The sequence below is a fragment of the Pseudomonas sp. BJP69 genome, assembly GCF_007633355.1.
GTDB classification, from domain to species: domain Bacteria; phylum Pseudomonadota; class Gammaproteobacteria; order Pseudomonadales; family Pseudomonadaceae; genus Aquipseudomonas; species Aquipseudomonas juntendi.
In genome coordinates this window covers 512,610-1,435,355 of record NZ_CP041933.1, presented here as the reverse complement: position 1 = coordinate 1,435,355, position 922,746 = coordinate 512,610, and the positions used below count along the sequence as shown (strand labels likewise).

Genomic DNA, 922,746 nt, shown 5'->3' with positions numbered 1-922,746 from the left:
GCTGTGAAAGCGCCCAGCACATGAGCGGTTAGTAGAGGGTTGTACAGGGCCCCGTAACCTTCCAGCCGGCTGGCACCCGCTGGCCGTTGGTAAAGCAGGAAATAGCCGAGGTACAGGGCCGCCGCTATCCCTACCAGAGTTGCAGCGATGCGCACGCACTGCTGGAGATGGGCCGGGGCATGCAGGCTGATCATGCCTGCCGATAGCAGCACCATGGCGATGTACAACGGCCTTTTCAGCAAGCTCCCTGCGGAGTTGGCCGAGTCGGACCATGCAATGCTCAGCATGGTGTACGCACAAAACACCAGGAATGCGATGAATAAAGGATTGCCGGCCAGCTTTTTCAGCATTGCCGGCTGCAATAGCAGCGCCACCAAGGTTGGCACTGCCAGCAGGATATAGAACAGCTTGTGGTAGAGAGAACGTTCCCCCACCCAGAACATGCCCGTGAGCATGACCAGCCAACCCAAAGGGAGAACATAGCTGTTGACCTTCCTTCCCCAGCGCTGGGCCGGGGATTCGACTAATACATCGGCTGACATTGACGTTCTCGACAAGAGTGGGGAACTCACGGGCTGCTTACTCGATGTGACCGTAACACAGGCATGTGAACAGAGCGCCTAACGCGCAAGGCTTTGGCCCAACGATGGCTCGGCACTCAGTTGCGAATTTCGGCAACAACGGCTGACAGCGCCTGGCCAGGGTTTGCCGCTTGGCTGATGGGCCGGCCGATCACCAGGTAATCCGAGCCGGCATCCAGCGCTTGGCGCGGGGTGAGGATGCGGCGCTGGTCATCCTGCGCGCTACCCGCCGGGCGAATACCCGGGGTCACCAACTGCAGCGCGGGGTGCGCCGCCTTCAAGGCCGGGGCCTCCAGCGCCGAGCAAACCAGCCCGTCCATGCCCGCTTTCTGCGCCAATGCCGCCAGTCGCAATACCTGCTCTTGCGGGTCTACATCCAGGCCGATGTCGGCCAGGTCTTCACGCTCCATGCTGGTCAGCACGGTCACGCCAATCAGCAACGGCTGCGGGCCGCTGCGCTTGGCCAGCTCTTCGCGGCAGGCCGCCATCATGCGCAGGCCACCGGAGCAATGCACGTTGACCATCCACACTCCCATTTCGGCCGCTGCCTTTACCGCCATGGCCGTGGTGTTGGGGATATCGTGGAACTTGAGGTCGAGGAACACTTCGAAGCCCTTGGCGCACAGGGTTTCGACAATACCCGAAGCGCTGCTGGTGAACAGCTCTTTGCCCACCTTTACCCGGCACAGCGCAGGGTCAAGCTGGTCAGCCAGCTTCAGGGCGGCATCACGGGTCGGGAAATCCAGGGCGACGATCAGGGGCGTCTGGCAGGCGGACATGGCAGGGTCTCTTGGCAAGTCGAAAACGGCGCGCATTGTAAACGAAGTGGCGCGGGCTTTGGGGCCCGCAGGTCACGGAATTGGCCCGGCACGGGCCGGCACCTATAATTGAACCAACGGAACGGGTAATTGCTCAAACTTTACACACGCGTTGCCCATGGCCCGATCAAAGGAGAACGACAATGCCCTGGTATGCCTGGCTGATCCTCATCATAGCCCTTGGCTCCATCGTCGGCGGGTTGATGATGTTGCGCGACACGGCCAAGAAACTGCCGCTTACCGATGAGCAACTGCGCAAGGTGCATGAGCGCAACGCCGAGGCAGATGCCAAGGATGCGCGGGATCGCTGAAATGCCCCGCCGTTGCCCGGGGCGCGAGGATTGTTTTTACGGCCACTTCTAAACGGGGCTGGGGGGTAGTGCCTGTTAGTTAAGCGTTACTGGGGCTGCTTTGCAGCCCTTCGCGGGCGTGCCCGCGAAGGGTCGCAAAGCGGCCCCAAATTACTTAACTGACTGGCACGCCCCCTGCCCCTCCTGCAGTTACTCCACCATCACCTTATCCCGGTTGCGCTCCAGCAGGGCATTGCCTATCCCCTTGATCTCCAGCAACTCATCCACCGAAGCAAACGGCCCGTTCGCTTCGCGGTAGGCCACAATAGCCTCGGCCTTGGCCTTGCCAATGCCATTCAGCTCCTTCTGCAGTGTGAGGGCATCGGCCTTGTTCAGGTCCAGCCGTTGCGGCTGCTGCACCTGCTGCTGGCTGACTATCGGCACCGGTTCGGCAACCGCTGCCGTATTGGCCGGGGCGGCACTGAGGGAAAAGGACAGGCTGGCGAACAGCGGCAGCAGCAGGTACGACAGAACGTTGTTACGCATGGTGAACACTCCTTGGGTTGGTCTTTTACAGCAGCCGGTTTCCTTCGGCTGTGCCAACAACCCTAGCGACTAACCCGGAAGCAAAACACCCACGCCCAGCAGCGAATGGTTACCAGATCCGTCAACAAGCCTATCAACCTCGCCGACCCTCAAACCGAGTTCACAGCCCCCCCTTAGGCGTCGTCCTCACTGAGGCATGGCCCTGCCGACCAACGTGTGGGCAAATGCCCAAATCTCCGCAAGCGCCTGCCCACCCTTAGCCGGCTGTTTTCCCACAAGGCACGCCGCAAAATGCCCCAAGAACCGGAAGCCTGACCTTGCCACTGTTGTCGGTGGAGGTGGAATGGGACGCCGCGTTACAAGACATCGACCTTGTCCTGGCCTTGGATCCCGATGGGACCAGTCAATCTGTCGAAATCAGTTATGTCAGACTTTCCTGAAACGCTTCCCCGCCTCTTCAGCTTTGGACAACAAGCGAACTATCCTACGCTCCGGTCAGAAGCAGCTGAATAGCCGGGGAAATGCCCCAGGGATAACTTCACCGGGTCGCCGATTTGGTGACCGGGTGTGAGAACCCGACGCGAGTTATCTGGCTTGACTGTAATGGCAGTCGTACGCGGGCAGACTACGGTCTGGCCGGGCTTTGTAGCTCCCTCGGTTTCTCACCCCGTGTACGACTGCCACCCTGATCCGTGAGAAAGATCCGCGTGGCGGTTCCACTTTTCAGGAGCTACAGCCATGAAAAACCACGACCAAGCCCCCATCCTAACCGCAGGCAGCGAAACCTTCCTCGAAGCCGGCAACCCCACCCTGGACCTGCTGCGCGTGCAGCCCGGCGTTCCGGTAGACGATGCGTATGAGCATGTCTCCGTGCTGCTAGGCTACTGCAAGCACCTGGTACGCGAAGGCGACATGGAAGATGACCACAAGATGCTGGGCGCAGCGGATTACCTACTGGCCCTGGCCAAGGCCCTGATGAACGACATCGAAATTGCCAAGAACAAACGCCACTAAAAGCACTGGCACCAGGCAATCCAAAACCAGTGATCGGGTCGAGGTAACGGGACAAGCCCGTCCCCCGTCCACACCACCGGAGGTGCGGTTTTCCGCACCCGGCGGTTGGACAGCAGGCAAATGCGGCGATACCCCGACCGAAATTGAATGCATACCAGCCGGCCAAAAGCTCCCCTATCCGCTCATGCTCAAAGAGCGGCTGAAAGATTGTAGAATCCCCCCGTCCGCAGTTAGCAAGGGCATGCTGACTACAATTCACTTGCCATGTCCCAATGGCTGCCCTTTGGGCCTATCGAGTAAAAAATGATCAAGATCAACTCCACCATCGAATGCTCCAACTCGGCTCCTTTTGTGCTGTTCGGCGGCATCAATGTTCTCGAGTCTGAAGACCTGGCGCTGACCGCCTGTGCCGAATACGTGCGCGTCACACAGAAGCTGGGCATCCCGTATGTGTTCAAAGCCAGCTTTGATAAAGCGAACCGCTCATCGATCCACTCCTACCGTGGCCCCGGCATGGAAGAAGGCCTGCGGATCTTCGAAAAGGTGAAGGCCGAGTTCGGCGTACCGATCATCACCGACGTTCATGAAATCTACCAGGCGGCCCCGGTCGCGGAAGTGGTCGATGTACTGCAGCTGCCGGCTTTCCTCGCCCGCCAGACAGACCTGGTGGTCGCCCTCGCCAAAACCGGCAAGCCAGTGAATATCAAAAAGCCGCAATTCCTTAGCCCGTCGCAAATGCAGAACATCGTGCACAAGTTCAAGGAAGCGGGTAATGACCAGCTGATCTTGTGTGACAGGGGAACTTGCATGGGCTACGACAACCTGGTCGTGGACATGCTTGGCTTCGGCGTCATGAAACGCACCTGCGAAGACCTGCCGATCATCTTTGACGTCACCCATGCCCTGCAAAACCGTGACCCATCCGGAGCGGCTTCCGGGGGCAGGCGTGAGCAGGTGGTAGAGCTGGCGCGTGCGGGAATGGGCGTGGGCCTGGCCGGCCTGTTCCTGGAAGCCCACCCTAACCCTGATCAAGCCAAGTGTGACGGCCCCAGCGCCCTGCCACTGGACAAGCTGGAACCCTTCCTCGCGCAAATCAAGGCGCTTGATGACCTGGTCAAGTCGTTCCCGCCGTTGACCATTGCTTAAGCTGCGATGATGAACTGGGCCGCTTCTGCGTCAGAAGCGGCCGTGTATCAAGACCCAGGGTTGCCGTCGAAAGTGTCAACAACGACAATCGCGCCGCCGGGGTCCACCACCATCAAGGCACGGATCTTGTTTTCCAGCATGTAGGCTTCAGCGACCGACACGCGGTAATCTGCCGCGATGGTATAAGGGTTCAACTTCATGGTTTCGATAACGGTGGAGTGAATGACCTGGTTACCCTTCAGCAAAGCACGGCGCAGATCGCCATCCGTCACAATGCCGACAAGCTGATTACCATCGACCTCAATGGCCAAGCCCAGCCGGCTTTGCGTCATCATCATCAAGCAGCCTTGAAAACTGCTCGCCGGTGACACGACTGGGGCGGGAGTGAATGCATGACGTCAGACACGCGAGTCAGCAATTTGCGACGCAGACTTCCCCCCCGGGTGATAGCGTGCAAAGTCCATCGGCTGGGACTGGTTCGCGGTAATCAAAGCCACAGCCAAGGCATCCCCTATGGCCATGGCTGCCAAAGTGGAAATGGTAGGTGCCAGATTGTTTGGGCACACCTCCCAGTCTATCGAAATATCAAGCCAGATATCGGAGTGTTTGGCCAGGGTGGAATGGCCATTCCCGGTCATTGCAATGAACTTATTACCAAATGACTTCAAGCTGGGGATCAGCTCGATCAGCTCTTCGGTCTCGCCGCTGTAACTGATCAGAATCAGCACACCTACGGGTTTAAGCATGCCCAGGTCGCCATGAAAAGCCTCTGCCGGGTGGGAACTCGGCGTGCCCGTGGAGGCGAACGTGGCCAACCATCTTTTTACCAATGAGGCCGGACTTGCCCATTCCGCATACCACTGTTCGCCCTGCACAGCCAAGAACCAAGTCGATCGCACGCTGGAACTGCCTGTCCAGACGCCCCCTAGCTTGGCGATCGCCTAGGTCTGGGCAAGAAGGGCTTCTTTTGCGATAGTTAGATGATTCATTTCGTTTACGTTTCAACAACCAGACAGAATTGTTGAATTTTTAGGTTTCACCTTGGGTCGAGCAATATTTAACCGCAGCAGCATCAGGTTCGCAGGCCGCAGCCACTCGCAGACTGAAAAACTACTTGCAGATAACGATCATACTACGACTGGTATACCCAGCCGGATTGATTCCGAATATATAATCCCCATCCTCCTCCTCAGAATCACCCGAACGGGCTATCACCTTATAACCACGAGAACTGCAAACGCTAACCGCCTTGGCATAGCATTTGTCCCAAGAAGAAGACAGCCCAGAACAATTTATGTGTAGCCCTTGCTTTCCCCTCCAGACTTCGGTTGTGGCAGTAGCTGCACAACCCGCAAGGGATACAACGATGAAAACCAGTATAATTTTATTCATACCGCCCCTCAAGCTAACCTACTGCTCGAGCGTACGCCTATTGGAGATAAGCAAGATCATTCGAGTACATCCAACTCATCCCTAAAAATCAGCATTCGCTATCGGTTTTGGTATTTCATGATAGCAGGAAACACGCCCTGAGCCACTCAGAGGTTTCCGAAGAAAGATAGTTGGCTTTCACACAATGGATTTTTCATAAAATAGCTAAAATCAGCTTTTCTGCCGCTGCTGATATATCCAGTCAACAATTTCTCCCGACGGAGAGTAGCCGCTTACCAATTCTCGCAACATTTGGCGAACGCGAGCAAAGTCGTCCACGCTCACGGCATTAAGCAATACGCCGAGCCGCTCGCGTAAAATTTCCCAACTCACGTAGTCTTCATTCGCCACCATGATCATTGGATGGAGTGTGGGGGAAACGTCATCACCGATCAACAGCTCTTCAAACAGCTTCTCACCGGGGCGTAGACCTGTGAACTCAATAGCGATATCGCCGCCAGGGTTATTTGCAGTGCGCACAGTAAGACCCGAGAGATGAATCATTTTTTCTGCCAATTCTACAATTTTCACAGGTTCCCCCATGTCGAGAACAAATACGTCTCCACCTTGACCCATCGCCCCTGCCTGAACGACCAACTGAGCGGCTTCGGGGATGGTCATAAAATAGCGAGTAATCTTCGGGTGGGTAACTGTAATCGGGCCACCTGCCTTGATCTGCCTGTGGAACAATGGGATAACCGAGCCGGAGGAGCCCAGCACATTGCCAAAGCGCACCATGGTGAAGCGGGTATTGTTTACCCGAGCGATCTTGCTGCAGTCACCGTACAGGACGGGTGCTGCTTCGCAGCTTAGCGCTTGTAGAATCAACTCGGAAAGACGCTTGGTGCCGCCCATCACGTTCGTGGGACGCACCGCTTTGTCAGTCGAGATAAGTACGAAGTTGGCGACACCTGATTGCAACGCAGCCTGAGCCGTGCACAGCGTGCCGAATACATTATTCAATATGCCTTCGGCCATGTTGTGCTCAACCATGGGCACATGCTTGTAGGCTGCCGCATGATAGACGGTAGCTACTCGCCAAGTGGACATGACATCGGCCAGGTGCTGCTGATTACGTACCGACCCCAGAATTGGCAGCAGGCGCACCGACAGCGACTCACGGGCAACACGCTGCTCCAGCTCACTGAGAATGGCATACAGATTATACTCGCTGTGGTCGAACAGCAGCAGTGTAGTGGGCCCAAGCCCAATGATCTGACGGCAAAGCTCAGAGCCTATGGAGCCACCCGCCCCGGTGACGAGTACCGCTTGCCTGTGAATACAGCGCTCGAGCAACCCTTCCTTGGCTGGGACCGGATCACGCCCAAGCAAATCGGCAATGTCCACGTCTTGAATGTCATCCACTTTGACCCGCCCACTTGCCAAATCGGCGAAGGCAGGCACGCTGCGCACATGCAAGGGATATGGTTCTAGCAAGGCGAGTATTTCCTTACGCCGTGCTCGCGATACTGAAGGCAGGGCAAGAAGGATTTCCTGCGCTCCGGTTTCCTTGATCATCTGCTGCAGATGCTTGGGCTTGTACACATGCAAGCCGGAAATAACCCGGTTGGCGAGATCACTGTCGTCATCAAGAAACGCCACAGGGCGCATTGTCCGCCCCATACGCAACGCTGCAAGTAGCTGGTTTCCAGCTGTCCCTGCGCCATAGATAGCGACCTTGACCAAGCCATCATCGCGGTTGGCGAACGGTATCTGATGTGCACCGGTAAACCAGTCACCCAGAAAATACTGGCGCATGATTAGGCGTAAACCACCTATTATGACCATGCTCAACCACCAGTAATTGAAGATGATTGAGCGTGGGACAATTACCTGATGGTTGCTGTACCAGTACACAGCAACTGCAAGAATTAGAGATGACAGAGTAACTGCCTTGATGATGGTCACCAATGCGTCATTGCCGAAGTAACGCATCACTGCCCGATACATCCCAAAACGGATGAACAGCGGAATGGCTACGACCGGTGCAATCATGAACAACCAGGCATGTTTGATCACCGGGTTGTACATTTCATCTATACCTAGGCGTACGATAAAGGACAACCACAACGCCAACCAGATCAGCACGACGTCGGCGCATACCTGGACAAGACGCTTTTTCCGCCTGGATAGGCTAACCAGGAATTCGCGCACCCTGCTGTTCTTCGCGTCGCTCATTCGGCCCTCCTCAGCGCAACAGGTGCTCGTTTAGCCAACCGGATCATGGCGCCCAACCACGTTTTGAGCACAACAATACGATGCCTTGCATGCCTGGGCATCCTATTCTTTTTCCCCTGCGTGATAGGTAATTGCCAGCAATATCAGAGGCACATAGGCAATCAAGGTTCCCATTGCGCCATCAAGATTCAACAGCAACACAGCCAGCGCCACGGGTAGCAGCCAAACCACATTGATAGCCGCCACGGCGAGGCTCACCGGCCGATGCTGACCATGACGGCGAGCCGCGTACTGATAAGCATGACTGCGATGCGCCTGGTACACCTTTTCACCGCGTAGCAAGCGCCGCCCCAGCGTGAACGTGGCATCCACCACGAAGACGCCTGAAAGGATCAGCCACCCCCAGAATAGTAGCGGATTTATCCAGCCGGCCTGCAGCGCCAAAAGCCCTAGCATAAGCCCCAGGAAACCGCTCCCGGCGTCTCCCATGAAGATTCGAGCAGGAGGAAAGTTCCAGTACAGAAATCCTCCTACTGCCGCAGCCAGCAGAAGCGGCAAAATCACTTCCTCTGCATGGCCACTGGCCGCGTACAACACACTGCCGCCCACGCACACGGAAATAGCTTCTATGCTTGCAAGGCCATCGATCCCATCCATGAAATTGTATAGATTGAGCAACCACACCAGATACAAAACGCCAATGCCGCCCAGCAGCCACCCTGAACTCAACGTCTGCCCTAAGATTACCAGCGGCGGCATGCCGCCAAGCCAGTAAAGGCCCCAGAATGCTGAAACGAAATGGCATAGCAAACGCCAGCGGGCAGCAATGTGCCCATGGTCGTCCATGAATCCGACAAATGCCACCAATGCACCGCCACCCAGCAACCCTAGTATCGGCCCGGTGGGAATAACATCAGACCAGCCAAGCGCCGCCAGAGCGGCTAGGAAGGTGAAGACAAAGGATAAACCGCCCCCACGGGGAGTCGGCATTGAGTGAGAGCTGCGGGCATTAGGTACATCGAGCAGGCTGCGTGCCAATGCATAGCGACGCAAGACCGCAGTTAGCAGCAGCGACGCAAGGCCAGCCAACAAAAGGAAGTACCAAATCATGATTGTCGGTTTTCCAAAAATGAACGTGCGGTCACCTGAAGACCTTGCTCCAGCGAGAAGGGTGGCTCCCAGCCGAGCAGTTCACGATTCTTGGTGATATCTACTCGCAATGAACCTAATAAGCGCTGCGTTAAGTCAGCCCGTCCGAGTATGCCCGCTGCAAGCTTTATCAAAGGTACTGGCACCGGCAGCAGCCGCGCTGGCCGGGAGAGAGCAACGCCCAAGCCCCGTAACAACTGTGGTAATGACACATCCTCGCCATCACTCGCAATGAATACCTCGTTTGCTGCACGCGGATGGTCGAGACAGACCATGATCAAATCAATGAGGTTACTCAACGCTACCAGGCTACGTCGGTTATCGACGGCGCCGAAGGGTAGTGGCACCCCCGACTGCACCCAACGCAACATGCTGTAGAAATTAGCTTTCACCCCCGGCCCATAGACCAGTACCGGGCGTATTACCACGACTTCCATATCACAGCCAGACGCCATTTTGAACAACCCCTGCTCAGCTTCATGCTTGGAGATACCATAAGCATCCTGGGGTGCCGGCGCATCGTTCGCGAACAAAGGCCGACCTGAATCGCTCGCCTCACCGTTGACTTTGATGGAACTGATATAAATGAAGCGCCGTACACCAGCAGCAGCAGCTTGCTGGGCAAGGTTCAAAGTACCTTCAACATTCACTTGGCGAAACGCAGCCAGGCTATCAGTTGCAGCTTCTTTCATTACATGTACCCGGCCAGCGGCGTGTACCAGTACATCAACACCAGCCAAAGCATCTGCCCAGTCAGTGGACCCGTTCAAATCACTGACGATGACAGCCTGCGTACCAGACGGCACTAGCTGGCCTGCCCCACGCAATGCCGCTCTCAGCCTCTCGCCCCGATCGGCCAGTGTACGGCATAAAGCGCTCCCTACGAAGCCACTGGCACCAGTGACAAGAACTGTGCGTCTATCCATCTAAGCTGTCTCGCGAACCTGTTCCTAGCAACCTCTCATCGGAGTCGCTGCCGCTGAGGGGAAACAAGGAAGTATACCTGTACCACGCGGGACGCTCGACGCAAATCTTGTAGGATAAAAGCCAAGTGCCAGCAGTGATCAGGTGTTCCCGATCGGCCTCTGCGTGCAAATGGCTAACACTTTTCAAATAAACAGCCTAAGACAAACGCTTTGAGTTTTATCGACAGCGTCAACGACGCACGTCCATGCTCGCCACATCGCCGCCTGGTAAGCTCGTTTCTGGAACAGGGCTAAGCCAAACATTGACGTGATCCACACTATCTTGATTCAACTCCCCTGCCCAACGGTTAAGCAGGAATAAATTGGTGATGAAGTCATACTGCGACTTGAGCAAATCGCGGCGGGCCTTAAACTCATTTTGCACCGATGTCAATACATCCACCGCATTCACCACACCAAAAGTAAACGCCTTTTGGGCCGCCACGCTGGACTTTTGAGCCGACGATAGGGCATTGCGATTGGCGCGAATTTTCTCGGCGCTAGATTGGGCGGTCAGGTAGGCAGTGGTGGTTTCTTTCACCACTTGCCTGCGAATGCCCTGTGCTTGAACCTCGGCCGCCAACTGCTCGTCATACAACCCCCGCACCCTTGCCGAAGTAGCCCCGCCACTGTAAATCGGAATTTTCAACCCCAGCGTTGCAACATAGCTATCGCTTCGCGGTGCCTGCGTGTTGTCGTAACCCTGGTCACTCTGCTGAGCGCTTAGGCTCAAGGCAAGCTGCGGGTAATGCTCGCCTTTCCCTTCTCGCACAGCAGCATTAGCTGCCTCGGCATTGCTCTGCGAGGCTTTCAGCATCGGGTTGGTTTCTACCGCCTGGGTGATCCAGCTTTGCAGCGGCCGGGTTGGCGCCTGCAAAGTCACGTCATTGCGTACGCGACTTAGCGGTTCGGTAATAGGCCTACCGACAATCTCGGCCAACGCTTCACGGCTCACCTGCACCTGGTTGCGAGCATCTAACTCTTGTGCGGCCAGCGCATCCACCCTTGCCTGCATGTCGAGCTTATCGGTGATTTTGGCCATTTGCCGCTCGAACATCATGCTTACGCGGTCGAGGTTTTTTTGCGTAGCGCGGCGCTCGGCCTGCACCAGCGCAAGCTCATCGTCGGCAGCCAAGGCCACGAAATAACGTTTGGCCAGATCAACAGTGGCCTCGGCAAGAGTATCTTCTGCCTGCTGGCCTTTCTGCGCATTGACGCTCTTGGACTTCTGATATCGCTCCCAAGCCGGCTTGTTGTACAGGTACTGGGTAAGGCTGAGAGAGTAAGTTTCGTTGTTGTAAATGTCGCGAGTGGTTTCGTTCTTACGCAGCACCCGGCTGCTGTTTGCATTAGCCGACACTTGAGGCAACAGGTTGCCAAGGGCTTCACGCTGCTGTTCGGCGGCCGAGCGAGCACGGGCGTAGGCCGACAGCACCCGCGGATCTTCCAGCCGGGCTTCTCGATACAGCCCCGCAAGATCAAGCGCGTAGGTGGACGCCGTAACAGCTTTTGATCGCTCAGTGTTTACGGCACCGTTCTCGACCGCCATTGCCTGCAATGCGGTCATGCAAATAATTACACCTGGTAGCAAGCGCAGCACAATCATTCCTCAATCAGCGACTGAGCGAACATGTTGCTCGCAGGTTTCAGCAGATATTCAAGCATGGTGCGCTCGCCTGCGTTGATCAATACCTCAGCGGGCATACCTGGCTGCAGCTTACGATTGCCCAGCTTCTTCATGCCGTCCTCAGATACTTTGACCCGCACCAAGTAGTATGGGTCGCCAGAGTGCTCGTCGGTCAGGCGGTCGGCCGAGATCCGCACCAGATTGCCTTCGATCACAGGGGTAGTAGCAGCGCTGAATGCGCTGAAGCGGATATCAGCAACCTTGCCTAATTTGAGACGGTCGATGTCCTTCGGCTCCACCCGGGCTTCGACAACCAGCTCGGAGTCTTCAGGGACAATATCCAGTAACGGTGTACCCGCGCTGACGACCCCACCAATGGTGTGCACCTTCATGTCCAGGACCATGCCGCTTTCTGGTGCGCGGATAACAACGCGGGACAAGCGGTCGCGCAAGGCCGCTTCTTTCTCTTGCAAATCAAAGACCTTGGCCTGCACATCCGACAATTCATTAGCGACATCTGAATCGAACTTTTTCTTCAGTTGCACGATCTGCAGCTCGGTTTCGCCAATTTGCAGCTTGGTTTTACTGATGGTCGACTCATGGTCGGCGACCTCGGTCTTGAGCATGTCCAGCCGGCGCTCTTGCTCCAGTAACCGCTGGTTGTCCACGAAGCCCTCGGCCAGCAGCTCTCGCAGTTGCTTGATTTCACCGCTGTACGACTTCTCCAGCCCGCGCTTGGTGCGGATCATGTCGTTAAGGCCGACGATCTGCTGCTTCATCTGCTCGATGCGTTCGCGGTTGACCGAGATTTCACCCTGCAAGGAATTGTGGCGAGCAGTGAAAACCTGCTGTTCGCCGCTCAGCGCTTCGGTAGCGCGGGCAGAATCGGTGCCATCCATCTGCACATTCGGGATCGTATCCAAACCATCCCGCTCAGCGCGCAGCCGCGCTTCTTTATAACGAGCCACGATGAGCTGGTTGCGGGTGGACTCATATTCGGCGCTCAACTGGCTTTCATCCAGCACGATCAGCGGGTCACCCTTCTTTACAAGGTCACCATCACGGGCGTGCAGCTCTTTGACGATGCCGCCCTCAAGGTGCTGAACGGTCTTGCGATAATTTTGCACGGTCACCACACCAGACCCGTGCACAGCATTGCTCAACGGCGCAAACGCCGCCCAAGTGCCGAAAATGCCAAAGGTTACGAACACGATGGTAAGGCCAAGGCGGCGGATGCCCCGGTCCGACGTGGGCATGTCATCGAAATTGTGGTCGAACGTGCTGATTGCTTTACTGCTCATCTGGAATTCCTTTTACACGCCAGTGCTGGTCGGTACGACCGGCGCTGCGGCAGCGGGCGCAGGGGAAGCCGGGGGGGGTGCCGCAGGCGCAGCAGCTGAGGGTTGCGGCTGCGCAGCCTGAGCCACACGCTGCTGGCCTTTGGCTTGTTGTGCGGCCAGCTCTGCGATGACACGGTCACGTTCGCCATACAGCGAAATGGTGCCGCCAGCCATTACCAATATACGGTCCAGGCGGGTAAGGATGTTGGGCCGGTGCGACACGATGAAGACCGTGGCTCCGGTTTCCTTCAGTTTTTGCAAGGCAACGCCCAAGGCGCGCTCGCCCACATCGTCCAGGTTGGAGTTGGGTTCGTCGAGCACGATCAGCCGTGGGTTGCCGTAGATGGCACGTGCCAGGCCAATGCGCTGACGCTGCCCGCCAGAAAGGTTGATACCCTCGCTGCCGATAATCGTGTCATAGCCGTCGGGCAGCATCAGAACCATCTCATGCACGCCTGCCATTTGCGCGGCGTGCACTACTTTTTCAGGGTCGATCTTGTCGAACCGGGCAATATTTTCGCTGATAGAGCCTTCAAACAACTCGATGTCTTGCGGCAAGTAGCCAACGTACTGACCGAGCGCTTGCTTATCCCAGCTGGAGATGTCAGCACCGTCCAGGCGCACCACACCATGTTGAGGCGGCCAGATACCCATCAGCGCTCGTACCAGCGTGGACTTTCCTGCCGCGCTTGGGCCGACGATACCGACGATGGAGCCGGCGGGCACAACAAAGCTGATGTTGCGGATGACGGGCGCCTTGGCCCCTGGCGGTGCGACCACAAGGTTTTCTACTTGAATCTGCCCCTCAGGCGCCGGCAGCGGCATGCGCTCTGGCTCGTTGCTCAGGTCGTCCATGACTTTGCTCAAGCGGTCGTACTGCACCTTGGCGGCAACGAAGCCTTTCCAACTGCTGATCATCTGATCGATCGGTGCCAACGCCCGCCCGAGCAGCAACGAACCTGCCATCAGCAGGCCTGGGTTGATTTCGTGAGTAATGACCAGATACGCACCAATGGCCAGCATGATCGACTGCGACCAGGTGCGGAAGGTTTTCGAAATAGATGTGACAATTCCACCCTTATCGCTGGCCTCCGACTGCAGCATCATGATACGACGCTGACGCTTGGCCCACCTGTTCATCAGCGTTTCGAGCATGCCCATAGACTCGATCACTTCAGCGTTGCGCAGCGTTTTGGTGGTGACCATGTTGGAGGCAACGTTCTCTTTGTTGGCGCTGGCTAACACATTGGCCGTCAATCGATGGTTAACCACCGCCAGTACGCCGAGTACGAGGCCGCACGCCAAGGTCATGAAGCCGAACCAAGGGTGAAACAGGAACATCACGACGGTATAAATGGGGAACCAAGGTGCGTCGAAAAACGCGAACAAACCAGAGCCCGTGAAAAACTGGCGAAGTGCCGTTAAATCGTTCAGCGACTGGGCCGTGGCATCCGACCCACCACTGTTAAGCGCACGTTTAAAGCTTGCTCGATAAACGTCGCGACTAAGCAGGACATCCAGTCGATTGCTGATGCGGACCATGATTCGCGAACGCACCCATTCGAGCGAACCCATGGTCACGACTAGCACTGTCAGGATCAACGTCAACATCAACAGCGTGGATGTACTGCTGGATGGGACCACGCGGCCCGAAATCTGGATCATGTAGAAGGTCGGTACCAGCATCAACGCGTTAACGAAGAAACTGAAAAAACCTACCGCCAGGAAGCTGCTTTTGCAGGCCTTGAGAGCGGCTTGCAGATTGTTGTCAGAAAGAGAACTCATGGCATCCATACTGAGAATGGCAAAAAACGGCTGGCAGTGTACCACCCACCAGTACTGAACAGGCCACCCCTTCCGGCCACACTGCCCATTGTCGACAAGTGACTGCAGGCGAGATGAAACATTCAATGATGCGCGTCAATTAAAGCTAAAGCGACGGCATAGCAGCGCAATCGCTGCACACCCCTGAGTGCCCGGTTGACATCTCGGTTGGGTGACATGCGACAGACGGCTATTTCTGCCTCTACAGGGCGACACAGCTGACCGCCGAGCGTGAAAAAACTGACGGCAATTTTTAAGTACTTTTTAAGTCTTTGATTCCTATGGTTTTTTTCGCCAAAAACCAAATCCGACACGTCTGCAAGGTTATCTACTTCGGCCGCCCGGGGACCTGGAGGCTTTCAGCAAGGTTCATTTTTTCGGTGAAATTTTTTTTACCTTTTTCGGTTGACATCTTTCTCTCCGCGCTGCATCTTCCCGGCTCGCAGGGAGCCTTAATTGGCCGTTTTGTGCACGCACGGGTTTGAGCAAGTTAGCTACCAGTGTTTTTGTGAAAAAGGAGCTTAACAACGCCATGTCTATGCCTTCACAACCCCTTGACGGCCTGAAAATTAGCTCCAGGGTTACGTTGCTGGAACCTGGCATGTACATCTTCCGGTTCGCATCTCAACCCCCAGCAGACAAACCTGTCTGCATTGCCTTGCAGCAAGCACCCTTGGGCAAAGGCTCGATCGACTTCTTCCCCGCCGAAGGCATCAGCAGGAATATGCTGACCAAGCTCGGAGACACCATTGTTGCGCGTGTTAAGGCGGCTGTAACCACCGTCCTGATCACCGAATACCACATGTTCGACGACGTAATCGAGCCCGTTGACCTAAGAATAGACCGTATCGATACTTCGCCGGCCATCATGCGCACTTTCGCCGTAGTGGCTACCGCCGAGCCTACCCCGGTACTACCCAGCACCTCTATCCCACCTTTCGAGCTCACTGCCCACCTGCAACGCAGTGGTGAAATCGTTTCGAGCCAAGGCTGGGTTGGCGCACCAGGCAACGATGATTTCATCGAAAGCTTTGCTATCAATTGGCCTGACAAGCCCGCCGGCGTGGATCTGCTGTACACCTGCATGGTGGCCGGGTCCGGCCCGAGCCGCAACGTATCCACCGGCACCTTCGTCGGGTTACGTGGCGAAGGTCTGCCCCTGATCAGCGTGGGATTCAGCCTAGTCGGCCCGCAGCGCAAACTTTACGAATTGACAGGCCATATCGTGTTCGGCGATGCCGAACCTCAACGCCTCTCGACCAATCAGATGATGCATGGCCCCACCGGCAACGAGCCACTGGTGGCGCTGCATATCGCCATTACTCCCGCTACGAAGATGAACGCTGTCCGCTCTAAGTCTCCGTGGGACAACTCTGCCCATCAGCAGAAAAACAGCACTGCAAGCCAACCGGCTTGAATAGCAGGAATTCAACATGCAATACGATAACCCCGTTTCGTCCGATCAGTTCTCCAACTACCTGGACAATACCGCTCTGTCGGACAGCACTGTAGCCGCTATCAGCACTTTGCTGGGCCTGGATGCTGAAGGCGCTCAAGTGAATGTTGCCAGCTTCGACGGCGTGAACCTGCAGCTGCCATCCAGCGGCAACGTTGACGTGGTTACCGGCGTGATCGCTGGTACTCCGTCTGACCTGGTTACTGTAGATCTGTCCGAAGCTGAAGCCGCTGGCGCGAGCGCATTCATTCTGGAAGGCAACGCCAGCCTGAATGTAACCCTTCAAGGCCAAGCTGGTGCAGCACCTCAAGCCTTCGCCGCCTTGGCAGCCGACATTGCCGCTACCGCCTCGACCGATGATATCGGCCTGGTAGTAGCCACTGGCGGTGGTAACGACGTCATCACCGTAACCGGTGACGCCAACTCGTTCATCGATGCAGGCGCAGGTAACGACGTCATCACCACCGGCAACGGCAACAACACCGTCATCGCTGGCGCAGGCAACAACGTTGTCAAAACTGGCGCAGGCAATGACACCGTCGTTCTGAGCGGCACTGCTCACACTGACGTGGTAGACACCGGTGCTGGCTACGATGTCGTCCAGCTGGACGGCTCGCGCGATGACTACAACTTCGCCACTGGCAACAACTTCAATGTCAACCTGACCAGCGCTGCAGCTGGCGTAGGCCAGACCGCTTCGATCAGCAACGCTGAGTTCCTGACCTTCGTTGACGGTGACACAGTGGAAACCGTTGCACTGGCTCACAGCGCTGACGAAGCCACTGCTCTGCGTCTGTACCAGGGTATTCTGGACCGCGACGCTGACCTGCAAGGTGCCAAAGACTTTGTTGGCGCAGTGAATGCTGGCGTTTCGCTGACCGACATTGCCAACATCTTCCTGAACTCGAACGAGTTCGCTGGCGCCGTCAACGCTACCGACATCAACGAACTGTACCAAGCTCTGCTGGGTCGTGACGCTGATGCCGATGGCGCTGCTGCCTGGGCTGCTCAGCTGGCTAACGGCTCGCAGTCTCTGTCCGACATCGCCGCCGCCATCGCTACCTCCCAGGAAGCGATCGCTGGTGACCAGTCGAACGGCGACTTCGTCCGCGAGCTGTACGAAAACGTGCTGGGCCGCCCAGCAGAAGAAGAAGGCCTGAACGCTTGGGTAGGCCAGCTGTTCAACGGCGCAAGCCGTGCTGACGTGGCTGCTGCCATTGTTGGTTCCGCTGAAGCCAACACCAAGTCGGACAGCGACTTCATCGAAGGCCTGTACCAGTCCGCTCTGGGCCGTGCTTCGGATGCAGACGGTAAAGCTGATTGGCTGGCTCTGCTGGCTAACGGCGGCACCCACGCTGATGTGGCACTGGGCATCGTTGGTTCCGACGAAGCTGCTGCTCACATCGACAACGTCGTTGTGCTGCACGGCCAAGTCTAACTAGCCCTGCTGTAACGAAGCGTGTGCCTGGCCGCGAGGCTGGGCATACGCCAAAAGGGGGCGACTTTCGAGTCGCCCCTCTTTTTTATTATTTGTAGCCAAGCCAAGCTTATGTCCAGACACCTCGACCATGGGCGAGAAACGCTCATGGACATTTTCCACCGCCATCGCCTGGCCAACGAACAGGAAGCGGCGGCGGCCGCACTCGAGTGCGCCCTGCAGACCGCCGAGTATCGGCCGGAGGCACTGGTGTGGAAAGGCATTGCGGCATTGCCGCAAAAGCCAGAGCTGGCCTTTCTTTATTTTACCAACGCCACTCAGGCACTGCCCGAACGCGCAGACATCCACGCGCTGGTCGGGCGCAGCTTGCTGGCGCAGCAACACTACAAACTGGCCACCCGCTACCTGACAACAGCGTGGCAAACCCAACCCAACGACCTTGGCTTGCGGCTGACCCTATGGCAGGCGCGTAGCCAATCCGAACCTCCCGCCGAGCTGCGGCGCATGATTATGGCTCACCTGCCCTACATCAACACCGGCCAGGAACTGGCCTTGGTGCTGAAGCTGCTGGCGAGCCAAACGGATGCTCCTCGCTTGCTGGGCGTTGCGCGTTTTCTGCCGGAGCAGCGGGTAATTCAAGGCTGGGCAATCGACCTGGGCAACCTCCAGGAACCCGCAGCGCTCAGGATCGAAGCAAACGGCCTCAAGGTCGACACGATTGCCAGCGCGCCGAACCCTTTGCTTAGCGCCGCCGGCCTTCCCAACAGCCATGGTGGTCTGCGAATCAGCGTACCGACCCCCACCGCAGCGGTGCACCTGCGCTTTGCCGACGGCACACCGCTGCTGGATAGCCCAGTTTTTGCCATGCCCGCCTTCGCGCCCCCTCCGGTCGCGCCCTGCGCTGGCAAACAACAGCCGGTGGATGTGCTGATTCCAGTTTACAACGGACTGGAAGAGACACTGGAATGCATCACCAGCGCCTTGGATGCGCGCAAACTGAATCGCACCCCCCACCGCCTGGTGGTGATCGAAGATGCGACCCCGCTTCCTGCACTTGCCAAAGCACTAAAGGTACTGGCAGGCAGGGGCAAAATCACCCTGGTCAACAACACGGTCAACCTGGGTTTCATCCGCAGTATGAACCGCGCCATGGCGCTTAGCCCGAACAAAGACGTGGTGTGGCTGAACGCTGATACCCGGGTACATGGGGACTGGCTGGACCGATTGCGCCAAGTGGCTTACAGCGATGCAGAAATAGCGTCGGTCACACCGTTTACCAACAACGGCGAACTGATGAGTTTCCCGCAAAGCCGAGTCAGCCACAGCATGCCAAACGCGCGACAGCAGGCCGAACTCGACGACCTCGCGCGACATTGCCACACTCCGCCTATTGAAATCGAAACCGGGTGCGGCTTTTGCCTATACATCAAGCGCACCGCACTTGATGAAGTGGGCTACCTCGACGAAGTGCACCTGGCCCGGGGCTACGGCGAAGAAACTGACTGGTGCCTGCGCGCCCGCAACCTCGGCTGGCGCCACATGGGCGCACCCAACGTGTTCGTCGCGCACCAAGGTGGTATTTCATTCGGTGCCGAGAAGAACCTGCGGGTGGCCTACAATAATGCCATCTTGCGTCAGCGTTACCCTGACGCTTCTGCCCGCTTCAACCGGTTTTGCCTGCGCGACCCGATCAAATCCGCCCGCCAGGCCCTGCAACATGCACGCCTGCGCAAGCTGGCCAGCCTGCCAGCCGCCGCCCGCGAAGCCTTTTGGCCTGCGAATGTTGAGCGCGTGCTGCACCTGCACGATGGCTCGTACGACAATGCAGCGTTCAGCCTTGCCTGGCAGCACGATGGCCACCACGCTCGAGTGAGCCTGCATGCTCCACTGCAACCGTTGGCACTGCACCTAGACTTTCACCTGCCCGGCGATTTCGATCTGCTGGTTGAGGCGCTGCGCAACTTGCCGCTTGAAGCGCTTGCATATGAGCAGTTGGCTCACTGCCCTGCCCTGCTGCGCGACCTCCCCCACCTGCTGGGGACACCCTATCGCATTAACGGTTCTGACAACTGCCTGCTGAAGCCGGATGCCGACTGGCAGCGCTTCGCGCGCGAAGCCATCAGCGTAAAAATGCCCTGGCAAGCATTACACGACCCATGCAAAAGCAGCCTACCAGCCGCCAACTGGTTACCGCCGACGCCGACTCAGTGCCAGCCACCGGCAAGCGGAACACCCCGCACCCTTCTGATCGGCGATTCCCTGACCAACCCCGCCCTTGCCCAGCGCTGGCTGGCGCTGGCCAGGCGGGCGGTCCGTGAAAAACTACCACTGATACTGCTGGCTAAAGACGACACGCCCTGGCTGAAGACACTGCAAGTGACAGGCGCCGTTCTCCGGCTGCCGGAAGTTCAAGACTTCAGCCTTGCCGACCGGGCCCAAGCTGCGGGTTGCGATGGGGTGCTGAGCCTGGATGAAAGCCCAGGTGCAGGTTGGACAGCGCCGATGCTGGCCAACCACATCGGCGTTGCCTTGTTCGCCAGCCCGAGCCCGGTCGCCGACGAGGCCAGAGCAAGCACACCCGCGTTCCCCCCCTTCACACCGAGCCAAGCCTGATGACCCAAGAATTGCTGCAAAAGCCCCAGGCGGGCCAACCCCGCGTCACACTTCAAGCCTTCAGTGGCGCCATCCTGGGGCTACAGGGTGACGTGCTGCAGGGTTGGGCGATGGATAACACGCAGCCTGAACTGCGGCCGGTCGTGGAAATCTTAATCGACGGTGCTGGCGTCGCCCTGGCGCGCGCTGACCAGTTCGAACCGCAAGCGCCTCACGGCGACCAATTCCACGGCTTCACCGTGCAACTGCGAGAAAGCTGGCTGGCCGACGCCAGCGTGATCACTGCACGCATCGCCAACCAGGCCTGGGTGCTGGACGGCACAATCGCACTGCCCGCCACCGCCACATCACAAACGCCAGCCTTCGCTTCGCAGGTTTGGCACACAGGCGGCCTGCGCGTTGCGGGCTGGTCATGGGATCCACATTCACCAAACCGCCACGTGCAAGTTTCGGTGCGCCGAGACGGCCAGGTTCTAGCCCAGGTCATCTGCAATACTCATCACCAGGCGCTAGCCTATCGGGCGACAAGCGATCACGGCTTCAGCCTCGACCTACCCTGGGAACTGGCCGACGGGCAGGTGCATGTGCTGGAAGTGGTGAACGACCTTGGCCAACCCTTGGCAGGCAGCCCTATTCGAGTGTGCTGCCGACCCGAAGGTGCCGCTGGACTGCTACGCCAGCTAAGCCCGGGCCATGATGCAGCAACCCTGGCACTGCTGACCGAAGTGACAAAAGAGCAAGATCTGCTCCTGGGCAAAAGCGCAGGCTGGCAGCACTACCCTCAATGGTTTGAAGCATTCCAGCGCCTGGAGAACCTGCCTCGCCCGGCGATGCGCGGCAAAATCGGCCTATTGCTGATTGGCGAAGGCGATGCGGCGAAAGAACAAATAAGCCTTGCAAGCTTCGGGGCCGATCGCGAGCGTATCCACCACCTTGTCACCGCCTCCGGCCAGGTGGTTGTACCGGCGCTTCAGCAACTGCTGGCAGCAGGCTGTGACCGAATTCTGCCGTTAGCTGCTGGTGACCGCCTGGCCCCGCTTGCACTGCCACACCTCAGCGCCCTGCTTGATGACGGCTGTGCATGGGCTTTCGCCGATTGTGATCGCGACGGCCCACAGGGCGAGCGCACCCTGCCTTGGCTCAAGCCCGTTTGGGATATCGATTTGTTTGTAGGCGCCGATATTTTCTCGCCCGGTGCCATCTTTGGCTCAGTGATCGTTGAGCACGCCCTGGGGTTGCTGACACAACGGGCCCAACAGCCTGCAGCAAACTGGCACGATCTTATGGCAGCGATAGCGTTGGCCACGCAAAACAGTGACGCTAATGTGGTGCATTTGCCCCGCGTGCTTTACCACCGGGCCCACGATTTGCCGGCGAGCCCGGAAATGGCAGCACCCTCGCCGGAGCGCCTGCACGCCGTGGCGTGGATGTGCCAGACCATCGCTGCGGGCGCCGTGGTTGGTAACGTGCAGCAATACCCAGCACTGCTCAGAGCGCAATGGCCGCTGCCAAACCAGTTGCCCCGGGTTAGCCTTGTTGTACCGACGCGCGATCAATACGAGTTGCTGCACACATGCATCGAAGGGCTGTTGACTGGCACAGATTATCCAAACGTAGAAATCATTGTTGTCGACAACCAATCCACCGACCAACAAACGCTCGACTACCTTAGCGAACTGAAAGCGCGCGGCGTGACCGTGCTGCATCATCCGTTCCCGTTCAATTACTCGGCAATTAACAACCGTGCCACCAGCGTGGCCACCGGCGACGTAATAGGGCTAATCAACAATGATATTGAAATCATTGACAGTGGCTGGCTGAAAGAAATGGTCGCCCAATTGATGCGCCCGAATATAGGCGCGGTAGGCGCTAAACTGTTGTGGCCAAACAAAATGGTCCAACATGGCGGAGTGGTAATAGGCGTGAACGGACTGGCTGCGCATAGCGGCAATGTGCTTTCATCACAAGACCCGGGCTATTTGGGTAACAATCAGATAACCCGCCGCCAGAGTGCTGTCACTGCAGCCTGCCTTCTACTGCGCAAACATGTGTATGACGCTGTTGGCGGTCTGAATGAAAGCACATTCCCCGTGGCGTTCAACGATGTTGACCTATGCTTGAAAATTCGCCAACAAGGCTTGCATGTGGTGTGGACAGCTTTTGCCCAGCTCATTCACGCTGAGTCAGCCAGCCGCGGCAAAGACGTAGCGCCAGAAAAGCGCGCCCGCGCACTACGCGAGCAGCAGAAATTTATTGAGCGGTGGACGCTCGACCACTACAATGACCCGTTTTACAACCCAGCGCTGGCCCTGGATTATGTAACTGGGCCGTACGGTGGACTAGCAATGCCAGTTACCAGCGTTGCTACACGGACGAACAACGACCCAGCCAATGGGTCACGGGAAGAAAGGGATCGCTAGATGTACGGCACGGATGGTATTGCCCCCAAAACTTTACCTCCCATCACTATGCTGGGCACTTCAAAGCCAGCATTGCGTTATGCCGTGCCTCATACGTTGTTATTCCAAACAATTCCAAGCTTAGCGCAGCCGAACAGTCCTGCAATACAAAATTGCTTCTGTTTTTTTGCCCGCATGCCTGTGCGTCATCCGCAATGGTTCGCCGGTCAACCTGGACCCACAAAGCCAAGACCTTACGCCAGCCAGCCAAGGCCGTATTGCCATAGCCTGGCGCGCCCAGTAAACCTCCATTCGCACCCTATTGCAGACCAAACGCCATGAACACCCTCTCTGCACCGGCAGCATCAGTTACTGAAGTCAACGGCCATTTCGACTACACCTTGACGACCGCGCGTTCGGCTGGGCGTTTGCGCCTGCTCAGCCACAAAAGAGGCTGACCATTGAAATTCTTGCCAATGGTGAAGTGGTTGCCCACGGCCTCGCGCAACAGTTTCGTGAGGACTTGCAAACGGCCGGCATTGGCGATGGTTGCTATCTGTTCGACTTGCAACTGTCTCACGAACTGTTCGACGGCCAGGTACATCACCTAACTGCGCGCATTGCCGATACAGGCAGCGCCCTTGGCGGTGGCCCGCACACCATAGGCCCAGAACACCGCGAGCCCAGCTACCCGCAGATACCCCGGGCAATGGGCCTTGGCATGCTTGCTGAATTGCTGAGCCAAACCACTTACAACCGCTTCGCCGGCAATCTGCGCAACTTTACTCAGGCCTATCGGCTTGCCTCGCGCCTTCAAGAAACCGGCGAATTTGCCGAGGCACGTACCGCCTGGGCGACGATTAACGGCGCGCTGGGTGCAAACCCGCTGGGCTACTGCAAGCTCGGCGAATGCCTCATGCAACTGGGCCTTGCCGATGAAGCGCTAGAGGCCTTCCGAGTAGCGGTCGGTTGCGACCTGCGCCTGCACTGGGCACACCTGGGTGTCGCCAACAGCCATTTTGCCCTTGGCCAGTTTGAGCAGGCCGAGGACGCGATGCAGGTGGCGATTGCCCTGCAACCGCAGGATACAGCCCTTGCCAAGCGCTTGAAGTACATGCAAGACCACGGTTTGCCACAGCGCGTAGACAAGCTGCTTGGCCAACAGCAACGCGAAGCAGCAATTGCCCTGCTTAAAGCTTTTTTGCTCAAGCGCCCGGACAGTAGGCAAGCCTGCGAGTTGCTGGGCGACTTGCTGTGCGAACCCAGTGACAACACCCTGCCGGGCATGACGCAACTGCATGAGTTGCGCAAGGCACAGCGCATTCTTGAAGTGTTGCTGGACGACGTCGAAAGCCGCCTTGACGAGAGCAGTGACTAAATGAACAAGCTGCTGCGCCACATTCAGGAACACAGCGCTGACGGTTTGGGCAGCTGCCTGATCGTAGGTGCTGGCACAGGCAGCCAATTGGGTGACTGGCGCCAGCTAGGCTGCCAGCAGTTGCTGCTGGCAGAGGCGCATCCCCGTTTGGCTGAAGAATTGGGCCGGCGCCTGCGCCATGATCAGGGCGAACACCTGCTGACCCTCGCCGTTACTGCCGATGAACACCCGGTGGCAACCCTGCTAGCACTGAACAACCTGGCCTATAGCAGCCTCAACGAACCGGTCGACCTGTTCAACCACTACCCAAACCTGCGCCGCGACGGAGTATTGCAAGTGCCGGCCCGCAGCATTGAGGCAGTCGTGGCCGACCATGCCCTGAACGGCCCGCAAGCACACACTCTGTTGCTGGCCGCACCTGGGCAAGCCCTTCAATTGCTGCAGGCTACCCCGCAGGCTTCGCTGCATGCCTTTACCTGGGTGATCACTGAATGCAGCAGCGAGCCGCTGTATGAAGGCGATGCCAGTGACAGCCAAGTAACCGCCTGGATGGAAGGTATAGGCTTTGAGCTGGTTAGCGATGATCCGGACGCCATCTTCCCGCAAAGCCAGCTGCTGTTCGAACGCAACACTAGGCGCATGCCCCAGCAATGCATCAGCAGCGAAGTGGCGCAACTGCACACGCAAGCTGCTGTAGCCGCACCTAGCAGCCAGCAGCAGATACAGGCGCTGCAAGCACAACTGCAACAACGCGATACTCAGGTGTACGAATTGACCGGGCTGGCCTGCGAGCAAAAACAACAGCTCGATCGGTTGCTGATTGACAAGACCCAGTTACTTTCGACAAACGAGGCCATCCAGGCAGAAAACGCTCAGCTGAGCCAGGCGCTACATGTCCAGGCCGACCTCGCTAGCAATGGACAAGCGCAGAACAAGGCACTTGCCACCGAGCGCGACCAACTAGTTAGTGCGTATGAAGCACTCCGGCAAAAGCATGCAGCCTTGGCTACCGCTCACGACGAGCAGGCTCAACAGCTAGCCACCGCGCGTGGCGAGCTCGACGCATTGAGCAAACACAACGCTGAGTTGGTCAGCCAAAGCGAAGCACAGCAGCGTCGTGAAGCCGAGCTGGCAGGTACTTGCGATGCTCAAACTCAACTGGCGAACGAGAGCCAGGCCCGCTTGGGCGAGCTTGCAGCCGAGCGCGATGCACTCACACAGGACAATAGCCGTCTGAGTGAAGCCTGCGAAGCGCAAACTCGGTTAGCCAATGACTATCAAGAGCAATTGAAGAAAGCGAACGAACAACGCGAGCAACAGGGTAAAGCACTGGCCGAGCAAAAAGACACCGCTGATGCCAACATAGAGTATGTGCAGGCGCTGGAGCGCGAAGCAGCCGACTACCAACATCGGCAGCGCTTGCTGGAAGAGGAGTTGGTCAAGAGCGAAGCCCAGCTTGAACTGATCAAAGACCTGCTGCTACGCGAGCCGGGGCTTTGAGCGTGGGCATGTCGATATTTAAGGCCATTGCCAATTGGCTGGGCATGTGTAAAGCGCCGCCAGCTGCAGAGCCACAGGCCGCGGACCCGGTTGTACTGAAAGATACCGACCACCGGCCCATCGCGCAGGTCGTCCCCTATGATGAAAATCTGCTTGAGCGCAGCCGCACGCAATGGCAGGTCGGTGACTGGAAAAGCCTCGCACAACTGAAGCCTGACACCCTGCAGCATCACCCTGATCGCGCCAAACTGGCGATGCTGGCCGCCGGTGGCCACCAGCAATTGGGCAACATGACATCGGCCCGCCAATTCACCCGCTTGGCTCAGGACTGGGGCTGCAGCAAAAAAATGATCAGCCAGGTACTGATTGCCGGCGTGCACAACACTCTGGGCCGCGCTACTGCTATCGCTGGCCGCTCGCAACAAGCCTTAGGGCACTTCCAGAACGCCGTAAACATTGCCACGCCCGGTGCCGATGCGCGCATGCTGGTGCAAGCACGCATGCGCGAGGAACTGACACGGTTTGAGATACCCGCTCTAGAAGACCAGCAAAAGCAATCCACCGCCACCGTCCCCGCGACCTACGAGAAAAACGCCGTCCAGAATTTGTCCGAAGAAGTGCAGAGGCAGCACGCGACCTTGAGCGAACAGATCAAGCAGCAGAATGCCGAAATGATCAAAGTTCGCCAGTCTCTGGAGCGTACAGTAAGATCCGAGATGCTTAACGCTGCTCAGCAATTGGAAGCATTTATGGGCGTTCAGAACTTTTTGAACCACGGTGAATACCTACCCGGCATGCACGGCTGGCCGATCAGCCCAGACTTTGCGCTGTATCTAGTCGAATTGATCAACGCTAATGATTATGATCTAGTCATCGAGTTTGGTTCAGGCACTTCCACGGTAATCGTTGCTAAAATCTTGAAAAAACTGGCACCCCAGAGGCAGGTAAAACGTGCCACGTTACAAGTAGCGTTTGAACACCTAGAACAGTATCACGCACAAACGCTCGATGATTTGACTCAGGCACACATGAATGAAGAAGTTGACCTCGTTCTAGCACCGCTTGTTCCGTATGAAGCTGCTGATGGAACTATTTATTCGTACTACGACTGCAAGTCAAAGCTGACGGAGCTTGCGACTAAGATTAAAAGCTACAGGCATAAAATTAAAATACTGGTAATTGTGGATGGGCCTCCTGGCTCCACTGGCACCCATGCGCGCTATCCTGCAGTTCCTGTTGTTTTACAGCACTTCAACGGCGCAATGTTTGATATAGTGCTTGACGACTATAAGCGCTCTGATGAAAAAGAAGTAGCTCAAATGTGGCTTGAGGAAATAAAAGAAATCCACCAAAACGCTGAGCTAATTATAAAAAAAATGGACAAAGACGCATGCCTAATTTCCACAAGCTTTGCAGAACAAAATCAACCAACATCAATCTAAGCTGAGAACTCTCTGGGCATACACAGAGTTATACATATGAAAATTCTGAGCAACGCAATAAAAGAATTCAAAACTAAAAACTACTCAAAAGCTGTCGAATTATTCCGAGAAGCAGGTATTTTGTACGGTGAAAATGTTGTATCCGCGCATATTGCCATGTGTCTTAAGAATATTCCAAAAAATAAATCTTCACATACGCACTCAAAAAACTTAGATCTTGCTACCCAGTTAATGCTCTCAAACACAGGAGAAATTGAACTCACTAGGCCGCAGCGAGAAAAAATGCTTGCACAATGGAAGCATCTAACCTCACGCCGTTCACAAGATGCAAAGGTGAAGACAGTCAACCCCATTCCACCCGACTGGCCTACTGACTTAACTTTGGCTCCGCTCCCAGATAGTACAAACGACTTTCTATGGAATAGAATTAGAAAAAAAAATTCAAATATCGGAAGAGATCACCAAGCGGGACTCAGTATCATTGTACCAACATTTAATCGCAGTAAAATTCTCGACATAACATTAGCCTGCCTTACAAACCAAGAATCAGTTTATCCATTTGAAGTAATCGTCGCCGACGATGGAAGCGCGGAACAAATAGTTGACGTTGTTAGAAAATATGAAAATCTTCTCGACGTAAAATATGTTCGTCAAAAAGATTATGGCTATCAGTTATGTGCGGTACGCAATCTAGGTCTACGAACAGCTAAATTCAAATTCGTCGCCATCCTCGATTGCGATATGGCACCAAACCCCAAATGGGTTGAATCCTACGTCACATTACTTCTAGAGGATGATGACGTCGCCTTGATAGGCCCGCGGAAGTACATAGATACCGAAAAGTTGCTGGCTGAAGATTTTGCAAAACACAGAGATTTAATAACCAAATTGCCTGAAGTTCTAACACATAATAGCGTAGCAGGAAAAACTCAGAACTCTGTTTCTGTAGATTGGCGACTAGAACACTTTGAGACAACCGATAATCTACGCCTTTGTGATACACCATTCCGTTTTTTCAGTGGCGGGAATGTGGCTTTTTCAAGTAAATGGTTAGAAAAAGCCGGTTGGTTTGATGAAGACTTTAACCACTGGGGAGGCGAGGATAACGAATTTGGATATCGACTCTACCGCGAGGGATGCTTCTTTAGGGCAGTAGACGGCGGACTGGCTTATCACCAAGAGCCTCCGGGGAAAGAAAATGAAACCGATCGTGCTGAGGGTAAAAAAATCACGATTGAAATTGTGAAAGAAAAGGTTCCATACTTTTACCGGAAACCTCTGCAACTCCAAAATTCTAGACTATTCAACAAGCCTCTTGTATCTATTTACATCCCCGCGTACAACTGCTCTGAGCATATTGTTAAATGCGTTGATAGCGCATTGAACCAAACCATTACCGACTTGGAAGTTTGCGTATGTGATGACGGTTCAACCGACAACACACGCGAAGTACTAGAGTATCACTATGGTCAGAATCCACGAGTGAGGGTTATTTCCAAGCCTAACGGAGGGATTGGTTCGGCCTCCAATAGCGCCGTTCGTTTAACACGTGGCTTCTATATAGGCCAATTAGATTCAGATGACTACTTAGAGCCAGATGCAGTCGAGCTCTGCCTACATGAGTTTTTCTTGAATCGGTCACTTGCGTGCGTCTATACAACCAATAGAAATGTTAATCCTGACGGTTCGCTTATTGCTGATGGCTACAATTGGCCAGAATTTTCTCGTGAAAAACTAACCACGGCCATGATCGCGCACCACTTCCGAATGTTTACAGCTCGCGCTTGGAATCTTACCGACGGCTTTGATGAAAAAATCACCAACGCCGTGGACTACGATATGTACCTAAAACTCAGTGAAGTAGGTCCTTTCAAGCATATCAACAAAATCGCCTACAACAGGGTACTCCACGGCGAGAATACGTCAATCAAAAAATTAGGCGCACAAAAAACCAATCACTTTGCAGTTGTAAATAAATCATTACAACGCCAATCTATTAAAAAATTTCAATATACGCCCCTCAACTCGACTGATGATTCTTGCAGGCGTTATAAGATTACAAACGGCTAACGGTCAGGAAGGCTTAATAATGTTGATTACCATCAAAAAAATGATCGGAAAAATCGTATTTTCATATGAAGGTGAAGCAGTCAGCTTCACCCACGAAATACGTCATCCAGACGACCTTCCAGCAACTGACGATTCATTATTCAGGATCGCAATTTTATCAAGACCTGCAAATGACACTAATTACTCTATAAGTGGAGTAACACCATACCTAGAGAGCGTAGAATTTTTCGAGAACGCCTATAACTGTACTATTACGACGCCCACTTTCGCCACACCAAACTATGAGCCTTTGAAATCCCTAACGGACGATGTTTATTTGTGCTTCTCCGGTGGATTCGATTCCGTAGCAGCGAAAGCTATATTACCTGAATCAACGCACCTGATCTCTAATGAGTTTGGTGGAGCTTTCGAGCGAGAGGCACTGTTCTTCAAAAACTTCCAAACCCAAGTCCTACAGTGGGATTTACGGAGAGTAAGACCTGAAGGGAAAATGAAATTCAATGAGTCTATTGACTGGCGATTTATGCTGGCGCCTGGGCTACTTTTCAAACAGGAAAACAAACCGATCACCTTGGCAACCGGCACCATTTTAGAGGCCAGTCCCTTTTGGTATTCAGGCACGCCAAAACCCGAATTCCAGAGCTATTCAAATTTTGGGTTCGGGAGAGATGTTTCAATTATCAATCCAGTTTCGTGCATTAGCGAATATTCAACAACATTGATCGCAGCCAAGGTATTGAGCCCCGTTTTTTTGAACAAAAGCCTGGATTCACTAGCCCCCCTAAAATCTTTGAAACGTTACCGTAAAGAGGTTTTGATAGCATTAACCAAAGGCGAGGCTGTACCAAACCCTCACGCAGACATGCCGAAACATGTATTCGGTCGCGGCTTTAGCGATGACACCATCGCACTTTATCTAGTTTGGAAACTTGGAAAAGATTGGGTAAAATTGAATTATTGCTCAAACATTCCACAACACTCCGAATATTTGGATATGTCATTTTTTGAGAAAATCCACACAAATAACTTGAACTGCTTCAGCTCGAAAGACAAACAAGATATTCTCGACAAACTCCAAAGATTCGAACTTCCACTCTACGACGATGACGACTACTTGAATATCACGAAGTCGATCGCGTTACGACAAGCGTTTCTTTCAACGCCTAAGTGATCGATAATTTATGTAAAAACTTCCGCACGCACACACCAAAGATGAACTAACAGTGAGGCTAAATATCAAAAACCAAAAGGCAGTGTAAATATGCTCAGCACGGCCCAGCAGCGCGTGCTGAGCGAAAAATTAGCCTGCATCACTCGACAAATAGTTCCATACCTTTATTGATTTAATCCTCATACGCTGGGGCAAGCGATCTAGATTTATCGGCCCCACCCATCGCGAACCTCCACCCAAATTTATTTTAAGTTGCATAGGCTGCTTTAAGGGCGCACGATCTTCAGCGCCCCCAAGATTCGCTGAAGCAACTAAAATCAGATTATCGTCATAGTATATTTTTATGTCCTCTGGAGTCCACTCAGCTGTATATTTATGATATCCACCACCCAAGTTCGAATGAGCACTATTTCGTTGCAATTCCTTAATACTTTTCCCTGCGTGAATTGTTGCATACCGTACGCCTGGGCTCTTATCACCCTTGGCTTCCATAATATCAATTTCTCCGTATTGATTTTTGTTTTCCCCCTGCAACCAAATCGCTGGTTGAAGACCAGGACTATCAGGGACATCCGCAATAACCTCAAATTTTCCGTAAGTAAAATAGTCAGCGCTGGCGATACTCACAGAGCTAACGTCCCTGTATTTGATTTTTTTTTGAAACTCATACTTTTCCTGCCTATAATTTGGATTGAGTACTCTCTCACGCCTTGCCTCTAGAATCAGCTCTCCATTTTGGTAGATGAGATTTTTGTCTCCATCGTTGTAGTAAACTTTAGTATTATTAGTAACCCCTGTAGTTCGTGACCAATGGGACTGATCTAGCCGCTGCCCCGTTGAAAAATCAACGTTTATCGAAGGGTAACTAGAAAACCCACCCGCCGCCGCCGACATAGACACCAAACACATTGATAACGACGCTGTCTTTATAGTCATCCCCAAATCCCTAAGCTATTTAGCCATTTCAAATTTAACGTCTAACCTACTTGATAACTCTATCCTCTCAGACATTCAGCTTATACCGAAATTCCAGACAGTCAGCGCAAAACAATGTTAACAATATCCAATGCACCGCATCTAGTGAAAGCTCGAGACACGAATCCCAGCTTTGGCACCAATCATAGCTCGACTTGGAGCCAAGCGAGTACCCTTTAAGCATCGCAATCCATTAAAACGTGAAAAATTTACGGAGCGAAGGTACCAAAAAGTGAGGTTTTGCGGCATCATATATGGCTTCTTCTCCACATACTGCTTAATGCTAGCTCACACGTTAGGGTTTTCAAGACATGAAAATTGCTGTATCTGGTACTGGGTACGTAGGGATGTCAAATTCAGTGCTTCTCGCGCAGCACCATGAGGTGGTAGCTCTTGATATTATCCCGGAAAAAGTCAAAGCCATTAATAATAGAGAGTCTTTCCTCTCTGATCCCGAGCTTGAATATTACTTAAAACACGAGCCTCTCAATTTAAAGGCGACACTTGACAAGCATGAGGCATATAAAGATGCGCAATTCATAATTATCGCAACACCAACGGACTATGACCCCGAGACAAGCTATTTCGACACACTATCAGTCGAGACCGTAATTAAAGATGTCTTAAAAATAAATCCCGAAGCGACGATGATAATCAAGTCGACGGTTCCGGTAGGCTTTACCAAGAGAATGCGTACCGAGCTTTGTTGCAATAACATTATTTTCTCACCAGAGTTTCTCCGAGAAGGTCGAGCGCTTTATGACAATCTTAATCCCTCACGCATCGTTGTAGGGTGCCGATCTCAACAAGCTCAGAAATTTGCTGAGATATTGCTGCAGGGCGCTCATAAAAAAGACGTTCCAGTGTTTTTAACAAACTCAACCGAGGCGGAGGCGATAAAGCTTTTTTCCAATACCTATTTAGCCATGAGAGTTGCATACTTCAATGAACTTGACAGCTACGCAGAAACACACGACCTCAATACACGCCAAATTATTGAGGGGGTTGGGGCTGACCCTCGTATTGGCAATCACTACAACAACCCTTCTTTTGGATACGGTGGATACTGCCTACCAAAGGATACAAAGCAACTTTTGGCCAACTATAGCGATGTTCCTCAAACACTAATCCAGGCCATTGTCGACTCTAACAGGACGCGTAAGGACTTTATTTCTGACTCCATTCTGAAGCGCCAACCGCAGCGAGTCGGAATTTACCGCCTCACTATGAAAGCCGGCTCTGACAACTTCAGAACATCTTCAATACAAGGCGTTATGAAACGGATAAAATCTAAAGGAGTAGAGGTTGTTATATATGAACCCGCCCTTGAAGAGGACAGTTTCTTCAATTCAAAAAACATTAAAAATCTTGAAGAGTTTAAGCAGACCTGCGACATCGTGATATCGAATCGACTAACAGAAGAAATTAGTGACATAAGCCACAAGGTCTATACTCGAGATCTTTTTGGCAAGGATTAAAAATACCAACAAAACCGAAAATACTTGTAGCATCGAGACAGCGCGTCAAACTTATGAAATCCTCAAGACTTCATAGTGCGACACCGACACAGTTCTACTTTTACCACCTGAGCTTACCGCTCGCAACTCAAAAATTGAGTATAGCGGTAGACTTAATGAGCGCATTTAATAGCAACTTAAGTGCGCATTGGAACGCAAGTAATCCTTCGCCCACTACGAGCCAATAAATCAGAAAAACTAGCGAAATCAATAGGAAATACCAAAACTTAACAGCTACTTTATCGAACTTATTCGTAAAGTAAAATTGTGAATTTAAAATTTTCGAGAAAGTGAAAGCCATGCCCAAAAACTTATCTTCCAGCTCCCCTATCCTTGTAACTGGAGGAGCCGGCTTTATTGGTTCGCATTTAGTCGACGCCTTACTTGCAGATGGCTACGCAGTTCGAGTGATTGATAACTTTACAACAGGTAAGCGTAGTAACCTTCCCTTGGGCAATCCTGGCTTGCAATTAATCGAGGGCAACGTAGCTGATGCCTCAATAGTAACCGAGGCGGTTTCTGGATGCCAAGCCGTTGTCCATCTAGCGGCGGTAGCTTCAGTACAGGCTTCGGTCGACGACCCTATTCGTACGCATCAGTCAAATTTCATCGGCACATTGAATATTTGTGAGGCAATGCGCCTAGCAAAGGTTAAGCGTGTACTGTTCGCTTCTAGTGCGGCAATTTATGGCAACAACGGTGAAGGCACGGCAATTTCGGAAGACACACCTAAATCACCATTAACGCCCTACGCATCGGACAAGCTGGCGAGCGAGCATTATCTTAACTTTTACCATCATCAACACGGATTACTGCCGGTAATTTACCGCTTCTTCAATATATACGGCCCCCGCCAAGACCCCTCTTCTCCATACTCGGGGGTAATAAGCATATTCGCTGACAGAGCCCGAAAAAACTTACCCATCTCTGTATTTGGTGATGGCGAACAAACAAGGGATTTTGTTTTTGTTCGTGATCTGATCAACTTACTACAGCAGGGACTACTACTACCAAGCATATCGGTTGAAACCGTCAATGTGGGACTGAGCCAAGCAACATCACTTAATCAAATTCTGAATGCTTTCTCACAAAATATTGGCAGGCTTCCCAAGGTCACTTATCACGCCGCCCGAAATGGTGACATCAGGCACTCCATGGCCGATAATCAGAGGCTTTTCAACTTATTCGATATGCCTGAACCGACAACCATAAATTCCGGCATAGCGCAGCTAATTGAGCAAGATCAATAAGACTTTCTAAGAGGTTCGGATATCGTTGGAGGTAAAGATACTCGAGGGGCGGTTTTTCAGCAAAAGATCATCGAGCTTCCGCCATCTCACGCTGACTTGCCCCTACTGTACCTCTAGCAGGCAAAATACACGATCGAATGCAGCTCTGGCCCTATTTATGGCTGCTGAGACTGGCCTAGCTAGAGATAAATTTAATTCAACATTGATATGAGATGCGAGAGCTAATCATTCCCCCTTAATGCTTGAGTACTTTGATAAGTACTGAGAACATGTGCTGAATCGCTCATCAATCCCATGAGCCTATTCTTCGCACGATGTGCAACGGCGTTCTTATCAATACTTAATGGGTTTGATGAGAGATGTACATCAGCGAGCGCTCAGAGGACGACTTTTTAACGCTCCTTAGGTGATAATCAGCTCCGAGGCTGAACGATGTATGCATTTCTCATCAGCTTATCGATGAAATCAACGATATAATCACTCGAATTTTCACCCGCGACCTGTGCAGCAAGGACTGAGCGCGGCCATGACATGGCTACAGTTTTCTATGGAGATCTCGATGCAAACCCTACTCTCCGGCCTGAGTGAACAGGCCAGCCGCGCGTACGTAGGCGCTTCTTTAGACGACAAATTTTCGTTTCAGTGGAGACCGGCTGCGCAGTTGGTCGCTGACCCCGAGCTCGCGAACGGAACGTCTGCCCGCCTCGCCGTGTGGCTCTATCGCGCGCCTTGGAACTGGCTGGCTGATGGCACTATTGCCGATGTCACTGCGGCACTGCTGCAGTGGCAAACAGAGCAGCGTGCCGTGCTACAACTGCGTCGCACTCTGCGCCAGCGACTCATTCTTGTAAACATCGACCGGGTGCCGGCTCAGACGCTGTTCGAACGCCTGGGGCTCGCATACAACGACGAACCCCAACACTTGTTCGCCGACCCACTGGCGGCAACCCTGGCCGGTGTTTTCGAGCAAATGGCACCGGAATGCTGGACCCTGTACGAAGCCTTGGAGGCTGCGTCCTGGCTGCCAAATGGTGAGCCGGAGTTCCGCGCCAACCGCGCACTGCCTACCCACGCGGGCTTGGTCGAGTTGCTGGAACTGGTGCATGCCGGCCGTCAGCTTCCGAACGCTCAGTTGCAGCTTCACGAGCGTGACAGGGCTATCAGCGTTCTGCGCCGCGAAGCAGAGCAGGTACGTTCGGCCCAGCACAGCCGCCAGGACGACCGCGAGTTCGTAAATGCCCAGCTGCAACGTGCCCAGCAGGCACTGACCGAACAGCAGGCCGAAGGTCAGCTGCTGAAGGACCAGCTAGCGGAACTGAAGCTACAGCTGACCTCGACCCTGGCGGACAAGCAACAAGGTCCCCAGGCTTCAGAGTTTTCCCAAACGGGTAGTAACGCGCTGCTCGAAGAAAACCAGTTGCTGCTCGCGCAGTTGCAGCAGTTGCAGGAAGAGCTGGAAAAGCGTCACTTCGAAAGCCAGGCCAGCAACGAAAAGTTCGCCAAGCTGAACAATGAGCTAGACCAACTCCGGGCGGCGCAGCAGCAGGCTGGCCTGGAAACGGCGAACGCCCAAGCACTGAGCGAAGAAAACGAGCTGCTGCTGTCGCAACTGCACCTGGTTCAGGAAGAGCTGGAAAACTACTACCTGGCCAATCGCGAAATGCTCGCGGCCATGGACCAGTCCAACCATACGCTGCACCGTGCCCGTAAAGTAATCAGCCGAGTGGCTGCCCATGTCTGAGGTGAAAACGGTATTACCGTATAACAGTGTGGTCGATGCTCAGTGGTACTTGGCAACCTATCCCGATGTAGCAGCCAGCGCAGCAGACCCGCAACAACATTACGATCTGCATGGCGCCGCAGAGGGCCGCCTGCCCCGCTACCTGCAGGCCTATCGCCTCGACACTGCACTTTGGGGCGGCTTCAGCGCCCTGGCATTGCCCGAGCTTGCTGCCCTGCATGCGCAGACCGATGACCGCGAGGAGTACGCCTACGCTTCCTGGACATTGGCCCGCTGGCATGCCAGTGCCGGGCAGTGGTCGAGTGCGCTGCCGTACATCGATGCCCTTGCCGAACCTCTACCGCCCTACATCGGCGGGCTTGGCCCCACGTTGCTGCGGACCGAAGTGCTACTGCGCAGTGGCCAGCAGGCGCAGGCTCAGGCGTGCATCAGGCAGGCCATCGCCGCCCAGGGCCAGCAGCCAGACCTTTGCCTGGCGGCAGCAAACGTGGCGCTGACCAGCGATGATCCACGGCATGACTCGGCCACTTCGCGGCGGTTGCTCTGGCTCAACCGTGCACTGGCGGCTGTCGAATTGGCGCCGGTCGCTCTGCGCAACCCGAATGCTGCGCTCAGTCTGGATAACCTGCACGCCAGTTGCACCGCGCAGATTGCACCCGAGGCTCAGCCCAAAATCAGTGTAATCATGCCGGCGTACAACGCACAGGCGTTCATCGAAACAGCTTTGCGTAGTCTGCTGGAGCAAAGCTGGAGCAACCTGGAAATCCTGGTGGTCGATGACTGCAGCACAGACGCCACTGTCGAGCGCGTATCTGCGCTTGCTCAAGAGGATGCCCGCATCATCCTGCTGCAGCAGCCGGTCAACCGCGGTGCTTATGCTGCCCGCAATACAGCACTAAGCCACGCAACCGGCACATTCCTGGTCAACCACGACAGTGACGACTGGTCGCATCCTCAGCGGCTGGAGCTGATGGCTACACCACTGCTGGAAAACCCCAACCTAGTCGGCACTCTGGCTGAATGGGTCAGGGCCGATACCCAACTGCACTTCCAGTGCTGGCGTATCGAGAACAGCCTGATTGAACCAAGTGTTTCGACCATCATGATGCGCTGCGACGCAGTGCGCGTCCTTGGCGGCTGGGATGAAGTGCGTGTCGCTGCTGACCACGAACTACGCCAACGTTTGCAGCGCTGCCATGGCGCCGATGCACTGCTGTACGTGCTGCCGGGCGTACCGCTGGTTATTGCCCGCCATCTGCCACAGTCGCTGACCATGGCATCCAGCACGCACTTGCGCTCGACGTTCTATGGTCTGCGCCAGCTATACAGCGCACTTGCCGAGGCTTGGCACGGCATGGCGGACGACGCAGCCGGGCTGTGCTTGCCTTCCGCCAGCGGCGCCCGAGCGTTCCCGGCACCGGCACCCATGCTGCGTAACGCCCAGGCCAAGGCCAGCTACGATTGGCTGGTGGTCAGCGACCTCAGCGAAGCGGCGCGTAGCGCCAAGCCTCTGCGGCTGGTGCTGGCGCGTTTGCAGGAACAAGGCGAGCATATTGGCCTGCTGCATTGGCCAGACTATCAACGGCCAAGCCCGATCGACCCGGCCCTGCTGCGCCAGGCCGTCGAGAGTAAAGTCGAGATGGTCCTTGCAGAGCAGCAATTGGCTGCCAGCCGAGTACTGGTGGTGGGCCGCCACCTGCTGGCTTATCCATTGGATCAAGTACCGGCCATCGAAGGGCTGCAAGGCTGCCAGGTTATCGATTCGGTCCGGGAAGCCAAGTCGCTGGAAATCGGCGCCCCCCCCGTTGCAGCTCCGCTGGCCAGCGCACCCGCTGCCGAAGTGGTTTCGGTGGCTGTTGCACCGCCAGTACCGCAGGTTGCCATCGCTGAGCGGCCGGCAGAGAAGCCCGCCTTACCGAAGCCTGCCGAACCTGTAATACCAGCCTTGTTCGACGAGGCCTGGTACCTGGAACGCAACCCAGACTTGCAAGGAGCCAGCCTGGACGCCTGGCAGCACTACCTTGCCCACGGCCATGCCGAAGGCCGAGAACCCGGCCCCGACTTCAATACGGCGTGGTACTTGGAACAATGTGTCGAAGCCCGCGAAAGCGGCATGCCGGCACTGCTGCACTATCATCAGTCGGGGCGTCATACCGGCTACGATGTTGGGAACCCCACATTCGCTGGCGACCTGCAACAACGCCCAGGCAGGCCCACCGTGCTGCTTTGCGCCCATGCCGCCAACGTGCAGCTGTTTGGCGCGGAGCGCAATTTGCTGGATACGCTGGATGCTTGCGCTGTGCTACACCTGAACGTGCTGGTCAGTGTGCCGAGCGTTGCCAACCCCGCTTATATCGACGCGTTGCGCGCGCGGGCCATGCAGGTGGTTTGCATTCCAACCCAACTGTGGCGTGCTGACATTGCGCCCTGCCGAGTGGCCGTTGAGCGTTTCTGTGCCTTGATTCGCAATCATTCGGTGGACTTGGTACACAGCAATACCCTGATGCTGCGCGAACCGCTGATCGCCGCACGCCTTGCCCAAGTACCAGCCGTGCTCCATGCGCATGAGTCCCCCGCGCATGACGCCGACCTGTGTGCAGCTATCGGCTTGCCTGCGGATCAGATCGTTGCCGAGGCAGTGGGCCGGGCCGACCAGGTATTGGCCAACTCCGCCTTCACGGCGCAACACATCGCAAAACCGGGCGCGACGCATGTGGTTGGCAACATCATCGACCTCAAAGCGTTCGACCTGCCGAATACGCTAGACAACAAGCGCATCACCGCGGCACTCATCAGCAGCAATTTGCCCAAGAAAGGCATTGCTGACTTGTTGCAGCTAGCTTGTGACACGTCTAGCGACACGCCCAATTTGCAACTGTTGTTGATTGGCCCGCACACCCCCGGTGTTGCTGCTTTGCGCACCTTGGAAGCCCGCGGCAAACTGCCAGGCAATTTGAGTATTCTGCCATACGCCGCAAGCCCGCAGGCTGCCATTGCCCAAGCCAACATCGTACTAAACCTGTCCCACTGCCAGGAAACCTTCGGCCGCACAGTGCTGGAAGGAATGGCGGCGGGCCGGCCGGTGCTTGCCTATCGCTGGGGGGCTTTGCCAGAACTGATTGATGAAGGCGTAACGGGTTACACCTTTGAGCATGGCGACACCAAAGGCATGGCCAAAAGGTTGCGGCAGTTCTGCCTCAATCCGAAGAAGATCCGTACGCTGGGTGCTGCAGGCCGTAAACGTGCCAAAAAGTACAACTTGAAGCTGCTCAGCCAGCAGTTGCAGAGTGCTTATGAGTCGGCACTGGGGGCGTCACTGCGGGAGGCCGGCGAATGAGCTGAAAGCAACGGTAGGCGCCCCTGAGTCAAAGGGGCGCCTGCCGCCTTGTTCGTTTCTATCGCCCCATCGTGATACAGCGTCTTTTCCTGGGGGCTGGCGTACCCCTGAACGGTCATTGAAAAAGTTCAGCCTTGATTTTATCCACGAAGTAGATAGAGCCATGCTTGCTGAGGTGACCAAAGTCGACCACTGGCAGATCTACTAAGTCGCTACCAAGACGACTCAAACACCCCTTCCCGTTACAAAGTATGTCCAAGGCCGAGATGTAGGACGCCCCGACAGAAGGAACGTGTTCCTTGAAGAACCCATCCCATTCTGCAGTTTGGGGGTTCAGCCCGTACGTCATGTATCGCGGCGGAACTTGGTTATGCTCTGCCCAATAGTTGAGAACCACTGAACTTAAATCGCCATTCCAATGCGGCACCGGACCAATTACAACGATTTTACTCGTAGGCGAAACAGCTTTTATCCTGTTCACCGTTTCTTGCAGCATCGCCAACGCCTGGTGCTGTTCATGGGGCGCATTACTGCCAAATACCAACCAGGTCATCACCACAACGTCGGGCTTATATTGTGCCACCGCTTCAAGCCGGTCGCTGTTGGCTTGTGCAACTGACTTGCCTTCATCAGTCTTGCCGGAGCTGGCGAAGAATGGCGGCCCGTTGCCATCGGTCATTTGTGAGATACCGTATTCGTTATACCCGATGTCGCGAGCACTCAGTACCCCTTGGTAAAGGGCCGCCGCATAAGAGTCGCCCCAGATGAACAACATTTTACGGCGGGGTTCGATGCAGTGGGTGTGACTAAGTTCTTTAGACACCGAGTGGCAAATACCGTAACGAATATTCTGCTTGAAATCGTAGTATTCGTAGACGTTGGTGATGGCCGATAACGCCTGAATTTCCCCCTGTACCCGATAGGAGGCGCCGTTGCTTTTCACAACTGTAAACCCCGCAGCCAGTACTAGGCAAAACGCAGCGATGGCGGTTGGGTTGCGAAATTTGCCAAGGCTGGCACTTAACGTGCCGGGCGCTGCGGCGCGCTGGCCAACAAAGTTTTCGACGGTAAGGTAAGACACCAGGCCCAGTGCAAAAGATAACAGCACACCGCCAATAATCGCCTGCGGCTGCTCAATAAAGCCGCTTTTGAAGAGGTAAACGCAAATGGGCCAGTGCCACAAGTAGGTTGAATAGGACGTTTTACCCATCCAAGCCACCAGCCAATGCCTGGCCAGGCGCGATCCGGTATAACCGGCGGCGATCACCAGGCAAGTACCGAGTACGGGCAACAACGCCCACTGCCCAGGCCACGCGATGGTGCTGTCAAGGGCGATGAACGAAGCTACGATCATTAGCAACCCGGCTAGCGCGATCGGGGCTTTTTTGCTCTCGCAAAGGTTGACCGGGTAAAGGTAGACGACGCCACCAATCAACATCTCCCACGCCCGTGATGGCAGCATGTAGTAGGCGAAACTCTCCAGATGATAAGAAGCCCAAGTAGCGAAGGCGAACGACAACAGCATTAGACCCACTATCACTGCCCGGCCAGCGCTGGCCCCCAGCGCCCTGTGCACGCCCACGATGATCAGCGGGTAGGCCAGATAGAACTGCCATTCGGCCGACAGTGACCAGGTGTGCAACAGCCATTTTAAATGTGAAGCTGAATCGAAATAGCCAGACTCGCTATACAACATCAAGTTGGAGGTAAACGAAAGCGCGCCAGCCACATGCTGCCCAAGTTGCTTATATTCGACAGGGAGCAGGTTGAAGTAGCCCCACACCAGCATAGCGGCGCAGAGAGCGACCAAGGCGGGAACCAGGCGTTTGGAACGGCTGGTGTAAAAACCCAAGAACGTGAAGGTACCGGCCTGAACTTTGGGAAAAATCGCACCGGTCATCAAGTAGCCCGAGATGACGAAAAACACGTCAACGCCGGCAAATCCTGCGGGGAGCATGGCAGGTTTGAAATGGAACAGCACCACCGCAACGACTGCTAACGCCCGCAGTCCATTCACATCGTCCCTGAATCGCATACGCACCTTTTAGAGAAAGTCTTGGCTGAGCCTTATTGGAATCAGTGCGACTGTAACAGATGACTAGTGGCCAATGGGTATCAGTTTACGAGCGCAGTCGAGGTGGGGTATCAGGTGCCTGAGCGCGCACTCGATCTCAAGGGCACTGCAGAGCACACGCCAAACACCTGTCTCATACGCACCTACAAGGCTTATCGAGCACCCCCACCGCCTGTTCGTTCTGAGATCCGTAACCTTTTTCAGTATTCCCCAGAGTGTGCCAAGTACTCCCCACCTAACACCAACGGGCGGTGCGGCACGCCCCGTCGGTCAGCGTGTCGGATAATGCACCACGCTTCGCAGGCATGTTCGCCCGCGTTACGCGGTATGCTGTAGGGGAAGCGTCTCCACAGGAACCCGCACCCGCTATGACGGAACAGCCATCGCAGGCAGCCAAATCGGCCGCCGCAGTCCACCCCGCACATGAAGACCCGCTCATCCCCACTGGCGCTTCTGCGCAAAGTCCAGATGCCGCGCCAGCCACGTTGTTGCCCTTGTCAGCAAAAGCATTGCCCAGCGCCGATGGCGCCTGGGAATGGGAAGATTACCCTCAAGTTCGCGCACGTATTGCTCAAGCCAAGGCCGAGCAACGCGCGGCGAACCCTGTAGCGCCGATACCCGTGCTGGATTTCGACCCAGCCGCCTTGGCCAATCATGCCGCGCAGTTGCGATTCCAGCCCCCCGGAGCGCTGCCGCTGGTATCAATCCTCATTCCGGTGTTCAACAACGCCAAACTCACGCTCGAATGCCTGGCGTCTATACAGCAACACCTCCCGGTAGGCTTGGATGTCGAGATCATCGTCGCCGACGACGCCTCTACCGACCAAACTCAGGCACTGCTGGCCAAGGTGCCTAACATTCGCTACCTGCGCAACGCCCACAACCTGGGCTTTCTGCGCAATTGTAACCAGGCCATGAGCCAGGTCACCGGTGCGTTCACCGTGTACCTCAACAACGACGTGCAGGTAACCGCTGGTTGGCTGGAGGCATTGCTGGCCACCTTCGCAGATTTCGACAAGGTTGGCGCCGTAGGGCCCAAGTTCGTCTACCCCAGCGGCCACCTGCAAGAAGCCGGCGCAGCGTTAGCGCCAGACGGCTTGTCCACCATGGTAGGTTTTGCCGATAACCCCAATGAGCCGCGCTTCAACTATACGCGGCGGGTGGATTACGTATCCGGCGCCTGCCTGCTCGCCCCTACCGCGTTGCTCAGGCGCATCGGCGGCTTCTCGGAAGCTTTTCTACCCTGCTATTGCGAAGACAGCGACCTGTGCCTGAGCATTCGTGCCGAAGGCTACGAGGTCTATTACAACCCGCATGCCACCATCATTCATCACCTGTCGAAAACCACCGCAGCTGCCGGTAACGATTTCAAGATGGCTAGTATCGCCAATAATGTCAGCGTGCTGAGCAGAAAGTGGGGCTCCACCATTGAGCAACAGTTCGACCCGCGGCTTATTTGCTTTTACTTGCCGCAATTCCACCCAGTGCCGGAAAATGACGTGTGGTGGGGCAAAGGCTTTACCGAGTGGACCAACGTCAGCAAGGCACAACCCAATTTCGTCGGTCATTACCAGCCACGTATTCCAGCCGACCTTGGCTACTACGACCTGCGCCTGCTTGAAGTCATGCAAGCTCAGGCAGACCTGGCTCAGCGCTATGGTATTCATGGTTTTTGCTTCTACTACTATTGGTTCGGCGGCAAGCGCTTGTTAGAGCGTCCGGTCGAACAGCTGTTGCAAAGCGACAGGCCAGACATTCCCTTCTGCTTATGCTGGGCAAACGAAAACTGGACACGCCGCTGGGACGGCCTGGAACAAGAGGTCTTGATTGCTCAAGCACACAGCGACGATGACGATTTAGCCGTCATCAACGACCTGATACGTTTCTTCAAGGATGGCCGCTACATCAAAGTCGGCGATCGGCCGCTACTGCTTATCTACCGGCCAACGCTGTTTCCCGATTTTGCCAAAACGGCAGCTCGCTGGCGGGAAGCCTGCCGCAAACGGGGGGTGGGCGAAATCTACATCGCGATGGTGGAGTCGTTCGGTCTGGCCACAGCGAGCTTCCATCCCTCCCAGTTCGGCTGTGATGCGGCGGTCGAATTTCCCCCTGGCGGGCTTGTCCAGCCCAAGCCACCCAGCGGAGAGATGCTCAACCCTGACTTCACAGGCCACTCGGCGGACTATAGGGAGCTCGCGGTAAGCTTCGCCTCACGCCCCGGCCCTGCCTATACACGCTTCAAGGGCGTCATGCCCGGCTGGGATAACACAGCACGGCGCCAGCATGCGGGCGGTTGTTTCGAGCATTCCTCGCCAGGCGCCTTCCAGGCCTGGCTGGAAGAGTCGATTACCGATACGCGCCAGCAATACTTCGGTGACGAACGCCTGGTGTTTATCAACGCGTGGAACGAATGGGCCGAAGGCGCGTACCTGGAGCCCGACCGGCGCTTTGGGCACACCTACCTAGAAGCCGTAAGCAACGCGCTAGACGCTTCGCGTCTGTTGAAGAAAAACTGACTGGCTGGACCCTGATGACCCACATCATAAAAAACAGCAATGACGTATGCTTGGCCGGCCATCCGTTCGCGCCCATCGGTATGGGCGAACATGTACGTGCCACCTTCCGTTCGTTGAGAGCGGTCTACGCACCGCCCGTTATTCACGATATCTACAAGATCGTCGCCGCCACTGAAGCCGACAGCAGCGAGTTTGGCCAAGCCCTCACCGACCAGCCCGCCGCGATCAACATTTTCCACATCAACGGCAACGAAGTGGAACATGCTTTGGAGCACATCAATCAAACGCGCCCCTGGTCGGGCTACAACATCATCTATCCGTTGTGGGAGTTGCCGCGCTACCCCGATGAATGGGCGGTACAACTCGATCGCTTCGACGAAATCTGGGCCGCCTCGCGATTCGTCATGGATGGTATTCAGGCTGCATGCAAAAAGCCGGTGGTGCATATGCCACTGGCCACGGAGGTGCACCTCGACAACTTCTTCGGCCGCCGCTACTTCGGCCTGCCAGAAGCTGATTATGTCTTCCTGTTCTTTTATGACCTGCGCTCGTTCTCGACGCGCAAAAACCCTCAAGGTGTCTTCGAGGCGTTCAAGCAAATGCTGGCCAAGCGGCCGTACGCCAACACGCACCTGGTGATCAAGGTAAACGGGGTTGATATGAACCCGCAGGCCTTTGCCGACTTGCAAGCCGAAGTGAAGTCATTACACGGCCGGGTTACCTTGATCGAACGGACCATGAGCAGTACAGAAGTAAAAAACCTGCTGCGCTGCAGTGACTGCTTCGTTTCGCTGCATCGCTCGGAAGGTTACGGCTTCGGTATTGCCGAGGCCATGGCGCTGGGCAAGCCGGTTATTGCCACAGCCTATTCTGGCAACATGGACTTCATGACCGCACACACCAGTTTGCCAGTCGATTACCGCTTGGTTGCAGTGAACGAAGGCGAATATCCCCATCACGAAGCACAGCATTGGGCTGAGCCAGACGGCGAGCAGGCAGTGGCGTACATGATACAGCTGGTGGATGACCCCGCCATGGGCCGCGCGCTGGGGCGACAAGCGCGCCTGCACATGCAAAGCTTCTTCAGCTACCGCTACACCGGGTTGCGCTACCGGGCCCGCCTGGCAGAGATACGTCAACAGTTGCCCAGGGCCTGAGGTCGACAGCCAGCCTATCGCCAGCGCATGCCTTGGATGCAGCCCACCGCCGGCAAGCCAGCCCCCACAGGGACCGCGCAAATCTTGAGGTTTACACTGCTCCTGTGGGAGCCCGACTTGCCGGCGGAGGGCCGCAACGCGGCCCCCCAGGACTTAATACTCAACCCACCGGTTGTGTGCAGTATTACCCGCGGGCCTGGTCACGCCAGTAGTCGAGAACATCACGCACGGTTTGCATCAGCGGCGTGGTGGGCACCCAGCCCACGGCTGCTTTGATCCGCCCATTGTCCCCTGCTGCCACGGGAATGTCTGAGGGACGCAACCGGTCAGGGTCGGTCTGGACGGTTATAGGCACCTTGGCTTCAGCCAGCAGCGCCTGTAATACAGTGCGGATCTGCCGACTTGCGCCTGAGGCAATATTATAAGTGCGGTGCTGAAGCTGGCCGCTGTCTGCGTCAAGCAGCATGGCGTAGGCTTCGCACACATCGAGCACATTTAAGAAGTCACGGCTTGCATCAAGGTTGCCCACCTTGAGCACGGGCGCCTGTAAACCAGCCTCTATCCAAGCGATCTGCCTGGCGAACGAAGCTGTTACAAAGTCTGCGCTCTGCCCTGGGCCAATATGGTTGAACGGCCGCACTACGACTCCGGGCATACCTTGGCGCAAGTACTGCATAACGGCATGCTCAGCTGCCAGTTTGCTGGCAGCGTAGGGATTCATCGGGGCACAGGCGGCCTCTTCATCCAGCACTTGGCTACTTTTGAAGCTTTCGCCATATACCTCAGAAGAGCTGACAAACAAGGTGAAACATTCAGGCGTGTGAACCCTCAATGCTTCCATCAAATTCAGGGTACCGATGACGTTGGTGTGCCAGGTCAGCAGTGGTTCATTGAAGCTGACAGCGACGTTGGAGACCGCCGCTAAATGTACCACGTGCGTGGGCCTGGCCCGCTGGATCACCGTTTCGACCTGAGCCCGATCGCGAATATCCATCACCTGATATCCACATTCGCACTCCACTGGCACGGGGGTTGATGCCACCGCGCAGATGACTTCATGGTGGGCTTGCAGCAACCGGCGCTGCAGCACTTTGCCCACAAAGCCGTTGGCCCCGGTCAACAGAATTCTGGCCATCTAGAAACTCCAAATCGCTGGCACCGCCAGGCACAAGCTTGATGAGCAGGTGGATTCAGGGGGCAGAGCCGTCAGAAGCTCACGCCGCTTGCGTTACGACGTAGATCGGCCTCTACCATCATGCGGCAAAGGTCTTCCAGGGTGGTATGGGGCTCCCAGCCCAGTACGGTCTTGGCCTTTTCAGGGTTCCCAAGCAGCAGGTCGACTTCGGTAGGGCGGTAGAACTTTGGGTTCACGGCCACAATGGTACGACCTGTAGCAGCGTCGATCCCCTTTTCGTTTTCGTCCTTGCCCTGCCAGACAACATCGATATCCACTGCCTTGCAGGCCAAACTTACAAAGTCGCGTACCGACTCCGTACGATTGGTGGCCAACACGAAGGTGTCGGGCTCGTCAGCCTGCAGCATGCGCCACATGCCTTCGACGTATTCCTTGGCGTAGCCCCAGTCACGCTTGGCGTCGAGGTTGCCCAGTTCCACCCGGTCGAGCTTGCCTAGCTTGATCCTGGCAACGCTGTCGGTGATTTTGCGGGTCACGAACTCACGGCCACGCAATGGCGACTCGTGGTTGAACAGGATGCCGCTCGCACCAAAAATGTCATACGACTCGCGGTAATTGATGGTCATCCAATGGGCATAGAGCTTGGCAACACCATAGGGGCTGCGCGGATAGAAGGGCGTACTTTCAATCTGGGGCGTTTGCTGCACCTTACCGAACATCTCAGAGGTCGAAGCCTGGTAGAAACGCGCCTTGGGATTGACGATGCGAATGGCTTCCAGCAGGTTGACCGCACCCAGGCCAGTGATTTCAGCCGTGGTCACCGGCTGGTCGAACGACACGCCGACGAAGCTCTGCGCAGCAAGGTTGTAGACCTCTGTTGCCTGGGTGGTCTGCAGCAAGCGGATACTCGCCGACAGATCGGTCAGGTCGTACTCCACCAGGTGCAGATTGGGGTGCTGCTCGACGCCCAGCTCGGCGAGACGCCAGAAATTGACTGAACTGGTACGACGATAGGTCCCGTAGACGGTATAGCCTTTAGCAAGCAGCAGCTCGGCCAGGTACGCACCATCCTGGCCTGTGATGCCGGTGACGATCGCGATCATGAATCCTCCAGAAAATCTCCATCAAGGCCGTTTTGTAAAGGCACTCAAGGGGTTAATAGGCCTGCGTCGGAGCATGATACTGGCTCAGCCTCGTCAACACGAGGCTGGTGAGTGTACCCGAGATAGAACCTCGGGCATTGATACAGTCAGGCACTTCCCATATAGCCGCTCGGCGGCTAGCAGAACTTTCTTACAACTAGATCAGAACATTCCAAATTTTAGCTGTCTATGCTCTCGCTATATTCATGCGCGGCCGACCAGTTCCACCACTGGTGGCGCAGGGCAAGGCCACTAGCCCAGGCAAATTACCGTACCACACGGGCGATCAGGTATACTTTTTGACTCGCGCCTATATCATGGCTAAGTCGTACGGGCATGGACTTATGCAGAGTTCATCGGCTCTGTCAGAACCTCAAGGTAGAAATCTCTCGTGAAGATCTTAGTAACAGGTGGTGCCGGCTTCATTGGCTCGGCAGTCGTGCGACACATCATCTCCAGCACCGCAGACTCGGTAGTCAATGTCGATAAACTGACCTATGCAGGCAACCTCGAGTCGCTGCAGTCGGTTGACCACAGCAAGCGCTACGCATTCGAGCGTGTCGACATCTGTGACCGGGCCGAACTCGACCGCGTATTCCGCGAGCATCAACCGGATGCTGTGATGCACTTGGCAGCAGAATCACACGTCGACCGCTCCATCAGCGGCCCTTCCGAATTCATTCAAACCAACATTATCGGTACCTACAACCTGCTGGAAGCGGCGCGTGGCTACTGGGCGGCGCTGGACGACACTCGCAAGTCCGCGTTCCGCTTTCACCACATTTCCACCGATGAAGTGTATGGCGACCTCGAAGGCCCGGATGATCTGTTCACCGAGACCACGCCGTACCAGCCAAGCTCGCCCTACTCAGCCAGCAAGGCCAGCTCTGACCATTTGGTGCGTGCCTGGGCACGTACGTACGGCCTACCAACTCTGGTCACCAATTGCTCGAACAACTATGGCCCGTTCCACTTCCCGGAGAAATTGATCCCGCTGGTTATCCTCAATGCCCTGGAAGGCAAACCGCTGCCAATCTACGGCAAAGGTGACCAGATTCGCGATTGGTTGTACGTTGAAGACCACGCTCGTGCTTTGTATAAGGTTGTTACCGAGGGTAAGGTCGGCGAAACGTACAACATCGGTGGCCACAACGAAAAACAGAACATCGAAGTGGTCCGCACCGTCTGTGCGCTGCTGGATGAGCTGCGCCCAGACTCAGCCTTCCGCCCGCATGTCGACCTACTGACGTATGTCAAAGACCGCCCTGGCCATGACCTGCGCTACGCAATCGATGCCAGCAAAATCCAACGCGAACTCGGTTGGGTGCCGGAAGAAACCTTCGAATCGGGTATCCGCAAGACTGTGCAATGGTACCTAGACAACCCGGAGTGGGTGGCGCACGTTAAAAGCGGCAGCTACCAGCAGTGGATCGACTCCAACTACACAACGCGCACGGGTCAGGCATGAAGATTCTGCTGCTGGGCAAAAACGGTCAGGTCGGCTGGGAGCTGCAAAGGTCGCTGAGCGTCCTAGGCGAAGTGGTGGCTCTTGATCGCCATCCGGCACAAACCGCCTACGGTGAGCTGGCCGGTGACTTGTCGAATCTTGCCGGGCTGCGCCAGGCCATTATCAAGGTTGCACCGCAGGTCATCGTCAACGCTGCCGCTTATACCGCTGTCGACAAGGCTGAGACTGAGCGCGAGCTGGCCCACAGGGTAAACACACTGGCCAGTCAGGTGATGGCCGAAGAGGCGAAGCGTCTTGATGCCTGGCTGGTGCACTACTCCACCGACTACGTTTTCGACGGCAGCGGCACTGCGCCATGGCAAGAAACCGATCCGGTCGCACCGGTAAACTACTACGGCGCTACCAAACTCGAAGGCGAGCAACTGATCACGGCGTCGGGCTGCAAGCACCTGATCTTCCGCACCAGCTGGGTATACGCCGCGCGTGGCAACAACTTTGCCAAGACCATGTTGCGCCTGGGCAAAGACCGGCAAACGCTAAATGTGATAGCCGACCAGGTGGGTGTACCGACTGGTGCTGACTTGTTGGCCGACGTTGCCGTGGCAGCGCTGCAGCAAGCCATGCATAAGCCAGAATTGGGGGGTATCTACCATCTGGCGCCAGCCGGCGAAACAACCTGGCATGCCTACGCCAGCTATGTGATCGAATTTGCCCGCAAGCACGGTGAAGTCTTGGCCGTGGAGGCGGTCAGCCCGATTACGACAGCCCAATACCCTACACCTGCGAGCCGGCCATTGAACTCGCGCCTGGCCACTGTAAAACTTCGCGATGCATTTTCACTGCACCTGCCAGATTGGCAATTGGGTGTAACACGTATGCTTATGGAAGCTCTGAACAAATGAACACAACCAATCGTAAAGGGATCATTCTGGCTGGTGGTTCCGGGACGCGCCTGCATCCATTGACCTTGGGCGTCTCCAAGCAGATGCTGCCCATCTACGACAAGCCAATGATCTTCTACCCACTGTCAGTGCTGATGCTGGCGGGCATGCGGGAAATTCTGATCATTTCCACTCCAGAAGACCTGCCAGCATTCCGCAAGTTGCTGGGCGACGGCAGTCAGTACGGCGTACAACTGAGCTATGCAGAGCAACCAAGCCCGGACGGCTTGGCACAAGCGTTCATTATTGGCGAAACGTTCATTGGCAATGATCCTTGCTGCTTGATCTTGGGCGACAATATTTTTTACGGCCAGCACTTCTCCGATAACCTGCGCGCGGCGGCTGAGCAAACCGAAGGTGCTACGGTGTTCGGTTACCATGTTGCCGACCCAGAGCGCTTCGGTGTGGTTGAGTTCGATGCCAACGGCCGAGCACTCAGCATCGAAGAGAAGCCTGCCAACCCCAAGTCCAGCTACGCCGTCACCGGTCTGTACTTCTACGACAACAACGTCGTCAAGATCGCAAAGGGCATCAAGCCTTCTGAGCGCGGCGAGCTGGAAATCACCGATGTGAACAGTGCTTATCTCAACCAAAAAAACCTCAGTGTCGAAATCCTTGGCCGTGGTTTCGCATGGTTGGACACCGGCACCCACCAGTCGCTGATGGAAGCCAGCCACTTCATTCAAACCATCGAAGAACGCCAAGGCTGGAAAGTGGCATGCCTGGAAGAAATTGCCTACAGCAATGGCTGGATCAGCAAAGAGCAGGTGGCCGAGCAGGCGGAGAAGCTCAAGAAGACCGGTTACGGCAAATACCTATTAGCCCTTCTGGAGCCAGGTCGCCACTGAGTATGGCCACAGGGATCAACACCGTTGGCACGCAGCCAAAAATTGCGGTTCTACTGGCCGCCTATAACGGTCGCGAGTGGATAGAGGCGCAACTGGCCTCTATCCTGGCCCAGGTTGCGGTCAACATCGATATTTTTATCAGCGTTGACCCTTCAAGCGACGGCACTGAAACCTGGTGCGCCGAATTTGCCCAAACCCATGCCAATATCGTGCTTTTGCCCCCCTCAGGCCGTTTTGGTGGCGCCGCACGCAACTTCTTTCGCCTTATCAAAGACGTAGACTATTCAGCCTATGACTTTGTGGCATTTGCCGATCAGGACGATGTGTGGTACGCGGAAAAGCTCGAACAGGCCATTGCCACACTGCACAGTAGCAAGGCTGATGGGTATTCGAGCAACGTCGTAGCGTTTTGGGCGGATGGCCGACGGTTGCAAGTGAAAAAAGCTCAACCTCAAGTGCGCTGGGACTACTTGTTCGAAGCTGCTGGCCCCGGCTGCACCTATGTGCTCCGACGCAAGCTGGCATTGGCGTTCAAAGCACAGCTGCTAAGTTGCTGGGACGACGCGCAGCATATCGACCTGCACGACTGGTTTTGCTACGCCTTCGCACGCAGCCGTGGCTATGGCTGGGTTATCGACTCGCGCCCAGGGCTTGACTATCGCCAGCACGCGCGTAACCAAGTCGGGGTCAATAATGGGGTAGCGTCAGCCATTGCGCGCTGGCGGAAAATCACCAGCGGCTGGTGGTTTGGGCAGGTGCTGCTGACTGCTCGGCTTTTACAGATAGACAGCCCATTCTTCGACCTGCGGGGAACAAGAGGCAAGGTTAAATCGTGGACCAAACTGGCGTTCAGCGCTGCCAGTTGCCGCCGGCGAACGCGAGACCGAGTAGTATTTTTTGCGATCTGCCTGTTAATGGGCGCCCTCGGGCGGCAGCCCGATCAGTACAGGTGATACGGGCGTCCGCTGCTGCGACGCCCAACCGCAAGCCAAGGTGAAGGACTGCCTGCAGCCCTTCACCTTGGCTTTCTACACTACGCCACGTCCGCAGTAATGGTCATCCAACATCACTTCGCCCAGCAACTTCAGCTCATCGGTGGAGTGTTTCGAGAAAAACTCATCTGCAATCGCACGGCTGGCTTCAAGCGATGGAGCAAAGCTGGCTAGCAACTGGGTACGCACCCCCACCGCGTCCCTCGCAAACTGCAGCACGCCGTTGCGTAGGTCGTTCCTGAATGCATCACCATCACGCTCCTGAACCGATAGCTCACGATAGTGAGCCTTCACGTTCACACCATCCGCAGAGGTGTACTTCACCACCTGCCCATCACTAGAGCTCAACAGTTTCTCAAGTTCAAAGCTACGCAGGTACATGATTGGTGCCGCCAGGCTGTGTTCCACGTTGTGCATCAGGCAACCACGCACAATCACGTCGTGCTGTTCGGCCACGGGGATCGACCGCTCGTCGGTGGCGAGGTAGTAGCCATTGAGTTGATGCCCGGTAAGCTTGCACAGGTAGTTCTGGATAGTGGCGCCATAGCCTACGTCCACCACCGCATTTCGCTGGTCACCCATCAGCTCCATCGCCCTCAAATATACGGCCAGTGCCTCACGCTCTTCATCAGCCTGCTTGAAAATGGTCTCGGCCAGTTTGATCAACACCGGCTCCAACACGGCAAGGTTACCGTTACGCACTTCAACCTGAGTATCCCTGCCAACATTCAACTCGGTTTGCAGCTCGCGCCAAGTCGAATCGCTGAGAGTCAAGCCGAATCGCTCCAGCAAATAGTTACTCGCAGTATTGAGGTAGTAGTCGCCTTTGCCGAGGGCCAGTACATCATCCAGGCTGGCTAACAGCGGCACGCTGCAGGTGCGGCGCGAAACTACCAAGTATTTAGAAGGTGGGGCATCACTCACATCCTTGGCCCACACGTCGTAAACGGCCTTCATGAGCTGACCTTCACGGGCCAGGAAGTACAGCTGTTCAACGCCATCGCGCCGTGCATTGTCGATCAGCCAATGCGCCATACCGGTTAGCATCGGCCCGACCAGGCTGTAGCCAATATTGTACGGAGTAGCGTGGAACAACGAACCCGGGTTCAGGTTGGGGTAAACCACCGCCGAGAAGTTCTTCTTGAACAGCAGACCCAGCGTCAACTCAGCGTTCAGATCGTGAGCGAACTCATACTTTTCGACGATACTACGCAGGCGCGGCGTTCCCCTGGCCAGCTCAGTAGGGCGCAGGATGTGCAAGCCGACACAGCCTTTGTCGCAGGGTATCTGCAAGTCTGACCGCTCATTGTCTCCTACCATGATGAATTCGGACGGTTGCACCCCGTAATCTTGCAAAACATGGTCATACAGTTGCCCGGTATCCTTACGCAACCCTACTTCGTTGGACAGGTAGAATGCTGTCCAACCATGCACGCCATTGGCATTCAGAGCCGCAATAATCAGTGACTTGGGCAGGAACATGTCGGAGATTAGGGCAACCGGCTTACCCGTAGCTTTCGCCGCCTCGAACAATTCAAGACCGCCGCTGCGCACGGACAACGTTTGATACTCGGTGTGCTCTTCAAGCTCGCGAATAGTTTGTACTTCCTGATCGGCAAGCTTGGTCAGCTGTTGGAATGCCCGATAGATGTCATCTAGATCTACATCCTTGCCCTTTTGCTTACGCGCCTCTCCTTCTGCCAACACCCTGTAATCGCTGAACAGTGTGGATAGGTGCGCAGGTAAATTGGCCGCGACGATGCGCTTGGTGGTCTCGGCGTCAATCAGAGGACGAATCAGCAAGGTATCGAAAATGTCAAAACCGATGCACTTGATCGCAGGGTTAGAGAACTGCCCAACCATCCACTCGTGCGGACGACCAACTGACTGGTCCAGGCGCCAGGACGACCAAGTAGGATTTTGGGTGTCCTGCAGAATGCCAGGTTGCAAGCCTTGTTTGCGGGCACTAAGCGCGAGCAACCGCTCAAGGCAGTGAGCAAATGTGCCGTCTGTTTGACCCGCCTCTTCATTGAAATCGTTGATGGTGATGCCGGCGCTGAATAGCGGACGCAGTGCATCGCCTCGTGCCCAGAACATCGACCCAGCGGGAAAATCGAAGTACCCCTGCGGCACCGGTGCGATCCCCAGACGCGCACACCAGGCCGTCCCCATGCCTTTGTTGGCCAGCCAGGTATTGGCTTGGGACGGCACCGACTTGAAATTCTGCGGGTAGACGATACCTTTGCCACCCGTCATCAGGGTGAAGATCCTGCGAATAGTGGCGGTGCTTCCCAATAGGTTACCGGCCAAGTACTGGCGCCAGCCCTCGGTTGCGCCGGCGTTGTACAACGACTTCTTGCTATGCAGGTGGGCAATATAGTCATAGCCTCGAAGCGCTTCACCAAAGGTGACGAACATAGGGGCGATGTCCCGGCCCCGGTTGTCCACTACTTGAAAAACCTGCGCTTTACAGTTGGGTAACTGCTCGAATGCCGCGCGGCAGGCCCGCTCACCCTCAGCATCCTTGACCGACACATAAAGGTCGTAGGCAAAGGGCATGTGTTTCAGGTAGCCGGCGAACTCAGGGGCTAAGTCGTCGTAGTACATGTGCAGGTGAATGGCGATGGTGCCTTCCACATGATCTGCCTGCAGCACGCCATCGAGGGTGATCAGCGTGTTATCCACCGCTTCGATAAGCGGCTGACTACCGTTTTTCCACATCTCGTAATGCGGGCTGCCACGGAACACGAATGCCAGATTGCGATAGCCCCAATCCAGTACGGTGTTACGGTACTTCGGCGGAATGGCCCAATACAGGGGTTTGACCTGCTCCAGCACGCGAGCACGCAGGCCGCCGGCAACCAACGGCCGCTGCCCGCGTACTGCCCGCGAAAGCAGGCGCATTGGCGCGGTCACCTTCCAACTGCTGGAACCATGAATGCCCTGCACAATGCTGGCAAATTCATCGGCAGACCGGCTGGCTTGTTCGTTGCGCAACGCCAACTGCAGCTTGAGACTTTCGATTTCTTCCCATGCTTGGGATGTTTCCATGCGCGCATTTGCCACCTCATCGCGAAGCGTAGCCAGCAGTTGTTGGTCGACTTTAGCCGACGCCATCGACGCCTCCAAGACACGCTGAGCTTCAGCTGCGGCGCTGTGGGCTTCTGCCAGTTCTGCTTCCAGCTTAGCTTTTACTTCATTGGGCGCAGCCAACTGAGCGTGCAACTGCTGGTGTGTCTGCTGCGCGTCCGCAAGCAGCGCTTGCAAATGTTGGCGGCTCCCTTGCAGCGCTGCATTTTCTTCGCGCAGCTGATTAAGCAACTCTGCATCGGCCGAACGTGCCTGGACGTTGAGCAATTCTGTAGCACCAGACAGTCGGACGTTGGTTAGCTCGGCCTGCCCACTGAACATCAGGTTGTGGGTCTGAGGCACCATAGCAGCGGTCTTGGCGAAAACGCCGACAAAATCGTGGCGGTTGCCTCCCAACCCGCTCGCCTCCCTTGGTCCGATGAACGACTCCAGCAGAGCCGGCGAATAGCCGCTGCGTTGCGCCCAGGTTACCAATGTGTGGCCTGCATCGGGGTTAAACCGCCAGCTATCATCTGGCTGGCGCTGCAGATCGCCGTCGTTCGGCGCACAGACACATAATAGCCCCGAAGGCTTGAGGATGCGCAGAAGCTCATTGAACACAAGCCAGAACATATCCGAGTGCCCGAAAAGCGAGTGGCATACCACTGCATCTAGGCTCTCGTTTTCGAAGGGCAAACTGTAGAGGTCTTCCAAGACGATATCGACCCAGTCACCAGCGGCAAGGTCGACTCCGAAGACGTCGTAACTTTGTGAGCAAAGATCCTTGGCCGAGCCACGCAGATGACGCGCTCCCATGACAACGACCTTGGCGTCGACAGGCAGATTGTTGCTGTAGGTCTCAAAAAAGAGCCGAGCATAGTTATGTGCAGGGAGATGCATTTATAGACCTGTATCGGTGTCAATACTTAACTGAATGTCCAACATCGGAATGCCAATCAATCCTGATGCTGATGGGTCCTGGCTGGAATGGAAGATGACAGCGTCGTGAATCCAATGATGGGAGGTATGATCGTGCTGCGTCCCGTCGGCGACGGCCACTTGTATCGAGTAGTCACCACCAGCAAGCCACGGCATGGGGAACGTAAACTCGGCTCGGATTTCCTGACCTGGAGCAGCAACCGGCGGTAGCCGGTCCGAAATGCTGAGCGTGTTACTGCCAAAGAGGAACTGGCCAAGTCTGTCTTTAATATAGAAACCCAGCACAGGGCTACGCAACTCAGTGTAGGCAATGGCGCGAATTGACAAAGTCACAACTTCACCACCCTTCAGCGCTCTTATATCGCTACCGTCTTCGGCCGTGACATTCACGTATTTGATCTCCGCCCCCAGCGGATCGGTCTGGGCCGACGCCTGGAGATTCGGCTGAAACAAGCTTAAAGGCCCGGCTGATTCATACGGCTGCCCGCCAGCCCACAGTTCACGAAGCTTCTTAGCCGTGGGTGAGGCGAGAGTTTGATCCTGCAGCAGCTTGTCTTGAGTCGCGCCCAGAATAAAGTTCAAGTAATGCTCTGATGTTTCCTTGGCTTCGCCAAGCTCTTTGGTTTCGCCTTCCGCCAACCACAAAGCCTTATCGCAAAGAGCCGTTACCGAAGTACTGTCGTGGCTCACGAACAGTAAGGTCTTCTCTTGCTTGAATTTGCGCAGAAAACGCATGCATTTCTGGGTAAAGATCGCATCGCCAACCGCCAGCGCCTCGTCAATGATTAGGATGTCAGCATCCACATGAGCAATGGTGGCAAATGCCAGACGTACGAACATACCGCTGGAATAGGTCTTGACCGGCTGATCGATAAAATCTCTAATTTCAGAGAAGTTCACGATGTCGTCAAAACGCTCGTTCGTCTGCTCTTTGGTTAAGCCATAGAAAGCGGCACTGAGGTAGACGTTTTCTCGACCTGTAAACTCCGGATTGAAGCCCGCCCCCAGCTCCAGCAATGCTGCCACCCGGCCGAAAGTTTGCACTTGGCCATGGGTTGGGCTCAACGTACCGCAAATCAGTTGCAGCAAGGTCGATTTGCCCGAGCCGTTGCGGCCGATAATGCCCAGCGTCTCACCCTTATTCAGGGTAAAGGAGACATTTTTCAGCGCCCAGAACTCTCGGCTGTAGGCTTTTTGCTGCATGCCAAGCGCCCGCCGCACGCGCGGCATAATCGACTGTTTGAGCCGATCCTGGGGCTTGCCATAGATGTTGAAACACTTCGATACACCGTTAACGACGATCGCTGCGTCAGTGTTACCAGGCACGTTAGAGGACATCAGCGAATCCCTTTCTCGTTCGTTGGAACCAGGCATAGCCGACCCATACGGTAATCAGTGACATCAGCGAATAACGGGCCAGCCCCATCCAGTCCGGCAGGTGGCCCCAGATCAAAACTTCGCGGACCTGTTCAATGATAAACGTCAGCGGATTGGCTTCCATGAGCGGGCGCATTTCGACCGGCAGCGAACTAACCGGGAAAAATACCGGCGACATGAACAGCATGATCATGGTGATGATGCCGATGGTTTGGCCCACATCACGCAAGTAAACGCCCAGCGAAGCCAATACCCAGGCCAGCCCCTGCACGAACATGATGTACGGCAGTACAATCAAAGGGACCAGCAACATGGTTGCATGGAACTGGCCGTTGACGAAGACGATGGCGCACACCAGTACCAGCAAGCTGATGGCACTGTGGAAAAGTGCGGTGCACATCGAAATGACCGGCAGGATTTCAAGCGGAAATACAACTTTCTTGACGTAATTCACGTTAGCTAGGATCAGCGTGGGGGCTCTATTGAGTACTTCCGCGAACAACCCATGCACGATCATACCGGCGAACAACAGGACGGCGAAGTCGCCCTTGCTTTCATCTGCTGAAGTGGTCCAGCGCGCCTTGAACACCACGGAAAACACAAAAGTGTAAACTGCTAGCATAAATAACGGGGTCAAGAACGACCACAAAAGCCCCATAACAGAGCCTTTGTAACGCCCTACCACCTCTCTGCCTGCCATTTGCAGGATCAACCTGCGATACTGCCAGAGATTGCTGACCAGCGCCCGCGGGGATATGGGCGCCTCTGAATGCGGGTTCATTCTTTTACCTCAGTGCATTGATCGGACCGTCGGCGCATCGGGCGCCCACGCAAACCAAGCCTGCTCCCGCTTGCACGAGATGCCTGGGCTTGAAAATGAGACGAGCGTCAGGCGAAGGCGTCGGCATCCGCAAAAGCACTGGCCTTCTGGTCTTTGGCTGAAAGCGAGGGCTCACCATCGAACGGCCATTCAATGCCTACAGTCGGGTCGTTCCACGCCAAGCTTCGATCAAACTGCGGCGCGTAGAAGTCGGTAGTCTTATAGAGGAATTCGGCAGTTTCGGAGAGCACCACAAAGCCATGGGCAAAACCTTCTGGCACCCACAGTTGATGCTTGTTTTCAGCGCTCAGATGAACACCCACCCACTTGCCGAAGGTTGGGGAGCTTTTACGCATGTCGACGGCGACGTCGAAGACTTCGCCTTTGACAACGCGCACCAGTTTGCCCTGGGGTTGCTGGATCTGGTAGTGCATCCCTCTGAGCACCCCTTTCACCGAACGAGAGTGGTTGTCCTGAACGAAGGTCACCGAGCGCCCCACCACTTCATCAAACACCCGCTGGTTGAAGCTCTCGAGGAAGAAGCCCCGATTATCGCCAAATACCTGCGGTTCAAAAAGGATGACTTCCGGGATGGCTTGTTTTGTTGCTTTCATTTGATAAATATCTCCGAAAAACTGATTGCGGCGGAACATGCCTTCCGGTTGCCAGCTCGGGCTGGCTTTCTGGGGCGGATGCAGCGTCCTGCCAGCAGTGATCTGCTCAGATCCGAGCGAGAAACGCAGCGATCATAAGGGTGATGTTACCTACAAAAGTCTGGCGGTAAACACCCGACCGGCGTATAGCACACAGACCGGCGCCTAAACCCAGGCGACGCCCCTTCTCAAAATCGGCCAAAATAGAGCGATTCTCCTGAGTCAGCAGGGGGCTCATGGTTTCGAGTATTTGCAGATTGGCATCATTCCATCTCACGAACCGGCCTGAGAGCATCCTGCGCAACCTGTTCAGCCGGTCCTTCACGGTGTTATTGGCACCAATCAAATTGTCGCCATGCTGGCGGTATTCAAGGCTTGCTTGCGCGTCGTACAGCACGACACCACCGCAACCGGTAACCAATAAATATGCCAACCAATCATGCGCCACTATCGTCGCGCTGTCCGGCAACTGCACTAAAAGTTCGCGGGCTCGCTGGTTGATCATCATTGTGTTGGCACCAGCCAGACTCTGCACCAGAGCATTTTTGAAAGATGGCGGCTTAGTAAAGAGCGGTGAAAAACCTGCCGCGTTGCGCGCGCTGTCCACCAGTTGAGTGCGGGAGCAATACAACGCAGGCTTATCAGCCGTGACTGTGACCAAGTGCGACAGACTTCGTTCCAGCTTGTCAAAATACCATATGTCGTCCTGATCGCTGAAAGCGTAGTAATCCGCCTGCACCTGAGGGCGCTGGAGCAGCGAAATGAAGTTCTTGGCGAAGCCTTGGCACGGCCCGTCGAAGACCGTCAACCGATCAACGCCCCAGCGCTGTTGGTACTCGGCCAGCACATGTCGGGTGTCGTCACTGGAGGCATCGTCTGACACATACAATTTCCAGTTACTCATCGTCTGCGCCGCGAACGAATCGAGTTGTTCCCTCAGAAACGAAGCGCCATTGTAGGTGCACATGAGTATTGCGACTTCAGCAGCCTCTTTTGGCGTGCCTGGAGAGGATTGATAGCTCATAGCCATTCCTTGATCCCTCCTACTTTCTCGATCAAACTGAATTTCATCAGGTTATACACGTGCCTACACACCACATTTCCTACGTGCCATGGCTCTGCTCAGCGGTGCTGAGTGAGCACTACGCGTGGCCGAAGAGCCACAGAGCTCAGCCGTCGCAGCGGCCGTAGTTGTCTTCAAAGCGAACAATATCGTCTTCGCCCAGGTATTCGCCGCTTTGGACCTCGATGAGCACAAGGTCGATAACCCCCGGGTTGCGCAATCGGTGCTTGTTGCCCGCACGAATGAACGTGGACTCGTTAGTATTAAGCAAAAGCTCCTGCTCGTTATTGACGACCACTGCCATGCCACTCACCACTATCCAGTGCTCACTGCGATGGTGATGCATCTGCAGCGAAAGCGAGGCTTTGGGTTTGACAATGATGCGCTTGATCTTGAAACGCTCACCGTCTTCAAGTGTGGTGTAGGTGCCCCAAGGTCGATGGACGGTCCGGTGCAGCAAGTGCGCCGAATGGCCATCGGTTTTCAACTGCTTGACGATGTGCTTGACATCCTGGGCATGATTTTTATGAGCAATGAGTAATGCATCGAGTGTATCGACCACCAGCAGATCCTCAACACCGACAAGGGCTGCGAGGCGATTTTCGGTCGAGACGAAATTGTTATGCGCGCCGTACGCCAATACCTCACCTTCGAAGCGATTACCTTGGTCATCGGGTGGTGTGAGCTCACTGACCGCGTTCCATGAACCGATATCACTCCACCCAAGGTCACAGGGAACAGTGGCCACTTTGGTCGAACGCTCCATCAATGCATAGTCGATGGAAATATCAGGCACGTTGCCGAAATGCTCGGGATCCAACGTCATGCATCTGTACCCAGTGGCAGTAGCGCACCGGGAGCTCTGAAACGTTTGCTCGACAGCGTTCAGTACATCTGGAGCATGTTGCCGGAGCTCTTCAATCACGGTGCCGACCTGAAAACAGAAAATACCGGCATTCCAAAAGTAGTTACCAGCTGCGATGTAGCGCTGTGCAGCCTCTAAATCAGGCTTTTCAACGAACCGCTTGACCTTTAGGCCATCGCCAAGGGCGCCTCCTTCATCTGCTTCGATGTATCCAAACCCAGATTCGGCGTAGCGAGGTTTGATACCAAAAGTGACCAACCAGCCCTCCGACGCAAGCTGAGTAGCTGTTGCTACCGCCTCGAAAAATGCTGCTTCCTTCCTGACCAAGTGATCAGCGGCCAACACCAGCATCATTGCCTGGGGGCCATGCACCTGCTGTAACTGCATAGCGGCTGCAGCGACCGCTGCCGCAGTATTGCGGCCAAAAGGCTCAAGAATGAAGCCAAGTGGCAGTCCGGCTTTGTTAACAGCAAGGTATTCGTCTTCAGTTTTGAACAGCAGCTCACGATTGGTGACCGTCAAAATTTCAACCACAGCATCCAGCTGCGCAGCCCGAAGAAATGTTTTTTGAATCAAATTCTGCCCGTCGGGCAACGCCATGAATGGCTTGGGATGAGCCTCGCGGGAAACTGGCCATAAACGGCTGCCGACGCCACCGGACAGGATTACGGGAATCAATTGCATAGTCAAATCCTTGAGCGGTTACTGGAGTGACAACCTACAGCATCGTCGAAACGTCTGCTCTGGTCGCCCCCAACGACAACCGTGAGTACTGCTAAGCCCATCTATTCCTGCGCCATCCTTCTGATAGAAAACAAGAAGAAGCTCACAGAGTATCAGAGATTGCTCTTTTGATCTGTCTGAAACCCGGCGCAACCTAGGTGCTACGCCCTTTCGGATGCAGTTCTTCATGACGTTGCAAGCGGTGATGTCAGCCATTATGAGGCGACTATGACCTCAGAACCTTGAGGCAGTTGCACCTGACTGAGATGAATCGCTTGCCTTAATGCCAATTTCGCGCCCTGAGCGCCATGCACCAACACAATCCGTCTTGGTACGGTTGACATCCCTTTCACAAAGCTGAGTAAGCCCAGCTGGTCCGCATGCCCTGAATAGCCTGCTAACGTAATTACCTTTGCATGAAGCTCATACTCCCCCCCATCAAGCTCAACCTGCAAATCCCCCTGCGCACCCGCACTCGCCTGGATCACCGCACCCGGCGTCCCCTTTACCTGATACCCCACAAACATCACCTCATGCCGCTGATCCCCCAGCATGGCCTTGAGGTAATTGACAATCCGCCCGCCCGAACACATGCCATTGCCTGCAATGACGATGGCCGGTCGACCGGTGCTGCTGAGGTAATTGACTACCTGCTGGTGCTTGGCATGGGTGTCCACTGTGATCAACTGGTTGAAGCCAAGCGGATCACGCCCTTGCGCGAGCCGCGCCCTCGCCTCTTCGTTCCAGAACTCATGCAGGTCGCGGTAGGCACCGGTAATACGCTGGGCCAAGGGTGAGTCGAGGATGATGGGCAACTGCGACCAGTTGACGGGATCTTCGTCACCCGGTTCGCCGCGGGCTCCGGTCAATGCCTTGCGGTGCAGAATATCCTCTATTTCGTACAGCAGCTCTTGCGTACGCCCCAGGCTGAAGGCCGGAATCAGAATGGTGCCTTTGTCGGCCAAGGCGCGATCGATTGCCGCCTCCAGCTGCTGCTGCCGACCGCCCTTGACCGGGTGCAGGCGGTCACCGTAGGTACTCTCCAGCACCAGCACATCTGCCCGCTCTGGGGGCCGAAGCGGGCGCAGCAATGGGTTGGCACCATTGCCCAGGTCGCCTGAAAACACGTAACGGGTGTTGATACTTCCATGCAACAGGTCGCACTCGACATATGCCGACCCAAGCAGGTGCCCTGCACGCTGCAAGCGGATGCGACACTGCAAACCCGGCTCCATCACCACTTCATGCCACTGCTCGAAGGGCAAAGGCACAATCAGGCTTGTGACCCGTTCAAGGTACCGCGCCACCTGAGCAGACTCGCGGTTGATGCCCACCCTGTAGGCGTCCTCCAGTACCAGCGGCAATAGCCGCGCCGATGGCTCGCTGCAGATTATGGGGCCGCGGTAACCTGCAGCCAGCAGCGCAGGTATGCGCCCGACATGGTCCAGGTGTACGTGGGTGACGATTAGCGCGCGAATGCCCTGAATATCGAAGCTGAGCGGCGCGAATTCTGCACCAGGCGGCGCATCGGTGCCCTGTTCCAACCCACAGTCGACCAGCAAACTGCTACACGAGGCCAAGTGCAACTGGTGGCAGGACCCAGTCACACCCCGGGTCCCACCGTGATGGAAAAGGCAGGGAAACTCCATGCTACGCACACTCAACTTGGCCATAAATGAAGTGGGCTATTACTTCATGGCGGCCAGCCTGTGCATAGGCGGACTATTCCCAGGAAAGCGTAGGAAATTTCCTTAGTTACCGCTCAATGCCGCTTGCCGGGCAGAGGCCTTGATCTTGCGCTTGCTGCGTTGAACGCCGTACGCGCCCAGTAGCGGGCCTATAGCCAGGCCGATGACAAGCGCTGCCAGCACCAAGACAGCCACGGGCATTTCCGGCGCAGCCCAGCCGAACAGCACCAGCGCAACGGCCTGCTGGTTCTCCAGCACGAAGAACAACACCACCGCCGCCAACAGCAGCACGAAAATAGCCGCCAGGGCGCGCTTCAGGTTACGCATCAGATTGCTCCTTGAGTGCTCAGGCTTCGGCCTCGTCTTCTTCGTTGACCCGGTCGCGCAACTCTTTGCCGGGCTTGAAGTGCGGTACGAACTTGCCTTCGAGGCTAACGGACTGGCCTGTCTTGGGGTTACGCCCTACGCGTGGGGCGCGATAGTGCAGTGAGAAGCTGCCAAAACCGCGGATCTCGATGCGGTCGCCGGTAGCCAGGCATTGTGACATCTGTTCAAGCATGGTCTTGATGGCCAACTCCACGTCCTTGGACGAGAGCAGCCCTTGATGGGTGACAATACGTTCGATCAGCTCCGACTTCGTCATATTTTTCCCTTCGTTATCAAGCAGCTAGATCATTGCTTAAGCAGGTTGTAGCACGCTGGGAAGGATTTGAACAGGGTGCATCTTGACTTAATAAAAAATTTCAAGATTGAAGTTTTACCGGAATGGTCTAGGGAGGCCGCGCCGCCCGCGCGGCGCATCGCGAGCTGCGCTCGCTCCTACGTTTTTTTCGGGCCAATTATGCCTGGGGGATTTGCGCGCGAACCCTTTGGCGCATGCCTCAATATCGCGTCGTATGAACCAGGCGGTCGCGCGCGCCTCTCACAGGCCTCACTGGCCCGAAACAAACGTAGGAGCGAGCGCAGCTCGCGATGCGCCGCGCGGGCGGCGCTCGATTTGCGCACCACCACATCCCCCAAGCCAAGCACCCCGGGGCTACCCCGATATCTCATGCCATGCGCCGTGCCGGTGAAGGTACGGCGATGGAGCAGCATTGCCCGCGAGGCCGCGCCGCCCGCGCGGCGCATCGCGAGCTGCGCTCGCTCCTACGTTTGTTTCGGGCCAATTATGCCTGGGGGATTTGCGCGCGAACCCTTTGGCGCATGCCTCAATATCGCGTCGTATGAACCAGGCGGTCGCGCGCGCCTCTCACAGGCCTCACTGGCCCGAAACAAACGTAGGAGCGAGCGCAGCTCGCGATGCGCCGCGCGGGCGGCGCTCGATTTGCGCACCACCACAAACCCCACGCCAAGCACCCCGGGGCTCCCCCGATACCTCATGCCATGCGCCGTGCCGGTGAAGGTACGCCGATGGAGCAGCATTGCCCGCGAGGCCGCGCCGCCCGCGCGGCGCATCGCGAGCTGCGCTCGCTCCTACGTTTGTTTCGGGCCAATTATGCCTGGGGGATTTGCGCGCGAACCCTTTGGCGCATGCCTCAATATCGCGTCGTATGAACCAGGCGGTCGCGCGCGCCTCTCACAGGCCTCACTGGCCCGAAACAAACGTAGGAGCGAGCGCAGCTCGCGATGCGCCGCGCGGGCGGCGCTCGATTTGCGCACCACCACAAACCCCACGCCAAGCACCCCGGGGCTACCCCGGTATCTCATGCCATGCGCCGTGCCGGTGAAGGTACGGCGATGGAGCAGCATTGCCCGCGAGGCCGCGCCGCCCGCGCGGCGCATCGCGAGCTGCGCTCGCTCCTACGTTTGTTTCGGGCCAATTATGCCTGGGGGATTTGCGCGCGAACCCTTTGGCGCATGCCTCAATATCGCGTCGTATGAACCAGGCGGTCGCGCGCGCCTCTCACAGGCCTCACTGGCCCGAAACAAACGTAGGAGCGAGCGCAGCTCGCGATGCGCCGCGCGGGCGGCGCTCGATTTGCGCACCACCACATCACCCAAGCCAAGCACCCCGGGGCTCCCCCGATACCTCATGCCATGCGCCGTGCCGGTGAAGGTACGGCGATGGAGCGGCGTTGCCCGCGAGGCCGCGCCGCCCGCGCGGCGCATCGCGAGCTGCGCTCGCTCCTACGTTTTTTTCGGGCCAGTTATGCCTGGGCCAGGTGCGCGCGAACGCTTTGGCCCTTGTTTACATACTGCAAATCACTGGCGGGTCGATCCCTGCACAGGCTGACTATGCTGACCGAGCAATTACCTGCTCAAGGATGAACGCAATGCCGAACCCTCATGGCTATAGGCTTCGCCGCGCACGATGCTCGGTGCCAGGCAGGCTTTATATGCTGACTACGGTCACTCATCGACGTAAGCCTTTGTTTCACGACCTCCGCTTCGCACGGTTGGTCATCCAAAACCTTCGTTACGCGGAAGAACAACACCACTGCCGATCGCTGACCTGGGTCGTAATGCCAGACCATGTGCATTGGCTGATTGAGCTGAAAGAAGTGACGCTTGGAACATTGATGCAGCGCTTCAAATGCCAGTCCAGCAATGCGCTTCAAAAGGCCGGGGCAAAGGGGAAGCCGGTGTGGCAGGCAGGTTATTACGACCGAGCCTTGCGCCGGGACGAGGATGTTTTCAAGGTCGCGAGATACATCGTTGCCAATCCGGTAAGGGCCGGACTGGTGACATCGGTTGGCGCATATCCTCATTGGGATGCAGCATGGCTTTAAGGCATCACGATGGAGACGTATCGCACGCCGCCCGCGCCTCGCGACAGTTATGCCTGTGCGGATTGTGCACGAACGCTCCAGGGCATCGCGGGGCATACTAAGAACACAAAAAAAAGGGCGACCCGAGGGTCGCCCTTTTTACCGATCAAACAGAACTCAGTTCTGCTTGGCCATTGCTTCGCGCAGCAACGCAGCCATGGTGGTGTCGGCAGCAGCTTCCGGAGCGTTTTTCAGGCTCTGGATAGCTTCACGCTCTTCAGCGTCGTCTTTCGACTTGATCGACAGGCTGATCACGCGGGACTTGCGGTCAACGCTGATGATCTTGGCTTCGATCTCTTCGCCTTCCTTCAGAACGTTGCGCGCGTCTTCAACGCGGTCACGGCTGATTTCGGAAGCTTTCAGAGTGGCTTCGATGTCGTCGGCCAGGGTGACGATGGCGCCTTTGGCGTCAACTTCTTTCACGATGCCCTTGACGATAGCGCCCTTGTCGTTGACAGCAACGAAGTTGGAGAACGGATCGTCTTCCAGCTGCTTGATGCCCAGGGAGATGCGCTCGCGCTCTGGGTCAACCGACAGGATGACGGTTTCCAGCTCGTCGCCCTTCTTGAAACGACGTACGGCTTCTTCGCCGGTTTCGTTCCAGGAGATGTCGGACAGGTGAACCAGGCCGTCGATGCCGCCGTCCAGACCGATGAAGATACCGAAGTCGGTGATCGACTTGATGGTACCGGTGATCTTGTCACCCTTGTTGAACTGGCCGGAGAAGTCTTCCCATGGGTTGGACTTGCACTGCTTGATGCCCAGGGAGATACGACGACGCTCTTCGTCGATGTCCAGAACCATGACTTCCACTTCGTCGCCAACCTGAACGACTTTCGACGGGTGGATGTTCTTGTTGGTCCAGTCCATTTCGGAAACGTGTACCAGACCTTCAACGCCTTCTTCCAGCTCAGCGAAGCAGCCGTAGTCGGTCAGGTTGGTTACGCGAGCCTGTACGCGAGTACCTTCTGGGTAACGGGCAGTGATAGCTACCCACGGATCTTCACCCATTTGCTTCAGACCCAGCGAAACGCGGTTGCGCTCACGGTCGAACTTCAGAACGCGTACGTCGACTTCGTCGCCAACGTTAACGATTTCCGATGGGTGCTTGATGCGCTTCCAAGCCATGTCGGTGATGTGCAGCAGGCCGTCGATACCGCCCAGGTCCACGAATGCGCCGTAGTCGGTGAGGTTCTTGACGATACCTTTGACTTGCTGGCCTTCCTGCAGGGTTTCCAGCAGGGCTTCGCGCTCGGCGGAGTTCTCGGCTTCCAGCACGCTGCGACGGGAAACGACAACGTTGTTGCGCTTCTGGTCCAGCTTGATGACCTTGAATTCCAGCTCTTTGCCTTCCAGGTGGGTGGTGTCGCGCACTGGGCGGACATCAACCAGGGAGCCCGGCAGGAACGCACGGATGCCGTTAACGTCGACAGTGAAGCCGCCCTTAACCTTACCGTTGATAACGCCCTTGACCACTTCTTCGGCGGCGAAAGCTGCTTCCAGAACAATCCAGCACTCGGCGCGCTTGGCTTTTTCACGGGACAGTTTGGTTTCGCCAAAGCCGTCTTCGACCGCGTCCAGCGCAACGTGGACTTCGTCACCGACCTTGATGGTCAGTTCGCCAGCTTCGTTGTAGAACTGCTCGAGCGGGATGACACCCTCGGACTTCAGGCCAGCGTGTACGGTAACCCAGTCGCCGTCGATGTCGACAACGATACCGGTGATGATGGCACCCGGCTGAAGATTGAGGGTTTTCAGGCTTTCTTCAAAGAGTTCTGCAAAGCTTTCGCTCATTTTAATTCCTGTAGATTCGGGCGAAACAAACGCCCCTCGCCACATTCCAGACAATGTGGGTCTGTTTTAAGTAAAGGAACGCCGGCAAGACGTTGACTGGTGAACCTGCCTGCTTTCCTGGTGATCAGAGAAGGTCGCGCTGGGCGATCTCGCTCCTGATACGTTGCAACACCTGCTCGATGGACAACTCGGTGGAATCCAGCTGAATGGCGTCTGCCGCTGGTTTCAGCGGGGCCACTGCACGCTGAGTGTCGCGTTCATCACGCGCCCTAATCTCATCCAGCAGACTCGACAGACTAACATCTTCACCCTTGCCCTTCAACTGCAGGTAGCGGCGGCGCGCCCGTTCCTCGGCACTGGCGGTCAGAAACACCTTCAGCGGCGCGTCGGGGAATACCACCGTGCCCATGTCGCGGCCGTCGGCAATCAGCCCGGGCATTTCCCGGAAGGCGCGCTGGCGCTGCAGCAGCGCCTCACGCACGGCAGGCAGCGACGCCACCATCGAGGCACCGGCACCGACGGTTTCGGTGCGGATGACCTGGCTGACGTCCTCACCTTCGAGAATGGTCTGCTGCAGCTTACCGGGCTCGGCGGCGATGAACTGCACATCCAGATGGGCGGCCAGCTTGGTCAGCAGCTCTTCGTTGGTCAGGTCGACACCGTGGTTGCTGGCATTGAACGCCAGCAGCCGGTACAGCGCGCCCGAGTCCAGCAGGCGCCAGCCCAGTTCGCGCGCCAGTAAGCCGGCCACCGTACCTTTGCCAGAGCCACTCGGCCCGTCGATGGTGATGATGGGGGCCAGCGTGTTCACGACTTGCCCTCTTCGGCCACGCGGATGCCCACTTCGGCGCACAGCGCCAGGAAGTTGGGGAACGACGTGGCAACGTTGGCGCAGTCATGAATGCGGATCGGCGCACTGGCGCGCAGCGAGGCCACGCTGAAGGCCATGGCAATGCGGTGGTCACCGTGGCCATGCACTTCGCCGCCGCCCAGCTGGCCGCCGTCGATGATGATGCCGTCCGGGGTCGGCTCGCACTTGATGCCCAGGGTCAGCAGGCCGTCGGCCATCACCTGGATACGGTCGGACTCCTTCACCCGCAGCTCTTCGGCACCGCGCAGCACGGTACGGCCTTCGGCGCAGGCAGCGGCAACGAACAGCACGGGGAACTCGTCGATAGCCAGCGGCACCAGCTCTTCAGGGATATCGATACCCTTCAGCTTGGCCCCACGCACACGCAGGTCGGCCACCGGCTCGCCGCCGACTTCACGCTGGTTCTCCAGGGTGATGTCGCCACCCATCAGGCGCAGGATGTCGATGACACCGGTACGGGTCGGGTTGATGCCGACGTGCTCCAGCACCAGCTCGGAGCCTTCGGCGATGGACGCCGCCACCAGAAAGAAGGCTGCCGAGGAGATGTCGGCCGGCACTTCGATGCGGGTAGCGGTCAGCTTGCCCCCAGACTGCAACGAGGCCACCGGGCCATTGCTTTCTACCGCGTAGCCGAAACCGCGCAGCATGCGCTCGGTGTGGTCGCGGGTCGGTGCCGGCTCGGTGACGGTGGTTTTGCCTTCGGCGTACAGGCCGGCCAGCAGCAGGCAGGATTTGACCTGCGCGCTGGCCATCGGCAGCGTGTAGGTCAGCCCCTTGAGCCGGTGGCCGCCGCGAATGGTCAGCGGCGGGCGGCCTTCCGGGCCGGTCTCGACCACGGCACCCATTTCGCGCAGCGGGTTGGCCACACGGTTCATCGGGCGCTTGGACAACGAGGCATCACCGGTCATGGTCACGTCGAACGGCTGGCCGGCCAGCAAGCCGGACAGCAAACGCATCGAGGTCCCCGAGTTGCCTACGTACAGCGGGCCGGGCGGCGGCTTCAGGCCGTGCAGGCCAACACCATGAATGGTCACGCGGCCGTGGTTGGGGCCTTCGATGACCACACCCATGTCACGGAATGCCTGCAGGGTCGCCAGGGCGTCTTCACCTTCGAGGAAGCCTTCGACCTCGGTGGTGCCCTCGGCCAGCGAGCCAAGCATGATCGAGCGGTGAGAAATCGACTTGTCGCCCGGTACACGAATCCGCCCGTTCAGGCGGCCACCCGGTTGGGCCAGGAAAATCAGATCGTTGGCGTTCATAGCGTCCACATAGGCCCGACGGGCCAGGATTTTACTGAAATGCTCGCGGGCAACGCGTGCGCGGGTGAATACACCCAGCAACTGGTGCCCGTCCCCTTCAGCGATAGCGTCGCGCAAGGCGTCGAGATCACTGCGATATGTATCAAGTGTGCGCAGGACAGCATCGCGGTTGGCGAGGAAGATGTCATGCCACATGGTCGGGTCGCTGCCGGCGATCCTGGTGAAATCGCGGAACCCCCCGGCAGCGTACCGGAAGATCTCGAGGTTTTCATTGCGTTTGGCCAGTGAATCGACCAGGCCAAAGGCCAACAGGTGCGGCAAGTGGCTGGTGGCGGCCAGCACTTCGTCGTGGCGCTCGACCGTCATGTGCTCGACATCGGCCTCCAGCGCGCGCCACAGGCGGTCGACCAGGGCCAGTGCGGCCGGGTCGGTTTCGGCCAGCGGCGTGAGAATGACCTTGTGCCGGCGGAACAGGGTGGCGTTGGAGGCCTCTACCCCGCTCTGCTCGGAACCGGCAATGGGGTGGCCAGGCACGAAGCGCGGCAGGCGCTGGCCGCTCTCGTTCACAAAAACGGAACGCGCCTCACGAACAACATTGCCCTTGGCGCTGCCGACGTCGGTGATGATGGCGTTGCCCAGGTCTAGCCGGGCCAGGCGCGCCAGAACTTTCTCCATGGCCAGGATGGGCACGGCCAGCTGGATGACATCGGCGCCCACGCAGGCGGTGGCGAGGTCTTCTTCGCAGCGGTCGACCACGCCCAAGGCTACGGCCTGCTTGCGCGAGGGGGCATCCAGGTCGACTCCGACCACTTCGCGGCACAGGCCGCTTTCACGCAGGCCCTTGGCGAACGAACCACCGATCAGGCCGAGGCCAACTACGACCAGGCGGTTGATGATGGGCGCGGGTTTGGTTTTTGCTGCATTTACCACTGGTGTGAACCCTGTTCAGAAATCGGGACAGCCTGTAAGAACGCTGGGGCTGCGTTGCAGCCCATCGCAGGCAAGCCAGCTCCCACACCCATCGCAGGCACGCCAGCTCCCACAGGGGCAGTGGAAACCTGGGGGCTTGCGCTGTACCGGTGGGAGCTGGCTTGCCTGCGATGGGGCGCAAAGCGCCCCCAGCGGCCCTGAATCAAAGCACTGCCTTCGGATACGAGCCCAGCACCTTCAGCGCCACAGCCTCCTGGCTGATCTGTTCGAGCACCGCCTTGATCAGTGGGTCGCGGTGGTGACCAACGAAGTCGATGAAGAACACGTAGGTCCACTTGCCGCTGCGCGACGGGCGGGTTTCGATGCGGGTCAGGTCGATGCCGTTCTGGTGGAACGGCACCAGCAGCTCATGCAGCGCGCCCGGCTTGTTGCTCATCGAAACAATGATCGAGGTCTTGTCGTCGCCGGTAGGCGGCACTTCCTGCTGGCCGATCATCAAAAAGCGCGTGGAGTTGTCCGGGCGGTCTTCGATCTTCTCGGCCAGGCGGGTCAAGCCATACAGGTTGGCAGCCATGTCACCGGCGATCGCCGCCGAGTTCCACTCGCCCTTCACGCGCTTGGCGGCCTCGGCATTGCTCGATACCGCCACCCGCTCCACATTCGGGTAGTGCGCGTCCAGCCACTTGCGGCACTGGGCCAGGGACTGGGCATGGGAATAGATGCGGGTGATGCTGTTGGTCTTGGTGCTCTCGCCCACCAGCAGGTGGTGGTGGATACGCAGCTCGACTTCGCCGCAAATCACCATGTCGTGTTCGAGGAAGCTGTCCAGGGTGTGGCTGACCGCGCCTTCGGTGGAGTTTTCCACCGGCACCACGCCAAAATTGACCGCACCGGCCGCGACTTCACGGAACACCTCGTCGATGGCCGCCATCGGGCGGCTGATCACCGCGTGGCCGAAGTGCTTCATGGCCGCCGCCTGGGTGAAGGTGCCTTCAGGGCCCAGATAGGCGATTTTCAGCGGCTCTTCCAGGGCCAGGCACGACGACATGATTTCGCGGAACAGCCGCGCCATTTCTTCGTTGCCCAGCGGCCCTTTATTACGCTCCATCACCCGTTTGAGCACTGCTGCTTCGCGCTCGGGGCGGTAGAACACCGGCTTCTCGCCTTCTTTGAGCGAAGCGGTCTTGACCCGCGCAACCTCTTCGGCACACCGGGCGCGCTCGCTGATCAGCTCGAGGATTTTCTCGTCGAGGCTGTCGATGCGAACGCGCAGGGCTTTGAGTTCCTGTTCCGACATCAGCCGTGCTCCTTCTCGAATTCAGCCATGTAGGCCACCAGCGCTTCCACGGCGTCCAAGCCCAGGGCGTTGTAGATAGAGGCGCGCATCCCGCCCACCGAGCGGTGGCCCTTGAGGTTGAGCAGGCCGCGGGCATCGGCACCGGCGAGGAAGGCCTTGTCCAGGCGTTCATCGGCCAGGCGGAACGGCACGTTCATCCACGAGCGGGCATTGACGCTGATCGGGTTGGTGTAGAACTCGCTGCTGTCGATGAAGCCGTACAGGCGGTCTTTCTTGGCCCGGTTGCGCTGCTCCATGGCCTCGACACCGCCCTGCTCCTTGAGCCACTCGAACACCAGGCCCGAGAGGTACCAGGAGTAAGTGGCCGGGGTGTTGTACATCGAGCCGTTGTCGGCCGACACCTTGTAGTCGAGCATGGTCGGGCAGCTGCTGCGGGCGTGGCCCAGCAGGTCTTCACGCACGATCACCACCACCAGGCCGCTGGGGCCGATGTTTTTCTGCGCGCCGGCGTAAATCAGGCCGAACTGCGACACGTCGATCGGGCGCGAGAGGATGTCGGAGGACATGTCGACCACCAGCGGAACGTCACCGGTCTGCGGCACCCAGTCGAACTGCAGGCCACCGATGGTTTCGTTGGACGCATAGTGCACGTAGGCAGCGTTGCTGGTCAGTTTCCAGTCGTTCTGGCCCGGAATGGCCAGGTAATCGTAGGCCTTGGCGCTGGCGGCGACGTTGACGTTGCCGAAGCGGCGCGCTTCCTCGATGGCCTTTTTCGACCAGATGCCGGTCTCGATGTAGTCGGCAGTGCCGTTTTCCGGCAGCAGGTTCAGCGGGATCTCAGCGAACTGCTGGCTGGCACCGCCCTGCAGGAACAGTACCTTGTAGTTGGAGGGGATAGACAGCAGGTCACGCAGGTCCTGCTCGGCCTTTTCGGCGATGGCCACGTAATCGTCGCTGCGATGGCTCATTTCCATCACCGACAAGCCCTTGCCATGCCAGTCCAGCATTTCAGCCTGGGCGCGCTGCAGAACAGCGGTAGGAAGCGCGGCAGGGCCTGCGCAGAAGTTAAAGGCTCGGTTGCTCACATCCACTCTCGCTCTGCCAAATGGTACAAATTCATTTCTTGCAGGCCGCACGCGCCTCTTTGTGGGAGCGGCCTTGTGTCGCGATAGGGCCGCGAAGCGGCCCCAGCTTTTTGCAGCGCCGCTGAAATCCTGGGGCTGCTTTGCAGCCCTTTCGCGACACAAGGCCGCTCCTACAAAAAGCTTGCTCGCACCCGGCCAGGCATTGCCTGCAGTTATCAGTCAAACGGGGCGACCTTGGTCGCCCCGTTCGGGTTTTACACCTGCTTACTCCTGCGGGGCCTCTTCGGCGCCTGCAGCTTCGTCATTGTCTGGCACTTCGGCCTCGACACCCTCCTCGTCCGCCTCGACCATATCGTCGAGTTCGTCCTCGGACGGTTCCTGGATCCGCTCCAGGCCAACCAGTGTTTCGTCGGCAGCCAGCTTGATCAAGGTCACACCCTGCGTGTTGCGGCTCAGGCTGGACACTTCGCCAACCCGGGTGCGCACCAGCGTGCCCTGGTCGGAGATCAGCATGATCTCCTCGCCTTCATGCACCTGGATGGCGCCGATCAACAAGCCATTGCGCCCCTTGGTACCCATGGCGATCACGCCCTGGCCGCCACGGCCGCGGCGCGGGAACTTGGACAGCGGGGTACGCTTGCCAAAGCCACGCTCGGAAGCGGTCAGGATCTGCGCGCCAGACTCCGGAATCAGCATGGAAATGATCTGCTGCCCCTTGCCCAGCTTCATGCCCCGCACGCCACGGGCGTTACGGCCCATTTCACGCACCACGCTCTCGGCAAAGCGAATGACCTTGCCAGCGTCGGAGAACATCATCACTTCCTTGGCGCCGTCGGTGATGGCCGCTGCAATCAGGGTATCGCCTTCTTTGAGCTTCAAGGCAATCAGGCCATTGGAGCGCGGGCGGGCGAACTGCACCAGCGGGGTCTTCTTGACGGTACCCGAAGCGGTGGCCATGAAGATGTACGCGCCGGTCGGCTCTGCCACCCACTCAGGGGTGTCGCCGTCTTCTTCGTCAACTTCCTCGGCCTCGACCAGCTCACCTTCGAGCACGGTGTCGTCGGCGTCTTCCAGCTCTTCGTCAAGGTCGGCGTTCTGCTGCAGCGCCTCGAGGTCCACCTGCAGCATGGCGGTGATGCGCTCACCCTCTTCCAGCGGCAGCAGGTTCACCAGCGGGCGACCACGGGCGGCACGCGATGCTTCCGGAATTTCGTAGGTCTTTTTCCAGTACACCTTGCCCTTGCTGGAGAACAGCAGCAGCGTGGCGTGGCTGTTGGCGACCAGCAGGTGCTCGATGTAGTCCTCGTCCTTCACGCCGGTCGCCGACTTGCCTTTGCCGCCACGGCGCTGGGCCTGGTAAGCGGACAACGGCTGGGTCTTGGCGTAACCACCGTGGGAAATGGTGACCACGCGCTCTTCTTCCGGGATCATGTCGCCGTAGTTGAGGTCGTGGCTGGCATTGAGGATTTCGGTGCGGCGGGCATCGCCGTACTCGGCGCGGATGGCCTCCAGCTCTTCGCGGATCACTTCCATCAGGCGCTCGGCGCTATTGAGGATGCGGATCAGCTCGCCGATCTGCTCGAGAATTTCCTGGTACTCGGCCAGCAGCTTCTCGTGCTCCAGGCCGGTCAGGCGGTGCAGGCGCAGGTCGAGAATGGCCTGGGCCTGTTCCGGCGACAGGAAGTATTTGCCATCGTGCAGGCCATACTGCTCGGGCAGGTCTTCAGGGCGGCAGGCCTCGGCACCGGCGCGCTCGACCATCACCTGCACGGCACTGGACTCCCACGGCGTGGAAATCAGGGCTTCCTTGGCCTCGGAAGGCGTAGGCGAAGCCTTGATCAAGGCAATGACCGGGTCGATGTTGGACAGCGCAACCGCCTGGCCTTCAAGGATGTGGCCGCGTTCGCGGGCCTTGCGCAGCTCGAAGACAGTACGGCGGGTCACCACTTCACGGCGGTGACGGACGAACGCTTCGAGCAGGTCCTTGAGGTTGAGCAGCCGCGGGCGGCCGTCCACCAGGGCCACCACGTTGATGCCGAATACGCTCTGCAGCTGGGTTTGCTGGTAGAGGTTGTTGAGCACCACCTCCGGCACTTCGCCGCGGCGCAGCTCGATGACGATGCGCATGCCGTCCTTGTCGGACTCGTCGCGCAGCTCGGTGATGCCTTCGATCTTTTTCTCTTTGACCAGCTCGGCGATCTTCTCGATCAGCCGCGCCTTGTTCAGCTGGTACGGCAGCTCGGTGATCACGATTTGCTGGCGGCCACCGACCTTGTCGATGTCTTCGACCTCGGAGCGGGCACGCATGTAGATGCGGCCGCGGCCGGTGCGGTAGGCCTCGATGATGCCTTGGCGACCGTTGATGATGCCGGCTGTCGGGAAGTCCGGGCCGGGGATGAACTGCATCAGTTCATCGACGGTGACTTCCGGGTTGTCGATCAGCGCCAGGCAACCGTCGATGACTTCACCAAGGTTGTGCGGCGGAATGTTGGTCGCCATACCCACGGCGATACCGCTGGAACCGTTGACCAGCAGGTTGGGGATACGCGTGGGCATGACCGCCGGGATCTGCTCGGTGCCGTCGTAGTTGGGCACCCAGTCGACGGTTTCCTTGTGCAGGTCGGACAGCAGCTCGTGGGCCAGCTTGGTCATGCGCACTTCGGTGTATCGCATGGCCGCGGCATTGTCGCCGTCCACCGAACCGAAGTTGCCCTGGCCATCGACCAGCAGGTAGCGCAGCGAGAAGGGCTGGGCCATACGCACGATGGTGTCGTAGACCGCAATGTCGCCGTGCGGGTGGTACTTACCGATCACGTCACCGACCACACGGGCGGATTTCTTGTACGGCTTGTTCCAGTCGTTGCCCAGTTCGCTCATCGCATAGAGAACGCGACGATGCACGGGCTTCAAGCCGTCACGTGCATCGGGCAGCGCTCGCCCGACAATCACGCTCATCGCGTAGTCGAGGTAGGACTGTCTCAGTTCGTCTTCGATATTGACCGGGAGGATTTCTTTGGCCAGTTCGCCCATGAGAAGCCTGATTCCTTTTTCTGGTGAAACTTCGCAGCTCCATCAAGGGCCGAACGAAGCTCGCCGCCGCAGCGCATAAGGGTGCGACGACTTACGACAAATCAATGAGTTGTGCCATGGATCTGCGCAATGAAGGCCGCCGTGATGGGCGGTCTTGGAAACTGCCGGATGTTACCACAAAGGCGGGTGCGGTGGGGAGATGTGGCGGGCAGCCAGAAGCAGGTTCGAATCTTGATTTGCTGGTGCCTGTGCCGGCCTCTTTGCGGGCTTACCCGCGAAAAGGCCGGCACATTTGTCAATGCAGGCGCTTGCGGCACATCAACTGCGCCAGCTTGGCGGTATCCGGACGTTCGACAATGCCGCGCTCGGTCACGATCACGTCGATCAGGTCTGCCGGGGTCACGTCGAACACCGGGTTGAACACCTCGACCTCCGGGGCCACCCGGGTGCCGGCGTAATCCAGCAGTTCATCGGCCTCACGCACTTCCAGGGGGATATCCTCGCCGGTCGCCAGGTTCAGGTCGATGCTGGTGCTGGGCGCCACCACCATGAAGCGCACGCCATGGTGCATGGCGCTGACGGCCACCTGGTAGGTGCCGATCTTGCCGGCCATGTCGCCATTGGCGGCAATGCAGTCCGCCCCCACCACCACCCAGGTGATGCCCTTGGTCTTCATCAGGTGGGCCAGCGCCGAATCGGCGCACAGGGTGGTCGGGATGCCTTCGTTGGTCAGCTCCCACGCAGTCAGGCGCGAGCCCTGCAGCCAGGGGCGCGTCTCGCCGGCATACACCCGCTCGACCATGCCTTCGAGGTAACCGGCACGGATCACCCCCAGCGCGGTGCCGAAACCCCCACTGGCCAGCGCACCGGCATTGCCATAGGTGAGCAGGGTCTGGGCGTTGCCCTGGTGGCGGCGGATCAGCTCGGTGCCGTGCTGGGCCATGGTCAGGTTGGCTTCACGGTCGCTTTCGTGAATGGCCAGCGCTTCGGCCTCGCACGCGGCCAGCACGTCTTCGTCCGGGCGCAGGCGTTGCAGGCGCTCGCGCATGCGGTTCAGTGCCCAGAACAGGTTGGCAGCCGTGGGGCGCGCCTCGGCCAGGGTGAGAAAGTCCTCTTCCAGGTCCAGCTCCCAGTCACCACCTTCGGCCAGCCGCTCTTCCAGGGCCAGCACCAGGCCGTAGGCCGCCGCGATACCGATCGCCGAAGCACCGCGCACCGCCATGTCGCGGATCGCGGCTGCCACCTGCGCGACATTGTCGCAGGCCAGCCAGCACTCCCGGGACGGCAGCAGACGCTGGTCGAGCAGGTGCAGGACGCCGCCCTGCCAGCGGATCGCGGTCACCTTCTCCGCCGCCAATAGTCGCTCGCGCATTGCCTCTCCCTGTCGTTCGGATATCAAAAGCCGGCGATTATAGCGAGCCTGGGGGCCGAGCGCTCGGGTATACTCCGGCCTTTTCGAGCGCAAGCCGCAAGCTACGAGCGGCAGGAAAAAGCGAATGCGTACAAGGTCTGCTTTTTCTTGCTGCCTGGGGCTTGCAGCTTGCAGCTTAATAGCCAAGCTTTTGAGGACTGCCCAATGAGCAACGTCGACCGCGCCGAAATCGCCAAGTTCGAAGCGCTGGCCCACCGCTGGTGGGACCGTGAAAGCGAGTTCAAGCCGCTGCATGAAATCAACCCGCTGCGCGTCAACTGGATCGACGAACGCGCCAGCCTGGCCGGCAAGAAGGTGCTGGACGTAGGTTGCGGCGGCGGCATCCTCAGCGAAGCCATGGCCCTGCGCGGCGCCAGCGTTACCGGTATCGACATGGGCGAGGCGCCGCTGGCCGTGGCCCAGCTGCACCAGCTGGAGTCTGGCGTGCAGGTGGAGTACCGGCAGATCACCGCCGAAGCGCTGGCCGAAGAAATGCCTGAGCAATTCGATGTGGTCACCTGCCTGGAAATGCTCGAGCACGTACCCGACCCGTCGTCGGTGATCCGTGCCTGCTACCGCATGGTCAAGCCAGGCGGCCAGGTGTTCTTCTCCACCATCAACCGCAACCCCAAGGCCTACCTGCTGGCCATCGTTGGCGCCGAGTACATCCTGAAGATGCTGCCGCGCGGCACCCATGACTTCAAGAAGTTCATCCGCCCCTCCGAACTGGGCGCGTGGAGCCGTGATGCCGGCCTGCAGGTCAAGGACATCATCGGCCTGACCTACAACCCGCTGACCAAGCACTACAAGCTGAGCAGCGACGTCGACGTCAACTACATGATCCAGACCCTGCGCGAGGAATGAGCATGCGTTTGCGAGCGGTACTCTTCGACATGGACGGCACCTTGCTCGACACGGCGCCGGACTTCATCGCCATCTGCCAGGCCATGCTCGCCGAACGCGGCCTGCCGCCGGTCGATGACACGCTGATCCGCGGGGTGATTTCCGGCGGTGCGCGGGCCATGGTCGCCGCCACCTTCGCCATGGACCCTGCAGCCGAAGGCTTCGAGGCCCTGCGCCTGGAGTTCCTCGAGCGCTACCAGCGCGACTGCGCGGTGCACAGCAAGCTGTTCGACGGCATGGCCGAACTGCTGGCCGACATCGAGAAAGGCAAGCTGCTGTGGGGCGTGGTCACCAACAAACCGGTGCGCTTCGCCGAGCCGATCATGCAGCAACTAGGCCTGGCCGAGCGTTCGGCGCTGCTGATCTGCCCGGACCATGTAAAAAACAGCAAGCCGGACCCAGAGCCGCTGATCCTGGCCTGCAACACCTTGAACCTGGACCCGGCCAGTGTGCTGTTCGTCGGCGACGACTTGCGCGACATCGAGTCGGGCCGTGACGCCGGCACCCGTACCGCCGCGGTGCGCTACGGCTATATTCACCCAGAAGACAACCCCAACCACTGGGGCGCCGACGTGGTGGTGGACCACCCGCTGGACCTGCGCAAGGTGATCGACAGCGCGTTGTGCGGCTGCTGAAGCTGCAAGTTGCAAGCCACAAGCTGCAGCAGCCCACATCGCCCAGCTTTTTCTTGTAGCTTGAAGCTTGAAGCTTGCAGCTAAAAGCCCCGAATCAAGGACTTACTATGTTCGACTACACCGCCCGCCCCGACCTGCTCAAAGGCCGGGTCATCCTGGTTACCGGTGCCGGCCGCGGCATCGGCGCTGCTGCTGCCAAGGCCTACGCCGCGCTGGGCGCCACCGTGCTGTTGCTGGGCAAGACCGAAGCCAACCTGAACGAGGTCTACGACCAGATCCTGGCCGCCGGGCATCCGCAGCCGGTGGTCGTTCCGTTCAACCTGGAAACCGCGCAGGCACATGAGTACGACGACCTGGCGGTCATGATCGAAGAGCAGTTCGGCCGCCTTGACGGCCTGCTCAACAACGCCTCGATCATCGGCCCGCGCACGCCGCTGGAACAGCTGTCAGGCGACCATTTCATGCGCGTGATGCACATCAACGTCAATGCCACCTTCATGCTCACCAGTACCCTGCTGCCGCTGCTGAAGCTGTCGGAAGACGCCTCGGTGGTGTTCACTAGCAGCAGCGTGGGGCGCAAGGGCCGTGCCTACTGGGGCGCCTACGGCGTGTCCAAGTTCGCCACCGAGGGCCTGATGCAGACCCTGGCCGACGAACTGGAAGGCGTGGCGCCGGTGCGGGCCAACAGCATCAACCCCGGGGCCACGCGCACAGCGATGCGGGCGCAGGCTTACCCTGGCGAGAACCCGCAGAACAACCCGCTGCCTGAAGAAATCATGCCCGTGTACCTGTACCTGATGGGGCCGGACAGCAAGGCCGTGAATGGGCAGGCGCTGAACGCCCAGTAACGGCCGAGATTGCCGGGGCCGCAGCGCGGCCCATCGCGGCCTTGCTTCGCAGCGGGGCGGGCCTACCCGGCGGCCAACGCCGGGCGCATACGCCCCTGCTGGCGCCCCTCAAGCTGCATGCACCGCTCCAGGAACAGGAACATGCAGTCGTAGCTCTTGCAGATCGCCCTGCGCAACTCGGTGCGCAAGCCCAGGCTGGGGTTCTCGCCGGCCAGGGTACAGATGATTTCCAGCGCTTCCCACGGGTGCGCATCGTCATACTGGGCGTGCATCTTCAGCCATTTCATCGCCCGCTTGCGCCCTTCCTCCGGGAAGCCCATGGCATAGGTGTCGGTCGAACACACCACTGCCGACCATTCGCCCGTCGCGCCTTCGATGGCATAGTTGGTCGCGGCCATGGCAATGGCCAGGTTCTCGGTGGCACACACCCGCCAGCACCAGTCGTTCAGGCCGTTGAGCTCCGGCGGCACGTCCTGGGCCTGCAGGTCGTGCAGGTGCACACCATGCGCCTGGCACCAGTTCACCCAGTAATCGGCATGGTTGAGCTCGACCCGGATATTGCGCATCAGCCAGCGCCGTGCCATGTCCTCACCCTGGTGCCGACCGTAGCGGGTCTTGGTCAGGTTGTGGGCCATGTACAGCGAGAACTGCTCCACCACCGGCCAGCCGCCAATCAGGTACTGGCGAATGGTCGATTGCTTCAGCTGGCCATCGCGCAGGCGTGCATTGAACTCATGCTCCACGACCCGGCGCTTGCTCTCGCGGCAATCTTCAATCAGTTGCTGAGCCCATTGGGGGTAACTGGCCGGGTCCATCAACGGCCCGATACGAACGAATGCGTCAATCACTTTCAGCTCCTTGGTCCTTGTGATTTCCAGCTAACGAAAGGTGCCAGGTGCACGCTGCAACAGAGGCCGGGCGGCGATCCGTTGGCGCTGCAGACTGTCACAGGTGAACACCTGGGGGCGTTCGATCAGGTAGCCCTGGGCGTAATCCACGCCAATTTCCTGCAGGGCCTGCTCGATCAGGGGCGTTTCGACAAACTCGGCGATGGTGCGCTTGCCCATCACATGGCCGATATGGTTGATGACTTCGACCATGGCCCGGTTGACCGGATCGTCGAGCATGTCCTTGACGAAACTACCGTCGATCTTGAGGTAATCCACGGGCAAATGCTTGAGGTAGGCGAACGAGGACATGCCGGCGCAGAAATCATCGAGCGAGAAGCGGCAACCCAGGCCCTTAAGCTCGTTGATGAAGCGGATGGCGCTGCCCAGGTTGGCGATGGCGCTGGTTTCGGTGATTTCGAAGCAGATCATCCGCGGCGGAATGGCGTACTCGACGAATAGCCGCTGCAGGTATTCCAGGAACTTGTCATCGCCGATGCTCGACCCCGACAGGTTGATCGCGCAGGTCGACAACGGCCCTTCCCGCCCCTCGTCCAGGCACTGGCGGATGACCATGAATACATTGCGTACCACCCAGCGGTCCAGCGCCGTCATCAGGCCATAGCGCTCGGCCGCCGGAATGAAGCTGCTGGGCAGGATGGTGCGGCCGCTTTCGTCGTGCAGGCGCAGCAGAATTTCGATGTGGCCCGGCCCCTCGAAGGTTTTCAGCGGGGCGATTTCCTGCGCGTACAGGCAAAACCGGTTCTCTTCCAGGGCAACATGCAAACGCTGGATCCAGGCCATTTCGCCAAAGCGCATGGACAGCTCGCTATCGTCGGCGTGGTACACCTGCACGCGGTTGCGGCCTTTTTCCTTGGCCATGTAGCAGGCCATGTCCGCGGCACGTAACGAGGCCTCAAGGGTGCTGGGGGCCTGGGCCATGTGCACCAGGCCTATGCTGACCGTGGTCACGAACGGGCGGCCTTTCCACACGAAGTGCAGGCTTTGCACCAGCTGGCGCAGTTGCTCGGCGATGCGCTCGGCCTGGTCGCTGGGGCAGTTTTCCAGCAGCACGCCAAATTCGTCGCCCCCCAGCCGCGCCAAGGTGTCGCCCTCACGCAGGCCAGACTGCAGCACGGCACAGATGTGCCGCAGCAGTTCGTCGCCAGCGGCGTGGCCGCAGGTGTCATTGACCAGCTTGAACTGGTCCAGGTCCAGGAACATCAGTGAATGCCGCCCGGCCTGGCGGGCCAGGCCATTGAGCGCCTGCTCCAGGCGGTATTCGAACTCGCGGCGGTTGGCCAGCCCGGTCAGGGCATCATGGGTAGCCTGCCAGGACAGGTTGGCAATGTACTGGCGCTCCTGGGTCATGTCGTGCAGCACCAGCACAATGCCGGCAACCTGGCCATCATTGACGATCGGCGAGCCTACCAGGTTGATCGATACCGTGCTGCCGTCCAGGCGCTGGATCAGCCGCGCATGCTCGGCGCCGCCGTTGAGGCTGCCGTTTAGCACCTGTTCGACCAGGCTGGTGCCGTTTTCTTCGGCGTGCTCGTCGACCAGGCTGAACAATGCCGAAAGCGGTAACCCTTGGGCCTGGGCGGCCTGCCAGTGGGTCAGCTGTTCGGCGGCCGGGTTCATGTAGCCGATGCAGCCCTGCACATCGGTGGTTATCACCGCGTCGCCGATAGCCTGCAGGGTAATCTGCGCCCGCTCTTTTTCTTCCTGCAGGGCACTGGCGAAAGCCTGGCGCTGGGCCAGCAGTTTGCTGGAGCGGCGCCAGGCAATGCTGATCAGGAACATGGCCGTCAGCAGGTTGGTGAACAGCAGCACCCGCAGCAGCATGCGCGACCCTTCGCCCAGCGCATCGCTGAAGGCCTTGGCCGCCGGCGTTACCCCTTCGTTGATGCTGACGATGCGCGCTTTCCAGGCCTCGACCGTAGCGGCGTCCACCGGGCCCGCAGCGAAACGCTGGTGCATCTCGCCTGCCAGCACATCCAGCTTGTCCAGGTAATCGTCACCGACGTTCCAGTAGTCGATGGCGGTCTGCATGTAGCTGATGTTGCGGAAGTTGCGGTAGAACCAGATGATCCGTTGCACGTCGTCGGCATGGTTGCCGCCCTGGAGTACCGCCTGGCGCGCTGCTTCCAGGTCGGGGTGCGGCTGGTCGAGCAACTCACGCACCTTCTGGTCGCCCTGGGGCACGGTTATGGCCTGGCGATAGCGCTGGTAGGTACTCTCGTCGCGGGTCTCGGCGTACAGGTTGAGGTAATAGATGGCATCTTTCTGCGCCTTGGACCACAAACTCTCGCCCGCAACGTAGGCGCGCACGGACGACAGCGTATACAGGCTGAGACTACCCAGCGCCACCTGGAAGACCACGACGGCGATGAAGGGCCAGGTGATGCCCAGCAACTTTGGCGCTTCGAGTGTGCGATGTCCCTTCATGGAGTCCCTGTCACAGAGCAGATAAGGCGCAAATCGACCCAGACAAGCACAGCGTAGGCCATTTGCCATCGCTGTGAAGGGGATTTTTATGACAAGGCAGCGGGGGCTTTGCGCAGCCTGGGTCGGCCCAGGATTCAGCTCTGTTGCAGATGCCCGTACAGCTTGGCATACAACCCGCCTTCGGCAATCAGCTGCTGGTGGTCGCCATCTTCCGCCACATGCCCACCATCGAACACCAGTACCCGGTCGGCCTGTTTCACGGCCGACAGGCGGTGGGCGATGATCAGCGTGGTGCGGCCACTGAGGAAGCGCGCCAAGGCCTGGTGCAGGTTGTATTCGGTGGCCGCGTCCAGCGCCGACGTGGCCTCGTCGAGGATCACCACCTTGGGCTCGGCCAGCACCATGCGGGCGATGGCCAGGCGCTGGCGCTGGCCGCCGGACAGGCGCACACCCGACCGCCCCACCACGCTGTCCAGGCCCTGCGGCAAGGCGGCGATGGTGGCGTCCAGCTGGGCGATGCGCAGCGCCTGCCAACAGGCCTCGTCACTGCAGTCACGGCCCATGGTGAGGTTGGCACGCACGGTGTCATTGAACAGCGATGGGTGCTGCAACACCACCGCCACGTTTTCGCGCAGGGTTTCCAGGCCGATTTCCTGCAAGCTGGCCCCGCCAAAGCGGATAGTCCCGGCCTGGGCGCTGTACAAGCCCAGCAGCAGTTGCACCAGGGTGCTCTTGCCGCCGCCGCTGGCACCGACAATGGCCACCTTCTCACCCGGCGCGATCGACAGGTCGAGGTGGTCGAGCACGGGCTCATCGGCATAGGCAAAACGCAGGTCACGCACCTCGATACCGACCGTGTCACGGCCGGCGAACGGGTCGCTGGCCGCCGGGTACTGCGGCTCGTCGGCCCGCGCCAGCAGCTCGTTGAGGCGGTTGAGGGCGCCGCCGGCGGCATAGTAGGCGTATTGCAGGTTGAGCAACTGCTCGACCGGGCCGATCATGAACCACAGGTAGCTGAACACCGCCAGCATCTGCCCGATCGACAGGTCGGAAAACAGCACGGTCAGCATGGCCGCCGCGCGGAAAATGTCGATACCGAACTGGAACAGCAAACCACTGGCGCGGCCACTGGCGTCGCTTTTCCATTGCGAGTCGACGGCATAGTCGCGCACTTCACGGGAACGCAGGCCCAACCGGCCGAGGAAATAGCCCTGGCGGTTGCCGGCACGTATTTCCTGTATGGCATCGAGGGTTTCCGCCAGGGCCTGGGTGAACCGCGCGGTGCTGTCGTTCTCGAGCTTTTTGAGGTGCTTGACGCGTTTGCCCAACTGCACTGTGAAGTAGATCACCAGCGGGTTGAACAGCAGGATCAGCAACGCCAGTTGCCAGTGCATCCAGATCAGGATGGCGGCCGTGCCGGTCAAGGTGAGCATGGCCACCAGGAAGCGGCTGAGGGTTTCGCCCACGAACTTGTCGAGGGTGTCCAGGTCGGTGACCAGGTGCGTGGTGACCGTACCACTGCCCAGGCTTTCGTATTCCTGCAGCGAAATACGCTTGAGCCGCTCGATCAGGCGGATGCGCAGGCGGTAGACGATGTCCTTGGCCAGGCCGGCGAACAATTTGGCCTGCACCACGTTGAAGGCCAACGCGGCCAGGCGCAGGCACAGGGTAAGGCACAGCATCAGGCCGATGTAGCCGGCAGCCACCTGCCAGCCCGACGGCAGCAGGTGGTTCATCCACTTCAGTGCCGCATCACCATGGCCGAGCAGCACTTCGTCTACCAGCAACGGCAGCAACAGCGGAATGGGCACGCTGCAGCAGGCCGCGAGCACGGCGATCAGGTTGGCCGACCAGAGCTGCTTGCGGTGGTGCAGGGCCAGCCGGCGGATTTCCGCCCAGCTCAGCCGATCGGCCGCCGTGCAGGGCTTGCCCGGTACCGGGTCGGGGGACCCAGGCAGGTCAAGCACAGGTGGCCTGCTGCAGCCAGCGGCCGAGCAATGGTTGCAGGCGCTCCAACGGCTGGTAGCCGTTGGTCAACAGCGCCACTTGGCCGTTGCGCTCGGCGAGCAGGGTCGGAAAACCGGCGATGCCCAGGTCCTGGGCCCAGACGAAATCGGCCGCGGTGGCGGCGCGGGTATCGGCCTGGGCGAAGGTGGTGGCGAATACGGCACGGTCGAAACCGGCCTGTTCAGCCAGGTCGACCAGCTGTGGTGCGGTGGTCACATCCATGCCCTGCTCGTAGAACGCGCGCTGGATCAGCGCCAGCAGCGGCCAGACGCGCTCGGCACCCAGTTCGCGGGCGCTGACCAGGGCACGGCAGGCCGGCTCGGTGTCGTAGACGAAACCGTCCGGCATGGCCCCTTCGAAGCGGAACGCCTGGCCCGTGGCATCGGCCACCGCCTGCCAGTGTTCGAGGATGTACTTGCGGGTGGCGCTGTCCAGCGCACTGCCGCCGGTGCGCAGCCCGCCCACCACCAGGTGGGTGGGCACACCCGCCTCATGCGCCTGGGCGATCAGGGCCGCGGCCACTGGCGCGAAACCCCAGCACCAGGAGCACATCGGGTCCATCACATAGATCAGGCGGGCAGACATGCATCAGGCCTCGGCTTTGTAGTTGTAACCGATCGGGTGCGGCAGGTTGCGCGCCTTGGCCAGCTCGATCTGCTTCTGCCGGTCGATGGCGCTGCGGCGGGTCTTTTCGCTCAGGGTGTCCCAGCAATGCGGGCAGCTGACACCTGGCGAATAGTGCTCGGACGCGCGCTCCTGGGCATTGATCGGGTGGCGGCAGGCGTGGCACTGGTCGTACTCGCCCTCGCTCAGGTCATGGCGCACCGTGACGCGGTTGTCGAAGACGAAGCAGTCACCATCCCACAGGCTTTGGTCCTGAGGCACTTCCTCGAAGTACTTCAGGATGCCGCCCTTGAGATGATAGACCTCCTCGAAGCCTTCACCGAGCATATAGCTGGAGGCTTTTTCGCAGCGGATGCCGCCGGTGCAGAACATGGCCACCTTCTTGTGCTTGCTGGGGTCGAAGTTGGCCTTGATGTACTCGGGGAACTCGCGGAAGGTTTCGGTCTTGGGGTCGATGGCGCCCTTGAAGGTGCCGATGGCCACTTCGTAGTCGTTGCGGGTGTCGATCAGCAGCACTTCCGGGTCGCTGATCAGGGCGTTCCAGTCCTTGGGCTCGACGTAGGTGCCCACGGCCTGGTTGGGGTCCACGCCGGGCACGCCGAGGGTGACGATCTCTTTCTTGAGCTTGACCTTGGTGCGGTAGAACGGCTGTTCGTCGCAGTACGACTCTTTATGGTCGACATCGACCAGGCGTGGGTCGTTGCGCAGCCAGGCCAGCAGGCCGTCGATGCCTTCGCGGGTGGCCGACACGGTGCCGTTGATGCCCTCATGGGCCAGCAGCAGGGTGCCCTTGACCTGGTTGTCGAGCATGGCTTTGAGCAGTGGCTCGCGCAACTCGACGTAGTCTTGCAGGGTAACGAACTTGTACAGCGCCGCGACGACGATGGCTTGGGACATGAAGCAGGTTCTCCAGGTGGTTGCCCTCGTAAGGGGCGGACCGGGTTTGACGGTGTGGCAAAAAAACAGGGGGCGCTTTGCGCCCCTTTCGCGAAACAAGGCCGCTCCTACAGGGACCGCACCCGCCATCAGGCTGTGCAGTCGCTGTAACAGCGGCCTCGTGTCGCGAAAGGGCCGCAAAGCGGCCCCCGGATCTTGCAGGATTCTACCAGAACAACAGCAAGGTTTCAGTGCCCGCCGCCGGCGCATACCGGCGAGGCCGGTGCAGCGCCGACCTTGGCCCACTCTTCGCCGGTGTAGGTATGAATGGCCAGGGCGTGGATCTGGCCCATCAGCTCACCCATGGTGGCGTACACCTTCTGGTGGCGCTTGACGCTGTTCAACCCGGCAAACTGCTCGCTGACGATCACTGCCTTGTAGTGGGTCTCCTGACCACGACTGTGCATGTGGCTTTCATCGAGCACTTGCAGGTGTTGCGGCGCCAGGCTGGCCAGCTGCTGTTCGATACGCTGTTGCATGGTCATTGCGGCTTACTCACTTCTTCGCTGGGGCGGCGGCCTTGCCAGCGTTCGGGTCCAGCTCTTTGGTCATGTCTTCGAGCAGCTTGTTCACCACCGGTACGGCCGGCTCGAGGCTCTGCTGGGTCAGCTGCGCCGACTGCTGGGTGACCTTGGGCATTTCGCGCAGCACTTTCTTGCCCAGCGGCGACTCGTAGAACTTGACCAGGTCCTTGAGTTCCTGCTCGGTGAAGGTCTGGGTGTACAGGTCTACCATCTTCGGCTTCAGCTTGTTCCAGCCGATGGCGTTGTCCAGCGCGGCGTTGGCCTTGGCCTGGTAGCTTTCCAGCACCGGCTGCTTGCTGGCCGGGGCTTTGGTCTGGGCGAAGCGCTGGGCGAACATCTGCTGGACCTGCATGTACACCGGGGTGCCCAACTTGTCGGCGTTGGCCAGGGTCAGGAATTTCTCGGCAGCAGCGTTGTGGCTGGCGGTGGCAGCGAGTACCTGGCCGCTGGCGCAAACCAGGGCAACGGCGGCACAAAGGACACGGAGACGGGTCATTGCATTTCCTTCAGAGAGAGGGAGGCGGGTACCTCAGAGTAGAGCATTCTGCGCCGTGGTAGCGCGGTGCTCAAGTGGCACGACGAGCGACTGAACCGCTCGGTCGAATCAAGGCCTAAACTGCGAATTCGAACTACACAGGAGTGAGTACAGAATGAGCCGTATCGAGACAGACAGCCTGGGCCCGGTCGAAGTTCCTGAGCACGCCTACTGGGGTGCGCAGACCCAGCGTTCGCTGATCAACTTCGCCATCGGCAAGGAACGCATGCCGCTCGCGGTGGTGCACGCCCTGGCGCTGATCAAGAAGGCCGCGGCACGGGTCAACGACCGCAATGGCGACTTGCCGGCCGACATCGCCCGGCTGATCGAACAGGCCGCCGACGAGGTGCTGGCGGGCAAGCACGACGATCAGTTCCCGCTGGTCGTCTGGCAGACAGGCAGCGGCACACAGAGCAACATGAACGTCAACGAGGTGATTGCCGGGCGGGCCAACGAACTGGCAGGCCAGGGCCGGGGCGGCAAAACGCCCGTGCACCCCAACGACCATGTCAACCGCTCGCAAAGCTCCAACGACTGCTTCCCGACCGCCATGCACATTGCCGCGGCGCAGGCCGTGCAGGAAAAACTGCTGCCCGCCATCGGCGAACTCTCGGCCGGGCTGGCCGAACTGGCGGCGCGGCACAACAAACTGGTCAAGACCGGCCGCACGCACATGATGGATGCCACGCCGATCACCTTCGGCCAGGAGGTATCGGCCTTTGTTGCCCAGCTGGACTACGCCCAACGTGCCATTCGTGCCACCCTGCCGGCCGTGTGCGAACTGGCCCAGGGCGGTACTGCCGTGGGCACCGGGCTGAATGCCCCGCACGGTTTTGCCGAAGCCATTGCCGCCGAACTGGCAGCAGAGTCCGGGCTGCCGTTCGTCACCGCGCCGAACAAGTTCGCCGCCCTGGCCGGCCATGAACCGCTGACCAGCCTGGCCGGCGCGCTGAAAACCCTGGCAGTGGCCCTGATGAAGATCGCCAACGACCTGCGCCTGCTGGGCTCCGGCCCGCGTGCCGGGTTGGCCGAGGTACGCCTGCCGGCCAACGAGCCGGGCAGCTCGATCATGCCGGGCAAGGTCAACCCTACCCAGTGCGAGGCGCTGTCGATGCTGGCGTGCCAGGTATTGGGCAACGATGCGGCGATCGGCTTTGCCGCCAGCCAGGGGCATTTGCAGTTGAACGTGTTCAAGCCGGTGATCATCCACAACCTGTTACAGTCGGTCGAGTTGCTGGCCGATGGCTGCCGCAACTTCCAGCAGCACTGCGTGGCGGGTATCGAGCCCGACGCCCAGCAGATGGCCGCACACCTGGAACGCGGGTTGATGCTGGTGACCGCGTTGAACCCGCACATCGGTTATGACAAAGCCGCGGAGATCGCCAAGAAGGCCTACAGCGAAGGCAAGACCCTCAGGGAGGCCGCGCTGGAGTTGAAGTACCTGACCAATGAGCAGTTCGACCAGTGGGTAAGGCCGGAGAACATGCTGGCACCGGGTGGTAAAGGCTAAATTATTGATTGCCTGTACTGGCCCTATCGCTGGCAAGCCAGCCCACAGGGATCGCCTTAGGGCTGACAGGTGTTTGCCACAAGGTATGGCAGCGCCTGTTAGAGCGAGCGCCGCCCGCGCGGCGCAATCGCGAGCTGCGCTCGCTCCTACGTTTGTTTCGGGCCAATTATTCCTGTGGGATTTGCGCGCGAACGCCTTGGCGCATGCCTCAAAATCGCGTCGTACGAACAAGGCGGCCGCGCGCGCCTGTCACAGGCGTTACTGGCCCGAAACAAACGTAGGAGCGAGCGCAGCTCGCGATTGCGCCGCGCGGGCGGCGCTCGATCTCACAGGCGCTGAAGATGCTCCGGCTACCCTTGCCAGGAACCATAGAATCTCCCACAGGGTGGTACCTCGGGCCTGAGCTTTGCGCGGTCCTGTGGGAGCTGGCTTGCCAGCGATGGGGCCAGTACAGGCGATCAAGGAACATGGGCCAACCGCGCCCTGCGGGCACGCCAGCCGGCCACCAGCGATGGCCCCAACGCCACCAGGGCCGAGCCGAACACCACCGTCACCGCCCCCACATAGCCCAGCGCATTGATATCTTCAGCGTGCACATAGTCAGGCCATACCAGCGCCGCCAGCGCCACTGCAACAAAAGTCACCAGCGGGGTCAGTGCCAGCGTGGCACTCACCCGTGATGCCTCCCAGTGCGCCAGCGCTTCGGCAAACGCGCCGTAGGCCACCAGGGTATTCAGGCAGCACGCCAGCAACAGCCAGCCCTGCACCGGGGTCAGTTGCAACGCCTGCAGCGGGTGCACCCAGGGCGTGAGCAGCGCGGCGCAACTGAGGTAGATCACCATCATGACCTGCTGCGAATGCCACACCGTCAGCAACTGCTTCTGGCTCAGGGCATAGAACACCCAGATGCTGGTGGCCAGCAATATGGTCAGCACACCCGTGGTGTAGGCCCCCAGCGAGGTCAGCAGTTCGTCCAGGCGCTGGTTGAAGAACAGGCCAAACCCCGCCAGCAGCACCAGCAGCCCTACACCCTGCCCCAGGCTGAAACGCTCACGGAATACGAACACACTGGCCACCAGCAGCAACACCGGGCCAATCTGCACCACCAACTGTGCAGTACCCGGGCTTAGCAGGTTGAGCCCGATCAGGTACAGCACGTAGTTGCCCATCAAGCCGAAGACGGCAACGGCCACCAGGCCCTTGCCCTTTGCTGGCAGTTTACGAATGGAGGGCAATCGCCGCTGGGCCGCCAGCCAGGCAAACAGCAGGCCGCCCGAGACCAGCAAGCGGTACCAGGTGACGGTGATCGGATCGACCACTTGCAGTACCTGCTTGAGCTTGATCGGCAGAATGCCCCAGAGCAGCGCCGTCAAGAGTGCCAGGAACAGGCCATAGCCCCAGCGGCCGGAAGTGGTATGCATAAAGTCCTCGATCAAGCCCGTGGTGGCGATTGCTTGATTCTACGGGCTTGCTGAGTAGGTGCGGGGGAACGTGCCGAGAAAAGAATTCATCAGGTCATTCTTTTGCAGCATGGCTTGAGGCCAAACCCGGCGACCTACTTCTTTTGCTTGGCAAACGCCGCCTCAAGCGCCTCGTTGATGGTGCGCAGCACCTTCACCCGGGCCCAGCGCTTGTCGTTGGCCTCTACCAGCGTCCATGGCGCAATCTCGCTGCTGGTACGGTCGACCATGTCCCCCACGGCCTGGGCGTAGTCATCCCATTTGTCCCGGTTGCGCCAGTCATCCTCGGTGATCTTGTAGCGCTTGAAGGGGATCTGCTCGCGCTCTTCGAAGCGCTCCAGCTGGGTCTGCTGGTCGATGGCCAGCCAGAACTTGACCAACACCACCCCGGCGTTCACCAACTGTTCCTCGAAATCATTGATCTCGCTGTAGGCGCGCATCCAGTCAGCCGGCGTGCAGAACCCCTCTACCCGCTCCACCAGCACCCGGCCATACCAGGAGCGGTCAAAAATGGTGAACTTGCCCCGCGCCGGAATGTGCCGCCAGAAGCGCCACAGGTAAGGCTGCGCGCGCTCTTCTTCGGTGGGCGCGGCAATCGGCACGATACGGTACTGGCGCGGGTCCAGCGCAGCGGCCACCCGGCGGATGGCCCCGCCTTTGCCGGCAGCATCGTTGCCTTCGAACACCGCCACCAAGGCATGGCGGCGCATGCGCTTGTCCCGCAGCAGCCCGGCGAGGCGGGCCTGCTCGGTTACCAGTTGTTCCTGGTAATCGGCCTTGTCCAGGCGCACGCTCAAGTCCAGCGCCCCCAGCAGGCTGCGGTCATCGATGCTACGCCCCAATGGGGCCACGTTCCCCTGGTGCTTGCCCTTGGGGTTGTTGGCCAGCGCGGCCTGCAAGCTTTCCAGCAGGATGCGCCCGACCGCCAGGCTACGGTAATTGGGGTCGACCCCCTCGACGATGTGCCACGGTGCATAATCGCGGCTGGTGCGGCGCAGCACGCGCTCGCCAAAGCGTACGAAGCGGTCGTAGGTTTTCGACTGCTGCCAGTCCAGCGGGCTGATTTTCCAGCTGTGCAACGGGTCGTCCTTCAGCGATTTCAGGCGCGCCTTCATCTGCTTCTTGGACAGGTGGAACCAGAACTTGATGATCAGCGCACCTTCGTCGCAGAGCATTTGCTCCAGGCGTTCGGCCCCGGTGATGGCCTGGTCGAGCACGGCATCCTTGAGCACCCCGTGCACCCGACCCTGCAGCATCTGGCTGTACCAGTTGCCAAAAAACACGCCCATCCGCCCCTTCGGCGGCAAGGCCCGCCAATAGCGCCATGCCGGCGGCCGGGCCAGCTCTTCGTCGGTTTGCTGGTCGAAGGTCAGCACATCGATCATGCGCGGGTCCATCCACTCGTTCAGCAGCTTTACCGTCTCACCCTTGCCAGCGCCTTCAACGCCGTTGATCAGCACGATCACTGGGAAGCGCGCCTGCTGCTTGAGTTCGTACTGGGCTTCGAGCAGGGCCTCGCGCAACGCGGGCACCTCGGCGTCGTAAGCCTCCTTGTCGATGCTGTGGCCGATTTCGGCGGATTCGAACATGCATGGGCTCCTTCAATGGATAACCAAGACTAGCGGAATTCGAAGCTGCAAGCTGCAAGCTGCAAGTCGCAAGTCGCAAGTCGCAAGTCGCAAGCTGCAAGAAAACGTAAGCCATGCCACCATCTGCTTTTTCTAGCCACTTGCGACTTGCAACTTGCGACTTGCCACTCATCTCCAGCGAACCAGCCATGCCTGAACCCACCCTTCTCCAGCACGCCCAGATCGACTGGGACGACCAGGGCCGCCCCCATTCGCGGCAGTACGACGACGTCTATTTCGCGGTCAACGAAGGCATCGAAGAAACCAAGCATGTGTTCCTCGGCCAAACCCGCCTGGCCGAGCGCTTCGCCAACCTGCCCGCACACAGCAGCCTGGTGATCGGCGAGACCGGCTTTGGCACCGGCATGAACTTCTTCTGCGCATGGCAATTGTTCGACCAGCACGCGCCCAGTGGTGCACGCCTGCATTTCGTCAGTGTCGAAAAGTACCCCCTGGGCGCTGCCGACATGGCCCGCGCCGTACGCCTGTGGCCGGAGCTCGCCGCCTACACCGAGCCGCTGCTGGCCCAGTATGTGGCGGTGCACCCCGGCTTTCAGCAGTTCACCTTCGCCGGGGGCCGGGTCACCCTGACCCTGCTGATCGGCGATGTGCTGGAGCAGCTACCGCAGCTCGATGCACAGGTGGACGTGTGGTTCCTCGACGGCTTCGCCCCGGCCAAGAACCCCGACATGTGGACCCCGCAGCTGTTCGCCCAGTTGGCGCGGCTGTCCCACTCAGGGACAGTGCTGGGCACCTTCACCACCACCGGCTGGGTGCGCCGCAGCCTGGTCGAAGCCGGCTTCGCCATGAAGAAGGTGCCGGGCATCGGCAAGAAGTGGGAAGTGATGAGCGGCGCCTACGTCGGCGCCCTGCCCACCCCTGGCGCCCCCTGGTATGCACGCCCGCCCGCCACGCCGGGTCCGCGCCAGGCGCTGGTGATCGGCGCCGGGCTCGCCGGCAGCGCCAGCGCGGCCAGCCTGGCCCGGCGTGGCTGGCAGGTGACCGTGCTGGAACGCCATGCCGCCGCCGCGCAGGAAGCCTCGGGCAACCCGCAGGGGGTGCTGTACCTCAAGCTGTCCGCCCATGGCACGGCGTTGTCGCAGCTGATCCTGTCCGGCTTCGGCTACACCCGGCGCCAGCTCGAACGCCTGCAACGGGGCCAGGACTGGGATGCCTGCGGCGTGCTGCAACTGGCGTTCGACGCCAAGGAAGCCGAGCGCCAGGGCAAACTGGCTGGCGCGTTCGAACACGGCCTGCTGCACGCGCTGCAACGTACCGAGGCCGAAGCCGTCGCCGGGGTCGCCCTGCCGGCTGGCGGGCTGTTCTACCCCGAAGGCGGCTGGGTCCACCCGCCTGCCCTGTGCCAGCAGCAGTTGCAGCACCCTGGTATCCGGCTGGTGACCCACCAGGAAGTCATCGAGCTGCGCAAAGTGGCTGACCAGTGGCAAGCCTGGGCCGGCGAGCGCCTGCTGGCCAGCGCGCCGGTGGTGATTCTGGCCGCAGCCGCCGAGGTCCGCCGCTTCGACGCCTGTGCCGGGTTGCCGCTCAAGCGCATCCGCGGCCAGATCACCCGCTTGCCGGCCACCGTCGGCAGCCGGGCACTGCGCACCGTGGTGTGCGCCGAGGGCTACGTGGCACCGCCGCGTGGTGATGAACATACCCTGGGCGCGAGCTTTGATTTCAACAGTGACAACCTGGCGCCGACGGTGGCCGAACACCAGGGCAACCTGGCGTTGCTGGACGAGATATCGACCGACCTGGCGCAACGCCTGGGCGTGGCAACGCTGAACCCTGAGCACCTGCAAGGGCGGGCCGCATTCCGCTGCACCAGCCCGGATTACCTACCGATTGTCGGGCCGCTGGCCGATGCACAGGCGTTTGCCGACACCTACGTGGTACTGGCGCGTGATGCGCGGCAGGTGCCGCAAGCCCCTTGCCCCTGGCTGGACGGGCTGTATGTAAACAGCGGGCATGGCTCGCGCGGGTTGATCACCGCGCCGTTGAGTGGGGAACTGCTGGCGGCGTGGGTGTGCGGGGAGCCGCTGCCGGTGCCTCAAGGGGTGGCGCAGGCTTGCCATCCTAACCGCTTCGCCCTGCGCAGGCTGATACGGGGCAAGTGATGGAGCCGGGGCTGCGGTGCAGCCCGATCGCCACACAGGGCCGTTCCTGCAAGGCAAAACCGGTGTCGCGATTGGGCGGAAAAGCGTCGCAGGCCGCAGCCGCATATAACAGATTGTTCTAAAACTCTCATAAAGCACATGGGTCAGTTCCTTAAGGTGCCCTAATCCGGGGCATCACCTCCCCAACGGAAAAACCGGTAAGGACTTATGTGCGGATTAGCAGGAGAGTTACGTTTCACCCCCATCGGCCAAGCGCCACGCCCAGCCGACCTGGCGGCGGTAGAGCGCATTACCCATCACCTGGCGCCACGCGGCCCGGATGCCTGGGGCTTCCATAGCCAGGGCCCCATAGCCTTCGGCCACCGCCGCCTGAAAATCATGGACCTGTCCGACGGCTCGGCGCAGCCCATGGTCGACAACACCCTGGGCCTGTCCCTGGCGTTCAACGGTGCCATCTACAATTTCCCCGAGTTGCGCCAGGAGCTGCAGGCCCTGGGCTACCAGTTCTGGTCGGACGGCGACACCGAAGTGCTGCTCAAGGGCTACCACGCCTGGGGTGCGGCGCTACTGCCGAAACTCAACGGCATGTTCGCCCTGGCCATCTGGGAACGCGATAACCAACGCCTGTTCCTGGCCCGCGACCGCCTGGGCGTCAAGCCGCTGTACCTGTCACGCAACGGCGAGCGGCTGCGTTTTGCCTCGACCCTGCCAGCGCTGCTCAAGGGCGGCGACATCGACCCGATGCTCGACCCGGTGGCGCTCAACCACTACCTCAACTTCCATGCCGTAGTGCCGGCACCGCGCACCTTGCTGGCGAACGTGCAAAAGCTGGAACCCGGCACCTGGATGCGTATCGACCGCCACGGCGAAATCGAGCGCCAGACCTGGTGGCAACTGCAATACGGGCCCAACGCCGATGAGCGTGAGCTGGACCTGGAAGGCTGGACCACCCGCGTACTGGACGCGACCCGCGAAGCCGTGGCCATCCGCCAGCGTGCCGCCGTGGACGTGGGCGTGCTGCTGTCCGGCGGTGTCGACTCCAGCCTGCTGGTCGGCCTGCTGCGCGAAGTCGGTGTGGACGACCTGTCGACCTTCTCCATCGGCTTTGAAGATGCCGGCGGCGAGCGCGGCGACGAATTCCAGTACTCTGACCTGATCGCCCGGCACTACGGCACGCGCCACCACCAGTTGCGCATTGCCGAGCACGAAATCATCGACCAGCTGCCTGCCGCCTTCCGCGCCATGAGCGAGCCGATGGTCAGCCACGACTGCATCGCCTTCTACCTGCTGTCGCGGGAAGTGGCCAAGCATTGCAAGGGCGTGCAAAGCGGCCAGGGCGCCGACGAACTGTTCGCCGGCTACCACTGGTACCCGCAGGTGGACGGCGCCGACGATGCCTACGCGGCATACCGCAACGCCTTCTTCGACCGCAGCCACGACGAGTACCGCGATACTGTGCAGGCGCCATGGTTGCTGGATACCGATGCCGCTGGCGATTTCGTGCGCGAGCATTTCGCCCGCCCCGGCGCGCCGCAGGCGGTGGACAAGGCCTTGCGCCTGGACAGCACCGTGATGCTGGTCGACGACCCCGTCAAACGGGTCGACAACATGACCATGGCCTGGGGCCTGGAGGCACGCACCCCGTTCCTCGACTACCGCCTGGTAGAGCTGTCGGCACGCATTCCGGCGCGCTTCAAGCTGCCAGACGGCGGTAAGCAGGTGCTCAAGCAAGCCGCACGGCGGGTGATCCCGCATGAAGTGATCGACCGCAAGAAGGGCTACTTCCCGGTACCGGGCCTGAAGCACCTGGAAGGCGCCACGCTGGGTTGGGTACGCGAACTGCTGACCGACCCCAGCCAGGACCGTGGGCTGTTCAACCCAGCCATGCTCGACCGACTGCTTAGCAACCCGCACGGCCAATTGACGCCACTGCGCGGTTCCAAGCTGTGGCAACTGGCAGCATTGAACCTGTGGCTGAGCGAACAAGGACTCTGACCGATGAAACCCCACGAAATCGCCTACGGTCAGCGCCTGCTGCGTGGCCAGGCGCCGTCCTACGAGCGCCTGCAGGCGCGCCTGGCCGGCGACGGCAGCCAGCCCCACCAACAGCCGCGTGCCGTGCACTGCGGCTGGGGCCGGCTGCTGATTGGCCACACCTATGCCGAGCCGGCCGACCTGGCCGACGACCTGTTGGGCGAGTGCCCAGGCGAACGCGATATCGCGCTGTATGTGGCAGCACCGCAGCAGGTGCTGGCGCAGGCGCCGCAACAGTTGTTCCTCGACCCATCCGACACCCTGCGCCTGTGGTTCACCGATTACCGCCCAGCCCAGCGGGTATTTCGCGGCTTTCGCGTGCGGCGGGCGCAGAACCCGGCTGACTGGCAGGCCATCAACACCTTGTATCAGGTGCGCGGCATGCTGCCGGTCGATGCCGACTTGCTTACCCCTCGGCACCTGGGCGGCCCGGTCTACTGGCTGGCTGAAGACGAAGACAGCGGCGCGGTGATCGGCAGCGTCATGGGCCTGAACCATGCCAAGGCTTTCGATGACCCCGAGAACGGCAGCAGCCTGTGGTGCCTGGCAGTCGACCCGCACTGCACCCGCCCCGGCGTGGGTGAAGTGCTGGTGCGCCACCTCATCGAGCACTTCATGAGCCGTGGCCTGGCCTACCTCGACCTTTCGGTGCTGCACGACAACCGCCAGGCCAAGCGCCTGTACCAGAAGCTTGGCTTTCGCAACCTGCCCACCTTCGCCGTCAAGCGCAAGAACGGCATCAACGAGCAACTGTTCCTCGGCCCCGGCCCACAGGCCGACCTCAACCCCTATGCACGCATCATCGTCGACGAGGCATTGCGCCGCGGCATCGAGGTACAGGTGGATGACGCCGCCGGCGGGCTGTTCACCCTGAGCCTGGGCGGCCGGCGCATCCGCTGCCGAGAGTCGCTCAGCGACCTGACCAGCGCCGTGACCATGACCCTGTGCCAGGACAAGCGCCTGACCCAGCATGCCCTGCGCACTGCCGGGCTGCAGGTGCCGGCGCAACAATTGGCCGGTAATGCCGACGATAACCTGGCCTTTCTCGACGAGCATGGCGCGGTGGTGGTCAAGCCCGTTGACGGCGAACAAGGCCAGGGCGTAGCGGTAAACCTGACCTGCATCGACGACGTGACCCAGGCGGTCGGCCATGCCCGCCAGTTCGATAGCCGGGTGTTGCTGGAAAGCTTCCATGCTGGCCTCGACCTGCGCATCGTGGTGATCGGCTATGAAGTGGTGGCGGCCGCCGTTCGCCACCCGGCCCAGGTGCTGGGTGACGGCAAGCACAGTGTGCGCCAGTTGATCGAGGCCCAAAGCCGTCGTCGCCAGGCCGCTACGGCGGGTGAAAGCCGTATCCCGCTGGATGAAGAAACCGAACGTACCCTGCGCGCTGCTGGCGTGGGTTACGACGACGTACTGCCCCCCGGCCAGCGCCTGGCCGTGCGGCGCACCGCCAACCTGCACACCGGCGGCACCCTGGAAGACGTTACCGCCCGCCTGCACCCGGTGCTGGCCGACGCCGCCGTGCGCGCTGCCCGGGCGCTGGAAATACCGGTGGTCGGGCTGGACTTCATGGTGCGTGATGCCGAACAGCCCGAGTACGTGATCATCGAAGCCAACGAGCGCGCCGGCTTGGCAAACCACGAACCGCAGCCAACGGCCGAGCGTTTCATCGACCTGCTGTTCCCGCATAGCCGGCCTTTGGCGTAAACCAGTGCCGGGCTCTTCGCGGGTTCACTCGCGAAAAGGCCGGCACAGGAGCAAGGAGTATTCAACCATGTCCGAGCGACATCCCGAACCCGATCTCGAATACCTCAAGCGCGTGCTGCTGGAGATGCTGGCCATCCCCAGCCCGACCGGGTTTACCGACACCATCGTGCGCTACGTGGCCGAACGCCTGGACGAACTGGGCATCCCCTTCGAGCTGACCCGTCGCGGCACCATTCGCGCGACCTTGAAGGGCCGGCAAACCTCGCCCGACCGCGCCGTATCCGCGCACCTCGATACCATCGGCGCCAGCGTGCGCCAACTGCAGGACAACGGCCGGCTGGCCCTGGCGCCGGTTGGCTGCTGGTCCAGCCGCTTCGCCGAGGGCAGCAGGGTCAGCGTGTTCACCGACACCGGCGTGTTCCGCGGCAGCGTACTGCCGCTGATGGCCAGTGGGCACGCCTTCAACACCGCCATCGACCAGATGCCGGTCAGCTGGGAACACGTGGAAGTCCGCCTGGACGCCTATTGCGCCACCCGCGCCGATTGCGAGGCGCTGGGGGTGAGCATTGGTGACTTCGTGGCCTTCGACCCACTGCCCGAGTTCACAGACAGCGGCCACATCAGCGCCCGTCACCTGGATGACAAGGCCGGTGTCGCGGCGCTGCTCACCGCGCTCAAGGCAGTGGTGGAGAGCGGCCAGCAACCGCTGATCGACTGCCACCCGCTGTTCACCATTACCGAGGAAACCGGCTCGGGCGCAGCGGGTGCCCTGCCTTGGGACGTCAGCGAGTTCGTCGGTATCGACATTGCGCCGGTGGCGCCCGGGCAAGCCTCCAGCGAGCACGCCGTGAGCGTGGCCATGCAGGACTCGTCGGGGCCCTATGATTACCACCTGTCGCGGCACTTGCTGAAACTGGCCGGCGACCGCGACCTGCCGGTACGCCGCGATCTGTTCCGCTACTACTTCAGTGATGCCCATTCGGCGGTAACGGCCGGACACGACATTCGCACCGCGCTGGTGGCGTTCGGCTGCGATGCCACCCACGGCTATGAGCGGACGCACATCGACAGCCTGGCGGCCCTGAGCCAGTTGTTGTCGGCGTACCTGCTCAGCCCGCCGGTGTTTGCCAGCGATTCACAGCCGGCCAATGCCTCGCTGGAGCGCTTCAGCCACCAGCTGGAACACGATGCGCAGATGGAGAGCGACACGCGCGTGCCGGCAGTCGATAGCCTGGTCGGTAACAAGGGCTGAGGCCCTGGGGCCGCTTTGCGGCCCATCGTCGGCAAGCCAACTCCCACGGGGATCGCATCAGGGCAGACAGGTGTTTGCCACAAGGTATGCAGCGCCTGTTAGAGCGAGCGCCGCCCGCGCGGCGCATCGCGAGCTGCGCTCGCTCCTACGTTTGTTTCGGGCCAATTATTCCTGTGGGATTCGCGCGCGAACGCCTTGGCGCATGCCTCGATATCGCGCCGTACAAACAAGGCGGCCGCGCGCGCCTGTCACAGGCGTTACTGGCCCGAAATAAACGTAGGAGCGAGCGCAGCTCGCGATTGCGCCGCGCGGGCGGCGCTCGATCTCACAGGCGCTGAAGATGCTCCGGCTACCCTTGCCAGGAACCATAGAATCTCCCACAGCTCAAAAATTGCACGGTCGCTGTAGGAGCGGCCTTGTGTCGCGATGGGCCGCAACGCGGCCCCAAAAGCCCCAATGTTTCGCGTAGCATGCCCCCACCGTAACCCGAGACACCGCCCCATGCTGATCCCTTACGAGCACCTGCAAGCCGAAACACTGACCCGCCTGATCGAAGACTTCGTCACCCGCGACGGTACCGACAATGGTGACGATACCCCGCTGGAAACACGGGTACTGCGGGTACGCCAGGCATTGGCCAAGGGCCAGGCCTTCATTCTGTTCGACCCCGAAAGCCAGCAGTGCCAGTTGCTGGCCAAGCATGACGTGCCGCGGGAACTGCTCGACTAGCCGGCCTCGGCTTTCTTGGCTTCCTTGATGCGCTTGTACACCTCGGACCGGTGCACCGGCACTTCCCGTGGGGCATCCACGCCAAAGCGCACCACCCCGTCACGGGTTTCGACCACCACGAGGCGGATGTTCTCACCGATCATGATGACCTCGCCCACTTCGCGCCCTATCACCAGCATGTTCCGGTCCTCCTGCACAAGGTAAAACCGGAGACTGCATCGTCAGGATCAGGCTACTCAATAGCTCCGCAGCGATTCAGAAGCGCCCTACATCTACTGGTAATTCGCCCTACAGATATTTCATCGCGAAACAGCTTTGGCACGCATTTTCACGGCCATTTCGGCCATTTCCTGGTAGAGCCGCTCGGGGGCTTGCCGCTTCAATTCCCAAGCCTGCCGCCCGGCCTCATGCGGCATAATCAGGAACTCGCCAGCAGCGACCTGCCGGTGGATGTAGTCGGCAATGTCCGCCGCATTGATCGGCGACCCTTCCAGCAACTTGCCGACCTGCGCCTTCATGGCCGGGTTCGGGCCGCGGAACGAGTCCAGCAGATTGGTCTGGAAGAACGACGGGCACACCACATGCACCGCCACCTCCACCTGGCGCAATTCCACCAGCAGGCTCTCCGACAGCGCCAGCACGCCGGCCTTGGCGACGTTGTAGTTGCTCATGCCCGGCCCCTGCATCAGGGCGGCCATCGACGCGACGTTGATGATGCGCCCCTTGCTGCGCTCCAGCAGGGGCAGGAAGGCCTTGCAGCCCTTGACCACGCCCATCAGGTTGACGGCAATCTGCCAATCCCAGTCTTCCAGCGACAGCTCGGCAAAGAACCCGCCCGAGGCAACCCCGGCGTTGTTGACCACCACATCGATGCCACCGAACTGCTCGGTACAGGCCTGGGCCAGGGCTGTGAGCTGGCTGTAGTCGCGCACGTCGCAGCGCTGGACGAAACCCTCACCGCCGGCCGCACGGGCCAGGTCCAGCGTTTCGCGCAGGCCGCCTTCGTTGACATCGGCCAGCGCCAGGCGCCACCCCTCACGTGCCCAACGCAGGGCAATTTCGCGCCCGAGGCCTGAGCCGGCTCCGGTAATCATGATGCGGTTGTGCATGGTGGCTGGCCCTGTCTCGTTGAGGAATGAAACGAGTCTAAACAAGGGCCTGGCCAAGGGCAGGGTTCATCAGGGTAGTGAATGTGGGGGCATGAACCGGCACAAAATGGAATCTTTCACATTGCCCACCAGTCCGAACTTACAAGAGGCCGGCAACCCGAGGCCCTTGACCCCTAACCACGCAAGGACACGTACATGACCACGATCCTCATCATCATCCTGATTCTTCTGTTGATTGGTGGCTTACCGGTCTTCCCACACTCGCGCAGCTGGGGCTACGGCCCGTCCGGCATCGTCGGCGTGGTACTGGTGGTCCTGCTGGTGTTGTTACTGCTGGGCAGGATCTAGACGCGCCACGCTAGGCAAAAAAAAACCGCGCTTCGGCGCGGTTTTTTTATGGGCGGGCGGGCTCAGTGCGACACAGCGCCTGAAGCCCCCAGGCCAGTCTGCGAACGGACGAACTGCGGGAAGAACAGCGCGCGTTCGTTTTCTGCGGCCTTGGACTTGTCGGTGACCGAGAAGAACCAGATGCTGACGAAGGCAATGGCCATCGAGAACAGCGCCGGGTACTCGTACGGGTAGATCGGCTTTTCATGGCCCAGGATCTGCACCCAGATGGTCGGGCCAAGGATCATCAGCGTCACTGCGCTGACCAGGCCCAGCCAGCCGCCGATCATGGCGCCACGGGTGGTCAGCTTTTTCCAGTACATCGAAAGCAGCAGGACCGGGAAATTGCAGCTGGCGGCGATGGAGAACGCCAGGCCGACCATGAAGGCGATGTTCTGCTTCTCGAACAGGATGCCCAGGCCGATCGCCAGTACGCCGAGGGCGACGGTGGTGATCTTCGACACGCGGATCTCGTCCTTGTCGTTGGCCTTGCCCTTGCGCCACACGCTGGCGTACAGGTCGTGGGACACTGCCGAGGCACCCGCCAGGGTCAGGCCGGCGACCACCGCCAGGATGGTGGCGAACGCCACTGCCGAGATGAAGCCGAGGAATACGCTGCCACCCACGGCATTGGCCAGGTGCACCGCCGCCATGTTGTTGCCGCCCAGCAGCGCGCCGGCGGCGTCCTTGAAGTCAGGGTTGGTGCTGACCAGCAGGATGGCGCCAAAGCCGATGATGAAGGTGAGGATGTAGAAGTAGCCGATGAAGCCGGTGGCGTACAGCACGCTCTTGCGGGCTTCCTTGGCGTCACTGACGGTGAAGAAGCGCATCAGGATGTGCGGCAGGCCTGCCGTACCGAACATCAGCGCCAGGCCCAGCGAGAACGCCGAGATCGGGTCTTTGACCAGGCCGCCCGGGCTCATGATGGCCTCGCCCTTGGCGTGCACCTTGATCGCTTCGGAGAACAGCGTATTGAAGTCGAAGCCCACGTGTTTCATCACCATCAGCGCCATGAAGCTGGCACCGGACAGCAACAGCACGGCCTTGATGATCTGTACCCAAGTGGTAGCGAGCATGCCGCCGAACAGCACGTACAGGCACATCAGGATACCCACCAGGATCACCGCCACATGGTAGTCCAGGCCGAACAGCAGCTCGATCAGCTTGCCGGCACCGACCATCTGCGCGATCAGGTAGAACGCCACTACCACCAGCGAGCCGGAAGCCGACAGGGTGCGGATTTCCTTTTGCCCGAGGCGGTACGACGCCACGTCGGCGAAGGTGTACTTGCCCAGGTTGCGCAGGCGTTCGGCAATCAGGAAGAGAATGATCGGCCAGCCGACCAAGAAGCCGATCGAGTAGATCAGGCCATCGTAGCCAGAGGTGAACACCAGTGCGGAAATGCCCAGGAACGAGGCTGCCGACATGTAGTCGCCGGCAATCGCCAGGCCATTCTGGAAACCGGTGATCTTGCCGCCGGCGGCGTAGTAGTCCGACGCCGACTTGTTGCGCTTGGAGGCCCAGTAGGTAATGCCCAGGGTGAAGGCGACGAACGCCACGAACATGGCGATGGCAGAGACGTTCAGCGGTTGCTTCTGCACCTCGCCGGTCAGGGCATCGGCGGCCCACACGGCGGGTGCGAAGGCTCCGCAGGCCAGTATGGCCAGGGCTTTGGCGTGGCGAATCATTGTTGCGCCTCCTTCAGGATGGCCTTGTTCAGCTCATCGAACTCGCCGTTGGCGCGGCGCACGTAGATGGCGGTAAGGACGAATGCCGAGACGATCAGGCCGACGCCGATGGGGATACCCCAGGTGATCGACGACTCAGGGCTGAGCTTGGCGCCCAGTATGTGAGGACCGTAGGCAATGAGAAGGATAAAAGCGCAGTACAAGCCGAGCATGATCGCCGAGAGGATCCAGGCGAACCGTTCGCGTTTGCTGACCAGCTCCTTGAAGCGAGGGCTGTTTTGTATCGAGAGGTAAATGCTGTCGTTCATTGTTTTTGTCCTAGCAGCACAAGTAGGGAAACACCCACACCCTTACTTTATGCTGCCGATGGACGCCAACCAGACGACCTTAGTCTTAGATGCAACGGTGTTTTACCGTTTGCGTAACAAAGTGCCGGCCCATTCGCGAGAAAACCCGCTGCCCTGCGGCAGCGGGTTTACCCGCGAAGCAACAAAACTGGCCCTTTCAGGTTGTTACTTGCCAGTCCATTCCTTCACGCGGTCCGGGTGCTTGGCCACCCAGTCCTTGGCCGCCGCTTCAGGCTTGGCGCCTTCCTGGATGGCCAGCATCACTTCGCCAATCTCGTCTTTGGACTGCCAGCTGAATTTCTTCAGGAACTCGGCCACTTCCGGTGCCTTGGTCGCCAGTTCTTTGCTGCCAATGCTGTTTACGGTTTCCGACGCGCCATAAACGCCTTTCGGGTCTTCGAGGAACTTCAGCTTCCACTTGGCGAACATCCAGTGCGGCACCCAGCCGGTCACTGCAATCGACTGCTGCTTGGCGTAGGCACGGCCCAGTTCGGCGGTCATCGCGGCGCCCGAGCTGGCCTGCAGCTTGTAGCCGGTCAGGTCGTAGTCCTTGATGGCCTGTTCGGTCTTGATCATCACGCCCGAGCCTGCATCGATGCCGACGATCTTCTGCTTGAAGCTGTTGTCGGTCTTGAGGTCGGCGATGCTGGTGGCCTTGACGTACTCAGGCACGATCAAGCCGATCTTGGCATCTTTGAAGTTGGCGCCGTAGTCGACCACGTTATCCTTGTTCTTGGCCCAGTACTCGCCATGGGTCACCGGCAACCAGGCCGACAACATGGCATCGAGCTTGCCGGTCGCCACACCCTGCCACATGATCCCGGTGGCAACGGCCTGCAACTTCACATCGTAGCCGAGCTTCTGCTTGATTACTTCGGCCGCCACGTTGGTGGTTGCCACGCTGTCGGCCCAGCCGTCCACGTAGCCAATGCTCACTTCCTTGGCCATTGCCTGTGCTGCGCTCAATCCCAGTACCAGGGCGGTGCCCACCCCCAGGAAACGTCGCATTTTTTTCAAAGTCGCCATCAAAGCATCCCCTCGTCAGGTCTTGGAGATTCCATCATCTGCCTGCAACCCCGGGCGACCTGATCCAGCTGCGACCTGTACCTGCCCCATATGCGACAGCACTGTGCCATTAGCGCCATATGCCCACCACGACCTGCGCGATCCTTGCATGCCAAAGCTTTGGCGCCGGGCTACTATCTATCCCTTTGTGCCTGACGATGGACCGCCTGATGCCCCGTTCTGCCCGCGCGCTGCTGCCGTTGTACCTGTTTGCCTGCCTGTTCGCCCTGCTGGGGCTGGGAGCGCTCTGGTACGGGCTTGGCAAGCCGCTGCAACTGCCCGATGCCGCGAGCCCTGCACACAAGCTGCAATGTGCCTCGTACACACCGTTCGACAAGGACCAGTCGCCCTACGACCAACCGTTTCGGCTGCGCCCGCAGCGCATGGATGCCGACCTGGCCTTGTTGGCCGAACGCTTTCAGTGCATTCGCACCTATTCCATGACCGGTCTTAAAGCAATACCGGCGCTGGCGCGCAAGCACGGCCTGAAGGTGATGCTGGGGGCCTGGGTCAATGCGCACGCCGCCGACACCGAGCGGGAAATCAACCTGCTGATCGCCGCCGCCAATGCCAACCCCGACGTGGTCAGCGCAGTGATCGTCGGCAACGAAACCCTGCTGCGCAAGGAGGTGACCGGTGCACACCTGGCCACGCTGATCGCCCGGGTGAAAAGCCAGGTGCACGTGCCGGTGACCTACGCCGATGTCTGGGAATTCTGGTTGCAGCACCCGCAGGTGGCACCGGCGGTGGACTTCCTCACCATTCACCTGTTGCCCTACTGGGAGGACGACCCCCAGGGCATCGACCAGGCCTTGGCCCATGTCGCCGATGTACGCCGGGTGTTCGGTACGCGCTTTGCGCCCAAGGACGTCCTGATTGGTGAAACCGGCTGGCCCAGCGAAGGCCGCCAGCGCGAGACGGCAGTGCCCAGCCGGGTCAATGAAGCGCGCTTCATTCGTGGTTTTGTGAGCATGGCAGAGGCCAATGGCTGGCACTACAACCTGATCGAGGCCTTCGACCAGCCGTGGAAGCGTGCGAACGAAGGTGCGGTGGGCGGGTACTGGGGGTTGTACGATGCCGACCGGCAGGACAAGGGTGTGCTGGAAGGGCCGGTGAGCAACCTGCACTACTGGCCGCAGTGGTTGCTGGGCAGCGCCGCGCTGATGCTGGTCATGCTGGTGCTGGCCGGGCGCCCCGCCACCCTGCGGGCCGCGTTGCTGTTACCGCTGCTGGCTGCGCTGGGGGCGGGTTGCCTGGGCCTGTGGGGCGAGCTGGTGCGCACCCATGCGCGCTTCGCCGGGGAATGGGTGTGGGCGCTGGCGCTGGTCGCACTGAACCTGTTGGTGCTGGCCCATGCCGTGTTGGCCCAGGCGCAGCGCGCCGGTTGGCGCGAGCGGCTGTTCGCCGGGTTACAGGCGCGCGCCGGCTGGCTGTTGCTGGCAGCAGGCTTCGCTGCGGCGGTGAGCATGCTGGCGCTGGTGTTCGACCCGCGCTACCGCAGCTTCCCCACTGCAGCGCTGGCGTTGCCGGCGCTGGTGTACGCGCTGTGGCCGGTGCGCGCGCCGCGGGCGGAGGTGGCATTGCTGGCGTTTATCGTGGGCGCCGGGGTGGCGCCACAGCTGTTTGTCGAAGGGCTGCAGAACCGCCAGGCCTGGGGGTGGGCGGTGGTGAGCGTGGTAATGACAGTGGCGCTGTGGCGCAGCTTGCGGCTGCGCGCGTTGTGATGGCGGCCGCGGCGCACCTTTAATGCGGCGGTTGGCCTGGTCAGGCCCGCTGCTGCGAGCGGACCAACCGCAAGCCCGCCAGCACCAGCGCAAACACCGCAATGCTGGCGGTATACAGCACCAGCGCCGGCACCGCGAACACCAGGGCCAGGAAGGCCAGCCACCAGCCTGCACGGCCGGCGACCACCTGCGCCAACAGGGCCAGGCCCAACCCGCCCCAGGCCAGCACCTGGTGGTGAATGCCCAGCCCCAGCAACGACCGGACCTCGCACTGCCAGTACGCCGCCGGTAACGTGCACAGGCCGACCCACTGGCCGTCTTCCATCAGCCCGTAACGCACCGCGTAACTGGCTGCGAGCCACAGCCCGATGAACAGCATGACCATGGCTGCCGGCAAGGCACGAGACATCCTGTTTTCCCTACAGTCACTATCGAAGAAAACGATGATCACCCATCGCCCTTGATAAGGCAAAATTGTCGGCCTGCAGCTATGTTGCAGATTACAAGAACACCAAAGGCCACTACGCCAGGCAACTTTGTTCAGCCCGCAGTGGTCCTAGCCTGCATACGCTTGACCTTGCGTTCTTTTGGGGGATTACATGCTTCGTACTTTGCGCCTCGCTGCCTTGCTCGGTGGCCTGCTCATGGCTGTGGCCGCTTCAGCGCGCGATATCGACGCCGCCAGCTATGGCTACCCCTTGACCAACCCGTTCGAGGCCACCATCGCCACTACGCCGCCGGAGCAGCGCCCGACCCTGCCCAGCGATGAAGACATCGACCAGTCCGACTACAGCCTGAACCTGCGCCCGGAGCGCGAGTTCATCCTGCCCGACAACTTCTGGGCGGTAAAAAAGCTCAAGTACCGCCTGGCCCGCCAGGACCACGCGGCGCCGCTGATCTTCATCATCGCCGGCACCGGGGCCGCCTACAACAGCACCATCAACGAATACCTGAAGAAGCTGTTCTATCAGGCCGGTTTCCACGTGGTGCAGTTGTCTTCGCCTACCAGCTACGACTTCATAAGCGCCGCCTCGCGCTTTGCCACCCCCGGCATCACCCAGGAAGACGCCGAAGACCTGTACCGGGTCATGCAGGCCGTGCGGGCCCAGCACCCGCGCCTGCCGGTCAGCGAGTTCTACCTCACCGGCTACAGCCTGGGGGCCCTCGACGCGGCGTTCGTCAGCCACCTGGACGAAACCCGCCGCAGCTTCAACTTCAAGCGCGTGTTGCTGCTCAACCCACCGGTCAACCTGTACACCTCGATCAACAACCTCGACAAGCTGGTGCAAACCCAGGTGAAGGGCATCGACCGCAGCACCACCTTCTACGAGTTGATGCTGCAAAAGCTCACCCGCTACTTCCAGGACAAGGGTTACATCGACCTCAACGATGCCCTGTTGTACGACTTCCAGCAGTCGAAACAACATTTGTCCAACGAACAGATGGCCATGTTGATCGGCACCTCGTTCCGCTTCTCGGCGGCCGACATTGCCTTTACCTCCGACCTGATCAACCGTCGCGGCCTGATCATTCCGCCGAAGTACCCGATCACCGAAGGCAGCAGCCTCACGCCGTTCTTCAAACGTGCCCTGCAGTGTGACTTCGACTGCTACATGACCGAGCAGGTAATCCCCATGTGGCGTGCACGCACCGACGGCAACAGCATCCTGCAACTGATCAACCAGGTCAGCCTGTACGCGCTGGCAGACTACCTGCACAGCAGCGACAAGATCGCGGTGATGCACAACGCCGACGACGTCATCCTCGGCCCGGGCGACATCGGCTTCCTGCGCAAGGTCTTTGGTGACCGGCTGACCCTCTACCCCCATGGCGGCCATTGCGGCAACCTCAACTACCGCGTCAACAGCGACGCCATGCTGGAGTTCTTCCGTGGTTAACAAACTCCTCTTCGCCACTGCCCTGCTAGCCGCCGGCCACACCCTGGCCGCCGAAACCGCACCGCGGGCCAGCGTGGTCGAGGCCGACCCGCAGGTGGTTGGCACAGCGCCACTGGTGCCCGAGTCCGACGGTTTTCTCGACCCGCTGCGAGAGCTGAAATTCAACCCCGGCCTGGACCAGCGCGAGTTCGAGCGCTCCACGTTGGAGGCGCTGAACGTGTACGACCCGCTGGAGTCGGTCAACCGGCGCATCTACCACTTCAACTACCGCCTCGACCAGTGGGTGCTGCTGCCGTTGGTGAACGGCTACCAGTACGTTACGCCAAGCTTCGTCCGCACCGGGGTCAGCAACTTCTTCAATAACCTGGGCGATGTGCCGAACCTGTTCAACAGCGTGCTGCAGCTCAAGGCCAAACGTTCGGCCGAGATCACCGCGCGGCTGATGTTCAATACCATCATTGGCGTAGGCGGGCTGTGGGACCCGGCCACCAGCATGGGCCTGCCACGGCAGAGCGAAGACTTTGGCCAGACGCTGGGCTTCTACGGGGTACCCGAAGGGCCGTACCTGATGCTGCCGCTGCTGGGCCCGTCGAACCTGCGCGATACCACCGGCCTGGCAGTGGACTACGCCGGCGAGCAGAGCATCAACTACCTCAACGTGGCCGACGCCAGCAAGGACCACCCCGAGATCTTCGCCTTGCGCGTGGTGGACAAGCGCTACAACACCAAATTCCGCTATGGCCAGCTCAACTCGCCATTCGAGTATGAAAAAGTGCGCTACGTGTATACCCAGTCGCGCAAGCTGCAGATAGCCGACTAACCTGGCCCGGCCCTTTGGCGCGGTGCAATGCCGCGAAAGGGCCGGCGCAGGCGTTATTCGATACCCAGGAACTGGCGCAGCTCGCGCTTTTTGGCCAAGGCGTCGCGGCGCCCCAACTCGATCAGCTCACTGCAATAACCGGCTTCGAACAGCAGATAGCTCAACACCCCCGCCCCACTGGTACGGGTTGCCCCCGGCCCGCGCAGGAACAGGCGCAGCGCCGCCGGCAGGTCGCGGCGGTGACGCGCGGCAATCTCGTCCAGCGGCTGGCTGGGCGCAACCACCAGCACATCGATCGGTGCCAGGCCCAGGCGGCGTGCGTCCAGGTGCGCTGGCAACAGCCGGCCCAGGTGGTTGAGCCGCTGCAGCAGTTCGATGTCATCTTCCAGGCTGTCAATGAAGGTACTGTTGAGCAGGTGCCCACCGATCTGCGCCAGGCTCGGCTGCCGCCCGCTGAACACCCGCTGGGTTGGCAAGGGTGGCGCAGGCCGCTGCGGGTTGCCGCTGACGCCGACCACCAGCACCCGGCTGGCGCCCAGGTGCAGGGCCGGGCTTATCGGAGCGGACTGTCGCACCGCACCGTCACCGTAATACTCGTCACCCAACTGCACCGGCGCGAACAGCAGCGGAATCGCCGCACTGGCCAGCAGGTGGTCGATGCCCAGCGGCGTGGGCACGCCGATGCGGCGGTGGCGCAACCAGGCCTCGATCGAGCCTCGGCCCTGGTAGAAGGTCACCGCCTGGCCGGACTCGTAACCGAAGGCGGTTACCGCTACCGCGCGCAGTTGCTCGGCGGCCAAGGCCTGGCCAATGCCATCCAGGTTCAGCTGCGCCTCCAGCAAGGTGCGCAGCGGCCGGCTGTCGAGCAACGCCACGGGCGCCTGGCCGCCCAGCCCAAGCAGGTTGTGGCCGACAAACCGGCTGGCCTGGCGCACCACCCCAGGCCAGTCACTGCGGATCACCAGGTGGCTGGAAATGTTCTGCCAGAAGTGCGTCAGCCGTTGCACAGCGCTGTTGAACTGGCCGGCACCGCTGGCCAGGGTCACGGCGTTGATGGCCCCTGCCGAAGTGCCGACGATCACCGGGAACGGGTTGGCTGCGCTGGCCGGCAACAGCTCGGCGATGCCGGCCAGTACGCCGACCTGATAGGCGGCGCGGGCGCCACCGCCAGACAGGATAAGGCCGGTTACCGCAGGTGGGGCCATGGCGTGCTTCCCGACGCCACAGGGTTCAACGCTTTTTCTTGTCATACAGCCGCTCAGCCCCTTCGGGCCGCGACTTGAACCGGCGGTGCGCCCACAGGTACTGCTCGGGGCATTCGCGCAGCACGCTTTCGACCCACTGGTTGATGCGCAGGCAATCGGCCTCTTCGCTTTCCCCGGGGAAGTCCGCCAGCGGTGGGTGGATCACCAGCCGGTAGCCGCTGCCATCGTCCAGGCGTTTCTGGGTGAACGGAATGACCTGCGCCTTGCCCAGCCGGGCAAACTTGGTGGTGGCCGTGACCGTTGCGGCGGGTATGCCGAACAGCGGCACGAACAGGCTCTGCTTGGTGCCGTAGTCCTGGTCCGGCGCGTACCAGATCGCCCGGCCCGAACGCAGCAGCTTGAGCATGCCACGCACATCCTCACGTTCCACCGCCAGCGAATCGAGGTTGTGGCGCTCGCGGCCGCTGCGCTGGATGAAATCGAACAGCGCGTTACCATGCTCGCGGTACATGCCGTCGATGGTGTGCTGCTGGCCCAGCAGCGCCGCGCCGATTTCCAGGGTGGTGAAGTGCACCGCCATCAGGATGGCCCCCTGCCCCGCCTGCTGCGCGGCTTGCAGGTGCTCCAGGCCCTCGACATGGGCCAGGCGTGCCAGCCGCGCCTTGGGCCACCACCAGCTCATGGCCATTTCGAAGAAGGCGATGCCGGTGGACGCGAAGTTGGCCTTCAGCAACCGCTGCCGTTCGTCGACTGACAGCTCCGGAAAGCACAGCTCCAGGTTGCGCGCAGCAATGCGCCGGCGCTCGCCGGCAAAGTGGTACATCACCGCGCCCAGCGCGGCACCGATTTTCAACAGCACCCGGTACGGCAACTGGACTACCAGCCACAGCAGGCCCAGGCCCAGCCACAGGCCCCAGAACTTTGGGTGAAGGTAATAGCGACGAAAACGCGGGCGTTCCATTGAAGCATCCGGAAAGACAAAGGCTGCGCATTCTACAACGGATCAGCGCATGTTGCGGGCAACCGGTGTTCTCGTTATAAGTCAGGGCACTTTTTCCGCAACAAGCCGTCTATGCAGACCATGAGCCCAAACCACACACCCGACACCGCTTCCGTGTTCCAGCTCAAGGGCAGCATGCTTGCCATCACCGTACTGGAACTGGCGCGCAATGACCTTGAAGCCCTGGACCGCCAGCTGGCGGCCAAAGTCGCCCAGGCGCCGAACTTCTTCAGTAACACGCCGCTGGTGCTGGCGCTGGACAAGCTGCCTGCCGATGAAGGGGCAATCGACCTGCCCGGCTTGATGCGGATCTGCCGCCACCATGGCCTGCGTACGCTGGCCATTCGTGCCAGCCGCATCGAGGACATCGCCGCCGCCATCGCCATCGACCTGCCCGTGCTGCCGCCGTCCGGCGCCCGTGAGCGGCCGCTGGAGCCCGAACCCGAAGCGGTGAAAAAACCCGAACCCGCCCCGGTACCGCCCCCAGCCCCGGAGCCGGAGGTACGCCCGACCCGTATCATCACTTCGCCGGTACGCGGCGGCCAGCAGATCTACGCCCAAGGTGGCGATCTGATAGTCACGGCTTCGGTCAGCCCAGGTGCGGAACTTCTGGCCGATGGCAACATCCATGTGTACGGCGCCATGCGCGGCCGCGCCCTGGCCGGCATCAAAGGCAATACCAAGGCACGTATCTTCTGCCAGCAGATGACCGCCGAAATGGTCTCCATCGCTGGCCAGTACAAGGTCTGCGAAGACCTGCGCCGCGACCCGCTGTGGGGCACCGGCGTGCAAGTCAGCCTGTCTGGTGACGTGTTGAACATCACCCGTCTTTAACGGATACTTGCCAGCATTTTTAGTGCAACTTTTTTTACAGTTGCCTTTTATTTGAGCTATTAAAGCTATTTCAGTTTTTTGCAGGGACAAGTGTCCCGACTATTTTAGGGGTGAAACACCTTGGCCAAGATTCTCGTGGTTACTTCCGGCAAGGGGGGTGTGGGCAAGACCACCACCAGCGCCGCCATTGGTACCGGCCTCGCACTGCGCGGCCACAAGACCGTCATCGTCGACTTCGACGTGGGCCTGCGTAACCTCGACCTGATCATGGGCTGCGAACGCCGCGTGGTGTACGACTTCGTCAACGTGGTCAACGGCGAAGCCAACCTGCAGCAGGCCCTGATCAAGGACAAGCGCCTCGAGAACCTGTACGTGCTGGCCGCCAGCCAGACCCGTGACAAGGACGCGCTGACCCAGGAAGGCGTGGAAAAGGTACTGATGGACCTGAAAAAGGACTTCGAGTACGTGATCTGCGACTCGCCGGCCGGTATCGAGAAAGGCGCGCACCTGGCGATGTATTTCGCCGATGAAGCGATTGTCGTGACCAACCCTGAAGTGTCGTCGGTACGTGACTCGGACCGCATGCTGGGTATCCTGTCGAGCAAATCGCGCCGTTCCGAGAACGGCGAAGAGCCGATCAAGGAGCACCTGCTGATCACCCGCTACCATCCCGAGCGCGTGGTGAAGGGCGAAATGCTCAGCGTGGCCGACGTCGAAGAAATCCTGTCGATCAAACTCAAAGGCGTCATCCCGGAGTCTCAGGCTGTGCTCAAGGCTTCCAACCAGGGTATCCCGGTCATCCTCGATGACCAGAGCGACGCTGGCCAGGCCTACAGCGATGCAGTCGACCGCCTGTTGGGCAAAGAGAAGCCAATGCGCTTCATCGATGTACAGAAGAAAGGATTCTTCGAGCGCATTTTCGGGAGCAAATAAACCATGAACCTTTTTGACTTCTTTCGTGGCAGACAGAAACAGACCAGCGCGTCGGTGGCGAAAGAGCGTCTACAGATCATCGTGGCGCACGAGCGCGGCCAGCGCAGCGAGCCGGACTACCTGCCGGAGCTGCAGAAAGAACTGCTGGAAGTGATCCGCAAGTATGTGAACATCGGCAATGACGACGTGCATATCGAGCTGGAGAACCAGGGCAGCTGCTCCATTCTGGAGCTGAACATTACCTTGCCGGATCGTTGATTCGGCAAAAAAGCCGGGGCTGCGTTGCAGCCCTTTCGCGACACAAGGCCGCTCCCACAAGGGTTATGCACTCCCCTGTGGGAGCGGCCTTGTGTCGCGAAAGGGCCGCAAAGCGGCCCCGCTGTTTTCCCCTGATATAACCGAGACCGAGCAATGCCGCTGTCGAACATCCAGATCCTGCACGAAGACGCCGCCATCCTGGTGATCAACAAGCCGACGCTGCTGCTGTCGGTGCCTGGCCGCGCCGACGACAACAAGGACTGCCTGATTACCCGCCTGCAGCAAAACGGCTACCCCGACGCCCTGATCGTGCACCGCCTGGACTGGGAAACGTCGGGCATCATCCTGCTGGCCCGCGATGCCGACAGCCACCGCGAGCTGTCGCGCCAGTTCCACGACCGTGAAACCGAAAAAGCCTACACCGCGTTGTGCTGGGGGCAGCCGGCGCTGGACAGCGGCAGCATCGACCTGCCGCTGCGCTACGACCCGCCGACCAAGCCCCGCCACGTGGTGGACCATGAGCAAGGCAAGCATGCCCTCACCTTCTGGCGCATCGTCGAGCGCTGTGGCGACCACTGCCGGGTGGAGCTGACCCCGATCACCGGGCGTTCACACCAGTTGCGCGTGCACATGCTGTCGATCGGGCACCCGTTGCTGGGCGATCGCCTGTATGCCAACCCGCAGGCATTGGCGGCGCATGAGCGGTTGTGCCTGCACGCCTCGATGCTGAGCTTCACCCACCCGGTTTCCGGGCAACGGCTGAAGTTCGAGTGCCCTGCACCTTTTTGAGCTGCAAGCTGCAAGAAAAAGCAAAGACAGATCGCGTGGAAGCTTGCTCCGCGGACTGCCTTTGCTTGAAGCTTGTAGCTTACGACTTGTAGCTTATGGCTTGTAGCTTATGGCTTGAAGCTTATAGCTTGAAGCTCGAATTGGAGTGAGTTATGCGCGATGCACTGAATTCTGGCCTTATCGACTTTCTCAAGGCTTCCCCCACGCCCTTCCATGCCACCGCCAGCCTGGCCCAACGCCTGGAGGCAGCCGGTTACCAGCGCCTGGACGAGCGTGATAGCTGGGCCACGGTGCCGGGCGGGCGCTACTACGTTACCCGCAACGATTCATCGATCATCGCCATCAAGTTGGGCAAGCAAGCCCCGCTACACCACGGTATCCGCATGGTCGGCGCGCATACCGACAGCCCTTGCCTGCGGGTCAAGCCGCAGCCCGAGCTGCAGCGCCAGGGCTTTTTGCAACTGGGCGTAGAAGTGTATGGCGGCGCCCTGCTGGCGCCGTGGTTCGACCGCGACCTGTCGCTGGCCGGGCGGGTCACCTACCGCCGTGATGGCAAGGTCGAAAGCCAACTGATCGACTTCAAACTGCCCATTGCCATCATCCCCAACCTGGCCATCCACCTGAACCGCACCGCCAATGAGGGCTGGGCGATCAACCCGCAGAACGAACTGCCGCCGATCCTGGCCCAGGTGGCCGGTGACGAACGCATCGACTTCCGCGCCCTGCTCACCGAGCAACTGGCCCGTGAACACGAGCTGATCGCCGACGTGGTGCTGGACTACGAACTGAGCTTCTACGACACCCAGCAGGCCGCCCTGGTCGGCCTGAACGGCGACTTCATCGCCGCGGCCCGCCTGGATAACCTGCTGTCGTGCTACGCCGGCCTGCAGGCACTGCTGGCCGCCGACAGCGACGAAACCTGCGTGCTGGTGTGCACCGACCATGAAGAGGTCGGTAGCTGCTCGGCCTGCGGCGCCGATGGCCCGATGCTGGAGCAGACCCTGCAACGCCTGCTGCCCGACGGCGACACCTACGTGCGCACCATCCAGCGTTCGCTGATGGTATCGGCCGACAACGCCCACGGCGTGCACCCCAACTATGCCGACAAGCACGACGGCAACCATGGGCCCAAACTCAACGCCGGGCCGGTGATCAAGGTGAACAACAACCAGCGTTACGCCACCAACAGCGAAACCGCTGGGTTCTTCCGCCACCTGTGCATGGCCGAAGAAGTGCCCGTGCAGAGCTTCGTGGTACGCAGCGACATGGGCTGTGGCTCGACCATCGGGCCGATCACGGCCAGCCACCTGGGTGTGCGCACCGTGGATATCGGTTTGCCGACCTTTGCCATGCACTCGATTCGCGAGCTGTGTGGTAGCCATGACCTGGCGCACCTGGTGAAGGTGCTGACAGCGTTCTACCGGTGCCGCGAGCTGCCTTGAGGTAGGCAGGTCTGGCCCTATCGCCGGCAAGCCAGCTCCCACAGGGATCGCTTTAGGGCTGACAGGTGTTTGCCACAAGGTATGGCAGCGCCTGTTAGATCGAGCGCCGCCCGCGCGGCGCAATCGCGAGCTGCGCTCGCTCCTACGTTTGTTTCGGGCCAATTATTCCTGTGGGATTTGCGCGCGAACGCCTTGGTGCATGCCTCAATATCGCGCCGTACAAACAAGGCGGCCGCGCGCGCCTGTCACAGGCGTTACTGGCCCGAAACAAACGTAGGAGCGAGCGCAGCTCGCGATTGCGCCGCGCGGGCGGCGCTCGATCTCACAGGCGCTGAAGATGCTCCGGCTACCCTTGCCAGGAACCATAGAATCTCCCACAGGTACTGCACAACCTTCAGGGCTGGCGCTTTCCCTGTGGGAGCCGGCTTGCTGGCGATAGGGCCTGGCCTGCTCAAGGTCAATCCCGCTTCGCTTGCCACCCGCTATGCTTGTTACATGGCCCCACTGCAAAAGGATTGCTGTCCATGTCCCCGTTTTTGTCCCTGTTCGTGCCGGTTTTTCTGTTCCTGCTGTTGCTGACCGTTGGCTTCAGCATGCGCGAACGCAGTATCGGTGTGCTGATGATGTGGATCGGCACCTTGGGCATCTTTGGCCTAACCTGCTGGAAGATCCTCGAGAAACTGCCGACATAAACCTCTACACTCGGGCAATCGTTTGACCTGAGGTAGATTTGCCAGTGCCTGCCCTTCTGCGTTTCCTGTCCCTACTGTTCTTGCTGTTCATCACCCCGGTGCAGGCAGCGGGCCTGCCCGGCCTGCTGGGCAGCAGCGCGCCCGCGCAGCCGGAGGCCACCGAGCCACTGGGCAAGTCGCTGGACGAGGTGATCAAGAACCTCGAAAACGACCAGCAACGGGCCAAGCTGCTGGCCGACCTGAAAAAACTGCGCGATGCCACCCGGCAAACTCAGCCCAGTGTCGAGCAAGGTGTGCTCGGCCTGATCGGCGGTGCGCTGAGTGACTTCGAAAAACAGTTCAGCGGCGATGCCAGCCCTTTCCACCGCTGGGCGGCGGAAATCGAACAGGCCCAGGTCGAGCTGACCGAACTGATGGTGCCGGTGCACCAGTGGCCGGCCATCCTGTTCGGCTTTGCCGCGGTGATTGCCGTGTGGAGCCTGCTGGCCTACTTCTTCAACTGGGTCGGCCACCGCATACGCCTGCGGTTTGGCCTGAGTGAAGAACTGCCGCAACACCCACGCACCTGGGACCTGGTGCGCTTTGCCTTGCGCAAGCTGGGCCCCTGGCTGGTGGCGCTGGTGTTCACCGTGTACCTGAGCTTCGTGCTGCCGCCGTCACTGGGCAAATCGCTGGCCATGGTGCTGGCCTACGCGCTGGTGGTGGGCACCTGCTTCTCGGCGGTGTGCGTCATCGCCTTTTCGCTGCTCGACGGCCCGCACCGCCACCGCGCCCTGCATATCCTGCGGCACCAGGCGTTCCGGCCACTGTGGCTGATCGGCAGCTTCGCCGCCTTTGGCGAGGCCATGAGCGACCCGCGCCTGCTGGTGGCGTTGGGTACCCACCTGGCGCATGCGCTGGCAACCCTGGCCAATGTGATTGCCGCCCTGTGTACCGGGCTGTTCATCCTGCGCTTCCGCCGGCCCATTGCCCACCTGATCCGCAACCAGCCGCTGTCCCGGCGCCTGACCCGGCGCACGCTCAGCGACACCATCGAGATCCTGGGCAGCTTCTGGTTCATTCCCGCACTGATCCTGGTGGCGATTTCACTGTTCGCCACCTTCGTTTCTGCCGGTGACACCAGCACCGCGCTGCGCCAGTCGCTGATGTGCACGGTGCTGGTGGTGGTGTGCATGGTGCTCAATGGCCTGGTGCGGCGGCATGCAGCCAACCCCAAGCGGGCGGCCAAGCGCCAGGCGGTGTATGCCGAGCGCCTGCGCAACTTTGGCTACCTGCTGGTGCACATCCTCATCTGGCTGCTGTTCATCGAGCTGGGCCTGCGCGTGTGGGGCCTGTCGATGATCACCTTCGCCGAGGGCGACGGTCACGACATCAGCGTGCGCCTGCTGGGGCTGGCCGGCACGCTGATCGTCGCCTGGCTGGTGTGGATCCTGGCCGACACCGCCGTACACCATGCCTTGGTACGTTCGCGCCGAGGGCTGGCCAATGCCCGCGCGCAAACCATGATGCCGTTGATCCGCAACGTGATGTTCGTGGTCATCTTCATCATTGCCGTGATCGTGGCCCTGGCCAACATGGGCATGAACGTCACCCCGCTGCTGGCCGGTGCCGGCGTGATCGGCCTGGCCATCGGCTTTGGCGCGCAGTCGCTGGTGGCCGACCTGATCACCGGGCTGTTCATCATCATCGAAGACTCGCTGGCCATCGACGACTACGTGGATGTCGGCGGCCACCTGGGCACCGTCGAGGGGCTGACCATCCGCACCGTGCGCCTGCGCGATATCGACGGCATCGTGCACACCATTCCGTTCAGCGAAATCAAGAGCATCAAGAACTACTCGCGGGAGTTCGGCTACGCGATCTTCCGGGTGGCGATCCCGCACAGCATGAACATCGACCAGGCCATCACGCTGATTCGCGAAGTCGGGCAAAAACTGCGCAACGACCCACTGATGCGCCGCAATATCTGGTCGCCGCTGGAGCTGCAGGGGGTGGAAAGCTTCGAGTCGGGTTCGGCGGTGTTGCGGGCACGGTTCAAGACCGCGCCGATCAAGCAATGGGAAGTATCGCGGGCGTTCAACCTGGCGCTGAAGCGGCAGCTGGACGAGGCCGGGCTGGATCTGGCGACGCCACGGTTGTCGGTACAGGTGGTGACCGCTGGGGGTGGCGGGATGGCGGAAACCGGTTCCTCCAGTTAGCGCCTCTTCGCGGGCTTGCCCGCTCCCACAGGGTAATCACAGTGTTCAAGGCCTGTGCAGTACCTGTAGGAGCGGGCAAGCCCGCGAAGCAGCCAACACCCTAGCCCGCCTGGGCACGAATACGAATGGCATCATGCCGCCAATACTCCAGGTCACAGTCGATCAGGTGCCCATACTGGTCACTGTTGACCCGGGTAATGTGCAGCCCCGGGCTCCCCGCCGATACCTTCAACGCCCCCGCCGCTTCAACTGGCAATGCCGTTGGCAGGATCTCGAAACACACCTGCCCATACTCGATCCCATACACCCGCCCATAGATCTCGGTCAGCGACTGCGCCAGGTCGTGCTCGAGGATGTCCGGAAAATACCGGGGGGCGAGGTAGTGCTCGGCATACAACACTGCCCGCCCATCAATGCGCCGCAATCGGCAGATGCGCACCACACTGGACAACGCCGGCATCTGCAGGCGCGCGCAGATGGCTGCCGGGGCTGGCTGCAGCCGCGCCGACAGCAGCTCGGTGCTGGCCACGCGCCCTTGGGCGCGCACCATGGCATGGAAGTGGCTGCGTTCGATCAGGTCGTAGGTCAGGCGCTGCGGCGCCACAAACCAGCCGCGCCGCTCTTCGCGGTAGATCAGGCCCTGGGCTTCCAGCTGCACCAGCGCTTCACGCAGGGTAATGCGCGTGGTACCGAACAGCTCGCTCAGCCGGCGCTCGGCCGGCAACTTGCCGCCCGGCTCCAGCAAGCCGTGCTCGATCTGCTCCTGCAGGGCATGGCAGATGGCTGTTACCGCACGCGGGGGCGTCGACTGCATCAAAAGGTTACCTATCTGGACTAGTCCAGCCCCATAAAGGGGCCTGTGAAGATTAGTGCAGCCTAGGCAGGGCTGATGAATATCCTGTGACAAGCGCCTGCCGCGACCCTTGCCAGAAACGCGCCAAGGCCGCCCGACCGGTTGAATTCCGTGGTCTACGCTTTAGTCGCAGGGCCGTTGCCGGTGTACCCCTACATCAAATTGTCACGCAAGCGGCCTACCTTGGCTCAAGGTTTGCTGACCTAGACCAACGGTCACCAGACAACCCCTTCACTCCTAACAACGATCGCTACAGGCACCCATACCAAGGAGCTTCGGATGAAAAAGTTGTTCATGGCGTCACTGCTCGGTTCGGCCATTACCCTGTGCACCTCGGCGCTGGCCGCCGGCCCTGACCTCAAGGCGCTGGAAGACGCCGCCCGCAAGGAAGGCACCATCAACAGCGTGGGCATGCCCGATGCCTGGGCCAACTGGAAAGGCACCTGGGAAGACCTGGCCAGCAAATATGGCCTCAAGCACAGCGACACCGACATGAGCTCGGCGCAGGAGCTGGCCAAGTTCGAGGCCGAGAAAGACAACGCCAGCGCCGATATCGGTGACGTGGGCGCCGCCTTCGGCCCGATTGCAGTGGCCAAGGGTGTCAGCCAACCGTACAAGCCCAGCACCTGGGACCAGGTGCCGGCATGGGCCAAGGATGAAGATGGCCACTGGGCACTGGCCTATACCGGCACCATCGCCTTCATCATCAACAAAGACCTGGTCAAGGAAGGCGAACGCCCGAAAACCTGGCACGACCTGGAGAAAGGCAAGTACAAGGTCGCTATCGGTGACGTCGGCACCGCTGCCCAGGCGGCCAACGGCGTGTTGGCCGCGGCCATCGCCTACAAAGGCAGTGAAAGCAACATTGAACCCGGCCTGCAACTGTTCACCAAGCTGGCCCAGCAGAAGCGCCTGTCCCTGGCGAACCCGACCATCCAGACCCTTGAAAAGGGTGAAGTTGAAGTGGGCGTGGTATGGGACTTCAACGGCCTGAGCTACCGCGAGCAGATCGACCCCAAGCGTTTTGAAGTGCTGATCCCGGCCGACGGCTCGGTGATTTCCGGCTATACCACCGTCATCAACAAATACGCCAAGCACCCCAACGCTGCCAAGCTGACCCGTGAATACATCTTCAGCGACGCCGGGCAGATCAACCTGGCCAAGGGGCATGCACGGCCGATCCGGGCCGAGCACATGAAGCTGCCGGAAGACGTGCAGGCCAAACTGCTGCCCAACGAGCAGTACAGTGCGGCGCAGCCGATCAAGAATGCCGAAGCCTGGGAAACGACCTCGAAGAAGCTGCCGCAATTGTGGCAGGAGCAGGTGATCATCGAGATGGAATGAAGAAGCTTCAAGTAGCAAGCTGCAAGCTACAAGTGGAAGCCGGTGAGCGCCATGCCGGCTTCTTCTTGCAGCTTGCGGCTTGCAGCTTGCAACTTTCAGCTTTCAGCTAGAACCGCCTGCAGCTCATTGGGAGCCACCATGCAACACAACGTCATCCTGGTCCTGCTCGACGGCCTCAACTACCAGGTCGCCCACCATGCCATGGGCCACCTGCACGCCTATGTCGAGGCCGACCGCGCCGCGCTGTACCGCGTGGAATGCGAATTGCCATCGCTGTCACGGCCGTTGTACGAGTGCATCCTCACCGGCGTAGCGCCCATCGACAGCGGTATCGTGCACAACGGCGTCAACCGCCTGTCCAACCAACGCAGCGTGTTCCACTACGCGCGCGAGGCCAACCTGGGCACGGCGGCAGCGGCCTACCACTGGATGAGCGAGCTGTATAACCGCTCGCCTTTCGACCCGCAGCGCGACCGCCATACCCACGCCCCGAAGCTGCCGATCCAGCACGGGCTGTTCTATTGGGACGACCGTTACCCCGACTCACACCTGCTGGCCGACGGCGAGTACCTGCGCCGGCGGCACGCCCCGAACTTTCTGCTGTTGCACCCCATGAGCATCGATGATGTCGGCCACCACCATGGCCTGGACAGCAGCCAGTACCGCAATGCCGCGCGCAGCGTGGACATCCTGCTGGCCGACTACCTGCCAGGCTGGCTCGAAGAGGGCTACCAGGTACTGGTCACTGCCGACCACGGCATGAACAACGACCGCTCGCACAATGGCTTGCTCACCGAGGAACGCGAAGTGCCGCTGTTCGTCTTTGGCGAAGCCTTCAGCCTTGACCCGGCCGCCAAGCCACAGCAGACCGAGCTATGCGGCACCATCTGCGAGCTGCTGGGCGTGGCGCACGACAAAACGGTATGCAGGGAGTTGCTCAAGTGAACCGCAGCCGCTACCTGGCCTTGCTGTGCCTACTGCCGTTCGCGGTGTTCTTCGTCATCTTCCAGATCGCCCCGCTGGCCTGGGTGGCGATCAACAGCTTGCAATCGGAGGCTGGCTGGGGCCTGGCCAACTTCAGCAAGGTGTTCACCTCGAAGTTCTACCTGCAGGCGTTGCAACGCAGCCTGGAGATCAGCTTCTGGTCGAGCCTGTTCGGTATCGTCATCGCTACCCTCGGTGCCTATTCGCTGCGCCAGGTAGACTCGAGGCTGCGCGACTTCGTCAGCGCTTTCGCCAACATGACCAGCAACTTCGCCGGGGTGCCGCTGGCCTTTGCCTTCATCATCCTGCTCGGTTTCAACGGCGCCCTGACCCTGCTGCTGAAGCAGATCGGCCTGCTGGAAGACTTCAGCATCTATTCCAGAAACGGCCTGATCCTGGTGTACACCTACTTCCAGATCCCGCTGGGCGTGCTGCTGCTGTTCCCGGCATTCGACGCGCTGCGCGAAGACTGGCGTGAATCGGCGGCACTGCTGGGCGCCAGCCACTGGCAGTTCTGGCGGCACATCGGCCTGCCGGTGCTGACCCCGGCCCTGCTGGGCACCTTCGTCATCCTGCTGGCCAATGCCCTTGGCGCGTACGCCACCGTGTACGCGCTGACCACTGGCAACTTCAACGTACTGCCGATCCGCATCGCTGGCCTGGTGGCCGGGGATATCAGCCTCGACCCCAACCTGGCCAGCGCGCTGGCAATGGTTCTGGTAGGGCTGATGACGCTGGTCACGGTGGTGCACCAATGGCTACTGAAACGGAGCTACCATGCGCGCTGAAACCCGTGCCGGCGGCTGGTACCACCGCGCCGTGGTGTACCTGCTGTTCCTGATTCTGCTGTTGCCCCTGGCCGGCACCCTGCTCTACTCGCTGGCTACCAGTTGGTCGGCCAGCCTGCTGCCCAGCGGCCTGACGTTCAAGTGGTACATCGCGCTGTGGAGCGAACCCCGCTTCCTGGCGGCGTTCGGCCAGTCGCTGCTGGTCTGCGTGGGGGCGCTGCTGCTGTCGGTGGTACTGATCCTGCCCTTGTTGTTCGTGGTCCACTACCACTTCCCCAGGCTCGACGGGCTGATGAACATCCTGATCCTGCTGCCCTTCGCGGTACCGCCGGTGGTGTCGTCGGTAGGGCTGCTGCAGCTGTACGGCAGCGGGCCGATGGCCATGGTCGGCACGCCGTGGATCCTGATCGGCTGCTACTTCACCATCGCCCTGCCGTTCATGTACCGGGCGATCACCAACAACCTGCAGGCCATTCACCTGCACGACCTGATGGACGCAGCCCAGCTGCTGGGCGCCAGCACCTGGCAAGCCGCACTGCTGGTGGTGCTGCCAAACCTGCGCAAGGGCCTGATGGTGGCGCTGCTGCTGTCGTTCTCGTTCCTGTTCGGGGAGTTCGTGTTCGCCAACCTGCTGGTCGGCACCCGCTACGAAACCCTGCAGGTGTACCTGAACAACATGCGCAACAGCAGCGGCCACTTCAACAGCGCGCTGGTGATTTCCTACTTCGCCTTCGTGCTGGTACTGACCTGGGTTGCCAACCGCCTGAACAAGGACAAGACCTGACATGAGCTTCGTCAGCGTACAGCAATTACACAAGCGCTATGCCGGCAACCCGGTTTTCGAGAACATCGACTGCCACATCGAGCGCGGCGAATTCGTCACCCTGCTCGGCCCCTCCGGGTGCGGCAAGTCCACGCTGCTGCGTTGCATCGCCGGGCTCACCCCGGTGGACCGCGGGCAGATCCTGCTGGACGGCCACGACATCGTGCCGCTGAGCCCGCAGCAACGCGGCATCGGCATGGTGTTCCAGAGCTACGCGCTGTTCCCCAACATGACTGTGGAGCAGAACGTTGCCTTTGGCCTGCGCATGCAGAAGGTCAAGGCCGAGGAAAGCCAGCGGCGCGTGCGCGAGGCACTGGACCTGGTCGAGCTGGGCACCTTTGCCGGGCGCTACCCGCACCAGTTGTCGGGCGGCCAGTGCCAGCGCGTGGCCTTGGCCCGCTCGCTGGTCACCCGGCCACGCCTGCTGCTGCTCGACGAGCCGCTGTCGGCACTGGATGCACGTATCCGCAAGCACCTGCGCGAGCAAATTCGCGCGATCCAGCGCGAACTGGGGCTGACGACCATCTTCGTCACCCACGACCAGGAAGAGGCGCTGACCATGTCTGACCGTATCTTCCTGATGAACCAGGGGCGCATTGTGCAAAGCGGCGATGCCGAAACCCTTTACACTGCGCCGGTGGACCTGTTTGCCGCAGGCTTTATCGGCAACTACAACCTGCTTGACGCCGACAGCGCCAGCCGCCTGCTGCAACGCCCGATAGCCTGCCGCCTGGCGATCCGCCCGGAATCCATCACCTTGGGCCTGGCGGGTGAGCGCGACGCCGAGGTACGCAGCCATAGCCTGCTGGGCAACGTGATCCGCTACCGCGTTCAAGTGCGTGGCGTGGAACTGGTGGTCGACGTACTCAACCGCTCACCGGCCGACCTGCATGCAGACGGGCAACGGGTGAGCCTGTCGATCGACCCCACGGCGCTACGCGAAGTGGCCTAAGGAGATGCAACACGATGGCATTGGCAATTTTCGATCTGGACGAAACCCTGATCCACGGCGACTGTGCGTCGCTGTGGAGTGAACAGATGGCCCGGTTGGGCTGGGTCGATGGCAAGGAATTCCTGCGCCGCGACCATGAGCTGATGGAAGCGTACGGCAAAGGCCACCTGCAGATGGAGGACTACATGGCCTTCAGCCTGGAGCCGATAGCCGGGCGCACCCTGGAGGAAGTCGAGCATTTGGTGGAGCCGTGGGTTGAAGAGGTGATCGAACCGATCATCTACGGCGACGCCTGCCGCTGCATTGCCGAGCACCGCAAGCGCGGCGATCGCATTCTGATCATTTCCGCTTCGGGCACGCACCTGGTGGGGCCGATTGCGGCGCGCCTGGGCGTGGACGAATACCTGGCGATCGAGCTGGAGGCGGTGAACGGGGTGTATACCGGCAACACCCATGGGGTACTGACCTACCGCGAGGGCAAGATTACCCGGCTGCTGGAATGGCTGGACCAGGAGCAGGAGAACCTGGAGGGGGCGAGCTTCTATTCCGATTCGAGGAATGACCTGCCGTTGTTGTTGAAGGTGGATCACCCGTATGCGGTGAACCCGGATGGGGTGTTGCGCGAGCACGCCGAGAAGAATGGCTGGCCTGTCTTGAGTTGGACTTGAGGGCCATAGGGGCGCTTTGCGCCCCGTTCGCGACACAAGGCCGCGCCTATAGGCAAATGCAAGCTCCTGTAGGAGCGGCCTTGTGTCGCGATGGGCTGCTCAGCAGCCCCGGCAACCTCAAGCCAGGCTCGGGTCGATCACCATCACCAACTTGCCCGACACCTGGTTGGTCTCCAGCTCGGCATACGCCGCCTGGGCGAACTCCACAGGGTAGGTATCGACCAGTTGCGGCGACAGGCGCCCTTCGCTGAACAGCGGCCACACCTGCTGCTGCAACTCGCGCAGCAGCTCGGCCTTGAAGCTGTCATCACGGTTGCGCAGGGTAGAACCGGTGATCCCCAGGCGCTTGCCCAGTACCTGAGCCAGGTCCAGCTCGAACGTGCGGCCGCCCATCAGGCCGATGATCACCCAGCGCCCGTCACGGGCCAGCAGTTTGAGGTTGAGTTCACCATAGCTGGCCCCCACCGGGTCAAGAATCACGTCGAACGGGCCCAGCCCTTCCAGCGCGTCGAGGTTCTGGTTACGCACCACGCCACCTGCTGCGCCCAAGGCCTGGCAATAGGCCAGGCGGTCCGCCGAGCCGACGCTGACCCAGACCGGGCTGCCAAACGCCTTGCACAGCTGAATGGCTGCCGAGCCGACGCCGCTGGCACCGGCGTGCACCAGGACCTTCTCGCCCGCCTTCAGCGCACCAAGCTGGAAGATGTTCAGCCAGGCAGTGGCGTACACCTCCGGCAGTGCAGCGGCTTCATGCAGGCCAAGGCCTTCGGGCACCGGCAGTACGTGGCGGGCGTCGACCACCACTTCCTCGGCCATGGCACCGCTGGCCAGCAGCGCGCAGACCCGATCACCCACGCGCCAGGCTGCGCCAGCGCCCACTTCTTCGACCACCCCGGAGCACTCCAGCCCCATATACGGGCTGGCACCTGGCGGCGGTGGGTACAAACCTTTCATCTGCAGCAAATCGGCGCGGTTCAACCCCGCCGCAGCCACGCGGATGCGCACTTGGCCCGCGTCACAGGTCGGGCGTTCGGCCTCGACCCAGGTCACATGTCCGTCAACGCCTTGCAATGCCTTCACAGTGCCTCCATAGTTGAATCATATGACCGAGCCTGGGATCGTTGTGCCCAGGCTTTTTGCAGTATGCGCCCGGCTCTTCTGGAACCGGCGAACGGAAAAGACGGCCTACTATGCGTGATCAATTGCCCCCACGTCGAATCAGCATGAAGCATTTCCTCCCAAGCACCGCCCTGGCCATGATGATCGGCCTGGGCAGCCTCGCGCTCGGCGGCAATGCAGCGGCCGCCAATAAATGGGACAGCCTGCAACCCGACCGCGACGAGATCGTCGCCAGCCTCAATGTGGTGGAGTTGCTCAAGCGCCACCATTACAGCAAGCCGCCACTGGATGACGCCCGTTCGGTCATCATCTATGACAGCTACATCAAGCTGCTGGACCCGGCGCGCAGCTACTTCACCGCGGCCGATATCGCCGAATTCGACAAGTGGAAAACGCAATTCGACGATTTCCTCAAAAGCGGCAACCTCGACCCGGGCTTCACCATCTACAAGCGCTACCTCGACCGCGTCAAGCAACGCCTGGACTTCGCCCTGGCCGAGCTGAACAAGGGCGTGGACAAAATGGACTTCACCACCAAGGAAACCTTGCTGATCGACCGCAAGGACGCGCCATGGCTGAAGGACCAGGCCGCGCTTGACGACCTGTGGCGCAAACGCGTGAAAGACGAAGTGCTGCGCCAGAAGATCGCCGGCAAAGAGCCCAAGCAGATCCAGGAAACCCTGACCAAGCGCTACAAGAACCAGCTCGCGCGCCTGGACCAGACCCGTGCCGAAGATATCTTCCAGGCCTACATCAACACCTTCGCCCAGTCCTACGACCCGCACACCAACTACCTGTCGCCAGACAACGCGGAAAACTTCGACATCAATATGAGCCTGTCGCTGGAAGGTATCGGCGCAGTGCTGCAAAGCGACAACGACCAGGTCAAGATCGTGCGCCTGGTGCCGGCCGGCCCGGCAGCCAAGACCAAGCAGGTGGCACCGGCAGACAAGATCATCGGTGTCGCCCAGGGCAACAAGGAAATGGTCGACGTGGTCGGCTGGCGCCTGGATGAAGTGGTCAAGCTGATCCGCGGCCCGAAAGGCTCGGTGGTGCGCCTGGAAGTCATCCCGGCCAGCAACGCACCGAGCGACCAGACCAGCAAGATCGTGTCGATCACCCGCGAAGCGGTGAAGCTGGAAGAGCAGGCGGCGAAGAAGTCGGTGCTCAAGCTCAAGCAGGACGGGCGTGACTACAAGCTGGGCATCATCGAGATCCCGGCCTTCTACCTGGACTTCAAGGCCTACCGCGCCGGCGACCCGGAGTACAAGAGCACCACGCGTGACGTGAAGAAACTGCTCACCGAGCTGCAGAAAGAAAAAGTCGACGGCGTGGTCATCGACCTGCGCAACAACGGCGGCGGCTCGTTGCAGGAAGCCACCGAACTGACCAGCCTGTTCATCGAGAAAGGCCCGACGGTGCTGGTGCGCAACAGCGATGGCCGGGTCGACGTGCTGGAAGACGAAAACCCCGGTGCCTTCTACAAAGGGCCGCTGGCGCTGCTGGTCAACCGCCTCTCGGCATCGGCCTCGGAGATTTTCGCCGGTGCCATGCAGGACTACCACCGCGCGTTGATCATTGGCGGCCAGACCTTCGGCAAAGGTACCGTGCAGACCATCCAGCCGCTCAACCATGGCGAGCTGAAGCTGACACTGGCGAAGTTCTACCGGGTATCCGGGCAGAGCACCCAGCATCAGGGCGTACTGCCGGACATCGACTACCCATCGATCATCGACACCAAGGAAATCGGCGAAAGCGCCCTGCCCGAGGCCATGCCGTGGGACACCATCCGCCCGGTGGTCAAGCCCGCTGCCGACCCGTTCAAACCGTTCCTGGCGCAGCTCAAGGCCCAGCATGAGGCACGTAGCGACAAGGATGCCGAGTTCACCTACATCCGCGACCGCCTGGCCCTGACCCAGAAGCTGATGAACGAGAAAACCGTCAGCCTCAACGAGCAGGACCGACGTGCCCGCCACGACGAGATCGAGGCGAAACAACTGGCGCTGGAAAACACCCGCCGCAAGGCCAAGGGTGAAGAGCCACTCAAAGAGCTGAAGAAAGAGGACGAAGACGCGCTGCCGGCCGAGGATGAAAACACCAAGCCGGAAGACGACGCCTACCTGGCGGAAACCGGTCGCATCCTGATCGACTACCTCAGCGCCAGCAGCAAAGTGGCCAAGAAGTAAGGCCGCTGGCTGTCGCGACATAACAAGGGCCGGGCATGCAAATGCCCGGCCCTTTCATTTCGTGCCTGCCTGGATAAAACCCGGTGCAGCTGGCGATCAGGCGCTTTCGGGGTAGCTGTATTCGAACACCCGCACCACTTCGGAAGCATGCCACGACGCGGCCTCCATACCGTCGATCGGGCCGGAAAAGCGCCCCAGGCGCTCTACGCATTCGAAAAAGCCGGTACGCGGCAAGCGGCTGGCGCCCTGGCTGATGACCAACGAACTGCGCAGCGGTTGCTCGGCACGCGCGTCCAGCACCGCCAGGTATTCCAGCGCAGCGGTGAGTGTCTGCATGGCCGGGCTGGGCAATTGCAAGCGCTCGATCAGCGCTCTGTAAGTCAGCAAGTGACGTTGACGGCGGGCCAGGTCAAGCTCGCCCAGCAGGTTGTCCCAATGCTGACGGCTGATCCTGACCTGGCTCATGATGGCTCGCTCCAGCCTGCGACCCCCAGGTGCCAGGCCAGGGCACGGCGGATGGCGGCATCCGGGTGGCGTTCGCCTGATTCGATCATGGCCAGGTAGGCCGGGCTGACCCCAACATTGCGCGCCAGTTGCTCAGGCGCGATGCCCTTGGCCTGGCGGATCTGTGCAACTTCACTGAACGCCGGCAGCGCTGCAACGGCTGCGGCTGGAGCCGGCTCGCAGGCACCGGCCTCGGCAGGTGCCTGCCCTGCAGCCTGCAGCAGCGCCTGGTACTGCTCCCAGGGAACCACGGCGTACTCGGGCTGACCGTCGCGGCTGATGACCTGAATACCCATTACAAACCCCTTCAACAAGGATTACAGCATGCAATCCATACGGCCTATCTGGGGGAGCCGGCATAGGCGTTGCAATACAGCGCGGCAACCCTGCCCTCTCATCCAACCGGATGACAGCCAATAGCGAACGGCAATCGGGCTGCTCCCCTTCTGTTATATCTCATTGTAAGAGATTTCCAGCAGGCGTGCTTGAGAGCGGACATCGTCAGACGAGGTCGGCCCCCAATGAATGTCACCGCCAGTTTGCAATCGCTGAAGCACCCACAGAATCAGAGAACAAGTATCAAGATGGATCGTTGACTTCCCTGATCGGAGCGCCGATACATTGATTGAAGACGAGCTCCAAAGCCTGGTCATTGCCTTGAAAAGACTCGATATTCGCCGCTACCCACTGCTCCTGGCCAACCCGTCCCCAGGTAATCTCGAAACCAGCGTTCACGACTAGCCATTCAAACAGAACACGCTGAGCCCGACCATTACCTTCACGGAAGGGATGAGCGACATTCAAGGTTCCATACGATTGAGCAACGGAAACCACGAGCGAATCACGAGAGTAGCCTTCAAACCAGCCCGCCCGCGCCATTCTGGAAAACTCTTTCGCTACCTCTGGCTCGATACGGTCCGGTACACAGAAGTGGCTATGGCCCTTGCTGATCTTTACGGATCGAGTTTCTCCAGCCCAACTGTAGATACTGGAAAACAGACAGCGGTGAATTCGTTTTAATGTACCTAGATCGTATGGAGGCTCTTCGAACTCCAGCTGCGATGCCGCTACCTGGGTGAGGTAACGCTCAGCTTCCGTCAGATCCTCTGCATTGCGCAGATTGAGAAGGTTCTTCAGGACGTCCGTGTCAGGGTAGCAATCAGGGTCTTGATAGACCCCATACTTGTCGACACTCAAGCCTTGAGTTGCCGCACGGCTTCGCGTGCAGCAGCACGGGCAGGCAACTTCGCTTTGCTGTCGTCTGGCGGCACGATAAAGCCTTCAAGGCGCAGGCTGTTTGCGAAATTCGCAGTGCGATGCTTGGCGAACCACGCTTTTTTGGCGTGCAGGCTTAGCTTGTCCATGGACGAGTCTCTAATGTCTGTAGGTGTCATTGTAGCCGACAGACTCCTAGCCAGGCCAGCTACCCAAAAGTTCGGTTTTACCGGGTATTGCGCTCCAGGCGCAGTGCTTCCGGTGTCGCGGGCAGCCGCTCGACCACGCGTAGCCGCTCGGGTGCCTGGCTGTCGCGCCAGGCTCTGAAGCGGGCCAGTTCGTCGGCCACGGTTTTCAGTACCCAGCCCAGCACTGCGATGTCGTCGAGGAACCCGACGCCCAGCAACCAGTCGGGGATAGCGTCGATGGGGCTGACGAAATACAGCAGGCCAGCGACGATGGTCACCAGCGCCTTGGGGCTGATGGCGCGGTATTCGCCGCGCCACCAGGCCAGGCACAGCGACTGCAGCAATTTCACGTCGTCACGCAACTGGCCAAGGCGTGGGCCTTTGCGCGCCACGGCGAACAGCAAGGCCGGCAACCGGCCGCGGCTGAGCAGGCGCTCGGCCAAAGGCAGGAAACGGGCGAAATTCCAGGGTGCGCTCATGGAACCTCCGAGAGGGAAAAGGTTATCCACATTTATTGTGGATAACCTTGTGAACAGGCCACAGTTTCTGACCCTGGGTGCCTGCCAGGCAAGGGCCCCGGTCAGATCGGGCGTTTTTTACACAGTCGTTACAGGCTGTTGCTACCAGCGCCGCGAGCGACTTGCGTCAGAAGCGTCCTACTTCTTCACGCTGCATTTCCTCGGACAGTATCAGCAGTGGCAGGTTCGTCCAAGCAGCTAAAACGAAAACGCCCCGTAAAGACGGGGCGTTTTCGGCAAACAGCCAGTATTACTTGGCAGGGGCTTCGGCAGGCGCTTCAGCGGGGGCTTCAGCGTCCGGCTCAGCGCCTTGCAGCTGGGCCGGGTCCTTGATGGCGATCAGTTCAAGATCGAACACCAGTACCGAGTTGGCCGGGATCAGCGGGCTTGGGCTTTGTGCACCGTAGGCCAGTTCAGCCGGGATGAACAGCTTGTACTTCTCGCCAACGTGCATCAGCTGCAGGCCTTCGACCCAACCCGGGATGACGCCGCTCACCGGCAGGTCGATGGGGCTGCCGCGCTCGACGGAGCTGTCGAAGACCTTGCCATCGATCAGCTTGCCTTCGTAGTGTACAGTCACCACGTCGGTCGGCTTGGGCTGCGGGCCGTCGGCTTTCTTGATCACTTCGTACTGCAGGCCCGAAGCGGTGGTGACGACACCCGGCTTCTTGGCGTTTTCCTCAAGGAACTTCTTGCCAGCAGAGGCGGCTTCTTCACTGGCCTTGGCCAGGCGCTCTTCGGCACGTTTCTGCAGCGAGGTGAAGGCCTCTACCAGCTCTTCGTCCTTGATACGCTGTTCTTTCTTGCCAACGGCGTCTTCGATACCGAGGGCGACTGCTTTGGAATCAAGGTCTTCCATGCCTTCCTGAGCCAGGCTCTTGCCCATGTTCAGGCCGATTCCGTAGGAGGCTTTCTGCGCCGGGGTCTTCAGCTCGGGGCTGCTGGCCTGTTGATCACAGCCAGCCAGTACCAGGCCAACCAGGGCAACCGCAGCCGCCAAACGATGCTGTTTCATGTCATTTCCTTGTTCATGCGCCATAAGGGCAATCAGGGTAGAAGCCGCGAGCTTATCAGGCGTCCCCAACCCATGGCTACCGGCATAAGAGCCAACAAACAGGGAATAGTTCCACAGCCTCGCGCACGGCAGAAAAGCCTTGCGGCTGCCGGTTCCACCTCAAGGCGCTGAGCGCCCTGCTGACAGCGCCGGCTCAGGGGTAAACGCCCTCGCGGTACTGCCCGGCCACTTCGCGCAGCACCTCACACACCCACTGTCCCGGCAGGCTTTGCGGCAGGGCCGCATTGCGACAGATGCCCACCGAGCCACCGGGTTCACGCACACCCAGGTCAAGCTCGACCAACTCGCCACGGCGCAGGTCAAGCAGTACGGCATCGCGCGGCGCCACCCACACGCCGTCACTGCTCAGCAGGTAGCGCCGGCTCAACGCCAGGGACAGCGTTTCCAGGCGCTGCGCCGGCATCTGGATGCCGCATTGCACGAACAGGCTGTCGGCATGCTGGCGGATGGTGGTACCCGCAGGCGGCAAGACCAAGGGGTAACGCCCTACCTGGCCGCGCTCGACGGGGGTGCGGGCCAGCAGTGGGTGACCCGGGCGTACCACCAGGCTCATCGACTCGCTGTACAGGTGCTCGAACGACAAACCCTGGATTTGCGGGCTGTCGGTCATGCGCCCGACCACCAGCTCCAGTTCCCCCAGGTGCAGTTGGCCAAGCAGCTGTGCGCTGACCCCGGTCACCACCCGGATCACCAGCGCTTCATGACGCTGATGCAGGCGGCAAAGCACTTCGGGCATGAGCAGGCCCTCGACCGTGGACAACACGCCGATGCGGACCTGCGACGGCGCCCGGGCCTCGCCGCGCAGGCTGCTAACGCCATCGCGCAGGGCTTGCACGCTGGGCCCGGCATAGCGCATGAAGCGCGTACCGGCTGGCGTCAGCTCGACCCCTTGGCGGCTGCGTGCGAACAGTCGGGTTTCCAGCAGGTCTTCGAGCTCCTTGAGGGTCTTGGAGATCGCCGGCTGACTGATGGCGAGCATGTTGGCAGCCCTGGCCAGGCTGCCCTGCCGGGCAATCTCCAGAAAGCACAGCAGGTGGCGGTACTTGATGCGGGTGTCGAGGTTCATGCCGGCAAGCTTACCGCATCGCCACCTGTAGCGTATCCGGGTCGCGCTGCCTGTTCGGGCCTCTTCGCGGGCTCGCCCGCTCCCACAGATTCATCGCAGGGCTTGAGGGCTGCGCTGTACCTGTAGGAGCGGGCAAGCCCGCGAAAGGGCCGGCACTGGCAATACACGAGAATCAGGCCACAGCCAGTTCCACCGCGTCACCCTTCAACCGCACCGGCCACACCCGCAAGCGCTGCCCGCTGTCCTCCAGGCATTCCCCAGTGTGCAGGCTGAAATGCTGCTTGTACAAAGGCGCCGCCACCACCAGCTCACCCTGCACGCTCCCCACCAAGCCGCGGCCGATGATGTTGGCCCCGGAGCGTGGGTCGCGGTTGTCCACCGCGTACAGCGCTTGGGCTTGGCCAGGCAGATAGAACAGCGCCACCTGGGCACCGTCGAGCCACACCACCACACCGGAGTCGGCCACCAGGTCTTGCGCCCGGCACACGGCCTGCCAGTTCTCGCGTTTGTTCACAGCAGCATTGGACAGCATCATCAGACAGCCTCCTCGACAGTGGGGATCAGGTGCAGCGGCGCGGCAGGCCGGCGTTGTTCGCGTTCACGCACGAAGTGCACGTCCGGGTCGGCGCGCTGGTCGTTGACAAAGGTCCGGAAGCGCTTGAGCTTCTCAGGGTCGTTCAGGGCGTTGGCCCATTCGCACTGATACTGGTCGACCACATGCTGCATCTGCGCTTCCAGTTCGCTGGCCAGGCCCAGGCTGTCGTCGATGACCACCTGTTTCAGGTAGTCCAGCCCGCCCTCGAGGTTTTCACGCCACACCGAAGTGCGCTGCAGCTTGTCGGCGGTGCGGATATAGAACATCAGCACGCGGTCGATCAGGCGTACCAGGGTTTCGTCGTCCAGGTCGGTGGCAAACAGTTCGGCATGCCGCGGGCGCATGCCGCCGTTACCGCACACGTACAGGTTCCAGCCCTTGTCGGTGGCGATCACACCAATGTCCTTGCTCTGGGCCTCGGCACATTCGCGGGTGCAGCCAGACACGGCGAATTTGAGCTTGTGCGGGCTGCGCAGGCCCTTGTAGCGGTCTTCCAGGCGCAGGGCCATGGCCACGCTGTCCTGCACGCCGTAGCGGCACCAGGTACTGCCCACGCACGACTTCACCGTGCGGGTCGATTTGCCGTAGGCATGGCCTGTTTCGAAACCGGCCTCGATCAACTCCCCCCAGATGAGCGGCAATTCGTGCAGCTGGACGCCGAACAGGTCGATGCGCTGGCCGCCGGTGATCTTGGTGTACAGGTCGTACTTCTTGGCCACCTGGCCAATCACGATGAGTTTGTCCGGGGTGATTTCACCCCCCGGAATACGCGGCACCACTGAGTAGGTGCCGTTTTTCTGCATATTGGCCATGAAGGTGTCGTTGGTATCCTGCAGCGGCACCAGCGCCGGGTCCATGATCGGCTGGTTCCAGCAGGAGGCAAGGATGTTGCCCACCGCCGGCTTGCAGATGTCACAGCCGGTGTGGCCCTTGCCGTGACGGGCGAGCAGTTCGCTGAAGGTGCGGATGCCCTCCACCCGCACCATGGCGTAGAGTTCTTGCCGGGTGTAGGCGAAGTGCTCGCACAGGCTTTTGTCCACCGCTACACCGCGGGCCGTCAGTTCATGCTCGAAGACTTGCTTGAGCAAGGCCGCGCAGCCGCCACAGCCGGTTGCCGCCTTGGTGCAGCCCTTGACCGCAGCCAGGTCGCTGCAGCCGCTGTCGACGGCGGCACAGACTGCACCCTTGCTGACGTTATGGCAGGAGCAGATGGTGGCGCTGTCGGGCAAGGCGTCGGCCCCCAGCGCTGGTGCTGCGCCGCCTTGCGGCAGGATCAGCGCGGCAGGGTCGGCCGGCAGGGCAATACCATTCTGGGCATACTGCAGCAAGGTGTCGTAATAGCTGTTGTCGCCAACCAGTACCGCACCCAGCACATGCTTGCCGCTGGCATCCACCACCAGCCGCCGGTAGGCGCTGTTGGCTTCGTCGATGAAGCGGTAGCTGCGTGCACCGGGCGTAGCACCGTGGGCATCACCGATCGAACCGACGTCCACCCCCAGCAGCTTGAGCTTGGTCGACATGTCGGCACCGCTGAACGGCACCGGTGCCTCGCCGCAGAGCAATGCCGCCAGGTTGCGCGCCATGCTGTAGCCGGGCGCGACCAGGCCGAACACGCTGCCGTTCCACGATGCACATTCACCGATGGCGAAGATGCGCGGGTCACTGCTGCGGCAGTGCTCGTCGATCACTACCCCGCCGCGTGGGGCGATGTCCAGGCCGCAGGCACGGCCAAGGGCATCTTGTGGGCGAATGCCAGCGGAGAACACGATCAGGTCGGTTTCCAGGTATTGGCCACCGTCGAAGTTCATGCGGTAACGGTAGGCGTCGCCCTGGCTGATCGACTGGGTGGCACGCGACAGGTGCACCCCCACGCCCAGCGCTTCGATCTGTGCCTTGAGCGCTGCGCCGCCCTCGCCATCCAGCTGCACCGGCATCAGCCGTGGCGCGAACTCCACCACGTGGGCTTCCAGGCCGAGCGACTTGAGGGCGTTGGCTGCTTCCAGCCCCAGCAGGCCACCCCCCACCACCACACCACGGCGGGCGCTGGCGGCGGCAGCGCGAATGCCATCGAGGTCGTCGAGGGTACGGTAGACCAGGCGGGCATCACCGCTGGAGCCCTCGATCGGCGGCACAAAGGGGTAGGAACCGGTCGCCAGGACCAGTTGGTCGTAGCCGTAGCGGCCTTGAGCGGTAACCACCTCGCCCCGCTCGCGATCGATCTGCAGGACCGCTTCGCCAAGGTGCAGGTACACGCCGCTGGCGGCGTAGAAGTCGTGCTCGCACAGGGCCAGGGTTTCGGCACAGCTACCGCCAAAGTACTCGGACAGGTGCACTCGGTCGTAGGCGCGCTGGCGCTCCTCGCCGAACACCCGTACCTCGAACTGCTGCAGGGCGCCGCGGCTGACCAGTTGTTCGACACAGTGGTGGCCGACCATGCCGTTGCCGACGATGACCAGTCGCTCTCGTTGCCCGCTGCTCGCTGTTGCCTTCATAAGCCGATCCTCGATCAAAAAAAAAGCGCCTGGAGCCGAAGCTCCAGGCGCCTTTGCCTGTATTCATCACGGTAGGGGGCCCGGTTGATCGCCGTTGATCAGTGGGCTTTGTTGTTACATGGGCTAAGCAGGGAGTGTGCCAAGCCCGTTGCCGGGGGTGGACACGTTACGCGCAAACCCGCGCCTGCACGGGCCTGCACAGCGTTCCAGGCCTTTGCAGCAGCGGGCTCGCTCGCCCGCCACCCGGCACCGGCTGCGCACATTCACAGTGCACTGCAGCCCATCGCGGTGCACATCAGTACACGTCACGCCGGTAGCGCCGGGCCTGGTTCAGGCCGTCGACGTAGGCATCAGCCGCCGCCGCATCCATGCCGCCATGCTCGGCGACAATCGCCCGCAAGGCCGCGTCCACATCCCTGGCCATGCGCTGGGCATCACCGCAGACATAGAAGTACGCCCCGGCCTGCAACCATTGCCACAGCTGCGCACCGTGCTCGAGCATGCGCGTCTGCACGTAGATCTTTTGCGCTTGGTCACGCGAGAACGCCGTGTCCAGCCGCAGGTGCCCCGTGGCTTGCCAGGCCTGCAATTGCGCCTGGTAATAAAAGTCGCTCGCAGCGTGCTGCTCGCCGAAGAACAGCCAGTTCGGCCCGCTGGCGCCGCGCGCTTCGCGCTCTTCAAGGAACGCCCGAAACGGCGCAATGCCAGTGCCAGGGCCGACCATGATCAACGGCACACCATCGTCCTCAGGCAGGCGGAAGTGCTTCGACACCTGCGGGAAGATCCCCACCTTCAACGCCTGTGCCCGGTCGGCCAGGAAGCTGGAGCACACACCGTTGCGATCACCGTAGCGCACCGTGGAAACGGTCAGGTGCACCTGTTGCGGGTGCGCCAGTGGGCTGGAACTGATCGAGTACAGCCGTGGCTGCAACGGCTTGAGCAACGCGAGCCAACTGGCCAGTGGCAGTTGCTGCGGGAAGGCGCGCAACACATCGACCAGTTGCCGGCCCCACAACCACGCTTGCAGTTCGGCCTTGCACTCAGGCTGCAGCAGGCGCTGCAGGTCGGGGGCATTAGCGGCGAACACCTGCAGTTGCTGTGGGGTGACCTTGGCGATTTCCAGGTGTGCCTGCAGGGCTTCGGCCAGCGGCATGGCGGGCTGGCCCTTCAATTCCACCAGCGCCTGGCCGTCGAGTTGCATCAGCGCCAGCAGTTCTGCGACCAGCGCCGGACAATTGCGTGGCCAGACCCCCAGGGCGTCGCCGGCGGCGTAGGTGAAACCGCTGCCACTGAGGTCGAAGACCAACTGGCGGGTTTCCTTGCTGGCACCGGGGCCGTTGAGCAGGCGGTTTTCCAGCAGGGTAGCCGCCCAGGGCTGCTGCTTGGTGTAAGCCGCCACGGGTGCCGCTGCGCCGGCCGGCTGTGCCGCGGCGGTGCTGCCCAGGCTTGGCAGCAGCGCCTCCAGCCAGCCGGCAAACGCTTCGTCGAAGTCGGGCTCGCACTCCACCCGTTGCAGCAGGCGCCGGCCGCCCAGCTCGGCCAGCCGCTGGTCCAGCTTGCGGCCAAAACCACAGAACTGCTCATAACTGGAGTCGCCCAAGGCCAGCACGGCATACGGCAGCTCAGCACAGTGGCCGCCCTCCTCACCCTGCAACGCCTGCCAGAAGTTCGCGGCACTGTCGGGGGCCTCGCCATCACCGAACGTGCTGGTAATGAACACCACGCTGGCAGCACCGCGCAGTTGGCTGGGGCGGGTCGCCTGCATGCAACTGAGCTGCACCTGCAGGCCTGCGCCGCGCAGGCGTTCGGCGCAGCGCTCGGCCAGCACTTCGCAGTTGCCGGTCTGCGAAGCCCATACCACCTGGTGCAGCGGCTGGGCTGGCGCCGCGGCCGGTGCCTGGGCCGGGGTCGCGAACAGCCCGGCCAGCAAGCCGTCAACGAACATACGCCGGCTGGCCGGCAGCGGCGCACTGGCCGGCAGGCTGGGCATAGCGTCGGCGCGCGCCTGGGCCAGCCCCAGCAGAAAACCTTGCAGATAGTGGCGCTCGTCTTCGGCCAGCACCGGGGCCGGCAAGGTGTCCAGGCCTAACAGGCGGGACAAGGTGGCGGTCGGCATGCTGGCAGGCTCGGCAACGGAGGTGTGCAGTTCAAGGGCATCGATACGCTCGCCGGCAACCCGCTGCAGGGCCACGGCGCAGTGCTTGAATGCGGGCTGCAACGACAGTGGGTCGAGCGCATCGCAGGTGACGGCATTGATGGCCAGCTGCTCACCGAACAGGTCGTTCCAGTGAAACGGCGCAAAGCAGTTGCCTGGCATGACCCGGTCGCTGATACGCGCCGGGAGCACGGCCTGGCCACGCCGCGAGCGAACGGCCACCTGGTCTTTCTCGGCAATGCCCAAACGGGCGGCATCTTCCGGGTGGATTTCAACGAACGGGCCGGGCTCTAGCTTGTTCAGCGCCGGTACCTTGCCGGTCTTGGTCAGGGTATGCCAGTGGTGCTGCACGCGGCCGGTGTTGAGCACCAGGGGGTAGGCGTCATCCGGCAACTCAGCGGCGGGCAACCAGGGCCGGGCGAAGAAGCGTGCCTTGCCACTGGCCGTGGGGAAGGCGATAGCCGGCCGCTGCCCTTGGTCATCGAGCAGCAGCGCCTGGCTGCTGCCATCGTTCAGGTAACGCAGCGGGCTGCGGTGCTGCTCGCGCCCCGGGGCGCTGGGCCACTGCCGGGGTTGCTGACGCAGGTCGGCATAGCTGATGCCACGCAGGTCATAGCCGGTGGCCGGGTTGTGAAAGCGGCGAATTTCCTCATACACCGCCTCGGCGTTCGGGTAATCGAAGGCCTCGCCATAGCCCATCGCGCAGGCCACGCGGGCGATGATCTGCCAGTCCGGCAGGCTTTGCCCGGGGGGCTCGACAGCGCGGGGCATCAGGGTCAGGTTGCGTTCGCTGTTGATCATCACGCCCTCGCCTTCGGCCCACAGCGCGGCAGGCAGCAGGATATCGGCGTAACGGTTGGTTTCGGTGTCGAGGAAAGCGTCCTGGGCGATCACCAGGTCGGCCTGGCGCAAGCCGTCGAGCACCTGCTGGCGGTTGGCGACACTGGCAACCGGGTTGCTGCAGATGATCCAGCAGGCTTTCACCTCGCCGGCCTTGAGTTGCTCGAACAGGGCCACCGTTCCCTCGCCGGCTTCGCTGCGCAGGCTACCGGGTGGCAGTTGCCACTGCTGTTCGACGAAGACACGGTCGGCCGCCACCAGCGCCGAGCGCTGGCCGGGCAAGCCGGGCCCCATGTAGCCCATTTCGCGGCCGCCCATGGCATTGGGCTGGCCGGTCAACGAGAACGGCCCGCTGCCAGGGCGGCAAATGGCACCGGTGGCCAGGTGCAGGTTGCAGATGGCATTGCTGTGCCAGGTGCCATGAATGCTCTGGTTCAGCCCCATGGTCCAGCAGCTCATCCAGTTGCCGGCGCTGCCGATCCATTGCGCGGCCTTGACGATGTCGGCCTCGGCCAGCCCGGTGATGGCGGCCACTTGTTCGGGGCTGTAGTCATCGAGCAAGGCGGGCATGTCGTCCCAGCCTTCGGTATGGCGGGCGATGAAGTCCGGTTGGGTGTGGCCATTGCGATGCAGCAGGTGCAGCAGGCCATTGAGCAAGGCCATGTCGCTGCCGGGGCGCAGCTGCAGGAACAGGTCGGCCTTGTCGGCCGTGGCGCTGCGCCGAGGATCTACGACGATCAGTTTGGCCCCTGCCTTGACCCGGTCGAGCAGACGCAGGAACAGGATCGGGTGGCAGTCAGCCATGTTCGAACCGATCACCAGAAACACATCGGCGTGCTCGAAATCCTCGTAGCTGCCAGGCGGGCCGTCGGCGCCTAGCGACAGCTTGTAGCCGCTGCCGGCACTGGCCATGCACAAGCGTGAATTGGACTCGATGTGGCGGGTGCGAATGAAACCCTTGGCCAGCTTGTTGGCCAGGTACTGGGCCTCCAGCGACATCTGCCCGGACACGTAGAGCGCTACGGCGTCTGGCCCATGCTGGTCGATGATGCCACGCAGGCGCTTAGCACTCTCGGCAATTGCCTGGTCCATGTTGGCGCGCACTGGCGGCTGGTTGCGTTGCTGGCGCAGGTAGGCGTCTTCCATGCGCCCGGCCGCCGTCAGCGGCAAGTGGGCGGTGAGGCCCTTGGTGCACAGCCGGCCGTAGTTGCTGGGGTGCTGCTTGTCGCCGCTGATCTTGCCGACCTTGCCATCGGCAACGCTCATGACGATGCCGCAACCAACCCCGCAATACGGGCATACGCTGCGCACTTCGTTATTGACCATGGGCGGGCTCCTGTGGAAACGCAAAAAGGCGCCGGCTGCCCCGGCCTGCAGCAGCAAGCGGGGGCAACACGGCGCCTTTGTCGTGAGAATGTGCGGGCTGTCGACGTTGATGGCCCGGGATGGGAGGTAGCCAGCAATTAGTGGGCCAGCTGGAGCAGACGCTTCTACCACGCCCGCGCTCTGGCGTACCGTGCGCACCCTGCGCACCATGCGGTGGCAACTTCACACCCGCTGGCGCTATGCTGGGGCAAATTCCAGCATGAGCAACCGCCCTTTCCCCATGCCCCAGGTGATCCTCAAGACCCCCGCCCAACTCGAGCTGATGCGCCGGGCCGGCCAGTTGCTGGCCCAGGTATTCGCTGACCTCGACAACTTCATCCGCCCCGGCGTGACCACCCTGCAAATCAACGACCGCGCCGAAGCCTACATTGTCGAAACGCTCAAGGCCCGGCCTGCGAGCAAGGGCCAGTACGGGTTCCCCTACTCGCTCAATACGTCGGTGGACCATGTGGTGTGCCATGGCATGCCCAAAGCCGACGAGGTGCTTGAGGAAGGCTCGATCGTCAACGTCGACATTACCCTGGAACAGGGCGGCTACATCGCCGACGCCTCGAAGATGTACTGCATTGGCACCATCAGTGACGAGGCCCGCCGCCTGGTCGACACCACCTATGCAGCGCTGTGGAAAGGCATCGAGCAGGTGCGCCCAGGGGCCACGCTGGGTGACATCGGCCACGCCGTGCAGGCCCATGCCGAGGCCGCGGGCTACAGCGTGGTGCGCGAATACTGTGGGCATGGTATCGGCCAGCAGATGCATGAAGCACCGGAGGTGTTGCATGTGGGCCAGCGCGGCATGGGCATGAAGCTCAAGCCAGGCATGGTGTTCACCATCGAACCGATGATCAACCAGGGTGGGCGCGGCACGCGCGAACTGAAAGATGGCTGGACGGTGGTTACCCGCGACCACAGCTTGTCGGCGCAGTGGGAGCACACGGTGGCGGTGACGGACGACGGTTTCGAAGTGCTGACGTTGCGTGAAGAAGAACGCCGGGGCTGAAACTGAAGCGCTCTGCGGGCTCTTGAAGCATACAGGCACAAAAAAAGCGACCCTAGGGTCGCTTTCTTTGTAACTTCCGGGTGTTCAGTGGGCCCTGGAAGTTGAATATGGCGCAGCGGACGGGACTCGAACCCGCGACCCCCGGCGTGACAGGCCGGTATTCTAACCGACTGAACTACCGCTGCGCTATACATCGAGTGGTGGGTGATGACGGGATCGAACCGCCGACCCTCTGCTTGTAAGGCAGATGCTCTCCCGGCTGAGCTAATCACCCATGTCTCTCGGTGTGGCGCGCATTCTACGGGCGACTTTTCGCTCTGGCAAGCCCTTATCGAAGTTTTTGCGCATTTAAATCAGGCACAGAATTTCAGGCAAAAAAAAAGCGACCCTAAGGTCGCTTTCTTTTTAACTTCCGGGTGTTCAGTGGGCCCTGGAAGTTGAATATGGCGCAGCGGACGGGACTCGAACCCGCGACCCCCGGCGTGACAGGCCGGTATTCTAACCGACTGAACTACCGCTGCGCTATACATCGAGTGGTGGGTGATGACGGGATCGAACCGCCGACCCTCTGCTTGTAAGGCAGATGCTCTCCCGGCTGAGCTAATCACCCATGTCTCTCGGTGTGGCGCGCATTCTACGTACGCCCCTGCACCCTGGCAAGCACTTTTTAAACTTTCTTCAAAAAAAACCTCAGGCCTTTCAAAGACCTAGCGTTGCCAGGCGTTTTCTTGCGCCATTAACCACTGCTGGCCCTCTGACAGGGTTGGCCTGGGAGCACTGCTCGGAGAATAATGCCCGCCTTATGCATTAATGAGAGATTGCCCCGCATGTGGTTCAAGAACCTGCTGACCTACCGCCTGACCCAGGAAGTACCGTTCGAGCCTGAAGCGCTGGAGGCCGCCCTGGCCAGCAAGCCGGCCCGCGCCTGTGCCAGCCAGGAGCTGTCCACCTATGGTTTCATCGCACCGTTCGGCAAAGGCGAAGACGCGCCCTTGGTGCATGTCAGCGGCGAGTACCTGCTGATTGCCGCACGCAAGGAAGAACGCATCCTGCCAAGCAGCGTGGTCAATGACGCCGTGAAGGAAAAGGTCGAAGAGATCGAGACCGAGCAGATGCGCAAGGTCTACAAGAAGGAACGCGACCAGATCAAGGATGAGATCATCCAGGCCTTCCTGCCGCGCGCGTTCATCCGCCGCTCGATGATTTTCGCTGCCATTGCCCCGCGTCAGGGTGTGATCCTGGTCAACTCGGCCAGCGCCAAGCGTGCCGAAGACCTGCTGTCGACCCTGCGTGAAGTGATGGGCTCGCTGCCAGTGCGCCCAGCCACGGTAAAAATCGCACCGGTTGCCACCATGACCGACTGGGTCAAGTCGCAACAGGCTGCTGAAGGCTTCTACGTGCTGGACGAGTGCGAACTGCGCGACACCGCCGAAGACGGTGGCATCGTGCGCTGCAAACGCCAGGACCTGACCGGCGAAGAAATCCAGCTGCACCTGAGCACCGGCAAGGTGGTTACCCAACTGGCCCTGGCCTGGCAGGACAAGCTGTCGTTCATCCTCGACGACAAGATGGTCATCAAGCGCCTGAAGTTCGAAGAGCTGCTGCAGGAGCAGGCCGAACAGGACGGTGGCGATGAGGCGGCCCAGCAGTTCGACGCCAGCTTCCAGCTGATGATGATGACCTTTGCCGAATTCTTGCCGGTGCTGTTCGAGGCCCTGGGTGGCGAGGAGATTCCGCAGGGGGTCTGATGCAGTTCGAAATGCCGGTGCTGGCTTGGGAGAAATCCCTGGACAGTGCTGGCCTCTTCGCGGGCTTGCCCGCTCCCACAGGTACAACACAGGGCCTGAATACTGTGATGTACCTGTGGGAGCGGGCAAGCCCGCGAAGAGGCCAGTGAAATGCCTGAAGCCATAAATAGAAAAGGAATTGACCCATGCGTGCCCTCGCCGCCCTCAGCCGCTTTGTCGGCAACACCTTCGCCCTGTGGGTGCTGGTGTTCGCCCTGCTGGCTTTCCTGCAACCGCAATGGTTCATCGCCTTGAAGGTAGCCATCGTGCCGCTGCTGGGGCTGGTGATGTTCGGCATGGGCCTCACCCTCAAGCTCGACGACTTCGCCGCCCTCGCCCGCCAGCCCTGGCGGGTGATGCTGGGGGTGGTTGCGCACTTCGTGATCATGCCGGGCATGGCCTGGCTGCTGTGCCAGCTGTTCCAGCTGCCGCCGGAAATTGCCGTGGGGGTGATCCTGGTTGGCTGTTGCCCCAGTGGCACGGCCTCCAACGTGATGGTCTGGCTGTCTCGGGGCGACCTGGCCCTGGCCGTGGCAATTGCTGCCGTCACGACCCTGCTGGCGCCACTGCTGACCCCTGCCCTGATCTGGTTCCTGGCCTCGGCGTGGCTGCCGGTGTCCTTCATGGACATGTTCTGGTCGATCCTGCAACTGGTGATGCTGCCGATCGTGCTGGGCGTTATCGCCCAGCGTTTGCTCGGTGCCCGCGTGCAGGCGGCTGTGCAAGTGCTACCGCTGGTGTCGGTGGTGAGCATCGTGATGATCGTGTGCGCAGTGGTGGCGGCCAGCCAGGCAAAAATTGCCGAATCGGGACTGCTGATCATGGCAGTGGTAGTGCTGCACAACAGCTTTGGCTACTTGCTGGGGTACCTGACCGGCAGGCTGTGCAAACTGCCACTGGCCCAGCGCAAGTCACTGGCGCTGGAGGTGGGCATGCAGAACTCGGGGCTGGGGGCGGCATTGGCAGCGGCGCATTTTTCGCCCCTGGCAGCGGTGCCCAGTGCATTGTTCAGCGTTTGGCACAATATTTCCGGGGCTCTGCTGTCGACCTGGTTCCGGCGCATGGGTGAGCCCGGGGAGCAGGCTGAAGGGGTGGAACAGGCCAGGCATCGAGGGTGACGCCAGGCTTGCCCTGAAACCTGCAGGTGTGCACTATAGTGCTCACTGTGAGGACGACCTCACGACGCACCGCGTGATCATTACGGGGACGGCCCCATCATTCACCACGATGGAGAAGCACCATGTCCTGGATCATCCTGTTCTTCGCCGGCCTGTTCGAGGTCGGCTGGGCCGTAGGCCTCAAATACACCGACGGCTTCAGCAAGCCACTGCCCACCGTACTCACCGTCGCCGCCATGGCTATCAGCCTCGGCCTTCTGGGCCTGGCCATGAAGGAGTTGCCGCTGGGCACTGCCTACGCCATCTGGACCGGGGTGGGTGCCGTGGGCACGGTAATCGCCGGCATTATTCTTTTCGGCGAATCCATGGCCCTGGTACGCCTGGTTAGCGTGGCGCTGATCATCACCGGCCTGGTCGGCCTGAAGGTCAGCGCCAGCTGATCCCCTCCCCTAGCGCAGGTTGCCGCGCAAGCGGCTGACCTGCTCACGCAGGGCCTCTGGCTGCGCCGCCTCCACCGGGATGGCGGCACCGGCCACGATGGTCACCCGCGACCACAACCGCTTGAAGAAGCCTTTGCGTGGGTCGCGGCTGAAGAAACTGCCCCACAAGCCCTGCAAGGCCAGCGGAATCACCGGCACCGGGGTTTCTTCAAGGATGCGCTTGACGCCCCCCTTGAACACATCGATTTCACCATCACCGGTCAGTTTGCCCTCCGGGAAGATGCACACCAGTTCGCCGTCGGCCAGATACGCGGCAATGCGCGCGAAGGCCTGCTCGTACGTGGCCTGGTCTTCATTGCGCCCGGCAATCGGGATGGCCCCTGCGGTACGGAAGACAAAGTTGAGCACCGGCAGGTTGTAGATCTTGTAGTACATGACAAAGCGGATCGGCCGGCGGATCGCCCCACCCAACAGCAGCGCGTCGACGAACGAGACATGGTTGCACACCAGCAACGCCGCACCCTGGTCGGGAATGCGCTGCAGGTCACGGTGCTGCACGCGGTACATCGAATGGCTGAGCAGCCAGATCAAGAAGCGCATGGTGAACTCGGGCACGATCCTGAAAATGTAGGCGTTGACCGCGATATTGAGCAGCGACACCACCAGGAACAGCTGGGGGATGCTCAGCTTGGCCAGGCCCAGCAGGAGGATGGTGAGCAGTGCCGACACCACCATGAACAGGGCATTGAGGATGTTGTTGGCCGCGATTACCCGGGCGCGCTGGTCTTCGCCGGTGCGGGCCTGAATCAAGGCATACAGCGGCACGATATAGAAGCCGCCGAACACCCCCAGCCCCATGATCGACAGCAGGATCCACCAGGCCTGGCTCATGCCCAGCAGCGCCAGCCAGTCATGCGGCGCAGCGGCCGCTGGCACATCGCCAGAGTGCCACCACCACAGCAGCCCGAACAAGGTCAGGCCGAACGAGCCGAATGGCACCAGGCCGATTTCCACCTTGCGCCCGCTGAGTCGTTCGCACAGCAGCGAGCCCAGCGCGATGCCCACCGAGAACAGCGTCAGCACCAGCGTTACCACGGTGCCGTCACCGTGCAGCCAGTCCTTGGCGTAGGCCGGAATCTGCGTAAGGTAGATGGCACCGACAAACCAGAACCACGAGTTGCCGACGATCGAGCGGGACACTGCCGGCGGCTGGCCCAGGCCCATGCGCAGGATCACCCAGGATTGCTTGAAGATATTCCAGTCCAGCGGCATGTTCGGCGAGGCCGCGGCTGCCCGCGGGATCCAGCGGCTGGCCAGGTAGCCCAGCACCGCAGTGCCGACCACCCCCCCGGCCACCACGGTGGCGTAGCTGTCGGCCGACATCATCACCCCGGCGCCGATGGTGCCTGCCAGGATGGCAAGGAAGGTGCCGGTTTCGACCAGCCCGTTGCCACCGACCAGCTCTTCTTCACGCAGGGCCTGGGGCAGGATGGAATACTTCACCGGGCCGAACAGCGCCGAATGCGTGCCCATGCCGAACAGCGCCACCAGCATCAGCGCCAGGTGGTTGGTGATGAAGCCCAGGGCGCCGACCGCCATGATCGCGATCTCGGCCAGCTTGATGGCGCGGATCAGCGCGTCCTTGGCAAACTTTTCGCCAAACTGCCCACCCAACGCCGAAAACAGGAAAAACGGCAGAATGAACAGCAAGGCACACAGGTTGACCCAGATCGACCGGTCACCCTCGCCCAGGCTGAGCTTGAACAGGATCGCCAGGATCAGCGACTGCTTGAACAGGTTGTCGTTGAAGGCACCCAGCGACTGAGTGATGAAAAACGGCAGGAAGCGCCGCTTGCCGAGCAAGGTGAATTGCGAGGAATGACTCATCGTCCTTGGTCCTGATGGCTTTTCAATTGGAGGCGCGCCGGGCGCACCAAGCCACAAATCTGCATGGGAAAGGCAGCGGCTGGCAAGCGCAGGGGCAGAACCCGCCACGCTCAGCGGGTCGATCGCGCCCGGCAGGCGCTCATTCGAAACCGAACAAAGCCCGCGCGGTATCCACCAGCAGGGCCTGGCGCAGCTGGGCCGAGCAACCCAAGGCCTCGAACTGCTGCACTGCAGTGGCAAAGCTGATCGTCGACTCATGCTGGGTATGCGGCCAATCACTGCCCCACATCAAGCGCTCGGCGCCGTAGTGCGCTTCCAGCGCGCACAGTGCCGAGCGCGCGAAGGCCAGATTCTCGTCCGGCGCCCCCGCCAACCGGTAGATCCCCGACACCTTCACCCAAACCTTGCCCTGCCCGCCCAGGGTCAACAGTTCGGCGAACCCGGGCTGGCCCAGCCCACGGCGGGCATCGGGGCGGCCGAAATGGTCGATGACGATGTTCAGGCCATAGGGTTGTAGCGCGCGGACCAGTGCCGGTATGTCCGCCACCTGCCGGTGCAGTTCCAGGTGCCAGCCTTGTTCGCCAACGCGTTCGAGCAGCGGTCGCCAGCGGCCACTGGCCAGGTCCGGCAGGGTCTGGCCCATCAGGTTCAGGCGCACACCACGCACGCCTGACCGGGCCATGTCGGCAAGGGTGTGTGGCTCGACATCGGGCGCCAGCATCACCACCCCGCGCAGTTGCTGCGGCACCGCCTGCAGGGCGCTGAGCAGGTAGCGGTTGTCGGTGCCGAGGAAACTCGGCTGCACCAGCACGCCATGGCTGAAACCATGGGCCAGCAGCTGGCCCAGGTAGTCGCCCAGCGGCGCATCGTAATCAGGGGCATAGCGCCGCTCACTGGCCAGCGCCAGCCCACGGCTGAAAACGTGGGCGTGGCTGTCGATCGCGCTCAGGTGTAAAGGAGGTACGTCGGGCATGGCTCTCATACAGAAAAGTCAGGTTATTTGGCAACTGCCCCGGCGGTGTGCGGCGCCGTGGCATTTTCGAGGGTGCGCCCGCGGGTCTCCGGCAAGCACAAGGCGGCGATCACCGCCACGCCATAGGCGATGCCAGCGTCGATACCAATGGCGCTGCCCAAGGACATCGACTCGCTCATGTGGCCGACCAGGAACGGGAACACTGCCGACAGTACGCGGCCGAAGTTGTAGCAGAAGCCCACCCCGGCACCGCGCACCTCGGCCGGGTACAGTTCATTGAAAAACGCCCCCAGACTGGCCGGGATACCGGCGGCGAAAAAGCCCAGCGGGAAGCCGAGGAACAGCATCTGCGTGTTGGTCAGCGGGAAGAACACATAGGCTTGTACGGTCAGCACGCAGCACAGGGCGAACAGCAGAACATTCTTGCGCCGGCCGATGCGGTCGATCAGCAGGCCGCTGACCACGCAACCGCACCAGAAGGCCAGGATGATCACCGCCAGGTAAGCACCGGAGTTCAGCACCGACAGGTTGCGCTCGGTTTTGAGGAAGGTCGGCAGCCAGGTCATCACCGCGTGGTACCCACCATGGGCGCCCAGGCCAAGCAGGCCGCCCAGCAAGGTCACGCGCAACAGCTGCGGGCGGAAGATGCCGGCCATGGAGTGCAGGAAGCTGGCAGGGATGGCATTGGCGTTGTGCAGGCGCTGGAAGCTGTCCGGCTCGGGCACGTTGCGGCGTACCCAAAGGATCAGCAACGACGGCAACAGGCCGACGAAGAACATCACCCGCCAGGCAAATTCCTGCGGCACCAGCGAGTAGATCAGCATGAACAATGCCACCGCCAGGCCCCAGCCCACGGCCCAGGCGCTCTGTACCGTGCCCATGACCTTGCCGCGGTATTTCGGGTTGATGGTCTCGGCCATCAGCACGGCGCCGGCAGCCCACTCGCCGCCGATACCGAAGCCTTGCATGGCCTTGACCAACAGCAAGGGGTAAAAACCGGTGACGAACGCCGAGAGGAAGGTGAAGCATGAGAACCAGAGGATCATCCACTGCAGGGTCCGCACGCGGCCGTAGCGGTCGGACAAGGTGCCACCCAGCCAGCCGCCGATGGCCGAAGTCACCAGGGTCAGGCCACTGATCAGGCCGGCATCGCCTTTGCTCAGGGAGAACGCGGCGATCAGCGCCGGGATGGCCAGGCCGAACATCTGCACTTCCAGCGCATCGAGCGACCAGCCGCCGAAACAGGCCCAGAATGTCTTGCGTTCCCGCGAGGTGATCTGGCGATACCAACTGAACATGATTGTTATCCTTCTAGTGTGTGCCTGTGACCGCCAGGCAAGCGAAGCCACCGCGCCGCGTGTGCACGGCGCAGAGGGAAACGGGGTGCAGCCGCCGGCTTAGCGAATGTCGATGCGGTAGCGGAAGTGCTGCGCATGGCCGCGTGAGCGGCGCCATTCCAGCGGCTTGCCGGCGTAGTCCCGGGCCAGGCGCTCGATCACCACCACCGGGCTGCCGGCCGGCAGTTGCAGCAAACGGCCATGCGCCGCGTCAACCGCTTCGGCGGTGAGGGTTTCTTCGGCGTAGGCGACCACCTGGCCGCACAGTGCTTCGTAGAGGGGGTACAGCAGCGGCCCCTCGCTGTTCAGGTCGACCTCCAGCAACGGCTGGAACGTCTGGCGCGGCAACCAGATTTCTTCGGCCAGTACCGGCTGGGCGCCGAGCAGACGCGTACGGACAATTCGGATCACCTCGCTGTGAACCGCCAGGCCCAGTGCTTCGGCGACCGCCGAAGGCGCGGTCATCGGCTCGATGGCAAGAATGCGGCTTTCAGGCACCGCGCGCTGGCCATTGGCGGCTTCGAAGCGGAAGAACCGGAACAGCGAAGACTGGAATTGCGGGCGGCGCACGAAGGTACCGCGCCCCTGCTGACGCTCCAGCACGCCTTCAGCCACCAGTACGTCCACGGCTTTGCGCACGGTGCCGACTGACATGTCGAACTCGGTGGCCAAGGCAGCCTCAGTCGGGATCGCTTCGCCTGGGCGCCAGCGGTTGTTGGCAATCTGCTCAAGCAGGTGGTCGCGCAGTTGTTGGTAACGAGGCAGTCGAGCATCACCGGACAGTGGGCGCATGGGTCTCGCTCTCTTGTTGTTATATAAACATATATATGAATTCTGGAGGCAGTATTCCCCGCGTATGCCGGGCTGTCAATCCTCCGCCTGTCGCGGTTCTGAGGCGTGAGCTGCCTTGCTGGCGACAGGGCCGGTACCGGTCAGCGAAGCCGGGCCCTGCGACCACGCGCCACTGCGACCATCGTCGGCGCTGACGAAGCGCCACCAGCGTGCCAGACTGGTAGATCGGGACCGCGTTATCTTATTGCTTCGGAGTTTTCATGTCGTTGTCCAGCGGGCTGATCGCCGTGGTCGCCCTGGCCTATATGGCCATCATGTTCGCCATCGCCTTCTATGGCGACCGCCGCAGCACGCCGTTGCCGCCCAAGCTGCGTGCCTGGGTGTACAGCCTGTCGCTGGCCGTGTACTGCACCAGCTGGACCTTCTTCGGCGCCGTTGGCCAGGCCGCCGAACAACTGTGGGCGTTCTTGCCGATCTACCTGGGCCCGGTACTGCTGCTGATTTTTGCGCCTTGGGTGTTGCAGAAGATGGTGCTGATCAGCAAGCAGCAGAACATCACCTCGATCGCCGACTTCATCGCCGCACGCTATGGCAAGTCGCAGACCCTGGCGGTGGTGGTGGCGCTGATCTGCCTGGTTGGCGTGCTGCCCTACATCGCCCTGCAGCTCAAGGGCATCGTGCTGGGCGTGAACTTGCTGATCGGCGCCAGTGCCGACGCCACCGGCACACGCGTCCAGGACACCGCGCTGGTGGTGTCGCTGGTATTGGCGCTGTTCGCCATCGTGTTCGGCACGCGCAGCCTGGACGTGACCGAACACCACCGTGGCATGGTCCTGGCCATTGCCTTCGAATCGCTGATCAAGCTGCTGGCCTTCCTGGCTGTGGGCATCTTCGTGGTGTTCAACTTGTATGACGGCTTCGGCGACCTGTTCAGCCAGGCACGCCAGTCGATTCAGTTGCAGGATTACTGGCAGGAGACCATCAATTGGCCCTCCATGGTGGTGCAGACCGCCGTGGCGATGATGGCGATCATCTGCCTGCCGCGGCAGTTCCACGTTACCGTGGTGGAGAACATCGAACCACAAGACCTGCGCCTGGCCCGCTGGGTGTTCCCCCTGTACCTGGGGCTGGCTGCCCTGTTCGTGGTGCCGATTGCCCTGGCCGGGCAAATGCTGCTGCCAGGGGCCGTGATTTCCGACTCGTTCGTGATCAGCCTGCCGCTGGCCGAGGCCCACCCGAGCCTGGCGCTGCTGGCGTTCATCGGCGGCGCCTCGGCAGCCACCGGCATGGTCATCGTCGAGGCCGTGGCACTGTCGACCATGGTCTCCAACGACATGCTGCTGCCCTGGCTGCTACGCCGCAACAATGCCGAACGGCCGTTCGAAGCCTTCCGTCACTGGATGCTCTCGGTGCGCCGGGTGACCATCGTGGTGATCCTGCTGCTGGCCTATGTCAGCTATCGCCTGCTGGGCTCGACCGCCAGCCTGGCAACCATCGGCCAGATCGCGTTTGCCGCCGTGACCCAATTGACCCCGGCCATGCTCGGCGCGCTGTACTGGAAGCAGGCCAACCGCCGCGGTGTGTTTGCCGGCCTGGCTGCCGGTATCTTCCTGTGGTTCTACACCTTGGTGTTGCCGATTGCCGCGCACAGTGTGGGCTGGCCCCTGCAGGTGTTCCCAGGGCTGGCTTGGCTGCACGGCAACCCGCTGAACCTGCCAATCAGCCCCCTGACCCAAGGCGTGGTGTTGTCGCTGGCGGGCAACTTCACCCTGTTCGCCTGGGTGTCGCTGCTGTCGCGCACGCGGGTGTCCGAACATTGGCAGGCTGGCCGCTTCATTGGCCAGCAGACCAGCGCCCGGCCCAGCAGCAAGCCGCTGCTGGCGGTACAGATCGACGACCTGCTGACCCTGGCATCGCGCTTTGTTGGCGAAGAGCGCGCCCGGCAGAGCTTCATCCGCTTTGCCTACCGCCAGGGCAAGGGCTTCAACCCCAACCAGAACGCGGACGGCGACTGGATCGAACACACCGAACGGCTGCTGGCCGGCGTGCTGGGCACCTCGTCGACCCGCGCGGTGGTCAAGGCGGCCATCGAAGGCCGCGACATGCAGCTGGAAGACGTGGTACGCATCGCCGATGAAGCCAGCGAAGTCCTGCAGTTCAACCGCGCCCTGCTGCAGGGAGCAATCGAAAACATCAACCAAGGCATCAGTGTGGTCGACCAGAACCTGCACCTGGTGGCCTGGAACCGCCGTTACCTTGAGCTGTTCAACTACCCGGAGGGGCTGATCAGTGTCGGCCGGCCGATTGCCGACATCATCCGTTACAACGCCGAGCGCGGGTTGTGCGGCCCCGGCGAAGCACAGGTGCACGTGGCGCGCCGCCTGCACTGGATGCGCCAGGGCCGTGCGCACTCGTCCGAACGGCTGTTCCCCAATGGCCGGGTGATCGAGTTGATCGGCAACCCGATGCCCGGGGGCGGGTTCGTCATGAGTTTCACCGACATCACGCCGTTCCGCGAGGCCGAACAGGCACTGCGCGATGCCAACGAAGGCCTGGAGCAACGGGTGGCCGAGCGCACCCATGAACTGTCGCAACTGAACCAGGCCTTATCCGAAGCCAAGAGCCAGGCCGAAGCGGTCAGCAAGTCCAAGACCCGCTTCCTGGCTGCAGTCAGCCATGACCTGATGCAACCGTTGAATGCTGCACGGCTGTTTTCCGCCGCCTTGTCGCAGCAGGCCGAAGGCATGAATGAAGAAGCCCGGCAGTTGGTGCAGCACATGGACAGCTCGCTGCGCTCGGCAGAGGAGCTGATCAGCGACCTGCTGGACATCTCGCGCCTGGAAAACGGCAAGATCACGCCAGACGCCAAGCCCTTCGCCCTTACCGAACTGTTCGACACCCTCGGCGCCGAGTTCAAGCTGCTGGCTGCCGAGAAGGGCCTGGAATTCCGCCTGCGCGGCAGCCGCCTGCGGGTGGACAGTGACATGAAGCTGCTGCGCCGGGTGCTGCAGAACTTTCTTACCAACGCCCTGCGCTATGGCAAAAGCCCGATTCTGCTGGGGGCACGGCGCCAGGGCGGTCGGCTGTGGCTGGAAGTCTGGGACCGCGGCCCAGGCATCGCCGACGACAAGCTGCAGGTGATCTTCCAGGAGTTCAAGCGCCTGGACAGCCATCAGACCCGTGCCGAAAAGGGCCTGGGCCTGGGCCTGGCGATCGCCGACGGCCTGTGCCGGGTGCTCGGCCACCCACTGGAAGTGCGTTCATGGCCAGGCAAAGGTACGGTGTTTCGGGTCAGTGTGCCCATCGCCCGCCAGGCCGCGCCGGCACAGCCCGCCCCGCTGGAACAGGCGAGCCAGCCGCTGGCAGGCTTGCAGGTACTGTGCGTAGACAATGAAGACAGCATTCTGATCGGCATGAACAGCCTGCTCAGCCGTTGGGGTTGCCAGGTGTCTACTGCGCGTAACCAGGCCGAATGCGCCGCCTTGCTGGACCACGGCCTGCGCCCGCACCTGGCGCTGGTGGACTACCACCTGGACGACGGCGAGACCGGCACCGGGCTGATGGGCTGGCTACGTGCGCGGTTGGGTGAACCCGTACCGGGTGTGGTGATCAGTGCCGACGGCAGCAAGGAAACCATTGCCCTGGTGCATGCGTCCGGCCTCGACTACCTGGCCAAGCCGGTCAAGCCTGCGGCCCTGCGCGCCATGCTCAATCGCCATCTGAGCCTGGTTCAGTAAGCGCTTGATCGGCCACCGCCGCGTCGGCCAGCGCCCGTTCCAGCAGGTCGGGCGGCAGGCTTTTGCTGGCGCGGGCGCCGAGCAACTTCAATTGCTCGCTGCGGCTTACCAGGTTACCGCGCCCCTCGCACAACTTGTTGCGCGCCGCAGCATAGGCTTTGTCCACCTGTTGGAGGCGACTGCCCAGCTCGTCCAGGTCCTGGATGAACAGGACGAACTTGTCGTATAGCCAGCCGGCCCGCTCGGCGATCTCCCGGGCGTTCTGGCCTTGGCGTTCCTGCTTCCAGAGGCTGTCGATCACCCGCAACGTCGCCAGCAAGGTCGTGGGGCTGACGATCACGATCTGCCGGTCGAAGGCTTCCTGGAACAGGTTAGGCTCCGCCTGCAGGGCCGCCGAGAAGGCCGCCTCGATGGGCACGAACAGCAACACGAAGTCGAGGCTGTGCAGGCCTTCGAGGCGGTTGTAATCCTTGCTCGACAAGCCTTTGACATGGCTGCGCAGCGATTGTACATGCTGCTTGAGCGCGGCCTCGTCATTGCTGGAAACGAACTGCTGGTAGGCCGTGAGGCTGACCTTGGCGTCCACCACCACCTGCTTGTCGCCCGGCAGCATGATCAGCACATCGGGCTGGAAGCGCTCGCCATCAGCGCTCTTCAGGCTGACCTGGGTCTGGTACTCGCGGCCCTTCTCCAGGCCGGCATGCTCCAGTACCCGCTCGAGAATCAACTCGCCCCAGTTGCCCTGGGTTTTCTGCCCCTTCAGTGCCTGGGTCAGGTTGGTAGCTTCGTCGGACAGGCGCAGGTTGAGCTGTTGCAGGCGCTCCAGCTCCTTGCCCAGCGAGAAGCGCTCCCGGGCTTCCTGCTGGTAGCTCTCCTCGACCCGTTTTTCGAACGACTGGATGCGTTCCTTGAGGGGGTCGAGCAAGTGGCCAAGGTGCTGCTGGCTGGTCTGGGCAAAGCGCTGCTCACGCTCGTCGAAGATCTTGGTGGCCATTTCGGCGAACTGGGCACGCAGGGTGTCACGGGCTTCTTGCAGGTCTTCCAGGCGTTGCTGGTGGCTTTCCTGCTGTTCGCGCAGTTCAGCCTCCAGGCGTGCGCTCTGCGCCTCCAGGCGGCGCAGTTCGGCTTCGCGGTTGGCGCGTTCGAGGTGCCAGGCATGGGCGGCGTCGCGGGCGTTGTCGCGGTCGATCTGCAGCAACTCCAGCTCACGGCCCTGGGCGGCCAGCTGGCTCTGCTTGAGGGTATTGGCTTCGCTGAGGTCGCTGATTTCGTCGCGGCTGGCATCCAGCTGCGCTTGCAGCCCGGCCTGGGCCAACTGGGCGGCGTTGAGGCGCTCCTCCAGCAATGCCTGCTCGCCCTGCCGTGCCCCCTGACGGCGCTGGAGCTGCATGATCCACCCCAGGCAGGGCAAAGCCCCTGCCACCACGCCGAGCAGAATGCTGGCCAGATCCACTGTCATGCTTACCCCGAACGCGCTGTGCAAATTGGCTGCAGCTTATCAGCCTTCAACCCGCAAACCACTGCCCCAGCAGCCGCTGCGCTTCCTGCGAACCTTGCCCCGCCGCAAGCTCCAGCCAGTAACGCGCCTGCGCCGGCGCGTTGTGCTGGCACAACCGCGCGTATTCCAGCTGCGCCCGCCGGTCCCCGGCCCGCGCTGCCTGGCGCAGTAACTCATGGCCAATACGCCGGTCACGGGCATTGCCGCAATCCCGGCACAGCATTTGCCCAAGCCGGCTTTGCGCCACCACCACACCCTGGCGGGCCGGCTGCTTCAGCAGGCGGCCCACCAGATGCTTGACCTGGGGCTTGTCACCGAGGCGCGGGCTATCGAGCAGCCACAAGGCCACTTTCAAGCTGAACCGCTTGGCGTCAGGGGGTGATGTAGGGGCGGCGGAGTTGGCGAGGTGTTTACTGCGGAACTTCATGGCAACACGTCAGGCAATGCGAAAGGCGCGCCACTGTACGCTTTTTTTTTCGCCATGGCCTGTCGAATCCGGAACAATGAAAAAAATTTTAAATGATCTTTTCTTGACGTTCGCCGGCGAATGGTTGGGCTAGTCGCCCAGGCTTCGCGATTGTCGGACAGCTCGGCGCGTAGCTGATACGCCCGTGCTAGAGCAAGTGCCGGGGACAATCCACAGTTCCTGTGGATAACTCGGTGGACAACCCTATGACACACCCCGCAAACCCCCGTAAACTGTGGGCTTCAGTCAAACTGACGATTTTTTCACCAGCTGAAAATAGTGTTTTTTTTCATTGACTTAACCACGCAGTCAAGGCATTGGCGAAGTCGGCAGGGGTTGTTGCGGTGCTGTTACAAGCCCTGCACCGAATGTGAACAAATGCACCGTGAGCCCTCTTTTGAATGCACGCAATGGGCACATCCGTGGCGATACGGGCCATTTGCACCCTCTTCCCAGCCTGGCAAATTCAGGCCATACTGCTCGGCTACCCAATACTGACACGGTGCTTGCCAAGCGCACTCATTCAATGTACAGTCCGCCTCGTTAGTACCAAGCTGAAAGTCAATTCTGGCCCAATGTCCTTGCAGTCGCCCACCTCCCAAGTGCGGCCCTGCTGAAACCAGGACCGGCCCATTCGATGATTCACTCGCCAGCCACAGGCTGGTCAGGCACGAATCACCCGACAGATTGATCAGGATCCCATCCCGATGGCCGCGAACCTTGGCCTCGGCGTGCTGCCTGCCTTCTGAAGTACCTACCAGTCAGCCCAAGCGCCCACATTTGATTGCGCCCCCTCTGGCTGCCCTGTTCCAGTCAGGTTCGCTCGTCCCTTAATAATGGCGTCACTGGAACGTTTCTATCATGCACGGATCATACTCCCCGTGTTTAAAGCAGGAACATCCAACAATATGCAAACCCATCATCAGATTCAGGCTGCCATTGGCACCCTTTCCCAGGCCTTCTCGCCGTTGAAGTGCCTTATCGTTGCCCCACGCAAAGGCAGCTTCAGCTTTACCCTGGTAGACGAACACGGCGTCGCCTGCCACACCGAGCGCCTGTACCCTGAACAGTACAGCCGCAATGAACCCTTGCAGGCAGTCATTGCAAGGACTCGCCAGTCGCTCACCGCGTGAGCGGCGAATGCTGCAGTATTCATACGCTGAATCATGCCATCGTCTACCTGCCTGAACGTTCACGGCGTAATTGCCTTAGGGCATATACCCCGCAACGTCAGGCAGCAATCGATTTAAAAACAGCTCTTTACACCACGATTATCACACTACACTTCAACTCGAGCGGTACTTGCCGCTTCCGGCGGGCCTGACTCCTTCACCAGCTGCCAAGCTCCAGCGCCCGTCCGGCCCTTTACTGTTCGAGGGCATCATGGGTATTGCGGCGAATGAATTGTGTCAGTATGTGATACGGCCCACCCTGGTTTACCTGAACCGTCACTGCGCCAGCGCTGAAGCCTTGTTACTGGGCATTGCCGCCAGCCAGTCGGCACTTGGGGCTGCCTTGCACGACCGACGCGGGCACGGCCTCTACCGCATAGGCGAACACCGCCACCAAGCGCTGTGGGACAACTACCTGGCCCGTGATCCCGACCTGGCCAGCCTGGTGCGGGGCCTGGCGAGCCAGCATGCCTTCCTGGGCGGCCCGCACCTCGAGCTTACGGTCAACCTGCGATACTCCACGGCCATTGCCTGGATGCTCGTCGAAGAGCACGCCATGCCCTTGCCCGCCGCTGACGATTTACTGGCACTGGCGCGCATATGGCGTCAGATTTTCTACCCCCAAGGCCGCTTGCGCGACTTCACTCATGCTTGGCACACCTGCGTGGATCAAAGATTGCCCCAGGCATCTTGAGAAGCGCCCTACATCAAAGCCGGAAAAAAGGGAATTTTGGTCGGATTGTCCTACAAAACCGCTCTAACTCCTGCGATTCAGGCTATAGCGCGGCGCGTCATTTGTTGGTAGCTTTTCGCCCCGGAGATCCCAAGGAGTTTTCTAATAATGAAAAAAGTAATGCTCAAAACCTCCCTCGGCGTAGCCGTTGCTCTTGCATCCAGCCAACTGCTCGCCAGCGGCTTTGCATTGAACGAACAGAGCATCAGCAGCATGGGGACAGGTTTCGCGGGACGTTCTTCTTCTGCCGAAGATGCCAGCACCGTGTTTGGCAACCCGGCCGGCATGTCCCGCCTCAAACGTGAACAGTTCACCGTGGGCGGCGCAGCCGTCATCGCCAAAACCGACATTTCCGGGCCAGGCAGCAACCTCGGGGGGGAAACCGATGGTGACATGGTGCCGGTCGTTGGCGTGCCCATGGGCTACTACGTCAAACCTATCGACGACCACTGGAGCGTCGGCTTCGGTGTCTATGTGCCGTTCGGCCTGGTAACCGACTACGGCAGCGATGATGCTGCGCGCTACTGGGGCAAAAAGAGCCACGTTGAGGTCGTCACCTTCCAGCCTACCGTCAGCTACGCCTTCAACGACAAGGTCTCGATCGGTTTTGGTCCAACCATCAACCGCATCAAGGGTGAACTGGGCTCCAGCCTGATCAACCCGTTAACCCCGGGCCGCAACGATGGTGAAGTGAAAATCAAGGGTGACGATACTGCCGTTGGTTACAACATCGGCCTTATGGTGCAGGCCACCGACCGCACCCGCGTCGGCCTGACCTACCACTCGATGGTCGACTACAAGCTGGAAGGCAAGACCCGCGTCAGCACCCCGCTGATCGGGCCGTTCAACGGCAACAAGTTCGATGCCAGCCTGAAGATCAAGACGCCGGAATCGGTCGACCTTTCGGTTACCCACGAACTCGATGACCAGTGGACCCTGTACGCGGGCAGCACCTGGACGCGCTGGAGCCGCCTGGAAAACATCACCGTGCAGAACGATGTGCCTGCGCCACTGGCAGGTTCGGCATTCCAGACCATCACCGAAGAGCAGAACTGGCACGACACCTGGGCACACGCCATTGGTGCATCGTACAAGGTCAACAAGGAGTGGGTACTGCGTACCGGCTTTACCGTTGACCAGTCGCCAACCAACAACCACGACCGTTCGCCGCGCATCCCGACAGGTGATCGCAAGGTGTTCAGCCTGGGCGCAGGCTGGAGCCCGAATGACGACATGACCATTGACGTGGCCTATTCCTACCTCTGGGAAGAAGACACCAAGGCCAACCAGGTCAGCGCAACCAAGGGCAGCTACCAGGCCAAGTACGAGAACAGCGCGCACGGTGTCGGTGCGTCGCTTACCTATCGTTTCTGACGGTACGCGCTACCTGAAAAAACCGCCCTCGCGGTTGATGCCTGTCAGTTAAGCGTTACTGGGGCTGCTTTGCAGCCCTTCGCGGGCACGCCCGCTCCCACAGGTTTGGCGCTGAACTCAAGAAAAGCGCGATCCCCTGTGGGAGCGGGCGTGCCCGCGAAGGGTCGCAAAGCGGCCCCAAATTACTTAACTGACTGGCATTACCCTCGTGGCGGTTTTTTCACGTCTGGACTTGCCAGGTGTCAGCCAGGTGTTCACGCAGGTACGCCATGAACACGCGCACCGCAGGCGTCATGGCAAAGCGGTCTGCCAACCAACAACCACGACCGTTCGCCGCGCATCCAGGTGATCGCAAGGTGTTCAGCCTGGGCGCAGGCTGGAGCCCGAATGATGACATGACCATTGACGTGGCGTATTCCTACCTTTGGGAAGAAGACACCAAGGTCAACCAGGTCAGCGCAACCAAGGGCAGCTACCAGGCCAAGTACGAGAACAGCGCGCACGGTGTCGGTGCGTCGCTTACCTATCGTTTCTGACGGTACGCGCTGCCTGAAAAAAACCGCCCTCGCGGTTAATGCCTGTCAGTTAAGCGTTAGTGGGGCTGCTTTGCAGCCCTTCGCGGGCACGCCCGCTCCCACACGTTTGGCGCTGAACTCAAGAAAGCGCGATTCCCTGTGGAAGCGGGCGTGCCCGCGAAGGGTCGCAAAGCGGCCCCAAATTACTTAACTGACTGGCATTACCCTCGTGGCGGTTTTTTCACGTCTGGACCTGCCAGGTGTCAGCCAGGTGTTCACGCAGGTACGCCGTGAACACGCGCACAGCAGGCGTCATGGCAAAGCGGTCTGCCAGGCACAGGTAGATGTCCATCGGCTCGGTCTGGGCGTATGCCTGGCCGTTGTCGCTGTATTCGAACAACGGCACCAGCGCACCTGAAGCCAGATGTGGCCGCACGATGAATTCGGCCAGGCGGGTAATACCACCATCATGCACGGCCATGTGGGTCAGCGCATCGATGTCGTCACTGATGAGCACGTTGCCGAACACCGGCTCGAAGCGCAGCCCGTCGCGCATGAACCCCCAACGTAGCAGGCGGCCGTCCACCGGGTAGCGGAACACCAGGCACCGGTGATCCCGCAGGGCCTCAGGCGTGCTCGGTAGGCCGGCGCTTCGCAAGTAGCCGGGTGAGGCGCAGCAAATGAACGGGATACGGGCGATGTGCCGGGCCAGCAGCTGCTCTTCCAGCTGCGGGGTGATGCGCAGGCTCACATCGACATCTTCACGGGCATGGTTGACGCGGCGATCGGTCGTTACCAATTCTATCGAAAGCATTGGGTAGCGGGCGCTGAAAGCGGGTATCAGGGGAGCCACTACATGGCGACCGAACGCCGAGGTCGAAGCAATGCACAGTCGGCCTTGGGGTTCACTGTCTGGGGTGGTGATGGCCTGCTCGGCTTCGGCAAGATCACGTTCGATATGACTGACACGTTGGTAGTACTGGTTGCCTGCGGGTGTCAGGGACATGCTACGGGTTGTGCGGGTAAGCAGGCGCACCTGCAGGTGGCTTTCCAGGCGGGCGAGGTTCTGGCTGACCGCTGCCGGGGTGAGGCCGAGGTTACGGGCGCCAGCGGCAATGCTGCCGGCTTCGACGACCTTGATGAAGCAACGGATGGCGTTGAGCAGGTCCATGTAGTGGCCCTTGATTCGTAAGCATCTCTTTATAAAGAACTCAGTATTGCTGGTCTACTGCTGCCATTGCGAGGGTTGCTAGCCTGCGGCTTCACTTAACTTCAAGGAGTACGCATGAACGATCTGTCCCCCACACGCAGCCGCCGCAAATTGCACCCCGCCGCCACGCCCTATGTTTTCGCGTTCTACATGTCTTCGATCATGGCGTTATTGATGAGCTTTGTTATTACAGCAGCGAACGCTGGCGTTACCCCGGACTACCTGAGCAATGTATTGAAGGCCTATCAGTTGGCGATGCCGGTGGCGTTTGTCTGTGTATTGATGGTGAGGCCGGTGGTTGTACGGCTGGTGGCGATCACGGTGCATGCCAAGTGAGGTCGCCTACCGCTGGCACAGGTGGCGCTGGCCCACCTCTTCAAACCCCGCACAGCTTTTGATCTGGCTTTTGATCTGGCTGTTGATCTGGCTGTTGATCTTGATCTTGATCTTCGCGACTTCAGGAGGCCGAGCGGAGGGCATGCGGAGGGAGGTGACGGGCATGGATGCCCGTCAAGCGCTGAGGCCCCAGGGATGGGGCCTGCAGCGCGTACTCCCGGGAGCATGCCCGTAGCGAGGGAACCCCGGAGCGCAGCGCAGGGGCCGGATGACGGGAGCGCAGCGTTTTTTGGTTACTTTTTGTCGCGTCTGACAAAAAGTGACTCGCCGTAAGGGCGAAAAGGTGACTACGCGTCGCTATCGCAGCTGGAGTTATCACGCCACCAAAAACCAGCGCCCAGGATTTCAAGCTCTGCAACAATGTGGGCGTTGAAACCGCATAGGTATTCGTTCGCGTAGGCGGCCCCGAGTCACCTTTCCGCCCTTACGGCGGGTTACTTTGGTCTTGGCCAAAGTAACCAAAGCCGCCCGCTCCCGTCATCCGGCCCCTACGCTTCGCTCCGGGGTCCCCTCGCTACGGGCATGCTCCCGGGAGTACGCGCTGCAGGCCCCGTTCCTGGGGCCTCAGCGCTTGACGGGCATCCATGCCCGTCACCTCCCTCCGCATGCCCTTCGCTCGGCCTCCTGAAGTCGCAATCTGCGTCGCCTGTGCTACCGCGCGCTTAGAAGCAAAAGCAAAAAGCAGAAGCAACAGCAGCGCTTTAGTGGGTTTCGCACCACGCAACCAGACCCCGCACAGCCTTTGATCTGGCTGTTGATGTTGATCTTGATCTTGATCTTGATCTTGATCTTGATCTTGATCTTGATCTTGATCTTGATCTTGATCTTCGCGACTTCAGGAGGCCGAGCGGAGGGCATGCGGAGGGAGGTGACGGGCATGGATGCCCGTCAAGCGCTGAGGCCCCAGGGACGGGGCCTGCAGCGCGTACTCCCGGGAGCATGCCCGTAGCGAGGGAACCCCGGAGCGCAGCGCAGGGGCCGGATGACGGGAGCGCAGCGTTTTTTGGTTACTTTTTGTCGCGTCTGACAAAAAGTGACTCGCCGTAAGGGCGAAAAGGTGACTATGCGTCGCTATCGCAGCTGGAGTTTTCGCGCCACCAAAAACCAGCGCCCAGGATTTCAAGCTCTGCAACAATGTGGGCGTTGAAACCGCATAGGTATTCGTTCGCGTAGGCGGCGCCGAGTCACCTTTCCGCCCTTACGGCGGGTTACTTTGGTCTTGGCCAAAGTAACCAAAGCCGCCCGCTCCCGTCATCCGGCCCCTCCGCTTCGCTCCGGGGTCCCCTCGCTACGGGCATGCTCCCGGGAGTACGCGCTGCAGGCCCCGTCCCTGGGGCCTCAGCGCTTGACGGGCATCCATGCCCGTCACCTCCCTCCGCATGCCCTTCGCTCGGCCTCCTGAAGTCGCAATCTGCGTCGCCTGTGCTACCGCGCGCTTAGAAGCAAAAGCAAAAAGCAGAAGCAACAGCAGCGCTTTAGTGGGTTTCGCACCACGCAACCAGACCCCGCACAGCCTTTGATCTGGCTGTTGATCTTGATCTTGATCTTGATCTTGATCTTGATCTTGATCTTGATCTTGATCTTCGCGACTTCAGGAGGCCGAGCGGAGGGCATGCGGAGGGAGGTGACGGGCATGGATGCCCGTCAAGCGCTGAGGCCCCAGGGATGGGGCCTGCAGCGCGTACTCCCGGGAGCATGCCCGTAGCGAGGGAACCCCGGAGCGCAGCGCAGGGGCCGGATGACGGGAGCGCAGCGTTTTTTGGTTACTTTTTGTCGCGTCTGACAAAAAGTGACTCGCCGTAAGGGCGAAAAGGTGACTATGCGTCGCTATCGCAGCTGAAGTTTTCGCGCCACCAAAACCAGTGCCAAAAAGCTTTCAAGCTTTCAAGCTACGCAATAACCCCCCATCACTGCGAAGCAATAGCCTTCTCGATAGCCGCCCGGAACGCCGGATCATCCGGCTTGGTCAGGCTGGAAAAATTACCAATCACCTTGCCCTTGCGATCAACCACATATTTGTAGAAATTCCACTTCGGCGCACTGCTCTGGTTGGCCAATTCAACGAACAACGGAATCGCATCCTTGCCCCGAACCGGCTGGGCCTTGGTCATGGTGAACGTCACACCGTAGTTGGCATAGCACACCTTGGCCGTCTTATCGCTATCGGCGTCTTCCTGCTTGAAGTCATTGGACGGCACACCCAACATCTCCAGGCCCTGTTCGTGATACGCCTTGTACGTTGCTTCAAGCCCCTCGAACTGCGGCGCAAAACCACAGTAACTGGCGGTGTTCACCACCACCAGAGGCTTACCGGCAAACCGCTCGCACAGCTCGATCTGCCCCTTGCCCCGCAATTCCGGCAAGCTGCCCTGCAACAACGCAGGGCAATCGGCCGCCCAGCTCGACGCACTGGCCAGCAAGCCCAGCACCGTCACCGTCAACCCCTGTATACGCATGTCTGTTGCTCCCGCAATCTGGACTGCCCCCAAGAAGTTGGACACCAATCCAATTTCTTGGGGTGTCCATATGAGCAAGTACTCAGACCAATTCAAGCTTACAGCCGTTCATGCCTACCTGGAGGGTGGTGAAGGTTTCCGAAAAGTAGCCCAGCGACTTGCAGTGGACTTCAGCCTGCTGCGGCGCTGGGTCTCCAGCTTCCAGAAACATGGCCAGTTCAGTCTGCGTAAACCAGGCCAGCGGTACAGTGCGACCTACAAGCGCTCAGTCCTTGAGTACATGCACAAGCATCAGCTTTCCTTGCGCCAGACCGCCGCCCATTTTGGTCTTGGTCAGTCTTCGCAGATAGGCATTTGGGCGCGGCAGTACTACAGTGGAAGTCCGGCTTCGCCTGCTCCCAAGAGAAGAAAACCTGCTGCCATGTCGAAAAAGCCTTACCCCATCAAACCCACAACCTCTGATGACACCGATAAAAGCCGCGACCAGTTGCTGGCTGAGCTTGAATGGCTGCGCATGGAGAACGCTTACCTAAAAAAGCTGGAAGAGTTGAAGAAGCAGGAGCGAAGGCAGCCCAAAAAACCCTGATCGTGTCTGCGCTCAAGGACAGGTTTCCTTTGGCCGCTGTTCTGGAGTTGGCGGATCTGCCGCGCAGTACGTTCTATTACCAGCTTCAAGCGCAGGCCAAACCTGATAAGCATGCTGCTCTGAAGCAGATGATTCAGCGTGTCTATCACGAGGAAAAAGGGCTTTACGGTTACCGGCGCGTTGCGATCGTGATCCGCAATGGCGGGACCTTGGTTAACAAAAAAGTGGTGGAGCGTTTGATGATCGAGCTTGATCTTCGCTCACTCGTGCGGCCGAAAAAATATCGGTCGTACAAGGGAGTCGTCGGCACCATCGCGCCCAACCTGCTGGAGCGAAACTTTATCGCCCAGCGCCCGAATCAGAAGTGGGTGACCGATGTGACCGAGTTCAAAGTGGCTCAGGAAAAAGTCTACCTCTCCCCCGTGATGGACTTGTACAACGCCGAAATTGTGGCCTACGAAGTGGCCAGCAGGCCATGCCTTGGGCTGGTTACCAACATGCTGGGCAAGGCCTTCAAGCGCCTGGGAAACAAGCCGAAACTGGTACTCCACTCGGATCAAGGCTGGCACTACCAACACTCGCAGTACCGCCACAAGCTGGCCGAGCAAGGGGTGAAGCAGAGCATGTCACGCAAAGGAAACTGCTTGGATAATGCGGCTATGGAGAGCTTTTTTGGTACGCTTAAGTCCGAATTTTTCTACCCGCAGCGCTTCAAGAGCGTTGAAGAACTGAAATCCGGTCTGGATGAGTACATCCACTACTACAACCATGACCGCATCAAGCTAAAGCTCAATGGCATGAGCCCTGTGAAATACAGGGCTCATGCTGCAGGGGCTGCTAGCTGAAACTGTCCAACTTATTGGGGGCAGTCCAATCCAAGCCTTGAGCTTGCAGGGTAGCGCCTAACAGACGCTCATGCCCAACTGCATCAACGCCAAGCCCCCGCGGTGCCAGCCCCACCACACCAGCGCCAGCAGCAATAACCCGGCAACAGCCAGCAGCCCGCGAACCCAATGGCGGCTCACGCTGCCTGCGCCTGCAAACGGGCGACCGGGCGTTCGCGCACCGGCCAGTTCAGGGCGGCAGCCAACACGCTGAGCAGGATGGAGATCTGCCACACCAGGTCATAGCTGCCCGTGCGGTCGTACACCACCCCACCCAGCCAGCCCCCCAGGAACGCACCCAGCTGGTGGAACAGGAACACGATACCGCCCAGCATGGAAAGGTTGCGCACCCCGAACACCGTCGCCACGGTGCCATTGGTCAGCGGCACGGTAGACAACCACAGCAGCCCCATGGCGATACCGAACAGGTAGGCACTGAACTGAGTCACCGGCGCCCACAGGAACAGCACGATCACCACCGCCCGCAGCAGGTAAAGCCCGGTCAGCAAGCGCGGTTTGGACATGCGCCCACCCAGCCAGCCAGCCGTGAAGGTGCCGACAATATTGAACAGCCCAACCAGCGCCAGCACCGTGGTACCGGTACTCGCGGGCAGATGCTGGTCAACCAGGTAGGCCGGCAGGTGCACGCCGATGAACACCACCTGGAAACCGCAGACGAAGAAGCCCAACGCCAGGAGCCAGAACCCAGGGTGCGAACACGCCTCACGCAACGCCTGGCCCAGCGTCTGCTCGGCACCATGGCTGGGCAATGGGCGGTCGCGCAGCAGGCCCACAAAAGGCACGATGAATGCCACCAGCAGCCCCAATACCAACAGGGCCGCCGACCAACCCAGCCACTGGATGAGGCCCAGGGTGCCCGGCAACATGGCGAACTGGCCGAACGAGCCTGCGGCGCTGGCGATGCCCATGGCCATGCTGCGTTTTTCGGCCGGCACAGCCCGCCCGACCACACCGAGGATCACCGAAAACGAAGTGCCGGAGAGGCCGATACCAATCAGCAAGCCCGCACTCAGCGACAACGACCAGGCCGAGTCGGCCGTACCCATCAGGATCAACCCCACGGCATAAAGAATACCGCCGATGATCACCACCCGTGCCGCGCCCAGGCGGTCGGCCAACGCGCCGGCAAAGGGTTGCGCCAGCCCCCAGATCAGGTTCTGCAAGGCAATGGCGAAGGCAAACACCTCACGGCCCCAGCCAAAATCGGCGCTCATGGGCGCCAGGAACAGGCCGAAACCGTGCCGTACACCCAATGACAACGCCAGAATCAACGCTGCCCCCACCAATACCCACCCGCTGGTTCGCCACACCGAAGTCATTATCGTTATCTCCAGCACATCGCAAGGTTTACGGGTATATACCCGCTTATGGTCGTATCATTTCAGGCCAGCTGGTTCAGCAGGCGCACCAGTTGATCACGCTGCCCGCCCCCCAGGCGTTCCACCAAATCGGCTTGCGCCCGCTCCCAGGCAGGGTGGGCAGCTTGCAGCAACTGCTTGCCGGCTGCAGTCAGCAACACCTCACGGTTACGCTGGTCATCGCCCTCGGCCAGGGCTACCAAGCCCTCTGCCTGCAGCACACGCAGGTTGCGGCCCAACGTACTGCGCTCCAGCCCCATGGCCTCGGCCAGGGTTGTGATGCTGGGTCGCTCAAGGCGCTGCAGGTGCCGTAACAGCGAAAACTGGGCGACATTGACCCCGAAGCCGGCAAGGGCTTCGTCGTAATGCCGGGTCACCCCACGGGCAGCACGGCGCAAATGGATACAAAGGCATTCACTGGTCAGCATGAATACGTGTATATACCCGCGTGTTGCCTGTTGCAAGAAGTTTCATGGCGCCGGGCGAGGCGACGCTTGAGTGACACGATGCTCAGAGCCCCAGCGCCATGCCAAGCACCACCGCCAGCTCAAGCAATTCCAGCAGCGCCCCGGCCGTATCGCCCGTTGAGCCACCCAGGCGTCGGCACATGAGCTGCCGCAGCCAGGCAAATACCGCCAGCGCCAGCACCACGCTCCACCCGCCCAGCCACAGGCAAAACAGCGCACAACCCAGCAGTACCCAGCCCGCGGCGCGCCGTGGCAGATGCTCCGCCAATGCCTGCCCCAGGCCACCTGGGCGCACGTATGGGGTGCACAGAAACAAACCCAGCATCGCCGCCCGCCCCAGCAGCGGCGCCAGCAGCAGGTGGGCAGTGACGCCCTGCTCGACCAGCACCCAAAGGGCACAGAACTTCAGCAACAGCACCAGTACCAGGGTTACCACGGCCATTGGCCCGCTGCGTGGGTCTTTCATGATCCGCAACGTGCGCTCGCGGTCGCCAAAGCCGCCCAGCCAGGCGTCCGCACTGTCGGCCAGCCCATCCAGGTGCAAGGCCCCGCTGAGCAGCACCCACAGTGCCAACAGCAACGCCGCCTGCAGCGGCGCCGGCGTGCCTTGCAGCAGGTGGCTTGCCAGCCACAACAGCAACCCGAACAGCAGCCCGACCAGCGGGTAATAGAGCAGCGAACGGCCCACCTCACGGGCGGCGGGCATGCCCGGCAGGCTCACCGGCAAGCTGCTGAGAAACTGCAAGGCGATCCAGAACGGCAACGGCAGCATCTCAACCTTCCTCGACCAATAGCCCGCCCTCACTCACCAACAAGCGGACCAAGGCACCATGCCCGACCTCGACCTGCAACAGTTGGTGCCTGGGCAAGCCGCGAGCACGCGCCAGCAGCAGGCGCATCACCCCACCATGGGTGACCAGCAGCACACGCTTGCCGGCGTGCTGCTGGTGCAACCCCTCGACCGCCGCCAGCACCCGTGCCGCAAAGGCGTGCACCGGCTCGCCGTTAGGCGGCGTGAAGGCGTAGGGGTCTGCCCAGAACTGCCCCAGCGCATCGGCCTGGTCTTGCATGATCTGTGCGGCGCTGCGGCCTTCCCAGTCACCAAAGTGCAGTTCTTGCAGGGCAGGCACCCGGCACACCGGCAAATTCAGGTGCGCACCCAGCTCATCGGCAAACCGCGCACAGCGCTGCAGCGGCGAGCTGACCAACACCTGCCACGGGCCGGCACCGGCCACGGCACTGCGCATCTGGGCCCAGCCTTGGTCGGTCAGCGCGTCATCCAGGCTGCCACGCAGCCCGCCCTGCTCGGTTTCGCCGTGGCGCAGCAGGTCGAGGATCATGCCGGGCGGTCCGCCACAGCGGCTTCGGCAAAGGTCGCCATTTGCCCATGCAGCGCACACGCCAGGCGTAACAGCGGTACCGCCAATGCGGCGCCACTGCCCTCGCCCAGGCGCAGGCCCAGGGCCAGCAACGGCTCGGTCTGCAGCGCCGCGAGCAGGGCCTTGTGCCCAGGCTCGGCACCTTCGTGAGCGAACAGCAGCCAGGCCCGGCACTGCGGGTTCAGGCGCACCGCCACCAGCGCAGCAACGCTGCAGATGAAGCCATCGACCAGTACTGCGATACCCGACTGCGCGCAGCCGATATAGGCGCCGACCAGGGCAGCGATCTCGAACCCGCCAACGCACCCCAATGCCTGCAACGGCGCGTCAGCCCGCAGGCCATGCAGGCGCAACGCCTGTTCGATGACCTGCGCCTTGTGCCGGACACCCGCGTTGTCCAGGCCGGTGCCAGGCCCGCTCAGCTGTGCCGCCGGGCAGCCCAGCAAGGCGCTGGCCACGGCAGCCGCGGCAGTCGTGTTGCCGATGCCCATCTCACCACCGATGAACAACTGCGCACGCTGTTCGGCCGCGCGCAAGGCGCTGTCGCGGCCCGCCTGCAGGGCTGCCAGCAGCTGGTCTTCGGTCATCGCCGGCTGCCGGGCAAAGTTCGCGGTACCGGCCCCCAGGCGCAAATGGCGCACGCCGGGCAGTTCCAGCTGTAGGTCGATGGTGCCGAGATCGACCACCTCCAGGCTGGCGTGCAGTTGCCGCGCCAGCACACTGATTGCCGCGCCACCGCCGACGAAATTGCACAGCATCTGCCCGGTTACCGCCTGCGGATAGGCCGAGATGCCTTCCTCGACCACACCGTGGTCACCAGCAAAAATGGTGATGGCCAGCTGGTCCAGCACGGGGCGTTCCTGCCCCTGCAAACCGGCCAGCTGAATGGCCAGGCCTTCCAGCTGGCCAAGCGAGCCGGCAGGTTTGGTCAGTTGCTGCTGACGCGCGCGGGCCTGGTCCATGGCGGCGTTGTCGAGGGGTTGGCAGGGGGTTTGCCACCAGGGTTGGGTCATCGGGGGAAGCCTGTTCAGGGTTGGACAATGGGTAGTGAGGGTTGCACGGTGCATGGCTGGGTCATGGCGCGGCGCCCTTGAGCACCAATGGCAACCCGGCAACCGTCAACACCACGCGTTGACAGCGCTCGGCCACCGCCTGATGCATCCAGCCGGCCAGGTCGACATAACGCCGGGTCAGCTCGCCCATGGGCACCACCCCCAAGCCGGTTTCGTTACTGACCAGGATAACGGTGCCAGGCAGTTGCTCCAGGCAATCGAGCAGCGCATCACGCTCCTGGGCCAGGCGCTGGTCATCCTCCAGCATCAGCAGGTTGGTCAGCCACAGGGTCAGGCAATCCACCAGCAGGCAACGCCCCTCGGCGGCTTCTGCGCGCAATACCGCCGCCAACGCCAGGGGCTCTTCGATCAAACCCCAGGCGGCAGGGCGTCGTTGCCGGTGCAGCGCTACCCGCTCGTTCATTTCACCGTCCAGCGGCTGGCTGGTGGCAATGTAGGTCACGGGCAGGCCGCTGGCAGTGGCCCATTGCTCGGCCAGGCGGCTTTTGCCCGAACGGGCACCGCCGAGGATCAGGCTGCGCATGTCAGGCCACCCCGCACAGTTGGCGCAACAAAGTGGTGTTCAGGTGCGCGTCCACCAGGTCGGCCAGGCGCTCGATGTCACGCTCACGCAGGGCTTCGTAATCAATGACCTGCACATCGTCCAGGCCCGCCCAGCGCAGCAGGGCGGCACATGAATGGCTGCCTTCGAACAGGCCATGCAGGTACGTGGCCAGCACCTGCCCGTCGTCGCTGATGGCGCCGTCGCTGCGGCCATCGGCCAACTGCACGGCAGGCTGCGCCAGGGCCGGGCCGCGGGTGACGCCCGCATGGATCTCATAACCGCTCACCGCTGCAGCCTCGAGGTTCAGCGTGCCGGTGACATTACGCAACTGCTTATGGGCTTCGAGCACGGTGGCGTAGTCGAACAGGCCCAACCCGCGGCTTGAACCGGCAGCCCCTTCAAGCCCCAGCGGGTCATGCACTTCATGGCCGAGCATCTGCAGGCCGCCACAAATTCCGATCAGTTTGCCGCCATAGCGCAGGTGGCGTTCGATCGCCTTGTCCCAACCGCGCTCGCGCAGCTGTGCCAGATCGCCGCGGACGCTTTTCGAGCCAGGCAGGATGATCAGGTCGGCAGCCGGAATCGCCTGGCCAGGGCCGATAAATTGCAGGTCTACCTGCGGATGCAGGCGCAAAGGGTCGAAGTCGGTGTGGTTGCTGATACGCGGCAGCACCGGCACGATCACCTTGAGCACGCGGTCCTGCTTGCGGCCCTGGCGCATGTCGATGCCATCTTCGGCTTCAAGGTGCAGGTCGGTGACGTAGGGCAACACGCCCAGCACCGGCTTGCCGGTGCGTGCCTCCAGCCAGTCCAACCCTGGTTGCAGCAGCGCGATGTCGCCACGGAAGCGGTTGATCACAAAGCCCTGCACCCGCGCCTGCTCACTGGGCGACAGCAGTTCCAGCGTGCCCACCAGGTGGGCGAACACGCCACCACGGTTGATGTCCGCCACCAGGATCACCGGGCAGTCGACCGCTTCGGCAAAGCCCATGTTGGCGATGTCGCCCGCGCGCAGGTTGATTTCTGCCGGCGACCCCGCGCCCTCGACCATGACCACCGGCCAGGCAGCGCTCAGGCGCTGGTGCGAGGCCAGCACTGCCTGCATGGCGACAGCTTTGTAGTCGTGGTAGGCCACCGCGTTCATGCTGGTGACGGCACGCCCATGGATGATCACCTGGGCGCCGGTATCACTGTTGGGCTTGAGCAATACCGGGTTCATGTCGGTGTGCGGCGCCAGCCGGCACGCCTGGGCCTGCACCGCCTGGGCGCGGCCAATTTCACCGCCATCGGCGGTTACGGCACTGTTCAGCGCCATGTTCTGCGGTTTGAACGGCACCACACCCACACCCTGGCGCAACAGCCAGCGGCACAATGCAGTTACCAGCGTGCTTTTGCCGGCGTCGGAGGTGGTGCCTTGCACCATGAGGGTGGTCATACCATTTCCTTTTGGTAGGCCGCCAGGGCCTGGGCCAGGCGTTGCTCATCTGCCAGGCTGGCGGGCAGCCCCAGGCGTACAGCGGCAGGCTGCTCGAACAGCCGCACCAGAATGCCGCGACGGGCGAGAAAGTCGTGCAGGTGGGCTGCGCCTGGGCTGCGTACATACTGGAACAGGTCACAGCCGCCGGTGGGCGTCAGGCCTGCGCTGTGCAGCATTGCCGCCAGTCGCTTGCTGGCGGCGGCACAGCGTTCGGTTTGGGCGCGCTGCGCGGCCTGGTCAGCCAGGCTGACTTGGGCCAACACCCGGGTCGGGCCGTTGACGGTCCACGGGCCAAGCAACTCGGCCAGGCGCAACAGCAGGCTGTGCTCGGCCGCCACGAAACCGAGGCGCACGCCGGCCAGGCCGAAGAACTTACCGAACGAGCGCAATACGATCAGACCAGGGCGTGCGCTGCAATCCACCACGCTGTCTGCGGGGGTATTGTCCATGAAGGCTTCATCCACCAGCAGCCAGGCACCGCGCGCAGCCAGCCGGGCGTGCCAGGCCAGCAGTTGCTCACGGGGCACGCGGCGCCCTGTGGGGTTGTTGGGGTTGACCAGCACCAGCACGTCGAGGCCGTCGAGTGCGGCCTCGACCTGTGTTTCGTCCAGCTCGAGCAACTGGTGCCCCGCCCTTTGCCAGGCATGGGGGTGCTCGGCATAGCATGGGCCCAGCACCCCGACCCGTCCGCTGGCACGCAGCAGCGGTAAGGCCTGGATCGCGGCCTGCGAGCCAGCGACTGGCAATACCTGGCTGGCGCCGTAATAGCGGCGCGCGGCCGCTTCCAGGCCGTCCTCGGTTTCCGGCAAGCGGGCCCAGGCTTCAACGGGAATGGGCGGAATGGGAAACGCCCACGGCGCAATGCCGCTGGACAGGTCCAGCCAGTGCTCACGGGCAATCCCGTATTGGTGCACTGCACGCAGCAGGCGACCGCCGTGTTCAAGCATCCAGGTAGGCCCCCAGGCAAATCACCAGCAACCACAGCCATACGCCGCGCTGCACCAGGTTCCAGCCACGCTCGATGGCGTCGGCATCGGCCGCCGGCCCCTCGCCCAGGCGTGGCCGCTCGTGCAGCTCGCCGTGGTACACCGCCGGGCCGCCGAGTTCGACACCTAGCGCACCTGCACCGGCCGCCATGACCGGGCCGGCGTTGGGGCTGTCCCACAAGGGGCCCTGCTTGCGCCAGCAGGCCACGGCCACACGGGTTTTGCCGAGCAGCGCATAAGTCAGCGCCACCAGCCTGGCGGGAATATAGTTGAGCACGTCGTCGATGCGCGCTGCGCACCAGCCAAAGCGCTCGAAACGCGCATTGCGGTAACCCCACATGGCATCGAGGGTATTGCTCAGGCGGTACAACACCACGCCCGGCGCACCGGCCACCACGAACCAGAACAGCGCAGCGAATACAGCGTCGCTGCCATTTTCCAGCACCGACTCGGTGGCTGCCCGCGCTACCGCAGGCGCGTCCAGCTCGCGGGTTTCACGGCTGACCAGAAAACCTACCCGGCGCCGCGCTTCGTCCAGGTCGCCCTGGCGCAACGCCTGAGCCACTGGCAGCACATGTTCGCCCAGGCTGCGCAGCCCCACAGCGCAGTACAACGCCAGCACATCGACCAGCCAGCCAATGCAGGGCAGCCAGGACAGCACCAGCGCCACCAGGGTCAGCGGCACCACCGCCAGAAACCAGGCGCTGACACCGTGGCTGCGCCAACCGCGGCCACCGGCATTCAGGCGCCGCTCCAGGTGATTGGCCATGTTGCCGAAAGCCACCAGTGGGTGGCGGCGCTGCGGCTCGCCCAGCAACGCATCCAGGGCCACGCCAGCCACGGTCAGCATAGCCACGCTCATTGGCACTCTCCCCATTGGTTTTCGAACAGCATTTCACTCAAGGGCCGCTGCTGAGCCCAGTTTTCCTGGACCAGCATGGGCGCCGGGTAGAACGCCGTAACCGGCCCCAGGCACAGCACTGCCACCGGTTTGGCCCCCGCCGGCATACCCAGCAGGTCCGCCAGGGCCTGCGGGTCGAACAGCGACACCCAGCCCATGCCCAGGCCTTCGCCACGTGCTGCCAGCCACAGGTTCTGAATGGCACAGGCCAGCGACGCCAGGTCCATTTCAGGGAGGGTACGGCGACCGAAGATGTGCGGCTCGCGGTTGTCCATCAAGGCCGCCACCAGCACCTCGGCACAGTCGTTGATGCCTTCCACCTTCAGTTTCATGAAATCGTCGGAGCGCTCGCCCAGGGCCTGGGCAGTACGCAGCCGCTCCGCCTCGACCAAGGCCTGGATCTGCCCGCGCAGTTCACGCCGGGTGATACGAATGAAACGCCAGGGCTGCATGAGCCCGACGCTCGGCGCCTGGTGAGCAGCGGCCAGCAGGCGAGCCAGCACAGCCGGCGCCACTTCCCCACCCGCGAAATGACGCATATCGCGGCGCTCGCCAATGGCTCGGTAGATGGCAGCGCGTTCGGCGGCGCTGAAGGCGTGTTCGCTCATGGCCGTAACAGTGCCGCCGCCGCAGGCGGGTTGGACGGGAAATAGAAATGCACATAGGAGGCGGTCAGCCGCCCGATCCGGTACACCGCTTCATTGCCGCGGCCGCCGTTGGGGCTCAGGCCGCGGGCAATCGGGTCCAGCCCGGTCGTGGTCAGGGAATGGTGGTAGGTGTGCCCGCGCAAGGTGCCTTCCGGCAACTCCACTGCCTGCAAGGCCAGGGCCGCCAAGCGCTTCTGCATGGTCGCCTCACCCGGCAGCAGGCCGAGCAGTTCGGCGCGCTCACCGGCCACGTCGGTCAACGCCTCGAGCAGGTACAGCATGCCGCCACATTCGGCCAGCAGCGGCTTGCCCTGGGCATGGTGGGCGCGGATCGCTGCGCACATCGGCGCGTTCGCCGCCAGCCCGTGATGGTGCAATTCGGGGTAGCCACCTGGCAGGTACAGGCTGTCTACCGCCGGCAGTTCGCGGTCGTGCAGCGGCGAGAAGAAGGCCAGTTGGGCACCCAGGCTGCGCAGCAGGTCGAGGTTGGCACCGTAGGTGAAGGCAAAAGCCTCGTCGCGTGCCACGCCGATACGCACACCGGCCAGCGAGGCTGCGCAGGCGTGTACTGCCGGCTCGGCAAAGCGCACCAGTGGCGGCAGCGCCGCATCGCAACTGGCCGCCAACGCTTCGGCGGCGGCGTCCAGGCGGGCATCGAGATCGTTCAGTTCGCTGGCCTGGACCAGACCCAGGTGCCGGCTGGGCAATTCGATGCCACGCTCGCGGGACAACCCGCCATACCAGCGCAAGCCTTCGGTCAGGCTGCCTTCCAGCAGCTGTGCGTGGCGCAGGCTGCCGACCCGGTTGGCCAGCACCCCGGCAAACGGCAGGTCGGCCTGGTAGCGCGCCAGGCCCAGGGCCAGCGCGCCGAAGGTCTGGGCCATGGCCGTGCCGTCGATCACGGCCAGCACCGGCACTCCGAAATGGCGTGCCAGGTCGGCACTGGAGGGGGTGCCATCGAACAACCCCATCACCCCTTCGATCAGGATCAGGTCGGCCTCCCCTGCCGCTTCCCACAACAGCCGGCGGCTTTCCTCCGCGCCGATCATCCACAGGTCCAGCTGGTACACCGGCGCGCCACTGGCCCGTTCCAGAATCATGGGGTCAAGAAAGTCCGGCCCGCACTTGAACACCCGCACCTTGCGCCCGCGGTTACGGTGCAGGCGGGCCAGTGCGGCGGTGACGGTGGTCTTGCCCTGGCCGGAGGCGGGAGCCGCGATCAGCACGGCTGGGCAGTGGCGCGCCTGGCTCACAGCTCTACGCCTTTCTGTGCGCGGATGCCGGCCTGGAAGGCATGCTTGAGCATGCCCATCTCGGTCACGGTGTCGGCCAGCTCGACCATTTCAGGCTTGGCCCCGCGGCCAGTGACGATCACATGCTGCATCGGCGGCCGGGCCTGGATGTCGGACAGGACCTGGTCAAGGTCGAGGTAGCCGTGCTTGAGGGCGATGTTCAGCTCGTCCAGCACCACGAACTGCACGCTGGGGTCCTGCAGCAGCTGACGGGACACCGCCCAGGCGGCTTCGGCGGCGACGATGTCGCGCTGGCGGTCCTGGGTTTCCCAGGTGAAGCCTTCGCCCATCACGTGGTAGCGCACCTGCTCGGGGAAGCGGCGGAAGAACAGCTCTTCACCGGTGCTGTTGCGGCCTTTGATGAACTGCACCACACCACACTGCATGCCATGGCCCAGGGCCCGCGCAAGCATGCCGAAGGCCGAGCTGCTCTTGCCTTTGCCATTGCCAGTCAGCACCAGCAGCAGGCCGCATTCGTTGGGGGAGTTGGCGATACGTTCGTCGATGACTGCCTTCTTGCGCTGCATGCGCGCCAAGTGGCGTTCGTCGCGTTCGGTGGGTTCGCTCATCAGGGTTCTCCGCTGGCTGTCACCACGGCAACGCGCGGCAATAAAGAGTAGGCAGGCAGACGGAGAACGCGCAGGGGCCATGGCAAGGGGCCACGGTGCACCGCGCATCACCCTCCGTGATGCCGTTGGCAGATATCAGGCCGGTCTCCGGGCTTGTGAGGGGGCCTTGGCCCTGGCCTGCGCGCCTTCCCGGGTAAACACCCAGTGGCCCTGCGCGGCCGCGACTCACCTACCGTTGCGGGGGCAGCGCCGGACTCGCGCCATGCTGGCGCCCACCGGCTTCCCAGTTTCACCCTGCCCAGTCGGGCTGGCAGGGCACCTGAAACACGCGCGAAGGTTAGAGGGTTGTACCGGGAGCGTCAATCGGAGTGGGCAGGGAGTGCGTACTTGCAAAGCGGCGACGCTGGCCAATTCTCCAGGCTGTGCCACACTGATAGCACATAGCCATCACGCTCGACTGTACGCCACCACAATGACAAAAGGAGAGTGCAGCATGCGAGGCCATCTCATCAACAACCCGAACCTGGAATTCCTTGGCCCGGTGCTGGAACGCTGGGTCGACTGCATTGACCGCTGCAACCAGTTTTACGGCGATGGCGAGGCACCTTACTGGCACGGCGCGGCTGCCAATGCCGGGGTGCTGGCAGCCGCGGCGTGGGAGGCTGAGCTGGCGGCATTACAGCAGTTTGCCGGCAAGAAGCAGCGCGATGAAGGCGACCATGAGGGGCGCTGCGATCTGTCGATCAGCAGTGCTGACCAAGTGCTGTACCTGAGCGTGGGTCAGCGGTGGCCAAGGCTGGCGAAGCTGGACATGGCAGCTGCATTGCAGGAAACCGCCGTGCGCGCCCGGCAGGTGGCCTACCCCAGCCAGTTGAAGGCGGGGGCTTTGTTCATCAGCCCATGGAAAGCTGGCCAGCACGCCAGCCCTGAAGAGTTGCAGGACATGGTCGACGACTTGCAGAAACACAGCGCGTGCGCGGTGGCCTGGTACTTCCCGTATGCGTACCGCAAGTTGCATAACGAGCTGGGGCAGTACTTTCCGGGGGTGGCGTTGTTGCTGAAGCAGGCTTGAAACAACGTGGGCGTTGAAACCGCATAGGTATTCGTTCGCGTAGGCGGCGCCGAGTCACCTTTCCGCCCTTACGGCGGGTTACTTTGGTCTTGGCCAAAGTAACCAAAGCCGCCCGCTCCCGTCATCCGGCCCCTACGCTGCGCTCCGGGGTTCCCTCGCTACGGGCATGCTCCTGAAGTCGCAATCTGCAGCGCCTGAACTACCGCGCGCTAAGAAGCAAAAGCAAAAAGCAGAAGCAACAACTGCGCTTTCGTGGGTTTCGCACCACGCAACCAAACCCCGCCCAGCTTTTGATCTGGCTGTTGATCTTGATCTTGATCTTGATCTTGATCTTCGCGACTTCAGGAGGCCGAGCGGAGGGCATGCGGAGGGAGGTGACGGGCATGGATGCCCGTCAAGCGCTGAGGCCCCAGGGACGGGGCCTGCAGCGCGTACTCCCGGGAGCATGCCCGTAGCGAGGGAACCCCGGAGCGCAGCGCAGGGGCCGGATGACGGGAGCGCAGCGTTTTTTGGTTACTTTTTGTCGCGTTTGACAAAAAGTGACTCGCCGTAAGGGCGAAAAGGTGACTTTGTGTCGCTATCGCAGCTGGAGTTATCGCGCTCTCAAAACCAGCGCTCAAGATTCCAAGCTCTGCAAAGGTGTGGGCGTTTACACCGCATAGGTATTCGTTCGCGGCGGCGGCGCCGAGTCACTTTTCCGCCCTTACGGCGGGTTACTTTGGTCTTGGCCAAAGTAACCAAAGCCGCCCGCTCCCGTCATCCGGCCCCTACGCTTCGCTCCGGGGTCCCCTCGCTACGGGCATGCTCCCGGGAGTACGCGCTGCAGGCCCCGTCCCTGGGGCCTCAGCGCTTGACGGGCATCCATGCCCGTCACCTCCCTCCGCATGCCCTTCGCTCGGCCTCCTGAAGTCGCAATCTGCGTCGCCTGTGCTACCGCGCGCTTAGAAGCAAAAGCAAAAAGCAGAAGCAACAGCAGCGCTTTAGTGGGTTTCGCATCACGCAACCAAACCCCGCACAGCTTTTGATCTGGCTGTTGATCTTGATCTTGATCTTGATCTTCGCGACTTCAGGAGGCCGAGCGGAGGGCATGCGGAGGGAGGTGACGGGCATGGATGCCCGTCAAGCGCTGAGGCCCCAAGGATGGGGCCTGCAGCGCGTACTCCCGGGAGCATGACCGTAGCGAGGGAACCCCGGAGCGCAGCGCAGGGGCCGGATGACGGGAGCGCAGCGTTTTTTGGTTACTTTTTGTCGCGTCTGACAAAAAGTGACTCGCCGTAAGGGCGAAAAGGTGACTATGCGTCTCTACCGCAGCTGGAGTTTTCACGCTACCAAAACCAGCGCTCAAGATCTCAAGCCTGCAAAAATGTGGGCGTTTACACCGCATAGGTATTCGTCCGCGTAGCAGAGGCCGCGATAAACCATCGGGAACCCTGCAAGCCCGGCCGACCTCTCACCCTCATGAGCCCGCAGCGGAGAACGCCGCCCATGAAACACCTCATGCCATGGCTGCTGGCCACCAGCCTGACCGCCTGCGGCGACACCGCCCTGCTGAGTGTAAACGACGGCACCGGCCCTTCGCCCCAGCTACCCGCCCCCGTACGCACGCCCCTGCCCACCGTGAACATCGCCCCAGCAGTAGGCTGGCGGGAACATGCAAAACCCACGGCAGCCCCCGGCCTTCAGGTGAACGCATTCGCCAGCGGCCTCGACCACCCCCGCTGGCTGTACCTGCTGCCAAACGGCGACGTTCTCGTGGCCGAGACCAATGCCCCACCCAAGCCGGATGACGCCAAGGGCCTGCGCGGCTGGGCCATGAAAAAGGTCATGGCGCGTGCAGGGGCTGGCGTACCCAGCGCCAACCGCATCACCTTACTGCGCGATGCCGATCACGATGGTTCGGCAGAAACCCAGGTGCCGTTCATCGAGGGGCTGAACTCACCGTTCGGCATGGCCTTGATAGGCGATGACCTCTACGTCGCCGACACCGACAAGCTGCTGCGTTTTCATTACCAAAGCGGCGCAACCCACATCACCGACAAAGGCCAGGTGGTAACCGCGCTACCCGGCGGCCCGCTGAACCACCACTGGACCAAGAACGTGATCGCCAGCCCTGATGGCAAACACCTTTACGTGACAGTCGGTTCAAACAGCAATGTCGCCGAGAACGGAATGGACAAGGAACAAGGGCGGGCAGCGATCTGGGAAGTGAACCCGGCCAACGGCCAGCACCGGTTGTTCGCCACCGGACTGCGCAACCCCAACGGCCTGGCCTGGGAGCCGAACACCGGCAGCCTGTGGACTGCCGTCAATGAACGCGACGAAATCGGCAGCGACCTGGTGCCCGATTACATCACCTCCGTGAAGGACGGCGGCTTTTATGGCTGGCCCTACAGTTACTACGGCCAGCATGTGGACAGCCGTGTGCAACCGCCCGCGCCGCAAAAGGTAGCCCAGGCGCTGGTCCCCGATTATGCCGTGGGGCCGCACACCGCCTCGCTGGGGCTGGCGTTCGCCGAACCGGGTGCGCTGCCTGCGCCATTCCAGCGCGGCGCGTTCGTCGGGCAACATGGCTCTTGGAACCGCAAGCCTCACAGTGGCTACAAGGTCATTTTCGTGCCGTTCGACCGCGCAGGCAAACCTGCAGGCAGCCCGGTGGACCTGCTGAGCGGCTTCCTGGATGAACAGGGCCAGGCCAAGGGGCGCCCGGTCGGTGTCATCAACGATGGACGCGGAGCGGTGCTGGTGGCAGACGATGTGGGCAACGTGGTCTGGCGGGTGAGCAAGGCAGCCGCCACTGCGCCGTAGCCCCGATCCCCTGCTATCAGGGGTTCTGCGCCAGGTGCCCTTGTGGAATCACCCGCTTGGCCTGCAGGTAGGCTTTGGCCCAGTAGCTGTTGGACAGGTAGTCCAAGCGCACGGTGCCACCCGTGGAAGGGGCATGCACAAAGCGCCCATCACCTACGTAGATACCTGCATGGCTGACTTGCGAGCCGCCACTGGTAGCGAAGAACACCAGGTCACCGGACTGCAACGCGTTGAGGTTTACGGTGGGCGCCCGCATGACGATCATCTCCCGCGTCGAGCGCGGCAGGCTGATGCCGGCGGCATCCCGGTAAACGTACTTGATCAGGCCGCTGCAATCGAAGCCGGAATCCGGCGTATTGCCACCCCAGCGGTAGGGCGTGCCCACCAGACCAATGGCGCGAATCAACACGTCATCGGCAACCGGCGAAGGGCTGGCCTGGCTATAGGAGGTGACCTGGGGCTTTATCACAGGGGCCGGCGCTGGGGCACGGCTGGAACAGGCAGCCAGCAAGGTTGCCAAGGAGAGGAATGCGAAGCGCGCCATCGTTGCCATGGCCATAACTTCCTGTCTGAGACCGCTGCGCCGCAGCTGAAAAGAGTTGAGAAATTAGATTAGACGCTTTCTGTAAATGCGCACGGCGGCGAGCTTTTTTTTCAAAAGCACCGCCGCCGTGGCAGGGTACAGCATTTTGCCATCAGTTGCGCGCGATGTTGGTCGGCGCCATGGCCAAGGCGCGCTTGGCTTCAATGAAGGTCTTGCTCCAGTAGCGGTCACCGAGGCTGTCGATGCGCACGCCACCGCTGCGGCGGCTGCTGGAGTGGATGAACTGGTTGTCACCCAGGTAGATGCCGGCATGGCTGACGCGACCGCGGCCATTGGTGCTGAAGAACAGCAGGTCACCTGGCTTGAGTTTGTTGCGCGCCACTTTCGGGGCATCGACGTTGATCATTTCACGCGTGGAGCGCGGCAGGGTCATGCCCGCCTCTTCGCGGAACAGGTAGCCGATGAAGCCACTGCAGTCGAAGCCGGACTTTTCCGAGGTACCGCCGAAGCGATAACGAGTGCCGATCAACGACATGCCGCGTTCCAGGATGCTGTCGGCCAGAACCGGCAGCTGGTAAGGCTTGCTGCTGGAGAACGACGCCAGGTCATCTTCGGTAGCCAGCTCTTCCGGTTCGCCGAATACCGACGAAGGCGAGGCTTGGGTTTTAACTGCCGCCTGAGCGGCGACAGGGGTGTGATCCTGGGGCTGGGAAACCGGGCCTTGGGCCGCGCAGCCAAAAAGCAGGGTCACGAGTGCGAGTGGCACGAGGGGTGCAAAGCGCTTCAGCATGGGCACGACCGTGTCTGTAATCCTTTAGAAGGGGGAAACTATGCCCTCTATCATGGCCATTTGCAAATTTTATCGAAAAAGATGTGACTTTTTCGTTTTGCTGCTCTGGCCCAAGGATTTCAGGGGGTTACCAGCCGAGGGTTTCCTTGAGGAAAGGGATGGTGAGCTTGCGTTGGGCCTGCAGCGATGCCTGGTCGAGGCGCTCGAGCAAGTCGAACAGCGCACTCATGCTGCGGGCACCGCGGGTAAGGATGAAATGCCCGACTTCGTCGGTGAGGTGCAGGCCGCGGCGCGAGGCACGCAGTTGTAGCGCACGCAGCTTGTCTTCATCGGACAGGCCACGCATCTGGAACACCAGGGCCAGGGTCAGCCGCGACTTCAGGTCAGGCAATTTCACCGGCAGTTCGCGCGGTGATGCCGAAGCGGCCAGCAACAGGCGTCGGCCGCTGTCACGCAGGCGGTTGAACAGGTGGAACATGGCCTCTTCCCAGTCTGGCTTGCCGGCGATCACATGCAGATCGTCTATGCAGACCAGTTCATACTGCGCCAGGTAGTCGAGCAGCCCTACGCCACGCTCGAGCAGTTGCGCCAGTGGCAGGTAGACCGCGGGCTCACCGCGCTGCTGGAAACGGTGCGTGGCGGCCTGCAGCAGGTGGCTGCGGCCAACACCCTGCTTGCCCCACAGGTAGATAAGGCTTTCGGTCCAGCCGGCGTCGGCTTCGCACAACCGCTCGACGTAGCCCAATGCCGCAGCATTGGCGCCCGGATAGTAGTTGATGAAGGTGGCGTCATCGCGCAGGCGCACACCCAGGGGCAACTGGATCGGTGGTTTCATGCTCGCGGGCAGTCGATGAGACCGCAGGGGGCCTTAGGTGAACAATCTGCAAAGTCTATACCCGCAACGCGGGGCGCACAATCGCGGCAATCGATAGCGCAAGCAAAATCAACAGGTTGCGCTGCAACCCCCGACACTGCGCCGCGACAGGAGCGCCCCTCATGAAGCCGCGACGCGGTGGCCGGGGTTACAGCTCTGGGTCGACCTCCCCGGCATACATGTCCGACTCTTTATAAAGATCATGCACATGCCGCAGGAGCACCATGATCACCGCCGCCACCGGCAACGCCAGCAATACCCCGGTAAAACCGAACAGCTCGCCCCCCGCGAGGATGGCGAAGATCACCGCCACCGGGTGCAAGCCGATGCGGTCACCCACCAGCAACGGAGTCAGCACCATGCCTTCCAGTGCCTGCCCGATGACGAACACCGCGACAATGCCCAGCATCGGGTACAGGTCGCCGCCAAACTGGAACAGCCCGGCCACCAGCGCCGCGCCGATGCCGATGATGAAACCCATGTACGGCACGATGGCCGCCAGGCCGGCGAGCATGCCGATCAGCAGGCCCAGTTCCAGGCCCACCAGCATCAGCCCCACCGAATAGATGATGCCCAACGCCACCATCACCAGCAGCTGCCCGCGAACGAAGGCCCCCAGTACTTCATGGCACTCGCCAGCCAGGCCGACTATCTGGGGTTCCTGTTGGCGGGGCAACAGGCTGCGCAGTTTGGCCATCATCAGGTCCCAGTCCCGCAGCAGGTAGAAGCCCACGACCGGAATCATCACCATGTTGGCCAGCCAGGCGATCAGCGCCAGGCTCGAAGCGGTCGCCTGTGACAACACCACCCCGACAATGTCGGTGGTCTGGCCCATGTGCTCGCTGATAGCCGACTTGATCTTGTCGAACTTCCAGAAACCATCGGCCAGGCCAAGCCGCTGCTGCACCCACGGCAAGGCCACGTGCTGCAACCAGTCAAGCATCTGCGGCGCCAGCTCGTACAAGCGCACCAGCTGCTTGGCCAGCATCGGCACCAGCACCAGCAACAACGCCATGAACAGCAAGGTGAACAGCGCGAACACCATCACCACACCCCATGTCCGCGACAGCCCGCGGCGCTCCAGCCAATCAACCAGCGGGTCGGCCAGGTAGGCCAGCAGAATACCGATCAGAAAGGGCGTGAGAATGTTGTGCAAGCTATAGAGCAGCACGACAACCAGCAGTATGGCGCCCAGCCAGATCCAGCGACGCAGGTCAGTCAATGTCAGTACTCCTTACCAACGGAAACGCAGGCCGTCGAACGGCGGGGGTGTAGGTTGAGGCTCGGTAGCCGGGGCCTGGCCACCCGTAGGCACCGGCGTGGCCGGTACTGCGGCGGTTTGTTCCACCGGCAGCTCCTGCAACTTGGCCAGGCCCAGCTGGGCACGCAATTGTTCACGGTTGCCGGTCACGCCGTAGGTCAGGGTGGTGCCGTCAGCCAACTGCAAGCGTGGGCCATAGGGTTCCAGCACCCGAGCCAACTCGGCGTAGCGCTGCAGGTTCATCCCCTGCACCTGCACCTGCAACTGGCTGCTGGCCCCCGGCCGGGTGACATAACGCGGTGCAAGGCGGTTGCCCACCGCCAGCATCACGGCATCAGCCAGTGCGGCCTGGTCGGCGCCCTCGGCGGTGCCCTGCTCGCGCTGGTCACCCAGCCACAGCTGCCATTTACCTTGCCACTTGCCATCGGCTTCCTGGGCATGCACCGCCAGCATGGCGTCGGCGCCGTAACGCTCGGCGGCCTCGCGCAGCGGCGCCGGGTCGCTGCCTTCGAGTTGCTTGGCATTGGCTACCAATTGCTCCTGCAGGTCGGCCAGCGGCAGGCGCAGCGGCAAACCGCGGTGCTGGGCGGCACGCCGCAGTGGCTGGGCACTGGGCTGGCCATCACCGACCAGGCTGCTGCCTTCGACACTGTCATTGAGCCACCAGCTGAGGATCGACGGCCGGTTGCTCCCCCACAAGGCCAGGCCGGCCTTGCGCAGTGCGCGCTCGGTACTGCCCGGGTCGAACTCGACCACAACCGATTCCGGCGGGCCCGCCTCGGTGCCGACCTGGTTGATGATTTGCTGCGGGTCTTTGCGCAGGCCCGCCAACCCTGGGCTTTGCACCGCCTTGGGGTCACCGGTCAGGCGCAGGATGAGGGTTTCGAGGGCCTTGCCGGTAGCGGCTGTACGCGCTTCGGCGCCCTGCCCCGCAAGCGGTTCGTGCACCTGGTAAAGGTCGGAGACGTTTTCAGCCATGGCGGCGGCCGACACAAGGGCCAGGCAACCGGCTGCCAGAATAGAGATCAAGCGCATCGAGGATTCCGTCCAGTCGTGCTTCAAGCCGTGAGCTTCACGCTACAAGCTTAATGCAGCGCCAACGCGGCGCTGCATTTTCTTACGGCCTGAGGCTCGCTGGTTGCAGCTTATACATATGCAACCCCATCAACCACCCCGGGCCATTTTTCAGCAATTTACCGGCCTGCCCGTCGGCCTGAGGATGGCCGCTGCCCGGCAACCCTGATAAAATCGCGCGCCTTCACAGACCACTGACGTTTCAGGCAGCCGTCGCTCACCCGCCGGCCTTGGCCGCCATGGTCGTTTTTAAGAATCCCTCCCTCCTAAAGGCCTGGATCAATGAGCAAGCAACCCTCCCTGAGCTACAAGGACGCCGGTGTAGACATCGACGCCGGCGAAGCACTGGTCGAACGCATCAAGGGCGTGGCAAAACGCACCGCACGCCCTGAAGTCATGGGTGGCCTGGGCGGCTTCGGCGCCCTTTGCGAGATCCCGGCCGGCTACAAGCAGCCGGTGCTGGTCTCCGGCACCGACGGCGTCGGCACCAAGCTGCGCCTGGCGCTGAACCTGAACAAGCATGACAGCATCGGCCAGGACCTGGTCGCCATGTGCGTCAACGACCTGGTGGTGTGCGGCGCCGAGCCGCTGTTCTTCCTCGACTACTACGCCACCGGCAAGCTCAATGTCGACGTGGCTGCCACCGTGGTCACCGGCATCGGTGCCGGTTGCGAACTGGCCGGCTGCTCGTTGGTCGGTGGTGAAACCGCCGAAATGCCTGGCATGTACGAAGGCGAAGACTACGACCTGGCCGGTTTCTGCGTGGGCGTGGTGGAAAAGGCCGACATCATCGACGGTTCCAAGGTTGCCACCGGCGATGCACTGATCGCCCTGCCGTCCTCCGGCCCGCACTCCAACGGCTACTCGCTGATCCGCAAGATCCTCGAAGTGTCGGCCACCGACATCGAGAACACCCAGCTGGGCGGCACCCCGCTGACCGACCTGCTGATGGCCCCGACCCGCATCTACGTCAAGCCGCTGCTGCAGCTGATCAAGAACACTGGCGCAGTCAAAGCCATGGCCCACATCACCGGTGGCGGCCTGCTCGACAACATCCCGCGCGTACTGCCGAAAAACGCCCAGGCCGTGGTAGACGTGGCCAGCTGGCAGCGCCCGGCGGTGTTCGACTTCCTGCAGGAAAAAGGCAACGTCGACGAGCACGAAATGCACCGCGTGCTGAACTGTGGCGTTGGCATGGTCATCTGCGTGGCCCAAGACCAGGTCGAAGCGGCCCTGAACGAACTGCGCGCCGCCGGTGAACAGCCATGGGTCATCGGCCACATCGCCGAAGCCGCCGAAGGCGCCGCCCAGGTCGAGCTGCAGAACCTCAAGGCACACTGATGCCGAGCAAGACCTGCAATGTAGTGGTACTGCTGTCGGGTTCCGGCAGCAACCTGCAAGCCATGATCGACAGTTGCCAAGGCCAGGACAGCCCGGTGCGCATTCGTGCGGTGGTCTCCAACCGCGCCGATGCCTTCGGCCTGCAACGCGCCGCAGCCGCCGGCATTGAAAGCGCCGTGCTTGACCACACCCGGTTCGACGGCCGTGAAGCCTTCGATGCAGCGCTGATGGCGCGCATCGACGGCTTTGCCCCGGACTTGGTAGTGCTGGCCGGGTTCATGCGCATCCTCAGTGGCGACTTCGTGCGCCACTATCAGGGCCGCCTGCTCAACATCCACCCGTCGTTGCTGCCTAAGTACAAAGGCCTGCATACCCACCGCCGGGCGCTGGAGGCAGGCGACGCCGAGCATGGCTGCAGCGTACACTTCGTGACTGAGGAACTCGATGGCGGCCCACTGGTCGTACAGGCAGTAGTGCCGGTGGCGCCAGACGACACCGTCGAAAGCCTGGCCCAGCGGGTTCACCAGCAGGAACACCTGATCTACCCGCTGGCAGTGCGCTGGTTTGCCGAAGGCCGGTTGCGCCTTGCTGAACAGGGTGCATTACTGGACGGCCAGCCGCTGGCGGCCAGCGGTCACTTGATTCGATCCTAGGAGAACTTATGCGTCGCGCCCTGCTCTTGGCTCTCGCCGTGCTCGCCCTGCCGCTCCAGGCAGCTGATCTGAAGCCCTTCTCGGCCAGCTACACCGCCGACTGGAAGCAGCTGCCCATGAGCGGCACCGCCGAGCGCAGCCTGGTCAAAAATGCCAACGGTACCTGGGACCTTAACTTCAAGGCTTCCATGATGATCGCCAGCCTGACCGAGCAAAGCACCCTGCGCCTGCAAAACGACACCCTGCTGCCACAGAAGTACCACTTTGAGCGTGGTGGCCTGGGCAAGGCCAAGAAGGTCGACCTGAACTTCGACTGGAACACCAAGAAGATCACCGGTAGCGACCGGGGCGACGCCATTACCCTGCCGCTCAACCGCGGGGTACTGGACAAGTCTTCCTACCAGCTGGCCTTGCAGCATGACGTGGCGGCAGGCAAGAAGAGCATGACTTACCAGGTAGTCGATGGCGACGAGATCGACAATTACGACTTCCGCGTGCTGGGCACTGAAAAAGTCACCACCAAGACCGGCCAGGTCGATGCGGTGAAGGTCGAGCGCGTGCGCGACCCAAGCCAGAGCAAGCGCATCACCGAGCTGTGGTTTGCCAAGAACTGGGACTACCTGCTGGTGCAACTGCGCCAGGTCGAGACCGATGGCAAGGAGTATGTGATCGTGCTGCAGGATGGTACGGTCGATGGCAAGCCGGTGAAGGGTAACTGAGCCAGCGTGGCCAGTGACATCCGATAGCCCCGCCTAGTGCGGGGCTTTTTTCTGCCCGGGTTTCTGGGTGGCCCGTACTGGCCCTATCGCCGGCAAGCCAGCTCCCACAGGGATCGCCTTAGGGCTGACAGGTGTTTGCCACAAGGTATGCAGCGCCTGTTAGAGCGAGCGCCGCCCGCGCGGCGCATCGCGAGCTGCGCTCGCTCCTACGTTTGTTTCGGGCCAATTATTCCTGTGGGATTCGCGCGCGAACGCCTTGGTGCATGCCTCAATATCGCGCCGTACAAACAAGGCGGCCGCGCGCGCCTGTCACAGGCGTTACTGGCCCGAAACAAACGTAGGAGCGAGCGCAGCTCGCGATTGCGCCGCGCGGGCGGCGCTCGATCTCACAGGCGCTGAAGATGCTCCGGCTACCCTTGCCAGGAACCATAGAATCTCCCACAGGTTCTATGCAAGGCTCAGGCTCCAGGAGGTCCCTGTGGGAGCTGGCTTGCCGGCGATAGGGCCAGCCCAGGCACTACACCTTTGAGCCTTCATGAAACTTGTTTCATGCCCGTTTTATTTACTTAGGCTGCTAACAAACTCTATAAAGAAGGTGTGCGACAGAGTGTCGCAGCCCTCTCAAGAAGTGGAGTTTAACGATGACAGTCCAAGTAACCGAACGCGACGAATCGAAAATGTCCCACGAAGGCGTGGCCGCTGGCGTACGCATCTGGGATGTGCACCAGCAAGGCCAACTGGTCGGCATGTTCCACAATGAACACGAGGCCCACCAGTATCGAGCAGAGCTCGAAAACCTGGAAAACCAGCGCACCACGCAATGACCAGACTCGTCATGAAAAACCCCGCCGAAGCGGGGTTTTTCGTATTTACCACATCAGATCGTCAGGGATCTTGTAGGCCGCGTACGGGTCATCTTCGTCCGCTTCCTCGACATGGGTGTTCAGCAACAGGATACGGCTGGGGTCGCGCTCCTGGATCTTCACCGCTGCTTCGCGCGGGATCACCTCGTAACCACCGGCATGGGCCACCACTGCCAGCGCACCGTTGCTCAGCTTGGTACGCATCAGCGCGTTGACGGCGATACGCTTGACCTTCTTGTCGTCAACGAAGTTGTAATAGTCCTCTGTGCTCAGCTTGGGCAGGCGCGTGGCTTCGATCAGTTGCTTGATCTGTGCGGCACGGGCCTTCTGCTCCGCCTTTTCCTGCTGCTGGCGGTTCAGCTCCTGGTCGCGCTTGACCTTTTCGGCCATGGCTTCCTTGGCCAGACGCTGCTGGCTGTCGTCGACGTCGACCTGGCCTTTGTGCTCCATGCGCTTCTGTTTCTTTTCAGCTTTGTTGGTCTGCGAGACCTGTTTCTGGTTGACCAGACCGGCTTTGAGCAATTGGTCGCGAAGGGAAAGGCTCATGAATGTTCACTCACTTATGCAACAGCTCAGCCGCAGCTGGGCAGGTTCTTTTCCTGACGCTTGGCTTCGCCCCACAGGGCGTCCAGCTCGTCAAGGTTACACGCTTCAATAGGGCGACCGCTGTCGCGCAATGCCTGTTCGATAAAGCGGAAACGCCGCTCGAACTTGCGATTGGCGCGGCGCAGGGCATTTTCCGGGTCTTGCTTGAGGTGGCGCGCCAGGTTCACGGCCGCGAACAGCAGGTCACCGACCTCATCTTCGAGCGCATCGGCATCGCCATCGGCCATGGCCTGTAGCACTTCGTCCAGTTCTTCACGGACCTTGTCCAGCACCGGCAGCGCTGCAGGCCAGTCGAAGCCGACCGTGGCCGCACGCTTTTGCAGTTTGGCCGCCCGCGACAGCGCCGGCAAGGTCGTGGGTACGTCGTCGAGCAGGGACAACTGCTCAGGCAGGCTTTTTTCCGCCCGTTCCTGGGCCTTGATTTCTTCCCAGCGCGACTTGACCTGGGCCTCGCTCAAGCGGGGGGTGTCCAGCGGCGCATACAGCTCACCCGTGGGGAACACATGCGGGTGGCGCCGAATGAGCTTGCGGGTGATGCTGTCGACCACGCCATCGAACTCGAAACGCCCCTCCTCCCTGGCCAGCTGGCTGTAGTAGACCACCTGGAACAGCAAGTCGCCCAGCTCACCCTGCAGGTGCTCGAAGTCACCGCGCTCGATGGTGTCGGCGACTTCGTAGGCCTCTTCGAGGGTATGCGGGACGATGCTCGCGTAGTTCTGCTGCAGGTCCCATGGGCAACCGTATTGCGGGTCGCGCAGGCGGGCCATGAGGTGCAGCAGGTCTTCGAGGGTGTAGGTCATTCAGGCAGGTCCTTCGGTGGTGGCTTCTTCGCAGGCTTGCCCGCTGCCACAGGGTGGATGCAGGTTTCGAAAACTGCACCGTACCTGTGGGAGCGGGCAAGCCCGCGAAGCAGGCGCCGCGGTCTCAAGGAGTACGGTTACGCCGCGTCTCGATGATGTTCGGCAACTGCGAGATGCGCCCCAACAACCGCCCCAGCGCGTCCAGGCCTGGAATTTCGATGGTCAGCGACATCAGCGCGGTGTTGTCTTCCTTGTTCGAGCGGGTGTTCACCGCCAGCACGTTGATCTTCTCGTTCAGTAGCACCTGCGACACATCGCGCAGCAACCCCGGGCGGTCGTAGGCACGGATGACGATGTCGACCGGGTAGGTCTGCACCGGTATCGGCCCCCAGCTCACCTGGATCATGCGCTCCGGTTCCTTGCCTGCCAGTTGCAGCACCGAGGCGCAATCCTGGCGGTGAATGCTCACGCCACGGCCTTGCGTGATGTAACCGACGATGGCATCGCCCGGCAGTGGCTGGCAGCAGCCGGCCATCTGCGTCAGCAGGTTGCCAACCCCCTGGATCTGGATGTCGCCACGCTTGCCGGATCGCGGCCCGGCAGGCTTGCGCGGCACCAGTTCGATCTGCTCGATGCGCTCGGGCTCCAGCAACTGCTGGGCAGCGTTGACCAGGTGCGCCAGGCGCAGGTCGCCAGCACCGAGCGAAGCGAACATGTCTTCGGCGGTCTTGACGTTGGTTTTCTCCGCCAGGCGCTCGAAGTCCACCTGCGGCAGGCCCAGGCGGCTGAGCTCCCGTTCGAGCAAGGTCTTGCCGGCGGCCACGTTCTGGTCGCGCGCCTGCAGCTTGAACCAGTGCACGATCTTGGCCCGGGCCCGCGACGTGGTGACATAGCCCAGGTTGGAGTTCAACCAGTCACGGCTCGGGTTGCCGTGCTTGCTGGTGATGATCTCGACCTGCTCGCCCGTCTGCAGGCTGTAGTTCAGCGGCACGATCCGGCCGTTGATCTTGGCGCCGCGGCAGTTGTGGCCGATTTCGGTGTGCACGCGGTAGGCGAAGTCCAGCGGTGTCGCACCCTTGGGCAGGTCGATGGCATGCCCGTCCGGGGTGAACACATAAACCCGGTCCGGCTCGATGTCGACCCGCAGTTGCTCGGCCAGGCCACCGATGTCGCCCAGCTCTTCGTGCCATTCCAGCACCTGGCGCAGCCAGGAGATCTTTTCTTCGTAGTGGTTGGAGCTTGGCTTGACGTCGGTACCTTTGTAGCGCCAGTGGGCGCACACGCCAAGCTCGGCTTCCTCGTGCATGCCGTGGGTACGGATCTGCACTTCCAGCACCTTGCCCTCAGGCCCGATTACCGCCGTGTGCAACGAGCGATAGCCGTTCTCCTTGGGGTTGGCGATGTAGTCGTCGAACTCTTTGGGGATGTGCCGCCACAAGGTGTGGACGATGCCCAGTGCGGTATAGCAGTCGCGAATTTCCGGCACCAGCACACGCACTGCGCGCACATCGTAGATCTGGCTGAATTCCAGGCCTTTGCGCTTCATCTTGCGCCAGATCGAATAGATGTGTTTTGCCCGGCCGCTGATGTCGGCTTTCACCCCGGTGGCCAGCAGTTCGTTCTGCAACTGGTTCATCACGTCGCTGATGAACCGCTCGCGGTCCAGCCGGCGCTCGTGCAGCAACTTGGCGATCTGTTTGTACTGCTCGGGCTCCAGGTAGCGGAAGGACAAGTCCTCCAGCTCCCACTTGATATGGCCGATACCCAGGCGGTGCGCCAACGGCGCATAGATGTCGAACACCTCACGCGCGACGCGCAGGCGTTTCTCATCGTCGGCCGCCTTGACCGCACGGATGGCGCAGGTCCGCTCGGCCAGCTTGATCAGCGCCACGCGTACGTCGTCGACCATGGCCACAAGCATCTTGCGCAGGTTTTCGACCTGCGCCTGCGAGCCCAGTACCAGCGACTGCCGCGGGCTGAGGCTGGCGCTGATGGCGGCCATGCGCAGCACGCCGTCGATCAGCTTCGAGACCACCGGCCCAAAGCGCTGGCTGACCTCGGCCAGCGTGACCTTCCCCTCGCGCACCGAACGGTAGATGACCGCGGCCACCAGCGAATCCTGGTCGAGCTTGAGGTCGGCGAGGATTTCGGCAATTTCCAGCCCTGCCTGAAAGCTGGACGTGCCGTCCGCCCAGGAATGCTTGGCGGGGTTGCCCTTTTTTTCGACCTCGTGAGCAAACTCGCAGGCTTCTTTCAGCGCTGCGCGATCCAGTGCCGAATCGACACTTACCACATGATCCAGCCATGCATCGAGATTGATACTGCCGTCCGTGTTGACCGGCTGGTGCACTCTCACCTGTACCATCTTGTTTTACCTTTCCATACAGCGCTGCACTCACGGCGGCGCTGGCGATCACCGTACAGCCACCCTTCCGTGGCGGCCGCACCAAGGGGCCAGTCAGCTAGCCCGCTTCGAATAACGCCATGGCCTCGACATGCGCCGTTTGAGGAAACATGTCGAGAATCCCGGCCCGTGTTAACCGGTACCCCTGGCCGGCCAGCACCTGGGCGTCTCGCGCCAGTGTGGCCGGGTTGCACGATACATAGACCAGCCTGCTGGCCTTGAGGCGGGCGATGCCTTGCACCACCTCGTAAGCACCGTCGCGCGGTGGGTCCAAGAGTACCGCAGAAAAGCCCTCGGCGGCCCATCCGGTGCCGGCCAATGGCTGCGATAAATCGGCCTGAAAAAACCGTGCGTTATGCACATTGTTGTTTCTGGCGTTGGCCGCGGCCCGATCGACCATGGCTTGCACACCTTCCACTGCCACCACTTCACGCGCCTGGCGTGCCAGCGGCAGGGCGAAGTTGCCCAGGCCGCAGAACAGGTCGAGCACCCGCTCATCGGCCTGCGGCGCAAGCCAGGCCAGCGCCTGCTCGATCATCGCCGTATTGACCTGGGCGTTGACCTGCACGAAGTCGCCAGGGCGCCAGGCCAGCTCAAGCTGCCACGGCGCCAGGGCAAAGCCCAATGGCGCCGCAGGTCCGACGGGCGCCGGTTCACCTTCGCCTTGCAGCCATAACTGCGCGTTGGCCTGCTCGCAGAACGCTTGCAACCGGGCCAGGTCCTGCGCCGGCAATGGCGCCACATGGCGCACCAGCAGCGCTTCGGCAGAGCCGCTGAACAGCTCCACATGGCCCAGGGCCTGCGGTTTTTCCAGCGAACGCAGCACGGTCGGCAGGTGGCGCAGAATCGACTGCAAGGGCTGTACCAGCACCGGGCAATCGTCGATGGCGATGATGTCCTGGCTGGCTTCGGCACGGAAGCCGACGTGCAGCTCACGCGCCTTGACGTCCCAGCGCACTGCCACGCGAGCACGGCGCCGGTAGCCGAACGCCGGCCCGCTAAGCGGCGGCGCGCAGGCGTCGGGCTGCACACCTGCCACCCGTTGCAGTTGTTCGGCCAAGGTCCGCTGCTTCAGCGCCAGTTGCGCCTCGTGCGGCAGGTGCTGCAGGGTGCAGCCACCACAGCGGCTGTAGTGCCGACAGGGCGCTTCACGGCGCTCGGGGCTGGCCTGCAGCACACGCTCCAGGCGGGCCTCGACCACCTTGCCGCGTGCATTGAGCACCCGCGCTTCCACGGCCTCACCGGCCAGGGCGCCACTGACGAACCAGGTACGCCCTTCATGGAAGGCAATGCCACGGCCGTCGCCGGCCAGGCGCTCGATGTCCAGGCGCTGCTTCTTGCCCACGGGGACCTGGGGGCTGCGGCTACCGCCGGCCGGCTGGAAGCGCAGGCCGCTGTTGGTTTTTTTCTTGGTCATTTAGCTGGGATCGAACAGGCCGGTGGACAGGTAACGGTCACCGCGGTCGCAAATGATCGCCACCATTACTGCATGCTCCACTTCACGGGACAGGCGCAGCATGGCGGCAACCGCACCACCGGAAGACACGCCGCAGAAAATGCCCTCTTCGCGGGCAAGGCGGCGGGTGGTGTCTTCGGCTTCCTGCTGCGACATGTCGACCACACGGTCTACGCGCGTGGCGTCGAAGATCTTCGGCAGGTACTCCTGCGGCCAACGGCGGATACCCGGGATGGCCGAACCTTCCATCGGTTGCAGGCCGATGATCTGCACCGCCGGGTTTTGCTCCTTGAGGTACTGCGAGCAGCCCATGATGGTGCCGGTGGTCCCCATGGAGCTGACGAAATGGGTGACGCTGCCCTGTGTCTGCTGCCAGATTTCCGGGCCGGTGCTGTTGTAGTGGGCAACCGGATTGTCACCGTTGGCGAACTGGTCCAGCACCAGGCCGCGGCCTTCACGCTGCAGCTTCTCGGCCAGGTCGCGGGCACCTTCCATGCCCTCTTCCTTGGTCACCAGAATCAGCTCGGCGCCGTAGGCGGTCATGGCCGCCTTGCGCTCAGCGGTGGAGTTGTCCGGCATGATCAGGATCATCTTGTAGCCCTTGATCGCCGCTGCCATCGCCAAGGCGATGCCGGTATTGCCGGAGGTGGCTTCGATCAGGGTGTCACCGGGCTTGATCTGGCCACGCAACTCGGCGCGGGTGATCATCGACAGGGCCGGGCGGTCCTTCACCGAGCCGGCGGGATTGTTACCTTCGAGCTTGAGCAGGAGGGTATTGCTGGTTTGGCCAGCAATGCGCTGCAGGCGAACCAGTGGCGTATTGCCGACGCAATCGGCGATGGTTGGGTACTGCAAGGTCATGGTGTATTTCACAATCCGGACGGCAGGGGCGCCTATCATACCGGCAAACCCTTCCCGGCCATATCACGCAATCTGTAGTGGATATAGCTACAGGCTATATGACGGGGGCTGCTGCACCGGCAACCTCATGCACAGGCGTAACCCGCGCTTGCCGTTCTGCGCCCACAGCGTGCCACCCTGGCGCTGGATGGCGCTGCGGGCAATGCTCAGCCCCAGGCCAAAGCCACCCATGCCGGGCCGCGAACCGTCCAGGCGCAAGAACGGCGCGAAAATCCGCTCCAGCTCATCGTCGCCCACGCCACCGCCCTCGTCTTCCAGCCACAGGCACCAGTAGCCACCTTCGCGCTGCCCACCCAAGCGCACGACACCGTCGGCCGGCGAATACCGAATGGCATTGCGCAGCAGGTTCTCCAGCGCCTGGGCCAAGTGGTTGAGGTTACCCTGCACCCAGCAACCGTCTGGTACTTCGCAACGTAACCGCGTGGGCGCCCAGCCACTTTCATAGCAGGCATTCTCGGCCAGCAGGTCCCACAAGGCCTGAACCTCGATCGGCTCCAGGTTCATCGGCGCACGCTCGGCGTCCTGCCAGGCCAGTTGCAGGGTTGCCTCGACCAGTTGCTGCATGCCGTCCAGTTCCCGGCCGAGGCGCTCGCGCAGGCGTTGCAGATCGGTTTCCCCGTCGCAAGCCACGCGCAAACGGCTCAGGGGGGTGTGCATTTCATGGGACAAGTCGCGCAGCAGCTGTTGTTGCAGGGTGACAGTGCCCTGTAGCCGCTCGGCCATCTGGTCGAAGGCGCGGGCCAGTTCCCCCAGCTCGTCGTGCCGGGCGGTGAGGCGCGAATCAAGGCGAGCCGAAAGCTGGTCGGCACGCCAGGCCCGGGCCTGCTCGCGCAGTTGGTTCAACGGCACGATCAGCATGCGGTACAGGCCCACGCACAGCAGCAAGGTGAACAGGCCCGGGATGATGCCGTTGGTGATGATGCGCCACAGCACGCGGTGCTGGTCCGGGTTGAAGCGCTTGGGCAGTTCGATCACCAGCATGCCCTGCTCGGGCGCACCGGGGAACGGGATGCGTAGCCACGGCTGCTCGACGCTGCGCCGGCTCATCGGCCAGTCGACCCCACGCAGGCGGGTCAGCCGCTGCATGATCTGCGGGTTGAGGGCCGCGCTGTCGAGCGGTTTCAGGTTGATATCGAGCACACCCACCCAGCCATGTTCACGCTGGTGCATCGCCGCCACCCACTGGTCCAGCCCGGCCCGACCACCGCTGCGCCAGGCCTGCTCGGCCTCGCTGGCATAGCCGCGCAAGGTCTGGCGCGCCGGCTCCGACAAGAAGGCGTTCTGCAGCTCCATGCGCTGGCCCCAGGTGTAGCTGAGGCCGATCATCAGCAGGCAGAAGCCGACCAGCAGGATGGCCAGTTTCCAGAACAGCGAATGGCGGTCGAGCATGCTATTGCGCCTCACCCACGCCGAACACGTAGCCCTTGCCCCATACGGTGCGGATCTGCAACCCCTGATAACCGATGCCCTTGAGCTTGCGGCGGATCTGGCTGACATGCATGTCCAGGCTGCGGTCGTGCCTCGAATAGCCACGTTGCAACACCTGCTGGTACAGGAACGCCTTGCTCAGCACTTCCTCCTGGTTGCGGTAAAGGGTGTCGAGCAGGCGAAACTCGCTGGGGGTCAGCCCGGCCAGACGGCCATCAAGGCGCACATCGCACAGGCCCTCGTCGAAGTGCAGCGCGCCCGCCTCTGCCGGCGGCTGCGGCGCCTGGTAGCGGCGTTCGAGCGCTACACGGCGCAGGATCGCTTCAATGCGCACTTGCAGCTCAGCCATGCTGAAGGGTTTGGGCAGGTAGTCGTCGGCCCCGCGCTGAAAGCCGCTGATGCGGTCTGCCTCGGCGCCCAGCGCCGACATCAGAATCACCGGCGTGGTACTGCGCTGGCGTAACTGGGCCAGCGCATCCAGACCATTCAACCCAGGCAGCAGAATATCCATGAGCACCACGTCGAAGACCTGGCGGCCTGCCGTTTCCAGGCCCTCCAGGCCACTGCGGCACCAGGTGACGTGGAAGCCACCGCGCTGCAGCTCTTCATGCAGGTAGGCGCCCAGCACCGGGTCATCCTCAATGGCGAGGACACTGGAGTTGTGAATAGCTACAGGACTCATTGGCAACTGCCATGCATTCTCAATTACGCGATTATTGTGTATGTGCGCCCTGCCAGGCAACCGCGATACGACCCGTGCTGCAGGATCGGCGCAAAACACCGACTAAACAGATGCAATGGCGTGCTAGGCAGAGTAACGTCGCGTCTTGGCCGTCACCCACTGACGGTGGCCAGGCACATCACAGGAGGCGAGTGTGCTCGATCGTTTGGGAATCCGCAGCCGGGTCCTGCTGCTGGCACTGTTACCGGCAGGCCTGATGGCGCTGGTGCTGGGCAGTTATTTCACCTGGCTGCAACAAAACGACCTGCGCACCCAGTTACTGCAGCGCGGCAAGATGATCGCCGAACAGCTGGCGCCGCTGGCCGCCCCGGCCATGGCCCGGTTGGCGCCTGCGCAGCTGGAGCGCATCGCCGCGCAAACCCTGGAGCAGAGCGACGTGCGCTCGGTTGCCTTCCTGGCGCCGGACCGCACGCGCCTGGCCCATGCCGGGCCGAGCATGCTCAACCAGCCACCCAGCGGCGGCACCGGCACCCAGTTGCTGCAGCGCAGCGGCAATGACGCCACCCGCTACCTGATGCCCGTGTTCGGCCACCACCGGGACCTGGCCACCGAGGCCGTGCCTGCCGAAGCCGAGCGGCTGCTGGGCTGGGTCGAGATCGAGCTGTCCCACGATGGCACCCTGCTGCGCGGCTACCGCAACCTGTTCACCAGCCTGCTGCTGATCCTCGCCTGCCTGGTGCTCAGCGGCCTGCTGGCATTGCGCATGAGCCGCTCGATCAACGACCCCATCGAACGTATCAAGCACGCGGTCAACCAGCTCAAGGACGGCCACCTCGAAGAGCGCCTGCCGACCATGGGCAGCCATGAGCTGGACGAACTGGCGCGCGGCATCAACCGCATGGCCGAAACCCTGCACAACGCCCATGAAGAACTGCAGCACAGCATCGACCAGGCCACCGAGGACGTGCGCCAGAACCTGGAAACCATCGAAATCCAGAACATCGAGCTGGACATGGCGCGCAAGGAGGCACTGGAGGCCAGCCGCATCAAGTCGGAGTTCCTGGCCAACATGAGCCATGAGATCCGCACCCCGCTCAACGGCATTCTCGGCTTTACCCACCTGCTGCAGAAAAGCGAGATGACCCCGCGCCAGCTGGACTACCTGAGCACCATCGAAAAGTCTGCCGACAACCTGCTGGGCATCATCAACGAAATTCTCGATTTCTCCAAGATCGAGGCCGGCAAGCTGGTGCTGGACAGCATCCCGTTCAACCTGCGCGACCTGATCCAGGACACCCTGACCATTCTGGCCCCGGCCGCCCATGCCAAGCAGCTGGAACTGCTCAGCCTGGTCTACCGCGACACGCCCACGTCGCTGGTCGGTGACCCGCTGCGGCTCAAGCAAATCCTCACCAACCTGGTCAGCAACGCCATCAAGTTCACCCGCGAGGGCACCATTGTCGTGCGCGCCATGCTCGACGATGAGCATGAGGATCATGCCCAACTGCGCATCAGCGTGCAGGATACCGGCATCGGCCTGTCACCGCAGGACGTGCGTACACTGTTCCAGGCTTTCAGCCAGGCCGATAACTCGCTGGCCCGGCAGCCAGGTGGTACCGGCCTGGGCCTGGTGATTTCCAAGCGCCTGATCGAGCAGATGGGTGGCGAAATCGGCGTCGACAGCACCCCGGGCGAGGGCTCGCAGTTCTGGATCAGCCTGAACCTGCCCAAGGCGCACGACGATATCGAGGAACTACCGCTGCAAGCGCTGCTGGGTCGCCGTGCCGCCATCGTCGATAACCATGAACTGGCCCGGCAGGCCCTGGAGCACCAACTGCAAGACTGTGGCCTGAGTGTCAGCCTGTTCGCCACCTACGACCAGTTGCTGCAAGCCGTGCAGGCCGCCAGCCAGGCCGGGCAGCCATTCGAGCTGGCGGTGCTGGGCGCCAACCTGGGCAACCTGTCGCCAGAACAACTGGGCCGCTACCATCAACAGCTCGAACGCTACCATTGCCAGTGCGTGGTGCTGTGCCCGACCACCGAGCAGGCGCTGTACCACCCCTTCCTGCCCAACGGCCATGGCCAGTTGCTGTCCAAGCCTACCTGCACGCGCAAATTGCGCCGGCTGCTGCTGGAGCTGGTCCAGCCCCGCCGCCTGCAGGGCGAGGTGAACAGCCGCAACGGCCCGCGGCGGCCGAAAATACTGTGTGTCGACGACAACCCTGCGAATTTGCTGCTGGTGCAGACGCTGCTCGAGGACCTGGGTGCCGAAGTACTGGCGGTCGACAATGGCTATGCGGCACTGCAGGCCGTGCAGCAGGAACCCTTCGACCTGGTACTGATGGATGTGCAGATGCCCGGCATGGACGGCCGCGCCTGTACCGAACAGATTCGCCGCTGGGAAAACACCCAAAGTGGCAACCCATTGCCGATCGTCGCCCTCACCGCCCATGCCATGGCCAACGAGAAACGCGCATTGCTGCACGGCGGCATGGATGACTACCTGACCAAGCCGATCAGTGAACGGCAACTGGCACAGGTGGTGATGAAATGGACCGGTCTCAGCCTGGGCACGCCGCAGCAGGCGCCGGCTGAACCCACCGGCAACGGCGATGAACTCAAGGTGCTCGACCCGCAAGAAGGTTTACGCCTGGCAGCCGGAAAAGCGGACCTTGCCGCCGATATGCTGAACATGCTGCTGGCCTCGCTGGAGGCCGACCGCGAAGCCATCCGCGCCGCGCGCCTGGCCAATGACCATGAGGGCCTGATCGAACAGGTACACCGCCTGAACGGGGCTTCACGCTATTGCGGCGTGCCGCAGTTGCGCGCGGCGTGCCAGCGCAGTGAAACCTTGCTCAAGCAGGAAAGCCCGCAGGCCCAGCAGGCACTGGATGAACTGGATGCGGCGATCAGCCGCCTGGCAGCCCAGGCGCGGTCGAGCGCTTGAGCTCACTGCCAACAGCTACCCCGGACACGCCCGACAGAGGAACCCTGACCATGCGCGCGCTATTGTTCAGCAGCCAGCATTACGACCAGGAAAGCTTCACCCGAGCCGCCAGCGGTAACCCCCTGGACCTGCATTTCCAGCCTGCCCGCCTGAGCCTCGACACCGCAGCGCTGGCCGACGGCTACGAGGTTGTCTGCGCCTTCATCAATGACGAACTGGACGCCCCGGTACTGCAGCGCCTGGCCGACGGCGGTACGCGCCTGATCGCCCTGCGTTCGGCCGGCTACAACCACGTCGACCTGGCCGCTGCGCAACGCCTGGGCCTGGCCGTCGTGCGCGTACCCGCCTACTCACCGCACGCGGTGGCGGAGCACGCCGTGGCGCTGATCCTGGCGCTCAACCGGCGCCTGCACCGGGCCTACAACCGCACCCGTGAAGGGGACTTTACCCTGCATGGCCTGACCGGCTTCGACCTGCATGGCAAAACGGTCGGGGTCGTGGGTACCGGCCAGATCGGCGCAGCCTTCGCCCGCATCATGGCCGGTTTCGGCTGCCAGTTGCTGGCCTACGACCCCTACCCCAACCCGGAACTGCTGGCCCTCGGCGCGCGCTACCTGCCACTGCCCGAACTGCTACGCGAAGCGCGCATCATCAGCCTGCACTGCCCGTTGACCGAACACACCCGGCACCTGATCAACGCCCGGAGCCTGGCCGAAGTCCAGCATGGCGCCATGCTGATCAACACCGGCCGCGGCGCACTGGTCGACACCCCGGCACTGATCGACGCGCTGAAAAGCGGCCAGCTCGGCTACCTGGGGCTGGATGTCTATGAAGAGGAAGCCCAACTGTTCTTCGAGGACCGCTCCGACCTGCCGCTGCAAGACGATGTGCTGGCACGCCTGCTGACCTTTCCCAATGTCATCATCACCGCACATCAGGCGTTCCTGACCCGCGAGGCGCTGGCTGCGATCGCCACTACCACGCTGGACAACATCAACTGCTGGGCGGCAGGCAATCCACAGAATCTGGTCATGGGTTAATGCTAGGATACGCGGCATTTCTGGAGGACCCATGGTCGAGCACGATTTCCGCTATACCCTTTTCAACCCGCAACACACCCTGATCGAGTGCCGCGCCCTGGTGCCAGGCCGCTATCAGGTCACTGGCAACGGCGGTTCGATGCACAAAGGCGATACCCTGCTGGTGACCCTCAAAGGCAGCAAGGACCTGGCCATGCGCCTGACCGTGGAGAGCGTGCGCCACCTGATCAACCCGCGCGGCCAGTGGGTTGCCGTGGCCAGTGGCCCGGTGTTCAACGCGCTGGAAATCCTCAACTGGAAGGTTGAGTGCGACAACTGTGACGCCGCCCTGGACTTCGAGTTCGCCGTAGACGCCAAGCTGGGCAAGCAAGCCCGCCAGCCTGCTGCCAGCGCACGTATCGCCGAGCTGGGCTGGGCCAGCCGTGGCGACAAGCATGTGTGCCCGCGTTGCCAGGAGAGCGCCGAGTGAAGAATCTGCTGACCGGCGCGCTGATTGCCACCGGCCTGCTCGGCTGCGCTGCGCAACCTTCGAAGTTGCAGCAGGAGCGCAGCTATGTGCTGGAGTGGATTGGTGAGCGCCCGTTGATCGACTACAGCCACCTGACCCTGACCTTGGCCAGTGATGGCCGTGCCTATGGCAATGCCGGGTGCAACCACTGGTTTGCGCCCTACACGCTGGACGGCGAGCACCTGAGCTTCGGCAAGGTCGGCAAGACCCGCAAGCTGTGTGCGCCGGCGCTGATGGAGCAGGAAAAACGCTTCCTGCAGGCGCTGGAAACGGTGCAGCGCTGGGATGTGTCGCCCATCGAGCAACTGCGCTTCTGGCCGGCCGAGGGCAAGCCGCTGCGCTTCTGGCCTGAAGAAGGCTGAGCGCAGCTGCAAGCTTCAAGCTTCAAGCTTCAAGCTTCAAGCTTCAAGCTTCAAGAAAAAGCAGATCCTAGCACCGGCCTGCTTTTCTTGTAGCTTGTAGCTTGTAGCTTGTAGCTTGTAGCTTGTAGCTTGTAGCTTGTAGCTTGTCACCCCTGCTTCAGGGCCTTGATCCTGGCCTGCAGCCCTTCGAGGGTCTGTTCGCCCAGCAACTGCTCACGCACCTTGCCCTTGTCATCGATGATGTAGGTTACCGGCAACGCCTCGCTGCGCGGCAGGTCATAGCGCTCGGCCGGGTCCTGGGCCAGTACGGTGAACCCGATGCCCAGGGTTTCGGCGGCCTGCTTCAGGTCCTGGCCCTGCAAACCATCGAAATTCACCCCCACCACCTTGATACCCTCGGCCGCCCACTGCTTGGCCGCGGTATTGAGTTCCGGGATTTCAGTGCGGCACGGGCCGCACCATTCCGCCCAGTAATTGAGCACCAGCCAGTGCCCGTCGATCTGTTCGGCCTTAACCGTATTGCCGTGCTGGTCTACGCCATAATCGGCACCGCAACCACCGAGCATCAGGCTCGCGGTGATGGCCAGTACTGCTGCCAGACGCCTTGCCATGGGTCAATCCTTCTCGAGTTTTAAAGCAAACTGGTCAGTCGCTGCGGTTAGAATAGCCGCCACAACCAGCTGGATGCGACCCCACATGACTGACCTCACGCTCTATCATAACCCGCGCTGCTCAAAATCCCGCGGCGCGCTGGAACTGCTCGAAGCCCGTGGCCTAACCCCGGTCATCGTGCGCTACCTCGAGACCCCGCCAGACGCCGCCACGCTCAAGACCTTGCTCGGCAAGCTGGGCCTGGCCCCACGGCAGCTGCTGCGCACGGGTGAGGATGAATACAAGGCATTGAACCTGGCCGACCCTGCACTGACCGACGCACAGCTGATCGAGGCCATGGTCCAGCACCCCAAGCTGATCGAGCGGCCGATCCTGGATGCCGGTGACAAGGCGGTGATCGGTCGCCCACCAGAGAAAGTGCTGGAGATCCTGCCGTGAGCCAACCCTACATCCTGGTGCTTTACTACAGCCGCCATGGTGCCACCAGCGAAATGGCCAGGCACATCGCCCGCGGCATCGAGCTGGCCGGCATGGAAGCGCGCCTGCGCACGGTGCCGGCGATTTCCACCGAATGCGAAGCCGTGGCCCCGGACATTCCGGCCAGCGGCGCGCTGTACGCCACCCTCGACGACCTGCGCCACTGCGCCGGCCTGGTGCTGGGTAGCCCGACCCGCTTCGGCAACATGGCGGCGCCGCTCAAGTACTTCCTCGATGGCACCAGCAGTTTGTGGCTGGGCGGTGAACTGGTAGGCAAGCCCGCCGGTGTGTTCACGTCTACCGCCAGCCTGCACGGTGGCCAGGAAACCACGCTGCTGTCGATGATGCTGCCGCTGATGCACCACGGCATGCTGGTAATGGGCCTGCCCTACAGCGAATCGGCACTGCTGGAAACCCGCGGTGGTGGCACCCCTTATGGCGCCAGCCACCATGCCGGGGCAGACGGCAAGCGTGAACTCGACCCGCACGAGATCGCCCTGTGCCGCGCCCTTGGCCAACGCCTGGCGAGCACCGCCAAGGCCCTGGAGGCCGCGCGTGGCTAGGAAGCCCAAGGTGTTGCCGCCGCTGGCTTGGCTGGCACCGCGCTTGCGCCTGACGCGGGCGCTTAGCCTGGCATTTTTCTTTGGGCTGATTGCCCTGCTGGTGGTGAACAACCTGTGGTTCGCCAACCTGCATGGGGCTCGGGTCGAGGTGATCCTGGCGATCGAACTGGTGCCGCTGCTATTGCTGCTGCCGGGCATACTGCTGGGCAGCGCCCGGGCGCATGCCTGGACCTGCTTCGTGGTGAATATCTACTTCATCAAGGGCGTGCTGGCAGCCTTCGACCCGGCGCGGGCGGTGTTTGGCTGGGTTGAAGTGCTGGTCAGCCTGGGGCTGTTCATTGCCGGGCTGCTGTATGTGCGCTGGAAGTTCCAGCATGAGCGGCGCATGGCCGGCGAAGGCAGTTGAGTCAAGGGGCTGCCTTGCAGCCCAATCGCCGGCAAGCCAGCACAGGTCTGCACATGGCTTGAGGCTGATGCGGTCGAGGTGGGAGATTCTATGGTTCCTGGCAAGGGTAGCCGCTGCATCTTCAGTGCCTGTGAGATTGAGCGCCGCCCGCGCGGCGCATCGCGAGCTGCGCTCGCTCCTACGTTTGTTTCGGGCCAGTAACCCCTGTGCCAGATGCGCGCGGCCGCCTTGTTCGTACGACGCGATTTTGAGGCATGCGCCAAGGCGTTCGCGCGCAAATCCCACAGGAATAATTGGCCCGAAACAAACGTAGGAGCGAGCGCAGCTCGCGATGCGCCGCGCGGGCGGCGCTCGCTCTAACAGGCGCTGCATACCTTGTGGCAAACACCTGTCAGCCCTGATGCGATCCCCGTGGGAGCTGGCTTGCCGGCGATTGGGCCGCACAGCGGCCCCGGCATGCTCAATGGTTGACGGTATGCGCCAGCATCACCGACAACTGGCACAGCGGCCGCCCGCTTTCGGCGTGCCACTGGTTGAACACCTGCTGCACCAGCGCCAGGTCGCGCTGGCTGGTCGGCTGCTTGTCGATCACTTTTTGGGCAATCAGCGCCGCCGCCATATCCTCGGTCGGGACAAAGGTGTCCTTGCCAACCATGCGCAAGAACCGTGGCGCCGACAAACCGCCGAGCTGGTTGCCATGCTTGGCCAGGTACTTCCACAGCCCGACAATGTCGGTCACCGGCCAGTCGGCAACGAACGCGCCAAAACTGCCATGCACCTTGGCGATGTCCAGCACCATCTGTGCATTGCGTGGCACGCTCTTGAGTTTGCCCAGGTGGCGGATGATGCGCTGATCCTGCATCAGCCGCTCCAGGTGTTCGGCGCCCATCAACACCACTTTTTCCGGGTCGAAGCCGAAAAACACCTGCTCGAAGGCTGGCCACTTGGCATCCACCAGGCTGTGCTTGAGGCCAGCGCGAAATACACGCAGGGCCAAGGTCGACAAGTAGCGGTCGTCGCTGATCTGGCGCAGTTGCGCCGGCGTGCGCGGCTGCGGCAGGAAGGCTTCCAGCGCCTGGGCAGAGCCGAAGCGGTTCAGGCAGTACTCATGCAGCCACTGATAATCGCGCATAGGCCTAGATGTTCACCACGTCCAGGAAGCGCGGCGCCGCGTTTTCGTCGATCTTCAGGCTGGTGAAGTCGAACAGGTTGCGGTCGGCCAGCTGCGACGGCGCCACGTTCTGCAATGCACGGAAAATGCTCTCGGTACGGCCCGGGTGCTTGCGCTCCCACTCCACCAGCATGTCCTTGACCACCTGGCGCTGCAGGTTTTCCTGCGAGCCGCACAGGTTGCACGGGATGATCGGGAAGGCCTTCATGTCCGAGTAGGCCTGGATATCCTTCTCGCTGCAGTAGGCCAACGGGCGGATCACCACGTTGCGGCCATCGTCGGCACGCAGCTTCGGCGGCATGCCCTTGAGCGCGCCGTTGAAGAACATGTTGAGGAAGAAGGTTTCGACGATGTCGTCGCGGTGGTGCCCCAGCGCCATCTTGGTCGCACCGATTTCGTCGGCGAAGGTGTACAGCGTGCCACGGCGCAGGCGCGAGCACAGCGAACAGGTGGTCTTGCCCTCGGGCACCAGCTCCTTGACCACCGAGTAGGTGTCCTTCTCGACGATGTGGTACTCGACCCCCAGCGCCTTCAGGTACGCCGGCAGCACGTGCTCGGGGAACCCTGGTTGCTTCTGGTCCATGTTCACCGCAACGATCTCGAAGGTGATCGGCGCCACCTTCTGCAGGTGCAACAGAACATCGAGCATGGTGTAGCTGTCCTTGCCGCCGGACAGGCAGACCATGACCTTGTCGCCATCCTCGATCATGTTGTAGTCGGTGATGGCTTCGCCGGCGAGACGACGCAGGCGTTTTTGCAGTTTGTTCTGGTTGACCGAGAGGGTGCCCATAGCGCTTGAATCCGCGAGGTGTGACAAAAGGCGGCTATTTTACGCACAAACGCGCCCGCGCTGTAGGCATTCCGACAAAGACTTCAATGTAATCACCAGGGCGGGCGACAGCGCAATTTGCTCTAAAAAGCGCGATTTGTGCGGGTAACCGCTTCCTATACTGCCACATAAGGCCACATTACCGCTTGCTTCGGTGTTCGGCCTCGGGCCGCTTGCGCTCCATTTGGGGGCGTTTGGCAACATTGAGAGGAGTGACGGCATGATTCATCACGTTGTGGGGCTGTTTACCCATCCCGACCAGGAATGGCGGGAAATCCGTGGCGAAGAAGAATCCATCAGCCACATGTACCTGACGCACACCCTGATCCTTGCGGCGATTCCCGCAGTGTCCGCGTTCATCGGCACCACCCAGGTCGGCTGGGTGATCGGCGACCGGCCGGCCGTGATGCTGACCATGGAGAGTGCCCTGTGGATGAGCATCATGTCCTACCTGGCGATGCTGGCCGGGGTAGCGGTAATGGGCGCGTTCATCCACTGGATGGCCCGCACCTACGATGCCAACCCATCCATGGCCCAGTGCATAGCGTTCGCCACCTATACGGCCACCCCATTGTTCATCGGCGGCCTGGCGGCGCTGTACCCGCACTTGTGGCTGGGCATGCTGATCGGCACTGCGGCGGTCTGTTACACGGTGTACCTGCTGTACGTCGGCTTGCCGACCTTCATGAACATACCCGCTGACGAAGGCTTCCTGTTCTCCAGCTCGGTGCTGGCGGTGGGCCTGGTAGTGCTGGTGGCGATCATGGCCGCCACGGTGATCATCTGGGGACTGGGCGTGGGGCCGGTCTACACCAACTAGAACAGACTCGACCAACACCGGGGCATCAACCAGGGGCCGCCGCAAGGCGGCCCTTGGCTGAGCGCTGACCGGTGGCTCGGCACATGGCCCGAGGTTGCGGCATAATGATCGGGTCAGGAGAACCACCCCGCCATGCCCGAGCTGCTCAAGCAACGCGTCGAAACCTGTTACCAGCAAGCCGAAACCTTCTTCAAACGCCAGTTCCCGCGCCCGGAAATCAGCTTCAAGCTGCGCGGGCAAAAAGCCGGCGTCGCCCACCTGCACGAGAACCTGCTGCGTTTCAACCTGCAGTTGTACCGTGACAATCAGGAGGACTTTCTGCGCCAGACGGTCGCGCACGAAGTGGCGCACCTGGTGGCCCACCAATTGTTCGGTGACCGCATCCAGGCCCATGGCGAGGAATGGCAACTGATCATGCGCGGCGTGTACGAACTGCCGCCAAACCGCTGCCACAACTACGAGGTGCAACGGCGCGTGGTGACCCGTTACATCTACCGCTGCCCTTGCCCGCAGAGTGACTTCCCGTTTACCGCCCAGCGGCACAAGCTGGTACGCCAGGGCCGCCGTTACCTGTGCAAGCGTTGTCGGGAGATTCTGGTGTACAGCGGCGAGACCCGGGTTGAATAGGCCGGAACAGCCAATGGATAAATGCCTGTCAGTTAAGTAATTTGGGGCCGCTTTGCGACCCTTCGCGGGCACGCCCGCTCCTACAGGGAATCGCGCTTTTCTTGCGTTCAGCGCCAAACCTGTGGGAGCGGGCGTGCCCGCGAAGGGCTGCAAAGCAGCCCCAGTAACGCTTAACTGACAGGCATTAACCCGAGGGTCGCCTTCTTCGTACCTACCTGCGCCTTATTTCTCGACGAAGGCACGCTCGATCAGGTAGTCGCCCGGCTCGCGCATGCGCGGGGAGATCTTCAGGCCGAAGCTGTCCAGCACTTCGCTGGTCTCGTCGAGCATGCTCGGGCTACCGCAGATCATCGCACGGTCGTCCTGCGGGTTGATCGGCGGCAGGCCGATGTCGCTGAACAGCTTGCCGCTGCGCATCAGGTCGGTCAGGCGGCCCTGGTTCTCGAACGGCTCGCGAGTCACGGTCGGGTAGTAGATCAGTTTTTCGCGCACCGCCTCACCGAAGAACTCGTTCTGTGGCAGGTGCTCGGTGATGAATTCGCGGTAGGCCACTTCGTTCACGTAACGCACGCCGTGCACCAGGATCACTTTTTCGAAGCGCTCGTAGGTTTCCGGGTCCTGGATGACGCTCATGAACGGCGCCAGGCCAGTGCCGGTGCTCAGCAGGTACAGGTGCTTGCCTGGGTTCAGGTCGTCCAGTACCAGCGTGCCGGTAGGCTTCTTGCTGATGATGATCTCATCGCCTTCCTTCAGGTGCTGCAACTGCGAAGTCAGCGGGCCGTCCGGCACCTTGATGCTGAAGAACTCCAGGTGCTCTTCCCAGTTCGGCGAGGCGATGGAGTAGGCACGCATGAGCGGGCGGCCGCTTTCCTGCTGCAGGCCGATCATCACGAACTGACCGTTCTCGAAGCGCAGCCCCGGGTCGCGGGTGCACTTGAAGCTGAACAGGGTGTCGTTCCAGTGGTGCACACTGAGGACACGTTCGTGGTTCATGTTGCTCATCGATGGGGCTCCTGAAGAAAAACGCAGCGCGTGCAGCACGCACAGTTGCGCGATAGTTTAGGGGCAGCGACAATATCTGTTAACTGGATTATCAAGATATGTGTTATCGGTTATATCGATATGCGATTTACACTTCGTCAACTGCAAGTCTTCGTCGCGGTAGCCCAGCACCAGAGTGTCTCTCGCGCCGCTAGCCTGCTGGCCTTGTCGCAATCGGCCGCCAGCACCTCCATCACCGAACTGGAGCGGCAATCGAGCTGCCAACTGTTCGACCGCGCCGGCAAACGCCTGGCCCTCAACGCCCTCGGCCACCAGTTGTTGCCGCAGGCGGTCGCGCTGCTCGACCAGGCCAAGGAAATCGAAGACCTGCTCAATGGCAAGTCCGGTTTCGGCTCACTGGCGGTCGGCGCCACGCTCACCATTGGCAACTACCTGGCCACCCTGTTGATCGGCAGCTACATGCAGACCCACCCTGAGAGCCAGGTGAAGCTGCATGTCCAGAACACCGTGCATATCGTGCAGCAGGTTGCTCATTACGAAATTGATCTGGGTCTGATCGAAGGTGACTGCAACCACCCCGACCTGGAGGTCCAGCCTTGGGTGGAGGACGAACTGGTGGTGTTCTGCGCGCCCCAGCACCCGCTGGCCAAGCTGGGCCGTGCCGATATCGAAAGCCTGTCGCAGGAAGCGTGGATCCTGCGCGAACAAGGCTCGGGGACGCGCCTGACCTTCGACCAGGCCATGCGCCACCACCGCGCCAACCTCAACATCCGCCTGGAACTGGAGCACACCGAGGCGATCAAGCGTGCAGTGGAATCGGGGTTGGGTATCGGCTGCATTTCACGCCTGGCCCTGCGGGACGCCTTTCGCCGTGGCAGCCTGGTACCGGTGGAAACCCCGGAGCTGGACCTGATGCGCCAGTTCTACTTCATCTGGCACAAGCAGAAGTACCAGACCTCGGCCATGCGCGAATTTCTGGAGCTCTGCCGCAACTTCACCGCGGGCTTCACCCGCAGCGACGAAATCGTGTTGCCCCCGATCGCTTAAAGCAGGATCACCCCCCACACCAGCGCCACCATGCTCAGCGCCACCAGCTGTGCGGCGCTGCCCATGTCCTTGGCGTTTTTCGACAGCGGGTGGCGCTCCAGCGAAATGCGATCGATAGCAGCCTCGATCGCAGAGTTGAACAGCTCGACAATCAACCCCAGCAGGCACACGGCGATCATGATCGCCCGCTCTGCACGGCTGACCGGCAGCCAGAACGCCACCGGGATCAGCAGCACGTTAAGCAGCACCAGTTGGCGGAATGCCGCCTCGCCCTTGAAGGCCGCGCGCAGGCCGTCCAGCGAATAGCCAGCGGCGTTGAAGATACGTTTGAGGCCGGTCTGGCCTTTGAATGGCGATGTCATGTGAGTCATTTCACAACAGAAGGCCGGCAGGCTAGACCGGCTCAGGTCAAAAAAGCGTGAAGCCGCACGCGTCAGTGGCTGGCAACTGATTCAAGTTGTTGCAACAGCAGCGCAGCCTGGGTGCGGGTGCGCACCCCCAGTTTACGGAAAATCGCCGTGACGTGGGCCTTGATGGTGGCTTCCGAGACATTCAGCTCGTAGGCAATCTGCTTGTTCAGCAGGCCTTCGCAGACCATGGTCAGTACCCGGAACTGCTGCGGGGTGAGGCTGGCCAGGCCTTCACTGGCGGCCTTGGCCTCGGCCGAAACATCGACCTTCTCGAACGCCTGCGGCGGCCACCAGACTTCGCCGTCGAGCACTTTGCGCACCGCATCCTGGATCACTTCCAGCGGGCTGGACTTGGGAATGAAGCCACTGGCGCCAAATTCGCGGGATTTGACCACCACGGCGGCCTCCTCCTGCGCCGAAACCATCACCACGGGAATTTGCGGGTATTGCCCGCGCAGCAGCACCAGCCCGGAAAAACCGTAGGCACCCGGCATGTTCAGGTCGAGGAGCACGAGGTCCCAGTCGGCTTTTTCGCTCAACCGCACCTCCAGCTCGGCAATGCTCGCGACCTCGACCAGGCGAACGTCCGGGCCAAGGCCGAGGGTAACGGCCTGGCGCAGGGCGCCGCGAAACAGCGGGTGGTCATCGGCAATCAGGATTTCGTAAGTGGCCATCGATCTAAGGATCCTGTTCTGTCCCGGGCACTGGGGTAGGCAAGTGCCCGACGGGGAATCGGCGCCAAGCATGCCGAGCACGGTCAAGGGTGGTCAAGCCAACCGCCTTGCCGCCTCGCCCACCCTGGCCGCCAGCCCCGTCATTATGAACCAAAGCCGGGTGGGTGCCCCTTGGACTATAGGAAGGTATGCAAACGCTGATGGGTCTCGTCCTGCTCGTCCAGCGGCAGGCGCCGCTTGCCACTGAGGTAATGCAGGCTGAATACATCCAGGTAGGCATCCAGCGCCTGCGACGCCAGGCTATCGCCGGCCAGCTCCAGGCACATGGCTGCAACTTCTGCGGTGCAGAAGTGATCATCGCGCTTGGAGCGGCGCAGGCGGTAGCGTGACATCTGTTCGGCCTGCAGGCTCAACACCGGGAACCGGTCCAGGTAGGGGCTTTTGCGGAACATCTTGCGCGCCTCGGTCCAGGTGGCATCCAGCAGGATGAACAGCGGGCGCTTGCCCGGCTCACGCACCACCTCGCTGACCACCCGCTGCGGGGCGACGAACTCACCTGGGAAAACGATGTAAGGCTGCCAGTGCGGGTCGTCGAGCAGGGCCAGCAGGCGCTCGTCAACCGAGGTGCGCAGCCAGCCGAACGCCGAGGTATCTTCGATCAGGTCGGCAATCAGCCAGCCGGTATTGGTGGGTTTCAGTGGCTCGGTGTCGTGCATCAGCAGGCACATGCCGGCGTCGGCCTGCACGCGGGGCTTCCAGGCGCACAGGCAATGGCTGGCAATGACCCGGCAATCCGGGCAACGCTCGGCCCGCGACCCTCGGGCAATAAAAGGCTTGTTGCTGCGGGCCAGGCGCTCGGCACGCAGGCGCGCTACCGCATGGCTCATGCCGGCAGGCCTGTGGAAAGATGGGAAATGGGCACAAGGATGGCTCTGGGAAAACAAGGGCACCAGTTTACCAGAATCCTTATAATCGGGCTTTCCCGTACCCTTGGGCTACCGCCAGCCCAGGGTTGACGGAACGCCGTCGACCCGCGCATGTCAAAGCGCCAGTCATCGAACCAGGAGATACCCATGCTGCGCCTTATCGCCCCCGCCCTGAGCCTGATGCTTGCCCTGCCCCTGGCAGCCCAGGCGGCTTCCAAACAGGACTACGACCTGAACAAGATGCTGGAAAAGGTCGCCAAAGAGAGCAGCGTCGGCACCCCACGTGCCATCAATGAAGACATCCTCGACCAGGGTTACACCGTGGAAGGCAAGGCGCTGGTCAACCACCTCAGCGTGCGCCAGAGCCACGCCGAACGCATGCAGGCCAACCCTGCACAGGTGCGCAGCCAATTGGGCGACAGCGTGTGCCGCAACAACGGTTTCCGCAACCTGATGTCCAAGGGCGCGGTGATGGTTTACCGGTTCACCGTCTACAAAACCAACCAGCCGATCATGGACCAGGCCTTCGACAATGCCAGCTGCGTTGCCGGCAACAAGAAGAAGTAAACGCCGCGCCCAGGCTACACCTGGTTTTCCTCCCGTGCGCGCCAGTGCCCCTCGGCAGCTTCGGCGCGCATCTCGGCCAATAGCGCCTGCACGTAGCGCGACTGGCATTCCAGGCCTGCGAGCCGGCGCTGGCACTCGGCCTCCAGGCTCAGGTGATGTACCTGGGCGGCACGTTCCAGTTGCTGGTAGAGCTGCAGGTCCACTTCGATGACCAAGCGATGCATACCGCCACCTCCCGCATCGATACGTTTCGCTTTACCAGTTAACCAAACCCCTGCCGCCATTGGCCACGTGCCGACGGGTGGCGCTGGCAATCCCCCCGGCACGATCGGCCGCCACGGTCTAGATTGAGGTTTAGAGGTATTGGTGCAGAAGGAGACGTTGCATGCCTTACCAATCGAACGAATCGCTGTTCAGCCACTTCCAGGACAACCATATCGACCTGAGCCACATCGACGCCCAATTGCAACTGGTTGCACCCGACAGCCCTAACCTGCCGCTGTACCGTGACATGATGCTGACCATCCTGCGCATGGCCCACGATGACAGTGACCGCTGGAGCGCCAAGATCACCCTGCAGGCCTTGCGCGAACTGGACCAGTCGTTCCGCACCCTGCAGCGCTACAAGAGCCGCCGCAAGGTGACCGTGTTCGGCTCGGCGCGTACGCCGCTGGAACACCCGATGTATGCACTGGCCCGTGAACTGGGCGCTACCCTGGCGCGCTCGGACCTGATGGTCATCACCGGCGCAGGCGGCGGCATCATGGCTGCAGCCCACGAAGGCGCCGGCAGCGCCCACAGCCTGGGCTTCAACATCACCCTGCCTTTTGAACAGCATGCCAACCCTACGGTGGACGGCACCGACAAGCTGCTGCCTTTCCACTTCTTCTTCATCCGCAAACTGTTCTTCGTCAAGGAGGCCGACGCCCTGGTGCTCTGCCCGGGCGGCTTCGGCACCCTCGATGAGGCGCTGGAAGTGCTGACCCTGATCCAGACCGGCAAAAGCCCGCTGGTCCCCGTGGTATTGCTGGACTCACCGGGCGGCAGCTTCTGGCGTGATTGCCTGGGCTTCATCAGCCGCCAACTGGAGGACAATCATTACATTCTGCCCAGCGACCTGAAGCTGGTGCGCCTGGTGCACAGTGCCGAGGAGGCGGTGGAGGAAATCAACCAGTTCTACCGCAACTATCACTCCAGCCGCTGGTTGAACAGCCAGTTCGTGATCCGCATGCATCACGCCCTGAGCGAGGCGGCGCTGTCTGACATCGAGGAAGGCTTTGCTGACCTGCGCCTGAGCGGCAAGTACCACCAGCAAGCAGACAGCAGCGCCGAACATGAGTTGGGGGACTACAGCCACCTGACCCGTTTGTCGTTCGCCTTCAATGGCCGAAACCAAGGGCGCCTGCGCGAACTGGTGGACTTTATCAACCTGCCGGAGAACTGGGCCAAGCCACAGCCCATGCATACCACGCAGCGGGCCAGGGAGGCGTTGAAGGCCAGCTGATCAGGCACTAGGGGCAGCGCGCTGGAGAGTACCGGCGTTGCCGATGTTCGCGGCTGAGGCCGCTGCTACGGGGATTGTTGCGAGGTCTGCGGCGGCTAGTAATCGTCGAGGTCTCGCCCGCTGAGCAAGCGGCCGATCATGTCCATGGTGAAGCCCCGATAGGCGAGAAAACGGGTTTGCTGGGCGCGGCTGCGCGGGTCCTGCGGGCGTTGCCCGGCGAACTTGCGCTGCCATACATCCCGCATGCGTTCGGCCCAATCCACGCCGCTTTCACGCAGCGCCTGCTCAATGTCGGCGCGCAGCAAACCACGCTGCCCCAGCTCTTCACGAATACGTGCTGGGCCATAGCCAGATCCGGAACGGTAACGAATGAAGCTCTCGAGGTAACGGGCTTCACTCAGCAGACCCTCTTCGGTGAGCCGGTCGAGCTCTGGCTCGATCAGCTCATCGGAGGCACCGCGCTGACGCAACTTGCGCGTCAGCTCGACGCGACCATGCTCACGTCGCGCAAGCAGGTCCATGGCTGTCCGCCGAATGGCGACGGGGGTGTCGAGTACGGCGGACATGTTCAGCTATAAACCACGCGATCAATAACCGGCTTCAGCGTCGACCATGTCGTCGGCACCCGCTTCGACAGCGGCAGCTTTACCGGCTGCGGCTACAGCGCCAGCGTTCAGCAGCTTCTCACGGATCTGCCTCTCGATCTCGGTACCGATAGCCGGGTTTTCCGCCAGGTACTTGGCCGCGTTGGCTTTACCTTGGCCGATCTTGTTGCCCTGGTAGGCATACCAGGCACCGGACTTCTCGACCAGGCCTTGGGCAACGCCCAAGTCGATGATCTCACCGTTACGGTAGATACCCTTGCCGTAGAGGATCTGGAACTCGGCCTGACGGAACGGAGGCGAGACCTTGTTCTTGACGATCTTGACGCGGGTTTCGCTGCCGACCACCTCGTCGCCTTCCTTGACAGCGCCGGTGCGGCGGATGTCCAGACGCACAGAGGCGTAGAACTTCAGGGCGTTACCACCGGTGGTGGTTTCCGGGCTACCGAACATGACGCCGATCTTCATGCGGATCTGGTTGATGAAGATGACCAGGCAGTTGGCGTTCTTGATGTTACCGGTGATCTTGCGCAGCGCCTGGGACATCAGGCGAGCCTGCAGGCCCACGTGCATGTCGCCCATTTCGCCTTCGATCTCGGCCTTGGGTACCAGCGCGGCCACCGAGTCGACAATGATCACGTCAACTGCGTTGGAACGCACCAGCATGTCGGTGATTTCCAGGGCCTGCTCACCCGTGTCCGGCTGCGAGACCAGCAGGTCGTCGACATTGACGCCCAGCTTGCCGGCATATTCAGGGTCGAGTGCGTGCTCGGCGTCGACGAAGGCGCAGGTGGCGCCATTCTTCTGGGCTTCGGCGATGACCGACAGGGTCAGCGTGGTCTTACCCGACGATTCCGGACCGTAGATCTCGACGATACGGCCCTTTGGCAGACCACCAATGCCCAAGGCAATGTCCAGGCCCAGAGAGCCGGTAGAGATGGCCGGGATAGCCTGGCGCTCGTGGTCGCCCATGCGCATTACCGCGCCTTTACCGAATTGACGTTCGATCTGACCCAGGGCCGCAGCCAAGGCGCGCTTCTTGTTGTCGTCCATTGAAATCCTCACGTGTTCGACGGGCCCTGACGGCCGCAATACCTGTATAAGTAGCCAGTATTATTCCACAGGCTAGCGCTGGCGCAAACCCCTGTCTTCGATTTCCTCGCCAGCAAGCTGTAACAAGCCGTCTAACGCGGCGCTCACCGTCTGTCGGCGCACCGCTTCGCGGTCGCCGTCGAACTGCCGCCGCTGGCTGATCACCCGACTGCCGTTGCCCCAGGCCAGCCACACGGTACCCACGGGTTTGGCCGGCGAGCCGCCATCCGGCCCCGCCACCCCGCTTACCGCCACGGCAAAGCGCGCGCCGCTGGCCGCCTGGGCGCCGCGGACCATGGCCTCGACCACCTCCTGGCTGACCGCCCCCACCTGCCCGAACAGCGCCTCGGGCACCCCCAGCTGGCGGGTTTTCTGGGCATTGGAGTACGTCACGTAACCGGCCTCGAACCAGGCGGAGCTACCGGGGATGCGCGTGATGGCTTGCGCGATGCCGCCGCCCGTGCAGGACTCGGCAGTGGTCACTTGGGCATCCAAACGGCGCAGATGTTCACCCAAACGGGCGGCAAGCAGGGTGATCGGGTCCATGTCGGGCTCCTCCAGGGCGGCCCTCTACCCTACCACCCTGCCGGCAACCTGGCTCAGGAAACCTGCAGCAGCGCAGCGGCCTGCAGCGGCTGCCGGTCACTGTTCCGTGCGTGCCTGCATCTCGCGAAAAAAGCCTGTACCATTGCCGGTTTACCGCCAACCAGATCACCCGCTGTAAGGCCCTGAATGTCTGATCTCTCCGCACACACCCCGATTGTGCCGGAGTAGGCATGCGAAAAGGCCGCCAAGCCCCGGAACACGGGGGATTGAGCGCCTCTCGCCTTCCAGTATTAGCGTATGCATTGGCATAGGCTGGCATGGAATGGCGCATGGTTTGCCCCATTTTTGCCCCATGAGTACCCCCCAAAGGCCGAGCTGAGGGAGTTACAAGTCTCTTTCCTGGGGCGCCACGGAAGGGCGATGATGGATTGGGCAGGCCATAGTCAAAAGCCTTGATATGCAAGACCTCTAGGGCCAAGCATCCACGTCAGTACCAATTTTGTACCAATCCTTGCCTTAATAAGGGGCAAAACCATATTTTTGCCAGGCTTCCCGTTCTTGCTCCATTCGGACAGCTTTGATCTTGAGGGCGTTGACCACCCAGTTAATGCTCTAAATTCCCCCTACGAATGTCCGCTCATTCGCCGACTCGGTTACCATCGACCCCAAACAAACACAAATGATCTGCATGGTTCTGCTCAGCACCAGCCACTCGAAATCTTTGGCCACATTTGCGTCTCCTATAAACAGCTCAATTTCCTGTAGAAGCTCCATGAGTAGCTTCCTACCCAATCTATCCTTGCTCTTCTGAGACTTTGTCCGATACGCTACAGTGCCAAGCCGACCAACTTGACAGGATAATCACACCACTCCAGGTTATACAGCCATGCCTAATAGCCATATTAAAGAATTTGCCTTAGAGTATTGCCTTTCTTCTATACCGCCACAATACGCAGTACTTATAAAAGGCGCATGGGGCAGCGGAAAAAGCTGGTTTATCCAAGATTTAATTAAAGCCCTCCATTTGAAGAATGGACGCGAGCTATACGTCAGCTTGTACGGACTCAACTCATTTTCTGCAATCGAAGATGAATTCTACAGAAAGCTCCACCCGATCCTTTCTAGCAAAGGCATGGAAATAGCGGGAAAAATCCTTAAAGGTACGCTCAAAGCTACATTGAAGGTCGACCTTAATTCAGATGGACATAATGATGGATCGATAAGCACTTCCATCCCCAACCTAAACCTTCCAGACTATCTGAAAAACACTACCGGCTTAGTGCTAATTTTTGATGACATCGAGCGCTGCTCTATAAACCTGCCAGACCTGTTAGGCTATATAAATCACTTCGTCGAGCATCAAGATTATAAAGTAATACTAGTTGCCAACGAAGACGAACTAAAAAAAGAAGAAAAATACAAATCAATTAAAGAAAAATTAATTGGCAAAATATTTGAAATCACACCTCAAATTGAGGATGCCCTGGATAGCTTCATCGAAGAATCCCAAATTAGGCCATTTTACGAATCACATCGAGGCCTAATTAAAGACACTCACATCCAATCACAATATAGAAATCTTCGCCACTTACGCCAAGCGCTTTTAGATTTCGCCAAAATTGAGCGAAGACTACCGGACGAGATTAGCGATCACCATGACTTAATGGCGCACTTTCTTCAAATCTTTCTTATCTTCACCTTTGAAATTCGCCATGGCAATTTTACCGCCAGCGACATCGACAATGCACATAACACCTATATTAATTATCAGGTTAGGCAATACTTTAATAAGGGATCTGAAGAGCAAAAGCCACCTATTGCACAGCTAAAAGAAAAGTATCAAACCTTGAACCTGCATAACACGCTAATAGGGGCCGACGAGTGGATCAACTTACTCGACAAAGGAATTATTAATCACGAAATTATTATCACGCAACTAAAAAACTCCAAATATCTTATCTCTGAAGACACCCCAAACTGGATAAGGCTATGGAATTTCTGGAATCATACCGATGGCGAATTTATTTCTTTAGCAGACGCCGTATGGAAAGAACTGAAAAACTTGGAGTTCAGCTCAGTACCCGAAATAAAGCACGTAATAGGCATGATGCTCTATTTCAGTAAGGAGGGATTGATATCAAACACCTCCGAAAATATTATCTCAACAGGCATGAGGTGCATCAGGCACTTGCGTGAAAAGGGAGAGCTCGATCAAAAATCAGGCACCCCGTTTAGAGAAGACGAATCCGCAATGGGCATGCAGTTCCTAAGCCATGACACAGACGAATTTAAAGAATTCTGCAAGCAAATCCGGAACGAGCAAGAGCAAGCTTTCCATGCCACCCTACCCCTATTAGGCAAAGAGCTTTTGACCATACTAACTAAATCCCCCAAAGAATTTACTACCCAGCTTTATGGCTCCGGGCCTTATCGCGACGCTCCCATTCTCGCCCATATCCCGGCATCCGACTTTGTTGGCACCCTATTACTCCTGAAACCCAATGAACTCAATGATGCATGTTATTTCTTTGAAGAGCGCTATATTTCCCGCGCTTTCAGCATGCTCACGCAAGAACGAAAGTGGGTACTTGAAGTTAAGTCACTTTTGGAGAAGGAAATTTGCAAGCGCAGGGGCTCTATAACCGGACACTGCCTAAAAGGAATTGTCAACCACAAAATCACCAAAGCAACTCAGCTGCTTATGGAGAAGTAATTAGATGGAGAATAGTCGATATGAATTTAAGATACACCGCGATTGTGCTTTAGTTTGGCAAAGCCTAAGCCGCTCAAAACCCGCAGCCTAATGGATGGGCATAGACTGCCTTTAGGCTCGCCCTATTTTTGCCCAAGCCACCGCGAGCGATCATATCGCGGATACGGTCCAAAGCTGATCGACCCGCGTCGTATAGAACTGACCCATCATCTCCCGGCGCATCCGCCATTCGGGGGTGCGGGGGATGCTCCCGGCCCGCACCGTTCCCCTACCATACCGGTCGTTGATCTCATCGAGAGTTGACATCAGTCGGCCACTCGCCACAGGCTGGCTCACAGCGAACAAGTCGTCGGTAAGCTCACCAGGCTGTCGCAAATCGAGTAGCAACACCTCGTGCTGTATCGATAGCCGGACCGATAAACCCGCTCCACGGCCTCCATTGCAGCCCGGGTGAGCAATAAGGTGTCATTGGTGGGATACGGCAGGTCGACCAGAACACCTTTAGCAAAGTGCAGCTCGTTGGGGTTGAACATACGGTCGCGGTAGGAATGGCAGTCACCTGCCACCCCCCGCACAGATCCGTACGTGCAGAATTACCGCATACGGCTCCTGCCTTGGGTTTTGACGCCGAAACGGGTCATGGGATAAGGATGCATGGGTAGTTCTCGTGGATAGGGAATGAACAACCTTGCCAGTGCAATCATGCGTTCCCAGTTCAGGCGGTGTCTCTGACTCCGTCGTTTGAGGGCATGCCTCCATGCACCGATAACTTCACGGCGAAACGCATCAAGCCGCTTCGTGTTACCAGGTACGTGGTAGTAATTGCAGTAACCTGTGAACAGGCGATTCAGCCACTTTCCGATCACAGCAACCGGTTCGTGCCTACGCTTGTACAGTTGTCCGCGTATCTCTTGGAGTGTTGCTCTCATACGCTTGGCGATGGTCACCCGTCCGACCTCGAACATCCCATTCTTGGCTTGACTACAGAAATGCGTGAACCCGAGGAAGTCGAATGTTTCTGGTTTTCCTTCCCCACGCTTCTGGCGATCTTCCACCGCGAACCAGCCAAACCGCAGTAAACGAGTTTTCTCTGGATGTAGCGTCAGGTTGAATTGAGCGAGTCGAAACTCCAATGCATGGCGAAAACTCCATGCATCTTCACGCTTTTCAAAACCAATCACACTGTCGTCTGCATACCGCACGGCAATCATCTCACCCTTAGCGGTACGCCCACGCCATTGCCTGACCCATAAGTCCATCACGTAGTGCAGGTAGATATTGGCCAGCAACGGTGAAATGGGCGCACCTTGTGGTGTGCCCTGCTTTGCAGGAATTCGCTTTCCGTTTTCGAGAACACCTGTGCGCAGCCATCGTGCTATCAGTGCTAACACTCGTCTATCCGCAATTCGGTGTTGCAGGAAGCACATCATCCACTCGTGATCGATGGTGTCAAAGAACGCACGAATATCCACGTCCAATATCCACCGGATTCGAGCAGTCTGCACTCCTACCGATAAAGCATCCAATGCATCGTGTTGCCCTCGACCAGGGCGAAACCCATACGAGAGTCCAAGGAAGTTCGGCTCATAGATAGCGTTGAGCACTTGCACGACTGCGGCTTGGACGATCTTGTCCTCCAAAGCCGTTACACCCAGCGGACGCTCGCTGCCATCTGCCTTTGGGATAAATACCCGCCGAACAGGTTTGGCTCGATAGCAGCCACTGTGCACTTTGTCATGCAAGGCTTTCAGCTTCTCCTGAAGATCTTGCTCATACTCTCGCCACGATATTCCATCCACACCACAAGCCGCGTCTCGCTTGAGATTATGGAAACTCTCGCGCAATAGCTCGACCGTTACGTGGTGCAGCAGACTCGTGAACTTGACCCGGCGATCAAGCCGGGCTGCTTGACGTACAGCGAGCAACCCTGACAACGCACTTGTCCGGCTCTGCGTCCGGGATGCGGAAGGCTGTTCACTGTTCCCCTTGGCTAACTCCCTTTCCTCCATCACCTCCGCCGGGGCAAGCCCATTGTTCGGCAACTTCTCAGGTACTACGGAGCTATCCGACTTCTCATCCGCGTGGACGGCAGACTTTTGGCGTGTGGCCTTTCCTGCCCCGTCTGGCTTGTCACGACCAGACACGAATGAGATCTCCCAGCTTCCGTGCAGTTGACTTCCCAGCATGCTCAGGGTCTACGACCGCGCAGGGCATGATGCATGACTTGCGATTATCGTCATGTCCACTGTGGCCTTCCGCTTCGCATAATAGCGTCGGCGCCCCGGACTCATGTTTTCGCGGCTCAATGGCTGGCCTGCTGGTTTCCCCTGCCAACACTTCACCGTACACCTCACGGGGCACAGCGCATGACTCGGGGTCGAGGTGTTTCGCCATAACTTCTCTCGTAGGGACTTTCACCCTTTATCAACTGCCAGCTTTGCTGGCGTACTAAGCGCTCCATGAACCCCACCTAACCAAAGATGGGCAGCGCACCTAGCTGTGTATTCGAGGTGTGCAATTCCATGGCAGTAGCGCTTCGTAGTCTTCCACTGAGCACGCCTGCGGCAGGCGTTCCAGTGCGTGGCGCAGCCACGCATAGGGTTCTTGGCCGTTGGCTTTGGCCGTTTCTACCAAGCTGTAAAGTTGTGCGCTGGCAGTGGCACCTTTGGGCGTTTCACTGAACAACCAGTTCTTTCTTCCAATGACAAACGGGCGGATCGCACGCTCGGCCGCGTTGTTGTCCATCGGCAAGTAGCCGTGCTCGACGTAGCGTTCCAATTTGCTCCAGTTGCTGGCCAAGTAACCGATGGCCTTGCCCAAGGCATTCTGCGTCGTGACCTGAGGTCGCGTTTTCTCTACCCAGTTTTTCAGCTGAGTCAGCAATGGCAGGCTGCGCTCCATGCGGGCGACCTTACGATCTTCGTCGTCACTGTCCTTCAAGTCGCGCTCGACGCCATAGAGCTTATTGATCAGGTTCAATGCGATGTCAGCGCGTCCTGTTTTGCCCTTGGGCTGTACTTTCTGCGCTTCGACGAACTTGCGGCGCGCGTGCGCCCAGCAGCCCAGTCGCTCTAGCCCGTCCTGTGCGGCCAGCGCGTTGTAACCAGCGTAGTCGTCGGTCATGACATAGCCGCGATAGCCGTCCAGCAGGCGCACCGGCACCTCCTGCGCTCGGCTGGTGGCGTAGTCGAAAAGGATCACCGGGCGATCAGGTGGGCCGCCGGTTTGCACCCACATCCAGGATTGGCTGCTGGGCTCACGCCCCGGATCTTTCAACACCTGCACACGTGTTTCATCACAGTGGATGATCCGACTGTTCAACAGGCTTTCGCGCATCAGATTCAGCAGCGGCTGAAGGTGCTCGCTGCATTGAATCACCCAGCGTGCCAGGGTTTGGCGCGGGATATCGATACCGTGACGCCCCAGCACTTTTTCGAAGCGATGAAGCGACAAGCCGTCTACGTATTTGGTGGTCAGCAGCATGGCCAGCACACTCGGGCTGGCCATGCTTTTCTCGATCATCTGGGCGGGCTTGTCCGCCGTTACGGGCGCTGACTCGCAGTCCCGGCAGCCGTACACCTTGCGAACATGTTTGATGACGCGAATCTGCATCGGGATGATTTCAAGCTGTTCGCTGACTTCTTCACCGATGGCATGTTTACGGCAGCCACAAGCGCAGGTCAGTTCATGCTCGGGCAGTTCGTGGACAACTTCGATACGCGGCAAATCAGCTGGCAGCGGCTTGCGCTTGCCACGGCGCTTGGTCGGCGCAACGACTTCTTCGTCGTCAGCCTCATCCAAGGGCTCGGCCAGGCTTTCCGCTTCGTCGAAGAGTGGCAACTGTGGTGTCGCCGCATCGCCAGTCTGCTCGGTCTTGCGCCCGAACAAGCGCTGGCGCAACAGCGCAACTTCCTCTTCGAGATGAACGATCTTGCCCTTGTCGGACGCGCGCTCGTGGATCATCTGCTCAAGCAGTTGCTTGAGCAGAACAGGATCGTCAGGGAGGTTTTCGGGCATGGAAATCATGCCGCGGATTATACCGAATCAGGCGACGTATCGAGGCGTCAAAACCTGATGCGGACGGTTGCGCCAGAGGTCGAAGCCATCGAGCAGCCAGTTCAGTTCCTGAACGGTCAGGACAATGGCGACGTCAGTCGGATCAGGTGAAGTTTTGAACCGTTCGGACTCCAGGCGTTTGAGCCAGAGGCAGAAGCCGTTGCGTTCCCAATACAGGATCTTCACGCGGTTGCGCGGCTTGTTGAGGAAGACGAAAAGCACTGGATCGAACACCGCCACCTTGATATCGAGTTCGACCAGCGCGGCCAGGCCATCGATGGATTTTCGAAAGTCGACGGGCTTGGGGTAGAGGTACACTTTTTCGACTTTGGAGTCGGGTCGCATCATGGTCGGCGAGCTCCAGAAAGAAATCGGGAGCACAGCATCGGGAATCAGTTAAGCGCTTTGAATGTGGGGTTCATGGAGCGCTTACCACTAACGCACGAGGAGTTCGACCTGGTCGTCACGAAAGGCTGCCTGCATCCTCAAGATGTGGCGGCAACCACGCTTGCCGTCTACACCGGACTGCGCCCAGGCGAACTCTGCGCGCTGGCCGTGGAAGACATCGATCTAGAGGCAGGGAAGATCGAAGTAACCAGGGCGATAACCGCCGACGGCACATTCAAACTTCCCAAGATAGGTAAGCCCCGCACAGTGCTGCTAATGGAACCCGCAATCGAGGCCTGCAGAACCCTGATAGCCATCGTGAGCAAGCACCCCAAGCGGGACATCCGCGTTTACCACAACCGGCACGAATGGAGAGATGATTCGGTCACCCCGCTCCTGTCACCAAGCACCCAGGCACGGAAAAAGGTCATCAACGAGTGGTTCGTCTCAACTGCCTGGAATACGAAATGGGCGGGGATTCAGCGCCGCGCCGGTATCCGACCAAGGCGCCCGTACCAGACACGGCACACCTACGCCTGCTGGTGCCTAACTGCCCGAGGCAACCTTGCGTTCATCGCGAAGCAGATGGGGCACAAGGACTTCACTATGCTGGTCGAAGTATATGCAAAGTGGATGGATGACGAATCGCCCACCGAGCTTAACAGAATTTGGGAGAACATTAAGTTCAGGAGTAGCAACCTTGGGTTCTAGGTCGCTTGAGCTATCGTACCATTTGCTTTAAGCATTTCGATAAGTACGAGTCCATCCCTAACTGCATCTTCAAACTTAATGGGATCGTCATCATACAAAGCTGCACTAGAGGCAACTTCCTCCGGCCTAAAGCGATATGCGACCCCGACAAGCTTCCGCTGCTCCTCAACGTGCTTGGGATACTTGGCCAGGTATCCCAATATCACTTCTTGCCACTCCTTGTCCCCATCTCGCGCCTGCCAAGTTCCCTCATCTACGATTGGATAAAGCTGAGAAGCAAATATACTCATCAAAAACGTCGCGCACGTAAGGCCCGAACCAGGCTCTTGATTGGCAACGCTCCCATCAGCATCGAAAAACAGAGAAATCCCATCCGAGCCGATTCCGTAGGGAACTATGTGTTGATTGCGACGCCATACGGTCTTTACAAAACTAACAATATCCTCGACCTGTTGATCTAGAAAGCCAGAACATTCATATGCTGTGTAACGACCAATCTCTGCAACGTAGTTTTCAGGTGTATCATTAGTAAGGCGATGATGCCACGCCAAATGAATTAACTCCGGTTTCTCACCATCTAACAAATGAAAACCCACATGACGTTGTTTCTCGTCACCCGAAATCGTAACACCCAACCGAGCGCCTGCAAACTCCTTAATATCAAGCATCCCTTGATCTCTACTATGCCAAACCTTTGAGCAGCTTTTTTGCATCGGGATGACCCGACAGGCTCTCCCTTACCTTGAACTCATAGTACTTCCAATAAACCAAGCTCTTTCGAACTCGAGAAGTCGCTCGCAAAAAACTTACAGAAAGCGAGTGATCGACCAACTGTTCCGAACTAAGAAACAACATATGATCAATCATCTTCAAATTCTTCTGCTCAAACGCCTCCTCAAGAAAATCATACATATAGTCGAGCGCGCGACGTCTCGATTCGGCTGCCTCGTAGATTTTCATTTTGTACAGATGAAGCGCTGCCTCTGTTTCAAATGAGTCGATTGTGCTACTAGGCCCCGATGGTAATTCTTGGAACCGCCCCCAAAGATCAGCAATCGTTTTAAAGCAAACACTCAAGTGCTGCCAAGCATGGGACTCTATACTTGAACCACCACCGCCACCATATGTCACAACCTTCTTCGATTGCGCACCTACAACTTTCGCAGAATATACATCCTGCTCAATTGCTACTGGGACGCTAACCACATTTCGTCGAAGAGTGGCGTGCGAGGTTAAGCTGTGATTCCAAACTGGGAATGATACCGTCGGAATGCAAACGGTGGAATCTGTCTTTTCCTCAGGCACAGGAAAATAGACCCTAAGAGCTCCATCTCTTACCGCTGGATTAATCATTGCGCACCTTCACTCACAAGTGACATCGCATAAGTGCTTAGACTAGTTAAAACCTCAACCACATCTAGTCTTGCAGAATCATATGGCAGTTCCGCAGTATTGATATCAAACTCCAGCCTCAGAGCAAAATCACTCGACTGTTCGGCTAAGCCTTCATTGGTAAGCTGAAGAGTTTTTATCTCCACGCACGACCACTTACTTATCACGTTTGCCAAAAAACCATTGCCTGCCTTCTGCCTATTTACCTGAAGAGAGAAATCCCTCATATCAGATGCAAAATCAACAAACGGCAAAAACTCCCCAAGAAGCTGATAGCCTTCTTGAATATCGGCAACCGGCAATAATAAAACCCCACCAAATGCAACTCGGCGTGAATCGATGGAGCTGAAACGAGAATACCAATTCCTCATCAACCCCAAAACTTCAACAAACTGACCAGCGTTAGGGACTGGCGACTCACCGGCGCTCGAATTATAAAGCACATCAACTCGACCAACCTGTGAGTGTACGGCAAGATTTCCATTCAGCCACTCTCCTTCCTCGACCCTAATCCTGGAACCTCGTTTCTCCGAAACAGTTTCAGGAGGGCTTGACGTTAGCGAAGACCAGCTAAAGTTCTGCTCACCTTGCCCCGCTTGGAGGTTAAGAAAAGAGAACCTTAGTACTTCTACTTGCCAAGGTAGCACTGCCATAATATTGCTCGACCGTTCCATTCAAGTAGTAATATATCTGCCCCAAAAAAAGGTAGACGGGGCGTCTACCCGAGCATAGCAGTGATGGCTGACACCGGGGTAGAATCACTTTGCCATCATTTTGCTACATCGCCCCTATAAAGTGAAGCAGCTTAGTTTTGTCAATTTTCTCTCCTGCTCGTTCGCACCCGGTTGAGTGCACCTACTAGGCCGTCGTGATACCCTTCGTCGCGCAGCGCCTGCTCGAATAGTGAGCACCGCGTTTTACCCCATTTTTGCCCCAGACCAGTGGCTGCTGCTCCTTAAGGTCCTGATGAACAAAGCAATTTCTGATCTCTCCGCACACACCCCGATGATGCAACAGTACTGGAAGCTGAAGAATCAGCACCCGGAGCAGTTGATGTTCTACCGCATGGGCGACTTCTACGAGATCTTCTACGAAGATGCGAAAAAAGCCGCCAAACTGCTGGACATCACGCTGACCGCGCGCGGCCAGTCGGCCGGCCAGTCCATCCCCATGTGCGGGATTCCGTTCCATTCGCTGGAAGGTTACCTGGCCAAGCTGGTCAAACTGGGCGAATCGGTGGTGATCTGCGAGCAGATCGGCGACCCGGCGACCAGCAAGGGCCCGGTCGAGCGCCAGGTGGTGCGCATCATCACCCCCGGCACGGTCAGCGATGAAGCCCTGCTCGACGAACGCCGCGACAACCTGATTGCCGCGCTGCTCGGTGACGAGCGCCTGTTCGGCCTGGCCGTACTGGACATCACCAGCGGTAACTTCAGCGTGCAGGAGATCAAGGGCTGGGAAAACCTGCTGGCCGAACTCGAGCGCCTGAACCCGGTCGAGCTGCTGATCCCCGACGACTGGCCACGCGACCTGCCCGCCGAGAAGCGCCCGGGGGCGCGGCGCCGTGCACCGTGGGACTTCGACCGCGACTCAGCGCGCAAGGCCTTGTGCCAGCAGTTCGCAACCAAGGACCTGAAAGGCTTCGGCTGCGACAAGCTGACCCTGGCCATCGGTGCCGCTGGCTGCCTGCTGACCTACGCCAAGGAAACCCAGCGCACGGCGCTGCCGCACCTGCGCAGCCTGCGCCATGAGCGCCTGGACGATACGGTCATCCTCGATGGCGCCAGCCGGCGCAACCTGGAACTGGACATTAACCTGGCCGGCGGGCGCGACAATACCCTGCAATCGGTGGTCGACCGCTGCCAGACGGCCATGGCCAGCCGCCTGCTGAGCCGCTGGCTGAACCGCCCGCTGCGCGACCTCAAGGTGCTCCAGGCACGCCAGGACTCGATTCGCTGCCTGCTCGACGGCTACCGTTTCGAAAAGCTGCAGCCACAGCTGAAAGAAATTGGCGACATCGAGCGCATCCTGGCGCGTATCGGGCTGCGTAATGCTCGCCCGCGTGACCTGGCCCGGCTGCGCGACGCCCTGGGCGCGCTGCCCGAGCTGCAGAACGCCATGACCGAGCTCGAAGCGCCGCACCTGGCACGCCTGGCTGCGATCACCGGTACCTACCCCGAGCTGGCCAGCCTGCTGGAACGGGCGATCATCGACAACCCGCCGGCGGTCATCCGCGATGGGGGCGTGCTCAAGGCCGGTTACGACAACGAACTGGACGACCTGCTGGCCATCAGCGAAAACGCCGGGCAGTTCCTGATCGACCTCGAAGCCCGCGAAAAGGCGCGTACCGGCCTGGCCAACCTGAAGGTCGGCTACAACCGGGTGCACGGCTACTTCATCGAGCTGCCGACCAAGCAGGCCGAACAGGCCCCCGGCGACTACATTCGTCGCCAGACCCTCAAAGGTGCCGAACGCTTCATCACGCCGGAGCTGAAGGCCTTCGAGGACAAGGCACTGTCGGCCAAGAGCCGCGCCCTGGCCCGCGAGAAGATGCTCTACGACGCCCTGCTGGAAACCCTGATCAGCCACCTGGCGCCGCTGCAGGACAGCGCTGCCGCCCTGGCCGAACTGGACGTACTCAGCAACCTGGCCGAGCGCGCGCTGAACCTCGACCTGAACTGCCCACGCTTTGTCGATGAGCCCTGCCTGCGGATCGAGCAAGGCCGTCACCCGGTCGTCGAGCAGGTGCTGACCACGCCGTTCGTGGCCAACGACCTGGGCCTGGACAACAACACGCGCATGCTGATCATCACCGGCCCGAACATGGGCGGTAAGTCCACCTACATGCGCCAGACCGCCCTGATCGTGCTGCTGGCCCACATCGGTAGTTTCGTACCGGCTGCCAGCTGCGAGCTGTCGCTGGTCGACCGCATCTTCACCCGTATCGGCTCCAGTGACGACCTGGCCGGCGGGCGCTCGACATTCATGGTCGAGATGAGCGAAACCGCCAACATCCTGCACAATGCCACTGACCGCAGCCTGGTGCTGATGGACGAAGTGGGCCGGGGCACCAGCACCTTCGACGGCCTGTCGCTGGCCTGGGCCGCCGCCGAGCGGCTGGCCGAACTGCGCGCTTACACGCTGTTCGCCACCCACTATTTCGAGCTCACCGTGCTGCCGGAAAGCGAGCCACTGGTGGCCAACGTGCACCTGAACGCCACCGAGCACAACGAACGCATCGTGTTCTTGCACCACGTACTGCCTGGGCCTGCCAGCCAGAGCTACGGCCTGGCGGTGGCACAACTGGCGGGCGTGCCGGCCGTGGTGATCCAGCGTGCCCGCGAACACCTTGGCCGGCTGGAAACCAGCAGCCTGCCCCATGAGCAGCCCGTGGCCCAAAAGGCCAAGGACGCGCCGCAGGTGCCGCACCAGAGCGACCTGTTCGCCAGCCTGCCACACCCGGCCATCGAAAAGCTGGGCAAACTGCAGCTGGACGACATGACCCCGCGTCAAGCTATCGAAATGCTATATCAACTAAAGAACCTGTTATAACGGCGCCCATTACAAGCTGGTAGAATCCGCCGCGGTTTGCTGGTGCTGCAGGTTATTAGCCTGGCCTGCAGCCACATGCCCGTAAACCGCGCGGCCCCGAGAGGAAGGGCCGCCGCCGTCGCCTGAGGAGAGAATTAAAAATGACCTTCGTTGTCACCGACAACTGCATCAAATGCAAATACACCGACTGCGTGGAAGTCTGTCCGGTGGACTGCTTCTACGAAGGCCCGAACTTCCTGGTTATCCACCCGGACGAGTGCATTGACTGCGCCCTGTGCGAGCCGGAGTGCCCAGCGCAAGCGATTTTCTCGGAAGACGAAGTGCCCGCGGGCATGGAGAACTTCATCGAGCTGAACGCCGAGTTGGCGGAAATCTGGCCGAACATTACCGAGCGTAAGGATGCCCTGCCAGACGCCGAAGAGTGGGATGGCAAGACTGGCAAGATTGCCGACCTGGAGCGCTGATAGCGCTGAAATGCCAAAAGGCCCTGCGGGGCCTTTTTTTGTGCCGGCAAAACTGCGGACAAAAAAAGGGGCGGTTTGACCCGCCCACATTTTTTTCCGTAGTCCCTGCTTGTCCCAAACATCATCCTGATGAAATCGCGTCTTGCGATGTCCTTGGCCTTCATCCTGAAAGCCTGTGCATGTCCCTGTGCACAGTTCGAATACTAGCGGGTTCAGCAGCGCGGGCAAGCGCCGGAGTTTGCCGGATATTGCCGGGGAAACATTTACTCACTTGAAGATAACCCTTGTTTTTCAACAGGTTATGAAAAACCAGTATCTGAAAACGACATTGATTTACTGCCGCTCGCTAGAATGGCTTACAGCACGAGTAAGCAAAGGCTTACAGCAGGTGTTAGCGGGATAGCGCAATACATATTTGACAGGTTTCTTGCCGGGCAGTTCTGAGGCAGCTTTCGCTGTGCTTCAGCGCACAAACAAAAACGCCCCGAGGTTATCGGGGCGTTCGTGAGCGACTACTTTGGCTACTGGAACAAAGACTCGCTGGACAAGCCGTTCTTCTCCAGGATCTCGCGCAGGCGCTTCAGGCCTTCTACCTGAATCTGCCGCACCCGTTCGCGGGTCAGGCCAATCTCCAGCCCAACATCCTCCAGGGTGCTGCTTTCGTGCCCGCGCAGCCCGAAGCGGCGTACCACCACCTCACGCTGCTTGTCGGTCAACTCGCCCAGCCACTGGTCGATACTCTGCGACAGGTCGTCGTCCTGCAGCAGTTCGCAGGGGTCGGTGGGACGGTCGTCGGTCAAGGTATCGAGCAGGGTCTTGTCCGAATCCGGGCCGAGCGAAACGTCTACCGACGACACCCGCTCGTTCAGGCCGAGCATGCGCTTGACCTCGGCAACGGGCTTTTCCAGCAAGGTGGCGATTTCTTCCGGCGAGGGTTCGTGGTCCAGCTTCTGCGTCAACTCGCGCGCAGCGCGCAGGTAGACGTTGAGCTCCTTGACCACGTGGATCGGCAGGCGGATGGTGCGGGTCTGGTTCATGATCGCCCGTTCGATGGTCTGGCGAATCCACCAGGTCGCATAGGTCGAAAAACGGAAACCGCGCTCCGGGTCGAACTTCTCCACCGCACGGATCAGGCCCAGGTTGCCTTCCTCGATCAGGTCGAGCAACGACAGGCCACGGTTGACGTAACGACGGGCAATTTTCACAACCAGGCGAAGGTTGCTTTCGATCATGCGCTTGCGGCCGGCAGGATCACCTTTTTGCGACAGACGCGCAAAATGGACTTCTTCTTCCGGCGACAGCAGTGGCGAGAAACCGATCTCGTTGAGGTACAGCTGGGTGGCGTCTAGCGCCCGGGTGTAATCGATATACTTGTGTTGCTTGAGCGAAGAGCCCGATTTGGCCCTCGTCCGAACCGAAGATACAGCAGGTTCGTCTGACACCACATCCGTTTCCAAAACGATGCCCGTCTCCATCAGGAGGACGTCATCGTCGATGTCAAACTCCGGCACTTCTTTACTGAGAGCCATTGTTATAGTCCTTTGCTGAGTTCGAACTCAGACTCGAGCGGCACCTTTATCCCTGGCAGCGCTTGAGCCTGTCCCCTCTACATCACAGGAACAGGCCGGGTACAACGGTCAACGACGTGGCAGGAACTGGAGCGGATCGACGGGTTTGCCCTGGCGGCGAATCTCGAAATGCAGCTTCACCCGATCAGTGCCCGTGGACCCCATTTCAGCAATCGACTGCCCTGCCTTGACCTGCTGCCCCTCCCGAACCAACAGCCTGCGGTTGTGACCGTAGGCACTGACGTAGGTATCGCTGTGCTTGATGATGATCAGCTCGCCGTAGCCCCTTAATCCACTCCCGGCGTAAACCACTGCACCATCAGACGCAGCAAAAACAGGCTGTCCCAAATCACCGGCGATATCAATGCCTTTATTCAAACTACCGTTTGAAGCAAATTTTCCAATCAGCACCCCATTGGCGGGCCAGGTCCACCCCCCCACCGCGCGCTCTGCGGCAGGCACAGTGGCGACCACCGGCGCGCTGGTGGTGCCAGCCGGGGTAGCGGGTTTGCTGGAACTGGCGGGCGCTGTGACAGGCCGCCGCGTGACCGTGGTGCGGCTTGAAGAGGACGGGCCGGACACCACTGTGGTGCTGCTGCCGGAGCCGCTGCTGAAACGAATGGCCTGGCCCGGGCGGATGGTGTAAGGCGGCGCGATACCATTACGGGCCGCCAGCTCCTTGTAATCCCAGCCATAACGGAAGGCGATGGAGAACAGGGTATCGCCAGGCTTGACGACGTATTGCCCGGAGGTCACCGTCGGGCGCTTGGGCGCACTGCTGTTGCGGTCGACCACGCGCGCGCTGTTGCTGCCGGTGCTCGAGCAACCCACCAGTAGCGTGCCCATGGCCAATGCAATCACCAGAAGCTTGAAGCCCGAACCGTCCTTGCGCTGCCGAATGACTGTGTGACCCACCCGCGCTCCCCTCATGGTGCCGAAAAACGATATGAAGACAAGAAATGCAATATTGTTGCAATTATAACCAAGCGAGCCGGGATTGGCAGGCCGCCGCCAGGCTGTTGCGCAGCATTACTGCAAGCGATGCGTTTACGCCACGCCCGCCTGATAGACAGGGCGGCGCCGCGAGAATTCGCCGCCCACGCAAAAATACCCCGGGCCGCGCACCAGTGCTGCTCAGGCCAGCGGCCCGTTCAGCAACGGGACAAAACGCACCGCACCGAGTACGCGACGCGAGAAGCCATGCTCTTCGCGGACGATCAGCATCAATTGCTGCGCTTCGCCCGCAGGCCCTACCGGTATGACCAGCCGGCCACCGGGAGCCAGTTGGTCAAGCAGCGCCTGGGGCACTTCCGGTGCCACGGCGGTGACGATGATGCCGTTGTACGGTGCCAGCGCCGGCCAGCCCTCGCAACCGTCGCCCCAGCGGAACACCACGTTGCGCAGGTTCAGCTCCAGTAAACGCTCCTTGGCACGGTCTTGCAGCACCTTGATGCGCTCCACCGAGAATACCCGCTCGACCAACTGCGCCAGCACCGCCGTCTGGTAGCCGGACCCGGTGCCGATCTCCAGCACCTTGTCCAGCGGCCCGGCTTCAAGCAGCAACTCGCTCATGTGGGCAACCATGAATGGCTGCGAGATGGTCTGGTTGTGGCCGATTGGCAGTGCGGTGTCTTCGTAGGCGCGGTGCGCCAGCGCTTCGTCGACGAACAGGTGGCGCGGGGTGCGGCGGATCACGTCGAGCACCTGGGTGTTCGAGACGCCCTCTTCGCACAGGCGCTGGATCAGCCGCTCCCGGGTCCGTTGGGAGGTCATGCCGATGCCCCGCCGCAGCATATCGTCCTCGCGCATCAGAGCAGGCCCTCCAGCCAACCATCGAGCTGCTCGAAGGCATCACTGAAGGTGCGGTCGAGTTGCAGCGGGGTGATCGACACGTAACCCTGCATCACCGCATGGAAGTCGGTGCCCGGGCCGCCGTCCTCGGCATCGCCGGCAACGGCGATCCAGTAGCCTTCCTTGCCGCGCGGGTTGACCACCTTCGTTGGCGCGGCAGCCCGCGCGCGGTGCCCCAGGCGGGTCAGCTGGATGCCGCGGATGTGCGCCAACGGCAGGTTGGGAATGTTGACGTTGAGCACGGTACGCGGGGGCAGTGCCAGGCGCGACTGCGCCTCGACCAGGCGCCGGGCGATATGCGCAGCGGTCGGCAGGTTGTCGGGCTGGCGCGAGAGCAGCGAGAACGCCAGCGATGTCCCCCCGAGGAAGCGCCCCTCCAGCGCCGCGGCGACCGTACCCGAATACAGTACGTCGTCCCCCAGGTTGGCCCCCAGGTTGATCCCCGACACCACCATGTCCGGCGTGTACGGCAACAGCCCGTTGAGCCCCAGGTGCACGCAGTCGGTCGGCGTACCGTTGAGGCTGATGAAGCCGTTGGCCAAGGTCTGCGGGTGCAGGGGCCGGTCCAGCGTCAGCGAACTGCTGGCGCCGCTCTTGTCTTGCTCCGGGGCAATTACCACGCACTCGGCGTAATCCGCCAGCGCAGCGTGCAGCGCGGCGATCCCGGGTGCGGTAACACCGTCGTCGTTCGAAATCAGAATACGCATGGGCTGTCCGTCTGCCCTGCCGACACCAGATCCACGACTTCACGCACCACCACGGTGGCGAAGCATCCGGCCGGCAGGACGAATTCCAGTTGCAGGATATCAGGCTCGGGATAATGCCACGTAAGGCCGCCAATAGGGAGCCGCAGAATACGCCGTTCGTGATCCATGCCCGCCAGGGCCAGCCACTGGCACAGCGCCGGTTGCTGGTCGCCTACGGCATTTTCCAGCTGCGCGGGCGCGGCGGCGGCGGGCGAACCGCCCGCGCCCCACATCGGGCCAGTCGGGTGCAGGTCGAGAATGGCCAGGCGCGGGTCGGTACATTCCGCTTCACCTGCAGGGAAAAAACTGCGGCTGTCGGTGAACGCCAGCAGATCGCCGACTTGGGCCCGGTTCCAGCTGCCGTCGGCGACACGCGCCGCCAGCACCTGGTTGAACAGGTAGCTGCGCCCGGCCGACAGCAGCCGTGAGCGCGTGTTGCGTTGCTCGGGCAAGGCCTTGCGCGCCGCCCAGTCCAGGGCGTCATGGACATTGCCACCGCCGTGACCGAAGCGTTGGCTGCCGAAGTAGTTGGGCACGCCTTGTTGCTTGAGCAGTTGCAGCCGCGCATCCAGCGCCTGGTGATCGGCATTCAGCGCGGTCAGGCGCAAGGTGAAGCCGTTGGCCGAATGCGCACCACGCTGCAGCTTGCGCTGGTGGCGCACCTGCTTGAGCACGCGCAGGGTGGCATCTTCGGCGCGTGACATGTCCGGGTCGGCCTTGCCTGGCAGGTGCAGGCTGAACCACTGGCGGGTCAGCGCCTGGCGGTCCTTCAGCCCGGCATAGCTGATGCTGCGCACCGGCACGCCTGCGGCGCGGGCCAGGCGGCGGGCGGCTTCTTCGGTATTGAGGTCACGCTTTTCGACCCACAACCACAGGTGCTCGCCCTGGCCCGACAACGGGATATCCAACACCTCGTCGACCTGGAAATCCTCGGCCACTCCCTTGAGCACAGCGGTGCCCAATACCTCGCCCGATGCACGCGGGCCCAGCAGTTGCAGTTCCGTCATGCTGGCAGCAGCAGGGCAACCGAATGCACGGCAATGCCCTCCTCGCGGCCGCAGAAACCGAGTTTTTCGGTGGTGGTGGCCTTGACGTTGACCTGGTCGAGTTCGACTTGCAGATCTTCGGCGATCAACTGCCGCATGGTGTCGATGTGCGGGGCCATTTTCGGCGCCTGGGCGACGATGGTGGCGTCGACGTTGCCGACCTTCCAGCCCTTGGCGTTAACGATGCCCACCACGTGCCGCAACAGCACGCGGCTGTCGGCACCCTTGAACTGGGGGTCGGTGTCGGGGAAGTGCTTGCCGATGTCACCCAGCGCTGCAGCGCCAAGCAAGGCATCGCTCAGGGCGTGCAGCAGCACGTCGCCGTCGGAATGGGCCAGCAGGCCGAATGTGTGCGGGATACGCACCCCGCCCAAGGTAATGAAATCACCGTCGCAGAAACGATGCACATCGTAGCCGTGGCCAATACGCATAAGAAAACGCCCTGAATGAGTCAGGGCGTGATTCTACCTGCTTTGGCTGCCATTGGGGCTGGAGGTGATCGCCTGAGAATTTTAGCGCCTATGCGATCAAGCGCCGCGCTGGCGGCGCTCGATCTCACAGACACCGAAAATGCAAAGCCCTACACCCGCCCCAGCGCCACCGCATGGTGGCGCAGGTGCTCTTCGATGAAGCTGGCAATGAAGTAGTAGCTGTGGTCATAGCCTGGCTGCAGGCGCAGGGTCAGCTCGTGGCCACCTTTGCGTGCTGCCTGCTCCAGCGCTTCAGGCTTGAGCTGCTTTTCGAGGAAGTCGTCACGGTCGCCCTGGTCCACCAGCAACGGTGGGCACTGGCCAGCGGCCGTCTCGGCCAGCAGTACGCTGGCATCCCACTCACGCCAGCGCGCGCGGTCGTCACCCAGGTAGCGGCTGAAGGCTTTCTCGCCCCACGGGCAATCCATGGGGTTGCTGATCGGCGAAAACGCCGACACCGAGCGATAACGCCCCGGGTTGCGCAAAGCGCACACCAGCGCACCGTGCCCACCCATGGAATGGCCGCTGATGCTGCGCTCGGCCGAGGCCGGGAAATGCGCCTCGATCAACGCCGGCAGCTCCTCTACCACATAGTCATGCATGCGGTAGTGCTTGGCCCAAGGCTGCTGGGTGGCATTGAGGTAGAAGCCGGCCCCAAGGCCAAAGTCCCAGGCGCCGTCCGGGTCGCCAGGCACCTGCTCGCCACGCGGGCTGGTATCCGGCGCAACGATGATCAACCCCAGTTCGGCAGCCAGGCGCTGGGCGCCGGCCTTCTGCATGAAGTTTTCGTCGGTACAGGTCAGGCCGCTCAGCCAGTACAGCACCGGCAGCTTGGCACCCTGCTCGGCCTGTGGCGGCAGGTACACGGCGAACACCATGTCGCAACCCAGCACGCTGGAATGGTGCCGGTAGCGCTTGTGCCAGCCGCCGAAGCTTTTCTGGCAAGAGATGTTATCCAGGCTCATGGCGCACCTCAGAAGTGGATGACGCTGCGAATGCTCTTGCCTTCATGCATCAGGTCGAAGGCCTTGTTGATGTCTTCCAGGCCCATGGTGTGGGTGATGAACGTATCCAGCGGAATCTCGCCTTTCTCGGACATTTCCACGTAGCTCGGCAACTCGCTGCGGCCACGCACGCCACCGAACGCAGAGCCACGCCAGACCCGGCCGGTCACCAGCTGGAACGGCCGGGTAGCGATTTCCTGGCCGGCACCGGCCACGCCGATGATGACCGACTCGCCCCACCCTTTGTGGCAGCATTCCAGGGCAGCACGCATCAGTTGCACGTTACCGATACATTCGAAGGAGAAGTCCACGCCACCGTCGGTCAGGTCGACAATCACTTCCTGGATCGGGCGGTCGTAGTCTTTCGGGTTGATGCAGTCGGTGGCGCCCAGTTGACGGGCGATCTCGAACTTGGCCGGGTTGATGTCGATGGCGATGATGCGCGAGGCCTTGGCCTTCACCGCACCGATCACTGCCGACAGGCCGATGCCGCCGAGGCCGAAGATGGCCACGGTGTCACCCGGCTTGACCTTGGCGGTGTTGAGCACGGCACCGATACCGGTAGTCACGCCGCAGCCCAGCAGGCAGACCTTTTCCAGAGGGGCTTCTTTCTGGATCTTGGCCACCGAGATTTCCGGCAACACCGTGTACTCGGAGAAGGTCGAGGTGCCCATGTAGTGGAACAGTTGCTGGCCTTTGTAGGAGAAGCGCGTGGTGCCGTCCGGCATCAGGCCCTTGCCTTGGGTAGCACGGATCGCCTGGCACAGGTTGGTCTTGCCCGACAGGCAGAACTTGCACTTGCCGCACTCCGGGGTGTACAGCGGGATCACGTGGTCGCCCACGGCCAGCGAGGTCACGCCCTCGCCTACGGCTTCGACGATCGCACCGCCTTCATGGCCAAGAATGGATGGGAAGATGCCCTCCGGGTCGGCACCCGACAGGGTGTAGGCGTCGGTGTGGCAGACACCGCTGGCGACCACGCGCAGCAGCACTTCACCGGCCTTGGGCATGGCCACGTCGACTTCGACGATTTCCAGGGGTTTCTTGGCTTCGAAGGCTACAGCAGCACGGGACTTGATCATCGAGTGTCTCCAGACAGGGTGTCAGTTCAGACCACCAGTGTAATTCACTGACTTTTGATGAATAATCCAGGCAAAGACAAAACATTATTGCTGTGCAGGGATAATCATGAGCAACCGCTGGGAAGGCATCGATGAATTCGTGGCTGTCGCCGAATCGGGGCAGTTCACGGCTGCCGCCGAGCGCCTGGGGGTTTCGTCGTCACACATCAGCCGGCAGATCGCCCGGCTGGAAGAACGCTTGCAGACCCGCCTGCTGTATCGCAGTACCCGCCGCGTGACCTTGAGTGAAGCCGGGCAGACCTTTCTGCAGCATTGCCAGCGCCTGCAGGATGGCCGTGAAGAAGCCCTGCGCGCCATGGGTGACCTGGCCAGCGAGCCCAAGGGCCTGCTGCGCATGACCTGCGCGGTGGCCTATGGCGAGCGCTTCATCGTGCCGTTGGTCACACGCTTCATGGCGTTGTACCCCCAGTTGCGCGTGGATGTGGAGTTGAACAACCACACCCTTGACCTGCTGCATGAAGGCATGGACCTGGCCATCCGCCTGGGCAGGCTGGCCGATTCGCGACTGGTGGCGACCCGCCTGGCGCCGCGGCGCATGTACCTATGCGCATCGCCAGCCTATCTGGAGCGCTATGGCCGGCCGCACAGCCTGTCGGAACTGGCGCGGCACAATTGCCTGATCGGCAGCTCGGATGCGTGGGCACTGCAGCAGGACGGCCGCGAGATCAGCCAGCGGGTGCAGGGCAACTGGCGTTGCAACAGTGGTCAGGCGGTTCTGGATGCAGCCTTGCAAGGCATGGGCCTGTGCCAGTTGCCGGACTATTACGTACTGGAGCACCTGAACAGCGGCGCGCTGGTGTCGTTGCTGGAGGGGCATCAACCGCCCAATACCGCGGTTTGGGCGCTGTACCCGCAACAGCGGCACCTGTCGCCGAAGGTGCGGCGGTTGGTGGACTATCTGAAGGAAGGGTTGGCGGGGTTGCCGGAGTATCGCGGGGCCTGATTGCAAAGGGGTCCGCTGCGCGGCCCAATCGCCGGCAAGCCAGCTCCCACAGGGATCGCCTTATGGCTGACAGGTGTTTGCCACAAGGTATGGCAGCGCCTGTTAGAGCGAGCGCCGCCCGCGCGGCGCAATCGCGAGCTGCGCTCGCTCCTACGTTTGTTTCGGGCCAATTATTCCTGTGGGATTCGCGCGCGAACGCCTTGGTGCATGCCTCAATATCGCGCCGTACAAACAAGGCGGCCGCGCGCGCCTGTCACAGGCGTTACTGGCCCGAAACAAACGTAGGAGCGAGCGCAGCTCGCGATTGCGCCGCGCGGGCGGCGCTCGCTCTCACAGGCGCTGAAGATGCTCCGGCTACCCTTGCCAGGAACCATAGAATCTCCCACAGGTGCCGCGATGCCTCAGGTCTGTGGGGTACCTGTGGGAGCTGGCTTGCCTGCGAATGGGCCGCGCAGCGGACCCGGCGATCTCAGCGTCGACCTGCCCAGCGCTGGCGCAACCACTCCAGGTCTTCCGGCCGGGTCACCTTGATGTTGTCGCTGCGCCCTTCGACCAGCCGCGGCGCCTGCCCGGACCATTCGATGGCAGAAGCTTCATCGGTTACGACGACATCCGACACCAGGCACTCGGCCAGCGCCCGGTGCAACGCCCCCAGGCGGAACATCTGCGGCGTGTAGGCCTGCCAGATGGTGCTGCGGTCAACGGTGGCGCTGACCCGGCCTTTGCCATCGGCACGTTTGAGCGTGTCGCGCGCCGGCACCGCCAGCAGGCCACCCACCGGGTCATCCGCCAACTCCGCCAGCAGCTTGTCCAGGTCGCTACGCGCCAGGTTGGGCCGCGCAGCATCGTGCACCAGCACCCAGTCGCTGTCCGCCGCCCCTTGGGCATGCAGCAGCAGCAAGGCATTGAGTACCGAATCGGCGCGCTCGCGCCCGCCCGACGCGCGCTGGATACGCGGGTCGCTGGCACAGCCCAGGGCAGGCCAGTAAGGGTCGTGTTCGGCAATGCTGACCACCACGCCGTTAAGCGTCGGGTGGCCAAGAAAACAGTCGAGGCTGTGCTCGAGAAGGGTCTGCCCTGCCAGCTCCAGATACTGCTTGGGGCGGTCGGCAGCCATGCGGGCGCCTACGCCCGCCGCTGGAATCACGGCCCAGAAGGCCGGTAAGGTATCGATCATTTCTGTGGCAACTGGAAGAGGGTTTCACCCTCCTTGACCATCCCCAATTCATGGCGAGCCCGCTCTTCAACGGTCTCCATGCCTTTTTTCAGCTCCAGCACTTCAGCATCGAGCACGCGATTACGCTCCAGCAGGCGCTCGTTTTCGGCGTGCTGTTCAGCAATCTGCTGCTTCAGCTCGGTCACTTGCGCCAGGCTGCCATTGCCGACCCACAGACGGTACTGCAGGCCACCCAACAGCAGGAGCAGAATAAGGAACACCCAATAGGGACTGCGCATCACGTTATCCAGGTCAAAAAGGCTGCCGCGCATTTTACGGGAGCTCGAATAGCACGAAGCCTGGCCGAGGCCAGGCTTCGTTGACAGAAACCCGTTGGGAAGAAGGAAAGTTCAGTAAGAACGTTCCTACAACTCCGGCTGCTGCCTTTTTACCATCTCTTGCTTAGCCGCGAAACTCGGCACGACCACGGTAAACCGCTTTGGCGCCCAGTTGCTCTTCGATACGCAGCAGTTGGTTGTACTTGGATACGCGGTCGGAACGGCACAGCGAACCGGTCTTGATCTGGCCCGCAGCGGTACCCACGGCCAGGTCGGCAATGGTCGAGTCTTCGGTTTCACCGGAACGGTGCGAAATCACCGCGGTGTAGCCGGCAGCCTTGGCCATCTGGATGGCTTCGAGGGTTTCGGTCAGCGAGCCGATCTGGTTGAACTTGATCAGGATCGAGTTACCGATGCCCTTCTCGATGCCTTCCTTGAGGATCTTGGTGTTGGTCACGAACAGGTCGTCGCCAACCAGCTGGACCTTTTCACCGATCTTGTCAGTGAGGATTTTCCAGCCAGCCCAGTCCGACTCGTCCAGGCCATCTTCGATGGAGATGATCGGGAAGCGCTCGGTCAGGCCTTTGAGGTAGTCTGCGAAGCCTTCGGCATCGAAGGACTTGCCTTCGCCGGACAGGTTGTACTTACCGTCTTCGTAGAATTCGGAAGCGGCGCAGTCCAGTGCCAGGGTCACGTCGGTGCCCAGTTTGTAGCCGGCTTTTTCGACGGCTTCGGCGATTGCACCCAGGGCATCTTCGTTGGAGGCCAGGTTAGGGGCGAAGCCACCTTCGTCACCCACGGCAGTATTCAGGCCACGGGCCTTGAGCACAGCCTTGAGGTGGTGGAAGATTTCGGTGCCCATGCGCAGGCCGTCGGAGAAGGTCTTGGCGCCAACCGGCTGAACCATGAACTCCTGGATGTCGACGTTGTTGTCGGCGTGCTCGCCGCCGTTGATGATGTTCATCATCGGAACCGGCATGGAGTACTGGCCTGGGGTGCCGTTCAGGTTTGCGATGTGCGCGTACAGCGGCAGGTCCTGGTCCTGGGCAGCGGCCTTGGCGGCAGCCAGGGAAACAGCCAGGATGGCGTTGGCGCCCAGCTTGGCCTTGTTCTCGGTACCGTCCAGCTCGATCATGGCGCGGTCCAGGGCCTTCTGGTCAGCCGGGTCCTTGCCCAGCAGCAGGTCGCGGATAGGGCCGTTGATGTTGGCGACAGCCTTCAGCACGCCCTTGCCCAGGTAACGGCTCTTGTCGCCATCACGCAGCTCCAGCGCTTCGCGCGAGCCGGTGGAAGCACCGGACGGCGCGCAAGCGCTGCCGATGATGCCGTTGTCGAGCAGTACATCGGCTTCCACGGTGGGGTTGCCACGCGAGTCGAGAACTTCACGACCTTTGATGTCGACGATTTTTGCCATTGTTGTAAGCACTCCAGAATTGACGAAAACAACGCAGCTTTAGGGAATTCTTGCCTTTCACCAGGCAGGGACGCAGCAGGCAGGCCTGGCAAAAGCAACCCCTGACCGAGTGGTCAGGGGTAGATCGGGGCGTACTTTACCCGAGAAATGAGCCTCGCGCGGACTTAACCGTCGGAAAACTCACCAAAGACCCGAAAAAATCAGGCCTTGTTCTTCTGCGCCAGGGCCGCCTTGACGAAGCCGCTGAACAGCGGATGACCGTCACGCGGGGTGGAGGTGAACTCCGGGTGGAACTGGCAGGCAACGAACCATGGGTGGTCCTTGGACTCGACCACTTCGACCAGCGCGCCGTCTTCGGACCGACCGGAAACCACCAGGCCGGCGTCAACCAGCTGTGGCAGCAGGTTGTTGTTGACCTCGTAACGGTGGCGGTGGCGCTCGGTGATCACGTCCTTGCCATAGCAGTCGTGCACCTTGGAGCCGGCTGCCAGCTGGCAGTCCTGTGCACCCAGGCGCATGGTGCCGCCCAGGTCGGAGGCCTCGTCACGGGTTTCGACCGCGCCGGTGGCATCGGCCCACTCGGTGATCAGGCCGACGACCGGGTGGCCGCTGTTGCGGTCGAACTCGGTGGAGTTGGCGTCTTTCCAGCCCATGACGTTACGGGCGAATTCGATCACCGCGACCTGCATGCCCAGGCAGATGCCCAGGTACGGCACCTTGTTCTCACGGGCATATTGAACCGCAGTGATCTTGCCTTCCACGCCACGCAGGCCGAAACCGCCGGGGACCAGAATGGCATCGGCGCCCTCGAGCAGGCTGGTGCCCTGGTTCTCGATGTCTTCCGAGTCGATGTAGCGCAGGTTGACCTTGGTACGGTTGGTGATACCGGCGTGGCTCATCGCTTCGATCAGCGACTTGTACGCATCCAGCAGTTCCATGTACTTGCCGACCATGGCGATGGTCACTTCGTGCTCAGGGTTGAGCTTGGCATCGACCACCTTGTCCCACTCGGACAGGTCGGCGCCGTTGCACTGCAGGCCGAAGCGCTCGACGACGAAGTCGTCCAGGCCTTGTGCGTGCAGCACACCCGGGATCTTGTAGATGGTGTCGACGTCTTCCAGCGAAATCACCGCACGCTCTTCAACGTTGGTGAACAGCGCGATCTTGCGGCGCGAGGAAGCATCGACCGGGTGGTCGGAACGGCAGATCAGCACGTCTGGCTGCAGGCCGATGGAGCGCAGTTCCTTGACCGAGTGCTGGGTCGGCTTGGTCTTGGTTTCGCCAGCAGTGGCAATGTACGGGACCAGGGTCAGGTGCATCAGCATCGCGCGCTTGGAACCCACTTCGACGCGCAACTGGCGAATGGCCTCGAGGAATGGCTGCGACTCGATGTCGCCCACGGTACCGCCGATTTCCACCAGGGCCACGTCGGCGTCGCCAGCACCCTTGATGATGCGGCGCTTGATTTCGTCGGTGATGTGCGGAATGACCTGGATGGTCGCGCCCAGGTAATCACCACGGCGCTCTTTGCGCAGCACGTGCTCGTAGATACGGCCGGTGGTGAAGTTGTTGTTCTGGGTCATGGTGGTGCGGATGAACCGCTCGTAGTGGCCCAGGTCGAGGTCGGTCTCGGCGCCATCGTGGGTGACGAACACTTCACCATGCTGGAACGGGCTCATCGTGCCCGGGTCGACGTTGATGTACGGATCCAGCTTGAGCATGGTGACCTTCAGGCCCCGCGCTTCCAGGATGGCCGCCAGGGAAGCCGAGGCAATGCCTTTCCCCAATGAAGAAACAACACCGCCCGTGACGAATATGTAGCGCGTCATGAAAAACCCTAGAAGTCTGCGTTAAGGCGGCCAGCGCCGCCGGAGAAAGCGAAGGAAGGCCGAAGCCCCCGATCACCTGCGTCAATCACAGTGCATCTCGAACAACTGCCGCGTCTGTACAGACCAGGGGTATCCCCGGCATGGAGCTCGCTCGTCATTTCAGAATCAGCCCAGCAAAAAACTGCTTGGTAATCGGCAACTCCTGTGTTTTCGCGGAACCCACAGAAGCTGTATCAAGAAGGGAGGGTAGTCTACCCGAATGTACCCTTCAGCTCAAACCTTGCGCGTTCGTCGGTAACTGCCAGTGCAGCTGCCAACCCGCCTGCCCCAGCCCGGGCAAATTGGCCACTGCCAGCAGGCGCTCGCCCTGGTACAGCAAGGGCAGGCGCGCACGCAGGAAATGCGGCACCTGCTGCTCGTTGAGCAGGCGTTTGAGGTCGCGCCGGCCGCGCCCGGGCACCTCCAGTATTTCGCCGCCCTGGCGGTAGACAACCCGTAGCCCGCCAACCCCGGCTGCGCCAACAAGCCGCACGTTACCGTTGCCCGGCAGTGGCAACGGCATACCTGGATCCGGCCAGGCCAGCTGACCGGCGGCTGGCTGCAGCCAGTCGCCACTCAGCCACCAGATGCGCCCTTGGCTACGCTGCAACTGCCCGTCGGTCAGCCGCCACACCGGCTGGGCATCGGCGGCGGCATCGCGCAGGTCTGCCCAACCCGCCCAATGGCGGGTATCGGGCAGCCGCGTGCGTTGGCTCAGCCAGTACTGCAAGGCGTTGCGCTGGCGCGCCGGCGACAGCGCCACCAGGCTAGCCAGGTCGAGGGAGGCCAGCCCCGGCCAGGCGGCAGGCGCCCCCTGCTGCGCGGTCACCAGATCGCCCTGGGCCAGTTCGTCGAGCAGGCCCAGCGCCTCGCCCAGGTGCTCGGCGGCACGGGCGAAATTCTGGCCAACCTGTGGCCAGCGCTGCTGCAACTGCGGCATCACCTCCCGGCGCAGAAAGTTGCGGGCAAAACGGGTGTCAGCGTTGGAAGGGTCGTCGATCCAGGCGAGCCCGCGGGCCTGCGCATAGGCCTGCAACTGCTGCCGGGCACAGCCCAGCAACGGCCTGACCAGGCTGCCCTGCCCTAGCGGCCGCTGCCCCGGCATGGCCGCCAGGCCACGCAAACCGGCACCGCGCAGCAAGCGCAACAGCAGGGTTTCAGCCTGGTCGTCACGGTGCTGGCCGGTGAACAGAATGTCGCCCGGACCGAGGGTTTGCTGGAAAGCCGCATAGCGGGCGTCGCGGGCCGCCTGTTCCAGGCTGGCGCCGGGGCTGACCTGAACGTGGATTACCTCGAGTGCGATGCCGAGGTTGGCGCAGACGGCCTGGCAATGGGCGGGCCAGGCGTCAGCGGCGGCTTGCAGGCCATGGTGGACATGAACCGCACGCAAGGGCGGCGCTGCGTGGCTGCGGGCGTAGTCGGCCAGCAGGTGCAGGAGGACGGTAGAGTCGAGGCCGCCGGAGAAGGCGATGTACCAGGTGGGGGCGTTGAGCCAGGGGGTGAGGTTGATCATGAAGGCCTCACATGGCTTGAGATCGCCGGGGGGGTGCTTTGCACCCCATTCGCCGGCAAGCCAGCTCCCACATTATGAGAAAGCGGACTTGCCGGCGAATGGGCCGCAAAGCGGCCCCGGATCACATCACGGAATCAGACACCGTAGCTCATCAGGCGCTCGTAACGACGGGCCAGCAGCGCGTCATTGTCGAACTTGCCGAGCATGTCCAGCTGCTGCACCAGGTCAGCGCGGATGCTTTCCGACATCGCAGCCGGGTCACGATGCGCGCCGCCCAGCGGCTCCTGGATGACCTTGTCGACGATGTTCAGGCTCTTCAGACGCTCGGCGGTAATGCCCATGGCTTCGGCAGCATCGGCAGCCTTGTCGGCGGTCTTCCACAAGATCGACGCGCAACCTTCTGGCGAGATCACCGAGTAGGTGGAGTACTGCAGCATGTTCAGCTGGTCGCAGACACCAATGGCCAGTGCACCGCCCGACCCACCTTCACCGATCACGGTGGCGATGATCGGGGTTTTCAGGCGCGCCATCACCCGCAGGTTCCAGGCGATGGCTTCGCTCTGGTTGCGCTCTTCGGCGTCGATGCCCGGGTAGGCACCCGGGGTGTCGATGAAGGTCAGGATCGGCATCTTGAAGCGCTCGGCCATTTCCATCAGGCGGCAGGCCTTGCGGTAACCTTCAGGGCGCGGCATACCGAAGTTGCGGCGCACCTTTTCGCGCACTTCGCGGCCTTTCTGATGGCCGATGACCATGACCGGCTTGCCATCCAGGCGCGCAGTGCCGCCGACGATGGCAGCGTCATCGGAGAAGTGGCGATCGCCGTGCAGCTCTTCGAACTCGGTGAAGATGTGCTCCAGGTAGTCCAGGGTGTAGGGACGACGTGGGTGACGCGCCAGGCGTGCAATCTGCCAGCTGGTCAGGTTGCCGAAGATGCTTTCGGTCAGAGTGTTGCTCTTGTCTTGCAGACGGGCAATTTCATCGCTGATGTTCAGCGAATTGTCGTTACCCACCAGGCGCAGGCCTTCGATCTTGGCTTGCAGGTCGGCAATCGGCTGTTCGAAATCGAGAAAATTCGGGTTCATAGTCATCCGTCTTGGGTCTACGGCCAGGCGGCCGGCCGGTTGATCCGTTTGGCGCCATACCTTAAGGGATCAGGCGCATTCAGGTCGAGATTAAATTTTTGTCGGTTCAACGATATTGCAGGAAGACGTTCTCACGTCCGAACTGGTCACGCAGTGCCTGAATCAGCCCATCGGCAGGGTCGATCGCCCACTGCTCGCCAAACTGCAACATGGCCTTGGCGTCACTGCCGGTGTACTCCAGCGTGATCGGGCAGGCACCGCGGTGGCGGGTGATCAGTTCGCCCAGCCATTTCAGCCGGTCGCCCTTCAAGGCTTCGTGCGCCACCTTCAGGCGCAGGCTTTCGGCCAGCTTGGTGCGCGCGTCTTCCATGGTCATGACCTGCTTGACCCGCAGGCGCAAGCCACCGGAGAAGTCGTCATTGCTGACCTCCCCTTCGACCACCACCATGGCGTCGGCCTGCAGCAACGACTGCGCCGCGATATAGGCGTCGGCGAACAACGAGGCCTCGATCCGCCCGGAGCGGTCATCCAGGGTGACGAAGCCCATCTTGTCACCCTTCTTGTTCTTCATCACCCGCAGCGCAATGATCATGCCGGCGATGGTCTGGGTTTCACGCGACGGTTTGAGGTCGATGATGCGCTGGCGGGCGAAGCGGCGAATCTCGGTTTCGTACTCGTCGATCGGGTGGCCGGTCAGGTACAGCCCCAAGGTGTCCTTTTCGCCTTTCAGGCGTTCCTTCAGGGTCAGCTCGCGCACCTTGCGGTGGTTGGCGTAAACATCGACATCCGCCGCGTCGAACATGCCCCCGAACAAGTCGACATGGCCACTGTCCGCGGTATGCGCGGCCTGCTCGGCGGCCTTGATGGCCTCACCCAGTGCCGAAAGCAAGGTCGCCCGGTTAATGTCGATGTGGGCATGGTAGGCCTTGATTTCGTCATGGAAATGCGGGCCCAACCGGTCCAGCGCACCACTGCGCACCAGCGCATCGAGGGTGCGCTTGTTGACCCGTTTGAGGTCGATGCGCTCACAGAAGTCGAACAGGTCCTTGAACGGCCCGCCCTGGGCACGGGCTTCGACGATGGCCTCTACCGGGCCTTCGCCGACGCCCTTGATGGCGCCCAGGCCGTAGACGATACGGCCGTCGTCGTTCACGGTGAACTTGAAATCGGAGAAGTTCACGTCCGGCGCATCCAGGCGCAGCTTCATGCTGCGCACCTCCTCCACCAGCACCACGACCTTGTCGGTGTTGTGCATGTCCGCCGACAGCACCGCCGCCATGAACGGTGCCGGGTAGTGGGTTTTCAGCCAGGCGGTCTGGTACGACACCAGGCCGTAGGCCGCGGAGTGGGATTTGTTGAAGCCGTAACCGGCGAATTTCTCTACCAGGTCGAAGATGTTGCCTGCCAGGTCCGCATCGATATTGTTGGCCACACAGCCTTCGATGAAACCACCGCGCTGCTTGGCCATTTCCTCGGGCTTTTTCTTGCCCATGGCCCGGCGCAGCATGTCGGCGCCACCGAGGGTGTAGCCGGCCATCACCTGGGCAATCTGCATCACCTGCTCCTGGTACAGGATGATGCCGTAGGTGGGGGCCAGCACTGGCTTGAGGCCTTCGTACTGGTAGTCGGAGTGCGGGTAGGCCAGCTCGGCACGGCCGTGCTTGCGGTTGATGAAGTCGTCCACCATGCCCGACTGCAGCGGGCCGGGGCGGAACAGTGCCACCAGTGCGATGAGGTCTTCCAGGCAGTCGGGCTTGAGCTTCTTGATCAGCTCCTTCATGCCACGCGATTCAAGCTGGAACACCGCCGTGGTCTCGGCCTTCTGCAACAGCTCGTAGGTTTTGCGGTCGTCCAGCGGGATGAAGTCGATATTCACGTCGGGCAGGTTTTTCTTGGCCTGCTCGCGGTTGATGATCTCCATGGCCCACTTGATGATGGTCAGGGTACGCAGGCCGAGGAAGTCGAACTTCACCAGCCCCGCCGCCTCGACGTCATCCTTGTCGAACTGGGTTACCAGGCCGCCGCCTTCTTCGTCACAGGCGATCGGTGAGAAGTCGGTGAGCTTGGTCGGGGCGATCACCACGCCACCAGCGTGCTTGCCGGTACCCCGGGTCACACCTTCGAGCTTCAGCGCCATGTCCCAGATTTCGCGGGCGTCCTCGTCACCCTTGAGGAAGTCACGCAGGATCTCTTCCTGCTCGTAGGCCTTCTCCAGGGTCATGCCCACTTCGAACGGAATCATCTTCGACAGGCGGTCGGCCAGGCCGTAGGACTTGCCCTGAACCCGTGCCACGTCACGCACCACCGCCTTGGCAGCCATGGTGCCGAAGGTGATGATCTGGCTGACCGCGTTGCGGCCATAAGCCTCGGCCACATAGTCGATAACCCGGTCACGGCCATCCATGCAGAAGTCGACGTCGAAGTCGGGCATGGAAATACGTTCAGGGTTGAGGAAGCGCTCGAACAGCAGGTCATAGGCCAGCGGGTCGAGGTCGGTGATCTTCAGCACATAGGCCACCAGCGAACCTGCGCCCGAACCACGGCCAGGGCCTACCGGCACGTCGTTGTTCTTGGCCCACTTGATGAAGTCCATCACGATCAGGAAGTAACCGGGGAAGCCCATCTGGATGATGATGTCCAGTTCGAACTTCAGCCGGTCGAGGTAAACCTGGCGCTTCTCTTCGTAATTGGGCGTGGTCTCCTTCGGCCACAGGACCGCCAGGCGCTCTTCCAGGCCCTCGTGGGACACGTGCCGCAGGTAGTCGTCGATGCCCATGCCGTTGGGCGTGGGGAAGTCAGGCAGGAAGTACTTGCCCAGCTGCACCTGGATGTTGCAACGCTTGGCGATTTCGACGGTGTTGGCGATGGCATCGGGCAGGTCGCTGAACAGCTCGGCCATTTCCTCGGACGACTTGAGGTACTGCTGGTCGCTGTAGCAACGCGGCCGGCGAGGGTCGTCTAGGGTCCAGCCTTCACCGATGCAAACCCGGGTTTCATGCGCGTCGAAATCGGACTGCTTGATGAAACGCACGTCGTTGGTGGCCACCAGCGGCGCGCCGAGCCTGTCGGCCAGGGCCACGGCAGCATGCACATATTCCTCGTCGCGAGCGCGGTTGGTGCGCTGCACTTCTACGTAGAAGCGCTCGGGGAACATGCCCATCCAGTCTTGCAGCAGGGCCTGGGCTTCGTCGTCACGGCCGGCCAGCAGGGCCATGCCGATGTCACCTTCCTTGCCGGCCGACAAGGCGATCAGGCCTTCGCTGGCCGGCGCGATCCATTCACGCTGCAGGATCACCAGGCCGTTGCGCTGGCCGTCGGTCCAGCCGCGCGAGATCAGCTCGGTGAGGTTGCGATAGCCCTTGGGATTCATGGCCAGCAGGCAGATGCGCGACAGCGGTGCTTCCGGGTCGGCGCCGGCCAGCCACAGGTCTGCCCCACAGATCGGTTTGATGCCGGCGCCCATGGCCGTCTTGTAGAACTTCACCAGCGAGCACATGTTGCTCTGGTCGGTGATGGCCACTGCTGGCATGTTCATCCCGGCCAGCGCCTTGGCCAGCGGCTTGATCCGCACCAGGCCGTCAACCAGCGAGAATTCGGAGTGGACGCGCAGGTGAACGAAGGGAACCGACATGGGAGATCCTGTAGCAGTGCTGAACGACAAGGGCGGGATTGTAGCTTAATTGCGCGGGGGTTTTGGGGCTGCGTGTAGGAGCAACTGCCTTTCTCAAAATTTGAAAAGCCTGCGCGATTCATTGTGGGAGCGGGCTTGCCCGCGAAGCAGGCGACGCGGTGCACGGCACCGGCTGTGCCGGTGTTCGCGGCTAAAGCGCCTGCAAGGGCCCCCGATAACGCCTCATTGGTCAGACCAGCGAACCGATGACGCCTTCACGCGCGTCCCAGGCGGCCCGCACCGGTGCGAACGAACGCCGATGAATGGGCGTAGGCCCAAGCCGGGCCAAGGCCTCCAGATGTACCGGCGTGGGGTAGCCCTTGTGCCCGCCGATACCGTAACCGGGGTAGATCAGCTCGAACGCGCTCATTTCACGGTCACGGCTGACCTTGGCCAGAATCGAGGCTGCCGCAATCGCCGGGACCTGGCTATCGCCCTTGACCACCGGAGCTGCCGGCACGGCCAGTTTCGGGCAGCGGTTGCCGTCGATCAGCGCAAGCTTCGGTGTGACGTGCAGGCCTTCGACCGCGCGCTGCATGGCCAGCATGGTGGCCTGCAGGATATTGAGCCGGTCGATTTCCTCGACCTCGGCACGGGCGATGCAAAAGCTCAGGGCCTTTTCGCAAATCTCGTCGAACAGGGCCTCGCGCTTGGCTTGCGTGAGTTTTTTCGAATCGTTCAGGCCGAGAATCGGCCGGGTTGGGTCGAGGATCACCGCTGCCGTTACCACCGCACCGCACAGCGGGCCACGGCCCACTTCGTCAACGCCGGCGACCAGGTCTTCGACCAGGTTGAAGTCCAGTCCAAATTGCATGTCAGCGGTCCTTGAGCAGGGCCAGCACCGCCTCGGCCGCCTGATTGGAGGCGTCGCGGCGCAGGGTGCGGTGAATTTCGTCGAAACGTTCGGTCTGCCGGCTCCCATCGCGCAACAACGGTACCAGGGTATTGGCCAACGCCTCGCTGGTGGCAGCGTCCTGCAGCAGTTCAGGTACCAGCTCACGCTGCGCCAACAGGTTGGGCAACGACACGTAGGGGCTTTTCACCAGCCGCTTGAGAATCCAGTAGGTCAGCGGCGCCAGGCGGTAAGCCACCACCATCGGCCGCTTGTACAGCAAGGCTTCGAGGGTGGCGGTACCCGAGGCGATCAACACCGCGTCGCAGGCGGCCAGGGCGTGGTGCGACTGGCCATCGAGCAGCATCAGCGGCAACTGCCGCCCTTCGAGCATCTGCTCGACCTGCGCGCGCCGCGCCGCGTTGGCACACGGCAGTACGAAGCGCACGCCCGGTACGTGGTGGCACAGGCGCTCGGCAGCATCGAGGAACAACGCCCCCAAGCGGCCAACCTCGCCGCCGCGGCTGCCCGGCATCAGGGCCACCACCGGGCCCTCGCCCAGGCCCAGGGCGGCACGCGCACCTGCGCGGTCGGCCTGCAGCGGGATGGTGTCGGCCAGCGGGTGGCCGACAAAGCGCACCGGCACGCCCTGCTCTTCATAGAACCGCGCCTCGAACGGCAGCAGGGTCAGCATCAGGTCGCAGCCTTCGCGGATCTTCAGCACCCGCTTCTGCCGCCAGGCCCAGACCGACGGGCTGACGTAGTGCACGGTCTTGATCCCGGCCTGCCGCAGTTTCAGCTCGATGTTGAGGGTAAAGTCAGGCGCATCGATACCGATGAACACATCCGGCTTTTCATCGATCAGGGTCTGGATCAGCAGTTTGCGCCGCTTGAGCAGCTCGCGCAGGCGCCCCAGCACCTCCACCAGGCCCATGACCGCCAGGCGTTCCATCGGGAAATAGGATTGCAGGCCTTCGGCTTCCATCAAGGGGCCGCCCACCCCGATAAAGCGTATGTCGGGGTGGCGCTCCCTGAGGGCACGCATCAGGCCTGAACCCAGAATATCGCCGCTGGCCTCACCGGCCACCAGCGCTACGCAAAGCCGGGCCATGTCAGCGGGTGATGCCGCGAGCGGAGTTCACGATCGACTGGCGGAACAGCTCGACCTCAGGGTGCAGCGCAGCAGGCTCGGCCAGCTCCTTGAGTGCGTCTTCGACGGTAAGGCCCTGACGATAGACAATTTTGTAGCAGCGGCGCAGCACGTGGATCACTTCGGCGCTGAAACCGCGCCGGCGCATGCCCTCGAAGTTCATGCTGCGGGCTTCGGCCGGGCTACCGAACACGGTCACGAAGGCCGGTACGTCCTTGCCGATCGCCGTACCCATGCCGGAAAACGCGTGGGCACCAATATGGCAGTACTGGTGCACCAGGGTGTAGCCGGACAGGATCGCCCAGTCGCCCACATGCACATGCCCGGCAAGGGCCGTGTTGTTGACCAGAATGCAGTGGTTACCGATGACGCTGTCGTGGCCGATGTGGGCATAGGCCATGATCAGGTTGTGGTCGCCCAGGGTGGTTTCGGCACGGTCCTGAATGGTCCCACGGTGAATGGTCACCCCTTCGCGGATCACGTTGTGGTCGCCAATCACCAGGCGCGTCGGCTCACCCTTGTACTTGAGGTCCGGGGTGTCTTCGCCAATCGACGAAAACTGAAAGATACGGTTGTGCTTGCCGATGCGGGTCGGCCCCTTCAACACAACATGCGGGCCGATAACGGTGCCCTCCCCGACCTCGACATCGGGGCCCACGATCGACCAAGGGCCCACCTCGACACCGTCGGCGAGCTTGGCCGAGGGATCGATGATGGCCCGAGGATCAATCGAATTCATAGGGAGCGTTCCGCGCAGGTGATTTCTGCCGAGCACACCGGCTTGCCGTCGACCAGGGCGCGGCATTCGAACTTCCAGATCATGCTCTTGCGGCTGAGGAACTTGGCTTCCAGCACCAACTGGTCACCCGGCAGCACCGGCTGGCGGAAACGCAGCTTGTCGGAGCCGACGAAGTAATACAGGGTGCCATCGGCAGGCTTGGCATCGAGCATCTTGAAACCCAGGATACCGGCCGCCTGGGCCATGGCTTCGATGATCAGGACGCCCGGCATGATCGGGTGCGCCGGGAAGTGGCCATTGAAGAACGGCTCGTTGATGCTGACATTCTTGTAGGCACGAATGCTCTGGGCCTCGTAGTCCAGCTCCGTCACGCGGTCCACCAGCAGGAACGGGTAACGGTGAGGCAGGTATTCGCGAATCTCGTTGATGTCCATCATTTCGGGGGGGAAGCCTGTAATAAGAATAGGGAGCGCAGGTGCTGACCGCACGCTCCTTTTGCAATCCAAAGAGGAGCCAGCTAGCGACTGTTCACTCTTGCTCAGGGAATGGTATCAGCCTTCTGATGCCGGCTGGCCACCTGAGGTCACGGTATCGACGCGTTTTTCCAGCTGCTGGAGGCGCTTGGCCATATCGTCCAGGTGGCGGATACGCGCGGCGCTCTTGCGCCAGTCAGCCAATGGCTGCATGGCCGTACCGGAAGAATAGGAGCCCGGCTCGGTGATCGAGCGGGTAACCATGGTCATTCCGGAAATGAATACGTTATCGCAAACATCAATGTGCCCCACCAGCCCCACGCCACCCGCCAGCATGCAGTGCTTGCCAATGCGCGTGCTGCCGGAAATACCGACACACGCAGCCATGGCGGTGTGGTCGCCGATCTGCACGTTGTGGGCGATCTGGATCTGGTTATCCAGCTTGACCCCATCGCCGATGCGCGTGTCCGACAGCGCGCCACGGTCGACCGCCGTGTTGACGCCGATTTCCACATCATCGCCGATGGTAACGCCGCCAATCTGGGCGATCTTGCGCCAGATGCCCTTCTCGTTGGCGAAGCCAAAGCCTTCACCGCCGATCACCGCACCCGACTGAATGACCACGCGCTTGCCGATGGTGACGTCGTGATACAACGTGACCCTCGGTGCCAGCCAGCCGCCTTCACCCACCACGCAACGGGCACCAATGAAGCAATGTGCACCAATGCTCACGTTGGCGCCGATACGGGCGCCACTTTCGATGACCGCGAACGGCCCGATGCTGGCGCTGGCATCTACCTGGGCATCCTCGGCCACCACGGCGCTGGGATGGATTCCCGCCACAGCCTTGGGTTTCGGATCGAACAGGTGGGAAATGCGCGCATAAGCCAGGTACGGGTCGGCCACGACCAGGGCATTGCCGGCAAAGCTTTCGGCGTCCGAGGCCTTGAGCAGCACCGCGCCGGCCTGGCAGTTATCCAGGTACTTGCGGTACTGCGGGTTGGCCAGGAAGGTCAACTGCCCGGGGCCAGCCTCTTGCAAGGTGGCCAGCCCGGTAATCTGCAGCGCCTCGGGCCCCTTCAGGGTGGCACCGAGGGCCTCGGCCAGCTGGCCTAGCGTCATGGTCACACTCATATCAACGGGCTTGGTTCATGCGCTCGATGACCTGGCGGGTGATGTCGTACTGAGGTTTGACATCGATGACCGCGCCACGCTCGAGAACCAGGTCGTAACCGCCTTTCTTGATCACTTCCTCAACAGCGCCATCCAGCTTCGGCTTCAGCTGCTTGAGCATGTCACGGTCGGCAACGGCCTTGGCTTCGTTCAGCTCCTTGGACTGGAACTGGAAGTCGCGGGCTTTTTGCTTGAACTCGAGCTCCAGGCGCTCACGCTCCTGCTGCTGCATCTTGTCGCCGCCCTTGATCAAGCGGTCCTGGATACCCTTGGCGCTGCTTTCCAGGCTTTTCAGCTTGGTCAGTTGCGGGCCGAATTTCTTCTCGGCATCCACCGCGTACTTCTTGGCGGCGTCCGATTCCAGCAGGGCCATCTGATAGTTCAGCACGGCAACCTTCATTTCGGCGAAAGCCGGGGTGGCGACCAGCGCCGCGGCCACTACGGCCAGTTGAGCCAATTTACGCACGATGCACTCCTGGATAAACCGTTGTCGTTAAGCAAGGGCCGACCTTAGAAGGTCTGGCCCAGAGAGAATTGGAACACCTGGGTATCGGCATCGTCCGGCTTCTTGACCGGCATTGCCAGGCTGAAGCTCAGCGGGCCCAGTGCAGTAATCCAGGTCACGCCCAGGCCGACCGAACTGGCCATGCCCGAGAAACCGACCTTCTCGCAATCAGGCTTCTTGCCGCAGTTGGTGTCGAACACGTTACCCACATCCCAGAACACGGAGGTGCGCAGCGAACGCTGGTCCTTGACGAACGGCAGCGGGAACAGGAGCTCGACGCCACCTTGTACGAGGACGTTACCGCCAAACGGTAGTGGATCCTTGTCCGGATCCTCAATAGTCCCCGGTTTACCCCCATTTTTCTCACCGCGGCTTGGGGTACTGCGTGGGCCCAGGCTGCTGTCTTTGAAGCCGCGGACGGAGTTGAAGCCACCCGCGAAGTAGTTCTCGTAGAACGGCAGGCCGGAGGTGCTGCCATAACCATCACCATAGCCCAGCTCGGTGTGCAGGCGCAGGGTGTAGTCATTGTTGATCGGCTGGAACAGCTGGCCACGGTAGTCGAGCTTGAAGAACGACAGGTCGCTGCCTGGAATGGTCGATTCCAGGGTCAGGCTTTGCGAGTGACCGCGGGTCGCCAGCACACCTTTGTTCAAGGTCGACTCGGACCAGCCGATCGACGCCTTGAAGTTGAGGAAGTTGTCGCCTTCCTGGTCGAGGAAATCGAAGATCTCGTCGACGGTGTACTTGCCGGTCTTGATCTTGTCCTGCTGCACGCTCAGGCCGTAGGTCAGGCGCGAAGTTTCGCTGATCGGGTAGCCCAGGCTCACACCTGCACCGAGGCTGTCCACCGCATAGCTGGCCACGTCGACATCGAGGTCATCGTAGTTGGTGCTGCGGTAGAAGGCGTTGTAGCCCAGGCTCACGCCGTCGGCAGTGAAGTAGGGATCCACGAAGCCAAAGTTGTAGCGGGTCTGGTATTCCGAACGGGTCAAGCCGATGGACACCTTGTTACCGGTGCCGAGGAAGTTGCTCTGGCTGATCGAACCACCCAGGATCAGGCCCGCGCTCTGGGCGAAACCGACGCTGGCGGTGATCGAACCGGAGGCTTGCTCCTCCACGCTGTAGTTGACGTCGACCTGGTCATCGGTGCCCGGCACCGGTGGGGTCTCGACGTTGACTTCCTTGAAGAAGCCCAGGCGCTCGAGGCGGGTCTTGGACTGGTCGATCAGGTAGGTCGACGCCCACCCGCCTTCCATCTGGCGCATTTCGCGACGCAGCACTTCGTCTTCGGTCTTGGTGTTGCCACGGTAGTTGATGCGGTTGACGTAGGCACGCTTGCCCGGGTCGACCACGAACATGATGTCTACCGTGTGGTCCTGTTCATTCGGCTGTGGCACGCCGTTGACGTTGGCGAAGGTGTAGCCCTCGTTGCCCAGGCGGCGGGTGATCAGCTCGGACGTGGTGGTCATCACCTTGCGCGAGAATACCTGGCCAGGCTGCACCAGCAGCAGCGACTTGACCTGGTCTTCCGGCACCTTGAGGTCACCGGACAGCTTCACGTCGCGAACGGTGTACTTCTCGCCTTCGTTGATGTTGACGGTGATGTAGACGTGCTTCTTGTCTGGCGTGATCGACACCTGGGTCGAGGCGATGTCCATGTTGATGTAGCCGCGGTCCAGGTAGTAGGAACGCAGGCGCTCAAGGTCACCGGACAGCTTTTCGCGGGCGTACTTGTCGTCATTCTTGAAGAACGACAGCCAGTTGGTGGTTTTCAGCTCGAACAACTGGCCCAGGGTATCGTCGTCGAACACGTTGTTGCCGACGATGTTGATGTGCTGGATGGCCGCGACCGTGCCTTCGTTGATCTTGATCTTCAGTGCCACGCGGTTGCGCGGCTGCGGCACCACCTCGGCGTCGACCTCGGCCGAGTAGCGGCCCTGGGCCACGTACTGGCGCTGCAGTTCGTTACGCACGCCTTCAAGGGTGGCACGCTGGAAGATCTCGCCTTCGGCCAGGCCGGATTGCTTCAGGCCTTTCATCAGGTCATCGGTGCTGATCGCCTTGTTGCCTTCGATCTCGATGCTCGACACCGACGGGCGCTCGACCACGTTGATGATCAGCACATTGCCATCGCGGTTCAACTGGATGTCCTGGAAGAACCCGGTCTTGAACAGGGAACGGGTCGAGTCCACCAGGCGGCGGTCATCAGCCTGGTCACCGACGTTCAGCGGCAAGGCACCGAACACGCTGCCGGCGGATACCCGCTGCAGGCCGTTGACGCGAATATCGGAGATGGTGAAGGACTCGGCGTGAACTTCAGCGATCATCAGTGCGGACATGACCGCAGTTAGCAGCAGACGTTTCATGAAGTCCTTTTATTCCAACTGGCAATAAACAACCCGCCGTGAAAAAACGGCGGGTTCGCAATTGAGCGAAGCTTTATAGTCGACCCAGATCGTTGATCAGGGCGAGCAACATCACCCCTATGACCAAACTGATACCGATCTGGACCCCCCAACCTTGCACCCGATCCGACAGCGGACGACCGCGCGCCCACTCGACCAGATAAAACAGCAAATGCCCCCCATCGAGTACCGGGATGGGCAGCAGGTTAAGAACCCCCAGGCTTATGCTCAGGTAGGCGAGGAAATTCAGGAAATCCCCGATGCCGGACTGGGCTGAAGCGCCCGCCACTTTAGCAATGGTTATCGGTCCACTCAAGTTTTTTACCGAGAGCTCCCCGAACAGCATTTTCTTCAGCGATTCGAGGGTAAGGACACTCATGTTCCAGGTGCGTGACAAGCCCTCGCCCACCGCCTCCAGCGGGCCATAGCTGACTTCGCGAAGCATGCTGGCAGGCCATTCGCCACCTTTGACCCCGGCACCCAGGTACCCGGCAACGGCCTTGCCCTCGCCCTTGTGGGCCAGGACCACCGGCACGTCGAGGGCAGCACCGTCGCGCTCCACGCGGACCTGCACCTTGGCATCCGGCCGGGCACGTACACTGTCGACCACCTGCTGCCATTCGGTCACGGCAACGCCGTCGACCGCCAGCAGCTTGTCACCGCTCTTGAGGCCCGCAGCGGCAGCCGGCCCTTTCGGGTCGATCTCGGCCAGCACCGGCGCAATCGCCGGGCGCCATGGGTGCAGCCCAAGGGACTGGATCGGGTCTGGCTCATCGGCGCCCTTCAACCAGCTGTCCAGCTTGACCTGCAACTGGCGCTCGGCACTGGCGCCATCGTCGCGCACGCCAACCTGCAAGGTGCCGCTCTCGCCCAGGCGCCGCACCAGCTGCAGGTTGACCGCCGCCCAACCGCTGGTCGGCTTGCCGTCCACAGAGACGATTTCCTGACCTGCGGCCAGCCCGGCCGACGCCGCCAGGCTGCCGGCATCGACGCTACCAATGACCGGGCGAACCTGTTGGGTACCCAGCATCGCCAGCAGCCAGAAGAACACGATTGCCAGCAGGAAATTGGCGGTCGGGCCGGCCGCGACAATGGCGATACGCTGGCCTACCGGTTTGCGGTTGAACGACTGGCCGAGCAACGCCGGCGGCACATCACCTTCGCGCTCGTCGAGCATCTTCACGTAGCCGCCCAGCGGGATCGCCGCCACGACGAACTCGGTGCCATGGCGGTCATGCCAGCGCAGCAGCGGCGTGCCGAAACCCACCGAAAAACGCAGCACCTTCACGCCACAGCGGCGCGCGACCCAGAAGTGGCCGAATTCATGAAAGGTCACCAGCACCCCCAGGGCCACGAGGGTGCCGATAATCATGTAGAGCGCTGTCATGTCCATCTCCGAATGATATTCAGCGGGGCGGGGCAATACCCTGCCCCCTCACGCACCGTAGCGAGCCTGCATCAGCGGCCGTGGCGGCGCAGCCACTCCCGGGAAAGCTCCCGGGCCCGCTGGTCGGCGGCGAACACCGCGTCCAGGGAAGGCAGGGGCACCACAGGTTCCTGCTCGAGTACCTGTTCGATCATACCCGCGATCTCCGGGAAGCGAATACGCCGCTCGAGAAATGCTTGCACCGCCACTTCGTTGGCGGCATTGAGCACGGCGGGGGCACTGTTGCCGGCTTCGGCAGCCTGCCGCGCGAGGCGCAGGCAAGGGAAGCGTTGTTCGTCGGGCGCCTGGAAATCCAGACGGGCGACGGCGAACAGGTCCAGCGGCGCCACCCCGGAGTCGATCCGTTCGGGCCAGGCCAGGGCGTTGGCGATCGGGGTGCGCATGTCCGGGTTGCCCAGCTGGGCAAGGACCGAGCCATCCACGTAGTCGACCAGCGAGTGGATCACGCTCTGCGGGTGCACTACCACTTCGACCTTGGCCGGCGCAGCATCGAACAGCCAACAGGCTTCGATCAGTTCCAGCCCTTTATTCATCATGCTGGCCGAATCCACGGAGATCTTGCGCCCCATCGACCAGTTAGGGTGCGCACAGGCTTGCTCCGGGGTCACCCCCATCAGCGCTTCGACGGGCGTTTCACGGAACGGGCCACCGGAAGCCGTCAGCAGGATCCGCCGCACCCCCACCGCACTCAGGCCACGGGCATAGTCGCCAGGCATGCACTGGAAGATAGCGTTGTGCTCGCTGTCGATCGGCAGCAGCACGGCGCCATGGCGCCGCACGGCGTCCATGAACAGGGCCCCCGACATCACCAGCGCTTCCTTGTTGGCCAGCAGGACCTTCTTGCCCGCCTCGACAGCCGCCAAGGTGGGCCGCAAGCCGGCAGCCCCGACGATGGCCGCCATCACGGCGTCCACTTCACTTGCCGATGCCACCTGGCACAGCCCGGCGTCGCCTTCGAGCACCTCGGTTGCACAACCGGCCGCCGCCAGACCTGCACGCAACCGCATGGCCGCTTCACCGCTCGGCACCACGGCGAACGCCGGGCGGTGGCGCACGCACAGGGCCAGCAGTTCGTCCACACGCGAATAGCCACTGAGGGCGAACGCCTGGTAGCGATCAGGGTGCCGGGCAATCACGTCCAGGGTGCTCAGGCCGATGGAGCCGGTGGCACCGAGCACGGTGATACGTTGCGGGCGAGTCACATGACACCCCATTCGGCAGCCCACAACAACACGGCAAAGATCGGGATCGCTGCCGTCAGGCTGTCGATGCGGTCGAGCACACCGCCGTGGCCGGGGAGCAGGTTGCTGCTGTCCTTGATGCCGGAGCGGCGCTTGAACATGCTCTCGGTCAGGTCACCGACCACCGAGGCCATCACCAGCAGCGCAGCACCCAGCAGGCCGAGCAGCACCTGGCCGACGCCCCAGTCGCGGCTTATGCCCACACCGAGGGTGATCAGCAAGCTGACCGCCAGCCCGCCATACACGCCTTCCCAGCTCTTGCCGGGGCTGACCTGCGGGGCCAGCTTGCGCTTGCCGAATGCACGGCCAGAAAAGTACGCGCCGATGTCGGCAGCCCACACCAGCACCATGACCGAGAGAATCAGCCAGTTGCCCAGCGGCCAGTGCTTGAGCAGCACCAACCCCTGCCAGGCGGGCAGCAATACCAGCAGGCCTATCAGCAGCCGGCAGGCAGCACTGGCCCACAACTCGCTGCTGCGTGGATAGGTCAGCACCAGCCAGGTCGCCAACCCCCACCAGATCACTGCGGCGCCGAGCACCCAGGGGGCCAGCTCCGGCAGGATGTACAGCAGCATCAGCGCCCCGGCCACCACCAGGGCGTAAGCAATGCGCAGCGGCTGGGCCATCAGGCCGGCCAGGCGCGCCCACTCCCAGGCACCGAGGGTCACTACGAAGCCGATGAACAGGGCAAAATCCCCACCGTTGAGCAGGAAGAAACCACCCAGCGCAATCGGCAGCAGGATCAGCGCGGTAATGATGCGTTGTTTAAGCATTAAGCACGAGCTCCAGCCTCGACCTGCTCGCTGGTCTTACCGAAGCGGCGCTGGCGCGAAGCGAAATCGGCCAGGGCTTTACGCATGGCCTCGTGTTTGAAGTCCGGCCAGTACAGGTCGGAGAAATACAGCTCGGCATATGCCAGCTGCCACAGCAGGAAATTGCTGATGCGATGCTCGCCACCGGTGCGGATACACAGGTCCGGCAACGGCAGCTCACCGGTTGCCAGGCACGTCTGCAGCAGGCCAGGGGTGATGTCGTCCGGGCGCAGGTGCCCGGCTTGCACTTCCCGCGCCAGCCGTTGCGCGGCCTGGGCAATGTCCCACTGACCGCCGTAGTTGGCAGCGATTTGCAGGATGAAGCGGTTGTTGCCGGCGGTCAGCGCCTCGGCTTCACGCATGGCAGCCTGCAACTCCGGGTGGAACCGCGAGCGGTCACCGATGATACGCAGGCTGATATTGTTTTCGTTGAGGCGCTTGGCCTCACGGCGCAGGGCCGAGAAGAACAGTTCCATCAGCGCACCGACTTCTTCGGCCGGGCGCTGCCAGTTTTCACTGGAGAAGGCGAACAGGGTCAGCACCTCGACCCCGGACTGGGCACAGACTTCGATGACCGCGCGAACGGCGTCGACACCCGCCTTGTGCCCGGCAACGCCGGGCAGCAGGCGTTTTTTTGCCCAGCGGTTGTTGCCGTCCATGATGATCGCGACATGACGCGGCACCGAGGACGGCACCGCTGGCTTGGTCTTTTCCATTAAAAAACCCCGGCCTCAGACGGCCATCAGGTCCTTTTCCTTGGCCTTGAAGGCAGCATCGACCTCGGCAACGAACTTGTCGGTCAGCTTCTGGATGTCATCAGCGGCGCGACGCTCTTCGTCTTCACTGATTTCCTTGTCCTTGGTCAGCTTCTTCAGGTCGGCCAGGGCGTCGCGGCGCACGTTGCGCACGGCTACCTTGGCGTCTTCGGCAACAGCGCTGGCCTGCTTGGTATAGCCCTTGCGGGTTTCCTCGGTCAGGGCCGGCATCGGCACGCGAATGGTGGTACCGGCGCTGGACGGGTTCAGGCCCAGGTCAGAGGTGAGGATGGCTTTTTCGATAGCCGCGCTGAGGTTCTTGTCGTGGGCGACGATCTTCAGCGTGCGGGCATCTTCGACGGTGATTGCAGCCACCTGGTTCAGCGGCATCTCGCTGCCCCAGGCAGTGACCCTGACGGTATCCAGGATGCTTGGGTGAGCGCGACCCGTACGGATGGCCGCCAGGTTGCGAGCCAGGGCCTCGAGGGACTTGGTCATGCGCTCCTGCGCGTCTTTCTTGATATCGTTGATCATTTCTGGACTTCCTCGATCAGAGTTCCTTCCGCGCCGCCATGCACGATGTTCAGCAGGGCGCCGGGCTTGTTCATGTTGAAGACGCGCAGCGGCATCTTGTGGTCGCGGCACAGGCAGATTGCCGTGAGATCCATTACCCCCAGCTTGCGATCCAGCACTTCATCGTAGGTCAGATGATCGAACTTCTCGGCATGCGGGTCCTTGAATGGATCTGCAGTGTATACACCATCGACCTTGGTTGCCTTCAATACCACGTCGGCATCGATTTCGATGGCGCGCAGGCAAGCGGCAGAGTCGGTGGTGAAGAACGGGTTGCCAGTACCGGCGGCGAAAATCACGACTTCCTTGGCGTTGAGGTGACGCATGGCTTTGCGACGGTCGTAATGATCGGTGACACCCACCATGGAGATCGCCGACATGACGATGGCAGTGATGTTCGCCCGCTCCAGCGCGTCGCGCATGGCCAGGGCATTCATCACGGTGGCCAGCATCCCCATGTGGTCGCCGGTAACACGGTCCATGCCGGCTGCACTGAGCGCCGCGCCACGGAACAGGTTGCCACCACCGATCACCAGGCCTACCTGAACACCGATGCCGACCAGTTGGCCGACTTCCAGCGCCATGCGATCCAGGACCTTGGGGTCGATCCCGAACTCTTCCGAGCCCATCAGGGCCTCGCCGCTAAGTTTGAGTAGAATGCGTTTATAGCGAGCCTGATGACCACTGCCCTGCTGAGCCATTGCGAATCTCTCCTGCGGCGTTTGTAAAATTCTTGCGGGCTGCTTGAGCCTGCTTGTAACTGTAACGTGACGCAACGATTGCGTCCGCGAGCAGCGGTTTCTGTAAACCGTTCCCGCTTTGACAAAGAGGCTGCGCGCGTGAGCGGGCAGCCTCTTTGGGGCGACAGACGGGGCTGTCTTACTGCTTGGCAGCAGCTACCTGAGCGGCAACTTCAGCAGCGAAGTCGTCGACTGGCTTCTCGATGCCCTCGCCTACTTTGAAGTAGGTGAAGGAAACGATTTCAGCACCGGCTTTCTTGGCCAGCTCGCCAACTTTGACTTCCGGGTTCATGACGAAAGCCTGCTCTTTCAGCGAGGCTTCAGCCTTGAACTTGGTGATACGGCCGTTGATCATGTTCTCAACGATGTTCTCTGGCTTGCCGGCGATCTTGTCAGCGTTCAGCTGCAGGAACACGCCCTTCTCACGCTCGATGGCCTCGGCGGAGATTTCCGACGAATCCAGGAACTCAGGGTTCGACGCAGCCACGTGCATGGCGATGTTCTTGGCCAGCTCGACGTCGCCGCCGTTCAGGACAACAACGGCACCGATCTTGTTGCCGTGCAGGTAGGCACCGACAACGTCACCCTCAACGCGCACCAGGCGGCGGATGTTGACGTTCTCGCCGCACTTGGCGACCAGGGCTTCACGAGCAGCTTCACGCGAAGCGATCAGCGGCGCAGCGTCGGTCAGCTTCTGGGCGAAGGCTTCTTCGAGGCTTTCAGCAACGAAGTTCTTGAAGTCGTCTTGCAGGGCCAGGAAGTCGGTCTGCGAGTTCACTTCCAGCAGAACGGCGGATTTACCGTCGGTCTTGACCGCGATAGCGCCTTCAGCAGCGACGTTGCCTGCCTTTTTGGCGGCCTTGATGGCGCCCGAGGCACGCATGTCGTCAATGGCTTTTTCGATGTCGCCGCCGGCCTTTTCCAGGGCCTTTTTGCAATCCATCATGCCTTCGCCGGTACGCTCGCGCAGTTCTTTGACCAGCGCTGCAGTAATTGCTGCCATTTCAAAATCCTCTTGGAAAGTTTTTCAACCATTCCACCCGTTGGTCACGGGCGTTAAATTCTGCAAATCCGCTGCTTGTGTTCCAGCAGGCCCATGATGCGGGGCCGATGCTGACAGCAGGATTTCAAGGTGGCAAAAAGGGGGCAGAGCCCCCTTTTCGCGTGCCAAGTAGACGCTAGCGCCTATTACTCAGCAGCAGGTGCAGCCGCTTCTTCAGCGTAGACTTCAGTGCCGCCGGCAACGTTGTTGCGGCCGCGGATGACGGCGTCAGCCATCGAAGTCATGTACAGCTCGATAGCGCGAATGGCGTCATCGTTACCTGGGATGATGTAGTCAACACCTTCCGGGCTGCTGTTGGTATCGACAACGCCGATAACCGGGATACCCAGTTTGTTGGCTTCGGTGATCGCGATGCGCTCGTGATCAACGTCGATAACGAACAGAGCGTCTGGCAGACCACCCATGTCCTTGATGCCGCCCAGGCTGCGATCCAGTTTTTCCAGGTCGCGGGAGCGCATCAGGGCTTCTTTCTTGGTCAGCTTGGCGAAAGTGCCATCTTCGGCCTGGGTTTCCAGGTCGCGCAGACGCTTGATCGAGGCGCGGATGGTTTTGTAGTTGGTCAGCATGCCGCCCAACCAACGGTGGTCAACGTATGGCGAACCGCAACGAGCAGCTTGCTCGGCGACGATCTTGCCGGCGGAACGCTTGGTGCCGACGAACAGGATCTTGTTCTTGCCCTGGGCCAGGCGCTCTACGAACGACAGAGCGTCGTTGAACATTGGCAGGGTTTTTTCCAGGTTGACGATGTGGATCTTGTTACGCGCGCCGAAAATGTACTTGCCCATTTTCGGGTTCCAGTAACGGGTCTGGTGGCCGAAGTGCACACCGGCCTTCAGCATATCGCGCATATTGACTTGGGACATGATAGTTCCTTGATAAGTCGGGTTGGGCCTCCACGTATCCCAATGACCAACCCGCGAATTCTGCAACTCGGGGCACCCAGGTCATCGTGTCGACACGTGTGTGGGTTAAATGCTGACGGGGTCGTGCCCGAAAGCGGCGCATGTTATACCACAGACCGCGGGCAAACGGAACCCGGTGGAAGCAGCTGCAAGCTGCAAGCTGCAAGCTGCAAGCTGCAAGCTGCAAGCAAAAGCAAAAGCAAAAGCAAAAAGCAAAAAGCAAAAAGCAAAAAGCAAAAAGCAGCCGACGCACGATCCGCTTCTTCTTGTAGCTTGCCACTTGCCACTTGCCACTTGCCACTTGCAGCTTGCAGCTGGACGCTCTGATAGAATAAGCCCTTTCCCGTTTGTTCGCGCCGTGCACGGCGCCGTAGAGAGCCTGTAATGACCGTTACCATCAAGACCGCAGAAGACATCGAAAAGATGCGCATCGCTGGCCGCCTGGCTGCCGAAGTGCTGGAAATGATCGAGGAACACGTCAAGCCCGGCGTCACCACCGAAGCGCTGGACCGCCTGTGCCACGACTACATCGTCAATGTTCAGCAGGCCATCCCGGCGCCGCTCAACTACAAAGGCTACCCGAAGTCGATCTGCACCTCGATCAACCATGTGGTCTGCCACGGCATCCCCAACGACAAGCCGCTCAAGGACGGTGACACGCTGAACATCGACGTCACCGTGATCAAGGACGGCTACCACGGCGATACCAGCCGCATGTTCCACGTCGGCACCGTGCCGGCATGGGCCGAGCGCCTGTCCAAGGTGACCCAGGAATGCATGTACAAGGCCATTGAACTGGTCAAGCCAGGGTGCCGCCTGGGCGACATCGGTGAAGTGATCCAGAAGCACGCCGAAAAGAACGGCTTCTCGGTGGTGCGTGAATTCTGCGGCCACGGTATCGGCAAGGTGTTCCACGAAGAACCGCAGATCCTCCACTACGGCCGCGCAGGCACGGGCATGGAACTGAAGGAAGGCATGACCTTCACCATCGAACCCATGATCAACCAGGGCAAGGCCGACACCAAGGTGCTGGGCGACGGCTGGACCGCCATCACCAAGGACCGCAAGCTCTCGGCCCAGTGGGAGCACACCTTGGTGGTGACTGCGACCGGCTACGAGATCTTCACCCTGCGCAAGGACGATACGATCCCGCGCACCTCGGCCTGAGCCCGGCCAACCCACGACAGGAACGTGACGCGATGCCCCAGGTGGACCCCGAACTGTTCGACCGCGGCCAGTTCCAGGCGGAACTGGCTCTCAAGGCGAGCCCTATCGCCGCTTTCAAGAAAGCCATCCGCCTGGCCGGCGAGGTGCTCGACAAGCGTTTCCGCGCCGGCGGCGACATTCGCCCGCTGATCGAGGCCCGTGCCTGGCTGGTCGACAATATCCTGCAACAGGCCTGGAACCAGTTCGACTGGGGGGACCACAGCGGCATCGCCCTGGTTGCGGTGGGTGGCTACGGGCGCGGTGAACTGCACCCGCATTCGGACATCGACCTGCTGATCCTCCTGGGCGCTGCCGATCATGAACAGTACCGCGATGCCATCGAACGGTTTCTGACCCTGCTGTGGGACATAGGCCTGGAAGTCGGCCAGAGCGTGCGTACCGTGGACGAGTGTGCCGAACAGGCCCGCGCCGACCTCACGGTGATCACCAACCTGATGGAAAGCCGCACCATCGCCGGCCCGGAGCCGTTGCGCCAACGCATGCTGGACGTGACCAGCACCGCGCACATGTGGCCGAGCAAGGAGTTCTTCCTGGCCAAGCGCGCCGAACTCAAGGCCCGCCACCACAAGTACAACGACACCGAGTACAACCTGGAACCCAACGTCAAAGGGTCCCCTGGCGGCCTGCGCGATATCCAGACCGTACTGTGGGTGGCGCGCCGCCAATACGGCACCTTGAACCTGCTCGCACTGGCTGGCGAAGGCTTCCTGCTGGAAAGCGAGAACGAACTGCTGGCCTCGTCGCAGGACTTTCTATGGAAGGTGCGTTACGCCCTGCACATGCTGGCCGGCCGCGCCGAAGACCGCCTGTTGTTCGACCACCAGCGCAGCCTGGCCGAACTGCTGGGCTACCACGACGAGAACCCCAAGCGGGCGATCGAGCAGTTCATGACCCAGTACTACCGGGTGGTGATGAGCATCAGCCAGCTGTGCGACCTGATCATCCAGCACTTCGAGGAGGTCATCCTCGCCGACGAGGACAGTGGCAGCACCCAGCCGCTGAATGCGCGCTTCCGCCTGCATGACGGCTATATCGAGGCCACCCGGCCGAACGTGTTCAAGCGCACGCCGTTCGCCATGCTGGAGATGTTCGTGCTGATGGCCCAGCACCCGGAAATCAAGGGTGTACGCGCCGATACCGTGCGCCTGCTGCGCGAACACCGGCACCTGATCGACGACACGTTCCGCACCGACATCCGCAATACCAGCCTGTTCATCGAGCTGTTCAAGTGCGAGATCGGCATACACCGTAACCTGCGCCGAATGAACCGCTACGGCATCCTGGGGCGTTACCTGCCCGAGTTCGGCCTGATCGTCGGGCAGATGCAGCACGACCTGTTCCACATCTATACCGTGGATGCGCACACCCTCAACCTCATCAAGCACCTGCGCAAGCTGCAGTACACACCGGTGTCCGAGAAGTTTCCGCTGGCCAGCAAGCTCATGGGGCGCCTGCCCAAACCCGAGCTGATCTACCTGGCCGGCCTGTACCACGACATCGGCAAGGGCCGCCACGGTGACCACTCGGAGCTCGGTGCAGTAGACGCGCAGAAGTTCTGCGAACGCCACCAACTGCCCGCGTGGGACAGCCGGCTGATCGTCTGGCTGGTGCTCAACCACCTGGTGATGTCTACCACCGCCCAGCGCAAGGACCTGTCCGACCCGCAGGTGATCAACGACTTCGCCCTGCACGTCGGCGACGAAACGCGCCTGGACTACCTGTACGTGCTGACCGTGGCCGATATCAATGCCACCAACCCCAGCTTGTGGAACTCGTGGCGCGCCAGCCTGTTGCGCCAGCTTTACACCGAGACCAAGCGGGCCTTGCGCCGCGGCCTGGAAAACCCGCTGGACCGCGAAGAGCAGATTCGCCAAACCCAGTCTGCCGCCCTGGACATCCTGGTGCGCGAGGGCACCGACCCGGACGACGTCGAACAATTGTGGTCGCAGCTGGGCGATGACTACTTCCTCAAGCACACTGCGGCCGACGTGGCCTGGCACAGTGATGCGATCCTGCAGCAGCCCGCCGATGGCGGCCCTCTGGTGCTGATCAAGGAAACCACCCAGCGCGAGTTCGAGGGTGGCACGCAGATCTTCATCTACGCCCCGGACCAGCACGACTTCTTTGCGGTGACGGTAGCGGCCATGTCGCAGCTGAACCTGAACATTCACGACGCGCGAATCATCACCTCCAGCAGCCAGTTCACCCTCGACACCTACATCGTGCTGGACAACGACGGCGGCTCGATTGGCGACAACCCGCAACGGGTGCGGCAGATTCGCGACGGCCTGAGCGAAGCCTTGCGCAACCCCGAGAACTACCCGACCATCATTCAGCGCCGGGTGCCCCGCCAGCTCAAGCACTTCGACTTCCCGCCACAGGTGACCATCCTCAACGATGCCCAACGGCCGGTGACCATTCTGGAGATCACGGCCCCCGACCGCCCTGGCCTGCTGGCCCGGCTGGGGCGGATTTTCCTGGAATTCGACCTGTCACTGCAGAACGCCAAGATCGCCACCCTCGGCGAACGGGTCGAAGACGTGTTCTTCATCACCGATGCCGACAACCAGCCGCTGTCCGACCCGCAACTGTGCAGCCGCCTGCAGGAAGCTATCGTGCAGCAGCTGCAGGCCGGCCAAGGCAGCGACACCAGCCCGAGCCGCCTGACCATTTAACGATTAGACGATTGACGAGACCTTGCGCCGATGAACCATGCCTTGACCCAGCTTCAGCCCTACCCGTTCGAAAAGCTTCGCGCCCTGCTGGGCACCGTGAAGCCTGCGGCGGACAAACGCGCCATCGCCCTGTCGATCGGTGAGCCGAAGCACGAATCGCCGGCGTTCGTCGCCCAGGCCATGGCCGACAACCTCGACAAGCTGGCTGTCTATCCCAGCACCCTCGGCCTGCCGGCGCTGCGCCAGGCTATTGGCCAGTGGTGCGAGCAGCGGTTTGGCGTGCCCGCCGGCTGGCTCGACGCCGACCGTCATATCCTGCCGGTCAATGGCACCCGCGAGGCGCTGTTCGCCTTCACCCAGGCCGTGGTCAACCGCGCCGATGACGGCCTGGTGGTCAGCCCGAACCCTTTCTACCAGATCTATGAAGGCGCAGCCCTGCTGGCCGGTGCCACCCCACACTACCTGCCGTGCCTGGAGGCCAATGGCTTCAACCCGGACTTCGACGCCGTGCCGGCCGATGTCTGGCAGCGCTGCCAGATCCTGTTCCTGTGCTCGCCGGGCAACCCGACCGGGGCGCTGGTGCCCATGGACACCCTGAAAACGCTGATTGCCCTGGCCGACGAGCATGACTTCGTGATCGCCGCCGATGAGTGCTACAGCGAACTGTACTTCGACGAAGACGCCCCGCCGCCGGGCCTGTTGAGCGCTTGCGCGGAGCTGGGCCGCAGCGACTTCAAACGTTGCGTGGTCTTCCACAGCCTGTCCAAGCGCTCCAACCTGCCGGGCCTGCGCTCGGGCTTCGTTGCCGGCGACGCCGACATCATCAAGCCATTCCTGCTGTACCGTACCTACCACGGCTGCGCCATGCCGGTGCAAACCCAACTGGCGAGCATCGCCGCCTGGCAGGATGAAGCGCATGTGCGCGAAAACCGCGACCAGTACCGGGCCAAATACGATGCTGTGCTGGAGATCCTGCAGCCGGTACTGGACGTACAGCGCCCGGACGGCAGCTTCTACCTGTGGGCCAAGGTGCCTGGCGACGATGCCGAGTTCACGCGTGACCTGTTCGAAGCCCAGCATGTGACGGTGGTGCCGGGGTCTTACCTTTCGCGGGAAGTGGGTGGTGTGAACCCGGGGGCCGGGCGTGTCCGCATGGCCTTGGTTGCACCGCTGGCCGAGTGCATCGAAGCTGCCGAGCGCATTCGCGCGTTTCTGCAAAGCCGCTGACAGGATCGGGGGGCGGTTTGTACGCGGTTCCTGTGGGAGCGGGCGTGCCCGCGAACACCGGCGCAGCCGGTGCCATACACCGCGTCGCCTGCTTCGCGGGCTTGCCCGCTCCCACAATGAATCGCGCAGGCTTTTCAAATTTTGAGCAACACAGTTGCTCCTGCAAGTACGGCGGCAACTCCAAGCCAGCGCAGGCCCTGTGGGAGCGGGCGTGCCCGCGAACACCGGCAAAGCCGGTGCCATACACCGCGTCGCTTGCTTCGCGGGCTTGCCCGCTCCCACAGGTTGAATCGCGCAGGCTTTTCAAATTTTGAGAAAGAAAGTTGCTCCTGCAAGTTCGGGGGCAACGCCAAGCCAGAGCAGCCCCTGTGGGAGCGGGCATGCCCGCGAACACCGGCGCAGCCGGTGCCATCCACCGCGTCGCCTGCTTCGCGGGCAAGCCCGCTCCCACAGGTGAATCGCGCAGGCTTTTCAAATTTTGAGAAAGACAGTTGCTCCTGCAAGTACGGCGGCAAGGCCAAGCCAGCGCAGGCCCTGTGGGAGCGGGCATGCCCGCGAACACCGGCGCAGCCGGTGCCAGACACCGCGTCGCCTGCTTCGCGGGCTTGCCCGCTCCCACAGGTGAATCGCGCAGGCTTTTCAAATTTGCAGTAAAACAGTTGCTCCTACCGGGGTAGGTGAGATACCTGTTGCTGCAATGCAGCCCCAGCGCTTTATTTGACCTGGCCCAGGTTCGCCTCACTCATGTCCAGCTCGCCCAGCACCTGCCGCACCACTTCATCGCCCACCTCGTGCTGACGATGCAGGTTGTACAGCTCCAGCCGCTGCGCCCTTAGCGCCCGCAGGCGCAAGCGGCGCTCCAGCAAATCCATCTGCTCGGCCAGTGCCTTGGCTTCGGCCGTGTCGTTATAACTGTCCAGCTCATCCCGGTACTCCGCCATCAGGCGCGCCTTCAGTTCCGTGGCCATGGTTGCCTGGTCTGCATCCTGCGGCGCATTGCTGTCGATCACTTCCTCCGCCTCCAGGGCATGGATCGCCGCTTCTGCCGTGCGCCGCCAGGCTTCCTGCACCTCCTGTTGCAAGCGCTCGTCGGCGCTTTTGGTCACCCCGCGCAGCAATAGCGGCAAGGCGATACAGGCGCTGACCAGCGATAGCAGGATCACCCCTGCCGCGATGAAAATCAGCAGGTCCCGTTCCGGGAACGCCTTGCCTGCCCCCATCAGCAATGGCACCGACATCACACCCGCCAGGGTCACTGCACCCCGCACGCCGCCGAAGGTCAGCAGCCAGCAGGAGCGCGCCGTAGGCACCAGCACCAGCGCCGGCTTACCGCGCCAGCGGCGCAGCACGCCGATCGCGCGCCAGATACTCTGCACCCAGATGAAACGCAGCAGGATCAGCGCGGCAAAAATCGCCAGCACATCCAGGCAGCGGTAGGCCAGGGTCGGCCACACGGTGGTTTCGTGGCTGACCACAGCCTTGATGATGTCCGGTAACTGCAGGCCCAGTAGCAGGAAAATCAGGCCATTGAAGGCGAACTCCAGCAGCGACCAGACGCTGCGGTTGAGCAGGCGGGTGCTGGTCTGGCGTGGCAGCAGGTCGAGCCAGCTCTGCATCATGCCGGCGGCCACTGCCGACAAAATGCCCGACACGCCCAGGCGCTCGGCCAGTACATAAGCCGCGAACGGCAACAGCAGCATGAACACGACATGGGTCGCAGGGTCGTCCCAGCCCCGGGTGATCATCCACATGCGCAGGCGGCCGATCAGCCAGCTCAGGGCCACGCCCACTGCCAGGCCCCCCAGTGCTACCAGCACGAAGCTGAAGCTGGCGTCGGCCAGCGAGAAGGCCCCGGTGATTGCCGCCGCCAGGGCGAACTTGAAGGTCACCAGGCCAGAGGCGTCGTTCATCAGCGCCTCGCCCTGCAGCATATGCATCAGCGGGGTGGGCAGGCGGTCCTGGGTAATGGCCGATACGGCGACGGCGTCGGTCGGCGACAACACGGCGGCCAAGGCGAAGGCCACCGGCAGCGGGATGCTGGGCATCAGCCAGTGAATGAAGTAACCGGCCCCGACCACAGTGAACAGCACCAGCCCTACCGCCAGCGCCACCACGGGCCCTCGAAGGCGCCACAGTTCGCGCTTGGGAATCCGCCAGCCATCGGCGAACAGCAGTGGCGGCAGGAACAGAAACAGGAACAGCTCGGGGTCCAGCGCCACATGCAGGCCCAGGGTCGGCCACGCCAGCAAGGCGCCAGCGGCGATCTGCACCAGCGGCAAGGGCAGCGGAATCAGGCGACCGACCAGTTTCGACAGGCTGACCAAGGTCAACAGGATGAGGACGGTGTAGGCGGACTGCATCCGGTAAGGCTTCCTTTATGAACCAGAAACGACAACAGGGCGAAACATCGCCATTGAAACAATATGTTAGCGGCGATCGGCGAACCGGGGCCGCTGCACGATAGTCGCAGGTGGCGGATGAATATGTAACATGATGATACCCAGCAATCATGGCCGGCGTTACTCGAGCAACGTGCAGCGAAGCCCTGGAACTACCGCGATGAGGTCGTATAATCATGCGTAACGAATAACGTTATGCGTTCAACCTCATCATTCAACGCTTTAGTTGTGTCGACACGGAAGCACTCTTTGTTGCTGGAAAAACGCGACGTTGGTCAGATATCAAATCAGTCGCGGAGCGCAAACTGGCCATGCTCAACGCCGCAATAGAGCTGCGAGACCTGCGATCGCCACCTGGCAACCGCCTCGAGGCATTGAGCGGCAACCGTGCTGGTCAGCACAGCATTCGCGTCAATGACCAATGGCGCTTGTGCTTCACCTGGACCGACAGCGGGCCGGCCAACGTTGAAATTACCGATTACCACTGAGGTGCATCATGCTCAAGAACGGTATGCGTCCAATCCATCCCGGTGAAGTCCTGCGTGAGGACTTCCAGAAAGAAATAGGCTTCAGTGCTGCGGCATTGGCCAGGGCGCTGGGCGTCGCCACTCCAACCGTCAACAATATCCTGCGCGAACGGGGCGGTGTTTCCGCCGATATGGCGCTGCGTCTGTCCATTTGCCTGAATACTACCCCCGAGTTCTGGCTCAACCTGCAGACCGCCTTCGATCTGCGCACCGCCGAACAGCGACACGGTGAAGAGATCATCGGGGCGGTACAGCGCCTGGTCGCCTGAACACGCCTTGATCAATAGACATGGACGCCACAGGCGTGGCGCCGCGAGGTTGCTTCCCGCATAATCCCGAGACTGAAATCGAAAAACGGAGAGGTTGGGGCAACCTGTTATCCCCAATGCACACAATGACCTACACGCTCTACGGCATCAAAGCCTGCGACACCATGAAAAAAGCGCGTACCTGGCTCGAAGACCAGTCCATCGCCTACGAATTCCACGACTACAAGACCCAAGGCATCGACCGTGACAGCCTGAACCGCTGGTGCGACGAACACGGCTGGGAAGTCATCCTCAACCGTGCCGGCACCACGTTCCGCAAGCTGGACGACGCCAGCAAGGCAGACCTCGACCAGGCCAAGGCCGTCGAGCTGATGCTGGCCCAGCCGTCGATGATCAAGCGCCCGGTGCTCGACCTTGGCGCGCGCACGTTGGTCGGCTTCAAGCCTGACCTGTACGCCGCAGCCTTCGCCTGAGCCCCTACCCTATTTCGCACGAGGTAATCACATGTCCAATACCCTGTTCAGCCTGGCCTTCGGTGTCGGCTCCCAGAACCGCCAGGGCGCCTGGCTGGAAGTGTTCTACGCACAACCCCTGCTCAACCCAAGCGCCGAACTGGTCGCCGCAGTCGCGCCTGTTCTTGGTTACCAGGGTGGCAACCAGGCCATCGCCTTCAGCAACGCCCAGGCCGCCCAACTGGCCGAAGCGGTGAAAGGCGTGGATGCCGCCCAGGCCGCGCTGCTGACCCGCCTGGCCGAAAGCCACAAGCCGCTGGTCGCCACCCTGCTGGCCGAAGACGCTGCGCTGGCTTCGACCCCCGAGGCCTACCTCAAGCTGCACCTGCTGTCGCACCGCCTGGTCAAGCCACACGGCGTGAGCCTGGCCGGCATCTTCCCGCTGCTGCCGAACGTGGCCTGGACCAACCAGGGTGCGGTCGACCTGAGCGAACTGGCCGAACTGCAACTCGAAGCACGCCTCAAAGGCGAGTTGCTGGAAGTGTTCTCGGTGGACAAGTTCCCGAAAATGACCGACTACGTGGTCCCCGCCGGCGTGCGTATCGCCGACACCGCCCGTGTGCGCCTGGGCGCCTACATTGGCGAAGGCACCACCGTCATGCACGAAGGCTTCGTCAACTTTAACGCTGGCACCGAAGGCCCGGGCATGATCGAAGGCCGGGTTTCCGCTGGCGTATTCGTCGGCAAGGGCTCGGACCTGGGCGGCGGCTGCTCGACCATGGGCACCCTGTCCGGTGGCGGCAACATCGTCATCAAGGTCGGCGAAGGCTGCCTGATCGGCGCCAACGCCGGTATCGGTATCCCGCTGGGTGACCGCAACACCGTCGAAGCGGGCCTGTACATCACTGCCGGCACCAAGGTGAACCTGCTGGACGAGAACAACGAACTGGTCAAGGTGGTCAAGGCGCGTGACCTGGCAGGCCAGACCGACCTGCTGTTCCGCCGCAACTCGCTGAACGGCGCAGTGGAATGCAAGACCCACAAGTCGGCCATCGAGCTGAACGAAGCATTGCACGCCCACAACTGAGAACCTTGCACGGTTTGAGGTGTTAACATCGGGTCTGGCGCCAACACGCCAGACCCGTTTTTCATTCCAGGCCCCGCGATCATGTTCCAGCCCTCCCCCTGGCGTGCCGATTTCCCCGCCATCGACTCCCTGCAACGGCAGCACCAGACATACCTGGACAGCGCCGCCACCACCCAGAAGCCGCAAGCCTTGCTGGATGCCCTGGGCCATTACTACGCCCATGGCGCGGCCAACGTGCACCGCGCCCAGCACTTGCCCGGTGCACTGGCGACCCAGGCTTTCGAAACCAGCCGCAACAAGGTGGCCGCCTGGCTCAACGCCGCCGATGCCCGGCAGATCGTGTTCACCCATGGCGCCACTTCGGCGTTGAACCTGCTGGCCTATGGCCTGGAGCACCGCTTCGAGGCGGGCGACGAAATTGCCGTCAGCGCGCTGGAGCACCATGCCAACCTGCTGCCCTGGCAGCAACTGGCGCAGCGGCACGACCTGCGCCTGGTGGTACTGCCGCTGGACATTCACGGCCACATCGACCTGGACCAGGCCCTGCAGTTGGTAGGCCCACGCACCCGGGTACTGGCCGTCAGCCAGTTGTCCAACGTGCTGGGCACCTGGCAGCCCTTGCCTGCCCTGCTGGCCCATGCCCGTGCGCAAGGTGCGGTGACCGTGGTCGACGGCGCCCAGGGCGTGGTCCATGGGCGCCATGATGTGCAGCAGCTGGGCTGCGACTTCTATGTGTTTTCCAGCCACAAGCTGTATGGCCCGGACGGTGTCGGCGTGCTCTACGGCCGCAGCCAGGCCTTCGAGCTACTGCGCCATTGGCAGTTTGGCGGTGAGATGGTGCAACTGGCCGACTACCATAGCGCCAGCTTCCGCCCGGCGCCGTTGGGTTTCGAAGCGGGCACCCCGCCCATTGCCGGGGTGATCGGCCTGGGCGCGACCCTTGCCTACCTGGCCAGCCTCGATAGCCACGCGGTCGCCGCCCACGAAAACAGCCTGCATCAGCAACTGCTGCGCGGCCTGGCCGACCGCGAGGGTATCCGGGTGCTGGGCACGCCACAGGCGGCGCTGGCCAGTTTCGTCATCGAGGGCGTGCACAATGCCGATATCGCCCACCTGCTCACCGAGCAGGGCATTGCCGTGCGTGCCGGGCACCACTGCGCCATGCCGCTGCTGAAGGGGCTGGGCCTGGAGGGTGCGATCCGTGTGTCGTTGGGCTTGTACAACGACAGCAGCGACCTGCAGCGCTTCTTCGACGCGCTGGACCAAGGCCTGGAGTTGTTGCGATGAGCCTGCCGGAACAGGCGCTACAGGCGCTGGCCGCGTTCGAACAGGGCAAGGGCTGGGAACAGCGTGCTCGCTTGCTGATGCAATGGGGCGACCAGCTGGAGCCGCTGGCTGCCAGCGAAAAAACCGAGGCCAACCGGGTGCACGGTTGCGAAAGCCTGGTGTGGCTGGTGGCCGAGCAGGCCGATGGCGCATGGCGGTTCAAGGCCGGTAGCGATGCCCGTTTGTTACGCGGGCTGCTGGCCTTGTTGCTGGTGCGGGTGCAGGGTTTGACCAGCGGTGAACTGCTGGCGCTCGACCTGCGGGGGTGGTTCAGCCAGCTGGGGCTGGAGCGCCAGCTGTCGCCATCGCGCAGCAATGGGCTGCATGCGGTGTTGCAGCGCATGGCAGAGCTGGTGGTCAAACGTTAACTGGGGTGGGGGCCAACATCGTCGGGGGCGCTGCGCGCCCCATCGCGACACGAGGCCGCTCCTACAGGGATTTACACGGGCTTGACCCGCTCCGATGGCCGTCGCGCACCGGCCACCAGTTTCTCTATCGCCTTGCTCGCTGCCACCATGCCAAAGGTGGCGGTCACCATCATCACCGCGCCAAAGCCGCCGGCACAATCCAGCCGCACGCCTTCGCCAACGAAGCTTTTCTGCAGGCACACGCTGCCATCGCCCTTGGGGTAACGCAGTTGCTCACTGGAAAACACGCACGGCACGCCATAGTTGCGGCTGACATTGCGCGAGAAGTTGTAGTCGCGCCGCAACGTGGAGCGGACCCGCGAGGCCAGCGGATCGTTGAAGGTCTTGTTGAGGTCGGCGATCTGGATCTGCGTGGGGTCGATCTGCCCGCCGGCCCCCCCGGTGGTGACGATGGCGATCTTGCGCCGGCGGCACCAGGCGATCAGCGCGGCCTTGGCCATGACGCTGTCGATGCAGTCGATCACGCAGTCCAGGTGTTCGGTGATGTACTCGACCATGGTGTCGCGGGTGACGAAATCGGCGACTGCATGCACCGTGCAGGCCGGGTTGATCGCCCGCAGGCGCTCGGCCATGACCTCGACCTTGGGGCGCCCCACCTGCCCTTCCAGGGCGTGGGCCTGGCGGTTGGTGTTGCTGACGCAGACATCGTCCAGGTCGAACAGGGTGATTTCGCCCACGCCACTGCGCGCCAGCGCTTCGGCCACCCACGAACCCACCCCGCCAATCCCGACCACCGCCAAATGGGCCTGGCCCAGGCGTTGCAGGCCTTGGTCGCCGTACAGCCGGGCAACGCCGGCGAAGCGTGGATCTTCTGTACTCATGTTCATACCCCAAAAAACCGGCGCGCATTATATGCCAGCGAGCCCAAGGCCTGCACCGTTAGGAAATGGACTACTAACCCTGCTTTAATGTCCTATCACTTCGACAGAAATGGACGACAATGTCTTCACGTAAATTCGGCCTGAACCTGGTTGTGGTGCTGGCCATCGCTGCGTTGTTCACCGGCTTCTGGGCGCTGATCAATCGCCCGGTTTCCGCGCCCGCCTGGCCAGAACAAATCTCTGGCTTCTCGTATTCGCCGTTCCGCCTGGGTGAAAGCCCGCAAAAGGGGCAGTACCCCAGTGACGAAGAAATGCGTCAGGACCTGGAACAACTCAGCAAACTGACCGACAGCATCCGCATTTACACCGTGGAAGGCACCCAGGCAGACATCCCACGGCTGGCCGAGGAGTTCGGCCTGCGCGTGACACTGGGCATCTGGATCAGCCCCGACCTTGAGCGCAACGAGCGGGAAATTGCCACCGCCATCGAGTTGGCCAATACCTCGCGCAGCGTGGTGCGCGTAGTGGTGGGTAACGAGGCGCTGTTCCGCGAAGAAGTGACACCGGAAAACCTCATCAAGTACCTGGACAGGGTACGTGCCGCGGTCAAGGTCCCGGTAACCACCAGTGAGCAATGGCATATCTGGAAGGAACACCCGGAGCTGGCCAGGCACGTCGACCTGATTGCCGCGCACATCCTGCCTTACTGGGAATTCGTGCCGATGAAAGACTCGGTGGAGTTCGTGCTCGACCGTGCCCGCGAGCTGAAGCAGCAGTTCCCGCGCAAGCCGCTGTTGCTGTCGGAGGTCGGCTGGCCGAGCAATGGCCGCATGCGCGGGGGTGCCGATGCCACCCAGGCCGATCAGGCCATCTACCTGCGCACCTTGGTCAACACGCTCAACCGCCGTGGCTACAACTATTTTGTCATCGAAGCCTATGACCAGCCTTGGAAGGCCAGTGACGAAGGCTCGGTAGGCGCTTACTGGGGCGTTTACAACGCGGAGCGCCAGCAGAAGTTCAACTTCGAGGGGCCCGTGGTGGCGATTCCGCAGTGGCGCGCCCTGGCGGTCGCGTCGGTGGTGCTGGCCATGATCGCGCTGATGGTGCTGTTCATCGACGGCTCGGCCTTGCGCCAACGCGGCCGGACCTTCCTGACGTTCATCACCTTCCTGTGCGGGTCGGTGCTGGTGTGGATCGCCTACGACTACAGCCAGCAATACAGCACCTGGTTCAGCCTGACCGTCGGCGTGTTGCTGGCGCTCGGCGCATTGGGGGTGTTCATCGTGCTGCTCACCGAAGCGCATGAACTGGCCGAGGCGGTGTGGATCCACAAGCGCCGCCGCGAGTTCCTGCCGGTACAGGCCGACAGCGCCTACCGGCCCAAGGTGTCGGTGCATGTACCGTGCTACAACGAGCCGCCAGAAATGGTCAAGCAGACCCTCGACGCCCTGGCCGCGCTGGATTACCCCGATTATGAAGTGCTGGTGATCGACAACAACACCAAGGACCCGGCCGTGTGGGAACCGCTCAAGGCCCATTGCGAAAAGCTCGGCGAACGGTTCAAGTTCTTCCACGTCGCGCCCTTGGCTGGCTTCAAGGGCGGCGCGCTGAACTACCTGATCCCGCACACCGCGCCAGACGCCGAAGTGATCGCGGTGATCGACTCGGACTACTGCGTCGACCGCAACTGGCTCAAGCACATGGTGCCGCACTTCGCCGACCCGAAAATTGCCGTGGTGCAGTCGCCGCAGGACTACCGCGACCAACACGAAAGTGCATTCAAGAAGCTGTGCTACAGCGAATACAAGGGCTTCTTCCACATCGGCATGGTCACCCGCAACGACCGTGACGCGATCATTCAGCATGGCACCATGACCATGACCCGGCGCAGCGTGCTGCAAGAACTGGGCTGGGCCGAGTGGTGTATCTGCGAGGACGCCGAACTGGGCCTGCGTGTGTTCGAAAAGGGCCTGTCGGCCGCTTATGCCCACAACAGTTATGGCCAGGGCTTGATGCCCGACACGTTCATCGATTTCAAGAAACAGCGCTTCCGCTGGGCATACGGTGCCATCCAGATCATCAAGCACCACGCCGGCGCCCTGCTGCGCGGCACGGGTAGCCAGCTGACGCGCGGCCAGCGCTACCACTTCCTGGCCGGCTGGCTGCCCTGGATCGCCGATGGCATGAACATTTTCTTCACCATCGGCGCGCTGCTGTGGTCGGCCGCGATGATCATCGTGCCGCACCGGGTCGACCCGCCACTGATGATTTTCGCCATCCCGCCGCTGGCGCTGTTCTTCTTCAAGGTCGGCAAGATCCTGTTCCTCTACCGGCGTGCGGTGGGGGTCAACATGAAGGATGCCTTCGCGGCGGCGCTGGCGGGGCTGGCGCTGTCGCATACCATCGCCAAAGCGGTGCTGTACGGGTTCTTCACCAGCAGCATGCCGTTCATCCGCACGCCAAAGCATGCCGACAGCCATGGTTTGCTGGTGGCGATTGCCGAGGCGCGCGAGGAACTGTTCATCATGCTGCTGTTGTGGGGCGCAGCGCTGGGTATCTACCTGGTGCAGGGGCTGCCGAGCTCGGACATGCGCTTCTGGATGGCCATGCTGCTGGTGCAGTCGTTGCCGTACGTGGCGGCACTGGTGATGGCGCTGCTGTCGTCGCTGCCCAAGCCTGCGCACAAGGCTGCCGAGGCGCAGCAGGCTTGAGATGTTGGGGGCGCTTGGCGCCCCTTTCGCGACTGGTTTGCTATAAGATAACGCCCCTCAGATTTCCCCGCCTTGCCTTGCCCCGGAGTTCCCCATGACGGCCCCTGCCGAGCTCTCGCCTACCCTTCAACTGGCCTGCGACCTGATCCGTCGCCCCTCCGTCACCCCCGTCGACGCCGATTGCCAGGCGCAAATGATGAACCGCCTCGGCGCCGTGGGCTTCCAGCTCGAGCCGATGCGCATCGAAGACGTCGACAATTTCTGGGCGACCCATGGCCAGCAGGAAGGCCCGGTACTGTGCTTCGCCGGCCACACCGACGTGGTGCCCACCGGCCCCGTGCAGCAATGGCAACATGAACCGTTCGATGCGCTGATCGACGCCGACGGCATGCTCTGCGGCCGCGGCGCAGCCGACATGAAAGGCAGCCTGGCCTGCATGGTGGTTGCCAGCGAACGCTTCGTGCAGGATTACCCCGACCACCGCGGCAAGGTCGCCTTCCTGATCACCAGCGACGAGGAAGGCCCGGCCCACCACGGCACCAAGGCTGTGGTCGAACGCCTCAAAGCACGTAACCAGCGCCTGGACTGGTGCATCGTCGGCGAACCGTCCAGCACCACCCTGCTGGGTGACGTGGTCAAGAACGGCCGCCGTGGCTCGCTGGGCGCCAAGCTGACCGTGCGCGGCAAACAGGGCCATGTGGCCTACCCGCACCTGGCGCGCAACCCCATTCACCTGGCCGCACCGGCCCTGGCGGAGCTGGCAGCCGAGCACTGGGACGAAGGCAATGCATTCTTCCCGCCGACCAGCTTCCAGATCTCCAACCTCAACGCCGGCACCGGTGCCACCAACGTGGTTCCGGGCGAGCTGACTGCGCTGTTCAATTTCCGGTTCTCCACCGAGTCCACCGTCGAAGGCCTGCAGGCGCGGGTGTCGGCGATCCTCGACAAGCACGAACTGGACTGGTCGATCGACTGGGCGCTGTCAGGCCTGCCGTTCCTCACCGAGCCGGGCGAGCTGCTGGGTGCCGTTTCGGCCAGCATCAAAGGTGTCACCGGCCGCGACACCCAACCGTCGACCAGCGGCGGCACGTCCGATGGCCGCTTCATCGCCACCCTGGGCACCCAGGTGGTCGAGCTGGGCCCGGTCAACGCCACCATCCACCAGGTGGACGAGCGGATTCTGGCCAGCGACCTCGACCTGCTGACCGAAATCTACTACCAGACCCTGGTCCGGTTGCTCGCCTGATGCTTGCCTGCCCCCTTTGCCAGGCGCCGCTGGCGCAAGTCGACAACGGCGTGGCCTGCCCGGCAGGCCACCGCTTCGACCGGGCCCGCCAGGGCTACCTGAACCTGCTGCCGGTGCAGCACAAGAACAGCCGTGACCCGGGTGACAACCAGGCCATGGTCGAGGCGCGTCGCGACTTTCTCGACGGCGGCCACTACGCGCCGGTGGCCCAGCGCCTGGCCGAACTGGCCGCCGAGCGCCAGCCCGGTGCGTGGCTGGACATTGGCTGCGGCGAGGGCTACTACACCGCGCAGTTGGCCCAGGCCCTGCCCGCTGCCGACGGTTACGCCCTGGATATCTCCCGCGAGGCGGTCAAGCGTGCCTGCCGCCGCGCACCGGCTGTCACCTGGATGGTCGCCAGCATGGCCCGCGTGCCGCTGGCCGATGCCAGCTGCCAGTTCATCGCCAGCGTATTCAGCCCGCTGGACTGGGCCGAAGCCAAACGCCTGCTCAGCCCCGGCGGTGGCCTGATGCGGGTAGGCCCGACCAGCGGCCACCTGATGGAACTGCGCGAAGTGCTCTACGATGAAGTACGCCCTTACGCCGACGACAAGCACCTGGCCCTGGTCCCCGAGGGCATGGCCCATGCCCACAGTGAAACCCTGGCGTTGCGCCTGAGCCTGGCAGCCCCCAAGGCCCGCGCCGACCTGCTGGCCATGACCCCACACGGCTGGCGCGCCAGCGCCGAAAAACGTGCACGGGTAATCGACCAGCCCGAGCCGTTCGAGGTAACGGTTTCCATGCGTTATGACTATTTTGTGCGCCAAGACTGAGCACACCCGGAGCCCTTATGCGCCAACCTGATATCGAGATCTACCTGAAGGACGCCGACGTCGACCACAAACAGATTGCCGGGTGGCTTGCCCAGGCGATCGGCCCGTGCAGCGAATGGAAGCAGAAAGGCCAGACCTTCAAATGCCAGGCCGGTAACATTCCGGTCACTTGGTTACCGAAGGCTGTAGGGAAATGGAACAGCCTGTACCTGGAAAGCGACCAGACCCCCTGGGCCGACGATATTGCCTGCGCCCGCGCTGCATTCGCCGCACTGGGGGTGGAAGTACGCTGCGCACCGGGTGGCTGGGTCGAGGAAGACGGCGAGGAAGATGCCGACCGCTGGGTCCGCATCAGCGCCGACGGTGAAGAGGAAATCACCTGGCGTACGTCTTGAGCTTGAAGCTTCAAGCTGCAAGTTTCAAGAAGGCTCGCATCAGGCTGCAAGTACACGGTCACTTGCAGCTTGAAGCTTATAGCTTAAGGCTCAGAGGCCTACCACGTCTTCGGCTTGCAGGCCTTTCTGGCCCTGCACGCAAGCGTATTCAACCCGCTGCCCTTCGACCAGGGTACGATGCCCCTCACCGCGAATCGCCCGATAGTGGACGAATACATCCGCACCACCTTCGCGCTGAATGAAGCCATAACCCTTGGCATCGTTGAACCACTTTACATTCCCAGTCTCACGAGACGACATCTGAACTACTCCGGTTTTTTATTGTGAAGATCGCCGTGCAGGCATGGGCTCACTTGCCCCGTGCCAACGCCGCTTGCCGAAATAACCTGCAAGTGGCAGGCCGAGTATATGCCACAGCACAAAAAAAATTGATGACGGTCCCGCTGTTGGCCGATTTTTGCTGAACTTACGCACATACGGCAGACTAATTAACTGGATACTCACCTGAACATCACACCCAGGGCACACACCCCATGACCCGTTCCCCCCTGCGCCGCCTGATTTTCGGCGCCCTGCGTCGCCTGTTGTACCTGTGGGTGCGCTCCGAAACCATCAACCAGTCGGCCATGTCGTTGAACCTGGACCGCAGCCGGCCAGTGATCTACGCCTTGCCTACCCCGGCGCTCACCGACCTGGTCGTACTCGACCACGAGTGCACCAAGGCAGGGCTGCCGCGCCCGGTGCTGCCGGTAACGGTCGGTCCGCTGCAGGAACCCGCCGCGTTCTTCTACCTGACCCCCGACCCCGACTGGCTGGGCCGCCAGGACAAGCGTGGCGCCCCGCCCACCCTCGAGCGCCTGGTAGCTGCCGTTACCCAGCATGCCGAGGAAGATGCGCAGATCATTCCAGTCAGCGTGTTCTGGGGCCAGACCCCGGCCAGCGAGTCCAGCCCGTGGAAACTGCTGTTTGCCGACAGTTGGGCAGTGACCGGGCGTTTGCGGCGGCTGCTGACCGTACTGATACTCGGGCGCAAGACCCGCGTGCAGTTCTCTGCCCCCATCCACCTGCGCGAACTGGTGCAGCACAACAAAGGCCACGAACGCACCGTGCGCATGGCCCAGCGCCTGATGCGCGTGCATTTTCGCAACCTCAAGACCGCGGTCATCGGCCCCGACCTTTCGCACCGCCGCAACCTGGTCAAGGGGCTGGTTCATGCACCGCTGGTGCGCCAGGCCATCGCCGAGGAGGCGCAGCGCGAAAACCTGCCGCTGGCCAAGGCCGAAGCCCAGGCCTTGCGCTACGGCAACGAGATTGCCTCTGACTACACCTACACTGCCATCCGCTTCCTGGAGGTGGTGCTCAGCTGGTTCTGGAACAAGATCTACGACGGCATCAAGGTCAACCACATCGAGCAGGTGCAGGGCATCGCGCCCGGCCACGAAGTGATCTACGTGCCCTGCCACCGCAGCCATATCGACTACCTGCTGCTGTCGTACCTGCTGTTCCGCAACGGCCTCACGCCACCCCACGTGGCCGCGGGCATCAACCTCAACATGCCGGTGGTCGGCAACCTGCTGCGCCGTGGCGGGGCGTTCTTCATGCGCCGCACCTTCAAGGGCAACCCCCTGTATACCGCGGTATTCAACGAATACCTGCACACCCTGTTCACCAAGGGGTTCCCGGTGGAGTACTTCGTCGAAGGCGGCCGTTCCCGTACCGGGCGCATGCTGCAACCGCGCACCGGGATGCTGGCCATTACCCTGCGCAGCTTCCTGCGTTCGTCGCGCACGCCTATCGTGTTCGTGCCGGTCTACATCGGCTATGAGCGCGTGCTCGAAGGCCGCACCTACCTGGGCGAGCTGCGCGGTGCCAGCAAGAAGAAAGAGTCGGTATTCGATATCTTCAAGGTGTTCGGCGCGCTGAGGCAGCGCTTTGGCCAGGTGTCGGTCAACTTTGGCGAGCCGATCCGCCTGGCCGGCTTCCTCGACGACCAACAACCCGGCTGGCGTGAGCAGGAGCATGGCCCGCAATACCGCCCGGATTGGCTTAACGCCACTACCCATCGCCTGGGTGAGACCGTGGCCCGCCACCTCAACGAGGCGGCGGCCATCAACCCGGTCAACCTGGTGGCCATGGCATTGCTGTCCACCAGCCGCCTGGCCCTGGATGAACGCGCCCTGGTCCGCGTGCTCGACCTGTACCTGGCCCTGCTGCGCCAGGTGCCCTACTCGCCGCACATCACCCTGCCCGAGGGTGACGGCCAGGCCTTGATCGAACACGTGCGCGGCATGAACCTGGTCGCCGAGCAGAAGGACGCCCTGGGCCGCATCCTGTACCTGGACGAAGGCAATGCGGTGCTGATGACCTACTACCGCAACAACGTGCTGCACATCTTCGCCCTGCCGGCGCTGCTGGCCAGCTTCTTCCTCAGCAGCTCGCGCATGAGCCGCGAACTGTTGGGGCAATATGTGCACGCGCTGTACCCGTATTTGCAGGCCGAACTGTTCCTGCGCTGGGCGCCGCAGCAATTGGACGACGTCATCGACCAGTGGCTGGCGGCGCTGGTCGAGCAAGGCCTGCTGCGCCAGGACAACGACATCTATGTGCGCCCGCCGCCCAGCTCGCGGCAGTTCGTGCTGCTGACCCTGCTCGCCCGCACCATCACCCAGACGCTGCAGCGTTTCTACATGGCCACGTCCCTGCTGCTCAACAGCGGGCAGAACAGCCTCAGCGCCGAAGCGCTGGAAGACCTGTGCGTGATGATGGCCCAGCGCCTGTCGATCCTGCATGGCTTGAACGCCCCGGAGTTTTTCGACAAGACGCTGTTCCGCCACTTCATCCAGACCTTGCTCCAGCAAGGCGTGCTGCATGCCGATGCCCAAGGCAAGCTGGGTTACCACGACAAGCTCGGCGAACTGGCCGAGGGCGTGGCCAAGCGCGTGCTGTCGGCCGAGCTGCGCCTGTCCATCCGCCAGGTGGCGCTGCATCGCGACGAGCCTTCAGACGTGGTGCAAGGGTAGCTTTTCTGTCTGCCGCCAGGCCTTGAGAGGGGACAGCATCGCCGTGCTTCCCCCCTCTCAAGGAGTACCACCATGAACCAGATCAAATCGATCGACGTCGAAATCGTTTCTTCCAGCGACAACTACCTGCCAGCCTCCGCCCAGGTGCAACTGAGCCTGCTCGACGTGTCCCGTGCCGACGCGCCGGCCGTCAGCCACGCCGAGCTGCGCCTTCAGTGCGCCGGTGTACTGCCGATCAAGCTGCAACTGGCCTGCGACCTCAGCCAGCTCGACCCGCGCGGCAGCTACGTGCTGGCCGTGCGCATCGAGCAGAACGGGCAACTGCAGTTCATCAACACCACCCACCACGCCGTAAACCCTCACACCTTGTCTGGCACCGAACGCGTGGTGGTCGATAACGTGGCCACGCCCCCGGTCGTGCTCCATGATTGATTAGGGAAAATCCGCTAAAGTCCCTGGGGTTGGCCACAAGCCGGCTCCAAGGACAACGGAGATTCCATGAAAAAGCTCTTTATGCTGTGTTGCGCATCCCTGCTCGCAGCCTGCTCCAGCCAAACCCCGCCCGCCCAGGCCAGCCTGGATGGCGAAGTCTTCTACCTGCAGCGCATTGCCCTGCCGCCGGCCGCCACCCTGAGCGTCGAACTGCAGGACGTGTCGTTGATGGACGCCCCGGCCGTGACCCTGGCCCGCCAGGCCGGCCCGGTCAAAGGCAACGTGCCGCTGCCGTTCCACCTCACCTACGATCCGCGCCAGGTCAAACCCGGCCACCGCTATGCGCTGAGCGCGCGCATCGAGCTGGGCGGCAAACTGCTGTTCATCAATACCGAACACCATGGCGTGCTGCTCGACGGCTCCGACCCGCAACCCGTGCGCGTCAAGCTCGACCAGGTTCGCTGATACCCGTATTCATCTGTTTACAAGGAACGCTTCATGATCCGCACTTCCCTGCGCTTCACCACCCTGTGCGCCGGCCTGCTGCTGTCGGCCAGCGCGCTGGCCCTGTCGCTGGGCGACCTGAGCCAGAAGGACGCCACCGGCGGCCTCAAAGATGCCCTCACCCAAGGCGCGCAACTGGCGGTCAAGCAACTGAGCACCCCAGGCGGCTTCAGCAACAACCCGGACGTGCGTATCGAACTGCCGGGCAACCTGGGCAAGGCCGCCAAAGCGATGAAGATGTTCGGCAAGGGCGAACAGGTCGAAGCCCTGGAAGCCAGCATGAACAAGGCCGCCGAAAAGGCCGTGCCGCAGGCTCAGGCGATTCTGGTAGACGCCGTGAAGAACATGAGCGTGACCGACGCCAAGGGCATTCTCAGCGGCGGTGACGACTCCGCCACCCAGTACCTGAACAAGAGCAGCCGCGAGCAGATTCGGGCCAAGTTCCTGCCGGTCGTCAAGCAGGCCACCGACCAGGTTGGCGTGGCTCAGAAGTACAACGCCTTCGCCGCGCAGGCCAAAGGCCTGGGGCTGGTCAAGGATGACGCCAACATCGAGAACTACGTGACCGAGAAGGCGCTGGACGGCCTGTTCGAGATGATCGGCAAGCAAGAGCAGAACATTCGCCAGAACCCGGCCGCCGCAGCTACCAGCCTGGCCAAGAAGGTCTTCGGCACGCTCTGATAACGCGTGGTGCCACAGCAGTGGTCTGCGTGAACCCGCGCGGCCGCTGCCTCTGCGTCGTTTTGGCTGTACCGCCTTTCCCCGCTCCCTCGGCCAACAGCAAGGTGCAGGATGGCGGCTCTTTTCGACGAGGAGTTTCCGTTATGCCCTCCACCCCACATTTCCAGATCTTCATCGACTGCGAAAGCCAAGACCGGATAACACCGGACGCTTCGGCGAGTTACGTATTGGTCCTGAGTGAAAAACTGGAGGGCTTCGGCGCTGCCAAAGGCAGTTCCGTCCTGCAGCCCGTGCTTACCATCGAGCAGCAAGGCGAACTGGCGCTGCCCCAGACCTTCAGTTTCATGATCGATGGGGCAACGCTCAAGGAAGGCCATGCTTACCAGGTGAGCCTGCGCTACCAGGCCACCAACGGTAACCCGCACGGCAAGCGCCTGGCCTGGAAAGAGACTTTCGTCGCTCAGGACCAGGCCCGCATTGCACCTGCCGCCGTCAGCGGCCATGGCCCGTGCAAAGGCCGCACCAACAGCTGCCTGAGCTGGTAAGGGCCGGCGCCTTCAACACCCAGGGCGCAAGCTGCCTGCATGCTCGCGCCTGGGTCTTCAACGCTGCTTTACCCTGAACCAGGCCGCGTACAACGCCGGCAGGAACAACAACGTCAGCACCGTGGCCACGATCAGGCCACCCATGATCGCGACCGCCATCGGCCCATAGAACACGCTACGCGACAGCGGGATCATGGCCAGCACAGCGGCCAGCGCGGTCAGCACGATAGGCCGGAAGCGCCGCACCGTGGCCTCGATGATCGCTTGCCAGCGGTCCATCCCTGCCGCAATGTCCTGCTCGATCTGGTCAACCAGAATCACCGAATTGCGCATGATCATCCCCGCCAGGGCAATGGTGCCGAGCATGGCGACAAAGCCGAACGGCTGGCGGAACACCAGCAGGAACAGGGTCACGCCGATCAACCCCAGTGGCGCGGTCAGGAACACCATCAGCGTACGCGAGAAGCTGCGCAGCTGGATCATCAGCAAGCTCAACACCACCACGATGAACAGCGGCATGCCAGCGTTCACCGATTTCTGCCCGCGCTCGGCATCTTCCACCGTGCCGCCCACTTCCAACAGGTAACCGTCGGGCAGCTTGGCGCGGATGCCCTGCAAAGAAGGCAGAATCTGCTTCACCAGTGTCGCAGGTTGCGCCTTGTCGTAGATGTCTGCCCGCACGGTCACCGTCGGTAAGCGGTTACGGTGCCAGATGATGCCCTCCTCAAAGCCATACTCCAGGGTCGCGACCTGCGACAGCGCCACGCTCTGGCCGTTGTCGGTCGGCAACGCCAGGCTGCCCAGGTTGCCCAGCTCGCTGCGCTCCTGCAGCGTACCGCGCAGCAGTATCTCGATCAGCTCGTTGTCTTCGCGGTACTGGCTGGCGGTGGTGCCGGTCAGCGAACTTTGCAGGAAACTCGCCAGGTGCGCGGTGCTCACGCCCAGCGCACGGACACGGTCCTGGTCGATGCTCAGAAACACCGCCTTGCTCGGTTCCTCCCAGTCCAGGTGCACATTCACCACATGCGGGTTCTCGCGCACCTTGGCCGCCACCTCACGGGCCAGTGCCCGCGCCTTCTCGATATGTTCGCCCGTGACCCGGAACTGCACCGGGTAACCCACGGGCGGGCCGTTTTCCAGGCGGGTGACCCGGGCGCGCAACTCGGGAAACTGCTGGTCCACCGTGGCGATCAGCCAGCTGCGCAGGCGCTCGCGGTCGTCCATCGACTTGGCCAGCACCACGAACTGGGCGAAGCTGGCGGCCGGCAGTTGCTGGTCCAGTGGCAGGTAGAAGCGCGGCGAACCGGTGCCCACGTAGGCCACATAGTTGTCGATGCCATCCTGCTGCGCGAGCAGCGCCTCCAATTGCTTGACGCGCTCGGCGGTATTGGCCAGCGATGCACCTTCGGCCAGCTTCAGGTCGACCATCAGTTCCGGGCGCCCGGACGCCGGGAAGAACTGCTGGGGCACGAAGCGGAACAGCAGGAGGCTGCCGATGAAGGCCGCGATGGTCAGCAGGATCACCGTCTTGCGGCGCCGTACACACCACGCCACAACCCGCCGCACACGCTGGTAGAACGGCGTGGCATAAGGGTCTGGCGCCTGGCCATGACGGGCGGCGTGCAGCCGGGCCAGGTCGGGCAACAGGCGCTCGCCCAGGTAAGGCACGAACACCACGGCGACCAGCCACGATGCCAGCAAGGCAATGGTCACCACCTGGAAGATCGAGCGGGTATATTCGCCGGTGCTGGAGGCCGCCGTAGCGATGGGCAAGAAGCCCGCTGCGGTGATCAGGGTGCCGGTGAGCATCGGGAACGCCGTGCTGCTCCAGGCGTAACTGGCCGCCTTGAGGCGGTCGTAGCCCTGCTCCATCTTGATCGCCATCATTTCCACGGCAATGATCGCATCGTCTACCAGCAAGCCCAGGGCCAGTACCAGCGCCCCCAGCGAAATCTTGTGCAGGCCGATGCCAAAGTAATGCATGGCCGCGAAGGTCATGGCCAGCACCAGGGGGATGGCCAGCGCCACCACCAGGCCGGTCCGCAGGCCCAGGGAGAAGAAGCTGACCAGCAGCACGATGACCAGCGCCTCGGCCAGCACCTGCACGAACTCGCCCACACCGGCCTTGACCGCCGCGGGCTGGTCCGAGACCTTGCGCAACTCCATGCCGGCCGGCAGGTTGTGCGCCAGGCGTTCGAACTCGCTTTCCAGCGCCTTGCCGAGCACCAGGATGTCGCCGCCATCCTTCATCGACACCGCCAGGCCAATGGCCTCTTCGCCCATGAAGCGCATGCGCGGTGCGGGTGGGTCATTGAAGCCACGGTACACTTCGGCGACATCGCCAATGCGGAAGGTGCGGTCGCCCACCCGAATCGGGAACTGGCGAATCTGCTCGACGCTGTCGAAGCGACCGCTTACCCGCAGTTGCAGGCGCTCGCTGGGGGTTTCGAAGAAGCCGGCGGTGCTGACTGCATTCTGGTCGCGCAGGGCGTTCTGCACCGCTTGCAGCGGCACCCCCAGGGTGGCCAGCTTAAGGTTGGACAGCTCGATCCAGACTTTCTCGTCCTGCAAGCCAATCAGCTCGACCTTGCCCACGTCCTTGACCCGCTGCAACTGGATCTGGATCCGGTCGGCATAGTCCTTGAGCACGGCGTAATCGAAGCCCTTGCCGGTCAGCGCATAGATATTGCCGAAGGTAGTGCCGAATTCGTCGTTGAAGAAGGGGCCCTGGATTTCTGGCGGCAAGGTATGGCGAATGTCCGCGACCTTCTTGCGGATCTGATACCACAGCTCGGGAATGTCCTTGGAGTGCAACGAGTCGCGGGCCATGAACGTGACCTGCGATTCGCCAGGCCGGGAAAACGAGACAATCCGCTCGTACTCACCGGTTTCCATCAACTTTTTCTCGATGCGCTCGGTCACCTGCCGCGACACTTCCTCGGCCGTGGCACCGGGCCACAGGGTACGAATGACCATGGCCTTGAAGGTGAACGGCGGGTCTTCGCTTTGGCCCAGCTTGGTGTAGGACATGGCGCCAATGGCCGCCAGCAGGATCATCAGGAACAGGACGATCTGGCGGTTGCGCAGCGCCCAGGCAGAAAGGTTGAAACCCATCGGGACTTACTCCTTGGCCGTCAGGTTCACTACGCGGTTGCTGCGGTCGACGGGGCGTACCTGCTGCCCCTCACGCAATACATGGCCACCGGCGGCCACCACCCAGTCATCGGCGGCCAGCCCATCGAGCACGGGCACGCTATCGTTGCCGTACGCACCCAGGCGCACCACGGCCCGCTCCAGGCGGCTGTCCTTGTTCACCCGCCAGACATAGGCCTGGCCGTCTTCGGCGGTGACCGCCGACAGCGGTACAGACAATGGGATCAGGCCTTCGGTAGCAATGAATACCCGGGCGCTCTGGCCCAGTTCGGCCGGGGCAGCCGACGTGGTGAAGGCGATGCGGGCGGCGAAGGTGCGCGAGCGCGGATCGGCCGCGGGTGACAGCTCGCGGATGCGCCCCTGGAAGCGCGCCTGCGGGTGCGACCACAGCTCCACACTCACCGGTTGGCCGATGGCGACCCGGGCGAACTGCTGTTCTGGCAGGGCGATGGCCACCTCGCGCTCACCATCGGCGGCGAGGGTGAAGGCGGTTTGCCCAGCGGCAACCACCTGGCCCACTTCCACCTGGCGCTTGGCAATCACCCCGGCCTGGGGCGCACGCAATACGGCATAGGCTGCCTGGTTCCCGGCCACGTCGAACTGCGCCTTGGCCTGCTTCAGGCGGGCCAGGCCGGCACGGTAGAGGTTTTCGGCATTGTCATATTGAGAATGGCTGACCATTTGCCGGTCCAGCAGCTTCTGGTAGCGATCACGCTCGGTGCGCACCAGTGCCAGGTTGGCTTCGGCGGCGGCCAGTTGTGCGCGGTTAGCTTCCAGTTGCAGGCGTACGTCCTGCGGGTCCAGCTCGGCCAGCGGCTGCTCGGCCTTGACCCGCTGCCCTTCTTCGACCAGCCGCTTGCTGACCTTGCCGGCAATACGGAACGCCAGTTCCGGCTCGAAGCGCGCACGCACCTCACCGGGGTAACTGGCGGCCCCCGCTTCGGCTGGCTGCGGCTGCACCACCAACGCCGGGCGCGGGGCGGCGGGGGCGGCGGCTTCCTGTTCGCACGCCGCCAGAAGCACGGCGACGGCGGCGGGCAACGCGATGGACAAGGCCTGGCGCAACATGATGAATCCTTTCGCAGAGGGTACTTCGAATATTTGTACTGGCGGGTATATTAAGTCAGGGAACTGCTGCCGAGAAGCCAGCGTCGATAAGAAATCGCCTGACGATGGCTACGATCACTGCTGGAAACCGCTCCAGCCGGTAATATGGGAGCTTGATCAACCACATGCAGACCACAATGTCCAACGACGCACCCATCGGCCCAGGCCGGCCCAAGGACCTGGCCAAGCGCGAGGCGATTCTCGAAGCTGCCAAGTCGCTGTTCTTAAGCCTCGGCTACGCCAACACCAGCATGGATGCGGTCGCTGCGGCGGCAGGTGTTTCTAAGCTCACCGTGTACAGCCACTTCACCGACAAGCAGACGCTGTTCTGTTCAGCGGTCATGGCCACGTGCCAGATCCAGCTGCCGGACCTGTTGTTCGAGTACCCCGTCGGTGCGCAGGTCGAAGACGTGCTGCTGAATATCGCCCGTGGTTTCCAGGCGCTGATCAGCAGTGACGAAGCGGTCAAGCTCAGCCGCCTGATCATGGCCCAAGGCAGCCTGGACCCGAGCTTTGGCCAGTACTTCTACGAAGCTGGGCCCAAGCGCGTGCTGGCCGGGATGGAGGCGCTGCTACGCGGCGCGCATGAGCGTGGCTTGCTGCGCATCGACAACCCGCTGCGGGCGGCGGAGCACTTCTTCTGCCTGGTCAAGGGGGCGCCGGATTACCGGTTGCTGCTGGGGTGTGCGGGGCCGCTGCAGGGCGACGAGGCCGAGGCGCATGTGCGCGAGGTGGTGGGGGTGTTCTTGCGAGCGTACCGACCCTGAAAGCATCTTCTGGCATACGCGGTCTGTAGGAGCGCGGATGCCAGTGCCTGTGCCCCCCAACCGGCGTACTACCTGACATTTTTGCCAGTATCCGCCCGGGTACACTCTGGACATACTCTCATGAAGCCCCACATGAGCGCACCACCATGTCCACTCAAACACTTAAGCTCTTTTATAAGGGCAGCAAACTCTCGACAGTGCACTCAGGCAGTGCTCATTGTTCAGTTGTCAGCGCGAATAACCAGAACCTGTGCGAAACAAACAGCCAAACCACGCAAACACAGCTTTTGGCCACCGATGCCCAAGCGTCAACCGTTACCTCCCATGCAGGAAGCCAAACGGCCATTGCCTACAGCCCTTATGGCGGTGATAGTTTACCGGCCGCTCACCCGATACTGTCCCGCTTTACCGGGCAAACTTGGCTACCCTCTGCCATAGGCTACTTGCTGGGTAATGGTCACCGCCTGTTCAATCCTGCGCTGATGCGCTTTCACAGTGCGGACAGTTTCTCGCCATTCGCTAGAGGTGGCCTTAACACGTATGCTTACTGCGGCAACGACCCCATCAACAGGGTGGACCCTACCGGCAGATTTTTCGGAAGGCTGTTCAAAAAGCTTAACCAGCGCTATCGGTACAATAACCTGGCTCCACGCCTGGATGAATCGAGTCCTAACCTATCTAGAAATGAATACAACGCGCTGTCAAAGTCTATTAATAAACGCCAACTCCGAGCTCAGAGTAAGCTAGAACGCGGAATTACTCATGGACTTCCCTATACAACAGGGTATGCACTGGAAGAAATAAACATTCTTAATAACCAACAGACAATACTGGGCCTTTTGCCCGCAGACAAAAACGGGCGTTTTAATTTTGACACTACCCGACCAACGCAAAAAACGCATGCACACAGTGCAGTCCATGCCGATCCTCCCCGTACACTCGCTGAAGAAATACTAAGCAGCCATACAACCATTGACCCTTCCATTCCGGAAGATATGGTACACGAAGAGCTGCTAGAACGTCTGAGACGCCTGCGTGAGGATTAGGCCTTCAACGCCTTCTTCGGATATATGTCATACCGGCTCGACTTACCCTCCAGGCTATGGCTCGGCTTCGGCCCGTCGATGATCGGCGCCTTGCGCGGCCGCTTCACCACCACCCGGTGGCTGGCCAGCGCCAGGGCGGCTTCAAGCAGGGCCGGGGCATCCAGGTCATCGCCGACCAAGGGCCGGAACACGCGCATCTCCTTTTTCACCAGGGCGCTCTTGTCGCGGTGCGGGAACATTGGGTCGAGGTAGATCACCTGCGGCGCCTCGCCTTCCCAACTGCGCATGCGCTCGATGGCATTACCGGTCAGCAGGCGCATGCGCCCGACAATCGGCCCCACTTCTTCATCCAGCCGGGCGCGCGCCAGGCCATCTTCCAGCAGCGCGGCTATCAGCGGCTGGCGTTCGATCAGGGTCATCTGGCAGCCCAGGCTGGCCAGCACAAACGCATCTTTGCCAAGCCCCGCCGTGGCATCCAGCACCTGCGGTCGAACGCCTTGGGCGATGCCCACGGCCTTGGCGATCATCTGCCCGTTGCCACCGCCAAACTGGCGCCGGTGCGCGGCCTGGCCTTCGACAAAGTCCACCCGCACCGGCCCCGGTGCCTGCGGGCCCAATTGCTGGATCTGCAAACCATCAACGCCCACCTGCACGGCAAACCCGGCCTCATCGTCCTGCAACGGCAGCGCCAGGCGCTCGGCCCATCCAGCGGCCTGCGCTGCGAATTCGGCCGTTAGCGCCTCGACCCGGATACCTGCGCCCTGCTCTTCCATCTTCAACACCTAGAAATTGAACCCAGCCGTTAAGGTATCGGCCGCCACGGCCGATACAGGCAATATCCCGCTATTCTGCCAGAGCACAACGCGCGCGACTGCCATGTCAGATACTCTTCCCATCGGCTTGACCTATTTGTCGCCTGTCGGCAACTACAGTCAGCACAACACCCAGGCACTCGGGGGCGTCAGCCACCTGTGGCAGGATTTTTTCGCCCGGGCCATGGCCGAGCGCCAGGAAGAGCCGGTAGACAGCATCAGCCAGTCGTTCGTGCAGTACGACCAGGACAGCGGCGAACCGATCGGCGGCGCCCGCGCGCTGGCCATGATCGACGCCCAGCGCGCCTGCCCGGTGCAGGATACCCGCGTAGTACCACCCGAGCCGCTGTTTCTGCCCAAGGCCGAGCTGGAAGCCAGCCTCTTGCCGCCGGCCCCCGAGCCTTTCAGTGCCATGGAACTGATCGAGCAGCAGCGCCAGCTCGACATCAACAACAGCTGGCTGCGCCCGGTGGTGATGAGCCAGGGTCAGCCGCTGCCCGAGCCCGGACCGGGCCCTAGCCCGCGCCCGCTGTTCCTGCCCATCGCCGAACTGGAAAGCGACTTGTTGCCACCCGCCGCCGAACCGTTCGACGATGCCACGCTGAGCAAGCAGCAGACCGACCTGGCGTTCGACCTCCACTGGGCGCGCCCGGTGGTGCTGAACAACGTGCGCGCCTACGCCTGACCTTAGCGGCAGACCTGCCAGCGGCCCATGTCCAGGTGGAAGTGGTTGTGGTGCGCGGCATTGTAGTCGGGCCCCAACACAGTGCTGAAGCTTTGGCAGGCAGCCTGCTGCACCTCGCGCAGGAATTGCGCCTTGGCCCCACCCGCCTGCCAGTCACGTGCCAGGACGATGCGCTGACCGTCCTGCAGGCGAAAGCCGCTGATGTCCAGGGCATTGGCCGTCGCGTGCTGGCTCAGGCGGCCCTGCTTGCGGTGGTAGACGTTGCGGCAGGCAAAGCTGCCCAAATGGTCGACCTGGGCCACCGGCTGGCCCAACACCCGCTGCGCGACAGGCTGCAACGCGTGGTTTTCGAACAGTGCATACGCCACCGCCAGTGGGCAGCTGGCCAGAAAGCTGCTGCTCAGGCGCGCATTGCCGGCTTCGATACGCCACACATTTTCCAGCGGGCAGTTGGCCGAGGCCGGGCTGTCGGCCTGTGCCCGGTAGCGCAGTTGGCTGGTGGCCAGTGCCTGGCGGCACAGCGCGGGGTCATCCCGCAGCCGCGACAGCTTGTAGGGGGTCAGCCAATTGGGCGGTTGGCGCACATCCAACGGCGCCCAGGGGTTCCAAGGCGCGGGCAGGCGCCAGCCCAGTTGCCAGGCAAGCACGGCCAACAACAGCACGCCGGCCAGCAGCATCAGGGCCCTCATTAACGGCGGAACAGGTCGTTGAGCTGAGCGAACGGCAAAGCCTGGTCTGCGTAGCCGAAGGTGCCCTGGTCATGGACTTCCAGCGCGGCCCGCTGCAACGCACCCAGGGCCGCGCGGGCCAGCGACGAGCCAAGGCTGATGCGGCGCACGCCAAGGTCCTGCAACTGGTTGACGCTCAACGCCACGCCGGCCATGCCCATCAGCACGTTGACCGGCCGCGGGGCCACGGCCTGCACCACCGCGCGCACTTCTTCCACCGTTCGCAGGCCAGGCGCATACAACACATCGGCCCCCGCTTCGGCGTAGGCCTGAAGGCGCAGGATGGTGTCGTCCAGGTCCATGCGCCCGTGCAGCAGGTTTTCTGCACGGGCGCACAAAGTGAACGGGAACGGCAGGCTCCGGGCAGCCTGCACTGCGGCGCGTACACGCTCCACCGCCAGGCCGATATCATAAATGGGCGCATCATGGCGGCCGCTGGCGTCTTCGATAGACCCACCCACCAGGCCAACCTCGGCGGCACGCAGAATGGTCTGCGCGCAGTCCTCGGGCAGGTCGCCGAAGCCGTTTTCCAGGTCGGCAGCCACCGGCAACGCGGTGGCGTCGACGATTTCACCGGCGTTGTCCAATGTGTCGTCCAGGCTCAAGGCCCCTTCGGCATCCGGGCGGCCCAGGCTGAAGGCCAGGCCGGCGCTGGTAGTGGCCAGCGCTTCGAAGCCCATGCTCGCCAACAGCCTGGCCGACCCGGCATCCCACGGGTTGGGGATGACGAATGCACCGTCACGCTGGTGCAAGGCCTTGAAGGCTTCGGCTCGCAGGGTTTGCACATCCATGGTAGAACCTCCGGCAGTCAGGGAAGGGTCACAGTAGCCCCAGTTGTTCGACCTCGGGTGCGCGCGGCAATTCCGGCAGCGCGGCAAGGCCCGGCAAACGCAGCATCAGGCGCTGGTGAAAATGCCGGGCAAGTGCCGCCGCCAGGCGGTTGTCCGAGGTATGCAGGAAGATATAGGGGCTGCGGCCTTCTTCGATCCAGTTGGCCACCTTGTCTACCCACGGGGTGAGAAACACGTCGTTGGCTTGCAGTTCCGGGTGGCCGATGAAGCGTACCTGCGGGTGTTGGGTAAAGGCGGCCGGGCGCGGCGGCACCTTGGGCTTTTTCGACTGCGCATGCAGCACGGCAGGGTCACGCGAAGTGCAGCTGAACAGCGCGCGCGGGTCCAGGCAGATACGCTCGACGCCCCGCTCGTGCAGCACCCGGTTGAGCATGCGCTCTTCTTCACCCTTGGCGAAAAACGCCTGGTTACGCACTTCAACTGCCACGGGCACCGCCAGCTCATCCAGAAAATGGCACAGCTCGCCCAGACGCGCAGGGCCGAACTGGGCCGGCAATTGCAACCAGTAGGGGGACACTCGCCTGCCCAATGGCGCCATCAACCGGGTGAAATCGAAGGCAGGCTCCAGCTGGTCGCGCAGGTCACCGGCGTGGCTGATGTCGCGGGGGAACTTGGCGGTGAACCGGAAATGCGCGGGCATTACCTGTGCCCAGCGGGCAAGGGTGCCAGGGGCGGGCCGGGCGTAGAAGGTGGTGTTGCCCTCGACCGCGTTGAACACCTGGCTATAGAACCCCAGCATCTGGCCGCTGCTGGCGTCGGCGGGGTACAGGTAGTCGCGCCAGGCGTTTTCACTCCATGACGGGCAACCGAGAAAGTAAGGCAGTGCTGATGGACTCATCCATCAAATGTACAGGTCGAGCCCTAGTACTTCCATGTCCCAGTCGGTAAAACCGGCGGTGCTCAGGTAACTGGCCAAGGCATTGGCGGTACGCCGGTCACGGGCGCGTGGGAAAACCATGTCCTGCTGGCGGGCTGGCAGACCAGCGCCAAGGCGGCGAGCGGCGGGCTCAGGTTGCGCGGCTTCAAGGTCATCGACGACCTCAGCATCATCGACCGCATCCTCACGCACCGCTGCCTTGCGCGGCGTGCGCTTGATCGGGTACTGCGATGAGAAACCGTCGATACGCATGGCATGAGCACTCGGGATCAATGATGGCAATTTAGCAGCATCAGAGCTCCGTCGCTAATGCTTCATTGATAACTCGACCACAGAATGCGAAAAAGGTTTTAGTGTGATCGGCAATAACCGACGGACAGCAGCTATTGCTTCTTCGGGGTAGCTACATTGTCGCGCAGATACACCGGCTGCGCCTGTTCGGCGGTAACTGCCTCGCCACGCGCCCAGGCAAAACCGGCTAGGGCCAGTACGTCCACAGCGCTGGGCAGGGCCTGGGCATCGCTGGCCGCGACTTTCACTGCCAGGCGTTCGGCATAACCCCAACCCGTGCCGGCACCGAACCAGGCACCGGTGCTCTCTAACGGCAGCGCCACCTGCTCGGGTGGCAACACGGCCTCCCTGCCGACCAGGCGCATTTCCCCCGCCGTGGCCTGGTAGCACCCCCAGTACACCTCGTCCATACGCGCATCGATGGCCGCGGCGACCTGCTGCACGCCCTGTTCGCGCAACGCCCCCTGGGCCAGCGCGGCAAGGTTGGAGACCGGCAGCACCGGGCGCTCGAGGGCGAACGCCAGCCCCTGGACCACACCGATGGCGATACGCACACCGGTGAACGCACCCGGGCCCCGGCCAAAGGCGATGGCATCGAGCGCGTTCAGTGCCACGCCGGAATCGGCCAGCAACTGCTTGATCATCGGCAGCAGCTTCTGGGCATGCATGCGCGGGATCACCTCATAATGGCTGGTTACCTTGCCGTTATGCAGCAGCGCAACGGAACAGGCTTCGGTGGCGGTATCCAGGGCCAACAGGGTGGTCATCGAACGGGTATCCAGGTGCGAAGAAAAAGAGCGGCATTATAGAGCAGCTGCGCCGTTGTGTCCCCACGGGGCCGCTGTATGGCCACTTGACACGGTCCCAGTAGGAGCGGCCTTGTGTCGCGATGGGGCGCGCAGCGGCCCCACAATTTCAGCTTCGCCGCAGAGTGAGCTTCGCCGCAGAAATCGCCGGGGCCGCTGCGCGCCCCATCGCGACACAAGGCCGCTCCTACTGGGACCGCATAGCTAAAGCCAGAAAAAACAACGGCCCGCAAGCGGGCCGTTGACGGTGCATGCTGTATCGGATCAGCTCAGGGCTGCCAGGACCTTGGCAGTGATGGCTTCAACCGAGCCTACGCCTTCGATGTGGCTGTACTTCGGCTTGCCAGCATTGGCCGCCGACAGCTTCTGGTAGAAGTCCACCAGCGGCTTGGTCTGGCTGTGGTAGACCGACAGGCGATGGCGAACGGTTTCTTCCTTGTCGTCGTCGCGCTGGATCAGGTCTTCACCAGTGACGTCGTCCTTGCCTTCCACTTTCGGCGGGTTGTACTGAATGTGGTAGGTACGGCCCGAGGCCAGGTGCACACGGCGACCTGCCATGCGACCCACGATTTCTTCATCGTCCACGGCAATTTCAACCACGGCGTCGATATCGACACCGGCCGCAACCATGGCTTCGGCCTGTGGAATGGTCCGTGGGAAGCCGTCGAACAGGCAGCCGTTGGCGCAATCCGGCTGGGCGATGCGCTCCTTGACCAGGCTGATGATCAGCTCGTCGGACACCAGCTGGCCGGCATCCATGACTTTCTTCAATTCCAGGCCCAGCGGGGTGCCGGCCTTGACGGCAGCACGCAGCATGTCACCGGTGGAAATTTGGGGGATACCGAACTTTTCGGTGATGAACTTTGCCTGAGTACCTTTACCGGCCCCGGGAGCTCCCAGCAGAATAACGCGCATCTTGTGCTCCTCAAATTTTTTTATGAACTTCAATGGATTCGGCGACCAGGGCCAAGTCCGGAAAATCGGGTATGACCATAATTCGGTCAGAGGGCTGCTCAAGATACACAGCGCCCGGCAGCCAGACAAGCGTCCCAAAGTTGCAGGAATGCGCCACTTGCGACCAAGCAGGCAGGTGGTTGCGCCCGGCGCAACCACCCTTTCGCTGCTGCCGTACAGCCGTTACGGCATGCCGACTGCCGCACACGGCCCTGCGCTCAACCGGTGTTGCGCAAGCCGGCGGCGATGCCCGCCACCGTCACCAGCAAGGCCTGCTCCAATGGGCTGTCCAGAGCGGCTTCGCGGCTGCGCGAGCGCGCCAGCAATTCGGCCTGCAGGCGGTGCAGCGGGTCCAGGTAGGTGTTACGCAAGCTGATGAATTCCAGTGTCTCGGGGCTGTGCGCGAGTAGCACCGGCTGCCCGGTAAGGCCAAGCACTATCTGGCAAGACTGCGACAATAGGTCGCGCAGGTGCGCCCCCAAAGGCAGCAACTGCGGTTGCACCAGACGTTCGTCGTAGGCCTCGGCAATTTGCGCATCCGCCTTGGCCAGTACCATTTCCAGCATGTCGATACGGGTGCGGAAGAACGGCCAGTGTTCGCGCATCTGCGCCAGCAGTTCGCCTTGGCCACGCGCCAGGGCATTGCTCAGCGCGGTTTCCCAGCCCAGCCAGGCCGGCAGCATCAGCCGCGTCTGGGTCCAGCCGAAGATCCATGGGATGGCCCGCAGGCTTTCGATGCCACCGGCGCGGCGTTTCGCCGGGCGGCTGCCCAGTGGCAGGCGCCCCAGTTCCTGTTCCGGCGTCGACTGGCGGAAATACTCGACGAAGTCCGGGTTGTCCCGCACCACACTGCGGTACGCCTTGACGCCATCGGCGGCCAGCTGGTCCATGACTTCGCGCCAGGCCGGCTGCGGCGGCGGCGGCGGCAACAGCGTGGCTTCGAGTACGGCAGCCAGGTACAGGTTGAGGTTTTGCTCGGCAATGCCCGGCAAACCGAACTTGAAGCGGATCATCTCGCCCTGCTCGGTGGTACGGAAACGCCCGGCCACCGAGCCCGGGGGCTGTGACAGGATCGCCGCATGGGCAGGCCCACCGCCACGGCCCACAGTGCCGCCGCGGCCATGGAACAGCAGCAGTTCGACCTGATGCTCGGCACAGATACGCACCAGGTTTTCCTGGGCACGGTACTGCGCCCAGGCCGCTGCCGTGGTCCCGGCGTCCTTGGCGGAGTCGGAGTAGCCGATCATGACCTCCTGCGGGCCGCGCAGCCCTGCACGGTAACCTGGCAGGCCCAGCAGGCGCTGCACCACCGGCCCGGCGTTGTCCAGGTCGGCGAGGGTTTCGAACAATGGCACCACGCGCATCGGCCGGGTCAGGCCAGCTTCCTTGAGCAGCAGTTGTACCGCCAACACATCCGAGGCAGCCCCGGCCATGGAGATGACGTAAGAGCCCAACGAGGCAGCAGGTGCACCCGCCACTACTCGGCAGGTGGCCAGCACCTCGGCCGTATCCGCCTGCGGCTTGAAGTGTGCCGGCAGCAGCGGCCGGCGGTTTTTCAGCTCGGCTTGGAGGAATTCGATGCGCTGCTCTTCATCCCAGTCGGCGTAGCGGCCCAGGCCCAGGTAATCGGTGATTTCGGTCAGGGCGTCACGGTGCCGGGCCGCGTCCTGGCGCACGTCGAGCCGGCCAAGGAACAGGCCGAATGTGACCGCGCGGCGCAAGCAGTCCAGCAGCGGCCCCTCGGCGATAACGCCCATGCCGCACTCGTGCAGGGACTGGTAGCACAGTTCCAGTGGGGCAATCAGGTCACGATTGTCGACCAGCACCTCGGCGCTGGGCGGCTGGCTGCTGTTCAACGCCGAGTGCGCCCAGGCACGCGTTGCGCGCAAGCGGTCGCGCAACTGCTTGAGCACCGCCCGGTAGGGTTCAGCGCTGTCGCCGGCCTGCTGGCGCAGGGCGGCGTTGGCCTGCTGCATGGACAACTCGGCGGCCAACGCATCGATGTCGCGCAGGAACAGGTCGGCAGCCATCCAGCGGGCCAGCAGCAGCACCTCGCGGGTCACCACGGCGGTCACGTTGGGGTTGCCGTCGCGGTCCCCGCCCATCCACGAGGCAAAGCGGATAGGGGCGGCCTCTAGCGGCAGGCGCAGCCCGGTAGCGTCCAACAAGGCCTTGTCGACCTTGCGCAGGTGGCTGGGGATGGCGAGCCATAGCGAATGCTCGATCACGGCGAAGCCCCACTTGGCCTCGTCGACCGGGGTCGGCCGGGTGCGTCGAATTTCCTCGGTGTGCCAGGCCTCGGCGATCAACCGGCGCAGGCGTTCGCGCACGTGTTCGCGTTCTGCCGGGGTCAGGTCGCGGTGGTCCTGGGCAGCCAATTGGCCGGCAATGGCATCGTACTTTTGAATCAGCGTGCGCCGCGCCACTTCGGTGGGGTGTGCCGTGAGCACCAACTGGATATCCAGCTTGGCCAGCTGCCGGGCCAGGGCATCGTTGCTGTGCCCGGCCTGCTTCAGCCGCGCCAGCAACTCGGGCAAAACCCGCGCTTCGAACGGCTCGGGCTGGTCGGCATCGCGGCGGCGGATCAACTGGTACTGCTCGGCCATGTTGGCCAGGTTAAGGAACTGGTTGAAGGCCCTGGCCACGGGTAGCAGGTCTTCTTCGGCAAGGTCTGCCAGGGTCGAACTCAGTTGCTCCCCGGGGCCGCGGCGGTCGGCCTTGGCGCTGTGGCGAATGGCTTCGATCTTCTGCAGGAATGCATCGCCATGCTGTTGGCGGATGGTTTCGCCCAGCAGTTCACCCAACACATGCACATCTTCACGCAAGCGCACATCGATATCGGTCATTGGCCCCTCTCTCCGTTGCATCCCTTCCAGGCTCCACGCCCTTCCTGGGGGGCGGGCATGCCCGCGAAAAATCCAACGCGGTGGCTGGCCCCGGCTTCGCCGGTGTTCGCGGGCATGCCCGCTCCCACATTGGGGCGGTGACATTCACCCAAGAGTGCCCCCAGCCAAGCAGCGATGGCAAGCAGGGATCGGCCAAAGCAAACTAAAGTGAAGGTTGAGCACTCACATGCCATGCAGCCTTCGAGGCGTAACCAGAGGTCATCATGAAAATCCGTGAACTCGCCCAGCACTGGGAACAGAATGCCGCCGGCACCTTGAGCCGTACCGGCCATGTCCTGCATCTGGACCTGGAGTCCGAAGCGCGCCTGGCCGCGCTGATCGACATGTACCCCAAACGTACCGCCGAGGAACTGCTCGGCGAACTGGTCGCGGCCGCGCTTGAAGAAGTGGAAGCCAGTTTTCCCTATGTGCCCGGTCGCCAGGTCATCGCCACCGATGAAGAAGGTGACCCGATGTATGAGGATGTGGGGCCGACACCGCGGTTTTTGTCGCTGTCGAAGCAGCATCTGCACAGCCTTACCACCGAGGGCAGTGAAGAGCCAGGGGCGTAGGCCTTGCGCAGCCTTGAGCGATCTGGCGCCGCCCGCGCGGCGCCTGACCTCGGGCAGCAAACGCGCCGAGAAGAACATTGGCCGCGCCGTCCGCCACCCGCTTCAATTGCCTCGGGCACTCTGCAAAAACCCTCCGCCGGGTCAGAAATTTTTCGGAACTATCCAAAAAAACTCTGAGTCACAGCTAATAGCCATCACGCTAAAACCCTGCACACCTGCCGTTGTGCACCGTTGATCCCAAGCGCGCGGACTTGTCAGGGAATGAGCGATGGACTGCTACGGACATCGTTATCAGGAGTGATCCAATGGAGCTGACCACCATGAAAACCCGCACTAGCAAACCGTCATCCACTCATGTGCGCGGGTTCAAGCTGGCCGCGCTGGCCCTGGGCAGTAGCCTAGTCCTGGCCGGCTGTGCGGGTAACCCGCCTACCGAGCAATATGCGGTTACCCAGTCCGCCGTGAATTCCGCTGTCAGCGCTGGCGGCACCGAGTTCGCCGCCGTGGAAATGAAAGCCGCGCAAGACAAGTTCAAGCAGGCTGAAATCGCCATGCACGACAAGAAGTACGACGAAGCCAAGCGCCTGGCCGAACAGGCCGAATGGGACGCACGCCTGGCCGAACGCAAGGCCCAGGCGGCCAAGGCTCAGAAGGCCGTGCAGGATGCCCGCCAGGGCGTTCAGGACGTACGTGAGGAAGGCCTGCGCAGCGCTCAGTGAGCCCTGCCCCGCCAACCTTAGCCTTCGCACACGATCAAAGGATGAACACTATGCGCAATTACGTCATGATTCCCGCCCTGCTGGCCCTGAGCGTCGGTCTTGCTGCGTGCTCGCACGACCCTAACGCCAACCTGGAAGCCGCCCGCACCAACTTCTCGGCCCTGCAGAGCGATCCACAGGCGAGCAAAGTCGCCGCGCTGGAAACCAAGGATGCCCAGGATTGGCTGAACAAGGCCGACAAGGCCTACATGGACCGTGAAGACGAGAAGAAAGTCGACCAGCTGGCCTACCTGACCAACCAGCGCGTCGAAGTGGCCAAGCAGACCATTGCCCTGCGCACTGCCGAGGGTGAGCTGAAGAACGCAGCCGCCCAGCGTGCCCAGGCCAAGCTGGATGCCCGCGATGCCCAGATCGCCAAGCTGCAGAACAGCCTGAACGCCAAGCAGACCGACCGCGGTACGCTGGTGACCTTCGGTGACGTGCTGTTCGACTTCAACAAGGCCGAGTTGAAAAGCAACGCCTACCCGAACATCACCAAACTGGCCCAGTTCCTTCAGGAAAACCCTGAGCGCAAAGTGATCGTAGAGGGCTACACCGACAGCGTCGGCTCGGCCAGCTACAACCAGAGCCTGTCCGAGCGCCGCGCCAACAGCGTACGCATGGCCCTGGTGCGCGCCGGCGTAGACCCAGCGCGCATCGTGGCCCAAGGCTACGGCAAGGAGTACCCGGTTGCGGACAACTCCAGCAACTCCGGGCGTGCACAGAACCGTCGTGTGGAGGTGACCATCTCCAACGACAACCAGCCGGTGCAGCCACGCTCCATGAGCCAGGCCCAGCAGTAATACTGGCCAGCTGACAGAGAAAGCCCCGCGATCGACGCGGGGCTTTTTTTTGCTTCGCTGCCGCTCACTGTACCTGCTGCGGCGTTTCCTCACCCATGCAGCGCACTGCACGCTTGCGGTTATCCACCAGCACGCCCGTCAGGCCTTTCTGCTGGGTATCGAACAGCACCAATACACCGTCCACGCACTGCGCCACTTGCGGTGCCGGGTCCAGCGAAACCTTGTAATCCTCGCCGGGGACGGTCTTGAGCATGGTGTAATCCTGCAACAACAGGGCATCCTCGGGTTTGGCGAAATGCAGGTAGCCGTAGTACCACAAGGCGCCCACCGTCACGATGATGCTGCCCACACCCGTCAGGATCAGCGGGATGGCGTTGCGTTCTTCACTCATTGGGTGTTCTTCTCGTCAGGGTAATCAGGCACTTCGGCGAGCCGCCGCAGGCCGTTGAAATGGCTAGGGTCATCGAGGAAGCGCAACATCACCTGGCGCCATGTAGGGTCGGCGAAGGTCTGCACATGGCCACCTCGGGTCAGTTGCAGCACCCGTGGCGGTGGCGCGTGCTGATACAGGCGGATACCGTTTTCCAGCGGCACCAGGTCGTCATCGATGCTCTGGAAGAACAGCTTGGGCGGGCTGCGCAGTTGCTCGATCGAGCGGATCGCGCTGTCGCCGTCGGGCACCAGCCACGACAGTGGCACCTGCAATGGCCAGGTCATCCACGAGGTGCTGAGGGCATAGCGCCCCACCGCCCGGTAGCTGGCCGGCACCCCGTCGAAAACCAGGGCAGCGAAGCGCTGGCGCTGCTCCGGGTGGCCTGCCAGGTAATGAATCGCCATGGCGCCGCCCAGGCTCTGCCCCAGCAACACCAGCGGCTTGCCCTTGGCCTCGGGCGCCTGGTCCAGCCAGGTCATGGCCGCGGCGATGTCCTGGTATACCTCTGGCAGGCTCGGTTTGCCCTCAGACAGGCCATAGCCGCGGTAGTCGACCATCAGCACCTGGTAACCCTGCTCCGGCAGCCAGTAGCTGCCACCCAGGTGCCCGGGCAGGTTGCCGCCGTTCCCGTGCAGGTGCAGCACCGTACCCTTGACCTCGACACCGGGCTTGGCCGGCAGCCACCAGCCGTGCAGGCGAACGCCATCGGCAGTGGTCAGGGTGACATCACGGTACGCCAGCTTGGCCCGTTCAGGGGTGAACGCCTGCCCGCGCTCGGGGTAGAACAGCAGGCTGCTGCAGCCGCCCAGGGCCAGCAGCACCAGCCCCAGCAGCAGCGGGCGGCAGGACTTAGAGAATATTCGCGTAGTCGGCTTCAATGCGATCCAGGCTCAGGTGGTTGAGGAAGTTGGAGAAGCACATCCAGGCCGACAGCGCGTTGAGGTCACGGAACTGTTCGGGCAAGTACTTCGGCGGCTCGACCAGCCCCTCCTCGACCAGTTGACGCAAAGTGCGCATGTCTTCCAGGGTGGTCTTGCCACAGAACAGCAGCGGTATCTGTTCGAGCTTGCCCTTCTTCACAGCCAACTGAATATAGTTGTAAACCATGATGAAGCCCTTGAGGTAGGACAAGTCCTTGGTAAATGGCAGGCCGTTGGGCACCGAGCCGCGGAATACCCGGCTGGCGTTGCTGTAGCTTTGCCCCATCTCGAAGCCCTGCTCGCGGAAGAAGCCGTACACCTGCATGAAGTCGGCGCCCTCCTCGACCATGTGGATGGCACGGGTGCGGTTGGTGAGCTTGCGCAGGCGGCTGGGGTAGGAGGCAAAGGCAATCACCTCCATGAGGATGGCCAGGCCTTCCTGGGTCACCGTCGACGAGGGCGGGCCCTTGGCCAGGAAGGTGCAGATCGGCTGGTTCAGGCCATTGAGCGTGGTGCCGACGTGCACCAGCCCTTCGTGCACTTCCAGCGCCCGCACGTCACGGGCATTGAACATGGCATCGGCGCGCACCTTGATATAGTCGGCACCGGCGGCGGCGTCAGCGACAATGCCGTCGGACTCGAATACACGGATGGTGCCTTCGGCTTCACCGAACACCGTGTTCAGGCGCCGCTGTAGGGTATCGACAGCCTCTTTGGCGGTCAGGTTCTTCGGTTCGTCCTTCAGGTCGCCGCGGCCATCGATGTTGTTCAGGTAGTCCGACAGCATCAGGCCGAGGTCGGCCAAGGTCGGGTCACCGGCATGAAAGGCGTCGGAAGCGGCGCCATACAACTCCTGGGAGATCAGGCCGAACTCCTCGGTGCCACGGGCTTCGAGCATGCGCACTACCATGCGGTACTCGCGGCACATGCGCTTCATGATCTGCCCAACGGGGTTGAACTGGCCTAGCTGGCGAATGATGTCGCGCTCGATCCCCTGAAACTCGGCCTTGACGGCGCTGGAGTCGAACGACAGGGGCCGCGACTGGTAATAGGCGCGGTCGACCGCTGGCGGCTCCTTGCCCTTGCCCTGCAGGAAGCCCTGCCGAATGCTGTCGTCCCACTTCACCGCATCCAGCACCCGAATCGGTGTTTGCGCCGCGACGATGCGGTCGGACAGGGCGCGGATGGTCTGCTGGTATTCGTCCACCGGGGACTCCTTTCTAGTACAGAAAACCTGTACCGGCCTCATCGCCGACAAGCCAGCTCCCACAGGTTCATCACTGCCTTGGAGCCCTGTGCTGTACCCGTGGGAGCTGGCTTGCCGGCGATGAAGCCAGCACGGTCATTTGCCGGACCGCTGGAACCGGGCCACTTCAACGAACAGGTCCGAGTTGGCCGGGTCGTCCAGGTACGCCAGCACCCGCGCCGACGGGCTATCGATCAACACACCATCGCCGTTGCCTTCCGGCACCTCGGTACTGCGCCCGGTCAGTTCCTGTTTGTCCACTGCCTGCTGCACTTGCTCGACATCCAGGTTGTACAGCACCAGTTCCTTGCCATCGACGATATCGAAGCCGCCAATCAGGAAATTGCCGCCCAGGCGCTTGGGCACACCGGCCGACAGGTACCAGCGGTTACCGTGGCGCGACACCGTGAACATGTAGGCTTCCGGTGCCTTGCCTTTGGCCGTGGCGACCGCCTTGTAGGCATTGCCACTGCTGCGGGTGATGGTGAGCTTCAACGGCTCACCCCAGGCGTCCTTGCTGCTCCACTTGCCGAGCAAGGCCTTGGGCGCGGCCTGATTGCTGGGCAATGGCTCATGGAAGGTCACCAGACAACCGCCCAGCAGCAGGAATGACAAAGTCAACAACACCACACGCCAGGCTTTCATCAGGTTCTCCTTGAAAAGTCGGTCTCGCTCAGGCCGATGCCAGCACCAGTTGCAGGTATCGGGTAAGCATAGCGAGCATCTGCCCATCGGCTTGCGCGCTGGCATCCTTGAGCAGGCCCTGATATTCCATCTGCTCGATAATCGCCGTCAACATTTGGGCGTCCTGTTCCGGCTGCCGCGAACCGACCACCTGCAGCAATTGGCGGGTGCCGTGCAGCAGGATCTGCTCGTGCGCACAGACCAGTTCGGCCAGGCGCGGGCACAGCAGCGCCTCTTGGCGGAACGCCTGTTCGGCCATCAGGAAGTCGCGGCGGTTCAGCAGTTGGCGCTGCACGTAGTCGGCGGTCATGCGTGCCACTTCGTCAGCCAGCCGTGCCCGCGCCTGCGGGCTGCCATCCCCCTGGGCCAGCAGCTGGCGCAGCACAACTTCGGTGTTGGCCCACAGTTTGGCCATGTAGGCGGCGCTGCGTTCGACGTACTGGGCGAAGGTATCGGTGAGCAGGTCCTCGATGTCCTTGAAATAGTAGGTGGTGGCCGACAAAGGCACACCGGCCTCGGCAGCCACCGCCCGGTGACGCACACCGCGAACGCCATCGCGCACGACGATGCGCATGGCAGCATCGAGAATCTGCTGGCGACGCTGTTCGCTGCCTTGGCGGGCAGCTTTGCGGCCTTGGTATTGCACGCTTTCGGCGACGGCGGTGGCGATGCCGGCGGCGCCCTGGTGAGGGGTGGCGGGTGTCATAGGGGACCTCACGGAAGAAGCGGCAAGCTACAAGCGGCAAGCCACCAGAAAAAGCGGAATGCACGCGGACTGCCGTTTCTTGTAGCTTGCCGCTTATGGCTTGCCGCTCGCAAAGAAAAGCCGCCTGAAAAGGCGGCTCGTTCAGCTCACTCAGGCCTGCGGGCGCATGTGCGGGAACAGGATCACATCGCGGATCGACGGCGAGTTGGTCAGCAGCATCACCAGGCGGTCGATACCAATGCCTTCACCCGCGGTCGGCGGCATGCCGTACTCCAGCGCGCGAACGAAGTCGGCGTCGTAGTGCATGGCTTCGTCGTCACCGGCGTCTTTCTCGGCCACCTGGGCCAGGAAGCGCTCGGCCTGGTCTTCGGCATCGTTGAGCTCGGAATAGGCGTTGGCGATTTCGCGGCCACCGATGAACAGCTCGAAACGGTCGGTCACGGCCGGGTTGTCGTCGTTGCGACGGGCCAGCGGCGACACCTCGAACGGGTACTCGGTGATGAAGTGGGGCTGCTCCAGCTTGTGCTCGACCAGCTCTTCGAAAATCATCACCTGCAGCTTGCCCAGGCCTTCGTGGCCCAGCACCTTGGCACCGGCCTTCTTGGCGATGTCACGGGCGCGGTCGACGTCCTGCAGGTCGGCGGCGGTCAGCTCCGGGTTGTACTTGAGGATCGAGTCGAACACCGACAGGCGGGCGAACGGCTCGCCGAAGTGGAACACCTTGTCGCCGTACGGCACGTCGGTGCTGCCCAGAACCAGCTGCGCCAGCTCGCGGAACAGTTCCTCGGTGAGGTCCATGTTGTCGCGGTAGTCGGCGTAGGCCTGGTAGAACTCGAGCATGGTGAATTCCGGGTTGTGCCGGGTCGAAACACCTTCGTTACGGAAGTTGCGGTTGATCTCGAACACCTTCTCGAACCCGCCCACGACAAGCCGCTTGAGGTACAGCTCCGGTGCAATGCGCAGGAACATGGCCATGTCCAGGGCGTTGTGGTGGGTTTCGAACGGCTTGGCCGCAGCACCACCCGGGATGGTTTGCAGCATGGGCGTTTCGACTTCGAGGAAGTCACGCTCGATGAGGAACTTGCGAATGTGCGAGATCACCTGCGAGCGCACACGGAAGGTGTGGCGGGTTTCTTCGTTGACCATCAGGTCGACGTAGCGCTGGCGGTAGCGCTGCTCGGTATCGGTCAGGCCGTGGTGCTTGTCGGGCAGCGGGCGCAGCGACTTGGTCAGCAGGCGCACGTTGGTCATTTCGACGTACAGGTCGCCTTTGCCAGAGCGGGCCAGGGTGCCTTCGGCGCTGATGATGTCGCCCAGGTCCCAGGTTTTGACTGCGGCCAGGGTTTCTTCCGGCAGGGTCTTGCGGTTGACGTAGACCTGAATGCGGCCGGTCATGTCCTGGATCACCATGAACGAGCCACGGTTGAGCATGATGCGGCCCGCCACCTTGACCGGAATCGCGGCTGCTTCCAGCTCTTCCTTGGTCTTGTCCGCGTACTGCTTCTGCAGGTCGTTGCAGTAGCTGTCGCGACGGAAGTCATTGGGGAAGGCATTGCCCTTGGCACGCTCGGCGGCAAGTTTTTCCTTGCGCAGGGCGATCAGGGCATTCTCTTCCTGTTGCAGGTCTTGCGATTCGGTCTTGAGGTCGCTCATCTGGTCATTTTTTCCATCAGGTATTCGTTGCCCTTTTCGGGCAGGGCACGCGCCAGCGGCGGTTAGCCGATGGCGCGGCGGTGGAGTACGGCTTACAGGCCCTGCTTCAGGCTTGCTTCCAGGTACTGGTCGAGGTCGCCGTCCAGCACCTTCTGGCAGTCGCTGCGTTCCACGCCGGTACGCAGGTCCTTGATACGCGAGTCATCCAGCACGTAGGAGCGGATCTGGTGGCCCCAGCCAATGTCCGACTTGCTGTCTTCCAACGCCTGCGAGGCGGCGTTGCGCTTTTGCATTTCCAGCTCGTACAACTTGGCCCGCAGCATTTTCATGGCGGTGTCCTTGTTGGCGTGCTGCGAACGTTCGTTCTGGCACGCCACCACGGTGTTGGTCGGTACGTGGGTGATACGTACGGCCGAGTCGGTGGTGTTGACGTGCTGGCCACCGGCACCGGAGGAACGGTAGGTGTCGATGCGCAGGTCGGACGGATTGATCTCGATTTCGACCTTGTCGTCGATTTCTGGCGAAACGAACACCGCCGAGAACGAGGTGTGGCGACGGGCGCCGGAGTCGAACGGGCTCTTGCGCACCAGGCGGTGCACGCCGATTTCGGTGCGCAGCCAACCAAAGGCGTACTCGCCCTTGATGTGCACGGTGGCGCCCTTGATACCGGCTACTTCACCTTCGGACAGTTCGATGATGGTGGCGTCGAAACCACGCTTGTCGGCCCAGCGCAGGTACATGCGCAGCAGGATGTTGGCCCAGTCCTGCGCCTCGGTACCGCCAGAGCCGGCCTGGATATCCAGGTAGGCGTTGTTCATGTCCATTTCGCCGCTGAACATGCGACGGAACTCAAGCTGAGCCAGGTTTTCTTCCAGGCCTTCCAGCTCGGTCACGACGTCGCCGACGGCGCCTTCGTCATTTTCCTCGACAGCCATGTCGAGCAAGTCCTGGCAGTCGCCCAGGCCGTTGGACAGCTTGTCCAGGGTCTCGACCACCTGTGCCAGCATGGCACGCTCGCGGCCCAGGGCCTGCGCGTACTCGGGCTTGTTCCAGACGTTGGGGTCTTCCAGCTCGCGGTTGACTTCGATCAGGCGGTCATGCTTGTGATCGTAGTCAAAGATACCCCCGAATTGACTGGGAACGCTCGGTGAGGTCCTTGATGGTGTTCAGGATCGGTTGGATTTCCATGGGCTGGCTACTCGCACGAATTCGGTGAAAAGCCTGCGAGTATAACCGAGTCCGCCACAGGGCGGCAGACCCGCCGGGCGGTAGCCTGTACATGAGCTACCACTAGGGCCGGTGCTGTTATCGGCGCGTCAGGCAATGCCGACCTGGTTGCGCCCGCCATTCTTGGCCAGGTACAGGCCCTTGTCGGCCGCCGAGATCAGTTGCCGGCAATGGCTGCCGATACTCGGGGTCTGGGTGGCCAGGCCGATGCTCACGGTCAGGAACGCATCAGCCGCTGGTGCAGTGTGCGGGATACCCAGGCCATGCACGGTCTGGCGCAGCTTTTCGGCCACCAGCCGTGCCCCGCCAGGCGAGGTGTTGGGCAGCACCAGGGCGAATTCCTCGCCGCCGTAACGCGCGGGCAGGTCGCTGGGCCGCGAGCACGAGCCGCGGATCGACTCGGCCACCTGGCGCAGCGCCTCGTCACCGGCCAGGTGGCCGAAGCTGTCGTTGAAGGCCTTGAAGTAGTCCACGTCGATCATCAGCAGCGACAGTTGTTGCTGCTCGCGCATGGCCCGGCGCCACTCCAGTTCCAGGTATTCGTCGAAGTGCCGGCGGTTGGACAGCCCGGTCAGGCCATCGGAGTTCATCAGCCGCTGCAGCATCAGGTTGGAATCCAGCAACTGCTGCTGGCTGACGCGCAGGGCTCGGTAGGCCTCGTCGCGCTGCAGCAGGGTCAGGTAGGAGCGCGAGTGGTAGCGAATACGCGCCACCAGTTCGATGGTGTCCGGCAGCTTGACCAGGTAATCATTGGCCCCGGCCGCAAACGCCGCGCTCTTGACCAGAGGGTCTTCCTTGGTGGAGAGCACGATGATCGGAATGTCCTGGGTCACCGGGTTGTTGCGGTACTCACGCACGAGGGTCAAACCGTCCAGGCCCGGCATGATCAGGTCCTGAAGGATGACCGTGGGCTTGATGCGCATGGCCTGGGCCACCGCCTGGTGGGGGTCGGCACAGAAGTGGAAGTCGATGTTGTCCTGGTTGGCCAACCCTCGCCTCACGGCCTCGCCGATCATGGCCTGATCGTCGACCAGCAGTACCATCGCCGAGTTTTCGTTGGTGGTCGCGAAACCTTCGATCGGTAAATCATCCATACATGGTCACCCGATCACTACCGGCGTGGCGGCGTGATTCAATACGTGTCGTCATTTTCCAAAAATTTCCGTCAAGCGCCCGGCGATGCGGTCCAGCGGGCGAATTTCCACGGCAGCATCAATGGCTGCGGCGGCCTTGGGCATGCCGTACACCGCGCTGCTGGCCTGGTCCTGGGCAATGGTCAGGAAACCCTGCTGACGCATCAGCTTCAGGCCTTGGGCACCGTCGCGGCCCATACCGGTGAGCAATACCCCCACCGCATCGCCGTGCCAGTATTGGGCCACGCTCTCGAAAAACACATTGATCGAGGGCCGGTAGATTTCGTTCACAGGCTCGGGAGTGTAGGCCAGTTGGCCATTCTTTAGCAGGCGGATATGGTGATTGGTGCCGGCCAGCAGCACCACGCCGGGCTGTGGCGGCTCGCCTTCACGGGCCAGCCGCACTTGCCGGTTGGCGGCATTGCCGAGCCACTCGGCCATGCCTGCGGCAAATACCTGGTCCACATGCTGGACCAGCACGATGGCCGCCGGAAACGCCGGCGGCAAGCCCTTGAGCAACACCTCCAGGGCTGCCGGGCCACCGGCCGACGAACCAATCGCCACCAGGCCGCGACGCTGTGAAGCTTCGCGCAGCGGCAGCTCAACCGGGCGCGCAACCGGTGCACGCTGCTGGCCAATCAGCCAGCCGATATTGAGGATCTTGCGCAGCAGCGGGGCCGCCGCTTCGCGGGGATCACCCGCGCCCAGCGCTGGGGTGTCCACCACATCGAGCGCGCCATGGCCCATGGCCTCGAACACCCGGTGCACGTTCTGCTTGCGGTCGACCGTGACGACGACGATGGCACATGGGGTTTCGGCCATGATCCGCCGGGTCGCCTCCACGCCGTCCATCACCGGCATGATCAGGTCCATGAGGATCAGGTCCGGAAGCTGCTCGGTACAACGCTGCACTGCCTCGGCGCCATTGCTGGCCACCCACACCAGCTCGTGCGCGGGCTCAAGGGCGACTGCACGGCGTAGGGCCTCGACCGCCATGGGCATGTCATTGACGATGGCGATCTTCATCCCTGAGCCCCCCCGATCAGTTCCACCACAGCATCCAGCAACGCGTCGTCGTGGAAACTGGCCTTTGCCAAATAGTAGTCGGCGCCGGCGTCCAGGCCACGCCGCCGGTCTTCCTCACGGTCTTTGTAGGACACCACCATCACTGGCAAGCCTTGCAGGCGCTGGTCGCGCCGCACCAGGGTGACCAGTTCGATACCGTCCATGCGTGGCATGTCGATATCGGTGATCAGCAAATCGAAGTCCTCACTGCGCAAGGCGTTCCAGCCGTCCATGCCGTCTACCGCTACCGCCACGTCGTAGCCACGGTGGCTGAGCAGCTTGCGCTGCAGCTCGCGCACGGTCAGTGAATCGTCAACCACCAGGATGCGTTTGTGCGCCACCCCACGGGTGCCGCCGCTGCCGCGTTCGATACGCTCCAGGCTGCCGGTGCTCAGCAGTTTATCCACCGAGCGCAGGAGGTCTTCGACATCGACGATCAGAACCACTGAACCATCATCGAGCAAGGCCCCCGAAGAAATGTCCTGCACCTTGCCCAGCCGTGGATCGAGCGGCATCACCACCAGCACGCGTTCACCTACCAGGCGCTCCACGGCCACACCGTACAGTTGCTCGCGCTCACGGATCACCACGACCCGCAGGCTGCTGCCGTCGCTTTGCCCCAGCGGGCGGTTGAGCAACTGGCTGGCCGCCACCAGGCCGATGTGCCGGCCCTCGTGCCAGAAGTGCTGGCGGCCTTCGATCTGCACGATCTGCTCGGCGGTGACGTCCAGGGTGCGCTCGATATGCGCCAGCGGAAAAGCGTAAGCCTCGCCACCGACCTCGACGACCAGGCTACGCACCACGGACAGGGTCAACGGCACCTGCAGATGGAAGCGGCAGCCCTGCCCTGGCTGCTGGCTCAGCTCGATCGAGCCGCGCAGTTCGCGAATCATGTGTTGCACCGCATCCAGCCCGACGCCGCGCCCGGACACTTCGGTCACCTTGTCGCGCAGGCTGAAGCCGGGCAGGAACAGGAATGTCAGCAGTTCCGCTTCGCTCATGCGCGCCACGGTGTCGGCCGGCGACAGGGCGCGCTCGACGATACTGCCGCGCAGGCGCTCCAGGTCGATACCGGCGCCATCGTCGATCAGCTCCAGGCTGAGCATGCCAGCCTGGTGCGAGGCACGCAGGCGCACCAGCCCTTCCGCTGGCTTGCCCGCCAGCAGGCGCCGTTCCGGAAGTTCGATGCCGTGGTCCACGGCATTGCGCAGCAGGTGGGTCAATGGCGCTTCAAGCTTTTCCAGTACATCGCGGTCGACCTGGGTTTTTTCGCCCTCCACCACCAGCCGTACCGGCTTGCCCAGCGAGCGGCCGAGGTCTCGGACCATGCGACTCTGCCCGGCCAGCACATCGGCGAATGGCCGCATGCGGCAGGCCAGGGCCGTGTCGTACAGCAACTGCGCACGCTGACTGGCCTGCCAGCCGAACTCATCGAGGTCGGCGGCCTGCTGTTGCAGGATCTGCTGGGTCTCGACCAACAGGCGCTGGGTTTGCGCCAAGGCTTCGAGCACTTCACTGTTGTGGCCGCTGTCTTCCAGCTGCATGCGCACGCCGTCGAGCGCCTGCATCCCTTGGCCGTGCATGCGTTTGAGGCGCTGCAGGGTGGCCAGGTAAGGCTTCAGGCGCTGGGTTTCCACCAACGACTTGCTGGACAGGTCGAGCAGGCTGTTCAGGCGGTCGGCAGTGACCCGTAACACCCGTTCGCCTGCATCGCCGACGCGCTTGCCCACCTTGCGTCGCAGCGCTGGCTCGGGCTCGGGCTCAGGCTCGGCGTCGGGCTCTGACAGCTCACTGGGCAGCACCAACGGTGCCGGCGGTGGGCTGACCGACGGCGACGACGGCGATATGGCCCCTGCCGCCACGGGCAGCGGCGGCACGCCGGCGCCGCCCGGGTCGAGCAGGCTGGCCATCTGCGCAAGAAACACCGGCAGGGTCGCCTGCGCCGCACTGTCGCCCGGTGTGGCAATGCGCATCAGCAAGTCGGTCCCCTGCAACAGCGCATCGATATGCTCGGCATTCAACCGCAGGCGCCCCTCCTGGGCGGCTACCAGGCAATCCTCCATGACATGCGCGACGCTGACGCCCGCGTCCACGCCAACGATACGGGCGGCGCCCTTGAGCGAGTGGGCCGCGCGCATGCACGCCTCGAGCTGGTCAGCCTGGGTAGGGTTGCGCTCGAGTGCCATCAGGCCGGCGCTGAGCACCTGGGTCTGCGCTTCGGCCTCCAGGCTGAACAGCTCGAGCAACGAGGCGTCGCGCATTTGCTCTGGGGTCATGACAAGCTCCGCTGCACGGCAGCCAGTAAGTGTTGATCGTCCAGTACCCGCACGCTGCGCCCGCGCCATTGCAGCACCGCCGCGGTATAGCGGGTGGCGTCCTGGCCACTGCCCAGCAGCAGCGGGTCGAGCCGGTGGATGCCGTCGATTTCCTCGACCGCCACCACCACCGGGCCGCCCTCGCTGGCCAGGATCAGCATGCGTGGCATCGCCCGGCCGCTGCGCTGCTCGGCAGCACCCGCCTGAACCCCCAGCAAGTCGGCCAATGACAGGCATGGCACCAGCGCCCCACGTACGTTGGCGACCCCCTGCAACACCCGCGAGCGCTGGTGCGGCAACGAATGCACGGCCTGCAACGGGGCGATTTCGGCCAGGCAGGCGGTCGCCAGCGCCAGCCATTCTTCACCCAGACGGAACAGCAACATGGAGCGACCGGTGTGCTCTTGCAGCGGCTCACGCTCGGCCGCCGAGTGCTCCTGCGCCAATGCATAGCGGTCAAGCAGGCGGGTAGCCGCAGCGGCGTAGACTTCGCAGTTGCGGCAATGCACGTGCCGCTCCAGTAGCGGGCATTGCTTGTTGCCATGTACACCAATGCGGTTCCAGCAGTCGTCGATGAGCGCATCGTCATCGGCCAGCAGTTGCATCGCGGATTCACCGTTCACCGTTCAGACTCCCGCCCAGCCCGCGCCGCCCGCTCCTGCAGGCGCCGGGCCCCGGCCAGGTCACCCTGGGCCGCAAGCAGGGCCGCCAGGTGCAGCAACGCCTCGGGGTGTTGTGGCTCCAGATACAGCGCTTTGCGGTAGTGGGTCAGCGCTTGCTGTGCGTCGCCCTCGGTATCGCTAAGCAGCCCCAGCCAGTAATACACCTGCGCCGCCGGCGGGTACTGGCCCAGGTAGCGCTGGCATTCGTGGCGAGCCTGTGCGCTGGCGCCGGCATTGGCCAGCCGGGCGATGCCGGCCAGCAGTTCGCTGGGGCCCTCACCCGCAGCCTCGCGGGCCGGCGCTGGTCGGGCCACCACCGGCAGCGCACGCTGCCGCCGCGGCACCGGCAAGGCCGGCTGCGAATACCCGGCAGGCCCGGGCCCCGGCCAACTGCGCCTGGCAGGTGCTGCCGCTGCCGCCGGCGCAGGCGTGCTGCTGCCCGGGTCTCGTACGTAGGCAAACGACTGGGCGATCCCCAGCGGGCGCATGCCCAGGCGCGCCAACAGGCTGCCCTCGGCCGGACCGATGAACAGCACCCCCTGTGGGTGCAGCAGGCGCTTGAGCACTTCGAAGACGCGTTGCTGGGTCGGCACGTCGAAGTAGATCAACAGGTTGCGACAGAACACGAAGTCATACAGGCCATCGCGGCTGGCCAGCAGCGGGTCGAGCACATTGCCTACCTGCAGGCTGACTTGCTGGCGTACCCGCTCGTGCAGGCGGTGGCCTTCGTCGACCACATCGAAGTAACGCTCGCGAAAACCCAGCTCGCTGCCGCGAAAGGCATTGCGGCCATACACGGCCTGCCCGGCCTTGGCCACCGAGCTGGGGCTGATGTCCATGCCATCGACCAGAAACGCCCCCGGCGCCATACCGGCATCAAACAAGGCCATGGCCAGCGAATAGGGCTCCTCGCCCGTCGAGCACGGCAGGCTGAGCAACCGCAGCGGCCGCGCGCCGTCCAGTTCGGCACGGCGCTTGTGCGCCAGGGCCGCCAGCGCGGTGAAGGACTCGGGGTACCGGAAGAACCAGGTCTCTGGCACGATCACCGCTTCGATCAGTGCCTGTTGCTCTTCACCGGACTGCTGCAGGCGCAGCCAGTAGTCGTCCAGATCGGCAGCGCCCACCGCTACGCTGCGCTGGCGCAGTGCACGCTCGACCATCGGCGTGCCGACAGACTCCACATCCAGGCCAATACGCTCACGCAAGAAACGGAAAAAACGCTGTTCGGTCATGTCGGCCCCCCGGTCGGGCCCTGCGTGTACAGCAATGCGTGCACGGCGTCGGGCAGCAGGTCATTGACTTCGATGCGCTGCAGCATGCCAAGGGCATCCTGCCGCACCGGCCCCAGGTAAGGGGCTTCGCCCGTGTCTACACCATAGGGCTGGAACTCATCGGGCTGGCAGCGCAGGGTCTCGGTTGCCTGCTCCAGCACCAGTCCCAACTGCAGCCCAGCCCGGTAGTGCACCAGTACCAGCCGGGTGCTGGTGCGCTGCGCCGCCGGCTGGCCGAAGCTGAGCGCGGCCAGGTCGATGACGGGTATGAGCAGGCCACGGTGGGCCAGAATACCCGCCACCCAGGCTGGCGCCCGGGCAATCGGCTTGAGCGGCCGAAGTGGCAGCACTTCGATCACCTCGTGCACGCTCAGGGCAAAGCGTTGTTCCCTGATACGGAACTGCAGGTACAGCGCCCCCTTGGCGTTGCCCGGCTGTGCGGCCGGCGCTTGCGTGTCGGTCATCGCGGTCAGACTTTGAAACGCGACACGCCGCCACGCAAGCCAGCGGCCACCTGGCTAAGCTCATCGATGGCAAAGCTGGCCTGGCGCAGCGACTCGACGGTCTGGGTGCTGGCATCACTGAGCTGGGCCAAGGCCTGGTTGATCTGCTCGGCACCGGTGGCCTGGGCCTGCATGCCTTCGTTGACCATCAGCACGCGCGGTGCCAAGGCCTGTACCTGGTGAATGATCTGGCTCAGTTGCTCGCCGACCTGCTGCACTTCGAACATGCCCCGGCGCACTTCTTCGGAAAACTTGTCCATGCCCATGACCCCGGCCGACACCGCCGACTGGATCTCACGCACCATCTGCTCAATATCGTAAGTGGCCACGGCGGTCTGGTCGGCCAGGCGCCGCACCTCGGTGGCCACCACGGCAAAGCCACGGCCATACTCGCCAGCCTTTTCCGCCTCGATGGCGGCGTTGAGCGACAACAGGTTGGTCTGGTCGGCCACCTTGACGATCGTCACGACCATCTGGGTAATGTTGCTGGCCTTCTCGTTGAGGATGCCCAGCTTGGCGTTGACCAGGTCGGCGGCGCCCATCACCTGGTGCATGGTCTCTTCCATACGGGCCAGGCCCTGTTGGCCGGAGCCGGCCAGGCTGGAGGCCTGGTCGGCGGCCGAAGTGACTTCAGTCATGGTGCGCACCAGGTCACGCGAAGTGGCAGCAATTTCCCGCGAGGTGGCGCCGATTTCCGTGGTGGTGGCTGCGGTTTCGGTGGCAGTGGCCTGCTGCTGCTTGGACGTGGCGGCGATCTCGGTAACCGACGTGGTGACCTGCACCGACGAGCGCTGGGCCTGGGCCACCAGGTTCGCCAGCGCTTCGGCCATTTCGTTGAAGCCGCTCTCGATGGCGCCGAACTCATCCTTGCGTTCCAGGCTCAGGCGCACGCTCAGGTCACCCGAACGCAGCTTGTCGAGGGCTTGGACGATACGCTGCATGGGCGCGGTGATGGCGCGCATCAGCAACAGGCCGCACACCCCGGCCGCGACAATGGCCAGCAACAGCGAGACGATCATGCTGCCCTTGGCGGTGGTCACGGCACTGACGATATCGCGGGTGGCGGCATCAGCGGAGGCGCGGTTGTTCTCGATGACATCGTTCAGGTGCTTGCGACCGTCGACCCAGGCGGGTGTGAGTACGTCGTTGATCAGGCGCTGGGCTTCGGCGTAGTTGCGCTGACGGTAGGCATCCAGCACCTGGCCGACAATCTTCATGTAGTTTTCTTCAAGCTGCACGAAGCTGTCGAAGCGGGCCTGGTCGTCATTGTCCTGGATGGTGCTCTGGTAACTGGCCATGAATTGCTTCAGCCGGTCTTCGAAACTCTTGAACAGTTCCATGTCGGCCGAGGTGATTTCCCGGTGGTTGGACAGCCCGACCAACTGTTGGCTGGTGACGTAGCTGTCGACCCAGGCGCTGCGGATCATCGAGCTGTAGTAGACCCCGGGAATGCTGTCTGTACCTACGGCGGCTTCGGCGGTTTCGATGGCGGCCAACCGCGAGTAGGCGGCCACGATCATCAGCAGCATGATGGCGATGATCACGGCGAAACTTGCCAGGATCCGTTGGCGCAACGTCCAGTTCTTCACATTCAGCCCTCAGGAATTCACAACGAGCGGGGAAAATCGCCGAAGTATAGCCTAGAGGCCTTACGCTTTTGCGGGTGAAATGTGGGGTAACCTCGCATCCCCGCTAATGGACGGAGCCCATCATGGAAAAGTCGCTTCGTTTGTGGGAGCGGCCTTGTGTCGCGAAAGGGCCGCGCAGCGGCCCCGGCATTTCATGCGGCGAAGCTAAAATCTTTGGGGCTGCTGCGCAGCCCTTTCGCGACACAAGGCCGCTCCCACAAGGACCGCGTCGCTTACTGGCCTGCGGCTAACCGCACCTGGCTCTCCAACTCCTGGCGCAAACCCGGGTCCAGACGCAACTGGCGGGCCAGCTCATCGAGGTAGGCGCGCTCCATGAAGTTTTCCTGGTCGACCATCATCGTGCTGGCCAGGTACATCTCGGCAGCCATCTCGGGCGTCTGTGCGGCGCGGGCGACTTCAGCCGGGTCCAGCGGCTTGTTCAGTTCGGCGTGCAGCCAATGCTGCAACTCGCGGTCGCTGTCCAGGCGGGTGAACTCACCTTCGATCAGCGCCCGTTCGCGTTCGTCGATATGGCCGTCGGACTTGGCCGCAGCCACCAGCGCCCGCAACACCGCCTGGCTGTGCTGCTCGACCTGGGCCGGCGGCAAGCGGTCGACCGTCTGCGGCTCGCTGGCAGCCACCTGCTGGCGCGCCTGCCAGTTGCCGTAGGCCTTGTAGGCCAGCACCCCGAGTGCCGCGAGGCCACCATAGGTCAGGGCCTTGCCCCCATATTTGCGCGCCTTCTTGTTGCCCAGCAGCACGCCCAGTGCGCCACCGCCCAGCAAGCCACCACCGGCCCCGGACAACAGGCCGCCAAGCCCGCTGGCGCCAGCGCCGGGTTTGCCGGAATCAGACGATTTGTTCAGCAACTCCTGGCCAGATTTGAGCAGTTGGTCCAGCAAGCCACGGGTGTTCATGTGCAAGTCTCCAGGCATGGGAAGTCATCCGCCAGATTAAGGCCTGCCCGGTAAAGGACCATGCGCGGATTTGCTTCTGGATGTTGCATTGACTGGCAAAAAGCCAACTAGACTCGACCACTGCCGCGACCACAATCTCCAACAAGAGGGAACACCCATGCCCGTGCACAAGACCGCATTGCTCGGCGCCACCACCTGTGCCGTGCTGGCCAGTACCGGCCTGCTGGCCGCCGAACCGCCCAAGGCCCTGGGGCCTGGCGAAGGGCGCCTGGACATCGTCGCCTGGCCCGGCTACATCGAGCGCGGTGAAAGCGACAAGGCGTATGACTGGGTGACCGGCTTCGAACAGCAAACCGGCTGCAAGGTCAGCGTGAAAACCGCTGCCACATCGGACGAAATGGTCAGCCTGATGGCCAAGGGGGGCTACGACCTGGTTACCGCCTCGGGCGATGCCTCGTTACGGCTGATCGCCGGCAAACGGGTGCATCCGATCAACACCGCCTTGATCCCCAACTGGAAAAACATCGACCCGCGCCTGCAGAACGGTGGCTGGTATGTGGTCGATAAACAGGTCTATGGCACCCCGTACCAGTGGGGGCCGAACGTGCTGCTGTACAACACCAACACGTTCAAGCAGGCACCGACCAGCTGGGGCGTGGTGTTCGTGCCGCAGGACCTGCCCGATGGCAAGCCGAACAAAGGCCGCGTACAGGCGTATGACGGGCCGATCTACATCGCGGACGCGGCGCTGTACCTGAAGTCGGCCAAGCCCGAACTGGGCATCCAGGACCCGTATGAACTGACCGAAACGCAATACCAGGCGGTGCTCGAACTGCTGCGCCAGCAGCAACCGCTGATCCATCGCTACTGGCACGACGCCACAGTGCAGATGAGCGACGTGAAGAACGAAGGCGTGGTCGCCTCCAGTTCGTGGGGCTACATGGTCAATGGCCTGAAGGCCGAGCACCAGCCCGTGGCGTCGACCATCCCCAAGGAGGGCGCTACCGGCTGGGCCGATACCACCATGCTGCACACCGATGCCAAGCACCCCAACTGCGCCTACCAATGGATGGACTGGTCGCTGCAGCCAAAAGTGCAGGGTGACGTGGCCGCCTGGTTCGGCTCGTTGCCCGCGGTGCCGGCAGCCTGCAGTGGCAGCGAGTTGCTCGGCGCCGAGGGTTGCAAGATCAACGGCTTCGACAACTTCGACAAGATCGCCTTCTGGAAAACCCCGCAGGCCCAGGGTGGCAAGTTCGTGCCCTACAGCCGCTGGACTCAAGATTACATTGCCATCATGGGTGGGCGCTGAGGGTTTCTCCGCCTGTTCCGGCCCTGTGGTGTGATCCCTGTGGGGCCGGCTTGCCGGGGACAGGGCCGATACAGGCAAGACAAGAACAACAGAGAACCGCGTATGCCCCTAGCCGTCCAGTTCACCCAGGTTTCCCGTAGCTTCGGCGAGGTCAAGGCCGTAGACCAGGTCAGCATCGACATCAGCGATGGGGAGTTCTTCTCCATGCTCGGCCCGTCCGGCTCCGGCAAGACCACCTGCCTGCGCCTGATCGCCGGCTTCGAGCAGCCAAGCAGCGGCTCGATCCGTATCCACGGCCTGGAAGCTGCCGGCGTGCCGCCCTACCAGCGTGACGTCAATACCGTGTTCCAGGACTACGCGTTGTTCCCGCACATGAACGTGCTCGACAACATCGCCTATGGCTTGAAAGTGAAAGGCGTGGCCAAGGCCGAGCGCCACAGCCGTGCCGAACAAGCCCTGGCCATGGTGGCCCTGGCCGGCTACGGCGCGCGCAAGCCGGCGCAGCTTTCGGGTGGCCAGCGCCAGCGTGTGGCCCTGGCGCGGGCACTGGTCAACCGGCCCCGCGTGCTGCTGCTGGACGAGCCGCTGGGCGCGTTGGACCTCAAGCTGCGCGAACAGATGCAGGGCGAGCTGAAGAAGCTGCAACGCCAGCTAGGCATCACCTTCATCTTCGTCACCCATGACCAGACCGAGGCGCTGTCGATGTCGGACCGGGTCGCGGTGTTCAACCGCGGCCGCATCGAACAGGTCGACACCCCGCGCAACCTCTACATGAAACCCGCCACCACCTTCGTCGCCGAATTCGTCGGCACGTCCAACGTGGTGCGTGGCGAATTGGCGAGGGCGCTCAACGGCCACCCGGCGCCGTTTTCCATCCGCCCTGAGCACATCCGCCTGGGCGACCCGGTGGTCACCAGCCACGAGGTCCAGGTCAGCGGCCTGCTGCGCGATGTGCAGTACCAGGGCAGCGCCACCCGTTACGAGTTGCAACTGGACAATGGCCAACTGTTGGCGGTAACCCAGGCCAACGACCGCTGGCAGGCACAGCCCCAGGCCTGGCAGCCCGGGCAGCGGGTGCAGGCGCACTGGCCGCGCGAGGCGATGACCGTGCTGCAGGAAAGCGCTGGGCCATTGCCATGAGCGCGCTCCGAGGCCTGGCCGATGTGTTGTACCGGCGCCCCAACCTGTACCTGGCCCTGCTGCTGATCCCGCCACTGACCTGGTTCGGCGCCATCTACCTGGGCTCGTTGCTGAACCTGTTGTGGCAGGGTTTCTACACCTTCGACGACTTCACCATGGCGGTCACCCCGGACCTGACCCTGGGCAACTTCGCCGCGCTGTTCAACCCGTCGAACTTCGACATCATCCTGCGGACCCTGGGCATGGCGGTGGCGGTGTCACTGGCCAGCGCGGTACTGGCGTTTCCCATCGCCTACTACATGGCGCGCTACACACGCGGCAAGACCAAGGCATTTTTCTATATCGCCGTGATGATGCCGATGTGGGCCAGCTACATCGTCAAGACCTACGCCTGGACCCTGCTGCTGGCCAAGGGTGGGGTGGCCCAGTGGTTCGTCCACCAGCTGCACCTGGACGCCCTGCTGCAAGCCGTGCTGACGGTGCCGGGCGTGGGCGGCAGCACGCTGTCGACCTCGCACCTGGGGCGCTTCATGGTGTTCGTGTACATCTGGCTGCCATTCATGATCCTGCCGATCCAGGCCTCGCTGGAGCGCTTGCCGCCGTCGCTGTTGCAGGCCTCGGCAGACCTTGGCGCACGCCCCGGGCAAACCTTCATGCAGGTGATACTGCCGCTGTCGATTCCCGGTATCGCCGCCGGCTCGATCTTCACCTTCTCGCTTACCCTCGGCGACTTCATCGTGCCGCAGCTGGTGGGCCCACCCGGCTACTTCATCGGCAGCATGGTCTATGCCCAGCAAGGGGCGATCGGCAACATGCCGATGGCGGCGGCATTTACCTTGGTGCCGATCGTGCTGATTGCGCTGTACCTGTCGATCGTCAAGCGCCTGGGGGCCTTCGATGCACTCTGAACAAGCCTCTGTAGGGTTGCGCCTGGCGGCCTGGGGCGGGCTGTTGTTCCTGCATTTCCCGATCCTGATCATCTTCCTGTACGCCTTCAACACCGAAGACGCAGCATTCAGTTTCCCGCCCACGGGGTTTACCCTGAAGTGGTTTGCCGTGGCCTTCGCCCGCACCGACGTGCTGGACGCGATCAAGCTGTCGTTGCAGGTCGCCTGCCTGGCGACCCTGATCGCCCTGGTGCTAGGCACACTGGCATCGGCCGCACTGTACCGGCGCAGCTTTTTCGGCAAAGAGGCCATATCGCTGATGCTGATCCTGCCCATCGCCCTGCCCGGCATCATCACCGGCATCGCCCTGCTCTCGGCGTTCAAGACCTTGGGCGTGGAGCCCGGGGTGTTCACCATCGTGGTCGGCCATGCCACATTCTGCGTGGTGATCGTCTACAACAATGTGATCGCCCGCCTGCGGCGCACCTCGCACAGCCTGATCGAGGCCTCCATGGACCTGGGTGCCGATGGCTGGCAGACCTTTCGCTACATCATCCTGCCCAACCTCGGCTCGGCACTGCTGGCCGGCGGTATGCTGGCCTTTGCCCTGTCGTTCGATGAGATCATTGTCACGACCTTCACCGCCGGCCACGAACGCACCCTGCCGATCTGGCTGCTCAACCAGCTCAGCCGGCCGCGCGACGTGCCGGTGACCAATGTGGTAGCCATGCTGGTGATGTTGGTGACCATGCTGCCGATCCTTGGCGCCTATTACCTGACCCGTGGCGGCGACAGCGTTGCGGGCAGTGGCAAATGACCCTGGAGGAGTACCCGATGCAAACGCAGATGCTGATCAATGGCCAACTGGTCGCCGGCCAAGGCCCGACCTGGACCGTGCTCGACCCGGCGCTGGGCACCGCCCTGGCGCAGATCAACGAAGCCAGCGAAGCCCAGGTGGACAGCGCCGTGCGTGCCGCTGACCATGCGTTCGACAGCTGGTCGCAAACCAGCCCCAAGGACCGCGCCCAGGCGTTGTTGAACCTGGCAGACGCCATTGAGGCGCATGGCGATGAACTGGCTCGGCTGGAATCGCAGAACTGCGGCAAACCCTTGAGTGCCGCGCGCAACGACGAAATTCCGGCGATTGCCGACGTGTTTCGTTTTTTCGCCGGTGCGGCGCGCTGCCTGGGCGGCTCGGCGGCAGGTGAATACCTGCCGGGCCACACGTCGATGATCCGTCGCGACCCCTTGGGCGTGGTGGCCTCGATTGCACCGTGGAACTACCCGCTGATGATGCTGGCCTGGAAGATCGCCCCGGCCCTGGCGGCCGGCAACACGGTGGTGATCAAACCCTCCGAGCTGACCCCGTTGACCGCCTTGCGCCTGGGGGAACTGGCCAAGGACCTGCTGCCGGCCGGGGTGCTCAACATTTTGTTTGGCCGTGGCCAGACGGTCGGCAACCCACTGGTTACGCACCCCAAGGTCCGCATGGTGTCGCTGACAGGCTCGATCCCCACCGGCGCCCATATCATCAGCGCCACCGCCGACAGCGTGAAGCGCATGCACATGGAGCTGGGCGGCAAGGCGCCAGTCCTGGTGTTCGATGATGCCGACATCGATGCCGCGATCGAGGGTATTCGCACCTTCGGTTTCTACAACGCCGGCCAGGACTGCACGGCGGCTTGCCGCCTGTATGTGCAGGCCGGTATCTATGAGCGCTTCGTCGAGCGCCTGGGGGAAGCGGTAGCCAGCATCAAGCCCGGCCTGCAGGAGGCCGAGGGCACCGAGCTGGGGCCGCTGATCAGCGCCCAGCACCGCGACAAGGTCGCCGGCCTGGTACAGCGTGCCGTCGCCCAGCCGCACATTCGCCTGGTGACCGGTGGCAAGGCAATCGAGGGCGATGGGTACTTTTTCGAGCCGACGGTGCTGGCCGACGCCCTGCAGGATGATGAGATCGTGCGCAACGAAGTGTTCGGCCCGGTGGTGTCGGTAACCCGTTTCAGCGACGAAGCGCAGGCGCTGGAATGGGCCAACGACTCCAACTATGGCCTGGCCTCCTCGGTCTGGACCCGCGACACCGGCCGCGCCCACCGCCTGGCCGCACGCCTGCAATATGGCTGCACCTGGGTGAACACCCATTTCATGCTGGTCAGTGAAATGCCCCATGGCGGGCAGAAACACTCGGGGTATGGCAAGGACATGTCGATGTATGGGCTGGAGGACTACACCTGTGTGCGGCATGTGATGATCAAGCATTGATTATCATGCTCGGTCACGCTGGGTCCGCTCAACCGCGTTCAAGGTAGGGAGCAACTGTCTTTCCCAAAATTTGAAAAGCCTGCGCGATTCATTGTGGGAGCGGGCTTGCTCGCGAAGCAGGCGACGCGGTGTCTGGCACCGGCTGCGCCGGTGTTCGCGGGCACGCCCGCTCCCACAAGTGGAACGATGAATGACAGCTTCTGCTCCTACTCGTGCTCCAGATTCTAATCCTTTCTCAAGACACAAGCGGCCTTGTGTCGCGATGGGGCGCGCAGTGCCCCAGGTATTTTTCGTGGTTAGACTGAGGCCCTGTGGCCACACAAGGCCGCGCCTTCAGAATCAGTCGCGCAGATCCGACTCATGAATCGGGTTGGCCCGGCTGGTAGCGCGCTGGTACTGCGCCGGCCAGGTGGCCTTGTTACCGCCCAGGTCGTCGTCGGCATGCAGCGGCCAGTAAGGGTCGCGCAGCAGTTCGCGGGCAAGGAAGATGAGGTCGGCCTGGCCGGTACGCAGGATATGCTCGGCCTGCGCAGGTTCGGTGATCATGCCCACGGTGCCGGTGGCAATTTCTGACTCTTTGCGCACGCGCTCGGCGAAACGGGTCTGGTAGCCGGGGCCGGTGGGTATTTCGGCGTTGACCGAAGTGCCGCCAGAGGACACGTCGATCAAATCGACGCCCAGGTTACGCAGGCGCCGGGCCAGTTCGACGGTTTCATCCGGGTTCCAGCCGTCTTCCACCCAATCGGTTGCCGATACCCGCACGAACAGGGGCAATTCGGCAGGCCATACCTTGCGCACCGCTTCCACCACCTGCAGGGTCAGGCGGATGCGGTTTTCGAAGCAACTGCCGTATTCGTCACGCCGCTGGTTGCTCAGCGGTGACAGGAACTGGTGCAGCAGGTAGCCATGGGCGGCGTGAACCTCGAGCACTTTGAAGCCGGCCTGCAACGCGCGCTCGGCCGAGGCAACGAAGGCACCGACCACCTCCTGGATGTCGCCCAAGGTCAGCTCGCGTGGCGTTGTATGTTGCGGGTCGAAGGCAATCTTCGAGGGCCCCAACGGCTGCCAGCCACCCTCCTCGGGTTTGACGCTACCGTGCTTGCCCAGCCAGGGGCGGTAGGTACTGGCCTTGCGCCCGGCGTGCGCCAGCTGGATGCCGGGCACGGCGCCCTGGGCGGTGATAAAGCGGGTGATGCGTTGCAGCGGGGCGATCTGTGCGTCCTCCCACAACCCAAGGTCTTCGGCGGTGATGCGGCCATCGGCGGTAACCGCCACGGCCTCGGTGATCACCAGGCCCGCGCCACCCACTGCGCGGCTGCCCAGGTGAACGAGGTGCCAGTCGTTGGCCAGGCCATCGGCTGCAGAATACTGGCACATCGGCGAAACGGCGATGCGGTTGGGCAACGTCAGTTGACGCAGGGTGTAAGGCTCGAGCAGCAGGCTCATGAGGGCACCTCCCAAGAACTCCAATGGTGATCCGGCCCGGACACTCAATAGCACGTCCCTGGCCTGGGTCCGGTCATACTTCAGACTAGACCAGAATGCCTGGGGGGAAGGTTCCATGGGATTTTGGGCAAGTTGTTTACAGACGCCTGTGGCTGGCCGCTTGGGCCTTGTAGGAGCGGCCTTGTGTCGCGAAGGGCTGCAAGGCAGCCCCGGCAATTTGTGCAGCTGTGCTGAAAGCCTGGACTTGTGCATATGTGCCGACAACCTGGGGCTGCTTTGCAGCCCATCGCGACACAAGGCCGCTCCTACAGGGTTGCAGTCAACGCGGCTCCATGTGGGCAATCATCAACTGCACACTTTCATTGCCCCGAAACTCGTTCACATCCAGCTTGTACGCCAACTCGACCCAGCGCACCGTCGGGTTCGGCCATACGTCGCGGTCGATGCCGAAGGCAATGCCATCCAGCCGCACCGAGCCACACTCGCTCTTCAGCACCACTTTCAAGTGCCGTTCGCCCACCACGCGCTGCTCCACCAACTGGAACACGCCATGAAACAGCGGCTCAGGGAAATGCTGGCCCCATGGCCCGGCATTGCGTAGCGCCTTGGCCAGATCGAGGTGGAATTCTTCCACCGCCAGGCTGCCGTCGGACAGCAGGCGCCCGGTCAGGTCGTCTTCACGCAGCTGGCGCCGTACCTCTTCGTCGAAGGCCTCGGCAAAGGCCGGGAAATTTGCCTCTGGCAACGACAAGCCAGCGGCCATGGCGTGGCCGCCGAACTTGCTGATCAATTGCGGGTGGCGCGCCGCCACGGCATCCAGCGCATCGCGAATATGGAACCCTGGCACAGAACGCGCCGAGCCCTTCAGCATGCCAGCGCCTGCATCGGCGAAGGCAATGGTCGGCCGGTGGTAACGCTCCTTCAGCCGCGACGCCAGAATACCGATCACGCCCTGGTGCCAGTCGGCATCGAACAGGCACAAGCCGTAAGGCATCGACTCGACCGGCAGGTCCTTGAGCTGCGCAAGTGCCTCGCGCTGCATGCCCTGCTCGATGGACTTGCGGTCCTGATTCAGGTCATCCAGCTGCTGCGCCATGTCCTGGGCCAGCGCCGGGTCTTCGCACAGCAGGCATTCGATGCCCAGGCTCATGTCGTCCAGGCGCCCGGCTGCATTCAGGCGTGGGCCAAGAATGAAACCCAGGTCGGTGGAGGTGATGCGCCGGTGATCGCGGCGGGCCACCTCAAGAATGGCCTTCAAGCCCGGGCGGGCACGGCCGGCACGGATGCGCTCCAGGCCCTGGTGCACCAGGATGCGGTTGTTGGCATCCAGCGGCACCACATCGGCCACGCTGCCCAGGGCGACCAGGTCGAGCAGTTCACCGATGTTCGGCTGGGGTTGTGTCGCGTAGCGGCCCAGGCTGCGCAACCGCGCGCGCAGGGCCATCAGCACATAGAAGATGACACCGACCCCGGCCAGCGCCTTGCTCGGGAAGCTGCAACCCGGCTGGTTGGGGTTGATGATGGCGTCGGCATCGGGCAGTTGTTCGCCTGGCAAGTGATGGTCGGTCACCAGCACTTTCAGCCCAGCGGCCTTGGCAGCGGCCACCCCGTCGACGCTGGAAATGCCGTTGTCTACGGTAATCAGCAACTGCGGCTGGCGCTGCAGGGCAACTTCGACGATTTCCGGGGTCAGGCCGTAACCGTATTCAAAACGGTTGGGCACCAGGTAATCGACATGGGCTGCCCCCAACAAACGCAAGCCCAGCACCCCAACCGTACTTGCGGTGGCACCGTCGGCGTCGAAGTCGCCGACAATGAGAATGCGCTGGCGCTGGTCTATGGCAGCGACCAGCAGGTCGACGCCGGCCTCGATGCCCTTGAGCTGCTGGTAGGGCAACAGCCGCGCAAGGCTTTTGTCCAGTTCGGCCTCGCTTTGCACGCCGCGTGCGGCATACAAACGGGTGAGCAAGGGTGGCAGGTTACCCAGAAAAGGCAGGGTCGCAGGCAGGGGGCGAGGTTCGATACGCATGGGTTGCTTCAGCCACGCTCACCCAGTAGCCACTGCAGTTGCACTTCGTGCTGGCCACGGTCGTCGGTAACGAAGACCGTACCTTCGCTGATCATCACATCCCACTTGATGGCGCGCGGCATGTCGGCGGCCAGGGTTTCCAGCACCTCCTGCGGCACTGCGGCGATGTTCAGGTTCTTGAGGTTCTTGACCGCGCTGACCACCTTGCCTTCCCACACGCGCAGGCTGCCATAGGCCAGCAGGCTGGTGCGTTCGGTGCGCCGCGAGCACCAGGTCAGGCGCTCGGCATCGGGTTGGCCCACTTCGATCCAGTGCAGCACGCGGTCGTCCAGGCTCTTTTCCCACAGTGCCGGCTCATCTACATCCGACAGGCCACGGCCGAACGACAGGTTCTCGTTGTACCAGAGCGCGTAGGCCAACAACCGCACCGCCATGCGCTCTTCGGTTTCCGAAGGGTGGCGCGCGATGGTCTGCTTGACGCTTTGGTAGACGTTACGGTCAAGATCGGTGAGATTCAGTTCGAACTTGTAGGTGGTGGACGGCTGGGCCATGGTCGACGGGCTTCGTGCAAAAGAAAAGTCGCACAGTCTAACCCATCCGCACTCGCCATGCGCCGCAGCAGTACCCGGCGCAACCGCCGTGTGATAAAACCACCGCTCTGCCCAACTGCCACGGATGCCCCATGTCGACGCCCAGCAAACCCCTCGCCGGCCTCAAGGTTGTCGAACTCGGCACACTGATCGCCGGGCCATTCGCCTCGCGCATCTGCGCCGAATTCGGTGCCGAGGTGGTCAAGGTCGAGTCGCCCGATGGCGGCGACCCGCTGCGCAAGTGGCGCAAGCTGTACGAAGGCACCTCCCTGTGGTGGTTCGTGCAGGCGCGCAACAAGCAGTCGCTGACCCTCAACCTGAAGCACCCCGAAGGCCGCGAGGTATTGCAAAGGCTGCTGGCCGACGCCGACATCCTGATCGAGAACTTCCGCCCGGGCGTGCTCGAAAAGCTTGGCCTGGGCTGGGATGTGCTGCATGCGCTCAACCCTGGGCTGGTCATGGTGCGCCTGTCGGGCTTTGGCCAGACCGGGCCAATGAAGGACCAACCAGGTTTTGGTGCCGTAGGCGAGTCGATGGGCGGCCTGCGCTACATCACCGGCTTCGACGACCGGCCACCGGTGCGCACCGGCATTTCGATCGGCGACTCGATCGCCGCCTTGTGGGGCGTTATCGGTGCGCTGATGGCGCTGCGCCACAGGGAGGTCAACGGCGGCCAGGGCCAGGTGGTGGACGTAGCGCTGTACGAAGCTATCTTCGCCATGATGGAAAGCATGGTCCCGGAATTCGATGTATTCGGTTTTATCCGTGAACGCACCGGCAACATCATGCCCGGCATTACCCCCTCCTCCATCCACACCAGCGCCGACGGCAAGCATGTACAGATCGGCGCCAACGGCGATGCAATCTTCAAGCGCTTCATGCAGGCCATCGGGCGTGCCGACCTGGCTGACGACCCAAGCCTGGCCAGCAACGATGGCCGCGACCTTCGCCGGGATGAGCTGTACGGGGTGATCGACCGCTGGGCCAACAGCCTGCCGCTGGAAACGCTGATGCAGGTGCTGACCGCCGCCGAGGTCCCGGCCAGCCGGATCTACTCCGCCGAGGACATGTTCAGCGACCCGCAGTACCTGGCTCGGGAAATGTTCCTGCAGGCCAAGCTGCCCGACGGCAAGCCATTCAAGATGCCTGGCATCGTGCCCAAGCTGTCGGAAACCCCAGGTTCCAGCGAATGGGTGGGCCCGGCCCTTGGCGAGCACACCGAGGCACTGCTGGCCAGCCTTGGCTATGACGCGGCGGCGATCGCCAGCCTGCGCGCCGCAGGCACGGTCTGAACCAGGCGCAGCCCGGCCGCATGCGCGCCGCCCGCCGCCTACGCCCGCTGGTCCTGCTTTGCGGGCTGATGGCCGCATTGCTGCTGCACCCTGCCAGTGCCAAGGAACGCCTGTTCTGGCTGGTGCGTGACCTGCCGCCATTCACCATTTTCGACGGCCCGGAGCAAGGCCGAGGGGTAATCGACCAACTGCTGCCCCTGTTGATTGCGCAGATGCCCGAATACGACCACACCATCCAGCGCGTCAACCGTGCCCGCGGAATCCAGATGCTGCAGGACCGCAACACCTTCACCTGCGACCCGACGCTGCTGTGGACACCCCAACGTGAGGAATATGTGCAGTTCTCCCTGCCCTACCTGGGCGTGCTCAGTGGCGGCCTGGTGGGCCGCAAGGAAAGCCAGGCACTGGTGGCCCCCTATCTGCAGGGCCAGCAGGTAGACCTGCATGGCCTGCTGAGCAAAACCGCACTGAAACTCGGGGTGGTTGCCGAACGCAGTTATGGCCTGCAGATCGACAGCATTTTGCGCCAGCTGCCAGACACTGTGCTCAGCCGCCATTACGGTAACGAAGCCACCGCCAACCTGCTGCAGATGCAGCAGTTGGGGCGCCTGCGCCTGGTGCTCGGCTACTGGCCTGAGGTGCGTTACCTGATCCAGCAGCAAGGCGCCGCGCTGGCCGATTATCAGTTTTATCCAGTGCAGGGGGTGGAGCGCTACCAGTTTCTGCACGTGGGGTGCTCGGACAGCGAACTGGGGCGCGCTGCAGTGGCGCATATCGACCAGTTGCTGCTTGCGTTGCGACGGGACGTGCTGCCTGGGCTGTATGCCCACTGGCTGGATCCGGTCTCACGCAGAAACTACCTGGAAGAAAGCAAGCGTTTCTTCGAAGCCCATTAAACGCCTACACCGGCTATCGCCGGCGAGCCAGCTCCCAGAGAAAAATGCATAACTTATTGATTTAGCGGGGACTGTGTGGGAGCGGGCATGCCCGCGAAAAATCCAGCGCGGTGGCTGGCACCGGCTACGCCGGTGTTCGCGGGCACGCCCGCTCCCACACAGGCCGCGTCGCGCTTACGAATTGAGTCAGCGGCGCGACAGGGCCGGTAGAGAACCCAGAAAAAAGAAACCCCGGGCGCTGGGGAAGGACGCCCGGGGTCAAGCGAAAGCCCTTGAGGACTTCCCGTGGCAGTTTTGCCAGCGCCGGAGCAAAGCGCTGGCTGGCTGCCCCTACTGTGTCAGATGAATCCTTTAGGCAAAGGTTCCCTGCGGTTGCTGGCGTTGTTGCAGCGCAGCGATCACGCAAGGCTGCAGCCGCCCCTCGGCTATCTGCAGGTCACGGTGCAAACCATCCACCAGGTCGATCAACAGGCGGTGTTCCTGTAACTGGCGCTCACTGACAGTGCGCTGCAAGGTCACCCCCGTGAGGCCGCCTTGAACCGTGAGCTGGCGATTACCGCTGGCATCGGCAACGCCGAGGTGGGTCTGATAAGGGCTCAGTGCATCGTTGAGCAGGCTGCAGATTCTTTCCATCCGGTTCACTCGCTGCATGGTGGGATATAGAGCAACTGACCCGCGGGCACAGCGGAAAGTTCGCCTTGCTATGGCCGTTGTCGATGCCGCGCCTGCAGCGTCTGCAGTGCGCGCTGCAGGCGCGGCATCGACAACGGCCAGGGCAGCTCGGCGAGTACCCACAGGCCTTGCTTGCGCGCCTCTTGGGCCAGGTCGAAACGCTGCGGCGCAGGCTGGCCAACGAACAACAGGGCACGGGCCTGGGCCAGCCGTGCGAGCAGGGCACGGCCGGCCCTGGTTGGCATGGCATGGTCGAGAATCAGCAGGTCTGGGCGGCGTTCGGCGCCAAGGCGGGCATCCAGTTCAGCGGTGGTCGCGCTGATGCGCACAGCGAACACGCCTTGCGCGTTGAGGGCCTGGTGCAGCAGGATCTGGTGCGATGGGCGTGCCTGATGAATCAACACGACGGTCTGGTGCATGAGCCGCTCCTGATGGGAGGACCGGCTAATTTAGGCGCTGGTGAATGCCGCCTGAATAGGATGATTCTGATTAAGCTGCGGGAACTGGCTATACCGCGTCAGCTGAAGCCAACGCGGTTGCCTGCAGGAGCGGCCTTGTATCGCGACGGGGCTGCGCAGCAGCCCCAGGCACACCCGTTACAATGGCTTGCCGCGGTTGCCATGCTGGCTGACAAAGCCCTGTACCGCTTTCAGGTCATTGGCCAGCACCGTGCAACGCTCCTCACGGCTGAACAGGTCGCTGAGGTGCGCCGGCAGCTCGAGTGCCTTGCCCACACCGGCCTTTTCTACCGCTTCAGGGAACTTGACCGGGTGCGCGGTACCCAGCACCACCATCGGCGTGTCCAGGTTGCGACGGCACTCACGGGCGGCCTTGACGCCGATCGCGGTGTGCGGGTCGAGGACCTCGCCAGTGGCAGCGAACACCTCGGCGATGGTCTCGCAGGTCTGCTCGTCGCTGACGGCCAACGAATCGAACAGCTTGCGGGCTTCGGTCCAGCGGTCCTGCTCCACGCTGAAGCCGCCACCCTGCTTGAAGTTGGCCATCAGTTCGGCAATTGCGCCACCGTTGCGGCCGTGCAGGTCGAACAGCAGGCGCTCGAAGTTGGACGACACCATGATGTCCATCGACGGCGACAAGGTGGCGTGCAGGGTTTCCTTGACGTACTGGTTGCCGCTCATGAAGCGGTGCAGGATGTCGTTGCGGTTGGTGGCCACGATCAGCTGGCTGACCGGCAGGCCCATGTTGCGCGCCAGGTAGCCGGCAAAAATGTCGCCAAAGTTGCCGGTCGGCACCGAGAACGCCACGGAACGCGACGGCCCACCCAACTGCAGGGCGGCATGGAAGTAGTAGACGATCTGGGCCATGATGCGCGCCCAGTTGATCGAGTTCACGGCCACCAGGCGGGTGCCCTTGAGGAACGACTGGTCGGCGAAGCTGGCCTTGACCATTTCCTGGCAATCGTCGAAGTTGCCTTCGATGGCGATGTTGTGGATGTTGTCACCGAAAATGGTGGTCATCTGCCGGCGCTGTACTTCCGACACGCGCTGGTGCGGGTGCAGGATGAAGATGTCGACGTTGTCGCAACGGCGGCAGCCTTCGATGGCCGCGGAGCCGGTGTCACCACTGGTGGCGCCGATGATCACCACGCGCTCGTTGCGCTTGGCCAGCACGTGGTCGAGCAGGCGCCCGAGCAGTTGCAAGGCAAAGTCCTTGAACGCCAGGGTTGGGCCGTGGAACAGCTCGAGTACCCATTCGTTGCTGTTCAGCTGGCGCAGCGGGGCCACCGCTGCGTGGGCGAACTCGCCGTAGGTTTCTTCGAGGATCTTCTTGAAGTCGGCGTCGGCGATGCTGCCTTCAACGAACGGGCGCATGACCCGGAAGGCCAGTTCGTGGTACGGCAGGCCGGCCCACGAAGCGATTTCTTCCTGGGTGAAACGTGGCAGGTTTTCCGGCACATACAGGCCGCCGTCACTGGCCAGGCCAGCCAGCAGCACGTCTTCGAAATTCAGGGCCGGTGCCTGGCCGCGGGTACTGATATAGCGCATGGGTGCAAACCTTTGATTTGAGCGGCAAGCTGCGAGCGGCAAGCTACAAGAAAAGCCGACTGGCCTTGCTCTTGTGCTCTGCATCTCGCTGTTCCCGCGAATTTACTCTGTTCGAAGCCTCAAAACTGCACTGCCTTCACTTGCACCTTGCAGCTTGAGGCTTGCCGCTTAATTGAGCTGCTCGACGCGAATGCGCACAACCTTGCCGACCACGTCCTGCAGGGCTTCCAGGGCGACGATGGCATCATTGATGCGCTGCTCGACCACGCCGTGGGTGACCAGGATCATCGGTACCAGGCCGTCCTGTTCCTCGGCTTCCTTCTGCATGATCGACTCGATGTTGATACCACGCTCGGAAAGGATGCTGGCGACCTGGGCCAGCACGCCTGGGTGATCCTTGGCCTGGATACGCAGGTAGTAGGCGCTCTCGCAGGCTTCGATCGGCAGGATCGGGTGGGCCGACAGCGAATCGGGCTGGAAGGCCAGGTGCGGTACGCGGTTTTCCGGGTCGGAGGTCATGGCACGGACCACGTCGACCAGGTCGCCAACCACCGACGAGGCGGTTGGCTCCATGCCGGCACCGGCACCGTAGTACAGGGTCGAACCGGCGGCGTCACCGTTGACCATCACGGCGTTCATCACGCCGTTGACGTTGGCGATCAGGCGGTCGGCGGGGATCAAGGTCGGGTGCACGCGCAACTCGATGCCTTCAGCAGTGCGCCGGGCCACGCCCAGGTGCTTGATGCGGTAGCCGAGGGCCTCGGCGTAGTTCACGTCAGCGGTGGTCAGCTGGGTGATGCCTTCGGTGTAGGCCTTGTCGAACTGCAGCGGAATGCCGAACGCGATGGAGGCGAGGATGGTCAGCTTGTGCGCAGCATCGATGCCTTCGACGTCGAAGGTAGGGTCGGCTTCGGCGTAGCCCAGCGCCTGGGCTTCGGCCAGCACATCGGGGAAGGCCCGGCCCTTCTCGCGCATTTCGGTGAGGATGAAGTTGCCGGTACCGTTGATGATGCCGGCCAGCCAGTTGATGCGGTTGGCTGACAGGCCTTCACGGATGGCCTTGATCACCGGAATGCCGCCGGCCACGGCCGCTTCGAAGGCGACGATCACGCCTTTTTCGCGGGCCTTGGCAAAGATTTCGTTGCCGTGCACGGCGATCAGCGCCTTGTTGGCGGTGACCACGTGCTTGCCGTTCTCGATGGCCTTGAGCACCAGGTCGCGGGCGATGGTGTAGCCGCCGATCAGCTCGATGACGATGTCGATCTCGGGGTTGCTCGCAACGTCGAACACATCAGCGGTAATGGGGGTACCGGTAATCTGGCAGTTCGGGTTCTGCGAGCGCATGGCGATCTGTGCCACTTCAATACCGCGCCCGGCACGACGGGCAATCTCCTCGGCGTTGCGCTGAAGTACATTGAAGGTTCCGCCACCGACGGTCCCCAACCCACAGATGCCTACTTTGACCGGTTTCACTGTGAACTCCCCATTGAACGGCCGGCACCTTGCCGACCGTGAAACATGCCGTCACCCCATGACGACGGCGTACTGAATTGGATTACTTGGCCAGTGCCAGCTTGGCGACCTGTGGCGCCGGCTGGTAGCCCGGAATGACCTGGCCGCTTTCCAGCACGATGGCCGGCGTGCCGTTGACACCGATCGACTGGCCCAGCTGGAACTGCTTGCCGACCGGGTTGGCGCACTTGGCCGCCTTGATTTCCTCGCCTTCGACCATTTTGTCCATGGCCGCGCGGCGGTCGCTGGAGCACCACACCGCCTGCAATTGCTGGTCACCCGGCGAACCGAGGCCCTGGCGCGGGAAGGCGACATAGCGCACTTCGATACCGCGGCGGTTCAGTTCAGGCACTTCGGCGTGCAGCTTGTGGCAGTACGGGCAGGTGGTGTCGGTAAAGACGGTGATATGCGACTTGGTTTCGCCCTTGGCAGGATAAACCACCATCTCGGCGGCTGGAATGCCGTTGATGAGCTTGGCCACGCCTTGGCGTTCGGTTTTTTCGGTAAGGTTGACCGGCTTGCCGTTCTGGATCTGGAACAGATACCCCTGCATCACGAACTGGCCATCGGCGCTGGCGTAGAGCACCCGGCCGCCCTGCAGCTTGACTTCGTACAGGCCGTTCAGCGGGCTGCTGGCCACGCTTTCCACGGGTACTTCCAGCTCGAGGTTTTGCAGTGATTTACGGATGGCCTGCTCGGCACCGGCATTGCTGTCGGTTGCCGCGGCAAGCGCAAAGGTACTGGCCAGCGCCAACGCGGCGGCGGCGAAAAACTGGGTCACGCGCATGGGAACTCCTGAAGGCGGACAGGGACCGGAGGGCGCCACCGGCGAAAAAGAGCGGTGAGCGTGCGGCCCTTGGTGCAAACCGCCCAAGCCTACCACATCACGCTGCTGGTGAAGGGCCTGGCAAGGACCGGTCGGCGGAACATGAAAAACATTCATCCACGCGGGTGGTGCTGGGCGTGCAACTGTTGCAGGCGAGCCTTGGCCACATGGGTGTAGATCTGCGTGGTCGACAGGTCGCTGTGGCCCAGCAGCATCTGCACCACGCGCAGGTCGGCGCCATGGTTGAGCAAATGGGTGGCAAAGGCATGGCGCAGCGTATGCGGGGACAGCGGCTTGTCGATACCGGCCACGCGGGCATGGTGCTTGATGCGGTGCCAGAAGGTCTGGCGGGTCATCTGCTCGCCGCGAAGGCTGGGGAACAGTACATCACTGGGGCGGCCATTGAGCAGTTCGGCACGGCCACTGCGCAGGTAGCGCTCCAGCCATACCACGGCTTCTTCGCCCATGGGAACCAGGCGCTCTTTGCTGCCTTTGCCCATGACCCGCAGCACGCCCTGGCGCAGGTTGACCTGGTCGAGGGCCAGGCTGACCAGTTCGGTGACGCGCAGACCACAGGCGTACAGCACTTCGAGCATGGCGCGATCACGCTGGCCGATGGCCTCGCCCAGGTCCGGGGCCTGCAGCAGGGCCTCGACGTCCGCTTCGGACAGCGACTTGGGTAAAGGCTTGCCCAGTTGCGGCATGTCGACCTGCAAGGTCGGGTCGATGGCCACCAGCTTTTCCCGCAACAGGTAACGGAAGAAGCCGCGCAGGCCGGAGATGAAACGTGCCGTGGAACGCGGCTTGTAGCCCTGCTCCAGGCGCCAGGCCAGGTGGTCGAGGATCAGGTCGCGGCCAGCGTCGGGCAGCGCCACGGAGCGCTCATGCAGCCAGCCGTTGAACAGGGCCAGGTCACTGCGGTAGGACACGCGGGTGTTGTCGGACAGACCTTTCTCAAGCCACAGGGCGTCGAGGAACTGGTCGATCAGGGGGTGGTCTAGGGCGGGCATTCAGGGCTGCTGGGTGTTGGAGATGGGGCTAGTGTTTCACAGCAGCCTGGGGGTTGTCTGTACCGGCCTCTTCGCGGGCACGCCCGCTCCCACAGGGCCTGCACAGGCTTTGAATGCTTTGCATGGCTGTAGAAGCGGGCGCGCCGGCGAAAGGGCCAGTGCAGAAGAACTCAGGCCTGGGGCAAAACCGGCACCGGGCGCTTGTCCTCGTCGATGGCGACAAAGCTGAACACCCCGTGGATCGCACGCTCACGGCCGTCCAGGTACATGTTTTCTACGAACACATCCACTTGCACCTGCAAACTGGTGTTGCCGACCTTGATCACCGTGCCCACCAACTCGACGATCGAGCCCGCCGGGATCGGGTGCTTGAAGTCGATGCGGTCGGTGGACACGGTCACCAGCGGCAGGCGGCAGAAGCGCGTGGCAGCGATGAACGACACCTCGTCCATCCAGGCCAGCGCAGTACCGCCGAACAGGGTGTTGTGGTGGTTGGTGGTGTTGGGGAACACCGCCTTGGTCACGCGGGTAACCGACAGTTCGGTGCGGCGCTGAATTTCCTGGTCTCGGGTAGTCATCGCAATTCGATCTTCTGAAGGTTGAAAAAGCAAAAAAGCAGCCCGAAGGCTGCTTTTCTCTCGCTAGGCGGCCTCGGCCACCGGGCAAACTGTACTCAGGACAGTTTTTCCTTGATGCGAGCGGCTTTGCCGGACAGGTCGCGCAGGTAGTACAGCTTGGCTTTACGCACGTCACCACGACGTTTCACGGCCAGGCTGTCGATTTGCGGGCTGTAGGTCTGGAAGGTACGCTCTACGCCAACGCCGCTGGAGATCTTGCGCACGGTGAAGGCGCTGTTCAGACCGCGGTTACGCTTGGCGATAACGACGCCTTCGAACGCCTGCAGACGGGAACGCTCACCTTCCTTCACTTTAACCTGAACGACAATGGTGTCGCCTGGTGCGAAGGTCGGGATTTCCTTGCTCATCTGCTCGGCTTCGAGCTGCTGGATGATCTTGTTGGTCATGCTGTGCTCCTAAGATGGATACGCGATCCACCATCGATACGTTTAACTATCGTCCCGCTCGCGGAGATATTCCTCGAGCAGCTTCTTCTCTTCTCCAGAAAGCGAGCGACTTTCCAGAAGATCGGCGCGTCGTTCGAAGGTCCTACCAAGGGACTGCTTCATCCTCCAACGCCGGATGTGTGCATGGTTGCCACTTAGCAACACGTCGGGAACACGCTGATCCGCATACACCTCAGGCCGGGTGTAGTGCGGGCAATCAAGCAGACCGTCGGTAAAGGAATCCTCTTCCGCCGAGTCCACATGCCCTAAAGCTCCGGGCAGCAGCCGCGTAACCGCATCGATCAGTACCATGGCCGGCAGCTCGCCACCGGAAAGCACATAGTCACCAATCGACCACTCCTCATCGACATGAGCCTCGATAAAGCGCTCGTCGATGCCCTCATAACGACCGGCGATCAGGATCAACGACTCCTGTTCGGCCAGGCCTTTGACCGCTTGCTGAGTCAGCTTGCGGCCTTGTGGCGAAAGGTAGATCACCTTCGCCGCAGCTCCGGTTGCCTGCCTGGCGCTAACCAGTGCATCTTCCAGAGGCTTTATTTTCATCACCATGCCCGGACCACCGCCAAACGGCCGATCATCTACCGTGTGGTGACGATCTGTGGTGTAGTCCCGCGGGTTCCAGCAAGTCACCTGAAGCAACCCTTGTTTCACCGCGCGGCTGGTAATGCCGTACTCCGTGATGGCCGAGAACATCTCGGGGAACAACGTGATCACATCTACGCGAAGGTTACCCATCGTTTAGAAATCCGCGTCCCACTCAACCCGCATCGTGCCTGCTTCCAGGTCGATTGCCAGCACGCATTGCTCCGTATAGGGCAACAGCCGCTCGCGATCATCCAGGCTGCCCGCACAGGGCTTGACCACCATTACATCGTTCGCGCCAGTCTCCAACAGGTGATCGACCTTGCCGAACAGGTGTTCGTCCTGGTTGATGACCTTCAGACCCACCAATTGGTACCAGTAGTACTCGTCGGCAGCCAGGTTGGGCAAAAGGCTCCGCGCAATGCAGATTTCGTAACCGCTCAGAAGCCGGGCTTCATCACGATCATCGAGGCCTTTCAGTTTCACGACCAGGCCCTTTTGGGAGCCACGACCGCTGACCAGCTCGACCTGCTTTACCTTGCCTTCGTGCCGAAGCGTCCAGCGCGGATAATCCAACAGGTTTTCAATCGGATCGGTAAAGGAATACACCTTCACCTCGCCGCGAACGCCGTGAACCGAAAAAATCTTGCCAACGACGATGAGGTCGTCAGCCTTTTCTGGCGTCGCGTTCATACGTTTCAGGCAGCGGCCTTGGCAGCGTCCTTCAGCAGCTGAGCAACGCGCTCAGACGGCTGTGCGCCCTGGCTCAGCCAGTAGGTGACGCGCTCTTGGTTGACCGACAGCTTGACTTCGGCGCCCGATGCGATCGGGTTGAAGAAGCCAACGCGCTCAACGAAACGGCCGTCACGGGCGTTACGCGAGTTGGTCACGGTCAGGTGGTAGAATGGGCGCTTTTTCGAGCCGCCACGGGCCAGACGAATGGTTACCATGTGAACATCGTTCCTATAGTCGGTGTTGCAGTTTTTACTGCAAATCTGAATGCCAAATAGGCACACGGGTGCCCAAAAGGCCGCATATTCTCGGGGAATACACGGACATTTGCAAATGACTTTTTCGGCAAGGCACCGCCCCGCCGTCCAGATTTGCCGGTTGCGCCGCGAAATTCGCGGCCGTTGCCCCGCCATGGCGGGGGTTCTGGGCGCCTGCCCGACGAAAGGCAGGCACCCGGAATACGTGTTACAGCTTGGGCATGCCGCCGCCCGGGAGCATACCGCCCAGGCCGCGCATCATCTTGGCCATGCCGCCCTTGGCAGAGAACTTCTTCATCATCTTCTGCATCTGCTTGTGCTGCTTGATCAGCCGGCCGATGTCTTGCACCTGGGTGCCGGAACCCAGGGCGATACGGCGCTTGCGCGAACCGCTGATCAGGTCAGGGTCGCGGCGCTCGGCCGGGGTCATGGAGTTGATGATCGCTTCCATCTGCTTGAACTGCTTCTCGGCCGCGCCCTGGGCGTTGCCCATCTGCGACAGGTTGACCCCGCCGATGCTCGGCAGCTTGTCCATCAGGCCACCCAGGCCGCCCATGTTCTTCATTTGCTGCAGCTGGTCGCGGAAGTCTTCGAGGTCGAAGCCCTTGCCCTTCTTCAGCTTCTTGGCGAGCTTGTCGGCCTTGGCCTTGTCGATGGTCTGCTCGGCCTGCTCGATCAGGCTGAGTACATCGCCCATGCCCAGGATGCGCGAGGCCACACGGTCGGGGTGGAACGGCTCGAGAGCCTCGGTTTTTTCACCCATACCGATGAACTTGATCGGCTTGCCGGTAATGGCACGCACCGACAGCGCAGCACCGCCACGGGCGTCACCGTCGACCTTGGTCAATACCACGCCGGTCAGCGGCAGCGCCTCGCCAAAGGCCTTGGCGGTGTTGGCGGCGTCCTGGCCGGTCATGGCGTCGACCACGAACAGGGTTTCGATCGGCTTGACCGCAGCGTGCAGCGCCTTGATCTCGGCCATCATGTCGGCATCGATGTGCAGGCGGCCGGCGGTGTCGACGATGACCACGTCGATGAACTTGAGCTTGGCTTCGCGGATGGCCGCTTCGGCAATGGCCACCGGCTTCTGGCTGATGTCGGACGGGAAGAAGGTGACACCGATGTCGTTGGCCAGGGTTTCCAGCTGCTTGATCGCCGCCGGGCGATAGACGTCGGCGGACACCACCATCACGCTCTTTTTCTTGCGCTCCTTGAGGAAGCGCGCCAGCTTGCCAGCGGTGGTGGTCTTGCCGGCGCCCTGCAAGCCGGCCATCAGTACCACGGCAGGCGGGGCGGCATTGAGCGCCAGGTCTTCGTTGGCCGCGCCCATGAGGCTTTCCAGCTCGGCCTGCACGATCTTGACGAACGCCTGGCCCGGGGTGAGGCTGCGCGACACTTCGGTGCCGACCGCACGGTCCTTGACGCTGTTGACGAAATCCTTGACCACCGGCAGGGCGACGTCGGCCTCGAGCAGGGCCATGCGCACTTCGCGCAGCGTGTCCTTGATGTTGTCTTCAGTCAGCTTGGCCTTGCCGGTGACGTGGCGCAGCGTCTGTGACAGGCGGTCGGTCAGGTTTTCGAACATGGTGATCCTTTCAGGCCCAGTAAAAGCCGAGGTTTGTCAGGCGCCTGCAGGGAAAAACATACCCGCCAGGCACAGCAAGGCGGCGATTATAGCGAAGTGCGGCGGCGGCGCCCACCTTAGCTTCCGAGCGGCAAGCTACAAGCTACAAGCTACAAGCAAGAGCCGATGCGCGGGATGGCTGCTTTTTCTTGAAGCTTGCCGCTTGAAGCTTGAAGCTTGCCGCTTAAAGCCCCCCGCTTCAGGCTTGCAGCTTCCAGCTTGCAGCTCACTATGCCAAACTCCGTCTCTTTAAGGCTCGCCAATCAGGACTTATGTTCTCCTCACCCAGCCTCATCCCCAACCTGATCGCCGCCGGCCTTTATATAGCAGCGGCCATCTACCAGGGCTCCTACCTCGCCCAGGGCCGCAAGGCCGACAAGCGCCTGCTCGGCCTGCTCGGTGCCGTTGCGGTGCTGGCCCAGGCCGGCGCACTGTTCTTCCAACTGATCACCCCACTGGGCCTGAGCCTGGACTTCTTCAGCGCAGCCAGCCTGATCGCCGTGGCAGTGATTGCCCTGACCCTGCTCGCCTGCCTGCGCATACCGGTGGAAAACCTGCTGGTGCTGCTGTTCCCGCTGGGCGCGGTAACGGCCTTGCTGGCGCAGTTCGCGCCACCCGGCACGGTGCCACTGATCGACGAGGAGCCGGGCATTCTTGCGCACATCCTGTTGTCGATCCTGGCCTATGGGCTGTTCACCATTGCCGTGTTCCAGTCGCTGCTGCTGCTGCTGCAGGACCGCCAGCTGAAGAACAAGCACCCGTCCGGGCTGATCCGCAACTTCCCGCCGCTGCAAACCATGGAAAGTCTGTTGTTCGGCTTCCTCTGGGCCGGCTGGTGCCTGCTGTCGCTGTCGCTGATCTCCGGCTGGCTGTTCCTCGAAAACCTGTTCGCCCAGCACCTGGTGCACAAAACCTTGCTGGCCTGCGTTGCCTGGGTCGTATTCAGCGTGCTGCTGTGGGGGCGAACCCGCCTGGGTTGGCGCGGCCACAAGGCCATTCGCTGGACGCTGGCCGGTTTCTGCCTGCTGATGCTGGCCTATTTCGGCAGCAAGCTGGTTCGCGAATTCATTCTGCATATCTGACGGCCACCCATGGACACCCTGCCGTACGCACCGCTACTGGTCACGCTGGCATTGGCGCTGCTCTGGGCAGCGCTGTTCACTGCTGTGGACGTTGCGCGCCTGCAACTGGCTGGCGCGCTACGCAGTGGCGATGATGGCCAGCCAGCGTTGCCCGCCCAGGCACTGGTGCTGTGCGCCAGCCTCGGCAAACTGCTGGTCCTGGGCCTGGCGTGCCTGGTCGGGCAGCGCTACGACGGCGAACACGGCTTCTGGCTGGCCGGGCTGGCCGCTGCCGCGGCCTTGTTGGTGTTTGCCGAGTTCCTGCCGCGGCGCCTGGCGCGGCGCAACCCGCAAGCACTGGCCAGCCTGGGCGTAAGCCTGCTGAAAGCGCCGCTCACGCTGCTGCAGCCGTTCGCCTGCCTGCTCGACGGTTGCGCCAAACTGATCTTGCGCCCGTTCCGCGCGCAACCAGCGGCAGTGCCCCTGCACCCGCAGGAAGATGACGACCCGGATGAAGACGAGCGCCACGAAGCGCCCCGCCACGGCCTGCTCGACGGCCTGCAGGCGCTGGACAAGGTCACCGTCAACGACATCCTGGTGCCGCGCAGCGAAGTGGACGGCATCAACCTCGACGAGCCGATCGAGCGCATCATCGAACAGCTGATTGTCAGCCGCCACACCCGCCTGCCGGTGTACCACAACGACATCAACCAGGTGGAGGCGATCCTCAACACCAAGCTGATCAGCCATTTGCTGCCCAAGGCCGAGTTGACCCTGGAGGCGCTGCACGGGGCCTGCTACGAGCCGTATTTCGTGCCCGAAAGCACACCGCTGCAAATGCAACTGCTGAACTTCCACAAACAGCAACGGCGCCTGGGTGTGGTGGTGGACGAGTATGGCGAAGTGCTGGGTATCGTTACCCTGGAAGACATTCTCGAAGAAATCGTCGGCGAGTTCGAAGACGAACAGAGCCTGGAAAACCCGCACGTGCATCCGCAGCCCGATGGCACATTCGTCATCGATGGCACTGCCTCCCTGCGTGAAATCAACCGCAGCCTGGGCTGGCACCTGCCCTGCGACGGCGGGCCGAAAACCCTGAACGGCCTGGTGACCGAAGCACTGGAAAGCATTCCCGAAAGTGCCGTTTGCCTGAAGATCGGCCGCTATCGCCTGGAGATCCTCGAAACCGAGGACAATTGTGCCAGCAAGGTACTGGTGTGGACCCTGGCGCGCTAGCTATACTCGCCCCACGCTTACCCAGCCCCGCCGCCACGCCTGCTACCCGCACCCGGCGTTTCACGGCCAGTCCGCCCCACTGACACGCCCCGCGGTCCTGCTTCCACACCCTGAACAGTGCCCGCCCCCGCCCCTATCCCCCTTGGGCTATCGTCAGTCGGGCGCACACAACAACAAAACGCTCCGGCGCCCGCGCCGCCGTGCCTGCCTTTGCAGCGCACCCGTCGTGGAGCAAGCCCACGGAGCCGGACCAGACTGTTAGGGACCTACTTAATGACAAGCAGCACCTATGCCCAAGCCCCTGCGGCGCCGGTCAACTCGCCCGCGCGGGTAGCCACTGCCAGTTTCATTGGCACCGCCATCGAGTTCTACGACTTCTACGTTTACGCCACGGCTGCCGCCCTGGTCATCGGGCCGGTGTTTTTCCCCTCCGGCTCGGGCACCGCACAGATGCTGGCGGCCTTCCTGACCTTTGGCATTGCCTTTCTTGCCCGGCCGCTGGGCTCGGCACTGTTCGGCCATTTTGGCGACCGCATCGGCCGCAAATCGACCCTGGTCGCCTCGCTGCTGCTGATGGGTGTGTCTACCACGGCCATCGGCGTGCTGCCGGGCTACGACAGCATCGGTGTATGGGCACCGATCATCCTCTGCCTGCTGCGCTTTGGCCAAGGCCTGGGCTTGGGCGGCGAATGGGGCGGCGCGGCACTGCTGGCCACCGAAAACGCCCCGGAGGGCAAGCGCGCCTGGTTCGGCATGTTCCCGCAATTGGGGCCATCGATCGGCTTCCTGGCGGCCAACGGCCTGTTTCTGACCTTGGCCCTGACCCTGAGCGACGAGCAGTTCCGTGAGTGGGGCTGGCGTATCCCGTTCCTGCTCAGCGCCGCCCTGGTGCTGGTAGGCCTTTATGTGCGCCTGAAGCTGGAGGAAAGCCCCGTGTTCGCCAAGGCTGTTGCCCGCCATGAGCGGGTGAAAATGCCGGTGGTCGACCTGTTCGCCAGGCACTGGCGCCCTACCCTGCTGGGCGCTGCCGCCATGGTGGTGTGCTATGCGCTGTTCTATATCTCCACCGTGTTCTCGCTGAGCTACGGTGTGACCACGCTGGGGTACAGCCGGGAGACGTTCCTCGGCCTGCTGTGCTTTGCCGTGGTATTCATGGCGCTGGCGACGCCGCTGTCGGCCTGGCTCAGCGACCGCTACGGGCGCAAGCCGGTGCTGATCGTCGGCGGCCTGCTGGCGGTGGCGTCGGGCTTTACCATGGAGCCTTTGCTGACCTCGGGCTCTACCGCCGGCGTGGCACTGTTCCTGGCCATCGAGCTGTTCCTGATGGGCGTGACCTTTGCACCGATGGGGGCTTTGCTACCGGAGCTGTTCCCAACCCATGTGCGATACACCGGCGCTTCGGCGGCGTATAACCTGGGTGGGATTGTCGGCGCCTCGGCGGCCCCGTTCTTCGCCCAGAAGCTGGTGAGCATGGGCGGTTTGAGCTGGGTGGGGGGCTACGTGTCGGCAGCCGCAATGATCAGCTTGATCGCTGTGCTGTGCCTGAAAGAGACCCGCAATACTCAGCTGTGAGTCTCAAGCTGCAAGCTGCAAGCTGCAAGCTGCAAGCTGCAAGCTACAAGCTACAAGCTACAAGCTACAAGCTACAAGCTACAAGCTACAAGCTACAAGCTACAAGCTACAAGCTACAAGCGACGCGCATTCTCTTGCAGCTTGAAGCTTGAAGCTTGAAGCTTGAAGCTTGAAGCTTGAAGCTTGAAGCTTGAAGCTTGAAGCTTCCAGCTTAGAACTCGACCTTGACCGCCTGCGAAGCGCGGGTCGCCTTGGCCCGCGCCGCTTCAACCGACTCGTCGCGCGCCAGGCACACACCCATGCGGCGGGTACCGTTGATTTCCGGCTTGCCGAACAGGCGGATGGCAGTATCCGGCTCGCTCAAGGCTGCACCCAGGTTGGCGAAGCTGGTCTGCTGCGACTGCCCCTGCGGCAAGATCACCGCCGAGGCCGAAGGGCCGAACTGGCGCACCACCGGGATCGGCAGCCCGAGAATGGCGCGGGCGTGCAGGGCGAACTGCGACAGGTCCTGGGAAATCAGGGTCACAAGGCCGGTGTCATGCGGGCGCGGCGAGACTTCGCTGAACCACACCTGGTCGCCTTTCACGAACAGTTCCACGCCAAACAGGCCCCGGCCACCCAGCGCATCGGTGACCGCCTTGGCCACACGTTGCGACTCGGCCAGCGCTTTCTCGCTCATGGCCTGGGGCTGCCAGGACTCCTGGTAGTCCCCCTTCTCCTGGCGGTGGCCGACCGGTTCGAGGAAGGTGGTGCCCCCCACATGACGCACGGTCAGCAGGGTGATTTCGTAGTCGAAGTCGATGAAGCCCTCGACGATCACCCGGCCCTTGCCGGCGCGGCCGCCTTCCTGGGCATAGTCCCAGGCCTTCTGCAGGTCGGCGTCGCTGCGCAGCAGGCTCTGGCCCTTGCCCGACGAGCTCATGACCGGCTTGACCACGCACGGGTAGCCTACATCGGCCACGCCCTTGGCGAAGTCTTCATAGGTGTCGGCGAAATGGTACGGCGAAGTTGGCAGCTCCAGCTCTTCGGCGGCCAGGCGGCGGATACCTTCGCGGTTCATGGTCAGCTGGGTCGCGCGGGCGGTGGGCACCACGTTGAAGCCTTCGTTTTCCAGCTCGACCAGGGTGGCGGTGGCGATGGCTTCGATTTCCGGAACGATGTAGTGCGGCTTCTCGGCCTCGATCACGGCACGCAAGGCCACGCCATCGAGCATGTTGACCACGTGGCTGCGGTGCGCAACCTGCATGGCCGGGGCATTGGCATAGCGGTCGACGGCGATCACTTCGACGCCCAGGCGCTGCAGCTCGATCACCACTTCCTTGCCCAGCTCGCCACAGCCGCACAGCAATACACGGGTCGCAGTAGGCGACAAGGGGGTTCCGATACGGGTCATTTCAGGTCCTCGAAGGCATCCGGGGCCGCACCCGGCTTGGCGCGACCCGCTGAAAAAGGACCGCTATTCTACACCATCAGCTGGCCGCAGCAGCCCGCCGGGCGCGAAATGCCATGGCCAGCCACACCGCGGTGACGCCGGTGAACTTGGAGGCCATGGCCGTGCCGACCACCGCCGGGGCCAAGGCACCGATCATGCCGAAGAAGATGAAGGTGTCCACCGGAATGCTCAACGCCGAACTCAACCACAGGCGGTCACGCAGTGGCCGCCGGGTGACGCTGAACACCAGCCAGTCGATCAGTTCGGAAATGAAGAACGCGGTGGCGCTGGCCAGGGCGATGGCCGGCTCAGAGGTCACATACGACAGCACCAGCGCTACCAGCATAGCGACCAGGGCGCCGTGGCCGAAGCGGGTTTGCACCATGTCGCGCAGGATGAACACCAGGCCGCCCCAGGCGGACCAGATGACGTCCAGGTGCGGGGCACTGGAAAAGGCGTAGTTGATCAGCACTACGCTGCTGATATAGGCAAGCAGATAGAACATGGCGGGTAATCTGTGGGCAAGCCGTACAGATTACCGTCGAGCCGTTCGCGGGTAAACCCGCTCCTAAAGATGATCCGTCACCCTCCAGGCTCATGCTGTACCTGTAGGAGCGGGCGTGCCCGCGAACACCGGCGGAGCCGGTGCCATGTACCGCGGTGGCGGTTTCGCGGGCATGCCCGCTCCCACAGGGTTCTGCATCAGACTAGAGGATGAGGCCAGCCTCTACTGCCCGTTCATGGCAACGCTTGAGCACCGCGCGGCGCTCGTCATTGTCCATCCGCCCCCAGCGGCCGATCTCGGCCACGCTGCGCTGGCAGCCGGTGCAGATGTCCTGCTCGTCCAGCGCACAGATGCTCACGCAGGGCGAAGCCACCGGCCGTTCCACAACATTACTCATCGTCAATTACCAACTCCCGCGCATAACGCCGGGCATTGTGCACGTAATGGGCGGCGCTGGCTTCCAGCAGGCGCTTCTGCTGCTCGGTCAGCTCGCGCACCACCTTGCCCGGCGACCCCATCACCAGCGAACCGTCAGGAATTTCCTTGCCTTCGGGAATCAGCGCGTTGGCGCCGATGATGCAATGCTTGCCAATACGCGCGCCATTGAGGATCACCGCATTGATGCCCACCAGGCTGTAGTCACCGACCGTGCAGCCATGCAGCATGGCATTGTGACCGACGGTCACGCCCTTGCCCAAGGTCAGCGGCGACCCCATGTCGGTGTGCATCACCGTGCCGTCCTGCACGTTGCTGTCTTCGCCGATGTCGATCAGCTCGTTGTCGCCGCGCAGCACTGCGCCAAACCACACACTGGCATTGGCTTGCAGGCGCACGTTGCCGATCAGCGTGGCGTTAGGCGCTGCCCAACTGGTGGGGTGGCTCTCGACCCGCAGGTCGCCCAGGCGGTACTTCATGCTTGCTCCTCAGGCTGGAACGCAGACGACGGGGTTGGCCCCGCTCAGTTTTCGATGTACCGCTCAGGGGGCTGATGCAAGCTGATGCCGGCATCGAACAGCAGGTTGACCAGTTCGACGATCATGATCGCCGACAAGCCCCAGATCTTGTATTCGCCATAGCGATAACTGGGTACATACCAGCTGCGGCCCTGGTAATCGATACGGTGGGTATGGTCACGCGGGTCCTGGCGGAAAAACTCCAGCGGCACGGTGAATACTGCCGCGATCTCGGCGTCGTTGGCGCGGTATTCGACGAAGTCGGGGATAACGCCGACGAACGGTGTCACTTTCAGGCCATGCAGTGAAATCAGCGGGCTGAGCGGGCCGACCACCTCCACCAGACCCGGCGGCAAGCCAATTTCTTCTTCGGCTTCGCGCAGCGCGGTGAACACCAGGTCCGGGTCTTCCGGGTCGCGGCGGCCTCCGGGAAAAGCCACTTCACCGCCATGGGTGGACAGCCCTTGGGCGCGCAGGGTCAAGACCAGTTCGGGCGCTTCGCTACGGGTAATGGGCAAAAGAACCGCCGCTTCGGGGAACCGCCGGTCGGTTTCCAGTGATGCGGGTTGGTGGTTGCTCATTCGGCGAAGTAGCTCGTCCAGCATTGCGCACGCTCGTATCCAAGGCCTGCCTTGCATGATGCACCAAAGCCGCGCGGCACCCAAGCCCCCGCGCTTGCGGCGCGCCTGCGGCCGCGCCAAGATAGCCCGGAACATAAAGGATAGTGCCATGAACTACTGCAGCGCGTGCGGCCACCCGGTCACCCTGCGGATCCCCGAAGGCGACAGCCGCCTGCGGTATGTCTGCGAGGCTTGCCAGACCATCCACTACCAGAACCCCAACGTCGTCGCCGGCGTGCTGCCCACCTGGGGCAGCCAAGTGCTGCTGTGCCGCCGCGCCATCGAGCCGCGCCGCGGTTTCTGGACCCTGCCCGCCGGTTTCATGGAGAACGGCGAAACCCTCGACCAGGCCGCCCGTCGCGAAACGGTGGAGGAAGCCTGCGCCCGGGTCGGCGCAACCAGCCTGTACCAGCTGTTCGACCTGCCGCACATCAACCAGGTGCATGTGTTCTTCCGCGCCGAACTGGCAGACCTGGATTTCGCTGTGGGCGTCGAGAGCCTGGAGGTGCGGCTGTTCGAGGAACACGAGATTCCCTGGGGCGAGCTGGCTTTCCGCACAGTCACGCGCACACTAGAATGCTACTATCGCGACCGCATCGGGGCGCACTACCCCATAGGCCATGAGTACCTGCCGCCGATGCTCGTTTCGCCCAATACCTAGACGCCTTCAGGGATACCGTTACATGCGCTGGTTGCTTGCCATTTTCTGCCTTTGCGTTACCTCGGTGTCCCAGGCGGCATTTACCGAGACCATCATTCGTAAGCCTGTGCAGGCCGCGCCATCCCCGTCGCCCTCGCAGCAGGCGATGCAACCGCTGATCGATAAGGTGCTGGTGATCAAGTCCGAGCGGCGCCTGCAATTGATCAGCCGTGGCGAGCCGCTGAAGACCTACCGCATTTCCCTGGGCAAGCAGCCCAAGGGCCCCAAGCAGCGCGAGGGCGACAAGAAGACCCCAGAGGGCCTGTACTGGCTGGACTGGCGCAAGCAGAGCGATCGCTTCAACCTGGCCATGCACATCAATTACCCGAACAGCAACGATGCCGCCCGCGCTACCCGTGAAGGGGTGAGTGCCGGCAGCATGATCATGATCCACGGCACACCGATCAACGATGAATACCCGGAATGGTATTTCCACACCCTGGACTGGACCGATGGCTGCATTGCCATGCGTAACCGTGACATGCAGGAGGTGTGGAACCTGGTACGCGATGGGACGTTGATCGAAATCCGGCCCTGAGCCCTACCAGCGCAGCCACGCAGGCCAGGCAATGCCGAGAGCCGGTTGCTTTAAAAGCTCGTTAACATTTCTGCCAACGAATCATCACATTTGCGCCTTACAGTCGCGGTTTGTTTCAAGCCAGCGAATACAAGGACACTCTGATGAGTCGAGATACCGGCGACAATCTGGACCGGAACCACAGCGGCAACCCGCCGATGGCCTCCGTCATGGACGTCTACCTCAGCCGCCGCAGTGTGATGCGCGGCAGCCTGGGCGCTGCCATCGCCATGATCGCCGGTACAGGCCTGGCAGGCTGCTTCGACAGCGGCGGCTCCGCCAACGATGACCCGGTTACCCAGCCGCCCGTTACCGAGCCGAAAAACCCGAAAATGGCCCTGGGTTTCCAATCCATCCCCGGGTCGCGCACCGACGCCTGCGCAGTGGCCGCCGGCTATAGCGCCTACGTGCTCGCCCCATGGGGTACGCCGCTGAACAGCAACGCCAAGCCGTGGCGAGCCGATGGCAGCAACACCTCGACCGATCAGGCCAACGCCATGGGCATGCACCATGACGGCATGCATTTCTTCCCCATCAACGGCAGCTCCGAAGACGGCCTGCTGGCGATCAACTTCGAGTACATCGACACCGCCGCCCTGCACCCGGCCGGCCCAACGACCGATATCAATGGCAAACGCCCGGCCGAAGAAGTGCGCAAGGAAATCAACGCCCACGGCGCTGGCGTGGTGCGCTTGCAGAAAACCGATGGCCGCTGGCAGGTGGTCGACAACGACCCGCTCAACCGCCGCTTCACCACCGCATCGCGCATGGCCATCAGCGGCCCGCTGCGTGGCACCGAACACGTCAAGACCAAGTACTCCCCCGCCGGCACCCACTGCCGAGGCACCAACAACAACTGCGGCAACGGCTATACGCCCTGGGGCACCTACCTCACCTGTGAAGAAAACTGGCCGGGCATTTTCGTCAACAAGGGCACCCGCCCTGAAGACCAGCAGCGCATTGGCGTGGGCACCTCCAGCGGCCAGTTCAAATGGGAAAGTGCAGCCGGCGACGCCAGCGAGGAAGCCGACGAGTTTGCCCGTTTCGACGTGACCGCCAAGGGCGCCAGCGCCACCGACGACTACCGCAACGAAGCCAGCACCTATGGCTACATCGTCGAGATCGACCCTTACGACAGCAGCACCCTCGCGACCAAACGTACCGCACTGGGCCGCTTCCGCCACGAAGGCTGCGCCCCGGGCCTGCCGGTGCCGGGCAAGCCACTGGTGTGGTACATGGGTGACGACTCCAACAATGAATACGTGTACAAGTGGGTGTCCAGCGCCGTGTGGGATGCCGCCGATGCCAACCCGGCCGACCGACTGGCCACTGGTGCCAAGTACCTGGACCAGGGCAAGCTGTACGTCGCCCGCTTCAATGCCGACGGTACCGGCGTCTGGCTGCTGCTGGACGTGACTACCCCCACCACTGGCGGCGGCACCTTGGGCGCGCTGTACGGCGACCTGCCGGGCATCCTGCTCAACACCCGGGGTGCCGGCGATGCCGTGGGCGCAACGCCAATGGACCGCCCGGAGTGGACCACGGTCAACCCGCTGAACGGCGACGTGTACCTGACACTGACCAACAACAGTGCGCGCACCCCGGAAAAAGCCGATGCCGCCAACCCGCGCGGGCCGAACCGCCATGGCCATATCATCCGCTGGCACGACAGCGACGACCAGTTGAGCTTCGTCTGGGACATCTTCGTGTTTGGCGCCAACGCGGCCGGCACCGCCGACATCAACCGTTCCGGCCTCACCGAACTGAACCAGTTCGCCAGCCCGGATGGCATGAGCTTCGATAGCCGTGGCGTGCTGTGGTTCGAGACCGACAACGGCGAAAGCACTGTCACCGACTACACCAACGACCAGCTACTGGCGGTGATCCCCACCGACCTGGTGGACGCCAGCGGCAAACAGGTGCCGGTGAACGCGCAGAACCAGGTGGACCTGCGGCGCTTCTTCGTTGGCCCGAATGGTTGCGAAGTGACCGGGATTACCTTTACCCCGGACAACAAGACGCTGTTTGTGAACATTCAGCACCCGGGGAACTGGCCATGCACCGACAACGCTACGGATGTGACGCCAGCGGGTACCAAGGTAAGGCCGCGGGCTGCGACGGTGGTGATTCAGCGGGTTGATGGCGGGGAGATCGGCACCGTCTGACCGGTGTGGTACAGCTAGCCTTGCGCTGGCTTTACTGGCCTGTTCGCGGGCACGCCCGCTCCCACAAGTTGTGTAATCCTGTGGGAGCGGGCGTGCCCGCGAATAGCCCTGATACGGTCTAGAACTCGGCGAGCCGCCACACCTCATAGGCTGGCGCCTCGTACGGGTGGCTTTGCTTGAGCGCAGCGACGACCTGGGCTACCAGCTCGTCTGCCACCACCAGCTCCACCTTCCACTCTTCCACCACCTCGACCCGGCCCGTTTGCCCGAGAAACGGCTGGCTGCCGTCCAGCGGGCGAAACTGGCCCTGGCCCAGGGTTTGCCAGGCGCAGTGGTCATAGTCACCGATGCGCCCGCCACCAGCGGCGAACACAGCGGCCTTGACCACCTCGACATGGCTGGCGGGGACGAAGAAGGCGAGCTTGTGCACGCCTTAGTTCACCCACACCCGCGCATTGCGGAACATGCGCATCAGCGCGGCATCTTCGTGCCACTCGTCAGGGCGCCAGGAGTTCTGCACGGCGCGGAACACCCGCTCCGGGTGCGGCATCATGATGGTCACGCGACCGTCGCGGCTGGTGAGGCCGGTGATACCGCGCGGCGAGCCGTTCGGGTTGGCCGGGTAGGCTTCGGTGACCTTGCCGTGGTTATCGACATAGCGCAGGGCCACGCAACCGGACATGTCGGCGGCCAGCAGCGCTTCTTCGCTGGCGAACTCGGCATGGCCTTCACCGTGGGCGATGGCGATCGGCATGCGCGAACCGGCCATGCCTTGCAGGAAGATCGAGTTGGACTTCTGCACTTCGACCATGGCCACACGTGCCTCGAACTGCTCCGAGCGGTTGCGCACGAAGTGCGGCCAGTGCTCGGTGCCCGGGATCAGCTCGTGCAGGTTGGACATCATCTGGCAACCGTTGCACACGCCCAGGGCGAAGCTGTCGGTACGCTCGAAGAAGGCCTGGAAGGCATCACGGGCGCGGCTGTTGAACAGCGCCGACTTGGCCCAGCCCTCACCGGCGCCCAGCACGTCACCGTAGGAGAAACCACCGCAGGCCACCAGGCCCTTGAAGGCCTCGAAGTCGACGCGGCCGGCAAGGATATCGCTCATGTGCACGTCGATGGCGGCGAAGCCGGCGCGGTCGAAGGCTGCAGCCATTTCAACCTGGCCGTTGACGCCCTGCTCACGCAGGATGGCCACTTGCGGGCGCACGCCTTTCTTGATGTACGGTGCGGCGATGTCGTCGTTGACGTCGAAGCCCAGCTTGACCGACAGGCCCGGGTTGTCTTCCTCGAGCAGCAGGTCGAACTCCTGGTCGGCGCAGTCGGCGTTGTCGCGCAGGCGCTGGATCTGGTAGCTGGTCTCGGCCCACTGGCGCTGCAGCATGCGGCGGTCGTCGTCGAACAGCACTTCGCCATTGAGGCTGATGGACACTTCGGCGTTGTTGACCGGCTTGCCGATCACCGCCACGCAACCTTCGCCCAGGCCAGCGGCGCTGAACTGTGCCAGTACGTCGGGGGTGGCGTCCTGGCGAACCTGAATGACCGCCCCCAGCTCTTCGTTGAACAGAATGGCCGCCACATCGGCCTTGCTGTCGGTCAGCGGGTCGAGGTGCAGGTCCAGGCCGCAGTGGCCGGCAAAGGCCATTTCCAGCACGGTGGCGGCCAGGCCGCCGTCGGAACGGTCGTGGTAGGCCAGCAGGTGGCCATCTTCGTTCAGGCCCTGGATCACGGCGAAGAAGGCCTTGAGGTCTTCGGCGTCGTCGACATCCGGTGCCTGGGCAGCGATCTTGCCGTAGGTCTGGGCCAGGATCGAGGCGCCCATGCGGTTCTTGCCGCGGCCGAGGTCGACCAGGATCAGGTCGGTTTCACCCTTGTCCATGCGCAGTTGCGGGGTCAGGGTCTTGCGAATGTCGGTGACCGGCGCGAAGCCGGTGATGATCAGCGACATCGGCGAGGTCACGCTCTTCTCGACGCCCTCGTCGCTCCACTTGGTTTTCATCGACATGGAGTCTTTGCCGACCGGAATGGTAATGCCCAGCTCCGGGCACAGCTCCATGCCGACCGCCTTGACGGTGTCGTACAAGCGCGCGTCTTCACCTGGGTGGCCGGCAGCGGACATCCAGTTGGCCGACAGCTTGACGTCGGACAGTTTCTCGATGCGCGATGCCGCCAGGTTGGTCAGCGTTTCGCCAATGGCCATGCGGCCGGATGCAGGGGCGTCCAGCAAGGCCAGCGGGGTTCGCTCGCCCATGGCCATGGCTTCACCGGTGTACACATCGAAGCTGGTGGCCGTGACGGCGCAGTCGGCAACCGGAACCTGCCACGGGCCGACCATCTGGTCGCGGGCAACCAGGCCGGTGATGGTGCGGTCGCCGATGGTGATCAGGAAGCTCTTGCTGGCCACTGCCGGGTGGTTCAGCACGCGCTGCACGGCGCTGTCCAGGTCCAGCTCGCTTGGGTCGAAATCATCGCCCAGCTCGGCTTCACGGGTGACCGAACGGTGCATGCGCGGCGGCTTGCCCAGCAGCACGTCGAGGGGCATGTCCACCGGGGTGTTGCCGAAGTGGCTGTCGCTGACGGTCAGGTGCTTTTCTTCGGTGGCTTCACCGACCACGGCAAACGGGCAACGCTCGCGCTCGCAAATGGCCTTGAAGCGCTCGAAGTCGACGGCACTGACGGCCAGCACGTAACGCTCCTGCGACTCGTTGCTCCAGATTTCGTGCGGGGCCATGCCCGGCTCGTCGTTGGGCACGTTGCGCAGCTCGAAGCGGCCACCACGGCCACCGTCGTTGACCAGCTCCGGGAAGGCGTTGGAGATGCCGCCGGCGCCCACGTCGTGGATGAAGGCGATAGGGTTGGCATCGCCCAGCTGCCAGCAGCGGTCGATGACCTCCTGGCAACGGCGCTCCATTTCCGGGTTTTCACGCTGTACCGAGGCGAAGTCCAGGTCAGCGGAGCTGGCGCCGGTAGCCACCGACGAAGCAGCGCCGCCGCCCAGGCCGATCAGCATGGCCGGGCCGCCGAGCACGATGAGCTTGGCGCCGACCGTGATCTCGCCCTTCTGCACGTGGTCTTCACGGATGTTGCCCATGCCGCCTGCGAGCATGATCGGCTTGTGGTAACCGCGTACTTCTTCACCGTGCGGGGTGTTGATGGCCTGCTCGAAGGTACGGAAGTAGCCGGTCAGCGCCGGGCGACCGAATTCGTTGTTGAAAGCAGCACCGCCCAATGGGCCTTCGATCATGATGTCGAGGGCGTCGACGATGCGCTCTGGCTTGCCGTAGGCCTGCTCCCAGGGCTGCTCGAAGCCCGGGATGCGCAGGTTGGACACGGTGAAGCCGGTCAGGCCCGCCTTGGGCTTGGCGCCACGGCCAGTAGCACCTTCGTCACGGATTTCGCCACCCGAGCCGGTGGACGCACCGGAGAACGGGGCGATGGCGGTCGGGTGGTTGTGGGTTTCCACCTTCATGAGGATGTGCACCGGCTCCTGCACCGCGCCGTACTGGCGGGTGTCAGGGTTCGGGAAGAAGCGGCCGGCAACGTTGCCGACGATCACCGAGGCGTTGTCCTTGTACGCAGACAGCACACCTTCGTTGTGCATCTGGTAGGTGTTCTTGATCATGCCGAACAGGCTTTTTTCCTGCGCCTGGCCGTCGATGTCCCAACTGGCGTTGAAGATCTTGTGGCGGCAGTGCTCGGAGTTGGCCTGGGCGAACATCATCAGTTCGATGTCGTTCGGGTTGCGCTTGAGGCCCTGGAAGGCATTGACCAGGTAGTCGATTTCGTCTTCGGCCAAGGCCAGGCCGAGGTCGATGTTGGCCTTGGCCAGCGCGTCGCGGCCGCCGCCGAGGATATCGACAGAGGTCATCGGCTTGGGCTGGGCGTGGCTGAACATATCAGCGGCCTGCTCCAACTGGCCGAGCACGCGCTGGGTCATGCGGTCGTGCAGCTCGGCGGCGATCAGGGCGGCGTCAGCGTCGCTCAGGTTGCCGGCAACGTAGTAGGCGATACCACGCTCCAGGCGCTGGATGGCCTGCAGGCCGCAGTTGTGAGCGATGTCGCTGGCCTTGCTGGCCCATGGCGAGATGGTGCCCAGGCGCGGTACGACCAGGAACAGGCGGCCGCTCGGCTCCTGTACCGGCACGCTCGGGCCGTACTTGAGCAGACGGCCCAGCACCTGCTGCTGGTCGGCGGTCAGTTCGCCTACAACATCGGCAAAGTGGGCAAATTCGGCATACAAACCAGTAACAGCGGGGACTTTCTGGCTCAGTTGCTCGAGTAATTTACCGTGGCGAAAGGCAGAAAGGGCAGGAGCGCCGCGCAGGATCAACATCGTCGGGACAGCCTCAGGAAGGGGTGTGCTTAGAGGCCGTGCATTCTAGCCTAAATCGTTGGCTTTCGGCACCCGCTCTAAGCCATGGCTGCCGGGCGGCGGAACCGGACTTTGGGGTCAAAAAAATCCCCCTGTTCTCCACGCCCTGTAGGAGCGGCCTTGCGTCGCGATGGGCCGCACAGCGGCCCCAGTTTTCCAGCACCGCCGCCAGTACCCCGGGGCCGCTGCGCGGCCCATCGCGACGCAAGGCCGCTCCTACAGAGGATCAGGCCGCAGCACTGCACAGAATGTGCTACCAGACAACCTAACAGTTGTCGAGATATGGTTGCGCCGGTCCTTTGCGTATACTGCAATCTATGTTCGCCCACACTGCTTTGCGCCAGCGTTGCGCCAAATGGCTCCTCGCAACCGGACTCTTTCTGCTGCTCGGTGCCTGCGTTGAAAAACCCAGCACCCTCGAGCGCGTGAAGGAGGACGGCGTGCTGCGCGTGATCACCCGCAACAGCCCGGCCACCTACTTCCAGGACCGCAACGGCGAAACCGGCTTCGAGTACGAACTTGTCCAGCATTTCGCCGATGATCTCGGCGTAAAACTGCAGATCGAAACCGCCGACAACCTCGACGAACTGTACGATTCGCTCGGCAAGCCCGCCGGCCCGGTGCTGGCCGCGGCCGGCCTGGTCAGCAGTGAACGGCGCAAGGCCCAGGTGAAATATTCGCATCCCTACCTGGAAGTCACCCCGCAGGTGGTCTATCGCAACGGCCGCCCACGCCCGACCGACGCCAAGGGCCTGGTCGGCAAGAAAATCATGGTGCTCAAGGGCAGCAGCCATGCCGACCTTCTGGCCGAGCTGAAAAAGCAGAACCCAGGCCTGGAGTATGAAGAGTCCGATGCGGTCGAGGTGGTCGACCTGCTGCGCATGGTCGACGAAGGCCAGATCGACCTGACCCTGGTCGACTCCAACGAACTGGCGATGAACCAGGTGTACTTCCCCAACGTGCGGGTTGCCTTCGACGTGGGCGACACCCGTGATCAACGCTGGGCAGTCGCGGCCGGTGAAGACAACAGCCTGCTCAACGAAATCAATGAATTCCTCGACAAGGCGCAGAAAAACGGCACCCTGCAGCGCTTGAAGGACCGCTACTACGGCCATGTCGATGTTCTGGGCTACGTGGGCGCCTACACCTTCGCCCAGCATCTGCAGCAACGCCTGCCCAAGTACGAGAAGCACTTCAAGAGCTACGCCAAGGTCGAGCAGGTGGACTGGCGCCTGCTGGCCGCCATCGGTTACCAGGAATCGATGTGGCAACCGGAGGTTACCTCCAAGACCGGCGTACGCGGCCTGATGATGCTGACCCAGCGCACTGCCCAGGCGATGGGCGTATCCAACCGCCTGGACCCGCGGCAGAGCATCCAGGGGGGCGCCAAGTACTTCATGAAAATCAAGGAAGAGCTCGACGACAGCATCAAGGAGCCCGACCGCACCTGGTTCGCCCTGGCTGCCTACAACGTCGGCACCGGCCACCTGGAAGACGCCCGTACCCTGGCCAAGCGCGAAAAGCTCAACCCGAACAAGTGGCTGGACGTGAAGAAAATGCTGCCGCGCCTGTCGCAGAAACAGTGGTACCGGCAGACCAAGTACGGCTATGCCCGCGGTGGCGAGCCTGTGCACTTCGTGGCCAACATCCGCCGCTACTACGACATCCTCACCTGGGTCACCCAACCGCAGCTCGAAGGCCAGGTCGCCGAAGGCAACCTTCATGTGCCTGGTGTGAACAAGGACAAGCCTGCGGACCAGTCACCGCCGATGTGAGCCTGTAGCGGCCTGTTCGCGGGCACGCCCGCTCCCACAGGTCCACCACAAGCCTGAGGGGGTGGCATTCCTGTGGGAGCGGGCGTGCCCGCGAACAGGCCGGCCCAGGCTAGCCCTTGGCCCGGCGGGCTTTGAAGAAGTCGCTGAGGATCTGCCCACACTCCTGCGCCAGCACCCCGCCCTCCACCATCACCCGGTGGTTGAGAAAGCCCTGGCCGAAGAACTGCCCCTGGCTTTGCACGATCCCCGCCTTGGGCTCCAGCGCGCCAAACACCACCCGCATCACCCGTGAATGTACGATCAGGCCTGCACACATGCTGCACGGTTCCAGCGTGACGTACAGGGTGCTGCCTGGCAGGCGGTAGTTGCTGGCCGCCTTGGCCGCCGCCCGAATCGCCACCATCTCGGCATGGGCACTGGGGTCGCTGTCGATGATCGGCCGGTTGAAGCCCTGGCCAATCACCTGGCCATGCTGCACCAGCACCGCCCCCACCGGTACCTCGCCCAGCGCTGCACCCTCGGCTGCCAGGGACAACGCCAGGCGCATGAATTCCTGATCGCGGCTGCGATCGATAATCTGCGGGCGCATCACACCACCGCGATAGCGGCCATCAGGCCGGTTTCCATGTGGTCGATGACGTGGCAGTGGAACATCCAGGTGCCGGGGTTATCCGCCACCAGGGCCACCTGCGCGCGCTCGTTCTTGCCCAGCAGGTAGGTGTCGGTGAACCACGGTTCCTTGATGTCGTGCCGGTTGGAGGCGAGCACCTTGAAACTCATGCCATGCAGGTGGATCGGGTGCTGGTACTGGGTCATGTTCTTCAACTCGAAGATGTAGCTTTTGCCTTTTTGCAGCGTGGCGATGGGGCGGTCGGCGCAGGTCTTGTCGGTGATGTCCCAGGCTTGGCCGTTGATTTGCCAAAGGCTCGGTGGCTTGTCCTGGTCGGTGGTGACCGAAACCTTCGCCGCCCATTCGAAATTGAAGTTGAGCTTCTCGGCATTCTCCAGGTCCGGTTCGGCTATCGGGTTGGCCGGCAGCGCTGGCGGCCAGTCCCCCGGGGCATCGGTACTGGCCACCGAGCGCAGGGTGCCCAGGCGCACGAAGCCATCGCGCAGGGAAATTTCCTCCCCCGCCTGGGGAATGCGGATAGCCAGGCAGATGCGCATGCCAGGGCCGAGCCAGTACTCGTCCTCCAGGGGGCGAGGGGTCACCGGGTTACCATCGAGCGCGTAGATCCGGGCCTCGCAGTTGCCCTTGAGGTTCACCCGGTAAGTCCAGGTGTTGTCCAGGTTCAGCAGACGCACGCGCACCACCTGCCCGGCCGGCAGTTCGGTGACCGCGTCGGCCTGGCCATTGATGGTGATCAGGCGCCCGGCGGTGCCGTTGCGCGCGGCCTCGCGCGGGATACTGAACGGCAGCCAGCCACCCTCCTCGTCCACGTGCCAGTTCTTCAGGCTGAGTGTGCGCTCATGCCGGAAGCCGGTGGGCTCGCGCTCCTCGACGATCAGCGGGCCGACCAGGCCACGGCCCAGCTCTTCGGAACTGCTGACATGAGGGTGGTACCAGTAGCTGCCCGCATCCGGTACGCGGAACTTGTAGTCGAAGTACTCGCCTGGCTTGACCGGCAGTTGCGACACATAAGGCACGCCGTCCATTTCCAGCGGCAGGCGGATACCGTGCCAGTGGATGGTGGTTTCCACCGGCAGGTGGTTGATGAAGCGCACCCGCAGCCAGGTGCCTTGGCGCACACGCAATTCGGTGCCCGGTGCAGAGGGCCCGAACGCCCAGGCCTCGGTCTTGAAGCCCGGCACCAGCTCGACGTCAAGCGGCGCGGCGATCAGCTCGTAGTCATGGCCGGCGTTGTCGTCCTCGACCTTGCCCAGCCAGTAACGCGCCGCGCCACCGGCGCCCAGGCCAACCACAACCAGGCCGGTCAGGCCCTTGAGCATTTGTCGACGGGTGAAGGACATCGGTGCGGGTACCTCGTGTTCGGTGCGATCAAGCTGCCAGCCTCGGCTGACGATGAAGGGCGAATACGATACACCTGCAAATGGGAAATATTAAGTGAAGTCTCTAGAGACCCTGGCGTTCCGCTTCCATGGCGCCGCCACACAACTGATTGAACCACTGCCGGTCATGGTCGCCAGGTTGGCGCATGGCAGCCTGCAGCAGTGCACCGTCCAGCCTGATGCGAAGGTTGTCGAGGCGCGCAGCCAGTGGCGGATGGGAGTCGAATGGATGGGGCATGGTCAGGCCCAGCACGTCCTCATCCAGGCGCAACGGCACGCGCTGCAAATGCCGGGGCAGCGCTGCCAGCAGGCCTTGGCCGCCGCACTCGTGCAGCAAGGCATCGACCACGCTGCTCAGGGCGATCGCCCGCAACAACGCCTGCATGAACAGCTCCGGCCCGGCCACTTCGGCACCGGCCCGGTCAGCCAGCAATTCCTGCTCACGCCCCCAGTGATGGACCGCGACCTGAAAATGGTGCAGGAACTGACCGGCTGCCCATACCACCGGGCGAGCGACCCAGGCGGCGCCGCGCTCAGCGTCGACCAGAGTCGAGAACTGGGCGCACATCAAGCTGAAGCGTGCGTTGGTCGCACTGCCCTGCTCCGTGTCGCGGCTGCGAAAATGGCCAAGCTCATGGCCAATGATCGCGGCGGCTTCCCGCTGGCTCAAGGCGCCGAGACACGGTAACGACAGATACAAGGTTCGGCCATTGAGTACCGACTGACAGGGCTGCAGCACGACTGGAACGCTGGTGACGAAAAAGCTTTGGTCGATGCCGACCACGATATTGTCCGGTACTGGCGCATGCAACTGCGCGGCCAGGCCCTCGACCCATTGCCAGAGCGCCGGAGCCCTCTGCCGGTGAAGCTGTCGGCCGAGAAAGCTCGCGTTGGACGCGCCGATGCGCGGCCATTGCTGGCGCATTCGCCAGGCCGTACGCAGGCACACGAGCAGTAATGACGCTAGCGGCAGCACCACGATCAGCACGGTAACCCCGCCCTGTGCCGCATGGCTGAAGCCGGCGCTGACTTCATACAGCAGCAGAAGGCCCAACGAGCCAGCCAGCAGCCCCATGTAGACGCTTAGCCAACGCCCCAGCACCCGCCAGCTGGCGGTCATGCGCTGGTGCAGGTAATGCGCCGAGCGCAGGGCCCGCCAGGCGTCGTACCTGAGCCTGAGCCAAGCGCCGATGCCAGCGACCAGCGCGCCCCATGCCAGCCAGCCGCCGACACCGGCCAGCGTTCTACGCACGCTAAGCCAGTGGCGGTCGGTATCGAGCTCATCCAACTGCCGTTGCAGCACTTCACGCGTGTCCAGGCGCCCTGCCAGTTCCTTGCGCGCCGCCCAAGGCAGTGTGCGCAACAAGTCCTCGCTGGGCGTTGCCAGCCACTGCCGGATGATCCCCGCCTGCTCTTGCGCCGTCTCGGCCCGCCATTGCTGCACGCCGCCCCAGCCGACCAGCAGCAACGGCAACAGCAGCATGACCAGGCCCCAACCCAGGCGCCTCATTGCAGCGCCCCGCTATACATCTACCTGCATCAACTCCAGTTGCCGTTGTGCATGGGCCGAATTGCGGTAGGCCGCCAACAGCTCGAGCACTTCGTCGTTCCCCAGCTTGCGACCCTTCAAGGCCAGGCCGGCAGACATGATGCGAATCTGCGGTCGCGGCTTTTTCAGGGCCATCGCCTGGTTTCCGAAAAACTGCAGCTTGACCACGCGATGCTTAGGCAGCACAGCTTCGCTGCTCATCTCCAGCGTCTGCACCATGACCAGGCCTTCGTCCTTTACCGCGATGTCCTCGACTTCAGCCATGTCGACAGGGGCGTCCAGGGTATCGACGAACAGCTGTCGGCGAGTCAGGCGCATGAACACCTGCGTGCCCGCGTTGCGGTGCTGCCAGGTCACCGCGGCCGCCATGCACACCACGAACAGCACCAGTGCGACCGCGCCCAGGCGTTGCGGGTTGAACGTGGCGACCAGCAGAATCAGGGCGCCCACCAGCAGTATCGGCCCCCAGACCTTGTAACGCCGGGAGTTGGTGAATTCGCTTTGCTCCGGGACGCGCTCGATTACCTGTTTGAGTTCGGCAACCACCCGCTCGCGCTGGGCGGCACGGGCTTGCTCATAGTCTTCGCCAAGCGCGCCGGAAAGGTCGGCCAGCGGATCGTCGGGTTTAGCCATGATCAGATGTGCTCCCCGTTCACCGCTGCTTGGCCAGATAATCGGTCAGAAAAGCCTGCGCATCACCTTGGCGCGACAGCCCCTCGGAGTAGCCAACCGGCAAAGGTTGCGGCTCACCCGGCAGGTAGAGCTCGCCGCCCCAGCCGCCCTGCACGATCAACACGACAAACTTGTTGCCATCGACCGTCGTCCAGTAGCGGGTGTCCTTGGCGGTTTTCTCGACCTGCATTTTCTGAATGCGCATGTTCCAGTCGTGATCGACGCCTTCGACCTGGACCAGCGCCTCATTGGCGGCCCGCTCGCCAATGCGCAGCGTCCATACCTTGACGCCCTCGGTGCCCATATAGGCCTTGACCTGTTCGGCTACTGCAGGCCGTTGTTCGGCATGTGCCTGGCCTAGCCAAAGCGTGAGCGATGCCACCAGCAAGGCAGCCCATTTACGATAAGCGAACATTTTTTCCACCATGATGCGAAACGATCGATCATTGAAGACAGCTACGCCGGCACTGCCAACCCCTGTGGCCGGTTCGCACAAAAGATGGGCCGCCGCGCACAATGGCTGTTGCCAAAAATGTGCGCGCGTTACCATTTACGCTCATGTCGCCGCCAACCAAGGACGTAGCGCCCATGCGATCGACCAGCCCCTACCTGGACACCTCCTTTTCCTTCGACAGCCCCGGCTCGCTCGCCGACGCCGGCGTGTTGGACAGCGGCAAGGCGCAGATCATGGGGCGTGCAACCGGGCATTATCGGGCGCAGACCGTGCACGCGGGGCTGCAGTACTTCGATTGCAACCTACAGTTTCCCGAACCGTTGCAAATCGACAAACTGCTGCCGCAAAGCCTGTGCATCGTCCACGTGTTCGACGGTGCCTGGCAGCACAAGGTCGACGGCACGCTCAACCATTACGCCCCCGGCCACTTGCACCTGCTGGGCCTGGGCGAAAGCCTGGAAGCGCAGGACCAGTTGCCTGCAGACAGCCATGCGCGCATGGCTGGCGTGCGCATTGCCGGCGACTACCTGCATGAGCTGGCGCGGGACGATGCGCAATTGCTACCCCTGCTGGCCTTGACCGCAGACGGCATGCGCTTCGATCAACTCCCCCAATGCCCCGCCGTCAGCCGCTTGCTGCAGCAGCTGTACCTGTCACCCTATACCGGTGGGCTACGGCGCCTGCATTGCGAAAGCCTGAGCGTGGCCGTGGTGCTGGAGCTGGCGCGCCACTTGATCGGCCCTGTACAAGGCACGAAAAACCCGGACCGCGGGCTGCGCGACCTGGCCATCGAAGCGCGGCGCCTGCTCGACACCCAATTGGCCACCCCACCCACCGCCGCCAGCCTTGCACGCCAACTGGGCGTGGGCGAGACCACCTTGCGCCGGGCGTTCCGCGACGAATTCGGCCGGCCAATGCTGCAGTACGTGCGCCAGCACCGCCTGGAGCAGGCCCGCACCCTGCTGCTGGAAAGGCGCTGGCAGGTGTCGCAGGTGGCCTACCAGGTCGGTTATGCCAACCCTGCCAATTTCTGCCATGCCTACAAGGCCTATTTCGGCCACCCGCCTGGCAGCGAATAGCAGGTTTTCCCAGGCAAAAGAAAAGGGCCTGCAATGCGGCCCTTTTCGTTCAACGCCAGAGAGGCATCATTCCCACTCAATCGTCGCCGGCGGCTTGCTCGACACGTCATAGGTCACGCGCGAGATGCCGTCGATTTCATTGATGATACGGCCGCTGACGGTTTCCAGCAGCTCGTACGGCAGGTGTGCCCAACGCGCGGTCATGAAGTCCACGGTCTCGACGGCACGCAGGGCCACGACCCAGGCGTAGCGACGGCCGTCGCCGACGACGCCGACCGACTTGACCGGCTGGAACACCACGAAGGCCTGGCTGGTCTTGTGGTACCAGTCGGCTTTGCGCAGCTCTTCGATGAAGATGTGGTCGGCACGACGCAGGATGTCGGCGTATTCCTTCTTCACTTCACCAAGGATACGCACACCCAGGCCCGGGCCCGGGAACGGGTGGCGGTAGACCATGTCGTACGGCAGGCCCAGCTCCAGGCCGATCTTGCGCACTTCGTCCTTGAACAGTTCACGCAGCGGCTCGACCAGCTTGAGGTTCATTTCCTCCGGCAGGCCACCGACGTTGTGGTGCGACTTGATCACGTGGGCCTTGCCGCTCTTGGCGCCAGCCGACTCGATCACGTCCGGGTAGATGGTGCCCTGGGCAAGGAACTGGATGTTTTCCAGCTTGCTGGCCTCGGCATCGAACACGTCGATGAAGGTGCGGCCGATGATCTTGCGCTTCTTCTCCGGGTCGGCTTCGCCTTCCAGGTTGTCGAGGAACTGCTTTTCAGCGTCGGCGCGAATGACCTTGACGCCCATGTTCTCCTTGAACATGGCCATCACCTGGTCACCTTCGTGCAGGCGCAGCAGGCCGTTGTCGACAAATACGCAGGTCAGCTGGTCGCCGATGGCGCGGTGCAGCAGCGCGGCAACCACCGAGCTGTCGACGCCGCCAGACAGGCCCAGCAGGACGTTGGCCGAACCCACTTGTGCACGCACCTGGGCGATGGCGTCTTCAACGATGTTGGACGGGGTCCACAGGGCTTCGCAGCCACAGATGTCCTGCACGAAGCGGGACAGGATGCGACCGCCCTGCTTGGTGTGGGTCACTTCCGGGTGGAACTGCACGCCGTAGTAGCCGCGGGTGTCGTCGAACATGCCGGCGATCGGGCAGCTTGGGGTGCTGGCCAATACATGGAAATTGCCCGGCATCTGGGTGACTTTGTCGCCGTGGCTCATCCACACGTCCAGGCCCAGTACGCCGTCAGCGTCGATGTGATCTTCGATGCCGTCGAGCAGGCGGCTCTTACCGACCACGTCCACGCGGGCATAACCGAACTCACGCAGGTCGGAACCTTCGACCTTGCCGCCCATCTGTTCGGCCATGGTCTGCATGCCGTAGCAGATGCCCAGCACCGGCACGTTCAGGTCGAATACTGCCTGCGGCGCGCGCGGGCTGTTGGCTTCGTGGACCGATTCGGGGCCGCCGGCGAGGATGATGCCGCGCGGGTTGAATTCGCGGATCGCTTCATCGTCCATGTCGAACGGGTGCAGCTCGCAGTACACGCCGATCTCGCGCACGCGGCGGGCAATCAGCTGGGTGTACTGGGAACCGAAATCGAGGATCAGGATGCGGTGAGCGTGAATGTCGAGGGCCATGACTCAATCTCGTCAGTGGAAATCGGAAACGACGCGGGGCTGTCGTGACAGCCCCGCATCCTTGTAGTGCTGGAAGCCTTAACCTACGCGGTAGTTAGGGGCTTCTTTGGTGATCTGCACGTCATGCACGTGGGACTCGGCCATGCCGGCGCCGGTGATGCGTACGAACTCCGGCTTGGTGCGCATCTCTTCGATGGTTGCGCTGCCGGTGTAGCCCATGGACGAACGCAGGCCGCCCATCAGTTGGTGGATGATCGCCGCCAGCGCACCTTTGTACGGCACACGGCCTTCGATGCCTTCCGGTACCAGCTTCTCGGCACCGGCCGAGGAGTCCTGGAAGTAACGGTCGGACGAGCCTTGCGCCTGTGCCATGGCACCCAGCGAGCCCATGCCGCGGTAGGCTTTGTAGGAACGGCCCTGGAACAGCTCGACTTCACCTGGCGCCTCTTCGGTACCGGCGAACATCGAACCCATCATCACGCAGGAAGCACCGGCTACGATGGCCTTGGACAGGTCACCGGAGAAGCGGATGCCGCCGTCGGCGATCAGTGGCACACCGGTGCCTTCCAGTGCAGCGGCAACGTTGGCGATGGCGCTGATTTGCGGCACGCCGACGCCTGCAACGATACGGGTGGTGCAGATAGAGCCCGGGCCGATACCGACCTTGACCGCGTCAGCGCCGGCTTCGGCCAGGGCCTTGGCCGCAGCGCCGGTGGCGATGTTGCCGCCGATCACCTGCACCTGCGGGTAGGTTTCCTTCACCCAGCGCACGCGGTCGATCACACCTTTGGAGTGACCGTGGGCAGTGTCGACCACCACCACGTCAACCCCGGCAGCAACCAGGGCGGCTACGCGCTCGCCGGTGTCCTTGCCAGTGCCGACGGCAGCGCCGACGCGCAGGCGACCTTGGTCGTCCTTGCTGGCCAGCGGGTAGGCCTTGGCCTTTTCGATGTCCTTGACGGTCATCATGCCCTTGAGGTTGAACTTGTCGTCAACGATCAGGACTTTTTCCAGGCGGTGCTTGTGCAGCAGCTCGCGCACTTCGTTCTTGTCGGCGCCTTCGCGCACCGTGACCAGGCGCTCTTTTGGCGTCATCACGTCGCGGACCTTGGCGTCCAGGCGGTTTTCGAAGCGTACGTCACGGGAAGTGACGATGCCGACCAGGTCACCGTTGGCCAGCACTGGCACGCCGGAGATGTTGTTCAGGCGGGTCAGCTCGAACAGGTCGCGCACGGTAGCGTCGGCGTCGATGGTGATCGGGTCCTTGACCACGCCAGCCTCGAACTTCTTGACCTTGCGAACTTCGCCGGCCTGCTGCTCGATGGTCATGTTCTTGTGGATGATGCCGATGCCGCCTTCCTGAGCCATGGCAATGGCCAGGCGCGCTTCGGTCACGGTATCCATGGCGGCGGAAACCAGCGGAATGTTCAGCTCGATGCCACGAGTCAAACGGGTCTTGAGACTGACTTCATTGGGCAGTACCTCGGAATAGCCAGGTACAAGGAGGATATCGTCGAAGGTCAGGGCTTCTTGGCTGATACGCAGCATCGCGGGGGCTCCCGGGCGGGAAAAATGGAAGCGCGCCATTATACTCATGCACGGCGCGCCGCTCAATGCAAAATAAGGGCCTTCGGTCAGCCGTGTGGCAGTTTTACCTGCACCACCGTCACCGGCTGGTCGAGCCAGTCGGCGAAGCTGTCGAGAAAGGCCTGGGTAAACCCGGCCTCGCCCCAGTTGTTGAAGATGAACCCCAGGTTGGAAAAGGCACATGGCTGCAGGTAAATGAAGCCATTGATGTCATCTTCGAAGCCGCACAGCGGGCAGGTGAAGTTGTCACTGACCGCCGGCATCCATTCTTCCAGGCTTTCGAACAGCGGCTCGCCCACCTCGCGCCGGCACTGCGGGCAGCCGGCTTCTTCAAGAAACCCTTCGGTGGGGGTATAGATGCAACGCTTGAGCATCACTTCCAGGCCGTTGGCCTGCTCGCCAAAAGGCAACAACTCAGGCCGCAGGGCCACCTTGCGGGCGCCTGCCGCCAGGGCGTGGCCCATGCGGTTGCCGGTACGGCCACAGGTGCTCAGCTGCTCCTCGACCACTTTCTCGCGTACCAGCCAGCGCACGATGGCACGGGCGCGGGCTTCGTGCACCGGCACGGTAGACAGCTTGGGAACGATAATGCTCTGGGTGTTCATGAACGGTACAAGCCTGCAAAACTGCGGTAAGGGCGCAATTCTACCGCTCAGGCGCCGAGGTAGCGACCGATCAGCGCCAAGCCGCTGGCCAGCACCAGCCAGGTGACCAGGCGCACAAAGGCTTCGCGCGACAGCCTGTGGGTCAGCCCACGGCCGACCCACAAGCCGATGAACATGACCGGCAGCAGGCATGCAGCCAGCAAGAGCAGGCTCTGGTCGGCGTAAACACCGGCGACCAGGAACAATGCCAGGCGCACCACCGTGCTGCAGCTGATCAGCGCGCTCTGGGTGGCGTGCACCTGTTCCTTTCGTTCCAGGCGTGCACTCAGGTACAGCGCATAAAGAAAACCGCCGCTGCCGAACAGCGCCCCGAACAGCCCGCCTGCCGTACCCATTGGCACTGCCCAGAAACCCGACAGGTTCGCCGGCCGTACTCTGACCGACAGGCTATACAGCGCGTAGGCCGTAACGAACAGGCCCATCAACAGCAACAGCACGTCAGACTGCAAACGCAGCAGGAACACCACGCCCAACGTGCAGCCCAGGGCCATGAACGGCAACAGCCGCAGCAACTCGCCGCGCACCACATCACGGCGCGAAGGCAGCAAGTTGCCGAAGGCGGCGACAAAATCGAGCAACACCAGCAGCGGGATGATCCGTGACAACGGCATGAAATGGATCAGCACCGGGCCCGCCACCAGCGCCGTACCGAAACCGGCAATGCCAAAGACGACGTAGGCCACGCCGACGCCGAGCAGGATGGGCAGCCAGTCAAGGCCGGTGAGCGACAGTTCAGTGAGCATGGCAGCAGTTCCAGGGAGCATAGGCAAAGGTTAGCCAGCTGAGAGCCATGCCGACTAATATGGCTTTATCGCCAAAGCCATCTCGAAAAGGCATGACATGACGTCCCTCCGCCAGTTGCGTTACTTCGTGGAAATCGCCGAGTGCGGCAGCTTCAGCAGTGCCGCTGAACGCCTGTTCATCGCGCAGTCGGCACTCAGCCGGCAGATCAAGGAGCTGGAGCAGCAACTGGGCACGCCATTGTTCGAGCGCACCGCCCGCCTGCCGCGCCTGACCCCGGCCGGCCAGGCGTTGCTGGAGCGGGCACGGCGCCTGCTGGCCGACCTGGCGCAGGCAGAGCGGGTGACCCGCGATATTGGCCAAGGGTTGCAAGGCAGCTTGCGCCTGAACCACTCCAGCACCGTCCCGTTGACCGGCCCGCTGCTGGCGCGTTTGAGCGGTTACCTGCACGCTAACCCGGGGGTTGCACTGGACATCGCCCAGCAGTCCTCGGAGGCCCAACTGGAAGACATCGCGGCGGGGCGGCTGGATATCGGCCTGTTGCGCTTGCCGGTGCTGCGCCAGCATGAAGGCGTGGTGCTGCATGAACTGTTCAGCGAGCCCGTGCTGCTTGCGGTGGCGGCCGGGCATCCGTTGGCCGGTGTGGCGCAGGTGGCGCTGCAGCAGTTGCGCGACGAGCGCTTCATTTCCATTCCGCACCGTGAGCGCGGCGGGCTGAGCTACCTGGCGGCCTCGTTGTGCATGGATGCGGGCTTTTTCCCACAGGCGGCGCAGGTGCTGTCGCGCAAAACGACCCAGCTGCAGCTGATCCAGGCAGGTTTTGGCGTGGCGTTGCTGCCGCAATGCATGCGCGACATTGCGCCGGCCTCGGTCAGTTTCGTCACCCTGGAGGGGGGCCGGGAAAGTACCGTGGCCCTGGCGTGCCGGCGCGATGCAGAGCAATTGGTGCGCCAGTTCGTGGCCGCGATGAAAGATCACGGCTAGCCCGCAACGCCCGGTAAGGTATGATGCCGGCCATGATCAGAGACCCTTTCGAACGACTCGGCCTGGACCGCGAGGTCCTGACGGTCAGCCAACTCAACGGCCGCGCCCGCGTGCTGCTCGAAGACGTGTTCCGCAGCGTGTGGGTGGAAGGCGAGATTTCCAACCTCGCCCGCCCGGCGTCTGGCCACATGTACTTCACCCTCAAGGACAGCGGTGCCCAGGTACGCTGCGCCCTGTTCCGGCAGAGCGCCACGCGGGTGCGCCAAGCGCTGCGCGATGGCCTGGCGGTGCGGGTGCGGGGCAAGGTTTCGCTGTTCGAGGGCCGGGGTGATTATCAGCTGATTCTCGACACCGTCGAGCCGGCGGGGGATGGCGCGCTGCGCCTGGCATTCGAGGCCTTGAAGGAAAAGCTCGGTGCCGAAGGGCTGTTCAGCGCCGAACGCAAGAAGCCCTTGCCTGCCCACCCGCAACGCATCGGTATCATCACCTCCCCCACCGGCGCGGTGATCCGCGACATCATCAGTGTGTTCGGCCGCCGCGCCCCGCAGGTGGAACTGAACCTGATTCCCACGGCTGTACAGGGCCGCGAGGCCATCGCACAGATCGTGCGTGCCATCCGCCTGGCCGACGGCCTTGGCTTTGATGCGCTGATCTTGGCCCGTGGTGGCGGCTCGCTGGAAGACCTGTGGTGCTTCAACGAAGAAGCCGTGGCCCGCGCCGTGGCTGCCTGCGTCACACCGATTGTCAGCGCAGTCGGCCATGAGACCGATGTGTCCATCAGCGACTTCGTGGCAGACGTTCGCGCCCCCACTCCGTCTGCCGCCGCAGAGTTGCTGGCGCCCGACAGCAGTGGTATTCGCCAACGCCTGGACGGGCTGCAGCGGCGCTTGTTGCTGCGCATGCAGAACCGCCTGAGCCATGACCGCCTGCGCCTGGACTCGCTGACCAGGCGCCTGCGCCACCCGGGCGAGCGCTTGCGCCAGCAGGCCCAGCGCCTGGACGACCTGGACATGCGCCTGCGCCGGGCGTTCCTGCTCAGCCTCAACCAGCGCCGTGAGCGTCTGGCGCGGGCAGAAACCCGCCTGGCTGCGCAACACCCGGGGCGCAACCTGAAACTGCTGGCCCAGCGCCTGGACAGCCTGGCCGAGCGCCTGCCACGGGCCATGCGCGAACTGCTCAAGGACCGCCGCCAGCGCTTCCAGGCCCAGTTGCAGACGCTGCAGGTGGTCAGCCCGCTGGCCACACTGGCGCGCGGCTACAGCATCCTGCTCGACGACCAGGGCCAGGCGATTCGCAGCGCCGAACAGACCCGCAACGGCCAACGCCTTACGGCACGCCTGGCCCAGGGCGAGCTGCTGGTGCGCGTGGAAGACAATCACCTGACTCCGGTCACCCTTTCGCTATTGGACTGACACATGCCCCGCCTGCTTGCCACCCTGTTCGCCCTTTCCCTGTTACTGCTGGCCGGCGGCGCCCAGGCCAGTTACATCACGCGTGCGCTGAACAAGCCGGTGCCCGGCGGCGTGGCGGTGGTCAACCTCGGCCCTGCCGCCAGCGCCCCCGAAGCGCGCTTCGACGGCAAGCCGGTGCTGGTGGTCAAGGAGCAGGAGAACTGGTTGGCCATTGTCGGAATCCCGCTGACCCAGAAGCCGGGTACTGCCGTGCTCAGCCAAGGCGGGCGCAACCTGCCGTTCAGCGTGGGTAGCAAAAAGTACCCCGAACAGCGCATTACCCTGAAGAACACCCGCCAGGTCAACCCGAACCCCGCCGACCTCAAGCGCATCGACCGCGAGCTGGCTGAGCAGATCAAGGCCTACCGCAGTTTCAGCCCAGCCCTGCCCAGCAACCTGATCCTCGACAAGCCGGTCAACGGCCCGCTGTCGAGCAAGTTCGGCGTGCGTCGCTTTTTCAATGGCGAGGAACGCAACCCGCATGCCGGGCTGGACTTCGCGGTGCCGGCAGGTACGCCCATCAAGACCCCGGCCAATGGCAAGGTGATTCTGGTGGGGGATTACTTCTTCAATGGCCGTACGGTATTCGTGGACCACGGCCAGGGCTTCATCAGCATGTTCTGCCACATGTCGAAGATCAATGTGCAGGTGGGGCAGCAACTGCGCCGGGGCGAGGTAGTCGGGCGCGTGGGCTCAACCGGCCGGGCTACCGGGCCGCACATGCACTGGAACGTGAGCCTGAACGATGCGCGGGTGGATCCGGCGATTTTCATCGGCGCGTTTCAGCCCTGAGACAGCAGCGCCAGCCTCGCCGACAAGCCCCGCCTCCACAGCGTTCCTGCCCTGTGACAGTGCTGTGGAAGCTGGCTTGCCGGCGATGAGGCGAGAATAGGTCAACGGGGTTCCACTGTGTTGCGCCAGCTAAAACTACCGCGCAACAATGAACAACCCCACGGGTGAATCCAGCCATAAAATCTCGCTCATACGCTTTTTTTAAGCATTCCTCTCAATTTTTTCCGAACGCTTGCCATCCCCCACCCCACTGGTTAAGTTTGAAGGCATGAAAACCTTCAGCACCCTCATCCTGCTCCGACAACATCGCAGCCTCAGCCTGGTCAGCGCACGACTACCAGGCTGAATCGCGTCGCCTCGCCTCTTCATCTTGTTATCGCTCGGCAGGCCCGATTTCGGCCGCACACAAAAGGATTGCTTCCATGTCCATGCTCAAAGACCCTTCGAAAAAATACCGCGCCTTCCCGACTATCGACCTGCCTGACCGCACCTGGCCGTCGAAGACCATCACCGCAGCGCCCATCTGGTGCAGCTCCGACTTGCGTGATGGCAACCAGTCGCTGATCGAGCCGATGGATTCGGAGAAGAAACTGCGCTTCTGGAAGACCCTGGTCCAGGTGGGCGTGAAGGAAATCGAAGCGGCGTTCCCGTCTGCCTCGCAGACCGATTTCGACTTCGTGCGCACCCTGATCGAAGACGGCCACATCCCGGACGACACCACGATCCAGGTGCTCACCCAAGCCCGTGAAGACCTGATCGCGCGCACCTTCGAGTCGCTGCGTGGCGCGAAAAAGGCCATCGTCCACCTGTATAACGCCACCTCCCCGGCGTTCCGCCGCATTGTCTTCAACCAGGACAAGCAAGGCGTGAAAGACATCGCGGTGAATGCCGCCAAGCTGTTCGTCAAGTATGCCGCCCAGCAGCCCGAAACCCACTGGACGTTCCAGTACTCGCCAGAAACCTTCAGCGCGACCGAAATGGAATTCGCCAAGGAAGTGTGCGACGCGGTCATCGAGGTGTGGAACCCGACGCCAGAGCACAAGGTCATCCTCAACCTGCCGGCCACCGTGGAAGTCTCCACGCCGAACATCTACGCCGACCAGATCGAATGGTTCTGCCGCAATGTCAGCCGCCGCGACAGCGTGATCATCAGCCTGCACTGCCACAACGACCGTGGCACCGGCATTGCCGCCACCGAACTGGGCCTGATGGCCGGCGCCGATCGCGCCGAAGGCTGCCTGTTCGGCAACGGCGAGCGGACCGGCAACGTCGACCTGGTGACCTTGGCACTGAACCTGTACACCCAAGGTATCGACCCGCTGCTGGACTTCTCCGACATCGACGGCGTGCGCAAGGTGGTCGAAGAGTGCAACCAGCTGCCCGTGCACCCACGCCACCCTTATGTCGGCGACCTGGTACACACTGCGTTCTCCGGCTCGCACCAGGACGCCATCCGCAAGGGCTTCGCCAAGCAGCAGGAAGGCGAGCTGTGGGAAGTGCCGTACCTGCCGATCGACCCGGCCGATATCGGCCGCAGCTACGAGGCGGTCATCCGCGTCAACAGCCAGTCGGGCAAAGGCGGCATCACCTACCTGCTCGAGCAGGAGTACGGTATCAGCCTGCCGCGCCGCATGCAGATCGAGTTCAGCCAGGTTGTGCAGGGTGAAACCGACCGTTTGGGCCTGGAAATGACCGCTCAGCAAATCTACAGCCTGCTGCACAAGGAATACCTGCAGGCCAACGCGCCATACGCCCTGGTCAGCCACCGCCTGCAGGAAGAAAACGGCCACAGCGCCGTGGAAGTGGAAGTCGCCGGCGAAGGCGAAACCACCCTGCACTGGCGCGGCAAGGGCAATGGCGCCCTGGAAGCCCTGGTTGCCGGCCTGCCGGTTGCCGTGGAAATCATGGACTACAACGAGCACGCGATTGGTGCTGGCACCAACGCCAAGGCGGCGGCCTACATCGAGTTGCGCGTGGCCGGTGGCCGCCCGGTGCACGGTGTGGGTATCGACGAAAACATCACCACCGCCAGCTTCAAGGCACTGTTCAGCGCCCTGAACCGCTCGCTGAGCCAGCAGGAAGCCAAAGCGGCCTGAGCCCTGCCTGCTGAATGAGAAAGCCCGCATCGTTTGATGCGGGCTTTTTTGTTGGCCTTGTACTGGCCCTATCGCTGGCAAGCCAGCTCCCACGGGGATCGCATCAGGGCTGACAGGTGTTTGCCACAAGGTATGCAGCGCCTGTTAGAGCGAGCGCCGCCCGCGCGGCGCATCGCGAGCTGCGCTCGCTCCTACGTTTGTTTCGGGCCAGTAACCCCTGTGCCAGATGCGCGCGGCCGCCTTGTTCGTACGACGCGATTTTGAGGCATGCTCCAAGGCGTTCGCGCGCAAATCCCACAGGAATAATTGGCCCGAAACAAACGTAGGAGCGAGCGCAGCTCGCGATGCGCCGCGCGGGCGGCGCTCGATCTCACAGGCGCTGAAGATGCTGCGGCTACCCTTGCCAGGAACCATAGAATCTCCCACAGGGTACTGCACAGGCTTCGAGTTCTGCGGTATTCCCGTGGGAGATCACACAGCCCTAAGGGCTGCGCTGTCGCGCAGAGAACTCGATCCATAAGCCCGGCGCTGCAAGAAAGCCAGGCAAAAAAAAGGGGCGCCGACCAAGCGCCCCATAAGCCGTAAAGCACACAACAAATTCAGTTGGCGTCCACTAGCGCCATCGCCTCGGCACTGCACGCTTCAATCCGCGCCCAATCGCCATTCTTGATCCAGCTGCTGTCGAGCATCCAGGTGCCCCCTACACACATCACGTTGGGCAAGGCCATGTAATTGCGCACATTGGCCGGGTTCACACCACCGGTTGGGCAGAAGCGGATATCGCCGAAAGGCCCGCCGAACGCCTTGATCGCCGCCACGCCACCGCTGATCTCCGCAGGGAACAGCTTGAAGCGACGGTAGCCCAAGGCATACCCCAGCATGATTTCAGACGGCGTGCTGATGCCTGGCAGCAGCGGGATCTCGCTGTCCACCCCGGCCTGGAGGAGCTCCGGGGTAATGCCTGGGGTGACGACAAATTGCGCACCTGCGGCTTCAACGGCGGCGAACATACCGCGGTCCAGAACAGTGCCGGCGCCCACGCAGAGCTCCGGGCGCTGCTTGCGCAGTACCTCGATGGCCTTCAGCCCAAGCGCTGAGCGCAAGGTCACTTCGAGGGTACGGATACCGCCAGCAGCCAATGCGTCAGCCAGCGGCAGGATGTCTTCCTCACGGGCGATGGTGATCACCGGCAGGATGCGCGCCTTTTCGCAAATGGCGTCGATCCGCGCGGCTTTGTCGGCCATCGAGAGCTTGGACTGTGGGCGTTCAAGGGTGGTCATGACTGTGGATCCTTGGCTCATGGGCACCAGTAGATGTCCAGGGGGGCGTGAAGAAAAGCGCGAATCGGCATTTCGGTAAGGTCGTTGCCAGCCAGCGCGGCGCGCAGGGTGGCGAGTTTGCCCTGGCCCTGCACGGCCAGCGCGGTAAAGCCGGCACTGGCCAGCAAAGCGCGGGTCATCGACAGGCGCTGGTGCGGCACGCTGGGCGCCAGCAACGGCAGGCAGCGACGTTTGCTAGCCAGGTCCAGGCCTGCTTCCAAGTTGGGACTGGCCGGGAACAGCGAAGCGGTATGGCCATCGTCCCCCATGCCCAGCACCAGCACGTCGATCTGCGGCAGCTCGGCCAACGCCTGGTCGGCCATGAGTGCGGCGGCGTCGAGGTTTTCCGCCTGCTGGTACAGGCCAATGAAGCGGGCCTTGGCCGCATTACCCTGGAACAGGTGACGGGCCAGCAGGCCCGCATTGCTGTCGGCGTGCTCTACCGGCACCCAGCGTTCGTCGGCCAGGCTGACGGTGACCTTGGCCCAGTCCAGCGCTTCGCTGGCCAGTTTTTCCAGAAATGGCACCGGGCTGCGGCCACCGGACAACACCACGCAGGCATGCCCTTTGGCAGCGACCGCCGCGCGCAGGCGCTCGGCCACGTCGTGGGCCTGCGTGGCGGCCAGCGCCTCGGCGTCTGCCAACTCGTGTACGTTCACGACCGCTGGCAGTTTCAGTTCAGATATCCCCATACCACGCCCTCCCATCGCGTGTGATCAGTGCAATCGAGCTCATCGGCCCCCAGGAGCCGGCCGCGTATGGCTTGGGCGCATCGCCCGCATTACGCCAGCCGGCGATCAACTGGTCGCACCACTTCCAGGCATACTCGATTTCATCCTTGCGCACGAACAGGTTCTGGTTGCCTCGCATCACTTCGAGCAATAGCCGCTCGTAGGCATCCGGAATCCGCGCACTGCGCCAGGTATCGGAAAAATTCAGTTGCAGCGGGCCACTGCGCAGTTGCATGCCCTTGTCCAGCCCCTGCTCCTTGGTCATCACCCGCAACGAAATGCCTTCGTCCGGCTGCAGGCGGATGATCAGCTTGTTGCCCACCTGCAAACGCTGTTCCGGGGCGAAGATGTAGTGCGGGGTTTCCTTGAAGTGGATAACAATCTGCGACAGCTTCTGCGGCATGCGCTTGCCGGTACGCAGGTAGAACGGCACGCCCGACCAACGCCAGTTGCGAATGTCGGCACGCAGGGCGACGAAGGTTTCGGTATCGCTCTGCGCGTTGGCATTGTCTTCTTCCAGGTAGCCCGGTACCGGCTTGCCGTCGCTGTAGCCGGCAATGTACTGGCCGCGCACCACGCGGGTGCTCAGGGCGTCGCCCGTGATCGGTGCCAGTGCCTTCAACACCTTCACCTTTTCGTCGCGGATGGCATCGGCAGACAAGTCGCTGGGCGGGTCCATGGCGATCAGGCACAGCAGCTGCAGCAGGTGGTTCTGGATCATGTCGCGCAGTTGCCCGGCCTTGTCGAAGTAGCCCCAGCGGCCTTCGATACCGACCTTTTCGGCAACGGTGATCTCCACATGGGAGATGGAATTCTGGTTCCACTGGGTTTCGAACAGGCTGTTGGCAAACCGCAGGGCAATGAGGTTCTGCACGGTCTCCTTGCCCAGGTAGTGGTCGATACGGTAGACCCGGCTTTCCGGGAAGAACCGGGCGACAGCGTCGTTGACCCGGCGTGACGATTCCAGGTCGTGGCCAATGGGTTTTTCCAGCACTACCCGGGTGCGCGCCACCAGGCCGGCCTTGTCGAGGTTCTCGCAAATGGCCCCGTATACAGCCGCGGCGGTGGCAAAGTAGGCGATCAACGGCAACTCGCCGGGCAACTGCTCGGCCAGCGCCTGATAGCCTTCAGGCTGCAGGAAGTCCAGGTGCAGGTAGCTCAGCCGGGCGAGGAAGCGCCCCAGTGCAGCAGGCTCGATATCGGCCTCGGGCACATGCCGGCGCAGGTGCGCTTCGATTTGATCCAGGTGCGCCTGCGCGCTGCCGGCCTCACGCGCCAGCGCCAGCAGACGGGTGTCCGGGTGCAGCAGATTGGCGCGGTCAAGTTGGTACAGCGCAGGAAACAGCTTGCGCAGCGCCAGGTCGCCGAGGGCGCCAAACAGGGCAAAGGTGCAAGGTTCGACACTGATTGCAGCCATGATGTTGGTTCTTTCCTAAAGTTGGTCTAGGAATACCGCTTTCACATACGGTTTTCAAGTGTAAATGTAGTAAAAACCACAACATTACACACAAGTGTTACAGACAAGTGGTACACCAACCGCACCGACAGTACGATAGACGACCGTGCAAAAAGCCTGCTGCTCCCACAGCCGGCTGTCTTCCCGACCCAAGGACATACCCATGGACCGCGTGCGAAACCTCCTGGAACAGATCCAGGGACGCCTCGACGAGCTGAACAAGGCCGAACGCAAAGTCGCCGAAGTCATCCTGCTCAACCCGCAACAAGCCACCCGTTTCAGCATCGCTGCGCTGGCCCAGGCGGCCAAGGTCAGCGAGCCGACCGTCAACCGTTTCTGCCGCTCGTTCGGCGTCAGCGGCTACCCCGAGCTCAAGCTGCAACTGGCACAGAGCCTGGCCAGCGGCGCCGCCTATGTCAGCCGCGCAGTAGAGGCCGACGATGACCCGGCGGCCTATACCCAGAAAATCTTCGCCAGCGCCATTGCCTCACTCGACAGTGCCTGCCAGCAACTGGACCCGATGCAGGTCAGCCGTGCCGTGGACATGATGATCCAGGCCCGGCAAATCCACTTTTTCGGCCTTGGCGCCTCCGCCCCGGTGGCCCTCGATGCACAGCACAAGTTCTTCCGCTTCAACCTGGCGGTATCGGCCCATGCCGACGTGCTGATGCAGCGCATGCTGGCCTCGGTGGCCCACACCGGTGACCTGTTCGTGATCATTTCCTACACCGGGCGCACCCGCGAACTGGTCGATGTGGCACGCCTGGCCCGCGAAAACGGTGCCTCGGTACTGGGCCTGACTGCCGCCGGCTCGCCCCTGGCCAACGCCTGCAGCCTGAGCCTGCATATCCCGCTGCCCGAAGACACCGACATCTACATGCCAATGACCTCGCGCATCATTCAGCTGACCGTGCTCGATGTCCTGGCTACCGGCATGACCCTGCGCCGTGGCGTTGATTTCCAGCCGCACCTGCGCAAGATCAAGGAAAGCCTGAACGCCAGCCGCTACCCGATCGAGGACGACGAACTCAACTGAGCCGGTGCGCCTGCAAACGCAGGTGGGCACGCTGCCCCGGCGCCAGGCTCAGGCCCTCGCCGCTGCCACTGGCCGCCTCGACGCAGACAAAGCCCTGGCATTCCCGCCCGGTCACGCCCATCAACGGGCGATTGCCCGGGTGCCAGACCACCGTGTCGTCGCTGTCGCCCGTGTCGATGCACAGCTCGCGCTGCCAGGCCGGGTCCTGAAGTTGTACCCGCGGCGTGCCCGGGTAGACCTTCTGGCAGCCGCCCTTGAGCTTCAGCGCACCGCCCTCGCGGCAGGCCTGACGGTTGAGCCGGTCATAACCCTGGATATCCTCCAGCCCAGACAGCGCTATCTCGGAAACGTGACTGATACGCCAGTAGGCCAGCAAGGCATGGCTCAACTGGCAGGGTTGGCTGTCCTGGTGCTCGGTGCTCAGGCTCAGCTCCATGCGGCTGCCCAACCGGGCATGCAGGTCGACCTGCCAGTCGCACAGGTCCAATTGCCACTTCAGGCTTACGCCCTCCTCGTCCTCGCGGCTGTCCACCAGCTTCCAGTCCAGCAACCGCGCCCAGCCATGCGCCGGCCACAGGTCTTCGCTGGGGTGGCGGCCATACCACGGCCAGCACACCGGCACACCACCGCGTATCGCCCCCACTTGCGGCCACTGCTCGGCGCACCACAGCCAAGGCCGCTCGCCCGCCGGCTGAAAATGCAGCAGTTGCGCGCCCTGGCGGCTGAATACCGCCTGGCATCGGGGGTGGTCGATGATCAGTACATCGCGCTGCTGGTAACGCTCCCACTCGAATGTCGGCCGCGGCCGCTGCGAGGTGAAGAAGCGATGGAGCGGATGTTCAGGCATGGGTCAGAGCTCTTTTTGTTTGAGGTAGCGCTGTCTCGGCCTATCCCCAACACCCACTGCAGGGCAGTGGGTGCCGGGCGCCGAAAATGGATTGGCGTAAATTTACAACAATTGCCCTCAGAATGACGACTGAATCTTCAAGCCGGCGACCAGCGCATTGTCCACCTGGTCAACCCCACCCGGGCTCTTGATGTACTGCAGGTTGGGCCGCACGGTCAGCCAGTTGGTGACGTGGAAGCCGTAGTACAGCTCGGCGTTGTACTCGGTGCGCTGCAATGGCATGAAGCCTGGGTTGTCGTAATCGTCGATGCCGTTCTGCGCGTTGATCAGCTCGGCACGCTTCTTCACGTCGTCGTTCACATGGATGCGTGCCACGCCAAAGCCGATGTCATCCTTGGGCCGGGCGTCGAACGCGCCTTTGTACACCAACCCCACCTGCTGGTAGTTGTCGACCACGTTGGTGGCCTTGTCGTGCACGGTGAAGTTGGCGAACAGGCTGAGGCCGCGGTTCACATCCCCGGCATGGGCGGTGACCTGCTGCTGCGCCACCACCCACCAGCCATGCTTGCTGGAGTGCGACTTGAACGCGTTGCCGGTGAGACCCTGCGGGTTGCCGTTGACGTCGTCGTAGACATCGTCGGCCTTGGCGGTGCTGTAGTAGTAGCCCAGGCGGTACTCGCCCGGCAGGCCGTTGACCTTGGGTGACCACACCGCCTCCACCGGCAGGATCGCGCCCTTGGTGCCGCTGCCACTGAGTTTGAAGCCGTTGCCGGTTTCCAGGTTGGAGGGGTTCTGCTCGAAGGCACCGACCTGCACGAAGAAGTCCGGGGTAATGTTGTACTTCACCCGCAGCGCCCACTGGCTGACCGGCCAGTTGTACCAGATGCCGCCTACCCAGTTGCCCACCTGCGAACCGCAGAAGGCCAGGTTCTGAAAGTCGCACGGGAAGCTGTTGAAATCCTCACCCGGGCCGTAGCGGCCGACTTTCACATCCAGTGCGCCGTCGAAGTACTTCTGCTTGACCCACATCTGGGTCAGGCGCCAGGTCTGGCCGCGCCCCCACACCTCCTGCACCGAGCTGAACTGCCCGGCGCGCGGGTCGCTGATGCGGTCGTTGGACAGGTTACGGCCGCTACGCTCGGTGATCGCCAGCTTGAATTCGGCATCGTGCCAGCCAAAGATCTTTTGCAGGTCCAGGTGCGCGCCAAGGGCGAACTGGTCGCTGTAGCGCGCGGTTTTGTCGTCGTTGTAGCCGCCATGCAGGTTACCGGCCACTTCACCCACGTAATCGAGGGTGAAATCGTAGCCCTTGTCCAGCAGCTCGGTACGGGTGCCGCCCCAGTCGCCGGTCATCCACTTCGATTCGCTGGAAAATGCCTCGGCAGCTTGTGCACTGGCGCTGCCAACCACGGCGAGCAATGCCAGCGACCCCAATGTCTTGATACGTTTGCGCTGTTCCATCCCTTTGCGTCCTCTTTTTCTTATTGATGATGTAGACGAATTAACGGCCTTTGAAGTGAGCCACGTTGTCCTTGGTGGCTGCGGCAGTGCTGGCCAGGTGCAGCCGCTCGCCGCTGTTGGCGTCGAACAGCAGCACCCGCGCCGGGTCCAGTTGCAGGTTGAGGTTGTCGCCAACCTGGCAGGCCACATCGGGCGCCAGGCGGCAGCACACCTTGGTCTGGTTGAGGGTGACGAACACCAGCAGGTCCGGCCCGGTGGGTTCGGTGACCTGCACTTCGGCACGAATGGCCGGCAGGCCGTTGCCCTCGCTGGCCCCCAGGGCGATCTGCTCAGGGCGGATGCCCAGCAGGATTTCACGGCCATCCTGTTCATTGGCGGCCAGCCCCAAGGGCAGCTCGCAGCGCGCCTGGCCGCTGTCGAGCAGCGCCAGCAGGCGGCCATCCCGTTGCTTGAGGCGGGCCGGAATGAAGTTCATTGGCGGCGAGCCGATGAAGCTGGCGACAAACTGGTTGGCCGGGTCGTTGTAGATCTGTTGCGGGGTACCGAACTGCTGGATGATGCCATCTTTCATCACCGCAACCTTGTCGCCCAGGGTCATGGCCTCGATCTGGTCATGGGTGACGTACACGGTGGTGGTCTTCAGGCGCTGGTGCATCAGCTTCATTTCGGTACGCATCTCGACCCGCAGCTTGGCGTCCAGGTTGGACAGCGGCTCGTCGAACAGGTAGATCTTCGGCCGCCGCGCCAGTGCCCGGCCCATGGCCACGCGCTGCTGCTGGCCGCCCGACAGCTGCGCCGGTTTGCGCGCCAGCAGGTGCTCGATCTGCAGCAGCTTGGCCACCCGCGCCACCTCTTCATCGATTGCCGCCTGCGGCAGCTTGCGGATTTTCAGGCCAAATTCGATGTTTTCGCGCACGCTCATGGTCGGGTACAGCGCATAGGACTGAAACACCATGGCGATGTCGCGGTCCTTGGGGCTCATGCCACTGACGTCCTGCCCGTCGATGAGAATGGCCCCACCGGTGATCTGCTCCAGGCCGGCGATGCAGTTCATCAGGGTCGATTTGCCACAGCCCGACGGGCCAACCAAAATCAGGAACTCGCCGTCGCTGATCGACAGCTGGATGTCCTTGAGGGTATCGGGCAGGCCGGTGCCGTAGGTCTTGTTTACATTGCGCAGTTCGAGCGTTGCCATGACTTACCCCTTGACTGCGCCGGCCGTCAGCCCGCGCACGAAATATTTGCCTGCCACCACGTAGACCAGCAGGGTTGGAAGGCCGGCGATCATCGCAGCCGCCATGTCGACGTTGTATTCCTTGGCGCCGGTGCTGGTGTTCACCAGGTTGTTCAGGGCCACGGTGATCGGTTGCGAGTCGCCGCTGGAAAACACCACGCCGAACAGGAAATCGTTCCAGATCTGGGTGAACTGCCAGATCAGGCAGACCATGATGATCGGCGTCGACATCGGCAGGATGATGCGGCGGAAAATGGTGAAGAACCCGGCGCCATCCAGGCGCGCCGCCTTGACCAGCGCATCCGGGATGCTCACGTAGAAGTTGCGGAAGAACAGGGTGGTGAAGGCCAGCCCGTAGACCACGTGCACCAGCACCAGGCCACTGGTGGTGCTGGCCAGGCCGAGCTTGCCGAGGGTGAACGAGGCCGGCAGCAACACTGTCTGGAATGGCAGGAAGCAGCCGAACAGCAGCAGCCCGAAGAACAGCTGCGACCCGCGGAAGCGCCACATCGACAACACATAGCCGTTCAACGCGCCGATGGTGGTGGAGATCAGCACCGCCGGCACGGTGATCATGATCGAGTTCCAGAAGTAACCGCTGACGGTACCCCAGGCCTTGACCCAGCCAATGCCGGTGATCACCGCGGGCCAGCTCAGCAGGTTGCCGGTGCTGATGTCTTCCGGGGTTTTGAAGCTGGTCAGCAGCATCACCACCAGCGGCACCAGGTACAGCAGCACAGCGATCAGCAACACGCCATGGATGGCGATACGGCCAAGGCTCAGTGCCGGTTTTTCGGCAGGCCTATTCGATGCGCTATGCATGGCGTTTGCTCCGCAGCTCCGAGTACAGGTAAGGCACGAGGATCGCCAGAATCGCGCCCAGCATGAGGATGGCGCTGGCCGACCCCATGCCCATCTGGCCGCGGCTGAAAGTGAACGAGTACATGAACATGGCCGGCAGGTCGGATGAGTAACCCGGGCCACCGGCGGTCATCGCCGCCACCAGGTCGAAGCTCTTGATGGCAATGTGCGAAAGAATCATCAGCGCACTGAAAAACACCGGGCGCAGGCTGGGCAGCACCACTGTCCAGTAAATGCGTGGCAGGCTGGCACCGTCGATCTGCGCAGCGCGGATGATGGATTGGTCAACCCCGCGCAGCCCGGCCAGGAACATGGCCATGATGAAGCCCGATGCCTGCCACACGGCGGCGATCACCAGGCAGTACACCACCCGGTCCGGGTCGATCAGCCAGTCCAGCCGGAAGCCCTCCCAGCCCCAGTCGCGCAGCAGCTTGTCCAGGCCCATGCCAGGGTTGAGCAGCCACTTCCAGGCGGTGCCGGTAACGATCATCGACAGGGCCATGGGGTACAGGTAAATGGTCCGGATAAAACCTTCGCGGCGAATGCGCTGGTCCAGCAATACCGCCAGCAACACGCCAATGGCCAGGCTGATGGCGATGAACAGGCCGCCGAACAGCAGCAGGTTCTTGCTGGCCACCCACCAGCGATCGTTGTCGAACAGCCGGGCATATTGCGCCAGGCCCGCCCACTTGTAGGTGGGCAGGAAGGTCGAGGTGGTGAAGGACAGCACGAATGTCCAGAGGATGTAGCCGTAGAAGCCCACCAGCACAATGAACATGCTTGGTGCCAGCACCAGCTTGGGTAGCCAGCGCTGCAGCGCGTCCAGGGGTGAGGCCCGCAATTGGGCGGTAGTTGTGGTCATGGTTCACCTCAAAGGCGCTGCACTCCGGGTAGGAGCGGCCTTGCGTCGCGATGGGCTGCTGCGCAGCCCTGAGGACTCAAGTTCGACACCTACCTGAAAGATCGAGTGCGCAGGTTTGGGGCTGCTGCGCAGCCCATCGCGACGCAAGGCCGCTCCTACAACGGGACCGCGTCAGCCTTTACTGGGCCGCCTTGATCGCCGCCGCCAGCTTCTTCGCCGCATCGGCCGGGTCGGCCTTGGGGTCGTTGATGTAGTTGGTCACCACATCGAAGAACGCGCCCTGCACGGCCAGCGTGGTGGCCATGTTGTGCGCCATGCTTGGCTGCAGGCCGCCCGTCTTGGCGTCGGCGAGGAAGTCCTTGGCGGAGGTTTGCGCGCAGCTGTCGAAGCCATACTTGCCCATGTTGCCGAGCATGTCGTTACGCACCGGAATCGACCCTTTGTTGATGCTGAAGACCTTCTGGAAGTCCTCGCCCAGCACCTTGCGCGCGATGTCCTGCTGCCCGGCGGATGTTCCGGCGTCGTTCTGCTTGAACACCACCAGCGAGTCGATGTTGTACAGGAAGGCCTCGTCAGTGCCGGGGAATGGGACGCACTGGTAATCCTTGCCGGCGGTTTTCTTCGCCAGGGTCCATTCGCTCTTGGCCCAGTCACCCATGATCTGCATGCCGGCCTTGCCGTTGATGACCTTGGCCGCTTCCAGGTTCCAGTCCTGGCCCTTGCCATCCTGGTCCATGTAGGTGGCGACCTTTTTCAGCTCGGTCAGTGCCTTGACCATTTGCGGGCCAGCCAGGGTGGCGCTGTCGAGGTCGACCAGGGCCTTCTTGTAGCCATCGACGCCCATCACTGCCAGGACCACGTTTTCGAACACGGTGCTGTCCTGCCAAGGCTGGCCGCCATGGGCAAGCGCAATGAAGCCGGCGGCCTTGAGCTTGTCGGCAGCGGCATAGAATTCGTCGAGGGCGCTGGGCGCCTTGTCGATGCCGGCTTTCTTGAAGACTTCGGGGTTGATCCACAGCCAGTTGATACGGTGGATGTTGACCGGCACGGCAACGTAGTCACCGTCGTACTTCACGGTATCGGCGACCTTATTGTCGAGCAGCGAGTCCCACTTTTCTTCCTTGGCCACGTCCTTGAGCACATCGGCATCGAGCAGGCCGGTGGCCGCCCAGTCCTGGATGTCCGGCCCCTTGATCTGCGCCACACCGGGTGGGTTGCCGGCGACTGCGCGGCTCTTGAGTACGGTCATGGCGGTGGCCCCGCCGCCGCCGGCAACGGCGCCGTCCTTCCAGGTGAAGCCGTCTTTCTCGACTTGCGCCTTGAGCACATCGACCGCTGCTTTTTCACCGCCAGAGGTCCACCAGTGCACCACCTCTACACTGCCTTTGCTTTCGGCGGCGCTGGCGCCCAGCGGCAGTAAGGAGGCGAGCGAGATAGCAGCGGCGAGACAGAGTTTGGAATTCATCGAAGCACCTTTCTTGTTGTTATGCGTGCAAGTCAAACGCTTGCGTTGCATGGAGTCTAAACAGCGTGCCCGCCCCGTCAGGTAACGAAGCGATGCGTGAATGTCATCATTTGGTTACATTGCTGCCCAGGTTGCTGGCCAGGCTGGGCGCTAGCGGCAAGCCTGGCAGCAGCAGCGCCTGGTAGGCGTGATAGAGGTCGGGCTTGCCCGGCCAGATGGTCCCGGCCGGCCGGTTGTTGCTATCGAGTTCGTGGTGCCAGCTGCCCGCCACAGGGTCGATGAAGTGGTTGGCGATAAACCCCCAGAGGGTGCGGTACCACTGCTCGTAACGGGCCTCGCCGGTACGCTGCAACAAGGCCGCGGCGGCGGCGCACGCTTCGGCGTGCACCCAGTGCAGGCGCGCATTCACCACCGGGCGGTTGGCCCAGTCCAGGGTGTAGACGAAACCCTCTGCGCCATCGACGTTCCAGGCGTGCTGGCAGGCGGCCTCGAACAGCCCGCTGGCACTTTCTGCCAGCCACTGCGGTGCCGGCAGCCCGGCACGTTGCAGGCTGGCCTCCAGGTGCAGTAGCAAACGCGCCCATTCCAAGGCGTGCCCAGGCGTGGTGCCAAAGGGCCGGAAATGATCGGCGGGGTGGTCGTGGTTGTAGTCCGCCACGGGCTGCCAGTGCACGTCGAAGTGTTCGATCACCCGGTAACCGCTACCGGCGGCATGGGTATGGATGATGCGTTCGGCGATACGCAACGCGCGTTGCAGCCACAGCGTGTTGCCGGTGACATCAGCCAGGGCCAGGAACGCCTCGGTCGCATGCATGTTGCTGTTGGCGCCACGGTACGGCTCGGGCAACTGCCAGGCACGGGAGTAAGCCTCTTGCAGGGCACCTTCGGCTTCGCTCCAGAAATGCCGCTCGATCACCTCGATGGCGTCTGCCAGCAGGCCCCTGGCACCGGCGGCGCCCGCCACCACGGCAGAGCTGGCGGCCAGGGCGACGAAGGCATGCAGGTAGGCGGCCTTGCCGCTGTCCTGCTGGCCATCGGGGTGAGCGAACCAGCCCCCATAGCTGGCATCCTGCATGGCCCCGCGCAGGGCGGCCACGCCGTGCTCGGCGTAGGCCAGGCAGCCTGGAATGCCTTGCAGGTGAGCCAGGGCAAAACAGTGGGTCATGCGCGCCGTGTTCATGGTTTCGGCGCGGGCACCAGCGGCGAGTTGGCCTTTGGCATCCAGGTTGCCGAAGCCGTCCGGGCGTTTCGCGGCTTTGGCAAAGGCCAGCAGCCGCTGGGCCTCGGCCAGGCGCCAGGCCGTATGAGCCGGGGCTTTCAGCCAGCTGGTGGAGGGCAGGAGGTGGGTAATCATGAGCCAGCTTTATCCTTGCCAGTCGTGTGCGAATTCTAGCCAGCGGGGTCGAGGCAGATGTCACGAAGGAGGCTGGGATTGTCACTGGGCAGTGACAATTGAGTGACCTGAGTGCAAACCTTGAAACCCGTGCGGCCCTTGCAGGCAACACGGAAAATCAGTCCATGCCTCGCGGCAGGAACAAGGTTACCCGCAGCCCGCCGTCGCGCAGGTTCAGCAAACTCACCTCGCCGCCGTGGCTATGGGCAATATTGCGTGCAATCCCCAACCCCAGCCCGTAACCCTGTTGCTGGGCGGCCAGGCGGAAGTGTGGCTCGAACACCTGCTCCAGCTGCTGCTGGGGTACCCCCGGCCCTTGGTCATCCACCTGCAGCACAAAGCCCTCGGCGCTGTCGATGATACGCAGTTGCGCCCGTTCGCCGTACTTGATGGCGTTGTCGATCAGGTTGCCGATGCAGCGCCGCAGGGCCAGAGGTTTGCCGGGGTACGGTGCAAGCGCCTTGCCGTACACAGTGACGCGACCATCGGCCAGGTAAGGCTCGGCCAGGATATCCAGCACCTGATTGAGGTCGACGGGCTCGATGTTCTCGTGGATGTCGGTGTCCTTCACGCATTGCAGGGCGCCTTTGACCAGCAGCTCCAGCTCGTCCAGGTCCTGGCTGAACTTGGCTTGCAGGCGCTCGTCTTCCAACAGCTCGACACGCAGGCGCAGGCGGGTTATTGGTGTGCGCAGGTCGTGGGATATGGCGCTGAACAACTGGCTGCGTTCGGTCAGGTAACGGCTGATACGTTCGCGCATGCTGTTGAATGCCCGGCTCACCTCGACCACTTCGCTGCCGCCACCTTCCGCCAGCGGCGCCACATCAGCGCCCAGCGACATTTCCCGCGCGGCCCGGGCCAGGCGTTTGAGTGGCCAGCTTTGCCAGTGCACCAGCAAGCCGATGAACAGCAACAGCAAGGCCGTGGTCAGCACCATGAACCCCACCTGCTGGCGTGGCAGGCGTTCGGCTTCCAGGCCGGTATACGGCTCGGGCAGCAACGAGGCGATGTACAGCCACTCCCCCTCACCCAGGCGGATCTGCGTGACCAACACCGGTGGCTTGAGGGGCTCGAGCGTCAGCGAGTAATGCGCCCACGAGCGCGGCAGCTCGTCGAGCTTGAGGCCGCTGTTGAAGATACGCAGCTCGTCAGGCCCGACGAATTCGACGGAAATTTCCATCTGCGACCCCAGACGCTCGTGCAACACCTGCTGGAATACATCGATCACCGCCTGCTTGCGCGCCGTGACGGGCAACGCCTGCATGTCCAGCGGGGTGGCGTTGAGCGATACGAAAAACCGCGTGCCGCCCATGCTGCGCAACTGATCGAGTACCAGCGGCCGGTAGGCCACTGGCAACGACCGGAAGTAACTGACGCTGGCGCTCATCGAATGGGCCAGGCTGCTGGCACTGGCCCGCAACCCCTGCAACTGGCTGGCGCGCAGTTGGGAAACCCAGATGATGCTCGACAACCCCTGGGCCAGCAGCACCACCAGCAGGGTCAGCAGCAGCATGCGCCCCAGCAGTGAGCGGGGCAGCAAGCGCCAGCGCCGCTCAGGGCGCACAGCAGACATGCGCCGCCAACAGGTAACCGCTGCCGCGCACGGTGCGGATCAGCCGGGGAGGTTTATCGGTGTCGCGCAGGCGCTGGCGCAGGCGACTGACCGCCATGTCGACGATACGGTCCAGCGGCATCGGCTCGCGGCCGCGGGTGGCATTGCCGATGGTGTCGCGGTCGAGGATTTGCTGTGGGTGGTCGAGGAACAGCTTGAGCAGTGCGAAGTCGGCACCGGAGAGAATCACCTCCTCACCATCGCGGTGGAACAGCCGGTGGCTGACCGTGTCCAGGCGCCAGTCATCGAAGGCCAGCACCGCGCTCCCCGGCGCCGCCTGGCCAAACTCGGCGCGGCGCAGCAGGGCCTTTAGCCGCGCCTGCAGCTCGCGCGGGCTGAACGGTTTGCCCAGGTAGTCGTCGGCACCCAGCTCCAGGCCGATGACCCGGTCGGCTTCATCGGAACTGGCAGTGAGCATGATGATTGGCACACGCGCCCGGCGCGGATGCTGCCGAACCCAGCGGCACAGGCTGAAACCATCTTCATCGGGCAACATGACATCGAGAATGACCAGGTCGCAGGGGCTGCTGTCCAGCGCGCGGCGAAAGCCCGCGCCGTCGGCTTCGGCATGCACCTGGAAGCCGGAGCGGCTCAAATAGGTTTGCAGCAGTTCACGGATTTCCTGGTCGTCGTCGACCATCAGGATCGATTTGCCGGCAGTGCTCAAGGTGGTCCTTCCTCTTCTTGGTTACAGGTCTTTGCTGCCTGTTTTTATTGGGGCTGCTTTGCAGCCCTTCGCGGGCTTGCCCGCGATGGGCCGCAAAGCGACCCCAGTCAATGGTCCAGCGCTTGCTGCAACGCCACACCCGCCCCCAGCAACCCGGAAAACTCCGCCGTCACCAGCCACACCGGCACACCCGCAAAGTAGCCGCTCATGCAGCCTTTGTCGGCAAAGCTGGCGGCGAACCCGCTGCGCAGGAACAACTCGGCAAACCGCGGGATGACCCCGCCAACGATATAGACCCCACCGCGCGCGCCCAGGGTAAGCACATTGTTCCCGGCCACGCGCCCCAGGAACCGGCAGAACTGCTCGATCACCGCCAGTGCCCGTGGCTCGCCGCCCAGTGCTGCATCGGTGATCTGCGCCGGGGACGTGTGCCGTGGGGTGTCGCCGTCCAGCGCACACAGGGCCTGGTAAAGCCGTACCAGGCCACCCCCGCTGAGTACCGTCTCGGCACTGACATGGCCGATTTGCTGGTGGATCTGCTGGTGGATCGCCGCTTCGCGGGCGTTGCCCACCGGCAGGTCCACATGCCCGCCTTCGCCCGGCAAGGCCTGCCAGTGCTGCCCGCCAAGGCGCAGCAGCGAACCCACGCCAAGGCCGGTGCCCGGGCCGATCACCAGTGCCGGGCGCGTGGGGTCTGCCTGGCCGGGGCACACCTGGCGCACTTCGCCTTCTTGCAGGCGGGTCATGCCCAACGCCATGGCGGTGAAATCATTGATCAACACCAGCCGCTCGACCTGCAAGATCTTGCAGAACGCCAGGCGGCTCAGGCGCCAGTGGTTGTTGGTGAAGCGAAACTCGTCGCCCTCGACCGGCCCTGCCACCGCCAGGCACACCGCGGCCAGGCCGCCGCGGGCGATGCCCTGGCCATGCAGATAGGCCTCGATAGCCTGCTCCGGGCTGGTGTAGTCCGCGGTAGCGAAGACTTTTACCTCGTGCAACTGGTTGTCACGCCACAACGCAAAACGGGCGTTGGTGCCGCCGATATCGCCAACCAGCAGGTCCTTCATTTAAGGTTCTCCAGGGCAGAGGTGAAGGCACTGGCGCCCTGCTCTGCCGGGCTGAACGCCATGCGCATGAAGCCGAACAGCTCGCGCCCGCACCCCAGGTCATTGCCCTGGGGCGCCGGCGGCAGGTCGCGGCTGGCCAGTTCTTCGGCCGATACCAGTACCCGCAGCGTGCCTTCGACACCATCAACGCGCACCATATCACCATCGCGCACCCGTGCCAGCGGGCCACCGTCATAGGCTTCGGGGCACACGTGGATCGCCGCCGGGATCTTGCCCGAAGCGCCGGACATGCGCCCGTCGGTAACCAGCGCCACCTTGAAGCCGCGGTCTTGCAGCACGCCCAGGAACGGCGTGAGCTTGTGCAGCTCGGGCATGCCATTGCAGCGGGGGCCCTGGAAGCGCACCACGGCCACGAAATCACACTCCAGCTCACCGGCCTTGAATGCATCGGCCAGCGACTGCTGATCGTGGAACACCCGCGCCGGGGCCTCGACCACCTGGTGCTCGGCAGCTACAGCCGAAACCTTCATCACGCCACGCCCCAGGTTGCCCTCCATCACCCGCAGGCCGCCTTCGGCCGAGAACGGCCGCGCGACCGGGCGCAGGATGCTTTCGTCCAGGCTTTGCAGCGGGCCTTCGCGCCATACCAGCTTGCCATCATCGAGGAACGGCTCCTGGGTGTAACGGCGCAGGCCGTGGCCGGCGACGGTGTTGACGTCTTCGTGCAACAGGCCGGCATCGAGCAGCTCGCGGATCAGGAAGGCCATGCCGCCAGCGGCCTGGAAGTGGTTGATGTCAGCCTTGCCGTTGGGGTAGACATGCGACAGGGTGGGCACGACCTCGGAGAGGTCGGCCATGTCCTGCCAGGTCAGCTGTATGCCGGCAGCCTGGGCAATTGCCGGGATATGCAGGGTATGGTTGGTGGAGCCACCCGTGGCGTGCAGGGCAACGATGGAGTTGACCAGCGCCTTCTCGTCGACGATTTCGCCCAGCGGCATGAAGCTGCCACTGGCCTTGGTCATGCGCGTGACCTGTTGCGCGGCCTCGGCGGTGAGCGCATCGCGCAGCGGCGTGTACGGGTTGACGAACGACGCGCCAGGCAGATGCAGGCCCATCACCTCCATCACCAGCTGGTTGGTATTGGCGGTGCCGTAGAAGGTGCAGGTACCCGGGCTGTGGTAGGAATTCATCTCCGACTCCAGCAGCTCCTCGCGGCTGGCCTTGCCTTCGGCATAGCGCTGGCGCACGTCGGCCTTCTGCTTGTTGGAAATGCCGGAAACCATCGGCCCGCCCGGCACGAAAATGGTCGGCAAGTGGCCAAAGCGCAACGCGCCCATCATCAGCCCGGGGACGATCTTGTCGCAAATGCCCAGCATCAGCGCGGCGTCGAACATGTTGTGCGACAGCGCTACCGCGGTGGACATGGCAATCACTTCCCGGCTGGCGATGGCCAGCTCCATGCCCGGCTCACCCTGGGTCACGCCGTCGCACATGGCCGGCACGCCACCGGCGAACTGGCCGACCGAGCCGACCTCGCGCAGGGCCTGCTTGATCTGCTCGGGGAAGTGCAGGTACGGCTGGTGGGCCGACAGCATGTCGTTGTAGGCCGAGACGATGGCCACGTTGGCGGCGTTCATCAGGCGCAGCGTTTGCTTGTCGTCGCTGCCGCAACCGGCCACCCCGTGGGCGAAGTTGGCGCACTGCAGGCTGGCGCGCATGGGCCCGTCACTGGCCGCGCCGCGAATCAGCTGCAGGTAGCGTTCGCGGGTGGCTCGGCTGCGTTCGACCAGCCGCTGGGTGACCTCAAGGATGCGCGGATGCATGTACTGGACTCCAGACTAATTGTAAGGGCGGTTTACCGGGCATTTCCCCTCCAACCGATTGCCGCCTAGGCTCAAGACCAGGAGCCCGCTGCATCGGTAGAGGCATCTTGCCCCACCACTCGTTGTATGTTTAAACAAAATACTGCCACTAAAAAGGCTTGTTTTCTATCTGATAGTGAATAATCTTGTAATTCCAACAACAAAACCGTTTCAGTGAAGCTCCTTTGTGCCACAGGTTTCACTCGGACTGCCAGAGGTACTGCCATGACCCTTCGCATCGCCATCAATGGATTCGGCCGCATCGGCCGTAACGTCCTGCGCGCACTGTATACCCAAGGCTACCGCCAGGACTTGCAGGTCGTCGCCATCAACGACCTGGGCGACAGCGCCATGAACGCCCACCTGCTCAAGTACGACAGCGTGCACGGCACCTTCGACGCCACGGTCGAGGCCGACCACGAAAGCCTCACGGTCAATGGTGACCGTATCGCGGTCAGTGCCATTCGCAACCCGGCCGAACTGCCGTGGAAGGCCGAAGCGATCGATGTGGTGTTCGAATGCACCGGGTTGTTTACCGAGCGGGCCAAGGCAGCTGCCCACCTGGCTGCCGGGGCGGGCAAGGTGATTGTCTCGGCGCCGGCCAAAGGGGCTGATGCCACCGTGGTGTACGGGGTCAACCATGACGTGCTGCGGGCTTCGCACCAGGTCATTTCCAACGCCTCGTGCACCACCAACTGCCTGGCACCGATCGCCCAGGTGCTGCACCGCGAGTTCGGCATCGAGCAAGGCCTGATGACCACCATCCACGCCTATACCAACGACCAGGTGCTGACCGACGTTTACCACAGCGACCCGTACCGCGCGCGCTCGGCAACCCAGTCGATGATCCCCAGCAAGACCGGCGCGGCCGAGGCGGTAGGCCTGGTACTGCCGGAACTGGCCGGCAAACTGACCGGTATGGCCGTGCGGGTGCCGGTGATCAACGTGTCGCTGGTGGACCTGACCGTGAACCTCAAGCGCGAGGCCACCGCCGAGCAGGTCAACCAGTTGTTCCTCGAGGCGAGCAAGCATTCCAAGGTCTTGGGCTACAACGCGTTGCCATTGGTTTCCTGCGATTTCAACCACAACCCGCTGTCGTCGATCTTCGATGCCAACCACACCCGCGCCAACGGGCGCATGCTCAAGGTGCTGGCCTGGTATGACAACGAGTGGGGCTTCAGCAACCGCATGCTGGATAACTGCCTGGCGTTGTGCAGGGCCCGGTGAGCCTGACGGGGCACTTTGGGCGCCTGTGAGACCCGGCGCCGCGCGGGCGGCGCTCGGTCTCGAATACACAGAACATCCTCCCCCAGCCACCAGCGGGCTCACAATCTTTACCTTTTCCTAACATTTCCAGACTTGACCTTCCGCATAGATGATAAGCATTATCATTATCTTTTGGTCGGTCAGGTCTTCTCGTGAGTCAGTCCCGGTTCAACGCCGTCTTCCTCCTCCAGCGCCTTTCCCTGCTGCGCACCCTGCAGCGCATGGTCGGCAACCCCAGCACCGCCGAGGACCTGCTGCAGGAAACCTACCTGCGGGTGTCGCGCGCCCTGGGCGAGCGGCCTGTCGAGCACATCGAACCCTTCGTGTTCCAGACGGCCCGCAACCTGGCGCTCGACCACTTGCGCGCCCGCCGGGTGCAGGCCCGCATGCTGGTCGACGACGTGCCCGACGAGGTGCTGCACAGCGTGGCCGCACCGGCCAGCAGCAACGAGGATGCCGCGCACGCCGAACAACTGCTCAAGCACCTGAGCATCAGCCTGAACCAGCTGAGCGAGCGCCAGCAGCGCATCTTCATTCTCAGCCGCCTGCATGGCGCCACCTACCTGGAAATTGCCCAGCAACTGAATGTTTCGGCCAGTACGGTACAAAAGGAACTGAAGCTGATCATGGCCATCTGCATGGGCGTCGCCGAGCGCCTGAAGTAAACCGGCCGCTGGCCAGCCCCTCAACGTAAAGCCCTTGCCACACCACGCCGTAGCCTTGATCATTTGCAAAAAACCACGCAAGGATTCCCCGTGACCGACAGCCCCGCCCCTCGCCCGTCACCTGCCGGGCCCAATGCCCGTGCGCGTGCCATGGACGAGGCGCTGGAATGGCTGGTACGCCTGCAAGGCGCCGATGCCGACGACACCCTCGCCTTCCAGGCCTGGTTGAGCGCAGCGCCAGAAAACGCCGAAGCCTATGTCGAGGCAGAAGCGCTGTGGAACGGTATGCCGCTGCACCAGGTGGCCACGCAGATGCACCGGCAGCAGCGTCGGTCGTGGCGCGGGCGCCTGCGCAGCCACTGGAAGCCGTTGGCGACGGCAGCCGTGCTGCTGGTTGGGCTGGTGACCTTCGGTAACCTGCCGACACGCCTGCAGGCCGACCACCTGACCGTGGTCGGCGAACGCCAGCGCCTGCAACTGGACGATGGCGCGAAGGTGCTGCTGAATACCAATTCGGCGTTCGCCAGTGACCGCCGCGGCGGCCGCCAGGTCGCGCGCCTGCTGCAGGGTGAAGCCTACTTCCAGGTGCCGCAGAACGCGCCGATGCCGCTGGAAGTCCAGGCCGGGCCATTGCGCGCGCAAGCACGCGATACCGATTTCGCCGTGCGCTACCTCAACGGTGAAGCGCAACTGCGGGTGCAGCGCGGCGATGTCGACCTGCAAGGTGCGCGTGACCAGCGCATACGCCTCAGCGCTGGCGACAGCATCAGTGTGGGCCCCCAGGGCATTGGCCAGCGCCAGCGCCCCGACATGCACAAGGACCTGGCCTGGGTCGATGGCCGCCTGGTGTTCGAAAACTGCCCGCTGAGCCAGGTCCTGGCCGAAGTCCGGCGCTATTACCCCGGCTGGATCATCAACCGCAATACCCAGCTGGATGACGTTGCCGTAACCGGCAACTACCGCCTCGACCAACCGCTGGAAACCCTGCGCGCGCTGGCTCACATCACCTCCGCCCAGTTGCATGAGTACCCGGCGCTGGTCATCCTGAACTGACTGTTTGCCTCCCCTACGGCCACGCCGCCGCGCAGCCCGGCATGCCTGTTCAACGCTTTTGCATTTATTTTTACGCGGTTTTGCGCCCCCATCCGTCTCGTTATAGCCAATGCAACTGATTCTTGTTTAACAAACGAGAACAGACACCTATAACTGTCTGCACGTTTGGGAGCGCTTCCGATGTACACAGGTATTACCCGCTCGTCTTCCCTTCCCCGCCGTACCGGGCAGCTTTCGCTGCTGACCTTGGCATTGCTCGCCAGCGGCGCCTGCAGCCTGCCGGCGCTGGCTGCCGAACCGGCCCGCGCCAGCAGCCCGCGCATGGGCGATTACCGCTTCAGCATCGGCCAGCAACCGCTGGTGTCGGCCATCAACGCCTTCAGCCAGGTCACCGGTTGGCAGGTTGGCTTCAGCGCCGAGTTGGCCGAAGGCGTGGCCTCACCCGGTGTACAGGGTGCTCTGCCGCCAGATGCCGCGCTCAAGCGCCTGTTGCAGGGCACCGGGCTGAGCTTTCGCAAGATCGGCAATGCCAATGTGGTACTCGAACGCCAGGCCGCGAACAATGTGATCGCGCTGCAGCAAGTGACCGTCAGCGCCACCCGCAGTGCCCAGGACGTGAGCCAGGTGCCGAGCACGGTCAGCGTGCAGACCCGAGCGCAACTGGACCGCCAGAACGTCAACAACATCCAGGACCTGGTGCGTTACGAACCGGGTGTGTCGGTGGCCGGCACCGGCCAGCGCAGTGGCCTCAACGGCTACAACATCCGCGGTATCGACGGCGAGCGGATTCTCACCCAGGTCGACGGTGTGGCGATCCCCGACAGTTTCTTCTACGGCCCCTACGCGCAAACCCAACGCAACTATGTCGACCCGGAAATCGTCAAGCGCGTGGAAATCCTGCGCGGCCCGGCCTCGGTGCTGTATGGCAGCAATGCGATCGGCGGCGCGGTCAGCTACTTCACCCTCGACCCCGACGACATCATCAAGCCAGGCAAGGATGTTGGTGCACGCCTGAAAAGCGGTTACAGCTCGGCGGACGAAAGCTGGCTGACCTCGGCCACCGTCGCCGGGCGCCAGGGCGATGTCGACGGCCTGCTGCACCTGAGCCAGCGCAATGGCCACGAGACCGAGACCCAAGGCCACCACAGCGGTGCCGGCCTGGCCCGTACCGAAGCCAACCCGATGGACGTGCGGACCACCAACGTGCTGGCCAAGGCAGGCTGGAACTACGCTGACGACGCCCGCCTGGGCGTTACTTACGAGCGCTACAAGGACGACCGCGACCAGAACATCCTCAGCGCCGCGGGAGGGCCGTTCATACCCGGGTTCGGGGGCATGGGCTACTACAAGGCGCGCAGCGGCAACGACACCATCACCCGCGAACGCTTCGGCATCAACCATGAATTCGGCCTGGACACGCTGTTCGCTGACCAGGTGAAGTGGAGCCTGAACTACCAGGTCGCCAAGACCGACCAGCACACCGATGAAATCTATGCGCCACCTGGCCGCCAGGTACTGCGCACCCGCGACACCCGTTACAAGGACCGCCAGTGGGTATTCGATGCCCAGCTGGACAAAGCCTTCAGCATCGGCAGCACCGACCACTTGCTGACCTACGGCACCACCCTCAAGCACGAGAAAATCACCGGGTCGCGCAGTGGCACGGGCACCTGCCTGGCCGTAGGCTCGGGTTGCGCTGCCGCCGGCGCGCCGCGCCCGGCCGACGGCCAGGTGCTGGTCAGTGATTTCCCGGACCCGACCGTGAACACCTACAGCCTGTTCGTGCAGGATGAAATCCGCTGGAACCGCTGGACCTTCCTGCCAGGCGCCCGTTACGACTACACGCGCATGCAGCCCAAGTTCACCGAGGCGTTCCTGCGTGGCCTGGAGTCCACCGCCACCGCGCCCACCTCCCAGGACGACTCGGACAAGACGTGGCACCGCGTCTCGCCCAAGTTCGGCCTGACCTACGCCTTCGATGACCACTACACCTGGTACGGCCAGTACGCTGAGGGCTTCCGCACGCCGACCGCCAAGTCCATGTACGGGAAATTCGTCAACCTAGACCAAGGCTACCGGGTAGAAGGCAACCCAGGGCTGGAGCCTGAAAAGAGCAAGGGCTACGAAACCGGCCTGCGCGGCAACTTCGACGCCGGTAACTTCGACGTGGCGGTGTTCTACAACAAGTACCGCGACTTCATCGACGAAGACGCCGTGCAGAGCGCCAACCTGGAACAGACCTTCCAGGCCAACAACATCAAGCACGCCACCATCAAGGGCGCCGAGGTCAAGGGCCGCCTCAACCTTGACCACTTCGGAGCGCCACAAGGCCTGTATACCCAGGGCTCGATTGCCTATACCTATGGCCGTAACGATGACACCGGCGAACCGCTGAACACGGTCAACCCGCTCAAAGGCGTGTTCGGCCTGGGTTACGAGCAACACAACTATGGTGGCTTGCTGAGCTGGACGCTGGTCAAGCGCAAGACCCGGGTCGACGACAGCACCTTCTACTCGCCAGACGGTTCGAGCACGAAGTTCCGCACGCCAGGCTATGGCGTGCTGGACCTGACCGGTTTCTACAAGGTGACCGACGACGTCACCATCAACGCCGGGCTGTACAACCTGACCGACAAGAAATACTGGCAGTGGGACTCGGTACGCAGCTATGACGGCCAGGGTGAAGCGGCTGTGACCCAGCCGGCCAACATCGACCGTTTGAGCATGCCGGGGCGCAACTTCGGCATCAATGTGGTGTGGGATATCTGAAGGTACCAGGTTTGCAGCGCCTGTGGGATCAGGCGCCGCCCGCGCGGCGCCTGATCCCACAGGCAACGCAATGACCCGTCGGTAGATACCCGGTTTTTTTTACTGTTCCGCCCCCGCTGCTTCGTCTTGTCTCTAGACGCCCTCTTTCCAAGGACTGCCCCATGACCGACCGCCCAGCCTTGCGCTCCCAGCGCCTGAACCAGATCACCCACGCCCCGCACGCCGAACTGGATGCCCTGGTCAAATCCCACGCCCCATTCGACAGCCGCGAAAGTTTCGCCCGCTTCGTGGTCGCCCAGTACCTGTTCCAATCCGAGCTGCAGGCCCTGTACAACGACCCGCAACTGATTGCCATCGTCCCCGACCTGGCCGCGCGCTGCCGGGCCGACCAAGCCCGCCTCGACCTCGCCGACCTCGACACCCAGGTGCCGGCCGCGGTGCCGGGTGCCTTGGCCAATCCGAGCCTGGGCGAGGCAATGGGCTGGATCTTCGTCTCCGAAGGCTCCAAACTGGGCGCTGCGTTTCTGATCAAACGGGCCGCAGCGCTAGGCCTGTCCGACAGCTTCGGCGCCCGGCACCTGGGCGAGCCGGCCGGTGGCCGTGCTGAAGGCTGGAAGCAGTTCACCCGCATCCTGGATGCCCTGGACCTGTCGGCCGAAGAAGACGCGGCTGCCGAGCGCGGCGCAGTAGCGGCATTCGAGCGCTTCACCGAGCTGCTCAAGCATGCCTATGCTGCAGATGCTGCGCTGGTTTGATACGCCTTAGCCGGCCACCCTTCCGGTGGCCGCACCGTTTTTTGCAGTGAGACCATGACCCGACCCGCCCGCTCGAAACTCGCCCGCCTGCTGTATGGAATACTGGCTTACGTGAGCCTGGGGGTGGGCCTGGTCGCGATCGTCATTCCCGGCCTGCCAACCACCGAATTCATCCTGCTGGCAGCGTGGGCTGCAACGCGCAGTTCGCCACGGTTGTCGGCCTGGCTGGAAAACCACCGCCTGTTCGGGCCGATTCTGTACAACTGGCGCAACGGCAAGGTGATCCAGCGCCGCGCCAAGGTCAGCGCTACCCTCAGCATGCTGCTCTGTGCAGGCCTGATGCTGACCTTTCTCGAACACCACTGGCCGGTATTCCTCGCCATCGCCGGCATGACCCTGGGCAACCTGTGGATCTGGTCACGCCCGGAGCACGCCTGCGCAGCCCCATCACAAGCTCAGCAACCCTGAATACAGGGCGTAGGCGGCCAGCGCCGCGCCTGCCAGCACGGCCGCGAAAATCAGCTTTTCCCACGTGGTGAACAGGGTTTGCCGCTGCTCATGCTTGGCCCTGGCGAACAGGATCACGCCCGGGGCATACAGCAACGCCGACAACAGCAGGTACTTGAGCCCGCCGGCATACAGCAGCCAGATGGCGTAGAGCAAGGCAACCAGCGCCACCAGCACGTCTTTGCGCCGCAACCGTGGCTGCGCGGCGTAGCTCTCGCCACGCACCGCCAGCAGCAGCGCATAGGCCGCCGACCACAGGTAAGGCACCAGGATCATCGACGACGCCAGGTAGATCAGGCTGGTGTAAGTGCCGGCCGAGAACAACGTGATCAGCAGGAAACCCTGGATCATGCAGTTGGTGAGCCACAGGGCATTGGCCGGTACATGGTTGGCGTTTTCCTTGGCCAGGAAGCGCGGCATGGTCTTGTCACGAGCGGTGGCGTAAAGAATCTCGGCACACAACAATGCCCAGGAAAGCAACGCCCCCAGCAGCGAAACCGCCAGGCCGATACTGATCAGCAATGCGCCCCAAGGGCCGACGATATGCTCCAGCACCGACGCCAGCGAAGGGTTCTGCAAACCGGCAAGCTCCGGCTGGGTCATCACCCCGAGGGACAGCACGTTGACCAGCACCAGTAGCGCCAGCACACCGAGAAAGCCGATGACCGTGGCCTTGCCCACATCGGAGCGGCGCTGGGCCCGCCCGGAGTAGACGCTGGCGCCCTCGATGCCGATGAACACGAATACGGTCACCAGCATCATGTTGCGCACCTGCTCCAGCACACCTCCGAACTGAGGGTTGCTCAACCCCCAGATATCCCGGGTGAAGATATCGGCGCGGAAGGCGAATGCGGCAATCACCACGAAAATCAGGATGGGCACCACTTTGGCCACGGTGGTCACCTGGTTGATGAACGCCGCCTCCTTGATGCCGCGCAAGACCAGAAAGTGCACCGCCCACAGCAGGACTGAGGCACAACCGATGGCGACAGGCGTATTGCCCTCGCCAAATACAGGGAAGTAGAAACCCAGGGTGCTGAACAGCAATACGAAGTAACCGACGTTGCCCAGCCAGGCGCTGATCCAGTAGCCCCAGGCCGATGAGAAGCCCATGTAGTCGCCAAAACCGGCTTTGGCGTAGGCATATACTCCCGAGTCCAGTTCCGGCTTGCGGTTGGCCAGGGTCTGGAACACGAAGGCCAGGGCCAGCATGCCCACCGCAGTGATGGTCCAGCCGATCAGCACCGCCCCTACATCGGCACGCGCCGCCATGTTCTGCGGCAACGAGAATATCCCGCCGCCAATCATCGAGCCGACCACCAACGCGATCAGCGCGCCCAAGCGTAGCTTCTGACCCGGTTCGCTCATGTATCCCCCGTTTTTTCGCCAATGTCATACGAATGCAACAGCGTTTGCGGCCATATAGAAACGCTTGCTTATAGTGAACCCATTCACAAAAAGACGCGCGGTAATAACAGTTTTATCTATAAATAGATTCTGTAAAAACTAGCAGCTAGATAGTCACTGGAAAAGAAAGTGATAAAACTTGAAATATGCGTAAAAAAGTGGCGAAAGCCGCGAAAGCGGCTAGCGTCAAGCATCGCAGGCTGAACAGAGCGTTTGCTCTAGAATGACATGGAGGTGCCAGCGCGCAAGGCCTGCAGCTTGAGATGTCGGCACACTCCAGGAGCACCGTGAAGGTTTTTTCCTACTTCACGGCACCATGACCTGACCCACGTCAGCGAATGGCTGAGACGGCGGATTTATGCTGTCGTCAACTTTCTCCTGGCAGGAGTTGTTAAATGTCTGATTCATCCGGAAAATTGAAACTCGGTGCATTAGTTGCACTCGTGGTCGGCTCGATGATTGGCGGCGGCATATTCTCGCTGCCGCAGAACATGGCGGCCAGCGCAGGGGTTGGCGCGGTACTGATCGGCTGGGCCATCACTGCCGTGGGCATGCTGACCCTGGCCTTCGTGTTCCAGACCCTGGCCAACCGCAAACCAGACCTCGATGGCGGGGTGTATGCCTACGCCAAGGCCGGCTTTGGCGACTACATGGGCTTTTCTTCGGCCTGGGGCTACTGGATCAGTGCCTGGCTGGGCAACGTCGGCTACTTCGTGCTGCTGTTCAGCACCCTGGGCTACTTCTTCCCGGTCTTTGGCGAGGGCAACACGCCAGCCGCCATCATCGGCGCCTCGCTACTGCTATGGGCCGTGCATTTCCTGGTCTTGCGCGGCATCAAGGAAGCGGCGTTCATCAACCTGGTGACCACCGTGGCCAAGGTGGTGCCGCTGGTGCTGTTCGCCCTGATCTGCCTGTTCGCCTTCAAGCTGGACATCTTCACCGCCGACATCTGGGGCCGGGGCACGCCCGAACTGGGCAGTGTGATGAACCAGGTCCGCAACATGATGCTGGTCACCGTATGGGTGTTCATCGGTATCGAGGGTGCGAGCATCTTCTCGTCACGCGCCGAAAAGCGCGCCGACGTGGGCAAGGCCACGGTCATCGGCTTCGTGACCGTGCTGTTGTTCCTGGTACTGGTCAATGTGCTGTCGCTGGGCATCATGACCCAACCGGAACTGGCCAAGCTGCAGAACCCGTCGATGGCCGCCGTGCTGGAGCATGTGGTCGGCCACTGGGGGGCGGTACTGATCAGTGTCGGCCTGATCATCTCGTTGCTGGGGGCCTTGCTGTCGTGGGTGCTGCTGTGCGCCGAAATCATGTTCGCCGCCGCCAAGGACCACACCATGCCGGCATTCCTGCGCCGCGAGAACGCCAACCAGGTACCTGCCAATGCGCTGTGGCTGACCAACGCCATGGTGCAGGTCTTCCTGGTGATCACGCTGTTTTCCAGCAGCACCTACCTGTCGCTGATCTACCTCGCCACCTCGATGATTCTGGTGCCCTACCTGTGGTCGGCGGCCTACGCCTTCCTGCTGGCGCTGCGCAGCGAAACCTATGAGCAGGCCCTGGCCGAACGCAAGAAAGACTTGATCATCGGCGCTATCGCCCTGCTGTACGCCATCTGGCTGCTGTACGCCGGCGGTGTGAAATACCTGCTGCTGTCGGCATTGCTGTACGCCCCTGGCGCGATCCTGTTCGCCAAGGCCAAGCGTGAAGTGGGCCAACCCATCTTCACCAACGTGGAAAAACTGATCTTCGCCGCCGTGGTGATCGGCGCCCTGGTGGCAGCCTATGGCCTGTACGACGGCTTCCTGACCCTTTGACCACGCTTTCGTCCCATTGGAGGAATGAAACCATGTCCGCTGAAAAACAGAAGTACGGTGTGCACTCCGAGGCCGGCAAGCTGCGCAAAGTCATGGTGTGCGCACCGGGCCTGGCGCACAAGCGCCTGACGCCGAGCAACTGTGACGAACTGCTGTTCGACGATGTGATCTGGGTCGACCAGGCCAAGCGTGACCACTTCGACTTTGTCACCAAGATGCGTGAGCGTGGCGTGGATGTGCTGGAAATGCACAACCTGCTGACCGACATCGTGCAGCAACCTGAAGCGCTGAAGTGGATTCTGGACCGCAAGATCACCGCCGATACCGTCGGCGTGGGCCTGACCAATGAAGTGCGCAGCTGGCTGGAAGGTCTCGAACCGCGCCACTTGGCCGAATTCCTGATCGGCGGCGTGGCCGGCCAGGACCTGCCGCAGAGCGAAGGCGCCGAAGTGGTCAAGATGTACAACGACTACCTGGGGCACTCCAGCTTCATCCTGCCACCTTTGCCCAACACCCAGTTCACCCGTGACACCACCTGCTGGATCTACGGCGGCGTCACGTTGAACCCGATGTACTGGCCAGCACGGCGCCAGGAAACGCTACTCACCACTGCCATCTACAAATTCCACCCGGCGTTCACCAGCGCCGACTTCCAGGTGTGGTATGGCGACCCGGACAAGGACCACGGCAACGCCACGCTCGAGGGTGGCGACGTGATGCCGATCGGTAATGGCGTGGTGCTGATCGGCATGGGCGAGCGCACCTCGCGCCAGGCCATCGGTCAGCTGGCCCAGAGCCTGTTCGCCCACGGTGCGGTCAGGGAAGTGGTGGTCGCCGGCCTGCCCAAGTCGCGCGCCGCCATGCACCTGGACACCGTGTTCAGTTTCTGCGACCGCGACCTGGTCACGGTCTTCCCGGAAGTGGTCAAGGAAATCGTGCCGTTCATCATTCGCCCGGACGAAAGCAAGCCGTACGGCATGGACGTGCGCCGCGTGAACAAGTCGTTCATCGATGTGGTCGGCGAACAGCTCGGGGTCAAGCTGCGGGTGGTCGAAACCGGCGGCAACAGCTTCGCCGCCGAACGCGAACAGTGGGATGACGGCAACAACGTGGTGGCCCTCGAACCAGGCGTGGTCATCGGCTACGACCGTAATACCTACACCAACACCCTGCTGCGCAAGGCTGGCATCGAGGTCATCACCATCAGCGCCGGCGAACTGGGCCGGGGCCGGGGCGGCGGCCACTGCATGACCTGCCCGATCATTCGTGACCCCATCGATTACTAACGCCCATTACCCCGGCCGCGCTTACCCAGCGGCGGCCGGTGCGTTCACCCTACCCAAGGAGAAAAGTCATGGCGTTCAACATTCACAACCGCAACCTGCTGAGCCTGGAACACCACACCACGCGCGAGTTGCGCTACCTGCTGGACCTGTCCCGCGACCTCAAGCGCGCCAAGTACACCGGCACCGAACAGCAACACCTGAAGGGCAACAACATTGCCCTGATCTTCGAAAAAACCTCCACCCGCACCCGCTGCGCCTTCGAAGTGGCGGCCTACGACCAGGGTGCCAATGTCACCTATATCGACCCCAACTCATCGCAGATCGGCCACAAGGAAAGCATGAAGGACACCGCCCGCGTACTCGGGCGCATGTACGACGCCATCGAATACCGTGGTTTCAAGCAGGAAATCGTCGAAGAGCTGGCCAAGTTCGCCGGGGTGCCGGTGTTCAACGGCCTGACCGACGAGTATCACCCTACCCAGATGATCGCCGACGTGCTGACCATGCGCGAGCACAGCGACAAGCCGTTGCACGACATCAGCTACGCCTACCTGGGCGATGCGCGCAACAACATGGGCAACTCGCTGCTGCTGATCGGCGCCAAACTCGGCATGGACGTGCGCATCGCCGCGCCCAAGGCGCTGTGGCCACATGAGGACCTGGTTGAGCGCTGCAAGCAGTACGCAGAAGAAAGTGGCGCGCGTATCACCCTGACCGAAGACCCGCTGGCCGCGGTCAAGGGCGTGGACTTCGTGCACACCGACGTGTGGGTATCGATGGGTGAACCGATCGAGGCCTGGGGCGAGCGTATCAAGCTGCTCAAGCCTTACCAGGTGAATGCGCAACTGATGAAGGCAACTGGCAACCCCCGCACCAAGTTCATGCATTGCCTGCCGGCGTTCCACAACTCCGAAACCAAGGTGGGCAAGCAGATTGCCGAACAGTACCCGGACTTGGCCAACGGCATCGAAGTGACCGACGACGTATTCGAGTCGCCCGCTTGCATTGCCTTCGAGCAGGCGGAAAACCGCATGCATACGATCAAGGCGATCCTGGTTTCGACCCTGGCTGACCTCTGAAAGCTGAAAGCTGAAAGCTGAAAGCTGAAAGCAGCTGATCACACCGGCCTGCTTCTGCTTGCGACTTGCAACTTGCAACTTGCCGCTTGCAGCTTGCAGTCCCAAGCCCACCTCAAAAGGACATTCCCCATGCGTATCGTTGTTGCATTGGGCGGCAACGCCCTGCTGCGCCGCGGCGAACCCATGACCGCTGACAACCAGCGTGCCAATATCCGCACCGCCGCCGAACAGATCGCCAAGATCCACCCCGGCAACGAGCTGGTCATTGCCCACGGTAACGGCCCGCAGGTCGGCCTGCTGTCGTTGCAGGGCCTTTCCTACAAACCGGACGAGGCTTACCCGCTGGACGTGCTGGGCGCCGAGACCGAGGGCATGATCGGCTATATGATCGAGCAGGAGCTGGGCAACCTGCTGGCCTTCGAAGTGCCGTTCGCGACCTTGCTGACCCAGGTTGAAGTCGACGCCAACGATCCGGCCTTCAAGGACCCGACCAAGTTCATCGGCCCGGTCTACAGCAAGGACGAGGCCGAGCGCCTGGCCAACGAGAAGGGCTGGGTGGTCAAGCCTGACGGCGACAAGTACCGACGCGTGGTGGCCAGCCCGAAACCCAAGCGCATCTTTGAAATCCGCCCGATCAAGTGGCTGCTGGAAAAGAGCAGCATCGTGATTTGCGCGGGCGGCGGCGGCATCCCCACCCTGTACGATGAAAACCACAAGCTTAAAGGGGTGGAGGCGGTCATCGACAAAGACCTGTGCTCGGCGCTGCTGGCAGAGCAACTGGAAGCCGACCTTCTGATCATCGCCACCGACGTGGATGCGGCGTACATTGACTGGGGTAAACCTACGCAGAAAGCCATCGCCCAAGCGCACCCCGACGAACTGCAGCGGCTGGGTTTTGCCGCGGGGTCCATGGGGCCGAAAGTGCAGGCCGCCTGTGATTTTGCCCGCCATACCGGCAAGGTGGCAGTGATCAGTTCGCTGGAAAACATCGAGGAAATTGTCAAAGGCACAGCCGGCACCCGTGTTTCGACCGCGAAGCCGGGGATCAGCTACCGTTGAATGCAATGGGCGGGCCTGCGCGGCCCGTCATTTTCGACCTTCCCAAGGAGCTTTCCATGGCCCAGTACCACCCCGGTCATGTACACATCGAGCGCATTGCGCTGAACAAAGATGACCACAGCTATGACCTGAACATCGAATACGAGGCAGTGTCGGAACCCAAGGAAGGTAGAGGCATTCAGTTCCGCATGCATGGCAGCATCGAAGGCAAGGCAGTCGATGAAGCGTTCTTCCTGCCCAAGGACCAGGCCCTGCCCAGCTTTCTCATGCTGCTGACGCGCAGGGCGCAAGCGTACCTGCCGTCGCCAAAGAAATTCGAAAACCTGAGTTCACCGCACAAGCTCTATGACCATATGTTCGCGGACATTCGCGAAAAACTGGCTGTGAAGTCGGGCGACCCGGTCAAGCCTGAACACCTGGAGTGATTTTCCCAAGTTTGGGGCTGCCTTGCAGCCCATCGCAGGCAAGCCAGCGCCCACTTCGATCGCATCGGCCTCAAGGCCTGTGCAGTACCTGTGGGAGATACTATGGTTCCTGGCAAGGGTAGCCGGAGCATCTTCAGCGCCTGTGAGACCGAGCGCCGCCCGCGCGGCGCAATCGCGAGCTGCGCTCGCTCCTACGTTTGTTTCGGGCCAGTAACGCCTGTGACAGGCGCGCGCGGCCGCCTTGTTTGTACGGCGCGATATTGAGGCATGCACCAAGGCGTTCGCGCGCAAATCCCACAGGAATAATTGGCCCGAAACAAACGTAGGAGCGAGCGCAGCTCGCGATTGCGCCGCGCGGGCGGCGCTCGATCTCACAGGCGCTGCATATCTTGTGACAAACACCTATCAGCCCTGACGCGATCCCTGTGGGAGCTGGCTTGCCTGCGATGGGCCGCAAGGCGGCCCCGGCGATGTTGAGGCATACTACCGCCCTCCCCGGCCACCACCCTCTACGTTCCCATGCGCATCCACGTCAGCTTCATCGACCGCGTCGGCATCACTCAGGAAGTGCTAGCCCTGCTCGGTGCCCGCAACCTCAACCTGGACGCCGTGGAGATGGTCCCGCCGAACGTGTACATCGACGCCCCGACGCTCAGCCCCGCGGTGCTCGAAGAGCTGCACGACGCACTGTTCGAAGTGCACGGGGTACAGTCGGTGGACGTGGTCGACATCCTTCCCGGGCAACGTCGGCACCTGCAACTGGATGCGTTGCTGGCAGCGATGAGCGACCCGGTCCTGGCCGTGGACAGCGCCGGCAAGGTGTTGCTTGCCAACCCGGCGCTGATCGAGCTGTGCGGCCGCGAATCGGCCGGGCGCTCGGTGGGCGAGCTGTTCGGCGACGCCGGGCTGCTGCAGGCGCTGCTGGACAACAACTTCCACCTGCCTATGCGCGAGATGCAACTGAACGGCCACAGCCTGCTGCTCGATGCCATGCCCATTACCAACGCCGGTGGCCTGCTGACGCTTTACCCGCCATCGCGCATGGGCGAACGCCTGTCGGCCCTGCACCACGACCACGCCGAGGGCTTCGACGCCCTGCTGGGCGAGTCACCGGCCATCCGTACTCTCAAAGCACGCGCCATGCGCGTTGCCGCACTCGATGCGCCGCTGCTGGTGCATGGCGAAACCGGCACCGGCAAAGAGCTGGTGGCCCGCGCCTGCCATGCCATCAGCAGCCGCCAGGCGGCACCGTTCCTGGCGCTGAACTGCGCCGCCCTGCCCGAGAGCCTGGCCGAGAGCGAGCTGTTCGGCTACGCGCCCGGCGCCTTCACCGGCGCGCAACGCGGCGGCAAGCCGGGGCTGATGGAGCTGGCCAACCAGGGTACGGTGTTTCTGGATGAGATCGGCGAAATGTCACCGTACCTGCAGGCCAAGCTGCTGCGCTTCCTCAGTGACGGCAGCTTCCGCCGGGTGGGCGGCGACCGCGAAGTGAAGGTCGATGTGCGCATCATCAGCGCCACCCACCGCGACCTGGAGCGCATGGTGGCCGAAGGCAGCTTCCGCGAAGACCTGTTCTACCGCCTGAATGTGCTCAACCTGCAGGTACCGCCCCTACGCGACCGCGGCCAGGACATCCTGATGCTGGCGCACTTCTTCATGCAGCAGGCCTGCACGCAGATCCAGCGCCCAGCCTGCCGGTTGACCCCGGCCACCCATTCGGCGCTGCTGGCCAACCCTTGGCCGGGCAACGTGCGCCAACTGCAGAACGTGATTTTCCGTGCGGCGGCCATCTGCGAAAGCAACCTGGTGGACATCGGTGACCTGGACATCGCCGGCACCTCGGTGGCGCGCGGGCAAGATGGCGAAGTGGCCAGCCTGGAGCAAGCCGTGGGCGATTTCGAGCGTGAGCTGCTGCAACGTCTGTACGCCAGCTACCCCTCCACCCGGCAACTGGCTGCGCGCTTGCACACTTCGCACACCGCCATTGCCCAGCGCCTGCGTAAATATGGAATACCCGGCAAAGGCTGATAGTCGTTGCAATAACCCGGTAGTTGTTCAGACCTTTCCTACGCGAGTGAAAGATACTCTCCCACATATGCCTCGTAGAATGATGACGGTGTATTGCCACTTGTCATCCCACTGATCCGCCCAAGTGCGGAGCGTGGTTCGCTACTGGATATAACGAGAGCACCTGATGTTTGAACTCGATTTTTACGGGACACTTGTAGCCGCCTCTCTCGTCCTGTTATTGGGGCGCGGGCTGGTTGCACGGATTGGTTTGTTGCGCGTCTACAATATTCCGGAACCCGTTGCTGGTGGCCTGGTCGTCGCCTTTGCCCTGCTGGCGTTGCGCAGTTTCGATGTGCAGGTGCAGTTCGATACCTCACTGCAAACACCCTTGATGCTGGCCTTCTTCGCCACCATCGGCTTGAGCGCAGACTTTGCCAGCCTGAAAAAAGGCGGGCGTGTGGTGGTGGTCTTCCTGCTGGTTGTCACCAGCCTGTTGCTGGTGCAGAACGCCATGGGCATCGGCCTGGCCTCGGCATTGGGGCTGGACCCTTTGATGGGCCTGCTGGCCGGTTCGATCACCCTGTCCGGCGGCCACGGCACCGGCGCCGCCTGGGGCGCCACGTTCAGCGAAAAGTTCGGCCTGGCCTCGGCTGCGGAACTGGCGATGGCCTCGGCCACCTTCGGGCTGGTGCTGGGCGGCCTGATCGGCGGGCCGGTTGCCCGGCTGCTGATCAAGCGGGTGAAAACGCCGGGGGCGGATGAGGAACTGCCGCAACTGCCCCAGGGTTTCGAGCGGCCTGACAAAGAGCGCCTGATAACATCGTTTTCATTTGTGGAAACACTGGCGCTGATAGCGGTAAGCCTGCTTGCCGGTTCTTTGCTCAATGGCGCACTCAAAGGAACTGCATTCGAACTGCCGACGTTTGTGTGTGTGCTGTTCGTGGGTGTATTGCTGCGCAATGGGCTATCCGCATTCGGCTTCTACCGTGTGTTCGAACGGGAAGTTTCGGTACTGGGCAATGTCAGCTTGTCGCTGTTCCTGGCCATTGCCTTGATGTCGCTCAAACTATGGGACCTGGCAGCGCTGGCCTTGCCGTTCTTCGCATTATTGGCCGCACAGACACTGGTCATGGCGCTGTTCGCAATTTTCGTGACGTTCCGGGTCATGGGTCGCAATTACGATGCTGCCGTATTGGCTGCCGGCCATTGCGGATTTGGCCTGGGGGCCACGCCCACTGCCATTGCCAACATGCAGGCAGTGACCCAGCGCTACGGCGCTTCGAACATTGCCTTTCTGGTGGTACCCATGGTGGGGGCATTCTTCATCGACATCATCAATGTCATCGTGATCAAACTCTATCTGGCACTGCCGCTGTTCATGGCAGGTTGATGCCTTTTACCGTACCTGTGGCGTCGCCCGACTAAAGAGTTGGCAGTAACGTGCCAAACAGACGCCGCGGCACTGTAACGCTTTGATTACAACGTATCGAAAACGCTACATGGGTGTGCGCATGCGGTTATACAAGGGTTTGATAGAGAAACGCTTTTTCACCCCGCGTGCAATGTAGCGTTTTCGTTCCACCGCCAAAAATCGAGCGCCTCAGTAAAAATTTAACTTATTGTTTTATAAGCCTTTTTTGAAATTGGCCGCATTATTGCTATGGGAATCCCAACCCAAGAGCGCGGGCACACCGCGCCCAACGCTGAGGATTCCGCATGAGCGAGTTGCGTTTCACCGAAGATCACGAATGGCTGCGCGTCGAAGCCGATGGCAGTGTCACCGTGGGCATCACCGCCTTCGCCCAGAACGCCCTTGGCGATGTGGTGTTCGTGCAACTGCCCGAGTTGCAGCAGTACGAGAAAGGCAGCGAAGCATCCACCGTCGAGTCGGTGAAAGCTGCCAGCGGCGTGTACATGCCCCTGACCGGCGAGGTGGTTGAAGTCAACGCACAGCTCGACTCAAGCCCGGAGCTGGTCAACGAAGACCCCATGGGCGAAGGCTGGTTCTTCCGCTTCACCCCGGCCAACATCAGCGAAGTCAGCGCCCTGCTCGACCAGGACGCCTATGACCGCCTGATCAAAGCCAACGCTGAAGCCTGAGGACTGCGCCATGACCATCAACCTCAGCACCGCCAACGAATTCATCGCCCGGCACATCGGCCCGCGCACCGCCGACGAGCAGGCCATGCTCGCCGCACTCGGTTTCGAATCGCTGGACGCCATGACCGCGGCGGTCATCCCCGACAGCATCAAGGGCACCAGCGTGCTCGGCGCGCACGACGGCCAGAGTGAAGCCGACGCGCTGGCAGCACTCAAGGCCATCGCCGGCAAGAACCAGCTGTTCAAGAGCTTCATCGGCCAGGGCTACTACAACACTCACACCCCGGCCCCCATTCTGCGCAACCTGCTGGAAAACCCGGCCTGGTACACCGCCTACACGCCCTACCAGCCGGAAATTTCCCAGGGCCGCCTGGAAGCGTTGCTGAACTTCCAGACCCTGATCAGCGACCTCACCGGCCTGCCGATCGCCAACGCTTCGCTGCTCGACGAAGCGACCGCCGCAGCCGAGGCCATGACCTTCTGCAAGCGCCTGTCGAAGAACAAGACCAGCCACAGCTTCTTCGCGTCGGTGCACTGCCACCCGCAAACCCTGGACGTACTGCGCACCCGCGCCGAGCCGTTGGGCATCGACGTGGTGGTCGGCGACGAACGCGAGCTGGGCGATGCCAGTGCCTTCTTCGGCGCGCTGCTGCAATACCCGGCCAGCAATGGCGAGGTGTTCGACTACCGTGAAGTGGTGCAGCGCTTCCATGCCGCCAACGCGCTGGTCGCCGTGGCAGCCGACCTGCTGGCCCTGACCCTGCTGACCCCACCGGGTGAGTTCGATGCCGACGTGGCCATCGGCAGCGCCCAGCGTTTTGGCGTGCCCCTGGGCTTCGGCGGCCCACACGCGGCCTACTTCGCCACCCGTGACGCCTTCAAGCGCGACATGCCAGGCCGGCTGGTCGGCGTGTCGATCGATCGCTTCGGCAAGACCGCCCTGCGCCTGGCCATGCAAACCCGCGAGCAGCACATCCGCCGCGAGAAGGCCACCAGCAACATTTGCACCGCCCAGGTGCTGCTGGCCAATATCGCCAGCATGTACGCCGTGTACCACGGCCCGGCCGGCCTCAAGCGCATCGCCGAGCGCACCCACGCACTGACTGCGGTTCTTGCAGTCGGCCTGAACCGCCTGGGTTTGCAAGTGGTCGGTGCAACAGCCTTCGACACCTTGACCCTGGCCACCGGCACCGCCACTGCCAGCCTGCATGAGCAGGCCCGCGCCCAAGGTATCAACCTGCGCCAGGTCGACGCCGCCCACCTGGGCCTGTCGCTGGACGAAACCAGCACCCAGTCTGACGTGCAGGCCCTGTGGCAACTGTTCGCTGGCAACCAGCCCCTGCCTGACTTCGCCGCGCTGGCCGCCAGCACCGGTTCGCTGCTGCCCGCGGCCCTGCTGCGCCAGTCGGCCATCCTCGAACACCCGGTATTCAACCGCTACCACAGCGAAACCGAGCTGATGCGCTACCTGCGCCGCCTGGCCGACAAGGACCTGGCGCTGGACCGCAGCATGATCCCGCTGGGCTCCTGCACCATGAAGCTGAACGCAGCCAGCGAAATGATCCCAGTGACCTGGGCCGAGTTCGGCAACCTGCACCCCTTTGCGCCGGCCGAGCAAAGCCAGGGCTACCTGCAGATGACCACCGAGCTGGAAGCAATGTTGTGCGCTGCTACTGGCTATGATGCCGTGTCGCTGCAGCCCAACGCCGGCTCGCAGGGCGAGTACGCCGGGTTGCTGGCCATACGTGCCTACCACCGCAGCCGTGGCGAAAGCCACCGCGACATCTGCCTGATCCCCTCGTCGGCCCACGGCACCAACCCCGCTACCGCCAACATGGCCGGCATGCGTGTGGTGGTTACCGCCTGTGACGCCCGCGGCAACGTCGATGTCGAGGACCTGCGCGCCAAAGCCATCGAACACCGCGAGCGCCTGGCCGCGATCATGATCACCTACCCATCGACCCACGGCGTGTTCGAGGAAGCGATCGGCGAAATCTGCGCGATCATTCACGACAACGGTGGCCAGGTGTACATCGACGGCGCCAACATGAACGCCATGGTCGGCCTGTGCGCGCCGGGCAAGTTCGGCGGCGACGTGTCGCACCTGAACTTGCACAAGACCTTCTGCATTCCGCACGGTGGCGGCGGCCCGGGGGTGGGCCCGATTGGCGTCAAGTCGCACCTGGCGCCGTTCCTGCCCGGCCATGCGCAGTTGCAAAACACCCAGGGTGCGGTGTGCGCCGCGCCGTTCGGCAGCGCCAGCATTCTGCCGATCACCTGGATGTACATCCGCATGATGGGCGGTGCCGGCCTCAAGCGTGCGTCGCAGATGGCGATCCTCAACGCCAACTACATCGCCCGCCGCCTGGAAGAGCACTATCCTGTCCTGTATAGCGGCGGCAATGGCCTGGTAGCACACGAATGCATCCTCGACCTGCGCCCACTGAAGGACACCAGCGGCATCAGCGTCGACGACGTGGCCAAGCGCCTGATCGACTTCGGCTTCCACGCCCCGACCATGTCCTTCCCGGTGGCCGGCACGCTGATGATCGAACCGACCGAAAGCGAGTCCAAGGAAGAACTGGACCGCTTCTGCAACGCCATGATCCAGATCCGCGCAGAAATCCGCGCGGTCGAGGACGGTAGCCTGGACAAAGACGACAACCCGCTGAAAAACGCCCCGCATACCGCGGCCGAGCTGGTTGGCGAATGGGCGCACGGTTACAGCCGCGAGCAGGCGGTGTACCCGCTGCCTGGCCTGGTGGAAGGCAAGTACTGGCCACCGGTCGGCCGCGTCGACAACGTATTCGGCGACCGTAACCTGGTATGCGCCTGCCCGTCGATCGAGAGCTATCAGGACGCCTGATCCGGCTCGCCGGCTCCCACAAGGGCTCCACTGCCTGCAAGGGTTGTGCTGCACCTGTAAGAAGCCTGCTCTCACGGGAACGTCGTACCTGTGGGCGCTGGCTTGCCGGCGATCGAGTGCGCAGCACTCGCCTTTTCTTTCTGGAGGGAACGAGCAATGGCTTTGAGCGTCTTCGACCTGTTCAAGATCGGCATCGGCCCCTCCAGTTCCCACACCGTCGGCCCGATGCGCGCCGCTGCGCGATTTGCCGAAGGGCTGCGCCGTGATGGTCTGCTGCCCCAGACTGCCAGCGTCAAGGCCGAGCTGTATGGCTCGCTGGGTGCCACCGGGAAAGGCCACGGCAGTGACAAGGCCGTGTTGCTCGGCCTTGAAGGCGAACAGCCGGACACCCTCGATACCGACAGCATCCCCGCCCGCCTGCAGGCGATCCGCAGCAGTGGCAAGCTCAAGCTGCTGGGCGAGCACACCATTGCCTTCAATGAAAAGCAGCACCTGGCAATGATCCGCAAGCCACTGGAATACCACCCCAACGGCATGATCTTCCGCGCATTCGACAACGCCGGCCTTCAAATCCGCAGCCGCGAGTACTACTCGGTGGGCGGCGGCTTCGTGGTTGACGAAGCCGCCGCCGGCCACGACCGCATTGTCGAGGACAGCACCGCCCTGGCCTACCCGTTCACCACCGCCAAACAGCTGCTTGGCCACTGCACCACGCACAACCTGGCGGTCAGCCAGGTAATGCTGGCCAACGAGCAGGCCTGGCGCCCAGAGGCAGAAACCCGCGCCGGGCTGCTGCGCATCTGGCAAGTGATGCAGGACTGCGTCGAAGCCGGCTGCCAGCATGAGGGCATTCTGCCGGGTGGGCTCAAGGTCAGGCGCCGGGCACCGGCACTGTACCGCCAGCTCAGCCGGCACCCGGAGGCCAGCCTGCGCGATGCCCTGTCGGTACTGGACTGGGTGAACCTGTATGCGCTGGCTGTGAACGAGGAAAACGCCTATGGCGGGCGGGTGGTCACCGCGCCCACCAATGGCGCCGCCGGTATCGTCCCCGCGGTGCTGCACTACTACATGCGCTTCGTGCCCGGTGCCAGCGAAGACGGGGTGGTGCGTTTTCTGCTCACGGCTGCGGCCATCGGCATCCTGTACAAGGAAAACGCCTCCATCTCCGGTGCCGAGGTGGGCTGCCAGGGCGAAGTCGGGGTGGCCTGCTCGATGGCTGCAGGGGCGCTGTGCGAGGTGATGGGCGGCAGTGTGCAGCAAGTGGAGAACGCCGCCGAAATCGGCATGGAACACAACCTGGGACTGACCTGCGACCCCATTGGCGGGCTGGTCCAGGTGCCCTGCATCGAGCGCAACGCCATGGGCTCGGTAAAGGCGATCAATGCGGTGCGCATGGCCTTGCGCGGCGACGGGCAGCACTACGTGTCGCTCGACAAGGTCATCCGCACCATGCGCCAGACCGGCGCCGACATGAAAAGCAAATACAAAGAGACCGCCCGTGGCGGCCTGGCCGTCAACATCATCGAGTGTTGACCCACTAACGAAAGCAAGGAGTCACCGATGTCCGAAACACTGCTCAAGACCCCACTGCATGCCTTGCACCTGGAGCTGGGGGCGCGCATGGTGCCGTTCGCGGGCTATGACATGCCGGTGCAGTACCCGCTGGGCGTCCTCAAGGAGCACCTGCATACCCGTGAACAGGCCGGCCTGTTCGATGTGTCACACATGGGCCAGATCATCCTGCACGGTGCCAACGCTGCCAAAGCCCTTGAAAGCCTGGTGCCGGTAGACATCATCGACCTGCCGGTGGGCATGCAGCGCTATGCCATGTTCACCGATGCGCAAGGCGGCATTCTTGACGACCTGATGGTCGCCAACCTGGGCGACGACAAGCTGTTCCTGGTAGTCAACGCGGCCTGCAAGGCGCAGGACCTGGCTCACCTGCAAGCGCAGATCGGCAACGCCTGCGACGTGCAGCCGCTGTTCGAGGCGCGTGCGCTGCTGGCCCTGCAGGGCCCGGCGGCAGCGCGTGTACTCGCGCGCCTGGCGCCGGAAGTGGCCAACATGACCTTCATGCAGTTGCGGGGGGTAAAACTGCTGGGCGAAGACTGCTTCGTCAGCCGCTCGGGCTACACCGGCGAAGATGGCTACGAGATCTCGGTGCCGGCCGGCGCCGCCGAAGCCTTGGCCCGCCGCCTGCTGGCCGAACCGGAAGTACAGCCGATCGGGCTGGGTGCCCGTGATTCGCTGCGCCTGGAAGCCGGCCTGTGCCTGTATGGCCACGACATGAACGGCGAAACCACCCCGGTCGAGGCCAGCTTGCTGTGGGCGATTTCCAAGGTGCGCCGCGCCGACGGCCAGCGCGCGGGTGGGTTCCCGGGCGCCGAGGCCATCTTCACCCAGCAGCGCGACGGTGTGGCACGCAAACGCGTCGGCCTGTTGCCGCAAGAGCGCACGCCTGTACGCGAAGGCGCGGACATTGTCGATGCCAACGATAAACTGGTCGGCAAAGTGTGCAGCGGCGGTTTTGGCCCAACACTTGGGGCGCCCGTTGCAATGGGTTATATCGATAGTGAACATGCGGCGATCGACACCGCGCTATTTGCCGTGGTGCGTGGCAAGAAGGTGGCCTTGAAAGTCAGCAAAATGCCTTTCGTGGCGCAACGTTACTACCGTGGGTGAATCGGCATTGTGAAGGTGGCGGGCAGGCGTGACATATTCGTTTCCGAAACCTGCCCGGTAACTTTTGAACATGGCGCCAGGCCAGCCACCATGCCGTTTGCACGACGGTGATCGGTGCGTGAAAAAAGGCCCGTTTTTCTGCATGGCCGAGGGCTTGTTTTTCGCTCGGGAGTTGGCGTAGAGTCATTCCACTGTGTTTGCATGGGTCGCAATAGTTCGTGACCTGGGCCAGTAGCCAAGCGTTGCTACAACCCGTTCGACGTCTCTTACTTTCCTGCAACCCAGCCCAGTAATCTTTCGCTTACACAACGTGCGAAAGTAACTGTCATCAAAATTCGAGCTCCATAGGAAATAAGACAATGGCTGAACGTCAGAACGGTACCGTCAAGTGGTTCAATGACGAAAAAGGTTACGGTTTCATCACCCCAGAAAGCGGTCCGGATCTGTTCGTGCACTTCCGCGCAATCGAAGGCAACGGCTTCAAGAGCCTGAAAGAAGGCCAAAAGGTCACTTTCGAGGCCGTGCAGGGCCAGAAAGGCATGCAAGCGGACAAAGTCCAGGTTGCAGGCTAAGCCGAACCCGACTGCAAAAGCCCCTGCCAAGTGCAGGGGCTTTTTTTTGCCCGTAGAATAGCGGCTTCATCTTCTGGAGCCGTTTTGCATGTCCAAGCCTTTGCTCACACCCCAGGGTGATTTTCCGCCGGTCGGCCTGGGCCGACGCCTGGCGGCGATGTTCTACGACTTCCTGTTGTGCACCGCGCTGCTGATCGTGACCGCTGGGGCCTACAAGATGATCCAGATGGCGATCATTGGCGAAGCCCGCATGCGCGAGCTGACCGAGGCAGGCGCACTGGACGGCGACCCGTTGCTGTCCACGGTGCTGCTGTTCGCCTTGTTCGGCTTTTTCGCCAAGTTCTGGACCCACGGCGGGCAGACGCTGGGCATGCAGGTGTGGGGCGTGCGGGTACAGAACGCAGATGGTTCGGCGATCAGCCTGTGGCAGGCACTGCTGCGCTTTGTGGTGTCGATCGCGTCGTGGTTGTGTCTGGGGCTGGGCTTCTTCTGGGCGCTGATCGACAAACGCAAGCGGGGCTGGCATGACATCTATTCCGAGAGCCAGCTGGTGCGTGTGCCGAAACAGAAGAAATAGAAAGCCCCAATGAAAAAGCCGACCTAGGGTTAGTGCCTGTCAGTTAAGTAATTTGGGGTCGCTTTGCGACCCTTCGCGGGCACGCCCGCTCCCACAGGGGATCGCGCAGCGCCAAACCTGTGGGAGCGGGCGTGCCCGCGAAGGGCTGCAAAGCAGCCCCAGTAACGCTTAACAGACAAGCATTATCTCCAGCTCAAGCCATTACCCCGCCCGGCGCAGCAACCACACACCGGCCAGGGCACAAATGCCCGCCGGGATGACCACCGCCAGCAAGGGCGGGAAGCCGAACACCTGGCTCGAAGGCCCGAGCAGGTCCTGGCCGATGCGGAATACGAAGCCCACCAGCACGCCGGTGAACACCCGCTGGCCCAAGGTCACCGAGCGCAGCGGGCCGAAGATGAATGAAATGGCCATCAACACCAGTGCCGCAGTCACCATCGGCTGCAGGACCTTGGTCCAGAACGCCAGCCAGTAACGGGCGTTGTTCAGGCCCTGGTCGGACAGGTAGTGGATGTAGTCCCACAGGCCGGTGATCGACAGCGACTCCGGCGCCAGGATCACGGTGTTCAGCAGTTGCGGGGTCAGCGACACCTCCCAGCGCTCGGTGGGGGCCTTCACCACCTCGGTGTGGTCCCCGCGGAAGAAGGTCGTGCTGACGTCGCTGAGCAACCAGTGATCGTCGGTGTACTGGGCACGCCGGGCAAAGCTCGACGTCTGGATCTTGCGCTCGCTGTCGAAGCGGTAGCGGGTCACGCCGAGCAACAGGCCGTTGGGCTGTACGGCGTTGATGTGCACGAACTCCTCGCCCTGGCGATGCCACATGCCACGCTTGGAGCTCTGCGCCTCGCCCCCACCCTGGGCCAGCGAGCGGTCAGCCTGGGCCTTGTTCTCGGTGACCGGCGCCACGTATTCGCCAATCAGCAGGCCGACCAGCATCAGCACCAGCATGGGCTTCATCACCGCCCAGACGATACGCCCGATGGACACACCGGCCGCACGCATGATGGTCAGTTCGCTGCTGCTGGCCAGGCTGCCCAGGCCAATCAGGCAGCCGATCAGCGCAGCCATGGGCAGCATTTCGTACAGCCGCCGTGGCGCGGTGAGCAAGACGTAGTAACCGGCTTGCATCACCGTGTAGGTGTCGCTCAGGTCGCCCATCTCATCGATGAACGCGAACAACGAGGCCAGGCCGAGGATGATCCCCAGCACTGCCAGGATGGCCAGCAGCACGCTCTGGCCGATGTAGCGGTCGAGCTTAGCCATGGGCCACCTCCGCACGGCGGGCGGCACGCTTGAGGCGCAATGGCTCCCAGTACATCAGGCCAAGGCCGATGAGCAGGAACAGCCCGTGCACCCACCACATGCCCAAGGCAATCGGCAACTTGCCCTTCTCCAGGGCGCCACGTACGGAAATCAGCATTGTCAGGTAGGCCATGTACAGAAGAATCGCCGGCAGCAACTTGAGGAAGCGGCCCTGGCGCGGGTTGACCCGCGACAGCGGCACCGCCAGCAGGGTCACCACGAAGACCAGGATCGGCAATGACAGCCGCCATTGCAGTTCGGCGCGTTCGCGCAGGTCGGTCTTGCCGAACAGGTCGAGGGTCGGAATGGCCTCGCGCTCGGTCACTTCCTCGGCCACTTCCGGCTTGGGCAGCAACACGCCATAGGTGTCGTACTTGATGGCCCGGTAGTCGGCCTGGCCGGGGTTACCGTCGTAGCGGTAGCCGTTTTCCAGCACCAGGTAACGGTTGCCATCGGCCTGGATCTCCTGGTGGCCCTTTTCCGCCACCAGCACCGACGGCGCACGGTCCTTGGTCTTGTCCTGATTGAAGCGTTTCTCGGAGATGAACACGCCACCGAGCTTGACGCGGTCGTCCGACAGTTGCTCGGTGTAGGTGACCCGCGAGCCGTCACGCAGCATCTGGAAACGGCCTGGCACCAAGGTGTCGAACTCGGTCAGGGTGTCCTGCTGGGCGATGATCTGCTGCACCTGGGCCACGCCCAGTGGCGCCAGGCTCAGGCTCAGCCAGGCCACCAGCAGCGCCACCAGTGCGGCCGGCGCCATGGTCATGCCCAGCAGGCGCTGCTGGCTCATGCCAGTGGCCGAGAGCACAGTCATTTCGCTTTCCAGGTACAGGCGGCCGTACGCCAGCAGAATGCCGAGGAACAGCCCCAAGGGCAGGATCAGCTGCAGGAAACCCGGCAGGCGGAAGCCCATGATCAGGAACAATACGCCCGGGTCGAGCACGCCTTGGGCGGCCTGGGCCAGGTACTTGATGAAGCGCCCACTCATGATGATCACCAGCAGCACGGCGCTGACGGCGCTCAAGGTCACCAGGACCTCGCGGGACAGATAACGAAAGACGATCAAACCAGACACTCCTGGGTTGTCAGGGCGGACTGCCATGCAATGGCGCCAAACAATGACTTAGTACATCCAAGACCAATGCCGGTTCGCCAAAGGCGAACCTCCATGTAAAGTGCGCGCATTATCCTGTGATTGGCTGCGCCTGTCACTTGGCGGCGCGTGAAGGCGCATAACGGGGTTGTCAGCACGCGGGCCGCAGGCTCAAACTGGCAGCTTTTCCGCTGGCGCGCGACGACGCGGCCAGGCCCGTCCAGAGCGCTGCAATGTACAGCGCCATTTGTATCGATCATTCGGGGACCCTGACATGGAACTGGTTGTAAAAAGCGTAGCTGCTGCATCGGTAAAAACCGCCACCCTGGTCATTGCAGTCGGTGAAAATCGCAAACTTGGCGCGGTGGCCAAGGCCGTCGACCAGGCCACCGAGGGTGCCATCAGCGCGGTACTCAAGCGCGGTGACCTGGCCGGCAAACCGGGCCAGACCTTGCTGCTGCACAACCTCCCGGGCCTCAAGGCCGAACGCGTCCTGCTGGTCGGCAGTGGCAAGGACGAAGCCCTGGGCGACCGCGCCTGGCGCAAGCTGGTCGCCAGCGTCGCCGGTGTGCTCAAGGGGCTCAACGGCGCCGATGCCGTGCTGGCCCTGGACGATATCGCCGTCAGCAACCGCGATGCCCATTACGGCAAGTACCGCCTGCTGGCCGAAACCCTGCAGGACGGCGAATACGTGTTCGACCGCTTCAAGAGCCAGAAGGTCGAGCCGCGCGCACTGAAAAAAGTCACCCTGCTGGCAGACAAGGCCGGCCAGGCCGACGTCGAGCGCGCGGTGAAGCACGCCAGCGCCATCGCCACCGGCATGGCGTTCACCCGCGACCTGGGCAATCTGCCACCTAACCTGTGCCACCCGAGCTTCCTTGCCGAGCAGGCCAAGGACCTGGGCAAGGCGCACAAGGCACTGAAGGTCGAAGTGCTCGACGAGAAGAAAATCAAGGACCTGGGCATGGGCGCCTTCTACGCCGTGGGCCAGGGCAGCGACCAGCCGCCACGCCTGATCGTGCTCAACTACCAGGGCGGCAAGAAGGCCGACAAGCCCTTCGTGCTGGTAGGTAAAGGCATCACCTTCGACACCGGCGGCATCAGCCTGAAACCCGGCGCCGGCATGGACGAAATGAAGTACGACATGTGCGGTGCCGCCAGCGTCATGGGCACCCTGCGTGCGGTGCTGGAACTGCAACTGCCCATCAACCTGGTCTGCCTGCTGGCCTGCGCCGAGAACATGCCAAGTGGCGGCGCCACCCGCCCGGGTGACATCGTCACCACCATGAGCGGCCAGACCGTGGAAATCCTCAACACCGACGCCGAAGGCCGCCTGGTGCTGTGCGATACCCTGACCTACGCCGAGCGTTTCAAGCCACAGGCGGTGATCGACGTCGCTACCCTGACAGGCGCCTGCATCGTCGCCCTGGGCAGCCACACCTCCGGCCTGATGGGCAACAACGACGACCTGGTCGGGCAATTGCTCGACGCCGGCAAGCGCGCAGACGACCGCGCCTGGCAACTGCCGCTGTTCGACGAGTACCAGGAACAACTGGACAGCCCGTTCGCCGACATGGGCAACATCGGTGGGCCGAAGGCCGGCACCATCACCGCAGGCTGCTTCCTGTCGCGTTTCGCCAAGGCCTACAACTGGGCGCACATGGACATCGCCGGTACGGCGTGGGTCAGCGGCGGCAAGGACAAGGGCGCCACGGGTCGCCCGGTGCCGCTGCTGACCCAGTACCTGCTGGACCGCGCTGGCGCCTGAGGCCATGACGCCGGTGGTGCCTGGCGCGCCACCGGCCGGCCATACCGACCATGAGCAAAGTCGACTTCTATATTCTGCCTACCGACTCGCTGTCGGCGCGGCTCGATTTCGCCTGCAAACTGTGTGAAAAGGCCTGGCGCCTTGGCCACCGGGTCTACCTGCATTGCCAGGATGCCGAGCAACGCGACGAACTGGACCTGCGCCTGTGGCGCTTCAAGGGCGAAGCCTTCGTGCCCCACGACCTGGCCGAGGTGCATGCCGACGCCGGCGTGGCCCTGGGCCTGGCGGAACACGCCGGTGACCATCACGACCTGCTGATCAACCTGGGCGCCAGCGTGCCGGGCTTTGTCGGCCAGTTCGAGCGGGTGGCAGAAATCGTCGTCGAGGCGCCCGACATTCGCCAATCGGCGCGAGAGCGATTCCGTTTCTACCGTGAACAGGGCTATGCTCTGCAAGACCACCGCTTACAGCGACTTTGACGACGATGGACAAGCACTCCCCCCTGCCCGACTCGGCTCACCTGCTCGACGACCTTGAGTCGATCCGCCAGTTGCTCGGCGATGCCGACCTGCAACCCCCCCTGCTGACCGAAACGGTCGAGCAACTTCCGTTGTTGCCGGACGCGCCGGTTACCGAAGCAGCTGCGCCCGAGGAAGACCCGCAGACGCGCCGCCAGGACACCCTGCTGCACCTGGAGAGTGAGCTGCGCGCCGCGGCGCAGATGATCATGCAGGACGTGATCAACGACTTTACCCCGCATATAGAGAATGAAATCAAGCGCCGGCTGGATGCGCGCATCGAGCGGTTGATCAAGCGTTCCGAGTAAAACCGCACATCGGTGTTGCCTGCTTCGCGGGCATGCCCGCTCCTACAGGGACCTCAACGCCTGTGGTGGGCTTGTTGCAGCAGGCAACACAGTTCCGACAGTTGTCAGCAGCTTGTCGCCTGCGGCCCCCAGCTTGGTTATACTTCCCGGCTTTCCCGAATAAATGCACAGGGTCCCGCCGCGCATGGATAAGACCTACCAGCCGCACGCCATCGAAACTTCCTGGTACAACACCTGGGAGTCCGAGAACTATTTCGCTCCACAAGGTGCAGGCGAGTCCTACACCATCATGATCCCGCCGCCGAACGTCACCGGCAGCCTGCACATGGGCCACGGTTTCAACAACGCGATCATGGATGCCCTGATCCGTTTCCGCCGCATGCAAGGCCGCGACACCCTGTGGCAGCCAGGCACCGACCACGCCGGTATCGCCACTCAGATGCTGGTCGAGCGCCAACTCGAGGCCAAGGGCCAGAACCGGCATGATCTGGGCCGCGAGAAGTTCCTGGAGAAGGTCTGGGAATGGAAGGATCAGTCCGGCGGCAATATCAGCCGGCAAATCCGCCGCCTGGGCTCGTCGGTCGACTGGAGCCGCGAGCGCTTCACCATGGACGACGGCCTGTCCGAAGCGGTCAAGGAAGCCTTCGTGCGCCTGCACGAAGATGGCCTGATCTACCGCGGCAAGCGCCTGGTCAACTGGGACACCAAGCTGCACACGGCCATCTCCGACCTCGAAGTGGAAAACCACGACGAAAAAGGCCACCTGTGGAACCTGCGCTACCCGCTGGCCGATGGCGCCAAGACCGCCGAAGGCGAGGGTTACCTGGTGGTTGCCACTACCCGCCCGGAAACCCTGCTGGGCGACGCCGCCGTGGCGGTCAACCCGAATGACGAACGCTACCAGGCACTGATCGGCAAGTACGTCGAGCTGCCGCTGGTGGGCCGCCGCATTCCGATCATCGCCGACGACTACTGCGACCCGGCGTTCGGCACCGGCTGCGTGAAGATCACCCCGGCCCACGACTTCAACGACTATGAAGTCGGCAAGCGGCACAACCTGCCGCTGCTGAACATCTTCGACAAGAATGCCGTCGTACTGGCCAACGCCCAGGCCTTCAACCTCGACGGCAGCGTCAACGAGCAGGTCGACACCCAGTTGCCGGCGCAGTACGCCAACCTCGACCGCTTCGTGGCGCGCAAACAGATCGTGGCCGACCTGGACGCCCAGGGCCTGCTGGTCAGCATCGACGACCACGCCCTGAAAGTGCCGAAAGGCGACCGTTCCGGTACCGTGATCGAGCCCTGGCTGACCGACCAGTGGTACGTGTCCACCAAGCCGCTGGCAGAGCCTGCCATTGCTGCCGTGGAAGACGGCCGCATCCAGTTCGTGCCCAAGCAGTACGAGAACATGTACTTCTCGTGGATGCGCGACATCCAGGACTGGTGCATCAGCCGCCAGCTGTGGTGGGGCCACCGCATTCCGGCGTGGTACGACGAGGCCGGCCAGGTCTACGTTGGCCGCAACGAACAGGAAGTGCGCGCCAAGCACCAACTGGGCGCCGACGTGGTGCTGCGCCAGGACGACGACGTGCTCGACACCTGGTTCAGCTCGGGCCTGTGGACCTTCTCTACCCTGGGCTGGCCGGAGCAGACCGAATTCCTCAAGAAGTTCCACTCCACCGACGTACTGGTGACGGGCTTCGACATCATCTTCTTCTGGGTTGCGCGCATGATCATGCTGACCATGCACCTGATCAAGAACGAGGACGGCACCCCGCAGGTTCCATTCAAGACCGTATACGTGCACGGCCTGGTGCGTGATGGCCAGGGCCAGAAGATGTCCAAGTCCAAGGGCAACGTGCTGGACCCGCTGGACATCGTCGACGGCATCACCCTCGACGCCCTGCTGGAAAAACGCACCAGCGGCATGATGCAGCCCAAGCTGGCCGAGAAAATCGCCAAGCAGACCAAGGCCGAATTCCCCGAAGGCATCGCCAGCTACGGCACCGACGCCTTGCGCTTCACCTTCTGCTCGCTGGCGTCCACAGGCCGCGACATCAAATTCGACATGGGCCGCGTCGAAGGCTATCGCAACTTCTGCAACAAGATCTGGAACGCTGCCCGCTACGTGCTGGACAAGGGCGAGGATTGTGGCCAGAACGGCGAGGCCTATGAGCTGTCCCTGGCTGACCGCTGGATCATCTCGCAGCTGCAGCGCACCGAAGCCGAAGTGACCCGCCAGCTGGAGCAGTTCCGCTTCGACCTGGCCAGCCAGGCGCTGTACGAGTTCATCTGGAACCAGTACTGCGACTGGTACCTGGAGCTGTCCAAGCCTGTGCTGTGGGACGAAAATGCCCCGGTCGAGCGCGCCCGCGGCACCCGCCGCACCCTGGTGCGCGTGCTGGAAGTGGCGCTGCGCCTGGCACACCCGTTCATGCCGTTCATCACCGAGGAAATCTGGCAGCGCATCGCACCGCTGGCCGGTATCGAAGGCAAGACCATCATGCTGCAGCCATGGCCGGTGGCCAATGAAAGCCGCATCGATGCTGCCGCCGAAGGTGATATCGAATGGCTGAAAGAGCTGATGGTCGGCCTGCGCAACATCCGCGCCGAAATGAACATTGGCCCGGGCAAGCCGCTGCCACTGTTCCTGAAGAACGCCAACGCCGACGACCAGCGCCGCCTGCAAGAGAACGAAGCCTTGCTGAAGAAGCTGGCCAAGGTCGAATCGTTCACCGTGCTGAGCGATGCCGAAGAGGCACCGCTGTCGGCTACTGCGCTGGTGGGTGACCTGCAAGTGCTGGTACCGATGGCCGGGCTGATCGACAAGGATGCCGAGCTGGCGCGCCTGAACAAGGAAATTCAGCGCCTGCAGGGCGAAGTGGCACGCGTGGGTGGCAAGCTGTCCAACGCTGCCTTCGTCGACAAGGCCCCGCCTGCGGTGATCGAGAAGGAGCGCGCCAAGCTGGCCGAGTCCGAACAGGCCCTGGCCAACTTCACCGAGCAGCACGCGCGCATTGCAGCGCTGTGACAACCTGATAGACCGCTGGGGCCGCTGTGCGGCCCTTTCGCGACACAAGGCCGCCCCTACAGGACGGTGCCGGTTTCACAGGCGCCGCTATCCTTTAGGGGCGGCCTTGTGTCGCGATAGGGCTGCACAGCAGCCCCAAGGCCTGCAACACCGGACCCCGCCATGACCGACAAACCTACCCTGCACCCGCGCAACCGGCACCAGGGGCGCTACGACTTCCCCAGCCTGATCAAGGCCCACCCTGACCTGGCCCGCTTTACCATTACCAACCCCCACGGCAAACCCAGCATCGACTTCGCCAACCCCGAAGCCGTAAGGGTATTCAACCGTGCCCTGCTCAAGGCCCAATACGGCATCCAGCACTGGGATATCCCCGCCGACTACCTGTGCCCGCCCATTCCCGGCCGCGCCGACTACATCCACGTAGCCGCGGACTTGCTGGCCACGGACAACGCGGGGGAAATTCCCAAGGGCGCCCAGGTACGCGCGCTGGACATCGGCGTGGGTGCCAACTGCATTTACCCGCTGCTGGGCCACAGCGACTACCGCTGGCGCTTTCTCGGCTCGGATATCGACCCGGTAGCGCTGGCCTCGGCCAAGGCCATCGTCCAGGCCAACGGCCTGGGCAAGGCCATTGCCCTGCGCCAGCAGGCGAACCGGGGCCATATCCTCAGCGGTCTGTTGCAGCCAGAGGAGCGTTTCGACCTGACCCTGTGCAACCCACCCTTCCACGCCTCCCGCGACGAAGCCACCCGCGGTAGCCAACGCAAGTGGAAAAACCTGGGCAAGCAGGACCCCAAACGCAAGCTGCCGCTGCTGAACTTTGGTGGCCAGAACAATGAATTGTGGTGCGAGGGTGGCGAAATCCGCTTTGTCACCCAACTGGTGAGCGAAAGCGTGCAGTACGCCGGAAGCGTGTTGTGGTTCACCAGCCTGGTGTCAAAGGCCAGCAACCTGCCGGGCATAGAGGCTGCACTGAAGAAGGCCGGTGCCAAGGCCGTACGTGTCGTCGAAATGGGCCAGGGCCAGAAGCAGAGCCGCATGGTTGCCTGGAGCTTCCACGACGAAGCGGCACGCCAGGGCTGGTACGCCCAGGGCCGATCACAGGCATGAAAAAACCGCGCCCGGGCAAGCCGGGCGCGGTTTCGTCAAAGCAGCAACAATTACTTGTTGATAGCGTCGGTCAGCACTTTGGCTGGCACGAACTTGACGACTTTCTTGGCAGCGATTTCGATGGCAGCGCCAGTCGAAGGGTTGCGGCCAGTGCGGGCAGGACGCTCCGAGACTTTCAGCTTGCCGATACCTGGCAGGGTGATTTCAGCGCCGTTTTCCAGCTGGTCAGCAACGATCTGGCCCAGTTGCTCCAGTGCGTTCTTGGCGGTGGCTTTCGGCGCGGCGATCGACTCGGCGATGTCGGCAATCAGTTGGTCTTTGGTCAATGCCATGGTGGTGTTCCTTCCCTATCAAATTCGATGGTTATGCAGCGAACGACGACGTTATCGGGCCAGCCCCTTGTAGTGGAGGGCCGCGCCAATTGGGTATGTAGATACTTAAATCGGCGTTTGGTTCGACACGACGGCAGCGCGCTGCCAGCAATGCGCCACGCGTGGGGCGCAAGACCGCGCAAAGCTACCACAGGAGTGGATAAATATCCGCAGCGCACTTCGATTAAATGCAGGTTTTTCAGGGGTTTTGGCTTAAAACGTACAAAAATGAACAAAAAACGAACAACCGGCATTTCGGCCAACATCCGGCCACTGCACCACTGGGTGTCTGGGTTAAACTTGGCGACTTTTGCAGCCCGCCGAGAATTTCATGCCTATCCGTCATTGCATCGTTCACCTGATCGACAAGAAGCCTGATGGCAGCCCCGCCGTGCTGCACGCCCGCGATAGCGAACTGGCGGCTTCCGACGCCATCGAAAACCTGCTGGCAGACCTGAACGACAGCTACAACGCCAAGCAAGGCAAGGCCTGGGGCTTCTTCCACGGCGAGTCGGGGGCCTACCCGCTCAGCGGCTGGCTGAAGCAGTACCTGGAAGGCGACACAGACTTTACCGCCTTCAGCCGCCAGGCCGTGGAACACCTGCAGAAGCTGATGGAGGAGTCCAACCTGTCCACCGGCGGTCACGTGCTGTTTGCCCATTACCAACAGGGCATGACCGAATACCTGGCCATCGCCCTGCTGCACCACAGTGAAGGCGTGGCGGTGAATGCCGAACTCGACGTCACCCCATCCCGTCACCTTGACCTTGGCCAGTTGCACCTGGCGGCGCGCATCAACCTGTCCGAGTGGAAGAACAACCAGAACTCCAAGCAGTACATCTCGTTCATCAAGGGCAAGAACGGCAAGAAAGTCTCGGACTATTTCCGCGATTTCATTGGCTGCCAGGAAGGTGTCGACGGCCCGGGTGAAACCCGCACCCTGCTCAAGGCTTTCAGCGACTTCGTCGAGAGCGAAGACTTGCCGGAAGCATCCGCCCGCGAAAAGACCCAGACGCTGGTCGAGTACGCCACTACCCAGACCAAACTGGGTGAACCGGTGACGCTGGAAGAGCTGTCCAGCCTGATCGACGAAGACCGGCCCAAGGCGTTTTACGACCATATCCGCAACAAGGACTACGGCTTGTCGCCGGAGATTCCGGCGGATAAACGCACCCTCAACCAGTTCCGTCGCTTTACCGGGCGTGCCGAAGGTCTGTCGATCAGCTTCGAGGCGCACCTGCTGGGCGACAAGGTGGAGTATGACGAGGCCGCCGGCACCCTGATCATCAAGGGGCTGCCGACCACCCTGGTGGACCAGCTGAAGCGACGCAAGGACTGACGGCCCATGGGCCGGGCGACCTGCTCCTGCACGCATCGCGACCTCCTGTAGGCGCGGCCTTGCGTCGCGATGGGCCGCAAAGCGACCCCGGCACCCTCAAGCCGAACCCACCAGATAAGCCGCCACCAAAGCCTCTTTCGCCGACTTGCGCAGCCGTTTCACCAACCGCTCCTGGCGCAATGCCTCGCCCTTGTCCGGCCATTGCTCGACATACACCAGCGCCTGTGCCGGGCTGGTCTTGAAGTACCGTGCCCCCCGCCCTTTCTGATGGGCCAGAAAACGCCGCTGCGGGTCATCGCTGACCCCGCAATACAACGAACCGTTGGCCGCCCTGACCAGGTAGACATACCAAGGCTTGCCAACGCCTGCAGGGGCAGCTTCACACACCCTGGGCCTGCTGGAACGCGCGCAACCCCTTGAAGGCCTGTGCGCGAACCTTGTTCTGCACCAGCGGCGACCAACCCAGCAATACCCCTGGCATGCCCAACGCCTGCCGCGACCAGCGCCACAGGTCGAACGTATCGTCGTGCTGGCAGATCAAGCCATCGCGGATGATGAAGCGTGCCTGGATATCATTGACCACCACCCGCCCCGTCTGGCTGAACAGGTAGGTCGCCACCCAGTGTGCGGCACCGCTGCGCTCGTCGGCGCGTACGCTGTCGAAGGTGAGGGTGAAGTCTTTGGCGCGCGTGGTCAGCATGCGCCACATGTCGCCCGCGTCCTTGCCACGCAGCGTACCGAAAACCGGATCGCTGAAAACGATATCGTCGCTGTAGCAGGCGATCATTGCCTCGGCGTCCAGGCGCTGGAAGGCCTGGTAGAAGCGCGTAATCAAATCGCGGTGGGCGTCACTCATGGGGGCTGGTCCATCCTGGGGTCGAAAGCAGCACGATAATCTGACCCGGTTGCTTATGCCAGCTTCCGCCGCAGCATCTTCAGCGCCTGTGAGATCGAGCGCCGCCCGCGCGGCGCAATCGCGAGCTGCGCTCGCTCCTACGTTTGTTTCGGGCCAGTAACGCCTGTGACAGGCGCGCGCGGCCGCCTTGTTTGTACGGCGCGATATTGAGGCATGCACCAAGGCGTTCGCGCGCGAATCCCACAGGAATAATTGGCCCGAAACAAACGTAGGAGCGAGCGCAGCTCGCGATGCGCCGCGCGGGCGGCGCTCGATCTCACAGGCGCTGCATATCTTGTGACAAACACCTATCAGCCCTGACGCGATCCCTGTGGGAGCTGGCTTGCCGGCGACAGGGCCGGTGCTGCCCAGCACAGATTCAGACTTTTTCGCTGGTCACCTGCACATGCAAAGCCCGCCCGGCCCCCAACCCGAAGACGATGGCGCCGACGCCAAGCACAGCGAAGATCCAGCCCACGGCCGCCCAGCCGCCCGTCAGGTCATGCACCAACCCCACCGCGAACGGCCCCATGGACGCCAGGGTATAACCCACGCCTTGGGCCATGCTCGACAGGTTGGCCGCCACGTGGGCATCCTTCGAGCGCAACACGATCAAGGTCAGCGCCAGGGCAAATGTACCACCCTGCCCCAGGCCCAGCACCACGGCCCAGCCCCACAGCCCGGAAAGCGGGGCATACAGGCAACCGAACAGGCCCGCCAGAGTGGTCAGCATGACCACCACGATTGCCAGCCGCTGGTCCTTGCCGCGAGTGGCCAGCCACGGCGCGCTCAGCGAACTCAGCAACTGCACGATGACCGATCCGGAAAGTACCAGGCCGGCCTGGGTCGGGCTCAGGCCACGACCGATCAGGATCGACGGCAGCCAGCCAAACACGATGTAGGCCAGCGACGACTGCAGCCCCATATACAGGGTCACCTGCCAGGCCAACGGATCACGCCAGAGGCCACGTACGCGGTATGCCACCTTGTGCAGGCCGTGCCCCTGGCGGGCTTGTGGCAGCCAGACCAGCATGGCCAGCAGCGCCGGGAGCACCCAGAAGCCCAGGCCCAACGCCCAGCTGCCACCGAAATGGCCGGCCAAGGGCACGGTGGCACCCGCCGCCATGGCCGCGCCCAGGCACAAGGCCATGGTGTACACCCCGGTCAGCGTGCCTGCGTGCTGGGGGAAGTCGCGCTTGACGATACCGGGCAACAACACCCCGATGATGCCGATGCTGGCGCCAGCCATCAGGCTGCCCAGAAACACCCCCGCCACGCCCAAACTGCTGCGCACGACAATACCCAAAGCCAGGGTGAGCAGAATGCCGACGATCACCCGCTCACTGCCAAAGCGCCTTGCCAGCATCGGTGCCAGCGGCGCAAACAGCCCAAGGCACAACACCGGCAAGGTGGTCAGCAAACCAGCTTGCGAAGCGTTCAGCCCCAGGCCTTCGGACACCTGGCCCAACACGGGCGCCATGCTCGACAGCGCCGGGCGCAGGTTCAGCGCCACCAGCACCAGGCCGAGCAACAGCAGCCACGGCCGACGCAATTGCACCGGCTGCTGCTGGACTTGCTCGTCGTCGGCCTCGGCGTCGATCAGCAGCTCATCGAGGTCGCGTGCGTGCGGTGGGGTGTTGCGGGGTAGGGATTCAGCCATGGTGTTCTCGGGGTCAGGATTCGATAAGGGTGCGGCTCAGGTGCTTGGCCCGGTCCGCATCACGCTGTTCGATGGCGTCGAGGATCTGCCCATGCAGATCGAACGTGGCCTGGCAGCGCGGCACGGTCGCCATGCTGTGCTGCAGCGCCGCCGCGACCACGCCGGAGAAATAGCGGTAAAGCTCGCTGAGGGCGGGGTTGTGGGCGGCATCGACCAGCCGCTGGTGAAACACCAGGTCGCACCTTATGTAGTGATCGACATCACCATGAAAATGCCCGGCGCTGCCGGCCAGCGCTTCGCGCAGCCCTTGCAGGTCTGCATCGGTGCGCCGCAGCGCGGCCAGGCCAATCGCCTCCGCCTCGAGAATGTGGCGGGTTTCACGGGCCTGCTCGGCGGTACAGCGGGCCATGGCCTGCATCGCCAGCAACGGGTCCTGCGCGGTACGCAGGTAGCTGCCGTCGCCTTGGCGCACTTCGACCAGGCCGCTGAAGGCCAGCACGCGCATGGCTTCGCGCACGGTGTTACGGCTGATGCCCAGTTGCAGGGCCAGTTCCGGCTCGGTCGGCAGGCGCTGGCCGATCTGCCAGTCACCCTGGGCGATGCGCTCACGCAGTTGCTCAACGGCCTGCTCGACGAGGGAGCGTTTGATCAATAACGACATCGATACATCCAGTCATCGGACGAATTAGGGCTAACCATAAGCGCTGAATCAACAGGCTGCAACGCTTCACAGAATTGTTTTTGAGTAGGCACCAAGCGCCGCGCGGGCGGCGCTCGGTCTGACAGGCGCTAAAAAGGGCCCGGTCAGTTCAAGGCATCCAGCAGCGCCTGGTTCATCTCCGGCGTGCCAATGGTGATCCGCAGGAACTGAGCGATACGTGCCTGCTTGAAGTGGCGCACGATGACGCCCTGCTCGCGCAAGCGCGCTGCCAACTCGGCGGCATCCTGTTGCGGGTGGCGCGCGAAAATGAAGTTGGCCGCCGACGGCAGCACTTCGAAGCCCTTGGCCTGTAGCTGGCCAACCAACGCCTCGCGGCTGTCGATGACCTTGCGGCAGGTTTGCTCGAAGTACTCTCGGTCCTCGAAAGCCGCGGCAGCGCCAACAATGGCCGCACGGTCCAGCGGGTAGGAGTTGAAGCTGTTCTTGATGCGCTCCAATGCTTCGATCAGGTCCGGGTGCCCCACGGCCAAGCCGACACGCAGCCCCGCCAACGAGCGCGATTTGGACAAGGTCTGGGTCACCAACAGGTTGTCGTAGCGGTCGACCAGGCTGATGGCGGTTTCGCCGCCGAAGTCGATGTACGCTTCATCCACCACCACCACCGAGTCACGGTTGGCCTGCAGCAGTTGCTCTACCGCCTGCAGTGGCATCAGGCAACCCGTAGGCGCGTTGGGGTTGGGGAAGATGATCCCGGCATTGGGCTTGTTGTAGTCCTCGATACGGATCTGGAACTGCTCGTCCAGGGCTACCTGCTCGAACGCGATGCCGTAGAGACCACAGTACACCGGGTAGAAGCTGTAGCTGATATCGGGGAACAACAACGGTGCATCGTGCTGGAACAGGCCGTGGAAGATGTGCGCCAGCACCTCGTCCGAACCATTGCCGACAAACACTTGCGCCGGGGTAACGCCGTAATACTCGGCCACCGCCTGCTTCAGGCGGTCACCGTTAGGATCGGGGTACAGGCGCAGGTTGTCGTTCAGCTCCGCGCGCATGGCCTCCAGCGCCTTGGGCGACGGGCCGTAGGGGTTCTCGTTGGTGTTCAGCTTGACCAGCCGCGCCAGTTTGGGCTGCTCGCCCGGCACGTAAGGCACCAGGTCCTTGACGAAGGGGCTCCAGAATCGGCTCATGTTCAGTTCCCCTTCTGTTGGGTCAGGATGCGGTATTCAGCGCTTCGGGCGTGCGCGGTCAGCGATTCGCCACGGGCCAGCACGGAGGCAGTCTGGCCCAGTTCGGACGCGCCTTGCTCGGAGCAGAAGATGATCGACGACCGCTTCTGGAAGTCGTACACACCCAACGGCGACGAGAAGCGTGCAGTGCCGGAGGTTGGCAACACGTGGTTGGGGCCGGCGCAGTAATCACCCAGTGCTTCGCTGGTGTGGCGGCCCATGAAGATCGCGCCGGCGTGGCGAATGTGCGGCAGCCAGGCCTGCGGGTCGGCCACCGACAGCTCCAGGTGCTCGGGGGCAATGCGGTTGGCCACGTCCATGGCCTGCTGCATGTCTTTTACCTGGATCAATGCACCACGGCCGTTGACCGACTTCTGGATGATTTGCGCACGCTCCATGGTCGGCAGCAGCTTGTCGATACTGGCAGCGACACGGTCGAGGAAGGCGGCATCCGGGCTGACCAGAATGGCCTGTGCGTCTTCGTCGTGTTCAGCCTGGGAGAACAGGTCCATGGCGATCCAGTCCGGGTCGGTCTGACCGTCGCACACCACCAGGATTTCCGAAGGCCCGGCGATCATGTCGATGCCCACCTGGCCAAATACATGGCGCTTGGCAGTGGCGACGTAGATGTTGCCCGGGCCGACGATCTTGTCGACCTGTGGCACGCTTTCGGTGCCATAGGCCAGTGCCGCGACCGCCTGGGCGCCACCGACAGTGAACACGCGGTCGACACCGGCGATGCAGGCAGCGGCCAGCACCAGCTCGTTGACCTCACCGCGCGGGGTCGGCACTACCATCACCACTTCGGCCACGCCGGCCACCTTGGCCGGGATGGCATTCATCAGCACCGACGAGGGGTACGAGGCCTTGCCACCGGGCACATACAGGCCGGCCCGATCCAGCGGGGTAACCTTCTGCCCCAGTACGGTGCCGTCGGCTTCGGTGTACTGCCAGGAATCCTGCTTCTGCCGCTCATGGTAGATGCGCACACGTTCGGCGGCCTTTTCCAGGGCCTGGCGCTGTACGGGGGTGATACGGGTCAGCGCCAGCTCCAGGCGCTCGCGATCGAGGATCAGGTCATCGATCGATGTGGCCTGAACGCCATCGAAACGCTGGGTGAACTCCACCAGCGCTGCGTCGCCACGCTCGCGCACGGCCTTGATGATGTCCAGCACGCGCTGGTTGACCGCGTCATCGGACACACTTTCCCAGCTCAGCAGATGATCCAGATGTCGGGCGAAATCCGGATCAGCAGCGTTGAGACGGGCAATTGCAGTGGACACGGTCATGGCGAGGGCCTCGATGATTAGCGAATGCTCAGGCGCCCTAGGCTACCAGTCCATCCGCGCGGGCACCCGAGAAAAGTGGCTATGACGCGGATAGATGGGCGCGGCAGCAACGGCCGCGCGCAATCGGTAGGGAATTAACCGCGGTGTCGCGATTCGACCGCCGCGCGCAGCGTGTCGATAAGGCTCTGGATGCGGGCGTGCTGCATCTTCATGGAAGCCTTGTTGACCACCAGGCGCGAGCTGATCGTGGCGATCATTTCCTGGGGCTCCAAGCCATTGGCCCGCAGGGTGTTGCCGGTATCCACCACGTCGATGATCTTGTCGGCGAGGTTGATCAGCGGTGCCAGCTCCATCGAGCCGTACAGCTTGATGATGTCGACCTGGCGGCCCTGTTCGGCGTAGTAACGCTTGGCGACGTTGACGAACTTGGTGGCCACGCGCAGGCGGCCCTTGGGCTCAGGGGCGCCGACCACGCCTGCGGTCATCAGCTTGCAGCGGGCAATCTGCAGGTCCAGTGGCTCGTACAGGCCCTGGCCGCCGTACTCCATCAGCACGTCCTTGCCGGCCACACCCAGGTCGGCAGCACCATGCTCGACATAGGTCGGCACGTCGGTAGCACGCACGATCAGCAGGCGTACGTCGTCCTGCGTGGTAGGGATGATCAGTTTGCGGCTCTTGTCCGGGTTCTCGGTCGGCACGATGCCGGCCTCGGCCAGCAACGGCAAGGTATCGTCGAGAATACGGCCTTTGGAAAGCGCGATGGTCAACATTGGAACGTCGGTCCTTAAGCGGCTACTGCTGGCCAGGTCAGGGACCTGGCCGCTTTCAATTCGAACGGTGCGTCCTTGCACCAGAGGGCGATCAGCCCGGTACGCGGCGGATTTTCGCGCCGAGCATCTGCAGTTTTTCTTCGATGCACTCGTAGCCACGGTCAATGTGGTAGATGCGGTCGATCAGCGTGTCACCTTCGGCCACCAGCGCCGAGAGCACCAGGCTGGCCGACGCGCGCAGGTCGGTGGCCATGACCGGGGCGCCTTTGAGGGCCGGTACACCGGTAACGATCGCGGTGTTGCCTTCGACCTGGATCTGCGCCCCCATGCGGTGCATTTCGTACACGTGCATGAAACGGTTTTCGAAGATGGTTTCGATGACGGCACCGGTGCCTTCGGCAATGGCGTTCAGCGAGATGAACTGCGCCTGCATGTCGGTGGGGAACGCCGGGTACGGCGCAGTACGCAGGTTCACGGCTTTTGGCCGCTTGCCCTGCATGTCGAGCTCGATCCAGTCTTCACCGGTGGTGATCTCGGCGCCGGCTTCCTTGAGCTTTTCCAGCACGGCCTCAAGGATGGTCGGGTCGGTATCCTTGACCTTGACGCGGCCACCGGTCACGGCAGCGGCAACCAGGTAGGTACCGGTCTCGATACGGTCCGGCATCACACGGTAGCTGGCCGACGCCAGGCGCTCGACGCCATCGATGGTGATGGTGTCGGTACCGGCACCTTGCACCTTGCCGCCCATGGCGTTGATGAAGTTGGCCAGGTCGACCACCTCCGGCTCACGCGCAGCGTTCTGCAGCACACTGCGGCCTTTGGCCAGCGCTGCGGCCATCATAATGTTTTCGGTACCGGTCACGCTGACGGTGTCGAAGAAGAAATGCGCACCGCGCAGGCCGCCCTCAGGCGCCTTGGCCTTGATGTAGCCGGCTTCGACCTCGATCTTCGCACCCATGGCCTCCAGACCACGGATGTGCAGGTCGACCGGGCGCGAACCGATCGCGCAACCGCCAGGCAGTGCCACCTCGGCCTCGCCGAAGCGGGCGACCATCGGGCCCAGCACCAGGATCGAGGCGCGCATGGTCTTGACCAGCTCGTACGGCGCGACCAGGGTCTTGATGGTGCGGGGGTCGATTTCCACCGCCAGCTTTTCGTCAATCACAGGCTCGATGCCCATGCGGCCGAACAGCTCGATCATGGTGGTGATGTCGTGCAGGTGCGGCAGGTTACCGACGGTGACCGGGCCATCGGCCAGCAGGGTCGCCGCCAGAATCGGCAGGGCTGCGTTCTTCGCACCCGAAATACGGATCTCGCCGTCAAGACGAGCGCCGCCAGTAATAATCAGTTTGTCCATTGGAATCTCGCCGCCAAGTTGGCTCAGGTGCGCTCAGCCCAGGCTGCGCTGCTGAAAAATTTCATGGTTACCGCATGGATGCTGCCATTGGCGATCCACGGATTCAGATGAGCATAGATAGCCTGCTGGCGTTTGACCGGGCTCAGGCCAGCCAACTCGTCGCTGATCACGTTCAACTGGAAGTTGCAGCCTTCGCCTTCAACTTCTACCCGGGAACCCGGCAATTTCTCTTCAAGGAAGCTTTTAACTTCTACGGCCTGCATGCTCAACCTCAATCGGCGCCCGATGCGCACGGGTCGGCCATCATACAAAAAAGCCCCTCGCCTGCGAAGCCCAACGAGGGCTTCGCTGACCGAGGGGCCGTCATCCGTGCCGGGCCATCAGGTCGCCAGCACTTGATCGAGGTCGTAGACCTCGGCAATTTCCCGCATGTCGTCGGGCATGCCCCGCACCCGACAGGCCTTGCCTGCGGCCTGGGCATCGCGCATGAACGACAGCAGCAACGACAGGCCGACACTGGTGGAGCGCAGCACGCCCGTGCAATCGAGCACCAATTGCGCATCCCGGCTGGCAGTGATCAGTGCCTTGCCTTGCTTGCGCAACTGCGGCCCGCTGCGATAGTCCAGCACGCCGGACAGGCTCAGCACGCCCGGCTCAGCCATGCTTACCGCGGCCTCACTCATTTCACCGCCTTTTCTGGCGAGTTGTCGGCGGCCTGCTTGGCCTTGGCCACTTCGCCGGCCCAGCCGTCGATGGTCTTGTCCAGGTTGTTGCCGTTGCGCTGCATGGCGTCGGCGAACTGGTCACGGAACAGCTTGCCGATGTTGATGCCGTTGACGATGACGTTACGCACCTTCCACTCGCCACCCAGGTTTTCCAGGGTGTACTGCACCGGGTACACGGCGCCATTGTTGCCGGTAACCTTCATGCCCACCGAAGCGCGCTTGCCATCATCGGCCTTGGCCGGGTCGACGACGATGCCCTGGTTGTTGTACTCCAGCAACGCATTGCCGTAGAACTGGAACAGGCTGCGCTTGAAGTTTTCCTGGAAGCGCTGCATCTGCTCGGGCGTGGCCTTGCGCGAGTACTTGACGGTCATGATGCTGCGGGAAATACCGTCGGCATCGACCACCGGCGCGAGAATCCGGTCAAGGGTGTCGTAGAACGCTTGTGGGTTGGCCTTGTACTGCTCTTTGTTGGCCTTGAGTTCACCCAGCAGCTCGGTGGTGGTGCCCTGAACCACGTCATGCGGCGACTGCGCGGCCAAGGTCATCAGGGGGAAAGCCGCCAGCAACACCAGCAGGCCACGTCGCAAGATCGAAATCATGGAAACTCCTCAATTAGCCGGTTGCGCTTCTTTCGGTTCCTTGCCAACGGAGTTGAGCAGGAACTTGCCTATCAGGTCTTCCAGCACCAGGGCAGACTGGGTGTCGTGAATGGTCGAGCCATCCTTGAGCACGTCTTCCTCACCGCCCACGCTGATACCGATGTACTTCTCGCCGAGCAGACCGGCGGTCAGGATCGAGGCAGTGGAGTCGGTCGGCAGGTTGTCCACCGACTTGTCCAGCTGCAGGGTCACCCGACCGGTATAGGAATCACGGTCCAGATCGATGGCGGTGACCTTGCCGATGGTCACGCCCGCCATGGTCACCTTGGCTCTGACCGTCAAACCGGCGATATTGTCGAAATAGGCATAAACTTTATAGGTATCGCTGCTCGGGCTGGCCGACAGCCCGCTGACACGCAGGGCCAGCAGCAGCAGCGCCAGGATCCCGGCCAGCAGGAACAGGCCGACACCGATTTCCAGGGTGCGGTTTTGCATCAGAAATCTCCAAACATCAAGGCGGTCAGAATAAAGTCCAGACCCAGCACTGCCAACGAGGCATAGACCACGGTCTTGGTGGTTGCACGGCTGATCCCTTCTGAAGTGGGCTCACAGTCGTACCCCTGGAATACGGCGATCCAGGTCGCGACGAATGCGAACACCAGGCTCTTGATCAGCCCGTTGAGCACGTCGTCAGTGAACGAAACACTGTTCTGCATGTTGGCCCAGAACGAGCCCTCGTATACGCCCAGCCAGTCCACGGCGACCCACGAGCCCCCCCAGATACCGACCACACTGAAGATCAGCGCCAGCAGCGGCAACGAGATGAAACCGGCCCACAAGCGTGGCGCCACGATGTACTTGAGCGGGTCGACGCCGATCATCTCCAGGCTGGACAACTGCTCGGTGGACTTCATGTTGCCGATTTCGGCAGTCAGTGCAGAACCGGCACGGCCCGCGAACAGCAACGCCGTGACCACCGGCCCAAGTTCCCGCAACAGGGTCAGGGCCACCATCTGGCCCACGGCCTGCTCGGAGCCGTACTTGGTGAGGATGCTGTAGCCCTGCAGCGCCAGCACCATGCCGATGAACACCCCGGACACGACGACGATCGCCAGCGACAGCACGCCCACCGAGTACAGCTGCCTGATCAGCAGCTGGAAGCCACCGCCAATGCCGCCGCGCCCGACCAGAGCATGGAACAGGAACAGGCAGGAACGCCCGAGTACCGCCACCACGTCGATGGCCGAGCGGCCCAGCAGCCGGACACGTTCGAGTAAGGATTTTCTGCGCATCAACGCGCCCCCAGCAGGTCGGCGCTGTAGTCAGGCGCAGGGAAATGGAACGGCACCGGGCCATCCGGGTCGCCTTTCATGAACTGGCGGATCCGCGGGTTGTCCGAGCCCATCAGCTCATCGGGGGTACCCTGCCCCAGCACCTGGCCGTCGCCCACCACATAGATGTAGTCGGCGATGCTGGCGGTTTCTGCGAGGTCATGGGACACCACGATGCTGGTAATGCCCAAGGCATCGTTGAGCAGGCGGATCAAGCGCACCAGTACCCCCATGGCAATCGGGTCCTGCCCGACGAACGGCTCGTCGTACATGAGGATCTGCGGGTCCAGGGCGATTGCCCGGGCCAGCGCCACGCGGCGCTTCATGCCACCGGACAGCTCATCGGGCATCAGGTCGATGGCCCCACGAAGCCCCACGGCCTGCAGTTTCATCAACACGATGTCACGGATCATGTCGTCGGCAAGCTGGGTATGCACGCGCAGCGGAAATGCGACGTTCTCGAACACATCGAGGTCGGTGAACAGCGCGCCGCTCTGAAACAGCACGCCCATCTGCTTGCGGGCGTCGAACAGGTCGCTGCGCGACAGCGTCGGCAGGTTCTGCCCGGCGACCCATACCTCACCACTGGCGGGGCGCAGCTGCGCGCCCATCAGGCGAAGCAACGTGGTCTTGCCGCAACCCGATGGCCCCATGATGCCGGTGACCTTGCCGCGCGGGATGCGAATATCGACGTTGCTGAAAATGCTACGCGAACCGCGCTTGAAGGTAACACCCTTCAATTCCACCGCGTAGGCGCTATCCACACTCATCTAGACTCCTTGCTGATGCAGCCTCGTCCTTATGGACGCCAGCCTCCCTGCAGAAGGCACACGCGCCCTTGGCAGGCCGAATAGCGGCGAACTATAGCACCGCTGCCCGCGCGCCCCCAAGGTCATGCATGCCCCGTTCAGCTACGAGACAGGCTGGCGCGCCCGGGACCAGGCAGATGGAAAAGGTGAGGGTTTCGTCGATTGCGGCTATAATCGCCGACTTTTCATCAGGCAGTGCTTTATCGACATGAGCCAATCCAGCGAGCTGATTCAATCCGCACAGCGCACCGTGCGCCTGGAACTCGAGGCCGTAGAGGGCCTGCTGGCGCGCATCGACGAGCATTTCGTCAAAGCCTGCGAACTGATCCTGGCCAGCCAGGGCCGCGTCGTGGTGCTTGGCATGGGCAAGTCCGGGCATATCGGCAACAAAATTGCCGCGACCCTCGCCAGCACCGGCACCCCCGCGTTTTTCGTGCACCCGGCCGAAGCCAGCCATGGCGACATGGGCATGATCACCGGCAACGATATCATCCTGGCGCTGTCCAACTCAGGCAGCACGGCCGAGATCGTCACGTTGCTGCCGCTGGTCAAGCGCCTGGGCATCACCCTCATCAGCCTTACCGGCAACCCGGATTCCACCCTGGCCCAGGCAGCAGAGGTGAACCTGGATGCCCGGGTCGCACAGGAGGCCTGCCCGCTGAACCTTGCCCCTACCTCCTCGACCACTGCGGCACTGGTGTTGGGTGACGCGCTGGCCATTGCTCTGCTCGAAGCGCGCGGGTTCACTGCCGAGGACTTCGCCTTTTCGCACCCTGGCGGCGCCTTGGGGCGGCGGCTGCTGCTGAAGGTCGAGCATGTGATGCACAGCGGTGACCAGTTGCCCAAGGTGCTGCGTGGCACGTTGCTCAAGGATGCCCTGCTGGAAATGTCGCGCAAAGGGCTGGGCATGACCGCTGTGCTCGAGGCAGACGGCAAGCTGGCCGGTATCTTCACCGATGGCGACCTGCGCCGCAGCCTGGACCGCAATATCGACGTGCATACCACGTTGATCGACCACGTCATGACCGTGCATGGCAAAACTGCACGGGCCGAAATGCTCGCCGCCGAGGCCCTTAAAATCATGGAAGACAACAAAATCAACGCACTGGTGGTCGTCGACCAGGACGACCGGCCGACAGGTGCCCTGAACATGCACGACCTGTTGCGTGCAGGAGTTATGTGATGAGCCAGAATCTCATGCAACGTGGCCAGGCCATCAAGCTGGCCGTGTTCGATGTCGACGGCGTACTGACCGATGGGCGACTGTACTTTCTCGAAGACGGCAGCGAATTCAAGACCTTCAATACCCTCGACGGCCAGGGCATCAAGATGCTCATGGCGTCGGGCGTGACCACGGCCATCATCAGCGGGCGCAAGACCCCGGTGGTCGAGCGGCGGGCTGCGAACCTGGGTATCGCGCACCTGTTTCAGGGCCGCGAAGACAAATTGGTGGTTCTTGAGGGGCTGCTTGCCGAACTCGGCCTAAGCTATGAACAGGTCGCCTACCTGGGCGACGACCTGCCCGACCTGCCGGTGATTCGCCGCGTCGGTCTGGGTATGGCAGTGGCCAACGCCGCGCCCTTCGTTCGCCAGCATGCCCACGGCGTGACCCAGGCGCGCGGCGGCGAAGGCGCTGCCCGCGAGTTCTGCGAACTGATCATGCAGGCCCAGGGCACCCTGGACGCTGCCAACGCCAACTACTTGTAAGGCCGCCCATGTTCAGCAAGAAGGTCCGCAATATTGCGCTGCTGGCGGTGATTGCTGCCGTGCTCGCTGCCATTGGCTACTGGAATGTCAGCCCTGAAAGCTTCCTCGACCAGCCTGTGGCCCAGGTCGACGAAAGCGCCATCGACTACTATGCGATCAACGCCCATAGTGTGCAGTTCTTGCCGGACGGCAAATTGCAGTACGAAATGACCGCCGACAAGGTCGAGCACGTCAAGGCGACCGAAGTTACCCTGGTGACCACGCCCGACCTGCGCCTTTACCGCGGCACCGAATACCCGTGGCATGTTCAGAGCGAGCGCGCCGAGGTCAGCCCGGACGGCAACGAGGTCGAACTGATCAACAAGGTCCGCGTTGCCCGCACCGACGAAAAGCAACGCGACACCATCATCACCAGCTCACGCATGACCGTATTCCCGCAGAAGCAATATGCGCAGACCGAGCAAGCCGTTAGAATCGACGGCGCCGGTGGCACAACCACGGGCAAGGGCATGAAAGCGTATTTGAAAGAAGGCAAGATGGACTTGCTCTCTAACGTAAGAGGACAGTATGAGGCTCGTTAAAACCCTCCCCCTTTTGCTCAGCCTGAGCGCAGCACTGGGAAGCGCGAGCGCCTTCGCCCTGCCGAATGACCGTGACCAGCCAATCCGTATCCAGGCCGACAACGCGCATCTGGACGACAAGCAGGGTGTCGCGACGTACACCGGTGACGTGATCATCACTCAAGGCTCGATGATGATCAAAGGCAATACCGTGACCATGACCCGCGCCGCCAACGGCGACATCGACGTGGTCACTTCGGTTGGCAACCTGGCCTACTTCGAGCAGCAGCAGAGCGCCGCCAAGCCCGACAAGATGAAGGGCTGGGCAGTGACCATCCAATACCAGGCGCAAAAAGACACCGTGATCCTCACCGACCGCGCCAAGGTCGAGAACGAAGGCAACACCACCGAGGGCGAGAAGATCGTCTACAACACCAAGTCGCAGGTGGCTACCGCCGGCCGTGGCGGTAACGTGACCCAGCCACGTCAGCGCATCGACATGGTGATCCAGCCCAAGAAGAAGGCCGAGTAAATGGCAACCCTAAAAGCCCAGCACCTGGCCAAAAGCTACAAGGGGCGCCAGGTCGTACGTGATGTCAGCCTGTCGATCGACAGCGGCCAGATCGTCGGATTGCTCGGCCCGAACGGTGCCGGCAAGACCACCTGCTTCTACATGATCGTCGGCCTGGTCCAGGCCGAGCAGGGTCGTGTCCTGATCGACAACCTCGATGTCAGCCACCAGCCCATGCACGGCCGCGCGCGCGCCGGCATCGGCTACCTGCCGCAGGAAGCCTCGATCTTCCGCAAGCTTTCGGTGGCCGACAACATCATGGCCATCCTCGAGACCCGCAAGGACCTCGACCGCGATGGCCGGCGCAAGGAACTGGAAAGCCTGCTGCAGGAGTTCCACATCAGCCACATCCGCGACAACCTCGGCATGAGCCTGTCCGGTGGCGAACGCCGCCGTGTCGAGATCGCCCGCGCCCTGGCGACCGCGCCCAAGTTCATCCTGCTGGACGAACCCTTCGCCGGCGTGGACCCGATCTCGGTCGGTGACATCAAGCAGATCATCCACCACCTCAAGGCCAAGGGTATCGGTGTGCTGATCACGGACCACAACGTGCGCGAAACCCTGGATATCTGCGAGACCGCCTACATCGTCAACGATGGCCGGCTGATCGCCGAAGGCGACGCCGAAACCATCCTGGCCAACGAACTGGTCAAAGAGGTTTACCTGGGCCACGAGTTCCGGCTCTGACCCACCCCTGCCTGGGGTACTGGCAACCTGCCCTGAAGCCGGGGTTAAAATTGTTACGTACTCTAGGCAAACGCTACAATTTAAGGCATAAAACTTGCTTGATCTGGCGCCCCGGCGCCCTCGTGTAGTGGATGGCGCATGCGCGCCGGCGAACAAGGTATTAAGCCCCAGCCATGAAACCATCGCTCGTCCTAAAAATGGGCCAGCAACTGACGATGACACCGCAGTTGCAACAGGCCATCCGCCTGCTCCAGCTTTCCACCCTGGACCTCCAACAGGAAATCCAGGAGGCGCTGGAGTCGAACCCGATGCTCGAACGCCAGGAAGACGGCGACGACTTCGACAACAGCGACCCGATGGCCGACAACGCCGAGAACAAGCCGGCCGCCGACGTTCAGGACAACAGCTTCCAGGAAATCACGGTCAGTGCCGACAACCTCGAAGACGGTGAATGGAGCGAGCGTATCCCCAACGAGCTGCCGGTCGACACCGCCTGGGAAGACATCTACCAGACCAGCGCCAGCAGCCTGCCGAGCAACGATGACGACGAGTGGGACTTCACCACGCGGACATCGGCCGGCGAAAGCCTGCAAAGCCACCTACTGTGGCAACTGAACCTGGCGCCGATGTCGGATACCGACCGCCTGATCGCCGTGACCCTGATCGACAGCATCAACGGCCAGGGCTACCTGGAAGACACCCTCGAAGAAATCTGCGCTGGCTTCGACCCGGAGCTGGATATCGAGCTGGACGAAGTCGAAGCGGTGCTGCACCGCATTCAGCAGTTCGAACCGGCAGGCGTCGCGGCACGCACCCTTGGCGAGTGCCTGTTGCTGCAACTGCGCCAACTGCCTGCCAGCACGCCGTGGCTGAACGAGGCGAAACGGCTGGTCTGCGATTTCATCGACTTGCTCGGCAGCCGCGACTACAGCCAGCTCATGCGGCGCATGAAAATCAAGGAAGACGAACTGCGCCAGGTGATCGAACTGGTGCAAAGCCTCAACCCGCGCCCGGGTTCGCAGATCGAGTCCAGCGAGCCCGAGTACGTGGTACCGGACGTGATCGTGCGCAAGGACAGCGACCGCTGGCTGGTGGAACTGAACCAGGAAGCCATCCCGCGCCTGCGCGTGAACGCTCAATACGCCGGCTTCGTGCGCCGCGCCGACACCAGTGCCGACAACACCTTCATGCGCAACCAACTGCAGGAGGCGCGCTGGTTCATCAAGAGCCTGCAAAGCCGCAACGAAACCCTGATGAAAGTCGCCACGCAGATCGTCGAGCATCAGCGCGGCTTCCTCGATCATGGCGACGAAGCGATGAAACCGCTGGTGCTGCATGACATTGCCGAAGCGGTGGGCATGCACGAGTCGACCATTTCCCGGGTGACCACGCAGAAATACATGCACACGCCCCGCGGCATCTACGAACTGAAATACTTTTTCTCCAGCCACGTCAGCACCTCCGAAGGCGGAGAATGCTCGTCTACAGCGATCCGCGCGATCATCAAGAAACTGGTTGCAGCGGAAAATCAGAAAAAGCCATTGAGTGACAGCAAGATCGCTGGTTTACTGGAGGCACAAGGCATCCAGGTGGCCCGCCGCACCGTCGCCAAGTACCGCGAGTCTCTCGGCATCGCACCGTCGAGTGAGCGCAAGCGACTGATGTAGCCCCTGAGATCTGCCATAGCGTTTGCGGGGCAGGTGCAAAACCTGCCTCTTTATGCACGGGCAACAAAGGAGAAGCTGTATGCAAGTCAATATCAGTGGACAGCATGTAGAAGTCACCCAGCCACTGCGCGATTACGTGCTCGAAAAGCTCGCCCGCGTGGAAAGTCACTTCGACAAGATCACCAACGTGCAGGTCATCATGAAGGTCGAGAAGCTGCAGCAGAAGGTCGAGGCGACCCTGCAGATTCCCGGCGGCGAAGTGGTAGCAAACGCCGAACACGAAGATATGTATGCAGCGATCGATGCCTTGGCCGACAAGCTCGACCGCCAACTGAAAAAACACAAGGAAAAACAGCAAAGCCTGCTGCAAGGTGCAGCTGCCCGCTGATCCCCCTCATCCATGATCCGACTTGAAACCATCCTGACCCCCGGCCGTTCCCTCGTGAACGTGCCGGGCGGCAGTAAGAAGCGCGCCCTGGAAAAGGTCGCCACCATCATCGCCGAACAAGTGCCGGAACTGGAGATGCAAGTCGTCTTCGAAAAGCTGGTCGCCCGGGAAAAACTCGGTTCAACCGGTTTCGGCAATGGCATCGCCATTCCGCACTGCCGGCTTGAAGGCTGCTCCGCGCCAGTCAGCGCCCTGCTGCACCTGGAAGCACCCATCGATTACGATGCCATCGATGGCGCGCCGGTAGACTTGCTGTTCGTCCTGCTGGTCCCTGAAGCCGCCACCGATGCCCACCTGGAACTGCTGCGCCAGATCGCCAGCATGCTCGACCGCAAGGACGTGCGTGATCGCCTGCGTTCGGCCACCAGCAACGAGGCCTTGTACCAGGTTGTCCTGGACGTACAGAACGAGCACTGAACATGCGCCTGATCATCGTCAGCGGCCGGTCTGGCTCCGGCAAGAGCACCGCCCTCGATGTCCTGGAAGACAACGGTTTCTATTGCATTGACAACCTGCCCGCCGGGCTGCTGCCGCAGCTCGCGGAAAATGCACTGATCAACACCGAACTGCTGCAGCCGAAAGTGGCAGTGTCGATCGACGCCCGCAACCTGCCCAGCCACCTGTCGCGCTTCCCCGAGCTGCTAGCCGACGCCCGTGCCCGCCACATCCAGTGCGATGTGCTGTACCTGGATGCCGATGAAGATACCCTGCTCAAGCGGTTTTCAGAAACCCGCCGCCGCCACCCGCTGACCAACGCCGACCGCTCGCTGGCAGAGGCCATCCGCGTGGAGAGCGAACTGCTGGGGCCGATTGCCGACCTGGCCGACCTGAAGATCGACACCACCAGCCTGAACCTCTACCAGTTGCGCGACACGATCAAGTTGCGCCTGCTCAACAAGCCCGAGCCTGGTACCGCATTCCTGGTCGAGTCATTCGGCTTCAAACGCGGCATGCCGGTCGATGCCGATCTGGTGTTCGACGTACGCTGCCTGCCCAACCCCTACTGGAAGCCCGAATTGCGTGAGCACTCCGGCCTGGAACAGCCAGTGATCGACTACCTGGCCGCGCAGCCAGACGTCGAGGACATGTTCAACGATATTTCCAGCTACCTGCTCAAGTGGCTACCCCGCTTCGCAGCCAGTAACCGTGCCTACGTGACCATTGCCATTGGCTGCACCGGCGGCCACCATCGTTCGGTGTACATCACCGAACGCCTCGGCCAGTTGCTGCAACAGTCCCTGAAAAACGTCCAGGTCCGCCACCGCGACCTCTAGCCCAAGGATCCGCCCCACGATGCCCGCCCGCGAAATCACCATCATCAACAAGCTGGGCCTGCATGCCCGGGCGGCAGCGAAGTTCGTCGGCGTGGCCGGCCGCTTTCCCTGCCAGGTGCGGGTCGGCCGCGCTCCGGACAAACTGGTAGACGGCAAAAGCATCATGGCCGTGATGATGCTGGCGGCTGGCAAGGGTACCCAGGTGCACCTGCATACCGAGGGTGAGCAGGACAACGATGCCATGGACGCGCTGGTCGAGTTGATCAACAACTACTTCGACGAAGGCGAGTAAGCCTCCAAGCCCTGCACCGCGCCCACAGTGTGCACCCCTTCAACCTGACCAAAGATCAGGACAGCGCGGTATCCATCACCATCATCAGGCAGAAGCCGATGCACAGCCCCAGGCTGGCCAGGCGGTGATGGCCGTTGCTGCGCGATTCGGGGATGACTTCCTGGGTTACCACCAGCAGCATTGCGCCGGCTGCGCAGGCGAGCCCCAGGGGCAGCAGCAATTCGGCGACATTCACCAGCCAGGCACAGATCACCGCAGCCACAGGCTCGACCAACCCCGAAGCCGCGCCGATCAAGAACGCCTTGAAGCGCGGCATGCCCGCCCCTGCCAACACCAGGGCAATCACCAGCCCTTCGGGCACATCCTGCAACGCGATGCCCATGGCCAGGCTGTCTGCGTCGGCCATGCCACCCCCGGCTGACACACCAATCGCCATGCCTTCGGGAATGTTGTGGGCAATGATGGCAATGACGAAAAGCCAGATCCGCGCGGCGATCACCGGCTGCTGCGTACTGCCAACCAGCGCTTGCGGCGAGGCGTTGGAGACCTTGAGGTCGATAAGGAACAGGCACAACGCGCCGAACATCAAGCCGAAGCTGATCAAGCCACCCGCACCCCATGGGCTGAAGCCGATGGCCTGGGCCGCATCCAGCCCGGGCATGATCAATGAAAATGCCGTAGCCGCCAGCATGACCCCGGCGCCGAAGCCCAGCAAGGTGTCGGCCAACGCCACCGGCATGTTACGAATGACCAGCACCGGTACTGCGCCCAGCGCCGTGCCCAGCGCGCACAAAGCGCCGCCCTCCAGGGCGCGCAGCATGCGCGGCGCCAAGTCCAGCCAGGCAAGACCGCGCGCCGCCAGCAGCGCGGTACCCGCCAGCAACAGCAAGGCACCCAGCGCCTGGCGAAACAGGCGCACACTGCTGACCGACATGACCTCTGAGCGCATACCGGTCCGACTCACTTCAGGGCTTCGAGATAGCGGTGTTGCACGTGCGCCCAGTCGATGACGTTGTAGAAGGCACCAATGTATTCCGGGCGGCGGTTCTGGTATTTCAGGTAATACGCATGCTCCCACACGTCCAACCCGAGAATCGGCGTGTTGCCATGCATCAGTGGGCTGTCCTGGTTGCCGCTGCTTTCCACGACCAGGGTTTTCTGCGGCGTTACGCTGAGCCAGGCCCAGCCGCTGCCGAAGCGGGTCAGTGCGGCCTTGGTGAAGGCTTCCTTGAACGCGTCGAAACCGCCCAGTTGAGTGGTGATGGCTTGTGCCAGCTCGCCCGTGGGCTCCCCCCCGCCCTGCGGCGACATCACGGTCCAGAACAGGCTGTGGTTGGCGTGACCGCCACCGTGGTTGGTCACGGCGCCACGCAGCTGCTCCGGCAAGTCCCCGACCGCAGCGACCAGTTTTTCGACTGGCCACTCAGCCCACTCGGTGCCTTCGACGGCGGCGTTGAGGCCATTGACGTAAGTCTGGTGGTGCCTGGTGTGGTGGATCTCCATGGTCTGCGCGTCGATGTGCGGCTCCAGCGCGTCGTAGGCGTAAGGCAAAGCAGGCAAGGTATGGGGCATGTCAGTGAATTCCGTAGGCTTGAGTACTGGGTACCACGCCGGCCGGGGCAGCGAGTTCGCTGGCGCCGATGTTGTGGCGGTTGAGCAGGCGTTCGGTACGCGGGTACTGGCCGTACTCCGCGATGAAACCGAGCAGTTCGATGTAGGTACGCCCACTGTGGCGCAGGGCTGCGTCCCGCAGCGCCTGTGGCAAGCGGGCTTGCTGGCTGGCCTGTAGCAGCCACTGGTGCGCGGCACAGAGGTAATCGGCACTTTCATGCGGCTGGTTCAGGCGCAGGTGCAGGTCGGCCAGGTTATGGTGAGCGACGACCAGGGCAGCCACCGCTTCGTCGACGTCATGCCAGCGCTCGAACAGCACCTGGGCCAGGGCCAGGGCTTGCAGGTAATGTTCCCGGGCATCGACCAGCTCGCCTTGTTCGAACAGGCGGTTGGCCAGTTCCATGGTGCGTTTCCAGTGCTGCATGTCTGTTTCCTCGGCGGTAAGGCAGTGTCAGATGCCGCCAGCGGTGAGTTTTTCCGGGTCCAGCAGCGTTTCCAGCTGGTCCCGCGACAGGTCGGTATGCTCCAGGGCGACATCAATGATCGGGCGACCTTGCTGGTAGGCGGTCTTGGCAATTTCAGCGGCCTTCAGGTAGCCGATGATCGGGTTCAGTGCAGTGACCAGGATCGGGTTGCGCGCCAGCGCCTCCTTCAGCTTGCCCTCGTTGACCTTGAAGCTGGCAATGGCTTTGTCGGCCAGCAGGCGGCTGACGTTGGCCATCAACTCGATGCTCTCCAGCAGGTTGCGTGCGATCAGCGGCAACATCACGTTCAGTTCGAAGTTGCCCGACTGCCCAGCCACGGCGATGGTGGCGTCGTTGCCGATGACCTGCGCGGCGACCATGGCCGTAGCCTCCGGGATGACCGGGTTGACCTTGCCTGGCATGATCGAAGAGCCCGGCTGCAGACCCTGCAGCTCGATTTCCCCAAGGCCGGCCAGAGGGCCCGAGTTCATCCAGCGCAGGTCGTTGGCAATCTTCATCAGTGCCACCGCTGTGGTCTTGAGCTGGCCGGACAGGGCTACCGCGGTATCCTGCGAACCGATCAGGGCAAACAGGTTATGCCCCGGCGTGAACTGGACCTGGGTCAGGCCGCTGAGCTGGCGCGCGAAAGCGGCAGCGAATTGCGGGTGGGCATTGATGCCGGTGCCCACTGCGGTGCCGCCCTGGGCCAGCGCCTGCAGGCTTGGCAGGGTGGCTTCGATGTGCGCCTTGGCACCTTCGATCTGCGCTGCCCAACCGTCCAGCACCTGGCTCAGGCGCACGGGCATTGCATCCATCAGGTGGGTACGCCCGGTTTTCACATACTGATGCACCTGCCTGGACTTGGCCTCGATCACTTGCACAAGGTGCGCCAGGGCAGGCAACAGCTGCTCATGCACGGCGAGGGCAGCGCTGGCGTGAATGGTGGTGGGAATGATGTCATTGCTGCTCTGGCCGCAATTGACGTGGTCGTTGGCATTGACCGGCTCGCCGAGCACACGGCTGGCCAGGGTGGCGATCACCTCGTTCGCGTTCATGTTCGAGCTGGTGCCCGAGCCTGTCTGAAACACGTCGACCGGGAAGTGCTGGATGTAGTCCTGCGCCAGCAGCTGTTCCACCGCCTTGACGATGGCCTGCCCCTGGGCGGCGGACAGTTGCTCCAGCTCTACGTTGGCCTTGGCCGCAGCCGCTTTGGCCAGCAGCAAGGCACGAATGAACTGGGCCGGCATGCGCTGGCCGCTGATCGGGAAGTTGTCGACCGCGCGCTGGGTCTGGGCGCCATACAGGGCTTGGGCCGGCACCTGCAATTCACCCATGCTGTCGCGCTCGATACGGGTATCACTCATCATCAAATCCTTGCATCAGTTCATCGGGAGAAATCGACGGCAGCAGGCTGCAGTTGGCCAACTGAATGGCGTAGGGCTGCCAACGCTGGTTCTGGGCCTGGCGGTCGAGGTTGCGCAGGTCCAGCAACGGCCGCCAGGCCTGGTCCAGGCACAGGCAGCGCCAGTGCCAGGGCAACATGCGGTCGCAGGCGGTGTCGAGCAGCAGGCGGAAGGAGGTCAACGCCACCGTCCATGGCGAGGTTTCGGTACAGCACACCAGGTAACGGCCTTCGGCCAGGTAGTGCTCGATCAGGCGCGGCTCGTCAGGTTCGAGCGCGCAGCGGATCCGGCGGCTGAGCCAGCGCCAGTTTTCCAGGTAGGGCAGTTCGCGGAGGACGGAATTCATGAACATCATCGCCGAGTTACTGGATAATGATATTCATTATTAATTGATAAATAGAATCACTTCAAGGGGAGCTGATGAAAGAAAAAACCCGGCGCGAGGGCCGGGTCTTGTATTCCACTGGAAATTCTTTATTGCCTGTACCGGCCTCTTCGCGGGCTTGCCCGCCCCCACAGGGGGTTGCATAGGCTTCAAGCTGTGGGAGCGGGCGAGCCCGCGAATGGGCCGTACAGGCAATGAATCAGCTACCTGCCACAGTCATCCGCTCGATCAGCACCGACCCAGTGTGGATATTGCTGCGTGTTTCAAGATCGCTACCAATCGCGACAATCTGCTGGAACATATCCTTCATGTTGCCGGCAATCGTCACTTCCTGCACCGCATGCTGGATTTCACCATTCTCGACCCAGAAACCCGCTGCCCCTCGGGAGTAATCACCCGTCACCATGTTCAGGCCATGGCCCATCAGCTCGGTCACCAACAGCCCACGCCCCATACGCCGGATCAGGGCAGCCTGGTCCTCGACGCCGTGGCTGACGAACAGGTTGTGTACACCCCCCGCGTTGGCCGTGCTGGGCAAGCCCAGCTTGCGCCCCGAATAGGTACCCAGCAGATACGACACCAGCTCGCCTTTGTCGACGAACGGTTTGGCATAGGTCGCCAGGCCGTCGGCGTCGAACGCTGCACTGGCCAGCGCGCGCGGAATGTGCGGGCGCTCGTCGAGGGTTAGCCAGGACGGGAACAGGCGCTGGCCGATGCTGCCTTCGAGGAACGACGACTTGCGGTACAGATTGCCGCCGGAGATCGCCGACAGGAAGCTGCCGAACAAACCGCCTGCCAGTTCTGCGGAAAACAGCACCGGCACTTCGCAGGTTGGCACCGGGCGCGCGCCGAGGCGGCTGGCGGCCCGCTGCGCGGCCCGCACACCAATGCTGCGCGGGTCGGCCAGCAGGTTGCCCTGGCGGTTGACGTCATACCAGTAATCGCGCTGCATCTGCCCGTCGCCTTCAGCGATCATCACGCAGCTGAGGCTGTGCCGGGTCGAGGCGTAAGCACCGATGAACCCGTGGCTGTTGCCATACACGCGGCAGCCCTGGTGGGTGTTGAGGGTGGTGCCATCGGCATTGAGGATGCGCGGGTCGGCATCGAACGCCGCCGCTTCGCACGCCAGCGCCATCTCGATGGCTTTCTCGGGCTCGAGAGCCCAGTCGTGATACAGGTCCAGGTCCGGAATTTCCCGGGCCATCAACGCCGCGTCCGCCAGGCCCGAACAGTCGTCCTCGGAGGTGTGCTTGGCAATGGCCAGCGCTGCCGCGACGGTTTCCCGGATCGCCTCCGGGCCACTGGCCGAGGTACTGGCCGAGCCTTTGCGCTGGCCAACATAGAGGGTGATGCCAAAGCCCTGGTCGCGGTTGAATTCAACCGTTTCGACCTCGCGCTGACGTACCGTGGTGGACAGGCCCTGCTCCAGCGACACGGCCACTTCGCAGGCACTGGCCCCTTGGCGGCGCGCTTCGGCGATGATCGCCTCGACCTGCTCTTGCAATGCTGGCAGGTCTTTCGGACCTACGCTCTGGACTGCACTCATGGTTCTCTCCACTCAAATTCTGCGTTCGGCGAGGGTCATTCTACGACCGGGCCGGACAAGCGGCCCCCGACTGGTTATCATGGCGGCGATTTCTAGCGGACTGCCACCATGGTTGATTCAAACGACGACGCCTTCGACGGCGAAAAAAGCAAAACCCAGATCAAGCGCGAGCTGCATGCGCTGGTCGAACTCGGCGAGCGCCTGACTACGCTCAAGGCCGATACCCTGGCCCGCCTGCCGTTGACCGACGAGCTGCGCAAGGCCCTGGCCGAGGCCAGCAAGCACACTGCTCATGGTGCGCGTAAACGCCACATGTCGTTCGTCGGCAAGCTGATGCGCGTGCAGGACCTGGATGCCATCCATGCCCTGCTCGAGCAGATGGACAGCTCGACTCGCCAGTACAACGAACGCTTCCACGGCCTGGAGCGCTGGCGCGACCGGTTGATCGACGGTAACGACGAAGACCTTGAACGCTTCGTCAACGAATACCCCGACACCGATCGCCAGCAACTGCGTTCGCTGGTGCGCCATGCCCAGCACGAGAAGGCGCGGAACAAACCGCCGGCCGCCGCGCGCAAGGTGTTCAAGTACATCCGCGACCTCGACGAGTTGCAGCGCGGGTTGCGCTGACAGGCTGAGGCCCTGCGGGAGCGGGCGTGCCCGCGAAGCAGGCGACGCGGTGCCCGGCACCGGCTTCGCCGGTGCTGGCGGGCAAGCCCGCTCCCACAACGGCCCCAAAGGCCATCACGCGCCGGTGCCGCCCACGGTGATCGCATCCAGCTTCAGGGTCGGCTGCCCAACCCCGACCGGCACCGATTGCCCGTCCTTGCCGCACGTCCCTACCCCGCTGTCCAGCGCCAGGTCGTTGCCGACCATCGACACCCGGCTCATCGCCTCCGGACCATTGCCTATCAAGGTCGCGCCCTTCACCGGTGCGGTAATCTTGCCGTCTTCGATCAGGTAGGCCTCGCTGGTCGAAAACACGAACTTGCCGCTGGTGATGTCCACCTGGCCACCCCCGAGGTTGGCGCAGTAGATGCCCTTCTTCACCGAGGCGATGATTTCCTGCGGGTCGCTTTCGCCGGCACGCATGTAGGTGTTGGTCATGCGTGGCATCGGCAGGTGAGCGTAGGATTCGCGGCGACCATTGCCGGTCACTGCCATGCCCATCAGCCGCGCGTTCAGCTTGTCCTGCATGTAGCCCTTGAGCACACCGTTCTCGATCAGGGTGGTGCACTCGGTCGGCGTACCTTCGTCATCCACGCTCAGCGAACCGCGGCGGCCTTCCAGGGTGCCGTCATCGACGATGGTGCACAGGCTCGACGCCACTTTCTCGCCAACCCGGCCACTGAACGCCGAGCTGCCCTTGCGGTTGAAGTCACCTTCCAGGCCATGGCCGACCGCCTCGTGCAGCAGCACGCCCGACCATCCCGAGCCCAGCACCACTGGCAAGGTCCCGGCCGGCGCCGGGATCGCTTCGAGGTTCACCAGCGCCTGGCGCAGCGCCTCACGGGCGTAGCCCATGACCCGCTCTTCGGTGAAGAAACGGTAGTCGGTACGCCCGCCACCACCCTGCCCGCCGCGTTCGCGACGACCGTTCTGCTCAACGATGACGCTCACATTGAAACGCACCAGCGGCCGCACATCTGCAGCCAGGCTGCCGTCCGCTGCAGCGATGAGGATGCGCTCCCAGACCCCGGCCATGCTCACGCTGACCTGCTGGATACGCGGGTCAAGCGCGCGGGTCGCGGCATCGACACGCTTCAGCAACTCGACCTTTTCGGCACGGCTGAGTACATCGAGCGGGTTGTCCGCCGCATACAGCGCGGTCACTGACGGGCTGCGGAAGGCCTGCACGGTGCCGTTCTGCCCGGCGCGGGAAATCGAACGCGCGGCGCGCGCGGCCGACGTCAGCGCTTCAAGGTTGATGGCATTGCTGTAGGCGAAGCCGGTCTTTTCACCGGACTGGGCACGCACGCCCACGCCTTGGTCCAGGTTGAAGCTGCCCTCTTTGACGATGCCGTCTTCCAGCGCCCAGGTTTCCGAAATCTGGCCCTGGAAATACAGGTCGGCAGCGTCGATGCCGGGGCCGGCCAATTCACCGAGCACGCTTTGCAGGCTGTCCAGGGTCAAGCCGCCTGGGGCCAGGAGCTGCTCACTGACGGTGGATAACATCTGGCTCATAGTCACTCCAAGGTGGGCGCAGGCCGCAATGCGTCCTGCGAAAAAAAGCGCCGGTGCGATACCACCGGCATGCGCGCCCGGATGGACGCCTGTTCTTCAATGTCGCGCTCGGCAAGCAATACCGCTTCGCCTTGCGCCTGTTGTGCCACGATCCGCCCCCAAGGGTCGACGATCGCCGCATGGCCATGGGTTTCCCGTGGGCCTGGGTGGGTACCGCCCTGCGCTGCCGCCAACAGGTAGCACTGGGTCTCGATGGCCCGGGCGCGCACCAGCACGTCCCAGTGTGCTGCGCCGGTTACCGCAGTGAAGGCCGCCGGTGCGCTGATCAGTTCCGCGCCAGCGGCACGCAACGCGCTGTACAACTCTGGGAAGCGCAAGTCGTAACATACGCTCAACCCCAGCCGCCCGACCGGCGTGTCCGCCACCACCACGTGTGCGCCAGGGGCAAAATCATCCGATTCGCGGTAGCGGCCGCGGTTATCGGCAACGTCCACGTCGAACAAGTGCAGCTTGTCATAGCGCGCAGCCACTTCACCGTGCTCATCGATCAGCAGCGAGCAGGCATGTGCCTTTGCGTCGGGCTGGCCGACCGGTGGCAAGGGCATGGTACCGGCGACTATCCATAACCTGAGGTCGCGGGCGGTACGTTTCAACCATGGCAGGATAGGCCCGTTCCCCGATGCCTCGGCTCGGCCGATGGCAGCGGCGTCCTTGCGGCCCATGGCAGCGAAGTTTTCCGGCAGCACCGCCAGCCGCGCACCACCCTGTGCAGCCTGCTCCAGCAAGGCACCGGCACGCTGCAGGTTGGCCAGCACGTCGTCCTGGCTGACCATCTGGATCACCGCTGCCTTCATGGGCACTCCTGGCACTATTTCTCGAAGGGTTTCACAAAGGTGATTCTAGGCTCTTTCCACGGCCCTTCGACACGGTAATGCACGCTGGCAAAACGCGAGACGCGGTCACCGATCAGCCGGTCGACCAGGAACAACGCCCCGCCCACGGCTGGCGCCCCCACGATCAACGCGGCCAGCGGCAGGTTGTTGGTCACCGGCAGGCTCACCTGCAGGTTGGCATTGACCTGGTCACGTACCAGGTCCAACGTGCCCTCCAGCTCGAAGCTGCTCGACGGGCCGGTCATGGTGATCGGTTCGCGGGTCACGTACACGCCATTGCTGGCCGCCAGCAGGCCTTTGACCCGGTCATAGGCCAGGCCTTTGTCGAACAGGTCGGAGAAGTCCAACCGCAGGCGTCGGCCAATCGAATTGAAGTTGAGCAGGCCAAAGACCCGCAACGCCTGGGCACTGCCATCGACCTCGACGAACTGGCCAGACCGCAACGCCGCGTCCATGCTGCCCGAGAAGCGCGTCAGGCTGACGGCAGCCGGCGAGCCTGGCCAGCGGCCGTCCACGTCCAGGCGGAAGTCGCGGCTGGTGACGGTCGGGGCAAAGCCCCAGGCCTTGAGCACGTCGCCCAGGTTCTTGCCTTGCAGGCGGCCTTTGTACCAGCTGCTGGTCTTGCCCGTTTCGCCCTCCCAGCCACCGCCACCGCCAATGCGCAGGCCCTTGAAGTCAAGAGCGATATCGCTGGCGGCAACCCCGCGTGCAGTGGGCCGCAGCTTGATCGAAGCGCTGCCGAACAGGTCGTCACCGCGGTACAGCTTGTCGATGCTCAGGTCCAGCGCCGGGACTTTGCGTGGGTCGAAGGTGGCAAGCGGGTCCGGCCCATCTTCGGCGCGCTCCTGGGCTTGTTTTTCCGCAGGGCTGGGCGCTGGCAGCCGCAGCGTCTGCAGGCGCACGACCATCGGCGCACCCTTGGCATCCGGCACGCGGGCATCGCCGATGACTTCCTGGCTGTCGAGGCGCAGGTCCCAGGCGGGGCCGCCTCGGCTCAACCGTACCAGGGCCTGGTTCAGCTCGGTGCCAAACGCCTTGAGCTGGCCAATGCTCAGGTCCACGCTTTGCAGCATCTGCCGCGCACTGCCACCTGGATCGTCTCCGCCCAGCCGTGAGGCCTGCTGTTGCCAAGGGGCCAGGTCCAGCGTTTCCAGGCGCCCACGCACGCGCAGGCCCTGTGCAGCGGGCAGTTGGGCGTCACCGGTGCCCAGCAACAACTCGCCCCGGCCTTGGCCGAGCTTGTCGGCCGGCGCGGCGTAGGCAGCACGGGCAAGGTCACCGTAGCCGGCGTCGAAACGCCGCTCCGGGCCCTGTAGCGTCATGCTGAAGCGGCTGTCGCGGGTTTCCGCGGCCGCCTTGCCGAATGGCGCTGGCAAATCGACCGCCAGCCCCTTGAGGTTGGAGTTGACGCTCAAACGATTGTCGCGGCTGCCCAGGCTCAGTTGCAACTGGTAAGGCAGGTCGCCGGAAGCCGGAAGGGCTTGCTTGAACTGCAGCCAGTCGGTCAACGCCTTGAGCGCTACCTGGCCATTGGCATCGATGCGGGTCTGCATCTGCCCGGGTTGGCCCTCGGCCGTTATCTGCGCCGTGACGGGCTTGCCGAAGGCCTGCAGGCTGATGCCCTTGCCGCTGAGGCCTTTGTCGAAATCGAAGCTGAAGTCACCTTTCAAGCGGCTCAGCTCAAGGGTGGGCGGGGCGACCTTCAGGCGCGCGTCATGGGTGGCGAAATCTACCTGCACTTTGGGCCGCTGCCCGTGAGCCAGCGGGATATCGAGCTTGAGCTTACCCTTCAGCGGCCCTTCACCCTCCCAATCGGCGAAGATCTCACCGGTGCCGATAGGCGCTTGCTTGAGGATCTTCAGGCCATCACCCAGGCTGCCATCGAAATTGCCCGTCAGGAACAGGTGGCTCTGCTGGCCCTCGTCGACATGCGGGATGTCGACGTCGACGTCACTGACCTGGGTGTCCAGCAGCACCCCGCGCCGGGCCTTGACCCGCACGCCGCTGTCCTCGATGAAGACTTCGCCATCCACATGCTGGACTTGCGGCCAGCCCGGCTGGAAGTCCAGTGCGGCGTCATGCACCTTGAAGAACAGGCTGATACTGCGTGCCTCTGGCGCCGCGCCATGGTTCAGCGAGCCCTGGTACTGGAAATAGCCTTCGTCCACCGCGCCCTTGACGATGGCGCTGCGCAGCCACTCGTCGAGGGCCGGGCTGAGCACTTCGGGCAGATACTTGGCGGTATACCGGCCATCGCCGTCGGTCAAGCCGACGCGCAGGTCCATGTAGTCCTCGCGGCCTTCCTCGAACAGCAGGCGAATCAGGAAATCGCCGGCAATCTTGCCTTCTTCGCCCAGCACCTTCAGGTAGGGCGCGACAAGGGTGAAGCCCTGCTTGTCCAGCACCCAGGTCAAGCGCGCGTTGGCCTTCTGGTAGTGCCAGGGTTTGGCGAAGATCGGGTACAAGTGCAGCATGAAGGCTTCAGTGTCCAGGCGCAGCTCGCCGTGGCCCAGGTCGCCACTGATACTGCCGCTGACGTTACCCGCAGCCGGGGCACTGTGATAAGCATTGAAACCGACCTTGTCCAGGTTGGCCTCGAACTGCAGGCGCTGGTCGCCTTCGGCCTTGGGCCGGGCCTGCAGCCGCACGTTGCGCAGACCACCGGTCACCTTCAGGCCAGTGACCGCCGCCATGGCTGCGTCGGGTAGCGGTGCCAGGGCCTCGATCAGCGGGGTCAGGGGCGTGAGGTCGAGCCGGTCGGCCTGCACCTGCCAGCTCTCATCGGCCGCCTGCTCACCGGGGCGCTGCTGCACCTGCAGGTGCGTCTCCCAACGGCTTTTACCGAGGTCCATGGCCAGCGAGTCGACCACAACGTCGAAGCCCTGGTCGCGACGCTGGAACCAGGCGCCCATGGCCAGGTTGCTCAACATGGCGGCCTTGCGCCCGCTGTAGGCGCCTTTGAGCTCAGGGGCATTGAGCCGCACCACGGCCTTCTGCAACTGCCCCTCGCCCCAATCGACCCAGAACTCGCCGCCTGCACGCAGTGCGTCGGCATGCCATTGGCCCAGCAGGCTGGGCGGCAACCACTGCGACCAGTCGCTTTGCGGCAGGCTCAGGTAGGCCTCGACCTGGCCGTCACGCCAAGCCTCGGCAGAAACACGACTGCGCAGGTTCATCGCCAGGGGCTGGCCATCGGGCAGCGTCGCCCGCAGGTCCAGGGCCTGCCGCGAGGGGCCGGCCTGCAAGCCGGCACTCACATACGTCAGGGTCAGCGGGTCACGCTGCCACGGGTGCACGGTGACCTGGCTGTCGAACACATCGACGCGGCCCAGTTGGCGCAGGCGCTGCAGCAACTCGGCAGGGTTCAGCGGCGTATCGTCCTGCTGCGGCAGGCCCTCAAGGTTCCAGGCGCCCTGCCCGTTCTCGCGCACGATCAATTGCAGGCCACCGAGCTGGATACGCGACAGGCGTACCTCACGCGCCAGCAGGCTGGCCCATACATCAGGCACGACCATGACCTCATCCAGGCGCAACGCCTTGGCACCTTCGCCCAGTTGCAGGTCGCGCACCCGCAATACCGGCGCCAGGCCGCTCCAGCGCCCCTCCAGGGCGCCCACATGTACCGGCATGCCAAGCGCTTGCTCGGCCTTGCTCTGCACGTCGGCACGGTACTCGACTACCAGGGGTATCAATGCACGGCCGAGGCTGACATACAGCGCCACCAATACCGCCAACAAGGCGCATATGCCCAGCCCCCAACGGGTCAAGGCAACAAGAACGCGGGTCAGACGTCCCATGGCCGTGGCCCTCCAAGTCGTTTATCCATGATGGCCCGTCGCACGGGTTTCGCCAGCGCGACGAGGCAGCGACGTGTTGCTGAGGGCCTCAGAGCAGCACCACGTCGTATTGTTCCTGCGAATACATCGACTCGACCTGGAAGCGAATGGTTCTACCGATGAAGGCTTCCAGTTCGGCAACGTTGCCCGACTCTTCGTCCAGCAGGCGGTCAACCACCTTCTGGTTGGCCAGCACACGGTAGCCTTCGGCCTGGTAAGCACGGGCCTCACGCAGGATCTCGCGGAAAATTTCGTAACAGATGGTCTCGGGGGTTTTCAGCTTGCCACGTCCCTGGCAAGCCAGGCAGGGCTCGCACAGCACCTGCTCCAGGCTTTCGCGCGTGCGCTTGCGGGTCATCTGCACCAGGCCCAGCTCAGTGATGCCGATGATGTTGGTCTTGGCATGGTCGCGTTCCAGCTGTTTTTCCAGGGTGCGCAGAACCTGGCGCTGGTGCTCTTCATCTTCCATGTCGATGAAGTCGATGATGATGATGCCGCCGATGTTGCGCAGGCGCAGCTGCCGGGCGATGGCGGTAGCGGCCTCGAGGTTGGTCTTGAAGATGGTTTCTTCAAGGTTGCGATGCCCAACAAAAGCCCCGGTGTTGACGTCGATGGTGGTCATCGCCTCGGCCGGGTCGACCACCAGATAGCCACCCGACTTGAGCGGCACCTTGCGCTCCAGCGCGCGCTGTATTTCGTCCTCGACGCCATACAGATCGAAGATCGGCCGCTCGCCAGGGTAGTGTTCGAGGCGGTCGGCGATTTCCGGCATGAGTTCGCTCACGAACTGCATGGTTTTCTGGAAGGTTTCCCGCGAGTCGATGCGGATCTTCTCGATCTTCGGGTTGACCAGGTCCCGCAGGGTTCGCAGGGCCAGGCCCAGGTCTTCGTAGATGACCGTCGGTGCACCGCAGGTCTTGATCTGGCTGCCGATCTGCTCCCACAGGCGGCGCAGGTAGCGGATGTCCTGCAGGATTTCCTCGGCCCGCGCGCCTTCGGCGGCAGTGCGCAGGATGAACCCGCCGGCATCCTTGATGTTCTCGCTCTCCATGCAGTTGCTGACCACCTGCTTGAGGCGCTCACGCTCGGCTTCATCTTCGATCTTCAGGGAAATGCCAACGTGGCTGCTGCGCGGCATGTACACCAGATAACGCGAAGGGATCGACAACTGCGTGGTCAGGCGCGCGCCTTTGGTGCCAATCGGGTCCTTGGTCACTTGTACCACGAGCGCCTGGCCCTCGTGCACCAGCGCCGTGATGTTCTCGACCGCCGAGCCTTCGCGCTGGGAAATTTCCGAAGCATGGATGAACGCCGCACGTTCCAGGCCAATGTCGACGAAGGCGGCCTGCATGCCTGGCAGCACACGCACCACCTTGCCCTTGTAGATATTGCCGACGATGCCACGGCGCTGAGTGCGCTCGACGTGCACTTCCTGCAGCACCCCGTTTTCCACCACCGCCACGCGTGACTCCATCGGGGTGATGTTGATCAGGATCTCTTCACTCATGGCAGGCTCTCGTCAAAAGTTTCTTGTAATGATGGATGGCGAAGGCAGAGCTGGCTACCGCGGGTTTGTTACCTCTGTTGCAGGCACGAGCGGCTGCCAGCAGGCAATGCCAAACTGGCCGAGCAATTCTGCGGTTTCACACAGCGGCAAACCGACCACTGCCGAATAGCTGCCGGCCAGGCCGGTGACGAACACCGCACCCAGGCCCTGGATGGCATAACCGCCTGCCTTGTCCGCCGGCTCGCCGCTGGCCCAGTAACGTTGCGCTTCGTCGGCACCGATCGGGCGAAAATGCACGCTGCTGGCCACGCACAGGCTGCGCACGCGCAGGCCATCGGTCAAAGCGACGGCGGTCAGCACCTGGTGCTCGCGGCCAGCCAGATCAGCCAGCATGGCCAAGGCATCTTCGCGGCTTTGCGGTTTACCCAGAATACGCCCCTCGAGCACCACTGCCGTGTCTGCACCAAGCACCACAGCACGGCGCTCGGGGGCCGTGGCGTTGTCAGGGTGGGCGAGGCAGGCCAGGCCGGCGGCAGCCTTGGCCCGGGCCAGACGCTCGACGTAAGCCTGGGCGCTTTCATCGGCCAGCGGGGTTTCGTCGATGGGGGCGCTGATGACGCTGAACGGCACGCCGATCTGGGTCAGCAATTCACGGCGGCGAGGCGAGCCGGAGGCCAGGTAAAGCGGGTTCATGCAGACATCTCCCTGTCAGCGGCGCATCGCCGTCAGTTGATACGCAAGCGGCGACGCAGGTCGCGCAGGGCGAAACTGATCCACGGCCAGAGCAAGGCGCTGATCACCGCCGACCAGACCAGTGCCAGGGTGGGCAGACGGTTGCCGGTCAGGGCGCTGAGCCACAGCTGGATCAGCTGGGCAATGCCGAAGATCACCAGAATGACCAGGCTTTGCTGCCACATGGGGAACATGCGCAGGCGCTGCTGCAAGGACAGCACCAGGAAGGTGATCAGGGTAAGGATCAGTGCGTTCTGCCCCAGCAAGGTGCCGTACAGCACATCCTCGGCCAGGCCCAGCACGAACGCTGTGGTCATGCCCACCTTGTGCGGCATGGCCAGGGTCCAGAACGAAACCAGCAAGGCCAGCCACATGGGCCGGAACACTTCCATGAACTGCGGCATGGGCGAGACGCTGAGCAGCAGGCCGATGGCGAAAGTCAGCCAGATCACCCAGCCGTTGTTGCGGCGCGATGCAGCCATCATTGTCTCCGGGTGTGGGCGGGGGCAGCCGGCGCTGCCGCCGGGGCAGCACTAGGGGCCGCAGGCTGCGCGGCCGGGGCCGTTGGCGTGGCCGGGCTGGCCGGCGCTGCAGGGGTACCCGTGGCCGGTGCGGCCTGCTCGCCGGTTGTGGCTGGCTGGCCGGCGGGCGCGGTGCCCTTGCGGTCGGCTTCTTCCTGGGCCATGGCAGCATCGGTGGCACGCTGCTCTGGGGTGCGCCGGTCACTGAACACCAGCAGCATGTAGCGGCTGCGGTTGAGCGCGGCGGTGGGGATGGCACGCACGATAGCGAACGGCTGCCCGGAGTCGTGGATCACTTCATTGACGGTGGCCACCGGGTAGCCGGCCGGGAAGCGCTGGCCCATGCCGGAACTGACCAGCAGGTCGCCTTCCTTGATGTCGGCAGTATCGGCCACATGGCGCAATTCCAGGCGCTCGGGGTTACCGGTACCGCTGGCGATCGCGCGCAAGCCATTGCGGTTGACCTGCACCGGAATGCTGTGGGTGGTGTCGGTCAGCAGCAGCACCCGCGAGGTATAGGGCATCAACTCGACCACCTGCCCCATCAGGCCGCGGGCATCGAGCACCGGCTGGCCAAGGAACACGCCGTCACGCTCACCCTTGTTGATCAGGATACGGTGCGTGAAGGGGTTGGGGTCGACCCCGATCAGCTCGGCCACTTCGACCTTTTCGTTGACCAGCGCCGAGGAGTTGAGCAATTCGCGCAGGCGCACGTTCTGCTCGGTCAGGGCCGCCAGCTTCTGCAGGCGCCCCTGCAGCAGCAGGGCCTCGGTCTTGAGCTTCTCGTTTTCGGCAATCAGTTCGGTGCGGCTACCGAACTGGCCCGCCACGCCCTGCCAGGCACGCTGCGGCAAGTCGGTGATCCAGTACGACTCCATCAGCACCAGGCCCATCTGGCTGCGCACCGGTTTGAGCACGTCGAAGCGCGCGTCGACAACCATCAACGCGACTGACAGCACCACCAGAACGAGCAGGCGAACGCCCAGCGAAGGGCCCTTGGAGAAAAGCGGTTTAATGGGCCGTTCCTCGTGGACGACTCAGGAGGTCATTGGACATGGGACAACGCACCAGCCTGGTTGCGGGTTGACGGATACGGCGCCCGTGTGGACGCCAGCCCAGCACATACAGGTAGCACTGTGCGTACTACCTGTAAACCGGGCGCTCATGAACCGCGAGCAGGATCACTCGCTGGAGAGCAGGTCCATCGCGTGCTTGTCCATCATCTCCAGGGCGCGACCACCGCCACGGGCGACACAGGTCAGCGGGTCTTCGGCGACGATCACCGGCAGGCCGGTTTCCTGGGCCAGCAGCTTGTCGAGGTCACGCAGCAGCGCACCACCACCGGTCAACACCAGGCCACGCTCGGCGATGTCGGAGGCCAGCTCGGGCGGCGATTGCTCGAGGGCGCTCTTCACTGCCTGAACGATGGTCGCCAGCGACTCCTGCAGCGCTTCGAGCACTTCGTTGGAGTTCAGGGTGAAGGCACGCGGCACGCCTTCGGCCAGGTTACGGCCACGCACGTCGACTTCGCGCACTTCGCCGCCCGGGTAGGCAGTGCCGATTTCCTGCTTGATGCGCTCGGCGGTGGACTCGCCGATCAGGCTGCCGTAGTTGCGGCGCACGTAGGTCACGATGGCTTCGTCGAAGCGGTCACCGCCAACACGCACGGACTCGGCGTAGACCACACCGTTGAGCGAGATCAGGGCGATTTCGGTGGTGCCGCCACCGATATCGACGACCATCGAACCGCGGGCCTCTTCTACCGGCAGGCCGGCACCGATGGCGGCAGCCATTGGCTCTTCGATCAGGAACACTTCACGGGCACCGGCACCCAGGGCCGACTCGCGAATGGCGCGGCGCTCTACCTGGGTCGATTTGCACGGTACGCAGATCAGCACGCGCGGGCTTGGCTGCAGGAAGCTGTTCTCGTGAACCTTGTTGATGAAATATTGCAACATTTTTTCGCAAACGCTGAAGTCGGCGATCACGCCGTCCTTCATCGGACGAATGGCTGCAATGTTGCCAGGCGTACGGCCCAGCATGCGTTTGGCTTCGGTACCGACGGCGACGACGCTTTTCTGGTTGCCATGGGTACGGATGGCAACAACCGAGGGCTCATTCAGGACGATACCGCGCTCACGCACGTAAATAAGGGTGTTGGCAGTACCCAGGTCGATGGAAAGATCGCTGGAAAACATGCCACGCAGTTTCTTGAACATGGGAAAGTGACCCTGGGGAAAGCGTGGGTAAAAAAGTGCGGCAAACTCTAACAATGGCAGGGATTTTGGGCAAGGAGCCAATATGTTAAATTGGCTGTTTTTCCGAGCACGCCAGCAGAAATTCGCGGCTGTTAGACCGCCAAAAAGCTGACATGTTCCTCACTGCGGACCTAAATTCCGTTCTTTGTTTCCCTTGGAGATCCCCATGGCGCTTGAACGCTGCGACGTGGAAAAGATCGCCCATCTGGCCCGCCTGGGCCTGAATGATGGCGAACTGCCACGCATTACCGACGCCCTCAACAGCATTCTTGGGCTGGTCGACCAGATGCAAGCTGTCGACACCACTGGCATCGAGCCTCTGGCTCACCCGCTGGAGGCCAGCCAGCGCCTGCGTCCCGACCAGGTCACCGAAAGCAACCAGCGCGACGCCTACCAGGCCATCGCGCCATCGACCGAAAGCGGTCTGTACCTGGTTCCCAAAGTCATCGAGTAAGGGATAGAGCCTGCCATGCACCAATTGACCCTGGCCGAGATCGCCCGCGGACTCGCCGACAAGTCGTTTTCTTCCGAAGAGCTGACCGGCGCGCTGCTGGCGCGCATCAAGCAGCTCGACCCACAGCTCAACAGCTTCATCAGCGTCACCGACGAACTGGCCTTGGGCCAGGCGCGCGCCGCCGACGCCCGTCGCGCCGCTGGCGAGACCGGCGCGCTGCTGGGGGCGCCCATCGCCCACAAGGACCTGTTCTGCACCAACGGCGTGCGCACCAGCTGCGGCTCGAAGATGCTCGACAACTTCAAGGCGCCGTATGACGCCACCGTGGTCGCCAAGCTGGCCGAAGCCGGCATGGTCACCCTGGGCAAGACCAACATGGACGAGTTCGCCATGGGTTCGGCCAACGAATCCAGCCACTACGGCGCGGTGAAGAACCCGTGGAACCTGGAACACGTGCCAGGCGGCTCGTCCGGCGGTTCTGCCGCGGCCGTGGCGGCGCGCCTGCTGCCAGCCACCACCGGCACCGACACCGGCGGGTCGATCCGCCAGCCGGCGGCGCTGACCAACCTCACCGGCCTGAAACCGACGTACGGTCGTGTTTCGCGCTGGGGCATGATCGCCTACGCCTCCAGCCTCGACCAGGGTGGCCCACTGGCGCGCACCGCCGAAGACTGCGCCTTGCTGCTGCAAGGCATGGCCGGCTTCGACGCCAAGGACTCCACCAGCATCGAGGAGCCGGTGCCGGACTACAGCGCCAACCTCGGCGCCTCCTTGCAGGGCCTGCGCATCGGCCTGCCCAAGGAGTACTTCGGTGCAGGCCTGGACCCACGCATTGCCGACCTGGTCCAGGCCAGCGTCAAGGAGCTGGAAAAGCTCGGTGCCGTGGTCAAGGAAATCAGCCTGCCGAACATGCAGCACGCCATTGCCGCGTACTATGTGATCGCACCTGCCGAGGCCTCGTCCAACCTGTCGCGTTTCGACGGTGTGCGCTTCGGCTACCGCTGCGAAGCGCCCAAGGACCTGACCGACCTGTACAAGCGTTCGCGTGGCGAAGGTTTCGGCGTTGAAGTCCAGCGCCGCATCATGGTCGGCACCTACGCCCTGTCGGCCGGCTACTACGACGCGTACTACGTGAAGGCGCAACAGATCCGCCGCCTGATCAAGAACGACTTCATGGCCGCCTTCAACGAGGTTGACCTGATCCTTGGCCCGACCACGCCGAACCCGGCCTGGAAGCTGGGCGCCAAGAGCAGCGACCCGGTCGCCGCCTACCTCGAAGACATCTACACCATCACCGCCAACCTGGCGGGCCTGCCGGGCCTGTCGATGCCCGCGGGCTTCGTCGACGGCCTGCCGGTCGGCGTACAGCTGCTGGCGCCGTACTTCCAGGAAGGCCGGTTGCTCAACGTCGCGCACCGCTACCAGCAAGTGACCGACTGGCACACCCGTGCCCCCAACGGCTTCTGAGGAGTTCACACATGCAATGGGAAGTTGTGATCGGGCTGGAAATCCACACTCAGCTCGCCACCCAGTCGAAGATCTTCTCCGGCAGCGCTACCACCTTCGGCTCCGAGCCGAATACCCAGGCCAGCCTGGTTGACCTGGGCATGCCGGGCGTTTTGCCGGTGCTGAACCAGGAAGCCGTGCACATGGCCTGCATGTTCGGCCTGGCCATCGATGCCGAGATCGGCAAGCGCAACGTGTTCGCGCGCAAGAACTACTTCTACCCGGACCTGCCCAAGGGCTACCAGATCAGCCAGATGGACCTGCCGATCGTCGGCAAGGGCCACCTGGACATCGCCCTGGAAGACGGCACCATCAAGCGCATCGGGGTCACCCGCGCGCACTTGGAAGAAGACGCAGGCAAAAGCCTGCACGAAGACTTCAGCGGCTCTACCGGCATTGACCTGAACCGCGCCGGCACACCGCTGCTGGAGATCGTGTCCGAGCCTGACATGCGCAGCGCCAAGGAGGCCGTGGCGTACGTCAAGGCGATCCACGCACTGGTGCGCTACCTGGGCATCTGCGACGGCAACATGGCCGAGGGCTCGCTGCGTTGCGACTGCAACGTGTCGATCCGCCCGAAAGGCCAGGCTGAATTCGGTACCCGCTGCGAGATCAAGAACGTCAACTCGTTCCGCTTCATCGAGCGTGCCATCAACAGCGAGATCCAGCGCCAGATCGACCTGATCGAGGATGGCGGCAAGGTGGTGCAGGAAACCCGCCTGTACGACCCGAACAAAGATGAAACCCGTTCCATGCGCAGCAAAGAGGAAGCCAACGACTACCGTTACTTCCCCGACCCGGACCTGCTGCCGGTCGTGATCGAAGACAGCTACCTCGACAGCATCCGCGCTGCCCTGCCCGAGCTGCCGCCGCAGAAGGTCGAGCGCTTCCAGCGCCAGTACGGCCTGTCGGCCTACGATGCCAACGTGCTGGCCTCCAGCCGCGAACAGGCCGACTACTTCGAAGAAGTGGTGAAAATTGGCGGTGACGCCAAGCTGGCCGCCAACTGGGTCATGGTCGAACTGGGGAGCCTGCTGAACAAGTTGGGCGTGGAGATCGACCAGGCACCGGTCAGCGCTGCGCAACTGGGTGGCATGCTGCTGCGCATCCGCGATAACACCATCAGCGGCAAGATCGCCAAGACCGTGTTCGAAGCCATGGCTGGCGGTGAAGGCGATGCCGACAGCATCATCGAAAGCAAAGGCCTGAAGCAGGTCACCGACACTGGCGCAATCGAGAAGATGCTCGACGAAATGCTGGCCGCCAATGCCGAGCAGGTGGAACAGTACCGCGCGGCTGATGAAGCCAAGCGTGGCAAGATGTTCGGCTTCTTCGTCGGCCAGGCCATGAAAGCCTCCAAAGGCAAGGCCAACCCGGGGCAGGTGAACCAAATGCTCAAGGCCAAGCTCGAAGGGTGATTGTTTTATCCCTGTAGTCCTGCGAGGGCTTCGCCCTCGTTCGCGGGCATGCCCGCTCCCACAGGTACAGCGCCGACCTGTGGGAGCGTCGCACTAGGAGAGCACCTGACTTGCTAAAACGATCCCTCGGCACCCTCGCCCTGTTTTCGTTCCTGGCCGGCTGCGCCAGCCATGACATCGACCCACGCGGTTACGACCAGACCGGCACCGCTTCCTATTACGGCTCGCGCCACCACGGCAAACGCACCGCCAGCGGCGAACCGTTCAACCAGCACGGCTTTACCGCCGCCCACCGCAGCCTGCCGTTTGGCAGCCGCGTTCTGGTGACCAACATGGCCAACCAGCGCAGTGTGGTGGTACGCATCAACGACCGTGGCCCGCATACCCGCGGCCGGCTGATCGACCTGTCACGCGCCGCCGCCGAAAAAATCGGCATGCTGCGTAGCGGCACAGCGCGGGTGCGGGTACAAGGGCTTAGCGACTGACGCGACAGGAGTTCGACCATTTTCGACTTGGCCACCCTTCCCACCTTCAGCCTGCTGCAACTGGGCACAGCCCTGCTGTTGCTGGTAGGCGGCGCCGAATTGCTGGTGCGCGCCGCCCTGCGCCTGGCGCAGCGCCTGCACGTGCGCCCGCTGATCATCGGCCTGAGCCTGGTCGCCTTCGGCAGCACCGCACCACAGTTGACCGTCAGCCTGCAGGCGGCCTACCAGGGCGCGCCGGATGTAGCGGTCGGCAGCGTGGTCGGCAGCAATATCTTCAATGTGCTGGTAGTGCTCGGCCTGGCCGCATTGATCATTCCACTGCGGGTTTCGCGCCAGTTGGTACGTCTGGACATACCGCTGATGATCCTCGCCAGCGGCCTGGTCTACGCACTGTGCGCCAACGGCCAGCTGGGCCGGTTCGAAGGCGGGTTGCTGTTGCTGGGCCTGGCCGGCTACCTGGCCATGCTCTGGCACCAGTCGCGCCATTACGCACGCACCTACCCTGCCCCCGATGCCGCCCAGGCCAGCGCCGGGCGCTTCTGGCCAGCCACCGTGCTGCAGGTGCTGTTCGGCCTGGGCCTGTTGACCCTGGCAGGCCACTTGCTGCTTGAAGCCGCCGTCGAGGTGGCCACCGACCTGGGCCTGTCCGAGCGCGTCATCGGGCTGACCGTGGTCGCTGTGTGCACCTCCCTGCCGGAATTGGCCGCCGCCTTGATTGCGGCCCTGCGGGGCGAGCGGGAGATCGCCGTGGGCACGGTCATCGGCAGCAACCTGTTCAACCTGCTGGCGGTGCTGGGCCTGACCGCACTGGTGACCCCACAGCCGCTGTCGATTTCACCCAATGCACTGTCGTTCGACCTGCCCGTGATGCTCGGCGTTGCCGTACTGAGTATGCCGGTGTTCTATTCCGGCTACCGCATTACCCGCGCCGAAGGGCTGGTCTTCCTGTGCCTGTACCTGGCTTATGGCCTGCACGTCGCGGCCTTCACCATGGGGCTGCCGCTGGCCGGCCGCCTTGAGCGGCTGATGCTGTTCTACGTGCTGCCGGTACTGGCCCTGGTGCTGCTGTACACCACCGTGCGCGCCTGGCGGCGGCAGCATTGAGGGGCATGGATAGGCAGCGCGCCAGGGCCACCAGCCGGCGAAAGGCTGGCGGCCTGCCCCTCACGCACAAGCCCGACTCAGTACTTCGCCTGGCGAGCCTTCTTCAGCTTGAAGGCCACCCACAGCGCGGCAATCCATGCCGGTATCAGCATCACTGAAATGCGAATCGGCGGGGTCAGGTACATCACCACCAGGATCAACACGATGAATGCCAGGCACAGGTAGTTGGTCAGCGGGTGCCCCAGGCTCTTGTAGAACGGGGTGATGCCCGCGGCCAGCTTGGCTTTGCGGAACTTCAGGTGGGTGATGCTGATGCTCGCCCAGTTGATCACCAGCGCCGATACCGCCAGGGCCATCAACAAGCCAAAGGCCTCACCCGGCATCAGGTAATTGATCACTACGCACAAGCCGGTGGCGAACGCCGATACCCCCAGTGCGGTCAGGGGCACGCCGCTGCGGCTGACCTTCAGCAACTGGCGCGGCGCATCGCCCTGGCTGGCCAGGCCGAACAGCATGCGGCTGTTGGCATACACGCAGCTGTTGTACACCGACAGCGCCGCGGTAAGCACCACAATGTTGAGAATGGTGGCCACCAGGTCGCTGTCCAGTTCGTGGAAGATCATCACGAACGGGCTACCGCCTTGCACCACCTTCTGCCACGGGTACAACGACAGCAGCACGGCCAGCGCGCCGATGTAGAAAATGAGGATACGGTACACCACCTGGTTGGTGGCCTTGGGAATGCTCTGGCGCGGGTTGTCGGCCTCGGCAGCGGTAATGCCCACCAGTTCCAGGCCGCCGAACGAGAACATGATCACCGCCAACGCCATCACCAGGCCGCTGACGCCATTGGGGAAGAACCCGCCGTACTGCCACAGGTTGGCTACGCTGGCATCGGCGCCGCCCTGCCCGCTGCTCAGCAACCAGGCACCGAAGCCGATCATGCTGACGATGGCCACCACCTTGACCAGGGCGAACCAGAACTCCATTTCGCCATAGACCTTGACCTGGGTAAGGTTGATCAGGTTGATCACCACGAAAAAGATCGCCGCGGTGGCCCAGGTCGGAAATTCCGGCCACCAGTACTGCACGTAGATACCCACAGCCGAAAGCTCGGCCATGCCGACCAGCACGTACACCACCCAGTAGTTCCAGCCCGAGACGAACCCGGCGAACTCGCTCCAGTATTGGTGGGCAAAATGGCTGAAGCTGCCGGCAACCGGCTCTTCCACCACCATTTCACCCAACTGGCGCATGATCAGGAAGGCCATCAGGCCGGCGATGGCGTAACCCAGCAGTACCGATGGGCCAGCCAGCTGGATGGTCTGGGCGATGCCCAGGAACAGCCCGGTACCGATGGCCCCACCCAGCGCAATCAGCTGGATGTGGCGATTCTTCAGCCCGCGCTGTAACCGCTCGGGCGTGCTCTGGTCTTGCATGAAGTGTCCTTTAGCTCAGTGAGGCAGTGCTGTTGCTGTTGTTTGCAGTCAAGGATCTAGATCCATCCGCCCCACTGCAAGATGAAAATACCAATGTTGGTGGTGATTGCTGCCATCAACGTGGTGATCACGATGATCGACGCCGCCAATTGGTGGTTACCGTTGGCGGCGCGCGCCATCACGTAGCTGGCGGCCGCCGTCGGGCTACCGATGTACAGGAACAGAATGCCCAGCTCGGCACCGCGAAAACCACACAGCCAGGCACCCAAGGTGCCGAGCAGCGGTAACCACACCATCTTCACCAGGCTGGCATCGATGGCCAGGCGGCCACTGTCGCGCAGTGCCGCCAGCGACAGGGTGCCGCCGATGCAGATCAGCGCCAGTGGCAGGGTCATCTGCGCCAGGTAGTCGCCTGAAGTGAGCAACCAGTTGGGCAGCGGCACCTGGCCGTAGGCCATCGGGGTGGCCACCAATACGCTGATGATCAGCGGGTTGCTGAAAATGCTCTTGCAGATGCTCCAGGGGTCGGACTTGAGGTCCGGGCTGTACACCGCCAGCACCACCGCGGACAGCGAGTTGTACATGAGGATGACCACGCCGGCGAGTACCGCCCCCAGGGAAATACCATAGTCCCCGTACAGGCTGGCGGCCAAGGCCAGGCCAATGACGCCGTTGTTGCCGCGAAAGGCGCCTTGGGCATAGATACCGCGGTCGGCCATGGGGCTGCGCCAGATAGCCATGCCCCAGGCAAGGGCGAAGCCGATCAGGGTCGCTGCGATGAAGTACAGGATGACCCCGGGCTGGACCGCCGTAGCCAGGTCAGCGTGGTAGATGCCCAGGAACAGCAGGGCCGGCATGCACACGTTGAACACCAGCTGCGAAGCGACCTGGTTGAAGTTATCGTCGATCAGGCGAATGCGTTTGAGCAGCACGCCCATGAACAGCATGGCGAAAACCGGTGCCGTGATATTCAGCGTCTGGATGAGAAGGGCGAGCATGCGCTAGCGATCCTGGAGGGGTTGCCGTCAGGTGGCAATGATACGCCAACAGCCGGGATTTGCGGGGATCGCGGGGTGTTACAGATAAATTTCTGTCCACACCGGCCCTATCGCCAGCTTGCCAGCGATGAGGCCGGTACAGGCAATATGAATCAGCGCCGAACCGGACGCTTCTGCAGTTTGCGCTGCAAGGTCCGCCGGTGCATGCCCAGCGCCCGTGCGGTGGCCGAGATATTGCCATCGTGCTCGGTCAGCACACGCTGGATATGCTCCCACTGCAGGCGGTCGACCGACATCGGGTTTTCCGGCACCAACGCGTCCAGGTCGGTGTGCTCCGACAGCAACGCCGCCAGCACGTCGTCGGCATCAGCCGGTTTGCACAGGTAGTTGCAGGCGCCGCGCTTGACCGCCTCCACTGCTGTGGCAATGCTCGAATAACCGGTCAGGATCACCACGCGCATTTCCGGGTCCAGCTCCAGCAGCTTGGGCAGCAGCACCAGGCCGGAGTCGCCGTCCATCTTCAGGTCCAGCGTGGCGTAATCCGGCAGGTCCTGCTGGGCCAGGATCAAGCCCTCTTCGGCGGAACCGGCAATGCTCACGCGGAACCCGCGACGGCTCATGGCGCGCGCCATGACCCGGGTGAAGGTGGCATCGTCATCCACCAGCAGCAGGTGCGGCAGCTCTTCGCTCTCGACCTGGTTTTCTTCGCTCATCATTCATCTCCTCGCTTGCCATAGGGCAGGCGCAGTTCGGTCAGGGTGCCACCCTGCTCATGACTATAAAGTTTTACCGAACCGCCCGCACGGGTCACGCTGGCCTTGCTCAAGAACAGGCCCAGGCCGAAACCTTTGCCCTTGGTGGTAATGAAGGGTTTGCCGATGGCTTCGGCAATGGCCGGCGGCACGCCAGGGCCATGGTCGCGGATGCTGATCACGATATCCTGAGCGTCCCAGTCAAGGCGCACTTCAAGGTCATCGGGGCAGGCATCGGCCGCATTGTTCAACAGGTTCAGCAGCGCCTGGGTCAGGTCCGGTGGCGGGGTCAGGCGCGGCACCTGGCCGTCACGCAGGCGCTGGAAGCGGTAGCTGCTTTCCGGGCGCATCAGGTGCCAGCGGTTCAGCGCTTCGTCCAGCCAGGCGGTGACATCCTGCTCGACCACCGCCAGGCGGCGGTTGGCTTCAGCGGCGCGTACCAGTTGCTGCAGGGTTTCCTTGCACAGCTTCACCTGGTCCTGAAGGATTTGCAGGTCTTCCTGCAACAGCGGGTCGGTGTGGTCCTGGCGCATTTCATTGATCAGCACACTCATGGTGGCCAGCGGCGTGCCCAGCTCATGAGCGGCGCCGGCGGCCTGGGTGGCTACGGCCAGCAACTGCTCGTCGCGCAGGCTTTCTTCACGCCGCTCGGAGCGCAATTGCTCCTGGCGCCGCAGCTCTTCAGCCATGCGTGCCGCGAAGAAGGTGATCACCGCCGCCGCCAGGGCAATACTCAGCCACATGCCGTACACCTGCATCTTGTCCCGCGCCATGGGCAGGCCTTCGAGCGGGTAGAACTGCACCAGCAGCAAGCTGTAGGCGGTCAGGGCAATACCGGACAGGATCAGCGAATACAGCCACGGCAGGGTCACTGCGGCAATGGCCAACGGTACCAGGTAGTAGGACACGAACGGGTTGGTCGAACCGCCGGAGTAATACAGCAAGGCACTGTGGATCAACAGGTCACAGGCCAGCTGCAGGGCGTATTCCATTTCGGTGACGGGCACCGACAAGCGCAGGCGCAGGGCGGTGAAGGCACACAGCAGCGACGACAAGGCCAAGGTACCGGCCAGCGATAGCCAGGGTAAGGGCAGCAGTTCGGTCCAGTAGGCGACACCGACCGAGCCGGCCTGGGCAGCCAGGACCAGCACACGAATGACGGTCAGGCGCCAGAGGTTCTGGCGGGTAGCGGACAACGGTTGTACGGCGGCGAGCATGAGCTCTCCTGATGAGTGCTCCAGAAAATCGGCTGGAGTATACCGAAGCCGGGCCCCCTGCTGCAGCGCTGCGGCAAAGCGCCACACTTTGTCACACTGTCATGATGGCACTGTTGAACCCACTACACTGATGCCGGTCTGATTGGCCATGCGTGGCATGGATGACCAGCGACCACGCCTTTTATTGCCAAGGAGTACCACATGCACATTCCACGTCACGGCGCCGCCCTGATCATGTCTTGCGGCCTGCTCGCCAGCCTGCCGGCACTGGCGGCCGATGAACCGCGCTACAACCAGGTATCGCTGCGGGCCGAGGTCAGCAAGGAAGTGGCGCGCGACCTGATGGTCGTGACCTTGTATAGCGAAGCGCAGAACAGCGACCCCGGCAAGCTCGCCAAGCAGATCACCGAAACCATGAACAAGGCCGTGCAGCAGTCGCGCCAGGTCAAGGATGTGAAGATCAGCCAGGGCAGCCGCAACAGCTACCCCGTTTACGACAGCAAAGGCCAGAAGATCACCGGCTGGCGTGAACGCGCCGAGCTGCGCCTGGAAAGCGCCGATTTCCCGGCCCTCTCGCAACTGACCGCCGACCTGCTGCAAGAGCTGAAAATGGGTGGCATGGACTTCTCCATCGCGCCGGCCACGCGCAAGTCCAGCGAAGACGAGCTGCTCAAGGATGCCGTCGATGCGTTCAAGGCCCGTGCACAACTGGCCACGCAAGCCTTGGGCGGCACAGGCTACAAAGTGGTCAGCCTGAACCTGAACAGCAGCGGCTACCCACGGCCGTACCTGCGCAGCGCCCCCATGGCCATGAAGGCCATGAGCGCAGATGAAGCGGCGCCGGCGCCCGACATCGAAGCCGGTACCAGCGAGGTGAGCATGAATGCTGATGGGTTGATTGAAGTGCAGATGCCTTAAGCAACTAGCGCCGGTCTCCGCGGCCTGGGGTCGCGACGGGCCGGGGGCGCTCCCCTGCTGTAGCAGTGTGCTGCACAGGGGGCCGCTGCGCGCGGCCCATCGCGACGCAAGGCCGCTCCTACAGGGGCCGTGTGGGGGCTGAAAAAAGCGTTTCAGACCTTTCTTACGCACCGTTCAGGTGCATCCTACAAAATTCCCGCCTCGAAACACCTCGAAAAAAGCCATCATTTTGCCCACGCAAACGTTTGACTTCGCCGAAAGTTATAGCGATGCGACATCCATGTACGTTCGTGCCACATTTCCGGCGCCAACTATCCTTGTACCTGTTGCATTGGGAACATCCCCTGCATAAGTATCCGCAGGTCGGCTCACGAGGCCACCTCACTCGAAAAATGACAAAAATGAGGCCACCATGCTCAAACACGCAGTCATACCGTTCCTGCTCGGTGCAGGCTTGCTCACCGGTGCTCCGTCGGCACTTGCCGCGTCCAACCTGGTGTTCTGCTCCGAAGGCAGCCCGGCCGGCTTCGATCCAGGGCAATACACTACCGGCACCGACTTCGACGCCTCGGCCGAAACCGTCTTCAACCGCCTGACGCAGTTCGAACGCGGCGGCACTGCAGTGATACCCGGCCTGGCCACCCGCTGGGACGTGTCCGACGATGGCAAGACCTACACCTTCCACCTGCGCGAGGGGGTGAAGTTCCACACCACCGACTACTTCAAGCCGACCCGCCCGTTCAACGCCGACGACGTGCTGTTCACCTTCAACCGCATGCTCGACAAGGACCACCCCTTCCGCAAGGCCTACCCGACCGAGTTCCCGTACTTCACCGACATGGGCATGGACAAGAACATCGCCAAGCTGGAGAAGCTTGACGAGCACACCGTCAAGTTCACCCTCAACGAGGTCGATGCAGCGTTCATCCAGAACCTGGCCATGAGCTTCGCCTCGATCCAGTCCGCCGAATACGCCGACCAGTTGCTCAAGAACGGCAAGGCCGCCGACATCAACCAGAAGCCGATCGGCACCGGCCCGTTCGTGTTCAGCAAGTACCAGAAGGACGCGCAGATCCGCTTCAAGGGCAACAAGGACTACTGGAAGCCCGAGGACGTGAAGATCGACAACCTGATCTTCGCCATCACCACCGACGCCTCGGTACGCATGCAGAAGCTGAAAAAGAACGAATGCCAGGTCACCCTCTTCCCACGCCCGGCCGATATCGAGCCGCTGAAGGCCGACAAGAACCTGCAGATGCCCCAGCAGGCCGGCTTCAACCTGGGTTACATCGCCTATAACGTGATGGACCAGATCAAGGGCAGCAACCAGCCCAACCCCATGGCCCAGTTGAAAGTGCGCCAGGCGCTGGACATGGCCGTGGACAAGAAGCGCATCATCGAGTCGGTCTACCAGGGCGCCGGCCAGTTGGCGGTCAACGCCATGCCGCCCACACAGTGGTCGTATGACACCAGCATCAAGGACGCACCGTTCGACCCGGAAAAAGCCAAACAACTGCTCAAGGAAGCCGGCATCAAGGAAGGCACCGAAATCACCCTGTGGGCCATGCCCGTGCAACGCCCGTACAACCCCAATGCCAAGCTGATGGCCGAAATGCTGCAGTCCGACTGGGCCAAGATCGGCATCAAGGCAAAAATTGTCAGCTATGAGTGGGGCGAGTACATCAAGCGCTCCAAAGCCGGCGAACAGGGCGCCATGCTGATTGGCTGGAGCGGCGACAACGGTGACCCGGACAACTGGCTAGGCACCCTCTACGGCTGCGATGCCATTGACGGCAACAACTTCTCCAAGTGGTGCTACAAGCCCTACGACAGCCTGATCAAACAGGCCAAGGCCACCTCCGACCAAGCCAAGCGCACCGAGCTGTACCAGCAGGCACAGCGCATCCTCAAGGAGCAGGTGCCGATCACCCCGATCGCCCACTCCACCGTCTACCAGCCGATGAGCGTCAAGGTGAAGGACTTCAAGATCAGCCCGTTCGCGCTGAACGCCTTCTACGGCGTCAGCGTGGACAAATAGGGTAGCCCCGGCACCCGCCAGGCGGTGGGTGCCCTCCCCTCCAATCACTGATTTCTGTCGGCCTGCAGCTATCCGCTGCGGGGTCGGCACACTGTTGCCGCCATTCGTACCCGTAGGCGGTGCAAACAGAGGAAAAGGACTTGCCATGCGCCACGCCACCCGACTTGCTGCCCTGCTGGCCCTGGGCCTGATCAGCCAGGCCCCCCACCTGTACGCCAACAGCCTGGTGTTCTGCTCCGAAGGCAGCCCTGCCGGTTTCGACACCGCCCAGTACACCACCGCCACCGACAACGACGCCGCCGAACCGATCTACAACCGCCTGGTCGAGTTCGAACGTGGCGGCACCGCCGTGCACCCTGCCCTGGCTACCCGCTGGGAGGTGTCCGACGACGGCTTGAACTACACCTTCCACCTGCGTGAAGGGGTCAGGTTCCACAGCAACAAGGCCTTCACGCCCAGCCGCGACTTCAATGCCGACGACGTGTTGTTCACCTTCAACCGCATGCTCGACAAAGGCCACCCGTTCCGCCAGGCCTACCCCACCGAGTTCCCCTATTTCATCAGCATGGGCCTGGACAAGAACATCGCCCGGGTCGAGAAACGCGACCCTCTGACCGTGGTGTTCACCCTGAACGCGGTGGATGCCGCATTCATTCAGAACCTGGCCATGAGCTTCGCCTCGATCCTCTCTGCCGAGTACGCCGAGCAGCTGCTGGCCAGCGGGCGTGCCAGTGACATCAACCAGCACCCGATCGGCACCGGCCCGTTCGTGTTCCAGCGCTACCAGAAGGACTCGCAGATCCGCTACAAGGGCAACAAGGCCTACTGGGCCCCCGAGCAGGTCAAGCTCGACAACCTGGTGTTTTCGATCAACGTAGACCCCTCGGTGCGCATCCAGAAACTGCGCCGCAACGAATGCCAGGTCACCCTGCACCCGCGCCCCGCCGACCTGCCGGCCCTTCGCGCCGACAGCCAGCTGCAGGTGCTGCAGCAGCCGGGCTTCAACCTCGGCTACATCGCCTACAACACCCGCCATGCACCGTTCGACCGCCTGGAAGTACGCCAGGCGCTGGACATGGCGGTGAACAAGCAAGCCATCATCCAGGCGGTGTACCAGGACGCCGGCCAGTTGGCAGTCAACGCCATGCCACCGACCCAATGGTCCTACGACAACAGCCTCAAGGATGCCCCTTACAACCCGGAAAAGGCCCGCCAACTGCTGCGCCAGGCCGGCGTAGCGCCAGGTACCGAGGTCACCTTGTGGGCCATGCCGGTGCAGCGCCCGTACAACCCCAACGCCAAGCTGATGGCCGAAATGCTGCAGGCCGACTGGAACAAACTCGGCCTCAAGGTGCGCATCGTCAGCTACGAGTGGGGGGAATACATAAAGCGCATGAAAAACGGCGAGCACGACATCGCCCTGATCGGCTGGACCGGTGACAACGGCGACCCCGACAACTGGCTGGGCACCCTCTACAGCTGCGCCGCCATTGGCAGCAACAACTACTCGCAGTGGTGCGATCCGCAGTACGACAGCCTGGTCATGCAGGCCAAGCGCGTGAGCGACCCGGTGCAACGCAGCGCCCTGTACCAGCAGGCACAGCAGCGCCTCAAGCAGCAGGTGCCGATCACCCCGGTGGCCCATTCCACCGTCAACCAGCCGCTCAGCGTCAAGGTTTCCCAATTCAAGGTCAGCCCGTTTGGGCGCAATGATTTCTCCGGTGTGAGTGTTGACTGATGGCCAACCTGCACCGGCCGCTTCGCCGGTACAGGCAACACAGCGTCCGGATCAAGCCCGGCAACCCCGCGGCAACCCTGGCAACACCGCAGCAAGCACCCGGCCCACAAGGCCGGCCATAACTAGAAAAGAAAGGGAGCTTCAACTTGAAACTATTCACCTTGAGCGCACTGGCCTTATCCATCAGTGCAGTGACCACCGTGGCCCAGGCTGACCCGCAAAGCCAGGCGTTCATTCCCATCACCCTCAAGAGCACCAGCGAGCAAGCCCAGGCCAGCGGTTTTATCGAGGGGCAGAACCTGTCCGGCAGCACCCGTAACTGGTACGCCCGCGAACGCGCGGCGCGCGCCCCCCTGTGGAAGTACTACAAGAACGACGGCACCCGCCACGACACCCACAGCCGTGAGAACTGGGTGCAGGGCACCATCCTCAACTACAGCTCCGGCTTTACCGAAGGTACCGTCGGCATCGCCGTCGAGGCCGCCGGCTACAATGCCATTGCGTTGCAGCAGAGCCGCCAGGCCGTAGCCGGCCCCAACAACCGCACCCTCACCCACAGCGACGGCGACCCCATCGGCCAGTGGAGCAAGCTGGGCCTGGGCAACATCAAGGCACGCGTGTCCAACACCACCCTCACCCTGGGCCGGCAATCGGTGGACACACCCATGATCGCCTACATCGGCAACCGTGCCCTGCCGTCGAGCTTCCAGGGCGTATTCCTGCACAGCGCCGAGTTCGACAACCTCAACTTCGACCTGGGCACCTTCGACCGCGTCTCGCCGCGTACCGAGCAAAGCCTCAGCAAGTTCCGCAGCGAGTACAGCGCCACTGGCGTGGAAACCGACCGTGCCAGCACTGCCGGCATCAACTACCAGCCGTTCAAGAGCCTGAGCACCAGCCTGTACGCCACCAAAGTCGATGACTTCTGGAACCAGTACTACTTCGGCGCCAACCACGTGCTTGGCGACAGTGCGGTGCTCAGCCTGACCACTGGCCTGAACTACTACAAGACAGTCGACGCCGGCAGCCAGAAGATGGGCAAGATCGACAACGACACCTACAGCCTGTCGTTCGGCCTGACCCACCAGGCGCACACCCTCAGCGCTTCGTGGCAGCAGGTCAACGGCAACGAATACTTCGACTACCTGCACGAAACCAACGGCATTTTCCTGGCCAACTCGTTGCTGTCGGACTTCAACGGCCCGAACGAGAAATCCCTGCAGATTTCCTACGTGCTGAACATGGCGCCCTACGGCGTGCCAGGCTTGAAGTTCAACCTGTACAACGCCCGTGGCTGGGGCATCGATGGCACCCACTACCGTGGCACCGCCTATGACGTGGGGGGCCTGGATGGCGAAACCCACTACGAGTGGGGTATCGGCACCAGCTACGCGGTGCAGAGCGGGCCGCTGAAGGACACCAGTATCCGCGCCACCTACACCACGCACCGCGCCAGCAAGGCGCAGGCCGATGGCAGCCTGGACGAGTTCCGCGTGGTCACCACCATCCCATTCAACATTCTCTGACCGTTTGCGCCACGGCCCGCTGCACGGCGGGCCTTGGCGGCTACGCTGGAATCAATGCACGCAGGGAGTCTTCAACCCATGCACAGAGTTTTCATCAAGTCGCGACCGCTACGCCTGGCCCTGGCTGCGCTGGTGCTCGGCAGTGCCACGCAACTGGCGGCCAAGCCGCTGGTGGTCTGCACCGAAGCCAGCCCGGAGGGCTTCGACGTGGTCCAGTACACCACCGGCGTCACCTTCGATGCGTCCTCTGAAACACTGTTCAACCGCCTGGTGGACTTCAAACCCGGAACCACCGACATCGAGCCGGCCCTGGCCGAGCGCTGGGACATTTCAGCAGATGGCCTGACCTACACCTTTCACCTGCGCAAGGGCGTGAAGTTCCACAGCACCGACTACTTCACACCCACCCGCGAATTCAACGCCGACGATGTGCTGTGGAGCCTGCTGCGCCAGCTGGACCCGGCGCACCCGTGGCACGACAAGACCAGCGTCGGCTACCCGTACTTCGAGAGCATGGCCTTCAGTCAGTTGCTCAAGGCGGTGGACAAGACCGACGACCATACCGTGGTGATCACCCTCACCCGCCCCGAAGCACCGTTCCTGCATGACATGGCCATGGGCTTCACCTCTATCTATTCGGCAGAATACGGCGACCAGTTGCTCAAGGCCGGCAAGGCCGCCGAGCTGAACAGCAAACCCATCGGCACCGGGCCGTTCATCTTCCAGCGCTACAACAAGGACGCGCAGGTCCGCTTCAAACCCAACCCCGACTACTTCCGCGGCAAACCGCCGGCTGACGCCCTGATCTTCGCCATTGCCACCGACAGCAATGTGCGCCTGCAGAAATTGCGCGCCAATGAGTGCCAGGTGGCGCTGTACCCCAAGCCGGACGACGTGCCCTCGATCAAGGCCGACCGCACCCTCAAGGTGGCCGAAACCGAAGCGCTGGTGACCGGCTATGTTGCCATGAACACCCAGCACAAGTACCTCAGCGACGTGCGCGTGCGTAAAGCCATCAACATGGCGTTCGACCGCCAGACCCACGTCGACCAGCTGTTCGGCAAAGGTAATGCCTTGGTCGGGGTGAACCCCTACCCGCCCAGCATGATGGGCTTCAACCCGGCCAACCAGAACCCGCCGCGTGACCTTGCCAAGGCGCGCGCCCTGCTCAAGGAGGCGGGTGTGCCGGAGGGCACCGTCATCACCCTGTTCACCCGCAACGGCGGTGGCATGACCAACCCCAACCCGCGCCTGTCGGCCGAGATGCTGCAGGCCGACCTCGGCCAGATCGGCCTGAAGCTGGATATCCGTGTGATGGAGTGGGCCGAGATGCTGCGCCGCGCCAAGCGCGGTGAAGCCGACCTGGTGTCCACCGGCTGGGCGGGCGACAACGGCGACCCGGACAACTTCCTCCCCCCCCTGCTCAGTTGCGAGGCGGCCAAGACCGGCGAGAACTATGCGCGCTGGTGCAACCCTAAGTTCCAGGAGCTGATCAGCCGAGCCCGCGAGGTGGTCGACAACGACGAACGGGCAAGGCTCTATAGCGAGGCATTGAAGGTGTACGATGACGACCAACCGTGGATCAGCATGGCCCACCCGAAGATGTTCACCGCCATGCGTGACAATGTAGAGGGCTACGTGATCAGCCCTCTGGCCAAAAACAACTTCGCCACCACCCGGGTGAAGTAGAACAACGACGACCGCCGGCGCCCAGCAGGGAACCGGCGGCACTGCCGTAGCGTGCTGCTGGCCGTACGGTCTGATGAGGTAACCCCGACAATGTTGAGTTTTATTGCCCGGCGCCTTGGCCTGCTGATACCGACCTTTTTCGGCATCACGTTGCTGACTTTCGCGCTTATACGCCTGATCCCCGGCGACCCGGTGGAAGTGATGATGGGCGAGCGCAGGGTCGACCCCGAAATGCATGCGCAGGCCATGGAGCGCCTGGGCTTGAACAAACCCCTGCCGGTCCAGTACCTGGACTATGTCGGCAAGCTGGCCCAGGGCGACCTGGGTGAATCGCTGCGCACCCGCGAAAGCGTGTGGCGCGAGTTCCTGACCTTGTTCCCGGCCACCCTGGAACTGGCCTTTGCCGCGCTGTTGTTCGCTGGCGTGGTCGGCCTGCTGGCCGGGGTGATCGCGGCGCTCAAACGCGGCTCGCTGTTCGACCACGGGGTAATGGGCATATCCCTGGCGGGCTATTCGATGCCGATCTTCTGGTGGGGTCTGATCCTGATCATGTTCTTCTCGGTGAGCCTGGGCTGGACCCCGGTGTCCGGGCGCATCGACCTGCTCTACGACATCGAGCCGAAAACCGGCTTCATGCTGATCGATACCCTGCTCAGCGATGAGGAAGGCTCATTCAAGGACGCGGTGATGCACCTGATTCTGCCTGCCATCGTGCTCGGCACCATCCCGCTGGCGGTAATCGCGCGCATGACCCGCTCATCGATGCTTGAAGTGCTGCGCGAGGACTACATCCGTACAGCCCGTGCCAAAGGCCTGTCGCCGGCCCGGGTAGTGTTCGTGCATGGCTTGCGCAACGCATTGATCCCGGTGCTCACCGTGTTCGGCCTGCAGGTCGGCACGCTGTTGGCCGGTGCGGTGCTGACCGAAACCATCTTCTCCTGGCCGGGCATCGGCAAATGGCTGATCGAAGCCATCGGCGCCCGTGACTACCCCGTGGTCCAGAACGGCATCCTGCTGATCGCCTGCCTGGTAATCCTGGTCAACTTCGTCGTGGACATTCTCTACGGCCTGGCCAACCCACGCATCCGTCATCAGCGCTGAGGCCCTTGCCATGACTAGCCCGATTCCGAAATCCGTGTCGCCGGCCAGCCCGGTGGACCAAAGCCTGCTCTACCCTTCGCCGTACAAAGAATTCTGGCAAGCCTTCGCGCGCAACAAAGGCGCGGTGATGGGCCTGGCGTTCATGTGCCTGGTGGTGTTCTGCGCGCTGTTCGCGCCATGGGTCGCCCCCCATGACCCCAGCGAGCAGTACCGCGACTTCCTGTTGACCCCACCGGTGTGGCTGGAGGGCGGCACCTGGCAGTTCATCCTTGGCACCGACGAACTCGGCCGCGACCTGCTTTCACGCCTGATCCAGGGCGCGCGGCTGTCGCTGCTGATCGGCCTGTCCTCGGTGGTGATGTCGCTGATCCCGGGCATCCTGCTAGGCCTGCTGGCCGGGTTCTTCCCGCAACTGCTGGGCCCGTCGATCATGCGCCTGATGGACGTGATGCTGGCCCTGCCGTCGCTGCTGCTGGCGGTGGCGATCGTCGCCATTCTCGGCCCAGGCCTGATCAACACGGTGATTGCGATCGCCATCGTGTCGCTGCCCTCTTACGTGCGCCTGACCCGCGCCGCCGTGATGGGCGAGCTGAACCGCGACTACGTCACGGCCGCACGCCTGGCCGGCGCCGGCTTGCCACGCCTGATGTTCGTCACGGTGCTGCCCAACTGCATGGCACCGTTGATCGTGCAGGCCACCTTGAGTTTTTCCTCGGCGATCCTCGACGCCGCCGCCCTGGGCTTCCTTGGCCTGGGCGTGCAGCCGCCCACCCCCGAGTGGGGCACCATGCTGGCTTCAGCGCGTGACTACATCGAGCGTGCCTGGTGGGTGGTGAGCCTGCCCGGCCTGACCATTCTGCTCAGTGTGTTGGCAATCAACCTGATGGGCGACGGCCTGCGCGATGCGCTGGACCCGAAACTCAAGAACGCCGCCTGAGGAGAACGCCATGTCACTGTTACAGATCAACAACCTGAACGTGCGCTTCGGCGACGCCACTGCCGTACCGGTGGTCGATGGCCTGGACCTGGCGGTGGACGCCGGCGAGATCCTGGCGATCGTCGGCGAGTCCGGCTCGGGTAAATCGGTCACCATGATGGCCCTGATGGGCCTGATCGATGCGCCTGGGCGCATTACCGCCGACGCCCTGACGTTCGACGGCACCGACATGCTCAAGCTCAGCGGCCGGCAACGGCGCAAGGTGGTGGGCAAGGACATCGCCATGGTCTTCCAGGACCCGATGACCGCACTGAACCCCAGCTACACGGTAGGCTTCCAGATCGAGGAGGTGCTGCGCCAACACTTGGGCCTGAGGGGCAAGGCCGCGCGCCAACGCGCCCTTGAGCTATTGAAAAAGGTCGAGATCCCGGCGGCGGAAAGCCGCCTGGATGCCTACCCGCACCAGTTGTCCGGCGGCATGAGCCAGCGTGTGGCAATTGCCATGGCGATTGCCGGCGAACCCAAGCTGCTGATCGCCGATGAGCCCACCACCGCGCTGGACGTGACGATCCAGGCGCAGATCATGGAACTGCTGGTGAACCTGCAGAAAGAGCGCAACATGGCGCTGATCCTCATCACCCACGACCTTGCCGTGGTCGCCGAAACGGCCAGGCGGGTGTGCGTGATGTATGCCGGCCAGGCGGTGGAAGTTGGCCAGGTTCCGGAGCTGTTCGACCTGCCGGCCCACCCTTACAGCGAAGCCCTGCTGGCGGCCATCCCCGAACACAGCCTTGGCGCCGAACGCCTGGCCACCCTGCCCGGCATCGTGCCTGGCCGCTACGACCGCCCCGTGGGCTGCCTGCTGTCGCCGCGCTGCCCTTATGTACAGGACAACTGCCGGCGCCAGCGCCCGCCCCTCGACCCTCAGGCGCACAGCCTGGTGCGTTGCTTCTACCCGCTGAACCAGGAGGTGGCGTAATGGCCGTGGTTCTGACTGCCCGGGAATTGACCCGGCATTACGAAGTATCCCGCGGGCTGTTCAAAGGCCACGCACTGGTCCGCGCGCTCAACGGCGTGTCGTTCGAGCTGGAGGCCGGCAAGACCCTGGCGGTGGTGGGTGAGTCTGGCTGCGGCAAGTCGACCCTGGCCCGCGCCCTGACATTGATCGAAGAGCCGTCTTCCGGCTCCCTGCAAATTGCCGGCACCGAAGTCACTGGCGCCAGCAAGGCCCAGCGCAAGCAACTGCGCCGCGACGTGCAGATGGTATTCCAGAGCCCCTACGCTTCGCTCAACCCGCGGCAGAAGATTGGCGACCAGTTGGCCGAACCTTTGCTGATCAACACCTCGCTGAGCAAGGCCGAACGGCGAGACAAGGTGCAGAAGATGATGGAGCAGGTCGGCCTGCGCCCCGAGCATTATCAGCGCTACCCGCACATGTTCTCTGGCGGCCAGCGCCAGCGCATCGCCTTGGCCCGGGCGATGATGCTGCAGCCCAAGGTACTGGTTGCAGACGAACCGACTTCCGCGCTGGACGTGTCGATCCAGGCACAGGTACTGAACCTGTTCATGGACTTGCAGAAGGAGTTCAACACCGCCTACGTGTTCATCTCGCACAACCTGGCGGTGGTGCGGCACGTGGCCGACCAAGTGCTGGTGATGTACCTGGGAAGGCCCGCAGAAATGGGGCCCAAGGAGGACATCTACGAGAAGCCGCTGCACCCGTACACCCAGGCACTGCTGTCAGCGACGCCGGCGATTCATCCCGACCCGCTGAAGCCGAAAATCAGAATTGCCGGGGAGTTGCCCAACCCGCTGAACCCGCCGGACGGCTGCGCGTTCCACAAGCGCTGCCCACATGCCACTGAGCGCTGCGCCAAGGACGTGCCGGCGTTCAGGCAAGTCGGTACCCGGCAAGTGGCCTGTCATTACGCGGAGCAGTTTCTTTAATCAGTTGCCAGAGCGGTCTGCGCTGGCGTGAGGTTCACGCGACCTCTGCAGAAGCGGCCTTGCGCCGCGATGGCCGCCCCGCGGCCCCCAGCCGCTCAATGCATGAATATCCAGATGAGTATAATCACCGGTATCGGTACGCCGATCATCCACAGCAATATCGAGCGCATGTTCAACCTCCGTCAATGGTGGCAATAGCAAAGGGCGGCCTGGGCCGCCCTTACTGTCAGTGCATGAACAGTGCAATCAGGATGATCACGGGAATCGGTACTCCAAGCATCCACAGCAATATCGAGCGCATGGTAATTCTCCTTGCTTAACGTTGAACGGTGCGGGTAGTGACGTAGTCGCCTTCCAGCCACTGCACGCGGTCGCGCAGGCGACCGCCATACAGGGCCGCGACGCTGGCGATGAAGGCGCCGCACAGCAGCGCGACGAAGGTCCAGAGGGCAGTCCAGGCAGCTACCTTGGCGGCAGTATCGGCCGCTTGCTTGGCATCGGTTTTCAGCTGCTGCACCTGAGCCATTACCTGGTCCACACGGGCTTCGGCTTCGGCCTGGGTCAGGCGGGTACGCTGCGCCACCAACTGGGCCAGGTAGGTACGGTCCTCAGGAGGCAATGCGCCGTCCCCGGCAATGCCCTTGGCCAGAATGCGCGCGGCAACCCCATTGGCGGCGTCCTCGCTGACTGGCGCCGGGCCGTCACCGCGGAACAGGCTGTCGACGAAGTACCCCATCGAGTCATTGTTGCTACCGGTAGCCGCCGATGCACCTGCGGCAGCAGACACCGTGGCCGCTTGCGATGCAGCGCTGGCCCCGGCACCTACCAGGTTGCCCGCCGCACCCAGCACCAGCATGGCGGCGACCAGGGTGGCCACTGCCCACGACAGGAAGCCATGCGCGGTATCGCGGAAGTACACCTCGTCACCGTGCAGGTTCGCCCACTTCACCCGCAGCCGGCCGGCAATATAGCCGCCCATGCCCGATGCGATGATCTGCGTGAGCAGCAGCCAGACAATGGTAGAAACGCCCAGGGCTTTGGCACTCGCCCCTTCGTCAGCCCAAGGCGAGGTTGCGGCGAAGCCCAATCCCGCGCCCAGTACCACAAGGATGAGGGAAACGGATGCGGCAGCAGCCGCGCCAGCGAAGATGGCCGCCCAGGAAACACCTGAACGGCTTTGCGTATCGACAGCGGGGTAGTCGGCAGAGGTGATCATGATGTGTGCGCCTTATGTTGTTAGCGAGAATTCCATTCGCGCAGTAACCTTTGCAGTAGCTGTGCCAGCTGTGACAAAAAATGACGCCCATATAAATCAGTGGCTTAGCTCGCTGGCTGCCTGCTGAACCGTGCAAAATGCGCGAAAGCGCCCTATCCATCAGGTGTTCTGCATTCTTGTGATGGCCTGGCCGGCAAGGCATGATCCAGCCATGACGCTCCCCGATGACCCCGCCCAGACCCCACTCACCGCCGAGACCGTGCTGCGCTACCACCTGTGCTGGAAGCACCGTGACCTCGACGGCGTGATGGCGCTTTATCACCCCGATGTCCAGTATCACGACTTCTTCCAGAACCGCGTGCTGGGCTATCGCGAATTGCGCGACTACGTGCGCGCCTGCCTACCCCACGAAGCCGGCGAAGACATCGTCCACAGTGACCGTATCCGCGTCGATGGCTGCACCGCGTTCATCCAGTACCAGGTTACGGTACAGGGCGGCGATGGCCTGGTGGCGTTTCAGTCCAGCGAGGCAATTACCGTGAGGGACGGCCTGATCTGGCGGGTCAACGAATATGCGACCCTGGTGCGCCAGCACGGCAACACCGCGGGCACCGGCGGCGCGCGGCCAGCCACCAGCCGCCTGGGCCTGTCACCGCGGCAGCTGTCGACCATGGCCCAGGACCTGGAACACTATTTTCAGCGCCAGCGCCCCTACCTGGACCCTGAACTGGATCTGCAGCAAGTTGCCGATGCCAGTGGCTACAGCCGCAACCAGATTTCCTACCTGCTGAACCAGGTGCTTGGGCAAAGCTTCTACCGCTACGTCAACCAGGCGCGCCTGCAGCACCTGATGGCCAGCCTTGATGACAACAGCGCCGGAGCACCCATCGATGACCTGGCGTTCAACGCTGGCTTCAATTCGCTGTCGGCGTTCTACAAGTGCTTCCGTGAACACACCGGGCTCACACCCAAGGCCTACCTGAAGCAAATTTCCCTGCGTGCACGCACGTAAGACAGCCGCCCACTCGCCCGACTAGGATCGGCCACAGACCTTGACGGACGTGGAGCCGAACCCGATGCAACCCCTGCGCACGCTCAGCCTGTGGATGGACCAGCTCGACGAGCCGCTGTGCGCCCGCCCGGCCCTGCGCGACGACCTGGACGCGGATGTGTGCATCATCGGCGCGGGCTACACCGGGCTGTGGACCGCCTACTACCTCAAGCGCCAGGCACCCCAGCTGAACATTGCACTGATCGATGCCAACATTGCCGGTTTCGGCGCCTCTGGGCGCAACGGTGGCTGGCTGATGGGCAACCTGCTCGGCGAAGACCGCCTGCTCGCCAGCCTGTCACCGCAGCAGCGCCGCGCCAGCATCGACCTGCTGCACGGGATTCCGGACGAGGTGCACAGCGTGCTGCAGCGCGAAGGCATCGACTGCCACTACCGCAAAGGGGGCGTGCTGTATTGCGCCGCGCGCTACCCGGAACAGGAACGCAGCCTGCGCGCCTACCTCGACGACCTGTACCGCCAGGGCATGACCGAAGACGACTACCGTTGGTTGCGCCCCGAACAGCTGGACGCGCAGCTACGGGTCAGCAACGCCTATGGCGCGATCTACAGCCCGCACACGGCGACCATTCAGCCGGCCATGCTCGCCCGTGGCCTGGCCCGGGCGCTGGAAGCGCTGGGTGTACCGATCTACGAAAATACCCCAGCCATCGACTGGCAACCGGGTGAGGTGCGTACACCGCTGGCGCGCATTCGCTGCCAATGGGTGGTGCCCGCCGTGGAAGGCTACGCCGCCAGCCTGCCACCGCTAGGCAAACATCAACTGCCGGTGCAGAGCCTGCTGGTGGCCACCGAACCACTCCCCGAGGCGACCTGGGAACAGATCGGCCTGAGCCAGGGCCAGGCCTTCAGCGAAAGCAGCCGCCAGGTCACCTATGGCCAGCGCACGGCCGACAACCGGCTGGTATTCGGCGCCCGGGGCGGGTACCGCTTCGGCGGCCGCCTGCGTGAAAACTTCAACCTCGACGAACATGAAATCGAGCTGCGCCGCTACCTGTTCAGCGAACTCTTCCCACAGCTAAAGCATGCGCGTATCACCCATTCGTGGGGTGGCAACCTTGGCATGGCGCGGCGCTTCCGCCCACACATGCTCTGCGACCGCCAGCGCGGCATCGCCCTGGCCGGCGGTTACGGCGGCGAAGGCGTTGGCGCCACCAACCTGGGCGGGCGGACCCTGGCGGCCCTGATCCTCAACCAGCACAACGCGCTGACGGCGCAACCGTGGGTGCTCGACAACCGCCCGGTTTCAAGCCTGGCCAGCTGGCCCCCCGAGCCCTGCCGCTGGCTGGGCTACAACGCAATCATCCAGAGCTTCGTCCACGAGGACCGGACCCTCGCCAACCCCGCCAGCGCGCCCTGGCGGCGGCGCCTGGCCAGCTCGCTCGCGGACTTCATGGAAGGCTTCATGCACTGATTCCCTTTCCCCAACACAGGATCCACCGGTCATGCGCATCACCCAGTTCAAGAATACCGACAGCGTCGCACTGGCTAGCGCCAGCCCGGTAGCGGTGCCGCTCGGCGAACCCGTGGCAGTGGCTTCGGTCACCAGCGTGGAACGCGACGACGGCGTCGAAACCGGTATCTGGGAGTGCACCCCCGGGCGTTGGCGGCGGCAGATCGTGCAACAGGAGTTCTGCCATTTCATCAAGGGCCGCTGCACCTTCACCCCCGACGGTGGCGAGCCCCTGCTTATAGAAGCCGGAGACGCATTGATGCTACCGGCCAATAGCACCGGCACCTGGGACATCCAGGAGACCGTACGCAAGACCTACGTACTGATTTTCTGATCCGCTGATCGCCTGCCTTCGATAACGACAGACAAAGCAAGGTAACTCCGACATGCGCACACGCCTTCTTGCACCCTTGATGCTGGCCGCCAGTGTGGCCAGTGCCGCCGAAACGGTGAAAATCTACAACTGGTCCAGCTACGTGGCACCCGACACGCTGAAAAATTTCCAGCAAGCCACTGGCATCGTGCCCACCTACGACGTGTATGACAGCAACGAAACTCTCGACGGCAAGCTGATGACCGGCAACTCTGGCTACGACGTGGTGTTCCCCTCCAACCACTTCATGGCCCGGCAGATCCAGGGCAAGGCATTGAAACGCCTGGACAAGTCGCAGCTGCCCAACTGGCAGAACCTCAACCCGGTGCTGCTCAAGGCGCTGGAGGTGAATGACCCGGGCAACCAGTACGGTTTCCCCTACCTGTGGGGCAGCACCGGAATCGGCTACAACATCGACAAGGTCAAGGCGGTACTGGGCGATAACGCGCCGCTGGACTCGTGGGACCTGATCTTCAAGCCCGAGTACATGAGCAAGCTGAAAAGCTGCGGTGTAGCGGTGCTGGACAACGGCCCCGAACTGCTGCCGATTGCCCTGCACTACCTGGGCCTGCCGCACCACAGCCAGAACCCGGCAGACTACGACAAGGCCAAGGCGCTGTTGATGCAGGTACGGCCCTACATCAGCTACTTCCACTCCTCGAAATACACTGGCGACCTGGCCAACGGCGATGTCTGCGTGGTGGTGGGCTTCTCGGGGGATGTGCTGCAGGCGAAGAACCGCGCCGAAGAGGCGCACAACGGCGTCAAGGTGGGCTATTCGATACCCAAGGAAGGCGCGCCCTTGTGGTTCGACATGGTGGCCATGCCGGCCGATGCGCCGGATGAAAAGGCTGGCTATGCCTACATGAACTACCTGCTGCAGCCGGAGGTGATGGCCAACATCAGCAACCATGTGCAGTATGCCAACGGCAACCTCAAGGCGGACGGCCTGGTGGACCCTGCGCTGAAAGGCAATGCGATGATTTACCCGAGCGAGGCCGTGATGGGCAAGCTGTATGCGCTGGAGGCGATGCCGGCCAAGATCGACCGTATCAGGACGCGGATCTGGACCAGTATCAAGGCCGGGAATTGAAATGGGGCCGCTTTGCGGCCCTTCGCGGGCACGCCCGCTCCCACAGGGATATCACCAGAGCTGAGGGCAGTGATAGCCTTGTGGGAGCGGGCGTGCCCGCGAAGGGCTGCAAGGCAGCCCCAAATCCAATAGTCAGTGGTGCTCGCGGGTAGCGCGGAACTTGATGTCCGGCCAGCGTTCTTCCATCAGCGCCAGGTTGACCCGGGTCGGCGCCAGGTAAGTGAGGTGGCCGCCACCATCGATGGCCAGGTTTTCCATGGCCTTGGTCTGGAATTCCTCAAGCTTCTTCTTGTCGTCGCAGCTGATCCAGCGGGCCGACCACACGGTGATCGGCTCGTAGGCGCACTCGACCTTGTACTCTTCCTTCAGGCGGCTGGCGACCACGTCGAACTGCAGCACACCGACCGCACCCAGGATGATGTCGTTGCTGCGCTCAGGGAAGAACACCTGCGTGGCACCCTCTTCCGCCAGCTGCTGCAAGCCCTGGCGCAGCTGCTTGGACTTCAGCGGGTCCTTCAGGCGCACACGGCGGAACAGCTCCGGGGCGAAGTGCGGGATACCGGTAAAGCCCAGGGCCTCGCCTTCGGTGAAGGTATCACCGATCTGGATGGTGCCGTGGTTGTGCAGGCCGATGATGTCGCCGGCAAAGGCCTCTTCCAGTTGCTCACGCTCGGAGGAGAAGAAGGTCAGCGCATCGCCGATACGCAGGTCCTTGTTCAGGCGCACGTGGCGCATCTTCATGCCCTTTTCGTACTTGCCCGAGCAGATGCGCATGAACGCGATACGGTCGCGGTGTTTCGGGTCCATGTTCGCCTGGATCTTGAACACGAAACCGGTGAACTTCTCTTCGACCGGCTCTACGGTACGTTCGTGGGCCACACGCCCCAGCGGCCGCGGCGCCCAGTCGACCACCGCGTCGAGCACGTGGTCGACACCGAAGTTACCGAGTGCCGTACCGAAGAACACCGGGGTCAGCTGGCCATTGATGAACTCTTCCTGATTGAACTCGTGGCAAGCACCCTGCACCAGCTCCAGTTGCTCGACGAACGAATCGTATTGGTCACCCAGGTGGGCGCGGGCCTCGTCGGAGTCCAGCTTCTGGATGATCTTGGCCTCGGTGCGCTCATGGCCGTGGCCAGGGGTGTACACCACGATGTAGTCACCGGTGAGGTGGTACACGCCCTTGAAGTCACGGTAGCAACCGATCGGCCAGGTGATCGGCGCGGCCTTGATCTTCAGCACCGCCTCGATCTCGTCGAGCAGTTCGATCGGGTCGCGAATGTCACGGTCGAGTTTGTTGATGAAGCTGACGATGGGCGTGTCGCGCAGGCGGCAGACGTCCATCAGGGCGATGGTCCGCGGCTCTACACCTTTACCGCCGTCCAGCACCATCAGCGCCGAGTCCACTGCGGTCAGGGTGCGGTAGGTGTCTTCGGAAAAGTCTTCGTGGCCGGGGGTGTCGAGCAGGTTGATCATGTGCTCGCGGCACGGGAACTGCATCACCGAGGTGGTGATGGAGATGCCGCGCTGCTTCTCCATTTCCATCCAGTCGGAGGTGGCATGGCGGTCGGACTTGCGCGACTTCACGGTACCGGCGACGGCAATGGCCTTGCCCATCAGCAGCAGCTTTTCGGTGATGGTGGTCTTACCGGCGTCGGGGTGGGAAATGATTGCGAAAGTGCGGCGCTTCGCGACTTCGGCGGCCTGGTTGGTCATGGGAAATCGCCTGACTGGGGGATTTGAAAGGGGCGATATCATACCTGAAGTTGGGCGGGGACCAAAATCTGCTGATGCAGGGGTTGCAGGTCTGGCCCTATCGCTGGCAAGCCAGCTCCCACAGGTATTACACAGTACTCCAGCCCTGTGTAATACCTGTGGGAGATTCTATGGTTCCTGGCAAGGGTAGCCGCTGCATCTTCAGCGCCTATGAGATCGAGCGCCGCCCGCGCGGCGCAATCGCGAGCTGCGCTCGCTCCTACGTTTGTTTCGGGCCAGTAACGCCTGTGACAGGCGCGCGCGGCCGCCTTGTTTGTACGGCGCGATATTGAGGCATGCACCAAGGCGTTCGCGCGCGAATCCCACAGGAATAATTGGCCCGAAACAAACGTAGGAGCGAGCGCAGCTCGCGATTGCGCCGCGCGGGCGGCGCTCGCTCTAACAGGCGCTGCCATACCTTGTGGCAAACACCTGTCAGCCCTAAGGCGATCCCTGTGGGAGCTGGCTTGCCAGCGATAGGGCCAGCACTGCCACAGCAGATTCACCACACAATCGCTTTATCACGACAAATGGCCACAGGGCAGTTATTTCAACGCCTGCAGCGAGCTAAGCCGCTGTTTTCTCTCGCCAGATTTGCATTCCCCCAGTGATTAACGCTGGCCAAATGCCGCCTCAAATGGGAACCTTTAGGGCCTTGGAGACGTCCACTCCCCTGCAACCCGCTTCGGTTGAGGGCTGGTTTCATCAGCATTTTCGGGCCCGACGGGGTTCGGCTCATGGCCAGATCGCAGCCTGCGGTTTGCATCTGGCTGCTACTCGCGAACACACCACCCGCCGCCACCCCTGGCCGGCAACCAAGAAGTGTGCTCGCCGACAACACAAGGAGTCCGCCTGTGGCTAAACGCTACGGTAAAGGGCTGTTGGGATGGGCCGCCGTGCTCGTCATCCTGGCCCTGCTGGTCCACTGGATCGGCATCGACACGATCGCGCGGTATCGCGACGATCTTGGGTTCTACCTGCAAGCGCACCTGGTATTGGTGCTGGCTTCGATGGCGGCGGCACTGGCCGTGGGCATCCCCGCCGGCATTGCGCTCAGTCGGCCGCACCGGGTCGACAAAGCCGAGCGCTTCATGCAGTTCTTCAACGTTGGCAATACCATCCCCCCCCTGGCCGTTCTGGCCATCGCCCTGAGTATCCTGGGCATCGGCGCCGGGCCGGCGATCTTCGCACTGTTCCTCGCCTCCCTCCTGCCCATCGTGCGCAACACCTACGAAGGCCTGAAAAACGTCCCCGCCTCGCTCAAGGAAGCCGCCACGGGCATTGGCATGACCCCACGCCAGCAACTGTGGCAGGTCGAGCTGCCCAACGCCGTGCCAATCATTGTCGGCGGTGTTCGCGTGGCCCTGGCCTTGAACGTGGGCACCGCACCGCTGGCATTCCTGATTGGCGCCAATAGCCTGGGCAGCCTGATCTTCCCCGGCATCGCCCTGAACAACCAGCCCCAGCTGCTGCTGGGGGCCGCCTGTACCGCACTGCTGGCCCTGCTACTGGACGCGGCGGTGAGTTTCTCCAGCAAGCGCTGGCTGGAACGTGGCCTGGCCCACTAAGGATAGGGAACGCATGAAGAAAACAATCGCTTTGCTGCTGGGCGCGGCCCTGCTGTTCGCAGGAGTTGCCCAGGCAGCGGAAAAGCCCCAGATCCGCATCGGCGCGCGGGTGTTCACCGAACAGACCGTACTGGCCGAAATCACCGCGCAGTACCTGCGTGCCAACGGTTTCGACGTGCGCGTCACCACCGGCCTGGGTAGCAACATCGCGCGCCAGGCCCAGGAAACCGGCCAGCTCGACCTGATGTGGGAATACACCGGCGTATCGCTGGTGTCGTACAACCACATCGAAGAACGCATGCCCAGCGCCGAAGCCACCTACGCCAAGGTCAAGGCGCTGGACGCGAAAAAGGGCCTGGTCTGGCTGACCCCGTCGAAGTTCAGCAACACCTACGCCTTGGGCCTGCCCAAGCAAGTGGCCGAGGCCTATCCGCAGGTCAACAGCATCAGCGACCTTAACCAGGTACTGCGTGACGAAAGCGAGCGCAAGCACCTGGTGGCGCTGGACACCGAGTTCGCCAACCGCCCCGATGGCCTGGTCGGCCTGAAAGCGATGTACGACCTGCAACTGGGCCGCGCCAACATCCGCCAGATGGACGCGGGCCTGGTCTACACCGCCATGCGCAACAACCAGGTGTTCGCCGGCCTGGTGTACACCACCGATGGCCGCCTGAGCGCCTTCAACCTGAAGCTGCTGGAAGACGACAAGCACTACTTCCCTGACTACACGGCCGCGCCGGTGGTGCGCAAGGCCGTGCTCGACGCCAACCCGCAGCTGGCGGGGCTGCTCAAACCGCTGGCCGAGCAACTGGACGATGAAACCATGCGCCAGCTCAACGCCAAGGTCGATGTCGAGCACCAGAACCCGACCGCCGTGGCCGCCGCCTTCCTGCGCGATCACCCACTGACCAGCGAGGGCCAGCCATGAACCTGATCGATACCTTCAACCACCTCGACTGGACCCAGGTACTGAACCTGACCGGCCAACACATCATGCTGGTCGGTGTGGCCGTGGGCCTGGCGATTCTGGTGGGCGTGCCGCTGGGCATCCTCATGACCCGCTTCCCTGCCCTGGCCGGCCCGCTGCAGGCCAGCGCCACGGTACTGCTGACCATCCCGTCGATCGCCCTGTTCGGCCTGTTGCTGCCGCTTTACTCCAAATTCGGCCAAGGCCTCGGGCCGCTCCCAGCGATTACCGCCGTGTTCCTGTATTCGCTGTTGCCGATCATGCGCAACACCTACCTGGCCCTGACCAATGTCGAACCCGGCATCCGCGAAGCCGCGCGCGGCATCGGCATGACCTTCGGCCAGCGCCTGCGCATGGTCGAGCTGCCCATCGCCGTGCCGGTGATCCTCGCCGGCGTGCGTACCGCCGTGGTGATGAACATCGGCGTCATGACCATTGCCGCCACCATCGGCGCCGGTGGCCTTGGCGTGCTGATCCTGACCTCCATCAGCCGCAGCGACATGTCGATGCTGCTGGTCGGCGCGGTACTGGTCAGCCTGCTGGCCATCATCGCCGACCTGCTGCTGCAAACCCTGCAACGTGCCCTGACTCCAGAAGGACTGCGCTCATGATCGAACTGAAGAACCTCAGCAAAACCTTCAACGTCAACGGCAAGGACGTCAAAGCCGTCGACGCGGTAAGCCTCACCGTCAACGAAGGGGAAATCTGCGTGTTCCTCGGCCCATCGGGCTGCGGCAAAAGCACCACGCTGAAAATGATCAACCGCCTGATCACGCCAACCTCGGGCCAGGTGTTCATCAATGGCGAGGACACCACCGGGCTGGACGAAGTGACCCTGCGCCGCCACATCGGTTACGTGATCCAGCAGATCGGCCTGTTCCCCAACATGACCATCGAAGAGAACATCACCGTGGTGCCGCGCCTGCTCGGCTGGGACAAGCAGAAATGCCACGAACGCGCCCGCGAACTGATGCACATGATCAAGCTCGAGCCCAAACAGTACCTGCAACGCTACCCGCGCGAGCTTTCCGGTGGCCAGCAGCAGCGTATCGGCGTGATCCGCGCGCTGGCGGCCGATGCGCCGGTGCTGTTGATGGACGAACCGTTCGGCGCGGTCGACCCGATCAACCGTGAAATGATCCAGAACGAATTCTTCGAAATGCAACGAGCGCTGAACAAGACCGTGATCATGGTCAGCCACGACATCGACGAAGCGATCAAGCTTGGCGACAAGATTGCCATCTTCCGGGCCGGCAAGTTGCTGCAGCTGGACCACCCGGACACGCTGCTGGCGCACCCGGCAGACGAGTTCGTGAGCAACTTCGTAGGCCAGGACAGCACCCTCAAGCGCCTGCTGCTGGTGCGCGCCGAAGATGCGGCAGACAACGCCCCGGCGGTCAGCCCGGAAACGCCGGTAAGCGATGCGCTGGAACTGCTCGACGAACACGACCGCCGCTACGTGGTGGTCACCGACGCGCAGAACAAGGCCCTGGGCTATGTACGCCGGCGGGACATGCACCGCCAGCAGGGCACCTGTGGTGACTTCCTGCGCCCGTTCAATGCCACCGCCTCGCACGACGAGCACCTGCGTATCCTGCTGTCGCGCATGTACGAGTTCAACCGGGCGTGGTTGCCGGTGCTGGATGCCGAGCAGGTGTTCCTCGGCGAGGTGACACAGGAGTCGATTGCGGCGTACCTGAGTTCCGGCCGCTCGCGCGGCGCCAAGACCAGCATCGTCTCCCCGGCGGAGGCGGTGGCATCGTGATGAGCGCTGCCTACTGATGCGCAGCTAGGTGCGGATACGGGTTTCACGCACCAGAAGCGTCGCATCCGTCGGTCGGTAACAAAAAATTTATGCGCGATTTTCGGCACGTGGGTACCAGAAAAGCGTGGCCATAAATATGAACACCTCTGGTGCCATCGGGTATCAGGCTGCTGCCACAGGGTGGGTGAAAACCCTGTAGCAGCGGCTTCAACCGCACATGATCCCACTTGGTCCATTCCACAATTTTTTACGCTTGAAACACCACCGGGAACAGCAGCCGGTCATATGAGTCGTTTATTCAAACGACAGGTGGCCGATCAACGCCGATCACGCCAGGATTGCCTGTTGATTCTGCATTCTTCACGCCCTAAAGTGCGCGCCGAACGTCCATGCTGGAAACGATCCATCCGGCTCAAGTACTGAGTAGGCGAACCAAAGTGGGGATACGGAGGACGTTCAGTTTGCAGCCACTTAATCTTTCAGTTTGCCCATGGAGTCCCTGAGCATGTCGATCCAGGTCGAAGACTATTTCGCGCGTGATACCTTCCAGAAAATGAAGGCGTTCGCCGACAAGCAGGAAACCCCGTTCGTACTCATCGATACCCAGATGATCAGCCAGGCCTACGACGACCTGCGCGCGGGTTTCGAATTCGCCAAGGTCTACTATGCGGTGAAGGCCAACCCGGCTGTCGAGATCATCGACCTGCTCAAGGAGAAAGGTTCGAGCTTCGACATCGCCTCGATCTACGAGCTGGACAAGGTGTTGGGCCGCGGCGTCAGCGCTGACCGCATCAGCTATGGCAACACCATCAAGAAGTCCAAGGACATCCGCTACTTCTACGAGAAGGGCGTGCGCCTGTATGCCACCGACTCCGAAGCCGACCTGCGCAACATCGCCAAGGCCGCCCCGGGCTCGAAAGTGTACGTGCGCATCCTCACCGAAGGCTCGACCACTGCCGACTGGCCGCTGTCGCGCAAATTCGGCTGCCAGACCGACATGGCCATGGACCTGCTGATCCTGGCCCGCGACCTGGGCCTGGTGCCCTACGGCATCTCCTTCCACGTCGGTTCGCAACAGCGCGACATCAGCGTGTGGGACGCCGCCATCGCCAAGGTCAAGGTGATCTTCGAGCGCCTGAAGGAAGAAGACGGCATCGAACTGAAGCTGATCAACATGGGCGGTGGCTTCCCGGCCAACTACATCACCCGTACCAACAGCCTGGAAACCTACGCCGAAGAAATCATTCGCTTCCTCAAGGAAGACTTCGGTGACGAGCTGCCGGAAATCATCCTCGAACCTGGCCGTTCGCTGATCGCCAACGCCGGCATCCTGGTCAGCGAAGTGGTGCTGGTTGCACGCAAGTCGCGTACCGCCGTCGAGCGCTGGATCTACACCGACGTGGGCAAGTTCTCCGGCCTGATCGAAACCATGGACGAAGCCATCAAGTTCCCGATCTGGACCGAGAAGAAAGGCGAAACCGAAGAAGTGGTCATCGCCGGCCCTACCTGCGACAGCGCCGACATCATGTACGAGAACTACAAGTACGGCCTGCCGCTGAACCTGGCCATTGGTGACCGCCTGTACTGGCTGTCGACCGGTGCCTACACCACCAGCTACAGCGCAGTGGAATTCAACGGCTTCCCGCCGCTGAAGGCCTACTACCTGTAATGCACAACGGGGCCGCGAGGCCCCGTTTTCATGTGTGCAGATGCCGAGATCAGCGCTGTCGAGGTGGGAGCCGGCTTGCCGGCGATTGGGCCAGCACAGGCAACTTCAAGCTTCGCGCCGTTCGATTTCCTCGGCATAGCGCGCGGCAAACGCCATGAGCACCGGCCCCGCGCCCTGCAGGGTCACCAGCGCCGCACGCAGAAAGTTCAGGTTACCCTCGACCCGCGCACGCTCCAGCCAAGGCGCAGCCTCGGCCACCTGGCCACGCTCGACCAGCACCAGCCCCAGGCTGAACATGCCGCGAAAATCCCCTGCCTCGGCCGACCGGCGATACCAGCGCACCGCACGCGCGGGGCTGGGCGCGGTGGCAATGCCCTGCTCCAGATAGCGCCCGTACAGGTTCATCGACTTGGCATGCCCCTGCTGTGCGGCCTTCTCGTAGCACATCAGCGCCTGCGCCTGGTTGGCCGGCACACCACGCCCGGTCGCCAGCAGGTTACCCAGGTTGTACAGCCCCCAGGCAAGCCCGGCATCGGCGGCGCGGGCATAGTGCACGGCGGCTTGAGCCAGGTTTACCGCACCGCCCCAGCCATGCTCCAGGCAACGCCCGAGCATGTTATGCGCCATGGCGTTGCCAGCTTGCGCGGCAATGGCAAACCAGCGCCGGGCAACCTCGGCGTCGGCTTCTATCCCGCGCCCATCGAGCAGGATCTGCCCCAGCAGCAACTGCGCTTCGACCACGCCCTGCCCCGCCGCTGCCAGGATGGCCTGGGCCGCCTTGCCCGGGCTTTGCTTAAGCATGGCCCGCAACCCGGCCACGTCCAGCACTTCCTCACGCCGCAACTGATAGCCCACGGTCAGACCTCGGCCCAGCGGCGCAGCAGGTTGTGGTAGGTGCCCGTCAATTGCAGCAACGCAGGGTGTTCTGGCACATCGGCCGTCAGTTGCTGGATGGCATTGTCCATTTCGAACAGCAGCGCGCGCTGGCTGTCCTCACGCACCAGGCTCTGGGTCCAGAAGAAGGCGGCATAGCGCTGCCCGCGGGTGACCGGGTTGACCTTGTGCAGGCTGGTGCCGGGGTACAGCACCAGGTCTCCGGCCGCCAGCTTGACCTGCTGCTCACCATAGGTGTCCTGAATGACCAGTTCCCCCCCGTCGTAGCTGCCCGGGTCGCTGAGAAACAGCGTGGACGACAGGTCGGTACGCACGCGCTCCGGGCTGCCCTTGGGCTGGCGCAGGGCATTGTCGATGTGAAAGCCGAAATTACCGCCCTCGCGGTAGCAATTGATCAGTGGCGGGAACACCTTGTGCGGCAACGCCGCCGACAGGAAGCGCGGGGTCTTCCACAGGCGGTCGATCAGCGCGGTGCCGATTTCCTTGGCCAGCGGGTGCCCTTCTGGCAGTTGCAGGTTGTGCTTGGCCTTGGCCGACTGGTAGCCGGCAGTCACCTTGCCATCGGCCCAGTCAGCCTGCTCCAGGGCCTCGCGAATACGGGCCAGTTCGTCAGCGGCGAACAGGCCTGGGATGTGCAGCAGCATGGCAAGGTTACCGTCGGGAACTGTAAAGGCCCAATGATATTGATTCCCTTTTGCGCTACACAAGCCTTTTCGCCGCTTACGACGTTTCAGCCGATTGGAAACTTAAGGGCAAATTGTAAAGATTGTAAATTCTTCACGAATGGTAACGAATCTCAATTGTTAGTCACAATCGCTTACATTAGTATCCGCCGCCTCACCACCTTGGGGAAGGTTTCCAGCAATGCGCCAGTCCGTACCATCTGCAGTAAGCTCACCGCGTCTGATCGTTAGCGCCATAGGCATCGCGCTTGGCGCATCGTCGGCCTACGCCGCCGACCCGGCTGCCAGCAGTGCCATCACCCTGGATGCCACCAGCGTGAACGGCAAGGCTGAGCAGGCCAGCAGCGACTACAAAACCGAGCGCGCTGCTTCGCAGAAGTACACTGCACCGTTGGTGGACACCCCGCGCTCGGTCACGGTGATCCCGCAACAGGTGATCAAGGATACCAACGCCCTGACCCTGCAAGACGCGCTGCGCACCGTGCCAGGCATTACCTTCGGCGCCGGCGAAGGTGGCAACCCGCAAGGCGACCGCCCGTTCATTCGCGGTTTCGACGCCCAGGGCGACACCTACCTGGACGGCGTGCGCGACACTGGCGCACAAACCCGCGAAATCTTCGCCATCGAGTCGGTTGAAGTGGCCAAGGGCCCGAACTCCGCCGTAGGTGGCCGCGGGGCAGCGGGCGGTACCATCAACCTGGTGAGCAAGCGCGCGCACTTGGGCAACTCGCTGGACGGTGCCTGGACCTGGGGCAGCGACCAAACCCAACGCTATACCTTCGACGGTAACTACCAATTCAGCGATACCGTGGCCGGCCGCCTGAACCTGATGACCCATGAAAGCAACGTTGCCGGCCGCGACAAGGTGAACTACGACCGCTGGGGCATCGCCCCGTCGCTGGCCTTCGGCCTGGGCACGCCGACCCGCGTCAACCTCGACTACTACCACCTGGAAAGCGACGACCTGCCGGATTCGGGCATCCCGTACAGCATCCCGTTGGCTGGCAGCGCTGCCCGTACTTCGGCCCACCCGAGCAAGCCGGATGATGGCGGCGACAGCGACAACTTCTATGGCCTGAGCGGTCGCGACTTCCGCAAGAGCCGGGTAGATATCGCCACCTTCGCCATCGAACACGACCTGACCGACGCGCTGACCGTGAAGAACACCCTGCGCCACGGCAACAGCATGCAGGACTACATCCTCACCCAACCGGACGACAGCAAGGGCAACGTCAACAACGGCAGCGTTTGGCGCCGGGCCAACACCCGCGTTGGCAACACCGCCACCACCACCAACCAGACCGACCTGTTTGGCGAGTTCTACCTGGGCGGCATGAAGAACAGCTTCTCCACCGGCATCGAGCTGAGCCGCGAAGAAAGCGACCGCTCCAGCTACACCGTCAACACCAACACCCGGCTGAACGCATCCGTGTGCAACCCCGGGCTGATCGGCGCCAACAGCGGCTACAACTGCACCTCGCTGAGCAACCCGAACCCGGATGACCCGTGGAACGGCAGTATCGCCCGCAACTACGCCGGCACCGATACCAAGAGCGACACCCGCGCCCTGTATGTATTCAACACCCTTGAGTTGTCGCCTGCATGGCTGGTGAACATGGGCCTGCGTTACGACCACTTCGATACGCAGTACCGCACCTATGACGCTGCTGGCGCCACCGTGGTCAATGCCAAGGGCGTAGCCGCCAAAGGCAAGGATACCAGCGAGTTCGTCACCGGCCAGCTGGGCCTGGTATGGAAACCGGCCGACAACGGCAGCGTCTACGTGTCCTACGCCACCTCTGCTACCCCACCGGGGGCAATGCTGGGCGAAGGCATGGAGGCCAACCCACTGGGCAACACCACCGACCGTGCCGGCAACCTGTTGAGCAGCGACATGGAGCCGGAAGAAACCACCAACTACGAAATCGGCACCAAATGGGACCTGCTCGACCAACGCCTGTCGCTGACCGCCGCGCTGTTCCGCACCGAGAAGGAAAACGCGCGCGTTCAGGTCGATACCACAAGCTACGAGAACGTCGGCGAAACCCGCGTGCAGGGTATCGAACTGTCGGCCAGCGGCAAGATCACCGCCAAGTGGCAAGTGTTCGCTGGCTACACCTACATGCAGGCCCGCCAGATCGACGGCGGCCCGCTGGGCAAGGCCAACGACGGCAACCAGTTGCCGAACACCCCGAACAACAGCGCCAGCGTGTGGACCACCTACGCGATTACACCAAAGCTGACCGTGGGCGGCGGTGCGTTCTACGTGGATGACGTGTACGGCAGCGTAGCCAACACCACCATGGTCGACAGCTATGTACGCTACGACGCCATGGCTGCCTACAAGCTGACCAAGAACATCGACCTGCAATTGAACGTGCAGAACCTGACCAACGAGGTTTACTACGACAAGACCTTCTCCACCCACTTCGCCAACCAGGCGGCTGGGCGCACGGCATTGCTGACCACCAGCGTGCACTTCTGACAGGGGTTGGGTTGACCGGGCGGCGCTGGTAAAACGCAACACGCTAAAAAACACCCACCCCGGCCCCGTTCATCTCCGTGAGCGGGGCTTTTGCGTATCAAGGCATAATGCACGCCGCGCAGCATGCGGCAGAAACACAAGGTGATGATGTGGTGAAGAAGACGCTGTTCCAATTGCACTGGTTCTTTGGCATCACCGCTGGCCTGGTGCTGGCCTTGATGGGCATTACCGGAGCGCTGTACTCGTTCCAGGAAGAACTGCTGCGCGCCTTCAATGCCGACGTGCTGAAGGTCGAGGTGCGCGCCGAAGGCGTACTGCCGCCAGCCGAGCTGGTGCAACGGGTCGAAGCCCAGCAACACGAGAAGGTATCGATGCTGTGGGTGGATGTGCGCGAAGGCAATGCCGCCCGTATCTTCTTCATGCCCGCACCGGGCGAACGCCGTGGCCTGCTGCGCTACGCCGACCCGTACACCGGCGAGCTCAAGGGCGAAGTGGCCGGGCAAGGCTTCTTCAACCTCATGCTCACCCTGCACCGCTTCCTGGCGATGGGTGATACCGGCCGGCAGATCACGGGCGCTTGCACCCTGCTGCTGGTGTTTTTCTGCCTGTCCGGCCTGTACCTGCGCTGGCCGCGCAAGGCGCTGAACTGGCGCACATGGCTGACCTTGGACTGGGCCAAGAAGGGCCGCGCCTTCAACTGGGACCTGCACGCCGTGGCCGGCACCTGGTGCCTGCTGTTCTACCTGCTGTTTGCCCTGACCGGGCTGTTCTGGTCCTACGAGTGGTACCGCGAAGGCCTGAACAGGCTGCTGGCCGACGCCCCGGCCGCTGCCCAGCAGCACAAACGCGGTGAGGGCCGCGGCCGCCACGGGCCGCAAAAGGTCGACCCCAATGCGCCGCCACGGGTGGTCGACTACGATGCCATCTGGGCCAGCCTCAAACAGGCTGCCGGACCCGGCCTTGCGGCGTACAACCTGCGCCTGCCAGCGGCAGGCGGTCAGCCGGCCAACCTGTTCTACTTGCTGGACAACGCCGACCACCCACGGGCCTTCAACACCCTGGTGCTGGACCCGGCCACCGGCCAGGTCAGGCGCCAGGAGCGCTATACCGACAAATCCTTCAAGGCCCAACTGCTGCAAAGCGTCTACGCCCTGCATGTGGGTGAATACTTTGGCCTGCCGGGCCGCATCATCGTCACCATCGCCAGCCTGACCATGCCGCTGTTCTTCGTCACCGGCTGGCTGCTGTACCTCGACCGCCGCCGCAAGAAGCGCCAGGTGAGCGCCGCTCGCGGCAGCGTTGCCGCCAACAGTGGCAACGGCGACAGCTGGCTGATCGGTTTCGCCAGCCAGAGCGGCCTGGCCGAGCAACTGGCCTGGCAGAGCGCCGGCCAGTTGCAGGCAGCCGGCCTGCCGGTGCAGGTCCGCGCCCTGGCCGAACTGGGTGAGGAAGACTTGTGCCAGGCCCGCCGCGCACTGTTTGTGGTCAGCACCTTCGGCGACGGTGAAGCCCCCGACAGCGCGCGCGCCTTCGAGCGCAAAGTGCTCGGGCAGCCCTGGGCGCTGAACAACCTCAGCTACGCCCTGCTCGCCCTTGGCGATCGCCAGTACCCGCACTTCTGCGGTTTCGCCCGCCGCCTGCAAGCGTGGCTCGCCGAGCGCGGGGCCAATAGCGCGTTCAGCCCGGTGGAAGTGGACAATGCCGACCAGGCTGCCCTGCAGCAGTGGCAGCAAGCGCTGGCGCAGCTGACCGGGGCCCAGCCGGTGGCCGCCTGGCAACCGCCAAGTTTCGCCAACTGGACGCTGGTGCAGCGCAAGCTGCTCAACCCCGGCAGCCAGGGCCGGCCGGTCTACCTGCTCGGCTTGCAACCGCAAACCCCGGTCAGTTGGGAGGCTGGCGACCTGGTGGAAGTGCTGCCACTCAATGGTCCACCGCGGGTCGCCGCGTTCCTCAAGGGCATGGCGGTCGATGCAACCACAGCGGTGCAGGTCAATGGCCTGAGTGAAACCCTGGCCCAGGCGCTGGCCGGTCGCCAGTTGCCCACGCGCCGTGATCACCTGATCGGCCTGCAGCCGCAGGCGCTGGTCGATGCCCTGGTGCCGATTGGCAGCCGTGAATACTCCATCGCCTCGATTGCCAGCGATGGCGTGCTCGAGTTGATCGTACGCCAGGAGCGCCACGCCGATGGGCAGCTGGGCCTGGGTTCCGGCTGGTTGACCGAATACCTGCCGCTCAATGGCACGCTGAGCCTGCGCCTGCGCCGCAACAGCAGCTTCCACCTGCCGGGCCACGCCGCACCCATGATCCTGATCGGCAACGGCACTGGCTTGGCCGGCCTGCGCAGCCTGATACGGGCGCGGGTGAATGCGGGGGAGCAGCGCAACTGGCTGCTGTTCGGTGAGCGTAACCGCGCCCATGACCTGTTGTGTGGTGAAGAGCTGCAAGGCTGGCTGGCCAACGGCGACCTGGCACGGCTGGACCTGGCGTTCTCTCGCGATCAAGCCGAAAAGGTGTATGTGCAGGATGTGTTGCTGCAGCAGGCCGAGGCGTTCAAGCGTTGGCTGGCAGAGGGTGCGTGTGTGTATGTCTGCGGCAGCCTGCAAGGCATGGCTGCGGGGGTGGATGCCGCGCTCAATGGCATTCTTGGGGAGGCCGCTGTGCAGCAGCTGATCGAGGATGGGCGGTATCGGCGGGATGTGTACTGATCAGCCTTTGATGTAGCCGGCACGGGCCCTATCGCTGGCAAGCCAGCTCCCACGGGGATCGCCTTAGGGCTGACAGGTGTTTGCCACAAGGTATGGCAGCGCCTGTGAGATCGAGCGCCGCCCGCGCGGCGCAATCGCGAGCTGCGCTCGCTCCTACGTTTGTTTCGGGCCAGTAACGCCTGTGACAGGCGCGCGCGGCCGCCTTGTTTGTACGGCGCGATATTGAGGCATGCACCAAGGCGTTCGCGCGCAAATCCCACAGGAATAATTGGCCCGAAACAAACGTAGGAGCGAGCGCAGCTCGCGATGCGCCGCGCGGGCGGCGCTCGATCTCACAGGCGCTGAAGATGCTCCGGCTACCCTTGCCAGGAACCATAGAATCTCCCACAGGTGGGAGCTGGCTCGCCGGCGATAGGGCCGGTCTTGCAATCAATGCAGCTCGAAGGTATCGGCATCCAGGTTGGCTGGGAACTTGGTGCGGTACGCCGCCAGTTCCGCCGCACTCAGCACCACGGTAAACACCCCGTCCGCCTCGCCGGCGCTCAGCAGGCTCTCACCCTGGAAGTCCAGCACCTGGCTGTCACCTGAATAGGCAAAGCCCTTGCCGTCCGTACCCACCCGGTTCACCGCGGCCACATAGCACAGGTTCTCGATGCCCCGCGCCGGCAACAGGCGGTTCCAGTGCTGGCGGCGAGCGGCCGGCCAGTTGGCGGTGTACAGCAGCAGGTCGGTATCCTGGGCGTCGCGGCTCCATACCGGGAAGCGCAGGTCGTAGCAGATCAGCGGGCGAATCCGCCAGCCCTTGAGCTCGAACTGCACCTGGCGCTCGCCCGGGGTGTAATGCTTGTGCTCGCCCGCCATGCGGAACAGATGGCGCTTGTCGTAGTGCAGAATCTCGCCATCCGGGCGCGCCCACAGCAGCCGGTTGCGGTGGCTGCCATCGGCCGCCTGCACGATCACGCTTCCGGTAATCACCGCGTTGTACTTTTTCGCCTGCGCCTTGAGCCATTTGTAGGTGGGGCCGTTCTCAGGCTCGCACAGGCTTTCCGATTGCATGGAAAACCCCGTGGTGAACATCTCTGGCAGAATCACCAAGTCCACTTCACCGGCCTGCTCAAGCAGTACCTCAAAGTGCGCGTAATTGGCCTCGCGGTCATGCCAGGCAAGGGTAGTCTGCACCAGGGCGATTTTCAGGTTCGGCAATGTGCTCAGATCGCGCATAGTTTTTCCGCTGCCTGGCGCAGCGTCTCCTCTCGTTTGGCAAAGCACAGGCGCACAAGGCGTTGCTCGGGGATGGGTTGCTGGTAGAACACCGAAACCGGAATGGTCGCTACGCCGTGCTCACGGGTCAGCCACAGCGCCATGTCGACATCATTCAGGTCCGGGCGTATGTGCGAATAGTCCACCAGCTGGAAATAAGTGCCCGCCGTGCGGGTAAAGCGCAATCGCGAACCCTCCAGCAAGCCGCAGAACAGGTCGCGCTTAGCCTGGTAAAAGGCCGGTAACTCATCGATGTGCTCCGGGTGCTCGGCCATGAAGTCGGCCAACGCGCACTGCAGCGGGGTGACGCCGCAAAAGTTGACGTACTGGTGCACCTTTCGCAGTTCGGCGCTCAGCGCCGGCGGGGCGATCACGTAACCGGTCTTCCAGCCGGTGACGTGGTAGGTCTTGCCGAACGAACTGACCACGAAGGCGCGCGGGTACAGCTGTGCATGGGCCAGCACGCTGGCGTGGCGTACCCCATCGTAGACCAGGTGCTCGTAGACCTCGTCGCTGACCAGGTAAATATCCCGGTCGGCGATCAGCTGCGCCAACTGGTCGAGGTCTTCGCGGGTGATCAGGGCGCCGCTGGGGTTGTGCGGTGAATTGAGGATGACCATGCGCGTGCGCGCGCTCAGCGCATCGCTGAACTTCTGCCAGTCGATACGGAAGTCGCCATCGCTCAATTGCACATGTACGCAACGGCCACCGGCCAGTTCCACCGAAGGCTCGTAGCTGTCGTAGCACGGATCGAAGACGATCACCTCGTCACCGGCATGCACCACCGCCTGGATGGCGCAGAAGATCGCCTCGGTAGCGCCGGGGGTGATGGTCACTTCCTGGTCGGCATCCACCTTCGCCCCGTACAAGCGCTCCACCTTGGCCGCCACTTGCTGGCGCAGCGCCGGCAGGCCGGTCATCGGCGAGTACTGGTTATGCCCGGCGGCCACATGCCGGCCTACTGCATCGAGCAGTGCCTGTGGGCCATTGAAATCGGGAAACCCCTGCGACAGGTTCAACGCGCCAGTTTGCACGGCGAGCTGGGACATGGTGGTGAAGATGGTCGTGCCGACATTCGGCAGCTTGCTGCGGATCATGGAGCCCTCTTTCCTGGGGTGTATCCGGCACGGGGTGGAATCCGAGCATAGCGGATCGAGCGGTCAGGAAAAAGGTTGAAACCATGAGGGGATGCGCTGGATCAAAAGGCGCGACGGGGCCGCGGGCTTGGACTCACGTAACGATACTTTCAAGCAGCAAGGCATTAAAAGCGCCCCGCGACACGATGAAGCGGCAGGCACGGCTGTTGATATCCAGCCAGAAAACCCCAGCGCGGCCTTGACCAGCGCTCGCCTATTTTAACTGTCTGATTGCCCGCTCATTGGTTCATTGCACCAACCTGAGCAGAGCATCAGATCAAATTGAGGCGCTACACGGGCCGCAGTGCAGAGCTTCTACTTTGGGTACTTTGGGTACTGTGGGTACTCTGACAAGGGCGTTATGCCACTACGAAATTCAACAACTTGTCGCCGCAGATAAGACATTTCGTTGGAATATTGTAATCTGTGCCAGATATTGTTGGCACGAAGGAATTGGTCAAGCGCGCTTTGACTTTCCTCCTCTAGAGCAACGGCCTGTTTTTCTAATAATATATTACGATCTGTGATTATTTTACGCTGCTCATCAACTTTCGACCATTCTTCATACTTTTCCAGCGCACCTTCAAATTTAGATTTCATTTTTGAATCGAAATTCGAATATACCTCGTTCGCATGCTGACTGAGCTCATTCCGTTTTTTTTATCACGCGCCCGAAACCTCTGGAATGGTTTCCTATAGTCTCATCAATATATGACAATTCTAAACTGACTTTTCTTTTGGTGTCCTGTAACTTAGTACGATAGGTGCTTTTCAGTTCTCTAGGATCCCCCATTATCGGGTGGTAGCTAGCATCAATCTCTGCTTCAAAACTCGCTATCACTTTACGGACCACACCCAGCGTTCTGTTTGAAGAGGCATACCGTTGGAACCAATTTTTTCGCATGTGACCGCTTGAGTCGGTGTAGTTAATCGGATCTCCATTGCAATAACCATATGCGTTCACCACCCTGAAAGGTGCAAAACTGTCTGGGGAATTGAATCTCATAGTCTTGTATAATCTGTAGCCATTTCCCAGCAGATAGCCTTGGGACAGATCATCAAGATGCTCACCATTGAACCCCAGCAAAGAGTGCCCCGAAGGGAGAGATGAACAATGGCCATAAGTAGTATAAGCATACTGCTCCCGCTTACGCTCCTGTGCCACGCCAAGGACAGAGCCAGCATAATCAACCGACAACAGGCCGACGCATTTTACACGCCCTACTCTCAGCTCGGCTAATAATTGCCCTGCGCCCCGAAACACAGTGCGACTGCCTTGAGTGCAAAGGCTCGTATGGATGTAACCGCCTTTGTAGAAAAGCTTCATAGACTCACGCTGAATTTTCACGTTCGACTCCTGAGCGACAGACGACTCAATTGAGCACGAGTCTTTCAAGTCTCACAGCAAGCGACAACTGGCATTTTTACCAGGCAGGGCGAGTAACAGCACTTGGCTATGGCCGTGAGAAAACTGTAGTGCTGTAGCGTAGCGGATCGCGCCATCAGGAACAGGTTGAACACTAAGGGAGGCTTTGGATTAAAAGACCTCTTCGCGGGTGAACCCGCTCCACACAGATAGCGACCCTTGAAGCCAGCGCTGTACCTGTGGGAGCGGGCAAGCCCGCGAAGCAGTCGACGCGCATTCAGCGCTTGTCGCGGCGCTTCTTCTCGGCCTTCTTGTGGTGCGACATCAGCCGGCGCTTCTTGTTGACCTGGCGGTCTGTGAGGGTGTTCTTCTTGCCCTCGTACGGGTTCTCACCGCCCTTGTATTCGATGCGGATCGGCGTGCCGACCAGCTTCAGCACACGGCGGTAGGTGTTTTCCAGGTAGCGCGAGTACGACTTCGGAATCTTCTCGGTCTGGTTGCCGTGGATCACGATCAGCGGCGGGTTGGCCCCGCCGAGGTGGGCATAGCGCAGCTTGATGCGACGACCGTTGACCAGCGGCGGCTGGTGCTCGCTCACCGCATCTTCGAGGATTTGCGTCAGGCGGCTGGTCGGCCAGCGGGTGACCGCCGACTTGAAGGCAGCCTGCACCGACTTGTACAGGTTGCCCACGCCAGTGCCATGCAAGGCGGAAATGAAGTGGATGTCGGCGAAGTCGACGAAGAACAGCCGGCGCTCCAGCTCGGTCTTGACGTAGTCACGCTCGCCCGGCTGCATGCCGTCCCACTTGTTCAGGGCAATGACGATCGCGCGCCCGGCTTCCAGGGCAAAGCCCAGCAGATTCAAGTCGTGGTCGACCACACCTTCGCGGGCGTCCATGACGAAGATCACCACGTTGGCGTCCTTGATCGCCTGCAGCGTCTTCACCACCGAGAACTTTTCGACTTCCTCGTGAATCTTGCCACGCTTGCGCACGCCGGCAGTGTCGATGAACGTGTACTTCTCGCCATCGCGCTCGAACGGAATATAGATACTGTCGCGGGTGGTGCCCGGCTGGTCGTACACCACCACACGCTCTTCACCGAGCATGCGGTTGACCAGGGTCGACTTGCCGACGTTCGGGCGGCCGATGATGGCGATCTTGATGCCATCCTTTTCGCTCGGGCCCGGAATGCGCACAGCCTCTTCGCCTTCGGCGACATCGGCGTCCAGGGCTTCCTCGACCTGGTCGCGCGGCAGGTGGCCGAGTACGGCCTCCATCAGCGCGTTGATACCGCGGCCCTGGGAACCGGCTACCGGAATGGCGTTGCCCATGCCCAGCGGTGAGAACTCGGCGCGAGCCACGTCGGCGTCGATGTTGTCGATTTTGTTGGCGACCAGAATCGCCTCTTTGTTGCGCTTGCGCAGGTGCTCGGCAATCATCTGGTCGGCGGCGGTCATGCCGGCGCGGGCATCGACCAGGAACAGGACGTAGTCGGCCTCTTCAATGGCCATGAGCGACTGCTCGGCCATTTTCTCGTCCATGCCCACTTCGTCACCGGTGATACCGCCGGTGTCGATCAGGATGAAGGAACGACCCTGCCAGCTGGCATCACCATACTGGCGGTCACGGGTCAGGCCCGACAGGTCACCGACGATGGCATCGCGGGTCTTGGTCAGGCGGTTGAACATGGTGGATTTGCCGACGTTCGGGCGGCCCACCAGGGCAATTACGGGAACCATCGGCTCTCCACTCTCGAATTCTTGAAAATGCAAAGGCCGCTGCAAGGCAGCGGCCGGAGTACGGGCGGCGCTTCCTGCGCCGCGGCTTGAAGCCCGCCAAGGCTTCAAGCATAGCTTCAGCGGATGGTCAGTGCCTCGAGCTTGCCGCTGTTGCCGAAGACATAGATGGTGTCACCGACCACAAGTGGGCGGGCGCGCAGGCCATCGCTGTCGATACGCTCACGGCCCACGAAGCGCCCATCGACCTGGCTCAGCAGGTGCAGGTAACCTTCGAAGTCGCCCACGGCCACGTAGCTGGAATACACTTCCGGCGCAGAGAGCTGGCGACGGGCCATGCTGTCGTTGGACCACAGGGCGCTGGAAGTGCGCTCGTCGACACTTTCGACAGTGCCTGAAGCTTCGCTGACGTAAACGTTACCGAAGCCCTGGGCGACACCCACGTAGCTGGAGGCATCACGCTGCCACAGCACACGGCCGCTTTCCAGGTCCAGGCCCGCTACGCGGCCCTGGTAAGTGCTGACATACAGGGTTTGACCAGACAGCAGCAGGCCGCCATCGATATCGACCACGCGCTCCAGCTCGGAACGGCCCTGGGGAATGGCCACGCGACTTTCCCACACCGGCACGCCGTTGTTGATGTCCACCGCCACCACCTTGCCGGTCGACAGACCGGCAATGGCCAGGCGGTTGGTGACGATCGGCGCACCGGTGCCACGCAGGGTCAGTACGGCCGGAGTGTTTTCGTAGATCCAGCGGCGGTCGCCGGTAGCGGCGTCCAGGCCAATCAGGCGGTCGTCCTGGGTCTGCACCACGACCACGTCACCGTTGTTGGCAGGCGGGGCCAGCACTTCGCTGGTCACGCGGGATCGCCAGCGCTCTTCACCGGTGCTGGAATCCAGGGCAATGACTTCACCCTTGAGGGTGCCGAGCATGACCAGGCCATAACCCACGCCCACTGCGCCGGAAACCGGCAGCTCCAGGTCCTTGTTCCAGACCACGTCGCCGGTGATGCGATCAAGGGCATAGACGTCACCGTGAACGTCGGAGGCGTAGATGCGGTCGTTCTCGATGGCCGGTACCAGGGTGTTGTAGGTTTCACCCTGGCCGTCACCGATCGAACGGCTCCACTGCTTCTTCAGCACCACTTCCTCGGTGAACTTGGTCAGCTCGGCCGGGGGCAGTTCCTTCTTGCTGTTGCTGCTGCAACCTGCGGCCAGTACGGCCAGGGTCAGCACTGCTGCATGTTTCCAACCGATCACTTACGCGTCCCCTTTAGCCAGGTCATCCAGCTTCAATTGCAGGCCACCGACTGCGGCGTCATCGGACAACGCAGCCTTGGCTTTCTCGTAAGCGCTGTGCGCGTCGCTGGCGCGACCCAGTTGCACCAGCAGGTCACCCTTCAACTCTTCACGGCTGGCCAGGAACGCCTTGTCGGCATCACCGTCAAGCAGCTTCAGGGCATCTTCGGCCTTGTTCTGGGCAGCTAGCACGCGAGCCAGGCGCTGGCGCGAGATTTCGCCCAGGGTGGCATCGGCAGGCTTGTCCAGCACACCTTTGAGCTCGACGGCGGCGTCGTCGAGCTTGCCGCTCTCGACCGCGACCTTGGCCACGAACAGGCTACCGTACTGGGCATAGGCCGTGCCGCCAAACTCGCTCTTGAGCTTGCCGGCCAGTTCCGCGACCTTGGTGGCGTCGGGCTGACCGCTTGGCGTCAGGCTGGTTTCGAGCAGGGCCTGGTACAACTGCGAGGCCCCTTGCGACTGGTTGTTCTGGTACTTGTGCCAGGTATTCCAGCCCAGCACCACCACACCTGCCAGCAATGCGCCGGTCAGCAGCGGCTTGCCATTGCGGTTCCACCAGTCCTTGACCCCTGCCAGGTCATCATCATCAGTACTCGACACCCCAATACTCCTTTTCGCCTATTCGTTGTTGAACCGCGTTACGCCTGCGCGATCGCGGTTTCCAGGTGCTCGGCAAGAGCATCCCAGGCAATGTTCTGTTGCTCGCCCTGGCCACGCAGTGGCTTCAAGCCGATGACTTGCTTGGCCAGTTCGTCGTCACCGAGGATCAGGGCGAACAGCGCACCGCTTTTATCGGCTTTCTTGAACTGGCTCTTGAAACTCCCGCCGCCGGCGTTGACGGCCAGGCGCAAGCCCGGCAAACGGTCGCGCAAACCTTCGGAAAGGCGCAGCCCGGCCAGCTCGGCCTGCTCGCCAAAGGCACACAGGTAGACGTCGACAGTACGGCTGATGGACTCCGGCACCTTGCCCAGGGTTTCCAGCAGCAGGATCAGACGCTCGATACCCATGGCGAAACCAACGCCGGTGGTCGGTTTGCCGCCCATCTGCTCGACCAGGCCGTCGTAGCGGCCACCGGCACACACGGTGCCCTGGGCGCCAAGCTTGTCGGTCACCCACTCGAATACGGTCTTGCTGTAGTAGTCCAGGCCACGCACCAGCTTGGTGTTGATCACGAACGGAATGCCGGCGGCCTCCAGGCGAGCCTTGAGGCCCTCGAAGTGCACGCGTGAAGGTTCGTCCAGGTAGTCTTCCAGCTTTGGCGCCCCAACCAGCACCGCCTGGGTGTTCTGGTCCTTGCTGTCGAGAATGCGCAGCGGGTTGCTTTTCAGGCGGCGCTGGCTGTCTTCATCCAGCTGCTCCAGGCGTGCGGACAGGAACTCGACCAGCGCATCGCGGTAGCGGGCGCGGGCCTCGCTGGTGCCGAGGCTGTTGAGTTCGAGCTTGACCGCGTCCTGAATGCCCAACAGGCCCCACAGGCGCCAGGTCAGCATGATCAGCTCGGCGTCGATGTCCGGGCCGTCGAGGTTGAACACTTCCACGCCAATCTGGTGGAACTGGCGGTAACGGCCCTTCTGCGGGCGTTCGTGGCGGAACATCTGGCCGATGTACCACAGTTTCTGCACCTGGCCGTTACCGGTGATGCCGTGCTCGAGCACGGCACGCACGCAGGCGGCGGTGCCTTCAGGGCGCAAGGTCAGCGAGTCGCCGTTGCGGTCCTCGAAGGTGTACATCTCTTTTTCGACGATATCGGTCACTTCGCCGATCGAGCGCTTGAACAGCTCGGTGAACTCGACGATCGGCGTGCGGATCTGGCTGTACCCGTAGGTGTCCAGCAGGCCGGCGACAGTGCCTTCGAAGTAGCGCCACAGCGGCGACTGTTCTGGCAGGATGTCGTTCATGCCACGGATGGCTTGCAGCGATTTGCTCACGAAAAGTCCTTACGAATTCTGTGTGTCAGCCACGGACGATCAGCGCCGCGTCGGCTTCGGCCTTTTCGGCCGCTTTCTGGCGGATGAGTTTTTCCAGCTCATCGACCAGGTTGTCGTTGGTGAGTTTCTGCGCCGGCTTGCCGTCGATGTAGATCAGGTTCGGCGTGCCGCCAGTCAGGCCGACATGGGCTTCCTTGGCTTCACCCGGGCCGTTGACCACGCAACCGATCACTGCCACGTCCAGCGGTACCAGCAGGTCTTCCAGGCGCCCTTCCAGCTCGTTCATGGTCTTGACCACATCGAAGTTCTGCCGCGAGCAGCTCGGGCAGGCGATGAAGTTGATGCCGCGCGAGCGCAGGTGCAGCGACTTGAGGATGTCGTAGCCGACCTTCACTTCTTCGACCGGGTCGGCGGCCAGCGAGATGCGAATGGTATCGCCAATGCCTTCGGCCAGCAGCATACCGAGGCCGACGGCGGATTTCACCGTGCCTGAACGCAGGCCACCGGCTTCGGTGATGCCCAGGTGCAGCGGCTGCACGATCTGCCTGGCCAACAGGCGGTAGGCCTCCACGGCCATGAACACGTCGGAGGCCTTGACGCTGACCTTGAAGTCCTGGAAGTCCAGGCGGTCGAGGTGCTCGACATGACGCAGGGCCGACTCGACCAGCGCGGCCGGGGTAGGCTCGCCGTACTTCTTCTGCAGGTCTTTTTCCAGCGAACCGGCGTTGACACCGATGCGGATCGGGATGCCGCGGTCGCGGGCGGCGTCCACCACTGCGCGCACACGGTCTTCGCGGCCGATGTTGCCCGGGTTGATACGCAGGCAATCGACGCCCAGCTCGGCCACCCGCAGGGCGATCTTGTAGTCGAAGTGGATATCGGCTACCAGCGGCACGCTCACCTGTTGCTTGATCTTGCCGAAGGCTTCGGCAGCGTCCATGTCTGGCACCGACACCCGCACGATGTCCACGCCGGCATCGACCAGGCGCTGGATTTGCGCCACGGTGGCGGCCACATCGTTGGTGTCGGTGTTGGTCATGCTCTGCACCGCGATGGGGGCATCACCACCCACCGGCACATTGCCGACCCAGATTTTGCGGGATTCGCGACGTTTGATCGGAGATTCGCCGTGCATGACTTACTGTCCCAACTTCAGGCGAGCAGTCTCGCCACTGGTGAACGGGGCAACATCGACGGCCTGGCCGTTGTAGCTGACCTGGGCGCCCCGGGCGAAGCCCAGGCGTACCGCGAACGGCGGCTTGCCGGTCAGTTCGAGGTTGTCCCCTTTGCGCTTGATGGCGCTGAACAGCACCTTGCCGTTGCCGTCGGAAACCTGGGTCCAGCAATCGGCGGTGAACTGAATGGCGACCTTGCCGCTACCGGCCGGCACTGGCGCAGGCTCACTGGCGGCGGCCGGCGCGGCCGTAACGGGAGCTACAGGCGCCGCTGTGGCCGCCGGGGTGCTGGCGGCTGCCTGCACGGGCGCCTGCTGGGCAGTTGCCGCCCCAGCGGCGGGCTCTGTGGCTGTACCGGCCGCCGGCTGCTCGCCAGCTGCAGCGGGTTGTTCGCCCGTGCCCTGCGCCAACGGCAGCGGTGCAGTCTCAGCCTGCTGGCCGGCGGTAACGGCCTGGTCTTCAGGCTCATCGAGCGGGTGGATCTGGGTAGTGCCGTCGGCGCTTTCGACTTCGACATGCTCCAGGGCCATCTTGGCCAGGTCCTTGCCACGCAGGCTGCCCTGGTCCTGCCACCAGACGAAACCACCACCGACCACGGCGAGCAGCAACAGCAGGCTGACGCCGCGCAGGATGTTGTGCGACAGGCGCGTCGGCTCTTCGATGCGGCCCAGCGAATGCACGTCGCTGCCCTTGGCATGGGTACCGGTGTAGCGGTCGAAGGCATCGACCAGCGCAGCCTGGTCCAGGTCCAGCAGCTTGGCGTAGGCACGTATGTAGCCACGGGCAAACGTATGCCCGGGCAGCTTGTCGAAGGCGCCGGTTTCCACGTGGTTCAGCGAACTGACAGTGAGGTTTAGCTTGCGGGCCACCTCGGCTTGCGACCAGTCCCGTTTCTCACGGGCCAGGCGCAAAAGCTCACCGGGGTTCTGGCCAGGCGCTACTGCTACTTCGGGATGCGCGGCGTTCATCGTTGCTCCGACAGGTATTGCTGATATTCCGGCGTACCGGGATAAAGTCGTTGTAATTGCTGGCCCGTTTCGGCCAGTGCGCCCTGCTCGTCGAACACCCTGGCAAGGCGGCTGCCCAGCAGCAGGCTACGGGCATCGTGCGCGCTCAGCTCGCTGAAACGATCGTAGTAGTCCCGGGCCGGCACATAATGCCTGTTTTCGTAGGACAACTCAGCCATTTCCAGCAACGCCCTGGGTTGCCGCTGGTTGAGCTGCAATGCTTTCACCAGATAGGCCTGTGCCTGGTCGCGGCGTTCGAGCCTCAAGGCAGTCAGGCCAAGGTTCTCGTACACGCGCGAGCGCTCAGGATACAGGGTATCGGCACTGGCCAGGCGAAACATCTGCTCGGCCTCGGCAAATCGCCCCTGAGCATAAAGGAAACTGCCGTAGTTGTTGCGAATTCGCGTATTGCCGCCGCTGCTTTGCAGGGCCTTGCGAAAGTGTGTTTCGGCCAGTGCCGGCTCACCTTCGGCCTGGAACACCAGCGCCAGGGCCGCGTGCGCATCGGCATCGCTGCTGTCCAGGGCCAGGGCCTTGCCCAGTGGCGCCTTGGCCTGTTCGGTCAAACCCTGTTGCAAATAACCCAGCCCAAGCTGCACGTAGGCCCGCCCTGCTTCGGCCCTGCCCTGGCGGCTGCCCAGCGGGTCGCTCGCGCCGCCCGACACGCAGCCGGCCAGCAGCGAAAGCGCAAGGATCGACAGCGCGGCGCGCAGGCTCATGGGCAAGGTCCCGGTCAGTGGCTGGCGGCGCTGTCTTGCAGCTCGACATCCGCAGACAGTTGGCGCACAGCAATATAGCGCTCACTGCGGCGCGTGCGGTCGTTGACCTGCCCCACCAACTGACCGCAGGCAGCGTCGATGTCGTCGCCACGGGTAGTACGGGTGGTCACGTTGAAACCACCGTGGTGCAGCAGGTCCTGGAAACGACGAATGGCATTGTTGCTAGGCCGCTCATAGCCCGAATGCGGGAACGGGTTGAACGGGATCAGGTTGATCTTGCACGGCACGTCGCGCAGCAGCTCGATCATTTGCGCGGCATGCTCTGGCTGGTCGTTGACGTCCTTGAGCAGGGTGTACTCGATGGTCAGCACGCGCTTGCCGCCCAGGGTAGCCATGTAGCCCATGCACGATTCCAGCAGCATTTTCAGCGGGTACTTCTTGTTGATCGGCACCAGCTTGTTGCGCAGTTCGTCGTTAGGGGCGTGCAGCGACAGTGCCAGCGACACGTCGATGTGCTTGGCCAGTTCGTCGATCATCGGCACCACGCCCGAGGTGGACAAGGTGACGCGACGCTTGGAAATGCCGTAGCCCAGGTCATCCATCATGATTTTCATGGCGGCGATGACGTTGTCGAAATTCAGCAGAGGCTCGCCCATGCCCATCATCACCACGTTGGTAATGGCGCGGTCGATTTTGGCAGGGACGGTCCCGAAGGATTTGTTGGCAAGCCACACCTGGCCGATCACTTCGGCGGCGGTGAGGTTGCTGTTGAAGCCTTGCTTGCCGGTGGAGCAGAAGCTGCAGTCCAGGGCACAGCCGGCTTGCGACGATACGCACAGGGTGCCGCGGTCGTCGGTAGGAATGTAGACGGTTTCGACGCAGCTGCCGGAGGCAACGCGGATCACCCACTTGCGGGTGCCGTCGGCGGAAATGTCTTCACTGACCACTTCCGGGGGGCGAATCTCGGCAACGGCCTCGAGCTTCTCGCGCAAGGCCTTGCCAACGTTGGTCATGGCCGCAAAATCGGACACGCCAAAATGGTGAATCCATTTCATCACCTGGCCGGCACGGAAGCGCTTCTCCCCGATAGAGTCGAAGAATTGTTCCATTTCCGGCTGGGTCAGGCCCAACAGGTTGATTTTGCCAGTAGATGTCGTCATGGATTCACCCTCACCCGTAAGCTTTCGCTTAGCGAGTGGTTACCTCGGTAGCAGCGAAGAAGTAAGCGATTTCGCGAGCAGCAGCAGCTTCGGAGTCCGAACCGTGAACGGCGTTGGCGTCGATGGACTCGGCGAAGTCGGCGCGGATGGTGCCAGGAGCAGCTTCTTTAGGGTTGGTAGCGCCCATCAGCTCACGGTTCTTGGCGATGGCGTTTTCGCCTTCCAGGACCTGAACAACGACCGGACCGGAAGTCATGAAGGCAACCAGGTCACCGAAGAAGCCGCGCTCGCTGTGCTCAGCGTAGAAGCCTTCGGCTTCGGCTTTGGACAGTTGCTTGATTTTCGAGGCAACGATTTTCAGGCCGGCTTCTTCGAAACGGGTGGTGATCTTGCCGATGACGTTTTTGGCAACGGCGTCAGGCTTGATGATCGAGAAGGTACGTTGAACAGCCATGGAAAACTCCAGAATATGAGTGTTACGAAAAATTAAACCCGCGAATTATACGCGGGTTCGAGGGGATTGCCTAACCTGCACGCAACGCTTAGTCGGCTTCGTCAATCCAGGCGGCCTGGATTGCCTCAAGCACTTTCTCACCGCCGCGTGACGGATCGTCGCTGAACTCTGGCAATGCCAGCACCCAGCGGTGCAGGTCGACGAAATTCACATATTTAGGATCGACTTCCGGCTTGCTTTCTGCAAGCTGGATGGCGATTTCAAGTACATCAACCCATTTCAGACTCATGTACAGGCCCTCAGTGCGGTGCTTCGGCAGCGTGGTTCAGCGAATACTTGGGGATCTCGATGGTCAGGTCCTGGTCGGCGACCACCACCTGGCAACCCAGGCGCGACTGCGCCTCCAGGCCCCAGGCCTTGTCCAGCATGTCCTCTTCCAGCTCGTCGGCTTCTTCGAGCGAATCGAAACCTTTGCGAACAATACAGTGGCAGGTGGTGCAAGCCTTGACCCCGCCACAGGCGCTTTCCATCTCGATGTGATGGTCGTGGGCCAGCTCCAGGATGTTGGTCCCGGCTGGCACATCCACGGTCAGGCCTTCAGGGCAGAACTTCTCATGCGGCAGGAAGGTTACCAGCGGCATCGATTACTCCTCGATCTCATTCAGGTTGCGCCCGGCCAGTGCGGCTTTGACCGTCGAATCAAGGCGACGGGCGGCAAATGCGTCGGTCACCTGCGACAGACGCTTGGTCTGTTGCTCGATGGCTGCGCCATCGGTGCCCGCCAGCAAATCACGTAGTTCTTGCATCTGGAATTCGATGGCGTCGCGCTCGTCACTGCTGAGCAAGCGTTCGCCGTCGGCGTCCAGGGCGCCCTGTACCGCTTCGAGCAGGCGCTCGGCGTCCACCTGGTGCTCGCGCAACTGCCGGGCGTGCTTGTCGGAACCGGCGTGTTCGAACGAATCCTTGAGCATGCGGGCGATTTCGCCGTCGGTCAGGCCGTAGGACGGCTTGACCTGGATGCTGGCCTCCACGCCCGAACCCAGCTCGCGCGCGGCAACGCTGAGCAGGCCGTCGGCATCCACCTGGAAAGTGACGCGGATTTTTGCCGAGCCGGCGACCATGGCCGGAATGCCACGCAGCTCGAAACGCGCCAGCGAGCGGCAGTCGCTGATCAGCTCACGCTCGCCTTGCAGCACGTGGATCATCATGGCCGTCTGGCCGTCTTTGTAAGTGGTGAACTCCTGGGCACGCGCCACCGGAATGGTGGTGTTACGCGGGATCACCTTCTCCATCAGCCCGCCCATGGTTTCGAGGCCAAGCGACAGCGGAATGACATCGAGCAGCAGCAGTTCGCCACCTTCGCGGCGGTTGCCGGCCAGGGTATCGGCCTGAATCGCGGCGCCGATGGCCACCACCTGGTCCGGGTCGATCGAGGTCAGCGGCGTACGGCCAAACAGCGCACCCACCGCATCGCGCACACGCGGCACGCGGGTCGAGCCACCGACCATGACCACGGCGCTGACTTCGTCCATTTCAACGCCGCTGTCGCGCACCGCGCGGCGGCAAGCCTTGAGGCTGCGGGCGATCATCGGCTCGATCATGGCGTCGAAGGCAACACGGCTCAGCTCACCTTGCCAGGCACCGTGGCTGACAGTGACGACGTCGGCGTCAGTCAGGGCCTCTTTGGCAGCACAGGCAGTCTGCAGCAGTGCGCGCTGGGTAGCCGGGTCCAGGTCGGAGGAAAGACCGGCCTGTTCGATGATCCAGCCGGCAATGGCATGGTCGAAATCGTCGCCGCCCAGGGCGGTATCGCCGCCGGTGGCCAGCACTTCGAACACACCGGCAGTCAGGCGCAGGATGGAAATGTCAAAGGTACCGCCGCCCAGGTCATAGATGGCCACCACGCCTTCGGCGTTCTGGTCCAGGCCGTAGGCCACGGCAGCGGCGGTCGGCTCATTGAGCAGGCGCAGCACGTTCAGGCCTGCCAGGCGCGCAGCGTCTTTGGTCGCCTGGCGCTGCGCGTCGTCGAAATAGGCTGGCACGGTGATCACCGCGCCTACCAGCTCGCCACCCAGGGTCGCTTCGGCCCGCTCACGCAGCACCTTGAGGATGTCGGCGGACACTTCCACCGGGCTTTTCGGGCCCTGCACGGTATCGATGAACGGCATGTGCGACTCACCGCCAACAAAGCGGTAAGGCAGTTGCTCGCCCAACTGCTTGACGTCGGCAACGCCGCGCCCCATCAGGCGCTTGACCGACAGCACGGTGTTCAGCGGGTCGCTGGAAGCGGCCTCACGCGCGGCCTGCCCCACCTCGATACGCCCGTCGAGGTAGCGTACCGCGGACGGCAGAATGACGTTACCCTGCACATCGGGCAGGGGCTCGCTGCGGCCGCTGCGCAAGGCGGCGACCATGGAGTTGGTGGTACCCAGGTCAATGCCCACCGCCAGGCGACGCTGGTGCGGTTGAGGGGTTTGACCGGGTTCGGCAATCTGCAGTAGGGCCATGCTTATCTGAGTACCTTAGGTGCCATCACGGGCGACACCGGGTTAATCGTCGAGGCGCTCTTCCAGTTGGCGCACTTCTTGGGCGAGCTTGTCGAGGAACTGCATGCGGCGCATCAGGCGCTCAGCCTTGTCGCGCTCGGCGGGAACATCCCAGCAGGCAGCGAAGTCCTCGTTCAGCGAGTCCTGGGCGGCCTTCAAGCGCTTCTTGAATGCCGCTACGCCGTCCAGGTCGGCTTCGTCCTGCAGCTCTTCCAGCTCTTCGCGCCACTGCATCTGCTGCAACAAAAAGTCCGGGTCGTGGACCGTGACTTCCTGGGGCACTTCGTGACCGCTGATGGCCAGCAGATAGCGGGCACGACGCGGCGCACTGCGCAGCGTCTGGTAGGCGTCGTTGAGGGCTGCGGACTTTTCCAGCGCGACCCGCTGCTCTCGCTCGGAGGCGTCGGCAAAACGGTCGGGATGGACTTCGCGGGCCAGCTCGCGGTAGCGAGTGGCCAGCTTGTCGAGATCCAGGCGGAAGCTTGGCTGGAGGTCAAACAATGCGTAGTGACAAGGAGTACCCACAGCCGGCCTCAAACGTTGAAGCTTTCGCCGCAGCCACACTCACCGCGCACGTTGGGGTTGTTGAACTTGAAGCCCTCGTTCAACCCTTCCTTGACGAAGTCCAGCTCGGTACCGTCGAGGTACACCAGGCTCTTGGGATCGATGATCACCTTGACGCCGTGGTTTTCGAACACCTGGTCTTCGTCGGCCAGTTCGTCAACGAACTCCAGCACGTAGGCCAGGCCCGAGCAACCGGTGGTGCGCACGCCCAGGCGAATGCCCTCACCTTTGCCGCGCCCATCGAGGGAGCGGCGAATGTGGTTGGCGGCGGCTTCTGTCATGCTGATAGCCATCAGGACTCCTTACCTCGCAACAGGCGGCTTAGATCAAGCCTTTCTTCTGCTTGTAATCGCGCACAGCTGCCTTGATGGCATCTTCGGCGAGTACCGAGCAGTGGATCTTGACCGGCGGCAACGCCAGTTCTTCTGCCAGCTGGGTGTTCTTGATGGTTTCGGCTTCGTCCAGGGTCTTGCCCTTCATCCACTCGGTAGCGAGGGAGCTGGAAGCGATGGCCGAACCGCAACCGTAGGTCTTGAACTTGGCGTCTTCGATCACGCCCTGCTCGTTGACCTTGATTTGCAGACGCATCACGTCGCCACACGCAGGGGCGCCGACCATGCCGGTACCGACATCCGGGTCTTCGGCATTCATCTTGCCGACGTTGCGTGGGTTTTCGTAGTGGTCGATGACCTTTTCACTGTATGCCATGGTGCAATTCCTTCCTCATCAGGGAGCCGCTCTTGCCGGCGACTGCTTAGTGGGCGGCCCACTCGATCTTGGAGATGTCAACGCCGTCTTTGTACATATCCCACAGCGGCGACAGTTCACGCAGTTTGTTGACGGCCTCGCAGACTTTCTGCGCGGCGTAGTCGACTTCTTCTTCGGTGGTGAAGCGGCCGAAGGAGAAGCGGATCGAGCTGTGCGCCAGCTCGTCGTTGCGGCCCAGAGCGCGCAGTACGTACGACGGCTCGAGCGACGCGGAGGTGCACGCCGAACCGGACGATACGGCGATGTCCTTCAGCGACATCAGCAGCGATTCGCCTTCGACGTAGTTGAAGCTCAGGTTCAGGTTGTGCGGTACGCGGGCAGTCTGGCTACCGTTGACGTACAGCTCTTCAAGGCTGGAGACCTGCTTGAAGAAGCGGTCGCTCAGGGCCTTGATGCGTACGTTTTCGGCGGCCATTTCCTGCTTGGCGATGGCGAATGCTTCGCCCATGCCGACGATCTGGTGGGTCGGCAGGGTGCCCGAACGCATGCCGCGCTCATGACCACCACCGTGGATGATGGCTTCCAGACGCACACGCGGCTTGCGGCTGACGTACAGCGCGCCGATGCCTTTCGGGCCGTAGGCTTTGTGCGCCGAGAACGACATCAGGTCGACCTTCAGCTTCTGCACGTCGATTTCCACCTTGCCGGCCGACTGGGCGGCATCGACATGGAACAGCACGCCACGCGCACGGGTCAGCTCACCGATGGCGGCGATGTCGTTGATCGAGCCGACTTCGTTGTTCACGTGCATCAGCGACACCAGAATAGTGTCGTCACGCAGCACGGCCTCGACCATCGCCGGGGTGACGATACCGTCTTCGCCTGGCTCCAGGTAGGTGACTTCGAAACCTTCACGCTCCAGCTGGCGAGCGGTATCCAGTACCGCCTTGTGCTCGATCTTGGAGGTGATGATGTGCTTGCCCTTGGTCTGATAGAAGTGCGCCACACCTTTGAGGGCGAGGTTGTCGGACTCGGTGGCACCGCTGGTCCAGACGATCTCGCGCGGGTCGGCGTTGATCAGCTCGGCAACCTGGCGGCGGCCGTTCTCGACCGCTTCTTCGGCCTTCCAGCCGAACACGTGGGAGCGCGAAGCCGGGTTACCGAAGTTCCCGTCAACCAGCAGGCATTCGGCCATTTTCTGGGCGACGCGCGGGTCAACCGGCGTGGTCGCGGAGTAATCGAGGTAGATCGGCAACTTCATTTGTCTCTCCTATCAGGCGGTGGCGTCGCTCGTCGTGGCTAAGGGTCAATCGACGGCAGACGTCTCAATCTTGTCCAGCTGGGCGGTTCGGCCTGCGACACGACGCAAGTCCTGGCGCTGGGCGACTTCCTGCACCTCACGGCGCATGACAAGGTCGGCCAGGCTGATGCCGCTGAGGAATTCATGGATCTGCTGGCTGAGGTCGCACCACAGGTGGTGGGTCAGGCAGGTATCACCGGCATGGCAGTCCCCGAGGCCCTGGCAACGGGTGGCATCGACCGATTCGTTGACCGCGTCGATGACCTGTGCCACCTGGATGGTTTCCATACCGCGCGACAGCTGATAGCCGCCACCTGGGCCGCGCACACTGGAAACCAGGCTGCTACGGCGCAGCTTGGCGAACAGCTGCTCCAGATAAGAGAGGGAAATGCCCTGGCGCTCGGAAATATCGGCCAAAGACACCGGCCCATGCTGCGCGTGCAACGCCAGGTCGAGCATGGCAGTCACGGCGTATCGGCCTTTGGTAGTCAGTCGCATGGCTATTGGGTACCACGGGAGTTTCGGGATGTGTGCAAGTATGCGATTCCCGAGCATTTAAGTCAACTATTAGACCTACTGCTTTAGTCGGGTTTGCATCTGGGAGGCGGCGCGATTGTAGCAGACGAGGGGCGTGAGCACACGCCCCGTATGTCTACCTCGGTGCGCCGCGGCGCAATCAATGCGGCTGAGTGTCGCGCCTGACGGCCTGGGCCGCTTCGGTGAAGTCATCTTCAGGCAGGGCCGGCAGCTCTTTGGCGCAGTAGTCACTGCCCATTTTCGTCAACGCGCCGCACATGCCCTCCAGCCGCTCGTCGACGGCCTGCAGGTGGTCGAGCATCTGGCCAATGGCGCGCGCCACCGGGTCAGGCATGTCGCCACTCACGCCGTAGGCGTCGAAGCCGATCTTCTCGGCCATGGCCTTGCGCTTGGCCTCCACTTCGCTGTCTTCGCGCTTGACGATGATGCGCCCGGGGATGCCCACTGCCGTGGCACCGGCCGGGACCGCCTTGGTCACCACCGCATTGGAGCCGATCTTGGCCCCCGCACCCACGGTGAACGGGCCCAGCACCTTGGCCCCCGCCCCTACCACCACGCCGTTTTCCAGGGTGGGGTGGCGCTTGCCCTTGTTCCAGCTGGTACCGCCTAGCGTAACGCCCTGGTACAGGGTGACGTCATCGCCGATTTCGGCGGTTTCGCCGATGACGATGCCCATGCCGTGGTCGATGAAGAAACGCCGGCCGATGGTAGCACCCGGGTGAATCTCGATACCGGTGAGCCAGCGGCCAAAGTTCGAGACCAGGCGCGCCAGCCACTTGAAGTCGCGCCGCCACAAGGCATTACCCAGACGGTGCAGCCAGATGGCATGCATGCCCGGGTAGCAGGTGAGCACCTCGAAGGCATTGCGCGCAGCCGGGTCACGGTGGAATACGCTTTGAATATCTTCACGCAGGCGTTCAAACATCTTTCAGTCCTTCCGTTTATGCGGCTCGCCCCGGACCACTTTCTGGGTCTCGGTCAGGATGCCGCGCAAAATGCTCATCTCCGAACGCTCGACCGCCATCCGCCCGTACAGCCGGCGCAGGCGCGGCATCAGGTGCTTGGGCTTGGCAGGGTCGAGGAAGCCGATGCCCACCAGGGTTTTCTCCAGGTGGTCGTAGAACAGCTCCATTTCGTCCATGGTCGCCAGCTCGCTGGCATCAACCTTCTCGACCTGGGCCGGTGCCACACCGGCGGCCAACCAGGCCATGCGCACCTCATAGGCGAGCACTTGCACGGCGGCAGCCAGGTTCAGCGAGCTGAAGTCGGGGTTGGAGGGAATGTGCACGTGGAAGTGACATCGCTGCAGTTCTTCGTTGGTCAGGCCGGCGTGTTCGCGCCCGAACACCAGGGCGATTTCTTCGCCACCATTGGCATGCACCACCGCCTTTTCGCCACATTCACGCGGGCCGATCAACGGCCAGGGAATGCTGCGCTCGCGGGCGCTGGTGCCCATCACCAGGTTGCAGCCGACCAGGGCCTGTTCGAGGCTGTCGACCACCTGGGCATTGCCCAGCACATCGTCGGCACCAGAGGCGCGGGCACTGGCATCCACGGCGGGGAACTCTTTCGGCTGCACCAGCACCAGACGCGACAAGCCCATGTTTTTCATGGCACGCGCAGCGCCGCCGATGTTGCCGGGGTGGCTGGTATTGACCAGAACAACACGAATATTTTGCAGCAAGGTGTTGTGCTCACAGATGCAGGAATCAGGGGCTTGGATCTTACAGAACCGACAGACGTAACGCCACGAAAGCAAATGTGCCCCTTCTGCCGCCACAGTTTTCTGCTAGAATGATCGGCTTTCTTCTTTAACATCTCCAGGTGACCCGCCCATGCAGCCTATGCTGAATATCGCCCTGCGCGCCGCTCGCAGCGCCAGTGAACTGATTTTCCGCTCCATCGAACGCCTGGATAGCATCAAGGTCGATGAGAAAGAGGCCAAGGACTACGTTTCCGAAGTCGATCGCGCCGCCGAGCAGACCATCGTCAACGCCCTGCGCAAGGCCTACCCGAACCACTCCATCCAGGGTGAAGAAACCGGCCTGCACGCCGGCACCGGTGAAGAGGGCAAGGATTACCTGTGGATCATCGACCCGCTGGACGGCACCACCAATTTCCTGCGTGGCATCCCGCACTTCGCTGTCAGCATTGCCTGCAAATACCGTGGCCGCCTTGAGCACGCCGTGATCGTCGACCCGGTTCGCCAGGAAGAATTCACCGCCAGCCGTGGCCGTGGCGCCCAACTCAATGGCCGCCGCCTGCGTGTCAGCTCGCGCACCAGCCTGGAAGGCGCCCTGCTGGGTACCGGCTTCCCGTTCCGCGACAGCCAGATGGCCGACCTCGACAACTACCTGGGCATGTTCCGCGCCTTGACCGGCCAGACTGCCGGCATCCGCCGCGCCGGAGCTGCCAGCCTGGACCTGGCCTACGTTGCTGCCGGCCGCTTCGACGCCTTCTGGGAATCGGGGCTGTCCGAGTGGGACATGGCCGCCGGCGTGCTGCTGATCCAGGAAGCCGGTGGCTTGGTTAGCGACTTCAACGGTGGCCACGACTTCCTCGACAAAGGCCACATCGTTGCGGGCAACATCAAGTGCTTCAAGGCCGTGCTGACCGCTATCCAGCCACACCTGCCAGAAAGCCTGAAGCGCTAAGCGCGGATTGCTGGCAAACAAAAAGCACCCCTCGGGGTGCTTTTTTGTGCCTGCCGAAGCCGTCCACAATCCGCTTTTTGTGGGAGCGGCCTTGTGTCGCGAAAGGGCTGCAAGGCAGCCCCGACGATCTCTGATGGGTCATAGACCCTGGGGCCGCTGCGCGCCCCTTTCGCGACACAAGGCCGCTCCCCCAAAAAAGAGCGGACCGCACTCAAACTTACTGCCCGGCCTCGCTCAGGACCAACTTGCCATTCTTGTCCAGCGGAATGGTCGACCCAGGCTCACGGTCCATTTTCACCTTACCGACCTGGTCACCGATGGAATAGGTCACGTTGTACCCCACCACCTTCTCACTGATGTCATTGACCGTATTGCAGCGGGTTTGCGTGGTGGTGTAGGTGTCACGCTGCTGCATGCCTTCCTGCACCTTGTTACCGGCATAACCACCACCGACCGCACCGGCAACGGTGGCGATCTTCTTGCCTGTGCCGCCACCGATCTGGTTGCCGAGCAAGCCGCCCGCCAGGGCGCCTACCACGGTACCGGCGATCTGGTGCTGGTCCTTGACCGGCGCCTGGCGCGTTACGGCAACGTCCTTGCACACTTCACGCGGGGTTTTCACCTTTTGCTTGATCGGCTGCACGTCGGTGACCTGGGCATATTCAGGCCCCTTGTTGACCAAGCTGTAGGTCGCGACAGCACCTCCGGCAGTCACACCGACAGCACCCAGTACCGCACCCACCAGCATTGATTTATTCACGTCAACCTCCTGATCGTACCAGCGGGTCGCAACCCGCGCTTCTCCCAGCCTTGGAGCAAAAAAAAAGGCGCGAGTTCAATACTCGCGCCTTTTGCACCGCCAAGCGGTGTTGGGCTAGCCGCTACGGACGATCGTCCACGCCTTCGGCCTTGGTCGGCGGGATCAGGTCTTCACTGTTCAGGTTCAGCCAGATCAAAACCACGTTGGCGATGTAGATCGACGAGTAGGTACCTGCCATCACCCCGATGAACAAGGCCAGCGAGAAGCCGAACAGGTTGTCACCGCCAAAGAACAACAGCGCCGCGATGGCCAGCAAGGTCGAAACCGAGGTGGCGATGGTACGCAGCAAGGTCTGGGTGGTGGACACGTTGATGTTCTCGATCAACGAAGCCTTGCGCATGACGCGGAAGTTTTCCCGCACCCGGTCGAACACGACGATGGTGTCGTTCAGCGAGTAGCCAATGATCGCCAGCACTGCCGCCAACACCGTCAGGTCGAAGGTGATCTGGAAGAACGACAGGATACCCAGTGTGACCACCACGTCGTGAATCAGCGAGATGATCGCCCCCACCGCGAACTTCCACTGGAAGCGGAAGGCCAGGTAGATGAGGATGCCGCCCAGCGCCAGCAGCATGCCCATGCCACCCTGGTCGCGCAGCTCTTCACCCACCTGCGGGCCAACGAACTCGACGCGCTTGAGCGTGGCCGGGTTGTCGCCGCCCGCCTTCTGCAGTGCGGCAGCTACCTTGTTGCCCAGTTGCGGGTCATCACCCGGCATACGCACCAACAGGTCGGTGGTAGCACCAAAGCTTTGCACCACGGCCTCGTGGAAACCGGAGTCGACCAGCTCGGCGCGTACCGCCTTGAGGTCTGCCGGGCGCTCGTAGGTCAGCTCGATCAGCGTACCACCGGTGAAGTCCAGGCCGAAGTTCAGGCCTTTCTGCCACCAGCTGAACAGCGCCAGCACGGTGAGGAGCACGGTAATGGCGAACGCGACATTGCGCACGCCCATGAAGTTGATGGTTTTCATCGCAGCTCCCTCAAACCCACAGCTTCTTGATGTCACGCCCGCCACAGGTCAGGTTGACCATTGCGCGGGTCACCATGACGGCGGTGAACATCGAGGTGAAAATCCCGAGGGACATGGTGACCGCAAAGCCCTTGACCGGGCCGGTACCCATGGCGAACAGGATGCCGCCGACCAGCAGGCTGGTCAGGTTGGCGTCGATGATCGCGGTATAGGCGCGGTTGAAACCTTCGTGGATGGCGCGCTGCACCGACATGCCGGCCTTCAGCTCTTCGCGTATGCGCGAGAAGATCAGCACGTTGGCGTCTACCGCCATACCCATGGTCAACACGATACCGGCAATGCCTGGCAGGGTCAGGGTGGCCCCCAGCAGCGACATCAGTGCCAGCAGCAGCACCATGTTGCCCGCCAGGGCGATGGTGGCGATCACGCCAAAACCACGGTAGATGGCGATGATGAACAGCGAGACGAACAGCATGCCCCACAGCGATGCATCGATACCTTTGGTGATGTTGTCGGCACCCAGGCTTGGGCCGATAGTACGTTCTTCTGCGAAGTACATCGGTGCAGCCAGACCACCGGCACGCAGCAATAGCGCCAGCTCGGACGATTCGCCCTGGCCGTTCAGGCCGGTGATGCGGAACTGGCTACCCAGCGGCGACTGGATGGTGGCCAGGCTGATGATTTTCTTTTCTTCGACGAAGCTTTGCACGGCCACGTCTTTCTCGACGCCGTCGACGGTTTGCTTGACGTAGCGGGTAACCGGCTTCTGCTCGATGAAGATCACCGCCATGCTGCGGCCAACGTTGCTGCGGGTAGCGCGGCTCATCAGCTCGCCACCGTGGCCATCCAGGCGAATGTTCACCTGTGGGCGGCCGTGTTCATCGAAGCTTGCCTGGGCGTCGGTAACCTGGTCACCGGTAATGATCAGCCCGCGCTCGACCGCAGCGGACCGGCCGCCTTCGCGGAACTCGAACACCTCGGTAGTGGCCTTGGACGCACCCGGTTCGGCACCGAAACGGAACTCGAGGTTGGCGGTTTTACCCAGGATACGTTTGGCTTCGGCAGTGTCCTGCACACCTGGCAACTCGACCACGATGCGGTTGGCGCCCTGGCGCTGGACCAGCGGCTCGGCCACGCCCAGCTCGTTGACGCGGTTGCGCACGGTGGTGAGGTTCTGCTTGATCGAGTATTCGCGGATTTCGGCGACCTTCGCCTGGGTCAGCGCCAGGCGCAGTACCGCAAGGTCGTTGCGCTCGGTGGTGGTCAGGTCGAAATCATTGAAATTCTTGCGGATCAGGGCACGCGCCTGTTCGCGGGTTGCATCGTCAGCAAAGCCCAGCATGATGCCACCATCCTGCTGAGGCAGGCTGCGGTAGCGCACACGCTCTTTACGCAGCAAGGTCTTGACCTCGCCTTCGTAGACTTTCATGCGGGCGCTCATGGCCTTGTCCATGTCCACTTCCAGCAGGAAGTGCACACCACCGGACAGGTCCAGGCCCAGCTTCATCGGGCTTGCACCCAGGTTGCGCAGCCATTGCGGAGTCGTCTGGGCCAGGTTCAGGGCCACGACGTAATCATCGCCCAGCGCCTTGCGTACCACATCCTTGGCCGGCAGCTGGTCTTCCTGGTTGGTCAGGCGGATCAGCCCGCTGCCCTTCTCGCCCAGGCTGGTGCCCTTGACTGCGATCTTGGCATCGACCAACGCCTTGCTGACGCGGTCGAGGTCGGCCTGGTTCACCTGCAGCGCCGAGCTGGCACCACTGATCTGCACCGCCGGGTCGTCCGGGTAAAGGTTGGGTGCGGAATAAATGAAACCGACCACCAGTACCAGCACGATCAGTGCATATTTCCACAGAGGGTATTTGTTCAGCATCACGCCGCCCGTTCAAGACGCGGGGCGCGTTGCGCGCCCCGACTGGAAAATAAAACCGGTAACTCAGATAGCCTTGAGCGTACCTTTTGGCAGGGTCGCGGCAATGGCGCCCTTCTGGAACTTCAGTTCGACAGTGTCGGACACTTCCAGTACCACGAAGTCATCGGAAACCTTGACGATCTTGCCGGCGATACCGCCGTTGGTGACAACTTCGTCACCTTTTTGCAAGTTGCTCAGCAGGTTCTTCTGCTCTTTGGCACGCTTGGCCTGTGGGCGCCAGATCATCAGGTAGAAGATGACCAGGAAACCGACCAGGAAAATCCACTCGAAGCCGGTACCGGCTGGGCCGGCGGCAGGTGCTGCAGCGTCCGCGTATGCGGCGGGGATCAAGAAGCTCATTGGGCACTCCTAATGTAATTTTCTAATAATGGATGCAGACAGTCAGTCCAAGGGCGGAACCGGAAGCCCGCGCTTGGCGTAGAAGGCGTCGACAAAGGCGGCCAATTTACCCTGATGAATGGCCTCGCGTAAACCGGCCATCAAGCGCTGGTAATGGCGCAAGTTGTGGATGGTATTCAGCATGCTGCTCAGCATTTCGCCGCACTTGTCCAAATGGTGCAGATAGGCGCGCGAGAAGTTGGTGCAGGTGTAGCAGTCACAGGTCGGATCCAGCGGCGATTCATCGTGGCGATGGAACGCATTGCGGATCTTGATCACCCCTGTATCGACAAACAGATGCCCGTTGCGCGCGTTGCGCGTTGGCATCACGCAGTCGAACATGTCGACGCCGCGGCGCACACCCTCAACGAGATCTTCCGGTTTGCCTACCCCCATAAGGTAACGAGGTTTGTCAGCCGGCATCTGGTCAGGCAGGTAATCCAGCACCTTGATCATTTCGTGCTTGGGCTCGCCAACCGACAGGCCACCAATGGCCAGGCCATCGAAGCCGATGTTTTCCAGGCCTTCGAGCGAGCGCATGCGCAGGTCCTGGTACATGCCACCCTGAACAATGCCGAACAGCGCGGCGGTGTTGTCGGCGTGAGCGTTCTTCGAGCGCTGGGCCCAGCGCAGCGACAGCTCCATGGAGGTGCGCGCGACATCGTGCTCGGCCGGGTACGGGGTGCACTCGTCGAAGATCATCACCACGTCCGACCCCAGGTCACGCTGGACCTGCATCGACTCTTCCGGGCCCATGAACACCTTGGAACCATCGACCGGCGAAGCGAAGGTCACACCCTCTTCCTTGATCTTGCGCATGGCGCCCAGGCTGAACACCTGGAAACCACCGGAGTCGGTGAGGATCGGGCCCTTCCACTGCATGAAATCGTGCAGGCCGTTGTGCTTCTTGATCACCTCGGTGCCGGGGCGCAGCCACAGGTGGAAGGTATTGCCGAGGATCATCTCGGCGCCAATGGCCTCGATATCGCGTGGCAGCATGCCCTTGACCGTGCCATAGGTGCCCACCGGCATGAACGCCGGGGTTTCCACGGTGCCACGAGGGAAAGTGATGCGACCGCGACGGGCCTTGCCGTCGGTGGCCAGCAGTTCGAAGGACATTCGACAGGTGCGACTCATGCTTGATCCTCGGGGCCGCGTGGCGCCGGATTGCGGGTGATGAACATGGCATCACCGTAACTGAAGAAGCGGTACCCCTGCTCCACCGCCGCGGCGTAGGCGGCCATGGTCTCGGGGTAGCCGGCGAAGGCCGAGACCAGCATCAGCAGCGTGGACTCCGGCAGGTGGAAGTTGGTGACCAGCGCGTCGACCACATGGAACGGCCGACCCGGGTAGATGAAAATATCGGTGTCGCCGCTGAACGCCTTGAGCACGCCGTCGCGCGCGGCACTTTCCAGCGAACGCACGCTGGTGGTGCCCACGGCGATCACCCGGCCACCGCGAGCGCGACAGGCCGTGATGGCATCGACTACGTCCTGGCTCACTTCGAGCCACTCTTTGTGCATATGGTGGTCTTCGATCTTGTCGACACGCACCGGCTGGAACGTGCCGGCGCCCACGTGCAGGGTGACGAAGGCGCGCTCCACGCCCTTGGCGGCGATTTTTTCCAGCAGCGCTTCATCGAAGTGCAGGCCGGCGGTAGGCGCGGCCACTGCACCGGCACGCTCGGCGTAGACGGTCTGGTAGCGCTCACGGTCGGCGCCCTCGTCAGGGCGGTCGATATAGGGTGGCAACGGCATGTGCCCGACGCGGTCGAGCAGTGGCAGCACCTCTTCGGTGAAGCGCAGCTCGAACAGTGTGTCGTGGCGGGCGACCATTTCGGCCTCGCCACCGCCATCGATGAGGATGACCGCGCCCTCTTTCGGCGCCTTGCTGGCCCTTACGTGAGCCAGCACCCGGTGGCTGTCGAGCACGCGTTCGACCAGCACCTCCAGCTTGCCGCCAGACGCTTTCTGGCCGAACAAGCGGGCCGGGATGACCCGGGTGTTGTTGAACACCATCAGGTCGCCGGGGCGCAGGTACTCAAGCAAATCGGGGAATTGCCGGTGTGCCAGCACGCCGCTCGGCCCATCGAGGACCAGCAGACGGCTGCCATGGCGCTCGGCCAGTGGGTGGCGGGCGATCAGGGAATCGGGGAGTTCGAAGGAAAAATCGGCGACGCGCATGATGATGTTCGGTTCGGCAGGGCCGGGAAGTTTAGCCCAATGTGTGAAAATTGACCATGAAAGCCGATTGACCGACCAGCGGCAGCTCTCTATACTGCGCGCCACACGCCCTGATGGCGGAATTGGTAGACGCGGCGGATTCAAAATCCGTTTTCGAAAGGAGTGGGAGTTCGAGTCTCCCTCGGGGCACCAAAATCCGGAAAAAACCGACCGTATGGTCGGTTTTTTTTCGCCTCGCAAAACTACCCCTCGTCTTGACGCCACCGCCACGGCGCCGGGCTTCACCCCGATACCCCGATTCTATTGGCTACCCTTCTGATTAGCACCTAAGCTGTCATTCGTCGGATATATCACGAAAGGATTGTCCGAATAATAGCACTTAGCCATAGTTGCGCACCCTTCCCCTCAATCCCGTGTGAACCATGAAAGCTATAGCGCCCTGTGTGGCAGCAATGATGCTGCTGGGTGGGTGCAATGGAGTGCCAACGTCGTACGTTTCCGATCCCGTCTACAGCCAGGCATTCGTGGTCACCTCCGGTGCTCCGCTGCCAATGCTGCTGATGGCCAGCGCCATCCAGTGGAACGAGGATTACGCAGTAACCGCCAAACACACCCCCTTCCTGCCCAACGTGGTTCACGAAGGCCTCGGTGATGTGGTGTTCTTCAAGCACAAGGCTGCGACGGTACCGGCCTGGCGCCAGTACGTGCCGGGCGAGGCCGTGACGGCGGTCGGCTACAACAGCTTGATGATGCCGATGCAAGGCAAGGGCCATGCCCTGCCGTCGCTGGTTCGGCTGGAGGGTACGCCTGGCAGTGTCTTCTACTCGGTACACGATGGCCCGATCACCAAAGGCATGTCGGGTGGGCCGGTGTTTGCCGACGATGGCAAGGTCGTAGGCATCAACGTGGCCATCATCCCGACCAGCGAGATCGACGCTGGCAGGCGCCCCGACCTGATCGGCAAGGAACGCATCAGCGTGTTCATGTCGTTCAACGAGATCGACAAGGAGTGGCGGCGCTATCAGTACCTGCTGGCACGCAAGGCCAAGCCGAGGGCGCCGGCTGCGGTCAAAGGCTACGTGGCGGTGGCCGCCAAGCCGTGAATCGGGGCGCGGTGCTGGATGGAAAGCGGCCTATGATGTGAGGCTGATGGCCTCTTCGCGGGTAAACCCGCTACTACAAGGCCTGCGCGGGATTTGAGCCTGCGCTCGGGAGGCCCGAGTGCCATGCTTCAATCACGACACCGCCGGCCTGCTGCTCTATCCACAGCTGGGCTTCACACCATTCGGCATCATCAAGTGGCCACCCAATCGTATCCTTATGGATACACCCGCTCAAGGATGGCGAACCTTCGGCGCCCCTCGACGTCCCATCCTGCATCCCCCGCGTTCCGAGGTCCCCCCGCGTGAAAGACGTCATCGCCCGCAAGTACCGCCTGGTGGTGAAGACCATCGGCTACATCGGCTGGTCGCTGTTCTGGCTGCTGATCTGGGATGTGCTGGTCACCATCGACTTCATGCTGTTCTTCAACAGCAAGTTCACCTTGCCGCTGATCCCATTGACCCTGCTGGGTTCTGCGCTGGTAGTGCTGGTGAGCTTTCGCAACAGCAGTGCCTACAACCGCTGGTGGGAAGCACGCACGTTATGGGGCGCGCTGGTGAACAGCTCGCGCAGTTTTGCCCGGCAGACGCTGACCCTGATCGATGACACGGACGACGGCCTGAACCCGGTCAAGGCCACCCTCCTGCGCCGGCATGTCGCCTATGTGAACTGCCTGGCGGCACACCTCAAAGGTGAACCCTGCCCGGAGGAACTGATGGCTTTTATCCCGCCGGCGGAGTTCGAACGGCGCAACCGCTCGAACAACTTCGCCAACGACATCCTCAGCGGCTCGGCGGCCTTGCTGGCCCGGGAGTACCAGGCCGGGCGGCTGGACAGCATTCGCCTGGCGCGGCTGGAGGCAACCCTGGTGGACCTGTCCAATGCCCAGGGCGGCATGGAACGGATTGCCAATACGCCGCTGCCGTACCCTTATGTGTATTTTCCGCGCCTGTTCATCACCTTGTTCTGTCTGATCGTGCCGGTGGGGCTGGTGGAGTCGCTGGGCTGGTTCACACCGCTGGCGTCGACGGTGGTGGGGTTCATGTTGCTGGCCATCGAGCGGATCGGTACCGACTTGCAGAGCCCGTTCAGGTTCAGTGAGCACCAGATCCAGATGGACACCATTTGCGAGACGATCGAGCGCAACCTGGAATCGATGCAGCGCGAGGCGCAGTGTGGCGAGGTGGTGGGAGCCTGATGGATTTTCGGGCTGCCTGGCGGCCCTGGCTATCGGTCAGGCCCGCACATAACGCTGGCGCAACACATCACTGAGCAGGTCCACCAGCAACACCAGCACCAGCATGCCAAGGATCACCGTACTGGCCTGGGCTTCCTGGAACAGGCTCAAGGTGGTGTACAGCATCTGCCCCAGCCCCCCCGCCCCGACAAACCCCAGCACGCTGGCCATGCGAATGTTGTTCTCCCAGCGGTACAAGCTATACGCCAGCAACTGCGGCCACACATTGGGCAAGGTGCCAAAGCAGAAGGCCGCCACCTGGCTACCCCCCTGCAAACGGATCGCCGCCGCAGGCTCTGGCGGCGCGTTCTCCAGCGCCTCGGCAAACAACCGCCCCAGTACCCCGGCAGTGTGCAGCGCCAGGGCCAGGGTGCCTGCATTGGGCCCAAGCCCGGCGGCCAGCACGGTCAGCGCCGCCCACACCAGCTCCGGAATGGCGCGCAGGGCATTGAGCAGCAACCGCGCAGCGCCCTGCAACGGCCAACCGAAGCGGCCCGCCGCCGGCAGCGCCAGCAGCATCCCCATCATCATCGCCAACAGGGTGCCCAGCCCGGACATGGCCAGGGTCTCCAGCGCCCCGTGCCATACCGCCTTCAGGTGCCCGGCAGACCAGTCAGGGTGCAGGAAGCGCCCGGCGTATTCGCCCATCTGCCCCAGGCCGCCATTGCCGACAAGTGCTTGCAAGTCCAGCTGCAGGTACGCAAACGAGGCCGCTACCGCCGCCACGATGGCCCCCAGCAGTAGCAGGTTGATCACCCGGTTCATGCCAACCTCCAACGCAGCAAGCGGCTGAGCAGGTCGGCCAGGATCACCAGCAACAGGAACGTCAGCAGCATGCTGGCAACCTCGGCACCCGCAAACATGCGCATCGACAGGTCGATCTGCTGCCCCAGCCCCCCGGCGCCAACAAAGCCCATCACCACCGAAGCCCGTACCGCGCATTCCCAGCGGTACACGGTGTACGACACCACCTCGGCGGCGGCATTGGGCAGGATGCCGTAGAGGAACGCCGCCAAGCGCCCGCTGCCCGCCTGCAACAAGGCATGTGCCGGGCGCTGGTCGACCGATTCGAAAATCTCGGCATAGACCTTGCCGAGCATGCCGCTGTAGGTGATGGCAATGGCCAGTACCCCTGCCGTCGGCCCCAACCCTACCGCACGCACGAACAGCAACGCCCAGACTATCTCGGGCACGCTGCGCAGGAAAATCAGCACCCCGCGCACAGGCAGGCGTACCACCCGTGACCCTAACCCGGCCCGTCCGCCCCTGGATGCAGCGCGCAACGACAACGCCCGGCTGGCCAGCAAGCCAGCCGGGATTGCCAGCAGCAATGCCAGCGCCATGCCGGCAGTCGCCACGGCCAGGGTCTGCAACGTGGCGTCGTACAGCAATGCAAGAAAATCGGCGTCGTGGGCCGGTGGCCAGAACGCGCGGGTGAACTGGGCGATCTGCTGCCGGTTCTCTGCCTGCAACAGCACACCGGGGTTCAGCTCGCTCAACCGTATACCCGGCCACAGGACTGCCACAGCCAGCACGGCCAGCAGCAACCGCGGCAATAAGGCCGGGTCGCGGGTGCTGGCTTTCAGCATCGCGGAATCTGCACGGTCAGGGGTGCCCCAGGGGCTGGCGGCGAAGCCAGGTGTTCGTTGGCGTACAGTGCATCCAGCATCTGCCTGGTAACCGCAGTGGCCGGGCAGTCGAACGCCACCTGCCCCTCGCGAATACCGACCACCCGAGGGAAATGCGCCAGCGCCAGCTCCACCGCATGCAGGCTGGCCACCAGGGTAACGCCATGGCGCTGGGCATGGCGGTTGAGCAAAGCCAGACTGTGGTCGGCCAGCACCGGGTCCATGGCCGACACGGGTTCGTCGGTGAGCAGTACCTGCGGCCGTTGATACAACGCGCGCGCGATGCCGACCCGTTGCAACTGCCCGCCGGACAGTTGCCCACATTGCACGAACAGCTTGTCGGCCAGGCCCAGTTCAGCCAGAACCTGCCGAGCGCCTGCGACATCGCTGGGGTACAGCAGGTTGAACAAGCCGCGCAGCAGCCCCCACTGCCCCAGGCGCCCTGCCAGCACTGCCGTGACCACCCGTTGGCGCGGCGGCAAGGGTGGCGCCTGGTGTACCAGGCCGACCCGCGCACGTAAGCGTTGACGCGCCCGCACCGACAACGCCCAGGGCTGCTCGCCGAGCAGTTCCAGGCGCCCGCTGCCAGGCCGCACGGCCGTGGCCATCAGGTGCAGCAAGCTGGACTTGCCCGCGCCCGATGGCCCGATGATGGCCACGCGCTCGCCTTGGTCGATCTGCAGGCTGACGGCATCGAGAGCGCGCACCTGACCGTGGCGCAGGCCGGCGCCATGCAGCTGGATGGCCGCGTTCGAGGCTGTCACTTGAGCAGGCCGGCCTCACGCGCCGCTTGCTCGGTGCCCACGTAGTTCTCGGCCTTGGTCTCGATGAAGCGGCTGGCGGCCTGCAGGTCGAGAATCGCCTTGTCCGCCGGGTTGGCCGGGTCGAGGGCGAGGAAGGCCTGTTTGATCTTCTCTTTCAGCGCCGGATCCATGTTGCCGCGCACGGTCCAGTTGTAGTCGAAATAGGTCGGTGTGGTGGCGAAGACCTTCACCTTGCTGGTATCGACCTTGCCGGCGTCCACCAGCTTCTGCCAGACGCTGGCATTGAGCACACCTGCGTCGACCTTGCCCGCCTGCACCCACGCCACGGTGGCGTCATGGGCACCGGAATAGGCCACACGGCTGAAGTAGTCCTCAGGCTTGATGTTGTCTTGCTTGAGCATGAAGTAGCGCGGCATCAGGCTCCCGGACGTGGACGAGATGGAGCCGAAGGCAAACGACTTGCCCTTCAGGTCGGCCAGGCTTTTCACGTTGGGGTCGGCGGTGATGAACTTGGAGGTGAACTGCGCATCCTGCTCACGCTGCACCAACGGCGTGACGGTCGGGTCCTTCAGGTGAACCTGGACGAAGGTGAACCCACCCAGCCAGGCCAGGTCGAGGCGGTCGGAAGCCAGCGACTCGACCACAGCCGGGTAATCGGCCACCGGCACGAACTTCACTTCCATGCCCAACTGCTTGGCCAGGTACTCGCCCAACGGCTTGAACTTGCGCTGCAGTTCGGTGGGTGCTTCATCTGGGATGGCGCTGACCCGCAAGGTTTCAGCGGCCTGCACGACAACGGCACAGCAGGACAGCACAAGGCCAGCGGCGAGCGCCAGGGGGCGTTTGAGCATGGGGGGTTCTCCGGTTCAATGGCGGGGAAAAGCGGCTGCAAGTCGCAAGTCGCAAGCTGCAAGCTGCAAGCTGCAAGCTGCAAGCAAAAGCAAAAGCAGCCTGCATGTGGCTTTTGCTTTTGCTTTTGCTTGAAGCTTGAAGCTTGAAGCTGGCCCAAGGAATTATAAGAGGCACAGGCGCAAAGGCCAGCTTTGCTACAATCGCGCAACAAATTGACCTGCTGAGGTACGTATGAGCGAGCCGATTCGCCTGACCCAGTACAGCCACGGTGCCGGCTGTGGCTGCAAGATTTCCCCCAAGGTGCTGGACGTGATCCTCGCTGAAAGCGGCACCCAGGCCCTGGACCCGAAACTGTGGGTCGGCAACGCCTCACGCGACGATGCCGCGGTATACGCACTGGACGACGAACGTGGCGTGGTTTCGACCACCGACTTCTTCATGCCGATCGTCGATGACCCCTATGACTTCGGTCGAATCGCCGCCACCAACGCCATCAGCGACATCTACGCCATGGGCGGCGACCCGCTGATGGCCATCGCCATCCTTGGCTGGCCAGTCAACGTGCTGCCACCGGAAGTCGCCCGCGAAGTCATCCGCGGTGGCCGTGCCGTGTGCGCTGAAGCCGGTATTCCACTGGCCGGCGGCCACTCCATCGACGCTCCCGAGCCCATCTTCGGCCTGGCTGTCACCGGCGTGGTCAGCAAGCGCCACCTCAAGCGCAACGACACCGCTAGCGCCGGCTGCCAGCTGTACCTGACCAAGCCACTGGGCATCGGCATCCTCACCACTGCCGAGAAAAAGGCCAAGCTGCGCGCGCAGGACCAAGGCCTGGCCCGTGACTGGATGTGCACCCTCAATACCCCCGGCAGCCGCTTTGGCAAGCTGGACGGGGTCAAGGCCATGACCGACGTCACCGGCTTCGGCCTGCTCGGCCACCTGGTCGAACTGGCAGAAGGCAGCGGCCTTACCGCGCACCTGGACTACGCCGCTGTACCGCGCCTGCCCAGTGTCGACCACTACCTGGCCGAGGGTTGCATCCCCGGCGGCACCCTGCGCAACTACGACAGCTACGGGCACAAGATCGGTACGCTCAGCGACGACCAGAAGCACCTGCTGTGCGACCCGCAAACCAGCGGTGGCCTGCTGGTGGCAGTTACCCCGCAAGGTGAAGCAGAGTTCCTGGCGGTGGCCGCCGAACTGGGCCTGCAACTGGCGCCGATCGGCAAGCTGGTCGAGCGACAGAGCCACGCGGTCGAGGTGATCTGATGCGCCCCGACTGCACCGATTTTCGCCAGCTGTTCCTCCACGACGTGCCGATGATGGACATGCGCGCGCCGGTCGAGTTCGCCAAAGGCGCCTTCCCTGGCGTGGTCAACCTGCCACTGATGAACGACCAGGAGCGGCAGAAGGTCGGCACCTGCTTCAAGCAACAGGGCCAGGCCGCCGCCATCGCGCTGGGCCACCAGTTGGTCAGCGGTGCTACCAAGCAGGCCCGCCTGCAAGCCTGGGTAGCCTTTACCCAGGCGCATCCCGAGGGCTACCTGTACTGCTTCAGGGGCGGCCTGCGCTCGCAGATCGTGCAGGGCTGGCTGCGCGATGAAGCGGGCATCCAGTACCCACGCGTCAGAGGTGGCTACAAGGCCATGCGTAACTTTCTGCTGGGGACGACCCAGCAGGCGGTGGCCCAATGCGATTTCGTGCTGGTCGGCGGCCTGACCGGCACCGGCAAGACCGATGTGCTGCAGCAACTGGACAACGTGCTCGACCTGGAAGGCCACGCCAATCACCGCGGCTCCAGCTTCGGCAAGCGCGCCACGGCGCAGCCGGCGCAGATCGATTTCGAGAACCAGTTGGCCATCGATGTGCTGAAGAAGCGTGCCCGAGGGGTCGAGCAGTTCGTGCTGGAGGATGAAGGCCGTATTGTCGGCAGTTGCACGTTGCCGCTGGAGCTATACCAAGGCATGCAGCGGTATCCGCTGGTGTGGCTGGAGGACAGCTTCGCTAACCGCGTGGAACGCATTCTTCGCGACTATGTGATCAACCTGAGTGCCGAGTTTATGGCCGTGCATGGCGAGGAAGACGGTCGCCGCCTGTTTGCCGAGCGCATGCTGCAGAGCATGGCCAACATCCACAAGCGCCTGGGTGGCGAACGCTACCAACGGCTATCGGAAGTTCTGCGCCAGGCCCTGGAAGAACAGCAGCGCAGCGGCGCGGTGGACCTGCACCGGGGCTGGATCGAGGGTTTGCTGAACGAGTACTACGACCCGATGTATGCCTACCAGCGGGCAGCCAAGGCCGAGCGCATCGAGTTTGCCGGGGATGCCGTGGAAGTGCGCGAGTACCTCAAGGCCCGGGTACTGCGCCAGCGACACCTGTAAAACCAGGGTCGCTTCGCGCCCCATCGCAGGCAAGCCAGCTCCCACTTCGATCGCATCGACTTCAAATCCTGTGCAATCCCTGGGGGAGCAACTGTCTTGCTCAAAAGCCATAAGCTGGCGCAATCCCTCTGGGAGCGGGCATGCCCGCGAAGAGGCCCGTACAGGCAACTCACTGCCCCGGGCTAAGCACCCGCTCCAGCTCCGCCGCGCGGTCGCGGGTCATGCTCATCATGCAGGTACCGCCTTCCAGCTGCGCCATGGTCCCGCCACTGGCCTGCACATGAAACTGGCAATTGCCATCGCGGTACGCCAGCCACTTGCGCTGCACATCGCGCAAGCTTTTCTGCTGCCCGGCATCCAGCTTGCCCATCAGTTGCTTATACACCCGGTTCAACCGCTGGTCCTGCACCTGCGTCTCGGCCCCGATGCACTCACTCATGGCCACCGTGCTGGAGGCCTTGTCCATGCACTGCACGTACGCCGCCGTGTAGTCATCGGCCACGGCCAATGGCAGCACGCAGGTCAGTGCCAGCCCTGCCAGGTATTGCTTGCACATGCCTACTCTCCTTTTAGGTATCAAAGCGTCTGGGGTTGCACCGGCGGCATCAGCACCTTGCCCGGCTCGAATTGCAGCGCTGGCATCTGTGTGGCGGCATAAACCGCCACACCCAACGCCGCAATCAAGGCCACATCAAGCCAGTTCCAACCGGGCATGTCCTCAGCGCTGCGGGCCTTCCAGCAATGCCAGGCCTGGCCCAGGCAAAACACGCCCATCGCCGCCAGCCACAGGTAGAAGCCGGCACCAAACCCGCTCAGGTCATGGAATTCATAAGTCTGGTTATCCGGCAGACGGGTGATGCCGAAGCTGCTGCCCGCCAGGTAAGCCGCCGCCAACCCGGCCAGCAAAGCCAGCCGGCGAAAGCGCCGGTGGGCAAGGATGGCCAACGCCAGCAGCGGGTTGGCAAACCATTGGTGCAAGCCGAAGGGCAAGCCCCATGGCCCGTACAGCAGCATCTGCAGCGCCGGCATGTGATGCCCGCCATTCATGTGCGCGCCGTTGAAGAACAGGGCGAGCAAGTACAGCAGCAGGCTGATGCTCAGGTAGAAAACGGGCAAAGGGCAAATTCCTAGGCGACTGGGGGCTCAAGCAGCAGACCATAGATGCCGGAGTCGGACAACTCACCGGCCACGCACCAGCGCGCCCGCAGGGTGCCTTCAAGCACGAAACCTTGCCGTTCCAGGGTGCGTGCCGAGCCTTGGTTGCGCGGGTCGATCTCACCTTCCAGGCGGCGCATGTGCAGGGTGTTGGCCAGGTAATCGATGAAGCAGGTGAGCGCTTCGTCCATGTAGCCCCTGCCCTGCACGGCGCTGGCCAGGCAGTAGCCGATCTCGCCACGGCGGGAAACATCGTCGATGTTGAACAGCTGGACCATGCCGATGAGTTCACCGTTGTCGCGGCGGTACATACCCAGCTTGAGCTGGTCGCCATTGGCATAGGCTTCGCGGTCGGCGGCCAGGGCGCTTTCGGCCTCAGCCAGGTTTTGCCAAGGGGCATGGTGCCAATAACGCATGACCTCGGGGTCGGCCATGATCGCCAGCCACTGCGCGGCATCGGCATGGCGCATGGGGCGCAGTTGCAGGCGCGGGCTGTCGAGGCAGAGGTCACTGGGGAAACTGCGGGGTGGGGTCACGCCGGATCTCCTGTCCATTGCTGGGGAGATGACAGTTTAACGTCAAGCGCGAGGTTACGGCATCCCGGGGCTGCTGCGCAGCCCATCGCGACACAACACCTGAGCTTTGCGCAGTACCTGTGGGAGATTCTATGGTTTCTGGCAAGGGTAGCCGGAGCATCTTCAGCGCCTGTGAGATCGAGCGCCGCCCGCGCGGCGCAATCGCGAGCTGCGCTCGCTCCTACGTTTGTTTCGGGCCAGTAACCCCTGTGCCAGATGCGCGCGGACGCCTTGTGCTTACGACGCGATTTTGAGGCATGCGCCAAGGCGTTCGCGCGCAAATCCCACAGGAATAATTGGCCCGAAACAAACGTAGGAGCGAGCGCAGCTCGCGATGCGCCGCGCGGGCGGCGCTCGCTCTAACAGGCGCTGCATACCTTGTGGCAAACACCTGTCAGCCCTAAGGCGATCCCTGTGGGAGCTGGCTTGCCGGCGATAGGGCCAGTGCAGGCCAGCGAAAAAGCGTCAGGCCACCTCGGCCCCATCATCCGGCCAATGCGGCTCGTTGGCCCCAGGCGGTGTCAGCGGTGGCAGCCCATATGCTGCCCGGGCGGCGTCACAACTGGGGTTGTGCACCCCACCCTCCCACGACGCCTCGAACTCACGGCACGGGCTGGAGCGGTTGGCATAAATGGTACAGGCCACCTCTTTGCCGACCTCGCCCTGAAGAGCGATACAGCGGCACGGCTTGGCATCGGTGCCGATCATGGCCACACGGGTAGGGTTGACCTGCACCACCAGGTCATCCGGGACAACGCCCCCGGCAGACTGGCATTCGCCCCAGAAGAAAGACACACGGAAGTACCCGCAGCAGGCGCCGCAGTCAAGGCAAGGGTTGTATTCGGACATGATGGCACGGAGGGAAGGTTGTTGTTATCGGGTCTGGCCCGCGGCGCCATTCTCAGTCCAAGCAGGGGCGGCTGGATAGAGGGGCAACGCAAAAAAAATTGCCGCTGATCCGGCCGCCTGGCAACGCTAGCAGATGGCTTTGTAAGTGTCGGCGTCCCAGCGCTGCAAGGCCAGGCCCGCGCTGGGTTCGTAGGCTGCACCCTGCACCTCGCTGAAGCGCATGGGCGCTTGGCCACAGTGCACCAGGCGGTTGTCCTTCTCACCCTCGGTGAGCACGGTATAGGACGCCTTTCGCATGGCCTGGTACTGGTCGTCTGCCGCCGCCATTTGCTGGTGATACTGCATCAGCTGGCTGTCGGTCAACGCCAGGCGCTTGCCCAACTGCACACCCCAGCGGGCCAGGCAGACTTCGGCAAAGTGGCGAACGATCAACCCCGGCTCAGCCAACACCTTGCCCGCGCCCGCGCCGTCAAGCGATGCGTTGCCTACCAGCGTGGCGTGCCGGCCAGGCATTGGATAGATGCAGATGCGTGTAGTGCTCGCCACGGCAGGAACCACGCAGGCAAACCCTTTGGAACGCTCATCCCGTGAATAGAACCCCACGTACTCCTTCACATTGCCGGTCAGGCTGACCCGCTGCTGCTGCACATTGCCAACGCCCGGTACCGGGTCGATGGCAAAGATGTTCACCGGTATGTCGCGCAGTACAGGGTCTTGTGCCATGGCATTGGCCAGCATGTGGCAGCTGATCCCTCCCCTGCTCCAGCCCACCAGGTTGACCTGGGTCGGCAGGCGCGGCTTGCGGAACATGCTGATGATGCCCTCCTGCAATTGCTGCGGTGTGGGGTGGCGGGCGCCGTAGCTGTAGTTGCGCCAGAACCATGAAGCCGCAGACCCGGCATCCGGTATCGGCACCCCGGCTTGCTTCAGCCGCTCGTATTCTTCCTTGCTCAGTTCGTTGCGCTGCCAGTTGCTTTCGCCTTTGATCACCTGCAGCACGTGGTTGACGTTTTCTTCCCAGCCGCGGCCAAACAGCTGCCCGGTCCAGTTGTAATAGCCACCAGGTTCCACGAACAGGTTGTCATCCTGAAGATTGCCGCTGCCTGGACCATCGACAGCAATCCAGTGGGCGAACTCGTGGCCCTGCTCGTTGCTGGCCAGGGTCGAAACCAGCTCGCCGTTCCAGAAATTGGGGTTGGCGTGGTCGAAGCGGTGCGAGCCGGTGCCGCAGAAATAGGCGGTGAAGACACTCATGGGGGGATCCCTTCGGTGAGAAATGAGTGCCGAAGGTAGGTTGGCTGAGGCTTGGAATGCAGGCGGAAAGCTCGCCCGGCTGAAGACCCTGGGGCTGCTTTGCAGCCCTTTCGCGACACAAGGCCGCTCCCACCGGTACAGCGCAGCTTTCGGATGCTGCGTGGTCCCTGTGGGAGCGGCCTTGGGTCGCGATGGCCTTACTTGCGGACCAGCCCGTCAGCCCGGAACATCTGCCGGATGCCGCGGATGGCCTGGCGAATGCGGTCCTGGTTCTCGATCAGGGCAAAGCGCACATGATCATCGCCGTAATCACCAAAACCGATGCCCGGCGACACGCATACCTTGGCCTCGGCCAGCAGCTTCTTGGAAAACTCCAGCGACCCCAGGTGCGCATACGCCGGCGGAATCTTCGCCCAGACGTACATCGACGCCTTGGGGTTCTCGACCATCCAGCCCAACTCGTGCAGGCCTTTGACCAGCAGGTTGCGGCGCTGGCGGTACTGCTCGGCAATGTCGCGCACGCACTGCTGGTCGCCTTCCAGGGCAGCGATGGCCGCCACCTGCAGCGGGGTGAAGGTGCCGTAGTCGTGGTAGCTCTTGATCCGCGCCAGCGCATTGACCAGCTCGGGGTTGCCGACCATGAAGCCAATGCGCCAACCCGCCATGTTGTAGCTTTTGGACAGAGTGAAGAACTCCACCGCAATGTCCTTGGCGCCCGGCACCTGCATGATCGACGGGGCTTTCCAGCCGTCATAGACGATGTCGGCATAGGCCAGGTCATGCACCACCAGCACACCATACTGCTTGGCCAGTGCCACCACACGCTCGAAGAAGTCCAGCTCTACGCACTGCGCGGTGGGGTTGGACGGGAAGCCAAGGATCATCATCTTCGGCTTGGGTATCGACTCGCGAATGGCGCGCTCAAGCTCGTTGAAGAAGTCCACCCCCGGCACCAGCGGCACGGAGCGCACCTGGGCGCCGGCGATCACCGCGCCGTAGATGTGGATCGGGTAGCTGGGGTTGGGCACCAGCACGGTGTCGCCCTGGTCGAGGGTGGCGAGCATCAGGTGCGCCAGGCCTTCCTTCGAACCGATGGTGACAATGGCTTCGCTCTCCGGGTCGATGTCGACTTCGTAGCGCTCCTTGTACCAGTTGGCGATGGCCCGGCGCAGGCGCGGAATACCGCGCGAGGTGGAATAGCCGTGGGTGTCTTCACGCTGGGCAACCTGCACCAGCTTCTCGACAATGTGCGGCGGCGTGGCGCCATCGGGGTTACCCATGCTCAGGTCGATGATGTCCTCGCCACGGCGGCGGGCAGCCATCTTGAGCTCGGCAGTGATGTTGAAGACGTAAGGGGGGAGACGATCGATGCGCGCAAAGCGGCGCGGCGAACCTGGGTTGGCCATGGTTTCCTCTGAGAACGTAAGCGCCCGGAACCGTCCGAGCGACGCTGGCCGATAGGGCGGCCTGGATCAGAAGATAGTGCCGAGACAGGATACCTGTAAAGGACAAAAACCTGTTTTGTTAGATCTTTTCAGAAGTATTTTTTGAAAATACAGGATTTATGTTTTCCTGCACTGGCCTCTTCGCGGGCTCGCCCGCTCCCACAGGGTTACCCGCAGCCCCTGGGCCTGCGCCGTGGCCGGCACAGGAAAAACACCCATAAAAAAACCCCGGCACATGGCCAGGGTTTTCGTGAAACAGGCAGCTATTTCAGCGTGCGTATGTCATCAGCACGTCCGCAGCAGTTTGGCTGTCCACACCCATCATCACGCTCAGGGCAGTGACGGTGAGGATGGAGAAGCCGAACACCTTGCGCGCCCACTTGCTGTCGTCCTCGGCCTTGTAGCCACCCCAGGCCATGTACAGCCAGTACAGGCCCATGGCAGCTGCCACGGCCAGGTAGCCGAGGCCGGCGTAACCGCCGAGGGTGAGCATCAAGGTAGCGAGCACGAAAGCCAGTACGTACAGCACGATCTGCTTCTTCGCCGCCAGAATGCCGCGCGCCACCGGTAGCACCGGAATGTTGGCAGCGCTGTAATCCTTGAAGCGGAAGATGGCAATGGCAAAGCTGTGCGGCATTTGCCACAGGCTGAACATCACCAGCAGGGTTACCGCAGCCAGGTCGAAGCTGTTGCTCACGGCGCAGTAGCCGATCACCGGGGGCATGGCACCCGACAGGCTGCCGACCAAGGTGCCGTGCACCGACTTGCGCTTCAGCCACAGGCTGTAGAAGCCGACGTAGACGACGAACCCTACTGCTGCGCAGAACGCCGACAGCGGGTTGGCCTGGACATACAGCAGGCTGAAACCCGCCACCCCAAGCAGGGTGGCGTAGATCAGCGCGAGGGGCAGCGACATGCCGCCCTGAACCATCACGCGGTTCTTGGTGCGCTCCATCTTGTGGTCGATGTCACGGTCGATGCAGTTGTTGAACACGCATCCGGACGCTACCACCAGCGAAGTACCGATCACCGCCGCCAGGAACAGGGCGAAATCCACATGGCCCTTCGAGGCAAGGAAGAAACCGCCTGCCACGGAAAGCACGTTACCGAAAATGATCCCCGGTTTGGTGATTTGGATAAAGTGCTTAACGGACATGCAGTCTTACCTCACTTGGCCAGCATTTCGAAGTGGATGCTGAACATGATCCACAGCGACAGGCCGACCAGCAGTGCGATCACCAGCGTGGTGAACAGGAACGTCGATACGTTGTTGCGTTGCTCTTTCGAGCGGTCCATGTGCAGGAAGTACACCAGGTGCACAACCACCTGGATCACGGCCATGGCAACGATGATCAGAACGGTCAGGTTCTTCGGCAGGCTGGCGGTCATGGCCAGGCCGAACGGGATCGCGGTCAGGATGATCGACAGTACGAAACCGATCATGTACGACTTGACGCTGCCGTGATTACCTTCGTGATGAGTGTCGTGTGCGTTAGCCATTACAGAACCCCCAGCAGGTAAACGACGGTGAATACGCAGATCCAGACCACGTCCAGGAAGTGCCAGAACAGGCTCAGGCAGCTCATGCGGGTCTTGGCGGTCGGCGTGATGCCGTGCTTGTTGATCTGGTACATCATGATTGCCATCCAGATCAGACCAGCAGTCACGTGCAGGCCGTGGGTACCTACCAGGGCAAAGAAGCCCGACAGGAAGCCACTGCGCTGCGGGCCGAAGCCCTCGCCGATCAGGTGATGGAATTCATAGATTTCCATCGCGATGAAGCCTGCACCGAACAGGAAGGTCACAGCCAACCAGCCCAGCACACCTGCTTTCTTGCCATCGAACATCTTCAGCATGGCGAAGCCGAAGGTGATCGAGGACAGCAGCAGGAACAGCGTTTCAACAGCTACGAAGTCGAGCTGGAAGATGTCGTGACCCGACGGGCCGCCGGCAAAACTGCCGGACAGCACCGCGTAGGTGGCGAAGAGCGACGCAAACAGGATGCAGTCGGTCATCAGGTACAGCCAGAAACCCAGTACGGTCATCTGGCCCGAGTCGTGGTGGTGGTCGTCATGCCCATGGTCGTGACCATGAGCTGCGCCGCCGTGCATTACTTGACTGGACATTGATTACACCCGCTCAAACGATTCGACACGTGCGCCGGCAGGCAGAGCACCTGCTTTGGCCAGCGCTTTCATACGCTCGCCTTCGATGCGCGCCACTTCTTCGGCCGGAACCATGTAGCCCTGGTCGTCACGTGCAGCGTGGCGAACGAAGACCGCGATGGTTGCAACCAGGCTCGCGCCCACCAGCCACCAGATGTGCCAGATGAAAGCGAAGCCGAAGACGGTCAGGAACAGGCCCATGAACAGACCGGTAGCAGTGTTGCTCGGCATGTGGATGGCTTCGTACTTGGCCGGAACCTTGTACGCAACGCCTTCTTCCTTGGCTTCGTGCCAGCAGTCCAGGCCAACTTTCTCAGGCATGTGAGCGAAGTTGTAGAACGGAGGTGGCGAAGAAGTCGACCATTCCAGGGTACGGCCGCCCCATGGGTCGCCGGTCACGTCCAGGTTCTGGTTGCGGTCGCGGACCGAAACGTACAGCTGGATCAGCTGGCAAGCGATACCGAACAGGATCAGCACGGCGCCGACAACGGCTACGTACAGGTAGGGTTCCCACAGTGGGTTGTCGGAGTGGTTCAGACGACGGGTCATGCCCATGAAGCCCAGGGCGTACAGCGGCATGAACGCAACGTAGAAGCCCGACAGCCAGAACCAGAAGGCAGCTTTGCCCCACTTCTCGTTCAGGGTAAAGCCGAAGGCTTTCGGGAACCAGAAGGCGAAGCCGGCGATGTAGCCGAATACCGCGCCACCGATGATCACGTTGTGGAAGTGCGCAATAACGAACAGGCTGTTGTGCAGAACGAAGTCAGCACCTGGAACGGCCAGCAGTACGCCGGTCATGCCACCGATGGAGAAGGTGACCATGAAGCCCAGGGTCCAGAGCATCGGCGGGGTGAAGCGCACGCGGCCCTGGTACATGGTGAACAGCCAGTTGAACAGCTTCACACCGGTCGGGATGGAGATCAGCATCGTCGCCAGGCCGAAGAAGGTGTTGACGCTGGCGCCGGCACCCATGGTGAAGAAGTGGTGCAGCCATACCGCAAAGCCAAGGATGGCGATCGCGCCCGATGCGTAGATCATCGAGTGGTGGCCGAACAGGCGTTTGCCAGAGAACGTCGAAGTCACTTCCGAGAACACGCCGAAGGCCGGCAGGATCAGGATGTAAACCTCAGGGTGACCCCACGCCCAGAACAGGTTGACGTACATCATCGGGTTCCCACCAAGCTCGTTGGTGAAAATGTGGAAGTCCAGATAACGGTCAACAGTCAGCAGCGCGAGTGCAGCAGTCAGGATCGGGAACGATGCAACGATCAGGACGTTGGCCCAGGTGCAGGTCCAGGTGAAGATCGGCATGTCCATCAGCTTCATGCCAGGTGCGCGCATCTTCATCACGGTGACGAGGAAGTTCACGCCGGTAAGCGTCGTACCCAATCCGGATAGCTGTAGCGCCCAGATGTAGTAATCGACACCTACCCCAGGGCTGTACTGGATGCCTGCGAGCGGCGGATAGGCAACCCAGCCGGTCTTGGCGAATTCACCAACGCCCAGCGAGATGTTGACCAGCAGCACGCCTGCCAGCAGCAGGTAGAAGCTCAGGGAGTTCAGGAACGGGAAGGCAACGTCACGTGCACCGATCTGCAGAGGAACCGCCAGGTTCATCAGGCCGGTGAAGAACGGCATCGCCATGAAGATGATCATGATCACACCGTGGGCGGTGAAGATCTGGTCATAGTGTTCAGGCGGCAGGTAGCCTTCGGAGCCACCGGTTGCGGCAGCCAGCTGGGTACGCATCATGATGGCGTCGGCAAAGCCGCGCAGCAGCATGACCATCGCGACGATGATGTACATCACGCCGATCTTTTTGTGGTCGACAGTAGTCAGCCACTCGCTCCACAAGTAGGTCCACTTGCGGAAATAGGTGATAAGACCGACGACAGCGATACCGCCGAGCGCGATCATGGCAAGCGTCACCATGACTATCGGCTCGTGATAGGGTATCGCCTCCAGGCTTAATTTACCGAACATCTCTTACTCCTCTGCACCGGCAGCTGGTTGCATACTCGATTCCACACCCTTGGTTGTGGCCAGATCTTTGCTGCCAGCTTCTTCGTGGCTACGGCCGCGGTTCATGCCTTCGTACTTGTCTACGATCAGCTGGAACTGCTCTGGCGATGCCTCGCTATACAGCGCGACTGGGTTGTTTTCGCTTGGTTTGGCCAAGGCTTCGTATTCGGCCTTGTCCAGATTCTTCGGCGACTGCTTGACCTCGGCGACCCACTTGTCGAAGTCTTCCTGGGAAGTGGCAGTAGCCTTGAATTTCATGCCGGTGAAGCCAGCACCGCTGTAGTTGGCGCTGATACCGTCGAATTCGCCGTTTTCGTTGGCGATCAGGTGCAGCTTGGTGGTCATGCCGGCCATGGCGTAGATCTGGCCGCCCAGGCCCGGGATGAAGAACGAGTTCATCACGGCGTCGGAGGTGACGCGGAAGTTGACCGGGGTGTTAGCCGGGAAGACGATCTTGTTGACCGTGGCAATGCCCTGCTCCGGGTAGATGAACAGCCACTTCCAGTCCAGCGCGACCACGTCGATCTGTACCGGCTTGACGTCGGAGTCCAGCGGACGGTACGGATCCAGCTTGTGGGTGGACTTGTAGGTGACGTAACCCAGGGCGATGATGATCAGGATCGGGATGATCCACACCGCGGCCTCGATCTTGGTCGAGTGCGACCAGTCAGGGGTGTAGGTGGCAGCCTTGTTGGAAGCACGGTACTTCCAGGCGAACGCCAGGGTCATGATGATGACGGGCACCACCACCAGCAGCATAAGCCCGGTAGCGATCAGGATCAGGTTCTTTTGCTCAATGCCGACCTGGCCCTTCGGGTCGAGCAGGGTCCAGTTGCACCCACTGAGTAAAAGCATGCCTAAAAAGGGCAATATGCCAAACAGTCTGGGGTAACGCTTTTTACTCATCTCACGACCTCTAGATCAGCTTGCTTCAATGCAATTTGTGTTTTGGTAGCCAACACTTCGTCCTGCCAAGTGAGGCATGTCGCGCCCGTACTCGCTCCTGCCTGGGTCTGACTGCAGGACCTTGGCTCAAGCGGGTTAGCGGTGCTTTTGGTTTCGTAGGCAACAGGCCTGTACTTCAGACCAAGTCCATTTGGTGCGGGAAAACGCGGAGGGGGGTCCGCCCGGTATCGCCGTTGGGCGAAACTTGACGAAGTCAGCAAAAAGAAGCGCTGGGGCTTCCTTCAATCCTGCGACTCGCAAGCAGTGCCGAACGGGAATTGGGGGCGATTGTAGTTAGGTCGCCAACCCTTGACTATGACTTATTGAGCAACAGTCTTTTACAGAATCTGCAACAATGGCGACTGATTATTCAACTTCGCGACAGTTTGTCGCACCCCGCTTGCCAGGCCTCAAAGCCGCATGCTGCAAGGCTTTGAGATTGATCCAGATCAAGCGGGCGGCAACTTTTCCCTGTTCTCGCGGCCTGTAAAAGACCCCACGCAAATCGGGACTTTTGTCTAAGCCTGGCGGCGGTTTCGGTAGATGCCAAGCGGCACCAGCACAGCGGTCAGAACGAAGGCTACCAACGCCCATTGCGCCAGCGACAAACCGAGGATCGGCGGGTATGGCGTGCTGCAGAAGCCGTCGACCTGGAATGCCAAGGGCCACAGCTTGGCCAGCGGCAGGTCATCGACGATCGGCTGGAGCGTATCGATACCACAACTGACCATCGGGTTGGCGAGTATATACACATGGTTGCCAGCCGCAATCATTCCGCCAATGGCACTGAGCACGACCAGGGCCTCGAAGAAGGTCAGGCTACGGCGCCCGGGCATGGCCGCCGCGATGAACGCGAACACGGCAATGAACAGCAGTGCGTAGCGCTGCAGGATGCACAACGGGCACGGCGCCTCGCCCAGTACCACCTGCATGTAGAGCGCGCCGCCGATCAGCGAAATGCAGATCAGGCCCAGCAGCACCAGAAAGCGCCGTTCCCGATTCAGGCGCGATGTTTGTTCGTTCATTACCGGTTCCTTCGATGGAAAGTGGCAGCGTGGTCCGCCTGCCCTGGCGCAAGTCTACACGCTGAGCGGGGCCTGTGAGCGTGCCGAGGAAGCGGCGTGATAGCACTGCGCAGGGCTATCCGGTGTGGCTGAGACCGGCCAGAACGAGGTCGGTTCAACGGCGGGCGGCAAAAAACCAGCGCCCGGGCGCCGCGCAGGGGCAAGCCCCTCGACACCCGGGAGTGAAGGATACCGTGATTAAAGGATGATTAAGAATGAAAGCGGCGCTGGTGCTTTCATCTTTCCTTTATATATAGGCACAAAGGTGTGATGCGTGGCATGCCGCTGGAAATGCATAAGGCTGGACCGGCCCTATCGCCGGCAAGCCGGCTCCCACAAGGAACATTACAAGCCCCAAAACCTGCTCAGTCCCCGTGGGAGCCGGCTTGCCGGCGATAGGGCCGGTACGGCCACTCCATCACTCCAGCGCCGCCGCCGGCCCGAAGAACTCGTAGCGGCTCTGCTGTTCCGGCACGCCCAGGCCCTTGAGCTGACGCTTGACCGCCGCCATGAAGCCCTTCGGCCCAAGGAAGTACGCATCCACGTCCCGTTCACGCGGCAGCCACTCGGCCAGCAGGTCTTCGCTCAGCACGCCCACGGCATCGGCCGCATCACCATCCGGCTCGGCATAGCAGTAGAAGCGCTTGAGCTGCGGGTGGCGCGCCGCCAGGCCATCGATCCAGTCACGGAAGGCATGCACCGCACCATTGCGTGCGCAGTGAATGAAATGCACCTGACGCCCGGTGTGCAGGGCGGCCTGCAGCATCGCCAGGGTCGGGGTAATGCCCACACCGCCACTGATCAGTACCAGCGGCTTGGCACTGGCAGCCAGGGTGAAGTCACCTGCTGGCGGGAACAGTTGCAGGGTATCGCCAACCTGCAACTGGTCATGCAGGTAGTTGGACACCTTGCCGCCCGCCTCGCGCTTGACGCTGATGCGGTACTCCTTGCCGTCGCACAACGCCGACAGCGAATAGTTGCGGCGCTGTTCGGCACCGTCGATGTTCAGTTTCAGGCCAATGTACTGCCCGGGCTCGGCCTTGAGCACCGGTTTGCCGTCTACAGGGGCGAAGTAGAACGAAACGATTTCGCTGCTTTCCTGTTCGCGGCGCACCAGGCGGAACTCGCGGGTCCCGCGCCAGCCACCTTCGGCCGCTTCCTTTTGCTGGTAAAGGTTTTCTTCGGCACCGATCAGGATGTCGGCCAACTGACCATAGGCAGCGCCCCAAGCCTCGATCACCGCCGGGGTGGCAATGTCCTTGCCCAGCACTTCCTCGATGGCGCGCAACAGGCAACTGCCGACGATCGGGTAGTGCTCCGGCAGAATCTGCAAGGCGACGTGCTTGTTGATGATCTGCCCGACCAGGCCGCCGAGTTGCTCCAGCTGGTCGATGTGGCGAGCATACATCAGCACGCCGTTGGCCAGCGCGCGCGGCTGGTCGCCGCTGGCCTGGTGGGCCTGGTTGAACAGCGGACGCACCTCGGGGTACTCGCTGAGCATCATCTTGTAGAAGTGAGTGGTCAGCGCTTCCCCGCCGCTTTCCAGCAGTGGGACTGTGGCCTTGATGATCGCACGTTGGTCGGCATTGAGCATTGCGGTGACTCCTGGGCCTAGGGCTTCAAATGATGCCTAGGTCATTACACCAATCATGCCAACTTAAATTTCCAATTAAATCAGACACTTGAGACCAACCATGTCAAAAAGACGCAGTAGGCCGTATAGTCATAAAGACCTACTGGAGTCCATATGACCACAAAGCCTTTGCTCACCACGTTGCTGCCACTGGTCAGTGACCTGTCCCGCGAATTGCCCGACCAGGAGCGCTATCGCCGCCTGTTGCAGGCCATGCGCAGCCTGCTGCCATGCGATGCCGCCGCGCTGCTGCGCCTGGACGGCGAATGGCTGGTACCGCTGGCCGTGGACGGGCTGAGCCCCGATACCCTCGGCCGGCGGTTCCGGGTGAGCGAACACCCGCGCTTCCAGATCCTGCTCAGCCGCCCCGAGCCCACCCGCTTCGCCAGCGATTCCGAGCTGCCCGACCCCTATGATGGCCTGGTGACCGCCGTCGCGGCCTCGCTCGAAGTTCACGACTGCATGGGCTGCCCGTTGATGGTCGATGAGCGCCCATGGGGCCTGGTCACCCTCGATGCGCTGACCCCGGGGCAGTTCCAGAGCCTGGAGCTGGACGCCCTGCAAGCGTTCGCCAGTCTGGCCGCCGCGACCGTAACCGTGGCCGAGCGTATCCACCACCTGGCCCTGCGTGCCGAAGACGAACATCACCGCGCCGAAATCTACCGCCAGGCCAGTGGCCAGCACCAGGAGCTGATCGGCCAAAGCCCGGCCCACAAACGCCTGGTGGAAGAGATCCGCCTGGTCGGTGGCAGCGACCTGACGGTACTGATCACCGGCGAAACCGGTGTTGGCAAGGAGTTGGTGGCGCAGGCCCTGCACCAGGCCAGTAGCCGCGCCAACCAGCCGCTGGTCAGCCTCAATTGCGCAGCCCTGCCGGACACCCTGGTGGAAAGTGAGCTGTTCGGCCATGTGCGCGGGGCCTTCACCGGCGCGCACGGCGAGCGCCGCGGCAAGTTTGAACTGGCCAACGGCGGCACGCTGTTCCTCGACGAAGTCGGCGAACTGCCGCTGACCGTGCAGGCCAAGCTGCTGCGCGTTTTGCAAAGCGGTCAGTTGCAACGCCTGGGGTCGGACCGCGAGCACCGCGTGGACGTGCGCCTGATCGCCGCCACCAACCGTGACCTGGCGGCCGAAGTGCGCAACGGCAACTTCCGCGCCGACTTCTATCACCGCCTCAGCGTGTACCCGCTGCAGGTACCGCCACTGCGCGAACGTGGGCGTGATGTGCTGCTATTGGCCGGCTACTTCCTCGAACAGAACCGTTCGCGCCTGGGCCTGAACAGCCTGCGCCTGAGCAGTGAGGCCCAGGCCGCGCTGCTGGCGTATGCCTGGCCTGGCAACGTGCGCGAACTGGAACACCTGATCGGCCGTTCAGCGCTCAAGGCGCTGGGCCAACACCCCGACCGGCCACGTATCCTGACCCTTGAGGCCAGCGACCTGGACGTGCGTACAACGGCACCGGCGGCCGCAGCCACGCCCCTCCCTGCCCCGCCGCTGTCGGTAGCCAACCTGCCCGAGGGTGGCCTGCGCGAGGCCGTCGACAGCTACCAGCGCCAGGTGATCGAAGCGTGCCTGCAACGGCATCAGGACAACTGGGCGGCAGCGGCGCGCGAGCTGGGTCTGGACCGTGCCAACCTCAGCCGCTTGGCCCGTCGGCTGGGGCTTCGCTGAGGTTTATCTACAAAAGGATTAACCCAGAAAGCCATCTGGTTGCTTCCCGCCTGGCTGCTATATCTCCCTAACCACCCCACTCTCGGCTGCCTGGTCGAGGCTGTGCGTAACACCCCTGCACGGGTCCTGTTACTGCGGTTGTAGCCCGATAACGGGCTGGGGGATCCGGACACCAGCAGGGAGCATCCATGGACAACATCGTCGTCGCCGATAAGCAAACTGAAGTCGCCACTCAGAGCGCCTGGGGCAATATCAATCTCAAAGGGCCAGGCGTCGTGCAGATGCCCGTGGCTCCCGATCAGCTGGCCACCGTCACCCAGCGCGGGCAGGACTTGGTCCTCACCCTGAAGTCCGGGGAAAAAATCACCATCGGCAATTTCTTCGCAGTGGACCAGGCCGGTGTCGGCAGCGACATTGTCTTCGTTGGCGAGGACGGCACCCTGTGGCACGCCCAGTACAATGCGGCGGCATTCGAGGGCTTCACCTTCGAAGACGTAAACTCCCTGGATGAGCTGGTTGCAGGCCTGGGTACCGCTGGCAGCGCCATGCCTACCTGGGCGATTGCCGGGCTCAGCCTGCTCGGTGCCGGCGGTGCGGCGGCGGCGGCCGGCAGCGGGGGTGGCGGTGGCGGGGGTGGCGCCGACCCGGACACCACCCCACCGGCCACGCCCATCGACCTGCTGGTATCGCCCGATGGCCTGCGCCTGACCGGCCGTGCCGAAGCCGGCTCGACGGTAACCGTACGCGGGGCCGACGGCGCAGTGCTGGGCACTGCCGTAGCCGGCGCCGACGGCCAGTTCAGCATCACCCTGCAACCTGCGCAAACCGGTGGTCAGGCCCTGGAGGTCAGTGCCAGCGACGCCGCCGGCAATGTTTCACCGCCGGCCAGCATCAACGCGCCAGATATCGACACGCCCGACACCACGGCCCCTGACCAGCCGAGTGACCTGGCCCTTGCCAATGGCGTTACCCTCAGCGGTCGCGGCGAGCCGGGTGCCACCTTGCAGGTGCGCGATACTGCCGGTAACCTGATTGGCAGCGGCGTGGTCAACGCCGACGGCACTTTCAGCCTCACGCTTTCCCCCGCACAAGCCAACGGTGAAGCCCTGGACATACGCCAGGTAGATGCCGCCGGCAACAGCTCGACACCCTTGGTGTTCACAGCCCCGGATATCACCGCCCCGGCTGCACCGAGCGCACTGGTGGTCAGCCAGGACGGTACGGTACTCACTGGCCGTGCCGAACCCGGCAGCACCATACGTATCCTCGCCGCCGACGGCAGCCAGCTGGGCACCGCAGTGGTCGGCGCCACGGGCGTATTCAGCATTAACCTCAGCCCGGCGCAAGTGGATGGCCAAACACTGCAAGCCACGGCCACCGACGCAGCTGGCAACACCTCTACCGCCAGTTCGGTGACCGCGCCGAGCGTCGACGGCGGCGACACCACCCCACCGCAAGCACCCAGCGACCTGGCCATCGGCCTGGCCGGCAGCCAGCTCAGCGGCCGTGGCGAAGCCGGCAGCACCGTGCAGGTGCGTGATGCCGCAGGCACGGTCATCGCGACCGGCACCGTCGGCGCGGATGGCACCTTCGTCATTAGCCTGGACCCGGCCGTCAAGGATGGCAGCACCCTGCAAGTCACCCTCACCGACGCTGCCGGCAACGTGTCGCAGCCAGGCGCAGTGACGTCACCCGACCTGCTGCCACCGGCACAGCCCACCGACCTGACACTGGCGGACGGGGTGACCTTCACCGGCCGCGGCGAACCGGGGGCTACCGTACAGGTGCGCGACGCTGCCGGTAACCTGCTCGGCTCGGCCGTGGTCAACCAGGACGGAACGTTCAGCCTCAGCCTGTCCCCTGCCCAGGCCAACGGTGAAGCGCTTGACGTACGCCTGGTCGACGCCGCCGGCAACAGCTCGCCCCCCCTGCAATTCAACGCCCCGGACATTACTGCGCCGGATGCCGTCAGCGATATCCTGGTCGGTGCGGGCGGCACCCGCCTCAGTGGCCATGGTGAAGCCGGGGCTTCTGTGGAAGTGCGGGATGCCGACGGCAACCTGCTGGGTCGTGGCGTGGTCACGGCCAACGGCACCTTCCTGATCGACCTCGACCCGGCCGTGCAACCCGGCGACCAGCTGACCCTGCTGCAAGTGGACCCCAGCGGCAATGCTTCGGTGGCCGTCGAGTACGATGTACCCCTCACCACTGCCCCGGCCAGCCCCAGCGGGCTGGCCATCGATGCCGATGGCACTACCCTCACGGGCAGCGCCCCTGCCGGCAGCCGAGTGGAAGTACGCGATGCCAGCGGCACGCTGATTGGCAGCGCCGTAGCCAACGCCGACGGCAGCTTCAGTATCGAGCTCACCCCTGCCCAGGCCAACGGCGAACTGCTGAACGTACTGGCCCTCGATGCCGAGGGCGTGTCCTCCGTGCCCACCCAGATCACCGCGCCCGATATCACGGCACCCGCGGCACCTGCCGAGCTGGCCGTCAGTGCCGACGGCAGCGTGATCACCGGCCGCGCCGAACCCGGCAGCACCGTGCGCATCGTGGCTGCCGATGGTACCGAGCTGGGCAGCGCCGTGGTCGGCCCGACCGGGGCGTTCAGCATCGAGCTGGCCCCACCACAAACCGACGGTGAAGTGCTGCAAGCCACCGCCACCGATGCGGCGGGCAACACCTCAGCCACCAGCGCGGTGACCGCGCCGGACCTTGATGGGGTCGATACCACGCCACCAGCAGCGCCGACCGACCTGGCCATAGCGCTGGCCGGAAGCCAGCTGAGCGGGCGTGGCGAACCGGGCGCCAGCGTGCAAGTCCGTGATGCGGCCGGGAATATCCTGGCCACCGGCAGCGTAGGTGCCGACGGCAGCTTCACCATCACCCTGGACCCGCCGGTGAACGACGGCACTGCCCTGCAAGTGACCCTGACCGATGCTGCCGGCAACCAGTCGCCCCACGGCTCGGTCACCTCACCCGACCTGCAGCCACCTGCGCCGCCAACCGAATTGGCCCTGCTTGGTGGGGTCACTTTCAATGGCCGCGGCGAGCCCGGCGCCACCGTGCAGGTGCGCGACGCGGCTGGCACCCTTATCGGCAGCGGCGTGGTCGGTGCGGACGGGGCGTTCAGCCTGTCCTTGTCACCTGCCCAGGCCAATGGCGAGGCCCTGGATGTGCGCCTGGTCGATGCTGCTGGTAACAGCTCGACACCGCTGGAATTCACCGCACCCGACACCACGCCACCGGCTGCCGTAAGCAACATCGTGGTCGGCGCCGACGGCCTGGCACTGAGTGGGCGTGGTGAAGCCGGCGCCACCGTTGAAGTGCGAGATGCCGACGGCACCGTGATCGGCAGCGGCGTGGTCAGCGCTAACGGTACCTTCCTGATCGACCTCGAACCGGCCGTGCAGCCCGGCGCGCAACTGAGCCTGGTGCAGACCGACCCGAGTGGCAATGCCTCCGAGGCCTTGGAGTTCGCAGTGCCGACCACGCCTGCGCCCGCCAGCCCCAGCGACCTGGTGGTTGCCGAAGATGGCAGCAGCATCAGCGGCACCGCGCCGGCCGGCACCCGCGTGGAGGTCCATGATGCCAATGGCACGCTGCTTGGCAGTGGGGTTGCAGGCGACGATGGCAGCTTCACCGTCACCCTCGAACCCGCCCAGGCCAATGGCGAACTGCTGGACGTGGTGGCCATTGATGGCAGCGGTGCTTCGTCCCTGCCAGCCCAGATCTCCGCACCGGACATCACCCCACCGGTCACCCCCAGCGAGCTGGTGATCAGCGCCGACGGCAGCGTGCTCACCGGCCGCGCCGAAGCCGGCAGCACCGTACGCGTGCTGGCGGCCGACGGCACCACGGTGCTTGGCACCGCGGTAGTCGGTGCCACCGGCAGCTTCAGCATCACCCTCGACCCCGCCCAGGTAAACGGCGAGGTGCTGCAAGTTACCGCTACCGATAATGCCGGCAACGCTTCTGCGGCCGGCACCGTCACCGCCCCAGACATTGACGGTGGCGACAACACAGCACCACTGGCACCCACAGACCTGGTGATCGGCCTGGCCGGCGGCCAGCTGAGCGGTCGCGGCGAACCCGGCACCCGCGTGGAGGTGCGTGACGCCCAAGGTAATGTGCTGGCCAACGGCACGGTCAACCCGGATGGCAGCTTCGTCCTCACCCTGAGCCCGGCCGTCGACGACGGCAGCGCCCTGCAAGTGACCCTGACCGACGCTGCCGGCAACGTTTCGCAACCTGGCACGGTCACCGCACCGGACCTGCAGGCCCCGGCCCAGCCGACCGACCTGGCCCTGGCCGATGGCGTCACCTTCACTGGCCGTGGCGAACCTGGCGCCACCGTGCAGGTGCGCAATGCGGATGGCACCGTGATCGGTAGCGGCGTGGTCGGTGCGGACGGGGCGTTCAGCCTGTCCTTGTCACCTGCCCAGGCCAATGGCGAAGCCCTGGATGTGCGCCTGGTCGATGCTGCCGGCAACAGCTCGATGCCGCTGGCATTCACCGCACCCGACACCACGCCACCGGCGGCTGTGAGCGACATCGTGGTCGGCGCCGATGGCCTGGCGTTGAGTGGGCGTGGCGAAGCCGGCGCCACCGTTGAAGTGCGCGACGCCGACGGCACCGTGATCGGCAGCGGCGTGGTCGCTGCCAATGGCGTTTTCCTGATCGACCTGAATCCCGGCGCGCAGCCCGGCGCTCAGTTGAGCCTGGTGCAAACCGACCCGAGCGGTAATACCTCCGAAGCGCTGCAGTTCGAGGTGCCGGTCACCCCTGCCCCTGCCAGCCCGAGCGACTTGATAGTCGCCGAAGATGGCAGCAGCATCAGCGGCGCCGCGCCGGCCGGCAGCCGCGTGGAGGTCTACGGCGCCGACGGAACGCTGGTTGGCAGTGTGCAGGTTGGCCAGGACGGCACCTTCACGGTCATTCTCAACCCGGCCCAGGCCAATGGCGAACTGCTGGAGGTAGTGGCCATCGATGGCAGCGGTGCTTCGTCCCTTCCAGCCCAGGTCTCCGCACCGGACATCACCCCACCGGTCACCCCCAGCGAGCTGGTAATCAGCGCCGACGGCAGCGTGGTCACCGGCCGCGCAGAAGTTGGCAGCACCGTACGCGTGCTGGCGGCCGATGGCACCACTGTGCTTGGCACCGCGGTAGTCGGTGCCACCGGCAGCTTCAGCATTACCCTGGACCCCGCCCAGTTGAACGGCGAGGTGCTGCAAGTTACCGCTACCGATGCCGCCGGCAATGCTTCCACGGCCGGCACCGTCACCGCACCAGACATTGACGGTGGCGACAACACGCCACCGGAAGCCGCCACCAACCTGCTTGTCGGCCTGGCCGGTGCCCAGCTCAGCGGCCGCGGTGAAGCCGGTGCCAGCGTGCAAGTGCGCGACGCCCAGGGCAACGTGCTGGCAAATGGCACGGTCAACCCGGATGGCAGCTTCACCCTGGCCCTGGAACCTGCAGTCAAGGACGGCAGCACCTTGCAAGTGGTGCTGACCGACGCCGCCGGCAATGCCTCCGCCCCTGCGTCGGTGGTAACACCGGACCTGCAGGCGCCCGCGCAGCCCACCGGTCTGGCGCTGGTCGACGGCGTCACCCTCAGCGGTAGCGGCGAGCCAGGCGCCAGCGTGCAGGTGCGCAATGCCGCGGGCACCCTGCTGGGCAGCGCTCAGGTCAACGACGACGGCACGTTCAGCGTGACCCTGACCCCAGCACAGGCCAATGGCGAAGTGCTGGACATTCGCCTGGTGGATGCTGCCGGCAACATTTCCTCGCCACTGCAGTACCAGGCGCCAGACACCACTGCCCCGGCGCAGGTCAGCGATATCGTGGTCGGCGCCGATGGCCTGGCCTTGAGCGGGCGTGGCGAAGCCGGCGCTACCGTGCAGGTGCGCGACGCCAACGGCACCCTGATCGGCAGCGGCGTGGTGACCGCGAACGGCACCTTCCTGCTCGACCTCGACCCGCCCGCGTTGCCGGGTGAACGCCTGAGCCTGGTCCAGACCGACCCGAGCGGCAACGCCTCGCTGGCCCTGGACTATGACGTGCCGCTGGTAACCGTACCGCTCAGCCCAAGCGACCTGGTGGTCGCCGAAGACGGTACCAGCGTCAGTGGCTCGGCCCCCGTGGGCAGCCGCGTGGAAGTGCATGATGCCGAGGGTGCGCTGATCGGTAGCGTGGTGGTCGGCGCTGAAGGCACCTTCACCGTGGTCCTCAACCCGGCCCAGGCCAATGGCCAACTGCTGGATGTGGTAGCCATCGACAACAACGGCACTTCTTCGCTGCCGGTACAGGTCAGCGCACCAGACATCACGCCACCGGTGGCGCCTAGCGAACTGGCCATTACCGCCGACGGTACCGCCGTCAGCGGCCGTGCCGAACCTGGCAGCACCGTGCGCGTGCTGGCGGCCGATGGCAGCACCGTACTTGGCACTGTGGTGGTGGGCGCCAGTGGTGCGTTTGAAATCACCCTTAGCCCTGCCCAGGTGGCGGGAGAACAGTTGCAAGTGGTTGCCACCGACGCAGCCGGCAATGCCTCGCAGGCCGGCACCCTTACCGCACCGGTCATCGACAACGGCGGCGACACCACGCCACCAGAGCCGGCCACCAACCTGGCGATCAGCAATGACGGCCGCACCGTGTCCGGCCGCGGCGAAGCCGGCACCACCGTAGAGGTACGCAACGACCAAGGCCAACTGCTGGCCAGCGGCACCGTGCAGCAGGACGGCAGTTTCAACGTTACCCTGCCCACCCCGGTGGTGGATGGCTCGTCACTGCAAGTGACCTTGACCGATGCCGCTGGCAACGTGTCCAGCCCAAGCCCGCTGACCGCACCGGATCAGGTGGCGCCACTGCAACCCACCGACCTGGCGCTGGTCGATGGCGTCAGCCTGACCGGCAATGCCGAGGCCGGTACCCGGGTAGAGGTACGCGACGCTGCTGGCAACGTGATCGGCAGTACCCTCGCCGAAGCGGATGGCAGTTTCAGCCTCACCCTCGACCCGGCGCAGGCCAATGGCGAAACCGTCAGCGTGCGGGTGACCGACGCCGCAGGCAACACCTCGCTGCCGTTGAGCTACGTAACCCCGGACATCACCCCGCCCGGCATTATCAGCAATGTGGTGCTGGGTGCTGGCAGCCTGGTCGTTTCCGGCCGTGGTGAAGCGGGTGCCACGGTTGAAATCCGGGATGGCAATGGCAACGTGATCGGCACCGGGGTGGTCGCAGCGAATGGCACCTTCCTGATCGACCTCGACAGCCCACTGGCCGCAGGCGACGCCATTGCCTTGCAACAGACCGATGCCGCCGGCAACCCTTCGGTTGCCCTGACGGTCACCGTACCGGCCATTGCCGTGCCGGACAGCCCGACGGGGCTGGTGGTAGCTGCCGATGGCAGCGCCATCAGTGGTACGGCCCCGGCTGGCAGCCTGGTGGAAGTGCGGGATGCCCAAGGCGGTGTGCTGGGTAGCGTGCAAGTCGGCAACGACGGCAGCTTCAACATCCCCCTCAGCCCTGCCCAGGCGAACGGCGAGCTGCTGGATGTGGTAGCCATCGACGCGGATGGCAACAGCTCACTGCCGACCCAGATCAGCGCACCGGACATCACCCCGCCCAACGAGGCCAGCGAGTTGCAACTGAGCAACGATGGCAGCGTATTGACCGGCCGTGGCGAACCCGGCACCCGCGTGCAGGTGGTGGACGCCCAGGGCAACGTACTGGGTAATGCCCAGGTGGGCGCCGATGGCGTGATCAGCGTGGTCCTGAACCCGGCGCAAACCGATGGCCAGGAGCTGGACGTGGTGCTGCGTGACGCCGCAGGCAACAGTTCGACCGCTACTGTCATCGCACCTGACCTGGATGGCCCGCTGCAACCGTCGGCGCTGGCCATCGACAGCGCCGGCATCCACCTCACCGGCCAGGGCCAGAGCGGCTCGCTGGTCACCGTGCGCGATGCCGACGGCAATGTACTGGGGACCGCCACCGTGGGCGGGGACGGGCGCTTCGACGTCACCCTCAACGCACCGCAGCGCAATGGCGAAAGCCTGACCGTGGAAGCCACCGACAGCCAAGGCAACAGTGCCGGGCCAGTGGACTTCACCGCACCAGACAGTACCCCGCCGCAAGCAGTGACCAACCCGGCCATCGATGGCGACGGCGTCATGGTCACCGGCAACGGTGAACCGGGTGCGACCGTGACCGTACGCGGGCCGGACGGCAGCGTACTGGGCAGCATCGTGGTAGGCGCCGGTGGTGCGTTCGAAATCAGCCTCGATACCCCGCAAACCAACGGTCAGGCCCTGACCGTCGAGCAGCGCGACGCCAGTGGCAACCTGTCGACCGCGGTCGATCTGTCGGCACCGGATACCCAGGCCCCCGACACACCCACCGGCCTGGTACTGGCGGGTGACGGTGGCAGCCTGAGCGGTAGCGGCGAGCCGGGGGCGCAGGTAACCGTGACCGGCGCCGGCGGCGCCGTGCTGGGCACTGCCACCGTACAAACGGACGGCAGCTTCCAGGTGACCATCGACCCACCGCAGCTCAATGGCCAGACCTTGGCCGTCACCCAGGCGGACGCGACCGGCAATACCTCCACCGCCGGCAGCGTCACCGCGCCGGATCTGGAAGCCCCGGTAGCCGCTGAAGGCCTGGGTATCAATGGCACGGGCACGGCACTCACCGGCCAGGCCGAACCAGGCAGTACCGTGCAGGTGCGCAACGGCGCTGGCGACCTGCTGGGCTCCGCGCAGGTGGAAGAGGACGGCAGCTTCAGCGTGCCCCTGGCCCCCGCCCAGACCAACGGCGAAACCGTGTCGGTGGTAGTGGTCGATGCTGGCGGCAACACGTCGCCATCCGTGGCGTTCACTGCCGACGACAGCACCGCACCGCAAGCACCGGGTGGCTTGACCATAAGCGCGGGCGGCGACACCGTTCAGGGTACGGGCGAAGCAGGCAGCACCGTCGAGGTACGCAACGCCGCCGGCGTCCTGCTGGGCAGCGTGGTGGTGCCGGTTGGCGGCAGCTTCACTGTCGCGGTCAGCCCGGCCCAGCTCGATGGCCAGGCGCTGCAGGTGACCTTGACCGATGTGGCGGGCAATGTCTCCGACAGCACCCCGATCACTGCACCCGACCTCACCCCGCCGGCCTTGCCCACCGGGGTGGTGGTCAGCGAAGACGGCAGCACGGTCAGCGGCAATGCACCGGGCGCTGATACCGTGACGGTGCGTGACGGCGCAGGCGTGGAAACCACGGTTGAAGTGAACCCCGACGGCAGCTTCAACGTGCCACTGCCAACCCCGCAGAACAACGGCGAAAGCGTGACCGTGATCGTCACCGACCCGGCGGGCAACAGCTCGGCACCGGTTACCGTTACCGCACCCGACACCACCGACCCGGAAGCTGCCAGCGGCGTGACTGTGAGCCCCGACGGCAGCAGCGTCGGCGGCACTGCAGAGCCGGGCAGCACCGTGGTCATCCGCAACCCGGACAACAGTGACCGTGGCACCACCACCGCAGGGCCGGATGGTACCTTCGTGGTGCCGGTCGACCCGCCGCTGGCCGCTGGCGAAGAGGTCAGCGTGGTGGTCATCGACCCGGCCGGCAATGAATCCGACGGTGTGACCCTGACTGGCCCGACCGGCAGCGAAGTGGCCACCCCGGCGGACCTGGCCATCAGCGCCGACGGCTTCGTGCTGACGGGCACCGGCACGGTGGGCGCGTTGATCACCGTGACATCCGCCGGCACCACGCTGGGCACGGCGACGGTGGGCAGCGATGGTGTCTTCCGGGTGTTCTTCAGCAACGCCCAGCTCAACGCACAGACCTTGCAGGTCAGCGCGCGGATCGGCGCCGACGGCCAGCCCTCGGTACCGGCCACCGTGGTCGCCAACGACACCACTGCACCAGAAGCCCCGAGCGCCACCATCGACCGCACCGGCAGCACGCTGACCGGCCAAGGCGAAGTGGGTGCCAACGTGCGGGTCACCGACGCCCAGGGGAATGTGCTGGGTAGCGGCGTGGTCGGCAGCAATGGCCTGTACAGCATCACTCTGTCGCCGGCGGCGGCCAACGGCCAGAACCTGATCGTCACCCAGGCCGATGCTGCGGGTAACGTGTCGCTGGCCGCCAGCCTGCAGGCACCCGACCTGCAGGCCCCAGCCGCCGCCAGCAACCTCAGCCTGAACGCTGCCGCCACCGTGGTCAGCGGCCAGGGCGAAGCCGGTGCCAGTGTCACTGTGCGCGATGCCAGTGGCGCCATCTTAGCTACCGGCACCGTCAACCAAAGCGGCCAGTTCCAGATCACCCTGCCCAGCGCGCAAGTCAGCGGCAGCCCGCTGCAGGTCACCCTCAGTGATGCCGCAGGCAACGTATCTGGCCCCGCCAGCCTGGCTACCCCGGATCGCACGCCACCTGCCGCCATTGCCGACCCGCTGCTCAGTGCCGACGGCAGGCAGCTTTCCGGTAGCGGTGAAGTGGGCGCTACGGTACAGGTCAGCAATGCCGCCGGGACCGTGCTGGGTAGCGCCACGGTGGGCGCCGATGGCCGCTTCACCGTGACGTTCGACACGCCGCAAAACAGCGGCCAGGCCATTGGTGTGACGCAAGTGGACGCCGCCGGCAATACCTCGCCAGCGGTGAACGTGGCCACGCCAGACCTGACCCCGCCTGCACCGCTGACCAATGTGGTGCTGAACAACAACGGCCTGACCCTCAGTGGCCTGGGCGAAGCCGGCGCCAGCGTGACCGTGCGCGGGCCTGACGGCACCATCATCGGCACCGGCCTGGTCGCGGCCAACGGCAGCTTCAGCCTGACCTTGACCACTGCCCAGCTCAACGCCCAGCAACTGAGCGTGACCCAGACCGATGCCGGCAACAACACCTCCAGCGCCGTGGCGGTGACCGCACCGGACTTCACCCCGCCAGCAGCACCCACGGCACTGGCCCTGTCGGCGACCGGGCTGCAACTGACCGGTAACGCCGAAGCCGGCAGCACCGTGACCGTGCGCGATGCCGGCGGCAGTGTGCTGGGCAGCGCGGTGGCCAGCAGCAATGGCACTTTCCAGGTCACGTTGAACAGTGCCCAGACCAACGGCCAGACCCTGCAGGTAACCGCCACCGATGCGGCGGGCAATGTATCGCCAGCGGCGCCGTACACGGCCGCCGATACCACGCCGCCCGCGGCGGTCAGTAACCTGGCGGTGTCTGCCGACGGCGCGACCCTTACCGGCCAGGGCGAAGCTGGTGCGACGGTCACCGTACGCGCCCCGGACGCGACCATACTGGGTACCGCAACCGTGGCCGCCGATGGCAGCTTCAGCGTGGCCTTGTCACCTGCGGCGCTCACCGGTGAACGCCTGGCCGTGGTGCAAACCGATGCCGCGCAAAACGCCTCGCCTGAGCAAAACGTGACTGCGCCAGGCATTCTGGCCCCCGCCGCGCCAGACAACCTGGTGCTGGCTGCAGACGGTCTATCGGTCACCGGCACCGCTACAGCGGGCAGCACGGTCACTGTTTACGGCCCCAACGGCGCGGTGTTAGGCAGCAGCCCGGTCGCCAACGACGGCACCTTCACCCAACCTGGGCAGTGCCCAGGCCAATGGCGAAGTGCTGCATGTGAGCGCAATGGCCAGCGATGGCAGCCTGTCGCTGCCGGCCACCTTGCAGGCGCCGGACACTACGGCGCCACAACCGCTCAGCAACCTGGTGCTGTCCAGCGACGGCCTGGTCCTGACCGGGCGCGGCGAACCAGGCGCCACCGTTACCGTGGTCGGTGAAGGCGGTATCGACCTGGGCACGGCAGTGGTCGATGCCAATGGCAACTTCAGCGCCACCCTGGGCAGCGTGCAGCTCAACGGCGAACAGCTCAGCGCCAGCCAGGCCGATGCGGCCGGCAACGAGTCCAACAGCGTGAGCATCACTGCCCCCGATCGCGTGGCACCGGATGCCGCCGCAGACCTGGCATTCGCCGGGGGCGGCAGCCTGCTCAACGGTAGCGGCGAGGCCGGCGCCAGCGTGTGGGTAATGGCTGCCGATGGCAGCGTGCTGGGCACGGCCGTAGTGCGCGCCGACGGCAGCTTCCAGGTCGTGCTCGCCTCGCCGCAAGCCAACGGTCAGCCGCTACAGGTGCTTCTGACCGATGCGGCCGGCAACCAGTCGGCCGCCAGCACCATCACCGCGCCAGACACTACACCACCTGCGGCGCCGAGCGACCTGGCGGTTTCCGGCGATGGTGTCACCCTGACCGGCCGCGGCGAAGTCGGCGCCGAGGTCACCGTGACCGACCCGAGCGGCGCGCCGATCGGCAGCGCCATCGTCGATGCCAGCGGGCACTTCACCATTACCCTGGACCCGGCACTGGGCAATGCCGAGCTGCTCAGCTTCACCCAGGCCGACGCCGCCGGTAACGTGTCGGCAGCAGCGACCCTGCAGACCCCGGACTTCACCCCACCTGCCCCGCTCACCCAGGTGGCGATCAACGCCGACGGCAGTGTGGTCACTGGCCTGGGTGAGGCCGGCGCCACCGTGATCGTGAGCAACGCCGCCGGTAGCGTACTGGGAACCGCTACGGTGCTGGCCGACGGCAGCTTCAGCGTCGTGTTGTCGCCTGCACAAATCGACAACCAGGTGCTGTCGGTACTGCAGGCCGATCCGCCCGGCAACGTCAGCGCGCCCGTCAGCGTGCAGGCGCCGGACTTCACGCCCCCCGCGGCTGCAACCGAGTTGCGGCTCAATGCGGCAGGCGATGTGCTGACCGGGGTTGGCGAAGCGGGTACCACGGTGCGCGTCTATGTGGGTACAACGCAAATCGGCACCACCACGGTCGCTGCCGACGGCACCTTCAGCGTCGGCCTGGACACCGCCCAGCTCAATGGCCAGCAGGTGCAGGTAACCCTCACCGACGCCAGTGACAACGTGTCGCCGATCAGTACCGTCACGGCAGTCGACGTAACGCCGCCGGCCATCGTCATTGCCAGCATCAACGACAGCGGTACCCAATTGATCGGCACCGCCGAGGCCGGTACCCGGGTCACGGTGATAAACAACAACGGTGACCTGCTGGGCCAGGTGACGGTCGACCTGGATGGCACCTTCGTCCTCGATTTGAGCCAGCCTCAAATCAACGGCGAAACGCTGACCATCATTGCCCAGGACGCCACCGGCAACCCGTCGGCCCCCCTGGAGCTGAGCGCCCCCGACCTGACCGCACCGGTGCAGCCAAGCGACTTGCTGCTCAACCCGGCCGGCACATCGATGACCGGCACTGCCGAGGCCGGCACGCTGATCACCGTGCGTGGCCCGGACAACACCCTCGTGGGCCAGGTGGAGGTCGGTGCCGACGGGCGCTTCACCGTGCCCATCAGCCCGGCGCAGAACAATGGCCAGTTGCTCAGCGTGGTGTCTACCGATGACGCCGGCAACGTCTCGGTTGCTGCGCCCTACCAGGCCAACGACACCTCGCCACCTGACCTGGTGACCAACCTGGCAATCAACAACACCTTCAACGTGCTCACCGGCAAGGGCGAGGCCAATGCCACGGTCACCGTCAGCCTGGGCGGCAGCGTGCTAGGCACTGGGACGGTAGACGCCGCTGGCAACTTCCAGATCACCCTGACGCCGGCAGCAGGCTCGCTGGCAACGCTGGCCATCACGCAGTCCGACGGCATCAATACGTCGGCGGTGGCGACCTATGTCACACCGCTGGTGGCTCCGCCAGTACCGCCGACCAACGTGACGCTGGGCAGCGACGGCCTGACCTTGTCAGGTAACGCGCCCAGCGGCGTCGGCATCCGTGTGTACGATGCCGCAGGCAACCTGATCGGTACCGGTGGCGCGACATTGAACGGTACCTTTACGCTGACGCTCAACTCGGCGCAGCTCAACGGCGAGTACCTGCAGGTCACCGCCGTGGCCCTGGTGGGCGGCGAGTCGCAACCCACCTTCTTGCAGGCAGCCGATACCACCGCACCATCCGACCCGCTGGTGACCAGCCTGTCGACCAACGGCCTGGTGCTGAGCGGTACCGGCGAGGCCGGTGCCACGGTGACCGTGCGCGATGCCGGTGGCAACGTGCTCGGCAGCGCCGTGGTCAATGGCGGTGGCGTGTACGCCGTCAACCTCAACGCCGCGCAGCTCAATGGCCAGGTTTTGGCGGTGAGCCAGGCCGACGTTGCGGGCAATACGTCCGGCAGCACCCGCTACACCGCTGCCGACCTGCAACCGCCTGCGCTACCGACCAATGTCACCATCAACGGCGCAGGTACCGTGGTGACCGGTAATGGTGAAGCTGGCGCCACCGTCACCGTGCAAGGCGCCAACGGATCGGTGGGCAGTGGCGTGGTGCAAGCCGACGGCACCTTCAGCATCACCCTGACCACGCCACAGAACGACGGGCAATTGCTGGTGGTGCGCCAGGCGGACGCTGCGGGCAACCTGTCCAGCAGCGTCAACCTCAACGCCCCGGACACCACCCCGCCGGCGGCGCCGCTGGCCACCATCAATACCAACGGCACAATGGTCAGCGGCTCTGGCCAGGTTGGCAGCACGGTTACCGTGCGCAACAGTGCCGGGACCGTGCTGGGGACGGCAACCGTGGGCAGCACCGGCCTGTTCGTGGTCAGCCTGAATGCCGCGCAGATCGACAACCAGGCACTCAGCGTCACGCTCACCGACAGTGCCGGCAATGAGTCTACCGGTACCGCACTGACCGCCCCGGACCTGACCCCGCCGGCTGCGGCCGCCAACCTGGCGATCAGTGCCGACGGCAGCACCCTGACCGGTACCGGTGAAGTGGGCGCCACGGTGACCGTGCGCAGCGCCAGCGGCACCGTGCTGCAAACCGCCACCGTGCAAGCCGATGGCAGCTTTACCGTGACCCTGAGCCCCCCTCAGGACAACGGGCAGGTGCTTGCGGTGACACTGAGCGACCCACGCGGCAACGTGTCGGGCAACGCCAGCATCACTGCGCCGGATGTGGATGCCAACGCCCCGGTCATCGCCAGCGATAACCTCGCCACGGCGACGGTCGACCTGGCCGCGGTCACCGCCAGCAGGACCTACACCGACAGCTTCACCACCCTGTTGGCGGGGTTCACCAAGACCTACACCTGGACGGTAGCCGCCGGCACCACGGCCGACCCCACGCTGACCCTGACCACCAGCAGTGCACTGGCCCTGCTGGACAACACCACCTTCACCCTGCAGGTGAAGAATGCCAGCGGAACCTGGGTCACGCTGGCCACCGGTAACAGCCAGGGCTTGCTGGACCTGATCCTGTTGCCGTTGGGCCAAGGCCTGCGAGTCGACATCGGGGTGCTGCAGGCGGGCGATTACCGCCTGACGGTGGGCAGCGGCGGCATTGGCCTGATCACCAATGTCAGCACCTCGCTGGATATCACCTCCACCAGCCTGACCGAGTTCACCGGTACTGGCACAGCCACCTCTGGCAACGTCATCACCGACGTGGGCACCGATGGCGTGGTGGATGCGCGGGGCCCGGACAGCGCCGCGGTGCTGCAGGTGCTCAAAGGGGGCAGCTACGTCTCGGCCGGCAGTGCCACCACGGTGCAAGGCCTGTACGGCACGCTGGTGATCCGCGGCGACGGCAGCTACACCTACACGCCAAACGGCAGCCCCGCCAGCGTCGGCAAAGTGGATGTGTTCAGCTACCAGCTGGTGCACCCCAACGGCCTGTCCGACAGCGCCAATTTGTATGTGCGCATCGATAGCCCACAAGCCACGGAAGTCTGGAGCGACAGTAACTACGCGGCGCCAGCCACGGTACTTGACGCAGTCAACGACGTAGGCTTCAGCAACCTCACCCTGGCCAACCGGGTAGACACCAGCAGCAGTACGCTGGGCTCGTTGACCCTCCCGCTGATTGGCAGCCGCCAGGCCACTTACACCACTACAGTGGCTGCCGATACCACGGCTAACCTGCAAGTGGTACTCAATTCCGCCAACCTGCTGAGCCTGCTCAACGGCACCACCCTGGAACTGCTCAAGCTCAACCCGGCCACGGGCCAGTACGTGCTGGTGCAATCGGTAGGCGGTGGCTCGTTGATCAGCCTGTTGGGCGGGGGCGCAGGGTATACCTTCCAGAACCAGGGCGCCGGCACCTACCACGTACGGGTGACCGCCGGCGGCATTGGCCTGGCCAGCTCGATCACCACCAGTGTCAATGCCACCACCACGCACCTGAACGAGTTCGTGGTCAGTGGCGCCACGGCGGCCACCGGCAACCTGCTGGCGGACGATACCCTGGGTTCGGCACTGACCGTGCTGAGCGTACTGACCGCAGCCAACACCTACACCATACCCGGCTACAACGGGGTGAGCGTGGCGGGCACCTATGGCACCTTGCTGGTGCAGGCCGATGGCAGCTACACCTACACCCTCAACTCGGGGGTCAGCGCCGCAGCGGTCGGCCAGCACGATACCTTCACCTACGAGCTGACCCACCCTAACGGCAGTACCGACACGGCAACATTGACCATCAACCTGGACAATGCCGCTGGCCTGGTCAGCACCACGTCGCTGATGGCCGACAGCGGTGAAGAGGCAGTCGCCCTGGCCAGTGTCGCCGCTGTCAGCGATGTGGTTGCTGGCAGCGACGGCAACGACCACCTGGTGGGCAGCCAGGGCGGGCACATCACGCTTGAAGGTGGTGCCGGTGACGACACCCTGGTGATCGTCGACCAGAACTTCGCCAGCGTCGACGGTGGCACGGGTACCGACACCCTGCAATGGGGTGGCGGCGATGTCAGCATCGACCTGGGCAACCTGGTCGGCCGCGTGCATGGCATCGAGGCCATCGACCTCAACGACACCAGCGCGGTGGCCCTGACACTCAACCTGGCCGACGTGGTGGCCATCACTGAAACCGGCACCGACACGTTGATCATCAAGGGCGACAACCATGACTCGGTGCACATGACTGACAACTGGAACCTGGTCGGCAACCAGACCGCCAACGGGATCGACTATAACCAATACACTGCCCAGGAGGACCCGAGCCACCACCTGTGGGTACAGAACGGCATTCACGTCGTCTGAGGCCGCGGCAAACCCGCCGGGCAAACGCCCGGCGGCATGGACGACCAGCAGTAAGGGAACTATGTGAAGCGAAGCAGTCCGCTGTCACCGTTGTTGCTTGGAGCCTGCGGGCTCCTGGCCCTGAATCTCCAACCGGTTGCCCAGGCAGCCGATGATATAGACCCCCACCTGCGCCACATCGGGCCATCGCTGCTACGCGATGCGCCCGCGGCGGTGCCTGCGCGGCCACCGACCGGCATGGCCCCGGTCGCCAGTGGCGAGCGCCTGGGCCTGACCGAGGCGGTGTTGCAGGCCGCGCAATGGCACCCCAGCATCGCAGAAGCGATCGGCAACCTGTACAAACAGGGCGAAGGCATCAACGTCGCCCGCGCGGGTTACTACCCGCAGATTTCCGGCGGTATCCGCACCGGTTATGACACCGGCTACGGGGGCGATCGCAACAGCCAGGCCCTCAACCTGTCGCTCAAGCAGATGCTCTACGATTTCGGCAAGGTCGACAGCGCCGTCAACGCGGCGCAGGCCGCCGCCGCGCGGGCCCAGGCCAATATCCTGCTGGTGGTGGACGACCTGGCCCGTGACACTGCCTATGCCTGGATCGAAACCCGCCGCTACGAACAGTTGATGGCCATTGCCCGCGAGCAGATCCGCGGCGTGGGCGACATTGCCGGGATGGCTCGCCAGCGCAGCGACATGGGCGCCAGCACCCGCTCCGACGTGGTACAGGCCGAATCCCGCGTGGAAAGCGCCCGCGCCACCCTGGAGGAATATCAGTCGCAATACGAGCGCTGGCGCTCCACCCTGGCCGCGCTGATGGGCCGCGTGACCCCGCCGGCCCTGGCCGAGCAGTCGCCTGCGGCGTTGAACCAGGCCTGTAAGCGGCCTGCGCAAGGCGATGATCGCCTGCCGGCCGTGCTGATGGCCCTGGCCCAGCGTGCGCAAGGCCAGGCAGAGCTGGCCCAGGCCAAGGCCGAGGCCTACCCGACCGTGTCGCTGCAGCCCCAGGTCAACCATTACCTGGACAACGACTACAACCGCGATAACTCACGCATGGACCGCACCCAGGCGGGCATCTACCTCAACGTCGAGGTACCGATCTACCAAGGCGGTGCGATCAGCGCCCGCAGCCGCGCTGCCAGCCACGCCTTGAGCGCCGCCGACTCCGCCGAAGATGCCGCGCGCCTGCAGGCACGGCGTGGCCTGGCCGAGGCTCAGGCACAAACCTCCGGGCTGGGCCGCCGGCTGAGTTCGCTGGAAGCGCGCCAGGTCAGCATCCAGGAGGCTCGCATGCTCTATGGCCGCCAGTATCTGGACCTGGGCACACGGCCCCTGCTCGACCTGCTCAACGCCGAGCAGGAGATCTACCAGTCACGGTTCGAACTTGCCGGCACCCGCTCCGATCTGCTGCGCCTGGATGTCGACTGCCTGTACAACACCGGCGCGCTGCGCACGGCCTTTGGCCTTGAGGGGCGCAACCTGCAAGGTGTGGAGATCCAGCCATGAGCGATTCGATCAATGTAACCCTGCCCACCCAGCCAGCGGCAGCAGCGCCGGACGCGCCGCACCGGCCAGACCTGGGGCCGTGGCTGGAGGTGATGCTGCAGGTGGCGCACCACTACCGCCTGGACGTGTCGCCCCAGCGTATTCGCCTGGCGGCGGTGGAGGATGCCCGGCCGCTGGACGAAATTCTTCGCCACATGGCCCGCCAGGCCGGCCTGGCACTGCGCTTCGTGCGCTTCGATGCCAAGGGCCTCCGGCAATGGCGTACACCGCTGGTACTGGAGCTGGACGATGGCCAGTTGGCCGTGGTCGAGGCAGTCACCGAAGAAGATGACCTGGCGGTGGTGTTCGCCGGTGACCAGGGCCTGACCACACGCCTGCCCCGCGACACGCTCAAGGGCCGCATCACCCGGGTTGCGCTGTTGCGCCCGGCGCGACCACTGCGCGATGTGCGCACCGATGACTACACTGCCCCCTACGACCGCCACTGGTTCGCCCGTATCGTGCTGCGCGACCTGCGCCCCTATGGGCAGGTGATGGTCGCCTCGCTGGTGGCCAACGTGCTGGCGCTGGCCGGGGTGCTGTTTTCGATGCAGGTCTACGACCGTGTGATCCCTGCAGAATCGCTACCCACCTTGTACGTGCTGTTCGGCGGCGTGGTGCTGGCGCTGGTGTTCGACTTCAGCATGCGCCTGCTGCGCCTGAAGGTCACCGACCTGCTCGGCAAGCGCGCCGACCTGCGGGTGAGTGACCTGGTCTATGGCCATGCCTTGCGCCTGCGCAACTCGGTGCGGCCGAAGTCCACCGGCTCGTTCATTTCGCAACTGCGCGAGCTGGAGTCGATCCGCGATTTGATCACCTCCAGTACTGCCACGGCGTTGGCCGACCTGCCGTTCTTCCTGCTGTTCTTGTTCGTGTTCTGGCTGATCGGCGGCGTGCTGGTGTTCATTCCGCTGGTGGCGCTGCTGGCCATGCTGCTGCCCGGCTTGCTGGCGCAGCGGCGCCTGGCGCGGCTGGCCAACGCCTCGATGCGCGAGTCGGCGCTGCGTAACGCCATGCTGGTGGAAAGCATCCAGGGCCTGGACGAAATCAAGGCGCTGCAGGCCGAAGCACGCTTCGAGCGCCAGTGGAACCAGTACAACGCAGCCTGTGCGCACACCAACCTGCGCCTGCGCACGCTCACCAACGGCCTGGTGACCTGGACCCAGAACGTGCAAGGTGCCGTGTTTGCCGTGGTCATCGTGGTCGGTGCACCGATGGTGATCGCCGGCGACCTCACCACCGGTAGCCTGGTGGCGGCGTCGATGCTGTCGTCGCGGATGATGGCGCCGCTGGCCCAGCTGACCCATGTGCTGACCCGCTGGCAGCAGGCCAAGGTCGCCCTGCAAGGCCTGGACAAGCTGATGCAGTCGGCGGTCGACCACCCCGAAGGCGAAGCGCGCGTGCACCTGCCGGCAATCCGCGGTGAATACCGCCTGCGCCAGGCCAACTTCCGCTACAGCGAAGAATCCCCGCCGGTGCTCAACATTGGCCAACTGGATATTCAGCCGGGCGAACGCATTGCAGTGCTCGGCCGCAACGGCGCGGGCAAGTCCACCCTGCTGCAGGCGTTGGGCGGGGCCATGGACCTGGTACAGGGCGAGGTCAGCCTGGACGGCATCGCCCTGGCCCACCTCGACCCTGCCGACCTGCGCCGCGACGTAGGCTTGCTGCCGCAGTACGCGCGGCTGTTCCACGGCACCCTGCGGGAAAACCTGACCCTCGGTGCCGGCCAGGCCAGCGACCAGGAACTGGTGGCCGCGCTGGCTGCCACCGGGGCGCTGGACTTTGTCCGCCGCCTGCCCAAGGGCATGGACCACCTGATCCTCGAAGGCGGCCTGGGCCTGTCTGGCGGCCAGCGCCAGGCACTGGTGCTGTCGCGCCTGTTGGTGCGCCAGCCACAGGTGCTGCTGCTGGATGAACCTACGGCATCGCTGGACGACATGACCGAGCGCAAACTGCTGGATAACCTGGAGCGCTTCTGCCAGGGCCGCACGCTGGTGATCGCTACCCACCGCCTGAGCGTGCTGCAACGGGTCGAGCGCATTGTGGTGCTCGACGGTGGGCGCATCGTCATCGATGACACCCGCGATGCCGCATTGGCCAAACTGCAAGGAGCGCAGGCATGAGCAACCACGAACTCCCGGCGTCCTACCTGGACGGGCAGGACGACCAGGCCGTATTCCGCGCCGGGCGCCTCATCACCCTCAGCGCACTGATGCTGGCCGCGTTCCTGGCCTGGGCCGCCTGGTTCGAGGTGACCGAGGTTTCCACCGGTACCGGCAAGGTCATCCCTAGCTCCCGGGAGCAGGTGATCCAGTCGTTCGAAGGGGGCATCGTCGCGCAGATGAACGTGGCCGAAGGCGACCTGGTCGAGCGCGGCCAGGTGCTGGCCCAGCTTGACCCGACCAAGACCGCCTCCAGCGTGGGCGAAAGCGAGGCCAAGTACCGCGCCGCCAAGGCCAGCCAGGCCCGGCTGCAAGCCGAGGTGACCGGCAAGCCGCTGGCCTTCCCGGCCAGCCTGCGCGACTCGCCCGAGCTGATCGAAGCGGAAACGGCGCTGTACCAGACCCGCCGCCGTGGCCTGGAGCAGACCCTGGCAGGCATCGAGGATTCGCTGCGGCTGGTGCGCAGCGAGCTGAAGATCACCGAAAACCTGGCGAAAATGGGCGCCTCCAGCCGGGTCGAGGTCATCCGCCTGAACCGCCAGCGTTCGGAGCTTGAACTCAAAGCCAACGAGGCCCGGTCCGACTACCTGGTGCGCGCCCGGGAAGAGCTGGCCAAGGCCAGCGCCGAGGCCGACAGCCTGTCAGAGGTAATCCGCGGGCGCAGCGACTCGCTCACCCGCCTGACCCTGCGTTCGCCGGTGCGCGGCATCGTCAAGGACATCGAGGTGAACACCCTGGGCGGCGTGGTACAGCCCGGTGGCCAGGTGATGAAAATCGTGCCGATGGACGAGCGCCTGCTGATCGAAACCCGCATCGCCCCGCGCGACATTGCCTTCATCCACCCGGACCAGGCGGCCAAGGTCAAGATCAGTGCCTATGACTATTCGGTGTATGGCGGGCTGGATGGCAAGGTGGTGGGTATTTCGCCGGATACCTTGCAAGACGAGGTGAAACCGGAAATCTACTACTACCGCGTGTTCATCCGTACCGAGCAGGACAGCCTGAAGAACAAGGCCGGCAAGCACTTCGCGATTGTCCCGGGGATGATTGCCACGGTGGATATCCGCACTGGCGAAAAAACCATCCTCGATTACCTGATCAAACCGCTGAACCGGGCCAAGGAGGCCCTGCGCGAGCGGTAACTGGCCGGCAAGCCGGCTCCCACAGGCGCTGCATATCTTTTGGCAAACACCTGTCAGCTCAGATGTGATCCCTGTGGGAGATTCTATGGTTTCTGGCAAGGGTAGCCGGAGCATCTTCAGCGCCTGTGAGATCGAGCGCCGCCCGCGCGGCGCAATCGCGAGCTGCGCTCGCTCCTACGTTTGTTTCGGGCCAGTAACGCCTGTGACGGGCGCGCGCGGCCGCCTTGTTTGTACGGCGCGATATTGAGGCATGCACCAAGGCGTTCGCGCGCAAATCCCACAGGAATAATTGGCCCGAAACAAACGTAGGAGCGAGCGCAGCTCGCGATTGCGCCGCGCGGGCGGCGCTCGCTCTAACAGGCGCTGCCATACCTTGTGGCAAACACCTGTCAGCCCTAAGGCGATCCCTGTGGGCCGGCTTGCCGGCGATTAGGCCAGAACAGGCAATACAGACCTAAAGCCCGGCCCGACCAGGCCGATAACCGGTTATCCCCCCTGTTTCCCACCGAAGGTCACCATGGCCACGCAAAAAGCCCGCGCGGACTCCTTGTCGCTGCTGCTGTTCACCCTGCGCAGCGGCAAGCTGATGGCAATCAACCTGCTCAAGGTCAGCGAGATCATCCCCTGCCCGCCGCTGACCAAGCTGCCCGAGTCGCACCCCCACGTGAAAGGCGTAGCCACCTTGCGTGGCCATTCGTTGTCGGTCATCGACCTGTCCCGTGCCATCGGCGAGCAGCCGCTGGAGGACCCGCAAGGCGGTTGCCTGATCGTCACCGAGATCAGCCGTTCGCGCCAGGGCCTGCACGTGCAGGCCGTAAGCCGCATCGTGCATTGCCTGAGCACCGACATCAAACCGCCGCCCTATGCCTCGGGCAACCGCTCGTTCATCACCGGTGTTACCCGCGTCGACAACACCTTGGTGCAGGTGCTGGATATCGAGAAGGTCATCCACGGCATTGCCCCGCCTGCGCCAGAGCCAGCGCGCGGCTCAGTAAGCGCAGAAGACGCCAGCCTGCTGGCCGCCACCAATATCCTGGTGGTGGACGACAGCCAGGTGGCCCTGCAGCAGTCGGTGCACACCCTGCGCAACCTGGGCATCGAATGCCACACCGCGCGCAGCGCCAAGGACGCGATCAATGTGCTGCTGGAACTGCAAGGCACTGCACAGGAGATCAACGTGGTCGTCTCCGATATCGAAATGAGCGAGATGGATGGCTACGCCTTCACCCGAACCCTGCGTGAAACCCCCGACTTCCAGCACCTGTACGTGCTGCTGCACACCTCGCTGGACAGCGCCATGAGCAGCGAGAAGGCAACCCAGGCCGGGGCGAATGCCATCCTCACCAAGTTTTCCTCACCGGAGCTGACCGATTGTCTGGTGGTGGCAGCACGTGCCGTGGTGTTCGCCGAGCACTGATATATTCAGCGACAAACTCCCCGGCTTGCTGCCGGGGGCAAGTCGGGCATAATTCGGGCCCTCGCAAAAAATTTGCCGGAACCCGCCATGAAGTATCTCAGCTCCATCCTGATCGGCTGCGCCCTTTTCAGCGGTATCGCCCAGGCTTCCAGCAGCCAGGCCTGGAACACGCAGCGCCAGCAGATGCTCAAAGCCTGCCTGGCGGCCAGCCAGTTCAAGGACGCCCACGCCCGCGGCAAGCCCGCCGAATTCGATGACCAGGTAGGCATGAGTGCCTTGCTGGTCGAAGGTGTCTACCCGCAGAAGCACATGCAGCAGCGCACTGGCACCGAGCTGTGCCTGTACGACCGCCAACAGCAGCGTGCCTTCGTCAGCGAATGGAGCCCGCAAGCCAAGTGACCGCCACCTTGCGTTTTGGCTGCACCGGATGCGGCAAGTGCTGCAGCGGCCACCATGTCCCCCTGACCCTGGCCGAGGCAGGCCGCTGGGCACATGACGGCGGTCAGGTGGTTGTGCTGATCGAAGCCTTCGTCACCGATGGCCCGGGCATGCCGGTGGAGCAACGTGAGCATGTGCTGCGCCGGTCGTACCCGGTAGCCTGCGGCAATGGCCAGGCGCGGGTGTCGGTGACCTTTGCCGCGTTCAACCCCGGCCGCTGCCGCAACCTGGACGACAACGACCGCTGCAGCATCTATGAGCAACGGCCGTTGGTGTGCCGCATCTACCCGGTGGAAATCAACCCGCACCTCCCCCTGCGCCCAGAGGCCAAGGACTGCCCGCCAGAAGCCTGGCAGCAGGGGCCTGCGCTGCTTCACGGCACGCAACTGGTGGATGCCGGGCTGGAGGCATTGGTGCAGGCTTCGCGCCAGGCCGACCGTGACGACATTGGCGCCAAGGTGGCGGTGTGCCAGGCACTGGGCATGACCACCAGTGCGCTCAAGGGCAACGGGTTTACCGCCTACCTGCCGGACATGGGCGCGTTTGCCGGGGCGCTGGCGCAGGTGCCGGATGATGACGGTACACAGTGGACCTTGCATGTGGAGGATGAGACGCTGGCGGCGGGCTTGCAGGGGCATGGTTTGCACACCACCAACGAGCCCCCGGTGTATTACGCCTTTATCGGTTTCTAGCCCTGCAGGTGGTGGGCGCGGGTTCACCCGCGAGGGAGCAGACCGGGCAGCCGGTTATCTGAAACTGACACGGTTGTCAGCCAGCGGTCACGCTGCCGACCCGGTTCGGCGGCTATAAGATGGAATGACTGACCACCCTCCCCATTGGCCAAGGTGCCCGCACCAATGCGACGTCCGTTCCGCTCTGCCTTGCTTGCCGCCTTGGTACTGCTCATCCTGGTAGCAGCGGGAACTTGGTACACCCAGCGCCAGCCTGCCCCCGCCGCCCGCTCGCAAACGGCCATCCCGGTGCGGGTGGTAACCGTCGTCCAACGGGACGTACCCCGCTACGCCAGCGCCATCGGTTCGGTGCTGTCGCTGCACAGCGTCGAGGTGCGCCCGCAGGTCGAGGGGGTACTGACCCAGGTTCTGGTCAAGGAAGGCCAGTGGGTCAAGCAGGGCGACTTGCTCGCCACCCTCGACGACCGCGCCATACAGGCCCAGCTCGACCAGGCGCGCGCCCTGCTCGGCCAAAGCCAGGCGCAGATCCAGGTGGCGGCAGTGGACTTGCGGCGCTACCGCCTGCTCAGCCGCGATAACGGCGTGTCCAGGCAACAGCTCGACCAGCAACAGGCACTGGTCAACCAGTTGCAGGCCACCGTCAAAGGCAACCAGGCAGCCATCGCCAACGCCCAGGTGCAGTTGTCGTATACCCGGATCCGCTCGCCGGTGACTGGCCGGGTGGGCATTCGCAACGTCGACCCGGGCAACCTGGTACGCACCAGCGACACGCAAGGCTTGTTCAGCGTGACGCAGATCGACCCGATCGCCGTCGAGTTCGCCCTGCCCCAGCAAATGCTGCCAACCCTGCAACGCCTGCTCACGGCACCGGCACCTGCGCTGGTGCAGGCGTACATGGACGCTGACGGCGAACGCAGCCTGCTTGGCGAAGGCCACCTGGCGCTGATCGACAACCAGGTTTCCGCCACCACCGGCACCGTGCGGGTCAAAGCCGAATTCGACAACAAGGACGGCCGCCTGTGGCCGGGGCAACTGGTCACCGTCCGCCTGCGCACCGCCGTGCAAGAAAACGCCCTGGTGGTCCCGCCGCCGGTGGTGCAACGTGGGGTGGACGGGCACTTCGTCTACCGCCTGGACGGCGACAAGGTCACCAGCGTGCCGGTCAAGGTGCTGTACCAGGACAGCGAGCTGAACGTCATTGCCGGTGTCAAGCCGGGTGAGCGCCTGGTGCTCGATGGCCAGTCGCGGCTCAAGCCCGGTTCACGGGTAGAGGTCAGCCCCGATGCGCCTACAGCGCCGGCCATGGCAGACCAGCGGAGCCAGCCATGAACACGCGCAACGGTGTTTCGGCCTGGTGCATCGACCACCCCATCGCCACCTTGTTGCTGACCTTCGCCCTGGTGCTGTTGGGCGCCATCGCCTTCCCACGGCTGCCGGTCGCCCCCTTGCCCGAGGCCGATTTCCCCACCATTCAGGTGACCGCGCAACTGCCCGGCGCCAGCCCGGAAACCATGGCCTCGTCGGTGGCAACACCGCTGGAGGTGCAATTCAGTGCCATCCCCGGCATGACCCAGATGACCAGCAGCAGCGCGCTGGGCTCGACCACCCTGGTGCTGCAGTTCACCCTCGACAAGAACATCGACACGGCCGCGCAGGAAGTGCAGGCGGCGATCAACACCGCTACTGCGCGCCTGCCGCAAGACCTGCCCAACCCGCCCACCTGGCGCAAGGTAAACCCGGCCGACAGCCCGGTGCTGGTGATGACAGTCAGCTCCAGCCAGATGCCCGGCAACGACCTCAGCGACTACGCTGAAACCTTGCTGGCTCGGCAGTTGAGCCAGATCGAAGGGGTCGGCTTGATCAACATCACCGGGCAACTGCGCCCGGCGATCCGCGTGCAGGCGCAGCCGGAAAAACTCGCCGCCATCGGCCTGACCCTGGCCGACCTGCGCCAGGCCATTGCGCAAACCAGCCTGAACCTGGCCAAGGGCGCCCTGTACGGCGAACACAGCGTGTCGACCCTGGCCGCCAACGACCAGCTGTTCCACCCCGAGGACTACGCGCAACTGATCGTCTCATACCGCAACGGTAGCCCGGTGTACCTGCGAGACGTGGCCACGGTCGTCAGCGGCGCGGAAAACGCCTACGTCAAGGCCTGGTCCGGCGACCAGCCGGGGCTGAACCTGGTGATCTTCCGCCAGCCCGGCGCCAATATCGTCGACACCGTGGACCGGGTCATGGCCGCGCTGCCCAAGCTGCAGGAAATGCTACCGGCCTCGGTCGAGGTGTCGGTGCTGCAGGACCGCACGCAAACCATCCGCGCCTCGCTGCATGAGGTGGAACTGACCTTGATGATCGCCGTGGCGCTGGTCATCGGGGTGATGGCGCTGTTCCTGCGCCAGTGGTCGGCGACGCTGGTGGTATCCAGCGTACTCGGTGTATCGCTGATCGCCAGTTGCGCACTGATGTACGTGCTGGGCTTCAGCCTGAACAACCTGACCTTGGTGGCCATCGTCATTTCCGTGGGTTTCGTGGTGGACGATGCCATCGTGGTGGTGGAGAACATCCACCGCCACCTGGAAGCCGGCGACGACAGCCGTACCGCAGCGCTCAAGGGTGCAGGGGAAATCGGCTTCACCGTGGTCTCGATCAGCCTGTCGCTGATCGCAGCGTTCATCCCACTGCTGTTCATGGGCGGGGTGGTTGGCCGGCTGTTCAAGGAATTCGCCCTGACCGCCACATCCACCATCCTGATTTCAGTGGTGGTGTCGCTGACCCTTGCGCCGACCTTGTGTGCGCTGTTCATGCACCGCCCACCTGGCGGGCACCAGGGCGGTTTCGGCGAACGCCTGGTCAACTGGTACGAGCGGGGCCTGAACCGTGCCCTCGCCCACCAGCGCGTGACGCTGGGCGTGTTCGCAGTGACCCTGGCGCTGGCGGTCGTGGGCTACGTGGCCATCCCCAAGGGCTTTTTCCCGCTGCAGGACACCGGCTTCATCCTTGGCACCAGCGAGGCGGCCGCGGATGTGTCGTACCCGTCGATGATCGAGAAACATCAGGCGCTGGCGAAAATCATCGGTGCCGACCCGGCGGTGCGCGCGTTCTCGCATTCGGTGGGCGTTACCGGCAGCAACCAGACCATCGCCAACGGCCGTTTCTGGATTGCCCTCAAGCCCCGTGGCGAGCGGGATGTCTCGGCCAGCGGACTGATCGACCGCCTGCGCCCCAAGCTGGCCCAGGTGCCGGGGATCGTGCTGTACATGCGCGCCGGCCAGGACATCAACCTCAGCTCCGGCCCTTCACGCACCCAGTACCAGTATGTGCTCAAGAGCAACGACGCCGAGGCGCTCAACCTGTGGACCCAGCGCCTGACCGAGCGGCTGCGCAACAACCCGGCGCTGCGCGACCTGTCCAATGACCTGCAACTGGGGGCCAGCGTCACGCGCATCGACATCGACCGCCAGGCCGCCGCCCGTTTCGGCCTGACCACTACAGACGTCGACCAGGCACTGTACGACGCCTTCGGCCAGCGCCAGATCAGCGAGTTCCAGACCGACACCAACCAGTACAAGGTCATTCTGGAACTGGATGCGCGCCAGCGTGGTAAAGCCGAGAGCCTCAACTACTTCTACCTGCGTTCGCCCCTGAGCAATGAAATGGTGCCCCTGGCGGCCGTGGCCCATGTGGCGCCGCCCAGCACCGGGCCGCTGTCGATCAGCCACGACGGCCTGTTCCCGGCCGCCAACCTGTCGTTCAACCTGGCCCCGGGCGTGGCCCTTGGCGATGCGGTGAGCATCCTTGAACGCACCCAGCGCGAGCTGGGCATGCCCGATTCGATCAGCGGCAACTTCCAGGGCGCAGCGCAGGCCTTCCAAAGCTCGCTGGCGAGCCAGCCTTGGCTGATCCTGGCGGCACTGGTGGCGGTGTACATCATTCTCGGCGTGTTGTACGAAAGTTTTGTCCACCCACTGACGATCATCTCCACCCTGCCCTCGGCGGGCCTTGGCGCGTTGATCCTGCTGTGGGCCATGGGCCAGGACTTCAGCATCATGGGGCTGATCGGCATCGTGCTGCTGATCGGCATCGTCAAGAAAAACGGCATCCTGCTGATCGACTTTGCCCTGCAAGCTCAGCGCCAGCAGGGCCTTTCACCGGAACAGGCGATTCATCAGGCCTGCTTGACGCGGTTCCGGCCGATCATCATGACCACCCTGGCCGCGCTGCTCGGCGCGGTACCGCTGATGTTCGGCTTTGGCACCGGCGCGGAATTGCGCCAGCCACTGGGCATTGCCGTGGTCGGCGGCCTGCTGGTGAGCCAGGCGCTGACGCTGTTCACCACCCCGGTCATATACTTGGCCCTGGAGCGCCTGTTCCATCGCCGTCAGGCTGCCCGCGCGGCAGCGCCAAGTGCCAGCTAGGACAAGACCATGCGTGTGCTGATCATCGAAGACGAAGAAAAAACCGCCGACTACCTGCATCGCGGTCTCACCGAGCAAGGCTTCAGTGTGGACCTGGCGCGCGATGGCATCGATGGCCTGCACCTTGCACTGGAGGGCGACTATGCCGTCATTGTGCTGGATGTGATGCTGCCCGGGCTGGACGGCTACGGCGTGCTCCGCGCCCTGCGCGCGCGCAAGCAGACCCCGGTGATCATGCTGACCGCCCGTGAGCGGGTCGAAGACCGTATTCGTGGCCTGCGCGAAGGCGCCGATGACTACCTGGGCAAGCCATTTTCGTTTCTGGAACTGGTGGCCCGGCTGCAGGCTTTGACCCGCCGCAGCAGCAGCCATGAGCCCCTGCAGGTTCAGGTGGCCGACCTGTGGATCGACCTGATGGCACGCAAGGCCACGCGGGCCGGCCAGCGCCTGGACCTGACCGCCAAAGAGTTCTCGCTGCTCAGCGTGCTGGCCCGCCGGCAGGGGGAAATCCTGTCGAAGACGGCAATTGCCGAACTGGTCTGGGACATCAATTTCGACAGCGACGCCAACGTGGTCGAGGTCGCGATCAAACGCCTGCGGGCCAAGCTCGACGGGCCGTTCGACCAGAAACTGCTGCACACCATTCGAGGCATGGGTTATGTCCTGGAAAACCGTGCGGGGTAACTCCATTGCGCTGCGTTTGTCGGCGTTGTTCATCCTGGTGGCCTTGGCCGTGTTCCTGCTGATCGGCTCGGCCCTGTATCGCCAGGTCGACCGCAGCCTCGACCTGCTGCCGCAAGCCGAGCTGGAGGCGCGCTTCAGCGTGCTCGAATCCACACTCAACCGCTACGGCACGCCCGAGCACTGGGCCAAGATCATCAACAAGCTGAACCTGCTGAGCGAGGAAGACAAGCGCATCCGTTTCTGGGTGGTCGGTAGCGACCCCGGCTATGAATATGGCCAGCCCAGCGCGCTGGTGCGCCAGTTCGCCGAGGGCGCGCCGGGCATGCGCGACCTGCGCCTGCCGGACCACCCCTACCCGTACAAAGTGCTGGTCAGCGAGCTGCCGGCGCTAGGCCAGCGCCCGCCACTGCGATTCATGATCGGCATCGACACCGAAACCTTCTGGCAGGCCCAGCACAGCCTGCTGCTGGCGATCATCGGGCTGGCAGTGCTTGGCGTGCTGCTGGCCTCGGTGCTGGGCTACTGGGTCGCGCGCATCGGCTTGCGCCCTTTGCTGGCGCTTTCCAGGGAGGCCCAGGCACTGGCCCCGCCACGCCTGGACGGGCGCCTGCAAACCCAGGCCCTGGCCCCTGAGCTAGCGCAGTTCGCCAGTGCCTTCAACGCCGCGCTCGACCGGGTCAGCCAGGCCTACTCACGGCTGGAGGCGTTCAATGCCGACGTTGCCCACGAGCTGCGTTCGCCGCTGACCAACCTGATCGGCCAGACCCAGGTGGCGCTGACCCGCGGGCGCAGCGCCGAGCACTACTTCGAAGTGCTGCAATCGAACCTGGAAGAGCTGGAGCGCCTGCGCAGCATCATCAACGACATGCTGTTCCTGGCCAGTGCCGACCAGGGCAGCAAAGCCACTGCCCTGACCCAGGCATCGCTGGCCGAAGAGGTGGCGACCACACTCGACTACCTTGACTACATTCTCGAAGACGCGCAAGTCAGCGTCAGCGTCAGTGGCGATGCCCAGGTTCCCATCGAAAAAGCCCAATTGCGCCGGGCGTTGATCAACCTGCTGAACAATGCCGTGCAGCATACGGCGCCGCACCAGGTGATCCAGGTAAGGATCGTCCCCGGGCCGCAGCAGGTCAGCATTGCCGTGAGCAACCCGGGGCCTGCGATTGCCGACGAGCACCTGCCGCTGCTGTTCGAGCGTTTCTACCGGGTGGATGCGGCGCGCAGCAACAGCGGGGGCGGGAACCATGGCTTGGGCCTGGCCATCGTCAAGGCAATTGCGCTGATGCATGGCGGGGACGTGTTCGTGCGCAGTGAAGCCGGGGCGAATACATTCGGTATCCAGCTCCCGACCTGTAGGAGCGGCCTTGTGTCGCGATGGGGTGCGAAGCAGCCCCTGGCTCAGTGACAGGGCGGCAATTGCCGGGGCTGCCATGCAGCCCATCGCGACACAAGGCCGCTCCTACATTCTCGAAGACGCGCAGGTCAGCGTCGGTGGCGATGCCCAGGTTCCCATCGAAAAAGCCCAATTGCGCCGGGCGTTGATCAACCTGCTGAACAATGCCGTGCAGCATACGGCGCCGCACCAGGTGATCCAGGTAAGGATCGTCCCCGGGCCGCAGCAGGTCAGCATTGCCGTGAGCAACCCGGGGCCTGCGATTGCCGACGAGCACCTGCCGCTGCTGTTCGAGCGTTTCTACCGGGTGGATGCGGCGCGCAGCAACAGCGGGGGCGGGAACCATGGCTTGGGCCTGGCCATCGTCAAGGCAATTGCGCTGATGCATGGCGGGGACGTGTTCGTGCGCAGTGAAGCCGGGGCGAATACATTCGGTATCCAGCTCCCGACCTGTAGGAGCGGCCTTGTGTCGCGATGGGGTGCGAAGCAGCCCCTGGCTCAGTGACAGGGCGGCAATTGCCGGGGCTGCCATGCAGCCCATCGCGACACAAGGCCGCTCCTACATTCTCGAAGACGCGCAGGTCAGCGTCGGTGGCGATGCCCAGGTTCCCATCGAAAAAGCCCAATTGCGCCGGGCGTTGATCAACCTGCTGAACAATGCCGTGCAGCATACGGCGCCGCACCAGGCGATCCAGGTAAGGATCGTCCCCGGGCCCCAGCAGGTCAGCATTGCCGTGAGCAACCCGGGGCCTGCGATTGCCGACGAGCACCTGCCGCTGCTGTTCGAGCGTTTCTACCGGGTGGATGCGGCGCGCAGCAACAGCGGGGGCGGTAACCATGGCTTGGGCCTGGCCATCGTCAAGGCGATTGCGCTGATGCATGGCGGGGACGTGTTCGTGCGCAGTGAAGCCGGGGCGAATACTTTCGGTATCCAGCTCCCGACCTGTAGGAGCGGCCTTGTGTCGCGATGGGGTGCGAAGCAGCCCCTGGTTCAATGACCGGGCGGCAATTGTCGGGGCTGCAAAGGCCGCGTCTAGCCTGCGGCTTGCAGACGAAAGCCCTATTGCTTTTTGCGTACATCTTTACCTTTTGCGCAACAGTGCTTATCGCACTTCGCTCTGTATCAAGTGCAATGAAAGGACTAACTTTAGCCCGTCTTCATTAGCACTTGCACAGCAAGAAGGTAGTTTCAAATGTCCAACAGTATGGGTATTGCCAGCGTTTTCGTCCTGTCGTCCCTGTTGTTGTCGCCCCTGGCCATGGCCGAAGAATCGCCGGCGTTCGTCAACCGTAACAGCGAACTCGCCGCCGTGCACCAGGAGGCCCGCGAAAGCGTTGCCGCACACAAGGCCGACGTGATGAAAGATGCTGAACAGACCGCTTCCAAGGCCTCTGTCGATGCCAAAGCCGACAGCTGATCAGGCGCTGTTGTTGCTTCCACTTTCCCTTGGCTACGCCATGGGCACAGCCTGTGCCGATATGTTAGCCTTTTAAAGCCGCTGCCCATCAGCGGCTTTTTTTATGTGCCCGTAACTCTCAGCCCGGCTGTAACGTTTACCCATAAGAAAGACGCACATTCAAAATAAAAACTGCCCCACCGTCAGACCAAAGGAGCTTCTACCGGTGCCTTCCGCGTTTCGTTTCACCCCGTTTTTCATTGCATTGACTGCAACGATCCCTTGCGCCGCCCAGGCAGATGAAGACAAGGCTGATGGCTTCATCGAAGGGTCGTCCTTCAATCTGCATTTGCGCAATGCCTACTTCAACCGCGACAACCACAACGCCGGCGTGCGCGATACCCGCGAGTGGGGCCAGGGCGCAGTGGCGCGGTTCGAGTCGGGCTACACCCCAGGCACGGTCGGTTTTGGCCTGGACGCCCATGCCATGCTGGGCCTGAAGCTCGACGGTGGCGGCGGCCATGCCGGCACCAGCATCCTGCCAGCGCACATCAAGGACGACGGCGAACTGGGTGCTGCGCCGCATTCGTTTTCCACCGCTGGCGCTGCAGTCAAGCTCAAAGCCTTCGACACCGAACTGAAGGCCGGTGACCTGTTCCTCACCAACCCGGTGATTGCCGGCGGCGAAACCCGCATGCTGCCGCAAACCTTCCGCGGTGTGAGCCTGACCAACACCAGCGTCGACGGTTTGCTGCTCGAAGGCGGCCAGGTGAGCTTCACCCACCCGTACAACCAGAGTGGCCACCGCCGCATCGACACCTACTACGGCTCGCTCGACGAACACGACAAGAGCAAGCACCTGAACTGGGCTGGTGCCTCCTGGAGCGGTACGCCGAACATCACCGCCAACCTGTACGCCGCCGAACTGAAGGACATCTGGAACCAGTACTACGCTGATTTCGACTACACCTACGTGGTCAGCGATCTGGTCAGCCTGAACCCCGGTGTGCACTTCTATCACACCCAGGACACCGGCCAGGCCCTGCTGGGCAAGATCGACAACAACACCTACAGCGTGCACTTCACCGTCAACGCCGGGTACCACAGCGTCACCGCCGCCTACCAGCGGGTCAATGGCAACACCCCGTTCGACTACATCAACCTGGGCGACAGCGTGTACCTGGACAACTCGCGCATGTACTCGGACTTCAACGCCCCCAACGAGCGGTCGTGGAAGCTGCAGTACAACTATGACTTCGCAGGTGTCGGCGTACCTGGCCTGACCAGCTCGCTGTCCTATTCGCGCGGCGAAGCGGACCTGACCAAGGCCACCCAGGACACCACCCATTACGACTACTACCGTGCCGATGGCAAGAACGCCATGCATTGGGAACGCGACCTGGACTTGAAGTACGTGTTCCAGGAGGGTGACCTTAAAGACCTGTCGGTGCTGGTGCGCTATGCCACCCACCGTGGCAGCCAGGGCTATGCCTCGATCGACAGCAACAGCGACAACGATGAACTGCGGGTGATCGTCGATTACCCCGTGAACGTGTTCTGACCCTCGTTTGCAGGCAGCACACCTGAACGCCTGTGGGAGATTCTATGGTTCCTGGCAAGGGTAGCCGGAGCATCTTCAGCGCCTGTGAGATCGAGCGCCGCCCGCGCGGCGCAATCGCGAGCTGCGCTCGCTCCTACGTTTGTTTCGGGCCAGTAACGCCTGTGACAGGCGCGCGCGGCCGCCTTGTTTGTACGGCGCGATATTGAGGCATGCACCAAGGCGTTCGCGCGCGAATCCCACAGGAATAATTGGCCCGAAACAAACGTAGGAGCGAGCGCAGCTCGCGATTGCGCCGCGCGGGCGGCGCTCGCTCTAACAGGCGCTGCCATACCTTGTGGCAATCACCTGTCAGCGCTGAGGCGATCCCTGTGGGAGCGGGCACGCCCGCGAACACCGGTGAAGCCGGTGCCATACACCGCAACACTTGCTTCGCGGGCACGCCCGCTCCCACAGGGTTCAGCGTAAATCCAACATGCAGTACAGCGTGATTCCGTCGGACAAATCTTGTCCGACAATCCGTGCTTCCCTAGAATACCGCCGCCGCGAATAGCCCTGCCCCTGCAGTAGCGACCATGCCCACCCAATCCCCGCCTCGAGCATTTTACAGGTCGCACCCCGAGCTGACCCTCAATTTGGGCAGTTGCCTTGCCGTGCTCGCTATCGTGGCGATCGTCAGCTACCTGCTGGCCCGCGAGCGGGACAGCGTCGAGCAGTCGGCCGTGCGTTCAGCCAACAACATCGTGCAACTGATCGAAAGCGACATCCTGCGCAATGCCGAGCTCTACGACCAATCGCTCAAAGGGTTGATCTGGGCCGTTGGGCGCAAGGAGCTTCCGGAAATTCCCGGCCCGTTGCGCCAGCGTCTGCTGTTCAACGAGGCGTTCGTCGACCGCCAACGCGGTGACGTGCTTTGGCTGGACAAGCAAGGCAACGTGGTCGGTGACTCCACCAGCAGCGTGCCGCGCCAGGCCAACTTTGGCGATACCGGGGTCTTCAGGGCGCACCAGCACAATGCTCACCTGGGGCTGCTGGTGGGCCCGCCATTCAAGGCCAAACTGGGTGACCTGGACTGGTGCATCAGCTTCAGCCGGCGTATTTCCGGGCCGCAAGGCGAGTTTGCCGGGGTCGCCGCCGGGGCGCTGCGCCTGTCGTACTTCAACGACCTGTTCCGGCGCCTGGACATCGGCGACGACAGCAGCATCAGCCTGCTGAACACGGATGGGCAATTGCTCGCCCGGCAAACCTCGCGCCCGGAAACGCTTGAGATCGGTACCAATTTTGCCACTCGGCCGAATTTCAAACGCATTCTCCGCGAGCAGCACGGGAGTTTCACCGCCCCCGCGACCAGTAACGGCCAGCCACGCATGTTCACCTTCGCCCGGGTAGCGCAGTTACCGCTGATCGTGCTGGTGCAGCATTCAGCTGACGAGGTGTTCCAGTCGTGGCGCCGTACCGCCACGGTGGTCAGTGTCGCCACGGGCGTATTGTGCATCGGCATCCTCTGGCTCACCTTGATGCTGGGCCGGGAATTGCGCCGCCGCCACGAAGCCGAACAGGGCTTGGCGACACTGGCAGCTACCGACAGCCTCACCGGCCTGGCAAACCGCCGGCGGCTAGACCAGGTATTGCGGCAGGAGTGGGCGCGGGCGCAGCGCAATCACATGCCGTTGGCGTTGCTGATGGTGGATGTCGACCATTTCAAGGCATTCAACCAGCGCCATGGTCATGCCGGTGGCGACCATGCCCTGCGCGAGGTGGCCAAGGCCATCGAGGCATGCCTGAGACGCCCTGCAGATCTGGCTGCGCGCTACGGCGGGGAGGAGTTTCAGGTAGTACTGCCGGAGACCGACCTGGCAGGTGCTCAGGTAATGGCTGAGCGCATCCGCCGGAGTGTAGAAGAACTTGTACCGTTTGCCGATGATGCCCGTGGGGTCACGGTCAGCATCGGCATCGGTCTGTCCGGCACCCAGTACGACCTGGCCAGGTTGCTGGGTGCCGCGGACGAGGCCCTCTACCGGGCCAAGGCCAAAGGCCGTAACCGGGTAGAGGGCCCAGAGCCTTAAGAGCGGGCGCGAGCAGCGTTGCGCAGTGCTTTCACCTGGTCGTGATTACGCTGCACGCCTTGCAGTTGCTTCTCCACCAGGGCATAGGTAGTGTCTGAGGCAGTGCGGCCCAGTTTAACCAGCTTCTCACGGGCTTCCTTATAAGCCTTCAGGGCATGGTCCTCGCCGCGCTCCACTTCGTTGAGCACTGCTTCTTCATCCTTGCCGGTGACCATCGACTTAAGGTTGACCCAGCCGCGATGCAGATCGCCACTGAAGCTGGTAGAGGTTTCCGGGTCGCCACCCAGGCGGCGCACTTCGCTTTGCAGTTCACCGGCCGCATTGGCGCATTCGCCGGCGCGCTGGGCGAAGAACGATTTCAGCTCCGGGTTCTTGACATCATCGGCCGACTCACGAAAACCTTTCTCGCCGTCCTTGCTGTACTCGATCAGGTCGTTCAGTACATCGATCACGTCTTTGTTCGGGTTGCTCATGGTAAAGCTCCTTGGCAGGTGATAGTCATCTGGATAGGAGCAGTGTTCGTGCCAACCTGGAATGATCTTGAATATTCTTTAATATCAACAGCTTAGATAACAACCAGAAAAGCCGGATACCGGTGTTCTGCATGATTACCGCTTGGGCGCTCGTGCAGATTGCAGTATGGTCGGCGCTTCGTCACAACCCGGTCTCTTCTGATGAAACCCGAAACCCTGGAACTGTTGGTGACCCGCACGATGCCCTTCGGCAAATACCAGGGGCGATGCATTGCCGACTTGCCGGGAGACTACCTGGCCTGGTTCGCACGCAAGGGTTTCCCTACGGGGGAACTGGGGAGGTTGCTGGCGTTGATGCATGAGATCGACCATAACGGCCTGGGTGATCTGCTAAAGCCATTGCGGCAGAAGCACGGGTGAACCCGCTCCCTCAGGTGGCCCGCGCACTCTGCAAGCCTGCGAAATTCCTGTAGGAGCGGGCTTACCCGCGAAGAGGCCAGTACTGCCTATACAAACCGCTAGCCTTTAACGGGCGCCACAGCCAGCTCTACCCGCTCACTCTTCTTGATCACGGCATAGACCACCGCCGTGAGCAAACTGCCCGCGACGATTGCCAACAGGTACAGCAGCGCGTGGTTGATCGCATTAGGGATCAGCAGCACGAACAAGCCGCCATGCGGGGCCATCAGCTTGCAGCCGAAGTACATCGACAATGCCCCGGTCAACGCACCACCGGCGACACTGGCCGGAATAACCCGCAGCGGGTCTTTGGCAGCAAACGGGATCGCCCCTTCCGAGATGAAGCACAGCCCCAACGCCAGGGCCGCCTTACCGGCCTCGCGCTCGCTTTGCGCGAACTTGCGCCGGGCAATGAAGGTGGCGATACCCAGGCCGATCGGCGGCACCATGCCCGCCGCCATGGTCGCGGCCATGGGGGCGTAGCTCGACGAGGCCAGCAGCCCCACCGAGAACGCATAGGCGGCCTTGTTGATCGGCCCGCCAAGGTCGACACACATCATGCCGCCCAGCAAAAGCCCCAGCAGAATGGCGTTGGTGGTGCCCATGCTGTCCAGGAAGCGGGTAAGGCCTTCCAGCATGGCTGCAACCGGCTGGCCGACCACGTAGATCATCACCAGGCCGGTGAACAGGCTCGCCAGCAACGGGATGATCAGGATCGGCTTGAGCGCCTCCAGGCTGCTGGGCAAACGAGCCCAGCGGGCGATGGCCTTGGCGCTGTAGCCCGCCAGGAAACCGGCCACGATGCCGCCAATGAAGCCGGCACCCAGGGTGCTCGCCAGCAGGCCACCGATCATGCCCGGCGCCAACCCGGGGCGGTCGGCGATAGACCAGGCAATATAGCCCGCCAGCAGTGGCACCATCAGTTTGAAGGCCGCTTCGCCACCAATCTGCATCAGCGCCGCCGGCAAGGTGCCGGGCTCCTTGTAGGCCTCGATGCCGAACACGAATGACAGCGCGATCAGCAGGCCGCCCGCCACCACCATCGGCAGCATGAACGACACGCCAGTCAGCAGGTGCTTGTACACCCCGGTCTTTTCACCCTTGGCGGGCGCGGCCGCCGCGGCATCGGCGCTGTTTTCCACCTTGCCTTCGGCCAAGGCCTTGTCCAGCGTGGCCCGCGCCTGCTTGAGGGCGACCCCGGTACCACAGCGGTAAATACGTTTGCCGGCAAAGCGGGCGGTGGGCACCTCAATGTCGGCGGCCAACAGCACCACATCGGCCTGGGCGATGGCTTCGGCAGACAACGGGTTGCGTGCGCCGACCGAGCCCTGGGTTTCCACGGTGAGCTGGTAGCCCACTTGTTGCGCTGCCTGCTGCAAAGCCTCCGCGGCCATGAAGGTGTGAGCCACACCGGTCGGGCAGGCTGTGACTGCAACAATCTTAACGCCGGCAGAACGCTCTTCCAGCGCCGGCTTGCCTGGCACATCCGTCAGCAAGCGGGCGTTGGCCGCCGCCTCATCGAGGAAACCTTCGCGGTCAGCCAGGGCCTGCGACGGCGTGCTCTGGAACAGGCGCTTGCCGACGAAGCGGGACAGGTCAACCGGGCCGGTGCTGACCACCAGCACCCAGTCGGCCTCGGCGATTTGCGTCGCGCTCAGTTGCCGCTCGGGGTGTTCGGCATCCTGCACCTCGACACTGGTGCTCCAACCGCGCCGCTGGGCTGCGGCAGACAGCAAGCGGGCACTCAGCAAACTCGACACCTGGCCATTAGGGCAGGCGGTGACAATGGCAATGTTCATCGGCAACCCTCTTGTTGTTCTGTCAGTTGCACGGCCGCCTGCAGCCGAGCCAGTTGCTCACGGTCGCAGATGCCGAAGCCAACCTGGGTGACGGCCTGGGCGGCGATGGCGGTGGCCCGGGACAGGGTCTGCGCGGGCGCTTCGCCCTGCAGCAGGCCATGCACCATGCCGGCGACCAGGGAATCCCCTGCCCCCACCGTGCTGGCGACCCGCACCGTGGGCGGGACTGCGTGCAGCACGCGGTCGCGCATGTACCAGCTGACCCCCTGCTCACCCGCCGATACCACCACGTGTTCGATGCCGCTGGCCAACAGGCGCTCGGCAGCGGCGCCTTGCTGGGCCTGGGTAACCACTGCCTCGCCGAGCACTTCGCCCAGTTCTTCGGTATTGGGCTTGACCAGCCACGGCGCGCTTTGCAAACCGGCCCGCAAAGCTTCACCGCTGCTGTCCAGGGCCACCTTGAGGCCTTGGGCCTTGAGCTGTTCGAGCAATTGTTGGAACCACTCGGCGCTGACCCCACGCGGCAGGCTGCCGGCCACCACCACCGCATCGTGGCCTGGCGCGACCTGGGCCAGGCGGCTGAGCAAGGCATCGCGCGCCGCCTGGTCCACCTGCGGGCCTTGGCCGTTGATGTCGGTCACGCGGCCATCGGCTTCGACCAGCTTTATGTTGCTGCGGGTTTCACCCGCCACGCGGACAAAGCAGTCGGCGAAGCCGCGGGTTTCGATCAGCGCCTCGAACGGTTGCAGGTTGTCACCCCCGAGGAAGCCGCCCACGGTTACGCTGTGCCCCAGGTCGGCCAGCACCTGGGCGACATTCAGCCCCTTGCCGGCGGCGTGACTGTGCTGCGCCTGGCTGCGGTTGACTTGCCCTGGGCGCAAGGTGCCCAGGCCGATAGTGAGATCCAGCGCCGGGTTCAGGGTAAGGGTGAGGATCTTGGCCATTCAGTAACGCTCCACCAGCGCGCGTACCGCTGCCGCGCTGTCCTGTTGCAGGGCCTCGCGCGCCAGGGCGCGGGCCGTTTGGTGATCGGCCTGGCGGACCAGGGCCTTGACTTCGGCAATGCTGCGCGCGGCGACGCTGAGTTCATCCACGTCCAGGCCCAGCAACACGGCGACCGCTTGCGGGTCGGCCGCCAGCTCCCCGCACACACCGACCCATTTGCCATGGGCATGGGCGGCACGCACCGTCATGTCGATCAGGCTGAGCACCGCCGGGTGCAGGCCGTCGGCCTGGGCCGAGAGGCTTGGGTGGCCACGGTCGATGGCCAGGGTGTACTGCGTCAGGTCGTTGGTGCCGATGCTGAAAAAGTCCACTTCGCGGGCCAGCTGTGGCGCCAGCAGGGCTGCCGAGGGGACCTCGACCATGATGCCCAGTTGCAGGTCGGCGACCGGGATTTCGGCACGCAAACGCTCGACCATGGCCCGCGCCTCACGCCATTCGTGCACCTGGCCGACCATGGGGAACATGATACGCAGCGGCCGCTGGTCGGCGGCCCGCAGCAACGCGCGCAACTGGTCTTCCATGACGTGCGGGCGCTGCAGGGTCAAGCGCACGCCGCGCACGCCAAGGAACGGGTTTTCTTCGGCGGCAATCGGCCAGTACGGCAACGGTTTGTCACCGCCGACATCCAGGGTACGCACTACCAGCGGCCGCCCGTCCAGGCCATCGAGCACACGGCGGTACTCGGCCTCCTGGGTAGCCACGTCCGGCGCTTGAGGGTGCGCCATGAAAATCAGCTCGGTGCGCAGCAGGCCCACGCCCTCGGCACCTTGGTCCACCACCTTGGCGATGCCAGTGCTTTCGCCGATGTTGGCAAACACCTCGACTGCATGCCCATCACGGGTAACCGCGGGCTCGAAACGGCTGGCCCAGGCAGCCTGCAAACGCTGCTCGCGCTGGTCGCGCTCGGCCAGCGCGCGTTGCAGCTCATCGGCCGGCGGCGCCACGCTGACCGTACCGCGCTGGCCATCGAGCAGCAGCGGTGTACCGCTTTGCAGCAGCAGTATCGCGGCCCCTGCGCCAACCACGGCGGGGATACCCAGGGCCCGGGCGACGATGGCGCTGTGCGCGGTCGCGCCGCCCTGGGCGGTGACGATACCGGCCACCCGGCCCGGGTCCAGCCGGGCGACATCGGATGGGCCCACTTCGGTCATGACCAGCACGTAGGGCTGCTCGGGTTCCACTTGCGCCTGCACCCCGCACAACTGCGCCAGCACGCGACGGCCCACGTCACGCAGGTCGGCGGCGCGCTCGGCCAGCAAGGCATCATGCAAGGCCTCCTGCTGGCGGGCCGCGGCCTCGATCACCGCCATCCACGCGGCGGCGGCGCTCTCGCCTTGGGCCAGGCGCTGTTCGACATCGTCGGTCAGGGCAGGGTCGGCAAGCATCTCCTGGTGGGTGACGAAAATCTCGCCAATGGCTTTGTCGCTGCGCTGCACCAGCGCCTGCAGTTCACTGCTCACGACCGCCAGGGCGTCGCGCAGCTTCTGCCGCTCCTGCGTGCACGACTCGCCACGCAGGGGGTAGTCGAACTCGCGCTCGACACACACGTGCGCGGGGCCGCTGGCGATGCCTGGGGCGGCGCCCACGCCTTGAATGCGGCTCCCGGCCGGTGGCGCTTGTACCACCTCGGGCGCGGCCTCCGGTTCAGCGCTGGTGCCCTGTGGCAGCGGCTCGACTTCCTCGCCCAGGCCCTGCTCGATGGCGGCCAGCAGCGCTGGCAAGGCATCGGCGGCAACCGCGGGTTCGGCCAGCAATTCCAGCACCTGGCCACGACGGGCACCCAGGCTGAGCAGCTTGCTCAGGCTCTTCACCGACACCGCTGGCTGGGCGCTGTCGGCCAGGCGCACGCGGATGTCCCCTTCAAAGGCTTTGGCCAGTTGCGCCAGCACTTTGGCCGGGCGGGCATGCAGCCCATGCGGGTTGGCCAGCACCACGCGGGCGCAGGGCCAGTCTGGCGGCGCCTCGCCTCCCAGAACCTCCAGCACCGCACGGCTACTGGTGGCCTGGTAGAGCGTCTGCCCGCGGCCTTCGATCAGCACTTCGCACAGCCGCTCCAGCAAGGCCTGGTGGGCCGCGCCGAGGCTGGCCAGGCAAAACAGGCCATTGAGCGGCTGGTCACGGTAGCGCAGCGGCTGTTGCGGGGTGACGAAGGCCAGGCCTGGCTGGCGCACCTGGCGCTCGCTGTGCAGCCACCACAGGCCTTCGCCCAACGGCAGCGGCTCGGCCTGCTGCAGCACAGCGGCAAAACCGCTGTCGACGCAGTCGGCGCGCTGCAACAGCCGGGCCCCACGCCAGGCCAGTTCGTCGAAGTCCTCGGCCGGCAGGTTCAGGCCGACCAGTTGCGCATCCAGGGCCAGCGCTTGCGGCGCGCCTTGCAGCAGCTTGAGCAACGCCTCGGCGGAGCTGGCCCGGCGCAGCGCTTCGGCCAGGTCGGTTTCGCCCAGCGCACGGGTCAACAGTTGCAGCAGGCGCAGGTGTTCATCGGAACGCGCAGCGATGCCAATGGCCAGGTAGACCATCTGCCCATCACCCCAGTCCACCCCTTCAGGGAACTGCAACAGGCGTACGCCGGTGGCATACACCAGGTCACGGGTTTGCGGCGTACCATGGGGAATGGCGATGCCCTGGCCAAGGAAGGTAGAGCCTTGCGCCTCACGGGCTTGCAGCCCTTGCAAGTACCCGTCGGCAACCAGGCCATCGGTAACCAGCCGGTCGGCCAGCAGGCGCAAGGCCTCAGCCTTGTCGGCTGCCGTCTGACCCATGGCTATCTGCTCCTTGGCGAGCTCGAGCATGACCTTCTCCTTATGCAGTTCCCGTTGGGGTACTGGAGTATTGTTGTGAAATTCACGTAACGGCCAGCGGCGGGCTGCAGGCCTCGAGCTGCGCGTTGCAAGCGAAAGCGGGCAGTGCACCGACACGCTTTTTCTTATAGCTTGCAAGTTGAAATTTGCAGCTTGGGGCTGCCAGCCTAACGCTTGCAGCTTTCTCGGCCGAGGCAGAAAATCGGCAGCTGAAACGTTTAATCTGACCAGGCGGCCACGTTACTCGATAATCTGCCAAGGAAAAAGCCCCATCTTGTCGGACAATTGCGACAATAGTCGTCTGCGCGGATGGCCGGTAGGCGGTCAAACTAGCCGGCCCGGCCTGCCCGCCAGCCCCGGTAACAACAAGGAAAATTCGGTGAAACTCAGCGATATCGCCCGTCTGGCCGGTGTGTCCGTGACCACCGCCAGCTACGTCATCAATGGCAAGGCTGAACAGCAACGCATCAGCAGCAGCACGGTCGACAGGGTGCGCGCGGTGGTCGAGGCCCACGGCTTCACCCCCAACCCACAGGCTGCTGGCCTGCGCAGCCGGCATACCCGTACCCTGGGGTTCATTCTCCCGGATCTGGAGAACCCCAGCTACGCGCGCATTGCCAAGCAACTGGAACAGGGCGCCCGCGCCCGCGGGTACCAGTTGCTGATCGCCAGCAGCGATGACCAACCCGAAAGCGAACGCCAGTTGCAGCAACTGTTCCGCGCCCGTCGTTGCGATGCGCTGTTCGTTGCCAGTTGCCTGCCAGCCGAAGATGACAGCTACCGCGAACTGCAGAACAAAGGCCTGCCGGTGATCGCCATCGACCGCCGCCTGAACCCTGCGCATTTCTGTTCGGTGATCAGCGACGACCGCGACGCCAGCCGCCAGTTGGCCGCCAGCCTGCTGCGCGCCGCGCCACGCAGCATTGCCTTGCTCGGCGCCCGCCCGGAGCTGTCGGTCAGCCAGGCCCGTGCAGGTGGTTTCGATGAAGCGCTGCAAGGCTATGCCGGTGACGTGCGCCGCTACCAGGGCGAAGCCTTCAGCCGGGCATGCGGCCAGCGCCTGATGCAGCAACTGATCGACGACCTGGGGGGCCTGCCCGATGCCCTGGTGACCACCTCGTATGTGCTGCTGCAAGGGGTATTCGACACACTGCAGGCGCGCCCCGCCGGCTCCCGGCAGCTGCAGTTGGGCACGTTTGGCGACAACCAGTTGCTGGACTTCCTGCCACTGCCGGTCAATGCCATGGCCCAGCAGCACGGCCTGATCGCCGCCACTGCGCTGGAACTGGCGCTGGCCGCCATCGAGGAAAAGCGCTACGAACCTGGCGTGCATGCCATAGGCCGTACGTTCAAACAACGTATCGCCGCAGGCTGAACATGCGCCTGATCGACACCCACACCCACTTGGACTTCCCCGACTTCGACGCCGACCGCGCGCGCCTGCTGGCCAACGCAGCGGCGCGCGGGGTGGAGCGAATGGTCGTGCTCGGGGTTTACCAGGCGAACTTCCAGCGGGTGTGGGCGCTGGCCGGCGCCGAACCAGGCCTGTACGCCGCGCTGGGCCTGCACCCGGTCTACCTGGAACAGCATCGGCCCGAGCACCTGCAGCAATTGCGCGAGTGGCTGGAGCGCCTGCGCGGTGACCCACGGCTGTGTGCAGTGGGCGAATTTGGCCTGGACTATTACCTCGAACACCTGGACAAGGCCCGCCAACAGGCGTTGTTCGAAGCACAACTGCAGATGGCGTGTGATTTCCAGCTGCCGGCGCTGTTGCACGTGCGCCGCAGCCATGCCCAGGTAATTGCCACGCTCAAACGCTACAAACCGGCACGGGCGGGGGTGGTGCATGCCTTTGCCGGCAGTTATGAAGAGGCCCGCGAGTACATCAAGCTGGGCTTTCGGCTGGGGCTGGGCGGTGCAGCGACCTGGCCGCAGGCATTGCGGCTGCGCAAGACCCTGGCGCGCCTGCCGCTGGACAGCGTGGTGCTGGAGACCGATGCGCCAGACATGGCCCCGGCCATGTTCCCAGGGGTGAGGAACAGCCCGGAGCATTTGCCCGAGATAGCCGGTGCGCTGGCGCAAGTGATGGGTGTCGAGGCCGGCGAGCTGGCTGCAGCGAGTACCCGCAACGCGTATGAGCTGTTCGGCTGGTAGCCGCGCTGCCCCCGCCTGATTTCAGGCCAGCACCGTCCACAGCGCGAACGCGGCGTACCACAACACCCCGCAGCGCAGCAGCAGCTCCCACAGGCTGTCCAGGCGCCCCAACCCACGCTGGCTGTCTTCATCGTCGGGAATGTCGTCGGCAACGCGCCCGACCCGCGCCACCAGGTGTGCGGCGCTGATGTGCCAGTTGAGCACCTCGTGCAGCATCACCCGCGTCACCGCCAGGAAATTACCCACCAAGGCAAAGCTCAACGCCAGCACGCGCACCGGCAGCCAGTCCATGATGTGCCGCAACTGCTCGGCGCGCGCCTTCAGCACCGCTTGCCCGCTGTGCCCAGCGCACAGCGCCAGTAACCGATACGCCAACGCTGCCCCCGGCCCCAGCACGAAATACCAGAAGATCACGGCGAAGAAGCCCTGGTACACCTGCCACAGCAAGTTGCCCTGCACCCGCACCAACAACGTGTGCGGCTCATCGGCCGCCAGGCCAAGGTCGCGCTCTGCCACGTGCAAGGCGGCCTGGTCATCGCCCCGGCGCCAGGCGTCACGGAACGGGCCGAGCGAGGCCTTGGCGTCACCGCGGCCTAGGCTGTAGACCAACACCAGCAGATGCACCGGCAGCGCCAGCAGGCCATAGGCCACGGGCTCCAGTACGTGCAACAGCAGCACCAGCAGGGCGACCGGCGCCAGCACCAGAAGCGTCAGCGTCCACCACGGGTGGACCTTGCCGCTGCGCTCCAGGCGCACCAGCTCACCAAGGAAAAAACCGTCACGTTGCACCTGATGGCGCAGGGCCGAGAACTTCTCGACCCACAGCGCCAGCACCAACACCAGAAAACTCATGCCTTGTCCTCGTTGTGCTGCAGCGCTTCACGGTAGCGCGGCCAGTCGAATGCCGGGCCGGGGTCGGTCTTGCGCTGCGGGGCAATGTCGCTATGGCCCTGGATACGGCCCAGGTCGATGGCCGGCCAGGCACCGCAGATGTGCCGCGTAAGCTGTTCCAGCACGGTGTACTGGGCATCGGTATAGGGCAGGTCGTCAGTGCCTTCCAGCTCGATACCGATGGAGAAGTCATTGCAGCCTTCGCGCCCGTCGAAACACGAAACACCTGCGTGCCAGGCGCGGTCGCACAGCGACACGAACTGGGTCACCGCGCCATCACGCTCGACGAACAGGTGGGCGGACACGGTCAGGTGGCTGATGCTGGCAAAGTACGGGTGTTCCTGGGGGTCGAGGCTGTTCTGGAAAAATTGCTGAACCTTGCCGGTACCAAAACACGCCGGCGGCAGGCTGATGTTGTGAATCACCAGCAGGGAAATCGCTTCGCCCTCCGGCCGAGCATTGAAGTTGGGCGAAGGGCAATGGGTGATTCCGTTTCCGTGGAACCAGCCAGTGGCACGGTCCAATTGCATGGGGCAGATCCTGAAAACGCCTTGAACAGGACAACAGTATGCCTTGCGGCTCACGCCCTGTGCAGGTGAATGATCACGGGTGCAGGCCGTCAAGTACGGCCTCCAGTGCACGCTCGAACAACAGCCCGTCACCCAGCACCCGCACTTCGCCGCGCTGCAGTGCCCTGGCCAGGCTGGCGCTGCTCCACTCTCGCACTTTCAGGCCGGTGCGGTTGCTGAACACCAGCCTGTCGCTGTTCTCGACACGTGCTACCAGCTTGCAGCGCAGCGGTGGGTCTTCATCCAGCACCTGGACCCAGGTTCCGACGCGCAGGCGCTGCGCCTGGCGCACTGCCGCAGCGTGCCCGCTGTCGCCCCCTGGCGGCGGGCAGCCTGGTTCTTCGGCACTTGCCAGGACAATCGCTTGCGTCACCCGCAGCTGGTCCAAGGGTTGCCACTGGCCTCCCCCGCAGGCGCACAGGTGCAACCGCTCAAGCTGCTGGAAGAATGCGCGGGTCGTGAGCGAGTCCTGCGCCACGCTGGCCAAGCCGTCGCGCAACGCCTTGAGCAGGCCTGGCACCTGCTGCAACAAGGTTTGCGGCTCACGGCCCGGGGTAACGCTGAGCAGCAGGGTGTCCATGGTCTGCACGGCATCGCACCAGGCCCCGGAACCCTCGCCGTGCTTCAGCCAGGCCAGCAGCAGGACCCGGCTCCAGGCCTGTACCAGCATCTGCACCACCACCTGGGGCAACACCTGGCCGCGCAGGCGCTGGTTGAGCAATAGCTGCACCTGGTGCCTGGCCTGCAAGGTGCGTGCGCGGCCCTCTTCGGCGTCGCGGGTACGTTGCTCGAGCAAATCGCTGCGCCGCCGCTCCTCTTGGCTGAACGCGAGAAAATCTTGCAGCAAGTGGTCGAACACGCGGGTATCTTCGTCAAAATCACCGAGCACGCGCTGCACGATCAGCGCCACCCGCACGTGCAGACTGTCGCGCACATCTTCGCGGCCACTCTCCCAGCCGATGGCCGCCGCTGCGATTTCGTTGAGCAGCCGCCGTGCGGGGTGGCCAGCCCCGCAGAACAACCCCTTGTCCAGCAGCGCCACCTTCAGCAGCGGAATGTGCAGCCGGATGATCAGCGCCCGCAGGCTGGCCGGCAGGTTGTCGTCCTGCTGAATGAACGCGAACAGCAGGTTCACGAGGTTGATCATGTCTTCGTCGGCGACCGCGATACGCCTGCGTATGCCACTGCGCACGCTGACCCGCAGCAGCAATTGCTCAAGCTGCTGGCCAAGCTCGAAGTCATCTGCCTCGTGCGTGGCGGGCACATAATGCTGCAAATGGGTCAGTAACCGCAGCAGGTCGGTGGTGCTGATCGGCTGGGCGGCAGCCACCCCCTGCAAACGTGGGGCAAATTGCCCCCGCACCGGCGCCAGCAGGGTTTGCAACGAGGCAAAAAACGCCTGCCCGGCTGCGTCCGCGCCCACATCCTGGCCTGGCATGGGCGGGCAACGTCGCGCGCCCAGGCGCCGCTCCTCGGCAGGCCGGCGCGGTACCGGTTGCAGTTCGGGCAGCACGCCGGCGGCAGCCAGCAGCTGGTTGGCCTCGCCGTAGATCACATCGGCATCACTGAGCACATAGCGCTCGAACAGCGTGAGCAACACCAGCTTCACCCGCAGGCAAACCCCCAGGTTACGCCCGGCATCGAGGAAGTAACCACATAATGCGGCGGGCCCTAGCGGGTTGTCACCCTCGTACACTGGGCGGTCGAGCAGCACCTGCAAGCGCAGCCCGAGCTGTTGCAAGGCCGGGCGATGACGTGCCAGCACGCGCCCCACCATGCCTTCGACAGCAGCGACCCGCTCGGCCTGCGCTTTGCCGCACGTGTTCCCCGGCTGGGCCAGGTGCAGCAACAGGTCCGCCTGGCCGATGCGGGCGAAAGTCGTATGGAAGATGTCGAGAAAGCCACGCTCAATGCTTTTGCGCTTCAGGCGCAGGTCGCGCATGGCCTCGAAATACAAGTTCTGGTCGGCGTGCTCGAAGGCTTTGTCAGCCATCTCGAACAGGGTGTCGTCAGCGTTGTCGAACAGCGCCTGCAAGCCCAGGCGCAACTGCAGGGCGGCCTTGTCGCGTACTTGCAGCAGCAACACCGGATGGCAAGGCAGAGGCGCACGCCGGCCCCGGTCGATGGCGGCCGCCAGGGGCACCACCTTGCCTTCTTCATGCATCCTGGACTCCTTGCAGGGTGGGTTGCCCGCCGCAGCAGGTATCGTCAAAGCTATGACGCCAAATACTGGTCGCCATTATCGGCAAAAACCCTCAGCGCTGCCAGCACGGATTCACCCCAGGCAGGCGCCCCCCACGCGCCGACCAAAGGTCGGCGCCAAGGCGGCTGTACACACCAGCCCCCTGCCCTATAATCGCGGGCATCTTGCTTGTGGAGCCGACCATGCCGAACCTACGCCTTGCCGACCTGACCGCTGAAATCGAAGCCAACGTGCGCCGTGCGCTGTTGGAGGACATCGGCAGTGGCGATATCACCGCACAGTTGATCCCGGCCGAGCGCCTGGCCAAGGCGACCATCATCACCCGCGAGGACTGTGTGATCGCCGGCACTGCCTGGGTCGATGCGGTATTCCGCCAGCTCGACCCGCGGGTGGCGGTGCACTGGCAAGTCACTGACGGTGACCGTGCCAGCGCCAACCAGCCCCTGTTTCACCTCGAAGGCCCAGCCCGTTCGCTGCTCAGCGGTGAGCGCAGTGCCCTGAACTTCCTGCAACTGCTGTCGGGTGTCGCCACCCGTGCGCGCTTTCTTGCCAGCCTGGTAGAAGGCACCCAGGTGCGCCTGCTGGACACCCGCAAAACGCTGCCTGGCCTGCGCCTGGCGCAAAAGTACGCGGTGACCTGTGGCGGCTGCGACAACCACCGCATCGGCCTGTACGACGCTTTCCTGATCAAGGAGAACCACATCGCCGCCAGCGGTGGCGTGGCTCAGGCCGTGGCGGCTGCGCACCGCATTGCCCCGGGCAAACCGGTGGAAATAGAAGTGGAGAGCCTTGGCGAACTGCGCGAGGCGCTGGCGGCGGGGGCTGACATCATCATGCTCGACGAACTGAGCCTGGAAGAAATGCGTGAGGCTGTGCGCATCACGGCCGGCAAGGCCAAGCTGGAGGCCAGCGGCGGGGTCAACGAGAGCACCCTGCGGGTGATTGCCGAAACGGGCGTGGACTACATCTCGATCGGGGCGATGACCAAGGATGTGAAGGCGGTCGATCTGTCGATGCGGCTGAGCCTGTGAGCTGATCGCAGGCAAGCCAGCTCCCACAGGGATCGCATCAGGGCTGACAGGTGTTTGCCACAAGATATGCAGCGCCTGGGAGATCGAGCGCCGCCCGCGCGGCGCATCGCGAGCTGCGCTCGCTCCTACGTTTTTTTCAGGCCAATTATGCCTGTGGGATCTGCGCGCGAACGCCTTGGCGCATGCCTCAATATGGCGCCGTACGAACAAGGCGGCCGCGCGCGCCTGGCACAGGGATTACTGGCCCGAAACAAACGTAGGAGCGAGCGCAGCTCGCGATGCGCCGCGCGGGCGGCGCTCAAACTCACAGGCGCTGAAGATGCTGCGGCGAGCCGGTTTCCAGTTGGGGGCGCGAGGCCCCCGTGCACTTGGCAAATCAGAACGAGGCGTTGGCCAACCCGTCCAGATAGCGCTCGACGTCCAGCGCTGCCATGCAGCCAGCACCGGCCGAGGTAATCGCCTGGCGGTACACGTGGTCGGCCACGTCACCGGCCGCGAATACGCCTTCGACGTTGGTGGCGGTAGCATTGCCTTCACGGCCGCCGTTGACCACCAGGTAGCCGTCCTTGAGGGTCAGCTGGCCTTCGAACAGCGACGTGTTCGGGGTATGGCCAATGGCGATGAACACGCCATCGACCTTGATTTCATCGCTGCTGCCGTCGTTGTTCTTCAGGCGCGCACCGGTCACGCCCATGTTGTCACCCAGTACTTCGTCCAGGGTGGCGTTGAGCTTGAGCTCGATCTTGCCTTCGGCCACGCGGGCGTTGAGCTTGTCGACCAGGATCTTCTCGGCGCGGAAGGTTTCGCGGCGGTGCACCAGGGTCACCTTGCTGGCGATGTTGGCCAGGTACAAGGCCTCTTCCACGGCAGTGTTGCCACCGCCCACCACAGCGACCGGCTTGTTGCGGTAGAAGAAACCGTCGCAGGTAGCGCAGGCCGAAACGCCCTTGCCCATGAAGGTTTCTTCCGACGGCAGGCCCAGGTAGCGGGCGCTGGCGCCAGTGGCGATGATCAGTGCGTCGCAGGTGTACTTGCCGCTGTCACCCTGCAGGGTGAATGGCTTGTTGGCCAGGTCGACAGCATTGATGTGGTCGAACACGATCTCGGTTTCAAAGCGCTCGGCATGCTCCTGCATACGCTGCATCAGGGCCGGGCCAGTCAGACCGTGCGGGTCGCCCGGCCAGTTGTCGACTTCGGTAGTGGTGGTCAGCTGGCCACCGGCCTGCATGCCGGTGATCAGCAGCGGCTTGAGGTTGGCACGGGCGGCATACACCGCAGCGCTGTAACCGGCAGGGCCGGAACCCAGAATGATGACGCGCGAATGACGTACTTCAGACATGTCGAACTCCTGTCGAGCGGGCCGGTTTCGATACACCGGCGGCGCCAGCTGGAAAATTTAAAAGGACCCACGCACCACTTGGGGAAGGCTACAACGCGCAGGCCCGGAAAGCGGAAAGGTGAACGCACTGTAGCGAGGTCGCAAAGATTAAGGAAATATCCTTCGACAATCCACCTCATAGGCATCGTCTATGCTGCGATTTCATCGGTGGTCATACTGTCGATGCTTTTGTTACAGCCGGTTTCCCGACCCCACGCTGCCTTTCGTCGGCACGCCAAACTCGGTAAGGTCAGCGCGTTTCCCTTCTCTGCGGAGTACCTCGATGCAAGCCCCTGTCCTCTCTGGCCCCCAATACCTGCGCGAAGGCCTGAAACTGGTGCTCAGCCCCAACCTGCGCTTGTTCGTGCTGCTGCCGCTGGCGGTCAATCTGCTGCTGTTCGGTGGCCTGATCTACTTCGCCGGCCATCAGTTCAGCCTCTGGGTGGATGCCCTGATGCCAAGCTTGCCGAGCTGGCTGAGCTTCCTTACCTACATCCTCTGGCCGCTGTTCGTCGCCTTGGTGGTGTTGATGGTGTTCTTCACCTTCACGCTGGTCGCCAACGTCATCGCCGCGCCGTTCAACGGTTTTCTCGCCGAAAAGGTTGAAGTGGTTGTACGTGGCGAAGACAACTTCCCGGCGTTCAGCTGGGGCGAACTGGTGGCAATGGTACCGCGCACGCTCAGTCGCGAAATGCGCAAGCTGGGCTACTTCCTGCCACGGGCCATCGGCCTGTTCATCCTCTCACTGGTTCCGGTGGTCAACGTGGTAGCCGCGCCGCTGTGGCTGATCTTCGGCGTATGGATGATGGCCATCCAGTACATCGACTACCCGGCCGACAACAACAAGATGAGCTGGCAGGACATGCTGGCCTGGCTGCGCCAGAAGCGCTGGCAGAGCCTGGGCTTTGGCGGGGTGACGTACCTGGCGTTGCTGATCCCGGGGGTGAACGTGCTGATGATGCCGGCGGCGGTCGCCGGGGCTACATTGTTCTGGGTGCGGGAGCGGGACTGATCCCTGGGCGTTACGCGATCTCTGTAGGAGCGGCCTTGTGTCGCGATAGGGCCGCAACGCGGCCCCAGGATCTCAACGTTGATGCATAAATTGCTGGGGCCGCTTTGCGGCCCTATCGCGACACAAGGCCGCTCCTACAAAAAGCAGAGCGCGTCTGGTTTGGGTTTTACTGCCCCAATCGGCTGGAAAACTGCCCCACCACATCCACCACCCGCTTCGCCCCGTCCTGGATCTCGACAATCACGTTGCCCGTCTGATCGGCTAGCGCCAGCCCCTGTTCGGCTTGGCGCTTGCTGGTGTCGATGATCGTCACCGCCGCTTGCGCCAACTGCTCGTTCTGCTGCACCACCCGCGCGATTTCCTCGGTGGCGCTGCTGGTACGCGAGGCCAATTGCCGGACTTCGTCGGCAACCACGGCAAACCCGCGCCCCTGCTCGCCCGCACGGGCGGCCTCGATGGCCGCGTTGAGCGCCAACAGGTTGGTCTGCCCGGCAATATCGCTGATGGTCTTGATGATCGAGCCGATCACCCGCGACTGCGTGTCCAGCGCCTGGATACCCTCGGCCGCCTCTTGCATCGAAGCTTCCAGGCCGCGCATCACGCTGACACTCTGGGTGACCACCTCGGTAGCCTTGCGCGCGCTGGCATCGGTGCCCAGCGAGGTGGTGTAGGCGACATCCGCCGCTTCGGCCACCGCCTGTTCCTGGTTGACCTGGTCGGTGATCACGGTGGCGAATTTGACCACCTTGTACAGCACGTCGTGGGCATCGAAGATCGGGTTGTAGGAGGCCTCCAACCAGACCACCCGGCCGTGGGCATCGATGCGCTTGAAGCGGTCAGCCACGTACTCGCCACGACGCAGCCTGTCCCAGAACGCCTGGTAAGCGGTTGAGTTGGCCTCTTCCGGCGTGCAGAACAGACGATGGTGCTTGCCGCGAATCTGCTCCAGGCGGTAGCCGACCGTGGCCAGGAAGCGCTCGTTGGCGGTAAGGACGTTACCGTCGAGGTCGAACTCGATGACCGCCGTGGAGCGCATCAGCGCCTTGATCAGGCTCTCATGTTCGCGCGAAGCCTCGATGGTGCGGGTCAGGTCGCTGGAATGCAGGGTGAAGTAGCGAATGCGCCCCTCGCTGTTCTTGACCGGCTGCAGGATAGAGCGCAGCCAGGCTTCCTGGCCATTGCCGCGCAACAGGCGAAACGCGCCGTTCAGGTGCTCGCCACGAGTGATGGCGGCTTTCATCCGCTGGTAGAAGTCCAGCGATCGCACATGGGCGGGGACGATGTCCTCGATGTTGCGTCCAAGCAGTTGGTCGGCCCGGTAGAGCATCTCGCTCTCGAAGTTGCCATTGACCATCTCGATCCGTCCCTGGGGGTCGAGTTGCAGCACCAGCATCTCGCTGTCGAGGCTGCTCTTGACCTGTTCGATACACATCAGGTCTTCGCGCAGTTGCCGGTTTTCTTGCTTGAGCTTGTTGTTGAACATCACCGCTCTCCTGGAGCGCAACAGGTGGTCGAATGCATCTTCATCGGCCGACGGCACGGCCCCTTGAGCGGCGCACCAGGAAATAATCTGCACGCTGCACAAGCCGATGGTCAGCTGTCACCTGCGCGCCACGTGACCGTCACATTGACGCAATCGTGCAGGCAGAAACTTTTGCCATGAACACACCTGCGCTACGCATCGCCCTCGTCAGCGAAACCTTCCCACCCGAAATCAACGGCGTGGCCAACACCCTTGGGCGCTTGAGCGAAGGGTTGCGCCAGCGCGGCCATCAGGTTGAGCTGGTACGCCCACGCCAGGCCGGCGATAACCACGCACAGCACAATCCACAGCTGGTGCTGTGCCGCGGTTGGGGCCTGCCGGGTTACCCAGGCTTGCAATGGGGCGAGGTGTCGATGCACACGCTGCTACGCCGCTGGCGCCGGCAGCGCCCGGACGTGCTCTACATCGCCACCGAGGGGCCGCTCGGGCTGAGCGCGCTGCGCGCTGCCCGGCGCCTGGGGCTGGCGGTGGTCAGTGGCTTCAACGCCAAATTCCCGCAGTACTCCGGCCACTACGGCCTGGGTTTACTGAGCCGCTTGCTCACCCTCTACCTGCGCTGGTTCCACCGGCGCACGGCGGTCACCTTGGTGCCCAGCGCAAGCCAGCGCCTTGAGCTTGAGCGCCGCGGCTTCCAGCACCTGGGGTTGCTGGCCCGCGGGGTCGACGCCTGCCTGTTCAACCCGGCCCGGCGCAGCCAGGCTTTGCGCGAAAGCTGGGGGCTGGGTGCAGACGACATCGCCGTGCTGTACGTCGGGCGCTTGGCGGCAGAAAAGAACCTTCGCCTGCTACAGCCTTGCCTGCAGGCCTTGCAGCAAACCTATCCACAGAAACGCCTGCGCCTTGTTCTGGTGGGTGACGGCCCACAGCGCGCCGCCCTCCAGCAGCAGCTCCCCGAGGCGCTCTTCTGCGGCGCCCAGCGCGGCGAAGTGTTGGCACAACACTACGCCAGTGGCGACCTGTTCCTGTTCCCCAGCACAAGCGAAACCTTCGGCAACGTAGTGCTCGAGGCCATGGCTTCGGGGTTGGCGGTGGTTGCCTGTGACCAGGCGGCAGCTGCGCAACATATCCGCCATGGCCACAACGGTGCGTTGGCCATGCCGGGCGACCAGCCCGCATTCATCGATGCCGCCTGCTGGCTGCTGGAGGAAGAGGAAACGCTGCGTCGCGTGCGCCTGAATGCGCGGCAGCATGCCAGCCGCCAGGGCTGGCAGGCGATTGTCGAGCAGTTCGAGGGGTATTTGCACGCAGCCCGGAACCAGGCTGCGACTTCACCTGCTTCGAGGCTGGGTGCTACGCGATCTGTGTAGGAGCGGCCTCGTGTCGCGATCGGGCTGCAGAGCAGACCCTCGATAGTTGCAACAATGCCTATATCCGGAGGCCGCCATGCGGCCCGATCGCGACACAAGGCCGCTCCTAAAGACGACCGCGTCAGGCCAACGCTTTCTCGATGGCCTGCACCACCGCCGGGTCATCTGGCGCCGTGCGGGGAGAAAAACGCGCCAGCACTCGGCCGTCCTTGCCCACCAGAAACTTTTCGAAGTTCCAGGTAATGTCGCCGGGGAACTCGGCGCCCTCACCCGCCAGCAGGCGATACAGCGAATGGCGCTGCGCCCCGTTGACCTCCAGCTTGCCCGCCAGCGGGAAGCTCACCCCGTAGTTCAAGCTGCAGAAGTCCTGGATTTCCTTTTCACTGCCCGGCTCTTGCCCGGCAAACTGGTTGCACGGCAGGCCAAGCACATTGAAGCCCTTGTCCTTGTAAACCTGATAGAGGTTTTCCAGGGCCTTGTATTGCGGCGTGAGACCACACTTGGAAGCGACGTTGACCACCAGCACCACTTGGCCCTTGAACGGTGCGAGGGGCAGCTCCCCGCCGTTCAGCGCCTCCAGTTTCAGCTCGTGAAATGCACTCATGATGAACCCCCTCTCAGCTTCCGGGTTGCCGCGCAGGCAAATCGCGCCCACTAAAAAGGCGCCCGTTCAAACCGCCCACCTCCCGTAGGAAGGCAGATCGGCTTGCCCGAGCGCCTGGCGACTTTCTGAGCTTAGCGCAGAAAATCAGTGGTGATGGCCACCTTCACCGTGGATGTGACGGTGAGCGATTTCTTCGTCGCTGGCGTCACGCACGTTGACGACCTTGACCTTGAAGTTCAGACGCTGGCCAGCCAGCGGGTGGTTGCCGTCAACGGTGATGTCGTCGCCGTCCACGTCGCGGATGGTCACGATCTGCATCTGGCCATCCGGCGCCGAAGCGTGGAACTGCATACCCACTTCCAGCTGGTCGACGCCTTCGAACAGACTGCGGTTCAGGGTGCTGACCAGCTCGGCCAGGTATTCGCCGTAGGCGTCTTCCGGTTCGATGGCAACTTCCAGTTCGTCACCGGCTTGCTTGCCTTCCAGGGCTTTTTCCAGGCCTGGAATGATGTTGCCGGCACCGTGCAGGTAAACCAGCGGCGCGCCACCGGCGGAGCTGTCGATGGTCTCCCCGGCGTCGTTGGTCAGGGTATAGTCGATGGAGACAGCCTTGTTGGCGGCGATCAGCATGGGGCAAGACCTTTTGCAAAAGAATGTAGAGCGCACCAGTGTAACCAAGCCATCGCCCGATTGCGAACGCACTGGCGTGCAGCAACGGTCCATCAGTCGGATCATCGGCTTTCACCAGGACGGAGAAGGCCATTGGGTAGCCGAGCTGTCGTGCGGCCACACCCAGCACCTGCGCCACCAACCGCCGTGGCAGGCACGCCCGTGGGTGCTCGACCCGGCCCAGCGCCTGCAGCGTATCGGCCAGCCGTTCGCATGTGGCTGGTGCGCACAAGGGGCCGATAGCGCTACCCTTGGCCGTTAATTTCTTGCACCGCTTATTTCGAGAAGCACGCATGCAGACATTTTTCATTGCGCCGACCGACTTTGGTGTCGGCCTGACGTCGATCAGCCTGGGCCTGGTGCGTACCCTGGAACGGGCCGGGCTGAAGGTGGGTTTCTTCAAGCCCATCGCCCAGCCCCACCCGGGCGACACCGGCCCCGAACGCTCCAGCGAACTGGTCGCCCGTACCCACGGCATCAAGCCCCCCGTGCCGATGAGCCTGGCCCAGGTCGAGCGCATGCTCGGTGATGGGCAGCTGGACGAACTGCTGGAAGAAATCATCCGGCTTTACCAGCAAGCCTGCATCGGCAATGACGTGGTCGTGGTCGAAGGCATGGTGCCCACGCGCCACGCCAGCTATGCCGCGCGGGTCAACCTGCACCTGGCCAAGAGCCTGGATGCCGAGGTGATCCTGGTCTCGGCGCCGGAAAACGAAGTGCTCAGCGAGCTGTCCGGCCGGGTCGAACTGCAGGCGCAACTGTTCGGCGGCCCTCGCGACCCGAAAGTACTGGGGGTGATCCTCAACAAGGTCCGCACCGACGAAAGCATGGCCGACTTCGCCACCCGCCTGCGCGAACACTCGCCGCTGCTGCGCGGCAATGACTTTCGCCTGCTGGGCTGCATCCCCTATCAGCCCGAGCTGAACGCACCGCGCACCCGCGACGTGGCCGAGTTGCTTGGCGCCCAGGTGCTCAATGCCGGCGATTACGAACAACGGCGCATGAGCAAGATCATCATCTGCGCGCGCACCGTGGCCAATACCGTGCCACTGCTCACCTCCGGCACCTTGGTCGTCACACCGGGCGACCGCGACGACATCATCCTGGCCGTCAGCCTGGCTGCGATCAATGGCGTACCGCTGGCCGGCCTGTTGTTGACCAGTGACAGCAAACCGGACGCTCGCATCCTCGGGCTGTGCCGCGGCGCGCTGCAGGCGGGCCTGCCGATCCTGTCGGTCAGCACCGGTTCCTACGACACCGCCAACCAGCTCAATTCGCTTAACCGGGAAATCCCGGTGGACGACCGCGAACGCGCCGAGTTCATCACCGACTTTGTCGCCAGCCACCTCGACGCAGCCTGGCTGCACCAACGTTGCGGCACCCCGCGCGAGCTGCGCCTGTCGCCGGCGGTGTTCCGCTACCAATTGATCCAGCGCGCGCAGCAGGCAAACAAGCGCATCGTTCTGCCAGAAGGTGCAGAGCCGCTGCTGGTGCAGGCAGCGGCCATCTGCCAGGCCCGTGGCATCGCCCGCTGCGTGCTGCTGGCCAAGCCCGAAGATGTCGACGCCGTCGCCCGCGCGCAGGGCATCACCCTGCCACCAGGCCTGGAAATACTGGACCCGGAGCTGATTCGCGGGCGCTATGTGGAGCCGATGGTGGAGCTGCGCAAAAGCAAGAACCTCAACGCGCCGATGGCCGAGCAGCAACTGGAAGACCCGGTGGTGATCGGCACCATGATGCTGGCCCTGGATGAGGTGGACGGCCTGGTGTCGGGGCTGGTGCATTCCACCGCCAACACCATCCGCCCTGCCCTGCAGTTGATCAAGACCGCGCCGGGGGCGAGCCTGGTATCGTCGGTGTTCTTCATGCTGTTCCCCGAGCAGGTACTGGTGTACGGCGACTGCGTGATGAACCCTCACCCAAGCGCCGCCGAACTGGCGGAGATCGCCCGGCAAAGTGCCGAATCGGCGCAAGCCTTCGGCATCGCGCCACGGGTGGCGATGATCAGTTATTCAAGCGATTCGGCCAGCGATGAGGAAGTGGGGAAAGTGCGCGAGGCGACCCGCCTGGCGCAGGCCGCCACGCAAGGCTTGCTGATCGATGGGCCGCTGCAATACGACGCTGCAGCCAACCCGGCAATTGCCCGGGACTTGGCGCCCACCAGCCAGGTGGCCGGGCGCGCCACGGTCTTCGTATTCCCCGACCTGAACACCGGCAATACCACGCACAAGGCGGTGCAGCGCAGTGCCGACGGGGTCAGCCTGGGGCCAATGCTGCAGGGCCTGCGCAAGCCGGTGAACGATCTGCCACGCGGGGCGCAGGTGGACGATATCGTCCATACCATTGCCCTCACGGCGATTCAGGCCAGCGTAGGGCGCTGAAACAAACGGGGCCGCAACGCGGCCCCAATGCCTATTCAGGGATACTGCTGCACCTGGCCCTGCTGCTGGTCATACTGCTGGCCTGGAATCGGCTTCAGGTTCACTTCGACACGGCGGTTCTGCGCACGGCCATTGGCATCGGCGTTGCTGGCGATCGGCTGGTCCGGGCCCATGCCACGTACCGACAGGCGCGAGCTGTCCACACCCTGCGAAGTCAGGTAGGTGCTGACGGCCTGCGCCCGGCGCTGGGACAGGTCCATGTTGTGCTGGCGGCTGCCGGTGCTGTCGGTGAAACCGACCACTTCGATGGTGTTCTGGTTGAACTGCTTGAACGAGCTGGCGAGGTTGTTCAGCGGCTGGTAGAAGCTTGGCGCGATGTTGGCCGAATCGGTGGCGAAGGTGATGTTGCCCGGCATGATCAGCTTGATCTGGTCACCCTGGCGCTGCACTTCCACACCGGTGTTGGCCATTTGTGCGCGCAGCTCGGCTTCCTGCTTGTCGGCGTAGTAGCCATAACCGGCGGCGGCAGCGCCCACGGCGGCAGCGCCGATCAGGGCGCCCTTGCCACGGTTGTTGTGGTCGATGGCGGCACCGGCGATCGCACCGGCCAGCGCACCCAGGCCACCGTACTTGGCAGTCTTGCTCATCCCAGTAGAGCCCTGCGCCTGCCCCTGGTTGTCGTAAGGGTTCTGACTGGCACAGCCGGTCATCAGGGCAGCGGCAGTTGCGACGATAATCAGACGACGCATGGTGAACATGGACAAGCTCCTACTCAATTCATGAATGCGACAGATCGCAAATGCATCTATGCCAGCCTTGGAACGCACCGGCAACGAAAAATTCCATGAAAGCGCCTTCATGTGCCATCAGGCACGCACGAACGGGTTTTCGCGCATCTCGTCACCCAGCCGGGTATCAGGCCCATGGCCGGTGACCACGGTGGCCTCCTCGTCCAGCCGGTACAGCCGCTCTTTGATCGAGCGCACGATAGCCCGCTGGTCGCCACCCCACAAATCGGTGCGGCCTATGCCCCGACGGAACAAGGTGTCACCTGCGATCAACAGCTTGGCGTCGGCGAACCAGAAGCTCATCGAGCCGGGCGTGTGCCCGGGTGTATGCAAGGCCACGCCGCAGCCGCACGCCAGTTCTTCGTCATCGGCCAGCCAGCGATCAGGCGACGGCACCGGGGTGTAGGGCACGCCGAACATCTGGCACTGCATCTCCAGGTTGTCCCACAGCGCCTGGTCGGCCTTGTGCAGATGCAGCGTGGCGCCGGTCAGCGCTTTGAGCTTGCCCGAGGCAAGAAAATGATCGAAGTGGGCGTGGGTGTGGATGATGCTCACCAGCGTCAGGCCATGGGCCTGCAGGCGGGCCAGGATCTTGTCTGGATCACCGCCCGGGTCGACGACGATGGCCTTTTTGCTCAACGGGTCGCCGATGAGCGTGCAGTTGCACTGCAAAGGCCCGACAGGGAAGGTTTCGCGGATGAGCGCAGGCAGGGCTTGGGTCATGGTGTTCTCGCAGGTAAAGCTGGGGTTCTGCGCAAAGCCTGCCAGGAAAAGCCGGCAGGTGCACCCCAATCCCTACGGCAGAAACAACTTGAACAAGCCACCGCCCAGTGCACCGCCATTGGAGATCTCGATGCGCCCACGCACCCCGCCACTTTCATGCAGCGCCGCAATGCGTGCAGCAAAGTACAGCCCCAGGCCGGTGCTGCCGCTGGTCGAGTCGATGCCCTGGGTATATTCCTCCTGGCGGTCAAGCATGCGCTGTGGATAACCGGGGCCGTCATCGTTCACGCAAATGGCCAACTGGTTGTCAGCCTCCTCGATGCTGATCAACAAGGCATGCCCGGCAAAGCGGGTGGCATTGGTGATGACGTTGGCGATCACCGAGGCCACCAGCTCGCGGTCGAAGAAACCCAGCGGGTTATCCGTGTCGATGCGCCAGGTGGCGAGAATATCGTTGTGCTTGAGCACTTCCTCATGCGCCGCCAGCTGGGCCTCGATGAAGTCGTCCAGTTCGTGGTAGTCCGGGCACACCGGCAGTTGGTTCACACCAAGCTTGTACAACCCCAGCAGCTGCACCAGCATGCCGTTGAGGTGACGAAACTCGTGCTCCATGATCCCTTGCTCGGCCCCGCCGCGCAGTTCCTCGGGCAGGCGCTCCACCCACTGGCCGTGGCACTGGATCAACGCCGCCAGGGAGCTTTTGAGGTCGTGCACGGTGGAGGCGATCACCGTGGAAAAATCCAGCCCCTGATTGTCTTGATTCATGCGCCGAACACTCGGATGTGCAGTTTGCGGTAACGGTCATAGCGATTGTCGCTGGCAGGGATACCGGCCACGCTGGTCAAGGCGTCGCGGCATTCCTGCATGATCGCGGGCTGGGGGGTTTCACCACCAATGCGCAGCAGCGCCTGGGCGGTGTTCAGGGCGATGCTGATGTTCCTGGGCTGTAGACCCAGCGCCTTGCGGAACAGTTGCAACGCCTCGCCGAGCTGCCCTCCCTGGTAACTGCGCACACCCTGGCGATTGAGGGTGACCGCTTCGGTAATGGCGTTGAGCACACTCGGGTCGTCCGTCAACTTGCCCACTCTTTCCATGACCTTGGGGTCATCGCCATAACTTTCCACACAGCTTTTCAGTACGCCGATGGCGGCGGCTTCCTGGCCCATCGCCTGCAACTGCGCGGCGACGGTGAGGGCCGAATCGACCGAGAAGAACTGGTTCATCTTGTCCAGGCGCAGAATGGCCTGATCGGTCAGCTTGGCAGCCGTTTCCGGGTCACCGGCCTGCTGCAGGCTGGCGGCCTTCATCATCCGCGCACGCACCTGCAAGCCTTGGTCTTCGGGGTTTTCCTTGGCCACTTCGCTGAGCGTGGTGTTGATCTCGACGCGGGTACGGGCGTCCAGGCCAAAGCCTGCATTCTTGCTCATCAGCGCCTGCACCAGGCCCAGGTTGTTTTCCGGGTCTTTGTAGCGCGAACTCTGCCCTTGGTTCACCGCATGGCGGAAGGCCTTGGAAGCGCTTTCGAAGTCTTCGTTTTCCAGCGCCAGCTTGCCCAGGGTCGACTGCCGCCGCACCGACAATGGCGACAGGCGCACTGCCTCTTCCAGCAGGCTCTGCGCACGCTTGCTTTCGCCCTGGGCCACCAGCACTTCGGCCATGCCATCGTACAAGGCTGGCATGATCGGGAAGGCTTTGAGCGCCTGTTCGTATACGCCCTGGGCCTGGGCATTCTGGCCACGTTTGTGCATCAAGGCCCCCAGCGCCGTGTACACCCACGGTTGCGGGCGGCTGGCGAGAATGGCCTTGAGGAATTTCTCCAGCTCATCGAAGCGGTTTAGGTTGCGCAAGGCATCGGCCCGGTAGCGCAGGCACAGGGGTGCCAGGCGCGGGTCCCTTTTGCACAGCTCGGCGCATGCCGCCAGCACCTCGCCCGGGCGGTTGCGGTCCAGCGCCTGCAATATCGGCTTGAGCAGGGTTTTGCGCTGGAACAGCTTCTCGACCCGCTGGGCCAGCCCCACCCGGTTGAACGGCTTGGTCAGGTAGGCGTCGGGCTCGTGCTCGATGGCACTGAGAACGATGGCCTGGCTGCTCTCGGCGGTGACCATGATGAACACGCACTCATGGCTGATGTGCTTGTCGATGATCAGGTCTTCGAGTACCTGCTGGCCATTCTTCTTGCCATCGCCCAGGTGGAAGTCCTGCAGGATGAAGTCATAGCGCTTCTGCGCGCACATGCGCAGCGCCTGCTCGCCGCTGTCGGCAGTGTCGACGTCGCGCACACCCAACTCGCGCAACATGGACCGGGTCGACGTGCGAAAGTCGGTGAAATCGTCGACGATCAGAAAGCTCTTTTGCCCGTACTGCAGCATCAACACGACCTGCCCTGGAATGATTGAAAAATCGCGCGAGGCGATGCCACCGATCGCTGTATCGGCAGCTGGCCGGGAAAGATGAGCATCGAGCATTATCGGCCGCGAACATGGCCCGAGGCCATTACTTTAACGGGCGGTAGCCAGCACCGCCAGCACTACGCCAGCAACCCCAGTGACTTGGCCTTGGCCACCGCCTGGGTCCGCCGCTCCACGCCCAGCTTGCTGTTGATATGGCTGGCGTGGGTTTTGACCGTGTGCAAGGAAATGAACAAGCGCTCGCTGATCTGCTGGTTGGAGCAACCTTGGGCGATCAGTTCGAGCACTGCCAGCTCCCGCCCGCTCAGGGCCTCGCTGCTACCGCATGGGGCGCTTGGCAACGCTGGCAAATGCCCCAGCAGGTCGACCTGCACCGGGCAGCCGGCCCTGGCCAGCAACTGCTCCTGCAGCCACTGCGGGTGCCGTTGCAGCAACGGCTGGAACGGTTGCAGCACGCCCCCGCGTGCGGCCTCCAGCAAGCCGGGCAACAACTGCGCGGCCTGGCCATCGCGGCCTTCGTCCAGCAACAGCAGCATCCACTGGCTGAGCGCGCTGACGGTGAGCATCATGCCGCCGCTGGCCTGGCCGCGCTCCACCAGCCCGGCCAGGCGCTCGAGCGCCTCTGTGCGGCGTGACAGCACCCGTTCGAGCAGCGCCTGCTGCAGGGCGATATGCACCGGCAGCAGCGGGTGAAACTCTGGCGCCGCCGCCGGCTGCTCACCGCCATAGGTCTGGCCCAGGCGCAGCAACCAGGACTCGGCCAGGTCGACGCGCCCCTGGGCCAGCCACAGCTCGCATTTGACCAGGGTGATCATGGCCAGGTAGTAAACCGGCGGCACGTCCCAGATATGCATCAGCCGCTCTGCCTCGGCCAGTTCGGCAAAGGCCTCGGCGAACTGCCCGTCGCGCCCATCGAGGGTGGCAATCACGCAGTGGCCGATAAGCACGCTGATGTCGCGGCAGGCACGTGCCTCGCCCAACCCCGCGCGCAAGCGTGCACGGCCCTGGGCCGGTTGCAGGCGCGAGACCAGCAGGTAGCCTTCATACAGCGTCAGGCGGGCCCGCACCGCATACAGCCGCTGCGCCGAGAGCCCTTGCAGACGCTGCAGCCCCTGGCGCACTTCATCCAGTGCGCGCAGCACCTCGCCACGGGCGTGCAACACCCGCGCCCGGTCATAATGCGCCAACGCCTCGAACAACGGGTTGCCGACCCGCTGGGCCAGCTCCAGCGCCTCACGGTTCCAGCCACGGGCGCGCCAGAAGTCGCCATCGGCAATCGCCAGGTTGGACAACGTCGATAAACAGACCAGGCGCTGCCCATAGCGCTTGCCGGGCAGGCTCTGCAGGGCTTCGCCACAATAGGCCAGGGTGCGCTCACGATCACCGCGGCCACGGGCGATGACACCGCTCAGTGCCAGCCACTGGGCCAGCATGGACTTTTGCGCGGTCGCCGAAGGTGCAGGCAGGAAGCGGCTGAGGTGGCCTGCCAGTTCTTCAGCCGCGTCCAGCTGGCAGGCCAGGCCCAGCGCCCAGCTGTACAGCACGATCAGCCGCGGGGTACTGATCAGCAGGCTGTCGGGCAGGTCCATCTTCCAGCGCAGCAGCATGCCAACATTCTGTTCGGCCAGCAGTTGTTCCTCGGACAGGCTCTGTACCAGGTCGGCAGCGACGTCGAGGTGGCCGGCACGCAGGGCCTGCTCCACGGCTTCATCCAGCAAACCCTGGCGCTCGAACCAGCGGCAGGCACGCAGGTGCAGGTCGGCCAGTGGCTCACTGGCCTGGCGGCTGCGCAGCAGGTCGGAGAACAGGTGGTGGTAGCGGAACCAGTGGCCATGCTCGTCAAGCGGTACCAGGAACACCTGGTGTGCCTGCAAGAAGCGCAGGATCGCGGCGCTGTCGTCGCGCCCCCGCAATGCATCGCACAGCGGGGCACAGAAACGTTCCTGGCAGGCGGTTTCATCGAGGAAGGCCTGCACGTCGGCAGGCAGCATGTCGATGACCTCTTCGAGCAGATAGTCGCGGATCAGGCCCTCGCCCCCGTGCAGGGCCTGTGGCAAGGCCTGCTCGTCGGCGCTCTCGCTGACCGCCAGTTGCCAGAAGCGCAACCCTGCCACCCACCCGTCGCTGCGCTGGATCAGGTTGTCCAGCGCCTGGCCTCGCAAGCCGTTGGGCTGGCGACCGATCACCGCCAGCGCTTCTTCGGCGGTCAGCCGCAGCTCCTGTTCGTTGAGCTCGACCAACTGCCGTGACAGGCGCAGACGTGCCAGGTGCCAGTCCGGCCGCTGCCGGCTGGTAACCAGCAACACCAGGCCCGGCGGCAAATGGTTGAGGAAAAACTGCAGACAGCGGTCGAGTACCGGCCCCTGGGCCAGGTGATAGTCGTCGAGCACCAGCAGCAACGGCGTATCGCCACGCAGGTACTGCGCCAGCTCGTCGAGCAGGCCATCGAGCCACTCCTCGAAGGCGAATGGCTGATGGCGCTGGCGCATTTTCAACAGGCCCATGGCCTGGCCGCCCAACGCCGGGCAGTACTGCTGCAGGCCTTCGAGCAGCCGCTCGAGAAAGCGCCCAGGGTCGGCATCGCGCTGGCTCAGGCCCAGCCAGAGGCTGCGCCAGTGATCGGGCAGCGACTCGCAGAACTCGATGGCCAGCGAGCTCTTGCCGAAGCCGGCCGGCGCATTGACCAGCAGCAAGCGGCCACCAAGGCCGGCGTACAAGCGCTGGCACAAACGCGGGCGCGGCACGTGCCCGTCCGGCAATGGCGGCCGGAAGAAACGCCCGTCCAGCAGGCCCAAGGCCTGAGTCGCGAATCCATGCGTGCGGGACAGTTCTGTCATGGCCGGCTCGTTCTGGTTGGAAGACTACGGCGATATGGATGCCTGCGAGACTAGCCGGTAACGCTACGCATTTGAAGATGATGGAAACAATTGCCGCAGAAAAGACTGCGACAAAAAGCGACATGGCTGATGGACACGGGGGTGGGCGGCGGGTTTGGGCAGGTATTCAGCGGACTTATCGCCCGTTCAGGCTTGCACGCCGAGGGCATGGAGCGGCCAATGAAAACGCCCCGGTAAACCGGTAATGCTGTTCGCTCAAGCAACTGGGGCCGCATTGCGGCCCACCGCAGGCAAGGCAGCCACAGGGATCGCATCGGGGCTGACAGGTGTTTGCCACAAGGTATGCAGCGCCTGTTAGAGCGAGCGCCGCCCGCGCGGCGCATCGCGAGCTGCGCTCGCTCCTACGTTTGTTTCGGGCCAATTATTCCTGTGGGATTCGCGCGCGAACGCCTTGGTGCATGCCTCAATATCGCGCCGTACAAACAAGGCGGCCGCGCGCGCCTGTCACAGGCGTTACTGGCCCGAAACAAACGTAGGAGCGAGCGCAGCTCGCGATTGCGCCGCGCGGGCGGCGCTCGATCTCACAGGCGCTGAAGATGCTCCGGCTACCCTTGCCAGGAACCATAGAATCTCCCACAGGGACAGCGCAGGCCTCAAGAACTGCACGGTCCTGGTAGGAGCGGCCTTGTGTCGCGGTGGGCTGCGCAGCAGCCCCAATCAGTGTGACATCACACACAAGTGAACAACATTACGGTAAACCGACGCTTGAATGCGTTCTGCTCAGCGAATGCCGGACTGACGCAGCGCCGCCGGTTGGAAGTCGGCTTTGCTGGCACTGAAGCCGAAGTCATAAGCACGCTTCTCTTCGTTCTTCATACCTAGCGCCAGGTAACGACCAGACTGCAGGTCGTAGATGGCCTCCAGGGTGTACCACGGTACCTCGACATTGTAGTAAGGCTGGGCATGCGCCTCGGACACGCGCCACAGCTGGCCACGGCCATCGTACTGGTCGATCACTGCGGCCTGCCAGGTGTCTTCGTCGATGTAGAAGTCACGCTTGGCGTAGATATGCCGCTGCCCCGGCTTCAGTGTGGCGACCACATGCCAGACACGGCGCAGCTCATAACGGGTCAGGTCCTGGTTGATGTGCCCGGCCTTGATGATGTCGGCGTACTTGAGCTTGGGGTCATCGAGCTTGAAGGCGTTGGAGGCGATGTACAGCTCCTTCTTGCCCTCCAGCTTCCAGTCATAGCGGTCTGGCGCGCCGTTGTACATGTCCAGGTTGTCCGACGTGCGCAGGCCATCGGCGGCGGTACCCGGGCCGTCGTACGACACCTGTGGCGCCTGGCGCACTCGGCGCTGGCCGGCGTTGTAGATCCAGGCCTTGCGCGGATCCTTGACCTGGTCGAGGGTTTCGTGCACCAGCAGTACGGTACCGGCCAGGCGCGCCGGGGCGGTAACTTCCTGCTTGAAGTAGAACAGGATGTTGCCCGGGTTGTTCGGGTCGTAATCCTTCATCTTGTCGCGGAAGACGAACTGGTCGGAAAAGTACACGGGGTTGAAGGAGCCGTTCTGTTGCGGCGTGGCCTGGGTAACCAGGCGGCTGACGCTGCCACCCCGGTAGCGGGTGATGTGGTTCCAGATCACCTCCAGGCCGCTTTTCGGAATGGGGAACGGTATCGCGGTGCGGAAGTTGCTCAGGCCGTTGCCGCCTTCCACCAAGGTGGTCTTGGTGGCGTTCTCCTTGATGGCGGCGAACACGTCGGCAGGCACGGTGGAACCGCGGTGGGTCTTGAATACCGGGATCTTGAAGGTGTCCGGGTAACGCTTGAGCATGGCCATCTGGCCTGGCGAGAGCTTGTCCTTGTACTGCTCGGCGTTTTGCGCAGTGATGGTGAACAGTGGCTTCTCACTGCCGTAGGGGTCGGACAGGAAGCCTTTGCCATCGACGCTGCCTGCGGTTTTCGACAAGGGCTGCCATGGGCCGATCGAACCATCGGCGTTACCGGCCTTTTCGGCGCCCATCGGGGTCAGCGTGCTACCCAGCTTGGCCGCCTCGTCGGCGGATACCGCAGCCATGACGCTGGTCGCCAGCAGGGACAGGCCCAGCACACCGGCTTTCAGCAGACTTCTGGTCTTGTTCATGTCGTGTTGTCCTGGATCTGTGGGCTTAGAAGTTCACGCCGAAGCTGAGGGCGACGAAGTCGCGGTCATCCACGGTGCTGTACTTGCCGTCGAAGAAGTTGGTGTACGACAGGCTCGCCGTGTAGGTGTTCTGGTACTCGGCGTCCAGGCCCAGGCTGACTGCCTTGCGGCCTTCCTCGAAGTTGCCGCCAGGGCCTGGTGAATAGCCCGACACGTCGTGCGACCAGGCCACGCTCGGTTTCAGGTTGACCCCGGCGAACACGTCGTTGTAGTCCCAGATCACGCGGGCGCGGTAGCCCCACGAGGTGCTGGTGGTGTAGCCGTCGTTCTCGCACTTGCGGTTCAGGTTGGCGGTGGAGGCACCCGCACCCGCGCCGGCGATGGTGCTGCTGTTGAGTGCCTGGCAGGTATCTGCGCCGCCGGTGGCGGGCAGCGGGCCTGGGCCGAATACCGGGTCACGGCCGTAACGGGTATCGTGCGCGTTCTCCAGGCCACCGACGTGGGTCACACCCAGCTCGCCGACCACGGTCATGCGGCTGGCGCCCATCACCTGGTCGAAGAAGTGCGTGAGGGTCGTCTGGAACTGAGTGATCTCCTTGCGACGGTAGCCATGCAGGTCCTGGCCAGGGGTGCCTGTCAGCAGCGAGGCGTTGCTCAACGCGCCCCCAATCGGGCGAACCCCGGCAAACAGGATGTCCGTGGTATTGAGCTGCACCGGTGCGTTGGGCCGGTAGCTGATTTCGCCGCTCCAGGCGGTGCCAGTGGGCAATGTGGTGGAGAAGCTCAAGCCATACAGGCGAATGTCTTCCGGGTATTCGACGAAGTACTCGGAATTGCCGGCCACGATCAGCGGCGCCAGCGCCCGCAGTTGCGCAGGCAGCGCGCTGAGCCCTGCAAATACCGAAGGTGCGGCCCCTGTGGCGCTGAAGATTGGCGCACGGCTGTGGTAGTTCATGAAGTAGGCACCGAACTCGGTGTCCAGCGGCTCGAACATGTAGCGCATGGCCACACCGAACTGCCCGCTGTCACGCGCATCGCGGTCGGCACCACGGCGCACCATCACGCCCTCTTCGTTGATGTTCACACCGCGCGTGGCAAGAAACTGCTGGGCGGCGCCCGGTACCGTGCGGCTGCTGTTGAGCACGCGCAGGTTGTCGGTACAGCCATCGGCGATGATGTCGGGTTGCGAGAAGAACGTGCCGCAGTTGTCGACGACCGTCTGGTCCCACTCCAGCTGATAGAAGGCCTCGGCCGACAGGTTGTCGGTCAGGCTCTGGGAGATGTAGAACATGTTGACCGGAATCAGGCCTTCCTTGATCTCGGCACCCGGGCGGCGGAACGCCGACACGTCGATGGGGTTGATCGCGTTGATGCCGCCACCGATGAAGGTACTTTCGCCCCAGCTGACCACCTGCTTGCCGAGGCGAACCGAGCCCGGCTGATCACCGATCGAGTAGTTGTGGTAGACGAAGGCGTCGAGCAGTTCGGCGCCGGACGACTTGGCCCCTTCCTTGCGGTTGGAATCGCTGATGTCCTTGAATTCGCGACCTTCGTCCTTCAGCTCGAAGTCATACCAGTACTTGCCGCGCACGAATACGCCGGTATCACCGTACTTGAGCTCCAGGTCGTGGATACCCTTGAAGATCTTGGAGAAGGTTTCGCCCTTCTTGAAGTTCAGGTGACCGTCGTCGGAGGTCTGCGACAGGCCCTTGCCGCCGTTGTTCACCCCGATCAGGTTCCGGTTGGGGTTGGCGGTCGACCAGCTGGCGCCAATGGAGAGCGACGAGTCGAACTGGCCTTCGATTTCACCGATGTTGAAACTGACAGCGAAAGCAGGACTTGCGAGCGTGGAAGCGATGCTGACGGCCAAGGGCAGCTTGGCCCGGCGCCAGAACGGATTTGCAGATTTCATCGACGCTACTCCATGTACTTTATTGTTATGGCAGTGAGTCCTTTCAAGAACGGCCCGAGTGACCGGTTTGCAGGCTTGCGCCTGCGGCGGCACGGCTAGCGCGTGACGCCCTCCCCCATTCCTGAAAATCCCCTGGCCCCGACTATAGCCAGCAAGGCACAGGCGCTTGATCCCTCTAAAGTGTGATTTGCGCTCCGTGCCAACCACTCGTTGGGTTTTTTCCTTGATCGCGTGCTGGCAGTGCTCAAGGATGGCGCATTTTTACCATTTGGCAAGGCGCCAGCCGCTCTAGAACGCGGGTCGCGTTCTGTCGCACGCGACCCGCCCCGGGTTTACAGGGTGGACAGAAAGGCGCTGTTGCTGGCCTGCCACCGCACGATGTCCTGGCGTATGCGCTTCTTGTCCAGCTTGCCGACACTGGTCTTGGGAATTTCAGTAACAACGGCGATCTGGCTGGGAATCGCCCATTTGTTGATATGGCCTTGCTCGACGAACGGCTTGAGGTGGTCCTTCAGCGCTTTCGCATCGATCGCCATGCCCTCGCGCACCACCAGCAGGGCAAACGGGCGCTCGCCCCACTGCGGGTCGGCCACCCCCACCACCGCGACTTCGCGCACGGCCGGGTGGCGGCTGACCAGGTCTTCCAGGTCGAGTGACGACACCCACTCGCCACCGGTCTTGATCACATCCTTGATACGGTCGCGTATGTCGATGTAACCCATGTTGTCGAGGGTGGCGACGTCGCCGGTGTGCAGCCAGCCGCCCAGCCACAGCTCTTCGCTCTTTTCCGGCTCCTTGAAATAACCCTGGGTCAGCCACGGTGCACGCAGCACCAGCTCGCCCTGGGTTTCGCCATCGGCGGGCAGGAAGTTGCCGTCGCCGTCGACAATCGCCGCCTCCACCAACGGTACCGGCACCCCGGCCTTGATACGGTAGGTGACGCGCTCATCCTCACTGCCGGCCTGCAACTCGTCGTTCAGGTGCGCGGCGGATATCAGCGGGCAGGTCTCGGACATGCCGTACGCTGCGGTCAGCTGGATGCCGCGGGCCAGCGCCGCCTGGTACAGCGACCGGTTCAGCGAGCTGCCGCCGATGATGATCTTCCAGCCGCCGAAGTCCTGGCCTTGGGCAGTCGGGCAGTTGAGCAGCATCTGCAGGATGGTCGGCACACAGTGGGAGAAGGTGACGTTCTCTTCACGCCACAGCCTGATCAGCATCTCGGGCTCGTAACGACCGGGATACACCTGCTTCATGCCGAGCATGGTGGCCGCGTAGGGAATGCCCCAGGCATGCACGTGGAACATCGGCGTGATCGGCATGTAGACGTCATCGCTGCCCAGCAGGCGCACGCTGTCGATACTGCCGGTGACCGAAGCCTCGGCCAGGGTATGCAGCACCAGCTGCCGATGGGTGAAGTACACGCCCTTGGGGTTGCCGGTGGTGCCAGTGGTGTAGAACGTGGTCGCCACCGAGTTCTCGTCGAAGTCGGGGAAGTCGTAGCTCGGGCTGGCGGCGGCGAGCAGTTGTTCGTACTCACCCACCAGCCCAGGCAGGTCGGCGGCCTGGGCCGGGCCATCGGTCAGCAGTACGGTCTTGTCGACAGTGGTCAACTGCCCGGCGATGGCCTGGTACAGGCCGACGAAGTCACTGTTGACCAGCACCACCCGGTCTTCGGCGTGGTTCATGGTGTAGAGGATCTGCTCGGGTGACAGGCGCACGTTGATGGTATGCACCACGGCGCCGATCATCGGGATGGCAAACATGCATTCCAGGTAGCGGTGGCTGTCCCAGTCCATGACCGCCACGGTGTCACCGGCCTTGACCCCGGCCTCGGTCAGCACGTTGGCCAGCCGGGCGATACGCTCGTTGAGCTGTGGGTAGGTCAGCCGCATCTGGTCGCGGTAGACGATTTCGCGGGTCTTTTCGTAGCGGCTGCCAGACATCAGCAGGCGCTTGATCAGTAATGGATAGGCATAGGCGCCCTCGGCGGGCTTGATGATGCGGGTCTGCAACATGGGTATCCCTTTTCTTGGAAGCGGGCCGGAAAAGTCTGTGGGGAGCTGATCTGGGGAGTTACTGTAGTTCGCCAATGTGACGGCCAAATCAGCCGAAGGAATGATTTGCCCGGCCAAGGTATGAGCCGCAAGGCGTTGACGGGCGGCGAGGTTGAGCTGGACACTGCGCCGGGAGCCCCACCACAAACCCGCCCTGCCCAGGAGATGTTCATGCCCAGCCCGCGTCGCGCCGTGTTTCTCGACCACCAGTCCCTGGACCTCGGCGACCTGGATCTGTCGCCCCTGCAGCAGCAGTTCGACCAGTTCGGGCTGTTCGCCGCCACCGCCCCGGAACAGGTCGCCGAGCGCCTGCAGGGCGCGGTAGCAGTGGTCAGCAACAAGGTTGTGCTCGACGCCGCCGTGCTGGCCGCCAACCCGCAATTGAAGCTGATTCTGGTGGCCGCCACCGGCACCAACAACGTCGACCTGGCCGCCGCCCGCGCCCAGGGCATCACGGTGTGCAACTGCCAAGGCTACGGCACGCCGTCTGTCGCCCAGCACACCCTCGCGCTGCTGCTGGCGCTGGCCACGCGGCTGTGCGACTACCACCAGGCGGTGGCAGAGGGGCAATGGGCCAAGGCCAACCAGTTCTGCCTGCTGGATTTCCCGATTGTCGAACTGCAGGGCAAAACCCTTGGCCTGCTTGGCCACGGTGAGTTGGGCGGCGCGGTGGCGCGGCTGGCCGAAGCGTTCGGCATGCGCGTACTGAGCGGGCTGATCCCCGGCCGCCCGCAGCGCGCCGACCGGCTGCCGCTGGAGGCGTTGTTGCCGCAGGTTGACGCGCTGACCCTGCACTGCCCCTTGAACGAGCACACCCGGCACATGCTGGGGGCGCGCGAGCTGGCCCTGCTCAAGCCTGGGGCGCTGGTGGTGAACACCGCGCGCGGCGGCCTGATCGATGAGCAGGCCCTGGCCGATGCGCTGCGCAGTGGCCACCTGGGCGGCGCTGCCACCGACGTATTGAGCGTGGAGCCGCCGGTCAACGGCAACCCGCTGCTCGAAGCCGGTATCCCGCGCCTGATCATCACCCCACACAGCGCCTGGGGCGCGGTGGAGGCGCGCCAGCGTATCGTCGGCCAGCTCAGCGAGAACGCCCAGGCCTTTTTCGCCGGGCAGCCACGCCGCGTGGTCAGCTGAGCCAGGCGCCGGGCTCTGCTACACTGCGCCACTTTTTTCCAGGAGGCGTCGTTCATGGACCCGCGCAGTGAAGTATTGCTCCGCCAGGCGGAGCTGTTCCAGGGCCCGCTGCTGCTCGCCGGCGCCCCCGCCGACGGCTTGCTCGGGCAGTTGCCCGAAGCCCGCGCCTGGTCGTGGCACGCCGGCGACCAGGCCGTGCTCGAAGGCCGCTTTGCGGGCCGCAGCCAGTATGGCGTAGAGCCCCCGGCGGGCGCGTTCGACAGCGCCGTGCTGTTCCTGCCCAAATCCCGCGAATTGGCCGCCTACCTGCTCAACGCCCTGGCTTCCCGCCTGGCGGGTCGCGCGCTGTACCTGGTCGGTGAAAAACGCGGTGGCATCGAGGGCGCGGCCAAGCTGTTGCAGGCTTTCGGCAAGCCGCGCAAGCTCGACAGCGCGCGGCATTGCCAGTTGTGGCAGGTGACGGTCGACCAGGCCCCGCAGGCGACACCGCTGCAGAGCCTGGCGCAGCGCTTTGAACTGGCCCTGGAAGACGGCCCGCTGCAAGTGGTCAGCCTGCCCGGTGTGTTCAGCCACGGCCGCCTGGACCGCGGCACTGCGCTGCTGCTCAAGCACCTGGACAACCTGCCCAGCGGCCACATGCTGGACTTCGGTTGCGGTGCCGGGGTGCTGGGTGCCACGGTCAAGCGCCGTTACCCGCACAACCGGGTGACGTTGCTGGACGTGGATGCCTTCGCCGTGGCGGCCAGCCGTCTGACCCTGGCTGCAAACGGCCTGGAAGGTGAGGTGATCAGCGGTGATGGCATTGATGCAGCACCGCTCGACCTGAGCCTGATTCTTAGCAACCCGCCGTTCCATACCGGGGTGCACACCAATTACCAGGCCTCGGAAAACTTGCTGAGAAAATTAGCGGTTCATCTGCGAAAAGGGGGCGAAATGCGCTTGGTTGCCAATAGCTTCCTGCGCTACCAGCCGCTGATCGAAGGGGCGCTGGGCAACTGCCAGATACGCGACGAGGCGGAAGGCTTCCGAATCTACCAGGCCGTGCATGGCTGAAAACAGCGCTTGCCGAAAGCGTTTTGCCAAGGCAGAATCCGCTCCGTCCTAGGGGAGTAGTCTCCCGCGAGCCCACCGCTCGCCCGGTACGCGTCAACATACTTGGTCCACAGACCATGGCGCGTGCGACCCCCATGCCCACGTGCATGGAGAGATCCGCATAGACGGATCCGGGGTTTGACAAGACCTATGACACGCACACCTTACCCGGGGCGGGAAGGCTGTACGTGTCATAGCCGTGTCGACCCGCCCCCGTAGGAATCCTGATGCTGGAATCTCTGTTGGTCCCCACCGCCATCGTTGCGCTCGCCGAAATCGGCGACAAGACGCAGCTGCTCGCACTCATTCTCGCCGCGCGCTTCCGCAAGCCCTGGCCGATCATTGCCGGCATCATCGCCGCCACCCTGGCCAACCATGCCGCAGCCGGTGCCGTAGGGGCGTGGGTCGGTAGCTTCTTCAGCGATTCGGCCCTGCACTGGATCCTGGCCGCGAGCTTCACCGCCACGGCGCTGTGGACCCTGGTACCGGACAAAATGGACGATGACGAGAACCCGGCGCGCCGCTTCGGCCCGTTCCTGACCACGCTGATTGCGTTCTTCCTCGCCGAAATCGGTGACAAGACCCAGGTCGCGACCGTGATGCTGGCGGCCCAATACCCGCACCTGATCATGGTCATCATCGGCACCACCCTGGGCATGCTGATTGCCAACGTACCCGTGGTGCTGGCGGGCAACTTTGCAGCCGACAAGCTGCCGCTGACGCTGATCCGTCGCCTGGCGGCCGCGGCGTTCTTCGTACTGGCGATCGTGGCCGTGTACTCGGCGATGAAGGCCAGTGGCTGGGTCGGGTAACCGGAAAACACGGGGGCGCCGCGCGCCCCCACGCTTCAAGCGATCATGGCTTGGCCGCGGCCTGATACAGCGGCATCACCTTGGGAATGGCCGCCTGCAGCGAGGCAATGCGGCTGGAAGATGCCGGGTGAGTGCTCATGAACTCGGGCGGAGCGCCTTCGGACGCCTTGCTCATCTTGTTCCACAAGGTGATTGCGGCGTTCGGGTCGTAGCCGGCACGGGCCGACAACTCCAGGCCGATCAGGTCGGCTTCGTTTTCGTTGGCCCGGCTGTTGGGCAGGGTCATGGCGTAGTTCACCACGGTGTCGGCCATGGCCATGCTGTTCTGGCCCAGGCCAAAGATGGCACCCGCCCCCTGGCGCGCCATTTCCACACCATAGGCCTTGGACATCGCCTCGCGGCTGTGCTCACGCAGGGCGTGGGCGATTTCGTGACCGACAACCGCGGCAATTTCCGCATCGGTGAGCTTGAGCTGATCGATCAGGCCGGTATACACGATGATCTTGCCGCCAGGGCCGCAGTTGGCGTTCAGTTCGTCGCTCTTGATCACGTTGACTTGCCAGTCCCACTGCGCGGAATCCGGGCGGAACTTGGGGGCCTGGGCAATCAGCCGGCTGGCGATGGCCTGCACCCGCTTGGCATCGGCACTGGACTTGTCGAGCACCCCCTTGCTGGAGGCTTCACCGAGGGTCTGCTGGTACGACTGGGCGTACATCTGGTTGACTTCATCGGTGGAGAGCATGCTGAACATGTACTGCTGGCGCTCGACGCCGACAGCACCGCCACTGGTGGTATTCACCGCCTGGCAGCCGCCCAGCACGATGCCAGCACTCAACAGGCTGACGACAAAAGACTTACGCATGAAAACACTCCCTTTTTTGCATGCGCCGTATCCTAGGCCGACTCGCCGGTAGCCGCCATAGCCGCAGGGAAGATTTTCATCACCAGCACCGGCCACCCATCAAAGCGGGGTAAGACACTCCGGCGCATCCAGCTTCGGGTCATTGACGAAATTCGCCAAGGCCCTTTCGCGCAGTGGCGCAGGCGGGCTGGCCAGCAGTTCGTGCAGGCGGGTAACCGGCGTATCCGGATCGAGCCAGGCAGCCTGGCCCGCATCGTCGAGGATCAGCGGCCGGCGCTGGTTCATGGCCGCCTGGGTCACCACCGCGCAACTCAGCCACACCTGGTCCTGCACGGGGTAGGCTTCCCATATGGCCGCAAAGTACAACGAGGCGCCCTCCCCCGGCGTCAGCCAATAAGGACGCTTGCGTACCGTGCCCCGCCACTCGTAAAAGCCGTTGGCCGGCATCAGGCAGCGGCGCTGGCGAAACGCCTCACGGAACATCGGTTGCTCGGCCAGGGTTTCGGCGCGGGCATGGGCGGGGGTGCGGGACAGGTCGGTGAGCCACGCCGGGGTCAGCCCCCAACGCGCCATGGCCAGTTGCTGCTGGCCGTCAAGCTGGCGCTGGATCAGCACCGATGCCCCAGGTGCGATATTCCATTGGGCCGGCTGGCCCGCGGGGAACCCCGGCAGACTGGCAAGGGCCTGGGGCCAGCGAAACAGGGCGTAACGTCCACACATGAGCGAATTCAGAACCTAGCAGATCAAGGTACCGGGGATACTCTCCGGTTCGTCGCCAACCAGTGGCTGGGCCTCATTGTACGCATCGATCAGCTGCCGTGCGTACTCGGCCTGCTCATCGGCGACCGCAAGCCCTAGCAACCCTTGCATGGGCAGCTCGCCGACTGCACCGATCAGGTCACGGCCCACCACCTGCACCGCGATGCCTTCACTGGCGAGCATCCCGGCCAGCATTTCGGCTTCAAGCAGGTTTTCCGGTTCGTAGATCCGCCGCATCATTCGTTCTCGCCGTAGACATCCAGCATCCATTCCTCGCCATGCACCTGCAGCACGAAACGAATCGGCCTGCAGCACACCTGGCAGTCCTCGATGTACTCCTGATCGCCACCGGACAGGTCCACCGTGGTTTCGACCTCTTCGCCGCAATAAGGGCAATCGTAGAACGCAGTTTCGAGCATCGCGGCCTCCGGGGTGACTTATGCGTATAATTGTCGGTCTGTTTACGGGGCCCGTGTGCGTCCGAGCCGTTTTTCGGAGCCTGCCCCTGTTTATTACCCTAGCCGTTTCCAACAAGAGAGCATGATGGGCGAATTCGATGCCATCCGACCCTACGACGACGCTGAGGTACCTGCGGTTCTGGCCCGCCTGCTCAGCGACCCGGCATTCCTCGATATCCTCACCCACTTCCGCTTCCCGCGGGCAGCCGGGGCTTTCGGCTGGCTGCTCAAACCGCTGATCGCCCGCCGCCTGCGCAAGGAATTCGCCGGTGTGACCTGCGTTTCCACCTTGCAGGACAAGGTCGAGTACTACGTTGACCAGACCATCGACCGCGCCACCGACGGCGTCACCTATTCCGGTGTGGAGCAGTTGAAGGCAGGTACGGCCTACCTGTTCCTGGCCAACCACCGCGACATCGTGATGGACCCGGCCTTCGTCAACTATGCGGTGTACCACGCCGGCCTGCCCACGCCGCGCATCGCCATTGGCGACAACCTGCTGCAAAAGCCGTTCGTCAGCGACATGATGCGCCTGAACAAGAGTTTCATCGTGCACCGTTCGATCAGCGGGCGCCGTGAAAAGCTGGCGGCTTATCAGCTGCTCTCGGCCTACATCAACCACTCGATCCGCAACGACGCCACCTCGATCTGGATCGCCCAGGCCGAGGGCCGCGCCAAGGACGGTGACGACCGCACCGACTCGGCGATCCTCAAGATGTTCCACATGAGCCGCAAGGACGAGGCGTTTGGCGCCGTCATCCAGAGCCTGAACCTGACACCGGTGTCGATCAGCTACGAGTACGACCCGTGCGACCAGGCCAAAGCCCGCGAGCTGTATATCCGCGCCACCACTGGCAGCTACCAGAAGGCCCCAGGGGAGGACGACAACAGCATCGCCAAGGGCATTACCGGCTACAAGGGCCGGGTGCACATCAACTTCGCGCCACCGGTGACCGAGTACTACGAGGATACCAAGCAGCTGGCCGCAGAGATCGACCGCCAGATCCTGGCTGGCTACCGGTTGTTCCCGGTGCATTACCTGGCCTACGCAATGTGGGAGGGTAAGGACGAAGCCCTGCAGGTACCTGGCGCCGAACAGGTGTTCCCGGCCGACGAACTGGCCAAGGCCAAGGAAGAATGGCAACGTCGGCTGGCGGCCTGCCCTGAAGAGCAGCGGCCGTACCTGGTATTGCAGTATGCGACACCGGTGCGCAACCAGTACCAGGTCAGGCAGCAGGCGCCGGTTGCCTGACCGATTGCGGGGCTGCCTTGCAGCCCCGCAATCTCACACCCAGGTGCTGAGCCAGGACAGCAGCAGCGCCATGGCCAGGCAAGCGAAGCCCAGAATGTAGAAGTACTTGGGCACCCGCAGGTCGAAGGCATCCACTACCCCCTCCTCAAACGCCAGGCTCTCGCGGGTTTCGGCCGCGCGCCGCCGCGCGCTTTGCAGCAGCAACCCGCCCGGGCAGGTCAGCAGCAGCGCCAACACATTGATCAACTTGGTGGGATGGGCGGCCAGAAAACCCCAAAGCACTTGCAAGGACATCACGCAACCTCGGTGTAAGCGACGGCGAAGGCCCGCATTCTACGCAACTCGCCCTTCGCTGCCCGGCATTGGCGACAAACTGTCATTTAATTTCATCTGTCATCGGCTCGTCATCTGAGCAGGCCACCCTGTCGACCTTCCCATGAGCCGGAGCTACTTCATGCTGCACGCCGAAAACCAGGACCGCCTTTACCTCGTTGCCCAAAGCGAGGAGCAACAGGCGCTGATCGATGGTTTTGCCATCAATGTGCAAGACCGCCAGTGGCTGGTCTACTGCGCGCTGGGCGGGCATGTGCATGCAGACCTGCCGGAGGTGGACGCCGGCACTGGCTTCAGCCTGCTGGATTTCCACATAGAGGCGGCGTGAACCTGCGCCGGCCACCCCACCGGCAAGCGTTGGCGAGGCACAAAAAACCCGCTGCCTGGCGACCAGGCAGCGGGTTTTCAGCAGCGCAGAGGGCTTACTGGGCCAGGATCTGTCCAATGCTCGGGTCTTTGAACATGCGGGTCAGCGCATCGCTCAGAACGTCGCCTACCAACTGGGTGTTGGTGTCCTGGTTCGGTGCCATGCCGAAGCGCTGGTCGAGCGACGCGCCGTAACGGCCGCTGTAGCTGCGGCCGCCATTCTTCACGTCGGCACGGAAGGTGGCACCGATCGTGGCTTCGGTCACGTACAGGTTGTCTTTGGGCGACTGGTACTTCAGCTCGGCCAGGGTCACGGTCAACTGCGGCGCGTTGTAGGCGTTGGCCGTAGGCGTGAAGCCGAGCAGGCGCACAGCCGCTTCAGCCTGGGCCTGCAGCTTGGGCACCACGTCGTTGCCACTGACGCTGATGGTGCTGGTTTCAGGGTACATGCCACCACGGGTACCCAGCGACTGCGATGGGCGACCGTCAACCACCCGGACCACCACCGGCTGGCCATGACCGACCGGCGCGAGTTGGGCCTTGAGCGTGGGTTGCGGGTTGAGTTGTTGCGGGCTGTGGGCACAACCGACCAGGCTGAGGCTGGCCACGGCAAGCAAACCGAACAACAGACGTTGCAACATGCGCGTTTCTCCAGAAAATGCGGCTAAGGCGCACAGTATACCCAGCCCCGCATCGGCCAGTCATCGGTCCCAGCCCGCTTGTGACAATGCTTTCATGCACTGCCCGGGCCTGTACTTTGCGCCTGTGCAAGCCAGCACTGGCAGCCGCGCATGCGCCTGGCCTGACAAACGCTGCAATAAAAACCACGAATGGCGACATTTCTGCCCGCGACATCGTTATAATCTCCCCCCGATTATAAGGACGTCTCCTGATCGGGCCCCGCACTCGCCGATTGACCCCGGCAACTTCAACGCTTCGCCCACAGAGAGCCTTCCACTCAGGTCTTGCATCGGCTGTCGTGCCTGCTTTTCCGGCCCTTCACGCTGCATGAACCTGCGGGTTGCCATCGCGCAGTCCCTTTTTGAGGTTCACGTCTCCAAAAGAGCGTGAAAAAACGGTTTTCACAACTTCACAAGAGTGTGGCGAGCAAATGAACAGTCTGGCATGTGTAAAAGCGGCAGATGTGTCCCGAACAGCCCTGAACAGGCGGCAAATGCGCTCATCCTGCATGAGTGCCTGACCCGCTCCATAACGCACGCACGACACCTTGACCATAAGTCGAATTGCCGCAGCCCTGGCAAACGGCGTTCAATACCTGAACCCGAAGACTGGTTGGCGGTGTCCGCGGAAGTTGCAAGAACTGCGAAAAGTCGGACATGGCGACCCTGGCAACCCCAGGTCCTATGCTGTCAATTAGGTAGCTGTAGATTGTGGAGACGCGTTAAATGGCGCAGAACGAATCGGTTGATGTGGTACTGGTAGGCGCGGGCATCATGAGTGCCACCCTGGCCGTACTGCTCAAGGAGCTTGACCCGACCCTGAAGCTTGAGGTCGTCGAGGCGATGGACTCCGGAGCCGCGGAAAGCTCCAACCCCTGGAACAACGCAGGCACCGGCCACGCCGGCCTGTGCGAGCTGAACTACACGCCGCAGGCCGCCGATGGCAGCATCGACATCAAGAAGGCCGTGCACATCAACACCCAGTTCGAGGTTTCGCGCCAGTTCTGGGCCTACCTGAGCAAGAAGGACAACTTCGGCTCGGCGCGTGCGTTCATCAACCCTGTCCCGCACCTGAGCTACGTCGAGGGTGACAAGGGTGTTGCCTTCCTCAAGAAGCGCTTCGAGCTGCTCAAGCAGCACCATGCCTTCTCCGAGATGGAGTACACCGAAGACAAGGCCGTGATGAACGACTGGATGCCGCTGATGATGCCTGGCCGCCCTGCCGACCAGCACATCGCCGCGACCCGCGTGGCCAAAGGCACCGACGTCAACTTCGGCGCCCTGACCCTGAAGCTGCTGAAGCTGCTGGGTGACGCGCCGGACGCGCAGGTCAAATACAGCAAGAAGGTCGTCGGCCTGCGCCGTAACGGCAGCGGCTGGACCGTCAGCATCAAGGACGTCAACAGCGGCGGCAGCCGTGAAGTGGACGCCCGCTTCGTGTTCCTGGGCGCCGGCGGCGCGGCCCTGCCGCTGCTGCAGATGTCCGGCATCCCGGAGAGCAAAGGTTTTGGCGGCTTCCCGGTCAGCGGCCAGTGGCTGCGCTGCGACAACCCGGAAATCGTCAAGCAGCACCAGGCCAAGGTTTACAGCCAGGCCGCCGTGGGTGCGCCACCAATGTCGGTACCGCACCTGGACACCCGGGTTGTAGACGGCAAGACTTCGCTGCTGTTCGGCCCTTATGCCGGCTTTACCACCAAGTTCCTGAAGCACGGTTCGCTGATGGACCTGCCGCTGTCGGTGCGCATGGGCAATATCGGCCCGATGCTGGCCGTGGCCCGCGACAACATGGACCTGACCAAGTACCTGGTCAGCGAAGTGATGCAGTCGATGGAACAGCGCCTGGAAGCCCTGCGGCGCTTCTACCCGCAGGCCAAGGCCGAAGACTGGCGCCTGGAAGTCGCAGGTCAGCGCGTGCAGATCATCAAGAAAGACCCGAAGAAAGGCGGCGTGCTGCAATTCGGCACCGAGCTGGTCTCGGCGCAGGACGGCAGCCTGGCTGCACTGCTCGGCGCCTCGCCAGGTGCCTCGGTGACCGTTTCGATCATGCTGGAACTGATCGAGCGTTGCTTCCCTGAGCAGGCCAAAGGGGCCTGGGCCGACAAACTCAAGGAAATCTTCCCCGCACGCGAGAAGACCCTTGCAACCGATGCTGCCCTGTACCGCAAGATCAGTGCAGATAACGACGCGGCACTGGACCTGGTGGAAAGCAGCCCGGCAGCCAAGCATTACGCCTGACTGGCCCGGTAACGAAAAAACGCCCTTCGGGGTAATGCCAGTCAGTGACGTAATTGGGGGCCGCTTTGCGGCCCTTCGCGGGCACGCCCGCTCCCACAGGGGTCGCGCATTTCTTGAGTGCAGCGCCAAATGTGTGGGAGCGGGCGCGCCCGCGAAGGGCTGCAAAGCAGCCCCAGTAACGCTTAAAGGACAGGCATCACCCTTCGGGGCGTTTTTTTGCCTGCGGGTTGGTCAGAATGGGCCGCGAGGAGGCGGCACAGGCCAACGATCAACCACGGGCCTGGGCGATGATCTCGATGTACTCCTGCGCATTGCGCTGGTCGGCGATCTGCTCGACGAAGGTTTTGCCGTGTTCGTCCTTGCCATCCAGGTCCAGGCCGGCTTCGACGAAGAACCCGACAAAACGCTGGAAGTCGTCCACACGCAGGCCGCGGTAAGCTTTCACCAGTTTGTGCAGCGAGGGTGAGGTGACGCCATCGGCCGGCTCGAACTGAAGGAACGACTTGATGTAGTCGTCGCTGATTTCGTCACCGATTACCTGTTTCTTGTCTTTACGCATTGCCGGCTCCATCTGGACCATCACGGAATTTCGAAGGCCGGCAGTTTACCCCCCGCAGGCCGCGCGCCTCAACGCGTACGTACGGTGCCCGTGTGCAGGTCGGCCCAGATGTGGCCATTGCCATAGGTGAGGAACTGCACATACAGCGTTTCGTTGCGCAGCAGGTCCATGATCACCCGGTAGTCGCTGAGGGGGTAATTCAGGTTCAAGGTGCGGGTCTTGTCGTCGTACACCGGTTTCTTGAGGCTCTTGGCGGCCTCACCGTCGAATGTCAGCAGCACCTGGGCAATGGTCGCCCCCTTGCTCAGCGGCTTGCCCTTCAGGCGCACTTGCAGCGACGAGGTGATCGGGATCGGCTGCTGGTCGGACTGCCGCTGGGCACCGACTACCACCGAGTAGTCGGTCACTTGCAGCAACTGCTGGCTGGTGGGTGCTTCCTGACGCAGGGCCAGGTCGTCCGGGGGCAGGAACTGGCTGTGCAGCGGTGCAGCGGCCAGCGGCAGGCTGATGGCCACCAGAAGGGGGAGAAACGCACGCATGTGAGGCTCCTTGTATGAAGCCGCACTCTAACACGTGGCCGTTTTTACAGGCCCTTGACGGCGAAGATGCCGTTGGCGTTGCGCCAGTAGCCTTTGTAGTCCATGCCATAGCCGAAGATGTAGCGGTCAATGCAGGGCAGGCCCACGTAGTTGGCCTTGAGGTCCGGGCTGGCTTTGCGGTCGTGGTCCTTGTCGATCAGCACGGCGGTGTACACCGAGCGCGCGCCGGCGTGCTTGCAGAACTCGATGATGGCACTGAGGGTATGGCCTTCATCGAGGATGTCGTCGACGATCAGCACGTCGCGGTCGATGAACGACACCTCGGGCTTGGCCTTCCAGAACAGCTCGCCGCCACTGGTCTGGTTGCGGTAGCGCGTGGCGTGCAGGTAGGAAGCTTCCAGCGGGAACTGCAGGTGGGTCAGCAGTTTGCCGGAGAAGATCAGGCCACCGTTCATCACGCAGAACACCACAGGGTTCTTGTCGTGCAGGTCCTTGCAGATCTGCTCGCCCACCTTGGCGATGGCCGCTTCGACCTCAGCTTCGGTGTACAGGCAGTCAGCTTCACGCATGACTTGACGGATATGCTCGAGATCGGCGGACATGGCGCGCTCCGGGGGATTTTGGAAAAGCGGGCAAAGGTACGCATCCGCTCGTCACAGATCAAGCGTTTATGGACTAACGTGCAGAATGACCAGACGACAGCGCAGGCTGAATAGATTAATCTAGCGCGGTTTTTTTGCCCGCCTTTCGGAGCCCCCCTATGCCCACTCGTGAGATCCGCCACCCGCTGATCCGCCACAAGCTCGGCCTGATGCGCCGTGCCGATATCAGCACCAAGAATTTTCGCGAACTCGCCCAGGAAGTCGGCGCTCTTCTGACTTATGAAGCCACCCAGGACCTGCCGCTCGAAACCTACGAGATCGACGGCTGGTGTGGCAAGGTCGCGGTAGAGAAAATCGCCGGCAAGAAGATCACCGTAGTGCCCATTCTGCGTGCCGGCATCGGCATGCTCGACGGCGTACTCAGTCTGATCCCGGGTGCCAAGGTGAGCGCGGTCGGTGTTGCCCGCAACGAAGAGACCCTCGAAGCCCACACCTACCTGGAAAAGCTCGCCCCGGACATCAACCAGCGCCTGGCATTGATCATCGACCCCATGCTGGCAACCGGCGGCTCGATGGTTGCCACCATCGACCTGTTGAAGAAGGCTGGCTGCAAAGAGATTCGCGCCATGGTCCTGGTCGCGGCACCAGAAGGCATCGACGTGGTGGAAAAAGCTCACCCCGATGTACAGATCTACACCGCCTCGATCGACCAGCGCCTGAACGAGCACGGCTATATCGTGCCGGGCCTCGGCGATGCCGGTGACAAGATCTTCGGCACCAAGCAAAAGGACGCCTGAACATGCAGGACGGCTTCAACGACCCGCTCTGGCGCCAGGTCGTTTCGGGCGCGCAGATGCTCTTCGTGGCATTCGGTGCGCTGGTACTGATGCCACTGATCACCGGCCTGGACCCGAACGTGGCGCTGTTCACCGCGGGTATCGGTACCTTGCTGTTCCAGTTGGTCACCGGCCGTCAGGTCCCGGTGTTCCTGGCTTCCAGCTTCGCCTTCATCACCCCGATCATTCTCGCCAAAGGCCAGTTCGGCCTGGCCGAGACCATGGGCGGCGTGATGGCCGCAGGTTTCGTGTATACCTTCATGGGCCTTATGGTGAAAATCAAAGGCACCGGTTTCATCGACCGCATGCTGCCGCCCGTGGTGATCGGGCCGGTGATCATCTCCATCGGCCTGGCCATGGCGCCGATTGCCGCCAACATGGCGATGGGCAAGGCTGGCGACGGCAGCGTGCTGCTGCCGTACAAGACAGCCATGCTGATCTCCATGCCGGCGCTGCTGACCACACTGATCGTCGCTGTGTTCGGCAAAGGCATCTTCCGCCTGGTGCCGATCATCGCTGGCGTGCTGGTGGGTTTTGCCCTGTCATTTGCCTTTGGCGTGGTCGACACCGCCAGAATTGCCGCTGCCCCCTGGCTGGAAATGCCCAACTTCACGGCGCCAGCGTTCAACTGGCAGGCCATTCTGTTCATCGTTCCGGTAGCCCTGGCACCTGCGATCGAGCACATTGGCGGGGTTATCGCGGTTGGCAGCGTAACCGGCCGTGACTACCTGAAGAAGCCCGGCCTGCACCGCACCCTGCTGGGTGACGGCCTGGCCACCACCGCCGCCGGCCTGTTCGGCGGCCCGCCCAACACCACCTACGCCGAAGTGACCGGTGCGGTGATGCTGACCAAGAACTACAACCCGAAGATCATGACCTGGGCGGCGGTATTCGCCATTACCCTGGCGTTCATCGGCAAGTTCGGCGCGCTGCTGCAGAGTATTCCGGTGCCGGTGATGGGCGGCATCCTGTGCCTGCTGTTCGGCTCGATCGCCGCGGTAGGCTTGAACACCATGATCCGCCACAAGGTCGACCTGGCCGAAGCGCGCAACCTGGTGATCGTGTCGGTGACCCTGGTGTTCGGTATTGGCGGGGTACTGATCGGCAGCGGTGATGGCCCGGATGACTGGGGCCTGAAGGGGATTGCACTGTGTGCCATCGTGGCGATTGCCCTGAACCTGATCTTGCCTGGCAATGACGGCTGGAAGCACAAGAAGCTCGAGGATCAGCAGCCTTGAGCCACCCTTGACCTGAGCGCCCACAGGGCAGCAAAACACCCTGTGGGAGCGGGTTCACCCGCGAAAAGGCCGGTTCACTCAGGCCTTTTCACACATGTCCGCCAACACCCTCACCCACTGCGGGTGGTCGTTCAAGCACGGCACCAGCACCAGCTCCCGCCCGCCGGCCTCGACAAACTGCTCACTGCCGCGCATGCCGATTTCTTCCAGCGTTTCGATGCAGTCGGCCACGAATGCCGGGCACATCACCAGCAACTTCTTGACCCCCGCCTTGGCCAGCTCGTCCAGGCGTGTTTCGGTGTACGGTTCGATCCACTTGTCACGCCCCAGCCGCGACTGGAAACTCACCGACCACTTGCCGTCGGGTATACCCAACTGCGCCGCAAACGCTTTGGCGGTCGCCAGGCACTGACCCCGGTAACACACCGCGCGCACCTCGGCGCTGGCATCTTTGCAGCAGTCGGCTGCACGCAGATCATGCTTGCCGCGCGTGCCGCGCGGGTACAGCTTTTTCAGGTGCCGCTCCGGCAGCCCATGAAAACTCAGCAACAGGTGGTCGTAATCCTGTGCCAGGTAAGGTTCGGCGCTGGCCGCCAGTGCCTGGATATACGCGGGGTGCTCGTAGAACGGCTGCAGCACCCGCATTTGCAACGGCAACTGGCGCTCTTGGATGGTCTGTTTCGCCAACTCCACGACCGTGGTCACCGTACTGTCCGCGAACTGTGGATACAACGGCGCCAGGGTAACCCTGCGCACGCCCTGCGCTGCCAGACGCGCCAACACATCCTCCAGCGCCGGCTGGCCGTAACGCATGGCTATTTCAACCGGCCCATGCGGCCAGTGCTCGACCATGGCGGCCTGCAGGCGGCGGGTCAGCACCACCAGCGGCGAGCCCTCCTCCCACCAAATGGACGCATAGGCATGGGCCGACTGCTCCGGTCGTTTGATCAGGATCAACGACACCAGCAGCCGCCGCAGTGGCCAAGGCAGGTCCACCACGTACGGGTCCATCAGAAACTGGTTGAGGTAGCGGCGTACATCGGCCACCGAAGTGGAGGCCGGGGAACCCAGGTTGACCAGCAGCAGGGCGTGATCAGTCATGCAGCGTCCTATGTCAGAGGCGGCTGGACAGGTCGTCCAGGGCCGATTGCAGATCATTGAAGCGGAAGGCGAAGCCCGCCTCCAGCAAACGTACCGGGCGCGCACGCTGGCCGCCCAACAGCAAGGTCGACAGCTCGCCCAAGCCGGCCTTGAGCAGCAGTGCCGGCACCGGCAATAGCGCCGGCCGATGCAGCGCACGGCCCAGCCGCCTGGCGAACTCGCGGTTGCGCACGGGCGTTGGAGCGCAGGCATTATAAGGACCGCTGGCGTCCTTATGCTGCAAGAGAAAATCAATCAGGGCGACCTGGTCGTCTATATGGATCCACGGCATCCACTGCCGGCCGTTGCCCAACGGCCCACCCAGCCCCAGCTTGAAGGGGATGCGCAAGCGCGACAAAAAGCCGCCATCGCTGGCCAGCACCAGCCCGGTACGCACCAGCACCACACGGATGCCCTGGGCCTGCGAGCGCTGGGCTGTTTCTTCCCAGGCTATACACAACTGGCTGGCGAAATCTTCCCGCACCGGGGGCGAGGCTTCGGTCAGTTCGCGCTCACCGCCGTCTCCGTACCAGCCCACCGCTGAACCGGATAGCAACACCTCAGGGCGCTGTTCGCGGGTACCCAGCCAAGCCAGCAGTTGCTCGGTCAGGGCAATGCGGCTAGCCCACAACAGGTTGCGCCGGGCGGCCGTCCAGGGCCGGTCGGCAATCGGCGCCCCCGCCAGGTTGACCACTGCATCGAGCTGATCGTCTGCTTCCAGTTGCTCAAGCCGGGCGATGCCCCGCACCCCGGCGCCGCAGATCTTCGCCACTTCCTGTGGCCGCCGGCTCCACACTGTCAGCCGGTGACCCTGGCTGAGCCAGTACTGGCACAGGTGCTTGCCAATCAACCCGGTACCGCCTGTCAGCAATATATGCATGCCTGTGTCCTCGCAGATTGCAGCGTTGGTCTATTTTTAACATCAAGGCACTTTTTTGACCCGACGCTCTCGGATAAACATAGGCCAACCTGTCCGGCAAAGCGGAATTACCTTATACAATATTTTTGCTTTGTACAGGTTTTCCTGACAGCGTAGTCTGCTCATAGCAAGGTTTGAAGAGGCCATCATGACAGTACCTATTGCCATCATTGGTGCCGGTATCGCCGGCTTGTCTGCCGCCCAGGCTTTGCAGAAGGCCGGGCAGTCGGTGCACTTGTTCGATAAAGGCAAGGGCAGCGGCGGGCGCATGGCCAGCAAGCGCAGCGAGGCCGGCGCCCTCGACCTTGGCGCGCAGTATTTCACTGCCCGCGACCGACGCTTTGTCGAGCAGGTCCAGCAATGGGTGGCCGCAGGCTGGGCAGAACAGTGGAAACCCCAGCTGTACAACTACCGCGACGGCACCCTCAGCCCCTCCCCCGACGAGCAGACACGCTGGGTAGGCGTGCCGCGCATGAGCGCGATCACCCGCGGCCTGCTCAAGGACGTGACGGTGAATTTCGACTGCCGCATTGCCGAGGTGTTTCGCGGCAAGCAGTACTGGCACCTGCAGGATACCGACGGCTGCAGCCACGGCCCCTTCAGCCGCGTGGTAATTGCCGTGCCGGCGCCCCAGGCGACACCGCTGCTGGCCGCCACGCCCAAGTTGGCCGCCGTGGCGGCCGGCGTGCAGATGGCACCCACCTGGGCCGTGGCCCTGGCATTCCAGGCCCCGCTGGATACACCGATGCAAGGCTGCTTCGTGCAGGACAGCGCCCTCGATTGGCTGGCACGCAACCGCAGCAAGCCTGGCCGCGACGAGCAGCCCGATACCTGGATATTGCACGCAACGGCAGACTGGAGCCGGCAGCATATCGACCTGCCCAGAGAGGCAGTGATCGAGCATCTGTACGGCGAATTCGCCGAACTGATCGGCTGCGTGGTGCCCGCGCCCGCGTTCTCCCTGGCCCACCGCTGGCTGTATGCCCGCCCGAGCAGCAACCATGAGTGGGGCGCCCTGGCCGATGCCGACCAGGGCTTGTATGCGTGCGGCGACTGGTGCTTGTCGGGGCGTGTAGAAGGCGCCTGGCTTAGCGGCCAGGAAGCAGCACGGCGACTGCTCGAACATTTGGACTGATTTCACCTTATACAAAAAAACTGGTTTGCATAACTTCCGCACTGTGCTGGAATAAACCTGTACAAGTTTTTACAAACGTACAGGTTTTCGGAGGCAGTCATGCAAAACCCGCCCACCCACAGCAAGCCGCGTATTGCCATCAGCGCCTGCCTCACCGGGCACAGCGTGCGCTATAACGGCGGCCACAAGGCCTCCGACCTGTGTCGCAAGCAACTGGAAGAACATTTCGAATGGCTGCCTGTTTGCCCAGAGGTAGCCATCGGGCTAGGGGTCCCTCGCGATCCGATCCGCCTGGTTGGCGACCCGAACAACCCTGAAGTGGTCGGCACCCGCAACCCGGGCATGGACCTGACCGGGCCGCTACGCAGCTATGGCGAACAGATGGCCGCTGAGCTGGGTGACATCTGCGGCTACATTTTCATGCAGAAATCGCCGTCCTGCGGCTTGGAACGGGTCAAGGTCTATCAGCCAAACGGCCACCCTGCGGTGCAGAGTGGTCGCGGCGCCTTTGCCCAGGCCTTCTGCGCGCTACGCCCCGACCTGCCGGTGGAAGAGGAAGGCCGGCTGCATGACCCGGTGCTGCGCGAGAACTTCATAAGCCGTGTCTATGCCTATGCCGACTGGCAACGCCTGCTGGCCGAGGGCCTCAGCCGGGGAGCCTTGGTGAGCTTCCATTCGCGCTACAAGTACCTGTTGATGGCCAACAACCCTCAGGCCTACCGCACCCTCGGGCGCCTGCTCGGCAGCATGAGCAAGGACGATGACCCACAACAGGTGGGCCAGCGGTATTTCAGCCAGCTGATGCAGGCGCTGCGCCGCTGTGCCAGCCGTGGCACCCACTGCAATGTGCTGCAGCACCTCAGCGGCTATTTCAAGGACACCCTCACCCAGCAGGACAAAGCCGAGCTGCAGGCGATCATCGGCCAGTACCAGCAGGGCGTCGTGCCGCTGGTGGTGCCACTGACGCTGCTCAAACACCACCTGCGCAAGCACCCGGACCCGTACCTGCTTCAGCAAACCTACCTGCAACCCCACCCTGAAAGCCTGGGTTTACGCAATGCGGTCTGAGGTGCTGTTACCAATAGGCGAGTTGGCCCGCCGCACCGGGGTGAACCCGGTCACGCTGCGCGCCTGGGAGCGCCGTTATGGCCTGCTGAAACCACAACGCACAGCGAAGGGGCACCGTCTGTACCCACAAAGCCAGGTGGAACGGGTAGAAACGATCCTGGCCTGGTTGCAGCGGGGTGCCTCTGTTGGCCAAGTGCGCGAGTTGCTCGACAAACCAACCAGCAGCGCGCCCAAAGGCGACTGGCAAGCCCGTCAGTACGAGCTGGTCGAAGCCATCGCCGGCCTGTCGCAACGTAACCTGGACCAGCAACTTAACCAGGCCATGGCGCTGTATCCGGCTCTGACCCTGTGCGAACAATTGCTGCTGCCCTTGCTCGACCTGCTCGACCTGCGCTGGGGCAGTTACTTCAACGCGCGGCTGGAGCAGGTGTTCTTCTACGGCTGGCTACGCAGCAAGCTGGGCGCCCGCGTCTACCACGACAACCAGTTGCTGCACGGCCCCGCCGTGCTTCTGGCCGAAGACAGCGAGCGCGCTTTCAGCCCAGGGCTGTGGCTGTGCGCCTGGTTGTTCACCAGCAATGGCATCCCCGTGGAGGTGCTCGAGCAGCCTGTCAGCGCGGCGCAACTGCAAAGCGCAGTCAGCATCTTCCAACCCCGGGCCGTGCTACTGCACCTGGGCCCGCGCATGGACGACAAAGCCTTGCTGCGTGCCCTGCAAGGGGTGCCGGGGCCGAAGTTGCTTGGTGGCAGCATGGTTGCACTGCATGAAACCCGCCTCAAAGACAGCGAACTGCCTGACCTTTTCCTGTTCGATACCCCGCAAGCGGCCTTGCGCCTGCTTCAAGCCCATGACCGCCAGCCTGTAGAGATCAATGCCCCATGCACCTGACCTGGCTGCGTAGTGACCTGCGCATCGATGACAATACCGCACTGAGCGCTGCGACCGAACGCGGGCCGACCGTCGCCTTGTGGCTGGTCAGCCCCGGGCAATGGCGTGCGCACGACGACGCCGACTGCAAAGTCGATTTCTGGCTACGCAACCTGCGCGACCTGCGCCAGGCGCTGGAAAAGCTGAACATCCCACTGCTGATCCGCAAGATCGACACCTGGGACCAGGCGCCTCAGGCCGTACTCGATGTTTGCCAACAACACCAGGTGCAAAGCGTGCACTGGAACGAGGAATACGGCATCAACGAGCAGCGCCGGGACGCTGCTACGCGCAAGCTGCTGGAAAAAGCGTCTGTCCAGGCGCACAGCTATCTCGACCAACTGCTGTTTCGCCCAGGCACCATCCTGACCCGCAGTGGCGATTACTTTCAGGTATTCAGCCAGTTCAAGAAAACCTGCCTTGAACACCTGCACCTCAGCCTGCCTGCGCTCGCCCGGCGGGTAAAGCGCCAGGCTGCGCTGAAGATCCACAGTGACCCGATCCCGCAACATATCGACGGCTTCGAAAAAACCCCGCGCGCCTTGCGTGAGCACTGGCCGGCGGGCGAGGCCCATGCACAGCAGCGCCTGTCGCAGTTTCTGGACGAAACCATCGACGATTACCTTAAAACCCGGGATCTGCCGGCAATGCCGGGGACCAGCCAGCTTTCGCCTTATTTGGCCGCCGGGGTAATTTCCCCGCGCCAGTGCTTGCATGGGGCCCTTGCCGCCAACAAGGGCGAGTTCGACAGCGGTAGCACGGGTGTGCAGACCTGGGTCAACGAACTGCTGTGGCGCGAATTCTACAAGCATATCCTCACCGGCTACCCACAGGTCTCCCGGCACCGCGCCTTCCGCAGCCATACCGAAGCCCTGCCCTGGCGCGATGCGCCGGGCGATCTCGAGGCTTGGGAGCAGGGCCGCACCGGCTTCCCCATCATCGACGCGGCCATGCGCCAGCTGCTGCACACGGGCTGGATGCACAACCGGCTGCGCATGATCGTCGCCATGTTCCTCAGCAAAAACCTGTTGATCGACTGGCGCAAGGGCGAGCGTCACTTCATGCGCCACCTCATCGATGATGACCTGGCCGCCAACAATGGCGGCTGGCAGTGGAGCGCCTCTACCGGCACCGATTCGGTGCCCTATTTCCGCATTTTCAACCCGGTCTCGCAATCACAGCGTTTCGACCCTCAGGGGCGTTTCATTCGCCACTGGCTGCCGGAGCTTCGCGATATCGATGAAAAAACAATTCATGGTCCGATGAAATCTACGGATCTTTTCGCTGGTAATTCGTATCACAATCCAATAGTGGATCTGGGCAGTAGTCGCCAACGTGCATTGGAGGCCTTCAAAGGCCTGCCGCGGCGGTAACATCAGGGGGCAGAACGTCTTGAATAACTCACGCAGTTTTTGGGTTACAGGCGCAAGCAATGGACTTGGCTTGGCGTTGTTGCAAGGGCTGCTCGACCAAGGCCACCGGGTGGCCGCGAGTGGCAAGGATGCGCCTGCGTTTGAAGCGCTGGGCGAACGCTATGGCCAGCAATTCCTGCAAGTGCCCTGGCAGTTGCACGATGCACAGCAAGCCGCTGACGCTTGTCAGTTGATCGCCCGTCACTGGCACTCACTGGACGGCGTGATCATCAATGCCGGCACCAGCGATTACCTGCCGGGCGATGTGGCTGACAGCGAATTGATCGAGGCCATCGTCACCAGCAACCAGCTGGCGGGCAAGCACTGCCTGACAGCGGTGATGCCCTTGCTGGCAAAGGGTGATTCACCCCAGGTGATGGCTATTTTCAACCGTTATTCGGCCCTGCAGTTGTACGCGCCAAGCCAGGTAACCGCCGGTTGGAACCACCTGCCGCAGTGGGTACGGGAGCAACGTGATGCGCTCAAGGCGTTGGGGATATCGCTGACCGTGGTAGGACCGCAGTCGCTGAAAACGCCAGTGACGCCTGCGCAAGCCTTTCCGGAGCAGTGGACGCCGCAAAGCGCCGCGCAGGAGTTGTTGCGGCGCTGGCCCGCGGCTGAGCCCGAGTTGGTACTGGAGACGCTTGACCTCAGTGGGCTATGGCCGCTGCCGCCAAGGTGACGGCAGGCTCCCCGCCAAGCGCGAACCTGGGTCGCGCTTGGCGGTTGATGGTTGACCCGATCGGGTCAGAGCGCCATGCGGTAATGCAAGCTGTAGCTTTCAACCCCGTCATTGGGTTCTTTGATGCCGGCGTTCGAGTAGTGAATCGCACGCACACCAATTTCATGCCCACCGGCGAAGCGCAGGCCGAAGCCGATGCGGTCTTCGAACTGGAACGACGAACCCAGTTCGTTGCTTTCCAGCTCGGTGCTGGAGAAAGCTGCCACGCCAATGCCCGCCTCGATGTAGGGCTTGACCGAATGGCCGGCAAACTCGTACACGAATACGGGTGCGAACGACAGGCTGTGGTTGCTAGCCGTGTCGTCGCCGTCCCAATAGGTGTAGGCACCGTCCCAATAGCCGGTCACGCGGCCGACGCTGGTCTGCCACCAGCTGGCATCCCAGTTCGACTGCAGCCCCAGCCGGTAGACCATCGTCGAGTCACCGGTCTGCCCTACCGAAACCGATACATCAGCAGCCTGCGCCAACACTGCCTGCCCCATGGTGAAAACGGCAGCCGCCGCCAAGCCCAGCAGTTTCTTCATGAGAAACATCCTTCATCCTAGTGCTGTTTTAATGATCGCCTCATCTCAGGCAAGGCATAGAAAGCGGCAGTGGTACGATAGTTCAGCTTTTCTTCACGTTTTTTTCACATGGCAAAGCTTTGCACATCGTCAGACTTATGCCACAGCACAGGCAGGATTTTTTTCAGGGATGAGGGGTCGGCGCTGGTCCAGAAGCGGGTAGCCTGCGCCGGTCCGGCGGCCAGCAGGCCATTGTTGCCTAGCAGCCGCTGCAACTGGCGGGCGACGGCGGCACCGGTATCGATGATGGCCACATCTGGCGGCACCATGCCGGCCAGCAGCGGCCGCAGGAAGGGGTAATGGGTACAGCCCAGGATCAAGGTGTCACAACCAGCGGCCAGCAGCGGCTCGACATAGCCCCACAGCATCTGGCGCAGCGTGGGGCTGCACAAGTCGCCGGTCTCGATCAGCTCGACCAACCCCGGGCAAGGCTGGGTGATCACCAGCACGTCGCTGGCGAAGCGGTCGAGCAAAGCCGCGAACTTGGCACTTTGCAACGTGCCGGTGGTGGCCAGCACGCCAACCACGCCTGAGCGTGTCGCAGCCGCGGCAGGCTTTACTGCAGGCTCCATCCCCACCAATGGCCAGTTCGGGTACAGCTCGCGCAGATCCGCTGCGGCCGCCACCGTGGCGGTGTTGCAGGCCAGCACCAGGGCCTTGGCGCCTTGCTCGCGGAAGAACCCGGCAATGCGCCGGCAGCGCTCACGGATGTAGTCCGGGGATTTTTCGCCATAAGGCACATGGCCGCAATCGGCCACGTACAGCAGTGTCTCGTTGGGCAACAGGCGCTGGATCTCGGCGAGCACCGACAAGCCACCAACACCTGAGTCCATCACGCCGACCGGCGCCGAGCGCTCAGCCATCGCGCTTGCCGCACACGGCACACGCCGGGTCGCGCTTGACCCGCAGTTCGCGAATACGGGTGCCGAGGGCGTCGATCAACAGCAGCCGGCCGACCAGCGGCTCGCCGAAGCCTGCCAGCAGCTTCATCGCTTCCAGCGCCTGCAGGCTGCCGACCAGGCCCACCAGTGGGCCGATCACCCCCGCCTCGCTACAGGTCAGCTCGGCTTCACTGCCATGCCCATACAGGCAGTGGTAGCAAGGGCTGTAGTCGCGACGCGGGTCAAACACCGACAGCTGCCCCTCCAAACGGATTGCCGCACCGCTGACCAAGGGTTTGCCGGCGGCGAAACAGGCGGCGTTGACCGCCTCGCGCGTGGAGAAATTATCGGAGCAGTCCAGTACCAGGTCGACGGCCGCTACCGCGGCTGCCAGGGTGTCGTCGTCCAGCGCCTGGCGGTGGGCAACCAGGGTGACTTCAGGGTTGACGGCCTGCAGGCGCTGCAGCGCCGAGTCGACCTTGCTCATGCCGACACTGTCGCTGTCGTGAAGCACCTGGCGCTGCAGGTTAGTCAGGTCGACGGTATCGAAGTCCGCCAGGTGCAGTTCGCCAACCCCCGCGGCTGCCAGGTACAGGGCGACCGGCGAACCCAGGCCACCCAGCCCGACAATCAATGCCTTGCTGTGCTTGAGGCGTAGCTGGCCGTCGATGTCGATCTGCGCCAGCAGCACCTGGCGGCTGTAGCGCAGCAGTTCCAGATCACTCAGCATGGCAGGCGCCCCAGGCTGATGCGTTCATGGCCACCCAGATCGGTCCGGCTGGCCACCTCGTTGAAGCCCTGTTCGACCAGCAAGGCCCGTACTGCCGCGGCCTGATCATAGCCATGCTCCAGCAGCAACCAGCCACCCGGCACCAGGTGCCCAGGGGCCTGGGTGACGATCACGCGCAGGTCGTCCAGGCCATCGGGGCCAGCCACCAACGCACTGCTGGGCTCGAAACGCACGTCGCCAGCCACCAGGTGTGGGTCTGCGGCGGCGATGTAGGGCGGGTTGCTGACGATCAGGTCGAAACGCTCACCGGCCAGGCTGTCGAACCAATGGCTGAGGCGCACCTGGGTATTGCTCAGGCCCAGGCGCTGCCGGTTGCGCTCGGCAAGCGCAGCGGCCTCTGCCACCCGGTCTACGGCCGTGACCTGCCAGGCGGGGCGCTCGCTGGCCAGAGCCAATGCGATGGCGCCCGTGCCAGTGCCCAGGTCGAGAACCCTGGCTGGGGCTGCGGGCTGCAGTTCGAGGGCGGTTTCGACCAGCAGCTCGGTATCCGGCCGTGGGATGAGCGTGTGCGGCGCGACTTCCAGGTCGATCTTCCAGAAACCTTGCTGGCCAAGGATATACGCCACCGGCTCACCGCCGCGGCGGCGCTGCAGGTACCCGGCGTAGGTCTGCGCGTCTTCGCTGCTGACGATCCGCTCGGGCCAGGTGTGCAGATAACTGCGCGACTTGCCGATGGCCGCTGCCAGCAGCAGTTCGGCATCCAGGCGTTCGGTAGGCGATTCTGGCAACTGTGCGTTGCGCAGCAGGCTGGCGATGATGGTCATCAGTCCCCCAGGGCAGCCAGTTGATCGGCCTGGTATTCGGCCAGCAGCGGCTCGATCACCGCGTCCACGCCACCACTGAGGATGTCGTCCAGCGAATACAAGGTCAGGTTGATACGGTGATCGGTCACCCGCCCCTGTGGGTAATTGTAGGTACGAATACGTTCCGAGCGGTCACCCGACCCGACCAGCAGTTTGCGCTCGCTGGCAATGGCGTTCTGGGCGGCGCTGGTCTGCATGTCGTTGAGTTTCGCCGACAGCCAGGACATGGCGCGGGCGCGGTTCTTGTGTTGCGAACGCTCTTCCTGGCACTCCACCACGATGCCGGTGGGCAAGTGGGTGATGCGGATCGCCGAGTCGGTCTTGTTGACGTGCTGGCCGCCGGCACCGGAGGCGCGGTAGGTGTCCACGCGCAGGTCAGCCGGGTTGATTTCGATGGCCGCTTGTTCGTCTGGCTCGGGCAGTACCGCCACGGTGCAGGCGGAAGTGTGCACGCGGCCCTGGGATTCGGTCTCCGGCACGCGCTGCACGCGGTGCGCGCCAGACTCGAACTTGAGCTTGCCGTAGACGTTTTCACCTTCGACACGGGCGATGATTTCTTTGTAGCCGCCGTGTTCGCCCTCGTTCTCGGACAGAATCTCCAGGCGCCAGCCACGCTTTTCGGCGTAACGCGAATACATGCGGAACAGGTCACCCGAGAAGATCGCGGCCTCGTCGCCACCGGTGCCGGCGCGGATCTCGAGGAACACGTTGCGGCCATCATTCGGGTCCTTGGGCAGCAGCATGCGCTGCAGCTGCGCCTCCAGGGTCAGCAACTGCTCCTTGGCTTCACGCACTTCTTCCACGGCCATTTCGCGCATGTCCGGGTCACTGTCCTTGAGCAGCGCCTGGGCACCTTCGAGGTCGTCCTGGACTTTGCGCCACTCTTTATAGGCAGCATAGACCGGCTCGACCTCGGCGTACTCACGGGAATACGCGCGAAAGCGCGTCTGGTCGGAAATGACCTCGGCATCGCCGAGCAAGGCGGTGAGTTCTTCGAAGCGGTCCTGGAGAATTTCCAGTTTGTTCAGCAGCGACGCTTTCATTGCGGGGTTTTGTCCGTCGAGCCCTCGTTGAGGGCAAAGAGTTCCTGGGCCATGGCCAGCGCATCGACGCGCCCCTCGGCCGAGAGCTTTTTCAACTGCACGCTGGGCGCATGCAGGAGTTTGTTGGTCAGGCCCCGGGCCAATTGAGCCAGTACGTCCTCGGGGTTGCCGCCGTTGGCCAGCAGGCGCTGGGCCTTTTGCAGTTCTTCGTCGCGCAGGCGCTCGCTTTGCTGGCGATAGGCCTTGAGCACATCCACGGCAGCCAGTTCACGCAGGCGCAGCATGAAGTCTTCGGCGCCGACTGTCACCAGTTCTTCGGCAGCCTGGGCCGCGCCTTGGCGGCTCTTGAGGTTCTCCGCCACCACATCGTGCAGGTCATCGACGGTGTAGAGGTAGACGTCATCGAGCTCACCGACCTCCGTTTCGATATCGCGGGGCACGGCGATGTCGACCATGAAGATCGGTTTGTGCCGGCGCTGCTTCAGCGCACTTTCGACCGCGCCTTTGCCAAGGATCGGCAACTGGCTGGCAGTGGAGCTGATGACGATGTCGCTGTTGGCCAGCTCCTGGGGGATGTCGGCCAGCAGAACGGCATGCGCACCGAACTGTTCGGCCAGGATGCTGGCGCGTTCCAAGGTGCGGTTGGCCACCACGATGCGGCGCACGCCCTGCTCATGCAGGTGGCGGGCGACCAGGGTGATGGTTTCGCCGGCGCCGATCAGCAGGGCCTGGCTACGCCCCAGGTCGGCGAAGATCTGCTTGGCCAGGCTGACGGCGGCAAAGGCCACCGACACCGGGTTCTCGCCAATGGCGGTGTCGGTACGCACCTGTTTGGCAGCACTGAAGGTGGCCTGGAACAGGCGCCCGAGCAACGGCCCGACGGTACCGGCTTCGCGGGCCACGGCGTAGGCAGACTTCATCTGGCCGAGGATCTGGGGCTCGCCGAGCACCAGCGAGTCGAGGCCCGAGGCCACGCGCATCATGTGCTTCACGGCGTCGTGCTCTTCGTGCACGTAGGCACTGGCGCGCAGTTCGTCGAGGCTGAGGCGGTGGTAATCGGCCAGCCATTTGAGTACGGCGTCGGCGGACAGGTGGTCCTGCTCTATATAGAGTTCACTGCGGTTGCACGTCGACAGAATCGCCGCTTCGCGGCTGGACGTCAGTCGGCAGAGCTGCTGCAGGGCGTCTACCAGCTGCTCTGGGGTAAACGCCACGCGCTCGCGTACGTCTACCGAGGCAGTCTTATGGTTGATACCGAGTGCAAGAAAGGCCATGCGAAGTCGCTGGTTGTGACAGGAAGCCGATAATTGTCCTCTTTCGCAGGTTTCAGGACAACCACCGTTCGCTATTGTGCTGACAGGGCTGCTGCTGTCGCCGGCTGCACGCCCGCCTGACCTGTGATTCCAGCCCCGGATCCTGCAGCCCCCTTGCCAGGATTATCACCATGGACCTCAGCGCTTGACGGGCATCCATGCCCCTCACCTCCCTCCGCATGCCCTTCGCTCGGCCTCCTGAAGTCGCAATGTGCGGCGCCTGAGCTACCGCGTGCTTAGAAGCAGAACCGAGGCACGCTACGCCACTGAAGCAGCGGCAAATAAGAGACGCGCTGACTTGACCGAATGGAATCCCGACGTGACAACGTAACGAGGGATATTTCCTGCAAAAGCTTATGTGAATTACTTTTTTCGACATATCTGTATCGATTTTTTCCATCGACTTGTAGTCCATTTCTGAATTGCAGCTCCAGCTATTGCCTCACCCAATTTCAATGCCTAGCCTTTCCAATCACTAATCTGAATTTCGTTCCTCGCCAGAAAATTAAAACCTGACAATGATTACCAAACAGAGGTAAGTATGGCTTTTGACGCTTATATAAAAATCGATGATATCCCAGGCGAGGCCCTGGACGAAAAATACAACAGATGGATCGAAGTCACGGGTTACCAATTTGGTGTAAGCCAAAGCACTTCAGCCACCGCAAGCTCTGCCGGTGGCGCCACATCAGGCCGCACGGCCGTCAGCCTTTTCTCCTTTACCAAATCTCTCGACAGTGCCAGTTGCAAATTAATGGAAGCCAGTTGCGCAGGCCAACACCTCAAGGAAGTGAAACTCGCACTCTGCCGCGCGGGCGGCGACAAGCTCAAATATTACGAAATCATTCTCGAAGAAGTGATCATTGCCGACTACACCCAAAGCGCCGCCGATGGAGTACCGATAGAGGTGGTGCAGCTCGATTACGGGAGAATCAAAACCACCTATACCCAGCAAAAACGCATTGACGGCTCCGGCGGCGGCAACATCGCTGGCGGGTGGGACCGGATCGGAAACAAGAAGTACGCCTGAGGGGGTCGCCATGTCTGAAGCCCGTGCGTTCATCAACCCCAGGATGCAGAACTACCACACCCTCAAGGCCGGCCTTGCGCTGACTGGGCATTCGGCCAGCAAGTTCGACATCCTGAATTCGCACATTTGCAACAGCGTGGTCAGAAGCGGCGAACTGGTGATCGTCGGTGACTGGTCAACGCCTTCCTGTACCAGTCAGGAGGCGTATTTGATGTCGAAGGCTACCGTGACCCATATGGGGTTGATGCATAGCGGCCAGGGTGCCGATGAGTTTTTCGTAGACAATTTCGAGCTGTTGAAGAGTCTGCTCGCCCATGCGTCCATGGGCACGGGCGTGGTAAGCGATAGTTGGAGCAAGTATCTCAAAGCGATTCAAGACACCTTGCTGGAAATCGAGACGCTGCATAGAGAGCACATGAGCTCAGGGTCCCTCAAAGCCCGCGAGCAGTTTTACGCCAAGCGGGCGGGGCTTTTCACGAAGCTGGATGAGCAGTTGCGCAGGTTGGCGGCGTTCGGCTCAGGCTTGCGCAACAATGGCTCCATCAAAAGAATGCTAGCCATTTCCACGAAAAGCTATTTGCATACGGGTGAGATTGCAGGGTATGCGGATAAGGTTGCCGGTGTGAGCAAGGCTGCTAACCTGATAAAAAAGGAACTTATTTAGGCATTGCACTGGAAGTTTCGAGTACAGGTCTATCAATCAATAAAGCCTGCACGGAAGGGAGAGAGGAAGAGTGCAGAAGAGCTAAAATTGTGGAGAGTAGTTCATTGGCAGGTGGCGTAGGTGGAGGCGTAGTTGGCGCATATGCAGGCAACATAGTTGGCGTAGCAGCTTGCGGCGTGGTTCTCGGAACCGTATCGGGCGGGCCTGGAGCTATCGCTTGCGGTGTAGCGGGCGGAGCCTTTGGGGGGATGCTAGGCGGGAAGTTCGGAAGCGATGGTGGAGAATTCATGGGAGATTTATTCTACGAACGGGTGATAAAGTGACCACAGCTCATGAAATTTTGGGAGCGGTGTTCGCCCTCCTTATCACCGCGATCTTCATATCCATGTCGATAACGCTATATTTGTCCCATCGCCTGACTGAACACATTGAATCGCTGCTACCCAACTGCAAGCTGATCAGTGAGAACAGAAAAACATACGCTGAACTTGGCTTTATCGGAAAAGTTTTTCGATTCGGGACAATATCTTTAATGTTAGTCTCCCCAAAAGTCTATGCACGTAAAGGCCTGATAGACATTAATGAAGTAAACCAACTACCGGCCCGCATAAAAAAATTACTTAGCAGACTCGTCATTATGTGCTTAGCACTTTTTCTCACACTGCTATTATTTAGGGCATGCCTATATGCTGCTGATCACTACCAAACCCTTTGAAAACCAGTATTGAAGCTCGAGCAAACGCTCCCGTTGTTATTGCTAATAACAGCGCCAATAGCATATGCGTGAACCTATATTGGCATAATGCTTAACATAGCAGTAACCGGTCTATAAATTCGCCATGCTTGAAGCGAGCCGCATATGTAAATTCTGCATCATTAGCTGGAGGCCTGGCTGGTAGCGCTGTAGGCGGTTATCTAGGAGGGAATATTGTTGCACCCGCAGTATCCGGCACTAGGAGTAGGGACTGCCGGACTAGGGCACTCACCTGCGCGGTCATCGGTGGCACTGCCGGGGCGAAGTTAGCCGGTGATTTCGCAGAAAAAAAGGCGAGGTATTAGGTGACTTTTTGTATCACGAGTTCTCAAAATGACTAACATAGAGCCAGGACTGATCGCGCTGATCCTGATTACAGCAATGTTAATTGCCGCTAGCGCGCAAATTATTATTTCACACAAATACACCGAGCATTTTGAATCTTTCCTCCCCACCTCTCGCCTCGTATCTGACAACATCAAAAATTACCAGCACGCCGGACTCTTGGGCAAAACAATAAGAACCGGCCAGATTGCAACACTGTTGGCTATACCCAAAATCTTCATTTACAGGGGTTACGCTGAAATTGAGGAAGTAAAAAACTCCCCCCTCCGCGAAAAGCGCATTTTGTTAATCCTATGGATTATTCACATCACCTTGTTCATTGCCTTGATGCTGTCGCATTATCTATGACTTCATGCCGATACGACTTGCCCCGAATCGAAACCTGACGTGGCAATTTAACGAGGGGAAATTTCCTACAAAAACCTGTACCGCTGGCCGCGATAATGAGTGTAGAAGAGCTAAATACGTCCATGGATCTTCCTTGACAGGCAGTGTCGCCGGGGGAGGGATAGCAGCAAGCTACGGTGGAAATATTGCCACTAGTACTTGTCTCGCTCTTGGCGTGCCAACAGCCGGTACAGGCGCACTCCTCTGCGCTGTTATTGGTGGGGCTGCGGGAGCCACGGGAGGAAACATGCTTGGCGGTGCTGTAGGGGAAGCGCTCGGCGAAGTACTGTATGAAAAGGTAGGCACCCAATGAGCACTGCTGTGGGCATTGTTGCATTTATAATTTTGGCCGCCATGATCATCACGCTTTGCGCATCCCTCTACATATCAACCTATCATCTTGGCAGGATCGAATCACTACTACCGAATAGCGCATTCGTAAGCGGAAATAAGAAAACCTTTTCACAAGCAGGCCTTATTGGCAAGGTAATGCGCACACTCTCAATATCAATACTGCTAACAGTACCAAAGATATATGCACGGAAAGGCTTAGTTGACCTTGATGAGGTCACGAGCTTCCCTATACGCATGAAGCGCACCCTGATCGTCTTAGGGGCTATGCACCCAACACTTATCGGAGCACTTATTCTATTCCGCATTTGGCTGCATACCCTGGACCCAAGCCGCAGTTGGTAGCGAGAGAATAACGTCAGCCGGACAGCTACAGCAGGGCGTCTACCATCTGCTCTGGGGTAAACGCCACGCAGTGGTGCGCTTCGCGGGTGGCCGCCTTTACACCATCTGCGCTCGATCTCATAAACCGCCAAAAAACCCAAGCCAAACACCCGGCACAGCCACCACATCACGGAACCCTCTCCCACCACAAAGGTCGCAGTTAACCAGACACCACACAGGTGGGTTTGCCCCCGCGCTTGTGTCATCATGCTGCGACCGCCGGTGAGTCCTCCTATTAAGCCTTCTATGAACAAACCATACGCATTGCTGCTTGCCTTCGCCCTGCTCCAGGGCTGCCAGAGCCTGGCCCCGCAAAAGGCCGAGCCTCCCGTTGCCGATGCCGCCAAGGCGGAGGCCGAGAAGCCCGTGGCGTATGGTTCTTTCAAGCAAGACACCCTTTACAGCCTGCTGGTGGCGGAACTGGCCGGGCAGCGCAACCGCTTCGATATCGCCCTGGCCAACTACACCGACCAGGCCGCCAAGACCCAGGATCCCGGCGTATCCGAGCGCGCCTACCGCATCGCCGAATACCTGGGCGCCGACGAGCCCGCCCTGGAAAACGCTTTGGTCTGGGCCCGCAACGACCCACAGAACCTCGACGCCCAACGCGCCGCTGCCATTCAACTGGCGCGCGCCGGCCGTTATGACGACTCCATGGCCTACATGGAAAAGGTACTGCAGGGTCAGGGCGACACCCATTTCGATTTCCTGGCCCTGTCAGCTGCCGAAACCGACCAGAGCACACGTGACGGCTTGCTGCAGAGCTTCGAGCGGCTGCTGGCGAAATACCCCGACAACGGCCAGCTGGTATTCGGTAAGGCCCTGCTGCTGAACCAGGACGGCAAGACCGAAGAAGCCCTGGAACTGCTCGAGTCACACCCCCCGCAAAATGGTGAAATTGCCCCGATCCTGCTGCGCGCCCGCCTGCTTCAGGCACTGGACCGCGGCCCCGAGGCCCTGCCCCTGCTGCGCGGGGCCATTCGCGACAACCCGGACGACAAACGCCTGCGCCTGACCTACGCCCGCACCCTGGTCGAGCAGGACCGTATCGCCGATGCCAAGGGCGAATTCCTCAGCCTGGTCCAGCAATACCCCGACGACGACGAACTGCGCTACTCCCTGGCCCTGGTATGCCTGGAGAACAAAGACTGGGACGAGGCCGAGGGCTACCTGCAGGAACTGGTCGAACGCGACAGCAACGTTGACGCCGCGCGCCTCAACCTGGGCCGTATCCGCGAAGAGCGCCACGACCCCGCAGGCGCCCTGCGTGAATACGCCCTGGTCGGCCCGGGCCCCGACTACCTGCCGGCGCAACTGCGCCAGGCCGACATTCTGATCGCCAACGGCCGTGGCAGCGAGGCCTCGCGCCTGCTTGCCGAGGCCCGCGAAGCGCAGCCGGACTACGCCATCCAGCTGTACCTGATCGAATCGGAAAGCTACAGCAACAACAACAAGGACGCCCAGGCCAACCAGGTGCTGCAACAGGCCATACAGCGCTACCCGGACGACCTCAACCTGCTTTACACCCGCGCCATGCTGGCCGAAAAACGCGACGACCTGGCGCAGATGGAACAAGACCTGCGCGCGATCATCGCCCGCGAGCCGGAAAACGCCATGGCCCTGAATGCCCTGGGCTACACCCTGGCCGACCGCACAACCCGCTACGCCGAGGCCCGGACGCTGATCGAAAAGGCCCACCAGCTGACCCCCGACGACCCGGCAGTGCTCGACAGCCTGGGCTGGGTGAATTACCGCCTGGGCAACCTCGACGTGGCTGAAACCTACCTGCGCCAGGCGTTTGCCAACTTCCCCGACCACGAAGTGGCCGCCCACCTGGGCGAAGTGCTGTGGGCCAACGGCAAACGCCGCGAAGCCCGCCAGGTCTGGGCCAAGGGCTTCGATGCCCAGCCCGACAGCCCCCTCCTGCGCAAGACCCTTCTGCGCCTGACCGGATCCGAGACCCTTTAACGCCATGTTTCTGCGCCATTGCATTACCTTCACCCTGATCGCCCTGCTCGCCGGCTGTGCCGGCTTTGGAAGCCGCGAGGCCCTGCAGGGCCATGGCGACCCACAGCAGTGGCGCGCCCATAAAGAGCAACTGAGCAGCCTCGACGGCTGGCAGATCAACGGCAAGGTCGGCATCCGCGCACCGCGCGATTCGGGCAGCGGCACGCTGTTCTGGCTGCAACGCCAGGATTACTACGACATTCGCCTGGCCGGCCCGCTGGGCCGAGGTGCCGCCCGCCTCACCGGTCGCCCCGGCGGCGTGGTGCTGGAAGTGGCCAACCAGGGCCGCTACGAAGCCCCCAGCCCTGAAGCCCTGCTGGAAGAGCAACTGGGCTGGCGATTGCCGGTCTCGCACTTGGTCTGGTGGGTACGCGGCCTGCCCGCCCCTGACAGCAAGAGCACACTGAGCCTTGACGGCGACAGCCGCCTGGCCACCCTCGAACAGGATGGCTGGCAGGTGCAGTACCTGAGCTACACCGAGCAGAACGGGTACTGGCTGCCCGAGCGCCTGAAGCTGCACGGCCAGGACCTGGACGTGACCCTGGTGATCAAGGACTGGCAGCCGCGCCAGCTGGGGCAGTGAGCCCATGCACACCCTGACCCTGCCGGCACCGGCCAAGCTCAACCTGTGGCTGCACATCGTTGGCCGCCGCGCCGACGGCTACCATGAGCTGGAAACGGTGTTTCAGTTTCTCGATCACGGCGACGAACTGCACTTCGCCCTGCGCGATGACGGCGTGATTCAGTTGCATACGCCTATCGAGGCGGTGCCGCACGACAGCAACCTGATCGTGCGTGCTGCGCGCAAGCTACAAGCGCAATCAGGTACCCCATTGGGTGCGGACATCTGGCTGACCAAGGTCCTGCCCATGGGTGGCGGTATCGGCGGCGGCAGTTCGGATGCTGCCACCACCCTGCTGGCCCTCGCCCACCTGTGGCAGCTGGATTGGGACGAAGACCGCCTGGCCGCCCTGGGCCTGAGCCTGGGGGCGGATGTACCGGTATTCGTGCGCGGCCATGCAGCCTTCGCCCAGGGCGTGGGCGAACAGCTGACCCCGGTCGACCCGGAAGAACCCTGGTATGTCGTGCTGGTGCCGCAAGTGTCTGTCAGCACAGCAGAAATTTTTTCACATCCGCAGTTGACACGTGATTCACTGCCCCTTAAGATGCGCCCCGTTCCCAAGGGAAACAGTCGAAATGACTGCCAACCGGTGGTAGAGCAGAATTACCCAGAAGTTCGAAACGCATTGAATTCACTGGGAAAATTCACCGAAGCTCGATTAACCGGCACTGGAAGCTGTGTGTTTGGGGCCTTCCCAAGCAAAGCCGAAGCTGATAAAGTTCTGGCCCTTCTTTCAGCGACCCAAACAGGGTTTGTGGCGAAAGGAAGCAATGTTTCGATGTTGCATCGCAAGCTGCAAAGTCTGGTCAAGAAGTCGGGCGCATAAGCGTTCGCAAGCAACAGATACAGGGGCGTCGCCAAGCGGTAAGGCAGCAGGTTTTGATCCTGCCATGCGTTGGTTCGAATCCAGCCGCCCCTGCCATTTTCCTTATACTCATCCAGGTATACCCTCAGCCTCCAGGTACTGCGCGTGTCCAAGATGATGGTCTTTACGGGGAACGCTAACCCCGATCTGGCTCGGCGTGTAGTACGTCAGCTGCATATCCCTCTCGGTGACGTCTCTGTCGGTAAATTCTCCGACGGCGAGATCAGCACTGAGATCAATGAAAATGTTCGCGGTAAAGACGTTTTCATTATTCAGCCGACCTGTGCCCCGACCAACGATAACCTGATGGAACTGGTAGTGATGGCCGACGCCTTCCGCCGCTCCTCAGCATCCCGAATCACCGCCGTGATTCCTTACTTCGGATATGCCCGCCAGGACCGCCGTCCGCGTTCGGCACGTGTAGCCATCAGCGCCAAAGTCGTCGCTGACATGCTCACTGTCGTCGGTATCGACCGTGTACTCACTGTCGACCTGCACGCTGACCAGATCCAAGGCTTCTTTGATATTCCCGTCGACAACATCTACGGCTCGCCCGTACTGGTAGACGACATCGAAGACCAGCGTTTCGAGAACCTCATGATCGTATCCCCGGACATCGGTGGTGTTGTGCGCGCACGCGCCGTCGCCAAGTCCCTGGGTGTCGACCTGGGTATCATCGACAAACGCCGTGAAAAGGCTAACCACTCCGAGGTCATGCACATCATCGGCGACGTCGAAGGGCGCACCTGCATCCTGGTAGACGACATGGTCGACACCGCCGGCACCCTGTGCCACGCGGCCAAAGCTCTGAAAGAACACGGCGCTGCCAAGGTTTATGCCTATTGCACGCACCCTGTCCTGTCGGGCCGCGCGATCGAGAACATCGAGAAGTCGGTACTGGACGAGCTGGTGGTGACCAACACCGTACCGCTGTCCGCCGCTGCTCAAGCCTGTGACCGTATCCGCCAGCTGGATATCGCACCGGTTGTCGCTGAAGCGGTACGCCGTATCAGCAACGAAGAATCGATCAGCGCGATGTTCCGCTAAGCGGAACCCGTGTTGATATGAAGCGCCCCGCCCCAACCTGTGTTGGGGCGGGGCTTTTTTGCCATCCCCGTCTGGCGCTGGTCGCAAACGCCATTCGGGAGGCTATTTTGGAGAAGTAAAATGACCGATTTCATCCTGAACGCCCAAGCGCGTACTGACCTGGGGAAAGGTGCGAGCCGCCGCCTGCGTCACTCCGCCAGCATCCCTGCCGTAGTTTACGGTGGCGATAAAGAAGCCCAGTCCCTGACCATCGTGGCCAAGGAAATCGCCAAACTGTTCGAAAACGAAGCTGCCTTCAGCCACGTTATCGAACTGAACGTCGACGGCGCCAAGCAGAACGTCGTGGTCAAGGCCATGCAGCGTCACCCAGCCAAAGGCTTTATCATGCACGCCGACTTCGTTCGCGTCGTAGCTGGCCAGAAGCTGACCGCTGTTGTTCCAGTGCACTTCATCAACGAAGAAGCACCGGTCAAGAAAGGCGGCGAAGTTTCGCACGTTGAATCGCAGATCGAAGTTTCCTGCGAAGCCAAAGACCTGCCAGAGTTCATCGAAGTCGACCTGGCCAACGCTGAAATCGGCACCATCATCCACCTGTCGGACCTGAAAGCTCCGAAAGGCGTAGAGTTCGTCGCTCTGGCCCACGGTGATGACAAAGCTGTTGCCAACGTTCACGCTCCGCGCGTTTCCGCCGAAGCTGCTGAAGAAGGCGCTGCCGAGTAATCCACTCGCACGCCGGCGTTGATCGGGTTACAGTGCCGCGCGCACTGTAGCCCACCAACTCCAAGGAAGAGCCCCTGACGTGACCGCCATCCAGTTGATCGTCGGCCTGGGTAACCCCGGCCCCGAATACGAACAGACCCGGCATAACGCAGGGGCTCTTTTCGTTGAACGCATTGCCAGCGCCCAGCGTGTTTCGCTGACCGCTGACAAAAAATATTTCGGCCTGACGGCTAAGTTCAGCCATCAGGGCAACGACGTTCGTTTGTTGATCCCCACCACCTACATGAACCGTAGCGGTCAGGCCGTGGCGGCCTTGGCCAATTTCTTCCGCATCAAGCCGGAAGCGATCCTGGTGGCGCACGACGAACTCGACCTGCCCCCGGGCGTTGCCAAGCTCAAGCGCGGCGGCGGTCATGGGGGGCACAACGGCCTGCGCGACATCATCGCGCAGCTCGGCAACCAGAACGACTTCCACCGCCTGCGGCTTGGCATCGGCCACCCGGGCGACGCCAAACTGGTCTCCAACTTCGTCCTGGGCCGCGCGCCGCGCGCCGAGCAGGAGAAGCTCGACGCCAGCATCGATTTTGCCCTCGGCGTGCTGCCGGACGTGCTTGCCGGCGATTTCGCCAAGGCGATGCGCGAACTGCACAGCCAGAAGGCCTGATTTCCTTTAGAGAGGGGAATACCCATGGGTTTCAATTGCGGCATCGTCGGCCTGCCCAACGTCGGCAAGTCCACCCTGTTCAACGCCTTGACCAAATCTGGCATCGCGGCGGAGAACTTCCCTTTCTGCACTATCGAGCCGAACAGCGGCATCGTGCCGATGCCCGACGCGCGCCTGGCTGCGCTGGCTGAAATCGTCAAGCCGAACCGCATCCTGCCGACCACCATGGAGTTCGTCGACATTGCCGGCCTGGTGGCCGGTGCATCGAAAGGCGAAGGCCTGGGCAACAAGTTCCTCGCCAACATCCGCGAGACCGACGCCATTGCCCATGTGGTCCGCTGCTTCGAAGACGAGAACGTGATCCACGTTTCCAACAGTGTGGACCCCAAGCGTGACATCGAGATCATCGACCTCGAACTGATCTTCGCTGACCTGGACAGCTGCGAGAAGCAACTGCAGAAGGTTGCGCGCAATGCCAAGGGCGGTGACAAAGAGGCGCTGGCACAGAAGGCCATCCTCGAGCAGCTGATCCCGCACTTCACCGAAGGCAAGCCGGCACGCAGCCTGATGAAGAACATGGGCGCCGAAGACAAGGCGGTCATCCGCGGCTTCCACCTGCTGACCAGCAAGCCGGTGATGTACATCGCCAACGTCGCCGAAGACGGCTTCGACAACAACCCGCACCTGGACGTGGTCAAGGCCATTGCCGAGGAAGAAGGCGCGGTCGTGGTGCCGGTGTGCAACAAGATCGAAGCAGAAATCGCCGAGCTCGACGATGGCGAAGAGAAAGACATGTTCCTCGAGGCCCTGGGTCTGGAAGAGCCAGGCCTGAACCGCGTGATCCGCGCCGGTTACGAACTGCTCAACCTGCAGACCTACTTCACTGCTGGCGTGCAGGAAGTTCGCGCCTGGACCGTACGCGTGGGCGCCACCGCACCCCAGGCGGCCGGGGTTATCCACACCGACTTCGAAAAAGGCTTCATCCGCGCTGAAGTCGTGGCCTATGACGACTTCATCCAGTTCAAGGGTGAAAGCGGCGCCAAGGAAGCCGGTAAGTGGCGCCTGGAAGGCAAGGACTACATCGTCAAAGATGGCGACGTGATGCACTTCCGCTTCAACGTCTAAGCGGTAGCCTGCAGTAAACAGAAACCCCTTGCGGCTTATGCCTCAAGGGGTTTTCGTTTTATGTGGCCCGCGCCGGCCTTATCGCTAAGGCGGCGGCCGGGGCAGGACAATATATAACTTTTTGATTTAACAGGGCCCTTGTGGGAGCGGGCGTGCCCGCGAACACCGGCGCAGCCGGTGCCAGACACCGCGTTAAATTCTTCGCGGCGGGTCGATTTCTAGACACGCCATGCTAAAACAATAAGTTATATATTGTTCCATGAGAGCTGCCTTGCCGGCGACGAGGCCGCTACAGGTAACACACCAACCAGAAATACCCTCGCACGGTGAGTCGGCGAAACAACACGGGCTGATCATTTCAAGGATGATGCATGAAAGAACATCAATATGTGGTTCAGGTGACGTGGACAGGTAACAAGGGCTACGGCACCGCCGGCTATACCGCCTACAGCCGTGACTTCAATGTCGAGGCCGCCGGCAAGGTTGCCCTGCAAGGCTCCGCAGACCCGGCATTCCGTGGCGACCCGCAGCGCTGGAACCCGGAAGACATGCTAGTGGCATCGCTGTCGGCATGCCACAAGCTCTGGTACCTGCACCTGTGCGCGGTCAACGGCGTGAATGTACTGGCGTATGTCGACCTTCCACTGGGGCGCATGGTGGAAGGTGACGATCACGGCAAGGGCCGTTTTACCCATGTGCTGCTGCGCCCGCAGGTTACCATCAGCGCAGACTCGGACCGGGAAGTTGCCCTGCGCCTGCACGAGGATGCGCATCATGAGTGCTTTATCGCCAACTCCGTGAATTTCCCGGTGGAGTGCGCGGCTGAGGTGACGGTCGGCTAGCGGGCTCAGGTCAAAGACATTGGAGTGGTGGCGATGAACTACAACCCAGCGCTCAAGGCCCGTTATGAGGTGCTGCGCGCACGCGGGATCGTCCTGGTGCGACTCAATGCCATGCTCAGGACTGGCGAGCCTTGGCTGGATCTGGTGTTGCCTCAGCCGAAGAGGGTGTAAATCAACAGCCAAAATGCAGCACTTGAAGATTACACGGTTCTTGTGGGAGCGGGCGTGCCCGCGAACACCGGCGCAGCCGGTGCCAGCCACCGCGTTGAATTCTTCGCGGGCACGCCCGCTCCCACACCGGCCGCGTCGCGCTTACGAACTGAGTTCTCTGCGTGACAGCCCAGCCCGTAGCGCTGGGTAATCTCCCACAATGAATCGCGCAGGCTTTGCGAATTTTGAGAAAGACAGTTGCTCCGACCTGCTCCGCCAGTCGGGTATAGCCAAACGCCGGGCTGCCAGCGCATCACTTCACAAATTCCTGAACTGATTATTTGTCGCCAGCGATTTTTCCCCCCGGCAAGCCCCACCAGAATCGCTTCACCACAATCATAAAAACCCGTGAGGCCACCCCGTGGACCAGACCCTGCAGGTACGGCAAGCCGCCGCCGACCTTGTTGCCGCCTTCGCCAGCAACGACACCGCCCGCTACTTCGCCTGCTTCAGCGAAGACGCCACGTTCCTTTTCCATACCTTGGCGCAACCCCTGCTGTCACGCCGGGCCTATGAGAAGGTCTGGGCCCAGTGGCAGGCCGAAGGGTTTGCCGTGCTCGCCTGCGCGTCCAGCAACGCCCAGGTCAGCCTGCAAGGCGACGTGGCGATCTTCATGCATGATGTGGCCACGCATCTGCGCATCGGCGGTGCCGAGCACCAGCTGAACGAGCGCGAGACCATCGTGTTCCGCCGCCACGCTGACCAGTGGCTGGCCTGCCACGAACACCTGTCGGCCGTATCGCCGGCCTGATCACCTTTTTGCGGCCCTGCCGCCCTGCCATCGCACCCACAAGAAGGCTTGCGCACTGCGCCGGCCCACAACAACCGCGCTGGAGCATCACCATGAGCCACTCGACCGGTATCGAGACCAACGGCGTAGAACAGATCCCCGCCGATCAACGCGACGCCTCCCCGCTGGACCTGTTCCGCCTGATCTTCGGCGGCGCCAACACATTCGCCACCGCCGTGCTCGGCAGTTTCCCGGTGTTGTTCGGGCTGTCGTTCCAGGCGGGGGTGTGGGCCATCGTGCTCGGCGTTGCCGTTGGCGCGCTGATCCTGGCACCGATGGGCCTGTTCGGCGCGCTGAACGGCACCAACAACGCGGTCTCCTCGGGCGCGCACTTCGGCGTGCATGGGCGCATCGTCGGCTCGTTCCTGTCGCTGCTCACGGCAGTGGCATTCTTTTCGCTGTCGGTATGGAGTTCGGGCGATGCCCTGGTCGGCGGCGCCAAGCGCCTGGTCGGCCTGCCGGAAACTGACCTGACCCTGGGCCTGGCCTACGGCCTGTTCGCGGTGCTGGTGCTGGTGGTTTGCATCTTCGGCTTCCGCTTCATGCTGTGGGTCAACAAGATTGCCGTGTGGGCGTCGAGCCTGCTGTTCCTGCTGGGTATCGCTGCTTTTGCCGGGCCGTTCGACGCGGGCTACGCAGGCAGCGTCAACCTGGGCCAGGCCGGTTTCTGGGCAGCTTTCGTCGGCGCTGCGATCCTGGCGATGAGCAACCCGGTGTCATTCGGCGCCTTCCTCGGTGACTGGTCGCGCTACATTCCACGCGAAACCCCCAAGGCGCGCATCATGCTGGCGGTGATAGCGGCCCAGGGTGCCACGCTGATTCCATTCCTGTTCGGCCTGTGCACCGCCACCCTGGTGGCCACCCAGGCACCGGACTACATTGCCGCCAACAACTATGTCGGCGGGCTGCTGGCTGTCGCCCCCAGCTGGTTCTTCCTGCCGGTGTGCCTGATTGCGGTGATCGGCGGTATGTCCACCGGCACCACGGCGTTGTATGGCACAGGCCTGGACATGTCCAGCGTGTTCCCGCGCCTGCTCAGCCGTGCCGGCGCCACGCTGCTGATCGGGGTGCTGGCGATCGGTTTCATTTTCATCGGCCGCTTTACCTTCAACCTGGTGCAGAGCGTGTCGACCTTCGCCGTGCTGATCATCACCTGCACCAGCCCGTGGATGGTGATCATGATCCTCGGCCTGGTCACCCGCCGTGGTTTCTACCACGCCGATGACCTGCAGGTATTCACCCGCGGCCAGCGGGGGGGCCACTACTGGTTCCTGCACGGCTGGAACTGGCGCGGCATGGGCGCTTGGGTCCCCAGCGCAGTGGTCGGCCTGTGCTTCGTGAACCTGCCGGGGCAATTCGTCGGACCGTTGGGCGACCTGGCCGGTGGCATTGACCTGAGCCTGCCGGTCACCCTGGGGTTGGCCGGGGTGCTGTACCTGCTGCTGCTCAACCTTTTCCCCGAACCTGCCGGCGTGTATGGCCCGCAGGGCCCACGCTGGGTGCGTTGCAAACAGGCTGCGCACACGCCTGTAACCACTGCCGAAATGGCCTGACTGGAAACCACCATGACCACTTCCCACTACATTGCCGGCCGCTGGGTCGACGGCCAGGGCAGCGACTGCATCAGCGTCAACGACCCTGCGCTGGGCCAACCGTTTGCCGAACTGATGGCTGCCAGTGCCGAGCAGGTCGACCAGGCCGTGGCCGCCGCACGTGCAGCCCTGCCCGCCTGGAAATGCACCAGCGCCAGTGAGCGCGCAGCGTATCTGCGCGGCTTCGCCGAACAGCTTGGGCAACGCCGCGAAGCGCTGGTCGCCCTGCAGATGCGCAACAACGGCAAGCCGCGCCACGAGGCAGAAATCGACCTGGACGACGCCATCGCTACCTTCGGCTATTACGCCGAGCTGGCTGAACAACTGCCTGGGCAAAACCGCGACGTACCGCTGGCTGCACCCGGCTTCACCGCCCGCACCCGCCTGGAGCCGGTGGGCGTGGTCGGCCTGATCGTACCCTGGAACTTCCCACTGGTGACCAGCGCCTGGAAGCTTGCCCCGGCCCTGGCCGCTGGCTGCACCGTGGTGCTCAAGCCCTCGGAAGTAACCCCACTGTGCGAACTCGCCTACGGCCAGATCGCCGACACCCTGGGCCTGCCGGCCGGGGTGCTGAATATCGTCAATGGCAAAGCCGAGACGGGTGCCGCGCTGAGCAACCACAACGGCCTGGACAAACTGTCGTTCACAGGCAGCAATAACGTTGGCAGCCAGGTGATGCGCAGCGCAGCGGCGCAATGCCGGCCGGTCACGCTGGAGTTGGGCGGCAAGTCGGCGATCCTGGTGTTCGATGACTGCGACGTCGATGCGGCGGTGCAATGGATCGTTGCCGGCATCTGCTGGAACGCGGGCCAGATGTGCTCGGCTACATCACGCCTGCTGGTACAGGACGGCATCGCCGACGCCCTGCTGCCACGCTTGCAGGCAGCGCTGGAAAACCTGCGGGTGGGCAGCCCGCTGAGCGAAGAAGCCGACATGGGCCCACTGACCAGCCAGGCCCAGTGGCTGAAGGTGGCCGGCTACTTTGCCACGGCGCGGGAGGAAGGCTTGCAGTGCCTGGTCGGTGGCAAAGTGCTGGACCGTGGCGGCTGGTTCGTCAGCCCTACCCTGTATGCCGATGTGCCTGAAGGCAGCCGCCTGTGGAACGAAGAAATCTTTGGTCCGGTATTGTGCGCACGGCGCTTCGCCAGCGAACAGCAGGCGATTGCCGAGGCCAATGACAGCCGCTTCGGCCTGGTGGCGACAGTGTGCACCACAGACCTGGCGCGCGCCGAGCGGGTGGCCGATGCGCTGGAGGTGGGCCATGTGTGGATCAACTCGGTGCAGGCGGTGTTCGTCGAGACCTCATGGGGTGGCACCAAGGGTAGCGGTATAGGCCGTGAGCTGGGCCCTTGGGGCTTGTCGGGCTACCAGTCGGTCAAGCATGTGACACGGTGCCTGGGGTGACTGTGCGGGGCCGTTTGGCGGCCCCTTTCGACAGCTTCTGCCATTCATCTAGTCGCGTGCCACTGGCATGAAGCGCATCACGGCGCTTCGTCAGCCGGGCGCGCAGCTTCCTGTACCAGCACCATGCTCTGCGGCGAAGACAAGGCGATACCCTCGTCACGCAGCCGCCCAAGGATGGTGAACAGCAGGTCACTGCGGGTACCCGACACCTGGCGCGGCCCGGCCACATAGCCACTGACCGCGATCACCATGCCATTGCTGGTCAGGTCCTTGAACGACACCGAGCTGGCGGGCGCGTCCAGAATTGCCTCGTGTTCATGGTAGGCCGCCAGCAGCAACTCACGTACACGGTTGGCATCCGTATCCAGCGGCAGGGTCAAGGTGATGCCGACCACCCCCAGGGCGTTGCCCATGGTCACGTTGCGCACGTTCTGCGAGATGAACTGCGAGTTGGGTACGATCACCGTGGAGCGGTCGGACATCTGGATTTCGGTAGCGCGCACGTTGATGCGGCGAATGTCGCCCTCGACGCCGGCCAGGCTGACCCAATCGCCGACCTTCACCGGGCGTTCGGTGAGCAGGATCAGGCCCGAGATGAAGTTCTGCACGATCTGCTGCAGGCCAAAACCGATACCGACCGACAAGGCACTGACCACCCAGGTCAGGCTGGTCAGGTTGATGCGCAGGGTCGACATCACCAGCATGGCCAGGAAAATGAACCCGAGGTAGCCCACCAGGGTGACCAGCGAGGCACGCATGCCGGCATCCATGTCGGTTTCCGGCAACAGCCGTTCGCTGAGCCAGCGCTTGACCACCCGGATGGCGAACAAGCCGCCGAGCAGAATAGCCATCGCCAGCAGAATGTCCTGCGGCACGATGTTCAGGTTGCCCAGCAATTTGCCACCGGTACCGTCCCAGTCGCCCAGGCTGAGCAGCAGTTCGCTGGGGCTGGTGCCCGACGGCATCAACGCCAGCAGCAGCGCCAGGAACAGCACTACGGTGCGGCCGATACCGGCCAGGATGGTGCTGGCCTGGGCCTGGTGACGTGGCGCCAGCCCCAGGGTCGACGCCAGTGCCAGGCCGCCGGGCTGGCGTGGCGACAGCAGGGTTTCGCACAGGTCGCCGAAGAAGCTGGTCAACAGGTAGGCGCACGTGATCACCAGGCTGACCCACAGCAGCTTGGCCGTAAGGAAGTAGGCAAGGGTCAGGTAGCCGGTCACCATGGCCAGCATGATCCCCCCCAGCCAGATGACCATCACGAACGGGATCAACCCGCCCAGGCCGGTGGGGCGTTCCAGTTCAAGCTTGCGCAGGGTGCGGCGGTAGCGCTGCAACGCGCCGGCGAAGATCATCGCCACTACCAGCGCGGTCAGGCCGTTCACCGCCACGGTCAGCGCCAGGCTGGCACCGATCACGGTGTTGATGCGCTCCATGGTCATCATGACCATCAGTGCCAGGGCCAGCACCTTGGGGAACCAGCCCAGCGCGCTGGCCACTTCGTCGTGAATGGCCGGCAGGCGCCAGGACGGGCGCTGCAGCATCAGCATGGCACGGCCCAGGCCCGCGATGAACGCGCTGAACACCACCAGCGCCAGGATGTGGTTGACCAGGCTGGCGATATCGCTGCCCAGTTCGGCATTGCTCTCCAACCCCCAGCGCAGCAGGGAAACCGAACCGGCGATGGTGCCCAGTGTTGCCAGGCTGACCCCCAGCGCCAGGGCACTGCGGCGCAGCCGGCCTTCGGGCAACCAGCGGACCATGGCACGGGCCAATAGCCGTTCTATCCACAGGCGCACCAGGGTCCAGACCAGGATGGCCGCTACCAGGCTGGCCATGAACGGCCAGCGGTGCTCGGGGCTGAACGCGCTGCCAATGGCAACGGCTGCTTCGCCCCGCAGGTCGCGCAGGCGCGCCACGTCATCCTGGGTTGGGCGGATGATGCTCTGCCAGAATGCCGGGCTCAACGGCGAGGCGGCGCGGCTGGTGATCTGCGAGTTGAACTGGCTGCGGCGCAAGTTGACGATTTGCGTGGACAGGTCGCGGGCCGACTGCGTCAGCTTGGTGGCCTGGTCCTGCTGGGCGACCAAGGCCTTTTTCTCGGCCTCCAGGGCCTTGCGCTGCTGGGTCAGGGCCGCAGGCTCGTCGGGCTGGGCCGGGCCAACCACCTTGAGCTTGTCGTCGAGCTTTTCCACATCGGTGGTGCGCTGCGCACTCAAGGCATCAGCCTGGCGCTGAACCTGCATGGCCGCCAGCCGCAACTGCGACAGCAGGTCGTCGTTGGCGTTACTGCTGACGCCTTGGCGAATCTGGTCCAGGCTATCGCTCAACTGCTCGATACTGGCGTTTTCATCCACTGCCGGGGCTGCCGCATTGGCCGGGTTGGACAACGGCGTGGCAGGGGCCGCCGCGGCCGGGCCGGTGAGCACCAGCAGCAGCGCCAGCATGGCCATCAGGCCAGGGCAAAAACGAACAAGGCTCAGACGCCTCATCGAATATTCCTCTTTACAATCCGATTTGGCGGGGGATTCTACGCGGCTTCAAGGCATCAGGAGAGTGCCGTTTCTCGCGTCAGCAGTTGCTGCTTGCGCGCCACGCCCCAACGGTAGCCGCTGATGTCGCCATCCCGGCGCACCACACGGTGACAAGGTATGGCCACGGCGATGCGATTGGCCGCACACGCCAGGGCTACCGCCCGCACCGCCTTGGGCGCGCCAATGCGTTCGGCAAGGTCGCTGTAGCTGATGCGGCTGCCAGCCGGCACCTCGCGCAGGGCTTGCCACACGCGCTCCTGGAACGCTGTGCCTTGTACATCCAGCGGCAGGCCCAGGCCCAGCGCCGGGGCCTCGACGAACCCCACCACCTCGGCAACCAGTTGCTCATAACCGCGGTCACCGCCGATCAACCGGGCCTTGGGGAACTGATCCTGAAGTTCATGCAGCAGGGTTTCAGGATCGTCGCCCAGCAGAATCGCGCAAATGCCTTTGTCGCTTTGGGCCACCAGGATGGCGCCCAAGTAGCACTGGCCGAGGGCAAAATGAATGGTGGCCCCTGCGCCCCCGGCGCGGTACTGCCGGGGGCGCATACCCAGGCGCTGGTCGGCGCTGGCATAAAAGTGGCTGTTGGAGGTGTAGCCGGCGTCGTAGATGGCATCGGTGACCGAGCACCGAGCATCTTCCAGGTGCGCGCGCAGGCGCCGGGCGCGAAAAGCGCTGGCGTAGGCCTTGGGGGTAACGCCGGTTTCGGCTTTGAACAGCCGGTGCAGGTGGTACGGGCTGACGGCCAGTTGCGCAGCGAGCTGGTCGAGGCTGGGGCTGGGGTCGCTGGCTTCGATCAGGCGGCAGGCGCGGATGACCAACTGGCTATGGCGCGCCGCACTGGGCTTGGCGCCAGCGGTGCAGCGCTTGCACGCACGGTAGCCAGCGGCTTCGGCTAACGCAGGGGTATCGAAGAACTCGACGTTGCCGCGCTTGGCCAGCCGCGACTTGCAGTTGGGGTGGCAATAGATGCCGGTGGTGCGCACGGCATAGACGAAGTGCCCGACCGCAGCGGGGTCGCGGGCTTCGACGGCTTGCCAGCGTTGGTCGAGGGTGGTGTAGGCGGTCATTGGGTATGCTTCCAGACTCGTGCGGCCGGCTCCGGCCTTGGCGGTGTAAAAACCTCAGGCGCGCCACAGGTACCAGGCCGCCACGGTTCGGTATGGCCGCCAGGCGCCGCCCAGCGAACGCATCTGCGCCGGGGTCGGCGCCTTGTCCAGGCCCTTGAGGCGGCGATACCCCTCGCGCACGCCAAAATCGTCGACGGGCAGGATATCCGACCGCTCCAGGCTATAGATCAGCAGCATTTCCACCGTCCACCGCCCTACCCCGCGCAGCGCTACCAGGCGTTCGATCAGGGCGTCGTCACTCATGGCCAGTGCTGCTTCGCGGGTCGGCACCAGGCCGTCCAGCCTGGCTTGGGCAATGCCCTGGATAGTCGCCAGCTTGCTCGCCGAAAAACCGCAGGCGCGCAGGGTTTGCGGGCTTGCGGCCAGTAACTGCTCGGGCGGCGGAAACGCATGCTGCGGGAACAACGCCAGCAACCGGCCCAGGATAGCCTCAGCCGCCCGGGCATGCAGCTGCTGGTAGGCAATCGCGCGCACCAGCGCCTCGTAAGGTTCGCGGCCAGGGGTGGCCTGGTGCAGGCATGGCCCGGTCGCGGCGACATGTCGCGCCCAGTCAGGGTCGAGCGCCGCCAGGTATTCGCCGGCTTGGCGGTAAGCCGCAGGGGAAAGGTCGGCCAGAATCATGGCGGCTCCATCAAGTCGAGTGCAGGTGCAGCTTAGCGCAGCCGTTCATCGGGGGAACGCCGGTTCTTGCGCGGCTAATTCCTGGCCCACCATTGCCCCGCGCCATCCTCCGCGCATAGAATTGAGAACTGTTCACATTCGCACACCTCACGGGACCGGCCTTGGCAACGATGCAGATCAACGACACGCTCAAACCGGCCGAGGTCGCTCTGCTCTACCAGTCCCACCATGCCTGGCTGCGTGGCTGGCTGCGCAGCCGCGTGGGGTGCAGTCAACATGCGGCCGATCTGGCCCAGGATACCTTCGTGCGGGTATTGCGCGCGCGCCAGGCATCGCCGTTGAAAGAACCGCGCGCCTACCTAAGCAGCATTGCCCGCGGCTTGATGATCGACCAGTTCCGCCGACGCGCACTGGAGCGGGCTTACCAGCAGAGCCTGGCCCAGGTGCCAGAAACCGAAGCGCCCAGCGAAGAGGCCCGGTTACTCATCCTCGATACCCTGGCGCGCCTGGACCGCGCCCTGCATCAGCTCAAACCGCGGGCGCGCCAGGCCTTCCTGCTGGCCCAGCTGGACGGTTTGAGCATTGTCCAGATCGCCCGGCAGCTGCACGTGTCGCGCGCGACCATCGAGCGCGACCTGGCCAGCGCCCTGGGCGTCTGCTACCGGTTGCGCTACGCCGATGCCTGATGCCACCCCCACCCAAGCCCAGGTTGACCAGGCCATCGACTGGCTGGTGAAGCTGCGCTTCGACAGCCCCTGCCCGCGTACCCGGCAACAGTTTGAGCAATGGCTGGCCAGCCACCCGCATCACCCACTGGCCTGGCAGCGCGTAAGCCTGCTCAGCGACGAACTGGCAGGGCTGCCCAAGGACCTGAGCCGGCGCACCCTGGAAGGCAGCCAGCAGCAGCGTGGCAGCCGACGCAACCACCTCAAGCTGCTGGCGCTGCTGGCCGTCGGCGGCAGCCTGGGCCTGGCGGCGCGTGAACCACTGGGTTTACCTCAGCTGCTGGCCGACAACAGCACCGCCGTCGGCGAGCGTCGCCAGGTGCAGGGGCGCGACGGCAGCCGTATCCAGTTGAACACTGCCAGCGCCATCGACCTGGACTACAGCGTTGAACAGCGCCAGCTGGCGCTGCTACGCGGTGAAGTGAGCCTGGAGAGCAACGCCAACGACCACCGGCCGTTCCTGATCGAAACGCCGGTTGGGCGGCTGGTCACCCTGGACGGCCAGTTGCTGCTGCGTGAAAACCGCCAGGGCCTGCTGCTGGCGGTGCGCCGTGGCCAGGTCACGCTGTTCCCCGCCTCGGCACTGCGCAGGCAAGTACAGCCGGGCGAGACCTTGCAGGTGTGGCGCGACGGCCGTGTCCAGGCCGTAACGTTGCACAGTGACCCGTGGGGCTGGACTGACGGCGTACTCAGCGTGCAGCAGATGCCGCTTGGCGAGTTTGTCGCCGAACTGGGCCGTTATCGCCCGGGCCTGCTGCGCTGTGCGCCGGAAGTGGCCAGCCTGATGGTGTCTGGCACCTTCCAGTTGAGCGACACCGGCGCCATCCTGCACCTGCTCAGCCGTAGCCTGCCGGTGCGGGTCGAGTACCATACCCGGTATTGGGTCAGCATCGCAGCCGCCTGACGCTTGCAGGAGTGGCCTTGTACCGCGATGGGCCGCCAAGCGGCCATTTATGACCGAAGCAACTCCGAAGCCGTCAGTCCGCCAACGCGCGCAGGCGGCCCTCAGCGCGAAACGACTGCCGGGCAAAGCACACGAACAGCCCGGCCATCAGCGCCAGCGCCATTGGCAGGCCATGCGGCGCCACGCCCATCGCCGCGCCACTGACCAGCGGCCCGACCAAACTGCCTACGCCCCACAGCAGGCCCACGCTGGCATTGGCGGTCACCAGGTCCTGGCCCTTGAAGCGCTGGCCGATCAGCACCAACGCCAAGGTATAGATCCCCCCGGCCACCGCCCCCAGCACCACCAGCAAGGGCCACAGCAGCCACGTCAGGTCCAGCAACCAGGGCAAACCTATACCGATCGACATCGCCACCAGCCCGCACACCAGGTGCAGCCCGGTGCGCTCGACCCGATCGGCCAGCCAGCCAAGCGGCAGCTGGAACAACATGTCGCCGGCAAACACCACCGTCACCATCAACGCCGCCACACCCACGGCGAAGCCATGGCTGCTGGCGTATACCGGCAGCAACGACAGCACCACGGCGTCGAAGAACGAGAAGAACAGCACCGCCATGCACAACGCCGGCGCCACCCGGAAGAACCCCGCCAGGCCAAAGCTTTTCTCGCCTTCTTCGTGCGCCACATGGTCATTGGGCACCGTCAGCACGATGCACAGCAAGGCCAGGCCATAGCCAACGGTGACCACGCCGGTGATCCATGGGCTGTCCGCCCCCAGTACTGCCAGCATGGCCGGGCCGAGCACCTGGAAGCCGGTAAAGCTGGTGGCATACAGGGCCATGATCTTGCCGCGGTTGTGCTCCGGGCACAGTTCGTTGACCCACGACTCGCCCAGGATGATGGCGATACCCATGCCCAGCCCCAGGCCAAGGCGCAGCAGCGCCAGCAGCCAAAGCGAGCCAAAGGCCGCTTCGAGCAGGGCGATGCTGAGTGTGCACAGGCTGAAACACAGCATGTAGGTGGTGCGCCGGGTGAGGTGGCGGCAGCAGGCATCGACCAGGAATGCCGAAAGCATCATGCCGGCAGCAGGAATAGCCGAGATGATGCCGATTTCCAGGGTACCCGCCCCTGCTTCATGCAGGCGCAACGAAACCAGGGGCAGGCTCGCCCCCAGGCTGAAACCCACGACCGAAACGGCGAACAACAAGCCCGCCAGCAAACGCATGTTCATGTACCACTCCTTGCAAACCGGAAAAACGTGCAGACACAGGCGCGCAGGCCGAAGTGGCCAGCGGCGCGAACGCGCAGATCAGGTCAGGCGAGGTGTGGCGAGAAGGTGAAGGCAAACAGCACGCTGCGACGGCGCTTGAGTACCGTGTCGCTCGGCCACGCATGACGCAAGCCCAGACGGGCAGGCTGGCGGACGCTGGGCAGTGACGGGGTACGGCGCATTGCTTGGCTACTACGCAGGTGGGAGGGGAAAGTGGCGGCACTCTAGGCCAAGGACAGTCCGGTCGTCAATCGGCAGGGGCCGCCGCGCGCAGCGGCCCCGACGAAATCAGCGCTTGCCGGTATTGGGCAGGAACACCGCCAGCAATCCGAACAGCGGCAGGAACGAACAGACGCCATAGACGTATTCGATGCCCCGCAAGTCCGCCACGTACCCCAGCAGCGCCGCACCGATGCCGCCAAAGCCGAACATCAGGCCGAAGAAAATGCCGGCAATCATGCCCACGCTGCCCGGCACGAGCTCCTGCGCATACACCACGATGGCGGAAAACGCCGAAGCCAGAATGAAGCCGATCACCACGCTCAGTACCGTGGTCCAGAACAGATCGGCATAGGGCAGCGCCAGGGTGAACGGGGTCACGCCCAGGATCGAGAACCAGATCACCGCCTTGCGCCCGATACGGTCACCGATCGGCCCGCCGAAGAAGGTCCCCGCCGCCACGGCCCCGAGGAACAGGAACAGGTGCAACTGCGAACTCGCCACCGATACCGCGAATTTCTCGATCAGGTAGAAGGTGAAGTAGCTGGTGAAACTGGCCATGTAGAAGTACTTGGAGAACACCAGCAGGCCCAACACGATCAGCGCCACGATCACCCGCTGGCGGGAGATGCCATGGGTGGCCTGCACCGCCTTGCGTGCTTTGGCCTGGTTAAGGTGTTCCTTGTACCAGCCACGCAGCATCAGGGTTACGCCAAGGAAGAACAACGCCGCCAGGCCGAACCAGGCGACGTGGGTCTGGCCGAACGGAATGACGATGGCCGCCGCCAGCAACGGGCCCAGCGCCGAACCGGTGTTGCCCCCCACCTGGAAAGTTGACTGGGCCAGGCCGAAGCGCCCGCCGGAGGCCAGCCGCGCGATACGCGAGGTTTCGGGGTGGAAGGTGGAGGAACCGATGCCCACCAGTGCAGACGCCAGCAGGATCATCGGGAAGCTGCCGACGAAGGCCAGCATCACGATCCCCACCAGGGTGCACAAGGTGCCCAGCGGCAGCAGGTTCGGTGCCGGCCGACGGTCGGTGAAAAAGCCGACCCAGGGCTGCAACAGCGAGGCGGTGATCTGGAACGTCAGGGTGATCATGCCGATCTGGGCGAAGCTCAGGTTGTAATTGGCCTTGAGCATCGGGTAGATCGCCGGCAGTACCGACTGGATCAGGTCATTGATCAGGTGCGCCAGCGCGCAGAAACCGATGATACGCATCACCAGCGGCGTGGCCTGGTTGGCCGGTGCCTGGCTGGATGCGGTGGAGGCGCTACTGGTGGCCATTTGCCTAAATCTCCGTCCTCAGGTTTGGGATCCGATTATCGGGAAACAAATAGATACTTAGCTACCTTTTTTTCCCTCTGTCGCGACGTTCTTGAAAATGGTTCTCAATATAATTAGCATCCTTGTCTACTTCCCCTGTCATCGTTGGGCCCGCTGGCCCCTCTCGCGAGCAGACCGTACCCATGAGCCCGATGCCCGCCAAACAGCTGCAACCCGACCCCGAGCAGGAAGCGCTCGAGTGGTTCTCGGCGTTGCGCCACCCCAACTGTGACGGCGCCCAGCGCCAGGCCTTCGCGGCCTGGTGCCAAGCCGCTGAAAACGCCCAGGCCTATGCCGAGCTGGAGCGTTTCTGGCAGCAGGTGCAGCCCTCACCCGCCCGCCCTCGCCCACGGCCGCCAAGCGAGCGCCGCAGTCACCTGGGCAAATGGGTGGCGCTGGTCTTTCTCCTGGGCCTGGCCGCCGCAGCCTACCTCTACTGGCCGTGGATGCAGCGCCTGGCCAGCGAGCTGCACACCGATGTGGGCGAGCGGCGCAGCACGCGCCTGGCCGATGGCACGACCTTGAGCCTGGACAGCGCCAGTGCGATGAACGTGGACCTGCGCGGCCGTACCCGCCAGCTGCATCTGGTACAGGGCCAGGTGTACCTGCAGGTGGCGCTCGATGGGCGCGCCCTGGAGGTGGCAGTGGGTAACGCACGCATCCAGGTGTTCGGCACCCGCCTGCAAGTCACCCGCCATGCCAATCATGACGAACTGGTGGTCATCAGTGGCAAGGCCATGGTCGTGCGGGGGGGTGAGCAGCGCCTGGTCTCGACAGGTGAACGGGTAACCTTCGATGACACGCGCATCGGCACGGTACGCCCAGCGGACCTGAAAACCGTAGACAGTTGGCGCAGCGGCTACCTGAAGGCCAGCGACATGCCGCTGGGGCAGGTGCTGGAGCGCCTGGCCAGCTACCAGGGCCAGCGGGTATGGCTTATGGATGAACAACTGGCCCATCGCCGTGTAAGCGGCGATTTCAACCTCGACCGCGCCGGGAAAACCCTGCAATCCCTGGCCGCCACCCAGCATCTGCAGCTACAAGGCGTGCTCGGGCACTGGCTTGTGGTGCGCTAGAACCGGCCCTGGCCGCTAAGTTTTTGAAAGCGTGCAAATTTTTTTTGAAATGAGTGTTGACAGGGGGGGCGTTCAAGAGAATAATGCGCGCCATCGGCTACATAGCTCAGTTGGTTAGAGCATAGCATTCATAATGCTGGGGTCCGGGGTTCAAGTCCCTGTGTAGCCACCAAACAAGACGAAGGGCTTACCGCAAGGTAAGCCCTTTTTCTTTGCCTGCGAGAACTGCCGCATCTAAAGCAGCCCCGGGGCTGCTACTCCTTCTTGCCCCTTGGGCGTCAGCGGATGCCGCTCACTGCCACAGTCAACCCGAGCCCGATCAGCGCCACGCCGATCACCTGGTCCACCAGCACTTGGCGGTCGATCATGGCCTTGCGCAAGGCAGTGCTGGAAAAAAACACCGCGACCAGGCTGAACCACAGCCAGTGCGCGAACGACATGAACGCACCATAGGCAAATGCCAGCTGCAACGAGCTGCCCGGTTGCACGACCTGGGTGTAGGCACTGACCACGAACAACATGGTCTTGGGGTTCAGTGCGTTGGTCAAAAACCCCGTGCGCAGGGCTTGCAGCACCGAGGCACTGTTAGGCGCCCCACCCTCAAGGCTGATGCGCCGGGTATTGGTGACCGACTTGTACCCCAGGTAGATCAGATACCCGGCGCCCACCACCTTCATGGCCAGGAACAGCATCGGGCTCTGGCTGATGATCACGGCAATGCCCAGTACCGTGTATAGCACGTGCACCTGGACCCCCAAGGCGATCCCCACTGCGGCAGCCAGCCCGGCCTTGCGGCCTTGTGCATAACTGCTGCGGGTCACCATGGCGAAGTCGGCACCGGGGCTGATGACGGCAAGCAGGGTGAAAACAGCGACGGCAACGAGTTCGGTCATGGGGATAGCTCTCGATAGGCGATGAAAATGCACAGACCGAGGATTATCGCGAGCTTACGGTGCAGGAAAAATCGATTTATCGTGGTGCAAATCTGATAGTTTCAGTCACAGATAGCTAGCGCCTGCTCCAGCCAGCGTGTGATTGTGCAGGCTGCCCAACGCTGCAGTGCCGGCTTGGAGAACTGCCATGAAACTGCCCCCTCTCAACGCCTTCCGCTACTTCGACAGCGCCGCCCAAAGCGAAAGCTTCGTGCGCGCCGCCGAACACCTGCACGTCACCCACGGCGCCGTCAGCCGGCAAGTGCGCTTGCTCGAAGAAAGCCTTGGCGTAGAACTGTTCGAGCGCCGCAACCGGGCCATTTTTCTCACCGCCGCCGGCCGCGCGCTGCACGGCACCACCCAGGCGATCTTCGAACAACTGGAAGGCGCCGTGCAGCGCTTGCAACACCAGGCCCGCGACAATGTGCTGGTGCTGTCCTGCGAACCGACCATCGCCATGCGCTGGCTGATCCCGCGGCTGCCGCGTTTCCATGCAGCCCACCCCGATCTGCAGTTGCACCTGGTAGCCGCTGGCGGTCCGCTGGACTTCGCCCGCGGCGGCGTCGACCTGGCCATCCGCCGTGACGACTTCCATTGGGGTAACCAGTTGTTCAACCAGAAGGTCTGCGATGAGTGGGTCGGCCCGGTGTGCCGCGCCAGCGCCGGGTTCCGGCTCGACGACCAACGCCTGCTGCACAGCACCACCCGCCCCGCTGCCTGGCCCACTTGGCTGCGCCTCAGCGGCCAACGGGCGCGGCACTGCGAACGCAGCGACTACGAGCATTTCTATCTGTCGATCCAGGCTGCCAGCGCCGGTTTGGGCGTGGCCATGGCCTCTGCCTTGATGGTGCGCGACGAACTCGACAGCGGGCAGTTGCAGGCGCCGTTCGGGTTTATCCGCGATGGCTCGGCCTACCACCTGCTCAGCCCCCAGCCGTTGAACGATGGTGGCAAGCGCCAGCGCTTCACAGGCTGGGTCATGGAAGAGTGCCACGCCTGTCTGGCTCATTTGGGCTTGTTGCAGCCTGACGCCCCGGCACCCCCGGTGCCGGGGCAGCCGCGCTAGGCGATGTTAACCAGGCAGCACGCAGGGTCAGTCTTCAAGCAGGGTACAAGCCATCACCAGGGCATCTTCACGGCCACCCGCCACGGGGTAATAGTCACGGCGACGGCCGATTTCATTGAAGCCGTAGCGCTCGTACAAGCGGTAGGCCGACTGGTTGCTGGCGCGCACTTCCAGGAAGCATTCGCGGCCATTTAGCTGGTAGGCGCGGGCCATCAGGTGCTCCAGCAGGCGCAGGCCCAGGCCGCAGCCTTGGTTCTCGGGTTTGACGGTAATGTTGAGCAGGTGCGCTTCGTCGATGATCACGTTGATCACCCCATGGCCCACTTGCTGCTCGCCATCGAACATCAGCCAGACTTCGTAGGATTTGAGCGCATCCTGGAAAATCCCGCGGGTCCAGGGGTGGCTGAACGCGGCATATTCGATCTTAAGTACGGCATCCAGATCCGCCTCGGTCATCGGGCGAAAACTGATCGAGTCACTCATTCAACGCTCTTCCAGCGCGCCATCAGCTGGCGCATGGCTTTCCAGACGTCCGCCTTGCGCTGCGGCTCGTCCATCAACAGTTCAAGGCCCGGCAAGACCCAGGCGTCGCCCAGGCCGTCGAGCTTCAGGGTTTGATAGTAGGCCTGGGCGTCGGCGTTGGCGGCAAAGCGCACCGCTGGCAGGCCCACCAGCCAGAGGCAGGTGCACGGCGCGTCTTCCAGGCGCGCCTGGACGAAGCCCTGGACAAAATCACGCGCCGCCTCCGGGCCCTGGTCCATGTTGCCGCGTACCAGCAACGGCCAGCGCACCGGCTCGCCGATGATCTGCGGTGCATCGGGTAGCCCGGCGGCGCGCAGCATGTCCTTGAGCAGCAGGTAGGAAGGGTCGCGGCTCTGGAACGGCTGGCCGGTGGCCAGCTCGACCAGCAGCAGGCAACTGCCGGCGCGCAGCAACTGCAGCGCGAAACGTGGCGGTGGCACCGGCGCCGGCCTTGGTGGTGCGGGTTGCGCCTCGGCCTCGACCGCCTTGACTGCCGGCTTGGGCCCACTGCCGGGCCGCGGGATCTCGATTTTGGGCCGCTCGGCGGAGCGCGCCTGGGGTGCGATTGGCTTTTCGTTGCCAGGGGCTGGCGGCAGCACATCGAAGTCGAGGTCCTCGACCGGGGCCACCGGTAGCAGCAACTCGGGGCGCGACGGCGCAGCGAACGGCAGTTCGGCGCGCGGCAGCCAGTGCACCACTTGCATGGCGGAAAGGAAGGCGCGGCGGCGGGGTTCGGTGAGCAAGGGGCAGGGTCCGAGGGGGGGAGGCAGTTGGGCATTCTAACGTGTACGCCTTGGTTTTTGCAGCGTCTATCAGACCGAGCGCCGCCCGCGCGGCGCATCGCGACGCAAGGCCGCTCCCACATCTGTTTCGGGCCAGTCGCTCCTGTGAAGTCATCGCTGCCCGCCTTGCTTGCCCCCTTCGATATCGAAGGGGGCGCTGCTGCTTTTCTACAGTTTCCAGTCATACACCCAGGGTGCGCGCGCCAAGGACTCAGGAGTAATTGGCCCGAAACAGATGTAGGAGCGGCCTTGCGTCGCGATGCGCCGCGCGGGCGGCGCTCGATCTCACTGCCACCACAAAAAACACGCCATACACCCATGTGACATGAGGTTATCCCCCCATTACAGACCAAGGGGTGAAAACCTGCCCCCCGGATGCAGTACAATCGCCCCTTTTTCTTGGCAACGAGTCGAAGCCAATGATCGAACCCAAGCGCGTCCTGCGCGCCCTAGCCGAACACTGGGCCCTGATCGAGCCGCTGTGCGAGCGTTTCGACCAGGGCACCCTGAGCCTGGTCGAGCTGCGCCAGCATGTGGCCCGCCAGCAAGTAGAAAGCACCCCGCAGGACATCACCCAGCTGCTCGACGTGTGGATCCGCCTGGACATCCTGGTCCCGGTGGCCAAAAGCCCGAACCGTTTCGAGCTCAATGCGCAGATACACGACTTTCTCGCCTACCTGCGCCGCGAGCACCGGCTGGGCCTGTGCCTGGAGATCGAAGCCTACCTGCGCCACCTGGAACGCCTTGCGGGGCACATCCAGGACGCCTTCGACAACCGCGACAGCGACGACCTGGCGCGCCAGCTGCGCCTGCTCGACATGCGCGTGCGCGATGTGCTCAAAAAGCTCGACAACGACGAGCAGGCGCTGGTGGCCGTGGCCGAACGGGCCAAGACCAGCAACCGCCAGATCCCGCTGCGCCAGCGCTATGCCGAGGTCCTGGCCACCTGGGACGAGTACGTCGAGCCGATGATCCAGCTGGTCAACGCCGACGGCGCCTTCGAGCAAGGCGTGCGCAAGGTCGAGACCGTGCTGCTCAAGCTCCTGGGCGAACAGGCGCGCCTGGGCCACCTGGTCGATGACGACATGCTGCTGCGCACCCATGCGCGCATCCTGGAGATGCAGACCAACGCTCAGCTCACCCTGCGCCACGCCCGCGAACTGCTGTTGCCGCTGCGCGAAGAAGCCCGTCGGCACAACGCCGTGACCCGTGGCGCCGCACTGGCCCTGTCGGTGATCCGGCGCAAGGGCCTGGATGCCGTGCCGCAAGCGGCCATGCCGATGTTCACCCGCCCGCAAAGCACCTTCCTCGGCAGTGCCAGCCAGGTCGAAGCCTACGTGTACGCCCTGGCCCGCTTCGAGCCCAAGCCGGCGCGCTTCCCCAAGGCCCACAAGACGCAGTCCGGTGCCCTGCCCCGCGCCCCGCGCACGGTCAAGGAAATGGCCGAACGTTGCGAACAGGCGCTGCCCCTGCCCGACCTGATGGTCTGGCTGCTGGAGCAGGAGCCCGAAGGCGCCACCGACGAGTTGCTGTACTGGTTCTCGCGCCTGTCGCGGGAAAAGCGCTTCAAGCGCGAACGTCTGGACCGGCGCGAGTACACCACCCAGGAACACTTGGTCAGCCTGCGCTCGTTCGCCCTGACCTCCAGCCGCGAAGACGCCAACAGCGCGCCTACCGACCCCAACGCGAGCCCAGCCCATGCATCTTGATCTTTCCGAACTGTCCCAGCTCGCGCCGATCTTCCGCGAGCTGTTCAAAGGCTTCCACATCAGCCGTCGCGACCCCGAGCTGTACGCTCAGCTGTCGAACTTCCAGGACCAATATCGCACCCTGTTCAAGGCCCTGGGCTTCGAGCTGGTGTGCGACACCCGTGGTTTCTACTACTTCGTGCCGGACATGACCGCCGCGCAGGTCAACAAGACCGCGCAACGCCTGTCGCTGTTCACCTTCATCCTGGTCGAGCACCTGGCGGACCAGGGCCGCGACCCCATGGCAGTGCTGGACGGCGGCAGTATCGGCCGCGACGAGCTGCCCTCGTTGCTGGACAAGTACCGCGACCTGTTCCTGCAGGCCGAGGTGCAGACCGTCGACGAGCTTGAAGAGAAGATCCTGCGGCGCATGACCCAGCTGGGCTTCGCCCACGAAGAAGGCGGCATCTACCGCTTCCTGCCGCCCATGCACCGTTTCCTCGACGTGTGCCTGTCGGTGCAGCAGGACCGCGACCTGGCCGCCACGCTGCACAGCGACCTGCCGCTGCCGACCCCGGTATTGGTCGAGGAAGAAAGCCCCGAAGAACTCAACCGCACCGACGACCCGCTGGACCTCACGCCGTTCGAGGGCGAGGAAAGCGAAGAGGACGCCCTGGCCCGGGCCATCCGCGAAGAGCAACAGGAGATTGACGCATGAGCCAGGAACGCTACGGCATCCGCCGCTTTGCACTGCTCAACACTGCAGGCTACAGCCTTGGCCTGTTCCCGCTGGAGCACCCGCTGTCGGTCTACGGCGCCAACAACCTGGGCAAATCGGCGTCGATCAACGCGCTGCAGTTCCCGATCCTGGCACGCATGTCAGACATGAGCTTCGGCAAGTACAGCCTCGAGCAGTCGCGCCGCTTCTACTTTGCCAGCGACACCTCGTACATTCTCTGCGAACTGAGCCTGCCCCATGGCCCCCACGTGATTGGCGTGGTCGGCCGCGGGCCGGGCGGTGGTTTCGGTCACCAGTTCTTCGCCTACAAGGGCGAACTGGACCTGGCCCACTACCAGAAGAACGACACCTGCCTGCGCCAGAAAGAGCTCTTCACCAACCTCGAGCGCCTGGGCATAAAGGCTTACGAGGTCAAGCCCGACGAGCTGCGCCGGCTGCTGGTCGGCGGCCACACGTCGGTGCCGCTGGACCTGACCATGATCCCGCTGCGCTCCACCAGCGAGCAAAGCCTGAAAACCTTCCGCGCACTGTTCATCAACCTGCTGCACATGCGCGAGATCACTGCGGCCAAGCTCAAGCAACTGTTCCTCGATGCCTTCGAGCACAGCCTGCGCTCGGGCAGCGTTGACTACATCGCCGCCTGCGAAGAGGCCTTCCGCGACGTACGCCGCATGGAACAGGACTACAACGCCCTGGTCGCGGCCGGCCCGCTGGTCGAGGCGCTGGCGGGCGGCGTGGCCCAGCGTGACATCCTGCGCGGCAAGCTGCACCGCATTTCCCCGGTGCTCGACACCTTGCTGGGCACCTGGCAGGAATACGCCATGGCGCGCAAGGAAGAGCTGGTGATCCAGGCCGAGCACTACCGTGGCGAGCAGGACCGCCTGCAGAACGACCAGCGCGGCGGCACCCAGGAGCTGATGCGCCTGGAGCGCGAAATCACCGGTATCCAGCGCTGGCTGGGTGAGCTGTCGGTCCTCAAACACCGCTTTGCGCTGGTCGATGACGTGAAGGTGCTGGAGCAGCAACTGCTGGCAGCCAAGGACGCGCACGACGAACTGGCCGGTGCCCTGGCCCAGTCGCGGCAGTTCAGCGCCGAAGACCTCGACGAGCGTGTGCGCGACCTGGAAAAGCGCCTGAAGCAGGTCAAGCAGCAGCTCGACCATGCCGACAACAACAGCTATGCGCGCCTGCGCGAAGAGTTCTCGCAGCAGGACGTCGACCGCCTGATGCGCCTGTTCAACGGTGCGCTGTTCAGCCTGCCACTGGGCGAGCGCGGCATCGAGCTGGACGACAGCGACCTGTGGGTAAAGTCGCTGGAAGCGGTGCTCGACGGCTTCAAGGGCGAGCGCTTCGAGGCGCCGGGCCTGGCCATCGACCTGACCAACATCGACCCGCCGGCCCTGCAGGCCCTGGCCGACCGCGCCGCCCTGCGCGACCAGAAAGAGCGCCTGGAGAAAGAGCTGAAACAGCTCAAGACCCAGCAGGCCGTAGCCGCCGATCGCTCGGCCTCCAAGGCCCAGACCGAAACCCTGTATCAGGAAGTGCTGGACGCCCAGAAGGCCCTGGAAGACTACCGCCGCAGCCAGACCCTCGCTGCCGAAGAGCCGGAAAAACTCGAGCAACTGTCGCAACTGGAAGCCGCCCAGGACGAGCTCAAGCGCTCCAGCGACGCGTTCACCGAACGCGTCCAGCAACTGTCGGCCAAGCTGCAGCTGGTCGGCCGCCAGCTCGGCGACCTGGAGTCCAAGCAGCGCACCCTGGAAGACGCCCTGCGCCGCCGCCAACTGCTGCCGGCCGACCTGCCCTACGGTACGCCTTTCATGGAAGCCATCGACGATTCGATGGACAACCTGCTGCCGCTGCTCAACGACTACCAGGACAGCTGGCAGAGCCTGCAGCGCGTCGATAACCAGATCGAGGCACTGTATGCCCAGGTGCGCCTGAAAGGCGTGGCCAAGTTCGACAGTGAAGACGACATGGAGCGCCGCCTGCAATTGCTGGTGAACGCCTATGCGCACCGCACCGACGAAGCCCTGACCCTGGCAAAGGCGCGCCGCGCGGCGGTGACCGACATCGCCCGCACCCTGCGCAACATCCGCAGCGACTACGACAGCCTCGAGCACCAGCTGGCGCTGTTCAACCGCGAGATCAACAAGCGCCAGGTATCCAACCTGGAAAGCTTCCGCGTGGTGCTGGCGCCGAACAAGGAAGCGCTCAAGCATATCGACCAGATCATCCACAGTGCCGGCCAGTACGAGGAAGGCGAAACCCTGTCGGTATTCGACCTGACCCAGAGCGCCGAGCAGGACAACAAGAACGAAGAGGCCAAGGAGTACCTGGCGCGCCTGGTGGCGGCCAACCACAACCAACTGGGTTTGAAGGACCTGTTCGAGCTGGCGTTCGAGATCACCAAGGTCAACGGCCAGCCGGTCATCCATGCCGACATCGATGGTGCGGCGTCCAACGGCACCACCATGACCATCAAGGCGCTGACCAACATGTACCTGTTGCTGCACCTGATGGACCGCGACCTGGCCGGCCGTATTCGCCTGCCGTACTACCTGGACGAAGCGGCCGACATCGACGAGCGCAACCAGGCGGCACTGCTGGAAACCAGCCTGCAGCTGGGCTTCGTGCCGATTCTGGCGAGCGTAAAGCCCCAGGTATCGGCACGTGTGGCGATCGACCTGGAAGGTGGCAGCGGGCCGAATGGCATCTACATCGACGAGGCGGACTGGAAGTTCATCAGCCGCTTGGATGAGGTGAAAGCGGTTGTGCGTGAGGACCAGGCCGAAGAGTTGGCCTGAGGAACCTGGGGCCGCTTTGCGGCCCTTTCGCGACACAAGGCCGCTCCCACATTGACCGGCATATGCAGGACCTTTGTGGGAGCGGCCTTGCGTCGCGATGGAGGCCAAAGGCCTCCCGGCCATCTACCAGGCGATCACTGCGCCCAAGGCAAGATCGGAATCGCCGTCACCGCATTCTGTGGGCTGCCCTCGACGATGCGGTCGCTGTACACCAGGTACACCAGGGTATTGCGCTTCTTGTCGAGGAAGCGCACCACCTGCATGGTCTTGAACACCAGCGAGGTGCGCTCCTTGAACACCTCCTCGCCATCCTTGAGCTCACCCTTGAAGCTGATCGGCCCGACCTGGCGGCAGGCGATGGAGGCCTCCGCCCGATCTTCGGCAAGGCCCAGCCCGCCTTTCACCCCGCCCGTCTTGGCCCGCGACAGGTAGCAAGTCACACCTTCGACCTTGGGGTCGTCGAAGGCTTCCACCACGATGCGGTCGTTCGGCCCAAGGAACTTGAACACGGTGGACACCTGGCCGATTTCCTCAGCCCCGGCCAGCATGGGCAAGGCCAAAGCGGCAACGGCAATCATCCTTTTCAACACAGCCAAACCCTCAGACCAGAACCAGGTTGTCGCGGTGCACCAGTTCTGGCTCCGCTATGTAGCCCAAGGTGCTCTCGATGGCATCCGAAGGCTGGCCAATGATCTTCTGCGCCTCCAGGGCGCTGTAGTTGGCCAGGCCACGGGCGACCTCTGCACCGTCCGGGCCGACGCACACCACCATCTCGCCACGGCGGAAACTGCCTTGCACGGTTTTCACCCCCACCGGCAGCAGGCTCTTGTTGGCCTGGCGCAGCGCCTGCACGGCACCGGCATCCAGCACCAGGGTGCCACGGGTTTGCAAGTGCCCAGCCAGCCACTGCTTGCGCGCCGCGAGCATGCCGCGCTCGGGTGACAGCAAGGTCCCCAGACGCTCGCCAGCCTTCAGGCGGTCGAGCACGCGCTCGATGCGGCCACCGATAATGATGGTGTGGGCACCCGAGCGGGCCGCCAGGCGCGCGGCGCGCAGCTTGGTCTGCATGCCGCCACGGCCCAGCGCGCCACCGGTGCCGCCGGCCACGGCATCCAGCGCCGGGTCGTCGGCACGGGCTTCGTAGATCAGCTGGGCCTCGGGGTTGTTGCGCGGGTCGGCGTCGAACATGCCATCACGGTCGGTAAGGATCACCAACAGGTCGGCCTCGACCAGGTTGGCCACCAGCGCCGCCAGAGTATCGTTGTCGCCGAAACGGATTTCGTCGGTGACCACGGTGTCGTTTTCGTTGATGACGGGCACCACACCCAGGTCGACCAGGGTACGCAGGGTGCTGCGGGCGTTCAGGTAACGCTTGCGGTCGGACAGGTCGTCATGGGTCAGCAGGATCTGCGCGGTGTGCTTGCCGTGCTCGCCGAAGCTCGACTCCCAGGCCTGCACCAGGCGCATCTGGCCGATCGACGCAGCGGCCTGCAGCTCGTTCATCGCGCTCGGTCGCGAGGTCCAGCCCAGCTGGCTCATGCCGGCAGCAACGGCCCCGGAGGACACCAGTACCAACTCCACGCCCGCCTCACGCAGCGCGACCATCTGCTCGACCCAAACGGCCATGGCCCCGCGGTCGAGGCCCTTGCCATCGGCGGTCAGCAGAGCACTGCCAATCTTCACGACCCAGCGCTTGGCGCCCGTCACCTTGCTTCGCATCTTCTTCCAACCTATGTCGAATCTGTAGATACCGTGGATACAAAAACGCCGCTCCAGAGAGCGGCGTTTAGTGTACTGCAACCGGTCAGTCGCGCACGTAAATGATTTCCGGGCCGTCTTCGTCGTCCTCGAAATCATCGTCCCAACCGTCATCGTCGCCGATGTCGTGCACGCTCTTGACGCCGGTGCGACGCAGGGTGCGGGCGTCGTCCAGGGCCTGCAGCTGGGCACGGGCTTCGTCTTCGATGCGCTGGTCGAGGTCGGCCAGCTCTTCGGCGTAGGCCGGGTCGTTGGCCAGGCGGTCGGCGCGGTCTTCGAGGTAGCGCATCAGGTCGTGGCTGAGCTTTTCGGTGCCCTGCTTGGAGATGGCCGAAATCACGTAGACCGGACCGTCCCACTGCAGGCGCTCGACCACTTCCTGCACGCGTGCGTCGCGCTCGTCGTCCATGACCATGTCGGCCTTGTTCAGCACCAGCCAGCGCTCACGCTCGGCCAGCGACGGGCTGAAGCGGGTCAGCTCGTTGACGATCACTTCGGCTGCGTCGGCAGGGCTGCTCTCGTCCAGCGGCGCGATGTCCACCAGGTGCAGCAGCACGCGGGTGCGGGCCAGGTGCTTGAGGAAGCGGATACCCAGGCCGGCGCCATCGGAAGCACCTTCGATCAGGCCGGGGATGTCGGCGATGACGAAGCTCTTCCAGCGGTCGACGCTGACCACACCCAGGTTCGGCACCAGGGTGGTGAACGGGTAATCGGCCACTTTCGGCTTGGCGGCCGAAACCGAGCGAATGAAGGTGCTTTTGCCGGCGTTTGGCAGGCCCAGCAGGCCCACATCGGCCAACACCTTCATTTCCATCTTCAGGTCACGCTGCTCACCCGGCTTGCCTGGGGTGGTCTGGCGCGGTGCCCGGTTGGTACTGGACTTGAAGCGCGTGTTGCCCAGGCCGTGCCAACCGCCTTGGGCGACCATCAGTTTCTGCCCCGGGGTGACCAGGTCACCGATCACTTCCTGGGTGGAAGCATCGATCACGGTAGTACCGACCGGCACACGCAGGAACAGGTCTTCACCCTTCTTGCCGGTGCAGTCGGTGCTGCCGCCGTTGGCGCCGCGCTGGGCTTCGTGGTGACGGGTGTAGCGGTAGTCGACCAAGGTGTTCAGGTTTTCGTCGGCAACCATGTACACCGAGCCGCCGTCACCGCCATCCCCGCCATTGGGGCCACCGTTCTCGATGAACTTCTCGCGACGGAAGCTCATGCAACCGTTGCCGCCGTCACCGGCCTTGACCCGAATAGATACTTCGTCAACAAACTTCATTAAAACCGCCTCTCGTCGGCAGACGAGCTGAATGACTCAAAAACATGAGGCTCTTGCAAAAATGAGCGCGGCGGCCCCGTACGACCGTAGAAACCAACGCCGGCAACCCAGACAAACAGCTTTGCAAGAGGCTCACCACAAACGAAAAAGCCCCGTCGCATGACGGGGCTTCTGGAGCGACGTCGCGATTAAGCGGCGACGATGCTCACGTAACGGCGCATGAACTCGCCTTTCTTCTCGAACTTGATCACGCCTTCGATCTTGGCGAACAAGGTGTGATCCTTGCCCATGCCAACGCCGTAGCCAGCGTGGAATTCGGTGCCGCGCTGACGGACGATGATGTTGCCTGGCTTGATAACCTGGCCGCCATACATCTTCACGCCAAGGCGTTTCGATTCTGAGTCGCGACCGTTACGAGTACTACCACCAGCCTTCTTGTGAGCCATGGTTCAATTCTCCAAATAAATTCAGGGGATCTAGGGGATTAAGCCTGGATGCCGGTGATTTTGATCTCGGTGAACCACTGGCGGTGGCCCATACGCTTCATGTGGTGCTTACGACGACGGAACTTGATGATGCGAACCTTGTCGTGGCGGCCTTGCGAAACGACTTCGGCCACTACTTTAGCGCCAGCAACAACTGGAGCACCGATGGTGACTTCTTCACCGTTGGCGACCAGCAGGACGCGATCGAAAGTCACGGATTCGCCAGTGGCGACTTCCAGTTTTTCGATCTTGAGGAATTCACCTTCAGCGACTTTGTACTGCTTGCCGCCGGTAACGATTACTGCGTAAGACATGGTATTTCTCCGATAATCCTGCTCACCCAGCGCTTTATATGATGAGTATTGGCTGGCATGGCTGCACAGGGCTGGAACGGCCCGGCGCAATTGCGTAAGGCAGGTGCTGCCCAGGAAGTTAGGGTGCGCGATTGTACGCAACCACGGTTTTGCTTGCAAGTGCCGCCCCCGGCCAGCTGGCACCGCGCCTTGACACACCGGGACCTGCGACCTAGCATGCCGCGCAACCTCACTGGAGCAGCCGATGCAACCCCAAACCTTCTACCGCGCGGTAGCTGATGATTTCAGCGCCGTCGACGAGATCATCAAGAAGCAGCTGACCTCGCGCGTGCCGCTGGTATCGAAGATCGGCGACTATATCACGTCCGCCGGCGGCAAGCGCCTGCGCCCCCTGCTGGTCCTGCTGTGTGGCAAGGCCCTGGGCCGTGAAGGCGACGACCTGCGCCTGCTGGCTGCCACCATCGAGTTCCTGCACACCGCCACCCTGCTGCACGACGATGTGGTCGACATGTCCGGCATGCGCCGCGGCCGTTCCACCGCCAATGCCCTGTGGGGTAACGCGCCGAGCGTGCTGGTGGGTGACTTCCTTTATTCGCGCTCGTTCGAAATGATGGTCGAGCTGGGCTCGATGCCGGTCATGCAGATCCTGTCCAAGGCCACCCGGGTGATCGCCGAGGGTGAGGTGCTGCAGCTGTCGCGGGTACGCGACGCCAGCACCACCGAGGAAGTCTACATGGAGGTCATCCGGGGCAAGACGGCCATGCTGTTCGAAGCCTCCACCCACAGCGCCGCGGCGCTGGCCGAAGCCACGGACGCGCAGCGCGAAGCCCTGCGAACCTTTGGCGACCACCTGGGCGTGGCCTTCCAGCTGGTCGACGACCTGCTGGACTACAAGGGCGACTCGCAGACGCTGGGCAAGAACGTTGGCGACGACCTGGCCGAAGGCAAGCCTACCCTGCCGCTGATCTATACCATGCGCGAAGGCACTGCCGAACAGGCGGCGCTGGTGCGCCAGGCCATTCAGAAGGGCGGCCTGGAAGACCTCGAGCAGATTCGCGTGGCAGTCGAGGAATCGGGTGCGCTGCAGTACACCGCAGAGCTGGCTCGTGATTACGTGAAGCGCGCCATTGCGTGCCTTGAGGTGCTGCCAGCCAGCGAGTACCGCGATGCGCTGGTTGAGCTGAGCGAGTTTGCAGTCGCGCGCACGCACTGACAGACCGAGCCGCTTCTTCGCGGGCTTGCCCGCTTCCACAGGTTGATACCGACACTGTGGGAGCGGGCAAGCCCGCGGTTGCTTTTGTCCGGACATAATCCCTTCTGGAAAAATACCTTTTACAATGCGGGCTTTCTACCGCCCGTCTGTTTGTTTGAGGAACCGAAGTGAGCACTCTGCCACCCTGCCCGAAATGCAATTCCGAATACACCTATGAGGATGGCACTCAGCTGATCTGCCCTGAATGCGCCCACGAGTGGTCGGCCAGCGGCGATGCCGAGGCCGCCAGCGACGAGGTGGTGAAAAAGGATTCGGTCGGCAACATCCTGCAGGATGGCGACACCGTTACCGTGATCAAGGACCTGAAGGTCAAGGGTTCATCCCTGGTGGTCAAGGTCGGCACCAAGGTCAAGAACATCCGGCTGTGCGATGGCGACCACGACATCGACTGCAAGATCGACGGCATCGGCGCTATGAAGCTGAAGTCCGAGTTCGTTCGCAAAGTCTGATTACATGAATTCCGCCAATTGGCGCTTGCTATTCTGATAATAAGAATTATTCTCATTGGAATCGATTTCCAAGGAGAGTAGCCATGACTTATCTGATCGACGCCTGGCTGGACCGCCCTCACCCTTACCTGCGCATTCTTCATCGGGAAACCGGCGAAGTGTGCGCGGTACTCGAAGCAGAAGCCCTCGACGAACTGCGTGACCAGGGCGACCTGGACATGAGCGGGTTGAATTCGAGTGAACCGGGGGTATTGAAGGAGCTGGTGCGGAATCTGTTTCTGTTCTGCTATGCGCGGGCGTTGCGCCCTACGGGAACAGACTGGAACTGAGGTTTTCAGGCCCGGCCTCATCGCTGGCAAGCCAGCTCCCACAAGTACTGCTAACGCGACACCTGTGGGAGCGGGCAAGCCCGCGAATGGGCCGCAAAGCGGCCCCGGCGATCTTACAGAACGTCGAGCAGCTCGACGTCGAACACCAGCACGCTGTGTGGCGGGATGCTGCCCACGCCTTGGGCGCCGTAAGCCAGCTCGCTCGGCACGTACAGGCGCCATTTGCTGCCTGCGTTCATCAGCTGCAGGGCTTCGGTCCAGCCAGCGATCACGCCGCCGACCGGGAATTCAGCCGGCTGGCCACGCTCGTAGGAGCTGTCGAACACAGTGCCGTCGATCAGGGTGCCGTGGTAGTGCGTGCGCACGTTGTCTTCACGGCTTGGCTTGGCGCCGTCGCCGGCAGTCAGCACTTCGAACTGCAGACCGGAAGCCAGGGTCGTGATGCCGTCACGCTTGGCGTTCTCGACCAGGAATTCCTTGCCCGCGGCAGCAGCGGCTTCGGCCTTGGCCGCCGCTTCGGCTTGCATCACTTCGCGGATGACCTTGAAGCTGGCCGACAGGTCGGCTTCGCTGACGCGGCTGTCGGCGCCGTTGAAAGCGTCGGTCAGGCCGGCCAGGATCGCTTCCAGGCTGACGCCTGGTGGTGGGTTGTCGCGCAGCTGGCCGCCCAGCTGACGGCCAATGCCGTAGCTGACGCGGGTTTCGTCGGTGGACAGGTTGAGTTCGGACATTGTCGTGCTCCACTGCAGGGCGCAGTGCAGCCGCGCCCTTGATGAAAAGGGCGAGCAGCCTAGCACACTGGGCCGCCGCGAGCAGCTACCAGGCCGAAGGCTGCGCGCGCGAACAGCCCTGTACAACTCAGTGCTTGGTCAGCTTGTCCAGGTAGCCCATGCAGAACGCCGAAACCACGAAGGTCATGTGAATGATCACGTACCACATCAGGTAGTCGGTGGAGATGTTCTGTGCGTCCATGAACACGCGCAGCAGGTGAATGGACGAAATGGCCACGATCGATGCGGCCACCTTCATCTTCAGCGACGAAGAGTCCATTTTGCCCAGCCAGTTGAGCTTTTCCTTGCTTTCGTCGATGTCCAGTTGCGAGACGAAGTTCTCGTAGCCGGAAATCATCACCATCACCAGCAGGCCGCCCACCAGCGACATGTCGATCAGCGACAGGATCACCAGGATCAGGTCGGCTTCACTGAGGGCGAAGACGTTGGGCAGGACGTGGACCACTTCCTGGAAAAATTTCAGCGCAAGGGCCAGCAGGCCGAGTGACAGGCCGAAGTAGATCGGGGCGAGCAGCCAGCGCGAGGCATACATCGCGTTTTCGAGGATACGTTCCATGAAGTTCGGGACTCATCAGGTGACTAAAAAAGCGACGGCGAGTATAGCCAGCCACCTGTTGCAGCAAAAGCCCGATCCAGGCGACCACGACCCCCTGTAGGGCGGCCTTGCGTCGCGATGGGCCCGCAAAGCGGCCCTAGCGCTCGCTCAGGTCTCCGGATGGAACTGGTAGTCCCCCAGGTTCCGGCAGCGCTCGCCGTTGATCCGGCGCAGCTGCGCCTGCAGGTGCAAGCACCAGATCTGCGGGTCTTCTGCCACCTGGTACCCGTGCAGGGTCAGGCTGTCGACGATGGCATGCAGCACCGACTCGGCCACCATTGGCCCATGGAACGGCCCCTGGGCCTTGATTGCAGAGGGTTGTTCACCGGCCATGCCGGCGGCGAACAGCAAGGTCCACATGCCGGTGTCGCCGGCCAATGGGCGGATGCTGCATTCGATGCGGGTCACCAGGCCCAGGCACTGGCGTGTGAGGCTGAGGTTGCGCATGGCCGCGTCCCCTCCAATGAGCCTTGTTCAGCCTGAAACCCTCAGGCTGTTTCCATCCTGAACGCTGTTCCTTCCTTAAGTTCCAGCATAGAAGAGCAAAACAGAAAGTTGGAAAACCGGCGCTGAACGGTAGCACATGGCCGCCAGCGCCGGTTTATTGACTTAGGCGGGCTTGGCCTGAGCGATGACTTCCTCAAGGCGCTCCTTTTCCGCCTTTTCGATATCTTCCTCGCTGATCATCTCGGCAATTTCACGTAGGCGCTCCACCACCCGGGCGTTGACACTGCCCTCGGTGAACTGGCCCTTGTCATCCAGCACGCCGGCCTCTTCGCCCACCAGCAGGCTGAGCGCCTCGTCGGCCTGGCTGACGGCGTAGACGTGGAACATGCCGTTTTCCACAGCCTGCAACACACGCTCGTCCAGCATCAGGGTAGCCACGTTGGCACGCGGGATGATGACCCCCTGCTCGCCCGTCAGGCCACGGGCTTCGCACAGCCGGAAGAAGCCCTCGATTTTCTCGTTCACCCCACCCACGGCCTGCACTTCACCAAACTGGTTGATCGAGCCAGTAATGGCGAAGCACTGCTTGAGCGGTGTACGCGACAAGGCCGAGATCAGCGTGCACGCCTCGCCCAGCGAGGCGCTGTCACCGTCGACATAGCCGTAGGACTGCTCCAGGGCGATACTCGCGGAAATCGCCAACGGGAATTCCTGGGCGTAGCGGCTGCCCAGGTAACCGGTGAGGATCATCACCCCCTTGGAGTGGATCGGCTGGCCCAGGTTGACCTCTCGCTCGATGTCGACGATACCGCTGCCGCCCGGGTATACCGTGGCCGAAATACGTGCCGGCATGCCGAACGCCGAATCGCCGACTTCCAGCACCGTCAGCCCGTTGCACTTGCCAATCGCCGCACCCTCAGTGTCGATCAGGATGATGCCGGCAAGCATGTCGTCCAGTACCCGCTGCGATACCCGGCCGGTACGAGTGGCCTTGGCCTTGAGCGCCCGCTCGATATGGCCGGCGTCAGTCATTTCGTCACCGGCCAGCTGGCGGATGAAATCGGCTTCGCTGACCAGCTGGAACAGGTCGCCGATACGGGCCGACAAGCGCGACTGGTTCTCCGCCAGGCGTGCGCTGAACGTGGCCAGGCGCGCCACCGCATCGCTGGTCAGCGGCGCCATGCCTTCTTCGTTGGTGCGGGTGCGCAACAGCTGGGCGAATTGCTCCAGGTTCTCGTCGACCATGGGCATGTCTTCGTCGAAGTCGACCAGCACGCGGAACATCTCCTGGAAGTCCGAGTCGTGGTCCTGCAGTGCGTAATACAGCTGCCGCGAGCCGATGATCACCAGCTTGACATTGAGCGGGATCATCTGCGGCTGCAGGCTGACAGTAGCCACCCGGCCCAGCTCACCGATCGGCGATTCCATTTTCAGCTTGCGCGATTGCAGCGCACGCTTGAGCGCGTCCCACACGAACGGTTCGCCCAGCATCTTCTCGGCTTCGAGGATCAGGAAGCCGCCATTGGCCCGGTGCAGCGCCCCCGGGCGCAACTGGCGATACGAGGTATACAGCGCGCCCTGGTCGGTGCTGTATTCGATGCGGCCAAACAGGTTGTCGTAGGTCGGATGCGGCTCGAACACCACCGGTGCGCCACCGTTGGCGTAGTGGCCCACGACCAGGCTTGGCGCGTATTGCTCTTCCAGCAGCTTGCGGGCAACGGCGTCGGTCTTGCTGTCATCGACCAGTTGCTCGACCACGGTGCGCAGCAGGTTCAATTGCACCGATTGCAGGTAGGCGCAGACCGCGGCGTTCTCGGCGTACTTTTCCGAAAGCGGCGCCAGCAGCGGTTGCAAGGCCAGGGTGATGGTTTCTTCGTTCAGCTGGCGCAACTGGTTGTTCGACTCGCGCTTCCACTGCGGCAGGCTGGCCAACTCCTCGTTCAGCTGCTCCTCGAGCTGGGCGATGTCTTCGTGGAACTGCTCGCGCACCTCTTCCGGCAACTGGGCGAATTCCGCTTCGTCCAGCGCCTTGCCATCGGCCATGGGGGTAAAGGCGACGTTGCTGGAGTCGCGGTACAAGGCCACGTCCTTCTCCAGCGACGCCCGCTCGATCACATCCAGGGCACGGTCATAGCGCTGGTTGAAGGCGCGGTCGATGGCGCCCTTCTTCTGCTGGTACGACGGGTGCTCGAACACCGCCGGGAAGGTGGCCAGCAGGTTGTCGATCAGCCCGCCCATGTCGGCGATGAACTCGGTGGCGGTGCCGGACGGCAGCTCCAGTGCCCGCGGCTCGCGGGTGTCGTCGAAGTGGTTGACGTATACCCAGTCGGCCGGGGTCTGCTGGCGTTTGCCTTCGGCCTTGAGGTAGCGTTTGACGAACGAGAAACGCCCGGTGCCGGGCTCGCCCATCACGTACACGTTGTAACCAGGGCGTGGCATGGCCACGCCGAACTGCAGGGCCTCGACAGCACGCTCCTGGCCCAGGACTCCGCGAAACGGCTCCAGATCGTCGGTATTGGTAAAGGCAAACTGCTCGGGTGAGAAACGCCGGGTCAGGGCTTCAGGCGCAAGACGCAGGCGCGCAGCGACAGGATCGGGCATTGGGTTTCCTTACTTCGGCGGGGCAGATACGCAGCATTCTGGCGCTGCCCGCGCGCGCCTTGCAAGGCTCCCGGGGACTTTATATCGCCGCACCTCACCGCCAGAGCAGGTATTCGAACAGCAAATTTTTCGCAATCAACAACGCAACCTTTAGATCGTGCCTAAACTCCAAGCTGCGCGGGTGGGTGAAATGCTTTCCCGACCTGGCAACCGAGTTGCCAGAAAACACTGACCCTTGGTTATGACAAAGAGAAAAAAGCTATGAAACGGATTCTTCTGGGTACTCTGTTCACCGTGGTCTCGCTCAACGCCATGGCAGAAGCGCCAGGCGGCCCGAACTGCGGCTGGGGCAACATGCTGTTCGAGGGCCAGCGCGGCACGCCGGCTCACTTCCTGGCTTCCACCACCAACGGCACCTCTGGTAACGCCACCTTCGGTATGACCTCCGGCACCAACGGCTGCTCGACCAAGGCTTCGCTGACCTACGGCGGCAAGTCCTGGTTCGCCATGAACGGCATGATGAACGAGCTTTCCGAAGACATGGCCATGGGCCAAGGTGAAGCACTGACCACCTATGCCGTGGTACTCGGCGTGGCCCCGGAAGACCGTGGCTACTTCAACTCGGTCACCCACCAGCACTTCAACCAGATCTTCAGCAGCGCCGACGTCACCGCTGAAACTGTCCACAGCAACACCCTCGCTGTACTGAAGGGCGACCCACGCCTGGCCAAATACGCTACCGAGGCCTAAGCTGCAGCTCCCGCCCCTTCGGGGGCGGGTTTCGCCTTTTTCGGCATCGTTCAGAAGTAGTTGCCCGATATGCTCAAACGCTTCGCTGCCCTCGCGCTGTGTGTCTGCGCCCCTGTTCACGCCGCCCCTGTGCTGGATCAAGGCCGCCTCCAGCAACTGGCCAATACCCCCTACTGGATTGCCTTGGGTCATTACGAAACCGCCAAGCTCGGCGGCTGGCGCAGCTATGTGGACGATGACGCGTTCTTCCTGGCCAAAGACGGTGCGCACCACCCCGACCAGGAGCTGCAAGCCACGGTGCAAGCCCTGTACGCCCCGGCCAGCCTCGGCGACAAACATGCCCAGTGCGTATTCCCCGCACGCACCCGCTGGCTGCGTGAGCAGCTGAATTTGCAAGGCTTGCCACAACCGGACTGCCAGGCGTTCAACACCTGGTACAAATCGGTCGACCCGCACAGCGCCGCGCTGATTTTCCCGGCGGCCTACCTGAACAGCCCCTCGTCGATGTTCGGCCACACCCTGCTGCGCATCGACCAGTCCACTACCCGCAGCGACGACACCACGCTGCTGAGCTACGCGATCAACTTCGGCGCCTACATCGAAGGCAGCGACAACAGCATCCTGTATGCCTGGAAAGGCCTGATGGGCGGCTACCCGGGGCTGTTCGCGCTGATGCCCTACCAAGAGAAGCTCTCCGAATACCGCAGCCTGGAAAACCGCGACCTGTGGGAATACCAGCTGGACCTGACCCCACAGGAAACCGGGCGCATGGTCGAGCATGTGTGGGAACTGAAGCAGATCCAGTTCGATTACTTCTTCTTCGACGAAAACTGCTCGTACCGCCTGCTGGAACTGCTACAGGTGGCCCGCCCAAGCCTGGACCTGACATCGCAGTTTCCGCTGACCGCGATCCCCACCGACACGGTCAAGGCCGTGAAACAGTCCGGCCTGGTCGCCAGCGAAACCTACCGCCCTTCGCGCGAACGTGAGCTGCTGGCCCGCGCCGAGCCGCTGGACCACAACGAAAAGCAACAGGTGCTGGCGGTCAGCGCCGACACCGCGCAACTGCAGAGCCCTGCGTTCAAGGCGCTGCCCCGCGAGCGCCAGGCGCTGGTGCAGGACGCCGCCTATCGCCTCGAGCGCTACCGTGCCAACGGTCAGGAACGTGACCCGGGCCAAGCCAAGCGCAGCTTCGAACTGCTGCGGGCGATCAACGGCAACCCGCCCCCGCCGCTGCAGGTAGAGCGCCCCGGCCTGCCCGAAGACGGCCATGACTCACGTACCTGGCAACTGGGGGTGGGTACCCGCGAGGACCGTGCCTACGCCGAGTATGGCCTGCGCATGGCCTACCACGACCTGAACGACAACGCCTATGGCTTCCCGCTGGGCGCCCAGATCGAAATCCTGCAATTGAAGGTGCGCCAGTACGAAGGCAACGACTGGCAGGTACAACGCCTGGACTTGGCCACCATCCGCTCGCTGACCCCACGGAACGCCTTGCTCAAGCCTTGGTCATGGCAAGTGGCTGGCGGCCTGGAGCGGGTACCCGGCAAGCATGATGACGAGGTGCTGGTAAGCCATGTGAATGGTGGCGCCGGCGGCACCTGGCAACTGGCCGATGGCTTGCTCGGTTTTGCCCTGGGCACGGTGCGGGTCGAACACCACAACGACTTCGCCGAATTCATTGCCCCGGCCGCGGGGTTCAATGGCGGGCTGCTGTGGCGCAACGGGCTGGGCAACATGACCCTGGAGGCCAAAGGTGATTACTTCACCAATGGCGAAGTACGTCGCAGCCTGAGCCTGAACCAGCAATGGGAAATCAGCCAGAACCTGGGGGTGAGGTTGAGTGCTTCGCGTGAGTTCAGCCACCTGGCCACTGCGCAGAATGAGGTGATGCTGGAGCTGAAGTGGTACCACTACTGAAGATTGCGGGTTGCCTGCACAGGCAACAGTGTGGCCCAACCAACTCTTTGACACTGTTTTGACACCAACCCGACAAATCGCCACCTAGACTTGCCCCTATCGACGGGAGGGTCAGGTGGTTATGTCGCGGTACTGGTTCGGCGTGTGCATTGCGTTGTTGCTGTCAGGTTGTGAAACCACCCACGAGCAAATGCTCGCCAACGGCTATCCCCCTGCCTATGCCGATGGCTTTCAGGACGGTTGCAGCAGTGGCCACCAGGCCGCCGGCACCATGGCCGGCGACTTTCGCAAGGACGTACCCCGCTACCTGCACGAGCGCCAGTACGAAACCGGCTGGGACGATGGCTTTCGCCAGTGCCAGGCCATGCAGAACACTGAAGAGCAGCGCCAGTACCACGAGCGCTTCTGGGACCAGCGCGACCGCGAGTGGCAGCAGGAAAAGGACCGTAGCGCCGCCAAGGCCTATCGCCACGACTGAGGTCGTTAACGGACATTTCTTTAAACCTGCGGCCTGCCATGATGGTCTTCTGCACAAGGAGGCCTTGCATGAGCCGAGCATTCGTCAATGAGGACCAAGCCGCCGCCCAGGCCGATCAACCGGTAGAGCGGCGCGTCAGTGAGCAACCCAACTATGTGACCGCCAGCGGCCTGCGCCAGTTGCAGGAACGTGTGGCCGAGTTGAATGCCTTGCGCAGCGACCTGCAGGCGCAGGGCGAGCGTGTGGACAAGCAGCGGCTGGCCGATACCGAGCGCGACCTGCGGTACTTCAGCGCGCGGGTGCAGAGCGCCCAGGTGGTACCGCCCGCGACGTCGCACAGCAAGGTGCAGATTGGCAGCCGGGTACGCTTTGTCGACGCGCAAGACCAGGCGCATGAGGTACGGCTGGTGGGCGAGGATGAGGCGGATGCCGGGCGCGGCCTGATCAACTGGGGGTCGCCGTTGGGGCGGGCTTTGCTGGGGGCGGGGCCGGGGGATGAGGTGGTGTGGCAGCGGCCGGTTGGGGAATTGGTGATCGAAGTGACTGACGTGATCGCTGAAGGTTGAGGTGCTTTGTATCGCGACGGGCCGCAAAGCGGCCCCCTGCGATCCCGGATCAAACCACGCCCTGAGCCAACATCGCATCTGCCACTTTGACAAAGCCGGCGATGTTCGCACCTTTCACGTAATTGACCCGGCCATCCGCCTCTTCACCATAATGCACGCAAGCATGGTGGATCGATTGCATGATGTTGTGCAGCTTGCTGTCCACTTCGCCGGCAGTCCACAGCAGGCGCATGGCATTCTGCGACATTTCCAGGCCAGACACGGCCACACCGCCGGCGTTGGATGCTTTGCCCGGGGCATAGAGGATGCCGGCTTCCAGGAAGATATCCACCGCTTCCAGGGTGGTCGGCATGTTGGCGCCTTCGGCCACGCAGATACAGCCGTTGGCCAGCAAGGTACGGGCGTCTTCGGCGCCCAGTTCATTCTGCGTGGCGCATGGCAAGGCGATGTCGCATGCCAGGCTCCAAGGGGTCTGGCCCTTGCGGAACTCCAGGCCGAACTGCTCGGCCAGCTCGCTGATACGGCCCCGCTTGACGTTCTTCAGCGCCATCAGTGCTTCCCACTGGGCATCGGTCAGGCCGGCTTCGGCATACAGCGTGCCTTCGGAGTCCGACATGGAGATCACTTTGCCGCCCAGGTCCATGACCTTGCGCGCGGCATACTGGGCAACGTTGCCCGAGCCCGACACCGCCACGCGACGGCCGTCGATGCGCTTGTCCTGGCGCTTGAGCATTTCCTCGGCGAAATACACACAACCGTAGCCGGTGGCTTCGGGGCGAATCAGGCTGCCACCGTAGGTCATCCCCTTGCCGGTCAGTACCGATGTGAACTGGTTGGCAAGCCGCTTGTACTGGCCAAACATGAAGCCGATTTCGCGGGCACCCACGCCGATGTCACCGGCCGGCACGTCGCAGTCGGCGCCGATGTGGCGGTACAGCTCGCTCATGAACGCCTGGCAGAAGCGCATCACTTCGGCGTCGCTCTTGCCTTTGGGGTCGAAGTCCGACCCGCCCTTGCCACCGCCCATGGGCAGCGAAGTCAGGGAGTTCTTGAAGACCTGCTCGAAGGCCAGGAATTTCAGCACGCTGAGGTTGACCGAGGGGTGGAAGCGCAAGCCGCCCTTGTACGGGCCGATGGCGCTGCTCATCTGGATACGGTAGCCGCGGTTGACCTGCACTTTGCCCTGGTCATCGACCCACGACACGCGAAACAGCACCGCACGCTCCGGCTCGACCATACGCTCCAGAATGCCGGACTGCAGGTAATGAGGGTTGGCCTCAAGGAAAGGCCATAGCGTGCGCAGCACTTCTTCCACTGCCTGGTGGAACTCGGGCTGGCCTGGGTCTCGCTGTTGCAGGCGCAGGAGGAAACTGTCGACAGATTCGATCATGGTAGACATCTCACCGAAGATTTTGGACTTATTGGTTTTTCGGGAATGTACCAAGAAGCAATCGCACCGGAACAGGGCGACATGTCGTTTTTTTGAATTTATTTGGTGCGTTTTATATAAGTGTATATAAAAAAATCCGCAATACTGGCCTTCAAACAGCCAGCCCCGTAAACGTCAGGCACAAAAATGGGGCCACCAACGGCCCCATTCCTGTGCATCAAGACACTGGCTTACTGGGCCAGTTTCTTGTGCCGTACCCGGTGCGGCTGGGCAGCAGCGTCACCCAGACGCTTTTTGCGGTCGGCTTCGTACTCGGTGTAGTTACCCTCGAAGAACACCACGTTCGAGTCGTCTTCGTACGCCAGGATGTGGGTCGCCACACGGTCCAGGAACCAACGGTCGTGGGAAATCACGATCGCGGCGCCCGGGAAGTCCAGCAGGGCTTCTTCCAGCGAACGCAGGGTTTCCACGTCCAGGTCGTTGGAGGGTTCGTCGAGCAGCAGGACGTTACCGCCCTCTTTCAGCGTCAATGCCAGGTGCAGGCGACCCCGCTCACCACCGGACAGGTCCTTGACGAACTTCTGCTGGTCGCCGCCTTTGAAGTTGAAACGGCCAACGTAAGTGCGCGACGGGATCTCGTAGTTGCCGATCTTGATCATGTCGGAACCGTCGGACACCTGCTGGAACACGGTCTTGCTGCCGTCCAGGTCTTCGCGGCTTTGGTCGACGCAAGCCAGTTGCACGGTTTCGCCGATTTCGATGCTGCCCGAATCCGGCTGTTCCTTGCCCATCAGCATGCGGAACAGGGTGGACTTACCAGCACCGTTACCACCGATCACGCCGACGATCGCGCCTTTTGGCATGGCGAACGACAGGTTGTCGATCAGTACGCGGTCGCCATAGCCCTTGGTGACGTTCTTGAACTCGATGACCTTGTCACCCAGGCGTGGGCCGGCCGGGATGTAGATCTCGTTGGTTTCGCTACGCTTCTGGAATTCCTGCGACTGCATTTCTTCGAAGCGCTGCAGGCGGGCCTTGGACTTGGACTGGCGGGCCTTGGCGCCTTTGCGCACCCATTCCAGTTCCTCTTTCATGGCCTTTTCATGGGCGCTTTGCTGCTTGGACTCCTGCGCCAGGCGCTCGGACTTGGCTTCCAGCCAGCCCGAGTAGTTGCCTTCGTACGGGATGCCGGCGCCACGGTCCAGTTCCAGGATCCAGCCAGCGACGTTGTCGAGGAAGTAACGGTCGTGGGTAATCGCCACCACCGTGCCCGGGAAGTCGTGCAGGAAGCGCTCCAGCCAGGCCACCGAGTCGGCGTCCAGGTGGTTGGTTGGTTCGTCGAGCAGCAGCATGTCTGGGGCCGACAGCAGCAGGCGGCAAAGGGCCACACGGCGCTTCTCACCACCGGACAGGTGCTCGATGCGGGCGTCCCAGGCCGGCAGCCGCAGGGCGTCGGCAGCGACGTCCAGCTGGCGCTCCAGGTTGTGGCCATCGGCGGCCTGCAGGATGGCTTCCAACTTGGCCTGTTCGGCGGCCAGCTTGTCGAAGTCGGCATCTGGTTCGGCGTAGGCAGCGTACACCTCGTCCAGGCGGGCCTGGGCGTCCTTGATCACGCTGACCGCTTCTTCGACCACTTCGCGGACCGTCTTGCTCGGGTCCAGTTGCGGTTCCTGGGGCAGGTAGCCCACGTTGATGTCGGGCATCGGACGGGCTTCGCCGTCGAATTCCTTGTCGACGCCCGCCATGATCCGCAGCAGGGTCGACTTACCGGCGCCGTTCAGGCCGAGCACGCCAATCTTGGCGCCTGGGAAGAATGACAGGGAAATGTTCTTGAGAATTTCCCGCTTCGGCGGCACGACCTTGCTCAGCCGATGCATGGTGTAGACGTATTGAGCCAAAACCAAGCCCTCTAATCAGGTAAGTAAAGACATCGACGATCGCCCTGGCGCGCTGACCAGGGAGATGTGTGTTTGGGTGTAATTGAACAAAGGCGACCATTCTACGCCATCGCACGGCGTTTCATAGGCGGGGCGATGGTGGGCAGGGAACGGTGTGATCTATGGGGAAATGTGTTGCCTGTGGCGGCCCCTTCACGACTTTAGCCGCGAAAGGGGCGGCACCGCTGCCGAGATGGCTCAGACGTGACGCTGCCGGGCCTTGCCACGCGGCAACCGGCAACGGTCACCCTGCTCGGCCAGGCGCGCGGCCCAGGCAGCCTTCACGCTGAAGCCACTGCTGCGGGCAGGCTGCTGCTCGGCAACATTCGCGGGTTTGGCGGCCGCAGGGGCAGTGCTGACCACCTTGGCTGCAGGCTTGTGGGCCGCAGCCACTGCCGGCGCTGCCGCCTTGGCGGTCTTGCGCAGTTCAGCCAGCGACGGGGCCTTGGGCTTGGCCGAACTGGCCGCTTCAGGTTTGCTCAGCGAACGCTGGCAAGACTTGCAGGATACGTCCTCGGTCACGGCAGTGCTGACAAGGGTCTGACTGCTACGCCCACAGGCGGAATCGAGGCCATTGGAGGAAAAGTGAGTAACCAAAAGCGAACATCTCCGATGCGTTGTCATGTAAAGCGGGCGGCATTCTCGCACAGGTTGCAGGGGCTTGCCGAACCGGCGGGCAGTCGCCATCGGTCCAGACGGCTGGCACTTTGCCATAATCGTAGGCATGCTAGCCGGTTTCGGGTGTCCGGCCTTATAGTGCGCCACCACGGTGTGACTGCCGGACATCGGTACATGCCGTGCACGTTTCGTCCCTGCCATCGCCAGCCCAATCGCAGGATCAGCGCTTGATCAATCTTACTCACCCGTCGTCACTGCGTTCCGCGCCTGAAGCACCCGCCTCTACCCTGCGCGGGTCGATCAAGGGCACGTTGGCGCTGCTGGCCCTGATCCTGCTGGGCCTGCTGCTGTGGCAACTGTTCGCCCAGTTCAACCACACCCAGGCCGACCTGCGCGCGCAGAGCCTGGATGCCAGCGTGGAAATGGCCGACCACCTGAACCTGAACATGGCGTTCAAGGCCCAGCAGGCGCTGAATGTGGTACAGCCCTACATCAACCCGCCGACGCCCGCAGCCATGCCCAGCCTGGTGGATACCCTGCGCCAGCGCCTGCCCGACCTGCAAAGCCTGGCCTGGCTGGACAGCACCGGGCAGTTGCGCGCCGACAGCCTGGCCGGCAGCCCGGACCGGCAGTGGCTGGACGAGTTGCTGGCGCTGAACCAGGGGCGTGCGTACTTCTTCACCAATTCGCCCGACAACCACACGCTGTACATGCTGCTGCGCCAGGCCACCGAGCAGGAACGCGGCTACTGGCTGCTGCGCCTGTCGCCAGACTACTACCGCGAGCTCACCCTGCACCTGGACAGCGGCACCCACCCGTTATGGCTGCTGGAAAACAGCCGCACCGGCGAAGTGCTGCAGCGCCATGCCCCCACCGCTACCAGCGATGACCCGCTGCAAAGCGTGATGCTGGCCTTCATCGACAACAGCACCTGGCAACTGCGCGGCCTGTTCGACGCCAAGCTGATGCAACAGAAGCTGCTGCCGGCGCTGATCGGCAAATGCCTGCTGGTGCTGTTTTGCGCCCTGCTGCCGGTGCTGGCCCTGATCAACATGCGCCGGCGCCAGCGTGCGCTGCAGGAAGACCGCCGGCGCTACCAGGAAATTTTCGAAGGCACCGGCGTGGCCCTGTGCGTGCTCGACTTGTCGAGCCTGCCGGGCCAGCTGGACCGCTACCACCTGCGCAACCGCGCCGCACTCAAGCACAGCCTGGCCCTGGACCCAGGCCTGCGCCGGTCCCTGCTGCTGGAACTGAAGATCACCGAAGTCAACCAGGTGGCCCGCCAGTTACTGAACATCGACTGCCATGAAGGCGCCTGGCAGCGGTTGATCGACGGCACCGGCGATGGCCGCGACAGCATCGGCATGCAACTGATCGACGCGCTGATCGAACAGCGCCAGGTGCTGGAGCTGGAAGTACGCCTGCCGTCACCGCTGGGTGGCGAGTTGCACCTGTGGTTGATGGCGCGCCTGCCGCAACAACGGCGTGACTACCAGGCGGTGATCCTGAGCATCAGCGACATCACCAGCCGCAAGCAGGTCGAACTGTCGCTGCTGGAGCGCGAAAGCTTCTGGTCCGACGTGGTGCGCACCGTACCCGACCAGCTGTACGTGCAGGATGTGCTCAGCCAGCGGATGATCTTCAGCAACCGCCACCTCGGCCAGACACTGGGCTACGACCGTACCGAGCTGGCACACATGGGCGAGCGCTTCTGGGAACTGCTGCTGCACCCCGAAGACGCCGCGCACTACCAGGCCTTGCGCCAGCAACAGCGAAACAATGGCCACGACCAGCAATTGCACTGTCAGTTGCGCTTCCGCCACCGGGACGGCAGTTGGCGCTGCTACGACATCCGTGAGCAGGTACTGACCCGCGACGCCGAAGGACTGGTAACGCGCATCATCGGCGTTGGCAAGGATGTCACCGTACAGATCGAGGCCAGCCAGTCGCTGCGTGACAGCGAGCAGCGCTACCGCATGCTTGCCGAAAGCATCAGCGACGTGATCTTCTCCACCGACAGCCTGCTCCAGCTCAACTACGTCAGCCCGTCGGTGCAGAGCGTGCTGGGTTACCAGGCCGAGTGGATCTTCACCAACGGCTGGCAGTCGATCATCGCCAACCCGGCCCAGCTCACCGGCATCTACAGCCTGATGGAGCGGGTCAGCAAGGCCATGGGCGACGCCGAGCAGTTGGCCCAGCTGCGCAGCCAGCTGCCGACCCAGCTGTTCCTGTTCGACTGCCTGCGCGCCGATGGCCGCAAGATCCCGATCGAACTGCGCCTGGTGCTGGTGTGGGACGACGACCAGCGCTTCGAAGGTGTGCTGGGGGTCGGCCGCGACATCAGCCAGCAGCGCCGCGCAGAAAAAGACCTGCGCATGGCCGCGACGGTATTCGAGCACTCGACCTCGGCGATTCTCATCACCGACCCGGCCGGCTATATCGTCCAGGCCAACGAAGCGTTCAGCCGGGTCAGCGGCTACGCCGTCAGCGACGTGCTCGACCAGTTGCCCAGCATGCTCACGGTCGACGAACAGCAGGAAAGCCACCTGCGCTACGTGGTCAAGCAACTGCACCAGCGCGGCAGCTGGGAGGGCGAGGTGTGGCTCAAGCGCCGTGACGGCGACCACTACCCGGCCTGGGTCGGCATCACCGCAGTGCTGGACGATGAGGGCGACCTGGCCAGCTACGTGTGCTTCTTTACCGACATCAGCGAGCGCAAGGCCAGCGAGCAACGCATTCACCGCCTGGCCTACTACGACGCCCTCACCCACCTGCCCAACCGCACACTGTTCCAGGACCGTTTGTACAACGCCCTGCAACAGGCCGAGCGGCAAAAGGCCTGGGTGGTGCTGATGTTCCTCGACCTCGACCGCTTCAAGCCGATCAACGACTCGCTTGGCCATGCCGCCGGCGACCGCATGCTCAAGGACATGGCCTTGCGCCTGCTGGCCTGCGTGGACGACGACGACACCGTGGCGCGCATGGGCGGCGACGAATTCACCTTGCTGCTGCAACCGCGCGCGACCCGGGAAATGGCCTTGAACCGTGCCATCCATGTGGCCGAGAACATCCTTGCCAGCCTGGTGCGGCCGTTCGTGCTGGAAAACCGCGAGTTCTTCGTCACCGCCAGTATCGGCATCGCCCTCAGCCCGCAGGATGGCAGCGAGCTGAGCCAGCTGATGAAAAACGCCGACACCGCCATGTACCACGCCAAGGAACGCGGCAAGAACAACTTCCAGTTCTACCAGGCCGAGATGAACGCCAGCGCCCTGGAGCGCCTGGAGCTGGAAAGCGACTTGCGCCACGCCATGGAGCAGAACGAGTTCATCCTGTACTACCAGCCGCAGTTCAGTGGCGATGGCAAACGCCTGACCGGTGCCGAGGCGCTGCTGCGCTGGCGGCACCCGACCCGCGGCCTGGTGCCGCCCGGCGACTTCATCCCGGTGATCGAGGAACTGGGCCTGGTGGTGGATGTGGGCGACTGGGTGCTGCGCGAGGCCAGCCGCCAGCTCAAGGCCTGGCACAAGGCCAAGGTGCGGGTGCCGAAGGTCTCGGTGAACATCTCGGCGCGGCAGTTCTCCGATGGCCAGCTGGGCACCCGGATTGCCACCATCCTCGAGGAATGCGGGCTACCGCCGGCGTGCCTGGAGCTGGAACTGACCGAGAGTATCCTGATGCGTGAGGTGAACGAGGCGCTGCAGATACTGGCCAGCCTGAAGAACCTTGGCCTGAGCATTGCGGTGGATGACTTCGGCACCGGCTACTCGTCGCTGAACTACCTCAAGCAGTTCCCTATCGACGTGCTGAAGATCGACCGAACCTTCGTCGACGGCCTGCCCGAAGGCGAGCAGGACGCGCAGATTGCCCGGGCGATCATCGCCATGGCCCACAGCCTGAACCTGGCGGTCATCGCCGAGGGCGTGGAAACCCACGAGCAACTGGAGTTCCTGCGCGAGCACGGGTGCGACGAAGTGCAGGGCTACCTGTTCGGGCGCCCGATGCCGGCGCATCAGTTCGAGGCACAGTTCGCCAACGAGACGTTGTTCATGTTCCATTGACGCTGCCTGCACTGGCCTCATCGCAACTATTGATTCAGGAGGACCTTGTGGGAGCGGGCGTGCCCGCGAACACCGGCGTAGCCGGTGCCAGCCACCGCGCCGGGTTCTTCGCGGGCGGGCCCGCTCCCACACCGACCGCTCCAACTTCCAGCCATGTGCCAACCTGTGGGAGCCGGCTTGCCGGCGATGGGGCGCAAAGCCCCCCAGAAACCGGACTTCAAAGTCAACTCCAACCCCCGCTCAGCCCAGACACGGCGCGGGATGCAACATGAGACCCATTGGTCCGCGACTTGACGCCACTTCATATGCCAGCCGCGAATCAATCGGTTAGAATGCCCCCCCAAACTACCCCGATCCTTGAGGACCGCCATGTTCAGCCGTGATTTGACCATTGCCAAGTACGACGCCGAGCTCTTCGAAGCCATGCAGCAAGAAGCCCTGCGCCAGGAAGAGCATATCGAGCTGATCGCCTCGGAAAACTACACCAGCCCGGCTGTCATGGAAGCCCAGGGCTCGGTGCTGACCAACAAGTACGCCGAAGGCTACCCGGGCAAGCGCTACTACGGTGGTTGCGAGTACGTCGACGTCGTCGAGCAACTGGCCATCGACCGTGCCAAAGAGCTGTTCGGTGCCGATTACGCCAACGTTCAGCCGCACGCTGGCTCCCAGGCCAACGCTGCTGTCTACCTGGCCCTGCTGTCGGCCGGTGACACCATCCTGGGCATGAGCCTGGCCCACGGTGGCCACCTGACCCACGGTGCTTCGGTAAGCTCCTCGGGCAAACTGTACAACGCCATCCAGTACGGCATCGACGGCAACGGCCTGATCGACTACGACGAAGTCGAGCGCCTGGCTGTAGAGCACAAGCCGAAGATGATCGTTGCCGGCTTCTCCGCCTACTCGCAAGTGCTGGACTTCGCCCGCTTCCGTGCCATCGCCGACAAGGTGGGTGCCTACCTGTTCGTCGACATGGCTCACGTTGCCGGCCTGGTTGCCGCTGGCGTGTACCCGAACCCGGTACCGTTCGCCGACGTGGTCACCACCACCACGCACAAGACCCTGCGCGGCCCACGCGGCGGCCTGATCCTGGCGCGCAAGAACGAAGAAATCGAGAAGAAGCTGAACTCCGCCGTGTTCCCTGGCGCCCAGGGCGGCCCGCTCGAGCACGTCATCGCCGCCAAGGCCATCTGCTTCAAGGAAGCCCTGCAGCCTGAGTTCAAGGCTTACCAGCAGCAGGTCGTGAAAAACGCCCAGGCCATGGCCGAAGTGTTCATCGAGCGTGGTTTCGACGTGGTGTCTGGCGGTACCCAGAACCACCTGTTCCTGCTGTCGCTGATCAAGCAGGAAATCTCCGGTAAAGATGCGGATGCTGCCCTGGGCAAAGCCTACATCACCGTCAACAAGAACTCGGTACCCAACGACCCACGTTCGCCGTTCGTCACCTCGGGCCTGCGTTTCGGCACCCCAGCCGTCACCACCCGTGGCTTCAAGGAAGCCGAGTGCAAGGAACTGGCTGGCTGGATCTGCGACATCCTGGCTGATCTGAACAACGAAGCGGTGATCGATGCCGTGCGTGAAAAGGTCAAGGCCATCTGCAAGAAGCTGCCGGTTTACGGCAACTGATCGCTGATCGCCAGAAGAAAAGCCCGGCTCGACGCCGGGTTTTTTTATGCCCGCCCACTCCTCACAGGATTTGCCGCCCGGCGCGGTGAATCACTGGAATTGCCTGGCCTCGATGCAATAGGTCAGCAGATCCTGATCACTGTCAACGTTGAGCTTGCGCATCGCCGAGATTTTCTGCGCACTGACTGTCTTGTTGCTGCGCGACAATTGCCGGGCAATATCGCCTACGGTCATACCGGTAACAAAGAGCCGAACGACTTCAAGCTCCCTGGGCGACAGTTGATTGAACCGCTCCTCGACCCTGACCGCTTCACGCACCACGGAAGTGGGCGCCGATAGCGGGCTTCGGTATCGACGCCGCTTGCGGATTGCACTGAGCGCTTTTTCGATTTCATCATGCAGGTGATTTTTCTGAATGACCCCGGCAACCCCCAACTCTTGGAGGCGGGAGAGGATCAGGTCGTTGGAGATCATGGTCAGAATGAGCACTTGAGTATCCGGGAAGTGGCGCAGAATGTACTCGATGAGTTTGAAGCCATCACCGTAGGTGCAATCGCCCGGCATATTGAAGTCAGTGATCAGGGTGCGAGGATTGTGCAGGCGCAGTTGTTCAATCAATTCGGAAGAGTTGGTGGCTTGGCCGACGACCTTATAGCGCCCGATGCGTTGAATGACTTCACGCACCCCTAGCAGAACAATGGGATGGTCGTCGGCGAGGACAACCTTGTGATGAGGCATGCAGAAATACTCCAATAGGGGACAAGGCTCATCCGGGAATCTCGTCTGACAAACGCTGCGCGACCTTGGCAAGGCGCCCGCACAGGGCAATGACTTGCTCGCTCACGCGTACGTCCAGCGGCAGCTCCTGCAACATGTTCTCCAGGCGTAGGCACTCGCTGCACAAGGCAGTGGCGTTAACGCTGGCCAAAGCACCGCCCAGGCTATGCAACCGCTGTTGCACCAGAACGGCATCGTGCTCGGTCACCCCCCCTTCCAACTGCGCAATATCGCTCGCCAACGTTTGGGCAAGCAGTTTGCGCATGGGCTGGGATAATGACAGCCAGCCCGAGAAATCCTCCTTGCCTGAATCGTTCGCAACGTAGGGTTCGCTCAAGCCATGGCAATGGCTCATCAGCACCTGACGCAAAGCACCGAGGCTCAAAGGCTTGACTACCCAGGCGTTCATCCCCGCCTGCAGGCAGCGCTCGCCTTCTTCGCGCAACGCATTGGCAGTGATGCCAATGATGGGCGCCTGGACGCCTGCCTCTCGCAACTGGCGGGCCAGCTCGTAACCATTCACCTTCGGCATGTTGATGTCGGTGATGACCAGGTCAAACGTTTTGGATTGCCACAGTTGCAAAGCCTGCTGACCGTCAGCTGCTACGGTAGGGGAAACCCCGATGGCTTCAAGCTGCTCACGCAGCACAGCCTGGCTGACCGGGTTGTCCTCTGCCACCAACACACACAACTTCAATGGGGCAGACGCCGCCTGCGAGACCACCCGTGGGACAGCCTTCACGGCCTGGGATAGCGCGATAACGACGGGCAAACGGATGAACAGCGAAAAGCTGCTACCCAAACCAGGCTCACTGACCACTCGCATCGTGCCGCCCATCGACTCACTCAACCGCGCGCATATGGAAAGCCCGAGCCCGGCTCCTCCTTCCTGCCCTGCGGAAACCTGATAGAACGGTTTGAACAGGTGTTCGAGGGCTTTCTCGGGGATTCCCTTTCCGGTGTCTGTGACTTGCCACTGCAGCAGCACATCCTGGGCATTGCGTTCGTGAACGATCAGCCGCAGGCGTACCCGCCCGGAGGGGGTAAACTTGATTGCGTTGCCCAGCAAGTTGTGCAAGATCTGCCTGATCCGCCCGGCGTCGCCCTGGACCTGCGCGGGTACCTGTGCATCGATTTCAGCGTCAAGCTGCAACCCTTTCCCCTGAGCCGTGGCTTTGAAACTGGCCTGCGCGTCGTCTACCAGTTGCCGCGGATCGAAGGCCGCATGCTCGAAGGCCATCTGCCCAGATTCAATTTTGGTCACATCCAACACGTTACTGATCAACTGAAACAGCACGGCAGATGAATTCTCGATGATCTGCAGGTAATGCCTCTGCCGCTCATTGAGCTCGGTCAGCGACAGCAATTCGAGGTTGCCCAGCACGCCGTACAGCGGGGTTCTGATTTCATGGCTCATGGTAGCCAGGAAAACCGTCTTGGCCTCATTGGCAGCCGTTGCACGTTGATGGGCCTGGTTGAGTTGAAGTTGCTCGTCAACGTGGCGAGTGATGTCATTACAACCGCATAGAAACACGTCTTCGCCGTCGTAACGCGTAGCCACAGCCACGACCTGTACATAACGCTCATCCACCAGCAAGCACAGTTCACCGGGGGCCTCGTCACCATGGTTGTCCCGCAGCAGTTGCAGTACCGCTGCGGTAACGCCCAACTGCGCTGCACGCTCATTTTCCAACAGCACGCGGTGGTCGTGACGACGAACAACGCACAAACCTACCGGCACGTTGTGCAGGATGATGCGGCTGAAGGCTTCGCTTTCGGCAAGCCGGACCTGTGCTCGCTGAGCAGGCCGGACGATGCGCGATTTGTACCAGTGATTGACCCACAGCCCCAACAGGACGGCGGCGATGATCGTCAGGCCAAGACCAAGAAGCGGCCACTTGGCATAGCGCAGGAAATCCCTGTAGCTGATGGCATACAGCCCCGTCCATGAGTCGCCCGACGACGAGATCATCTTGAAACGCAAGCCGTTGCGGTTGAAGCTCAACCCAAGCGGCGCCGGGTCCCCATCACTGCGCTCGCCCATCAACACCTTGCCGTCCGGCGAGATGAGGGTGAACTGGTTGTAGACCGACAACCTGAGCACGCGCTCGAATTCGTCCACCTGCTCGGTGTCCATCACTGCGGCCAAGGCCATCAAGTGTTCACCCGTTGCGCTCGGCTTGAGGGTATGCGCTGGCCCTAGCCCCATGAGCGCGACCATACGCAGGTTGTCGTTGTACAGACGGGCAGGCGCTCGCACCCAATGAACACGCTGATCAAGCGGTAGATCGGGCTGGGCCAGCAACTTCACCAAGCGATCTACCACGGTTACATAGTGGCGAGGCAGCAGCGGCTGATGCTGACGCTGGTCACCGGCAGCAGGCACGGCGATACTCGCGCCCGTTCCCTGCTCGAGCACGAACAGTTGCGGCGATGCGTAGAAGGAGCGAGCCCAGAACCCGCCGTAGTAGTCGGTCAGACGCAGCCCAAGCCCCAGAGCGCCGCTTACTTCCTCGGGTCTGAAGTCCCCCGTGTAGGCAATTGTGAAGGGTAATGAAAGTTCGAAGCCTTTAGCCTTGGTCAACGTTCTGCCGTCAGTGCTGACCGAATCGAGCAACATGACGCCCTGCCTCACAGGCGGGGGAAGCTCGCCATTGGGTGGCAGACTATTGGTCAGGTTACGCAGAAACAGCTCATGCTCATGGATGATTTCAATCACCCTGGCAAAGTGCAGTTCGAGTCTTTGCTGTTCCGATTCCAGAAGACGCGATACCGCCCAATAACATGTACTGGACAACAACAGTAAAAGCCCGCTGAGCAGCAGGATGGCTTTGTTCAGACGTTGAGAGCTGCGCGCAAGTTTATCCATGCGCAAGCTTGCATTTTTCATGGTGTTGATCGTCGACATCACTCTATGAAGGTAGGAGTGCTCTCCTGGACACAAAATTCATGCCAAATGGCTTCATTATCTTAAAGCTGAAACGTTTCATCCTGGTTTTTGATGCGTTTTACTCATAGCTATGCCCGTTCAGCAGCGCAGGCATCCTTGTACCGTCTACCGCTGGGGAAATAATGAACCCCTGCACTTGGTTACACCGTGCCTTGCGGACAACTTCAAGGTCCTCTCGGGTTTCGACGCCCTCTGCTACCGTAACCATTCCCAGTGCTCGCCCAAGTTCAGCCGCACTGGCCAGGGCGATAGCCATGTCAGGACTTTTTGCACACCCATTGACCAAGGAACGATCTATCTTCATTTCGGTAAAAGGCGTAGTTATCAAGTTGGAATAGGAGCTGTACCCCTTGCCAAAATCATCCTGGGCCAGACCGAAACCCATCAAGCGCAACCGGCACGTGCCCGCTAGATAGTCACTGGAATGGCGAGTGGTAGACGTCTCTGTCAACTCGAAGGTGATGGTTTTGGGATCAGCGCCTCGCGCTCGCACTGCCCTGTGCAACGTGTCGACCAGGTCGGGCTGGTCAAGCAGATGCGTGGGAAGGTTGATCGAGACCGGTAACCTGTGCCCCTGAGCCGCCCACAGCGCCTGAACGGCAAGCGTTTGCTCAAGCATGCTGTACAGCAGCTGCAGGTCGAGCCCCGCTGACTCCAGCTCGGCCAGAAATGCCCGAGGCATCAGGATACCTTCGACCGGATGCAGCCACCTGGCTAGCGCCTCCGCACCGACGATCCGGCCGTCGAGCAGAGACTTCTTGGGCTGGAACCAGGCCTGTATTTCGCCTGACTGGAGCGCATGGGTCAGGACTCGCGCCGAATGCACGCCAGGGCAGGCAACAGGTTGCCGGTTGGCTTGGGTGCGCCCGCGGTCCAGGTAATGGCGCAGTGCAAGAACGTGATGAATCTGCAAAGGTTTACTGATCATGCCTGCGACGCGCATACCGAGATTCTCGGCAACCTTGGCGACGCCGCCGAGCATGCGCGTAGAAGCGGCTGTCATGAGCCCCAGGGCCGGTGGCGTAGGTAACAGGCTCATCTTCTGAATGAACTGTACACCGTCCAGCTGGGGCATCATGAGGTCCGTCACGACCAGGTGGTAAGCCTGGTTGCGCAAGCTTTCGATCGCCATACTGGCATTCCCTTGCAGCTCGACATCAAACCCGCCGACGGATCGGAACAGTTGTGCCAGGTGCTGGAGTTGAAACGGATGATCCTCGACGATCAAGACGCGGTAGAGCATCAGGGCGAGACCTTTCGGTACGGCAACAGGCACTGATAGAGCGCATGCAACGTGAACGGTTTGACCAGAAATTGATCCATCCCGGCGCCCAGGCAACGCTCTGCCTCATCGAGCATCGCGTTCGCGGTGGCGCCCACGATGGGTATGGCCTGGCCTAGCTGGCGCAGGCGTTGCGCCAGTTGGTACCCGTTGATCCTTGGCATGTTCACGTCGGTCAGCACCAGATCGAAAACGTGCATCTGACAGAGGGCGAGTGCTTCCTCGCCATCACTGGCCAGGGTAACGGTGCAGCCCAGTTTTTCCAGCTGGTCACGCAATATGAGCTGGTTGATGACATTGTCCTCAGCCACCAGTACATGAATGCACAGCTTGGTTTCGATCATGGCCTGGCGGGCAGTTGCATTGTGACGCGCCTCTATACCCTGGGCTTGGCTCACAGCCCGGTTGAGCAACTGAAGATCATTCAACGCCACCTGCCAACATTGAGCCGCAGGACGCGATAGGCCATGACCATCGGCGCATGCGCGTATCACCGGACCTGGCCAATGCTCGATGGCTGCCGAGCTGGCCGGCCCGGGGCATATCTCGACCAGCACGGTGCCTGGCTCATGAGGCACGTCCCGCGCGGTCGTTACTTGCGCTCGCGCCCCCCAGCGACGCAGCCAGCCTGCGGCGTGCTCGGCCAGTTCGGGAACACCGGAATAGACAGCTACTTCCTGATTGAGCAATGGCTGTGCCCAGTACTGGTCTTCATCAAGCGCCAATTGGCCAAGCGGCAGTGTGAACGAGAAGCTGCTGCCCAAGCCCGGCTCACTGAACACCCGTATAGAGCCGCTCATCAATTCGACCAGTCGCTTGCAGATGGAAAGGCCAAGGCCCGTTCCTGCAACAGTGTTCGTACTCGGGCCACTCTGGAAGAACGGCTCGAACAAGTACTGCTGGTCCTGTTCAGGTATGCCCTGCCCGGTATCGACCACTTGCCAGCGCAACATCATGCGCTCACCTTCGACCCCAACCATGTGGAGCCTGACCATTATCCGGCCACTGCTAGTGAACTTCACCGCGTTACTGAGCAGGTTGCCAAGGATCTGACGGGTGCGCATTTTGTCGCCCAGGACCTGTTCAGGAAGCTGCGGGTCCATGCAACTGAGCAACTGCAACCCTTTTGTATGGGCGGCGCCCATATAGCCCTTCATCACTTCCTGTGTCAGTTCGATCGGGGAAAACGCACTTGTTTCCAACGCCAGTTGGCCTGCCTCGATCTTGGACACATCCAGCACGTCGCAGATCAGTTGCAGCAAAGTGGCAGATGAACCTTCGATGGCATTGAGATACCCTCGCTGCTGGCTGTCGAGGTGGGTACGAGAGAGCAATTCAAGCGTGGCCAGCATGCCGTACAGGGGCGTACGGATTTCATGGCTCATCGTCGCCAGGAACAGTGTCTTCGCTTCATTGGCGGCATCGGCCAGGGCCCTGGCCTGCTGCAACGACAGCTCGGCGGTTTTGCGCTCGGTAATGTCGCTGAAGGCGCAGATCAGAACGTCTTCACGCCTGTAGCGAGTGGGGGCATAGCTCAGACACAGATGACGGCCGTCGGCCATTTGCAGCTCTTCTGTACAACTGGTCTGCGCAGGCTTGCTGAAGGCACGGGTGATCCAGTCCTGGCAGGCTTTGGTGCGTTCATCGCCCATGACCAGCCATTGCTCGCTCAGCCGATTGGCCAAAACCACTTCGCCGTCACTACGACGCAGCACACACAGCGCTACCGGGGCGGTGCGGATGACAGCACTGCTGAACGCTTCACTTTCGACCAATGCATCGATTCGCGCCGCTGCCGGGCTGATCAGTCGCACGTCGACCCGACGAACCAACCACAGCATTAACAGCGTAACAGCGACGCTGATCAGCACTGCCAACCCGAACGGCAGAATCAGCACGGGGACCAACAACGCCAAGGGCATGCTATAGACGATCTGCCAGTCCGAATGATCAAGTTGTTTGCGGATGGTCAGCCGATCCGGAAGCCAATGTCCGCCTTCCCAACCAAAGCCGTCATCGATAGGCGTTGCCGTATAGTGCCGAGCGCTCAGTTGTTGCTCCTGATCGTTGCTGGCGATGATCTGGCTTGCGCTGTCCACGAGCTGGAAGTCGCCGGCCTGCTCATGCGCCAGCGCTGCGAGCAGTTGCGAGCCTTCCACCTCAAGGCCCAGCCACCCTGAAGCCCGGTCGCGCTCATCCATGGCAATGAAAATATAGAGCGGAGGCGATTTTTCATCTCCAGCGTCTGCCAGCAAGATCTGCTCCTGGCCAGGCTCGCCAGTCGAGCCGCGCAGCCGTTGCAACACAGCGTTGGGGACCAGAGGAGGACGCTGAGGCTGACTGAAAAGCCATTGCACCGGCCCATCAAGGGCGTGAGGGACATACAACAGGCTGGTCTGCTTGGTTCGCAGGAAATCCAGCATGCGCGGCGTCAGCCACAAGCTCCATGTACCGCTGGGCTGGCGCAGGAAAACATGGACTTCCTCGCCTGGAATGTACGCCTCGCCACCCGAGGAGCCAGCATGCCTGACCGTCGACAGCCCTAGCGATTTAAGCAAGGTCTGACGGCTGACAAAGAAATCCTGGGCGTTGAAAATGGCCTCGTTCATGTACCTGCGCCGAGACGAGATTTCCTCGTTCAAGGTCATGCGCATGTAACCGTAGGCGCCAATGTAGAACCCCGCGACGAGGGTGATCGCGAAAAGGCGCAACAAATTGCGTGCGGCAATAGGCGTCGACAGGTTCCACTGAGCGGCAGGTAACAGGTTGGCTAGCTTCATGCAGCCAGCCTAGGGGCACCAATGCCATTGCTGAATAGGACGAATCTCAATCTGCTGCAGCGGCCTCTAGCGTAGGTTCGACGCTGTGGGGCATCGCGCCCAGGACAGGACGCTCGCCGGTTTGCGCATTGCCATCATCATCCAGCCATGTGTAGTTGAACGTCGCGTCGCTGGGCACGTTACCGCCCACTGTCTGGCGCTGCGTACTGAATGGCGTCAACAACGGCGCATCAAGCACGATCGACCGTTTGCCATCGCCGATCTGCGCCTGCGCCAGGGATATGTAAAACGGCGTCGGGTTATGCAACTGCACAGTGCGGCCCTGGGCTTTGACCACCAGTTGCAAAGGCGCTGTCTCGGCCTTCTTCGACAAGCCTTGGGGGCGATAGATGACTTTCAGCTGGGTGCGCAGCGTGATCGTCAGCCGGGTCGAGCCCTCGCCCAGCGCCTCGCGCGGCCGGGGTGGAATCTCGTACACATTCAGCCAGTACAGGGACTCTCGATCCTGTGCAAACGCCTGCCCGGTAGTCACCAGGCGTAGGCTTCGCTGTTGCCGGGGCTCGAGCCTGAACATTGGCGGAAGCGGCATGATGGGTGCAGTTGCGGTGTCCGGCGTAACATTCAGCTCCCCATTGTCGACCCAGGCCTGAACCACGACTGGATAGGCATTTTGATTGACCAGTGCCAAGGAAGTGTCACGCTGACCTTCACGCACGATGACCCGGGTACGCTCAGCAGTGACACCCGCGCAGGTGACCGTACTGACCAGCGCGACGACGACCAGCAGCAGGCCCTGCGCGTAGCTACTGGACACGTATCACCACTTGCGCAGTGGCCTCGACCCGACCAGGCCTTACCGTCGGCATGGTGCCGATGGAGAGCTTTTCCAATCGAGCTCTGAACGTCTCGGTGTACTGGCCGATACCATTGATAGTGCCTGTGAGGTTGGCGGTATTGCTGACAACCGGGTACCACCCTCGACCCGCTGCACCACTGCCATTGGCAGAGTCTTCATTGGCCAGCAAGTTGATGGGAGCGCCGCCGCGCAGCACGCGAATGCCCACCCCCTGCGCCATTCCCGCCTGGCCATAACGGTCCGACAGCAAGTAGGCCAGACCACCTTGGGCGTTGATCAGGCCCAAGGAAGAGGACGCAGCCAGGGCGCCGGAAGAAACCTTGATGCCAATGGCTGTACCGTTGGCGCTGGCGCTGTTGAGAACAGTACTCTGGCAGCGGAAATTGATCTGAAAAGGCACCTCGCGGCTGCCCCCGGCGTTGATCTCGCTCACGCTGATCGAGGGAAACACCACATAGGGTGTAACGCTCGATACGCTGCAGGTGGGGTAACGCTTTAGCGTGACCTGGTTGTACAGGCCCAATGCACCAGGCCAGTTCCCATACCAGCCACTCCAGTTACCGTAGTGGGTTTGCCCTACCGTCGGATAAGCAAGGCCCGGCCCCTTGATCGCGATGTAGGCCGCCTGTTGGGCATAGGCGTAGAGCTGCGACGAGACCGTGTCGCTGTAATAGTTGTACGTAGGGTCTTTCGGTGCGCTGAAAACCTCCGCACGCACGGCGCTGAGGTTCTTGGCCTTGACCAACTGATAGCCGCGAGAATCGATGTCCAGGCCAGTGAGCCTACGCTCACGCCAGATGTGAGTGAAAGGCTCGCCGCTTGCAAGATGGGTCAAGCGCAACAGCACATTAGGCCAGGCCGTTCTGTAGGCGTCCTGCAAACCCAGGCTCAGGCCGACGCTGTCGCCCCCTTGGAACCAGCCACTGTAGACATCATCGCCATTGGTAGACCACATTTCGTAAACCGCATCTTGCCCCTCGCAGCGAAAAAATACGTACTCCGGATTGTAGCCAGCCGTAGCGCCATACTGGGTGAAGGGGGCCACGGAGCTCGCGATCAACGTGCCATAAGGTTGAAAGCTTGGGTCACTGACGTTGATCACACTCGGTATGCCCAATGACCCATTGCACGTGTCGCATGCACCGGCCCAGGCGCCGGCAGTACCCTCCCCGGGCCTGATCGCAGCGTTGGCCGTGGTGTTGGCGGCGCCCACGGAGGTCACTCTGTAGCAGGTCGCCCAGGCGTGTTGAGCAGGGATGAGCAGGATGGCCGTCAGCAGCCAGGACCTGAGCGTCATGATGGTTCCTCATTGAGCGTGCATATGCTTTTCAGGTGAATGAAGCCCTGACTGTTGGCGGCTGTGGCGCTGTTGACGTCGTAGGGCAGCTGACATCGCTGGCTAGGGCCGGCGCCCCAACGCACCAGCAAGCGCCCGCTGTCGGCCTGGGCACGTGCATACACTTGCCCGCCCTGGCCTACCATGCCAAGGGTCGTGCCCTGTTCGTCGACCACGTCGGCTCCCAGGGGGATTGCCCTACCGCCCGGCAAGCTGGCCTGGATCAACAAGGCATGCCCAAGCAAGGTCTTGAAGTCGACCAGCACGGAAGCACCGGCATAAGGGGCCACCTTTCGCTCGGTTTCGATCAACTCGGCCTGTTCACCCATTCCACTGGGGTCAAGCCCGACAGGGTTGTATCGGTAAGGTGACAAAGAGGGCACCACCGCATACCCATCAGCGTTCACACGTGCCCCCTGCCCACCCCGGATGATCGCGCCGCCCGCGCCCTTGGCCCGCACCAGCGCGAAGGTATCCCCGACGTAGGGACCCAACGTGAGACCACCCTCATGCACCACGGCCGCTCCACGAATGCCGCCATTGATCTGCCGATAGTCGGCGCTTTGCGAAAAGCCGCCATTGAAGGTGGCAACGGCACTCTGCGCCTGCAGGTTGCTGGTCCAGTTCGTCCCGCGCCCGGCGCTGTCACGGCTGGCCGCGATCGCGTAGCTCATGTCACGCTGTGCGCCCATCGTACCGTTGATACCTGTCTGGAAACTGCTGCCATTCGTATCACCTGAGCGCCGGGTCACCATTGAGCTGATGGTCGGTGCCCGGCTTGAGCTGCCCAAGGGCATGGAGAAGGTCAGCGTCAGGGTATTGCTGCTATTGCTGGTGTCGTACACGTCCGCCGGGTTCGTGAAACTGAGTTCTGAACTTTCCGCCTTATCGCGGTACCAGGTGGTGCGCTGACGTGAATAGGCCAGGCTGTAGTTAAGCTGTCGCCAGGTGTTCGAGTAACCGAACTGCACCTGCGTATCACGGCTCTTGCCGTCGTAATAATCGCTTCGCGACCCGGACAGATACAGGTTTCCATACCCGCCCAGCCCTTGACTGACCAGCACGGTCAGCTGGTTCCGCTGCTTGAAGCTGGTCGAGTCCCAACGTTCACCGCGCACGGTGGCCTGCCGGGCACCCAGTGCGTCGGCCAAATCCCGATAACCCTGAGTTGAGTATCTGTACCCGGCAAGATTGAGCGTGGTGTTGGTAGGCTGGAAGGTGCGGCTGTAGCTCAGCCCCATGCGCCAGCCTTGCCTGTGCTGACGGTTTTCTACCGTGGCACTGGAAAAGGTGCTGTTGAGCCCGAACGCGCCATAAGGCGTTGCCAGCACGCCGCCGCCCAGCACTGCCAAATAGTCCTGCGCTACCCGAGCCCCGAGGTTGGCGGACACTGCGTTGGTCAGGCCCCGTTGGTAAGTGGCCTCGGCAAAGACGCCCTGGTTGGTATCAGTCTGGCGGACCTGGCCTAAGGTTGCGCTATAGCGCGAGATGCCCGGGCGGATTGAGTCGGGCACTGCCGCATAGGGCACGGTGAAGCGCGTGATACTGCCGTCAGCTTCGATCACCTGCACGTCCAGGTCACCGTTGTAAGCCGTGCCGTACAGGTCGTCGATAACGAATGGCCCAGCCGCTACGGTGGTTTCTTGAACCTTGCGGCCATTCTGGCTGATCACCACGCGTGCATTGCCCGCCGCCGTGCCGCGTACCTGCGGAGCATACTGACGCTGAGAGTCCGGCAGCATGCGGTCGTCGCTGGCCAGGCGCACGCCGCGAAAGCCGATGCTGCCAAACAAGTTGCCTTCGGTGAAGCTGTCGCCCACCGTCAGCTCGCTTTGCCAGGGCGCGATTGCGCGCTGTGCATAGGTGCGAATGCTGTTCCAGCGGCTGACCGCGGTGCCACCGAAACTTGAGTAGCTGTAGTTGGACTGATGCCGCAAACGCCACAGCCCGACGTTCAAGCCCGTGTTCAGCCCCAGGTAACCATAATTGGCAGCTTCGCTTTCTGACGCTTGATAGCGAGAGTTGTAAAGGCTGGCGTCATAGTTGACGAAGCCCATGGCACTGCCCGCGTCCCAGTCCTGCGGGTCGACGTAGCCGCGCGGCTTGATGTAGAGCAATGCCTGGGGTACTGAAAGGTCCAGGCGCAAGCGGGCGGAGTCGTATTGAAACATTGATCCCGGCAGCCGCTTGCTCAGGGCCATGCATTGGGTCGAATCGACGATGGGCGTCTCGACCTTGCGCGCGTTCATGTGCTGGCGCAGGAACTGCTCGGACAAACAGGGTTCGACCACATCGTTTTGCGGCCGAAAGCTCACTTCACTTCGGTTGACGTATTGCGTGTTCACATACACGTCGACAAGGTAAGTACCTGGATCGACCTGCTGCGCCTGGTTGAAACGCTCCAGGTTGCCGCCGGCCAGACCCGAGCCGAGTAGCAGGCTGTCATCGAAGCGGTAATCGCCTTCGCCGTGGGCTAACCGCGCCATCAGTAAGGCAACACCACCTAGCAGGGCCGTGTTGCGCCGCAGGTTAGCGCTGCAACACATGAGTGATGCCCACGCGTGCGCCATAGTCGTTGATCAACTGCGCCCTGAGCTCGGGGGCTTTGCCCTCGAGCAGGCCGCCCCTCTCCGGCGCCCAACGCACCGAGCCGTAGGGCGGCACCATGGTGGCATGCAGCGTTACCTGGCGGTTACCCGCGGTGAGCGTCGCAGCCCCGAATGAGGCATAGAACCCCGTTGGGTTATCCACAAGCACCTGCCAGCTGGCGCCCTGGCCCACGAGGCTAAAACGCAGTTTTTCAGGCAATTGCTCAACCGTTCCGGCAATGGCAGCAGGGCGGTAGAACAGCTTCAGGCGATTACGCAGGATGAGCAACATCTGGTTGCTGTCGGCGTGCGCGGTATTGCGTGGCGGGATCTGCAGCACGTTCAGATAAAAGACCGATTCCCGGTCGCCGGGTAACGCCGAGCCGGTATAGATGAGCCTGAGGGACTGCCCGCTACCCGGGGCCAGACGTGACACGGCCGGGTTGACCATGAACGGGGCCCTGGCAGTTTCGGGCGTGGAGGCCGGGTCACCGGAATCCACCCAGGCTTGCACGACATTGGCGAAGGCATCCTGATTGGTGAGTTGCAGCGTTTTTTCCTTTGCATCCCCGGGGTAGATGACCCGGGTACCTGTCACCACTACGCTGGCCTGGACGAATGCGGTACCCGTCATGCCCAGCACCAGCGCAAGCGCAATGGCGACCGAACGAAGCCGACCTGCTGACGAAGTTCTCATGCATTTACCTCGAAGGCCTGCCGCCATGAGTACTGTCCAATGGCGGCAGTCAGAAAGCTTGGCGTGCACGCATCACTCGTAACGCAGGGTGTAAGTGACGGCGCCCAGGACAGGGCCTGCGGTGACGGTGGCTGCCTCGGAGACATAACGCACGGCATAGTCATGGCTTGTAGACGTCTGGCCGGCGCTCAGGACGATTTGCCCCGCGCTGACTGCCGCCCCACCTGCCAGGTTTACCGGGCTGCCGCCGGGTGCATCGAGCAACTGCAACGCAACGCCTGTGGCGCCGTTGGTGGCCGTGTTGGTCAGGTTGCCCAGCGTTGTAGGGTTGGTAGCTTGAAACAGCGTCGTGAATTGCTCGTTGGCGTCGGCTGGCGCAGCGCAACCGGTCAGGCGCAACGTGAATTTGGTTTCCCCGGTGTTCTTGCCGGAGCCGCCGATCAGCGCACTGGCTGGCACACTTTGCATGACGACGGTTGGCTCGGTGTTGCCATCGACGACAGCCGAGCAAGTCTGGTCAGTGACCTCCCCGCTGAACGTAATGGTATTGGCCGCGCTGGCCAGGCCAGGGGCAGTCATGGTTGCAGCTACGGCGATAGCGATGGCACGAATGTTCATTACGACGTCCTGTGGTTGTTGTGTAGGCTGCACATAGAATGCAGCGATGGCGCTGGCGGATAACTCAGACGAGTCTTAAAACAACCACTGGCTGCAGTGCCCGGCACCGCATGGCCCGCACTTTTTTCAGCAGGTAATTTCTTGACCAGAGACCAACTCGAAACCCGGCAAACGCTCATCTATTTCGCCACCGTGCTGGCGGCCTGCGCTTTCGGCGTTTTCGCCAGTGCGGGTGCTTCAGTGCTGGAAGTGCTGATCACACCCGCCATCGCCATGCTGATGTACGCCATGTTCTTGCAGATACCCTTTCTGGACCTGCGCGCGAGCTTGGCCAATCGACGGTTCATGGTTGCCTTGCTGCTGGCCAATTTCGTGCTGGTGCCCTTGCTGGTGTGGGGCCTGACCCGTGGGCTGACGGGCCAGCCGGCATTGCTGGCAGGCGCCCTGCTGGTACTGCTGGCACCTTGCATCGACTATGTGGTGGTGTTCACACACATGGGCAAAGGCGATGCGCGGCTCATGCTGGCCGCCACCCCCGTGCTGTTGCTGCTGCAACTGCTGCTGTTGCCGTTTTACCTGGCGCTCATGCTCGACGATGGCCAGGCATTTAACCTGGCGATAGGGCCCTTCGTGCAGGCGTTCGTGGCGATGATCGTCGTGCCGTTGGTCTTGGCCGTGTGGACCAGTGCCCTGGTCGGCAAGTGGCGGGGGGTGAGCCGGTGGAACGATGCCTGGGCCTGGATGCCCGTACCGGCGATGGCGCTGGTGCTGTTCGTGGTGATCGCTTCACAGATCCGGATCGTGTTGCACGACCTGCCGCAACTGTTGCCCGTAGTGCCGGTTTACCTGGGCTTTGCGCTGGTGGCACCGGCCATCGGCTGGGCAACAGCGAGGCTGCTGGGCTTGCCGGCACAGCAGAAGCGCGCCGTGATGTTCAGTGCGGCGACGCGCAACTCGCTGGTGGTGTTGCCGCTGGCGCTCGCCCTGCCAGAGCAGTGGCGCACGCTGGCGGCAGCGGCGGTGATTACCCAGACATTGGTCGAGCTGGTCTGCGAGCTGGTCTACGTGCGGGCGATTCCAGCGATCGCCCGCACGTAAACGGCATCAGCTCACCACGTGCAGGTAATGCAGGTGGCGCTCGTACTGGTCGAGGATGTCGCCGATCACATCCTCACGGCTCCAGCCCATCACATCGTAGTCCTGCCCGCCTTCGCGCAGGTACACCTCTGCCCGGAAGTATTTGCGCGCATCGCTGTTGTCATCGGCGTCGCGCATGACGAAGCTCGGCGTATTGAATGCCCGGGGGCGTACCTCGTACTTGAAGCGCCCTTCACCGGCATGGGAAAGCTCGAGCGTGATGCGGCCGTCGTCACGCTCGTCCACGGTCACCTCATAGCCCTGTTTGCGCAGTTCCTGGGCCACTTCTTCGCATGCGGGCTTGACCACGTCGGCGATGAAGCGGGTAACGTGCGCCCTGCGCGGCATCATGGCGATGTTGCGCAAGCGGCGCTGCCAGCCGCCGTGGTTCTGACGGCCCTGCCGCTGACCTGGCAGTGCCTGGGTGCGCAGCCCACGCCGTGTGGCGTCCAGCCCCAGGGCCTTGAACAAACCCCAGATGGAAAACAGCAGGATGATCGCGAACGGCAAGGCGCTGGCAATGGTGGCCGCCTGCAATGCTTTCAGGCCGTTGGCCAGCAGCAGGGCAATGGCCACCGCGCCCATGGTGACCGACCAGAACACGCGCTGCCAGAGCGGTGAATGGCCCCTGCCGGAGGACGCCAGCATATCCACGACAAGCGCACCCGAGTCGGCCGAGGTAACGAAGAACACGACCACCATCAGCACTGCCAGCATCGAGATGGCCGTAGACCAGGGGAAGTGCTCGAGGAACGCGAACAAGGCCAGCGAGCTGTCCTGATCCACCACCGTGGCCAGGTCCTTGACACCGCCGTGCAGGATCATATGGATGGCGGAGTCGCCAAACACGGTCATCCACAGCAACGTGAAGCCGGCCGGGACGAACAGCACGCCACACACGAACTCGCGAATGGTGCGCCCACGGGAAATGCGCGCAATGAACAGCCCCACGAAGGGCGACCAGGACAACCACCAGCCCCAGTAGAGCAAGGTCCAGCCGCCAATCCAGTCGGTAGGTTCGTAGGCAAACAGGTTGAACGTCTTGTTGACGATATCGGACAGGTAGGCCCCTGTGTTCTGCACATAGGCCTGCAGCAGGAATACCGTAGGGCCTACCGCCAGCACGAAAAGCATCAGGACCACCGCGAGGCCCAGGTTGAGCTCCGACAGGATACGGATGCCCTTGTCCAGGCCGCTGGCCACCGACAGCGTGGCCAATGCACAGGTAACGGCAATCAGAATGACCTGCACCGAGGTGCTGATCGGAAGGCCGAACAACTGGTTCAGCCCACTGTTGATCTGCAGCACACCGTAGCCCAGCGAGGTGGCGACGCCAAATACCGTGCCCAGGATGGCGAAGATGTCCACTGCATGGCCGATAGGGCCGTAGATACGCTCGCCGATCAAGGGGTACAGCGCCGAGCGCAGGGTAAGCGGCAGACCGTTGCGGAAACTGAAGTAGGCCAGGATCAACGCCACGATGGCGTAGATCGCCCAGGCATGCAGCCCCCAGTGGAAAAAGGTGATGTTCATGGCTTCGCGGGCGGCGGCCACCGTGTTGGGGTCACCCACGGGCGGGTTGATGAAGTGCATCACCGGTTCGGCCACACCGAAGAACATCAGGCCGATGCCCATGCCGGCAGAGAACAGCATGGCGAACCAGCTTTTGTTGGGGTAGTCGGGCTCGCTATGGTCCGGGCCCAGCTTGATGTCGCCGTAGCGGCTTACGGCCAGGAAGACGACGCTGATCAGCACCAGTGCGACGGTGAGGATGTAGAACCAGGCTGCATTGGTGACGATCCATTGTTGAACCTGCTCGAAGACGCTTTGGGCATGCGCCTGGAACATTGTGGCGTACAACACCAGTAACAGCACCAGTACTGCACTGGTGAAAAAGACAGGTGGGTTGATGGTGCTCCTGCGTTTCTGGTTTTCAGGCATAGGCGTTACTCCTTCGGGCGTTCAGCGCTGCGCTCCATCACTGGGCAGTCAGAACACGACTGCCCGTGGCGCATGATGCATGGAAGATGCTGAAACCTTACCGTCAGTTCCAGCAATTCCAAAACTTAGCCGCTTCGCTTGCCGTATAGAAGCCTTCGAACCTGTCAGCCGAGGTTACGCTTCAGCTCGGCAATGTGCTCGGGGCCAATGCCGCAGCAGCCGCCCACCATGCTGGCGCCGCGTTCACGCCAGTCCTTGGCCCAGGCAAGGTAGCCCGGTGGGTCCAGGTCTTCACGCAGCTCGTCCAGCCCATCGTTGGCGGTAGCCTCTTTGGGCTGCGGGGGGAAGGCGTTGGCGTAGGCACCGATGGTCACCCCTGCCCCTTGCTGGTCGATAACGGCACGGGCGACGTCAATGGCCGCGCCGATTACTTCCGGCTGGCTGCAGTTGAACAGCACCGCTGCAGCGCCCAGCCCGACTACCGCTTGCACGGCATCCGCTACCGGCTCACCGGAGCGCAGGCGCGGCACCGTATCCACGTCCTCGTCCTGCAGGGTGAACGACACCCAGAACGGGCGGCCGTCTTTGGGCAGGTGCGCGTGGATGGCACGTACTTCGGCGATGGCGCTCTGGGTTTCGGCCAGCCACAGGTCAACGTGCGGCGCCAGGCCGGCGAGCAGCGGCTTGAGGACTTCTTCGACCCGCTCAGGTTGGAACAGGTCAGGGCGGTAAGAGCCGAACAGCGGTGGCAGCGAACCCGCTACCTTGACCGGGTGTGCAGCATTATCGGCGGCATGACGCGCCAGCTGGCCGGCGGTATTGGCCAGTTGCTGGCCTTCTGTAGCAAAACGTTGCTCGCCAATGTGGAACGGCACGACCGCATAGCTGTTGCTGGTAATGACCTGGGCACCCGCGGCAATGAACGCCGCATGTACACCTACCACGGCCTCGGGCGCCTCGGTCAGCGCCAGCGCCGACCATTCGGGCTGGCGAAACGGTGCGCCGCTGCGCTGCAGTTCACGGCCCATGCCCCCGTCGAGAATAACCATCGCGCGCTGTGTCATATAACTACTCTGAAGGTGGTTATGAATAAAATTCATTATGAGAGAAAGGTTTATAACTATTAAATACACTTTCTCTTTTTTGGCAAACTTTTCAGGTATGTACATGCGCTTTTCTACTGTGCTCGGCGCGGGCCTCGTGTTGCTCGCCACTGCGTCCCAGGCCCTGGCAGGCACCACGCTGGAGCGGGTTGAATCGCGCAAGGAAATGGTCAACGTGTTGATGGAGAGCTACCCGCCGTTCTCCTTCCTCAATGATCAGAACCAACTCGACGGCTTCGACGTGGATGTGGCCAAGGCTGTGGCCGACAAGCTTGGCGTGAAGCTGCGCCTGGAAACCCCGTCGTGGGACGTGATCGCCGCCGGCCGCTGGAGCGGCCGCTACGACATCTGCATCTGCTCGATGACGCCCAGCAAGGCGCGCGCCGAAGTGTTCGACTTCCCGGTGGAGTACTACGCATCGCCGGCAGTGATCGTGGTCAATGCCAAGGATGAGCGCATTCATGGGGCCAAGGACCTGGATGGGCGCAAGGTAGGCTTGACCAGCGCCTCCAGCTACGAGAGCTACCTGAACAAGAACCTGGTGATCGAAGGCAAGGAAGACCAGAAGATCGACTACCCCTTCGACTTTGTGCAGATTGCGCCTTACGACACCGACAACGTCGCTTTCCAGGACCTGGGCCTGGGCGCGGGCGTGCGTCTGGATGCCATTCTTACCAACCTGGTGACCGCGCAGCCGCGCCTGACCCAGGACAAGCGCTTCAAGCTGGCCGGTGCCCCACTGTATGAAGAGCCCAACTCGGTGGCCATCGAGAAAGGCGACCCTGAATGGGATGCCAAGGTGCGCCAGGTGTTTGCCGAACTGAAAGCCGATGGCACGCTGGCCAAGCTGTCGCAGAAATGGATTGGCGCCGACATCAGCAAATGAGCACCTTCCCTTCTTCCCCCAAGCCCGCGGCCAAAGCCACGGGCGCCAGCCTGTTCGGCTTTCGCACCCGGCTGCTGCTGACCTGGCTGGCGCTGTTCGGTCTGTTCGTGGCGTTCTTCCTCAGCTTCGACCTGAAGTTTGCGATCATTGTGGAGAAGTTCCCCAACCTCGCCGGCTTCAAACTGGGCCCTAACGGCTTTTTGCAAGGCGCAGCGCTGACCCTGTTCCTGTGCCTGTGCTCGATGGTGGTCTCGGTGCTGCTGGGCTTTGCCGCAGCCCTGGCGCGCTTGTCCGGCAGTGCGGTGCTGGTCGGTATCGCCAGTTTCTACACGTCGTTCTTCCGCGGTACGCCGCTGCTTATCCAGATTCTGCTGATTTACCTGGGCCTGCCACAGGTCGGCCTGGTGCCCGGCGCAATCAGCGCAGGCATCATTGCGTTGTCGCTGAACTACGGCGCCTACCTCAGTGAAATCTTCCGCGCCGGCATTCTCGGCGTGGCGCGCGGCCAGCGCGAAGCGGCGCTGGCGCTGGGCATGCGCCCGCCGCAGACGTTCTGCTACATCGTGCTGCCCCAGGCCATGCGGGTGATCATTCCGCCCACGGCCAACCAGTTCATCTCGATGCTGAAGGATTCATCGCTGATTTCGGTGATGGGGGTGTGGGAAGTGATGTTCCTGGCCCAGTCGTACGGGCGCTCCAGCTACCGTTACCTGGAAATGCTGACCACCGCGGCAATCATCTACTGGGTACTGTCGATTCTGCTGGAGCTGGTGCAAGCGCGCCTGGAACGGCACTTCGGCAAGGCGTACCAGCGCTGAGCAGCGCCTGGGCGCAGCGGGCACATGCAAGAACGGTCGCCCGGAGGCGACCGCTGGTGGGTGGGGCGACAGTCGGCTAGTCCTTGCTGACGGCGTCCTTCACATCGCCAACCACTTGTTGGGCTTCACCCTTTTTCTCCTGCACCTTGCCCTTTACCTCCAGCTCGGTATTGCCAGTCGCTTTACCGACGGCTTGCTTAACCTTGCCAACCACTTCGTTGGCCATGCCTTTGACTTTGTCAGACGTGCTGCTCATGGTTTTTCTCCTTCAACGACATCCGTACATGTGGGTTGGGGTTACACCAGTGAAACGGGCAAACCTGGGCGGGTGATCACACATTCACGACCCGGGTCTTGCGTGACGACAGGGCGAAGCGGCCTGCCACAACGCTCAAGGCAGCGCCAAGCAGCAGGGTTACCAGCGTGCCCCAGGCGGCTTTGGACACGTTGCTGGCCGCTACCTGGGCAGCTTCACGCGCCTGTTGCTCTGCCTGGTCTTTCAGCACCTGCACCTGCTCGGCGGCTTGCTGGTAGGCACGGGCATAGTTATCCACGATCTGCTGGGCCTCCTGCTGGCTCTTGCCCGTGCGCGCCGCCACGATGTTGACCAGGGCCTGCTTGTCTGCCGCGCTCAGCGCAGGCTCACCGGCCTTGCGTACCCGGTCGAACCATTGCTTGAGCTGGTCAACGGCCTGGGTCGGGTCCTCGGCGGCAATACGGCTCGCCGACTCACCCTGCGCCTGCGCCTGATCGGCCTGCTGCTCCAGGTTCGACGGGTTCAGTTCGGCCTTGCCGGACTGCTGCAGGGTCTTGTTCAGCTCCGCTTCCAGGCTGTCCCAGTCGAGCGAAATGCCCTGCTTACCCAGGCGCTCTTTGATGCCTTGGCCGACTGCCGGTGCGGCGGCAGCCACACCATCCGCGGCAAGCGACAGGCCTTTACCGGCAATATTGCCGGCAGTGCCGACCACGCCCCCGGCCAGCGAAGCCAGCAGCCAGGTCGCCAGCAATGTGGTCACCGTCCAGCTCAACAGGCCATGCAGGCCACCGCGGCCCGGCGCCGTGCGGCCGGCAACCCAGGCACCGGCGGCGACCGAAACCAGGGTGCTGACGAACAGCCACACCCCAGCACCGGTGCCAAAGCCACGCAGCGGGTTGCCATCGGCCATCGCGTCAACGGCCCCGGCCCCGATGGCGGTGCCCAGCACACTGAGTACCAGGTAGGTAGCCAAGGCAATGGCCCCCCCGGCGAAAACTGCACTCCACGACACCCGCAGCGGGCTCACGGCATTTGCCGGGGTGCTTACATAGGCTTCAGTCATCTATGCATCCTCGTCAATGGGAACTGGCTGCACCGGCCACGGGTGCCTGATGCAACGTCATGGCCAGTTTGCGGGTCCCATGCAAGGGTGTATTGATGCATCTGCCCCACCCGCACTAGTGCATTGGCACCAATCTGCCGGTGCCTGCTGCGTTTATGCTCAACGCCAGTCACCACACCAGCCATTACCGACCGGGGGACGCCCATGAGCGACGCCGTGCTTGCCCGTGAAACCAACCGCCGCCAGCTGCAGCAGATAATTGCCGGGCTTTCGGATGGCGTGATGCTGCTGGAAGTGGACCAGACCATCATCTGGGCCAACGAAGCCGCCCTGCGCATGCACGGGGTCGACAGCCTGGAACAGCTGGGCGGGGACGCCGAGGGTTATCGCCAGCGCTTTGCCCTGCGCTACCGCAACAACCATCCACTTGAAGCCGACCAGTACCCCATTGCCCGCGTGGCGGCGGGGCAAGTGTTCAGCGATGTCGTGGTCGAGGTTTCGCCGGTTGGCGATGAGGAGGCGCGCAGCCGGGTACACCGGGTGCGCAGCATGGTGCTGGAAGACAGCAAGGGCGAGGCCGAGTCGTTGGTGCTGATACTGGCCGACGCTACCGAGTGGGCCAGCGCAGAGCAGCGCTTTGAAAAAACCTTCAACGCCAACCCTGCCCCCGCCGTTATCTGCCGCCTCAGCGACTTGCGCTTCATCAAGGTGAACCAGGGCTTTCTGGAAATGACCGGGCATGTGCGGGAAAACGTCATTGGCCGCTCGGTGTATGAAGTGGACGTGCTGGAAAACGCCGAGCGCAAGGAGTTGGCGATCGAGCGCCTGATAGAAGGCGCGACCATCCCGCAGATGCAGGCCGAGCTGCGCTTGCCAGAAGGTGGCACCAAGCTGGTGATCGTGGCCGGGCAGCCGCTGGACATGCACGAAGAGGATTGCATGCTGTTTTCGTTCACCGACCTGGAGCCCCGGCGCAAGGCGGAGAACGCCCTGCGCCAGAGTGAAGAGCGCTTTGCCAAGGCGTTTCGCCTGAGCCCTGTGCCGACCTTGCTGTGCAGCGCAGACAAGCAGCAACTGATCGATGCCAACGAAGCGTTCCTCGACAGCCTGGGCTACACCGCCCAGGAGCTGATCGGGAAAACCGTGGCCGAAATCGACTTCTTCGCCGACCGCGGGGTGGCAGCGCAGGTGTTCGATGCGCTGGAAAAGAGCGGGCGTATCGAGGCGCTGGATGTGAAGCTGCGCAAGAAAGGTGACGACCCGCTCGACTGCATGCTGCAAGCCGACACCGTGAGCCTGCTGGACACCCCGTGCTACCTGCTGGTGCTGATGGACATCACCGAGCGCAAGCGCTCGGAGCTGGAACTGGTCGAGGCGATCGAGACCGTCATGCAGGATGCATCGTGGTTCAGCCAGACCTTGATCGAGAAGCTGGCCAATGCCAAACGTATCAACACCGGCCGGTTGCCCGATGCCTCGTTCACCGACCTTACCCGCCGCGAGCGGGATGTGCTGGCGCTTATCTGCGAAGGGCTGGCCGACAAGGAGATTGCGGCGCGCCTGAACCTGGCGCTGAACACGGTGCGCAACCACGTGGCAACGGTTTATTCCAAGCTTGATGTGCACAGCCGCAGTGAAGCGATCGTGTGGGCGCGGGAACGGCGTTTGTTCAGTACCTGATGGGTTGTTCGCGGCTGGGCCTGGCGCTGCCGCTGCCAGGGCCTACCCTTGACAGTATCCCGGTTGACCGCAAATACTCTGGGCAGATTCATATAGATGACCAAATAACAAGGTGAATCGTTCCATGACCGCACTCCCCGTCCCGATGCCTTTGCATGCTGGCCAGCCCGCACATTTGATTGCCCTGCCTGCACCTTCTGTTTGCCGCTGACGCGCCTGCCCAACCGAGACTCCTTGCATGACTCCCTTAGATATTCAGCTGTTGCTGACCGCCCTGGTCAGTGTTCTGGTGCTGGTGGCGCTGATCGTATCGCGCCTGAAGATGCACCCGCTTCTGGCCCTGCTGGTGGTGTCCATTGGCGTGGGCTTCGCGACCCATATGCAACCCGGCAGTATCGTTTCGCACCTGCTCACCGGTGCTGGCAAGACGCTGGGTGCGGTCGGGGTGGTGATTGCCCTTGGCGCCATGCTGGGCAAGATCCTGGCGGATGCTGGCGTTACCGAACAGGTCGCCGATGTGATCCTCAAACGCACCCCCGACCGCCTGATCCCCTGGGCGATGATGCTGGTGGCCTTCGTCATCGGCATCCCGATGTTCTTCGAGGTGGGCCTGGTGATCATGCTGCCGTTGATTTTCAGCGTGGCACGCAAGCTGGAGGGCAAGGCGCGCTTCAAGGGCTCTGCCTATGTGTACGTGGGTGTGCCAGTGATTTCCGCCTTGGCGGCCATGCATGGCATGGTCCCTCCGCACCCTGGCCCACTGACCGCCATTGCCGTGCTCAAGACCTCGGTTGGGCCGACCATGCTTTACGGCTTCCTTGCCGCGATCCCTGCCATGGTCCTGGGCGGCCCGTTGTACGGCATGTTCATTTCCCGGCGCATGAGCACCCGCCCCGATCAGGCACTGCTGGACCAGTTCACCCTGGCTGAGCAGGCCGACGGCCAACCCCGCCCCGGTGTATTGATCGGCACGCTGGCCGCGCTGCTGCCGGCGATCCTGATGCTGGTGCACGCCGTTGCCGAAATGCTGCTGCCCAAGGGCAATGCGCTGCTGGAATTGGCCAGCTTCCTTGGCAACCCACTGATCGCCATGCTGCTGGGCGTGCTGTTCGCAGGCTTCAGCCTGGTACTGGCGCGCGGTGGCAACGCCGAGCAGTTGCGCGATGCGCTGGGCAAAAGCCTGAAGCCGATTGCCTCGATCATCATGATCATTGCCGGCGGCGGCGCTTTCCAGGAGATGCTGACCAGCGCCAAGGTTGGCGATGCCATCGTGCACCTGACCCAGCAATCGGCATTCCCGCCGTTGATTCTGGGGTGGCTGATCGCCATGCTGCTGTCGGTGTCTACCGGCTCGGCCACCGTTGGCATCGTCGGCGCTGCCGGCCTGCTGGCCCCCTTGGCAGGCGCTGACCCCAGCCTGAACCTGCCCTTGCTGGCCCTGTCCATCGGCTGTGGCTCGCTGTTCTTCAACTACGCCAACCATGCCGGCTTCTGGATGGTGAAAGAGTCGTTTGGCATGACCATGGGGGAAGCGACCAAGACCATCTCGGTGGTGCAGTCGATCGTGGCGGTGGTGGGGTTGGTCGTGGTGTTGGTGCTGAATGCGGCGGTTGCGGTGGGCTGAGCCGGGTGAGCGGGTGAGCCAGTTATCCTGGCTCACATGCCCCGGCGTCAGTAGTCGCGCTCCCTCAGCTTTTCTGCCAAGGGCGGGTAGTAGACCTGGCCAATCTCATCCGCAGCCCACCACGCCCAGTGCAACAGGCAGAGCGTAATGCCCCCCAGCACCAGATAGCCCTCCCAGCCAATCAGCTCGGTGACCTGATGCATCAAGCCAGGCAACTGGTAATGCGCCCCGACATTGGCGTTGGCAATGGCCATCACCACCAGCCCGAATACCAGGACACCGGCCTGGTAGCGCTGCTGACGCCACACCTCCCGTTGCTGGCTCTTGCTGCGCCAGTAGTTGAACAGGAACTCATTGCCCTCACGAAGACTGTGCTCTTTCAAGGCGCTATAGGTCACGTGATTGTGTAGCAGGGAGTAATCGCGCCGGCTCTGTAGCCAGTGCCAAGGGATGTAGGAACCAAGCATGACCGCGACCTGCGCAAGCACTGGAACGCACACCGACACGGCCAGGCAAAACACCACGACACTCACAAAGATCCGCCCGATATTCCCCCAGACCGTAGCCATGTCCCCCGAGAAATCCAGCAGAGTGGTCCCCAGGGCTGTCATGAAAGCCATATCCATGAACAGGCACACGTAGGTGAGTTTCAGGGCCCAACGCACCTCCCAGGCTTTCTCAAATACTGCCCCCGGCAGCCCGGCGATAGGGTTGGTTGTTTTCAGGCTGTCTCTGTTCTGATCCATGCAAAATCCTCGGCAGCTGGCATTGGCCAGTGAATGGTTACTGCAAAGTGCTGGCAGCGCGCCTTGCCTGATTACCATGCCCGAGGGCGGCGCAAGCGTTCCACTCAACTTGAGCCATTTGCTATTCCCTTGCGTCGCCACCTCACCCTGTAGGAGCGGCCTTGCGTCGCGATGGGCCGCAAAGCGGCCCCACTGCCAGCCTCGGACGCGCAGTTCATTACCCGCTATGGCGTCAGTCTGGTGCTGTTCGAGCTGGCCTGCACGGGCTGGGCTGTGGCGGTTTAAGACCTACACCTACCCCGTTGGCGAAAGCCAGATCCCGAAGACCCACGCGAACATGGGCGATGCCCTCAGCCCTGATCACACGCCGGGTTAGCTGCATACCGCACCCACCCCGCAACCTCCGCGCCACCCCCCACCCGATCCTTGGGATGAACACGCCCTTCACTGACCGCCACCTCTGCAAAATCGAACGGGCTCATCCCTTCGATACACGCAACGTTAACCCCATACTGGTCCGGCGAGGAACGCCGCTGGTGGAAGGTGTAGATGCCGCATTTCGAGCAGAAGTAGTGCTTGGCTTCCCGGGTGTGGAACTGATAGAGCGTCAGCGCCTCTTCACCTTGGGTGACCGTGATATCGCCCAGATTGACCGACACCGCCACCGCCCCGCGCATACGGCACAGCGAGCAGTTGCACCTGCGTGCGGTGCGCAGACCATCGGTTAACCGCAGTGAGAAACGCACGGTGCCGCAATGGCACGCTGCTTGGTAGACAGGGCGGTTATCGTTGTTTTTATCCGTCATGGCGTTTCTCCCGTTTGAAAGGCAAACCTGGCGATTCAGGGAACAAGCCAGATGTATTGGAAATACCTAGTCATCGGAGCGTACTACGAATTCCATTTGTCGCCCTGCCCCACCAAGCAGGCGGTATGGATCGAAAATCCTGTGGCCACGACAGCAAGCGCACTGCAGGTGTTCATGCCTTCCTTGACCAGACTGGACGCTGTGGAGACGTCCGGATCCACGATGTGCACGCTACGGCACTTTCTCGCCGGGGCGGCCGAGGTCGTGAAACCGACCAAGACGCCCTCCAGCGAGCCATGACTCTACTAATCGGTCGAGGCGCGCCCGGCTTGCTCCATTACCTTGCCACACTGCTCGCTGGCCAACCGGCTGATGATCCGGATCGCCTGGTGGATGCCGGCCGTATTGCGAAAGCTCAGGCGCGGGTTGTGTTCGCATTCCAGCATTTCGTCGTGCTGGACCAAGGCTTCGCCTAGCAGTTCGAGGGTCCAGGCGTAGCTTTGGAGGGTAGAGAGGCGTTCTTGGTCAGACATGGCGCACCCCCTGGTGGAGGGAGCTAAGGCCTGATGCATTGACAGTGATGTCGCTGAAAGCCTTCGAGAAACGACGGCGGGGAACGAATGTGGGGATTCTGAATAGATTTGAAGTGTGCATGCATGCTTTCCTTTTCGATTGAAGCACCGCCCTCACCGTCGCCAAACGGTTAGGGTGGCAGCTGTACGCAGGTTGGCGAACCGAGGAAAAGGAACTCGGCAGACCCGAAGGTCTCCCACGCACAGCCGCCATTACACGAAACTGCGGACGCAAAAAAAGCGCCTGCAATCGTGGTTGGGGGCGCCGATGCGCCTTTTCGTTCGGGTCGCCAAACCCGGCCGCGGAATTTGCCGCGACTGGGGGAAGGTAGCGCTGCGGGGGCTTAAAAGCAAGGCTGTTTGCTGTGGGAGAAATCGCGGAAATGTGTGGGTAAATAGTCGGTCGAGGGGCGAGGCAGGGTTATGAATGTGGATACGATCTATTGCGGGGTATCGCCCTCCAGCCTCAGGCGACGCAGGAACTCAAGCTCGTTCAGCACGTCGACCAGGAGCGAGTCAAAGGATGGGTTCAACAGCTGGAGATCGTGGTGAGAAAATTGAGGCATCTCGGAATTATCTCTAGGAGGCGAATGCTTTATCTCAAATTTTTTTGCTCTTATGCCCGTAAACACTGGGCTAAGGGCATATCAAAGAAAAGAATTATCTCAAATCCTCTGCAAGATTAAGTCAAAACAGGCGGGGTGATAAGTCGATTGGGCGAGGGGCTGGGCGAACAGTACAAGCTAGGAAAGCGGCCTGCGAATCGTCAGACCCAACCTCAGGCAACCAGCACGACGCGTGAGTACATCGCTTGCTAACCGAAACTAGGATGTACTAACGAATGTACATAAATACCGCAGAATGTGGCGTTTTAACGCCCATGGAGTCGGCGCAAAAACCGCCTAGGGGGCGGTTTCATTGGGTTCCACGTATGGTGGTGAACCATCGCGGATTAAAGACTGGTGCGGAGACAGACGGACGGTTGTTGGACGTGAGGGCCCGGTTTTCGCGGGGCTGGAATTTGGTGGATTTTTTGGTGTACCTCATAGGGTATCTATAAAAAAATCAGCTAGTTATGGCTTTCCGTGGAATCGAATCGGGAATTTTTGGCCTCCAGTGAGAGCTACGACCACCCGCTTCAAACGCCAGGTGGGATCAGCAGAAAACGCCCAATAGCCGAAACTCAGCCTTACTGTTTGCCTCGATGCCGGTTTTTCGCGCAATTAACGGATAGCGGCTGCTCCACACATCGCTCCAGGGCTACCAATTGATTGCTGACATCGAATGGGCATAATGATGGCCAACCGCCTCTATCCCTCTGGCCCCTGCGCTGCGACGAAAGGACTCGAATGAATCATTCAGAATTGTCCCTCAAACTGATACATGAACTGCTCACAGATGAGCACGGCAAGCCGACTCAGTTTTGGATTCCTGCCTACCAGCGCGGCTACCGCTGGAAGCCCCTGCAGGTTACCCAGTTGCTGGAAGACATCCGCGAATTCAGCCAGCGCCGTAACCCTCAGCCAGAAGAGTTCTACTGCCTACAACCGCTGGTGATTAAGGCTACCGAGCAAGGCCCGCTCGAAGTGGTCGATGGGCAGCAGCGGCTGACCACTTTGCTGCTGATATTGCGACATTTCAATGAGCGGCTGGCAGAAAAATATCGGCAGAAGTTGTTCACCCTCGACTACGAAACTCGTCCACGGTTGCTATCCTTTCTTGATCAACCCAGCGAGGTTATTGCCGAAAGCAATGTGGACTACTTCTATCTGTTCAATGCCATCAACACCATCGAAGAATGGTTCGAAAATCGATCTCACGAAGTGGATGAGATCAAGTCAACATTGCTCAACAAAACACGAGTTATCTGGTTCGAGCTGGCTGCTCAAGACAACGCAGTGGATGCCTTCACCCGCCTTAATGTGGGAAAGATAGCACTGACCGATGACGAACTGATCCGCGCTCTGTTCCTCAAGCGTGGTGATGCCAGCGAAGTAGACACCTCCAGCCGGCAATTGCAGATCGCACACGAGTGGGATCAACTGGAGAAAGCCCTGCAGGCGGACGAGTTCTGGTATTTTCTCAGCAACCAGCAGGGGCGACCACAAAACCGAATCGGCCTGTTGTTTGAATTGGTAGCCAAGGCCGACGGCCTAACCACTAGGATGGACCAAGATGAACACAGCATCTTCCATGCCTATAGTAGAAAATTAAAAGTTACGGGCGCCACGTGGAAGGAATGGCTGCGAATCAAGCAGACTTTCATGATGCTGGAAGAGTGGTTTGAAGACCGCACCCTTTATCACATCGTCGGTTTCCTGATCCATCAAGGCATGGATATCGCGGAAATCTGCAGTTTGTCACTGCAGACAACCAAGAGTGCATTCGAACGCAAACTTCGCAAAGCGGTGTTTATCCGAACTATAAACGACGAAGACTTCAACGCTCTAAAGCCCGAAGCGCTACAAATGAGTATCAGCGAACGTCTCGCTGAACTGGAGTACGGCCGCCACTCGGCGGAGATTCGCTCGCTGCTGTTGCTTTTCAACATCGCCACCTTGCTAGATAGCCCTCGCTCCAACCTGCGCTTCCAGTTCGACAGTTTCAAGAACGGTGAATGGGACATCGAACACGTACGCTCGATTGCTTCCAGTCGCCCCATGCGCCTGCATGACCAGTTGAACTGGTTGAATCTTTGTCTGGGTTACCTGGAAGCCAAGACACTCGAAGAACAAGGCGCACAACATAGGCAGCTTTTGAACAGCATTCGTGCCTTCATCGAGCAACCAAAGAAAGCTCAGACGGACCAATCCTTCGAGGTGCTGTACAACAAACTTTTGGCATTTTTCCAAGAAAAGGATGAAATGCCTACCGACCATGGTATCTGCAACCTGACCTTACTGGATAAAGGTACCAACCGTAGCTACAAGAATGCCGTGTTCGCGGTCAAGCGCAAGGCGCTACTGACCCTTGATCAGTCTGGGATCTTCGTACCGCTCTGCACACGCAATGTCTTCCTCAAATGCTATAGCCCGCAGGCCGACAACGTGATGTTCTGGAGCAAGGACGACCGCGAAGCCTACAAAACCGAAATCACACGAGCCCTTGTGGGCTTTTTCAGCGCAGCCCAAGAGATCACCCAATGAGCAAGTCTGGCAGCCAGATCACTTTGAAACAGCTGCTGGGCCGCCACCAGCGCATCCAAATCCCGATGATTCAGCGCGACTACGCCCAAGGCCGTCCAGCCGCCGAAGACGTACGCGAAGAATTCCTCGGCACCCTACTACAAGCATTCACATCAGCACAAAATAGCGACGCCCTGCCACTTAACCTAGACTTCATATATGGTAGCGTCGATACTCAAGAGGCCCCCCGTTTTCTGCCACTTGATGGCCAGCAGCGCCTAACCACTTTGTTTTTACTGCATTGGTACTTGGCTTGGCGCGACGGTAGCCAAACTGAGTTTCAGCGGGTGTTCTGCGAAGGTGAAGACTCTCGTTTTTCCTACAGCGTACGTCCAAGCAGCACCGAGTTCTTTAATGCATTAGTAAACTTTTGGCCCGCGCGCGATGCCGCCGTCGGGTCATCGTTGTCCAAGCTAATTACCGACCAAGCGTGGTATTTCCGTTACTGGCGCCTAGATCCGACAATTCAGTCCTGCCTGACCATGCTGGAAGCTATTCACCGAATTTTCGCAGACGTCACAGGCGCCTACGCACGATTGATGGACGACAATCAACCGGTAATCACCTTCCAGTTGCTCGACCTCAATCATTTCGGGCTGTCTGACGACTTGTATATCAAGATGAACGCCCGGGGCAAACCACTCACCACGTTCGAGACATTCAAGGCCCGCTACGAGCACGACCTAAAGAACCAATTCGCTGGTGAGACCCGTGATATCAGCGGCCAGACGTTCAGCGTCGCAGACTTTTTCGCCCGCCGCATGGACACCAACTGGGCCGACTTCTTCTGGGCCTATCGCGACAAGGAAACCAACCTTTACGACGATGCGATCATGAACTTCTTCCATGCCGTGGCATTCATTTGCCGCGACCCGGAATCTCCCGGGTACCTGGAGGATATAAGCATCTTTAGAACCAAGTCGTTGAAATCCGCCTATACGCTGTACCACAAAGGCGGATGGTTGGAGCGGGACTTTTCCGTTACCCTGATGTTGCTGCTGGAAACTTGGAGCGCTAAAGACAACCAGTTTACACCGCTGCTACCAGATAATCCGTACTTCAATGAAGCAGCCATATTCCAGCGCCTAGTCAGCGACCCTGCAGCGCTTGCCTATTCCGACCTAGTACAGGTATTTGCTTACGTAACCTACGTGCGCACGGAGGGCGGACAGATCGAGCCACAAACATTACTTGAATGGATGCGGGTGATCTACAATCTGTCGATCAACTCTAGTTACGAACGCCCCGCTGACATGCTGCGTAGCCTACTGGCTGTCCAGAGCCTATTGCCGCATGCCAACGATATCCTCAGCTACTTCGCCGGTAACGAAAAGCCGACTGCGGGTTTCTACGTACAGCAGATTACTGAAGAGCAGTTCAAGGCCGAATTGTTGCTGGCACACAGTGGTTGGCGTGAACTGATCGAACGTGCGGAAAAACATGGCTACTTCAAAGGCCAGATAGAATTCCTGTTGGAGTTCAGTGGCGCCCTTGCCAAGCGGCGTAAGGCACTGCTTGTGGAATGGGTGCCCAGCGATCATGTTACGTTGCAACAGTGCTTTGCAGAATACTTGGACAAAGCGGAAACGATGTTCGGTGCGCGCGGCCTAAACAGCCTGGCAGACTTCCGATGGGAACGCGCACTGCTATCGTTGGGCGACTATTTTTTGCTCAGCGGCTCCAACTATTCTTTCCTAGTCAACTCGGCGTCGGAGCAAGCTAGTTGGAAACGGTTGTTGCGCGGCGGTGCCGGACATAATACGCAAGAAGCGCGTACTCTTTTGCACAGGCTGTTGGAGCAGATTGATATCGACGCTCCGCTTGAAGACCAACTAGATAGGCTAATTTCCAGTGCCGAAGGATTGGAACCTTGGCGCCAAATTATGATTGATACGCCGGCGGTGTTCCGCTACTGCGGTGAGCATGCGCTGCGTTGGGATGGCGATCGCATCTACCTACTCAAGAAGAGTCGCATGAGTGGGATGCATGCCGAGTTGTTCAGCTATCACCTGCATCTCCAGCTTCAAGCGGAAAAACTGCAGAAAAAAATCTTGCCACTGCGACAAGATGAATACCAAGCAGCAAGCGGCTCGGAGTACGAACCGTGCTTATTTTTGGCGCTTACGTTCCAGGGTATCAGTCTGTATCCCTTGATATATTCAATCTCTGATAATTTCAGGATTCAATTTTCCTTAAAAGACTTGAAGCCCGTGCCTGACCTGAAAGAAATTTTAGTCGCCGCGCTAAAGTTTGACACTCAAGAGGAGCACATCACACTAGACGTCTCGCGAGAGCATATATTTATCACGCTCCAAAAAATATCCAATTCGATCAAGGCCTTAAAGGTGCAGGCGACTGACACTTTATGAAATTACGCTCATGCTTAGTGAAAATTTATTAAATTCAATCGTTATATGACATCCCACCTGACATCGGTTGAATAGCATGGGCAGTTTGTTGTTCCCTTCAAGGCATTGGAAGCTTGAGGAACGTTTGGCAAATATGGAATTCGGAAGGTCACGTGATCTGGAGTAACCACTCCACAAACCCCTTTAGAAAAGGCGGCCCTTGAAGGGTCGCCTTGGAACATTAGTGAGGCTTTTTCCACCGCGATTCTTTAGCTTCCAGATATGAGATTCTTGAGTTCAAAACCCAGTCAAATCAACGGCCCTACGGTGGGGCCTATCGAATGCCTTTACGTCAGTGAGTGCCACTTTTTTAAAACTGCTGCGTTAACTCAATATCGGTATCTGCATCGTGAAATCTAGATCCCGTGTATACCCGCGATCTTAATCTCATTGCGCAATGCTAATCGGATGGTGCAGGCGCCCCTGCCATCGTCAAAAAACCGGCAGCAAGATTTACCCATTTAGTGTATAGACGCTCGCTCACAATTATGGCAGATTGCCATCTTCAAGAAGCTGATTTCTACCATTCTCTGTCTTAGTCAGTAGTATGCAAAGGAATGCAGCAAAGACCACCACCTGGCAGATGCAAGAATGATACTTGAAAATATAAAGATCAAAAATTTTAGGACACTAGTAGCAGATACCACAATTGGATTTACAAATGGAATTACCATTGTAGGCCCAAATAGCAGCGGAAAAACAAACATATTAAAAGCTGTAGAAATGCTGTTTACTGGATTTGATAATAAAAACAATTACTCGCCAACACGAGATTTCCCCGCAAACGTGGATAACGGACAAAGCTCGCTGACAGCTACGTTCACGCTTGAGACAAAAGATGAGGTCGCCCAGGAATATTACCGACTGCTAAACTCCTGCTTAGACCAGCCAAAACAACTTACCGACAAGGTCACTGTTTACCTGACCTTTACTAAGGCAGGAAACCCATCTTATAGGCTTTTTGTCGGCGAAAAGTACAACGAAGACATGAAGGGGCAATTCAACTCATATCAGAAGACATTTTTAGAAATTCTATTTGCGGCCTTTGAATGCCACTACGTTTCATCAAGCAAAAACATTGATGACTTGTACAATGAATTACTTCTTCCATACATGAGACATTCTGTATCATCTCGACTGAGCGACATTGTAACAGAGATCGATTACGGACTTAGCGAAATCTCTGGTGTTATCGACTCCCAGTTGAACTCCGTAGGGATGGGCAATATAAAAACCCACTTTTGCATCCCAAACAATTCAGTGGAAAATCTTCTGGGTGGATTTGAGTTCCATCTTTCAGACCCGGTTGTTACAGAGATTCATAGGAAAGGGATGGGGATCCAATCTGCCTCGATGCTGGCCTCTTTTGTTTGGATTGCGCAACAAGAAAAAAAACTGAGCAAGACTCCAATTTGGCTAATTGAAGAGCCTGAGTCATACCTACATCCAGAGTTAGCGGAAAGCTGCTTTCAGATATTACGAAACTTAAGCGAAATATCTCACGTAGTGGTAACTACACACAGTCTTGGGTTTGTACCCAAAGACCCCAAATGCGTAATAAGAACTGAGATCGAAGAAGGCACTACTAAAATCAGCGCTTGCACTACGTATGTAGAGGCCACGAAAGCGATCCGAGACTCTCTGGGTGTTAAATTTAGTGACTTCTGTAATTTAGGATTACTTAATATCTTCGTAGAGGGAAAATCTGATAGAGAGGTGTTCAAGTGGGCATTATCTAGAATCAGCATTAAAGCCACTGGCAAGCATGGTTGGGATAATGTCAGGCGAGCCGAGTTCTTAGATTTCGGAGGAGTAGGAGCCCTCGAGGGCTTTATCAAGGCATCTTGGGAATATATCCATAGAGAAAGACCTGCAGTCTGCGTACTAGATGGTGACGACGCAGGTGACAAGACCAGAAGAAATCTGCAAGGATTTTGCAGCCAAAAAAAATTACCATTTGAGCATAATAAGCACTTTATTATCCTACCAACAGGCTTCGCATTGGAAGGGCTCTTCCCAAGGGAGTGGATAATCCAAGCCCACAAGGAACATAGTGGCTGGTTCAAGAGCTTTTCTTGCGACTTAGAAGACAACTTACTACCCTTTGAGTGCGCTAGCGACGATGCAAAAGAAAAACTGCGAAACCATTTGATTCAAAGAGCCGAAAGCACTACTGATGAGTCATGGATAGTTCGCTTTGAAAAACTTTTTAATGCATTAGATGAGGCTTTGGAAATTCAGGTAAGAAAAATTTATAGTACGCATACCAAAGTTCGAAGCGCTAAAAATCTGGCGGTACAGGACCCGGCAGGATAACAATTACTCCGAATGATAAGCTCATGTTCTAGCTAAGGCTCGATGCTAAATATGCGAGCACCATACGGTTGGTCGAGATGCTCGTAAACCACAAAAAATGTTCCACCTTCGTTGACAGTTACCAGCCAACCGTTACCAGTATCATTGAAGGTGGAACAGACTATTTATGCTGGGTTGAAAGCTGCCTGTCTTGGAAATCCGTCATCGACCTAGGCTGTGTGAAAACCCCAACTGAGTTTCAAGGATCGCATTGCTACGCGAAATCTGGAGGAGATTGACTGCTCAACTAACCCAGAAAGCGCGTAGAATCATGATTTTTAGAATGATCTAACTCATACCAACTGAGCGGATCGCGGCACTGTGTCACGATTGGCCTATTTGAGCATTACGCCCGTACTGGGTAAATGTGGTAGCGATTGATCCCAGTTTTTTCAATTATTATTCGGTTACCAGCAGACAGGGAATGGGACTGGAAAAAATCTCCCACCCAAGAGCGTTTCCTGAAAATTTTTTTGTCACCTGCAATGTCAGTGAGAATCGGCTCTGCAATGCCGCAGTGGATCTCAAGCTGAGCTCCAAGCTCACTTTCATTAGGGCCACCAATGGAATCAGCAGGAAATAAATCTATGATGCTGGATAGGTAGAGGTGATTATTATTTAGATTGCCTTGCGTGAGCTCAATGATTCGAAACAACATATACCCCCTTCTAAGCAACCCTTCATTTTAGCAAAAATAATCGATTTGATAGCCTTAATTATTCTCACCTATATCAAATAATACTCTGCGCCTATTCGTAATTCCCTGCTTGGTCTCATTGTTTAGATCGGGCGCGATCAGTAGATGCGGGGATGAACGATAGGGCTAGTGGCATAGTACGACATCAGTTGCACTGTGCCAATTCTCTGCCTCTGCCCATTAAACGCCCTTAATGCACGGTGTATCTTGCCAGTCATCTGCCGATCACACGACGAGCAGCTATAGACCCAATATAGAATATGGTCGTCCACCGCAATTCACCCTTGGTGCCGTCCTGGATGTTAATCTTGCCGAGGTCATTGGCCTCACGGCATAGTCGTGGCAGATCAGCCAAGATTGCCTCGCGCAAGCGCATCCCGAGGCTTGCGCCAACAGAACAATTGCGGCGGTCCGTAGCTGATGTTGGTGGCAAAGCACGTCGACGATCTGCTGCACCTGCGCACGGTCTTGGCCCTGCGGCACCGAATGTCGCCCCCCCGGTGCGCTGCATGCTCAGTGCCTTGCTCCGGCTTGGCAACTTTACTCGCTGATCTCCGCGAAGCGCCGCCATGGTCATGTTAACGCTGGATAGGCGGTTTTGCGCGGTGCTGATGGCGAGGGCACCGCTCCCAAACACGTCACGCAGATACGCCGCATAGTCGGCCAACACTTTTCGATCAATCTGCCGCGCATCATTGATGCCCGGCCCCTGTTCTGAGCGGCACCACTTCACGAATGCCAGCCAGCGATCACAGTGCGTCTTGACCGTGCCGTAATGGTCACCGCCAAGCATGTCTTTCAGCGCCTGCGGCCCTGCATAGCTCAATTGCCTGCCGTAGCCGAAATTACGGCCATCGCGTCTACCTACCAATGCCATGTCGGTCACCTCATCTACCGTTCTCCGATCCTCGCCCCACATCATCCCGCCAAGAATGCTGAGTGTTATCAGGGATCAAGGCCCCTGCGACCTGTGGGGAATGTCCACTACGCGGGACTGGCGGCTCCTTACGTCCGGGAGCAAGGGCATCTCATGATCTTGCCTCCTGAGCACCGTTACCGATGGGCGGGTGGAGGCTGCATTGGCTGACGAGACCAGCACCGCGAGATCCTGAGCCGGGTGAACGCAGCAGTGCGATGACCGGGGCATGCCTGACTGTCAGTCAGGTGCAGTCCATTCCTTGGTCTGCGGCACCATCATCTACATCGCTGTTGCTGATGACATCGGCGTTTGTCACGCCGATTGTCACGAGGGGGAATGCCGCAAAGCCACGTGCGATAAGGGCTGCAGGAGTGGTAGAAGTGCCCGTCTCTTTCCACAGAAAGAGACGGGCACAGGTTGGCGCAATAGTCGGCCAAGCGGATAGGTTGCTGCAGGACAGCGAGGTACGGTGTAGCTGGCGCACGAGCGCCATATGTGTAAGAGCATCCATCACCTGGGAGGTGACCGGGCGAGCTGCCGGATGCGAATCGCCCTTGGGGAGAACCGCCGCGGGAGCGGCGTGACCTTGAAGGTTCGGGCCACCTGGGATGCTGTCATCGACAGCCTTTGCACGGCCAGTTCTACGCCTGTGGATAAACCCGGTCAAGGGCAGAAATTCAGCGCTCTTGGGGACGTGAAAAGCAGTTATCCACCGGTGGAATTCCGTGGTAAATCCCGGACAACTCCGTGGCTTTTAGCTCTTCAAAGTGAGGTCCATCCAAACAGGGCGGCTTTGCAGCCCTGTTTGGATGGACCCGCGTGAAAGAGCAGCCAGCACCCATCTTTCAGGCTCACCCGCGATTGAATGCGCCATGCCTATTTGGCAAGTCGGTGACGTTGTCGCCTACCGGATGGGCAGACTCATGCGGGGTGACATGGCCCGATCTGTTGGCATCGATGTAGTTACTCCACCACGCCATGATCAACCGACGCTGCTCCAGAAATTGGGGCTTGTGGATGTACGCAGCGCGCACGCGGTTACGCTCCTGATGGCTCATCTGCCGCTCAATCGCCGCGTCCGTCCACAGCCCCGATTCGAGCAAGGCGCTACAGGCCATGGTCCTGAAACCATGCCCGCACACGTCCTTGGTGGTGTCGTAGCCCATATTGCCCAGCACCTGGTTAACCGTATTCTCCGACAAGGGTTTCCAGTACCTGTGGTCACCGGGCAACACCAGTTCAGAGAACCGATTCAAGCTGCGCAGCCGTTCAAGGATCTCGATGACTTGAGGCGACAGCGGCACTATCTGAATGTCCCCACTCATCTTGGTCCCGCGTGTGGAATAGCGGACGCCTTCAATCGGCTTGCGGGTATCGGGGATCTCCCACATTGCCCGCTGCAGATCGAATTCATCCCACCGTGCAAAGCGCAGTTCGCTGGAGCGCACGAACACATGCAGCGTCAGTCGCACTGCGAGTCGAGTCAGCTCGCGACCGGTGTAGTTGTCGATTCGGCTCAACAAATCAGGGAGAGTGCAGGACGATGCACGGTGCGCGGCGCTTGAATCGAGCCGGCCAGATCGAGCGCTGAGTTTTGAGTGATCTGCCGCGCCCGCTTCGCACCCCGCATGATCGTGGATAGATAATTCTGCACACGCAGCGCAACATCCATCGTGCCGCGATCCTTGATCCGCTGGGTGACCTCAAGGAGATCATGGGTGTCGAGTTCAGCGATAGGCCGCTGGCCAATCAGTGGAAACACATGGGGTGCGTAACCTGCTCAGCTCCCGCCGGAACATTTCGACATGCTACTCCAAGGCGACAGTTTCAAAGAGAAGACTCGCCCACTGAGCTGCAATCTTGGCCTTCTGCTTTTCTTCCATCGGATCAAGGTTGTCGAGCACCAGAGCTTTAGCCTCATCGCGCTTGGTCCTCGCGACGGCCAACGAAACGATGGGGTACTTGCCGATGATCAGCGTGCCTTCCGTGCCGTTGGGTTTGAAATATCGCAACCGCCAAGTCTTCGAGCCACAGGGCGTGACGTACAGATACATACCCCCGCCGTCGAACAGTTTGTAGGCGCGATCTCTCGGTTTGGCCGTGCGGCATTTGAGGTCGCTGAGCGGAGTGGCTAGGCGTGGCATTGGGGTACGCTCTCCATTCAGGAAAGACGCTGTACCCCAAAAAAAACCCCCGGTTATTGGGGATTTAGCTGGTTCGCGACGGTGGGTCTTGGAGACGACAAACCGGCCAGAAGGGTAATGCCTGTCAGTTGAGCGTTACTGGGGCTGCTTTGCAGCCCTTCGCGGGCATGCCCGCTCCCACACGTTTGGCGCTGAACTCAAGAAATGCGCGATCCACTGTGGGAGCGGGCGTGCCCGCGAAGGGTCGCAAAGCGGCCCCAAATTACTTAACTGACTGGCATTGGCCATAAGGCCGGTTTAGAGGGCCTCCAAAGCATTCAGCGGAATGCAGTGGAGCTGGATGTGGTGCCGGAGACAGGAATCGAACCTGCGACCTTCGCGTTACGAGTGCGCTGCTCTACCGACTGAGCTACACCGGCGTGTAGCGCAACGTACCACTGCTCGCACCTGTTACGCAAACCCCTGTTTCCACTACTTTATTTCCCTGCCCTCAGGCCCCCTTGCAGCCCTTCGGCGCCAGGTCTTCTTCGATGTCGGTGGTGCACGCCCAGCCCGTTGCCGAACGGGTCAACGTCAGGGCCTTGCCCAGCACGGTGGCCGGTGCGTCCACCAGGGTGCACACCAGGCTGCCGCTGCTATCGGCCGCCTTGCCGTTGGCGGTGATCGCGCAATGCGCCGTTGCCGGCTGGCCGCCCAGTTCGGCTACGCCGGCTACATCCTTGCCGTCGTTCAGGCGCAGGTCCATCGCCGTTTTCAGGGCGCTGATTTCCAGCAAGCCGGCCGCGGCCTTGGAGCGGGCCTGGTGGTTGGTGTACATCGGTAAGGCGATGGTCGCCAGAATGCCGATGATCGCCACAACGATCATCAGTTCGATCAGGGTGATACCGCGTTGCCCTTTCATGAACAGTTTCCTTTTTGATACGCGTACTCGTTAGGGTCAATCTCGCCCCAAGCGACAGCGGCGCAGTAGGCCTGAACAGTCACCTTTTGTCACCCCTGCCTGCTTGGGCTTCATCATCGCTGAACTACTCTAGTGAGCATCATGGACGCGCGCCCTGGCATAGGCGCGGCAAGCTGTTTCCAAGCTTGTCGCACGGGCAACAAAAGGACCTTCGCATGACCACTTCCACCCCCCTCTACAGCTGGCACGGCACCGACGCCAACGGCGCGCCGGTCAGTGGCCAAACGCCTGGGCCCAGCCCGGCCCATGTACGTGCCGGGTTGATTCGCCAAGGCATCAACGTGGCCAGTTTGCGGCCGGCCAGCGGGCTCGGCCTCAAGCTGCCAAAGCGCCGGGAAACGGCCGACCCGGCAGGTTTCAGCCGGCAGTTGACGACCTTGCTCAAGGCCGGGGTGCCGCTGTTGCAGGCGTTCGAGGTGATGGGGCGCAGTGGCTGTGGTGCCGCCCTGGCTGCGCTGCTGGTTAGATTGAAACAGGATGTAGCTGCGGGCCTGGGGCTGGCGAATGCGTTGCAACGCCACCCGGGCTGGTTCGATGCGCTGTACTGCAACCTGGTACGGGTGGGCGAACAGTCGGGCACGCTGGACCGGCAGCTGGAGCAGCTGGCAGGCATGCTGGAACAGCGGCGGGCGCTGCAGAAGAAGGTGCGCAAGGCGATGCTCTACCCGTTGCTGCTGTTGCTGACCGGGTTGGGCGTGTCGGCGGTGTTGTTGCTGGAGGTAATACCCAGGTTCGAGGACATGTTCGCAGGCATGGGCGCGCAATTGCCGGCATTTACCCAGTGGGTGATCGACTTGTCCACAGGGTTCGGCCGGTTTGCGCCGATGTTGCTGGCGCTGGGCCTGGTGCTAGGTTTTGCCGGGCGCCAGCTGTGCCGCCGGCATGCGCCTGCGCGGTTGTGGCTCGGGCGCCTGGTGTTGGGCTTGCCGGTATTCGGCACGCTGCTGGGGCAGGCGGCGTTGGCGCGCTTTGCGCGTAGCCTGGCAACCGCTTATGCGGCCGGGGTGCCCTTGCTGGATGCCCTGGGTACGGTGGCGCGGGTAACCGGGGGCCAGTTGCATGAACAGGCGGTGCTGCGCTTGCGCCAGGGTATGGCCAATGGGCAGGGGCTGAACCAGGCGATGGCGGGTGAGCCGCTGTTTCCACCCTTGCTGGTGCAACTGACGGCCATCGGTGAAGCCAGCGGCACGCTGGACACGATGCTGGAAAAAGCCGCCAGCCATTATGAGGAACAGGTCAGCCAGGCGCTGGACCAGTTGACCAGCTTGCTGGAGCCGGCCATCGTGCTGGTCCTGGGATTGCTGGTGGGTGGCCTGGTAGTGGCGATGTACCTGCCGATCTTCCAGTTGGGTAGCTTGATCTGAACATGACTTTATGGACCTTGCTGGCTGAGCAGCCGGCGTACTTCTACACCCTGGCGAGCGTGCTCGGCCTGCTGGTAGGCAGCTTTCTGAATGTGCTGGTGTACCGCCTGCCGATCATGCTGGAGCGCCAATGGCAGCGTGAAGCGCAGCAGGTTCTGGGGCTGCCGACTACGCAGCACCCGCGCTTCGACCTGTGCCTGCCTGCTTCGCGCTGCCCGCAGTGCGCACACCCGATTCGCCCGTGGCAAAACATTCCAGTGCTCAGCTACCTGGCCTTGCGTGGGCGCTGCTCTGCCTGCAAGGCCCGCATCAGCCCGCGTTACCCACTGGTGGAAGTGGCCAGTGCGCTGCTGTCGCTGCTGGTGGCCTGGCGTTTTGGTGCGTCAGCCGAGGCATTGCTGGCATTGCCGTTGACCTGGTGCCTGCTGGCCCTGAGCCTGATCGATGCCGATCACCAGCTGTTGCCGGACGTACTGGTGCTGCCGATGCTGTGGCTGGGGCTGATCGTCAACGCCTTTGCCGTGTATGTGCCGCTGGGCAGTGCGGTATGGGGGGCGGTGGCGGGTTACCTCAGCCTGTGGTCGGTGTATTGGCTGTTCAAGCTGGTCACCGGCAAGGAAGGCATGGGTTATGGCGACTTCAAGCTGATGGCGCTGATCGGCGCCTGGGGTGGCTGGCAGGTGCTGCCGTTGACGCTGCTGTTGTCGTCGGTGGTCGGGGCGCTGGTGGGCCTGATCTTGTTGCATTTGCACCGGCACGCACTAGGCACGGCGATGCCGTTTGGCCCTTATCTGGCCATTGCGGGGTGGATTGCCGTGCTCTGGGGTGATGAAATATACGCCTCTTACCTGCAACTGCTGGGATACTGATGACCACTGCGGCGTTTACCCCCTGGATTCTCGGGCTGACTGGCGGCATTGGCAGCGGCAAAAGCGCCGCCGCCGAGCGCTTCGTCGAGCTTGGCGTGCACCTGGTCGACGCCGACCAGGCTGCGCGCTGGGTGGTCGAGCCCGGCCGCCCGGCCCTGGCCAGCATTGTCGAGCGCTTTGGCGCGGGGGTGCTGCAGGCCGATGGCCAGCTCGACCGTGCCGCGCTGCGCCAGCTGATTTTCGCCGACCCCGCGCAGCGCAAATGGTTGGAGCAACTGCTGCACCCGCTGATCGGGCAAGAGATTTTCAGCTACCTGGCCAAGGCAGAGTCGCCGTATGCGATCTATGTATCGCCGCTGCTGATCGAGTCGGGGCAGCACCACAAGACCCAGCGCGTGCTGGTGATCGATGCGCCGCAGGCGCTGCAAGTGGCGCGTACCCTGGCCCGGGACAACACCAGTACCGAGCAGGTGCAGGCGATCCTGAAGGCCCAACTGGCCCGTGAGGAACGCTTGCGCCATGCCGACGATGTGGTGGTCAATGACGGCGACCTCGCCGCGCTGCATGAGCAGATCGACCGCCTGCACCACTTTTACCTGACTTTGAAAGGAGGCCAGCCATGAGCCAGCCATTGACCGTCGATTGCCCGACCTGTGGCGCACCTGTGGAATGGACCGAGAAAAGCGCGTTCCGGCCGTTCTGCTCAGACCGCTGCAAGCTGATCGACCTGGGTGCCTGGGCTGCGGAGGAACACAAGATCCCTGGGGCGCAAGAGTCCGAGGACGAGCTGTATTCAGGCGACCTGGAGTCGCGGCATTGAATTGATCCACCTGCCGGGCCAGGCGATGATGCACCGGCCTAGCCTGCGGGCTCAGTGCTCATCGTCCTTCCACGGCGCCTGCAAATACCGCGTGCGGTTGAAGGTTTCCAGCCAGTCCGGGCAAAACACCACCAACGCACTGATCACCATGCCGTTGATGAACGCTTCGGGGAACATCATCAGCCACAGGTAACCGACAAAGTCGCCAAGCCACTCTGGCAGCGCAAAGCGCCCGTCCAGCCACAATAGCCCCAGCGCCACCGGCACGCAGACCAGCACCGTGAGTGCGGCAGGGAAAAACCCTGAGCAGAAGATGTAGACGAACAGGTTTCGCGGTTGTGCCCGCTCCACTACAAGGGCGCACACCTCGGTGATCAGCACCGGCAAACCCACCAGCAACAGACCATTGATCCCCAACGCCGCCAGGTCCTGGCGCCCCAGCACCAGCAGGCCCAGCTGGGCCATGAAACCGCCCAGCACGGCCAGTGGCCAGTCCAGCAACAGGGTAACCGCCGTCATGCCGATGAAGTGGTACGCCACGCCGGTATCGAAATCGCGCCTTACCAGCCACAACGCGAACAGGCAGAACACCGTGCCAAACAGCAGGTGCTGGCGGCGCCGGTCGGCAAGCAGTTCCACCCAGCGAACCTGGCTGGCGGCCCAGGCCAGCAGCGGCACGTAACCCAGCCAGCCAAGGCTCAGGGTGGTGCCAGACAACACCTGTGCGCTGATCACTGAATAATGCCCCTTGCCGGCCTGTGGATAAGGGCAGTGTACACGCAAACTTCCCGGCCCCTTTGCGGCGGATGGCCTGCGGCCGCATGCGTGCCTCTTGCTGTCATCGATTAACGGCTAAGCTTGTGTGCATGGATGACTCCGACTACCTGCGCCTGCTGACCATTCAGGCCGAACAAGCCAATGCCTTCCTCTCCAACGCCCGCAAGTGGGAGCGGGAGCGGTGGGTGTGCCAGCGACTGTTGCAGGGGCTGAACATTCCCTACCGCAGCGAGGATTTCACCCCGGCCGGGCAAGAGCCGCCCGACGTGCTGTTCCGCGACGCCGCCTTCGAGGTGTTTTTCGTGCTCGACGAGGGCCGCCGCCTGAATGATGAATGGCGCGAGGAGCTGCAGCGCCGGCGCAGTGCATTTTCCCTGGCGCAGCTGGTGCGCCGCGAAGCCCGCCCACGGCGCATCAGTGCCACCGAACTGCTCGGGCGGCTGGCGCCCACCTTGCGCAAGAAGGCGCGCAATTATCGCGAGCGCGGGCTGGAGCTGAACGAGCTGGACATCATTGCGTTTTCCAGCCTAAAGCGCGAGGTGCTGGACCTGAACACCCACTTCCCGCCGCCCACCGAATACCTGCGCCAGGGCTGGCGCTCGCTGTCGCTGGTCGGGCCAACCTTTGCCCGCGTGCTGTTCGCCCACCCCGATGCGCCGGATTTCCTGCGCAGCAACCTGGGGCGCAGCATCGTCTTCGACGTTGGCATCAGTCTTTGATCCCGTGCAGCGAGTGTTTGCGATGGCGTACACTCGGCGCCAGGGATAGAAAGCATTATCATTTGTTTCAAGCGCTTGCACGAACGCTGTAGCGTTTGTGCAGTCTCTTACGTCTACCTGACGAGGCCCTACCATGACCAGCCGCCTGAACCCGGAAGATCAGCGTCGTGTCGATGAGTATCTGCGAGCCCCTCAGCACCAAGTCGAGCGCCGGCCCTTCCGGCCATGGCTGCTCCTTGTGCTGGTGGTGGCCGTGACCATCGGGTTGGGCCTTGTCAGCCGCCTGCTGAGTGGACTGGTGCTATGAGCTGCCTTGCGCTCGCCCTCCCCTCGTGCAGTTTGCGGCCGCCCCCAAAGGGCAAGCATTCCGTAAACCTTATGAGATATCCCCATGACTCATCGCATCGTGATTGTCGGCGGCGGCGCCGGCGGCCTGGAACTGGCGACCCGCCTGGGTAAAACCCTGGGCAAGCGCAAGCAGGCCGATGTCACCCTGGTCGACACCAACCTCACGCACATCTGGAAGCCATTGCTGCACGAAGTGGCCGCCGGCTCGCTGAACTCCTCGGAAGACGAACTGAACTACGTGGCCCAGGCCAAGTGGAACCACTTCAACTTCCAGCTGGGGCGCATGAGCGGCCTGGACCGTGAAGGCAAGCAGATCCAACTGGCCGCCACCCTGGACGAAGAGGGCCGCGAGCTGTTGCCTGCACGTACCCTGGGTTACGACACCCTGGTCATTGCCGTGGGCTCCAATACAAACGACTTCGGCACCCTGGGCGCGGCGCAGCACTGCCTGTTCCTGGACACCCGCAAGCAAGCCGAGCGCTTCCACCAGCAACTGCTCAACCACTACCTGCGTGCCCACGCCGGCGACGTGGCCAGCGAGAAAATCAGCGTAGCCATTGTGGGTGCGGGCGCCACCGGTGTGGAGCTGGCGGCCGAGCTGCACCACGCGGCCCATGAGCTGGCGGCCTATGGCCTGGACCGCATCCAGCCCAAGGACATGCACATCACCATCATCGAGGCCGGCCCGCGCGTTCTGCCGGCGCTACCGGAGCGCATCAGCGTACCGGTGCACAAGACCCTGGAAAAACTCGGGGTCAAGGTAATGACCAACGCCGCTGTCAGCGAAGTCACCGAAGACGGCCTGAAAACCAAGGACGGCGAGGTGATTCAGGCCAGTTTGAAGGTGTGGGCGGCCGGTATCCGTGCGCCCGGTTTCCTCAAGGACATCGATGGCCTGGAAACCAACCGCATCAACCAGCTGGTGGTACGCCCTACCCTGCAGACCACCCGCGACGACAACATTTTCGCCTTTGGCGACTGTGCGGCGTGCCCGCAGCCAGACAGCGACCGCAATGTACCGCCACGCGCGCAAGCAGCGCACCAGCAGGCGTCGATGCTGGCGCAAAGCCTTAAAGCACGGCTGGAGAACAAGCCGCTGCCCACGTATGCCTACAAGGACTACGGCTCGCTGGTTTCACTGTCGCGTTTCTCGGCGGTGGGCAACCTGATGGGTAACCTGATGGGCAGCGTGAAGCTGGAAGGCTGGCTGGCGCGGATGTTCTATGTGTCGCTGTACCGCATGCACCAGATGGCGTTGTACGGGTTCTTCCGTACGGCATTGATGATGTTGGGCAGCAAGATTGGCCGGGGTACCGAGCCGCGGTTGAAGTTGCACTGACACACATGCAATAGAGGCTGCCTGTACAGGCCTCATCGCCGGCCAGCCCCCCCCAGAGGCTGCAACAGGCTCAAGGCCTTGATTTGCCCCTTGTTGGATCGGGTTTTACCCGCTCCAACAAGGCAAGGGTGCATTTTCCCGAGGCAAAGAAAAAGGGCATCTCGTAGGAGATGCCCTTTTTTGCATGGTGGGTCGTGTAGGATTCGAACCTACGACCAATTGGTTAAAAGCCAACTGCTCTACCAACTGAGCTAACGACCCAAAAATGGTCGGGGTGAGGGGATTCGAACTCCTGACATCCTGCTCCCAAAGCAGGCGCGCTACCGGACTGCGCTACACCCCGAGGTCTTTCAAAAAAAAGGGCATCTCTTTGAGATGCCCTTCTTTACATGGTGGGTCGTGTAGGATTCGAACCTACGACCAATTGGTTAAAAGCCAACTGCTCTACCAACTGAGCTAACGACCCGGAAAATGGTCGGGGTGAGGGGATTCGAACTCCTGACATCCTGCTCCCAAAGCAGGCGCGCTACCGGACTGCGCTACACCCCGAGATGGCTCCGCGACCTGGACTCGAACCAGGGACCCAATGATTAACAGTCATTTGCTCTACCGACTGAGCTATCGCGGAACTGAACTTCGGTACTACTTTCCGATTTGCTACTCCGAAGACTGTGTTCGCTTCGGACTCTTGAGCTTCGCTGCTTTCGCGTTGTAGCTGCTGAGGCCGGCTATTCTACATTCTTCGTTTTGCTTGTCAACCACTTTTTTTCATTCAACTTACTGATTTGTAAGTTGTTTTGCGACCATCGTTACTGCTGATGATTCGCTTAGTGCCTGACAACGCGGCGTATATTAGGGGCACTCGTTTTTTGATGCAAGCAAAAATTTCAAAAATTTCAGCGGGTTATCCAGACAGGCTGGGAAAGCCCGAATTTGCTGGGGCGGTGCCGGCTTCTTCGCGGGTGAACCCGCTCCTACAGGGTTGTGCGCAGGCTTCAAGGCTGCAGGTAAACGTATGACCCGCTAACAGGCCAGCGCAGACAGCCAGGCAAAAAAAGCCCCGCAAACGCGGGGCTCATGGTGAAGCAGGTCAGCCAAAGACGATTTCGTCGCCTTCCACCTTGGCAGTGATCGCGGTACCCGGCATGAACTTGCCTGCCAGGATCAATTGCGCCAGCGGGTTTTCGATCCAGCGCTGGATCGCCCGTTTCAGCGGGCGGGCACCGTAGACAGGGTCGTAACCCACGGCGATCAGCTTGTCCAACGCTTCCGGGCTCAGGCTCAGCGACAACTCGCGCTCCAGCAGGCGGCTGCGCAGGCGGCCCAGCTGTATCTCGGTAATGCCGGCAATTTGCTCGCGGCCCAGCGGCTCGAACACCACCACTTCGTCGATACGGTTGATGAACTCCGGACGGAAGTGCGCCCCTACTGCATCCATCACTGCCGCACGCTGTGCCTCGCGATCGCCGACCAGCTCCTGGATCTGTGCCGAGCCCAGGTTGGAGGTCATCACGATCACCGTATTACGGAAGTCCACGGTGCGCCCGTGGCTGTCGGTCAGGCGGCCATCTTCCAGCACCTGCAGCAACACGTTGAATACATCCGGGTGAGCTTTCTCCACCTCGTCCAGCAGCACCACCGAGTAGGGCTTGCGCCGTACCGCCTCGGTCAGGTAACCGCCCTCTTCGTACCCTACGTACCCGGGTGGCGCACCAATCAGGCGAGCCACGGAGTGTTTCTCCATGAACTCGGACATGTCGATGCGGACCATGGCCTCTTCGGTGTCGAACAGGAACTCGGCCAGTGCCTTGCACAGCTCGGTCTTGCCCACACCGGTAGGGCCCAGGAACAGGAACGAACCACTTGGCCGGTTGGGGTCGGACAACCCGGCACGTGAGCGGCGCACGGCGTTGGCCACGGCGGTTACCGCTTCGCCCTGCCCGATCACGCGCTGGTGCAGCAACGCTTCCATTTTCAGCAGTTTTTCGCGCTCACCCTCCAGCATCTTGGATACCGGAATACCGGTCCACTTCGACACCACCTCGGCAATCTCTTCCTCGGTCACCTTGTTGCGCAGCAACTGGTTCTCGGTCTTGCCGTGCTGGTCGACCATCTGCAGGCTGCGCTCCAGGTCCGGGATTACCCCGTACTGCAGCTCGGCCATGCGGCTCAGGTCGCCCTTGCGGCGGGCAGCTTCCAGCTCCTGGCGGGCCTGCTCGATCTTTTGCTGGATCTGCGCCGAGCCCTGTACTTCGGCTTTCTCCGAAGCCCAGATTTCTTCCAGGTCGGAGTACTCGCGCTCCAGCCGTTCGATTTCTTCGGTCAGCTTCTCCAGGCGCTTCTTCGCTGCCTCGTCTTCTTCCTTCTTCAGCGCCTGCGATTCCACTTTCAACTGGATCAGCCGGCGATCGAGGCGGTCGAGCACTTCCGGCTTGGAGTCGATCTCCATGCGGATGCGGCTGGCCGCTTCGTCGATCAGGTCAATGGCCTTGTCCGGCAACTGACGGTCGGTGATGTAGCGGTGGCTGAGTTTGGCCGCAGCGATAATGGCACCGTCGGTGATGGCCACCTTGTGGTGCACTTCGTAGCGTTCTTTCAGGCCACGCAGGATGGCGATGGTGTCTTCTTCGCTCGGTTCCTCTACCAGCACTTTCTGGAAGCGGCGCTCCAGGGCGGCGTCTTTCTCGATGAACTGGCGGTACTCGTTCAGCGTAGTGGCGCCCACGCAGTGCAGTTCGCCACGGGCCAGGGCCGGCTTGAGCATGTTGCCTGCGTCCATGGCACCCTCGCCCTTGCCGGCGCCAACCATGGTGTGCAGTTCGTCGATGAACAGAATGATCTGGCCTTCCTGCTTGGACAGCTCGTTCAGCAGCCCTTTCAGGCGCTCCTCGAACTCACCGCGGTACTTGGCACCCGCAATCAGCGCGCCCATGTCCAGCGCCAGCAGGCGTTTGCCTTTCAGGCCGTCGGGCACTTCGCCATTGATGATGCGCTGGGCCAGGCCCTCGGCGATGGCGGTCTTGCCCACGCCGGGTTCGCCGATCAGCACCGGGTTGTTCTTGGTACGGCGTTGCAGCACCTGCACCGTACGGCGGATTTCGTCGTCGCGGCCAATGACCGGGTCCAGCTTGCCTTCTTCGGCACGCTTGGTGAGGTCGACGGTGTACTTGTCCAGCGCCTGGCGTGACTCTTCGGCGTTGGCGTCATTCACCGCCGCGCCACCGCGCAGGTTGTTGATGGCATTTTCCAGGGCCTTTTTGCTGACACCCTGGCTGAGCAGCAACTTGCCCAGCTTGCTGTTCTCGTCCATGGCGGCCAGCAACACCAGCTCGCTGGAAATGAACTGGTCGCCCTTTTGCTGGGCCAGGCGGTCGGCCTGGTTGAGCAGGCGCGCCAGGTCCTGCGACATGTTCACGTCGCCGGTGGGGTTCTGGATTTTCGGCAGCTGGTCGAGTTCTTTCACCAGTGCCTGGCGCAGGCTACTGATATCGAAGCCCACTTGCATCAGCAGTGGCTTGATCGAGCCGCCCTGCTGTTCGAGCAATGCCTGCAACAGGTGCACGGGCTCGATGGCAGGGTGGTCCATGCCTACGGCCAGGGATTGGGCATCGGATATTGCAAGTTGCAGCTTGCTGGTCAAACGGTCTATTCGCATGGTGTACCTTCCTTTAAAGGGCAGGTCGGAGCGATGGACAGCGCCTGTTTATAAAGAAACCTGCCTGAGATGCCTTTATAGATAAGGCTGATTCTGGAAGATTCAAGCGTAGCGGGGTTGACCGGGATCAACGGGTTGGATTAGCGCTTGGGGCAGGCGGTGCCCATCAAGGCTAGAGCGGCTGCAACCACACCAGCGAAGCGAAGCGGCCACCCTGCGGCGTACGGCGGTAGGAGAAAAACCGCTCGTCACTGACCGTGCACCAGCCACCGCCATAAACAGCCGATACCCCACGGGCCGCCAGGCGAATGCGCGCCAATTCGTAGATGTCTGCCATCAGCTTGCCTGGCCGCTCGCCCTCGACAAAAGCCCGGGCGGCTTCAGGGTGCACGGCAGTAAAGGCATCGCGCACTTCCAGCCCCACTTCGAAAGCCTTGGGCCCGATCGCCGGCCCCAGCCACACCAGCACCTCCTGGGGCGCCAGCGCCAGGCGGTCGAGGGTGGCTTCCAGCACGCCACCCGCCAGCCCGCGCCAGCCCGCATGCGCCGCCGCCACGCGGGTGCCCGCACGGTCACAGAACAGTACAGGCAGGCAGTCGGCCGTCATCACGGTGCAGGCAATGCCGGGCTGGCTGGTGCAGCTGGCATCGGCCTCGGCTACCACGGCCGGGTTGGCATCCGCCACCTCCAGCCCATGCACCTGCTTGAGCCAGGCTGGCTGGATGGCGAACTGCTCGCGCAGGCGGCGACGGTTTTCGGCAACCGCGGCAGGGTCATCCCCCACATGGTCACCCAGGTTGAACGTGGCGTAGGGCGGCAGGCTCACACCGCCCTGACGGGTGGTGACACAGGCGCGTACCGAGGCCGGGGCTGGCCAGTCGGGAAACAGCAGCGTCTGCGCCAGGTCACTCATCCGATGAAGCTCTCACGGTCCTGGTTGAGCAGCGACAGCAACCAGACGAAGTCGTCGGGCAGTGGCGACTCCCACTTCATGACTTCACCGGTGATCGGGTGGGCCAGGGCAAGGAACCGCGCGTGCAGCGCCTGGCGCGGGAAGCTTTTCACTGCCTCGACCATGGTTGGGCTGGCAGCCGGCGGAATGCGGAAGCGGCCACCGTAGGTCTGGTCGCCGACCAGCGGAAAGCCCACATGGGCCATGTGCACGCGGATCTGGTGGGTGCGGCCGGTTTCCAGCTTGACCCGTACATGGGTGTGCGAGCGGAAGCGCTTGAGCACCCGGTAGTGGCTGACGGCTGGCTTGCCGCCGTCGGTGACCGCCATGCGCTGGCGCATGCCGCCGTGGCGACCGATCGGGGCGTCGATCTTGCCACCGGCGGTGACCACGCCGATGACGATGCACTCATAAATGCGGCTGACCTTGCGCGCCTGCATCTGCTCGACCAGCTTGGTCTGCGCCTGCAGGGTCTTGGCCACCACCATCAGCCCGGTGGTGTCCTTGTCCAGGCGGTGAACGATACCCGCACGCGGTACGTTGACGATGTCTGGCACGTGGTGCAGCAGCGCATTGAGCAGGGTGCCGCTGGCGTGCCCGGCAGCCGGGTGCACGACCAGCCCGGCGGGCTTGTTGATGACCATGATGTGGTCGTCTTCGTAGACGATATCCAGTTCGATATCTTCTGCTACCCACTCACCCTGGGCTTCCTGTTCGGCCTGCAGGGCAAGCTGGGAGCCACCGTGAACGAGGTCGCGAGGGCGCACGACGGCACCATCGACCGTCAGGCGGCCCTCTTTGATCCACGAAGTTAGCCGCGAACGCGAGTACTCGGCGAACAATTGGGCGGCGACCTGGTCGAGGCGTTGGCCGCCCAATTCGGACGGGACCTCTGCGCTAAGTTGAATGATCTCGGACATGCTCGATTCGGCGGGCGCACAGCCTTTGGTTTCGGCTGCGAGCTTGTGGTTAAATACGGCTTCTTTTGTCCCGGGGTTGGCCGGGGCGCTCATCATAACAGGACGGCACCGCCCAAAACAGCGGCCGTCAAAGGGACGCAAGCCGCCATGCAAGTGAAACACCTGCTGCTGATCGCCATCCTTGGGCTCACCGCGGCCTGTTCCTCGAATAAGGAAGTCATCGACGAGAACCTCAGCGAGGCCGAGCTGTACCAGCAGGCCCAGGCTGATCTGGACAACTCCAGCTACACCAGCGCCGTGAACAAGCTCAAGGCCCTGGAGTCGCGCTACCCGTTCGGCCGTTATGCCGACCAGGCGCAGCTCGAGCTGATCTACGCCAACTACAAGAACGCCGAGCCCGAGGCTGCCAAGTCGGCTGCCGAGCGCTTCATTCGCCTGCACCCGCAGCACCCGAACGTGGACTACGCCTACTACCTCAAGGGCCTGACCTCGTTCGACCAGGACCGTGGCCTGCTGGCGCGCTTCCTGCCGCTGGACATGACCAAGCGTGACCCGGGTGCTGCCCGCGACTCGTACAACGAGTTCGCCCAGCTGACCAGCCGCTTCCCCAACAGCCGCTACGCGCCCGATGCCAAGCAGCGCATGATCTACCTGCGCAACCTGCTGGCGTCGTACGAAATCCACGTGGCCGACTACTACCTGAGCCGCCAGGCTTACGTGGCTGCCGCCAACCGTGGCCGCTACGTGGTCGAGAACTTCCAGGAAACGCCTTCGGTTGGTGACGGCCTGGCCGTAATGGTCGAGTCGTACCAGAAGATGCACCTGGACGAACTGGCCGCCACCAGCCTGGAAACCCTCAAGCTCAACTACCCAGACCACCCAAGCCTGGTCGATGGCGAGTTCCAGCCCAAGCAGACCGAGTCTGACGGCCGCGGCTGGCTGTCCAAGGCCACCCTGGGCCTGATCGAGACCGACACGCCGCTGCCGCCGGGTGAAACCCGCGCCAACCAGGACGTGGTCAAGCAGTTCCAGGACGCGCGCGACGAGATGCCGCAAGAGCTGCTGCCCAAGGATGAAAACGGCGACCCGATCGTGCCCGAGGGCCCGAAAGAGGCCGAGAAAGACCGCTCCTGGTTCAGCTACATGACCTTTGGTCTGTTCGATTGACCGACCGCGGTAAATGAAAGGGAGGCCTTGGGCCTCCCTTTTTTATTGGCTGCATCCTAGACTGTCGGCTTCTTCCATCAACAAGCTGGACACCATGGTTCGCCTACTTTTCTGGATCGCCCTGATCGCCGCCGCGTTCTGGCTGTGGCGCAAATTCAAAATCAGCCAGCAGTCGCGCCCCGACGCCAAGCTCGATGCGCCACTGACGATGGTGCGCTGCGCCCATTGCGGCGTGCACCTGCCCAATGATCGGGCGCTGCAGCAGGGCAACGAGTGGTATTGCAGCCAGGCCCACCTGCAGCAAGGTCCTGGCCGCCAAGGCTGAACAAAGATCCCTGTGGGAGCAGGTTTACCCGCACCCACAGGGGCTGCAGTCCATACACCTCTTCACATATCCCTCCCCGACCCTTTCACACCAAATACGACCCCTCCCCCACCTCCAGCATTGACCGACCTCGGCAAAATTCGCTAAATCCTATTTATCCGCATAAATATGAAAAATAGCGAAATGCTCAAACCCAAACGCAAGCGCCAAAAGCTGTCGGATGTGATCGTCGAATCGGTCAAGCGCTCGATCGTCACCGAAGCGCTGCACCCCGGCGACCGCCTGCCCACCGAGCGTGAACTGATGGAACACTTCGAGTGCTCCAAGGGCACTGCCCGCGAGGCACTCAAGGCTCTTGAGGTCGAAGGCCTGGTCAGCACCCGCACCGGCCCTGCCGGTGGTGCCTACCTGGCCGAGGTCGGCACCGAGCCCGCCAGCCGAGCGCTGCGCAACTACCTGCACTTTCAGCACCTGGACGGCGAGCAGGTGTACCAGTTGCGCAAAGTCATCGAGGTCGAGTTGGCAGTGTCGGTAATGGGCCAGCTGAGCGAAGCGGACTATGCCGCGCTTGAGGCCAACATCGATTTCTGCAGTGCGCCGGAAGACAGCGAAGAGGGCCAGCGCGAACAGCGCCTGGCGGAGCTGGAGTTCCACACCCTGCTGGCCCATCGCTGCCCCAACCCGTTGCTGCGCTTCATGGCGGTGTTCCTCAACGACCTGCTGCGCGACCTGGTGGTGCTGAAAAAGGCCTACCTGCCCAAGCGCCAGCAGTTCGCCGCAGCCAACATCGACTACCACAAACAACTGCTGAGCGCCCTGCGCGCCAGTGACGAGCCCAGCGTACGCCGGCTGATGCACGAGCACATGTGCGACGCCGAACACCACATGACCGCACTGGAGGGCGAGGTCGCCCGCCACTTCCTGCTGGAGTTCAACCACCACCACTGATCCGCCTGGAAAGAGGCCTGCTCACAGGCCCGGCCGTACCCGCTTTGTCATTGCCACTCCTGCCTAATAACCACAACCAAGGAGTTACCCATGCAAAGACGTACCCTGCTCAAGGCAGGCCTTGCCCTGGGTGCCTTCGGTAGCCTCCCCTTGGGAGCACACCGGGCATTCGCCGATCAACCGTTGACCTTCTATGGGCTCAAGTCCATGTCGGGTGCCTTCGCCAGCTACGGCAAGTACGCCGACATGGGCTCGCGCCTGGCCATCGCCGAATACCCGCAGTTGCTGGGGCGCCCGCTCAAGTACAAAGTCATCGACACCGAAGGCAACGCCGGTAAGGCCGTGCGCAAGGTACAGGAAGCCATTGGCCAGGATGGCGCCCGCTTCTTCCAGGGCTGCACCTTGTCGTCTTCGGCGCTGGCGGTTTCCAAGGAAATACACAAGGCCGGTGGCGTGTTCATGACCCCGGTGGGCGCCGACGAAATCACCGGCAAGGACTGCAACGCCTCGACCTTCCGCTGGTCGGTGCCGACCTACGGCGCCATCCGCGAAACCCTGGTGCCGATGATTCGCCAACTCCCGCAGGCCAAGCGCTGGTACACCATCACCCCGCAATACGTGTTCGGCGACGCGCTGCTGGACAACGCCCGCAAAGTCTTCGCCGAGCAGGGCGTGGAACATATCGGCAACAGCTATCACTCGCTGCAAGAGCAGGAATTCTCGGGTTACCTCACCAATGCCATCGCGGCCAAACCCGACGTGCTGGTGCTGCTCAACTTCGGCAGCCAGGCCTCCAACGCGCTGCGCCAGGCGGTCAACTTCGGCATCAAGGACCGTATGAAAGTGCTGATGGTGTGGTCAGCCGGCCTCGACCAGTTCCAGGAGCTGGGCAGCGACGTGCTCGAAGGCGTGTACCTGGGCGCGCAGTACTGGCACCAGGTGGATACGCCGCTGAACCAGCAACTGGTTGCCGCCACCCGCAAGGCCTACGGCATCAACCCCAACTACCCGCTGGCCGCCGACTACATCGGCACCAAGGTCATGCTCGAAGCCATCGTCAAGGCCGGCAGCCTGGACGGTGCCGCCGTCTCTGCAGCACTGCAGGGCATGCGTTTCCAGGGGCCGACCGGCGACGAGCTGATCCGCCCGAGCGACCACCAGGTGCTCAAGGATTACTACCTGCTGCGCGGCAAGCCCCAAGGGCAGATGCGCGACGAAGACGACCTGGCCGAAGTCATCAGCTCGGGCCGCTCGTTCGTCGAGCCCGACCACACCGGTTGCGCCTTGGCCTGAAGCCGCGGCGTTAGTCACTCACACTCGTACAGGCAGCCGCGCCGCGCGCTGTCGAGGGCACGCTCATGCTCGATTTGTACCTGTTCCAACTGCTCAACGGCCTGGGCCTGGGGATGATCTACTTCCTCATCGCCGTAGGCCTGACGATCATTTTCGGCTTGCTCAACTTCGTCAACTTCGCCCATGGTGCGTTCTTTCTGCTTGGCGCCTACCTGTGCTACACCGCCGTGGCCATCACCGGCAGCTTCTGGCTGGCGCTGCTGATCGCCCCTCTGGTGGTGGCCGCCCTGGCCTGGGCGGTCGAGCGCCTGCTGATCAAACGCATTTATCACCTGCCACACACGTTCCAGATCCTCGTCACCCTTGGCATCGCCCTGATCATCCAGGAAGCCTCGGTGCTGATCTGGGGCCCGGTAGGCAAGAACATCGCCGTGCCGCCCGAGCTGCGCGGGGTGTTGATCCTGGGTGACTTCATCTACCCGTACTACCGCCTGTTCCTGATCGGTTTCGCCGCACTGATCGGCGTTGGCCTGTGGCTGCTACTGGAACGCACCCGCTTCGGCGCCCTGGTGCGGGCCGGCAGCGAGAGCACCGAAACCGTGTCGCTGCTGGGTACCAATATCTTCCGCCTGTTCTCCCTGACATTCGCCCTGGGCGTAGGCCTGGCCGGCGTGGCTGGTGTGCTGTTCGCGCCGCTGCGCGGTGCCCAGCCCTTCGTCGGCCCGGAAATCCTCGGCATCGCCTTCGTGGTGGTGGTGATCGGCGGCATGGGCTCGTTTGGCGGTGCGCTGGTCGGCGGCCTGTTGGTGGGTGTGGTGCAAAGCATGATGACCAGCCTGTGGCCACAAGGCGCCAGCCTGATGATCTACGGCGCCATGGCGGCGGTGATCCTGGTGCGTCCGTATGGCCTGTTCGGGAGAGCCTGAGATGAGTGAAAAAAACCCTTTGCCAGTCGCCAGGGGCCGTGCCCCGGCACTGCTGTTGCTGGTAGTCGCCAGCCTGGTGGCGCTGCCGTTGCTGCTGCCATCGGCCACCCTGGCCACTGAAATCCTGATCTTTGCCCTGGCCGCGCTGGCCTGCAACCTGTTGCTGGGCTACACCGGCCTGCTGTCGTTCGGCCAAGGCATCTTCTTTGGTGTGGGCGCCTATGGCGCGGCATTGCTGATGATCCACCTGCAGTGGGGCATGTTCGCCGCGCTGCTTGGCGCCGCTGTATTCGGCGCCTTCCTCGCGCTGCTGGTGGGCGCCCTGGCCATACGCCGCACGGGCATCTACTTCGTCATGCTGACCTTGGCCTTCAGCCAGATGGCCTACTTCCTGGCCTATACCCTCAGTGGCTGGACCGGCGGCGACAACGGCCTGCTCGATGTACCACGGCCGAACATCGAGATCGCCGGCCATGTGCTGGTCGACCTGGCCGACCCGCGGCACTTCTATGTGTTTGTCGCCGTGCTGTTCCTGCTGATCTTCGCCGGCGCCCTGCGGGTCATTCGCTCGCCGTTCGGCAGCACCCTGCTGGCCATCCGCGAGAACGAGACCCGCGCTGCTGCCATCGGCTATGACACCCGCCATTTCAAGATCCTGGTGTTCATGCTGTCGGGCGCCATCACCGGGATTGCCGGGGCGCTGTACGCCATGCTGCTGCATTTTGCGCCGCTGTCGAACATCGACCTGATGATGAGCGAGAACATTCTGATCATGACCATTGTCGGCGGTACCGGCTCGCTGTTCGGCTCGCTGCTGGGGGCCGGTGCCATCGTGCTGTTGGGCGATGTGCTGTCCGAACTGTGGTCACGCTGGCTGATGCTGCTTGGGGTAATCCTGATCCTGGTCGTGGTGTTCATGCGCGGTGGCCTGTGGGGCGGCCTGGCCGAACTGGCCAAGCGCCTGCTCGCTAGCCGTGCCCCCCATGACAAACCCCAGGCCAAGACCAAGGAGACCTTGTGATGAGCGACTACCTCCTGCAAACCCGCCAGCTGGAGTTGGCATACGGGCCGTTCAAGGCGGTCGCGGGCGTGGACCTCAACGTGCGCGCCGGCACCATTCACACCGTTATCGGGCCCAACGGCGCCGGCAAGACCAGCCTGTTCCACTGCCTGACCGGTGAGCGCCAGGCCACCGCCGGCAAGATCCTGTTCAATGGCCAGGACATCGTCCGCAAGCCGTCCCACGGCCGTGTGGCACTGGGCATGGCGCGTTCGTTTCAGCTCACCAGCCTGTTCCAGAACCTGTCGGTACGCGAGAACCTGCGCCTGGCGGCCCAGGGCCGCGATGGCCTGGGCGCGCTGAACTTCTGGCGTAGCGTCGAGCACAAGCGCAGCCACTGGGACACCGCCGACCAGGTACTGGAGCGCCTGCAGCTGACTGGCCGCGCCAACACCCTCGCCGGCGAGCTTTCGCACGGCCAGCAACGGGTGCTGGAAGTGGGCATGTCCATCTGCGCCAAGCCGACCCTGCTGATGCTCGACGAACCCACCTCGGGCATGGGCATTGATGACATCCCGGTCATGACCGACCTGATCAGCGACCTGGGCCGTGACCATACCGTGCTGTTGATCGAGCACAACATGAGCATCGTCATGTCGATCAGCCAGCGCATCACGGTAATGAGCCACGGCCAGATCCTGGTCGAGGGTACCCCTGAACAGGTGCGCAACGACGAACGCGTGCGCACTGCCTACCTTGGTGAGGCCGCCTGATGCTCAACGTCGATTCGATCCATTCCTACTACGACAAGAGCCATGTGCTCGAAGGCGTCTCGCTCAAGGTCGAGGCTGGCGAACTGGTCACACTGCTTGGGCGCAACGGTGCCGGCAAGACCACCACCTTGCGCAGCATTCTTGGCATCGTTCGCCCTCGGCAGGGGCAGATCAGCTTCAACGGCCAACAGTTGGTCGGCCGTGAAATCTTCGACATTGCCCGGCTGGGCATTGCTTTGGTGCCAGAGCACCGCGGCATTTTCCGCCAGCTCAGTGTCGAGGAGAACCTGAAGATCGCCGTGCGCAAGACCAGCCGCTGGCAGCTGGAGGACGTGTACAGCATGTTTCCGCGGCTGAAGGAGCGGCGCCGTAACGGTGGCTTCGCGCTGTCCGGTGGCGAGCAGCAGATGCTGGCCATCGCCCGCGCCCTGCTCAACGGGCCCAAGCTGCTGATCCTCGATGAACCGACTGAAGGTCTGGCGCCGGTGATTGTCGACGAGCTGGTGAAGATTCTGCGGCGCATCAAGGACGAAGGGCTGTCGATCCTGCTGGTGGAGCAGAACCTGATGGTCTGCGATGCCCTTGCAGACCGCCACTACGTGCTGGAGCAGGGGCGGGTTGCCTACCAGGGCAGCGCAGCGCAGTTCCGTGAGGACCCGAGTATCAAGAACCGTTATCTGGCCCTGAGTGCCTGACCCAGGCCTGCTTTTCTGTACCGGCCTCTTCTGAGGACTACGCAGGACCTGTGGGAGCGGGCAAGCCCGCGAAGAGGCCGGTACCAGCAACCCAATACTTTCAGGAGAGATGAACCATGAACACCCGCATCGATCCCCCGCAGCACCTGCTTGCCCAAGGCCCGCTGGTCAGCCGCGAACGCCTCTGGCAATCGCTGATGGACCTGGCCCGGCTCGGCGCCACCGCCAAGGGCGGCGTGTGCCGCCTGGCCCTGACCGACCTTGACCGCCAGGCCCGCGACCTGTTCGTACGCTGGTGCGAAGAAGCCGGCTGCACCGTCAGCGTCGACGCCATCGGCAACATTTTTGCCCGCCGCCCCGGCCGCAACCCGGCCCTGCCGCCGGTCATGACCGGCAGCCACATCGACACCCAGCCCACCGGTGGCAAGTTCGATGGCTGCTACGGGGTCATGGCCGGCCTGGAAGTCATGCGTACCCTCAACGACTTGAAGCTGACCACCGAAGCCCCACTGGAAGTGGTGGTGTGGACCAATGAAGAAGGCTCGCGCTTTCCACCGTGCATGATGGGTTCTGGGGTATTCGCCGGTAAGTTCGACCTGCAGCAGACCCTGGACAAGGTCGATGACCAGGGCCTGTCGGTGGGGGCCGAGCTGCAGCGCATCGGCTATGCCGGCCCGCGCGTACCTACCGGGCATGCCGTGGGTGCCTACTTCGAAGCGCATATCGAGCAAGGCCCGATACTGGAAGACCAGCGCATGACCATCGGCGTGGTACAGGGCTGCCTGGGGCAGAAATGGTTCGACCTGGTGCTGACCGGTGTAGAAGCACATGCAGGCCCCACCCCCATGCACTTGCGCAAGGATGCGCTGGTCGGTGCCGCCGAGGTCGTGGCTGCGGTCAACCGTGTTGCCCACGCCCACCAGCCGCATGCCTGCGGCACGGTAGGCTGCCTGACCCTGCACCCGGGCTCGCGCAACGTCATCCCCGGCCAGGTGCACATGACCATCGACCTGCGCCATCTCGACCCAGAGCACCTCGCCGCCATGGTCAGTGAAGTGCGCACGGCCATCGAAACCAGCGCAACGGCACACGGCCTTGCCTGGCAGCTCACCCCGACGGCCGACTTCCCGCCGTTGTACTTCGCCGAGCAGTGCGTGGATGCCGTGCGCCAAGGGGCGCGTGCGCTGGGCCTGAGCCACATGGATATTGTCAGTGGTGCCGGCCACGATGCGATTTTCCTCGCCGAGCTGGGCCCGGCCGGGATGATATTCGTACCGTGCGAAGGCGGCATCAGCCACAACGAAATCGAAAATGCCGCGCCGCAGGACCTGGCAGATGGTTGCGACGTATTGCTGCGCGCCATGTTCCAGGCCGCCAACCCAGGAGCCCGCTGAAATGCCTCAGAAAACCGCGATTGGCGAGTTCACCGCTGCCGAACTGCTCGAACTGTACCAGCGCCGCCAGTTGTCGCCTGTGGAGGTGGTCGACGATGTACTGGCGCGCATCGACCGGCACAACCCGGCGGTCAACGCCTATTGCCACGTCGACGGCGAAGGCGCCCGTGCCGCTGCCCGGGCCAGCGAACAACGCTGGCAACGGGGCGAGCCTTGTGGCCGGCTCGATGGCCTACCCGCCTCGATCAAGGACCTGACCCTGACCCGTGGCATGCCTACCCGCAAAGGGTCCCGCACCACGGCCGCGGCCGGGCCATGGGAGGTCGATGCCCCGTTCAGCGCCTTCATGCGTGAGGCCGGTGCAGTCCTGATGGGCAAGACCACTACTCCCGAGTTCGGCTGGAAGGGCGTAACCGACAACCCGCTGTACGGCATCACCCGTAACCCCTGGAACACACGGCTGACTGCCGGTGGCTCGTCGGGTGGTGCCGCCGCCGCTGCCGCATTGAACCTGGGCGTACTGCACCAGGGCAGCGATGCCGGGGGCTCTATCCGCATACCCTGCGCCTTTACCGGCACCTTCGGCATCAAGCCAACGTTTGGCTATGTGCCGCAATGGCCGGCCAGTGCCATGACCGTACTGTCGCACCTGGGGCCGATGACGCGCACGGTGGACGACGCGGTGCTGATGCTCGACTGTGTCGCCCGCCCCGATCCACGTGACGGGCTGGCCGGTGCGCCACGACAGGCTCCGTGGCTGGGCCAGCAGCAAGACCTGAACGGTCTGCGCATCGCCTACAGTGCCAATTTTGGTTACGTGCAGGTCGACCCGCAGATTGAGGCGCTGGTGGCGCAAGCGGTACAGCGCCTGGCTCGGCTGGGAGCGCAGGTCGAAGAAGTGGACCCCGGCTTCAGCGACCCGCTGGAAACGTTCAATACCCTGTGGTTTGCCGGTGCAGCGCGGCTGGCCAGTGCGTTGAGCGATGAGCAGCGAGCGCTGCTTGACCCTGGGCTGCGCTGGATTGCCGAACAGGGGGCTCGCATCAGCCTGAGCCAGTACACCCAAGCACTGGAGGCGCGGGCGGAGTTGATTGCGAAGATGAACGCCTTCCACCAGCGCTATGACGTGCTGGTTTCGCCGATGCTGCCGCTGGTGGCGTTCGAGGCCGGGCACAACGTACCGCCTGGGTCGGGGATGGCGCAATGGATGGAATGGACGCCGTTCAGCTACCCCTTCAACCTGACCCAACAACCAGCAGCGTCAGTGCCTTGCGGGTTCACCCGCGAAGGCTTGCCGGTGGGGCTTCAGGTCGTGGCCGGGCGCTTTGCCGATGATCAGGTGCTGCGGGTGTGCAAGGTGTATGAGCAGCATTACCCGAGCCGGCATTTACAGGCGCCGATTACAGGCTGATAACCCTACCGGCCTTCCCTGCCTTATCGCAGGCAAGCCAGCCCCCACAGGGATCGCCGTAGGGCTGACAGGTGTTTGTCACAAGATATGCAGCGCCTGTGAGATCGAGCGCCGCCCGCGCGGCGCATCGCGAGCTGCGCTCGCTCCTACGTTTGTTTCGGGCCAATTATTCCTGTGGGATTCGCGCGCGAACGCCTTGGTGCATGCCTCAATATCGCGCCGTACAAACAAGGCGGCCGCGCGCGCCTGTCACAGGCGTTACTGGCCCGAAACAAACGTAGGAGCGAGCGCAGCTCGCGATGCGCCGCGCGGGCGGCGCTCGATCTCACAGGCGCTGAAGATGCTCCGGCTACCCTTGCCAGGAACCATAGAATCTCCCACAGGGTGGACTGCCCCCAAGAAATTGGATTGGTGTCCAACTTATTGGGGGCAGTCCATTTGTGGGAGCTGGCTTGCCTGCGATAGGGCCGCACAGCGGCCCCGGTATTCTCAGCCCAAACGCCCCGCTGGGGCATAGGGCGCCGGGTCGATGATCGGTTCGGCACCGGTCAGCAAATCGGTAAACAGCTGGCACGAAGCCGGCGCCAGCACCAACCCGTTCCGGTAGTGCCCGCAGTTCAACCACAACCCCGCATGCCCCGGCACCGGCCCGATATACGGAATGCCCTCAGGCGACCCCGGCCGCAGCCCGGCCCAGTGCGCCACCACGGTGGCCCCTTCCAGCTCGGGCAACAACTCCACCGCCGAAGCCTTCAGGCTCTGCAGTGCATCCCCGGTCGGGGTCTTGTCATACCCGGCATGCTCAAGCGTACTGCCCACCAGAATGTGCCCATCACGCCGCGGGATCGCATAGCGCCCTTTGGCCAGCACCATGCTCGGCAGGAAGTCTTCGGCACATTTGAACAGAATCATCTGGCCCTTCACTGGCTCCACCGGCAGCGCCAGGCCAAGCGTACGCAACAGGTCGCCACTCCAGGCGCCAGCACTGAGCACCACCTCATCCGCCGCCAGCACACCGTCGGCCGTCTGCACCCCGGTCACACGCCCGCCTTGCTGGACGAAACCGGTGATCTGGCAGTGCTCGCGCAAAGTCACGTTCGGCATTGCCAGCAACGCCGCCTTCAGCGATTTCACCAGGCGCGGGTTGCGCACATTGGCCACGCCCGCCATGTAGATGGCGCGCTTGAAACCCGGGCCCAGTACCGGCACCGCGTCATAGGCTGCCGAGATATCCACCGCACGCAACGGCCGCTGGTGGCGCTCGGCCCAGGCCAGCGCTTGAGCTTCGTCATCCAGGTCCAGCCAGTACAGGCCAGTGGTGTGCACTTCGGGGTCGACACCGGTGCTGGCGAACAAGCGTTCGCCCAGCTGCGGATAAAAGTCCTGTGACCAGTGCGCCAGGGCAGTCACTGCCGGGCTGTAGCGCCACGGGTACAGCGGCGAAACGATGCCGCCACCGGCCCACGACGACTCACGGCCGACCTCGCCCTGATCGCACACCACCACATGGCCGACCTTGGCCGCCAGGTTGAACGCCGTCAACAGGCCGATCACCCCGCCGCCAACCACCACTACTTGCTTGCTCATCTGTCGATCCAACACCTGAAGTAAAACCGCGATGCGCCGGGCACCATTCAACCTTCAGCTCCCCCAGCAGTGCGCGCTGTGCTCAACGGCACCTGGGTTGCGCTGCACCCCTGCCTGGTCCAGCTGGAAGTCGCCACAGCCATCCTGCGCCATCAGCCCATGCGGCAAGCGCCGGGCGCGCAGCGTGAAGGTCTCGCTGTCGCGTTGCGCCTGCAGGCTGTAATGGCGGGTGCCGCCGGGCAGCGCCGGGTCGCCCTCGGCGTATTGGCCAGTGCGTACGCGGTGGCGCTCCAGGCGCAGGGCGGCATCGTGCAGCAGGCCAACCACTTCGCTGCGCGCGGCTCGCCGAAGCTGGTCGCTGTAACTGGGGTAGGCAATGGCTGCCAGAATGCCGGTCACGGCCAGGACAATCAACAACTCCATCAGGCTCAAACCTTGCTGCATGTCAGTCTCCTCTCAGTCTCTGTCGCCAAGTGATGCGCTGGAATGTGCCGTCGGCTGCGGCGTAGACCGCCTCCAGTACATGCCTGGATTGGCTTCGCTTGCTGACGGCAGTAATGCGCAACAGGGTGACCGCCTGCCCTTCGGGCACGTGCGCAGCACGCTGGCTGATGCCCAGGTTCTGTAGCTGGAAATAGCCGGTCGGGGTGGCTTGCCACTGGCCAGCCAGGTCGTGTGGCTGTGGTGGCGGCAGGCAGGCATTGCACGAGGGCGGCGGCGGGCTCCGTTGCAGCTTGTGCACCCCGGCCTGCAAGGCGGCCTCGGCCTCCTCAAATGCGCGCAGGCCGTCGCTCAGGTAACCATTCATACGCGTTTCGACCAGCGCGTCGCGCAGCGCTGATGCGGCCAGCAGGCCTAGCAGCAGGTTCAGGACCAAGGCCAACAGCAGCACCACACCTCGCTGGCGGCTCATGAAGCCGGTACCGGGTTGCGCAATGCCACGCTCAACGCGTGGTGCTGCTCAAGTTGCAGTGTGGGCTCATACAAGGTCAGCTGAATATCCACCCGCTCACCGGCAACCTGCACGATGCGCAGCTCCCGCACGTGCTCGACCAGCGGCTGATTGTTGCCCCGGCGCTTGAAATATAGCCTGCCGCCGCTGTGCGCATAATGGTGATGGCTGATGGGCACCGCCATCTGTGTGGCGCTAGCCTGTGCCCGGCGGCTCAGCACCTTGACCTCGTCGATACAGTTGGTCAGCAAGGTCCAGTCCGGGTCGCCGGTATGCCCCGGCAACTCGGCGACCATCAGGCTCAAGCTGGACGGCCCCAGCTCCATTGGCCGGGCGAAGCCAGGCGGCACAGCCTGGGCCGGAAAGTCGCCAGGTTTCAGGCGCAAACAGCCAAACATGCCCGCCATGCGAATATCCTGGGCCATGCGCAGCAGCGCCTGGCGCGCCTCCCCTTGCATGCGCAGCGCGGTGCCTTGCAGCCGCCAGGCTTGGTGCACAGAGGCGAATAGCTGGCTGGCCGCCACCAGCACCATCAACCCGATGGTCAGCGCCAGCAGCAACTCAAGCAAACCAGCACCCGTTTGCCGGCGCCTCATCGCCGTGCCCTTTCAAGCTCACTGTGTGCCGCCATTGCCGCCTGCCCATCGCGTCGCGCACTGTCTGTGGCTTGCAAGGCCTGCAGTTGCAGCCCCGCAGCGGCGAACATGCCCACGGCCACGACCACCACCGCCAACAACACCTCCAGCAGCGTCATGCCCTTTTGCCATGCGTGCATCCCTGCACCTCCTGCGATTTTTCCCGCTATTGCCTTCAACTTGAGCGACTGGAACTCCTGGCCAGCCACCGAGAAGCTATTAGCGAAGCACTTCCTGGGAGGAATGCACGGTGAAGCAACGTGGGGTAACACTGATACAGATGTTGTCGGCCTTGGCTGTGGCGACGTTGCTGACGCAGATCGGCCTACCGGCCTACGCCAGGATGAGCGATGACCTGCAGCGGGCGGCGGTGGCGCGCGACTTGGCCCAGGCACTGCGTAGCGCCCGTAGCCACGCGCTGTTGCAGGGGCAACCGGTGCTGGTGCAGGCGCTGGATGGCAATTGGGGAAATGGTTGGCGTGTAGCCCTGGAGCACAACCGGCAGGTACTGCGTGAGCAGCGCCTGGCCAGGCCGCTGGTAATCGTCGGCAACAGCGACGAACAGTTCAAGTTCAGTGCCCTGGGTGTGCCAATGAAGCTGGGCAACGGCTGGTTCGCCATCACCCTGGAGGTGTGCGAGCGCTCGGCGGCCAGCAGCCGCCACCAAGTGGTGATGGCCTCTTCAGGGAGGGTCAACTTGCTGGCTGAGCACCGCGACAATCAGCGCTGCCCCGGCTAACGCGCTTATCGAGCAGCCTTGCGTCGCGCAAGGCCGCTCGTGCACCTAAGCCCCGGCCGGTCAGATCAGCGAGCGAACCCGCAGCTCTTTGGGCATCGAGAACGTGATGTTCTCTTCCCGCCCATCCAGCTCTTCAGCGCCGGTAGCACCCCAGGCCTTGAGCTGTTCGATCACACCACGCACCAGCACTTCCGGGGCCGACGCACCGGCGGTGATGCCGATACGCGCAGCCTGGTCGAACCAGCCGCGTTGCAGGTCCTCGGCGCCATCGATCAGGTAGGCCGGGGTGCCCATGCGCTCGGCCAGCTCGCGCAGCCGGTTGGAGTTGGAACTGTTCGGGCTGCCAACCACCAGCACTACGTCACTTTCATCGGCCAGTTGCTTGACGGCGTCCTGGCGGTTTTGCGTGGCGTAGCAAATGTCGTCCTTGCGCGGGCCACCAATGTTCGGGAAGCGCGCACGCAGGGCGTCGATCACACGGCTGGTGTCATCCATCGACAGGGTGGTCTGGGTGACGAAAGCCAGGTGGTCCGGGTCGCGCACCTGCAGCTTGGCCACGTCTTCCTCGTCTTCGACAAGGTAGATGGCGCCACCGTTGCTGGGGTCGTACTGGCCCATGGTGCCTTCGACTTCCGGGTGCCCTTCGTGGCCGATGAGAATGCACTCACGGCCATCGCGGCTGTACTTGGCGACTTCGATATGCACCTTGGTCACCAGTGGGCAAGTGGCATCGAACACTTTCAGGCCACGGCCAGCAGCTTCCTGGCGCACAGCCTGGGAAACACCGTGGGCACTGAAGATGACGATGACATCATCCGGCACCTGGTCCAGCTCCTCGACGAAGACGGCGCCACGGTTGCGCAGGTCTTCGACGACGAACTTGTTGTGCACCACTTCATGGCGCACGTAGATCGGCGGGCCGAAGACTTCCAGCGCGCGGTTGACGATCTCGATCGCCCGGTCGACCCCCGCGCAGAAGCCGCGAGGGTTGGCGAGTTTGATTTGCATGCTCGGCTCCAGGCTTACAGGGCCTTCACCTCGAGGATCTCCACCTCGAAGGTCAGGGTCTTGCCAGCCAGTGGGTGATTGAAGTCGATGGTCACCTGGTCGTCGTCGAACGCTTTGACCACCCCTGGCAGTTCGGCGTTGGCGGCGTCGTTGAAGATGATCAACAGCCCGTCGGACAGCTCCATGCCTTCGAAGTTGGACCGCGGCATGACTTGCACGTTTTGCGGGTTGGGCTGGCCGAAGGCATTTTCTGGCGCAACCTGCAGCGTACGCTTGTCACCGGCCTTGAAGCCGAACAGGGCGTTCTCGAAGCCCGGCAACAGGTTGCCATCGCCGACCTTGAAGGTTGCCGGGGCCTTGTCGAACGTGCTGTCTACGGTGTCGCCGTTTTCCAGGTGCAGCGCGAAGTGCAGGGTGACTTCGGTGTTCTGGCCGATACGGGTGTCAGTCATGGACCGGATCCTCGGACTTCTTGCTCTTGAACATATCCAGCGCCAGCATTACCGCACCAACGGTGATGGCGCTGTCGGCCACGTTGAAAGCCGGGAAGTAATGGCGGTTCTGCCAGTGCACCAGGATGAAGTCGACCACATGGCCCAGCACGATGCGATCGTACAGGTTGCCGATCGCCCCACCGAGCACCAGCGCCAGCGCCACGGCCAGCCAGGTTTCATTGCGCCCCAGGCGCTTGAGCCACACCACCAGCACTGCGCTGACCACCACGGCGATCAGGGCGAACAACCAGCGCTGCCAGCCGGCGCCGTCGGCCAGGAAGCTGAACGCGGCGCCGGTGTTGTAGGCCAGGGTCCAGCTGAAGTAGTCAGGTATGACGACGATCTGCTGGTACATGGTCAGGGCGTTGTTGAAATACAGCTTGGTGGCCTGGTCGATGACCAGGACCAGCAAGCTCAGCCACAGCCATGCGAGGCGCCCGAAGCGGCCCGCTGCAGGGTTAGGCATAGTGGCGCACCTCACCCGAGCCGGTCAGGTTGTCGACGCAACGGCTGCAGATTTCCGGGTGCTCCGGGTGGCTGCCAACGTCGGCGCGGAAGTGCCAGCAACGGCCGCACTTGGCGTGGCCGGACTTGACCACCTGCAGTTTCAGGCCCTCGACTTCGGTGGCAACCGCTTCGGCAGGGGCCTGGGCAAATGGCACCACGCTGGCAGCGGAGGTGATCAGCACAAAGCGCAGCTCGTCGCCCAGCTTGCCCAGGTCGGCGCTCAGGCCCTCATCGGCGTACAGGGTCACTTCAGCCTGCAGGTTGCCGCCGATGACTTTGGCGGTACGCTGGTTTTCCAGCTCCTTGTTGACCGAGGCCTTAACCGCCATGACGCGGTCCCAGTAGCCACGGTCCAGCTCGGTGCCTTCCGGCAGTTCGCTCAGGCCCTGGTACCAGCCATTGAGCATGACCGACTCGTTGCGCTCGCCCGGCAGGTACTGCCAGATTTCGTCGGCGGTGAACGCCAGGATCGGTGCGATCCAGCGCACCAGCGCTTCGCTGATGTGATACAGCGCAGTCTGGCAGGAACGGCGGGCGACACTGTTGGCGCCGGTGGTGTACTGGCGGTCTTTGATGATGTCGAGGTAGAAGCCGCCCAGCTCCTGCACGCAGAAGTTGTGCACCTTGGAGTACACGTTCCAGAAACGGTACTCGCTGTAGTGCTCTTCGAGTTCGCGTTGCAGCAACAAGGTGCGGTCCACGGCCCAGCGGTCCAGCGCCAGCATGTCTTGCGGGGCCAGCAGGTCGCGGGCCGGGTCGAAACCGGACAGGTTCGAGAGCAGGAAGCGTGCGGTATTGCGGATACGCCGGTAGGCGTCGGCGCTGCGCTGCAGGATCTGCTCGGAAACGGCCATTTCACCGGAATAGTCGGTAGCCGAAACCCACAGGCGCAGGATGTCGGCGCCCAAGGTGTTGTTGACCTTCTCCGGCTCGATGGTGTTGCCCAGCGACTTGGACATCTTGCGGCCGTTTTCGTCCACGGTGAAGCCGTGGGTCAGCAGCTCGCGGTACGGCGCATGGTTGTCGATGGCGCAACCGGTCAGCAAGGACGAGTGGAACCAGCCGCGGTGCTGGTCGGAGCCTTCCAGGTACAGGTCGGCGCGCGGGCCGGTGGCGTGGCCGATGTTGTGGGAGCCACGCAGCACGTGCCAGTGGGTGGTGCCCGAATCGAACCACACGTCGAGGGTGTCGGCGATCTTGTCGTACTGCTCGGCCTCAGCGCCCAGCAGTTCGGCAGCGTCCAGCTTGAACCAGGCTTCGATGCCCTGCTGCTCGACGCGCTTGGCCACTTCTTCCATCAGTTCGACGGTGCGCGGGTGCAGCTCGCCGGTCTGCTTGTGCAGGAAGAACGGAATCGGTACGCCCCAGTTGCGCTGACGCGAAATGCACCAGTCTGGGCGGTTGGCGATCATCGCGTGCAGGCGTGCCTGGCCCCAGGCCGGAACGAACTTGGTTTGCTCGATGGCTTTCAGCGCGCGCTCACGCAGCGGCTCGCCGGTAGTCGGCTGCTTGTCCATACCCACGAACCACTGCGCGGTAGCGCGGTAGATCAGCGGGGTTTTATGGCGCCAGCAGTGCATATAGCTGTGGCTGATGGTTTCGGTGTGCATCAGCGCACCGACTTCACCGAGTTTCTCGACGATGGCCGGGTTGGCCTTCCAGATGAACTGGCCGCCGAAGAATGGCAGCGACTCGACATACACACCGTTGCTCTGCACCGGGGTAAGGATGTCATCGTTGACCATGCCGTAACGCTTGCAGGTGACGAAGTCGTCTTCACCGTAGGCTGGCGCGGAGTGCACCACCCCGGTACCGGCGCCCAGCTCGACGTAGTCGGCCAGGTACACCGGCGACAGGCGGTCGTAGAGGGGGTGACGGAAGTTGACCAGCTCCAGCGCCGCGCCTTGGGCGGTAGCGATGACCGAGCCTTCCAGGTTGTAACGCTTGAGGCACGACTCCACCAGTTCTTCAGCCAGCACCAGCAGGCGCTCACCGGTGTCGACCAGGGCGTAGGTGAACTCGGGATGGATGTTCAACGCCTGGTTGGCTGGAATGGTCCACGGGGTGGTGGTCCAGATCACGATGGCGGCAGGCTTGGCCAGCGACGCCAGGCCGAAGGCGGCAGCCAGCTTGGCTTCGTCGGCAACCGGGAAGGCCACGTCGATGGTCTGCGATTTTTTATCGGCGTACTCGACTTCCGCCTCAGCCAGCGCCGAACCGCAGTCAAAGCACCAGTTCACCGGTTTCAGGCCCTTGAACACGAAACCTTGCTTGACCATTTCGGCCAGGGCACGGATTTCACCCGCCTCGTTGGCGAAGTTCATGGTCTTGTACGGGTTGTCCCAATCACCCAGCACGCCCAGGCGAATGAACTCGGTCTTCTGCCCTTCGATCTGCTCGGCAGCATACTCCCGGCACAGCTCGCGGGTGCGGTCGGCCGAAAGGTGCTTGCCGTGGGTAACCTCGACCTTGTGCTCGATCGGCAGGCCATGGCAGTCCCAACCCGGCACGTACGGCGCGTCGAAACCGGCCAGGGTCTTGGAACGGACGATCATGTCCTTGAGAATTTTGTTCAGCGCATGACCGATGTGAATCTTGCCGTTGGCATAGGGCGGGCCGTCGTGCAGGACGAACTTTGGACGATCCTTGCCAATTTCGCGCAGCTTCTGGTACAGGCCAATGCTGTCCCAGCGCTGCAGGATCTGCGGTTCGCGCTGAGGCAGGCCGGCCTTCATGGGGAAGGCGGTGTCCGGAAGGTTAAGCGTGGCTTTGTAGTCGGTCATTTCAGGCTCTTCGTTAGCGGTTGAGCGTGCCAATGTGCACGTGCGGCGGCGATATCCGCATCGATCGCCGACTTCAGCGCCTCCAGAGAGGCGAATCGCTGCTCTTCACGCAGCTTGTGGTGGAACTCCACCGTAAGGCGCCGGCCGTAAAGGTCGCCGGCATAGTCCAGCAGATGAATTTCCAGGTGCGGGCGCCCATCACCGGCAACGGTGGGGCGCACGCCAATGTTGCCGACACCCGGCCAGGCCTTGCCGTCGATTTCGATGCTGGCCAGGTAGACCCCGGACAGCGGTACGCGACGGCGCTTGAGCTGGATGTTGGCAGTGGGCGTGCCAAGCTGGCGAGCCAGCTTCTGGCCGTGCAACACACGGCCGGTAATGCGGTACGGGCGGCCCAGCAGGTGCTCGGCCAGCTCGAAGTTGCCGTCGGCCAAGGCCTGGCGCACTTCGGTGCTGCTGACCCGCAGGCCGTCCTGAATCACGGTGTTGGCAGCTTCGACGGTAAAGCCATATTGCTTGCCGGCCTCGACCAGGAAGGCGAAGTCGCCGGCGCGGTCGCAGCCAAAGCGGAAATCGTCGCCCACTTCGAGGTGACGCACGCCCAGGCCATCGACCAGGATGGTCTTGACGAACGCATCGGCGCCGAGCTTGCTCAGGCGCTGGTTGAAGGCCAGGCACAGCACCCGGTCGATGCCTTCGGCGGCCAGCAGCTCGAGCTTGTCGCGCAGGCGGGCCAGGCGCGCAGGTGCGGTATCGGGCGCGAAGTACTCGCGCGGTTGCGGTTCGAAGACCACCACGCAGGTCGGCAGGCCCAAGGCCTGGCCGCGCTCGCGCAGGCGCGCCAGGATTGCCTGGTGGCCACGGTGAACCCCGTCGAAGTTGCCAATGGTGGCGACACAGCCCCGGTGCTCGGGGCGCAGGTTGTGAAGACCTCGAACCAGCTGCATAACGCGCTTCTTGCTCATAAAGTGGCCGATTATAACCACACCCGGGCGCCGGTGACAGGCAGCAGCGCCCAGGGGCGGTGTGGAATGCGAAAAACCGACGCCTGACCCGCAGGTAGCCCTAGTGCAAGGCCTTGCGAGCGAAATGCCGGGGGCGGAAACCGCACAGGAACAAACAGCCGAAATAGGTCACGACCCCCGCCACGATCAGCACGCCGAGGCGCATGAAGCGCTGCAGCATGATGCCCTGCTCCCAGGCCGGCATGTAGTGCATGCCCACCAGCAGCACTGCCGACATCAGCGCCACGGCCAGCACCAGCTTGGCCAGGAACATCGCCCAGCCCGGCTGCGGCTCGAACAGGCGCTGACTGCGCAGCTTCCAGAACAGCAAGCCGGCATTCAGGCAGGCACCCAGGCTGATGGCCAAGGCCAGCCCGGCATGCGCCAGCGGGCCGACCAGGGCCAGGTTGAACAGCTGGGTGCAGACCAGGGTGAAGACCGCGATCTTCACCGGCGTGCGGATATTCTGCTGCGCATAAAAGCCGGGTGCCAGTACCTTGACCAGAATGATCGCCAGCAAGCCCACCGAATAGGCCATCAGCGCCCGCTGGGTCATGGCGGCATCGAACGCGCTGAACTTGCCATACTGAAACAGCGCCACGGTCAGCGGCTCGGCCAGAATGGCCAGTGCCAGGGTGCACGGCAACACCAGCAGGAAGCACAGGCGCAGGCCCCAGTCGAGGATCCGCGAATACTCCTCGCGATCCTTGTTGGCGTAGGTTTTGGCCAGGGTCGGCAGCAGGATGGTACCCAAGGCCACGCCCAGCACGCCGGAAGGCAGCTCCATCAGGCGGTCGGCGTAATACATCCAGGATACCGAGCCAGCCACCAGGAACGAGGCGAAGATGGTGTTGATGATCAGCGAGATCTGGCTCACCGACACCCCGAGAATGGCCGGCAGCATCTGCTTGAGCACCCGCCACACGCCGGTATCGCGCAGGTTCAGGCGGGGCAGCACGAGCATGCCGATCTTCTTCAGCGCCGGCAACTGGTACAACAGTTGCGCCAGGCCACCGGCGAGTACGCCCCAGGCCAGGGCCATGATCGGCGGGTTGAAGTACGGCGTGAGCAGCACCGCGAAGGCGATCATCGCCACGTTAAGCAGGGTCGGGGTAAAGGCCGGTACCGAGAAACGGTTCCAGGTATTGAGGATCGCCCCGGCCAGGGACGACAGGGAGATCAGCAATATATAAGGAAAGGTCACCCGCAACAGGGCCGTGGTCAGTTCGTACTTTTCCGTGCTGTCGACAAACCCCGGGGCCGTGGCCCACACCACCCAGGGTGCCGCCAGGATGCCGATGGCGGTCACCAGGGCCAGGACCAGGGTGAGCAAACCGGTGATATAGGCAACGAAAGTGCGGGTCGCCTCCTCGCCTTGCTGCGTCTTGTATTCGGCCAGGATCGGCACGAAGGCCTGGGAGAATGCACCTTCGGCGAAAATGCGCCGCAGCAGGTTGGGCAACTTGAAAGCGATGAAGAAAGCGTCGGTGGCAATGCCCGCACCGAAGATACGCGCCAGAATGGTGTCGCGAATGAAGCCCAGCACCCGCGAAATCATGGTGATCGAGCTTACTGCAGCCAGGGATTTGAGCAGGTTCATCGAAAAGATTCACGCCAATGACAGAGGACGCTGCCAGACAGCATCCGAATGTGCGATACTCCCGCGCCTTCGCAGGGGAGCCAAAAATTCCCGAGTGTACAGGTCGCGCAGCAGAAAGGAATCTTTCCCGCTTGTTGGCGCACCGCTCGGCGGAACCTTGCAGGTGGCCTTGACATCCGCTCGACTGATCGGCATGATTCGCGGCCTATTTTGTTTGCTATTTACCTAAAGTCTTTCGAGGAGCTCGACGGTGGCCAACACACCTTCCGCCAAGAAACGTGCAAAACAGGCTGAGAAGCGTCGCAGCCACAACGCCAGCCTGCGTTCCATGGTCCGCACCTACATCAAGAATGTAGTTAAAGCCATTGACGCAAAAGACGCTGAAAAAGCACAAGCCGCTTATGTTCTGGCTGTACCTGTAATCGACCGCATGGCCGACAAAGGTATCATCCACAAGAACAAGGCTGCTCGTCACAAAGGCCGTCTGAATGGCCACATCAAGGCGCTGAAAGAAGCTGCAGCTGCCTAAGCGACGTTAAAGTCGAAAAGCCGACCCTAGGGTCGGCTTTTTGTTGCCTGCGATTTGGGCATGCGCCAAGGTGTAACCGCAATTTTGCAGGGGCGGCCTTGGTCGCCACCGGGCTGCAAAGCAGCCCCAGTGACTGTGATTGCCTGCTGTTACTTGCCTAACTGAATCTTCGGCGCCCATTGCAGCCACTCGTCCTCGGCCTTGTCGAACAAGGCGAAGGTCTGCTGCGGCCGGGCCGGGTTACCCATCCGCTCGCCGTCCGGCGTTGCGAAGGCGATGCCACCATCGATCACGGTTTCCAGCGACTCGGTGCGCACGGTCGCGCCTTTGAACAGCCCCCAGTCGAAGCCGAAGCCGCTGGTGTTCCAGAAACGGCTGCCACTGCGCACCAGCGCGGCATAACGCGGCTCGATCAGGATATGGATCAGCACGCGGTCAGCACTCTGCCCAAGCTCGAAGCCTGTCACCTTACCCACGGCTACCTCGCGGTAAGTAACGGGCACCCCGGGCTTGATCGAGCCACGGCGTGGTGCACTGAGTGTCAACGGCAGGCCGACCTCTGGCCCAGCCACCTGCGGCGCCTCGGGCAGCGCAATGAAGTCACTTTGCGGCCCGCGGTCTTTGGTGGCCGGCTGCACCTCCAGGTACTGCCCGGTCACCAGGGTATCCAGGTTCTCAGTGCGCACCAGGCCAAACGCAGGTTTGACCACCCAGAACTGCGTCCCGGCCCGGGCGATACGATTTGCCGCTTCGGTGATACGCGCCCGCAGCAGCACCGCCTGCAGGTCATTGGTCAAGTCGACGCTCTCGATGCTGCCCACATCCAGGCCCCGGAAGCGAATCGCTGTACCTGGCTTCAGGCCATCCGCGCGGTCGACACGGATGGTGATCAAGGTGCCCGCACGGTTCACCGCCTCTTGGCTCTCGTGCAGCCGGAAGCGCGGAATGTGCCGCTTCAGCGGAACATCCGCACGCGGCGTGTCGAAGGCAATGCCACCGGCCATCAGCGTTTGCAGCGACTCACTCTTCACCTTGATGCCCGACAAGCCGCCAGTCAGGGTAATACCGCTGGCGTTCCAGAAGCGCGACGAACCGTTGACCAGTTTTTCGTATTCTTTCTCGATGTGCACACCAATGAGGATGCGGTTACTGTTGCGGGCGAACTGATAGCTTTGCACGCTCCCCACTTTGACCTGGCGATACATCACCGGGCTGCCGACCTCCAGCGAACCGAGGGTGTCGGCGAACAGCACCATGTGCAGGCCAGGCGCCTTGAGGTCCAGCGGCGGCGCCTTGGCACGCGCCTCGAACTCGCGCTCTGGCCGCGCGCCCTTTTCGCCGGGGCGAATGGCGATGTAGTTACCTTTTACCAGCGCCTCCAGCCCCGTGATACCCGCCAGGGAAATCGAAGGCTTGACCACCCAGAACTGGGTCCCTTCCACCAGGTAGTCCTCGGTGAGCGGGTCCAGTGTCAGCTCGGCCGAAGCGCTGGCCAGGTTGTCTTCCATCTTCAGCGTTTTCAGCGAGCCAACCTGGATGCCTTTGTACATGACCGGGGTACGGCCCGCCTGCAGGCCTTCGTAATCGGTAAGCTTGACCTTGACCCGGATCCCCGCCTGAGCTGCATCGAAGTCTTCATACAGGCGGAACGGCAGGCTGGGGTCGGTTGGCGGGCTGTCCTTGCGATACTCCGGGGTTGCAAAGGCGATACCCCCGGCAACGATGCTCGACAGCGACTCGCTACGCACTTTCACACCCGAAAGCGAAGCGTCGATGCTTACCCCGCTGGCATTCCAGAAGCGCGTGTGTTTGCGCACCAGGCTGGCGTAAGCCGGCTCGATGAATATTTTTACCTCCACCGTGCTCTGGTCTTCGGACAGGCGATAACTCTTCACCCGGCCGACCTGGATCTGTTTATAGAACACTGGGCTGTCACGGTTGAGCGAACCTAGCCGTTCAGCCTTGAGTACAAGATGCAGGCCAGGTTCGCTGTCCGACAGTGGCGGCGCCACCTTCAGCGCGGTAAAGCGCTTGGTAGGCTCACCTTCGCCCGGGCTGACTGCGATGTAGTTACCAGACACCAGGGTTTCCAGGCCTGAAATGCCTGCCAGGGTGACACTGGGCTTCACCAGCCAGAAGCGCGTCCCCTTGGTCAGATGCGGCTCGGCATCCTTGTTCATTTCGATCGTGGCGATAACACCCTGGTTCTCACCCTCGGCATCGAGCACCAGGCTCTTCACCTTGCCAACCGGCATCCCTTTGTAGATCACCTCGGTCTTGTTGGCGACGATCCCGTCGCCCGACTCGAAGCGCACTTCAATCTCCACACCGGCCTGGCGGTAAGCCTGCCAAGCGAGCCAACCACCGATCATCAAGGCGATCAAAGGCAGGATCCAGATGGCCGACCAGTTCGAGGCTGGGCGGGTTTTAGCCGTTGGCAGGTCACTCATGGTCGTCATCCGACTCCGTGTTATCCCAAATCAGTCGGGGATCGAAAGTTAAAGCAGCAAACATTGTCAGGATCACCACAGTTGCGAAGGCGACGGCGCCCAAATTGGCTTCGACACTGGCTATTCGGCCGAAATTCACCACTGCCACAAGAATGGCAATGACGAAGATATCCAGCATGGACCAGCGCCCGATGAATTCGATGAAGCGGTACATGAATATCCGTTGCCGGGCCGAAAGCGGCTGCCGCCGTTGTACGGAGTACAGCAGCAAACCGATGCCTACCAGCTTGAAGGTCGGCACCAGGATGCTGGCAATAAACACCACTGCAGCGATCGGCACCATGCCGTGCTTGAGCAAGGTAATGACCCCGGACATGATCGTGTCCGGGCTGCCTTGGCCGAGGGTACTCACGGTCATGATGGGCAACACGTTGGCCGGGATATACAGGATCGACGCGGCAATCAGCAGCGCCCAGGTGCGCATGATGCTGTTCGGACGCCGCGCATGCACTACAGCGCCACAACGTGTGCAGCTTTGCGATTTACTGTCCGGCGCCTGCCGGTTCAGCTCATGGCATTCATTGCAGACCAGAATGCCCGCATCAATCGCCCGCATGCAGGTCCTCCCCCGATAGCGCACTCCAGATCTGGTGCGGTGACATCACCACTTCCAGCCAAACCTGGATCAACAACAGGCTGATAAAACAGAACAACCCCAACCCTACGGTCAATTCAGCCAGGTCGACCAGCTTGACGATGGCCACCAGTACACCCATGAAATAGACCTCGAGCATGCCCCAATCGCGCAGGTGGTGATAGATACGGTAGAACAGCAGGCCCAAACCGCGCCCCACGTTCAGGCGAATACTCAGCAATACAGCCAGTTGGCACAGCAACTTGGTTAATGGAATAGCCATGCTGCAAAGGAAAACCACCACCGCCACGCCACGCATTTCCGAGTTGTACAGGCCTAGCACACCACTCCAGACAGTATCGTCAGACGTTTGGCCAAGCAGGTGCAGCTGCATGATGGGCAGAAAATTGGCTGGCACGAACAGCAACAAGGCCGTCAGTACCAGGGCCAGGCTGCGATTGACCACATTGTGCCGGTGAGCATACAGCTCGTAACCGCAGCGCGGGCAGAGGGCCTTTTCACCATGCTGTAACACGGGCTTGCGCAGCAGCAGGTCACATTCGTGGCAGGCCACAAGCTCTTCCAGCGGCAACCGGGCCAGCGATTCAGGTTCGACGGGATTGGACATGGAGTACTTCTGAGTAGGTGCGTGGGCCTATTCTAGTGTTCTGGCTCGAATTGTGGGAGCCGGCGTGCCGGTGAAGCGCACGGCGCGGTGAATGGCACCGGCTGCACCGGTGTTCGCGGGCGCCCCCGCTCCCACAGGGATTGTTGTGAGGCCAGGGGACTTTTTTGGAGCACAAAGACAAAACCCCTACCTGCATGTGCAGATAGGGGTTTTGCGAAATGAATCTTGACGATGACCTACTCTCACATGGGGAAACCCCACACTACCATCGGCGATGCATCGTTTCACTACTGAGTTCGGGATGGGATCAGGTGGTTCCAATGCTCTATGGTCGTCAAGAAATTCTGTAGCCAGAATGTCCAGTTGAACAGCCCAGCGAATTCGGATATGTGATGTTTGTGATGCCTTGCGAACTTTCGGTTCATGTCATCTTCACCACCGCAATCTGCGCTAGCAAATTGCTTGGGTGTTATATGGTCAAGCCTCACGGGCAATTAGTATTGGTTAGCTCAACGCCTCACAGCGCTTACACACCCAACCTATCAACGTCGTAGTCTTCGACGGCCCTTTAGGGGATTCAAGATCCCAGTGAGATCTCATCTTGAGGCAAGTTTCCCGCTTAGATGCTTTCAGCGGTTATCTCTTCCGAACATAGCTACCCGGCAATGCCACTGGCGTGACAACCGGAACACCAGAGGTTCGTCCACTCCGGTCCTCTCGTACTAGGAGCAGCCCCTCTCAAATCTCAAACGTCCACGGCAGATAGGGACCGAACTGTCTCACGACGTTCTAAACCCAGCTCGCGTACCACTTTAAATGGCGAACAGCCATACCCTTGGGACCGGCTTCAGCCCCAGGATGTGATGAGCCGACATCGAGGTGCCAAACACCGCCGTCGATATGAACTCTTGGGCGGTATCAGCCTGTTATCCCCGGAGTACCTTTTATCCGTTGAGCGATGGCCCTTCCATACAGAACCACCGGATCACTAAGACCTACTTTCGTACCTGCTCGACGTGTTTGTCTCGCAGTCAAGCGCGCTTTTGCCTTTATACTCTACGACCGATTTCCGACCGGTCTGAGCGCACCTTCGTACTCCTCCGTTACTCTTTGGGAGGAGACCGCCCCAGTCAAACTACCCACCATACACTGTCCTCGATCCGGATGACGGACCTGAGTTAGAACCTCAAAGTTGCCAGGGTGGTATTTCAAGGATGGCTCCATGAGAACTGGCGTCCCCACTTCAAAGCCTCCCACCTATCCTACACAAGCAAATTCAAAGTCCAGTGCAAAGCTATAGTAAAGGTTCACGGGGTCTTTCCGTCTAGCCGCGGATACACTGCATCTTCACAGCGATTTCAATTTCACTGAGTCTCGGGTGGAGACAGCGCCGCCATCGTTACGCCATTCGTGCAGGTCGGAACTTACCCGACAAGGAATTTCGCTACCTTAGGACCGTTATAGTTACGGCCGCCGTTTACCGGGGCTTCGATCAAGAGCTTCGCTTGCGCTAACCCCATCAATTAACCTTCCGGCACCGGGCAGGCGTCACACCCTATACGTCCACTTTCGTGTTTGCAGAGTGCTGTGTTTTTAATAAACAGTCGCAGCGGCCTGGTATCTTCGACCGGCATGAGCTTACGGAGCAAGTCCTTCACCCTCGCCGGCGCACCTTCTCCCGAAGTTACGGTGCCATTTTGCCTAGTTCCTTCACCCGAGTTCTCTCAAGCGCCTTGGTATTCTCTACCTAACCACCTGTGTCGGTTTGGGGTACGGTTCCCAGTTATCTGAAGCTTAGGAGCTTTTCTTGGAAGCATGGTATCAACCACTTCGTCGCCTAAAGGCAACTCGTCATCAGCTCTCGGCCTTGAAATCCCGGATTTGCCTAAGATTCCAGCCTACCACCTTAAACCTGGACAACCAACGCCAGGCTGGCCTAACCTTCTCCGTCCCTCCATCGCAATAACTGGAAGTACAGGAATATTAACCTGTTTTCCATCGACTACGCTTTTCAGCCTCGCCTTAGGGACCGACTAACCCTGCGTCGATTAACGTTGCGCAGGAAACCTTGGTCTTTCGGCGTGCGAGTTTTTCACTCGCATTGTCGTTACTCATGTCAGCATTCGCACTTCTGATACCTCCAGCAAGCTTCTCAACTCACCTTCACAGGCTTACAGAACGCTCCTCTACCGCATCACCAAAAGGTGATACCCGTAGCTTCGGTGCATGGTTTGAGCCCCGTTACATCTTCCGCGCAGGCCGACTCGACTAGTGAGCTATTACGCTTTCTTTAAAGGGTGGCTGCTTCTAAGCCAACCTCCTAGCTGTCTAAGCCTTCCCACATCGTTTCCCACTTAACCATGACTTTGGGACCTTAGCTGACGGTCTGGGTTGTTTCCCTTTTCACGACGGACGTTAGCACCCGCCGTGTGTCTCCCATGCTCGGCACTTGTAGGTATTCGGAGTTTGCATCGGTTTGGTAAGTCGGGATGACCCCCTAGCCGAAACAGTGCTCTACCCCCTACAGTGATACATGAGGCGCTACCTAAATAGCTTTCGAGGAGAACCAGCTATCTCCGAGCTTGATTAGCCTTTCACTCCGATCCACAGGTCATCCGCTAACTTTTCAACGGTAGTCGGTTCGGTCCTCCAGTCAGTGTTACCTAACCTTCAACCTGCCCATGGATAGATCGCCCGGTTTCGGGTCTATACCCAGCGACTAAACGCCCTATTAAGACTCGCTTTCGCTACGCCTCCCCTATTCGGTTAAGCTCGCCACTGAATATAAGTCGCTGACCCATTATACAAAAGGTACGCAGTCACCTAACAAAGTAGGCTCCCACTGCTTGTACGCATACGGTTTCAGGTTCTATTTCACTCCCCTCTCCGGGGTTCTTTTCGCCTTTCCCTCACGGTACTGGTTCACTATCGGTCAGTCAGTAGTATTTAGCCTTGGAGGATGGTCCCCCCATATTCAGACAAAGTTTCTCGTGCTCCGTCCTACTCGATTTCATTGATAAGAGATTTTCGTGTACGGGGCTATCACCCACTATGGCCGCACTTTCCAGAGCGTTCCACTAATCTCAAACCAACTTAAGGGCTGGTCCCCGTTCGCTCGCCACTACTAAGGGAATCTCGGTTGATTTCTTTTCCTCAGGGTACTTAGATGTTTCAGTTCCCCTGGTTCGCCTCTTGCACCTATGTATTCAGTACAAGATACTCAGCTTATGCTGAGTGGGTTCCCCCATTCAGAGATCTCTGGATCACAGTCTGTTTGCCGACTCCCCAAAGCTTATCGCAGGCTACCACGTCTTTCATCGCCTCTGACTGCCAAGGCATCCACCGTATGCGCTTCTTCACTTGACCATATAACCCCAAGCAATCTGGTTATACTGTGAAGACGACATTCGCCGAAAATTCGCATTTCGCTCAGTTAAGAGCAGAACTCACAAATTTTACCTTAGCCTGATCACGCACCAGTGAAAGTGCATGTCAGTCTATATCTATCACATATCCGAATTTTTAAAGAACGGTCTGACAAAAGTCAGAAATCAACATTCATCAACGAATGTTCATTTCTGAATTCTCATCAGCAAATGAATCAAGCAATTCGTGTGGGAGCTCATCAGCAGGCTGATGTCGTCGATTAAGGAGGTGATCCAGCCGCAGGTTCCCCTACGGCTACCTTGTTACGACTTCACCCCAGTCATGAATCACACCGTGGTAACCGTCCTCCCGAAGGTTAGACTAGCTACTTCTGGTGCAACCCACTCCCATGGTGTGACGGGCGGTGTGTACAAGGCCCGGGAACGTATTCACCGCGACATTCTGATTCGCGATTACTAGCGATTCCGACTTCACGCAGTCGAGTTGCAGACTGCGATCCGGACTACGATCGGTTTTGTGAGATTAGCTCCACCTCGCGGCTTGGCAACCCTCTGTACCGACCATTGTAGCACGTGTGTAGCCCAGGCCGTAAGGGCCATGATGACTTGACGTCATCCCCACCTTCCTCCGGTTTGTCACCGGCAGTCTCCTTAGAGTGCCCACCATAACGTGCTGGTAACTAAGGACAAGGGTTGCGCTCGTTACGGGACTTAACCCAACATCTCACGACACGAGCTGACGACAGCCATGCAGCACCTGTGTCAGAGTTCCCGAAGGCACCAATCCATCTCTGGAAAGTTCTCTGCATGTCAAGGCCTGGTAAGGTTCTTCGCGTTGCTTCGAATTAAACCACATGCTCCACCGCTTGTGCGGGCCCCCGTCAATTCATTTGAGTTTTAACCTTGCGGCCGTACTCCCCAGGCGGTCAACTTAATGCGTTAGCTGCGCCACTAAAATCTCAAGGATTCCAACGGCTAGTTGACATCGTTTACGGCGTGGACTACCAGGGTATCTAATCCTGTTTGCTCCCCACGCTTTCGCACCTCAGTGTCAGTATCAGTCCAGGTGGTCGCCTTCGCCACTGGTGTTCCTTCCTATATCTACGCATTTCACCGCTACACAGGAAATTCCACCACCCTCTACCGTACTCTAGCTTGCCAGTTTTGGATGCAGTTCCCAGGTTGAGCCCGGGGCTTTCACATCCAACTTAACAAACCACCTACGCGCGCTTTACGCCCAGTAATTCCGATTAACGCTTGCACCCTCTGTATTACCGCGGCTGCTGGCACAGAGTTAGCCGGTGCTTATTCTGTCGGTAACGTCAAAACAGCAAGGTATTAACTTACTGCCCTTCCTCCCAACTTAAAGTGCTTTACAATCCGAAGACCTTCTTCACACACGCGGCATGGCTGGATCAGGCTTTCGCCCATTGTCCAATATTCCCCACTGCTGCCTCCCGTAGGAGTCTGGACCGTGTCTCAGTTCCAGTGTGACTGATCATCCTCTCAGACCAGTTACGGATCGTCGCCTTGGTGAGCCATTACCTCACCAACAAGCTAATCCGACCTAGGCTCATCTGATAGCGCAAGGCCCGAAGGTCCCCTGCTTTCTCCCGTAGGACGTATGCGGTATTAGCGTTCCTTTCGAAACGTTGTCCCCCACTACCAGGCAGATTCCTAGGCATTACTCACCCGTCCGCCGCTGAATCAAGGAGCAAGCTCCCGTCATCCGCTCGACTTGCATGTGTTAGGCCTGCCGCCAGCGTTCAATCTGAGCCATGATCAAACTCTTCAGTTCAATACTGCTTGGGTTTTTAAGAAACCCTAAACTTGGCTCAGCAATCTCAAATGACTATGTGATTTCTCGCATGGCCACTTGTGATGCTGATAATCTTTTTGACTATCAGTCCGTACTCACAAGCACCCACACGAATTGCTTGATTCGATTTGTTAAAGAGCGGTTGGTTAAGAGTGTTTCGTCTCAACCGAGGCGCGCATTCTACGCTTTCCTCATTTGCTGTCAAGCGTTTATTTTGAAGTTTTTTGCGAGAAACTCGTTTAGCTTCAAACACTTGACTCGCTGCGATCTCTCGTAGCGGGAGGCGAATCATACAGCGTTTAGAAGCGCTGTCAACCATCATCTCAACCGCTTTCGATCATTCGATCGTAGCCCTTACAGCGCCTTCCGAATCGATTAACTCATTGAATTTCAAGGAGTTTTTCGTTCCGTTGTCGCTGGAAGTGGGGCGCATTATAAGGGGATTCGAGAGGGCGTCAACCTTTAATTTCAAGAAAACCCTAAAAAGCAAAACGGGGAGGCCTACCGGCCTCCCCGCTCCCCCTCACCCCTTACAAGCTTGGGAACGCAAACTGCGATGCTTCATGGCTGGCCCGCTGCGGCCAACGCTGGGTAATTGCCTTGCGACGGGTATAGAAGCGCACCCCGTCCGGCCCGTACGCATGCAGGTCACCGAACAACGAACGTTTCCAACCACCAAAGCTGTGATACGCCACCGGCACCGGCAGCGGAACATTGACCCCCACCATGCCCACTTCGATTTCGTCGCAGAACAAACGCGCGGCCTCACCGTCACGGGTGAAGATGCACGTGCCGTTGCCATATTCATGATCGTTGATCAGTTGCATGGCCTGTTCCAGGCTGTTGACCCGCACCACGCACAGTACCGGGCCGAAAATCTCTTCTTTATAGATACGCATCTCTGGCGTGACCTTGTCGAACAAGGTACCGCCCACGAAGTAGCCATCTTCATTCCCGGCCACTCGGAAGCCACGGCCATCCACCACCAGCTCGGCCCCCGCTGCAACGCCCTCATCGATGTAGCCCACCACCTTGTCACGCGCAGCGGCAGTGACCAGTGGCCCCATGTCCAGACCGCACGAAGTGCCTGCACCAATCTTCAAGGCTTTGATCTGCGGTTGCAGCTTGGCGATCAGCGCATCAGCCACCTGGTCACCCACGCACACCGCCACCGAAATGGCCATGCAGCGCTCGCCACACGAACCGTAGGCCGCCCCCATCAGTGCGCTGACCGCGTTATCCAGGTCGGCGTCCGGCATCAGTACCGCATGGTTCTTGGCACCACCCAGGGCTTGCACGCGCTTGCCGCGCTTGGTGCCCTCGGCATAGATGTACTCGGCAATCGGCGTAGAACCCACAAAACTGAGCGCTTTTACTTCCGGCGCTTCGATCAACGCATCCACCGCTTCCTTGTCACCGTGCACCACGTTGAGGATGCCCTTCGGCAGACCGGCCTCCAGCAGCAACTGGGCGATGAACAGGGTGGAGCTAGGGTCACGTTCGGACGGCTTGAGAATGAAGGCGTTACCACAGGCAATCGCCAGCGGGTACATCCACAGCGGCACCATGGCCGGGAAGTTGAACGGCGTAATACCGGCAACCACACCCAACGGCTGGAAATCAGACCAGGCATCGATGTTCGGGCCCACGTTGCGGCTGTACTCGCCTTTGAGCACTTCAGGCGCGGCGCAGGCAAACTCGACGTTCTCGATACCACGCTTCAGTTCGCCAGCGGCGTCTTCCAGCGTCTTGCCATGCTCTTCGCTGATCATTTGCGAAATGCGCGCTTCATTCTGCTCCAGCAGTTGCTTGAAGCGGAACATCACCTGAGCCCGCTTGGCCGGTGGCGTATTGCGCCAAGCTGGGAACGCCGCCTTGGCCGAATCAATCGCTTCCTGCACGGTCGCGCGGCTGGCCAGCTCGACTTTGCGCACGGCCTGGCCGGTGGATGGGTTGAAGACATCGGCGGTGCGCTCACCCTTGGTAACCAGCTCGCCGTGAATCAGGTGCTGAACAATGCTCATGCAAAACTCCAGATGAAGAAGGTAGAGGCCGGCGCGCGTCTGCGCACGCGCCGCGCAGCAAAATCAGAAAGATCAGTCGATCAGGTTCAGGGTTTCGCCGACAGCGTCGAACAGGCGGTCCAGTTCATGCGGCTGTGTGTTGAAGGTTGGGCCGAACTGCAAGGTGTCGCCACCAAAGCGTACATAGAAGCCCGCGCGCCACAGTTTCATCGCCGCTTCGTAAGGGCGAACAATGGCATCACCGTCACGGGCGGCGATCTGGATCGCGCCAGCCAGGCCATAGTTACGGATATCGACGACGTTCTTGGTGCCCTTCACGCCGTGCAGCAGCTTTTCGAAGTGCGGTGCCAGCTCGGCGGAGGCCTGCACCAGGTTTTCCTTCTGCAGCAGGTCCAAGGCAGCGATACCCGCGGCACAGGCCACCGGGTGGGCCGAGTAGGTATAACCGTGCGGGAACTCCACGGCGTACTCTGGCGTTGGCTGGTCCATGAAGGTCTGGTAGATCTCGCTGCTGGCAATCACCGCGCCCATCGGAATGGCGCCGTTGGTCACCTGCTTGGCGATGCACATCAGGTCCGGGGTTACGCCGAAGGCCTGCGAGCCGGTCATGGCGCCCATGCGGCCGAAGCCGGTAATCACCTCGTCGAAGATCAGCAGAATGTTGTGCTGGGTGCAGATTTCACGCAGGCGCTTGAGGTAACCCTTAGGCGGCGGCAGCACACCGGCGGAACCGGCCATGGGCTCGACGATCACCGCGGCGATATTGGACGCGTCGTGCAGCTCGATCAGTTTGAGCATTTCTTCGGCAAGGGCGATGCCACCCTCTTCGGGCATGCCTTTGGAGAACGCGTTCACCGGCAATACGGTATGAGGCAGGTGGTCGACATCCAGCAGTTGGCCGAACATCTTGCGGTTGCCATTGACCCCACCCAGGCTGGTGCCGGCGATGTTCACGCCGTGGTAGCCGCGGGCACGGCCGATGATCTTGGTCTTGGTCGCCTGGCCTTTCAGGCGCCAGTAGGCCCGCACCATCTTCAGCGCGGTGTCGGCGCACTCGGAGCCCGAGTTGGTATAGAAGACGTGGTTCAGGTTACCTGGCACCAGGTCGGCGATCTTTTCCGCCAGCTGGAACGACAATGGGTGGCCGAACTGGAACGCCGGGGAGTAATCGAGCGTGCCCAACTGGCGGGTCACCGCGTCGGTGATTTCCTTGCGGGTGTGCCCGGCGCCGCAGGTCCACAGGCCGGAAAGCGCGTCAAAGATCCTGCGCCCCTGGTCATCGACCAGGTGGTTGCCATCGGCCGCCACGATCAGGCGCGGGTCGCGCTGGAAGTTGCGGTTGGCCGTGTACGGCATCCAGTGGGCGTCAAGCTTGAGCTGGCTGGCGATACCCACGGGGGCGGTTTCAGGCATGTTCATCGGCGGTTCCTCGAAAGACGATCAGGCAACGATGGAGGTGGTTGCAGCTAAGTTGGCACGCGGATAGAGTCTGAAAAAGCCTACATTTCTAATCTTCACACAGGCCGCTACTAAACTAATGAGCAGACGCCCCGATCCACTTGCGCAGGTCAGCGACTTCGACATCCGCCTGCTGAAGATCTACCGCAGCGTAGTCGAATGCGGTGGTTTTTCGGCCGCCGAGAACGTGCTGGGCATCGGCCGCTCGGCCATCAGCCAGCAAATGAACGACCTCGAGCAACGCCTGGGGCTGCGCCTGTGCCAGCGCGGCCGCGCCGGTTTCTCGCTGACCGAGGAAGGCCGCGAGGTCTATCATTCGGCCCTGCAACTGCTCAGCGCACTGGAAAGCTTCCGTACCGAGGTCAATGGCCTGCACCAGCATCTGCGCGGCGAGCTGAACATCGGCCTGACCGATAACCTGGTCACCCTGCCGCACATGCGCATCACCCATGCCCTGGCCGAACTCAAGGACCGTGGCCCCGATGTGCGCATCCAGATCCGCATGATCGCGCCCAGCCAGGTCGAACACGGCGTGCTCGACGGCAGCCTGCATGTAGGCGTGGTGCCACAGACCAGCCCGCTTTCGGGCCTGGAATATCAACCGTTGTACAGCGAGCGTTCCTTGCTGTACTGCGCGGTCGGTCACCCACTGTTCTATGCCGACGACCAGCAGATCGACGACGAGCGCCTCAACAGCCAGGAAGCCATCACCCCCACGTTCCGCCTGCCGGCCGAAATCCAGGCGCATTACCAGGCGCTGCACTGCACGGCCAGTGCTTCGGACCGGGAGGGCATGGCGTTTCTCATCCTTACCGGGCGCTACATCGGTTACCTGCCCGACCACTACGCCACGTTCTGGGTCCAGCAGGGCCGCTTGCGGGCACTCAAACCGCGCGAGCGCTTCTACGACCTGAGCCTGAGCTGGGTGACACGCAAAGGCAGGCGACCCAACCTGGTCCTGGAAAGCTTTCTCGACAGCCTGGCTGCGACACGCTGATGCCTGTCTCTGCCGCAAACGCTTGTCACCTTGGCACAGGCAGGTAATCTTGTCCGACAGCCGCAGCCACTGACCCGTACGGAATCGTCCATGACCCTAGAAGTCCCTGCGCATCGCCTATCCGCCTCGGGCAAGCCCGCGGGCCGCATCCGCCAGAAGAACGAACAGGCCATTATCCAGGCCGCCGAAGACGAGTTTGCCCGCCATGGCTTCAAGGGCACCAGCATGAACACCATTGCTCTGAAGGCAGGCTTACCCAAGGCCAACCTGCATTATTACTTCACCAACAAGCTGGGCCTCTACATTGCCGTGCTCAGCAACATCATCGAGCTGTGGGACAGCACCTTCAACGCCCTGAGCGTCGAGGACGACCCCGGTGCAGCACTGAGCCAGTACATTCGCACCAAGATGGAGTTCTCGCGGCGCAACCCCCAGGCATCGCGTATTTTCGCCATGGAAGTGATCAGCGGCGGCACCTGCCTGACCGAGTACTTCAGTGCCGACTACCGCGAATGGTTCCGTGGCCGCGCAGCCGTATTCGAGGCGTGGATGGATGCCGGCAAGATGGACCGGGTAGACCCCGTGCATCTGATATTCCTGCTATGGGGCAGCACCCAGCACTATGCCGATTTCGCCACCCAGATCTGCCAGGTTACCGGCCGTAGCCGCCTGACCAAGCAAGACATGGAAGAAGCGAGCAACAACCTTATCCACATCATTCTCAAGGGCTGCGGCATCAAGCCGGCTGCCTGACCCACATTTATGCCCTCTACCCTGCTCGACCTCTGCGAATACCGCGAGGAAATCCGTAAAAGCCGCTTCATCACCCTGGCCGGGCCGGTCACCAGTGCCGCCGAAGCGATGAGCTTCATCGAACGCCACAGCGACCTGGCCGCCACCCATAACTGCTGGGCCTGGAAGCTCGGCGCGCAGTACCGCAGCAGCGACGACGGCGAACCCGGTGGCACTGCCGGGCGGCCCATCCTGGCCGCGATCGAGGCGCAGGACTGCGATCAGGTCGTGGTCCTGGTGATTCGCTGGTACGGTGGTATCCAGCTGGGTACGGGCGGCCTGGCCAGGGCCTACGGTGGGGGCGCCAACAAATGCCTGCAACAGGCCCCCAAGCGGCTGCTGGTGCAGCGCAGCGAGTTCGCCTGCAGTTGCAGCTTCAGCGAACTGGCACTGGTAAAACTGCGCCTGGCCGAGGTCGATGGGCTGGTGCTCGACGAGCAGTTCACAGCCAATGGCGTGGACCTGTTGATCGCTCTGGGTGAAGCCCACCTCGCAGCGTTGCAGCAGCAACTGGCCGACCTTAGCCGCGGGCGTATACTGCTGCAAGCGCGCTGAATCTGCCCACAACTGCTGTGGGCCTGCCTGTGGATAAGCTTGGGGCATCATGCTACAAGCCAGAGCAGGCATGGCCTCTAGCGCTTTGATCATTATTTGATCGGCACTATCGGCAGGCTCAAGGCATTGAATGAATTCAGGTTATCCCCAGCCTCACACCCGCCACAACCGGCAGGGTCAGCCCATGTTTCACACATTAACTGTGGAGCAGCCTGTGGATAACCCGTGCGCCACCGTGCAAAGCCCCCAGCGGCACGGGGTTTACCGCTGCTGCACATTTTTTAACCACCTCCATCCGAAAAACCAACAAGGAGCGCCCCATGGCTGACGCAAAGCACGCACTTATCATCGGCGCCTCGCGCGGGCTCGGCCTGGGCCTGGTGCAACGCCTGCAGGAAGACGGCTGGAGCATTACCGCCACCGTCCGCAACCCTCAGCAGCCCGGAGCCCTGGCAGCTGTGCCTGGTGTGCACATCGAGCAACTGGAAATGAACGACACCGCCCAGCTCGATGGCCTGAAGCAACGCCTGCAAGGCCAGGTATTCGACCTGGTATTCGTCAACGCCGGGGTCATGGGCCCACTGCCGCAAGACCTTGAAAGCGTGCACAAAGACGCCATCGGCGACCTGTTCATGACCAATGCCGTGGCCCCGATTCGCGTCGCCCGCCGCCTGGTCGGCCAAGTTCGCAACGGCAGTGGCGTGCTGGCCTTCATGAGTTCGGTCCTGGGCAGCGTCACTGTCCCCGACGGCGGCGAACTCTGCTTGTACAAAGCCAGCAAGGCGGCGTTGAACTCGATGATCAACAGCTTCGTCGTCGAACAACAACGCCCCGACCTGTGCGTTCTGGCCATGCACCCTGGCTGGGTGAAGACCGACATGGGTGGCGAGCACGCAGAGATCGACGTGCTCACCAGCACCCGCGGCATGCTTGAACAAATCAAGGCGCAAAGCGGTACAGGCGGCCTGCGCTTCATCAATTACAAAGGCGAAACCCTGACCTGGTGATTCATCAGGTCGCAGCCCGGCCGGGCGCAATACCCGGCCAGCCCCTGTAGAATGCCGGCAACCGTACCTGATCGAGATATGCCCTTATGTATGACTGGTTGAACGCCCTGCCCAAGGCGGAGCTGCACCTGCACCTCGAAGGCTCGCTGGAGCCTGAGCTGCTGTTCGCCCTGGCCGAGCGCAACAAGATCGCCCTGCCATGGGCCGATGTGGAAACCCTGCGCGGGGCCTATGCCTTCAACAACCTCCAGGAGTTCCTGGACCTGTATTACCAGGGCGCCGATGTATTGCGCACCGAGCAGGACTTCTATGACCTGACCTGGGCCTACCTGCAGCGCTGCAAGGCGCAGAACGTGATCCATACCGAGCCGTTCTACGACCCGCAAACCCACACCGACCGGGGTATCCCCTTTGAAGTGGTGCTCAACGGTATCAACCAGGCGCTCAAGGATGGCCGCGAGCAGTTGGGCATCAGCAGTGGCCTTATCCTGAGCTTCCTGCGCCACCTGAGTGAAGAGGAGGCACAAAAAACCCTCGACCAGGCGCTGCCCTTCCGCGATGCGTTCATTGCCGTTGGCCTGGACAGCTCGGAAATGGGCCACCCACCCAGCAAGTTCCAGCGTGTATTCGACCGCGCGCGGAGCGAAGGCCTGGTTGCCGTCGCCCACGCTGGCGAAGAAGGCCCGCCCGAGTACATCTGGGAGGCGCTGGACCTGCTGCAGATCAAGCGAATCGACCACGGCGTACGCGCCATCGAAGACGAGCGGCTGATGCAGCGCATCATCGACGAACAGATCCCGTTGACCGTGTGCCCGCTGTCCAACACCAAGCTCTGCGTGTTCGACCACATGAGCCAGCACAACATCCTCGACATGCTCGAGCGTGGCGTGAAGGTCACGGTGAACTCGGACGACCCGGCGTACTTCGGCGGCTACGTCACGGAAAACTTCCACGCCCTGCACACTCACCTGGGCATGACCGAAGACCAGGCCCGCCGCCTGGCCCAGAACAGCCTGGACGCCAGGCTGTCCTGACGCGCGGCTCAACCCACCTGCAAGGTGGCAACGCGGGCTATGCGGTTGATCTGCTGGATGCCCAGCGCCGAGATATGCAATGCCCGCGTGTCCTCGGCCTCGCGCATCCAGCCAGATTGCAGGAACAGCCTGAACAAGGCCTGGCCCAACACGCCCCCCAGGTGCGGTGCCTGGTCGTTCCACTCGGTACAGCGGCAGATCACGCAGCCGCGCTGCTGGTGCGGCGCCAAGGCATCGATGTACACCCCTACCAGGGCCAGCTGCGCCCGCCCTTCATCGCTGACCATCAACAGGCGGCCACTGCCTTCCAGCCAGCCCGCGACCACCATGCGGTGGTATAGCTCACTGGCCAGCTCGCCCCCCAGGTGATCCCCACAGCGACGCGCCCGGCGCAGCGACATGGGCAGCGGTGACACCGGCGCCTTGGCCCGCTCCCCCCTGGCGCTTTCCAGTTGCACGCTGGCCAGCGCCTCTACCGCCGCCCCGACCTGCGGGGTAGCCAGGCGAAAATAGCGTTTGCGGCCACGGGCTTCATGCCTCAGCAGCCCAGCCGATGACAGCAACGACAAGTGCGCGCAAGCCGACGACGAGGTCAGGCCGGTCATCATCGCAAGCTCGTTGGCCAGGCGCGGCGTGCCGTCGATCAATGCCCACAACATGGCACTGCGCTTGGGGTCGGCCATCAGGCTGGCGATCTGGCTGATACTGCTGACTGCGTTCATGTCCCTGTAACTCCCTGCAAGTTCACTGTGTGGATGCGATGGCCAACCCTGGCAGGGAAGCACCTCTCGCTGGCACTGGCCTGGATCGCCAGTATAAGCCGCAGAAATGCCCAATCTGGCAGCCCCACACCGCCCAGTCCTCGTAAAAAAGCCACTGGGTATACCTACCCATTGCAAGGCGGGAACAGGACCGACGCGACCGGCGAAAACCCTGCGCGTAGGCGTTTTCGGCCCGTTGAGACAGGGGGCTCGTTAACTCAGCAGGAAAAAAACCTTCGGCACGTTCGGACGTAGCCGACAGCCAGGTACTACAAGTAGCGCAAACTAAAGCGAACGTTTCCCGGCCTTGCAGGCATTGCAGCGCAACCGGCAAACACACAATCAGGCACCGCCAGTCAGGACACTGACCCAGCGCATGGCAGACGAGAACAGCAGCGCTAAACTGATGCCGCTCCCTTCTGGAGGTAAGCCGCGATGAAAATTGTCGTCAGCGCTTCACGCCGAAACCCCGCCTGCCCCTGGCAGGTCCAGCTCGATCAGCATGTGGTCGGGTTCCGCAGCGAGGCCGAGGCACGGGCCTTTGTCGCCACGCTGGAAACCCGCCTGCGCGCCCCGCACCCGCTCAAGCGCGAACCCTGGCCTGCAAACGGCGGGTCAGTACCGCGGCACTGACTGCCAATACACCGCAAAGGCAGATCACCAGGGCCATCGGCAAGGCACTGCCATCGTGCAGCAGCCCCACCAGCGCCGCTGCGCCCGCCGCCACGCTGAACTGGACACAACCCATCAGCGCCGAGGCACTGCCGGCACGCGCGCCCTGGCCGCTCATGGCGCAAGCCGAGGCATTGGGGATGATGCAACCGAGGCTGGCAATGCAGATGAATAACGGCACCAGCAGCGGCCACAACGCGGTCGGCCGCCACGCCGCCACCGCGAGCAGCGCCAGCCCGGCCCCCAGGTACAACCACACGGCACGGGCCAGCAGGAAGGCCGGCCCACGCTTGGCCAGCAAACGGGCGTTCACCTGCGCCACCAGGATAAAGCCCGCTGCGTTGGCACCAAACAGCCAGCCATAGTGCTCGGCTGGCACGCCGTACAGCTTGATGAACACGAAAGGTGAACCGGCGATGTAGGCGAACATGCCGGCAATGGCGATACCGCCCGTCACCGCATGGCCGAGGAACACCCGGTCTGCCAGCAGGCGCAGGTACTGGCGCAAAGCGCCGGACAAGGGCTGGCGCGGCATGTCCTCAGGCATGCTCTCCGGCAACCCCAGGCTTACCGCCAACAGGCAAGCGGCACTGAACAGGCCCAGGGTAAGGAAAATCGATTGCCAGCCGGCCACATTCACCAGCACCCCACCCAGCATCGGCGCCAGGATCGGGGCCAGGCCCATGACCAGCATCAACTGCGAGAACACCTTGGCCGAGGCGACCGGGTCGCACTTGTCGCTGACGATGGCCCGCGACAGCACCATGCCCGCACAACCGCCAAGGGCCTGGACGAAGCGTGCCAGCACCAGGGTGTCGAGGTTGGGGGCATAGGCACAGGCCAGTGACGCCAGGGTGAACACGGTCACGCCCAACATCAGCGGTTTGCGCCGGCCAAAACGGTCAGCCACTGGGCCGTAAGCCAACTGGCCGATGGACAAGCCAAGGAAATAGGCGGCCAATGTGGCCTGGACGTGTTTTTCGTCGGTGGCGAACGCCTGCGCCATGGCCGGGAAGGCCGGCAGGTAGAAGTCGATCGCCAAGGGCCCGAACGCACTGAGTGCGCCCAGGATGAGCACCATTCGCAGGTTCATCAGGAATCCATAGCAGGCTAAGCAAGTAGATGATTCTACCTGCTGTCGCCCCTAGGAATGTGAAAACATTTGCAACAAACCTAGGCCCTGTCGCGATGGGCCGGACAGCGGCCCCACCGTCAGGGCCTCAACCCAAAACCCGGGTCGACACCTGTTACCCCACCTCAGCCTGATACCCTTCCTCGCGGATGGCCGCCAGAACCTGCTCCTGCACCAACTCACTCTGCACCCGCACCTGCTTGGCCGCCAGGTCGACTTCTACCTTGGCGGACGCATCCAGCTGCTGCACTGCCCGCGTCACGGCCTTTACACAGTGGCCACAGGTCATGCCTTGTACATTGAACACTTGCATAGGGTTGCCTCCTTCAGGTTTTCCACGAGTTTCAAGCTTGCCATCAGGGCAAGGTCAAGTGCCGTGTGGAACAGCTGGGGTGGAAATCCGCACGCGCGTCGGCCAAGCTGCGCCTTTGACGATCAGCCAAGCAGGAGATTTTTCATGTTCAGGGCAGCATTGGGCGTCGTCGGGTTGGTCAGCGCACTGGCTGTGGTGCCACCGGCCAGCGCAGAGGACAACTCGGCCTACAGCGTACTGATCATTTCCCGGGAGCGCCTGGAAGTGGCTACCAGCTGTGAAATCGGGGTGTACCTCAATGATCAGCTTTCCGGGCGGGTGTTTCAGGAGCAGTCCACCTCGTTCAACCTGCCGCCTGGCCCGGTCGATGTGCGCCTGCGCCGGTTGCCTGGGCAAACCCCGGGTTGCGCGCCAGGCATCGAGGACCAACGCAGCACACGTTTGAACCTGCAGGCGGGCCAGATCAACAAATATCGCATCACCATGGGTCAATATGGGCTGGAATTGAAGCGCGCCGATCTAGGCTATTGACCTTCCCCGCATGGCAAGGTTGATGCTGGAGCCCTGTCCAAGGAGGAGAGCCATGCCCGCATCCACCACCTATGACCTGCCGATCTCCGGCATGACCTGCGCCAGCTGTGCTGGCCGGGTCGAGCGCGCATTGCGCAAGGTCAGCGGCGCTGAACACGTCAGCGTCAACTTCACCACTGAAAAAGCCCGTGTCCAGGCCCCGGCCGACCGCCTGCCAGCCTTGGTCGATGCGGTACGCGAAGCCGGCTACGGCGTGCCCACGCGCACGCTGGAACTGCAGATCGGCGGCATGACCTGCGCCAGTTGCGTGGGCCGCGTGGAGCGGGCCCTTGGCAAAGTGCCCGGGGTGGAGCGGGTGAGTGTCAACCTGGCCAATGAACGTGCCCACCTTGAAGTGCTGGCCGCCCTCGACGACAACCTGCTGATCGAAACGGTACACAAGGCCGGCTACAGCGCCAGCGTGCCGCAAGCCGCCATAGACGAGCAGGCCACCGCCCAGCGCCGCCTGCGTAACGAACGCCTGGCAGTGGCTGCAGCATTGCTGCTGGCGCTGCCATTGGTGCTGCCCATGCTGGTGCAGCCATTCGGCCTGCACTGGATGCTGCCCGCCTGGGCGCAATTCCTGCTGGCCACCCCTGTGCAGTTCATTCTCGGCGCCCGCTTTTATATCGCCGCCTGGAAAGCCGTGCGTGCCGGCGCCGGCAACATGGACCTGCTGGTTGCCCTGGGGACCAGCGCCGGTTACGGCCTGAGCCTCTACGAATGGGCCCAGGCCCCCGCCGGCATGGCCCCGCACCTGTACTTCGAGGCCTCGGCGGTGGTGATCGCCCTGGTGCTGCTGGGCAAGTACCTGGAAAGCCGTGCCAAACGCCAGACCGCCAGCGCCATTCGCGCGCTCGAGGCACTGCGCCCGGAGCGCGCAGTGCGCGTGGTTGGCGACCGGGAAGAAGATGTGGCGATCGCCCAGCTGCGCCTGGGCGACCTGGTGCTGGTCAAGCCCGGCGAGCGCTTTCCGGTCGATGGCGTGGTCGAGGATGGCAGCAGCCATGCCGATGAAGCCCTGATCAGCGGCGAGAGCTTGCCAGTGCCCAAACAACCCGGCGACAGCGTCACCGGTGGCGCCATCAATGGCGAAGGCCGGTTGCTGGTACGTACCGAAGCCCTGGGCACCGAGACCGTGCTGGCGCGCATCATCCGCCTGGTGGAAGACGCGCAGGCCGCCAAGGCGCCGATCCAGAAGCTGGTCGACCGGGTCAGCCAGGTATTCGTCCCCGCCGTGCTGGTACTGGCGCTGCTGACCCTGCTCGGCTGGTGGCTGGCTGGCGCGGCGCTGGAAACCGCCCTGATCAACGCCGTGGCCGTGCTGGTCATCGCCTGCCCTTGCGCCCTTGGCCTGGCCACACCCGCAGCGATCATGGCCGGTACCGGCGTCGCCGCCCGCCACGGCATCCTCATCAAGGATGCCGAGGCGCTGGAGCGCGCGCATGCGGTGAACCGTGTGGTGTTCGACAAGACCGGTACCCTGACCTCGGGCAGCCCGCGGGTAGTCCACAGCAAGGCCCTGGTCGGCGACAGCGCCAGCCTGCATCGCCTGGCCGGCGCCCTGCAACGGGGCAGTGAACACCCGTTGGCCAAGGCGGTGGTGCAGGCCTGCACCGAGCAAGGCCTGCAGGTACCCAGCGTCAGCGACAGCCAGTCGCTCACCGGGCGCGGCATTGCCGGGCGTGTCGAAGGCCGTGAGCTGGCACTGGGCAACCGCCGCCTGCTCGATGAAAGCGGGCTGCAGCCCGGCGGCCTGGCCGACAAGGCACGCGCCTGGGAAGCCGAGGGGCGTACCCTGTCGTGGCTGATCGAACGCGGTCAGCAAACACAGGTGCTGGGCCTGTTCGCCTTTGGTGACAGCCTCAAGCCCGGGGCCGCCGAGGCCATCGACACCCTGCATGCGCAGCACATCAGCAGCCATCTGCTGACTGGCGATAACCGGGGTAGCGCCAAGGTGGTCGCCGAAGCCTTGGGCATCGACGATGTGCACGCCGAAGTGCTGCCGGCCGACAAGGCCGCAACTGTGGCGGCCCTCAAGCAGGCTGGCGTGGTCGCCATGGTCGGCGACGGCATAAACGACGCGCCGGCGTTGGCCGCCGCCGACATCGGCATCGCCATGGGGGATGGCACCGACGTGGCGATGCAGGCAGCCGGCATCACCTTGATGCGCGGCGACCCGCGGCTGGTGCCCGCTGCCCTGGAAATCAGCCGCAAGACCTACGCCAAGATCCGCCAGAACCTGTTCTGGGCATTCATCTACAACCTGATCGGTATCCCGCTGGCTGCACTGGGCTACCTCAACCCGGTACTGGCGGGCGCCGCCATGGCCTTGTCCAGCGTCAGCGTGGTCAGCAACGCGCTGTGGCTGAAAGCCTGGAAACCCGCCCGCGCCCCCCAGGAGGCAAAATGAACATTGGCCAGGCCGCCCGCCGCAGCGGGCTCAGCACCAAGATGATCCGTTACTACGAATCCATCGGCCTGCTCAAGCCGGCCACGCGCAGCGACAATGGCTACCGCCTGTACCGGGACGAGGACTTGCACAGCCTGGCGTTCATCAAGCGCTCACGCGACCTGGGGTTTTCCCTGGAAGAAGTGGGCAAGCTGCTGACGCTGTGGCAAGACCGCCAGCGGGCCAGCGCCGATGTGAAGGCATTGGCGATGCAGCATATCGATGAACTGAACCGGCGCATCGAGGAACTGGTCAGCCTGCGCAACACCCTTGGCGAGCTGGTATCCCACTGCCAAGGGGACGACCGCCCGGACTGCCCGATCCTCAGCGACCTAGCCAATGGCACCGCTGGCAACTGCTGCCACTAGCGCTTGGTATGCCAAAAGCGTCCATTCACGACCGAATAGTCACCAATCACGACTTTATCCAATAAATACGGGCGCTTCGGCTACATAAAACCCGGCTGCTGCCGATGCACTGGTTACCTGCCTCGTGTGTCGACTAAAACAATTCCGGGAGCGTCGATGAGCATCAAACAGAAACTGACCTGGGCATTCGCGGTCATCGCCGGTTTGCCCATCGTGCTGGTGGCCACCCTGGTGGTCCTTAACCTGCGTGGCGAAGCCCGCGATGGATTCCTTGACGGCAGCAGCCGGGAAATCCGCCAGGTCAGCAACGCGATGAACATCTTCTTCCAGGGCATCAACCAGAACGTCGAGTACCTGGCCGCGCAACCGATGGTGGCCGCCACAGGCAGCAACCTGAACAAGTTCCTGAGTGCCAACCCGTCCTACGAGCTGGGCGATCAGGACAAGCAAGTGCTGGACTTCTTCACCCGCCTGGCAGATTCGCACCCCAACTATGCCTACGTGTCCTACGGCGTCAATGACGGCGGTTACATCGGCTGGCCAGCCGGGCAGAAGTTCGTCAACTACGACCCACGCACACGGCCGTGGTACCAATTGGCCATGGCCAACCCGGGCAAGACCGTGCGCACCGGCGCCTATTACTGGGCTGCCGATGACGCGGTGCTCATCAGTACCGTGCGCACGGTAGCCAACCAGTTGGGCAACCCCGGCGGTGTGGTCAACATCGACGTTTCGCTCAAAGGCCTGACCGAGATCGTCAAGCAGATCAAGCTGGGCGAGAGCGGCTTCCTGATGCTGGTGGAAAGCAACGGCAACGTGATGGTCGACCCACGCGACGCCAGCCACAACTTCAAGCAACTGGCCAGTTTTGGCGACGGCTATGCCGAGTTGGCCAAGGCCGGCAAGGGCCTGGTCGAAGTCGAGCTCAATGGTGTGCGCTACATGGCCAACGTCTACCCCGACGAGCGCCTGGGCTGGACCTTCATCGGCCTGATCGAGCAAGGCGAAGTGATGCAGACCACTACCCGCCTTACCTGGCTGATCGGCGTGGTCGCCTTGGTCCTGGCCGCCCTGTTCGCCGTGGTCGGCGCCGCCTTCGCCAAACTGATCGTGCGCCCGATCAACAGCGTCACCAACGGACTGGAAGACATTGCCCAGGGTGAGGGCGACCTGACCCGCAGCCTGGAAATTCGCGGCCGCGACGAAACCGCCCAGCTGGCCAACTGGTTCAACCAGTTCCTCGGTGCCATTCGCAGCCTGATCCAGCATATAGGTGCGGCGGCCAGCAAGATCCTCAGCACCTCGCACAGCTCGACCCAGGTGTCCAGCAACATGGCCGAAGCGGCCGGCCGCCAGCGCGAGGCCGTGGACATGGTGTCCACCGCCTTCCACGAGATGGTTGCCACCGCCAACGAAGTGGCGCGCTCGTGCAGCCAGGCGGCCCAGTCTGCGGACAGCGGCCAGCAACAGGCCCGTGAAGGTCAGCAGCAGATCGATGCGGCGGTCCACAGCGTTGACCGCCTGAGCCAGGAAATCGAGCAGTCGGCGCAGTCGATCCAGCAACTGGAGCGTGACAGCAATGCCATCCAGTCGATCCTCGGCACCATTCGCTCGATTGCCGAGCAGACCAACCTGCTGGCCCTGAACGCCGCCATCGAGGCCGCGCGGGCCGGCGAGCAAGGCCGTGGCTTTGCCGTGGTAGCCGATGAAGTGCGGGCGCTGGCCAAGCGCACGGCCGACTCCACCGCAGAAATCGACGGTTTGCTGGGCAACCTGGCCAACCGCACCTCCGAGGTGGCTGCACAGATGCACGCCAGCCTGGAAGTTTCGCAGCAGTCGGTCAGCCGTATCGGCCTGGCCCGCGACAGTTTCGGGCAGATCCGCGAGTCGGTGGACGTGATCCGTGACATGAACACGCAGATTGCAACCGCAGCCGAGGAACAGCACCAGGTAGCCGAAGATATCAACCGCCACATCAGCCAGATTCATGGGGATGCGCAGTTGGTGGCCGAGTTGGCCCAGGCAGCACGCCAGGATTCGGAAAGCCTGGCCGGGTTGTCCAATGAACTGGACGTACTGGTGCGCAGGTTCCGCACCTGACAAGGCGCCGGTGCAGGCCGCCCCGTACCGGGGCGGCTTCAGCTACACATAGGCCAGCACCGGCAACCCCTGGTCAGAGCCTCAACTCCCCCGGCGTTGCCCCAAACAGCTGCTTGAACGCCGCAATGTACGCGGAAGTGGAATCATACCCACAACCCAGCGCCGCCTCGGTCACGCTCTCCCCCGCCTCCAGCAAGGCCAGCGACGACAGCAAGCGCATGCGCTGGCGCCAGTTGCGAAAGCTCAAGCCGGTTTCACGCTGGAACAGGCGCATCAGCGTTTTTTCGGAACACCCCAGCTGCCGCGCCCATTGCTGCAAGGTCTGCGCCTGGTCGGGTGCGGCGATCAAGCCATTGCACAGCGCCAGCAAACCCGGGTGGCGCGGCAATGGCAAGGAAAAGCCGACTTCCGGCAGGGTTCGTAACTGGTCGAGCAGCACCGCCACCAGCCGCGCCTGAGCACTATCGCCCTCAGGGTAATCGGCTGGGTACAGGCAGAACTGCTTGATCAACTCACGCGCCAGCGGCGTCACCTCCAATACCCGACACTGCGGGGCAGCCCAGGGGCAGGCGTCCCGGCGTACATACAGGCTGCGCATCTCGGCCTGCATCGAGGTCACCACCGCATGCTCGGCGTCAGCCGGGATCCACACCCCCCACTGCGGTGGCGCAAAGTAGCTGCCTGCGTCGGTGTAAACACCCAGCACGCCGCTGATAGCGTAGGAGAACTGTACCCAGTCGTGCTGGTGGCGTGTGGTCCAGGAACCGGCGCCCAGGCTTTCGGCACGTGCGTACAGTGGCCTGGGCAACTGCTTGAGTTCAGGAATGGGACGGGGTTGTCCGATGATCGGCATGGCGGCTTCTGTTAGTGCTGACCAGACAAGCCTAACAGTTACGATCAACGCCTGCGGGATATCTGCCGCCTGCCGCGCGGGCATGCCTGCCAAACAGACGGCGGTTCTTCACCGCTCGACGATGACCGTGACCCCTTGCCCGCCCGCCGCACAAATGGAAATCAAGCCGCGCCCCTTCCCTGCCGTTGCCAGCAATTTCGCCAGGTTGGCCAGTATTCGCCCGCCGGTCGCGGCAAACGGGTGCCCGGCAGCCAGCGAACTGCCCTTGACGTTGAGCTTGCTGCGGTCGATGGCCCCCAACGGCGCATCCAGCCCCAGCCGCTCACGGCAGTACCCAGCGTCTTCCCAGGCCTTGAGCGTACACAACACCTGGGCCGCAAAGGCTTCGTGGATTTCGTAGTAGTCAAAGTCCTGCAAGGTCAGGCCATTGCGTGCCAGCAAGCGTGGCACTGCATACGCCGGTGCCATCAGCAGCCCCTCGCGGCCAGTGACGAAGTCCACTGCTGCGGTTTCACCATCGACCAAGTGCGCCAGCACCGGTAACCCCTGTTGCGCGGCCCACTCTTCACTGGCCAGCAGCACCAGCGACGCACCATCGGTCAAGGGCGTGGAATTGCCTGCCGTCAACGTACCCTGGCCACTGCGGTCGAAGGCTGGCTTGAGCTTGGCCAACTGCTCCAGTGTCAGGTCCGCGCGCAGGTTGTTGTCGCGCATCAGCGACAGAAATGGTGTCAGCAGGTCATCGTGCCAACCTTCGGCATAGGCAGCCGCCAGCCGCTGGTGGCTGAGCAACGCCAACTCGTCCTGGGCAGCCCGGCCAATCTTCCAGGCCTGGGCCATGCGTTCGCAATGCTCGCCCATCGACAACCCGGTGCGCGGCTCGCCGTTGCGTGGCAACTCAGGGCGCAGATGGTGCGGGCGCAACTGCAGAAAAGGCTTGAGCCGTTCGCCCAGGTTTTTGCCACGGTTGGCCTGCAGCAGGATATGACGCAGGCCTTCGTTGACCGCAATCGGCGCATCCGACGTGGTGTCCACGCCACCGGCGATGCCGCTGTCGATCTGCCCCAGCGCAATCTTGTTGGCCACCAGCAGCGCCGCCTCCAGGCCGGTGCCGCAAGCTTGCTGCAGGTCGTAGGCAGGGGTTTGCGGCGAAAGCCGCGAGCCCAGCACACATTCGCGGGTCAGGTTCATGTCGCGCGACTGCTTGAGCACCGCGCCAGCGACCACCTCACCCAAGCGCAGCCCATGCAGGCGATAGCGCTCGATCAGCCCTTCGAGGGCCGCGGTCAGCATCGCCTGGTTGCTGGCGGTGGCGTAGGCCCCATTGGAGCGGGCAAAGGGAATTCGGTTGCCGCCCAAGATCGCGGCCCGGCGAAGTGAACGCATATGCCTGTTCCTCCTGAAACAAATTGAACCGTACTGCCTGGGTGTTCTTACCCTGGTCGAACGACCATGCCACAAACTTGGTCCACACTTTCAAGCTTGCCTTTGCGGAGACCTACTCATGAGCGATCGCTACCTCGGTTTTGCCAACTCCAACCTTGGCCGCCGCCTGGTGGATGCCCTGGGCCTGCCACGCCCTGCGCCTCTGGAGCGCTGGCAGGCTGGCCGCCTGCGCCCGGTGGAGGGGGCGCTGGTGCTGGGCGGCGGCCCCCTGGCAGGCCAGGTCGAAGCCTTCGCCGCGCGCCTTACCGATAACGTATACCGTTTCAATGCCGACCACCTGCAGGGCGAGCCTTGGGTCGCTGGCCTGGGGCCTAAAATCAAAGCCGTGGTGTTCGACGCCAGTCACTTGTCCGACAGCGATGAGCTGAAGCAGTTGCGCGAATTTTTCCAGCCGCTGCTGCGCAGCCTGGGCCCGTGCGCCCACGTCGCGCTGCTGGGACGGCCACCGGAAAGCCTCGACAACCCGCAGGCCAGTATCGCCCAGCGCGCCCTGGAGGGCTTCAGCCGCTCGCTGGCCAAGGAACTGCGCAATGGCGCAACCGCTCAGTTGCTGTACGTCGGCCCCGGCGCTGAAGACCAACTGGAAGGTGCCTTGCGCTTCTTCCTCTCGCCCAAGAGCGCGTTCATCTCCGGCCAGGTGCTGCGCCTGGGAGCCTGCGCCAGCCAGGTCGAGGACTGGACCCGCCCGTTGGCTGGCCGCCGTGCACTGGTTACCGGCGCCGCGCGCGGAATCGGCGCGGCCATCGCGCAAACCTTGTCACGTGACGGTGCCGACGTTCTGCTGCTGGATGTGCCACAGGCCAGCCGCGAACTCGACGCACTCGCTGCCCGACTTGGCGGCAAGGCCCTGGCGCTGGACATCTGCGCCAGCGATGCCGCCTCACAACTGCTGGCTGCCCTGCCCGACGCCATAGACATCGTTGTGCACAATGCTGGCATCACGCGCGACAAGACCCTGGCCAACATGACCCCGGACTATTGGGACGCCGTGCTCGCGGTCAACCTGCAGGCGCCACAGGTGCTGACCCAGGCGCTGTTTGACGGTGGCGCGTTGGGTGAACATGCGCGCATAACCTTGTTAGCCTCGGTCAGCGGCATTGCCGGCAACCGCGGCCAGGCCAACTATGCCGCCAGCAAGGCCGGGCTGATCGGCCTGGCCCAGGCCTGGGCGCCGAGGCTCGCCGAGCGGGGCGCGAGCATCAACGCCGTAGCCCCCGGCTTCATCGAAACCCACATGACCGCAACCATGCCCATGGGCCTGCGCGAAGCCGGGCGACGCTTGAGTTCGCTAGGCCAGGGCGGTCGCCCGCAGGACGTGGCCGAGGCCATTGCCTGGCTCAGCCAGCCGGGCTCGGGGGCGGTCAACGGCCAGGTGCTGCGTGTTTGCGGCCAGGCACTGATGGGGGCCTGACCATGAGCCGACAATGGCACGACCTGCATAGCCCGGCTGCCCGCCCCAGCCTGTACCTGCGTGCCGCCAGCAAGCGCACGATCAGCGGTGAGCACCTGCCCGACGATGGCCTGCGCTGCTTCATCCAGGTTGAGCCGGCCAACCTGGACGCCTATCGGCGGCTTTGCCACTTCCCCGACGATGGCCGCCTGCCGGCTACTTATCCACACGTCATGGCTTTTGCGCTGCAATTGCAGCTGATGACCGCCCGTGACTTTCCCTTCCCGCTTCTGGGGCTGGTGCACCTGCAAAATCGCATCGAAGTGCTGCGGCCACTGGGCGCTATCGAAGGGCTGCGCTTTGCGGTGTATGCGCACAACCTGCAGGCGCATGACAAAGGTGGCACCTTCGACCTGGTGACCGAAGCCGAAGATGGCATCGGCGTGCTCTGGCGTGAAACCAGCCGCATGCTGGTACGTGGGCTGAAGCTGGATGGCCAGGCCGGCGGGCATGCCGACGACGAACCGCCTTGCTTGCCCGAGGCCACCCGCTGGTATGCCGACAGTGACATCGGCCGGCGTTATGCCAAGGTGTGCGGGGACTACAACCCTATCCACCTGAGTGCGGTCAGTGCACGGTTGTTCGGCTTTCCCACGGCCATTGCCCATGGCATGTGGACAAAGGCCATGGCACTGGCCGCATTGCGCGGGCACCTGCCGCACAGCGGCTATGCCTTTGAGGTGGCTTTCCGCAAGCCGGTCAGGTTGCCCTCCGAAGTGGTGCTCAGTGCCAGCGAGGCGGGGCCTGCAGGGGTGCTGCGGCTGGATGGGCATGGGGGCATACTGCATATGCTCGGCCGCTGGGATCAGCTCTAGGGCTCATTGCCGGGCCCTGGGGCCGCAACGCGGCGGCCCCTTGCTTTGCATCGGGCCAGGGCAGAAGCTATGCAGCATTTGGAGACCCCCGATGAACCTGCAAGAGCTTACCCAATGCCTGCACCAGATCCGTGACAACAACGACTGGCGTGGCTTTCACAGCCCGAAGAACCTGGCCATGGCCGCCAGCGTCGAAATGGCCGAGCTGGTCGAGATTTTCCAGTGGCTGAGCGAAGACGAATCGCGCCAGCTGCCTGCCGACAAATTGGCCCACGCCGGGCAGGAAGTCGGTGACGTGGTGCTCTACCTGCTGCTGTTGTGCAGTGAGCTGGGCCTGGACATGGACCAGGTGGTGCGTGCCAAGCTGGCCGACAGCGAGAGGCGTTTCGCTCGATGAACGACCGTCATTTCGATGAACTGGCCACCCGCTTCGCGGAAAAGATCTACGGCGGCGCCAAGGGCGCGATCCGCCTGGCCGTCTTGCAGGCCGACCTGGCCGAGGCGCTGCCTGATCGCCCGTTGCGTGTTCTGGATATCGGCGCCGGCCTGGGTCACATGGCCTTGTGGCTGGCCGAACGTGGCCACCAGGTGACCCTGGCAGAACCGGCTGCACCCATGCTCGACGGCGCCCGGGCCCGTTTTGCCGAAGCCGGCCAGACGGCCACCTTCGTCCAGGCCCCCTGGCAAGACCTGCTCGGCCAATTGAACGAGCCCTACGACCTGGTGCTGTGCCACGCTGTGCTGGAATGGCTGGCCGAACCCGAGAGCATCCTGCCCGTGCTGCACCAGCTCACCGCCACGGGTGGCTGGTTGTCGCTGGCGTTCTACAACCGCGACGCCCTGGTCTACCGCAACTTGCTCAAAGGCCATTTCCGCAAGCTGCGCAGCAACCGCCTGGAAGGTGAAAAGCAGAGCCTGACGCCACAGAAACCGCTTGATCCACGCGAGCTCAAGGCGCACCTTGAACCCTTGTGGCAGGTGCAAAGTGAAAGCGGTGTGCGGGTGTTCCACGACTACATGCCCAAGGAGTTCCAGGCCAAGGCCGAACTGCTCGACCTGCTGGAGATGGAGCTGGCCTACCGCCGCCACCCTGGGTTCGCCGGGCTCGGCCGCTACCTGCACTGGGTTTGCCGCCCTCGCTGAGCGGCCTGCCGGGAGGAATACATGCCATACCGTCTGTTGTACCTGGCCCTGCTGCCGCTGGCCCTGGCTGGCTGCCAGAGCCCCAATCCGTATGTTGCCAGCAGCCGGCCGTTGCCCCCGGCGCCGGCCCAGGCGGCCGCTACCTTCGATGCCAGCGCCTACCCGGCACCGGCACGGGACTATGGGCGCTACCGCAGCTGGAGCTGGCGTAACGGCCGGTTGCCCAGTGGCTCGGCGGGGGCCGACCCGGCGCCCCTGGCCGATGCCGTTGGTGGTGCCCTCGACCAGCATGGCCTGCGCCCGGCGCGGGGCGGCCCCGGCGACTTGCTGGTAAGCGCCGACATGCGCTTGGAAAGGCGCTTGCGGCAAGTGCGCGATTACGACACCTATGACCCTTACCCCTACGGCAGCGTGGGCTATGGCGGTTACCGCCATGGCTACGGCGGCTATGCCAGCGTGCCAGTGGTGCGGACCTACGAGGTGCAGGTGATGGTGGTGCGCATCGACCTCTACGACGCGCGTACCGGCCAACCGGTATGGAGCGCCAGCGCCGAAAGCGGCAGCGACAAGGACTCGCCACGCGAACGCGAAAACGCCGTGCGCGATGCTGTGCACAAGGCGCTCAGCGGCTATCCTCCCAGTTAATAGCCAACGGAGAACCATCATGTTGCGCCGTCTCGTTCTACTGTCATTCGCGCTGGTATTGGCAGCCTGCTCGAGCACTAACGTTCAGCAGGATTTCGATGCCAGCCGCGACTTTGCCGCCTACCGCAGCTGGGCATGGCAGGAGCCAGGTTTGCAGTACCGCCCGGATGACCCTCGCATCAAGAGCGACCTGACCGAGCAGCGCATCCGTACGGCAGTGGCCGAGCAGCTCGACCAGCGCGGCCTGCGCCCGGTGCAGGGCGGCGCGCGGCCAGACCTGACCGTACGCACCTACCTGATCGTCGAGCAGCGCCAGCAACAGATCACCACCAATTACGGCGGGGGCTGGGGTGGTTATTGGGGCGGGTACTGGGGTGGCCCCATGTACAACGAAACCCGCAGCGTCGATTACAAGGTGGCCACCATTCAGGTCGACCTTTTCGATGGCCGTGACGGCAAGCTGGTCTGGCGCGGCAGTGCCGAGCAGATCATGAACAACTACCCACCGGGCCCTGAAGAGCGTAACAGCGCCATTCAAAACACCGTGGCCAAGGTGCTGGGCAATTACCCGCCGGGTAGCCGGAAATAACCTTCAAAAGCAGCCAGGGGCTCAAGCGCAGCCCCCGGTGACAGCTACGACAAAATCCGTTCCGACCACGCCTTTTTCGGTTGCAAGGCCTACTCGTGCGCACGTTCCGGTCTATCTTCAGTCAAGGAAACCTGACTGACCGGGTAAAAGTGTTCAACTTTTAGGAAGGGCGACCTGCCAATGCAAAGCATTGTTCTGCTGCTGTGGCTTGCCTTGTGCTCCGAACAGGATGTGCGTCAACGCCAGATCTCCAACCTGCTCACCCTGGGTGTGGCCAGCTGTGCCCTGCTCTGGCTGTTCGCCACTGGCCATAGCTGGATGGGGGCCGATGCCAGCGATGCCGGATGGGCGCTGGCCATCGTCATGCTGTTGACCCTGCCCGGCTATATGTACGGCCACTTCGGCGCCGATGATGTCAAGCTGATGGGCGCCCTGGCCTTGGCCAGCGGCACGCAATACGTGCTTGGCACGTTCATTGGCGCTGGGGTCAGCGTGCTGGTCTGGCTGCTGGCCCGTCGGCGTCTATGGCTGCTGCTCAACCCCAAGATCAAGAAGCGCCTGCAAGCCCTGACCGAAGAAATGGGCGACAAGCAGGCGTTCGTCCCCTATGTGCTCACCGGCTTTCTGCTGACAGCCGTATGGATCCAATAGCGATGCCTGTGGTCGGACAATGTGTACAGGGTTTGTACAGAATCGCCGTGTGCGACTACTTTTTACATTGCCAGAGCGTCTGGCCCGGGAGCAGGGCCGTATACGAACAGGGAGTTGATCGTGTCCAGACCAGTGAGTGAAGTGAAGGTATTGGTGGTCGACGACCAACCGGTCATTGTCGAGCAGCTATGTGAATACCTTGAAACCGCGGGTTACACCTGCATACCCGCCTATTCCACCGACGAAGCCATAGAGCGGTATACGTCGGACCCCGCAGTCGGCCTCATCATCTGCGACCTGGAAATGCCCGAACGGGACGGCATCGAGCTGGTGCGCGCCTTGAAGGAGATCGACGGCAGCCAACGCATGTTCGAGGCCATCATGCTGACCGGCCGGGGGGAAAAACAGGACGTGATCCGCGCCCTGCGCGCAGGTTTTGCCGACTATTACCAGAAACCCATGGACCTTGAGGAACTGCTCGAAGGTGTGCGCCAGCAGGAGCAGGCCTTGCTCGAGCGCCAGCGCAACCTCCGCAACCTGGGCGGCTTGAACCAGCGTTTGCAAGAGTTGGCCGAGTCTGTGGACGAGCTGTATCAGGAGCTGGAGAAAGCCCGCGGCCAAGGCGCCCATCGGCGTGCCACGGATGCTGAAGAAAGCGAGAGCGAGCTACCCGCAGCGTTCGAGAAACTGTCGCCCCGCCAGTTGGAGGTCGCGCGGCTGGTGAGCAAGGGCAAGACCAATTACCAGATTGCCTGTGAACTGGGGATCACCGAGAACACCGTCAAACTGTACGTGTCGCAGGTGCTGCGGTTGACGCATATGCATAACCGTACCCAATTGGCGCTGGCGCTGACGCCCAGCTCATCGCCAGTGCATCAACGCTTCACTACCCACTGACCGGCGCCTGCTGTACCCGGGGCGTATTACCGCCCCACATTGCCGTCGGGCACCTACTCACTGACCTGAAACGCCACCCGGGCAGTCTCACCGCTTTCATCCAGGGCGCTGAGTTCGGCCTGGCCAACCTGGGGCAAGCGCAGCAGCAGGCTGTCCTGCCCCTGGGTCTCCCCCAGCGGCTGGCCATTGAGGAACCACCAACGCCGGCCGCCGCCCCCCAGGGCCGAAACATGCAACTGCAAAGGCTCGCTGCTGGTGGCCGGGCGGCGCAGATTGTCGCCCGGGCGCACCCCCACGATCGACAGCGGTGGTGCGCTGGCCGGTACCTGTGGCGGGCAGTTTGGGTCGATGGCCGGCAACCGTGCGGCACGCCGCTCCATCCGCGGTAGCCAAGGCTCCAGCGGTGCCGGCCACAGGGCAATATCGCGGGCCGTGGCGCCTGGGCAACTCCCATCCACACGCAAGCCATGCGGGTTGACCCACACCGTCTCGCGCAAGCCCAGGCCCAGCGGCTGGTCGGCGGCCTGCAAGGTTGGCGGTGTGGTGCCGTCCAAGGTCCAGGCAAACCGTTGGCGCCGGCAGTTACTGTCCTGCCTGGCCATGGGCTGGCCAAGCGGCCAACAGATCGCGGCCACGCCGACACTGGCGGGCACCGGCAAGACTGGCACGCTGATACCCCGCTGGCTGTCGCGATTGCTCAACAGGTCGTGCACCTGCAACATCAGGGGGGCGGCCGATGCCAGGCCAAACTGCCCGGCGACCGGCGTACCGTCTGGGCGACCGATCCACACACCAATCAGGTAGCGCGGGCCCACGCCAATCGACCAGGCATCCCGAAAGCCATAGCTGGTGCCGGTCTTCCAGGCCAGTTGCGGGCGCTGCACCAGTTCGGCATGCGGATCGCGGTCGGGGCGTGCCTGGCCGCTGAGAATACGCCGCACGATCCACGCTGCACCCGGCGACAACAGACGCCGCTCGAGCAGCGGGTCCTGCGGTTGCAGGCGTACCTGCGCGCTGTTGCCGCCCCGGGCAAACGCCGCGTAGCCGCCAACCAGGTCTTCCAGGCGGCTGCCGGCGCCGCCCAGGATCAGCGACAGGTTGGGCTCTGCCAAAGGCGGCAGTGCCAGTGGCATACCCGCCATACGCAGTTGCGCGGCAAAGCGCTTGGGGCCGTAGGCTTCCAGCAGCTGCACTGCCGGCAGGTTCAGCGACAGCGCCAACGCCGAGCTGGCCGACACCGGGCCGCTGAAACCCATGGAGAAATTGCCGGGCCGGTAGTCGCCGTAGCGTCGCGGTACATCCTGCAGCAGCGATTCGGAATGGATCAGGCCGTCGTCCAATGCCATGCCGTACAGGAAAGGCTTGAGCGTAGAGCCGGGCGAGCGCAGCGAACGCACCATGTCGACATGGCCAAAGCGGCGCTCGTCGGCCAGGTCGATCGACCCCAGGTAGGCACGCACGGCCATGGTCTGTGCTTCGACCACCAGAATGGCGGCAGAGGTGCGCTCTGGCAGCCGTGCGCGCCAGCTCAGCAGCAAGTCTTCGAGGCGCCGTTGCAAGGCCGCATCAAGCGTGGTGCGGATCAGCGGTGGGCTGTTGGCGCTGTTCAAGCGCCGCGCCAGCAATGGCGCCAGCGCTGGCTCTTGCCGTGGGGCCAGCACCAGCGGTTCTTCGGCAGCTTCACGAATTTGCCGTGCCGGCCACACCTGATACTCCGCCAGGCGCTGCAGTACCTTGTCGCGTGCGCGCTGTGCCCGCTCGGGGTGTCGGTCGGGGCGCAGGCGGCTGGGTGCCTGCGGCAACACCGCCAGCAACGCGGCTTCGGCCGGGGTCAGGTGCCGCGGCGACTTGCCCAGGTAGGCCCAACTGGCTGCGGCCACCCCCTGCAAGGTACCGCCGAACGGCGCGCGGTTCAGGTAGATTTGCAGGATCTCGCGCTTGGACAGGTGCCATTCCAGTTGCAACGTGCGCCACAGCTGGCGCAGTTTGCCAGCCAGGGTGCGGTCGTGCGGGTCGAGCAGGCGGGCCACCTGCATCGACAGCGTGCTGCCGCCCGACACCACTCGCCCACCGCGCAGGTTCAGCCAGGCAGCACGGGCCAGCGCCAGCGGGTTGACCCCGGGGTGGTGATAGAACCAGCGGTCTTCGTAGGTCAACAACGCCTGCAGATACAGCGGTGAAACCTCATCAGGGCTGACCGGGTAACGCCACACGCCATCAGTATCGGCAAACCGCCATAACGGTGTGCCATCTTCGGCCAGCACTACCCGCGCCAGGTCGTCACCCGGCATGGGCAGGGGCCAGATGCGGTCTGCCAGCCACAACAGGCCAGCCAGCAACAGCAGGCCGAGCAGCACGGCGCGCAACAACCTGCCCGCACGGCTGCGTGGCCGCGCTAAGCTTGGCATCGGGAACCGACCTGGCCAGGTAATGGCCAGAGGCTTTGGGACGGCAAACTCGCCGGCTCGTTCATCAGGAAGCAACTATGCATGTAGAAGGTTTTTTCGAGTGGCTGGGCCAGGCACTGGGATCGTTGATTCGCTTCATCGTCGACGCATTGAGCGGGCTGTTCAACCTGCTGGCCAATGCCGGTGGCAATTTCATCGACGGCCTGGCGCGCACCTTGGGCATGGACACCTCGCTGGTCAGCATCCTGGCCCTGATCATCGGCCTGATGCTGCTGTACTCGGCCATCCGCGCATTCATGCGTGCGTCGATCATCCTTGGGATCATCTGGCTGGTGCTGGGGTTGTGGGTAATGAGCTGGGTCATCCACTGAGCCTTCCCGGGGGCCGCCCGGGAAGCCGCACGGCGGCCCGATCGCCAGCAAGCCGGCTGCCACGGTGACCGCAGCGGCATCGAAGCCAGGTGCAGCACCTGGCTTGCCAGCATGAGGCCGGTAACAGCAGCACAAGCCTAGCGGGCTTTTACCGTCATCTCGCCTTGCCCATCACCCACCGCCTGCAGGTTCGGCCGATACATCGACTCAACCTGCGGCGGCGGTACGCGGTAGGTGCCCGGGGTCACCGCCCGCGCCAGGTACAACAGGTGCGTGGTGCCATAACCGTCGAGCTTGAGCGCCGCCACATAACGGTCATCACGGTACTCCTGATGCACCACGCTGGCGTTCTGCATCGATTCGCGCCATTCCTTCACCGCAGTGCTGGCGTTGTCCAGGCTGGCGGCACTTTGCGCCAGGTTCTGGTTCTCCAGCTCCAGGCCAGCCGGCAGCAGGTCCACTACCAGCGCATCGGGCACGCGGTCCTGGGCCTTGAGCGCCAGGTGTACCAGGACCAGATCGCCACTGCGCAGGTTGTGCAGGTCCAGTGGCTGGCCATTCATGCCCAGGTACTCGCGGCGGATCTGCATGCCGTTACCGCCGGCGGCAGGCGCCTGGCGCGGGTAGCCAGACAATGTCAGTTGCTGGTAGAGGGTCGCGCTGCCTTCATTCTGCACGCTCAGCGGCGAGGCCAGCAGCGGGCCATCCAGCTTCATGCCAGACTCGGCGTTGTTCAATTCGCGCACTTCGCCGGCACTGTCCAGGCGCGCCTGCCACTGGCCCTCGGGCTTGCCCAGCAGGCCACGGCCGGCGAGGAACAAGGCATTACGCTCCTGGGTCGACAGCCAGCGGTTGGCCGCCAGTTCATCCGACAGGGCAAACAGACGCTGGTCGACCTGGTTGGTGGCCAGGTTGCTTTCCTGCAGCAGCGCCAGGATCAGCGCCTGATCACGCAGCGGGCTGCCATAGTCAGCCATCCAACCTTTGCTGCGGCTGATGCCAAGCCCGGCTTGCAGAGCTTGCTGGGCACGCGGTTTGTCGCCCATCTTGTCCAGTGCCACCGCCAGCTGTACCAGCGGCAGCCCAGAGCGGGCATCGGCCCGGCGCTCGAACAAACCACGCAACGCGCCCAGCGGCGCTTGCTGGCTGCGCGCGAGCACCAGCGCGGCATAGGCCTGCACGGCGAAGCGGGTATGTTCGGCGTTTTCGCTGTAGTCGACCTCGATCAGGTTGCGCTCCTGCAGGTAGCGCAGCAGGCGCTCGCTGGCCTTCTTCAGCGCTTCGGCCGGTACCCCATAACCTTGGTCGCGGGCCCGCAGGAGGAAGTCGGTGACATAGGCGGTCAGCCAGTATTGCTCCTCGCTGTCCGAACTCCACAGGCCAAAGCTACCGTTGTAGCGCTGCATGCCCAGCAGGTGCTCGATGCCCATCTCGATCTTGCGCTTGCGCACATCTGCCGGCTCACCCTTGATGCCCAGGCGCTTGAGGCTTTGGGCATCGGCATACAACGACGGGTAAAGGCCACTGGTGGTCTGCTCCAGGCAACCGTACGGGTACGCCTCCAGCGCGCGGATCTGCTCGGCCAGGTTGAGCGGTGGCCGGCTCGACAAGGCCAGGCTGGCTTCCAGGCCCGCCGGTTCGAAGGCCGCCAGGTCTGCTTCGGGCAGCGTCCATGGCTGGTCCTTCAAGACCACGCGGTAGTGCTTGAGCATCGCCGGGTAGGCAGGGCGCACGCCCAGCGCCCACTCGCGCTCGAAGGCGGTGCTTGGCTCGTTGGGCAGTTGCAACCCGGTGACACGCACCCGGACCTTGCCCTGCCCCAGGCCGCCCTGGGCCTGCACTGGAATCAGCAGCGTCGAGCGCTGGCCTTCGGCCAGGGCCACGGTATGCAGGGCATTGGCGGCCAGGCTCAGTTGCCCTTCGCTGCTGACTTCAACCTGCAACTGCTGGGCCCGGCCCGACAAGTTGGCCAAATCCAGGGCCAGGTTGGTGCGGTCGCCGCCGGCGAGGAAACGCGGTGCCGACAGCTCGGCGATCAGCGGCGCCGCGACTACCGTCTTGCCTTCGGCCATGCCGAAGTGGTCGTCGGTCCAGGCTTGGGCCATCAGGCGCAGTTCACCATTGAAGTCGGGGATATCGACCGTTACCTGGCCCTGGCCGTTGTCATCCAGGGTAACCGGCACGCTTTGCTGGGCGACGATGGTCACCGTGGTGTTGGGGCGCTTGCCCCCCTTGGCCATGGCCGCGTCACCGCCGAATGCCAGGCTGGCCAGGCGGCCTTGCCCGGCCTCGATCAACTGGCCGTAGATGTCCAGCTGGTCGGCACCGTAGGCCTTGCGCCCGAACAGGCTGGCGAACGGGTCAGGGGTCTTGAAGTCGGTGATATTGAGAATACCTACGTCCACTGCCGACACCAGCACATGCACTTGCCGCGGCACACTACCGTCGGCGTTGGCGGCCTTGACGTTCACCGTCAGCGGCTGTTTGGGGCGCATTTTCTCAGGGGCTTGCAGGCTCACCGCCAGCTTGCGGCCGGCGCGGTCCAGCGGCAGGTGCAGCACACCGACCGAACGCTTGGGCGTGGCATTGGCCTTGCGCTCGCCAGGGCGGATTACCAGCGCACTGATGTACAGGTCGTGGCGGGCCCAGGCCTTGTCCAGTTGCACGTCGAACGTCTTGCCCTCGGCGGGCACGTCGATTTCCTCCCACCACAGCGGGCCGTCACTGGACTCGATCATCAGGTAACCGCTGCCCGCAGCCGGCGGGGTCACGGTGACTTTGGCCAAAGCGCCATCAGCATAGGCCGGCTTGTCCAGCGCCAGTTTGACCTGGTCGGGGCGTACGGCACCGCCTTCGGCGTTGTCCTGGGCACGGTAACCGGCCCAGAAGCGCTCGCTGGACACCAGGCCGGTCTGCGGGTCTTCCACCTCGACCCGGTAAGGGCCCCATTCCACCTGGAAGCTCAGCTTGGCCGTGGAGCCGGCCTTGACGCTGACCGTCTCTTCGCTCTGGGTCAGGAACTTCTCGTTGTAGGCATAGCTCCAGCCATCGCTTTGCGAGTAGTTCCAATAGTAATCACGGCGCTCACGCACCAGGCGCACCTTGAGGTCGTTGGCCGCCAGCTTGTTGCCGTCGTGGTCGGCCACCAGTACCTCGAACTCCACTGGCCCGTCGCTATCGGTTTCCTCACCGTCAAACAGGCCGCGCAAGCCTGGCAGGCGCTCGCCCGGCCAGATCGGCTGTTCCAGGCGCCGGGTGATCGGCCGCCCGCCGGACTCCTGCAAGCTGGCCTGCACGGTCAGTTGCAACGGCGAGCGGGCTTCGGCCCAGCGGCTTTCGATATCGACCACGGCCTTGCCCGCCTGGTCGAGGGTGACTTCATCCAGCTCCAGGTCCTGGTTCAGTTCGGTTTCGGTGACCGAGCCGAACTGGTAACCCGGCAACGCCGGCACCGCCTCGCGCAAGGGGCGCACGTAGGCTTGACCACTCAGGCGGTTGCCGGCCGCCGGAGCGCCGTACAGGTAACGGCCAGTGACCTGGATGCGCGCGTCTTCATCCGGTGACAGTGGCTGGCTGCTGCCCTTGAGCTCCAGCGCAAGGCGCTCGGGCAGGAAGTCTTCAACCAGGAATTCGTAGACCTGCTGGCGCCCACCGCCGAGGTCGAGCAACAGTTGCCAGCGACCGGTCGGGGCCTCGCTGGCCAGCTGCAACTGGTACTGGAACAGGCCATTGGCATCGGCCTCCCAGACGAACTTGCGGCTGACCTGTTCATCCGGGCGGCGCACTTCCACGTTCACCGGTTGGGCCTTGACGGGCTTGCCGTCCTGGTCACGCAGCAGGCCGTTGAGCAGCACCGTTTCGCCTGGGCGATACAGGTCGCGCGGGCCGAAGATGAACAACTGCAAGGGGTTGGCCTGGGGCCCGGTGATGTCGAACTCGGCGAGGTCCAGCGCGGCCGTGTTCAAGCGCAGCAGCGTGGTGTGCACACCCTGGGTGGCGATCAGGGTGTCGGCCTTGGGCGTGATCGGCAACTGGGCGTGGCCCTTGCCATCGGTGGCAGCCTGGGCCAGCAGCTTGCCCTTGTCGTCATGGATTTCCAGGTTGACGCCGCTCATGGCCTTGCCGCCTTCCAACGCCTGGGCGAACACGTCCAGGCGGTCACGGTAGCGGTGCGCGGAAACACCAATGTCGCTGAGGGTGAACAGGGTGGCCGGCTGCGAGTAATCGTAGGTGCCGGAGGCACGCATCACCGCCAGGTACACGCCAGGCGCCTGCAGCGGCTTGATGCCAGCGATGGGCAGCAGCACGGTCTCGCGCGTGTTGCGTGCCGGGTTCAGGTCGAAGCGGCCACTGTAGACCAGTTCGGCCATGTCCAGGGTTTCCTTGGACTGGTAGTAGTACAGGCTGCTGTTGCGCCCCCAGCTGGCCAGGAAGTTCGAGAGCATCTCCGGCTTGACCCGGAAGAATTCGACATCGACCTTGTCGACGTTCAGGGCGATCACCGGCAGGCCCTCTGCCAGGCGTGTGGGCAGCAGCGAACCGCGGCTGGCGAAGCCGATGGTCGGCTGCATGTCGCGGGTTTCCAGGCGGGTCACCGACTCACTGGCCAGTTGCTCGCCGTTCACCGCCAGCAGGCCTTTGTCCACGGTCAGCACCAGCTTGCGCTGGGGTTCGAGGTGGCGCAGGCGCAGCTCCATCTGGTTGTCGGAGAGCTCCCAGGCGCCATCGAGTTTGCCTTTGACGGTATCGACCAGGTGCACTTTGGTGGCGAAGTCCTGCTTGGCATCCAGCGGGGCAGAGAAGCTGATCGACAGCGTCGCGGCGCCGTCGAGCTGCACTTCGGAAACGTCGAGCACAGTCAGCTCGCGGCCTGCATAGCGCTTGGCGAGCACAGCAGGGTCTTCGCGTTTGGCAGCGGGGGCCTCGGCGGCCGCGGTGGCTGCCGGCTTCTCGGCCGGCGCCGGTTTGTCCGGCGTGGAAGAGTCACAGGCACTGAGCAAGGCCAGCGCGCAGGCCAGCAACAATCCTTTGTTGAACATGGAGTAGGAACTCTTTGGCAGCGGGTACTTGAGGGCCGCAATTATAGCTGGCCGGAATCATGTTCGCGCGGTTTGCTTGCCTGGCCGTTACACTGTGCCCATTCAGAATAGCCCACAAAGGCCTGCGTACGCCGATCGATGTGGGAGCGGCCTTGTGTCGCGATTGGGCTGCGCAGCAGCCCCAGATTCCCAAGGACCGCAATGACTGCACTGACCGCCGACTGGCGCCACCGCCCCACCCACCACAAGGTCTGGGCGCTGGCCGCGCCGATGATCCTGTCCAACATCTCCGTGCCCTTGGTAGCCCTGGTCGACAGCACCGTCATCGGCCACCTGCCCCACGCCCACCAGTTGGGCGCAGTGGCCGTGGGCGCCACGTTGTTCACGTTCATGGTCGGGCTCATGGGCTTCCTGCGCATGGGGTCCACTGGTTTCGCCGCCCAGGCCGCCGGGCGGCGCGACGGCGCGGCGTTGCGCCAGGTGCTGGTTCAAGGGCTGCTGCTGGCGGTCGGCTTTGCCCTGTTGATTGGCCTGCTGGCCATTCCCTTCAGCCAGTTGGCACTGCATGCGATGCAACCCAGCGACGCGTTGCAGCAAGCCACCGAAGACTTCTTCCACACCCGCCTGCTCGGGTTGCCTGCAGCGCTGGCCAGCTATGCCTTGGTCGGCTGGTTCCTTGGCACGCAGAACGCCCGCGCGCCGCTGGCGATCCTGCTGACGACCAACCTGCTGAACATCGCGCTGAACCTGTGGTTCGTTCTGGGCCTGGACTGGGGTGTGCTGGGTTCAGCGCGGGCCTCGGTGATTGCCGAGTGGAGTGCCGCGCTGCTTGGCCTGGCCCTGACCCGCCCGGCGCTGCGCGCCTACCCAGGGCAGGTCGCATGGGCAGCACTGAAGCACTGGCAGGCCTGGCGACCGCTGCTGGCCGTGAACCGCGACATTTTCCTGCGCAGCCTGGCGCTGCAGTTGGTGTTCTTGCTGATCACCCTGCAAGGCGCACGCCTGGGCGAGGCGACTGTAGCGGCCAATGCATTGCTGCTCAATGGCCTGCTGCTGACCGCCTATGCGCTGGATGGGCTGGCGCATGCGGTGGAGGCACTGTGCGGCCACGCCATCGGTGCCGGTGATCGCCTCACCTTGCGCCGCTCGCTGGTGGTGGCCTGCGGTTGGTCACTGATCACCAGTCTCGGGTTTGCCGGGATGTTCCTGCTGGGTGGGCACCTGTTCATCGATCTGCAGACCGACATCGACAGCGTCCGCGCAGCGGCTTACCCGTACTTGCCTTACCTGGCGTTGCTGCCATTGATTGCGGTGTGGAGCTACTTGCTGGACGGTTTGTTCATCGGCGCCACCCGCGCGCGGGAGATGCGCAATGCGATGCTGGTTTCGGTGCTGATTGCGCTGCCGGTGGCGGTGGCCATGAGCGGGTTTGGCAACCATGGCTTGTGGTTGGCGTTTCTCGGGTTCATGGGGTTGCGGGCGGTGACGTTGGGGTGGATGGGGTGGCGGTTGCAGCAGCGGGGGCTGTGGGTTGGCTGAGTGGGGATAGCCCATCGACCGGATAACGCGGCTCCAACTGTCATAGTCAGTAATGATCCACCTGCGCCGATCCTTGTCCCGCCTCCTATCCTGCGAACGGGATGTTCAAAGGAAATCGACATGGATCGTCGCGGCAATCACCGTTTGCGCCAAGGGCGCTTCTCAGAGCCGGGCAGACTGTATCTGCTCACAACCATTACTCGCCAGCGGGACCCCTTGTTCCGCAACCTCTGGTTTGCGCGCGCGGTGATCGGGCAGTTGCAACTCAGCGATCAGCAAGGCGACTGCCGGACTCTGGCCTGGGTATTGATGCCGGACCATTTGCATTGGCTGATCGAGCTTGGGCCAACCCATCTGAGCAAGCTCATGTGCGCCTTCAAGTCGCGGAGCAGTTGTGCCCTCTACCGTACCGGTGCTGCGCGCCAGCACATATGGCAGCCAGGCTTCTACGACCGCGCGCTGCGCAAAGACGAAGATGTGAGAGTTGCCGCACGCTATATCATCGCCAACCCCATTCGCGCCGGTCTGGTGCGCAAGGCGGGTGAATATCCACATTGGGATTGTGTGTGGCTGTGACAGCGCCGGTGAGGGCTTCGCCCTCATTTCGCGACACAAGGCCGCTCCTACAGGGATGAGCTGTAGGAGCGGCCTTGTGTCGCGATGGGCCGCAAAGCGGCCCCCGGCATTTACGACGACAGGTACGACGACCGGGTCAAACCAAGCCGCAAGGCATCCAGATACTGCGTGCGCTCACGGGCCGTGATCTTGGCGCTGGCAACCTTGTCACGGTAGTGGGTCATCAACTCTTCGGGCGACAGGTGTACGTAGCGCAGCATGTCCTCGATGGTGTCGTGGGTCTCGATGCCGGCGTGGTACACGCTGCCATCGGCGTTCTGGTAGATGTTCACCGAGTCGGTGTCACCAAACAGGTTGTGCATGTCACCCAGAATTTCCTGGTACGCACCGACCAGGAACACGCCCAACAGGTAATCCTCGCCCTCCTGCACCGCATGCACCGGCATGCTGGTCTCGATGCTCTGCTCGTCGACGTACTGGTTGATCTTGCCGTCGGAGTCGCAGGTCAGGTCCTGCAATACCGCACGCCGCAGGGGCTCTTCGTCCAGGCGGTGCAGCGGGATGATTGGCAGTACCTGGCCAATGGCCCAGGTGTCGGGCAGGCTCTGGAACACCGAGAAGTTGCAGATGTACTTGTCGGCCAGCTTGTCGTTCAGTTCGTCCAGTACCTGACGGTGCGAGCGCTGGCGCGCCTTCAACGAGTTGTGCAGGCGGCGGCAGACCGCAAAGTAGCACTGCTCGGCCAGGGCCTTCTCGCTCAGGGTGAGCTTGCCATCGGCATACTGCGCAGCCACGTCACCCATGTAGTGGGTGGCACGCCAGTAGGTTTCGGTCACCATCTCGATGTCGGTCGGGCCAAGCAGGTCGACCAGCCACTGCACGGTCTCGGGCAAGGCTTCCTTGTTCTCGATGGTCGGAACCTGGTCGTTGTGCTTCTCGACGTCGGTCACCTGGATCACCAGCATGGCGTGGTGCGCGGTCAGCGAACGGCCGCTCTCGGAGAAGATGTGCGGGTGCGGCAGGCCCTGCGCATCGCAGAACTCCTTGAGCATGCCCACCACCACGCCGGCGTAGTCGTCCATGTCGTAGTTGATCGAACTGGCATTGCGCGAGTGGGTACCGTCGTAATCCACACCCAGGCCGCCACCCACATCGATGTGGTCCACCGGCAGGCCCAGCGCACGCAACTCACCGTAGTAACGGATGGCTTCCTTGAAGCCGTGCTGGTAGTCGGCCAGGTTGGCGATCTGCGACCCCATGTGGAAGTGCAGCAGGCGGATACCCTGGTCCAACCCGGCATCGCGGAAACGCTGGACAACAGACAGCAACTGCGCGGCCGACAACCCGAACTTGGACTTTTCCCCCCCGGTGTCGGCCCACTTGCTCGAAGCCAGCGACGACAGGCGTACGCGCAGGCCAACCTGGGGTTTGACCTTGAGCTCGGCGGCCTCTTCGATCACCAGGGCCACTTCCGACTCTTTCTCGATGACGATGAACACATTGTGGCCGAGCTTCTGGCCCATCAGCGCCAGGCGGATGAATTCACGGTCCTTGTAGCCGTTGCAGACAATGGTGCCGCCTTTCGGCGCCAGCGCCAGCACCGCCAGCAGTTCGGGCTTGGAGCCGGCCTCCAGGCCGATCGACACGTTCTGCGTGGCGATGATGTTCTCCACCACCGCTTCCTGCTGGTTGACCTTGATCGGGTACAGCGCGGTGTACTGGCTCTGGTACTCCAGGCGCGCGATATTGGCGTCGAAAGCGCCGGTTAGCTGGCGAACGCGGTCCTGCAGAATGTCGGGGAAGCGCACCAGCAAGGGCAACGACAAGCCGCTCTGGCGCAGTTCGTCGACCTGTTCGAACAGGTCGATCGGCGCGCTGTTCGGGCCGTTGGGGCGCACTTCGACGCGCCCGGCCTCATTGATGGCGAAATAACCAGCGCCCCAATGGCGGATGCCATAAACACTGCGGCTATCGGCCACGGTCCATTGGCTACCATCGTCTTTGCGTGTGCGTCGTACGGACATTCAAGTCCCCTATAGATAAGTCGAAGACACTGCCCTGCATGCTGGCGGGCGCAGTGTAAAAGCCGAAAATGACGATTCGTCCGTGCCCCAGGGTAGACCCTGGCCACGGCAACGAGTTTAGAAAGCACTGGGCAAAAATGCGCGCCGGCTCAGCCGCCGGACTTTTTCGCCTTGAAGCCCTGCTTGATCAGCTCGGCGATCAGCAGCTCGACATGGTCGCCCTGGATTTCGATGACCCCATCCTTCAACGCGCCACCGGTACCGCAACGGCGCTTCAGGGTGGTGGCCAGCTCCTTGAGCTGATCGGGCGGCAACGGCACACCGGTGACGGTGGTCACGGTCTTGCCGCCGCGGCCTTTGCTTTCACGGCGCACACGGGCAATGCCATCGCCTTCGGGGATGACCTGCTGCTTGCAGGTACAGGTATCCACCGGCTGGCCACAGTCGGGGCAATGCCGACCGGCGTCGGTGGAGTAAACGAGACCGCCAAGGGCGGCGAAAGAAGAAGCTTTCTTGGCCACTTTTGTTCCTCGGTGCAGAGGACAAAAACTGGTCGTACCTTAGGGATGAGGCCGACCGCGAAGCCCCACTCTGGCAGGGGCGGCGCTACTGCTGCAAGACATGCGGCAGCCCGAAAAGGGCGCGCAGTGTAACGATAAATGCGGCGATTGCTAAGTACAGGATTGCGGCATTTTGCGAATGTTTTGCGACTACCCGGAAACTGGGGCTGCTTTGCAGCCCTGTCGCGACGCAAGGCCGTTCCCACTAGGTCCTGCATACGCCGATCGATGTGGGAGCGGCCTTACGTCGCGAAAGGACCGCAAAGCGGTCCCCACGTCATCCCAGGCTGGCTTTGTAGCGCTGCAACGCCGCCAGCGAATCCGGGCAATACGGCTTCATCAGGCTTTCTTCCTCAGCCTGCGCCAGGCCAATGAACCGCGCCTCGATCACCTCTTCCGGCTGCAACCGCAGCGGCGCATCCGACACCGCCGAATACACCGCACACCACAAACGGTTATCGGGCTGGTCAAAGTAGAACCGCTCATGAAAGCGCAGTGCCGCGCCTTCAATGCCCAGCTCCTCGGCCAGTTCACGCGCCGCCGACTCGGCATACCCTTCGCCGGCCGTGACCATGCCACCCGCCGCCACATCCCAGTACCCTGGGTACAGCGCCTTGCTCAAGGTACGCCGGTGTACACACAACTCACCAGCACTGTTGAACAACAGGATGAACGTGCAGCGGCCGATCAGGCCGCGCTCACGCAGCTCGGCGCGGGGCAAGGCGCCCAGCACCTGGTCGGCTTCGTCGACCCAGGTGACCAGTTCACGGTCGGAAGCCGCCCGGTGGGCGGCCTCGTTGGCGCTGATGGCCATGCTCAACCCTGCGACAGCAACTGGCGCAGGTCGATGACCGCAGCGTTGGCCCGGGAAATGTAGTTGGCCATGACCAGCGAGTGGTTGGCCCACATGCCGAAACCGCTGCCGTTGAGCACCATCGGGCTCCACAGCGGCTCTTGCGAGGCTTCCAGCTCACGAATGATCTGCCGCACGCTGACCGTGGCATTCTTTTTCGCCAGTACATCGGCAAAGTCGACCTCGATGGCACGCAGCAAGTGCGACAGCGCCCAGGCCTGGCCACGGGCCTCGTAGAACACGTTGTCGATCTGCAGCCATGGGGTTTCCACCAGCTCTTCGTCCACTTGTGGCGCCTGGCCGGCAACCACCGACTCGGTCTTCAGCGTGGTGTTGAGCTTGACCCGGCCAACGCTGGCCGACAGGCGCTGCGACAGCGAACCCAGGCGGGTGGCGACGTCACCCAGCCAGTTGTTCAGGTTGTCGGCGCGGGTATAGAAGATCGCACCCTTGTCGCCAGCAGCCAGACGGGTCTGGTAGCGCGACAGCGACTTGATGCCCTCTTCGAACTCCGACTCGCTCGAGGGCAGGATCCAGCTCTTGTTGTCGAAGTTGAAGCGCGGCTCGGCCTTGGCCAGGTCGGCGTCTTCGGTAGATTGCGACTGCGAACGGGCGAAGTCCTTGCGCAAGGCGCGGGACAGGTCGCGCACCTGGACCAGCACGCCGTACTCCCAGCTCGGCATGTTGTCCATCCACAGCCCTGGCGGGAAGCGGTCGTTGGAAATGTAGCCGCCCGGCTTGTTCAGCAGGGTGCCGGCCACGGTCTTGAGGGTTTCGACGGTGGTGTAGCCAATCACCATCTGCTGGCCATTGCGCTCGGCAGCAGCCTGGGCATTCTGCTGCACCGGGAACAGTGCAGGTTCCTGGCTCCAGTACCAGCCCAAGCCGATGCACACCAGCAGATACAACCCGATCAGGGTTCCCAGGGCTCGGCTCCAAAGGCCGCCAAGGTAGCTACGGGCGGCAGCGCCGCGGCCGTCGACACGCTCACGGGGCTCGGCTTTGGCCTCGCGGTTTTTCCAATCCAGCATGGCTTTGTCCTTAATCAGTCACGACGGTTCAGGGGCTTTGACCACAGGCCTGCGCCAGGGTGCCACGGCAAGCCCGCGTGGCAGCACTATAAAGCAGACACCGCCTTACGCATAAGCGACCAATCAGTCGGTAACTGAATATTCGTTCTGAACGCAATGTTGATGCAGGGCACTCATGCGAGGGAAAAGAACTGCTAGCATAGAGCCATCATTGCCCCTGCATATCCCAACCTACAAGTAGCCAGGTCATGAGCCAAGCCGTCGAGCCAAGCCCGCTGTGCCCCGACCCGCAACTGTCGCGTAGCGGCCTGCGCAAGGACGACTCCCTTGACGAGGTACTGGTGCCCCTGCGCAAGCCGGTGTACATCCTGTTGCAGGACCACGAGCGGGCCCAGCGCCTGGCCCAGCAACTGGAATTCTTCGGGCTGCTGGTGCAGGCGCTGCCCAACGCTGCCGCGTTTCTGGCTTCGGTCGGCGAATACCCGCCTGCGGCCATCATCATGGATGTCGACTTCACCGGCAGCGGCCAGGGCCTGCTGCTGGCCGCCCAGGTACAACACGGCCTGGCGCAGAACATTCCGCTGCTGTTCTTCAGCCACCACGAAGCTGACACACCGACGCGCCTGGCTGCCGTGCGCGCCGGTGGGCAGGACTTTCTGACCGGCAGCCTGGAAGCATCCAGCCTGCTGGAAAAGGTCGAATTGCTGACCAACGCCGGCCCGCACGACCCATTGCGAGTGCTGATCATCGACGACTCACGCACCCAGGCGCTGCACACCGAACGGGTGCTGGCCAGCGCCGGCATGCTGACCCGCAGCCTGACCGACCCGATCCGCACCATGGCCGAGCTGGCCGACTTTCAGCCCGACCTGATCATTCTCGACCTGTACATGCCGGCTTGCACCGGCCCGGAACTGGCCAAGGTGATCCGCCACAGTGACCGCTATGTGAGCGTGCCGATCATCTACCTGTCCGCCGAAGACGACCTGGACAAGCAACTGGATGCCATGAGCGAAGGCGGCGATGACTTCCTGACCAAGCCGTTTCGCTCGCGCCACCTGATCACCACCGTGCGCAACCGTGCGGCCCGCGCGCGGCACCTGAAGGCACGCATGGTGCGTGACAGCCTGACCGGGCTGTACAACCACACCCATATTCTGCAATTGCTTGAGGATTGCAGCTTCCGCGCCCGCCGTGAGCAGCAGCCGTTGAGTTTCGCCATGCTCGACATCGACCACTTCAAGAAGATCAACGACCGCCACGGCCACCCCATGGGGGACCGGGTAATCAAGAGCCTGGCGCTGTTCCTCAAGCAGCGCCTGCGCAAGACCGACTTCATTGGCCGTTACGGCGGCGAGGAATTTGCCATCGTCATGCCCAATACCGCGCTGGAGGCCGCCCACAAGGTGCTTGACGAGATTCGTCGGCGCTTTGCCGACATCATCTACCCGGCACAGCCGCAGGATTTGCAGTGCACCTTCAGTGCCGGGGTGGTGCAGATGGATGAGGGGCTGGACGCGTTGACCATGGCCAGCGCGGCGGATGAAGCCCTGTACCGCGCCAAGCATGCCGGGCGTAACTGTGTAGTACGGGTAGAGCGCTGAAACGGCCCTGCCCGCGAGGAATCAGTAGCGCCATCAGATAGAGGCACTCTGCCACTTTTTTCTGACGCCAAGCCCTCGGCGTCATCATCCGGTCACACAATCGCCATAACTTCAGCCGCCTACCCCCACTCCCCTCCGCAGGAAGTTCGCGGCTATGCGCCTGAAGTGGCTGACCAATTTCAATACGCTGTTGCTGGTGACTGTGTGTTTCACCCTGGCCGCTACCCTGTGGTGGTCGCAACGGGCGCTGGAACGGCCCTATCAGCTGATGGAGCGCTACCTGGGCCTGTCCCAGCAGTTCCAGCAGCAGGTGGCGGGCAATATCCACGCCTACCTGGGCAGCGGGGATGCCCTGCGCCATGCCGCCGCCACGCAGGCCATCCAGCAACTGCAAGGCGCCCTGGCCGACTGGCCCGCCGAACTGGCGGCCAACCTGCGCCCCAGCCTGGCCAGCCTGCAGGCCTTCACCGGCAACGAGTTGCTGGCGGCCGGCAAGCTGGCTGGCGACCCGCAAGCGCTGCTGTTGCAGGCCGAACGGGAATTGGGGGCCAATTTCGAGCAACTGGCCGGATACGCCCGCGACAGCGGCACTGCCGAGGCCGACCGCTATTTGCTCCCGCTGCTCGACGCCAGCGTGCACCTGGGCCGGCTGGCACTGGCCCGCGACAAGCTGGTCAGCAGCGGCCGCCCGGAGCTTGCTGACGAAGTGCAGCGTGAGTTGCAACTGATCCGCAGCCAGGCACAGGCCATCGATGCCCTGCCTTTGCTCGGTGTCACCCGCGCTGCTGCCTCCGGTGCCGACGACTTCGCCGCCATGATGGGCCTGCAAACCCAGGCCAGCGCCCGGCAGGAAGACATCGCCGTGGGCCTGAAGCGTGAGCTGCAAAACCTGCTGGGCCGCTACCCGGCCGAATTGCAGCGCACGCGCGAACAGATCGAGCGCCGTGCCGCCCTGGCTGCCAGCACCGGCCAGCGCCTGGAAGCCGTACAGCAGGCCATCGCCACGCTGGAACCGCTAGTGCGCGCCCAACATGGCCAAATTGCCGGCGAGGTGCGCATCATCCAGTGTTTGATGATCGCCCTGATCCTGTTCATCGCCCTGTTGATCGATACCCTGCAACGGCGCCTGGCGCGCACCCTGACCGGCCTGGCCCCGGCGCTATCGTGCTGGGCCGAGGGCGACTTCGCCCAAGTGATCGCCCTGGGCAAGACCAACCGCGAACTGCATGACATTCAGGCATCGCTCAACCGCCTGCGCCAGTACCTGGTCGAACTGGTGGGCACCATTCGCCACAATGCCGAGCAGGTCGCCGGCAGCAGCCATGCCCTGGCCGGCATGAGCGCCGCGCTGCACGATGGCGCCCACCGCCAGGCCGGCGATACCGGGCAGATCCGCGACGCCTTGGGCGAGCTGGAAGCCACCATTCAGCAAGTGGCCGGTGACGCCAGCGCTGCCGCCCATGCCAGCCGCGATGCCGGGCGTGCGGTGGAACAGGGCCAGGCGGTGATTGGCCAGAGCCTGTCGGGCTTGCGGGAACTGGTCGATGAGGTACAGGGCAATGCGCGCATGATCGAGCAACTGGCCGAAGAGTCGGCCACCATCGGCGGGGTGCTTACGGTAATACGCTCGATTGCGGAACAGACCAACCTGCTGGCGCTGAACGCCGCCATCGAAGCGGCCCGGGCTGGCGAGATGGGCCGCGGCTTTGCCGTAGTGGCTGACGAGGTGCGTTCGCTGGCGCAGCGCACCACCGGGGCTACTGGCGAAATCCAGGCACTGATCGACCGCTTGCAGCAGGCGGCGCGGGAGTCGGTGGCCGGCATGCGCACCCAGCTCGAACACGCCGAAACCACCGCCAACCAGGCCCAGGCCGCCGATGGCGCGCTGGATGAGATCGTCAGCGCGATCCGCACGATCGCCGATACGGCGGTACGCATTGCCGACGTCACCGCGCAACAGACTGGCGCGGTGAGTGAGATTCGTGATCATAGCGAGCGGATTCACGCGTTGGGTGAAGACAACCTGCAGCGCATTGGTGAAGGGCGTGAGCAGGGTGAGCAATTGCTGAGCCTCGGCGGGGAGCTGAGCAAGGCGGTGCGAGCCTTCAGGGTCTGAGGCCGGCACAGGCAATACACAAGTGGCGCCAGGTGTCGCCGTCCCTTTCAACCTGCGCCAACTCCGTTATCATGCCCGGCACGTTCCACCTCGCGAGTTCGCCATGCGCCGCCTGTTTTTCCTGCTGTTCCTGCTGCTGGCCAGCCCTGTCTTCGCCACCAGCCTGCTCGACAACCGCCCCAGCGCCACCCTCGGCGCCGCTTCGCTGGCCAACAACGCCGACTTCCTGCCAGTGCACGAGGCGTTCAAGCTCGACCTGATCCAGGCCGATGCGCATACCATCAAGCTGCGCTTCATCGCCACCGACGGCTACTACCTCTACCGCCACCGCTTCCAGTTCCACACCGAACCCGCCGACATCGCCTTGGGCACGCCGAACATCCCCAAGGGCGAGGCCAAGCACGATGAGTTCTTCGGCGACGTGGAGGTGTACCACGGCGTGCTCGATATCGAACTGCCGCGCAACGATCCGCGTGCCTTTACCCTGCTGGTGGGCTATCAGGGCTGTGCTGACAAGGGCCTGTGCTACCCGCCGGAAACCGCACGGCTGAGCATCGATGGCGAAGCCGGCACAAACACCCCTGGCGCAATCGAGCAGGCCTGGAGCTGGAAATCGCTGCTGCTGTTCTTCCTCGCCGGGGTCGGCCTGACCTTCACCCCCTGTGTGCTGCCGATGCTGCCGATTCTCTCCGGCGTGGTATTGCGCGGGCAGGTCGGTGGGCCACGCGGGCTGGCGCTGTCGCTGGCGTACGTACTGCCAATGGCCGCCAGCTTCGCCGCACTCGGCGCGCTGATGGGCTTGTTCGGCGCCGGCCTGAACCTGCAGGCACGCCTGCAATCGGCTTGGGTACTGGTGCCCTTCGCGCTGTTTTTCGTGGTGTTCGCCCTGGCCATGTTCGGCCTGTTCGAACTGAAGCTGCCGCAAGCCCTGAATAACCGCCTGAACAACGTCGCCAACCACACCAAGGGCGGTTCGCTACTGGGCGCTGCAGTACTCGGCGTGCTCTCCAGCCTGCTGGTTTCGCCCTGTGTGTCGGCGCCCCTGGCAGGCGCGCTGCTGTACATCAGCGCCAGCGGCGATGCCTTGGGCGGGGCGCTCAAACTATTCGCCCTGGGCCTGGGCATGGGCGCGCCACTGTTGCTGGTGGCCACCGGTGGCGCAGCCTGGCTGCCGAAAAGCGGCCCTTGGCTGAACACCGTGAAAAACGCCATCGGCGTACTGCTGCTGGGGCTGGCCATCGGCCTGCTCAGCCGGGTGCTGCCCGGCCCGGTAACCCTGTTGCTGGTCGGCCTGCTTGCCGCAGGCGTGGCACTGTTCCTCGGCGCCTTGGAGTTCGTGGTCAAGACTGCGCGCCAGCGCCTGGCGCAACTGCTCGGCCTGGCCTTGCTGGTATACGCGCTGGCTTGCTGGTATGGCGCCCTCAGTGGCCAGGGCGACCCGCTGCGGCCACTGCCCGTGCCCAGCCAGGCGGCCAGCGCTGGTACTACCGCGGCCACAGCGCAGGCCTGGCAAACCATCACCACCCCGCAAGCCCTGGATGCCGCGCTGGCACAGGCCAAGGCAGCCGGCCAACCGGTGTTGCTGGACTGGTACGCCGACTGGTGCATCAGTTGCAAGGTCATCGAACACGAGGTGCTCAACGCCGCCCAGGTGCAGCCGCAACTGGCGGCGTTCAAGCTGCTGCGGTTCGACATCACCGCAAGCAACGCCGAGCAACGCTCGCTCCTTGACCGGTACCAACTGTTCGGCCCGCCTGCGCTGTTGTTCTTTGCCGCGAACGGCAGCGAAATTACCGCCGATCGGGTGATTGGCGAGATAAATGCCGGGGAATTCGCGCAGATTCTCACGCGCGTGCGCGGCAAACTCGGTCTATAACTTCCCGCGGGCCGGGAAAAATCCTCGATTAGGTGACCAGATTTAAATATTTGGTCACATACTTCGCGCGAATCTCGGACATCGTGCTGGCTATTGCCGGGAACTGGACACTTGCCGTCGCTTTACGGCACACTCGCCGCGCTGTGTCGAATTGCCCTACAAATCCAAGGAATCCACAGATGGCAACGCTACTGGTGCTTCACGGCCCCAACCTCAACCTGCTCGGTACTCGCGAGCCTGGCCACTACGGCGCCGTGACCCTGGCCCAGATCAACCAGGACCTGGAGCAACGTGCCCGCGCCGCAGGCCACCATCTGCAGTACCTGCAGAGCAATGCCGAATACGAATTGATCGACCGCATTCATGCGGCACGCAACGAGGGTGTGGACTTCATCCTGATCAATCCGGCTGCTTTCACCCACACGAGCGTCGCATTACGTGACGCATTGCTTGCGGTGAGCATCCCATTCATCGAAGTGCACCTGTCCAACGTGCACAAACGCGAACCGTTCCGTCACCACTCCTACTTTTCCGATGTGGCCGTAGGGGTGATCTGCGGTCTGGGCGCCAGCGGTTATCGCCTGGCCCTGGAGTCTGCACTGGAACAACTGGCTGCCAACGCACAGCCCAAATGATGAAAACCCCGGCCTCGATGGGCCGGGGTTCCAGAGAAACGTTCTAGATACGTTTTTGTATTTCGCCCCCTGACCGAACCTTTGGGAGTTGATGATTAATGGATATCCGTAAAGTCAAGAAACTGATCGAGCTGCTGGAAGAGTCTGGCATCGACGAGCTGGAGATCAAGGAAGGCGAAGAGTCGGTTCGTATCAGCCGTCACAGCAAGACCCCAGCTGCCCAGCAGTTCTACGCACCGGCCCCGATGGCTGCCGCCCCGGCCGCTGCTGCCCCGGTCGCCGCTGCTGCGCCAGCCGCCGAAGCCGCTGCTGCTGCTGCCCCGGCGTTGAAAGGCACCGTGATCCGTTCGCCAATGGTAGGTACCTTCTACCGCAAACCTTCGCCGACCTCGCCGAACTTCGCTGAAGTTGGCCAGAGCGTGAAGAAGGGCGACACCCTGTGCATCGTCGAAGCCATGAAGATGATGAACCACATCGAGGCCGATGTTGGCGGTGTCATCGACGCCATCCTGGTAGAAGACGGCCAGCCGGTTGAGTTCGACCAGCCGCTGTTCACCATCGTTTGAATCGCGGAGAGCCAACGATGTCTGGGAAGCTCGAAAAAGTCCTGATCGCCAACCGCGGGGAAATTGCCCTGCGGATCCTGCGTGCCTGCAAAGAGCTGGGCATCAAGACCGTCGCCGTGCACTCCACTGCCGACCGTGAACTGATGCACCTGGGCCTGGCAGACGAGTCGGTCTGCATCGGCCCTGCATCGTCGAAGGATTCCTACCTGCATATCCCGGCGATCATCGCTGCCGCCGAAGTGACTGGCGCCACCGCGATTCACCCGGGTTACGGCTTCCTGGCGGAAAACGCCGATTTCGCCGAGCAGGTGGAAAAATCCGGTTTCGCCTTCATTGGCCCGAAAGCCGACACCATTCGCCTGATGGGCGACAAGGTTTCGGCCAAGGACGCGATGATCAAGTCGGGCGTACCGACCGTACCGGGCTCCGATGGCCCGCTGCCGGAAGACGAAGAAGTCGCCCTGGCAATCGCCCGTGACGTCGGCTACCCGGTGATCATCAAGGCCGCCGGTGGCGGTGGTGGTCGCGGTATGCGCGTGGTGCACAAGGAAGAGGACCTGATCGCCTCGGCCAAGCTCACCCGCACCGAAGCCGGTGCTGCCTTCGGCAACCCGATGGTCTACCTGGAAAAGTTCCTGACCAACCCACGCCACGTGGAAGTTCAGGTGCTGTCCGACGGCCAGGGCAACGCCATTCACCTGGGTGACCGTGACTGCTCGCTGCAGCGTCGCCACCAGAAGGTCCTGGAAGAAGCACCAGCCCCGGGTATCGATGAAAAGGCCCGCCAGGAAGTGTTCAAGCGCTGCGTCGATGCGTGCATCGAGATCGGCTACCGCGGTGCCGGTACGTTCGAATTCCTGTACGAAAACGGCCGCTTCTACTTCATCGAGATGAACACCCGGGTGCAGGTTGAACACCCTGTGTCGGAGATGGTCACCGGTATCGACATCGTCAAGGAGATGCTGAGCATCGCCGCTGGCAACAAGCTGTCGTTCCGCCAGGAAGACGTTGTCATCCGTGGCCACTCGCTGGAGTGCCGGATCAACGCCGAGGACCCGAAGAAGTTCATCCCGAGCCCAGGCAAGGTCAAGCACTTCCACGCCCCAGGTGGCAACGGCGTGCGCGTGGATTCGCACCTGTACAGCGGTTATTCGGTACCCCCGAACTACGACTCGCTGATCGGCAAGCTGATCACCTACGGCAAAGACCGCGATGAAGCCATGGCGCGCATGCGCAATGCCCTGGACGAGATCGTCGTCGACGGCATCAAGACCAACATCCCGCTGCACCGCGACCTGGTGCGTGATGAAGGTTTCTGCAAAGGCGGCGTCAACATTCACTACCTCGAGCACAAACTGGCCAACCAGGAGTGATCGTGTAGTGTGATGGACCAGAACCCCGGACTTGTGCCGGGGTTTTTTATTGCTTACCCAAGGCTCACACACCCCTGTAGGAGCGGCCTTGCGTCGCGAAAGGGCCGCGAAGCGGCCCCGGCAATATCTGCGGCGAAGCTGAGATCGTGGGGCCGCTGCGCGCCCCATCGCGACACAAGGCCGCTCCTACAGGGACCGCAGGTTACCCCTTCATCCGCGGCATCTCGATATGATGCTCATGCACCCGCCGATAAAGCGTTGCGCGCGAAATGCCCAACGCCCGCGCCGCATCGGCCGGCTTCCAGCGATGGCGAATCAGCGCATCCAGCAACAGTTGCCGCGCCGGGCACGACACCCCGCCTGCAACCGAGCCTACCGCCCCACCCCGCACCTCCTGCGGCAAATCCTGCACCCGCACCTGCCCGCCCTCGCAGACCGCACAGGCATAGCGCAACACCTGCCGCAGCTGGCGCAAATTGCCCGGCCAGCGATAAACCAGCAGCGCCTGCAAGGCATCGTCCGCCAGTACAACTTCGACGCCACAGGCCGCAGCCTCTTCGGCCAGCAATTGGTGAATCAGCCCCAACCGGTCCTCCCGCTCACGCAGCGGCGGCAACTCGAAGCGGGCATTGGCCAGGCGGAAGTACAAGTCTTCGCGGAAACGCCCGTCTTCTACCATTGCCGCCAGATCACGGTGGGTGGCACAGATCACCTGGATATCCACCCGCTCCCGCCGCGCCGCGCCCAGCGGCGCCACTTCGCCCTCGGCCAGCACCCGTAGCAACCGGGTTTGCAGGTTCAGTGGCATATCACCGACCTCGTCGAGGAACAACGTACCGCCGTGGGCCTGCTGCAACAGCCCTTGCATGCCTTTGCTGGAAGCACCGGTGAAAGCCCCCGCCACATAACCGAACAACTCGCTCTCGATCAGGCTCTCGGGGATGGCTGCACAGTTCAGGGTCACGAAGGGGCCGTCACGGCGCTGGCTCTGCTGGTGCAACTGACGGGCGAACACCTCCTTGCCGGCCCCGGTTTCACCCAGCACCAGCACGGCCAGGTTGCAGTCCTTGACGCGGGTAGCCAAGCGCAGGCGCTGTTCAATGCGGCTGTCCTGGGCCTGCTGCAGCGGTTGCGCCCGCTGGCGTTGCCGAGGGGCGCTGACCCGGCCGTACAAACCACCCAGGCCAGGCAGGCGCTGGGCCGACGACGCGCTGACCCGGCGTAGCTGGTCCATGTCGAACAGCTCGCCAATGTGCACCGGCAAACGGCCCAGGCGTTCGACCAGGCGCTGCCGGGCCAGGCTGTTGATGGCCTGCAGGCGACCATCGGCATCCCAGGCCAGCAGGTAATCAGGCTGGCTTTCCACATAGCCCGGCGTGCCATGGGCGCGCATCACCCAGTGGCCCTGGGCAGTGTGCATGAAAAAGGCGTTTTCGATGTCGCGAGCGGTTTGCTCGACCAGCTGACGGATCAGGTGCTGGCTGCGGCGGTCGTCCGGTGACTGCAAAGCAGACACATCCACCACCCCCAGCAACTCACCCAACGGGTCGAACACCGGGGCCGCCGTGCAGGTCAGGCCGATGAACGCCGCCCGGAAGTGGTCGCGCTTGTGCACCGTGACCGGGGCCTTGCTGGTGAGCACCGCCGCCACGCCACAGGTACCCTCCTCGCCCTCCGACCAGCAAGTGCCCAGGTACAGGCCGGCTTTGCGACAGTCGTTGCGAATGGCCGATTCGACCCGGTAGTCGATGGTGCGCCCTTGGGCGTCGGTCAGCAGCACGCAATAGTCGGCGCCCCGCACGCGCTCGTGCAGGCGGGCCACGGCGTCGCTGGCGATGCGCAGAAACAGCTGCGCGCGTTCACGGCACTCATTGAGCAGGCTTTGGGAAAGGATGCGCGGGCCCTGCTGGGAGGCGGGGTCCAGGCGGTACAGCTCCATGGAACGGCGCCATGAATCGAGGATCAGCGGCGGTACCGGCGCCTGTGGCAGGCGGTCGGCATTCTTCAGCACCCTGCTGACGCAATCGACATGGGCTCGGGAGTTCGCGGCAAGCATTCGGGCCCTCCGGTTCTCGTTGCTGTTTTTATCGTTGTTCGGCCATTAAGCGCTTGCGCGCCCGCCCCGACAAGCACTGTGTGGTTACCGGCTGGCTTGAGACGCAGCGTCTCAGCGTCTCGCCCAACGCGGCTGCGCACTGGCACCGCGCGTCTCGCCGTGCCCGCCCTGCAGCCGCCACCAAGGCAGGCCAAAGCGCTCTGCAACGGCCCCTTCGGCGCCCTTGGGCAAAGCTGGCACCGCCCTTGCTCCTGTCTTGGCAAACAAGAATACGAGGTGCGCCATGCCGCTACCCGCCCCGCTTGTCGGGATCATTGCCAACCCTGCCTCCGGCCGTGACCTGCGCCGCCTGACGGCCAGCGCCGGGCTCTATTCGAGCACCGACAAGGCTTCGGCAATCCAGCGCCTGCTGGCCGCCTTCGGCGGCACCGGCATCGGCCAGGTGCTGCTGCCCAGCGACATGACCGGCATCGCCGCCGCCGTGCTCAAGGCCAGCCACGGCCCGGCTGCGCTCAACCAGCACTGGCCAGCCATCGAAATACTCGACCTGCCGTTGTCGCAGACCGTAGCCGACACCCGCCTGGCCACCCGACGCATGGTCGAGCGCGGTGTGGCGCTGATCGCCGTGCTGGGGGGCGATGGCACCCACAAGGCCGTCGCCGCCGAGGCGCAAGATGTGCCACTGCTGACCCTATCCACCGGCACCAACAATGCCTTCCCCGAACTGCGCGAGGCCACCAGCGCCGGCCTTGCCGGTGGCCTGCTGGCCACCGGCCGGGTACCGGCCAGCATTGGCCTGCGCCGCAACAAGCGCCTGGTGGTGACAGTGCCGCAGCAGCAACTGGCCGAATGGGCCCTGGTGGAAGTGGCAGTGTCACCGCAGCGTTTCATCGGCGCCCGCGCACTCAGCCGCCGCGAAGACCTTGCCGAAGTTTTCGCCTGCTTCGCCGAACCGCATGCCATCGGCCTGTCGGCGCTGTGTGGCCTGTGGTGCCCGGTGTCGCGCCAGGCCCCGCACGGCGCCTGGGTTCGCCTCGCATCCAGCGCTGAACAGGCACTGCTCGCGCCGCTGGCCCCTGGCCTGCTGCAAGCCTGTGGCATCACCGCCAGCGGCACGCTGCTGCCCGATGTTGCCCACCGCCTGAGCCTGGCCAGCGGCACCCTGGCCCTGGACGGCGAGCGCGAAATCGAATTCGCCGAACACGACACCCCCACCATCACCCTCGACCACCGCGGCCCGCTCAGTGTGGACGTCGAGGCCGTGCTGGCGCATGCCGCCCGTCACCACCTGCTGGCCGTGCCTCGCGGCCATCGGCTGCACCCTGCAAACCCGTGTTGAGACAACCCCGGAGAACAACAACATGTCCAATCAACTCAGTACCGAACAACTGCTGCATGCCTATGAAGTGATGCGCACCATCCGCGCGTTTGAAGAACGCCTGCACGTGGAATTCGCCACTGGCGAAATCCCCGGTTTCGTGCACCTCTACGCCGGCGAAGAGGCCTCGGCTGCCGGGGTCATGGCCCACCTGCGCGACAGCGACTGCATCGCCTCGACCCATCGCGGCCATGGCCATTGCATCGCCAAGGGCGTGGATGTGTACGGCATGATGGCCGAAATCTACGGCAAGAAGACCGGCGTATGCGGTGGCAAGGGCGGCTCGATGCACATTGCCGACCTGGAGAAAGGCATGCTCGGGGCCAACGGTATCGTCGGTGCCGGCGCCCCCCTGGTGGCCGGCGCGGCGCTGGCGGCCAAGCTCAAGGGGCGCGACGACGTGGCGGTAGCGTTCTTCGGCGACGGGGCCTCCAACGAAGGCGCGGTATTCGAAGCCATGAACATGGCGTCGATCATGAACCTGCCGTGCATCTTTGTCGCCGAGAACAATGGCTACGCCGAAGCCACCGCCTCCAACTGGTCGGTGGCCTGCGACCACATCGCCGACCGCGCGGCCGGCTTCGGCATGCCCGGGGTGACCATCGACGGCTTCGATTTCTTTGCCGTGTACGAGGCCGCCGGTGCGGCCATCGAACGCGCCCGTTCCGGGCAAGGCCCATCGCTGGTCGAGGTCAAGCTCAGCCGCTACTACGGCCATTTCGAGGGCGACGCGCAAACCTACCGCGCGGCGGATGAAGTCAAGAACCTGCGCGAATCGCGCGACTGCCTGATGCAGTTCCGCAACAAGACCACCCGCGCCGGCCTGCTCACGGCCCAGCAACTGGACGCTATCGACGCACGCGTCGAAGACCTGATCGAAGACGCTGTGCGCCGCGCCAAGTCCGACCCCAAGCCACTGCCCGCCGACCTGCTCAGCGATGTCTACGTCGCCTACCCCTGAGCCGCGCATTACAAGAACAACAGGAGAACCACCATGGCAAGAAAGATCAGCTACCAGCAGGCCATCAACGAAGCACTGGCCCAGGAAATGCGCCGCGACGACAGTGTGTTCATCATTGGCGAGGACGTTGCCGGCGGTGCCGGGGCGCCCGGTGAGGAAGACGCCTGGGGTGGCGTGCTGGGCGTGACCAAGGGCCTGTACCACCAATTCCCGGGCCGGGTACTGGACGCTCCCCTGTCGGAAATCGGCTACGTCGGCGCGGCGGTCGGTGCCGCCACCCAGGGCCTGCGCCCGGTGTGCGAGCTGATGTTCGTGGACTTCGCCGGCTGCTGCCTGGACCAGATACTCAACCAGGCCGCCAAGTTTCGCTACATGTTCGGCGGCAAGGCAGTCACCCCGCTGGTGATGCGCACCATGTACGGCGCAGGCCTGCGCGCAGCGGCCCAGCATTCGCAAATGCTCACCTCGCTGTGGACGCACATTCCAGGCCTGAAGGTGGTGTGCCCATCCTCGCCCTACGACGCCAAGGGGCTATTGATTCAGGCGATCCGCGACAACGACCCGGTGATCTTCTGCGAGCACAAGCTGCTCTACAGCATGCAGGGCGAGGTGCCGGAAGAGGTGTACACGGTCCCCTTCGGCGAAGCCAACTTCCTGCGTGATGGCGATGACGTGACCCTGGTCACCTACGGGCGCATGGTGCATGTAGCCCTGGAGGCCGCCAACAACCTGGCCCGCCAGGGCATCGACTGCGAAGTACTGGACCTGCGCACCACCAGCCCGCTGGACGAAGCCAGCATTCTGGAAAGCGTGGAAAAAACCGGCCGCCTGGTAGTCATCGACGAAGCCAACCCGCGCTGCTCGATGGCCACCGATATCAGTGCCCTGGTGGCGCAGAAGGCTTTCGCTGCGCTCAAGGGCCCGATCGAGATGGTCACCGCACCGCACACCCCGGTGCCGTTCTCCGACGCCCTGGAAGACCTGTACATCCCTGACGCGGCGAAGATCGAGGCCGCCGTGCGCAAAGTGATCGAAGCTGCAAGGAGTGCCGCATGAGCCAGATCCATACCCTGACCATGCCCAAGTGGGGCCTGTCGATGACCGAGGGCCGGGTAGACACCTGGCTCAAGCAGGAAGGCGACCCGATCACCAAAGGCGACGAGGTGCTGGACGTCGAGACCGACAAGATCAGCAGCAGTGTCGAGGCCCCGTTCAGCGGTGTGCTGCGCCGCCAGGTGGCCAGGCCGGATGAAACCCTGCCGGTGGGCGCACTGCTGGCCGTGGTGGTGGAAGGCGAAGCCGAAGAGGCCGAGATCGATGCCGTGGTGCAGCGCTTCCAGGCCGAGTTCGTCGCCGAAGGCGGCGCCGACCAAGCCCAGGGCCCAGCCCCGCAAAAGGCTGAAGTGGGCGGCCGCCTGCTGCGCTGGTTCGAGCTGGGTGAAGGCGGCACGCCGTTGGTGCTGGTGCACGGCTTTGGCGGCGACCTTAACAACTGGCTGTTCAACCACCCGGCGCTGGCGGCCGAGCGGCGAGTGATCGCCCTTGATCTGCCGGGGCATGGCGAGTCGGCCAAGGCCCTGCAGCGCGGCGATCTGGATGAACTGAGCGAGAGCGTGCTGGCCCTGCTTGACCACCTGGGCATTGCCAAGGCGCACCTGGGGGGGCATTCGATGGGCGGTGCAGTCAGCCTGAACCTGGCGCGCCTGGCACCGCAGCGGGTGGCCAGCCTGAGCCTGGTGGCCAGTGCCGGCCTGGGTGAAGCGATCAACGGGCAATACCTGCAAGGCTTCGTCAGCGCAGCCAACCGCAATGCCCTGAAGCCACAGATGGTGCAGCTGTTCGCCGACCCGGCGCTGGTCACCCGGCAGATGCTGGAAGACATGCTCAGGTTCAAGCGCCTGGAAGGCGTTGACCAGGCCCTGCAGCAATTGGCTGCGGCACTGGCCGAAGGCGACCGCCAACGCCACGACCTGCGTGGCGTGCTGGGGCAGCACCCGGCGCTGGTGGTGTGGGGCGGCAAGGACGCGATCATCCCGGCCAGCCATGCCGAAGGGTTGGAGGCCGAAGTACTGGTGCTGCCCGAAGCCGGCCATATGGTGCAGATGGAGGCGGCCGACCAGGTCAACCAGCAATTGCTCGCATTCCTGCGCAAGCACTGAACCTATTCCGTGAGCCTGGAGAACAACCATGAATGACTTGAGCCACACTCACATGCGCGCTGCCGTATGGCATGGCCGCAACGACATTCGCGTAGAACAGGTCCCCCTGCCAGCCGACCCGGCGCCGGGCTGGGTGCAGATCAAGGTCGACTGGTGCGGCATTTGCGGCTCCGACCTGCATGAGTACGTCGCCGGGCCGGTATTCATCCCGGTCGAGGCGCCGCACCCGCTGACCGGCATCCAGGGCCAGTGCATCCTCGGCCACGAATTCTGTGGTCAGATCGCCAAACTGGGTGAAGGCGTCGAAGGCTTTGCCGTCGGTGACCCGGTGGCTGCAGACGCCTGCCAGCATTGCGGCACCTGCTACTACTGTACCCGTGGCCTGTACAACATCTGTGAACGCCTGGCCTTCACCGGCCTGATGAACAACGGCGCCTTCGCCGAGTGGGTCAATGTGCCGGCGAACCTGCTGTACCGCTTGCCGCAGGGCTTTCCGGCAGAGGCTGGCGCGCTGATCGAGCCGCTGGCGGTGGGCATGCATGCGGTGAAGAAGGCCGGCAGCTTGCTGGGCCAGACCGTGGTGGTGGTGGGCGCCGGCACCATCGGCCTGTGCACCATCATGTGCGCCAAGGCAGCCGGTGCGGCGCAGGTAATTGCGCTGGAAATGTCATCTGCGCGCAAGGCCAAGGCCAGGGAAGTCGGCGCCAGCGTGGTGCTCGACCCGAGCCAGTGCGATGCCCTGGCAGAGATTCGCGCGCTTACCGGCGGCCTGGGGGCGGATGTGAGCTTCGAGTGCATCGGCAACAAGCACACGGCCAAACTGGCCATCGACACCATCCGTAAGGCCGGCAAGTGCGTGCTGGTAGGCATTTTTGAAGAGCCCAGCGAATTCAACTTCTTCGAACTGGTATCCACCGAGAAGCAGGTGCTGGGGGCATTGGCGTACAACGGCGAATTTGCCGATGTCATTGCCTTCATTGCAGACGGGCGGCTGGACATTCGCCCGCTGGTGACCGGGCGGATCGGGCTGGAGCAGATTGTCGAACTGGGGTTTGAGGAACTGGTGAACAACAAGGAGGAAAACGTGAAGATCATCGTGTCACCAGGCGGGCATTGATTGCACCTCAACCTGTGGCACCGGCTTCGCCGGTGTTCGCGGGCACGCCCGCTCCCACAGGGGTTGCGCCAGCTTTTAAGACAGGTATAGGCCCACAAGCGGCACAAAGCCTGTAGGAGCGGCCTTGTGTCGCGATGGGGCGCGAAGCGGCCCCGGCGATATCTGCAGCGAAGCTGAAATCGTGGGGCCGCTGCGCGGCCCATCGCGACGCAAGGCCGCTCCTACAGGGATGTGCATCAGCGCAGGCGCTCGCTGTTTCAGGATCCCATTCTGCGTCATAATCGGCAGACCTTTTGCCCGGTTCTCGCCATGCGTCCACTGCTCCCCATTACCCTGGTCCTGCTGCTCGCCGCCTGTGGCGATGGCGAATCGTTGCTGCCCCCGGATGCCCGCCTGCCCGACGGTGGGCGCTACCGGGGCCAGGTGGTCGATGGCCTGCTGCAGGGTGAGGGGCGAATCGACTATCCCAACGGCAGCTGGTATGCCGGCACCTTCAAGGACGGCCAGTGGCATGGCCAGGGCGAATGGCACGGCCAGAACGGCGAGGTGTACCGCGGCCAGTTCGCCGCAGGGCTGTTCGAGGGGCTGGGCGACCTGACCACACCGGGCAGCCACTATGCCGGCACGTTCAAGCACGGCCGCCGCGATGGCGAAGGCACCCTCAAGCAAGCCGACCAAACCTACCGCGGCCAATTCAAGGACGACCTGTACGACGGCGCCGGCGAGCTGGTGCTGGCCGACGGCAGCCGTTACCAGGGCCTGTTCGCCAAGGGCAAGCCCAACGGTGCTGGGGTGCGCAGCGACGCCAGCGGTAACCGGTTCAGCGGCCATTTCAGCAATGGCCAACTGCAAGGCAGCGGCACCTACGACAGCGTCGATGGCGAGCAGTACATCGGCGAGTTCAAGGACAACCGTATTGAAGGCCGTGGCCGCTACGAGAGTGCCGATGGCGATGTTTGGATCGGCCAATTCAAGGACGGCTCGCTGATCGGCGAAGGTGAATTGCTGGGCAGCGACGGCAGCCATTACAAAGGCACGTTCGCCGACTGGCGGCTGTCTGGCCAAGGCAGCTTGCAACTGGCCGACGGCAGCCAGTACGTAGGCGGCTTTCTGAACGATGCCTACAACGGCAAGGGGCGCCTGATCCTGCCCAACGGCAAGGTCGAAAGCGGCGTGTGGGCCAATGGGGTGCGCGTGCGCGACCAGCATGGCACGCTGCTGCCCGACCCGCTTGACCTCGCCCTGCTGAACCAGGGTCGGCTACTGCAACAGGCGCTGGCCGCAGTGCCGCGCTCGGCCCCGCCGATTCAGCTGTACAGCCTGGTGGTGGGCGGTGATGGCCAACAGAGTGTGTTCCTGCGTGAAGCCGACTACGTCAGCAACATGCTCAAGGTACGCTTTGGCGCCCGCGGCCAGGTGACCCTGGTCAACCACCGCGACCACCTGGCCAACCGCCCCATGGCAACCCGCGAGAACCTCACCCGTGCCGCCCGCACCCTGGCCGAGCGCAGCGGCCCGGAAGACCTGGTGTTCATCTACCTCACCAGCCACGGCAGCGCAGACCACCAGCTGGTGCTCGACCAACCCCGCCTGCAACTGGCCGACTTGTCCGCCGACGAGCTGGCAACGGCCCTTGCGCCGCTGAAGGATCGCGACAAGGTCATTGTCATCTCGGCCTGCTATTCAGGGGGGTATATCGCCCCGCTGAAAGATGAGCGTACCCTGATCATGACTGCCGCACGCGCCGACCGTGTCTCCTTCGGTTGCTCGGAGGAAGCTGATTTCACCTACTTTGGCGAAGCCCTGTTCGCCCAGGCCCTGAACCAGACCGACGACCTGAAACAGGCGTTTGAACTGGCACGCGGCAGTGTTGCCGAAAGGGAACAAAGGGAAGGTTTCGACGCCTCTGAGCCTCAGTTGTGGGCGCCGCCGGCGGTGCTTGAGCATTGGCAGCAACTGCGCCGGCAACAGGCCGAAGAAGCATTGCGCAACACGACCCAGGCCAAAGTGGGCGCACAGGCAAAAAACCCGGGCAACCACTAGACTTGGGTGTAACAAGGGAGAGACATCATGTACTTGACGCCTCAGCATGTCCTGCTTGCCGGTGCCACCGGCCTCACCGGTGAACACCTGCTCGACCGCCTGCTCAACGAGCCCACCATCACCCGCGTGCTGGCCCCGACCCGCCGGCCGTTGGCCGAACATCCGCACCTGGAAAACCCGGTGGGTGACCCGGCAGTGTTCCTGCCGCAGCTGGCCGGCAGGGTCGACGTTGCCTATTGCTGCCTGGGCACCACCCTCAAACAGGCCGGCTCCGAGTCGGCGTTCCGCGCGGTGGACCTGGACATGGTGGTGGCGTTCAGCAAACGGGCCCGGGAAATGGGCGCACGGCATTTGCTGGTGGTCAGTGCCTTGGGCGCCGACCCGAAGTCATCGATTTTCTACAATCGGGTGAAGGGCGAGATGGAAGAGGCGCTCAAAGCGCAGGATTGGCCGCAACTGACCATCGTGCGGCCGTCTCTGCTGCTGGGCGAGCGCATCAAGCCGCGGCTGGCAGAGCAGTTGGTTTCACCGTTGTCCCGGCTGATACCAGGGAAATACCGGGGGATCGAGGCCTGCACCCTGGCCCGTGCGCTATGGCGCCTGGCCCTCGAGGAAGAAGACGGGGTGCGGATCGTGGAGTCGGATGAACTGCGCAGGTTGGGCAAGAAGTAAGCCGCAAGCATTGCACGCTACCTGTGGGAGCGGCCTTGCGTCGCGAATGGGCCGCGCAGCGGCCCCCCGGATTTCAGCTTTAGCACAAACATGGCTGGGGCCGCTTTGCGGCCCATTCGCGACGCAAGGCCGCTCCCACACCACAGGACCGTGCAATTCCTCACAGCCCCCCTGTGGCCTGGAAGCCTACACCGGCAGCAGTCAGCAAGGACAACGGCAGCAACAGGGTATCAAGCAGCATGCTCCCTGGCAGGTCCAGCCCCGGATAAGCCGGCGCTTCAGCCCCATAGCGATCCTGCGGGCAGCAACCACCATTGATCACATACAAATCCAGGCGGGTGCCGGCATACACCACCGGCGCCCCCGGCTTGTTGGCATCCAGCGTGCGCACCGTGGCACAACCACTGAGCACCCCCAGCGCCAGCAAGCCGGCCAGCGCCCGTTTCAATCATCCACCCCGAAGTGGTGCTCGCCCCAACGCGGCAGCATGTCCTGGGGAATGTTCAGCAGGTTGAGAACACGCGCCACAACGAAGTCGACCAGGTCGTCGATGGTTTGCGGCTGGTGATAGAAGCCCGGCGCCGCCGGCAGAATCACCGCGCCCATCTGCGACAACTTGAGCATGTTCTCCAGGTGAATGGTGGAGAATGGCGCTTCGCGGGGCACCAGAATCAACTGGCGGCGCTCCTTGAGGGTCACGTCGGCTGCGCGCTCGATCAGGTTGTTGCAGGCCCCGGTGGCAATCGCCGACAAGGTGCCGGTGGAACACGGCACCACCACCATCGCTGCTGGCGCGCCCGAGCCCGAGGCCACTGGCGACATCCAGTCTTCCTTGCCATACACGCGGATCTGCCCATCGGCAGCACCGGTGTATTCGGTGAGGAAGGCCTGCATCGCCTGGGGCTTGGCCGGCAGCAGCACATCGGTCTCGGTGGCCATTACCAGTTGCGCCGCCTTGGAGATCAGAAAATGCACCTCGCGGTCCTCGCGCACCAGGCAATCGAGCAGGCGCAGGCCGTACTGGGCGCCTGAAGCGCCCGTCATGGCCAGGGTAACGCGTTCCGGCCCGTTCACTTCAGCGCCTCGGCCAGCTTGCCATGCAGGCCGCCGAAGCCGCCGTTGCTCATGATCACCACGTGGGTGCCCGGGCGGGCCTGGCCCTTGATGCGTTCGATGATCGCTTCGAGGCTGTCGGCAACCACACTCGGTACCTTGCACTGCGCAGCAGTCGCAGCGAGGTCCCAGCCCAGGTTGGCCGGCGCGTACCAGATCACCTGGTCGGCGTCGTTGACGCTTTCTGGCAGGCCATCGCGGTGTGCACCCAACTTCATCGAGTTGGAGCGCGGTTCGATTACCGCGATCACCGACGCCTCGCCAACGCGCTTGCGCAGGCCGTCGAGGGTGGTAGCGATGGCAGTCGGATGGTGAGCGAAGTCATCGTAGATGGTCACGCCCTGTACTTCGGCAACCTTCTCCATGCGCCGCTTGACGCTCTTGAAGGCGCAGAGGCCCTCGATGCCCATGGCCGGCACCACGCCTACATGGCGAGCGGCTGCCAGGGTAGCCAGGGCGTTGGCGACGTTGTGCTGACCGGTCAGCGCCCAGTCCACCACGCCTTGCGCCTGGCCCTCGAACAGCACTTCGAAACGCGAGCCATCGGCGCTGAGCAGGCGGGCCTGCCACTGGCCACCTTCACCCGTGGTGTGTACCGGCGTCCAGCAGCCCATGCCGATGACCCGCTCCAGCGCTTGTTCGGTGGTCGGGTGGATGACCAGGCCTTCGCTGGGGATGGTGCGCACCAGGTGGTGGAACTGCCGCTCGATCGAGGCCAGGTCCGGGAAAATGTCTGCGTGATCGAACTCGAGGTTGTTGAGGATCGCAGTGCGCGGGTGGTAGTGCACGAACTTTGAACGCTTGTCGAAGAAGGCACTGTCGTACTCGTCGGCTTCGACCACGAAGAACGGCGTAGCCCCCAGGCGGGCCGACACCGAGAAGTTCTGCGGTACACCGCCAATCAGGAAGCCCGGGCTCATGCCGGCGTGCTCCAGCACCCAGGCCAGCATGCTGCTGGTGGTGGTCTTGCCGTGGGTACCGGCCACGGCCAGCACCCAACGGCCTTGCAGCACGTGGTCGGCCAGCCACTGCGGGCCGGAAACATAAGGCAGGCCCTTGTTCAGCACGTACTCAACCGCCGGGTTGCCGCGCGACATGGCGTTGCCGATCACCACCAGGTCGGGTGCCGGCTCCAGTTGAGCCGGGTCGTAGCCTTGGGTCAGCTCGATGCCCTGGGCTTCGAGCTGCGTGCTCATCGGCGGGTAGACGTTGGCGTCCGAACCGGTCACGCGATGGCCAAGCTCCTTGGCCAGCACTGCCAGCGAGCCCATGAAAGTGCCGCAAATACCGAGAATGTGAATATGCATGGTCGACCTCGCAAAACATCGAGGCAGGGTAGCCCAGGGCGCGACAAATCGCACCCGCTGTTTCGCTCAGTCGCCCCGGGTGATGCCGTGTTTGCGCAGTTTTCGATACAAGGTATTGCGGCTGATGCCCAAGTGTTCGGCGACACGGGTGAGGTGCCAGTGTTTTGCCTGCAGCACCTCAATGAGCGCTTGCCGTTCTGCGTCCTGCAACACCTCGGTACCCTCACCTGGTCCATTGTCGGACCTGTGGGAGCGGGCGAGCCCGCGAACCGGGGCAACGCCCTCGCCTTGTGTCGACTGGGCAGGCGGTTTCGCGGGCGCGCCCGCTCCCACAGACCCGGTGTGGCTGCGCACAATGGCAGGGAGATCCGGGAAAATGATGCGGGCACCTTCGCAAAGCGCCACCAGGGTACGCAGCACGTTGCGCATCTGCCGCACGTTGCCCGGCCAGGCGAAGTCCAGCAGCGCCTGGCGCGCCCTCGGTTCGATGTCGATCAGTTGGCCCTGCGCCTCCTGGCGCAGCAGGAAGTCCAGCAACTGCGCCTTGTCACTGCGCTCGCGTACGGCCGGCAATGCCACTTCCAGGCCATTGAGGCGGTAATACAGGTCTTCACGGAAAGTGCCCTGCTCGACCCGCTGCAGCAGGTCACGGTGGGTAGCGCTGACAATGCGCACGTCGACTGCCTGTGGCTCGCCGCCGATCGGCACTACCTGACGCTCCTCCAGCACGCGCAGCAGGCGTGTCTGCAGGGCCAGGGGCATGTCACCGATCTCGTCCAACAGCAAGGTGCCACCATCGGCTTGCAACAGCTTGCCGCGCATGCCTTCCTTGCGCGCACCGGTGAAGCTGCCACCGCGGTAGCCGAACAGCTCGCTCTCGATCAGGCTTTCAGGGATCGAGGCACAGTTGATGGCCACGAAGGGTTGGCTGCGGCGCTCACTGGCCTGGTGCACGGCCTGGGCAAAGGCCTCTTTGCCGCAGCCGGTCTCGCCGCGCAGCAGCAGTGGCACATCGCGCTCGAACACCCGCACACTGCGGCGGAAATCATTCTGCAACGCCGGGTCGAGCAGGCATACCAGCGGCTCTGCAACACGCGTGGGCCGCGGCTGGGCCACGGGCACCGACCATACAGGCGCGCGCGCCTGCCCGCGCAGGCTGGCGAACACCTGGCGGCCGTCCAGGGTGCGCAGCGGCCAGGCCGTGCTGCCCCCGGGCGTGGCGCGGCCGAACAGCTCATCGTGGCTGCAGGCAAAAAACCGCTCCAACGGCTGGCCCAGCACACCACTGCGTACGCTGCCCAGCAGGTTCAGGGCGCTCTGGTTGGCCGCGCAGATCCGGCCATCACCGTCGAAGGCCAGCAGGCCCTCGCTGAACAGGCCAACCGACTCCGCCTGCAGGTGAAAACGCAGCAGCCACTGCTGCTCGAAATGGCGCAGGAAGTAGCAGCTTTCGATCATCTTGGCCGACAGGTTGACCAAGGCCATGGTATGGAACTGGCTTTGTCGTGAAACGTCGGGGCGTGCCGAGGAGACGTCGAGCACCGCCAGCAACTCGCCATGGGGGTCGAACACCGGGCTGGCCGAGCACGTAAGCCCGGTGTGGCGGCCGCGGAAGTGCTCGTTCTGGTGGATGGTCAGCGCCTGGCGCTCGACCAGGCAGGTGCCGATGCCATTGGTGCCTTCACGCGCCTCGCTCCAGTCGGCGCCCAGCCACAGCCCGGCATGCTCGAAGCTGCGCCGCTCGCTGGCCGCGCTGACGCAATTGAGGATCACCCCGCGGGCATCGGTCAGCAACACCGCATGGCCGGCCCCGGAGAGCTGCTGGTGCAGGCTGTTCATTTCGTGGTCGGCGATCTGCAGCACCTGGCGCAAGCGCTCGCGGCTTTCCAGCAAGCGCCCGTGCTCGAGCACCACCGGCGCCTCGATCACCGTTGGGTCGAGGTGGTAGTCCTCCAGGCAACGCAGCCAGGAGCGGGCAATGGAGGGGTCGCTGACGCCCTCGCCAGCACCACCATGGGCCACAGTGTGGACCTGCCGGGCATGGCGGCTGAAGTGATTGCTCTGCATTGTTGTAGTTCTCCGCAGATAGAGCGTGCCACCAGCATCCTCCACCGGCGAAGGCATTGCAATGCACCCACGGGTGACGTGTCGTGAACGGCACAAAATGTCACCCCCAGGCGTACCGCAACCGGCACAGGCTGGCTGCCAAGTGCCCGCCACATCCGCCCAAGCCATTGATTTTACGGGTGCCGCCCATGCTGGCCTAACCTTTGCTCTACGCTTTCCAACTCCCTAACAAACACAATAGCCAGGAGACACACCATGCGTTACGCACATCCCGGTACCGAAGGCGCGAAGGTTTCCTTCAAGAACCGCTACGGTAACTACATCGGTGGTGAGTTCGTTCCTCCGGTAAAGGGTGAATACTTCACCAACACGTCCCCGGTGAACGGCCAGCCGATTGCCGAATTCCCCCGCTCAACTGCCGAAGACATCGACAAGGCACTGGACGCTGCCCACGCTGCCGCCGACGCCTGGGGCCGCACCTCGGTGCAGGACCGCTCCAATGTGCTGTTGAAAATCGCCGACCGCATCGAGCAGAACCTCGAACTGCTGGCCATTACCGAAACCTGGGACAACGGCAAACCGATCCGCGAAACCCTGAATGCCGACATTCCGCTGGCGGTCGATCACTTCCGCTATTTCGCTGGCTGCATTCGTGCACAAGAAGGTGGCGCCGCCGAAATCAACGAAGGCACCGTGGCCTACCACATCCACGAACCGCTGGGCGTGGTCGGGCAGATCATCCCGTGGAACTTCCCGATCCTGATGGCCGCCTGGAAGCTTGCACCGGCCCTGGCCGCTGGCAACTGCGTGGTGCTCAAGCCGGCCGAACAGACCCCGCTGGGCATCACCGTGCTGCTGGAAGTGATCGGTGACCTGCTGCCCAAAGGCGTGCTCAACGTGGTGCAGGGCTATGGCCGCGAAGCAGGTGAAGCGCTGGCGACCAGCAAGCGCATCGCCAAGATTGCCTTCACCGGCTCTACCCCGGTTGGCTCGCACATCATGAAATGCGCCGCCGAAAACATCATCCCGTCTACCGTGGAACTGGGCGGCAAGTCGCCGAACGTGTACTTCGAAGACATCATGCAAGCCGAGCCGAGCTTCATCGAGAAAGCGGCCGAAGGCATGGTGCTGGCTTTCTTCAACCAGGGCGAAGTGTGCACCTGCCCATCCCGCGCGCTGGTGCAGGAGTCGATCTACCCGCAGTTCATGGAAGTGGTGATGAAGAAGGTGCTGCAGATCAAGCGCGGCGACCCTCTGGACACCGACACCATGGTTGGCGCACAGGCCTCGCAGCAGCAGTTCGAGAAGATCCTCTCGTACCTCGAGATCGCCCAGCAGGAAGGTGCCGAGCTGCTGACCGGTGGCAAGGTTGAAAAACTCGAAGGCTCGCTGGCCACCGGTTACTACATCCAGCCGACCCTGCTCAAGGGCAACAACCGCATGCGCGTGTTCCAGGAGGAAATCTTCGGCCCGGTGGTCAGCGTCACCACCTTCAAGGACGAAGCCGAAGCGCTGGCGATTGCCAACGACACCGAGTTCGGCCTGGGCGCCGGCGTGTGGACCCGCGACATCAACCGCGCTTACCGCATGGGCCGCGGGATCAAGGCTGGCCGTGTATGGACCAATTGCTACCACCTGTACCCGGCGCATGCCGCGTTCGGTGGCTACAAGAAGTCCGGGGTTGGGCGTGAAACCCACAAGATGATGCTCGACCACTACCAGCAGACCAAGAACCTGCTGGTGAGCTACGACATCAACCCGTTGGGCTTCTTCTAAGCAACTAGCTGCAAGCTTCAAGCTTCAAGCCGCAAGAATAAAGCGAATCGCCCGCCGACTCGCTTTTCTCTTGCAGCTTGCAGCTTCAGTCTTGCAGCTCCCTGGCTCGCTTCCTGCAGTACCCATCACCATCGGCGCGGATCCCTTCCGCCCACCAAGAAAAACAACAGGTGAAACTATGCCAAGCGATCAATCCGCCGGCTCGCCGGCAGGCTCTTCCGTCGACTTCGAGAAGGTCGGTTCGGACTATTTCCAGCAACGTGAATTGAAAAAAGGCGCGGCCGGCTGGGTGCTGCTGGTCGGCCTGGGGGTGGCCTATGTCATTTCCGGCGACTACGCCGGCTGGAACTTCGGCCTGGCCCAAGGTGGCTGGGGCGGCATGTTCCTCGCGACCCTGCTGATGGCCACCATGTACTTGTGCATGTGCTTCTCGCTGGCCGAGCTTTCCTCGATGATCCCGACCGCTGGCGGTGGCTACGGCTTTGCCCGCAGCGCCTTCGGCCCCTGGGGCGGTTTCCTTACCGGCACGGCGATCCTCATCGAATACGCGATCGCCCCCGCCGCCATCGCGACCTTCATCGGCGCCTACTGCCAGTCGTTGTTCGGCATTGGCGGCTGGATGATCTACCTGGCGTTCTACGTGGTGTTCATCGGCATCCACATCTTCGGGGTGGGCGAAGCACTGAAGTTGATGTTCATCATCACGGCCATCGCCGCCATTGCCCTGGCGGTGTTCCTGGTGGCCATGGTGCCCCATTTCGATGCAGCCAACCTGTTCGACATCGCCAAAACGGACGCTGTCGGCGCCAGCAGCTTCCTGCCGTTCGGCTATGTCGGGGTATGGGCGGCGATCCCGTATGCCATCTGGTTCTTCCTCGCCGTCGAAGGCGTGCCGCTGGCCGCCGAAGAAACCAAGAACCCCAAGCGTGACCTGCCACGCGGCCTGATCGGCGCCATGCTGGTGCTGCTGGCCTTTGCCCTGCTGATCCTGGTGGTCGGCCCTGGCGGCGCGGGTTCCGAGGCGCTGAAAGCTTCCGGCAACCCCCTGGTCGAAGCATTGGCCAAAGCCTACGGCGGCGCTACCTGGATGGGCAGCTTCGTCAACCTGGTCGGCCTGGCCGGCCTGATCGCCAGCTTCTTCTCGATCATCTACGCCTATTCCCGGCAGATTTTCGCCCTGTCCCGCGCCGGCTACCTGCCGCGCAAGCTGTCGGAAACCAACAAGAGCAAGGCGCCGGTCATGGCCCTGGTCATTCCTGGCATCATCGGTTTTGCGCTGTCGCTGACAGGCCAGGGCGACCTGCTGATCCTGGTCGCGGTATTCGGCGCTACGCTGTCGTACGTGCTGATGATGGCCGCGCATATCACCCTGCGCATCCGCCGGCCGAAGATGGAGCGCCCGTACCGTACCCCTGGCGGCATCTTCACCTCCGGCCTGGCCCTGGTGCTGGCGTGCATCGCCGTGGTCGCCGGTTTCCTGGTGGACCCGCGCGTGGTGATTGGCGCCGCAGTGATCTATGCGGTATTAATTGCCTACTTTGCTTTCTACAGCCGCCACCACCTGGTAGCGGGCACCCCGGAAGAGGAATTCGCCGCGATCCAGCAGGCCGAAGAGGCTCTGCACTGACCGGCGCCACCCGCCGCGGGGCAACCCGCGGCTCTGGAGATTCTGTATGGCAAGTTTCGTACACACGGTCGGCCACCTGGTCTACCGCTTCGACAGCCTCAAGGATGTCATGGCCAAGGCCAGCCCGGCGCGCTCCGGGGACTACCTGGCAGGCGTTGCGGCAAGCAACGACGGCGAGCGCGTAGCCGCGCAGATGGCCTTGGCCAATATCCCGCTGACGCATTTTCTCAACGAAGCCCTGATCCCCTACGAAGCCGACGAGGTCACCCGGCTGATCATCGACAGCCATGATGCCCAGGCATTTGCGCCGGTCAGCCACCTCACCGTCGGCGGCCTGCGTGACTGGTTGCTGAGTGAAGAGGCCAACGAGGACAGCCTGCGCGCCCTGGCGCCAGGGCTGACCCCGGAAATGGCGGCGGCGGTATCGAAGATCATGCGCGTGCAGGACTTGGTGCTGGTGGCGCAAAAAATCCGTGTGGTCACCCGTTTTCGCGGCACCATGGGCCTGCGCGGGCGCCTGTCGACCCGCCTGCAGCCCAACCACCCGACCGACGAGCCGGCCGGCATTGCCGCCAGCATTCTCGACGGCCTGTTGTACGGCAACGGCGATGCCATGATCGGCATCAACCCGGCAACCGACAGCATTGCCTCGATCTGCGCCCTGCTGGAAATGCTCGATGCCATCATCCAGCGCTACGACATACCCACCCAGTCCTGCGTGCTGACCCACGTCACCACCTCCATCGAAGCGATCAACCGCGGCGTGCCGCTGGACCTGGTGTTCCAGTCCATCGCCGGTACCGAAGCGGCCAATGCCGGCTTCGGCATCAACCTGAACGTGCTGCAGGAGGGTTACGAAGCCGGCCTTTCGCTCAAGCGCGGCACCCTGGGGCAGAACCTGATGTACTTCGAAACCGGCCAGGGCAGTGCGCTGTCGGCCAATGCCCACCACGGGGTCGACCAGCAAACCTGCGAAACCCGCGCCTATGCCGTGGCCCGCCACTTCAAGCCGTTCCTGGTCAACACCGTGGTCGGTTTCATTGGCCCGGAGTACCTGTACAACGGCAAGCAGATCATCCGCGCCGGGCTCGAAGACCACTTCTGCGGCAAGTTGCTGGGCGTGCCGATGGGCTGCGACATCTGCTACACCAACCACGCCGAGGCCGACCAGGACGACATGGACACCCTGCTGACCCTGCTGGGTGTCGCCGGGATCAACTTCATCATGGGTATCCCCGGCTCCGACGACATCATGCTCAACTACCAGACCACCTCGTTCCACGACGCGCTCTACGCGCGCCAGACCCTGGGCCTGAAGCCCGGGCCGGAATTCGAGGCATGGCTGGCCCACACCGGCATCTTCACCCAGGCCGATGGCCGGGTGCGCTTCGGTGACAACCTGCCGCCGGCCTTCCGCCAGGCCTTGGCACAGCTTGCATAGGGATCACCATGGACCATCGCACCCCTACCCCTGAAAACCCTTGGCTGGCCCTGCGCACGCTGACCCCGGCGCGTATCGCCCTGGGCCGCAGCGGTACCAGCCTGCCGACCGGGGCGCAACTGGACTTCCAGTTCGCCCATGCCCAGGCCCGTGATGCCGTGCACCTGGCGTTCGACCACGCTGGCCTGGCTACCCAGCTGGCTGAACGCGGCCGGGAAAGCCTGGTGCTGCACAGCGCCGCCAGCGACCGCCACGAATATCTGCAACGGCCCGACCTGGGCCGGCGCCTGAACGAAGCATCGGTCGCCACCCTGCGCCAGCACGCCCAGGCCAACCCAGGCGGGGTCGACCTGGCCATCGTGGTTGCCGATGGCCTATCGGCGCTTGCCGTGCACCGGCATACCTTGCCGTTGCTGAGCCGGTTCGAGGAACAGGCCGCCGCCGACGGCTGGACCAGCGCACCGGTGGTGCTGGTGCAGCAGGGCCGCGTGGCAGTAGCCGATGAGGTGGGTGAACTGCTGGGCGCTCGCATGACAGTAATGCTGATCGGCGAGCGGCCCGGGCTCAGTTCGCCCGACAGCCTGGGGCTGTATTTCACCTATGCGCCAAAGGTCGGCCTGACCGATGCCTACCGCAACTGCATTTCCAACGTGCGCCTGGAGGGCTTGAGTTATGGCATGGCCGCACACCGCCTGCTGTACCTGATGCGTGAAGCCTGCCGGCGCCAGCTGTCGGGGGTGAATCTGAAGGACGAAGCCGAGGTCCATAGCATCGACAGCGAACATGGCCCCGCGCAGCGAGGCAACTTCCTGCTTGGCGAGGGCTGAACACCCTGTCATGCAAAGCGGATTGCGCCGCGGACCGGGCTTGGGGCAGCATGCCCTCGAAGCTGCTGGCAATCCGCTGTTTTCCCTAATGGACTCTGAGGGCCGCACATGCGCATCATCAAGGCAAAACTGGAACACCTCGACCTGTTGACGCCTATGTTCGTCAAATACCGTGAATTCTATGGGCAACTGCCCTACCCCGACAGCTCGCGCAGCTTCCTGGAAAAACGCCTGCAGCGGGACGAATCGGTGATCTACCTGGCGCTCCCCGATGATGACGACAACAAGCTGCTGGGCTTCTGCCAGCTGTACCCGAGCTACTCGTCGCTGTCGCTGAAGCGGGTATGGATCCTCAACGATATCTACGTGGCCGAAGACTCCCGGCGCATGCTGGTAGCCGACCACCTGATGCGCGAAGCGAAGAAAATGGCCAAGGACACCAACGCCGTGCGCATGCGGGTGTCCACAAGCAGCAACAATGACACGGCGCACAAGACCTACGAGTCCATCGGTTTTCGTGAAGATACCGAGTTCAAGAGCTACATTCTGCCCATCAATCAGGATTGACCTGCGTCCGCCCCTGCGCGGGCAAGCCCGCCCAGGGGCGGATACGGCACTACCGCGTGCAGTAACCCCCCGCTACAAACTCCCCGGGCATGATCGTCACTTAGCCGTATAATGGCACGCCTGTCATGTGTGAAAATTTACCCATCCGCCGGTAAACCGAGCCTACGCCCAAGAACACAGGTGCTGTACATGGATTTCAACCCGCTCGACCTTATCCTGCATCTCGATGCCTACCTCGATTTGCTGGTCACCAATTACGGCCCCTGGATCTACGCCATCCTGTTTACCGTGATCTTCTGTGAAACCGGGCTGGTGGTGATGCCCTTCCTGCCGGGCGATTCGTTGCTGTTCATCGCCGGCGCCGTAGCCGCAGGGGGCGGCATGGACCCGGTCTTGCTGGCCGGCCTGCTGATGGCTGCTGCAATCATGGGCGACAGCACCAACTACGTGATCGGGCGCACGGCAGGCGAACGTTTGTTCAACAACCCCAATTCGAAGATCTTCCGTCGCGATTACCTGCAGCGGACCCACGACTTCTACGAGCGCCACGGCGGCAAGACCGTGACCATGGCGCGCTTCCTGCCCATTCTGCGCACCTTCGCCCCGTTCGTGGCCGGTATTGCCCACATGCATTACCCGCGCTTCCTGGGCTTCAGCGTGGCCGGCTCGTTGCTGTGGGTAGGTGGCCTGGTCACCTTGGGCTACTTCTTCGGTAACGTGCCGTTCATCAAGCAACACCTGTCGCTGATGGTGGTGGGCATCATCATCCTGTCGTTGGTACCAATGATCCTCGGCCTGCTGCGTACCCGCCTGGGCCGCGCAGCCAAGGCGCACTGACCGGCCAGCATGTGGTCGTTCCGCGCCTGGCGGCGCAAGCGGGCCTTGGCACGCTACCCGATCACGCCACAGCAATGGCAGGCCGTTCGCGAGAGCCTGCCGATGCTGGACGGCATCACCGACGAAGAAGACCACTGGCTGCGCGAAGCCTGCATCCTGTTCCTGCTCGACAAGCACCTCACGTGCCTGCCGGGCGTTGAACTGGGCGACCAGCAGCGGCTGCTGCTCGCCGCCCAGGCGCAACTGCCACTGCTGCACCTGGGCGAACTGAACTGGTACCAGGGCTTTCACGAAATCGTGCTATACCCAGACGACTTCAAGAGCCCGCAGCGCCACCGCGATGCCAGTGGCGTGGAGCACGTGTGGGACGGCGAGCACAGTGGCGAGGCCTGGCAGCAGGGCCCGATCATCCTGGCCTGGAACGGCGTACTGGCCAGTGGCGGCTGGGAGGCCTACAACCTGGTCATCCACGAACTGGCGCACAAGCTCGACATGCTCAATGGCGATGCCAACGGCCTGCCGCCGCTGCACAGCGGCATGCCCGTGGCCGAGTGGGCCACCGCCATGCAACAGGCCTACGACGACCTCAACCGCCAGCTCGATGCCAACCCCGACGCCGAAACCGCCATCGACCCCTATGCGGCAGAGAACCCCGCCGAGTTTTTTGCCGTCACCAGCGAATACTTCTTTAGTGCCCCCGACCTGCTCCATCAGGCCTATCCATTGGTCTATCAGCAGTTGGCGCTGTTCTACCGGCAAGACCCGCTGGCGCGCCTGCGCCGGCTTCAGGCCGAGCACCCCGACTACCGCGAAAGCCACGCCTGACGCGGCCGCACATCAGGCCAGGCGTGGCATGCCCCGGCAGAATGTGCCTATAATCGCCGCCACTTTTTTGGTCAAACACGGGGGCACTGCCCAATGAGCTACAGCAAGATTCCGGCGGGCAAAGACCTGCCGAACGACATCTACGTCGCCATCGAGATCCCGGCCAACCACGCGCCGATCAAATACGAGATCGACAAGGACAGCGACACGCTGTTCGTCGACCGCTTCATGGCTACCCCGATGTTCTACCCAGCCAACTACGGCTTCATCCCGAACACCCTGGCGGACGACGGTGATCCACTCGACGTGCTGGTCGTTACCCCGTACCCGGTCGCCCCAGGCTCGGTTATCCGCGCCCGCCCGGTTGGCGTACTGAACATGACCGACGACGGCGGCGGCGACGCCAAGGTCATCGCGGTTCCTCACGACAAGCTGTCGCAGCTGTACGTCGACGTGAAGGAATACACCGACCTGCCAGCCCTGCTGATTCAGCAGATCGAGCACTTCTTTGCCAACTACAAAGACCTCGAGAAGGGCAAGTGGGTCAAGATCGAAGGCTGGGAAGGCGCTGACGCTGCCCGTGCCGCGATCACCAAATCGGTCGCTGCCTACAAGGGCTGATACCGGTTGCAGGAAGAACCCCGCCATGGCGGGGTTTTTTTATGGCCAATCGCTGTACTCGGCGAATACTCCTACACAGCCCTACAGCTGTGCCCTACAACCAGCCACTTTTCATACAAGCCCCGTCAACATCAAGTTGATATCCTTGCTGGCACCGCGCCGCTACACTCGCTGGCATGAAGACCTCCGGTGACCGCCTCAGGGCCCTGCTTCACGAATGCGGCCTTACCCCTTCCGATTTCGCTGCCCAACGCGGCGTCACACCGCAGCACGTCAACAATTGGGTCAAGCGCGGCGTGCCCCTGGCACGGCTGGACGAAATGGCAGACCTGTTCTGTGTGCATCGCCGCTGGCTGCACACGGGCGAAGGGCCCAAGCACCCCAGCCCGATCCTGCGCAACGCCCGGCCGCGAAAGTTGCACACGCCTGCGCCGTCCCCGCTGCTGGTGGACCATGGCCGGCTGGTCAAGGTGCCGTACTACGAACTGCATGACGGCCTGCTCAGCCCAGTCGCCAGCAAACACCTGCGCCTGCCGGCAAAAGCGCTGCAGGGGTTGGGGGTTCGGGCCGACGATGCAATCAGCGTGACGATGCCCGACAGCAACATGCTGCCGCTGATCCCGCAGGAGGCGGTGCTGGTGATCGACGTGAGCATGACCCAGGTGTTCCAGGGCGAAACCTACGCCTTGCTGCACAACGGCGCGCTGCGGGTGAATACCCTCAGCCTCGGCCAACATGGCACGCTGTACCTGCACAGCCAGGACCGGCGCAACTATGCGGTTGAGCGCTATACCCCGGCGCAGCGCCAGGCGCAGGGCCTGGAAGTGCTTGGTTGGGTGTTCCACTGGTCGTATTTTCGCCAGCAGCGGCCCGGTTGAAACACCCTGTGCCATTTTTTGCTGGGCATCCAGAGCGTGCCCTTGTATGCTACGCCGCACATCCAGCCCCGACCGGCGCAAGCCGCAGTCCAGAGGGCTCGGCGACATCTCACACGGGTGTCTGCCATCTCTTCCAGGCCCTTGATGGCCACACAGTTAAGGCGATTGCGGCTTACCATAAATTAGTCGGAAGCGTCCCCGAGAAGCCGGCCACAAGCCGGCTTTTTAATGCCCCCGCATACTCGCCTGCCCGCCCGGGCAGAGCGCTTTCAGCCAGAGCAACCCTCAGAAGTCATAGCGCGCGCCCACCATCATGCTGCGCGACGGCCCATAGAAGTTGAAGGTCGACGTCGAGCCCACGCGCGACAAGTAATCGCGGTCGAACAGGTTGTTGACGTTGAATGTGGCGGTCAGCTGCGAAGTGACCGGGTACGACAGCATCGCATCCACCGTGGCATACCCTGGCGCATCGATGCGCACGCCACCGTTCTCGGCGTAAAAGTTGCTCATCGCCGAAATACCGCCCCCGATTGCCAGGCCGTTCAACGGGCCTTGGCTGATGGTGTACTTGCTCCACAGTGAGGCCTGGTTGCGCGGCATGATGAAGAACGTGGTCTCGGCATCGCCCTTGACAGTTTCGGTTTCCATCCAGGTGTAGCCGGCCAGCAGTTCCCAGTTCGGCGTCAGCTTGCCGCTTACTTCCACTTCCGCGCCCTTGACCCGGGTTTTACCGGCGGCTACCGAGTCGGTGGTCGCCACGCCATCGGCGTCGTACAGGGTGGTAGCACGGTGCTTGTCGGTCAGGCGGAATACCGACAACCGCGTGTTCAGGTCGCCCCCGAAGTAGCTGCTTTTCAAGCCGAATTCATACTGCTCGCCTTCCCGGGGCTTCAGCACCCGGCCGCTGCTGTCGGTGGCTGACTGCGGCTTGAACACCTGCGAATAACTGGCGTACAGCGCGTGGGTGTCGGTGAGGTCGTAGACCACGCCGCCGTAAGGGGTGAAGTGGCCGTCGACGCGCTTGCTGTCGTTGGTGCTGGCGCCACTGCCGAGGGTGGTGGTGTAGAAGTCACCGCGGTACCAGCTGAAACGCCCACCGGCGATCAGCGCCAGGCGCTCGACGGGGCGGAAGGTAACCTTGGAGTACAGGCCATATTCCTCTTCCTGCATACCGGTTTCGGTGCTGTAGTTGGGCGACGGCTTGGCAAACTGCTTTGGCGAGTAGGTGTTGACGTTGATGGCGCCCAGGTTGGTCGTGCCATTGAGGTACTCGGTGTCGTAGTTCTTGTAGTCGCTGCCGACCACGAACTCGCTGACCTGGCCGAAGGTCTCGAACGGCTGGCTGTAGCTGGCGTCCAGCGAGTAGGTGTCCTGCGTGAAATCGCGGGCGCTGGCACGCTCGGAATTGCCACCGGTAGTGGCGTTGGTGGCGGTGAAGGCGTACAGGTACTGGGTGTCGCGGTGGGAGCCACGGGCGGCAATACGGCCGTAACCGCCGTTGTCGAAGCGGTGGGTCAGTTCGGCGACCAGGTCGGTGGTCTTGCCGTCGAAGTAGTTCCAGTCGGCCCCGAGGAAGCGTGAATGGCTGAAGTCGGGCACCTCACCCGACAAGGTGGCCGGGTAGCCATTATGCGGGGTGATGTTCTTCACTTCGTGCATCAGGCCGAACGAAACGGCAGTAGCGTCGCTCAGGTCGATGTCCAGGGCACCATAGTAGCTATTGCTGGTGTTGGCGTTGTAGTCGACCTCGCCATTGGTGTCATCACGCGAAGCGATGAAGCGCCCACGCACACGACCCGCATCGTCCAGCGGCCCGCTCAGGTCGAGTTCTTCGTGGTTGGTGTCCCATGTGCCATAGCTGCCTTCGACGTGGCCCTGGAACTCGGCGGTGGGGCGCTTGCGCACCATGTTCACGATGCCGCCCAGCTCGCTGGTGCTGCTGAACAGCCCCGCCGGGCCGCGCATGATTTCGACCCGGTCGAACGCTGCCAACGACGGCACAGTACCGAAGATGCTGGCCATGGGCGCCGGTAGCCCGTCGATATTGAACTCGCTGTACTCGTAGCCACGGGCATAGATGGATGAGCGGCCACTGTCGTTGGTCAGGGTCCGCAGGCCGGCGGTGTACTTGGCCAGGTCATCCAGGTGCACGAACTGGCGATCCTTGACGTAATCCTGGGTGTACACGGTAATCGACTGCGGGATGTCCTTGAGCGCCGCCGGGGTCTTGGTGCCCACGGTTGCAGCATCGACACTGTAGCCGCCGGTTTGCTCCGAAGGCAGCATGTCGTACAGGCGGTTGCCCTCGATGGTCAGTGCCGGCAGGTCGAGCGAGTTGCCACCACCGGCCGCCTGCGTCGCTACCGTTTCAGCCAGTGCCGACACCGAAAAGGGCGCCAGCAGCCCTACTACCAGCCAGCCCCGCACCCGTCGCGGGCCCCCCACACTGTTCAAACCGCTCATGACACACCCTCGCCCAATTGATAATAATTCGCAAACGACAGAAATTGCTTTTTGCGGAAGATACCGGAGCGAAAACCGGGGTGCAGCATGATTAACCTTCTTAACACATTGCGGCGTTGCCCTCGCCCCACGGTCAATGGGATGATGGCTAACTGATAGAAATTCTCATTCAAGGCTCAACGTGCCCACCTCACTGCTCCTTGCCGAAGACGACCCACGCCTGCGCCAGGACCTGGAACGCCATTTCCTCAACCGTGGGTTTCAGGTGCTGGCCTGCGCCAATGGCAGCCAGGCCCTGAATGCCATACGGCAATCACGCTTCGACCTGGTTTTGCTGGACATCATGCTGCCGGGCATCGACGGCCTCAGCCTGCTGGACGAACTGCGCCACCAGCAAGCGGTGCCAGTGATGCTGATGTCGGCGCTGGGGGCCGAACAGGATCGCATCAGTGGCTTTACCCGGGGCGCGGACGATTACCTGCCCAAGCCGTTCAGCCTGGCCGAACTCGACGCCCGGGTCGATGCCCTGCTGCGGCGCGTGGCGCTCGACCGCGGGCCGGCGTTGCGGGCCGATGGGGGGGCAGTGATGCTGGACCATGAACGCCAGGACGCCCTTCACCAGGGCAGGCCTGCCGGGCTGACCGCATCCGAATTCCGCCTGCTGGCCACGCTGCGGGCTCACCCCGGCGAGGCCTTGAGCAAACCTTTCCTCTACCAGACCGTGCTGCACCGCGCCTACACGCGCCTGGACCGTGGCCTGGATGTGCATGTGTGCAACTTGCGCCGCAAGCTGGCCGACATCAGCGCCCAGCACTTGCAGATCCAGGCGGTCAGGGGCCAAGGGTACATCCTGATAGACACGGACCAGCCCTGATGCGGCGGCACCCCCTGCTGTGGAAACTGGCCCTGTTGCAGGTCGGTTTCTGTCTGCTGCTGACCTGGCTGATCTGGACCTGGGGGCTGTCGGTGGAACGCAGTACCTACTTCCTGTCGCCGGCTGACCAGCAATACCTGGCGCGCTACGCGCAACAGGCCGAACACGCCTGGAACCAAGGCGGCGCCACGGGCGCCGAAGCCTGGCGCAGGCAGCTGCAACGTACCGAAGGCACCTGGGCAGCCTTGATCGGCCCCCACCTGCAAAGCCTGGGCACCACGCCACTGAGCGCCGAGGAGGCCAGCCACCTTACCTTCATGCGCAAGCTGAACTGGCCCATGAGCCGGCGCCTGCAGGACGAACTGCCGTACGTCAGCATCGCGTTCCCGCAACACCCCGAAAATGGCCGGCTGGTGATGCAATTACCCGAACGCCTGCTACCCACTGGCCTTACGCCCTGGACCCACCTGATCACCCATGGGGTCGCCCCCACCCTGCTTGCCCTGTTGCTGGGCCTGGCCCTGTACCGCCATCTGGTAGTTCCCCTGAACCGCCTGCGCGACCGGGCCGACGCCTTGCGGGCCGACGACCTAGACAGCCCCGCGCTGCCGTTGCAGGAGCGCCGCGATGAGCTGGGTGAGCTGGCCCAAGCCTTCGAGCACATGGCGGTACGCCTGCGCCAGAGCCTGGAGCAACAGCGCCTGCTGCTGCGTACGCTGTCCCACGAGCTGCGTACGCCGTTGGCGCGGCTGCGCATCGCCCATGACAGCGACTTGCCGCCGCCGCAGTTGCGCGAGCGCCTGGACCGCGAAGTCGCCGACATGCAAAAGCTGCTGGAGGACACCCTGGACCTGGCCTGGCTGGACACCGAACAGCCCAGCCTGCCGACCGAGCCGGTGCTGATGGTGGCCGTCTGGGAAGCCTTGTGCCAGGACGTCTGTTTCGAAAGTGGCTGGGCGCCAAGCCGCCTGCCTTGTTCGTTGGGCACCGCGTGCCGGGTGCAGGCCAACCTCGACAGCCTGGCCCAGGCCCTGGAAAACCTGATCCGCAATGCCGTTCGCCACTCGCCCGCCGAAGGCCGGGTCAGCCTGGATGGCTGGCGCGAGGGGGATTACTGGCACCTGCGCCTGAGTGACCAGGGGCCGGGGGTCGCGCACGCCGACCTGGAGCGCATCTTCCAGCCTTACCAGCGGCTGACCGAAAGTGGCGCTGGCTTTGGCCTGGGCCTGGCCATCGCCCGCCGCGCCATCGAACTGCAGGGTGGCCGCTTGTGGGCCAGCAATGGCCACCCTGGCCTGTGCCTGCACATGACCTTGCCGGCGGCCCGGGACTGTTTAGAAAGTTAATGCGCTTTACCCTCAATCAGGACTGATTATCATCCTGCTGTTCCCGCTTTGCGCGCCTGCAAAGCCCTGAAGAGATGCCTGATGAGCAAGTTGACCCTGGCCGTGACGATGGCACTGTGCCTGGCACAGCCGCTTGCTGCTCATGTTGCCCTTGCGCAGCCCGACCATGAGCAGAAGATGGACACCTCACTGCTGCAGCGCCATGACCTGGCCTACCGCTTCACTCAGCTCGACCTGGACTCGGCCGACGGACAGCGGCATTACCGGCTGTGGGTCGGCAAACCGAACCAGCCGGCGCCAGCGGCGGGCTACCCGGTGCTGTGGATGCTCGATGGCAATGCCGCGCTGGGCGCACTGGATGGCCAGCAGCTGGGCCGGCTTGCCGCAGGGCAGGCGCCATTGCTGGTGGCGGTGGGGTACCAGACCGAGCAGCGTATCGACCGTGCCGGGCGCACCCGGGATTACACCCCGGCGGTGCCTGGCCAGGCTGAGCAGCTTGACCCACTGACCGGAGCGCCCAGTGGTGGTGCCGACGTTTTCCTGGACCTGCTGACCGGGCGCATGCGGGCGATGGTGGCAGATGTGGCACCGATCGACCTGCAACGGCAGACATTGTGGGGGCATTCCTATGGCGGGCTGGCCGTTTTGCACGCGCTTTTCACCCGGCCTTGGTCATTCAGCGACTATGCGGCTGCCAGCCCTTCGCTATGGTGGCACGACGGCGCGATCGCGGGTGAGGCGCAGGGGCTCGAGCAGCGCCTGGGAAGCAGCCGGCCGCGGCTGTTGCTGATGCGTGGCAGTGAAGAGCCGGCGAACCCGCGCACGCAGGTGCAAGGCGATGTCGAGCGGCCGGCGCGTGAGCTGGTGGCAAGCCTGGCCAGGGTGCCAGGCTTGCAGGTTCGTTTCGAGCGGTTTGCCGGGTTGGGGCATGGGCCTATGTTGCCGGCTTCGCTGAAGCAGGTGATTGAAGGGATGTCGCGGTAAGCCTGTCAGCACCTTCCACAACGCCCGCCCCACGCTACCGCCCAAGGTCGTAGAACCGCGGCTTGCCAGCGGGGTGGCCACGTGCGGTATGCTGTGGCGGTCTTCAGGGCGGGGTGAAAGTCCCCACCGGCGGTAAATCGAAAGATGAGCCCGCGAGCGCCCCGGCCATGCCGGGGGTCAGCAGATCTGGTGCAACTCCAGAGCCGACGGTCATAGTCCGGATGAAAGAAGGCGTCAGGCGGGGGCCATCCGGGCGCCCCTGCGCACGCATTTTGTTCGCCCCGAGACGTTCATCGATCATTCACGAGGAGCGTTTCATGTCCACCCAGCACCACGCGCACTACCCCAATGTTTCCGCCGCCATCGCCGCCTTCAAGGCTGGGCGCCCTGTCCTGTTGCTGGACGATGACGACCGCGAAGACGAGGCGGACATCATTGCCGCCGCCGAAAACATTACGCTGCAAACCATGGCCATGATGATTCGCGATTGCAGCGGTATCGTCTGCCTGTGCCTGGACGAAGCCACCGTCGATGCGTTGCAGCTGGCGCCCATGGTGCAGAACAACCAGGCCCGACATGGCACCGGCTTCACCGTCACCATCGAGGCGGCCGAAGGGATCACCACCGGGGTTTCTGCCCAGGACCGCCTCACCACCATTGCTGCGGCACTGCGTTCCAGCGCCGAACAGCGTCATATCGTCAGCCCGGGGCATGTATTCCCGCTGCGTGCCCGCAGTGGCGGCGTGCTGACCCGCCGCGGGCATACCGAAGGTTCGGTGGACCTGGCCCGCCTTGCCGGCCTGCGCCCGGCGGCAGTGCTGTGCGAACTGATGAACCCGGACGGGACCATGGCCCGTGGCGAACAGGTGGCGGTGTACGCGCGGCAGTACAATCTGCCGGTGCTGACCATCGAAGAGCTGGCGCGGTACCGGGAAGCGATGGTGGCGCTGGAAGCCGAGCCGGCCTGATAAGCCACTTTGGGGCAATTCGCGGGCACGCCCGCTCCCACAGGTATGGCGCAGCGCTTGAAGGCTGTGATGGACCTGTGGGAGCGGGCGTGCCCGCGAAAGGGCCTGTGAAACCAACCTCACGGCCCCGGAAGTTTGCTCCTCCCGCCCTGCTCTGCTAGTGTCGCGCCGTTCTGAATGCCTCCGAGACAGTCGCCATGGCCCGCAAAAAATCCTCCCTTGATTTCGAGCAATCCCTCGCAGACCTGCAAACACTGGTCGAGCGCCTGGAGAACGGCGAGTTGTCGCTGGAAGAGTCGCTGGCCGCTTTCGAGCAAGGCATCGCGCTGACCCGAGAATGCCAAGGTGCCCTGGCCCAGGCCGAGCAGAAGGTGCAAATTCTGCTGGAGCGTGATGGCGAGCTGGCTGCCCAGCCCTTCGACGCGGAGCCCGAAGCATGATCGGCAGCTACCAGGCCAGTTGCCAGAGGCGGGTGGATGCAGCCCTCGAACCGCTGTTCGTCGCCCCGACCAAAGAACTCGAACGCCTCTATGCCGCCATGCGCTACAGCGTGATGAACGGCGGCAAACGCGTGCGGCCACTGCTGGCCTACGCCGCGTGCGAAGCCCTGGGTGCCCCGGCCGAACAGGCCAACGGCGCGGCCTGTGCGGTGGAGCTGATCCATGCCTACTCGCTGGTGCATGACGACCTGCCTGCCATGGATGACGACGACCTGCGCCGGGGCCAGCCCACCACGCACAAGGCCTTCGACGAAGCCTGCGCCATCCTGGCCGGTGACGGGTTGCAGAGCCTGGCGTTCAGCGCCCTGCTCGATCCTCACCTCAGCCCGCAGGCCGACAGCGTCCGCCTGGCCATGGTCCAGGCCCTGGCCACGGCCGCCGGCCCAGCCGGCATGGTGGGCGGGCAGGCCATCGACCTTGGCTCGGTCGGGCTGAAGCTCGACCAGCGGGCACTGGCATTCATGCACAGGCACAAGACCGGCGCCCTGATCGAAGCCAGCGTGCGCCTGGGTGCACTGGCCAGCGCCCGTGCCGGCCAGCAGCAACTGGACGCCCTGCAAACTTATGCACAGGCCATTGGCCTGGCATTCCAGGTTCAGGACGACATCCTCGACGTGGAAGGCGACACCGCCACCCTGGGTAAACGCCAAGGGGCAGACATCGCGCGTGACAAACCGACCTACCCGGCCCTGCTGGGCCTGGACGCGGCCAAGGCCTATGCGATCGAACTGCGCGACCAGGCGCTGGTCGCACTGGAAGGGTTCGGCGAAAAAGCCGAGCCGCTGCGGGCATTGGCGCGCTATATCGTCGAGCGCCGCAACTAAGCACGGATACCCGCGCCATTGGGGTGTCACAAGCAGTGGTCGAATGGGCACTTTTCCCACAATGGGGTAAACTGCCGCGTCTTCACACACCTATAACGACTCGCCTGATGCCCACGACGTTTCAAGAGATTCCCCGCGAACGCCCGGTCACGCCGTTGCTCGACCGCGCTGACACGCCTGCCGGCCTGCGCCGGCTGGCCGAAGCCGACCTGGAGACCCTGGCCGACGAGTTGCGCCAGGAGTTGCTGTATACCGTGGGGCAGACCGGTGGGCATTTTGGTGCCGGCCTGGGCGTGATCGAACTGACCATCGCCCTGCACTACGTGTTCGATACCCCGGACGACCGGCTGGTGTGGGACGTGGGCCACCAGGCCTACCCGCACAAGATTCTGACCGGGCGCCGTAACCGCATGCTCAGCCTGCGCCAGAAGGACGGTATCGCCGCCTTCCCGCGCCGCAGCGAAAGCGAGTACGACACCTTTGGCGTGGGCCACTCCAGTACCTCGATCAGCGCAGCGCTGGGCATGGCCATTGCCGCCCGCCTGCAGAACAGCGCGCGCAAGTCGATCGCCGTGATCGGTGATGGCGCCCTCACCGCCGGCATGGCCTTCGAGGCGTTGAACCACGCCCAGGAAGTCAATGCCGACATGCTGGTGATCCTCAACGACAACGACATGTCGATTTCGCGCAATGTCGGCGGCCTGTCCAACTACCTGGCCAAGATCCTGTCCAGCCGCACCTACGCAAGCATGCGCGAAGGCAGCAAGAAAGTGCTGTCGCGCCTGCCCGGTGCCTGGGAAATCGCCCGGCGCACCGAAGAGTACGCCAAGGGCATGCTGGTGCCGGGCACACTGTTCGAAGAGCTGGGCTGGAACTACATCGGCCCGATCGACGGCCATGACCTGCCGACCATGATCGCCACCTTGCGCAACATGCGTGACCTGAAGGGCCCGCAGTTCCTGCACGTGGTGACCAAGAAGGGCAAGGGCTTCGCCCCCGCCGAACTCGACCCTATCGGCTACCACGCCATCACCAAGCTGGAGCCCGCCGACAAGCCTGTCGCGCCGAAGAAGGCCAGCGGGCCGAAATACTCCGCGGTGTTCGGCCAGTGGCTGTGCGACATGGCCGCTGCCGACAACCGCCTGGTGGGCATCACCCCGGCGATGAAAGAAGGCTCCGACCTGGTCGATTTCAGCGAGCGCTACCCGCAACGCTACTTCGATGTGGCGATCGCCGAGCAGCACGCCGTCACCCTGGCCGCCGGCATGGCCTGCGAGGGCAGCAAGCCCGTGGTGGCGATCTACTCCACCTTCCTGCAGCGCGCCTACGACCAGCTCATCCACGATGTGGCGGTGCAGAACCTCGATGTGCTGTTCGCCATCGACCGCGCCGGGCTGGTAGGCGAAGACGGGCCGACCCATGCGGGTAGCTACGACTTGTCTTACCTGCGCTGCATCCCGGGCATGCTGGTGATGACCCCCAGCGACGAGAACGAGCTGCGCAAGATGCTCAGCACCGGCCACCTGTACAACGGCCCGGCTGCCGTGCGCTACCCCCGCGGCACCGGCCCGAACGCGCCAATCAGCGGCGACCTAGAGCCGCTGCAAATCGGCAAGGGCGTGGTCCGCCGCCAAGGCCAGACAGTCGCCCTGCTGGTGTTCGGCGTGCAGTTGGCAGAGGCCATGCAGGTTGCCGAGCAGATCAATGCCACCGTGGTCGACATGCGCTTCGTCAAACCTCTGGACGAAGCCCTGGTGCTGGAACTGGCTGGCAGCCATGAGCTGCTGGTCACCGTCGAAGAGAACGCCATCATGGGTGGCGCTGGCGCTGCGGTAGGCGAGTTCCTGGCCAGCCAGGCCGTGGTCAAGCCGCTGCTGCACCTGGGCCTGCCTGATATCTACGTCGAACATGCCAAGCCGGCGCAGATGCTGGCCGAGTGCGGGCTGGATGCGGCCGGGATTGAGGCTTCGGTGAAAGCCCGCATGGCCAAGCTCGGCTTGTAATCCCCGGGGCCGCCTTGCGGCCCTTTCGCGACACAAGGCCGCTCCTACAGAGACCACGCCGCTCTACCGGTTTGTGCAATACCTGTAGGAGCGGCCTTGTGTCGCGATCGAGGGCGCAGCCCTCGCAAAATGGTACTGCTTATGAAGAAATCTGCCTGTGCCGCGCTACTCTGCGCCCCCACATTGTTAATCGCCGCCGAACGCGATGACGCGCTGAAGCTCCCCGACGTGCTGATCAGCGCCAGCCGCCAGGTCGAGTCGCGCACCGCCACCAGCGCCGCCAACACGGTCTTCACCCGCGCCGACATCGACCGCCTGCAACCCACCAGCATCACCGACCTGCTAAGCCGCGTACCCGGCGTGCAAGTGGCCCCCACTGGCGGCCGTGGCAGCCTCCCGGGCATCTTCATACGCGGTACCAAGGCGGCGCAAAGCCTGGTGCTGGTGGATGGCGTACGCATTGCCAACGCCACTTCGGGCGACAGCGGCCTGCAGTTTCTCGACGTTGACCAGATCGAACGGGTGGAAGTGCTGCGTGGCTCGCGCTCGGCGGTGTACGGCAGCGATGCCATCGGCGGGGTGATCCAGATCTTCACCCGCCGCAACAACACGCCCGGCCTGCAGCCGCGGCTGCGCATCGCGGCAGGCAGCAACCAGACCGTCCAGCGTAGCCTGGGGCTTTCCGGCGGCAACGACGCGACCCGCTTCAACCTCGGTGCCAGCCTGGATGAAACAGCCGGCATCGACTCGACTGGCCCATCCTTCGCCAGTGACGGCGACCATGATGCCTACCGTAACCAGTCCTTCAACCTGAGCCTGAGCCACACCTTCAGCGAGCGCTTCGAGGCCGGGGTCAACCTGCTCGACAGCCGTGGCCGCAGTGAATACGACAATCCATACGGGCGACTGAATGAGGCCACTTGGCAGAGTTACCCACAACAGCCCTATACCGATTTCAGCGTCAGCAGCCTGAGCTCATGGTTCGACGCTCAATTCAACGACTTCTGGCACTCACGCCTGGAACTGGGTCACAGCGAAAACCGCGACGACAAACGCGACAAGCTCAGCGACCAGCGCTTCACCTACAATACCTATCGTGATCAGCTCACTTGGCAGAACGATCTCAGCATCGACGAACGTAACCAACTGATGATCGGTGGCGATTGGTATGAGGACCGCTTCCACGGCACGGCCAACTTCAGCGAGGGCAGCCGTTGGAACCGCGCCGCCTTCGCCCAGTACCGCTTTAGCGGGGAAGGCTTCTCGAGCGAGCTCGGTGTACGCAACGACCGCAACCAACAGTACGGCGATCAAACCACCTGGAATGCCAGCCTTACCGTCCCGCTGAACATCCGCAACGACATAGTGATGTCCTACAGTGAAGGGTTCCGCGCCCCTACTTTCAACGACCTCTACGACGTACAGTACGGTAACAAGGACCTGCGCCCCGAGCATTCGAAGAGTTATGAGCTGCAGTGGCGCAGCCAACTGGCAAGTCATACCCGCCTGGAGGCCTCGCTGTATCGCACCGACTTGCGCGACGCGATCAACTACGACCCGACAGTCAACCGTCCTGGCAATGTAGACAATGCCCGCATCAATGGCGTTGAGTTGTCGTTGCAGCAGGTATGGGCTGGCTGGACCGCTCAGCTGGGGGTAAGCATGATTGATCCCCGAGACCGCCAAAGCGGACAAACTCTGCAACGACGCGCTCGACGCACTTTGAATCTTGACTTGGATCGTCAGTTCGAACGCTTCAGTGTGGGCGCGAACTGGCAGGCAGTCAGCAGCAGCTACGATGACCCATCGAACAACGAGCGAATAGGTGGCTACGGGCTAGTCGGCCTACGTGGCGGCATGCGCCTGACAGCGGATGTTCGGCTTGAACTGAAGCTCGACAACTTGCTGGATAAGCGCTACAGCCGAGCCATGTACAGCTTCGATGGAAGCCCATACAGCTACCGCGAAGAAGGCCGCACAGTGCTGTTCAGCGTAACGTGGACGCCGGGGCTTTAGCGGCCAGCAACGCACACAAGCGGGCGGTGGCTTCAATCATTTGCCCACTAGGGCGCTCCAGGCCTTTATCGGGTACCACCAGCAAACCGGCGTGGGCAACGGCGCGCAACTGCGGCCAGGCCAGCCAGCGGGTCAACTGCGCCTGGTCACCGGCCAGGATGACCTGGGGGTTGCGTAGCAACACCGACTCCACACTCACCTGCGGCGCCGGTTGGCTGAGGTCGGCAAACACATTGCGCGCCCCGCATACGGCCAGTGCGTCGCTCACCACCTGGCGGCCACCAAGGGTGTACAAAGGCCGATCCCACACCTGGTAGAACACCTGCAAGGGCTCGTCACGTCGGTACTGCTGGCGCAGTTGCCGCAACCGCTCGCGCAGGGCCTGGGCATACTGCTGCCCTTGCTCGGCACGGCCGACGCGCTCGCCAATCGCGGCGATCTGCTCGATGAGCTGGTCCAGGTCATGGGGTTCGGCGCTGAAGGTCGTGATACCCAGGCGTTTGAGCTGCTCGCGTTGCGCCGGCGGCACGCTGCCTGGCCACAGCAGCAACAGGTCGGGGCGCAGGCTCAGCAGGCGCTCCATGTTCAGCTGGCCTTGGCGGCCTACCGAGGGTAAATCGCGCAACGCATTTGGCCGTTCGCCCCCATCAAGCACACCCACCAGCAGGTCATCGGCCTGCAGTTCGAGCATGATTTCCGTCATCGAAGGCGCCAGGCTGACCACTCGCAAGGGTTCGCCCGCCAGCGCGGCACAGGCGAACAGTGCCAGCAGGCCAGGCAGCAGGCGCATCAGCCGAGCTGTCGTGGAATGCGGTAGAGGGACAACACCACCACGGTGGATATCGCCAACAGGATCTGCGGCACCGCTTCAAGACCGACCCCTACAGACAGGGCCGCCACCCAGGCCGGGAAGCAGGCGTACAACATGGCCAGGCGCCGTACCCGTGCCAGCTCGATCCACGCGGCAGGCTCTTCAGCAGTACCCAGGGCTTTCGAGGTGGCGATGAGTGCACGCTTGTAGGCACCGAAACGGGGCAGGCTGAGGAACATGGTGGCCGCGCCGGCAATGAACAACGGCATGGCCAGAATCGGCACCAGCGCCTCACCGCCGCCAAAAGCCCAGCTCATGACCGGCAGCGGCAGCAGGCCCACCGCCAGGTACTGCCACCAGGCCAGCGCCAGCCGCCGCTTGACCTCGGCGCGGGTCACGCCTGGGGCACCTCGCCCTGGTGTTCGTTGCCCAGCATGTGGCCAAGCTTGCCGGCCTTGGTTGCCAGGTAGTAGCGGTTGTGCGGGTTATGCCCGGTATGCAGCGGTACTCGCTCGGCAACCACGATGCTCATGTCGGTCAGGGCTTTGACCTTGCGTGGGTTGTTGGTCATCAGCCGCAGCGCCTTCACGCCCAGGTGTTCGAGCATGGGCAGGCACATGGCGTAGTCACGCTGGTCGGCGGCAAACCCCAGGCGCTCGTTGGCTTCCACGGTGTCCGCCCCGCCGTCCTGCAACTCGTAGGCACGAATCTTGTTCAGCAGGCCAATGCCACGGCCTTCCTGGCGCAGGTACAGCAATACGCCGCGGCCCTCGCGGGCGATTGCCTGCAGTGCGGCCTCCAGCTGCGAGCCGCAGTCGCAGCGCTGGCTGAACAGGGCATCGCCGGTCAGGCATTCGGAATGCAGGCGCCCCAGCACCGGCTGACCATCCGCGATGTCACCCAGGCTGAGCACCACATGCTCCCGGCCGGTGGCTTCATCAAGAAAGCCATGCATGGTGAAGGTCGCGAAGGGCGTCGGGAGTTTAGAGGCGGCAACAAAGACGACGGGCACGTTGTGCTCCTGGAAAAAGTGGGACATATCTCGTGAGCCGATTGTATCAGCAGGTTGCACACTATGGGCTGGCTGAATATCGCGGGGTAAGATCGAAAAGTTCGATACTTAGGCCAGCCAGGCCCGGCCTCAGTGCGGTTTGCTATCCGCAGTAAACGGATACGGTTGCCGCCAGTGCTCGAAAATCGGCTTCAGCTCGCCACTGCGTACCAGCTCGGCCATGCGCTTGTCGAACAGGTCGCGCAGGGCCTTGGCCTGGTCGTTGCGGGCAAAGGCCAGGTACAGCGGCAGCTCGGCCACGTGGGTGCGGCGAAAGCGTTCGGGCTGGGATGCCTGGTTCAGTACGTAATCGACTTCAGTCTGGGAATCGATGTAGAAGTCCACACGGTCATGCTCCAGCATCGGCAGAATGCCTTCGCGGCGCTGGATTTCACGGAACTCATGCACATCGGGCAAGTAGCTGCCGTAGTCGTAGCCACGTACCCAGGCCAAGCGGTACTTGCCCACATTCTGCGACGTGGGCACAGGCTTGCTGGCCAGCCCCAGCGCATAGATATGATCCATATCGAAGTGCCAGCGCGGGTACAGGTTGTCGTCGTTCTCTTCCTTGTAGGAGCCGACCCAGGCATCCGCCTCGCCACGTTTCACCAGCCCGACCGCGCGGCTGTAGGGTGCGCTTTGGGTCACCACCTTGACCCCGGCCGGCTCGAACACCTTGCGCAGAACGTCCCAGGCAACGCCGGTACCGTCAGCATTGGTGTAGTCGATCCACTCCTCGCTGACCAGCTGGATCTGCTTTGGCAGGCCTTCGGCAGCCACCGCCCACGGGGCGACACTCAGCAGCATCGCCAGCAGCACAACCCTCATGGCCATTCACGCGCTCCCTGTTTCAGGCAACCGCCCATACCAGAACCTGCATGCCCAGCCAGGCGAACACACCGGCCAGGATATCGTCGAGCATGATGCCGACGCCCCCGTGCACATGGCGGTCGATCCAGCGGATGGGCCACGGCTTGAGGATGTCGAAGAAACGGAACATCAGGAACCCCGCCAGCAGCCACTGCCAGCCTTCCGGCACCAGCCAGAGGGTGATCCACATGCCAACGATTTCATCCCAGACAATGCCTTCATGATCGTGCACACGCAAGTCATTGGCGACCTTGCCGCACAGCCAGATACCGAACAGCATGCTGATGCCCAGCAACAGCCAGTAGCCCCAGTCGGGCAGCATCTGCCACAGGGGGATGAACGGTATGGCCACCAGCGAGCCCCAGGTACCCGGTGCCTTGGGCAAGGTGCCGGAACCAAAGCCGAACGCGATGAAGTGCCATGGGTTGCGCCAGACCGAAGGCGGAACGAACTCCGCAGGCACCTGGTTGGGGTGATCGGTCACGGTGTCTCCCTAAAGTGTTGATAGCCCCGCTGGGCGGGGGTGATGTCCTGGCCCTGTGCGTCGCGCAGGGTCACACCGCGACCTTGCAGCACACGACCAATGGTGTGTACCTCGATGAAGCCAAGCTCGGCCAGGGGCGGCAGTGCTGCAGGCGGCAAGGTGAAGGCCAGTACGTAATCATCGCCACCGGTGAGTGCTGCCTGCAGTGCCGCCTCGTGGCCGAGGAATGCCTGCAAGGCAGGAGACACTGGCACCTGGGCCAGGTTCACCTCAAGTGCCACCCCGGACGCCTTGGCGATATGCCCACAATCGGCTAGCAGGCCATCGGAGACGTCGAGCGCCGCCGTGGCCCTGCCCCGCAGCCATGTGCCCAGGGTGAGCTGCGGCATCGGCGACCAGTAATGGGCCAGCAGCGGCTCGGCCAGCTCGGCGGGCGCCTGGCGCTCGCCCAGTACCAGCGGCAAGGCACCGGCGGCCTTGCCCAGGGTGCCGCCAACACACAGCAAGTCGCCTGGCCGCGCACCGCTGCGGCGCAACGCCTGGCCAGCCGGCACCCGACCGAACACGGTCACGGTGATGCTCAATGGGCCACGGGTGGTGTCGCCGCCAATCAGGCTCATGCGGCAGCGGTGCGCCATGCGGCTCAGGCCGTTGGCGTAGGCTGCAAGCCAGTCCGGGCCAACGCTTGGCAGGGTCAGGGCAAGGGTGAAACCGATCGGGGTCGCGCCCATGGCAGCCAGGTCACTGGCCGCCACGGCCAGCGACCGCTGGCCCAGCAGTTGCGGGTCGCACACGGCAGGGAAATGCACCCCGGCTACCAGCGTGTCGGTCGACACCGCCAATTGTTCACCGGGGGGAAGGTCGAGCAAGGCGCAATCGTCGCCAATCCCCAGGGCCACGCCTTCGCCGCCTTGCGCGCAGGGCGCGGCGGCGAAGTAATGGTTGATCAGCTCGAATTCACCCATGGCCAGGCAGCGCCGGGATCAGCGCTTGTTCGCCTTGACTTCTGCTTCACGCAGGGACGGGGCAAGCTTGTCGAGCACACCGTTGACGAACTTGTGACCGTCGGTAGCACCGAAGACCTTGGCCAGCTCCACGCCTTCGTTGATGACCACACGGTACGGTACGTCGACGCGCTTGATCAGCTCCCAGGTGGACAGGCGCAGCACGGCCAGTTCCACAGGGTCGAGCTCGTCCAGGGCAATGGTCATGCACGGGGCCAGCGCTTTGTCGATTTCGTCCTTGACTGCCGGGACCCCATGCAGGATCTCGCGGAAGTAGGCACCGTCGACATCGGTGAAATCGTTATCCACCCGGAACTGCGCTTCGATCTCGTTCAGCGAATGCTGGGCCATGTGCCATTGATAGAGGGCCTGGGTCGCAAGCTTGCGGGCTTCGCGACGCTTGGCGCTCTTGGAAGGCTTGCCGGCATCCGCAGGTTTTGGATCGCGCGGGTTGAAACGATCGCTTTCGTCGCTAATCACTTGGCCTCCAACTGCGCCAGCAGGCTGACCATTTCCAGAGCGGACAGGGCAGCTTCAGCACCTTTGTTGCCAGCCTTGGTGCCGGAACGCTCGATGGCCTGCTCGATGGAATCGACGGTCAGTACGCCGAAGGCCACCGGAACACCGAACTCCATGGACACCTGGGCCAGGCCCTTGGTGCATTCGCCCGCCACGTATTCGAAGTGCGGGGTACCGCCACGGATCACGGCGCCCAGGGCGATGATCGCGTCGTAGGCGCCTTGCTGGGCGACCTTCTGTGCCACCAGCGGAATTTCGAATGCACCCGGGGCACGGATGATGGTGATGTCGCTTTCGCTGACACCGTGGCGAACCAGGGCGTCAACGGCACCGCTTACCAGGCTTTCGACAACGAAGCTGTTGAAGCGGCCAACCACCAAAGCATAGCGACCTTTGGGGGCGATGAAGGTACCTTCGATGGTCTTCAGGGTCATTCCGATATTCTCATATTCAAGAGCGAGGCCGCTTGCAAGCGGCCTCGACAGGGGTCTGGACTCGAGCTGGGGGCGTCATTGCCGCCTCAAGTCACTCGGAGGGCACGTATTCTACAACTTCCAGATCGAATCCGGATATCGCGTTGAACTTCATTGGCGAACTCATCAGGCGCATCTTGCGCACCCCGAGGTCGCGCAGGATCTGCGAGCCAGCACCCACGGTGCTGTAGGTGGTCGGTGCCTTGGCCGGTAGGTCGCCGGCGCTTTCGCGGATGTGCGCCAACAGCACGTCGCCGTCCAGCGGGTGGCCCAGCAGCAGGACCACGCCGCTGCCGGCTTCGGCCACGGCCGCCATGGCCGCGCGCAGGCTCCAGCGGCCCGGTTGCTTGACCAGCAGCAGGTCGCGCAGCGGGTCCATGTTGTGTACCCGCACCAGGGTCGGCTCTTCGGCGCAGATCTTGCCCAGGGTCAGGGCCATGTGCACGTCGCCTTCCACCGCATCGCGGTAGGTGACCAGGTTGAACTCACCCAGCTCGCTCTCTACCGGTTGCTCGGAGACCCGTTGCACGGTGCGCTCGTGAATCATGCGGTAGTGGATCAGGTCGGCGATGGTGCCGATCTTCAGGCCATGCTCGGCAGCAAAGACTTCCAGCTCGGCGCGGCGCGACATGGTGCCGTCGTCGTTCATCACTTCGCAGATCACGCCGCTTGGCTCGAAACCGGCCATGCGCGCCAGGTCGCAGGCCGCTTCGGTGTGGCCGGCACGCGCCAGGGTGCCGCCAGGCTGGGCCATCAGCGGGAAGATGTGGCCAGGGCTGACGATGTCTTCAGCCTTGGCGTCCCGGGCAGCAGCGGCTTGCACGGTGCGCGCGCGGTCGGCGGCGGAGATGCCAGTGGTGACGCCTTCGGCGGCTTCGATCGACACGGTGAACTTGGTGCCGAAGCCCGAGCCGTTGCGCGGCGCCATCAATGGCAGCTTCAGCGTTTCGCAACGCTCACGGGTCATCGGCATGCAGATCAGCCCACGGGCATGCTTGGCCATGAAGTTGATGTGTTCGGGCTGGCAGCACTCGGCGGCCATGATGATGTCGCCTTCGTTCTCGCGGTCTTCGTCATCCATGAGGATGACCATTTTACCCTGGCGGATGTCTTCGACCAGTTCTTCGATGCTGTTGAGCGCCACGCGGCACCCCCTTCTCAATCAGGATTTCAAGAAGCCGTTGGCGGCCAGGAAGCTTTCGGTAATGCCACTGCCCTTGCTCGGTTCGGCGGCCTTGTCACCCAGCAGCAAGCGCTCCAGGTAACGGGCCAGCAGATCGACCTCAAGGTTCACCCGACGCCCTGCGCGGTAGTCGGCCATGATGGTTTCGGACAGGGTGTGCGGGACAATGGTCAGCTCGAACTCGGCGCCATTGACTTCGTTGACCGTCAGGCTGGTGCCGTCGACGGTGATCGAGCCCTTGTGGGCGATGTACTTGGCCAGCTCCTTCGGTGCGCGCACGCGGAACTGGATGGCGCGGGCGTTATCGCTGCGCGAGATGATTTCACCCACCCCGTCGACATGGCCGCTGACCAGGTGCCCGCCAAGGCGGGTAGTAGGGGTCAGGGCTTTTTCCAGGTTGACCTTGCTGCCGCTCTTGAGGTCGATGAAGGCAGTGCGCTTGAGGGTTTCGACGCTGACGTCGGCCCAGAAGCCGTCACCAGGCAGTTCCACGGCGGTCAGGCACACGCCGTTGACGGCGATGCTGTCGCCCAGCTTGACGTCACCCAGGTCCAGCTTGCCGGTTTCGACGTAGACGCGAACGTCGCCGCCCTTGGGGGTCAGGCTGCGGATGCTGCCAATGGATTCGATGATGCCGGTGAACATGGGGTCGTCCTCAAAACGGTTTGCACGGGGCAAGCCCGACATTATACGCCGGGCGCCGGCAGGGGCACGGCTGTGACCCGCCAGTCATCGCCCACTGCGCGCATTTCGGTAATTTTCAGCCGCGGTGCTTCACTCATCCGCTCCATTGGCCAGTCCAGCAATGGGCGGGCATGGGAGCCGAGGAAGGTACCGGCGACGAACAACTGGTACTCGTCCACCAGGCCAAGGCGGGCAAAGGCACCGACCAGGCTGGCACCGGCTTCCAGCAGCACTTCGTTGACACCACGCGCGCCCAGGGCATGCAGCAGCGCCGCCAGGTCGACCTGGCCATTGTCACCCGGCAGGCAGAGCAGTTCGTGGCCGGCAGCGGCATAACCGGGGTCATCTGCGACAGCTGTTACCACCAGGGCCGGCCCGGCCTGGAAGAATGGCGCATCCAGCGGCAGGCGCAGGCGGCCATCGACCAACACGCGCAGTGGTGGGCGGCTGAGGGCCAGGGCGGTGGTTTCGGCATCCAGGCCCAACTCGCTGCCCCGTACGGTCATGCGCGCGTTGTCGGCCAGCACGCTGGCGGCGCTGGTCAGCACCACGCTGGAGCGGGCGCGCAGGCGCTGCACGGCCGAGCGCGCGGCCGGGCCGGTGATCCACTGGCTTTCACCACTGGCCATGGCGGTACGGCCGTCAAGGCTCATGGCCAGCTTGGCGCGCACGTACGGCACGCCATGCTCCATGCGCCTGAGAAAGCCCGGGTTCAGGGCGCGGGCCTCGGCCTCGAGCACACCACTGGCCACTTCGATGCCGGCCTCGGCCAGGCGCCGCAGCCCCCGCCCTGCCACTTGCGGGTTAGGGTCCTGCATGGCCGCTACCACCCGGGCCACACCCGCCTTGACCAGCGCTTCGGCGCACGGGGGCGTGCGGCCATGGTGGCTGCAAGGCTCGAGGGTGACATAGGCACACGCGCCGCGGGCGCGTTCCCCGGCCTGGCGCAGGGCATGCACTTCGGCATGGGGCTCACCGGCGCGCACGTGCCAGCCCTCCCCGACCACTTCGCCGTCGCGCACGATCACGCAGCCTACGCGGGGGTTCGGGTGGGTGGTGAACAGGCCTTTGCGCGCCAGCTCCAGCGCACGCGCCATGTAGTGGGCGTCAAGAATCGCGGCTTGGCTGGGCATGTTCACTCTTTGGCCGGCTCGCGGGCTAGGCGGTCGATTTCTTCACGGAACTCGTCGAGGTCCTGGAAGCGCCGGTACACCGAGGCAAAGCGGATGTAGGCCACCTCATCGAGCTTGCGCAGCTCGGCCATGACCATTTCACCCACCACCAGCGACTTGACTTCGCGCTCGCCAGTGGCACGCAGGCGGCTCTTGATGTGCGCCAGCGCCGCTTCCAGGCGCTCGACGCTGACCGGGCGTTTTTCCAGCGCCCGCTGCATGCCGGCACGCAGCTTGTCTTCGTCGAAAGGCTGGCGCGTGCCGTCTTGCTTGATCAGCCGGGGCAGCACCAGCTCGGCGGTTTCGAAGGTGGTGAAGCGCTCGCCACAGGCCACGCATTCGCGGCGGCGGCGCACCTGCTCGCCCTCGGCGACGAGGCGAGAGTCGATGACCTTGGTGTCGTTGGCACCGCAAAAGGGACAGTGCATGGTGGCAGGCAACAAAAAAAGGGAGGGCCATGGTAGCGCATTGCACTGGCAAGACAAGCCAAAGGGGTTAACATCCATGGGAAATCTGCCCGTTAAGGACTCCTCCATGCACTACCGAGCGCTCGTCGTGCTGTGCTGCGCCGCCCTGCTCGCCGCCTGCGGCAGCGACAGGCCGAAGACCGATACCTCCGTTGCGCCGGCACCTGCCCGCGTGGCCAAAACCGCCGAAGCGCCCGGCCCGCTTCCGGCCTACCAGCGCGAGTTGAGCGGCACTTTGCTGGAAATCCCGGCCGGCGCCGACGTGGAACTGGCGTTGCTGGTGATCGACGAACGCGACCGCCCGCAGCGCCTGCTGGCCAGCAGCAACCTGACCGCTACCGGCCAGGCCCTGCCCTACCAACTGCGCTTCAACCCCGAAGCCTTCCCGGCCGGCGCACGCGTGGAATTGCGTGGCCGCGCCAGCCGCTCCGGCCAGCTGATCATGCACCTGCCGCCGCTGCGCATCACCCAGGCGCAGACCCAGGCCACCGGGCCGCTACGTTTCGAGAAGGCGCCCTGAGTGGCACCGCTCGCCCTGCAGCAAGCCCTCAGCGGCCTGATCGGTGAAGCGCGGCTGGTCGTCAGCGAACTGCCCGGCTGCGCCTTGAAACTGTGGCTGATCGACGACCAGAACATGGACCGCGCCTTTAGCAGCGACGAAACCCGGCGCATTCTCGAAGACCCGCCCTACTGGAGCTTCTGCTGGGCCAGTGGCCTGGCCATGGCCCGTTACCTGGCCGAGCGCCCGGAATGGGTGGCCGGCAAGCGGGTGCTGGACTTTGGCGCCGGGTCCGGCATTGCCGGCATCGCTGCCGCCCGCGCGGGTGCCCGGGAGGTGGTGGCCTGCGACCTGGACCCACTGGCCCTGCAAGCCTGCCGCGCGAATGCCGCGCTGAACGGGGTGCAACTGGGCTACAGCGACGACTTCTTCGCCGAGGACGACCGCTTCGACCTGATCCTGGTCGCCGACGTGCTGTACGACCGAGCCAACCTGCCGCTTCTGGATGCTTTTCTTGGCCGTGGTCGCCAGGCCTTGGTGGCCGACTCGCGGGTACGCGACTTCAGCCACCCGCTCTATCAGCAGCTGGGGGTGCTTGAAGCGCTGACCCTGCCCGACCTGGCCGAGCCGCACGAATTCCGCCGGGTCAGCCTGTACCACGCCAGCCGCGACACCTTATAGTGGTGGTATTCACGAGTTTGCGAGAAGCGCAATGAGCCAAGACACGCCTTACATTTTCGACGCTACCGATGCCACCTTCCAGCAGCTGGTGATCGAGAACTCCTTCCACAAACCGGTGCTGGTAGATTTCTGGGCCGAGTGGTGTGCGCCATGCAAGGCACTGATGCCCTTGCTGGCGAAGATCGCCGAGGGCTACCAGGGCGAACTGCTGCTGGCCAAGATCAACTGCGACGTGGAACAACAGGTGGTCGCCCAGTTCGGCATTCGCAGCCTGCCGACCGTTGTGCTGTTCAAGGACGGCCAGCCGGTGGACGGCTTTGCCGGTGCCCAGCCGGAATCGGCGATCCGCGCCATGCTCGAGCCGCACGTGCAAATGCCTGCCGCACCGCAGGCATCGCCGCTGGAACAGGCCAAGGCGCTGTTCGCCGAAAGCCGTTTCGCCGAAGCAGAAGCGTTGTTGCAGGCCCTGCTGGGTGAAGACAACAGCAATGCCGAAGCGCTGATCCTGTACGCCCGCTGCCTGGCCGAACGTGGCGAGCTGGGGGAAGCGCAGGTGGTACTGGACGCGGTCAAGAGCGATGAGCACAAGGCCGCACTGGCCGGCGCCAAGGCCCAGCTGACCTTCCTGCGCCAAGCGGCCAGCCTGCCGGAAGTGGCGGAGCTGAAAAGCCGCCTGGCCCAGAACCCTGAGGATGATGAAGCCGCCTACCAGCTGAGCGTCCAGCAGTTGGCGCGCCAGCAGTATGAGGCGGCGCTGGAAGGGTTGCTGAAGCTGTTCCAGCGTAACCGCAGCTATGACAATGGGCTGCCGCAGAAGGCGATGCTGCAGGTCTTTGAACTGCTGGGTGGCGATCACCCGCTGGTTGGGGTTTATCGTCGCAAGCTGTCGGCGGCGATGTTCTGACCTGAAGCTGATGGCGAGGGCTTCGCCCTCGTTCGCGGGCACGCCCGCTCCCACAAGGTGGACCTCAACACCGGTTTATCCAACCCAGTGATAAACCGGTGCATCCCCACCGTTTTCCACCTTCACCTCACTGCTGTGGCGCAAACGCACCAGTAGCCGCTTGCCCGCCGCTGTACTGCCGGCCAGCCCTTCCAGCCGGTCGAGCAATTGCGGCCCGCTCATTTGCCCCGCCAGGCGCAACACCTCGCGCGCCGCCGTCCATTGCCCGTCATCCTGCCGTGGCGCAGCCACCGGGGCCGCCGCAACGGCATGCGCCGCCGCAGGTACCTCGGTCTGCCGCCCCAACTGCGTCCACTCTTCAGGCTCAAGCTCGATGGTCAGGTCCACCGGCCATTCCCCAATCTGTCCACGAATTCTCACGATGCATTCCTTGAGCAAGGTCAATGGCCCATGCTACCGCAAGATGAAACCTGCGCCATGCGGGCTGGCAGGACGCAGAAAAGTTGTTATAACATAACCCAATCATCCAGCCCGCCCCGGAGCCTCCCATGCGTCGCCTGTTGCTCGCCCTGCCCTTCGCTTTGCTGCCACTGGCCGTGGCCCATGCCCACGAAGACCATGACCATGATCACGACCACGCCCATGGCACCCTGGGCGCGCATGAACACGGCGTGGCCAAGCTCAATGTCGTGCTCGACGGCAATACCCTGGAACTGGAGCTGGACAGCCCCGCCATGAACCTGGTTGGTTTCGAGCACGCTGCCAGCAGCGACGCCGACAAGGCCAAGGTTGCCGCGGTGCGCCAGCAGCTGGAACAACCGTTGAAGCTGTTCGGCCTGGCCTCGGCAGCCGGCTGCAAGGAAGACCAGCAAGCGCTGGAAAGCCCGTTGTTCGGTGACGCCGCCAAAGCGGAAGACGACGGTGACGAGCATGAGAAGGGCCACATGCACAGCGATATCAATGCCCACTACCAGCTGACATGCGCCACCCCGGAGAAACTCACCCAGCTGGACCTGACCCCCCTGTACAAAGCCTTCCCGGCCACGCAAAAAATCAACGTGCAGCTAATCGGCCCCAACGGCCAGAAAGGCGTCGAAACCTCGCCCGCCAAGGCCATGGTCGCGTTCTGAGATGAATCAGGCACTGATTGACGTGCAGGACCTGGTGTTCGCCTGGCCCGGCCAGGCGCCGCTGCTGGACATCCCGGCGTTTCGCCTGCAAGCCGGTGAGGCCCTGTTTCTCAAAGGCCCCAGCGGCAGTGGCAAGACCACCCTGCTGGGCCTGCTGGGCGGGGTGAACCGAGCGGACCAAGGGCGAATCCGGCTGCTTGGCCAGGACCTGGCCGCGCTGGGCCAAGGTGCACGCGACCGGTTCCGCGTCGACCACACCGGCTATATCTTCCAGCAGTTCAACTTGCTGCCCTTCCTGTCGGTAAGGGAGAACGTCGAACTGCCATGCCGCTTCTCCCGCAGCCGGGCGGAAAGGGCCATCCAGCGCCATGGCAGTGTCCACCAGGCGGCAGGCGAACTGCTCGCCCACCTGGGGCTGGGCGACCCGGCACTGCTGGCGCGCCGTGCGGACAGCCTGTCGATAGGCCAGCAACAGCGGGTTGCCGCAGCCCGCGCGCTGATCGGTCAGCCCGAGCTGGTGATCGCCGACGAGCCGACCTCGGCGCTGGACGCCGACACCCGTGAGGTGTTCATCCGCCTGCTGTTCGATGAGTGCCGGGCCGCTGGTGCCAGCCTGCTGTTCGTCAGCCACGACCAGAGCCTGGCGCCGCTGTTCGATCGCCACCTGTCGCTGGCCGAACTCAACCGTGCCGCCAAGCCCGTGGAGGCCTGATGTACCTGCTCCGCCTTGCCCTGGCCAGCCTGGCCAACCGCCGTTTCACCGCTTTTCTCACGGCCTTTGCCATCGCCCTGTCGGTCTGCCTGCTATTGGCCGTGGAGCGGGTGCGGACCGAAGCCCGTGCCAGCTTCGCCAGTACCATCAGCGGTACCGACCTGATCGTGGGCGCGCGCTCGGGCTCGGTGAACCTGCTGCTGTATTCGGTATTCCGGATCGGCAACGCCACCAACAACATCCGCTGGGACAGCTTTCAGCACTACGCCCATGACCCACGGGTAAAGTGGGCGATTCCGATCTCGCTGGGCGACTCGCACCGCGGCTACCGGGTAATGGGCACCACTGCCGACTACTTCGAGCATTACCAGTACGGCCGCAAACAGCACCTGCAGCTGAGCCAGGGCCGCGAATTCGCCAGTGACCCGTTCGAGGTGGTACTGGGTGCCGAAGTGGCCGAGGCACTGCATTACAAACTGGGGGACAAGCTGGTGCTGGCGCACGGTGTGGCCGCAATCAGCCTGGTCAAGCATGACGACAAACCGTTCACCGTGGTGGGCGTGCTCAAGCGTACCGGCACACCGGTCGACCGCACCCTGCACATCAGCCTGGGCGGCATGGAGGCGATCCATATCGACTGGCACAATGGCGTGCCGGCACGTGGCGCCGGGCGCATCAGCGCCGAGCAAGCACGCAGCATGGACCTGCAACCTGCCGCCATCACGGCGTTCATGCTGGGCCTGAACAACAAGATCGCCACGTTCAGCCTGCAGCGGGAAATCAACGAGTACCGCAACGAACCGCTGCTGGCGATCCTGCCTGGCGTTGCCTTGCAGGAGCTGTGGAGCCTGATGGGCACGGCCGAACAAGCCTTGTTCGTGGTTTCGCTGTTCGTTGTGCTCACGGGCCTGATCGGCATGCTCACGGCCATTCTCACCAGCCTCAACGAACGCCGCCGGGAGATGGCGATCTTGCGTTCCGTAGGGGCCAGGCCGTGGCATATCGCCGGGCTGCTGGTGCTGGAGGCGCTGTCACTGGCGGCAGTCGGCATCGTCGCCGGGCTGGGCTTGCTGTATGCGGGTATCGCCCTGGCACAGGGGTATGTACAGGCCAACTATGGTTTGTACCTGCCGCTGGCGCTGCCGAGCGCTCATGAATGGAGCTTGCTGGCTATCATCCTGGGGGCTGCACTGCTGATGGGCAGCGTGCCAGCGTGGCGCGCCTATCGGCAGTCGTTGGCCGATGGCCTGTCCATACACCTATGAGTGCGCGTAATGATCAAACACCTCACCGCCTGCTTCGCGGGTAAACCCGCTCCTACATCGGGTCGCGTTCCCCGTGTAGGTGCCGGTTCACCCGCGAAGAAGCCGACACTGCGAACGCTGCTGATCCTGCTGCTTGCGGCAGCGATGCCGCTGTGGGCCGCCGAACCCAAGGAGCTCGACTGGCCAGCGCTGATCCCGGAAGGCGCCCCGGTTATTCCACCGCAACTCACCCCCTTGCACGACATGTCGCAATTGAGCAACGCCCTGGCCGCCGAGTCTGCGCCAGCAGCCCGGCAGCAGGCGCCGAACGCGCCGGTGGTGAAAAGCCTCGATGGCCAGCAGGTCAAACTGCCCGGGTATATCGTGCCGCTGGAAGTCAGCGAGGAGGGGCGCACCACCGAGTTTCTGCTGGTGCCTTACTACGGCGCGTGCATCCATGTGCCGCCACCGCCCTCGAACCAGATCGTGCACATTTTCAGCGAAATGGGCGTGCGCGTCGAAGACCTTTATCAACCCTACTGGATCGAGGGAAAGATGCAGGTCAAAGCCTCCAGCAGCGAACTGGCCGATGCCGGCTACCAGATGGAAGCCGAAAAAATCTACGCTTATGAGCTGAAGTGAGCGCTATTACCGGTTCATGAAGACGCTTCGTTGAGCTGGGTCAAACATTCTGTTTAGACCCATCCGTACCATTGGACTACTCGATTATTAACGTCCTCTGGGAGCTTCCATGAACAAGTCCTTGCTCGGGGCCGCATTCGCGGCACTGGCCTTCGCCGCCCCTGTTGCCCACGCCCACCAGGCGGGTGATGTCATCGTTCGCGCCGGTGCAATCACCACTGCGCCGAATGAGAGCAGCAGCGACCTGAAATTCGACGGCAACAAGGTTTCGGGCACCAAGGCGACACTGGACAGCGACACCCAGCTGGGCCTGGCCTTCGCCTACATGCTCACCGACCACGTTGGCCTGGAGCTGCTGGCGGCTACGCCGTTCAAGCACACCGTAGGCGTAAAAGGCCTGGGTGGCGGGCTGGACGGCAAGCTGGCCGACATCAAGCAACTGCCGCCGACACTGTCGCTGCAGTACTACCCGATGGAACCGAACTCCAAGTTCCAGCCGTATGCCGGCGTAGGTATCAACTACACCCTGTTCTTCGATGAAGACCTCAGCAGCGCCCGCAAGCAGCAGGGCTTCAGTAACCTGAAGCTGCAAGACTCGGTAGGTATCGCCGGCCAGTTGGGCATGGACTACATGCTCACGGACAACCTGCTGGTCAACGCCGCGGTCTGGTATGTGGACATCGACACCAAGGCCAGCGTCAACGGCCCCACCGCGCTGGGCTACAGCAAGACCAAGGTCGACGTGGATGTCGACCCATGGGTGTACATGGTCGGCCTAGGCTACAAGTTCTGACCGGAACACTGCAGGGCGGCTCCGGCCGCCCTTGCGCGTTGCAGCCACAGCCAATAAGCCAGGGCCGCCGCGCTGATGGCCAGGCCCAGGCCGCACACCGCTACCCAACCCCAGTGCGCATAACACCAGTTCGCCAGCACCGCCCCCACCCCGCTCCCCAGCGAATAGCAGCACATGTAGGCCGCAATCAGGCGGCTGGCCATTTCGCCACGCCCGGCCAGCAACACCGTCTGGTTGGTGACATGCACCGCCTGCACGGCAAAATCCAGCATCAGCACGCCAAGGACAAAGGCCATCACGGATTGCCCGAGCATGGCCGTGGGCAGCCATGAAAGCGTCAGCAGCAACAGCGCCAGCCCCGTGGTCCGCTCACCCTGCCCTTGGTCGGCCAAGCGCCCGGCACGCGAAGCGGCCAACGTGCCCGCTACACCTGCCAGGCCGAACAGACCGACCTCGGTATGGCTGAACGCCAATGGCGCAGCGCTGAGGGGCATTACCATGGCACTCCACAGCACGCTGAATGCAGCGAAGATCAACCCGCCAAACACGCCACGCTGACGTAGCAGCCGGTCGTGCCGGTAAAGGCTGAACTGGCCGGCGATCAGTGCGCGGAAGCTGGTGCGATGCCGGGTTGCAGGCACGGCGGGCAAGCTGCGCCACATTACTGCGGCCAGCACCACCAACAGGCTTGCAGCCACCCAGTACACGCAGCGCCAACCTGCCAGGTCAGCCAGCCCGCCGGAGACCAGCCGCGCCAGCAAAATACCCAGTACCACGCCACTGGTGACGGTACCTACCGCTTGCCCTTGCTGACCGGGGGCGGCCAGGCTGGCAGCGTGCGCCACCATCAATTGCACCATCACGGCCATCAGCCCGGTGATGGTCAACACCAGCAGCAACACCGCCCAGTTCGGCGCCATACCGACAGCCGTCAGCGCCAGTGCCGAGAACAGCAGTTGGCCCAGCAGCAGGCGCTTGCGGTTCACCCGGTCACCCAGCGGCACGACCAACAGCAAGCCCAAGGCGTAGCCCGCCTGGGTCGCACCAACCACCCAACCAATCTGCTGCCGCGCGACCCCCAAGTCGGCAGCCATCGAGTCCAGCAACGGTTGCGCAAAGTACACCGTTGCCACCGCCATGCCGCTGGCAGTGGCAAGCAGTAGCGTTATCCAGCGTGTCAGTGAAGGTTGCATGGCCCGACCTCGTTAATCTGGTTTCCTTTTGAAACTACCTGCTGGCTATTTAACAAACGTGGTTTTAATCTGCAACCAGTCATTCAGGACAAGGTGCCTCCATGCTCGATGCAAACAACGCGCAATGCCCCGTCGCCCGGGCCTTGGAAGTGCTGGGTGACCGCTGGGCGCTGATGATCCTTCGCGATGCCTTTGATGGCCTGCGTCGCTTCAGTGAGTTTCAGAAGAATCTGGGGCTGGCGAAGAACATCCTCGCCTCACGGCTCAAATGGCTGGTGGAAAGCGGTTTGCTGGAGCTGCAGCCAGCCTCAGATGGCAGTGCCTACAAGGAATATGTGCTGACTGGGAAAGGGCGCGCGGTATTTCCGCTGGTGGTGGGTTTGCGGCAATGGGGGGAACGGTATTTGTTCGAGGCGGGTGAAACGCGTTCAGCGCTGGTGGACGCCGGCAGCGGGCAGGGGCTTGAACCGTTACAGGTGAGAAGCCTGGATGGGCGGATGTTGAACCCCGAGGACTGCGTGCGCAAGGTGGTGCGCCATGGCTGATCCCGGGGCTGCTGCGCAGCCCTGTCGCGACACAAGGCCGCTTGTGTCTTGAGAGAGGGATCTGGTGTTGCCTCAGCCGAAGAGGGTGTAGATCAACAGCCAAAATGCAGGACTCGAAGATCTCACGGTTCCTGTGGGAGCGGGCGTGCCCGCGAACACCGGCGCAGCCGGTGCCAGACACCGCGTCGCCTGCTTCGCGGGCACGCCCGCTCCCACAATGGATCGCGCAGGCTTTTCAAATTTTGAGAAAGACAGTTGCTCCTACAGGCCGTGCAGGCAGGGCATCGCTTGGCCCGTGACTTCAGCTTTTACCCAGTAGCCGGGCCAGCCCCTCGACCATTGGCGTAGCCTGCGGGAATGCAAACCGCGCCAGCAAGCGCTGGTTATCGGCCCGCGAATGGCGAATATCACCGGCACGCGCCGCCGCGTAGGTCACCGCTGGCAAGCTGCCCACGACTTTCTGCAGCGCCGCGAGCATCTGGTTGATCGACGTTGCCTGGTTGAGGCCGATGTTCACCGCCCCCTCCTCGACCTGCGGCTGCTCCAGCGCCTGCACCATCACTTGCACCAGGTCGCCTACATACAGGAAATCGCGGGTCTGCTCGCCATCCCCGTACACGGTGATCGGCAGGCCCTGCACAGCACGCTCGCAGAAGATGCTGATAACCCCGGAATAGGGCGAGGACGGGTCCTGGCGAGGCCCGAAGATATTGAAGAAGCGGAACACCACCGGCTCCAGCCCGTGCTGACGGCGGTAGAAGTCCAGGTATTGCTCACTGGCCAGCTTGTCCACGGCATAGGGCGTCAGCGGTGCCTTGGGCGTATCCTCGGCGATCGACTCGCCCTCGCCATTGTTGCCATACACGGCGGCACTGGAGGCGAACACCACCCGGCGCAGACCGTGCACGCGCATGGCTTCACAAACATTGAGGGTGCCGATGAAATTGCTCTGGTGGGTACGCACCGGATCTTCGACCGAGGCCTGCACCGAAGCCACTGCGGCCAGGTGCACCACGGCACTGCAACCTGCCGCAGCCCGCATGACCAGAGCAGCATCGGCGACATCGCCTTCGATCAGTTCCAGCCGTGGGTGGTCGACCTGCAGGTTGTCCCGCCGGCCAGTGGACAAGTCATCGAGAATGCGTACGGCGTAGCCTTTGTCCAACAACGCATCGCACAGGTGGGAACCAATGAAGCCGGCACCGCCGGTGATCAGGATGGGGGCATCAGCCATGACGGTAGAAACGGTCCAGTAGGGGCGGCAAGCCGGCGCGCCAGGCACGCGGCTTGATGCCAAAGGTGTGAAGGATTTTCTTGCAGGCCAATACGGCATGCTGCGGCTCTTCGCTGGCATCCGGCCGCGCGGCATGCGCTTGCGCCGTGGGTGCCTGCACTGCCAGCTGGCGATATTGGCCGGCCTCGGCCAGGATCGCCTGGCCCAACACCAGCGGCGTGGTCGCCTCGTTGCCGGCGTAATGGTAGGTGCCCCATAGCGGCGCGTTGCAATCGAGTTGCTTGAGCACAGACAGGATCACCCGGGCCGCATCGTCCACAGGTGTGGGGTTGCCGCGCCGGTCATCGGCCAGCAGCAACTCGGCCGGTTGCTCGGCACGGGTGAGGAAACGACCGAGCGAGCCATCGATGCTTTCGTCCAGCAACCAGCCAAAGCGCAGCAGTACATGTTGCGGGCACGCCGCACGCACGCTCTGCTCGATCCGCCACAAGGCCTGGCCCCGCAGCCCCAGGGGTACGGGCTCGTCCTTCTCGCTGTAGGCAGTGGCCCGCGAGCCATCGAATACCCGGTAGCTGGAAGGCTGCACCAGGGTGATCTGGTGGTGCTGGCACAGCTCTGCCAGCCGCTCGACTGCCCGCTCCTGCTGCGCCAGGCGCGGCTCGCTGACCGACTCGGCCTGGAACCAGTCGAAGTAATAGGCCAGGTTCACCAGGGCATCGGGGCGATGGTCGTCAAGCAACTGGGTCAGGCTCGCCGGCGTCCAGCCGCTCTCGGGCGGGCGCGGCGCCAGGAATGCGATGTCCTCCTCGGCCCCAAGACGAATCAGCGCTTGCCCGAGGGCATTGCCACCACCCAACAGCATTAGGCGCATACGCATAGAGTCAGCAGATCCGGAGAGGTTGATTAAGGAAAGTGGGTCATTTTGCGGTTTCCGGGCGGGGAAGTCCAACCCTGGGGCGGAGGTGGATACGTAGGGCTATTCCTACCACCGCCGAGGACATTCCTCACATGACCAAGGGAGCAGGTCCTGCATCACTGCGTAAGATTCTCTGGCTAAATTAACGGCGAACTCACAAAAAGTTCCACCTCCCCCTACATACAAGGAAAAAAACAATGATAGGGAACGTGCCTCAACGATCGACTGAGGTCATCCAGTTCGAGCTCAATGACCAGCAAGCCAATTTTCTGGACTGCGCAGCCCGCCAAGTCGGTGCGATGGGTGGTCCAGATGTAGCAGGCAGCGCAAAAACTTCCATCTTCCATGCACAGGCACTGATGCGATTAATGGGTCGCCCGCAACGAGATCTGCTCGAACTTTTCAGCAACGGAAAAGTAGCCGCCATTGAATTCACAGGAATGCGAGAGCCCGAGCAAGACCCTGCGCCAAAATTTCTTCCGCGAATAGATATAATCTGCAATGAACCAACAACTCTTTATTTGAGCTCCCGAAGTCAGATTCTTTTGAGCCTTGTCAACTATAGATCATTCGCTTTCGACATAAACAATGAAAGCAAGCAGATAAGAATCGTAGGGAACTTCAAGGGTGGCGGTGCAGTGGGCTTGCCCAGTGAGACCGGAAGTGTCACAGCGGAGCTTAGTTCTCATTCTGGGCTTGAGCTTGGGCCGCACACGGAGCCCCCTTACAACTGTTCGCTCAATGCCGAAAACGGGCACTCTCCAGCACCCAGCGCCTTGATTCTGACGGCCCGATGGAACCCATCCCAAGAGCCGACAAAATTGATACCGGTACGCAATGTAATTGCAAAACTGAACGGCCTTGAAGCACTGGCGCTTTCATCGAAATCATTCTGTTTCAGTCGCAGTGAATGTTTCGTCAAGGACGACAGCGAGGACATGCTAGAACATTCCATCATCCAGTTCGACCCTCGAGGTGACTTCACCTTGCGCTACAACAGTTATCGGTACTCTGTGCACGAAAAAGCTAGCCAATTGGCGCGCCAAGCCTACTGGTCATTGAAAGATCTATTGAATCAGGCAGATTGTTACGAATTCGTTCTGCAGCCCACCTCTGCGCTGTTAATCAACAACAGCCAGGCCCTGCATGCACGCGACACAATCAAAGATAACAGGCGACTACTGATCAGGCTGTTTGGGTATTCGCCAGATGCGCAGCCATTAATCCTGCAGCAAGACCCGTTGATAGTACGTGGCTAGTGAAAATGGAGCACAATTGAAAATGGATTCGATCTATATAGCGCTAGCAGCCGTCGCGCTGTTTGCCGGTTTCTTCGATGCAATAGCAGGCGGCGGCGGACTCCTCACTCTTCCCGCTCTATTCATCGCAGGCATCGACCCATTGGCAGCAATGGCCACTAACAAATTTCAAGCTTCCTCAGCCAGTGCGTCAGCCGTCTGGGCGTTTGCTCGAAAACGAATGATCGATTGGCGAGCAGACTGGCCTATGGCCTGCCTATCCTTTATTGGAGGCGTCACTGGCGCCATGTCAATCAGCATGCTCGACAGGTATGTCCTGGAATCTGTCGTTCCCATCATGCTGATCGCGGTCGCGGCCTACTTTGCGTTCACTCCCACGCTGAGTAGTCAGGAGCGCAAGCAACGGCTGTCGAGCGTTGCATTCACACTGGCGGTAGTGCCAGCCATTGGCTTCTATGACGGTATTTTCGGGCCAGGTACCGGTTCATTTTTCATGGTCGCATGCACCCTGCTGCTGGGACAGCCGCTCATGCAAGCAATTTGCAGAAGCAAACTCCTGAATGCTTGCTGCAACCTGGGAGCCCTGACCGTGTTTGCATGCAGTGGGGCGATCGTCTGGCCTTTGGCATTGATAATGGCTGTGTCCGCCATCATTGGTGCGCAGCTGGGCGCGCGGTGTGCGCTCCACTTCGGGCCGCGGCTGGTGAAACCGCTGCTGATCGCCGTGTGCTGCCTGATGGCAACCAAGTTGATGCTCAGTACTGGTCATCCGGTGGCGCAATGGTTGCACCGCCTATGAGTGCTCAGCGGGCCTGAATTCAATTTCAGTCATCGGTCAAACCAATAGAGCGGCAGTGGCACGCCGAGTACAGCCATCCTGTCTATTCAATCTCAAACAAACTGTTGCGCAACGGCCCCACGCTCAGCCGTTCCCTGACGTCATCATCTATACGCGGATCATCCGGGCGGTACAGTTTGACCTGTCGGTAGGCATTGATGCGATTGATCTCCTCACCCAGGTACTCCCACACCACTCTTGTGCAGGCCGGGTTGCGCCGGTCGCCGCTGGAAACCCCGGCCTTCAGGCCGTTCAGGCGGGTGATCCGGCTTTTGAAGCTGGGAATCAGGATGGTCTGGCTCATTTCGTTGAAAGTCAGCGACTCGTAGTCGATGAGGAACACCCGGTCCTGCAACTGAAACGCCGCGCCCAGATAGCGACAACGGACTTCGGCATGCAGGTCCGTGGCGCTGGAGCGCTCCTGCCGCTCCTGGCGCTCGAACAGGAAACGCCCCCGCTCTTCCCACAGGTGCACCAGCGACACCAGGATCGTGCCGGGCACCGACATGCAGTTCGAATACTCGAAGTAATAACCGCAATAACGCGACAGGTTGCCGGCGTGCTCATGCAGTGGGCGGAACAGTTCACTGATCGGGTCGCTGGGTTGTTCGGCCAGGGTCGAGACGCGGGCACCGATCATTCGGGCGAACTGCTCGGCAGGCAGGTTCAGCTCGTAATCCTCGACGCCAAAGAAATCACCGATGCGTTTCAGGTTGAAAGCCGTCGGACGGCTCTGCCCGCTGAGGTACTTGTTGAACTGCGCTCGGTTGATCGAGAGCTGGCGGCAAACTTCGGAAATAGAGCGGTAGTGGCTGCAAGCCAGTTTGAGGTTGGTAGCGAAATGCTCACTCATGTGCGGAATCCAGGTGACGCGAATGACGCCATTGTAGCATCAAGTCGCATCAAGTCAGAGCAACCCGCGAAATTGTAACGACTCTTGTCATGGCCAACCATGCGCCCCAACGAATAGCGGTGCGCCTGCCGTCCGCTGATCAATCCACACGAAGAATAAGAATCGAGGTCATTTTCCAATGCTCGAAGCACTCAACGATTTCCTCTCGGGGAAACTCCTCATCGTGCTGATCGTCGGTCTCGGCGGTTACTTCACCATCCGTTCGCGGTTCGTACAGTTCCGCCATTTCGGCCACATGTTCGCCGTGTTCAAGGAATCGCTGCGTGGCCAGGCAGGCCAGTTGAGCTCCTTCCAGGCCCTGATGCTGAGCCTGGCTGGCCGCGTGGGCGCCGGTAACATCGCCGGGGTCGGCATTGCCGTGACCCTGGGCGGCCCTGGCGCGGTGTTCTGGATGTGGGTCACTGCCCTGGTCGGCATGGCCAGCAGTTTCTTCGAATGTACCCTGGCCCAGGTGTACAAACGCGCCGATGGCGACGGCTTGTACCGTGGCGGCCCGGCCTACTACATCCAGCATGGCCTGAAGCTGAAAAGCATGGCCATCGTGTTCTCGATCCTGCTGCTGGTGACCTACGGCTTCGCCTTCATCGGCCTGCAGTCGTACACCGTTACCCATTCGCTACAAAATGCCTTCGACTTCAAGCCAAGCCACACCGGGCTGGTGCTGGCCGTGCTGCTGGCCATCACCTTCATCGGTGGCATCAAGCGCATCGCGGCGGTCTCGGACCTGCTGGTGCCGGTCAAGACCCTGGCCTACATCGGCGTGACCCTGTACGTGATCGGCACCCAGATCGACCACGTACCCGCCATGCTGGAAACCATCTTCAAGAGCGCTTTCGGCCTTGACCCTGCGTTTGGCGGCCTGCTCGGCAGCGCCATCGTCATGGGCGTGAAGCGGGGCGTGTTCGCCAACGAAGCAGGCTTGGGCAGTGCACCGAACGTTGCGGCCGTGGCGGCAGTGAAACACCCGGGCGCGCAGGGCGTGGTCCAGGCCTTCAGCGTGTTCCTCGACACCTTCGTGATCTGCACCTGCACCGCACTGCTGATCCTGCTGTCGGGCTTCTACACCCCAGGCTTCGAGGGCGACGGCATTGTCCTGACCCAGAACTCGCTGGCCGCGGTGGTGGGTGACTGGGGCCGCGTGTTCGTCAGCGTTGCGCTGTCGCTGTTCGTGTTCACCTGCATTCTCTACAACTACTACCTGGGCGAGAACAGCCTGCAGTTCCTCAGCCGCAACCGCGTGGTACTGATGGTGTTCCGTTGCCTGGTACTGGCGCTGGTGGTGTGGGGTTCGATGCAAGACCTGTCGACCGTGTTCGCCTTCGCCGACATCACCATGACCTGCCTGGCCTTCGTCAACCTGATCGCCCTGGCCCTGTTGTTCAAGATTGGCCTGCGGGTGATGCGCGACTACGACGACCAGCGCAAGGCCGGTATCAAGCAGCCAGTGTTCGATTCGACCAAGTTCGCCGACCTGGACCTGGACCGCAACGCCTGGCCAGCAAACCCTCAGCTGGAAACAGCCGCTGACAAAGCAGCCGTCCAGGCCCAGCCACAGCGCTGATACCCTGCCCTGCCAAAGCCGCCCCGTCCGTGGGCGGCTTTTTTCTCCGCTCACCGCCACGGATGCTTTCCATGCGTGCAGTCAAGAATCTTCTCGTTCTCTATACCGGTGGCACCATCGGCATGCTCGAAACCCCGGAGGGCCTGGCACCGGCCGGCGGTTTCGACGGGCGGATGCGTGAACACTTCGCGCAACTGTCCGATGCCCCCCAGCTGCAGTGGACCCTGCAAGAGCTGAACCCGCTGCTGGACAGCGCCAACATGCAACAGCACAACTGGCTGGCCATGCGTGACGCCATCGTCACGGCGGTGGACGCTGGCCATGATGGGGTGCTGGTGCTGCACGGCACCGATAGCCTGGCCTATAGCGCGGCTGCCTTGTCGTTCCTGCTGCTGGGCTTGCCCGTGCCGGTACTGCTGACCGGTTCGATGCTGCCGGCCGGCGCCTCCGACAGCGACGCCTGGCCCAACTTGTGTGGCGCGCTGCGCCTGTTCGAACAAGGGCTGGAAGACGGCGTGCAGTTGTACTTCCATGGGCAGCTGGTGCACGGTTGCCGGGCTACCAAGTTGCGCAGTGAAGCGTTCGATGCGTTCGTTGCCCTGCCGCGGCATCGCGACAGCCAGCGTGCGGCAGCCATCCCGGCCGAGCTGGATTACCGCCAGCCGCGCCAGCCGGTCAACCTGGCGGTAGTGCCCGTGTTCCCGGGGCTGCAGGCCAGCCATCTGCAGGCCTTGTTGGGCAGCGGCGTGCAGGCCTTGCTGCTGGAGTGCTATGGCAGTGGTACAGGGCCGTCGGATGACCTGGCGTTGCTCGAGGTACTGCGCGCAGCGCGCCAGCGCGGTGTGCTGCTGGCGGCAATCAGCCAATGCCCTGAAGGCTCGGTGGTATTCGATACCTATGCGGCAGGCAACCGACTGCGTAGCGCGGGCCTGGTCAGTGGCGGCGGCATGACCCGCGAGGCAGCGCTGGGCAAGATGGTTGCGCTGCTGGGTGCAGGGTTGGATGTGGAATCAGCAGAACGCTGGTTTGCCCTGGACCTGTGTGGGGAGCGGGCGTAGCCGCTGCCCGCAACTCGCCCGGGCAAGAAAAGAAGATGGCGGAAGGCAGCGGGAGTCGAACCTGCCCGGGAACGGCTGCCGTCCCCAACCGGGTTTGAAGCCCGGCCGCGCCACCGGGCGCGATTGCCTTCCTTGAACTCAGTGCCTGGCGTACTGCTGGGCCAGGGCGCTGTCAGCGCGAATGTGACGCTGCTCGGCCACCCTGCGGGTCAGGCCGATGCGGTCGAAGTATTCCAGAATCTGCACACTGCGCTTGCGACCGATGCCCAACATATCGCGAAATGCAGCAACCTGCACTACTGAAGTGCCAGCCGCCTGCCCCAGCAGCAGCTCTGCCATGCACTGTAGCGTCGCTGCGGGGTAGAACAGGTCGCGCACCACCTGGTGCACCACGCCCAAACGCGCCAGCTTGCGCAACAACAAACGAACGTCGGCTTCAAGGCAGTTCTCTTCTGCCGCCAATGTCCTGACCCAGGGCGGATCGAACTGCCCCGCCAGCAACCTGGGCTGCAGGCGCGCCCACAGTGCCTCGTCGGCTTCACTCAACTGGACCTTGTGATCCGGCAAATGCAGCCAGGGCCCACTGGCGGCAATCACCCCTTCCTCTAGCAGTTCCTCAAGCAGGCTGACAAACGCAGGCCGCTCCAACGGCAATGCTGTAAAGCGTCGCAGGCGGTCACGGTCGGGGCCCAGCTGATCCGGTTCTTGCTCGTGGAAGCGGGCAAGTTGCGCCAGCACCTGCCGTTTCAGCGCCTGCCACTGGGCGCTGGCGAACAGCAGCTGGCCCTGTCGCGTGGCCACCACCAACACGTTCGCCGGTAGCTGCCAGGTTTCGCGCAGGCGATTGAACTGCCGCTCCAGGCGCTGTGGGTCGATACCACCGGGGGCACTGGCCAGCAGTGCCGGCAGCGCCTGCTCCAGGCCCTGGGCATCCCGCAGCACCTGCAGCTGGCGTAGACGCTCGTGGCTGCGGCGCTGGCGGCTGGGGGCAAACGGATCGAGTACCCTGCCGCCGCCCAAGGTGCGCTGAGCACGCTGGTCACGCAGTACCAGGCGGTCGCCATGCACGGCCTGCAACGGCGCATTGAGCAGTAACTGGGCAAACATGCGCTGGCCGGCGGCCAGGGTTTCACCTTCCAGCAACGCGACACGGGCCGTCACGTCCTGGGTGCCGAGGTGCACATGCACGGCACTGAAGTGCTCGAACGCCCGCAGCTCGCCCGGCAGCAGGTTCAACTCGATATCCACCCGAACACTAGGCGCGTGCAGCCACTGCGGCAGCAGCCAGTCGCCACGGTGAACTTGCTCCGCGCTAAGGCGTTCGGCTGCGATATTGAGCGCTACTCGCTGGCCGGCCTGCGCTACCTGCGCGGCCTGGTTTTGTGCATGCAGGCCCCGCACCCGCACCGCCTTGCCGGCCTTGCCCAGGACCAGGGTATCGCCGGCACTCACCCGGCCGGCCAGCGCAGTGCCAGTCACCACCACCCCCGCACCGGTAACGGCGAAGGCGCGGTCGATAGCCAGGCGAAAACCGCCTTGCGCACTGCGTTGCCGCACAGCGGTTTGCGCCTTCAGCAAGGCTTGGCGCAACGCGTCGATGCCCTCCCCGCCAAGGCTCGACACCGGGAACTGCCGCGCCCCGGCATAGGGCCCTGGCGCCAGCAGCTCACTGACCTGCGCCTGCACCTGGGCCAGGCGCGCCGGCTCGACGCGGTCGCACTTGCTGATCGCCACCAGTGCCTGGGGGATACCCAACAGCTCGATGATTGCCAGGTGCTCACGTGTCTGCGGCATGACGCCATCGTCTGCCGCCACCACCAGCAGCACCACGTCTATGCCATGGGCCCCGGCCAGCATGTTGTGGATAAACCGCTCGTGGCCCGGCACATCGATGAAGCCCGTCAGCGGTGCACCTTCGGCCAGCACCGCGTAGCGGTAACCCAGGTCGATGGTCATGCCCCGCTCACGCTCTTCCTGGCGCAGGTCACCGGCCTGGCCGGTCAGTGCCTTCAGCAGTGCGGTCTTGCCATGGTCGATGTGGCCGGCGGTACCAACGATCACTGCACCGGCCCCAACTGCAACGCCGGCAATTGCGCCAGCCATTGGGCTTCGTCGTCCAGCTGGCGCAGGTCCAGCCATAGCGCGTCGTCGTCGATACGACCAAGCACCGGCACCGGCAGGCCCCGCAGGGCTCGCTCCAGCACATGCAGGCTGCGCCCGCGCAACTTCTTCGACACCTGCGGGCGCAGGCACAGCGCGGCACTGGGCAGGCGCGCAACCGGCTGGCTGCCACTGCCTATCATGCCCAGCGCAGGTTCTACGCTGACGACCCATTGCGCACCAAGGCGGGCCTGGAGGTCTGGTAGCAGGCGTTCGGCCTGGGCCTGGATATCGGCCTGGCCACGGGTCAACAAGCGCAAACTGGGCAGGCGCTCGGCCAACCGATCCGGGTTGCGGTACAGCGCCAGCACCGCTTCGAGTGCGGCCAGGGTGATCTTGTCGACCCGCAGCGCACGCTTGAGCGGGTTTTTCTTGATCCTGGCGATCAATGCCTTGCGCCCGACGATGATCCCGGCCTGCGGGCCGCCCAGCAGCTTGTCGCCACTGAAGGTCACCAGATCGGCGCCATCAGCCAGGGCCTGGCGCACCGTGGGCTCGGCCGGCAGGCCCCAGCGGGTGAGATCGAGCAAACTACCGCTGCCGAGGTCTTCGAGCAGTGGCAGGTCATGCTGGTGGGCGATTCGCGCCAGCTCGGCGGTCGGCACCTGGGTGGTGAAACCTTGAATGCTGTAGTTGCTGCAGTGCACGCGCATCAGTAACCCGGTTCGCGGACCAATGGCAGCCTCGTAGTCGCGGGCATGGGTGCGGTTGGTGGTGCCGATCTCGTGCAGCTTCACCCCGGCGCGGGCCATGATGTCCGGGATGCGGAAGGCGCCACCGATCTCGATCAGTTCGCCGCGCGAGATAATGCCCTCCTTGCGCGCCCCCAGGCTGTTGAGCGCCAGCAGTACCGCCGCGGCATTGTTGTTGACCACGGTAACCGCCTCGGCGCCGGTCAGCTCGCGGATAAGGCCCTCGATCAGGTCGTCGCGGTCACCACGCTTGCCGCTGGCCAGGTCGAACTCCAGGTTGAGCGGGTAGCGGGCGGCGGTCTGCATCGCCTCGATGGCTTCTTCCGGCAGCAGGGCACGGCCGAGGTTGGTATGCAGCACGGTGCCGGTGAGGTTGAACACTCGGCGTACCTGGCTGCGTTGCTGGGCGGCCAGACGTTCGCCGGCGCGGCCCAGAAGGATCTCGAGAGACAGTTCGGCGGCACTGAGCTGGCCGCTGCGCGCGGGCTCCCGCAGGTCGTCCAGCAATTGGCGCAGGGTGCTCAAGACCGCATCGCGGCCGTGGCGGTCGATCAGTGGGAGGCAGGCCGGATGGCGCAGGAGGGTGTCGATGGACGGCAAGCGTGGGGTGTCGCTGGCGAGGCTGTTGGACATGCGGTACTACCTAGGATTGATCCGTCGTCGGTACTGGCCTGTTCGCGGGTGAGCCCGCCCCCACAAAAGCCTGCGCAGGTGTCTGATCCTGTACCAAGTCTTGTGGGAACCGGTTCATCCGCGAAGCAGGCGACTCGGTTTTTCAGTGTAGACACTCACCCACTAACCGGGCGCAAGCATCAGGTTGGGCGCCAGGCGATGAAAACCTTCCTCGTCCAGGCGCATGTCCAGCGCAAGGCTGGCCAGGTCGTCGGCCAAGGGCTCGGCCGCTGCGTCGTTTTCGAGGTAGTTCTGCTTGAGGTAGCTTTCACACCCCGGGCAGCACTCGGCCCGCAGGGGCGCCTTGCCGGGTAGATGGCGGTCATTCTCAAGGCTGGTATAGCGCAAGTCCTTGCTCGACTCGCAGTACACGCACTTGACCCGCACCACATGCCATTCACAGGCGCACAACGCGCACACCAGATAGCGCAGGCCGTTGTGCTTGCCACGGTTGCGTACCACCCCGGCCATCGCCGGCGAGCCGCAGGCCGGGCACTGGGCCAGGCTGCCAGCGGGTTTGAGTTCAGGCGCCGGCAATGCCAGCAGCCAGCTGGACCAGGCCGCCTGCAACGCAGCCCCGAGCAATGGCACCAGTGCGGGCGGCACCGCGTCATACTGCCCTGCCAGCAACGCGAACCCCCAGCCTTTGCGCTGATTGTCATCACTGCCACGCAGCACCTGCAAGGCCTCCGCCAACGGACCCTGGGGTTCGTCGCCAAAGTGACCGAGCAAGGCCTGCAGCCAGACCAGCCAAGCCCCGTCACGTACCAGGCTGTCTGCCGCCAGCGGCGGCAAACCATGGCTTATGCACAGGCGCTGGCGCGCCTCAGCCACCGGCAGGGCGCCAGGGGGGTTATCCACAAGCTGCTGCTGCACACGGCACAACCGCGCAACCAGCCTCAGGTAGTCGCCCAGGGCATTGCCCTGGGCCAGCGTGTCCAAACGCGCAGCCCGCACTTCAAACAGGTTGGCCGGCGGCAGGTGCAGAAACGGCGGCATCACCGCCGACGCTTCGATCTGCCCAGGTTCGAGTATCGTGCTCAAGCGCTCATCCTTCTTTTCGTCCGTGATGACTCGGCGGCTTGTCGCCAGTCACTTCGCGGTACCACAGTTCATGGTGCTTGCGTGCCCAGGCGCGGCTTACCCAGCCGTGCAGCATGGCGCCAATCGAGCCTTTGATCCAGATACCGGCGTAGATGTGCACGATAATGCTGAGGATCAGCACGAAGGCCGCCAGTGCATGCAGCAACGCCGACAGGCGAATTACCTCGATGCCGAACCAGTGGCTGAAATACGCTCGCCAGATCACCACACCACTGACCAGCAAGACCAGCATGCACACCAGCAGAGTCCAGAACAGCAGCTTCTGCCCGGCGTTGTACTTGCCGATTGGCGGTACGCCCTCCTCCTGGTTACGCATTACCCGGTCAACCCGCCGCAGCCAGAGGCGATCATTCGCGGTGATGAAGTTGGCCCGCCAGAAGCGCACCACCAGGCCAACGAAGAACACGAACATCGCCACCCCCAGAAACGGGTGCAGGATGCGCGTCCACGGCCCACCGCCAAACAGGTTGCTGAGCCAGAACAGTGCCGGGTGAAACAGCGCCAACCCCGACAGCCCGGCGAGAAAGAACAGGATCGCCACCAGCCAGTGGTTGCTGCGCTCGTTGGCGTTGTAGCGCAAGATGGGTTTGTTGTCGTTCATGGCCGCTGCTCCCCTTGCCCACCGGGCTTGCTCGGATCATAGACATGCACTGCAGGGTCCACTGTCTGCACGCTCGGGTCGGCCGCGGCCGGGTGTTCGTCCTCCTCCACCCGCTGTGGCCCGACCCGCACATAGTGGAAGAACCCGGCCAGCACCGCTGCGCCCATCGCCAACAACGCCAGGGGCTTGGTAAAGCCCTTCCACAACCCTACCAGCGGGCTGATCACCGGCTGGTCCGGCAGGCCGGCATACAGCTTGGGGGTATCGGCATGGTGCAACACGTACATCACGTGGGTACCGCCGACGCCATCCGGGTCATACAACCCGGCGTTGTCGTAGCCACGCGATTTCAGGTCGACGATGCGTTCGGCGGCATGCACCTTCATCTCGTCCTTGGTGCCGAACACAATTGCCCCGGTCGGGCAGGTTTTCACACAGGCCGGCTCCAGGCCCACGGTCACGCGGTCGGAGCACAGGGTGCACTTGTACGCCTTGTGGTCTTTCTGCGAGATGCGCGGAATGTTGAACGGGCAGCCGGTGATGCAATAGCCACAGCCAATACAGTGGTCCTGGTTGAAGTCGACGATACCGTTGGCATGCTTGATGATCGCCCCTGGGCTTGGGCACGCCTTGAGGCAGCCTGGCTCGGCACAATGCATGCAGCCGTCCTTGCGGATCAGCCATTCCAGGTTGCCGTCGTCGCGCTCGTGCTCGGTAAAGCGCATCAGCGTCCAGGTCTCGGCAGTGAGGTCCTGGGGATTGTCGTAGGTGCCGTGGTTGTGGCCGACCTCGTCACGCAGTTCGTTCCACTCCGAACACGCCACCTGGCAAGCCTTGCAGCCGATGCACTTGGTGGTGTCGATCAGCTTGGCGACTTCCTGCTGCTGGCGTACCGAGGGCGGCACGGTGGTGGTGGCCGAGCGGGCGATGATGTCTTGGCTGGCCATCAGAGTTTCTCCACTTTGACGAGGAACGACTTGGACTCTGGCGTCTGCGTGTTGCCGTCACCCAGGAATGGCACCAGGGTGTTGGTCAGGTAGCCATGCCGGGTTGCGCCGGTGAAGCCCCAGTGCAGCGGAATGCCGATCTGGTGCACGGTCTGGTTGTTGACCTGCAGCGGGCGAATCCGCTTGGTCACGACCGCCACCGCGTCGATATGGCCACGCTTGCTCGACACCCGCACCCGGTCGCCAGCCTTGATGCCTTTTTCATTGGCCAGCACCTCGCCGATCTCGACGAACTGCTCGGGCTGGGCGATGGCGTTGAGCCGGCAATGCTTGCTCCAGAAGTGGAAGTGCTCGGTCAGCCGGTAGGTGGTCGCCGCGTACGGGAATTCATCGGGCTTGCCGAGGGTGTCCCATACCGAGTCGAAGATGCGCCCGGCCGGGTTGCTGATCGCCTTCTTGTTCTGCGGGTGCAGCGGGTTGATGCCAATCGGTGTTTCGAACGGCTCGTAGTGCTCGGGGAACGGGCCTTCGGCCATCTTGTCGATGGCGAAGAACCGCGCCACGCCCTCGGGGTTCATGATGAACGGGTTCATCCCCGCCTCGGGTGGCGAGTCGACCTTGAAGTCGGGCACGTCGGTCCCGGTCCAGGTCTTGCCGTTCCACCACACCAGGCGTTTCTTTTCCGGATCCCAAGGCTGGCCTTGCGGGTCGCTGGAGGCACGGTTGTAGAGGATGCGGCGGTTGGCCGGCCAAGCCCAGGCCCAGTTCTGCACCTGGTGCATGCCGTACGGGTCGCTGTTGTCGCGGCGAGCCATCTGGTTGCCCTGCTCGGTCCAGCAGCCGGCAAAGATCCAACACCCCGATGCCGTGCTGCCATCGTCCTTGAGTTGACCGAAGCCCGACAATTGCTGGCCAGCCTTGAGGGCTGCACCGGCAGCATCGGTAAGGTCGGTGACCGCCCAGCCGTTCATTTCCTTGGCCAATTCCTCGGGGGATGGCTCATCAGCAATCTTGTACGGCCAGCTGATGTTCATGATCGCATCAGGGTAGGTACCGCCCTCGGTCTGGTAACGCTGACGCAGGCGCAGGAACAGCTCGCTCATGATCTGCACGTCGGTGCGGGTTTCGCCCGGCCCGTCGGCACCTTTCCAGTGCCACTGCAGCCAGCGGCTGCTGTTGACCAGCGAGCCATCTTCCTCAGCGAAGCAGGTGGTGGGCAGGCGGATCACTTCGGTCTGGATATTGGCCGTGTCCACGTCGTTGAACGGCCCCATGTTGCGCCAGAACTCCGAGGTTTCGGTGGCGAGCGGGTCCATGACCACCAGCCACTTGAGCTTGGCCAAAGCCGCGGTGACGCGGTTCTTGTCCGGCAGCGCGGCGATGGGGTTGAAGCCTTGGCACATGTAGCCGTTGACCTTGCCCTGGCCCATCATCTCGAACATGCGCAGCACATCGTAAGCCGGCACATCGAGCTTGGGCAGCCAGTCATAGCCCCAGTTGTTTTCAGCCGTGGCGTTGGCACCGTACCAGGCCTTCATCAGGCTGACATGGAACTTGCCGTAGTTCTGCCAGTAAGACAGCTGCCCCGGGCGCAGCGGTTTGGAGGCGCGCTTGTCGATATAGGCTGCGTAATCCTGTTCGGCATCGCCGGCCAGCGTCAGGTAGCCCGGCAGCGAATTGGACAGCAGGCCAAGGTCGGTGAGGCCCTGGATGTTGGAGTGGCCGCGCAATGCGTTGACCCCACCACCGGGCATACCCACGTTACCCAGCAGCAACTGCACCATGGCGGCACTGCGGATGATTTGCGCACCGATCGAGTGTTGCGTCCAACCCAGGGCGTAAAGAATCGTCATGGTCTTGCCCGGTACCGAGCAGCTGGCGATCTCTTCCCAGACTTTCATCATGGCGTCCTGCGGCATGCCACAGGTCATGCTCGCCAACGCCGGGGTATAGCGGCTGTAGTGCTGCTTCATCAGCTGGAACACGCAGCGCGGGTGCTGCAGTGTCGGGTCGACCTTGGCGTAGCCATCCTCACCCAGTTCATAACCCCAGCCGGACTTGTCGGCGTACACGCGCTTGGCCTCGTCGTAGCCGCTGAACAGCCCGTCTTCGAAGCCATAGTTCTCTTTGACGATGAACGACACGTCGGTGTAATTGCGCACGTATTCGTGCTGGATCTTGTCGTTGCTCAGCAGGTAGTTGATCAGCCCACCCATGAAGGCGATGTCGGTACCGGTACGGATTGGCGCGTAGTAGTCGGCCACCGAAGCCGTTCGGGTAAATCGCGGGTCGACCACGATAAGCCGCGCCTTGTTGTGCGCTTTGGCCTCGGTCACCCATTTGAAGCCGCACGGATGCGCTTCTGCTGCGTTGCCACCCATCACCAGGACCAGATTCGCGTTGGCGATATCTGACCAGTGGTTGGTCATGGCGCCACGGCCGTACGTCGGGGCAAGACTTGCCACCGTCGGGCCATGTCAGACACGTGCTTGGTTATCGAACCCCAGCATGCCTGTTGCGCGGATGACCTTGTGGGTCAGGTAGCCCGCCTCGCTGGAGGCGGCGGAGGCAGCGAGAAAACCGGTGGTGAGCCAGCGGTTGACGGTTTGCCCCTGGGCGTTCTTCTCGATGAAGTTGGCGTCACGGTCCTGCTTCATCAGGTCGGCAACGCGGTCCAGGGCCTCGTCCCAGCTGACCCGTACCCATTCCTGGCTGCCAGGCTTGCGCACCTCTGGGTACTGCAGGCGGCTCGGGCTGTGGATAAAGTCCAACAGGCCGGCACCTTTCGGACAGAGGGTGCCCCGGTTGACCGGGTGGTCGGCGTCACCTTCGATATGAATGATGTTCTGTTTGACGTTCTTGCCCGCATCGCCCTGGCTGTACAGGATCAGGCCGCAGCCGACCGAACAGTACGGGCAGGTATTTCGGGTCTCTTTGGTGTGCGCCAGCTTGAAGTGGCGCACCTGCTCGGCAAAGGCTGGCGTGGGGGCCATGCCCAACGCCGCCAGGCTCGAGCCTCCAAGGCCGATAGCGGCGACCTTGAAGAATTGCCGACGGTTCAGGTCCATCGTGCACTCCTGATCAGGTTTGGACGCACGAAACATTGCCGGCGCCTCTTGGTAGTCACGGTGGCGGGCCAAATTCTGCTCGCCAATGGATAAGACTAGTCAAGAATCGAGAAGGTGCGATGACATGTGTCAGGTAGAGAGCACTATGCCGGGTTATGGGGCTCATCACTTTCGGAAATGGACTACATAACTTCGCTCAGTCGTCATCAGCATCATCGACAACCACGGTAAGCCCAAGTATTTGCACCGTATGGACGGCGCAGACAAAGCCAGTATCAAGCTGGCGCAACTCAAGGCTGAGACGTCTGCCCGATTCCCCTTGGCCTCGCCCACCTCTGGCGAACACAGCCCTGCACACCCGGCTAAACCCTATGCATCGTTGCCGGGGCTCACCTTGCTGGAGGGAGGCCTGCCAATCATGGATAAGAACGGCCTGCACATCGGCGGCATCGGCATCAGCGGCGCAACGCCGGAGCTGGATGCGCAGTTCACCCGGGTGGCGCTTGAAGAACTGGGTGGTGAAAGCACCCTCTGAGGTGACTGCGCTGGCCTGCCGCATTCATAAAAAAACCCAGGGCCAAGGCCCTGGGTTTCTGGTTTCGCTAGCCGCCTGATGTTCTGATCAGAACGGAATATCGTCATCGAAGCTATCGAAGTCTGCAGCCGGCTGAGGCGCTGGCTGCTGTGGCGCCGGGCGCTGAGGGGCCTGTTGCGGGCGCTGGGCCTGCTGGCGCGGCGGGGCCTGGTTGTACTGCTGTTGACCACCACCCTGGTTGTAGTTGCCGCCACCCTGGTTGTACGGATCACCGCCTTGCTGCTGGCCCTGCGGGCGCCCGCCGAGCAGCTGCATGGTGCCGTTGATGTCGACGATGATCTCGGTGGTGTAACGCTTGATGCCGTCTTTTTCCCACTCGCGGGTCTGCAGCTTGCCTTCGATGTAGCACTGCGAACCTTTACGCAGGTACTCGCCGGCAATTTCGGCAACCTTGCCGAACAGCGACACACGGTGCCACTCGGTACGCTCGACCTTCTGGCCCGACTGCTTGTCGGTCCACTGCTCGCTGGTAGCCAGGCTCAGGTTGGTCACGGCATTACCGTTGGGCAGGTAGCGGACTTCGGGATCCTGGCCACAAGTGCCGACCAGAATGACTTTGTTAACCCCACGGGCCATAACGTTCTCCTAGGCTTCGCACGCCGAAGAGGCTGGATTCACCAGTCGCTCGAGGGTCGCACGGTCCAAAATTTTCGTATCCAGTTTGATATAGATGGCCGCTTCTTCAGCAACCACCACAGCGTCGGTCACACCCGGCACGGCCATCAGTCGCTCGGTCAGGCCGGCTTCCCGGGCTGCCTCTGGCGTCAGCGGCATGCGCAAGCTGGTCACATACGGCGGCTCGTTCATGGACAACGCGACGATCAGCCAGATTGCACACAACACCGCGCAGCCCAGGAATACCGTGTCCAACCCACCGTGCTGGAACAGCCAGCCACCCAGAATTCCACCCAGTGCCGCACCAAGGAACTGGCTGGTGGAATAAACCCCCATTGCCGTGCCCTTGCCACCGGCAGGCGACACCTTGCTCACCAGCGAAGGCAGCGAGGCCTCCAGCAGGTTGAATGCGGTAAAGAATACCACGGTGCCAATCACCAGTCCGCGCAAACCGTCAGCCCACTCCCAGAAGTATATCTCTGTCAGCAGCAGGACACTGACTGCACCGGCCAACACACGCTTCATCTTGCGCTTTTTTTCGCCGTAGATGATGAACGGCACAATTGCAAAAAATGAGATGAACAGTGCGGTCAGGTAGACCCACCAGTGCTGCTCTTTTGGCAGCCCGCCACGCTCGACGAAGGCCAGGGGCAGCGCGACGAAGCTGGCCATGAGGACGGCATGCAGCACGAAGATGCTCACGTCCAGGCGCAAAAGGTCCGGATGACGCAGGGTCGGGCCGAGTGCCTTGCGCGCCACACCCGACTCGCGGTGCTGCAGAAGGCTGTGGGTACTGGGCACGACGAAGGCGATCAGCAGGATGCCGACCAGGGCAAGCCCGGCAGTGGCAAGGAACAATCCTGACAAACCAAAGGCACTTGTCAGCAGTGGCCCGACGACCATGGCCACGGCAAACGACAGGCCGATGCTCATGCCGATCATGGCCATGGCCTTGGTCCGGTGTTGTTCACGGGTCAGGTCCGAGAGCAGCGCCATGACGGCAGCCGAAATTGCCCCGGCACCTTGCAGGATGCGCCCCGCGATCACCCCCCAGATAGAGTCGGCCTGGGCCGCCAGGACACTGCCCAGGGCAAAGATCACCAACCCCAGGTAGATGATCGGACGCCGCCCGATGCGGTCGGAAATCATCCCGAACGGAATCTGCAATACCGCCTGGGTCAGGCCATAGGCCCCGATGGCCAGGCCAATCAGCGCAGGTGTGGCACCGGCCAGGTCCATGCCGTAGGTGGCCAGTACCGGCAAGACCATGAACATGCCCAGCATACGAAAGGCAAAGACCAGGGCCAGGCCACCAGCAGCGCGGGTTTCGCTGCTGCTCATGCGCTCGTTGTGGGTGTCATGCATGGCGTAACCTCGTGTGAACCGGCGGCGATTCTATCAGTCCGACAGCTTGACGGCATCTACGCGACGCTTTGCCGCGTACTGGCAGGGGGCCGTATAATTCTTTGTTTATGCCCGCCAAGCGAGGCCGCAGTGGACAAGATCCTGATTCGTGGGGCACGTACCCACAACCTGAAGAACATCGACCTGACCTTGCCCCGGGACAAGCTGATCGTGATCACCGGCCTGTCCGGTTCCGGCAAGTCTTCGCTGGCGTTCGATACCCTGTACGCCGAAGGCCAGCGCCGCTACGTGGAATCGTTGTCGGCCTACGCCCGGCAATTCCTGTCGATGATGGAAAAGCCCGACGTCGACACGATCGAAGGTCTGTCCCCGGCAATCTCCATCGAACAGAAGTCGACGTCGCATAACCCGCGCTCGACGGTCGGCACCATCACCGAGATCTACGACTACTTGCGCCTGCTGTACGCCCGCGTCGGTACCCCACGCTGCCCGGACCACGACATTCCGCTGGAGGCGCAAACCGTCAGCCAGATGGTCGACCTGGTGCTGGAGCGCCCCGAAGGCAGCAAGCTGATGCTTCTGGCGCCGGTGGTGCGCGAGCGCAAGGGCGAGCACCTGGCAGTGTTCGATGAAATGCGCGCGCAGGGTTTCGTGCGCGCCCGGGTCAACGGCAAGCTCTATGAGCTTGATGAGTTGCCCAAGCTGGACAAGCAGAAGAAGCACAGCATCGATGTGGTAGTAGACCGCTTCAAGGTGCGCGCCGACCTGCAGCAGCGCCTGGCCGAATCGTTCGAAACTGCGCTGAAACTGGCCGACGGGATTGCCCTGGTGGCACCGATGGACGACGAGCAAGGCGAAGAGACGATCTTCTCCGCCCGTTTCGCCTGCCCGGTGTGCGGCCACGCGATCAGCGAGCTGGAGCCCAAGCTGTTTTCCTTCAACAACCCGGCGGGTGCCTGCCCGACTTGCGACGGCCTGGGTGTGAAGCAGTTCTTCGACACCAAGCGCCTGGTCAATGCCGAGCTTACCTTGGCCGAGGGTGCCATCCGCGGCTGGGACCGCCGCAACGTGTACTACTTCCAGATGCTCGGCTCACTGGCGGCGCACTATGGCTTCAGCCTGGAAGAGCCGTTTGGCGAGCTGTCTGCCGAGCACCAGAAGGTGATCCTGCAAGGCAGCGGCAAGCACAGTGTCGACTTCAAGTACCTCAACGACCGCGGCGATATCGTCAAGCGCTCGCACCCGTTCGAAGGCATTGTGCCGAACCTGGAGCGCCGCTACCGCGAGACCGAATCGGCCACCGTGCGTGAAGAACTGGCCAAGTTCCTCGGCACCCAGCCCTGCCCGGACTGCCGCGGCACCCGCCTGCGTCGCGAAGCGCGCCACGTGTGGGTTGGCGAGAAAACCCTGCCGGCGGTCACCAACCTGCCCATTGGCGATGCCAGCAGCTATTTTGCCGAACTGACCCTGACCGGCCGCCGCGGCGAAATTGCCTCGAAAATCCTCAAGGAAATCTGCGAACGCCTGCAGTTCCTGGTCAACGTCGGCCTCGACTACCTCACCCTGGACCGCAGTGCCGACACCTTGTCGGGGGGCGAGGCCCAGCGTATCCGCCTGGCCAGCCAGATCGGCGCAGGCCTGGTGGGGGTGATGTACATTCTCGACGAACCGTCGATCGGCCTTCATCAACGCGACAACGACCGCCTGCTGGCGACGCTTAATCACCTGCGCGACCTGGGTAACACGGTCATTGTGGTGGAGCATGATGAAGACGCCATCCGCCTGGCGGACTACGTAGTGGACATCGGCCCAGGTGCGGGCGTACATGGCGGGCAGATCGTCGCCGAGGGTTCGCCGCAAGAGGTCATGGACCATCCTGACTCGCTGACGGGCAAATACCTGTCGGGGCGCAAGAAGATCGTCGTGCCCGCCAAGCGCACGCCGCGCAACAAGAAGCTGCAACTCAAGCTGAAGGGGGCACGCGGCAACAACCTGCAGAATGTTGACCTCGAGGTGCCGATTGGCTTGTTGACGTGCGTGACCGGGGTATCTGGCTCGGGCAAGTCGACGCTGATCAACAACACCCTGTACCCGCTGGCAGCGACCGCCCTGAATGGCGCAAGCAGCATTGAGGCGGCGCCCCACAGCAGCATGGACGGCCTGCAGCACCTGGACAAGGTCGTGGATATCGACCAGAGCCCGATTGGCCGTACCCCGCGCTCGAACCCGGCTACCTACACCGGCATTTTTACTCCGATCCGTGAGCTGTTCTCCGGCGTGCCCGAGTCGCGCTCCCGCGGTTATGGCCCTGGGCGCTTCTCGTTCAACGTCAAGGGCGGCCGCTGCGAGGCCTGCCAGGGCGATGGCTTGATCAAGGTGGAAATGCACTTCCTGCCGGACATCTACGTACCCTGCGACGTGTGCAAGAGCAAGCGCTACAACCGCGAGACCCTGGAGATCAAGTACAAGGGCAAGAACATCCACGAGGTGCTGGAGATGACCATCGAGGATGCCCGCGAGTTCTTCGATGCGGTGCCGGCGTTGGCGCGCAAGCTGCAAACACTGATGGACGTGGGTTTGTCCTACATCAAGCTGGGGCAGTCGGCGACCACCCTGTCCGGCGGCGAGGCGCAACGGGTCAAGCTGTCCCGCGAGCTGTCCAAGCGTGACACCGGCAAGACCCTGTATATCCTCGACGAGCCGACCACTGGCCTGCACTTTGCCGATATTCAGCAGTTGCTGGATGTGCTGCACCGCCTGCGCGACCACGGCAACACCGTGGTGGTGATCGAGCACAACCTGGATGTGATCAAGACGGCCGACTGGCTGGTGGACCTGGGGCCAGAGGGTGGCTCCAAGGGTGGGCAGATCATTGCCTGCGGTACGCCGGAAGAACTGAGCGAGATGAAACAGTCGTATACCGGGCATTACTTGAAACCGCTGCTGGAGCGGGATCGGGCCTAAGGCATTTGGGGGCGCTTTGCGCCCCATCGCGACACAAGGCCGCTCCTACAGGCGATCGCATCAACCTTTGGGTGGCGCGATCGCCTGTAGGAGCGGCCTTGTGTCGCGATGGGCTGCAAAGCAGCCCCCGGCTATTACATCTGCGATTGCAGGTAGTTCTCCAGGCCAATGGCCTTGATCAGACCCTGCTGCTTTTCCAGCCAGTAGGTATGATCTTCTTCAGTGTCGGCCAACTGCGCACGCAGAATGTCGCGGCTGACATAGTCCTTGTGCAATTCGCACAACTCGATGCCTTTGCACAACGCAGCGCGCACTTTGTATTCAAGCTTGAGGTCGGCTTCGATCATTTCCGGCACGGTGCTGCCGACTTCCAGATCGTCTGCGCGCATGTCAGGTGTACCTTCCAGCATGAGGATACGACGCATCAGCGCATCAGCGTGTTGCGCCTCTTCTTCCATCTCGTGGTTGATACGCTCGTAGAGTTTGGACAGGCCCCAGTCTTCGTACATGCGCGAATGAATGAAGTACTGGTCGCGTGCCGCCAGTTCGCCCTTCAGCAGCGTGACGAGGTAGTTGATTACGTCCGGATGGCCTTGCATCGCCCTGTTTCTCCATGTGGAAGCTTCTATGCCGCATAGTGTGAACCAGCTTTTGCCGAAGGTCACTGAAAAAGGGGCAATCCGGGCAAAAAATCGGCTAAACAGTAGTGATATTCATTGAAAAACCGCCCAAATGAGGGCGGTTCTTCTTATCACTTCGAGTTAAGCGAGATTCACGCCCAACGCCTTGGCGATACCTTCGCCATAGGCCGGGTCAGCCATGAAGAAATACTGCAACTGGCGCTGGATGACATCGTCACTGACCCCTGCCATGGCCCCGGCGATGTTGCTGATCAGCAGCGCCTTCTGCTCGTTGCTCATCAAGCGGAACAGCGCGCCGGCGTGGCTGTAGTAGTCGTTGTCCTCACGGTGATCATGGCGGTCCGCTGCACCGGTGAGCGCCAGTGCCGGTTCAGCGTGACGCGGTGACTGCTTGGGTGCGTCGGCGTAGCTATTAGGCTCGTAATTCGGCGCCGCACCATAACTGCCGGTCGCCATGGAGCCGTCGCGCTGGTAGCTGTTCACAGCGCAGCGCGGTGCATTCACCGGCAGTTGCTGGTGGTTGGTACCGACACGGTAGCGGTGGGCGTCAGCGTAGGCGAATACGCGGCCCTGCAGCATGCGGTCGGGTGACAGACCAACGCCAGGCACCATGTTGCTAGGCCCAAACGCTGCTTGCTCGACTTCAGCGAAATAGTTGAGCGGGTTCCGGTTAAGCTCCAGCACCCCCACCTCGATCAGCGGGTAGTCCTTCTGCGACCAGGTTTTGGTGACGTCGAACGGGTTTTCCTTACGGCTCGCCGCCTCCGCTTCGCTCATGACCTGCATGCACACGGTCCAACGCGGGTAGTCACCACGCTCGATGGCTGCAAACAAGTCGCGCTGCGCATAGTCCGGATCGGTACCGGCCAGGCGTGCCGCTTCTGCGGGGGCGAGGTTCTTGATGCCTTGCTGGGTCTTGAAGTGCCACTTCACCCAGGTGCGCTCGCCTTTCTGGTTGATCAGGCTGTAGGTGTGGCTGCCAAAGCCGTGCATATGGCGATAGCCATCAGGGATGCCTCTATCCGAGAACAGAATGGTGACCTGATGCAGCGCTTCAGGCGAATGCGACCAGAAGTCCCACATCATCTGGGCATTCTTGAGGTTGGTCTGTGGGTGGCGCTTCTGGGTGTGGATAAAGTCCGGGAACTTCAACGGGTCGCGAATGAAGAACACGGGGGTGTTGTTGCCCACAATGTCCCAGTTGCCTTCTTCGGTATAAAACTTTACAGCGAAGCCACGCGGGTCACGCTCGGTATCGGCTGAACCACGCTCGCCACCGACGGTGGAAAAACGCAGGAAGGTTTCGGTTTGCTTGCCGATTTCGCCGAAAAGCTTGGCGCTGGTGTAGGCCGTTATATCGCGGGTGACGGTGAAGGTGCCGTACGCACCCGAACCCTTGGCGTGTACGCGGCGCTCCGGAATGTTCTCGCGATTGAAATGGGCGAGTTTCTCGATGAGGTGGAAGTCGTCGAGCAACAATGGGCCACGTGGGCCGGCGGAGCGGGAGTTCTGGTTGTCGGCTACTGGTGCACCGCTGGCGGTGGTAAGAGTCTTGCTCATGGGCTCTCCTTATCGGTCTTCGAACGCCGGCTGATCGGCTATGGCGAGAGTATCGATGAGCCAGGCTGCTAGAGCAAATTCATTGGCTGACTTGTATCAATAGAAATAAACAATAGCTGCAGATACAAAAAACCGGGCACTAGGCCCGGTTCTTTGTAGCAGACAGAACGTCTTACTCAGCAGCTTCTACAGCACCGCCGACAGGACGATCAACCAGCTCGACGTACGCCATAGGCGCGTTGTCGCCAGCGCGGAAACCGCACTTCAGGATGCGCAGGTAGCCGCCCTGACGGGTGGCGTAGCGCTTGCCCAGGTCGTTGAACAGTTTGCCAACAGCGGACTTCGAACGGGTACGGTCGAAGGCCAGACGACGGTTAGCAACGCTGTCTTCCTTGGCCAGGGTGATCAGCGGCTCGGCAACGCGGCGCAGTTCCTTGGCTTTCGGCAGGGTGGTTTTGATCAGCTCGTGCTCGATCAACGACACTGCCATGTTCTGGAACATAGCCTTGCGGTGAGAGCTGGTACGGCTCAGGTGACGTCCACTTTTACGATGACGCATGATTCATTCCTTACCAAACACTACGTTCGGTGATTACGACGATCAGGCGGTCGCCTTGTCGTCTTTCTTAAGACTTGCAGGCGGCCAGTTGTCGAGGCGCATGCCGAGAGACAGACCACGAGAGGCCAGGACGTCCTTGATTTCAGTCAGGGACTTCTTGCCGAGGTTAGGAGTTTTCAACAGCTCTACTTCGGTACGCTGAATCAGGTCGCCGATGTAGTAGATGTTCTCCGCCTTCAGGCAGTTGGCCGAACGTACAGTCAGTTCCAGGTCGTCAACCGGACGCAGCAGGATCGGATCGATCTCGTCTTCCTGCTCGACTACGACAGGCTCGCTGTCACCTTTGAGGTCGACGAACGCGGCCAGCTGCTGTTGCAGGATGGTCGCAGCGCGGCGGATAGCCTCTTCAGGGTCCAGGGTGCCGTTGGTTTCCAGATCAATGACCAGTTTGTCCAGGTTGGTACGCTGTTCAACACGGGCGTTCTCGACCACATAGGCGATACGACGCACCGGGCTGAACGAAGCGTCCAACTGTAGACGGCCAATGCTACGGCTTTCGTCTTCGTCGGTTTGACGGGAGTCGGCCGGCTCGTAACCACGACCACGAGCTACAGTGAGCTTCATGTTCAGGGCGCCGTTCGACGCCAGGTTCGCGATTACGTGATCGGGGTTGACGATCTCGACATCGTGATCCAGCTGAATATCGGCAGCGGTAACCACCCCCGAACCCTTTTTCGACAAGGTCAGCGTAACTTCGTCACGACCGTGCAGTTTGATAGCCAGGCCTTTCAGGTTCAACAGGATTTCAATGACGTCTTCCTGAACACCTTCGATCGCGGAGTACTCATGGAGTACGCCATCGATCTCGGCCTCGACTACTGCACAGCCAGGCATGGAGGACAACAGGATGCGGCGCAGCGCGTTGCCCAGGGTATGGCCGAAACCACGCTCGAGAGGCTCGAGCGTAATCTTGGCGCGGGTCGGACTGACTACCTGCACATCAATATGGCGGGGAGTCAGGAACTCATTTACCGAAATCTGCATGGATGCACCTATTTTCTAGCCCTTACTTGGAGTAGAGCTCGACAATCAGGTTCTCGTTGATGTCGGCAGACAGGTCGCTGCGAGCAGGAACGTTCTTGAAAACGCCCGACTTTTTGGCAGCATCCACGTCAACCCACTCAACGCGGCCACGCTGGGCGCAGAGTTCAAGGGCTTGAACAATGCGCAGCTGGCTCAGCGACTTCTCGCGAACCGCGACCACGTCACCCGGACGAACTTGGTAGGATGGAATGTTTACAGTCTTACCGTTGACGCTGATCGCTTTGTGCGAAACCAGCTGACGGGACTCGGAACGAGTCGAGCCGAAGCCCATACGGTAAACGACGTTATCCAGACGGCACTCGAGCAGTTGCAGCAGGTTCTCACCGGTTGCGCCTTTTTTCGAGGCAGCAGCTTGGTAGTAACCGCGGAACTGACGCTCCAGAACACCGTAGATACGACGAACTTTTTGTTTCTCACGCAGCTGGGTGCCGTAGTCGGACTGACGGCCACGGCGCTGGCCGTGGATACCTGGGGCTGCTTCGATGTTGCACTTCGATTCCAGAGCGCGAACGCCGCTCTTCAGGAACAGGTCAGTGCCTTCACGACGAGACAGTTTGCATTTTGGACCAATGTAACGTGCCATTCTTCTGTCTCCTGATTACACGCGACGCTTCTTCGGCGGACGGCACCCGTTGTGCGGGATAGGCGTCACGTCGGTGATGCTGGCGATCTTGTAGCCGCAGCTGTTCAATGCACGAACGGCGGACTCACGACCTGGACCTGGACCCTTGACGTTTACGTCGAGGTTTTTCAGACCGTATTCCAGCGCAGCTTGACCAGCACGCTCAGCAGCAATCTGAGCTGCGAACGGGGTGGATTTGCGCGAACCACGGAAACCCGAACCACCGGAGGTCGCCCAGGACAAAGCATTGCCCTGACGGTCGGTGATGGTCACGATGGTGTTGTTGAAAGATGCATGGATGTGGGCGATACCATCAACCACTGTCTTTTTAACTTTTTTACGAGGACGAGCAGCAGGTTTTGCCATGTCTATATTCCTGGGCGATTACTTGCGGATCGGCTTACGCGGGCCCTTACGGGTGCGTGCGTTGGTCTTGGTGCGCTGACCGCGAACCGGCAGACCTTTACGATGACGCAGGCCGCGGTAGCAACCCAGGTCCATCAAGCGCTTGATCTTCATGTTGACGTCACGACGCAGGTCACCTTCAGTGGTGAACTTCGCGACTTCGCCACGCAGGGTTTCGATTTGCTCGTCGCTCAGATCCTTGATCTTTGCGGCTGGGTTTACACCAGCGTCTACACAGATCTTCTGTGCAGTTGTGCGACCGACACCATAGATGTAGGTCAGCGAGATAACAGTATGCTTGTTATCTGGAATGTTGACGCCTGCAATACGGGCCATTCAGTGGGACTCCAATTGACAGCTACCTACGCCCCGGAAGCCAAGAAATAGGGCGCGAGATAATATCGCTGTAGAAACGAATAATCAACCCAGCAGCACACTAGCTGCTGGGTTTGAAGCGCAGATCACACTCAGCCTTGGCGCTGTTTGTGACGCGGTTCCGCGCTGCAGATCACTCGTACGACGCCTTCGCGACGGATGATCTTGCAGTTACGGCACAGCTTTTTCACCGATGCACGAACTTTCATTACCGACTCCTCGAACCTTAGGGGCGTATCAGCGCAGCAGGCCGCTGCCACCGTAGCCTTTCAGGTTGGCTTTCTTCATCAGGGATTCGTACTGGTGCGAAACGAGGTGCGATTGTACTTGGGACATGAAGTCCATCACAACCACTACCACAATCAGCAACGAGGTCCCGCCAAGGTAGAACGGCACATTTGCTGCCACCACCAGGAACTGGGGCAGAAGGCAGACGGCCATCATGTAAAGAGCACCGAACATGGTCAAACGGGTCAGTACGCCATCAATGTAGCGCGCCGACTGCTCACCAGGACGGATACCCGGAATAAAGGCACCGGACTTCTTCAGGTTTTCCGCTACGTCTTTCGGGTTGAACATCAACGCTGTGTAGAAGAAGCAGAAGAAAATGATCCCTGCACTAAACAGCAGAATGTTCAACGGCTGACCAGGAGCGATCGACTGCGAGATGTCCTGCAGCCAGCCCATACCTTCGGACTGACCGAACCAGGCACCCAGCGAAGCCGGGAACAGCAAAATGCTGCTCGCGAAAATGGCCGGGATAACCCCCGCCATGTTCACCTTCAACGGCAAGTGGCTGGTCTGCGCAGCGAAGACCTTGCGGCCCTGCTGACGCTTGGCGTAGTGAACGGCGATACGACGCTGACCACGCTCAATGAACACCACGAAACCGATAATCGCTACTGCCAGCAAACCGATTGCGACCAGGGCGAAAATGTTGATATCGCCTGTGCGTGCAGACTCGAAAGACTGCCCGATTGCTCTCGGAAGACCGGCAACGATACCCGCGAAGATCAACATCGAGATACCGTTGCCCACACCGCGCTCGGTGATCTGCTCGCCCAGCCACATCATGAACATCGCGCCCGCCACGAAAGTGGACACGGCGACGACATGGAAGCCCAGGCCTACAGAAAACGCCACGCCCTGGTTGGCCAGGCCAATGGACATGCCAATGGCTTGAACCAGTGCCAGGATAACGGTGCCGTAGCGGGTGTACTGGCTGATCTTGCGACGGCCAGCTTCACCTTCCTTCTTCAACTGCTCCAGTTGCGGGCTGACCGCAGTCATCAGCTGCATGATGATCGATGCCGAGATGTACGGCATGATCCCCAGTGCAAAGATGCTCATGCGCTCGAGCGCGCCACCGGAAAACATGTTGAACAAGCTAAGAATGGTCCCCTCATTCTGCCGAAACAGATCCGCCAGACGGTCCGGATTGATGCCAGGTACCGGGATATGTGCGCCTATCCGATAGACGATGATCGCCATGAACAGAAAGCGCAGACGAGCCCAGAGTTCCGACATCCCGCCCTTACCGAGCGAAGAGAGAGCACCTTGCTTAGCCATTTATTCCTCGAATTTGCCGCCAGCTGCTTCGATAGCCGCACGCGCACCCTTGGTGGCTGCGATACCCTTGATGGTGACTGCGCGAGTAACTTCGCCAGACAGCATGATTTTCACACGCTGAATGTGCTGGTTGATCACGTTGGCATCCTTCAGGGATTGCACGGAGATCACGTCGCCTTCCACTTTGGCCAGCTCGGACAGACGCACTTCAGCGCGGTCCATGGCTTTCAGGGAAACGAAGCCGAACTTCGGCAGACGACGGTGCAGCGGCTGTTGACCGCCTTCGAAGCCAGGAGCGATCGAACCACCCGAACGGGAAGTCTGACCTTTGTGGCCACGGCCGCCGGTCTTACCCAGACCGCTACCGATACCACGACCTGGACGATGCTTCTCGCGACGGGAACCCGGCGCTGGACTCAGATCATTGAGTTTCATCGATTAGCCCTCGACCTTCAGCATGTAGTAAGCCTTGTTGATCATCCCGCGGTTCTCGGGAGTATCCTGGACTTCTACAGTGTGACCGATGCGACGCAGACCCAGGCCTTTAACACACAGTTTGTGGTTAGGCAGACGGCCCGAGACGCTCTTGATCAGCGTTACTTTTACGGTTGCCATGATCAGAAGATCTCCTCGACGCTCTTGCCGCGCTTGGCAGCAATGGATTCAGGAGATTGCATGGCTTTCAGACCCTTGAAGGTGGCGTAAACCACGTTCACTGGGTTGGTCGAACCGTAGCACTTGGCCAGAACGTTCTGAACACCAGCAACTTCCAGGACAGCACGCATTGCGCCACCGGCGATGATACCGGTACCTTCCGAAGCAGGCTGCATGTAAACCTTCGAGGCGCCGTGGGCAGCCTTGGTGGCGTACTGCAGGGTAGTGCCCTTCAGGTCAACCTGGATCATGTTGCGACGGGCAGCTTCCATGGCTTTCTGGATCGCGGCTGGTACTTCGCGCGATTTGCCACGGCCGAAGCCGACACGACCTTTACCATCACCTACCACGGTCAGCGCGGTGAAGGTGAAGATACGGCCGCCTTTTACGGTTTTGGCAACGCGGTTAACTTGAACCAGCTTCTCGATGTAGCCTTCGTCGCGCTTTTGATCGTTATTTGCCATAACTTAGAACTCCAGCCCGCCTTCACGAGCAGCATCAGCCAGCGCTTTGACGCGGCCATGGTACTTGAAGCCGGAACGGTCAAAGGCAACTTGAGATACACCGGCGGCTTTCGCACGCTCAGCTACCAGCTTGCCAACCTTAGTGGCCGCGTCGATGTTGCCAGTGGCGCCATCACGCAGTTCTTTGTCCAAGGTCGAGGCGCTTGCCAGAACCTTGCTGCCGTCGGCCGAAATGACCTGGGCGTAGATGTGCTGCGAGGAGCGGAACACGCACAGGCGCACGACTTCGAGTTCGTGCATCTTGAGACGTGCTTTGCGAGCGCGACGCAGTCGAATAACTTTTTTGTCGGTCATTTACTAGGCCCTACTTCTTCTTGGCTTCTTTACGACGGACTACTTCGTCCGCGTAACGCA

Annotated in this window: 805 protein-coding genes, 14 tRNA genes, 3 rRNA genes, 11 pseudogenes and 3 riboswitches (2 of these 836 running past the window's edge); of the genes and pseudogenes, 361 read left to right on the top strand and 472 right to left on the bottom strand. The window is 62.5% G+C overall.

Annotation, left to right across the window (positions count from 1 at the left end):
• Positions 1–542 carry the start of an O-antigen ligase family protein gene (locus FPB55_RS06630; RefSeq protein ID WP_054890038.1) on the bottom strand. The gene continues 655 nt to the left of window position 1, outside the view, so only the first 542 of its 1,197 coding nucleotides appear in the window; it begins with the start codon at positions 540–542; its stop codon lies beyond the left edge, outside the window.
• A 116-nt stretch (positions 543–658) separates the two neighbouring features.
• On the bottom strand, positions 659–1,360 hold the full coding sequence (gene pyrF, locus FPB55_RS06625) for an orotidine-5'-phosphate decarboxylase (RefSeq protein WP_009685949.1): 702 nt from the start codon (positions 1,358–1,360) through the stop codon (positions 659–661).
• A 182-nt stretch (positions 1,361–1,542) separates the two neighbouring features.
• On the opposite strand from pyrF, the gene FPB55_RS06620 reads away from it, so the two are divergent.
• On the top strand, positions 1,543–1,710 hold the full coding sequence (locus tag FPB55_RS06620) for a DUF2897 family protein (RefSeq protein WP_009685950.1): 168 nt from the start codon (positions 1,543–1,545) through the stop codon (positions 1,708–1,710).
• A gap of 189 nt (positions 1,711–1,899) precedes the next feature.
• Here the strand turns inward: FPB55_RS06620 and FPB55_RS06615 are convergent, their stop codons facing one another.
• On the bottom strand, positions 1,900–2,235 hold the full coding sequence (locus tag FPB55_RS06615) for a helix-hairpin-helix domain-containing protein (protein ID WP_029885250.1): 336 nt from the start codon (positions 2,233–2,235) through the stop codon (positions 1,900–1,902).
• A 738-nt stretch (positions 2,236–2,973) separates the two neighbouring features.
• Between FPB55_RS06615 and FPB55_RS06610 the strand changes: the two genes are divergently transcribed.
• Together FPB55_RS06610 and kdsA are read left to right on the top strand one after the other, a co-directional pair.
• Entirely contained in the window at positions 2,974–3,249 is a 276-nt protein-coding gene (locus FPB55_RS06610) for a DUF3077 domain-containing protein (RefSeq protein ID WP_144187837.1), read from the top strand.
• A 303-nt stretch (positions 3,250–3,552) separates the two neighbouring features.
• Entirely contained in the window at positions 3,553–4,395 is an 843-nt protein-coding gene (kdsA, locus tag FPB55_RS06605) for a 3-deoxy-8-phosphooctulonate synthase (RefSeq protein WP_009685954.1), read from the top strand.
• 47 nt (positions 4,396–4,442) lie between these two features.
• Here kdsA and FPB55_RS06600 read toward each other — a convergent pair.
• From FPB55_RS06600 to FPB55_RS06565, 8 genes and pseudogenes are all read right to left on the bottom strand, one after another.
• A pseudogene (locus FPB55_RS06600) lies at positions 4,443–5,333 on the bottom strand (KpsF/GutQ family sugar-phosphate isomerase).
• A gap of 172 nt (positions 5,334–5,505) precedes the next feature.
• Positions 5,506–5,787 carry a hypothetical protein gene (locus tag FPB55_RS26490; RefSeq protein WP_144187835.1) on the bottom strand — a complete coding sequence of 94 codons (282 nt, stop codon included), beginning with the start codon at positions 5,785–5,787 and terminating at the stop codon, positions 5,506–5,508.
• A 210-nt stretch (positions 5,788–5,997) separates the two neighbouring features.
• The gene (locus FPB55_RS06590; protein ID WP_144187833.1) at positions 5,998–8,004 is read right to left on the bottom strand and encodes a nucleoside-diphosphate sugar epimerase/dehydratase; all 2,007 of its coding nucleotides are present in this window, start codon (positions 8,002–8,004) and stop codon (positions 5,998–6,000) included.
• 102 nt (positions 8,005–8,106) lie between these two features.
• Entirely contained in the window at positions 8,107–9,114 is a 1,008-nt protein-coding gene (locus tag FPB55_RS06585; protein ID WP_144187831.1) for a glycosyltransferase family 4 protein, read from the bottom strand.
• A complete protein-coding gene (locus FPB55_RS06580) occupies positions 9,111–10,079 on the bottom strand; it encodes an SDR family oxidoreductase (RefSeq protein ID WP_144187829.1) in 969 nt (322 codons plus the stop codon). Before FPB55_RS06580 ends, FPB55_RS06585 begins: the two co-directional genes overlap by 4 nt.
• A gap of 229 nt (positions 10,080–10,308) precedes the next feature.
• A complete protein-coding gene (locus tag FPB55_RS06575) occupies positions 10,309–11,724 on the bottom strand; it encodes a TolC family outer membrane protein (protein ID WP_144187827.1) in 1,416 nt (471 codons plus the stop codon).
• The gene (locus FPB55_RS06570) at positions 11,721–13,046 is read right to left on the bottom strand and encodes an HlyD family type I secretion periplasmic adaptor subunit (protein WP_144187825.1); all 1,326 of its coding nucleotides are present in this window, start codon (positions 13,044–13,046) and stop codon (positions 11,721–11,723) included. The genes FPB55_RS06575 and FPB55_RS06570 overlap by 4 nt, the downstream gene beginning before the upstream one ends.
• A 12-nt stretch (positions 13,047–13,058) precedes the next feature.
• Positions 13,059–14,870, bottom strand: coding sequence for a type I secretion system permease/ATPase (locus FPB55_RS06565; protein ID WP_144187823.1), 1,812 nt, complete (start codon positions 14,868–14,870; stop codon positions 13,059–13,061).
• A gap of 577 nt (positions 14,871–15,447) precedes the next feature.
• On the opposite strand from FPB55_RS06565, the gene FPB55_RS06560 reads away from it, so the two are divergent.
• From FPB55_RS06560 to FPB55_RS06545, 4 genes are all read left to right on the top strand, one after another.
• Entirely contained in the window at positions 15,448–16,326 is an 879-nt protein-coding gene (locus FPB55_RS06560; RefSeq protein ID WP_144189603.1) for a hypothetical protein, read from the top strand.
• Positions 16,327–16,342: 16 nt separating this feature from the next.
• Positions 16,343–17,803: a DUF4214 domain-containing protein gene (locus FPB55_RS06555; protein WP_144187821.1), complete on the top strand. Its 1,461-nt coding sequence runs from the start codon at positions 16,343–16,345 to the stop codon at positions 17,801–17,803.
• A gap of 147 nt (positions 17,804–17,950) precedes the next feature.
• On the top strand, positions 17,951–20,416 hold the full coding sequence (locus tag FPB55_RS06550; RefSeq protein WP_144189601.1) for a glycosyltransferase family 2 protein: 2,466 nt from the start codon (positions 17,951–17,953) through the stop codon (positions 20,414–20,416).
• Complete coding sequence (locus FPB55_RS06545) at positions 20,416–22,836, top strand: glycosyltransferase (protein ID WP_144187819.1); 2,421 nt, start codon at positions 20,416–20,418, stop codon at positions 22,834–22,836. The genes FPB55_RS06550 and FPB55_RS06545 overlap by 1 nt, the downstream gene beginning before the upstream one ends.
• A 373-nt stretch (positions 22,837–23,209) precedes the next feature.
• On the opposite strand, the gene FPB55_RS26485 is transcribed toward FPB55_RS06545, so the two are convergent.
• Positions 23,210–23,419: a hypothetical protein gene (locus FPB55_RS26485; RefSeq protein WP_238706626.1), complete on the bottom strand. Its 210-nt coding sequence runs from the start codon at positions 23,417–23,419 to the stop codon at positions 23,210–23,212.
• Between the two features lie 117 nt (positions 23,420–23,536).
• Here FPB55_RS26485 and FPB55_RS26480 point away from each other — a divergent pair, with 117 nt between their 5' ends.
• The 5 genes from FPB55_RS26480 (at position 23,537) to FPB55_RS06520 (ending at position 30,376) form a co-directional block, all read left to right on the top strand.
• The gene (locus FPB55_RS26480) at positions 23,537–24,193 is read left to right on the top strand and encodes a tetratricopeptide repeat protein (RefSeq protein ID WP_238706625.1); all 657 of its coding nucleotides are present in this window, start codon (positions 23,537–23,539) and stop codon (positions 24,191–24,193) included.
• 363 nt (positions 24,194–24,556) lie between these two features.
• On the top strand, positions 24,557–25,693 hold the full coding sequence (locus FPB55_RS06535) for a hypothetical protein (RefSeq protein ID WP_178097498.1): 1,137 nt from the start codon (positions 24,557–24,559) through the stop codon (positions 25,691–25,693).
• Between the two features lie 8 nt (positions 25,694–25,701).
• Positions 25,702–27,135 carry a methyltransferase FkbM gene (locus FPB55_RS06530; protein WP_238706624.1) on the top strand — a complete coding sequence of 478 codons (1,434 nt, stop codon included), beginning with the start codon at positions 25,702–25,704 and terminating at the stop codon, positions 27,133–27,135.
• 36 nt (positions 27,136–27,171) lie between these two features.
• On the top strand, positions 27,172–29,205 hold the full coding sequence (locus FPB55_RS06525) for a glycosyltransferase (RefSeq protein ID WP_144187813.1): 2,034 nt from the start codon (positions 27,172–27,174) through the stop codon (positions 29,203–29,205).
• A 19-nt stretch (positions 29,206–29,224) separates the two neighbouring features.
• Positions 29,225–30,376, top strand: coding sequence for a hypothetical protein (locus FPB55_RS06520; protein ID WP_144187811.1), 1,152 nt, complete (start codon positions 29,225–29,227; stop codon positions 30,374–30,376).
• Between the two features lie 129 nt (positions 30,377–30,505).
• Here FPB55_RS06520 and FPB55_RS06515 read toward each other — a convergent pair whose 3' ends face one another.
• Positions 30,506–31,312, bottom strand: coding sequence for a glycoside hydrolase family 16 protein (locus FPB55_RS06515; protein ID WP_144187809.1), 807 nt, complete (start codon positions 31,310–31,312; stop codon positions 30,506–30,508).
• Between the two features lie 350 nt (positions 31,313–31,662).
• On the opposite strand from FPB55_RS06515, the gene FPB55_RS06510 reads away from it, so the two are divergent.
• The 4 genes from FPB55_RS06510 (at position 31,663) to FPB55_RS06495 (ending at position 39,196) form a co-directional block, all read left to right on the top strand.
• Positions 31,663–32,829 carry a nucleotide sugar dehydrogenase gene (locus FPB55_RS06510; protein ID WP_144187807.1) on the top strand — a complete coding sequence of 389 codons (1,167 nt, stop codon included), beginning with the start codon at positions 31,663–31,665 and terminating at the stop codon, positions 32,827–32,829.
• Between the two features lie 338 nt (positions 32,830–33,167).
• Positions 33,168–34,118, top strand: coding sequence for an NAD-dependent epimerase/dehydratase family protein (locus FPB55_RS06505; RefSeq protein WP_144187805.1), 951 nt, complete (start codon positions 33,168–33,170; stop codon positions 34,116–34,118).
• A 502-nt stretch (positions 34,119–34,620) separates the two neighbouring features.
• Positions 34,621–35,859 (top strand): hypothetical protein, encoded by a 1,239-nt coding sequence (locus FPB55_RS06500; RefSeq protein WP_144187803.1) that lies wholly within the window; start codon positions 34,621–34,623, stop codon positions 35,857–35,859.
• Positions 35,852–39,196 carry a glycosyltransferase gene (locus tag FPB55_RS06495; RefSeq protein ID WP_144187801.1) on the top strand — a complete coding sequence of 1,115 codons (3,345 nt, stop codon included), beginning with the start codon at positions 35,852–35,854 and terminating at the stop codon, positions 39,194–39,196. Before FPB55_RS06500 ends, FPB55_RS06495 begins: the two co-directional genes overlap by 8 nt.
• A 115-nt stretch (positions 39,197–39,311) precedes the next feature.
• On the opposite strand, the gene FPB55_RS06490 is transcribed toward FPB55_RS06495, so the two are convergent.
• The gene (locus FPB55_RS06490; RefSeq protein WP_144187799.1) at positions 39,312–41,231 is read right to left on the bottom strand and encodes an acyltransferase family protein; all 1,920 of its coding nucleotides are present in this window, start codon (positions 41,229–41,231) and stop codon (positions 39,312–39,314) included.
• Positions 41,232–41,638: 407 nt separating this feature from the next.
• Between FPB55_RS06490 and FPB55_RS06485 the strand changes: the two genes are divergently transcribed.
• Together FPB55_RS06485 and FPB55_RS06480 are read left to right on the top strand one after the other, a co-directional pair.
• Positions 41,639–43,786, top strand: a complete 2,148-nt coding sequence (locus tag FPB55_RS06485; RefSeq protein WP_238706623.1) for a glycoside hydrolase family 99-like domain-containing protein — start codon at positions 41,639–41,641, stop codon at positions 43,784–43,786.
• Complete coding sequence (locus FPB55_RS06480; RefSeq protein WP_238706622.1) at positions 43,681–44,943, top strand: glycosyltransferase family 4 protein; 1,263 nt, start codon at positions 43,681–43,683, stop codon at positions 44,941–44,943. Before FPB55_RS06485 ends, FPB55_RS06480 begins: the two co-directional genes overlap by 106 nt.
• Positions 44,944–45,127: 184 nt before the next feature.
• Here the strand turns inward: FPB55_RS06480 and FPB55_RS06475 are convergent, their stop codons facing one another.
• Positions 45,128–46,078, bottom strand: a complete 951-nt coding sequence (locus tag FPB55_RS06475) for a GDP-mannose 4,6-dehydratase (protein ID WP_144187795.1) — start codon at positions 46,076–46,078, stop codon at positions 45,128–45,130.
• Between the two features lie 71 nt (positions 46,079–46,149).
• Positions 46,150–47,181, bottom strand: a complete 1,032-nt coding sequence (gmd, locus tag FPB55_RS06470; RefSeq protein WP_144187793.1) for a GDP-mannose 4,6-dehydratase — start codon at positions 47,179–47,181, stop codon at positions 46,150–46,152.
• 430 nt (positions 47,182–47,611) lie between these two features.
• Here gmd and rfbB point away from each other — a divergent pair, with 430 nt between their 5' ends.
• The 4 genes from rfbB to FPB55_RS06450 are packed head-to-tail and all read left to right on the top strand — an operon-like array spanning position 47,612 to position 51,430.
• Positions 47,612–48,688, top strand: a complete 1,077-nt coding sequence (gene rfbB, locus FPB55_RS06465; protein ID WP_144187791.1) for a dTDP-glucose 4,6-dehydratase — start codon at positions 47,612–47,614, stop codon at positions 48,686–48,688.
• Entirely contained in the window at positions 48,685–49,590 is a 906-nt protein-coding gene (gene rfbD / locus FPB55_RS06460) for a dTDP-4-dehydrorhamnose reductase (RefSeq protein ID WP_144187789.1), read from the top strand. Before rfbB ends, rfbD begins: the two co-directional genes overlap by 4 nt.
• On the top strand, positions 49,587–50,477 hold the full coding sequence (gene rfbA, locus FPB55_RS06455) for a glucose-1-phosphate thymidylyltransferase RfbA (RefSeq protein ID WP_144187787.1): 891 nt from the start codon (positions 49,587–49,589) through the stop codon (positions 50,475–50,477). Before rfbD ends, rfbA begins: the two co-directional genes overlap by 4 nt.
• Before the next feature lie 2 nt (positions 50,478–50,479).
• Complete coding sequence (locus tag FPB55_RS06450) at positions 50,480–51,430, top strand: glycosyltransferase (protein WP_144187785.1); 951 nt, start codon at positions 50,480–50,482, stop codon at positions 51,428–51,430.
• Between the two features lie 75 nt (positions 51,431–51,505).
• Here the strand turns inward: FPB55_RS06450 and FPB55_RS06445 are convergent, their stop codons facing one another.
• The 9 genes from FPB55_RS06445 to ihfB all read right to left on the bottom strand — a co-directional run bounded on the left by FPB55_RS06445 (position 51,506) and on the right by ihfB (position 63,309).
• Positions 51,506–55,438 carry a rhamnan synthesis F family protein gene (locus tag FPB55_RS06445; protein ID WP_144187783.1) on the bottom strand — a complete coding sequence of 1,311 codons (3,933 nt, stop codon included), beginning with the start codon at positions 55,436–55,438 and terminating at the stop codon, positions 51,506–51,508.
• Positions 55,439–56,815, bottom strand: a complete 1,377-nt coding sequence (locus tag FPB55_RS06440; protein WP_144187781.1) for an ABC transporter ATP-binding protein — start codon at positions 56,813–56,815, stop codon at positions 55,439–55,441.
• Complete coding sequence (locus FPB55_RS06435) at positions 56,805–57,635, bottom strand: ABC transporter permease (RefSeq protein ID WP_144187779.1); 831 nt, start codon at positions 57,633–57,635, stop codon at positions 56,805–56,807. Before FPB55_RS06435 ends, FPB55_RS06440 begins: the two co-directional genes overlap by 11 nt.
• A 107-nt stretch (positions 57,636–57,742) precedes the next feature.
• A complete protein-coding gene (gene rfbC / locus FPB55_RS06430; protein ID WP_144189597.1) occupies positions 57,743–58,288 on the bottom strand; it encodes a dTDP-4-dehydrorhamnose 3,5-epimerase in 546 nt (181 codons plus the stop codon).
• A 106-nt stretch (positions 58,289–58,394) separates the two neighbouring features.
• Positions 58,395–59,351, bottom strand: a complete 957-nt coding sequence (locus tag FPB55_RS06425) for a glycosyltransferase family 2 protein (protein ID WP_238706621.1) — start codon at positions 59,349–59,351, stop codon at positions 58,395–58,397.
• 145 nt (positions 59,352–59,496) lie between these two features.
• Entirely contained in the window at positions 59,497–60,939 is a 1,443-nt protein-coding gene (locus FPB55_RS06420; RefSeq protein ID WP_144187777.1) for a mannose-1-phosphate guanylyltransferase/mannose-6-phosphate isomerase, read from the bottom strand.
• Positions 60,940–61,193: 254 nt separating this feature from the next.
• Positions 61,194–62,627: an MBL fold metallo-hydrolase gene (locus FPB55_RS06415; RefSeq protein ID WP_144187775.1), complete on the bottom strand. Its 1,434-nt coding sequence runs from the start codon at positions 62,625–62,627 to the stop codon at positions 61,194–61,196.
• Positions 62,628–62,729: 102 nt separating this feature from the next.
• Positions 62,730–62,993: a lipopolysaccharide assembly protein LapA domain-containing protein gene (locus FPB55_RS06410; RefSeq protein WP_054890063.1), complete on the bottom strand. Its 264-nt coding sequence runs from the start codon at positions 62,991–62,993 to the stop codon at positions 62,730–62,732.
• A 19-nt stretch (positions 62,994–63,012) separates the two neighbouring features.
• Positions 63,013–63,309, bottom strand: coding sequence for an integration host factor subunit beta (ihfB, locus tag FPB55_RS06405; RefSeq protein ID WP_003252675.1), 297 nt, complete (start codon positions 63,307–63,309; stop codon positions 63,013–63,015).
• A gap of 1,630 nt (positions 63,310–64,939) precedes the next feature.
• On the opposite strand from ihfB, the gene FPB55_RS06400 reads away from it, so the two are divergent.
• Positions 64,940–65,395 (top strand): transposase, encoded by a 456-nt coding sequence (locus tag FPB55_RS06400; protein WP_144187773.1) that lies wholly within the window; start codon positions 64,940–64,942, stop codon positions 65,393–65,395.
• Positions 65,396–65,551: 156 nt separating this feature from the next.
• Here the strand turns inward: FPB55_RS06400 and rpsA are convergent, their stop codons facing one another.
• From rpsA to mtnA, 7 genes are all read right to left on the bottom strand, one after another.
• Entirely contained in the window at positions 65,552–67,228 is a 1,677-nt protein-coding gene (rpsA, locus tag FPB55_RS06395) for a 30S ribosomal protein S1 (protein ID WP_003252673.1), read from the bottom strand.
• Positions 67,229–67,352: 124 nt separating this feature from the next.
• Positions 67,353–68,039 carry a (d)CMP kinase gene (gene cmk / locus FPB55_RS06390; RefSeq protein WP_009685997.1) on the bottom strand — a complete coding sequence of 229 codons (687 nt, stop codon included), beginning with the start codon at positions 68,037–68,039 and terminating at the stop codon, positions 67,353–67,355.
• Positions 68,036–70,255, bottom strand: coding sequence for a bifunctional prephenate dehydrogenase/3-phosphoshikimate 1-carboxyvinyltransferase (locus tag FPB55_RS06385; RefSeq protein WP_033744585.1), 2,220 nt, complete (start codon positions 70,253–70,255; stop codon positions 68,036–68,038). The genes cmk and FPB55_RS06385 overlap by 4 nt, the downstream gene beginning before the upstream one ends.
• A 235-nt stretch (positions 70,256–70,490) precedes the next feature.
• The gene (pheA, locus tag FPB55_RS06380) at positions 70,491–71,585 is read right to left on the bottom strand and encodes a prephenate dehydratase (protein WP_009686000.1); all 1,095 of its coding nucleotides are present in this window, start codon (positions 71,583–71,585) and stop codon (positions 70,491–70,493) included.
• Positions 71,585–72,670 carry a 3-phosphoserine/phosphohydroxythreonine transaminase gene (gene serC / locus FPB55_RS06375; protein ID WP_009686001.1) on the bottom strand — a complete coding sequence of 362 codons (1,086 nt, stop codon included), beginning with the start codon at positions 72,668–72,670 and terminating at the stop codon, positions 71,585–71,587. Before serC ends, pheA begins: the two co-directional genes overlap by 1 nt.
• A gap of 264 nt (positions 72,671–72,934) precedes the next feature.
• The gene (gene gyrA, locus FPB55_RS06370; protein WP_070085925.1) at positions 72,935–75,700 is read right to left on the bottom strand and encodes a DNA gyrase subunit A; all 2,766 of its coding nucleotides are present in this window, start codon (positions 75,698–75,700) and stop codon (positions 72,935–72,937) included.
• Positions 75,701–75,995: 295 nt separating this feature from the next.
• Entirely contained in the window at positions 75,996–77,072 is a 1,077-nt protein-coding gene (gene mtnA, locus FPB55_RS06365; RefSeq protein WP_144187771.1) for an S-methyl-5-thioribose-1-phosphate isomerase, read from the bottom strand.
• Positions 77,073–77,276: 204 nt separating this feature from the next.
• On the opposite strand from mtnA, the gene ubiG reads away from it, so the two are divergent.
• The 3 genes from ubiG to FPB55_RS06350 all read left to right on the top strand — a co-directional run bounded on the left by ubiG (position 77,277) and on the right by FPB55_RS06350 (position 79,497).
• Positions 77,277–77,975 (top strand): bifunctional 2-polyprenyl-6-hydroxyphenol methylase/3-demethylubiquinol 3-O-methyltransferase UbiG, encoded by a 699-nt coding sequence (gene ubiG / locus FPB55_RS06360; protein WP_009686004.1) that lies wholly within the window; start codon positions 77,277–77,279, stop codon positions 77,973–77,975.
• 2 nt (positions 77,976–77,977) lie between these two features.
• Complete coding sequence (mupP, locus tag FPB55_RS06355) at positions 77,978–78,649, top strand: N-acetylmuramic acid 6-phosphate phosphatase MupP (RefSeq protein ID WP_029886220.1); 672 nt, start codon at positions 77,978–77,980, stop codon at positions 78,647–78,649.
• Positions 78,650–78,756: 107 nt separating this feature from the next.
• Entirely contained in the window at positions 78,757–79,497 is a 741-nt protein-coding gene (locus FPB55_RS06350; protein ID WP_009686006.1) for a YciK family oxidoreductase, read from the top strand.
• A 62-nt stretch (positions 79,498–79,559) separates the two neighbouring features.
• Here the strand turns inward: FPB55_RS06350 and FPB55_RS06345 are convergent, their stop codons facing one another.
• From FPB55_RS06345 to FPB55_RS06315, 7 genes are all read right to left on the bottom strand, one after another.
• Positions 79,560–80,345 carry an iron-containing redox enzyme family protein gene (locus FPB55_RS06345; protein ID WP_144187769.1) on the bottom strand — a complete coding sequence of 262 codons (786 nt, stop codon included), beginning with the start codon at positions 80,343–80,345 and terminating at the stop codon, positions 79,560–79,562.
• A gap of 30 nt (positions 80,346–80,375) precedes the next feature.
• Positions 80,376–82,832, bottom strand: a complete 2,457-nt coding sequence (locus tag FPB55_RS06340) for an EAL domain-containing protein (protein ID WP_144187767.1) — start codon at positions 82,830–82,832, stop codon at positions 80,376–80,378.
• Positions 82,833–82,966: 134 nt separating this feature from the next.
• The gene (locus tag FPB55_RS06335; protein ID WP_144187765.1) at positions 82,967–84,799 is read right to left on the bottom strand and encodes an ABC transporter ATP-binding protein; all 1,833 of its coding nucleotides are present in this window, start codon (positions 84,797–84,799) and stop codon (positions 82,967–82,969) included.
• Positions 84,792–85,424 (bottom strand): DsbA family protein, encoded by a 633-nt coding sequence (locus FPB55_RS06330; RefSeq protein ID WP_115293539.1) that lies wholly within the window; start codon positions 85,422–85,424, stop codon positions 84,792–84,794. Before FPB55_RS06330 ends, FPB55_RS06335 begins: the two co-directional genes overlap by 8 nt.
• Positions 85,425–85,427: 3 nt before the next feature.
• Entirely contained in the window at positions 85,428–86,360 is a 933-nt protein-coding gene (locus FPB55_RS06325) for a rhodanese-related sulfurtransferase (RefSeq protein ID WP_144187763.1), read from the bottom strand.
• Between the two features lie 227 nt (positions 86,361–86,587).
• On the bottom strand, positions 86,588–86,884 hold the full coding sequence (locus FPB55_RS06320) for a BolA family protein (RefSeq protein WP_009686014.1): 297 nt from the start codon (positions 86,882–86,884) through the stop codon (positions 86,588–86,590).
• A gap of 10 nt (positions 86,885–86,894) precedes the next feature.
• Positions 86,895–87,419 (bottom strand): DUF2059 domain-containing protein, encoded by a 525-nt coding sequence (locus tag FPB55_RS06315; protein ID WP_009686015.1) that lies wholly within the window; start codon positions 87,417–87,419, stop codon positions 86,895–86,897.
• Between the two features lie 154 nt (positions 87,420–87,573).
• Here FPB55_RS06315 and FPB55_RS06310 point away from each other — a divergent pair, with 154 nt between their 5' ends.
• Entirely contained in the window at positions 87,574–88,968 is a 1,395-nt protein-coding gene (locus FPB55_RS06310; RefSeq protein WP_009686016.1) for a class II fumarate hydratase, read from the top strand.
• Between the two features lie 458 nt (positions 88,969–89,426).
• On the opposite strand, the gene FPB55_RS06305 is transcribed toward FPB55_RS06310, so the two are convergent.
• Together FPB55_RS06305 and pap are read right to left on the bottom strand one after the other, a co-directional pair.
• Positions 89,427–90,389 (bottom strand): DMT family transporter, encoded by a 963-nt coding sequence (locus tag FPB55_RS06305; protein ID WP_029888098.1) that lies wholly within the window; start codon positions 90,387–90,389, stop codon positions 89,427–89,429.
• A gap of 134 nt (positions 90,390–90,523) precedes the next feature.
• Positions 90,524–92,017 (bottom strand): polyphosphate:AMP phosphotransferase, encoded by a 1,494-nt coding sequence (gene pap / locus FPB55_RS06300; RefSeq protein WP_054890565.1) that lies wholly within the window; start codon positions 92,015–92,017, stop codon positions 90,524–90,526.
• A 188-nt stretch (positions 92,018–92,205) separates the two neighbouring features.
• On the opposite strand from pap, the gene mnmC reads away from it, so the two are divergent.
• From mnmC to FPB55_RS06275, 5 genes are all read left to right on the top strand, one after another.
• A complete protein-coding gene (gene mnmC / locus FPB55_RS06295; protein ID WP_144187761.1) occupies positions 92,206–94,176 on the top strand; it encodes a bifunctional tRNA (5-methylaminomethyl-2-thiouridine)(34)-methyltransferase MnmD/FAD-dependent 5-carboxymethylaminomethyl-2-thiouridine(34) oxidoreductase MnmC in 1,971 nt (656 codons plus the stop codon).
• Positions 94,177–94,383: 207 nt separating this feature from the next.
• Entirely contained in the window at positions 94,384–96,171 is a 1,788-nt protein-coding gene (locus FPB55_RS06290; RefSeq protein ID WP_144187759.1) for an N-acetylglutaminylglutamine amidotransferase, read from the top strand.
• A 3-nt stretch (positions 96,172–96,174) separates the two neighbouring features.
• Entirely contained in the window at positions 96,175–97,920 is a 1,746-nt protein-coding gene (ngg, locus tag FPB55_RS06285) for an N-acetylglutaminylglutamine synthetase (protein WP_009682070.1), read from the top strand.
• Between the two features lie 67 nt (positions 97,921–97,987).
• Positions 97,988–99,172 (top strand): osmoprotectant NAGGN system M42 family peptidase, encoded by a 1,185-nt coding sequence (locus tag FPB55_RS06280; protein WP_115293536.1) that lies wholly within the window; start codon positions 97,988–97,990, stop codon positions 99,170–99,172.
• A 501-nt stretch (positions 99,173–99,673) separates the two neighbouring features.
• Positions 99,674–99,901, top strand: coding sequence for a YheU family protein (locus FPB55_RS06275; RefSeq protein WP_039603187.1), 228 nt, complete (start codon positions 99,674–99,676; stop codon positions 99,899–99,901).
• Here the strand turns inward: FPB55_RS06275 and csrA are convergent.
• On the bottom strand, positions 99,898–100,080 hold the full coding sequence (csrA, locus tag FPB55_RS06270) for a carbon storage regulator CsrA (protein WP_009682863.1): 183 nt from the start codon (positions 100,078–100,080) through the stop codon (positions 99,898–99,900). The genes FPB55_RS06275 and csrA overlap by 4 nt on opposite strands.
• Positions 100,081–100,200: 120 nt before the next feature.
• Entirely contained in the window at positions 100,201–101,010 is an 810-nt protein-coding gene (locus tag FPB55_RS06265; RefSeq protein ID WP_029885889.1) for an SDR family oxidoreductase, read from the bottom strand.
• 195 nt (positions 101,011–101,205) lie between these two features.
• On the opposite strand from FPB55_RS06265, the gene FPB55_RS06260 reads away from it, so the two are divergent.
• The gene (locus tag FPB55_RS06260; protein WP_009682861.1) at positions 101,206–101,358 is read left to right on the top strand and encodes a DUF3309 family protein; all 153 of its coding nucleotides are present in this window, start codon (positions 101,206–101,208) and stop codon (positions 101,356–101,358) included.
• A 62-nt stretch (positions 101,359–101,420) separates the two neighbouring features.
• On the opposite strand, the gene FPB55_RS06255 is transcribed toward FPB55_RS06260, so the two are convergent.
• The 3 genes from FPB55_RS06255 to FPB55_RS06245 form a co-directional block, all read right to left on the bottom strand.
• The gene (locus FPB55_RS06255) at positions 101,421–103,085 is read right to left on the bottom strand and encodes a cation acetate symporter (RefSeq protein ID WP_009682860.1); all 1,665 of its coding nucleotides are present in this window, start codon (positions 103,083–103,085) and stop codon (positions 101,421–101,423) included.
• On the bottom strand, positions 103,082–103,393 hold the full coding sequence (locus FPB55_RS06250) for a DUF485 domain-containing protein (protein ID WP_009682859.1): 312 nt from the start codon (positions 103,391–103,393) through the stop codon (positions 103,082–103,084). Before FPB55_RS06250 ends, FPB55_RS06255 begins: the two co-directional genes overlap by 4 nt.
• A gap of 204 nt (positions 103,394–103,597) precedes the next feature.
• Positions 103,598–104,458 (bottom strand): glycine betaine ABC transporter substrate-binding protein, encoded by an 861-nt coding sequence (locus tag FPB55_RS06245; protein WP_009682858.1) that lies wholly within the window; start codon positions 104,456–104,458, stop codon positions 103,598–103,600.
• Between the two features lie 197 nt (positions 104,459–104,655).
• On the opposite strand from FPB55_RS06245, the gene FPB55_RS06240 reads away from it, so the two are divergent.
• Entirely contained in the window at positions 104,656–106,221 is a 1,566-nt protein-coding gene (locus tag FPB55_RS06240) for a beta (1-6) glucans synthase (RefSeq protein WP_144187757.1), read from the top strand.
• Positions 106,222–106,261: 40 nt separating this feature from the next.
• Here FPB55_RS06240 and FPB55_RS06235 read toward each other — a convergent pair whose 3' ends face one another.
• Complete coding sequence (locus tag FPB55_RS06235) at positions 106,262–106,630, bottom strand: hypothetical protein (protein WP_054890444.1); 369 nt, start codon at positions 106,628–106,630, stop codon at positions 106,262–106,264.
• A 190-nt stretch (positions 106,631–106,820) separates the two neighbouring features.
• Between FPB55_RS06235 and FPB55_RS06230 the strand changes: the two genes are divergently transcribed.
• Positions 106,821–108,119 (top strand): serine/threonine protein kinase, encoded by a 1,299-nt coding sequence (locus FPB55_RS06230; protein ID WP_029885886.1) that lies wholly within the window; start codon positions 106,821–106,823, stop codon positions 108,117–108,119.
• Positions 108,112–108,939, top strand: coding sequence for a VacJ family lipoprotein (locus FPB55_RS06225; protein WP_009682854.1), 828 nt, complete (start codon positions 108,112–108,114; stop codon positions 108,937–108,939). The genes FPB55_RS06230 and FPB55_RS06225 overlap by 8 nt, the downstream gene beginning before the upstream one ends.
• Before the next feature lie 53 nt (positions 108,940–108,992).
• On the opposite strand, the gene FPB55_RS06220 is transcribed toward FPB55_RS06225, so the two are convergent.
• Together FPB55_RS06220 and FPB55_RS06215 are read right to left on the bottom strand one after the other, a co-directional pair.
• Entirely contained in the window at positions 108,993–110,144 is a 1,152-nt protein-coding gene (locus FPB55_RS06220) for a patatin-like phospholipase family protein (protein WP_125855513.1), read from the bottom strand.
• 25 nt (positions 110,145–110,169) lie between these two features.
• Positions 110,170–111,105 (bottom strand): lipid A biosynthesis lauroyl acyltransferase, encoded by a 936-nt coding sequence (locus FPB55_RS06215; RefSeq protein ID WP_009682851.1) that lies wholly within the window; start codon positions 111,103–111,105, stop codon positions 110,170–110,172.
• 111 nt (positions 111,106–111,216) lie between these two features.
• On the opposite strand from FPB55_RS06215, the gene minC reads away from it, so the two are divergent.
• From minC to FPB55_RS06185, 7 genes are all read left to right on the top strand, one after another.
• Positions 111,217–111,978, top strand: coding sequence for a septum site-determining protein MinC (gene minC, locus FPB55_RS06210; RefSeq protein WP_009682850.1), 762 nt, complete (start codon positions 111,217–111,219; stop codon positions 111,976–111,978).
• Between the two features lie 120 nt (positions 111,979–112,098).
• The gene (minD, locus tag FPB55_RS06205) at positions 112,099–112,911 is read left to right on the top strand and encodes a septum site-determining protein MinD (protein ID WP_003252574.1); all 813 of its coding nucleotides are present in this window, start codon (positions 112,099–112,101) and stop codon (positions 112,909–112,911) included.
• Between the two features lie 3 nt (positions 112,912–112,914).
• Positions 112,915–113,169, top strand: a complete 255-nt coding sequence (gene minE, locus FPB55_RS06200; RefSeq protein ID WP_009682849.1) for a cell division topological specificity factor MinE — start codon at positions 112,915–112,917, stop codon at positions 113,167–113,169.
• A 153-nt stretch (positions 113,170–113,322) separates the two neighbouring features.
• On the top strand, positions 113,323–113,958 hold the full coding sequence (locus tag FPB55_RS06195) for an RluA family pseudouridine synthase (protein ID WP_009682848.1): 636 nt from the start codon (positions 113,323–113,325) through the stop codon (positions 113,956–113,958).
• Positions 113,959–114,110: 152 nt separating this feature from the next.
• A complete protein-coding gene (locus FPB55_RS06190; protein WP_009682847.1) occupies positions 114,111–115,400 on the top strand; it encodes a M18 family aminopeptidase in 1,290 nt (429 codons plus the stop codon).
• Positions 115,401–115,924: 524 nt separating this feature from the next.
• A complete protein-coding gene (locus FPB55_RS26170) occupies positions 115,925–116,092 on the top strand; it encodes a hypothetical protein (protein WP_009686254.1) in 168 nt (55 codons plus the stop codon).
• A 44-nt stretch (positions 116,093–116,136) separates the two neighbouring features.
• Positions 116,137–118,290, top strand: a complete 2,154-nt coding sequence (locus FPB55_RS06185) for a mechanosensitive ion channel domain-containing protein (RefSeq protein WP_009686253.1) — start codon at positions 116,137–116,139, stop codon at positions 118,288–118,290.
• Between the two features lie 100 nt (positions 118,291–118,390).
• Here the strand turns inward: FPB55_RS06185 and FPB55_RS06175 are convergent, their stop codons facing one another.
• Positions 118,391–119,104 (bottom strand): UTRA domain-containing protein, encoded by a 714-nt coding sequence (locus FPB55_RS06175; protein ID WP_029885880.1) that lies wholly within the window; start codon positions 119,102–119,104, stop codon positions 118,391–118,393.
• A gap of 318 nt (positions 119,105–119,422) precedes the next feature.
• On the opposite strand from FPB55_RS06175, the gene FPB55_RS06170 reads away from it, so the two are divergent.
• The 6 genes from FPB55_RS06170 (at position 119,423) to FPB55_RS06145 (ending at position 124,702) form a co-directional block, all read left to right on the top strand.
• Complete coding sequence (locus tag FPB55_RS06170) at positions 119,423–120,487, top strand: extracellular solute-binding protein (RefSeq protein ID WP_029885879.1); 1,065 nt, start codon at positions 119,423–119,425, stop codon at positions 120,485–120,487.
• Between the two features lie 138 nt (positions 120,488–120,625).
• A complete protein-coding gene (locus tag FPB55_RS06165) occupies positions 120,626–121,432 on the top strand; it encodes an alkaline phosphatase family protein (RefSeq protein WP_009686249.1) in 807 nt (268 codons plus the stop codon).
• Positions 121,411–122,259 carry an ABC transporter permease subunit gene (locus tag FPB55_RS06160; protein ID WP_144187755.1) on the top strand — a complete coding sequence of 283 codons (849 nt, stop codon included), beginning with the start codon at positions 121,411–121,413 and terminating at the stop codon, positions 122,257–122,259. Before FPB55_RS06165 ends, FPB55_RS06160 begins: the two co-directional genes overlap by 22 nt.
• Positions 122,249–123,043 (top strand): ABC transporter permease, encoded by a 795-nt coding sequence (locus FPB55_RS06155; RefSeq protein ID WP_009686246.1) that lies wholly within the window; start codon positions 122,249–122,251, stop codon positions 123,041–123,043. The genes FPB55_RS06160 and FPB55_RS06155 overlap by 11 nt, the downstream gene beginning before the upstream one ends.
• Position 123,044: 1 nt before the next feature.
• Entirely contained in the window at positions 123,045–124,034 is a 990-nt protein-coding gene (locus FPB55_RS06150) for an ABC transporter ATP-binding protein (RefSeq protein ID WP_125855358.1), read from the top strand.
• Positions 124,035–124,048: 14 nt separating this feature from the next.
• Positions 124,049–124,702, top strand: a complete 654-nt coding sequence (locus FPB55_RS06145) for an HAD family hydrolase (protein ID WP_029885876.1) — start codon at positions 124,049–124,051, stop codon at positions 124,700–124,702.
• A 117-nt stretch (positions 124,703–124,819) separates the two neighbouring features.
• Here FPB55_RS06145 and FPB55_RS06140 read toward each other — a convergent pair whose 3' ends face one another.
• Positions 124,820–125,782: an NAD(P)H-quinone oxidoreductase gene (locus FPB55_RS06140; protein WP_009686243.1), complete on the bottom strand. Its 963-nt coding sequence runs from the start codon at positions 125,780–125,782 to the stop codon at positions 124,820–124,822.
• Between the two features lie 143 nt (positions 125,783–125,925).
• On the opposite strand from FPB55_RS06140, the gene FPB55_RS06135 reads away from it, so the two are divergent.
• Complete coding sequence (locus FPB55_RS06135) at positions 125,926–128,007, top strand: carboxy terminal-processing peptidase (protein ID WP_165944151.1); 2,082 nt, start codon at positions 125,926–125,928, stop codon at positions 128,005–128,007.
• Positions 128,008–128,103: 96 nt separating this feature from the next.
• Here FPB55_RS06135 and FPB55_RS06130 read toward each other — a convergent pair whose 3' ends face one another.
• The 10 genes from FPB55_RS06130 to FPB55_RS06085 form a co-directional block, all read right to left on the bottom strand.
• Positions 128,104–128,472, bottom strand: coding sequence for a hypothetical protein (locus FPB55_RS06130; protein ID WP_009686241.1), 369 nt, complete (start codon positions 128,470–128,472; stop codon positions 128,104–128,106).
• Positions 128,469–128,807, bottom strand: coding sequence for a helix-turn-helix transcriptional regulator (locus FPB55_RS06125; RefSeq protein WP_047149705.1), 339 nt, complete (start codon positions 128,805–128,807; stop codon positions 128,469–128,471). The genes FPB55_RS06130 and FPB55_RS06125 overlap by 4 nt, the downstream gene beginning before the upstream one ends.
• 283 nt (positions 128,808–129,090) lie before the next feature.
• Positions 129,091–129,708 carry a Fic family protein gene (locus tag FPB55_RS06120; RefSeq protein WP_009686238.1) on the bottom strand — a complete coding sequence of 206 codons (618 nt, stop codon included), beginning with the start codon at positions 129,706–129,708 and terminating at the stop codon, positions 129,091–129,093.
• Complete coding sequence (locus tag FPB55_RS06115; protein WP_132476346.1) at positions 129,705–129,875, bottom strand: YhfG family protein; 171 nt, start codon at positions 129,873–129,875, stop codon at positions 129,705–129,707. The genes FPB55_RS06120 and FPB55_RS06115 overlap by 4 nt, the downstream gene beginning before the upstream one ends.
• A gap of 77 nt (positions 129,876–129,952) precedes the next feature.
• Positions 129,953–130,393, bottom strand: a complete 441-nt coding sequence (locus FPB55_RS06110) for a YkvA family protein (protein ID WP_029885873.1) — start codon at positions 130,391–130,393, stop codon at positions 129,953–129,955.
• A 289-nt stretch (positions 130,394–130,682) separates the two neighbouring features.
• On the bottom strand, positions 130,683–131,447 hold the full coding sequence (locus FPB55_RS06105) for an FKBP-type peptidyl-prolyl cis-trans isomerase (protein WP_009686235.1): 765 nt from the start codon (positions 131,445–131,447) through the stop codon (positions 130,683–130,685).
• Positions 131,448–131,640: 193 nt separating this feature from the next.
• Complete coding sequence (gene pcaQ, locus FPB55_RS06100) at positions 131,641–132,573, bottom strand: pca operon transcription factor PcaQ (protein ID WP_054905609.1); 933 nt, start codon at positions 132,571–132,573, stop codon at positions 131,641–131,643.
• Positions 132,574–132,745: 172 nt separating this feature from the next.
• Positions 132,746–133,108 carry a nitrite reductase small subunit NirD gene (gene nirD, locus FPB55_RS06095; protein ID WP_054890372.1) on the bottom strand — a complete coding sequence of 121 codons (363 nt, stop codon included), beginning with the start codon at positions 133,106–133,108 and terminating at the stop codon, positions 132,746–132,748.
• Positions 133,108–135,660, bottom strand: coding sequence for a nitrite reductase large subunit NirB (nirB, locus tag FPB55_RS06090; protein WP_144187753.1), 2,553 nt, complete (start codon positions 135,658–135,660; stop codon positions 133,108–133,110). Before nirB ends, nirD begins: the two co-directional genes overlap by 1 nt.
• A 295-nt stretch (positions 135,661–135,955) precedes the next feature.
• Positions 135,956–139,981 carry a bifunctional nitrate reductase/sulfite reductase flavoprotein subunit alpha gene (locus tag FPB55_RS06085; protein ID WP_144187751.1) on the bottom strand — a complete coding sequence of 1,342 codons (4,026 nt, stop codon included), beginning with the start codon at positions 139,979–139,981 and terminating at the stop codon, positions 135,956–135,958.
• 259 nt (positions 139,982–140,240) lie between these two features.
• Between FPB55_RS06085 and map (FPB55_RS06080) the strand changes: the two genes are divergently transcribed.
• Complete coding sequence (map, locus tag FPB55_RS06080; RefSeq protein WP_225624710.1) at positions 140,241–141,038, top strand: type I methionyl aminopeptidase; 798 nt, start codon at positions 140,241–140,243, stop codon at positions 141,036–141,038.
• A gap of 108 nt (positions 141,039–141,146) precedes the next feature.
• Here map (FPB55_RS06080) and FPB55_RS06075 read toward each other — a convergent pair.
• The 4 genes from FPB55_RS06075 to FPB55_RS06060 all read right to left on the bottom strand — a co-directional run bounded on the left by FPB55_RS06075 (position 141,147) and on the right by FPB55_RS06060 (position 141,648).
• Positions 141,147–141,223 (bottom strand) — tRNA-Asp (locus tag FPB55_RS06075).
• 13 nt (positions 141,224–141,236) lie between these two features.
• Positions 141,237–141,312, bottom strand: a tRNA-Val gene (locus FPB55_RS06070).
• A 170-nt stretch (positions 141,313–141,482) separates the two neighbouring features.
• A tRNA-Asp gene (locus tag FPB55_RS06065) sits at positions 141,483–141,559 on the bottom strand.
• A gap of 13 nt (positions 141,560–141,572) precedes the next feature.
• Positions 141,573–141,648, bottom strand: a tRNA-Val gene (locus tag FPB55_RS06060).
• Positions 141,649–141,865: 217 nt separating this feature from the next.
• On the opposite strand from FPB55_RS06060, the gene rdgC reads away from it, so the two are divergent.
• The 3 genes from rdgC (at position 141,866) to sugE (ending at position 144,383) form a co-directional block, all read left to right on the top strand.
• Entirely contained in the window at positions 141,866–142,786 is a 921-nt protein-coding gene (rdgC, locus tag FPB55_RS06055; RefSeq protein WP_009686222.1) for a recombination-associated protein RdgC, read from the top strand.
• Positions 142,787–142,971: 185 nt separating this feature from the next.
• Positions 142,972–143,943, top strand: coding sequence for a bile acid:sodium symporter family protein (locus tag FPB55_RS06050; RefSeq protein WP_115293526.1), 972 nt, complete (start codon positions 142,972–142,974; stop codon positions 143,941–143,943).
• Between the two features lie 122 nt (positions 143,944–144,065).
• Complete coding sequence (gene sugE / locus FPB55_RS06045; RefSeq protein WP_009686221.1) at positions 144,066–144,383, top strand: quaternary ammonium compound efflux SMR transporter SugE; 318 nt, start codon at positions 144,066–144,068, stop codon at positions 144,381–144,383.
• 9 nt (positions 144,384–144,392) lie between these two features.
• Here sugE and FPB55_RS06040 read toward each other — a convergent pair whose 3' ends face one another.
• The 4 genes from FPB55_RS06040 to FPB55_RS06025 form a co-directional block, all read right to left on the bottom strand.
• Positions 144,393–146,270, bottom strand: a complete 1,878-nt coding sequence (locus FPB55_RS06040) for an MFS transporter (protein ID WP_144187749.1) — start codon at positions 146,268–146,270, stop codon at positions 144,393–144,395.
• A 139-nt stretch (positions 146,271–146,409) separates the two neighbouring features.
• The gene (locus FPB55_RS06035) at positions 146,410–147,243 is read right to left on the bottom strand and encodes an amidohydrolase family protein (RefSeq protein ID WP_144187747.1); all 834 of its coding nucleotides are present in this window, start codon (positions 147,241–147,243) and stop codon (positions 146,410–146,412) included.
• 23 nt (positions 147,244–147,266) lie between these two features.
• Positions 147,267–148,541 (bottom strand): MFS transporter, encoded by a 1,275-nt coding sequence (locus FPB55_RS06030; RefSeq protein ID WP_144187745.1) that lies wholly within the window; start codon positions 148,539–148,541, stop codon positions 147,267–147,269.
• A 99-nt stretch (positions 148,542–148,640) separates the two neighbouring features.
• Complete coding sequence (locus FPB55_RS06025) at positions 148,641–149,372, bottom strand: GntR family transcriptional regulator (RefSeq protein ID WP_144187743.1); 732 nt, start codon at positions 149,370–149,372, stop codon at positions 148,641–148,643.
• Positions 149,373–149,632: 260 nt separating this feature from the next.
• On the opposite strand from FPB55_RS06025, the gene FPB55_RS06020 reads away from it, so the two are divergent.
• A complete protein-coding gene (locus FPB55_RS06020; RefSeq protein ID WP_009686216.1) occupies positions 149,633–153,109 on the top strand; it encodes a PAS domain-containing hybrid sensor histidine kinase/response regulator in 3,477 nt (1,158 codons plus the stop codon).
• On the opposite strand, the gene rmuC is transcribed toward FPB55_RS06020, so the two are convergent.
• Together rmuC and FPB55_RS06010 are read right to left on the bottom strand one after the other, a co-directional pair.
• On the bottom strand, positions 153,081–154,454 hold the full coding sequence (gene rmuC / locus FPB55_RS06015) for a DNA recombination protein RmuC (RefSeq protein ID WP_178097534.1): 1,374 nt from the start codon (positions 154,452–154,454) through the stop codon (positions 153,081–153,083). The genes FPB55_RS06020 and rmuC overlap by 29 nt on opposite strands.
• Before the next feature lie 160 nt (positions 154,455–154,614).
• Entirely contained in the window at positions 154,615–155,034 is a 420-nt protein-coding gene (locus FPB55_RS06010; protein ID WP_144187739.1) for a sel1 repeat family protein, read from the bottom strand.
• A 947-nt stretch (positions 155,035–155,981) separates the two neighbouring features.
• Between FPB55_RS06010 and FPB55_RS06005 the strand changes: the two genes are divergently transcribed.
• The 4 genes and pseudogenes from FPB55_RS06005 to FPB55_RS05990 all read left to right on the top strand — a co-directional run.
• Positions 155,982–156,206 (top strand): hypothetical protein, encoded by a 225-nt coding sequence (locus tag FPB55_RS06005; RefSeq protein WP_009686213.1) that lies wholly within the window; start codon positions 155,982–155,984, stop codon positions 156,204–156,206.
• A 250-nt stretch (positions 156,207–156,456) separates the two neighbouring features.
• The gene (locus FPB55_RS06000) at positions 156,457–156,939 is read left to right on the top strand and encodes a hypothetical protein (protein WP_029886692.1); all 483 of its coding nucleotides are present in this window, start codon (positions 156,457–156,459) and stop codon (positions 156,937–156,939) included.
• Positions 156,940–157,086: 147 nt separating this feature from the next.
• Positions 157,087–158,352: an outer membrane protein transport protein gene (locus FPB55_RS05995; protein WP_144187737.1), complete on the top strand. Its 1,266-nt coding sequence runs from the start codon at positions 157,087–157,089 to the stop codon at positions 158,350–158,352.
• A gap of 297 nt (positions 158,353–158,649) precedes the next feature.
• Positions 158,650–158,888: pseudogene (locus tag FPB55_RS05990) on the top strand (outer membrane protein transport protein); the annotation flags it as partial.
• A 220-nt stretch (positions 158,889–159,108) separates the two neighbouring features.
• Here the strand turns inward: FPB55_RS05990 and FPB55_RS05985 are convergent.
• Positions 159,109–160,038 carry a LysR family transcriptional regulator gene (locus tag FPB55_RS05985; protein WP_115293522.1) on the bottom strand — a complete coding sequence of 310 codons (930 nt, stop codon included), beginning with the start codon at positions 160,036–160,038 and terminating at the stop codon, positions 159,109–159,111.
• A gap of 114 nt (positions 160,039–160,152) precedes the next feature.
• Here FPB55_RS05985 and FPB55_RS05980 point away from each other — a divergent pair, with 114 nt between their 5' ends.
• Entirely contained in the window at positions 160,153–160,413 is a 261-nt protein-coding gene (locus tag FPB55_RS05980; RefSeq protein ID WP_144187735.1) for a DUF2798 domain-containing protein, read from the top strand.
• Between the two features lie 711 nt (positions 160,414–161,124).
• On the opposite strand, the gene FPB55_RS05975 is transcribed toward FPB55_RS05980, so the two are convergent.
• The 3 genes from FPB55_RS05975 to FPB55_RS05965 form a co-directional block, all read right to left on the bottom strand.
• Complete coding sequence (locus FPB55_RS05975) at positions 161,125–161,352, bottom strand: hypothetical protein (RefSeq protein ID WP_144187733.1); 228 nt, start codon at positions 161,350–161,352, stop codon at positions 161,125–161,127.
• A 546-nt stretch (positions 161,353–161,898) separates the two neighbouring features.
• Entirely contained in the window at positions 161,899–162,108 is a 210-nt protein-coding gene (locus tag FPB55_RS26475) for a hypothetical protein (RefSeq protein WP_144187731.1), read from the bottom strand.
• Between the two features lie 272 nt (positions 162,109–162,380).
• Positions 162,381–162,929: a glutathione peroxidase gene (locus FPB55_RS05965; protein WP_009686207.1), complete on the bottom strand. Its 549-nt coding sequence runs from the start codon at positions 162,927–162,929 to the stop codon at positions 162,381–162,383.
• A gap of 70 nt (positions 162,930–162,999) precedes the next feature.
• Here FPB55_RS05965 and FPB55_RS05960 point away from each other — a divergent pair.
• Positions 163,000–164,360, top strand: a protein-coding gene (locus FPB55_RS05960) for an IS3 family transposase (protein WP_238706607.1) whose coding sequence is annotated in 2 segments (ribosomal slippage) — positions 163,000–163,468 and positions 163,468–164,360 — 1,362 coding nt in all. Because the reading frame shifts where the segments join, the coding sequence is not laid out codon by codon here.
• Between the two features lie 57 nt (positions 164,361–164,417).
• Here FPB55_RS05960 and FPB55_RS26815 read toward each other — a convergent pair.
• The 13 genes from FPB55_RS26815 to cobO form a co-directional block, all read right to left on the bottom strand.
• A complete protein-coding gene (locus tag FPB55_RS26815) occupies positions 164,418–164,540 on the bottom strand; it encodes a hypothetical protein (RefSeq protein ID WP_256222161.1) in 123 nt (40 codons plus the stop codon).
• Positions 164,537–165,730 carry an MFS transporter gene (locus FPB55_RS05955; protein ID WP_173891656.1) on the bottom strand — a complete coding sequence of 398 codons (1,194 nt, stop codon included), beginning with the start codon at positions 165,728–165,730 and terminating at the stop codon, positions 164,537–164,539. Before FPB55_RS05955 ends, FPB55_RS26815 begins: the two co-directional genes overlap by 4 nt.
• Before the next feature lie 71 nt (positions 165,731–165,801).
• Positions 165,802–166,206, bottom strand: coding sequence for a MarR family winged helix-turn-helix transcriptional regulator (locus FPB55_RS05950; protein WP_144187727.1), 405 nt, complete (start codon positions 166,204–166,206; stop codon positions 165,802–165,804).
• A gap of 82 nt (positions 166,207–166,288) precedes the next feature.
• The gene (locus tag FPB55_RS05945; RefSeq protein WP_144187725.1) at positions 166,289–167,017 is read right to left on the bottom strand and encodes an adenosylcobinamide-GDP ribazoletransferase; all 729 of its coding nucleotides are present in this window, start codon (positions 167,015–167,017) and stop codon (positions 166,289–166,291) included.
• 1 nt (position 167,018) lies between these two features.
• The gene (cobC, locus tag FPB55_RS05940; protein ID WP_144187723.1) at positions 167,019–167,585 is read right to left on the bottom strand and encodes an alpha-ribazole phosphatase family protein; all 567 of its coding nucleotides are present in this window, start codon (positions 167,583–167,585) and stop codon (positions 167,019–167,021) included.
• Entirely contained in the window at positions 167,582–168,637 is a 1,056-nt protein-coding gene (gene cobT / locus FPB55_RS05935; RefSeq protein WP_144187721.1) for a nicotinate-nucleotide--dimethylbenzimidazole phosphoribosyltransferase, read from the bottom strand. The genes cobC and cobT overlap by 4 nt, the downstream gene beginning before the upstream one ends.
• Positions 168,638–168,698: 61 nt before the next feature.
• On the bottom strand, positions 168,699–169,220 hold the full coding sequence (cobU, locus tag FPB55_RS05930; RefSeq protein ID WP_009686200.1) for a bifunctional adenosylcobinamide kinase/adenosylcobinamide-phosphate guanylyltransferase: 522 nt from the start codon (positions 169,218–169,220) through the stop codon (positions 168,699–168,701).
• Position 169,221: 1 nt separating this feature from the next.
• On the bottom strand, positions 169,222–170,676 hold the full coding sequence (locus FPB55_RS05925; protein ID WP_144187719.1) for a cobyric acid synthase: 1,455 nt from the start codon (positions 170,674–170,676) through the stop codon (positions 169,222–169,224).
• Positions 170,673–171,665: a threonine-phosphate decarboxylase CobD gene (cobD, locus tag FPB55_RS05920; RefSeq protein WP_144187717.1), complete on the bottom strand. Its 993-nt coding sequence runs from the start codon at positions 171,663–171,665 to the stop codon at positions 170,673–170,675. The genes FPB55_RS05925 and cobD overlap by 4 nt, the downstream gene beginning before the upstream one ends.
• A complete protein-coding gene (cbiB, locus tag FPB55_RS05915; RefSeq protein WP_144187715.1) occupies positions 171,658–172,566 on the bottom strand; it encodes an adenosylcobinamide-phosphate synthase CbiB in 909 nt (302 codons plus the stop codon). Before cbiB ends, cobD begins: the two co-directional genes overlap by 8 nt.
• Complete coding sequence (gene bluB, locus FPB55_RS05910) at positions 172,563–173,213, bottom strand: 5,6-dimethylbenzimidazole synthase (RefSeq protein WP_009686195.1); 651 nt, start codon at positions 173,211–173,213, stop codon at positions 172,563–172,565. The genes cbiB and bluB overlap by 4 nt, the downstream gene beginning before the upstream one ends.
• Entirely contained in the window at positions 173,210–174,505 is a 1,296-nt protein-coding gene (locus FPB55_RS05905; protein ID WP_144187713.1) for a cobyrinate a,c-diamide synthase, read from the bottom strand. The genes bluB and FPB55_RS05905 overlap by 4 nt, the downstream gene beginning before the upstream one ends.
• The gene (gene cobO / locus FPB55_RS05900; RefSeq protein ID WP_125855567.1) at positions 174,502–175,113 is read right to left on the bottom strand and encodes a cob(I)yrinic acid a,c-diamide adenosyltransferase; all 612 of its coding nucleotides are present in this window, start codon (positions 175,111–175,113) and stop codon (positions 174,502–174,504) included. The genes FPB55_RS05905 and cobO overlap by 4 nt, the downstream gene beginning before the upstream one ends.
• A 120-nt stretch (positions 175,114–175,233) precedes the next feature.
• A riboswitch (cobalamin riboswitch) is annotated at positions 175,234–175,451 on the bottom strand.
• A gap of 155 nt (positions 175,452–175,606) precedes the next feature.
• On the opposite strand from cobO, the gene FPB55_RS05895 reads away from it, so the two are divergent.
• Together FPB55_RS05895 and FPB55_RS05880 are read left to right on the top strand one after the other, a co-directional pair.
• Entirely contained in the window at positions 175,607–176,185 is a 579-nt protein-coding gene (locus FPB55_RS05895; protein WP_029887556.1) for a hypothetical protein, read from the top strand.
• 1,485 nt (positions 176,186–177,670) lie between these two features.
• Positions 177,671–178,990 (top strand): sorbosone dehydrogenase family protein, encoded by a 1,320-nt coding sequence (locus FPB55_RS05880; protein ID WP_144187707.1) that lies wholly within the window; start codon positions 177,671–177,673, stop codon positions 178,988–178,990.
• Positions 178,991–179,006: 16 nt separating this feature from the next.
• Here FPB55_RS05880 and FPB55_RS05875 read toward each other — a convergent pair whose 3' ends face one another.
• The 5 genes from FPB55_RS05875 to FPB55_RS05855 all read right to left on the bottom strand — a co-directional run bounded on the left by FPB55_RS05875 (position 179,007) and on the right by FPB55_RS05855 (position 183,494).
• Positions 179,007–179,543 carry a C40 family peptidase gene (locus FPB55_RS05875; protein WP_033690602.1) on the bottom strand — a complete coding sequence of 179 codons (537 nt, stop codon included), beginning with the start codon at positions 179,541–179,543 and terminating at the stop codon, positions 179,007–179,009.
• Positions 179,544–179,685: 142 nt separating this feature from the next.
• Entirely contained in the window at positions 179,686–180,324 is a 639-nt protein-coding gene (locus FPB55_RS05870) for an NlpC/P60 family protein (protein ID WP_009683957.1), read from the bottom strand.
• Positions 180,325–180,451: 127 nt separating this feature from the next.
• Complete coding sequence (gene hda, locus FPB55_RS05865; RefSeq protein ID WP_009683956.1) at positions 180,452–181,159, bottom strand: DnaA regulatory inactivator Hda; 708 nt, start codon at positions 181,157–181,159, stop codon at positions 180,452–180,454.
• Positions 181,160–181,346: 187 nt separating this feature from the next.
• Complete coding sequence (locus tag FPB55_RS05860; RefSeq protein ID WP_115293512.1) at positions 181,347–182,420, bottom strand: AI-2E family transporter; 1,074 nt, start codon at positions 182,418–182,420, stop codon at positions 181,347–181,349.
• Between the two features lie 12 nt (positions 182,421–182,432).
• Entirely contained in the window at positions 182,433–183,494 is a 1,062-nt protein-coding gene (locus FPB55_RS05855) for a DUF2066 domain-containing protein (protein WP_054890577.1), read from the bottom strand.
• Between the two features lie 321 nt (positions 183,495–183,815).
• On the opposite strand from FPB55_RS05855, the gene purM reads away from it, so the two are divergent.
• The 4 genes from purM to FPB55_RS05835 all read left to right on the top strand — a co-directional run bounded on the left by purM (position 183,816) and on the right by FPB55_RS05835 (position 187,070).
• Complete coding sequence (gene purM, locus FPB55_RS05850; RefSeq protein ID WP_009683953.1) at positions 183,816–184,874, top strand: phosphoribosylformylglycinamidine cyclo-ligase; 1,059 nt, start codon at positions 183,816–183,818, stop codon at positions 184,872–184,874.
• A complete protein-coding gene (purN, locus tag FPB55_RS05845; RefSeq protein WP_029886607.1) occupies positions 184,874–185,527 on the top strand; it encodes a phosphoribosylglycinamide formyltransferase in 654 nt (217 codons plus the stop codon). The genes purM and purN overlap by 1 nt, the downstream gene beginning before the upstream one ends.
• Before the next feature lie 8 nt (positions 185,528–185,535).
• Positions 185,536–186,246: a DUF3108 domain-containing protein gene (locus tag FPB55_RS05840; RefSeq protein ID WP_125855643.1), complete on the top strand. Its 711-nt coding sequence runs from the start codon at positions 185,536–185,538 to the stop codon at positions 186,244–186,246.
• A gap of 641 nt (positions 186,247–186,887) precedes the next feature.
• Positions 186,888–187,070 (top strand): hypothetical protein, encoded by a 183-nt coding sequence (locus FPB55_RS05835; protein WP_029886605.1) that lies wholly within the window; start codon positions 186,888–186,890, stop codon positions 187,068–187,070.
• Between the two features lie 45 nt (positions 187,071–187,115).
• Here the strand turns inward: FPB55_RS05835 and FPB55_RS05830 are convergent, their stop codons facing one another.
• The 7 genes from FPB55_RS05830 to FPB55_RS05800 form a co-directional block, all read right to left on the bottom strand.
• Positions 187,116–187,655, bottom strand: a complete 540-nt coding sequence (locus FPB55_RS05830) for a DUF2058 domain-containing protein (protein WP_009684294.1) — start codon at positions 187,653–187,655, stop codon at positions 187,116–187,118.
• A gap of 26 nt (positions 187,656–187,681) precedes the next feature.
• Positions 187,682–188,515, bottom strand: a complete 834-nt coding sequence (gene mazG / locus FPB55_RS05825; RefSeq protein ID WP_144187705.1) for a nucleoside triphosphate pyrophosphohydrolase — start codon at positions 188,513–188,515, stop codon at positions 187,682–187,684.
• Between the two features lie 124 nt (positions 188,516–188,639).
• On the bottom strand, positions 188,640–190,880 hold the full coding sequence (gene relA, locus FPB55_RS05820) for a GTP diphosphokinase (protein ID WP_009684292.1): 2,241 nt from the start codon (positions 190,878–190,880) through the stop codon (positions 188,640–188,642).
• 97 nt (positions 190,881–190,977) lie between these two features.
• Entirely contained in the window at positions 190,978–192,336 is a 1,359-nt protein-coding gene (rlmD, locus tag FPB55_RS05815; RefSeq protein ID WP_144187703.1) for a 23S rRNA (uracil(1939)-C(5))-methyltransferase RlmD, read from the bottom strand.
• The gene (gene cysM / locus FPB55_RS05810) at positions 192,337–193,236 is read right to left on the bottom strand and encodes a cysteine synthase CysM (RefSeq protein WP_033690658.1); all 900 of its coding nucleotides are present in this window, start codon (positions 193,234–193,236) and stop codon (positions 192,337–192,339) included.
• A gap of 87 nt (positions 193,237–193,323) precedes the next feature.
• The gene (locus FPB55_RS05805) at positions 193,324–194,685 is read right to left on the bottom strand and encodes a sensor histidine kinase (RefSeq protein WP_054890449.1); all 1,362 of its coding nucleotides are present in this window, start codon (positions 194,683–194,685) and stop codon (positions 193,324–193,326) included.
• A gap of 1 nt (position 194,686) precedes the next feature.
• Entirely contained in the window at positions 194,687–195,406 is a 720-nt protein-coding gene (locus tag FPB55_RS05800) for a response regulator transcription factor (protein WP_054890450.1), read from the bottom strand.
• 193 nt (positions 195,407–195,599) lie between these two features.
• On the opposite strand from FPB55_RS05800, the gene FPB55_RS05795 reads away from it, so the two are divergent.
• Genes FPB55_RS05795 through FPB55_RS05780 form a run of 4 tightly spaced genes read left to right on the top strand, consistent with a single transcriptional unit; the run spans position 195,600 to position 200,263 of the window.
• Positions 195,600–198,353 carry a response regulator gene (locus FPB55_RS05795; RefSeq protein WP_054890451.1) on the top strand — a complete coding sequence of 918 codons (2,754 nt, stop codon included), beginning with the start codon at positions 195,600–195,602 and terminating at the stop codon, positions 198,351–198,353.
• A gap of 50 nt (positions 198,354–198,403) precedes the next feature.
• Positions 198,404–199,393 carry a 2-hydroxyacid dehydrogenase gene (locus FPB55_RS05790; protein ID WP_009684286.1) on the top strand — a complete coding sequence of 330 codons (990 nt, stop codon included), beginning with the start codon at positions 198,404–198,406 and terminating at the stop codon, positions 199,391–199,393.
• Between the two features lie 31 nt (positions 199,394–199,424).
• Positions 199,425–199,862, top strand: a complete 438-nt coding sequence (locus FPB55_RS05785; RefSeq protein WP_115293504.1) for a hypothetical protein — start codon at positions 199,425–199,427, stop codon at positions 199,860–199,862.
• A complete protein-coding gene (locus tag FPB55_RS05780; protein ID WP_054890454.1) occupies positions 199,859–200,263 on the top strand; it encodes an META domain-containing protein in 405 nt (134 codons plus the stop codon). Before FPB55_RS05785 ends, FPB55_RS05780 begins: the two co-directional genes overlap by 4 nt.
• Before the next feature lie 146 nt (positions 200,264–200,409).
• Here FPB55_RS05780 and FPB55_RS05775 read toward each other — a convergent pair whose 3' ends face one another.
• A complete protein-coding gene (locus FPB55_RS05775; protein ID WP_009684283.1) occupies positions 200,410–200,874 on the bottom strand; it encodes a TlpA disulfide reductase family protein in 465 nt (154 codons plus the stop codon).
• 85 nt (positions 200,875–200,959) lie between these two features.
• Between FPB55_RS05775 and arsC the strand changes: the two genes are divergently transcribed.
• From arsC to FPB55_RS05760, 3 genes are read left to right on the top strand one after another with little or no spacing between them, the layout of a single operon-like run.
• Entirely contained in the window at positions 200,960–201,313 is a 354-nt protein-coding gene (gene arsC, locus FPB55_RS05770; protein WP_054890455.1) for an arsenate reductase (glutaredoxin), read from the top strand.
• Positions 201,310–201,915: an NAD(P)H:quinone oxidoreductase gene (gene wrbA, locus FPB55_RS05765; protein WP_029887453.1), complete on the top strand. Its 606-nt coding sequence runs from the start codon at positions 201,310–201,312 to the stop codon at positions 201,913–201,915. Before arsC ends, wrbA begins: the two co-directional genes overlap by 4 nt.
• Positions 201,908–202,321 carry a DUF2069 domain-containing protein gene (locus FPB55_RS05760; RefSeq protein ID WP_144187701.1) on the top strand — a complete coding sequence of 138 codons (414 nt, stop codon included), beginning with the start codon at positions 201,908–201,910 and terminating at the stop codon, positions 202,319–202,321. The genes wrbA and FPB55_RS05760 overlap by 8 nt, the downstream gene beginning before the upstream one ends.
• A gap of 460 nt (positions 202,322–202,781) precedes the next feature.
• Here the strand turns inward: FPB55_RS05760 and FPB55_RS05755 are convergent, their stop codons facing one another.
• Both FPB55_RS05755 and ttcA read right to left on the bottom strand, forming a co-directional pair.
• Positions 202,782–203,453, bottom strand: coding sequence for a DNA-3-methyladenine glycosylase I (locus tag FPB55_RS05755; RefSeq protein WP_009686033.1), 672 nt, complete (start codon positions 203,451–203,453; stop codon positions 202,782–202,784).
• Between the two features lie 4 nt (positions 203,454–203,457).
• Positions 203,458–204,282 (bottom strand): tRNA 2-thiocytidine(32) synthetase TtcA, encoded by an 825-nt coding sequence (gene ttcA / locus FPB55_RS05750; RefSeq protein ID WP_009686034.1) that lies wholly within the window; start codon positions 204,280–204,282, stop codon positions 203,458–203,460.
• A 259-nt stretch (positions 204,283–204,541) separates the two neighbouring features.
• On the opposite strand from ttcA, the gene FPB55_RS05745 reads away from it, so the two are divergent.
• A complete protein-coding gene (locus FPB55_RS05745) occupies positions 204,542–205,141 on the top strand; it encodes a Yip1 family protein (protein ID WP_009686035.1) in 600 nt (199 codons plus the stop codon).
• Between the two features lie 132 nt (positions 205,142–205,273).
• Positions 205,274–205,768, top strand: coding sequence for a SprT family zinc-dependent metalloprotease (locus FPB55_RS05740; protein ID WP_009686036.1), 495 nt, complete (start codon positions 205,274–205,276; stop codon positions 205,766–205,768).
• A gap of 222 nt (positions 205,769–205,990) precedes the next feature.
• On the opposite strand, the gene fpr is transcribed toward FPB55_RS05740, so the two are convergent.
• Positions 205,991–206,770, bottom strand: coding sequence for a ferredoxin-NADP reductase (gene fpr / locus FPB55_RS05735; RefSeq protein ID WP_054890398.1), 780 nt, complete (start codon positions 206,768–206,770; stop codon positions 205,991–205,993).
• Positions 206,771–206,890: 120 nt separating this feature from the next.
• Here fpr and finR point away from each other — a divergent pair, with 120 nt between their 5' ends.
• The gene (gene finR, locus FPB55_RS05730) at positions 206,891–207,817 is read left to right on the top strand and encodes a LysR family transcriptional regulator FinR (protein ID WP_009686039.1); all 927 of its coding nucleotides are present in this window, start codon (positions 206,891–206,893) and stop codon (positions 207,815–207,817) included.
• Here finR and FPB55_RS05725 read toward each other — a convergent pair.
• The 3 genes from FPB55_RS05725 to FPB55_RS05715 form a co-directional block, all read right to left on the bottom strand.
• Entirely contained in the window at positions 207,814–208,179 is a 366-nt protein-coding gene (locus FPB55_RS05725) for a diacylglycerol kinase (protein WP_009686040.1), read from the bottom strand. The two genes, finR and FPB55_RS05725, sit on opposite strands and share 4 nt — an antisense overlap.
• A gap of 71 nt (positions 208,180–208,250) precedes the next feature.
• Positions 208,251–208,901 (bottom strand): response regulator transcription factor ErdR, encoded by a 651-nt coding sequence (gene erdR / locus FPB55_RS05720; protein ID WP_009686041.1) that lies wholly within the window; start codon positions 208,899–208,901, stop codon positions 208,251–208,253.
• A 176-nt stretch (positions 208,902–209,077) separates the two neighbouring features.
• Positions 209,078–209,788, bottom strand: a complete 711-nt coding sequence (locus FPB55_RS05715; RefSeq protein WP_009686042.1) for a tRNA-uridine aminocarboxypropyltransferase — start codon at positions 209,786–209,788, stop codon at positions 209,078–209,080.
• 186 nt (positions 209,789–209,974) lie between these two features.
• Here FPB55_RS05715 and FPB55_RS05705 point away from each other — a divergent pair, with 186 nt between their 5' ends.
• A complete protein-coding gene (locus FPB55_RS05705; RefSeq protein ID WP_009686043.1) occupies positions 209,975–210,394 on the top strand; it encodes a quorum-sensing-regulated virulence factor family protein in 420 nt (139 codons plus the stop codon).
• 14 nt (positions 210,395–210,408) lie between these two features.
• On the opposite strand, the gene FPB55_RS05700 is transcribed toward FPB55_RS05705, so the two are convergent.
• Positions 210,409–210,618 carry a hypothetical protein gene (locus FPB55_RS05700; protein ID WP_009686044.1) on the bottom strand — a complete coding sequence of 70 codons (210 nt, stop codon included), beginning with the start codon at positions 210,616–210,618 and terminating at the stop codon, positions 210,409–210,411.
• A gap of 161 nt (positions 210,619–210,779) precedes the next feature.
• On the opposite strand from FPB55_RS05700, the gene FPB55_RS05695 reads away from it, so the two are divergent.
• Positions 210,780–211,898 (top strand): LOG family protein, encoded by a 1,119-nt coding sequence (locus tag FPB55_RS05695; protein ID WP_144187699.1) that lies wholly within the window; start codon positions 210,780–210,782, stop codon positions 211,896–211,898.
• Positions 211,899–211,993: 95 nt separating this feature from the next.
• Here FPB55_RS05695 and recX read toward each other — a convergent pair whose 3' ends face one another.
• From recX to FPB55_RS05680, 3 genes are all read right to left on the bottom strand, one after another.
• Complete coding sequence (recX, locus tag FPB55_RS05690; protein ID WP_009686046.1) at positions 211,994–212,464, bottom strand: recombination regulator RecX; 471 nt, start codon at positions 212,462–212,464, stop codon at positions 211,994–211,996.
• Between the two features lie 21 nt (positions 212,465–212,485).
• On the bottom strand, positions 212,486–213,553 hold the full coding sequence (recA, locus tag FPB55_RS05685) for a recombinase RecA (protein WP_144187697.1): 1,068 nt from the start codon (positions 213,551–213,553) through the stop codon (positions 212,486–212,488).
• A gap of 72 nt (positions 213,554–213,625) precedes the next feature.
• Positions 213,626–214,138, bottom strand: coding sequence for a CinA family protein (locus FPB55_RS05680; RefSeq protein WP_144187695.1), 513 nt, complete (start codon positions 214,136–214,138; stop codon positions 213,626–213,628).
• Positions 214,139–215,024: 886 nt separating this feature from the next.
• Here FPB55_RS05680 and FPB55_RS05675 point away from each other — a divergent pair.
• On the top strand, positions 215,025–216,851 hold the full coding sequence (locus FPB55_RS05675; protein ID WP_144187693.1) for a P-loop NTPase fold protein: 1,827 nt from the start codon (positions 215,025–215,027) through the stop codon (positions 216,849–216,851).
• A 150-nt stretch (positions 216,852–217,001) separates the two neighbouring features.
• On the opposite strand, the pseudogene FPB55_RS05670 reads toward FPB55_RS05675, so the two are convergent.
• From FPB55_RS05670 to tnpB, 4 genes and pseudogenes are all read right to left on the bottom strand, one after another.
• Positions 217,002–217,384: pseudogene (locus FPB55_RS05670) on the bottom strand (DUF4113 domain-containing protein); the annotation flags it as partial.
• A gap of 60 nt (positions 217,385–217,444) precedes the next feature.
• A complete protein-coding gene (ltrA, locus tag FPB55_RS05665; RefSeq protein ID WP_342782918.1) occupies positions 217,445–218,995 on the bottom strand; it encodes a group II intron reverse transcriptase/maturase in 1,551 nt (516 codons plus the stop codon).
• A 349-nt stretch (positions 218,996–219,344) separates the two neighbouring features.
• The gene (locus FPB55_RS05660; protein ID WP_144187691.1) at positions 219,345–220,877 is read right to left on the bottom strand and encodes an IS66 family transposase; all 1,533 of its coding nucleotides are present in this window, start codon (positions 220,875–220,877) and stop codon (positions 219,345–219,347) included.
• Between the two features lie 18 nt (positions 220,878–220,895).
• Positions 220,896–221,255 (bottom strand): IS66 family insertion sequence element accessory protein TnpB, encoded by a 360-nt coding sequence (tnpB, locus tag FPB55_RS05655; protein WP_238706620.1) that lies wholly within the window; start codon positions 221,253–221,255, stop codon positions 220,896–220,898.
• Positions 221,256–221,327: 72 nt separating this feature from the next.
• On the opposite strand from tnpB, the gene FPB55_RS05650 reads away from it, so the two are divergent.
• Positions 221,328–222,005: a site-specific integrase gene (locus FPB55_RS05650; protein WP_238706619.1), complete on the top strand. Its 678-nt coding sequence runs from the start codon at positions 221,328–221,330 to the stop codon at positions 222,003–222,005.
• On the opposite strand, the gene FPB55_RS05645 is transcribed toward FPB55_RS05650, so the two are convergent.
• From FPB55_RS05645 to FPB55_RS05635, 3 genes are read right to left on the bottom strand one after another with little or no spacing between them, the layout of a single operon-like run.
• Complete coding sequence (locus FPB55_RS05645) at positions 222,002–222,673, bottom strand: hypothetical protein (RefSeq protein ID WP_144187689.1); 672 nt, start codon at positions 222,671–222,673, stop codon at positions 222,002–222,004. The two genes, FPB55_RS05650 and FPB55_RS05645, sit on opposite strands and share 4 nt — an antisense overlap.
• A 13-nt stretch (positions 222,674–222,686) precedes the next feature.
• Entirely contained in the window at positions 222,687–223,358 is a 672-nt protein-coding gene (locus FPB55_RS05640) for a hypothetical protein (RefSeq protein ID WP_144187687.1), read from the bottom strand.
• Positions 223,355–224,050, bottom strand: coding sequence for a hypothetical protein (locus FPB55_RS05635; RefSeq protein ID WP_144187685.1), 696 nt, complete (start codon positions 224,048–224,050; stop codon positions 223,355–223,357). The genes FPB55_RS05640 and FPB55_RS05635 overlap by 4 nt, the downstream gene beginning before the upstream one ends.
• Before the next feature lie 325 nt (positions 224,051–224,375).
• Between FPB55_RS05635 and mutS the strand changes: the two genes are divergently transcribed.
• The gene (mutS, locus tag FPB55_RS05630) at positions 224,376–226,949 is read left to right on the top strand and encodes a DNA mismatch repair protein MutS (RefSeq protein WP_115295227.1); all 2,574 of its coding nucleotides are present in this window, start codon (positions 224,376–224,378) and stop codon (positions 226,947–226,949) included.
• 140 nt (positions 226,950–227,089) lie between these two features.
• Positions 227,090–227,413 (top strand): ferredoxin FdxA, encoded by a 324-nt coding sequence (gene fdxA, locus FPB55_RS05625; RefSeq protein ID WP_004375459.1) that lies wholly within the window; start codon positions 227,090–227,092, stop codon positions 227,411–227,413.
• Between the two features lie 521 nt (positions 227,414–227,934).
• Here fdxA and rpoS read toward each other — a convergent pair.
• From rpoS to FPB55_RS05585, 8 genes are all read right to left on the bottom strand, one after another.
• On the bottom strand, positions 227,935–228,942 hold the full coding sequence (rpoS, locus tag FPB55_RS05620; RefSeq protein WP_009686059.1) for an RNA polymerase sigma factor RpoS: 1,008 nt from the start codon (positions 228,940–228,942) through the stop codon (positions 227,935–227,937).
• Positions 228,943–229,050: 108 nt separating this feature from the next.
• Positions 229,051–229,896, bottom strand: a complete 846-nt coding sequence (locus FPB55_RS05615; RefSeq protein WP_054881999.1) for a peptidoglycan DD-metalloendopeptidase family protein — start codon at positions 229,894–229,896, stop codon at positions 229,051–229,053.
• 219 nt (positions 229,897–230,115) lie between these two features.
• Positions 230,116–230,754: a protein-L-isoaspartate(D-aspartate) O-methyltransferase gene (locus FPB55_RS05610; RefSeq protein ID WP_009686062.1), complete on the bottom strand. Its 639-nt coding sequence runs from the start codon at positions 230,752–230,754 to the stop codon at positions 230,116–230,118.
• Positions 230,755–230,789: 35 nt separating this feature from the next.
• The gene (surE, locus tag FPB55_RS05605) at positions 230,790–231,539 is read right to left on the bottom strand and encodes a 5'/3'-nucleotidase SurE (protein ID WP_144187683.1); all 750 of its coding nucleotides are present in this window, start codon (positions 231,537–231,539) and stop codon (positions 230,790–230,792) included.
• Positions 231,527–232,585, bottom strand: a complete 1,059-nt coding sequence (gene truD / locus FPB55_RS05600) for a tRNA pseudouridine(13) synthase TruD (RefSeq protein WP_144187681.1) — start codon at positions 232,583–232,585, stop codon at positions 231,527–231,529. The genes surE and truD overlap by 13 nt, the downstream gene beginning before the upstream one ends.
• On the bottom strand, positions 232,582–233,055 hold the full coding sequence (gene ispF / locus FPB55_RS05595) for a 2-C-methyl-D-erythritol 2,4-cyclodiphosphate synthase (RefSeq protein ID WP_054890407.1): 474 nt from the start codon (positions 233,053–233,055) through the stop codon (positions 232,582–232,584). Before ispF ends, truD begins: the two co-directional genes overlap by 4 nt.
• A gap of 149 nt (positions 233,056–233,204) precedes the next feature.
• A complete protein-coding gene (gene fghA / locus FPB55_RS05590) occupies positions 233,205–234,059 on the bottom strand; it encodes an S-formylglutathione hydrolase (protein ID WP_009686066.1) in 855 nt (284 codons plus the stop codon).
• An 8-nt stretch (positions 234,060–234,067) separates the two neighbouring features.
• Positions 234,068–235,180, bottom strand: a complete 1,113-nt coding sequence (locus FPB55_RS05585) for an S-(hydroxymethyl)glutathione dehydrogenase/class III alcohol dehydrogenase (RefSeq protein ID WP_009686067.1) — start codon at positions 235,178–235,180, stop codon at positions 234,068–234,070.
• A gap of 106 nt (positions 235,181–235,286) precedes the next feature.
• Here FPB55_RS05585 and FPB55_RS05580 point away from each other — a divergent pair, with 106 nt between their 5' ends.
• A complete protein-coding gene (locus tag FPB55_RS05580) occupies positions 235,287–236,183 on the top strand; it encodes a LysR substrate-binding domain-containing protein (RefSeq protein ID WP_125855410.1) in 897 nt (298 codons plus the stop codon).
• Positions 236,184–236,652: 469 nt separating this feature from the next.
• On the opposite strand, the gene ispD is transcribed toward FPB55_RS05580, so the two are convergent.
• From ispD to rpsB, 22 genes are all read right to left on the bottom strand, one after another.
• Positions 236,653–237,360 (bottom strand): 2-C-methyl-D-erythritol 4-phosphate cytidylyltransferase, encoded by a 708-nt coding sequence (ispD, locus tag FPB55_RS05575; protein WP_144187679.1) that lies wholly within the window; start codon positions 237,358–237,360, stop codon positions 236,653–236,655.
• On the bottom strand, positions 237,357–237,638 hold the full coding sequence (gene ftsB / locus FPB55_RS05570; protein ID WP_009686932.1) for a cell division protein FtsB: 282 nt from the start codon (positions 237,636–237,638) through the stop codon (positions 237,357–237,359). The genes ispD and ftsB overlap by 4 nt, the downstream gene beginning before the upstream one ends.
• A gap of 163 nt (positions 237,639–237,801) precedes the next feature.
• On the bottom strand, positions 237,802–239,091 hold the full coding sequence (gene eno, locus FPB55_RS05565; protein WP_054890065.1) for a phosphopyruvate hydratase: 1,290 nt from the start codon (positions 239,089–239,091) through the stop codon (positions 237,802–237,804).
• Positions 239,092–239,291: 200 nt separating this feature from the next.
• Positions 239,292–240,920: a CTP synthase gene (locus tag FPB55_RS05560; protein WP_012270851.1), complete on the bottom strand. Its 1,629-nt coding sequence runs from the start codon at positions 240,918–240,920 to the stop codon at positions 239,292–239,294.
• Between the two features lie 268 nt (positions 240,921–241,188).
• The gene (gene tilS / locus FPB55_RS05555) at positions 241,189–242,472 is read right to left on the bottom strand and encodes a tRNA lysidine(34) synthetase TilS (protein ID WP_144187677.1); all 1,284 of its coding nucleotides are present in this window, start codon (positions 242,470–242,472) and stop codon (positions 241,189–241,191) included.
• A gap of 134 nt (positions 242,473–242,606) precedes the next feature.
• Entirely contained in the window at positions 242,607–243,554 is a 948-nt protein-coding gene (locus FPB55_RS05550; RefSeq protein ID WP_054890067.1) for an acetyl-CoA carboxylase carboxyltransferase subunit alpha, read from the bottom strand.
• Positions 243,555–243,660: 106 nt separating this feature from the next.
• Positions 243,661–247,185: a DNA polymerase III subunit alpha gene (dnaE, locus tag FPB55_RS05545; protein ID WP_009686938.1), complete on the bottom strand. Its 3,525-nt coding sequence runs from the start codon at positions 247,183–247,185 to the stop codon at positions 243,661–243,663.
• A 229-nt stretch (positions 247,186–247,414) separates the two neighbouring features.
• Positions 247,415–248,038 carry a ribonuclease HII gene (rnhB, locus tag FPB55_RS05540; RefSeq protein ID WP_029886977.1) on the bottom strand — a complete coding sequence of 208 codons (624 nt, stop codon included), beginning with the start codon at positions 248,036–248,038 and terminating at the stop codon, positions 247,415–247,417.
• Between the two features lies 1 nt (position 248,039).
• A complete protein-coding gene (gene lpxB / locus FPB55_RS05535; protein ID WP_144187675.1) occupies positions 248,040–249,167 on the bottom strand; it encodes a lipid-A-disaccharide synthase in 1,128 nt (375 codons plus the stop codon).
• Between the two features lies 1 nt (position 249,168).
• Complete coding sequence (gene lpxA / locus FPB55_RS05530; protein ID WP_009686941.1) at positions 249,169–249,945, bottom strand: acyl-ACP--UDP-N-acetylglucosamine O-acyltransferase; 777 nt, start codon at positions 249,943–249,945, stop codon at positions 249,169–249,171.
• A complete protein-coding gene (gene fabZ / locus FPB55_RS05525; RefSeq protein WP_004375427.1) occupies positions 249,942–250,382 on the bottom strand; it encodes a 3-hydroxyacyl-ACP dehydratase FabZ in 441 nt (146 codons plus the stop codon). Before fabZ ends, lpxA begins: the two co-directional genes overlap by 4 nt.
• Before the next feature lie 114 nt (positions 250,383–250,496).
• Positions 250,497–251,552: a UDP-3-O-(3-hydroxymyristoyl)glucosamine N-acyltransferase gene (lpxD, locus tag FPB55_RS05520; RefSeq protein WP_125855348.1), complete on the bottom strand. Its 1,056-nt coding sequence runs from the start codon at positions 251,550–251,552 to the stop codon at positions 250,497–250,499.
• A gap of 1 nt (position 251,553) precedes the next feature.
• Positions 251,554–252,057 carry an OmpH family outer membrane protein gene (locus FPB55_RS05515; RefSeq protein WP_003252311.1) on the bottom strand — a complete coding sequence of 168 codons (504 nt, stop codon included), beginning with the start codon at positions 252,055–252,057 and terminating at the stop codon, positions 251,554–251,556.
• A gap of 44 nt (positions 252,058–252,101) precedes the next feature.
• Positions 252,102–254,462, bottom strand: coding sequence for an outer membrane protein assembly factor BamA (bamA, locus tag FPB55_RS05510; RefSeq protein ID WP_125855349.1), 2,361 nt, complete (start codon positions 254,460–254,462; stop codon positions 252,102–252,104).
• A 73-nt stretch (positions 254,463–254,535) separates the two neighbouring features.
• The gene (gene rseP, locus FPB55_RS05505) at positions 254,536–255,888 is read right to left on the bottom strand and encodes an RIP metalloprotease RseP (RefSeq protein WP_144187673.1); all 1,353 of its coding nucleotides are present in this window, start codon (positions 255,886–255,888) and stop codon (positions 254,536–254,538) included.
• A 71-nt stretch (positions 255,889–255,959) separates the two neighbouring features.
• A complete protein-coding gene (gene ispC, locus FPB55_RS05500; RefSeq protein ID WP_144187671.1) occupies positions 255,960–257,150 on the bottom strand; it encodes a 1-deoxy-D-xylulose-5-phosphate reductoisomerase in 1,191 nt (396 codons plus the stop codon).
• On the bottom strand, positions 257,147–257,962 hold the full coding sequence (locus tag FPB55_RS05495) for a phosphatidate cytidylyltransferase (protein ID WP_029886983.1): 816 nt from the start codon (positions 257,960–257,962) through the stop codon (positions 257,147–257,149). Before FPB55_RS05495 ends, ispC begins: the two co-directional genes overlap by 4 nt.
• A complete protein-coding gene (uppS, locus tag FPB55_RS05490; RefSeq protein ID WP_009686947.1) occupies positions 257,962–258,717 on the bottom strand; it encodes a polyprenyl diphosphate synthase in 756 nt (251 codons plus the stop codon). The genes FPB55_RS05495 and uppS overlap by 1 nt, the downstream gene beginning before the upstream one ends.
• A 15-nt stretch (positions 258,718–258,732) precedes the next feature.
• Positions 258,733–259,290 carry a ribosome recycling factor gene (gene frr, locus FPB55_RS05485; protein WP_029886984.1) on the bottom strand — a complete coding sequence of 186 codons (558 nt, stop codon included), beginning with the start codon at positions 259,288–259,290 and terminating at the stop codon, positions 258,733–258,735.
• Positions 259,287–260,030: a UMP kinase gene (gene pyrH / locus FPB55_RS05480; protein WP_009686950.1), complete on the bottom strand. Its 744-nt coding sequence runs from the start codon at positions 260,028–260,030 to the stop codon at positions 259,287–259,289. Before pyrH ends, frr begins: the two co-directional genes overlap by 4 nt.
• 178 nt (positions 260,031–260,208) lie before the next feature.
• Entirely contained in the window at positions 260,209–261,072 is an 864-nt protein-coding gene (tsf, locus tag FPB55_RS05475; RefSeq protein WP_009686951.1) for a translation elongation factor Ts, read from the bottom strand.
• Between the two features lie 185 nt (positions 261,073–261,257).
• Entirely contained in the window at positions 261,258–261,995 is a 738-nt protein-coding gene (rpsB, locus tag FPB55_RS05470) for a 30S ribosomal protein S2 (protein ID WP_003252287.1), read from the bottom strand.
• A 175-nt stretch (positions 261,996–262,170) separates the two neighbouring features.
• Here rpsB and FPB55_RS05465 point away from each other — a divergent pair, with 175 nt between their 5' ends.
• Genes FPB55_RS05465 through dapC form a run of 4 tightly spaced genes read left to right on the top strand, consistent with a single transcriptional unit; the run spans position 262,171 to position 267,163 of the window.
• The gene (locus FPB55_RS05465) at positions 262,171–262,419 is read left to right on the top strand and encodes a hypothetical protein (protein ID WP_144187669.1); all 249 of its coding nucleotides are present in this window, start codon (positions 262,171–262,173) and stop codon (positions 262,417–262,419) included.
• A complete protein-coding gene (map, locus tag FPB55_RS05460) occupies positions 262,419–263,201 on the top strand; it encodes a type I methionyl aminopeptidase (protein ID WP_009686955.1) in 783 nt (260 codons plus the stop codon). The genes FPB55_RS05465 and map (FPB55_RS05460) overlap by 1 nt, the downstream gene beginning before the upstream one ends.
• 32 nt (positions 263,202–263,233) lie before the next feature.
• Entirely contained in the window at positions 263,234–265,936 is a 2,703-nt protein-coding gene (locus FPB55_RS05455; protein WP_054890071.1) for a [protein-PII] uridylyltransferase, read from the top strand.
• 30 nt (positions 265,937–265,966) lie between these two features.
• Complete coding sequence (gene dapC, locus FPB55_RS05450) at positions 265,967–267,163, top strand: succinyldiaminopimelate transaminase (protein WP_125855216.1); 1,197 nt, start codon at positions 265,967–265,969, stop codon at positions 267,161–267,163.
• Positions 267,164–267,876: 713 nt separating this feature from the next.
• Here the strand turns inward: dapC and FPB55_RS05445 are convergent.
• Positions 267,877–269,523 carry a Na+/H+ antiporter gene (locus tag FPB55_RS05445; protein WP_054890073.1) on the bottom strand — a complete coding sequence of 549 codons (1,647 nt, stop codon included), beginning with the start codon at positions 269,521–269,523 and terminating at the stop codon, positions 267,877–267,879.
• 248 nt (positions 269,524–269,771) lie between these two features.
• Here FPB55_RS05445 and FPB55_RS05440 point away from each other — a divergent pair, with 248 nt between their 5' ends.
• From FPB55_RS05440 to FPB55_RS05415, 6 genes are all read left to right on the top strand, one after another.
• Positions 269,772–270,050, top strand: coding sequence for a type II toxin-antitoxin system RelE/ParE family toxin (locus FPB55_RS05440; protein ID WP_144187667.1), 279 nt, complete (start codon positions 269,772–269,774; stop codon positions 270,048–270,050).
• Between the two features lie 8 nt (positions 270,051–270,058).
• Positions 270,059–270,358: a HigA family addiction module antitoxin gene (locus FPB55_RS05435; protein WP_115293485.1), complete on the top strand. Its 300-nt coding sequence runs from the start codon at positions 270,059–270,061 to the stop codon at positions 270,356–270,358.
• Positions 270,359–270,483: 125 nt separating this feature from the next.
• Complete coding sequence (locus FPB55_RS05430; RefSeq protein ID WP_054881204.1) at positions 270,484–270,831, top strand: ArsC family reductase; 348 nt, start codon at positions 270,484–270,486, stop codon at positions 270,829–270,831.
• A 31-nt stretch (positions 270,832–270,862) separates the two neighbouring features.
• Positions 270,863–271,897 carry a 2,3,4,5-tetrahydropyridine-2,6-dicarboxylate N-succinyltransferase gene (gene dapD / locus FPB55_RS05425; protein ID WP_144187665.1) on the top strand — a complete coding sequence of 345 codons (1,035 nt, stop codon included), beginning with the start codon at positions 270,863–270,865 and terminating at the stop codon, positions 271,895–271,897.
• A gap of 81 nt (positions 271,898–271,978) precedes the next feature.
• Positions 271,979–273,184, top strand: coding sequence for a cysteine desulfurase (locus tag FPB55_RS05420; protein WP_115293484.1), 1,206 nt, complete (start codon positions 271,979–271,981; stop codon positions 273,182–273,184).
• Positions 273,181–273,591, top strand: a complete 411-nt coding sequence (locus tag FPB55_RS05415; RefSeq protein WP_054890075.1) for a SufE family protein — start codon at positions 273,181–273,183, stop codon at positions 273,589–273,591. Before FPB55_RS05420 ends, FPB55_RS05415 begins: the two co-directional genes overlap by 4 nt.
• A gap of 71 nt (positions 273,592–273,662) precedes the next feature.
• Here the strand turns inward: FPB55_RS05415 and tcdA are convergent, their stop codons facing one another.
• The gene (gene tcdA / locus FPB55_RS05410; RefSeq protein WP_178097497.1) at positions 273,663–274,472 is read right to left on the bottom strand and encodes a tRNA cyclic N6-threonylcarbamoyladenosine(37) synthase TcdA; all 810 of its coding nucleotides are present in this window, start codon (positions 274,470–274,472) and stop codon (positions 273,663–273,665) included.
• Between the two features lie 119 nt (positions 274,473–274,591).
• Here tcdA and FPB55_RS05405 point away from each other — a divergent pair, with 119 nt between their 5' ends.
• The 4 genes from FPB55_RS05405 to FPB55_RS05390 all read left to right on the top strand — a co-directional run bounded on the left by FPB55_RS05405 (position 274,592) and on the right by FPB55_RS05390 (position 279,636).
• Entirely contained in the window at positions 274,592–277,183 is a 2,592-nt protein-coding gene (locus tag FPB55_RS05405; protein WP_029885084.1) for a glycosyltransferase, read from the top strand.
• Between the two features lie 94 nt (positions 277,184–277,277).
• Complete coding sequence (gene dapE, locus FPB55_RS05400) at positions 277,278–278,429, top strand: succinyl-diaminopimelate desuccinylase (protein WP_115293483.1); 1,152 nt, start codon at positions 277,278–277,280, stop codon at positions 278,427–278,429.
• Positions 278,429–279,241, top strand: a complete 813-nt coding sequence (locus FPB55_RS05395; RefSeq protein ID WP_054890077.1) for a putative RNA methyltransferase — start codon at positions 278,429–278,431, stop codon at positions 279,239–279,241. The genes dapE and FPB55_RS05395 overlap by 1 nt, the downstream gene beginning before the upstream one ends.
• Positions 279,242–279,258: 17 nt before the next feature.
• Positions 279,259–279,636 (top strand): hypothetical protein, encoded by a 378-nt coding sequence (locus FPB55_RS05390; protein ID WP_009686969.1) that lies wholly within the window; start codon positions 279,259–279,261, stop codon positions 279,634–279,636.
• 90 nt (positions 279,637–279,726) lie between these two features.
• Here FPB55_RS05390 and FPB55_RS05385 read toward each other — a convergent pair whose 3' ends face one another.
• Positions 279,727–279,936, bottom strand: a complete 210-nt coding sequence (locus FPB55_RS05385) for a cold-shock protein (RefSeq protein ID WP_003252255.1) — start codon at positions 279,934–279,936, stop codon at positions 279,727–279,729.
• Between the two features lie 233 nt (positions 279,937–280,169).
• Here FPB55_RS05385 and plsB point away from each other — a divergent pair, with 233 nt between their 5' ends.
• The 5 genes from plsB to FPB55_RS05360 all read left to right on the top strand — a co-directional run bounded on the left by plsB (position 280,170) and on the right by FPB55_RS05360 (position 284,818).
• Positions 280,170–282,656 carry a glycerol-3-phosphate 1-O-acyltransferase PlsB gene (plsB, locus tag FPB55_RS05380; protein WP_054890078.1) on the top strand — a complete coding sequence of 829 codons (2,487 nt, stop codon included), beginning with the start codon at positions 280,170–280,172 and terminating at the stop codon, positions 282,654–282,656.
• A gap of 72 nt (positions 282,657–282,728) precedes the next feature.
• A complete protein-coding gene (locus FPB55_RS05375; RefSeq protein WP_054890079.1) occupies positions 282,729–283,088 on the top strand; it encodes a YbaY family lipoprotein in 360 nt (119 codons plus the stop codon).
• 66 nt (positions 283,089–283,154) lie between these two features.
• Entirely contained in the window at positions 283,155–283,553 is a 399-nt protein-coding gene (locus FPB55_RS05370) for a YbaY family lipoprotein (RefSeq protein ID WP_054890080.1), read from the top strand.
• A gap of 33 nt (positions 283,554–283,586) precedes the next feature.
• Entirely contained in the window at positions 283,587–284,273 is a 687-nt protein-coding gene (locus FPB55_RS05365; RefSeq protein ID WP_144187661.1) for a DUF4197 domain-containing protein, read from the top strand.
• Positions 284,274–284,416: 143 nt separating this feature from the next.
• Positions 284,417–284,818, top strand: a complete 402-nt coding sequence (locus tag FPB55_RS05360) for a hypothetical protein (RefSeq protein ID WP_144187659.1) — start codon at positions 284,417–284,419, stop codon at positions 284,816–284,818.
• Positions 284,819–284,875: 57 nt separating this feature from the next.
• Here the strand turns inward: FPB55_RS05360 and FPB55_RS05355 are convergent, their stop codons facing one another.
• Together FPB55_RS05355 and FPB55_RS05350 are read right to left on the bottom strand one after the other, a co-directional pair.
• Positions 284,876–287,932: an efflux RND transporter permease subunit gene (locus tag FPB55_RS05355; protein WP_144187657.1), complete on the bottom strand. Its 3,057-nt coding sequence runs from the start codon at positions 287,930–287,932 to the stop codon at positions 284,876–284,878.
• A gap of 6 nt (positions 287,933–287,938) precedes the next feature.
• Complete coding sequence (locus FPB55_RS05350) at positions 287,939–289,039, bottom strand: efflux RND transporter periplasmic adaptor subunit (protein ID WP_029885093.1); 1,101 nt, start codon at positions 289,037–289,039, stop codon at positions 287,939–287,941.
• 164 nt (positions 289,040–289,203) lie between these two features.
• Between FPB55_RS05350 and FPB55_RS05345 the strand changes: the two genes are divergently transcribed.
• Positions 289,204–289,845 (top strand): TetR/AcrR family transcriptional regulator, encoded by a 642-nt coding sequence (locus FPB55_RS05345; RefSeq protein ID WP_144187655.1) that lies wholly within the window; start codon positions 289,204–289,206, stop codon positions 289,843–289,845.
• 146 nt (positions 289,846–289,991) lie between these two features.
• A complete protein-coding gene (locus FPB55_RS05340; protein WP_084728225.1) occupies positions 289,992–290,891 on the top strand; it encodes an RHS repeat-associated core domain-containing protein in 900 nt (299 codons plus the stop codon).
• Here FPB55_RS05340 and FPB55_RS05335 read toward each other — a convergent pair.
• A complete protein-coding gene (locus tag FPB55_RS05335; protein WP_115293475.1) occupies positions 290,888–291,664 on the bottom strand; it encodes a class I SAM-dependent methyltransferase in 777 nt (258 codons plus the stop codon). The two genes, FPB55_RS05340 and FPB55_RS05335, sit on opposite strands and share 4 nt — an antisense overlap.
• 103 nt (positions 291,665–291,767) lie before the next feature.
• Here FPB55_RS05335 and FPB55_RS05330 point away from each other — a divergent pair, with 103 nt between their 5' ends.
• Entirely contained in the window at positions 291,768–292,388 is a 621-nt protein-coding gene (locus FPB55_RS05330; RefSeq protein WP_115293474.1) for an energy transducer TonB, read from the top strand.
• Between the two features lie 2 nt (positions 292,389–292,390).
• On the opposite strand, the gene FPB55_RS05325 is transcribed toward FPB55_RS05330, so the two are convergent.
• The 7 genes from FPB55_RS05325 to ppc all read right to left on the bottom strand — a co-directional run bounded on the left by FPB55_RS05325 (position 292,391) and on the right by ppc (position 299,741).
• Complete coding sequence (locus FPB55_RS05325; protein ID WP_115293473.1) at positions 292,391–293,077, bottom strand: extensin family protein; 687 nt, start codon at positions 293,075–293,077, stop codon at positions 292,391–292,393.
• The gene (locus FPB55_RS05320) at positions 293,077–293,907 is read right to left on the bottom strand and encodes an isocitrate lyase/phosphoenolpyruvate mutase family protein (protein WP_054890088.1); all 831 of its coding nucleotides are present in this window, start codon (positions 293,905–293,907) and stop codon (positions 293,077–293,079) included. The genes FPB55_RS05325 and FPB55_RS05320 overlap by 1 nt, the downstream gene beginning before the upstream one ends.
• Before the next feature lie 28 nt (positions 293,908–293,935).
• On the bottom strand, positions 293,936–294,805 hold the full coding sequence (locus FPB55_RS05315) for a DUF72 domain-containing protein (protein ID WP_144187653.1): 870 nt from the start codon (positions 294,803–294,805) through the stop codon (positions 293,936–293,938).
• 3 nt (positions 294,806–294,808) lie between these two features.
• On the bottom strand, positions 294,809–295,096 hold the full coding sequence (locus FPB55_RS05310) for a hypothetical protein (protein ID WP_054912872.1): 288 nt from the start codon (positions 295,094–295,096) through the stop codon (positions 294,809–294,811).
• A gap of 131 nt (positions 295,097–295,227) precedes the next feature.
• Positions 295,228–295,902: a tRNA (adenosine(37)-N6)-threonylcarbamoyltransferase complex dimerization subunit type 1 TsaB gene (gene tsaB / locus FPB55_RS05305; RefSeq protein ID WP_144187651.1), complete on the bottom strand. Its 675-nt coding sequence runs from the start codon at positions 295,900–295,902 to the stop codon at positions 295,228–295,230.
• A gap of 303 nt (positions 295,903–296,205) precedes the next feature.
• Positions 296,206–296,856 (bottom strand): adenylate kinase, encoded by a 651-nt coding sequence (gene adk / locus FPB55_RS05300; protein WP_029885102.1) that lies wholly within the window; start codon positions 296,854–296,856, stop codon positions 296,206–296,208.
• Positions 296,857–297,113: 257 nt separating this feature from the next.
• Entirely contained in the window at positions 297,114–299,741 is a 2,628-nt protein-coding gene (gene ppc / locus FPB55_RS05295) for a phosphoenolpyruvate carboxylase (RefSeq protein WP_144187649.1), read from the bottom strand.
• Between the two features lie 263 nt (positions 299,742–300,004).
• On the opposite strand from ppc, the gene FPB55_RS05290 reads away from it, so the two are divergent.
• From FPB55_RS05290 to FPB55_RS05280, 3 genes are all read left to right on the top strand, one after another.
• Positions 300,005–300,352 (top strand): hypothetical protein, encoded by a 348-nt coding sequence (locus tag FPB55_RS05290; protein ID WP_009686990.1) that lies wholly within the window; start codon positions 300,005–300,007, stop codon positions 300,350–300,352.
• A 305-nt stretch (positions 300,353–300,657) separates the two neighbouring features.
• Positions 300,658–301,071, top strand: a complete 414-nt coding sequence (locus FPB55_RS05285) for a DUF4398 domain-containing protein (RefSeq protein ID WP_009686991.1) — start codon at positions 300,658–300,660, stop codon at positions 301,069–301,071.
• Positions 301,072–301,121: 50 nt separating this feature from the next.
• Positions 301,122–301,913 (top strand): OmpA family protein, encoded by a 792-nt coding sequence (locus FPB55_RS05280; protein WP_054890346.1) that lies wholly within the window; start codon positions 301,122–301,124, stop codon positions 301,911–301,913.
• A 64-nt stretch (positions 301,914–301,977) separates the two neighbouring features.
• Here FPB55_RS05280 and FPB55_RS05275 read toward each other — a convergent pair whose 3' ends face one another.
• From FPB55_RS05275 to FPB55_RS05205, 15 genes are all read right to left on the bottom strand, one after another.
• Entirely contained in the window at positions 301,978–302,304 is a 327-nt protein-coding gene (locus tag FPB55_RS05275; RefSeq protein ID WP_009686993.1) for a hypothetical protein, read from the bottom strand.
• The gene (locus FPB55_RS05270; RefSeq protein ID WP_144187647.1) at positions 302,301–303,224 is read right to left on the bottom strand and encodes an alpha/beta hydrolase; all 924 of its coding nucleotides are present in this window, start codon (positions 303,222–303,224) and stop codon (positions 302,301–302,303) included. The genes FPB55_RS05275 and FPB55_RS05270 overlap by 4 nt, the downstream gene beginning before the upstream one ends.
• Positions 303,196–304,515: a flavohemoglobin expression-modulating QEGLA motif protein gene (locus FPB55_RS05265; protein ID WP_154211460.1), complete on the bottom strand. Its 1,320-nt coding sequence runs from the start codon at positions 304,513–304,515 to the stop codon at positions 303,196–303,198. Before FPB55_RS05265 ends, FPB55_RS05270 begins: the two co-directional genes overlap by 29 nt.
• A gap of 93 nt (positions 304,516–304,608) precedes the next feature.
• Complete coding sequence (locus FPB55_RS05260; protein WP_029888050.1) at positions 304,609–305,157, bottom strand: hypothetical protein; 549 nt, start codon at positions 305,155–305,157, stop codon at positions 304,609–304,611.
• Positions 305,158–305,185: 28 nt separating this feature from the next.
• A complete protein-coding gene (locus FPB55_RS05255) occupies positions 305,186–305,902 on the bottom strand; it encodes a TetR family transcriptional regulator (RefSeq protein ID WP_009686997.1) in 717 nt (238 codons plus the stop codon).
• A gap of 150 nt (positions 305,903–306,052) precedes the next feature.
• Entirely contained in the window at positions 306,053–307,555 is a 1,503-nt protein-coding gene (gene lysS, locus FPB55_RS05250; RefSeq protein WP_009686998.1) for a lysine--tRNA ligase, read from the bottom strand.
• 92 nt (positions 307,556–307,647) lie between these two features.
• A protein-coding gene (prfB, locus tag FPB55_RS05245; RefSeq protein ID WP_110678858.1) for a peptide chain release factor 2 occupies positions 307,648–308,743 on the bottom strand; the annotation gives its coding sequence in 2 pieces (ribosomal slippage) (positions 307,648–308,670 and positions 308,672–308,743; 1,095 coding nt in all).
• Between the two features lie 128 nt (positions 308,744–308,871).
• Positions 308,872–309,876, bottom strand: coding sequence for a Wsp signal transduction system regulator diguanylate cyclase WspR (wspR, locus tag FPB55_RS05240; RefSeq protein ID WP_054890349.1), 1,005 nt, complete (start codon positions 309,874–309,876; stop codon positions 308,872–308,874).
• A gap of 51 nt (positions 309,877–309,927) precedes the next feature.
• A complete protein-coding gene (locus FPB55_RS05235) occupies positions 309,928–310,941 on the bottom strand; it encodes a chemotaxis response regulator protein-glutamate methylesterase (protein ID WP_110678860.1) in 1,014 nt (337 codons plus the stop codon).
• Positions 310,938–313,256, bottom strand: a complete 2,319-nt coding sequence (locus FPB55_RS05230; protein WP_144187645.1) for a hybrid sensor histidine kinase/response regulator — start codon at positions 313,254–313,256, stop codon at positions 310,938–310,940. The genes FPB55_RS05235 and FPB55_RS05230 overlap by 4 nt, the downstream gene beginning before the upstream one ends.
• On the bottom strand, positions 313,253–313,918 hold the full coding sequence (locus FPB55_RS05225) for a chemotaxis protein CheW (protein WP_054890352.1): 666 nt from the start codon (positions 313,916–313,918) through the stop codon (positions 313,253–313,255). Before FPB55_RS05225 ends, FPB55_RS05230 begins: the two co-directional genes overlap by 4 nt.
• Entirely contained in the window at positions 313,915–315,189 is a 1,275-nt protein-coding gene (locus FPB55_RS05220; RefSeq protein WP_144187643.1) for a CheR family methyltransferase, read from the bottom strand. The genes FPB55_RS05225 and FPB55_RS05220 overlap by 4 nt, the downstream gene beginning before the upstream one ends.
• Complete coding sequence (locus FPB55_RS05215; protein ID WP_009683465.1) at positions 315,186–315,692, bottom strand: chemotaxis protein CheW; 507 nt, start codon at positions 315,690–315,692, stop codon at positions 315,186–315,188. The genes FPB55_RS05220 and FPB55_RS05215 overlap by 4 nt, the downstream gene beginning before the upstream one ends.
• A gap of 5 nt (positions 315,693–315,697) precedes the next feature.
• The gene (locus FPB55_RS05210; protein ID WP_070085645.1) at positions 315,698–317,320 is read right to left on the bottom strand and encodes a methyl-accepting chemotaxis protein; all 1,623 of its coding nucleotides are present in this window, start codon (positions 317,318–317,320) and stop codon (positions 315,698–315,700) included.
• 272 nt (positions 317,321–317,592) lie between these two features.
• The gene (locus tag FPB55_RS05205) at positions 317,593–318,276 is read right to left on the bottom strand and encodes a tellurite resistance TerB family protein (RefSeq protein ID WP_115293462.1); all 684 of its coding nucleotides are present in this window, start codon (positions 318,274–318,276) and stop codon (positions 317,593–317,595) included.
• 157 nt (positions 318,277–318,433) lie between these two features.
• Here FPB55_RS05205 and ydcS point away from each other — a divergent pair, with 157 nt between their 5' ends.
• The 5 genes from ydcS (at position 318,434) to FPB55_RS05180 (ending at position 323,871) form a co-directional block, all read left to right on the top strand.
• Positions 318,434–319,585, top strand: coding sequence for a putative ABC transporter substrate-binding protein YdcS (gene ydcS / locus FPB55_RS05200; RefSeq protein WP_144187641.1), 1,152 nt, complete (start codon positions 318,434–318,436; stop codon positions 319,583–319,585).
• 102 nt (positions 319,586–319,687) lie between these two features.
• The gene (locus FPB55_RS05195) at positions 319,688–320,725 is read left to right on the top strand and encodes an ABC transporter ATP-binding protein (protein ID WP_009683461.1); all 1,038 of its coding nucleotides are present in this window, start codon (positions 319,688–319,690) and stop codon (positions 320,723–320,725) included.
• Entirely contained in the window at positions 320,722–321,633 is a 912-nt protein-coding gene (locus tag FPB55_RS05190; protein WP_009683460.1) for an ABC transporter permease, read from the top strand. Before FPB55_RS05195 ends, FPB55_RS05190 begins: the two co-directional genes overlap by 4 nt.
• Positions 321,623–322,429, top strand: a complete 807-nt coding sequence (locus FPB55_RS05185; protein ID WP_009683459.1) for an ABC transporter permease — start codon at positions 321,623–321,625, stop codon at positions 322,427–322,429. Before FPB55_RS05190 ends, FPB55_RS05185 begins: the two co-directional genes overlap by 11 nt.
• Before the next feature lie 17 nt (positions 322,430–322,446).
• Positions 322,447–323,871 (top strand): gamma-aminobutyraldehyde dehydrogenase, encoded by a 1,425-nt coding sequence (locus FPB55_RS05180; protein ID WP_009683458.1) that lies wholly within the window; start codon positions 322,447–322,449, stop codon positions 323,869–323,871.
• Between the two features lie 339 nt (positions 323,872–324,210).
• Here the strand turns inward: FPB55_RS05180 and FPB55_RS05175 are convergent, their stop codons facing one another.
• The 3 genes from FPB55_RS05175 to FPB55_RS05165 form a co-directional block, all read right to left on the bottom strand.
• The gene (locus FPB55_RS05175; RefSeq protein WP_115293461.1) at positions 324,211–325,317 is read right to left on the bottom strand and encodes an NADH:flavin oxidoreductase/NADH oxidase; all 1,107 of its coding nucleotides are present in this window, start codon (positions 325,315–325,317) and stop codon (positions 324,211–324,213) included.
• Between the two features lie 319 nt (positions 325,318–325,636).
• On the bottom strand, positions 325,637–327,346 hold the full coding sequence (gene recJ, locus FPB55_RS05170) for a single-stranded-DNA-specific exonuclease RecJ (RefSeq protein WP_029886738.1): 1,710 nt from the start codon (positions 327,344–327,346) through the stop codon (positions 325,637–325,639).
• A gap of 8 nt (positions 327,347–327,354) precedes the next feature.
• A complete protein-coding gene (locus tag FPB55_RS05165) occupies positions 327,355–327,897 on the bottom strand; it encodes a YaeQ family protein (RefSeq protein ID WP_009683453.1) in 543 nt (180 codons plus the stop codon).
• Between the two features lie 131 nt (positions 327,898–328,028).
• On the opposite strand from FPB55_RS05165, the gene FPB55_RS05160 reads away from it, so the two are divergent.
• On the top strand, positions 328,029–329,228 hold the full coding sequence (locus FPB55_RS05160; protein ID WP_009683452.1) for a CaiB/BaiF CoA-transferase family protein: 1,200 nt from the start codon (positions 328,029–328,031) through the stop codon (positions 329,226–329,228).
• Positions 329,229–329,248: 20 nt separating this feature from the next.
• Positions 329,249–330,124 carry a TIGR02285 family protein gene (locus FPB55_RS05155; protein WP_125854982.1) on the top strand — a complete coding sequence of 292 codons (876 nt, stop codon included), beginning with the start codon at positions 329,249–329,251 and terminating at the stop codon, positions 330,122–330,124.
• Positions 330,125–330,475: 351 nt separating this feature from the next.
• On the opposite strand, the gene FPB55_RS05145 is transcribed toward FPB55_RS05155, so the two are convergent.
• From FPB55_RS05145 to ffh, 12 genes are all read right to left on the bottom strand, one after another.
• Positions 330,476–330,757 (bottom strand): DUF3509 domain-containing protein, encoded by a 282-nt coding sequence (locus tag FPB55_RS05145; protein ID WP_144187639.1) that lies wholly within the window; start codon positions 330,755–330,757, stop codon positions 330,476–330,478.
• Positions 330,758–330,825: 68 nt separating this feature from the next.
• Positions 330,826–331,215: a response regulator gene (locus tag FPB55_RS05140; protein ID WP_115293456.1), complete on the bottom strand. Its 390-nt coding sequence runs from the start codon at positions 331,213–331,215 to the stop codon at positions 330,826–330,828.
• A gap of 177 nt (positions 331,216–331,392) precedes the next feature.
• Entirely contained in the window at positions 331,393–332,802 is a 1,410-nt protein-coding gene (gene thrC, locus FPB55_RS05135; protein WP_009683448.1) for a threonine synthase, read from the bottom strand.
• A gap of 168 nt (positions 332,803–332,970) precedes the next feature.
• Positions 332,971–334,275 carry a homoserine dehydrogenase gene (locus FPB55_RS05130; RefSeq protein WP_009683447.1) on the bottom strand — a complete coding sequence of 435 codons (1,305 nt, stop codon included), beginning with the start codon at positions 334,273–334,275 and terminating at the stop codon, positions 332,971–332,973.
• Positions 334,276–334,357: 82 nt separating this feature from the next.
• On the bottom strand, positions 334,358–335,101 hold the full coding sequence (locus FPB55_RS05125) for a DsbC family protein (RefSeq protein WP_029888038.1): 744 nt from the start codon (positions 335,099–335,101) through the stop codon (positions 334,358–334,360).
• Between the two features lie 152 nt (positions 335,102–335,253).
• On the bottom strand, positions 335,254–336,150 hold the full coding sequence (gene xerD / locus FPB55_RS05120; protein WP_009683445.1) for a site-specific tyrosine recombinase XerD: 897 nt from the start codon (positions 336,148–336,150) through the stop codon (positions 335,254–335,256).
• 170 nt (positions 336,151–336,320) lie between these two features.
• A complete protein-coding gene (locus FPB55_RS05115; protein ID WP_009683444.1) occupies positions 336,321–336,728 on the bottom strand; it encodes an acyl-CoA thioesterase in 408 nt (135 codons plus the stop codon).
• A gap of 95 nt (positions 336,729–336,823) precedes the next feature.
• Positions 336,824–337,174 carry a 50S ribosomal protein L19 gene (rplS, locus tag FPB55_RS05110; protein WP_008094487.1) on the bottom strand — a complete coding sequence of 117 codons (351 nt, stop codon included), beginning with the start codon at positions 337,172–337,174 and terminating at the stop codon, positions 336,824–336,826.
• 42 nt (positions 337,175–337,216) lie between these two features.
• Complete coding sequence (gene trmD, locus FPB55_RS05105) at positions 337,217–337,969, bottom strand: tRNA (guanosine(37)-N1)-methyltransferase TrmD (RefSeq protein ID WP_003252146.1); 753 nt, start codon at positions 337,967–337,969, stop codon at positions 337,217–337,219.
• A gap of 3 nt (positions 337,970–337,972) precedes the next feature.
• Entirely contained in the window at positions 337,973–338,509 is a 537-nt protein-coding gene (rimM, locus tag FPB55_RS05100) for a ribosome maturation factor RimM (RefSeq protein WP_009683442.1), read from the bottom strand.
• 5 nt (positions 338,510–338,514) lie between these two features.
• A complete protein-coding gene (gene rpsP / locus FPB55_RS05095; RefSeq protein WP_008094480.1) occupies positions 338,515–338,766 on the bottom strand; it encodes a 30S ribosomal protein S16 in 252 nt (83 codons plus the stop codon).
• Positions 338,767–339,013: 247 nt separating this feature from the next.
• A complete protein-coding gene (gene ffh / locus FPB55_RS05090) occupies positions 339,014–340,390 on the bottom strand; it encodes a signal recognition particle protein (protein ID WP_009683441.1) in 1,377 nt (458 codons plus the stop codon).
• A 311-nt stretch (positions 340,391–340,701) separates the two neighbouring features.
• On the opposite strand from ffh, the gene FPB55_RS05085 reads away from it, so the two are divergent.
• The 3 genes from FPB55_RS05085 to FPB55_RS05075 all read left to right on the top strand — a co-directional run bounded on the left by FPB55_RS05085 (position 340,702) and on the right by FPB55_RS05075 (position 344,298).
• Entirely contained in the window at positions 340,702–341,511 is an 810-nt protein-coding gene (locus FPB55_RS05085; RefSeq protein WP_009683440.1) for an inner membrane protein YpjD, read from the top strand.
• Between the two features lie 9 nt (positions 341,512–341,520).
• Positions 341,521–342,726, top strand: coding sequence for a transporter associated domain-containing protein (locus FPB55_RS05080; RefSeq protein WP_009683439.1), 1,206 nt, complete (start codon positions 341,521–341,523; stop codon positions 342,724–342,726).
• A gap of 273 nt (positions 342,727–342,999) precedes the next feature.
• Positions 343,000–344,298, top strand: coding sequence for an MFS transporter (locus tag FPB55_RS05075; protein ID WP_144187637.1), 1,299 nt, complete (start codon positions 343,000–343,002; stop codon positions 344,296–344,298).
• Between the two features lie 211 nt (positions 344,299–344,509).
• Here FPB55_RS05075 and purT read toward each other — a convergent pair whose 3' ends face one another.
• The 5 genes from purT to FPB55_RS05045 form a co-directional block, all read right to left on the bottom strand.
• Positions 344,510–345,691, bottom strand: coding sequence for a formate-dependent phosphoribosylglycinamide formyltransferase (gene purT / locus FPB55_RS05070; protein WP_009683437.1), 1,182 nt, complete (start codon positions 345,689–345,691; stop codon positions 344,510–344,512).
• Positions 345,692–345,767: 76 nt separating this feature from the next.
• The gene (locus tag FPB55_RS05065; protein ID WP_047150237.1) at positions 345,768–346,235 is read right to left on the bottom strand and encodes a VUT family protein; all 468 of its coding nucleotides are present in this window, start codon (positions 346,233–346,235) and stop codon (positions 345,768–345,770) included.
• Positions 346,236–346,437: 202 nt separating this feature from the next.
• A complete protein-coding gene (locus FPB55_RS05055; RefSeq protein WP_054914026.1) occupies positions 346,438–346,632 on the bottom strand; it encodes a DUF1289 domain-containing protein in 195 nt (64 codons plus the stop codon).
• Positions 346,625–347,149, bottom strand: a complete 525-nt coding sequence (locus FPB55_RS05050) for a gamma carbonic anhydrase family protein (RefSeq protein ID WP_029885508.1) — start codon at positions 347,147–347,149, stop codon at positions 346,625–346,627. Before FPB55_RS05050 ends, FPB55_RS05055 begins: the two co-directional genes overlap by 8 nt.
• 44 nt (positions 347,150–347,193) lie before the next feature.
• Positions 347,194–347,793 (bottom strand): CoA pyrophosphatase, encoded by a 600-nt coding sequence (locus FPB55_RS05045; protein WP_009683433.1) that lies wholly within the window; start codon positions 347,791–347,793, stop codon positions 347,194–347,196.
• A 124-nt stretch (positions 347,794–347,917) separates the two neighbouring features.
• Between FPB55_RS05045 and FPB55_RS05040 the strand changes: the two genes are divergently transcribed.
• The 3 genes from FPB55_RS05040 to FPB55_RS05030 all read left to right on the top strand — a co-directional run bounded on the left by FPB55_RS05040 (position 347,918) and on the right by FPB55_RS05030 (position 351,250).
• Positions 347,918–348,469, top strand: a complete 552-nt coding sequence (locus tag FPB55_RS05040) for an NUDIX hydrolase (protein ID WP_029885510.1) — start codon at positions 347,918–347,920, stop codon at positions 348,467–348,469.
• Between the two features lie 22 nt (positions 348,470–348,491).
• The gene (locus tag FPB55_RS05035; protein WP_144187635.1) at positions 348,492–349,046 is read left to right on the top strand and encodes a L,D-transpeptidase family protein; all 555 of its coding nucleotides are present in this window, start codon (positions 348,492–348,494) and stop codon (positions 349,044–349,046) included.
• A gap of 143 nt (positions 349,047–349,189) precedes the next feature.
• Entirely contained in the window at positions 349,190–351,250 is a 2,061-nt protein-coding gene (locus FPB55_RS05030; RefSeq protein WP_144187632.1) for a PhoX family phosphatase, read from the top strand.
• Between the two features lie 118 nt (positions 351,251–351,368).
• On the opposite strand, the gene FPB55_RS05025 is transcribed toward FPB55_RS05030, so the two are convergent.
• Positions 351,369–351,680 (bottom strand): NGG1p interacting factor NIF3, encoded by a 312-nt coding sequence (locus tag FPB55_RS05025; RefSeq protein WP_144187630.1) that lies wholly within the window; start codon positions 351,678–351,680, stop codon positions 351,369–351,371.
• Between the two features lie 3 nt (positions 351,681–351,683).
• On the bottom strand, positions 351,684–355,583 hold the full coding sequence (gene purL / locus FPB55_RS05020) for a phosphoribosylformylglycinamidine synthase (protein ID WP_144187628.1): 3,900 nt from the start codon (positions 355,581–355,583) through the stop codon (positions 351,684–351,686).
• A 356-nt stretch (positions 355,584–355,939) separates the two neighbouring features.
• Between purL and mltF the strand changes: the two genes are divergently transcribed.
• On the top strand, positions 355,940–357,397 hold the full coding sequence (gene mltF, locus FPB55_RS05015) for a membrane-bound lytic murein transglycosylase MltF (RefSeq protein ID WP_115293450.1): 1,458 nt from the start codon (positions 355,940–355,942) through the stop codon (positions 357,395–357,397).
• Positions 357,398–357,506: 109 nt separating this feature from the next.
• Here mltF and tadA read toward each other — a convergent pair whose 3' ends face one another.
• The 5 genes from tadA to FPB55_RS04990 all read right to left on the bottom strand — a co-directional run bounded on the left by tadA (position 357,507) and on the right by FPB55_RS04990 (position 362,043).
• Positions 357,507–357,986 (bottom strand): tRNA adenosine(34) deaminase TadA, encoded by a 480-nt coding sequence (tadA, locus tag FPB55_RS05010; RefSeq protein ID WP_029885514.1) that lies wholly within the window; start codon positions 357,984–357,986, stop codon positions 357,507–357,509.
• Complete coding sequence (locus FPB55_RS05005; RefSeq protein ID WP_144187626.1) at positions 357,986–359,368, bottom strand: multicopper oxidase family protein; 1,383 nt, start codon at positions 359,366–359,368, stop codon at positions 357,986–357,988. The genes tadA and FPB55_RS05005 overlap by 1 nt, the downstream gene beginning before the upstream one ends.
• A gap of 103 nt (positions 359,369–359,471) precedes the next feature.
• Positions 359,472–360,917, bottom strand: a complete 1,446-nt coding sequence (locus tag FPB55_RS05000; RefSeq protein WP_144187624.1) for a M48 family metallopeptidase — start codon at positions 360,915–360,917, stop codon at positions 359,472–359,474.
• 12 nt (positions 360,918–360,929) lie between these two features.
• Positions 360,930–361,589, bottom strand: coding sequence for a hypothetical protein (locus FPB55_RS04995; protein ID WP_144187622.1), 660 nt, complete (start codon positions 361,587–361,589; stop codon positions 360,930–360,932).
• A gap of 19 nt (positions 361,590–361,608) precedes the next feature.
• Entirely contained in the window at positions 361,609–362,043 is a 435-nt protein-coding gene (locus tag FPB55_RS04990; RefSeq protein WP_144187620.1) for a hypothetical protein, read from the bottom strand.
• Positions 362,044–362,216: 173 nt separating this feature from the next.
• Here FPB55_RS04990 and FPB55_RS04985 point away from each other — a divergent pair, with 173 nt between their 5' ends.
• Positions 362,217–363,161, top strand: a complete 945-nt coding sequence (locus FPB55_RS04985) for an AraC family transcriptional regulator (RefSeq protein WP_144187618.1) — start codon at positions 362,217–362,219, stop codon at positions 363,159–363,161.
• Positions 363,162–363,227: 66 nt separating this feature from the next.
• On the opposite strand, the gene guaA is transcribed toward FPB55_RS04985, so the two are convergent.
• From guaA to FPB55_RS04965, 4 genes are all read right to left on the bottom strand, one after another.
• On the bottom strand, positions 363,228–364,805 hold the full coding sequence (gene guaA, locus FPB55_RS04980) for a glutamine-hydrolyzing GMP synthase (protein WP_009683420.1): 1,578 nt from the start codon (positions 364,803–364,805) through the stop codon (positions 363,228–363,230).
• A gap of 78 nt (positions 364,806–364,883) precedes the next feature.
• Positions 364,884–366,353: an IMP dehydrogenase gene (guaB, locus tag FPB55_RS04975; RefSeq protein ID WP_003255025.1), complete on the bottom strand. Its 1,470-nt coding sequence runs from the start codon at positions 366,351–366,353 to the stop codon at positions 364,884–364,886.
• 86 nt (positions 366,354–366,439) lie between these two features.
• Positions 366,440–366,997, bottom strand: a complete 558-nt coding sequence (locus FPB55_RS04970) for a hypothetical protein (protein WP_054890223.1) — start codon at positions 366,995–366,997, stop codon at positions 366,440–366,442.
• Between the two features lie 47 nt (positions 366,998–367,044).
• Positions 367,045–367,800 carry a sulfite exporter TauE/SafE family protein gene (locus FPB55_RS04965; protein WP_054890224.1) on the bottom strand — a complete coding sequence of 252 codons (756 nt, stop codon included), beginning with the start codon at positions 367,798–367,800 and terminating at the stop codon, positions 367,045–367,047.
• Between the two features lie 97 nt (positions 367,801–367,897).
• Here FPB55_RS04965 and FPB55_RS04960 point away from each other — a divergent pair, with 97 nt between their 5' ends.
• The 4 genes from FPB55_RS04960 to leuA all read left to right on the top strand — a co-directional run bounded on the left by FPB55_RS04960 (position 367,898) and on the right by leuA (position 373,121).
• Entirely contained in the window at positions 367,898–368,782 is an 885-nt protein-coding gene (locus FPB55_RS04960; protein ID WP_144187616.1) for a LysR substrate-binding domain-containing protein, read from the top strand.
• Between the two features lie 32 nt (positions 368,783–368,814).
• Entirely contained in the window at positions 368,815–370,194 is a 1,380-nt protein-coding gene (gene xseA, locus FPB55_RS04955; RefSeq protein ID WP_115295223.1) for an exodeoxyribonuclease VII large subunit, read from the top strand.
• A gap of 3 nt (positions 370,195–370,197) precedes the next feature.
• Entirely contained in the window at positions 370,198–371,025 is an 828-nt protein-coding gene (locus tag FPB55_RS04950; RefSeq protein WP_144187614.1) for a M23 family metallopeptidase, read from the top strand.
• A gap of 422 nt (positions 371,026–371,447) precedes the next feature.
• Positions 371,448–373,121, top strand: a complete 1,674-nt coding sequence (gene leuA, locus FPB55_RS04945) for a 2-isopropylmalate synthase (RefSeq protein ID WP_009683414.1) — start codon at positions 371,448–371,450, stop codon at positions 373,119–373,121.
• 599 nt (positions 373,122–373,720) lie between these two features.
• Here the strand turns inward: leuA and FPB55_RS04940 are convergent.
• Genes FPB55_RS04940 through zwf form a run of 3 tightly spaced genes read right to left on the bottom strand, consistent with a single transcriptional unit; the run spans position 373,721 to position 376,588 of the window.
• The gene (locus FPB55_RS04940) at positions 373,721–374,401 is read right to left on the bottom strand and encodes a bifunctional 4-hydroxy-2-oxoglutarate aldolase/2-dehydro-3-deoxy-phosphogluconate aldolase (RefSeq protein ID WP_054890314.1); all 681 of its coding nucleotides are present in this window, start codon (positions 374,399–374,401) and stop codon (positions 373,721–373,723) included.
• A gap of 17 nt (positions 374,402–374,418) precedes the next feature.
• Entirely contained in the window at positions 374,419–375,132 is a 714-nt protein-coding gene (gene pgl, locus FPB55_RS04935) for a 6-phosphogluconolactonase (protein WP_144187612.1), read from the bottom strand.
• Positions 375,119–376,588, bottom strand: a complete 1,470-nt coding sequence (gene zwf / locus FPB55_RS04930) for a glucose-6-phosphate dehydrogenase (RefSeq protein WP_144187610.1) — start codon at positions 376,586–376,588, stop codon at positions 375,119–375,121. Before zwf ends, pgl begins: the two co-directional genes overlap by 14 nt.
• A 211-nt stretch (positions 376,589–376,799) precedes the next feature.
• On the opposite strand from zwf, the gene hexR reads away from it, so the two are divergent.
• Positions 376,800–377,663, top strand: coding sequence for a DNA-binding transcriptional regulator HexR (hexR, locus tag FPB55_RS04925; protein ID WP_172828429.1), 864 nt, complete (start codon positions 376,800–376,802; stop codon positions 377,661–377,663).
• On the opposite strand, the gene FPB55_RS04920 is transcribed toward hexR, so the two are convergent.
• The 12 genes from FPB55_RS04920 to FPB55_RS04865 all read right to left on the bottom strand — a co-directional run bounded on the left by FPB55_RS04920 (position 377,656) and on the right by FPB55_RS04865 (position 391,221).
• Positions 377,656–378,510: a D-hexose-6-phosphate mutarotase gene (locus FPB55_RS04920; RefSeq protein ID WP_009683409.1), complete on the bottom strand. Its 855-nt coding sequence runs from the start codon at positions 378,508–378,510 to the stop codon at positions 377,656–377,658. The two genes, hexR and FPB55_RS04920, sit on opposite strands and share 8 nt — an antisense overlap.
• A gap of 117 nt (positions 378,511–378,627) precedes the next feature.
• Positions 378,628–379,971 carry a carbohydrate porin gene (locus FPB55_RS04915; RefSeq protein ID WP_054890317.1) on the bottom strand — a complete coding sequence of 448 codons (1,344 nt, stop codon included), beginning with the start codon at positions 379,969–379,971 and terminating at the stop codon, positions 378,628–378,630.
• A 40-nt stretch (positions 379,972–380,011) separates the two neighbouring features.
• Positions 380,012–381,166 carry a sn-glycerol-3-phosphate ABC transporter ATP-binding protein UgpC gene (ugpC, locus tag FPB55_RS04910; protein ID WP_070085913.1) on the bottom strand — a complete coding sequence of 385 codons (1,155 nt, stop codon included), beginning with the start codon at positions 381,164–381,166 and terminating at the stop codon, positions 380,012–380,014.
• A gap of 3 nt (positions 381,167–381,169) precedes the next feature.
• The gene (locus tag FPB55_RS04905) at positions 381,170–382,027 is read right to left on the bottom strand and encodes a carbohydrate ABC transporter permease (RefSeq protein ID WP_144187608.1); all 858 of its coding nucleotides are present in this window, start codon (positions 382,025–382,027) and stop codon (positions 381,170–381,172) included.
• Positions 382,020–382,928 (bottom strand): sugar ABC transporter permease, encoded by a 909-nt coding sequence (locus tag FPB55_RS04900; RefSeq protein ID WP_009683405.1) that lies wholly within the window; start codon positions 382,926–382,928, stop codon positions 382,020–382,022. Before FPB55_RS04900 ends, FPB55_RS04905 begins: the two co-directional genes overlap by 8 nt.
• A 178-nt stretch (positions 382,929–383,106) precedes the next feature.
• Positions 383,107–384,393: an ABC transporter substrate-binding protein gene (locus FPB55_RS04895; RefSeq protein ID WP_144187606.1), complete on the bottom strand. Its 1,287-nt coding sequence runs from the start codon at positions 384,391–384,393 to the stop codon at positions 383,107–383,109.
• A 106-nt stretch (positions 384,394–384,499) separates the two neighbouring features.
• Entirely contained in the window at positions 384,500–385,747 is a 1,248-nt protein-coding gene (locus tag FPB55_RS04890; protein ID WP_144187604.1) for an AGE family epimerase/isomerase, read from the bottom strand.
• Between the two features lie 157 nt (positions 385,748–385,904).
• Positions 385,905–387,359: an ATP-binding protein gene (locus FPB55_RS04885; RefSeq protein ID WP_054881599.1), complete on the bottom strand. Its 1,455-nt coding sequence runs from the start codon at positions 387,357–387,359 to the stop codon at positions 385,905–385,907.
• Positions 387,340–388,065 (bottom strand): two-component system response regulator GltR, encoded by a 726-nt coding sequence (gene gltR, locus FPB55_RS04880; RefSeq protein WP_029885496.1) that lies wholly within the window; start codon positions 388,063–388,065, stop codon positions 387,340–387,342. Before gltR ends, FPB55_RS04885 begins: the two co-directional genes overlap by 20 nt.
• A 107-nt stretch (positions 388,066–388,172) precedes the next feature.
• Complete coding sequence (locus tag FPB55_RS04875) at positions 388,173–389,132, bottom strand: glucokinase (protein WP_144187602.1); 960 nt, start codon at positions 389,130–389,132, stop codon at positions 388,173–388,175.
• Complete coding sequence (gene edd, locus FPB55_RS04870; protein WP_009683397.1) at positions 389,129–390,955, bottom strand: phosphogluconate dehydratase; 1,827 nt, start codon at positions 390,953–390,955, stop codon at positions 389,129–389,131. Before edd ends, FPB55_RS04875 begins: the two co-directional genes overlap by 4 nt.
• Before the next feature lie 71 nt (positions 390,956–391,026).
• Positions 391,027–391,221 (bottom strand): hypothetical protein, encoded by a 195-nt coding sequence (locus FPB55_RS04865; RefSeq protein WP_125855529.1) that lies wholly within the window; start codon positions 391,219–391,221, stop codon positions 391,027–391,029.
• Between FPB55_RS04865 and gap the strand changes: the two genes are divergently transcribed.
• The 6 genes from gap to FPB55_RS04835 all read left to right on the top strand — a co-directional run bounded on the left by gap (position 391,220) and on the right by FPB55_RS04835 (position 397,970).
• A complete protein-coding gene (gene gap / locus FPB55_RS04860) occupies positions 391,220–392,221 on the top strand; it encodes a type I glyceraldehyde-3-phosphate dehydrogenase (RefSeq protein WP_054881597.1) in 1,002 nt (333 codons plus the stop codon). The genes FPB55_RS04865 and gap overlap by 2 nt on opposite strands.
• 191 nt (positions 392,222–392,412) lie before the next feature.
• Complete coding sequence (locus FPB55_RS04855; RefSeq protein ID WP_144187600.1) at positions 392,413–392,925, top strand: RNA polymerase sigma factor; 513 nt, start codon at positions 392,413–392,415, stop codon at positions 392,923–392,925.
• 90 nt (positions 392,926–393,015) lie between these two features.
• On the top strand, positions 393,016–393,978 hold the full coding sequence (locus FPB55_RS04850) for a FecR domain-containing protein (protein ID WP_047150079.1): 963 nt from the start codon (positions 393,016–393,018) through the stop codon (positions 393,976–393,978).
• A 180-nt stretch (positions 393,979–394,158) separates the two neighbouring features.
• Complete coding sequence (locus FPB55_RS04845; RefSeq protein WP_054881594.1) at positions 394,159–396,747, top strand: TonB-dependent receptor; 2,589 nt, start codon at positions 394,159–394,161, stop codon at positions 396,745–396,747.
• 161 nt (positions 396,748–396,908) lie between these two features.
• Positions 396,909–397,502, top strand: coding sequence for a biliverdin-producing heme oxygenase (locus FPB55_RS04840; protein WP_054881593.1), 594 nt, complete (start codon positions 396,909–396,911; stop codon positions 397,500–397,502).
• Between the two features lie 54 nt (positions 397,503–397,556).
• On the top strand, positions 397,557–397,970 hold the full coding sequence (locus FPB55_RS04835) for a YbaN family protein (protein WP_009683390.1): 414 nt from the start codon (positions 397,557–397,559) through the stop codon (positions 397,968–397,970).
• Here FPB55_RS04835 and arcD (FPB55_RS04830) read toward each other — a convergent pair.
• The gene (gene arcD, locus FPB55_RS04830; RefSeq protein ID WP_054881592.1) at positions 397,950–399,377 is read right to left on the bottom strand and encodes an arginine-ornithine antiporter; all 1,428 of its coding nucleotides are present in this window, start codon (positions 399,375–399,377) and stop codon (positions 397,950–397,952) included. The genes FPB55_RS04835 and arcD (FPB55_RS04830) overlap by 21 nt on opposite strands.
• A 434-nt stretch (positions 399,378–399,811) precedes the next feature.
• On the opposite strand from arcD (FPB55_RS04830), the gene arcD (FPB55_RS04825) reads away from it, so the two are divergent.
• From arcD (FPB55_RS04825) to FPB55_RS04765, 13 genes are all read left to right on the top strand, one after another.
• Positions 399,812–401,239, top strand: coding sequence for an arginine-ornithine antiporter (arcD, locus tag FPB55_RS04825; protein WP_009683388.1), 1,428 nt, complete (start codon positions 399,812–399,814; stop codon positions 401,237–401,239).
• 32 nt (positions 401,240–401,271) lie between these two features.
• On the top strand, positions 401,272–402,525 hold the full coding sequence (arcA, locus tag FPB55_RS04820) for an arginine deiminase (RefSeq protein WP_009683387.1): 1,254 nt from the start codon (positions 401,272–401,274) through the stop codon (positions 402,523–402,525).
• A gap of 68 nt (positions 402,526–402,593) precedes the next feature.
• Positions 402,594–403,604 carry an ornithine carbamoyltransferase gene (locus FPB55_RS04815; RefSeq protein WP_009683386.1) on the top strand — a complete coding sequence of 337 codons (1,011 nt, stop codon included), beginning with the start codon at positions 402,594–402,596 and terminating at the stop codon, positions 403,602–403,604.
• A gap of 129 nt (positions 403,605–403,733) precedes the next feature.
• Positions 403,734–404,663 carry a carbamate kinase gene (gene arcC / locus FPB55_RS04810; protein WP_009683385.1) on the top strand — a complete coding sequence of 310 codons (930 nt, stop codon included), beginning with the start codon at positions 403,734–403,736 and terminating at the stop codon, positions 404,661–404,663.
• A gap of 56 nt (positions 404,664–404,719) precedes the next feature.
• Positions 404,720–405,088 carry a DUF5064 family protein gene (locus tag FPB55_RS04805; protein WP_125855745.1) on the top strand — a complete coding sequence of 123 codons (369 nt, stop codon included), beginning with the start codon at positions 404,720–404,722 and terminating at the stop codon, positions 405,086–405,088.
• A gap of 519 nt (positions 405,089–405,607) precedes the next feature.
• On the top strand, positions 405,608–407,116 hold the full coding sequence (locus tag FPB55_RS04800; protein WP_047150239.1) for a sigma-54-dependent transcriptional regulator: 1,509 nt from the start codon (positions 405,608–405,610) through the stop codon (positions 407,114–407,116).
• Positions 407,117–407,282: 166 nt separating this feature from the next.
• Positions 407,283–408,488 (top strand): sodium/glutamate symporter, encoded by a 1,206-nt coding sequence (gltS, locus tag FPB55_RS04795; protein ID WP_033691431.1) that lies wholly within the window; start codon positions 407,283–407,285, stop codon positions 408,486–408,488.
• Between the two features lie 326 nt (positions 408,489–408,814).
• Positions 408,815–409,198, top strand: coding sequence for a glycine cleavage system protein GcvH (gene gcvH / locus FPB55_RS04790; protein WP_054890561.1), 384 nt, complete (start codon positions 408,815–408,817; stop codon positions 409,196–409,198).
• 10 nt (positions 409,199–409,208) lie between these two features.
• A complete protein-coding gene (gcvP, locus tag FPB55_RS04785; protein ID WP_125855420.1) occupies positions 409,209–412,064 on the top strand; it encodes an aminomethyl-transferring glycine dehydrogenase in 2,856 nt (951 codons plus the stop codon).
• 156 nt (positions 412,065–412,220) lie between these two features.
• Positions 412,221–413,597: an L-serine ammonia-lyase gene (locus FPB55_RS04780; protein WP_054890559.1), complete on the top strand. Its 1,377-nt coding sequence runs from the start codon at positions 412,221–412,223 to the stop codon at positions 413,595–413,597.
• Between the two features lie 27 nt (positions 413,598–413,624).
• Positions 413,625–414,746: a glycine cleavage system aminomethyltransferase GcvT gene (gene gcvT / locus FPB55_RS04775; RefSeq protein ID WP_054890558.1), complete on the top strand. Its 1,122-nt coding sequence runs from the start codon at positions 413,625–413,627 to the stop codon at positions 414,744–414,746.
• A gap of 359 nt (positions 414,747–415,105) precedes the next feature.
• Complete coding sequence (locus FPB55_RS04770; protein WP_003257941.1) at positions 415,106–415,318, top strand: cold-shock protein; 213 nt, start codon at positions 415,106–415,108, stop codon at positions 415,316–415,318.
• Positions 415,319–415,406: 88 nt separating this feature from the next.
• Positions 415,407–415,895: an RDD family protein gene (locus FPB55_RS04765; protein WP_029886776.1), complete on the top strand. Its 489-nt coding sequence runs from the start codon at positions 415,407–415,409 to the stop codon at positions 415,893–415,895.
• Between the two features lie 201 nt (positions 415,896–416,096).
• Here the strand turns inward: FPB55_RS04765 and lptG are convergent, their stop codons facing one another.
• Positions 416,097–417,158: an LPS export ABC transporter permease LptG gene (lptG, locus tag FPB55_RS04760; protein ID WP_125855419.1), complete on the bottom strand. Its 1,062-nt coding sequence runs from the start codon at positions 417,156–417,158 to the stop codon at positions 416,097–416,099.
• Positions 417,151–418,266 carry an LPS export ABC transporter permease LptF gene (gene lptF / locus FPB55_RS04755; RefSeq protein ID WP_029886778.1) on the bottom strand — a complete coding sequence of 372 codons (1,116 nt, stop codon included), beginning with the start codon at positions 418,264–418,266 and terminating at the stop codon, positions 417,151–417,153. The genes lptG and lptF overlap by 8 nt, the downstream gene beginning before the upstream one ends.
• Before the next feature lie 301 nt (positions 418,267–418,567).
• Here lptF and FPB55_RS04745 point away from each other — a divergent pair, with 301 nt between their 5' ends.
• The 5 genes from FPB55_RS04745 (at position 418,568) to rlmF (ending at position 425,031) form a co-directional block, all read left to right on the top strand.
• The gene (locus FPB55_RS04745; protein WP_009687041.1) at positions 418,568–420,061 is read left to right on the top strand and encodes a leucyl aminopeptidase; all 1,494 of its coding nucleotides are present in this window, start codon (positions 418,568–418,570) and stop codon (positions 420,059–420,061) included.
• Positions 420,062–420,111: 50 nt separating this feature from the next.
• A complete protein-coding gene (locus FPB55_RS04740; RefSeq protein ID WP_009687042.1) occupies positions 420,112–420,540 on the top strand; it encodes a DNA polymerase III subunit chi in 429 nt (142 codons plus the stop codon).
• A gap of 5 nt (positions 420,541–420,545) precedes the next feature.
• Positions 420,546–420,887, top strand: coding sequence for a hypothetical protein (locus tag FPB55_RS04735; RefSeq protein ID WP_009687043.1), 342 nt, complete (start codon positions 420,546–420,548; stop codon positions 420,885–420,887).
• Positions 420,888–421,071: 184 nt separating this feature from the next.
• Positions 421,072–423,918 carry a valine--tRNA ligase gene (locus FPB55_RS04730; protein WP_009687044.1) on the top strand — a complete coding sequence of 949 codons (2,847 nt, stop codon included), beginning with the start codon at positions 421,072–421,074 and terminating at the stop codon, positions 423,916–423,918.
• A 162-nt stretch (positions 423,919–424,080) separates the two neighbouring features.
• Positions 424,081–425,031 carry a 23S rRNA (adenine(1618)-N(6))-methyltransferase RlmF gene (gene rlmF / locus FPB55_RS04725; RefSeq protein ID WP_115293429.1) on the top strand — a complete coding sequence of 317 codons (951 nt, stop codon included), beginning with the start codon at positions 424,081–424,083 and terminating at the stop codon, positions 425,029–425,031.
• 50 nt (positions 425,032–425,081) lie between these two features.
• On the opposite strand, the gene FPB55_RS04720 is transcribed toward rlmF, so the two are convergent.
• Entirely contained in the window at positions 425,082–425,363 is a 282-nt protein-coding gene (locus FPB55_RS04720; protein WP_003255106.1) for an HU family DNA-binding protein, read from the bottom strand.
• 370 nt (positions 425,364–425,733) lie between these two features.
• On the opposite strand from FPB55_RS04720, the gene yejK reads away from it, so the two are divergent.
• Positions 425,734–426,741 (top strand): nucleoid-associated protein YejK, encoded by a 1,008-nt coding sequence (yejK, locus tag FPB55_RS04715; RefSeq protein ID WP_009687046.1) that lies wholly within the window; start codon positions 425,734–425,736, stop codon positions 426,739–426,741.
• A gap of 96 nt (positions 426,742–426,837) precedes the next feature.
• On the opposite strand, the gene FPB55_RS04710 is transcribed toward yejK, so the two are convergent.
• The 14 genes from FPB55_RS04710 to FPB55_RS04645 form a co-directional block, all read right to left on the bottom strand.
• Positions 426,838–427,128, bottom strand: a complete 291-nt coding sequence (locus FPB55_RS04710) for a GIY-YIG nuclease family protein (protein WP_009687047.1) — start codon at positions 427,126–427,128, stop codon at positions 426,838–426,840.
• Positions 427,121–427,597 carry a nuclear transport factor 2 family protein gene (locus FPB55_RS04705; protein ID WP_054890528.1) on the bottom strand — a complete coding sequence of 159 codons (477 nt, stop codon included), beginning with the start codon at positions 427,595–427,597 and terminating at the stop codon, positions 427,121–427,123. Before FPB55_RS04705 ends, FPB55_RS04710 begins: the two co-directional genes overlap by 8 nt.
• 418 nt (positions 427,598–428,015) lie before the next feature.
• Positions 428,016–429,296, bottom strand: a complete 1,281-nt coding sequence (locus FPB55_RS04700) for a CynX/NimT family MFS transporter (RefSeq protein WP_054890007.1) — start codon at positions 429,294–429,296, stop codon at positions 428,016–428,018.
• A gap of 13 nt (positions 429,297–429,309) precedes the next feature.
• Positions 429,310–429,957 (bottom strand): FadR/GntR family transcriptional regulator, encoded by a 648-nt coding sequence (locus tag FPB55_RS04695; RefSeq protein ID WP_054890008.1) that lies wholly within the window; start codon positions 429,955–429,957, stop codon positions 429,310–429,312.
• A 143-nt stretch (positions 429,958–430,100) separates the two neighbouring features.
• Complete coding sequence (gene hisC / locus FPB55_RS04690; RefSeq protein WP_009683023.1) at positions 430,101–431,147, bottom strand: histidinol-phosphate transaminase; 1,047 nt, start codon at positions 431,145–431,147, stop codon at positions 430,101–430,103.
• 2 nt (positions 431,148–431,149) lie between these two features.
• Positions 431,150–432,475, bottom strand: coding sequence for a histidinol dehydrogenase (gene hisD / locus FPB55_RS04685; RefSeq protein WP_029887545.1), 1,326 nt, complete (start codon positions 432,473–432,475; stop codon positions 431,150–431,152).
• Between the two features lie 134 nt (positions 432,476–432,609).
• Positions 432,610–433,245 carry an ATP phosphoribosyltransferase gene (gene hisG, locus FPB55_RS04680; RefSeq protein WP_009683026.1) on the bottom strand — a complete coding sequence of 212 codons (636 nt, stop codon included), beginning with the start codon at positions 433,243–433,245 and terminating at the stop codon, positions 432,610–432,612.
• A gap of 91 nt (positions 433,246–433,336) precedes the next feature.
• On the bottom strand, positions 433,337–434,602 hold the full coding sequence (gene murA, locus FPB55_RS04675) for a UDP-N-acetylglucosamine 1-carboxyvinyltransferase (protein ID WP_009683027.1): 1,266 nt from the start codon (positions 434,600–434,602) through the stop codon (positions 433,337–433,339).
• A gap of 23 nt (positions 434,603–434,625) precedes the next feature.
• Complete coding sequence (locus tag FPB55_RS04670; RefSeq protein WP_003255121.1) at positions 434,626–434,865, bottom strand: BolA family protein; 240 nt, start codon at positions 434,863–434,865, stop codon at positions 434,626–434,628.
• Between the two features lie 117 nt (positions 434,866–434,982).
• A complete protein-coding gene (locus tag FPB55_RS04665) occupies positions 434,983–435,285 on the bottom strand; it encodes an STAS domain-containing protein (protein ID WP_054890009.1) in 303 nt (100 codons plus the stop codon).
• A complete protein-coding gene (locus FPB55_RS04660) occupies positions 435,282–435,929 on the bottom strand; it encodes an ABC transporter substrate-binding protein (RefSeq protein ID WP_009683029.1) in 648 nt (215 codons plus the stop codon). Before FPB55_RS04660 ends, FPB55_RS04665 begins: the two co-directional genes overlap by 4 nt.
• A 9-nt stretch (positions 435,930–435,938) precedes the next feature.
• Positions 435,939–436,424, bottom strand: coding sequence for an outer membrane lipid asymmetry maintenance protein MlaD (gene mlaD, locus FPB55_RS04655; protein WP_009683030.1), 486 nt, complete (start codon positions 436,422–436,424; stop codon positions 435,939–435,941).
• Positions 436,424–437,221, bottom strand: coding sequence for a lipid asymmetry maintenance ABC transporter permease subunit MlaE (gene mlaE / locus FPB55_RS04650; RefSeq protein ID WP_009683031.1), 798 nt, complete (start codon positions 437,219–437,221; stop codon positions 436,424–436,426). The genes mlaD and mlaE overlap by 1 nt, the downstream gene beginning before the upstream one ends.
• Positions 437,221–438,030 (bottom strand): ATP-binding cassette domain-containing protein, encoded by an 810-nt coding sequence (locus FPB55_RS04645; RefSeq protein WP_009683032.1) that lies wholly within the window; start codon positions 438,028–438,030, stop codon positions 437,221–437,223. Before FPB55_RS04645 ends, mlaE begins: the two co-directional genes overlap by 1 nt.
• A 247-nt stretch (positions 438,031–438,277) precedes the next feature.
• Here FPB55_RS04645 and FPB55_RS04640 point away from each other — a divergent pair, with 247 nt between their 5' ends.
• The 10 genes from FPB55_RS04640 to FPB55_RS04595 all read left to right on the top strand — a co-directional run bounded on the left by FPB55_RS04640 (position 438,278) and on the right by FPB55_RS04595 (position 445,275).
• Positions 438,278–439,252 carry a KpsF/GutQ family sugar-phosphate isomerase gene (locus FPB55_RS04640; protein WP_009683033.1) on the top strand — a complete coding sequence of 325 codons (975 nt, stop codon included), beginning with the start codon at positions 438,278–438,280 and terminating at the stop codon, positions 439,250–439,252.
• Positions 439,252–439,776, top strand: coding sequence for an HAD family hydrolase (locus tag FPB55_RS04635; RefSeq protein ID WP_054890011.1), 525 nt, complete (start codon positions 439,252–439,254; stop codon positions 439,774–439,776). The genes FPB55_RS04640 and FPB55_RS04635 overlap by 1 nt, the downstream gene beginning before the upstream one ends.
• 8 nt (positions 439,777–439,784) lie before the next feature.
• Positions 439,785–440,357 (top strand): LPS export ABC transporter periplasmic protein LptC, encoded by a 573-nt coding sequence (gene lptC, locus FPB55_RS04630; RefSeq protein ID WP_029887548.1) that lies wholly within the window; start codon positions 439,785–439,787, stop codon positions 440,355–440,357.
• Entirely contained in the window at positions 440,344–440,868 is a 525-nt protein-coding gene (lptA, locus tag FPB55_RS04625) for a lipopolysaccharide transport periplasmic protein LptA (protein WP_029887549.1), read from the top strand. Before lptC ends, lptA begins: the two co-directional genes overlap by 14 nt.
• Complete coding sequence (gene lptB, locus FPB55_RS04620) at positions 440,869–441,594, top strand: LPS export ABC transporter ATP-binding protein (protein WP_010952146.1); 726 nt, start codon at positions 440,869–440,871, stop codon at positions 441,592–441,594.
• Positions 441,595–441,767: 173 nt separating this feature from the next.
• On the top strand, positions 441,768–443,261 hold the full coding sequence (locus FPB55_RS04615) for an RNA polymerase factor sigma-54 (protein ID WP_054890012.1): 1,494 nt from the start codon (positions 441,768–441,770) through the stop codon (positions 443,259–443,261).
• Positions 443,262–443,340: 79 nt separating this feature from the next.
• A complete protein-coding gene (gene raiA / locus FPB55_RS04610) occupies positions 443,341–443,649 on the top strand; it encodes a ribosome-associated translation inhibitor RaiA (RefSeq protein ID WP_003255135.1) in 309 nt (102 codons plus the stop codon).
• 12 nt (positions 443,650–443,661) lie between these two features.
• Positions 443,662–444,126, top strand: coding sequence for a PTS IIA-like nitrogen regulatory protein PtsN (ptsN, locus tag FPB55_RS04605; RefSeq protein ID WP_009683041.1), 465 nt, complete (start codon positions 443,662–443,664; stop codon positions 444,124–444,126).
• A 2-nt stretch (positions 444,127–444,128) separates the two neighbouring features.
• On the top strand, positions 444,129–444,983 hold the full coding sequence (rapZ, locus tag FPB55_RS04600; protein WP_009683042.1) for an RNase adapter RapZ: 855 nt from the start codon (positions 444,129–444,131) through the stop codon (positions 444,981–444,983).
• A 19-nt stretch (positions 444,984–445,002) separates the two neighbouring features.
• The gene (locus FPB55_RS04595) at positions 445,003–445,275 is read left to right on the top strand and encodes an HPr family phosphocarrier protein (protein ID WP_009683043.1); all 273 of its coding nucleotides are present in this window, start codon (positions 445,003–445,005) and stop codon (positions 445,273–445,275) included.
• Between the two features lie 55 nt (positions 445,276–445,330).
• Here FPB55_RS04595 and FPB55_RS04590 read toward each other — a convergent pair whose 3' ends face one another.
• The 6 genes from FPB55_RS04590 to pmbA all read right to left on the bottom strand — a co-directional run bounded on the left by FPB55_RS04590 (position 445,331) and on the right by pmbA (position 450,684).
• A complete protein-coding gene (locus FPB55_RS04590; RefSeq protein WP_125854840.1) occupies positions 445,331–446,224 on the bottom strand; it encodes a ZIP family metal transporter in 894 nt (297 codons plus the stop codon).
• Between the two features lie 11 nt (positions 446,225–446,235).
• The gene (locus FPB55_RS04585; RefSeq protein ID WP_054890014.1) at positions 446,236–446,847 is read right to left on the bottom strand and encodes a superoxide dismutase; all 612 of its coding nucleotides are present in this window, start codon (positions 446,845–446,847) and stop codon (positions 446,236–446,238) included.
• 1 nt (position 446,848) lies between these two features.
• Positions 446,849–447,310: a hypothetical protein gene (locus FPB55_RS04580; protein WP_144187598.1), complete on the bottom strand. Its 462-nt coding sequence runs from the start codon at positions 447,308–447,310 to the stop codon at positions 446,849–446,851.
• A 27-nt stretch (positions 447,311–447,337) separates the two neighbouring features.
• Positions 447,338–448,714 carry a class II fumarate hydratase gene (locus tag FPB55_RS04575; RefSeq protein WP_009683048.1) on the bottom strand — a complete coding sequence of 459 codons (1,377 nt, stop codon included), beginning with the start codon at positions 448,712–448,714 and terminating at the stop codon, positions 447,338–447,340.
• Positions 448,707–449,108: a hypothetical protein gene (locus FPB55_RS04570; RefSeq protein WP_029887554.1), complete on the bottom strand. Its 402-nt coding sequence runs from the start codon at positions 449,106–449,108 to the stop codon at positions 448,707–448,709. The genes FPB55_RS04575 and FPB55_RS04570 overlap by 8 nt, the downstream gene beginning before the upstream one ends.
• A 229-nt stretch (positions 449,109–449,337) precedes the next feature.
• A complete protein-coding gene (gene pmbA / locus FPB55_RS04565; RefSeq protein WP_047149961.1) occupies positions 449,338–450,684 on the bottom strand; it encodes a metalloprotease PmbA in 1,347 nt (448 codons plus the stop codon).
• 108 nt (positions 450,685–450,792) lie between these two features.
• Here pmbA and yjgA point away from each other — a divergent pair, with 108 nt between their 5' ends.
• Positions 450,793–451,314, top strand: a complete 522-nt coding sequence (gene yjgA / locus FPB55_RS04560; protein WP_009683052.1) for a ribosome biogenesis factor YjgA — start codon at positions 450,793–450,795, stop codon at positions 451,312–451,314.
• Between the two features lie 114 nt (positions 451,315–451,428).
• On the opposite strand, the gene tldD is transcribed toward yjgA, so the two are convergent.
• The 8 genes from tldD to mreB all read right to left on the bottom strand — a co-directional run bounded on the left by tldD (position 451,429) and on the right by mreB (position 462,576).
• The gene (tldD, locus tag FPB55_RS04555; protein WP_009683053.1) at positions 451,429–452,868 is read right to left on the bottom strand and encodes a metalloprotease TldD; all 1,440 of its coding nucleotides are present in this window, start codon (positions 452,866–452,868) and stop codon (positions 451,429–451,431) included.
• Positions 452,869–452,870: 2 nt separating this feature from the next.
• Positions 452,871–453,722 carry a carbon-nitrogen hydrolase family protein gene (locus FPB55_RS04550; RefSeq protein ID WP_115293423.1) on the bottom strand — a complete coding sequence of 284 codons (852 nt, stop codon included), beginning with the start codon at positions 453,720–453,722 and terminating at the stop codon, positions 452,871–452,873.
• 14 nt (positions 453,723–453,736) lie between these two features.
• Complete coding sequence (locus FPB55_RS04545; RefSeq protein WP_144187596.1) at positions 453,737–457,558, bottom strand: YhdP family protein; 3,822 nt, start codon at positions 457,556–457,558, stop codon at positions 453,737–453,739.
• 88 nt (positions 457,559–457,646) lie between these two features.
• Positions 457,647–459,104: a ribonuclease G gene (rng, locus tag FPB55_RS04540; RefSeq protein WP_009683058.1), complete on the bottom strand. Its 1,458-nt coding sequence runs from the start codon at positions 459,102–459,104 to the stop codon at positions 457,647–457,649.
• 54 nt (positions 459,105–459,158) lie between these two features.
• Positions 459,159–459,797: a Maf family protein gene (locus FPB55_RS04535; RefSeq protein ID WP_029885528.1), complete on the bottom strand. Its 639-nt coding sequence runs from the start codon at positions 459,795–459,797 to the stop codon at positions 459,159–459,161.
• Between the two features lie 32 nt (positions 459,798–459,829).
• A complete protein-coding gene (gene mreD, locus FPB55_RS04530) occupies positions 459,830–460,318 on the bottom strand; it encodes a rod shape-determining protein MreD (protein WP_029885529.1) in 489 nt (162 codons plus the stop codon).
• Complete coding sequence (gene mreC, locus FPB55_RS04525; RefSeq protein ID WP_080709180.1) at positions 460,318–461,373, bottom strand: rod shape-determining protein MreC; 1,056 nt, start codon at positions 461,371–461,373, stop codon at positions 460,318–460,320. Before mreC ends, mreD begins: the two co-directional genes overlap by 1 nt.
• Before the next feature lie 165 nt (positions 461,374–461,538).
• Positions 461,539–462,576: a rod shape-determining protein MreB gene (gene mreB, locus FPB55_RS04520; RefSeq protein WP_003255163.1), complete on the bottom strand. Its 1,038-nt coding sequence runs from the start codon at positions 462,574–462,576 to the stop codon at positions 461,539–461,541.
• A 205-nt stretch (positions 462,577–462,781) separates the two neighbouring features.
• On the opposite strand from mreB, the gene gatC reads away from it, so the two are divergent.
• From gatC to FPB55_RS04495, 5 genes are all read left to right on the top strand, one after another.
• Entirely contained in the window at positions 462,782–463,069 is a 288-nt protein-coding gene (gatC, locus tag FPB55_RS04515) for an Asp-tRNA(Asn)/Glu-tRNA(Gln) amidotransferase subunit GatC (protein ID WP_003255165.1), read from the top strand.
• A gap of 15 nt (positions 463,070–463,084) precedes the next feature.
• The gene (gene gatA, locus FPB55_RS04510; RefSeq protein ID WP_054890020.1) at positions 463,085–464,536 is read left to right on the top strand and encodes an Asp-tRNA(Asn)/Glu-tRNA(Gln) amidotransferase subunit GatA; all 1,452 of its coding nucleotides are present in this window, start codon (positions 463,085–463,087) and stop codon (positions 464,534–464,536) included.
• Positions 464,537–464,547: 11 nt separating this feature from the next.
• Entirely contained in the window at positions 464,548–465,993 is a 1,446-nt protein-coding gene (gene gatB, locus FPB55_RS04505; protein WP_054890021.1) for an Asp-tRNA(Asn)/Glu-tRNA(Gln) amidotransferase subunit GatB, read from the top strand.
• Positions 465,994–466,103: 110 nt separating this feature from the next.
• Positions 466,104–466,478, top strand: coding sequence for a septal ring lytic transglycosylase RlpA family protein (locus FPB55_RS04500; protein ID WP_009685164.1), 375 nt, complete (start codon positions 466,104–466,106; stop codon positions 466,476–466,478).
• Between the two features lie 60 nt (positions 466,479–466,538).
• Entirely contained in the window at positions 466,539–467,582 is a 1,044-nt protein-coding gene (locus FPB55_RS04495; protein WP_029888090.1) for a calcium/sodium antiporter, read from the top strand.
• 77 nt (positions 467,583–467,659) lie between these two features.
• Here the strand turns inward: FPB55_RS04495 and FPB55_RS04490 are convergent, their stop codons facing one another.
• From FPB55_RS04490 to FPB55_RS04475, 4 genes are all read right to left on the bottom strand, one after another.
• A complete protein-coding gene (locus FPB55_RS04490; RefSeq protein WP_054890022.1) occupies positions 467,660–469,021 on the bottom strand; it encodes an amino acid permease in 1,362 nt (453 codons plus the stop codon).
• A gap of 56 nt (positions 469,022–469,077) precedes the next feature.
• The gene (locus FPB55_RS04485; protein WP_029885057.1) at positions 469,078–470,019 is read right to left on the bottom strand and encodes an AEC family transporter; all 942 of its coding nucleotides are present in this window, start codon (positions 470,017–470,019) and stop codon (positions 469,078–469,080) included.
• A gap of 152 nt (positions 470,020–470,171) precedes the next feature.
• Positions 470,172–470,732, bottom strand: a complete 561-nt coding sequence (locus FPB55_RS04480) for a response regulator transcription factor (protein ID WP_009685159.1) — start codon at positions 470,730–470,732, stop codon at positions 470,172–470,174.
• Positions 470,732–471,988 (bottom strand): ATP-binding protein, encoded by a 1,257-nt coding sequence (locus FPB55_RS04475; RefSeq protein WP_009685158.1) that lies wholly within the window; start codon positions 471,986–471,988, stop codon positions 470,732–470,734. The genes FPB55_RS04480 and FPB55_RS04475 overlap by 1 nt, the downstream gene beginning before the upstream one ends.
• A 201-nt stretch (positions 471,989–472,189) precedes the next feature.
• On the opposite strand from FPB55_RS04475, the gene FPB55_RS04470 reads away from it, so the two are divergent.
• From FPB55_RS04470 to FPB55_RS04430, 9 genes are all read left to right on the top strand, one after another.
• Positions 472,190–472,906: an SIMPL domain-containing protein gene (locus tag FPB55_RS04470; RefSeq protein WP_009685157.1), complete on the top strand. Its 717-nt coding sequence runs from the start codon at positions 472,190–472,192 to the stop codon at positions 472,904–472,906.
• A gap of 412 nt (positions 472,907–473,318) precedes the next feature.
• On the top strand, positions 473,319–474,944 hold the full coding sequence (locus FPB55_RS04465) for an ABC transporter substrate-binding protein (RefSeq protein ID WP_009685156.1): 1,626 nt from the start codon (positions 473,319–473,321) through the stop codon (positions 474,942–474,944).
• 145 nt (positions 474,945–475,089) lie between these two features.
• Positions 475,090–476,682: an ABC transporter substrate-binding protein gene (locus tag FPB55_RS04460; protein ID WP_029885059.1), complete on the top strand. Its 1,593-nt coding sequence runs from the start codon at positions 475,090–475,092 to the stop codon at positions 476,680–476,682.
• 146 nt (positions 476,683–476,828) lie between these two features.
• Complete coding sequence (locus tag FPB55_RS04455; protein WP_144187594.1) at positions 476,829–478,208, top strand: OprD family porin; 1,380 nt, start codon at positions 476,829–476,831, stop codon at positions 478,206–478,208.
• 78 nt (positions 478,209–478,286) lie between these two features.
• Positions 478,287–479,897, top strand: coding sequence for an ABC transporter substrate-binding protein (locus FPB55_RS04450; RefSeq protein ID WP_144187592.1), 1,611 nt, complete (start codon positions 478,287–478,289; stop codon positions 479,895–479,897).
• 90 nt (positions 479,898–479,987) lie between these two features.
• Positions 479,988–480,998 (top strand): ABC transporter permease subunit, encoded by a 1,011-nt coding sequence (locus FPB55_RS04445; protein WP_009685151.1) that lies wholly within the window; start codon positions 479,988–479,990, stop codon positions 480,996–480,998.
• Between the two features lie 10 nt (positions 480,999–481,008).
• Positions 481,009–481,935, top strand: a complete 927-nt coding sequence (locus FPB55_RS04440) for an ABC transporter permease subunit (RefSeq protein WP_009685150.1) — start codon at positions 481,009–481,011, stop codon at positions 481,933–481,935.
• A gap of 10 nt (positions 481,936–481,945) precedes the next feature.
• Positions 481,946–482,914 carry an ABC transporter ATP-binding protein gene (locus FPB55_RS04435; protein ID WP_054890024.1) on the top strand — a complete coding sequence of 323 codons (969 nt, stop codon included), beginning with the start codon at positions 481,946–481,948 and terminating at the stop codon, positions 482,912–482,914.
• Positions 482,914–483,882, top strand: a complete 969-nt coding sequence (locus tag FPB55_RS04430) for a peptide ABC transporter ATP-binding protein (RefSeq protein ID WP_009685148.1) — start codon at positions 482,914–482,916, stop codon at positions 483,880–483,882. The genes FPB55_RS04435 and FPB55_RS04430 overlap by 1 nt, the downstream gene beginning before the upstream one ends.
• A gap of 316 nt (positions 483,883–484,198) precedes the next feature.
• Here the strand turns inward: FPB55_RS04430 and FPB55_RS04425 are convergent, their stop codons facing one another.
• Positions 484,199–485,098, bottom strand: a complete 900-nt coding sequence (locus tag FPB55_RS04425; protein WP_047150133.1) for a hypothetical protein — start codon at positions 485,096–485,098, stop codon at positions 484,199–484,201.
• A gap of 211 nt (positions 485,099–485,309) precedes the next feature.
• On the opposite strand from FPB55_RS04425, the gene FPB55_RS04420 reads away from it, so the two are divergent.
• The 4 genes from FPB55_RS04420 (at position 485,310) to FPB55_RS04405 (ending at position 489,086) form a co-directional block, all read left to right on the top strand.
• On the top strand, positions 485,310–486,110 hold the full coding sequence (locus FPB55_RS04420) for a nuclear transport factor 2 family protein (RefSeq protein ID WP_125854831.1): 801 nt from the start codon (positions 485,310–485,312) through the stop codon (positions 486,108–486,110).
• Positions 486,111–486,174: 64 nt separating this feature from the next.
• Positions 486,175–487,581, top strand: coding sequence for an FAD-dependent oxidoreductase (locus FPB55_RS04415; protein ID WP_054890026.1), 1,407 nt, complete (start codon positions 486,175–486,177; stop codon positions 487,579–487,581).
• Between the two features lie 31 nt (positions 487,582–487,612).
• On the top strand, positions 487,613–487,954 hold the full coding sequence (locus tag FPB55_RS04410) for a cupin domain-containing protein (protein ID WP_009685143.1): 342 nt from the start codon (positions 487,613–487,615) through the stop codon (positions 487,952–487,954).
• A gap of 52 nt (positions 487,955–488,006) precedes the next feature.
• Entirely contained in the window at positions 488,007–489,086 is a 1,080-nt protein-coding gene (locus FPB55_RS04405; RefSeq protein WP_054890027.1) for a polyamine ABC transporter substrate-binding protein, read from the top strand.
• 132 nt (positions 489,087–489,218) lie between these two features.
• Here FPB55_RS04405 and FPB55_RS04400 read toward each other — a convergent pair whose 3' ends face one another.
• Positions 489,219–490,802, bottom strand: coding sequence for a peptide chain release factor 3 (locus FPB55_RS04400; RefSeq protein WP_144187590.1), 1,584 nt, complete (start codon positions 490,800–490,802; stop codon positions 489,219–489,221).
• A gap of 893 nt (positions 490,803–491,695) precedes the next feature.
• On the opposite strand from FPB55_RS04400, the gene FPB55_RS04390 reads away from it, so the two are divergent.
• The 5 genes from FPB55_RS04390 (at position 491,696) to FPB55_RS04370 (ending at position 496,810) form a co-directional block, all read left to right on the top strand.
• Entirely contained in the window at positions 491,696–492,409 is a 714-nt protein-coding gene (locus FPB55_RS04390) for an ABC transporter permease (protein WP_009685140.1), read from the top strand.
• 13 nt (positions 492,410–492,422) lie between these two features.
• Positions 492,423–493,337 carry a glycine betaine ABC transporter substrate-binding protein gene (locus FPB55_RS04385; protein ID WP_029885068.1) on the top strand — a complete coding sequence of 305 codons (915 nt, stop codon included), beginning with the start codon at positions 492,423–492,425 and terminating at the stop codon, positions 493,335–493,337.
• Complete coding sequence (locus tag FPB55_RS04380) at positions 493,334–493,987, top strand: ABC transporter permease (protein ID WP_054905881.1); 654 nt, start codon at positions 493,334–493,336, stop codon at positions 493,985–493,987. The genes FPB55_RS04385 and FPB55_RS04380 overlap by 4 nt, the downstream gene beginning before the upstream one ends.
• A complete protein-coding gene (locus FPB55_RS04375) occupies positions 493,984–495,141 on the top strand; it encodes an ABC transporter ATP-binding protein (RefSeq protein WP_054911402.1) in 1,158 nt (385 codons plus the stop codon). Before FPB55_RS04380 ends, FPB55_RS04375 begins: the two co-directional genes overlap by 4 nt.
• A gap of 505 nt (positions 495,142–495,646) precedes the next feature.
• Positions 495,647–496,810, top strand: a complete 1,164-nt coding sequence (locus FPB55_RS04370) for a type III PLP-dependent enzyme (RefSeq protein ID WP_029885071.1) — start codon at positions 495,647–495,649, stop codon at positions 496,808–496,810.
• Between the two features lie 105 nt (positions 496,811–496,915).
• On the opposite strand, the gene FPB55_RS04365 is transcribed toward FPB55_RS04370, so the two are convergent.
• Together FPB55_RS04365 and FPB55_RS04360 are read right to left on the bottom strand one after the other, a co-directional pair.
• The gene (locus FPB55_RS04365) at positions 496,916–497,665 is read right to left on the bottom strand and encodes a tetratricopeptide repeat protein (RefSeq protein ID WP_144187586.1); all 750 of its coding nucleotides are present in this window, start codon (positions 497,663–497,665) and stop codon (positions 496,916–496,918) included.
• A gap of 2 nt (positions 497,666–497,667) precedes the next feature.
• Positions 497,668–498,348, bottom strand: a complete 681-nt coding sequence (locus FPB55_RS04360; protein ID WP_029885073.1) for a Fe2+-dependent dioxygenase — start codon at positions 498,346–498,348, stop codon at positions 497,668–497,670.
• A gap of 220 nt (positions 498,349–498,568) precedes the next feature.
• Here FPB55_RS04360 and FPB55_RS04355 point away from each other — a divergent pair, with 220 nt between their 5' ends.
• Together FPB55_RS04355 and FPB55_RS04350 are read left to right on the top strand one after the other, a co-directional pair.
• The gene (locus tag FPB55_RS04355) at positions 498,569–500,872 is read left to right on the top strand and encodes a TonB-dependent siderophore receptor (RefSeq protein ID WP_009685133.1); all 2,304 of its coding nucleotides are present in this window, start codon (positions 498,569–498,571) and stop codon (positions 500,870–500,872) included.
• A 149-nt stretch (positions 500,873–501,021) separates the two neighbouring features.
• Complete coding sequence (locus tag FPB55_RS04350; RefSeq protein ID WP_144189592.1) at positions 501,022–503,577, top strand: PepSY domain-containing protein; 2,556 nt, start codon at positions 501,022–501,024, stop codon at positions 503,575–503,577.
• A 429-nt stretch (positions 503,578–504,006) separates the two neighbouring features.
• On the opposite strand, the gene FPB55_RS04345 is transcribed toward FPB55_RS04350, so the two are convergent.
• The 23 genes from FPB55_RS04345 to trmJ all read right to left on the bottom strand — a co-directional run bounded on the left by FPB55_RS04345 (position 504,007) and on the right by trmJ (position 524,163).
• Positions 504,007–504,798 (bottom strand): amidohydrolase, encoded by a 792-nt coding sequence (locus tag FPB55_RS04345; protein WP_029885485.1) that lies wholly within the window; start codon positions 504,796–504,798, stop codon positions 504,007–504,009.
• On the bottom strand, positions 504,786–505,934 hold the full coding sequence (locus FPB55_RS04340) for a pyridoxal phosphate-dependent aminotransferase (RefSeq protein WP_144187584.1): 1,149 nt from the start codon (positions 505,932–505,934) through the stop codon (positions 504,786–504,788). Before FPB55_RS04340 ends, FPB55_RS04345 begins: the two co-directional genes overlap by 13 nt.
• 354 nt (positions 505,935–506,288) lie before the next feature.
• Entirely contained in the window at positions 506,289–506,573 is a 285-nt protein-coding gene (locus tag FPB55_RS04335) for a hypothetical protein (RefSeq protein ID WP_144187582.1), read from the bottom strand.
• Positions 506,574–506,619: 46 nt separating this feature from the next.
• On the bottom strand, positions 506,620–507,321 hold the full coding sequence (locus tag FPB55_RS04330; RefSeq protein WP_238706618.1) for an RHS repeat-associated core domain-containing protein: 702 nt from the start codon (positions 507,319–507,321) through the stop codon (positions 506,620–506,622).
• A 295-nt stretch (positions 507,322–507,616) separates the two neighbouring features.
• Positions 507,617–509,080, bottom strand: a complete 1,464-nt coding sequence (gene der / locus FPB55_RS04325; protein WP_009682028.1) for a ribosome biogenesis GTPase Der — start codon at positions 509,078–509,080, stop codon at positions 507,617–507,619.
• Positions 509,081–509,196: 116 nt separating this feature from the next.
• A complete protein-coding gene (gene bamB / locus FPB55_RS04320) occupies positions 509,197–510,339 on the bottom strand; it encodes an outer membrane protein assembly factor BamB (RefSeq protein ID WP_009682029.1) in 1,143 nt (380 codons plus the stop codon).
• On the bottom strand, positions 510,340–510,981 hold the full coding sequence (locus FPB55_RS04315; RefSeq protein ID WP_054890343.1) for a tetratricopeptide repeat protein: 642 nt from the start codon (positions 510,979–510,981) through the stop codon (positions 510,340–510,342).
• A 38-nt stretch (positions 510,982–511,019) separates the two neighbouring features.
• Positions 511,020–512,309: a histidine--tRNA ligase gene (gene hisS, locus FPB55_RS04310; RefSeq protein ID WP_009682031.1), complete on the bottom strand. Its 1,290-nt coding sequence runs from the start codon at positions 512,307–512,309 to the stop codon at positions 511,020–511,022.
• Between the two features lie 25 nt (positions 512,310–512,334).
• Positions 512,335–513,444, bottom strand: a complete 1,110-nt coding sequence (gene ispG, locus FPB55_RS04305) for a flavodoxin-dependent (E)-4-hydroxy-3-methylbut-2-enyl-diphosphate synthase (protein WP_009682032.1) — start codon at positions 513,442–513,444, stop codon at positions 512,335–512,337.
• Between the two features lie 3 nt (positions 513,445–513,447).
• A complete protein-coding gene (locus tag FPB55_RS04300) occupies positions 513,448–514,452 on the bottom strand; it encodes a RodZ family helix-turn-helix domain-containing protein (RefSeq protein ID WP_009682033.1) in 1,005 nt (334 codons plus the stop codon).
• Positions 514,449–515,210 (bottom strand): type IV pilus biogenesis/stability protein PilW, encoded by a 762-nt coding sequence (gene pilW / locus FPB55_RS04295; RefSeq protein WP_029885479.1) that lies wholly within the window; start codon positions 515,208–515,210, stop codon positions 514,449–514,451. Before pilW ends, FPB55_RS04300 begins: the two co-directional genes overlap by 4 nt.
• Before the next feature lie 14 nt (positions 515,211–515,224).
• The gene (gene rlmN, locus FPB55_RS04290; protein WP_009682035.1) at positions 515,225–516,370 is read right to left on the bottom strand and encodes a 23S rRNA (adenine(2503)-C(2))-methyltransferase RlmN; all 1,146 of its coding nucleotides are present in this window, start codon (positions 516,368–516,370) and stop codon (positions 515,225–515,227) included.
• A 28-nt stretch (positions 516,371–516,398) separates the two neighbouring features.
• Positions 516,399–516,824 (bottom strand): nucleoside-diphosphate kinase, encoded by a 426-nt coding sequence (gene ndk, locus FPB55_RS04285; protein ID WP_009682036.1) that lies wholly within the window; start codon positions 516,822–516,824, stop codon positions 516,399–516,401.
• 88 nt (positions 516,825–516,912) lie between these two features.
• Entirely contained in the window at positions 516,913–517,113 is a 201-nt protein-coding gene (gene iscX / locus FPB55_RS04280) for a Fe-S cluster assembly protein IscX (RefSeq protein WP_009682037.1), read from the bottom strand.
• Between the two features lie 10 nt (positions 517,114–517,123).
• Positions 517,124–517,465, bottom strand: coding sequence for an ISC system 2Fe-2S type ferredoxin (gene fdx / locus FPB55_RS04275; protein ID WP_023533300.1), 342 nt, complete (start codon positions 517,463–517,465; stop codon positions 517,124–517,126).
• Between the two features lie 3 nt (positions 517,466–517,468).
• Positions 517,469–519,331 (bottom strand): Fe-S protein assembly chaperone HscA, encoded by a 1,863-nt coding sequence (gene hscA, locus FPB55_RS04270; protein ID WP_009682040.1) that lies wholly within the window; start codon positions 519,329–519,331, stop codon positions 517,469–517,471.
• 42 nt (positions 519,332–519,373) lie between these two features.
• The gene (gene hscB / locus FPB55_RS04265) at positions 519,374–519,895 is read right to left on the bottom strand and encodes a co-chaperone HscB (RefSeq protein WP_054911407.1); all 522 of its coding nucleotides are present in this window, start codon (positions 519,893–519,895) and stop codon (positions 519,374–519,376) included.
• Positions 519,896–519,903: 8 nt separating this feature from the next.
• The gene (gene iscA / locus FPB55_RS04260; RefSeq protein WP_003248536.1) at positions 519,904–520,227 is read right to left on the bottom strand and encodes an iron-sulfur cluster assembly protein IscA; all 324 of its coding nucleotides are present in this window, start codon (positions 520,225–520,227) and stop codon (positions 519,904–519,906) included.
• A gap of 28 nt (positions 520,228–520,255) precedes the next feature.
• Positions 520,256–520,642, bottom strand: a complete 387-nt coding sequence (gene iscU, locus FPB55_RS04255; RefSeq protein WP_003248539.1) for a Fe-S cluster assembly scaffold IscU — start codon at positions 520,640–520,642, stop codon at positions 520,256–520,258.
• Between the two features lie 46 nt (positions 520,643–520,688).
• Positions 520,689–521,903 (bottom strand): IscS subfamily cysteine desulfurase, encoded by a 1,215-nt coding sequence (locus FPB55_RS04250; protein WP_009682042.1) that lies wholly within the window; start codon positions 521,901–521,903, stop codon positions 520,689–520,691.
• A 45-nt stretch (positions 521,904–521,948) separates the two neighbouring features.
• Entirely contained in the window at positions 521,949–522,440 is a 492-nt protein-coding gene (gene iscR / locus FPB55_RS04245; protein WP_008092572.1) for a Fe-S cluster assembly transcriptional regulator IscR, read from the bottom strand.
• A gap of 178 nt (positions 522,441–522,618) precedes the next feature.
• Positions 522,619–523,404: a serine O-acetyltransferase gene (cysE, locus tag FPB55_RS04240; RefSeq protein WP_009682043.1), complete on the bottom strand. Its 786-nt coding sequence runs from the start codon at positions 523,402–523,404 to the stop codon at positions 522,619–522,621.
• Positions 523,405–523,407: 3 nt separating this feature from the next.
• Complete coding sequence (gene trmJ / locus FPB55_RS04235; protein ID WP_144187580.1) at positions 523,408–524,163, bottom strand: tRNA (cytosine(32)/uridine(32)-2'-O)-methyltransferase TrmJ; 756 nt, start codon at positions 524,161–524,163, stop codon at positions 523,408–523,410.
• Between the two features lie 151 nt (positions 524,164–524,314).
• Between trmJ and suhB the strand changes: the two genes are divergently transcribed.
• Positions 524,315–525,133, top strand: a complete 819-nt coding sequence (gene suhB, locus FPB55_RS04230; protein WP_009682045.1) for an inositol-phosphate phosphatase — start codon at positions 524,315–524,317, stop codon at positions 525,131–525,133.
• 217 nt (positions 525,134–525,350) lie between these two features.
• On the opposite strand, the gene FPB55_RS04225 is transcribed toward suhB, so the two are convergent.
• The 6 genes from FPB55_RS04225 to queA all read right to left on the bottom strand — a co-directional run bounded on the left by FPB55_RS04225 (position 525,351) and on the right by queA (position 531,417).
• The gene (locus FPB55_RS04225) at positions 525,351–525,893 is read right to left on the bottom strand and encodes a glycine zipper 2TM domain-containing protein (protein WP_054890337.1); all 543 of its coding nucleotides are present in this window, start codon (positions 525,891–525,893) and stop codon (positions 525,351–525,353) included.
• 121 nt (positions 525,894–526,014) lie between these two features.
• Positions 526,015–526,923, bottom strand: coding sequence for a protein translocase subunit SecF (gene secF, locus FPB55_RS04220; RefSeq protein WP_009682047.1), 909 nt, complete (start codon positions 526,921–526,923; stop codon positions 526,015–526,017).
• Between the two features lie 10 nt (positions 526,924–526,933).
• A complete protein-coding gene (secD, locus tag FPB55_RS04215; protein ID WP_054890336.1) occupies positions 526,934–528,796 on the bottom strand; it encodes a protein translocase subunit SecD in 1,863 nt (620 codons plus the stop codon).
• Between the two features lie 63 nt (positions 528,797–528,859).
• Positions 528,860–529,195 (bottom strand): preprotein translocase subunit YajC, encoded by a 336-nt coding sequence (yajC, locus tag FPB55_RS04210; RefSeq protein ID WP_008092587.1) that lies wholly within the window; start codon positions 529,193–529,195, stop codon positions 528,860–528,862.
• Positions 529,196–529,237: 42 nt separating this feature from the next.
• Positions 529,238–530,353 carry a tRNA guanosine(34) transglycosylase Tgt gene (tgt, locus tag FPB55_RS04205; RefSeq protein ID WP_009682049.1) on the bottom strand — a complete coding sequence of 372 codons (1,116 nt, stop codon included), beginning with the start codon at positions 530,351–530,353 and terminating at the stop codon, positions 529,238–529,240.
• A 14-nt stretch (positions 530,354–530,367) separates the two neighbouring features.
• The gene (gene queA, locus FPB55_RS04200) at positions 530,368–531,417 is read right to left on the bottom strand and encodes a tRNA preQ1(34) S-adenosylmethionine ribosyltransferase-isomerase QueA (protein WP_009682050.1); all 1,050 of its coding nucleotides are present in this window, start codon (positions 531,415–531,417) and stop codon (positions 530,368–530,370) included.
• A gap of 107 nt (positions 531,418–531,524) precedes the next feature.
• Between queA and FPB55_RS04195 the strand changes: the two genes are divergently transcribed.
• The 4 genes and pseudogenes from FPB55_RS04195 to FPB55_RS04180 all read left to right on the top strand — a co-directional run bounded on the left by FPB55_RS04195 (position 531,525) and on the right by FPB55_RS04180 (position 533,716).
• Positions 531,525–531,609, top strand: a tRNA-Leu gene (locus FPB55_RS04195).
• 263 nt (positions 531,610–531,872) lie between these two features.
• The gene (locus FPB55_RS04190) at positions 531,873–532,520 is read left to right on the top strand and encodes a trypsin-like peptidase domain-containing protein (RefSeq protein ID WP_033690164.1); all 648 of its coding nucleotides are present in this window, start codon (positions 531,873–531,875) and stop codon (positions 532,518–532,520) included.
• Between the two features lie 103 nt (positions 532,521–532,623).
• Positions 532,624–532,710: pseudogene (locus FPB55_RS26470) on the top strand (GNAT family N-acetyltransferase); the annotation flags it as partial.
• Positions 532,711–532,822: 112 nt separating this feature from the next.
• Positions 532,823–533,716, top strand: coding sequence for a bestrophin family ion channel (locus FPB55_RS04180; RefSeq protein WP_047150158.1), 894 nt, complete (start codon positions 532,823–532,825; stop codon positions 533,714–533,716).
• A gap of 36 nt (positions 533,717–533,752) precedes the next feature.
• On the opposite strand, the gene phnE is transcribed toward FPB55_RS04180, so the two are convergent.
• The 4 genes from phnE to FPB55_RS04160 are packed head-to-tail and all read right to left on the bottom strand — an operon-like array spanning position 533,753 to position 536,998.
• Positions 533,753–534,520 carry a phosphonate ABC transporter, permease protein PhnE gene (phnE, locus tag FPB55_RS04175; protein WP_054890554.1) on the bottom strand — a complete coding sequence of 256 codons (768 nt, stop codon included), beginning with the start codon at positions 534,518–534,520 and terminating at the stop codon, positions 533,753–533,755.
• Positions 534,517–535,344 carry an ABC transporter permease gene (locus tag FPB55_RS04170; protein ID WP_054890553.1) on the bottom strand — a complete coding sequence of 276 codons (828 nt, stop codon included), beginning with the start codon at positions 535,342–535,344 and terminating at the stop codon, positions 534,517–534,519. Before FPB55_RS04170 ends, phnE begins: the two co-directional genes overlap by 4 nt.
• Positions 535,338–536,147 carry an ATP-binding cassette domain-containing protein gene (locus tag FPB55_RS04165; RefSeq protein WP_054890552.1) on the bottom strand — a complete coding sequence of 270 codons (810 nt, stop codon included), beginning with the start codon at positions 536,145–536,147 and terminating at the stop codon, positions 535,338–535,340. The genes FPB55_RS04170 and FPB55_RS04165 overlap by 7 nt, the downstream gene beginning before the upstream one ends.
• Positions 536,144–536,998, bottom strand: coding sequence for a putative selenate ABC transporter substrate-binding protein (locus FPB55_RS04160; RefSeq protein WP_009682057.1), 855 nt, complete (start codon positions 536,996–536,998; stop codon positions 536,144–536,146). Before FPB55_RS04160 ends, FPB55_RS04165 begins: the two co-directional genes overlap by 4 nt.
• Positions 536,999–537,230: 232 nt before the next feature.
• Between FPB55_RS04160 and selD the strand changes: the two genes are divergently transcribed.
• On the top strand, positions 537,231–538,265 hold the full coding sequence (selD, locus tag FPB55_RS04155) for a selenide, water dikinase SelD (protein ID WP_029887425.1): 1,035 nt from the start codon (positions 537,231–537,233) through the stop codon (positions 538,263–538,265).
• A complete protein-coding gene (gene mnmH, locus FPB55_RS04150) occupies positions 538,265–539,377 on the top strand; it encodes a tRNA 2-selenouridine(34) synthase MnmH (RefSeq protein WP_144187579.1) in 1,113 nt (370 codons plus the stop codon). The genes selD and mnmH overlap by 1 nt, the downstream gene beginning before the upstream one ends.
• 169 nt (positions 539,378–539,546) lie before the next feature.
• Here mnmH and FPB55_RS04145 read toward each other — a convergent pair whose 3' ends face one another.
• From FPB55_RS04145 to hmpA, 13 genes are all read right to left on the bottom strand, one after another.
• On the bottom strand, positions 539,547–539,933 hold the full coding sequence (locus FPB55_RS04145) for a lysozyme inhibitor LprI family protein (RefSeq protein WP_054890549.1): 387 nt from the start codon (positions 539,931–539,933) through the stop codon (positions 539,547–539,549).
• Between the two features lie 20 nt (positions 539,934–539,953).
• Complete coding sequence (locus FPB55_RS04140; RefSeq protein ID WP_125855768.1) at positions 539,954–540,493, bottom strand: hypothetical protein; 540 nt, start codon at positions 540,491–540,493, stop codon at positions 539,954–539,956.
• An 11-nt stretch (positions 540,494–540,504) separates the two neighbouring features.
• Complete coding sequence (locus FPB55_RS04135; RefSeq protein WP_009681616.1) at positions 540,505–541,068, bottom strand: GNAT family N-acetyltransferase; 564 nt, start codon at positions 541,066–541,068, stop codon at positions 540,505–540,507.
• A 504-nt stretch (positions 541,069–541,572) separates the two neighbouring features.
• Positions 541,573–541,956 carry a YkgJ family cysteine cluster protein gene (locus tag FPB55_RS04130; RefSeq protein ID WP_029886718.1) on the bottom strand — a complete coding sequence of 128 codons (384 nt, stop codon included), beginning with the start codon at positions 541,954–541,956 and terminating at the stop codon, positions 541,573–541,575.
• 126 nt (positions 541,957–542,082) lie between these two features.
• Entirely contained in the window at positions 542,083–543,210 is a 1,128-nt protein-coding gene (locus tag FPB55_RS04125; protein WP_054890291.1) for a hypothetical protein, read from the bottom strand.
• Positions 543,211–543,407: 197 nt separating this feature from the next.
• A complete protein-coding gene (gene alaC / locus FPB55_RS04120) occupies positions 543,408–544,616 on the bottom strand; it encodes an alanine transaminase (protein ID WP_009682133.1) in 1,209 nt (402 codons plus the stop codon).
• Between the two features lie 307 nt (positions 544,617–544,923).
• On the bottom strand, positions 544,924–545,811 hold the full coding sequence (cyoE, locus tag FPB55_RS04115; RefSeq protein ID WP_029886721.1) for a heme o synthase: 888 nt from the start codon (positions 545,809–545,811) through the stop codon (positions 544,924–544,926).
• Positions 545,812–545,822: 11 nt separating this feature from the next.
• Positions 545,823–546,155 (bottom strand): cytochrome o ubiquinol oxidase subunit IV, encoded by a 333-nt coding sequence (gene cyoD / locus FPB55_RS04110; RefSeq protein WP_003248599.1) that lies wholly within the window; start codon positions 546,153–546,155, stop codon positions 545,823–545,825.
• A complete protein-coding gene (gene cyoC, locus FPB55_RS04105) occupies positions 546,155–546,781 on the bottom strand; it encodes a cytochrome o ubiquinol oxidase subunit III (protein WP_029886722.1) in 627 nt (208 codons plus the stop codon). Before cyoC ends, cyoD begins: the two co-directional genes overlap by 1 nt.
• A 3-nt stretch (positions 546,782–546,784) precedes the next feature.
• Complete coding sequence (gene cyoB, locus FPB55_RS04100; protein WP_009685201.1) at positions 546,785–548,803, bottom strand: cytochrome o ubiquinol oxidase subunit I; 2,019 nt, start codon at positions 548,801–548,803, stop codon at positions 546,785–546,787.
• 3 nt (positions 548,804–548,806) lie between these two features.
• Positions 548,807–549,748 (bottom strand): ubiquinol oxidase subunit II, encoded by a 942-nt coding sequence (gene cyoA / locus FPB55_RS04095; RefSeq protein ID WP_144187577.1) that lies wholly within the window; start codon positions 549,746–549,748, stop codon positions 548,807–548,809.
• Positions 549,749–550,305: 557 nt separating this feature from the next.
• On the bottom strand, positions 550,306–550,812 hold the full coding sequence (locus FPB55_RS04090; protein ID WP_009685199.1) for a disulfide bond formation protein B: 507 nt from the start codon (positions 550,810–550,812) through the stop codon (positions 550,306–550,308).
• 457 nt (positions 550,813–551,269) lie between these two features.
• Positions 551,270–552,445 (bottom strand): NO-inducible flavohemoprotein, encoded by a 1,176-nt coding sequence (hmpA, locus tag FPB55_RS04085; protein ID WP_115293404.1) that lies wholly within the window; start codon positions 552,443–552,445, stop codon positions 551,270–551,272.
• Between the two features lie 153 nt (positions 552,446–552,598).
• Between hmpA and norR the strand changes: the two genes are divergently transcribed.
• The 17 genes and pseudogenes from norR to FPB55_RS03995 all read left to right on the top strand — a co-directional run bounded on the left by norR (position 552,599) and on the right by FPB55_RS03995 (position 590,134).
• A complete protein-coding gene (norR, locus tag FPB55_RS04080; protein WP_110678782.1) occupies positions 552,599–554,155 on the top strand; it encodes a nitric oxide reductase transcriptional regulator NorR in 1,557 nt (518 codons plus the stop codon).
• Between the two features lie 188 nt (positions 554,156–554,343).
• Positions 554,344–571,222, top strand: a pseudogene (locus FPB55_RS04075) (BapA/Bap/LapF family large adhesin).
• A gap of 63 nt (positions 571,223–571,285) precedes the next feature.
• Entirely contained in the window at positions 571,286–572,722 is a 1,437-nt protein-coding gene (locus tag FPB55_RS04070; RefSeq protein ID WP_047149712.1) for a TolC family outer membrane protein, read from the top strand.
• Positions 572,719–574,887: a type I secretion system permease/ATPase gene (locus tag FPB55_RS04065; RefSeq protein WP_054890296.1), complete on the top strand. Its 2,169-nt coding sequence runs from the start codon at positions 572,719–572,721 to the stop codon at positions 574,885–574,887. The genes FPB55_RS04070 and FPB55_RS04065 overlap by 4 nt, the downstream gene beginning before the upstream one ends.
• Positions 574,884–576,068: an HlyD family type I secretion periplasmic adaptor subunit gene (locus FPB55_RS04060; RefSeq protein ID WP_054890297.1), complete on the top strand. Its 1,185-nt coding sequence runs from the start codon at positions 574,884–574,886 to the stop codon at positions 576,066–576,068. Before FPB55_RS04065 ends, FPB55_RS04060 begins: the two co-directional genes overlap by 4 nt.
• A 517-nt stretch (positions 576,069–576,585) precedes the next feature.
• Positions 576,586–577,485, top strand: a complete 900-nt coding sequence (locus tag FPB55_RS04055; protein WP_009685181.1) for a chemotaxis protein — start codon at positions 576,586–576,588, stop codon at positions 577,483–577,485.
• Between the two features lie 87 nt (positions 577,486–577,572).
• Positions 577,573–577,884, top strand: coding sequence for a hypothetical protein (locus FPB55_RS04050; protein WP_009685180.1), 312 nt, complete (start codon positions 577,573–577,575; stop codon positions 577,882–577,884).
• The gene (locus tag FPB55_RS04045; protein ID WP_054890585.1) at positions 577,881–578,615 is read left to right on the top strand and encodes a YkgJ family cysteine cluster protein; all 735 of its coding nucleotides are present in this window, start codon (positions 577,881–577,883) and stop codon (positions 578,613–578,615) included. The genes FPB55_RS04050 and FPB55_RS04045 overlap by 4 nt, the downstream gene beginning before the upstream one ends.
• 165 nt (positions 578,616–578,780) lie before the next feature.
• Positions 578,781–579,944, top strand: coding sequence for an efflux RND transporter periplasmic adaptor subunit (locus FPB55_RS04040; protein ID WP_070085856.1), 1,164 nt, complete (start codon positions 578,781–578,783; stop codon positions 579,942–579,944).
• A complete protein-coding gene (locus FPB55_RS04035; protein ID WP_144187575.1) occupies positions 579,941–583,033 on the top strand; it encodes a multidrug efflux RND transporter permease subunit in 3,093 nt (1,030 codons plus the stop codon). Before FPB55_RS04040 ends, FPB55_RS04035 begins: the two co-directional genes overlap by 4 nt.
• 9 nt (positions 583,034–583,042) lie before the next feature.
• Entirely contained in the window at positions 583,043–583,717 is a 675-nt protein-coding gene (locus FPB55_RS04030; RefSeq protein ID WP_054890587.1) for a heavy metal response regulator transcription factor, read from the top strand.
• Positions 583,692–585,125, top strand: a complete 1,434-nt coding sequence (locus FPB55_RS04025) for a heavy metal sensor histidine kinase (RefSeq protein ID WP_144187573.1) — start codon at positions 583,692–583,694, stop codon at positions 585,123–585,125. The genes FPB55_RS04030 and FPB55_RS04025 overlap by 26 nt, the downstream gene beginning before the upstream one ends.
• Before the next feature lie 55 nt (positions 585,126–585,180).
• Positions 585,181–585,618: pseudogene (locus FPB55_RS04020) on the top strand (ATP-binding protein); the annotation flags it as partial.
• Positions 585,619–585,673: 55 nt separating this feature from the next.
• A pseudogene (locus tag FPB55_RS04015) lies at positions 585,674–586,111 on the top strand (ATP-binding protein); the annotation flags it as partial.
• 195 nt (positions 586,112–586,306) lie between these two features.
• A complete protein-coding gene (locus FPB55_RS04010) occupies positions 586,307–586,531 on the top strand; it encodes a hypothetical protein (protein WP_029888076.1) in 225 nt (74 codons plus the stop codon).
• Positions 586,532–586,736: 205 nt separating this feature from the next.
• Positions 586,737–588,071 carry an OprD family porin gene (locus tag FPB55_RS04005; RefSeq protein ID WP_029888075.1) on the top strand — a complete coding sequence of 445 codons (1,335 nt, stop codon included), beginning with the start codon at positions 586,737–586,739 and terminating at the stop codon, positions 588,069–588,071.
• Between the two features lie 572 nt (positions 588,072–588,643).
• On the top strand, positions 588,644–590,134 hold the full coding sequence (locus tag FPB55_RS03995) for a sensor domain-containing diguanylate cyclase (RefSeq protein WP_144187570.1): 1,491 nt from the start codon (positions 588,644–588,646) through the stop codon (positions 590,132–590,134).
• Here FPB55_RS03995 and FPB55_RS03990 read toward each other — a convergent pair.
• Complete coding sequence (locus tag FPB55_RS03990) at positions 590,131–590,607, bottom strand: PA2169 family four-helix-bundle protein (protein ID WP_009682712.1); 477 nt, start codon at positions 590,605–590,607, stop codon at positions 590,131–590,133. The two genes, FPB55_RS03995 and FPB55_RS03990, sit on opposite strands and share 4 nt — an antisense overlap.
• A 201-nt stretch (positions 590,608–590,808) precedes the next feature.
• On the opposite strand from FPB55_RS03990, the gene FPB55_RS03985 reads away from it, so the two are divergent.
• The gene (locus FPB55_RS03985) at positions 590,809–591,027 is read left to right on the top strand and encodes a DUF3820 family protein (protein ID WP_054890463.1); all 219 of its coding nucleotides are present in this window, start codon (positions 590,809–590,811) and stop codon (positions 591,025–591,027) included.
• Positions 591,028–591,125: 98 nt separating this feature from the next.
• Here FPB55_RS03985 and FPB55_RS03980 read toward each other — a convergent pair whose 3' ends face one another.
• From FPB55_RS03980 to ptsP, 3 genes are read right to left on the bottom strand one after another with little or no spacing between them, the layout of a single operon-like run.
• The gene (locus FPB55_RS03980; protein ID WP_009682710.1) at positions 591,126–592,865 is read right to left on the bottom strand and encodes a PTS fructose-like transporter subunit IIB; all 1,740 of its coding nucleotides are present in this window, start codon (positions 592,863–592,865) and stop codon (positions 591,126–591,128) included.
• Positions 592,862–593,809, bottom strand: coding sequence for a 1-phosphofructokinase (gene pfkB, locus FPB55_RS03975; RefSeq protein ID WP_054890464.1), 948 nt, complete (start codon positions 593,807–593,809; stop codon positions 592,862–592,864). The genes FPB55_RS03980 and pfkB overlap by 4 nt, the downstream gene beginning before the upstream one ends.
• Positions 593,810–596,662 (bottom strand): phosphoenolpyruvate--protein phosphotransferase, encoded by a 2,853-nt coding sequence (gene ptsP, locus FPB55_RS03970; RefSeq protein ID WP_070085853.1) that lies wholly within the window; start codon positions 596,660–596,662, stop codon positions 593,810–593,812.
• A gap of 388 nt (positions 596,663–597,050) precedes the next feature.
• Between ptsP and cra the strand changes: the two genes are divergently transcribed.
• Positions 597,051–598,046, top strand: a complete 996-nt coding sequence (gene cra / locus FPB55_RS03965) for a catabolite repressor/activator (protein ID WP_029886926.1) — start codon at positions 597,051–597,053, stop codon at positions 598,044–598,046.
• A 2-nt stretch (positions 598,047–598,048) separates the two neighbouring features.
• Positions 598,049–598,825: a TatD family hydrolase gene (locus FPB55_RS03960; RefSeq protein ID WP_054890467.1), complete on the top strand. Its 777-nt coding sequence runs from the start codon at positions 598,049–598,051 to the stop codon at positions 598,823–598,825.
• A 21-nt stretch (positions 598,826–598,846) separates the two neighbouring features.
• Here FPB55_RS03960 and ampE read toward each other — a convergent pair whose 3' ends face one another.
• From ampE to FPB55_RS03945, 3 genes are all read right to left on the bottom strand, one after another.
• Positions 598,847–599,677 carry a regulatory signaling modulator protein AmpE gene (gene ampE, locus FPB55_RS03955; protein WP_054890468.1) on the bottom strand — a complete coding sequence of 277 codons (831 nt, stop codon included), beginning with the start codon at positions 599,675–599,677 and terminating at the stop codon, positions 598,847–598,849.
• The gene (gene ampD, locus FPB55_RS03950; RefSeq protein WP_144187568.1) at positions 599,674–600,246 is read right to left on the bottom strand and encodes a 1,6-anhydro-N-acetylmuramyl-L-alanine amidase AmpD; all 573 of its coding nucleotides are present in this window, start codon (positions 600,244–600,246) and stop codon (positions 599,674–599,676) included. The genes ampE and ampD overlap by 4 nt, the downstream gene beginning before the upstream one ends.
• Positions 600,247–600,319: 73 nt before the next feature.
• Positions 600,320–602,449 (bottom strand): DUF1631 domain-containing protein, encoded by a 2,130-nt coding sequence (locus FPB55_RS03945; protein WP_144187566.1) that lies wholly within the window; start codon positions 602,447–602,449, stop codon positions 600,320–600,322.
• Between the two features lie 221 nt (positions 602,450–602,670).
• Here FPB55_RS03945 and nadC point away from each other — a divergent pair, with 221 nt between their 5' ends.
• The gene (gene nadC / locus FPB55_RS03940; RefSeq protein WP_009682701.1) at positions 602,671–603,519 is read left to right on the top strand and encodes a carboxylating nicotinate-nucleotide diphosphorylase; all 849 of its coding nucleotides are present in this window, start codon (positions 602,671–602,673) and stop codon (positions 603,517–603,519) included.
• 376 nt (positions 603,520–603,895) lie between these two features.
• Here nadC and trxB read toward each other — a convergent pair whose 3' ends face one another.
• Positions 603,896–604,858 carry a thioredoxin-disulfide reductase gene (trxB, locus tag FPB55_RS03935; RefSeq protein WP_003247318.1) on the bottom strand — a complete coding sequence of 321 codons (963 nt, stop codon included), beginning with the start codon at positions 604,856–604,858 and terminating at the stop codon, positions 603,896–603,898.
• A 322-nt stretch (positions 604,859–605,180) separates the two neighbouring features.
• On the opposite strand from trxB, the gene cysZ reads away from it, so the two are divergent.
• Complete coding sequence (gene cysZ / locus FPB55_RS03930) at positions 605,181–605,909, top strand: sulfate transporter CysZ (protein WP_054890456.1); 729 nt, start codon at positions 605,181–605,183, stop codon at positions 605,907–605,909.
• A 166-nt stretch (positions 605,910–606,075) separates the two neighbouring features.
• Here cysZ and FPB55_RS03925 read toward each other — a convergent pair whose 3' ends face one another.
• Positions 606,076–607,392, bottom strand: coding sequence for a PAS domain-containing methyl-accepting chemotaxis protein (locus FPB55_RS03925; protein WP_115293391.1), 1,317 nt, complete (start codon positions 607,390–607,392; stop codon positions 606,076–606,078).
• Positions 607,393–607,568: 176 nt separating this feature from the next.
• Here FPB55_RS03925 and FPB55_RS03920 point away from each other — a divergent pair, with 176 nt between their 5' ends.
• Positions 607,569–608,759 (top strand): glycosyltransferase family 1 protein, encoded by a 1,191-nt coding sequence (locus FPB55_RS03920; protein WP_054890457.1) that lies wholly within the window; start codon positions 607,569–607,571, stop codon positions 608,757–608,759.
• A gap of 121 nt (positions 608,760–608,880) precedes the next feature.
• On the opposite strand, the gene FPB55_RS03915 is transcribed toward FPB55_RS03920, so the two are convergent.
• Positions 608,881–609,363, bottom strand: coding sequence for a glutathione peroxidase (locus FPB55_RS03915; RefSeq protein WP_009682696.1), 483 nt, complete (start codon positions 609,361–609,363; stop codon positions 608,881–608,883).
• A 144-nt stretch (positions 609,364–609,507) separates the two neighbouring features.
• Positions 609,508–609,993: a peptidylprolyl isomerase gene (locus tag FPB55_RS03910; protein WP_029887748.1), complete on the bottom strand. Its 486-nt coding sequence runs from the start codon at positions 609,991–609,993 to the stop codon at positions 609,508–609,510.
• Between FPB55_RS03910 and FPB55_RS03905 the strand changes: the two genes are divergently transcribed.
• Together FPB55_RS03905 and pta are read left to right on the top strand one after the other, a co-directional pair.
• On the top strand, positions 609,992–610,294 hold the full coding sequence (locus FPB55_RS03905; RefSeq protein ID WP_054890460.1) for a DUF3565 domain-containing protein: 303 nt from the start codon (positions 609,992–609,994) through the stop codon (positions 610,292–610,294). The two genes, FPB55_RS03910 and FPB55_RS03905, sit on opposite strands and share 2 nt — an antisense overlap.
• 31 nt (positions 610,295–610,325) lie before the next feature.
• Positions 610,326–612,413 carry a phosphate acetyltransferase gene (pta, locus tag FPB55_RS03900; RefSeq protein ID WP_029887747.1) on the top strand — a complete coding sequence of 696 codons (2,088 nt, stop codon included), beginning with the start codon at positions 610,326–610,328 and terminating at the stop codon, positions 612,411–612,413.
• Positions 612,414–612,448: 35 nt separating this feature from the next.
• On the opposite strand, the gene FPB55_RS03895 is transcribed toward pta, so the two are convergent.
• The 8 genes from FPB55_RS03895 to FPB55_RS03855 all read right to left on the bottom strand — a co-directional run bounded on the left by FPB55_RS03895 (position 612,449) and on the right by FPB55_RS03855 (position 625,241).
• On the bottom strand, positions 612,449–613,171 hold the full coding sequence (locus tag FPB55_RS03895) for an OmpA family protein (RefSeq protein WP_029887746.1): 723 nt from the start codon (positions 613,169–613,171) through the stop codon (positions 612,449–612,451).
• A gap of 108 nt (positions 613,172–613,279) precedes the next feature.
• Positions 613,280–613,924: an MBL fold metallo-hydrolase gene (locus FPB55_RS03890; RefSeq protein ID WP_029887745.1), complete on the bottom strand. Its 645-nt coding sequence runs from the start codon at positions 613,922–613,924 to the stop codon at positions 613,280–613,282.
• Positions 613,925–613,996: 72 nt separating this feature from the next.
• Positions 613,997–614,689, bottom strand: coding sequence for a HAMP domain-containing sensor histidine kinase (locus FPB55_RS03885; protein ID WP_009682688.1), 693 nt, complete (start codon positions 614,687–614,689; stop codon positions 613,997–613,999).
• The gene (locus FPB55_RS03880; protein WP_054890458.1) at positions 614,686–616,293 is read right to left on the bottom strand and encodes a tetratricopeptide repeat-containing response regulator; all 1,608 of its coding nucleotides are present in this window, start codon (positions 616,291–616,293) and stop codon (positions 614,686–614,688) included. The genes FPB55_RS03885 and FPB55_RS03880 overlap by 4 nt, the downstream gene beginning before the upstream one ends.
• Positions 616,294–616,451: 158 nt before the next feature.
• Positions 616,452–619,169: a LuxR C-terminal-related transcriptional regulator gene (locus FPB55_RS03875; protein ID WP_144187564.1), complete on the bottom strand. Its 2,718-nt coding sequence runs from the start codon at positions 619,167–619,169 to the stop codon at positions 616,452–616,454.
• Between the two features lie 780 nt (positions 619,170–619,949).
• Positions 619,950–621,314: a DUF1329 domain-containing protein gene (locus FPB55_RS03870; protein ID WP_054889823.1), complete on the bottom strand. Its 1,365-nt coding sequence runs from the start codon at positions 621,312–621,314 to the stop codon at positions 619,950–619,952.
• A gap of 25 nt (positions 621,315–621,339) precedes the next feature.
• On the bottom strand, positions 621,340–623,226 hold the full coding sequence (locus FPB55_RS03865) for a DUF1302 domain-containing protein (protein ID WP_009682933.1): 1,887 nt from the start codon (positions 623,224–623,226) through the stop codon (positions 621,340–621,342).
• 332 nt (positions 623,227–623,558) lie between these two features.
• Positions 623,559–625,241: a fatty acid--CoA ligase gene (locus tag FPB55_RS03855; protein WP_144187562.1), complete on the bottom strand. Its 1,683-nt coding sequence runs from the start codon at positions 625,239–625,241 to the stop codon at positions 623,559–623,561.
• Between the two features lie 210 nt (positions 625,242–625,451).
• Here FPB55_RS03855 and FPB55_RS03850 point away from each other — a divergent pair, with 210 nt between their 5' ends.
• The 3 genes from FPB55_RS03850 to FPB55_RS03840 all read left to right on the top strand — a co-directional run bounded on the left by FPB55_RS03850 (position 625,452) and on the right by FPB55_RS03840 (position 628,321).
• A complete protein-coding gene (locus FPB55_RS03850; RefSeq protein ID WP_054889829.1) occupies positions 625,452–626,417 on the top strand; it encodes a 2-hydroxyacid dehydrogenase in 966 nt (321 codons plus the stop codon).
• A 54-nt stretch (positions 626,418–626,471) separates the two neighbouring features.
• Entirely contained in the window at positions 626,472–627,470 is a 999-nt protein-coding gene (locus FPB55_RS03845; RefSeq protein WP_009682937.1) for a class I SAM-dependent methyltransferase, read from the top strand.
• A gap of 39 nt (positions 627,471–627,509) precedes the next feature.
• Positions 627,510–627,648: riboswitch (yybP-ykoY riboswitch) on the top strand.
• An 88-nt stretch (positions 627,649–627,736) separates the two neighbouring features.
• Positions 627,737–628,321 (top strand): TMEM165/GDT1 family protein, encoded by a 585-nt coding sequence (locus tag FPB55_RS03840; protein ID WP_009682938.1) that lies wholly within the window; start codon positions 627,737–627,739, stop codon positions 628,319–628,321.
• Between the two features lie 43 nt (positions 628,322–628,364).
• Here FPB55_RS03840 and FPB55_RS03835 read toward each other — a convergent pair whose 3' ends face one another.
• From FPB55_RS03835 to FPB55_RS03820, 4 genes are all read right to left on the bottom strand, one after another.
• Positions 628,365–629,183 carry a M48 family metallopeptidase gene (locus tag FPB55_RS03835; protein ID WP_054881704.1) on the bottom strand — a complete coding sequence of 273 codons (819 nt, stop codon included), beginning with the start codon at positions 629,181–629,183 and terminating at the stop codon, positions 628,365–628,367.
• Between the two features lie 99 nt (positions 629,184–629,282).
• Complete coding sequence (locus FPB55_RS03830; RefSeq protein ID WP_029887159.1) at positions 629,283–629,903, bottom strand: SOS response-associated peptidase; 621 nt, start codon at positions 629,901–629,903, stop codon at positions 629,283–629,285.
• A 15-nt stretch (positions 629,904–629,918) separates the two neighbouring features.
• On the bottom strand, positions 629,919–630,179 hold the full coding sequence (locus FPB55_RS03825) for a DUF2007 domain-containing protein (RefSeq protein ID WP_029887158.1): 261 nt from the start codon (positions 630,177–630,179) through the stop codon (positions 629,919–629,921).
• The gene (locus tag FPB55_RS03820) at positions 630,179–630,361 is read right to left on the bottom strand and encodes a CPXCG motif-containing cysteine-rich protein (protein WP_009682943.1); all 183 of its coding nucleotides are present in this window, start codon (positions 630,359–630,361) and stop codon (positions 630,179–630,181) included. The genes FPB55_RS03825 and FPB55_RS03820 overlap by 1 nt, the downstream gene beginning before the upstream one ends.
• A 124-nt stretch (positions 630,362–630,485) precedes the next feature.
• Between FPB55_RS03820 and FPB55_RS03815 the strand changes: the two genes are divergently transcribed.
• On the top strand, positions 630,486–631,652 hold the full coding sequence (locus FPB55_RS03815; RefSeq protein WP_054912104.1) for a 1-acyl-sn-glycerol-3-phosphate acyltransferase: 1,167 nt from the start codon (positions 630,486–630,488) through the stop codon (positions 631,650–631,652).
• Positions 631,653–631,685: 33 nt separating this feature from the next.
• Here the strand turns inward: FPB55_RS03815 and FPB55_RS03810 are convergent, their stop codons facing one another.
• Entirely contained in the window at positions 631,686–631,946 is a 261-nt protein-coding gene (locus FPB55_RS03810) for a hypothetical protein (protein WP_009682945.1), read from the bottom strand.
• 160 nt (positions 631,947–632,106) lie between these two features.
• Here FPB55_RS03810 and FPB55_RS03805 point away from each other — a divergent pair, with 160 nt between their 5' ends.
• Positions 632,107–632,313: a hypothetical protein gene (locus FPB55_RS03805; RefSeq protein ID WP_009682946.1), complete on the top strand. Its 207-nt coding sequence runs from the start codon at positions 632,107–632,109 to the stop codon at positions 632,311–632,313.
• Positions 632,314–632,407: 94 nt separating this feature from the next.
• On the opposite strand, the gene FPB55_RS03800 is transcribed toward FPB55_RS03805, so the two are convergent.
• Positions 632,408–632,992 carry a YajG family lipoprotein gene (locus FPB55_RS03800; protein WP_029886852.1) on the bottom strand — a complete coding sequence of 195 codons (585 nt, stop codon included), beginning with the start codon at positions 632,990–632,992 and terminating at the stop codon, positions 632,408–632,410.
• 765 nt (positions 632,993–633,757) lie between these two features.
• Between FPB55_RS03800 and mqo the strand changes: the two genes are divergently transcribed.
• The gene (gene mqo, locus FPB55_RS03795; protein WP_054881708.1) at positions 633,758–635,266 is read left to right on the top strand and encodes a malate dehydrogenase (quinone); all 1,509 of its coding nucleotides are present in this window, start codon (positions 633,758–633,760) and stop codon (positions 635,264–635,266) included.
• 268 nt (positions 635,267–635,534) lie between these two features.
• Here the strand turns inward: mqo and FPB55_RS03790 are convergent, their stop codons facing one another.
• The 3 genes from FPB55_RS03790 to FPB55_RS03780 all read right to left on the bottom strand — a co-directional run bounded on the left by FPB55_RS03790 (position 635,535) and on the right by FPB55_RS03780 (position 636,966).
• Positions 635,535–635,825: a PA4642 family protein gene (locus FPB55_RS03790; protein WP_009682950.1), complete on the bottom strand. Its 291-nt coding sequence runs from the start codon at positions 635,823–635,825 to the stop codon at positions 635,535–635,537.
• Positions 635,826–635,893: 68 nt separating this feature from the next.
• The gene (locus tag FPB55_RS03785) at positions 635,894–636,364 is read right to left on the bottom strand and encodes a hypothetical protein (RefSeq protein ID WP_009682951.1); all 471 of its coding nucleotides are present in this window, start codon (positions 636,362–636,364) and stop codon (positions 635,894–635,896) included.
• Between the two features lie 44 nt (positions 636,365–636,408).
• Positions 636,409–636,966 (bottom strand): hypoxanthine-guanine phosphoribosyltransferase, encoded by a 558-nt coding sequence (locus tag FPB55_RS03780; protein WP_009682952.1) that lies wholly within the window; start codon positions 636,964–636,966, stop codon positions 636,409–636,411.
• A gap of 158 nt (positions 636,967–637,124) precedes the next feature.
• Here FPB55_RS03780 and upp point away from each other — a divergent pair, with 158 nt between their 5' ends.
• A complete protein-coding gene (gene upp / locus FPB55_RS03775) occupies positions 637,125–637,763 on the top strand; it encodes a uracil phosphoribosyltransferase (protein WP_009682953.1) in 639 nt (212 codons plus the stop codon).
• Positions 637,764–637,765: 2 nt separating this feature from the next.
• Complete coding sequence (locus tag FPB55_RS03770; protein ID WP_009682954.1) at positions 637,766–639,040, top strand: uracil-xanthine permease family protein; 1,275 nt, start codon at positions 637,766–637,768, stop codon at positions 639,038–639,040.
• A gap of 78 nt (positions 639,041–639,118) precedes the next feature.
• Here the strand turns inward: FPB55_RS03770 and hemH are convergent, their stop codons facing one another.
• The gene (gene hemH / locus FPB55_RS03765) at positions 639,119–640,141 is read right to left on the bottom strand and encodes a ferrochelatase (RefSeq protein WP_009682955.1); all 1,023 of its coding nucleotides are present in this window, start codon (positions 640,139–640,141) and stop codon (positions 639,119–639,121) included.
• Positions 640,142–640,154: 13 nt separating this feature from the next.
• A complete protein-coding gene (locus FPB55_RS03760; protein WP_029886855.1) occupies positions 640,155–641,060 on the bottom strand; it encodes a TIGR01777 family oxidoreductase in 906 nt (301 codons plus the stop codon).
• Between the two features lie 187 nt (positions 641,061–641,247).
• Here FPB55_RS03760 and FPB55_RS03755 point away from each other — a divergent pair, with 187 nt between their 5' ends.
• The 5 genes from FPB55_RS03755 to FPB55_RS03735 all read left to right on the top strand — a co-directional run bounded on the left by FPB55_RS03755 (position 641,248) and on the right by FPB55_RS03735 (position 646,324).
• Positions 641,248–642,234, top strand: coding sequence for an NAD(P)/FAD-dependent oxidoreductase (locus tag FPB55_RS03755; protein WP_144187560.1), 987 nt, complete (start codon positions 641,248–641,250; stop codon positions 642,232–642,234).
• A 99-nt stretch (positions 642,235–642,333) separates the two neighbouring features.
• Positions 642,334–643,302, top strand: a complete 969-nt coding sequence (locus tag FPB55_RS03750) for a DUF523 and DUF1722 domain-containing protein (protein WP_029886857.1) — start codon at positions 642,334–642,336, stop codon at positions 643,300–643,302.
• The gene (locus FPB55_RS03745; protein ID WP_009682959.1) at positions 643,292–644,191 is read left to right on the top strand and encodes a MerR family transcriptional regulator; all 900 of its coding nucleotides are present in this window, start codon (positions 643,292–643,294) and stop codon (positions 644,189–644,191) included. Before FPB55_RS03750 ends, FPB55_RS03745 begins: the two co-directional genes overlap by 11 nt.
• Positions 644,182–645,603, top strand: a complete 1,422-nt coding sequence (gene phrB / locus FPB55_RS03740; protein ID WP_144187558.1) for a deoxyribodipyrimidine photo-lyase — start codon at positions 644,182–644,184, stop codon at positions 645,601–645,603. The genes FPB55_RS03745 and phrB overlap by 10 nt, the downstream gene beginning before the upstream one ends.
• Before the next feature lie 19 nt (positions 645,604–645,622).
• Positions 645,623–646,324 (top strand): SDR family NAD(P)-dependent oxidoreductase, encoded by a 702-nt coding sequence (locus FPB55_RS03735; RefSeq protein WP_125854892.1) that lies wholly within the window; start codon positions 645,623–645,625, stop codon positions 646,322–646,324.
• 65 nt (positions 646,325–646,389) lie between these two features.
• Here the strand turns inward: FPB55_RS03735 and FPB55_RS03730 are convergent, their stop codons facing one another.
• From FPB55_RS03730 to hemA, 6 genes are all read right to left on the bottom strand, one after another.
• The gene (locus tag FPB55_RS03730; protein ID WP_009682962.1) at positions 646,390–646,908 is read right to left on the bottom strand and encodes an acyloxyacyl hydrolase; all 519 of its coding nucleotides are present in this window, start codon (positions 646,906–646,908) and stop codon (positions 646,390–646,392) included.
• Between the two features lie 104 nt (positions 646,909–647,012).
• Positions 647,013–647,810: a glutamate racemase gene (murI, locus tag FPB55_RS03725; protein ID WP_029886862.1), complete on the bottom strand. Its 798-nt coding sequence runs from the start codon at positions 647,808–647,810 to the stop codon at positions 647,013–647,015.
• Positions 647,803–648,558 carry a molybdopterin-synthase adenylyltransferase MoeB gene (locus FPB55_RS03720; RefSeq protein WP_047149700.1) on the bottom strand — a complete coding sequence of 252 codons (756 nt, stop codon included), beginning with the start codon at positions 648,556–648,558 and terminating at the stop codon, positions 647,803–647,805. The genes murI and FPB55_RS03720 overlap by 8 nt, the downstream gene beginning before the upstream one ends.
• Complete coding sequence (gene prmC / locus FPB55_RS03715; protein ID WP_054903924.1) at positions 648,552–649,382, bottom strand: peptide chain release factor N(5)-glutamine methyltransferase; 831 nt, start codon at positions 649,380–649,382, stop codon at positions 648,552–648,554. Before prmC ends, FPB55_RS03720 begins: the two co-directional genes overlap by 7 nt.
• Positions 649,382–650,464: a peptide chain release factor 1 gene (gene prfA / locus FPB55_RS03710; protein WP_009682967.1), complete on the bottom strand. Its 1,083-nt coding sequence runs from the start codon at positions 650,462–650,464 to the stop codon at positions 649,382–649,384. The genes prmC and prfA overlap by 1 nt, the downstream gene beginning before the upstream one ends.
• On the bottom strand, positions 650,461–651,738 hold the full coding sequence (gene hemA, locus FPB55_RS03705) for a glutamyl-tRNA reductase (protein ID WP_009682968.1): 1,278 nt from the start codon (positions 651,736–651,738) through the stop codon (positions 650,461–650,463). The genes prfA and hemA overlap by 4 nt, the downstream gene beginning before the upstream one ends.
• A 580-nt stretch (positions 651,739–652,318) precedes the next feature.
• Here hemA and FPB55_RS03695 point away from each other — a divergent pair.
• The 16 genes and pseudogenes from FPB55_RS03695 (at position 652,319) to FPB55_RS03600 (ending at position 667,580) form a co-directional block, all read left to right on the top strand.
• Positions 652,319–652,807 (top strand): type VI secretion system tube protein Hcp, encoded by a 489-nt coding sequence (locus FPB55_RS03695; RefSeq protein WP_125854894.1) that lies wholly within the window; start codon positions 652,319–652,321, stop codon positions 652,805–652,807.
• Positions 652,808–652,817: 10 nt separating this feature from the next.
• Positions 652,818–653,794, top strand: a pseudogene (locus FPB55_RS03690) (hypothetical protein).
• A gap of 764 nt (positions 653,795–654,558) precedes the next feature.
• A complete protein-coding gene (locus tag FPB55_RS03680) occupies positions 654,559–654,918 on the top strand; it encodes a hypothetical protein (RefSeq protein WP_009686191.1) in 360 nt (119 codons plus the stop codon).
• Positions 654,919–655,938: 1,020 nt separating this feature from the next.
• The gene (locus FPB55_RS03665) at positions 655,939–657,660 is read left to right on the top strand and encodes a tetratricopeptide repeat protein (RefSeq protein ID WP_125854895.1); all 1,722 of its coding nucleotides are present in this window, start codon (positions 655,939–655,941) and stop codon (positions 657,658–657,660) included.
• 4 nt (positions 657,661–657,664) lie between these two features.
• The gene (gene lolB / locus FPB55_RS03660; RefSeq protein WP_029886866.1) at positions 657,665–658,282 is read left to right on the top strand and encodes a lipoprotein insertase outer membrane protein LolB; all 618 of its coding nucleotides are present in this window, start codon (positions 657,665–657,667) and stop codon (positions 658,280–658,282) included.
• A 4-nt stretch (positions 658,283–658,286) separates the two neighbouring features.
• On the top strand, positions 658,287–659,147 hold the full coding sequence (gene ispE / locus FPB55_RS03655) for a 4-(cytidine 5'-diphospho)-2-C-methyl-D-erythritol kinase (protein ID WP_125854896.1): 861 nt from the start codon (positions 658,287–658,289) through the stop codon (positions 659,145–659,147).
• 21 nt (positions 659,148–659,168) lie between these two features.
• Positions 659,169–659,243: transfer RNA gene (locus FPB55_RS03650), tRNA-Gln, on the top strand.
• 48 nt (positions 659,244–659,291) lie between these two features.
• Positions 659,292–660,233, top strand: a complete 942-nt coding sequence (locus FPB55_RS03645; protein WP_003247410.1) for a ribose-phosphate pyrophosphokinase — start codon at positions 659,292–659,294, stop codon at positions 660,231–660,233.
• A 120-nt stretch (positions 660,234–660,353) separates the two neighbouring features.
• A complete protein-coding gene (locus FPB55_RS03640; RefSeq protein ID WP_009686184.1) occupies positions 660,354–660,953 on the top strand; it encodes a 50S ribosomal protein L25/general stress protein Ctc in 600 nt (199 codons plus the stop codon).
• Between the two features lie 79 nt (positions 660,954–661,032).
• Positions 661,033–661,617 carry an aminoacyl-tRNA hydrolase gene (gene pth, locus FPB55_RS03635; RefSeq protein ID WP_009686183.1) on the top strand — a complete coding sequence of 195 codons (585 nt, stop codon included), beginning with the start codon at positions 661,033–661,035 and terminating at the stop codon, positions 661,615–661,617.
• Positions 661,618–661,641: 24 nt separating this feature from the next.
• Positions 661,642–662,742 (top strand): redox-regulated ATPase YchF, encoded by a 1,101-nt coding sequence (ychF, locus tag FPB55_RS03630; RefSeq protein ID WP_009686182.1) that lies wholly within the window; start codon positions 661,642–661,644, stop codon positions 662,740–662,742.
• 371 nt (positions 662,743–663,113) lie between these two features.
• Positions 663,114–663,584 carry an OsmC family protein gene (locus tag FPB55_RS03625; RefSeq protein WP_009686130.1) on the top strand — a complete coding sequence of 157 codons (471 nt, stop codon included), beginning with the start codon at positions 663,114–663,116 and terminating at the stop codon, positions 663,582–663,584.
• Between the two features lie 33 nt (positions 663,585–663,617).
• Positions 663,618–663,755 (top strand): hypothetical protein, encoded by a 138-nt coding sequence (locus FPB55_RS03620; protein ID WP_009686129.1) that lies wholly within the window; start codon positions 663,618–663,620, stop codon positions 663,753–663,755.
• 400 nt (positions 663,756–664,155) lie between these two features.
• On the top strand, positions 664,156–664,545 hold the full coding sequence (locus FPB55_RS03610; protein WP_029887927.1) for a nuclear transport factor 2 family protein: 390 nt from the start codon (positions 664,156–664,158) through the stop codon (positions 664,543–664,545).
• 92 nt (positions 664,546–664,637) lie between these two features.
• Positions 664,638–666,137 carry a cytosine permease gene (locus tag FPB55_RS03605; protein WP_009686127.1) on the top strand — a complete coding sequence of 500 codons (1,500 nt, stop codon included), beginning with the start codon at positions 664,638–664,640 and terminating at the stop codon, positions 666,135–666,137.
• Positions 666,138–666,149: 12 nt separating this feature from the next.
• Positions 666,150–667,580: an aldehyde dehydrogenase family protein gene (locus FPB55_RS03600; protein ID WP_029887928.1), complete on the top strand. Its 1,431-nt coding sequence runs from the start codon at positions 666,150–666,152 to the stop codon at positions 667,578–667,580.
• A gap of 77 nt (positions 667,581–667,657) precedes the next feature.
• Here FPB55_RS03600 and FPB55_RS03595 read toward each other — a convergent pair whose 3' ends face one another.
• The 3 genes from FPB55_RS03595 to FPB55_RS03585 are packed head-to-tail and all read right to left on the bottom strand — an operon-like array spanning position 667,658 to position 671,865.
• The gene (locus FPB55_RS03595) at positions 667,658–670,069 is read right to left on the bottom strand and encodes a DUF3772 domain-containing protein (protein ID WP_125854898.1); all 2,412 of its coding nucleotides are present in this window, start codon (positions 670,067–670,069) and stop codon (positions 667,658–667,660) included.
• A 56-nt stretch (positions 670,070–670,125) separates the two neighbouring features.
• The gene (ada, locus tag FPB55_RS03590) at positions 670,126–671,184 is read right to left on the bottom strand and encodes a bifunctional DNA-binding transcriptional regulator/O6-methylguanine-DNA methyltransferase Ada (RefSeq protein WP_144187554.1); all 1,059 of its coding nucleotides are present in this window, start codon (positions 671,182–671,184) and stop codon (positions 670,126–670,128) included.
• A gap of 54 nt (positions 671,185–671,238) precedes the next feature.
• The gene (locus FPB55_RS03585) at positions 671,239–671,865 is read right to left on the bottom strand and encodes a DNA-3-methyladenine glycosylase (RefSeq protein ID WP_009686122.1); all 627 of its coding nucleotides are present in this window, start codon (positions 671,863–671,865) and stop codon (positions 671,239–671,241) included.
• Positions 671,866–672,035: 170 nt separating this feature from the next.
• Between FPB55_RS03585 and FPB55_RS03580 the strand changes: the two genes are divergently transcribed.
• Both FPB55_RS03580 and FPB55_RS03575 read left to right on the top strand, forming a co-directional pair.
• Complete coding sequence (locus FPB55_RS03580; RefSeq protein ID WP_144189588.1) at positions 672,036–672,551, top strand: sigma-70 family RNA polymerase sigma factor; 516 nt, start codon at positions 672,036–672,038, stop codon at positions 672,549–672,551.
• Positions 672,544–673,494, top strand: a complete 951-nt coding sequence (locus tag FPB55_RS03575) for a FecR family protein (protein ID WP_047149690.1) — start codon at positions 672,544–672,546, stop codon at positions 673,492–673,494. Before FPB55_RS03580 ends, FPB55_RS03575 begins: the two co-directional genes overlap by 8 nt.
• A 73-nt stretch (positions 673,495–673,567) precedes the next feature.
• On the opposite strand, the gene FPB55_RS03570 is transcribed toward FPB55_RS03575, so the two are convergent.
• The 3 genes from FPB55_RS03570 to FPB55_RS03565 form a co-directional block, all read right to left on the bottom strand.
• The gene (locus tag FPB55_RS03570) at positions 673,568–674,725 is read right to left on the bottom strand and encodes an MFS transporter (protein WP_144187552.1); all 1,158 of its coding nucleotides are present in this window, start codon (positions 674,723–674,725) and stop codon (positions 673,568–673,570) included.
• Positions 674,726–674,808: 83 nt separating this feature from the next.
• Positions 674,809–674,946, bottom strand: a complete 138-nt coding sequence (locus FPB55_RS26165; protein WP_178097496.1) for a hypothetical protein — start codon at positions 674,944–674,946, stop codon at positions 674,809–674,811.
• 106 nt (positions 674,947–675,052) lie between these two features.
• Positions 675,053–676,267: an MFS transporter gene (locus FPB55_RS03565; protein ID WP_009686117.1), complete on the bottom strand. Its 1,215-nt coding sequence runs from the start codon at positions 676,265–676,267 to the stop codon at positions 675,053–675,055.
• 191 nt (positions 676,268–676,458) lie between these two features.
• Here FPB55_RS03565 and FPB55_RS03560 point away from each other — a divergent pair, with 191 nt between their 5' ends.
• Both FPB55_RS03560 and FPB55_RS03555 read left to right on the top strand, forming a co-directional pair.
• Complete coding sequence (locus tag FPB55_RS03560; protein ID WP_144189586.1) at positions 676,459–677,382, top strand: FecR domain-containing protein; 924 nt, start codon at positions 676,459–676,461, stop codon at positions 677,380–677,382.
• A gap of 95 nt (positions 677,383–677,477) precedes the next feature.
• Positions 677,478–677,554 (top strand) — tRNA-Met (locus FPB55_RS03555).
• A gap of 106 nt (positions 677,555–677,660) precedes the next feature.
• Here the strand turns inward: FPB55_RS03555 and FPB55_RS03550 are convergent.
• On the bottom strand, positions 677,661–678,275 hold the full coding sequence (locus FPB55_RS03550; RefSeq protein ID WP_144187550.1) for a LysE family transporter: 615 nt from the start codon (positions 678,273–678,275) through the stop codon (positions 677,661–677,663).
• A 187-nt stretch (positions 678,276–678,462) separates the two neighbouring features.
• On the opposite strand from FPB55_RS03550, the gene FPB55_RS03545 reads away from it, so the two are divergent.
• Positions 678,463–679,380 (top strand): LysR substrate-binding domain-containing protein, encoded by a 918-nt coding sequence (locus FPB55_RS03545; RefSeq protein ID WP_144187548.1) that lies wholly within the window; start codon positions 678,463–678,465, stop codon positions 679,378–679,380.
• Between the two features lie 27 nt (positions 679,381–679,407).
• Here the strand turns inward: FPB55_RS03545 and rimI are convergent, their stop codons facing one another.
• On the bottom strand, positions 679,408–679,863 hold the full coding sequence (gene rimI / locus FPB55_RS03540) for a ribosomal protein S18-alanine N-acetyltransferase (protein WP_029887538.1): 456 nt from the start codon (positions 679,861–679,863) through the stop codon (positions 679,408–679,410).
• Positions 679,860–680,645, bottom strand: coding sequence for a hypothetical protein (locus FPB55_RS03535; RefSeq protein WP_054882059.1), 786 nt, complete (start codon positions 680,643–680,645; stop codon positions 679,860–679,862). Before FPB55_RS03535 ends, rimI begins: the two co-directional genes overlap by 4 nt.
• Before the next feature lie 458 nt (positions 680,646–681,103).
• Here FPB55_RS03535 and mksB point away from each other — a divergent pair, with 458 nt between their 5' ends.
• The 3 genes from mksB to mksF are packed head-to-tail and all read left to right on the top strand — an operon-like array spanning position 681,104 to position 685,918.
• Entirely contained in the window at positions 681,104–682,393 is a 1,290-nt protein-coding gene (mksB, locus tag FPB55_RS03530) for an Mks condensin complex protein MksB (RefSeq protein WP_009686111.1), read from the top strand.
• Positions 682,383–683,090: an Mks condensin complex protein MksE gene (mksE, locus tag FPB55_RS03525; protein ID WP_009686110.1), complete on the top strand. Its 708-nt coding sequence runs from the start codon at positions 682,383–682,385 to the stop codon at positions 683,088–683,090. The genes mksB and mksE overlap by 11 nt, the downstream gene beginning before the upstream one ends.
• The gene (mksF, locus tag FPB55_RS03520; RefSeq protein ID WP_115293369.1) at positions 683,087–685,918 is read left to right on the top strand and encodes an Mks condensin complex protein MksF; all 2,832 of its coding nucleotides are present in this window, start codon (positions 683,087–683,089) and stop codon (positions 685,916–685,918) included. Before mksE ends, mksF begins: the two co-directional genes overlap by 4 nt.
• 134 nt (positions 685,919–686,052) lie before the next feature.
• Here mksF and FPB55_RS03515 read toward each other — a convergent pair whose 3' ends face one another.
• The 5 genes from FPB55_RS03515 to rplU form a co-directional block, all read right to left on the bottom strand.
• Positions 686,053–686,496, bottom strand: coding sequence for a CreA family protein (locus FPB55_RS03515; protein ID WP_161892746.1), 444 nt, complete (start codon positions 686,494–686,496; stop codon positions 686,053–686,055).
• A gap of 22 nt (positions 686,497–686,518) precedes the next feature.
• Positions 686,519–687,637: a glutamate 5-kinase gene (proB, locus tag FPB55_RS03510; protein ID WP_009686107.1), complete on the bottom strand. Its 1,119-nt coding sequence runs from the start codon at positions 687,635–687,637 to the stop codon at positions 686,519–686,521.
• An 85-nt stretch (positions 687,638–687,722) separates the two neighbouring features.
• On the bottom strand, positions 687,723–688,949 hold the full coding sequence (cgtA, locus tag FPB55_RS03505) for an Obg family GTPase CgtA (protein WP_029884881.1): 1,227 nt from the start codon (positions 688,947–688,949) through the stop codon (positions 687,723–687,725).
• 188 nt (positions 688,950–689,137) lie between these two features.
• A complete protein-coding gene (gene rpmA / locus FPB55_RS03500) occupies positions 689,138–689,395 on the bottom strand; it encodes a 50S ribosomal protein L27 (protein WP_003247464.1) in 258 nt (85 codons plus the stop codon).
• Positions 689,396–689,433: 38 nt separating this feature from the next.
• Entirely contained in the window at positions 689,434–689,748 is a 315-nt protein-coding gene (gene rplU / locus FPB55_RS03495; protein WP_003247466.1) for a 50S ribosomal protein L21, read from the bottom strand.
• Between the two features lie 244 nt (positions 689,749–689,992).
• Between rplU and FPB55_RS03490 the strand changes: the two genes are divergently transcribed.
• The 3 genes from FPB55_RS03490 to FPB55_RS03480 all read left to right on the top strand — a co-directional run bounded on the left by FPB55_RS03490 (position 689,993) and on the right by FPB55_RS03480 (position 691,799).
• Positions 689,993–690,961: a polyprenyl synthetase family protein gene (locus FPB55_RS03490; protein ID WP_029884883.1), complete on the top strand. Its 969-nt coding sequence runs from the start codon at positions 689,993–689,995 to the stop codon at positions 690,959–690,961.
• Between the two features lie 167 nt (positions 690,962–691,128).
• A complete protein-coding gene (locus FPB55_RS03485) occupies positions 691,129–691,470 on the top strand; it encodes a zinc ribbon domain-containing protein YjdM (RefSeq protein ID WP_009686103.1) in 342 nt (113 codons plus the stop codon).
• Positions 691,471–691,553: 83 nt separating this feature from the next.
• A complete protein-coding gene (locus tag FPB55_RS03480; RefSeq protein WP_054903906.1) occupies positions 691,554–691,799 on the top strand; it encodes a hypothetical protein in 246 nt (81 codons plus the stop codon).
• 113 nt (positions 691,800–691,912) lie between these two features.
• Here FPB55_RS03480 and FPB55_RS03475 read toward each other — a convergent pair whose 3' ends face one another.
• The 4 genes from FPB55_RS03475 to FPB55_RS03460 form a co-directional block, all read right to left on the bottom strand.
• A complete protein-coding gene (locus tag FPB55_RS03475; RefSeq protein ID WP_009686101.1) occupies positions 691,913–692,530 on the bottom strand; it encodes an FKBP-type peptidyl-prolyl cis-trans isomerase in 618 nt (205 codons plus the stop codon).
• A 127-nt stretch (positions 692,531–692,657) separates the two neighbouring features.
• Positions 692,658–693,146 carry a TIGR00645 family protein gene (locus FPB55_RS03470; protein ID WP_003247486.1) on the bottom strand — a complete coding sequence of 163 codons (489 nt, stop codon included), beginning with the start codon at positions 693,144–693,146 and terminating at the stop codon, positions 692,658–692,660.
• Positions 693,147–693,293: 147 nt separating this feature from the next.
• Entirely contained in the window at positions 693,294–693,632 is a 339-nt protein-coding gene (locus FPB55_RS03465) for a hypothetical protein (RefSeq protein WP_009686099.1), read from the bottom strand.
• 162 nt (positions 693,633–693,794) lie between these two features.
• The gene (locus tag FPB55_RS03460) at positions 693,795–696,233 is read right to left on the bottom strand and encodes an ATP-binding protein (protein WP_115293368.1); all 2,439 of its coding nucleotides are present in this window, start codon (positions 696,231–696,233) and stop codon (positions 693,795–693,797) included.
• A 261-nt stretch (positions 696,234–696,494) separates the two neighbouring features.
• Between FPB55_RS03460 and FPB55_RS03455 the strand changes: the two genes are divergently transcribed.
• The 4 genes from FPB55_RS03455 to FPB55_RS03440 all read left to right on the top strand — a co-directional run bounded on the left by FPB55_RS03455 (position 696,495) and on the right by FPB55_RS03440 (position 699,950).
• Positions 696,495–696,983, top strand: coding sequence for a DUF3015 domain-containing protein (locus FPB55_RS03455; protein WP_009686097.1), 489 nt, complete (start codon positions 696,495–696,497; stop codon positions 696,981–696,983).
• Between the two features lie 69 nt (positions 696,984–697,052).
• Positions 697,053–698,906, top strand: a complete 1,854-nt coding sequence (locus FPB55_RS03450; protein WP_054913978.1) for a DUF4105 domain-containing protein — start codon at positions 697,053–697,055, stop codon at positions 698,904–698,906.
• A gap of 121 nt (positions 698,907–699,027) precedes the next feature.
• Entirely contained in the window at positions 699,028–699,384 is a 357-nt protein-coding gene (locus FPB55_RS03445; protein WP_144187546.1) for a hypothetical protein, read from the top strand.
• Positions 699,385–699,452: 68 nt separating this feature from the next.
• Positions 699,453–699,950 carry a GreA/GreB family elongation factor gene (locus FPB55_RS03440; protein ID WP_009686094.1) on the top strand — a complete coding sequence of 166 codons (498 nt, stop codon included), beginning with the start codon at positions 699,453–699,455 and terminating at the stop codon, positions 699,948–699,950.
• Positions 699,951–699,999: 49 nt separating this feature from the next.
• Here the strand turns inward: FPB55_RS03440 and gdhA are convergent, their stop codons facing one another.
• The 3 genes from gdhA to FPB55_RS03425 all read right to left on the bottom strand — a co-directional run bounded on the left by gdhA (position 700,000) and on the right by FPB55_RS03425 (position 703,874).
• Positions 700,000–701,340, bottom strand: coding sequence for an NADP-specific glutamate dehydrogenase (gene gdhA, locus FPB55_RS03435; protein ID WP_054881365.1), 1,341 nt, complete (start codon positions 701,338–701,340; stop codon positions 700,000–700,002).
• A 230-nt stretch (positions 701,341–701,570) separates the two neighbouring features.
• Positions 701,571–703,238, bottom strand: coding sequence for an energy-dependent translational throttle protein EttA (ettA, locus tag FPB55_RS03430; RefSeq protein ID WP_009686092.1), 1,668 nt, complete (start codon positions 703,236–703,238; stop codon positions 701,571–701,573).
• Positions 703,239–703,475: 237 nt separating this feature from the next.
• Complete coding sequence (locus FPB55_RS03425) at positions 703,476–703,874, bottom strand: hypothetical protein (RefSeq protein WP_115293366.1); 399 nt, start codon at positions 703,872–703,874, stop codon at positions 703,476–703,478.
• Between the two features lie 248 nt (positions 703,875–704,122).
• On the opposite strand from FPB55_RS03425, the gene FPB55_RS03420 reads away from it, so the two are divergent.
• The gene (locus FPB55_RS03420; RefSeq protein ID WP_144187544.1) at positions 704,123–707,953 is read left to right on the top strand and encodes a bifunctional diguanylate cyclase/phosphodiesterase; all 3,831 of its coding nucleotides are present in this window, start codon (positions 704,123–704,125) and stop codon (positions 707,951–707,953) included.
• A gap of 369 nt (positions 707,954–708,322) precedes the next feature.
• A complete protein-coding gene (gene glyA / locus FPB55_RS03410) occupies positions 708,323–709,576 on the top strand; it encodes a serine hydroxymethyltransferase (protein WP_009686086.1) in 1,254 nt (417 codons plus the stop codon).
• 90 nt (positions 709,577–709,666) lie between these two features.
• Here the strand turns inward: glyA and FPB55_RS03405 are convergent, their stop codons facing one another.
• The 9 genes from FPB55_RS03405 to FPB55_RS03365 all read right to left on the bottom strand — a co-directional run bounded on the left by FPB55_RS03405 (position 709,667) and on the right by FPB55_RS03365 (position 723,460).
• On the bottom strand, positions 709,667–710,314 hold the full coding sequence (locus tag FPB55_RS03405) for a response regulator (RefSeq protein WP_029884890.1): 648 nt from the start codon (positions 710,312–710,314) through the stop codon (positions 709,667–709,669).
• Between the two features lie 28 nt (positions 710,315–710,342).
• Positions 710,343–713,261, bottom strand: a complete 2,919-nt coding sequence (locus tag FPB55_RS03400) for an ATP-binding protein (RefSeq protein WP_223809638.1) — start codon at positions 713,259–713,261, stop codon at positions 710,343–710,345.
• Positions 713,262–713,361: 100 nt separating this feature from the next.
• The gene (locus FPB55_RS03395; RefSeq protein ID WP_029884892.1) at positions 713,362–714,546 is read right to left on the bottom strand and encodes an EAL domain-containing response regulator; all 1,185 of its coding nucleotides are present in this window, start codon (positions 714,544–714,546) and stop codon (positions 713,362–713,364) included.
• Positions 714,546–717,365: an ATP-binding protein gene (locus FPB55_RS03390; protein WP_115293365.1), complete on the bottom strand. Its 2,820-nt coding sequence runs from the start codon at positions 717,363–717,365 to the stop codon at positions 714,546–714,548. The genes FPB55_RS03395 and FPB55_RS03390 overlap by 1 nt, the downstream gene beginning before the upstream one ends.
• A 46-nt stretch (positions 717,366–717,411) precedes the next feature.
• A complete protein-coding gene (locus FPB55_RS03385; protein ID WP_115293364.1) occupies positions 717,412–718,179 on the bottom strand; it encodes a molecular chaperone in 768 nt (255 codons plus the stop codon).
• A complete protein-coding gene (locus FPB55_RS03380) occupies positions 718,169–719,518 on the bottom strand; it encodes a fimbrial protein (protein ID WP_144187542.1) in 1,350 nt (449 codons plus the stop codon). The genes FPB55_RS03385 and FPB55_RS03380 overlap by 11 nt, the downstream gene beginning before the upstream one ends.
• Positions 719,515–722,043: a fimbria/pilus outer membrane usher protein gene (locus tag FPB55_RS03375; RefSeq protein ID WP_238706617.1), complete on the bottom strand. Its 2,529-nt coding sequence runs from the start codon at positions 722,041–722,043 to the stop codon at positions 719,515–719,517. The genes FPB55_RS03380 and FPB55_RS03375 overlap by 4 nt, the downstream gene beginning before the upstream one ends.
• A gap of 43 nt (positions 722,044–722,086) precedes the next feature.
• Complete coding sequence (locus FPB55_RS03370; protein WP_225786177.1) at positions 722,087–722,779, bottom strand: molecular chaperone; 693 nt, start codon at positions 722,777–722,779, stop codon at positions 722,087–722,089.
• A 135-nt stretch (positions 722,780–722,914) separates the two neighbouring features.
• Positions 722,915–723,460, bottom strand: coding sequence for a fimbrial protein (locus FPB55_RS03365; RefSeq protein ID WP_064314581.1), 546 nt, complete (start codon positions 723,458–723,460; stop codon positions 722,915–722,917).
• Between the two features lie 141 nt (positions 723,461–723,601).
• On the opposite strand from FPB55_RS03365, the gene FPB55_RS03360 reads away from it, so the two are divergent.
• Positions 723,602–724,558 carry a bile acid:sodium symporter gene (locus tag FPB55_RS03360; protein WP_144187538.1) on the top strand — a complete coding sequence of 319 codons (957 nt, stop codon included), beginning with the start codon at positions 723,602–723,604 and terminating at the stop codon, positions 724,556–724,558.
• 6 nt (positions 724,559–724,564) lie between these two features.
• On the opposite strand, the gene betT is transcribed toward FPB55_RS03360, so the two are convergent.
• Positions 724,565–726,538, bottom strand: a complete 1,974-nt coding sequence (betT, locus tag FPB55_RS03355) for a choline BCCT transporter BetT (RefSeq protein WP_009686084.1) — start codon at positions 726,536–726,538, stop codon at positions 724,565–724,567.
• Positions 726,539–726,702: 164 nt separating this feature from the next.
• Positions 726,703–727,587 (bottom strand): homocysteine S-methyltransferase family protein, encoded by an 885-nt coding sequence (locus FPB55_RS03350; RefSeq protein ID WP_178097533.1) that lies wholly within the window; start codon positions 727,585–727,587, stop codon positions 726,703–726,705.
• A 118-nt stretch (positions 727,588–727,705) separates the two neighbouring features.
• Here FPB55_RS03350 and FPB55_RS03345 point away from each other — a divergent pair, with 118 nt between their 5' ends.
• A complete protein-coding gene (locus FPB55_RS03345; protein WP_009686082.1) occupies positions 727,706–728,527 on the top strand; it encodes an ABC transporter substrate-binding protein in 822 nt (273 codons plus the stop codon).
• Positions 728,524–729,345, top strand: a complete 822-nt coding sequence (locus FPB55_RS03340; RefSeq protein ID WP_029884901.1) for an amino acid ABC transporter permease — start codon at positions 728,524–728,526, stop codon at positions 729,343–729,345. Before FPB55_RS03345 ends, FPB55_RS03340 begins: the two co-directional genes overlap by 4 nt.
• A gap of 76 nt (positions 729,346–729,421) precedes the next feature.
• Here the strand turns inward: FPB55_RS03340 and FPB55_RS03335 are convergent, their stop codons facing one another.
• Together FPB55_RS03335 and FPB55_RS03330 are read right to left on the bottom strand one after the other, a co-directional pair.
• A complete protein-coding gene (locus FPB55_RS03335; protein WP_029884902.1) occupies positions 729,422–729,601 on the bottom strand; it encodes a CsbD family protein in 180 nt (59 codons plus the stop codon).
• A gap of 76 nt (positions 729,602–729,677) precedes the next feature.
• On the bottom strand, positions 729,678–730,664 hold the full coding sequence (locus FPB55_RS03330) for a hypothetical protein (RefSeq protein ID WP_144187534.1): 987 nt from the start codon (positions 730,662–730,664) through the stop codon (positions 729,678–729,680).
• Between the two features lie 204 nt (positions 730,665–730,868).
• On the opposite strand from FPB55_RS03330, the gene FPB55_RS03325 reads away from it, so the two are divergent.
• Together FPB55_RS03325 and FPB55_RS03320 are read left to right on the top strand one after the other, a co-directional pair.
• The gene (locus tag FPB55_RS03325; protein ID WP_009686078.1) at positions 730,869–732,344 is read left to right on the top strand and encodes a PAS domain S-box protein; all 1,476 of its coding nucleotides are present in this window, start codon (positions 730,869–730,871) and stop codon (positions 732,342–732,344) included.
• Positions 732,345–732,582: 238 nt separating this feature from the next.
• Positions 732,583–733,968, top strand: coding sequence for a gluconate:H+ symporter (locus tag FPB55_RS03320; RefSeq protein WP_144187532.1), 1,386 nt, complete (start codon positions 732,583–732,585; stop codon positions 733,966–733,968).
• Between the two features lie 47 nt (positions 733,969–734,015).
• Here the strand turns inward: FPB55_RS03320 and FPB55_RS03315 are convergent, their stop codons facing one another.
• The 4 genes and pseudogenes from FPB55_RS03315 to FPB55_RS03300 form a co-directional block, all read right to left on the bottom strand.
• Positions 734,016–734,714, bottom strand: coding sequence for a hypothetical protein (locus FPB55_RS03315; protein WP_115293356.1), 699 nt, complete (start codon positions 734,712–734,714; stop codon positions 734,016–734,018).
• A gap of 350 nt (positions 734,715–735,064) precedes the next feature.
• A complete protein-coding gene (locus FPB55_RS03310) occupies positions 735,065–735,520 on the bottom strand; it encodes a GFA family protein (protein WP_064314579.1) in 456 nt (151 codons plus the stop codon).
• A gap of 305 nt (positions 735,521–735,825) precedes the next feature.
• Positions 735,826–736,053: a hypothetical protein gene (locus FPB55_RS03305; RefSeq protein ID WP_054903892.1), complete on the bottom strand. Its 228-nt coding sequence runs from the start codon at positions 736,051–736,053 to the stop codon at positions 735,826–735,828.
• Positions 736,054–736,538: 485 nt separating this feature from the next.
• Positions 736,539–736,658 (bottom strand): annotated as a pseudogene (locus tag FPB55_RS03300) (Fic family protein); the annotation flags it as partial.
• A 783-nt stretch (positions 736,659–737,441) separates the two neighbouring features.
• Here FPB55_RS03300 and FPB55_RS03295 point away from each other — a divergent pair.
• The 3 genes from FPB55_RS03295 (at position 737,442) to FPB55_RS03285 (ending at position 744,001) form a co-directional block, all read left to right on the top strand.
• Positions 737,442–739,238: a DUF262 domain-containing protein gene (locus FPB55_RS03295; RefSeq protein ID WP_144187530.1), complete on the top strand. Its 1,797-nt coding sequence runs from the start codon at positions 737,442–737,444 to the stop codon at positions 739,236–739,238.
• Entirely contained in the window at positions 739,235–741,646 is a 2,412-nt protein-coding gene (locus FPB55_RS03290) for a DUF262 domain-containing protein (protein WP_144187528.1), read from the top strand. The genes FPB55_RS03295 and FPB55_RS03290 overlap by 4 nt, the downstream gene beginning before the upstream one ends.
• Before the next feature lie 630 nt (positions 741,647–742,276).
• The gene (locus FPB55_RS03285) at positions 742,277–744,001 is read left to right on the top strand and encodes an AAA family ATPase (RefSeq protein ID WP_144187526.1); all 1,725 of its coding nucleotides are present in this window, start codon (positions 742,277–742,279) and stop codon (positions 743,999–744,001) included.
• Positions 744,002–744,386: 385 nt separating this feature from the next.
• Here FPB55_RS03285 and FPB55_RS03280 read toward each other — a convergent pair whose 3' ends face one another.
• The 5 genes and pseudogenes from FPB55_RS03280 to FPB55_RS03255 all read right to left on the bottom strand — a co-directional run bounded on the left by FPB55_RS03280 (position 744,387) and on the right by FPB55_RS03255 (position 748,701).
• Entirely contained in the window at positions 744,387–744,698 is a 312-nt protein-coding gene (locus tag FPB55_RS03280) for a hypothetical protein (protein WP_144187525.1), read from the bottom strand.
• Between the two features lie 319 nt (positions 744,699–745,017).
• A pseudogene (locus FPB55_RS03275) lies at positions 745,018–745,614 on the bottom strand (integrase); the annotation flags it as partial.
• An 893-nt stretch (positions 745,615–746,507) separates the two neighbouring features.
• A pseudogene (locus FPB55_RS03265) lies at positions 746,508–747,800 on the bottom strand (integrase arm-type DNA-binding domain-containing protein).
• Between the two features lie 343 nt (positions 747,801–748,143).
• Positions 748,144–748,219: transfer RNA gene (locus FPB55_RS03260), tRNA-Thr, on the bottom strand.
• 71 nt (positions 748,220–748,290) lie between these two features.
• A complete protein-coding gene (locus tag FPB55_RS03255; RefSeq protein WP_029884908.1) occupies positions 748,291–748,701 on the bottom strand; it encodes a pilin in 411 nt (136 codons plus the stop codon).
• Between the two features lie 215 nt (positions 748,702–748,916).
• On the opposite strand from FPB55_RS03255, the gene FPB55_RS03250 reads away from it, so the two are divergent.
• From FPB55_RS03250 to yacG, 4 genes are read left to right on the top strand one after another with little or no spacing between them, the layout of a single operon-like run.
• Positions 748,917–750,125 carry a type II secretion system F family protein gene (locus FPB55_RS03250; RefSeq protein ID WP_144187523.1) on the top strand — a complete coding sequence of 403 codons (1,209 nt, stop codon included), beginning with the start codon at positions 748,917–748,919 and terminating at the stop codon, positions 750,123–750,125.
• A 2-nt stretch (positions 750,126–750,127) separates the two neighbouring features.
• Positions 750,128–750,994: an A24 family peptidase gene (locus FPB55_RS03245; RefSeq protein ID WP_115293348.1), complete on the top strand. Its 867-nt coding sequence runs from the start codon at positions 750,128–750,130 to the stop codon at positions 750,992–750,994.
• Positions 750,994–751,617, top strand: coding sequence for a dephospho-CoA kinase (gene coaE, locus FPB55_RS03240; RefSeq protein ID WP_110679436.1), 624 nt, complete (start codon positions 750,994–750,996; stop codon positions 751,615–751,617). The genes FPB55_RS03245 and coaE overlap by 1 nt, the downstream gene beginning before the upstream one ends.
• Entirely contained in the window at positions 751,614–751,814 is a 201-nt protein-coding gene (gene yacG / locus FPB55_RS03235; RefSeq protein WP_009683001.1) for a DNA gyrase inhibitor YacG, read from the top strand. The genes coaE and yacG overlap by 4 nt, the downstream gene beginning before the upstream one ends.
• Positions 751,815–751,865: 51 nt before the next feature.
• Here the strand turns inward: yacG and FPB55_RS03230 are convergent, their stop codons facing one another.
• Positions 751,866–752,549 (bottom strand): energy-coupling factor ABC transporter permease, encoded by a 684-nt coding sequence (locus tag FPB55_RS03230; RefSeq protein WP_144187521.1) that lies wholly within the window; start codon positions 752,547–752,549, stop codon positions 751,866–751,868.
• 131 nt (positions 752,550–752,680) lie between these two features.
• Here FPB55_RS03230 and FPB55_RS03225 point away from each other — a divergent pair, with 131 nt between their 5' ends.
• From FPB55_RS03225 to FPB55_RS03215, 3 genes are all read left to right on the top strand, one after another.
• The gene (locus FPB55_RS03225; RefSeq protein WP_009683003.1) at positions 752,681–753,310 is read left to right on the top strand and encodes a DUF1780 domain-containing protein; all 630 of its coding nucleotides are present in this window, start codon (positions 752,681–752,683) and stop codon (positions 753,308–753,310) included.
• 133 nt (positions 753,311–753,443) lie between these two features.
• Complete coding sequence (locus FPB55_RS03220; protein ID WP_033744188.1) at positions 753,444–753,617, top strand: DUF3094 family protein; 174 nt, start codon at positions 753,444–753,446, stop codon at positions 753,615–753,617.
• 84 nt (positions 753,618–753,701) lie between these two features.
• Positions 753,702–754,997, top strand: a complete 1,296-nt coding sequence (locus FPB55_RS03215; RefSeq protein WP_009683004.1) for an NAD(P)/FAD-dependent oxidoreductase — start codon at positions 753,702–753,704, stop codon at positions 754,995–754,997.
• Between the two features lie 185 nt (positions 754,998–755,182).
• Here the strand turns inward: FPB55_RS03215 and FPB55_RS03210 are convergent.
• The 8 genes from FPB55_RS03210 to rluD form a co-directional block, all read right to left on the bottom strand.
• Positions 755,183–755,258, bottom strand: a tRNA-Lys gene (locus FPB55_RS03210).
• A 5-nt stretch (positions 755,259–755,263) separates the two neighbouring features.
• Positions 755,264–755,340: transfer RNA gene (locus tag FPB55_RS03205), tRNA-Pro, on the bottom strand.
• A gap of 47 nt (positions 755,341–755,387) precedes the next feature.
• Positions 755,388–755,463 (bottom strand) — tRNA-Lys (locus FPB55_RS03200).
• A 6-nt stretch (positions 755,464–755,469) separates the two neighbouring features.
• Positions 755,470–755,546, bottom strand: a tRNA-Pro gene (locus FPB55_RS03195).
• A gap of 3 nt (positions 755,547–755,549) precedes the next feature.
• Positions 755,550–755,625 (bottom strand) — tRNA-Asn (locus FPB55_RS03190).
• A gap of 462 nt (positions 755,626–756,087) precedes the next feature.
• Positions 756,088–758,652: an ATP-dependent chaperone ClpB gene (gene clpB / locus FPB55_RS03185; RefSeq protein WP_144187519.1), complete on the bottom strand. Its 2,565-nt coding sequence runs from the start codon at positions 758,650–758,652 to the stop codon at positions 756,088–756,090.
• Between the two features lie 172 nt (positions 758,653–758,824).
• On the bottom strand, positions 758,825–759,565 hold the full coding sequence (gene pgeF / locus FPB55_RS03180; protein WP_009683006.1) for a peptidoglycan editing factor PgeF: 741 nt from the start codon (positions 759,563–759,565) through the stop codon (positions 758,825–758,827).
• Positions 759,562–760,524: a 23S rRNA pseudouridine(1911/1915/1917) synthase RluD gene (gene rluD, locus FPB55_RS03175; RefSeq protein WP_009683007.1), complete on the bottom strand. Its 963-nt coding sequence runs from the start codon at positions 760,522–760,524 to the stop codon at positions 759,562–759,564. Before rluD ends, pgeF begins: the two co-directional genes overlap by 4 nt.
• Before the next feature lie 147 nt (positions 760,525–760,671).
• Here rluD and FPB55_RS03170 point away from each other — a divergent pair, with 147 nt between their 5' ends.
• The 10 genes from FPB55_RS03170 to FPB55_RS03125 all read left to right on the top strand — a co-directional run bounded on the left by FPB55_RS03170 (position 760,672) and on the right by FPB55_RS03125 (position 770,456).
• Complete coding sequence (locus tag FPB55_RS03170) at positions 760,672–761,691, top strand: outer membrane protein assembly factor BamD (RefSeq protein WP_009683008.1); 1,020 nt, start codon at positions 760,672–760,674, stop codon at positions 761,689–761,691.
• A 94-nt stretch (positions 761,692–761,785) separates the two neighbouring features.
• Complete coding sequence (locus FPB55_RS03165; RefSeq protein WP_009683009.1) at positions 761,786–762,016, top strand: PP0621 family protein; 231 nt, start codon at positions 761,786–761,788, stop codon at positions 762,014–762,016.
• A gap of 183 nt (positions 762,017–762,199) precedes the next feature.
• Positions 762,200–762,964, top strand: a complete 765-nt coding sequence (locus FPB55_RS03160) for an FCD domain-containing protein (RefSeq protein WP_029887330.1) — start codon at positions 762,200–762,202, stop codon at positions 762,962–762,964.
• Between the two features lie 90 nt (positions 762,965–763,054).
• Positions 763,055–764,257, top strand: coding sequence for an ABC transporter substrate-binding protein (locus tag FPB55_RS03155; protein ID WP_144187517.1), 1,203 nt, complete (start codon positions 763,055–763,057; stop codon positions 764,255–764,257).
• Positions 764,258–764,322: 65 nt separating this feature from the next.
• A complete protein-coding gene (locus tag FPB55_RS03150; RefSeq protein ID WP_029887332.1) occupies positions 764,323–765,183 on the top strand; it encodes a branched-chain amino acid ABC transporter permease in 861 nt (286 codons plus the stop codon).
• 1 nt (position 765,184) lies between these two features.
• Positions 765,185–766,204: a branched-chain amino acid ABC transporter permease gene (locus FPB55_RS03145; protein WP_144187515.1), complete on the top strand. Its 1,020-nt coding sequence runs from the start codon at positions 765,185–765,187 to the stop codon at positions 766,202–766,204.
• The gene (locus FPB55_RS03140) at positions 766,204–766,956 is read left to right on the top strand and encodes an ABC transporter ATP-binding protein (RefSeq protein WP_029887334.1); all 753 of its coding nucleotides are present in this window, start codon (positions 766,204–766,206) and stop codon (positions 766,954–766,956) included. Before FPB55_RS03145 ends, FPB55_RS03140 begins: the two co-directional genes overlap by 1 nt.
• On the top strand, positions 766,956–767,651 hold the full coding sequence (locus tag FPB55_RS03135) for an ABC transporter ATP-binding protein (RefSeq protein ID WP_009683015.1): 696 nt from the start codon (positions 766,956–766,958) through the stop codon (positions 767,649–767,651). Before FPB55_RS03140 ends, FPB55_RS03135 begins: the two co-directional genes overlap by 1 nt.
• A gap of 116 nt (positions 767,652–767,767) precedes the next feature.
• Positions 767,768–769,045 carry a Zn-dependent hydrolase gene (locus FPB55_RS03130; RefSeq protein WP_115293344.1) on the top strand — a complete coding sequence of 426 codons (1,278 nt, stop codon included), beginning with the start codon at positions 767,768–767,770 and terminating at the stop codon, positions 769,043–769,045.
• 1 nt (position 769,046) lies between these two features.
• Positions 769,047–770,456, top strand: a complete 1,410-nt coding sequence (locus tag FPB55_RS03125; RefSeq protein WP_144187513.1) for an amidase — start codon at positions 769,047–769,049, stop codon at positions 770,454–770,456.
• 489 nt (positions 770,457–770,945) lie between these two features.
• Here FPB55_RS03125 and thiO read toward each other — a convergent pair whose 3' ends face one another.
• The 5 genes from thiO to FPB55_RS03100 are packed head-to-tail and all read right to left on the bottom strand — an operon-like array spanning position 770,946 to position 773,770.
• Positions 770,946–772,043 carry a glycine oxidase ThiO gene (gene thiO / locus FPB55_RS03120; RefSeq protein WP_144187511.1) on the bottom strand — a complete coding sequence of 366 codons (1,098 nt, stop codon included), beginning with the start codon at positions 772,041–772,043 and terminating at the stop codon, positions 770,946–770,948.
• Between the two features lie 54 nt (positions 772,044–772,097).
• Positions 772,098–772,487, bottom strand: coding sequence for a type IV pilin protein (locus FPB55_RS03115; protein WP_144187509.1), 390 nt, complete (start codon positions 772,485–772,487; stop codon positions 772,098–772,100).
• A gap of 1 nt (position 772,488) precedes the next feature.
• On the bottom strand, positions 772,489–772,956 hold the full coding sequence (locus FPB55_RS03110; protein WP_144187507.1) for a hypothetical protein: 468 nt from the start codon (positions 772,954–772,956) through the stop codon (positions 772,489–772,491).
• The gene (locus FPB55_RS03105) at positions 772,953–773,591 is read right to left on the bottom strand and encodes a pilus assembly protein PilW (protein ID WP_115293340.1); all 639 of its coding nucleotides are present in this window, start codon (positions 773,589–773,591) and stop codon (positions 772,953–772,955) included. Before FPB55_RS03105 ends, FPB55_RS03110 begins: the two co-directional genes overlap by 4 nt.
• The gene (locus tag FPB55_RS03100; RefSeq protein ID WP_009682085.1) at positions 773,588–773,770 is read right to left on the bottom strand and encodes a prepilin-type N-terminal cleavage/methylation domain-containing protein; all 183 of its coding nucleotides are present in this window, start codon (positions 773,768–773,770) and stop codon (positions 773,588–773,590) included. The genes FPB55_RS03105 and FPB55_RS03100 overlap by 4 nt, the downstream gene beginning before the upstream one ends.
• A gap of 110 nt (positions 773,771–773,880) precedes the next feature.
• Between FPB55_RS03100 and FPB55_RS03095 the strand changes: the two genes are divergently transcribed.
• The gene (locus tag FPB55_RS03095; protein ID WP_029886697.1) at positions 773,881–774,369 is read left to right on the top strand and encodes a GspH/FimT family pseudopilin; all 489 of its coding nucleotides are present in this window, start codon (positions 773,881–773,883) and stop codon (positions 774,367–774,369) included.
• 60 nt (positions 774,370–774,429) lie between these two features.
• On the opposite strand, the gene ispH is transcribed toward FPB55_RS03095, so the two are convergent.
• The 6 genes from ispH to murJ form a co-directional block, all read right to left on the bottom strand.
• Entirely contained in the window at positions 774,430–775,377 is a 948-nt protein-coding gene (ispH, locus tag FPB55_RS03090) for a 4-hydroxy-3-methylbut-2-enyl diphosphate reductase (RefSeq protein WP_029886696.1), read from the bottom strand.
• A gap of 14 nt (positions 775,378–775,391) precedes the next feature.
• Positions 775,392–775,829: an FKBP-type peptidyl-prolyl cis-trans isomerase gene (fkpB, locus tag FPB55_RS03085; protein ID WP_009682083.1), complete on the bottom strand. Its 438-nt coding sequence runs from the start codon at positions 775,827–775,829 to the stop codon at positions 775,392–775,394.
• Positions 775,822–776,337 carry a signal peptidase II gene (lspA, locus tag FPB55_RS03080; RefSeq protein WP_003247609.1) on the bottom strand — a complete coding sequence of 172 codons (516 nt, stop codon included), beginning with the start codon at positions 776,335–776,337 and terminating at the stop codon, positions 775,822–775,824. The genes fkpB and lspA overlap by 8 nt, the downstream gene beginning before the upstream one ends.
• Positions 776,330–779,161 (bottom strand): isoleucine--tRNA ligase, encoded by a 2,832-nt coding sequence (gene ileS, locus FPB55_RS03075; protein ID WP_054906125.1) that lies wholly within the window; start codon positions 779,159–779,161, stop codon positions 776,330–776,332. Before ileS ends, lspA begins: the two co-directional genes overlap by 8 nt.
• The gene (ribF, locus tag FPB55_RS03070; RefSeq protein ID WP_009682081.1) at positions 779,158–780,108 is read right to left on the bottom strand and encodes a bifunctional riboflavin kinase/FAD synthetase; all 951 of its coding nucleotides are present in this window, start codon (positions 780,106–780,108) and stop codon (positions 779,158–779,160) included. Before ribF ends, ileS begins: the two co-directional genes overlap by 4 nt.
• Before the next feature lie 118 nt (positions 780,109–780,226).
• Positions 780,227–781,765, bottom strand: coding sequence for a murein biosynthesis integral membrane protein MurJ (gene murJ, locus FPB55_RS03065; RefSeq protein ID WP_009682080.1), 1,539 nt, complete (start codon positions 781,763–781,765; stop codon positions 780,227–780,229).
• A gap of 250 nt (positions 781,766–782,015) precedes the next feature.
• On the opposite strand from murJ, the gene rpsT reads away from it, so the two are divergent.
• A complete protein-coding gene (gene rpsT, locus FPB55_RS03060) occupies positions 782,016–782,294 on the top strand; it encodes a 30S ribosomal protein S20 (protein ID WP_003247625.1) in 279 nt (92 codons plus the stop codon).
• Between the two features lie 149 nt (positions 782,295–782,443).
• Here rpsT and FPB55_RS03055 read toward each other — a convergent pair whose 3' ends face one another.
• The 8 genes from FPB55_RS03055 to FPB55_RS03015 form a co-directional block, all read right to left on the bottom strand.
• Complete coding sequence (locus tag FPB55_RS03055; protein ID WP_009682079.1) at positions 782,444–784,744, bottom strand: MlaD family protein; 2,301 nt, start codon at positions 784,742–784,744, stop codon at positions 782,444–782,446.
• Positions 784,737–785,360 (bottom strand): paraquat-inducible protein A, encoded by a 624-nt coding sequence (locus FPB55_RS03050; protein WP_009682078.1) that lies wholly within the window; start codon positions 785,358–785,360, stop codon positions 784,737–784,739. The genes FPB55_RS03055 and FPB55_RS03050 overlap by 8 nt, the downstream gene beginning before the upstream one ends.
• The gene (locus FPB55_RS03045; RefSeq protein ID WP_009682077.1) at positions 785,347–786,006 is read right to left on the bottom strand and encodes a paraquat-inducible protein A; all 660 of its coding nucleotides are present in this window, start codon (positions 786,004–786,006) and stop codon (positions 785,347–785,349) included. Before FPB55_RS03045 ends, FPB55_RS03050 begins: the two co-directional genes overlap by 14 nt.
• Before the next feature lie 223 nt (positions 786,007–786,229).
• Positions 786,230–786,345 (bottom strand): 5S ribosomal RNA (rrf, locus tag FPB55_RS03035).
• A 134-nt stretch (positions 786,346–786,479) separates the two neighbouring features.
• Positions 786,480–789,372: ribosomal RNA gene (locus FPB55_RS03030) — 23S ribosomal RNA — on the bottom strand.
• 281 nt (positions 789,373–789,653) lie between these two features.
• Positions 789,654–791,190: ribosomal RNA gene (locus tag FPB55_RS03025) — 16S ribosomal RNA — on the bottom strand.
• The 16S, 23S and 5S rRNA genes sit together here, the layout of an rRNA operon.
• A gap of 551 nt (positions 791,191–791,741) precedes the next feature.
• On the bottom strand, positions 791,742–793,235 hold the full coding sequence (locus FPB55_RS03020; RefSeq protein WP_009685805.1) for a CoA-acylating methylmalonate-semialdehyde dehydrogenase: 1,494 nt from the start codon (positions 793,233–793,235) through the stop codon (positions 791,742–791,744).
• A gap of 72 nt (positions 793,236–793,307) precedes the next feature.
• Complete coding sequence (locus FPB55_RS03015) at positions 793,308–794,654, bottom strand: aspartate aminotransferase family protein (protein ID WP_009685804.1); 1,347 nt, start codon at positions 794,652–794,654, stop codon at positions 793,308–793,310.
• A 118-nt stretch (positions 794,655–794,772) separates the two neighbouring features.
• On the opposite strand from FPB55_RS03015, the gene FPB55_RS03010 reads away from it, so the two are divergent.
• The 5 genes from FPB55_RS03010 (at position 794,773) to FPB55_RS02990 (ending at position 799,078) form a co-directional block, all read left to right on the top strand.
• Entirely contained in the window at positions 794,773–795,690 is a 918-nt protein-coding gene (locus tag FPB55_RS03010) for a LysR family transcriptional regulator (protein ID WP_009685803.1), read from the top strand.
• A gap of 90 nt (positions 795,691–795,780) precedes the next feature.
• Positions 795,781–796,443, top strand: a complete 663-nt coding sequence (locus FPB55_RS03005) for a TetR/AcrR family transcriptional regulator (protein ID WP_009685802.1) — start codon at positions 795,781–795,783, stop codon at positions 796,441–796,443.
• Positions 796,444–796,452: 9 nt separating this feature from the next.
• Positions 796,453–797,037, top strand: a complete 585-nt coding sequence (locus tag FPB55_RS03000; protein WP_009685801.1) for a YigZ family protein — start codon at positions 796,453–796,455, stop codon at positions 797,035–797,037.
• A 320-nt stretch (positions 797,038–797,357) separates the two neighbouring features.
• Positions 797,358–798,044, top strand: coding sequence for an SDR family oxidoreductase (locus tag FPB55_RS02995; protein WP_009685800.1), 687 nt, complete (start codon positions 797,358–797,360; stop codon positions 798,042–798,044).
• Between the two features lie 86 nt (positions 798,045–798,130).
• Positions 798,131–799,078: an adenosine deaminase gene (locus tag FPB55_RS02990; RefSeq protein WP_009685799.1), complete on the top strand. Its 948-nt coding sequence runs from the start codon at positions 798,131–798,133 to the stop codon at positions 799,076–799,078.
• Between the two features lie 8 nt (positions 799,079–799,086).
• Here FPB55_RS02990 and FPB55_RS02985 read toward each other — a convergent pair whose 3' ends face one another.
• The gene (locus tag FPB55_RS02985; protein ID WP_009685798.1) at positions 799,087–799,800 is read right to left on the bottom strand and encodes a helix-turn-helix transcriptional regulator; all 714 of its coding nucleotides are present in this window, start codon (positions 799,798–799,800) and stop codon (positions 799,087–799,089) included.
• A gap of 474 nt (positions 799,801–800,274) precedes the next feature.
• Between FPB55_RS02985 and FPB55_RS26465 the strand changes: the two genes are divergently transcribed.
• A complete protein-coding gene (locus FPB55_RS26465) occupies positions 800,275–800,472 on the top strand; it encodes a hypothetical protein (protein ID WP_080709162.1) in 198 nt (65 codons plus the stop codon).
• Here the strand turns inward: FPB55_RS26465 and FPB55_RS02975 are convergent.
• Both FPB55_RS02975 and FPB55_RS02970 read right to left on the bottom strand, forming a co-directional pair.
• Positions 800,423–801,604, bottom strand: a complete 1,182-nt coding sequence (locus FPB55_RS02975) for a multidrug effflux MFS transporter (RefSeq protein ID WP_144187505.1) — start codon at positions 801,602–801,604, stop codon at positions 800,423–800,425. The genes FPB55_RS26465 and FPB55_RS02975 overlap by 50 nt on opposite strands.
• 154 nt (positions 801,605–801,758) lie before the next feature.
• Positions 801,759–801,956, bottom strand: coding sequence for a cation transporter (locus FPB55_RS02970; protein ID WP_009685795.1), 198 nt, complete (start codon positions 801,954–801,956; stop codon positions 801,759–801,761).
• A gap of 144 nt (positions 801,957–802,100) precedes the next feature.
• Here FPB55_RS02970 and FPB55_RS02965 point away from each other — a divergent pair, with 144 nt between their 5' ends.
• From FPB55_RS02965 to FPB55_RS02950, 4 genes are all read left to right on the top strand, one after another.
• Positions 802,101–802,487: a hypothetical protein gene (locus FPB55_RS02965; protein WP_029885175.1), complete on the top strand. Its 387-nt coding sequence runs from the start codon at positions 802,101–802,103 to the stop codon at positions 802,485–802,487.
• A gap of 52 nt (positions 802,488–802,539) precedes the next feature.
• Positions 802,540–804,939: a heavy metal translocating P-type ATPase gene (locus FPB55_RS02960; RefSeq protein WP_144187503.1), complete on the top strand. Its 2,400-nt coding sequence runs from the start codon at positions 802,540–802,542 to the stop codon at positions 804,937–804,939.
• Positions 804,936–805,346, top strand: coding sequence for a Cu(I)-responsive transcriptional regulator (gene cueR, locus FPB55_RS02955; protein ID WP_009685791.1), 411 nt, complete (start codon positions 804,936–804,938; stop codon positions 805,344–805,346). Before FPB55_RS02960 ends, cueR begins: the two co-directional genes overlap by 4 nt.
• A gap of 156 nt (positions 805,347–805,502) precedes the next feature.
• The gene (locus FPB55_RS02950) at positions 805,503–807,446 is read left to right on the top strand and encodes a methyl-accepting chemotaxis protein (protein WP_115293333.1); all 1,944 of its coding nucleotides are present in this window, start codon (positions 805,503–805,505) and stop codon (positions 807,444–807,446) included.
• Between the two features lie 73 nt (positions 807,447–807,519).
• Here FPB55_RS02950 and FPB55_RS02945 read toward each other — a convergent pair whose 3' ends face one another.
• Both FPB55_RS02945 and FPB55_RS02940 read right to left on the bottom strand, forming a co-directional pair.
• The gene (locus tag FPB55_RS02945) at positions 807,520–808,299 is read right to left on the bottom strand and encodes a helix-turn-helix transcriptional regulator (protein WP_009685789.1); all 780 of its coding nucleotides are present in this window, start codon (positions 808,297–808,299) and stop codon (positions 807,520–807,522) included.
• 108 nt (positions 808,300–808,407) lie between these two features.
• Positions 808,408–809,685 carry an acetyl-CoA C-acetyltransferase gene (locus FPB55_RS02940; protein ID WP_125854951.1) on the bottom strand — a complete coding sequence of 426 codons (1,278 nt, stop codon included), beginning with the start codon at positions 809,683–809,685 and terminating at the stop codon, positions 808,408–808,410.
• A gap of 118 nt (positions 809,686–809,803) precedes the next feature.
• Here FPB55_RS02940 and FPB55_RS02935 point away from each other — a divergent pair, with 118 nt between their 5' ends.
• The 8 genes from FPB55_RS02935 (at position 809,804) to FPB55_RS02900 (ending at position 815,935) form a co-directional block, all read left to right on the top strand.
• Positions 809,804–811,156, top strand: coding sequence for a 3-oxoacyl-ACP reductase (locus FPB55_RS02935; protein ID WP_125854950.1), 1,353 nt, complete (start codon positions 809,804–809,806; stop codon positions 811,154–811,156).
• 2 nt (positions 811,157–811,158) lie between these two features.
• Positions 811,159–812,010, top strand: a complete 852-nt coding sequence (locus FPB55_RS02930) for a MaoC/PaaZ C-terminal domain-containing protein (RefSeq protein ID WP_009685785.1) — start codon at positions 811,159–811,161, stop codon at positions 812,008–812,010.
• A gap of 91 nt (positions 812,011–812,101) precedes the next feature.
• Positions 812,102–812,407 (top strand): MazG-like family protein, encoded by a 306-nt coding sequence (locus tag FPB55_RS02925; RefSeq protein ID WP_144187501.1) that lies wholly within the window; start codon positions 812,102–812,104, stop codon positions 812,405–812,407.
• The gene (locus FPB55_RS02920; RefSeq protein WP_009685783.1) at positions 812,404–813,153 is read left to right on the top strand and encodes a methyltransferase domain-containing protein; all 750 of its coding nucleotides are present in this window, start codon (positions 812,404–812,406) and stop codon (positions 813,151–813,153) included. The genes FPB55_RS02925 and FPB55_RS02920 overlap by 4 nt, the downstream gene beginning before the upstream one ends.
• Before the next feature lie 21 nt (positions 813,154–813,174).
• A complete protein-coding gene (locus FPB55_RS02915; RefSeq protein WP_047149812.1) occupies positions 813,175–813,798 on the top strand; it encodes a DUF4136 domain-containing protein in 624 nt (207 codons plus the stop codon).
• A 19-nt stretch (positions 813,799–813,817) separates the two neighbouring features.
• Positions 813,818–814,387 (top strand): DUF4136 domain-containing protein, encoded by a 570-nt coding sequence (locus FPB55_RS02910; protein WP_047149811.1) that lies wholly within the window; start codon positions 813,818–813,820, stop codon positions 814,385–814,387.
• 180 nt (positions 814,388–814,567) lie between these two features.
• Entirely contained in the window at positions 814,568–815,038 is a 471-nt protein-coding gene (locus FPB55_RS02905; protein WP_009685779.1) for an A24 family peptidase, read from the top strand.
• Between the two features lie 120 nt (positions 815,039–815,158).
• Entirely contained in the window at positions 815,159–815,935 is a 777-nt protein-coding gene (locus tag FPB55_RS02900) for a response regulator transcription factor (RefSeq protein ID WP_144187499.1), read from the top strand.
• A 53-nt stretch (positions 815,936–815,988) separates the two neighbouring features.
• On the opposite strand, the gene pbpC is transcribed toward FPB55_RS02900, so the two are convergent.
• Entirely contained in the window at positions 815,989–818,343 is a 2,355-nt protein-coding gene (gene pbpC / locus FPB55_RS02895; RefSeq protein ID WP_009685777.1) for a peptidoglycan glycosyltransferase PbpC, read from the bottom strand.
• Between the two features lie 77 nt (positions 818,344–818,420).
• Between pbpC and FPB55_RS02890 the strand changes: the two genes are divergently transcribed.
• Positions 818,421–818,714 carry a hypothetical protein gene (locus tag FPB55_RS02890; RefSeq protein WP_009685776.1) on the top strand — a complete coding sequence of 98 codons (294 nt, stop codon included), beginning with the start codon at positions 818,421–818,423 and terminating at the stop codon, positions 818,712–818,714.
• Between the two features lie 137 nt (positions 818,715–818,851).
• Here FPB55_RS02890 and FPB55_RS02885 read toward each other — a convergent pair whose 3' ends face one another.
• On the bottom strand, positions 818,852–823,753 hold the full coding sequence (locus tag FPB55_RS02885) for an alpha-2-macroglobulin (RefSeq protein WP_144187497.1): 4,902 nt from the start codon (positions 823,751–823,753) through the stop codon (positions 818,852–818,854).
• Between the two features lie 201 nt (positions 823,754–823,954).
• Here FPB55_RS02885 and FPB55_RS02880 point away from each other — a divergent pair, with 201 nt between their 5' ends.
• On the top strand, positions 823,955–825,292 hold the full coding sequence (locus FPB55_RS02880; protein WP_009685771.1) for an MATE family efflux transporter: 1,338 nt from the start codon (positions 823,955–823,957) through the stop codon (positions 825,290–825,292).
• Between the two features lie 120 nt (positions 825,293–825,412).
• Positions 825,413–825,868 (top strand): transposase, encoded by a 456-nt coding sequence (locus tag FPB55_RS02875; protein ID WP_009685770.1) that lies wholly within the window; start codon positions 825,413–825,415, stop codon positions 825,866–825,868.
• Positions 825,869–825,978: 110 nt separating this feature from the next.
• On the opposite strand, the gene speA is transcribed toward FPB55_RS02875, so the two are convergent.
• The 4 genes from speA to FPB55_RS02855 form a co-directional block, all read right to left on the bottom strand.
• The gene (speA, locus tag FPB55_RS02870) at positions 825,979–827,892 is read right to left on the bottom strand and encodes an arginine decarboxylase (protein WP_029885908.1); all 1,914 of its coding nucleotides are present in this window, start codon (positions 827,890–827,892) and stop codon (positions 825,979–825,981) included.
• Positions 827,893–828,041: 149 nt separating this feature from the next.
• Positions 828,042–828,413, bottom strand: coding sequence for a translation initiation factor Sui1 (locus FPB55_RS02865; protein ID WP_144187495.1), 372 nt, complete (start codon positions 828,411–828,413; stop codon positions 828,042–828,044).
• A gap of 316 nt (positions 828,414–828,729) precedes the next feature.
• On the bottom strand, positions 828,730–829,266 hold the full coding sequence (locus tag FPB55_RS02860) for an NUDIX hydrolase (RefSeq protein ID WP_009685767.1): 537 nt from the start codon (positions 829,264–829,266) through the stop codon (positions 828,730–828,732).
• A 2-nt stretch (positions 829,267–829,268) separates the two neighbouring features.
• Entirely contained in the window at positions 829,269–830,336 is a 1,068-nt protein-coding gene (locus FPB55_RS02855) for a DUF2333 family protein (RefSeq protein WP_009685766.1), read from the bottom strand.
• A gap of 248 nt (positions 830,337–830,584) precedes the next feature.
• Here FPB55_RS02855 and FPB55_RS02850 point away from each other — a divergent pair, with 248 nt between their 5' ends.
• From FPB55_RS02850 to accC, 6 genes are all read left to right on the top strand, one after another.
• Positions 830,585–831,940, top strand: coding sequence for a diguanylate cyclase (locus tag FPB55_RS02850; protein ID WP_009685765.1), 1,356 nt, complete (start codon positions 830,585–830,587; stop codon positions 831,938–831,940).
• A 154-nt stretch (positions 831,941–832,094) separates the two neighbouring features.
• Positions 832,095–834,056, top strand: a complete 1,962-nt coding sequence (locus FPB55_RS02845) for a methyl-accepting chemotaxis protein (protein WP_144187493.1) — start codon at positions 832,095–832,097, stop codon at positions 834,054–834,056.
• A gap of 103 nt (positions 834,057–834,159) precedes the next feature.
• Entirely contained in the window at positions 834,160–835,932 is a 1,773-nt protein-coding gene (locus tag FPB55_RS02840) for a protein-disulfide reductase DsbD (protein ID WP_144187491.1), read from the top strand.
• Between the two features lie 179 nt (positions 835,933–836,111).
• A complete protein-coding gene (aroQ, locus tag FPB55_RS02835) occupies positions 836,112–836,567 on the top strand; it encodes a type II 3-dehydroquinate dehydratase (RefSeq protein ID WP_003255330.1) in 456 nt (151 codons plus the stop codon).
• A 98-nt stretch (positions 836,568–836,665) separates the two neighbouring features.
• Positions 836,666–837,133 carry an acetyl-CoA carboxylase biotin carboxyl carrier protein gene (gene accB, locus FPB55_RS02830; RefSeq protein WP_009685762.1) on the top strand — a complete coding sequence of 156 codons (468 nt, stop codon included), beginning with the start codon at positions 836,666–836,668 and terminating at the stop codon, positions 837,131–837,133.
• Between the two features lie 17 nt (positions 837,134–837,150).
• Positions 837,151–838,506 (top strand): acetyl-CoA carboxylase biotin carboxylase subunit, encoded by a 1,356-nt coding sequence (gene accC, locus FPB55_RS02825; protein ID WP_009685761.1) that lies wholly within the window; start codon positions 837,151–837,153, stop codon positions 838,504–838,506.
• Positions 838,507–838,708: 202 nt separating this feature from the next.
• On the opposite strand, the gene FPB55_RS02820 is transcribed toward accC, so the two are convergent.
• Positions 838,709–840,562: a sigma-54-dependent Fis family transcriptional regulator gene (locus tag FPB55_RS02820; RefSeq protein ID WP_144187489.1), complete on the bottom strand. Its 1,854-nt coding sequence runs from the start codon at positions 840,560–840,562 to the stop codon at positions 838,709–838,711.
• Between the two features lie 283 nt (positions 840,563–840,845).
• Here FPB55_RS02820 and FPB55_RS02815 point away from each other — a divergent pair, with 283 nt between their 5' ends.
• The 7 genes from FPB55_RS02815 to FPB55_RS02785 all read left to right on the top strand — a co-directional run bounded on the left by FPB55_RS02815 (position 840,846) and on the right by FPB55_RS02785 (position 848,892).
• The gene (locus FPB55_RS02815) at positions 840,846–841,901 is read left to right on the top strand and encodes an NAD(+)/NADH kinase (protein ID WP_115293326.1); all 1,056 of its coding nucleotides are present in this window, start codon (positions 840,846–840,848) and stop codon (positions 841,899–841,901) included.
• Between the two features lie 22 nt (positions 841,902–841,923).
• Entirely contained in the window at positions 841,924–842,901 is a 978-nt protein-coding gene (locus FPB55_RS02810; protein ID WP_029886938.1) for a thiamine pyrophosphate-dependent dehydrogenase E1 component subunit alpha, read from the top strand.
• A gap of 33 nt (positions 842,902–842,934) precedes the next feature.
• Positions 842,935–843,957, top strand: coding sequence for an alpha-ketoacid dehydrogenase subunit beta (locus tag FPB55_RS02805; RefSeq protein WP_029886939.1), 1,023 nt, complete (start codon positions 842,935–842,937; stop codon positions 843,955–843,957).
• Positions 843,954–845,060, top strand: a complete 1,107-nt coding sequence (locus FPB55_RS02800; protein WP_009685755.1) for an acetoin dehydrogenase dihydrolipoyllysine-residue acetyltransferase subunit — start codon at positions 843,954–843,956, stop codon at positions 845,058–845,060. The genes FPB55_RS02805 and FPB55_RS02800 overlap by 4 nt, the downstream gene beginning before the upstream one ends.
• Positions 845,061–845,112: 52 nt before the next feature.
• A complete protein-coding gene (locus FPB55_RS02795; RefSeq protein ID WP_232961674.1) occupies positions 845,113–846,177 on the top strand; it encodes a 2,3-butanediol dehydrogenase in 1,065 nt (354 codons plus the stop codon).
• A gap of 309 nt (positions 846,178–846,486) precedes the next feature.
• On the top strand, positions 846,487–848,220 hold the full coding sequence (locus tag FPB55_RS02790) for a C13 family peptidase (protein ID WP_054904354.1): 1,734 nt from the start codon (positions 846,487–846,489) through the stop codon (positions 848,218–848,220).
• A gap of 27 nt (positions 848,221–848,247) precedes the next feature.
• The gene (locus FPB55_RS02785; RefSeq protein WP_054913724.1) at positions 848,248–848,892 is read left to right on the top strand and encodes an oxidoreductase; all 645 of its coding nucleotides are present in this window, start codon (positions 848,248–848,250) and stop codon (positions 848,890–848,892) included.
• A gap of 160 nt (positions 848,893–849,052) precedes the next feature.
• Here the strand turns inward: FPB55_RS02785 and FPB55_RS02780 are convergent, their stop codons facing one another.
• From FPB55_RS02780 to FPB55_RS02765, 4 genes are all read right to left on the bottom strand, one after another.
• Positions 849,053–849,340, bottom strand: a complete 288-nt coding sequence (locus FPB55_RS02780) for a YceK/YidQ family lipoprotein (protein WP_144187487.1) — start codon at positions 849,338–849,340, stop codon at positions 849,053–849,055.
• The gene (ubiX, locus tag FPB55_RS02775) at positions 849,337–849,966 is read right to left on the bottom strand and encodes a flavin prenyltransferase UbiX (RefSeq protein ID WP_029886945.1); all 630 of its coding nucleotides are present in this window, start codon (positions 849,964–849,966) and stop codon (positions 849,337–849,339) included. The genes FPB55_RS02780 and ubiX overlap by 4 nt, the downstream gene beginning before the upstream one ends.
• On the bottom strand, positions 849,963–851,312 hold the full coding sequence (mpl, locus tag FPB55_RS02770) for a UDP-N-acetylmuramate:L-alanyl-gamma-D-glutamyl-meso-diaminopimelate ligase (protein ID WP_144187485.1): 1,350 nt from the start codon (positions 851,310–851,312) through the stop codon (positions 849,963–849,965). Before mpl ends, ubiX begins: the two co-directional genes overlap by 4 nt.
• Positions 851,313–851,378: 66 nt before the next feature.
• The gene (locus FPB55_RS02765) at positions 851,379–853,379 is read right to left on the bottom strand and encodes a sigma-54-dependent Fis family transcriptional regulator (protein WP_144187483.1); all 2,001 of its coding nucleotides are present in this window, start codon (positions 853,377–853,379) and stop codon (positions 851,379–851,381) included.
• Positions 853,380–853,634: 255 nt separating this feature from the next.
• Here FPB55_RS02765 and FPB55_RS02760 point away from each other — a divergent pair, with 255 nt between their 5' ends.
• The 9 genes from FPB55_RS02760 to FPB55_RS02720 all read left to right on the top strand — a co-directional run bounded on the left by FPB55_RS02760 (position 853,635) and on the right by FPB55_RS02720 (position 862,778).
• Positions 853,635–855,155, top strand: a complete 1,521-nt coding sequence (locus tag FPB55_RS02760) for an aldehyde dehydrogenase family protein (protein WP_009685743.1) — start codon at positions 853,635–853,637, stop codon at positions 855,153–855,155.
• A 178-nt stretch (positions 855,156–855,333) separates the two neighbouring features.
• Positions 855,334–856,782, top strand: a complete 1,449-nt coding sequence (gene eat, locus FPB55_RS02755) for an ethanolamine permease (RefSeq protein ID WP_009685742.1) — start codon at positions 855,334–855,336, stop codon at positions 856,780–856,782.
• Positions 856,783–856,828: 46 nt separating this feature from the next.
• The gene (locus FPB55_RS02750; protein ID WP_009685741.1) at positions 856,829–858,223 is read left to right on the top strand and encodes an ethanolamine ammonia-lyase subunit EutB; all 1,395 of its coding nucleotides are present in this window, start codon (positions 856,829–856,831) and stop codon (positions 858,221–858,223) included.
• Between the two features lie 8 nt (positions 858,224–858,231).
• Positions 858,232–859,050 carry an ethanolamine ammonia-lyase subunit EutC gene (eutC, locus tag FPB55_RS02745; protein ID WP_009685740.1) on the top strand — a complete coding sequence of 273 codons (819 nt, stop codon included), beginning with the start codon at positions 858,232–858,234 and terminating at the stop codon, positions 859,048–859,050.
• 108 nt (positions 859,051–859,158) lie between these two features.
• The gene (locus tag FPB55_RS02740) at positions 859,159–859,617 is read left to right on the top strand and encodes a GNAT family N-acetyltransferase (RefSeq protein ID WP_009685739.1); all 459 of its coding nucleotides are present in this window, start codon (positions 859,159–859,161) and stop codon (positions 859,615–859,617) included.
• 189 nt (positions 859,618–859,806) lie between these two features.
• On the top strand, positions 859,807–860,454 hold the full coding sequence (locus FPB55_RS02735) for a DedA family protein (RefSeq protein WP_009685738.1): 648 nt from the start codon (positions 859,807–859,809) through the stop codon (positions 860,452–860,454).
• A 9-nt stretch (positions 860,455–860,463) separates the two neighbouring features.
• Positions 860,464–861,279, top strand: a complete 816-nt coding sequence (locus FPB55_RS02730) for a zinc-dependent peptidase (protein WP_115293321.1) — start codon at positions 860,464–860,466, stop codon at positions 861,277–861,279.
• Positions 861,280–861,372: 93 nt separating this feature from the next.
• The gene (gene ppa / locus FPB55_RS02725) at positions 861,373–861,900 is read left to right on the top strand and encodes an inorganic diphosphatase (RefSeq protein ID WP_003255365.1); all 528 of its coding nucleotides are present in this window, start codon (positions 861,373–861,375) and stop codon (positions 861,898–861,900) included.
• Between the two features lie 176 nt (positions 861,901–862,076).
• Positions 862,077–862,778 (top strand): XRE family transcriptional regulator, encoded by a 702-nt coding sequence (locus FPB55_RS02720; RefSeq protein WP_047149803.1) that lies wholly within the window; start codon positions 862,077–862,079, stop codon positions 862,776–862,778.
• 285 nt (positions 862,779–863,063) lie between these two features.
• Here FPB55_RS02720 and FPB55_RS02715 read toward each other — a convergent pair whose 3' ends face one another.
• Positions 863,064–865,241: a TonB-dependent siderophore receptor gene (locus tag FPB55_RS02715; protein ID WP_144187481.1), complete on the bottom strand. Its 2,178-nt coding sequence runs from the start codon at positions 865,239–865,241 to the stop codon at positions 863,064–863,066.
• 181 nt (positions 865,242–865,422) lie between these two features.
• Here FPB55_RS02715 and FPB55_RS02710 point away from each other — a divergent pair, with 181 nt between their 5' ends.
• From FPB55_RS02710 to FPB55_RS02675, 8 genes are all read left to right on the top strand, one after another.
• The gene (locus FPB55_RS02710) at positions 865,423–866,115 is read left to right on the top strand and encodes a response regulator transcription factor (RefSeq protein WP_029886276.1); all 693 of its coding nucleotides are present in this window, start codon (positions 865,423–865,425) and stop codon (positions 866,113–866,115) included.
• A complete protein-coding gene (locus tag FPB55_RS02705; protein ID WP_009685731.1) occupies positions 866,115–867,461 on the top strand; it encodes a sensor histidine kinase in 1,347 nt (448 codons plus the stop codon). The genes FPB55_RS02710 and FPB55_RS02705 overlap by 1 nt, the downstream gene beginning before the upstream one ends.
• Before the next feature lie 81 nt (positions 867,462–867,542).
• Positions 867,543–868,445 (top strand): alpha/beta hydrolase, encoded by a 903-nt coding sequence (locus FPB55_RS02700; protein ID WP_144187479.1) that lies wholly within the window; start codon positions 867,543–867,545, stop codon positions 868,443–868,445.
• A gap of 95 nt (positions 868,446–868,540) precedes the next feature.
• Positions 868,541–868,682, top strand: a riboswitch (FMN riboswitch).
• 80 nt (positions 868,683–868,762) lie between these two features.
• Complete coding sequence (gene ribB / locus FPB55_RS02695; protein ID WP_047149801.1) at positions 868,763–869,413, top strand: 3,4-dihydroxy-2-butanone-4-phosphate synthase; 651 nt, start codon at positions 868,763–868,765, stop codon at positions 869,411–869,413.
• Between the two features lie 197 nt (positions 869,414–869,610).
• The gene (locus FPB55_RS02690) at positions 869,611–869,853 is read left to right on the top strand and encodes an exodeoxyribonuclease VII small subunit (protein ID WP_009685726.1); all 243 of its coding nucleotides are present in this window, start codon (positions 869,611–869,613) and stop codon (positions 869,851–869,853) included.
• Complete coding sequence (gene ispA, locus FPB55_RS02685; RefSeq protein ID WP_009685725.1) at positions 869,850–870,737, top strand: (2E,6E)-farnesyl diphosphate synthase; 888 nt, start codon at positions 869,850–869,852, stop codon at positions 870,735–870,737. The genes FPB55_RS02690 and ispA overlap by 4 nt, the downstream gene beginning before the upstream one ends.
• A gap of 107 nt (positions 870,738–870,844) precedes the next feature.
• Positions 870,845–872,740 carry a 1-deoxy-D-xylulose-5-phosphate synthase gene (dxs, locus tag FPB55_RS02680; protein WP_054914203.1) on the top strand — a complete coding sequence of 632 codons (1,896 nt, stop codon included), beginning with the start codon at positions 870,845–870,847 and terminating at the stop codon, positions 872,738–872,740.
• Positions 872,741–872,881: 141 nt separating this feature from the next.
• Positions 872,882–874,756 (top strand): TonB-dependent receptor, encoded by a 1,875-nt coding sequence (locus FPB55_RS02675; RefSeq protein WP_238706616.1) that lies wholly within the window; start codon positions 872,882–872,884, stop codon positions 874,754–874,756.
• Here FPB55_RS02675 and FPB55_RS02670 read toward each other — a convergent pair.
• The 12 genes from FPB55_RS02670 to nrdR all read right to left on the bottom strand — a co-directional run bounded on the left by FPB55_RS02670 (position 874,728) and on the right by nrdR (position 883,435).
• Positions 874,728–875,546, bottom strand: coding sequence for a cobalamin-binding protein (locus FPB55_RS02670; protein WP_144187475.1), 819 nt, complete (start codon positions 875,544–875,546; stop codon positions 874,728–874,730). The genes FPB55_RS02675 and FPB55_RS02670 overlap by 29 nt on opposite strands.
• Positions 875,546–875,965: a hypothetical protein gene (locus FPB55_RS02665; protein ID WP_029886269.1), complete on the bottom strand. Its 420-nt coding sequence runs from the start codon at positions 875,963–875,965 to the stop codon at positions 875,546–875,548. Before FPB55_RS02665 ends, FPB55_RS02670 begins: the two co-directional genes overlap by 1 nt.
• Positions 875,962–876,579: a GTP cyclohydrolase II gene (gene ribA / locus FPB55_RS02660; protein WP_029886268.1), complete on the bottom strand. Its 618-nt coding sequence runs from the start codon at positions 876,577–876,579 to the stop codon at positions 875,962–875,964. Before ribA ends, FPB55_RS02665 begins: the two co-directional genes overlap by 4 nt.
• 129 nt (positions 876,580–876,708) lie before the next feature.
• Positions 876,709–877,452 carry a transporter substrate-binding domain-containing protein gene (locus FPB55_RS02655; protein WP_144187474.1) on the bottom strand — a complete coding sequence of 248 codons (744 nt, stop codon included), beginning with the start codon at positions 877,450–877,452 and terminating at the stop codon, positions 876,709–876,711.
• Between the two features lie 16 nt (positions 877,453–877,468).
• Positions 877,469–877,972, bottom strand: a complete 504-nt coding sequence (locus tag FPB55_RS02650; protein ID WP_009685716.1) for a phosphatidylglycerophosphatase A — start codon at positions 877,970–877,972, stop codon at positions 877,469–877,471.
• On the bottom strand, positions 877,969–878,937 hold the full coding sequence (gene thiL / locus FPB55_RS02645) for a thiamine-phosphate kinase (RefSeq protein WP_009685715.1): 969 nt from the start codon (positions 878,935–878,937) through the stop codon (positions 877,969–877,971). Before thiL ends, FPB55_RS02650 begins: the two co-directional genes overlap by 4 nt.
• Positions 878,938–878,955: 18 nt before the next feature.
• Positions 878,956–879,456, bottom strand: coding sequence for a transcription antitermination factor NusB (gene nusB, locus FPB55_RS02640; protein WP_009685714.1), 501 nt, complete (start codon positions 879,454–879,456; stop codon positions 878,956–878,958).
• Positions 879,453–879,929, bottom strand: a complete 477-nt coding sequence (gene ribE / locus FPB55_RS02635) for a 6,7-dimethyl-8-ribityllumazine synthase (protein ID WP_003255395.1) — start codon at positions 879,927–879,929, stop codon at positions 879,453–879,455. Before ribE ends, nusB begins: the two co-directional genes overlap by 4 nt.
• 91 nt (positions 879,930–880,020) lie before the next feature.
• Positions 880,021–881,112, bottom strand: a complete 1,092-nt coding sequence (gene ribBA, locus FPB55_RS02630; protein ID WP_029886265.1) for a bifunctional 3,4-dihydroxy-2-butanone-4-phosphate synthase/GTP cyclohydrolase II — start codon at positions 881,110–881,112, stop codon at positions 880,021–880,023.
• Between the two features lie 18 nt (positions 881,113–881,130).
• Positions 881,131–881,796, bottom strand: coding sequence for a riboflavin synthase (locus FPB55_RS02625; RefSeq protein ID WP_009685712.1), 666 nt, complete (start codon positions 881,794–881,796; stop codon positions 881,131–881,133).
• A gap of 41 nt (positions 881,797–881,837) precedes the next feature.
• Positions 881,838–882,968: a bifunctional diaminohydroxyphosphoribosylaminopyrimidine deaminase/5-amino-6-(5-phosphoribosylamino)uracil reductase RibD gene (gene ribD / locus FPB55_RS02620; RefSeq protein ID WP_144187472.1), complete on the bottom strand. Its 1,131-nt coding sequence runs from the start codon at positions 882,966–882,968 to the stop codon at positions 881,838–881,840.
• A gap of 2 nt (positions 882,969–882,970) precedes the next feature.
• Positions 882,971–883,435 carry a transcriptional regulator NrdR gene (nrdR, locus tag FPB55_RS02615; RefSeq protein WP_009685710.1) on the bottom strand — a complete coding sequence of 155 codons (465 nt, stop codon included), beginning with the start codon at positions 883,433–883,435 and terminating at the stop codon, positions 882,971–882,973.
• Between the two features lie 106 nt (positions 883,436–883,541).
• Here nrdR and FPB55_RS02610 point away from each other — a divergent pair, with 106 nt between their 5' ends.
• From FPB55_RS02610 to trxA, 3 genes are read left to right on the top strand one after another with little or no spacing between them, the layout of a single operon-like run.
• Positions 883,542–883,994 (top strand): YbaY family lipoprotein, encoded by a 453-nt coding sequence (locus FPB55_RS02610; RefSeq protein ID WP_009685709.1) that lies wholly within the window; start codon positions 883,542–883,544, stop codon positions 883,992–883,994.
• Positions 883,995–884,654 carry a 50S ribosomal protein L11 methyltransferase gene (locus FPB55_RS02605; protein WP_009685708.1) on the top strand — a complete coding sequence of 220 codons (660 nt, stop codon included), beginning with the start codon at positions 883,995–883,997 and terminating at the stop codon, positions 884,652–884,654. It begins immediately after the preceding gene.
• Between the two features lie 31 nt (positions 884,655–884,685).
• Positions 884,686–885,558 (top strand): thioredoxin, encoded by an 873-nt coding sequence (gene trxA / locus FPB55_RS02600; RefSeq protein ID WP_009685707.1) that lies wholly within the window; start codon positions 884,686–884,688, stop codon positions 885,556–885,558.
• A gap of 75 nt (positions 885,559–885,633) precedes the next feature.
• Here the strand turns inward: trxA and FPB55_RS02595 are convergent, their stop codons facing one another.
• A complete protein-coding gene (locus FPB55_RS02595; RefSeq protein WP_033690952.1) occupies positions 885,634–885,978 on the bottom strand; it encodes a hypothetical protein in 345 nt (114 codons plus the stop codon).
• A gap of 128 nt (positions 885,979–886,106) precedes the next feature.
• On the opposite strand from FPB55_RS02595, the gene FPB55_RS02590 reads away from it, so the two are divergent.
• The 5 genes from FPB55_RS02590 to FPB55_RS02570 all read left to right on the top strand — a co-directional run bounded on the left by FPB55_RS02590 (position 886,107) and on the right by FPB55_RS02570 (position 890,079).
• On the top strand, positions 886,107–886,688 hold the full coding sequence (locus FPB55_RS02590) for a DUF2796 domain-containing protein (protein WP_144187470.1): 582 nt from the start codon (positions 886,107–886,109) through the stop codon (positions 886,686–886,688).
• Position 886,689: 1 nt separating this feature from the next.
• On the top strand, positions 886,690–887,400 hold the full coding sequence (locus FPB55_RS02585) for an ABC transporter ATP-binding protein (RefSeq protein WP_009685704.1): 711 nt from the start codon (positions 886,690–886,692) through the stop codon (positions 887,398–887,400).
• Complete coding sequence (locus FPB55_RS02580) at positions 887,400–888,665, top strand: ABC transporter permease (protein ID WP_009685703.1); 1,266 nt, start codon at positions 887,400–887,402, stop codon at positions 888,663–888,665. Before FPB55_RS02585 ends, FPB55_RS02580 begins: the two co-directional genes overlap by 1 nt.
• 108 nt (positions 888,666–888,773) lie before the next feature.
• Positions 888,774–889,286 carry a DUF3299 domain-containing protein gene (locus tag FPB55_RS02575; RefSeq protein WP_033690955.1) on the top strand — a complete coding sequence of 171 codons (513 nt, stop codon included), beginning with the start codon at positions 888,774–888,776 and terminating at the stop codon, positions 889,284–889,286.
• Between the two features lie 109 nt (positions 889,287–889,395).
• Positions 889,396–890,079 (top strand): OmpW family outer membrane protein, encoded by a 684-nt coding sequence (locus FPB55_RS02570; RefSeq protein ID WP_009685701.1) that lies wholly within the window; start codon positions 889,396–889,398, stop codon positions 890,077–890,079.
• Here FPB55_RS02570 and FPB55_RS02565 read toward each other — a convergent pair.
• Positions 890,067–891,272, bottom strand: coding sequence for an MFS transporter (locus FPB55_RS02565; protein ID WP_125855111.1), 1,206 nt, complete (start codon positions 891,270–891,272; stop codon positions 890,067–890,069). The two genes, FPB55_RS02570 and FPB55_RS02565, sit on opposite strands and share 13 nt — an antisense overlap.
• 101 nt (positions 891,273–891,373) lie before the next feature.
• Here FPB55_RS02565 and FPB55_RS02560 point away from each other — a divergent pair, with 101 nt between their 5' ends.
• The gene (locus FPB55_RS02560) at positions 891,374–891,817 is read left to right on the top strand and encodes a helix-turn-helix domain-containing protein (protein ID WP_125855112.1); all 444 of its coding nucleotides are present in this window, start codon (positions 891,374–891,376) and stop codon (positions 891,815–891,817) included.
• 301 nt (positions 891,818–892,118) lie between these two features.
• Here FPB55_RS02560 and FPB55_RS02550 read toward each other — a convergent pair whose 3' ends face one another.
• On the bottom strand, positions 892,119–893,051 hold the full coding sequence (locus tag FPB55_RS02550) for an NAD-dependent epimerase/dehydratase family protein (protein WP_054913705.1): 933 nt from the start codon (positions 893,049–893,051) through the stop codon (positions 892,119–892,121).
• Positions 893,044–893,928 (bottom strand): sugar nucleotide-binding protein, encoded by an 885-nt coding sequence (locus FPB55_RS02545; protein ID WP_080709155.1) that lies wholly within the window; start codon positions 893,926–893,928, stop codon positions 893,044–893,046. The genes FPB55_RS02550 and FPB55_RS02545 overlap by 8 nt, the downstream gene beginning before the upstream one ends.
• Before the next feature lie 236 nt (positions 893,929–894,164).
• Between FPB55_RS02545 and FPB55_RS02540 the strand changes: the two genes are divergently transcribed.
• Together FPB55_RS02540 and FPB55_RS02535 are read left to right on the top strand one after the other, a co-directional pair.
• The gene (locus FPB55_RS02540) at positions 894,165–895,226 is read left to right on the top strand and encodes a TauD/TfdA family dioxygenase (RefSeq protein WP_144187468.1); all 1,062 of its coding nucleotides are present in this window, start codon (positions 894,165–894,167) and stop codon (positions 895,224–895,226) included.
• Positions 895,227–895,248: 22 nt separating this feature from the next.
• Positions 895,249–896,025, top strand: coding sequence for a TSUP family transporter (locus FPB55_RS02535; RefSeq protein WP_009685696.1), 777 nt, complete (start codon positions 895,249–895,251; stop codon positions 896,023–896,025).
• An 82-nt stretch (positions 896,026–896,107) separates the two neighbouring features.
• Here the strand turns inward: FPB55_RS02535 and FPB55_RS02530 are convergent, their stop codons facing one another.
• Positions 896,108–896,917, bottom strand: coding sequence for a helix-turn-helix transcriptional regulator (locus FPB55_RS02530; protein ID WP_009685695.1), 810 nt, complete (start codon positions 896,915–896,917; stop codon positions 896,108–896,110).
• Positions 896,918–897,095: 178 nt separating this feature from the next.
• Between FPB55_RS02530 and FPB55_RS02525 the strand changes: the two genes are divergently transcribed.
• Together FPB55_RS02525 and FPB55_RS02520 are read left to right on the top strand one after the other, a co-directional pair.
• Positions 897,096–898,538 carry a sodium:alanine symporter family protein gene (locus FPB55_RS02525; protein ID WP_047149796.1) on the top strand — a complete coding sequence of 481 codons (1,443 nt, stop codon included), beginning with the start codon at positions 897,096–897,098 and terminating at the stop codon, positions 898,536–898,538.
• 62 nt (positions 898,539–898,600) lie between these two features.
• Complete coding sequence (locus tag FPB55_RS02520) at positions 898,601–899,596, top strand: asparaginase (RefSeq protein ID WP_175442632.1); 996 nt, start codon at positions 898,601–898,603, stop codon at positions 899,594–899,596.
• A 36-nt stretch (positions 899,597–899,632) separates the two neighbouring features.
• Here the strand turns inward: FPB55_RS02520 and FPB55_RS02515 are convergent.
• The 7 genes from FPB55_RS02515 to fdnG all read right to left on the bottom strand — a co-directional run bounded on the left by FPB55_RS02515 (position 899,633) and on the right by fdnG (position 908,840).
• Positions 899,633–899,728, bottom strand: a tRNA-Sec gene (locus FPB55_RS02515).
• Between the two features lie 6 nt (positions 899,729–899,734).
• Positions 899,735–901,657 (bottom strand): selenocysteine-specific translation elongation factor, encoded by a 1,923-nt coding sequence (gene selB, locus FPB55_RS02510; RefSeq protein WP_144189584.1) that lies wholly within the window; start codon positions 901,655–901,657, stop codon positions 899,735–899,737.
• Positions 901,654–903,081: an L-seryl-tRNA(Sec) selenium transferase gene (gene selA / locus FPB55_RS02505; protein WP_144187466.1), complete on the bottom strand. Its 1,428-nt coding sequence runs from the start codon at positions 903,079–903,081 to the stop codon at positions 901,654–901,656. Before selA ends, selB begins: the two co-directional genes overlap by 4 nt.
• A gap of 162 nt (positions 903,082–903,243) precedes the next feature.
• Entirely contained in the window at positions 903,244–904,164 is a 921-nt protein-coding gene (gene fdhE, locus FPB55_RS02500) for a formate dehydrogenase accessory protein FdhE (protein WP_009685689.1), read from the bottom strand.
• A gap of 4 nt (positions 904,165–904,168) precedes the next feature.
• The gene (locus FPB55_RS02495; protein WP_009685688.1) at positions 904,169–904,825 is read right to left on the bottom strand and encodes a formate dehydrogenase subunit gamma; all 657 of its coding nucleotides are present in this window, start codon (positions 904,823–904,825) and stop codon (positions 904,169–904,171) included.
• On the bottom strand, positions 904,822–905,772 hold the full coding sequence (gene fdxH, locus FPB55_RS02490; protein ID WP_009685687.1) for a formate dehydrogenase subunit beta: 951 nt from the start codon (positions 905,770–905,772) through the stop codon (positions 904,822–904,824). Before fdxH ends, FPB55_RS02495 begins: the two co-directional genes overlap by 4 nt.
• Positions 905,772–908,840, bottom strand: coding sequence for a formate dehydrogenase-N subunit alpha (gene fdnG / locus FPB55_RS02485; RefSeq protein ID WP_144187464.1), 3,069 nt, complete (start codon positions 908,838–908,840; stop codon positions 905,772–905,774). The genes fdxH and fdnG overlap by 1 nt, the downstream gene beginning before the upstream one ends.
• A 205-nt stretch (positions 908,841–909,045) precedes the next feature.
• Here fdnG and FPB55_RS02480 point away from each other — a divergent pair, with 205 nt between their 5' ends.
• Positions 909,046–909,375, top strand: coding sequence for a heme-binding protein (locus tag FPB55_RS02480; RefSeq protein WP_144187462.1), 330 nt, complete (start codon positions 909,046–909,048; stop codon positions 909,373–909,375).
• A gap of 87 nt (positions 909,376–909,462) precedes the next feature.
• On the opposite strand, the gene FPB55_RS02475 is transcribed toward FPB55_RS02480, so the two are convergent.
• Both FPB55_RS02475 and FPB55_RS02470 read right to left on the bottom strand, forming a co-directional pair.
• Positions 909,463–910,011 carry a single-stranded DNA-binding protein gene (locus tag FPB55_RS02475; RefSeq protein WP_009681967.1) on the bottom strand — a complete coding sequence of 183 codons (549 nt, stop codon included), beginning with the start codon at positions 910,009–910,011 and terminating at the stop codon, positions 909,463–909,465.
• 9 nt (positions 910,012–910,020) lie between these two features.
• Positions 910,021–911,415 (bottom strand): MFS transporter, encoded by a 1,395-nt coding sequence (locus tag FPB55_RS02470; protein ID WP_144187459.1) that lies wholly within the window; start codon positions 911,413–911,415, stop codon positions 910,021–910,023.
• A gap of 129 nt (positions 911,416–911,544) precedes the next feature.
• Here FPB55_RS02470 and uvrA point away from each other — a divergent pair, with 129 nt between their 5' ends.
• Positions 911,545–914,379, top strand: a complete 2,835-nt coding sequence (uvrA, locus tag FPB55_RS02465; protein ID WP_029885054.1) for an excinuclease ABC subunit UvrA — start codon at positions 911,545–911,547, stop codon at positions 914,377–914,379.
• A gap of 134 nt (positions 914,380–914,513) precedes the next feature.
• Here the strand turns inward: uvrA and bfr are convergent, their stop codons facing one another.
• From bfr to rplF, 14 genes are all read right to left on the bottom strand, one after another.
• Positions 914,514–914,978 (bottom strand): bacterioferritin, encoded by a 465-nt coding sequence (gene bfr, locus FPB55_RS02460; RefSeq protein ID WP_009681979.1) that lies wholly within the window; start codon positions 914,976–914,978, stop codon positions 914,514–914,516.
• 162 nt (positions 914,979–915,140) lie between these two features.
• Positions 915,141–916,580: a catalase gene (locus tag FPB55_RS02455; RefSeq protein WP_054904980.1), complete on the bottom strand. Its 1,440-nt coding sequence runs from the start codon at positions 916,578–916,580 to the stop codon at positions 915,141–915,143.
• Between the two features lie 172 nt (positions 916,581–916,752).
• Positions 916,753–917,139 (bottom strand): 50S ribosomal protein L17, encoded by a 387-nt coding sequence (gene rplQ, locus FPB55_RS02450; RefSeq protein ID WP_003255451.1) that lies wholly within the window; start codon positions 917,137–917,139, stop codon positions 916,753–916,755.
• A gap of 42 nt (positions 917,140–917,181) precedes the next feature.
• Positions 917,182–918,183, bottom strand: coding sequence for a DNA-directed RNA polymerase subunit alpha (gene rpoA, locus FPB55_RS02445; RefSeq protein ID WP_003255452.1), 1,002 nt, complete (start codon positions 918,181–918,183; stop codon positions 917,182–917,184).
• A gap of 22 nt (positions 918,184–918,205) precedes the next feature.
• Entirely contained in the window at positions 918,206–918,826 is a 621-nt protein-coding gene (gene rpsD, locus FPB55_RS02440; protein WP_009681977.1) for a 30S ribosomal protein S4, read from the bottom strand.
• Positions 918,827–918,841: 15 nt separating this feature from the next.
• Positions 918,842–919,231: a 30S ribosomal protein S11 gene (gene rpsK, locus FPB55_RS02435; protein ID WP_003255454.1), complete on the bottom strand. Its 390-nt coding sequence runs from the start codon at positions 919,229–919,231 to the stop codon at positions 918,842–918,844.
• Positions 919,232–919,249: 18 nt separating this feature from the next.
• Positions 919,250–919,606, bottom strand: coding sequence for a 30S ribosomal protein S13 (gene rpsM, locus FPB55_RS02430; RefSeq protein ID WP_009681976.1), 357 nt, complete (start codon positions 919,604–919,606; stop codon positions 919,250–919,252).
• 131 nt (positions 919,607–919,737) lie between these two features.
• Positions 919,738–919,854, bottom strand: coding sequence for a 50S ribosomal protein L36 (gene rpmJ / locus FPB55_RS02425; protein WP_002555468.1), 117 nt, complete (start codon positions 919,852–919,854; stop codon positions 919,738–919,740).
• A 28-nt stretch (positions 919,855–919,882) separates the two neighbouring features.
• On the bottom strand, positions 919,883–921,214 hold the full coding sequence (gene secY / locus FPB55_RS02420; protein ID WP_003257108.1) for a preprotein translocase subunit SecY: 1,332 nt from the start codon (positions 921,212–921,214) through the stop codon (positions 919,883–919,885).
• On the bottom strand, positions 921,215–921,649 hold the full coding sequence (rplO, locus tag FPB55_RS02415; protein WP_003255461.1) for a 50S ribosomal protein L15: 435 nt from the start codon (positions 921,647–921,649) through the stop codon (positions 921,215–921,217).
• Positions 921,650–921,652: 3 nt separating this feature from the next.
• Complete coding sequence (gene rpmD, locus FPB55_RS02410; RefSeq protein WP_003255463.1) at positions 921,653–921,829, bottom strand: 50S ribosomal protein L30; 177 nt, start codon at positions 921,827–921,829, stop codon at positions 921,653–921,655.
• 2 nt (positions 921,830–921,831) lie between these two features.
• On the bottom strand, positions 921,832–922,332 hold the full coding sequence (rpsE, locus tag FPB55_RS02405) for a 30S ribosomal protein S5 (protein ID WP_003255465.1): 501 nt from the start codon (positions 922,330–922,332) through the stop codon (positions 921,832–921,834).
• 3 nt (positions 922,333–922,335) lie between these two features.
• On the bottom strand, positions 922,336–922,686 hold the full coding sequence (rplR, locus tag FPB55_RS02400; RefSeq protein WP_009681973.1) for a 50S ribosomal protein L18: 351 nt from the start codon (positions 922,684–922,686) through the stop codon (positions 922,336–922,338).
• A 10-nt stretch (positions 922,687–922,696) separates the two neighbouring features.
• Positions 922,697–922,746 carry the 3' portion of a 50S ribosomal protein L6 gene (gene rplF / locus FPB55_RS02395; RefSeq protein WP_009681972.1) on the bottom strand. 484 nt of this gene lie beyond the right edge of the window, so only the last 50 of its 534 coding nucleotides appear in the window; its start codon lies beyond the right edge, outside the window — the gene reads right to left on this strand; the stop codon is at positions 922,697–922,699.

Excerpts from the sequence above, each read along its gene's own strand:
- FPB55_RS04050 (WP_009685180.1), top strand. The coding sequence starts at position 577,573 with ATGAAGTATCTCAGCTCCATCCTGATCGGCTGCGCCCTTTTCAGCGGT.
- prfA (WP_009682967.1), bottom strand. The coding sequence starts at position 650,464 with ATGAAAGCGTCGCTGCTGAACAAACTGGAAATTCTCCAGGACCGCTTC.
- FPB55_RS04905 (WP_144187608.1), bottom strand. The coding sequence starts at position 382,027 with ATGCATAGCGCATCGAATAGGCCTGCCGAAAAACCGGCACTGAGCCTT.
- gmd (WP_144187793.1), bottom strand. The coding sequence starts at position 47,181 with ATGATCGCGATCGTCACCGGCATCACAGGCCAGGATGGTGCGTACCTG.
- FPB55_RS04545 (WP_144187596.1), bottom strand. The coding sequence starts at position 457,558 with ATGGGACGTCTGACCCGCGTTCTTGTTGCCTTGACCCGTTGGGGGCTG.
- FPB55_RS06255 (WP_009682860.1), bottom strand. The coding sequence starts at position 103,085 with ATGATTCGCCACGCCAAAGCCCTGGCCATACTGGCCTGCGGAGCCTTC.
- FPB55_RS06050 (WP_115293526.1), top strand. The coding sequence starts at position 142,972 with ATGCGTGCCCTCGCCGCCCTCAGCCGCTTTGTCGGCAACACCTTCGCC.
- FPB55_RS05445 (WP_054890073.1), bottom strand. The coding sequence starts at position 269,523 with ATGCAGTCCGCCTACACCGTCCTCATCCTGTTGACCTTGGTCAGCCTG.
- FPB55_RS05855 (WP_054890577.1), bottom strand. The coding sequence starts at position 183,494 with ATGCGCTTGATCTCTATTCTGGCAGCCGGTTGCCTGGCCCTTGTGTCG.
- FPB55_RS03585 (WP_009686122.1), bottom strand. The coding sequence starts at position 671,865 with ATGATTCTGGCCGACCTTTCCCCTGCGGCTTACCGCCAAGCCGGCGAA.
- FPB55_RS04635 (WP_054890011.1), top strand. The coding sequence starts at position 439,252 with ATGAGCCAGAATCTCATGCAACGTGGCCAGGCCATCAAGCTGGCCGTG.
- FPB55_RS05080 (WP_009683439.1), top strand. The coding sequence starts at position 341,521 with ATGGACACCCTGCCGTACGCACCGCTACTGGTCACGCTGGCATTGGCG.
- FPB55_RS03695 (WP_125854894.1), top strand. The coding sequence starts at position 652,319 with ATGGCTTTTGACGCTTATATAAAAATCGATGATATCCCAGGCGAGGCC.
- FPB55_RS03920 (WP_054890457.1), top strand. The coding sequence starts at position 607,569 with ATGAACACACCTGCGCTACGCATCGCCCTCGTCAGCGAAACCTTCCCA.
- FPB55_RS05420 (WP_115293484.1), top strand. The coding sequence starts at position 271,979 with ATGTTCCAGCCCTCCCCCTGGCGTGCCGATTTCCCCGCCATCGACTCC.
- FPB55_RS05755 (WP_009686033.1), bottom strand. The coding sequence starts at position 203,453 with ATGCGCGATTATCAGTGGCTGCATGAGTACTGCCTGAACCGCTTCGGC.
- nirD (WP_054890372.1), bottom strand. The coding sequence starts at position 133,108 with ATGATGCTGTCCAATGCTGCTGTGAACAAACGCGAGAACTGGCAGGCC.
- FPB55_RS02990 (WP_009685799.1), top strand. The coding sequence starts at position 798,131 with ATGTATGACTGGTTGAACGCCCTGCCCAAGGCGGAGCTGCACCTGCAC.
- FPB55_RS05175 (WP_115293461.1), bottom strand. The coding sequence starts at position 325,317 with ATGAGCCTGCTGCTCGAGCCTTACACCCTGCGTCAACTGACGTTGCCC.
- tadA (WP_029885514.1), bottom strand. The coding sequence starts at position 357,986 with ATGCGCCCGCAGATTATCGATCGCAGCCGCGATCAGGAATTCATGCGC.
- FPB55_RS02545 (WP_080709155.1), bottom strand. The coding sequence starts at position 893,928 with ATGCGTATGCGCCTAATGCTGTTGGGTGGTGGCAATGCCCTCGGGCAA.
- FPB55_RS06440 (WP_144187781.1), bottom strand. The coding sequence starts at position 56,815 with ATGTCCTCTAACGTGCCTGGTAACACTGACGCAGCGATCGTCGTTAAC.
- arcC (WP_009683385.1), top strand. The coding sequence starts at position 403,734 with ATGCGTATCGTTGTTGCATTGGGCGGCAACGCCCTGCTGCGCCGCGGC.
- FPB55_RS02960 (WP_144187503.1), top strand. The coding sequence starts at position 802,540 with ATGCCCGCATCCACCACCTATGACCTGCCGATCTCCGGCATGACCTGC.
- FPB55_RS06550 (WP_144189601.1), top strand. The coding sequence starts at position 17,951 with ATGGACATTTTCCACCGCCATCGCCTGGCCAACGAACAGGAAGCGGCG.
- FPB55_RS04480 (WP_009685159.1), bottom strand. The coding sequence starts at position 470,732 with ATGAGCGAAGAAAACCAGGTCGAGAGCGAAGAGCTGCCGCACCTGCTG.
- map (WP_009686955.1), top strand. The coding sequence starts at position 262,419 with ATGACCGTTACCATCAAGACCGCAGAAGACATCGAAAAGATGCGCATC.
- FPB55_RS02610 (WP_009685709.1), top strand. The coding sequence starts at position 883,542 with ATGCACTACCGAGCGCTCGTCGTGCTGTGCTGCGCCGCCCTGCTCGCC.
- rpsP (WP_008094480.1), bottom strand. The coding sequence starts at position 338,766 with ATGGTAACCATTCGTCTGGCCCGTGGCGGCTCGAAAAAGCGCCCATTC.
- FPB55_RS04875 (WP_144187602.1), bottom strand. The coding sequence starts at position 389,132 with ATGAAGGACCTGCTGGTTGGCGATATCGGCGGCACCAACGCCCGTTTT.
- FPB55_RS05205 (WP_115293462.1), bottom strand. The coding sequence starts at position 318,276 with ATGAACACCCGTGGCTTGCTGGACCAACTGCTCAAATCTGGCCAGGAG.
- FPB55_RS04375 (WP_054911402.1), top strand. The coding sequence starts at position 493,984 with ATGATCGAACTGAAGAACCTCAGCAAAACCTTCAACGTCAACGGCAAG.
- FPB55_RS04745 (WP_009687041.1), top strand. The coding sequence starts at position 418,568 with ATGGAACTGGTTGTAAAAAGCGTAGCTGCTGCATCGGTAAAAACCGCC.
- ada (WP_144187554.1), bottom strand. The coding sequence starts at position 671,184 with ATGACCGCCTACACCACCCTCGACCAACGCTGGCAAGCCGTCGAAGCC.
- FPB55_RS06250 (WP_009682859.1), bottom strand. The coding sequence starts at position 103,393 with ATGAACGACAGCATTTACCTCTCGATACAAAACAGCCCTCGCTTCAAG.
- FPB55_RS02585 (WP_009685704.1), top strand. The coding sequence starts at position 886,690 with ATGAATCAGGCACTGATTGACGTGCAGGACCTGGTGTTCGCCTGGCCC.
- mksB (WP_009686111.1), top strand. The coding sequence starts at position 681,104 with ATGATCGAACCCAAGCGCGTCCTGCGCGCCCTAGCCGAACACTGGGCC.
- FPB55_RS06620 (WP_009685950.1), top strand. The coding sequence starts at position 1,543 with ATGCCCTGGTATGCCTGGCTGATCCTCATCATAGCCCTTGGCTCCATC.
- FPB55_RS03225 (WP_009683003.1), top strand. The coding sequence starts at position 752,681 with ATGGATGACTCCGACTACCTGCGCCTGCTGACCATTCAGGCCGAACAA.
- FPB55_RS03140 (WP_029887334.1), top strand. The coding sequence starts at position 766,204 with ATGAGCGACTACCTCCTGCAAACCCGCCAGCTGGAGTTGGCATACGGG.
- FPB55_RS02470 (WP_144187459.1), bottom strand. The coding sequence starts at position 911,415 with ATGCATGACACCCACAACGAGCGCATGAGCAGCAGCGAAACCCGCGCT.
- lysS (WP_009686998.1), bottom strand. The coding sequence starts at position 307,555 with ATGAGCGACCTCAAGACCGAATCGCAAGACCTGCAACAGGAAGAGAAT.
- FPB55_RS05220 (WP_144187643.1), bottom strand. The coding sequence starts at position 315,189 with ATGACCGAACAGCGTTTTTTCCGTTTCTTGCGTGAGCGTATTGGCCTG.
- cobC (WP_144187723.1), bottom strand. The coding sequence starts at position 167,585 with ATGATCCTCGACCTGCTGCGCCACGGCGAAACCGAGCAGGGCGGGCTG.
- FPB55_RS04845 (WP_054881594.1), top strand. The coding sequence starts at position 394,159 with ATGTACACAGGTATTACCCGCTCGTCTTCCCTTCCCCGCCGTACCGGG.
- FPB55_RS03810 (WP_009682945.1), bottom strand. The coding sequence starts at position 631,946 with ATGTCCTTGCAAGTGCTTTGGGGTTTTCTGGCCGCCCATCCCACCAAG.
- speA (WP_029885908.1), bottom strand. The coding sequence starts at position 827,892 with ATGTCCGTACGACGCACACGCAAAGACGATGGTAGCCAATGGACCGTG.
- FPB55_RS05050 (WP_029885508.1), bottom strand. The coding sequence starts at position 347,149 with ATGAAGTACCGCCTGGGCGACCTGCGGGTCGAGAGCCACCCCACCAGT.
- FPB55_RS05430 (WP_054881204.1), top strand. The coding sequence starts at position 270,484 with ATGACCTACACGCTCTACGGCATCAAAGCCTGCGACACCATGAAAAAA.
- FPB55_RS06005 (WP_009686213.1), top strand. The coding sequence starts at position 155,982 with ATGCAAACCCATCATCAGATTCAGGCTGCCATTGGCACCCTTTCCCAG.
- lptG (WP_125855419.1), bottom strand. The coding sequence starts at position 417,158 with ATGGCTAAGCTCGACCGCTACATCGGCCAGAGCGTGCTGCTGGCCATC.
- FPB55_RS02530 (WP_009685695.1), bottom strand. The coding sequence starts at position 896,917 with ATGAGTGAGCATTTCGCTACCAACCTCAAACTGGCTTGCAGCCACTAC.
- FPB55_RS04840 (WP_054881593.1), top strand. The coding sequence starts at position 396,909 with ATGACCGACCGCCCAGCCTTGCGCTCCCAGCGCCTGAACCAGATCACC.
- tldD (WP_009683053.1), bottom strand. The coding sequence starts at position 452,868 with ATGAGCCAGATGTTATCCACCGTCAGTGAGCAGCTCCTGGCCCCAGGC.
- pmbA (WP_047149961.1), bottom strand. The coding sequence starts at position 450,684 with ATGAGTGCAGTCCAGAGCGTAGGTCCGAAAGACCTGCCAGCATTGCAA.
- prmC (WP_054903924.1), bottom strand. The coding sequence starts at position 649,382 with ATGACCATCATCGCCAGCCTGCTGCGCAACGCACAGTTGCCAGAATCG.
- FPB55_RS02720 (WP_047149803.1), top strand. The coding sequence starts at position 862,077 with ATGAAGACCTCCGGTGACCGCCTCAGGGCCCTGCTTCACGAATGCGGC.
- FPB55_RS26480 (WP_238706625.1), top strand. The coding sequence starts at position 23,537 with ATGCTTGCTGAATTGCTGAGCCAAACCACTTACAACCGCTTCGCCGGC.
- FPB55_RS05290 (WP_009686990.1), top strand. The coding sequence starts at position 300,005 with ATGAAAATCCGTGAACTCGCCCAGCACTGGGAACAGAATGCCGCCGGC.
- yacG (WP_009683001.1), top strand. The coding sequence starts at position 751,614 with ATGAGCCAGCCATTGACCGTCGATTGCCCGACCTGTGGCGCACCTGTG.
- FPB55_RS05395 (WP_054890077.1), top strand. The coding sequence starts at position 278,429 with ATGCTTGCCTGCCCCCTTTGCCAGGCGCCGCTGGCGCAAGTCGACAAC.
- dapD (WP_144187665.1), top strand. The coding sequence starts at position 270,863 with ATGTCCAATACCCTGTTCAGCCTGGCCTTCGGTGTCGGCTCCCAGAAC.
- FPB55_RS03770 (WP_009682954.1), top strand. The coding sequence starts at position 637,766 with ATGCAGGACGGCTTCAACGACCCGCTCTGGCGCCAGGTCGTTTCGGGC.
- FPB55_RS03840 (WP_009682938.1), top strand. The coding sequence starts at position 627,737 with ATGCTGGAATCTCTGTTGGTCCCCACCGCCATCGTTGCGCTCGCCGAA.
- ptsN (WP_009683041.1), top strand. The coding sequence starts at position 443,662 with ATGATCCGACTTGAAACCATCCTGACCCCCGGCCGTTCCCTCGTGAAC.
- uppS (WP_009686947.1), bottom strand. The coding sequence starts at position 258,717 with ATGGAAAAGACCAAGCCAGCGGTGCCGTCCTCGGTGCCGCGTCATGTC.
- rpmJ (WP_002555468.1), bottom strand. The coding sequence starts at position 919,854 with ATGAAAGTTCGTGCATCGGTGAAAAAGCTGTGCCGTAACTGCAAGATC.
- rplR (WP_009681973.1), bottom strand. The coding sequence starts at position 922,686 with ATGACCGACAAAAAAGTTATTCGACTGCGTCGCGCTCGCAAAGCACGT.
- FPB55_RS04055 (WP_009685181.1), top strand. The coding sequence starts at position 576,586 with ATGGCCACGCAAAAAGCCCGCGCGGACTCCTTGTCGCTGCTGCTGTTC.
- FPB55_RS03380 (WP_144187542.1), bottom strand. The coding sequence starts at position 719,518 with ATGACGCTCAGGTCCTGGCTGCTGACGGCCATCCTGCTCATCCCTGCT.
- FPB55_RS06530 (WP_238706624.1), top strand. The coding sequence starts at position 25,702 with ATGTCGATATTTAAGGCCATTGCCAATTGGCTGGGCATGTGTAAAGCG.
- FPB55_RS06290 (WP_144187759.1), top strand. The coding sequence starts at position 94,384 with ATGTGCGGATTAGCAGGAGAGTTACGTTTCACCCCCATCGGCCAAGCG.
- cgtA (WP_029884881.1), bottom strand. The coding sequence starts at position 688,949 with ATGAAGTTTGTTGACGAAGTATCTATTCGGGTCAAGGCCGGTGACGGC.
- FPB55_RS06340 (WP_144187767.1), bottom strand. The coding sequence starts at position 82,832 with ATGAAGGGACATCGCACACTCGAAGCGCCAAAGTTGCTGGGCATCACC.
- gap (WP_054881597.1), top strand. The coding sequence starts at position 391,220 with ATGACCCTTCGCATCGCCATCAATGGATTCGGCCGCATCGGCCGTAAC.
- FPB55_RS03545 (WP_144187548.1), top strand. The coding sequence starts at position 678,463 with ATGAAACTGCCCCCTCTCAACGCCTTCCGCTACTTCGACAGCGCCGCC.
- FPB55_RS06220 (WP_125855513.1), bottom strand. The coding sequence starts at position 110,144 with ATGGCCCCACCTGCGGTAACCGGCCTTATCCTGTCTGGCGGTGGCGCC.
- iscU (WP_003248539.1), bottom strand. The coding sequence starts at position 520,642 with ATGGCATACAGTGAAAAGGTCATCGACCACTACGAAAACCCACGCAAC.
- FPB55_RS05140 (WP_115293456.1), bottom strand. The coding sequence starts at position 331,215 with ATGCACCAGACCGTCGTGTTGATTCATCAGGCACGCCCATCGCACCAG.
- FPB55_RS03620 (WP_009686129.1), top strand. The coding sequence starts at position 663,618 with ATGAACTACAACCCAGCGCTCAAGGCCCGTTATGAGGTGCTGCGCGCA.
- FPB55_RS05975 (WP_144187733.1), bottom strand. The coding sequence starts at position 161,352 with ATGCCCGTCACCTCCCTCCGCATGCCCTCCGCTCGGCCTCCTGAAGTC.
- FPB55_RS02985 (WP_009685798.1), bottom strand. The coding sequence starts at position 799,800 with ATGAACGCAGTCAGCAGTATCAGCCAGATCGCCAGCCTGATGGCCGAC.
- FPB55_RS05705 (WP_009686043.1), top strand. The coding sequence starts at position 209,975 with ATGCTGCGCCTTATCGCCCCCGCCCTGAGCCTGATGCTTGCCCTGCCC.
- FPB55_RS03875 (WP_144187564.1), bottom strand. The coding sequence starts at position 619,169 with ATGACAGAACTGTCCCGCACGCATGGATTCGCGACTCAGGCCTTGGGC.
- FPB55_RS04665 (WP_054890009.1), bottom strand. The coding sequence starts at position 435,285 with ATGAGTGAGGCCGCGGTAAGCATGGCTGAGCCGGGCGTGCTGAGCCTG.
- FPB55_RS03345 (WP_009686082.1), top strand. The coding sequence starts at position 727,706 with ATGCGCTTTTCTACTGTGCTCGGCGCGGGCCTCGTGTTGCTCGCCACT.
- FPB55_RS04705 (WP_054890528.1), bottom strand. The coding sequence starts at position 427,597 with ATGAGTGACGCCCACCGCGATTTGATTACGCGCTTCTACCAGGCCTTC.
- recA (WP_144187697.1), bottom strand. The coding sequence starts at position 213,553 with ATGGACGACAACAAGAAGCGCGCCTTGGCTGCGGCCCTGGGTCAGATC.
- FPB55_RS02860 (WP_009685767.1), bottom strand. The coding sequence starts at position 829,266 with ATGGCCATCAGCGCCAACGAGGCCGCCCACCGGGCGGCTTCCGACCGT.
- FPB55_RS06175 (WP_029885880.1), bottom strand. The coding sequence starts at position 119,104 with ATGCAGTCGACGCCCCCGCGTGCGGTAACAGCCATCTGCCATGCCCTG.
- lpxA (WP_009686941.1), bottom strand. The coding sequence starts at position 249,945 with ATGAATTCGATTGATCCTCGGGCCATCATCGATCCCTCGGCCAAGCTC.
- fdxH (WP_009685687.1), bottom strand. The coding sequence starts at position 905,772 with ATGGCCAGCCAAGACATCATCGCCCGCTCGGCCACCACCACCGTGCCG.
- FPB55_RS04885 (WP_054881599.1), bottom strand. The coding sequence starts at position 387,359 with ATGTCTGCTGTGCGCCCTGAGCGGCGCTGGCGCTTGCTGCCCCGCTCA.
- FPB55_RS03290 (WP_144187528.1), top strand. The coding sequence starts at position 739,235 with ATGAGCAAGTCTGGCAGCCAGATCACTTTGAAACAGCTGCTGGGCCGC.
- fghA (WP_009686066.1), bottom strand. The coding sequence starts at position 234,059 with ATGAGCCTGGATAACATCTCTTGCCAGAAAAGCTTCGGCGGCTGGCAC.
- rplQ (WP_003255451.1), bottom strand. The coding sequence starts at position 917,139 with ATGCGTCATCGTAAAAGTGGACGTCACCTGAGCCGTACCAGCTCTCAC.
- FPB55_RS06155 (WP_009686246.1), top strand. The coding sequence starts at position 122,249 with ATGCGCGCTGAAACCCGTGCCGGCGGCTGGTACCACCGCGCCGTGGTG.
- FPB55_RS06030 (WP_144187745.1), bottom strand. The coding sequence starts at position 148,541 with ATGTTCAGTTGGTATCGCCAGATCACCTCGCGGGAACGCAAGACATTC.
- thiL (WP_009685715.1), bottom strand. The coding sequence starts at position 878,937 with ATGGGTGAATTCGAGCTGATCAACCATTACTTCGCCGCCGCGCCCTGC.
- hscA (WP_009682040.1), bottom strand. The coding sequence starts at position 519,331 with ATGGCCCTACTGCAGATTGCCGAACCCGGTCAAACCCCTCAACCGCAC.
- xerD (WP_009683445.1), bottom strand. The coding sequence starts at position 336,150 with ATGCCCGCCCTAGACCACCCCCTGATCGACCAGTTCCTCGACGCCCTG.
- FPB55_RS02995 (WP_009685800.1), top strand. The coding sequence starts at position 797,358 with ATGGCTGACGCAAAGCACGCACTTATCATCGGCGCCTCGCGCGGGCTC.
- iscR (WP_008092572.1), bottom strand. The coding sequence starts at position 522,440 with ATGCGACTGACTACCAAAGGCCGATACGCCGTGACTGCCATGCTCGAC.
- purL (WP_144187628.1), bottom strand. The coding sequence starts at position 355,583 with ATGTTGATCCTGCGCGGCGCTCCTGCCCTTTCTGCCTTTCGCCACGGT.
- FPB55_RS03115 (WP_144187509.1), bottom strand. The coding sequence starts at position 772,487 with ATGCAGCAAGGTTTGAGCCTGATGGAGTTGTTGATTGTCCTGGCCGTG.
- iscX (WP_009682037.1), bottom strand. The coding sequence starts at position 517,113 with ATGAGTCTGAAATGGGTTGATGTACTTGAAATCGCCATCCAGCTTGCA.
- purN (WP_029886607.1), top strand. The coding sequence starts at position 184,874 with ATGCCGAGCAAGACCTGCAATGTAGTGGTACTGCTGTCGGGTTCCGGC.
- FPB55_RS02875 (WP_009685770.1), top strand. The coding sequence starts at position 825,413 with ATGGATCGTCGCGGCAATCACCGTTTGCGCCAAGGGCGCTTCTCAGAG.
- FPB55_RS04780 (WP_054890559.1), top strand. The coding sequence starts at position 412,221 with ATGGCTTTGAGCGTCTTCGACCTGTTCAAGATCGGCATCGGCCCCTCC.
- FPB55_RS04160 (WP_009682057.1), bottom strand. The coding sequence starts at position 536,998 with ATGCTCAAACGCCCCCTGGCGCTCGCCGCTGGCCTTGTGCTGTCCTGC.
- FPB55_RS04410 (WP_009685143.1), top strand. The coding sequence starts at position 487,613 with ATGCGCATCACCCAGTTCAAGAATACCGACAGCGTCGCACTGGCTAGC.
- FPB55_RS05370 (WP_054890080.1), top strand. The coding sequence starts at position 283,155 with ATGAAAAAGCTCTTTATGCTGTGTTGCGCATCCCTGCTCGCAGCCTGC.
- FPB55_RS03825 (WP_029887158.1), bottom strand. The coding sequence starts at position 630,179 with ATGCGGCGGATCTACGAACCGGAAAACCTGCTTGAAGCCGAAATGCTG.
- FPB55_RS04895 (WP_144187606.1), bottom strand. The coding sequence starts at position 384,393 with ATGAATTCCAAACTCTGTCTCGCCGCTGCTATCTCGCTCGCCTCCTTA.
- fkpB (WP_009682083.1), bottom strand. The coding sequence starts at position 775,829 with ATGACTGACACCCGTATCGGCCAGAACACCGAAGTCACCCTGCACTTC.
- mpl (WP_144187485.1), bottom strand. The coding sequence starts at position 851,312 with ATGCATATTCACATTCTCGGTATTTGCGGCACTTTCATGGGCTCGCTG.
- pbpC (WP_009685777.1), bottom strand. The coding sequence starts at position 818,343 with ATGCCAAGCTTAGCGCGGCCACGCAGCCGTGCGGGCAGGTTGTTGCGC.
- FPB55_RS03915 (WP_009682696.1), bottom strand. The coding sequence starts at position 609,363 with ATGAGTGCATTTCACGAGCTGAAACTGGAGGCGCTGAACGGCGGGGAG.
- FPB55_RS05040 (WP_029885510.1), top strand. The coding sequence starts at position 347,918 with ATGAACTACTGCAGCGCGTGCGGCCACCCGGTCACCCTGCGGATCCCC.
- FPB55_RS06565 (WP_144187823.1), bottom strand. The coding sequence starts at position 14,870 with ATGAGTTCTCTTTCTGACAACAATCTGCAAGCCGCTCTCAAGGCCTGC.
- rluD (WP_009683007.1), bottom strand. The coding sequence starts at position 760,524 with ATGTCCGAGATCATTCAACTTAGCGCAGAGGTCCCGTCCGAATTGGGC.
- FPB55_RS05945 (WP_144187725.1), bottom strand. The coding sequence starts at position 167,017 with ATGCTGCCGTTGCCGTTCTGGATCGCCTTGCAGTTTCTCAGCAGCTTG.
- FPB55_RS03490 (WP_029884883.1), top strand. The coding sequence starts at position 689,993 with ATGCAACCCCAAACCTTCTACCGCGCGGTAGCTGATGATTTCAGCGCC.
- betT (WP_009686084.1), bottom strand. The coding sequence starts at position 726,538 with ATGCCTGAAAACCAGAAACGCAGGAGCACCATCAACCCACCTGTCTTT.
- FPB55_RS06195 (WP_009682848.1), top strand. The coding sequence starts at position 113,323 with ATGCCGCTGTCGAACATCCAGATCCTGCACGAAGACGCCGCCATCCTG.
- FPB55_RS04590 (WP_125854840.1), bottom strand. The coding sequence starts at position 446,224 with ATGCGCTCAGAGGTCATGTCGGTCAGCAGTGTGCGCCTGTTTCGCCAG.
- FPB55_RS04660 (WP_009683029.1), bottom strand. The coding sequence starts at position 435,929 with ATGATTTCGATCTTGCGACGTGGCCTGCTGGTGTTGCTGGCGGCTTTC.
- FPB55_RS04765 (WP_029886776.1), top strand. The coding sequence starts at position 415,407 with ATGTCCAAGCCTTTGCTCACACCCCAGGGTGATTTTCCGCCGGTCGGC.
- thrC (WP_009683448.1), bottom strand. The coding sequence starts at position 332,802 with ATGCGCTATATCAGTACCCGCGGCCAGGCACCGGCCCTGAATTTCGAA.
- mnmH (WP_144187579.1), top strand. The coding sequence starts at position 538,265 with ATGCGCCCCGACTGCACCGATTTTCGCCAGCTGTTCCTCCACGACGTG.
- FPB55_RS05830 (WP_009684294.1), bottom strand. The coding sequence starts at position 187,655 with ATGAGCCTTTCCCTTCGCGACCAATTGCTCAAAGCCGGTCTGGTCAAC.
- minE (WP_009682849.1), top strand. The coding sequence starts at position 112,915 with ATGAACCTTTTTGACTTCTTTCGTGGCAGACAGAAACAGACCAGCGCG.
- norR (WP_110678782.1), top strand. The coding sequence starts at position 552,599 with ATGACCACAAAGCCTTTGCTCACCACGTTGCTGCCACTGGTCAGTGAC.
- FPB55_RS05740 (WP_009686036.1), top strand. The coding sequence starts at position 205,274 with ATGCCCGAGCTGCTCAAGCAACGCGTCGAAACCTGTTACCAGCAAGCC.
- rpmD (WP_003255463.1), bottom strand. The coding sequence starts at position 921,829 with ATGGCAACCGTAAAAGTAACGCTGATCAAGAGCGTCTCGGGCCGTCTG.
- FPB55_RS04415 (WP_054890026.1), top strand. The coding sequence starts at position 486,175 with ATGCAACCCCTGCGCACGCTCAGCCTGTGGATGGACCAGCTCGACGAG.
- FPB55_RS02495 (WP_009685688.1), bottom strand. The coding sequence starts at position 904,825 with ATGAACGACAACAAACCCATCTTGCGCTACAACGCCAACGAGCGCAGC.
- rpsK (WP_003255454.1), bottom strand. The coding sequence starts at position 919,231 with ATGGCAAAACCTGCTGCTCGTCCTCGTAAAAAAGTTAAAAAGACAGTG.
- FPB55_RS05335 (WP_115293475.1), bottom strand. The coding sequence starts at position 291,664 with ATGGAAGAGCAGGGCGCAGGTATCCGGGTCGAGGCGCTAACGGCCGAA.
- FPB55_RS04440 (WP_009685150.1), top strand. The coding sequence starts at position 481,009 with ATGACTAGCCCGATTCCGAAATCCGTGTCGCCGGCCAGCCCGGTGGAC.
- ttcA (WP_009686034.1), bottom strand. The coding sequence starts at position 204,282 with ATGGGCACCCTCTCGGTCAACCAGAACAAACTGCAAAAACGCCTGCGT.
- FPB55_RS03870 (WP_054889823.1), bottom strand. The coding sequence starts at position 621,314 with ATGAACAAGACCAGAAGTCTGCTGAAAGCCGGTGTGCTGGGCCTGTCC.
- lpxB (WP_144187675.1), bottom strand. The coding sequence starts at position 249,167 with ATGGCCCGGCTTTGCGTAGCGCTGGTGGCCGGTGAGGCCAGCGGCGAT.
- FPB55_RS06490 (WP_144187799.1), bottom strand. The coding sequence starts at position 41,231 with ATGCGATTCAGGGACGATGTGAATGGACTGCGGGCGTTAGCAGTCGTT.
- FPB55_RS03365 (WP_064314581.1), bottom strand. The coding sequence starts at position 723,460 with ATGAACATTCGTGCCATCGCTATCGCCGTAGCTGCAACCATGACTGCC.
- FPB55_RS06525 (WP_144187813.1), top strand. The coding sequence starts at position 27,172 with ATGAAAATTCTGAGCAACGCAATAAAAGAATTCAAAACTAAAAACTAC.
- FPB55_RS02625 (WP_009685712.1), bottom strand. The coding sequence starts at position 881,796 with ATGTTCACCGGCATCATCGAATCCATTGGCAGCATCCGCAGCCTGACC.
- FPB55_RS04125 (WP_054890291.1), bottom strand. The coding sequence starts at position 543,210 with ATGAGTGTCTTCACCGCCTATTTCTGCGGCACCGGCTCGCACCGCTTC.
- FPB55_RS02570 (WP_009685701.1), top strand. The coding sequence starts at position 889,396 with ATGAACAAGTCCTTGCTCGGGGCCGCATTCGCGGCACTGGCCTTCGCC.
- zwf (WP_144187610.1), bottom strand. The coding sequence starts at position 376,588 with ATGGCTGCAATCAGTGTCGAACCTTGCACCTTTGCCCTGTTTGGCGCC.
- FPB55_RS02790 (WP_054904354.1), top strand. The coding sequence starts at position 846,487 with ATGCGTCCACTGCTCCCCATTACCCTGGTCCTGCTGCTCGCCGCCTGT.
- rimI (WP_029887538.1), bottom strand. The coding sequence starts at position 679,863 with ATGAGTGACTCGATCAGTTTTCGCCCGATGACCGAGGCGGATCTGGAT.
- FPB55_RS05320 (WP_054890088.1), bottom strand. The coding sequence starts at position 293,907 with ATGGATGTGCAAACCCTGCGAGCCGAAGCCTTCAAGGCCTTGCACCAG.
- rfbA (WP_144187787.1), top strand. The coding sequence starts at position 49,587 with ATGAACACAACCAATCGTAAAGGGATCATTCTGGCTGGTGGTTCCGGG.
- FPB55_RS04890 (WP_144187604.1), bottom strand. The coding sequence starts at position 385,747 with ATGATTACCCACCTCCTGCCCTCCACCAGCTGGCTGAAAGCCCCGGCT.
- FPB55_RS06020 (WP_009686216.1), top strand. The coding sequence starts at position 149,633 with ATGTCGTTGTCCAGCGGGCTGATCGCCGTGGTCGCCCTGGCCTATATG.
- FPB55_RS05790 (WP_009684286.1), top strand. The coding sequence starts at position 198,404 with ATGCGCGCGCTATTGTTCAGCAGCCAGCATTACGACCAGGAAAGCTTC.
- hemA (WP_009682968.1), bottom strand. The coding sequence starts at position 651,738 with ATGGCCTTTCTTGCACTCGGTATCAACCATAAGACTGCCTCGGTAGAC.
- FPB55_RS04970 (WP_054890223.1), bottom strand. The coding sequence starts at position 366,997 with ATGAACACCCAGAGCATTATCGTTCCCAAGCTGTCTACCGTGCCGGTG.
- FPB55_RS04090 (WP_009685199.1), bottom strand. The coding sequence starts at position 550,812 with ATGAACGAACAAACATCGCGCCTGAATCGGGAACGGCGCTTTCTGGTG.
- sugE (WP_009686221.1), top strand. The coding sequence starts at position 144,066 with ATGTCCTGGATCATCCTGTTCTTCGCCGGCCTGTTCGAGGTCGGCTGG.
- ampE (WP_054890468.1), bottom strand. The coding sequence starts at position 599,677 with ATGAGTTTTCTGGTGTTGGTGCTGGCGCTGTGGGTCGAGAAGTTCTCG.
- FPB55_RS06575 (WP_144187827.1), bottom strand. The coding sequence starts at position 11,724 with ATGATTGTGCTGCGCTTGCTACCAGGTGTAATTATTTGCATGACCGCA.
- FPB55_RS05375 (WP_054890079.1), top strand. The coding sequence starts at position 282,729 with ATGAACCAGATCAAATCGATCGACGTCGAAATCGTTTCTTCCAGCGAC.
- FPB55_RS06190 (WP_009682847.1), top strand. The coding sequence starts at position 114,111 with ATGCGCGATGCACTGAATTCTGGCCTTATCGACTTTCTCAAGGCTTCC.
- FPB55_RS06580 (WP_144187829.1), bottom strand. The coding sequence starts at position 10,079 with ATGGATAGACGCACAGTTCTTGTCACTGGTGCCAGTGGCTTCGTAGGG.
- dxs (WP_054914203.1), top strand. The coding sequence starts at position 870,845 with ATGCCCACGACGTTTCAAGAGATTCCCCGCGAACGCCCGGTCACGCCG.
- ribF (WP_009682081.1), bottom strand. The coding sequence starts at position 780,108 with ATGCAGCTGGTTCGAGGTCTTCACAACCTGCGCCCCGAGCACCGGGGC.
- FPB55_RS06570 (WP_144187825.1), bottom strand. The coding sequence starts at position 13,046 with ATGAGCAGTAAAGCAATCAGCACGTTCGACCACAATTTCGATGACATG.
- FPB55_RS03730 (WP_009682962.1), bottom strand. The coding sequence starts at position 646,908 with ATGAAGAAACTGCTGGGCTTGGCGGCGGCTGCCGTTTTCACCATGGGG.
- truD (WP_144187681.1), bottom strand. The coding sequence starts at position 232,585 with ATGACGGAACTGCAACTGCTGGGCCCGCGTGCATCGGGCGAGGTATTG.
- FPB55_RS06260 (WP_009682861.1), top strand. The coding sequence starts at position 101,206 with ATGACCACGATCCTCATCATCATCCTGATTCTTCTGTTGATTGGTGGC.
- secF (WP_009682047.1), bottom strand. The coding sequence starts at position 526,923 with ATGAAAACCATCAACTTCATGGGCGTGCGCAATGTCGCGTTCGCCATT.
- FPB55_RS26170 (WP_009686254.1), top strand. The coding sequence starts at position 115,925 with ATGTCCCCGTTTTTGTCCCTGTTCGTGCCGGTTTTTCTGTTCCTGCTG.
- rlmF (WP_115293429.1), top strand. The coding sequence starts at position 424,081 with ATGACCGACAAACCTACCCTGCACCCGCGCAACCGGCACCAGGGGCGC.
- FPB55_RS02820 (WP_144187489.1), bottom strand. The coding sequence starts at position 840,562 with ATGCTTGCCGCGAACTCCCGAGCCCATGTCGATTGCGTCAGCAGGGTG.
- rpmA (WP_003247464.1), bottom strand. The coding sequence starts at position 689,395 with ATGGCTCACAAGAAGGCTGGTGGTAGTACTCGTAACGGTCGCGACTCA.
- FPB55_RS04355 (WP_009685133.1), top strand. The coding sequence starts at position 498,569 with ATGCGCCAGTCCGTACCATCTGCAGTAAGCTCACCGCGTCTGATCGTT.
- recX (WP_009686046.1), bottom strand. The coding sequence starts at position 212,464 with ATGTCCGCCGTACTCGACACCCCCGTCGCCATTCGGCGGACAGCCATG.
- lptC (WP_029887548.1), top strand. The coding sequence starts at position 439,785 with ATGTTCAGCAAGAAGGTCCGCAATATTGCGCTGCTGGCGGTGATTGCT.
- FPB55_RS02840 (WP_144187491.1), top strand. The coding sequence starts at position 834,160 with ATGCGCCGCCTGTTTTTCCTGCTGTTCCTGCTGCTGGCCAGCCCTGTC.
- FPB55_RS03780 (WP_009682952.1), bottom strand. The coding sequence starts at position 636,966 with ATGTCCGCCGATCTCGAGCATATCCGTCAAGTCATGCGTGAAGCTGAC.
- ubiG (WP_009686004.1), top strand. The coding sequence starts at position 77,277 with ATGAGCAACGTCGACCGCGCCGAAATCGCCAAGTTCGAAGCGCTGGCC.
- yjgA (WP_009683052.1), top strand. The coding sequence starts at position 450,793 with ATGGTTGATTCAAACGACGACGCCTTCGACGGCGAAAAAAGCAAAACC.
- FPB55_RS02915 (WP_047149812.1), top strand. The coding sequence starts at position 813,175 with ATGCCATACCGTCTGTTGTACCTGGCCCTGCTGCCGCTGGCCCTGGCT.
- FPB55_RS02740 (WP_009685739.1), top strand. The coding sequence starts at position 859,159 with ATGCGCATCATCAAGGCAAAACTGGAACACCTCGACCTGTTGACGCCT.
- FPB55_RS05875 (WP_033690602.1), bottom strand. The coding sequence starts at position 179,543 with ATGGCAACGATGGCGCGCTTCGCATTCCTCTCCTTGGCAACCTTGCTG.
- FPB55_RS05660 (WP_144187691.1), bottom strand. The coding sequence starts at position 220,877 with ATGATTTCCATGCCCGAAAACCTCCCTGACGATCCTGTTCTGCTCAAG.
- minC (WP_009682850.1), top strand. The coding sequence starts at position 111,217 with ATGCAGACCATGAGCCCAAACCACACACCCGACACCGCTTCCGTGTTC.
- FPB55_RS05405 (WP_029885084.1), top strand. The coding sequence starts at position 274,592 with ATGTCTTCACGTAAATTCGGCCTGAACCTGGTTGTGGTGCTGGCCATC.
- tsaB (WP_144187651.1), bottom strand. The coding sequence starts at position 295,902 with ATGACCACCCTGTTGGCCCTGGATACCGCCACCGAAGCCTGTTCCGTT.
- FPB55_RS04485 (WP_029885057.1), bottom strand. The coding sequence starts at position 470,019 with ATGCTCGCCCTTCTCATCCAGACGCTGAATATCACGGCACCGGTTTTC.
- FPB55_RS04940 (WP_054890314.1), bottom strand. The coding sequence starts at position 374,401 with ATGACCACCCTTGAACGCCCACAGTCCAAGCTCTCGATGGCCGACAAA.
- FPB55_RS03315 (WP_115293356.1), bottom strand. The coding sequence starts at position 734,714 with ATGGATCAGAACAGAGACAGCCTGAAAACAACCAACCCTATCGCCGGG.
- rlmN (WP_009682035.1), bottom strand. The coding sequence starts at position 516,370 with ATGACGACATCTACTGGCAAAATCAACCTGTTGGGCCTGACCCAGCCG.
- FPB55_RS03550 (WP_144187550.1), bottom strand. The coding sequence starts at position 678,275 with ATGACCGAACTCGTTGCCGTCGCTGTTTTCACCCTGCTTGCCGTCATC.
- FPB55_RS04400 (WP_144187590.1), bottom strand. The coding sequence starts at position 490,802 with ATGACCAACCAGGCCGCCGAAGTCGCGAAGCGCCGCACTTTCGCAATC.
- FPB55_RS06275 (WP_039603187.1), top strand. The coding sequence starts at position 99,674 with ATGCTGATCCCTTACGAGCACCTGCAAGCCGAAACACTGACCCGCCTG.
- FPB55_RS06445 (WP_144187783.1), bottom strand. The coding sequence starts at position 55,438 with ATGCATCTCCCTGCACATAACTATGCTCGGCTCTTTTTTGAGACCTAC.
- FPB55_RS05265 (WP_154211460.1), bottom strand. The coding sequence starts at position 304,515 with ATGAGGCCGGTACAGGTTTTCTGTACTAGAAAGGAGTCCCCGGTGGAC.
- FPB55_RS05925 (WP_144187719.1), bottom strand. The coding sequence starts at position 170,676 with ATGACCACCCTCATGGTGCAAGGCACCACCTCCGACGCCGGCAAAAGC.
- FPB55_RS04570 (WP_029887554.1), bottom strand. The coding sequence starts at position 449,108 with ATGATGTTCATGAATTCCGTCCTCCGCGAACTGCCCTACCTGGAAAAC.
- FPB55_RS02735 (WP_009685738.1), top strand. The coding sequence starts at position 859,807 with ATGGATTTCAACCCGCTCGACCTTATCCTGCATCTCGATGCCTACCTC.
- FPB55_RS06125 (WP_047149705.1), bottom strand. The coding sequence starts at position 128,807 with ATGGGTATTCAGGTCATCAGCCGCGACGGTCAGCCCGAGTACGCCGTG.
- eutC (WP_009685740.1), top strand. The coding sequence starts at position 858,232 with ATGGACCATCGCACCCCTACCCCTGAAAACCCTTGGCTGGCCCTGCGC.
- FPB55_RS06330 (WP_115293539.1), bottom strand. The coding sequence starts at position 85,424 with ATGTCTGCCCGCCTGATCTATGTGATGGACCCGATGTGCTCCTGGTGC.
- FPB55_RS04640 (WP_009683033.1), top strand. The coding sequence starts at position 438,278 with ATGAGCCAATCCAGCGAGCTGATTCAATCCGCACAGCGCACCGTGCGC.
- arsC (WP_054890455.1), top strand. The coding sequence starts at position 200,960 with ATGACTGACCTCACGCTCTATCATAACCCGCGCTGCTCAAAATCCCGC.
- FPB55_RS05455 (WP_054890071.1), top strand. The coding sequence starts at position 263,234 with ATGCCCCAGGTGGACCCCGAACTGTTCGACCGCGGCCAGTTCCAGGCG.
- FPB55_RS03575 (WP_047149690.1), top strand. The coding sequence starts at position 672,544 with ATGCCTGATGCCACCCCCACCCAAGCCCAGGTTGACCAGGCCATCGAC.
- nadC (WP_009682701.1), top strand. The coding sequence starts at position 602,671 with ATGCCGAACCTACGCCTTGCCGACCTGACCGCTGAAATCGAAGCCAAC.
- FPB55_RS03335 (WP_029884902.1), bottom strand. The coding sequence starts at position 729,601 with ATGAGCAGCACGTCTGACAAAGTCAAAGGCATGGCCAACGAAGTGGTT.
- FPB55_RS03110 (WP_144187507.1), bottom strand. The coding sequence starts at position 772,956 with ATGAGCCGCCAGCGAGGTGTGGTGCTGCTGTTGGCCTTGGTCCTGAAC.
- FPB55_RS03445 (WP_144187546.1), top strand. The coding sequence starts at position 699,028 with ATGTCGCGGTACTGGTTCGGCGTGTGCATTGCGTTGTTGCTGTCAGGT.
- FPB55_RS06310 (WP_009686016.1), top strand. The coding sequence starts at position 87,574 with ATGAGCCGTATCGAGACAGACAGCCTGGGCCCGGTCGAAGTTCCTGAG.
- FPB55_RS06040 (WP_144187749.1), bottom strand. The coding sequence starts at position 146,270 with ATGAGTCATTCCTCGCAATTCACCTTGCTCGGCAAGCGGCGCTTCCTG.
- FPB55_RS05260 (WP_029888050.1), bottom strand. The coding sequence starts at position 305,157 with ATGAAAGCCTGGCGTGTGGTGTTGTTGACTTTGTCATTCCTGCTGCTG.
- kdsA (WP_009685954.1), top strand. The coding sequence starts at position 3,553 with ATGATCAAGATCAACTCCACCATCGAATGCTCCAACTCGGCTCCTTTT.
- FPB55_RS03255 (WP_029884908.1), bottom strand. The coding sequence starts at position 748,701 with ATGAAAGGGCAACGCGGTATCACCCTGATCGAACTGATGATCGTTGTG.
- FPB55_RS04345 (WP_029885485.1), bottom strand. The coding sequence starts at position 504,798 with ATGCGCGATCTGAGCACATTGCCGAACCTGAAAATCGCCCTGGTGCAG.
- mreB (WP_003255163.1), bottom strand. The coding sequence starts at position 462,576 with ATGTTCAAGAAACTGCGTGGCATGTTTTCCAGCGATCTTTCCATCGAC.
- FPB55_RS03245 (WP_115293348.1), top strand. The coding sequence starts at position 750,128 with ATGACTTTATGGACCTTGCTGGCTGAGCAGCCGGCGTACTTCTACACC.
- hemH (WP_009682955.1), bottom strand. The coding sequence starts at position 640,141 with ATGACTGATCACGCCCTGCTGCTGGTCAACCTGGGTTCCCCGGCCTCC.
- rpoS (WP_009686059.1), bottom strand. The coding sequence starts at position 228,942 with ATGGCTCTCAGTAAAGAAGTGCCGGAGTTTGACATCGACGATGACGTC.
- frr (WP_029886984.1), bottom strand. The coding sequence starts at position 259,290 with ATGATCAACGATATCAAGAAAGACGCGCAGGAGCGCATGACCAAGTCC.
- FPB55_RS04025 (WP_144187573.1), top strand. The coding sequence starts at position 583,692 with ATGTCCTGGAAAACCGTGCGGGGTAACTCCATTGCGCTGCGTTTGTCG.
- FPB55_RS06025 (WP_144187743.1), bottom strand. The coding sequence starts at position 149,372 with ATGCGCCCACTGTCCGGTGATGCTCGACTGCCTCGTTACCAACAACTG.
- FPB55_RS03680 (WP_009686191.1), top strand. The coding sequence starts at position 654,559 with ATGACTAACATAGAGCCAGGACTGATCGCGCTGATCCTGATTACAGCA.
- lptA (WP_029887549.1), top strand. The coding sequence starts at position 440,344 with ATGAGGCTCGTTAAAACCCTCCCCCTTTTGCTCAGCCTGAGCGCAGCA.
- FPB55_RS04250 (WP_009682042.1), bottom strand. The coding sequence starts at position 521,903 with ATGAAGTTGCCGATCTACCTCGATTACTCCGCGACCACGCCGGTTGAC.
- purM (WP_009683953.1), top strand. The coding sequence starts at position 183,816 with ATGAGCAAGCAACCCTCCCTGAGCTACAAGGACGCCGGTGTAGACATC.
- FPB55_RS05255 (WP_009686997.1), bottom strand. The coding sequence starts at position 305,902 with ATGACACCCGCCACCCCTCACCAGGGCGCCGCCGGCATCGCCACCGCC.
- FPB55_RS05965 (WP_009686207.1), bottom strand. The coding sequence starts at position 162,929 with ATGCGTATACAGGGGTTGACGGTGACGGTGCTGGGCTTGCTGGCCAGT.
- FPB55_RS04770 (WP_003257941.1), top strand. The coding sequence starts at position 415,106 with ATGGCTGAACGTCAGAACGGTACCGTCAAGTGGTTCAATGACGAAAAA.
- FPB55_RS03980 (WP_009682710.1), bottom strand. The coding sequence starts at position 592,865 with ATGAACATTGCCATTGTCACCGCCTGCCCTAATGGCCAGGTGTCGAGT.
- murA (WP_009683027.1), bottom strand. The coding sequence starts at position 434,602 with ATGGACAAACTGATTATTACTGGCGGCGCTCGTCTTGACGGCGAGATC.
- phnE (WP_054890554.1), bottom strand. The coding sequence starts at position 534,520 with ATGAACCGGGTGATCAACCTGCTACTGCTGGGGGCCATCGTGGCGGCG.
- FPB55_RS05115 (WP_009683444.1), bottom strand. The coding sequence starts at position 336,728 with ATGACTACCCGAGACCAGGAAATTCAGCGCCGCACCGAACTGTCGGTT.
- FPB55_RS02705 (WP_009685731.1), top strand. The coding sequence starts at position 866,115 with ATGCGGCGGCACCCCCTGCTGTGGAAACTGGCCCTGTTGCAGGTCGGT.
- cyoD (WP_003248599.1), bottom strand. The coding sequence starts at position 546,155 with ATGGCTAACGCACACGACACTCATCACGAAGGTAATCACGGCAGCGTC.
- ppa (WP_003255365.1), top strand. The coding sequence starts at position 861,373 with ATGAGCTACAGCAAGATTCCGGCGGGCAAAGACCTGCCGAACGACATC.
- FPB55_RS03020 (WP_009685805.1), bottom strand. The coding sequence starts at position 793,235 with ATGAGCATTGTTCAGCACCTGATTCACGGCGAGCTGGTTACCAAGGGT.
- ugpC (WP_070085913.1), bottom strand. The coding sequence starts at position 381,166 with ATGGCAACGCTCGAACTGCGCAATGTAAACAAGACCTACGGCACCGGC.
- FPB55_RS05580 (WP_125855410.1), top strand. The coding sequence starts at position 235,287 with ATGAGCAACCGCTGGGAAGGCATCGATGAATTCGTGGCTGTCGCCGAA.
- map (WP_225624710.1), top strand. The coding sequence starts at position 140,241 with ATGAGCAACCGCCCTTTCCCCATGCCCCAGGTGATCCTCAAGACCCCC.
- FPB55_RS04695 (WP_054890008.1), bottom strand. The coding sequence starts at position 429,957 with ATGTCGTTATTGATCAAACGCTCCCTCGTCGAGCAGGCCGTTGAGCAA.
- FPB55_RS04985 (WP_144187618.1), top strand. The coding sequence starts at position 362,217 with ATGCGATCGACCAGCCCCTACCTGGACACCTCCTTTTCCTTCGACAGC.
- FPB55_RS06475 (WP_144187795.1), bottom strand. The coding sequence starts at position 46,078 with ATGGCCAGAATTCTGTTGACCGGGGCCAACGGCTTTGTGGGCAAAGTG.
- FPB55_RS03215 (WP_009683004.1), top strand. The coding sequence starts at position 753,702 with ATGACTCATCGCATCGTGATTGTCGGCGGCGGCGCCGGCGGCCTGGAA.
- FPB55_RS02855 (WP_009685766.1), bottom strand. The coding sequence starts at position 830,336 with ATGCTGGATTGGAAAAACCGCGAGGCCAAAGCCGAGCCCCGTGAGCGT.
- hisG (WP_009683026.1), bottom strand. The coding sequence starts at position 433,245 with ATGTTGACCATCGCGCTTTCCAAAGGCCGTATTCTCGACGATACCTTG.
- FPB55_RS04645 (WP_009683032.1), bottom strand. The coding sequence starts at position 438,030 with ATGAGTGTGGATAGCGCCTACGCGGTGGAATTGAAGGGTGTTACCTTC.
- FPB55_RS03600 (WP_029887928.1), top strand. The coding sequence starts at position 666,150 with ATGACCACTTCCCACTACATTGCCGGCCGCTGGGTCGACGGCCAGGGC.
- FPB55_RS06265 (WP_029885889.1), bottom strand. The coding sequence starts at position 101,010 with ATGCACAACCGCATCATGATTACCGGAGCCGGCTCAGGCCTCGGGCGC.
- FPB55_RS03150 (WP_029887332.1), top strand. The coding sequence starts at position 764,323 with ATGCTCGATTTGTACCTGTTCCAACTGCTCAACGGCCTGGGCCTGGGG.
- FPB55_RS03565 (WP_009686117.1), bottom strand. The coding sequence starts at position 676,267 with ATGGCCACCAGTAGCGCCTCCACCGCATCCAGCCAGGCACCGGCCAAC.
- mreD (WP_029885529.1), bottom strand. The coding sequence starts at position 460,318 with ATGGCTGCATCGCGCCGCAACAACGGCTGGGTGATCTGGCTGACTTTC.
- ispH (WP_029886696.1), bottom strand. The coding sequence starts at position 775,377 with ATGCAAATCAAACTCGCCAACCCTCGCGGCTTCTGCGCGGGGGTCGAC.
- suhB (WP_009682045.1), top strand. The coding sequence starts at position 524,315 with ATGCAGCCTATGCTGAATATCGCCCTGCGCGCCGCTCGCAGCGCCAGT.
- FPB55_RS02730 (WP_115293321.1), top strand. The coding sequence starts at position 860,464 with ATGTGGTCGTTCCGCGCCTGGCGGCGCAAGCGGGCCTTGGCACGCTAC.
- bfr (WP_009681979.1), bottom strand. The coding sequence starts at position 914,978 with ATGCAAGGCCATCCGGACGTAATCAACTACCTCGTCACGCTGCTGAAG.
- FPB55_RS04145 (WP_054890549.1), bottom strand. The coding sequence starts at position 539,933 with ATGTGCAAGCAATACCTGGCAGGGCTGGCACTGACCTGCGTGCTGCCA.
- FPB55_RS06425 (WP_238706621.1), bottom strand. The coding sequence starts at position 59,351 with ATGAGCTATCAATCCTCTCCAGGCACGCCAAAAGAGGCTGCTGAAGTC.
- FPB55_RS02890 (WP_009685776.1), top strand. The coding sequence starts at position 818,421 with ATGCATGTAGAAGGTTTTTTCGAGTGGCTGGGCCAGGCACTGGGATCG.
- FPB55_RS05005 (WP_144187626.1), bottom strand. The coding sequence starts at position 359,368 with ATGTCCTTCACCCGTCGACAAATGCTCAAGGGCCTGACCGGCCTGGTT.
- arcA (WP_009683387.1), top strand. The coding sequence starts at position 401,272 with ATGTCCGCTGAAAAACAGAAGTACGGTGTGCACTCCGAGGCCGGCAAG.
- FPB55_RS03960 (WP_054890467.1), top strand. The coding sequence starts at position 598,049 with ATGCGCCTGATCGACACCCACACCCACTTGGACTTCCCCGACTTCGAC.
- FPB55_RS02520 (WP_175442632.1), top strand. The coding sequence starts at position 898,601 with ATGCTTTCCATGCGTGCAGTCAAGAATCTTCTCGTTCTCTATACCGGT.
- FPB55_RS03305 (WP_054903892.1), bottom strand. The coding sequence starts at position 736,053 with ATGTCTGACCAAGAACGCCTCTCTACCCTCCAAAGCTACGCCTGGACC.
- FPB55_RS05160 (WP_009683452.1), top strand. The coding sequence starts at position 328,029 with ATGTCGACGCCCAGCAAACCCCTCGCCGGCCTCAAGGTTGTCGAACTC.
- csrA (WP_009682863.1), bottom strand. The coding sequence starts at position 100,080 with ATGCTGGTGATAGGGCGCGAAGTGGGCGAGGTCATCATGATCGGTGAG.
- thiO (WP_144187511.1), bottom strand. The coding sequence starts at position 772,043 with ATGAGCAAGCAAGTAGTGGTGGTTGGCGGCGGGGTGATCGGCCTGTTG.
- cyoB (WP_009685201.1), bottom strand. The coding sequence starts at position 548,803 with ATGTTCGGTAAATTAAGCCTGGAGGCGATACCCTATCACGAGCCGATA.
- pyrF (WP_009685949.1), bottom strand. The coding sequence starts at position 1,360 with ATGTCCGCCTGCCAGACGCCCCTGATCGTCGCCCTGGATTTCCCGACC.
- ileS (WP_054906125.1), bottom strand. The coding sequence starts at position 779,161 with ATGACCGACTACAAAGCCACGCTTAACCTTCCGGACACCGCCTTCCCC.
- mtnA (WP_144187771.1), bottom strand. The coding sequence starts at position 77,072 with ATGCGCGAGCGACTATTGGCGGCGGAGAAGGTGACCGCGATCCGCTGG.
- FPB55_RS04950 (WP_144187614.1), top strand. The coding sequence starts at position 370,198 with ATGCCCCGCCTGCTTGCCACCCTGTTCGCCCTTTCCCTGTTACTGCTG.
- FPB55_RS03750 (WP_029886857.1), top strand. The coding sequence starts at position 642,334 with ATGCAAAACCCGCCCACCCACAGCAAGCCGCGTATTGCCATCAGCGCC.
- FPB55_RS03155 (WP_144187517.1), top strand. The coding sequence starts at position 763,055 with ATGCAAAGACGTACCCTGCTCAAGGCAGGCCTTGCCCTGGGTGCCTTC.
- FPB55_RS05280 (WP_054890346.1), top strand. The coding sequence starts at position 301,122 with ATGCGCAATTACGTCATGATTCCCGCCCTGCTGGCCCTGAGCGTCGGT.
- FPB55_RS03220 (WP_033744188.1), top strand. The coding sequence starts at position 753,444 with ATGACCAGCCGCCTGAACCCGGAAGATCAGCGTCGTGTCGATGAGTAT.
- FPB55_RS03460 (WP_115293368.1), bottom strand. The coding sequence starts at position 696,233 with ATGCCCGATCCTGTCGCTGCGCGCCTGCGTCTTGCGCCTGAAGCCCTG.
- mksF (WP_115293369.1), top strand. The coding sequence starts at position 683,087 with ATGAGCCAGGAACGCTACGGCATCCGCCGCTTTGCACTGCTCAACACT.
- FPB55_RS26485 (WP_238706626.1), bottom strand. The coding sequence starts at position 23,419 with ATGTACCTGGCCGTCGAACAGTTCGTGAGACAGTTGCAAGTCGAACAG.
- surE (WP_144187683.1), bottom strand. The coding sequence starts at position 231,539 with ATGCGTATTCTGATTTCGAACGACGACGGTGTTACCGCACCCGGGATC.
- FPB55_RS03395 (WP_029884892.1), bottom strand. The coding sequence starts at position 714,546 with ATGCTCTACCGCGTCTTGATCGTCGAGGATCATCCGTTTCAACTCCAG.
- FPB55_RS02950 (WP_115293333.1), top strand. The coding sequence starts at position 805,503 with ATGAGCATCAAACAGAAACTGACCTGGGCATTCGCGGTCATCGCCGGT.
- FPB55_RS05330 (WP_115293474.1), top strand. The coding sequence starts at position 291,768 with ATGTCAGATACTCTTCCCATCGGCTTGACCTATTTGTCGCCTGTCGGC.
- hda (WP_009683956.1), bottom strand. The coding sequence starts at position 181,159 with ATGAAACCACCGATCCAGTTGCCCCTGGGTGTGCGCCTGCGCGATGAC.
- FPB55_RS02970 (WP_009685795.1), bottom strand. The coding sequence starts at position 801,956 with ATGCAAGTGTTCAATGTACAAGGCATGACCTGTGGCCACTGTGTAAAG.
- FPB55_RS04190 (WP_033690164.1), top strand. The coding sequence starts at position 531,873 with ATGCTGCTGGGTGGGTGCAATGGAGTGCCAACGTCGTACGTTTCCGAT.
- FPB55_RS03640 (WP_009686184.1), top strand. The coding sequence starts at position 660,354 with ATGACCGATTTCATCCTGAACGCCCAAGCGCGTACTGACCTGGGGAAA.
- FPB55_RS06350 (WP_009686006.1), top strand. The coding sequence starts at position 78,757 with ATGTTCGACTACACCGCCCGCCCCGACCTGCTCAAAGGCCGGGTCATC.
- FPB55_RS03945 (WP_144187566.1), bottom strand. The coding sequence starts at position 602,449 with ATGCATGAAGAAGGCAAGGTGGTGCCCCTGGCGGCCGCCATCGACCGG.
- FPB55_RS06585 (WP_144187831.1), bottom strand. The coding sequence starts at position 9,114 with ATGATTTGGTACTTCCTTTTGTTGGCTGGCCTTGCGTCGCTGCTGCTA.
- FPB55_RS06520 (WP_144187811.1), top strand. The coding sequence starts at position 29,225 with ATGTTGATTACCATCAAAAAAATGATCGGAAAAATCGTATTTTCATAT.
- FPB55_RS05350 (WP_029885093.1), bottom strand. The coding sequence starts at position 289,039 with ATGTTGCGCCAGGCCTTGTCCATCGCGTTGCCCGCCGCCGTCGCCGTG.
- FPB55_RS03995 (WP_144187570.1), top strand. The coding sequence starts at position 588,644 with ATGCCCACCCAATCCCCGCCTCGAGCATTTTACAGGTCGCACCCCGAG.
- mlaE (WP_009683031.1), bottom strand. The coding sequence starts at position 437,221 with ATGCGCAGAAAATCCTTACTCGAACGTGTCCGGCTGCTGGGCCGCTCG.
- FPB55_RS04335 (WP_144187582.1), bottom strand. The coding sequence starts at position 506,573 with ATGAAATCTAAATTTGAAGGTGCGCTGGAAAAGTATGAAGAATGGTCG.
- FPB55_RS03855 (WP_144187562.1), bottom strand. The coding sequence starts at position 625,241 with ATGTTGCAGACCCGCATCATCAAGCCCGCCGAGGGCGCCTATGCCTAT.
- trmD (WP_003252146.1), bottom strand. The coding sequence starts at position 337,969 with ATGGGTAACCTTCGCGTAGATGTGATCACGTTGTTCCCCGAGATGTTC.
- FPB55_RS06170 (WP_029885879.1), top strand. The coding sequence starts at position 119,423 with ATGAAAAAGTTGTTCATGGCGTCACTGCTCGGTTCGGCCATTACCCTG.
- FPB55_RS06545 (WP_144187819.1), top strand. The coding sequence starts at position 20,416 with ATGACCCAAGAATTGCTGCAAAAGCCCCAGGCGGGCCAACCCCGCGTC.
- FPB55_RS26465 (WP_080709162.1), top strand. The coding sequence starts at position 800,275 with ATGAAAATTGTCGTCAGCGCTTCACGCCGAAACCCCGCCTGCCCCTGG.
- coaE (WP_110679436.1), top strand. The coding sequence starts at position 750,994 with ATGACCACTGCGGCGTTTACCCCCTGGATTCTCGGGCTGACTGGCGGC.
- FPB55_RS04370 (WP_029885071.1), top strand. The coding sequence starts at position 495,647 with ATGTCGATCCAGGTCGAAGACTATTTCGCGCGTGATACCTTCCAGAAA.
- FPB55_RS03125 (WP_144187513.1), top strand. The coding sequence starts at position 769,047 with ATGCCTCAGAAAACCGCGATTGGCGAGTTCACCGCTGCCGAACTGCTC.
- tgt (WP_009682049.1), bottom strand. The coding sequence starts at position 530,353 with ATGTCCTTCGAACTGCTGGCCACCGACGGCAAGGCCCGTCGCGGTCGC.
- FPB55_RS03885 (WP_009682688.1), bottom strand. The coding sequence starts at position 614,689 with ATGAATCAAGACAATCAGGGGCTGGATTTTTCCACGGTGATCGCCTCC.
- FPB55_RS04615 (WP_054890012.1), top strand. The coding sequence starts at position 441,768 with ATGAAACCATCGCTCGTCCTAAAAATGGGCCAGCAACTGACGATGACA.
- bluB (WP_009686195.1), bottom strand. The coding sequence starts at position 173,213 with ATGAGCGAACACGCCTTCAGCGCCGCCGAACGCGCTGCCATCTACCGA.
- FPB55_RS03285 (WP_144187526.1), top strand. The coding sequence starts at position 742,277 with ATGATACTTGAAAATATAAAGATCAAAAATTTTAGGACACTAGTAGCA.
- pfkB (WP_054890464.1), bottom strand. The coding sequence starts at position 593,809 with ATGGCCAAGATCCTCACCCTTACCCTGAACCCGGCGCTGGATCTCACT.
- FPB55_RS03805 (WP_009682946.1), top strand. The coding sequence starts at position 632,107 with ATGCTGCACGCCGAAAACCAGGACCGCCTTTACCTCGTTGCCCAAAGC.
- hmpA (WP_115293404.1), bottom strand. The coding sequence starts at position 552,445 with ATGCTCAATGCCGACCAACGTGCGATCATCAAGGCCACAGTCCCACTG.
- FPB55_RS03830 (WP_029887159.1), bottom strand. The coding sequence starts at position 629,903 with ATGTGTGGACGTTACGCCCTGTTTCGCTGGCCCCAGGCCCTTGCCAGT.
- FPB55_RS05340 (WP_084728225.1), top strand. The coding sequence starts at position 289,992 with ATGTCCACTCAAACACTTAAGCTCTTTTATAAGGGCAGCAAACTCTCG.
- FPB55_RS04435 (WP_054890024.1), top strand. The coding sequence starts at position 481,946 with ATGTCACTGTTACAGATCAACAACCTGAACGTGCGCTTCGGCGACGCC.
- FPB55_RS04815 (WP_009683386.1), top strand. The coding sequence starts at position 402,594 with ATGGCGTTCAACATTCACAACCGCAACCTGCTGAGCCTGGAACACCAC.
- FPB55_RS05560 (WP_012270851.1), bottom strand. The coding sequence starts at position 240,920 with ATGACGCGCTACATATTCGTCACGGGCGGTGTTGTTTCTTCATTGGGG.
- FPB55_RS03160 (WP_029887330.1), top strand. The coding sequence starts at position 762,200 with ATGCTCAAACCCAAACGCAAGCGCCAAAAGCTGTCGGATGTGATCGTC.
- FPB55_RS03570 (WP_144187552.1), bottom strand. The coding sequence starts at position 674,725 with ATGAACATGCGTTTGCTGGCGGGCTTGTTGTTCGCCGTTTCGGTCGTG.
- FPB55_RS03440 (WP_009686094.1), top strand. The coding sequence starts at position 699,453 with ATGAGCCGAGCATTCGTCAATGAGGACCAAGCCGCCGCCCAGGCCGAT.
- FPB55_RS02750 (WP_009685741.1), top strand. The coding sequence starts at position 856,829 with ATGGCAAGTTTCGTACACACGGTCGGCCACCTGGTCTACCGCTTCGAC.
- FPB55_RS03480 (WP_054903906.1), top strand. The coding sequence starts at position 691,554 with ATGACTTATCTGATCGACGCCTGGCTGGACCGCCCTCACCCTTACCTG.
- FPB55_RS03055 (WP_009682079.1), bottom strand. The coding sequence starts at position 784,744 with ATGAGTGACCTGCCAACGGCTAAAACCCGCCCAGCCTCGAACTGGTCG.
- FPB55_RS05045 (WP_009683433.1), bottom strand. The coding sequence starts at position 347,793 with ATGCTGGACGAGCTACTTCGCCGAATGAGCAACCACCAACCCGCATCA.
- FPB55_RS03145 (WP_144187515.1), top strand. The coding sequence starts at position 765,185 with ATGAGTGAAAAAAACCCTTTGCCAGTCGCCAGGGGCCGTGCCCCGGCA.
- FPB55_RS03130 (WP_115293344.1), top strand. The coding sequence starts at position 767,768 with ATGAACACCCGCATCGATCCCCCGCAGCACCTGCTTGCCCAAGGCCCG.
- FPB55_RS03170 (WP_009683008.1), top strand. The coding sequence starts at position 760,672 with ATGCAAGTGAAACACCTGCTGCTGATCGCCATCCTTGGGCTCACCGCG.
- FPB55_RS03375 (WP_238706617.1), bottom strand. The coding sequence starts at position 722,043 with ATGGCGCGGTTAGCCCACGGCGAAGGCGATTACCGCTTCGATGACAGC.
- FPB55_RS06485 (WP_238706623.1), top strand. The coding sequence starts at position 41,639 with ATGACGGAACAGCCATCGCAGGCAGCCAAATCGGCCGCCGCAGTCCAC.
- ispE (WP_125854896.1), top strand. The coding sequence starts at position 658,287 with ATGCACACCCTGACCCTGCCGGCACCGGCCAAGCTCAACCTGTGGCTG.
- FPB55_RS06235 (WP_054890444.1), bottom strand. The coding sequence starts at position 106,630 with ATGTCTCGTGCCTTGCCGGCAGCCATGGTCATGCTGTTCATCGGGCTG.
- rdgC (WP_009686222.1), top strand. The coding sequence starts at position 141,866 with ATGTGGTTCAAGAACCTGCTGACCTACCGCCTGACCCAGGAAGTACCG.
- gcvP (WP_125855420.1), top strand. The coding sequence starts at position 409,209 with ATGACCATCAACCTCAGCACCGCCAACGAATTCATCGCCCGGCACATC.
- rseP (WP_144187673.1), bottom strand. The coding sequence starts at position 255,888 with ATGACAGCGCTCTACATGATTATCGGCACCCTCGTGGCCCTGGGGGTG.
- tsf (WP_009686951.1), bottom strand. The coding sequence starts at position 261,072 with ATGGCAGCAATTACTGCAGCGCTGGTCAAAGAACTGCGCGAGCGTACC.
- FPB55_RS03515 (WP_161892746.1), bottom strand. The coding sequence starts at position 686,496 with ATGATTGCCGTTGCCGCTTTGGCCTTGCCCATGCTGGCCGGGGCTGAG.
- FPB55_RS06085 (WP_144187751.1), bottom strand. The coding sequence starts at position 139,981 with ATGGTCAATAACGAAGTGCGCAGCGTATGCCCGTATTGCGGGGTTGGT.
- FPB55_RS04300 (WP_009682033.1), bottom strand. The coding sequence starts at position 514,452 with ATGAACGCCGCGCATCCCGAAGTAGCAGTAGCGCCTGGCCAGAACCCC.
- FPB55_RS04170 (WP_054890553.1), bottom strand. The coding sequence starts at position 535,344 with ATGCTGAAAGCCAGCACCCGCGACCCGGCCTTATTGCCGCGGTTGCTG.
- rng (WP_009683058.1), bottom strand. The coding sequence starts at position 459,104 with ATGAGTGAAGAGATCCTGATCAACATCACCCCGATGGAGTCACGCGTG.
- gatA (WP_054890020.1), top strand. The coding sequence starts at position 463,085 with ATGCACCAATTGACCCTGGCCGAGATCGCCCGCGGACTCGCCGACAAG.
- FPB55_RS05435 (WP_115293485.1), top strand. The coding sequence starts at position 270,059 with ATGCTCAAGAACGGTATGCGTCCAATCCATCCCGGTGAAGTCCTGCGT.
- pta (WP_029887747.1), top strand. The coding sequence starts at position 610,326 with ATGCAGACATTTTTCATTGCGCCGACCGACTTTGGTGTCGGCCTGACG.
- secY (WP_003257108.1), bottom strand. The coding sequence starts at position 921,214 with ATGGCTAAGCAAGGTGCTCTCTCTTCGCTCGGTAAGGGCGGGATGTCG.
- FPB55_RS05695 (WP_144187699.1), top strand. The coding sequence starts at position 210,780 with ATGCCTTACCAATCGAACGAATCGCTGTTCAGCCACTTCCAGGACAAC.
- FPB55_RS06315 (WP_009686015.1), bottom strand. The coding sequence starts at position 87,419 with ATGACCCGTCTCCGTGTCCTTTGTGCCGCCGTTGCCCTGGTTTGCGCC.
- mnmC (WP_144187761.1), top strand. The coding sequence starts at position 92,206 with ATGCCTGAACCCACCCTTCTCCAGCACGCCCAGATCGACTGGGACGAC.
- FPB55_RS02690 (WP_009685726.1), top strand. The coding sequence starts at position 869,611 with ATGGCCCGCAAAAAATCCTCCCTTGATTTCGAGCAATCCCTCGCAGAC.
- FPB55_RS05870 (WP_009683957.1), bottom strand. The coding sequence starts at position 180,324 with ATGCTGAAGCGCTTTGCACCCCTCGTGCCACTCGCACTCGTGACCCTG.
- FPB55_RS02560 (WP_125855112.1), top strand. The coding sequence starts at position 891,374 with ATGCTCGATGCAAACAACGCGCAATGCCCCGTCGCCCGGGCCTTGGAA.
- plsB (WP_054890078.1), top strand. The coding sequence starts at position 280,170 with ATGACCCGTTCCCCCCTGCGCCGCCTGATTTTCGGCGCCCTGCGTCGC.
- FPB55_RS03815 (WP_054912104.1), top strand. The coding sequence starts at position 630,486 with ATGGGCGAATTCGATGCCATCCGACCCTACGACGACGCTGAGGTACCT.
- cyoC (WP_029886722.1), bottom strand. The coding sequence starts at position 546,781 with ATGTCCAGTCAAGTAATGCACGGCGGCGCAGCTCATGGTCACGACCAT.
- FPB55_RS06560 (WP_144189603.1), top strand. The coding sequence starts at position 15,448 with ATGCCTTCACAACCCCTTGACGGCCTGAAAATTAGCTCCAGGGTTACG.
- cysE (WP_009682043.1), bottom strand. The coding sequence starts at position 523,404 with ATGTTTGAACGCCTGCGTGAAGATATTCAAAGCGTATTCCACCGTGAC.
- FPB55_RS03390 (WP_115293365.1), bottom strand. The coding sequence starts at position 717,365 with ATGAAGCTAGCCAACCTGTTACCTGCCGCTCAGTGGAACCTGTCGACG.
- FPB55_RS04475 (WP_009685158.1), bottom strand. The coding sequence starts at position 471,988 with ATGCTCGCCGCCGTACAACCGTTGTCCGCTACCCGCCAGAACCTCTGG.
- FPB55_RS06215 (WP_009682851.1), bottom strand. The coding sequence starts at position 111,105 with ATGGAACGCCCGCGTTTTCGTCGCTATTACCTTCACCCAAAGTTCTGG.
- FPB55_RS04735 (WP_009687043.1), top strand. The coding sequence starts at position 420,546 with ATGGACAAGCACTCCCCCCTGCCCGACTCGGCTCACCTGCTCGACGAC.
- FPB55_RS04425 (WP_047150133.1), bottom strand. The coding sequence starts at position 485,098 with ATGATCACCTCTGCCGACTACCCCGCTGTCGATACGCAAAGCCGTTCA.
- FPB55_RS03000 (WP_009685801.1), top strand. The coding sequence starts at position 796,453 with ATGCCCTCTACCCTGCTCGACCTCTGCGAATACCGCGAGGAAATCCGT.
- FPB55_RS03010 (WP_009685803.1), top strand. The coding sequence starts at position 794,773 with ATGAGCAGACGCCCCGATCCACTTGCGCAGGTCAGCGACTTCGACATC.
- cobT (WP_144187721.1), bottom strand. The coding sequence starts at position 168,637 with ATGACCCAACCCTGGTGGCAAACCCCCTGCCAACCCCTCGACAACGCC.
- FPB55_RS02565 (WP_125855111.1), bottom strand. The coding sequence starts at position 891,272 with ATGCAACCTTCACTGACACGCTGGATAACGCTACTGCTTGCCACTGCC.
- FPB55_RS26475 (WP_144187731.1), bottom strand. The coding sequence starts at position 162,108 with ATGCCCGTCACCTCCCTCCGCATGCCCTCCGCTCGGCCTCCTGAAGTC.
- cobO (WP_125855567.1), bottom strand. The coding sequence starts at position 175,113 with ATGAGCGAACCCACCGAACGCGACGAACGCCACTTGGCGCGCATGCAG.
- FPB55_RS02845 (WP_144187493.1), top strand. The coding sequence starts at position 832,095 with ATGCGCCTGAAGTGGCTGACCAATTTCAATACGCTGTTGCTGGTGACT.
- FPB55_RS05180 (WP_009683458.1), top strand. The coding sequence starts at position 322,447 with ATGCAAACGCAGATGCTGATCAATGGCCAACTGGTCGCCGGCCAAGGC.
- pap (WP_054890565.1), bottom strand. The coding sequence starts at position 92,017 with ATGTTCGAATCCGCCGAAATCGGCCACAGCATCGACAAGGAGGCTTAC.
- FPB55_RS06165 (WP_009686249.1), top strand. The coding sequence starts at position 120,626 with ATGCAACACAACGTCATCCTGGTCCTGCTCGACGGCCTCAACTACCAG.
- FPB55_RS06400 (WP_144187773.1), top strand. The coding sequence starts at position 64,940 with ATGCCGAACCCTCATGGCTATAGGCTTCGCCGCGCACGATGCTCGGTG.
- FPB55_RS04865 (WP_125855529.1), bottom strand. The coding sequence starts at position 391,221 with ATGGCAGTACCTCTGGCAGTCCGAGTGAAACCTGTGGCACAAAGGAGC.
- FPB55_RS03470 (WP_003247486.1), bottom strand. The coding sequence starts at position 693,146 with ATGGAACGTATCCTCGAAAACGCGATGTATGCCTCGCGCTGGCTGCTC.
- FPB55_RS06035 (WP_144187747.1), bottom strand. The coding sequence starts at position 147,243 with ATGCCCGACGTACCTCCTTTACACCTGAGCGCGATCGACAGCCACGCC.
- FPB55_RS06135 (WP_165944151.1), top strand. The coding sequence starts at position 125,926 with ATGAAGCATTTCCTCCCAAGCACCGCCCTGGCCATGATGATCGGCCTG.
- FPB55_RS04065 (WP_054890296.1), top strand. The coding sequence starts at position 572,719 with ATGAGCGATTCGATCAATGTAACCCTGCCCACCCAGCCAGCGGCAGCA.
- FPB55_RS03310 (WP_064314579.1), bottom strand. The coding sequence starts at position 735,520 with ATGACGGATAAAAACAACGATAACCGCCCTGTCTACCAAGCAGCGTGC.
- FPB55_RS02910 (WP_047149811.1), top strand. The coding sequence starts at position 813,818 with ATGTTGCGCCGTCTCGTTCTACTGTCATTCGCGCTGGTATTGGCAGCC.
- FPB55_RS02540 (WP_144187468.1), top strand. The coding sequence starts at position 894,165 with ATGATAGGGAACGTGCCTCAACGATCGACTGAGGTCATCCAGTTCGAG.
- FPB55_RS03330 (WP_144187534.1), bottom strand. The coding sequence starts at position 730,664 with ATGACTGAAGCCTATGTAAGCACCCCGGCAAATGCCGTGAGCCCGCTG.
- FPB55_RS05610 (WP_009686062.1), bottom strand. The coding sequence starts at position 230,754 with ATGACCTCCCAACGGACCCGGGAGCGGCTGATCCAGCGCCTGTGCGAA.
- ispG (WP_009682032.1), bottom strand. The coding sequence starts at position 513,444 with ATGCACGGCGAATCTCCGATCAAACGTCGCGAATCCCGCAAAATCTGG.
- gcvT (WP_054890558.1), top strand. The coding sequence starts at position 413,625 with ATGTCCGAAACACTGCTCAAGACCCCACTGCATGCCTTGCACCTGGAG.
- pheA (WP_009686000.1), bottom strand. The coding sequence starts at position 71,585 with ATGTCGGAACAGGAACTCAAAGCCCTGCGCGTTCGCATCGACAGCCTC.
- FPB55_RS06615 (WP_029885250.1), bottom strand. The coding sequence starts at position 2,235 with ATGCGTAACAACGTTCTGTCGTACCTGCTGCTGCCGCTGTTCGCCAGC.
- der (WP_009682028.1), bottom strand. The coding sequence starts at position 509,080 with ATGGTTCCCGTAATTGCCCTGGTGGGCCGCCCGAACGTCGGCAAATCC.
- FPB55_RS03400 (WP_223809638.1), bottom strand. The coding sequence starts at position 713,261 with ATGTCGACGATCAACACCATGAAAAATGCAAGCTTGCGCATGGATAAA.
- FPB55_RS04010 (WP_029888076.1), top strand. The coding sequence starts at position 586,307 with ATGTCCAACAGTATGGGTATTGCCAGCGTTTTCGTCCTGTCGTCCCTG.
- FPB55_RS04030 (WP_054890587.1), top strand. The coding sequence starts at position 583,043 with ATGCGTGTGCTGATCATCGAAGACGAAGAAAAAACCGCCGACTACCTG.
- FPB55_RS02940 (WP_125854951.1), bottom strand. The coding sequence starts at position 809,685 with ATGCGTTCACTTCGCCGGGCCGCGATCTTGGGCGGCAACCGAATTCCC.
- eat (WP_009685742.1), top strand. The coding sequence starts at position 855,334 with ATGCCAAGCGATCAATCCGCCGGCTCGCCGGCAGGCTCTTCCGTCGAC.
- FPB55_RS03790 (WP_009682950.1), bottom strand. The coding sequence starts at position 635,825 with ATGCGTAAAGACAAGAAACAGGTAATCGGTGACGAAATCAGCGACGAC.
- FPB55_RS05980 (WP_144187735.1), top strand. The coding sequence starts at position 160,153 with ATGAACGATCTGTCCCCCACACGCAGCCGCCGCAAATTGCACCCCGCC.
- FPB55_RS02925 (WP_144187501.1), top strand. The coding sequence starts at position 812,102 with ATGAACCTGCAAGAGCTTACCCAATGCCTGCACCAGATCCGTGACAAC.
- rfbC (WP_144189597.1), bottom strand. The coding sequence starts at position 58,288 with ATGAAAGCAACAAAACAAGCCATCCCGGAAGTCATCCTTTTTGAACCG.
- FPB55_RS05675 (WP_144187693.1), top strand. The coding sequence starts at position 215,025 with ATGCCTAATAGCCATATTAAAGAATTTGCCTTAGAGTATTGCCTTTCT.
- FPB55_RS06305 (WP_029888098.1), bottom strand. The coding sequence starts at position 90,389 with ATGCATACCACTTCCGGCCGCTGGGGCTATGGCCTGTTCCTGGCACTC.
- FPB55_RS03605 (WP_009686127.1), top strand. The coding sequence starts at position 664,638 with ATGAGCCACTCGACCGGTATCGAGACCAACGGCGTAGAACAGATCCCC.
- FPB55_RS04670 (WP_003255121.1), bottom strand. The coding sequence starts at position 434,865 with ATGCAGGCCGTAGAAGTTAAAAGCTTCCTTGAAGAGAAATTGCCGGGT.
- ftsB (WP_009686932.1), bottom strand. The coding sequence starts at position 237,638 with ATGCGCAGTCCCTATTGGGTGTTCCTTATTCTGCTCCTGCTGTTGGGT.
- FPB55_RS06410 (WP_054890063.1), bottom strand. The coding sequence starts at position 62,993 with ATGCGTAACCTGAAGCGCGCCCTGGCGGCTATTTTCGTGCTGCTGTTG.
- FPB55_RS04580 (WP_144187598.1), bottom strand. The coding sequence starts at position 447,310 with ATGCAGCACTGGAAACGCACCATGGAACTGGCCAACCGCCTGTTCGAA.
- gatC (WP_003255165.1), top strand. The coding sequence starts at position 462,782 with ATGGCGCTTGAACGCTGCGACGTGGAAAAGATCGCCCATCTGGCCCGC.
- pyrH (WP_009686950.1), bottom strand. The coding sequence starts at position 260,030 with ATGGCTCAGCAGGGCAGTGGTCATCAGGCTCGCTATAAACGCATTCTA.
- FPB55_RS03320 (WP_144187532.1), top strand. The coding sequence starts at position 732,583 with ATGACTCCCTTAGATATTCAGCTGTTGCTGACCGCCCTGGTCAGTGTT.
- FPB55_RS03325 (WP_009686078.1), top strand. The coding sequence starts at position 730,869 with ATGAGCGACGCCGTGCTTGCCCGTGAAACCAACCGCCGCCAGCTGCAG.
- hisC (WP_009683023.1), bottom strand. The coding sequence starts at position 431,147 with ATGAGCCGATTCTGGAGCCCCTTCGTCAAGGACCTGGTGCCTTACGTG.
- FPB55_RS02655 (WP_144187474.1), bottom strand. The coding sequence starts at position 877,452 with ATGGCCATGAGGGTTGTGCTGCTGGCGATGCTGCTGAGTGTCGCCCCG.
- fabZ (WP_004375427.1), bottom strand. The coding sequence starts at position 250,382 with ATGATGGACATCAACGAGATTCGCGAATACCTGCCTCACCGTTACCCG.
- FPB55_RS03625 (WP_009686130.1), top strand. The coding sequence starts at position 663,114 with ATGAAAGAACATCAATATGTGGTTCAGGTGACGTGGACAGGTAACAAG.
- fdx (WP_023533300.1), bottom strand. The coding sequence starts at position 517,465 with ATGCCGCTGGTAACCTTCCTGCCGCATGAGAAGTTCTGCCCTGAAGGC.
- FPB55_RS06105 (WP_009686235.1), bottom strand. The coding sequence starts at position 131,447 with ATGAAACAGCATCGTTTGGCGGCTGCGGTTGCCCTGGTTGGCCTGGTA.
- relA (WP_009684292.1), bottom strand. The coding sequence starts at position 190,880 with ATGGTACAGGTGAGAGTGCACCAGCCGGTCAACACGGACGGCAGTATC.
- FPB55_RS02905 (WP_009685779.1), top strand. The coding sequence starts at position 814,568 with ATGCAAAGCATTGTTCTGCTGCTGTGGCTTGCCTTGTGCTCCGAACAG.
- FPB55_RS05495 (WP_029886983.1), bottom strand. The coding sequence starts at position 257,962 with ATGCTTAAACAACGCATCATTACCGCGCTGATCCTGCTGCCGATTGCG.
- arcD (WP_009683388.1), top strand. The coding sequence starts at position 399,812 with ATGTCTGATTCATCCGGAAAATTGAAACTCGGTGCATTAGTTGCACTC.
- FPB55_RS05215 (WP_009683465.1), bottom strand. The coding sequence starts at position 315,692 with ATGACCGACACGCAAGCGCCGGCCGCACAGCCGGGCAACGCCAAGGGG.
- fdxA (WP_004375459.1), top strand. The coding sequence starts at position 227,090 with ATGACCTTCGTTGTCACCGACAACTGCATCAAATGCAAATACACCGAC.
- FPB55_RS04470 (WP_009685157.1), top strand. The coding sequence starts at position 472,190 with ATGCACATTCCACGTCACGGCGCCGCCCTGATCATGTCTTGCGGCCTG.
- adk (WP_029885102.1), bottom strand. The coding sequence starts at position 296,856 with ATGCGCGTTATTCTGCTGGGAGCTCCCGGGGCCGGTAAAGGTACTCAG.
- FPB55_RS05230 (WP_144187645.1), bottom strand. The coding sequence starts at position 313,256 with ATGACCCCAGAGCAAATGCGCGACGCCTCGTTGCTCGAGCTGTTCAGC.
- FPB55_RS04740 (WP_009687042.1), top strand. The coding sequence starts at position 420,112 with ATGAGCAAAGTCGACTTCTATATTCTGCCTACCGACTCGCTGTCGGCG.
- FPB55_RS02525 (WP_047149796.1), top strand. The coding sequence starts at position 897,096 with ATGCTCGAAGCACTCAACGATTTCCTCTCGGGGAAACTCCTCATCGTG.
- FPB55_RS06240 (WP_144187757.1), top strand. The coding sequence starts at position 104,656 with ATGGACCGCCTGATGCCCCGTTCTGCCCGCGCGCTGCTGCCGTTGTAC.
- FPB55_RS05745 (WP_009686035.1), top strand. The coding sequence starts at position 204,542 with ATGATTCATCACGTTGTGGGGCTGTTTACCCATCCCGACCAGGAATGG.
- upp (WP_009682953.1), top strand. The coding sequence starts at position 637,125 with ATGCCCACTCGTGAGATCCGCCACCCGCTGATCCGCCACAAGCTCGGC.
- FPB55_RS06495 (WP_144187801.1), top strand. The coding sequence starts at position 35,852 with ATGTCTGAGGTGAAAACGGTATTACCGTATAACAGTGTGGTCGATGCT.
- lspA (WP_003247609.1), bottom strand. The coding sequence starts at position 776,337 with ATGCCTAACCCTGCAGCGGGCCGCTTCGGGCGCCTCGCATGGCTGTGG.
- FPB55_RS05700 (WP_009686044.1), bottom strand. The coding sequence starts at position 210,618 with ATGCATCGCTTGGTCATCGAAGTGGACCTGCAGCTCTACCAGCAACTG.
- FPB55_RS05155 (WP_125854982.1), top strand. The coding sequence starts at position 329,249 with ATGCGCGCCGCCCGCCGCCTACGCCCGCTGGTCCTGCTTTGCGGGCTG.
- FPB55_RS03755 (WP_144187560.1), top strand. The coding sequence starts at position 641,248 with ATGACAGTACCTATTGCCATCATTGGTGCCGGTATCGCCGGCTTGTCT.
- FPB55_RS03745 (WP_009682959.1), top strand. The coding sequence starts at position 643,292 with ATGCGGTCTGAGGTGCTGTTACCAATAGGCGAGTTGGCCCGCCGCACC.
- FPB55_RS05585 (WP_009686067.1), bottom strand. The coding sequence starts at position 235,180 with ATGATCAAGTCCCGTGCTGCTGTAGCCTTCGAAGCCAAGAAACCCCTG.
- rimM (WP_009683442.1), bottom strand. The coding sequence starts at position 338,509 with ATGAACGCGACGCCAGAAAAGGCTGACGACCTCATCGTCGTTGGCAAG.
- FPB55_RS03760 (WP_029886855.1), bottom strand. The coding sequence starts at position 641,060 with ATGCATATATTGCTGACAGGCGGTACCGGGTTGATTGGCAAGCACCTG.
- cysZ (WP_054890456.1), top strand. The coding sequence starts at position 605,181 with ATGCAAGCCCCTGTCCTCTCTGGCCCCCAATACCTGCGCGAAGGCCTG.
- FPB55_RS03895 (WP_029887746.1), bottom strand. The coding sequence starts at position 613,171 with ATGTTCACCATGCGTCGTCTGATTATCGTCGCAACTGCCGCTGCCCTG.
- FPB55_RS05680 (WP_144187695.1), bottom strand. The coding sequence starts at position 214,138 with ATGGACCCGATCACCCTGCTTGCCGCCCGTTTGGGTGAACATCTGCGC.
- accC (WP_009685761.1), top strand. The coding sequence starts at position 837,151 with ATGTCTGGGAAGCTCGAAAAAGTCCTGATCGCCAACCGCGGGGAAATT.
- FPB55_RS05035 (WP_144187635.1), top strand. The coding sequence starts at position 348,492 with ATGCGCTGGTTGCTTGCCATTTTCTGCCTTTGCGTTACCTCGGTGTCC.
- rfbD (WP_144187789.1), top strand. The coding sequence starts at position 48,685 with ATGAAGATTCTGCTGCTGGGCAAAAACGGTCAGGTCGGCTGGGAGCTG.
- FPB55_RS03580 (WP_144189588.1), top strand. The coding sequence starts at position 672,036 with ATGCAGATCAACGACACGCTCAAACCGGCCGAGGTCGCTCTGCTCTAC.
- FPB55_RS06415 (WP_144187775.1), bottom strand. The coding sequence starts at position 62,627 with ATGGAGTTTCCCTGCCTTTTCCATCACGGTGGGACCCGGGGTGTGACT.
- FPB55_RS06505 (WP_144187805.1), top strand. The coding sequence starts at position 33,168 with ATGCCCAAAAACTTATCTTCCAGCTCCCCTATCCTTGTAACTGGAGGA.
- FPB55_RS03100 (WP_009682085.1), bottom strand. The coding sequence starts at position 773,770 with ATGCACGCATGGCAAAAGGGCATGACGCTGCTGGAGGTGTTGTTGGCG.
- FPB55_RS03785 (WP_009682951.1), bottom strand. The coding sequence starts at position 636,364 with ATGCGTGCGTTTCTCCCCCTTCTGGTGGCCATCAGCCTGCCGCTGGCC.
- cbiB (WP_144187715.1), bottom strand. The coding sequence starts at position 172,566 with ATGAGCGTGGCTATGCTGACCGTGGCTGGCGTGGCCCTGGATGCGTTG.
- nirB (WP_144187753.1), bottom strand. The coding sequence starts at position 135,660 with ATGAAGGCAACAGCGAGCAGCGGGCAACGAGAGCGACTGGTCATCGTC.
- FPB55_RS05995 (WP_144187737.1), top strand. The coding sequence starts at position 157,087 with ATGAAAAAAGTAATGCTCAAAACCTCCCTCGGCGTAGCCGTTGCTCTT.
- FPB55_RS03165 (WP_009683009.1), top strand. The coding sequence starts at position 761,786 with ATGGTTCGCCTACTTTTCTGGATCGCCCTGATCGCCGCCGCGTTCTGG.
- FPB55_RS03280 (WP_144187525.1), bottom strand. The coding sequence starts at position 744,698 with ATGTTGTTTCGAATCATTGAGCTCACGCAAGGCAATCTAAATAATAAT.
- FPB55_RS05715 (WP_009686042.1), bottom strand. The coding sequence starts at position 209,788 with ATGAGCCATGCGGTAGCGCGCCTGCGTGCCGAGCGCCTGGCCCGCAGC.
- FPB55_RS06150 (WP_125855358.1), top strand. The coding sequence starts at position 123,045 with ATGAGCTTCGTCAGCGTACAGCAATTACACAAGCGCTATGCCGGCAAC.
- FPB55_RS05785 (WP_115293504.1), top strand. The coding sequence starts at position 199,425 with ATGGTCGAGCACGATTTCCGCTATACCCTTTTCAACCCGCAACACACC.
- arcD (WP_054881592.1), bottom strand. The coding sequence starts at position 399,377 with ATGAGCGAACCGGGTCAGAAGCTACGCTTGGGCGCGCTGATCGCGTTG.
- FPB55_RS03050 (WP_009682078.1), bottom strand. The coding sequence starts at position 785,360 with ATGCGGGCGATTGATGCGGGCATTCTGGTCTGCAATGAATGCCATGAG.
- FPB55_RS05725 (WP_009686040.1), bottom strand. The coding sequence starts at position 208,179 with ATGACATCGCCATTCAAAGGCCAGACCGGCCTCAAACGTATCTTCAAC.
- FPB55_RS06145 (WP_029885876.1), top strand. The coding sequence starts at position 124,049 with ATGGCATTGGCAATTTTCGATCTGGACGAAACCCTGATCCACGGCGAC.
- mqo (WP_054881708.1), top strand. The coding sequence starts at position 633,758 with ATGGCGCAGAACGAATCGGTTGATGTGGTACTGGTAGGCGCGGGCATC.
- FPB55_RS02810 (WP_029886938.1), top strand. The coding sequence starts at position 841,924 with ATGTCCAATCAACTCAGTACCGAACAACTGCTGCATGCCTATGAAGTG.
- FPB55_RS03295 (WP_144187530.1), top strand. The coding sequence starts at position 737,442 with ATGAATCATTCAGAATTGTCCCTCAAACTGATACATGAACTGCTCACA.
- FPB55_RS04380 (WP_054905881.1), top strand. The coding sequence starts at position 493,334 with ATGAACCTGATCGATACCTTCAACCACCTCGACTGGACCCAGGTACTG.
- ribE (WP_003255395.1), bottom strand. The coding sequence starts at position 879,929 with ATGACCCTGAAGACCATCGAAGGTACCTTCATCGCCCCCAAAGGTCGC.
- FPB55_RS05635 (WP_144187685.1), bottom strand. The coding sequence starts at position 224,050 with ATGGCAGTGCTACCTTGGCAAGTAGAAGTACTAAGGTTCTCTTTTCTT.
- iscA (WP_003248536.1), bottom strand. The coding sequence starts at position 520,227 with ATGGCTATCAGCATGACAGAAGCCGCCGCCAACCACATTCGCCGCTCC.
- FPB55_RS04995 (WP_144187622.1), bottom strand. The coding sequence starts at position 361,589 with ATGGCTAAACCCGACGATCCGCTGGCCGACCTTTCCGGCGCGCTTGGC.
- FPB55_RS04900 (WP_009683405.1), bottom strand. The coding sequence starts at position 382,928 with ATGACCACAACTACCGCCCAATTGCGGGCCTCACCCCTGGACGCGCTG.
- FPB55_RS03890 (WP_029887745.1), bottom strand. The coding sequence starts at position 613,924 with ATGACCCAAGCCCTGCCTGCGCTCATCCGCGAAACCTTCCCTGTCGGG.
- nrdR (WP_009685710.1), bottom strand. The coding sequence starts at position 883,435 with ATGCACTGTCCCTTTTGCGGTGCCAACGACACCAAGGTCATCGACTCT.
- FPB55_RS05235 (WP_110678860.1), bottom strand. The coding sequence starts at position 310,941 with ATGAAGATCGCCATCGTCAATGACATGCCCATGGCGGTCGAGGCCCTA.
- gltS (WP_033691431.1), top strand. The coding sequence starts at position 407,283 with ATGTTTGAACTCGATTTTTACGGGACACTTGTAGCCGCCTCTCTCGTC.
- FPB55_RS05125 (WP_029888038.1), bottom strand. The coding sequence starts at position 335,101 with ATGCGCGTGACCCAGTTTTTCGCCGCCGCCGCGTTGGCGCTGGCCAGT.
- FPB55_RS06480 (WP_238706622.1), top strand. The coding sequence starts at position 43,681 with ATGGGCCGAAGGCGCGTACCTGGAGCCCGACCGGCGCTTTGGGCACAC.
- FPB55_RS02580 (WP_009685703.1), top strand. The coding sequence starts at position 887,400 with ATGTACCTGCTCCGCCTTGCCCTGGCCAGCCTGGCCAACCGCCGTTTC.
- accB (WP_009685762.1), top strand. The coding sequence starts at position 836,666 with ATGGATATCCGTAAAGTCAAGAAACTGATCGAGCTGCTGGAAGAGTCT.
- fpr (WP_054890398.1), bottom strand. The coding sequence starts at position 206,770 with ATGAGCAACATGAACCACGAACGTGTCCTCAGTGTGCACCACTGGAAC.
- cobU (WP_009686200.1), bottom strand. The coding sequence starts at position 169,220 with ATGCGCAGCCTGATCCTCGGCGGTGCCCGTTCGGGCAAAAGCCGCCTG.
- wspR (WP_054890349.1), bottom strand. The coding sequence starts at position 309,876 with ATGGATGATTTACCGATCGAAGGTTTCGCGACCACCAACGAAAACTCG.
- FPB55_RS03990 (WP_009682712.1), bottom strand. The coding sequence starts at position 590,607 with ATGAGCAACCCGAACAAAGACGTGATCGATGTACTGAACGACCTGATC.
- FPB55_RS03465 (WP_009686099.1), bottom strand. The coding sequence starts at position 693,632 with ATGCGCAACCTCAGCCTCACACGCCAGTGCCTGGGCCTGGTGACCCGC.
- FPB55_RS03005 (WP_009685802.1), top strand. The coding sequence starts at position 795,781 with ATGACCCTAGAAGTCCCTGCGCATCGCCTATCCGCCTCGGGCAAGCCC.
- ychF (WP_009686182.1), top strand. The coding sequence starts at position 661,642 with ATGGGTTTCAATTGCGGCATCGTCGGCCTGCCCAACGTCGGCAAGTCC.
- FPB55_RS02945 (WP_009685789.1), bottom strand. The coding sequence starts at position 808,299 with ATGCCGATCATCGGACAACCCCGTCCCATTCCTGAACTCAAGCAGTTG.
- queA (WP_009682050.1), bottom strand. The coding sequence starts at position 531,417 with ATGCGCGTCGCCGATTTTTCCTTCGAACTCCCCGATTCCCTGATCGCC.
- dnaE (WP_009686938.1), bottom strand. The coding sequence starts at position 247,185 with ATGTCGGTTCCCTTCGTTCACCTGCGCGTCCACTCCGAATTCTCGCTG.
- ihfB (WP_003252675.1), bottom strand. The coding sequence starts at position 63,309 with ATGACGAAGTCGGAGCTGATCGAACGTATTGTCACCCATCAAGGGCTG.
- FPB55_RS03985 (WP_054890463.1), top strand. The coding sequence starts at position 590,809 with ATGAAACCCGAAACCCTGGAACTGTTGGTGACCCGCACGATGCCCTTC.
- rpsB (WP_003252287.1), bottom strand. The coding sequence starts at position 261,995 with ATGTCCCAAGTCAATATGCGCGATATGCTGAAGGCCGGTGTGCACTTC.
- gcvH (WP_054890561.1), top strand. The coding sequence starts at position 408,815 with ATGAGCGAGTTGCGTTTCACCGAAGATCACGAATGGCTGCGCGTCGAA.
- FPB55_RS26490 (WP_144187835.1), bottom strand. The coding sequence starts at position 5,787 with ATGAATAAAATTATACTGGTTTTCATCGTTGTATCCCTTGCGGGTTGT.
- FPB55_RS05325 (WP_115293473.1), bottom strand. The coding sequence starts at position 293,077 with ATGAGGGCCCTGATGCTGCTGGCCGGCGTGCTGTTGTTGGCCGTGCTT.
- FPB55_RS05550 (WP_054890067.1), bottom strand. The coding sequence starts at position 243,554 with ATGAACCCGAATTTTCTCGATTTCGAACAGCCGATTGCCGACCTGCAA.
- guaA (WP_009683420.1), bottom strand. The coding sequence starts at position 364,805 with ATGGCCCTCGACATTCACGCTCACCGCATCCTGATCCTCGATTTCGGT.
- FPB55_RS05835 (WP_029886605.1), top strand. The coding sequence starts at position 186,888 with ATGACAGTCCAAGTAACCGAACGCGACGAATCGAAAATGTCCCACGAA.
- FPB55_RS06435 (WP_144187779.1), bottom strand. The coding sequence starts at position 57,635 with ATGAACCCGCATTCAGAGGCGCCCATATCCCCGCGGGCGCTGGTCAGC.
- ispD (WP_144187679.1), bottom strand. The coding sequence starts at position 237,360 with ATGATCGATACCTTACCGGCCTTCTGGGCCGTGATTCCAGCGGCGGGC.
- FPB55_RS06130 (WP_009686241.1), bottom strand. The coding sequence starts at position 128,472 with ATGAGCCAGGTCAGGATCAGCCGTCAGCATTGGGACAACCTGCTGGGC.
- FPB55_RS04405 (WP_054890027.1), top strand. The coding sequence starts at position 488,007 with ATGCGCACACGCCTTCTTGCACCCTTGATGCTGGCCGCCAGTGTGGCC.
- FPB55_RS03015 (WP_009685804.1), bottom strand. The coding sequence starts at position 794,654 with ATGAACATGCCTGAAACCGCCCCCGTGGGTATCGCCAGCCAGCTCAAG.
- cysM (WP_033690658.1), bottom strand. The coding sequence starts at position 193,236 with ATGACCTTGCAGTACCCAACCATCGCCGATTGCGTCGGCAATACGCCA.
- FPB55_RS04340 (WP_144187584.1), bottom strand. The coding sequence starts at position 505,934 with ATGATCCGCAGCAAGCTGCCGAATGTCGGCACGACCATCTTCACCACC.
- edd (WP_009683397.1), bottom strand. The coding sequence starts at position 390,955 with ATGCATCCGCGCATCCTTGAGGTCACCCAGCGGCTGGTCGAACGCAGC.
- rnhB (WP_029886977.1), bottom strand. The coding sequence starts at position 248,038 with ATGCAATTTGGACTGGACTTCAACCTGGTCGAAGACCTGGTCGCCGGC.
- proB (WP_009686107.1), bottom strand. The coding sequence starts at position 687,637 with ATGCGAAGCAAGGTGACGGGCGCCAAGCGCTGGGTCGTGAAGATTGGC.
- FPB55_RS02765 (WP_144187483.1), bottom strand. The coding sequence starts at position 853,379 with ATGCAGAGCAATCACTTCAGCCGCCATGCCCGGCAGGTCCACACTGTG.
- FPB55_RS05950 (WP_144187727.1), bottom strand. The coding sequence starts at position 166,206 with ATGCTGACCAGTGAATGCCTTTGTATCCATTTGCGCCGTGCTGCCCGT.
- pcaQ (WP_054905609.1), bottom strand. The coding sequence starts at position 132,573 with ATGAACCTCGACACCCGCATCAAGTACCGCCACCTGCTGTGCTTTCTG.
- dapC (WP_125855216.1), top strand. The coding sequence starts at position 265,967 with ATGAACCATGCCTTGACCCAGCTTCAGCCCTACCCGTTCGAAAAGCTT.
- FPB55_RS02850 (WP_009685765.1), top strand. The coding sequence starts at position 830,585 with ATGAGCCAAGCCGTCGAGCCAAGCCCGCTGTGCCCCGACCCGCAACTG.
- eno (WP_054890065.1), bottom strand. The coding sequence starts at position 239,091 with ATGGCAAAAATCGTCGACATCAAAGGTCGTGAAGTTCTCGACTCGCGT.
- FPB55_RS26165 (WP_178097496.1), bottom strand. The coding sequence starts at position 674,946 with ATGCGCCGTACCCCGTCACTGCCCAGCGTCCGCCAGCCTGCCCGTCTG.
- FPB55_RS05355 (WP_144187657.1), bottom strand. The coding sequence starts at position 287,932 with ATGGGTTTCAACCTTTCTGCCTGGGCGCTGCGCAACCGCCAGATCGTC.
- rpsE (WP_003255465.1), bottom strand. The coding sequence starts at position 922,332 with ATGGCAAATAACGATCAAAAGCGCGACGAAGGCTACATCGAGAAGCTG.
- cueR (WP_009685791.1), top strand. The coding sequence starts at position 804,936 with ATGAACATTGGCCAGGCCGCCCGCCGCAGCGGGCTCAGCACCAAGATG.
- cyoE (WP_029886721.1), bottom strand. The coding sequence starts at position 545,811 with ATGTCCGTTAAGCACTTTATCCAAATCACCAAACCGGGGATCATTTTC.
- secD (WP_054890336.1), bottom strand. The coding sequence starts at position 528,796 with ATGCTGAACAAATACCCTCTGTGGAAATATGCACTGATCGTGCTGGTA.
- FPB55_RS04730 (WP_009687044.1), top strand. The coding sequence starts at position 421,072 with ATGGATAAGACCTACCAGCCGCACGCCATCGAAACTTCCTGGTACAAC.
- FPB55_RS04550 (WP_115293423.1), bottom strand. The coding sequence starts at position 453,722 with ATGAAGGCAGCGGTGATCCAGATGGTCAGCCAGGACGACGTGCTGGCC.
- finR (WP_009686039.1), top strand. The coding sequence starts at position 206,891 with ATGCGATTTACACTTCGTCAACTGCAAGTCTTCGTCGCGGTAGCCCAG.
- FPB55_RS06230 (WP_029885886.1), top strand. The coding sequence starts at position 106,821 with ATGCTTCGTACTTTGCGCCTCGCTGCCTTGCTCGGTGGCCTGCTCATG.
- tilS (WP_144187677.1), bottom strand. The coding sequence starts at position 242,472 with ATGATCAACCTCACCCCCTGGCTCAACGCCCCCACCTGGTACATCGCC.
- mltF (WP_115293450.1), top strand. The coding sequence starts at position 355,940 with ATGTTCGCCCACACTGCTTTGCGCCAGCGTTGCGCCAAATGGCTCCTC.
- FPB55_RS02965 (WP_029885175.1), top strand. The coding sequence starts at position 802,101 with ATGTTCAGGGCAGCATTGGGCGTCGTCGGGTTGGTCAGCGCACTGGCT.
- mksE (WP_009686110.1), top strand. The coding sequence starts at position 682,383 with ATGCATCTTGATCTTTCCGAACTGTCCCAGCTCGCGCCGATCTTCCGC.
- FPB55_RS05165 (WP_009683453.1), bottom strand. The coding sequence starts at position 327,897 with ATGGCCCAGCCGTCCACCACCTACAAGTTCGAACTGAATCTCACCGAT.
- FPB55_RS04490 (WP_054890022.1), bottom strand. The coding sequence starts at position 469,021 with ATGCAAGACCAGAGCACGCCCGAGCGGTTACAGCGCGGGCTGAAGAAT.
- guaB (WP_003255025.1), bottom strand. The coding sequence starts at position 366,353 with ATGCTGCGTATCAGCCAAGAAGCCCTGACCTTCGACGATATCCTCCTT.
- FPB55_RS06510 (WP_144187807.1), top strand. The coding sequence starts at position 31,663 with ATGAAAATTGCTGTATCTGGTACTGGGTACGTAGGGATGTCAAATTCA.
- cobD (WP_144187717.1), bottom strand. The coding sequence starts at position 171,665 with ATGCTTGAACACGGCGGTCGCCTGCTGCGTGCAGTGCACCAATACGGG.
- FPB55_RS05415 (WP_054890075.1), top strand. The coding sequence starts at position 273,181 with ATGAGCCTGCCGGAACAGGCGCTACAGGCGCTGGCCGCGTTCGAACAG.
- FPB55_RS05650 (WP_238706619.1), top strand. The coding sequence starts at position 221,328 with ATGGAGCGCTTACCACTAACGCACGAGGAGTTCGACCTGGTCGTCACG.
- FPB55_RS06000 (WP_029886692.1), top strand. The coding sequence starts at position 156,457 with ATGGGTATTGCGGCGAATGAATTGTGTCAGTATGTGATACGGCCCACC.
- FPB55_RS06320 (WP_009686014.1), bottom strand. The coding sequence starts at position 86,884 with ATGACCATGCAACAGCGTATCGAACAGCAGCTGGCCAGCCTGGCGCCG.
- FPB55_RS02700 (WP_144187479.1), top strand. The coding sequence starts at position 867,543 with ATGAGCAAGTTGACCCTGGCCGTGACGATGGCACTGTGCCTGGCACAG.
- FPB55_RS05310 (WP_054912872.1), bottom strand. The coding sequence starts at position 295,096 with ATGCGTATCGACGGTTTCTCATCGCAGTACCCGATCAAGCGCACGCCG.
- FPB55_RS05985 (WP_115293522.1), bottom strand. The coding sequence starts at position 160,038 with ATGGACCTGCTCAACGCCATCCGTTGCTTCATCAAGGTCGTCGAAGCC.
- FPB55_RS03475 (WP_009686101.1), bottom strand. The coding sequence starts at position 692,530 with ATGTCCGAACTCAACCTGTCCACCGACGAAACCCGCGTCAGCTACGGC.
- mupP (WP_029886220.1), top strand. The coding sequence starts at position 77,978 with ATGCGTTTGCGAGCGGTACTCTTCGACATGGACGGCACCTTGCTCGAC.
- rplO (WP_003255461.1), bottom strand. The coding sequence starts at position 921,649 with ATGAAACTCAATGATCTGAGTCCAGCGCCGGGTTCCCGTCGCGAGAAG.
- FPB55_RS04420 (WP_125854831.1), top strand. The coding sequence starts at position 485,310 with ATGACGCTCCCCGATGACCCCGCCCAGACCCCACTCACCGCCGAGACC.
- rpsD (WP_009681977.1), bottom strand. The coding sequence starts at position 918,826 with ATGGCACGTTACATTGGTCCAAAATGCAAACTGTCTCGTCGTGAAGGC.
- cyoA (WP_144187577.1), bottom strand. The coding sequence starts at position 549,748 with ATGAGTAAAAAGCGTTACCCCAGACTGTTTGGCATATTGCCCTTTTTA.
- trxA (WP_009685707.1), top strand. The coding sequence starts at position 884,686 with ATGAGCCAAGACACGCCTTACATTTTCGACGCTACCGATGCCACCTTC.
- FPB55_RS04035 (WP_144187575.1), top strand. The coding sequence starts at position 579,941 with ATGAACACGCGCAACGGTGTTTCGGCCTGGTGCATCGACCACCCCATC.
- glyA (WP_009686086.1), top strand. The coding sequence starts at position 708,323 with ATGTTCAGCCGTGATTTGACCATTGCCAAGTACGACGCCGAGCTCTTC.
- FPB55_RS03045 (WP_009682077.1), bottom strand. The coding sequence starts at position 786,006 with ATGTCCAATCCCGTCGAACCTGAATCGCTGGCCCGGTTGCCGCTGGAA.
- FPB55_RS06160 (WP_144187755.1), top strand. The coding sequence starts at position 121,411 with ATGCAGGGAGTTGCTCAAGTGAACCGCAGCCGCTACCTGGCCTTGCTG.
- FPB55_RS05030 (WP_144187632.1), top strand. The coding sequence starts at position 349,190 with ATGAGTCGAGATACCGGCGACAATCTGGACCGGAACCACAGCGGCAAC.
- FPB55_RS05385 (WP_003252255.1), bottom strand. The coding sequence starts at position 279,936 with ATGTCGTCTCGTGAGACTGGGAATGTAAAGTGGTTCAACGATGCCAAG.
- ptsP (WP_070085853.1), bottom strand. The coding sequence starts at position 596,662 with ATGCTCGAGCTCGCCAAGGAGCAGATAGCCATGGGTCAGACGGCAGCC.
- rplU (WP_003247466.1), bottom strand. The coding sequence starts at position 689,748 with ATGTCTTACGCAGTAATCGTTACCGGCGGCAAGCAGTACAAAGTCGCT.
- recJ (WP_029886738.1), bottom strand. The coding sequence starts at position 327,346 with ATGCGTATCGAACCTCGCCCCCTGCCTGCGACCCTGCCTTTTCTGGGT.
- FPB55_RS06590 (WP_144187833.1), bottom strand. The coding sequence starts at position 8,004 with ATGAGCGACGCGAAGAACAGCAGGGTGCGCGAATTCCTGGTTAGCCTA.
- mlaD (WP_009683030.1), bottom strand. The coding sequence starts at position 436,424 with ATGCAAAACCGCACCCTGGAAATCGGTGTCGGCCTGTTCCTGCTGGCC.
- FPB55_RS03820 (WP_009682943.1), bottom strand. The coding sequence starts at position 630,361 with ATGCTCGAAACTGCGTTCTACGATTGCCCTTATTGCGGCGAAGAGGTC.
- FPB55_RS05640 (WP_144187687.1), bottom strand. The coding sequence starts at position 223,358 with ATGATTAATCCAGCGGTAAGAGATGGAGCTCTTAGGGTCTATTTTCCT.
- FPB55_RS03595 (WP_125854898.1), bottom strand. The coding sequence starts at position 670,069 with ATGAGGCGTCTGAGCCTTGTTCGTTTTTGCCCTGGCCTGATGGCCATG.
- FPB55_RS03560 (WP_144189586.1), top strand. The coding sequence starts at position 676,459 with ATGCCCGCCAAACAGCTGCAACCCGACCCCGAGCAGGAAGCGCTCGAG.
- gatB (WP_054890021.1), top strand. The coding sequence starts at position 464,548 with ATGCAATGGGAAGTTGTGATCGGGCTGGAAATCCACACTCAGCTCGCC.
- FPB55_RS04720 (WP_003255106.1), bottom strand. The coding sequence starts at position 425,363 with ATGGCATTGACCAAAGACCAACTGATTGCCGACATCGCCGAGTCGATC.
- FPB55_RS02885 (WP_144187497.1), bottom strand. The coding sequence starts at position 823,753 with ATGTTCAACAAAGGATTGTTGCTGGCCTGCGCGCTGGCCTTGCTCAGT.
- FPB55_RS05055 (WP_054914026.1), bottom strand. The coding sequence starts at position 346,632 with ATGAGTAATGTTGTGGAACGGCCGGTGGCTTCGCCCTGCGTGAGCATC.
- FPB55_RS03450 (WP_054913978.1), top strand. The coding sequence starts at position 697,053 with ATGCTCAAACGCTTCGCTGCCCTCGCGCTGTGTGTCTGCGCCCCTGTT.
- rpoA (WP_003255452.1), bottom strand. The coding sequence starts at position 918,183 with ATGCAGATTTCGGTAAATGAGTTCCTGACTCCCCGCCATATTGATGTG.
- rlmD (WP_144187703.1), bottom strand. The coding sequence starts at position 192,336 with ATGACCAAGAAAAAAACCAACAGCGGCCTGCGCTTCCAGCCGGCCGGC.
- FPB55_RS06110 (WP_029885873.1), bottom strand. The coding sequence starts at position 130,393 with ATGAGCGCACCCTGGAATTTCGCCCGTTTCCTGCCTTTGGCCGAGCGC.
- FPB55_RS02455 (WP_054904980.1), bottom strand. The coding sequence starts at position 916,580 with ATGAGCAAGACTCTTACCACCGCCAGCGGTGCACCAGTAGCCGACAAC.
- FPB55_RS04535 (WP_029885528.1), bottom strand. The coding sequence starts at position 459,797 with ATGAACCCGCTTTACCTGGCCTCCGGCTCGCCTCGCCGCCGTGAATTG.
- pgeF (WP_009683006.1), bottom strand. The coding sequence starts at position 759,565 with ATGAGTGACCTGGCGCAGACGCTGCTGTTTCCCGACTGGCCAGCCCCG.
- FPB55_RS06555 (WP_144187821.1), top strand. The coding sequence starts at position 16,343 with ATGCAATACGATAACCCCGTTTCGTCCGATCAGTTCTCCAACTACCTG.
- ffh (WP_009683441.1), bottom strand. The coding sequence starts at position 340,390 with ATGTTCGAAAACCTGACCGACCGCCTGTCACAGACGCTGCGCCACGTC.
- FPB55_RS04385 (WP_029885068.1), top strand. The coding sequence starts at position 492,423 with ATGAAGAAAACAATCGCTTTGCTGCTGGGCGCGGCCCTGCTGTTCGCA.
- FPB55_RS02975 (WP_144187505.1), bottom strand. The coding sequence starts at position 801,604 with ATGAACCTGCGAATGGTGCTCATCCTGGGCGCACTCAGTGCGTTCGGG.
- FPB55_RS02795 (WP_232961674.1), top strand. The coding sequence starts at position 845,113 with ATGCGCGCTGCCGTATGGCATGGCCGCAACGACATTCGCGTAGAACAG.
- FPB55_RS04920 (WP_009683409.1), bottom strand. The coding sequence starts at position 378,510 with ATGCCTGAACATCCGCTCCATCGCTTCTTCACCTCGCAGCGGCCGCGG.
- selA (WP_144187466.1), bottom strand. The coding sequence starts at position 903,081 with ATGTCCAACAGCCTCGCCAGCGACACCCCACGCTTGCCGTCCATCGAC.
- FPB55_RS02880 (WP_009685771.1), top strand. The coding sequence starts at position 823,955 with ATGACTGCACTGACCGCCGACTGGCGCCACCGCCCCACCCACCACAAG.
- FPB55_RS04430 (WP_009685148.1), top strand. The coding sequence starts at position 482,914 with ATGGCCGTGGTTCTGACTGCCCGGGAATTGACCCGGCATTACGAAGTA.
- gdhA (WP_054881365.1), bottom strand. The coding sequence starts at position 701,340 with ATGATCGAATCTGTCGACAGTTTCCTCCTGCGCCTGCAACAGCGAGAC.
- FPB55_RS05805 (WP_054890449.1), bottom strand. The coding sequence starts at position 194,685 with ATGCTCGACCGCCATTCGCTGTTCTGGAAACTGGCCATCCTGCTGGTC.
- FPB55_RS03665 (WP_125854895.1), top strand. The coding sequence starts at position 655,939 with ATGAACAAACCATACGCATTGCTGCTTGCCTTCGCCCTGCTCCAGGGC.
- phrB (WP_144187558.1), top strand. The coding sequence starts at position 644,182 with ATGCACCTGACCTGGCTGCGTAGTGACCTGCGCATCGATGACAATACC.
- FPB55_RS05365 (WP_144187661.1), top strand. The coding sequence starts at position 283,587 with ATGATCCGCACTTCCCTGCGCTTCACCACCCTGTGCGCCGGCCTGCTG.
- FPB55_RS02930 (WP_009685785.1), top strand. The coding sequence starts at position 811,159 with ATGAGCCGACAATGGCACGACCTGCATAGCCCGGCTGCCCGCCCCAGC.
- FPB55_RS02785 (WP_054913724.1), top strand. The coding sequence starts at position 848,248 with ATGTACTTGACGCCTCAGCATGTCCTGCTTGCCGGTGCCACCGGCCTC.
- clpB (WP_144187519.1), bottom strand. The coding sequence starts at position 758,652 with ATGCGAATAGACCGTTTGACCAGCAAGCTGCAACTTGCAATATCCGAT.
- lptB (WP_010952146.1), top strand. The coding sequence starts at position 440,869 with ATGGCAACCCTAAAAGCCCAGCACCTGGCCAAAAGCTACAAGGGGCGC.
- FPB55_RS03105 (WP_115293340.1), bottom strand. The coding sequence starts at position 773,591 with ATGAGGCGCCGGCAAACGGGTGCTGGTTTGCTTGAGTTGCTGCTGGCG.
- FPB55_RS05185 (WP_009683459.1), top strand. The coding sequence starts at position 321,623 with ATGCACTCTGAACAAGCCTCTGTAGGGTTGCGCCTGGCGGCCTGGGGC.
- FPB55_RS05085 (WP_009683440.1), top strand. The coding sequence starts at position 340,702 with ATGTTCTCCTCACCCAGCCTCATCCCCAACCTGATCGCCGCCGGCCTT.
- pilW (WP_029885479.1), bottom strand. The coding sequence starts at position 515,210 with ATGAGCCTGCGCGCCGCGCTGTCGATCCTTGCGCTTTCGCTGCTGGCC.
- hisD (WP_029887545.1), bottom strand. The coding sequence starts at position 432,475 with ATGACCGTGTCCACTGCAATTGCCCGTCTCAACGCTGCTGATCCGGAT.
- FPB55_RS02475 (WP_009681967.1), bottom strand. The coding sequence starts at position 910,011 with ATGGCCCGTGGGGTTAACAAAGTCATTCTGGTCGGCACTTGTGGCCAG.
- FPB55_RS03370 (WP_225786177.1), bottom strand. The coding sequence starts at position 722,779 with ATGACGGGTACCGCATTCGTCCAGGCCAGCGTAGTGGTGACAGGTACC.
- bamA (WP_125855349.1), bottom strand. The coding sequence starts at position 254,462 with ATGAAACGTCTGCTGCTAACTGCGGTCATGTCCGCACTGATGATCGCT.
- FPB55_RS02715 (WP_144187481.1), bottom strand. The coding sequence starts at position 865,241 with ATGAGCGGTTTGAACAGTGTGGGGGGCCCGCGACGGGTGCGGGGCTGG.
- ndk (WP_009682036.1), bottom strand. The coding sequence starts at position 516,824 with ATGGCTGTTCAACGTACCTTCTCGATCATCAAGCCTGACGCCGTTGCC.
- ngg (WP_009682070.1), top strand. The coding sequence starts at position 96,175 with ATGAAACCCCACGAAATCGCCTACGGTCAGCGCCTGCTGCGTGGCCAG.
- FPB55_RS04130 (WP_029886718.1), bottom strand. The coding sequence starts at position 541,956 with ATGTCCGAATACAACCCTTGCCTTGACTGCGGCGCCTGCTGCGGGTAC.
- ispA (WP_009685725.1), top strand. The coding sequence starts at position 869,850 with ATGATCGGCAGCTACCAGGCCAGTTGCCAGAGGCGGGTGGATGCAGCC.
- raiA (WP_003255135.1), top strand. The coding sequence starts at position 443,341 with ATGCAAGTCAATATCAGTGGACAGCATGTAGAAGTCACCCAGCCACTG.
- FPB55_RS05145 (WP_144187639.1), bottom strand. The coding sequence starts at position 330,757 with ATGGAAAGAATCTGCAGCCTGCTCAACGATGCACTGAGCCCTTATCAG.
- FPB55_RS04460 (WP_029885059.1), top strand. The coding sequence starts at position 475,090 with ATGCGCCACGCCACCCGACTTGCTGCCCTGCTGGCCCTGGGCCTGATC.
- FPB55_RS02920 (WP_009685783.1), top strand. The coding sequence starts at position 812,404 with ATGAACGACCGTCATTTCGATGAACTGGCCACCCGCTTCGCGGAAAAG.
- FPB55_RS03865 (WP_009682933.1), bottom strand. The coding sequence starts at position 623,226 with ATGAAATCTGCAAATCCGTTCTGGCGCCGGGCCAAGCTGCCCTTGGCC.
- FPB55_RS06280 (WP_115293536.1), top strand. The coding sequence starts at position 97,988 with ATGTCCGAGCGACATCCCGAACCCGATCTCGAATACCTCAAGCGCGTG.
- FPB55_RS05390 (WP_009686969.1), top strand. The coding sequence starts at position 279,259 with ATGCGCCAACCTGATATCGAGATCTACCTGAAGGACGCCGACGTCGAC.
- FPB55_RS04465 (WP_009685156.1), top strand. The coding sequence starts at position 473,319 with ATGCTCAAACACGCAGTCATACCGTTCCTGCTCGGTGCAGGCTTGCTC.
- ispF (WP_054890407.1), bottom strand. The coding sequence starts at position 233,055 with ATGCGTATTGGCCACGGCTACGATGTGCATCGTTTCTGCGACGGTGAT.
- FPB55_RS02670 (WP_144187475.1), bottom strand. The coding sequence starts at position 875,546 with ATGCGCCTGCTGCCTGGCCTGCTGGCACTGTTCGCCTGTGCCGCGCTG.
- FPB55_RS03340 (WP_029884901.1), top strand. The coding sequence starts at position 728,524 with ATGAGCACCTTCCCTTCTTCCCCCAAGCCCGCGGCCAAAGCCACGGGC.
- FPB55_RS05345 (WP_144187655.1), top strand. The coding sequence starts at position 289,204 with ATGCAGACCACAATGTCCAACGACGCACCCATCGGCCCAGGCCGGCCC.
- alaC (WP_009682133.1), bottom strand. The coding sequence starts at position 544,616 with ATGGCCAACCCAGGTTCGCCGCGCCGCTTTGCGCGCATCGATCGTCTC.
- FPB55_RS05880 (WP_144187707.1), top strand. The coding sequence starts at position 177,671 with ATGAAACACCTCATGCCATGGCTGCTGGCCACCAGCCTGACCGCCTGC.
- FPB55_RS02550 (WP_054913705.1), bottom strand. The coding sequence starts at position 893,051 with ATGGCTGATGCCCCCATCCTGATCACCGGCGGTGCCGGCTTCATTGGT.
- tnpB (WP_238706620.1), bottom strand. The coding sequence starts at position 221,255 with ATGATGCGACCCGACTCCAAAGTCGAAAAAGTGTACCTCTACCCCAAG.
- purT (WP_009683437.1), bottom strand. The coding sequence starts at position 345,691 with ATGACCCGTATCGGAACCCCCTTGTCGCCTACTGCGACCCGTGTATTG.
- FPB55_RS04360 (WP_029885073.1), bottom strand. The coding sequence starts at position 498,348 with ATGCTGCTGCACATCCCAGGCCTGTTCGCCGCTGACGAACTGGCCCGT.
- FPB55_RS04595 (WP_009683043.1), top strand. The coding sequence starts at position 445,003 with ATGCCCGCCCGCGAAATCACCATCATCAACAAGCTGGGCCTGCATGCC.
- erdR (WP_009686041.1), bottom strand. The coding sequence starts at position 208,901 with ATGGCCACTTACGAAATCCTGATTGCCGATGACCACCCGCTGTTTCGC.
- FPB55_RS05190 (WP_009683460.1), top strand. The coding sequence starts at position 320,722 with ATGAGCGCGCTCCGAGGCCTGGCCGATGTGTTGTACCGGCGCCCCAAC.
- FPB55_RS03405 (WP_029884890.1), bottom strand. The coding sequence starts at position 710,314 with ATGCCTCATCACAAGGTTGTCCTCGCCGACGACCATCCCATTGTTCTG.
- FPB55_RS06610 (WP_144187837.1), top strand. The coding sequence starts at position 2,974 with ATGAAAAACCACGACCAAGCCCCCATCCTAACCGCAGGCAGCGAAACC.
- FPB55_RS04700 (WP_054890007.1), bottom strand. The coding sequence starts at position 429,296 with ATGGCTGAATCCCTACCCCGCAACACCCCACCGCACGCACGCGACCTC.
- FPB55_RS03910 (WP_029887748.1), bottom strand. The coding sequence starts at position 609,993 with ATGCTGATCGCCGCCAACAAGGCTGTCTCCATCGACTATACCCTGACC.
- FPB55_RS02805 (WP_029886939.1), top strand. The coding sequence starts at position 842,935 with ATGGCAAGAAAGATCAGCTACCAGCAGGCCATCAACGAAGCACTGGCC.
- FPB55_RS06325 (WP_144187763.1), bottom strand. The coding sequence starts at position 86,360 with ATGTCCCAAGCCATCGTCGTCGCGGCGCTGTACAAGTTCGTTACCCTG.
- FPB55_RS02935 (WP_125854950.1), top strand. The coding sequence starts at position 809,804 with ATGAGCGATCGCTACCTCGGTTTTGCCAACTCCAACCTTGGCCGCCGC.
- FPB55_RS04835 (WP_009683390.1), top strand. The coding sequence starts at position 397,557 with ATGACCCGACCCGCCCGCTCGAAACTCGCCCGCCTGCTGTATGGAATA.
- FPB55_RS05065 (WP_047150237.1), bottom strand. The coding sequence starts at position 346,235 with ATGTTCTATCTGCTTGCCTATATCAGCAGCGTAGTGCTGATCAACTAC.
- FPB55_RS04805 (WP_125855745.1), top strand. The coding sequence starts at position 404,720 with ATGGCCCAGTACCACCCCGGTCATGTACACATCGAGCGCATTGCGCTG.
- FPB55_RS03925 (WP_115293391.1), bottom strand. The coding sequence starts at position 607,392 with ATGTTCAACAACAAGCTCAAGCAAGAAAACCGGCAACTGCGCGAAGAC.
- FPB55_RS04960 (WP_144187616.1), top strand. The coding sequence starts at position 367,898 with ATGACGTCCCTCCGCCAGTTGCGTTACTTCGTGGAAATCGCCGAGTGC.
- murI (WP_029886862.1), bottom strand. The coding sequence starts at position 647,810 with ATGGCTGAGCGCTCGGCGCCGGTCGGCGTGATGGACTCAGGTGTTGGT.
- gyrA (WP_070085925.1), bottom strand. The coding sequence starts at position 75,700 with ATGGGCGAACTGGCCAAAGAAATCCTCCCGGTCAATATCGAAGACGAA.
- FPB55_RS05075 (WP_144187637.1), top strand. The coding sequence starts at position 343,000 with ATGACAAGCAGCACCTATGCCCAAGCCCCTGCGGCGCCGGTCAACTCG.
- FPB55_RS04585 (WP_054890014.1), bottom strand. The coding sequence starts at position 446,847 with ATGCCCCATACCTTGCCTGCTTTGCCTTACGCCTACGACGCGCTGGAG.
- rpsA (WP_003252673.1), bottom strand. The coding sequence starts at position 67,228 with ATGAGCGAAAGCTTTGCAGAACTCTTTGAAGAAAGCCTGAAAACCCTC.
- rpsM (WP_009681976.1), bottom strand. The coding sequence starts at position 919,606 with ATGGCCCGTATTGCAGGCGTCAACATTCCAGATAACAAGCATACTGTT.
- selD (WP_029887425.1), top strand. The coding sequence starts at position 537,231 with ATGAGCGAGCCGATTCGCCTGACCCAGTACAGCCACGGTGCCGGCTGT.
- FPB55_RS03800 (WP_029886852.1), bottom strand. The coding sequence starts at position 632,992 with ATGTTGCAACGTCTGTTGTTCGGTTTGCTTGCCGTGGCCAGCCTCAGC.
- FPB55_RS02535 (WP_009685696.1), top strand. The coding sequence starts at position 895,249 with ATGGATTCGATCTATATAGCGCTAGCAGCCGTCGCGCTGTTTGCCGGT.
- FPB55_RS05315 (WP_144187653.1), bottom strand. The coding sequence starts at position 294,805 with ATGAGTCCATCAGCACTGCCTTACTTTCTCGGTTGCCCGTCATGGAGT.
- FPB55_RS05800 (WP_054890450.1), bottom strand. The coding sequence starts at position 195,406 with ATGAGTCCTGTAGCTATTCACAACTCCAGTGTCCTCGCCATTGAGGAT.
- FPB55_RS03850 (WP_054889829.1), top strand. The coding sequence starts at position 625,452 with ATGCCCAGCCCGCGTCGCGCCGTGTTTCTCGACCACCAGTCCCTGGAC.
- ribB (WP_047149801.1), top strand. The coding sequence starts at position 868,763 with ATGTCCACCCAGCACCACGCGCACTACCCCAATGTTTCCGCCGCCATC.
- tcdA (WP_178097497.1), bottom strand. The coding sequence starts at position 274,472 with ATGAGTACAGAAGATCCACGCTTCGCCGGCGTTGCCCGGCTGTACGGC.
- FPB55_RS05360 (WP_144187659.1), top strand. The coding sequence starts at position 284,417 with ATGCCCTCCACCCCACATTTCCAGATCTTCATCGACTGCGAAAGCCAA.
- FPB55_RS04575 (WP_009683048.1), bottom strand. The coding sequence starts at position 448,714 with ATGAGTGATACCCGTATCGAGCGCGACAGCATGGGTGAATTGCAGGTG.
- FPB55_RS03845 (WP_009682937.1), top strand. The coding sequence starts at position 626,472 with ATGGACCCGCGCAGTGAAGTATTGCTCCGCCAGGCGGAGCTGTTCCAG.
- FPB55_RS03835 (WP_054881704.1), bottom strand. The coding sequence starts at position 629,183 with ATGCGTAAGTCTTTTGTCGTCAGCCTGTTGAGTGCTGGCATCGTGCTG.
- FPB55_RS02800 (WP_009685755.1), top strand. The coding sequence starts at position 843,954 with ATGAGCCAGATCCATACCCTGACCATGCCCAAGTGGGGCCTGTCGATG.
- murJ (WP_009682080.1), bottom strand. The coding sequence starts at position 781,765 with ATGAACCTGCTCAAATCCCTGGCTGCAGTAAGCTCGATCACCATGATT.
- ppc (WP_144187649.1), bottom strand. The coding sequence starts at position 299,741 with ATGACCGATATCGATGTGCGCTTGCGTGAAGATGTGCATGTGTTGGGT.
- FPB55_RS06245 (WP_009682858.1), bottom strand. The coding sequence starts at position 104,458 with ATGGCGACTTTGAAAAAAATGCGACGTTTCCTGGGGGTGGGCACCGCC.
- FPB55_RS03350 (WP_178097533.1), bottom strand. The coding sequence starts at position 727,587 with ATGGTTATTCTCGACGGGGGCATGGGCCGTGAACTGCAGCGCAGCGGC.
- xseA (WP_115295223.1), top strand. The coding sequence starts at position 368,815 with ATGATCAGAGACCCTTTCGAACGACTCGGCCTGGACCGCGAGGTCCTG.
- ampD (WP_144187568.1), bottom strand. The coding sequence starts at position 600,246 with ATGCAATTGGACCGTGCCACTGGCTGGTTCCACGGAAACGGAATCACC.
- aroQ (WP_003255330.1), top strand. The coding sequence starts at position 836,112 with ATGGCAACGCTACTGGTGCTTCACGGCCCCAACCTCAACCTGCTCGGT.
- FPB55_RS06010 (WP_144187739.1), bottom strand. The coding sequence starts at position 155,034 with ATGAAGTTCCGCAGTAAACACCTCGCCAACTCCGCCGCCCCTACATCA.
- FPB55_RS05840 (WP_125855643.1), top strand. The coding sequence starts at position 185,536 with ATGCGTCGCGCCCTGCTCTTGGCTCTCGCCGTGCTCGCCCTGCCGCTC.
- yajC (WP_008092587.1), bottom strand. The coding sequence starts at position 529,195 with ATGAGCTTCTTGATCCCCGCCGCATACGCGGACGCTGCAGCACCTGCC.
- FPB55_RS06420 (WP_144187777.1), bottom strand. The coding sequence starts at position 60,939 with ATGCAATTGATTCCCGTAATCCTGTCCGGTGGCGTCGGCAGCCGTTTA.
- FPB55_RS03880 (WP_054890458.1), bottom strand. The coding sequence starts at position 616,293 with ATGCTGCAGTACGGGCAAAAGAGCTTTCTGATCGTCGACGATTTCACC.
- FPB55_RS04445 (WP_009685151.1), top strand. The coding sequence starts at position 479,988 with ATGTTGAGTTTTATTGCCCGGCGCCTTGGCCTGCTGATACCGACCTTT.
- dapE (WP_115293483.1), top strand. The coding sequence starts at position 277,278 with ATGACGGCCCCTGCCGAGCTCTCGCCTACCCTTCAACTGGCCTGCGAC.
- FPB55_RS04965 (WP_054890224.1), bottom strand. The coding sequence starts at position 367,800 with ATGCTCACTGAACTGTCGCTCACCGGCCTTGACTGGCTGCCCATCCTG.
- FPB55_RS02675 (WP_238706616.1), top strand. The coding sequence starts at position 872,882 with ATGAAGAAATCTGCCTGTGCCGCGCTACTCTGCGCCCCCACATTGTTA.
- pgl (WP_144187612.1), bottom strand. The coding sequence starts at position 375,132 with ATGGGGATATCTGAACTGAAACTGCCAGCGGTCGTGAACGTACACGAG.
- FPB55_RS06450 (WP_144187785.1), top strand. The coding sequence starts at position 50,480 with ATGGCCACAGGGATCAACACCGTTGGCACGCAGCCAAAAATTGCGGTT.
- FPB55_RS06515 (WP_144187809.1), bottom strand. The coding sequence starts at position 31,312 with ATGACTATAAAGACAGCGTCGTTATCAATGTGTTTGGTGTCTATGTCG.
- FPB55_RS03905 (WP_054890460.1), top strand. The coding sequence starts at position 609,992 with ATGGGGCAAGACCTTTTGCAAAAGAATGTAGAGCGCACCAGTGTAACC.
- FPB55_RS02590 (WP_144187470.1), top strand. The coding sequence starts at position 886,107 with ATGCGTCGCCTGTTGCTCGCCCTGCCCTTCGCTTTGCTGCCACTGGCC.
- FPB55_RS05195 (WP_009683461.1), top strand. The coding sequence starts at position 319,688 with ATGCCCCTAGCCGTCCAGTTCACCCAGGTTTCCCGTAGCTTCGGCGAG.
- rapZ (WP_009683042.1), top strand. The coding sequence starts at position 444,129 with ATGCGCCTGATCATCGTCAGCGGCCGGTCTGGCTCCGGCAAGAGCACC.
- FPB55_RS05645 (WP_144187689.1), bottom strand. The coding sequence starts at position 222,673 with ATGCTTGATATTAAGGAGTTTGCAGGCGCTCGGTTGGGTGTTACGATT.
- FPB55_RS05895 (WP_029887556.1), top strand. The coding sequence starts at position 175,607 with ATGCGAGGCCATCTCATCAACAACCCGAACCTGGAATTCCTTGGCCCG.
- rplS (WP_008094487.1), bottom strand. The coding sequence starts at position 337,174 with ATGACCAACAAGATCATCCAGCAGCTCGAAGCCGAGCAGATGAGCAAG.
- FPB55_RS04060 (WP_054890297.1), top strand. The coding sequence starts at position 574,884 with ATGAGCAACCACGAACTCCCGGCGTCCTACCTGGACGGGCAGGACGAC.
- FPB55_RS03135 (WP_009683015.1), top strand. The coding sequence starts at position 766,956 with ATGCTCAACGTCGATTCGATCCATTCCTACTACGACAAGAGCCATGTG.
- FPB55_RS06115 (WP_132476346.1), bottom strand. The coding sequence starts at position 129,875 with ATGGACAAGCTAAGCCTGCACGCCAAAAAAGCGTGGTTCGCCAAGCAT.
- FPB55_RS05775 (WP_009684283.1), bottom strand. The coding sequence starts at position 200,874 with ATGGCAAGGCGTCTGGCAGCAGTACTGGCCATCACCGCGAGCCTGATG.
- FPB55_RS04450 (WP_144187592.1), top strand. The coding sequence starts at position 478,287 with ATGCACAGAGTTTTCATCAAGTCGCGACCGCTACGCCTGGCCCTGGCT.
- ydcS (WP_144187641.1), top strand. The coding sequence starts at position 318,434 with ATGCCCGTGCACAAGACCGCATTGCTCGGCGCCACCACCTGTGCCGTG.
- FPB55_RS05275 (WP_009686993.1), bottom strand. The coding sequence starts at position 302,304 with ATGAGTGAAGAACGCAACGCCATCCCGCTGATCCTGACGGGTGTGGGC.
- FPB55_RS04800 (WP_047150239.1), top strand. The coding sequence starts at position 405,608 with ATGCGCATCCACGTCAGCTTCATCGACCGCGTCGGCATCACTCAGGAA.
- FPB55_RS05000 (WP_144187624.1), bottom strand. The coding sequence starts at position 360,917 with ATGAGGCGCCTGGGTTGGGGCCTGGTCATGCTGCTGTTGCCGTTGCTG.
- FPB55_RS03455 (WP_009686097.1), top strand. The coding sequence starts at position 696,495 with ATGAAACGGATTCTTCTGGGTACTCTGTTCACCGTGGTCTCGCTCAAC.
- FPB55_RS03250 (WP_144187523.1), top strand. The coding sequence starts at position 748,917 with ATGACCACTTCCACCCCCCTCTACAGCTGGCACGGCACCGACGCCAAC.
- leuA (WP_009683414.1), top strand. The coding sequence starts at position 371,448 with ATGTCCATGCTCAAAGACCCTTCGAAAAAATACCGCGCCTTCCCGACT.
- yejK (WP_009687046.1), top strand. The coding sequence starts at position 425,734 with ATGCCTATCCGTCATTGCATCGTTCACCTGATCGACAAGAAGCCTGAT.
- FPB55_RS04915 (WP_054890317.1), bottom strand. The coding sequence starts at position 379,971 with ATGGAACAGCGCAAACGTATCAAGACATTGGGGTCGCTGGCATTGCTC.
- FPB55_RS02760 (WP_009685743.1), top strand. The coding sequence starts at position 853,635 with ATGCGTTACGCACATCCCGGTACCGAAGGCGCGAAGGTTTCCTTCAAG.
- trxB (WP_003247318.1), bottom strand. The coding sequence starts at position 604,858 with ATGTCTGAAGTACGTCATTCGCGCGTCATCATTCTGGGTTCCGGCCCT.
- mazG (WP_144187705.1), bottom strand. The coding sequence starts at position 188,515 with ATGACCTACACCCTCGAAGACCTGCTGCACCTCATGGCCCGCCTGCGC.
- ribD (WP_144187472.1), bottom strand. The coding sequence starts at position 882,968 with ATGCCCAGCCAAGCCGCGATTCTTGACGCCCACTACATGGCGCGTGCG.
- FPB55_RS03720 (WP_047149700.1), bottom strand. The coding sequence starts at position 648,558 with ATGCTGAGTGATCTGGAACTGCTGCGCTACAGCCGCCAGGTGCTGCTG.
- FPB55_RS04990 (WP_144187620.1), bottom strand. The coding sequence starts at position 362,043 with ATGTTCGCTTATCGTAAATGGGCTGCCTTGCTGGTGGCATCGCTCACG.
- FPB55_RS04040 (WP_070085856.1), top strand. The coding sequence starts at position 578,781 with ATGCGACGTCCGTTCCGCTCTGCCTTGCTTGCCGCCTTGGTACTGCTC.
- lolB (WP_029886866.1), top strand. The coding sequence starts at position 657,665 with ATGTTTCTGCGCCATTGCATTACCTTCACCCTGATCGCCCTGCTCGCC.
- FPB55_RS02815 (WP_115293326.1), top strand. The coding sequence starts at position 840,846 with ATGCCGCTACCCGCCCCGCTTGTCGGGATCATTGCCAACCCTGCCTCC.
- lpxD (WP_125855348.1), bottom strand. The coding sequence starts at position 251,552 with ATGAGTGTGACCATGACGCTAGGCCAGCTGGCCGAGGCCCTCGGTGCC.
- FPB55_RS05285 (WP_009686991.1), top strand. The coding sequence starts at position 300,658 with ATGGAGCTGACCACCATGAAAACCCGCACTAGCAAACCGTCATCCACT.